853 protein-coding genes, 1 tRNA gene and 4 pseudogenes (2 of these 858 only partly in view) are annotated in these 906,879 nt (G+C 66.5%); 414 read left to right on the forward strand and 444 right to left on the reverse strand.

Annotation, left to right across the window (positions count from 1 at the left end):
• The 4 genes in view from glgX to treY are tightly spaced (at most 2 nt apart) and all read left to right on the forward strand, a layout consistent with a single transcriptional unit that may run on beyond the window.
• Window positions 1-985: the end of a glycogen debranching protein GlgX gene (glgX, locus tag IB259_RS05240; protein WP_192327931.1), read on the forward strand. It extends 1,124 nt beyond the left edge of the window; 985 of the gene's 2,109 nt are visible here — the last part of the coding sequence; its start codon lies beyond the left edge, outside the window; the stop codon is at window positions 983-985.
• Window positions 982-2,760 carry a malto-oligosyltrehalose trehalohydrolase gene (gene treZ / locus IB259_RS05245; protein WP_054454269.1) on the forward strand — a complete coding sequence of 593 codons (1,779 nt, stop codon included), beginning with the start codon at window positions 982-984 and terminating at the stop codon, window positions 2,758-2,760. Before glgX ends, treZ begins: the two co-directional genes overlap by 4 nt.
• Window positions 2,757-4,844 carry a 4-alpha-glucanotransferase gene (gene malQ / locus IB259_RS05250; protein WP_192327933.1) on the forward strand — a complete coding sequence of 696 codons (2,088 nt, stop codon included), beginning with the start codon at window positions 2,757-2,759 and terminating at the stop codon, window positions 4,842-4,844. Before treZ ends, malQ begins: the two co-directional genes overlap by 4 nt.
• A gap of 2 nt (window positions 4,845-4,846) precedes the next feature.
• Entirely contained in the window at window positions 4,847-7,519 is a 2,673-nt protein-coding gene (treY, locus tag IB259_RS05255) for a malto-oligosyltrehalose synthase (RefSeq protein WP_192328880.1), read from the forward strand.
• Window positions 7,520-7,636: 117 nt separating this feature from the next.
• Here treY and IB259_RS05260 read toward each other — a convergent pair whose 3' ends face one another.
• Together IB259_RS05260 and IB259_RS05265 are read right to left on the reverse strand one after the other, a co-directional pair.
• Window positions 7,637-7,813 carry a hypothetical protein gene (locus IB259_RS05260; RefSeq protein ID WP_181953330.1) on the reverse strand — a complete coding sequence of 59 codons (177 nt, stop codon included), beginning with the start codon at window positions 7,811-7,813 and terminating at the stop codon, window positions 7,637-7,639.
• A 163-nt stretch (window positions 7,814-7,976) separates the two neighbouring features.
• Window positions 7,977-8,891: an EAL domain-containing protein gene (locus IB259_RS05265; protein WP_054454265.1), complete on the reverse strand. Its 915-nt coding sequence runs from the start codon at window positions 8,889-8,891 to the stop codon at window positions 7,977-7,979.
• Window positions 8,892-9,198: 307 nt separating this feature from the next.
• Here IB259_RS05265 and IB259_RS05270 point away from each other — a divergent pair, with 307 nt between their 5' ends.
• Together IB259_RS05270 and IB259_RS05275 are read left to right on the forward strand one after the other, a co-directional pair.
• A complete protein-coding gene (locus IB259_RS05270; RefSeq protein ID WP_175160530.1) occupies window positions 9,199-11,325 on the forward strand; it encodes an FUSC family protein in 2,127 nt (708 codons plus the stop codon).
• A 113-nt stretch (window positions 11,326-11,438) separates the two neighbouring features.
• A complete protein-coding gene (locus tag IB259_RS05275) occupies window positions 11,439-12,272 on the forward strand; it encodes a universal stress protein (RefSeq protein ID WP_054454849.1) in 834 nt (277 codons plus the stop codon).
• 10 nt (window positions 12,273-12,282) lie between these two features.
• Here the strand turns inward: IB259_RS05275 and IB259_RS05280 are convergent, their stop codons facing one another.
• The 3 genes from IB259_RS05280 to IB259_RS05290 form a co-directional block, all read right to left on the reverse strand.
• Window positions 12,283-13,224, reverse strand: coding sequence for a 2-hydroxyacid dehydrogenase (locus IB259_RS05280; RefSeq protein ID WP_175160528.1), 942 nt, complete (start codon window positions 13,222-13,224; stop codon window positions 12,283-12,285).
• 163 nt (window positions 13,225-13,387) lie between these two features.
• Window positions 13,388-13,540 carry a DUF3309 family protein gene (locus IB259_RS05285; protein ID WP_082400986.1) on the reverse strand — a complete coding sequence of 51 codons (153 nt, stop codon included), beginning with the start codon at window positions 13,538-13,540 and terminating at the stop codon, window positions 13,388-13,390.
• 49 nt (window positions 13,541-13,589) lie between these two features.
• The gene (locus IB259_RS05290; RefSeq protein ID WP_013393888.1) at window positions 13,590-13,757 is read right to left on the reverse strand and encodes a hypothetical protein; all 168 of its coding nucleotides are present in this window, start codon (window positions 13,755-13,757) and stop codon (window positions 13,590-13,592) included.
• Window positions 13,758-13,878: 121 nt separating this feature from the next.
• On the opposite strand from IB259_RS05290, the gene IB259_RS05295 reads away from it, so the two are divergent.
• The gene (locus IB259_RS05295) at window positions 13,879-14,949 is read left to right on the forward strand and encodes a DNA topoisomerase IB (RefSeq protein WP_192327935.1); all 1,071 of its coding nucleotides are present in this window, start codon (window positions 13,879-13,881) and stop codon (window positions 14,947-14,949) included.
• Here the strand turns inward: IB259_RS05295 and IB259_RS05300 are convergent.
• Entirely contained in the window at window positions 14,935-15,186 is a 252-nt protein-coding gene (locus tag IB259_RS05300; protein WP_082401045.1) for a hypothetical protein, read from the reverse strand. The genes IB259_RS05295 and IB259_RS05300 overlap by 15 nt on opposite strands.
• Window positions 15,187-15,347: 161 nt before the next feature.
• Between IB259_RS05300 and IB259_RS05305 the strand changes: the two genes are divergently transcribed.
• From IB259_RS05305 to IB259_RS05315, 3 genes are all read left to right on the forward strand, one after another.
• A complete protein-coding gene (locus IB259_RS05305) occupies window positions 15,348-15,677 on the forward strand; it encodes a four-helix bundle copper-binding protein (RefSeq protein ID WP_125472091.1) in 330 nt (109 codons plus the stop codon).
• Window positions 15,678-15,754: 77 nt separating this feature from the next.
• A complete protein-coding gene (locus IB259_RS05310; RefSeq protein ID WP_054454257.1) occupies window positions 15,755-16,096 on the forward strand; it encodes a YqjD family protein in 342 nt (113 codons plus the stop codon).
• An 84-nt stretch (window positions 16,097-16,180) separates the two neighbouring features.
• The gene (locus tag IB259_RS05315) at window positions 16,181-17,068 is read left to right on the forward strand and encodes an SDR family oxidoreductase (RefSeq protein WP_054454255.1); all 888 of its coding nucleotides are present in this window, start codon (window positions 16,181-16,183) and stop codon (window positions 17,066-17,068) included.
• A 15-nt stretch (window positions 17,069-17,083) separates the two neighbouring features.
• Here the strand turns inward: IB259_RS05315 and IB259_RS05320 are convergent, their stop codons facing one another.
• Together IB259_RS05320 and IB259_RS05325 are read right to left on the reverse strand one after the other, a co-directional pair.
• The gene (locus IB259_RS05320; protein WP_192327937.1) at window positions 17,084-17,704 is read right to left on the reverse strand and encodes a DUF4142 domain-containing protein; all 621 of its coding nucleotides are present in this window, start codon (window positions 17,702-17,704) and stop codon (window positions 17,084-17,086) included.
• A gap of 18 nt (window positions 17,705-17,722) precedes the next feature.
• Window positions 17,723-18,313: a hypothetical protein gene (locus IB259_RS05325; protein WP_125472095.1), complete on the reverse strand. Its 591-nt coding sequence runs from the start codon at window positions 18,311-18,313 to the stop codon at window positions 17,723-17,725.
• Window positions 18,314-18,563: 250 nt separating this feature from the next.
• Between IB259_RS05325 and IB259_RS05330 the strand changes: the two genes are divergently transcribed.
• Window positions 18,564-18,797 carry a DUF378 domain-containing protein gene (locus IB259_RS05330; protein ID WP_225588734.1) on the forward strand — a complete coding sequence of 78 codons (234 nt, stop codon included), beginning with the start codon at window positions 18,564-18,566 and terminating at the stop codon, window positions 18,795-18,797.
• Between the two features lie 15 nt (window positions 18,798-18,812).
• Here the strand turns inward: IB259_RS05330 and IB259_RS05335 are convergent, their stop codons facing one another.
• The gene (locus IB259_RS05335) at window positions 18,813-19,046 is read right to left on the reverse strand and encodes a hypothetical protein (RefSeq protein ID WP_054454248.1); all 234 of its coding nucleotides are present in this window, start codon (window positions 19,044-19,046) and stop codon (window positions 18,813-18,815) included.
• Between the two features lie 166 nt (window positions 19,047-19,212).
• On the opposite strand from IB259_RS05335, the gene IB259_RS05340 reads away from it, so the two are divergent.
• Window positions 19,213-19,596, forward strand: a complete 384-nt coding sequence (locus tag IB259_RS05340; RefSeq protein WP_054454246.1) for a hypothetical protein — start codon at window positions 19,213-19,215, stop codon at window positions 19,594-19,596.
• A gap of 2 nt (window positions 19,597-19,598) precedes the next feature.
• Here the strand turns inward: IB259_RS05340 and IB259_RS05345 are convergent, their stop codons facing one another.
• Window positions 19,599-20,975 (reverse strand): sigma-54 dependent transcriptional regulator, encoded by a 1,377-nt coding sequence (locus tag IB259_RS05345; protein WP_054454244.1) that lies wholly within the window; start codon window positions 20,973-20,975, stop codon window positions 19,599-19,601.
• Window positions 20,976-21,251: 276 nt separating this feature from the next.
• On the opposite strand from IB259_RS05345, the gene IB259_RS05350 reads away from it, so the two are divergent.
• The gene (locus tag IB259_RS05350) at window positions 21,252-22,175 is read left to right on the forward strand and encodes a sigma-54-dependent Fis family transcriptional regulator (protein WP_054454242.1); all 924 of its coding nucleotides are present in this window, start codon (window positions 21,252-21,254) and stop codon (window positions 22,173-22,175) included.
• Between the two features lie 187 nt (window positions 22,176-22,362).
• Window positions 22,363-23,799, forward strand: a complete 1,437-nt coding sequence (locus IB259_RS05355) for an RNA polymerase factor sigma-54 (protein ID WP_192327939.1) — start codon at window positions 22,363-22,365, stop codon at window positions 23,797-23,799.
• A 27-nt stretch (window positions 23,800-23,826) separates the two neighbouring features.
• Here the strand turns inward: IB259_RS05355 and IB259_RS05360 are convergent, their stop codons facing one another.
• The 3 genes from IB259_RS05360 to IB259_RS05370 form a co-directional block, all read right to left on the reverse strand.
• The gene (locus tag IB259_RS05360) at window positions 23,827-26,835 is read right to left on the reverse strand and encodes a GAF domain-containing protein (RefSeq protein ID WP_192327941.1); all 3,009 of its coding nucleotides are present in this window, start codon (window positions 26,833-26,835) and stop codon (window positions 23,827-23,829) included.
• A gap of 98 nt (window positions 26,836-26,933) precedes the next feature.
• Complete coding sequence (locus IB259_RS05365) at window positions 26,934-27,644, reverse strand: DUF2325 domain-containing protein (protein WP_192327943.1); 711 nt, start codon at window positions 27,642-27,644, stop codon at window positions 26,934-26,936.
• A gap of 82 nt (window positions 27,645-27,726) precedes the next feature.
• Complete coding sequence (locus IB259_RS05370) at window positions 27,727-29,034, reverse strand: MFS transporter (protein WP_054454235.1); 1,308 nt, start codon at window positions 29,032-29,034, stop codon at window positions 27,727-27,729.
• Between the two features lie 104 nt (window positions 29,035-29,138).
• Here IB259_RS05370 and IB259_RS05375 point away from each other — a divergent pair, with 104 nt between their 5' ends.
• Both IB259_RS05375 and IB259_RS05380 read left to right on the forward strand, forming a co-directional pair.
• The gene (locus IB259_RS05375; RefSeq protein WP_054454233.1) at window positions 29,139-30,029 is read left to right on the forward strand and encodes a LysR family transcriptional regulator; all 891 of its coding nucleotides are present in this window, start codon (window positions 29,139-29,141) and stop codon (window positions 30,027-30,029) included.
• A gap of 145 nt (window positions 30,030-30,174) precedes the next feature.
• Window positions 30,175-31,830: a mucoidy inhibitor MuiA family protein gene (locus IB259_RS05380; RefSeq protein ID WP_254596494.1), complete on the forward strand. Its 1,656-nt coding sequence runs from the start codon at window positions 30,175-30,177 to the stop codon at window positions 31,828-31,830.
• 5 nt (window positions 31,831-31,835) lie between these two features.
• Here IB259_RS05380 and IB259_RS05385 read toward each other — a convergent pair whose 3' ends face one another.
• Both IB259_RS05385 and IB259_RS05390 read right to left on the reverse strand, forming a co-directional pair.
• Complete coding sequence (locus IB259_RS05385) at window positions 31,836-33,146, reverse strand: ferric reductase-like transmembrane domain-containing protein (RefSeq protein ID WP_175160516.1); 1,311 nt, start codon at window positions 33,144-33,146, stop codon at window positions 31,836-31,838.
• A 189-nt stretch (window positions 33,147-33,335) separates the two neighbouring features.
• The gene (locus tag IB259_RS05390; protein WP_125472102.1) at window positions 33,336-34,562 is read right to left on the reverse strand and encodes an EAL domain-containing protein; all 1,227 of its coding nucleotides are present in this window, start codon (window positions 34,560-34,562) and stop codon (window positions 33,336-33,338) included.
• 241 nt (window positions 34,563-34,803) lie between these two features.
• Here IB259_RS05390 and IB259_RS05395 point away from each other — a divergent pair, with 241 nt between their 5' ends.
• Window positions 34,804-35,937 (forward strand): 3-deoxy-7-phosphoheptulonate synthase, encoded by a 1,134-nt coding sequence (locus tag IB259_RS05395; protein WP_054454226.1) that lies wholly within the window; start codon window positions 34,804-34,806, stop codon window positions 35,935-35,937.
• A 36-nt stretch (window positions 35,938-35,973) separates the two neighbouring features.
• Here the strand turns inward: IB259_RS05395 and IB259_RS05400 are convergent, their stop codons facing one another.
• Window positions 35,974-37,206 carry an FAD-binding oxidoreductase gene (locus IB259_RS05400; RefSeq protein WP_175160507.1) on the reverse strand — a complete coding sequence of 411 codons (1,233 nt, stop codon included), beginning with the start codon at window positions 37,204-37,206 and terminating at the stop codon, window positions 35,974-35,976.
• A 108-nt stretch (window positions 37,207-37,314) separates the two neighbouring features.
• Here IB259_RS05400 and IB259_RS05405 point away from each other — a divergent pair, with 108 nt between their 5' ends.
• The 6 genes from IB259_RS05405 to IB259_RS05430 all read left to right on the forward strand — a co-directional run bounded on the left by IB259_RS05405 (window position 37,315) and on the right by IB259_RS05430 (window position 43,257).
• Window positions 37,315-37,914: a GNAT family N-acetyltransferase gene (locus IB259_RS05405; RefSeq protein WP_054454224.1), complete on the forward strand. Its 600-nt coding sequence runs from the start codon at window positions 37,315-37,317 to the stop codon at window positions 37,912-37,914.
• 69 nt (window positions 37,915-37,983) lie between these two features.
• Window positions 37,984-38,454: a hypothetical protein gene (locus IB259_RS05410; RefSeq protein WP_054454221.1), complete on the forward strand. Its 471-nt coding sequence runs from the start codon at window positions 37,984-37,986 to the stop codon at window positions 38,452-38,454.
• A gap of 320 nt (window positions 38,455-38,774) precedes the next feature.
• Window positions 38,775-39,494 (forward strand): response regulator transcription factor, encoded by a 720-nt coding sequence (locus IB259_RS05415; RefSeq protein WP_054454219.1) that lies wholly within the window; start codon window positions 38,775-38,777, stop codon window positions 39,492-39,494.
• A 9-nt stretch (window positions 39,495-39,503) separates the two neighbouring features.
• A complete protein-coding gene (locus IB259_RS05420) occupies window positions 39,504-40,376 on the forward strand; it encodes a CoA ester lyase (protein WP_175160505.1) in 873 nt (290 codons plus the stop codon).
• 91 nt (window positions 40,377-40,467) lie between these two features.
• Window positions 40,468-41,463 (forward strand): serine hydrolase, encoded by a 996-nt coding sequence (locus IB259_RS05425; protein ID WP_082400980.1) that lies wholly within the window; start codon window positions 40,468-40,470, stop codon window positions 41,461-41,463.
• A 162-nt stretch (window positions 41,464-41,625) separates the two neighbouring features.
• Window positions 41,626-43,257, forward strand: a complete 1,632-nt coding sequence (locus IB259_RS05430) for an ATP-binding cassette domain-containing protein (RefSeq protein WP_175160504.1) — start codon at window positions 41,626-41,628, stop codon at window positions 43,255-43,257.
• A 31-nt stretch (window positions 43,258-43,288) separates the two neighbouring features.
• Here IB259_RS05430 and IB259_RS05435 read toward each other — a convergent pair whose 3' ends face one another.
• The gene (locus IB259_RS05435) at window positions 43,289-44,881 is read right to left on the reverse strand and encodes a sulfatase (protein ID WP_175160496.1); all 1,593 of its coding nucleotides are present in this window, start codon (window positions 44,879-44,881) and stop codon (window positions 43,289-43,291) included.
• On the reverse strand, window positions 44,878-45,840 hold the full coding sequence (locus tag IB259_RS05440; protein ID WP_119451556.1) for a tripartite tricarboxylate transporter substrate binding protein: 963 nt from the start codon (window positions 45,838-45,840) through the stop codon (window positions 44,878-44,880). Before IB259_RS05440 ends, IB259_RS05435 begins: the two co-directional genes overlap by 4 nt.
• A gap of 143 nt (window positions 45,841-45,983) precedes the next feature.
• Here IB259_RS05440 and IB259_RS05445 point away from each other — a divergent pair, with 143 nt between their 5' ends.
• Complete coding sequence (locus IB259_RS05445) at window positions 45,984-46,934, forward strand: LysR substrate-binding domain-containing protein (RefSeq protein ID WP_175160494.1); 951 nt, start codon at window positions 45,984-45,986, stop codon at window positions 46,932-46,934.
• Here IB259_RS05445 and IB259_RS05450 read toward each other — a convergent pair.
• A complete protein-coding gene (locus tag IB259_RS05450; protein ID WP_175160492.1) occupies window positions 46,907-47,758 on the reverse strand; it encodes an IclR family transcriptional regulator in 852 nt (283 codons plus the stop codon). The two genes, IB259_RS05445 and IB259_RS05450, sit on opposite strands and share 28 nt — an antisense overlap.
• A 112-nt stretch (window positions 47,759-47,870) precedes the next feature.
• Here IB259_RS05450 and IB259_RS05455 point away from each other — a divergent pair, with 112 nt between their 5' ends.
• From IB259_RS05455 to IB259_RS05470, 4 genes are all read left to right on the forward strand, one after another.
• Window positions 47,871-50,225: a cytochrome P450/oxidoreductase gene (locus tag IB259_RS05455; RefSeq protein ID WP_175160490.1), complete on the forward strand. Its 2,355-nt coding sequence runs from the start codon at window positions 47,871-47,873 to the stop codon at window positions 50,223-50,225.
• A gap of 233 nt (window positions 50,226-50,458) precedes the next feature.
• Window positions 50,459-51,322: an archaetidylserine decarboxylase gene (asd, locus tag IB259_RS05460; RefSeq protein WP_192327945.1), complete on the forward strand. Its 864-nt coding sequence runs from the start codon at window positions 50,459-50,461 to the stop codon at window positions 51,320-51,322.
• A 103-nt stretch (window positions 51,323-51,425) separates the two neighbouring features.
• A complete protein-coding gene (locus IB259_RS05465; protein WP_192327947.1) occupies window positions 51,426-52,652 on the forward strand; it encodes an alpha-hydroxy acid oxidase in 1,227 nt (408 codons plus the stop codon).
• A gap of 60 nt (window positions 52,653-52,712) precedes the next feature.
• A complete protein-coding gene (locus tag IB259_RS05470; protein WP_119451561.1) occupies window positions 52,713-53,873 on the forward strand; it encodes a metallophosphoesterase in 1,161 nt (386 codons plus the stop codon).
• Window positions 53,874-53,883: 10 nt separating this feature from the next.
• Here the strand turns inward: IB259_RS05470 and IB259_RS05475 are convergent, their stop codons facing one another.
• Entirely contained in the window at window positions 53,884-54,339 is a 456-nt protein-coding gene (locus IB259_RS05475; protein ID WP_054454198.1) for an Lrp/AsnC family transcriptional regulator, read from the reverse strand.
• Window positions 54,340-54,430: 91 nt separating this feature from the next.
• Here IB259_RS05475 and IB259_RS05480 point away from each other — a divergent pair, with 91 nt between their 5' ends.
• Window positions 54,431-55,627 (forward strand): MFS transporter, encoded by a 1,197-nt coding sequence (locus IB259_RS05480; protein WP_192327949.1) that lies wholly within the window; start codon window positions 54,431-54,433, stop codon window positions 55,625-55,627.
• A gap of 29 nt (window positions 55,628-55,656) precedes the next feature.
• Here IB259_RS05480 and IB259_RS30945 read toward each other — a convergent pair whose 3' ends face one another.
• Together IB259_RS30945 and IB259_RS05490 are read right to left on the reverse strand one after the other, a co-directional pair.
• Window positions 55,657-57,060 carry a sensor domain-containing diguanylate cyclase gene (locus IB259_RS30945; protein WP_225596778.1) on the reverse strand — a complete coding sequence of 468 codons (1,404 nt, stop codon included), beginning with the start codon at window positions 57,058-57,060 and terminating at the stop codon, window positions 55,657-55,659.
• A gap of 148 nt (window positions 57,061-57,208) precedes the next feature.
• Window positions 57,209-58,030: a MetQ/NlpA family ABC transporter substrate-binding protein gene (locus tag IB259_RS05490; RefSeq protein ID WP_192327951.1), complete on the reverse strand. Its 822-nt coding sequence runs from the start codon at window positions 58,028-58,030 to the stop codon at window positions 57,209-57,211.
• Window positions 58,031-58,189: 159 nt separating this feature from the next.
• Here IB259_RS05490 and rocD point away from each other — a divergent pair, with 159 nt between their 5' ends.
• The gene (gene rocD / locus IB259_RS05495) at window positions 58,190-59,425 is read left to right on the forward strand and encodes an ornithine--oxo-acid transaminase (RefSeq protein WP_192327953.1); all 1,236 of its coding nucleotides are present in this window, start codon (window positions 58,190-58,192) and stop codon (window positions 59,423-59,425) included.
• Window positions 59,425-60,387 (forward strand): arginase, encoded by a 963-nt coding sequence (gene rocF, locus IB259_RS05500; protein WP_054454192.1) that lies wholly within the window; start codon window positions 59,425-59,427, stop codon window positions 60,385-60,387. The genes rocD and rocF overlap by 1 nt, the downstream gene beginning before the upstream one ends.
• A gap of 16 nt (window positions 60,388-60,403) precedes the next feature.
• Here the strand turns inward: rocF and IB259_RS05505 are convergent, their stop codons facing one another.
• Window positions 60,404-61,144, reverse strand: coding sequence for an IclR family transcriptional regulator (locus IB259_RS05505; protein ID WP_192327955.1), 741 nt, complete (start codon window positions 61,142-61,144; stop codon window positions 60,404-60,406).
• A gap of 231 nt (window positions 61,145-61,375) precedes the next feature.
• Between IB259_RS05505 and IB259_RS05510 the strand changes: the two genes are divergently transcribed.
• Window positions 61,376-62,584 (forward strand): ABC transporter substrate-binding protein, encoded by a 1,209-nt coding sequence (locus IB259_RS05510; RefSeq protein WP_175160468.1) that lies wholly within the window; start codon window positions 61,376-61,378, stop codon window positions 62,582-62,584.
• Window positions 62,585-62,645: 61 nt separating this feature from the next.
• Entirely contained in the window at window positions 62,646-63,704 is a 1,059-nt protein-coding gene (locus tag IB259_RS05515) for an alcohol dehydrogenase (protein ID WP_054454185.1), read from the forward strand.
• Window position 63,705: 1 nt separating this feature from the next.
• Here the strand turns inward: IB259_RS05515 and IB259_RS05520 are convergent, their stop codons facing one another.
• Window positions 63,706-64,221 (reverse strand): RES family NAD+ phosphorylase, encoded by a 516-nt coding sequence (locus IB259_RS05520; RefSeq protein ID WP_054454184.1) that lies wholly within the window; start codon window positions 64,219-64,221, stop codon window positions 63,706-63,708.
• Entirely contained in the window at window positions 64,218-64,685 is a 468-nt protein-coding gene (locus tag IB259_RS05525) for an antitoxin Xre/MbcA/ParS toxin-binding domain-containing protein (protein WP_054454182.1), read from the reverse strand. The genes IB259_RS05520 and IB259_RS05525 overlap by 4 nt, the downstream gene beginning before the upstream one ends.
• A 194-nt stretch (window positions 64,686-64,879) precedes the next feature.
• Between IB259_RS05525 and IB259_RS05530 the strand changes: the two genes are divergently transcribed.
• Together IB259_RS05530 and IB259_RS05535 are read left to right on the forward strand one after the other, a co-directional pair.
• Entirely contained in the window at window positions 64,880-65,257 is a 378-nt protein-coding gene (locus IB259_RS05530; RefSeq protein ID WP_054454180.1) for a DUF423 domain-containing protein, read from the forward strand.
• A gap of 58 nt (window positions 65,258-65,315) precedes the next feature.
• A complete protein-coding gene (locus tag IB259_RS05535; RefSeq protein ID WP_192327957.1) occupies window positions 65,316-66,227 on the forward strand; it encodes a DMT family transporter in 912 nt (303 codons plus the stop codon).
• Window positions 66,228-66,234: 7 nt separating this feature from the next.
• Here the strand turns inward: IB259_RS05535 and IB259_RS05540 are convergent, their stop codons facing one another.
• Window positions 66,235-66,873 carry a glutathione S-transferase family protein gene (locus IB259_RS05540; protein WP_054454840.1) on the reverse strand — a complete coding sequence of 213 codons (639 nt, stop codon included), beginning with the start codon at window positions 66,871-66,873 and terminating at the stop codon, window positions 66,235-66,237.
• Between the two features lie 5 nt (window positions 66,874-66,878).
• On the reverse strand, window positions 66,879-68,033 hold the full coding sequence (locus tag IB259_RS05545) for a PQQ-dependent sugar dehydrogenase (protein WP_192327960.1): 1,155 nt from the start codon (window positions 68,031-68,033) through the stop codon (window positions 66,879-66,881).
• A gap of 80 nt (window positions 68,034-68,113) precedes the next feature.
• Between IB259_RS05545 and IB259_RS05550 the strand changes: the two genes are divergently transcribed.
• Window positions 68,114-68,725, forward strand: coding sequence for a glutathione S-transferase family protein (locus tag IB259_RS05550; protein ID WP_054454174.1), 612 nt, complete (start codon window positions 68,114-68,116; stop codon window positions 68,723-68,725).
• A gap of 34 nt (window positions 68,726-68,759) precedes the next feature.
• On the opposite strand, the gene IB259_RS05555 is transcribed toward IB259_RS05550, so the two are convergent.
• On the reverse strand, window positions 68,760-69,725 hold the full coding sequence (locus IB259_RS05555; RefSeq protein ID WP_192327963.1) for a LysR family transcriptional regulator: 966 nt from the start codon (window positions 69,723-69,725) through the stop codon (window positions 68,760-68,762).
• A 133-nt stretch (window positions 69,726-69,858) separates the two neighbouring features.
• On the opposite strand from IB259_RS05555, the gene IB259_RS05560 reads away from it, so the two are divergent.
• Genes IB259_RS05560 through IB259_RS05570 form a run of 3 tightly spaced genes read left to right on the forward strand, consistent with a single transcriptional unit; the run spans window position 69,859 to window position 73,038 of the window.
• Complete coding sequence (locus tag IB259_RS05560) at window positions 69,859-70,836, forward strand: tripartite tricarboxylate transporter substrate binding protein (protein ID WP_192327966.1); 978 nt, start codon at window positions 69,859-69,861, stop codon at window positions 70,834-70,836.
• Entirely contained in the window at window positions 70,836-72,302 is a 1,467-nt protein-coding gene (locus IB259_RS05565) for an amidohydrolase family protein (protein ID WP_192327969.1), read from the forward strand. The genes IB259_RS05560 and IB259_RS05565 overlap by 1 nt, the downstream gene beginning before the upstream one ends.
• Window position 72,303: 1 nt before the next feature.
• Window positions 72,304-73,038, forward strand: coding sequence for an aspartate/glutamate racemase family protein (locus IB259_RS05570; RefSeq protein WP_119451571.1), 735 nt, complete (start codon window positions 72,304-72,306; stop codon window positions 73,036-73,038).
• Window positions 73,039-73,125: 87 nt separating this feature from the next.
• On the opposite strand, the gene IB259_RS05575 is transcribed toward IB259_RS05570, so the two are convergent.
• From IB259_RS05575 to proC, 7 genes are all read right to left on the reverse strand, one after another.
• Window positions 73,126-73,827 carry an ABC transporter ATP-binding protein gene (locus IB259_RS05575; protein WP_054454165.1) on the reverse strand — a complete coding sequence of 234 codons (702 nt, stop codon included), beginning with the start codon at window positions 73,825-73,827 and terminating at the stop codon, window positions 73,126-73,128.
• Window positions 73,827-74,594 carry a high-affinity branched-chain amino acid ABC transporter ATP-binding protein LivG gene (gene livG / locus IB259_RS05580; protein WP_119451572.1) on the reverse strand — a complete coding sequence of 256 codons (768 nt, stop codon included), beginning with the start codon at window positions 74,592-74,594 and terminating at the stop codon, window positions 73,827-73,829. Before livG ends, IB259_RS05575 begins: the two co-directional genes overlap by 1 nt.
• Complete coding sequence (locus IB259_RS05585; RefSeq protein WP_054454162.1) at window positions 74,591-75,826, reverse strand: high-affinity branched-chain amino acid ABC transporter permease LivM; 1,236 nt, start codon at window positions 75,824-75,826, stop codon at window positions 74,591-74,593. The genes livG and IB259_RS05585 overlap by 4 nt, the downstream gene beginning before the upstream one ends.
• Window positions 75,826-76,752, reverse strand: a complete 927-nt coding sequence (gene livH, locus IB259_RS05590) for a high-affinity branched-chain amino acid ABC transporter permease LivH (RefSeq protein ID WP_054454161.1) — start codon at window positions 76,750-76,752, stop codon at window positions 75,826-75,828. Before livH ends, IB259_RS05585 begins: the two co-directional genes overlap by 1 nt.
• A 189-nt stretch (window positions 76,753-76,941) precedes the next feature.
• Complete coding sequence (locus IB259_RS05595; protein WP_054454159.1) at window positions 76,942-78,057, reverse strand: high-affinity branched-chain amino acid ABC transporter substrate-binding protein; 1,116 nt, start codon at window positions 78,055-78,057, stop codon at window positions 76,942-76,944.
• A 431-nt stretch (window positions 78,058-78,488) separates the two neighbouring features.
• Window positions 78,489-79,058, reverse strand: a complete 570-nt coding sequence (locus IB259_RS05600; RefSeq protein ID WP_370127624.1) for a VUT family protein — start codon at window positions 79,056-79,058, stop codon at window positions 78,489-78,491.
• The gene (gene proC, locus IB259_RS05605; RefSeq protein WP_054454155.1) at window positions 79,055-79,888 is read right to left on the reverse strand and encodes a pyrroline-5-carboxylate reductase; all 834 of its coding nucleotides are present in this window, start codon (window positions 79,886-79,888) and stop codon (window positions 79,055-79,057) included. Before proC ends, IB259_RS05600 begins: the two co-directional genes overlap by 4 nt.
• A 193-nt stretch (window positions 79,889-80,081) precedes the next feature.
• Between proC and ugpB the strand changes: the two genes are divergently transcribed.
• The 4 genes from ugpB (at window position 80,082) to IB259_RS05625 (ending at window position 84,487) form a co-directional block, all read left to right on the forward strand.
• Window positions 80,082-81,395: a sn-glycerol-3-phosphate ABC transporter substrate-binding protein UgpB gene (gene ugpB / locus IB259_RS05610; RefSeq protein ID WP_054454152.1), complete on the forward strand. Its 1,314-nt coding sequence runs from the start codon at window positions 80,082-80,084 to the stop codon at window positions 81,393-81,395.
• A gap of 198 nt (window positions 81,396-81,593) precedes the next feature.
• Window positions 81,594-82,475 carry a sn-glycerol-3-phosphate ABC transporter permease UgpA gene (gene ugpA, locus IB259_RS05615; protein ID WP_054454150.1) on the forward strand — a complete coding sequence of 294 codons (882 nt, stop codon included), beginning with the start codon at window positions 81,594-81,596 and terminating at the stop codon, window positions 82,473-82,475.
• A gap of 21 nt (window positions 82,476-82,496) precedes the next feature.
• On the forward strand, window positions 82,497-83,348 hold the full coding sequence (gene ugpE, locus IB259_RS05620; RefSeq protein WP_013393954.1) for a sn-glycerol-3-phosphate ABC transporter permease UgpE: 852 nt from the start codon (window positions 82,497-82,499) through the stop codon (window positions 83,346-83,348).
• Between the two features lie 50 nt (window positions 83,349-83,398).
• Window positions 83,399-84,487: a sn-glycerol-3-phosphate import ATP-binding protein UgpC gene (locus IB259_RS05625; protein WP_054454148.1), complete on the forward strand. Its 1,089-nt coding sequence runs from the start codon at window positions 83,399-83,401 to the stop codon at window positions 84,485-84,487.
• An 82-nt stretch (window positions 84,488-84,569) separates the two neighbouring features.
• Here IB259_RS05625 and IB259_RS05630 read toward each other — a convergent pair whose 3' ends face one another.
• The 5 genes from IB259_RS05630 to IB259_RS05650 all read right to left on the reverse strand — a co-directional run bounded on the left by IB259_RS05630 (window position 84,570) and on the right by IB259_RS05650 (window position 90,083).
• On the reverse strand, window positions 84,570-85,457 hold the full coding sequence (locus IB259_RS05630) for a MipA/OmpV family protein (protein ID WP_192327972.1): 888 nt from the start codon (window positions 85,455-85,457) through the stop codon (window positions 84,570-84,572).
• Between the two features lie 60 nt (window positions 85,458-85,517).
• Window positions 85,518-86,612, reverse strand: coding sequence for a serine hydrolase (locus tag IB259_RS05635; protein WP_175180998.1), 1,095 nt, complete (start codon window positions 86,610-86,612; stop codon window positions 85,518-85,520).
• Window positions 86,613-86,761: 149 nt separating this feature from the next.
• Entirely contained in the window at window positions 86,762-88,054 is a 1,293-nt protein-coding gene (locus IB259_RS05640; protein ID WP_175213442.1) for an ATP-binding protein, read from the reverse strand.
• Complete coding sequence (locus IB259_RS05645; RefSeq protein ID WP_082400978.1) at window positions 88,047-88,748, reverse strand: response regulator; 702 nt, start codon at window positions 88,746-88,748, stop codon at window positions 88,047-88,049. Before IB259_RS05645 ends, IB259_RS05640 begins: the two co-directional genes overlap by 8 nt.
• Window positions 88,749-88,955: 207 nt before the next feature.
• Window positions 88,956-90,083, reverse strand: a complete 1,128-nt coding sequence (locus IB259_RS05650; protein WP_054454141.1) for a branched-chain amino acid ABC transporter substrate-binding protein — start codon at window positions 90,081-90,083, stop codon at window positions 88,956-88,958.
• Between the two features lie 315 nt (window positions 90,084-90,398).
• On the opposite strand from IB259_RS05650, the gene IB259_RS05655 reads away from it, so the two are divergent.
• Window positions 90,399-91,004: an alpha/beta hydrolase gene (locus IB259_RS05655; RefSeq protein WP_054454834.1), complete on the forward strand. Its 606-nt coding sequence runs from the start codon at window positions 90,399-90,401 to the stop codon at window positions 91,002-91,004.
• A gap of 65 nt (window positions 91,005-91,069) precedes the next feature.
• On the opposite strand, the gene IB259_RS05660 is transcribed toward IB259_RS05655, so the two are convergent.
• From IB259_RS05660 to IB259_RS05675, 4 genes are all read right to left on the reverse strand, one after another.
• Entirely contained in the window at window positions 91,070-91,570 is a 501-nt protein-coding gene (locus IB259_RS05660; protein WP_054454138.1) for a Dps family protein, read from the reverse strand.
• Between the two features lie 151 nt (window positions 91,571-91,721).
• Window positions 91,722-92,672 carry a LysR substrate-binding domain-containing protein gene (locus IB259_RS05665; RefSeq protein ID WP_054454135.1) on the reverse strand — a complete coding sequence of 317 codons (951 nt, stop codon included), beginning with the start codon at window positions 92,670-92,672 and terminating at the stop codon, window positions 91,722-91,724.
• Between the two features lie 80 nt (window positions 92,673-92,752).
• A complete protein-coding gene (gene recG, locus IB259_RS05670; protein ID WP_175160458.1) occupies window positions 92,753-94,843 on the reverse strand; it encodes an ATP-dependent DNA helicase RecG in 2,091 nt (696 codons plus the stop codon).
• Window positions 94,844-94,882: 39 nt separating this feature from the next.
• Entirely contained in the window at window positions 94,883-95,269 is a 387-nt protein-coding gene (locus IB259_RS05675) for a Rid family detoxifying hydrolase (RefSeq protein WP_013393965.1), read from the reverse strand.
• A 204-nt stretch (window positions 95,270-95,473) separates the two neighbouring features.
• Here IB259_RS05675 and IB259_RS05680 point away from each other — a divergent pair, with 204 nt between their 5' ends.
• Entirely contained in the window at window positions 95,474-95,641 is a 168-nt protein-coding gene (locus IB259_RS05680) for a YhfG family protein (protein WP_119451577.1), read from the forward strand.
• Window positions 95,642-95,643: 2 nt separating this feature from the next.
• The gene (locus IB259_RS05685; RefSeq protein ID WP_119451578.1) at window positions 95,644-96,240 is read left to right on the forward strand and encodes a putative adenosine monophosphate-protein transferase Fic; all 597 of its coding nucleotides are present in this window, start codon (window positions 95,644-95,646) and stop codon (window positions 96,238-96,240) included.
• Here the strand turns inward: IB259_RS05685 and IB259_RS05690 are convergent.
• Window positions 96,237-97,151, reverse strand: coding sequence for a LysR family transcriptional regulator (locus IB259_RS05690; RefSeq protein WP_054454131.1), 915 nt, complete (start codon window positions 97,149-97,151; stop codon window positions 96,237-96,239). The genes IB259_RS05685 and IB259_RS05690 overlap by 4 nt on opposite strands.
• A gap of 99 nt (window positions 97,152-97,250) precedes the next feature.
• Between IB259_RS05690 and IB259_RS05695 the strand changes: the two genes are divergently transcribed.
• Genes IB259_RS05695 through IB259_RS05705 form a run of 3 tightly spaced genes read left to right on the forward strand, consistent with a single transcriptional unit; the run spans window position 97,251 to window position 99,986 of the window.
• On the forward strand, window positions 97,251-98,609 hold the full coding sequence (locus IB259_RS05695; RefSeq protein ID WP_175160455.1) for an acyclic terpene utilization AtuA family protein: 1,359 nt from the start codon (window positions 97,251-97,253) through the stop codon (window positions 98,607-98,609).
• The gene (locus IB259_RS05700) at window positions 98,606-98,989 is read left to right on the forward strand and encodes a hypothetical protein (RefSeq protein ID WP_054454127.1); all 384 of its coding nucleotides are present in this window, start codon (window positions 98,606-98,608) and stop codon (window positions 98,987-98,989) included. Before IB259_RS05695 ends, IB259_RS05700 begins: the two co-directional genes overlap by 4 nt.
• A gap of 34 nt (window positions 98,990-99,023) precedes the next feature.
• Window positions 99,024-99,986, forward strand: a complete 963-nt coding sequence (locus IB259_RS05705) for a tripartite tricarboxylate transporter substrate binding protein (protein WP_054454126.1) — start codon at window positions 99,024-99,026, stop codon at window positions 99,984-99,986.
• Between the two features lie 29 nt (window positions 99,987-100,015).
• Here the strand turns inward: IB259_RS05705 and IB259_RS05710 are convergent, their stop codons facing one another.
• The 6 genes from IB259_RS05710 to IB259_RS05735 form a co-directional block, all read right to left on the reverse strand.
• On the reverse strand, window positions 100,016-100,846 hold the full coding sequence (locus IB259_RS05710) for an IclR family transcriptional regulator (RefSeq protein ID WP_054454832.1): 831 nt from the start codon (window positions 100,844-100,846) through the stop codon (window positions 100,016-100,018).
• Between the two features lie 101 nt (window positions 100,847-100,947).
• On the reverse strand, window positions 100,948-101,667 hold the full coding sequence (locus IB259_RS05715; protein WP_054454123.1) for an SDR family NAD(P)-dependent oxidoreductase: 720 nt from the start codon (window positions 101,665-101,667) through the stop codon (window positions 100,948-100,950).
• A 10-nt stretch (window positions 101,668-101,677) separates the two neighbouring features.
• The gene (locus IB259_RS05720) at window positions 101,678-102,469 is read right to left on the reverse strand and encodes an SDR family oxidoreductase (RefSeq protein WP_119451582.1); all 792 of its coding nucleotides are present in this window, start codon (window positions 102,467-102,469) and stop codon (window positions 101,678-101,680) included.
• A 27-nt stretch (window positions 102,470-102,496) separates the two neighbouring features.
• Window positions 102,497-103,468 (reverse strand): tripartite tricarboxylate transporter substrate binding protein, encoded by a 972-nt coding sequence (locus IB259_RS05725; RefSeq protein ID WP_054454119.1) that lies wholly within the window; start codon window positions 103,466-103,468, stop codon window positions 102,497-102,499.
• A gap of 49 nt (window positions 103,469-103,517) precedes the next feature.
• Window positions 103,518-104,045: a 2,4'-dihydroxyacetophenone dioxygenase family protein gene (locus IB259_RS05730; RefSeq protein WP_054454118.1), complete on the reverse strand. Its 528-nt coding sequence runs from the start codon at window positions 104,043-104,045 to the stop codon at window positions 103,518-103,520.
• A gap of 186 nt (window positions 104,046-104,231) precedes the next feature.
• A complete protein-coding gene (locus IB259_RS05735; RefSeq protein WP_054454116.1) occupies window positions 104,232-105,008 on the reverse strand; it encodes a ferredoxin--NADP reductase in 777 nt (258 codons plus the stop codon).
• A gap of 337 nt (window positions 105,009-105,345) precedes the next feature.
• Between IB259_RS05735 and IB259_RS05740 the strand changes: the two genes are divergently transcribed.
• From IB259_RS05740 to IB259_RS05750, 3 genes are all read left to right on the forward strand, one after another.
• Window positions 105,346-106,389 carry a Fe(3+) ABC transporter substrate-binding protein gene (locus IB259_RS05740; protein WP_054454115.1) on the forward strand — a complete coding sequence of 348 codons (1,044 nt, stop codon included), beginning with the start codon at window positions 105,346-105,348 and terminating at the stop codon, window positions 106,387-106,389.
• A 146-nt stretch (window positions 106,390-106,535) separates the two neighbouring features.
• A complete protein-coding gene (locus IB259_RS05745; RefSeq protein ID WP_054454113.1) occupies window positions 106,536-108,206 on the forward strand; it encodes an iron ABC transporter permease in 1,671 nt (556 codons plus the stop codon).
• 5 nt (window positions 108,207-108,211) lie between these two features.
• A complete protein-coding gene (locus IB259_RS05750) occupies window positions 108,212-108,988 on the forward strand; it encodes an ABC transporter ATP-binding protein (protein ID WP_054454830.1) in 777 nt (258 codons plus the stop codon).
• A gap of 15 nt (window positions 108,989-109,003) precedes the next feature.
• On the opposite strand, the gene IB259_RS05755 is transcribed toward IB259_RS05750, so the two are convergent.
• From IB259_RS05755 to IB259_RS05765, 3 genes are all read right to left on the reverse strand, one after another.
• The gene (locus tag IB259_RS05755) at window positions 109,004-109,981 is read right to left on the reverse strand and encodes a tripartite tricarboxylate transporter substrate binding protein (protein WP_119451583.1); all 978 of its coding nucleotides are present in this window, start codon (window positions 109,979-109,981) and stop codon (window positions 109,004-109,006) included.
• A 90-nt stretch (window positions 109,982-110,071) separates the two neighbouring features.
• Window positions 110,072-110,977 carry a pirin family protein gene (locus IB259_RS05760; RefSeq protein WP_054454108.1) on the reverse strand — a complete coding sequence of 302 codons (906 nt, stop codon included), beginning with the start codon at window positions 110,975-110,977 and terminating at the stop codon, window positions 110,072-110,074.
• Window positions 110,978-111,081: 104 nt separating this feature from the next.
• Window positions 111,082-111,780: a pirin family protein gene (locus tag IB259_RS05765; protein WP_192327975.1), complete on the reverse strand. Its 699-nt coding sequence runs from the start codon at window positions 111,778-111,780 to the stop codon at window positions 111,082-111,084.
• Window positions 111,781-111,952: 172 nt separating this feature from the next.
• Between IB259_RS05765 and IB259_RS05770 the strand changes: the two genes are divergently transcribed.
• Window positions 111,953-112,867: a LysR family transcriptional regulator gene (locus IB259_RS05770; RefSeq protein ID WP_119451584.1), complete on the forward strand. Its 915-nt coding sequence runs from the start codon at window positions 111,953-111,955 to the stop codon at window positions 112,865-112,867.
• A gap of 18 nt (window positions 112,868-112,885) precedes the next feature.
• On the opposite strand, the gene ntrC is transcribed toward IB259_RS05770, so the two are convergent.
• From ntrC to rdgB, 5 genes are all read right to left on the reverse strand, one after another.
• Window positions 112,886-114,379, reverse strand: a complete 1,494-nt coding sequence (ntrC, locus tag IB259_RS05775; RefSeq protein WP_192327978.1) for a nitrogen regulation protein NR(I) — start codon at window positions 114,377-114,379, stop codon at window positions 112,886-112,888.
• Window positions 114,379-115,443 carry a nitrogen regulation protein NR(II) gene (glnL, locus tag IB259_RS05780; RefSeq protein ID WP_054454100.1) on the reverse strand — a complete coding sequence of 355 codons (1,065 nt, stop codon included), beginning with the start codon at window positions 115,441-115,443 and terminating at the stop codon, window positions 114,379-114,381. Before glnL ends, ntrC begins: the two co-directional genes overlap by 1 nt.
• 183 nt (window positions 115,444-115,626) lie before the next feature.
• On the reverse strand, window positions 115,627-117,039 hold the full coding sequence (gene glnA, locus IB259_RS05785) for a type I glutamate--ammonia ligase (protein WP_054454097.1): 1,413 nt from the start codon (window positions 117,037-117,039) through the stop codon (window positions 115,627-115,629).
• Between the two features lie 184 nt (window positions 117,040-117,223).
• The gene (hemW, locus tag IB259_RS05790) at window positions 117,224-118,444 is read right to left on the reverse strand and encodes a radical SAM family heme chaperone HemW (protein WP_192327981.1); all 1,221 of its coding nucleotides are present in this window, start codon (window positions 118,442-118,444) and stop codon (window positions 117,224-117,226) included.
• Between the two features lie 37 nt (window positions 118,445-118,481).
• Window positions 118,482-119,105, reverse strand: coding sequence for an RdgB/HAM1 family non-canonical purine NTP pyrophosphatase (gene rdgB, locus IB259_RS05795; RefSeq protein WP_054454093.1), 624 nt, complete (start codon window positions 119,103-119,105; stop codon window positions 118,482-118,484).
• 206 nt (window positions 119,106-119,311) lie between these two features.
• On the opposite strand from rdgB, the gene IB259_RS05800 reads away from it, so the two are divergent.
• Window positions 119,312-121,165, forward strand: a complete 1,854-nt coding sequence (locus IB259_RS05800) for an EAL domain-containing protein (RefSeq protein ID WP_225588736.1) — start codon at window positions 119,312-119,314, stop codon at window positions 121,163-121,165.
• Window positions 121,166-121,315: 150 nt separating this feature from the next.
• Here the strand turns inward: IB259_RS05800 and IB259_RS05805 are convergent.
• A pseudogene (locus IB259_RS05805) lies at window positions 121,316-122,791 on the reverse strand (methyl-accepting chemotaxis protein); the annotation flags it as partial.
• Window positions 122,792-122,961: 170 nt separating this feature from the next.
• Here IB259_RS05805 and IB259_RS05810 point away from each other — a divergent pair.
• Together IB259_RS05810 and IB259_RS05815 are read left to right on the forward strand one after the other, a co-directional pair.
• Window positions 122,962-124,122 carry an acyl-CoA dehydrogenase family protein gene (locus IB259_RS05810; RefSeq protein WP_054454089.1) on the forward strand — a complete coding sequence of 387 codons (1,161 nt, stop codon included), beginning with the start codon at window positions 122,962-122,964 and terminating at the stop codon, window positions 124,120-124,122.
• A gap of 16 nt (window positions 124,123-124,138) precedes the next feature.
• The gene (locus IB259_RS05815) at window positions 124,139-125,515 is read left to right on the forward strand and encodes an MmgE/PrpD family protein (RefSeq protein ID WP_192327984.1); all 1,377 of its coding nucleotides are present in this window, start codon (window positions 124,139-124,141) and stop codon (window positions 125,513-125,515) included.
• Between the two features lie 65 nt (window positions 125,516-125,580).
• Here IB259_RS05815 and rph read toward each other — a convergent pair whose 3' ends face one another.
• The gene (gene rph, locus IB259_RS05820) at window positions 125,581-126,315 is read right to left on the reverse strand and encodes a ribonuclease PH (RefSeq protein ID WP_054454085.1); all 735 of its coding nucleotides are present in this window, start codon (window positions 126,313-126,315) and stop codon (window positions 125,581-125,583) included.
• 181 nt (window positions 126,316-126,496) lie between these two features.
• On the opposite strand from rph, the gene IB259_RS05825 reads away from it, so the two are divergent.
• The 3 genes from IB259_RS05825 (at window position 126,497) to IB259_RS05835 (ending at window position 128,292) form a co-directional block, all read left to right on the forward strand.
• Entirely contained in the window at window positions 126,497-127,429 is a 933-nt protein-coding gene (locus IB259_RS05825; protein WP_192327987.1) for a YicC/YloC family endoribonuclease, read from the forward strand.
• A gap of 237 nt (window positions 127,430-127,666) precedes the next feature.
• The gene (locus IB259_RS05830) at window positions 127,667-128,011 is read left to right on the forward strand and encodes a type II toxin-antitoxin system RelE/ParE family toxin (RefSeq protein WP_175160446.1); all 345 of its coding nucleotides are present in this window, start codon (window positions 127,667-127,669) and stop codon (window positions 128,009-128,011) included.
• Window positions 128,008-128,292 (forward strand): DNA-binding transcriptional regulator, encoded by a 285-nt coding sequence (locus IB259_RS05835; protein WP_082400972.1) that lies wholly within the window; start codon window positions 128,008-128,010, stop codon window positions 128,290-128,292. The genes IB259_RS05830 and IB259_RS05835 overlap by 4 nt, the downstream gene beginning before the upstream one ends.
• A 7-nt stretch (window positions 128,293-128,299) precedes the next feature.
• On the opposite strand, the gene IB259_RS05840 is transcribed toward IB259_RS05835, so the two are convergent.
• Window positions 128,300-129,859 carry an amino acid permease gene (locus IB259_RS05840; RefSeq protein WP_054454080.1) on the reverse strand — a complete coding sequence of 520 codons (1,560 nt, stop codon included), beginning with the start codon at window positions 129,857-129,859 and terminating at the stop codon, window positions 128,300-128,302.
• A gap of 134 nt (window positions 129,860-129,993) precedes the next feature.
• Window positions 129,994-131,493, reverse strand: a complete 1,500-nt coding sequence (locus IB259_RS05845; protein WP_370127645.1) for an AMP nucleosidase — start codon at window positions 131,491-131,493, stop codon at window positions 129,994-129,996.
• Window positions 131,494-131,804: 311 nt separating this feature from the next.
• On the opposite strand from IB259_RS05845, the gene IB259_RS05850 reads away from it, so the two are divergent.
• On the forward strand, window positions 131,805-132,404 hold the full coding sequence (locus IB259_RS05850) for a C40 family peptidase (protein ID WP_054454079.1): 600 nt from the start codon (window positions 131,805-131,807) through the stop codon (window positions 132,402-132,404).
• Between the two features lie 101 nt (window positions 132,405-132,505).
• Here the strand turns inward: IB259_RS05850 and IB259_RS05855 are convergent, their stop codons facing one another.
• Window positions 132,506-133,276 carry an SDR family oxidoreductase gene (locus IB259_RS05855; protein WP_054454077.1) on the reverse strand — a complete coding sequence of 257 codons (771 nt, stop codon included), beginning with the start codon at window positions 133,274-133,276 and terminating at the stop codon, window positions 132,506-132,508.
• 333 nt (window positions 133,277-133,609) lie between these two features.
• Between IB259_RS05855 and IB259_RS05860 the strand changes: the two genes are divergently transcribed.
• The 5 genes from IB259_RS05860 to IB259_RS05880 all read left to right on the forward strand — a co-directional run bounded on the left by IB259_RS05860 (window position 133,610) and on the right by IB259_RS05880 (window position 138,530).
• The gene (locus tag IB259_RS05860) at window positions 133,610-134,314 is read left to right on the forward strand and encodes a c-type cytochrome (protein WP_054454075.1); all 705 of its coding nucleotides are present in this window, start codon (window positions 133,610-133,612) and stop codon (window positions 134,312-134,314) included.
• Window positions 134,311-135,228, forward strand: a complete 918-nt coding sequence (locus tag IB259_RS05865) for a c-type cytochrome (RefSeq protein WP_192327990.1) — start codon at window positions 134,311-134,313, stop codon at window positions 135,226-135,228. Before IB259_RS05860 ends, IB259_RS05865 begins: the two co-directional genes overlap by 4 nt.
• A 102-nt stretch (window positions 135,229-135,330) precedes the next feature.
• A complete protein-coding gene (gene gmk, locus IB259_RS05870; protein ID WP_082400970.1) occupies window positions 135,331-135,963 on the forward strand; it encodes a guanylate kinase in 633 nt (210 codons plus the stop codon).
• A 44-nt stretch (window positions 135,964-136,007) separates the two neighbouring features.
• On the forward strand, window positions 136,008-136,211 hold the full coding sequence (gene rpoZ / locus IB259_RS05875) for a DNA-directed RNA polymerase subunit omega (protein ID WP_006219679.1): 204 nt from the start codon (window positions 136,008-136,010) through the stop codon (window positions 136,209-136,211).
• 21 nt (window positions 136,212-136,232) lie between these two features.
• Window positions 136,233-138,530 (forward strand): bifunctional (p)ppGpp synthetase/guanosine-3',5'-bis(diphosphate) 3'-pyrophosphohydrolase, encoded by a 2,298-nt coding sequence (locus IB259_RS05880; protein ID WP_054454071.1) that lies wholly within the window; start codon window positions 136,233-136,235, stop codon window positions 138,528-138,530.
• A 47-nt stretch (window positions 138,531-138,577) separates the two neighbouring features.
• Here the strand turns inward: IB259_RS05880 and glnQ are convergent, their stop codons facing one another.
• The 3 genes from glnQ to glnH all read right to left on the reverse strand — a co-directional run bounded on the left by glnQ (window position 138,578) and on the right by glnH (window position 140,855).
• Window positions 138,578-139,306 (reverse strand): glutamine ABC transporter ATP-binding protein GlnQ, encoded by a 729-nt coding sequence (glnQ, locus tag IB259_RS05885; RefSeq protein ID WP_054454067.1) that lies wholly within the window; start codon window positions 139,304-139,306, stop codon window positions 138,578-138,580.
• The gene (gene glnP / locus IB259_RS05890; protein ID WP_054454065.1) at window positions 139,303-139,959 is read right to left on the reverse strand and encodes a glutamine ABC transporter permease GlnP; all 657 of its coding nucleotides are present in this window, start codon (window positions 139,957-139,959) and stop codon (window positions 139,303-139,305) included. The genes glnQ and glnP overlap by 4 nt, the downstream gene beginning before the upstream one ends.
• A 143-nt stretch (window positions 139,960-140,102) precedes the next feature.
• The gene (gene glnH, locus IB259_RS05895) at window positions 140,103-140,855 is read right to left on the reverse strand and encodes a glutamine ABC transporter substrate-binding protein GlnH (RefSeq protein WP_054454063.1); all 753 of its coding nucleotides are present in this window, start codon (window positions 140,853-140,855) and stop codon (window positions 140,103-140,105) included.
• Between the two features lie 167 nt (window positions 140,856-141,022).
• Here glnH and IB259_RS05900 point away from each other — a divergent pair, with 167 nt between their 5' ends.
• Window positions 141,023-142,057: a C45 family peptidase gene (locus IB259_RS05900; RefSeq protein ID WP_192327993.1), complete on the forward strand. Its 1,035-nt coding sequence runs from the start codon at window positions 141,023-141,025 to the stop codon at window positions 142,055-142,057.
• 73 nt (window positions 142,058-142,130) lie between these two features.
• On the opposite strand, the gene IB259_RS05905 is transcribed toward IB259_RS05900, so the two are convergent.
• From IB259_RS05905 to nudC, 3 genes are all read right to left on the reverse strand, one after another.
• Window positions 142,131-145,754, reverse strand: coding sequence for a hydantoinase B/oxoprolinase family protein (locus tag IB259_RS05905; RefSeq protein WP_192327995.1), 3,624 nt, complete (start codon window positions 145,752-145,754; stop codon window positions 142,131-142,133).
• Between the two features lie 60 nt (window positions 145,755-145,814).
• The gene (locus tag IB259_RS05910) at window positions 145,815-146,324 is read right to left on the reverse strand and encodes a winged helix DNA-binding protein (RefSeq protein ID WP_119451594.1); all 510 of its coding nucleotides are present in this window, start codon (window positions 146,322-146,324) and stop codon (window positions 145,815-145,817) included.
• Between the two features lie 139 nt (window positions 146,325-146,463).
• Window positions 146,464-147,234 (reverse strand): NAD(+) diphosphatase, encoded by a 771-nt coding sequence (gene nudC / locus IB259_RS05915; protein ID WP_119451595.1) that lies wholly within the window; start codon window positions 147,232-147,234, stop codon window positions 146,464-146,466.
• A gap of 271 nt (window positions 147,235-147,505) precedes the next feature.
• On the opposite strand from nudC, the gene IB259_RS05920 reads away from it, so the two are divergent.
• From IB259_RS05920 to IB259_RS05935, 4 genes are all read left to right on the forward strand, one after another.
• A complete protein-coding gene (locus IB259_RS05920) occupies window positions 147,506-148,480 on the forward strand; it encodes a TRAP transporter substrate-binding protein (protein ID WP_054454053.1) in 975 nt (324 codons plus the stop codon).
• Between the two features lie 7 nt (window positions 148,481-148,487).
• Entirely contained in the window at window positions 148,488-148,988 is a 501-nt protein-coding gene (locus IB259_RS05925; protein WP_042793698.1) for a TRAP transporter small permease, read from the forward strand.
• Window positions 148,981-150,282, forward strand: coding sequence for a TRAP transporter large permease (locus tag IB259_RS05930; protein WP_119451596.1), 1,302 nt, complete (start codon window positions 148,981-148,983; stop codon window positions 150,280-150,282). Before IB259_RS05925 ends, IB259_RS05930 begins: the two co-directional genes overlap by 8 nt.
• A 334-nt stretch (window positions 150,283-150,616) precedes the next feature.
• Window positions 150,617-151,687, forward strand: coding sequence for a porin (locus IB259_RS05935; protein ID WP_054454050.1), 1,071 nt, complete (start codon window positions 150,617-150,619; stop codon window positions 151,685-151,687).
• A gap of 57 nt (window positions 151,688-151,744) precedes the next feature.
• Here the strand turns inward: IB259_RS05935 and IB259_RS05940 are convergent, their stop codons facing one another.
• From IB259_RS05940 to IB259_RS06000, 13 genes are all read right to left on the reverse strand, one after another.
• The gene (locus IB259_RS05940) at window positions 151,745-152,452 is read right to left on the reverse strand and encodes an ABC transporter ATP-binding protein (RefSeq protein WP_119451598.1); all 708 of its coding nucleotides are present in this window, start codon (window positions 152,450-152,452) and stop codon (window positions 151,745-151,747) included.
• 4 nt (window positions 152,453-152,456) lie between these two features.
• The gene (locus tag IB259_RS05945) at window positions 152,457-153,179 is read right to left on the reverse strand and encodes an ABC transporter ATP-binding protein (RefSeq protein WP_054454046.1); all 723 of its coding nucleotides are present in this window, start codon (window positions 153,177-153,179) and stop codon (window positions 152,457-152,459) included.
• On the reverse strand, window positions 153,160-154,149 hold the full coding sequence (locus tag IB259_RS05950; RefSeq protein WP_054454044.1) for a branched-chain amino acid ABC transporter permease: 990 nt from the start codon (window positions 154,147-154,149) through the stop codon (window positions 153,160-153,162). Before IB259_RS05950 ends, IB259_RS05945 begins: the two co-directional genes overlap by 20 nt.
• 1 nt (window position 154,150) lies before the next feature.
• Window positions 154,151-155,002, reverse strand: coding sequence for a branched-chain amino acid ABC transporter permease (locus tag IB259_RS05955; protein ID WP_054454041.1), 852 nt, complete (start codon window positions 155,000-155,002; stop codon window positions 154,151-154,153).
• A 48-nt stretch (window positions 155,003-155,050) separates the two neighbouring features.
• Entirely contained in the window at window positions 155,051-156,298 is a 1,248-nt protein-coding gene (locus IB259_RS05960) for an ABC transporter substrate-binding protein (RefSeq protein ID WP_054454039.1), read from the reverse strand.
• A gap of 228 nt (window positions 156,299-156,526) precedes the next feature.
• Entirely contained in the window at window positions 156,527-157,333 is an 807-nt protein-coding gene (locus IB259_RS05965; RefSeq protein ID WP_054454824.1) for a putative hydro-lyase, read from the reverse strand.
• A gap of 107 nt (window positions 157,334-157,440) precedes the next feature.
• Window positions 157,441-158,346 carry a LysR family transcriptional regulator gene (locus IB259_RS05970; RefSeq protein ID WP_088140712.1) on the reverse strand — a complete coding sequence of 302 codons (906 nt, stop codon included), beginning with the start codon at window positions 158,344-158,346 and terminating at the stop codon, window positions 157,441-157,443.
• Window positions 158,347-158,425: 79 nt separating this feature from the next.
• Entirely contained in the window at window positions 158,426-159,775 is a 1,350-nt protein-coding gene (locus tag IB259_RS05975) for an amidase (RefSeq protein ID WP_192327998.1), read from the reverse strand.
• Between the two features lie 83 nt (window positions 159,776-159,858).
• Window positions 159,859-160,542 carry a DUF2848 domain-containing protein gene (locus IB259_RS05980; RefSeq protein WP_054454032.1) on the reverse strand — a complete coding sequence of 228 codons (684 nt, stop codon included), beginning with the start codon at window positions 160,540-160,542 and terminating at the stop codon, window positions 159,859-159,861.
• Between the two features lie 74 nt (window positions 160,543-160,616).
• A complete protein-coding gene (locus tag IB259_RS05985) occupies window positions 160,617-161,900 on the reverse strand; it encodes a TRAP transporter large permease (RefSeq protein ID WP_119449675.1) in 1,284 nt (427 codons plus the stop codon).
• The gene (locus IB259_RS05990) at window positions 161,897-162,517 is read right to left on the reverse strand and encodes a TRAP transporter small permease subunit (protein ID WP_054454028.1); all 621 of its coding nucleotides are present in this window, start codon (window positions 162,515-162,517) and stop codon (window positions 161,897-161,899) included. Before IB259_RS05990 ends, IB259_RS05985 begins: the two co-directional genes overlap by 4 nt.
• A 196-nt stretch (window positions 162,518-162,713) precedes the next feature.
• A complete protein-coding gene (locus tag IB259_RS05995; RefSeq protein ID WP_054454026.1) occupies window positions 162,714-163,760 on the reverse strand; it encodes a TRAP transporter substrate-binding protein in 1,047 nt (348 codons plus the stop codon).
• Window positions 163,761-164,181: 421 nt separating this feature from the next.
• Window positions 164,182-165,087: a LysR family transcriptional regulator gene (locus tag IB259_RS06000; RefSeq protein ID WP_054454022.1), complete on the reverse strand. Its 906-nt coding sequence runs from the start codon at window positions 165,085-165,087 to the stop codon at window positions 164,182-164,184.
• Window positions 165,088-165,174: 87 nt separating this feature from the next.
• Between IB259_RS06000 and IB259_RS06005 the strand changes: the two genes are divergently transcribed.
• Complete coding sequence (locus IB259_RS06005) at window positions 165,175-166,134, forward strand: DMT family transporter (RefSeq protein ID WP_192328001.1); 960 nt, start codon at window positions 165,175-165,177, stop codon at window positions 166,132-166,134.
• A gap of 97 nt (window positions 166,135-166,231) precedes the next feature.
• A complete protein-coding gene (fabV, locus tag IB259_RS06010; protein WP_119449673.1) occupies window positions 166,232-167,422 on the forward strand; it encodes an enoyl-ACP reductase FabV in 1,191 nt (396 codons plus the stop codon).
• A gap of 9 nt (window positions 167,423-167,431) precedes the next feature.
• On the opposite strand, the gene serB is transcribed toward fabV, so the two are convergent.
• Both serB and IB259_RS06020 read right to left on the reverse strand, forming a co-directional pair.
• Window positions 167,432-168,145, reverse strand: a complete 714-nt coding sequence (gene serB, locus IB259_RS06015) for a phosphoserine phosphatase SerB (protein WP_192328004.1) — start codon at window positions 168,143-168,145, stop codon at window positions 167,432-167,434.
• A gap of 14 nt (window positions 168,146-168,159) precedes the next feature.
• On the reverse strand, window positions 168,160-169,068 hold the full coding sequence (locus IB259_RS06020; protein WP_192328007.1) for a LysR substrate-binding domain-containing protein: 909 nt from the start codon (window positions 169,066-169,068) through the stop codon (window positions 168,160-168,162).
• A gap of 244 nt (window positions 169,069-169,312) precedes the next feature.
• On the opposite strand from IB259_RS06020, the gene IB259_RS06025 reads away from it, so the two are divergent.
• The 3 genes from IB259_RS06025 to IB259_RS06035 are packed head-to-tail and all read left to right on the forward strand — an operon-like array spanning window position 169,313 to window position 173,055.
• Complete coding sequence (locus IB259_RS06025) at window positions 169,313-170,389, forward strand: ABC transporter ATP-binding protein (protein ID WP_054454012.1); 1,077 nt, start codon at window positions 169,313-169,315, stop codon at window positions 170,387-170,389.
• 13 nt (window positions 170,390-170,402) lie between these two features.
• Window positions 170,403-172,049, forward strand: a complete 1,647-nt coding sequence (locus tag IB259_RS06030; protein WP_054454010.1) for an iron ABC transporter permease — start codon at window positions 170,403-170,405, stop codon at window positions 172,047-172,049.
• Between the two features lie 22 nt (window positions 172,050-172,071).
• The gene (locus tag IB259_RS06035) at window positions 172,072-173,055 is read left to right on the forward strand and encodes an ABC transporter substrate-binding protein (protein WP_192328010.1); all 984 of its coding nucleotides are present in this window, start codon (window positions 172,072-172,074) and stop codon (window positions 173,053-173,055) included.
• A gap of 100 nt (window positions 173,056-173,155) precedes the next feature.
• Here IB259_RS06035 and IB259_RS06040 read toward each other — a convergent pair whose 3' ends face one another.
• Window positions 173,156-173,833, reverse strand: a complete 678-nt coding sequence (locus IB259_RS06040; protein WP_054454006.1) for an ABC transporter ATP-binding protein — start codon at window positions 173,831-173,833, stop codon at window positions 173,156-173,158.
• Between IB259_RS06040 and IB259_RS06045 the strand changes: the two genes are divergently transcribed.
• On the forward strand, window positions 173,832-174,479 hold the full coding sequence (locus IB259_RS06045) for an arylesterase (protein ID WP_054454005.1): 648 nt from the start codon (window positions 173,832-173,834) through the stop codon (window positions 174,477-174,479). The two genes, IB259_RS06040 and IB259_RS06045, sit on opposite strands and share 2 nt — an antisense overlap.
• A gap of 11 nt (window positions 174,480-174,490) precedes the next feature.
• Here the strand turns inward: IB259_RS06045 and IB259_RS06050 are convergent, their stop codons facing one another.
• Window positions 174,491-176,452 (reverse strand): SurA N-terminal domain-containing protein, encoded by a 1,962-nt coding sequence (locus tag IB259_RS06050; protein WP_192328013.1) that lies wholly within the window; start codon window positions 176,450-176,452, stop codon window positions 174,491-174,493.
• A gap of 343 nt (window positions 176,453-176,795) precedes the next feature.
• On the opposite strand from IB259_RS06050, the gene IB259_RS06055 reads away from it, so the two are divergent.
• The 3 genes from IB259_RS06055 (at window position 176,796) to IB259_RS06065 (ending at window position 179,850) form a co-directional block, all read left to right on the forward strand.
• Window positions 176,796-178,088, forward strand: a complete 1,293-nt coding sequence (locus IB259_RS06055) for a M20/M25/M40 family metallo-hydrolase (protein ID WP_192328016.1) — start codon at window positions 176,796-176,798, stop codon at window positions 178,086-178,088.
• Window positions 178,089-178,197: 109 nt separating this feature from the next.
• Window positions 178,198-178,947, forward strand: coding sequence for a glycerophosphodiester phosphodiesterase (gene ugpQ, locus IB259_RS06060; RefSeq protein WP_192328019.1), 750 nt, complete (start codon window positions 178,198-178,200; stop codon window positions 178,945-178,947).
• Between the two features lie 12 nt (window positions 178,948-178,959).
• Window positions 178,960-179,850, forward strand: coding sequence for a 23S rRNA (adenine(2030)-N(6))-methyltransferase RlmJ (locus tag IB259_RS06065; RefSeq protein WP_054453997.1), 891 nt, complete (start codon window positions 178,960-178,962; stop codon window positions 179,848-179,850).
• A gap of 71 nt (window positions 179,851-179,921) precedes the next feature.
• Here the strand turns inward: IB259_RS06065 and IB259_RS06070 are convergent, their stop codons facing one another.
• From IB259_RS06070 to IB259_RS06080, 3 genes are all read right to left on the reverse strand, one after another.
• Complete coding sequence (locus tag IB259_RS06070; protein ID WP_192328022.1) at window positions 179,922-181,358, reverse strand: dihydrolipoyl dehydrogenase; 1,437 nt, start codon at window positions 181,356-181,358, stop codon at window positions 179,922-179,924.
• Window positions 181,359-181,571: 213 nt separating this feature from the next.
• Window positions 181,572-182,300 (reverse strand): glutathione peroxidase, encoded by a 729-nt coding sequence (locus IB259_RS06075; RefSeq protein ID WP_054453993.1) that lies wholly within the window; start codon window positions 182,298-182,300, stop codon window positions 181,572-181,574.
• Window positions 182,301-182,476: 176 nt separating this feature from the next.
• Window positions 182,477-182,677: a heavy-metal-associated domain-containing protein gene (locus IB259_RS06080; RefSeq protein ID WP_054453991.1), complete on the reverse strand. Its 201-nt coding sequence runs from the start codon at window positions 182,675-182,677 to the stop codon at window positions 182,477-182,479.
• Between the two features lie 124 nt (window positions 182,678-182,801).
• Between IB259_RS06080 and cueR the strand changes: the two genes are divergently transcribed.
• A complete protein-coding gene (gene cueR / locus IB259_RS06085) occupies window positions 182,802-183,194 on the forward strand; it encodes a Cu(I)-responsive transcriptional regulator (RefSeq protein WP_054453989.1) in 393 nt (130 codons plus the stop codon).
• A 25-nt stretch (window positions 183,195-183,219) separates the two neighbouring features.
• Here cueR and rlmD read toward each other — a convergent pair whose 3' ends face one another.
• The 7 genes from rlmD to surE all read right to left on the reverse strand — a co-directional run bounded on the left by rlmD (window position 183,220) and on the right by surE (window position 190,004).
• Complete coding sequence (rlmD, locus tag IB259_RS06090) at window positions 183,220-184,707, reverse strand: 23S rRNA (uracil(1939)-C(5))-methyltransferase RlmD (protein ID WP_054453987.1); 1,488 nt, start codon at window positions 184,705-184,707, stop codon at window positions 183,220-183,222.
• 185 nt (window positions 184,708-184,892) lie between these two features.
• The gene (locus IB259_RS06095) at window positions 184,893-185,645 is read right to left on the reverse strand and encodes a TorF family putative porin (RefSeq protein ID WP_054453985.1); all 753 of its coding nucleotides are present in this window, start codon (window positions 185,643-185,645) and stop codon (window positions 184,893-184,895) included.
• Between the two features lie 357 nt (window positions 185,646-186,002).
• Window positions 186,003-186,608, reverse strand: a complete 606-nt coding sequence (locus tag IB259_RS06100; RefSeq protein WP_119449666.1) for a hypothetical protein — start codon at window positions 186,606-186,608, stop codon at window positions 186,003-186,005.
• A 180-nt stretch (window positions 186,609-186,788) separates the two neighbouring features.
• Entirely contained in the window at window positions 186,789-187,568 is a 780-nt protein-coding gene (locus IB259_RS06105) for a 3'-5' exonuclease (protein ID WP_054453981.1), read from the reverse strand.
• Window positions 187,565-188,419 (reverse strand): peptidoglycan DD-metalloendopeptidase family protein, encoded by an 855-nt coding sequence (locus IB259_RS06110; RefSeq protein WP_054453979.1) that lies wholly within the window; start codon window positions 188,417-188,419, stop codon window positions 187,565-187,567. Before IB259_RS06110 ends, IB259_RS06105 begins: the two co-directional genes overlap by 4 nt.
• Before the next feature lie 17 nt (window positions 188,420-188,436).
• The gene (locus tag IB259_RS06115) at window positions 188,437-189,261 is read right to left on the reverse strand and encodes a protein-L-isoaspartate(D-aspartate) O-methyltransferase (RefSeq protein ID WP_054453977.1); all 825 of its coding nucleotides are present in this window, start codon (window positions 189,259-189,261) and stop codon (window positions 188,437-188,439) included.
• Entirely contained in the window at window positions 189,246-190,004 is a 759-nt protein-coding gene (surE, locus tag IB259_RS06120; RefSeq protein WP_054453975.1) for a 5'/3'-nucleotidase SurE, read from the reverse strand. The genes IB259_RS06115 and surE overlap by 16 nt, the downstream gene beginning before the upstream one ends.
• A gap of 188 nt (window positions 190,005-190,192) precedes the next feature.
• Between surE and plsY the strand changes: the two genes are divergently transcribed.
• On the forward strand, window positions 190,193-190,834 hold the full coding sequence (plsY, locus tag IB259_RS06125; protein WP_119449665.1) for a glycerol-3-phosphate 1-O-acyltransferase PlsY: 642 nt from the start codon (window positions 190,193-190,195) through the stop codon (window positions 190,832-190,834).
• 51 nt (window positions 190,835-190,885) lie between these two features.
• On the opposite strand, the gene tsaD is transcribed toward plsY, so the two are convergent.
• Window positions 190,886-191,917, reverse strand: coding sequence for a tRNA (adenosine(37)-N6)-threonylcarbamoyltransferase complex transferase subunit TsaD (tsaD, locus tag IB259_RS06130; protein ID WP_192328024.1), 1,032 nt, complete (start codon window positions 191,915-191,917; stop codon window positions 190,886-190,888).
• 110 nt (window positions 191,918-192,027) lie between these two features.
• Here tsaD and IB259_RS06135 point away from each other — a divergent pair, with 110 nt between their 5' ends.
• The 3 genes from IB259_RS06135 to IB259_RS06145 all read left to right on the forward strand — a co-directional run bounded on the left by IB259_RS06135 (window position 192,028) and on the right by IB259_RS06145 (window position 195,088).
• Window positions 192,028-193,320, forward strand: a complete 1,293-nt coding sequence (locus tag IB259_RS06135) for an NCS2 family permease (RefSeq protein WP_059380087.1) — start codon at window positions 192,028-192,030, stop codon at window positions 193,318-193,320.
• Window positions 193,321-193,528: 208 nt separating this feature from the next.
• Window positions 193,529-194,545, forward strand: a complete 1,017-nt coding sequence (locus tag IB259_RS06140; protein ID WP_054453967.1) for an LLM class flavin-dependent oxidoreductase — start codon at window positions 193,529-193,531, stop codon at window positions 194,543-194,545.
• Window positions 194,546-194,713: 168 nt separating this feature from the next.
• The gene (locus tag IB259_RS06145) at window positions 194,714-195,088 is read left to right on the forward strand and encodes a co-chaperone YbbN (protein WP_013394055.1); all 375 of its coding nucleotides are present in this window, start codon (window positions 194,714-194,716) and stop codon (window positions 195,086-195,088) included.
• Window positions 195,089-195,116: 28 nt separating this feature from the next.
• Here IB259_RS06145 and IB259_RS06150 read toward each other — a convergent pair whose 3' ends face one another.
• From IB259_RS06150 to IB259_RS06170, 5 genes are all read right to left on the reverse strand, one after another.
• Entirely contained in the window at window positions 195,117-195,704 is a 588-nt protein-coding gene (locus IB259_RS06150; protein ID WP_054454822.1) for a YigZ family protein, read from the reverse strand.
• A 27-nt stretch (window positions 195,705-195,731) separates the two neighbouring features.
• Complete coding sequence (locus tag IB259_RS06155; RefSeq protein ID WP_054453965.1) at window positions 195,732-196,538, reverse strand: transporter substrate-binding domain-containing protein; 807 nt, start codon at window positions 196,536-196,538, stop codon at window positions 195,732-195,734.
• A gap of 18 nt (window positions 196,539-196,556) precedes the next feature.
• Window positions 196,557-197,330 (reverse strand): ABC transporter permease, encoded by a 774-nt coding sequence (locus tag IB259_RS06160; protein WP_054453964.1) that lies wholly within the window; start codon window positions 197,328-197,330, stop codon window positions 196,557-196,559.
• Entirely contained in the window at window positions 197,327-198,325 is a 999-nt protein-coding gene (locus IB259_RS06165; RefSeq protein WP_054453961.1) for an ABC transporter substrate-binding protein, read from the reverse strand. The genes IB259_RS06160 and IB259_RS06165 overlap by 4 nt, the downstream gene beginning before the upstream one ends.
• Before the next feature lie 70 nt (window positions 198,326-198,395).
• Entirely contained in the window at window positions 198,396-199,166 is a 771-nt protein-coding gene (locus tag IB259_RS06170) for an ABC transporter ATP-binding protein (RefSeq protein ID WP_054453958.1), read from the reverse strand.
• Between the two features lie 274 nt (window positions 199,167-199,440).
• Between IB259_RS06170 and IB259_RS06175 the strand changes: the two genes are divergently transcribed.
• The 7 genes from IB259_RS06175 to IB259_RS06205 are packed head-to-tail and all read left to right on the forward strand — an operon-like array spanning window position 199,441 to window position 205,317.
• Window positions 199,441-200,682: a CaiB/BaiF CoA-transferase family protein gene (locus IB259_RS06175; protein WP_192328027.1), complete on the forward strand. Its 1,242-nt coding sequence runs from the start codon at window positions 199,441-199,443 to the stop codon at window positions 200,680-200,682.
• Between the two features lie 49 nt (window positions 200,683-200,731).
• Window positions 200,732-201,697, forward strand: a complete 966-nt coding sequence (locus IB259_RS06180; protein ID WP_054453953.1) for a tripartite tricarboxylate transporter substrate binding protein — start codon at window positions 200,732-200,734, stop codon at window positions 201,695-201,697.
• Between the two features lie 12 nt (window positions 201,698-201,709).
• On the forward strand, window positions 201,710-202,189 hold the full coding sequence (locus tag IB259_RS06185; RefSeq protein WP_192328030.1) for a MaoC family dehydratase: 480 nt from the start codon (window positions 201,710-201,712) through the stop codon (window positions 202,187-202,189).
• The gene (locus tag IB259_RS06190) at window positions 202,186-202,968 is read left to right on the forward strand and encodes an enoyl-CoA hydratase/isomerase family protein (RefSeq protein WP_192328032.1); all 783 of its coding nucleotides are present in this window, start codon (window positions 202,186-202,188) and stop codon (window positions 202,966-202,968) included. The genes IB259_RS06185 and IB259_RS06190 overlap by 4 nt, the downstream gene beginning before the upstream one ends.
• A gap of 5 nt (window positions 202,969-202,973) precedes the next feature.
• On the forward strand, window positions 202,974-203,369 hold the full coding sequence (locus tag IB259_RS06195; RefSeq protein WP_054454816.1) for a Zn-ribbon domain-containing OB-fold protein: 396 nt from the start codon (window positions 202,974-202,976) through the stop codon (window positions 203,367-203,369).
• Window positions 203,366-204,523 (forward strand): thiolase, encoded by a 1,158-nt coding sequence (locus IB259_RS06200; RefSeq protein WP_192328035.1) that lies wholly within the window; start codon window positions 203,366-203,368, stop codon window positions 204,521-204,523. Before IB259_RS06195 ends, IB259_RS06200 begins: the two co-directional genes overlap by 4 nt.
• Window positions 204,524-204,540: 17 nt before the next feature.
• Window positions 204,541-205,317 (forward strand): SDR family NAD(P)-dependent oxidoreductase, encoded by a 777-nt coding sequence (locus IB259_RS06205; RefSeq protein ID WP_119449657.1) that lies wholly within the window; start codon window positions 204,541-204,543, stop codon window positions 205,315-205,317.
• 51 nt (window positions 205,318-205,368) lie between these two features.
• On the opposite strand, the gene IB259_RS06210 is transcribed toward IB259_RS06205, so the two are convergent.
• Window positions 205,369-206,973 carry an ABC-F family ATPase gene (locus IB259_RS06210; RefSeq protein ID WP_119449656.1) on the reverse strand — a complete coding sequence of 535 codons (1,605 nt, stop codon included), beginning with the start codon at window positions 206,971-206,973 and terminating at the stop codon, window positions 205,369-205,371.
• Between the two features lie 235 nt (window positions 206,974-207,208).
• Here IB259_RS06210 and IB259_RS06215 point away from each other — a divergent pair, with 235 nt between their 5' ends.
• From IB259_RS06215 to IB259_RS06225, 3 genes are read left to right on the forward strand one after another with little or no spacing between them, the layout of a single operon-like run.
• Complete coding sequence (locus IB259_RS06215; protein WP_054453945.1) at window positions 207,209-208,786, forward strand: CHASE2 domain-containing protein; 1,578 nt, start codon at window positions 207,209-207,211, stop codon at window positions 208,784-208,786.
• Between the two features lie 6 nt (window positions 208,787-208,792).
• Entirely contained in the window at window positions 208,793-209,149 is a 357-nt protein-coding gene (locus IB259_RS06220) for a hypothetical protein (protein ID WP_192328038.1), read from the forward strand.
• Between the two features lie 7 nt (window positions 209,150-209,156).
• Complete coding sequence (locus IB259_RS06225) at window positions 209,157-210,725, forward strand: M48 family metalloprotease (protein WP_175181025.1); 1,569 nt, start codon at window positions 209,157-209,159, stop codon at window positions 210,723-210,725.
• A 36-nt stretch (window positions 210,726-210,761) separates the two neighbouring features.
• Here the strand turns inward: IB259_RS06225 and IB259_RS06230 are convergent, their stop codons facing one another.
• The 10 genes from IB259_RS06230 to IB259_RS06275 all read right to left on the reverse strand — a co-directional run bounded on the left by IB259_RS06230 (window position 210,762) and on the right by IB259_RS06275 (window position 219,855).
• A complete protein-coding gene (locus IB259_RS06230; RefSeq protein WP_192328041.1) occupies window positions 210,762-211,799 on the reverse strand; it encodes an LD-carboxypeptidase in 1,038 nt (345 codons plus the stop codon).
• Entirely contained in the window at window positions 211,796-212,287 is a 492-nt protein-coding gene (gene tadA, locus IB259_RS06235) for a tRNA adenosine(34) deaminase TadA (RefSeq protein WP_054453937.1), read from the reverse strand. Before tadA ends, IB259_RS06230 begins: the two co-directional genes overlap by 4 nt.
• 10 nt (window positions 212,288-212,297) lie before the next feature.
• Window positions 212,298-213,146 (reverse strand): HAD family hydrolase, encoded by an 849-nt coding sequence (locus IB259_RS06240; protein WP_059380070.1) that lies wholly within the window; start codon window positions 213,144-213,146, stop codon window positions 212,298-212,300.
• 110 nt (window positions 213,147-213,256) lie between these two features.
• Window positions 213,257-213,739, reverse strand: coding sequence for a hypothetical protein (locus IB259_RS06245; protein ID WP_225590252.1), 483 nt, complete (start codon window positions 213,737-213,739; stop codon window positions 213,257-213,259).
• A 130-nt stretch (window positions 213,740-213,869) separates the two neighbouring features.
• On the reverse strand, window positions 213,870-214,211 hold the full coding sequence (gene mnhG, locus IB259_RS06250) for a monovalent cation/H(+) antiporter subunit G (protein WP_054453932.1): 342 nt from the start codon (window positions 214,209-214,211) through the stop codon (window positions 213,870-213,872).
• Window positions 214,208-214,489: a K+/H+ antiporter subunit F gene (locus tag IB259_RS06255; protein WP_013394078.1), complete on the reverse strand. Its 282-nt coding sequence runs from the start codon at window positions 214,487-214,489 to the stop codon at window positions 214,208-214,210. The genes mnhG and IB259_RS06255 overlap by 4 nt, the downstream gene beginning before the upstream one ends.
• Window positions 214,486-214,968 carry a Na+/H+ antiporter subunit E gene (locus tag IB259_RS06260; RefSeq protein WP_054453929.1) on the reverse strand — a complete coding sequence of 161 codons (483 nt, stop codon included), beginning with the start codon at window positions 214,966-214,968 and terminating at the stop codon, window positions 214,486-214,488. Before IB259_RS06260 ends, IB259_RS06255 begins: the two co-directional genes overlap by 4 nt.
• Window positions 214,968-216,599 (reverse strand): monovalent cation/H+ antiporter subunit D, encoded by a 1,632-nt coding sequence (locus IB259_RS06265; RefSeq protein ID WP_175181027.1) that lies wholly within the window; start codon window positions 216,597-216,599, stop codon window positions 214,968-214,970. The genes IB259_RS06260 and IB259_RS06265 overlap by 1 nt, the downstream gene beginning before the upstream one ends.
• Window positions 216,596-216,940, reverse strand: a complete 345-nt coding sequence (locus IB259_RS06270) for a Na+/H+ antiporter subunit C (protein WP_054453926.1) — start codon at window positions 216,938-216,940, stop codon at window positions 216,596-216,598. The genes IB259_RS06265 and IB259_RS06270 overlap by 4 nt, the downstream gene beginning before the upstream one ends.
• Window positions 216,940-219,855, reverse strand: a complete 2,916-nt coding sequence (locus IB259_RS06275) for a monovalent cation/H+ antiporter subunit A (protein ID WP_192328044.1) — start codon at window positions 219,853-219,855, stop codon at window positions 216,940-216,942. The genes IB259_RS06270 and IB259_RS06275 overlap by 1 nt, the downstream gene beginning before the upstream one ends.
• Before the next feature lie 560 nt (window positions 219,856-220,415).
• On the opposite strand from IB259_RS06275, the gene IB259_RS06280 reads away from it, so the two are divergent.
• Both IB259_RS06280 and IB259_RS06285 read left to right on the forward strand, forming a co-directional pair.
• Entirely contained in the window at window positions 220,416-221,396 is a 981-nt protein-coding gene (locus IB259_RS06280; RefSeq protein ID WP_175163865.1) for a tripartite tricarboxylate transporter substrate binding protein, read from the forward strand.
• 463 nt (window positions 221,397-221,859) lie between these two features.
• The gene (locus IB259_RS06285; protein ID WP_119449651.1) at window positions 221,860-222,741 is read left to right on the forward strand and encodes a hypothetical protein; all 882 of its coding nucleotides are present in this window, start codon (window positions 221,860-221,862) and stop codon (window positions 222,739-222,741) included.
• 34 nt (window positions 222,742-222,775) lie between these two features.
• Here IB259_RS06285 and IB259_RS06290 read toward each other — a convergent pair whose 3' ends face one another.
• The 9 genes from IB259_RS06290 to IB259_RS06330 all read right to left on the reverse strand — a co-directional run bounded on the left by IB259_RS06290 (window position 222,776) and on the right by IB259_RS06330 (window position 234,405).
• Entirely contained in the window at window positions 222,776-223,741 is a 966-nt protein-coding gene (locus tag IB259_RS06290; protein ID WP_054453920.1) for a tripartite tricarboxylate transporter substrate binding protein, read from the reverse strand.
• Between the two features lie 40 nt (window positions 223,742-223,781).
• Window positions 223,782-224,924: a CaiB/BaiF CoA-transferase family protein gene (locus IB259_RS06295; RefSeq protein WP_192328047.1), complete on the reverse strand. Its 1,143-nt coding sequence runs from the start codon at window positions 224,922-224,924 to the stop codon at window positions 223,782-223,784.
• A gap of 24 nt (window positions 224,925-224,948) precedes the next feature.
• Entirely contained in the window at window positions 224,949-226,004 is a 1,056-nt protein-coding gene (locus IB259_RS06300; RefSeq protein WP_370528689.1) for a hypothetical protein, read from the reverse strand.
• Complete coding sequence (locus IB259_RS06305) at window positions 225,997-226,680, reverse strand: TetR/AcrR family transcriptional regulator (protein WP_192328053.1); 684 nt, start codon at window positions 226,678-226,680, stop codon at window positions 225,997-225,999. The genes IB259_RS06300 and IB259_RS06305 overlap by 8 nt, the downstream gene beginning before the upstream one ends.
• A complete protein-coding gene (locus IB259_RS06310) occupies window positions 226,677-227,858 on the reverse strand; it encodes an acyl-CoA dehydrogenase family protein (protein ID WP_119449647.1) in 1,182 nt (393 codons plus the stop codon). The genes IB259_RS06305 and IB259_RS06310 overlap by 4 nt, the downstream gene beginning before the upstream one ends.
• A 159-nt stretch (window positions 227,859-228,017) precedes the next feature.
• On the reverse strand, window positions 228,018-228,899 hold the full coding sequence (locus IB259_RS06315; protein ID WP_119449646.1) for a DMT family transporter: 882 nt from the start codon (window positions 228,897-228,899) through the stop codon (window positions 228,018-228,020).
• A gap of 373 nt (window positions 228,900-229,272) precedes the next feature.
• Window positions 229,273-231,900, reverse strand: a complete 2,628-nt coding sequence (locus IB259_RS06320; protein WP_192328056.1) for an AAA family ATPase — start codon at window positions 231,898-231,900, stop codon at window positions 229,273-229,275.
• Window positions 231,897-233,024 (reverse strand): DNA repair exonuclease, encoded by a 1,128-nt coding sequence (locus IB259_RS06325; RefSeq protein WP_119449677.1) that lies wholly within the window; start codon window positions 233,022-233,024, stop codon window positions 231,897-231,899. The genes IB259_RS06320 and IB259_RS06325 overlap by 4 nt, the downstream gene beginning before the upstream one ends.
• A 79-nt stretch (window positions 233,025-233,103) precedes the next feature.
• Entirely contained in the window at window positions 233,104-234,405 is a 1,302-nt protein-coding gene (locus tag IB259_RS06330; protein ID WP_054453905.1) for a D-amino acid dehydrogenase, read from the reverse strand.
• A 135-nt stretch (window positions 234,406-234,540) separates the two neighbouring features.
• Here IB259_RS06330 and IB259_RS06335 point away from each other — a divergent pair, with 135 nt between their 5' ends.
• The 5 genes from IB259_RS06335 to IB259_RS06355 all read left to right on the forward strand — a co-directional run bounded on the left by IB259_RS06335 (window position 234,541) and on the right by IB259_RS06355 (window position 237,068).
• Window positions 234,541-235,008 carry a winged helix-turn-helix transcriptional regulator gene (locus tag IB259_RS06335; RefSeq protein WP_013394098.1) on the forward strand — a complete coding sequence of 156 codons (468 nt, stop codon included), beginning with the start codon at window positions 234,541-234,543 and terminating at the stop codon, window positions 235,006-235,008.
• A 127-nt stretch (window positions 235,009-235,135) separates the two neighbouring features.
• Window positions 235,136-235,795, forward strand: a complete 660-nt coding sequence (locus IB259_RS06340; protein WP_119449644.1) for a DUF502 domain-containing protein — start codon at window positions 235,136-235,138, stop codon at window positions 235,793-235,795.
• A gap of 33 nt (window positions 235,796-235,828) precedes the next feature.
• Window positions 235,829-236,074: an RNA-binding S4 domain-containing protein gene (locus tag IB259_RS06345; protein ID WP_192328059.1), complete on the forward strand. Its 246-nt coding sequence runs from the start codon at window positions 235,829-235,831 to the stop codon at window positions 236,072-236,074.
• 33 nt (window positions 236,075-236,107) lie between these two features.
• Window positions 236,108-236,683: a restriction endonuclease gene (locus tag IB259_RS06350; protein WP_054453899.1), complete on the forward strand. Its 576-nt coding sequence runs from the start codon at window positions 236,108-236,110 to the stop codon at window positions 236,681-236,683.
• 13 nt (window positions 236,684-236,696) lie between these two features.
• Complete coding sequence (locus IB259_RS06355) at window positions 236,697-237,068, forward strand: DUF2784 domain-containing protein (RefSeq protein WP_054453896.1); 372 nt, start codon at window positions 236,697-236,699, stop codon at window positions 237,066-237,068.
• 8 nt (window positions 237,069-237,076) lie between these two features.
• On the opposite strand, the gene IB259_RS06360 is transcribed toward IB259_RS06355, so the two are convergent.
• The 3 genes from IB259_RS06360 to IB259_RS06370 form a co-directional block, all read right to left on the reverse strand.
• The gene (locus tag IB259_RS06360; protein WP_175213466.1) at window positions 237,077-238,204 is read right to left on the reverse strand and encodes an acyl-CoA dehydrogenase family protein; all 1,128 of its coding nucleotides are present in this window, start codon (window positions 238,202-238,204) and stop codon (window positions 237,077-237,079) included.
• A 132-nt stretch (window positions 238,205-238,336) separates the two neighbouring features.
• Window positions 238,337-240,154 carry a glycoside hydrolase family 15 protein gene (locus IB259_RS06365; RefSeq protein WP_192328061.1) on the reverse strand — a complete coding sequence of 606 codons (1,818 nt, stop codon included), beginning with the start codon at window positions 240,152-240,154 and terminating at the stop codon, window positions 238,337-238,339.
• Between the two features lie 3 nt (window positions 240,155-240,157).
• Window positions 240,158-240,979 (reverse strand): glucose 1-dehydrogenase, encoded by an 822-nt coding sequence (locus IB259_RS06370; protein ID WP_125473590.1) that lies wholly within the window; start codon window positions 240,977-240,979, stop codon window positions 240,158-240,160.
• Window positions 240,980-241,140: 161 nt separating this feature from the next.
• Between IB259_RS06370 and IB259_RS06375 the strand changes: the two genes are divergently transcribed.
• Window positions 241,141-242,235 (forward strand): sensor domain-containing diguanylate cyclase, encoded by a 1,095-nt coding sequence (locus IB259_RS06375; protein WP_192328063.1) that lies wholly within the window; start codon window positions 241,141-241,143, stop codon window positions 242,233-242,235.
• Between the two features lie 60 nt (window positions 242,236-242,295).
• Here IB259_RS06375 and IB259_RS06380 read toward each other — a convergent pair whose 3' ends face one another.
• The 6 genes from IB259_RS06380 to IB259_RS06405 form a co-directional block, all read right to left on the reverse strand.
• Window positions 242,296-244,026 carry an ABC transporter substrate-binding protein gene (locus IB259_RS06380; protein WP_054453885.1) on the reverse strand — a complete coding sequence of 577 codons (1,731 nt, stop codon included), beginning with the start codon at window positions 244,024-244,026 and terminating at the stop codon, window positions 242,296-242,298.
• A gap of 116 nt (window positions 244,027-244,142) precedes the next feature.
• The gene (locus IB259_RS06385; protein WP_054453883.1) at window positions 244,143-244,451 is read right to left on the reverse strand and encodes a DUF2160 domain-containing protein; all 309 of its coding nucleotides are present in this window, start codon (window positions 244,449-244,451) and stop codon (window positions 244,143-244,145) included.
• Window positions 244,452-244,470: 19 nt separating this feature from the next.
• Window positions 244,471-245,283, reverse strand: coding sequence for a carbohydrate ABC transporter permease (locus IB259_RS06390; RefSeq protein WP_054453881.1), 813 nt, complete (start codon window positions 245,281-245,283; stop codon window positions 244,471-244,473).
• Window positions 245,276-246,166, reverse strand: coding sequence for a carbohydrate ABC transporter permease (locus IB259_RS06395; RefSeq protein WP_054453879.1), 891 nt, complete (start codon window positions 246,164-246,166; stop codon window positions 245,276-245,278). The genes IB259_RS06390 and IB259_RS06395 overlap by 8 nt, the downstream gene beginning before the upstream one ends.
• Window positions 246,163-247,251, reverse strand: a complete 1,089-nt coding sequence (locus IB259_RS06400) for an ABC transporter ATP-binding protein (protein ID WP_054453877.1) — start codon at window positions 247,249-247,251, stop codon at window positions 246,163-246,165. The genes IB259_RS06395 and IB259_RS06400 overlap by 4 nt, the downstream gene beginning before the upstream one ends.
• Complete coding sequence (locus IB259_RS06405) at window positions 247,251-248,336, reverse strand: ABC transporter ATP-binding protein (protein WP_175213469.1); 1,086 nt, start codon at window positions 248,334-248,336, stop codon at window positions 247,251-247,253. Before IB259_RS06405 ends, IB259_RS06400 begins: the two co-directional genes overlap by 1 nt.
• A 210-nt stretch (window positions 248,337-248,546) precedes the next feature.
• Between IB259_RS06405 and IB259_RS06410 the strand changes: the two genes are divergently transcribed.
• Both IB259_RS06410 and IB259_RS06415 read left to right on the forward strand, forming a co-directional pair.
• A complete protein-coding gene (locus IB259_RS06410) occupies window positions 248,547-249,338 on the forward strand; it encodes a DeoR/GlpR family DNA-binding transcription regulator (protein ID WP_013394120.1) in 792 nt (263 codons plus the stop codon).
• Between the two features lie 5 nt (window positions 249,339-249,343).
• Window positions 249,344-250,942 carry a glycerol-3-phosphate dehydrogenase/oxidase gene (locus tag IB259_RS06415; protein WP_054454808.1) on the forward strand — a complete coding sequence of 533 codons (1,599 nt, stop codon included), beginning with the start codon at window positions 249,344-249,346 and terminating at the stop codon, window positions 250,940-250,942.
• Window positions 250,943-250,991: 49 nt separating this feature from the next.
• Here IB259_RS06415 and IB259_RS06420 read toward each other — a convergent pair whose 3' ends face one another.
• The 3 genes from IB259_RS06420 to IB259_RS06430 all read right to left on the reverse strand — a co-directional run bounded on the left by IB259_RS06420 (window position 250,992) and on the right by IB259_RS06430 (window position 253,483).
• On the reverse strand, window positions 250,992-251,591 hold the full coding sequence (locus IB259_RS06420; RefSeq protein WP_054453873.1) for an HD-GYP domain-containing protein: 600 nt from the start codon (window positions 251,589-251,591) through the stop codon (window positions 250,992-250,994).
• 165 nt (window positions 251,592-251,756) lie between these two features.
• Window positions 251,757-252,437, reverse strand: a complete 681-nt coding sequence (locus tag IB259_RS06425) for a type 1 glutamine amidotransferase domain-containing protein (RefSeq protein WP_192328065.1) — start codon at window positions 252,435-252,437, stop codon at window positions 251,757-251,759.
• Window positions 252,434-253,483 carry an NADP-dependent oxidoreductase gene (locus IB259_RS06430; protein WP_054453869.1) on the reverse strand — a complete coding sequence of 350 codons (1,050 nt, stop codon included), beginning with the start codon at window positions 253,481-253,483 and terminating at the stop codon, window positions 252,434-252,436. The genes IB259_RS06425 and IB259_RS06430 overlap by 4 nt, the downstream gene beginning before the upstream one ends.
• Before the next feature lie 165 nt (window positions 253,484-253,648).
• Between IB259_RS06430 and IB259_RS06435 the strand changes: the two genes are divergently transcribed.
• The 10 genes from IB259_RS06435 (at window position 253,649) to IB259_RS06480 (ending at window position 263,736) form a co-directional block, all read left to right on the forward strand.
• Window positions 253,649-254,365 (forward strand): TetR/AcrR family transcriptional regulator, encoded by a 717-nt coding sequence (locus IB259_RS06435; protein WP_054453865.1) that lies wholly within the window; start codon window positions 253,649-253,651, stop codon window positions 254,363-254,365.
• A gap of 2 nt (window positions 254,366-254,367) precedes the next feature.
• Window positions 254,368-255,336, forward strand: a complete 969-nt coding sequence (locus tag IB259_RS06440) for an HlyD family secretion protein (RefSeq protein ID WP_192328067.1) — start codon at window positions 254,368-254,370, stop codon at window positions 255,334-255,336.
• Window positions 255,333-256,298, forward strand: a complete 966-nt coding sequence (locus IB259_RS06445; protein ID WP_192328069.1) for an ABC transporter ATP-binding protein — start codon at window positions 255,333-255,335, stop codon at window positions 256,296-256,298. The genes IB259_RS06440 and IB259_RS06445 overlap by 4 nt, the downstream gene beginning before the upstream one ends.
• Window positions 256,295-257,440 carry an ABC transporter permease gene (locus IB259_RS06450; RefSeq protein ID WP_054453857.1) on the forward strand — a complete coding sequence of 382 codons (1,146 nt, stop codon included), beginning with the start codon at window positions 256,295-256,297 and terminating at the stop codon, window positions 257,438-257,440. The genes IB259_RS06445 and IB259_RS06450 overlap by 4 nt, the downstream gene beginning before the upstream one ends.
• Before the next feature lie 6 nt (window positions 257,441-257,446).
• Window positions 257,447-258,931 carry an efflux transporter outer membrane subunit gene (locus IB259_RS06455; protein WP_192328071.1) on the forward strand — a complete coding sequence of 495 codons (1,485 nt, stop codon included), beginning with the start codon at window positions 257,447-257,449 and terminating at the stop codon, window positions 258,929-258,931.
• Window positions 258,932-259,062: 131 nt separating this feature from the next.
• Window positions 259,063-259,782, forward strand: a complete 720-nt coding sequence (locus tag IB259_RS06460; protein WP_054454806.1) for a response regulator transcription factor — start codon at window positions 259,063-259,065, stop codon at window positions 259,780-259,782.
• Window positions 259,783-259,901: 119 nt separating this feature from the next.
• Window positions 259,902-260,384, forward strand: a complete 483-nt coding sequence (locus IB259_RS06465) for a YbaK/prolyl-tRNA synthetase associated domain-containing protein (protein ID WP_054453853.1) — start codon at window positions 259,902-259,904, stop codon at window positions 260,382-260,384.
• Window positions 260,385-260,410: 26 nt separating this feature from the next.
• Complete coding sequence (locus tag IB259_RS06470; RefSeq protein WP_119448987.1) at window positions 260,411-262,390, forward strand: FUSC family protein; 1,980 nt, start codon at window positions 260,411-260,413, stop codon at window positions 262,388-262,390.
• A 3-nt stretch (window positions 262,391-262,393) separates the two neighbouring features.
• On the forward strand, window positions 262,394-263,182 hold the full coding sequence (locus IB259_RS06475; protein WP_119448986.1) for an NRDE family protein: 789 nt from the start codon (window positions 262,394-262,396) through the stop codon (window positions 263,180-263,182).
• A gap of 119 nt (window positions 263,183-263,301) precedes the next feature.
• The gene (locus IB259_RS06480; RefSeq protein WP_054453848.1) at window positions 263,302-263,736 is read left to right on the forward strand and encodes a carboxypeptidase-like regulatory domain-containing protein; all 435 of its coding nucleotides are present in this window, start codon (window positions 263,302-263,304) and stop codon (window positions 263,734-263,736) included.
• Window positions 263,737-263,742: 6 nt separating this feature from the next.
• Here the strand turns inward: IB259_RS06480 and IB259_RS06485 are convergent, their stop codons facing one another.
• Window positions 263,743-264,720: a glycerophosphodiester phosphodiesterase family protein gene (locus tag IB259_RS06485; protein WP_192328073.1), complete on the reverse strand. Its 978-nt coding sequence runs from the start codon at window positions 264,718-264,720 to the stop codon at window positions 263,743-263,745.
• 11 nt (window positions 264,721-264,731) lie between these two features.
• Window positions 264,732-265,106, reverse strand: coding sequence for an MAPEG family protein (locus IB259_RS06490; protein WP_054453844.1), 375 nt, complete (start codon window positions 265,104-265,106; stop codon window positions 264,732-264,734).
• Window positions 265,107-265,301: 195 nt separating this feature from the next.
• On the opposite strand from IB259_RS06490, the gene IB259_RS06495 reads away from it, so the two are divergent.
• Window positions 265,302-266,105: a CPBP family intramembrane glutamic endopeptidase gene (locus IB259_RS06495; RefSeq protein ID WP_192328075.1), complete on the forward strand. Its 804-nt coding sequence runs from the start codon at window positions 265,302-265,304 to the stop codon at window positions 266,103-266,105.
• Between the two features lie 16 nt (window positions 266,106-266,121).
• On the opposite strand, the gene IB259_RS06500 is transcribed toward IB259_RS06495, so the two are convergent.
• The 4 genes from IB259_RS06500 to IB259_RS06515 all read right to left on the reverse strand — a co-directional run bounded on the left by IB259_RS06500 (window position 266,122) and on the right by IB259_RS06515 (window position 270,148).
• A complete protein-coding gene (locus IB259_RS06500) occupies window positions 266,122-267,174 on the reverse strand; it encodes an alkene reductase (RefSeq protein WP_054453840.1) in 1,053 nt (350 codons plus the stop codon).
• 48 nt (window positions 267,175-267,222) lie between these two features.
• The gene (locus tag IB259_RS06505) at window positions 267,223-267,570 is read right to left on the reverse strand and encodes a helix-turn-helix transcriptional regulator (protein ID WP_054453838.1); all 348 of its coding nucleotides are present in this window, start codon (window positions 267,568-267,570) and stop codon (window positions 267,223-267,225) included.
• Between the two features lie 154 nt (window positions 267,571-267,724).
• Window positions 267,725-269,134 (reverse strand): amidase family protein, encoded by a 1,410-nt coding sequence (locus IB259_RS06510; RefSeq protein WP_192328078.1) that lies wholly within the window; start codon window positions 269,132-269,134, stop codon window positions 267,725-267,727.
• A 27-nt stretch (window positions 269,135-269,161) separates the two neighbouring features.
• Window positions 269,162-270,148: a tripartite tricarboxylate transporter substrate binding protein gene (locus IB259_RS06515; RefSeq protein WP_054453834.1), complete on the reverse strand. Its 987-nt coding sequence runs from the start codon at window positions 270,146-270,148 to the stop codon at window positions 269,162-269,164.
• Window positions 270,149-270,273: 125 nt separating this feature from the next.
• Here IB259_RS06515 and IB259_RS06520 point away from each other — a divergent pair, with 125 nt between their 5' ends.
• Entirely contained in the window at window positions 270,274-271,215 is a 942-nt protein-coding gene (locus IB259_RS06520) for a LysR substrate-binding domain-containing protein (protein WP_054453832.1), read from the forward strand.
• On the opposite strand, the gene IB259_RS06525 is transcribed toward IB259_RS06520, so the two are convergent.
• The gene (locus IB259_RS06525; RefSeq protein WP_119448980.1) at window positions 271,187-271,870 is read right to left on the reverse strand and encodes a DUF2238 domain-containing protein; all 684 of its coding nucleotides are present in this window, start codon (window positions 271,868-271,870) and stop codon (window positions 271,187-271,189) included. The two genes, IB259_RS06520 and IB259_RS06525, sit on opposite strands and share 29 nt — an antisense overlap.
• Window positions 271,871-271,872: 2 nt before the next feature.
• The gene (gene arfB, locus IB259_RS06530; RefSeq protein ID WP_054453829.1) at window positions 271,873-272,289 is read right to left on the reverse strand and encodes an alternative ribosome rescue aminoacyl-tRNA hydrolase ArfB; all 417 of its coding nucleotides are present in this window, start codon (window positions 272,287-272,289) and stop codon (window positions 271,873-271,875) included.
• A 93-nt stretch (window positions 272,290-272,382) separates the two neighbouring features.
• Here arfB and queE point away from each other — a divergent pair, with 93 nt between their 5' ends.
• The 7 genes from queE (at window position 272,383) to IB259_RS06565 (ending at window position 278,785) form a co-directional block, all read left to right on the forward strand.
• The gene (gene queE, locus IB259_RS06535) at window positions 272,383-273,015 is read left to right on the forward strand and encodes a 7-carboxy-7-deazaguanine synthase (RefSeq protein ID WP_054453827.1); all 633 of its coding nucleotides are present in this window, start codon (window positions 272,383-272,385) and stop codon (window positions 273,013-273,015) included.
• A gap of 28 nt (window positions 273,016-273,043) precedes the next feature.
• A complete protein-coding gene (gene queD, locus IB259_RS06540; RefSeq protein WP_013394146.1) occupies window positions 273,044-273,487 on the forward strand; it encodes a 6-carboxytetrahydropterin synthase QueD in 444 nt (147 codons plus the stop codon).
• Window positions 273,488-273,661: 174 nt separating this feature from the next.
• Complete coding sequence (locus IB259_RS06545) at window positions 273,662-274,138, forward strand: MarR family winged helix-turn-helix transcriptional regulator (RefSeq protein ID WP_054453825.1); 477 nt, start codon at window positions 273,662-273,664, stop codon at window positions 274,136-274,138.
• Window positions 274,135-276,186 carry an FUSC family protein gene (locus IB259_RS06550; RefSeq protein ID WP_192328080.1) on the forward strand — a complete coding sequence of 684 codons (2,052 nt, stop codon included), beginning with the start codon at window positions 274,135-274,137 and terminating at the stop codon, window positions 276,184-276,186. Before IB259_RS06545 ends, IB259_RS06550 begins: the two co-directional genes overlap by 4 nt.
• Complete coding sequence (locus tag IB259_RS06555) at window positions 276,183-276,395, forward strand: DUF1656 domain-containing protein (RefSeq protein ID WP_013394149.1); 213 nt, start codon at window positions 276,183-276,185, stop codon at window positions 276,393-276,395. Before IB259_RS06550 ends, IB259_RS06555 begins: the two co-directional genes overlap by 4 nt.
• 2 nt (window positions 276,396-276,397) lie before the next feature.
• On the forward strand, window positions 276,398-277,312 hold the full coding sequence (locus tag IB259_RS06560; RefSeq protein WP_054453821.1) for an HlyD family secretion protein: 915 nt from the start codon (window positions 276,398-276,400) through the stop codon (window positions 277,310-277,312).
• 51 nt (window positions 277,313-277,363) lie between these two features.
• Window positions 277,364-278,785 (forward strand): efflux transporter outer membrane subunit, encoded by a 1,422-nt coding sequence (locus tag IB259_RS06565; RefSeq protein ID WP_192328083.1) that lies wholly within the window; start codon window positions 277,364-277,366, stop codon window positions 278,783-278,785.
• Here IB259_RS06565 and ypfH read toward each other — a convergent pair whose 3' ends face one another.
• Window positions 278,786-279,490, reverse strand: coding sequence for an esterase (gene ypfH / locus IB259_RS06570; RefSeq protein WP_054453817.1), 705 nt, complete (start codon window positions 279,488-279,490; stop codon window positions 278,786-278,788).
• Between the two features lie 185 nt (window positions 279,491-279,675).
• Here ypfH and IB259_RS06575 point away from each other — a divergent pair, with 185 nt between their 5' ends.
• From IB259_RS06575 to IB259_RS06590, 4 genes are all read left to right on the forward strand, one after another.
• A complete protein-coding gene (locus tag IB259_RS06575; protein ID WP_119448973.1) occupies window positions 279,676-281,211 on the forward strand; it encodes an amino acid permease in 1,536 nt (511 codons plus the stop codon).
• Between the two features lie 192 nt (window positions 281,212-281,403).
• The gene (imuA, locus tag IB259_RS06580; RefSeq protein WP_054453813.1) at window positions 281,404-282,108 is read left to right on the forward strand and encodes a translesion DNA synthesis-associated protein ImuA; all 705 of its coding nucleotides are present in this window, start codon (window positions 281,404-281,406) and stop codon (window positions 282,106-282,108) included.
• On the forward strand, window positions 282,038-283,507 hold the full coding sequence (locus tag IB259_RS06585) for a DNA polymerase Y family protein (RefSeq protein ID WP_192328086.1): 1,470 nt from the start codon (window positions 282,038-282,040) through the stop codon (window positions 283,505-283,507). The genes imuA and IB259_RS06585 overlap by 71 nt, the downstream gene beginning before the upstream one ends.
• A gap of 6 nt (window positions 283,508-283,513) precedes the next feature.
• Window positions 283,514-286,738 (forward strand): error-prone DNA polymerase, encoded by a 3,225-nt coding sequence (locus tag IB259_RS06590; RefSeq protein WP_192328089.1) that lies wholly within the window; start codon window positions 283,514-283,516, stop codon window positions 286,736-286,738.
• A gap of 16 nt (window positions 286,739-286,754) precedes the next feature.
• On the opposite strand, the gene IB259_RS06595 is transcribed toward IB259_RS06590, so the two are convergent.
• Window positions 286,755-288,041, reverse strand: coding sequence for an SGNH/GDSL hydrolase family protein (locus IB259_RS06595; RefSeq protein WP_119452074.1), 1,287 nt, complete (start codon window positions 288,039-288,041; stop codon window positions 286,755-286,757).
• Window positions 288,042-288,142: 101 nt separating this feature from the next.
• Between IB259_RS06595 and IB259_RS06600 the strand changes: the two genes are divergently transcribed.
• Window positions 288,143-289,048, forward strand: coding sequence for a LysR family transcriptional regulator (locus IB259_RS06600; protein ID WP_119452075.1), 906 nt, complete (start codon window positions 288,143-288,145; stop codon window positions 289,046-289,048).
• On the opposite strand, the gene IB259_RS06605 is transcribed toward IB259_RS06600, so the two are convergent.
• The 6 genes from IB259_RS06605 to IB259_RS06630 all read right to left on the reverse strand — a co-directional run bounded on the left by IB259_RS06605 (window position 289,045) and on the right by IB259_RS06630 (window position 296,064).
• Window positions 289,045-290,187, reverse strand: coding sequence for a YgeY family selenium metabolism-linked hydrolase (locus tag IB259_RS06605; RefSeq protein ID WP_175213484.1), 1,143 nt, complete (start codon window positions 290,185-290,187; stop codon window positions 289,045-289,047). The two genes, IB259_RS06600 and IB259_RS06605, sit on opposite strands and share 4 nt — an antisense overlap.
• A gap of 57 nt (window positions 290,188-290,244) precedes the next feature.
• Window positions 290,245-291,576, reverse strand: coding sequence for an MFS transporter (locus IB259_RS06610; RefSeq protein ID WP_175164120.1), 1,332 nt, complete (start codon window positions 291,574-291,576; stop codon window positions 290,245-290,247).
• Window positions 291,577-291,723: 147 nt separating this feature from the next.
• Complete coding sequence (locus IB259_RS06615; RefSeq protein WP_192328092.1) at window positions 291,724-292,677, reverse strand: N-carbamoyl-D-amino-acid hydrolase; 954 nt, start codon at window positions 292,675-292,677, stop codon at window positions 291,724-291,726.
• An 18-nt stretch (window positions 292,678-292,695) separates the two neighbouring features.
• Window positions 292,696-293,952 (reverse strand): M20 family metallo-hydrolase, encoded by a 1,257-nt coding sequence (locus tag IB259_RS06620; RefSeq protein WP_192328095.1) that lies wholly within the window; start codon window positions 293,950-293,952, stop codon window positions 292,696-292,698.
• On the reverse strand, window positions 293,949-295,196 hold the full coding sequence (locus IB259_RS06625; protein ID WP_175164124.1) for a diaminopropionate ammonia-lyase: 1,248 nt from the start codon (window positions 295,194-295,196) through the stop codon (window positions 293,949-293,951). Before IB259_RS06625 ends, IB259_RS06620 begins: the two co-directional genes overlap by 4 nt.
• Window positions 295,197-295,215: 19 nt before the next feature.
• Window positions 295,216-296,064, reverse strand: a complete 849-nt coding sequence (locus IB259_RS06630) for a MurR/RpiR family transcriptional regulator (protein WP_082400960.1) — start codon at window positions 296,062-296,064, stop codon at window positions 295,216-295,218.
• A gap of 188 nt (window positions 296,065-296,252) precedes the next feature.
• Between IB259_RS06630 and IB259_RS06635 the strand changes: the two genes are divergently transcribed.
• A complete protein-coding gene (locus IB259_RS06635) occupies window positions 296,253-296,636 on the forward strand; it encodes an I78 family peptidase inhibitor (protein ID WP_054453798.1) in 384 nt (127 codons plus the stop codon).
• Between the two features lie 63 nt (window positions 296,637-296,699).
• Here the strand turns inward: IB259_RS06635 and IB259_RS06640 are convergent, their stop codons facing one another.
• On the reverse strand, window positions 296,700-297,488 hold the full coding sequence (locus tag IB259_RS06640) for a phytanoyl-CoA dioxygenase family protein (protein ID WP_225596779.1): 789 nt from the start codon (window positions 297,486-297,488) through the stop codon (window positions 296,700-296,702).
• 61 nt (window positions 297,489-297,549) lie between these two features.
• Between IB259_RS06640 and IB259_RS06645 the strand changes: the two genes are divergently transcribed.
• A complete protein-coding gene (locus tag IB259_RS06645) occupies window positions 297,550-297,840 on the forward strand; it encodes a hypothetical protein (RefSeq protein WP_054453796.1) in 291 nt (96 codons plus the stop codon).
• A gap of 650 nt (window positions 297,841-298,490) precedes the next feature.
• Here the strand turns inward: IB259_RS06645 and IB259_RS06650 are convergent.
• On the reverse strand, window positions 298,491-299,237 hold the full coding sequence (locus IB259_RS06650) for a lysozyme inhibitor LprI family protein (protein ID WP_225596780.1): 747 nt from the start codon (window positions 299,235-299,237) through the stop codon (window positions 298,491-298,493).
• Between the two features lie 505 nt (window positions 299,238-299,742).
• Window positions 299,743-300,015 (reverse strand): annotated as a pseudogene (locus tag IB259_RS31205) (glutathione transferase); the annotation flags it as partial.
• Between the two features lie 28 nt (window positions 300,016-300,043).
• Between IB259_RS31205 and IB259_RS06655 the strand changes: the two are divergent.
• The 5 genes from IB259_RS06655 (at window position 300,044) to IB259_RS06675 (ending at window position 306,806) form a co-directional block, all read left to right on the forward strand.
• Entirely contained in the window at window positions 300,044-301,099 is a 1,056-nt protein-coding gene (locus IB259_RS06655) for an RNA methyltransferase (RefSeq protein WP_192328097.1), read from the forward strand.
• A 317-nt stretch (window positions 301,100-301,416) separates the two neighbouring features.
• A complete protein-coding gene (locus IB259_RS06660) occupies window positions 301,417-301,929 on the forward strand; it encodes a sigma-70 family RNA polymerase sigma factor (protein WP_054453792.1) in 513 nt (170 codons plus the stop codon).
• Window positions 301,930-301,933: 4 nt separating this feature from the next.
• Window positions 301,934-302,944, forward strand: a complete 1,011-nt coding sequence (locus IB259_RS06665) for a FecR domain-containing protein (RefSeq protein WP_175213488.1) — start codon at window positions 301,934-301,936, stop codon at window positions 302,942-302,944.
• 101 nt (window positions 302,945-303,045) lie between these two features.
• On the forward strand, window positions 303,046-305,577 hold the full coding sequence (locus IB259_RS06670; protein ID WP_192328100.1) for a TonB-dependent siderophore receptor: 2,532 nt from the start codon (window positions 303,046-303,048) through the stop codon (window positions 305,575-305,577).
• The gene (locus IB259_RS06675; RefSeq protein WP_225596781.1) at window positions 305,577-306,806 is read left to right on the forward strand and encodes a PepSY domain-containing protein; all 1,230 of its coding nucleotides are present in this window, start codon (window positions 305,577-305,579) and stop codon (window positions 306,804-306,806) included. The genes IB259_RS06670 and IB259_RS06675 overlap by 1 nt, the downstream gene beginning before the upstream one ends.
• Window positions 306,807-306,839: 33 nt before the next feature.
• On the opposite strand, the gene IB259_RS06680 is transcribed toward IB259_RS06675, so the two are convergent.
• The 5 genes from IB259_RS06680 to IB259_RS06700 form a co-directional block, all read right to left on the reverse strand.
• On the reverse strand, window positions 306,840-307,481 hold the full coding sequence (locus IB259_RS06680) for a phospholipid-binding protein MlaC (RefSeq protein WP_054453786.1): 642 nt from the start codon (window positions 307,479-307,481) through the stop codon (window positions 306,840-306,842).
• Window positions 307,482-307,901: 420 nt separating this feature from the next.
• Entirely contained in the window at window positions 307,902-308,741 is an 840-nt protein-coding gene (locus tag IB259_RS06685; RefSeq protein WP_054453784.1) for a hypothetical protein, read from the reverse strand.
• 57 nt (window positions 308,742-308,798) lie between these two features.
• Window positions 308,799-309,410: an LON peptidase substrate-binding domain-containing protein gene (locus tag IB259_RS06690; RefSeq protein WP_192328103.1), complete on the reverse strand. Its 612-nt coding sequence runs from the start codon at window positions 309,408-309,410 to the stop codon at window positions 308,799-308,801.
• Between the two features lie 9 nt (window positions 309,411-309,419).
• On the reverse strand, window positions 309,420-309,827 hold the full coding sequence (locus tag IB259_RS06695; protein ID WP_192328106.1) for a carboxymuconolactone decarboxylase family protein: 408 nt from the start codon (window positions 309,825-309,827) through the stop codon (window positions 309,420-309,422).
• 106 nt (window positions 309,828-309,933) lie between these two features.
• A complete protein-coding gene (locus tag IB259_RS06700; RefSeq protein ID WP_119451940.1) occupies window positions 309,934-310,278 on the reverse strand; it encodes a GFA family protein in 345 nt (114 codons plus the stop codon).
• 89 nt (window positions 310,279-310,367) lie between these two features.
• Between IB259_RS06700 and IB259_RS06705 the strand changes: the two genes are divergently transcribed.
• Together IB259_RS06705 and IB259_RS06710 are read left to right on the forward strand one after the other, a co-directional pair.
• Window positions 310,368-310,796, forward strand: a complete 429-nt coding sequence (locus IB259_RS06705; protein ID WP_054453774.1) for a VOC family protein — start codon at window positions 310,368-310,370, stop codon at window positions 310,794-310,796.
• Between the two features lie 46 nt (window positions 310,797-310,842).
• Window positions 310,843-312,282 carry an MFS transporter gene (locus IB259_RS06710; protein WP_175164149.1) on the forward strand — a complete coding sequence of 480 codons (1,440 nt, stop codon included), beginning with the start codon at window positions 310,843-310,845 and terminating at the stop codon, window positions 312,280-312,282.
• Between the two features lie 63 nt (window positions 312,283-312,345).
• On the opposite strand, the gene IB259_RS06715 is transcribed toward IB259_RS06710, so the two are convergent.
• Both IB259_RS06715 and IB259_RS06720 read right to left on the reverse strand, forming a co-directional pair.
• Entirely contained in the window at window positions 312,346-313,536 is a 1,191-nt protein-coding gene (locus IB259_RS06715; protein ID WP_192328109.1) for a M20 aminoacylase family protein, read from the reverse strand.
• 57 nt (window positions 313,537-313,593) lie between these two features.
• Window positions 313,594-314,652: a Bug family tripartite tricarboxylate transporter substrate binding protein gene (locus IB259_RS06720; protein ID WP_370528690.1), complete on the reverse strand. Its 1,059-nt coding sequence runs from the start codon at window positions 314,650-314,652 to the stop codon at window positions 313,594-313,596.
• Between the two features lie 140 nt (window positions 314,653-314,792).
• Here IB259_RS06720 and IB259_RS06725 point away from each other — a divergent pair, with 140 nt between their 5' ends.
• A complete protein-coding gene (locus IB259_RS06725; protein WP_192328112.1) occupies window positions 314,793-315,506 on the forward strand; it encodes a GntR family transcriptional regulator in 714 nt (237 codons plus the stop codon).
• Window positions 315,507-315,525: 19 nt separating this feature from the next.
• Here IB259_RS06725 and IB259_RS06730 read toward each other — a convergent pair whose 3' ends face one another.
• The gene (locus tag IB259_RS06730) at window positions 315,526-316,371 is read right to left on the reverse strand and encodes an IclR family transcriptional regulator (RefSeq protein WP_119450108.1); all 846 of its coding nucleotides are present in this window, start codon (window positions 316,369-316,371) and stop codon (window positions 315,526-315,528) included.
• Between the two features lie 180 nt (window positions 316,372-316,551).
• Here IB259_RS06730 and IB259_RS06735 point away from each other — a divergent pair, with 180 nt between their 5' ends.
• Together IB259_RS06735 and IB259_RS06740 are read left to right on the forward strand one after the other, a co-directional pair.
• The gene (locus tag IB259_RS06735) at window positions 316,552-318,189 is read left to right on the forward strand and encodes a GMC family oxidoreductase (RefSeq protein ID WP_175181257.1); all 1,638 of its coding nucleotides are present in this window, start codon (window positions 316,552-316,554) and stop codon (window positions 318,187-318,189) included.
• Window positions 318,190-318,275: 86 nt separating this feature from the next.
• Window positions 318,276-319,613 (forward strand): MFS transporter, encoded by a 1,338-nt coding sequence (locus tag IB259_RS06740; RefSeq protein ID WP_054456466.1) that lies wholly within the window; start codon window positions 318,276-318,278, stop codon window positions 319,611-319,613.
• Between the two features lie 51 nt (window positions 319,614-319,664).
• Here IB259_RS06740 and IB259_RS06745 read toward each other — a convergent pair whose 3' ends face one another.
• The 3 genes from IB259_RS06745 to IB259_RS06755 form a co-directional block, all read right to left on the reverse strand.
• On the reverse strand, window positions 319,665-320,675 hold the full coding sequence (locus IB259_RS06745; RefSeq protein ID WP_175213496.1) for an aldo/keto reductase: 1,011 nt from the start codon (window positions 320,673-320,675) through the stop codon (window positions 319,665-319,667).
• 692 nt (window positions 320,676-321,367) lie between these two features.
• Complete coding sequence (locus IB259_RS06750; RefSeq protein ID WP_175162875.1) at window positions 321,368-322,420, reverse strand: serine hydrolase; 1,053 nt, start codon at window positions 322,418-322,420, stop codon at window positions 321,368-321,370.
• A gap of 24 nt (window positions 322,421-322,444) precedes the next feature.
• Window positions 322,445-323,641: an alanine--glyoxylate aminotransferase family protein gene (locus IB259_RS06755; RefSeq protein WP_175162877.1), complete on the reverse strand. Its 1,197-nt coding sequence runs from the start codon at window positions 323,639-323,641 to the stop codon at window positions 322,445-322,447.
• A gap of 285 nt (window positions 323,642-323,926) precedes the next feature.
• Here IB259_RS06755 and IB259_RS06760 point away from each other — a divergent pair, with 285 nt between their 5' ends.
• The 7 genes from IB259_RS06760 (at window position 323,927) to IB259_RS06790 (ending at window position 331,505) form a co-directional block, all read left to right on the forward strand.
• Window positions 323,927-324,598, forward strand: a complete 672-nt coding sequence (locus IB259_RS06760) for a GntR family transcriptional regulator (RefSeq protein ID WP_225588818.1) — start codon at window positions 323,927-323,929, stop codon at window positions 324,596-324,598.
• Window positions 324,599-324,686: 88 nt separating this feature from the next.
• Entirely contained in the window at window positions 324,687-326,258 is a 1,572-nt protein-coding gene (locus IB259_RS06765; RefSeq protein WP_119449429.1) for an ABC transporter substrate-binding protein, read from the forward strand.
• Window positions 326,259-326,323: 65 nt separating this feature from the next.
• Complete coding sequence (locus IB259_RS06770) at window positions 326,324-327,241, forward strand: ABC transporter permease (protein WP_192328115.1); 918 nt, start codon at window positions 326,324-326,326, stop codon at window positions 327,239-327,241.
• Window position 327,242: 1 nt separating this feature from the next.
• Window positions 327,243-328,154: an ABC transporter permease gene (locus IB259_RS06775; RefSeq protein WP_082401168.1), complete on the forward strand. Its 912-nt coding sequence runs from the start codon at window positions 327,243-327,245 to the stop codon at window positions 328,152-328,154.
• Window positions 328,155-328,156: 2 nt separating this feature from the next.
• The gene (locus IB259_RS06780) at window positions 328,157-329,146 is read left to right on the forward strand and encodes an ABC transporter ATP-binding protein (RefSeq protein ID WP_054456460.1); all 990 of its coding nucleotides are present in this window, start codon (window positions 328,157-328,159) and stop codon (window positions 329,144-329,146) included.
• Window positions 329,143-330,114 (forward strand): ABC transporter ATP-binding protein, encoded by a 972-nt coding sequence (locus IB259_RS06785; RefSeq protein WP_119449426.1) that lies wholly within the window; start codon window positions 329,143-329,145, stop codon window positions 330,112-330,114. Before IB259_RS06780 ends, IB259_RS06785 begins: the two co-directional genes overlap by 4 nt.
• Entirely contained in the window at window positions 330,111-331,505 is a 1,395-nt protein-coding gene (locus IB259_RS06790) for a M20 family metallopeptidase (RefSeq protein WP_119449425.1), read from the forward strand. Before IB259_RS06785 ends, IB259_RS06790 begins: the two co-directional genes overlap by 4 nt.
• 47 nt (window positions 331,506-331,552) lie before the next feature.
• Here IB259_RS06790 and IB259_RS06795 read toward each other — a convergent pair whose 3' ends face one another.
• Window positions 331,553-332,449, reverse strand: a complete 897-nt coding sequence (locus tag IB259_RS06795) for a LysR family transcriptional regulator (RefSeq protein ID WP_192328118.1) — start codon at window positions 332,447-332,449, stop codon at window positions 331,553-331,555.
• A 112-nt stretch (window positions 332,450-332,561) separates the two neighbouring features.
• Here IB259_RS06795 and IB259_RS06800 point away from each other — a divergent pair, with 112 nt between their 5' ends.
• On the forward strand, window positions 332,562-332,957 hold the full coding sequence (locus tag IB259_RS06800; protein WP_054456456.1) for a hypothetical protein: 396 nt from the start codon (window positions 332,562-332,564) through the stop codon (window positions 332,955-332,957).
• A 70-nt stretch (window positions 332,958-333,027) separates the two neighbouring features.
• On the opposite strand, the gene IB259_RS06805 is transcribed toward IB259_RS06800, so the two are convergent.
• Complete coding sequence (locus IB259_RS06805) at window positions 333,028-333,573, reverse strand: TetR/AcrR family transcriptional regulator (protein WP_225596824.1); 546 nt, start codon at window positions 333,571-333,573, stop codon at window positions 333,028-333,030.
• Window positions 333,574-333,725: 152 nt separating this feature from the next.
• On the opposite strand from IB259_RS06805, the gene IB259_RS06810 reads away from it, so the two are divergent.
• The 3 genes from IB259_RS06810 (at window position 333,726) to IB259_RS06820 (ending at window position 335,984) form a co-directional block, all read left to right on the forward strand.
• The gene (locus IB259_RS06810) at window positions 333,726-334,184 is read left to right on the forward strand and encodes a hypothetical protein (RefSeq protein ID WP_054456454.1); all 459 of its coding nucleotides are present in this window, start codon (window positions 333,726-333,728) and stop codon (window positions 334,182-334,184) included.
• Between the two features lie 120 nt (window positions 334,185-334,304).
• Window positions 334,305-334,883, forward strand: coding sequence for a hypothetical protein (locus IB259_RS06815; protein ID WP_088157190.1), 579 nt, complete (start codon window positions 334,305-334,307; stop codon window positions 334,881-334,883).
• Between the two features lie 129 nt (window positions 334,884-335,012).
• Entirely contained in the window at window positions 335,013-335,984 is a 972-nt protein-coding gene (locus IB259_RS06820; protein WP_192328121.1) for a tripartite tricarboxylate transporter substrate binding protein, read from the forward strand.
• A gap of 28 nt (window positions 335,985-336,012) precedes the next feature.
• Here the strand turns inward: IB259_RS06820 and IB259_RS06825 are convergent, their stop codons facing one another.
• The 3 genes from IB259_RS06825 to IB259_RS06835 all read right to left on the reverse strand — a co-directional run bounded on the left by IB259_RS06825 (window position 336,013) and on the right by IB259_RS06835 (window position 337,196).
• Window positions 336,013-336,330 (reverse strand): hypothetical protein, encoded by a 318-nt coding sequence (locus tag IB259_RS06825; RefSeq protein ID WP_119449420.1) that lies wholly within the window; start codon window positions 336,328-336,330, stop codon window positions 336,013-336,015.
• Complete coding sequence (locus tag IB259_RS06830) at window positions 336,320-336,826, reverse strand: DUF523 domain-containing protein (protein ID WP_054456450.1); 507 nt, start codon at window positions 336,824-336,826, stop codon at window positions 336,320-336,322. Before IB259_RS06830 ends, IB259_RS06825 begins: the two co-directional genes overlap by 11 nt.
• Before the next feature lie 103 nt (window positions 336,827-336,929).
• Complete coding sequence (locus tag IB259_RS06835) at window positions 336,930-337,196, reverse strand: hypothetical protein (RefSeq protein WP_192328125.1); 267 nt, start codon at window positions 337,194-337,196, stop codon at window positions 336,930-336,932.
• A gap of 97 nt (window positions 337,197-337,293) precedes the next feature.
• On the opposite strand from IB259_RS06835, the gene IB259_RS06840 reads away from it, so the two are divergent.
• Complete coding sequence (locus IB259_RS06840; RefSeq protein ID WP_054456448.1) at window positions 337,294-338,088, forward strand: helix-turn-helix domain-containing protein; 795 nt, start codon at window positions 337,294-337,296, stop codon at window positions 338,086-338,088.
• Window positions 338,089-338,114: 26 nt separating this feature from the next.
• Here IB259_RS06840 and IB259_RS06845 read toward each other — a convergent pair whose 3' ends face one another.
• Window positions 338,115-339,836 carry an NYN domain-containing protein gene (locus tag IB259_RS06845; RefSeq protein WP_192328128.1) on the reverse strand — a complete coding sequence of 574 codons (1,722 nt, stop codon included), beginning with the start codon at window positions 339,834-339,836 and terminating at the stop codon, window positions 338,115-338,117.
• 102 nt (window positions 339,837-339,938) lie between these two features.
• Between IB259_RS06845 and IB259_RS06850 the strand changes: the two genes are divergently transcribed.
• The 3 genes from IB259_RS06850 (at window position 339,939) to IB259_RS06860 (ending at window position 342,615) form a co-directional block, all read left to right on the forward strand.
• Window positions 339,939-340,511, forward strand: coding sequence for a GNAT family N-acetyltransferase (locus tag IB259_RS06850; RefSeq protein WP_192328131.1), 573 nt, complete (start codon window positions 339,939-339,941; stop codon window positions 340,509-340,511).
• Between the two features lie 251 nt (window positions 340,512-340,762).
• A complete protein-coding gene (locus tag IB259_RS06855) occupies window positions 340,763-341,653 on the forward strand; it encodes a motility protein A (RefSeq protein WP_119449415.1) in 891 nt (296 codons plus the stop codon).
• Window positions 341,650-342,615: an OmpA family protein gene (locus IB259_RS06860; protein ID WP_192328134.1), complete on the forward strand. Its 966-nt coding sequence runs from the start codon at window positions 341,650-341,652 to the stop codon at window positions 342,613-342,615. Before IB259_RS06855 ends, IB259_RS06860 begins: the two co-directional genes overlap by 4 nt.
• 48 nt (window positions 342,616-342,663) lie before the next feature.
• Here IB259_RS06860 and IB259_RS06865 read toward each other — a convergent pair whose 3' ends face one another.
• Window positions 342,664-343,116 (reverse strand): Lrp/AsnC family transcriptional regulator, encoded by a 453-nt coding sequence (locus tag IB259_RS06865; RefSeq protein ID WP_054456444.1) that lies wholly within the window; start codon window positions 343,114-343,116, stop codon window positions 342,664-342,666.
• A 100-nt stretch (window positions 343,117-343,216) separates the two neighbouring features.
• On the opposite strand from IB259_RS06865, the gene IB259_RS06870 reads away from it, so the two are divergent.
• Window positions 343,217-343,849 carry a LysE family translocator gene (locus IB259_RS06870; protein WP_082401164.1) on the forward strand — a complete coding sequence of 211 codons (633 nt, stop codon included), beginning with the start codon at window positions 343,217-343,219 and terminating at the stop codon, window positions 343,847-343,849.
• 17 nt (window positions 343,850-343,866) lie between these two features.
• Here IB259_RS06870 and IB259_RS06875 read toward each other — a convergent pair whose 3' ends face one another.
• Window positions 343,867-345,603, reverse strand: coding sequence for a SulP family inorganic anion transporter (locus IB259_RS06875; protein ID WP_192328137.1), 1,737 nt, complete (start codon window positions 345,601-345,603; stop codon window positions 343,867-343,869).
• A 159-nt stretch (window positions 345,604-345,762) separates the two neighbouring features.
• Here IB259_RS06875 and IB259_RS06880 point away from each other — a divergent pair, with 159 nt between their 5' ends.
• The 8 genes from IB259_RS06880 (at window position 345,763) to IB259_RS06915 (ending at window position 351,282) form a co-directional block, all read left to right on the forward strand.
• Window positions 345,763-346,191 carry an SgcJ/EcaC family oxidoreductase gene (locus IB259_RS06880; protein WP_054456442.1) on the forward strand — a complete coding sequence of 143 codons (429 nt, stop codon included), beginning with the start codon at window positions 345,763-345,765 and terminating at the stop codon, window positions 346,189-346,191.
• Window positions 346,192-346,308: 117 nt separating this feature from the next.
• Window positions 346,309-346,662 carry a YciI family protein gene (locus tag IB259_RS06885; RefSeq protein WP_119449411.1) on the forward strand — a complete coding sequence of 118 codons (354 nt, stop codon included), beginning with the start codon at window positions 346,309-346,311 and terminating at the stop codon, window positions 346,660-346,662.
• A gap of 419 nt (window positions 346,663-347,081) precedes the next feature.
• On the forward strand, window positions 347,082-347,492 hold the full coding sequence (locus IB259_RS06890; protein WP_054456440.1) for a YciI family protein: 411 nt from the start codon (window positions 347,082-347,084) through the stop codon (window positions 347,490-347,492).
• A complete protein-coding gene (locus tag IB259_RS06895; RefSeq protein WP_192328933.1) occupies window positions 347,482-347,619 on the forward strand; it encodes a hypothetical protein in 138 nt (45 codons plus the stop codon). The genes IB259_RS06890 and IB259_RS06895 overlap by 11 nt, the downstream gene beginning before the upstream one ends.
• 18 nt (window positions 347,620-347,637) lie before the next feature.
• The gene (locus IB259_RS06900; protein WP_125471701.1) at window positions 347,638-348,045 is read left to right on the forward strand and encodes a VOC family protein; all 408 of its coding nucleotides are present in this window, start codon (window positions 347,638-347,640) and stop codon (window positions 348,043-348,045) included.
• Window positions 348,042-349,319, forward strand: a complete 1,278-nt coding sequence (locus IB259_RS06905; RefSeq protein ID WP_192328140.1) for an RNA polymerase sigma factor — start codon at window positions 348,042-348,044, stop codon at window positions 349,317-349,319. The genes IB259_RS06900 and IB259_RS06905 overlap by 4 nt, the downstream gene beginning before the upstream one ends.
• Window positions 349,320-349,415: 96 nt before the next feature.
• The gene (locus IB259_RS06910; RefSeq protein WP_054456500.1) at window positions 349,416-350,240 is read left to right on the forward strand and encodes an AraC family transcriptional regulator; all 825 of its coding nucleotides are present in this window, start codon (window positions 349,416-349,418) and stop codon (window positions 350,238-350,240) included.
• Between the two features lie 82 nt (window positions 350,241-350,322).
• Window positions 350,323-351,282 carry a DMT family transporter gene (locus tag IB259_RS06915; RefSeq protein WP_054456437.1) on the forward strand — a complete coding sequence of 320 codons (960 nt, stop codon included), beginning with the start codon at window positions 350,323-350,325 and terminating at the stop codon, window positions 351,280-351,282.
• A 13-nt stretch (window positions 351,283-351,295) separates the two neighbouring features.
• On the opposite strand, the gene IB259_RS06920 is transcribed toward IB259_RS06915, so the two are convergent.
• Together IB259_RS06920 and IB259_RS06925 are read right to left on the reverse strand one after the other, a co-directional pair.
• A complete protein-coding gene (locus IB259_RS06920) occupies window positions 351,296-351,970 on the reverse strand; it encodes an HAD family phosphatase (protein ID WP_119449408.1) in 675 nt (224 codons plus the stop codon).
• A 70-nt stretch (window positions 351,971-352,040) separates the two neighbouring features.
• Complete coding sequence (locus IB259_RS06925; protein ID WP_175213515.1) at window positions 352,041-353,219, reverse strand: CynX/NimT family MFS transporter; 1,179 nt, start codon at window positions 353,217-353,219, stop codon at window positions 352,041-352,043.
• A gap of 107 nt (window positions 353,220-353,326) precedes the next feature.
• Here IB259_RS06925 and IB259_RS06930 point away from each other — a divergent pair, with 107 nt between their 5' ends.
• Window positions 353,327-354,265 carry a LysR family transcriptional regulator gene (locus IB259_RS06930; protein ID WP_119449407.1) on the forward strand — a complete coding sequence of 313 codons (939 nt, stop codon included), beginning with the start codon at window positions 353,327-353,329 and terminating at the stop codon, window positions 354,263-354,265.
• On the opposite strand, the gene IB259_RS06935 is transcribed toward IB259_RS06930, so the two are convergent.
• On the reverse strand, window positions 354,232-355,023 hold the full coding sequence (locus tag IB259_RS06935) for a DUF169 domain-containing protein (RefSeq protein ID WP_054456433.1): 792 nt from the start codon (window positions 355,021-355,023) through the stop codon (window positions 354,232-354,234). The genes IB259_RS06930 and IB259_RS06935 overlap by 34 nt on opposite strands.
• A gap of 175 nt (window positions 355,024-355,198) precedes the next feature.
• Here IB259_RS06935 and IB259_RS06940 point away from each other — a divergent pair, with 175 nt between their 5' ends.
• Window positions 355,199-355,948 (forward strand): SDR family oxidoreductase, encoded by a 750-nt coding sequence (locus IB259_RS06940; RefSeq protein ID WP_013394252.1) that lies wholly within the window; start codon window positions 355,199-355,201, stop codon window positions 355,946-355,948.
• 47 nt (window positions 355,949-355,995) lie between these two features.
• On the opposite strand, the gene IB259_RS06945 is transcribed toward IB259_RS06940, so the two are convergent.
• Both IB259_RS06945 and IB259_RS06950 read right to left on the reverse strand, forming a co-directional pair.
• Complete coding sequence (locus IB259_RS06945; RefSeq protein ID WP_192328143.1) at window positions 355,996-356,775, reverse strand: HEAT repeat domain-containing protein; 780 nt, start codon at window positions 356,773-356,775, stop codon at window positions 355,996-355,998.
• Window positions 356,772-357,302, reverse strand: coding sequence for a MarR family winged helix-turn-helix transcriptional regulator (locus IB259_RS06950; protein ID WP_225588743.1), 531 nt, complete (start codon window positions 357,300-357,302; stop codon window positions 356,772-356,774). Before IB259_RS06950 ends, IB259_RS06945 begins: the two co-directional genes overlap by 4 nt.
• A 125-nt stretch (window positions 357,303-357,427) precedes the next feature.
• On the opposite strand from IB259_RS06950, the gene IB259_RS06955 reads away from it, so the two are divergent.
• Both IB259_RS06955 and IB259_RS06960 read left to right on the forward strand, forming a co-directional pair.
• Window positions 357,428-357,943 (forward strand): GNAT family N-acetyltransferase, encoded by a 516-nt coding sequence (locus IB259_RS06955; RefSeq protein WP_192328146.1) that lies wholly within the window; start codon window positions 357,428-357,430, stop codon window positions 357,941-357,943.
• 35 nt (window positions 357,944-357,978) lie between these two features.
• Entirely contained in the window at window positions 357,979-358,437 is a 459-nt protein-coding gene (locus tag IB259_RS06960; RefSeq protein WP_192328149.1) for a VOC family protein, read from the forward strand.
• 43 nt (window positions 358,438-358,480) lie between these two features.
• On the opposite strand, the gene IB259_RS06965 is transcribed toward IB259_RS06960, so the two are convergent.
• The 4 genes from IB259_RS06965 to tetR form a co-directional block, all read right to left on the reverse strand.
• A complete protein-coding gene (locus IB259_RS06965) occupies window positions 358,481-360,445 on the reverse strand; it encodes a TRAP transporter large permease subunit (RefSeq protein ID WP_175162905.1) in 1,965 nt (654 codons plus the stop codon).
• Entirely contained in the window at window positions 360,442-361,065 is a 624-nt protein-coding gene (locus IB259_RS06970) for a TRAP transporter small permease subunit (protein WP_054456427.1), read from the reverse strand. Before IB259_RS06970 ends, IB259_RS06965 begins: the two co-directional genes overlap by 4 nt.
• Window positions 361,066-361,145: 80 nt before the next feature.
• Window positions 361,146-362,270, reverse strand: coding sequence for a TRAP transporter substrate-binding protein (locus tag IB259_RS06975; RefSeq protein ID WP_054456426.1), 1,125 nt, complete (start codon window positions 362,268-362,270; stop codon window positions 361,146-361,148).
• A 198-nt stretch (window positions 362,271-362,468) separates the two neighbouring features.
• Window positions 362,469-363,122, reverse strand: coding sequence for a tetracycline resistance transcriptional repressor TetR (gene tetR / locus IB259_RS06980; RefSeq protein WP_192328152.1), 654 nt, complete (start codon window positions 363,120-363,122; stop codon window positions 362,469-362,471).
• A 119-nt stretch (window positions 363,123-363,241) separates the two neighbouring features.
• Between tetR and IB259_RS06985 the strand changes: the two are divergent.
• Both IB259_RS06985 and IB259_RS06990 read left to right on the forward strand, forming a co-directional pair.
• Window positions 363,242-364,181: pseudogene (locus IB259_RS06985) on the forward strand (TCR/Tet family MFS transporter).
• A gap of 53 nt (window positions 364,182-364,234) precedes the next feature.
• Window positions 364,235-364,972, forward strand: coding sequence for a hypothetical protein (locus IB259_RS06990; RefSeq protein ID WP_054456423.1), 738 nt, complete (start codon window positions 364,235-364,237; stop codon window positions 364,970-364,972).
• On the opposite strand, the gene IB259_RS06995 is transcribed toward IB259_RS06990, so the two are convergent.
• From IB259_RS06995 to IB259_RS07010, 4 genes are all read right to left on the reverse strand, one after another.
• Window positions 364,959-365,624 (reverse strand): PQQ-binding-like beta-propeller repeat protein, encoded by a 666-nt coding sequence (locus IB259_RS06995; protein WP_192328156.1) that lies wholly within the window; start codon window positions 365,622-365,624, stop codon window positions 364,959-364,961. The genes IB259_RS06990 and IB259_RS06995 overlap by 14 nt on opposite strands.
• A gap of 34 nt (window positions 365,625-365,658) precedes the next feature.
• Window positions 365,659-366,888, reverse strand: a complete 1,230-nt coding sequence (locus tag IB259_RS07000; RefSeq protein ID WP_054456421.1) for a DNA-binding protein — start codon at window positions 366,886-366,888, stop codon at window positions 365,659-365,661.
• 124 nt (window positions 366,889-367,012) lie between these two features.
• Window positions 367,013-368,401 (reverse strand): ATP-binding protein, encoded by a 1,389-nt coding sequence (locus tag IB259_RS07005; RefSeq protein WP_119449401.1) that lies wholly within the window; start codon window positions 368,399-368,401, stop codon window positions 367,013-367,015.
• Window positions 368,398-369,060, reverse strand: coding sequence for a response regulator transcription factor (locus IB259_RS07010; protein ID WP_054456419.1), 663 nt, complete (start codon window positions 369,058-369,060; stop codon window positions 368,398-368,400). Before IB259_RS07010 ends, IB259_RS07005 begins: the two co-directional genes overlap by 4 nt.
• Before the next feature lie 477 nt (window positions 369,061-369,537).
• Between IB259_RS07010 and hutH the strand changes: the two genes are divergently transcribed.
• The 13 genes from hutH to IB259_RS07075 all read left to right on the forward strand — a co-directional run bounded on the left by hutH (window position 369,538) and on the right by IB259_RS07075 (window position 384,346).
• A complete protein-coding gene (gene hutH / locus IB259_RS07015; RefSeq protein WP_370528691.1) occupies window positions 369,538-371,235 on the forward strand; it encodes a histidine ammonia-lyase in 1,698 nt (565 codons plus the stop codon).
• Between the two features lie 42 nt (window positions 371,236-371,277).
• Window positions 371,278-372,261: a tripartite tricarboxylate transporter substrate binding protein gene (locus IB259_RS07020; RefSeq protein WP_192328162.1), complete on the forward strand. Its 984-nt coding sequence runs from the start codon at window positions 371,278-371,280 to the stop codon at window positions 372,259-372,261.
• A 14-nt stretch (window positions 372,262-372,275) separates the two neighbouring features.
• Window positions 372,276-373,280 carry an ornithine cyclodeaminase family protein gene (locus IB259_RS07025; protein WP_054456417.1) on the forward strand — a complete coding sequence of 335 codons (1,005 nt, stop codon included), beginning with the start codon at window positions 372,276-372,278 and terminating at the stop codon, window positions 373,278-373,280.
• A 10-nt stretch (window positions 373,281-373,290) separates the two neighbouring features.
• Complete coding sequence (locus IB259_RS07030; protein ID WP_192328165.1) at window positions 373,291-374,109, forward strand: phosphate/phosphite/phosphonate ABC transporter substrate-binding protein; 819 nt, start codon at window positions 373,291-373,293, stop codon at window positions 374,107-374,109.
• A gap of 198 nt (window positions 374,110-374,307) precedes the next feature.
• On the forward strand, window positions 374,308-375,237 hold the full coding sequence (locus IB259_RS07035) for a LysR family transcriptional regulator (protein WP_192328168.1): 930 nt from the start codon (window positions 374,308-374,310) through the stop codon (window positions 375,235-375,237).
• A 129-nt stretch (window positions 375,238-375,366) separates the two neighbouring features.
• On the forward strand, window positions 375,367-376,194 hold the full coding sequence (locus IB259_RS07040; RefSeq protein WP_119449397.1) for a DUF3348 domain-containing protein: 828 nt from the start codon (window positions 375,367-375,369) through the stop codon (window positions 376,192-376,194).
• Window positions 376,195-376,204: 10 nt separating this feature from the next.
• The gene (locus IB259_RS07045) at window positions 376,205-379,894 is read left to right on the forward strand and encodes a DUF802 domain-containing protein (protein WP_192328171.1); all 3,690 of its coding nucleotides are present in this window, start codon (window positions 376,205-376,207) and stop codon (window positions 379,892-379,894) included.
• Window positions 379,891-380,541: an OmpA family protein gene (locus tag IB259_RS07050; RefSeq protein WP_054456414.1), complete on the forward strand. Its 651-nt coding sequence runs from the start codon at window positions 379,891-379,893 to the stop codon at window positions 380,539-380,541. Before IB259_RS07045 ends, IB259_RS07050 begins: the two co-directional genes overlap by 4 nt.
• Window positions 380,531-381,181, forward strand: coding sequence for a DUF2894 domain-containing protein (locus IB259_RS07055; protein WP_175162920.1), 651 nt, complete (start codon window positions 380,531-380,533; stop codon window positions 381,179-381,181). The genes IB259_RS07050 and IB259_RS07055 overlap by 11 nt, the downstream gene beginning before the upstream one ends.
• An 80-nt stretch (window positions 381,182-381,261) precedes the next feature.
• A complete protein-coding gene (locus IB259_RS07060) occupies window positions 381,262-381,507 on the forward strand; it encodes a ParD-like family protein (RefSeq protein WP_054456412.1) in 246 nt (81 codons plus the stop codon).
• On the forward strand, window positions 381,508-382,299 hold the full coding sequence (gene map, locus IB259_RS07065) for a type I methionyl aminopeptidase (protein WP_054456411.1): 792 nt from the start codon (window positions 381,508-381,510) through the stop codon (window positions 382,297-382,299). It abuts the gene before it with no gap.
• Between the two features lie 108 nt (window positions 382,300-382,407).
• Window positions 382,408-383,628 carry an MFS transporter gene (locus tag IB259_RS07070; RefSeq protein WP_175181289.1) on the forward strand — a complete coding sequence of 407 codons (1,221 nt, stop codon included), beginning with the start codon at window positions 382,408-382,410 and terminating at the stop codon, window positions 383,626-383,628.
• A 94-nt stretch (window positions 383,629-383,722) separates the two neighbouring features.
• Window positions 383,723-384,346 carry a glutathione S-transferase family protein gene (locus tag IB259_RS07075; RefSeq protein ID WP_192328174.1) on the forward strand — a complete coding sequence of 208 codons (624 nt, stop codon included), beginning with the start codon at window positions 383,723-383,725 and terminating at the stop codon, window positions 384,344-384,346.
• A gap of 12 nt (window positions 384,347-384,358) precedes the next feature.
• Here the strand turns inward: IB259_RS07075 and sodC are convergent, their stop codons facing one another.
• From sodC to IB259_RS07095, 4 genes are all read right to left on the reverse strand, one after another.
• Window positions 384,359-384,883: a superoxide dismutase family protein gene (gene sodC, locus IB259_RS07080; protein WP_054456408.1), complete on the reverse strand. Its 525-nt coding sequence runs from the start codon at window positions 384,881-384,883 to the stop codon at window positions 384,359-384,361.
• A gap of 532 nt (window positions 384,884-385,415) precedes the next feature.
• On the reverse strand, window positions 385,416-386,735 hold the full coding sequence (locus IB259_RS07085; protein ID WP_082401160.1) for a DUF445 domain-containing protein: 1,320 nt from the start codon (window positions 386,733-386,735) through the stop codon (window positions 385,416-385,418).
• Between the two features lie 52 nt (window positions 386,736-386,787).
• Window positions 386,788-388,176 (reverse strand): GntP family permease, encoded by a 1,389-nt coding sequence (locus IB259_RS07090; protein ID WP_054456407.1) that lies wholly within the window; start codon window positions 388,174-388,176, stop codon window positions 386,788-386,790.
• A gap of 138 nt (window positions 388,177-388,314) precedes the next feature.
• Window positions 388,315-389,244, reverse strand: a complete 930-nt coding sequence (locus IB259_RS07095) for a LysR family transcriptional regulator (RefSeq protein WP_054456406.1) — start codon at window positions 389,242-389,244, stop codon at window positions 388,315-388,317.
• Between the two features lie 199 nt (window positions 389,245-389,443).
• Here IB259_RS07095 and IB259_RS07100 point away from each other — a divergent pair, with 199 nt between their 5' ends.
• Genes IB259_RS07100 through IB259_RS07125 form a run of 6 tightly spaced genes read left to right on the forward strand, consistent with a single transcriptional unit; the run spans window position 389,444 to window position 398,098 of the window.
• Window positions 389,444-391,564: a 3-hydroxyacyl-CoA dehydrogenase NAD-binding domain-containing protein gene (locus IB259_RS07100; RefSeq protein WP_192328176.1), complete on the forward strand. Its 2,121-nt coding sequence runs from the start codon at window positions 389,444-389,446 to the stop codon at window positions 391,562-391,564.
• 25 nt (window positions 391,565-391,589) lie between these two features.
• Complete coding sequence (locus IB259_RS07105) at window positions 391,590-392,771, forward strand: acetyl-CoA C-acyltransferase (protein ID WP_192328178.1); 1,182 nt, start codon at window positions 391,590-391,592, stop codon at window positions 392,769-392,771.
• Window positions 392,772-392,780: 9 nt separating this feature from the next.
• Window positions 392,781-393,977 (forward strand): acyl-CoA dehydrogenase family protein, encoded by a 1,197-nt coding sequence (locus tag IB259_RS07110; RefSeq protein ID WP_054456403.1) that lies wholly within the window; start codon window positions 392,781-392,783, stop codon window positions 393,975-393,977.
• Window positions 393,978-393,986: 9 nt separating this feature from the next.
• Window positions 393,987-395,120, forward strand: coding sequence for an acyl-CoA dehydrogenase family protein (locus IB259_RS07115; RefSeq protein ID WP_192328181.1), 1,134 nt, complete (start codon window positions 393,987-393,989; stop codon window positions 395,118-395,120).
• A gap of 18 nt (window positions 395,121-395,138) precedes the next feature.
• Window positions 395,139-397,070 carry an acyl-CoA synthetase gene (locus IB259_RS07120; RefSeq protein WP_175161523.1) on the forward strand — a complete coding sequence of 644 codons (1,932 nt, stop codon included), beginning with the start codon at window positions 395,139-395,141 and terminating at the stop codon, window positions 397,068-397,070.
• Between the two features lie 44 nt (window positions 397,071-397,114).
• Window positions 397,115-398,098 (forward strand): tripartite tricarboxylate transporter substrate binding protein, encoded by a 984-nt coding sequence (locus IB259_RS07125; protein ID WP_192328185.1) that lies wholly within the window; start codon window positions 397,115-397,117, stop codon window positions 398,096-398,098.
• Between the two features lie 17 nt (window positions 398,099-398,115).
• On the opposite strand, the gene IB259_RS07130 is transcribed toward IB259_RS07125, so the two are convergent.
• Window positions 398,116-398,730, reverse strand: a complete 615-nt coding sequence (locus IB259_RS07130; protein WP_175161403.1) for an ATP-binding cassette domain-containing protein — start codon at window positions 398,728-398,730, stop codon at window positions 398,116-398,118.
• 311 nt (window positions 398,731-399,041) lie between these two features.
• Here IB259_RS07130 and IB259_RS07135 point away from each other — a divergent pair, with 311 nt between their 5' ends.
• Entirely contained in the window at window positions 399,042-406,601 is a 7,560-nt protein-coding gene (locus IB259_RS07135) for an autotransporter-associated beta strand repeat-containing protein (RefSeq protein WP_192328188.1), read from the forward strand.
• Between the two features lie 132 nt (window positions 406,602-406,733).
• Here IB259_RS07135 and IB259_RS07140 read toward each other — a convergent pair whose 3' ends face one another.
• Window positions 406,734-407,330 (reverse strand): short chain dehydrogenase, encoded by a 597-nt coding sequence (locus IB259_RS07140; RefSeq protein WP_125472171.1) that lies wholly within the window; start codon window positions 407,328-407,330, stop codon window positions 406,734-406,736.
• Window positions 407,331-407,460: 130 nt separating this feature from the next.
• Here IB259_RS07140 and IB259_RS07145 point away from each other — a divergent pair, with 130 nt between their 5' ends.
• Complete coding sequence (locus IB259_RS07145) at window positions 407,461-408,351, forward strand: LysR family transcriptional regulator (RefSeq protein ID WP_192328191.1); 891 nt, start codon at window positions 407,461-407,463, stop codon at window positions 408,349-408,351.
• Between the two features lie 43 nt (window positions 408,352-408,394).
• Here the strand turns inward: IB259_RS07145 and gcvA are convergent, their stop codons facing one another.
• Window positions 408,395-409,312, reverse strand: coding sequence for a transcriptional regulator GcvA (gene gcvA, locus IB259_RS07150; RefSeq protein ID WP_119451398.1), 918 nt, complete (start codon window positions 409,310-409,312; stop codon window positions 408,395-408,397).
• A 150-nt stretch (window positions 409,313-409,462) separates the two neighbouring features.
• Between gcvA and IB259_RS07155 the strand changes: the two genes are divergently transcribed.
• From IB259_RS07155 to IB259_RS07170, 4 genes are read left to right on the forward strand one after another with little or no spacing between them, the layout of a single operon-like run.
• Window positions 409,463-410,137 (forward strand): cupin domain-containing protein, encoded by a 675-nt coding sequence (locus IB259_RS07155; protein ID WP_192328898.1) that lies wholly within the window; start codon window positions 409,463-409,465, stop codon window positions 410,135-410,137.
• Window positions 410,134-411,246, forward strand: coding sequence for an FAD-dependent oxidoreductase (locus IB259_RS07160; RefSeq protein WP_192328194.1), 1,113 nt, complete (start codon window positions 410,134-410,136; stop codon window positions 411,244-411,246). Before IB259_RS07155 ends, IB259_RS07160 begins: the two co-directional genes overlap by 4 nt.
• On the forward strand, window positions 411,243-412,313 hold the full coding sequence (locus tag IB259_RS07165) for an alcohol dehydrogenase catalytic domain-containing protein (RefSeq protein ID WP_192328197.1): 1,071 nt from the start codon (window positions 411,243-411,245) through the stop codon (window positions 412,311-412,313). Before IB259_RS07160 ends, IB259_RS07165 begins: the two co-directional genes overlap by 4 nt.
• Before the next feature lie 25 nt (window positions 412,314-412,338).
• The gene (locus tag IB259_RS07170; protein ID WP_192328200.1) at window positions 412,339-413,562 is read left to right on the forward strand and encodes an MFS transporter; all 1,224 of its coding nucleotides are present in this window, start codon (window positions 412,339-412,341) and stop codon (window positions 413,560-413,562) included.
• Between the two features lie 15 nt (window positions 413,563-413,577).
• Here the strand turns inward: IB259_RS07170 and IB259_RS07175 are convergent, their stop codons facing one another.
• Window positions 413,578-414,039, reverse strand: a complete 462-nt coding sequence (locus tag IB259_RS07175; protein WP_125472167.1) for a GNAT family N-acetyltransferase — start codon at window positions 414,037-414,039, stop codon at window positions 413,578-413,580.
• Window positions 414,040-414,215: 176 nt separating this feature from the next.
• Here IB259_RS07175 and IB259_RS07180 point away from each other — a divergent pair, with 176 nt between their 5' ends.
• Window positions 414,216-415,244 (forward strand): MerR family transcriptional regulator, encoded by a 1,029-nt coding sequence (locus IB259_RS07180; protein WP_192328204.1) that lies wholly within the window; start codon window positions 414,216-414,218, stop codon window positions 415,242-415,244.
• Between the two features lie 90 nt (window positions 415,245-415,334).
• Entirely contained in the window at window positions 415,335-416,021 is a 687-nt protein-coding gene (locus tag IB259_RS07185) for a GntR family transcriptional regulator (RefSeq protein ID WP_054456386.1), read from the forward strand.
• Window positions 416,022-416,035: 14 nt separating this feature from the next.
• On the opposite strand, the gene IB259_RS07190 is transcribed toward IB259_RS07185, so the two are convergent.
• Window positions 416,036-416,920, reverse strand: a complete 885-nt coding sequence (locus IB259_RS07190; protein ID WP_192328207.1) for a LysR family transcriptional regulator — start codon at window positions 416,918-416,920, stop codon at window positions 416,036-416,038.
• Between the two features lie 154 nt (window positions 416,921-417,074).
• On the opposite strand from IB259_RS07190, the gene IB259_RS07195 reads away from it, so the two are divergent.
• The gene (locus IB259_RS07195; protein ID WP_192328210.1) at window positions 417,075-418,586 is read left to right on the forward strand and encodes an MFS transporter; all 1,512 of its coding nucleotides are present in this window, start codon (window positions 417,075-417,077) and stop codon (window positions 418,584-418,586) included.
• 26 nt (window positions 418,587-418,612) lie between these two features.
• Here the strand turns inward: IB259_RS07195 and IB259_RS07200 are convergent, their stop codons facing one another.
• The 9 genes from IB259_RS07200 to IB259_RS07240 all read right to left on the reverse strand — a co-directional run bounded on the left by IB259_RS07200 (window position 418,613) and on the right by IB259_RS07240 (window position 430,306).
• On the reverse strand, window positions 418,613-419,896 hold the full coding sequence (locus tag IB259_RS07200; protein ID WP_192328213.1) for a cystathionine gamma-synthase family protein: 1,284 nt from the start codon (window positions 419,894-419,896) through the stop codon (window positions 418,613-418,615).
• Between the two features lie 288 nt (window positions 419,897-420,184).
• Complete coding sequence (locus IB259_RS07205) at window positions 420,185-421,198, reverse strand: PleD family two-component system response regulator (RefSeq protein ID WP_054456382.1); 1,014 nt, start codon at window positions 421,196-421,198, stop codon at window positions 420,185-420,187.
• Window positions 421,199-421,232: 34 nt separating this feature from the next.
• The gene (locus IB259_RS07210) at window positions 421,233-422,243 is read right to left on the reverse strand and encodes a chemotaxis response regulator protein-glutamate methylesterase (protein WP_054456381.1); all 1,011 of its coding nucleotides are present in this window, start codon (window positions 422,241-422,243) and stop codon (window positions 421,233-421,235) included.
• Window positions 422,240-424,495, reverse strand: coding sequence for a hybrid sensor histidine kinase/response regulator (locus IB259_RS07215; RefSeq protein ID WP_192328216.1), 2,256 nt, complete (start codon window positions 424,493-424,495; stop codon window positions 422,240-422,242). Before IB259_RS07215 ends, IB259_RS07210 begins: the two co-directional genes overlap by 4 nt.
• Window positions 424,492-425,142: a chemotaxis protein CheW gene (locus IB259_RS07220; RefSeq protein WP_192328901.1), complete on the reverse strand. Its 651-nt coding sequence runs from the start codon at window positions 425,140-425,142 to the stop codon at window positions 424,492-424,494. The genes IB259_RS07215 and IB259_RS07220 overlap by 4 nt, the downstream gene beginning before the upstream one ends.
• Before the next feature lie 4 nt (window positions 425,143-425,146).
• Window positions 425,147-426,430 carry a protein-glutamate O-methyltransferase CheR gene (locus IB259_RS07225; RefSeq protein WP_082401157.1) on the reverse strand — a complete coding sequence of 428 codons (1,284 nt, stop codon included), beginning with the start codon at window positions 426,428-426,430 and terminating at the stop codon, window positions 425,147-425,149.
• Window positions 426,427-426,957, reverse strand: coding sequence for a chemotaxis protein CheW (locus IB259_RS07230; RefSeq protein WP_370528692.1), 531 nt, complete (start codon window positions 426,955-426,957; stop codon window positions 426,427-426,429). Before IB259_RS07230 ends, IB259_RS07225 begins: the two co-directional genes overlap by 4 nt.
• A complete protein-coding gene (locus IB259_RS07235) occupies window positions 426,957-428,576 on the reverse strand; it encodes a methyl-accepting chemotaxis protein (RefSeq protein WP_054456378.1) in 1,620 nt (539 codons plus the stop codon). The genes IB259_RS07230 and IB259_RS07235 overlap by 1 nt, the downstream gene beginning before the upstream one ends.
• Window positions 428,577-428,824: 248 nt before the next feature.
• Window positions 428,825-430,306: an amidase gene (locus tag IB259_RS07240; protein WP_192328222.1), complete on the reverse strand. Its 1,482-nt coding sequence runs from the start codon at window positions 430,304-430,306 to the stop codon at window positions 428,825-428,827.
• Window positions 430,307-430,523: 217 nt separating this feature from the next.
• On the opposite strand from IB259_RS07240, the gene IB259_RS07245 reads away from it, so the two are divergent.
• A complete protein-coding gene (locus IB259_RS07245) occupies window positions 430,524-430,931 on the forward strand; it encodes a group III truncated hemoglobin (RefSeq protein ID WP_119451386.1) in 408 nt (135 codons plus the stop codon).
• Here the strand turns inward: IB259_RS07245 and IB259_RS07250 are convergent, their stop codons facing one another.
• The 9 genes from IB259_RS07250 to IB259_RS07290 form a co-directional block, all read right to left on the reverse strand.
• Entirely contained in the window at window positions 430,932-433,202 is a 2,271-nt protein-coding gene (locus IB259_RS07250; protein WP_192328225.1) for an ATP-dependent DNA helicase, read from the reverse strand.
• On the reverse strand, window positions 433,199-434,842 hold the full coding sequence (locus tag IB259_RS07255) for a VRR-NUC domain-containing protein (protein WP_192328228.1): 1,644 nt from the start codon (window positions 434,840-434,842) through the stop codon (window positions 433,199-433,201). Before IB259_RS07255 ends, IB259_RS07250 begins: the two co-directional genes overlap by 4 nt.
• 69 nt (window positions 434,843-434,911) lie before the next feature.
• Window positions 434,912-435,424: an ATP-binding protein gene (locus IB259_RS07260; protein WP_192328230.1), complete on the reverse strand. Its 513-nt coding sequence runs from the start codon at window positions 435,422-435,424 to the stop codon at window positions 434,912-434,914.
• Between the two features lie 271 nt (window positions 435,425-435,695).
• On the reverse strand, window positions 435,696-437,009 hold the full coding sequence (locus tag IB259_RS07265; RefSeq protein WP_054456373.1) for a cytochrome c: 1,314 nt from the start codon (window positions 437,007-437,009) through the stop codon (window positions 435,696-435,698).
• Window positions 437,010-437,021: 12 nt separating this feature from the next.
• Window positions 437,022-438,797, reverse strand: a complete 1,776-nt coding sequence (locus tag IB259_RS07270) for a GMC family oxidoreductase (RefSeq protein WP_054456372.1) — start codon at window positions 438,795-438,797, stop codon at window positions 437,022-437,024.
• 3 nt (window positions 438,798-438,800) lie between these two features.
• Window positions 438,801-439,514 (reverse strand): gluconate 2-dehydrogenase subunit 3 family protein, encoded by a 714-nt coding sequence (locus tag IB259_RS07275; protein WP_054456371.1) that lies wholly within the window; start codon window positions 439,512-439,514, stop codon window positions 438,801-438,803.
• Window positions 439,515-439,837: 323 nt separating this feature from the next.
• Window positions 439,838-440,560: an aspartate/glutamate racemase family protein gene (locus IB259_RS07280; RefSeq protein WP_192328233.1), complete on the reverse strand. Its 723-nt coding sequence runs from the start codon at window positions 440,558-440,560 to the stop codon at window positions 439,838-439,840.
• 32 nt (window positions 440,561-440,592) lie between these two features.
• Window positions 440,593-441,552, reverse strand: a complete 960-nt coding sequence (locus tag IB259_RS07285) for a tripartite tricarboxylate transporter substrate-binding protein (protein WP_192328236.1) — start codon at window positions 441,550-441,552, stop codon at window positions 440,593-440,595.
• Window positions 441,553-441,645: 93 nt separating this feature from the next.
• Complete coding sequence (locus tag IB259_RS07290) at window positions 441,646-442,422, reverse strand: GntR family transcriptional regulator (protein WP_175161432.1); 777 nt, start codon at window positions 442,420-442,422, stop codon at window positions 441,646-441,648.
• Between the two features lie 177 nt (window positions 442,423-442,599).
• Here IB259_RS07290 and IB259_RS07295 point away from each other — a divergent pair, with 177 nt between their 5' ends.
• The 4 genes from IB259_RS07295 (at window position 442,600) to IB259_RS07310 (ending at window position 445,073) form a co-directional block, all read left to right on the forward strand.
• On the forward strand, window positions 442,600-443,166 hold the full coding sequence (locus tag IB259_RS07295) for a hypothetical protein (protein ID WP_192328239.1): 567 nt from the start codon (window positions 442,600-442,602) through the stop codon (window positions 443,164-443,166).
• 169 nt (window positions 443,167-443,335) lie between these two features.
• Window positions 443,336-443,932, forward strand: coding sequence for a hypothetical protein (locus IB259_RS07300; protein WP_192328242.1), 597 nt, complete (start codon window positions 443,336-443,338; stop codon window positions 443,930-443,932).
• Entirely contained in the window at window positions 443,929-444,510 is a 582-nt protein-coding gene (locus tag IB259_RS07305) for a hypothetical protein (protein WP_175181309.1), read from the forward strand. The genes IB259_RS07300 and IB259_RS07305 overlap by 4 nt, the downstream gene beginning before the upstream one ends.
• Window positions 444,507-445,073, forward strand: coding sequence for a hypothetical protein (locus IB259_RS07310; RefSeq protein WP_192328245.1), 567 nt, complete (start codon window positions 444,507-444,509; stop codon window positions 445,071-445,073). The genes IB259_RS07305 and IB259_RS07310 overlap by 4 nt, the downstream gene beginning before the upstream one ends.
• A gap of 1 nt (window position 445,074) precedes the next feature.
• Here the strand turns inward: IB259_RS07310 and IB259_RS07315 are convergent, their stop codons facing one another.
• Window positions 445,075-446,349 carry a hypothetical protein gene (locus IB259_RS07315; protein WP_192328248.1) on the reverse strand — a complete coding sequence of 425 codons (1,275 nt, stop codon included), beginning with the start codon at window positions 446,347-446,349 and terminating at the stop codon, window positions 445,075-445,077.
• 107 nt (window positions 446,350-446,456) lie between these two features.
• On the opposite strand from IB259_RS07315, the gene IB259_RS07320 reads away from it, so the two are divergent.
• The gene (locus tag IB259_RS07320; RefSeq protein ID WP_175161441.1) at window positions 446,457-446,912 is read left to right on the forward strand and encodes a GNAT family N-acetyltransferase; all 456 of its coding nucleotides are present in this window, start codon (window positions 446,457-446,459) and stop codon (window positions 446,910-446,912) included.
• On the opposite strand, the gene IB259_RS07325 is transcribed toward IB259_RS07320, so the two are convergent.
• Together IB259_RS07325 and IB259_RS07330 are read right to left on the reverse strand one after the other, a co-directional pair.
• Window positions 446,905-448,518: an ATP-binding cassette domain-containing protein gene (locus IB259_RS07325; protein ID WP_192328251.1), complete on the reverse strand. Its 1,614-nt coding sequence runs from the start codon at window positions 448,516-448,518 to the stop codon at window positions 446,905-446,907. The genes IB259_RS07320 and IB259_RS07325 overlap by 8 nt on opposite strands.
• A 137-nt stretch (window positions 448,519-448,655) precedes the next feature.
• Window positions 448,656-449,546, reverse strand: a complete 891-nt coding sequence (locus IB259_RS07330; protein ID WP_192328254.1) for a LysR substrate-binding domain-containing protein — start codon at window positions 449,544-449,546, stop codon at window positions 448,656-448,658.
• Between the two features lie 184 nt (window positions 449,547-449,730).
• Here IB259_RS07330 and IB259_RS07335 point away from each other — a divergent pair, with 184 nt between their 5' ends.
• Genes IB259_RS07335 through IB259_RS07365 form a run of 7 tightly spaced genes read left to right on the forward strand, consistent with a single transcriptional unit; the run spans window position 449,731 to window position 458,156 of the window.
• Window positions 449,731-450,675, forward strand: a complete 945-nt coding sequence (locus IB259_RS07335) for an ABC transporter permease (RefSeq protein ID WP_054456359.1) — start codon at window positions 449,731-449,733, stop codon at window positions 450,673-450,675.
• A 6-nt stretch (window positions 450,676-450,681) separates the two neighbouring features.
• Window positions 450,682-451,539: an ABC transporter permease gene (locus IB259_RS07340; RefSeq protein WP_054456358.1), complete on the forward strand. Its 858-nt coding sequence runs from the start codon at window positions 450,682-450,684 to the stop codon at window positions 451,537-451,539.
• A 1-nt stretch (window position 451,540) separates the two neighbouring features.
• Complete coding sequence (locus IB259_RS07345) at window positions 451,541-453,196, forward strand: ABC transporter ATP-binding protein (RefSeq protein WP_119451375.1); 1,656 nt, start codon at window positions 451,541-451,543, stop codon at window positions 453,194-453,196.
• 31 nt (window positions 453,197-453,227) lie between these two features.
• A complete protein-coding gene (locus IB259_RS07350) occupies window positions 453,228-454,358 on the forward strand; it encodes a C45 family peptidase (protein WP_119451374.1) in 1,131 nt (376 codons plus the stop codon).
• Window positions 454,359-454,398: 40 nt separating this feature from the next.
• Window positions 454,399-455,952 carry an ABC transporter substrate-binding protein gene (locus IB259_RS07355; protein WP_054456355.1) on the forward strand — a complete coding sequence of 518 codons (1,554 nt, stop codon included), beginning with the start codon at window positions 454,399-454,401 and terminating at the stop codon, window positions 455,950-455,952.
• 10 nt (window positions 455,953-455,962) lie between these two features.
• Entirely contained in the window at window positions 455,963-457,003 is a 1,041-nt protein-coding gene (locus tag IB259_RS07360; protein ID WP_125472963.1) for a CapA family protein, read from the forward strand.
• A gap of 28 nt (window positions 457,004-457,031) precedes the next feature.
• Window positions 457,032-458,156 carry a C45 family peptidase gene (locus IB259_RS07365; protein WP_119451371.1) on the forward strand — a complete coding sequence of 375 codons (1,125 nt, stop codon included), beginning with the start codon at window positions 457,032-457,034 and terminating at the stop codon, window positions 458,154-458,156.
• A 134-nt stretch (window positions 458,157-458,290) separates the two neighbouring features.
• On the opposite strand, the gene IB259_RS07370 is transcribed toward IB259_RS07365, so the two are convergent.
• From IB259_RS07370 to IB259_RS07385, 5 genes are all read right to left on the reverse strand, one after another.
• Window positions 458,291-458,815, reverse strand: a complete 525-nt coding sequence (locus IB259_RS07370) for an AlpA family transcriptional regulator (protein ID WP_192328258.1) — start codon at window positions 458,813-458,815, stop codon at window positions 458,291-458,293.
• A 4-nt stretch (window positions 458,816-458,819) separates the two neighbouring features.
• Entirely contained in the window at window positions 458,820-459,095 is a 276-nt protein-coding gene (locus IB259_RS30950; protein WP_082401177.1) for a hypothetical protein, read from the reverse strand.
• Between the two features lie 255 nt (window positions 459,096-459,350).
• Window positions 459,351-459,764 (reverse strand): PaaI family thioesterase, encoded by a 414-nt coding sequence (locus tag IB259_RS07375; RefSeq protein ID WP_054456351.1) that lies wholly within the window; start codon window positions 459,762-459,764, stop codon window positions 459,351-459,353.
• Between the two features lie 42 nt (window positions 459,765-459,806).
• On the reverse strand, window positions 459,807-461,021 hold the full coding sequence (locus IB259_RS07380; protein ID WP_192328261.1) for a multidrug effflux MFS transporter: 1,215 nt from the start codon (window positions 461,019-461,021) through the stop codon (window positions 459,807-459,809).
• Window positions 461,022-461,024: 3 nt separating this feature from the next.
• Window positions 461,025-461,825, reverse strand: a complete 801-nt coding sequence (locus IB259_RS07385) for an SDR family oxidoreductase (protein ID WP_175161453.1) — start codon at window positions 461,823-461,825, stop codon at window positions 461,025-461,027.
• Window positions 461,826-461,961: 136 nt separating this feature from the next.
• Here IB259_RS07385 and IB259_RS07390 point away from each other — a divergent pair, with 136 nt between their 5' ends.
• A complete protein-coding gene (locus IB259_RS07390; RefSeq protein ID WP_175161455.1) occupies window positions 461,962-462,915 on the forward strand; it encodes a GlxA family transcriptional regulator in 954 nt (317 codons plus the stop codon).
• A gap of 90 nt (window positions 462,916-463,005) precedes the next feature.
• Window positions 463,006-464,619 carry an NAD(P)/FAD-dependent oxidoreductase gene (locus IB259_RS07395; protein WP_175161458.1) on the forward strand — a complete coding sequence of 538 codons (1,614 nt, stop codon included), beginning with the start codon at window positions 463,006-463,008 and terminating at the stop codon, window positions 464,617-464,619.
• Window positions 464,620-464,682: 63 nt separating this feature from the next.
• On the opposite strand, the gene IB259_RS07400 is transcribed toward IB259_RS07395, so the two are convergent.
• From IB259_RS07400 to IB259_RS07420, 5 genes and pseudogenes are all read right to left on the reverse strand, one after another.
• Window positions 464,683-465,030 carry a hypothetical protein gene (locus tag IB259_RS07400; protein ID WP_192328264.1) on the reverse strand — a complete coding sequence of 116 codons (348 nt, stop codon included), beginning with the start codon at window positions 465,028-465,030 and terminating at the stop codon, window positions 464,683-464,685.
• 84 nt (window positions 465,031-465,114) lie between these two features.
• Window positions 465,115-465,219 (reverse strand): annotated as a pseudogene (locus IB259_RS07405) (VOC family protein); the annotation flags it as partial.
• Between the two features lie 17 nt (window positions 465,220-465,236).
• The gene (locus tag IB259_RS07410; protein WP_192328267.1) at window positions 465,237-466,445 is read right to left on the reverse strand and encodes a hypothetical protein; all 1,209 of its coding nucleotides are present in this window, start codon (window positions 466,443-466,445) and stop codon (window positions 465,237-465,239) included.
• 59 nt (window positions 466,446-466,504) lie between these two features.
• Complete coding sequence (locus IB259_RS07415; protein ID WP_119451361.1) at window positions 466,505-467,512, reverse strand: hypothetical protein; 1,008 nt, start codon at window positions 467,510-467,512, stop codon at window positions 466,505-466,507.
• Window positions 467,513-467,535: 23 nt separating this feature from the next.
• On the reverse strand, window positions 467,536-468,141 hold the full coding sequence (locus tag IB259_RS07420) for a hypothetical protein (protein ID WP_192328270.1): 606 nt from the start codon (window positions 468,139-468,141) through the stop codon (window positions 467,536-467,538).
• 136 nt (window positions 468,142-468,277) lie between these two features.
• On the opposite strand from IB259_RS07420, the gene IB259_RS07425 reads away from it, so the two are divergent.
• Window positions 468,278-469,075: an aminoglycoside adenylyltransferase family protein gene (locus tag IB259_RS07425; protein WP_192328273.1), complete on the forward strand. Its 798-nt coding sequence runs from the start codon at window positions 468,278-468,280 to the stop codon at window positions 469,073-469,075.
• Between the two features lie 60 nt (window positions 469,076-469,135).
• Here the strand turns inward: IB259_RS07425 and IB259_RS07430 are convergent, their stop codons facing one another.
• From IB259_RS07430 to IB259_RS07450, 5 genes are read right to left on the reverse strand one after another with little or no spacing between them, the layout of a single operon-like run.
• A complete protein-coding gene (locus tag IB259_RS07430) occupies window positions 469,136-469,855 on the reverse strand; it encodes a GntR family transcriptional regulator (RefSeq protein WP_054456341.1) in 720 nt (239 codons plus the stop codon).
• On the reverse strand, window positions 469,852-471,519 hold the full coding sequence (locus IB259_RS07435) for a GMC family oxidoreductase (RefSeq protein WP_192328276.1): 1,668 nt from the start codon (window positions 471,517-471,519) through the stop codon (window positions 469,852-469,854). Before IB259_RS07435 ends, IB259_RS07430 begins: the two co-directional genes overlap by 4 nt.
• A complete protein-coding gene (locus IB259_RS07440) occupies window positions 471,516-472,514 on the reverse strand; it encodes an ABC transporter substrate-binding protein (protein WP_054456339.1) in 999 nt (332 codons plus the stop codon). Before IB259_RS07440 ends, IB259_RS07435 begins: the two co-directional genes overlap by 4 nt.
• Before the next feature lie 34 nt (window positions 472,515-472,548).
• Window positions 472,549-473,406, reverse strand: coding sequence for an ABC transporter ATP-binding protein (locus IB259_RS07445; RefSeq protein ID WP_192328279.1), 858 nt, complete (start codon window positions 473,404-473,406; stop codon window positions 472,549-472,551).
• Window positions 473,407-473,435: 29 nt separating this feature from the next.
• Window positions 473,436-474,203 carry an ABC transporter permease gene (locus tag IB259_RS07450; protein WP_054456338.1) on the reverse strand — a complete coding sequence of 256 codons (768 nt, stop codon included), beginning with the start codon at window positions 474,201-474,203 and terminating at the stop codon, window positions 473,436-473,438.
• A gap of 81 nt (window positions 474,204-474,284) precedes the next feature.
• Here IB259_RS07450 and IB259_RS07455 point away from each other — a divergent pair, with 81 nt between their 5' ends.
• Window positions 474,285-475,451 (forward strand): mandelate racemase/muconate lactonizing enzyme family protein, encoded by a 1,167-nt coding sequence (locus IB259_RS07455; RefSeq protein WP_192328282.1) that lies wholly within the window; start codon window positions 474,285-474,287, stop codon window positions 475,449-475,451.
• 57 nt (window positions 475,452-475,508) lie between these two features.
• Here IB259_RS07455 and IB259_RS07460 read toward each other — a convergent pair whose 3' ends face one another.
• Window positions 475,509-476,423, reverse strand: a complete 915-nt coding sequence (locus IB259_RS07460) for a LysR family transcriptional regulator (RefSeq protein ID WP_192328285.1) — start codon at window positions 476,421-476,423, stop codon at window positions 475,509-475,511.
• A 226-nt stretch (window positions 476,424-476,649) separates the two neighbouring features.
• On the opposite strand from IB259_RS07460, the gene IB259_RS07465 reads away from it, so the two are divergent.
• Window positions 476,650-477,861, forward strand: coding sequence for an MFS transporter (locus IB259_RS07465; protein WP_175213562.1), 1,212 nt, complete (start codon window positions 476,650-476,652; stop codon window positions 477,859-477,861).
• A gap of 80 nt (window positions 477,862-477,941) precedes the next feature.
• Here IB259_RS07465 and guaA read toward each other — a convergent pair whose 3' ends face one another.
• Together guaA and guaB are read right to left on the reverse strand one after the other, a co-directional pair.
• The gene (guaA, locus tag IB259_RS07470) at window positions 477,942-479,534 is read right to left on the reverse strand and encodes a glutamine-hydrolyzing GMP synthase (protein WP_192328288.1); all 1,593 of its coding nucleotides are present in this window, start codon (window positions 479,532-479,534) and stop codon (window positions 477,942-477,944) included.
• Window positions 479,535-479,652: 118 nt separating this feature from the next.
• Window positions 479,653-481,113, reverse strand: coding sequence for an IMP dehydrogenase (gene guaB, locus IB259_RS07475; RefSeq protein WP_054456333.1), 1,461 nt, complete (start codon window positions 481,111-481,113; stop codon window positions 479,653-479,655).
• A gap of 189 nt (window positions 481,114-481,302) precedes the next feature.
• Between guaB and IB259_RS07480 the strand changes: the two genes are divergently transcribed.
• The gene (locus IB259_RS07480) at window positions 481,303-481,944 is read left to right on the forward strand and encodes a DUF2239 family protein (RefSeq protein ID WP_192328291.1); all 642 of its coding nucleotides are present in this window, start codon (window positions 481,303-481,305) and stop codon (window positions 481,942-481,944) included.
• Between the two features lie 97 nt (window positions 481,945-482,041).
• On the opposite strand, the gene IB259_RS07485 is transcribed toward IB259_RS07480, so the two are convergent.
• Window positions 482,042-482,635 carry a LysE family translocator gene (locus IB259_RS07485; protein ID WP_192328294.1) on the reverse strand — a complete coding sequence of 198 codons (594 nt, stop codon included), beginning with the start codon at window positions 482,633-482,635 and terminating at the stop codon, window positions 482,042-482,044.
• Between the two features lie 118 nt (window positions 482,636-482,753).
• Here IB259_RS07485 and IB259_RS07490 point away from each other — a divergent pair, with 118 nt between their 5' ends.
• Together IB259_RS07490 and IB259_RS07495 are read left to right on the forward strand one after the other, a co-directional pair.
• Window positions 482,754-483,704 carry a GlxA family transcriptional regulator gene (locus tag IB259_RS07490; protein WP_192328297.1) on the forward strand — a complete coding sequence of 317 codons (951 nt, stop codon included), beginning with the start codon at window positions 482,754-482,756 and terminating at the stop codon, window positions 483,702-483,704.
• 107 nt (window positions 483,705-483,811) lie between these two features.
• Window positions 483,812-484,192, forward strand: coding sequence for a DCC1-like thiol-disulfide oxidoreductase family protein (locus IB259_RS07495; RefSeq protein ID WP_119451342.1), 381 nt, complete (start codon window positions 483,812-483,814; stop codon window positions 484,190-484,192).
• Between the two features lie 58 nt (window positions 484,193-484,250).
• On the opposite strand, the gene IB259_RS07500 is transcribed toward IB259_RS07495, so the two are convergent.
• Window positions 484,251-484,520, reverse strand: coding sequence for a hypothetical protein (locus IB259_RS07500; protein ID WP_119451341.1), 270 nt, complete (start codon window positions 484,518-484,520; stop codon window positions 484,251-484,253).
• Window positions 484,521-484,642: 122 nt separating this feature from the next.
• On the reverse strand, window positions 484,643-485,362 hold the full coding sequence (locus tag IB259_RS07505; protein ID WP_192328299.1) for a carbonic anhydrase: 720 nt from the start codon (window positions 485,360-485,362) through the stop codon (window positions 484,643-484,645).
• Window positions 485,363-485,554: 192 nt separating this feature from the next.
• Between IB259_RS07505 and IB259_RS07510 the strand changes: the two genes are divergently transcribed.
• From IB259_RS07510 to IB259_RS07520, 3 genes are all read left to right on the forward strand, one after another.
• A complete protein-coding gene (locus IB259_RS07510) occupies window positions 485,555-485,740 on the forward strand; it encodes a hypothetical protein (protein WP_054456325.1) in 186 nt (61 codons plus the stop codon).
• Window positions 485,741-485,895: 155 nt separating this feature from the next.
• On the forward strand, window positions 485,896-486,396 hold the full coding sequence (locus tag IB259_RS07515) for a hypothetical protein (RefSeq protein ID WP_225596783.1): 501 nt from the start codon (window positions 485,896-485,898) through the stop codon (window positions 486,394-486,396).
• Between the two features lie 2 nt (window positions 486,397-486,398).
• The gene (locus IB259_RS07520; RefSeq protein ID WP_119451338.1) at window positions 486,399-486,998 is read left to right on the forward strand and encodes an OmpA family protein; all 600 of its coding nucleotides are present in this window, start codon (window positions 486,399-486,401) and stop codon (window positions 486,996-486,998) included.
• Window positions 486,999-487,027: 29 nt separating this feature from the next.
• Here the strand turns inward: IB259_RS07520 and IB259_RS07525 are convergent, their stop codons facing one another.
• Genes IB259_RS07525 through IB259_RS07535 form a run of 3 tightly spaced genes read right to left on the reverse strand, consistent with a single transcriptional unit; the run spans window position 487,028 to window position 489,541 of the window.
• The gene (locus IB259_RS07525) at window positions 487,028-487,537 is read right to left on the reverse strand and encodes a RidA family protein (RefSeq protein ID WP_192328302.1); all 510 of its coding nucleotides are present in this window, start codon (window positions 487,535-487,537) and stop codon (window positions 487,028-487,030) included.
• The gene (locus IB259_RS07530) at window positions 487,537-488,508 is read right to left on the reverse strand and encodes a tripartite tricarboxylate transporter substrate binding protein (RefSeq protein ID WP_054456322.1); all 972 of its coding nucleotides are present in this window, start codon (window positions 488,506-488,508) and stop codon (window positions 487,537-487,539) included. Before IB259_RS07530 ends, IB259_RS07525 begins: the two co-directional genes overlap by 1 nt.
• A gap of 25 nt (window positions 488,509-488,533) precedes the next feature.
• On the reverse strand, window positions 488,534-489,541 hold the full coding sequence (locus tag IB259_RS07535; protein WP_192328305.1) for a membrane dipeptidase: 1,008 nt from the start codon (window positions 489,539-489,541) through the stop codon (window positions 488,534-488,536).
• 98 nt (window positions 489,542-489,639) lie between these two features.
• On the opposite strand from IB259_RS07535, the gene IB259_RS07540 reads away from it, so the two are divergent.
• From IB259_RS07540 to IB259_RS07595, 12 genes are all read left to right on the forward strand, one after another.
• On the forward strand, window positions 489,640-490,521 hold the full coding sequence (locus tag IB259_RS07540) for a LysR family transcriptional regulator (protein WP_175213612.1): 882 nt from the start codon (window positions 489,640-489,642) through the stop codon (window positions 490,519-490,521).
• A gap of 16 nt (window positions 490,522-490,537) precedes the next feature.
• Window positions 490,538-490,747, forward strand: coding sequence for a hypothetical protein (locus tag IB259_RS07545; RefSeq protein ID WP_192328308.1), 210 nt, complete (start codon window positions 490,538-490,540; stop codon window positions 490,745-490,747).
• 283 nt (window positions 490,748-491,030) lie between these two features.
• Window positions 491,031-491,261, forward strand: a complete 231-nt coding sequence (locus IB259_RS07550; protein WP_054456318.1) for a hypothetical protein — start codon at window positions 491,031-491,033, stop codon at window positions 491,259-491,261.
• A gap of 237 nt (window positions 491,262-491,498) precedes the next feature.
• The gene (locus IB259_RS07555; protein WP_192328311.1) at window positions 491,499-492,476 is read left to right on the forward strand and encodes a LysR family transcriptional regulator; all 978 of its coding nucleotides are present in this window, start codon (window positions 491,499-491,501) and stop codon (window positions 492,474-492,476) included.
• Window positions 492,473-493,936: an NAD(P)/FAD-dependent oxidoreductase gene (locus IB259_RS07560; protein ID WP_192328314.1), complete on the forward strand. Its 1,464-nt coding sequence runs from the start codon at window positions 492,473-492,475 to the stop codon at window positions 493,934-493,936. The genes IB259_RS07555 and IB259_RS07560 overlap by 4 nt, the downstream gene beginning before the upstream one ends.
• Window positions 493,933-494,907 carry an ABC transporter permease gene (locus IB259_RS07565; RefSeq protein WP_054456315.1) on the forward strand — a complete coding sequence of 325 codons (975 nt, stop codon included), beginning with the start codon at window positions 493,933-493,935 and terminating at the stop codon, window positions 494,905-494,907. The genes IB259_RS07560 and IB259_RS07565 overlap by 4 nt, the downstream gene beginning before the upstream one ends.
• Window positions 494,904-495,818, forward strand: a complete 915-nt coding sequence (locus IB259_RS07570; RefSeq protein ID WP_119451331.1) for an ABC transporter permease — start codon at window positions 494,904-494,906, stop codon at window positions 495,816-495,818. Before IB259_RS07565 ends, IB259_RS07570 begins: the two co-directional genes overlap by 4 nt.
• Window positions 495,815-496,822 carry an ABC transporter ATP-binding protein gene (locus IB259_RS07575; protein ID WP_059373245.1) on the forward strand — a complete coding sequence of 336 codons (1,008 nt, stop codon included), beginning with the start codon at window positions 495,815-495,817 and terminating at the stop codon, window positions 496,820-496,822. Before IB259_RS07570 ends, IB259_RS07575 begins: the two co-directional genes overlap by 4 nt.
• On the forward strand, window positions 496,819-497,832 hold the full coding sequence (locus IB259_RS07580; protein WP_192328318.1) for an ABC transporter ATP-binding protein: 1,014 nt from the start codon (window positions 496,819-496,821) through the stop codon (window positions 497,830-497,832). The genes IB259_RS07575 and IB259_RS07580 overlap by 4 nt, the downstream gene beginning before the upstream one ends.
• Window positions 497,833-497,897: 65 nt before the next feature.
• Entirely contained in the window at window positions 497,898-499,469 is a 1,572-nt protein-coding gene (locus IB259_RS07585) for an ABC transporter substrate-binding protein (RefSeq protein WP_192328321.1), read from the forward strand.
• Between the two features lie 3 nt (window positions 499,470-499,472).
• Window positions 499,473-500,768: an acyl-CoA thioesterase/bile acid-CoA:amino acid N-acyltransferase family protein gene (locus IB259_RS07590; RefSeq protein WP_175181337.1), complete on the forward strand. Its 1,296-nt coding sequence runs from the start codon at window positions 499,473-499,475 to the stop codon at window positions 500,766-500,768.
• 18 nt (window positions 500,769-500,786) lie between these two features.
• Complete coding sequence (locus IB259_RS07595) at window positions 500,787-501,956, forward strand: CMD domain protein (protein ID WP_192328325.1); 1,170 nt, start codon at window positions 500,787-500,789, stop codon at window positions 501,954-501,956.
• 87 nt (window positions 501,957-502,043) lie between these two features.
• On the opposite strand, the gene IB259_RS07600 is transcribed toward IB259_RS07595, so the two are convergent.
• On the reverse strand, window positions 502,044-502,673 hold the full coding sequence (locus tag IB259_RS07600; protein ID WP_192328330.1) for a LysE family translocator: 630 nt from the start codon (window positions 502,671-502,673) through the stop codon (window positions 502,044-502,046).
• A 36-nt stretch (window positions 502,674-502,709) separates the two neighbouring features.
• On the reverse strand, window positions 502,710-503,114 hold the full coding sequence (locus tag IB259_RS07605) for a VOC family protein (RefSeq protein ID WP_192328332.1): 405 nt from the start codon (window positions 503,112-503,114) through the stop codon (window positions 502,710-502,712).
• Window positions 503,115-503,335: 221 nt separating this feature from the next.
• Between IB259_RS07605 and IB259_RS07610 the strand changes: the two genes are divergently transcribed.
• From IB259_RS07610 to IB259_RS07625, 4 genes are all read left to right on the forward strand, one after another.
• On the forward strand, window positions 503,336-504,196 hold the full coding sequence (locus tag IB259_RS07610; RefSeq protein ID WP_192328335.1) for an SAM-dependent methyltransferase: 861 nt from the start codon (window positions 503,336-503,338) through the stop codon (window positions 504,194-504,196).
• 106 nt (window positions 504,197-504,302) lie between these two features.
• Window positions 504,303-504,878, forward strand: a complete 576-nt coding sequence (locus tag IB259_RS07615) for a hypothetical protein (RefSeq protein WP_192328337.1) — start codon at window positions 504,303-504,305, stop codon at window positions 504,876-504,878.
• 1,082 nt (window positions 504,879-505,960) lie between these two features.
• The gene (locus IB259_RS07620; RefSeq protein ID WP_192328340.1) at window positions 505,961-506,395 is read left to right on the forward strand and encodes a hypothetical protein; all 435 of its coding nucleotides are present in this window, start codon (window positions 505,961-505,963) and stop codon (window positions 506,393-506,395) included.
• A 210-nt stretch (window positions 506,396-506,605) separates the two neighbouring features.
• Window positions 506,606-507,172 (forward strand): hypothetical protein, encoded by a 567-nt coding sequence (locus IB259_RS07625; RefSeq protein WP_192328343.1) that lies wholly within the window; start codon window positions 506,606-506,608, stop codon window positions 507,170-507,172.
• Between the two features lie 853 nt (window positions 507,173-508,025).
• Here the strand turns inward: IB259_RS07625 and IB259_RS07630 are convergent.
• From IB259_RS07630 to IB259_RS07640, 3 genes are all read right to left on the reverse strand, one after another.
• Window positions 508,026-508,757, reverse strand: coding sequence for a hypothetical protein (locus tag IB259_RS07630; protein WP_192328346.1), 732 nt, complete (start codon window positions 508,755-508,757; stop codon window positions 508,026-508,028).
• A 627-nt stretch (window positions 508,758-509,384) separates the two neighbouring features.
• Window positions 509,385-510,263, reverse strand: coding sequence for a macro domain-containing protein (locus tag IB259_RS07635; protein ID WP_192328348.1), 879 nt, complete (start codon window positions 510,261-510,263; stop codon window positions 509,385-509,387).
• Complete coding sequence (locus IB259_RS07640; protein WP_192328351.1) at window positions 510,260-510,760, reverse strand: TIR domain-containing protein; 501 nt, start codon at window positions 510,758-510,760, stop codon at window positions 510,260-510,262. Before IB259_RS07640 ends, IB259_RS07635 begins: the two co-directional genes overlap by 4 nt.
• On the opposite strand from IB259_RS07640, the gene IB259_RS31210 reads away from it, so the two are divergent.
• A complete protein-coding gene (locus IB259_RS31210; protein ID WP_192328354.1) occupies window positions 510,685-511,155 on the forward strand; it encodes an IS3 family transposase in 471 nt (156 codons plus the stop codon). The genes IB259_RS07640 and IB259_RS31210 overlap by 76 nt on opposite strands.
• A 264-nt stretch (window positions 511,156-511,419) precedes the next feature.
• On the opposite strand, the gene IB259_RS07650 is transcribed toward IB259_RS31210, so the two are convergent.
• Both IB259_RS07650 and IB259_RS07655 read right to left on the reverse strand, forming a co-directional pair.
• On the reverse strand, window positions 511,420-514,245 hold the full coding sequence (locus IB259_RS07650; RefSeq protein WP_192328356.1) for an NACHT domain-containing NTPase: 2,826 nt from the start codon (window positions 514,243-514,245) through the stop codon (window positions 511,420-511,422).
• Window positions 514,246-514,459: 214 nt separating this feature from the next.
• Window positions 514,460-515,545, reverse strand: coding sequence for a type I restriction endonuclease (locus IB259_RS07655; protein ID WP_192328359.1), 1,086 nt, complete (start codon window positions 515,543-515,545; stop codon window positions 514,460-514,462).
• Window positions 515,546-515,932: 387 nt separating this feature from the next.
• On the opposite strand from IB259_RS07655, the gene IB259_RS07660 reads away from it, so the two are divergent.
• Complete coding sequence (locus IB259_RS07660; protein ID WP_192328362.1) at window positions 515,933-516,262, forward strand: YciI family protein; 330 nt, start codon at window positions 515,933-515,935, stop codon at window positions 516,260-516,262.
• Between the two features lie 82 nt (window positions 516,263-516,344).
• Here IB259_RS07660 and IB259_RS07665 read toward each other — a convergent pair whose 3' ends face one another.
• The 3 genes from IB259_RS07665 to IB259_RS07675 form a co-directional block, all read right to left on the reverse strand.
• Window positions 516,345-517,145, reverse strand: a complete 801-nt coding sequence (locus IB259_RS07665) for a hypothetical protein (protein ID WP_192328365.1) — start codon at window positions 517,143-517,145, stop codon at window positions 516,345-516,347.
• Between the two features lie 98 nt (window positions 517,146-517,243).
• Window positions 517,244-518,224: a tripartite tricarboxylate transporter substrate binding protein gene (locus IB259_RS07670; protein WP_192328367.1), complete on the reverse strand. Its 981-nt coding sequence runs from the start codon at window positions 518,222-518,224 to the stop codon at window positions 517,244-517,246.
• A gap of 113 nt (window positions 518,225-518,337) precedes the next feature.
• Window positions 518,338-519,264, reverse strand: coding sequence for a LysR family transcriptional regulator (locus IB259_RS07675; protein WP_192328370.1), 927 nt, complete (start codon window positions 519,262-519,264; stop codon window positions 518,338-518,340).
• 92 nt (window positions 519,265-519,356) lie between these two features.
• On the opposite strand from IB259_RS07675, the gene IB259_RS07680 reads away from it, so the two are divergent.
• Window positions 519,357-521,624 (forward strand): DUF3604 domain-containing protein, encoded by a 2,268-nt coding sequence (locus IB259_RS07680; protein WP_192328373.1) that lies wholly within the window; start codon window positions 519,357-519,359, stop codon window positions 521,622-521,624.
• A 12-nt stretch (window positions 521,625-521,636) separates the two neighbouring features.
• On the opposite strand, the gene IB259_RS07685 is transcribed toward IB259_RS07680, so the two are convergent.
• Window positions 521,637-522,608, reverse strand: coding sequence for a LysR family transcriptional regulator (locus IB259_RS07685; RefSeq protein WP_192328376.1), 972 nt, complete (start codon window positions 522,606-522,608; stop codon window positions 521,637-521,639).
• Between the two features lie 286 nt (window positions 522,609-522,894).
• Between IB259_RS07685 and IB259_RS07690 the strand changes: the two genes are divergently transcribed.
• The 4 genes from IB259_RS07690 to IB259_RS07705 are packed head-to-tail and all read left to right on the forward strand — an operon-like array spanning window position 522,895 to window position 527,666.
• Entirely contained in the window at window positions 522,895-524,223 is a 1,329-nt protein-coding gene (locus tag IB259_RS07690; RefSeq protein ID WP_192328379.1) for an MFS transporter, read from the forward strand.
• Window positions 524,220-524,999, forward strand: a complete 780-nt coding sequence (locus IB259_RS07695; protein WP_192328384.1) for an SDR family NAD(P)-dependent oxidoreductase — start codon at window positions 524,220-524,222, stop codon at window positions 524,997-524,999. The genes IB259_RS07690 and IB259_RS07695 overlap by 4 nt, the downstream gene beginning before the upstream one ends.
• 34 nt (window positions 525,000-525,033) lie before the next feature.
• Window positions 525,034-526,776 carry a dihydroxy-acid dehydratase gene (ilvD, locus tag IB259_RS07700; protein ID WP_192328387.1) on the forward strand — a complete coding sequence of 581 codons (1,743 nt, stop codon included), beginning with the start codon at window positions 525,034-525,036 and terminating at the stop codon, window positions 526,774-526,776.
• Window positions 526,773-527,666, forward strand: a complete 894-nt coding sequence (locus IB259_RS07705) for an NAD(P)-dependent oxidoreductase (protein ID WP_192328390.1) — start codon at window positions 526,773-526,775, stop codon at window positions 527,664-527,666. The genes ilvD and IB259_RS07705 overlap by 4 nt, the downstream gene beginning before the upstream one ends.
• A gap of 42 nt (window positions 527,667-527,708) precedes the next feature.
• On the opposite strand, the gene IB259_RS07710 is transcribed toward IB259_RS07705, so the two are convergent.
• Window positions 527,709-528,326 (reverse strand): cysteine hydrolase family protein, encoded by a 618-nt coding sequence (locus IB259_RS07710; protein WP_054456292.1) that lies wholly within the window; start codon window positions 528,324-528,326, stop codon window positions 527,709-527,711.
• Between the two features lie 151 nt (window positions 528,327-528,477).
• On the opposite strand from IB259_RS07710, the gene IB259_RS07715 reads away from it, so the two are divergent.
• From IB259_RS07715 to IB259_RS07755, 9 genes are all read left to right on the forward strand, one after another.
• Window positions 528,478-529,428, forward strand: a complete 951-nt coding sequence (locus IB259_RS07715) for a GlxA family transcriptional regulator (RefSeq protein WP_192328392.1) — start codon at window positions 528,478-528,480, stop codon at window positions 529,426-529,428.
• Window positions 529,429-529,707: 279 nt separating this feature from the next.
• Window positions 529,708-530,535: an ABC transporter permease gene (locus tag IB259_RS07720; protein WP_054456290.1), complete on the forward strand. Its 828-nt coding sequence runs from the start codon at window positions 529,708-529,710 to the stop codon at window positions 530,533-530,535.
• A complete protein-coding gene (locus IB259_RS07725; RefSeq protein WP_225596784.1) occupies window positions 530,532-531,386 on the forward strand; it encodes an ABC transporter ATP-binding protein in 855 nt (284 codons plus the stop codon). Before IB259_RS07720 ends, IB259_RS07725 begins: the two co-directional genes overlap by 4 nt.
• Window positions 531,379-532,416, forward strand: a complete 1,038-nt coding sequence (locus IB259_RS07730; protein WP_192328395.1) for an aliphatic sulfonate ABC transporter substrate-binding protein — start codon at window positions 531,379-531,381, stop codon at window positions 532,414-532,416. Before IB259_RS07725 ends, IB259_RS07730 begins: the two co-directional genes overlap by 8 nt.
• The gene (locus IB259_RS07735; protein WP_192328398.1) at window positions 532,409-533,167 is read left to right on the forward strand and encodes an LLM class flavin-dependent oxidoreductase; all 759 of its coding nucleotides are present in this window, start codon (window positions 532,409-532,411) and stop codon (window positions 533,165-533,167) included. Before IB259_RS07730 ends, IB259_RS07735 begins: the two co-directional genes overlap by 8 nt.
• Window positions 533,164-534,387: an LLM class flavin-dependent oxidoreductase gene (locus IB259_RS07740; RefSeq protein WP_192328401.1), complete on the forward strand. Its 1,224-nt coding sequence runs from the start codon at window positions 533,164-533,166 to the stop codon at window positions 534,385-534,387. The genes IB259_RS07735 and IB259_RS07740 overlap by 4 nt, the downstream gene beginning before the upstream one ends.
• A gap of 231 nt (window positions 534,388-534,618) precedes the next feature.
• Window positions 534,619-535,479, forward strand: a complete 861-nt coding sequence (locus IB259_RS07745; RefSeq protein WP_192328403.1) for a hypothetical protein — start codon at window positions 534,619-534,621, stop codon at window positions 535,477-535,479.
• Window positions 535,480-535,606: 127 nt separating this feature from the next.
• The gene (locus IB259_RS07750) at window positions 535,607-536,530 is read left to right on the forward strand and encodes a bifunctional helix-turn-helix transcriptional regulator/GNAT family N-acetyltransferase (protein ID WP_175181363.1); all 924 of its coding nucleotides are present in this window, start codon (window positions 535,607-535,609) and stop codon (window positions 536,528-536,530) included.
• A 60-nt stretch (window positions 536,531-536,590) separates the two neighbouring features.
• Window positions 536,591-537,475, forward strand: coding sequence for a DMT family transporter (locus IB259_RS07755; RefSeq protein WP_192328406.1), 885 nt, complete (start codon window positions 536,591-536,593; stop codon window positions 537,473-537,475).
• A gap of 25 nt (window positions 537,476-537,500) precedes the next feature.
• Here IB259_RS07755 and IB259_RS07760 read toward each other — a convergent pair whose 3' ends face one another.
• The 4 genes from IB259_RS07760 to IB259_RS07775 form a co-directional block, all read right to left on the reverse strand.
• On the reverse strand, window positions 537,501-538,073 hold the full coding sequence (locus IB259_RS07760) for an HD family hydrolase (protein ID WP_125472351.1): 573 nt from the start codon (window positions 538,071-538,073) through the stop codon (window positions 537,501-537,503).
• A 45-nt stretch (window positions 538,074-538,118) separates the two neighbouring features.
• A complete protein-coding gene (locus IB259_RS07765; protein WP_192328409.1) occupies window positions 538,119-538,499 on the reverse strand; it encodes a hypothetical protein in 381 nt (126 codons plus the stop codon).
• A 67-nt stretch (window positions 538,500-538,566) separates the two neighbouring features.
• On the reverse strand, window positions 538,567-539,211 hold the full coding sequence (locus tag IB259_RS07770) for a hypothetical protein (RefSeq protein WP_125472352.1): 645 nt from the start codon (window positions 539,209-539,211) through the stop codon (window positions 538,567-538,569).
• A gap of 247 nt (window positions 539,212-539,458) precedes the next feature.
• The gene (locus IB259_RS07775) at window positions 539,459-539,842 is read right to left on the reverse strand and encodes a hypothetical protein (protein ID WP_054456281.1); all 384 of its coding nucleotides are present in this window, start codon (window positions 539,840-539,842) and stop codon (window positions 539,459-539,461) included.
• Between the two features lie 166 nt (window positions 539,843-540,008).
• Here IB259_RS07775 and IB259_RS07780 point away from each other — a divergent pair, with 166 nt between their 5' ends.
• Complete coding sequence (locus IB259_RS07780) at window positions 540,009-540,524, forward strand: hypothetical protein (protein ID WP_054456280.1); 516 nt, start codon at window positions 540,009-540,011, stop codon at window positions 540,522-540,524.
• Between the two features lie 253 nt (window positions 540,525-540,777).
• On the opposite strand, the gene IB259_RS07785 is transcribed toward IB259_RS07780, so the two are convergent.
• Entirely contained in the window at window positions 540,778-541,923 is a 1,146-nt protein-coding gene (locus IB259_RS07785) for an alpha-hydroxy acid oxidase (protein ID WP_175162298.1), read from the reverse strand.
• A 162-nt stretch (window positions 541,924-542,085) separates the two neighbouring features.
• Here IB259_RS07785 and IB259_RS07790 point away from each other — a divergent pair, with 162 nt between their 5' ends.
• Entirely contained in the window at window positions 542,086-542,424 is a 339-nt protein-coding gene (locus tag IB259_RS07790) for a hypothetical protein (protein WP_119451289.1), read from the forward strand.
• A gap of 113 nt (window positions 542,425-542,537) precedes the next feature.
• Window positions 542,538-542,969 (forward strand): VOC family protein, encoded by a 432-nt coding sequence (locus IB259_RS07795; RefSeq protein WP_054456277.1) that lies wholly within the window; start codon window positions 542,538-542,540, stop codon window positions 542,967-542,969.
• A 28-nt stretch (window positions 542,970-542,997) separates the two neighbouring features.
• Here IB259_RS07795 and IB259_RS07800 read toward each other — a convergent pair whose 3' ends face one another.
• Together IB259_RS07800 and IB259_RS07805 are read right to left on the reverse strand one after the other, a co-directional pair.
• On the reverse strand, window positions 542,998-543,414 hold the full coding sequence (locus IB259_RS07800; RefSeq protein ID WP_054456276.1) for a VOC family protein: 417 nt from the start codon (window positions 543,412-543,414) through the stop codon (window positions 542,998-543,000).
• Window positions 543,411-545,438: an aminotransferase class I/II-fold pyridoxal phosphate-dependent enzyme gene (locus tag IB259_RS07805; RefSeq protein WP_175162296.1), complete on the reverse strand. Its 2,028-nt coding sequence runs from the start codon at window positions 545,436-545,438 to the stop codon at window positions 543,411-543,413. The genes IB259_RS07800 and IB259_RS07805 overlap by 4 nt, the downstream gene beginning before the upstream one ends.
• Before the next feature lie 90 nt (window positions 545,439-545,528).
• Between IB259_RS07805 and IB259_RS07810 the strand changes: the two genes are divergently transcribed.
• Window positions 545,529-547,232: an NAD(P)H dependent flavin oxidoreductase family protein gene (locus IB259_RS07810; protein ID WP_175162294.1), complete on the forward strand. Its 1,704-nt coding sequence runs from the start codon at window positions 545,529-545,531 to the stop codon at window positions 547,230-547,232.
• Between the two features lie 24 nt (window positions 547,233-547,256).
• On the opposite strand, the gene IB259_RS07815 is transcribed toward IB259_RS07810, so the two are convergent.
• Window positions 547,257-549,170: a radical SAM protein gene (locus tag IB259_RS07815; RefSeq protein ID WP_175162292.1), complete on the reverse strand. Its 1,914-nt coding sequence runs from the start codon at window positions 549,168-549,170 to the stop codon at window positions 547,257-547,259.
• 111 nt (window positions 549,171-549,281) lie between these two features.
• Window positions 549,282-549,824: a hypothetical protein gene (locus IB259_RS07820; protein WP_175162290.1), complete on the reverse strand. Its 543-nt coding sequence runs from the start codon at window positions 549,822-549,824 to the stop codon at window positions 549,282-549,284.
• A gap of 169 nt (window positions 549,825-549,993) precedes the next feature.
• Here IB259_RS07820 and IB259_RS07825 point away from each other — a divergent pair, with 169 nt between their 5' ends.
• Complete coding sequence (locus IB259_RS07825; RefSeq protein WP_192328412.1) at window positions 549,994-550,398, forward strand: hypothetical protein; 405 nt, start codon at window positions 549,994-549,996, stop codon at window positions 550,396-550,398.
• Between the two features lie 16 nt (window positions 550,399-550,414).
• On the opposite strand, the gene IB259_RS07830 is transcribed toward IB259_RS07825, so the two are convergent.
• On the reverse strand, window positions 550,415-551,590 hold the full coding sequence (locus tag IB259_RS07830) for a diguanylate cyclase (RefSeq protein WP_175162286.1): 1,176 nt from the start codon (window positions 551,588-551,590) through the stop codon (window positions 550,415-550,417).
• Between the two features lie 243 nt (window positions 551,591-551,833).
• Between IB259_RS07830 and IB259_RS07835 the strand changes: the two genes are divergently transcribed.
• Window positions 551,834-552,769, forward strand: a complete 936-nt coding sequence (locus tag IB259_RS07835; RefSeq protein ID WP_192328415.1) for a DNA/RNA non-specific endonuclease — start codon at window positions 551,834-551,836, stop codon at window positions 552,767-552,769.
• Between the two features lie 21 nt (window positions 552,770-552,790).
• On the opposite strand, the gene IB259_RS07840 is transcribed toward IB259_RS07835, so the two are convergent.
• The 4 genes from IB259_RS07840 to IB259_RS07855 form a co-directional block, all read right to left on the reverse strand.
• Window positions 552,791-553,597, reverse strand: a complete 807-nt coding sequence (locus IB259_RS07840; protein WP_192328417.1) for a hypothetical protein — start codon at window positions 553,595-553,597, stop codon at window positions 552,791-552,793.
• 1 nt (window position 553,598) lies between these two features.
• Complete coding sequence (locus IB259_RS07845) at window positions 553,599-554,264, reverse strand: hypothetical protein (RefSeq protein WP_192328420.1); 666 nt, start codon at window positions 554,262-554,264, stop codon at window positions 553,599-553,601.
• A gap of 138 nt (window positions 554,265-554,402) precedes the next feature.
• On the reverse strand, window positions 554,403-554,882 hold the full coding sequence (locus tag IB259_RS07850) for a VOC family protein (protein ID WP_192328423.1): 480 nt from the start codon (window positions 554,880-554,882) through the stop codon (window positions 554,403-554,405).
• A gap of 56 nt (window positions 554,883-554,938) precedes the next feature.
• On the reverse strand, window positions 554,939-555,877 hold the full coding sequence (locus IB259_RS07855) for a helix-turn-helix domain-containing protein (RefSeq protein ID WP_192328426.1): 939 nt from the start codon (window positions 555,875-555,877) through the stop codon (window positions 554,939-554,941).
• Between the two features lie 248 nt (window positions 555,878-556,125).
• Between IB259_RS07855 and IB259_RS07860 the strand changes: the two genes are divergently transcribed.
• The 10 genes from IB259_RS07860 (at window position 556,126) to IB259_RS07905 (ending at window position 567,724) form a co-directional block, all read left to right on the forward strand.
• Window positions 556,126-557,463: a DUF1254 domain-containing protein gene (locus tag IB259_RS07860; protein ID WP_225596785.1), complete on the forward strand. Its 1,338-nt coding sequence runs from the start codon at window positions 556,126-556,128 to the stop codon at window positions 557,461-557,463.
• A 94-nt stretch (window positions 557,464-557,557) separates the two neighbouring features.
• On the forward strand, window positions 557,558-559,045 hold the full coding sequence (locus IB259_RS07865) for a DUF1254 domain-containing protein (protein WP_192328433.1): 1,488 nt from the start codon (window positions 557,558-557,560) through the stop codon (window positions 559,043-559,045).
• A 242-nt stretch (window positions 559,046-559,287) separates the two neighbouring features.
• Window positions 559,288-560,862, forward strand: a complete 1,575-nt coding sequence (locus IB259_RS07870) for a diguanylate cyclase (RefSeq protein ID WP_192328436.1) — start codon at window positions 559,288-559,290, stop codon at window positions 560,860-560,862.
• Between the two features lie 39 nt (window positions 560,863-560,901).
• Window positions 560,902-561,873 carry a hypothetical protein gene (locus IB259_RS07875; RefSeq protein ID WP_192328439.1) on the forward strand — a complete coding sequence of 324 codons (972 nt, stop codon included), beginning with the start codon at window positions 560,902-560,904 and terminating at the stop codon, window positions 561,871-561,873.
• A gap of 172 nt (window positions 561,874-562,045) precedes the next feature.
• Complete coding sequence (locus IB259_RS07880; RefSeq protein WP_217472161.1) at window positions 562,046-562,795, forward strand: DUF899 domain-containing protein; 750 nt, start codon at window positions 562,046-562,048, stop codon at window positions 562,793-562,795.
• Between the two features lie 218 nt (window positions 562,796-563,013).
• Window positions 563,014-563,565 (forward strand): hypothetical protein, encoded by a 552-nt coding sequence (locus IB259_RS07885; RefSeq protein WP_054456264.1) that lies wholly within the window; start codon window positions 563,014-563,016, stop codon window positions 563,563-563,565.
• Window positions 563,566-563,667: 102 nt separating this feature from the next.
• Window positions 563,668-564,153 (forward strand): nucleoside deaminase, encoded by a 486-nt coding sequence (locus IB259_RS07890; RefSeq protein WP_054456486.1) that lies wholly within the window; start codon window positions 563,668-563,670, stop codon window positions 564,151-564,153.
• 96 nt (window positions 564,154-564,249) lie between these two features.
• Complete coding sequence (locus IB259_RS07895; protein WP_119451277.1) at window positions 564,250-564,738, forward strand: hypothetical protein; 489 nt, start codon at window positions 564,250-564,252, stop codon at window positions 564,736-564,738.
• An 87-nt stretch (window positions 564,739-564,825) separates the two neighbouring features.
• Window positions 564,826-566,127 carry a UDP-N-acetylglucosamine 1-carboxyvinyltransferase gene (locus IB259_RS07900; protein WP_054456262.1) on the forward strand — a complete coding sequence of 434 codons (1,302 nt, stop codon included), beginning with the start codon at window positions 564,826-564,828 and terminating at the stop codon, window positions 566,125-566,127.
• 205 nt (window positions 566,128-566,332) lie between these two features.
• Window positions 566,333-567,724, forward strand: coding sequence for an FAD-binding oxidoreductase (locus tag IB259_RS07905; RefSeq protein WP_054456261.1), 1,392 nt, complete (start codon window positions 566,333-566,335; stop codon window positions 567,722-567,724).
• Between the two features lie 27 nt (window positions 567,725-567,751).
• Here the strand turns inward: IB259_RS07905 and IB259_RS07910 are convergent, their stop codons facing one another.
• Complete coding sequence (locus IB259_RS07910) at window positions 567,752-568,168, reverse strand: DUF1801 domain-containing protein (RefSeq protein WP_225596786.1); 417 nt, start codon at window positions 568,166-568,168, stop codon at window positions 567,752-567,754.
• Window positions 568,169-568,305: 137 nt separating this feature from the next.
• On the opposite strand from IB259_RS07910, the gene IB259_RS07915 reads away from it, so the two are divergent.
• Window positions 568,306-569,703: an HdeD family acid-resistance protein gene (locus IB259_RS07915; RefSeq protein ID WP_054456259.1), complete on the forward strand. Its 1,398-nt coding sequence runs from the start codon at window positions 568,306-568,308 to the stop codon at window positions 569,701-569,703.
• A gap of 27 nt (window positions 569,704-569,730) precedes the next feature.
• On the forward strand, window positions 569,731-570,780 hold the full coding sequence (locus tag IB259_RS07920; RefSeq protein ID WP_175162263.1) for a DUF4105 domain-containing protein: 1,050 nt from the start codon (window positions 569,731-569,733) through the stop codon (window positions 570,778-570,780).
• Here IB259_RS07920 and IB259_RS07925 read toward each other — a convergent pair.
• Both IB259_RS07925 and IB259_RS07930 read right to left on the reverse strand, forming a co-directional pair.
• Window positions 570,729-572,324 carry an FAD-dependent monooxygenase gene (locus IB259_RS07925; protein WP_192328442.1) on the reverse strand — a complete coding sequence of 532 codons (1,596 nt, stop codon included), beginning with the start codon at window positions 572,322-572,324 and terminating at the stop codon, window positions 570,729-570,731. The two genes, IB259_RS07920 and IB259_RS07925, sit on opposite strands and share 52 nt — an antisense overlap.
• Window positions 572,325-572,483: 159 nt before the next feature.
• Window positions 572,484-573,389 (reverse strand): LysR substrate-binding domain-containing protein, encoded by a 906-nt coding sequence (locus tag IB259_RS07930; protein WP_125470632.1) that lies wholly within the window; start codon window positions 573,387-573,389, stop codon window positions 572,484-572,486.
• A gap of 113 nt (window positions 573,390-573,502) precedes the next feature.
• Here IB259_RS07930 and IB259_RS07935 point away from each other — a divergent pair, with 113 nt between their 5' ends.
• The 3 genes from IB259_RS07935 to IB259_RS07945 are packed head-to-tail and all read left to right on the forward strand — an operon-like array spanning window position 573,503 to window position 576,620.
• Window positions 573,503-575,185, forward strand: a complete 1,683-nt coding sequence (locus IB259_RS07935; protein WP_192328445.1) for an alkaline phosphatase family protein — start codon at window positions 573,503-573,505, stop codon at window positions 575,183-575,185.
• Between the two features lie 10 nt (window positions 575,186-575,195).
• Window positions 575,196-575,645 carry a cupin domain-containing protein gene (locus tag IB259_RS07940; protein WP_192328448.1) on the forward strand — a complete coding sequence of 150 codons (450 nt, stop codon included), beginning with the start codon at window positions 575,196-575,198 and terminating at the stop codon, window positions 575,643-575,645.
• Window positions 575,646-575,648: 3 nt separating this feature from the next.
• Window positions 575,649-576,620 (forward strand): tripartite tricarboxylate transporter substrate binding protein, encoded by a 972-nt coding sequence (locus IB259_RS07945; protein WP_054456253.1) that lies wholly within the window; start codon window positions 575,649-575,651, stop codon window positions 576,618-576,620.
• A gap of 25 nt (window positions 576,621-576,645) precedes the next feature.
• Here the strand turns inward: IB259_RS07945 and IB259_RS07950 are convergent, their stop codons facing one another.
• The 6 genes from IB259_RS07950 to IB259_RS07975 form a co-directional block, all read right to left on the reverse strand.
• Complete coding sequence (locus IB259_RS07950) at window positions 576,646-577,944, reverse strand: acyl-CoA thioester hydrolase/BAAT C-terminal domain-containing protein (protein WP_192328453.1); 1,299 nt, start codon at window positions 577,942-577,944, stop codon at window positions 576,646-576,648.
• 9 nt (window positions 577,945-577,953) lie between these two features.
• A complete protein-coding gene (locus IB259_RS07955) occupies window positions 577,954-578,940 on the reverse strand; it encodes a tripartite tricarboxylate transporter substrate binding protein (RefSeq protein ID WP_054456251.1) in 987 nt (328 codons plus the stop codon).
• Between the two features lie 203 nt (window positions 578,941-579,143).
• Window positions 579,144-580,859, reverse strand: a complete 1,716-nt coding sequence (locus IB259_RS07960) for a hypothetical protein (protein WP_192328456.1) — start codon at window positions 580,857-580,859, stop codon at window positions 579,144-579,146.
• A gap of 152 nt (window positions 580,860-581,011) precedes the next feature.
• Window positions 581,012-581,569, reverse strand: a complete 558-nt coding sequence (locus tag IB259_RS07965; RefSeq protein ID WP_192328459.1) for a DUF1415 domain-containing protein — start codon at window positions 581,567-581,569, stop codon at window positions 581,012-581,014.
• Between the two features lie 68 nt (window positions 581,570-581,637).
• Entirely contained in the window at window positions 581,638-583,110 is a 1,473-nt protein-coding gene (locus IB259_RS07970) for a M20 family metallopeptidase (protein WP_054456249.1), read from the reverse strand.
• A 249-nt stretch (window positions 583,111-583,359) separates the two neighbouring features.
• A complete protein-coding gene (locus IB259_RS07975) occupies window positions 583,360-584,985 on the reverse strand; it encodes a methyl-accepting chemotaxis protein (protein ID WP_054456248.1) in 1,626 nt (541 codons plus the stop codon).
• A gap of 169 nt (window positions 584,986-585,154) precedes the next feature.
• Between IB259_RS07975 and IB259_RS07980 the strand changes: the two genes are divergently transcribed.
• From IB259_RS07980 to IB259_RS07990, 3 genes are all read left to right on the forward strand, one after another.
• Window positions 585,155-585,661, forward strand: coding sequence for a sigma-70 family RNA polymerase sigma factor (locus tag IB259_RS07980; RefSeq protein WP_054456247.1), 507 nt, complete (start codon window positions 585,155-585,157; stop codon window positions 585,659-585,661).
• Complete coding sequence (locus IB259_RS07985; RefSeq protein ID WP_192328462.1) at window positions 585,658-586,620, forward strand: FecR domain-containing protein; 963 nt, start codon at window positions 585,658-585,660, stop codon at window positions 586,618-586,620. Before IB259_RS07980 ends, IB259_RS07985 begins: the two co-directional genes overlap by 4 nt.
• A gap of 102 nt (window positions 586,621-586,722) precedes the next feature.
• Window positions 586,723-589,119 carry a TonB-dependent siderophore receptor gene (locus IB259_RS07990; protein ID WP_192328466.1) on the forward strand — a complete coding sequence of 799 codons (2,397 nt, stop codon included), beginning with the start codon at window positions 586,723-586,725 and terminating at the stop codon, window positions 589,117-589,119.
• 82 nt (window positions 589,120-589,201) lie between these two features.
• Here IB259_RS07990 and purL read toward each other — a convergent pair whose 3' ends face one another.
• Both purL and IB259_RS08000 read right to left on the reverse strand, forming a co-directional pair.
• On the reverse strand, window positions 589,202-593,251 hold the full coding sequence (gene purL, locus IB259_RS07995; protein ID WP_192328469.1) for a phosphoribosylformylglycinamidine synthase: 4,050 nt from the start codon (window positions 593,249-593,251) through the stop codon (window positions 589,202-589,204).
• 75 nt (window positions 593,252-593,326) lie between these two features.
• Window positions 593,327-593,491 (reverse strand): hypothetical protein, encoded by a 165-nt coding sequence (locus IB259_RS08000; RefSeq protein WP_192328472.1) that lies wholly within the window; start codon window positions 593,489-593,491, stop codon window positions 593,327-593,329.
• A 117-nt stretch (window positions 593,492-593,608) separates the two neighbouring features.
• On the opposite strand from IB259_RS08000, the gene IB259_RS08005 reads away from it, so the two are divergent.
• From IB259_RS08005 to IB259_RS08015, 3 genes are all read left to right on the forward strand, one after another.
• Window positions 593,609-594,157: a TRAP transporter small permease gene (locus tag IB259_RS08005; protein WP_054456244.1), complete on the forward strand. Its 549-nt coding sequence runs from the start codon at window positions 593,609-593,611 to the stop codon at window positions 594,155-594,157.
• Window positions 594,154-595,452, forward strand: a complete 1,299-nt coding sequence (locus IB259_RS08010) for a TRAP transporter large permease (RefSeq protein WP_054456243.1) — start codon at window positions 594,154-594,156, stop codon at window positions 595,450-595,452. The genes IB259_RS08005 and IB259_RS08010 overlap by 4 nt, the downstream gene beginning before the upstream one ends.
• A gap of 94 nt (window positions 595,453-595,546) precedes the next feature.
• Entirely contained in the window at window positions 595,547-596,575 is a 1,029-nt protein-coding gene (locus IB259_RS08015) for a DctP family TRAP transporter solute-binding subunit (protein ID WP_119451268.1), read from the forward strand.
• Window positions 596,576-596,693: 118 nt separating this feature from the next.
• Here the strand turns inward: IB259_RS08015 and greB are convergent, their stop codons facing one another.
• The 3 genes from greB to IB259_RS08030 form a co-directional block, all read right to left on the reverse strand.
• Complete coding sequence (greB, locus tag IB259_RS08020) at window positions 596,694-597,245, reverse strand: transcription elongation factor GreB (RefSeq protein ID WP_119451267.1); 552 nt, start codon at window positions 597,243-597,245, stop codon at window positions 596,694-596,696.
• 71 nt (window positions 597,246-597,316) lie between these two features.
• Window positions 597,317-598,162: a 3',5'-nucleoside bisphosphate phosphatase gene (locus IB259_RS08025; protein WP_054456240.1), complete on the reverse strand. Its 846-nt coding sequence runs from the start codon at window positions 598,160-598,162 to the stop codon at window positions 597,317-597,319.
• Between the two features lie 65 nt (window positions 598,163-598,227).
• Complete coding sequence (locus IB259_RS08030; RefSeq protein WP_192328910.1) at window positions 598,228-599,163, reverse strand: alpha/beta fold hydrolase; 936 nt, start codon at window positions 599,161-599,163, stop codon at window positions 598,228-598,230.
• Window positions 599,164-599,455: 292 nt separating this feature from the next.
• On the opposite strand from IB259_RS08030, the gene cfa reads away from it, so the two are divergent.
• Complete coding sequence (gene cfa, locus IB259_RS08035) at window positions 599,456-600,637, forward strand: cyclopropane fatty acyl phospholipid synthase (protein ID WP_119451265.1); 1,182 nt, start codon at window positions 599,456-599,458, stop codon at window positions 600,635-600,637.
• Between the two features lie 71 nt (window positions 600,638-600,708).
• Here cfa and IB259_RS08040 read toward each other — a convergent pair whose 3' ends face one another.
• Window positions 600,709-602,313, reverse strand: a complete 1,605-nt coding sequence (locus tag IB259_RS08040; protein ID WP_175213664.1) for a GMC family oxidoreductase — start codon at window positions 602,311-602,313, stop codon at window positions 600,709-600,711.
• 204 nt (window positions 602,314-602,517) lie between these two features.
• On the opposite strand from IB259_RS08040, the gene IB259_RS08045 reads away from it, so the two are divergent.
• From IB259_RS08045 to nirD, 3 genes are all read left to right on the forward strand, one after another.
• Entirely contained in the window at window positions 602,518-603,405 is an 888-nt protein-coding gene (locus IB259_RS08045) for a LysR family transcriptional regulator (RefSeq protein WP_192328475.1), read from the forward strand.
• A gap of 318 nt (window positions 603,406-603,723) precedes the next feature.
• Window positions 603,724-606,273: a nitrite reductase large subunit NirB gene (gene nirB / locus IB259_RS08050; RefSeq protein ID WP_192328478.1), complete on the forward strand. Its 2,550-nt coding sequence runs from the start codon at window positions 603,724-603,726 to the stop codon at window positions 606,271-606,273.
• Entirely contained in the window at window positions 606,273-606,623 is a 351-nt protein-coding gene (gene nirD / locus IB259_RS08055) for a nitrite reductase small subunit NirD (protein WP_192328481.1), read from the forward strand. Before nirB ends, nirD begins: the two co-directional genes overlap by 1 nt.
• A 17-nt stretch (window positions 606,624-606,640) precedes the next feature.
• On the opposite strand, the gene IB259_RS08060 is transcribed toward nirD, so the two are convergent.
• Window positions 606,641-608,692, reverse strand: a complete 2,052-nt coding sequence (locus IB259_RS08060; RefSeq protein ID WP_192328484.1) for a transcriptional regulator — start codon at window positions 608,690-608,692, stop codon at window positions 606,641-606,643.
• A 125-nt stretch (window positions 608,693-608,817) separates the two neighbouring features.
• Between IB259_RS08060 and IB259_RS08065 the strand changes: the two genes are divergently transcribed.
• Window positions 608,818-609,666 carry a class I SAM-dependent methyltransferase gene (locus tag IB259_RS08065; RefSeq protein WP_054456233.1) on the forward strand — a complete coding sequence of 283 codons (849 nt, stop codon included), beginning with the start codon at window positions 608,818-608,820 and terminating at the stop codon, window positions 609,664-609,666.
• A 219-nt stretch (window positions 609,667-609,885) separates the two neighbouring features.
• On the opposite strand, the gene IB259_RS08070 is transcribed toward IB259_RS08065, so the two are convergent.
• The 7 genes from IB259_RS08070 to IB259_RS08100 all read right to left on the reverse strand — a co-directional run bounded on the left by IB259_RS08070 (window position 609,886) and on the right by IB259_RS08100 (window position 616,130).
• Window positions 609,886-610,746 carry a D-amino acid aminotransferase gene (locus IB259_RS08070; RefSeq protein WP_192328487.1) on the reverse strand — a complete coding sequence of 287 codons (861 nt, stop codon included), beginning with the start codon at window positions 610,744-610,746 and terminating at the stop codon, window positions 609,886-609,888.
• Between the two features lie 24 nt (window positions 610,747-610,770).
• Window positions 610,771-611,499 carry an amino acid ABC transporter ATP-binding protein gene (locus tag IB259_RS08075; protein ID WP_192328490.1) on the reverse strand — a complete coding sequence of 243 codons (729 nt, stop codon included), beginning with the start codon at window positions 611,497-611,499 and terminating at the stop codon, window positions 610,771-610,773.
• 27 nt (window positions 611,500-611,526) lie between these two features.
• The gene (locus IB259_RS08080) at window positions 611,527-612,210 is read right to left on the reverse strand and encodes an amino acid ABC transporter permease (RefSeq protein WP_192328492.1); all 684 of its coding nucleotides are present in this window, start codon (window positions 612,208-612,210) and stop codon (window positions 611,527-611,529) included.
• On the reverse strand, window positions 612,207-612,962 hold the full coding sequence (locus IB259_RS08085) for an amino acid ABC transporter permease (RefSeq protein WP_054456483.1): 756 nt from the start codon (window positions 612,960-612,962) through the stop codon (window positions 612,207-612,209). The genes IB259_RS08080 and IB259_RS08085 overlap by 4 nt, the downstream gene beginning before the upstream one ends.
• An 82-nt stretch (window positions 612,963-613,044) precedes the next feature.
• Window positions 613,045-613,953, reverse strand: coding sequence for a transporter substrate-binding domain-containing protein (locus IB259_RS08090; RefSeq protein ID WP_175162228.1), 909 nt, complete (start codon window positions 613,951-613,953; stop codon window positions 613,045-613,047).
• 101 nt (window positions 613,954-614,054) lie between these two features.
• Complete coding sequence (locus IB259_RS08095; RefSeq protein WP_192328495.1) at window positions 614,055-614,954, reverse strand: LysR family transcriptional regulator; 900 nt, start codon at window positions 614,952-614,954, stop codon at window positions 614,055-614,057.
• Between the two features lie 114 nt (window positions 614,955-615,068).
• Complete coding sequence (locus tag IB259_RS08100) at window positions 615,069-616,130, reverse strand: LacI family DNA-binding transcriptional regulator (protein WP_054456227.1); 1,062 nt, start codon at window positions 616,128-616,130, stop codon at window positions 615,069-615,071.
• Window positions 616,131-616,242: 112 nt separating this feature from the next.
• On the opposite strand from IB259_RS08100, the gene IB259_RS08105 reads away from it, so the two are divergent.
• The 5 genes from IB259_RS08105 to IB259_RS08125 all read left to right on the forward strand — a co-directional run bounded on the left by IB259_RS08105 (window position 616,243) and on the right by IB259_RS08125 (window position 622,405).
• A complete protein-coding gene (locus IB259_RS08105; RefSeq protein ID WP_054456226.1) occupies window positions 616,243-617,262 on the forward strand; it encodes a TRAP transporter substrate-binding protein in 1,020 nt (339 codons plus the stop codon).
• A gap of 9 nt (window positions 617,263-617,271) precedes the next feature.
• Window positions 617,272-619,152 (forward strand): TRAP transporter large permease subunit, encoded by a 1,881-nt coding sequence (locus IB259_RS08110; RefSeq protein WP_192328498.1) that lies wholly within the window; start codon window positions 617,272-617,274, stop codon window positions 619,150-619,152.
• Window positions 619,153-619,218: 66 nt separating this feature from the next.
• Entirely contained in the window at window positions 619,219-619,758 is a 540-nt protein-coding gene (locus tag IB259_RS08115; RefSeq protein WP_125470655.1) for a VOC family protein, read from the forward strand.
• Window positions 619,759-619,781: 23 nt separating this feature from the next.
• Window positions 619,782-621,059 (forward strand): ribulose-bisphosphate carboxylase large subunit family protein, encoded by a 1,278-nt coding sequence (locus tag IB259_RS08120; RefSeq protein ID WP_054456223.1) that lies wholly within the window; start codon window positions 619,782-619,784, stop codon window positions 621,057-621,059.
• A complete protein-coding gene (locus IB259_RS08125; RefSeq protein WP_192328501.1) occupies window positions 621,056-622,405 on the forward strand; it encodes a four-carbon acid sugar kinase family protein in 1,350 nt (449 codons plus the stop codon). Before IB259_RS08120 ends, IB259_RS08125 begins: the two co-directional genes overlap by 4 nt.
• A 32-nt stretch (window positions 622,406-622,437) precedes the next feature.
• On the opposite strand, the gene IB259_RS08130 is transcribed toward IB259_RS08125, so the two are convergent.
• Window positions 622,438-623,556 carry a porin gene (locus IB259_RS08130; RefSeq protein WP_125470658.1) on the reverse strand — a complete coding sequence of 373 codons (1,119 nt, stop codon included), beginning with the start codon at window positions 623,554-623,556 and terminating at the stop codon, window positions 622,438-622,440.
• A 119-nt stretch (window positions 623,557-623,675) separates the two neighbouring features.
• On the reverse strand, window positions 623,676-624,017 hold the full coding sequence (locus IB259_RS08135) for a hypothetical protein (protein WP_166738284.1): 342 nt from the start codon (window positions 624,015-624,017) through the stop codon (window positions 623,676-623,678).
• Between IB259_RS08135 and IB259_RS08140 the strand changes: the two genes are divergently transcribed.
• Entirely contained in the window at window positions 623,988-624,875 is an 888-nt protein-coding gene (locus tag IB259_RS08140; protein WP_225588830.1) for a LysR family transcriptional regulator, read from the forward strand. The genes IB259_RS08135 and IB259_RS08140 overlap by 30 nt on opposite strands.
• A gap of 90 nt (window positions 624,876-624,965) precedes the next feature.
• On the forward strand, window positions 624,966-625,850 hold the full coding sequence (locus IB259_RS08145; protein WP_255509528.1) for a TonB family protein: 885 nt from the start codon (window positions 624,966-624,968) through the stop codon (window positions 625,848-625,850).
• On the opposite strand, the gene IB259_RS08150 is transcribed toward IB259_RS08145, so the two are convergent.
• Window positions 625,847-626,569, reverse strand: a complete 723-nt coding sequence (locus IB259_RS08150) for a GntR family transcriptional regulator (RefSeq protein ID WP_119451254.1) — start codon at window positions 626,567-626,569, stop codon at window positions 625,847-625,849. The genes IB259_RS08145 and IB259_RS08150 overlap by 4 nt on opposite strands.
• A 110-nt stretch (window positions 626,570-626,679) precedes the next feature.
• Here IB259_RS08150 and IB259_RS08155 point away from each other — a divergent pair, with 110 nt between their 5' ends.
• The 5 genes from IB259_RS08155 to IB259_RS08175 all read left to right on the forward strand — a co-directional run bounded on the left by IB259_RS08155 (window position 626,680) and on the right by IB259_RS08175 (window position 632,619).
• A complete protein-coding gene (locus tag IB259_RS08155; protein WP_225590309.1) occupies window positions 626,680-627,693 on the forward strand; it encodes an Ldh family oxidoreductase in 1,014 nt (337 codons plus the stop codon).
• Window positions 627,694-627,724: 31 nt separating this feature from the next.
• Entirely contained in the window at window positions 627,725-628,948 is a 1,224-nt protein-coding gene (locus IB259_RS08160) for an iron-containing alcohol dehydrogenase (RefSeq protein WP_119451252.1), read from the forward strand.
• Between the two features lie 34 nt (window positions 628,949-628,982).
• On the forward strand, window positions 628,983-630,431 hold the full coding sequence (locus IB259_RS08165) for an NAD-dependent succinate-semialdehyde dehydrogenase (protein WP_192328507.1): 1,449 nt from the start codon (window positions 628,983-628,985) through the stop codon (window positions 630,429-630,431).
• Window positions 630,432-630,501: 70 nt separating this feature from the next.
• On the forward strand, window positions 630,502-631,590 hold the full coding sequence (locus IB259_RS08170; RefSeq protein ID WP_054456210.1) for an isocitrate/isopropylmalate dehydrogenase family protein: 1,089 nt from the start codon (window positions 630,502-630,504) through the stop codon (window positions 631,588-631,590).
• Between the two features lie 45 nt (window positions 631,591-631,635).
• Window positions 631,636-632,619 (forward strand): tripartite tricarboxylate transporter substrate binding protein, encoded by a 984-nt coding sequence (locus IB259_RS08175; protein ID WP_192328509.1) that lies wholly within the window; start codon window positions 631,636-631,638, stop codon window positions 632,617-632,619.
• A gap of 19 nt (window positions 632,620-632,638) precedes the next feature.
• Here IB259_RS08175 and IB259_RS08180 read toward each other — a convergent pair whose 3' ends face one another.
• A complete protein-coding gene (locus tag IB259_RS08180) occupies window positions 632,639-635,014 on the reverse strand; it encodes a DNA internalization-related competence protein ComEC/Rec2 (protein ID WP_370528693.1) in 2,376 nt (791 codons plus the stop codon).
• A gap of 229 nt (window positions 635,015-635,243) precedes the next feature.
• On the opposite strand from IB259_RS08180, the gene IB259_RS08185 reads away from it, so the two are divergent.
• On the forward strand, window positions 635,244-636,458 hold the full coding sequence (locus IB259_RS08185) for a benzoate/H(+) symporter BenE family transporter (RefSeq protein ID WP_175213675.1): 1,215 nt from the start codon (window positions 635,244-635,246) through the stop codon (window positions 636,456-636,458).
• Between the two features lie 23 nt (window positions 636,459-636,481).
• Here IB259_RS08185 and IB259_RS08190 read toward each other — a convergent pair whose 3' ends face one another.
• Window positions 636,482-637,342 carry a DUF2272 domain-containing protein gene (locus tag IB259_RS08190; protein ID WP_192328512.1) on the reverse strand — a complete coding sequence of 287 codons (861 nt, stop codon included), beginning with the start codon at window positions 637,340-637,342 and terminating at the stop codon, window positions 636,482-636,484.
• Window positions 637,343-637,633: 291 nt separating this feature from the next.
• Here IB259_RS08190 and IB259_RS08195 point away from each other — a divergent pair, with 291 nt between their 5' ends.
• From IB259_RS08195 to IB259_RS08215, 5 genes are all read left to right on the forward strand, one after another.
• Complete coding sequence (locus IB259_RS08195; protein ID WP_192328515.1) at window positions 637,634-639,157, forward strand: amidohydrolase family protein; 1,524 nt, start codon at window positions 637,634-637,636, stop codon at window positions 639,155-639,157.
• Between the two features lie 117 nt (window positions 639,158-639,274).
• A complete protein-coding gene (locus tag IB259_RS08200; RefSeq protein ID WP_119451247.1) occupies window positions 639,275-640,384 on the forward strand; it encodes an ABC transporter substrate-binding protein in 1,110 nt (369 codons plus the stop codon).
• A gap of 9 nt (window positions 640,385-640,393) precedes the next feature.
• Complete coding sequence (locus IB259_RS08205) at window positions 640,394-641,257, forward strand: ABC transporter permease (protein WP_175162204.1); 864 nt, start codon at window positions 640,394-640,396, stop codon at window positions 641,255-641,257.
• Entirely contained in the window at window positions 641,254-642,063 is an 810-nt protein-coding gene (locus IB259_RS08210) for an ABC transporter permease (RefSeq protein WP_175181400.1), read from the forward strand. Before IB259_RS08205 ends, IB259_RS08210 begins: the two co-directional genes overlap by 4 nt.
• Window positions 642,064-642,078: 15 nt before the next feature.
• On the forward strand, window positions 642,079-642,948 hold the full coding sequence (locus IB259_RS08215; RefSeq protein ID WP_125470670.1) for an ABC transporter ATP-binding protein: 870 nt from the start codon (window positions 642,079-642,081) through the stop codon (window positions 642,946-642,948).
• Window positions 642,949-643,014: 66 nt separating this feature from the next.
• Here the strand turns inward: IB259_RS08215 and IB259_RS08220 are convergent, their stop codons facing one another.
• The 9 genes from IB259_RS08220 to IB259_RS08260 all read right to left on the reverse strand — a co-directional run bounded on the left by IB259_RS08220 (window position 643,015) and on the right by IB259_RS08260 (window position 650,890).
• On the reverse strand, window positions 643,015-643,968 hold the full coding sequence (locus IB259_RS08220; protein ID WP_119451245.1) for a tripartite tricarboxylate transporter substrate binding protein: 954 nt from the start codon (window positions 643,966-643,968) through the stop codon (window positions 643,015-643,017).
• Between the two features lie 112 nt (window positions 643,969-644,080).
• A complete protein-coding gene (locus IB259_RS08225) occupies window positions 644,081-644,500 on the reverse strand; it encodes a nuclear transport factor 2 family protein (RefSeq protein ID WP_054456194.1) in 420 nt (139 codons plus the stop codon).
• An 8-nt stretch (window positions 644,501-644,508) separates the two neighbouring features.
• Complete coding sequence (locus IB259_RS08230) at window positions 644,509-645,732, reverse strand: NAD(P)/FAD-dependent oxidoreductase (RefSeq protein WP_192328519.1); 1,224 nt, start codon at window positions 645,730-645,732, stop codon at window positions 644,509-644,511.
• Window positions 645,729-646,049, reverse strand: coding sequence for a non-heme iron oxygenase ferredoxin subunit (locus IB259_RS08235; protein WP_054456189.1), 321 nt, complete (start codon window positions 646,047-646,049; stop codon window positions 645,729-645,731). The genes IB259_RS08230 and IB259_RS08235 overlap by 4 nt, the downstream gene beginning before the upstream one ends.
• A gap of 2 nt (window positions 646,050-646,051) precedes the next feature.
• Window positions 646,052-647,320: an aromatic ring-hydroxylating dioxygenase subunit alpha gene (locus IB259_RS08240; protein ID WP_054456187.1), complete on the reverse strand. Its 1,269-nt coding sequence runs from the start codon at window positions 647,318-647,320 to the stop codon at window positions 646,052-646,054.
• 22 nt (window positions 647,321-647,342) lie between these two features.
• Window positions 647,343-647,834, reverse strand: coding sequence for an aromatic-ring-hydroxylating dioxygenase subunit beta (locus IB259_RS08245; protein ID WP_054456184.1), 492 nt, complete (start codon window positions 647,832-647,834; stop codon window positions 647,343-647,345).
• Between the two features lie 35 nt (window positions 647,835-647,869).
• Complete coding sequence (locus IB259_RS08250; RefSeq protein ID WP_054456182.1) at window positions 647,870-648,970, reverse strand: cupin domain-containing protein; 1,101 nt, start codon at window positions 648,968-648,970, stop codon at window positions 647,870-647,872.
• 59 nt (window positions 648,971-649,029) lie between these two features.
• Window positions 649,030-650,028, reverse strand: coding sequence for an ornithine cyclodeaminase family protein (locus tag IB259_RS08255; RefSeq protein ID WP_054456180.1), 999 nt, complete (start codon window positions 650,026-650,028; stop codon window positions 649,030-649,032).
• The gene (locus IB259_RS08260; protein WP_175162197.1) at window positions 650,021-650,890 is read right to left on the reverse strand and encodes a fumarylacetoacetate hydrolase family protein; all 870 of its coding nucleotides are present in this window, start codon (window positions 650,888-650,890) and stop codon (window positions 650,021-650,023) included. The genes IB259_RS08255 and IB259_RS08260 overlap by 8 nt, the downstream gene beginning before the upstream one ends.
• Window positions 650,891-651,107: 217 nt before the next feature.
• On the opposite strand from IB259_RS08260, the gene IB259_RS08265 reads away from it, so the two are divergent.
• The 3 genes from IB259_RS08265 to IB259_RS08275 all read left to right on the forward strand — a co-directional run bounded on the left by IB259_RS08265 (window position 651,108) and on the right by IB259_RS08275 (window position 654,874).
• Window positions 651,108-651,839, forward strand: a complete 732-nt coding sequence (locus IB259_RS08265; protein ID WP_088141226.1) for a GntR family transcriptional regulator — start codon at window positions 651,108-651,110, stop codon at window positions 651,837-651,839.
• 15 nt (window positions 651,840-651,854) lie between these two features.
• Window positions 651,855-652,673: a hydroxyethylthiazole kinase gene (gene thiM / locus IB259_RS08270; RefSeq protein ID WP_192328522.1), complete on the forward strand. Its 819-nt coding sequence runs from the start codon at window positions 651,855-651,857 to the stop codon at window positions 652,671-652,673.
• A gap of 116 nt (window positions 652,674-652,789) precedes the next feature.
• Window positions 652,790-654,874: a 5'-nucleotidase C-terminal domain-containing protein gene (locus IB259_RS08275; RefSeq protein WP_175162184.1), complete on the forward strand. Its 2,085-nt coding sequence runs from the start codon at window positions 652,790-652,792 to the stop codon at window positions 654,872-654,874.
• Here the strand turns inward: IB259_RS08275 and IB259_RS08280 are convergent.
• The 5 genes from IB259_RS08280 to IB259_RS08300 are packed head-to-tail and all read right to left on the reverse strand — an operon-like array spanning window position 654,871 to window position 660,648.
• Window positions 654,871-655,635 (reverse strand): ABC transporter ATP-binding protein, encoded by a 765-nt coding sequence (locus IB259_RS08280; protein WP_119451240.1) that lies wholly within the window; start codon window positions 655,633-655,635, stop codon window positions 654,871-654,873. The two genes, IB259_RS08275 and IB259_RS08280, sit on opposite strands and share 4 nt — an antisense overlap.
• Entirely contained in the window at window positions 655,632-656,618 is a 987-nt protein-coding gene (locus IB259_RS08285) for an iron chelate uptake ABC transporter family permease subunit (RefSeq protein ID WP_175181406.1), read from the reverse strand. Before IB259_RS08285 ends, IB259_RS08280 begins: the two co-directional genes overlap by 4 nt.
• Entirely contained in the window at window positions 656,611-657,603 is a 993-nt protein-coding gene (locus IB259_RS08290; protein WP_054456168.1) for an ABC transporter permease, read from the reverse strand. The genes IB259_RS08285 and IB259_RS08290 overlap by 8 nt, the downstream gene beginning before the upstream one ends.
• Window positions 657,604-657,636: 33 nt before the next feature.
• The gene (locus IB259_RS08295; RefSeq protein ID WP_082401124.1) at window positions 657,637-658,587 is read right to left on the reverse strand and encodes a siderophore ABC transporter substrate-binding protein; all 951 of its coding nucleotides are present in this window, start codon (window positions 658,585-658,587) and stop codon (window positions 657,637-657,639) included.
• 42 nt (window positions 658,588-658,629) lie between these two features.
• On the reverse strand, window positions 658,630-660,648 hold the full coding sequence (locus IB259_RS08300; protein ID WP_119451239.1) for a ligand-gated channel protein: 2,019 nt from the start codon (window positions 660,646-660,648) through the stop codon (window positions 658,630-658,632).
• Window positions 660,649-660,860: 212 nt separating this feature from the next.
• Here IB259_RS08300 and IB259_RS08305 point away from each other — a divergent pair, with 212 nt between their 5' ends.
• A complete protein-coding gene (locus IB259_RS08305; protein WP_054456165.1) occupies window positions 660,861-661,574 on the forward strand; it encodes a response regulator transcription factor in 714 nt (237 codons plus the stop codon).
• On the forward strand, window positions 661,574-662,965 hold the full coding sequence (locus tag IB259_RS08310) for an ATP-binding protein (RefSeq protein ID WP_054456162.1): 1,392 nt from the start codon (window positions 661,574-661,576) through the stop codon (window positions 662,963-662,965). The genes IB259_RS08305 and IB259_RS08310 overlap by 1 nt, the downstream gene beginning before the upstream one ends.
• 12 nt (window positions 662,966-662,977) lie before the next feature.
• Here the strand turns inward: IB259_RS08310 and IB259_RS08315 are convergent, their stop codons facing one another.
• The 3 genes from IB259_RS08315 to IB259_RS08325 are packed head-to-tail and all read right to left on the reverse strand — an operon-like array spanning window position 662,978 to window position 665,751.
• Entirely contained in the window at window positions 662,978-663,796 is an 819-nt protein-coding gene (locus IB259_RS08315) for a TatD family hydrolase (RefSeq protein ID WP_054456160.1), read from the reverse strand.
• Window positions 663,797-663,836: 40 nt separating this feature from the next.
• A complete protein-coding gene (locus tag IB259_RS08320; RefSeq protein ID WP_119451237.1) occupies window positions 663,837-664,526 on the reverse strand; it encodes an ABC transporter ATP-binding protein in 690 nt (229 codons plus the stop codon).
• On the reverse strand, window positions 664,519-665,751 hold the full coding sequence (locus tag IB259_RS08325) for a lipoprotein-releasing ABC transporter permease subunit (protein WP_233564600.1): 1,233 nt from the start codon (window positions 665,749-665,751) through the stop codon (window positions 664,519-664,521). The genes IB259_RS08320 and IB259_RS08325 overlap by 8 nt, the downstream gene beginning before the upstream one ends.
• 178 nt (window positions 665,752-665,929) lie before the next feature.
• Between IB259_RS08325 and IB259_RS08330 the strand changes: the two genes are divergently transcribed.
• Together IB259_RS08330 and recJ are read left to right on the forward strand one after the other, a co-directional pair.
• The gene (locus IB259_RS08330) at window positions 665,930-666,874 is read left to right on the forward strand and encodes a hypothetical protein (protein WP_119451236.1); all 945 of its coding nucleotides are present in this window, start codon (window positions 665,930-665,932) and stop codon (window positions 666,872-666,874) included.
• The gene (gene recJ / locus IB259_RS08335) at window positions 666,856-668,556 is read left to right on the forward strand and encodes a single-stranded-DNA-specific exonuclease RecJ (RefSeq protein ID WP_119451235.1); all 1,701 of its coding nucleotides are present in this window, start codon (window positions 666,856-666,858) and stop codon (window positions 668,554-668,556) included. Before IB259_RS08330 ends, recJ begins: the two co-directional genes overlap by 19 nt.
• Before the next feature lie 92 nt (window positions 668,557-668,648).
• On the opposite strand, the gene IB259_RS08340 is transcribed toward recJ, so the two are convergent.
• Entirely contained in the window at window positions 668,649-669,959 is a 1,311-nt protein-coding gene (locus IB259_RS08340; RefSeq protein WP_125470689.1) for an MFS transporter, read from the reverse strand.
• Between the two features lie 257 nt (window positions 669,960-670,216).
• Here IB259_RS08340 and prfB point away from each other — a divergent pair.
• From prfB to IB259_RS08360, 4 genes are all read left to right on the forward strand, one after another.
• A protein-coding gene (gene prfB, locus IB259_RS08345; RefSeq protein WP_119451233.1) for a peptide chain release factor 2 occupies window positions 670,217-671,321 on the forward strand; the annotation gives its coding sequence in 2 pieces (ribosomal slippage) (window positions 670,217-670,297 and window positions 670,299-671,321; 1,104 coding nt in all).
• A 41-nt stretch (window positions 671,322-671,362) separates the two neighbouring features.
• Window positions 671,363-672,118 carry an SDR family oxidoreductase gene (locus tag IB259_RS08350; RefSeq protein ID WP_119451232.1) on the forward strand — a complete coding sequence of 252 codons (756 nt, stop codon included), beginning with the start codon at window positions 671,363-671,365 and terminating at the stop codon, window positions 672,116-672,118.
• 10 nt (window positions 672,119-672,128) lie between these two features.
• Window positions 672,129-673,652 carry a lysine--tRNA ligase gene (gene lysS, locus IB259_RS08355; protein ID WP_192328525.1) on the forward strand — a complete coding sequence of 508 codons (1,524 nt, stop codon included), beginning with the start codon at window positions 672,129-672,131 and terminating at the stop codon, window positions 673,650-673,652.
• A 15-nt stretch (window positions 673,653-673,667) separates the two neighbouring features.
• Window positions 673,668-673,988 (forward strand): preprotein translocase subunit TatB, encoded by a 321-nt coding sequence (locus tag IB259_RS08360; protein ID WP_054456143.1) that lies wholly within the window; start codon window positions 673,668-673,670, stop codon window positions 673,986-673,988.
• Between the two features lie 21 nt (window positions 673,989-674,009).
• On the opposite strand, the gene IB259_RS08365 is transcribed toward IB259_RS08360, so the two are convergent.
• The 8 genes from IB259_RS08365 to IB259_RS08400 are packed head-to-tail and all read right to left on the reverse strand — an operon-like array spanning window position 674,010 to window position 682,472.
• Window positions 674,010-674,645 (reverse strand): TetR/AcrR family transcriptional regulator, encoded by a 636-nt coding sequence (locus IB259_RS08365; RefSeq protein ID WP_054456141.1) that lies wholly within the window; start codon window positions 674,643-674,645, stop codon window positions 674,010-674,012.
• 6 nt (window positions 674,646-674,651) lie between these two features.
• Complete coding sequence (locus tag IB259_RS08370; protein ID WP_192328528.1) at window positions 674,652-675,806, reverse strand: thiolase family protein; 1,155 nt, start codon at window positions 675,804-675,806, stop codon at window positions 674,652-674,654.
• Complete coding sequence (locus IB259_RS08375; protein ID WP_192328531.1) at window positions 675,803-677,662, reverse strand: long-chain fatty acid--CoA ligase; 1,860 nt, start codon at window positions 677,660-677,662, stop codon at window positions 675,803-675,805. The genes IB259_RS08370 and IB259_RS08375 overlap by 4 nt, the downstream gene beginning before the upstream one ends.
• Window positions 677,659-678,453 (reverse strand): ABC transporter ATP-binding protein, encoded by a 795-nt coding sequence (locus tag IB259_RS08380; RefSeq protein ID WP_054456135.1) that lies wholly within the window; start codon window positions 678,451-678,453, stop codon window positions 677,659-677,661. Before IB259_RS08380 ends, IB259_RS08375 begins: the two co-directional genes overlap by 4 nt.
• 52 nt (window positions 678,454-678,505) lie before the next feature.
• Entirely contained in the window at window positions 678,506-679,687 is a 1,182-nt protein-coding gene (locus IB259_RS08385) for an ABC transporter substrate-binding protein (RefSeq protein ID WP_192328532.1), read from the reverse strand.
• Between the two features lie 41 nt (window positions 679,688-679,728).
• Window positions 679,729-680,766 (reverse strand): branched-chain amino acid ABC transporter permease, encoded by a 1,038-nt coding sequence (locus tag IB259_RS08390; RefSeq protein WP_175181409.1) that lies wholly within the window; start codon window positions 680,764-680,766, stop codon window positions 679,729-679,731.
• A 3-nt stretch (window positions 680,767-680,769) separates the two neighbouring features.
• On the reverse strand, window positions 680,770-681,648 hold the full coding sequence (locus IB259_RS08395) for a branched-chain amino acid ABC transporter permease (protein WP_054456130.1): 879 nt from the start codon (window positions 681,646-681,648) through the stop codon (window positions 680,770-680,772).
• Window positions 681,648-682,472, reverse strand: coding sequence for an ABC transporter ATP-binding protein (locus IB259_RS08400; protein ID WP_175162167.1), 825 nt, complete (start codon window positions 682,470-682,472; stop codon window positions 681,648-681,650). The genes IB259_RS08395 and IB259_RS08400 overlap by 1 nt, the downstream gene beginning before the upstream one ends.
• A gap of 230 nt (window positions 682,473-682,702) precedes the next feature.
• On the opposite strand from IB259_RS08400, the gene IB259_RS08405 reads away from it, so the two are divergent.
• Window positions 682,703-683,506 carry an enoyl-CoA hydratase/isomerase family protein gene (locus IB259_RS08405; RefSeq protein ID WP_192328533.1) on the forward strand — a complete coding sequence of 268 codons (804 nt, stop codon included), beginning with the start codon at window positions 682,703-682,705 and terminating at the stop codon, window positions 683,504-683,506.
• Between the two features lie 36 nt (window positions 683,507-683,542).
• Here IB259_RS08405 and IB259_RS08410 read toward each other — a convergent pair whose 3' ends face one another.
• Genes IB259_RS08410 through IB259_RS08420 form a run of 3 tightly spaced genes read right to left on the reverse strand, consistent with a single transcriptional unit; the run spans window position 683,543 to window position 686,522 of the window.
• A complete protein-coding gene (locus tag IB259_RS08410; RefSeq protein ID WP_054456124.1) occupies window positions 683,543-684,319 on the reverse strand; it encodes an enoyl-CoA hydratase/isomerase family protein in 777 nt (258 codons plus the stop codon).
• A gap of 14 nt (window positions 684,320-684,333) precedes the next feature.
• The gene (locus tag IB259_RS08415) at window positions 684,334-685,545 is read right to left on the reverse strand and encodes a CaiB/BaiF CoA-transferase family protein (RefSeq protein WP_225596787.1); all 1,212 of its coding nucleotides are present in this window, start codon (window positions 685,543-685,545) and stop codon (window positions 684,334-684,336) included.
• A gap of 2 nt (window positions 685,546-685,547) precedes the next feature.
• A complete protein-coding gene (locus IB259_RS08420) occupies window positions 685,548-686,522 on the reverse strand; it encodes a tripartite tricarboxylate transporter substrate binding protein (protein WP_054456123.1) in 975 nt (324 codons plus the stop codon).
• Window positions 686,523-686,648: 126 nt separating this feature from the next.
• On the opposite strand from IB259_RS08420, the gene IB259_RS08425 reads away from it, so the two are divergent.
• Window positions 686,649-687,608: a LysR family transcriptional regulator gene (locus IB259_RS08425; RefSeq protein ID WP_054456121.1), complete on the forward strand. Its 960-nt coding sequence runs from the start codon at window positions 686,649-686,651 to the stop codon at window positions 687,606-687,608.
• Here IB259_RS08425 and IB259_RS08430 read toward each other — a convergent pair.
• The 11 genes from IB259_RS08430 to uvrB form a co-directional block, all read right to left on the reverse strand.
• Complete coding sequence (locus IB259_RS08430; RefSeq protein WP_175162163.1) at window positions 687,601-688,485, reverse strand: methylglyoxal synthase; 885 nt, start codon at window positions 688,483-688,485, stop codon at window positions 687,601-687,603. The two genes, IB259_RS08425 and IB259_RS08430, sit on opposite strands and share 8 nt — an antisense overlap.
• Before the next feature lie 138 nt (window positions 688,486-688,623).
• Window positions 688,624-688,818, reverse strand: coding sequence for a Fe-S cluster assembly protein IscX (iscX, locus tag IB259_RS08435; RefSeq protein ID WP_013394591.1), 195 nt, complete (start codon window positions 688,816-688,818; stop codon window positions 688,624-688,626).
• On the reverse strand, window positions 688,818-689,159 hold the full coding sequence (gene fdx, locus IB259_RS08440) for an ISC system 2Fe-2S type ferredoxin (protein WP_013394592.1): 342 nt from the start codon (window positions 689,157-689,159) through the stop codon (window positions 688,818-688,820). The genes iscX and fdx overlap by 1 nt, the downstream gene beginning before the upstream one ends.
• 9 nt (window positions 689,160-689,168) lie before the next feature.
• On the reverse strand, window positions 689,169-691,031 hold the full coding sequence (hscA, locus tag IB259_RS08445; protein WP_054456114.1) for a Fe-S protein assembly chaperone HscA: 1,863 nt from the start codon (window positions 691,029-691,031) through the stop codon (window positions 689,169-689,171).
• 72 nt (window positions 691,032-691,103) lie between these two features.
• Window positions 691,104-691,616 carry a Fe-S protein assembly co-chaperone HscB gene (hscB, locus tag IB259_RS08450; RefSeq protein ID WP_054456112.1) on the reverse strand — a complete coding sequence of 171 codons (513 nt, stop codon included), beginning with the start codon at window positions 691,614-691,616 and terminating at the stop codon, window positions 691,104-691,106.
• 3 nt (window positions 691,617-691,619) lie between these two features.
• A complete protein-coding gene (iscA, locus tag IB259_RS08455; RefSeq protein ID WP_042794073.1) occupies window positions 691,620-691,943 on the reverse strand; it encodes an iron-sulfur cluster assembly protein IscA in 324 nt (107 codons plus the stop codon).
• A gap of 2 nt (window positions 691,944-691,945) precedes the next feature.
• Window positions 691,946-692,353, reverse strand: a complete 408-nt coding sequence (gene iscU, locus IB259_RS08460) for a Fe-S cluster assembly scaffold IscU (RefSeq protein ID WP_054456111.1) — start codon at window positions 692,351-692,353, stop codon at window positions 691,946-691,948.
• 33 nt (window positions 692,354-692,386) lie between these two features.
• Window positions 692,387-693,598 (reverse strand): IscS subfamily cysteine desulfurase, encoded by a 1,212-nt coding sequence (locus IB259_RS08465; protein WP_054456109.1) that lies wholly within the window; start codon window positions 693,596-693,598, stop codon window positions 692,387-692,389.
• A 21-nt stretch (window positions 693,599-693,619) separates the two neighbouring features.
• Entirely contained in the window at window positions 693,620-694,162 is a 543-nt protein-coding gene (gene iscR, locus IB259_RS08470; RefSeq protein ID WP_054456107.1) for a Fe-S cluster assembly transcriptional regulator IscR, read from the reverse strand.
• A 194-nt stretch (window positions 694,163-694,356) separates the two neighbouring features.
• Window positions 694,357-694,848, reverse strand: a complete 492-nt coding sequence (locus IB259_RS08475; protein WP_006386176.1) for a low molecular weight protein-tyrosine-phosphatase — start codon at window positions 694,846-694,848, stop codon at window positions 694,357-694,359.
• Between the two features lie 249 nt (window positions 694,849-695,097).
• Window positions 695,098-697,218, reverse strand: coding sequence for an excinuclease ABC subunit UvrB (gene uvrB, locus IB259_RS08480; protein WP_225588755.1), 2,121 nt, complete (start codon window positions 697,216-697,218; stop codon window positions 695,098-695,100).
• Window positions 697,219-697,293: 75 nt separating this feature from the next.
• Between uvrB and IB259_RS08485 the strand changes: the two genes are divergently transcribed.
• Together IB259_RS08485 and lexA are read left to right on the forward strand one after the other, a co-directional pair.
• The gene (locus tag IB259_RS08485) at window positions 697,294-698,493 is read left to right on the forward strand and encodes an amino acid aminotransferase (RefSeq protein ID WP_054456103.1); all 1,200 of its coding nucleotides are present in this window, start codon (window positions 697,294-697,296) and stop codon (window positions 698,491-698,493) included.
• Window positions 698,494-698,695: 202 nt separating this feature from the next.
• A complete protein-coding gene (lexA, locus tag IB259_RS08490; protein ID WP_054456101.1) occupies window positions 698,696-699,346 on the forward strand; it encodes a transcriptional repressor LexA in 651 nt (216 codons plus the stop codon).
• Window positions 699,347-699,468: 122 nt separating this feature from the next.
• Here lexA and lon read toward each other — a convergent pair whose 3' ends face one another.
• The 5 genes from lon to IB259_RS08515 form a co-directional block, all read right to left on the reverse strand.
• Window positions 699,469-701,919, reverse strand: coding sequence for an endopeptidase La (gene lon, locus IB259_RS08495; RefSeq protein WP_054456099.1), 2,451 nt, complete (start codon window positions 701,917-701,919; stop codon window positions 699,469-699,471).
• A gap of 259 nt (window positions 701,920-702,178) precedes the next feature.
• Window positions 702,179-703,477: an ATP-dependent Clp protease ATP-binding subunit ClpX gene (clpX, locus tag IB259_RS08500; RefSeq protein WP_054456097.1), complete on the reverse strand. Its 1,299-nt coding sequence runs from the start codon at window positions 703,475-703,477 to the stop codon at window positions 702,179-702,181.
• 100 nt (window positions 703,478-703,577) lie between these two features.
• A complete protein-coding gene (gene clpP / locus IB259_RS08505; protein ID WP_054456095.1) occupies window positions 703,578-704,231 on the reverse strand; it encodes an ATP-dependent Clp endopeptidase proteolytic subunit ClpP in 654 nt (217 codons plus the stop codon).
• A gap of 4 nt (window positions 704,232-704,235) precedes the next feature.
• Window positions 704,236-705,546: a trigger factor gene (gene tig, locus IB259_RS08510; RefSeq protein WP_054456093.1), complete on the reverse strand. Its 1,311-nt coding sequence runs from the start codon at window positions 705,544-705,546 to the stop codon at window positions 704,236-704,238.
• A 169-nt stretch (window positions 705,547-705,715) separates the two neighbouring features.
• A complete protein-coding gene (locus IB259_RS08515; protein WP_054456090.1) occupies window positions 705,716-706,471 on the reverse strand; it encodes a M48 family metalloprotease in 756 nt (251 codons plus the stop codon).
• A 259-nt stretch (window positions 706,472-706,730) separates the two neighbouring features.
• Here IB259_RS08515 and IB259_RS08520 point away from each other — a divergent pair, with 259 nt between their 5' ends.
• Entirely contained in the window at window positions 706,731-707,282 is a 552-nt protein-coding gene (locus IB259_RS08520; protein WP_054456088.1) for a TIGR00645 family protein, read from the forward strand.
• Window positions 707,283-707,402: 120 nt separating this feature from the next.
• Here the strand turns inward: IB259_RS08520 and IB259_RS08525 are convergent, their stop codons facing one another.
• From IB259_RS08525 to IB259_RS08545, 5 genes are all read right to left on the reverse strand, one after another.
• The gene (locus tag IB259_RS08525; RefSeq protein WP_006225311.1) at window positions 707,403-707,609 is read right to left on the reverse strand and encodes a cold-shock protein; all 207 of its coding nucleotides are present in this window, start codon (window positions 707,607-707,609) and stop codon (window positions 707,403-707,405) included.
• Between the two features lie 330 nt (window positions 707,610-707,939).
• The gene (locus IB259_RS08530; RefSeq protein WP_054456086.1) at window positions 707,940-708,503 is read right to left on the reverse strand and encodes a DUF924 family protein; all 564 of its coding nucleotides are present in this window, start codon (window positions 708,501-708,503) and stop codon (window positions 707,940-707,942) included.
• 228 nt (window positions 708,504-708,731) lie between these two features.
• The gene (locus tag IB259_RS08535; protein ID WP_006220190.1) at window positions 708,732-708,935 is read right to left on the reverse strand and encodes a cold-shock protein; all 204 of its coding nucleotides are present in this window, start codon (window positions 708,933-708,935) and stop codon (window positions 708,732-708,734) included.
• 375 nt (window positions 708,936-709,310) lie between these two features.
• Window positions 709,311-709,631 (reverse strand): hypothetical protein, encoded by a 321-nt coding sequence (locus tag IB259_RS08540; protein ID WP_054456085.1) that lies wholly within the window; start codon window positions 709,629-709,631, stop codon window positions 709,311-709,313.
• Between the two features lie 93 nt (window positions 709,632-709,724).
• Window positions 709,725-710,123: a hypothetical protein gene (locus IB259_RS08545; RefSeq protein WP_192328534.1), complete on the reverse strand. Its 399-nt coding sequence runs from the start codon at window positions 710,121-710,123 to the stop codon at window positions 709,725-709,727.
• 125 nt (window positions 710,124-710,248) lie between these two features.
• Here IB259_RS08545 and IB259_RS08550 point away from each other — a divergent pair, with 125 nt between their 5' ends.
• Complete coding sequence (locus IB259_RS08550) at window positions 710,249-710,548, forward strand: DUF2513 domain-containing protein (RefSeq protein WP_054456477.1); 300 nt, start codon at window positions 710,249-710,251, stop codon at window positions 710,546-710,548.
• A 12-nt stretch (window positions 710,549-710,560) separates the two neighbouring features.
• Here the strand turns inward: IB259_RS08550 and IB259_RS08555 are convergent, their stop codons facing one another.
• The 3 genes from IB259_RS08555 to IB259_RS08565 form a co-directional block, all read right to left on the reverse strand.
• Window positions 710,561-710,833, reverse strand: a complete 273-nt coding sequence (locus IB259_RS08555; RefSeq protein WP_054456080.1) for a hypothetical protein — start codon at window positions 710,831-710,833, stop codon at window positions 710,561-710,563.
• Window positions 710,834-710,902: 69 nt separating this feature from the next.
• Window positions 710,903-711,289 carry a RidA family protein gene (locus IB259_RS08560; protein WP_054456078.1) on the reverse strand — a complete coding sequence of 129 codons (387 nt, stop codon included), beginning with the start codon at window positions 711,287-711,289 and terminating at the stop codon, window positions 710,903-710,905.
• Between the two features lie 24 nt (window positions 711,290-711,313).
• A complete protein-coding gene (locus IB259_RS08565; RefSeq protein WP_054456077.1) occupies window positions 711,314-712,471 on the reverse strand; it encodes a DSD1 family PLP-dependent enzyme in 1,158 nt (385 codons plus the stop codon).
• A 100-nt stretch (window positions 712,472-712,571) separates the two neighbouring features.
• Between IB259_RS08565 and IB259_RS08570 the strand changes: the two genes are divergently transcribed.
• The gene (locus tag IB259_RS08570) at window positions 712,572-713,477 is read left to right on the forward strand and encodes a LysR family transcriptional regulator (RefSeq protein WP_054456075.1); all 906 of its coding nucleotides are present in this window, start codon (window positions 712,572-712,574) and stop codon (window positions 713,475-713,477) included.
• Here IB259_RS08570 and IB259_RS08575 read toward each other — a convergent pair.
• Complete coding sequence (locus tag IB259_RS08575; protein ID WP_054456073.1) at window positions 713,474-713,872, reverse strand: RidA family protein; 399 nt, start codon at window positions 713,870-713,872, stop codon at window positions 713,474-713,476. The two genes, IB259_RS08570 and IB259_RS08575, sit on opposite strands and share 4 nt — an antisense overlap.
• A 63-nt stretch (window positions 713,873-713,935) precedes the next feature.
• On the reverse strand, window positions 713,936-715,126 hold the full coding sequence (locus tag IB259_RS08580; RefSeq protein ID WP_175181415.1) for an MFS transporter: 1,191 nt from the start codon (window positions 715,124-715,126) through the stop codon (window positions 713,936-713,938).
• Between the two features lie 92 nt (window positions 715,127-715,218).
• Between IB259_RS08580 and IB259_RS08585 the strand changes: the two genes are divergently transcribed.
• The 4 genes from IB259_RS08585 (at window position 715,219) to IB259_RS30965 (ending at window position 718,312) form a co-directional block, all read left to right on the forward strand.
• Window positions 715,219-715,803 (forward strand): TetR/AcrR family transcriptional regulator, encoded by a 585-nt coding sequence (locus IB259_RS08585; protein WP_175181416.1) that lies wholly within the window; start codon window positions 715,219-715,221, stop codon window positions 715,801-715,803.
• A 117-nt stretch (window positions 715,804-715,920) separates the two neighbouring features.
• On the forward strand, window positions 715,921-717,363 hold the full coding sequence (locus IB259_RS08590) for an MFS transporter (protein ID WP_119449346.1): 1,443 nt from the start codon (window positions 715,921-715,923) through the stop codon (window positions 717,361-717,363).
• 94 nt (window positions 717,364-717,457) lie between these two features.
• A complete protein-coding gene (locus tag IB259_RS08595) occupies window positions 717,458-717,766 on the forward strand; it encodes a hypothetical protein (RefSeq protein ID WP_059373681.1) in 309 nt (102 codons plus the stop codon).
• A gap of 339 nt (window positions 717,767-718,105) precedes the next feature.
• Window positions 718,106-718,312: a hypothetical protein gene (locus tag IB259_RS30965; RefSeq protein ID WP_225590306.1), complete on the forward strand. Its 207-nt coding sequence runs from the start codon at window positions 718,106-718,108 to the stop codon at window positions 718,310-718,312.
• A gap of 1 nt (window position 718,313) precedes the next feature.
• Here IB259_RS30965 and IB259_RS08605 read toward each other — a convergent pair whose 3' ends face one another.
• Window positions 718,314-719,963, reverse strand: a complete 1,650-nt coding sequence (locus IB259_RS08605; protein ID WP_192328535.1) for an intermembrane transport protein PqiB — start codon at window positions 719,961-719,963, stop codon at window positions 718,314-718,316.
• Between the two features lie 176 nt (window positions 719,964-720,139).
• On the opposite strand from IB259_RS08605, the gene IB259_RS08610 reads away from it, so the two are divergent.
• On the forward strand, window positions 720,140-720,625 hold the full coding sequence (locus IB259_RS08610) for a GNAT family N-acetyltransferase (RefSeq protein WP_054456062.1): 486 nt from the start codon (window positions 720,140-720,142) through the stop codon (window positions 720,623-720,625).
• Window positions 720,626-720,646: 21 nt separating this feature from the next.
• Here the strand turns inward: IB259_RS08610 and IB259_RS08615 are convergent, their stop codons facing one another.
• From IB259_RS08615 to IB259_RS08655, 9 genes are all read right to left on the reverse strand, one after another.
• A complete protein-coding gene (locus tag IB259_RS08615) occupies window positions 720,647-720,955 on the reverse strand; it encodes a hypothetical protein (RefSeq protein ID WP_054456059.1) in 309 nt (102 codons plus the stop codon).
• A gap of 66 nt (window positions 720,956-721,021) precedes the next feature.
• A complete protein-coding gene (gene kdsA, locus IB259_RS08620; protein ID WP_054456057.1) occupies window positions 721,022-721,879 on the reverse strand; it encodes a 3-deoxy-8-phosphooctulonate synthase in 858 nt (285 codons plus the stop codon).
• A 93-nt stretch (window positions 721,880-721,972) separates the two neighbouring features.
• Entirely contained in the window at window positions 721,973-722,536 is a 564-nt protein-coding gene (locus IB259_RS08625) for a cytochrome b (RefSeq protein ID WP_175181419.1), read from the reverse strand.
• Window positions 722,537-722,613: 77 nt separating this feature from the next.
• Window positions 722,614-723,303 carry an MgtC/SapB family protein gene (locus IB259_RS08630; RefSeq protein ID WP_054456053.1) on the reverse strand — a complete coding sequence of 230 codons (690 nt, stop codon included), beginning with the start codon at window positions 723,301-723,303 and terminating at the stop codon, window positions 722,614-722,616.
• 51 nt (window positions 723,304-723,354) lie between these two features.
• Complete coding sequence (aqpZ, locus tag IB259_RS08635) at window positions 723,355-724,068, reverse strand: aquaporin Z (RefSeq protein ID WP_054456051.1); 714 nt, start codon at window positions 724,066-724,068, stop codon at window positions 723,355-723,357.
• Window positions 724,069-724,328: 260 nt separating this feature from the next.
• A complete protein-coding gene (locus IB259_RS08640) occupies window positions 724,329-724,721 on the reverse strand; it encodes a VOC family protein (protein ID WP_125470718.1) in 393 nt (130 codons plus the stop codon).
• Window positions 724,722-724,837: 116 nt separating this feature from the next.
• Window positions 724,838-725,167 (reverse strand): hypothetical protein, encoded by a 330-nt coding sequence (locus IB259_RS08645; RefSeq protein WP_054456047.1) that lies wholly within the window; start codon window positions 725,165-725,167, stop codon window positions 724,838-724,840.
• Window positions 725,168-725,210: 43 nt separating this feature from the next.
• On the reverse strand, window positions 725,211-725,543 hold the full coding sequence (locus IB259_RS08650) for a hypothetical protein (RefSeq protein ID WP_054456045.1): 333 nt from the start codon (window positions 725,541-725,543) through the stop codon (window positions 725,211-725,213).
• A gap of 234 nt (window positions 725,544-725,777) precedes the next feature.
• A tRNA-Leu gene (locus tag IB259_RS08655) sits at window positions 725,778-725,864 on the reverse strand.
• 47 nt (window positions 725,865-725,911) lie between these two features.
• Between IB259_RS08655 and dapC the strand changes: the two genes are divergently transcribed.
• From dapC to IB259_RS08700, 9 genes are all read left to right on the forward strand, one after another.
• The gene (gene dapC, locus IB259_RS08660) at window positions 725,912-727,108 is read left to right on the forward strand and encodes a succinyldiaminopimelate transaminase (protein ID WP_192328536.1); all 1,197 of its coding nucleotides are present in this window, start codon (window positions 725,912-725,914) and stop codon (window positions 727,106-727,108) included.
• Between the two features lie 24 nt (window positions 727,109-727,132).
• Window positions 727,133-727,954: a 2,3,4,5-tetrahydropyridine-2,6-dicarboxylate N-succinyltransferase gene (gene dapD, locus IB259_RS08665; protein WP_013394697.1), complete on the forward strand. Its 822-nt coding sequence runs from the start codon at window positions 727,133-727,135 to the stop codon at window positions 727,952-727,954.
• Complete coding sequence (dapE, locus tag IB259_RS08670; protein ID WP_175213693.1) at window positions 727,955-729,097, forward strand: succinyl-diaminopimelate desuccinylase; 1,143 nt, start codon at window positions 727,955-727,957, stop codon at window positions 729,095-729,097.
• Between the two features lie 9 nt (window positions 729,098-729,106).
• Complete coding sequence (gene prmB, locus IB259_RS08675; protein ID WP_054456040.1) at window positions 729,107-730,003, forward strand: 50S ribosomal protein L3 N(5)-glutamine methyltransferase; 897 nt, start codon at window positions 729,107-729,109, stop codon at window positions 730,001-730,003.
• Window positions 730,000-731,934 (forward strand): ABC-F family ATP-binding cassette domain-containing protein, encoded by a 1,935-nt coding sequence (locus IB259_RS08680; protein WP_119449339.1) that lies wholly within the window; start codon window positions 730,000-730,002, stop codon window positions 731,932-731,934. Before prmB ends, IB259_RS08680 begins: the two co-directional genes overlap by 4 nt.
• Before the next feature lie 124 nt (window positions 731,935-732,058).
• Complete coding sequence (locus tag IB259_RS08685) at window positions 732,059-732,547, forward strand: RNA polymerase sigma factor (RefSeq protein WP_054456036.1); 489 nt, start codon at window positions 732,059-732,061, stop codon at window positions 732,545-732,547.
• A gap of 2 nt (window positions 732,548-732,549) precedes the next feature.
• Window positions 732,550-733,470: a FecR domain-containing protein gene (locus IB259_RS08690; protein WP_192328537.1), complete on the forward strand. Its 921-nt coding sequence runs from the start codon at window positions 732,550-732,552 to the stop codon at window positions 733,468-733,470.
• A gap of 117 nt (window positions 733,471-733,587) precedes the next feature.
• Entirely contained in the window at window positions 733,588-736,221 is a 2,634-nt protein-coding gene (locus IB259_RS08695; RefSeq protein WP_192328538.1) for a TonB-dependent receptor, read from the forward strand.
• Window positions 736,194-737,375, forward strand: coding sequence for a cytochrome-c peroxidase (locus IB259_RS08700; protein WP_192328540.1), 1,182 nt, complete (start codon window positions 736,194-736,196; stop codon window positions 737,373-737,375). Before IB259_RS08695 ends, IB259_RS08700 begins: the two co-directional genes overlap by 28 nt.
• A gap of 66 nt (window positions 737,376-737,441) precedes the next feature.
• On the opposite strand, the gene IB259_RS08705 is transcribed toward IB259_RS08700, so the two are convergent.
• From IB259_RS08705 to IB259_RS08715, 3 genes are read right to left on the reverse strand one after another with little or no spacing between them, the layout of a single operon-like run.
• Window positions 737,442-737,747 (reverse strand): chorismate mutase, encoded by a 306-nt coding sequence (locus IB259_RS08705; protein WP_054456030.1) that lies wholly within the window; start codon window positions 737,745-737,747, stop codon window positions 737,442-737,444.
• A 5-nt stretch (window positions 737,748-737,752) separates the two neighbouring features.
• A complete protein-coding gene (locus IB259_RS08710) occupies window positions 737,753-740,047 on the reverse strand; it encodes a UvrD-helicase domain-containing protein (RefSeq protein ID WP_059373632.1) in 2,295 nt (764 codons plus the stop codon).
• Entirely contained in the window at window positions 740,044-741,252 is a 1,209-nt protein-coding gene (locus IB259_RS08715; RefSeq protein ID WP_054456025.1) for a fatty acid desaturase, read from the reverse strand. Before IB259_RS08715 ends, IB259_RS08710 begins: the two co-directional genes overlap by 4 nt.
• Before the next feature lie 355 nt (window positions 741,253-741,607).
• Between IB259_RS08715 and IB259_RS08720 the strand changes: the two genes are divergently transcribed.
• Window positions 741,608-742,003, forward strand: coding sequence for a hypothetical protein (locus IB259_RS08720; protein ID WP_192328542.1), 396 nt, complete (start codon window positions 741,608-741,610; stop codon window positions 742,001-742,003).
• Between the two features lie 14 nt (window positions 742,004-742,017).
• On the opposite strand, the gene IB259_RS31215 is transcribed toward IB259_RS08720, so the two are convergent.
• Window positions 742,018-743,358: an RsmB/NOP family class I SAM-dependent RNA methyltransferase gene (locus tag IB259_RS31215; protein ID WP_088159695.1), complete on the reverse strand. Its 1,341-nt coding sequence runs from the start codon at window positions 743,356-743,358 to the stop codon at window positions 742,018-742,020.
• Window positions 743,359-744,385: 1,027 nt separating this feature from the next.
• Window positions 744,386-745,042, reverse strand: coding sequence for a phosphoribosylglycinamide formyltransferase (purN, locus tag IB259_RS08730; RefSeq protein ID WP_088159649.1), 657 nt, complete (start codon window positions 745,040-745,042; stop codon window positions 744,386-744,388).
• Between the two features lie 134 nt (window positions 745,043-745,176).
• Here purN and IB259_RS08735 point away from each other — a divergent pair, with 134 nt between their 5' ends.
• The 4 genes from IB259_RS08735 to coaBC all read left to right on the forward strand — a co-directional run bounded on the left by IB259_RS08735 (window position 745,177) and on the right by coaBC (window position 750,897).
• Window positions 745,177-746,142: a bifunctional riboflavin kinase/FAD synthetase gene (locus tag IB259_RS08735; RefSeq protein WP_054456020.1), complete on the forward strand. Its 966-nt coding sequence runs from the start codon at window positions 745,177-745,179 to the stop codon at window positions 746,140-746,142.
• Window positions 746,132-748,993, forward strand: coding sequence for an isoleucine--tRNA ligase (gene ileS, locus IB259_RS08740; RefSeq protein WP_119449335.1), 2,862 nt, complete (start codon window positions 746,132-746,134; stop codon window positions 748,991-748,993). The genes IB259_RS08735 and ileS overlap by 11 nt, the downstream gene beginning before the upstream one ends.
• Before the next feature lie 2 nt (window positions 748,994-748,995).
• The gene (gene lspA, locus IB259_RS08745) at window positions 748,996-749,532 is read left to right on the forward strand and encodes a signal peptidase II (protein WP_054456015.1); all 537 of its coding nucleotides are present in this window, start codon (window positions 748,996-748,998) and stop codon (window positions 749,530-749,532) included.
• Window positions 749,533-749,697: 165 nt separating this feature from the next.
• On the forward strand, window positions 749,698-750,897 hold the full coding sequence (gene coaBC / locus IB259_RS08750) for a bifunctional phosphopantothenoylcysteine decarboxylase/phosphopantothenate--cysteine ligase CoaBC (protein WP_192328546.1): 1,200 nt from the start codon (window positions 749,698-749,700) through the stop codon (window positions 750,895-750,897).
• A 99-nt stretch (window positions 750,898-750,996) separates the two neighbouring features.
• Here the strand turns inward: coaBC and IB259_RS08755 are convergent, their stop codons facing one another.
• The 7 genes from IB259_RS08755 to IB259_RS08785 form a co-directional block, all read right to left on the reverse strand.
• Entirely contained in the window at window positions 750,997-751,890 is an 894-nt protein-coding gene (locus tag IB259_RS08755; protein ID WP_054456011.1) for a cation diffusion facilitator family transporter, read from the reverse strand.
• A 124-nt stretch (window positions 751,891-752,014) separates the two neighbouring features.
• Window positions 752,015-753,004, reverse strand: coding sequence for a tripartite tricarboxylate transporter substrate binding protein (locus IB259_RS08760; protein ID WP_175163009.1), 990 nt, complete (start codon window positions 753,002-753,004; stop codon window positions 752,015-752,017).
• 118 nt (window positions 753,005-753,122) lie between these two features.
• Complete coding sequence (locus IB259_RS08765) at window positions 753,123-753,809, reverse strand: AroM family protein (protein ID WP_054456010.1); 687 nt, start codon at window positions 753,807-753,809, stop codon at window positions 753,123-753,125.
• A complete protein-coding gene (locus IB259_RS08770) occupies window positions 753,806-754,735 on the reverse strand; it encodes a DUF1177 domain-containing protein (RefSeq protein ID WP_175181426.1) in 930 nt (309 codons plus the stop codon). The genes IB259_RS08765 and IB259_RS08770 overlap by 4 nt, the downstream gene beginning before the upstream one ends.
• Window positions 754,732-755,436 (reverse strand): dipeptidase PepE, encoded by a 705-nt coding sequence (pepE, locus tag IB259_RS08775; protein WP_054456008.1) that lies wholly within the window; start codon window positions 755,434-755,436, stop codon window positions 754,732-754,734. The genes IB259_RS08770 and pepE overlap by 4 nt, the downstream gene beginning before the upstream one ends.
• A gap of 70 nt (window positions 755,437-755,506) precedes the next feature.
• Window positions 755,507-756,274 carry an IclR family transcriptional regulator gene (locus IB259_RS08780; protein ID WP_175163001.1) on the reverse strand — a complete coding sequence of 256 codons (768 nt, stop codon included), beginning with the start codon at window positions 756,272-756,274 and terminating at the stop codon, window positions 755,507-755,509.
• A 158-nt stretch (window positions 756,275-756,432) separates the two neighbouring features.
• On the reverse strand, window positions 756,433-757,371 hold the full coding sequence (locus tag IB259_RS08785; RefSeq protein WP_175213701.1) for a LysR family transcriptional regulator: 939 nt from the start codon (window positions 757,369-757,371) through the stop codon (window positions 756,433-756,435).
• A gap of 138 nt (window positions 757,372-757,509) precedes the next feature.
• Between IB259_RS08785 and IB259_RS08790 the strand changes: the two genes are divergently transcribed.
• On the forward strand, window positions 757,510-758,502 hold the full coding sequence (locus tag IB259_RS08790) for a tripartite tricarboxylate transporter substrate binding protein (RefSeq protein ID WP_192328548.1): 993 nt from the start codon (window positions 757,510-757,512) through the stop codon (window positions 758,500-758,502).
• A 16-nt stretch (window positions 758,503-758,518) separates the two neighbouring features.
• Window positions 758,519-759,946: an amidase gene (locus IB259_RS08795; protein WP_054456002.1), complete on the forward strand. Its 1,428-nt coding sequence runs from the start codon at window positions 758,519-758,521 to the stop codon at window positions 759,944-759,946.
• Between the two features lie 9 nt (window positions 759,947-759,955).
• On the opposite strand, the gene IB259_RS08800 is transcribed toward IB259_RS08795, so the two are convergent.
• Window positions 759,956-760,996 (reverse strand): metal-dependent hydrolase, encoded by a 1,041-nt coding sequence (locus IB259_RS08800; RefSeq protein WP_192328550.1) that lies wholly within the window; start codon window positions 760,994-760,996, stop codon window positions 759,956-759,958.
• A 106-nt stretch (window positions 760,997-761,102) separates the two neighbouring features.
• Between IB259_RS08800 and IB259_RS08805 the strand changes: the two genes are divergently transcribed.
• The 6 genes from IB259_RS08805 to IB259_RS08830 all read left to right on the forward strand — a co-directional run bounded on the left by IB259_RS08805 (window position 761,103) and on the right by IB259_RS08830 (window position 765,401).
• Complete coding sequence (locus IB259_RS08805) at window positions 761,103-761,741, forward strand: DedA family protein (protein WP_054455998.1); 639 nt, start codon at window positions 761,103-761,105, stop codon at window positions 761,739-761,741.
• A 16-nt stretch (window positions 761,742-761,757) separates the two neighbouring features.
• Window positions 761,758-762,276: a hypothetical protein gene (locus IB259_RS08810; protein ID WP_175213704.1), complete on the forward strand. Its 519-nt coding sequence runs from the start codon at window positions 761,758-761,760 to the stop codon at window positions 762,274-762,276.
• 69 nt (window positions 762,277-762,345) lie between these two features.
• Complete coding sequence (locus IB259_RS08815; protein ID WP_175162993.1) at window positions 762,346-763,032, forward strand: dUTPase; 687 nt, start codon at window positions 762,346-762,348, stop codon at window positions 763,030-763,032.
• A 172-nt stretch (window positions 763,033-763,204) separates the two neighbouring features.
• On the forward strand, window positions 763,205-763,900 hold the full coding sequence (locus tag IB259_RS08820) for a 2OG-Fe(II) oxygenase (protein WP_119449327.1): 696 nt from the start codon (window positions 763,205-763,207) through the stop codon (window positions 763,898-763,900).
• A 50-nt stretch (window positions 763,901-763,950) separates the two neighbouring features.
• The gene (locus IB259_RS08825; RefSeq protein ID WP_192328552.1) at window positions 763,951-764,655 is read left to right on the forward strand and encodes a 2OG-Fe(II) oxygenase; all 705 of its coding nucleotides are present in this window, start codon (window positions 763,951-763,953) and stop codon (window positions 764,653-764,655) included.
• 14 nt (window positions 764,656-764,669) lie between these two features.
• Window positions 764,670-765,401 (forward strand): 2OG-Fe(II) oxygenase, encoded by a 732-nt coding sequence (locus tag IB259_RS08830; protein WP_370528694.1) that lies wholly within the window; start codon window positions 764,670-764,672, stop codon window positions 765,399-765,401.
• A gap of 43 nt (window positions 765,402-765,444) precedes the next feature.
• On the opposite strand, the gene IB259_RS08835 is transcribed toward IB259_RS08830, so the two are convergent.
• Entirely contained in the window at window positions 765,445-766,380 is a 936-nt protein-coding gene (locus tag IB259_RS08835) for a LysR family transcriptional regulator (protein WP_192328557.1), read from the reverse strand.
• A 146-nt stretch (window positions 766,381-766,526) separates the two neighbouring features.
• Here IB259_RS08835 and IB259_RS08840 point away from each other — a divergent pair, with 146 nt between their 5' ends.
• Together IB259_RS08840 and IB259_RS08845 are read left to right on the forward strand one after the other, a co-directional pair.
• The gene (locus IB259_RS08840) at window positions 766,527-767,516 is read left to right on the forward strand and encodes a tripartite tricarboxylate transporter substrate binding protein (RefSeq protein ID WP_119449326.1); all 990 of its coding nucleotides are present in this window, start codon (window positions 766,527-766,529) and stop codon (window positions 767,514-767,516) included.
• Window positions 767,517-767,539: 23 nt separating this feature from the next.
• Complete coding sequence (locus tag IB259_RS08845) at window positions 767,540-768,610, forward strand: maleylacetate reductase (RefSeq protein ID WP_192328559.1); 1,071 nt, start codon at window positions 767,540-767,542, stop codon at window positions 768,608-768,610.
• A 36-nt stretch (window positions 768,611-768,646) separates the two neighbouring features.
• Here IB259_RS08845 and IB259_RS08850 read toward each other — a convergent pair whose 3' ends face one another.
• The 6 genes from IB259_RS08850 to IB259_RS08875 form a co-directional block, all read right to left on the reverse strand.
• Complete coding sequence (locus IB259_RS08850) at window positions 768,647-769,759, reverse strand: NADH:flavin oxidoreductase/NADH oxidase (RefSeq protein ID WP_175181433.1); 1,113 nt, start codon at window positions 769,757-769,759, stop codon at window positions 768,647-768,649.
• A 107-nt stretch (window positions 769,760-769,866) separates the two neighbouring features.
• Entirely contained in the window at window positions 769,867-770,637 is a 771-nt protein-coding gene (ehuA, locus tag IB259_RS08855; RefSeq protein ID WP_054455983.1) for an ectoine/hydroxyectoine ABC transporter ATP-binding protein EhuA, read from the reverse strand.
• Window positions 770,634-771,305 (reverse strand): ectoine/hydroxyectoine ABC transporter permease subunit EhuD, encoded by a 672-nt coding sequence (gene ehuD / locus IB259_RS08860; protein WP_192328563.1) that lies wholly within the window; start codon window positions 771,303-771,305, stop codon window positions 770,634-770,636. Before ehuD ends, ehuA begins: the two co-directional genes overlap by 4 nt.
• Window positions 771,302-771,955, reverse strand: a complete 654-nt coding sequence (gene ehuC / locus IB259_RS08865; RefSeq protein WP_054455979.1) for an ectoine/hydroxyectoine ABC transporter permease subunit EhuC — start codon at window positions 771,953-771,955, stop codon at window positions 771,302-771,304. Before ehuC ends, ehuD begins: the two co-directional genes overlap by 4 nt.
• A 10-nt stretch (window positions 771,956-771,965) precedes the next feature.
• Window positions 771,966-772,874, reverse strand: coding sequence for an ectoine/hydroxyectoine ABC transporter substrate-binding protein EhuB (gene ehuB, locus IB259_RS08870; protein WP_156337399.1), 909 nt, complete (start codon window positions 772,872-772,874; stop codon window positions 771,966-771,968).
• A 175-nt stretch (window positions 772,875-773,049) separates the two neighbouring features.
• On the reverse strand, window positions 773,050-774,204 hold the full coding sequence (locus IB259_RS08875) for an ABC transporter substrate-binding protein (protein ID WP_192328566.1): 1,155 nt from the start codon (window positions 774,202-774,204) through the stop codon (window positions 773,050-773,052).
• A 264-nt stretch (window positions 774,205-774,468) separates the two neighbouring features.
• Here IB259_RS08875 and IB259_RS08880 point away from each other — a divergent pair, with 264 nt between their 5' ends.
• Window positions 774,469-774,894, forward strand: coding sequence for an OsmC family protein (locus IB259_RS08880; protein ID WP_054455974.1), 426 nt, complete (start codon window positions 774,469-774,471; stop codon window positions 774,892-774,894).
• 130 nt (window positions 774,895-775,024) lie between these two features.
• Entirely contained in the window at window positions 775,025-776,314 is a 1,290-nt protein-coding gene (locus IB259_RS08885; RefSeq protein ID WP_175162986.1) for an Nramp family divalent metal transporter, read from the forward strand.
• Window positions 776,315-776,383: 69 nt separating this feature from the next.
• On the opposite strand, the gene IB259_RS08890 is transcribed toward IB259_RS08885, so the two are convergent.
• Window positions 776,384-776,605: an XRE family transcriptional regulator gene (locus tag IB259_RS08890; RefSeq protein ID WP_192328569.1), complete on the reverse strand. Its 222-nt coding sequence runs from the start codon at window positions 776,603-776,605 to the stop codon at window positions 776,384-776,386.
• A gap of 184 nt (window positions 776,606-776,789) precedes the next feature.
• Complete coding sequence (locus IB259_RS08895) at window positions 776,790-777,398, reverse strand: TetR/AcrR family transcriptional regulator (protein WP_054455971.1); 609 nt, start codon at window positions 777,396-777,398, stop codon at window positions 776,790-776,792.
• Window positions 777,399-777,500: 102 nt separating this feature from the next.
• Here IB259_RS08895 and IB259_RS08900 point away from each other — a divergent pair, with 102 nt between their 5' ends.
• Window positions 777,501-778,784: an MFS transporter gene (locus tag IB259_RS08900; protein WP_192328571.1), complete on the forward strand. Its 1,284-nt coding sequence runs from the start codon at window positions 777,501-777,503 to the stop codon at window positions 778,782-778,784.
• Window positions 778,785-778,846: 62 nt separating this feature from the next.
• On the opposite strand, the gene IB259_RS08905 is transcribed toward IB259_RS08900, so the two are convergent.
• Window positions 778,847-779,545, reverse strand: a complete 699-nt coding sequence (locus tag IB259_RS08905; protein ID WP_225588757.1) for a GntR family transcriptional regulator — start codon at window positions 779,543-779,545, stop codon at window positions 778,847-778,849.
• 129 nt (window positions 779,546-779,674) lie between these two features.
• Here IB259_RS08905 and IB259_RS08910 point away from each other — a divergent pair, with 129 nt between their 5' ends.
• From IB259_RS08910 to IB259_RS08920, 3 genes are read left to right on the forward strand one after another with little or no spacing between them, the layout of a single operon-like run.
• Window positions 779,675-780,670 carry a tripartite tricarboxylate transporter substrate binding protein gene (locus IB259_RS08910; RefSeq protein ID WP_054455963.1) on the forward strand — a complete coding sequence of 332 codons (996 nt, stop codon included), beginning with the start codon at window positions 779,675-779,677 and terminating at the stop codon, window positions 780,668-780,670.
• A 50-nt stretch (window positions 780,671-780,720) separates the two neighbouring features.
• Entirely contained in the window at window positions 780,721-781,521 is an 801-nt protein-coding gene (locus IB259_RS08915; RefSeq protein WP_125470024.1) for an enoyl-CoA hydratase/isomerase family protein, read from the forward strand.
• A gap of 20 nt (window positions 781,522-781,541) precedes the next feature.
• A complete protein-coding gene (locus tag IB259_RS08920) occupies window positions 781,542-782,780 on the forward strand; it encodes a CaiB/BaiF CoA-transferase family protein (protein WP_192328574.1) in 1,239 nt (412 codons plus the stop codon).
• A gap of 625 nt (window positions 782,781-783,405) precedes the next feature.
• Here IB259_RS08920 and IB259_RS08925 read toward each other — a convergent pair.
• The 13 genes from IB259_RS08925 to clpS all read right to left on the reverse strand — a co-directional run bounded on the left by IB259_RS08925 (window position 783,406) and on the right by clpS (window position 806,482).
• On the reverse strand, window positions 783,406-784,137 hold the full coding sequence (locus IB259_RS08925) for an ABC transporter ATP-binding protein (RefSeq protein WP_054452351.1): 732 nt from the start codon (window positions 784,135-784,137) through the stop codon (window positions 783,406-783,408).
• Window positions 784,134-784,934 (reverse strand): ABC transporter ATP-binding protein, encoded by an 801-nt coding sequence (locus tag IB259_RS08930; protein ID WP_054452353.1) that lies wholly within the window; start codon window positions 784,932-784,934, stop codon window positions 784,134-784,136. The genes IB259_RS08925 and IB259_RS08930 overlap by 4 nt, the downstream gene beginning before the upstream one ends.
• The gene (locus IB259_RS08935; RefSeq protein ID WP_054452355.1) at window positions 784,931-786,019 is read right to left on the reverse strand and encodes an ABC transporter ATP-binding protein; all 1,089 of its coding nucleotides are present in this window, start codon (window positions 786,017-786,019) and stop codon (window positions 784,931-784,933) included. Before IB259_RS08935 ends, IB259_RS08930 begins: the two co-directional genes overlap by 4 nt.
• Window positions 786,016-786,945, reverse strand: coding sequence for a branched-chain amino acid ABC transporter permease (locus IB259_RS08940; RefSeq protein WP_013394754.1), 930 nt, complete (start codon window positions 786,943-786,945; stop codon window positions 786,016-786,018). Before IB259_RS08940 ends, IB259_RS08935 begins: the two co-directional genes overlap by 4 nt.
• 158 nt (window positions 786,946-787,103) lie before the next feature.
• Complete coding sequence (locus IB259_RS08945; protein ID WP_013394755.1) at window positions 787,104-788,249, reverse strand: branched-chain amino acid ABC transporter substrate-binding protein; 1,146 nt, start codon at window positions 788,247-788,249, stop codon at window positions 787,104-787,106.
• 238 nt (window positions 788,250-788,487) lie between these two features.
• Window positions 788,488-792,309, reverse strand: a complete 3,822-nt coding sequence (putA, locus tag IB259_RS08950; RefSeq protein WP_175181436.1) for a trifunctional transcriptional regulator/proline dehydrogenase/L-glutamate gamma-semialdehyde dehydrogenase — start codon at window positions 792,307-792,309, stop codon at window positions 788,488-788,490.
• 157 nt (window positions 792,310-792,466) lie between these two features.
• Window positions 792,467-793,183, reverse strand: coding sequence for a membrane integrity-associated transporter subunit PqiC (locus IB259_RS08955; RefSeq protein ID WP_225591480.1), 717 nt, complete (start codon window positions 793,181-793,183; stop codon window positions 792,467-792,469).
• An 8-nt stretch (window positions 793,184-793,191) separates the two neighbouring features.
• Entirely contained in the window at window positions 793,192-794,856 is a 1,665-nt protein-coding gene (locus tag IB259_RS08960; RefSeq protein WP_054452359.1) for an intermembrane transport protein PqiB, read from the reverse strand.
• A 39-nt stretch (window positions 794,857-794,895) separates the two neighbouring features.
• Window positions 794,896-796,212 carry a paraquat-inducible protein A gene (locus IB259_RS08965; RefSeq protein WP_054452361.1) on the reverse strand — a complete coding sequence of 439 codons (1,317 nt, stop codon included), beginning with the start codon at window positions 796,210-796,212 and terminating at the stop codon, window positions 794,896-794,898.
• 8 nt (window positions 796,213-796,220) lie between these two features.
• Window positions 796,221-798,533 (reverse strand): ATP-dependent Clp protease ATP-binding subunit ClpA, encoded by a 2,313-nt coding sequence (clpA, locus tag IB259_RS08970; protein ID WP_175162976.1) that lies wholly within the window; start codon window positions 798,531-798,533, stop codon window positions 796,221-796,223.
• A 55-nt stretch (window positions 798,534-798,588) separates the two neighbouring features.
• The gene (gene pbpC, locus IB259_RS08975) at window positions 798,589-800,811 is read right to left on the reverse strand and encodes a penicillin-binding protein 1C (protein ID WP_119449311.1); all 2,223 of its coding nucleotides are present in this window, start codon (window positions 800,809-800,811) and stop codon (window positions 798,589-798,591) included.
• Window positions 800,808-806,003 carry an alpha-2-macroglobulin gene (locus tag IB259_RS08980; RefSeq protein ID WP_119449310.1) on the reverse strand — a complete coding sequence of 1,732 codons (5,196 nt, stop codon included), beginning with the start codon at window positions 806,001-806,003 and terminating at the stop codon, window positions 800,808-800,810. Before IB259_RS08980 ends, pbpC begins: the two co-directional genes overlap by 4 nt.
• Window positions 806,004-806,167: 164 nt before the next feature.
• A complete protein-coding gene (gene clpS / locus IB259_RS08985) occupies window positions 806,168-806,482 on the reverse strand; it encodes an ATP-dependent Clp protease adapter ClpS (protein WP_006383989.1) in 315 nt (104 codons plus the stop codon).
• Window positions 806,483-806,707: 225 nt separating this feature from the next.
• Between clpS and IB259_RS08990 the strand changes: the two genes are divergently transcribed.
• Window positions 806,708-806,953: a cold-shock protein gene (locus IB259_RS08990; protein ID WP_006220277.1), complete on the forward strand. Its 246-nt coding sequence runs from the start codon at window positions 806,708-806,710 to the stop codon at window positions 806,951-806,953.
• 188 nt (window positions 806,954-807,141) lie between these two features.
• Window positions 807,142-807,549: a DUF192 domain-containing protein gene (locus tag IB259_RS08995; RefSeq protein ID WP_054453630.1), complete on the forward strand. Its 408-nt coding sequence runs from the start codon at window positions 807,142-807,144 to the stop codon at window positions 807,547-807,549.
• An 86-nt stretch (window positions 807,550-807,635) separates the two neighbouring features.
• Here the strand turns inward: IB259_RS08995 and pcaF are convergent, their stop codons facing one another.
• The 5 genes from pcaF to xseA form a co-directional block, all read right to left on the reverse strand.
• Window positions 807,636-808,841 carry a 3-oxoadipyl-CoA thiolase gene (pcaF, locus tag IB259_RS09000; protein WP_054452365.1) on the reverse strand — a complete coding sequence of 402 codons (1,206 nt, stop codon included), beginning with the start codon at window positions 808,839-808,841 and terminating at the stop codon, window positions 807,636-807,638.
• Window positions 808,842-809,015: 174 nt separating this feature from the next.
• Entirely contained in the window at window positions 809,016-810,407 is a 1,392-nt protein-coding gene (locus IB259_RS09005) for a chloride channel protein (protein WP_054452367.1), read from the reverse strand.
• Window positions 810,408-810,479: 72 nt separating this feature from the next.
• A complete protein-coding gene (locus tag IB259_RS09010) occupies window positions 810,480-812,171 on the reverse strand; it encodes a methyl-accepting chemotaxis protein (RefSeq protein WP_175162969.1) in 1,692 nt (563 codons plus the stop codon).
• Between the two features lie 282 nt (window positions 812,172-812,453).
• Window positions 812,454-813,032 (reverse strand): superoxide dismutase [Fe], encoded by a 579-nt coding sequence (gene sodB, locus IB259_RS09015; protein ID WP_013394768.1) that lies wholly within the window; start codon window positions 813,030-813,032, stop codon window positions 812,454-812,456.
• Window positions 813,033-813,198: 166 nt separating this feature from the next.
• Entirely contained in the window at window positions 813,199-814,566 is a 1,368-nt protein-coding gene (gene xseA / locus IB259_RS09020) for an exodeoxyribonuclease VII large subunit (protein WP_192328577.1), read from the reverse strand.
• Between the two features lie 349 nt (window positions 814,567-814,915).
• Between xseA and IB259_RS09025 the strand changes: the two genes are divergently transcribed.
• The 10 genes from IB259_RS09025 (at window position 814,916) to rpsT (ending at window position 823,073) form a co-directional block, all read left to right on the forward strand.
• On the forward strand, window positions 814,916-815,539 hold the full coding sequence (locus IB259_RS09025) for a MotA/TolQ/ExbB proton channel family protein (protein ID WP_054452372.1): 624 nt from the start codon (window positions 814,916-814,918) through the stop codon (window positions 815,537-815,539).
• Window positions 815,536-815,949, forward strand: a complete 414-nt coding sequence (locus IB259_RS09030; RefSeq protein ID WP_054452373.1) for a biopolymer transporter ExbD — start codon at window positions 815,536-815,538, stop codon at window positions 815,947-815,949. Before IB259_RS09025 ends, IB259_RS09030 begins: the two co-directional genes overlap by 4 nt.
• Window positions 815,946-816,986 carry a tetraacyldisaccharide 4'-kinase gene (gene lpxK, locus IB259_RS09035; RefSeq protein ID WP_192328580.1) on the forward strand — a complete coding sequence of 347 codons (1,041 nt, stop codon included), beginning with the start codon at window positions 815,946-815,948 and terminating at the stop codon, window positions 816,984-816,986. The genes IB259_RS09030 and lpxK overlap by 4 nt, the downstream gene beginning before the upstream one ends.
• Window positions 816,987-817,050: 64 nt before the next feature.
• Complete coding sequence (locus tag IB259_RS09040) at window positions 817,051-817,233, forward strand: Trm112 family protein (RefSeq protein WP_054452377.1); 183 nt, start codon at window positions 817,051-817,053, stop codon at window positions 817,231-817,233.
• Window positions 817,234-817,243: 10 nt separating this feature from the next.
• A complete protein-coding gene (kdsB, locus tag IB259_RS09045) occupies window positions 817,244-818,008 on the forward strand; it encodes a 3-deoxy-manno-octulosonate cytidylyltransferase (RefSeq protein WP_192328584.1) in 765 nt (254 codons plus the stop codon).
• A gap of 91 nt (window positions 818,009-818,099) precedes the next feature.
• On the forward strand, window positions 818,100-818,756 hold the full coding sequence (gene adk, locus IB259_RS09050; protein ID WP_054452380.1) for an adenylate kinase: 657 nt from the start codon (window positions 818,100-818,102) through the stop codon (window positions 818,754-818,756).
• Between the two features lie 132 nt (window positions 818,757-818,888).
• On the forward strand, window positions 818,889-819,647 hold the full coding sequence (locus IB259_RS09055) for a 3-hydroxyacyl-CoA dehydrogenase (RefSeq protein ID WP_054452382.1): 759 nt from the start codon (window positions 818,889-818,891) through the stop codon (window positions 819,645-819,647).
• Between the two features lie 182 nt (window positions 819,648-819,829).
• Window positions 819,830-821,389, forward strand: a complete 1,560-nt coding sequence (murJ, locus tag IB259_RS09060; protein WP_054452384.1) for a murein biosynthesis integral membrane protein MurJ — start codon at window positions 819,830-819,832, stop codon at window positions 821,387-821,389.
• A gap of 192 nt (window positions 821,390-821,581) precedes the next feature.
• The gene (locus IB259_RS09065) at window positions 821,582-822,550 is read left to right on the forward strand and encodes a FecR domain-containing protein (RefSeq protein ID WP_175163563.1); all 969 of its coding nucleotides are present in this window, start codon (window positions 821,582-821,584) and stop codon (window positions 822,548-822,550) included.
• Window positions 822,551-822,809: 259 nt separating this feature from the next.
• On the forward strand, window positions 822,810-823,073 hold the full coding sequence (rpsT, locus tag IB259_RS09070) for a 30S ribosomal protein S20 (RefSeq protein ID WP_006396042.1): 264 nt from the start codon (window positions 822,810-822,812) through the stop codon (window positions 823,071-823,073).
• A gap of 150 nt (window positions 823,074-823,223) precedes the next feature.
• Here rpsT and IB259_RS09075 read toward each other — a convergent pair whose 3' ends face one another.
• Entirely contained in the window at window positions 823,224-824,132 is a 909-nt protein-coding gene (locus tag IB259_RS09075; protein WP_119449304.1) for a LysR family transcriptional regulator, read from the reverse strand.
• Between the two features lie 171 nt (window positions 824,133-824,303).
• Here IB259_RS09075 and IB259_RS09080 point away from each other — a divergent pair, with 171 nt between their 5' ends.
• The 3 genes from IB259_RS09080 to IB259_RS09090 are packed head-to-tail and all read left to right on the forward strand — an operon-like array spanning window position 824,304 to window position 828,286.
• Window positions 824,304-825,875: a GMC family oxidoreductase gene (locus IB259_RS09080; RefSeq protein ID WP_175213714.1), complete on the forward strand. Its 1,572-nt coding sequence runs from the start codon at window positions 824,304-824,306 to the stop codon at window positions 825,873-825,875.
• Window positions 825,872-827,344, forward strand: coding sequence for an aldehyde dehydrogenase family protein (locus IB259_RS09085; protein ID WP_225596788.1), 1,473 nt, complete (start codon window positions 825,872-825,874; stop codon window positions 827,342-827,344). The genes IB259_RS09080 and IB259_RS09085 overlap by 4 nt, the downstream gene beginning before the upstream one ends.
• A gap of 42 nt (window positions 827,345-827,386) precedes the next feature.
• Window positions 827,387-828,286 carry a catalase gene (locus IB259_RS09090; protein ID WP_192328587.1) on the forward strand — a complete coding sequence of 300 codons (900 nt, stop codon included), beginning with the start codon at window positions 827,387-827,389 and terminating at the stop codon, window positions 828,284-828,286.
• Here IB259_RS09090 and IB259_RS09095 read toward each other — a convergent pair.
• Entirely contained in the window at window positions 828,244-829,197 is a 954-nt protein-coding gene (locus IB259_RS09095; protein WP_054452397.1) for a LysR family transcriptional regulator, read from the reverse strand. The genes IB259_RS09090 and IB259_RS09095 overlap by 43 nt on opposite strands.
• 115 nt (window positions 829,198-829,312) lie before the next feature.
• On the opposite strand from IB259_RS09095, the gene lysA reads away from it, so the two are divergent.
• A complete protein-coding gene (lysA, locus tag IB259_RS09100; protein WP_119449300.1) occupies window positions 829,313-830,548 on the forward strand; it encodes a diaminopimelate decarboxylase in 1,236 nt (411 codons plus the stop codon).
• 6 nt (window positions 830,549-830,554) lie between these two features.
• On the opposite strand, the gene garL is transcribed toward lysA, so the two are convergent.
• The 6 genes from garL to IB259_RS09130 all read right to left on the reverse strand — a co-directional run bounded on the left by garL (window position 830,555) and on the right by IB259_RS09130 (window position 837,172).
• On the reverse strand, window positions 830,555-831,322 hold the full coding sequence (gene garL / locus IB259_RS09105; protein WP_054452400.1) for a 2-dehydro-3-deoxyglucarate aldolase: 768 nt from the start codon (window positions 831,320-831,322) through the stop codon (window positions 830,555-830,557).
• 74 nt (window positions 831,323-831,396) lie between these two features.
• Complete coding sequence (locus IB259_RS09110; RefSeq protein WP_175181439.1) at window positions 831,397-832,392, reverse strand: tripartite tricarboxylate transporter substrate binding protein; 996 nt, start codon at window positions 832,390-832,392, stop codon at window positions 831,397-831,399.
• Window positions 832,393-832,439: 47 nt separating this feature from the next.
• Complete coding sequence (araD, locus tag IB259_RS09115; protein WP_054452402.1) at window positions 832,440-834,185, reverse strand: L-arabinonate dehydratase; 1,746 nt, start codon at window positions 834,183-834,185, stop codon at window positions 832,440-832,442.
• A 47-nt stretch (window positions 834,186-834,232) separates the two neighbouring features.
• Entirely contained in the window at window positions 834,233-835,339 is a 1,107-nt protein-coding gene (locus IB259_RS09120) for an Ldh family oxidoreductase (protein WP_054452404.1), read from the reverse strand.
• Window positions 835,340-835,388: 49 nt separating this feature from the next.
• The gene (locus IB259_RS09125) at window positions 835,389-836,162 is read right to left on the reverse strand and encodes a FadR/GntR family transcriptional regulator (protein WP_118932816.1); all 774 of its coding nucleotides are present in this window, start codon (window positions 836,160-836,162) and stop codon (window positions 835,389-835,391) included.
• A gap of 80 nt (window positions 836,163-836,242) precedes the next feature.
• On the reverse strand, window positions 836,243-837,172 hold the full coding sequence (locus IB259_RS09130; protein ID WP_175181440.1) for a dihydrodipicolinate synthase family protein: 930 nt from the start codon (window positions 837,170-837,172) through the stop codon (window positions 836,243-836,245).
• 224 nt (window positions 837,173-837,396) lie between these two features.
• On the opposite strand from IB259_RS09130, the gene IB259_RS09135 reads away from it, so the two are divergent.
• The 3 genes from IB259_RS09135 (at window position 837,397) to IB259_RS09145 (ending at window position 840,531) form a co-directional block, all read left to right on the forward strand.
• The gene (locus IB259_RS09135) at window positions 837,397-838,410 is read left to right on the forward strand and encodes a tripartite tricarboxylate transporter substrate binding protein (protein ID WP_054453632.1); all 1,014 of its coding nucleotides are present in this window, start codon (window positions 837,397-837,399) and stop codon (window positions 838,408-838,410) included.
• A gap of 74 nt (window positions 838,411-838,484) precedes the next feature.
• The gene (locus IB259_RS09140) at window positions 838,485-839,471 is read left to right on the forward strand and encodes a tripartite tricarboxylate transporter substrate binding protein (protein WP_192328590.1); all 987 of its coding nucleotides are present in this window, start codon (window positions 838,485-838,487) and stop codon (window positions 839,469-839,471) included.
• Between the two features lie 103 nt (window positions 839,472-839,574).
• Window positions 839,575-840,531, forward strand: coding sequence for a 2-hydroxyacid dehydrogenase (locus IB259_RS09145; protein ID WP_054452409.1), 957 nt, complete (start codon window positions 839,575-839,577; stop codon window positions 840,529-840,531).
• 143 nt (window positions 840,532-840,674) lie between these two features.
• On the opposite strand, the gene IB259_RS09150 is transcribed toward IB259_RS09145, so the two are convergent.
• The 3 genes from IB259_RS09150 to radA all read right to left on the reverse strand — a co-directional run bounded on the left by IB259_RS09150 (window position 840,675) and on the right by radA (window position 843,301).
• On the reverse strand, window positions 840,675-840,914 hold the full coding sequence (locus IB259_RS09150) for a hypothetical protein (RefSeq protein WP_054452411.1): 240 nt from the start codon (window positions 840,912-840,914) through the stop codon (window positions 840,675-840,677).
• Between the two features lie 162 nt (window positions 840,915-841,076).
• Window positions 841,077-841,856 carry a sulfite exporter TauE/SafE family protein gene (locus tag IB259_RS09155; RefSeq protein ID WP_119449365.1) on the reverse strand — a complete coding sequence of 260 codons (780 nt, stop codon included), beginning with the start codon at window positions 841,854-841,856 and terminating at the stop codon, window positions 841,077-841,079.
• An 83-nt stretch (window positions 841,857-841,939) separates the two neighbouring features.
• Window positions 841,940-843,301 carry a DNA repair protein RadA gene (gene radA, locus IB259_RS09160; protein ID WP_059379903.1) on the reverse strand — a complete coding sequence of 454 codons (1,362 nt, stop codon included), beginning with the start codon at window positions 843,299-843,301 and terminating at the stop codon, window positions 841,940-841,942.
• A 413-nt stretch (window positions 843,302-843,714) separates the two neighbouring features.
• Between radA and IB259_RS09165 the strand changes: the two genes are divergently transcribed.
• Both IB259_RS09165 and hpaR read left to right on the forward strand, forming a co-directional pair.
• Window positions 843,715-844,350 (forward strand): hypothetical protein, encoded by a 636-nt coding sequence (locus IB259_RS09165; protein ID WP_192328593.1) that lies wholly within the window; start codon window positions 843,715-843,717, stop codon window positions 844,348-844,350.
• Between the two features lie 98 nt (window positions 844,351-844,448).
• Window positions 844,449-844,913: a homoprotocatechuate degradation operon regulator HpaR gene (gene hpaR / locus IB259_RS09170; protein ID WP_054452418.1), complete on the forward strand. Its 465-nt coding sequence runs from the start codon at window positions 844,449-844,451 to the stop codon at window positions 844,911-844,913.
• Here the strand turns inward: hpaR and hpaD are convergent, their stop codons facing one another.
• Both hpaD and hpaE read right to left on the reverse strand, forming a co-directional pair.
• On the reverse strand, window positions 844,914-845,765 hold the full coding sequence (gene hpaD / locus IB259_RS09175) for a 3,4-dihydroxyphenylacetate 2,3-dioxygenase (protein ID WP_054452420.1): 852 nt from the start codon (window positions 845,763-845,765) through the stop codon (window positions 844,914-844,916).
• Window positions 845,766-845,802: 37 nt separating this feature from the next.
• On the reverse strand, window positions 845,803-847,269 hold the full coding sequence (gene hpaE / locus IB259_RS09180; RefSeq protein WP_175163550.1) for a 5-carboxymethyl-2-hydroxymuconate semialdehyde dehydrogenase: 1,467 nt from the start codon (window positions 847,267-847,269) through the stop codon (window positions 845,803-845,805).
• A 201-nt stretch (window positions 847,270-847,470) separates the two neighbouring features.
• Between hpaE and IB259_RS09185 the strand changes: the two genes are divergently transcribed.
• Genes IB259_RS09185 through hpaI form a run of 4 tightly spaced genes read left to right on the forward strand, consistent with a single transcriptional unit; the run spans window position 847,471 to window position 850,928 of the window.
• A complete protein-coding gene (locus tag IB259_RS09185; RefSeq protein ID WP_175181445.1) occupies window positions 847,471-848,511 on the forward strand; it encodes a fumarylacetoacetate hydrolase family protein in 1,041 nt (346 codons plus the stop codon).
• Window positions 848,512-848,526: 15 nt separating this feature from the next.
• A complete protein-coding gene (locus IB259_RS09190; protein WP_192328596.1) occupies window positions 848,527-849,276 on the forward strand; it encodes a fumarylacetoacetate hydrolase family protein in 750 nt (249 codons plus the stop codon).
• A 33-nt stretch (window positions 849,277-849,309) separates the two neighbouring features.
• A complete protein-coding gene (gene hpaH, locus IB259_RS09195; protein WP_175213720.1) occupies window positions 849,310-850,113 on the forward strand; it encodes a 2-oxo-hept-4-ene-1,7-dioate hydratase in 804 nt (267 codons plus the stop codon).
• 14 nt (window positions 850,114-850,127) lie between these two features.
• Complete coding sequence (hpaI, locus tag IB259_RS09200) at window positions 850,128-850,928, forward strand: 4-hydroxy-2-oxoheptanedioate aldolase (protein ID WP_054452428.1); 801 nt, start codon at window positions 850,128-850,130, stop codon at window positions 850,926-850,928.
• On the opposite strand, the gene IB259_RS09205 is transcribed toward hpaI, so the two are convergent.
• The 3 genes from IB259_RS09205 to IB259_RS09215 form a co-directional block, all read right to left on the reverse strand.
• Window positions 850,922-851,698: an alpha/beta fold hydrolase gene (locus IB259_RS09205; RefSeq protein ID WP_192328599.1), complete on the reverse strand. Its 777-nt coding sequence runs from the start codon at window positions 851,696-851,698 to the stop codon at window positions 850,922-850,924. The two genes, hpaI and IB259_RS09205, sit on opposite strands and share 7 nt — an antisense overlap.
• 10 nt (window positions 851,699-851,708) lie before the next feature.
• Window positions 851,709-852,686: a tripartite tricarboxylate transporter substrate binding protein gene (locus IB259_RS09210; RefSeq protein WP_119449292.1), complete on the reverse strand. Its 978-nt coding sequence runs from the start codon at window positions 852,684-852,686 to the stop codon at window positions 851,709-851,711.
• Window positions 852,687-852,758: 72 nt separating this feature from the next.
• Window positions 852,759-853,652 (reverse strand): MBL fold metallo-hydrolase, encoded by an 894-nt coding sequence (locus IB259_RS09215; RefSeq protein WP_013394808.1) that lies wholly within the window; start codon window positions 853,650-853,652, stop codon window positions 852,759-852,761.
• Between the two features lie 109 nt (window positions 853,653-853,761).
• Here IB259_RS09215 and IB259_RS09220 point away from each other — a divergent pair, with 109 nt between their 5' ends.
• On the forward strand, window positions 853,762-854,715 hold the full coding sequence (locus IB259_RS09220; RefSeq protein WP_054452434.1) for a LysR substrate-binding domain-containing protein: 954 nt from the start codon (window positions 853,762-853,764) through the stop codon (window positions 854,713-854,715).
• Between the two features lie 21 nt (window positions 854,716-854,736).
• On the opposite strand, the gene IB259_RS09225 is transcribed toward IB259_RS09220, so the two are convergent.
• Window positions 854,737-855,117 (reverse strand): tautomerase family protein, encoded by a 381-nt coding sequence (locus IB259_RS09225; RefSeq protein WP_054452436.1) that lies wholly within the window; start codon window positions 855,115-855,117, stop codon window positions 854,737-854,739.
• Window positions 855,118-855,198: 81 nt separating this feature from the next.
• On the opposite strand from IB259_RS09225, the gene IB259_RS09230 reads away from it, so the two are divergent.
• The gene (locus IB259_RS09230; RefSeq protein ID WP_054452438.1) at window positions 855,199-856,056 is read left to right on the forward strand and encodes a LysR substrate-binding domain-containing protein; all 858 of its coding nucleotides are present in this window, start codon (window positions 855,199-855,201) and stop codon (window positions 856,054-856,056) included.
• A 17-nt stretch (window positions 856,057-856,073) separates the two neighbouring features.
• Here the strand turns inward: IB259_RS09230 and IB259_RS09235 are convergent, their stop codons facing one another.
• Together IB259_RS09235 and alr are read right to left on the reverse strand one after the other, a co-directional pair.
• Window positions 856,074-856,793, reverse strand: coding sequence for an SDR family oxidoreductase (locus IB259_RS09235; RefSeq protein ID WP_042794220.1), 720 nt, complete (start codon window positions 856,791-856,793; stop codon window positions 856,074-856,076).
• 154 nt (window positions 856,794-856,947) lie between these two features.
• Complete coding sequence (alr, locus tag IB259_RS09240) at window positions 856,948-858,075, reverse strand: alanine racemase (protein ID WP_054452440.1); 1,128 nt, start codon at window positions 858,073-858,075, stop codon at window positions 856,948-856,950.
• Between the two features lie 129 nt (window positions 858,076-858,204).
• Here alr and hpnC point away from each other — a divergent pair, with 129 nt between their 5' ends.
• The 3 genes from hpnC to hpnE are packed head-to-tail and all read left to right on the forward strand — an operon-like array spanning window position 858,205 to window position 861,219.
• Complete coding sequence (gene hpnC / locus IB259_RS09245) at window positions 858,205-859,035, forward strand: squalene synthase HpnC (RefSeq protein ID WP_054452442.1); 831 nt, start codon at window positions 858,205-858,207, stop codon at window positions 859,033-859,035.
• A 1-nt stretch (window position 859,036) separates the two neighbouring features.
• Window positions 859,037-859,900 (forward strand): presqualene diphosphate synthase HpnD, encoded by an 864-nt coding sequence (gene hpnD, locus IB259_RS09250; protein WP_054452444.1) that lies wholly within the window; start codon window positions 859,037-859,039, stop codon window positions 859,898-859,900.
• Window positions 859,897-861,219 carry a hydroxysqualene dehydroxylase HpnE gene (hpnE, locus tag IB259_RS09255; RefSeq protein WP_192328601.1) on the forward strand — a complete coding sequence of 441 codons (1,323 nt, stop codon included), beginning with the start codon at window positions 859,897-859,899 and terminating at the stop codon, window positions 861,217-861,219. Before hpnD ends, hpnE begins: the two co-directional genes overlap by 4 nt.
• 16 nt (window positions 861,220-861,235) lie before the next feature.
• On the opposite strand, the gene crcB is transcribed toward hpnE, so the two are convergent.
• Window positions 861,236-861,628 carry a fluoride efflux transporter CrcB gene (crcB, locus tag IB259_RS09260; RefSeq protein ID WP_054452448.1) on the reverse strand — a complete coding sequence of 131 codons (393 nt, stop codon included), beginning with the start codon at window positions 861,626-861,628 and terminating at the stop codon, window positions 861,236-861,238.
• A 6-nt stretch (window positions 861,629-861,634) separates the two neighbouring features.
• Entirely contained in the window at window positions 861,635-862,189 is a 555-nt protein-coding gene (locus IB259_RS09265; RefSeq protein ID WP_054452451.1) for an HdeD family acid-resistance protein, read from the reverse strand.
• Window positions 862,190-862,376: 187 nt separating this feature from the next.
• Here IB259_RS09265 and IB259_RS09270 point away from each other — a divergent pair, with 187 nt between their 5' ends.
• Genes IB259_RS09270 through IB259_RS09290 form a run of 5 tightly spaced genes read left to right on the forward strand, consistent with a single transcriptional unit; the run spans window position 862,377 to window position 866,783 of the window.
• Window positions 862,377-863,003 carry a PepSY-associated TM helix domain-containing protein gene (locus tag IB259_RS09270; protein WP_054452454.1) on the forward strand — a complete coding sequence of 209 codons (627 nt, stop codon included), beginning with the start codon at window positions 862,377-862,379 and terminating at the stop codon, window positions 863,001-863,003.
• 28 nt (window positions 863,004-863,031) lie between these two features.
• Complete coding sequence (locus tag IB259_RS09275) at window positions 863,032-863,547, forward strand: DUF2271 domain-containing protein (RefSeq protein WP_192328603.1); 516 nt, start codon at window positions 863,032-863,034, stop codon at window positions 863,545-863,547.
• A 20-nt stretch (window positions 863,548-863,567) separates the two neighbouring features.
• Window positions 863,568-864,368, forward strand: a complete 801-nt coding sequence (locus IB259_RS09280; RefSeq protein WP_054452460.1) for a DUF4198 domain-containing protein — start codon at window positions 863,568-863,570, stop codon at window positions 864,366-864,368.
• 14 nt (window positions 864,369-864,382) lie between these two features.
• Window positions 864,383-865,408: an FAD:protein FMN transferase gene (locus tag IB259_RS09285; protein WP_082400854.1), complete on the forward strand. Its 1,026-nt coding sequence runs from the start codon at window positions 864,383-864,385 to the stop codon at window positions 865,406-865,408.
• 4 nt (window positions 865,409-865,412) lie between these two features.
• Complete coding sequence (locus IB259_RS09290) at window positions 865,413-866,783, forward strand: sulfite reductase subunit alpha (RefSeq protein WP_192328604.1); 1,371 nt, start codon at window positions 865,413-865,415, stop codon at window positions 866,781-866,783.
• A 7-nt stretch (window positions 866,784-866,790) separates the two neighbouring features.
• On the opposite strand, the gene IB259_RS09295 is transcribed toward IB259_RS09290, so the two are convergent.
• Complete coding sequence (locus IB259_RS09295; RefSeq protein WP_192328606.1) at window positions 866,791-867,750, reverse strand: tripartite tricarboxylate transporter substrate binding protein BugE; 960 nt, start codon at window positions 867,748-867,750, stop codon at window positions 866,791-866,793.
• Between the two features lie 32 nt (window positions 867,751-867,782).
• Complete coding sequence (locus IB259_RS09300; RefSeq protein ID WP_192328607.1) at window positions 867,783-869,267, reverse strand: amidohydrolase family protein; 1,485 nt, start codon at window positions 869,265-869,267, stop codon at window positions 867,783-867,785.
• Between the two features lie 126 nt (window positions 869,268-869,393).
• Here IB259_RS09300 and IB259_RS09305 point away from each other — a divergent pair, with 126 nt between their 5' ends.
• A complete protein-coding gene (locus IB259_RS09305; protein WP_054452471.1) occupies window positions 869,394-870,359 on the forward strand; it encodes a LysR family transcriptional regulator in 966 nt (321 codons plus the stop codon).
• An 18-nt stretch (window positions 870,360-870,377) separates the two neighbouring features.
• Here IB259_RS09305 and IB259_RS09310 read toward each other — a convergent pair whose 3' ends face one another.
• The 3 genes from IB259_RS09310 to IB259_RS09320 are packed head-to-tail and all read right to left on the reverse strand — an operon-like array spanning window position 870,378 to window position 872,931.
• Complete coding sequence (locus tag IB259_RS09310) at window positions 870,378-870,821, reverse strand: SRPBCC family protein (RefSeq protein ID WP_054452474.1); 444 nt, start codon at window positions 870,819-870,821, stop codon at window positions 870,378-870,380.
• Between the two features lie 56 nt (window positions 870,822-870,877).
• The gene (locus IB259_RS09315; protein ID WP_175164168.1) at window positions 870,878-871,708 is read right to left on the reverse strand and encodes a phosphoenolpyruvate hydrolase family protein; all 831 of its coding nucleotides are present in this window, start codon (window positions 871,706-871,708) and stop codon (window positions 870,878-870,880) included.
• Window positions 871,709-871,719: 11 nt separating this feature from the next.
• On the reverse strand, window positions 871,720-872,931 hold the full coding sequence (locus IB259_RS09320; RefSeq protein ID WP_119449286.1) for a Tm-1-like ATP-binding domain-containing protein: 1,212 nt from the start codon (window positions 872,929-872,931) through the stop codon (window positions 871,720-871,722).
• A 147-nt stretch (window positions 872,932-873,078) separates the two neighbouring features.
• Between IB259_RS09320 and IB259_RS09325 the strand changes: the two genes are divergently transcribed.
• Window positions 873,079-873,726 (forward strand): TetR/AcrR family transcriptional regulator, encoded by a 648-nt coding sequence (locus tag IB259_RS09325; RefSeq protein WP_054453648.1) that lies wholly within the window; start codon window positions 873,079-873,081, stop codon window positions 873,724-873,726.
• 6 nt (window positions 873,727-873,732) lie between these two features.
• Here the strand turns inward: IB259_RS09325 and IB259_RS09330 are convergent, their stop codons facing one another.
• Complete coding sequence (locus IB259_RS09330) at window positions 873,733-874,551, reverse strand: IclR family transcriptional regulator C-terminal domain-containing protein (protein WP_156337347.1); 819 nt, start codon at window positions 874,549-874,551, stop codon at window positions 873,733-873,735.
• Window positions 874,552-874,691: 140 nt separating this feature from the next.
• Between IB259_RS09330 and IB259_RS09335 the strand changes: the two genes are divergently transcribed.
• From IB259_RS09335 to IB259_RS09375, 9 genes are all read left to right on the forward strand, one after another.
• A complete protein-coding gene (locus IB259_RS09335; RefSeq protein WP_192328609.1) occupies window positions 874,692-876,269 on the forward strand; it encodes an alkaline phosphatase family protein in 1,578 nt (525 codons plus the stop codon).
• Between the two features lie 50 nt (window positions 876,270-876,319).
• Complete coding sequence (locus IB259_RS09340) at window positions 876,320-877,288, forward strand: tripartite tricarboxylate transporter substrate binding protein (protein WP_054452486.1); 969 nt, start codon at window positions 876,320-876,322, stop codon at window positions 877,286-877,288.
• Between the two features lie 71 nt (window positions 877,289-877,359).
• Entirely contained in the window at window positions 877,360-877,854 is a 495-nt protein-coding gene (locus tag IB259_RS09345) for a hydroxyquinol 1,2-dioxygenase (RefSeq protein WP_192328611.1), read from the forward strand.
• Window positions 877,855-877,888: 34 nt separating this feature from the next.
• Window positions 877,889-878,908 (forward strand): hydroxyquinol 1,2-dioxygenase, encoded by a 1,020-nt coding sequence (locus IB259_RS09350; RefSeq protein WP_192328613.1) that lies wholly within the window; start codon window positions 877,889-877,891, stop codon window positions 878,906-878,908.
• A 35-nt stretch (window positions 878,909-878,943) separates the two neighbouring features.
• Window positions 878,944-880,404, forward strand: a complete 1,461-nt coding sequence (locus tag IB259_RS09355) for an aldehyde dehydrogenase family protein (RefSeq protein WP_119449282.1) — start codon at window positions 878,944-878,946, stop codon at window positions 880,402-880,404.
• Window positions 880,405-880,413: 9 nt separating this feature from the next.
• Entirely contained in the window at window positions 880,414-881,286 is an 873-nt protein-coding gene (locus tag IB259_RS09360) for an intradiol ring-cleavage dioxygenase (protein ID WP_175164162.1), read from the forward strand.
• A complete protein-coding gene (locus tag IB259_RS09365) occupies window positions 881,261-881,632 on the forward strand; it encodes a Rieske 2Fe-2S domain-containing protein (protein ID WP_192328615.1) in 372 nt (123 codons plus the stop codon). Before IB259_RS09360 ends, IB259_RS09365 begins: the two co-directional genes overlap by 26 nt.
• A gap of 82 nt (window positions 881,633-881,714) precedes the next feature.
• Window positions 881,715-882,905 (forward strand): FAD/NAD(P)-binding oxidoreductase, encoded by a 1,191-nt coding sequence (locus IB259_RS09370; protein ID WP_119449280.1) that lies wholly within the window; start codon window positions 881,715-881,717, stop codon window positions 882,903-882,905.
• Window positions 882,902-883,330, forward strand: coding sequence for a DUF1641 domain-containing protein (locus IB259_RS09375; protein WP_175164159.1), 429 nt, complete (start codon window positions 882,902-882,904; stop codon window positions 883,328-883,330). The genes IB259_RS09370 and IB259_RS09375 overlap by 4 nt, the downstream gene beginning before the upstream one ends.
• Window positions 883,331-883,424: 94 nt before the next feature.
• On the opposite strand, the gene clpB is transcribed toward IB259_RS09375, so the two are convergent.
• On the reverse strand, window positions 883,425-886,031 hold the full coding sequence (gene clpB / locus IB259_RS09380) for an ATP-dependent chaperone ClpB (protein WP_054452508.1): 2,607 nt from the start codon (window positions 886,029-886,031) through the stop codon (window positions 883,425-883,427).
• Between the two features lie 137 nt (window positions 886,032-886,168).
• Here clpB and IB259_RS09385 point away from each other — a divergent pair, with 137 nt between their 5' ends.
• The 8 genes from IB259_RS09385 (at window position 886,169) to IB259_RS09420 (ending at window position 892,151) form a co-directional block, all read left to right on the forward strand.
• A complete protein-coding gene (locus IB259_RS09385) occupies window positions 886,169-886,603 on the forward strand; it encodes a gamma-glutamylcyclotransferase (RefSeq protein WP_192328618.1) in 435 nt (144 codons plus the stop codon).
• 97 nt (window positions 886,604-886,700) lie between these two features.
• The gene (locus tag IB259_RS09390) at window positions 886,701-887,429 is read left to right on the forward strand and encodes a helix-turn-helix domain-containing protein (RefSeq protein ID WP_013394848.1); all 729 of its coding nucleotides are present in this window, start codon (window positions 886,701-886,703) and stop codon (window positions 887,427-887,429) included.
• Between the two features lie 14 nt (window positions 887,430-887,443).
• Window positions 887,444-888,628 carry an alpha/beta fold hydrolase gene (locus tag IB259_RS09395; RefSeq protein ID WP_082400856.1) on the forward strand — a complete coding sequence of 395 codons (1,185 nt, stop codon included), beginning with the start codon at window positions 887,444-887,446 and terminating at the stop codon, window positions 888,626-888,628.
• Window positions 888,629-888,790: 162 nt separating this feature from the next.
• Window positions 888,791-890,095, forward strand: a complete 1,305-nt coding sequence (locus IB259_RS09400; RefSeq protein WP_054452516.1) for an MFS transporter — start codon at window positions 888,791-888,793, stop codon at window positions 890,093-890,095.
• 61 nt (window positions 890,096-890,156) lie between these two features.
• Window positions 890,157-890,609, forward strand: coding sequence for a helix-turn-helix transcriptional regulator (locus tag IB259_RS09405; protein ID WP_119449275.1), 453 nt, complete (start codon window positions 890,157-890,159; stop codon window positions 890,607-890,609).
• Window positions 890,495-890,959 carry an SRPBCC domain-containing protein gene (locus IB259_RS09410; protein WP_119449274.1) on the forward strand — a complete coding sequence of 155 codons (465 nt, stop codon included), beginning with the start codon at window positions 890,495-890,497 and terminating at the stop codon, window positions 890,957-890,959. The genes IB259_RS09405 and IB259_RS09410 overlap by 115 nt, the downstream gene beginning before the upstream one ends.
• A 54-nt stretch (window positions 890,960-891,013) precedes the next feature.
• The gene (locus IB259_RS09415) at window positions 891,014-891,715 is read left to right on the forward strand and encodes a DUF899 domain-containing protein (protein WP_119449273.1); all 702 of its coding nucleotides are present in this window, start codon (window positions 891,014-891,016) and stop codon (window positions 891,713-891,715) included.
• Window positions 891,666-892,151 carry a hypothetical protein gene (locus IB259_RS09420; RefSeq protein ID WP_225590300.1) on the forward strand — a complete coding sequence of 162 codons (486 nt, stop codon included), beginning with the start codon at window positions 891,666-891,668 and terminating at the stop codon, window positions 892,149-892,151. The genes IB259_RS09415 and IB259_RS09420 overlap by 50 nt, the downstream gene beginning before the upstream one ends.
• Here IB259_RS09420 and IB259_RS09425 read toward each other — a convergent pair.
• From IB259_RS09425 to IB259_RS09435, 3 genes are all read right to left on the reverse strand, one after another.
• Window positions 892,132-892,467 carry a 2Fe-2S iron-sulfur cluster-binding protein gene (locus tag IB259_RS09425; protein WP_192328621.1) on the reverse strand — a complete coding sequence of 112 codons (336 nt, stop codon included), beginning with the start codon at window positions 892,465-892,467 and terminating at the stop codon, window positions 892,132-892,134. The genes IB259_RS09420 and IB259_RS09425 overlap by 20 nt on opposite strands.
• Before the next feature lie 24 nt (window positions 892,468-892,491).
• The gene (locus IB259_RS09430) at window positions 892,492-893,079 is read right to left on the reverse strand and encodes an NUDIX domain-containing protein (RefSeq protein WP_054452535.1); all 588 of its coding nucleotides are present in this window, start codon (window positions 893,077-893,079) and stop codon (window positions 892,492-892,494) included.
• A 93-nt stretch (window positions 893,080-893,172) separates the two neighbouring features.
• Window positions 893,173-894,192, reverse strand: a complete 1,020-nt coding sequence (locus IB259_RS09435) for an NAD(P)-dependent alcohol dehydrogenase (protein WP_119449272.1) — start codon at window positions 894,190-894,192, stop codon at window positions 893,173-893,175.
• Window positions 894,193-894,428: 236 nt separating this feature from the next.
• Between IB259_RS09435 and IB259_RS09440 the strand changes: the two genes are divergently transcribed.
• A complete protein-coding gene (locus IB259_RS09440; protein ID WP_192328624.1) occupies window positions 894,429-895,349 on the forward strand; it encodes a LysR substrate-binding domain-containing protein in 921 nt (306 codons plus the stop codon).
• Between the two features lie 5 nt (window positions 895,350-895,354).
• Here IB259_RS09440 and IB259_RS09445 read toward each other — a convergent pair whose 3' ends face one another.
• The 13 genes from IB259_RS09445 to IB259_RS09505 form a co-directional block, all read right to left on the reverse strand.
• Window positions 895,355-896,608: an Hsp70 family protein gene (locus IB259_RS09445; protein ID WP_054452538.1), complete on the reverse strand. Its 1,254-nt coding sequence runs from the start codon at window positions 896,606-896,608 to the stop codon at window positions 895,355-895,357.
• 65 nt (window positions 896,609-896,673) lie between these two features.
• On the reverse strand, window positions 896,674-897,852 hold the full coding sequence (locus tag IB259_RS09450) for a RhtX/FptX family siderophore transporter (protein WP_054452541.1): 1,179 nt from the start codon (window positions 897,850-897,852) through the stop codon (window positions 896,674-896,676).
• A gap of 25 nt (window positions 897,853-897,877) precedes the next feature.
• On the reverse strand, window positions 897,878-898,306 hold the full coding sequence (locus IB259_RS09455) for a cupin domain-containing protein (RefSeq protein WP_192328627.1): 429 nt from the start codon (window positions 898,304-898,306) through the stop codon (window positions 897,878-897,880).
• 56 nt (window positions 898,307-898,362) lie between these two features.
• Complete coding sequence (locus tag IB259_RS09460; RefSeq protein ID WP_370528695.1) at window positions 898,363-900,480, reverse strand: TonB-dependent siderophore receptor; 2,118 nt, start codon at window positions 900,478-900,480, stop codon at window positions 898,363-898,365.
• 115 nt (window positions 900,481-900,595) lie between these two features.
• Complete coding sequence (locus tag IB259_RS09465; protein WP_175164269.1) at window positions 900,596-901,474, reverse strand: AraC family transcriptional regulator; 879 nt, start codon at window positions 901,472-901,474, stop codon at window positions 900,596-900,598.
• Between the two features lie 100 nt (window positions 901,475-901,574).
• Complete coding sequence (locus tag IB259_RS09470; RefSeq protein ID WP_054452546.1) at window positions 901,575-901,904, reverse strand: hypothetical protein; 330 nt, start codon at window positions 901,902-901,904, stop codon at window positions 901,575-901,577.
• A 168-nt stretch (window positions 901,905-902,072) separates the two neighbouring features.
• The gene (locus IB259_RS09475; RefSeq protein ID WP_041655832.1) at window positions 902,073-902,297 is read right to left on the reverse strand and encodes a DUF3820 family protein; all 225 of its coding nucleotides are present in this window, start codon (window positions 902,295-902,297) and stop codon (window positions 902,073-902,075) included.
• Window positions 902,298-902,302: 5 nt separating this feature from the next.
• Entirely contained in the window at window positions 902,303-902,854 is a 552-nt protein-coding gene (locus tag IB259_RS09480) for a cysteine hydrolase family protein (RefSeq protein WP_192328630.1), read from the reverse strand.
• A 23-nt stretch (window positions 902,855-902,877) separates the two neighbouring features.
• Entirely contained in the window at window positions 902,878-903,435 is a 558-nt protein-coding gene (locus IB259_RS09485; RefSeq protein WP_192328633.1) for a GNAT family N-acetyltransferase, read from the reverse strand.
• Window positions 903,416-904,345 carry a sigma-70 family RNA polymerase sigma factor gene (locus IB259_RS09490; RefSeq protein WP_192328636.1) on the reverse strand — a complete coding sequence of 310 codons (930 nt, stop codon included), beginning with the start codon at window positions 904,343-904,345 and terminating at the stop codon, window positions 903,416-903,418. The genes IB259_RS09485 and IB259_RS09490 overlap by 20 nt, the downstream gene beginning before the upstream one ends.
• An 11-nt stretch (window positions 904,346-904,356) precedes the next feature.
• Window positions 904,357-904,803 carry a carboxymuconolactone decarboxylase family protein gene (locus IB259_RS09495; RefSeq protein WP_054452557.1) on the reverse strand — a complete coding sequence of 149 codons (447 nt, stop codon included), beginning with the start codon at window positions 904,801-904,803 and terminating at the stop codon, window positions 904,357-904,359.
• 111 nt (window positions 904,804-904,914) lie between these two features.
• A complete protein-coding gene (locus tag IB259_RS09500) occupies window positions 904,915-905,562 on the reverse strand; it encodes a glutathione S-transferase family protein (protein ID WP_054452559.1) in 648 nt (215 codons plus the stop codon).
• Window positions 905,563-905,573: 11 nt separating this feature from the next.
• The gene (locus tag IB259_RS09505) at window positions 905,574-906,047 is read right to left on the reverse strand and encodes an OsmC family protein (RefSeq protein ID WP_054452562.1); all 474 of its coding nucleotides are present in this window, start codon (window positions 906,045-906,047) and stop codon (window positions 905,574-905,576) included.
• Window positions 906,048-906,210: 163 nt separating this feature from the next.
• Here IB259_RS09505 and IB259_RS09510 point away from each other — a divergent pair, with 163 nt between their 5' ends.
• Together IB259_RS09510 and IB259_RS09515 are read left to right on the forward strand one after the other, a co-directional pair.
• The gene (locus IB259_RS09510; protein WP_054452565.1) at window positions 906,211-906,636 is read left to right on the forward strand and encodes a copper resistance protein NlpE; all 426 of its coding nucleotides are present in this window, start codon (window positions 906,211-906,213) and stop codon (window positions 906,634-906,636) included.
• An 80-nt stretch (window positions 906,637-906,716) separates the two neighbouring features.
• Window positions 906,717-906,879 carry the beginning of an ABC transporter substrate-binding protein gene (locus IB259_RS09515; protein WP_119449266.1) on the forward strand. Its footprint extends 575 nt past the window's final position, so the window shows 163 of its 738 coding nt (coding positions 1-163); it begins with the start codon at window positions 906,717-906,719; the stop codon falls past the right edge of the window.

Raw genomic sequence — 906,879 nt, forward strand, 5'->3', positions numbered from 1 at the left:
CCCTGCCCTTGCCCGCCTGAAACTGATTTCCGAACCCTGGGACGTGGGGCCGGATGGCTACCAGCTGGGCAACCATCCACCGGGCTTCGCCGAGTGGAACGACAAATTCCGCGACGCGACGCGCCGCTATTGGCGCGGGGATCCCGCCATGCGCGGCGAGATGGCGGCGCGCTTGTGCGGATCGCGCGACCTGTTCGACCGCCGCCACCGTCGGCCCTGGAGCAGCGTCAACTACGTGGCCTCGCACGACGGTTTCACGCTGGCCGACATCGTCAGCTACGACGCCAGCCACAACGAGGCCAACGGCGAAGGCGGCAACGACGGCCACGGCGAGAACTACAGCCACAACTGGGGCGCCGAAGGCCCGACCGGGGACGCCGCCATCCTGGACACCCGGAAACGGGTGCAACGGGCCCAGCTCGCCTGCGTGTTCCTGGCGGATGGCACGCCGATGCTGCTGGCCGGAGACGAATTCGGCAATAGCCAGGAAGGCAATAACAACGCCTATTGCCAGGACAACGCCCTGTCGTGGCTGGACTGGACGCAGGCGCAGTCCGATGACGGCCGTGAGCTATCCCGCTACGCGGCGCGCCTGATCGCACTGCGCCGCGCCCACCCCAGCACGCGCGCCGCGCGCTACGGCGATGCGGGGCAGGAGCTCGCGCCTGGCGTACAAGCCATCTCCTGGTTCGATCCGGCGGGCGCTGAACTGGACGCGGCGGCCTGGGAATCGGAGGCCAATGCCATGGTCCTGCGCCGCGCCGCCTGCCGCGAAGACGGCAGCGTCGACGTGACGCTGCTGCTATTGAATCCCGGCGCGGAGGACACGGTTTTCCAGATGCCGTCGCCCGCGCTGGCGTGGATTCGCGAGCTGGATTCCGCCACGCAGGCGCCTGCCGCGCCACTGGCGGATGCCGCCGTCACGGTGGCGGCGCGCAGCGTGGCGCTGCTGGCGGCGACCTACGTGCCGGAAGATCCGCCATGACACATGACTATGCTTCAGGCGCAATCCCGCTGGAGAGCGGCGTCACGCGCTTTCGCCTGTGGGCGCCGACCGCGCCGGCGGGCTTCGCCCTCGAGGTCGAAGGCCATCCTCCCATCGCCCTGAGCCCCGGCCCGGACGGCTACGTGCAGGCAGACGTGGACTGCCCCATCGGCGCCCGCTATCACTACCGCCTGGACGCGGACACGGTCGCGCCCGATCCCGCCTCGCGCCTGCAGCACGGAGACGTGCACGACGACAGCGTCGTGGTCGCGCCGGACTCCTACCCCTGGCGCTACGGCACCTGGCGCGGACGGCCTTGGGAAGACGCCGTGCTGTACGAAACCCATGCCGGCCTGGAGGGCGGCTATGCGGGCCTGCTGGCGCGGCTGCCGGAGCTGGCGGCGCTGGGCGTGACCTTGCTGGAGCTGATGCCCATTGCCGACTTCCCCGGGCCACGCAACTGGGGCTATGACGGCGTGCTGCCCTACGCGCCCGACACGGCCTACGGCACGCCCGATGAGCTCAAGCGCCTGATCGACGAGGCCCATGGGCTGGAAATGGGCGTGATGCTGGACGTGGTCTACAACCATTTCGGCCCCGACGGCAATTACCTGCCGCGCTATGCCGCGCCGTTCTTCAGGAAAGACGTCGCCACGCCTTGGGGCGACGCCATCGACTTCCGCCAGCCGGCGGTCAGCCAGTTCTTCAAGGACAACGCGCTGTACTGGCTGACCGAGTACCGCTTCGACGGGCTGCGTCTGGACGCCGTGCACGCGATTGCGGGCCATGAATGGCTGCATGAATTGGCCCAGTACCTGCGGCAGCATATTCCTGCCGAACGCCATGTGCATCTGGTGCTGGAGAACGACGACAACCGCGCCAGCCTGCTGCAAGGTGACTTCGATGCGCAATGGAATGACGACGCGCATCATGCCTTGCATTGCCTTCTGACCGGCGAGAGCCACGGCTACTACGCCGATTACAGCGCTCAGCCGGCCCAGGCGCTGGCGCGCTGCCTGGCCGAAGGCTGGCTGTACCAGGGGCAGCGTTCGCCCTACCGCGGCGGGCAACCGCGGGGCGAACCCAGCGCGGAACTGCCGCCAAGCGCCTTCGTGCTGTTCCTGCAGAACCATGACCAGACCGGCAACCGTGCGGGCGGCGAACGCCTGGCCAGCCTGGTGGACAGTCCCGCCCGGCTGCGCGCCGCGGTCGCGTTGCAGCTGCTGGCGCCGCAGATCCCGCTGATCTTCATGGGCGAGGAACGCGGCGCGCGCACGCCGTTCCACTACTTCACCAGCCATGCCGACCCGGCTTTGGCGCAAGCGGTGCGCGACGGCCGGCGGCGCGAGTTCTCGCGCTTTCCCGAATTCCAGGGCGCGGGCGCGTTGTCCGACCCGAACGATCCCGCAACCTACGTGGCCAGCAAACCACGGGCCAGCGCCGCCGACGCGCATGCCTGGATGCGGGACTACGCGGTACTGCTGCATCTGCGCGCCCGCCTGATCGCGCCCCGGCTGGCCGGCGCGGTCAGCCTGGGTGCGGCCGCGATCGGCGAACGCGGCGTGTTCGCGCGCTGGGAACTGGCAGGCGGCGCGCGCCTGACGGTCTATGCGAACTTCGGCCCCGATCGCGTGGCGCTGCCCGAGGCCTTGCAGGCGGGCGCCGAGGCCTATGCCACGCTGCTCTTTGAATCCGTGGCCGGCGCCCGCGACGCCCTGGTCCACGGCGAGGTGTGCGGCGACAGCACCGTGTGGCTGCTGGAGGAACCGGCATGACCGCAACGTCCGCCGGCGATCCGGCCTTGTCCGCGCTGGCCGCCAAAGCCGGCATCGCCGAACACTGGACCGACGCGCGCCAGCGTCCGCAGCAAGTGTCGCCGGATACTTTACGGCTGCTGCTGGAGGGCATGGGCTTGCCGGCGGGCAACGCCCATGACATCCGCGACAGCGACCATCGCCTGGGCGTGGAGCTTGGGGCCCGGCTGCCGCCCCTGCTGGTCGCGCGCAGCGGCATGGCCGCGTTTCTGCCCGCTTGCGCGCGCGGCCGCTACCGCATCGTGTGCGAGTCAGGCCAGACCAGCGACGGCGAGGTCGCGGACGACGGCAGCCTGATCGCACCGCAGGAGCCCGGATACCACACGCTGCACCTGGCATGCGGCCAGACCGTGCTTGCGGTGGCGCCCCGCCAAGCGCCTGGCCTTGATGATCTGACCGACGGCGTGCGGCCGCGCGGCTGGGGACTATGCGCGCAGGTCTACAGTCTCAGGCGCGATGCCGACCAACCTGGCGACGGCGGCTACGGCGACTTTGGCGCCGTGCGCGAACTGGCTGTCGCCGCCGCGGCCCAGGGCGCGGACGCGCTCGCCATCAGCCCGGTGCACGCCATGTTCGCCGCGCAACCGCAGCGTTGCAGTCCTTACGCCCCATCCAGCCGCTTGTTCCTGAACACCCTGTACGCAGATCCCGCCGCCATCGTCGGCGACGATGTCTTGCGCCGGGCGCTGGCCGAATTGGCCGCCCAGCCGCGCCCAACGGCGTTGATAGATTGGCCATCGGCCGGGATATGGCGGCAGCGCCTGCTGCGCGCGCTGCACCGCCAGTTCCGCACAAGCGGACCGGCGGATGCCCGCCAGCGCTACGAGGCGTACTGCGCCCGGCGCGGCAAGGCGCTGCGCGACCACGCCGTATTTGAAGCCCTGCATGCCGCCCAGGCAGCGCATGGCGCAGACCACCAGCCCTGGACGCAATGGGCCGCCGGCCTGCGCGATCCGGACTCGCCGGAAGTCGAACGGTATGCGCGGCAGCATCCGGTCGAGGTCGACTTCCATCGCTACGCCCAATGGCTGGCCGCCGAAAGCCTGGACCACGCGCAGAAGGCGGCGCGACGCGCCGGCATGCGCGTGGGGCTGATCGCCGACCTGGCCGTGGGCGACAGTCCGGACGGCAGCCACGCCTGGAGCCGCCAGACCGACCTGATGCCCGGCCTGTCCATAGGCGCGCCGCCCGACATCCACAATCCGCAAGGACAGAACTGGAACCTGGCCGCGTTCTCGCCGCGCGCAATGCATGCCCAGGGCTACGCGGCCTACATCGACATGTTGCGCGCCGCGCTGGCTCACGCCGGCGGCCTGCGCATCGATCACATCCTGGGCATGGCGCGGCTGTGGCTGGTGCCCGATGGACTGACGGCCGATGCGGGCGCCTATCTGCGCTATCCACTGCGCGAACTGCTGGCACTCACGGCGCTGGAAGCCTGGCGCCATCGCGCGCTTGCCATCGGCGAAAACCTGGGCACGGTGCCTGAAGGTTTCAACCGCGAGCTGGCGGATCACGGCATCCTGGGCATGAATGTGCTGTGGTTCATGCGGCAGGAACCTGACGCGCCGCCATCTGCGCCGTCCACGCCGGCGCCCTTTCTTGCAGCCGGCGACTGGCCCGGCCAGGCCGTGGCCATGACCTCGACCCACGACCTGCCGACCTTGCGCGGCTGGTGGGCCGAGCGCGACATCGACCTGCGCGCCGAACTGGACTTGCTGGGCGGCGGCGACGATGAAGCCACGCTGCGGCGCAACCGCCGCATGGACCGCAGCTTGCTCGCGCAAGCCCTGGGCTGCGCCGCCGAGCCCGCGCGCGCGCCCCTGGAGGACATGCTGCGCTTCGTGTCTTCCAGCCCTTGTCCCCTGCTGTTGGTGCCCATGGAAGACCTGGCGGGCGAACTGGAACAGCCCAACCTGCCCGGCACCGTGGACCAGCATCCCAATTGGCGTCAACGCCTGGCCGCAAGCAGCGCGGCGTGCTTCGCCGACCCTGCCGTGCAGGCCCGGCTGCAAGCCCTGCGCACCGGACGGGGCCGGCCATGACCATGCCGCGCGCCACGGCCCGCCTGCAATTGCATGCCGGCTATACCTTTGAGGACGCTCGAGCCTGCGTGGACTACTACGCGGACCTGGGGGTCAGCCACCTCTACCTGTCGCCCATCACCTGCGCCCGCCCCGGGTCCACGCATGGCTATGACGTCATCGACCATGGCGCGGTCAATCCGGAGCTGGGCGGGGAATCCGCACTGAGGGATCTGGCCCGGGCGGCCCGTCGGCGCGGGCTGGGTCTCATCGCGGACATCGTGCCCAATCACATGGCGGCCCACCCCGCCAATGCCTGGTGGCGCGATGTGCTCGAACACGGCGCCGCAAGCGCGCATGCGCGCTGCTTCGACATCGACTGGGACGCGCCTGATCCCGCCCTGCGCGGCAAAGTCCTGCTGCCCATCCTGCCCGACTCCTACGGTGTGTCGCTGGCTCAAGGCGCAATGGCGCTGCGCTATGACGCCGATGCCGGACGCATCGAACTGGAGGTCTCCGGGCAGCGCTATCCCCTGGCGCCGGAGTCGCTTGCGCACGGGCAGGATCCGCAGGCCCTGCTGCGCCGCTGCGACCCGGCGCGCGCAGCCGGTCGCGAGCGCCTGCACCGGCTGCTGGAGAGCCAGCATTACCGGCTGGCCTGGTGGCGTTGCGCTGCCGATCAGATCAACTGGCGGCGCTTCTTCGAGATCAGCGAGCTCGTGGGCGTACGGGTCGAGGACGAAGCCGTTTTCAATGCCGTGCATGCGCTGCCGCTGCGCCTGTATGCGGAAGGCTTGCTCGACGGACTGCGCATCGACCACATCGACGGGCTGGCCGCGCCGGGCGCCTATCTGCGCAGGCTGAATCGACGCCTGGCCGAAGCCGGAGCCCGCCGTCCACCTTCTTGCGCCCAATCGCAAGCCTACCTGGTGGCGGAGAAGATCCTGGCGCCGGACGAAGCGCCCGATGCGCGCTGGCAGCTGCATGGCACCACCGGCTATGACTTCATGGATGAGGTCGGCGCATTGCTGCACGACCCGCAGGCCGAGGCGCCGCTGCGGGCGTTCTGGCAGATGCTCACGGGCGATCTGCGCACGCCGCCGCGGCAGCTGGAAGCGGCGCGCACCCGCATGCTGCAACGGCACTTTCCCGCGGAACGCCTGGCGCTGGTCCGCTGCCTGGAACGTTTGGCGCGGCAGGACCGCCGGACCCGCGACTGGTCCGCGCCGGCCATGGACCGCGTGTTGTCCGCGTGGCTGGCGGCCTTTCCGGTGTACCGGACCTACGCGGAGGACGGCGGTCGCAGCGACGCGGACCGCCATCACTGCGAAGCGGCAGCGCAACGCGCCGCCGCCCTGCTGCACGCGTTGCCCGGCACAGCGGACGCTGCCTTGTTGGCGCAGATGGACCGGTGGCTGGGCGGCAGCCCCGCCGATTCGGCAACCGCGCCGCTCCCGCAATCTGAGCCAAACGCCGCCCAGGCCCTGCGGCGGTTCCAGCAGCTGACGCCGCCTTTGGCAGCCAAGGCGCTGGAAGATACGCTGTTCTACCGTTACGGCCCGCTGCTGTCGCGCAATGAAGTCGGCGCATCGCCGCAGCGATTTGCGCTGTCGCCCGAGGCATTTCATGCCCTGGTCGAGGCGCGGGCGCGCGACTTCCCGCACGCCATGCTGGCGACGGCCACGCATGACCACAAGCGCGGCGAGGACGCGCGCGCGCGGCTGGCGGTGGTTTCGGAAATGCCGCAGGCCTGGCGCAAGACAGCGTATCGCTGGACCCACGCCCTGCCCGACGCCGGGCTGCTTACCTTGGCGGACCGCTACCTGCTCGTGCAGACGCTGATCGGGGCGTGGCCCGCCGACTGGGATGCCGACATCATCGAACAGCGGCCAGAAAGCGTGGCCGCATGGATCGAGCGCGTGGCGCAATGGCAGCTCAAGGCGTTGCGCGAAGCCAAGCTGCATACCAGTTGGACGGATCCTGACCCCGCTTACGAAGCCGCCGGGCTTGGCGCGCTGGAATTTCTGCGGGACGCGGCGCCCGGGCGCCGCCTGCTGGCCGAAATCGCCGCATACGCCCTGGAACTGGCCCCTGCCGGCATGATCAACAGCCTGGCCCAGACGCTGTTGCGCAACACGCTGCCCGGCGTGCCGGATCTCTACCAAGGCACGGAGCTCTGGGACTACAGCCTGGTCGACCCCGACAACCGGCGCGCGGTGGACTACCCGCCGCGGATCGCCATGCTGGCCCGCACGCGCGCCAGCGCCGCCGTGCGAGCCAGCGCAACGGATTGGCGCAGCGGCGCGGTGAAGCAGGCCCTGACCCAGCGCCTGCTGGCGGCGCGGCAGCGTCACCCGGCATTGTTCGGCCAGGGCGAGTGCGTCCCCCTGGCTGTAACCGGGACGCATGCACAGCACGTCGTAGCCTGGCTGCGGCGTCATGAAGACGAGCACGCCCTGATCGTCGCGCCGCGGCTGTGCGCGCTGCGTCTGTCTGGCTACGCTCGCGGCGAGCCGCGGGCGGCGCGGGAATTCTGGGCCGACACCGCGCTGTGCCTGCCCGATGCCATCAAGGGTCTCGCTTGGCGCGATGCAATGGGCGGCGAAAAGGCGAGATCCGGCTCCGGTGGCTCGCTGCCCTTGTCGGAACTGTTGCATGAACTGCCGGTTGCGCTGTGGCTGCCAGCGGCGGCTTGATGCCGAAATCCGAAGCCATGATGAAGCACAAACGGCCTTGTCCGCCCACAGCGGGACAAGGCCGTTCTTACCGCGATACCCGCCCGACTAGAGGGCCCGGAACACGCGGTCTACGAGTCAGCGCGGCATCTTGCTTTGCTGGCCCTGATTCTGGCCAGGTTGCTGCCGATCCTTATCGGCATGCTGGCCGGATTGGCCGGGCTGCTGCCCGGGCTGATTGCGGTCCCTGGGGTTTTCCTGGGCCTGTTGCTTCTGTTGCTGCTTTTGCTGGTCGGGCTGGTTCTGATTGGGCATTGCAAGTCTCCTGGAAGACGGAAAAAGCTCCGCCATCTTCCATACAGCAACCCGCGTGCCCAAGCGGCGCCGCAGTCAGCCCCCGCAGCCCGCGGACACGGGGACGCAAGGACTGCGGGTAAAGTCCGGCCTGATTGGTAAAAAATACGCTGCGCGACCAGCCTTATTGCGTGGTGGCGTGGCGCTTGCCGCGCGTTGACTGCGGCTCCTGGGCGGACGCGTCGTAGGCATCGAGCCAGGACGACGCGTAGGCGGCAGGCGCGGCCAGCGGTTCGCCCTGGTCGCGTTGCGTGCGCAGGCGCACCGTCAGTTCGTCCAGCGGCATGGGGCGGCCCAGCGCGAAGCCCTGGCCGTAGCGGCAGCCGGCCGCGCGCAGGGCAGGAATGTCCGCCACGTTTTCGACGCCCTCGGCCACCACCCGGCGGCCCAGCCGGTTCGCCAGTTCCGCGGCGGTGCGCAACACTTCGAAGGCGACTGCGCTGCGGCGCATGCGCGTCACGAAATATTGGTCGATCTTGACCTCGGACAGCGGCAACGCCGATAGCAGCTTTAACGAAGCATGGCCGGTGCCGAAATCGTCCAGGCTGACCTCGCAGCCGGCATTCTCGAGCTTGAGCAGCGTGGCGCGCAGCACGTCGAGTTCGCGGATGGGCTGGTCTTCCGTCAGTTCCACGCGCACCAGCGACGCGGGCAGCTCCGCCGCGTAGATACGGTCCAGCAGGAAATCGACCGCGGCCTCGTCCGACAAGGTGGAGGCAGGCGCATTGATGGCCACCGGAATGGCGATGCCGGCGCGCCGCATCGTCAACAGCATGTCTATGACACGCAGGCAGACGCGCTCGAACAGCACCTTGTCCAGGCCCAGGCGGTTGACGGCGGGGATGAAGTCGGAAGGCATAATGATGCCCAGGCGGCGATGCCGCCAGCGAGCCAGCGCTTCGGCCGACACGATCCGGCCTGTCAGCAAATCCACCTGCGGCTGCAACAGCATGCGCAGGCCATCCTTGCCGGTGATCATGGCGGCGATCTCGTCGTCGCTCGCCACCGAGTCTGTGGAAGCCTCGTGATTCGACATCATGTCGATACTCCTTGCGCGCCCCTGGGTCAAAACCTGCGCTGTCCGGGCGCAGAAAGAGGCACATTGGACTGAGTATTCCCAGCTACAGCGCTTTTTGTATGCGATTTCCAGACTTTCTTCCAGGCAATTTTGCGCCGCTGCGGCGGCAAAGTCACATATATGTATCCATACGTATTAAGCTGCTCGGATTCATGAATGAAACCGGCTTTCCGGCCCTGGCCTTCACCCCCGCCGAAATGCCTTGTCGACATGGTAGGGTTTGCGTCTTTCGCCCTGCCGGGCCCACCGCCGCTGCTGTATTCCTAGCGTGAAGAATCTTTATTCCCGTTGGCGCGCCTCCCTGCGCAACGTTCTGTGGCTGGACGCCCTCCAAGCCGCGGCCATCAGCGCCGCGCCTGTCATCCTGGCCGTGCTGGCGCACGAGCCGCGTTTGGGCTGGAGCGCCATCGCGGCTTTCTGGGCCTGCTTCGGCGATCCGGGGGGGCCCCTGCGCCAGCGCGCGGGGGCAATGCTCGCGCTGGGGCTGATAGGCGCGCTGTTCTGCTTTCTGGCCAGCGTCAGCGCGGCTCATCTGTGGCTGCTGCTGCCCCTGACCTTCGTGTGCTGCACATTCGGCGGCCTGTTGCGCGTGTTGGGGCCGGCCGCGGCAATCGTCGGCACCCTGCTGTCCGCAGGCTTCGTGGTGGCAGCGGAACTACCCGCCCCGACCTGGACGGAAAGCCTGTCCTACACCTTGTTTTTCCTGGCCGGCGCGGCCTGGGCCATCCTGATGACGGCGCTGGTATGGCGTCGACGTCCCTGGAAGGACGCCACTCACGCGGTGGCGCACTGCTACCGCGGCCTGGCGGATTTCGCCGACGCGCTGGCCCGCATGTATTCCGGATTGACGCCCGCGGCCAGCCCCCAGGCCTGGAGCGCCGTCACGCGGCCGCAGCGCAGCGCCCAGCGCGCCGCGCTCGAAGCCGCCCGCACGCGCATCCGCGAAGTGCAGGACGCGCGCCCATCGCGCCGCGCCCGCGCGCATCAACTGCTGTACCTGCTGGACAATGCCGAGGACAGCTTCATTGCGCTGGTGGCCGCAGCCGACCTGATGGAATCGAATGCGCCGCGCTGGCTCGGACGCGGCGCCGGCGCCCATCTGTCGCACGCGCTGCACCGCTACGCCAGCCTGTGCAATGCCATCGCCAGCACCTCCGACGTCAACGACGCCAAGCAGGCCCAGTGCCTGCGCGAACGCCTGGCCCATTACAGCGCCGGCCTGCATGAACTGCGCGGCAGCGCCCTGGCCCACGCGCCCGAACTGGCCACCATGGCGCCGGTGCTGGACCGCCTGCTGCACACGGCGCAGGCCGTCACCCAGTCCCTGTTCGACCAGGGACAGACCCCGGCGGCGCCCACGCGCGATCGCCGCGCAGCCAACCCTGCGCAAGACGCGTGGCGCGCGTTGCGGCAGAACCTGAGCTTCGAATCCGACGCGTTCCGCCACGCGCTGCGGGTGGGCGTGGGCGCCACCATCGCGGTGGCGCTGTCCAAGACCTTCGCCGTCAACCATGGCTACTGGATGTCGCTGACGCTGGTCTTCATCCTGCAACCTTACTTCGCGACCACCTGGCAGCGCACGCTGGAACGCGTGGCCGGCAGCGTGGCTGGCGCCATCGGCGCCTCGCTGCTGGGCCTGTTCCTCAGCACCCCCTTGTCCGTGGCCCTGGCGGTGCTGCCCATCGCGCTGGGCACGTTCGCCGCGCGCACGATTCATTACGCGCTGTTCACGTTCTTCCTGACTTCGCAATTCGTGCTGGTCACCCACATCCAGCAGCCTGAGATCCAGGAGCCGATGCTCGCAGCCCTGCGCGCGTTCAATAGCGTGCTGGGCGGCGTCCTGGCGCTGCTGGTCGGCTTTCTGGTCTGGCCCGAAAAGGAGCCGCGGCAATTGGCCGGGGCCCTCAGCCTGGCGCTGGAGCGCCACGCCGCCTATGCGCGCGCCCTGTTGCGGGCCAAGAGCGGCGACGCCGGCGACGGACAGGACCTGGTGGCGTTGCGCCGCATGGCCTGCCTTTCCGCCGACAATGCGCAGGCGTCCTTGCAACGGCTGCAGCAGAATCCGGTGCATCGCGACCGCAATGTCGGTACCGCCGAAAACCTGCTCAACGCCATGCGGCGCGTGACGGCGGCGGGCACGGTGCTGGAAATGCAGCCGGCCCTGCCAGCCGGAACGCCTGCCGCCCAGGCGCTCTCCGAGTACGGTCCGGCGCTGGCGCATGCGCTGCATCCGCAGCAACCCGCGCCAGGCGCCAACGACCGCCAGTTGGCCGTGCCGCCAGCGGTGGCCGCGGGCTATCCGGAACTGGCCGGTCCGCTGGACCGCATCGCGCAACAGGCGCGCCAATTGCGCCAATTGCGCGAACGCGTGGAACGGGCTCCCGCCGCGCCATAGCCTGCGGTTTGCGCGCACACCGGCGAACTGCCGCGGGCTTGACGCGCATCAAGGGCGAAAAGGCCGGAAAGCGTAACCATATGCACATGGCACGCTTAAACAAGGAGGCCTTCATGTACCGCCGCATTTCCGTCCACCTGGACCACGGATTCGACTGCAAACGCCGCATTGAAGCTGCCCTGGCCCTGGCCAAGCGCCACAAGGCCGAGCTGGTCGGCATCTACGCCAACGCCGCGCCGCCGCAGTATTACTACGGCGAGTCCGTGCTCATGTCGCGTTCGCTGGGCATCATCAAGGAATTGCAGGCGCAAAGCCGCGACGCGGTGGAAACCGCGTTTCTGGAAGCCGCGGCCGAAGCCGACGTGCCCGCCTTCATGCGCGCGGGCACATCCTCGCCCAGCGAGACCGTGGCGCTGCTGGGCCGCACCACCGACCTGATCGTGGTCAGCCAGGAAAACCGCGAGGACGTCGAAGCCGCCCACGAGATCGAGTTCGTCGAGCAGACCCTGCTGACGGCGGGCCGGCCGGTGCTGGCGATTCCGTCCAGCGGCGAGTTTCCGGTGATCGGCGACCGCGTGCTGTGCTGCTGGGACGGCAGCCGCGAGGCCGCCCGCGCGTTGGCCGATGCCGCGCCGATATTGCGCCTGGCTTCGCACATGACCGTGCTGAGCATGAACGAAGGCGCCGCCAGCCCCAAGCATGAAGCGCCGTTCGAGGACCTGGCCACCTACTGCGTGGCGCAGGGCATGCCGGCGCCGGAGCACGTTCGCCGCGACATCAAGGGCGTAGGCGTGGGCAGCACCATCCTGAATGCCGCCGCCGACCACAGCGCGGACCTGATCGTCATGGGCGCCTACGGCCACAGCAAGCTGCGCCAGTGGGCGCTGGGCGGGGCGACGGCATCCATCCTGAAGAGCATGACCGTGCCGGTCATGTTCTCGCACTAGCCTTGGCCTGCTAGCCTCGGCGCACCGGGGTCAGCACCGGCTTGCCGCCGAAGTGCGCCGTGGCGTTGTCCAGGAACAGCGCCACGGTGGCATGCACCGCTTCCGGCGAGCGCCCCGCGCTATGCGGGGTCAATACCACGTTGTCGAGCTCAATGAGGGTCTTGGGCACGTCGGGTTCGCCATCCACCACGTCCAGGCCCGCGCCCGCAATGCGGCGTTCGGCCAGCGCCGCGATCAGCGCCTGCGTGTCGACCACGCTGCCGCGCGCTATGTTCACCAGATAGCCTTCCGGCCCCAGCGCTTCCAGTACCTGCGCGTCCACCAGGTGGCGCGTGTCCGCTCCGCCCGGCGTCGCCACCACCAGGAAATCCGATGCCGCGGCCAGCGCGCGCGGGCTGTCGAAGTAGGCATAGCCCGATTCCGGGCGGACGCTGCGGCTGTAATAGCCCACGCTCATGCCGAAGCCGTTGGCGCCGCGCCGCGCGATTTCCAGTCCGATGGTGCCCAGGCCCAGGATGCCCAGCCGCTTGCCGGTGACCTGCGGTCCCATGAAGCCGCCCCAATGGCCCTGGCGCACCGACGCATCGGCTTGCGGCAGGCGCCGCGCCGCGCCCAGCAGCAGCGCCATGGCGTGGTCCGCCACCGACACCGCGTTCGCGCCCGGACCGTGGGTCACGACGATCCCGCGTTCCGCCGCGGCGGCCAGGTCGATGTTTTCGTACCCCACCCCCAGCGAGCAGGCAATTTCCAGCTTGGGCATTGCCGCCATTTCCTGCGCGTACAGGCCGGTGGCGCCGCGCGTGAGCACGATGCGGATCTCGGGCCCGTGGTCGCGGATCGCCTGCGCGCGCGCTTCGGCAGTGGGCGCAAAAATCGCGCGAAAGCCGCGCGCTTCGATTTCGGGCAGGTAGTCCTGCACGCTTTCTATCAAGACAAGCAAGGGGATGGTCATGTCGGGAATGCCGCGGATGGCGGAGGGCTGCACAAAAACCCGGCGATCTTACGCCTGGGCGCAAACCCGCGCCACCCGCCGGTCCGCCAGACGGCCGCCTGGCGGACCGGTGGCGCGCGAGCCGTCCGACACGGCCCGCGCGCCCATGACCGCATGGGACCTGCTAGAGCCGGCCGGTCAACAGCATCACGATCAGCACAATCAGCAATATGCCCAGTATGCCGCTGGGGTAATAGCCCCAGCCGCGGCTGTGGGGCCAGGCGGGCACGGCGCCGATCAGGAGCAGGATGAGAATAATCAGCAGGATGGTCGACATGGCGACTCCTCAGTTCTTGTTGGGATCAGGGAAAAACCACAAGCCCGCGTCAGGGGCTGGGCGGCGTGATTTCCTTGCCGGGCGGCGACAAGGGCGGCAGGTCCACGTCCGGTTCATCGGTATCCGGATCCACAGGCAGGTCGCCGGGCGGCGAACCTGGCGGTATCGGATCTGGCTTGGGCGGAACGTGCAGGTAGTACGAGTACGCGATGTGCATGGCTGTCTCCGGAGAAAGTCCATTCCTGCATCAGCAAGCCGCGTGCCTGGCTACGCACAAGGGGTGGCGGGCACGCCGCATGCTGAGGACAGCGCCCCTGCCCCTGTTAGCCGCAGACGACATGAACCCAAGTCCCCGAACGGCGCCCGCCCGCGGCGGCGCAGCGCTGGTCTACTACGACGACAGCCTGGCAGGCTATACCCGGATCCGCGTCAACGGCAGCGCCTTTCACTACCTGGACGCGCAAGGCAGGCGCATACGCAGCGCGCGCGAAATCAAACGGATCGACGCCCTGGCGATACCGCCGGCTTACGAAGATGTGTGGATCTGCCCTTCCCCGCTCGGGCATCTGCAAGCCACCGGGCGCGATGCCCGGAGACGCAAACAATACCGTTATCACCCGGACTGGACCGCGGTGCGCGACGCGAGCAAGTACCAGAGCCTTGCAGCCTTCGGCCAGACGCTGCCGCGCATACGGCGGCAGGTCGAGCGCGATCTGCGTACCGCCGGGTTGTCCCAGAACAAGGTGATAGCCGTACTGGTACGTTTGCTGGAGACGACGCTGGTGCGCATCGGCGCTCGCGAGTACGCCAGAACCAACAAGTCCTATGGCCTGACCACGCTCAAGCGGCGGCACGCCAGCGTGACGGGCGACAAGTTCCGTTTCCGCTTCCAGGGCAAGAGCGGCGTGACCCATGACGTCAGCGCTGCGGACCGGCGCGTGGCGCGCATCATCAAGCGCTGCCTGGACATACCCGGCCAGCAACTGTTCCAGTATCTCGACGAGGACGGCGGCAGCCATCCGGTCGATTCGGGCGCGGTCAACGCCTATCTGCGTGTAGCCGGCGCCGGCGATTTCACGGCGAAGCACTACCGGACCTGGGCAGGCTCCGTCATGGCCTATGCCGCGCTGCAGGCATGCCCCAGCGAGAGCGCCAGCCAGGCGCAGAAGACGGTGGTGGAAGTGATCAAGCAGGTCTCGCGGCGGCTGGCCAATACGCCAGCCGTGTGCCGCGCCTGCTATGTGCATCCGGCTATTCTGTCCGCCTATCTGGACGGCACGCTGCCCGCGCGCTCGGCAGCGCCACGGGGTCCCCGCGGACTGAATGCGGACGAACGGCGCCTGCTTGCCTTCCTGGGCGGAGAGGCCGCTGCGGCAGCGAACGCCAGGCAGGCGTCAAAGGATCGATGAGCGCGCGTTCTTGGCCCGAGGTTGCGGCGCGGAACCGTCCGCCCAGTTCGACTCGGTGCGCGTATCGGCCACGATGCGCTTGTCGCGCGCGGCCTCGTTCGGGGTAGAGGCGTCTGGTTTATCCGGTCTGCGCGGAACATCGACGGGAGAGCGCGGCGGCAGTATCTTAGCGTTGTCTTCCGCCCGCTTGCCGGCTTGCGCCGGTTTCGCGGATCCGGGTACGGATGCTGGCTTCATGCGTGGCTCCTGCAGTGACTCCCCGACGGGGATTCGAACTTCCATGCTACGGCTCCAGGCCGCCCGGGTCATCGCCGTGCGGCATCAAATTGCAAGCGGATGTGGCCCGGTCTCCGGGCACGCCGGTTGCCGCGCGTACCCGGCACACACAAGGAGATGCAATGCGAGACCAAAATTTCGAGCAATGTGTGCAAGCCTGCTATGAATGCGCCGTCGCCTGCGATATTTGCGCATCCGCGTGCCTGCGGGAAAATCCGTCCCACATGCAGCGATGCATTGCACTCTGCACCGATTGCGCCGCGGTTTGCCGGCTGTGCGCGGCGATGCTGGCGCGCGACGGCGAGTTCGCCAATGCGCTTTGCACGCTGTGCGCGCTGATCTGCGATGCCTGCGCGCGCGAATGTTCATCGCACGAGGCAGAGCATTGCCAGGTCTGCGCAGGCGCTTGCCTAAGCTGCACCCTGGCCTGCCGCGACATGCTGGAGGCCTGAAGCCTTCGGATCCGCAGCGCGGCCGCCCGGGCCGGTCCGCGCAGGCGTATTTCCCGCCCGACAGCCAGGAGCTACCGATGGCCTCTACCAACACCCCCCTGCCCTCCGACTTTCCGGAAAACGGCCCGGACAACCGCGGCGCGCACAGGCGTGCACGGCACCCGGAGGCCTGGATCGACGACCTGGAAGCCACGCTCAGCGACGCCTCGGCGACCGATCTGGAGGCGCTCAAGGCGCGCCTGTCCGAACAGCTGCACGCCACGCGGCGCAGCCTGCGCGACGCTTCAGACCATGCCGGCGACCTGATGCGGGAGACCATAGACTGCACCGAGGAGTACATCCACGCCCGGCCATGGCAGGCCATCGGCCTGGTGGCTGGCGCGGCTTTCCTTTTCGGCGTGGTGGTGGGACGGCAGTAGCTCCGGCGCGCGCGGCGGGCCGGGCATGGCATTTGCTCGGCAATGGGCGAGGCGCCTGTCGCGCCTGCCCACCAGGAGACCCTCATGAGCAAGCCCGATCAAGCCGACACCGGCGCCCGCCCGCATCCCACACCGCCCATGCCGGCCCAGCACCTGGAAAAGCCGGGGCAGGAAGCCGACATGGTTCTCAAGCCACAGTACCAGGCGCCCCAGTACAAGGGCAGCGGCAAGCTCGAGGGCATGGTTGCGCTGGTGACAGGCGGCGATTCCGGCATAGGCCGCGCGGTCTGCCTGCTGTATGCGCGCGAAGGCGCCGACGTGGCGGTCGTCTATCTCAACGAGCAAGAGGATGCCGAAGACACCCGGCGCGCCGTGGAAAGCGAAGGCCGCCGTTGCCTGCTGATCGCAGGCGACGTACAGGAACCCGCGTTCTGCGAACAGGCGGTGGAACAGACGATCCGGGAATACGGCAAGCTCGATGTGCTGGTCAACAACGCTGCCTATCAGCAGCACACCGACACGCTGCCCGAGATCAGCGACGAGAAATGGGACAAGACGCTGCGCACCAACATCACCGCCTATTTCCAGATGGCGCGCGCGGCGCTGCCGCATCTGCACGCTGGCGCTTCCATTATCAATACCGGGTCGGTCACGGGCCTGCGCGGCAGCGCCAAACTGTTGGACTACTCCACCACCAAGGGCGCGATCCATGCTTTCACACGTTCGCTGGCCGCCAATCTCGCGGGCAAGGGCGTGCGTGTGAACGCAGTGGCGCCGGGACCCGTATGGACGCCGCTGAATCCTGCGGACCAAAGTCCGGAGAAGATCAAGGAATTCGGCAAGCACACGGACTTGGGGCGTCCGGCGCAGCCCGAGGAAATCTCTCCGGCCTACGTCTTCCTGGCCTCGCCCGTGTGCGCCAGCTACATCACCGGCATCGTGCTGCCCATTACCGGCAGCGCTGGCGACTGAGGCCCGCGCGTCCCGCTACTTGGCCGGCGCGATCGAGGCCGGCGCCTCACGCGACGCTGGCGACACGGCCGGCGCTTCGCCCTTCGTCGCCGGCTGGATCTTGTCCGGGTCGGCGGGCGGCGTGCTTTGCAGCTTGCGGCCCACTGCCAGATGTTCGGCCACCATGGGCAGCGCACGCACCGCGAAATCGCGCACCTGCGGATCCTTGGACTCGCGTGCCGCCGTCTCGAACAGGCGGTTTGCGGTGACGTGCGCGTCCACGGCTGCCTTTTCGATGTAGAGCGCGTCGAAGTCCGGGCCGGTCCTGTTGCCCAGCTGTTGCAGGGTGCCCCGGTCGGGTTCGGATGGTTCGGCTGGCAGCTTCACCTGCTTGCGCCCGGCCAGGGTCTTCAATTCGGCGTTCATGGCGCCATGCTGCTCCTGCATCCGTGCGGCGTATGCCTTCACGTCGCGGTCCCCTGCTCGCTTCTTCGCCAGCTCCGCCGCCTCTACCTCGAACATGCCGGAGCCGGCCGCCGCCTGCAGGAAGCGCGCTTCCGGCTCCGCCAGTTCCTGCGCCTGCACGCCGCCCAGCACACCGGGCGCGGCCAGCAGGCATAGCGCGACGACACCGCAGAGCCATAAGGTCTTTTTCATCTCCGTGTCTCCCTCGGCCTAGTTCGCCATCGTCGACGCGTCCACATGCCGCGGCGGCGTCAAGGGGTCGAAGTCTTCCCATTTGCCATTCAACCAGCGGCCTTGCGCGCGCTCGACGTCCGTGCCGCCGGCCTGCGTCAGCACGGTTCTTGCCAGCGCATCGCGGTCCGGCGACACGTGCAGCGCCAGCATCACGCCCGCCTGGCGTACGGCAGGATGCGCGTCACGGGCGACGGTGGCCGCCGGATGCCTGCGGCGTCCGCGCCCGATCACCCATAGCGCCCCGGCCAGCGCGCCCAGATAGGCGCCTACGCCCGCAGCGGCAATGACGATCAAGACCGAAGCCCCCACCCGGGCGGCGATCAGCCCGCCCAGCAGCGCAAACACCAGGCCCAGCGCGGAGGCGCCCGCCACCGCGCCGAAATGGCCGCCCCGGGCATCGGGATCGGCCACGCGGTCGCCGCCTATCGGAAAGCGCGCGTGTTCGCCCGCCGTGTTGATGTAGAAGGTATGGATATCGTCTTCGGTGAATCCTTCGGCGCACAGCTTGCGCGCCGCCTCGGCGGCGTGGTCGAAAGTGTCGAATCGGGCGGCAACGATCAGGGACATTGTGCTCTCCATCGGGAATCATTCCCTTGTGGTCAGCAACTGCCGTGCCCGTTCCAGGCATGGGAATTGCTGTAGCGCTGGCGAGCGGCCTGGACCGGCAGGTTCAGAGGCAGTCCGCCCGCAGTCCCGCCTACCCGCATTCTGCGCAAAGGACTTCCACATGGACATGCCCGGCAACCAAGAAGATCTTTCAGAATTGGAAGAGGATTCTGCTCCTCCCCCGGTCCCTCCCGAGGCCCGCGGCCTTTCCTTGCTTGACTGGTCCGCCTTGATCGCGGTGGTTGCGGGCGGCCTGAACTGCGGCCTGATCGCGGCGGTAGGCCTGGATGTCTTCGCGAAGGTGCTGCCGTCGGCCGCCGCGACGCGCAGCGTCTACGGCCTGATCGGACTGGCCGCGCTATACAGCGTGGTGCTGCTGTTCCGGCTGGGCGAGCAAGAGGCGGACGCAATCCCCGCCGAAAAGACGGAACAAGCGGCGGATTGAACCCGCCGCCAGCGGCTATTTTGAGCCGGGCCGTTTGCCCGGATACTGGCCGCCTTCCTCGTACTCCGCGCCCTTGTCGTTGGGCTTCTTGTCCGACTCGCGTTTGGGCGCCGCGGCCGGCTTGCCGAAGCCCGGCTTGTCGGTTCCGAACTGGCCGCTGCGATGCGCCGCCTCAGTTTGCGTGCGCGGCGCATTGGCCTTGCCTTGCTCGGTGTCCGCCTTTTCATGGTCTGCGCGCTTGGTTTGCATGTTCGTATCCCCGGGCTCGTTCAATGGATGCTTGCAGTGTGCGCATGGGCACCGCCTGCGGCAAGGTGCCGGAGCAAGCGGCGTGCCCGGCCGGCCCGGGAACGCCGCTTGCTTGCACATGCGGCCAGGCCCGGGCGATGCCGGGTCCCCATCCTAGGAGTCAGCCATGAATCTGTCCCGAGTCGTTCTCCCCGCCGTCGCCCTGAGCCTTTCCGCCCTGGCTTTTCAGGCGCAAGCCCAAACCGCGCAGACCAGCGGCGGCGCCGTGCGCAGCAACGCGCAGATCGATGACCAGTACAAGCTGGACAAGAAACGTTGCGACGGCATGAAAGGCAACCAGAAGGACGTCTGCCAGCAGCAGGCCGAAGCCACGCGCGACAAGGCCCGGGCCGACGCCAAGGCAGGCAAGGAAAAGGCCGAGGCCTCGCATGACGCGGCCAAGGTGCGCAACGATGCCGACTACAAGGTCGGCAAGGAAAAATGCGACGCCATGTCCGGCAATGCCAAGGACGCCTGCATGGCGGACCTGAAAACGCGGTACGGCAAATGAGGTCAGGACCGGTCCTGTTTCCGGCCAGGCGCCGCTGCGGCGCCTTCCGCGTCCGCAGCGGCGTATTCCTCAAGCCGGTTGTACAACGTCTTGGGGCTGATGCCGAGCACTGCCGCGGCCTGCTTTTTCACGCCGTTGCAACGCTCCAGCGTCGCCAGGATCAGGCGCCGGTCCGCTTCCGCCAAGGTTTCTCCCACGGGTACGCTGACCTGGCCGCCCGCGCCCTCGCCCGCCGGCGACACTCGGGGCGTCAGCATATCCACTTCCAGCGTATCGCCATCCGCCATGATGAAGGCGCGGCGCACGTAGTTCTTGAGCTCCCGCACATTGCCCGGCCATGCGTATTGCTGCAGCGCGGCCAGCGCGCGCGGCGAGAATTCCTTGTTCTTGCCGGATTCCTGGTTCAAGCCTTGCAGGAAGCGATTCGCAAGGAACAGGATGTCGTCGCCGCGTTCACGCAGCGCCGGCAGCTTGATGGGGAAGACGCTCAGCCGGTAATAGAGGTCCTCGCGCAGCTTGCCATCCTTCACCGCCTGCTCGGGATCGCGGTTGGTCGCGGCGACGATCCGGATATCGCAGGCGATCTCCCGATTGGTGCCCACGCGCATGAACTGCCCGGTCTCCAGGACCCGCAAGAGCTTGACTTGCAGGTCCAGCGGCATTTCGGTGACTTCGTCCAGGAACAGGGTTCCGCCGTCAGCGCGCTCGAAATAGCCCTTGTGCTGGCGGTCCGCGCCGGTGAAGCTGCCGCGCTCGTGCCCGAACATTTCGCTTTCGATCAGGTTGGGCGAGATCGCGCCGCAATTCACCGCGATCAGGGGACGCTGGCGCCGCGCGCTGAGTTCATGGATGGCATGCGCGGCCAGTTCCTTGCCGGTGCCGCTTTCGCCGATCAGCAAGGTCGTCACATTGGTGGTGGCCACGCGGCCGATCTGACGGTAGAGTTCCTGCATGCAGGCCGACGCGCCGTACATCTTTCCGTAGCGCCCCGGTTCTTCGAACGGAGCCCCCCGCAGATCGCCGCTCGAATTCGCATTCACGCGCGCGAAGATTCCGTTCAGGCGTTCCATGCAGATCGGCTTGACCAGGTAATCTGTGGCCCCGAGGCGCAGGGCCTGCACGGCGTTGTCGACGGTGCCGTGGCCGGTCATCACCACCACCTCTGCGCTGGCGGCGGCGTCGCTCTTGAAAATTTCCATCCCGCTGCCTTCAGGCAAGCGGATGTCGGTCAGCACCAGATCGGGCGCGTGCCGCTCCAGCTGGATCAGCGCATCCTTGACGCTGGCGGCCAGGGCTACTGAAAAGCCGCTTTCGCGCCCGATTTCGGCCAGGGTTTCGCGTATCGCCGGGTCGTCATCAACGATCAACAGATGAGGCATGCTTGCTCCGTGTCGCGGATGTTGAGGGTCAGTGATTCAGCATAGCGATAACCGCCGGCCCGGTGGCAAATGTTCGACACTTTCCATCAACATTTTCGAATGCTTGCAAATCGTCGCATACCGTACTGCGTCGATTCTCTAGCATGGAAACAGACTCACGGCCCGCGCGGGCCCTCAGGAATCAGCATGCCCAATCGCAGCACTACTACTGCCCCGCGTGCAGCGGCGTCCGCGAAGTCCGACGCGCTGCTGGACCCATCAGCCCTGTCCCCCGTGATGCAGAAACTCGGCGCGCAACTCCAATTGGCCGCAGCCACCGATGCCAGCGTCTTCATCGTGGGAGAAAGCGGGACCGGCAAGGAAATCGTCGCGCGCGCCATCCATGACGCCAGCGAACGCCGCGAACAGCCTTTCGTGGCAGTCAATTGCGGCGCCATCAGCGGCAGCCTGGCGCATGCCGAATTGTTCGGGCATGAAAAAGGCAGCTTTACCGGCGCGGTCGCCCAGAACGCCGGCTACTTCGAATACGCCAGCGGCGGCACGCTGTTCCTGGATGAAGTCACCGAAATGCCGCCCGACCTTCAGGTGAATTTCCTGCGCGTGCTCGAGGCAGGCACGTATCAGCGCGTAGGCGGCTCGGACTTGTTGCGCGCCAATGTCCGCATCATCTGCGCCAGCAACCGCGATCCCTTCGCCTCGGTCGCTGAAGGCCGCCTGCGCCAGGACTTCCTGCACCGGCTCCTGGTGATTCCGTTACGCGTGCCGCCGCTGCGTGAGCGGGGCGAAGACGCCCTGGTGCTGGCGCACTGGTTCCTCGACACCTTGAATGCTGCAAACGGCACGCGGAAGTCGTTCTCCCCCCGCATGCTGGAAGCGATCTCCCTGCATGATTGGCCGGGCAATGTCCGTGAACTGCGCAACGCGGTGCAGCGGGCGTTCATTCTGGCAGACGGTGAACTCGAAACCGAGCTATTGCCCCGGTCGCGCGAGGCGCAGCGGCCGATGCTGCGTAACGGCGCGCTGACCCTGCCCATCGGCATGTCGTTGGGCGAGGCGCAGCGCGCATTCATTCTTGCGACGCTGGCGCACCATGCGGGCGACAAGCGCATCGCCGCGGAGACGCTGGGCCTGAGCCTGAAGACGCTCTACAACCGCCTCGAAGACTACGACCAGAACGGGCAGGACGACGCCGGGGCTTGAGCGCCAGGGCCGATCTTGCGGCCACCGCGCGCGAGAGGCGCGAGAGGCATTTCTTACCACTGGCTTGTAATACTGGGGCAGCGCCGCGCGCGCAATCAACCCGCCTCGCCCGCCGAGACGCCTGGCATGGTCTTTGCTTCAGTACAAGGATGGACTGCCGCCGGCAGCCAGTCCCCAGGAGGCTCGATTGGTCTACCCCACGCAAGAACTGCGCCTGCGCCAGCAGATGGCGCTGGCGCCTCGCCTGCAGCAATCCGTCAAGCTGCTGCAGATGACCGCGCTGGAATTCACCACGGCAGTGGAACAGGCCTTGGCCAGCAATCCATTCCTGGAGGATCCCGACGAGCTGGAAGACGACCTGCCGGCCGCCGCGGAGGGCTTTCCTCCTGCTGACCCGCCCCAGCCCGCGCCGCTGGAGCCTGCGCCCCAGGATGATCTGCCCCCGCCTGATGCTCCCGCCTATTCCGGCGACTACCCCACGCGCGCGCAGGGCGACGGCCCGGACCGGGACCAGGGATTGTGGGTCAGCGCACCCATATCGATGAGCCAGCGCTTGTCCCAGGAACTGGGCAACTATCAATTGCAGGCGCGCGACCGCCTGCTTGCCGAGTACATCATCGACGCGCTGGATGACGACGGCTATCTGCGCACGCGGCTGTCCAATCTGTGGGAAGACGCGCCGCGCGGCGCCGAGCCCGTCCCGGATGAATGCGAATGGATGACTGCGCTGCGCCTGGTCCAGCAATTGGATGCTCCGGGCCTGGCCGCGCGCGATCTGGCCGAGTGCCTGACGCTGCAGCTGGCGGCGGCAACCGGCATCAGCGACGAGTTGCGGACGCTCGCCCTGCGCATCGTGCACGAGCAACTCGAGCGGCTGGCCCGCAACGACTGCGTCGGCTTGCGCCAGCAGCTGGGCTGCTCCGAGGACGCCTTGCGCGAGGCCTGCGCGCTGATCCGCAGCCTGGACCCGAAGCCCGGCGGCCGCTATAGCGCCGAAGCGCCTGTCTACGTCGTACCCGACGTATTCGTCGACAAATGGCAATCGCGCTGGCGCGTGCTGCCCAACCGCAACGCCATGCCCCAGGCGCGGCTGCACCAGACCTATGCCGAATTGTTCCGGCGCGCTCGCCTGGACGACCGCAGCCCCATGGCCCAGGAGCTGCAGGAAGCCCGCTGGCTGGTGCGCAACGTCGAACAGCGCTACATCACGATCCAGCGCGTGGCCGAAGCCATCGTCAAGCGCCAGCAGACCTTCTTCGAATATGGCGACGTGGCCTTGCGGCCGCTGATGCTGCGCGAGGTCGCGGATGACCTGGACATGCACGAATCCACGGTGTCGCGCGCCACCGTCGGCAAGTACATGGTGACGCCGCGCGGGGTGTTCGAGTTCCGCCACTTCTTTTCGCGCGAACTGGCCACCGACACCGGCGGGTCCTGCTCCGCCACGGCGGTGCGGGCCTTGATCAAGGAGATGGTCGAGGCCGAGGATCCGGCCATGCCGCTCTCGGACGTGGCCTTGACCCAGCAACTGGCGGCCAGCGGCATACTGCTGGCGCGGCGCACGGTATCCAAGTACCGCGGGCAATTGCGCATGCCTCCCGCGGAACTGCGCCGCCGTCACTAGGCCGGCGCCGGCCAGGGCTTGCGCGGACTAGTGGCGGGACTCCTGCCCCGGCCTGCCGGGCGCGCTGTCCAGCATGCCCTGCACGCGCTCGGTCAGCTTGTCCAGCTGGAAGGGTTTGACGATCAGCTCCAGCCCCTGTTCAAGAAAGCCCTGGCCGCGCGCCGCGCTTTCGGCATATCCCGTCATCAGCAGCACGCGCAGGCCGGGACGCGCCACGCGGGCGGCGTCGGCCAGTTGCCGGCCATTGAGCCCCGGCAGCCCCACATCGGTTACCAGCAGGTCGATGCCGCGCGCGGATTGCAGCAGGTCCAGGCCGGCCTCGCCGTCCACCGCCGTCAGCACCTCCAGGCCGAGTTCGGCCAGGCATTCGCGCACCATTTCCCGCACGTTCGCATCGTCTTCCACCACCAGCACGACTTCCTTGCGCGCTGCGCCGGGCGTAGCGGCCGCCGGGCGTTCGCCATCCTGCACGCTTTCGGGCGCGCCGTCGTAGCGCGGCAGGAATAGCCTGACCGTGGTGCCCACGTCCACCGTGCTCTCCAGGCTGGCCGCGCCGCCAGCCTGCCTGGCGAAGCCGTAAATCATGGACAAGCCCAGCCCGGTGCCCTGGCCCAAGGGCTTGGTGGTGAAGAACGGGTCGAAGGCGTGCGCCAGCACGTCTGGCGGCATGCCGCAACCCACGTCCGTCACCGATACTTCCACGTAGCGTCCCGCATGCTCTCCGGCGCAGAGCGACAGGAGCGGATCGTGCGGCTCCACATTACGCGCGGCAACCGTCAGCGCGCCGCCGTTCGGCATGGCGTCGCAGGCGTTGATCACCAGGTTCAGCATGGCATTCTCGAACTGGTTCTTGTCGCAGCAGACCGCCCACAATTCCTGCGGCAGGTCCAGCCGCAGGGCCACGCGTTCGCCGGTGTAGCGGTGGAACAGCGCCACCATGGACTGCAGCGCGGAGGCCACGCAGAACGGCTTGGGGTCAATGGGCTGGCGGCGCGAAAAAGTCAGTAGCCGCTGGGTCAGGTGCGCCGCCCGGTTCGCCGAATCCATGGCGACGTCCACGAAACGCAGCGCCTGTTCCGGCGCGCCGGCCGTGATCTTGCGTTGCACCAGGTAGAGCGCGCCCGAGATCCCCTGCAGCATATTGTTGAAATCGTGGGCGATGCCGCCGGTCAGGCGTCCCACCGCTTCCATCTTCTGCGACTGCCGCAGCGCGTTCTCGGTGTCGCGCAAGGCCTCGGCCTGCTGCTTCAGGTCGGTGTCGTCCCGCCCCGTCATGTACAGGCTGTCCTGGGTCCAGGACATGCTCCATGTAATCCAGCAATAGCCGCCGTCGCGCTTGAGCAGGCGGTTTTCCAGATGCCTTGCGCCGGGACGCGGACCCGCGTCGCCCGAAGACCAGCCCCAGGCCGCCAGCGTCGCCGCCAGATCGTCCGGATGGATCAGGTCGGCCAGCGCCAACGACATGAACTGCTCGGGGGTCCAGCCTAGAATGGGCCGCACCGCAGGGTTGACGCTGACGAAGCGCCCTTGGCGGTCGACCACCGCAAGCAGTTCCGGCGAAAGGCGCCAGATCCGGTCGCGCTCCGCGATCGCGTCTTCCACGCGCTGTTCCAGCATGCGCGAATACTGTGAACGCTCGACCGCGCCGCACATGCGCTCGGCCACTTCCTCGAGGAAGGCGATATCGCTGTTCTTGAGCCTGCTGCCCGATGCGGGACACGCCAACATCGCGCCGGTATGCCGGCCCCAGCGCCGCAGCGGCACGACGATGGCCCACGGTCGGATCTCGCCGCCGGCTTCTCCCAGCAGCGGCGCCAGGTATGTGGTGCGCCCCAGCCGCAAGGCCGCGTGATAGTCGTCGCCCAAGGCATCGAGCGTGTGCGGCGGCTGGCCAAGCAGCGTGGACCCCGGGGGCCAGACCGAAGATATGGCGGGAGCCTGGTCTTCGCCCTGCGTATCCAGCACCGCCATCTGGCCAAGCGCCAGATGCAGGCACAGCCCTTCGCATGCGGCCTGCTCTATGTCCTCCTGGCGATGCAGCTCGCGCATGCGGTCGCCCAGGGCGCCGAGGTAATTCTTGCGGTGCTGCCCTTCCCACAGCTCGGCCTCGGCTCTCTTGCGCGCCGTCACGTCCAGGAACAACGCCATCATCCTGTCGGTTCCGTCCTTGCGCGCGCGGGCCTCGTACCAGGCCTCCGTGGGCGCGGGCACCATGAACTCGAACTGGGCCGGCTCGCCGGTCTCGATGACCTGCGCGAACGTATCCATGATCTGGCCGGGCACGCCGGGAATCATCTCGCGCAGTGTATGGCCCAGGGTATCGCCTTCCTTCATGCCTGTCTGGCGCTCGAAGGCGGGGTTCACCTCCAGGAAGCGGAAATCGACGATGCGGCCGGCGTCGTCGCGCAATGCCTCACTGAGAAAAAAAGCCTCCTGCATGCCGGCAAACATGGCGCGCCAGCGTTCGCCGCTCTGGCGCAGCGCCAACTCCGTCAGATGGCGTTCTATTGCCAGGGCGGCGCTACGCGTGACCAGCGCGATCGCGTCGATATCATGGGCGGAGGGCGAACGCACCACGCCGTAGTAATTGGAGAAGACGCCCAGCAGACGGCCGTCGGGCGCCTTGATCGGGGTGGACCAGCAGGCCCGCAGGCCGTGGGACAAGGCCAGGTCGCGCCAGCGCGCCCAACCGGGGTTCAAGGCGATATCTTCGACGTAGACCGGGCTGCCGGTGTATGCGGCCTCGCCCCAGGACGCGCTGTCCGGGCCGATAACGGCCTTGTGCACCGCGCTGTTGTAGGCGGCCGGCAGGCTGGGCGCGGCGCCATGCACCAGAAAGCCGCCGCTTTCATCCACCAGCGCGATGGAAGTGCGCAGTTCCACGCTGGACTGCGCCTCGATGGCATGCAGCACGTGCTCCAGCACCTCGGCCAGCGGCATGCCGGCGGCTATGCGCTGCAACATGATGCGCTCGTCTTCCAGGCGGGCAAGCGTGTCCGTCCAGGGTAGCGCCACTCGGTCCCGCTTGGTCAGCATGTCGGCCCCCTTGCCCCTAGACTGTATTGCGGCAATGGCCGCGCAGCCGAAACGCTAGGTAACGCGACGCTACGGTTAGCGCGCGGGAAACGGACGAATCAAGCGTCCGTCTTCAGCGGTGCACGCTCCAGCCGCAGCGCCTGCAAGGCTTCGGGCTTGTCGACCAGCACGCATTGTTTACCGGTGCGGGTGCAATGGTCCTTCACGCGCCAGTAGGCGCCGTGGCTGACGCAACCGGTCTGGCAGATCACCAGGTCCGCAGCCACCAGGCTGGCTTCCAGCGTGTCGCCATCGGCATCCGCGCCGCCATCATGGCCGAGATAGCGCCCGCCGGCCAGTTCGACCACCTTGCGCGTCAGCGCCAGGGCCACCGCGTCCTCGCCCACGCACAGCACCGCCTTCTCGCGCAGCACCACGGCTGACGGCGCGGGACGCCAGGCGGGCGGTTCCGAGAGCGTTTCGAGTTCACGTGCGGCAGCGCCGGTCCGCCCTTGCCAGGCCAGGCGTTCACGCATGAGCGTCTGCACGCGCTCCATCAGCTGGGCGACGCTGCGCGCCAGCGCCACGCGCTTGGGCAGGCCTGGAATGGAAGTCTCCAGCGTCTTGCGGTCTTCACGCGCCCAAGCCAGCGCCGTGTCGCGCACGATGACGGCTGCGCGCAGGCGCATGGCCTCGCTCTCCAGATACAGGATGCGCGCGGCCTGGGCTGCCAGGAGCCGGCTGCAATGCGCTTGCGCCTGCCCGTACGCGGCGAGCAGCGCGGCATGTTCGCGTTGCAGGTTCTGGCTGTCGGGAGAGGTAGGATTCATCGCGGCCCTCGGAACTGGATGGGATGGCGCTCACCGAGCGTGCCGCAAATTATAAATGAGAATTACTAGCTTTTAGACCATCCTAGGATATGCCCCGCCCCACCGCGGCGGATGCCGGCACGCGGCCCGTGCGCTTGTACAGGCCGGCGCTGATCGCCAGCGCCAACGCGAGCAGCCCGCCGGCCATCGCGGCCACGCCGGGCCACTGGCCCGTGGTCCAGAAGTGTCCGCCCAGCGATCCGAGCACGCTCGATCCCACGTAGTACACCAGCAGATAGAGCGACGCCGCCAGCGCCTTGTAGCCGCGCGCCATCTGTCCGACCCAGCCGCTGGCGACGGCGTGGGCCGCGAAAAAGCCGAAGGTGAACACCACGATCCCGGCGATCAGCAGAGGCAGCCAGTTGGACAGCGTCAGCAGCAACCCCGCCAGCGCCAAGCCGGTGGCGGCCGACAGCATCGCGCCGCGTCCATGGCGGTCGGCCAGGCGGCCGAACCAGGTCGAGGCGAAGATGCCGACCAGATAGACCACGAAGATGAAGCCAATGAAGGTCTGGCTCAGCGAAAACGGCGGCAGCAGCAGGCGAAAACCCACGTAGTTGTAGACCGTGACGAACGCGCCCATCAGCAGGCCGCCCAGCGCGAACAGCCCGCACAGGGGGCCATTTTTCAGGTGCGAGGCGGCGCCTGCGCGCACATCGCCCCACACGCCAGCCCAGCCCCGGCCCCGCTGGGGCGCGAACCTGCGCGACGCGGGCAGCAGCCACACGAACAGCACCGCCGCCACGATACCCAGGAGGCCCAGCGTGCCCAGCGCGGCGCGCCAGCCGAAATGATCCGACACCAGGCCGGTGATGACGCGGCCGGACAAGCCGCCGAACGCGCTGCCGCCGATGTACAGGCCCATGGCGAAACCCAGCGTTCCTGGCTCGACCTCTTCGGCCAGGTAGGCCATGGCCAGCGCCGGCACGCCGCCCATGGCCAGCCCTTGCAGCGCGCGCAGCGCCAGCAGGCTGTGCCAGTCGGGCGCGGCGGCGGCGATGGTGCCGAGCACGGCGGACGCGAACAGCGACAGCGCCATGGCGCGTTTGCGCGGCACGGCTTGTGAAAACAAGCCCACGAAGAAGATGGCGACGGCCAGGAAAGCGGTGCACAGGGACAGCACCAGGCTGCTCTGCGCGGGCGATACGCCGAACGCATGGGTGAACAGCGGCATCAGCGGCTGCACGCAATACAGCAGGGAAAAAGTGGAGAAACCGGCCGCGAACAAGGCCCACTGGGCGCGCCGCAAACCGGGCGTGCCGCGGGCGAGATGATCGGTGGAAGCAGAGACAGGCTCCGCCGGCGCGGACGCGGCGGTTGGGGATGAGGGACTGGCTAATGGGGCAGACATCGGGATTCTCGAGAACAGCGGGCATGCAGCCCACGCCACCAAGGTAGACTTTTCCCCTGCATATGTCCAATATATGAAAGTCATCCCGACCATATTTAATAACGATGGAATTGCGCCACCTGCGGTATTTCACCGCCGTCGCCGAAGAGCTGCACTTCACGCGCGCCGCCGCCAGGCTGGGCATAGGCCAGCCGCCGTTGAGCCAGCAGATCCAGCAGCTGGAACGCGAAATCGGCACCCCGCTGTTCCTGCGCCTGCCGCGAGGCATCGCGCTGACCGAGGCCGGCGCCCAGTTCCTGGAAGACGCCCGCGCCATCCTCGCCAGCGCCGACCGCGCCATCGACACGGCCCGCCGGCTGGGCCGCGGGGAACGCGGAGCAATCACCGTGGGATTCACGGCGTCCGCGGTGTTCCACCCCTACCTGCCCCGCGCCATCCGGGCGTACCGGGACCGGTATCCCGACGTGCGCGTCACGCTCACCGAGAGCAATACGGTCACGCTGCTGCGCGGCCTGCGCGCGGGCGACGTCGACGTGGCCTTCGTGCGGCCTCCCTATGTGCTGGACCCGGAGTTCGAGTCCGAGCGCGTGCTGGACGAACCCATGCTGGTGGCCCTGCCGCCAGACCATGCGCTGAGCCGCAAGCGCAGCGTGCCCATCGCCGCGTTGGCGGACGAGGACTTCGTGCTGTATCCGCGCCCCATCGGCGCGGGCCTGTACGACGCCATCATGTCGGCGTGCCAGCGCGCCGGCTTCGTGCCGCGGGTCATCCAGGAAGCGCCGCAGATGGCCTCCATCGTGAGTCTGGTGGCTGCCGGCGTGGGCATTTCGGTCGTGCCTGCGGCGATGCGGCACATGGGCGCGCAAGGCATCGAGTACCGGCCCATCAAGGGCGACGCGCCGCACGCCCTGCTGGACATGGCCTACCGCCGCCACGACCGCTCGACCGCGGCGGGCAACGCCGTAGACATGCTGCGCGCGCTGGCCCACCCCTAGGCCGCGCCTCGGTATCGCCCTGTCGCGTTTGTCATTTTCTGTAAGATCAGCGTCCGGGCCGCAATGTAAATTTGGCGCGCGCGGCGGTCCGTCCCTGTCCAAGGACACGGCGTCGCGCGATTCCAACCTGTACAAAGGTGAAATAGTGCGACGTACCCTTCTGGCCTTGGCCATCGCGACGATCCCCGGCCTGGCCGCAGCCGCCGGACTGCCTTCCTCCATCGGTTCCGTGACCGTCTACCAGGACCGCGCCGTCGTGACGCGCGCCGCCAGCAGCGAGCTGGCCGCCGGCGAACACGAGCTGGTGCTGGAGAAGCTGCCGGCCAGCCTGCAGGAAAATTCGCTGCAAGTCTCGGCCAAGAGCACCGGCCAGGCGACATTGCTGGACGTGAAGGTGCGCGACGCCTATCAGGCAGACACCGTCAACGAACGCGTCAAGCTGCTGGAGGAACAGGTACGCAAGCTGCAAGGCCAGCAGGCGCTGCTGGACGACGAGGCCGCGGTGCTGGACAACCAGCGCGAGCTGGTGCTGATGATGCAGCGGGGCGCCACCGAACCGTCGAAGGACGGCGCGCGCCTGACGCTGGACGAACTGAAGGCGATCCAATCGCTGAGCGCGGACTCCCTGGCCAAGTCGCTGGCCGGACTGCGCCGGGTGGCCGAACAGAAAGAGGTGCTGGAGCGCGAGCTGACCGCCTTGCAGAACCAGCTGGATCAGCTGCAAAGCTCGCTCAACCGCCGCACCAAGACCGTCACCCTGCGCGTCAACCTGGCCCGCGCGGGCAAGCTGGACCTGAACGTTTCCTACGCCGTGGCCGGCGCCCGCTGGACGCCCGCATACGATGCGCGCCTGCGCCCGGCCGATCGCAGCGTGGACCTGGGCTATTTCGGCGTCATCCGCCAGGACACCGGTGAAGACTGGAATAACGTCAAGCTCACGCTGTCCACCGCAAGGCCCTCGCTGGGCGGCGGCGCGCCCGCGCTGCAGCCGTGGATCGTCGACGTGGCCGCCCCGCCGCCTCCGCCCCGCCCGCGCCCCAGCCCCGCGCCGGTCGCGGCAGCCAGGCAAGAAGCCGAAGCCAAGATGTCGCGCCAGCGCGTCCAGTCCTTCGAGGACGCCGGCGCGCCGGTCGCCGAGATGATTCCCGAGCCGCTGGAGCAGGCGACCGCCCAGGTGCAGGCCGAAGCGACCAGCGCATCGTTCCAGATCAAGAGTCCGGCCACCCTGCCGTCCGACAATTCCTCGCAGCGCGTGGCCATCGCCACGGCCAAGCTGCCCGCCACGCTGCAATACCAGTCCACGCCGGCGCTGCGCGAAGCCATGTTCCTGACCGCGCACGCCAGCAACAACACGGAGTTCCCCTTCCTGGCCGGTTCGCTGAACACCTTCCTGGACGACGCCTTCGTCGCGGCCAGCTCCATGAAGGCGGTGATGCCCGGCGAGAAGCTCGAATTGGCGCTGGGCGCCGACGAAGGCATCTCGATCAAGCGCCAGCTGGTCAACCGCTATACCGAAAGCACCGGCTTTTCGGGCAGCGGCAAGCGCGTGACCTATGAGTACAAGATCACGGTCAAGAACAACAAGGCCACCAAGGAGCAAGTGTCGTTCAAGGACCGCCTGCCCATCTCGCGCAACGAGAAGATCGTGGTCAAGCTGTTGTCGCCGGCAGACCGCGAGATCAAGCGCGAGGAAGACGGCAAGCTGGTATGGGACTGGGAAATGGAGCCCGGCAAGTCGCGCGAGACGGTGCTGAAGTTCTCGGTCGACTATCCGGGCGACATCGAGGTGTCCGGCATCTGACGCGCTCAGCGCATCTGGAACGCCTCTTGGTGAAACAGCTCGCTCACCGGCATGCCGCGCCGGTGCAGCCCGTCCTTCAAGGCATCGGCGAATCCCGCCGGGCCGCAGAACCACACGCTGGGCCATGCCGCGCCCGGCTTGTGGTCCGCGGCCAGCTCGGCGGCCGTCAGCGGCCGCTGGGTATCGCTGTAGCGCACATGCAGGGTCACGTTCGGCACGCGCGCGCATAGCGCTTTCAGGTGATCCGCGAACGGCGCATCGTCGGCGTTGCGGGCGCAGTAGTACAGGGTCGCGACCGGTGCGGTATCCGGGTCCGTCTGCAAGGATTCCATCCATGAAATGAACGGCGTGACGCCGATGCCCGCGGCCACCCAGATCTGCGGCCGCCCATCGTCGCGCTGGAAGTCGAAGCAGCCGTAAGGGCCTTCGATGATGACGTCCTGCCCCACTTGCAGGCTGCGCTGCAGACGCCGCGTGTAATCGCCCAGCGCCTTGATCGAGAACTGCACCCGGCCGGTGCCGTCGTCCGCGCCGGACACCGTAAAGGGATGCGCGCCCTCGCGCCGGTCCGCGGTCAGGAAAGCGAACTGCCCGGCGCGATGGTGCCAGTTGCCCTCCACCCTACAGGTCAGCGCCAGGATGTCGTCCGAAAGATGGTCGATGGCCAGCACCTGCCCCCTGTAGCGGCGCCCGCGTCCGATATTGCCGGTCAGCGCCATGACGGCGCAAACCGTCCCCACCGCCGTGCACAGCGCCACCAGCCAGCCGGCGGGCTGCCACCACCAGGCGGCCGGCGTCAGGACCACGCCATGGAAGGCGACCACCAGGAAGATCACCGCGGCGATGCGGTGGACCTGGCGCCAGATGTGATACGGAAAGCGCCGCCACAAGGTGAGCAACACCATCGCGGCCAGGATCCACACGGCCCATTCGCCGATGTCCTTGGCGGATCCGCGGAACACGTCCAGCAAAGCGGCCGCGCGCGGCGTCTTGGGCACGGGGTCGAACAACGCCAGCAGCAGCGGCTTGCCCAGCTTGATCAGGTAATGCGCCGCCGCCAGCGCGGCAGCCAGGATGCCGCTCCATTTGTGCAGCCGGTACATCTTGTCCAGCCCGCCCATCCGCGTTTCCAGCCACATGGGGCGCACCGCCAGCAGCATGATCAGGGCCATGACCGCGTAGGCGCCCAGGCCCGTCAGCAGGATGAGCTGATCGCGCGCGGTCCAGACGTTGAGTTCGGCCGGCGGTTGCGCCCAATAGGCGCCGGCCCAGGCCAGCAGGGAAATCAGCAGAACAGCGGCCAGTATGCGTCGCATCGGTTCATCGCTCCATCTTGGGGACCGCGCCACCGTGCGCAGCCCGCATGAAGCCATGGTAAATCCGCCCGTGGGGGCAATTTTCCATGCGCGGGCGCAGTCTTGATCGGGGTCAAGTCCGCCGACAATCGGGAGGGCCCGCAGGAGCCCGGCCTGCGCCAGGATACCCCATTGCGCCGCGCGGATGACTCAATGGCTGCGGCAGAATTCGAAGAAGGCGTCGGGTTCCAGCGGCACGGAAATGCCGTAGCCTTGCGCCACGTCGCAGCCCAGTTCGCGCAGCAGCTCCACGTCGCGCTCGTGCTCCACCCCTTCGGCGACCACGCGCCGGCCCAGCACGCGGCCCATCTCGATGGCGGCGGCGACCACCGCGCGCGACGCGGGCTCGCGATGCATATGGACGATGAAGTCGCGGTCTATCTTCAGTTCGGTGAAGGGCATGGCCGAGAACAGGCGCATGGACGCGATGCCCGCGCCGAAGTCATCCATCGCCAATTCAAAGCCGCGCACGCGCAGCAGGTTCAGCGCCGAAGACAAGGCCAGCCAATCGGTCACCGGCTCGTCCTCGGTCAGCTCGACCTTGATCAGCCGGGCCGGCAGGCCGGCCTGCGCCACGCGCTGCTCCAGCAGGCCCGGCAGGTCGCGCGAACACAATGTGGAGGCCGAGGCGTTGATCGCGATGGGCACGGCGATGTCCTCGGCATGCATGCGCTGCTGCAGCTCCAGCACCGTGTCGGTCACCCGGCAGAACAAGGTCCGGTCCAGTCCCAGCCGATGCGCCGCAGGCACGAAGTCCGCCGCCGGAATCGCGCCCAGTTCGGGGTGGTCCCAGCGCGACAGCGCCTCGGCGGCCAGCACGCGCCCTGTCGACAAGCTCATCTGCGGCTGCAGCACCACGCTCATGCCCTGCCCCGTGATCAGCGCATGGCCCAGCGCCGCCTCGATGACGTCGCGCCGAAGCGAGCGCGGCCGGGGCGAGGCGGCATCGTCCTCATCGATGCTGCGCAGCGCCGTCTTGATGGCCTGCTGCATGGCCGTGCGGGACACCGGCTTGGACAGCGCCTGCGCGGACGGACAGCCGGCCTGCAAGGCCAGCCGCACATGCGACTGCAACAGTTCATCGCTGAGGCTGCTGATCCAGATGATGGGCGGCATGCTCTTGAGCCGCCCGGCGTCCACCAGGCGCCGCAGTTCGTTCGGCAGCCGCGTGCCGTCGCCCTCGCCCGTGACGATATCGCTGATGACCACGTCGTAGAACTGGCGTGCCAGCGCGCTGACCGCTTCTATGCTGCTGCCCAGGCCGGCGACCCGGCGGAAACCCAGCGCCAGCAATACGTTCTGCAGATAGGCGCGTTCAACCGGATGGTCTTCGACGAGAAGTATCCGTCGGGTCCCGCCGGGTTCCGTTTTAGGCATGGTCTACCGTCCTACTCATATAGGGCGGGCCCCCGCAGGCGGCCGCTGGAAAACTGTGTACACCATGCTAAGGCATCTGCGCGCGCCCTGTCGTTATCGCTAACGGGTTAATGCAGCCCCATCGCCGATAGTCGTAGTATTCGCGGCATCAGCCAGACGGAGGCAGCCTTCCGTCGCCCCACGGCGCGGCCGGTGCCATAATAGATGTCTTTCTTTCCGCATCTACGGCACGGAGCTACCCTTGACCCGCATTGACGACCCCCTGCACGACCGCGAGGTCGGCGCGGCCGACTCCACCCAGGACAACACGCGCACCGACGACACCCGCATCAGCGCGGTGCGCCCCTTGATCTCGCCCGCCCTGCTGCAGGATGAACTGCCGGTGTCGGCCGAGATCCAGACGCTGGTCGAGCAAAGCCGCGTCCAGATCGCCGACGTGCTGCACGGCCGCGACGACCGCCTGGTGCTGGTGGTGGGCCCCTGTTCCATCCACGACCATGGCCAGGCCATGGAATACGCGCGCCTGCTGCGCACCGCCGCCGAACAGCACCAGAAAGACTTGCTCATCGTCATGCGCGTTTACTTCGAGAAGCCGCGCACCACCGTGGGCTGGAAGGGCTATATCAACGACCCGCGCCTGGACGGCAGCTTCCGCATCAATGAAGGCCTGCGCCGCGCGCGCGAACTGCTGCTGGACATCAGCGGCCTGGGCCTGCCGATCGCCACCGAATTCCTGGACCTGCTCAGCCCGCAATACATTGCCGACCTGATCGCCTGGGGCGCCATTGGCGCGCGCACCACCGAAAGCCCCAGCCACCGACAGCTGAGTTCCGGCCTGAGCTGTCCGCTGGGCTTCAAGAACGGCACCGACGGCGGCGTGCAGATCGCCGCCGACGCCATGGTCGCGGCCAGCGCCAAGCACGCTTTCATGGGCATGACCAAGATGGGCATGGCCGCCATCTTCGAGACCCGCGGCAACCAGGACACCCACGTCATCCTGCGCGGCGGCAAGCAAGGCCCGAACTACGACGCGGCCAGCGTCGACGCCTGCTGCGCCGCCCTGCGCGCCGCCGGCCAGCGCGAACAGGTCATGATCGACTGCTCGCACGCCAACTCCAACAAGTCGCATCTGCGCCAGGTCGACGTGGCCAACGATATCGCCGCCCAGATCGCCCAGGGCGACGGCCGCATCACCGGCGTGATGATCGAAAGCCATCTCGAAGAAGGCCGCCAGGACCTGAAGCCCGGCCTGCCGCTGCGCCGCGGCGTGTCCATCACGGACGCCTGCCTGGGCTGGTCGCAGACCGCGCCGGTGCTGGAAACGCTGGCCCTGGCCGTGCGCCAGCGCCGCGAAAAGGCCGCAAAACCGGCCTGAGAACCGCGGCTCTCGGGTCTCTTGCCGCGTACGGCCTCAGCGGCCGACGCGGTAAGGCGCCGGATTCATGTCCGGCGCCTGGCCGGTGATCATGCAGGCCAGCAGCTTGCCCGTCACCGGACCCAGCGTGAAGCCATGATGCGCATGGCCGAACGCCAGCCACAGGCCGGGATGGCGCGGCGCCGGTCCGATGACCGGCCGCATGTCCGGCATGCAAGGCCGGCAACCCATCCACGGTTCGCGCTCCACGGCCTCGCCCAGCGGCAGCAGCTGCCGCGCCAGCGTCCGCGTGCGCTCGATCTGGATCGGTGAAGGCGGCGCATCGCGCGCCGCGAATTCCGCGCCCGTGGTCAGGCGCACGCCCAGGGTCATGGGCGTCACGACGAAACCGCTTTCGATGTCCGCCACCGGGTGCGACAAGGTCGCCCCCTCTTCCAACGCGTAATGCTGGTGATAGCCGCGCTTGACCGCCATGGGGATGCGATAGCCCAGCGGGCGCAGGACGTCCGGCGACCACGGGCCCAGCGCCACCACCACGTCGCGGGCCTCGATCGGCCCTTGTTCTCCCTGTACCTGCCAACCCTTGCCTGACGGCTTGAGGCTGCGCGCGTCGCCGCGCACCAGCACGCCGCCGCGCCGCTCGAACAAGGCCGCGTAGCCGCGCGTCACCGCGCCCGGGTCCGACACATTGACCGGATCCAGCCAGTGCACCGCGCCCGCCATGCGCGACAGCGAAGGTTCCAGCGCCGCCAGCGCCTTGCGGTCCAGCACGCGGTGGTTCAGCCCGTAAGGCGCGAGCGCTTGGGCCTCGGCCACGGCCCGGGCCAGGCCGGCCTCGCTGCGCATTCCATCGATCCAGCCGCTGCGCCGGAACAGGTGGGAGATGCCGGCCTCGTCCTTGAGCGCGTCATGTTCGGCGACGCAGCGCTCGATCAACGGCAGCATGGCCTCGGCCGCGCGCGCCAGCCGCGACGGCGCCGAATGCCACCAGTAACGCAGCAGCCATGGCGCGATGCGCGGCAAAAAGCGCGGGTGATAGCTCACGTCAGGCGTGTTGTTCCTGGCATAGCGCCACAGGCTGCGCCAGTCGCGCGGGAAGGCATAGGGAATCACGCTGGCCCGTTCGATCAGGCCCGCGTTGCCATAGCTGGTTTCCTCGCCAGGGCCGCGCCGGTCCAGCAGCACCACTGAACGGCCGCGCGCCGCCAGATGCAGGGCGGTGCTCACCCCGACGATGCCCGCACCCAGGACCAAGGCGTCTGTTTTCATGCGGCGCATTCTGCGCTTGCGTGCGGTGTTCGGCAAGGGCGCGCGCGCGTAGAATCCCCGGCTGCACGCCCTGCCCTCCGCGCCCACGCTCCAATCGAGGAATACGTCATGACCAGCCCCCGCCTGCAACCCGTCACGCTCGCCGGCGAGGTCGTACGCCTGGAACCGCTGACCGCCAGCCATGCCGCGCCGCTTGCGCAGGTGGGCCTGCACCCCGAACTGTGGCGTCTGCAACCCGAGCCCGTGCAGACGCTGGACGATATGCAGCGCTATGTCGACCGTGCGCTGGCTGGCCAACGCGACGGCAACTGCCTGCCATTCGTCATCGTGCGGCAGGACAACGATCAGATCATCGGCGCGACCCGCTACATGGACATCGCGCTGGCGCACAAACGCCTGGAGATCGGCGGCACATGGCTCACGCCAGCAAGCCAGCGTTCCGGCGCCAATACCGAGGCCAAGTTCTTGTTGTTGCAGCACGCCTTTGAAACAATTGGTATCATGCGTGTTGTATTCAAGACTGAACTGAGCAATATGCAATCGCGCCAGGCCATCCTGCGGATCGGCGGCGTGGAGGAAGGCGTGTTCCGCAAGCACCTGATCGCGCAATCGGGGCGCGCGCGCGACATGGTCTACTTCGCGATCCTCGACGAGGACTGGCCGGCCGTCAAAGCGCGCTTGCTGATGCGCATGCGCCGCGCCGGTTAGCGCGCGCCTCCCGCTCATTTCGCAGCTTGTCCGGGCCGCGAGGCCTGCCCCGCACTATTGAAGCCAGTTATGCAACAGACCTACGCCGCGCCCGCGCGCCACACGATATACATCTACACCGAGGAACAGCGCGGCAACCAGCTGGTCGAGTCGCTGGTGCTCGGCATGCTCTCCGACATATCGGGGTCCGACAAACTCGTGGTGGTGCAGGATCCGCACAGCAGCCTGAAGTTCGTCTATCGCATCGATCACGACAGCAGCAATCTGGACGCCGCGGCAATCACCGAACAGGACGCGTCCCTTTTCAATGGCAAGACCTCGGTCCAGATCAACTCGATGACCTATCGCCTCGGCACGGCCGAGAACGCGATGAAATTGCTGCGTGGCAAAAACCAGTGGATACAGGACAAGGGCGCGGTGCTGTCCGTGCTGCTGCAGAACGCCGCTGCCCGCAAGACCCGCTTCGCCCCGCCCCGCATCGAGCGCGACCGCATGCGCAAGGTACCGCCGGGCGTTGCCGTCGAACACCTGCCTACATAAAAAGCACAGTATCCACAGGGCCGGCCTTATCCACAATTTCTGTGGATAAAAAAGCCTCGAACCCACGGCTGATGGCCGTTCGACCGATGCGCAACGGGCTGCTCATTTTTTGACCACTAAAAGAATGGGCGGCGCGCGGCTGCCATCCTTGATTCTTGACGCGGCGCCGCAGGGGCGATGATGATATTCTCCGCAAGCGCGCGATACGAAAAATATCGCGCTCGCGGACTCCCCCTATACAAGAAGACCCACATACAAGGAGCGGATAGCGTGTTTGCATTCGAAGGTCCCTGCGCGCAACCGCTGACGCCGGATTCGCCGTGACCATCATCATCGTCGACGACCACGGAGACTGGCGCGACACCATCGCTGAATACATCGAGGATCTGGGCCTGGGCCGCAGCATCCTCACCGCCGGTTCCCTCGCGGAGCTGGACCAACTGCTGCTCACCGTGACGCCCGGCATCCTGGTGCTGGACGCCATGCTGCCCGACGGCGATGCGCTGACACGCGTCTCGCACCTGCGGACCTCCTTCCCGTCGATGGGCATCATCATGCTCACCGGCCGCCTCTTGAGCGAAGACAAGGTCTCGGGCCTGAGCCTGGGCGCGGACCACTACCTGACCAAGCCCGTCAATCTGGCCGAGCTTGGCGCCACGCTGGTGTCGCTGTCGCGCCGACTGCGGGTGGTGCCGGCGGGCGAAGCCGACGCCGCGGAATCGGATGCCTGGCGTTTCGATCCGTCGCGGCGCATGCTGGTATCGCCCAAGCAGGTCTGCGTGGACATCACCGATACCGAAAGCCGGCTGATCGGCGCGCTGATCCAGGCCGCGCCGCTACCCCTGTCGCGCGCACGCCTGATCGAGGCGCTGGGCGCCAGCGTGGAGGCCTACGACACGCACCGGCTGGACGCCCACATGCACCGCCTGCGCCGCAAGCTGCGCGCGCAGGCCGGCGGCGACATGGGCATACGCACGGTGTACGGCGTGGGCTATGTGTGCACCACGCCTGTGCAGATCGTCGGCAATACCAAGAACTGAAACCGCCTCATGACGCTACCTATCCGCCCTCGCCGTTCCGTACTCTATATGCCTGGCGCCAACCCGCGCGCACTGGACAAGGCGCGCAGCCTGGACGCCGACGTCCTGATCCTCGACCTGGAGGATGCCGTCGCGCCGGACGCCAAGGCACAAGCCCGCGAGCAAGTCGCCGCGGCCTTGCGCGCCGGCGGCTATGGGCGCCGCGAATGCGTGGTACGTATCAATGCGCTGGACACGGCCTGGGGCCTGGACGACGTCAGGGCCATCGCCCAGGCGGGCGCGGACGCCGTGCTGCTGCCCAAGGTGCAGTCCGCCGCCGAGCTCGACGCGCTCGCGCGGGCGCTGGACGCGGCGGGCGCGCCAGCCAGCCTGCCCTTGTGGGCCATGGCCGAAACGCCTTTGGGATTTCTGCGTCTGGACGCCATCGCTTCCGGCCACGCGCGGCTGGCGGCCATCGTCGTGGGCACCTCGGACCTGGTAAAGGATCTGCATGCGCGCCACACGCCGTCACGCGAAGAAACCTTGCTGGCGCGCTCGATGGCGGTGATGGCGGCGCGGGCCCACGGCCTGGCGGCGCTGGACGGCGTGCACCTGGACCTGCACGACGACACGGGCCTGGAGGCCGCCTGCAAACAGGGACGCGACCAGGGCTTCGATGGCAAGACGCTCATCCATCCCAGGCAGATAGCGGCAGCCAACGCCGCCTTCGCGCCCTCGGCGGAAGAACTTGCCGCCGCGCGCAAGCGCCTGGACGCCTGGCGCGCCGCGCAGGCCGCCGGCCTGGGCGTGGCCGTGGTCGACGGCGCGCTGGTGGAAAACCTGCATGCGCGCGAAGCGGAACGCGTGCTGGCGCTGGCCGAGGCCATCGCACAAGCCTGGTGACAACAGCGGCGACAGCAGTAATATCGGCTTTCAAATGCATATTGTCGGTAACGCCGGGCCAGGCGCGTGATCGGCGTATCGGGGAGCGGTCGTGACGTTGATCTTGCGGCAAATGTCGATCTCATTCTGCGTGGCGGCGTTGTGGGCCGCCACGGCGGCGGGCTTGCCGGCGCCGGCGCGGGCCCAGGCCGCCAATTTCCATCCCTGCAATTCCCAGCCTTCCCTGCCGATGTGCCTGCATGGCTATGGCAAGCGCATAGCAGTGCAGCGCTGGGGCGCGCAGCCCGACCCGCTGGACCCGGACGCGGCCGTCAACGCCTCGCTGGTCACGCGCGACCCGGCCAAGGAAATCGGCAAGCTCAAATCCAGCACGATCCTGGTGCAGGACATGGACACCTCCGAAGTCCTGTTCGCGCGCAACGAGGACGCCGTGCGGCCCATCGCCTCCATCACCAAGCTCATGGCGGCGCTGACGCTGGTCAAGGCCGGCCTGCCCATGGACGAACTCATCACCATCGACGCCAGCGACACCCGCTCCACCAGCGAGCTGCCTTCGCGCCTGACCGCCGGCACCAAGCTGAGCCGCGCCGATCTGCTGCGCCTGGCGCTGGTCCCGTCCGAGAACAGCGCCGCGCAGGCCCTGGGCCGCACCTATACCGGCGGCACCGCCGCCTTCGTCGCGGCAATGAACGCCGAAGCCCGCGCGCTGGGCATGACCGACTCCAGCTTCGCCGAACCCAGCGGCCTGTCCAACGAAAACCAGTCTTCGGCCAAGGATCTGGTCAAGTTGCTGCAGGCGATTTCCGCGCAGCCGCTCTTGCGGCAATACACCGGCGAGACCAGCTACCAGGCCGCCGGCCAGACCTTCCGCAACACCAACATCCTGGTGGGCCGCCCGCAATGGGACATCCTCGTGTCCAAGACCGGCACCACCCGCGAAGCCGGCGATTGCCTGGTGATGGCGGTCAAGGTCGGCAAGCGCAACCTGGCCATGGTGCTGCTCAACGCGCAGGGCATCAACGGCTCGCGCTTCGGCGACGCGGTTCGCCTGCGCCGGGTGCTCGACAGCCGGTACGCCTCACGCTGACTGACGGCATCGCGCGCCAAGCCCGGTACAATACCGGCCTTTGACGCGGAACGAACGCCCGTTCCGTCCGCCCGCCGCGCCGCCTGAGCGCCCTACTTCCCCGATTATTTTTCATTGCGCCTGGCCGGCGGGAATCCTGCCGCGTCCCCTGTTGCTCCATCCATGATCCGCTTCCAACAAGTTTCACTCATGCGCGGCGTCAAGCCCTTGCTCGACAAGGTCGACCTGCTGCTCAACCCCGGCGACAAGATCGGCCTGATCGGCGCCAACGGCGCCGGCAAGTCCAGCCTGTTCGGTCTCTTGCGCGGCACGCTGCACGCGGACCAGGGCGACCTGGACTATCCGGCCAGCTGGCGCATGGCCTATGTGGCGCAGGAAACGCCCGCGCTCGACCGCCCGGCCATCGAATACGCCATCGACGGCGACGTGACGCTGCGCAAGCTGGAGGCGGAACTGGCGCAGCTGGAATCCGAACCGGAAAGCACGGAGAACGGCCTGCGCATGGCCGACATCTACGCCGCGCTGGCCGACGCCGACGCGTACACCGTGCATTCGCGCGCCGAACAGCTGCTGACTGGCCTGGGCTTCACGCAGGCGCAGATGCACCTGCCGTTGACGAGCTTTTCCGGCGGCTGGCGCATGCGCCTGAACCTGGCGCAGGCGCTGATGTGCCCGTCCGACCTGCTGCTGCTGGACGAGCCCACCAACCACCTGGATCTGGACGCCATCATCTGGCTGGAAGACTGGCTCAAGCGCTATCCGGGCACGCTCATCGTCATCTCGCATGACCGCGACTTCCTGGACGGCGTGGTCAACGTCATCGTCCATATCGACGAGCGCAAGCTCAAGCGCTATTCGGGCAACTATTCGTCCTTCGAGCGCCAGCGCGCCGCGCAGCTGGAGCTGGCGCAAGGCATGCTGGAAAAGCAGATGCGCCAACGCTCGCACCTGCAATCCTTCATCGACCGCTTCAAGGCCCAGGCCAGCAAGGCGCGCCAGGCGCAGAGCCGTATCAAGGCGCTGGCCCGCATGGAGGAAGTGGCGCCGCTGCGCGCGGCCGCCGAGTTCTCGTTCGAATTCCGCGAGCCCTTGCGCGCGCCCAACCCGCTCCTGACCATGGACGCGGTCAGCGCCGGGTATCGCGTCGCGGACGAGGAAACGGAAGTCGAGTCCGACAAGATCATTGTGTCGGGCATCAATTTTTCGCTGCAGGCGGGACAGCGCATCGGCCTGTTGGGCATCAACGGCGCGGGCAAGTCCACCTTCATCAAGACCATCGCGGGCGAACTTGCAACGCTGGCCGGCGAAGCGCAGTTCAACAAGGGGCTGTCCATCGGCTACTTCGCCCAGCACCAGGTGGAGATGCTGCGCCATGACGAATCGCCGCTATGGCACATGACGAAGATCGCGCCGACCGTGCGCGAGCAGGAGCTGCGCAACTTCCTGGGCAGCTTCAACTTCAACGGCAACATGGCCACCAGCTCCATCGCGCCGTTCTCCGGCGGCGAAAAGGCGCGGCTGGCGCTGGCCCTGATCGTGTGGCAGCGTCCCAATCTGCTGCTGCTGGACGAGCCCACCAACCACCTGGACCTGGAAACCCGCGAAGCGCTGACCACCGCGCTGGCGCAGTTCGAAGGCACGCTGATGCTGGTGTCGCACGACCGCCATCTGCTGCGCGCCACCACCGATGAATTCATCATCGTGGCCGACGGCGAAGTCAGCCCGTTTGACGGCGACCTGGACGACTACAAGGACTGGCTCTACAAGACCAAGCTGGCTGCCAAGGCCGCTTGAAGCCGGGCGCGGGCGGCCTGCCCGCGCCACCTCACGCCAGCGCGCTGGGATAGGGGCTGGTGTCGATGTGTTCCAGCATGCCGTAGGCCAGCCGTTCCAGCAGCCGCGCGCGGTCGGCGGCATGCGCGGGGTCTTCCCACAGGTTGCGCAGCTCGTGCGGGTCCTGATTCAGGTCATAGAGCTCGCCCCAGCGCGCGCCGTCGTAGACCGTGACGCGAAATCCGTCGGCCAGCAGCGTCCGGCAGCGAATGCGGCTGTTGAAGCCCAGTATCACGCGCTGCCCTTCTTCCTCGATCATCAGCGCGTCGCGCACGGCAGCCTCGCTTCCTCCGATGAGGCCTGCCATGTCGCGCCCCTGGATGCCGTTATAGGGCTGCACGCCAGCGCGCGCCAGCACCGTGGGCGCGACGTCGATGGTGCTGAGCAAGGCGTCGCTGGCCGCGCCCGCCGTTCGCGCCGCGGCAGGGTCGCGCCAGATGAACGGCACGCGGGTCAGGCCGCGGTAATGGATGGGCCCCTTCAGCATCAACTGATGGTCGCCCAGGTAATCCCCATGGTCGCTGGTGAAGATCACCACCGTATTGTCGGCCAGCCCCAGCGCGTCGAGTTCGGCCAGCACGCGGCCGATCTGGTTGTCGATGTTGGCGATCGACCCATAGTTCAGCGCCAGCGCTTCACGCGCCTCGCGCTCGTTGCAGGAAAAGATCGCGGGCGTGTGCTTGACCGCCGTGCCCGCGTCGCGCTGCGCGCGCAGCCAGGCCACGTGCGGCGGCGGCGTACCCTGGCCGTGGAACGACGCGGGCAGCTCCATGTCCTCGGGCTTGTGCAGGTCCCAGAACCGCCCCGGCGGCGTGAAAGGATGGTGCGGATCCGGAAACGAGCATTGCAGGAAGAATGGCTGCCCGGAAGCCGCATAGCCGCGCAACGCCTCGATGCCGCGGTCGGCGATGTAGGCAGTGGGATAGAGTTCTTCCGGCACGCGCGTGCGCCAGGCCTGGCGGATGCGCGTCAGCTCGTATTCCGGCGCGGGGATGGCGTGAGCCGGGCCGATCAGCGCCTCGACCTCGGGATGCTCGCGCCGCAGCCAATGCCGGTAATGGCCGTGCACGTCGTCGCTATGGTCGTCGACCAGGTCTACCTGCTCGAAGCCGTAATACGGATAGCTCAGATCGTGGTCGGGGCGTGCCAGCCACAGCTTGCGCTGCTCCTGGTCGTAGCGGCCGGGGTCGGGCTCGACCGCCTCGCGCGGCAATCTGTCTTCGGCGCGCACCGGCCACGATGGAGGTATGTCCGTCATGTTCTGCAGGTGCACCTTGCCGACCAGCGACGTGCCGTAGCCGGCTTCGCGCATGGCCTCGACGAAGGTGCGGCTGCGCAGCGACAGCGCGATGCCGTTGTGGCGCGCGCCGTGCGCGGACGGATAGCGGCCGGTCATCAAACTGGCGCGGTTCGGCATGCAGATGGGCGTGGCCACGTGCATGTTGTCGGCGCGCCAACCCGACTCGGCCAGACGGTCCAGGTTGGGTGTGTGGACCACGCGGTTGCCATAGGACCCCAAATGGTCGGCGCGGTGCTGGTCGGTAATGAACAGCAGGAAGTTGACGGGCTTCGCAGCGGACGTCATTGCTTCGCTCCCGACATCTCCACGGCGGAACGCCAGGCCGGCATGTCGCGCTTGACCATGTCGCCGAAGGCATCGGGCGTCATGTAGATCGGCACCATGCCCAGCGGCTGCAAGGCCTGCGCGAATGCGCTGTCGGTCAGTACCGCCTCCAGGTCCGCGTTCAGTTTCTTCACCACTGCGGGCGGCGTGCCGGCGGGCGCGAACAGGCCGATCCACGACCGCACGGCGACTCCGGCGGCCACGTCCGAGAACAGCGGCACATCGGGCAGCGCTGCATACTTTTCAGTATTGGCCACGCCCAGCACCTTGACCTTGCCGGATGCGAGGAACGGAATGGCCGGCGCGATGCCGCCTATCATCAGCGGCACGTGGCCCGCGACCAGATCGGCCATCGCTGGCGCGGCGCCTTTATAAGGCGCGTGCACCACGTCCAGGCCGGCGGCGTGCTTCAACTGCTCCATTGCCAGCTGGTGCACCGTGCCCAGGCCGGGCGAGCCATAGGTGTACTTGCCGGGATTGGCCTTGATCAGTTTGACGGCATCCGCCAGCGTCGACGCTGGAAACTCGGCATTGGCCAGCAGCACCACCACGTTGTCCGCCACCAGGCCGACCGGCGCGAAATCGCGCACCGGGTCGTACGGCAGGCTGGAATACAGCGCGCTGTTGATGCCGTGCGTGTTGGTGGTGCCCATCAGCAGCGTATAGCCGTCGGGCGCGGCGCGCGCCACCATGGACGCGGCGATGTTGCCGCCCGCGCCCGGCTTGTTCTCCACTACCAGCGTGTAGCCGCGCGGCTCCAGGCGCTGCGCCAGTTGGCGCGCCAGCACGTCCACCGCACCGCCGGGCGAGAACGGCACCACGATCTGCACCGGCCGCGCCGGGTAGGTATCCGCAGCCGCCGCCGCACCCGCAATGCCACAGGCCCAGCTCGCGGCCAGGGCCATCCAGAACTTCTTCATGAATCGTCTCCATCCCGGCGTCCTTCCCGGCCCAGCCTGGGCAACGCCTGTCTTTCGTAGAGCGGCAAGTATGCCTAGCGCCCGGTGTCGGCGTGAAATGAAATAAACTGAACGATTCATAACCATTTGAATATGTATCGCCCATGCCTGACCGCGCCGGCACCCACCTCAAGCGGCGTCATGCCGAACTGCTGGTCGCACTGGACGACGAACGCCACTTGGGCCGCGCGGCCGAACGCCTGCATATGTCCCAGCCCGCCGCCTCCAAGGCGCTGGCGCAGCTGGAGGAACAGGTGGGCTACGCGCTATTCGAGCGCGGGACCCGGGGCACCCTGCCGACAAATGCCGGAATGGTTATGATCCGCCACGCCCGCCACAGCCTGGGCGCAGCCCAGCGCGTGGCGGCCGAACTGCGGGCCGCCGAAGAACGCGGCGCCAGCCTGCTGCGCCTGGGCACCCTGCCCTCGGCCGCGCCCCATCTGGCGCCGCAACTGATCGCCCATCTGCTGGGCCTGGCGCCGCGGCTGGAAGTGAAACTGGTGGAAGGCGCGCTCGGGGAACTTATGGACAAGCTGGCGCGCGACGAGCTGGACATCGTGCTGGGCCGCCTGGGCAGCCGCCTGCTGCCCGCGGACTGCGAGGTGATCCGCCTGCACGAAGAACCTATCCTGGTGGTGGCGCGCCCCGGCCATCCGCTGGCGGCAAGCGAGGCGCTCGCGGCTGCCGAACTGGCGCGCTGGCCCTGGGTGCTGCCGCTGGAAGCCACCATGATGCGCGAGCGTCTGGACGAGGCTTTCGTGCATGCCGGCGCGCACGCACCGGTTTCCAGTATCCAGTCCAATTCGCTGCTGGCCACCCTGGCCCTGCTGGCCCAGGACGATCGCCTGGCTGCCTTGCCCCAGGCGATTGCGCGCTACTGCGAGCGGCAAGGCAGCGTGACCGTACTGCCGCTGCGGCTGGACGCCAACTTCGGCGCCATCGGCGCCGTGGTCAACCGCAACACGGCCGGCATGCCCGTGGTGCAGGCGGCGGTTGCGTGGCTGCGCGGCTTGCCGGCAGGCGCGATTCAGACCGCGCCGACCCCAGGCGCCTGATATCCCAGCAGCACGCTGGCGGCTTCGGCCTCGCGCCGTACCGCCTGCGCGATCGGGCCGTCCGCCGAGGCGTCGAATCCGCCCGTCGCGCCCAGCGCAGTCAGCGCGGCGCAGGGGCGGCCGTTGTGGTCCAGGAGCGGCGCCGACACCGCGCTGATGCCCTTCAGATTGGTGTCGCGCACCGTGGCGCAGCCCTCGGCCAGCACCTGGCGGCGCAGGCGGCCGATGGGGTCGGAGGCGTCCAGCAACGCCCGCATGTCGGCGGGCGCACGAGCCAGTTCGGCCTCGGCCAGTGCCCGCACCCGCGCATCGTCCTGCAAGGCCAGGAACACCCGCCCGGTGGCGGACCACAGCATGGACAGCACCGAGCCCATGCGCACGTTGACCGTCACCGGCAGGCCCGGTTCTTCAAAGCGCACGATGGTCGGCCCCTTGTTGCCCATGACCGCGATGAAGCAGGTCACTTCCAGGCCTTCGCGCAGGCGCACCAGGCTGGGCTCGGCCAGGCGGATGGGATCGGCCTGGCGCAGCGCGGCCAGGCCCAGCAGCATCGCTTCCAGTCCCAGGTAGTACTGTTGAGTGGCGGCATCCTGCGCCACCAGGCCCTCTTCCATCAGGCTGACCAGGTAGCGGTGCACTTTGGCGGGGCTTTCGTCCACCTGCGCGGCCAGCAGCGTGAGGCTGGCACGGCCGCCCAGCCGGCCCAAGCCCTTCAGCACCGCCATGCCGGTTTCAGCGGCCTGCACGCGCTGGCGCCGTTCGCGCGGCCGGGGCGCGTCGGTAGTCTGGGCGGGGACGGACGAAGGTGCGGGAGTCTGGGTCATGGACGCGGGTTGGGAGCTGCCAGGCGGCTGCGGATGCAGCCCGGAGATTACCCCAATTGAATAATTACGCAATGCGTATATGATTTACGCAATTGTAATCCGGAGCGACGACATGGGCCACCCAACCACCCCTGCAACCCCCGCGCCCGCCAGTACCGGCGGCTGTCCCATCGACCATGCCGCGCTGGCGCGTGCCCAAGGCTGTCCGGTCAGCCCGCGCGCCGCGGAATTCGATCCGTTCGGCGACGGCTACCAGCAGGACCCGCCCGAGTACGTGCGCTGGGCGCGCGAACAGGAACCCGTGTTCTACAGCCCCAAGCTGGGCTATTGGGTGGTCACGCGCTATGACGACATCAAGGCCGTGTTCCGCGACAACCACACCTACAGCCCCTCCATCGCGCTGGAAAAGATCACGCCGACCGGCCCCGAGGCCAACGCAGTGCTGGCCAGCTACGGCTACGCGATGAACCGCACCCTGGTCAACGAGGACGAACCGGCCCACATGCCGCGCCGCCGCGTGCTGATGGATCCGTTCACGCCGGACGAACTCAAGCACCACGAACCCATGGTGCGGCGCCTGACGCGCGAATACGTGGACCGTTTCATCAACGACGGCCGCGCCGACCTGGTCGACCAGATGCTGTGGGAAGTGCCCTTGACGGTCGCCCTGCACTTTCTGGGCGTGCCCGAGGAGGACATGGATCTGCTGCGCCAGTACTCCATCGCCCACACCGTCAACACCTGGGGCCGGCCCAAGCCGGAAGAACAGGTGGCGGTGGCGCATGCGGTAGGTAATTTCTGGCAACTGGCGGGCAAGATCCTGGACAAGATGCGCCAGGATCCCGATGCCCCGGGCTGGATGCAGTACGGCATCCGCAAGCAGAAGGACCATCCCGAAGTCGTCACCGACTCGTACCTGCATTCGATGATGATGGCCGGCATCGTCGCGGCGCATGAGACCACCGCCAACGCCTCGGCCAACGCCATCAAGCTGCTGCTGCAGCATCCCGACGCCTGGCGCGAACTGTGCGAGGACCCCGGCCTGCTGCCCAACGCGGTCGAGGAATGCCTGCGCCACAACGGCTCGGTCGCGGCCTGGCGCCGCCTGGCCACGCGCGACACCGAGATCGCCGGCGTGGCGATTCCCGCGGGCGCCAAGCTGCTGATCGTGTCCTCGTCGGCCAACCACGACGAACGCCATTTCGCCGACGCCGACTTCTTCGACATCCGCCGCGACAACGCCAGCGACCAGCTGACCTTCGGCTATGGCGCGCACCAGTGCATGGGCAAGAACCTGGCGCGCATGGAGATGCAGATCTTCCTGGAAGAGCTGACCCGCCGCCTGCCGCATATGCGCCTGGCCGAACAGCAGTTCACCTACGTGCCGAACACCTCGTTCCGCGGCCCCGAGCATCTGTGGGTGGAATGGAACCCGGCCGACAACCCCGAGCGCCGCGACGCCGCCCTGCTGGATCAGGTGCAGCCGGTGCGCATCGGCGAGCCCTCGACCCACGCGATCAGCCGCAAGCTGGTGGTGACGCAGGTCACGGCCGCGGCCGACGGCATTGCGCGCATCAGGCTCGAATCGCCTGACGGCAAGCCGCTGCCGCGCTGGACGCCCGGCTCGCACATCGACGTCGAATGCGGCGACACGGGCCTGTCGCGCCAATACTCGCTCTGCGGCGATCCGGCCGCCGCGAATGCATTGGAGATCGCCGTGCTCAAGGAAACGGCAGGCCGCGGCGGTTCCGCCTGGATCCACCAGCACCTGCGCGCGGGCAGCATCGTGCGCGCACGCGGCCCGCGCAACCATTTCCGCATGGACGAAAGCGCCAAACGTCTGATCCTCATCGCCGGCGGCATCGGCATCACGCCCATCAGCGCCATGGCGCGCCGCGCGCGCGAGCTGGGCCTGGATTACGAACTGCACTACAGCGGACGCTCGCGCGCCTGCATGGCCATGCTGGACGAACTGCTGCAGCTGCATGGCGCGCGCCTGCATCTGCATGTCAGCGAGGAAGGCAGCCGCAACGACTTCGCCGCCCTGCTGTCCCGTCCCGAGGCCGGCGTCCAGATCTACGCCTGCGGCCCCGAGCGCATGCTGGATGCCCTGCAAGCCGCCTGCGCCGCCTGGCCCGAGGACAGCCTGCGCGTGGAGCACTTCCATTCCACGCTCGCCACGCTGGACCCGTCCAAGGAACACGCCTTCGAGGCCGAGCTGAAGGACTCCGGCATCGTCGTGCAAGTGCCTGCCGACCAGACGCTGCTGAGCGCGCTGCGCAGCGCCAACATCGACGTGCAGAGCGATTGCGAGGAAGGTCTCTGCGGCTCCTGCGAGGTGCGCGTGCTGGGCGGCGCGGTCGATCACCGCGACGTGGTGCTGACCCGCGCCGAACGCGAGGCCGGCACCCGCATGATGGCTTGCTGCTCCCGCGCCCAGGGCAAGCGCATCGTGCTGGAGCTGTAGCGGCTGGCGTGCCTGCAATGTCGCGCCCTTGCGCCCGGCGCCGCATGCGCGCATTCATATGCCTGAAGTGCGCCTGAAAGCGGTAGAATTCACCCCTCTGCTCATCACCACATCGTCCCGCTGCAACGCGGGACGACGTTTTTTGACGCGGCCAGTCCCGGGCCTGAAGGCGGGCCCCTTGCGGGCCGGCCCGTGCCGCGGCCGGCCGCGGGGTAATTTCTCAGCGCTCCTAGATGCCGATCAAAGACCAACTATTCCTCGCCAGCCAGTATCTTTCCCCTCACCACCTGGTGTCGCGGCTCTTCGGGTACGCATCCGACTGCCGGGAACCCGCGGTCAAGAACTGGATGATTTCGCGCTTCGTCTGCCGCTATGGCGTGGACATGCGCGAGGCGCTGCAGGAAGACCCGCTGGCCTATGACTGCTTCAACGACTTCTTCACGAGGGCATTGAAAGAAGACGCGCGGCCCCTGGACGACGAGCCGGGCTCGGTGGTGTGTCCGGCCGACGGAGCCATCAGCCAGATGGGCGCTATCGAACATGGCCGCATCTTCCAGGCCAAGGGCCATAGCTACGGCCTGGCCGACCTGCTGGGCGGCGACGCCGAACGCGCGGCCCCGTTCCAGGGCGGCGAATTCGCCACCGTCTATCTGTCGCCCAAGGATTACCACCGCGTGCACATGCCGGTCGCCGGCACCCTGCGCGAAATGATCCACGTACCCGGCCGCCTGTTCTCGGTCAACCCGCTGACCGCCCGCAACGTGCCGCGCCTGTTCGCGCGCAACGAACGCGTGGTCTGCATCTTCGACACCGAGCACGGACCGATGGCCCTGGTGCTGGTGGGCGCCATGATCGTCGCGTCCATCGAGACGGTGTGGGCAGGCCTGGTCACGCCGCACAAGCGCCGCGTGAAAGCCACCCGCTACGACGACGCGGCGCGCGCCCCGATCCATCTGGCCAAGGGCGCGGAAATGGGCCGCTTCAAGCTGGGCTCCACCGCCATCGTGCTGTTCGGTCCCAACCAGATCCGCTGGGCCGACACGCCTGCCGTGCTGGGTCCGGTGCGCATGGGCGAACTGATGGCGCTGCCTGCGTAGTTTTCTCCGCAAATATTCGATTTATTCGAAATTGGATGTCTGGTTTTATTCGCTTTATGCGATGAATCGGCGTTGCTAGATTACGGGCTTTTGCCGGCCCGCCATGACATCCCTGCTCTCGTCCTCCGCCAGTCCCCGCGCCGCCTCGGCCGACCGCCCCTTGCCGCGCGCGCTGGCGCGCATGCTGTCGCTGGACGACTTCGAGGCGGCGGCGAAACGCCGCCTGCCGCGGCCGATCTTCGGCTATGTCGCGGGCGCGGCCGAAGACAACCAGTCCCTGCGCGGCAACCGCAGCGCCTTTGCGCAGTACGCGTTTTCGCCGCGCGTGCTGGTGGACGTGTCGCGCCGCACGCAGCAAACCGAACTCTTCGGCCGCCGCTATGCCTCGCCCTTCGGCATTGCCCCGATGGGCATCAGCGCGCTGTCGGCCTACCGCGGCGACATCGTGCTGGCGCGTGCCGCGCGTGAGCAAGGCATACCCGCCATCCTCAGCGGCACCTCGCTGATTCCGCTGGAAGACGTCATCCGCGCAGCGCCCGGCACCTGGTTCCAGGCCTATCTGCCTGGCGATCCGCAGCGCATCGACGCGCTGGTTGAACGCGCCCGCCGCGCCGGCTACGAAACCCTGGTGCTGACGGTGGACATTCCCGTGTCGGCCAACCGCGAGAACAACGTGCGCACCGGCTTCTCCACCCCGCTCAAGCCCAGCCTGCGCCTGGCCTGGGATGGCTTGACGCGGCCGCGCTGGCTGGCCGGCACGTTCATGCGCACGCTGTTGGCCCATGGCATGCCGCATTTCGAGAACTCCTTTGCCACGCGCGGCGCGCCGATCGTGTCGTCGTCGGTGCTGCGCGACTTCAGCGCGCGCGATCACCTAAGCTGGGAACATGTGGCGCGCATCCGCCGCCAATGGCCAGGCACGCTGATCATCAAGGGCATCCTGCATCCGCAGGACGCGGCGCTGGCGCGCCAGCACGGCGCGGACGGCATCATCGTGTCCAACCATGGGGGCCGGCAATTGGACGGCGCGGTCTCGCCGCTGCGCGCCCTGCCCGCCGTCGCCGAGGCCGCCGGCAACATGACCGTGATGATGGACAGCGGCGTGCGCCGCGGCAGCGACGTGCTCAAAGCCCTGGCGCTGGGCGCGAGCTTCGTCTTCGTCGGCCGGCCCTTCAACTATGCGGCCGCAGTCGGCGGCGAGGCCGGCGTATCGCACGCCATCGGCCTGCTGCGCGCCGAGGTCGACCGCAACATGGCGATGCTGGGCATCAACCATGTACAGGAGATGGGACCGGATTTGCTCGTGCGGGAGTATCCGCACCCGGCATAGAATGGCGGTTCCCTTGCCCCGCGCGCCGCTGCTCCCGGCCTGGCGCGCCCCAGAGCCGCCGTGTCCCTACGCCAATCCTCATTCTTCCTGCGCTTCCTGACCCTGGGCGCCCTGGCTCACGTCTACGTGGGCGCCCGCCTGATCCCCGACGCCCAATTGGGCGGAGCGGGTTCCGCCGCCGCCATTCTTGCCTTGCTGCTGTCCTGCATCCTGATCCCGCTGGGGATGCTGGGGCGTTCGTCCGTGCACCCGCCCTGGGGCGACCGCATTGCCTGGGTCGGGCTGTTCGCGATGGGCCTGTTCTCGTCGCTGTTCGTGCTGACGGTGCTGCGCGACGCTTTGCTGCTGGTGACGTGGCTGGCGAATCTACTGATCGGCGCCGATCTGCCTTGGACCACGCTGCGCCGGGTCAGCGCCTGGGCCGTGCCCATATTGGCCCTCGCCGGAACATTGGTCGGCCTGTACAACGCCCGCAAGCGGGCGCGCGTGGTCGATGTGGACGTGCCCATCGCCGGCCTCGCGCCCGACCTGGACGGCTTCACCATCGTGCAGATCAGCGACATCCACGTTGGCCCGACCATCAAGAAACGCTACGTGCAGGCCATCGTCGACGCCGTCAATGAACAGCTGCCGGACATGATTGCGATCACCGGCGACGTGGTCGACGGCAGCGTCGAGCAGCTTTCCGTACAGGCCAGCCCGCTGGGCCAGCTGCGCGCGCCCCATGGGGTCTATCTGGTGACCGGCAACCATGAATACTATTCGGGCGCCACGCCCTGGATCGCCGAGTTCCGCCGCATGGGGCTGCGCGTGCTGATGAACGAGCACGTGGTCATCCACCCCGCCGGCCTGCCCGTGGTGGTGGCGGGCATCACCGACTACAGCGCCGGCTCGTTCGATCCGCAGCATCGCAGCAATCCCAAGGCGGCGCTGGCGGGCGCGCCCGCCGACGCCATGCCCCGGATACTGCTGGCGCACCAGCCGCGCAGCGCGGCGGCGGCCGAGCCACTCGGCTATACCCTGCAACTGTCCGGCCATACGCATGGCGGACAGTTCTTCCCATGGGGTTTCTTCGTGCGCTTCCAGCAGCCCTATACGGCCGGCCTGCATCGCCTGGGCAAGATGTGGATCTACATCAGCCGCGGCACGGGCTACTGGGGACCGCCCAAGCGCCTGGGCGCACCCTCCGAGATCACGCGCCTGCGGCTGCGCGCGGCCTGAACGGCGCGGCTCAGCCGTTGTCCGGCAAGGGCCCGCGTTCCAGATAGCTGGTCAGGGCGATGTCGCTGGTGGTGTTGGTGATGCCGTCGATCTGATGGATGCGGGCCAGCAGCGCCTCCAGCGCCTGCGTATCACGCACGCGCACTTTCAGCAGCATGGCGCTCTTGCCGGTGATGGTGTGGATCTCTTCCACCTCGGTCAGCTCGGCCAGCCCCAGCACCTGCTGCGTAATGGTCCAGTTGTTGGTGTCCACGTGCACGAAGGCCAGCAGCGGCCGGCCGATGCGCGCGCCGTCCAGCTTGGCGGCAATGCCCTTGATCAGACCATCGCGCTTGAGGCGCTTGACCCGTTCATGCACGGCCGGGGCGGAGAGGTTCAGCATTTTGCCCAATTCGGCGTAGCTGGGGGAGGCATCGTCGGCCAGCAGCGTTAACAGCTTTCGGTCGCGGTCATCAAGATCAGGCATTGGAATCAGGTTCTGCCGAACGGCATTCGAACTTTTACGGAATAAGGAAATATAAGCGTTAACCCTTATTTTATTCCAATAAAATTTCGCGATGCAGAACCGTAGCACCCGCAGCGCCCGCCCCGCCTCTTCCGTCCCCGCCCTGATGTTCGCCGTCAGCGTCGTAGGCTCCAACGGCCTGGCGCTCAGTCCCATCCTGAGCGACGTGGCGCGCTCCTTTTCCACCTCGCCGCTGACCATCAGCACCGCCATTTCCGCCTATGGCGCGGCCACGGCCGCCAGCGCTTTCTTCCTGGCCGCACGCATCGACCGCATCGGCGTACGCCGCTCGCTGCTGGGCGCGATGGCGGTCCTGATCGCCGCGTTGATCCTGTCCGCCTGCGCGCCGCACTGGCTTGTGCTGACGCTGGCGCAAGCCTTGGCGGGCGCCGCTGCGGGGGTCATCCTGCCCGCCGCCTATGGATCTGCCGCGCTGATCGCGCCGCCTGGCCAGGAGGCGCGCACCCTGGGACGCGTCATCGCGGGCTGGTCGGTGTCGCTGGTGGCGGGCGTACCGCTGTCCGCGCTCATCTCCGACGCGGTGGGCTGGCGCGCCACCTACGCCACGCTGGCGCTCTGCGCCGCCATTGCCGTGCTCGGGCTGCGCAAGCTGCCGGAACGCCGCGCCGGGAATCCCGCGCCGCTGCGCCTGTCGCGCCTGCTGGCGCCGCTGTCCTACCGCGACGTGCCCGCCCTGCTGTTGGGCTGCCTGGCGTTCTCGTCGGCCTTCTATGGCGTCTACGCCTTCCTGGCGGACCACGTGCGCGGCCTGCTCGCGCTGTCTGCAGGACAGGTGGGCTTCATCGCTTTCGCCTACGGAGCGGGGTTCCTGCTGGCGGGGGTGGCTGGCGCGCCGCTGATCGAGCGGCTGGGGCCGCGCCGCGCCCTGCCGTTGGCGCTGGGCGTGATCGCGCTGGTGTATCTGGGGCTGCTGCCGGCCGCGCATGCGTTGAGCGCGGTGCTGGCCATCGCCACGCTATGGGGCGCGGCCTCGCAACTGAGCCTGAACCTGCTGGTGCTGCTGCTGTCGCGCGCCCGGCCCGAAGAGCGCGGCGCGGTGCTGGGGCTGAACACCTGCACCACCTACCTGGGCGCAAGCGTCGGTACCGCGATCGCCGGCACCATCTACACCCACGCGGGATTCGAAGCGCTGGGCCTGGCCGCGGCCTGCGCCCTGGCTGCCGCGGCGGTGGGCCTGCATTGGCGGCTCAATGGCCGGCGCTCGGCGCGCGGCCAGGCGACTGCCTGAATGCCATAGGCTGGCGGCAGCAACATCGATCAGTTGCGATACTCCACCGCGCAATCCCTGCCCGACCGCTTGGCTTGATAAAGCGCGAAATCCGCACGGCGCAGCACGTCCGAGGCGCTGGCATCGCCGGGCAGAAAGCCCGCAATGCCGCCGCTCACCGACAGCGTCACCACCGCCCCATCGATATCCGCCGGATGCTGCCGCAGGCTGGTGCGCAGGCGCTCGCAGATCGCGCGCGCCACCGCCGCATCGGCGTCCGCCAGCAGCACCAGGAACTCCTCGCCGCCCAGCCGACCCACGGAATCGCCCTCGCGCAGACAGGCGCGCAGTTGATCGCAGAAATGCCGCAAAGCGATGTCGCCCCCCAGATGTCCATAGCGGTCGTTGACCTGCTTGAAGTAGTCCAGGTCCAGCATCAGCGCGGTGGTCGGACCGCCCGCGCCACGGCGGACGTCGGCCAGGCGCTCTTCCATCCGCTTGAGGATTTCGGCGCGATTCCAGCAGTCGGTCAGGCTATCCACCCGGGCCATGCGCTCCAGGGCGGCTTCCGCACGCCGGCTTTCGGTGACGTCCATGCCCAGGTTCACAACCTTGCCGTCGGGCAGCTTGACGTTGGACCAAAGCACCGACAATTGCTCGCCGTCGCGCGTGCGCGGCTGCCATTCGCGGAACGAGCGGTCGGGCCGCGCGACGACGCTATCCATCGCACGATCCCGTACGGCCGGATCGGGGTAGAACAGCGCAAAAGGGTTCAGGCTCAGCTTGATCTCGGCTTCGGACCAGCCGAAGCGCCGCGCACAGGCGTCGTTCCACAAGGTGCAGCGGCCGTCCTGGTCGAAGGCGTTGATCAGCACCGGCGCCGACCGGAACAGCGCCCCAAACTGCGCGATGACTTCGTTCAGCCGCGCCAGCTCGCGCTCGCGGGCGGCGGCGTCCAGCACAGCGTGCTGCGCGAAACTGGCGAGTATGGCTTGCGCGCTGACGTAGGCTGACGCATCGGCCAGTTCGCGCCTGAAGAGGAAAGCGATGTGACCACAGGCGACCCCGTTCGCGTCGAAAAGCGTACGCGCCACCCAGGCCCGCACGCGGGCTTCGGCCAGCCAGGGATTGTCTTGCGGCGTGTGATGCAGGCAGACATGCGAGGTCTGATCCGCCAGCCGTGCGTGCAAGGCGTCACCCGCGCCCGCGGGACCAGCCGCCAGGCCAGCGCCGCAACTGGCGCTGGCGATCAGTTCCGTCCCGCCGCTGGCGTCCTGCAGCCGCACCCAGGCGTAGTCCACGCCCATGTCCGCGGCCGCGCGGCTGACCAGCGTTTCGAAAAAGCCGGCCTGCGGCCCCGCCGCCAGAATCGCGCTCGCCGCGGCCAGGATGCGGCCGTCATCGACGGGCAGGACCTGGGCATGGGCGGCATCGTCGGACGATGGAATACGCATGGCGTGGGGCTCGAGAGTAGAGGGCGCGCCCTGCGGCGCAGCCAAGACGGCGCCTCATCTCCGGGCGGGAGGAAAATTGGGGCCAGTATACGAGCTATCCCTGAGCCGAACTGCCAAGAATCGTCAATGCCCACGCCCCCGCGCCCCGTTACCAAGGAAAGTCGATCAGATCGCCATAAAGGCTGCGCAGCTTGGCCTTCACTTCGGCCGAGTTCTGGTAGATCGAGATGAACTTCAACAGGCGCGGGTCCTGCGCGCCGGCCGGCGTGGCCACCCAGCGGATGGCATAGCGCCGCACATTGGCCGGATCGGTGTTGTCAAAGGCCAGGCCGTCCTTCTCGTTCAAGCCGGCCTGCTTGGCGAAGGTGGTGTACGTGACGGACGCGGTCACGTCGTCGAACGTGCGCGCCGACTGCGAGCCTTCGATCTGCACGAACTTCAGTTTCCTGGGATTGGACACCACGTCTTCCAGCGCGGCCTGGTGCGCCACGCCGGGCTTGAGTTTGATCAGGCCGATGGATTCCAGCAGCAACAGCGCCCGGCCCGTGTTGACCGGGTCGTTCGGCACCGCGATGGTCGCGCCGTCAGGCACGGCGTCGCCCTTCTTCAGCTTTTTGGAAAACAGGCCGATGGTGGTGGAATAGCCGTAGGCAATGGGCTTCAAGTCCGCGCCGCGGCGCTGGTTGAAGAGTTCCAGGAAGGGTTCATGCTGGAAGAAGTTCGCGTCCACCGAGCCATCGGCGACCGCGATGTTGGGCAGCACCCAATCGTTGAACTCCACCAGCTTGACCTCCAGACCCTCTTTCCTGGCCTGGGCGACGGCGATCTCGGTGGCGGCATTGGCCACGCTGGGGATCACGCCGATGCGCAGCGGCTTGTCCTGCGCCATGGCGGCGGAGGCGCAGGCCAGCGCCAACCCGGCCGCGGCCGCGCAGCGGGTGAATTTCAGTAGCAGTTTGTGCAACAACATGAGAACCATCCAGGTAGGAAAACAGGGCATCGCCCTGCGCAGCCGCTATTGTGCAGCAGCCCGCGGCGTCGCCCGGCAATGGCCTTTGTCACGCAATGGCAATGCCGCGGACCGGATTGCGGCGCTAAGATGGCTGCAATACCTCCTCGGGAGACGCTCATGAGCGCGGTATTGAACAATCAGCCCGGCGCACCGTCCGCCGCCAGCCACCGCGACCGCGTCGAAGACCAGCTCGGCGCGCATAACTACTACCCCCTGGATGTGGTCATCGCGCGCGGCAGCGGCGTCTGGCTTTACGACGTGGACGGCCGCAAGTACCTGGATTGCCTGTCGGCCTATTCCGCCGTCAACCAGGGGCACTGCCATCCTGCCATCCTGGCCGCGATGGCCGAGCAGGCGCAAAAGCTCACGCTGACCTCGCGCGCCTTCCGCCACGACCAGATGGCGCCGTTCTATGAAGACCTGGCGCGCCTGACCGGAGCGCACAAGATCCTGCCTATGAACAGCGGCGCGGAAGCCGTGGAAACCGCCATCAAGGCCGTGCGCAAATGGGGCTACGAAGTGCGCGGCGTGCCGGAAAACCAGGCCGAGATCATCGTCTGCGCCAACAACTTCCATGGCCGCACGCTGGGCATCGTGGGCTTCTCTACCGATCCCGACGCCTACGGCCACTATGGGCCGTTCGCGCCGGGGTTCAAGATCGTTCCCTTCGGCGATTACGACGCCTTCGACGCCGCCATCACGCCCAACACCATGGCATTCCTGGTGGAACCGATACAGGGCGAAGCCGGCGTGGTCCTGCCGCCTGCGGGCTATTTCGCTCGGGTCCGCCAGCGCTGCACCGAACGCGGCATCACGCTGATCCTGGACGAGATCCAGACCGGCCTGGGCCGCACCGGCAAGCTGCTGGCCGAAGAGCACGAAGGCATCGAAGCCGACGTCACCCTGATCGGCAAGGCGCTGTCGGGCGGCTTCTACCCCGTGTCGGCGGTGCTGTCCAACGCCGACGTGCTGGGCGTGTTCCAGCCCGGCCAGCACGGCAGCACCTTCGGCGGCAACCCGTTGGCCTGCGCCATCGCGCGCGCCGCGCTGCGCGTGCTGACCGAGGAAGGCATGATCGAAAACGCGGCCGCCATGGGCGCCTACTTCCTGGACCGCCTGCGCACCCTGCCCGGCCCCGTGCGCGAAGTGCGCGGTCGCGGCCTGATGCTGGCCGTGGAGCTGGAGGCCGATGCCGGCGGCGCGCGCCTGTGGTGCGAACGCCTGCAGGCACGCGGGATGCTGGTCAAGGACACGCACGGCCACACGCTGCGCCTGTCGCCGCCCCTGATCGTGACGCGCGAGCAGATCGACTGGGCCTGCGATCAATTGAGCGCGGTACTATCCGCCACTTGATGCACCCTACCGGAGTCCGCGACTTGCAGAACACCGCCAACCTGCCCCACCACATCACCCTGATCGGCGCGCCCACCGACATCGGCGCCGGCGCGCGCGGCGCGTCCATGGGGCCAGAAGCCCTGCGCGTGGCGGACCTGGGCCCGGTCATCGAGGCCCAGGGCTTCCAGGTGACCGACCGCGGCAACCTCTACGGCCCCGCCAATCCCTGGCTGCCGCCTACGGACGGCTACCGCCACCTGGACGAAGTCGCGGCATGGAACCGTGCGGTGCACGATGCCGTCTACGAGGAATTGAGCCAGGGCCGCTTGCCCATCCTGCTGGGCGGCGACCACTGCCTGGGCATAGGCTCGATCAGCGCGGTCGCGCGCCACTGCCGCGCAGCCGGCAAGAAGCTGCGCGTGCTGTGGCTTGACGCCCATGCCGACTTCAATACCAACGCGCTCACCCCCACGGGCAACATCCACGGCATGCCGGTGGCCTGCCTGTGCGGTTACGGCCCGGCGCAGATCACGGGCCTGTCCGGCCAGACTCCCGACATCGAGCCGGGCTGGGTGCGGCAGATCGGCATCCGTAGCGTGGACCAGGGCGAAAAACGCCTGGTGCATGAGGCCGGCCTGGAAGTCTTCGACATGCGCTACCTCGACGAAATGGGCATGCGCGCCACCATGGAAGCGGCCTTGGCCGGGCTGGACGCCGACACGCATCTGCACGTGAGCTTCGACGTGGACTTCCTGGACCCGGAGATCGCCCCCGGCGTGGGCACCACCGTCCCCGGCGGCCCCACCTACCGCGAGGCCCAGCTATGCATGGAAATGATCGCCGATACCGGCCTCATGCGCTCGCTGGACGTGGTGGAACTGAACCCGGCCTTCGACGTGCGCAACAAGACCGCGGAACTGGCGGTGGACCTCATTGAAAGCCTGTTCGGCAAGTCGACCCTGATGCGCCGCGGTTCCTGAGCCGCTTGCGCGGCCCCTAAGCTTCCCGGCCGAGACGGAGCGCTTCCGCCGTCTCGCTCAACAAGCGCAGGTTCTCTGCGCGCCTCTCGGCAACGCGCGACGTGGGTCCCGCCATGCACAGCGCGTACCATTCGCCGCCCAGATCCAGCGCCACCGCCAGCCCGGTCAGGTCAGCCACGCTTTCGCCGGCGTTCTCGGCCCAGCCCCTGGCCGCCGTCCGCTCGATTTCATCCAGCAGCGCCTGGCGCGTGAGCAGCGTGCGATCCGTATAGCGTTCGTACCCGACATCCTCCAGGATGCTCTCGCGCTCGGCCGACCCCAGCCGCGCAAGAATCGCCTTGGCCACGGCGCTGGTATGCAAAGGCCGCCGCACCCCGGGTCGGGTCGCGTAGTGCACCGGGTGTGTGGATTCCGCCATGTCCAGGAACAGCACCGCGCCGTCCTGGATCTTGCCCAGCATCACCGTTTCATTGGCCGCATCGCGCAGCGCGGCAAGCTGCGGACGCACCCGTTCCATCCAGGGGTCGCCCGATTGGATCAGCCCGCACAAGGCGTGCAGCTTGGGCGTGGGGTAGTAACCGGCGCGCCGCCGGACCTCGTACAGATAGCCCCGCGCCACCAGCGTACGCACCAGCGCCAGGCAGCTGGACATGGGCGCGCCCAGGCCTTGCGCCAGTTCGGTCAGCGGCATCGGCCGCCGCTCCTGGGCGAACAGTTCGATCAGTTCCAGCGTTCTTGCGACGAGCTTCACTTCCATGCGTCTACCCCTCGCGCGGCATTCCTCCAGCCGGCGCAAGCGCGCTTCGACTTGGGAAATCCACCATGTTGACTTTTCATATGTGCGAACCTAAATTCTTGCACAAGAATTTTCTTTCACCAATGTGAAATAATTTTCGGCCAGATGGAGAACTGGCGCCCCGCAAGCAGATACACAGCATCCCAACGAGACACCAATAATTCGGCCCTCATCGGGCCGGGAGGCAAGCAGATGCGTATCAAACCCCTGTTGGCGGCGCTGGCCGCCTCGCTGGCCGCCTGCGCGGCCCAAGCCCAAACCGACGTGGTTCGCCTGGGCGTATCCAACGACCGCTCCGGCATCTATTCCGACCTGGGCGGGCTGGGCTCCGAGATGGCCGTGCGCATGGCGGTCGAGGACTTCGGCGGCAAGGTCGCCGGCAAGACCGTCGAAGTCATAGGCGCGGACAACCAGAACAAGGCGGACGTGGCCTCGGCCCTGGTCCGCCGTTGGTTCGACACGCAAGGCCTGGTGGCCGTGGTGGACGGCGGCGCCAGCTCCGCGGGCCTGGCCGCCCAGGGCGTGGCGCGCGAAAAAGGCGGAACCGCCCTCATCAGCGGCGGCTTCGCCGGCGACTTCAGCGGCAAGCAGTGCAGCAATCTCAGCACGCAATGGGCGCCCGACACCTATGCCCTGGCCAATGCCGTGGTCAAGAGCGTGGTCGAAAGCGGCGGCAAGTCCTGGTACTTCATCACCACCGATTATGTCTTCGGCAAATCGCTGGAAGCCAACGCCTCGCGCTTCGTGGACAAGGCCGGCGGCAAGGTGCTGGGCAGCACGCGCCATCCCCTGGGCGCGCTGGATTTCGCTTCGTTCCTGGTGCAGGCGCAATCGTCCAAGGCCGACGTGGTGGGCCTGGCCAGCGCCGGCGGCGACCTGGTCAACCTGATCAAGCAGGCCCAGGAGTTCGGGCTGACCGGGGGCAAGCAGCGCATGCTGACCTTCCTGACCTTCATCAACGACGTGCAGGCGATGGGCCTGCCCGTGGCCCAAGGGCTGACCTTCCCCACCGGTTTTTATTGGGACGCGGACGAAGACACCCGGGCCTGGACCCAGCGCTGGCAGAAAAAGATGGGCGTGACGCGCGCGCCTTCCATCGTGCAGGCCCTGAGCTACGTCGCCACCACCCATTACCTGCAAGCCGCCCAGGCCGCCGGCACCTTCGACGGCGCGACAGTCAACCAGAAGATGCGCGAGTTGCCCATCACCACCAAACTGATCAAGAATGCCCGGGTGCGCCCCGAAGACGGCCGCGTCATCATGGATCTGTATCTGGTCGAAGTGAAGAAGCCCGCCGAATCCAAGTACCCCGGCGACTTCTACCGCATCCTGTCCACGGTGCCGGGCGAAAAGGTCTTCGTGTCCCTGGCGGACAGTGAATGCCCGACCGTGAAGAAATAGCCTTGCCACGCCGCGCCCGCCTCGCGGGCCGGCCGTAAAACCACCCAGGAGGAGACATCCCATGAAGTGCTATTGCGTCGTGAACTTCCGCGAGCCCTTGCAGGAAATGAACCAGCCCACGCCCACGCCGCAAGGGTCGCAGGTGCTGCTGAAGGTGCGCGCGGCTGGCGTTTGCCACAGCGATATCCACTTGTGGGAAGGCGGCTACGACCTGGGCCAGGGCCGCACGCTGTCGTTGAAAGACCGCGGCGTCTCGCTACCGCTCACCATGGGCCATGAAACCGTGGGCGCCGTCGTCTCCGCCGGTCCCGATGCCCAGGGACTGTCGGCCGACCGCAACTACCTGGTGTACCCCTGGATCGGCTGCGGCAACTGCCCGCCTTGCCTGGCCGGCATGGAAAACCACTGCTCCGCGCCCGCCTGCCTGGGCGTGCACCGCGCCGGCGGTTACGCCGACCACATCCTGGTGCCGCACCCGCGCTACCTGATCGACATCGGCGACCTCGATCCCGCGCAGATCGCGCCCTATGCCTGCTCGGGGCTCACCACCTACTCCGCGCTGAAGAAAATTGGCCCGGACATCTACCGTTCGCACCCCGTTGTCATCTTCGGCGCGGGCGGCCTGGGCCTCATGAGCCTGACGCTGATCAAGGCCCTGGGCGGCGCCGGCGCCATCGTCGTCGACATCGACCCCGCCAAGCGCCAGGCCGCGCTGGAAGCCGGCGCGCTCGCCGCCATCGACGGCGCCGCGCCGGACGCCGCGCAGCAGATCATCAAGGCGGCCGGCGGCAAACCCGCGCAGGCCGCCATCGACCTGGTCGGCGCGCCCGCGACTACCTCGCTTGCCTTTGACTTCCTGACCAAGGGCGGCAAGCTGATCATCGTGGGCCTGTTCGGCGGCGCATCGTCGTGGCCCATCGCGCTGATTCCCATGAAAGCCCTGTCCATCATCGGCAGCTACGTCGGCAACCTGACCGAACTGCAGGAACTGATGGAGCTGGTGCGGGCCGGCAAGGTGCCGCCCATGCCCGTGCACCGCCATGCGTTGGCCGAGGCCGACAGCGTGCTGGCATCGCTGCGGGCCGGCAAGGTCGTGGGCCGCGCGGTACTGACGGACTGAACTAGACGGGGCGCAGGCGCGGATCGTAGATGAAGCGTTCGCGCCGCACCACTACGATGTGCTCGGCGTCGGGGTGCGCCGGATTGATCAGGAAATTGCAGTCCGGCACGCCCCGGTAAGGCACGATGGCGCTGGGCAGTTCAAGCAGCGCCGACACGCCGGACTGCACCCAGTTGTCGCCCACCGCCTGCGACGCTTCCGCGAAGGGCACGGCATCCCAGAACGGGTAGTCCTCGTGCAACTGCGTCAGGCTCAGCGCCTGGCGGGCTTCGTGTACGGCGCGCGGCACCGCCAGTTCGATCAGATAGCGGTTGGCCTGTTCGGACGCGCGGGCCGCAAAATGCACCACCGTTTCCAGCGCCGCCAGCGCCACGCTGGCCGAGGCATAGACCACCGCCGTGCCCGGGCTGTTGTAGCGCCCGCCCACGGCCGCGGCGCCCGCCCCGCTCAGGTCGTCGGCGCGGTATTTGCCTGCGGTAGTCCCGATGCGCCAGATCGAAACGCTGTCGTCCGTCATGCGTAGACGCCCGCCGCGGCGCGCGCCAGCGTGTCTTCGACAATGCGGCTGCTGGCGTCGGAGGTCAGCAGCGACAGCGGCTTGACGTTGCCCAGGGCGGGCACTGGCGTGTTCAGCCAGGCGACGGCTTCTTCGTCGCTGCCCAGAACCTGGCGCGCCACCCGCGCCACCCGCGCGACGCGGGCCAGGCGGTCGGATTCGCCCAGCGGCAGCATCAGCCCTTCGCGGCTCCAGCGCGACAGCGAGGCCGCCTTGACCTCGGTGATGGCCATGATTTCCGACTTGGGCACTTGCAGGTAGTCGGCCGCGTCGTCGACCATCTGCGCAGGCAGGCCGCGGCGCACGTCGCGCGCCATGTCGACCAGGGGGCTGTCGACCAGGCTGCGGAACAACTGCTTGGCGCGCGCCGCCGCATGGCGGGACGGACGCTTGGCGGGGCTTTTTTCGAGGGCGGCTACGCTCATGGCCTGACTCCTGCAAGTCTGGGCGCCACGACTGCGGACGCACCAGAAATTCCAAATTGAATTCATGATATCCCATTTGGAAAGACTGTCACAAGATCCGTCCCCAACAATGCCATGCCTCCGGATAGGCGCGGGATTTGGGCATATCATAGGCGGCTGTAACACGATTGATCAGACACTTATAAGGACTGGCGATGACGGACCGGCAGCTGACGATACTTGCGGCGTTGAATCTCATGGTGGCGGTGGGCGCGGGGGCCTTTGGCGCCCACGGCCTCAAGCGCATGCTGACGCCGGAACTGCTGTCCGTCTGGCAGACCGGCGTGCTGTACCACCTGATCCATGCGCTGGGCCTGTTCGTCGTCGCGCTGCTGGGCGCCCGCTACGGTTCGTCCCTGCTTTCCGCGGCCGGCGTGGTGATGTTCGTCGGCATCGTGCTGTTCAGCGGCAGCTTGTATGTGCTGTCCCTGACGGGCACGCATTGGCTGGGCGCCGTTACCCCCTTCGGCGGCGTCGCCTTCCTGGCGTCTTGGGGCATGGTCGCCCTGGCGGCCTATCGCGCCCAAGGCTGAATCCTCCCCCCTTCCTTTCCTTTCGGGCGGCCCGAACCGCCGCCCTCCCAGGCTGTAGATGTCCACCTCTTCCGTACTTCCCGCCCAGGCCCAATCCGCCGCAGCAGGCATCGCCTGCGTGGTGGGCGGCATTTTCTTCCTGACCTTGAGCGACGCCAACGCCAAATGGCTCGGCGCCAACTACAACCCGCTGCAGATCCTGTTCCTGCGGGCGCTCATCGCCCTGCCTTTCGTCGCCACGCTGGCGCTGTGGCTGGGCGGACGGCGAGTATTGCGCACCGCGCACCCTGGCCTGCACCTGACGCGCGGCGCCATCAACGTCGTGTCGGCCTATTGCTTTTATCTGGGCCTGCGCACGCTGCCGCTGGCCGAAGCCACCGCCATCGCCTTCGCCGCACCGCTGTTCGTGACGGCGCTATCGGTACTGGTCCTGAAAGAACGCGTGGACGGCAAGCGCTGGCTGGCCGTGCTGGCCGGGTTCGCCGGCGTGCTGATCGTGGTGCGGCCCGGGGCCGCAACGTTCCAGGCGGCCACCCTGCTTCCGCTGGTCACCGCCTTGCTGTATGGGGTGATGATGATCACGGCGCGCGGCATCAACCGCAACGAAGGCATGCTGACGACCACGCTCTACATCGTGCTGGGCCAGCTGGTCTGTAGCGCGGTCGCCCTGCCTTTGGTCTGGGAGCAGCCCGCGATGGAGGATCTGCCGTACTTCGGCGCCGTCGCCCTGTTCAGCACCCTGGGCCTGGCGTTGATCACCCAGGGATTCCGCATCGGTCCCGCCTCGGTGGTTGCGCCCTTCGACTATACCGGGCTGATCTGGGCCACCATCCTGGGCTGGGTCTTCTGGCATGAGACCCCGGACGCCTATGCCTATCTGGGCGCGCTCTTCATCGCCGGCAGCGGCGTCTACATCGCCCTGCGTGAAGCACGGGCCAAGTCCAGGACCCGCAAACCAACCAAGGCTTGACGCCCGGCTACTCCGTAGGCGGCGGAAAATGCCGTTGCAGCACGCGCGCCACATTGGGCTCCTGCGCCGCCTCGCGCGCCACAGCGGTCAGCGCCGGGCACTCGGACGCGAACCACGCCGGCCCGGGACGCCAATGCGTCATCACCGTGACGTACAGATCCAGCGCAGAAAAGCGCCGGCCCAGCATGTGCGGGGCGCCAGCCTGGCGTTCCAGCTCCTGCCAGATATCCGTCCGCCGCGTATGCACGCGCTGCCTCAGCAGCTCGGCCGCAGGGCCTGCGGTGGTCCATTGCGGCGGGTCGTCGCCATAGGTGAACGTGGGATAGATCGCCGCCACCAGCCGGATCAGCAGATTCAGAAACCGGGCCCGCTCAGGCTTGTCGGGCGCGGGCGCCAGGCCGGCCTGGGGCGCCACATCGTTCAGATGCAGGATCATGGCCGCGCTCTCGGTCATGATCTCGCCGTCCGGCAGGACCAGGGTAGGCACCTGCCCCAACGGATTCAGTTGCAGCAGCCTGTCGCGCTCGGCGCCGGGCTTGAGGTACGGCAGGTCCGTCAAGGTGTGCGGCACGTTGGCCAGTACCAGCGCCATCTCGACGATGGCGGACCCGCAGCCGGCGGACCCGATCAGCTCATACGGTTTCATGGCATTCACTCTCCCTGTTCGGCCGGCGCCAGGCGCAGCAACTCGCCTGGCGAGGCGTCCGTCAACACGTACACATAACCGTCCGGCCCTTGCCGCACGTCGCGTATCCGCTGCTTGCGGTCCGTCAGCAGCCACTCCTGCGCCACCACACGGTCGCCGTCCAAGGTCAGGCGGATGAGATTCTGGTTGGCCAGTGCGCCGATGAACACGGAATTACGCCAGGCGGGGAACCGGTCCGCGTTGTAGAAAGCCATGCCGCTGATGGCCGGCGACTTCGGCCACCAATAGAGCGGCGGCTCCATGCCGGGCAGCTCCGTTGCCTTGGCTTCGGGGATGGGCTGGCCCGAGTAGTTGATGCCGTGGGTGGCCAGCGGCCAGCCGTAGTTCTTGCCGCGCTGGACCAGGTTGATTTCGTCGCCGCCGCGCGGTCCGTGCTCGTTTTCCCAGAGCTGGCCGCTCCAGGGGTTGAGCGCCATGCCCTGGGGATTGCGATGCCCGTAGGACCAGATCTCGGGCCGCGCGCCGGCCTGGCCCACGAAGGGATTGTCGGTCGGCACCGACCCGTCGGCCTTCAGCCGCACCACCTTGCCCTGCAGCTTGTCCAGATCCTGCGCGGTGGGCCGCTGGTTGTTCTCGCCCAGCGAGATGTACAGATAGCCCTTGTCGTCGAACACCAGGCGCGATCCGTAGTGCAGGCCCGACGACAGCTTCGGTTGCTGCCGGAACAGCACGCGGAAATCCTCCAGCGCCGAACCATCGGCGGACAGCTTGCCGCGGCCCACGGCGGTGCCGCTCTTCGAACCATCGGCCTCGGCATAGGACAGATAGACATACCGGTCCTGCGCGAAGTCGGGCGACAGCGCAACGTCCAGCAGGCCGCCCTGGCCCTGCGCCGCGACCTTGGGCACGCCGGCCAACGGCTTGGACAAGCCGCCCGGGATGCGCAGCAGCCTGAGGTTGCCGGGACGCTCGGTAATGAGCACGCCGCCCTCGGGCAGAAAGGCCATTGCCCAGGGATGATTGAGTCCGCCCACCACGGCCGTGATGCGGGCCGGGACCGATGCGGGTTCGGGCCCCGGCTGCGCGGACGCGGGCAGCGCCAGGCAGAAAGAGAACGACAGGAACAGCGCGCGCGTGATTGCGGCGGGACGTGACGGCATGGGCATCTCCGGCAACGGGTGGCGTACCATATCGGCCAGGAACGGAGATCCCCGTCCTTGCTCTCAGGAGACCCCATCTGATGAAACTGTACTACATGCCCGGCGCGTGCTCGCTCGCTTCCCATATCGTTCTGGAATGGATCGGCAAACCCTACGAAACGCACAAGCTGAGCCGCGACGAACTCAAGGGCCCGGAGTTCCTGAAGGTCAACCCGCTGGGCGCCGTGCCCGCCCTGGCGCACGACGGCTGGACCGTCACGCAGAACGCGGCGATCCTCGAGTACCTGGCTGAACACGCGCCTGAACTGCAGTTGCTGGGCGACGGTTCGCCGCGCTCGCGCGCCGAAGTGCGCCGCTGGCTCGGCTTCATCAACTCGGACATCCACAAGACTTTCTCGATGATCTTCGGTGCGTCGCGTTTCGTCGGCGACGAAGGCGCACAGAAGGAGCTGGCCGGCTCGGCTTCCGCGCTGCTGACCAAGCTCTTCGCGCAGCTGAACGCACAGCTCGCCGGCAAGTCCTACCTGACGGGCGACAAGCCCTCCATCGCCGACGCCTACCTGTACGTGGTGCTGCGCTGGGCGCACGCCAAGGAAGTGAACCTGTCGGGCCTGGACAATCTGGCCGCATTCTTCAAGCGCATGGAAGCCGACAAGGGCGTGCAGGCCGCGCTCAAGGCCGAAGGCCTGTAAGGTCCGGCCGGGCTTGCCCCTCCGGCGCAAGCCCTCAGCTGGAAGCGCCGGGCGCCAGTTCGCGCGGCTCCCCCTCTTCCAGCGTTTTCTTCACCGCCGCCAGAAAGCGCCGCGCCAGCAAGGGCGGCGCGCTCAGATTCGAATGCGTGGCCCAGATATCCACGCTGGCCGGCGGCGATATCGGGCGCAAGACCATGTGCGCGGCCTGGTCCGGCGTCACGCACCAGGCATCGACCAGCGCCGGCCCCAATCCCTGCTGCACGAAAGAACAGGCGGTCACGGGCGAATGCACTTCCACCGCCGCCGCGCAAGCCGGCCCTTCGCCGAAGAAGGGCTTGAGCGCGCGCGCCAGCGGCGTATCGCGCGGATAGCCGATCCAGGCCGCGGTGGAGAAATCCTCCGGCCGCATCACCTCGCGCGCCGCCAGCGGATGCCCGGCAGGCAGCGCGCAGACGATGGGCACCCGCGCCAGGCGCACGGACCGCAGATTGGGATGATCGGGCGGCTGCATGGAGACGCCTATGTCCGCCTGGCCCGATAGAAAATACGCAGCCAGCTCATCGAAGGTCACGCTGCGGTAATCGACGCGCGCGTCCGCATTGCGGCCGCGGAAGCGATCCAGCGCCATCGGAATGAGGCGCTGGCCGAAACTGGCGCTGGCGACGATCTTCAGCATGCCCGCGCCCGACTGGCCGAGGCTGGCAGCCAGGTCGTTCACGCGCTGGATGCCGCCATAGACCTGCTCCACTTCCGCGTACAGCCGCCGCGCCTCGGCCGTCGGCGAGAGCCGGCTCTTCACGCGCTCGAACAGCTTGTAGCCCAACCGGCTCTCGGTCAGCGCCAGCACGCGGCTGACCGCGGGTTGCGATACGTGCAGCATGCGGCCCGCGCCGCTGATCGATCCGGCCATCATGATGGCGCGGAACACCTCGATCTGGCGCAGGTTCAAAGGCCGTCCGGCAGTGGGTCCGACCTCGTCCGCATAGGCATGCTCATCCATTTTTTCCCCTGGCAAATCATCACCAAACCGATAACGCCCGATTATAGGTTTTCGACATTTTTCGATGAGGGCGCGCAGAGACGCGGGGTGTAACCTGCCCGCCTCAACACCACAAAACCAAGGGGAATCCACCATGCGTAGCAAACTCTTCCGCGGCCTTTCCGCGTTGGCGCTCGGCGCCGCCATGTCGGCCGCCGCCACCGCCGGCGCGTATCCCGACAAGCCCATCACCTTCGTGGTGCCCTCGGCCGCCGGCGGTTCGCCCGACGTGCTGTCGCGCCTGATCACGACCCAGCTGGCGCGCGACACCGGCGCCACGGTGGTGGTCGAGAACCGCCCCGGCGCCGCCGGCAACATCGGCATCGCCCTGGTCAAGCGCGCCGCGCCCGACGGCTACACGGTGGGCTACGGCAACATCAACACGCTGGCCGTGAACCGTTCGCTGTTCAAGCGCCTGCCCTACGACGTGGACGCGGACCTGACGCCCGTAGCCCATCTGTTCGACCTGTACAACGCGCTTATCGTGCCGGCCGACTCCCCCGTCAAGAGCGTGCAGGACCTGATCGACCGCGCCCGCAAGGAACCCGGCCGCCTGTCCTATGGCGCCTCGGGCGTGGGCACGACCGGCCACATGGGCGGCGAACTCTTCAAGGGCATGGCCAAGATCAACGTCATATTCATCCCCTACAACGGCGGTCCCGCCGCCATCCAGGACCTGCTGGGCGGCCGCCTGGACTACCTGTTCGTCAACACCTCGGAAGCGACCCCGCTGGTCAAGAGCGGCAAGGTCCGCGCCATCGGCGTAAGCAGCCTGAAACGCCTGGCGCTGATGCCCGACGTGCCCACGCTGGACGAAGCCGGCCTGAAGGGCTACGAAACCGTGGCCTGGGGCGGCGTGGTCGCACCCAAGGGCACCCCGCCGGAAGTGGTCGCCACGTTGAACGCCGCCATCCAGAAGGCGCTGCAGGCGCCTGAAGTCCGCACCGGCCTGGCCACGCTGGGCGCCGAACCGGCCAGCGGCTCGCCCGCCGACTTCAAGCAGCTGATCGACCGCGAAACCGCCAAATGGCAACAGATCATCGACGGCGCCGGCATCGAGAAACTCGACTGATGAGCGCGCGCATGCTGCAAGCAGACTTCATCGTGGCAGGCGCCACGCTCGTCGACGGCACCGGCGGCCCTGCCCGCCAGGGCGACCTGGCCGTGCATGACGGCCGCATCGCCGCGGTGGGCGAATTCGCCCGCCCGGCCGGCGTGCCCGTCATCGACGCCAGCGGCCTGACACTGGCGCCCGGCTTCATCGACTCCCATACCCACGACGACGGCTACCTGCTGGCGCACCCGGACATGCTGCCCAAGGTCTCGCAGGGCATCACCACCGTGGTCACCGGCAATTGCGGCATCAGCCTGGCCCCGTTGGATGGCACTGCCATCCCGCAGCCGCTGGACCTGCTGGGTCCGGCCGAACTGTTCCGTTTCAGCACCTTCCGCGCCTGGATGGACGCACTGCGCGCCACGCCCGCCGCCGTCAACGTGGCGCCGCTGGTCGGCCACACCACGCTGCGCGTGGCGGTCATGGACGACACCTCGCGTGCCGCCGACGCGGACGAACGCGCCGCCATGCGCGCGCTGCTGCAAGAGGCACTGGACGCGGGCGCCTTCGGCGTTTCCACCGGCACCTTCTATCCGCCGGCCAGCGCGGCACCCACCGACGAGATCATCGAGGTCTGCGCGCCGTTGCGCGGCCGTCCCGGCGTCTACGCCACGCATCTGCGCGACGAGGCCGACCAGATCGTTGCGGCCATGGAAGAAGCGCTGCTGATCGGCCGCGAACTCGACTGCCGCGTGGTGTTCTCGCACCACAAGCTGGCCGGCGAGCGCAACCACGGCCGCAGCCGCGAAACCCTGGACCTGATCAACCGCGCCGCCGCCACCCAGGCGGTGTGCCTGGATTGCCATCCCTACCCCGCCACCTCCACCATGTTGCGGCTGGACCGCGCGCGCCTGGCCAGCCGCACCATGATCACCTGGTCCAAGGGCTACCCCGAAGCCACCAGCCGCGACTTCAGCGAGGTCATGGCCGAACTGGGCCTGGACGACGAAGCCGCCATCGCACGGCTCGCGCCCGCCGGCGCCATCTATTTCCTGATGGATCCGGCCGATGTCGGCCGCATCTTCTCGCATCCACTGACCATGGTGGGCTCGGACGGCCTGCCCTTCGATCCGCATCCGCACCCCCGCCAATGGGGCACCTTCACCAACGTGCTGCGCGCCATGGTGCGTGAACAGCGCCTGCTGACGCTGGAAACCGCCATCCACAAAATGACCGGCCTCGCCGCGGACCAATACGGCATCGCCGAGCGCGGCCTGTTGCGGGAGGGGTATCATGCTGATCTGGTGCTGTTCGATCCCGCCACCGTGACAGATGTGGCCACTTTTTCAGCTCCCATTCAGGCAAGCCAGGGCATCCAAGCGGTTTGGGTCAACGGCAGGCAGGTCTGGGACGGGGAACGGACCAGCGCCGAACGCCCGGGCCAGGTCTTGACGCCCGGGACGGCATTAGCTCGGAGTAAATAACGTGAACAGCTATTCCCAGGGTTGTTACCTGGGTGTATTGGGCGGCATGGGCCCCATGGCGGGCGCCGCCTTTGCCCTGCGCCTGGCGGCATTGACGCCCGCCGCGATCGACCAGCAGCACATCCCTACGCTGCTGCGCAACGACCCCCGCATTCCCGACCGGTCCAGCGCCTACATGGCGGGCGGCGAAAATCCTCTGCCCTACATGCAGGAAGGCGTGCGCTTTCTGCAGAACGCCGGCGCGCAGCTCATCGCCATCCCGTGCAACACGGCCCACCTCTGGTACGACCAGATCGCTGCGTCCACCGACCTGCCCGTGCTGCACATCATCCAGGCCGTCATCGACGACCTGCGGCGTCTGGGCTTGCCCACCGGCCGCATCGGCCTGATGGGCACCGCCGCCACGCTCAAGCTGGGCCTCTATCAGCAGCATCTGGAAGCGCAAGGCTATGAGTGCATCGTGCCCGACGACGACGAAGTCGAACGCTATTGCATGGGCTCGATCCGCGCGGTCAAGGCCAATCGCCTGGAAGACGCCTACGCGCCAGCCGCCGAATGCATCGCCCGCCTCAAGGCGCGCGGCGCGGACGCCGTGGTGCTGGGCTGCACCGAACTGCCCCTCGCAGTGCCGCACGCGCTGCGCCCCAGCCTGGGCGTGACGCTGACCGACTCCATCGACGCGCTGGCGCGAGCCGCAATCGCGCATTACCAGGCCGAACAGCTGCTGGCGGCCTGAGCCCGCGGCCCCTTCCCCGCGCCAAACAGGCGAAAAAAAAAGCGCATTTTCCAATGCGCCCCAATTTCCCTTCGCGGGGAACAGCAATCAACCGCCCAGATACGCCTTGCGCACCTGGTCGTTGACCAGCAGGTTGGCGCCGGTGTCCTGCAACACCACGCGCCCGTTTTCCAGCACATAGCCGCGGTCGGCCACGCCCAGCGCCTTGTTGGCGTTCTGTTCGACCAGGAACACCGTCACGCCCTGTTCGCGGATCTCGCGGATGATGTCGAAAATTTGGGCGATCACCAGCGGGGCCAGGCCCAGCGTCGGTTCGTCCAGCAGCAACAGGCGCGGACGCGTCATCAGCGCGCGGCCGATGGCCAGCATCTGCTGCTCGCCGCCCGACATCAGGCCAGCGCGTTGGCTGGCGCGTTCTTTCAAGCGCGGAAACAGCCCGTACACGTGGTCGATGCCCGCCTGGATCTCATCGCGCTTGGCGAAGAAGCCGCCCATCATCAGGTTCTCGGCAACGGTCAGGTCCTTGAAGACCCGCCGCCCTTCCGGCGAAATGGCGATGCCATTGCGCATGATGTGGTGCGTGTCCTTGTGGGTGATGTCCTCGCCCTCGAACGTGATCGTGCCTTCGCGTGCCCGCGGGTTGCCGCAGACGGTCATCAGCAGCGTCGTCTTGCCCGCGCCGTTGGCGCCGATCAGCGTGACGATCTCGCCCTTGTTGACCTCCACCGACACCCCGTTCAACGCCTGGATGGCGCCGTAGTAGGTATGAATGTTATCCAGCTTAAGCATTACTCTTCCCCCAGGTACGCCTTGATGACGCGCTCGTCGTTGCGCACCTGCTCGGGGGTGCCGGTAGTGATGGGCTTGCCGTGCTCCATGACCAGGATGCGGTCGGAAATGCCCATGATCAGGCTCATGTCGTGCTCGATCAGCAGCACCGCGACGCCGAATTCGCGCCGCAACTGGTCGATCAGCGACTGCAGATCGCGCTTTTCCTGAGGGTTCAGGCCCGCCGCCGGTTCGTCCAGCATCAGCAGACGCGGCTTGGTGATCATGCAGCGCGCGATCTCCAGGCGGCGCTGGTGGCCGTAGGCCAGGTTGCCCGCCTCACGGTTGGCGAACTCGCGCAAGCCCATGAAATCCAGCCATTGCGCGGCGCGCGTCAGCGCGTCGGTCTCGGACTGGCGATAGGACTTGAGCTTGAGCAGGCCCGGCAAAAGCCGCGACTCCACCTGGGTGTGCTGCGCCACCAGCAGGTTCTCCAGCACGGTCAGCTGCTTGAACAGGCGCACGTTCTGGAACGTGCGCACCAGCCCATGGCGCGCCACCTTGTGGCTGGGCAGACCGGTGATGGCCTTGCCGTCCATGGTGATGTCGCCCGCCGTCGGCGCATAGAAACCGCCCACGCAGTTGAACACCGTGGTCTTGCCTGCCCCGTTGGGGCCGATGATGGCGAACACCTCGTCGGATTTGACTTCGAACGCCACGCTGTCCACGGCCAACAGGCCGCCGAACCGCATGGTGAGCCCGGATACTTTCAGCAATGCCTCGCTCATTTAGCCAACTCCACATGGGGACGCTTCATGGGCAACAACCCCTGCGGACGCCACATCATCATCAATACCATCACCAGGCCGAACATCAGCATCCGGTATTCGGCGAATTCGCGCGCCACTTCCGGCAGCACCGTCAGCAGCACGGCCGCCAGGATCACGCCCACCTGCGAGCCCATGCCGCCCAGCACCACGATGGCCAGGATCAGCGCCGATTCGATGAAGGTGAAGGACTCCGGATTCACCATGCCCTGGCGCGCCGCGAAGAACGCGCCGCCAAAGCCGGCGAACATGGCGCCCAGCGTGAACGCCGACAGCTTGATCCGCGTGGGATTCAGCCCCAGCGAACGGCAGGCGATCTCGTCCTCGCGCAGCGCTTCCCATGCGCGTCCAACCGGCATGCGGATCAGTCGGGTGGAGACGAACAGCGTCACCAGCGCCAGCAGCAGCGCCATGAGGTACAGGTACACCACCATGTCCTGGTTCTGGAAATTCCAGCCCATGAATTCATGGAAAGTGGTGCCGCCTTCGGTGCTGGCGCGACGCGTCATTTCCAGGCCGAACACCGTCGGCTTGGGAATGCCCGAGATGCCGTCCGGACCGCCGGTCAGCGTGTTCAGGTTGATCAGCAAGAGGCGGATCATTTCACCAAAGCCCAGCGTCACGATGGCGAGGTAGTCGCCGCGCAACCGCAATACCGGAAAGCCCAGGATGAAACCGAACAGCGCGGCCATGGCGCCCGAGAACGGCAGCGCTTCCCAGAAGCTCCAGCCGCCCCAGTGGTACAGCAAGGCGTAGGTATAGGCGCCGACGGCGTAAAAGCCCACGAAGCCCAGGTCCAGCAGGCCGGCAAAACCCACCACGATGTTCAGGCCCAGGCCCAGCATCACGTAGATCAGCACCAGCGTGGCGATGTCCACCGAGCTGCGCCCGGCGAAGAACGGCCAGATGACCGCGATGGCCAACAGCAGAATGGCGAGCGGCTTGTGGCTCTTGGCCGGCGCGGCCGGCAAGGTCGGCAGGCCCGTCTTCAGCTTCTGGAACGGCTTGGCGATCCAGGGGCGCAGCAACTGGAACACGAACACGATCGCGGCGGCAATCGCCACCAGCGACCAGTTCGATTCCATCGTGGTGCGGGCGCCCTGCCGGATCAGCTGCAGGCCGAAGACGGGGGTGACGATGACAGCCGTCAGCACGGCCGCCATCGTGGCGTTTTTCAGATTGTTGTTCGACATCAGACTTTTTCCACCTCAGGTTTGCCCAACAGCCCGGTGGGACGGAACAGCAGGATCAGGATCAGCAGCGAGAACGCCACGATGTCCTTGTACTGTGAGGAGATGTAGGCAGCCGCGAAGGTCTCGGCCAGCCCGAGCAGCACACCGCCCAGCATGGCGCCGGGGATGCTGCCGATGCCGCCCAGCACCGCGGCGGTAAAGGCCTTGATGCCGGCAAGAAAGCCGATGAAGGGGTTGAGCTTGCCGATGGTGATGGCAATCAGCACGCCGCCCACCGCTGCCAGGATCGCGCCCATCACGAAGGTGAACGAGATCACGCGGTTGGTGTCGATGCCCAGCAGGTTCGCCATGTGCATGTCCTGCGAGCAGGCGCGCGAGGCGCGGCCCATGCGGGAATACTTGATGAACAGCGTCAGCCCGATCATCAGCACCACAGTGACCACGATGATCATGATGCGCGAATACGGCACGGTGACGTCGAAGTCGGAGCCCATGTGGAACTGCACGGCGCCAGACACCAGCGATGGCACGGCCATGTCGCGCGCGCCCTGGCCCAGGGCCACCCAGTTCTGCAGGAAGATCGACATGCCGATGGCCGAGATCAGCGCCACCAGACGGGGGCTGCCGCGCACGGGCCGGTAGGCGACGCGCTCGACGCTGAAACCGTAGATGCCCGTGACCACGATGGCCACGACCAGCATGGCCGCGATGATGAACGGTATCGGCAAGCCGCTATTGGTGCCGATGGCCGTCAGGGTGACCAGGCCGACATAGGCGCCGATCATGTAGATTTCGCCGTGAGCGAAGTTGATCATACCGATGATGCCGTAGACCATTGTGTAGCCGATGGCAATCAACGCATAGATCGCGCCCAGAGACAATCCGTTGAAGAATTGCTGGGTAAGTTGGGGTATGAGGTCAGACATTATTTCTCTTGCTCCAAATGGTTCCGGCCCCGGTGGAGAGACCCGGAGCCGGAAACCTGGGCGTATTTTATAAGGGCCTGGCATCTGCGCCCGCCGGCCGCACAGCGCTTTTGGCGCTTCGCTACGCGGATTACGGCAGAACGAGGACGACAGGCCCTACACGCCGGCGACGCCGGCGGGATCGCGAGTTTACAGCTGGGTCTTCTTGCCGTCCTTATCCCATTTGTAGACGGCGAACTCGAAGTTCTTCAGGTCGCCCTTGGCGTCGTACTCGACCGGGCCGATGCCGGTGGAGAACTTGGTCTTGTGCATGTAGTCAGCCACCTTGGCGGGGTCTTCGCCCACCGCGTTGATGCTGTCGGCCAGGATCTGCACGGCGGCGTACGCCGGCATCTGGAAGGCGCCGTCCGGATCGCGCTTGGCGTCCTTGAAGGCCTTCACGATGCTCTCGTTGCCGGGCAGCTTGGTGAAGTCGGCCGGCAGCGTGACCAGCAGGCCGTCGATGGCCGGGCCGGCGATCGCCACCAGATCCTGGTTGGCGGTGCCTTCCGGACCCATGAACTGGACCTTCAGGCCCTGTTCACGCGACTGGCGCAGCAACAGACCCAGTTCGGGGTGGTAGCCGCCGAAATAGACCAGATCCACGCCAGCCGACTTGAGCTTGGTGATGATGGCCGAGTAGTCGCTGTCGCCGACGTTGATGCCTTCGAACATGGCGACGTTCACGCCTTCCTTGCCCAGCGAATCGCGGACCTGGGTGGCCACGCCCGAACCGTAGGTCTGCTTGTCATGCAGCACGGCGACCTTCTTGGGCTTCAGGGTCTTGGCGATGTAGTTGGCGGCGTACGGGCCTTGCTGGTCGTCGCGGCCGATGGTGCGGAAGAAGAAATGCGGCTTGATCGTGTCGGTGACTAGCGGCGAGGTCGCGCCCGGGGTGATGCCGACGATGCCCTCTTCCTCGTAGACCTTCACGGCGGCCACGGTCACGCCCGAGCACGCATGGGCCACGGCGAACTTGGCGCCGGAATTGACCACGCGGTTGGCGGCCGGCACGGCCTGCTTGGGTTCGCAGCCGTCATCGATGAGGATGGGTTCGAGCTTCTTGCCCTTGACGCCGCCCTTGGCGTTGATGGTCTCGATCGCGGTCAATGCGCCGGCCTGGATCTGGTCGCCGTATTGCGTATTGGGGCCGGTCATGGGCTGGGGAATGCCGATCTTGATCGTGTCGGCGGCGTGCGCGGCGCCAGCCAAGGCAAGTGCCCCAAGCGCCATGGCTACCGGGGTAAGGCGATTCAGAAACTTCATGCGGAGTTCTCCAGCGAGGTTTTGAGCGGCTCTGTCCGACGCGGTTTATCGGTTGGGTAATCCGTTAATCCTCGTCGCCCGTCGCCGGCTTCTTGGGCAAAAACACGGTGTGGCCGGTATTCTGAAAGCAAGCCGTCATACTGTCACTGCGTGTAATCCCCAATATTTAGGCGCGCGCCTTTAATCGTGACGGATAGCCGGGGCAAACCTCTGAAATCGTTGGAGAATCCGCAAGAAAATCGTATTTATCATCTGGCGCGCCACGCGAAATTGTGCATCGAGATATATATCGCGGGCGATTAATACGCCGTTTAAAGACGCATTTAAATACAGTGCTTACGCAGGACTTACGAATAATAATTAACGTGCGTAGTTATTCACTGAATTCAAGCGCGGGGCGGCCCGAAAACCGCAGGCGCCCCGCCGCCTGGTCAGGCATTGGCCGGCTTGGCCAGATTCCACATCAGCGCGCGGAACGGCGCCAGCATGCTGATATTGACCGCGAGCTTGATCGCCAGGTCGCCCATCATCCATGTCATCCAGGGCGCGCCGGTGGCCGCGAATGCAACGCTGAAGAACACGGCCGTATCCAGGATGGCGCCGAGCACGCCCGACACCAGGGGCGCGCGCCACCAGCGCTGGTCGCGCAATCGGTCGAACACCTGGATGTCCACCAGTTGCGCGCAGATATAGGCCAGACCCGAAGCCAGCGCGATGCGCGGCGAGGCCACCCATACCGACACCACCAGGGCGGCGGCAAAGCCGAACCAGACCACCCGGCGCGCGGCCGCCGGGCCGAACCGGCGGTTCAGCACGTCCGTGACCAGGAAGGCGACCGGATAGGACAACCCGCCCCAGGTCAGCCAGTCGTTCAGCGGCACCTGCACCAGGATGTTCGAGCCGACCACCACCACCAGCATGCACAACACGGCAATGGCGAACTGCGGCCGGCTCATGAGCGCAAAGCGCCGGGAGCCTGTGCCCCCGTCCGTGGCCGTCATTTGCCGAACTCCTCCGCCAGCTCGCGCGAGCGTCGGGCGGCGGCCGCCATGGCGTCTTCGACGATGGCGGCAAACCCGGCCGCGCCGAACGCATTGAGCGCCGCCGCCGTGGTGCCGCCCTTGGAGGTGACACGTTCACGCAGGGTGGCCAGCGGTTCAGAGGACTCGGCGGCAAGGCGCGTCGCCCCGGCCAGCGTGCCCAATGCCAGTTGCTTGGCCTGTTCTGCCGTCAGGCCGACCTTCTGGCCGCCCGCCACCAGCGCTTCCAGGAACAGGAATACATAAGCCGGGCCGCTGCCCGACAAGGCCGTCACGCCATCAAGCGCGGCGTCATCGGCGACCCACACCACTTCACCCACGCTGGACAGCAATCGCGCCGCCAGGTCGCGGTCGGCAGCGTCCACCCCGTCCAGCGCCGCCAGGCCGGTAATGCCGGCGCCCACCAGGGCCGGCGTATTCGGCATGCAGCGCACCAGGCGCTTGAACGGCGCCTCGGGCGTACCGAGCCAGGCCGCCAGCGTATCGGCGCGGATACCGGCCGCCACGCTTACCACCAAAGTGTCTTCGCGCAACCATTGACGCGTGGAAGCCACAACGTCCTTCATGTTCTGTGGCTTGACAGCGAACACCCAGACGCGGCACCGCGCCAGGGCCTCGCCCGGAGCCGTCGCGGTGGTCATGCCGCGGGCCTGCCAGGCAGCATGCGAATCCTGGTTTATGTCAATGACATGTATGTTGCCGGCGGCGCATACTTTGCCGGCCAGGCCCGAGGCCAGGGCAGCGGCCATATTGCCGCCGCCGATGAACGCAATCGAAAGTTCGTTTTTCATAGGAGCCGATTGTAAACGGGAGTTCTCGTTGGGAAAAAAAAGAAAAATGTTCGTTCGCGCCTAAAACGCGCAATTTGACAGGCGTTTGGAGTGATGTGAAAGTCACGGTTTTGTCACAAACAATTCATAAGGTGTCGTGTTTTCTGCGCCCGGACAACCCGGTCGCGTCACGCCCAACTGGAGGAACCTCTCTATGCGATCCCACCGTATTGCCTTAACCTTTGCCGCCATCATGACGGCTTTTGCAGGCGCCTCCGCGCATGCCGCCACCGAGATCCAATTCTGGCACTCGATGGAAGGCGCGCTGGGCGATCGCGTGAACGGCCTGGTCGACGAATTCAACAAAAAGAACCCCGACTACCAAGTCAAGGCAGTCTACAAGGGCAACTACGGTGAATCCATGAACGCCGGCATCGCCGCGTTCCGCGCCGGTAACGCCCCGGACATCCTCCAGGTGTTCGAAGTCGGCACCGCCACCATGATGTACGCCAAGGGCGCCATCAAGCCGGTGCAGCAGATGTCGGAAGAAGTCGGCAACCCGATCGATCCGAAGGAATTCATCGGCGCCGTGGCCGGCTACTACTCGTCGGCCGACGGCAAGCTGGTGTCGATGCCCTTCAACAGCTCGACCGTGGTGTTCTACTACAACAAGGACGCCTTCAAGAAGGCCGGCCTGGACGCCGACAAGCCGCCCAAGACCTGGGAAGAGCTGGCCGCCGCCGGCCAGAAGCTGAAGGCCGCAGGTCAGGAATGCGGCTACACCACCTCCTGGCCGTCGTGGGTCCAGCTGGAAACGTTCTCGGCCTGGCATAACGTGCCGTACGCCACCAAGGACAACGGTTTCGGCGGCCTGGACGCCCGCATCGCCATCAACACCCCGCTGCACGTGCGCCACCTGGAAAACCTGGCCAAGCTGGGCAAGGAAGGCATCTTCATGTACGGCGGCCGCGGCGACGAGCCGAACTCGCTGTTCATCAGCGGCAAGTGCGCCATGATCACCGGTTCGTCCGGCCTGCGCGCCAACATCGCCAAGAACGCCAAGTTCGAATTCGGCACCTCGACCCTGCCCTACTACGCCGACGTGCAAGGCGCGCCGCAGAACACCATCATCGGCGGCGCTTCGCTGTGGGTCTTCGCCAACAAGAAGCCGGAAACCTACAAGGGCGTGACCGCGTTCTTCAAGTTCCTGGCCAGCCCGGAAATCGCCGCCCGCTGGCACCAGCAGACCGGCTACGTGCCCGTCACCAAGGCTGCCTACGAGCTGACCAAGAAGGACGGCTTCTACGACAAGAACCCGGGCACCGAAGTCGGCGTCAAGCAGCTGAACGTCGAAACCACCGCGCAATCGCGCGGCCTGCGCCTGGGCTTCCTGCCGCAGATCCGTGAAATCGAGGACGCCGAAATCGAACGCGTCGTTTCGGGCAAGGTCAGCGCCAAGGACGGCGCCGACAACATCGTCAAGCGCGGCAACGAGCTGCTGGAAAAGTTCGAGAAGAGTGTAAAGTAACGCCCTTCCGCGATACCGGCCCGGTCCTGTCAATCGGTATTTTCCATGCCGTGACAAGGACTTGGGCTGTTTTGCGCCAGGCAGTACAAGGCTTAAGGCCCTGCGGTTTTTAGGGCTTTAAGCCTCTCGTATTTTACGAAGGCGGTTTCAGGCGGCGGTTACTCCAACCGCCGCTTTTCTGTACCTTGGGTTCCCCCTATGGAAAAACGCGTTGTATTCGGGCACAAGACCTTGCCCTATCTGCTGCTCCTGCCGCAGATCATCATTACCGTGGTCTTCTTCTTCCTGCCGGCCGGCCAGGCCATGTGGCAATCGCTGAGGCTGGAAGATGCATTCGGACTGTCCTCCGAGTTCGTCGGACTGGACAACTTCATGGACCTGTTTTCGCAACAGGCCTACCTGGATTCCTTCCGCGTCACCGCCGTATTCTCGATCCTCGTGGCAGTGGTCGGTTTGGGCGTGTCCTTGCTGCTGGCCGTCATGGCAGATCGCGTCATCCGCGGCGCCGGCCTCTACAAGACGCTGCTGATCTGGCCCTACGCCGTGGCGCCCGCCGTGGTCGGCGTGCTGTGGCTGTTCCTGTTTTCGCCTTCCGTCGGCATCCTGGCCGTGGCCCTGCGCCATGCCGGCGTCGACTGGAACCCGCGCCTGGACGGCAACCAGGCCATGACCCTAGTGCTGATCGCCGCCGTGTGGAAGCAGGTGTCGTACAACTTCCTGTTCTTCCTGGCCGGCCTGCAATCGATTCCGCGCTCGCTCATCGAAGCCGCCGCGATCGACGGCGCAAGCCCGTCGCGCCGCTTCTGGAGCATCGTGTTCCCGTTGCTCTCGCCCACCACGTTCTTCCTGCTGGTGGTCAACATCATCTACGCCTTCTTCGACACCTTTGCCGTGGTGGACACGACCACGCAGGGCGGTCCGGGCACGTCGACCTCCATCCTGGTCTACAAGGTGTACAGCGACGGCTTCCGCGGCCTGGACCTCGGTTCGTCCGCGGCGCAGTCGGTGGTGCTGATGTTCATTGTGATTGCCTTGACGGTCGTGCAGTTCCGCTACGTCGACCGCAAAGTGCAGTATTGATTTTGTCCGAGGCTATAAACAATGGTTGAACGCCGTCCCTGGCTGGATATTCTGGCCCACGTCATTCTGCTCTGCGGCGTGGCGATGGTGGCATTTCCGCTCTACGTCACTTTCGTCGCGTCCACCCAGACCGCGCAGGAAGTGGCGTCCGCGCCGATGTCCCTCATCCCCGGCAAGCATTTCGTCGACAACTACATGCAGGCGCTGTTCGGCGGCTCTTCCGGCGGTTCGTCGGGCGCGCCCGTGGGCCGCATGATGTACGTCAGCCTGATCATGGCGCTGGCGATTTCCATCGGCAAGATCGCCATCTCGCTGCTGTCGGCTTTCGCGGTGGTGTATTTCCGCTTCCCCGGCCGCATGTTCTTCTTCTGGATGATCTTCGTCACCCTGATGTTGCCGGTCGAAGTCCGTATCGCGCCCACCTACAAGGTGGTGGCCGACCTCGGCCTGCTCAACAGCTACGCCGGGTTGACCTTGCCGCTGATCGCCTCGGCAACCGCCACCTTCCTTTTCCGCCAGTTCTTCCTGACGGTGCCGGACGAGCTGATCGAGGCCGCGCGCATCGACGGCGCGGGTCCGGTGCGCTTCTTCCGCGACGTGCTGCTGCCCTTGTCCAAGACCAGCATCGCCGCGCTGTTCGTGATCCAGTTCATCTACGGCTGGAACCAATACCTGTGGCCGCTGCTCGTGACCACGCAGGAAGACATGTACCCCGTCGTCATCGGCATCAAGCGGATGATCAGCGGCGGCGACAGCGTGACCGAATGGAACATCACCATGGCCACCGCCATGCTTGCGATGATCCCGCCGGCGCTGGTCGTCATCCTGATGCAGAAATGGTTCGTCAAGGGTCTGGTCGACACTGAAAAGTGACGGTCACCCGCCCTCGCCCACCCGAACACGACTCCGAACACGAATAACTCATGGCTACTCTCAGCTTTCGCAACGTCAAGAAAACCTATGCCGGCAATGTGCCGGTCATCCATGGCATCGACATGGACGTCAAGGACGGTGAATTCATCGTCATCGTCGGCCCCTCGGGCTGCGGCAAATCCACGCTGATGCGTATGGTCGCCGGCCTGGAAACCGTCACCGGCGGCGAAATCGTCATCGACGACAAGGTCGTAAACAACCTGGAACCCGCCGAGCGCGACATCGCGATGGTGTTCCAGAACTACGCGCTCTACCCGCACATGACCGTGTTCGAGAACATGGCCTACGGCTTGAAGATCCGCAAGTTCTCCAAGGACGAGATCAAGAAGCGCGTGGACGCGGCCGCGCAGATCCTGGAACTCGGTCACCTGCTGGACCGCCGCCCGCGCGCCCTGTCCGGCGGCCAGCGCCAGCGCGTGGCCATGGGCCGCGCCATCGTGCGCGAACCCAAGGTGTTCCTGTTCGACGAACCGCTGTCGAACCTGGACGCCAAGCTGCGCGTGGCGATGCGCCTGGAAATCATGAAGCTGCATCGCCGCCTGGGCACCACCAGCCTGTACGTGACCCACGACCAGGTCGAGGCCATGACGCTGGCCCACCGCATGATCGTCATGTACCAGGGCGTGCCCGAGCAGATCGGCACGCCGATGGAAGTGTTCGAAAAGCCCGCCTCGACCTTCGTCGCCGGCTTCATCGGTTCGCCGCCGATGAACCTGATGGAAGTCAACGTCGCGGGCGACGGCACGGTGCAGACGCTGGACGGCATCGCGCTGGACATCTCGCCGCTGCAGGTGCCCTCGCAAGTGCGCGGCCGCAAGATCATCATGGGCATGCGTCCCGAGCACATGCTGCTGAACACCCAGGGCGTGCCGGCCGAAGTCGAAATGGTCGAAACGCTGGGTTCCGAACAGCTGGTCCACAGCCGCTGCGGCAAGAACATGCTGGTCGTGCGTTGCACCACGCGCCAGCTGTCCGAGTCGTCGGCCAAGGTCGGCGACCGCGTCAGCCTGGGCCCGGACGGCCGCCATCCGCTGCACTGGTTCGAGGCCGACAGCGGCCGCCGCGTGCAAGGCCTGTAAAGCCATCGCTGGACGGAAGCGGCGGCTGCGCCCGCCCGCTTCCGTCTCACCCGCTCCCGGCCGGGAACGGGCTTCCCCCCGATCAATACGTGTACGTCATCATGGTGCCGATGGTGTACTGCGCGCGATCCCGCACGATGGGACTGTCCGCCGCGTCGCCGTACAGGCGCCGCGCTTCCGCCGACGTGGTCCACGACCAGGACTTGGAGAGCGGCACGGCCCAGGTCGCGCCCAGACCCACGCTTTCCAGACCGCCCTTGGGCGTGTACTTGCGATAGCCGGACTTTGCCGACTGGTTGCCGCTGACGCCATACCAGGTGCGCATGTAATTGCCGTCGCCGAAAGTGCCGGACAGCGCCAGCGAAATCGCCCCGGCGCTACCCTCGTACACGGTGGTGCTGGCTCCCAGGTTGAACATGGTGTAAGCGCTGCCTACGTCGCGGTTGTCGCCCTTCTTGAATGCATGCGCCACCGTTGCCGACAGGGTCACTGGGCCTATCGTCGTTTCAGCGTCCATGCCGATCTGCGCGCGGCTTTCGATGTCGCCCATGCCGCGCAGCTTGTCCGATCCCTGGAACCCCTTCTTGTGGTCCTTGCGCGAAGCGCTGGGCGCAAGATAAAAGCGGAACGTGCTGTCCAGGGCCTGGGTTTCCCAGCCCAGGCCGTGGTCGGTGCTGAGGAAGAAGCCACCGGGGCTGCGCACGCCCAGGCCGATGATCGGCACGGCGGAATACTCGTCGCTGCCGCTGTAGCGCGGCGCGTAGCCCGCGCCCAGCGTGCCGTAGAACAGCCATTCGTCGGCCGGCCCCTCCCCCGTCGCCACCGTCAACCCGCGCGAGCTGGCCCCGCGCTGGCCGTAGACGGAACTGTTCGCAGCGTCATCGGCCAGGGACAGTCCCGGGACTAAAGCCAGCAGGCAAGCAGCGCCGGCGCCGAGCGTAAACAGGGTGGAACGGATTTTTCGCTTCATAACAGCTTCCAAGAAACGAGGTTGAGGGGGGTAAAACCGTGGAGCCGGGAACGGCCCCATCTATTGGGTGATTGCGCCCTGCTTGGCCTGGCGCATCAGCGCCATCGCCATCGTCGACACCGAGGCCACCAAGGACTCGCTGGTGTCGGAATTGCTCATGACCAGCACCGCCAGCTTGTCGCGCGGCGCCAGCACCAGACGCGAATGGAAGGCTTCAGTGGCGCCGCTATGCAGGCGCAATGGCGTGCCGGCGATATCGTCGCCACAGGGCGCAGCCAGCCAGGACAAGGCCAGGCGGCATTCCAGCGCCAACCCGCCTTCCACCGTTTCCATGTCGAGCACGGCGCGGGCCGAGTCGGCATTCAGCACGCGTCGGCCTTGGTAAAGACCGTCGGCAAAAAGCATGCTGGAGAAGCGCGCCATCTCCGAAGTGCTGAGCCAAAGGCCGTCGGCCGCTTCGTTGGGCTGAGGCGCTTCGGTCCAGGGCGCGCCGCGACGGTAGCCCGAGGCGCGCAGTTCGAGCATGCGCGGATCGGGATGGAACCCGGCGCGCGGCATGTTCAGCGGCTGCAGGATGGTGCGGCGCACGTAGGTGTCGAACGGTTCGCTCGCCACATGCGCAACCATGTCCCCCAACAGGGCGTAGGCCATGTCAGCGCGCGCGCGTCCCATGGTGTCTTCCAACGATCCTGGGTGCACGGCCAGCAGATTGCGGGCGGTGAAGGGATGCGTGCCCAGCCATTGCATGGCGCCGCGGCGCGGCTGGATGTCCCAATCGGGCAGCGCCTGCGAGGCCGGCTGGTCCAGCGCCAGACGCCCGTCGTCGGCGGCGCGCAGCACGCCCGCGGCCGTGACGATCTTGGTGATGGTCCCTACGCGGTACAGCGTGTCGCTGGTGGCGCTGCGGTGGCGCAGCGGGTCCGCGTAACCGAAGCCCGTGCTCCACACCAGGCGCTGGTCGTCGACGATTGCGATCGACAGGCCCGGCACGTCGGAAGCGTCCATGTCATAGGGGATGCGCTGGGCCAGGTAGCCCACCACCGCCTTGTAGTCGCCCTGGGCGATCGGCGGCGGCGCGTCGGGAGGAACGCCCTGGCAACCGCCCGCGGCGACCAGCAACATACCTACGGCAACCAGGCGGCTGAGGGAAAACATGGCTAGCGGCAAGACCTCTGAAGAGAACTGCCGTCATGCTATCCAGGCGCCTGCCCGCGATCTTTCCCGCTTTGTATGGAGTTTGTGAAGATTGCGGCGGCGGATTGTGAAGTTTGTTTACGTTGTGCCGCGCCGCACCCCGCCAGGCTTCAGGCGGTCTTCCAGGCAACCACGAAACGCGCGCCGCCCAAGGGGCTGTCGCTTGCCTGCACGGTCCCGTTGTGCCAGCGAGCCACCCGGCTCACGATGGCCAGGCCCAACCCCACCCCACCCGTCCCGCGGTCGCGGCTTTCGTCCAGGCGGATGAAAGGTTCGAAGATCCGTTCGCGGTCGGCAGGCGGGATGCCGGGGCCGTCGTCGTCCACGATCAGCACGTACTCGCGCGCGCCCGGGCTGATTAAGCTGACCTGGACCTGCCGGCCGGCATGCCGGATGGCGTTCTGCAGCAGGTTGAGCAAGGCGCGCGTCATGTAGCGCTGGTGCAAGTGCACCTCGGGCACCTGGCACAGTGCCACTTCGCAGCGCACGCCCGACACGCCGGCCTCGAAGCCGGCATGCTGCACCACCGAATCCAGCCAGCCGCGCGCGTCCTGCGGCTGCAGCGCCACGCCGTCGCCCTTGTGTTCCAGGCGCGCGTACATCAGCAATTCCGAGGCCATGGCGTCCAGTTCGGCCACGTCGCTCTTCATTTCCTCGACCAGGCGCTTGCGTGCGGCCGGGTCGTCCTCGCGGTCCATCATGTCCAGTTCGAACGACAGGCGCGCGATCGGCGTGCGCAGCTCGTGCGACACGGCATTGGTCAGGTCGCGCTGGTTGCCCACCAGCGCGCTGATGCGGTCTGACATCTGGTTGAAGGTGTCGCCCAGGTTGCGGATGCTGGAATGGCGCGACAGGCGCGCCCGGGCTTGCAGGTCGCCCTGGCCCATGCGCAGGGCGGCGGTCTTCAGGGCCTCCAGGTCGCGCCAGATGGGCAGCGCCCACACCAGCATGAAGGCGCACAGCAACAGGCCCAGGGCGGAATACACCGCGGCCATCAGCCAGGGGCCGATGTCCGGCTCGGGCGGCAGCTTGACCTCCAGCCATTGCCTGCCCGGACCGGGAATCGCCGCCACAAAGGTCTGCTGCTTGTCGCGCACGAAGAAGCTGCCGGACTCCACCATGGCGCGCTCGTCCTTGGTGGCGCCGTAGCTTTCGGCGTCGACCACCTTGAGCGCCAGGCCGTAGTACGGCGCCAGCGCGTCGCGCACGTGCGCCTCGCGCTCGGATGGCGGCACGCGGCTCAGTTCCTGCACCAGGCTGTGGATCTGGCCCCGCACCGCTTCGCGCGCGTAGGCGTCGCTGACGGGTTCGAAGAAGTAGTTGGCGGATCGGTCCACGACTTCGTTGGAAATGACGAAGCCCACCGCCAGCACCACGAACAGCCGCAGGACAAACTTAAGCATCACCGCCCTCGTGCGCCTTGGGCGAGAACAGATAGCCCTTGCCCCACACGGTCTTGATGCGCGCCGGATCGCGCGGGTCGTCATCCAGCTTGCGCCGCAGCTTGCTGACGCAGACGTCGACGCTGCGGTCCAGTCCGTTGAATTCGATGCCGCGCACCGCATTGAGCAAGTCGTCGCGGGTCAGCACCTGGCCGGCCTGGCTGGCCAGCGCCCAGAGCATCTCGAACTCCATTGTGGTCAGGTCCACTTCGGAACCGGCATGCACCACGGCGCGCGTACGCCGGTCTATGACCAGCGGACCGAACTCCAGGCGCTCCGGCGGCTCGTCCAGCTGGCTGTGCCGGCGCAGCAGCGCCCGTACCCGCGCCAGCAGCACGCGCGGCTCCACGGGCTTGATGACGTAGTCGTCCGCGCCCGACTCCAGGCCCAGGATCTGGTCCAGGTCGTCCTCGCGGGCCGTCAGCATAAGGATGGGGGCTGATGAAAACGCGCGCAGATCACGGCAAACCTGCAGACCGTCGCGGCCGGGCAGCATCAGGTCCAGGATGGTGATGGCCGGGTCATGCCTGCGGAATGCCTCCACCGCGTGATCGCCGCGGTAGGCCTGGGCAACATGGAAACCGTGCTGCTCCAGGAACTGCGCGATCAGGCGCGATAGCTTTGGATCGTCTTCGACTAACAAGGCTTTGGTCATGGTGTCCAGACAGAAAAAGTGAGGTCGATGGCGCCGCATTCTACGCAAATGCGGCGGGCGCGCGTTCGACCGGAACGCGCCGAGCCGGTTCCCGGGCCGTCGGAAGAACAAAAAAACCGGGCCGGAAGACTGTCGCTTCCGGCCCGGTTTCCTGCGGAACCGCCAGGGGGGCCGCCGGTCTCGCGGGCCGGCGGCCCGCGCCTGGACTTACTTGTAGACGGTCTTGGAACCGTCCTTGTGCCAGGTGAACACGTCGAACTGGAAGTTCGTCAGGTCACCCTGCTTGTTCCAGGACACCTTGCCGATCGGCGTATCGAAGGAATTGGCGTGCAGGTACTTGGCGACCTTGGTCGGGTCGTCGCTGCCAGCGCCCTTGATGCCGTCCGCGATGACCTGGGTGGCCGTGTAGGCGGTCATCTGGAAGGCGCCGCTGGCGTTGCGCTTCTTGGCTTCGAAGGCCTTGACGATGTCGGCGTTGGCGGCGTTCTGGGTGAAGTCGGCCGGCAGCGTCAACAGCATGCCTTCGACGGCGTCGCCGGCGATGGCGTTAATGTCGGGGTTGCCCGTGCCTTCCGGACCCATCCACTTGGCCTTCACGCCCTGTTCGGCCGCCTGGCGCAGCAGCAGGCCCATTTCAGGGTGGTAGCCGCCGTAATAGACAAAGTCCACGCCCTGGCTCTTCAGCTTGGTGATGACGGCCGAGTAGTCGCTGTCGCCGGCGTTGATGCCTTCGAACACGGCGACGGCCACGCCGCCCTTCTCCAGGTCGTTCTTGACCGCGGTGGCGATGCCCTGGCCGTAGGACTGCTTGTCATGCAGCACGGCGACCTTCTTGGGCTTGATCTTGTCCAGGATGAACTTGGCGGCGGCAGGACCTTGCTGGTCGTCGCGGCCGATGGTGCGGAAGATGAACTCGTAGTTCTTGCCGTCGGTCAGGGCCGGCGACGTGGCGGACGGCGTGACCATGACCACGCCTTCGTTGTTGTAGACGTCGGCGGCGGCGATGGTGGCGCCCGAGCAGACGTGGCCCACGACGAAACCGATCTTGCTGTTGACCACGCGGTTGGCGGCGACCGGGCCTTGCTTGGGTTCGCAGCCGTCGTCGATCACGACGGTTTCCAGCTTCTTGCCGTTGATGCCGCCGGCGGCGTTGATGCGCTCGACTGCGGTATCGACCCCTTCACGGACCATATCGCCATACTGCGTGACCGCGCCGGTGGTGGGGCCGACGACGCCGATCTTGATGGTTTGCGCTTGCGCTCCCGAGGCAAACGCCAGACCGGCTGCGACGCCCAGCGCTGCAATGACCGGGGTCAGACGAAATACTGGCTTCATGTGTGGACTCCTCTAATGATTTGTAATCGTTAGTTTTTGCACCGGGTCGGACGCCGGATCATCTCCAGGCCAAGCATGCCTGCTGGACTGCCCTTTGCAGGGGTTTCGGCCCTGGTCACGCCCGGTTGCATTGCGATTGCACGGCAAGCATACACTGAAAAATTGCCCTTCTCAGACCAGTTTTCGACCACTTTGATACCCGTCCGATTATTGCGCTGCGGCATTGTTCGGGGTGCGCCCTTATGCCCGCTGGCGTATATGCAAAAGACGATTTATTCGTTTGCGTTACTAAGGCCGCGCGGCATCATGGCCGCCATGAGACTCCAACCGATCATCGTCCCCGGATGGAAAAACTCCGGACCGCAACACTGGCAATCGCGCTGGATGGCCCTGCTGCCGCATGCGCGCCGCGTCGAGCAACGCGACTGGGAACATCCGGCTCCCGGCGAATGGATCGCGGCGCTGGCGACCGAGGTGAACGAGGCCCGCAGCCCCGTGCTCCTGATCGCGCACAGCCTGGGTTGCCTGATCAGCGCCGCCCTGCCGGTGCCGCTGCGCGCCAAGGTCGCGGGCGCGCTGCTGGTGGCGCCTGCCGACGTGGAACGCGAAAACGCTCCCGCCTGTTTGAGAAGCTTCGGACCTGTGCCACGGCATTCCCTGCCCTTCCAAAGCGTGGTGGTGGCGAGCGACGACGATCCCTATTGCCAGCTGGAACGCGCCCGCGCGTTTGCGCGCGATTGGGGCAGCCGGCTGGTGGTCGTGCCGGGCGCTGGCCACATCAACGCCGAGAGCGGCCTGGACGACTGGCCGCAGGGCCTGAAGCTCCTGGGCGCGCTGCGCCGGCGCGCGGTGTGGCGGGTGACGCCGCCGCCCGAGCGGATCGCGCCCATACCGGCACGGCCGCTGTCGCATCAGGCCTGACTCATTTCCGATGCTGAAAAAAACGGAGCCGCGAGGCTCCGTTTTTCATGTGGCGTCGGCCGCTATCACTGCAGCAGGCTGCGCAGCATCCAGGCATTCTTTTCGTGCACGTCCAGGCGCTGCGTCAGCAGGTCGGCCGTGGGCTGGTCGTTGGCGGCATCGGCCTTCTCGAAAGCGGCGCGCGCCGTCTTGGCGACGGATTCGTTGGCGGTCACCAGCAGGCGCACCATTTCCAGGGCTTCCGGCACCGAGTCCGGCTCGGCGATGGAGGACAGCTTGCTGAATTCGCGGTAGGTGCCCGGCGCGTAGTGGCCCAGCGCGCGGATGCGCTCGGCGATGCTGTCCAGCGCGTTCCACTCTTCCGTGTACTGGGTCATGAACATCAGGTGCAGCGTGTTGAACATCGGCCCCGTGACGTTCCAGTGGAAATTGTGCGTCATCAGGTACAGCGTGTACGAGTCGGCCAGCAGCTTGGACAGTTCGCCGGCGACTGCGGCGCGGTCCTTGTCCGAGATACCGATGTTGATGCGCGGAACGCTGGAGGTCTTCTTGGGGGACTTGGCCATTGCTAGCTCCTAGGGATGAATGTGCGAAACAAGGATAACACTGCAAATACGGCGAAATGCCGCAATATCCGCCGCTTTTATCAATCAGTCCTGCGACCTTTTGACGCGGCGCAAACCGCGCGCGCGAAGCCGCCTGAAAGCGGCCCGGGAATCAATCCTGCACTGCCGCGACCTCGTCGGTCAGCATCTTCACGCCGGGCAGCTCGCAGGCATAGACCGCTTGCGCCAGCGCCTCGATGGCGGCCAGCCGCGGGAAACTGCGGCGCCAGGCCAACACCACGCGGCGCTCCGGCACGTGGCCGTCAAATGGCAGATAGCGCAGCAGGCTGTTGGAAGGCGGCTGCTCCGGCACCGCGGTCACGGGCAGCACGGTCACGCCGATGCCGGCCGCGACCATGTGGCGGATGGTCTCGAGCGAGGAGCCTTCGAAGGTGCGCTGGATGCCGTCGCTGGCCGCCGAAAAGCGCGACAGCTCGGGACAGACTTCGAGCACCTGATCGCGGAAGCAGTGGCCGCTGCCCAGCAGCAGCATGGTCTGCTGCTTCAGGTCCTGCGCGTCGATCGCTTGGCGCCGGGCGAGCTCGTGGTCATTGGGCACGGCCACCACAAAGGGCTCGTCGTACAAGGGTTGCATGACCAGGCCGGCCTCCGGCAGCGGCAAAGCCATGATGGCGCAATCGATCTCGCCCTGGCGCAGCAGCTCGACCAGGCGCACCGTGAAATTCTCCTGCAGCAGCAGCGGCATCTGCGGGGTGCGGCGGATCTGCTCCGGCACCAGCCGCGGCAACAGGTACGGACCTATGGTGTGGATGACCCCGACGCGCAAGGGGCCGGCCAACGGGTCGTGCCCCTGGCGCGCGATCTCCTTGATGCTGGCGCTTTCTTCCAGCACCTTCTGCGCCTGCGCCACGATGCGCTGGCCGATGGGGGTGACGCCGACCTCGGCGCCGCCACGCTCGAACAGCGTCACGCCCAATTCGTCCTCGAGCTTGCGTATCGCTACCGAGAGCGTGGGCTGGCTGACGAAACAGGCCTCGGCCGCCCGGCCGAAATGCCGTTCGCGCGCAACGGCGACGATGTACTTGAGTTCGGTGAGAGTCATGGTGGACTACGCCCCCGGGGGTTATGCCCCAGCCTTGCGGCTGGCGCTTGCTAGATTAAGGTTGGCGACTGGCTGCATGGTCAGGTGCGCAGGAAATCCTCGCGCCCGCGCATCCAGCGCGCCAGGTGCGCCTCGACCGCGGCCGGATGTTCGGCGCGCAGCCAGACCGCGGCATCGCGCGCGTCTTCAGCAATGGCCGCGTCCGTTTCCAGGTCGGCGAAGCGCAGCAGCGCCATGCCGGACTGGCGCGTACCCAGGAACTCTCCCGGACCGCGCTGTTCCAGGTCACGGCGGGCGATTTCAAAACCGTCCGACGTCTCGAACATGGCCCGCAGGCGTTCGCGCGCCACTTGCGACAGCGGCGTCTGATAGAGCAGCACGCAGACCGATTCGGCGGTGCCGCGCCCTACCCGGCCGCGCAGCTGATGCAGTTGCGCCAGCCCGAAACGCTCGGCGTGTTCGATCACCATGAGCGAGGCGTTCGGCACGTCCACGCCCACTTCGATCACAGTGGTGGCGACCAGCAGGTCGACTTCGCCATCGCGGAAGGCCTGCATCACGGCGGCCTTTTCGGCTTGCGGCAGCCGGCCGTGCACCAGCCCGATGCGCAGGTCCGGCAGGTCGACCCGCATGCCTTCGTAGGTGTCCACGGCGGTCTGGAGTTCCAGGGCCTCGCTTTCCTCGACCAGCGGACAGACCCAGTAGGCCTGCTGCCCGCCGCGCGCGGCCTGGGCAATGTGGGCGATGACTTCCTCGCGCCTTGCGTCCGACACCAGCTTGGTCAGCACGGGACTGCGCCCCGGCGGCAGCTCGTCGATGACGGACACGTCCAGATCGGCGAAGAAGGTCATGGCCAGCGTGCGCGGGATCGGCGTCGCGCTCATGTTGAGCTGGTGCGGCACGTTGCGCCCGCGCACGGTTTCGCCCTTGCGCGTCAGCGCCAGGCGCTGTCCGACGCCGAAGCGGTGCTGCTCGTCCACGATGGACAAGCCCAGGCGGTGGAATTCGACGTGATCCTGGATCAGCGCCTGCGTGCCCACGACCAACTGCACGCTGCCGTCAGCGGCGGCGGCCGCCGCTTCACGGCGCGCCTTGGCGGACAGGCTGCCGCTCAGCCAGGCCACATTCACGCCCAATGGCTGCAGCCACGACACCAGTTTGCGGAAGTGTTGCTCGGCCAGAATTTCGGTGGGCGCCATCAGCGCCACCTGCGCGCCGCTGGCGATGGCCTGGGCGGCGGCGATGGCCGCCACGACCGTCTTGCCGCTGCCCACATCGCCCTGCAACAAGCGATGCATGGGATACGGCTTGGCCAGATCGGCGGAGATTTCCTGAACCACGCGCTCCTGCGCGCCAGTCAGTTTGAACGGCAAGGTTTCGTACAGCCTGGCGACCAGGCCGCCGGCCTCGTTGCGCACGGGCAGCGACTCGGCTTCCTTTATCCGGCGCGCGGCCCGCGCGGCCGCCAGCGACAATTGCTGCGCGAGCAGCTCATCGAACTTGATGCGCCGCCAGGCGGGATGCACGCGGTCCAGCAAGGCCTGCTCGGACTCGCCCTGCGCAGGCGTATGCAGCGCGCGGATGGCTGGCTCGAACGGCGGCAGGTCATAGCGCGCCCGCGCCTCGTCGGGCAAGGTGTCGGACAGGTCGGCGCGGTCCAGCGCCTGCGCGATGGCGCGGCGCAAGGTCAGTTGCGGCAGCCCTTCGGTGCTGGGATAGACCGGCGTGAGCGCCGTGGGCAGCGGCGCATCGGCATTGGTCATGCGCGGATGCACCATCTCGCGCCCGAACAGGCCGCCGCGGACCTCGCCGCGCGCACGCAGGCGCTTGCCCACGGTGACTTGCTTCTGCTGGCTGGGGTAGAAGTTCAGCCAGCGCAATTGCAGTTCGCCGCTGTCGTCCGCCAGCGTGGCGGTCAGCTGGCGCCGGGGCCGGTAGAGGACCTCGGATTTGGTGATCTCGCCCTCGACCTGCCCGGCAAAACCGGGCCGCAGGGCGCTGATCGGCATGATGCGGGTTTCGTCCTCGTAGCGCAGCGGCAGGTGCAGCACGAAGTCCTCGGGCAGCACCAGACCCAGGTTACGGAGCTTGCGCTCCGTATCCGTCATTGCACGGCCGGCGCCTTTGTTGTCGGCGCCGGATCGCTTGGAAGCCGCGGCTGCGGCCGGCATGAAGAAACGAACCCCTGGATCGAAAAGTCCGGACGGGCCTTACAGGACCAGGATGGCTTCGACTTCGAACTGCGCGCCCTTGGGCAGGCTGGCCACGCCGATGGTCGAGCGCGCCGGGAACGGCTGGGGAATGATCTCGGCCATGATGGCGTTGGCGGCCGTGAACTTGCCCAGGTCGGTCAGGAACAGTGTCAGCTTGACCACATTGTCCAACGTGCCGCCGGCAGCCTTGATGACTTCCTGCATGTTGGCGAAAGCCTGACGCACCTGCGCATCGAAGTTCTCGGAGACCAGGTCGCCAGTGCCCGGCTCCAGGCCGATCTGGCCCGAGAGGTAGACAGTCTTGGTGCCGCTTACGGCAACCGCTTGCGAGTAAGGGCCTACCGCGGCGGGCGCGGTGTCGGTATGGATGATTTGCTTGCTCATGGGCGGAATCCTTCGAAAGTCGGATAGAAACTACAACTATCGAAGTTTATCCAGCAATAGACATTTGCGAAAGTGGCTGGATGCCCTAGGGTGGCTGCACGACGGAACCAGAAGTACTTGCCGCAGGGCCGGACAAGCCAAGCCCAGTGCAGCTTCGTTATAATCATCAGGCTATCCCGCAGCATTTCAAACGAGGCGTTTCCCTTGAAGAACACCAGCCTGCAAGCCAAGTTGGACTACTGGGCAAAGGTGCGCCGCTCCAACTACGCGGCCAGCATGCGCCTGGAAGGCTACCCGGCCACGCCCGCCGACGCCAAGCGCGAACTGCCCTCGCGCGAAACGGTGTTGCGCGCCTATCGCAAGCCCGCCTGACATTGGACAAGTACGGCACCGGACAGGATCCGTACTGCTACCCCGGCAGCTTCACGCTGCGCAACCGGCTGGACATCCGGGACGATGCGCTGCTCGCGCAGGCTGAGCAAGATCTTTCCGAGATCGCTGCCAGCCAGATCGATTTTTCCCTGCCTCCCTACGACCTCGCGTACCTGAAGCGACTCCATCGCACGCTCTTTCAGGATCTCTACGACTGGGCGGGCGAGTTGCGCACCATCGATATCTCAAAAGGCGGCACGCGCTTCTGCAATACAAGCAGGATCGAACCCGAGGCCGACAAGATTTTCGCGGCCCTGGCGCGGGCCAACTGGTTCAAGGAGCTGCCGCGCTCCGCGCTGATCGCCGAGGCAGCCGTCGCCTACGGCGACTTGAACATGATCCACCCCTTCCGTGAAGGCAACGGGCGCGCTCAACGTCTCCTGTTCGAACACCTCATCATCAATGCCGGCTACGAGATCAGTTGGTGGTCAGTGGAGCAACGGGAATGGGTCGACGCCAACGTCGCCGCCGTGATCTGCGACTACGCGCCGCTGGAGGCGGTGTTCCAACGCTGCGTCGGCCAGCCGATAGCCGGCTAATCCAAACCAGGCAATCCCGGGCTATCGATATCCCCCCGATGCTCCCGCAACAGGTCATACAACGCCTGCGCTGCGACCGATAGCGTGCGACCCTTGCGCCGCACCAGGTAGAGCGGACGGGTCAGGGCCTTGCCGGCCAGCGGCACGATGCGCAGGTCGGCGCCGCCGAAATGGAACAGCGTCATCGCCGGCACCACCGAGATGCCCAGCCCCGCGCGCACCAACCCCGTTGCCGTGGCCAGGTGCTCGACCTCGAACACCGGCGCCGGTGCGTCGGCCCCCAAGGCCGCGTCCAGATGCTTGCGCACGCTGCTGCCGCGCGCAAGCTGGATCATGGGATAGCGCAGGATGTCGCGCAGCCGGGCGCGGCCCGCCCCTGCCAGCGGATGATCGGCGCGACAGACCAGAAAATAACGGTCCGCATGCAGGAACTCGCTGTCCAGGTCGTTCATGTCCGGCCGTCGCGAGGCCACCGCGAAATCCACCTGCCCTGCCTGCACCAGGTCCAGGCAGGGATCCAGCAGGGCATCGCGCAGGTCCACCGTGATGCCTGGATAGGACTCGCGAAAGCGCGCCAGCAGCCCCGGCAGCCAGCCCGCGGCAAGCGAGGGCAAAGCCGCCAGCGCCACCCGTCCGCGACGCCTGGCGGCGTGGTCGCGCAGATCCTCCATGACCAGGTCCATGTCGGCCAGCAGCCTGCGCGCCGTCGCGTCCAGCACTTGCCCCTCGACCGTCAGCTCCACATGGCGCGTGTTGCGGTCGAACAGGCGCATGCCCGCGCTGTCCTCCAGTTGGCGGATCAGGGCGCTGAAGGCCGGCTGCGTCAGGTGGCAGCGTTGGGCCGCCCGGGTGAAGTGTTTTTCGTCGGCCAGGGCCACGAACGCGCGCAATTGCCGGGCAGACAGATTCATGGCTTTTCTCTATGAATTGATCCGATCTTTCTATTTTACTGATGAGCCGAGCGTGCCTATAGTGGGCCTCAGACACCTAGACCCCTGCCCTGACTCCGTATGTCCCTAGCCCCCCTCCACATAGGCTGCGCCTCCGGGTTCTCCGGCGACCGCAGCGACGGCGCCGCCGCCGTGGTGCGCACGCTGATCGCCCGCGGCGGCGGCGTGCTGATTTACGAAACGCTGGCCGAGCGCACGCTGGCGCTGGCCCAGTTGGCCCGCAACGAAGACCCGGAGCGCGGCTACGAGCCCTTGCTGGACGAACTGGTTGGCCCGGTGCTGGCCGACTGTCTGCGCCACGGGATCCGCATCGTCGGCAACTTCGGCGCGGCCAACCCTGCCGCCGCGGCCCGGCGCATTGCCGCGCTGGCCCGGCAGCAAGGCCTGCCCGCGCCGCGCGTCGCAGTGGTACATGGCGACGCGCTCTCCAGCGATGCGCAACGCGAACTGCTGCGTCAGCGCCTTGGCGGCGCGCTGGATGGGCGGGACGTGGTCAGCGCCACCGCCTACCTCGGCGCCGCCGAGATCGCAGAGGCGCTGCGGGCCGGTGCGCAGATCGTGGTCGCGGGCCGCGTGTCGGACCCATCGCTCACGCTGGGCCCGGCGCTGGCCCATTTCGGCTGGGCCATGGACGATTGGCAGCGCCTGGGCCGTGCCACCATGGCCGGCCATATGCTGGAGTGCGGCCTGCAGGTCACCGGCGGCTACTTCTGCGTGCCCGGCTTGAAGGATGTGCCAGACGTGCACGCCGCCGGCTTTCCCATCGCCGAGATTGATGCGGATGGCGAATTCGTGATCGGCAAGGCCGACGGTACCGGCGGCATGGTCGATGCGCGCACAGTCAAGGAACAGCTGCTGTACGAAGTGCATGATCCCGCGCGCTACCTGACGCCGGACGTCGTCGCCGACCTGAGCCGTGCCGAGGTGGCCGAACTGGGCGGCGATCGGGTGGCGGTGCGCGGCATCACCGGCCACGCGCGTCCCGCCGAACTCAAGGTCAACGTCTGCTACCGCGGCGGCTGGCTGGCCGAAGCCGAGATCTCCTATGCCGGGGTGCAGGCCGAAGCACGCGCCCGTCTGGCCGCCGATATCGTGCGCAAGCGCCTGGACCCGGCTCTGCGCCTGCGCGCCGACCTCATCGGCGCCATCAGCATCCTGGGCGATGACGCCGGCAGCATGCTGTCCGCCCTGCCCGACGGCCATGCGCGCGACGTGCGCCTGCGCGTCGCGGCCGAACACATGGACCGCAAGCTTGCCGAAAGCGTGCTGCGCGAAGTGACTGCCCTGTATACCTGCGGCCCGGCCGGCGGCGGCGGCGTGCGCACCGCGTTGCGCCCGCGCCTGAACATGCTGTCCTGCACCCTGCCGCGCGACGCCGTGCCCAGCGGCTGGACCTTCCTGGAGGAAGCCCCGCAATGAATCCGCCGCTGATCTCGGTCCCCCTGTACCGCCTGGCGCACAGCCGTTCCGGCGACAAGGGCGACATCTCCAACCTGAGCCTGATCGCCTGGGATCCGGAATGCTACGACGTGCTGGATGCACAGGTCACCGAGGCCCGCGTCGCCGACTGGTTCGCGTACCGCCGCCCCAGCCGCGTCACCCGCTACGCGCTGCCCACGCTGCATGCGATGAACTTTGTGCTTGAAGGCGTACTGGACGGCGGCGTCAACGATGCCCTCAACCTGGACACACACGGCAAGAGCCTCTCTTTCAGATTGCTGGACATGACGGTCGAGGTCAGCCCCGCGCTGGCCAGCCGCCTGCCCGACATACCCGGCGACCGTCCCGCGGACGCCTGATTTCGATTCCTATAAAAATCCACAGGAGACACACATGCGCATTGCTTCCAAAGGCCGGCTGGCCTTGCTGCTGGCCGCCGCCCTGCCCTTGAGCGCCATGGCCCAGTTCCCCGCCAAGCCCATCACCTTCATCGTGCCGTTCGCGGCCGGCAGCGCCACCGACCAGATCGGCCGCGCCATCGGCCAGGGCGTCACCGAACAGACCGGCCAGGCCGTGGTGATCGAGAACAAGCCGGGCGCCAGCGCGATGATAGGCGCCGCGGCCGGCGCCCGCGCGGCCCCCGACGGCTACACCGTGCTGATCACCACAAACACCACGCATGCCGCCAACGAGCACCTCTACAAGACGCTGACCTACGATCCGGTCAAGGACTACGCGCCGCTGACCCTGCTGGGCAAAGGCGGCCAGATCATGGTGGTCAATCCCAATTCGCCGGCCAAGACGGTTGGCGACTTCCTGGCCCAGGCCAAGCAAGCGCCCGGCAAGCTGAGCTTCGGCAGCGGCAGCTCCAGCAGCCGCATCGCCGGCGAACTGCTGCAACAGATGGCGGGCGTGCAACTGCTGCACGTGCCATATAAGAGCAATCCGCTGGCGGTCACGGACCTGCTGGGCGGCCAGATCGACATGATGATCACCGACACCGCCACCGGCCTGCCGCAAGTCAAGTCGGGCAAGCTGCGCGCGTTGGGCGTGACCGGCCAGGCGCGCTCGCCGCTGGCGCCGGACGTACCCACCATCGCCGAGGCTGGCGTGCCAGGCTATGAAATGGGCTACTGGTTTGCCGCGTATGCGCCCGCCGGCACGCCGCCGGATGTGGTCAAGCGCTTGAACGAATTGCTGGTCAAGGCCACTTCAAGCGCGCCTGCCAAGCAGTTCTATGCGCAAACGGGCACGGACGCGGCAAGCTCCACGCCGGCAGAACTGGCGCAGTTCCAGCAAGCCGAGTCGAAGAAGTGGGGCGAGATCATCAAGAAGGCCGGCATCCAGCCCGAGTAGACCGCCCCGGGGCGGTGGCGCGCCGCCCGTCAGAGCAGATCGCTGCTCGCCAGCATCGGCGTGCCTGCAATGCGCTGGCTGATCGCACGGCAGGCCTCCAGCAGCGGCGCCACATAGGCCGCTTCCGGATCTGGTTTCTGGCGGAATCGCAGCGTGCTCACGCTGATGGCCGCCACAGGCACGCCGTTCTGCCCGAAAATCGGCGCGCCGAAGCAATAAATGCCGGCCTCGTTCTCTTCATCATCCACGGCCCAGCCGCGCTGGCGCACCTGTTCGAGCTGCCGCCGCAGCGCGGCCGTATCCTTGACGGTATTGGGCGTATGGCAGGCGAACGGCTGCGGCAGCATGTCCAGCGCGGCCTGCAGAGCCGCCTCGTCCAACATCGCCAGATACGCCTTGCCCACCGCCGTCGAGTACATGGAGACGTTGGTGCCGATGCGCGAATTCATCTGCACCACGCTGGGGCTTTCCAGCTTCTCGATGTAGACCATGTGCTGGCCGTTGGGCACGGCCAGGTGCACGGTCTCGCCGGTGACGTCACGCAACTGCTTCAGGTTCTCGACGGCGGCCAGCCGCATTTCCGAACGGCCCCAGCTGCGGCTGGCCAGCTGGATCAGGCGCGGCCCCAGGCTCAGCTTGCCGGTGACCGGATGTTCGGCCAGCAGGCGTTCGGCCACCAGCGCGGCCACCGTACGGTACACGGTCGGCCGCGGATAGCCGCTGCGCTTGCTGAGTTCGGCCACCGTCATGGATTCCGGCGTATCGGCCACGACTTGCAGCACATGCATGAACTTCGAGAAGGCGGCTGTGCCCGCCACCTGTGCGGCGGGAGGGTTGGCGACTTGCGGCAGTTCTGGCATGGCGGAAAACGTGGCGTTGGCGGTAACGAGGCCGCCCCTGCGGCGCGGCCCCGCCATTATCCCTGCAAACGCCTGCGCGCGTACACGGTGGCGGCCAACGCTCAAGCCACGAGGTAGCCGCCGTCCACGGGCAGGATCACGCCCGTCATGAACGAGGCCGCCGGCGTGCAAAGAAACGTCACGCCCTCGGCCACGTCTTCCGGCTTGCCCCAGCGCCCCAGCGGGGTACGCTGCAGAATCGGCCCCGAACGCTCGGGGTCGTCCTGCAAGGCGCGGGTCAGCGGCGTGGCGATCCAGCCCGGCGCGACGGCGTTGACGCGGATGCCGTCCGCCGCGTAGGCCAGCGCCAGCGACTTCGTCAGCTGCGCCACCCCGCCCTTGCTCGCCGCATACGCCGGCACCAGCGCCCCGCCGAAGAAACTGAGCATGGACGCGGTGTTCACGATGCAGCCGCCGCGCCGCGCAAGCTTCTCGCGCGCGGCGCCGCATACGCGCATGGTGCCGGTCAGGTTGATCGCCAGCACCTGCTCGAACACGGCGGGATCATGCTCCGCGCCGCGGCGGATGATGCCGGCGCAGTTGACCACGATGTCCAGCTCGTCCAACCCTTGCAGCAGGCGTTCGACGTCGCCCGCGTCGCTGACGTCGCCCAGGCGCACCTCGATACCCGGCGCCAGTTCGCCGGCGTCGGATTGCAACCCGGCAGCTATGGTCCGCGCGCCCAGCGACGCCAGCCGGTTGGCAACCGCCGCCCCGATGCCTTGCGTGGCGCCAGTCACCAGCGCCGTCTTGCCTGCAAACAGATCCGCTTGATACGTCATTGCCGTCCGCTCAGAAAGTGCCGGGATAGGCGCCGCCGTCAGCCAGCACGTTCTGGCCGGTGACGTAGCCCGCATGGACGCTGCACAGGAAAGCGCAGATGGCGCCGAACTCCTCGGCGTTGCCGAAGCGTCCTGCCGGTATCGCCGCCTGGCGTTGGGCGCGCACGGCTTGCGCGTCCTGGCCGGTCTTGGCCGCGGAAGCCGCCAGCGCCGAGCTCAGCCGGTCCGTGGCGAACGCGCCGGGCAGCAGGTTGTTGATCGTGACGCCGCGCGCCGCGATGTCGCTGCGCGCCACGCCCGCCACGAAGCCGGTCAGGCCGCTGCGCGCGCCGTTGGACAGGCCAAGGATGTCGATCGGCGCCTTGACCGCGCTGGACGTGATGTTGACGATGCGCCCGAAGCCGCGTTCAGCCATGCCGTCCACCGTGGCCTTGATCAACTCGATCGGCGTGAGCATGTTGGCGTCGACTGCATTCAACCACTGTTCCCTGCCCCAATCGCGGAAATCCCCGGGCGGCGGCCCGCCCGCGTTCGTGACCACGATGTCGTAGTCGCGATGCGCGGCGAACACGGCCTCGCGGCCCTGCGCGGTCGTAATGTCGGCCGCCACGGCCTTGACGAAAGACTTGTCGTCCGTCCGCGCCTGCAGCAGTTGCTGCCGCGCGGTCTCGAGAGCCTCTGCCCCGCGCGCCACGATCACCACGTTGACGCCTTCGCGCACCAGGGCCAGCGCGCAGCCGTAGCCCAGGCCTTTGCTTGCGCCGCCCACCAGCGCGGTCCTGCCGGTAATGCCCAGATCCATGTCCTGCTCCTTGTCGTTGCCTGCAGTCTATTGGCGCATGCCGAACTTTTCGATCAGCGCCTTGAACGTCGTATTGTCGCGCTCCATCAGCGCCGTGAACGTCTGTTGATCGGCGACCGCATAGCCCAGGTTCTGCTCTGCCATGAAGCGCTTCAGGCTGTTTTCGGCGGCTGCCTGCCGGAACGCAGCCCCCAGCACGTCCAGTACCGGCTGCGGCGTGCCCTTGGGCGCGGCGATGCCGCGCCAGGTGCCGATCGACAGATCGATGTTGCGCTCCTTCAGCGTGGGCACGTTCTCGAAACCGGGCACGCGCGCGTCGGCCATGACCGCCAGCGGCTTGAGCTTGCCGGCCTTGACGTACTGCATGACCTCTGCCGGGCTCACCGCCACCGCATCGATGTGTCCGCCAAGCAAGGCCAGCACTGCCGGATTGCCGCCATTGAAGGGGATGTGGTTGAACTTGGCGCCCGTCTTGTCCTCCAGCGCGGCGGCTGCCAGATGCCAGATCGAGCCGATGCCCGCGTTCCCCACCTGCATGCTCTCAGGCTTGGCGCGGGCCGCCTCCAGGAACGCTTCGATGGTGTTGTACGGCGAATCGGCGGCCACCGTGATGGCCGAAGGATCGGCATTGAGCTGGATGATGGGCGTGAACTTCTCGTAGGTGGTCTTGGTCAGGCCCAGGTGGGGAATAATCACCATGTCGGCCGTCACCAGCGCCAGCTTGTAGCCGTCGGGCTTGGCGTTGGCCACTTCCGTCAGGCCGATCCCGCCCGCCGCGCCCGGCTTGTTCAGCACCACGATGGGCTGCGTCAGATGGGTGCGCGAGGCGTCGCCCATGGCCCGCGCCATGGCGTCCGTGCCGCCTCCCGCGGCAAACGGCACCACGATCTCGATGGCCCGGTTGGGGAAATTCTGCGCCAGCGCCACTGGCCCCGCGGCCAGCGCGGCGCTGCCCAGCAGCGCGGAAAGAATGCAGCGATTGAACGCACGACGTTTCATGGTGTGTCTCCGGATTATGTTTATGTGCTGCGGGTGGGAATGCGGAATTTCAGCGTATGAACTGCTTTACGTAGTCTTCGCCCAGGCCGACGTCCGCGAAGTGCTTGCGGCACATGTCGATCTTGGTGAACACGTCTTCGTAACCCATGCCCTTGCCCCAGGGGTCGGTGTAGTACATGACGCCGTTGACCTGGAAGTACGTGATCATTTCCTCGACGTCGGGCGGCACGTAGAGCGTGTGCGTCTCCCCTGGCGGCTCGAACACGTAGCTGCCTTCAGTCGCCTCCCAGTCGTGTTCCAGATAGCGCCAGCGGCCCTTCAGGACGAAGCCATGCACGGCCTGCGGATGGCGATGGCGGCTGAGCACGCCTGACTTGCGCACGCGCAGCAGGTTCATCCAGTAGCCCTGGCTGGCGTTCAGGCAGAGCGGGCGGAACCAGACGTTCTCGGCCTGCGGTACCCACAGCCTCTCGTCGGTCGGGATCGCATGCGGAATCACGATCTCTGGCAGGGCCTCGGGCGGATTCGGGTACTGGTATGGGGTCAGGGGCTCGGTGTCACTCTGTTCCAATGGCATTTCTTTAATCCTTCCATATTATGGACAATATGTTTACTTTATGGACGAATTATAAGAACTGCCCTGCCCGCGGCTACAGCGGGCTAACCCTTAGGGGCGCCGCAGCATCAGGCCGCGGCGCGCCAAAAAACAAAAAACCCATCGCATCGCTGCGATGGGTTTTTGGCTTGGCGCCGGCGCCGGGACTTATTTGTCCACGAATGCACGCTCGACCACGTAGTCGCCCGGCTGGCCCACGCCCGGCGACACCGTGAAGCCGCGCTTGTCCAGCATGGCGCTGATGTCGGCCAGCATATGCGGGCTGCCGCAGATCATGGCGCGGTCGGTTTCCGGATTGATCTGCGGAATGCCGATGTCGGCGCACAGCTTGCCGTTTTCCATCAGCTCGGTGATGCGGCCTTGGTTGCGGAACGGTTCGCGCGTGACCGTCGGGTAGTACACGAGTTTGTCGCGCACGACGTCGCCGAAGAATTCGTTGTTCGGCAGTTCCTTTTCGATGAAGTCGGCGTAGGCCAGTTCGCTGACCCAACGCACGCCATGCACCAGGATGACCTTGTCGAAGCGTTCGTAGACGTCCGGATCCTTGATGATGCTCATGAACGGCGCCAGGCCCGTGCCCGTGCCGAACAGGAACAGGTGCTTGCCCGGCTTCAGGTCGTCCACGACCAGCGTGCCCACGGGCTTGCGGCTGACCAGGATGGTGTCGCCTTCTTTCAGATGCTGCAGGCGCGACGTGAGCGGGCCGTTCTGCACCTTGATGCTGAGGAACTCGAGGTTCTCTTCATAGTTGGCGCTGGCGATGCTGTAGGCCCGCAACAGAGGCTTGCCTTCAACTTCCAGTCCGATCATCACGAAGTGGCCATTGTGGAACCGCAAGGCCGAGTCACGCGTCGTGGTAAAGGAAAACAGGGTGTCGTTCCAGTGGTGCACGCTTAGTACGCGCTCAGTGTTGAAAGCAGCCATGTCGTATCAAATTAGGGGCGACCGCCCCGGGCCATGAGCCCGGCTTGTGCCGCTGGGTCATTCCGTGCCGCACAAAAGACGCGGCCGGCATTAGGGTTGACCCTATTCTACAGGGTCTTGATGATAACTGCTCTCATTATTCCGTAATACCCTTATGCCGTATTGATGGGGATCAAGCCTGAAGCCTGCCTGACTTACGACTAGTTGAACGCCGCTTTGCTTCCTGTTATCGTCGCGTTCTCATTTGATAATCATTTTCGTTAGCAGACTGTTTTGAGCAGCGGAAAGGCCTGAAGCCTCGGGAATTCCTCTGCAGCCCTAGCCGGAGCACCTCGTCATGACCAAGCGTCCCCAATTGAATTCGCTGCTGCGCGCCCTGGCGCTGGCCGGCGCCGCCGCCTTCACCGTGTCGGCCAACGCCGCCGAGGAAGTCAGCCTCTACACCACCCGGGAACCCAAGCTGATCCAGCCGCTGCTGGACGCCTTCACCAAGGAAAGCGGCATCAAGGTCAATACGGTCTTCGTCAAGGACGGCCTGCTGGAGCGCGTCAAGGCCGAAGGCGCCAAGTCGCCCGCCGACGTGCTGATGACCGTGGACATCGGCAACCTGCTGGATCTGGTCGACGGCGGCGTGACCCAGTCGATCAAGTCGCAAACCCTGGAATCCGTCATTCCCGCCAACCTGCGCGGCGCCGACGGCAAGTGGTACGCCCTGTCGCTGCGCGACCGCGTGCTGTACGTGGAAAAGGACCTGAAGCTGGAAGCCTTCCGCTACGAAGACCTGGCCGATCCGAAGTGGAAGGGCAAGGTCTGCATCCGTTCGGGCCAACACCCCTACAACACCGCGCTGGTCGCCTCCATGATCGCGCATGACGGCGCCGAAGCCACCGAAAAATGGCTGCGCGGCGTCAAGGCCAACCTGGCCCGCAAGGCTGCCGGCGGCGACCGCGACGTGGCCCGCGACATCCTGGGCGGCATCTGCGACATCGGCCTGGCCAATGCTTATTACGTCGGCCACATGAAGAACGCCGAACCCGGCACCGACGCCCGCAAGTGGGGCGACGCCATCAAGGTGATCCGCCCGACCTTCGCCAACGCCAAGAGCGGCGGCACGCACGTGAACGTCAGCGGCGCCGCCGTTGCCGCCCATGCGCCGAACAAGGCCAACGCGGTCAAGCTGCTGGACTTCCTGGTGTCCGAGCCCGCCCAGGCCCTGTACGCCCAGGCCAACTATGAATACCCCGTCCGCAAGGGCGTGAAGCTGGACCCCGTGATCGCCAGCTTTGGCGAACTGAAGGTGGACCCGCTGCCGCTGACCGAGATCGCCAAGCATCGCAAGCAAGCCAGCGAACTGGTGGACAAAGTCGGTTTCGACAACTGATAGGCCTGTGGACCGCCACGCCCGCCGGCTTGGCGAAACCATGCGGCAGTGACAAACGCGCGGGCTGCGCATAAGCTCACGCGTCGGGCCTGCTCCCTTCTTTTCGGGGGAGCAGGCCTTGCCATTGATGCAATCGACTTTGAAGCATGCACACAGATTCTTTGCCCCGGCCGCTGCGTCTGCGCTGGACTGAACGCGGGGCCGGCTGGCTGGCCGGCGCCGCCCTGATCGCGCTAGCCGTATTGGCGCCCGTCCTGACGCTGGGCTGGTGGGCGCTGGGCGGCGAACTCTCGCATTGGCAGCATCTGGCCAATTACGTATTGCCCCAGGCGCTGGCCAATACCGCCATGCTGCTGGCCGGCGTAGGCGTGCTGGTGACGCTGCTGGGTACCGGCGCGGCATGGCTGGTGACCGCTTACGACTTCCCTACGCGCCGCGTGCTGACCTGGGCGCTGCTGCTGCCGCTGGCGGTGCCGACCTACATCATCGCCTTCGCCTATCTGGACCTGCTGCATCCCATCGGTCCGATACAGTCGGCGATCCGCGCGCTGCTGGGCTATGACAGTCCGCGCCAGTTCCGCCTGCCGGATCTGCGCTCGATCTACGGCGCCATCTTCGTGCTGGGCTTTGTGCTCTATCCCTATGTGTACCTGAGCACCCGGGTCATGTTCATGACGCAGGCAGCCAGCCTGCTGGAAGCGGCCCGCACGCTGGGCGCCGGCCGCATCGCCGTGTTCTTCCGGGTCGCCCTGCCCCTGGCCCGGCCCGCCATCGTGGTGGGCGTGAGCCTGGCGTTGCTGGAAACGCTGAACGATATCGGCGCCTCCGAATTCCTGGGCGTGCAGACGCTGACCGTGTCGGTCTACACCACCTGGGTCACGCGTTCGGACCTGGCGGGCGCGGCGCAGATCGCGCTGACCATGCTGGCCATCGTGATCGGGCTGATCCTGCTGGAACGCCATGGCCGCAAGCGCCAGCGCTACGCCAACACGCAGCGCATGCGCCCGATGCAGCCGCGCCGCCTGCGCGGTCCGGCGGCGGCCGTTGCCGCGGCGCTGGGCTGGATACCGGTACTGATCGGGTTTGTCGCGCCGGCGCTCTATCTGGTCGTGGAGACCTACAAGCGCCTGCATCTGGTTGGCGGCGTTTCCCACCAGTTGTTGAACGGCTTGAGCAACACCCTGATCGTCGCCTTCAGCGCCACCATCGTCACCCTGCTTTGCGGGCTGATCGTGGCCTGGGCCGGACGCACGCTGCGCGAAAGCTCGGGCTTCAACCCGGGCCGCGCCTGCGCGCGCATCGCCAGCCTGGGCTATGCCGTGCCCGGCACGGTGCTGGCCATCGGCCTGCTGACGCCCTTCGTCTGGATAGATACCGCGGTCGCCAAGGTCTTCGGCGGCACGGGCCTGTTCCTGATGGGCTCGATGGGCGCGCTGGTCTGCGCCTATGCGATCCGTTTCCTGGCGATTTCCACTGGCGCACTGGAAGCCGGCCTGGCCCGCATTCCGCCGTCGCTGGAGCAAGCCTCGCGCCTGCTGGGCGAAAGCTCGGCCGGCACCCTGCGCCGCGTACACCTGCCGCTCTTGCGCCCGGCGCTGGCCGCCAGCGCCCTGCTGGTGTTCGTGGACGCCATGAAGGAACTGCCCGCGACACTGCTGCTGCGGCCCATGAATTTCGACACGCTGGCAACCTGGCTATACGCCGAAGCGGCCCGCGGCACCTATGAAGAAGGCGCCGTCGCCGCGCTGGCCATCGTGCTGGCCGGCCTGTTCCCCGTCATCCTGCTGGCGCGCACCAATCTGAAAATGGGACATTGATCATCGTGCCCGATCTGTTAGAACTCGATCACCTTTCCCTCGCCTACGAGACCCCGGCGGGACTCAAGCCCGTGGTGCAGGACCTGACGCTGGGCCTGCCCGTGGGCCATATCGGTTGCCTGCTGGGCGAATCCGGCTGCGGCAAGACCACGGTGCTCCGGGCCATCGCCGGTTTTGAGCCAGTGCGGGCCGGACGCATCCTGCTGGATGGCGCCGTCATTTCCTCGCCCACCGTGCAGGTGGCGCCCGAACATCGCCGGGTGGGCATGATGTTCCAGGACTACGCGCTGTTCCCGCACCTGACGGTGGCGCTGAACGTGGCCTTCGGCCTGCGCAAGATGGCGCGCCCGGAACGCGCGCGCCGCGTCGAAGAGATGCTGGAACTGGTGGGTCTGGCGCATGCCGCCAACAGCTATCCGCACGAGATCTCCGGCGGCCAGCAGCAGCGCGTGGCGCTGGCTCGCGCGCTGGCGCCCTCGCCCGACCTGCTGCTGCTGGACGAGCCGTTCTCGAACCTGGACGTGGACACGCGCGAACGCCTGGCCTTTGAAGTGCGCGACATCCTCAAGACCACCGGCCACACGGCCATCCTGGTCACGCACAACCAGGCCGAAGCCTTCGCCATCGCCGACCGCATCGGCGTCATGTCCAAGGGCAGCATCGCGCAGTGGGACACGCCCTACAACCTGCACCATCATCCCGCCAGCGACTTCGTGCGCGACTTCATCCGCCGCGAAGCGCTGGAAGAGCGGCGCGAGCAAGCCTACGCCCGCGGCCGCTGAAGTCGTCCCGGCCGCTCAGTCGGCCGACAGCTTCACTTTCTGCGACAAGGCCTTGAAGGCCTCGTGCTGGCTCTGGGTCAGGCGTTCCACTTCCTGCGGCGTGGAGCCGTAGGGCATGAAACCGGCCTGCTCCAGCTTGCCTTTCACTTCCGGCAAGGCCAGCGCCCATTGGAAGGCTTCGCTCAGCGCCTTGGTCGCTTCAGGCGACATCTTCGCAGGCCCATAGACCGCGAACCACGGATCGACCACGGCTGCTTCATAGCCCAGCTCGGCCAGCGTCGGCACGTCCGGCAAGGCGGGCGCCCGCTTGCTGCCCGTCACGGCCAGCGCATGCACTTTGCCCGCCTTGATGTGCGGCAGCGACGCCGGCAGATTGTCGAACATCACCGGCAAGTGCCCTCCCAGCAGGTCGTTCAGCCCCTGCGCGCTGCCCTTGTAAGGAATGTGCTGCATGCCGGCGCCGGTCAGCTGGTCGAACATCACGCCAGCCAGATGCATGGACGTGCCAGTGCCCGGCGTGCCGAACGAGGTGCCCGGATGCTGCTTGGCATAAGCGACCAGGTCCTTGACGCTGTCGACCTTCAGCGCAGGACCGACTTCCAGCACCACGGTGGAAGCGCCCAGCATGCTGACGCCCGTGAAATCCTTGGTGGGATCGAAAGGCATGGAGGGGTAGACGAAAGGATTCAGCGCGTTGGTGGAGATGGCGCCGAAGCCGATGGTGTAGCCGTCGGGCGCGGCCTTGGCCACGGCGTCCATGCCGATATTGCCACCCGCGCCGGGACGGTTTTCGACTATGACGGGCTGGCCCAATTTTTCCGCGACCTTCTGGCCCGCGGTGCGCGCCACCAGGTCGGTGGTGCCGCCTGCGGTGTAAGGCACGATGAAGGTGATGGGCTTGGCCGGATAGCCGGCAGCGAGCGCCGCCGAAGCGCCCTGGATCAGCGCCAGCGCGGCCAGGCCGCGCAGCGCGTTGAATGTGTAGCGATGCATGATGTCTCCATCCCGTTTTGTTGTGAGGGTCGGAGGCGCATCATACCGCCGGCCGCGTGGCGATTGCGTGCGGCCGGTTCGAGCGCTGACTCAGGCGCGCGGCTCGGGCAGCGGGATGTACTCGGTCTCGTCGCCCGGCACGATCTGGTCGAAGCGGCTGCGCTGCCAATCCTGCTTGGCCTGTTCGATGCGGTCCTTGCTGCTGGAGACGAAGTTCCACCACACGAAGCGCGGCCCGTCCAGGGGCTCTCCGCCGATCACCGCAAAGCGCGCCGCAGTCTTGGCGCGGATCTGCACGGGGCGGCCCGGCGCAAACACGACCAGGCGGCCGCTTTCGAACTCCTGCCCGTCGATCTCGACCGTGCCCTGCGCCAGATAGGCGGCGCGCTCTTCATGCTCGGCCGGCAGCACCGTGGTCGCGCCCGCCTGCAATTGCAGATCGCCATAGAACAGCGGCGACAGCGTCTTCACCGAGGACGTCTTGCCGAACAACGAACCCGCCACCACCTGGGCGCGCACGCCCTCGCCTTCGATGACCGGTTGCGCGTCCAGGCCGTAGTGGGTGAAGCCCGGATCGGTTTCCTCGTGTTCCTTGGGCAGCCCCACCCAGATCTGCAGGCCACAGAGACGCTGCGCGGCCTGGCGGCTTTCGGGCGAGGAGCGTTCCGAATGCACGATGCCGCGGCCCGCCGTCATCCAGTTGACCTCGCCCGGCAAAATGGTCTGGGTGTGGCCCGCGCCATCGCGATGCACCATGGAGCCTTCGTAAAGATAGGTCACCGTGGACAGGCCGATATGCGGATGCGGGCGCACGTCTATGCCCGTACCGGCGGCAAACTCGACCGGACCCATGTGGTCCAGGAACACGAACGGCCCGACAGTGCGGCGCTGTGCGGACGGGATGGCGCGGCGCACGGAAAAGCCGCCCAGGTCGCTGGTGCGCGGCACGACGACGGCTTCAATCTGGCTTTCGCCGGCTTCGGACAAGGTGGACATATCGGACTCTCCGGGTTGTGGGGACTAGGACCATCTTAAGGCCTGCCGCCTGCATGGAAAAAACAGCGGCGGGCGGACTGATCCAGCCCGCCCGCCTTGACGCATCACGCCAGGTCGAACACCAGGACTTCGGCCTGATTGCCGCCCGACAGCTCGACGCGCGGCTCGCCGGTGATGGCGAGCGCGTCGCCAGCCGACAGCTCAACGCCGTTGACTGTCAGGCTGCCGCGGGCCACGTGCACCCAGGCGCGGCGGCCGGCGGCCAGTTCCAGCGCGGCGGACTCGTCGCCGTCGAACAGCCCGCCATACAGGCGCGCATCCTGATGGATCTTCATCGAACCGTCAGCGCCATCCGGCGACACCAGCGCTTGCAGCCGGCCGCGCTTCTGCTCGTCGCTGAAGCTGCGCTCTTCGTACTCGGGCGCAATGCCAGTGACGTCGGGCTCGATCCAGATCTGCAGCATGTGCGTTTCGCGGTCCGCCAGCGGGTTGAACTCCGAGTGCATGACCCCGCGGCCGGCGCTCATGCGCTGCACGTTGCCGGGCTGGATGGTCGAGCCGCTGCCCATGCTGTCCTTGTGGGCGATCGCGCCATCCAGCACGTAGGTGATGATTTCCATGTCGCGATGGCCATGCGTGCCGAAGCCGCGGCCGGCCGCGATGCGGTCGTCATTGATCACGCGCAGGGCGCCAAAGCCCATGTGGGCCGGGTCGTAGTAGTTGGCGAAGGAAAACGTGTGGAACGAGTCCAGCCATCCGTGGTTGGCGTGACCCCGTTCAGCAGCGCGGCGAGTGGTAAGCATTGCGGACTCCTGTTTCAATAATGTGAATGGTTGTGCAGCCTGGCCCTCATTTCCCTAGAAGCCGCTGCACCACCGGCATGAGTGATATTGTGCGCGTGCAGCCCGGGCTGTTTGGCGCTATATTTTGACGAAACCATTCAAATTTTTTGAACATTGGTGCCAAGCCCCGGCCATGCAAGCCATCACCCCCGAACTTCTGATCCTGGTGGACGCCATCGCCCGCCACGGCAGCTTTGCCAAGGCCGCCCGCGAACTGGGCAAGGTGCCTTCGGCCGTCACCTACTCCATCCGCAAGCTGGAAGACGGCCTGGACGTGCTGTTGTTCGACCGATCCGGACACCGCGCGCTGCTGACGCCAGCGGGCGAAACGCTGCTGAAGGAGGGCCGCCACGTCTTGCAATCGCTGGACGACCTGGCCTGCCGCGTCAAGCGCATTGCCACGGGCTGGGAGGTGGAGTTGCGCATCGCGGTCAGCGCGGTGCTGCCGTGGCGGCCGCTGTACGACCTCATCGAGGAGTTCCAGGCGCTGGGTAGCGCGACCACGCTGCGCTTTTCCAGCGAGGTATTGAGCGGCAACTGGGACGCCCTGACCTCAGGACGGGCCGACCTGGTCATCGGCGCTGGCTCGGCGGGCGAGCCGACCGGCCCCTATCGCTCGCAAGCCATGGGCCAATCCCAATTCGGCTTCTGCGTGGCCTCGCACCATCCGCTTGCTTCGCTGCCGCAGCCCTTGAGCCGCGCCGACATCACGCGTTATTGCGCGGTGGTGGTGGCGGACACGTCGCGTAACCTGGCGCCGCAGACGCGCGGCATCCTGGCCGAACAGCCCACCCTGGTCATGCCTACCATGCAGGCCAAGATAGACGCCCAGGTGCGCGGCCTGGGCTGCGGCTACTTGCCGCTGACCCTGGCCGCGCCGTATCTGGCGCAAGGCTTGCTGGTGGTGTGCGAAACGGACGAAGGCATGTCCCTGACGGAACACCTGACGTACGCCTGGCGCTCGGAGCCGCCGGGCGAAGCCCTGAAATGGTGGCTGCAGAAGCTGAAATCGCCGCGCCTCTGCGAGAGCCTGTTGGGGATGGGATAAGGCGCGCGGCCGCGCGCCTTATTCGTCCTCGATGCCCAACTCGCGCAGCTTGCGCGTGATGGTGTTGCGGCCGATGCCCAGGCGGCTGGCGGCCTCGACCCGGCGGCCGCGGCTGGCATCCAGCGCGCTTTGCAGCAGGATCTTCTCGAACTGGCGCGTAAGCGTGGCCATGACCGCCGGTTCGCCACGTTCCAGCCGGTACTGCGCGTCGCGCAGCAGGGAGTCCTGCCAGTTGCGTGGAGAGCCCGTTTCCACGGGCGCCGAGGTCGGAACCACGGTGCCCACGCCGGCCATGGACACGGCCGGACGCAACGGCGCGGGACTCGGCTGCGGCTGGTGCTCCATGGCGCGGATTTCCGGCGGCAGGTCCGCCGGCTCGACCGTCTGGCCGGGCGCCATCACCGTCAGCCAATGGCAGAAGTTCTCCAGCTGGCGCACGTTGCCCGGAAAATCGAACTTGGACAGCACGGCAAGCGCTTCCGGCGTCAGGCGCTTGACCGGCACTCCCAGCGCACGGGCGCTGGCGGTCAGGAAGTGGCCGGCCAGCGCCGGAATGTCCTCCACCCGTTCGCGCAACGGCGGCAGGCGCAGACGGATCACGTTCAGGCGGTGGAACAAGTCCTCGCGGAACAGGCCCTGCTCCACGCGCTGTTCCAGCGGTTGATGGGTGGCGGCGACGATGCGGACGTCGACGCGCACCGGCTGCGCGCCGCCGACGCGGTAAAAGCTGCCTTCTGCCAGCACGCGCAACAGGCGCGTCTGCAACTCGATCGGCATGTCGCCGATTTCGTCCAGGAACAGCGTGCCGCCATGCGCTTCCTCGAAGCGGCCGCGACGCAGATTGTTGGCGCCCGTGAACGCGCCACGTTCGTGGCCGAACAGCTCGGCCTCCAGCAGATCGCGCGGAATGGCCGCCGCGTTCAGCGCCACGAAGGGCCCGCCGGCGCGCACGCCATGGCCGTGCAAAGCGCGCGCCACGAGCTCCTTGCCGGTGCCGGATTCGCCGGTGATCAGCACGGTGACCTTGGACTGCGCCAGCCGGCCGATTGCGCGGAACACTTCCTGCATGGCGGTGGACGAGGACTGCGTCATCATCCAGCGCTCGTTGTTCTGCGCCGATTCGCCCTGCCCTTCGGGGCTTTCAGGCTCGGCGGATTCCTGCATGGCGCGCTGGATCAGCGCCACCGCCTCGTTCACGTCGAACGGCTTGGCCAGGTAATCGAACGCCCCGCCCTGAAAGGCGGAAACGGTGCTGTCCAGGTCGGCGAACGCGGTCATGACGATGACCGGCAGGCCGGGGTTGCGTTCCTTCAGCTGGCGCAGCAGCTCCAGGCCGTTGCCGCCTGGCATGCGGATGTCGGACACCAGCGCGGCGGGCGCTTCGTGCGACAGCGCTTCCAGCACGTCGGCCGATTGCGAAAAACTGCGGGTGGGCACACCGGCGCGCGCCAGGGCTTTTTCCAGGACCCAGCGGATGGCCTGGTCATCATCGACGATCCATACGGGTTTCATCAGTGTGCAGGCTCCATCGGTAGGACCAGGCGGAATTCGGTGCGGCCGGGCCGGGATTCAAATTCGATGATGCCGCCGTGCTGCTGCACGAAGTCCTGCGCCAGGCTCAAGCCCAGGCCGGTGCCTCCCGCCCGCGCCGTGACCAGCGGATGGAAGATGCGGTCGCGGATCTGATCCGGCACGCCGGGACCGTTGTCAGTAATGGACAGCACCAGCGCCAGACGATGCTGGCGGTGGGCCAGCATCACCTGCCGCGCGACGCGCGTGCGCAGCGTGACCACGCCGGGTTCGGTCTGCGGTCCCTGGGGCCGCGCCACCAGTTCCTGGGCGGCGTTGCGCGCCACATTCAGGACGGCCTGCATCAGACGGGCGGCATCGCCCTTCAGGTCCGGCACCGAGGCGTCGTAGTCGCGCAGCAGCGTGACGTCATTGCGGAATTCGGCCTGGATCAGCGCGCAGACGCGTTCGCAGATTTCATGGATGTTCACCGGCCGCGCGTTCAGCGGCACACGTTGCGGGCCGCTCAGGCGGTCCACCAGCGCCTGCAGGCGGTCGGCTTCGGAAATGATGACCTGGGTGTACTCGGCCAGTGCCGCGCTGGGCAGTTCGGCTTCGAGCAATTGCGCGGCGCCGCGCAGGCCGCCCAGGGGATTCTTGACTTCATGCGCCAGATTGCGCAGCAGTTCGCGGTGGGCTTCGATCTCGTCAACCAGGCGGTGGTTGCGGTCGGCCAGCACGCGTTGCTCGATCTCGCGGGTTTCTATCAGCACGGGCCAGCGCTGGCCCGTCAGTCCGACCGTCGTCACGGAAACTTCCACGGATTCCGCGGCGCGGCGCAACGAGGCCAGTTGCCTGACGTCGGCATAGCGCCCTGCGGCTGCGCGGTCGATGGAGGATTGGATGTTTTCCGGACTGTCGAACAGCGTGGCGGCGGATTGCCCGCCCAGTTGCTTGCGCGAGCGGCCGAACAGATCTTCAGCGGCCGCATTGGCGTATTCGATATGACCGCGCTCGTTGACCAGGAAAACGGACGTGGCTAGCAAATCGAGAGCTTCTACATTCATTTTCTACATACCCGAATGTGAGGGGACGGCGGAACGCGACGGCCGCGCCGGAAGCCGGCGCCCTGTCCACCAGGCGTAAGGCCTGGCAGACAGCACGTCGAACCGCGATCTGGCGGTGCGCGTGCTGCGGGCCCTGGTTTCTGCCTGCATCATCGCGCCACCTCCAGCTACTGCCTCAGGACATTAGAGGCTGTAGTACATGTCGAACTCGACCGGGTGCGGCGTCATGCGCAGACGGTTCACATCGGCCATCTTCAGGTCGATGTAGGCCGTGAGCATGTCGTTGCTGAACACGCCGCCGCGGGTCAGGAACTCGCGGTCGTTGTCCAGCGCTTCCAGAGCCTGTTCCAGCGAGGCGCAGACCGTCGGGATCTTGGCGTCTTCTTCCGGCGGCAGGTCGTACAGGTTCTTGTCGGCGGGATCGCCGGGGTGAATCTTGTTCTGCACGCCGTCCAGGCCGGCCATCATCAGGGCCGAGAAAGCCAGGTACGGGTTGGCCAGGGGGTCCGGGAAGCGCGCTTCGACGCGGCGGCCCTTCGGGTTGCCGACGTACGGAATACGGATCGAGGCCGAACGGTTGCGGGCCGAGTAAGCCAGCTTCACGGGCGCTTCGTAGTGCGGAACCAGGCGCTTGTACGAGTTGGTACCGGGGTTGGTGATGGCGTTCAGCGCGCGGGCGTGCTTGATGATGCCGCCGATGTAGTACAGCGCGAATTCCGACAGGCCGGCGTAGCCGTTGCCCGCGAACAGGTTCTGGCCGTCCTTCCAGATGGACTGGTGGACGTGCATGCCGGAGCCGTTGTCGCCGACGATGGGCTTGGGCATGAACGTGGCGGTCTTGCCGTAGGCGTGGGCCACGTTGTGGATCACGTACTTGACGATCTGCGTCCAGTCGGCGCGCTGCACCAGCGTGCTGAACTTGGTGCCGATTTCGAGCTGGCCGGCGCCGGCCACTTCATGGTGGTGCACTTCGACCGGCACGCCCATCTGTTCCATCAGCAGGCACATTTCCGAACGCATGTCCTGGAACGAGTCGACCGGGGGCACGGGGAAGTAGCCGCCCTTGACGGTGGGACGGTGGCCGGTGTTGCCGCCTTCGAATTCCAGGCCCGAGGACCAGGGGGCTTCTTCGGACTTGATCTTGACGAACGTGCCGGACATGTCGCTGTTCCAGGTTACGCCGTCGAAGACGAAGAATTCGGGTTCCGGACCAAAGTAGGCGGTGTCGCCCAGGCCGGAGGACTTGAGGTAGGCTTCGGCGCGCTTGGCCAGCGAGCGCGGGTCGCGGTCGTAGCCCTTCAGGTCGGAAGGTTCGACCACGTCGCACGACAGGATCATGGTCGGCTCTTCGCGGAACGGATCCAGGTTGGCGGTGGACAGGTCGGGGATGAGCAGCATGTCGGAGGCTTCGATGCCCTTCCAGCCCGGGATCGACGAACCGTCGAAGGCCTGCCCGCTTTCCAGCTTGTCTTCGTCGATCTGGCTGATCGGCACCGAAATGTGGTGCTCACGGCCAATCGTATCGGTAAAGCGGAAATCCACGAATTTGACTTCGTTGTCGGCGATCTGTTTCAGGACATCTTTCGGGCTTGCCATGTCATCTCCATTAGATAAAAAGGTCGAGGGCTTTGCCCGTCGACTGGCATAAAAGAGGAAAGCAATAAGCGTGCCAGGTTTCCTCTCCGGGATTCCCCGGGGAAATCGGCTCGATCATGGGAAAATGTAGCACCATCATGGTGCAAATAGTGGAGCATGATTGCCCCACTATGGTGCATGAACGCTACAGGAACATTTCCTGCAGGTCGTTGAGGAATCTCCAGCCCAATGGAGTCGCCCGCAGCCGGGTCGGATCGGCGTCCAACAGCCCGCGCTTGGAGGCCGCCTCCAATTGGTGCGCAATGGCGGCCAGCGACAGGCCGGTACGCTCGTTGAACGCGGTGGCGGCTACGCCGTCCTTCAGGCGCAGGGCGTTCAGCATGAACTCGAACGGCAGTTCGTCCGGCCCGACCTGGCGGCTTTCGGCGATGTGGCTGCCGTCGCGGGCCATGGCGGCCTGCATCCACGAGTCGGGCCCGCGCAGCCGCGCTTCGCGCACGATGCGGTCATGGAAGGACAGCTTGCCGTGCGCCCCCGGGCCCAGGCCCAGGTAATCGCCAAATTCCCAGTAATTCAGATTGTGCCGGCAGCGCGCGCCGGGCTTCGCGTAGGCGGAAACCTCATAGCGGGCAAGGCCGGCCGCCGCCAGCTCGGCCTCCACCGCGTCCTGCATGGCGGCGCTGGTGTCGTCGTCGGGCAGGTCCTGGGGGGGGAACTTGGCGAAGACGGTATTGGGCTCCATCGTCAGGTGATAGAGCGACAGGTGCTCGGTGCCAAAAGCCACGGCCTGCCGCAGATCGGCCACACAGGCCTCCAGAGTCTGGCCGGGCAAGGCGAACATCATGTCCAGGTTGACGCGCGAGACCGCACGCTGCGCCATCTCGATCGCCGCCCTCGCCTGCGCGCTGTCATGGATGCGGCCCAGCTTCTTCAGCTGCGCATCGTCGAAACTCTGGATCCCCAGCGAAAACCGCGTCACGCCGCTGGCGGCGTAGTCGCGGAAACGCCCGGCTTCGGCCGTGCCGGGATTGGCTTCCATGGTGATTTCGGCGTCGGGCCACAGGTTCAGACAGGCGCGCAGCATCGCCAGCAGTTCGTCCAGTCCTTCGGACGACAGCAGGCTGGGCGTGCCTCCGCCGATGAAGACGGATACCACCTGCCGCCCCCAGATCGAAGGCAGCGCCTGCTCCAGATCGCTGCGCAGGGCATCCAGATAGGCGCGTTCCGGGATTTCGCCCGGCGCCGCGTGGGAATTGAAGTCGCAATAGGGACATTTGCGCACGCACCACGGCACGTGCACATAGACGGACAGCGGCGGCAGGCTGGTCAGCGTGGCGCCGGCCGGCAGCTTCAGGCGCGACGGTTGCGCGCCCATGTCGTTGCGGATGGGAATGATGATGGACATGCGTAATTCCTGAACCGGGCGCCACGCGGCGCCCTAGTCAAGCCTGGCTCAGCTTGCTCAACAGTTCGCGCAGGGCGCGGGCGCGATGGCTCAGCCGGTTCTTTTCCTCGGGCTCCAGGGCGGCGGCGGTCAGGGCCTGGTCGGGCAGGTAGAAATGCGGATCGTAGCCAAAGCCGTTGGCGCCTTCGGGCTGGTCGATGATCTCGCCATGCCACAGGCCTTCGCCTATCAGGGGCCGCGGATCGTTCTCGGAACGCACCAGCGCCAGCACCGCCACGTACCAGGCGCTGCGGTCGGCCACGCCGGCCAGATTGCGCACCAGCAGTTCGTTGTTGGCCTGATCGGATTTTTCGCCGCCCAGCATCTTGGCATAGCGCGCCGAATACACGCCAGGCGCGCCATCCAGCGCCGCGACGCACAGGCCGGAATCGTCGGCCAGGGCCGGCAGTCCCGTCAGGCGGCTGGCATGGCGGGCCTTGGCCAGCGCATTCTCGACGAACGTCACGTGCGGCTCTTCGGCCTCGGGCACGCCCAGTTCGCCCTGGGGCACAAGCTCGATGCCCAGGGGCGCGAACAGCGCGGAAAACTCGCGCAGCTTGCCGGCATTGTTGGAGGCGAGCACCACGCGGCGCAGGGAATCGGGAATCTTGGGAGCAGTCATGGGGCAAATTGTATAGGGCGCAGGCCCCATCCGCCGCCCGCGGGCGGCATGCCCCCGCGAGGCGAAAGGATATACCTCGCTCCAGGGTTGACAGTGATACTGACCCTAATTGAATATGGCGCGCCTGCCATCGACGAAACAACGCGGACATATTTTGTTGTCAACATGATCAAACTTGTCACTGATAGTATCTGAACGCACCGGCGATGGACCCCATTCACGCTTTGCCCCGGCCGGTAGCGGCCCGCGCGCCCTCATCCCCCCTGGACAGCGCGTCAGCGCACGTGAGCCTGGCCGGCATCCTGCGGGAACGGCTGCTGCGCCCACGCTTCCAGCCCGTGGTCGATCTTTCGCACAGCCGCATCTACGGCCATGAAAGCCTGATCCGCGGCCCCGTCGACACCGCCCTGCACTTTCCCGACGCCTTGTTCGCCGAGGCCCGCCGCCAGGGCCTGCATCCGCAGCTGGAGCTGGCGAGCTTCCGCGCCGGCGCGCAGGGCTTTCACCAGCACGACGCCTCCGGCATGCTGTTCCTGAACCTGTCCGGTTCGGCGCTGCTGCACTACTGGACCCTGTGGGGCGAGGAAATGCCCGAGCGCCTGCTCAAGAATTGCTCGCTCGCGCCTTCCAGCATCATCGTCGAACTCACCGAGCAGGATCCGCTGTCCGAGCACATGGCGGAGCTGTCCAGCGCATTTGCCTGCCTGCGGGCGCATGGCATGCGTGTCGCGCTGGACGACTACGGCGTGGGCAACTCCAATCTGCAGCTCTGGGCCGAGATGCAGCCGGACCTGGTCAAGATCGACCGCTATTTCTTCGACGGCATCGGCCAGGACGAGCGCAAGCAGAACATGGTGCGCGCCATCCTGAAAGTGGCGCAGCACCTGGGCACCACCATCGTTGCCGAAGGCATCGAGACCGCCGAGGACCTGGCCGTGGTGCGCGAGCTGGACATCCGCTACGCGCAAGGCTGGCTGCTGGGCCGGCCGGAGGAAATGCTGCTGACCGAGCTGGCGCCGCCGCTGCGCGATTCGCTGCGCCAACGCGCGCCGGCCGCAACGCCCGCCCGCGGCGTCGGCGGCACGGCGGCCAGCCTGCGCGTCGAAGCGCCGGCGGTACGGCTGACCGGACACACCAATGACGACGTGCACCGGCTGTTCATCGAACACAAGGAAATGCACGCGGTGGCGGTGATCGACGACGACAACCGGCCGGTCGGCATCATCAACCGGCGCGATTTCTCGGAACATTACGCCCAGCGCTACACGCGCGAGCTGTTCGGGCGGGACGCCTGCTCCACCTTCATGAATGCCGAACCGGTGCTGGTGGACCTGAACGTATCCATCGACCAGTTGAGCCACGTGCTGATCTCGGAAGACCAGCGCTATCTGATGGACGGCCTGATCATCACGCGCGAAGGCCGCTACGACGGCCTGGCCACCGGCGAAACCTTGGTGCGCTCGGTCACCGAGATGCGCATCGAGGCGGCGCGCTACGCCAATCCGCTGACCTCGCTGCCTGGCAACATCCCCATCAGCCGCCACATCGCCACGCTGCTCGAAGACGCCGACGACTTCACCATCTGCTATGGCGACCTGAACAACTTCAAGCCCTTCAACGACGTCTATGGCTATTGGCGCGGCGACGACATGATCATGTTGACCGCCGAAGTCATCAAGCGCCACTGCGATCCGCAGCGCGACTTCGTCGGCCATGTGGGCGGCGATGACTTCGTGGTGCTGTTGCGCAGCCCCGACTGGATGGCGCGCGCCCAGCGCATCATCGCGGAATTCAACGACCGCGCCATGGACCTGTACGACGACCAGGGCCGCCGCAACGGCGGGATCGAGGCCGAGGACCGCTACGGCGTGCCGCGCTTCTTTCCCTTCGTGACGCTGGGCGTGGGCGCCCTCACCGTCACGCCATCACTATGCGAGCGCATCCGCCCTGAGGACATCGCGTCGGCCGCCGCTCACGTCAAGCACAAGGTCAAGCACGGGAACCTGTCGCTGGTGGCCGAGCGCTACACCGGCGGCATCCTGCCGCAGCTGGATAGCTGAACCCTGCCCGGCCGCGCCATCGGCCGGCTGGGCGATCTGGAACACCGCCACGGCCCGGCGCAGACCCTGCGCCTGGGCTTCCAGCGCGGCGGCAGCGGCCGCGGTCTGCTCCACCATGGCGGCATTCTCCTGCGTCGAGCGTTCGATGTCCGCCACCGCATGGTTCACCGAGGCGATGCCCGCCGCCTGCTCGGCCGTCGCGCTGGAAATCTCGGCCACGATCTGCGTGACCCGGTCCACCGATTGCATCATGTCGCGCATGGTGTCGCCGGCCACGCTGACCTGACGCACGCCCGCCTCCACGCGCGCCGCGGAGTCCTCGATCAGGCCCTTGATTTCCTTGGCGGCCTGCGCGCTGCGCTGGGCGAGCGAGCGCACCTCGCCCGCCACCACGGCAAAGCCCTTTCCCTGCTCTCCCGCGCGCGCCGCTTCCACCGCGGCATTGAGCGCCAGGATGTTGGTCTGGAACGCGATGCTGTCGACCACGCCCACGATCTCGCCGATGCGGCGGGCGCTTTCGGCGATGCCCTGCATGCTCTGCACCACTTCCTCCACCGCCGCGCCGCCGCGCTGCGCCAGCTGGGTCGCGCCCAGCGCCTGGCGGCTGGCCAGGTCGGCGTTGCCGGCGGTCAGCTGCACCGTTTGCGCCAGCTGCATCATGTTGGCCGACGCTTCCTGCAGCGAGCCCGCCTGACGCGCGGTACGGTCCGACATGTCCGCCCCGCCCGCGGCGATCTCGCCGGAACCGGTATGGATTTCCTCGACGCCATGGCGCACCGAGGCCACTGCCGCCGACAGCCCTTTCTGCATGCGCCGCATGGCGCTGTACAGGACACCGATCTCGTTGTCGCCGCGCATGGCGATCGCACCCGTGAGGTCGCCGTCGGCGATGCGGTCGAAATGCGCCCCTGCTTCATTCAGCGGCCGCAGGATGCTGCGGCGGAACGCCAGGCGGATCAGCACAGCCAACAGCAGCACCAGCGCCAGCACCCCGGCCGCCACCGCGATCACCCGCTGCAGCGTGAGGCTGGCGCTGGCCACGGCCGCCTGCCCCTGATCGCGGGCGTAGGTCTGGTAGGCGTCGGCCTGCTTGACGTAGGCAGCGCCGCTGGCCGGCAGCGCCTTGTCCACCAGGCGGTTCACCTCGATCCCGTTCCAGCCCTTGATCGCCGCATGCATGGGCGCCAGCGTCTTGTCCGCGAAGGCGGCGTAGGCCGCCAATACGCCATCGAACAACGGCGCGCCCTCGGCGCTGATGTCGGGATTGGCGCGCAAGCGTCCCAGGCTTTCCCCGGCCTGCTTGAGCAGCGCCTCGGCGTGCGCCAGCGACTCGTTGCGCGCCTCTTCCAGCCCGCCTTCCATCGCCGTCTTGGCATCCGTCAGCGCCGCGCGCGCCTGGAACAGCCGGCTGGTCATGTCCGCCAGGTCGCCTGCCCGTTCGATGCTGCCCCGGCCCAGCGCTTCTATGTCCGTCCGGTTTTCCCGCAGCACCGTGATTGCCCCCGCCGCCGCCAGCGCGAACAGCACCACGAACAACGCAAGAATGGCCGACAACGCCGTCGTGACCCTGATGTTTTTCCGCATATCAGTCCATACAAAACCTGCCGCCAGCGGCGGCGTTCGCATGGATTATGGACACCCAGTTTGGCAATTTCTTGACACAACCCCGGCGCCGGGATGACAAACTCCCGTCATGAAACCGAACCCCGTATTAAGCAATTGTGAATTGGCAGGGGCGGCGGCATGCGGCACATTCCACGGTGTACCGATCCATTACCCATACAGAAAACAGCATCATGACCAACGCCTCCCACGCCTATCAGGACATCCGCGAAGCCGTGCGCGATCTCTGCGCCCAGTTCCCCTCCGAATACTTCCGCAAGGTCGATGAAGAACGCGGCTATCCCGAAGCCTTCGTCCGCGCGCTGACCGAAGCCGGCTGGCTGGCCGCGCTGATCCCGCAGGAATACGGCGGCTCCGGCCTGGGCCTGACCGAAGCGTCTGTCATCATGGAAGAAATCAACCGCAGCGGCGGCAATTCCGGCGCCTGCCACGGCCAGATGTACAACATGGGCACGCTGCTGCGCCACGGCTCCGAAGCCCAGAAGCGTGAGTACCTGCCGCGCATCGCCGCTGGCGAACTGCGCCTGCAGTCCATGGGCGTCACCGAACCCACCACCGGCACCGACACGACCAAGATCAAGACCACCGCGGTCAAGCGCGGCGACCGTTACGTCATCAACGGCCAGAAGGTCTGGATCTCGCGCGTGCAGCACTCCGACCTGATGATCCTGCTGGCGCGCACCACGCCGCTGGACCAGGTCACGCGCAAATCCGAAGGCATGTCCATCTTCCTGGTGGACCTGCATCATGCCGTCAAGCACGGCATGTCGATCCGCCCGATCCCCAACATGGTCAACCACGAGACCAACGAGCTGTTCTTCGACAACCTGGAAATCCCCGAGGAGAACCTGATCGGCGAGGAAGGAAAGGGCTTCAAGTACATCCTGGACGGCCTGAACGCCGAACGCACCCTGATCGCCGCCGAATGCATTGGCGACGGCTACTGGTTCGTGGACAAGGTCACCGCCTACGCCAAGGAGCGCATGGTGTTCGGTCGCCCCATCGGCCAGAACCAGGGCGTGCAATTCCCCATCGCCCGCGCCCACATCAACGTTGAAGCGGCCAGCCTGATGCGCTACGAGGCCTGCCGCCTGTTCGACGCCCACGAGCCCTGCGGCGCACAAGCCAACATGGCCAAGCTGCTGGCTGCCGACGCGTCCTGGGAAGCCGCCAATGCCTGCCTGCAATTCCACGGCGGCTTCGGCTTCGCCACGGAATACGATGTGGAGCGCAAGTTCCGCGAAACCCGCCTGTATCAGGTCGCGCCGATCTCGACCAACCTGATCCTGTCCTACGTGGCCGAACACATCCTGGGCCTGCCCCGCTCCTTCTGACCGGATCCCGACATCAATGACCGCTGCCAAAGATATCCCGCACCTGAGCGCCGAACTCGCGGCCTTCGCCGCCAACCTGCGCTATGAAGACATCCCGGCGCCGGTGCTGCGCCGCGCCGAGGACCTGTTGCTGGACTGCCTGGCGTCCATTCTGGCGGGCGCTTCGGCGCGCGCGGTGCAGGCCATCGACCGCTACGCCGCCGCCATGGGTCCGGCCGACGGTCCCAGCGAAGTCCTGATCACCCGCCGCCGCACCACGCCGCTGTTCGCCGCCATGGTCAACGCGGCGGCCGCCCACGTGGTCGAGCAGGACGACGTGCACAACGGTTCCGTGTTCCACCCCGCCGCCGTGGTGTTCCCGCCTGCGCTGGCCGTGGCGCAAGCGCTGGGCCGCTCGGGCCGCGACCTGCTGGTCGCCTCTGTTGCGGGCTACGAAGTGGGAATCCGCGTCGGCGAATTCCTGGGCCGTTCGCACTACAAGATCTTCCACACCACCGGCACCGCAGGCACGCTGGCCGCCGCCGTCACCACCGGCCGGCTGCTGAACCTGTCCCCCGAGGAAATGCTGCACGCGCTGGGCTCGGCCGGCACGCAGGCTGCGGGCCTCTGGGAGTTCCTGCGCGACGCTGCCGACTCCAAGCAACTGCACACCGCCAAGGCCGCGGCCGACGGCATCACCGCCGCCTATCTGGCGCGCGAAGGTTTCACTGGCGCGCGCCACATCCTGGAAGGCCCGCAGGGCATGGCGGCCGGCATGTCCACCGACGCCGACCCGAGCCGCCTGTGCGACCGCTTGGGCGAACGCTGGGCGCTGGCCGAGACCTCGTTCAAGTTCCACGCTTCCTGCCGCCACACCCACCCCGCTGCCGACGCGCTACAGCAAGCGCTGCGCGACAACAAGCTGACCGAAGCCGACATCGAGCGCGTCGTGGCCCACGTGCACCAGGGCGCCATCGACGTGCTGGGGCCGGTAGTCAATCCGCAGACCGTGCACCAGTCCAAGTTCTCGATGGGCACTGTCCTGGCCCTGATCGCCCGCCAGGGCCGCGCAGGCCTGGCGGAATTCGATGCCGGCCTGGACGATCCGGGCGTGGCCACGTTCCGCGGCAAGGTCGAAATGGAACTCGACCCGGAGGTCGACGGCGCCTACCCTCAGCGCTGGATCGGCAAGGTCACGGTCTACACCCGCGACGGCCGCAAGCTGCATGGCCGCGTGGATGAACCCAAGGGCGATCCGGGCAATACCCTGAGCCGGGTGGAAATCGAGGACAAGACGCTAAGCCTGGGCCGCTACGCGGACGCCGCTACCGAGCAAGAGCTGCGCGGGCTGATCGCCGCGATCTGGAATCTGGAAAAGGCGGAAAAAATGGGAATGCTGCTGGCGTCGAAGTAAAGCCTGCAGACGAATCTACGGGTTGGCCGCGGGGTGCGCGTCCAACCCGTTTCTTTTGGCGCCGATCAGGCCAGCGCCGCGCGCTGCGCCCGCACCAGGCCGGCGATGCCGCTTTCGGCCAACACCAGCATCGTGTCCAGTTCCGCGCGGGTGAAGGTGGCGCCCTCGCCCGTGCCCTGCACTTCCACGAATGCGCCGCTGCCGGTCATGATCACGTTTACGTCGGCGTCGCAGGCCGAGTCTTCCTCGTAATCCAGGTCCAGCACCGCGCGACCTTGTACCAAGCCGACCGACACCGCTGCCACCGCATCGCGGATCGGGTTCGCGGCGAGGTCGCCGCGCTGCATCAGCAACGCGACGGCGTCGGCCGCGGCCACCCAGGCGCCGGTAATGCTGGCGCAGCGCGTGCCACCGTCGGCCTGCAGCACGTCGCAGTCCAGGTGCAGCGTGCGTTCGCCCAGCGCCTTCATGTCGAACACGGCCCGCAGGCTGCGGCCGATCAGGCGCTGGATTTCCTGGGTGCGGCCGCTCTGCTTGCCGCGCGCGGCCTCGCGGTCGCCGCGCGTATGGGTGGCGCGCGGCAACATGCCGTATTCAGCCGTTACCCAGCCTTCCCCCTTGCCCTTCAGAAAAGGCGGTACCTTCTCAAGTACGCTGGCCGTGCACAGCACATGGGTGTTGCCGGCCTTCACCAGCACCGAACCTTCGGCGTAGCGCGTGAACCCGCGCTCCAGGCTGAACGGCCGCAGTTCGTCGACGGCGCGGCCCGAAGGACGGGCGATGGCGGGGGTAGTGGTCACAGGCAAACTCCAGACGTGGCTTAGATCCGCCGCATTGTACGGGGTGGCGCCGCAGGAAAACGCCGCTTGGAGTATCCTGCCGCGATATAACCGGTACAAATGAAAGGGTCCGCGCCGAAAAACCGGCTGGCGCGCACACCCGCCGGTTCCCAATAAAAAGCATTACCAGGACACGCACATCATGATTCGCAGCATGACCGCCTTCGGCAACGCCCGCGCAGATCTCGAGCAAGGCACGCTTGCGCTCGAATTCCGCAGCGTCAACAGCCGCTTCCTTGACCTCTACTTCCGCCTGCCCGACGAATTGCGCCACGTGGAAACGCCGCTGCGCGAATTGCTGACCGCCAATCTGGCGCGCGGCAAGGTCGAAATCCGCGTTTCCTACACGCGCAACGCCAGCACCGACCTGTCCAAGCTGGAACCGGCCTGGCTCGAAAGCCTGGCCGAACAGTTGCAGGCCGCGCGCCGCATCCTCCCCGACATCGCCGCCCCGCGCCTGGTGGAACTGTTCAATTGGCCCGGCCAGCGCGCCAACGACGCGCTCGACCCGCAAGTCTGGGGCGCCGCCTGCATGCAGGCCGCCCAGCAGGCTCTGACCCAGCTGCAGGAAGGCCGCGCGCGCGAAGGCGAACGCCTGGCCGGCATGATGCGCGAATGCGCCGACGGCGTCGCGCGCATCGTCGAGCTGGTGCAGGCGCACCTGCCCCAACTGCTGGCGGACCACCGCGACAAGCTGGCTTCCAAGCTGCGCGAAAGCGTGGAATCCGCCTTCCCCGGCGGCTTCACCCACATTTCCGGCGCGGAACTGTCCGAACGCCTGTCCCAGGAAGCCAACCTGTTCGCCCTGCGCATCGACGTGGCCGAAGAACTCTCCCGCCTGCGCTCGCACCTGGAAGAACTGCGCCACCTGCTGGGCGACGGCGGCGACAAACCCGCCTCCGGCAAAAAGAACGCCGGCAGCGCGGGCAAGCGCCTGGACTTCCTGTTCCAGGAAATGAACCGCGAAGCCAACACCCTGGGCTCCAAGGCCGGCAGCATGGAAGTCACCCGCGCCGCCATGGACCTGAAGCTGCTGATCGAGCAGATGCGGGAACAGGCGCAGAACATCGAATAGCGGGATACGCGATGGCGCCTCTGAATGGGCGCCGGATCCTGGCGTAAAAAAAGCAGCCCTTACCTGCTGGATGGATGATCCAGTACGTAAGGGCTGCTTTTCGTCTGGTTTTAAGGGCTCGCCCGCCCCGCATTGGCCTGTAGCTGTTGATATACGTGCTTGCGTCCTGGCCTCGATGCCGGAAGTCTGACCTTGCCGAACTAATCCAATGGATTAGAATTAACTTTGCGACAAACCATGCATGGCATTGCGGAACTGCCCTCTTACATTCGTCTTGCCGACAGACTATTGCTGCCAAACGAGCGTCAAGACCTGATTGACTACCTGGCCGGGCATCCGAAGGCGGGAGACATCATGGAGGGCACCGGTGGAGTCCGCAAATTGCGCTGGCGTCGTAGCGGGCAAGGCAAGAGCGGCGGCGCGCGCATCATCTATTACTACCACGATGATCTTATGCCGCTATATTTGCTGACGCTTTTTGCGAAAAACGATAAAGCCAATCTGACTAAGGCCCAACGCAACGAGCTAGCCGGCATGGTGACTTTGCTGGTGAATATCTGGAAAGGACAAACAAGATCATGAGCACTGCATTCGACGGCATCAAGCAAGGCTTGCAAGAAGCGATTGCCCACGCGCAGGGAGATACACGCGGCGTTCGCCTGCATCGCCCCCGCGAGGTTGACGTCAAAGCCGTACGCGCCAAAGTCGGAATGACCCAGGAACAATTCGCAGCCCGATTCGGCTTTTCGACTGCCACGCTGCGACATTGGGAACGCGGTGATCGCTCACCGCGCGGCCCTGCCCTGGTACTACTTAACGTCATCGAACGGAACCCTGAGGCCGTCATCGAAGCGTTGGCTTGACCAGCCCTCACCTCGCCTCGCCCGCCGCAGGCTCGCCCCGCAGCGCTGAATCCAGATAAGCACTACGCGCCCGCGCATCCGGGAAATGCATGTCCCGGTAGTTCACGAAGCGCGAGCCGCGCGCCAGCCGGTAGCCGGCCCAGATCAGCAGGAACAGCGGAATCCCGATGTAGGTCGCGACCACGCCGCCCCAATCGATCTTGTCCTGCAGGAACGCCTGGTAGTTCTGCCCCAGGGTGATGATCAGGCAGAGCACGAAAGCGAAGATCGGCCCGAACGGGAAGAACGGCGACACATACGGCAGATCGGCCAGGTTATGGCCCTGCTTCACGTAGCCGCGGCGGAACCGGTAGTGGCTGATGGCGATGCCCAGCCAGGCGATGAAGCCCGTCATCCCGGAGGTGTTCAGCAGCCAGATGTAGACGGCGTTGGGGCTGAAAATGAAGGTGAAAAAACACAGCGCCGCCACGACCGTCGTCGCCAGCAGCGCCCACAGCGGCACGCCGCTGCGCGAGATGCGGCCGAAGATGCGCGGCGCCTTGCCTTCGCGGGCCAGGCTGTAAAGCATGCGTGTAGCCGCGTACATGCCGGAATTGCCCGCCGACAATACCGACGTCAGCACCACCGCGTTCATGACCGAAGCCGCCCCCAGGAGGCCGGCGCGCTCGAAGATCAGCGCGAAGGGACTGACGCTGATGTCCTCGACCTCGTTGCGCAACAGGTGCGGGTCGGTATAGGGAATCAAGAGGCCGATGACCAGGATGGCCGCCACGTAGAACAGCAGGATGCGCCAGAAGACCTGGCGCACCGCGCGCGGCAGGTTTCGCGCCGGGTCCTTGGATTCGCCGGCGGCGATGCCGATGAGCTCGGTACCCTGGAACGAAAAGCCCACCACCATGGCCACGCCGATCAGCGCCGCGAAGCCGCCTGAGAACGGCGCATCGCCCACGGTCCAGTTGGCCAGGCCGCCCGTTTCTCCGCCCCGGATGATGCCCAGCAGCATCATCACGCCCATGGCCACGAACGCCAGCACCGCGATCACCTTGATCAGCGCGAACCAGAACTCTGCCTCGCCGAAGCCGCGCGCCGACATGGCGTTCAGGCCGAAGGTGATCGCCAGGAACAAGGCGCTCCAATAGAAACCCGGCACGTCGGGAAACCAGTAGGCCATGACCAGTTGCGCCGCCACCAGGTCCACCGCCACGGTCACCGCCCAGTTGTACCAATAGTTCCAGCCCAGGGCGAAGCCGAAGCCGTCCTCGACATAGCGCGCGCCGTAAGTGGAAAAGGAACCGGAAACCGGCATCGCGGCGGCCAGTTCGCCCAGGCTGGTCATCAGGAAATAGACCATGATGCCGATCAGCACGTAGCCCAGCAGCGCCCCGCCGGGGCCGGCCTTGGCGATGGTCGCGCCGGAGGCCACGAACAGGCCGGTGCCGATGGACCCGCCCACCGCAATCATGGTCAGGTGGCGTGCGGACAGCGTGCGGCGCAGTTCGGAAGGCGGGTTCGCCTTCGCCTCGCGCGTGCCGCCTGAGCGACGTTCATCGTGTTCCGATGGTGCCAAAATGCATTTCCTTCAGGTCATGAAGGCACCTGTGCGCAACGCCAGGTGCCTGGGAATTTCCAAGCAACCGGCGAGAATAGCGCAAGAGGCCCCATCCGGTGAAATCGGACGGCCTCGGGGACGGATCGATGAACCTACTGGAACGCCGTTTCCATGAAGGTGCGCAGCTTGCGCGAATGCAGGCGTTCCGGCGGCATGTCGCGCAGCCGCTCCAGGGCGCGGATGCCGATTTCCAGATGTTGATTCACCTGGCGGCGGTAGAAGGCGCTGGCCATGCCGGGCAGCTTCAGTTCGCCATGCAAAGGCTTGTCCGACACGCACAGCAAGGTGCCGTACGGCACACGGAAGCGGAAGCCGTTGGCCGCGATGGTGGCGGATTCCATGTCCAGCGCAATCGCGCGGGACTGCGCAAAACGCTCCACCAGTTCCAGATGATCGCGCAGTTCCCAATTGCGATTGTCGATGGTGGCGACCGTGCCCGTGCGCATGATGCGCTTCAGATCCCAGCCCGACAGCCCGGCCACTTCTTCGACCGCCTGCTCCAGCGCCACTTGCACCTCGGCCAGCGCCGGCACCGGCACCCAGGTTGGCAGGTCGGCGTCCAGCACGTGGTCCTCGCGCACATAGCCATGAGCCAAGACGTAGTCGCCCAGGCGCTGCGAATCGCGCAGGCCGGCACAGTGGCCCAGCATCAGCCAGGCGTGCGGGCGCAGTACGGCGATGTGGTCGGTAATGGTCTTGGCGTTGGACGGTCCCACGCCGATGTTCACCAGCGTGATGCCCGAATGGTCGCCGCGCACCAGGTGGTAGGCCGGCATCTGCGGCAGGCGGACCGCCTGGTCCTCGTCGCCCGGGCCGCTTTCGCCCCGGCGCGTGATGCGGTTGCCCGGCTCCACCAGCATTTCGTAGTCTTCGTTGCCGCTGGCCATGAGCGCGCGGGCGCGGGCGCAGAACTCGTCCACGTAGAACTGGTAGTTGGTGAACAGCACGAAATTCTGGAAATGCGCCGGCGCGGTCGAGGTGTAGTGCTGCAAGCGGTGCAGCGAATAGTCCACGCGCTGGGCCGTAAAAGGCGCCAGCGGCTTGGGCTCGCCCTCCTTGCCGCGCCAGGAACCGTTGACGATGGCATCGTCCGTCACCGCCAGGTCGGGCACGTCGAACAGGTCGCGCAGGGGCCGCTTGAGTGCCTCCAGGTGCTCGCCCTCGACGTAGGCGCCCTCGGGGAAGGCGAAATGCAGCGGAATGGGCGAATCGGACTCGCCGACTTCGACCGCCACGCGGTGGTTCTGCAGCAGTTGGCTGACCTGCTCTATCAGGTAGTCGCGAAACAGCGCGGGCTGGGTGATGGTGGTCTGGTAAATGCCCGGTTCGGCGACGTGGCCGTAGGACAGCCGGGTATCGATCGGATCGTAGGTTTCCACCACGATGCGGATGGCCGGGTAGTAGGCTCGGGCGCGCTCGCGGCCGTTGGTCGAGCCTTTCAGCACTTCACGGAAGGCGGCGCGCAGGAATGCGGTATTGCGCGCATAGATTTCGATCAGGCGCTCCACTGCCGCCACCGCATCCTGGAACGGCTCGAAGGGCAAGGCTTCTGGCCGGCTCATGGAAGACAAAGGGTGCACTGCGTTCATCATCGAGCTTTACTCCGCTTCTCATCTTATCTGTAACCGCGGCCGCTGCCGGCTTGCCGGGCCGCAGGGCCGATTGCGACGATTATGCCCGAGCCCGCGCAAGATGAAGTGTCATATTCGACGGCCCGGGAAGCTGCGCGCGCCGTAACTTCCATCGACAAGAATGCTGCATTGCACTACAAATGTAATGAAACATTATTCCATTACAATCACATGGCAGTCCGGGGTTTTACGTCCCGGTGTTGCCCCCCTTTCCGCCGGCTTGCCTGTCCAGGCAAAGCCATGCCGCCCACTCCGATTCTTGAAGTGACGTAATGACGCCGCCCACGCGAAAAGCCCGAATTGCCCAACTACGCATTCCCGTATTCCTGTCAGCGCCCATCATCGCCCTGACCCTTTCCTGGATTCCCGACGCCGCTCAGGCGTCCGTCCGCTCCGAGCAGGCCCGCCCCTCGCTTACCGGCCTGCGCCTGGCCCAGGAACCCACCGTCCCCACCCTGCGCGACCGTGTCGTGCAAGCCGGCCTGGATGCCATCGGCACCCCCTATAGCTGGGGCGGCGACGATGCCGACGGTTTCGATTGCAGCGGACTGGTCCTGCACGTCTTCCGTGAAATAGCCGGCCTGGAGCTGCCTCGCACGGCGCGCGCTCAACGCACCGCTGGCGAATCCGTCGCCAACAAGCAGGATCTGCGCCCCGGCGACCTGGTGTTCTTCGCCACGCGCGGCCGCGGCGTGACCTCGCACGTCGGCATCTACATCGGCCAGAACAAGTTTGTCCACGCTCCGCGCCGCGGCACCAAGGTGCGTGTGGACGAAATGAAGAATTCGTACTGGACCAAGCGCTACGTCGGCGCCCGGCGCTATCTGGATATGCAACCGGGCCAGATGCTGGCCCAGGCTTCCGCCCGCTGACGGAAAAAATCGGGGCGTCGCTGCCGACGCCCCTTGGGGGAGGCACCACAGCCTGCCGCGGCCAGTCCAGCAAGGACGCGCCGCCGCAGGCTTGCCGCGTTTCAGCCCCGGCCCACGAAGGGCATGTTGGTCGCCATGATGGTCATGAACTGCACGTTGGCCTCCAGCGGCAGGCGCGCCATGGCGGCCACCGCCTGCGCCACGTGCGCCACGTCCATGCGCGGCTCCACCTTGGTGCTGCCGTCCGCCTGCAGGATGCCTGCGGCCATGCGTTCGGTCATGTCGGTGGCGGCATTGCCGATGTCGATCTGGCCGCAAGCGATGTTGTAGGGCCGGCAATCCAGCGAAATGGACTTGGTCAGCCCGGTCACCGCGTGCTTGGTGGCGGTGTAGGCGATGGAGAACGGACGCGGCGCATGCGCCGAGATCGAACCGTTGTTGATGATGCGCCCGCCACGCGGATTCTGCGCCTTCATCACGCGAATGGCGGCTTGCGCGCACAGGAACATGCCGGTCAGGTTGGTGTCCACCACCTCGCGCCACAGCGATACGGGCAACTCCTCGATCGGCATCGCGGGCGCGCCGCGGCCGGCATTGTTGAACAGCACGTCCAGCCGGCCATATTCGCGCTGCGCCGCATCGAATAGTTCGCGCACGGCCTGCTCGTCGGATACATCCGTGGGCACCACCAGCGCCCTCACGCCGTCCTCGCCCGCCGCGGTGCGGGTGGCTTCCAGCGGTTCGCGGCGACGGCCGGCCAACACGACCCGATAGCCTTGCGCCAGGAATTCCAGCGCCACCGCGCGGCCTATGCCGGTACCGGCGCCGGTGACCAGCGCCACGCGCGGGTGTTCGATCTCGTTCGCTTGCATCGGATTCTCCTTGTTATCGATCGGCGGAATGCTACCCCAATCATTCTGGCCATGCTGCAAGCGAAGGTTCCAGCCGTGACACATTCGAACGCGTCACACGCAAGCAAAAATTACCCGGCATGGACAAGCTGCCAAATGCGCCGGAAGACCCGTTTTTCCTGCAGCGATCGCGACCGGCGGATCCGCGCCCGCTCAGCTATTCCGGGCAGAAAAAATCCGCGCAACGCATGCCACAGGGCCGACAATCCCGTGTTGATCCGTCACAAGTCTTTATATAATTCCTGGAAATTAGCTTATTACCAAAAATCCAATAACACCCACGGAGCAGGTTCTATGACCCCACGGTCCCTACCCGCCGCACTGGTCCTGAGCGCGTTGTACGCCGCCTCGGCCGGTGCGCAAAGCGCGCCCGACGGCAAGCAGATCAGCACCCAGGGCGCCAACGGCGCGCCCGCCTGTATCACCTGCCACGGCGCCCGTGGCGAGGGCAATCCCGCCGCGGGCTTTCCGCAACTGGCCGGCATGGGCAGTGCGTACCTGGACGAACAGCTCGAAGCCATGGCCAATGGCTCGCGCGTCAGCCCGGTCATGGCCGCCACCGCCAAGGCGCTGGACCCGGCGCAGCGCAAGGCTGTGGCGCAGTACTACGCCTCGCTGCCTTCCGCGCTGGACATCGACAAACTGGCCGCCACCGCCATGCATCCGGCCAAGCCGGCCGACACCGGCGCCTGGCTGGCCACCCGCGGCGCCTGGGACAAGAACGTGCCCGCCTGCAACCAGTGCCACGGGCCGGGCGGCATCGGCGTCGGCGCGAATTTCCCCGCCTTGGCGGGCCAGCCCGCTGCCTACATCGCGGGCCAACTGCGCGCCTGGCAGCAAGGCCAGCGCCCTCCGGGTCCGCTGGGCCTGATGCCGGCCGTGGCCACGCGCCTGTCCAGCGCCGAGATCGACGCCGTCTCCGCCTACTATGCAGGCCTGCCCAAGGCCGCCGACCAGCTTGCCGCGCAAGCCAACACCGCCGCGGGAGCCCAGCAATGACCGCCACCAGCCTGCGCCTGCTGTTCGCCGCCTGTCTGTTCGCGTCCGCCGCCACGTTTGCGGCCGAACCCCGCCCGTCCTTCACACCACCGTCGGCCGCGTCCATCCCCGACAACGATTTCGGCAAAGCCGTGCGCGAAGGCGAACAGATCTTCCTGCACACCCCGCAGAACGCCGCCAAGTTTGTCGGCAACAACCTGAACTGCGTCAGCTGCCACCTGGACGCCGGCCGCCGGCCGGACTCCGCGCCGATGTGGGCTGCCTACGTGCTCTACCCCGCCTATCGCGCCAAGAACGGCCACGTCAACACCCTGGCCGAACGCCTGCAAGGGTGTTTCCGCTTCAGCATGAATGGCAAGGCGCCCGCCGCGGACGATCCCACCCTGACCGCGCTGCAGACCTATATGTTCTGGCTGGCCAGCAAGGCGCCCACCGGCGTGGTGCTGGAGGGCCAGGGCTACCGCAAGCTGCCCGCGCCCGCCAAGAAGGCCGACTACGTGCGCGGCAGCGAGGTCTATGCGCAATACTGCGCGGTCTGCCACGGGGCCGAGGGCCAAGGCCAGAAGAACGGCAAGCACTGGGTGTTCCCCGCCCTGTGGGGCGCGGACTCCTTCAACTGGGGCGCGGGCATGCACCAGATCGGCAATGCCGCCGGCTTCATCAAGGCCAACATGCCGCTCGGACAGGCCGGCATGCTGAGCGACCAGGAAGCCTGGGACGTCGCCTACTTCATGAATGCGCACGAGCGTCCGCAGGATCCGCGCTATACAGAGTCTGTCGCCGCGACCCGGGCCAAGTACCACGACTCCGACGACTCGCTTTACGGTATCGAGGTCAACGGCCATTTGCTGGGCAGCGACTCGCCGCCAGCCGGCGGCAAGCTGACCCAGGCCGCCGCCAAGGCTGGCGGCTGAGTCCGGCAGGCGCAGATCACGCGGCCGGCTTGCGGGTTCCCCCCTGCCCGGCCGCGTGATTTGTTATTCTTCGTGTCTTAGCATCACACGCCTGCCACATTCATGTCCGCCAATCCCGGAAACGTCTTCATGGTCGTCGCGCCCAGCGGCGCCGGCAAGTCCAGCCTGGTCAAGGCCTTGCTCCAGCAAGACCCCTCCATCCTGCTCTCCATTTCCTGCACCACCCGCGCGCCCCGCCCCGGCGAGGAAGACGGCCGCGAATACCGCTTCGTGTCCACGGACGAATTCAAGCTTCTGCGCGAGGGCAACAACCTGCTGGAATGGGCGGAAGTGCATGGCAACTTTTACGGCACGCCGCGAGACCGCATCGACGAAGCCACGCGCGCCGGCCGCGACGTGCTGCTGGAGATCGACTGGCAAGGCGCGCGCCAGGTGAAGCAGCGCTTCCCCGGCGCGATCGGCGTGTTCGTGCTGCCGCCGTCCATCGATGAACTCGAAAGCCGGCTCAAGGCGCGCGGCCAGGACGCGCCCCAGGTGATCGCGCGCCGCCTGATGGCCGCGGGCGGCGAAATCGCCCACGCGCCTGAATGCGAATATGTTATTATTAATCAAGAATTTAGCGTGGCCTTGTCGGAATTGACTCAAATAGTCAGCGCCGCACGGCTGCGCTTTTCGTCTCAGGCCGCCCGCCACAGCCAGTTGTTCTCGCAGCTGGGCATCCCGGCCGAGCACTGAGCCGAACGCATTCTCCCTATCCTCCATCAGCACCAGGTGTCCTAATGGCTCGCATTACCGTCGAAGACTGTCTGAATCAAATCCCCAATCGTTTCAAGCTCACGCTGGCCGCGACCTACCGCGCCCGCGAGTTGGCGCAAGGCCATGCCCCGCGCCTGGACAGCAAAGACAAGCCCACGGTCACTGCCCTGCGCGAAATCGCGGGCGGCCTCACCGGCGTGGAAATGCTGCGTAAAGTACCCACCTGATAATCTCCGGGGGCGGCAAGCATGGCTTTTCCCGGGCTGAAGTACGCTTCATCAGGTCTGCTTGCCGCACTGCGTGCCGGCTCCCGTCTCGGGCGCCGCACCGGCAAGAAAGACAAGACTCCCCCCACGCCACCGTCCGTCGCCGCGCAAGAAGCGGCGGACGCGACCGCCTCGCCGGTCGCTTCGCTGGCGCCGCTGACCGAAATCATCGGCAGCTATCTCGACAAGAAAGACGTAGAGCGCGTGCGCGAAGCCTATCGCTTCGCGGACCAGGCGCATCTGGGCCAGTTCCGCGCCAGCGGTTCGCCCTACATCTCTCACCCCATCGCCGTCACCGAAATCTGCGCAGGCTGGAAGCTCGACGTCAACGCGTTGTCCGCCGCCCTGCTGCACGACGTGATGGAAGACCAGGGCATCGCCAAGCATGAGCTGGCCGAGAAATTCGGCCCTGAAGTCGCAGAACTGGTCGACGGCCTGTCCAAGCTGGATCGCCTGGACTTCGCCACCAAGGCCGAACAACAGGCCGAGAGCTTCCGCAAGATGCTGCTGGCGATGGCGCGCGACGTGCGCGTCATCCTCATCAAGCTGGCCGACCGCCTGCACAATATGCGCACGCTGGACGCGGTCAATCCGGAAAAGCGCCGCCGCATCGCGCGCGAAACACTGGACATCTACGCGCCTATCGCGCATCGCCTGGGCCTGAACCTGCTGTTCCGCGAACTGCAGGACCTGTGCTTTGCGGCCATGTACCCGAACCGCTATCAGGTGCTGTACAAGGCCGTGCTGGCCGCGCGCGGCAACCGCCGCGAGGTCATCACCAAGATCGCCGATTCGGTGCGGGCTTCGCTGCCCGCCGCCGGCATCGAAGCCGAGGTCACCGGCCGCGAGAAGACGCTCTACGGCATCTACCGCAAGATGGTCGACCAGAAGAAGTCGTTCTCCGACGTCCTGGACATCTACGGTTTCCGCGTCATCGTGCACACCCTGCCCGAGTGCTACCTGGCGCTGGGCACGCTGCATCAGCTCTACCGGCCCGTGCCCGGCAAGTTCAAGGACTACATCGCCATCCCCAAGGTGAACGGCTACCAGTCCCTGCACACGACCCTCGTCGGCCCCTACGGCACACCGGTAGAGTTCCAGTTCCGCACCCGCGACATGCATCACGTTGCGGAAGAAGGCGTGGCCTCGCACTGGCTCTACAAGGGCGCGGACCTGACCCTCAACGACCTGCAGAAGCGCACCCACCAGTGGCTGCAATCGCTGCTGGACATCCAGAGCCAGACCGGCGATTCCGGCGAATTCCTGGAGCACGTCAAGGTCGACCTGTTCCCCGACGCGGTCTACGTGTTCACGCCGCGCGGCAAGATCATTTCGCTGCCCCGCGGCGCGACGCCGGTGGACTTCGCCTACGCGATCCACACCGACATCGGCAACCAGGCGGTGGCCGCCAAGGTCAACGGCGAGTTCGTGCCGTTGCGCACCGAACTCAACAGCGGCGACACGGTGGAAATCGTCACCTCCCCCGCCTCCCGTCCGAACGCGCAATGGCTGAACTACGTGCGCACCGGCCGCGCGCGCTCTGAAATCCGCCACTACCTGCGCACCGTCAAGTACGAAGAATCGGTGGCCTTTGGCGAACGCCTGCTGGGCCAGGCGCTGCAAGAGCTGCACATGCCCCTGCCCGCCACCGACGACCCGGCGTGGCAGAAGCTGGCGCGCAGCACCGGCGCCAGCTCGCGCGAGGAAATCCTGGCCGACATCGGCCTGGGCAAGCGCCTGGCCGCCGTGGTGGCGCGCCGCTTCGCGCCCGAACACCAGTTGGTCGCAACCACGGCCGCTGCCGTGGACGAACTGACCTCGGCGCGCAGCGCCCCCATCCTGATCCAGGGCAATGAGGGCCAGGCGGTGCAATTAGCGCCTTGCTGCGGCCCGCTGCCGGGCGACCCCATCATCGCCGGCATGCGCATGGGACACGGACTGGTGGTGCACACCGCCGATTGCCCGGTGGCCATGCGCCAGCGCCTGCGCGAACCAGAACGCTGGATCAACGTCGCCTGGGACCCCAACAACACCGCCAAGCACCTGGCCACGCGCCTGGACATCGTCACGCGCAACGAACGCGGCGTGCTGGGCCGGCTGGCGGCGGAAGTCACGGCGGCCGACGCCAACATCGTGCACGTCACCATGCACGACGACGCGGTCGCCACGGTGTCGCTGCATCTGACGATCCAGGTCGACAGCCGCAAGCACCTGGCGCAGGTGATCCGCGCCATCCGGCACGTGCCGCAAGTGCAGAAGATCGTGCGCGTGAAGGGTTGAGCAGTTCTTCAGTGCAGGGCTGAATCGCCAGCCCTGCACTGCTCTGCTCAGGTCACGTGCTGCAGAAAATCCTTGAGCCGCTGACTGGGCGGATTGCTCAGCAATTCGCCAGGCGGCCCGTCATGCGCGATCTTGCCCGCGTCGATGAAGATCAGGCGGCTGCCCACCTTGCGCGCGAACTCCATCTCATGCGTGACCACGACCATGGTCATGCCCTCCTCGGCCAGGTCGCGCATGACTTTGAGCACCTCGTGGCGCAGCTCCGGATCCAGCGCCGACGTGGGCTCGTCGAACAGCATCAGCTTGGGCTTGATGGCCAGCGCCCGCGCAATCGCCACGCGCTGCTGCTGGCCGCCTGAAAGCTCGGACGGATAGTGGTCCATGCGCTCGGCCAGGCCGACCTTGGCCAGCAGGCTTTCGGCCAGCTCACGCGCCTCGGCGCGGCTTTGCCCACGGGTATGGATCGGGCCGAACATGACGTTTTCCAGCGCCGTCATCTGCGGGAACAGATTGAACTGCTGAAACACCATGCCCGCCTCGCGCCGGATTTCGCGCACTTGCGCGGCCCCGCCGTTCACGCTCAGGCCATCGACCAGCAGATCGCCATCGTTGATGGTTTCAAGCACGTTGATGCAACGCAGGAAGGTGGACTTGCCCGAACCCGAGGGCCCAACCACCACCACGACCTCGCCCGCGTCGATGTTCAGCGAGATCCCGTTGAGCACCACGGACTCGCCGAAAGTCTTGGTGACGTTGTGGAATTCAACCATGCTCATAGTATGCGCATCCTTCTTTCAATCAGATGCAGGCCCAACGCCATCAGGCCGGTCAGGATCAGGTAGACGATCGCCACCGCCGACCAGATCTCGACGGCGCGAAAGTTGCTGGCCATGATTTCCTGGCCCTGCCGGGTCAGTTCGGCCACGCCGATCACGATGAAGAGCGAAGAATCCTTCAGGCTGATGATGCACTGGTTGCCCAGCGGCGGAATCATGCGGCGGAACGCCACCGGCCCGATGATGTGGAAGAGGATCTTGTGGAACGGCAGCCCCATGGCCTGTCCGGCTTCCTTCAGGCCCTTGTGCACCGATAGCAGCGCGCCGCGCACGATCTCGGAAATGTAGGCCCCGGAATTGATGATGAGCGTGACGATGGCCGCCCACTCCGCGTCCACCCGGATGTTCGCCAGCAGGGGCAAGGCGAAATAGATGAACATCACCTGCACCACGATCGGCGTGCCGCGGATGACCGCGACGTAGACCTGTGCGATGGCCGACAGGATGGGATGCCCGTAAGCCCTTGTCACGCCGGACAGCGCGCCCAGCAAAAAACCGCCGAACAAGCCCCAGAACGTGATCTTGATGGTCATCAGCGTACCCTCGAGCAGATTGGGTAGCGCGTCCCTGATTACAGTCCAGTCAAACTCCACGATATTCCCCCTATGGCGCGGCGCCGCGCCGTAGCGCGGCGGGAGCGGCGCGGGACCATACGCCCGACTGCGGCGTAGCTGCCGGCATCAGCCGGCGCAGGCCGATGCCGGGCGGTCCCGGAATGCAATGCGGACCCGGATGCTCAGGGCTTCTTGCCGAACCACTTGGTATAGATGGCGTCGTACTGGCCGTTGGCCTTCAGCGTGGCCAGCGCCTTGTTCACCTGCGGCACCAGATCGCTGCCCTTGGGGAAGGCGATGCCGTAGAAGTCGCCGCTCTTGACCGAGCCGACCACCTTCACGCGGCCCTTGCCGGCGGTGTTGGCGTAGTACTGGACATTGGGCGTGTCGTGCACCGCGGCGTCGACGCGGCCGGTGGCCAGTTCCAGATAGGCGTTGTCGATGTTCGGGAACAGCTTGAGCTTCGCATCCGGCACCTGCGCCTTCAGGAAGTCCACGGTGGCGGTTCCGGTCTTGACCGCGACGGTCTTGCCGGCCAGGGACTTGGCGTCCTTGATGTCCGTGTTCTTTTCGCCGACCAGGATGGCCAGGCCGCTTTCGTAGTAGGGATCGGAGAAGTCGATGACCTTCTTGCGGTCGTCGCGGATCGTGATGCCGGCCAGCGCCGCGTCGATGTTCTTGGTTTGCAGGCCCGGGATGATGCCCGCGAAGTCCATGGGCTGCAGCTTGTACTTGAGGTTGAGTTCCTTGGCGATGGCCGCCCACAGATCCACGTCGAAGCCCACGTAGGTATTACCCTGCTTGAACTCGAACGGCACGAAAGCGGTATCGGTGGCCACCACCAATTCCTTGCCTTGGGCATGCGCGCCTGAGACGGCACCGAACATGGCCACGGACAGGCCGACCAGTGCGGCGGCGACTTTGCGTTTGATCATGAAACTCTCCTCTTGGGGACCAGTCGGCACCCCGGGGTTGTTGTAGGGGCATGATTCCTGGGCTGCGCCGGGGTCTCCGGCACGGCTTACCGCCGATCTTAACGCATACGTCCCCACCCGGCAGCGGCCGGAAAATTTACAATCCGCATGACACCCGGAGGATTCCCATGGCCTACAAACATGTACGCATTGCCGGAAACCGGCGTCAGACGGGCCTCGCGCTGGGCAAGCTGGCGCGGCCCCTGATGGCGACCTACCTGGACCAAAGCCGCACCTGGGACGCGCTGCGGCCATGGCGCGGCCACGCCTTCCTCGACGAGCTGGCGCAACAGGCGCAAGCTGCGCTGCCGGCAATCTGGGAAGAACTGGAAGGCATGGCCGAGGGCCTGCACATGCCGATCGAGGACGTGCTGCTGTGGAACTGCCGCGGCGACCTGCTGCACAGCACCACCGACGGCTGCACGTCCGTCGCGCTGAAAGCGGCCGACGGCACGCGCTGGATCGCACATAACGAGGACGGCGATCCCTATCTGCGCGGGCGCTGCCATCTGGTCGACGTGGCGCTGGAAGACGCGCCCGGCTACCTCAGCTTCTACTATCCGGGCTCGCTGCCCGGCCATACCTTCGGCGCCAACCGCGCCGGACTGGTGCAGACCATCAACAACTTGCGCATCCGGCAGCGGCATCCCGGCGTGCCGCGCATGCTGATGGCGCGCGCGGTGCTGGATTGCACGACGCTGGACGAGGCGCTCGGCCTGTTGCGGGACCTACCGCACTCCGGCGGCTTTCACCACACCCTCGGCGCGGCCGGCGACGCCCGCCTGCTCAGCGCGGAAGTGGCGCCGGGCGAGGTTTCCATCCTGGAGATCGGCACGCGCTACGGCCATGCCAATCACATGGTGCATGCCGACATGGGCGGCATTGCGCAGATCGTCACCGACTCGTCGCGGGCGCGGCAGAACCGCATCGAGGGCATCGTGGACGGCTGGTCCAGCGCGACCGCCAGCGCGGATCTGCTCGCCGCGCTGCACGACACCGAAGGCGAACTGCCTATCCTGCGGACCTCGCCGGATGATCCCGATGACGAGAACACGCTGGCGACGGCGGTCTTTGAAATTGGGGAAGGCGAAGTGACCTTGCGGGTGTATGACCGGAAGGCGAAAGCGGAGATCGTGCTGGATGTGATGTCAGATACGGAGTGAGATTGCCGCCTGACCCATCGACACAACGGCCGCGTCATCACTGACGCGGCCGCTGTCTTTCGGTGCAGACGGATTACACCGCCCCGTACCCGCCGCCTCCCGGGGTTTCGACGACGAAGATATCGCCCGGACGCAGCTGTGCGCTGTCTTGCGGACCCAGTTCCTGGACCGAACCGTCGGCGCGTTCGACCGAGTTGCGTCCCATGGCGCCGGGTTGCCCGCCCGCCAGGCCGAACGGCGCATACAGACGGTTGTTCGACAGGATGGCGGCCGTCATGTCCTCCAGGAAACGGATGCGGCGCACACCGCCGTCACCGCCCGGGTAGCGGCCGGCGCCGCCCGAGCCCTTGCGGATTTCGTAGGATTCCAGACGCACCGGGAAACGGAACTCCAGCACTTCGGGGTCCGTCAGCCGCGAGTTGGTCATGTGCGCCTGCACCAGCGAGGTCCCGGCGAAACCTTCATCGCGAGGACCCGCCGCGTCGATGCGCACAGGACCCGCGCCCGTGCCGCCCGAGATGGTCTCGTAGTACTGATGACGCGCGTTGCCGAACGTGAAGTTGTTCATCGTGCCCTGGCTTGCGGCCAGCACGCCCAGCGCGCCATACAACGCGTTGACGATGCACATGGACGTTTCCACGTTGCCCGCCACCACCGAGGCCGGCGGATTCGGGCGCAGCATCGAGCCTTCCGGCAGGATGATGGACAGCGGCACGAGGCAGCCATCGTTCAGCGGAATATCGTCATTGACCAAGGTGCGGAACACGTACAGCACCGCCGCAACGGCGATGGCGCCCGGAGCGTTGAAGTTGTTGTCCAGCTGGTTGGACGTGCCGGTGAAGTCCACCACGGCGCTGCGCGCCTCGGTGTCCACCTTAACGGCCACGCGGATCACCGCGCCGTTGTCCAGCGGGTACTCGTAGCTGCCGTCCTTCAGCACCGAGATCACGCGGCGCACCGCTTCCTCGGCGTTGTCCTGCACGTGCCCCATGTAGGCCCGGACCACGTCCAGGCCGAAGTGGTCGCACATGCGCAGCAGCTCCTGCACGCCCTTTTCATTGGCGGCGATCTGCGCGTGCATGTCGGCGATGTTCTGGTCCGGATTGCGGGCCGGCCAGCGGCCCGAGCCCAGGATGCCGCGCGCCGCGGCTTCGCGGAACTCGCCGTTCTTCACCAGCTGGAAGTTGGTGAAGAGCACGCCCTCGTCTTCCACCGTCTTGGAATCCGGCGGCATGGAACCCGGCGTGGTGCCGCCAATGTCGGCATGGTGGCCGCGCGAACCGACGTAGAACAGGATCTCCCGCCCATCGCGGTCGAACACCGGGGTGATGACCGTGACATCGGGCAAGTGCGTGCCGCCGTGGTACGGATCGTTCACCACGTAGGCGTCGCCAGGCTGCATGTTGCCGGCGTTGGCGTTCATGACCGTGCGCACGGACTCGCCCATGGACCCAAGGTGCACCGGCATGTGCGGGGCATTGGCGATCAGGCGGGCCTGCGCATCGAAGATCGCGCAAGAGAAGTCCAGGCGTTCCTTGATGTTGACCGAGTACGCCGTGTTCTGCAGGCGGTAACCCATCTGCTCTGCTATCGACATGAAGAGGTTGTTGAAGACCTCCAGCATGACCGGATCGGCCTGCGTGCCGATGGCGCGGCGCTCCGGACGCGCTTCCACGCGGCGGATCACGAAGTGGTCCTGCGCCGTGAGTTCCGCCTGCCAGCCGGCCTCGACCACCGTGGTCTGGTTGGGTTCGGAAATGATGGCGGGTCCCGCCACCACGTCGCCGCCCGCCATGTCCTCGCGCACGTACAAGGGCGTGTCGCGCCAGGCGCCGCCGCTGTACATGCTGACGACGCGGCTGGGAGCCAGCGCGCCGTCGCGCACGCGCGCCGCGGACGCGTCGCCGACGCGCTCGCCGCCGCCCGTGGCTTCGACCGAGATGGTTTCCACCACCAGTTCGCGGTTGGGCATCAGGAAGGAATAGCGCAGGCGGTAGGCCGCTTCGAATTCCTTGCGCGCCTGTTCCAGGTCCGTGTACGCCACTTCCAGCGAGGTGTCCGTGCCGCGGTACTTCAGATGCAGGCGGCGCTGCACGCTGATGTCGCTTTCCGCCACGTGCTGGCGGCGCAGTTCGCCGACCGCCTGGCCGGCCAGCTCGTCGAATTCGCCCTTCAATGCCAGCATCAGTTCGGCATCGAGAACCTTCTCGACCGTCTTCTGGCGCATGTCGGTCTGGTCGGCCAGGCCCATGCCGTAGGCCGACAGCACGCCGCCCAGCGGGTGCGCGAACACCGTGGTCATGCCCAGCGCGTCGGCGACCAGGCAGGCATGCTGGCCGCCCGCGCCGCCGAACACCGTCAGCGCGTACTCGGTCACGTCGTGGCCGCGCTGGACCGAGATGCGCTTGATGGCCTCGGCCATGTTGCCCACGGCGATTTCCAGGAAGCCTTCGGCCAGCTGTTCGGGACTCATTTCGCGGCCAGTGGCGGCGCGCACTTCGTCGGACATGGCCGTAAAGCGCGCCACGACCGCATCGCGGTCCAGAGGTTCATTGGCCTCGGGGCCGAAGACCTTGGGGAAAAAGTCGGGCTGGATCTTGCCCAGGAGGACGTTGCAGTCCGTCACCGCCAGCGGGCCGCCGCGGCGGTAGCAGGCGGGCCCCGGGTTGGCGCCGGCTGAATCCGGACCCACGCGCAGACGCGCGCCGTCGAAATGCAGGATCGAGCCGCCGCCCGCCGCCACGGTGTGGATGCTCATCATGGGTGCGCGCATGCGCACGCCGGCCACCTGGGTCTCGAATTCGCGTTCGAATTCGCCGGCGTAATGCGACACGTCGGTGGAAGTGCCGCCCATGTCGAAGCCGATGACCTTGGGAAAGCCCGCGATCTCGCTGGTGCGCACCATGCCGACGATGCCGCCGGCGGGACCCGACAGAATGGCGTCCTTGCCGCGGAAGCGATGCGCGTCCGTCAGGCCGCCGCTCGATTGCATGAACATGAGGCGGATGCCCGGCAGTTCGCCGGCCACCTGGTCCACATAGCGCTTCAGGATGGGCGACAGATACGCGTCCACCACCGTGGTGTCGCCGCGCGACACGAACTTGATCAGCGGGCTGACCTCGTGCGAGGCCGACACCTGCGGGAAGCCCACTTCACGCGCGATGCGGGCCGCGATGCGTTCGTGCTCGGGCGCATGCCAGGCGTGCATGAAGACGATGGCCACGGCGCGGATGCCGCTGTCGTAGGCGGCCTGCATGGCTATGCGCAGCGCTTCCTGATCCAGTTCGCGGATCACCTCGCCGTCGGCGGCCACGCGCTCATCCGCTTCCACCACGGACTCGTAGAGCATCTCGGGCAGGACGACATTTCGGTCGAACAGGCGCGGACGGTTCTGGTAGGCAATGCGCAGACCGTCGCGGAACCCCTTCGTCGTGACCAGCAAGGTGCGCTCGCCCTTGCGTTCCAGCAAGGCGTTGGTGGCCACCGTGGTGCCCATCTTCACGCACTCGACCTGGTCGGCGGGCACGGGCTGGCCGGGCGCGATACCCAGCAACTTGCGGATGCCGGCCACGGCTGCGTCGCGGTACTGCTCGGGGTTTTCCGAGAGCATCTTGGCCGTGGTGGTCGTGCCGTCGGGGCGACGCGCCACGATGTCGGTAAAGGTACCCCCACGGTCAATCCAGAATTGCCACTTCATAGCTGTCCTTGCAAACAAAGGGTCGCCGCGGCGCCTGCGGCCGCGCACGGGTAAACGGAATCAGAGAGAGGTCGCCGCGCGGGCCGCCTGGTCGTACAGGCCGGACAACGCGCGCAGCGTATGCGCCAGCTGGCGGCTGAAGTCCAGCCCGCCCCCGCCCGGCGCGTCCAGACCGGCGGTCAGGCATTGCTCGCGGACCTCGGCATAGCGCTTGAGTATGGCCGCGCCTTCCGGGGTCACGCTGTAGAACACTTCCTTGCTGCTGCGCTCGCCCTTGACCACGCCCAGGCGGTCGAGTTTCTTCAGCGCGTAGCTGACGATGTGCGTGTCCTCGACATTCAGCGTGAAGCAGATGTCGGCCAGCTTCTTGGGGCGCTCGCGGTGATAGACATGATGAAAAACCATCACGTCGGTGGGCGTCAGGTCGGGCAGCCCTGCCGCCGCCATGCAGCGCACGGTCCAGCGGTCGAAGGCGTGGCTGGCGATCATCAGACCGAATTCCACTTCGGAAAGGTCGGGCGCGCTGCCGCCGGCCAAATGGGCCGACGATGCAATCAAAGTGGGGGTCATGGAAGACGCAAGCCGAGTTTATCTGAATGAAATACTAATAATTTATCTATATTTCATCAATAAAAAATACGAACAAGACGCCGGAAATCCCCTCTTTCAAGGGAATACCCCTACAGGACTACAGCCGAAACAGGCCGTCTTAAGGCGCCGACCAGCCCATGGGCAGGTTCGCCCGGATCAACCACCCCGCGATGGAAATCCGCGGCGCGATATCGGGCATGGGGTCGCCGGGACCGAACCAGCGCGCATCGGCGATCTCGTCTTCCTGCACGCGTATGTCGCCGGACACGTAGTCCGCTGTGAACGCGACCATGAGCGAATGCGGGAACGGCCAGGACTGGCTGCCGAAATACTGCAGGTTGCCGACCTTCAGGCCGACTTCCTCGTGGACCTCGCGGTGGATGGTCTGCTCGATGCTTTCGCCGGGTTCGACGAAGCCGGCCAGCGCGGTATAGCGCGAGGTCGCGGTGGTGGTATGGCGTGCCAGCAGGATGCTGTCGCCCTTGCGGATCAGCACCATCATGGCGGGCGAAATGCGCGGATAGGCCGAAAAACCGCAGGACGGGCAACGCAGACAGAATTCGGTGGGCACCCGCTCCGCCGGCGTACCGCAGACGCCGCAGAACCGGTGCGTGCGCGCCCATTCGGCGATCTGGTAGGCGCGTCCGGCCAGCGCCATGCGCTCGTCATCCAGTACGCCAAAGAGCGAACGCAGCTTCCTGAACGCATAGCCTTGCGGCGGCTCCACGCCCGGATCCACGTGCACGGTGCGGTACGGCGAACCGGGCAGCGTCCAGATCGGCTGCAGGGCCGTGGCCGCCACGCCTATCCGTACACACAATGCAGTGTCCGGCAGGACGGCCGAAGTCTCTTCCACCAACAACTCATCACGACGAAAAACGAAGTTCACACATGCCTCGGCATCACGCTTTCGATAGCGCAATGTTAGAAGAAAAACGGCTGCCGCAATGCGTTTGCGCAAAGATTGAACCCTCAATGATCGGCAGTGCGCACGCCTGTTAGGAATAACCCGTAAAGACGCGATTTCGCGCGCCCCGCCGCCGCATAGCAACATAGAATGGCACGGCTTTTCAGCTGCGCGTCATCGCCGCGGCGCTCTCTTTTTCGCAATGCCTATCGGGCACAACCCGGCTTCACCATTCGCAAAGAAGGACCCACCCATGCACAAGAAAATCTCCCTGCTCGCCGGCAGCATCGTCCTGGCGTTCAGCGCAGGCGCACAGGCCCAAACCAAATGGGATCTGCCCACGGCCTACCCGGCCAGCAACTTCCACGTCGAGAACCTGACCACCTTCGTCAAGGACGTGGACACGCTGTCCGAGGGCAAGCTGAAGATCACGCTGCACAACAACGCCTCGCTGTACAAGGCGCCCGAGATCAAGCGCGCCGTGCAAGGCAACCAGGCGCAGATCGGCGAGATCCTGCTGACCAACTTTGCGAACGAAGACCCGATCTACGAACTGGACGGCCTGCCCTTCCTGGCCACCGGCTATGACGCGTCGTTCAAGCTCTACCAGGCGCAGAAGCCCTTCCTCGAAAAGAAGCTGAACGCGCACGGCATGACGCTGCTGTACGCGGTGGCCTGGCCGCCCCAGGGCATCTTCGCCAACAAGGACATCAAGCAGATCAGCGACATGAAGGGCCTGAAGTGGCGCGCCTACAGCCCGGTGACGGCCAAGATCGCCGAACTGGTCGGCGCGCAGCCCGTCACGGTGCAGCAGGCTGAATTGGCCCAGGCCATGGCCACCGGCGTGATCGATTCTTACATGTCCTCGGCGTCGACCGGCTACGACACCAAGACCTACGAGTACATCAAGAAGTTCTACGACACCCAGGCCTGGCTGCCGAAGAACGCCATCATCGTCAACAAGAAGGCGTTCGACGCGCTCGACCCCGCGGCCCAAGCCGCCTTGAAGAAGGCTGGCGCGCAAGCCGAGGAACGCGGCTGGAAGCTGTCGCAGGAAAAGAACAAGTGGTATCAGGCGGAACTGGCCAAGAACGGCATGGAAACCATCCAGCCCACGGTTGAGCTGAAGGAAGGCCTGTCCGTGATCGGCAAGCGCATGCTGGACGACTGGCTGAAGAAGGCTGGCGCCGACGGCCAGGCCATGATCGACGCCTACAAGAAGCAGTGATATTTCCATGCGCCGCTTTCTAGATGGTCTTTACGGCGCGGCCGGCCTGCTGGCCGGCCTGTGCACGATCGGCGTCCTGGTGTCGGTGCTGGCCGCGATCATCGCGCGCCAGCTCAGCATGAACATACCCGGCACGGACGCCTATGCCGGGTATTTCATGGCCGCCGCCGGGTTTCTCGCCCTTGCCAGTACGTTCAAGCACGGCGAACACATCCGCGTGACGCTGCTGCTCAATTCGCTCAAGCCCGCCGCGGGTCGCAAGCTGGATATCTTCGCCCTGGCGGTCGGCTGCCTGCTGGCGTCCGCCTTCGCGTTCTTCAGCATCAAGCTGACCTACGACTCCTGGCAGTTCAACGACATCTCCACGTCCAACGACGCCACGCCGCTCTGGATCCCCCAGCTCAGCATGGCCGTGGGCACGGTGCTGTTCCTGGTCGCCCTGATCGACGAGCTGATCCGACGCTCACGCGGCCTGGCCGCCGCCACTTCGCAGCAAACCCATGAATGAACTACTCGTCATAACCCTATTGGTCGTCTCGATCTTCGCGCTGCTGGGCTGCGGGGTCTGGGTCGGCCTGACCCTGGCGGGCACCGCCTGGATCGGCATGGAGATCTTCTCCAGCCGGCCCGCGGGCGATGCCATGGCCGTCACCATCTGGGGCGCGTCCTCCAGCTGGACGCTGACCGCCCTGCCGCTTTTCCTGTGGATGGGCGAAATCCTGTTCCGCACGCGGCTGTCCGAAGATCTGTTCAAAGGGCTCGCCCCCTGGCTCAACCGCCTGCCCGGGCGGCTGCTGCACACCAACGTGATCGGCTGCGCCATCTTCGCGGCGGTCTCGGGCTCGTCCGCGGCGACCTGCGCCACGGTCGGCAAGATGACCATCCCGGAACTGACGCGCCGCGGCTACCCCGAGGACAAGATCCTGGGCACGCTGTCGGGCGCCGGCACGCTGGGCCTGCTGATCCCGCCTTCCATCATCATGATCGTGTACGGCGTGGCGGCGGACGTGTCCATCGCCAAGCTGTTCATCGCGGGCATCGTGCCGGGTATCTTGCTGGCCTTGCTGTTCATGGGCTACATCGCCTGGTGGGCGATCCGCAATCCCGGCCAGGTTCCCGCGGCCGACCCCGGCCTGACGTTGCTGGAGAAGCTGTCGCGCTCGCGCCATCTGATCCCCGTGATGCTCCTGATCGGCGCAGTGCTGGGCTCCATCTATACCGGCATCGCCACCGCCACGGAAGCGGCGGCCGTCGGCGTGGTGGGCGCGCTGATCCTCTCGGCGCTGCAGGGATCGCTGAACCGCTCCACCTTCATGCAGTCGCTGCTGGGCGCCACCCGGCTGTACTGCATGATTGCGCTGATCCTGGCGGGCGCGCAGTTCCTGACGCTGGCCATGGGCTATATCGGCCTGCCGCGCGCGCTGGCCGAATGGATCGGAGGCCTGGGCCTGTCGCAGTTCGGGCTGATCATGGCCTTAATGGTGTTCTTCATCGTCCTGGGCTGCTTCCTGGACGGCATCTCCATCGTCGTGCTGACCATGGGCGTGCTGCTGCCCACGGTGCAGGCCGCCGGCATCGACCTGATCTGGTTCGGCATCTTCATCGTGTTCGTTGTAGAAATGGCACAGATCACGCCGCCGGTCGGGTTCAACCTGTTCGTGCTTTCCGGCATGAGCGGCAAGGAGCTGCCCTACATCGCGCGCGCCTCGCTGCCTATGTTCTTCCTGATGATCCTGGCCGTGCTGCTGCTCTATGCCGTGCCTGGCATAGCGACATGGCTGCCGCTGCACATGACGCTGTAGGACGACGTCACCCGGAAAACCCCGTTTCTGAAACGGGGTTTTTTTTCGCCAGGGCTGGCGCCCTACCCGCTCCCCCTGTTTTGCCGTCCTGTAAACCAGGGAAAACTCCAAAAAACAACAGGTGTTGTTCGTGCCCCAGTTTTTCTAGAATTCCCAGGCGCTGCTACGTTGCAACATTACAGCGTATATGTGCATATGCGGCCATCGCCCGGACCCGCGCTTACCGTAAGCGTCGGTGCGACGGCCCAGCGCCTGACGATCCGCCAGGCGCAAACAGCCGGGCCAAAAGCCCGGCGCCACTAAAAAATAGCGCTACCCAGGAGGAGCCCCCAGCATGAAACGCATTACCCTATCCCTCGCCCTTGCAAGCCTGGGCCTGGCCGCCGGCGCGGCCCAAGCCGAAACCAGCGTCACCCTGTACGGCATCGCCGACGTCAGCATCCGCTACCTGAGCACCAGCGCCGGCAGCGTCGGCCAAGACGGCAGCCGCGTGTCGATGGAGAACGGCGCCATCTCCAACAGCCGTTGGGGCCTGCGCGGCTCCGAAGACCTGGGCGACGGCAACCGCGCCTTCTTCCGCCTGGAAAACGGCTTCAACATGCAGAACGGCCGCGGCTCGGATCCGTCCAAGACGTTCAGCCGCCTGGCCTACATCGGCCTGGACGGCGGCAACATCGGCGCGCTGACCCTGGGTCTGCAGAACACCCCGATGTTCGACCTGCTGGCTGACTACTTCGACCCGCTGACCGTGGGCAACTACGACCAGAACGCCTGGCTGCCCGCCGCCATGTCGCGCGTGCGCACCAACAACATGACCAAGTACTCCAACACCATCGGAGACCTGGCTTTCGTGCTGTCCTGGGCCAACGGCGACGACTACAACGACCACAAGGCCGGCCAGCAGTACGGCGCCAGCCTGCGCTACACGGTCGGCAAGCTGGGCCTGGGCGCTGCCTATCAGCAGACCTACGACGGCACGGATTCCGATCTGCGCCAGCGCGTCTGGAACCTGAACGCCTCCTACCAGTTCGAAGCCGCCAAGGTCTTCGCCGGCTACTACAACGGCCGCGACGAAACCGGCTGGGTCAACGCCGTCATGGGCGGCGAACAGGCGCCCGGCCTGAATCGCAAGGACAACGGCTACTTCGCCGGCGTCACCTGGCAGGCCACGCCGCGCTGGGCCATCACCGGCGCCGCCTACTACGACCAGAGCAAGAACGTGGTCGAAGATGGCGACAAGGGCAAGCGCTACGCGCTGGTCGCCGTGGCCGAGTACTCGCTGTCGAAGCGCTCGCAGATCTACGGCACCGTCGACTGGAACAAGGTCAACGATGCCGCCAGCGGCGAAATCGCCGGCAAGACCAGCCAGCTCGGCGCCGCAGTGGGCTTCCGCCACATCTTCTGATGGCAGTCCGCGCCGGACGCCATGTGCGTCCGGCGCGGTTTCGTCACGCCCCCATCCTCACATCCCCAGATACGCCTTGCGCACCTCGTCCGAGGCTGCCAGTTCCGCCGCTTCGCCCGACAGCGCCACCCTGCCGCTCTGCATCACGTAGGCGCGCGCCGCGACTTCCAGCGCCTGGGCCATGTTCTGCTCCACCAGCAAGACCGACAGGCCGTCGTCGCGGTTCAAGGCGGCCAACGCGTCGAATACCTGTTCCACCAGCAGGGGCGACAGGCCCAGGCTGGGCTCGTCGATCAGGAGCAGGCGCGGCCCGCTCATCAGCGCGCGGCCGATAGCCAGCATCTGCCGCTCGCCGCCCGACATGGTTCCGGCCAGTTGCGTGCGACGCTCCTTCAGGCGCGGGAACAAGGCATAGACCCGCTCCAGGCGTTCCCCGTACACGCGCTCATCGCGCACCGTATAGGCGCCCAGGCGCAGGTTCTGTTCCACGGGTTGGCGCGCAAAGACGCGGGCGCCTTCGGGGATCATGGAAATGCCCTGGGTCACCAGCCTGTCCGGCGGGGTGCCAGTGATGTCCCGGCCTTCGAAAATTACCCGGCCGCTCTTGGGCTTGACCGACCCGACGATCGCCATCAGGGTGCTGGATTTGCCCGCGCCGTTGGCGCCCAGCAGCGCAGCGATTTCGCCCGGCCTGACCTCCAGCGACAAGCCGCGCACCGCCTGCACGCCGCCGTAGGCCACGCTCAGGTCTTCCACTTTCAGCATCGCATCAGGCACGGTGCTTTCTCCCCAGATAGGCTTCGATCACAGCCGGGTCGCGCACGATTTCCTGCGGCGCGCCCTCGGCGATCATCTGGCCGAAGTTCAGCACCAGCACCCTCTGCGCCAGCCGCATGACCACCTCCAGCACATGCTCCACGATGATGAGCGTGACGCCCGACGCGTGGATGCCGCGCAGGATCTCGGACAGGGCGATGGCCTCGGCCGGATTCAGGCCGCCCGCCACTTCGTCCAGCAGCAGCATGCGCGGCTCGGTGGCCAGCGCCCGGGCCAGTTCGACCCGCTTCTGTCCCGCCACATTGAGTTCGGACGCCCTCACGTCGGCGCGCTCGGCCAGGCCCACCAGTTCCAGCACACGGGCCGATTCGCGGCGTGCGTCCTGCAGGCGCGGATGGCGCAACAGCGCGCCGACCATGGCGTTTTCCAACACCGTCATCTGTCCGAAGCTGCGCGGGATCTGATAAGTGCGCACCAGGCCCATGGCAGCCACCTGTTCGGGCCGCCGGCCTATCATCGACTGGCCATCGAAGGTCACCGAGCCTGAGGTGGGCTCGTGGTGCCCCACCAGACCGTTGAACAAGGTGCTCTTGCCCGCCCCGTTCGGGCCGATGATGGCGACGATCTCGCCCGCCTCGACCGACAACGAGATGTCCTTGTTCGCGACCAGGCCGCCGAATTGCTTGGTCAGGTTCTTAACGTCCAGCAGAGCCACGGCGCCTCCTCAGTGTGACCAGCCCGCCCGGCAGGAACATGGTGACCAACAAAATAGCCAGGCCGAAAACCAGCAGGTCCAGGCCCATGCCCGAACTGCCCCACAGCACGCGCGTGCCCTCGGATAGCGGCAGCAGCACGGCCGCGCCCAGCCACGGGCCGATCAGCGTGCCGACCCCGCCCAGGATGGTCACCAGCACGACCTGCACCGACATCGTCAGGTTGAACATGGATTCCGGATCGATGAAGCCCACGTACATGGCGAAGAAGCCGCCCCATACGCCCGTCATGCCCGCCGACATCACGAAAGCCAGCATCTTGTAGCGGTCCGCAGGCACGCCCAGGCTGCGCGAGGCCGCCTCGTCGCCGTTGATGGCGCGCCAATAGAAGCCGGTCTTGGAATGCACCAGGAAGAACGTGGCGCAGAAGGTCAGGAAGGCCAGGCCCACCGCGATCCAGTAGTACGGCACCTTGCTGCGGAACAGCAGCATCCAGGCGGCGTCGCCGATGGGCGCCTCCAGGCCGACCGCGCCGCCCGCCCATTCCCAGTTGATCATCAGCAGCAGGCCGATCTGCAGCAGCGCGATGGTGGCCATGGCGAAATAGTGGCCGGACAGCCGCAGCGTAGGTCCGCCCACCAGCCAGGCCAGTCCGGCGCTGATCAGTCCGCCCAGCGGGATGCCCAAGAGCGGCGTGAGCTTCAGATGGTGCAGGAGCAGCAAGGTGGTGTAGCCCCCTACTCCCACGAACACGCTATGGCCAAACGAGATCCGCCCCAGGAAGCCGCCCACGAGGTTCCAGCACGCGCCCAGCGCGCCGAACATGATGGCCAGCAGCAGCACCTGCAGGGTGAAGGCGTCCTTTACCACCAGCGGCACCAGGGCCATCAGGATGGCGGCCACGGCCGCGGCCAGGACCGGCCATTTGGGCACGCCGGCGGACGGGGTATCGATGTTGTCTGTCTTGTTCATCTCACCACCGCCCGAACAGGCCGCGCGGCCGATACCAGAGAACCAGGATGAACAGGATGAAGACGCTCACCGTCTTCAAGGCCGGCGCGACGAAGTAACCCGTCATGGCTTCGATGATCCCGATCAGGATGCCCGCGATGAAGGCGCCCGGCAGCGAGCCGAAGCCGCCCATGCACACGGCCACGAAAGCCAGCAGGCCGAACACGGTGCCCACCGAAGGAAACACATAGAAGAAGGTGGTCAGCAAGGCGCCAGCCAGCCCCACCGCCGCGCTGCCCAGCATCCAGACCTGGGCGTTGACCCGGTCCGGCGAAATGCCCACCAGCGCCGCCACCTGGCGGTCTTCCGCCACGGCCTGCAAGGCATGGCCCCAGCGCGTGCGGTACACCAGGATGAACAGCGCGACCACCACCACCAGCGCGATCAGGCCCGTGACCACCTGGGGCCTGCCCAGCGAGATGCCGGCAACCGTGACGCTGCCCGACACCAGCGTGTCCGGCAGGCTGCGGTAGTCGGGGCTGAAGGCGATGAAGGCGATCTGACGCAGCACCAGCCCGAGACCGAAGGTGGCCAGGATGACCGCCATCGCCGGCCCCTTTTGCAGGCGGCGGATGATGAGCGCATAGGTCAGGAAGCCGACGAAGGCGAGCAGGACCGCCACCAGCGGCGCCGACAGCGTGGGATCGATGTGGCCCAGCGTGTAGAGCCAATAGGCGGCATACATGCCCAGCATCAGGAACTCGCCATGGGCGAAGTTGATGACGTCGGTGATGCCCCATATCAGCGCCAGCCCCACCGCCACCGCGGCATAGATCAGGCCGTTGAACAGGCCTGCCGAGAGAGCTTCGAACATGGAGTGCTCCTCGCGGCAGGCCCCGCGGCCCGCCGCGTCAGACTATGTTTACTTCCAGGTGAACGGCAGCGTGGGCAGGTTCTTGTCCGTACGGTATTTTTCCGGCCATACGGTCTGGTAGGCGGCGCCCTTGAGCTCCAGGATCAGGCCCGAACCCTTGGTGTTCTGGCCCTTGGCGTCGAACTGCACGCCGGCCCAGGGCATCGCGACCTGCGCCTCGCCCAGATCGGTGGCGGCCAGCGCCTTGCGGATCGCCTCGGGGTCCGTCGAGCCGGCCCGGTTGATCGCGTCGGCCAGCACCAGCACCCCTTGCATCGAACGCGCGTTGTTGCCGTTCAGGTCCTTGCCCGTCTTGGCCTTGTACATGTCGTTGATCTTCTTCAGCCCGGCCTTGGATGCGGCCACGTCATTGCCCCAGACGTCGCGCGTCAGCACGCCCTGGACCTGCGGCCCCACTTCCTGCACGAAGCGCGAATCGATGAAACCCGCGTCGTTGGCCAGCAGCACCGGCGGCGCGTACTTGCTTTCGCGCATGGTGCGCACGAACAGCATGGCGTCCGACGTATAGCTGGCGAAGATCGCCACGTCCGGCTTGGCGGCGGCGAGTTTCTGCACTTCCGCCGTCACCGAGGCCGAGCCCGCGCTATAGGCAATGTTGGCGACCAGTTGGCGCTTGTATTGTTTTGCGAACTTTTCGACCGCCTTGTAGGTGTTCACGCCGAAGTCGGTGTTCTCGTACACCACGGCGATCTTGGCGGTCGGCACGGCCTTCACGCCGTCCAGGAACTGCATCATGTTCTCGACGAAGGTATCGTCATTGGGCGAGGTGCGGAAGAACCACTTGTAGCCGCGCTCGGTCAGGTCAGGGCTGCTGGATTCGCCGTTTACATAGGGAATGCCGCGCTGCTCGGCGATGCGGCTGGCGGTCTTGGTCACGGCGGACTGGTAGGCGCCGGTCAGGGCCACGACCTTTTCCTGGTCGATCAGGCGTTGGGCATCGGCCAGGCCCACTTCGGGCTTGCCCTGGGAATCGCCGAACACCACTTCGATCTTGGCGCCTCCCAGCGCCGGCAGCCCGCTGCCCGCGGCCAGCGGTATGCCTTCCAGTTCGGGATGCGGATTGTTGATGATTTCGACCGCCAGTTCGACGGCCGCCTTGATTTCAGACCCCGTCGACGCCAAGGCGCCCGATAGCGGATAGATCGCGCCGATGCGCACGGCCTGTTGCGCCTGCGCGGGAACGGCGCACATCAGCGCCAGGCTCGCGGCGACACCCGCGATGAGCTTCATCTTCATAACTGGACTCCTGGATTGGACCGGCTGGGTATGAAAGCAATGCATGGCCGCGTTCGCGGCGGCACGAGACCGTCCGGCAAGCTGGAAGGCCCCAGATTCAAAGCGGTTGTCGCCATTTCCCCTTGTCCTTTAATGGATCGTTTTGGTGGCACAACTGGTATTGCAGCGCGAGTACGACTTCTAACCGCTACCCGCTTACGCGCTGCTGAGAAAGCGGATCGCAGGCGGTCAGAACACCGCCATCCGGCTATTGATGAGGTCCGTGACCAGCATGTGGCCCGGCGCGTGGGTAATGCAGAACTCCGGCCGCACGGCTGCGACCACCGACTGCGGCGTCACGCCGCAGGCCCAGAACACAGGCATCTCGCCTTCGCGTATCTCCACCGGATCACCATAGTCCGGGCGGTTGACGTCGGCAATCCCGATCAACGCGGGGTCGCCGATATGCACCGGCGCGCCGTGGACCGAGGGAAAACGCGAAGTGACCTGGATGGCGCGGATGGCGTCCGCGGCCTTCAGGGGACGCATGGATACGACCAAGGGGCCGCCGAACACGCCCGCGGCATGGGTCGGGATGCTGGTGCGGTACATCGGCACGTTGCAGCCCTGCTCGATGTGGCGCACGGGCAGGCCGTTGTCCAGCATCGCTTCCTCGAAGGAGAACGAGCAGCCGATCAGGAACGACACCAGATCGTCGCGCCACAGGTCGCGCACGTCGGTGGGCTCGGCCACCAGCTCGCCGTTCTGCCAGACGCGATAACGCGGGATGTCGCTGCGGATGTCGATGTCCTGGCCCAGTTCCGGCACAGCGGGATCGCCCGGTTCGGACATGGCGAGCAAGGGACAGGGCTTGGGATTGCGTTGACAGAAATGCAGGAAATCCGCCGCGAGCGCGCGCGGCAGGATCGCCAGGTTGGCCTGTACATGGCCGGGCGCCAGGTTGGCGGTGGGGCCGGTGAGCTTGCCGCTGCGCGCATCCAGGCGCGCCTGGCGGGCCAATTCCACGCTAGTGCGCGCGGCAGGGTTCGTATGCATGTCCATCCCTTCAATGACGATTCAGGTATGGGGACATTGCACAGGAACCGCGCAGCAGCGTCCAATCACAAGTTGCGATAGACCCCGATCAAAATTACTTATCAGGGTTATGCCGGATGGCGCAGCGCCTCTTCGCGCGCAATCTGCTGCGCTGCTTCGGCCACCGCGCGCGGAATCTGGCTGTCCGGCCCCTGCATCCAGCAGGCGGTGTAGTGCAGCGGCGGCAAGGCCGGCGCCTTCACGTCCAGGATGCGCAATTCGCCTTGCGCCAGCTCCTTGTGCAGGATGACGGGCGCGATGACCGCGGTGCCGATGCCGTCCTGCGCCATCCGCACGATGACGCTGAGCGCCGAACTGCCGTACATGCGCGGCGCCTCCACGCCGGCCTGCTGCAACAGCTGGCGCACGGCGCGGTGCGGGTCGGTGGTGGACGGATACGTGATGACGGGCCATTCGGCCAGCCGCTTCAAGGGGATGGGCTGGCGCCCCACCTTGAGCTTGGGACTGGCCACCCAGCTCAGCGGGTAGTTGCAGAGATACAGGTTTTCGATGCGCGGCTCTTCCATCGGCCCGAGCAGGAACGCCAGGTCGATCTGGCGCGAAGCGAGCTGCGTCTTCAGCACGGTGGTCGTATCCACCTGGATCTCGACCATCAGCGCCGGATAGACGTCGTGCAGATACTCCATCAGGGTCGGCAGCCAGGTATGGACGATGGTTTCCGACACCCCCAGCCGCAACATGCCGCTCATGACGCTCTTGGCGCGCGCGGCCTCCTGCATGTCGCGCCGCATCTGCAGCATGCGCTCGGCGTGCGACAGCAGTTCGCGTCCCTTGCCCGTCAGCTTGATACCGCGCGCATCGCGGTCGAACAGGCGCACGCCCAGATCGGATTCCAGCGACGCGATGCGCTGGGAAATGGCGGGCTGGGTAGCATTCAGCTTTTCGGCGGCCGCCCGGAAACCGCCCAGGGTAGCGACCCAGAAGAACGTTTCGATATTGCGCAGATCGATCATGGCGGCGGCATCCGGCTATGCAGCCGCCATCTTAGCGCCCGGGGCGGGCCCGGCGGCTGCCGCCCGCCCCCGCTGCGCGTCACTGGCCGGCGTAGAGCGCTTCCACCGCCAGGCCGATGCTCAGGATGCGGCGGTCGGCGCCGTTGCTGCCCGCGATCATCAGGCCCACCGGCGCCGTGCCTGCGGCATGGCAAGGCAGCGACAGCGCGCAGCCATCCAGGAAATTGATCAGCGTCGGATTGCGCAGGATCAGGCCATTGGCGGCGTAGTAGGCCTCGTCCGAGGCCTGCAGGTCGGCCACCGCCGGCGCCACGATGGGCGTGGTCGGCATGATCAGGGCGTCGTAGCCGGCGATGCGCCGGTCCACTGCCGCGACCCAGGCTTCCCGCGCATCCAGCAGGTCCAGGTAGTCGGCCGCGCTCATGTCCTTGCCACGCATGATGCGCGACACCACGCGCGGGTCATAGCGCTTGCCGGCGCGGGCGATCAAGTCGCGGTGCCAGGCCCAGGCCTCGGCGGCGGTGAAGCCGCCCTTGGCGTTGATGGCGGCCAGTTCGGCGAATTCCGGAATCGCAATCTCTTCGACCAGGGCGCCGGTGGCCTTCAGGCGGCTGACGGCGACTGCAAAGCTGTCGGCGACATGCTTGTCCATGGCGTCCAGCGCCAGCGTGGTCGGGATGGCCAGGCGCAGGCCGTGCAGCACGGCCGCTTCCGGCACCGGGCCGCCGTCCCCGGACAGGATGGCGTCCAGCTCGGCGCAGCAACGCACGCTGGCGGCGATCGGGCCGATGGAGTCCAGGTTGGCCGACAGCGGCAGCACGCCTTCCATGGACACGCGCCAGGCGCTGGGCTTGAAGCCCGTCAGGCCGCACAGCGCGGCCGGAATGCGCACGGAACCGCCGGTGTCCGAGCCGATAGCCGCGGCCGACATGCCGTCGGCAACCGACACCGCGGCGCCCGAGGACGAGCCGCCCGGGATGCGGCCGGTGGCGCGGTCGTAGGGGTTCAGGGGCGTGCCGTAATGGGGATTGATGCCCAGGCCCGAATAGGCAAATTCGGTCATGTTGGTGCGGCCGATGATGACCGCGCCTGCGGCGATCAGGCGGCGCACGACTTCGGCGTCGGCGTCGGCCGCCGGTTCGCCCTCGCGGGCCACCGAGCCCGCCATCGTGGTTTCGCCTTCGACGTCGAAGAGATCCTTGATGCTGATGGGCAGACCCTCGATCGCGGAGCGGACGATGCCGGCGGCGCGCAGCGTGTCGGAGGCTTGCGCCTGCGCCAATGCCGATTCGGCGTACAGGCGGGTGAACGCGCGGGCGCCCTCGCCCGCTTCGTCCTGCGCGCGGGCCAGCGCCGCCTGCGTCAGTTCCACGGAGGTGCTGCGGCCCTCTTGCAGGGCCTGGGTCAGATCATTCAAAGTCGGAACCATAGTCATCCTAGTGCCGTCTTGCGGCTTGAGTGCAAACGGGCGCGCCAGCGGGCGCGCCTCGCGATCAGCGCCTGGGGCCTGAATCAGGCCACCACGGGGAGCGTCTCGACATGATAGCGGTGGCGCAGGCTGCGCTGGCGCCGCGGATCGTGCAACTCCATGGTGAAGTCGGCCGCGGCGCGGATGCCGCCGATCGCGCCCACCGTGCCGCAGGTCATGCCCGCGCCGGCCGGCAGCACCGTGGCGCCGCCGGTATAGCCTGCGATCAGGTCCTGCGGCGTGCGCAGCGACGCCAGCGGGCCTTCCTGGTACAGCACTTCCACGCCGTTCTCGACGATGTAGGAACGGATGATGAGCTCGTCCCAGTAGTCCGCCACGTCGGCCAGACGCCAGGCGCTCGTGGCCACGGGCTTGACGCAGACCTGCTTGGACATCGCCACGCTGTAGGTTTCCAGCTTGCGGTCGGTATGGTCGGACGCGATGCTGACGTACATTTCGCCGTCCACGGAGAACACGAAGGTCTCGACTTCTCCCGACGAATCTTCGCCCAGCGCCTGCACGGTTTCCTTCTGGGTCAGCTGGTTGTCGGCGATGCGGTAGTACAGCGGCACGCTGCTGGGGCGCGGCACGCCGATGGCGGCGAGTTCTTCGATGTGGTGCTCGATCGCGGCCATGTCGCGTCCGGCCCAGCCGGCGACGATCAGGGTGTTGAACTCCACTTCCACCTGGCGGGGTTGCGAGTCTTCGATCTGGAATACGGCTTTCATATCTGTCCTGCTGAGAATAAGGGGGTGAAGGACGCGGCGGCTCGCCGCGCCCCGGAATGTCTAGGAAATGAAGGTCAGCCGAACACGCGCGGCAGCCACAGCGCCACGTCCGGCCAGAAGGCCAGCAACGCCAGCATCACGAACATGGCGGCCACGAACGGCAGGCTGCCCATGATGACCGCGCTCATGGAACCGCTCTTGCGCAGGCTCTGCACCACGAACAGGTTCAGGCCCACGGGCGGCGTGATCAAGGCGGCTTCGACCAGGATGATGATGACGATGCCCAGCCAGATGGGATCGAACCCCAGACCGATCATGATGGGCGCCACGATGGGGATGGTCGTGATCATCATGGACAGCGTTTCCATGAAGCAGCCCAGCACCAGGTAGAAAATCACCACGATCAGCAGCATCCAGCCGGGCGACAGGCCCAGGCCCGTGATCGACTTGGTCAGCGCATCGGTCAGCCCGGTCGCGGACATGACGAAGTTCAGGAAGCTGGCCGCCACCACGATCAGCATGATCATGGCCGTGGAGCGCATGGTGCCTTCCATGACCTCGCGCAGCATTGACCACGACAGGCGGCGGAACCAGGCCGCCAGGATGAACGCGCCCAGCACGCCCAGCGCAGCCGCCTCGGTCGGCGTGGCCAGGCCGGCGTAGATGGAACCCACCACCAGGAAGAAGATCCCCATGGGCGGCGCCAGATGCACCAGGCTGGCAAAGCGCTGGCCCCAGCTCGCCTGGATCTTCTTGCCGCCCCAGGACGGCTTGGCGACGCAGGCGATGACCACCGTCAGCATGAACAGCGCGGCCATCGCGAAACCCGGAATGATGCCGGCCAGGTAGAGCTTGGGCACCGAGGAGTTCGTCAGCACGCCATAGATGACCAGATTGATCGAAGGCGGGATCAGGATGCCCAGCGTGCCGCCGGCGGCCAGGCTGCCCAGGAACAGCGGCTCGTTGTAGCCGTACTTGCGGATCTGCGGAATGGCCACCGTGCCCACCGTCGCGGCGGTCGCCACGCTGGAGCCCGAGGTGGCCGAGAACAGCGTCGAGGCGCCGATATTGGCGTGCATCAGTCCGCCCGGCAGCCACGACAGCCAAAGGCTCATCGCGCCATACATGCGTTCGGCGAAGCCCGCGCGCAGCAGCACCTCGCCCAGCATGATGAACAGCGGGATAGCCACCAGCAGGAATTCGTTGTTGGTGCTCCAGGAAACTTCGCCGATGGCGCGCGTCAGCGGCAGCATGGAGAACAGCGGGTCCAGGATCAGGCCCAGCACGCCCAGCGCCGCGCCCACCGGAATGGACAGGCCGATCAGCACCAGAAGCAGTATCAATGCGGTGGAAATCATGCGGCCTCTCCCTTCACCATGCGCTCGCCGGCGGCGGCTTCCTCGTCGGCTTCTTCCTGCGCCGAACGCACGCCGCAAATGCTCCTGACCAGTTCAATGTCGCCCGTGACCAGCGCGGCGGAAGCGCGCGCCAGCATCAGCGCGACGGTGATGCACATCCAGCCCAGGCCGAGCAGCCACAGGCCCTGCGGAATCCACAACGGCGTGGCCAGCGGCGTATTGGCCGCGGATTTCTGCGCCCAGGAGGTCTGCACCACCTCCGACGCGTAGTAAGTCAGGTACACCATGAAGACCGCCAGGGCCACCATGGAAATCCAGTCCAGCACGGCCGCAACGCGCACCGGCATGTACTGGTAGACCACGTCCACGCGCACATTGGCGCGCTGCAACGTGGCGAACGCCAGCGCCCAGGACGTGCTGATGGCGAAGGCATAACTGGACAGCTCGTCCGCGCCGCCGGTCGTGAAGCCCAGGAATTTGCGGGCCAGCACATCGAACGAGATCAGCAGCACGCTGGCCACCGTCAGCGCGCCGCCGGCCCACACGGCCAAGCGCGAAAAGCTCTCGGCGCGCCGCAATAGCCCGCCCAGCAGGCGGAAGTGTTCAGATTGAGTCATGAGTAAAACCTTTGCAGGGCCAGGCACACATCGCCGCCCCAGCTATGTCGAGAACCGCCCTATCGGGACGCCCCACGGAGCCAGCTCTCCCGATCCATCGCCCCCCTCCCCAAATCGGGATGCCGCGGATCCGGCTCCACCGGTCCGCAGGCATGCCCCCCTGGGGGGGAAGCGCGGTAGCGCTTCGGGGGGGAGACTACTTCTTCGCCACCACGCCCAGCGTCTTGCCGATGGTGGCGTTGAAGTCCTTCACGCACTGGGCCGAGCAGCGCGCGGCCCACTTCGGCAGCACGGCTTCTTCGGTGACCTTCTTCAGCAGCGCGCGGTCAGCATCCGAGGGCTGGACCAGGACCATCTTGCCCTTGACCGGGAACGGGCAAGCGGCAGCGCCCGTGTTGCAGTCATAGCCTTCCTGCGTCTGGCGCGCGGCGGCGTCCCAGATGTTGTCGACCAGCGTCTTCACATTGGTCTGCAGGAAAGTGCGCACGTTGGGGTCCAGCTTGTCCCAGGCCTTCTGGTTCACGGCGTGGATCTGCTGGTTCCAGTTGATCGGCAGCGCGACCAGGTGGGTCGACACTTCGTACCACTTGGCCGAGTAGCCGGACAGCGAACCCGTGATGGCGCAATCCACCACCTTGTTCTGCAGCGCCGGCACCACTTCGCCGAAGGCCATGGTCACGCTGGAGCCGCCCAGCGCTTCGACGAACTCGGCGGTGGTGCGGCTGCTGGTGCGGACCTTCTTGCCCTTGATGTCGGCCAGGCCCTTGATTTCGGCGTTGCAGAACAGCACCTGCGCGGGATAGGTGGAAATGCCCAGCAGCTTGACGTTGCTGCCCTCGCCATACAGCTTGGCGTAGACCGGTTCGAACGCGTCGGTGACGGCGCGCGCGGTCTTGACGTCGGGCGCCAGTCCGGCCAGGTCGATCGCTTCGTTGATGGGATTGTCACTGGCGAAGTACGCCAGGGTGGCGGTGCCGAATTCGACCACGCCCTGCGACATCAGGCGCAGCAATTCGGGGCCCTTCAAGCCCATTTCGTTGAAGCCCTTGATGTCGGCCGTGACCTGGCCCTTGGACAGCTCGGGGATGGTCTTGGTCCAGAACGGCTTTTCGTAATCGTTGTAGGCGGTCAGGTTGCTCAGGCCGCCCACGACTTTCAACTGGGTCTTGGGGAGGTCCTGGGCCTGGACGGCGCCGGCCAACAGGCTGGCGGCGACGGCGGCGAAAACTAGCGACTTCTTCATGGACAAAACTCCTGGCTGGCGGGATGGTATGCCGCGCGCCGGATCCCGTTATCCTGGCGGCGCGCGGTGGCAATCGAAGAGTCTGGAGATCAGCCGCGCAGCGGCGCGCGTCGCGCCTGCGCGGCATGGCTTGCCGCCCGGTTCCGGGAATGGGACATACGCTGGTTCATGCTTTCCCCCGCTCTATGCATCCAGGCGATCGTTATTGATGTGGCGCCATTGCAGCGTCAGGGGCGCGGAGCGTCCAATCGTATGTTGCGATACGGGGGTATAAATTTTTCTTTGGTCTCGTGCGGCAAGCGCCCCGCGTTTCGCGCAAACGACGCGGTGGCGCGGCTTGGCGGGCAGTTGGGCGCGTCGCAACGTGGCCGCGTCGCACGGCCGCTACGGCCGGCGGCGCAGCCCCTGCTGGGGTAAACACCTAGAGCGGAATCCCGTCCGCAGCCTGCTCGGCCACCTTCTGCGCCATCTGCGCGATGACCCGTACCGCGTGACTATCCGGCCCCTGCACCCAGGTAGCCGTGAAGCTCAGTTCCGGCAAAGGATCCGCCTCCACGCGCAGGATGCGCAATTCGCCGCGCGCCAGCTCCTTGCCCAGGAACACCGGCGCGATGACGCTGGTGCCGATGGCGTCCTGCGTCATCCGCACCACCATCGACATCGACGCACTGCCGTACATGCGCGGCGACGTCACGCCGGCGCGAGTCAGCATGTCGCGCACCACGCGGTAAGGCGCGCTGTTGGAGGGATAGGTGATGATGGGCAGCTTGCCTATCCGCTCCAATGTCAGCGGCTCCGGCCCCAGATCCAACAGGGGGCTGGCGACCCAAGCCAGCGGATAGGTGCATAGGGGCAGGTTTTCCACACGCGCCTCGAGCACCGGCCCCATCAGGAAGGCCAGATCGATCTGGCGCGACATCAGGTGCGAGCGCAGCACATGCGTCGTGTCCACCTCTATTTCCAGCACCAGCGCCGGATAGTTCGAATGGATCAGCTCGATCAGCGTGGGCAGCCAGGTCTGCACGATGGTCTCGGCCACGCCGATGCGCACGGTGCCGCTCATGACGTTTTGCTCGCGCGCGGCTTCGAACATGTCGCGCCGCACCTGCAGCATGCGTTCGGCATGCGACAGCAGTTCATGCCCCTTGGCGGTCAGCTTCACGCCGCGCGCCTCGCGCTCGAACAGGAGCACGCCCAGGTCGGCCTCCAGCGAGGCGATGCGCTGCGATACCGCAGGCTGGGTGGTGTTGAGTTTCTCCGACGCGGCGCGAAAACTGCCCAGCGTGGCCACCCAAAAAAAAGTTTCGATGTTGCGTAGTTCTATCATGAGCCTGTTCCCCCGGCGCGATGAGCGTATCATGGCAGCCGCCCGGTACCTGCAAACCGGCGTTTCAGCCAACAAAGGAGTTTGTCGATGACCCCGGCCGATGACGGTCGCACGCGCCGCTCAGCGCCCGCTTCCAGCGGCCCGATGATGGGGGTGCTGTTGCTGGTGCTGTCGATGTGGACGCTGTCGTGCCTGGATGCCAGCGGCAAGTGGGTCATGAATGCGGGCGTGCCGCTGCTGGTGCTGTCGTGGTTCCGCTATGCCGTGCACCTGGCGCTGGTGCTGGCCCTGGTACTGCCCGCGCGCGGCCTGGGCGTTTTTCGCAGCAAGAAGCCGCGCGAACAGATCCTGCGTGGCGGCTCGATGTTCCTGGCCACGCTGATGTTCTTCACCACGCTGAGCTACATCCCGCAGGCCGAGGCCACCGCCATCAACTTCCTGGCGCCGCTGCTGGTGCTGTCCGCCGCGCCCTGGGTCCTCAAGGAACCCGCCCGCCTGTCGCGCTTCGTGGCCGCCGGCATCGCCTTCATCGGCGTGATCATCGTGATCCGCCCGGGCGGCGGCCTGGATCCGGTGGGCACGGTGTTCGGCCTGCTCACGGCCTGTTGCTTCGCCGTGCAGTTCATCGCCACGCGGCGCGTGGCGGGCGACGACCCGTTTACCTCGCTGATCTGGAGCGGCGCCGTCGGCACGCTTTGCCTGACCTTGTCCCTGCCCTTCATCCTGCCGCCTGCCCTGCCAGTGCTCAAGGCCCTGGCGCCGCTGGACTGGATTGTGCTGATCTCCACCGGCATCACCGGCGGCCTGGGACATCTGTTCCAGATCGCCGCCTACCGCCGCGCGCCCGCTTCCACCCTGGCGCCCTTCGTCTACCTGCAGATCATCAGCGCCACCTCGGTCGGCTGGCTGGTCTGGGGCCACTTCCCGGACCCGCTGACCTGGCTGGGCATCGCCATCATCTGCGCCAGCGGCATAGGCATCGGCCTGATCGAATGGCGCCGCAGCCGCGCCCAGGCCGCGCCGCTGGCCGGGGCCGACGCACGCTGAGCCGGCAGCGCGCAGGCGCCGCCTCCCGTACAATGCGGGTCGCTTTTTGCGCTTTCGCGCATGGGCGATCCAGGCATTTCCCCGAATCGAGGCTCCCATGATCATCAAGCCCCGCGTGCGCGGTTTCATCTGCGTCACCACCCATCCGGCCGGCTGCGCCGCCAACGTCCGCAACCAGATCGACTACGTCCGCGCCCAGGGGCCGATAGCTGGCGGACCGAAACGCGTACTGGTCCTGGGCGCATCGACCGGCTATGGCCTGGCGGCGCGGATCAGCGCGGCCTTTGGCTGTGGCGCGCAGACGCTGGGCGTGTTCTTCGAGCGGCCGGGCGACGCCGCCAAGGCCGGCACGCCGGGCTGGTACAACACGGCGGAGTTCCACGAGCAGGCCCACGCCGCCGGACTCTATGCCAAGAGCGTCAACGGCGACGCCTTCTCCGACGAAATCAAGCGCAAGACCATAGACCTCATCAAACAGGATCTGGGCCAGGTCGATCAGGTGATCTACAGCCTGGCCGCGCCGCGCCGCACGCACCCGAAAACCGGCGAAGTCTTCAATTCGACCCTCAAGCCCATCGGCCAGGCGGTCAACCTGCGCGGCCTGGACACCGACCGCGAAGTGGTCAAGGAATCCGTGCTGGAACCCGCCACCCAGGCCGAGATCGACGCGACTGTCGCCGTCATGGGCGGCGAAGACTGGCAGATGTGGATAGACGCGCTGCTGGAAGCCGGCGTGCTGGCCGAAGGCGCCACCACCACGGCCTTCACCTACCTGGGCGAGAAGATCACCCACGACATCTACTGGAATGGCTCGATCGGCGCCGCCAAGAAGGATCTGGACCAGAAGGTGCTGGAGATCCGCGCCAAGCTGGCCGCGCGCGGCGGCGACGCCCGCGTGTCGGTGCTCAAGGCGGTGGTGACGCAGGCCAGCTCGGCGATCCCCATGATGCCGCTCTACCTGTCGCTGCTGTTCAAGACCATGAAGGAGGCCGGCACGCACGAAGGCTGCATCGAACAGGTCTATGGCCTGTACCGCGACAGCCTGTGCGGCAAGACGCCGATCCTGGACCAGGACGGCCGCCTGCGCGCCGACTACAAGGAACTGGATCCCGAGGTGCAGGCCCGCGTGCAGGCGCTGTGGGGCCAGGTCACCAACGACAACATCTACCAGCTGACGGACTTCGCGGGCTACAAGCAGGACTTCCTGCGCCTGTTCGGCTTCGAAATCGAAGGCGTCGACTATGAAGCCGACACCGATCCGGCCGTGGAAATCCGCGGGCTGGCTTGAGTCCCGGCGCTAGCGCGCCATCAGCTCCAGCAGGCGGTCCAGGCCGCCTTCGTCGATTGCGACATTGACCTCCTCGCGCACGGCCGGTTTGGCGCGGTAGCCCACCGACAGGCCCGCCGCGCGCATCATCGGCAGGTCGTTGGCGCCGTCGCCCACGGCGATGGCGCGCTCCGGCCCTACGCCCAGCGCCGCGCACACTTCCAGCAGCTTGCGGCGCTTTTCCTCGCCATCGCAGATGTCGCCCCAGGCTTGCGGCAGCAGCCGGCCGGTCAGGCGTCCGTCCACGATTTCCAGCACATTGGCGCGCACGTCGTCCAGCCCCAGTCGCACCCGCAGCCGGTCGGTGAAGCAGGTAAAGCCGCCAGTCACCAGCAGGCAGGTCAGGCCCGCGGCCTTGCACGCCGCGATCAGCGTTTCCGCGCCCGGATTGATGCGCACACGCTGTTCATAGACCTCGTCCAGCGCCGCTTCCGGCATGCCTGCCAGCAGCGCCACGCGCTCGCGCAGGCTCTGCTTGTAGTCCTTGATCTCGCCGCGCATGGCGGCTTCCGTCAGCGCCGCCACCTCGGCCTTCTTGCCCATCAGGTCCGCCATTTCGTCCAGCGTCTCGATCGAGATCAGCGTGGAGTCCATGTCGAAGGCGATGAGCTTGTAGTCCGCGAGCGCCAGCGGAGGCGCAATGCCGCGCCAGGAAAGGCCGGGTGTCGTAGAGGCGGAATGCATGGGGGATCCTTGGTCTATGCGGTGTGTGTGGGGTCGCGCCCTTGCTCGCGCAACCACTCGATGAACAGTAGCGCCGACGCGGCGGCCGGGCCGTCCTGGCGGTACAGCGCGTGGATGCCGGCGTTCGGCAGCTGCGGGCCGTCGAACAGCGGGCGCAGGCGATCGGCGCGGATGTCGTCTTCCAGCAGGCACCAGGGCGCCAAGGCGATGCCCAGGTCGTTCATGGCGGCCTGCATGCACAGGAACTGGTGGTCGAACACCGGCCCCGGCAATTGCGCAGGCACGTCCACCTTGGCCAGCGCGAACCAGCGCGGCCAGTGGTCCATGCCGCCCGCGATCTTCAGCAGCGGATGCCCCAGGCAATCCGCGGGCGCGGCCAGGCGGTTGCGCTCGATGAAGCGCGGCGATGCCACCGGCACGTGGAAGTCGTCCAGGCAGTGCACGCAGGTCAGGTCCGAATGCGCCATGTAGCCGTGGCGGATCAGCACGTCGCTGCCCGTGTCGCCGCCGCGGTCCAGGAACGACCGCCCTTGCGTGGTGAGCTGCACGTCCACGCCCGGATGCCGCGCCTGGAACGTCGACAGGCGCGGGATCAGCCACTTCATGGTCAGCGACGGCGTGGCGCAGACGCGTAGCACGCCGCCGTAGGCGGGCGATTTCAGCTTGGCGGTCGCGGCCGCGATGCGTTCCAGGCTGGCCTGGATTTCCGGAAAGTAGGCCTGGGCGCAAGGCAGCAGCGCCACGCCGCGCGCCTCCCGCGCGAACAGAGGCTGCCCCACGTACTCTTCGAGTATGCGGATCTGCTGGCTGACCGCGCTATGCGTGATGCTCAGTTCGTCGGCGGCCGCGGTGAAGCTGCGCAGACGCGCCGCGGCTTCGAACACGCGCAAGGCCTTCAGCGGCGGCAGGCTCTGCCCCGCCATCTCAGTTGCGGCCCGCCCGCGCGCCGGCCCGGCGCCGCGCTGTGCTGCTCTTTCCCACGTTTTCCCTTGTCGTCTATTTTTTTGTCGGCGCTGCATGCGCGCGCCTGTCCTATCCAGCCGCATTCTAGGTGATAGCCCGCGCGCCGACCTCTTAGAAAAACTAACGACTACCCTTAAAAAACACCGCTGGTCGGGCGCCCACCGCGTTTCTATGATGCCCGCAACCTCAGGCAGGAAGCGAAACATGGCATCAATCACCGTAGACGGCATCGTCAAGACTTTCGGCGGGCAGCAAGTGCTGCGCAATCTGTCGCTGCACATCCCCGACGGCGCGTTCTACACGCTGCTGGGCCCCAGCGGCTGCGGCAAGACCACGCTGCTGCGCTGCATTGCGGGCTTCTATGCTCCCGACGGCGGACGCCTGCTGTTCGACCAGGACGACGTGACCCACGTGTCCGCGCACCGCCGCGATATCGGCATGGTGTTCCAGGACTATGCGCTGTTCCCCGACAAGACCGCGTTCGACAACGTGGCCTACGGCCTGCGCGCCCGCGGCGTGGCGCGCGCCGAGATCACGCGGCGCGTGAACGAGGCGCTGGACAAGGTCGGGCTGCTGACGCTGGCCGAACGCTATCCGGCGCAGATGAGCGGCGGGCAGCGCCAGCGCGTGGCGCTGGCGCGCGCGCTGGTGATCCGGCCGCGCGTGCTGTTGATGGATGAGCCCCTGTCCAACCTGGACGCCAAGATGCGCCTGCAGATGCGCGACGTGATCCTGGACCTGGTGCGCGAGGCCGGCATCACGACCGTGTTCGTCACGCACGACCAGGAAGAAGCGCTGGCGATGTCCGACCGCATCGCCATCATGGACCGCGGCGACATCGCCCAGCTGGGCACGCCGGAAGAACTCTACGGCACGCCGGTAAACGCCTACGTCGCGGACTTCATCGGTTCGGCCAACGTGATCCCGGTGCCCGCCCGCAACGGCCAGGCCGGCGCCCCCGCCGGCCATGTGCGCTACGAGATCTGCGGCCTGGGCTTTGACGGCGTGCAAGGCAGCGACCAGCTGGACGGCAAGGGTGTGCTGATCGCGCGCCCGGAAGAGCTGGCCCTGATGGCGCCCGCTCCCTACGTGCCCAATACCTTGCCGGGCAAGGTGCTGCGACGCCAATACCTGGGCTTCAAGACCGCATACCGCATTGCGCTGGACAACGGCTCCGAGATCCGCGTCGAGCTGCATGCCGGCAACATGGTGGCGCAGTTCCAGCCCGGCGAAGCCGTGCAGGTGCTGATTCCCGCCGACAGCCGCGTCGTCAACGCCTGAGGACGCGCCGACCATGAAAATCAAATGGTGGCCCTGGGGCGTCCTGACGGCAATCAGCCTGGCCCTGCTGCTGTTCTTCGTGCTCTACCCGCTGGCCGTGCTATTCAGCAACAGCGTCACCGGGCAGGATGGCGGTTTCACGCTGGAGGGCTTCAAGGCCCTGCTGGCCGACTCCCAATACGTCGAGGCCTTCGGCAATACCCTGATCCTGGGCCTGGCGGTCACGGCCTGCACGGTGCTGGTGGGCGTGCCCTTCGCCTACATGGTGGCGCGCTTCGACTTTCCGCTGAAGAACCTGGTGGCGATCCTGCCGGTGCTGACCATCGTGATCCCCGAGATCATCGTGGGCCAGTCCTGGCTGCTGATCCTGGGCAATAACGGCATCCTGACCAACCTGCTGGGCGACGCCGGCATTTCGCTGCCCTCGTTCTACGGCTGGACCGGCATGGTGTTCTCCATGACGCTGGTCTACTACACCTACATCTACCTGGGCGTGCTGGCGGCGCTGCGCGGCTTCGACGGCCAGCTGGAAGAAGCGGGCCTGAGCCTGGGCACGCCGCCGTTGCTGACCAAGCTGCGCGTCCTGGTGCCGGTGTTGCTGCCGGCGGTGCTGGTCAACGCGCTGGTGGTGTTCACGCTGGTGGTGGGCAACTTCGCGCTGGCCATGCTGCTGGGCAGCCGCGTGCCGCTGCTGTCGGTCATGACGTACAACACCTTTGTCAGCGAAATGGGCGGTAGCCCGACCCTGCAGAGCGCGATGTCGGTGGTGTCCATTGCCATCGTCGCCATCGTGCTGTTCTTCCAGAAACGCGTGGTCGAACGCAAGGTCTACACCATGACGCAGGGGCGCGCGCCGGCCGCTACCCGCGTGCGCTCCTGGACCGCCCTGCTCTACACCAGCGGTGTCGGCCTGATCATCTTCATTTCGCTGCTGCCGCTGATCGTGGTCTTCATCGCTGCCTTCACCAAGACCAGCGGCCCGGTCATGCAATGGGGACAATGGTCGCTGGCCAGCATGCAGCGCGCGCTGCATGGCGCGCCGGAGCCCATCCTGAACTCGCTCAAGTTCGCCTCGCTGGCCACGGTGCTGGGCGTGGCCTTCGCGGTGCTGGTCAGCTATCTGACGATCAAGAAGCGCAGCGCCTCGACCCAGGTGCTGGACTACATCGTGGTGCTGCCCCTGACCATTTCCGGCACGGTGCTGGGCATCGCACTGGTGCAGACCTTCAACACCGGCTGGCTGGTGCTGGCGGGCACGTCGGGAATCATGGTGCTGTGCTACACGGTGCGGCGCCTGCCGTTCGCGGTGCGCAACGCGTCGTCGGTGCTGTTCAACATCCCCGAGTCGATCGAGGAAGCGTCGATCAGCCTGGGCGTGTCGCCGCTCATGACCTTCTTCAAGGTGATCCTGCCCGCCATGAAGGCGTCCATCATCTCGGCAGCCATCCTGATGTGGCTCACCACCATTTCCGAGCTGTCGGCCTCCATCGTCGCCTACAGCGGCGGCCTGGAGACCATGCCCATCGCCATCTTCCGCCAGGTCGACGGCGGCAGGCTGGGCATGGCGTCGGCCTATGGCGCGGCGCTGGTCACGGTCATCGTGCTGCCCATCATCGTGTCGGTCAAGGCGTTCCGCATCAAGCTGTTCTCCGGTAAATAACCCACTTGCACAGAGGCTAACCATGCAATTCAAGCACCTACTTCAGTACAGCGTCCTGGTCGCCGCCCTGGCTACTGGCGCCGCCCAGGCCCAGAACGTCGTGCTCTATTCGTCCAACAACACGGAGACGATCGAAACCGCGCTGGACGCGGTGAAGCAGAAGTCGCCGAAATTGAACGTGCAGCCCGTCACCGGCGGCACCGGGACGATGATGAAGCGCATCGAGGCCGAGGCGCAGAATCCGCGCGGCGACCTGTTCTGGAGCGGCGGCTTCGGCACGCTGGGCGCCTACCGCCAGCATCTGCAGCCCTACCGCCCGGCCGACCTGGACAAGATCCCAGCCGAGTTCCGCGGTCCGGACGATCTGTGGGTGGGCACCAACGTGCACGTCATGGTGATGATGGTCAACGAGCGCCAGCTCAAGGGCCTGCCCGCGCCGGCCACCTGGTCCGACCTGATGCAGCCGCAGTGGAAGAACAAGTTCGCCATCACCGACCCGTCCAAGAGCGGCACGGCCTACATGCTGGTGTATGGCCTCTTCAAGCAATTCGGCCAGGAAGGCCTGGACAAGATCGCCGCCAACGCGGTGGTCACGGCATCGTCCGGCACCACCTACAAGGGCGTGGCCGCGGGAGAGTATGCCGTGGGCATGACCCTGGAGTACGCCGCGCAGGAATACGTGGCCGGCGGCCAGAAGGAAATCAAGCTGGTCTACCCGACCGAGGGCAGCTACCTGGCGCCGGAAGGCATGTTCATCATCAAGGGCGCGAAGAACATGGACGCGGCCAAGGCCTTGTATGACGGCCTGTTGAGCAAGGAGTCGCAGGAAGCGCAACTGGTGAAGAACTTCCGCCGCCCGACGCGCACGGACGTGGCCGTGGCCAGCCTGACCACCCTGCCCGACCTGAAGACCATCAAGATCTTCCCGGTCAGCCAGGATGCCGCGGCAAAGGAGTATGAAGCGGTGGTCGCCGCCTGGAACCAGGCGGTCGCGAAATCCAAGTAAGAGGAAGAGGGTAAGGCCCTCACGCCGCGCCCCTCCGGGGCTCGCAGCCCCCCCCGAGGGGCTGGTCCAACTTGGAAGCCCGGCGGTGGGGCCGGCGGCATCAGGCGCCGTTGACCATCCGCCCCGCCGCCAGCACCAGCTGACGCCCGCAACGGGCGGCCAGCTGCGGATCGTGGGTCACCAGCACCAGCGTGGTGCCGTGCTCGCGGTGCAGGTCGAACATCAGGTCGATGACCGTCACCCCTGTGGCGGCGTCCAGGCTGCCGGTGGGCTCGTCCGCGAACAGCAGGTCCGGCTGCACCACGAAGGCGCGCGCCAGCGACACGCGTTGCTGCTCGCCGCCCGACAGGGTGCGCGGGTAGTGATGCAGGCGCTTGCCCAGCCCCACCCGCTCCAACATGGCCTGGGCCGCGTCCCGCGCCGATTGCCCGGCCAGCTCCAACGGCAGCATCACGTTTTCCAGCGCCGTCAGGTTGGGCAGCAGCTGGAATGACTGGAATACGAAACCCACATGATTGGCCCGCAAACGCGCGCGGCCGTCCTCGTCCAGCGAGAACAGGTCCTGCCCGGCCAGGCGCACGCTGCCCGCGCTGGGAACATCCAGGCCTGCCAGCAGTCCCAACAAGGTGGACTTGCCCGACCCCGAACTGCCGGTGATGGCCACGGCGCTGCCCGCCTCGACCGTAAAATCTATACCTTCCAGGATGGAGAGCGTGCCGCCGGCATCTGCCACCTGCTTGCCCAGCCCTTTCACCTCGATCGAATTCTTGTTATCCATGCGCCTATTTTCCCGTCTGCTACTCATGACCGCCATGGCGACCGCCGTCGTGGCGCCCGCCCACGCTCAGACCGCCGCCGCGGCCCAGGGTTCCGCGCCCCGCACGGTGTTGGTCCTGGGCGACAGCCTGTCGGCCGAATACGGCATCAAGCGCGGCACCGGTTGGGTGCCGCTACTTTCGGCCCGCGTAGCGGAACAATACCCCAAGTACCAAGTCGTCAATGCCAGCATCAGCGGCGACACGACCAGCGGCGGCGTGGCCCGCCTGCCCGCGCTGCTGCGCCAGCATGCGCCGGCCGTGGTGGTGCTGGAGCTGGGCTCGAACGACGCGTTGCGCGGCCTGCCGCTGACCATGACCGAGCAGAACCTGCGCACCATGGCCCAGGCCGCCCGCAAGGCCGAGGCGCAGGTCCTGATCGTCGGCATGCAGATTCCGCCGAATTACGGCCGGGATTACACCCAGCGCTTCGCGCAGGTGTTCCCAACGGTCGCCAAAGACGAAAACGCCCGGCTCGTGCCCTTCCTGATGGAAGGTATCGCAACGAACCGGGCGATGTTCCAGGCTGACGGCATCCATCCGAACGAGGATGCCCAGCCTTTGCTGCTGGACAACGTGTGGCCGACGCTGCGGCCACTGTTGAACTGATCCTGGGCTGATCAGCCGGCTGCCGGCTGATCGCCGCGGATGACCGCGGCGGCGGCGGGCAGCACCTGCACCTTGTACTCTTCGCGCAGCATGCGCAGCATGGCTTCGTTTTCGGCCTGGCCCCAGGCGCCCGACAGCTGCTGCGCCAGGCGCTCCTTGTCGGCCGGATCGACCGTGCCGGCCTCGACCTTCTCCAGGCGCGCCAGCGTGTAGTCCGAACCCGATTGCACGCCGGCGTAGGCCGGCAGCGTGGCGGCGGGCAGGCGCATGACGGCGTCCAGCACCGGACGCGGCAGATCCTTGGGATCCTGGCGCGACACGATCACCGGCGCGCCAAAGCCTTCCGGCGTTGCGGCGGGGTTAGTCTTGTCGGCAGCCAGCGCGGCTTCGCCGGCCTTCTTGGCGGCTTCGGCCGAACGCTCGTCCAGCAGCTTGGCGCGGATGGTGTCCGAGACCTTGTCCAGCGGCGGCACGTGGGACGGCTCGACAGCGGCCACGCGCAGGGCCAGCATGGTGTCGGGCGAGAGTTCGATCACGCCGGAGTTCTGCTTTTCACGCAGCACGTCGGGCGAGAACAGCACCTGGCGCACGCGCGGGTTGTCCAGCAGCGCGGCATCGGGGCCGGCGGCGGCCGAGCCCGGACCCGCCTTGTCGGCGGGCAGCAAACCTTCGCGGGTCACGCCGGAAGCGGTACGCAGCTTCAGGCCGACGGCGTCGGCGGCGGGCTGCAGGCTGTCGCGCTGGTCATAGACCTGCTTGTTCAACTGGCTGGCCATTTCCGAGAAGCGCACGGCGGCGAGCTGCTTGCGGACTTCGGCGGTGATCTGGTCCTTGACCTCGGCCAGCGGCTTGATGGCGGCGGGCTGGATTTCGGTGACCTTGACCACGTGCAGGCCGGACGGGGTTTCGATCACGCCGGACACCTGGTCCTTGGCCTGGCCGAAAATCGCCTTTTCCAGCGGACCGGTCAACATGCCGGGCGCGAGCCAGCCCAGATCGCCGCCATTGGTCGCCGAACCCGCGTCCTGCGAGTTCTTGCGGGCCAGTTCGGCGAATTGCGCCGGATCGGCGGCGGCCTGCTTGGCGAGGTCCTCGGCCTTGGCACGGGCGGCCTTGCGGGCGTCTTCCGACGCGCCAGGCGCCAGGTTGATCATGATGTGGCTGGCGCGGCGGCGTTCGGGCTGGCCGAAGCGGTTCTTGTTCTGCTCGTAGTAGGACGCGAGGTCCTCGTCCTTGACCTGCACGCCTTGCGTGGCGGCGGCCTCGTCCAGCACCAGGTACTGGACCTGGACCTGTTCGGGAATCTGCAGTTGCTGCTTGTTGGCGTCGTACCAGGCCTGGATGTCGGCCGGGCTGACGCTGACTTGCGAGCGGTAGTCGGCAGCGGCGAAGCGGCGCAGTTGCACCGTGCGCTGCTGCGTCAACGCCGTTTCCAGCGCGGCCACGACCTCGCCGGGTGCGCGGGCCGACTGGCCCACGGGCTCCAGCACGCGCGCGACCGCCAGATCGCGGCGCAGGCCGGCTTCGAACGAGGTCGGCGACATGCCTTGCGCAGCCAGCACCTGGCGATAGCGCTCGGGCGAGAAGCGGCCATTGTCCTGGACTTCCGGAATCGCGGCGATGGTGTTGCGCAGCGTTTCGTCGGACACCGAGAAACGGTTGTCGACGGCAACGTTGGCCAGCAGGCGCTGGTTGATCAACTGATTGAGCAAGCCTTCGCGCAGCGCCGGCGTGTCGATGACGGCCGGATCGAACTGGGCGCCCAGGCGCTGGCGGAACTGCTCCAGCTGGTTGCGGTGCGCCTGATCGAACTCGGCCCGCGACACGGGTTGGCCATTGACCGTGGCCAATTCAGGCTCGGCGCGCATGAAGCTGTCATAGCCTTGAATACCGACCAGGAAGAAGGACGGCACAATCAGAAGCAGCAGGATGAACTGCATCCAGCGCCGATGGCTGCGAATAAATTCGAACATGGAATCCCTGTTGCCGCACCCCGGGCGCAAGCCCAAAGCCGCAAGAAAACGCATAAAAAAAGGCGAACCAGATTCGCCCTGTTCCCATACCGGTCAATACCGGATCAGCGGGCGGATTTTACCATTTCTCATTCGCCGCGCAGCCCAGGAATCTTTCGAATGTCATCCGGGCCTGCCCCCGGGCTCAAACGGCACGAAACCGGGGACCGAGTCAACCCGGGGAACCACCATTTCCAGCCCCTTGCGGCCCTCGTATCGTGGCCTGTCAGGGTAAGCCCGCATTACCCCGACGCCGCTCCCGAAGGATGCGGCCCCTTCCACGCACGCTCAGAGGTACACACTGATGCCGTACACATCTCCCCGCCTGCAACTCCTGCGCACCTGCATCGCCCTGGCCTTCGTCGGCGGCGCCCCCGCCGCGCTGGCCGCGCCCGTCGCCGCCGTCCACGAAGCCGCGCAAGCCCAGCAGCAAGGCATGCTGGACACCATGCGCGACCTGGTCGGCATCGAGTCGGGCAGCAAGGACGTCGAGGGCGTGGAGCGCATCGCCGTCCTGATCCGCGACCGGCTCAAGGCGCTGGGCGGAACGGTGGAGATCATCCAGCCCACCGACGTGTTCCGCCTGGACGACACGCCAGAGAAGGTCGGCCCCATGGTCCATGCCGAATTCAAGGGTAAAGGCCAGAAGAAGATCATGCTGATCGCCCACATGGACACCGTCTACCGCAACGGCATGCTCAAGGACCAGCCTTTCCGCATCGACGGCGACAAGGCCTACGGCCTGGGCATCGCCGACGACAAGCATGGCGTGGCCGCCATCATCCACACCCTGACCCTGCTGCAAAAACTGGGCTTCGAGGACTACGGCACCATTACCGTGCTGATCAACGGCGACGAGGAAATCAGCTCGCCCGGCGCGCGCAGCACCATTACCCGCCTGGGCGCCGACCAGGATGCGGTGTTCTCGTTCGAAGGCGGCGGCGCGCAAGCGCGCCTGACGCTGGCCACCAGCGGCATCGGCGCGGCCTACCTGACCGTGCAGGGCAAGACCTCGCATGCGGGCGCGCGGCCCGAAGGCGGCGTCAACGCGCTGTATGAGTTGGCCCACCAGGTGCTGCAGCTGGACAAGCTGTCCAAGCCCGAGGAAGGCTTGAAGCTGAACTGGACCGTGGCCCAGGCCGGCACCAACCGCAACGTCATTCCGGGCCAGGCCACCGCCCAGGCGGACGCGCGCGCCCTGCGCGTCTCCGATTTCGATGCGCTGTCGCGCACGCTGGAAGAACGCATACAGAAGAAGCTGCTGCCCGAATCCAAGGTCAGCGTGAAGTTCGAAGTGCGCCGCCCGCCCTTGGAAGCCACGCCGGCCTCGCGCGCCCTGGCCCAACACGGCGTGCAGATCTACAAAGAGCTGGACTTGCCGATGACGGTCGTGGACCGCGCCAGCGGCGGCGGCACCGACGCCGCTTTTGCCGCCTTGAAGGCGCGCGGCCCGGTAATCGAAGGCATGGGCCTGAGCGGCTTTGGCGCGCATTCCAACGACGCCGAGTACATCCAGATCAACAGCATCGTGCCGCGCCTGTACCTCGCCGCGCGGATGATCATGGACGTGTCGCGGGACAAGGCGCCCATGAAATAGCCCTGGAGACCTGCCGCGGCGTTCCCGCGCGCCGCGGCAGGCGCAGAACGGGCGTGCAGAAGGAGTATCCTTGCAACCCTGACCAAAAGAACCCGAAGCAACACCCCAAATGAGCGCAAAACTCCCCTCCTGGCCCTACTCCCGTTACATCGCGCATCGCGGCGGCGGCCGTCTGGCCCCGGAGAACACCCTGGCCGCCATGCGCGTAGGCGCCGAGCACGGCTTCGCGATGTTCGAATACGACGTCAAGCTGAGCAGCGACAACGTGCTGGTGCTGATGCACGACGACGACGTGGACCGCACCTCCAACGGCCGCGGACCCGCCGCTGCCAAGACCTACGCCGAGCTTGCCCAGCTGGATTTCGGCAGCTGGCATTCCGCCGCCTACGCTGGCGAGCCGCTGCCCACCTTCGCTGCCGTCGCCCGCTACACGGTGGCCAACGGCATCGCCAGCAACGTCGAGATCAAGCCCTGCCCGGGCCGCGAGGCCGAGACCGGCCGCGCCGTGGCGCTGGCCGCGCGCCAGCTGTGGCAAGGCGCGGCCGAAGCGCCGCTCCTGTCCTCGTTCGCGGAAGCAGCGCTGCAGGCCGCGCTGGAAACGGCCCCCGAATTGCCGCGCGCGCTGCTGGTGGAGAAGGTACCCGCCGACTGGCGCGAACGCCTGGCCAAGTACGAGTGCGTGGCCCTGAACATCAATCAGAAGGACGCCACCCGTGAGCTGATCGATGCCGTGCATGCCGCCGGCTACCGTATCGCCGCCTGGACCGTCAACGACCCGGAGCGCGCCCGCCTGCTGCTCGACTGGGGCATCGACGGCATTTTCACCGACGAGCTGGCCGCGATCCGGCCCGCCGCCTGAGGCAGAACGCCCGTGTTCAGCTACCGCCACGCCTTTCACGCCGGCAACCACGCCGACGTACTCAAGCACGCCATCCTGATCCACACCCTGGATTACTTCAACAAGAAAGACGCGCCCTACTGGGTCGTCGATACCCACGCCGGCGCCGGGCTCTACAGCCTGGATAGCGATTGGGCCGCCAAGACCTCCGAGTTCGCCGACGGCATCGGCCGCCTGTGGGAAGCCGAGGACCTGCCGCCCATCCTGGCCGACTACGTCGCCCGGATCCGCGGCTACAACACCAACGGCCGCCTCAGGCGCTATCCGGGCTCGCCATGGCTGGCGCTGGACGCGCTGCGTCCGTCCGACCGGCTGCGCCTATTCGAAATGCACCCTACCGAGATCGACACGCTGGTCGGCAACCTGGAACACCAGGGCCGCGCCGCGCAACGCCAGACCACGATCTACGGCGACGACGGTTTTGAAGGCGTCAAGGCGCTGCTGCCGCCGCCCACGCGCCGCGGCATGGTGCTGATCGACCCCTCGTACGAAGACAAGAACGACTATCGCCGCACGCTCAACGCGGTCAAGGAATGCGTCAAGCGCTTCGCCACCGGCACCTACGCCGTCTGGTACCCGCTGGTCCAGCGCCGCGAAGCCAATGAAATGGCGCGCCACCTGGAGAACCTGAAGGTCAAGAGCTGGCTGCACGCGACCTTGACGGTCAAGAAAGCAGCCATCGACGGCTACGGCCTGCACGGCAGCGGCATGTTCCTGATCAATCCGCCCTGGACGCTGCACGACGCCTTGAAGCAAGCCATGCCGTATCTGGCCCGCACACTGGGACAGGACGAGCGCGCCGGCTTCACGCTGCAGTTCCGCGAGAATCCGTTCCCGGTGCCAAAGAAGCAGTCGGACGATTGATCCGATACGAAAAGCAAAAAGGCCACGATGTTTCGTGGCCTTTTTGCTGGTGTCGCGGATCGCGCTGGCGTTCAAGCCAGTTCATTCTCCGGAGCTTCCCGCCGCAGCGCCTCCTGCGCCCGGGCCAGCTTGGCCGCCGCGTCGCGCAAGGCAGTGCGCAGGCCTTCCTCGATCACGGGGTGATAGAACGGCATTTCCAGCATGCGCGCCACGGTCAGCTCCTGCTGCACGGCCCAGGCCAGCAGGTGGCCGATGTGCTCGGCGCTGGGGCCGACCATCTCGGCGCCCAGGAAACGGCCCGTTTCGATGTCCGCATAGACATGCAGCATGCCGCGGTTCTTCAGCATGACCCGCGAACGGCCCTGGTCGCAGAAGTCCACCTCGCCCGTCACGAAGGTGCCCGGCACCAGCCGTGCGTGGCCCTGCCCGGCCATGGCGATCTGCGGGTCCGAGAACACCACGGCCAACGGCGCGCGGCGCAGGCCCTTGCGCACTTCGGGATAGCGCGCCGCGTTCTCGCCCGCGATGCGGCCTTCGTCGGCGGCTTCGTGCAGCAGCGGCGCGTCGGCGTTGGCATCGCCCGCGATGAAGATAGGAGCATCGCCCGCCTGCATGGTTTCGCGGTCGAACAACGGCACGCCATGTTTGTCCAATTGCAGCGAGGTGTTTTCCAGCGCCAGCCCGTCCACGTTGGCGCGGCGGCCCGTGGCCACCAGCGCGTAGTCGAAGCGTTCGCTGCGCTCGGTGTTGTCCAGCGTCACGTAGCGCACTTCCACTTCGTCGCCTACGCGGGTGGTTTCAAGCACGCGGGCGTCCGGGTCCAGATAGAACTCGCGCTGGAAGATCTTGCGGGCCGTATTGCGTACTTGCGGATCGCTGATGCCGCCCAGGCTGCCGCTGACGCCGAACACGCGCACTTCCACGCCCAGGCGCGCCAGCGCCTGGCCCAGTTCCAGCCCGATCACGCCAGGACCGAACACGGCCACACGGCCAGGCAGATCATCCCAGGCGAACACGTCATCGTTCAGCACCAGACGGTCGCCCAGCGCACGGAACGGCGGCGGCACAGACGGCCGCGAACCGGTGGCGATCACCACGCGGGACGCATGCACTTCGGTGTGCTCGTCCACCTGCAGCACCGTGTCCGACACGAAGCGCGCATAGCCGCGCACCTTGTCCTCTGCCGGGATGCTTTCCACGCCTTCCAGCACGAAACCGACGAAGCGGTCGCGCTCGCGTTTGACGCGGTCCATCACTTCGGCGCCATCGACCGTGATCTCGCCGCCCACATGCACGCCGAACGGCTCGGTGTGGGCCGCGCTGTGGGCCGCTTCGGCGGCGGCGATCAGCAGCTTTGACGGCATGCAGCCGACGCGGGCGCAGGTCGTGCCGTAGGGACCGCCTTCGATCAGCAGCGCGCGCTGGCCCGCGGCGCGGGCGGCGCGGTAGGCGGCCAGGCCGGCCGTGCCGGCGCCGATGACAGCGATATCGGTATGCAGAGTTTTCATGACTGGGTATCCCCCGATGTGGCGTGGAGCAGGAATTCAAAGGCGGATTCCGCCTTTTTCCGCACCCTATGGACGTGGACAGTCCCGCAGCGCCCGCCGGGGGCCGCGCACAAAGATGCGTAAAAAGGGAAACTCGTGAAGGGTGCAGCAGGCGGCGAACCGCCCTGCTGCCCGGCCCCGGGGCGAACCCGGGACCGGTAGCGTTGCAGACGCTTAGGCGAAGTGCGCCTTCAGGTCTTCCAGGCCGCCGATCAGCGCGCCATTGATGAACACCTGCGGGGCGGTGCCCTTGCCCGAGACAGCGCCGATCACGCGGCCACGGACCTTGTTTTCCAGCGGGATCTCGATCGGGGCGTAGCCCTTGGCATCCAGCAGCGCCTTGGCTTCCACGCAGAACGGGCAGCCCGGCTTGGAGAACACGACCACCTGGTCGGGCTTCTTGGCCGACGGGGCGAAGTGCGCCAGCATGGTGTCGGCGTCCGACACTTCAAACGGGTCGCCTTCCTTTTCCGGCTCGATGAACATCTTCTGGACCACGCCGTCCTTGACCAGCATGGAATAGCGCCAGCTGCGCTTGCCGAAGCCCAGGTCGCTCTTATCGACCAGCATGCCCATGCCTTCGGTGAACTCGCCGTTGCCGTCGGGCAGCAGCGTGATGTTGGCCGATTCCTGGTCCTTGGCCCATTCGTTCATGACGAAGGTGTCATTGACCGACACGCAGACGATGCTGTCCACGCCGGCGGCGAAGAAGGCGGGAGCCAGTTCGTTGTAGCGCGGCAGGTGGGTCGACGAGCAGGTCGGCGTGAAGGCGCCGGGCAGGGAAAAGACCACGACGGTCTTGTTCTTGAACAGGTCGTCGGACGTCACCTTCTTCCAGGTGTTGTCCTCACGGACCGGGAACGTTACGTTCGGAACACGTTGGCCTTCGCGGTTTTGCAGCATTCAAATCTCTCCTTGGGGTAGCGGGGTTGTTTGATTAACCACCATGGAAAGAATGATAAATCCTTACTATCAATTATTCAAATTTAATAAATTCAATGAATCGATAGATTTTAGCAATGAATAAACAGCCAGCGCGAGGCCGAATCTATCATAGCCCGGCCTCGCGCCAAGAGGAATTACACCGGCTGCGGCTGGTAGCCGGCATCGCGGATCGCGTCTTCGATCTTGTCCGCGTCATCGGCCCCGGTCACGGTCACGCGGTGCGTGGGCAGATCGATCGTGACAGTCGCGCCCGGAGCGGCCTGGGCCACCGCGGCCGTAATGGTCTTGGCGCAATGGCCGCAGGTCATGTCAGCCACTTGGAACTCGATGCTCATAGTTATCTCCATAGGATTCAAGGGCGATGGACTACGTTTCGTCCACCATGAAAAGCAGCTTAAACCTTCCCATGATGGAAAGGTCAAGCGTAGAATCGCACTCAGGCTACACAGGAGCACAGCAATGAATATCGGCGAGGCATCCAGGAGTTCCGGCATTTCCGCCAAGATGATCCGCTACTACGAAAGCATCGGCCTTATCAGCCCCGCCGGACGCACGGATTCCGGCTACCGCGTGTACAGCGAACACGATCTGCATACGCTGCACTTCGTACGCCGCGCGCGCGACCTGGGTTTTTCGGTGGAACAGATGAATGAGTTGCTGGCGCTGTGGAAGGACCGCAGCCGCGCCAGCGCCGACGTCAAGCGCATCGCGCTGGAACACGTGCAGGAACTGGAGCGCAAGGCCGAGGCGCTGCGCGACATGGCGGCCACCTTGAAGCATCTGGCCGAACACTGCCAGGGCAATGACAGGCCGGACTGCCCGATACTGGAAGGCCTGGGCTGCAAGCACTGAAACGGCCCAGGCCCTTCCCGCGGCGTCAGTCCTGGGCCTCGGCCGCGACCTTGGCGTGATAGGCGTCGGTGGCGGCCTGCTTGGCGGCCGCCTTCTCGGCGGCGGCCGCGGCCTTGGCTTCTTCCGCGGCTGCCGCTTCGGCCGCCGCCTGAATGGCGCGCTGGCGGGCGCGTTCCCGCACGACCTGGATACCTTCGGCGTCCAGCGATTCGAACACCGCAATGGACTCCACATGGCCCGTGTGCGGGAACATGTTGATCACGCCCGCGCTCTTCAACACATAGCCGCCTTCATGCACCATGATGGCCGCATCGCGCGCCAGCGTGGCCGGGTTACAGGACACGTAGACGATGCGCACGGGGCGCTCGTGCGCTTCCAACAGCGACAGGGCCTGCGCCACGGCATGCGCGCCTTCGCGCGGCGGATCGATCAGCATGCGGTCGAAGTAGCCCAGGCCGCGCAGCCATTCCACATCCACCTCGAACAGGTTCAGGGTGGCGAAGCTGGTGCGATCGCCCAGGCCGTGGCGCGATGCCGCGTCGAAAGCGCGGTCGGTCAGCGCCTTGCTGCCTTCCACGCCCACGGCTTCCCTGCCCTGCGTCGCCAGCGGCAGCGTGAAGTTGCCCAGCCCGCAGAACAGATCCGCCACGCGGTCGGTAGGCTGCACCTCCAGTAGTTTCAGCGCGCGCGACACCATCGCACGGTTGATGGCGTGATTGACCTGCGTGAAATCGGTGGGCCGATACGGCATGCGCAGGCCGAATTCCGGCATGGTGTAGGCCAGCGTGTCGCCGTGCTCGCGCTCCAGCGGGTGCACGGTTTCCGGACCCTTGGACTGCAGCCACCATTGCACGTTGTGCTTGGCGGCGAAGGCGCGCAGGATGGCGATGTCGCCATCGGTCAGCGGCAGCAGATGGCGCAGCACCAGGGCGGTCACGCCCTCGCCCAGCGACACTTCGATCTGCGGCATGCGGTCCGGCGCGGACATGGAACCGATCATTTCGCGCAAAGGGATAAGCAGGTCGCTGACGTGGCGCGGCAGCACATGGCATTCGCGCATGTCGGCCACATAGCTGCTCTTGCGCTCATGGAAACCGACCAGCACGCCGCCCTTCTTGGGCACCACGCGCACCGACAGGCGGGCGCGGTAGCGGTAGCCCCAGGTCGGGCCTTGCAGCGGCGCCAGGATGCGCGCGGGACGCAGCTTGCCGACGTGCCAGAAGGTGTCTTCCAGCGAGCGTTGCTTGATGGCCACCTGCGTGCTGGGCTCCAGGTGCTGCATGGCACAGCCGCCACAGACGCCGAAATGCGGACAGCGCGGCGCCACACGCTGCGACGACGGCCGCAGCACCTCGTCCACGCGCGCGATCTCGTAGGACGGCTTGCGGCGCAGCGTAACCGTGGTGACCCGTTCGCCCGGCAAGGCGCCTTCCACGAAGACGACCTTCCCGTCGCGGCGGGCGATACCCCTGGCTTCCAGGTCCAGGGATTCAATACTCAAAACGTCAGACATCTCACGCAGTCCAGAAGAATTACACGCAACCTTCTATTGTAGAAGGACTGCGGCCAATCCTGGAAATGGCGATGTGGGGCCGGAACGGTCTCCCGATGAAAAAAGGGCTTGCCCCGGACGGCGGTCACCGCCAATCGTCGGCAAGCCCGAAAGCCGGCGCTGCCAGGCGCCGCCACGGATATCGGTCAGAAGGAACGCGCCACCGAGAAGACGGCGCCCAGGCGGCCCGAAGGATGGCCGTACTTGGTCGGCAGCCAGTTGTCCTTGGTCGCCCCCACGGCGGCCAGGCCCAGGATCCAGCCCTTCAAGTCCTTGGTCACGCCGAGCTTGTAGTCGACGTAATGGCCGATCGAGTCGCCGTCCATATTGGTCTGGTTCTTGAGCTTCTGGTAGCCCAGGTGGCCGACCAGGCCCCAGCCGTCGCCCAGGTCGAAGTTGGCCGTGCCGTCCAGGTACCAGGTGCCCTTGCTGTCCGGCGTGCTGAAGAAGTCGCTGGGCGTGTAAGAGTACTTGAGGCTGTAGTTGCCGTAGGATGCGCCCAGATAGAGGTCGGTGTTGTTGTAGTTGCCGCCCTTCGGCGAGCTGGAGCCCGGGTAGTAATAATGCAGCACGCCCGCATCCAGCGTGAAGCCGCCGCCCACGTCGCCCTTCCAGCCGCCGTAGAAATCCATTTCCAGGTTGCCGTCGGTGAACACGAAATCGGAAACATTGGAGTTCCAGTTGCCCAGATAGAAGCCGGAACTGTGGGTCAGGTCGAAGCCCAGCTGCACGGCGGGCCGGAAGTCGGTCTGCGAGTAGCCGCGGAAACGGTAGTCGCTGACGATGGCGGCGTTGCCGCTGAGCGAAAATCCGCCGCCCAGGTCGGTGGGTTCGGCCTGCGCCGTCGCGGTGAAACAAGCGGCGAGCGCAAAGGGCACGGCTAGCAACGTCTTCTTCATGGTGCGGAGTCCTGATCGGATTTGTCGAGTAGGTAGATGGCCGAGGCGCATCACTAGGACCGGCGATGCAGCGTTTGAAACCGGTTCATACTCCACAAAGCAATGTCCGTGCCAGGTCTGCGGCAAGCCGATACGCAGGCGCATCGCCCGCTGACGGCGCCCGCGCCGCACCAGAACAGTGCGGACGCGTGTGCCGGCGCACGCGCTTATGCGTCAAAACGGGGAACCCGCTCCCTATCGGTACGCATGGCGAGCCGCCGCCAGCCGCCATCCCGGACGCCAAATGAAAAACCCCGGCACGCGGTCGCGTGTCCGGGGTTGCTGGCGTGCACCGGCCGGGACGGCCGGCCGCACTGCTTAGTTGGCGGCAGGCTTGGCCGGCGCGGCGGCAGCGGGCGCATCCGCCTTGCCCTTGCCGTGGCGCCCTTCCATGCGGGCGTGGCGCTCCTGCATGCGGTCCTGGCGTTCCTTGACGAACTTGGTCACCTGGCCGCGCTGGGTGTCGTTCAGGCTGTCCCAGACCGCGAGCCATTGGTCGCGCACCTGCTTGGCCTGGGGACCGAAGGCATCACGCGACTTTTCGGACTGTTCGACCAGCGCGCGGGGATCCAGCTTGCCGCTGTCCAGCTGCGCCTTGAGCAGGTCGTGGCGCTTGCCGCCCGAGGCACGCATGGCTTCGTGCAGGCTGCGCTGGCCGTCCTGCGCGGTCTTGAACAAGGCCTGCTGCTTGTCGTCCAGCTTCAGCTCGGCGACCTGCGCCTTGGTCACGGGACCCAGGCCGGGAATGAAGAGGCCGTCGCGCATGCCTTTGTGGAAGCCGCCGCGCTGGCCATCGTGCATGGCGGCGGGGCCGCCGTCAGCGGGAGGAGGAGGCGCAGCCATGACGGAGCCGGCCACCAGGCCGCCCGTCGCGGCGACAAATGCAAGAGCGGCCAAATTGGAGCGGATAGCGAATCGGGACATGTAGGTCTCCTGAAAGTGAAGAAAGCGAGGCCATTGTGCGATTGGCCCGGTTTCATCCAGGTTTCGCTGGCGCAAGCAATGTTTCAGTCGATTGCGCATGATCCAGACGCAAGAACGGGGCCTCGCGGGCCCCGTTCGATCCTGTCCGCCGGAAGACGGATCCTCCGGCCGAGACGCCGCTCAGTTGGCGTCCCAGGCCGCCATGTACTCCTTCCAGTGCGGCGCATCGCTGGCGCTGAGGGTGTCGCGCACCAGCGCGATTTCCGCTTCGTAGGAAGTACGGTCGAGTTCGCCGCGCAGGAAACGGAAACGGCAATACACCAGCCAGGTGTTGACCACGTCCGTTTCGCAATAGGCCCGCACCTCATCGGCGCGGCCCTGGCTCCAGGCTTCCCACACCTTGCTGCCGTCCATGCCCAGCTTGCCGGGAAAGCCGCAAAGCTTGGCCAGTTCGTCCAGCGGCGCGTTGGCGCGGCCGTTGTACTTGGCCAGCAGGTCCATCAGGTCCAGGTGACGCGAGTGGTAGCGCGAAATGTAGTTGTTGAACTTGAAGTCGCGGTCTTCCTCGCCCATGTCCCAGTAGCGCGGCGCGGGCACGCCCTGGATCAGGCTGCGGTAATGCAGCACCGGCAGGTCGAAGCCGGAACCGTTCCAGCTCACGAGCTTGGGCGTGTAGCGCTCGATGGTCTTGAAGAAGCCCGCCAGCAAGGCGGCTTCGGGATCGTCGGGCTGGCCCAGGGTCTTGACGCGAAAGCCCTGGTCGTCGCGGAACACGCAGCCCACCACCGCCACCTTGTGCAGGTGCAGCGGCAGGAAATCATGGCCCACGGCCTCGCGGCGCGCGGTCAGCGCGCGCTCGACCACCTCCTGGTCGGAAACATCAGCCCCCCAGCCGTTGAGCTTGCGCAGCCCCTCGGCGTCAGGGATGGTTTCCAGGTCGAAGACGAGAGTGGGCGTCATCGGGCAGGCAGATACTGCATCGGGTCCACCGGCTGGCCTTGGCGGCGGATCTCGAAGTGCAGGCGCGGCGACGTGGTATCGCTTTGGCCGAGTTCGGCGATCTTGGCGCCGCGCTTGACGTTCTGGCCCGTCTTCACCAGCACCGCGCGGTTATGCGCGTAAGCGGTAATGAAGCCGTTCTGGTGTTCGACGATGATCAGGTTGCCCAGGCCGCGCACACCGTTGCCGCTGTACTTGACCAAGCCGTCGGCGGCGGCGGTGACCGGATCGCCCAGCGCGCCGGCGATGTCGATGCCCTTGCTGCTGTTGTTGAAGCCTTGCACGATCTGGCCGTTGGCAGGCCAGGCCCAATTGATGACGGCCGCGTCGGCCGCGCGCGTGGCGGGCTTGGTCTCGACCGGCGCGGTGGGCGGCGGCGTGGTGGTTTCAGTGGTCGGCGGCGGCAGGGTTTCCGGCTGGTCCAGCGGACGCGGCTGCGTCTTGGAGCCCGCGACCGGCGCGGTCTGCGCCCCGCCGCTGGCGCTGCCGGACATCTTCAGGACCTGGCCGACCGAGATCTGGTTGGGGTCGCTGAGGTTGTTCCAACGCTTGACGTTTTCGACATCCACATTGTTGGCGCGGGCGATCTTGTAGAGCGTGTCGCCCGGTTTCACCACATAGGTGCCGCCGGTCTGGGTCGCCGGCGCGGGTTGCCCGCCGGTCATGTCGACCACCGGGGCGCGCGTGCCTTTGGAAGCGCAGCCAGCCAGGATGGACAGGCTGAGAGCCCCCGCGATGAAGAGCGGGCGGCGCAGGCGCGTCATGGACGCGCCCAGGGTGATATCGGTCAGTTGCAACTGCCCGTTGAGCATACGTTTCTCCTGTTTGCTCAAGATTGTATTCCGGCCCGTAGCGGCACAAAGCGCACGGCCTCTAATTCTGTGCGTTTCCAGCTGGCCGCGCCTGTGCGTTCGATGAGAACCAGGCGCTGGTTGGCGCCCCCTTCAGGAGCGATCAGGCGGCCACCCGGTGCGAGCTGCGAGAGCAGCGCCTGCGGGATGGCAAGGCCAGCGGCAGCCACAACGATAGCATCGAACGGCGCCACGCCGGGCAGGCCCAGCATGCCGTCGCCGTAGATCAAGCGGATCCTGGTGGTGAGCCGCAGGGCGCGCAGATGCTCGCGCGCAAGTTCATACAATCCGCGGATGCGTTCGATGGTGTGAACCTCGCGCACGAATTGCGCGAGCACCGCCGCCTGGTAGCCGCAACCCGCGCCGACTTCCAGCACGCGGGTGGGCGTGCGGTCGTCGCAGGCGGCGGCGATCATGCGCGCCACCACCCAGGGTTGGGAGATGGTTTGCGAATGACCGATGGGCAGCGCGGCGTCTTCGTAAGCGCGGCTGGCCAGCGCCTCGTCGACGAACAGATGGCGCGGCACCGCGCCCATGGCGTTGAGCACGCGCTCGTCGGTAATGCCCTGCGCCCGCAGGCGCTCGACCATGGCCTGGCGCAGGCGATCCGAATTCAGCCCCAGATTGCTGCCCGATGCGGGCGTCGGCGCCTGGGTCTGGCGTTGCAGCGTGGCTGCGGAAATGCGGGTGTTGCTGTTGGCGGGCGTGACGCCCGGACTGAGCCGACCCGAGTCGTAGCGCACCGGACCGGTACGCCCGGGCACCGGCTGGGTCACGTCCGGCTGGCTTACACGTTTACGCATAGCGGCTCCGCCCAGGTCCGGATCTCGTCGAGCTGGCTGTGCTGGGTCAGGTCCAGGCGCAGCGGCGTGACCGACACCGTACCCTGCTCGACGGCATGAAAGTCCGTGCCTGGCGTGGCGTCGGCCGCCAAACCCACGGGTCCGATCCAATAGACGGTATCGCCATACGGCGTGGTGGTGCGCACCACCGGCTGCGAGGGATGGCGCTTTCCCAGGCGCGTGACCGCGAAGCCGTGCATGTCTTCGAAGCGGCGGCTGGGGATATTGACGTTCAGGAGCACCGGCGCGGCCAGCGGCTGGGCCAGATGGCGTTCCACCACGAGGCGCGCGGCGCGCGCGGCGGAATCGATGTGCTCCCAGCCCTTCTCGGCCAGCGAGAACGCGATGGCCGGGATGCCGAACAGATAGCCTTCGCTGGCAGCGGCCACGGTGCCCGAATACAGGGTGTCGTCGCCCATGTTGGCGCCGTTGTTGATGCCGGACACGACCAGGTCGGGCCGGGTATCCATAAGGCCGGTGAGCGCCACGTGCACGCAGTCGGACGGGGTGCCGTTGACGGCAATGAAGCCGTTGGAGGCGGTGCGTACCGACAGCGGCCGGTTCAGCGTCAGGGAGTTGGACGCGCCGCTATGGTTGGTTTCAGGCGCGACGACAGTGAGATCGCCCAGGCCCTGCAGCGCGTCAACCAGCGCCTCGAGCCCAGGGGCCGAATAACCATCATCGTTCGAAACCAGAATTCGCATTGTGCATCCGAAAGAAAATAAAACGCGGGTGAACGCGTCGGATTGTACCGTCCGCGGCCGGTATCCGTGCGATCGACTGGCGGACGGGGGCCGCAGCCCCGCTCGATAACCCGTAGCCGGACCCGGCCCCGGGCGCGGTAGAATCCGCACCCATTACCGCAACAACACAACAACAACGGATCCTATCCATGGCGATAAACGACCCCTCCCTGGTCTTCAGCGCTGCGCTCATCCTGCTGGCCTACCTGATCGGCTCCGTGCCCTTCGCAGTGGTCGTCAGCAAGCTCATGGGCCTGCAAGACCCCCGCAGCTACGGCTCCAAGAATCCCGGCGCTACCAATGTGCTGCGCACCGGGAACAAGACGGCCGCCGCGCTGACGCTGCTGGGCGACGCCGCCAAGGGATGGTTCGCGATCTGGCTGGCCGAAAAACTGGCTCCCGGGATCTCCCCCGTCGCGCTGGCGCTGGTGGCGCTGGCCGCCTTCCTGGGCCATCTGTACCCGGTATTCCTGCGCTTCAAGGGCGGCAAGGGCGTGGCCACCGCCTTGGGCGTGCTGGTGGCAATCCAGCCCTGGCTGGCGGTCGCCACGGCGGCCACCTGGCTGATCGTCGCGGTGTTCTTCCGCTATTCGTCCCTGGCTTCACTGGTGGCGGCCTTCTTCGCCCCCGTCTACTACGTGTTCGGTTCCGGCCTGGCCTGGTATGCGCAGCCGTCCATGGGCGTGGCGCTTGCAGTCATCGGCGTGCTGTTGTTCTACCGCCACCGCGCCAACATCACGCGCCTGGTCCAGGGCACGGAAAGCCGCATCGGCGGCGGCAAGAAGAAATAAACGCGCAAGGAATGCGCTTCGGGGCGGCCTGCATGGCCGCCCTTTTCATTTTCAGGCGATGTCGGCCAGGTCCCAGCGCGGCTTCACAGTGAAGCTGTGCGCATCCGGATCCAGCGTCGCCAGGCCAGCCTTGACCCGCTCGGCGGCGGCAAAGGCAATCATGGCGCCGTTGTCGGTGCACAGTTCCAGGGGCGGGAAATAGGCGCGCGCCTTGAGCGGCTTGAGCGCCGCGTCCAGCTTGGCGCGCAGCAGCTGGTTGGCCCCCACTCCCCCGGCCACCACCAGGCGCTTCAGGCCGGTCTGCTTCAGGGCCTTGATGGCCTTGGCCGCCAGCACTTCCACGATGGCGGCCTGCGTGGCCGCGGCCAGGTCGGCGCGGGTCTGTTCGTCCAGTCCGCCCGCGGCTTCGGCAGCCTTGACCCGGGTCAGCACGGCCGTCTTCAGGCCGCTGAAACTGAAATCCAGGTCGCCGCTGTGCAGCATGGGGCGCGGCAGATCGAAACGCGCGGCATCGCCGCTGGCGGCCAGCCGGGACAGCGCCGGTCCGCCGGGATAGCCCAGGCCCATGAGCTTGGCCGACTTGTCAAAGGCCTCGCCCGCCGCGTCGTCCAGCGTTTCGCCCAGCAAATCGTAGCGTCCCACCCCGTCCACGCGCATCAGCTGCGTGTGTCCGCCGGACACCAGCAGCGCCACGAAGGGGAATTCAGGCCGCGGATCCGCCAGCATCGGCGACAGCAGATGGCCTTCCAGGTGATGGATGCCGATGGCGGGCAAATGACGCGACCAGGCGAACGACTGCGCGACGCTGGCGCCCACCAGCAAGGCGCCGGCCAGGCCGGGGCCGGCCGTATAGGCCACGGCGCCGACATCCGACATTTGCAGGCCCGCTTCTTCGAGGACCTGCCGGGTCAGCGGCACGACGCGGCGGATATGGTCGCGCGAGGCGAGTTCCGGCACCACGCCCCCATATTCCTGGTGCATGGCGATCTGGGTATGCAGCGCGTGCGCTAGCAGGCCCCGTTCCGTACAGACGGCAGCGACGCCGGTTTCGTCGCAGGAGCTTTCAAAGCCGAGAATAATCATGGCGGCAGAGTTTACAACTGATGCGAAAATACGCCCTTTCATGAAAAACCGGCGGGCAACCCAGCCCGCCCACAACAACCCGCAATCCTGCAAACACATTGGGGACTCGAATGCTCGAGAAGCTATTCAAGCTGCGTGAACACGGCACGACAGCGCGTACGGAACTGGTCGCCGGCCTGACGACATTCCTGACGATGTCGTACATCATCTTCGTCAATCCGGACATCCTGTCGTCGACGGGCATGGACCGCGATGCCGTGTTCGTCGCCACCTGCCTGGCCGCCGCGCTGGGCTCGCTGGTGATGGCGCTGATCGCCAACTGGCCGATCGGCATGGCGCCGGGCATGGGCCTGAACGCCTTCTTCGCATTCACCGTGGTCAAGACCATGGGCTACACCTGGGAGCAGGCGCTGGGCGCCGTGTTCATCTCGGGCGTGATCTTCCTGTTCCTGACGTTCTCGGGCATCCGGGTCTGGCTGGTCAAGGGCATTCCGCATTCGCTGCGCAGCGCCATCGCCGCAGGCATCGGGCTGTTCCTTGCCATTATCGCGCTATCCAGCGCCAACATCGTGGTTGCGCATCCCGCCACCAAGGTCACGCTGGGCGACCTGACCCAGCCCGGCCCGCTGTTCGCCATCCTGGGCTTTTTCATCATCGCCGCGCTGGATGCGCTGCGCGTGCGCGGCGCGATCCTGATCGGCATCCTGGTGGTCACGGTGCTGTCGATGGCGCTGGGCTACAACGAATTCAAGGGCATCTTCGCCGCCCCGCCCAGCCTGGCCCCCACGCTGATGAAGCTGGACATCCTGGGCGCGCTGCACAGCGGCTTCGTGCACGTGATCCTGGTGTTCGTGCTGGTTGAAGTGTTCGACGCCACCGGCACGCTGGTCGGCGTGGCCAAGCGCGCGGGCCTGATGCCCGAGAACCGCCCCAACCGCCTGGGCCGCGCACTCTTCGCCGACAGCAGCGCCATCGTGGCCGGCTCGATGCTGGGTACCAGCAGCACCACCGCCTATGTGGAAAGCGCCTCGGGCGTGCAGGCTGGCGGCCGTACCGGCATGACGGCCCTGGTCGTCGCGGTGCTGTTCCTGGCCGCGCTGTTCATTTCGCCGCTGGCCGGCGCCGTGCCGGCCTACGCCACCGCGCCCGCCCTGCTCTACGTGGCCGGCCTGATGATGCGCGAGCTGATCGACATCGACTGGAACGACGTCTGCGAGGCCACGCCGGCCGCGCTGACCGCCCTGGTCATGCCGTTCACGTACTCGATCGCCAATGGCATCGCCTTCGGCTTCATCAGCTACGTGGTGCTGAAGACGGCCACCGGCAAGATCCGCGACGTGCATCCCGCCACCTGGCTGGTCGCGGCGCTGTTCGTGATCCGCTACGCGTTCTTCCCCGGCTAGGCGCAAGCCCGAAGGCCGCTCGCAAGGCGGGCCAATCGCGGCAATAGCGGAAATCAATCAACCCGCCGCGCCATATGGTTGCTGGCGGGTCCGCTTGATTTCACCGATACACTCCCCATGTATAACGGCATATGGAGTCCGCCTTGCGCCTTACCCGCTTTGTTTCCGCCCCGCTGTCCTGTCCCACCGTGCATACGGAGGTTTCCGCATGAGCAGCCTGGCCCGCATCCCTTTCTCCGTACTGGACCTGGCCCCGATAGTGCAAGGTCGCGACGCGGCTGACGCCTTCCGCAACACGGTTGCGGTCGCGCAGCACGTGGAACGCCTGGGCTACAAGCGCTTCTGGCTGGCGGAACACCACAACATCAACGGCGTGGCCAGCAGCGCCACCGCCGTACTGATCGGCCACGTCGCCTCGCACACCAGCACCCTGCGCGTGGGCTCGGGCGGCGTCATGCTGCCCAACCACGCGCCGCTGATCATCGCCGAGCAGTTCGGCACGCTGGAAACGCTTTACCCTGGCCGTATCGACCTGGGCCTGGGCCGCGCGCCCGGTAGCGACGGCGCCACGCAACACGCATTGCGCCGCGGTCCGCGCAGCGGATTGGAGTTCCCGGCGCTGGTGGAAGAATTGCGCGGTTTCCTCGCGCCTTCGCGCCCTGGCCAGCCCGTGCGCGCCATTCCCGGCGAAGGCCTGGACATTCCGATCTGGCTGCTGGGGTCCAGCGATTTCAGCGCGCGGCTTGCCGCGGAGCTGGGCCTGCCCTTCTCCTTCGCGGGACATTTTTCGCCCGAAGGCATGGCGGCCATGCGCCTGTACCGCCATTTGTTCAAGCCGTCGGCAACGCTGGCGCGCCCCTACGCCATGATAGGCGTGCCGGTCGTGGCCGCCGAAACCGATGAAGCCGCCAGGCGCCAGGCCACCACCCAGCAGCTGAAATTCCTGTCGCTGGTGCGCGGCAACCGCCTGCAGCTGCAACCGCCCGTGGACAGCATGGACGGCCTGTGGAACGAATGGGAGCGCGAGGCGGTCCATCAAAGACTGGGCGCGGCCATCGTGGGCGGCCCGGATACCGTCCGGCGCGAACTGGAAGCGCTGGTGGCCGAAACCGAGGCCGACGAAGTCATGATCGTCTCGGATTTCTACGATATCGCCGACCGCCTGCGTTCCTTCGAGATCGTCGCGTCGTTGAAAAACGGCGCCCCGGCAAGCACCGCGGCCTGAGGGCCGCAGCCCGCGCCTCAGGCGCCAACCATTGCGACGCGGCCATTACCCGCTCTACTATCGTTCTTAAAGCACCGAACGCCGCCGCAACGCCCCATCGGGTCCGGGACGGGCATACCCCGGGCCTCTGACACCGCTTTTTACGCCGCTCGCCGGCAAGGATTCAAAATGAGTATTGTTGAACTCACCAAAGACAGCTTCCAGGAAGCCATTACCCCCGACGGTACGCTGATCGTTGATTTCTGGGCGCCCTGGTGCGGCCCCTGCCGCGGTTTCGCGCCGGTATTCGAACAGGCCGCCACCGAGCATCCCGACGTCACCTTCGCCAAGGTCAATACCGACGTGGAACAGGAACTGGCCGGCGCGCTGGGCATCCGTTCCATCCCGACCCTGATGGTCTTCCGCGAGAAGGTCCTGCTGTTCTCGCAACCGGGCGCCTTGTCGGGCGGCCAGCTCAATGAGCTGCTCGCCAAGATCAAGGAAGTGGACATGGAAAAGGTCCATCAGGAAATCGCAGCTGCCCAGAACGGGCAGGACGCCTGAACGCTGCGCGGGCCGTGCGCCCCTGGGATCAGGACTCGACTTCCCAGGCCGCACGCCCGCGCGTGATGTTGGCGGCGGTCACTTCCAGGTCCGCCACCGCTGCGCGCGGCACCGTGAACCGTAGCGCCACCCCTTCCTCGTTGAAGTCTTCCTGCAGGATGGCCGCGCCTGCCTGAGCCAGGCGCGACTTCAGCAACGCCAGTTCGCCAAAACCGCAAGCGCAGGCGACGGTTGCAAGATCCACGATCTCGGTCCGCTCCCCCAGCCGCAGGCAGTTGGCCGCGCAGCCCCCGTAGGCGCGCACCAGTCCGCCTGCGCCGAGCTTGATGCCCCCGTACCAGCGCACTACCAGCACCGCCACGCGATCCATGTCCTGGCCTTCGATGGCTTGCAGGATGGGACGGCCGGCCGTGCCTCCCGGCTCGCCGTCGTCATTGAAGCGGTATTCCTGGCCGATGCGGTAGGCCCAGCAGTTGTGGGTCGCTTCGGCGTCGCTATGTTCGGCAAAGAAGCGCATGGCTTCGTCCACGCCGGACACGGGCGCTGCATACGCGACAAAGCGGCTTTTCTTGATGTCTTCCTGGTAGGTGCAAGGGGCGGTCAGCGTGTGCGTCATGACCGGCATTGTATGTGCCGCCAGTCCCTAGCCGTGGCAGTCGGGCACTTCCTGGTCGAGATAGACATCGAAGGCCACGTCGCGGGCCCACTTCGCGGTCATGGCCTTCCAGGCGCCCGCTCGGTCCCAGGCGCGCATTTCCTGGCTCAGCCAGTTGCGGCTGGCGGAGTCGGAGGCCGGCAGCAGCCACACGCGTTCACGCCGCGCGCCATCGGCCGCCAGCGTCGAGGAGAACTTCTTCCATTCCGGGAAGCGCACCAGCGGCTCCCAGACCGCGTCGTCGACCAGGCCGACATCGCAGCTGCCCTCGCGCACGGCGACCAGCGCATCGGACGGCACGCGGTAGGTGCGCACCACGGCGCCCCAGCTTTCGGCCAGGGCGCGGGAAGCGCTTGCGGCCTCCGCCATGCAGACGCTACGGCCGCGCACGTCGGCGGGCCTGCGCAGGCTGGTGTCGCTGCGGATCACGGCCTTGGGTCGGGCGGCATAGCCCGTGGCTTGCGTCGCGACCGCGTCCGGCTGGGCCGACGCGCCGTCGGCCAGGACCAGGTCGACCCGCCCCGCCGCCAGCGCGGCAGCGGCCTGTTCCTGCGGCAATTGCACCAGGCGCACCGGCAGTCCCAGGCTTTGCGCCAATCTGTCGGTCATTGCGGCGTCCAGGCCGTCCGGCGTGCGGATCTTGGCGCCGGCCGCGGGCGGCGGCGCCAGGTAAGGCACGCCCACCACCAGCTCGCCGCGCGCCCGCGCCGCCGCGAAGGCGTCGGGCTGCGCCTGCGCGAAGCCCGATGCAACCAGGCAGGCGCCGAGGACAAACAGACGGATGCGGCCAATCATGCAGGACTCCTGTCGCCCTCAGACGTACTGGTAGCGCAGCAGGCGGTGCTTGAGGTTTTCAAGCACGAACTGGTCGATCAGCGCGGCCAGCACGGCAATGACCAGGATGTTGGTCATGACGCCGGTCATGTCGGCGATTTCGCCCGAATAGGCCAGCGAACGGCCCAGCCCCTTGCCGAAGCCGATCAGCATTTCCGCCGAGATCAGCGCGCGCCAGGCATTGCCGAAGGCGAGCTGCGCGCCGGTGATGAGCTCGGGCATCACGGCCGGCAGGTAGACCCGCTTGACCAGTCCCCAGCGCGTGGCGCCCATGACGCGCGCCGCCGATACATGCACGCGCTGCACGGACTCAGTCGCGTTCATGACGCTGAGCGCGGCCGGGAAGAAAGCCGACAATGCCACAACGACGATGATGGGCGTATTGCCGAAGCCCATCACGATGAGGAACAGCGGCACCCAGGCGATCGACGGAATCGACTGCAGGATGACGATGGCGCTGCGCAGCACTTCGCGGAAGAAGAACAGCACAGCCGCCACCAGGCCGAAGCCGATGCCGGCCGCCAGCGCCAGGCCGTAGCCCGCGCCCAGCCGCCCCAGCGTGCCCAGGAGGCTCTGGTGGAAGGACTGCTTGCCCAGGTCTTCGACCAGGCGCTCGACCACGGCCGGCACGCCCGGCATCAGGAAGTCCGGCAGCGCGAACGCCGCCAGTTGCCACAAGGCCAGGATGAACAACACGCCCAGAACGCCCGCGAAATGCTTGCGGGCGCCGGTGACTCGGGTAGATGCGCTCAAAGCTTGCGAGCCTCTTGCCAGGACAGGTCGACGATGCTGGAGACGTCATACGGCTTGCCGTCGCGCGTTTTCAGCGAACCCTGGGCTTGCAGGATGTCGGCGATTTCCTGCATGCGGCGGGTGTCCTTGTCGGTCAGCTTGGGCGTGAAGACCTGCGTGCCGATGGCTTCGGCGATGACGGTCTCGCGCGGCAGTTCGCCACGGGTCAGGGTCTTGAGCGTGGGTTCGGCGATGAAGTAGGACGCGATCAGCTTGGAAGCCTGCGCGGGTTCCTTCTGCAGCAGCTGGATGGCCTGGTTCTGCGCATCCAGCGCCTTCCAGACGTCGTCCTTGCGCTTGGCCAGCGTCTCGCCGGAGGTGATCACCACCATGCACGGGAACGGCCAGGCCTGGCCCACTTCATAGATCTGCTTGACCGGCGCCACCAGTTGCGCGATGCGATCGTAGGGTTCGAACAGGAAGGCCGCGTCCACGCGCTTGCCCACCAGCGACTGGACCGCCACGGCCGGGCTTACGCCCATGACGTTGACGTCGTCCGCAGCCAGGTTGCCCTGCTTGAGCACCACGCCCTTCAGCACCACGTCGGCAGTGCTGCCTTCGGCCTGGGAGGCCAGGGTCTTGCCCTTCAGCCCGGCGATGTCCTTGATGCCGGAGTCTTCGCGCACGATCAGCGAGTGGTAGCCCTGCTGCGCACCGCCCACCACCTTCAGGTCCGCGCCCTTGGAGGCCCAGGCCACCGCGTTGGTGAAGCCCAGCACGCCGATGTCCAGCTGGCCGCCGACGATGGCCTTGATCAGGTCGGTGCCCGACTTGAACTCGATCAGTTCGGAATCCAGGCCGGCCTTTTTGTAGTAGCCGCCCTCTTGCGCGACGATGGCCTGCGCATCGTCCATCACGCGCAGATAGCCCACACGGAATTTCTCGGCCGCCATCGCGGGGGCTGCCGCCAGCAGCGCCGCGGCCAGCGGCAGGGACAGCCATTGCTTCAGTTTCATGGGAAGTGCTCCAAGGTATGCAGGGCCGGCCGACGCGCACGCGCCGCCAGCAAGAATCCAGATCCGGGGGTCAGGCTGCCAGGGCCAGGTCCGCGTGCTCGCCCGAACCGTCCACCGCGATGCCGAGCAGGCGCAGGATCTCGCGCTTCTCGGCCGCCAGGCCGGACAGGTCATGGGTCTTTTCGCGGTGCGCGAGGTTGAACTCGCGCAGCACGCGCGCCGGGCGCGGGCTGAAGACGATGATGCGGTCGGCCAGGAACAAGGCCTCGTCCACGTCGTGCGTCACCAGCAGCACGGTGGGCTTTTCCTGGGCGATGAGCTGGCGCAGGACGTCCTGCAGGCTCAGCCGGGTCAGCGCGTCCAGTGCGCCGAAAGGCTCGTCCATCAGCATGGTCTGCGGCTGGGCGATGAAGGCGCGCGCCAGCGCGGCGCGTTGTCGCATGCCGCCGGACACCTGATGGGGGTAATAGTGTTCGAAGCCGGCCAGACTGACGCGCGCCAGCCACTGGCGCGCGGCTTCACGGGCGCGGGGCTTGGGCGTGTTCTGGAATTCCAGCGCCAGCGCCACGTTGTCCTCCAGCGTCAGCCAGGGGTACAGCGCGTGTTCCTGGAACACCAGGGTACGGCTGGGATGGGGGCCGGCAACCGCCTTGCCGTCGGCCAGCACGCTGCCTTCGGTGGGCTTTTCCAGGCCGGCCGCCAGATGCAGCAAGGTGGACTTGCCGCAACCCGAGGGGCCCACCAGGGCAACCAGTTCACCGGTCTTGATTTCGCTGGTAAAGCCGTCCACCACCGGCAGTTCGCCGAAGTGCTTGTGGACGTGATCGAAGGTGAGATTCATGGAACGTATCGTGGCGGGCCAAAAATGAGCCTCCAATCTAACAATTCGTTATATGAATCCAAACTATCAATATTGAATGTCTTAACTTCTTTTCGTAATAAAGAACGCATCAACAGCGTTCTGCCCGGACTGGTTACGGACATCGAACGGCGGCCCCATCCCGCCGGCAATACTCAATTCGAATCGATAACACGTAAAACGATATTGGACCCTCGCTACCTCCGTCATTAAGGTGGACCCCAGACATAACGGGGCCCACCCCGATCGGAGCGACATGGAGCGAGACAACACCGCCGCCGCGCAGCCGCGCGGCGCGCTATCCCACCTCAAGATCCTGGACCTGACGCGCGTGCTGGCCGGCCCATGGGCGACGCAGACGCTGGCCGACATGGGCGCTGACGTCATCAAGGTAGAGCGCCCTGGACACGGCGACGACACGCGCGGCTGGGGGCCGCCTTTCCTGACCGGCGCCGACGGCGCTGAGACCCGGGACTCGTCCTACTTCCTGAGCGCCAACCGCGGCAAGCGGTCAATTACCGTGGACATCGCCACGACGGAAGGCCAGGCTCTGATTGCGGAACTGGCGAAGGACTCCGACGTGCTGGTCGAGAACTACAAGGTCGGCACGCTGGCGCGTTATGGACTGGACTACGACAGCCTGCGCGCCATCAATCCGCGCCTGGTCTATTGCTCGATCACCGGCTTCGGCCAGGACGGACCCTACGCGCCGCTGCCGGGCTACGACTTCGTGTTCCAGGGCATGGGCGGACTGATGAGCATCACCGGCGACCCCGCCGGCGAGCCGATGAAATCCGGTATCGCGATCACGGACCTGCTGACCGGCGTCTACGCCAGCACGGCCATATTGGCCGCAGTCGAACACCGCCGCGTCAGCGGCGTGGGGCAGTACATCGACATGTCGCTGCTGGACTGCGTGATCACGATCTCGTCCTACCAAGCCATCAACTACTTCCTGTCCGGGCGGGTGCCGCAGCGCATGGGCAATGCCCATTCCAACATGGTTCCGTACCAGGTATTCGCCTGCAAGGAAGGCTCGGTCATCGTCGCCGTCGGCAATGACGGCCAATACCGCGCCTTCTGCGGCGCCATCGGCCGCGCCGACCTGGCCGCCGACGAACGCTACGCCACGGCCGGCGGGCGCAATCGGAACCGCGACACGCTGATACCGCCGATCGCCGAGGCGATGCTGGCGCGCACCATGCAGGAATGGGTGCAGATACTGCAGGCGGTCAACGTGCCCTGCGGGCCCATCTACAACATCGAACAGGTATTCCAGGACCCGCACGTGCGCCATCGCGGCATGCAGCTGTCGCTGCCCCATGCCTCCGGCGTGGACACGCCGGCCGTGGCCAACCCCATCCGCATGCGCGACACCCCCATGCGCTACGACCGCGCCGCGCCGGCGCTGGGCCAGCACACCGACGCCGTGCTGCGCGAGCGGCTGGGCCTGGACGAAGCCCGCATCGCGCAGCTGAAAGGCCGCGGAATCATCTGACCCCAACCGCCGGGCAGGCGGCCATGACAACAACCCAGGAGACACCACCATGCGCATCATCACCGCCGCAGTCTGCAGCGCCCTGACCCTGGCGGCCCTAGCGGCCGCCCCCGCGTCGGCTCAGGACGCGCCCGTCCGCTTCATCGTGCCCTACCCGCCCGGCGGCGCCGCCGACCAGATCGCGCGCCTGGTGGCGCAGGAAATGAGCAAGGGCGGCGGCGCGACCATCATCGTCGAGAACAAGCCCGGCGCCGCCGGCATGATCGCCGCCGACTACGTCGCCCGCGCCAAGCCCGACGGCAAGACTTTCTTCGTCGGCTCCAATGCCCCGCTGGTGGTGAACCAGGCGCTCTACGCAAAGATGACCTACGACCCGTCCAAGGACTTCGTCCCGGTCTCGGGCATGGCCAAGTCGCCGCTCTTGCTTGTGGTGCGCCATGACCTGCCGGCGCGCGACGTCAAGGCCTTGATCGCCCTGGGCAAGCAATCTCCCGGCAAGCTGACCATGGGCTCGGCCGGCACCGGGAACATCACCTATCTTGCCGGCGAATACGCCGTCAGCAAGCTGGGCTTCCAGGTCACGCACGTACCCTACCAGGGCAGCGCCCCCGCCATCGTCGGCCTGATGGGCAGCAGCACCGACATGATGTTCGACGCCCTGCCCTCCAGCATGACGCAGGCGCAGTCCGGCAAGATCCGCCCCTTCGCCGTGCTCGACGACAAGCGCTTCGCCGGCCTGCCCGACGTACCCACCGCCGCCGAGCTCGGCTATCCCGGCATCGACGCCAGCGCCTGGTTCGGCCTGGTGGCGCCCGCCGGCACGCAGACCGCCGTCGTCGACCAGATGAACCGCGGCGTCAACCAGGCGCTCGCGCAGCCGGAACTGCAGCGCAAGCTCACCAGTATCGGCGCGGTGGCCATGCCAGGCGACGCCCAGGTGTTCGCCGCCTTCGTGCAGGCGGAGCGCGACCGCTGGCTGCCGGTCGCCCGCGACCTGGGCCTGAAGGCCCAGTGAAAAGAGCCCCCCATGATCACCTTGGACTCCATCGAGGCGCTGCGCGCCTTTTCCGGACAGCCTCCCGCGCTGACGCCCTGGCAGACGGTCGACCAGGACACCATCAACCGCTTCGGCCTGGCCACCGGCGACACGCAGTGGATCCACATGGACCCGCAGCGCGCGCAAGCCGAATCGCCCTACGGCGCGGCCATCGCCCACGGCTTGCTGACGCTCTCGCTGCTGCCCAGCCTCTATGCGTCGGCGATGCGCTTTCCGAACCGAAGGCTGGCGGTGAACTACGGCTTTGACCGCGTGCGCTTCACCCAGGCGGTCAAGGCCGGCGCGCGCATCCGCGGCGCGTTTGCGCTGACTGGCGTGGACGAGCTGCCGGATGGCCAGGCGCGCCTGGCGTGGGACGTTCGCATCGATATCGACGGCGAGGACAGACCAGCGCTGGTTGCGCGCTGGCTCACGCAGATCGCCTATCACGCAGGCAAGGAGCAGGCATGACACTGAAGATCACCCGCCACGGCGCCACCGCCGTGCTGGCCATGGACCGCCCCGACCAGCGCAATGCGCTCAGCCTGGAGATGCGCGATGCGTTCGCGCGCGCCCTCCCGGAACTGCGCGAGGATGACGGCATCAAGGCCGTCGTCCTGACGGGTTCGGGCGGGCATTTCTGCGCCGGCGGCGACATCAAGTCCATCGCACAGGCGCATGCCCAGGGCCTGGACGCCTTCGAGGGGCGCGCGCGCATCCGCAAGATCCACCAGTGGTACGACGCGCTGGTGGATCTGGAGAAACCCGTCATCAGCGCGGTGGAAGGCGTGGCTTTCGGCGCCGGCCTGTCGCTGGCGCTGTGCGCGGACTACGCCATCGCGCGGCGCGGCGCCACCTTCTGCGCGGTGTTCGCCCGCATCGGCTACGTGCCCGATATGCTGGGCATGTATCTGCTGCCGCGCGCCGTCGGGCTGGCGCGCGCCAAGGAACTGGTGTTCACGGCCCGGGTCTGCGACGCCGAAGAAGCGCTCGATCTTGGGCTGGTGCAGGCGCTCTGCGACGGCGATCCGCTGGAACAGGCGCTGGCCATGGCCGAACGTTTTCACAACGCCCCGACGCAGGCGCTGGGCCTGGCCAAGACCATCATGAACCGGACCTTCGAATCCAGCCGCGAAGACATCTACGCGCAGGAAGCCATGGCCCAGGCCATCTGCCGCGACAGCGCCTTCCACCGCGAAGCCGCCCGGCGCTTCGTGGAAAAGCTGCCCCCCGCCTACAAATGGGATTGAACGACATGCCTACGCAAACCCAAACCGCCGAACCGGGTCCGCAGGCCCGCTACGAGGCCTATCTGAACGAAGGCCGTTTCATGCTGCAGCGCGACCGCGCCAGCGGCGAATTCTTCTTCTATCCGCGCGTAGCCGCGCCGCGCAGCGGTTCGCGCGACGTGGAATGGGCCGCACCCAGCGGACTGGGGCGGATCTACGCCGCCACCGTCATCCACCCCCGGCCGCCCGAAACGCCCTACGGCGTGGTGCTGGTCGATCTGGACGAAGGGCCGCGGCTGATGTCACGGGTGGACGGCATCCCCGCGCAGGACGTGCGCATCGGCGCCCGGGTGCGCGCCCGCGTCGTCCAGGAGGCCGGATGCGGCGTGCTGGTGTTTGAACCTGTGGCGGAGCAAGCATGACCCAAGACCGTTTCCCGCGCGGCAAGGCCGCCATCGTCGCCGCAGCCACCTACGGTATCGGCCAGACCCCGGGGCTGAGCTCGATGGACCTCGCCGTTCAGGCCAGTCTTGCGGCCCTGGACCAGGCAGGGCTGCGCCCGGATCAGGTCGACGGCCTTTTCATCGGTCTGCCCGATGACTTCATGTCCGGCCTGGGCTTTGCCGAATACCTGGGCATCTCGCCTCGCCTGACGGAGAACAACCGCACCGGCGGGTCCTCCTTTCTGACGCACGCCATGTGGGCCGCGCTGGCCTTGGAAGCGGGGCAATGCGACGTGGCGCTGATCGCCTACGGCAGCAATCAGCGCAGCGGCGCGGGCAAACTGGTGAGCTCCATGCGCCCCGCCCCCAACGAAGCGCCCTACCGCCTGGCGCGTCCGGTGGGCGCCTATGCGCTGGCGGCTTCGCGCTACGCCCACCAGTACGGCCTGAAGCGCGAACAGCTGGGCGCGGTGGCCATCGCCGCCCGCCAATGGGCCATGCTCAATCCTGAAGCCTACATGCGCGAACCTCTGGACATGGCGCAGTACCTGTCGGCCCGCATGGTGGCCGAGCCCCTGAGCGTGCGCGACTGCTGCCTGGTCACCGACGGCGCCGCCGCCGTGGTGATGACCCGCGCCGACCGGGCCCGCGACCACTGCGCCCGGCCCGCCTATCTGTTGGGCGCGGCCGCCGCCACGGACCACCGCGAAATCACCAATATGCCGGACCTGACGGTGACGGCGGCCGCGCGCAGCGGCGCGCGCGCCTTTGCCCAGGCCAGCGTGCGGCCGCGGGACATCGACGTGCTGGAGCTGTACGACGCCTTCACCATCAACCCGATCCTGTTCCTGGAGGACCTGGGCTTCTGCGCCAAGGGCGAAGGCGCGGCGTTCGTGGAAAACGGCCGCATCGCGCCCGGCGGCGAGCTGCCCGTCAACACCAACGGCGGCGGCCTGTCCTGCGTGCATCCCGGCATGTACGGCCTGTTCACCATGGTTGAAGCCTACGCGCAGCTGGCCGGCCTGGGCGGCGCGCGCCAGGTGCCCGGCGCCAGCCTGGCGCTGGCTCACGGCAACGGCGGCGAGCTGTCCAGCCAGGCCACCCTGATCCTCGGCACGGCCGAAACCCTCTGAACCCGACAAGGAAAACCATGAACCGCACAGCTTTTCTGCTAGACCAGCGCAGCATCATCGTGACGGGCGCCGCCCAGGGCATAGGCCGCGCCATCAGCGAACTGGCCATGCAATTAGGCGCGCGCGTGACCGCCGTCGACATGAACGCCGACGCCCTCGCCGCGTTCGAGCGCGAGGCGCCCAAGGATCAGTTGCTGACCCTGGCCGGCGACGTGTCGGACCCGGCATTCGCGGCCGCGGCGGTCGAGCGCGCGGCGCAGCGCTACGGCGCGGTGGACGGCCTGGTGAACAACGCGGGCATCACCCGCACCGCCATGATAGAAAAAATGACCCAGGAAGCCTGGCAAAAGGTGATCGACGTGCACCTGACCGGATCCTTCCAGTTCCTGCAGGCCGTCGGCCGCCACATGCTGGCTGGGGCGCGCGAGACTGGCAAGCCCGGCGGCTCCATCGTCAACATCACCTCGGACGCGGGTCGCCGCGGCACCATAGGCCAGATCAACTACGCCGCGGCAAAGTCCGGCGTGCTGGGCCTGACGATGAGCGCCGCGCGCGAATGGGGCAAGTACGGGATACGCGTCAATACCATCGGCTTCGGCGTGGTGGAAACGCCCATGACGGAGACCATACGGGGGGACAAGTTCCGCGACACCTATCTGTCGCAGATCCCGCTCGGCCGCTTCGGCCAGCCTGGAGAGGTGGCGTGGCCGGTGTGCTTCCTGCTGTCGGATGCCGCCTCGTACATGACGGGGCAGCACCTCTATGCCAATGGCGGCATGACCATAGGCATGTAAGGCAGATCCAGGGCCGCGGCCAGATGCTTCTGGCGGCGGCCCGCGGCGGCCTCAGCCGTCGATGCCGCGCGAGGTCAGGTAGTCGTCGTAGCCGCCGCGGTAGTCGACGATCTCGCCCGTGGGCAGGATCTCGATCACGCGCGTGGCCAGGCCGGACACGAACTCGCGGTCGTGGGACACGAACACCAGCGTGCCTTCGTACTTTTCCAGCGCGAACTGCAGCGATTCGATCGATTCCATGTCCAGGTGGTTGGTGGGCTCGTCGAGCAGCATGACGTTGTGCCGGCCCAGCATCAGGCGGCCGAAGGTCATGCGGTTCTTTTCGCCGCCGGACAGCACCTTGGGCGCCTTGGGCAGGTCGTCCGCCGAGAACAGCAGGCGGCCCAGCACCGAACGGATCGACTGGTCGTCGTCGCCCGGTTGGCGATGGTCGCCCATCCAGTCCAGCAAGTTGATGTCGGTCTGCAGGAACTGGTCGGACACGTCCTGGGCCATGTAGCCCAAGTCGGCGTTTTCGGACCACTTCACTTCGCCCGAATCGGGCTGCAGGTCGGTGGCCAGCAGGCGCAGCAGGGTCGTCTTGCCGACGCCGTTGGCGCCGATGATGGCGATCTTTTCGCCGGCGTCGACCATGGCCGAGAACTTGCGGATGACGGGCGCGTCGTAGGCCTTGGACAGGTTTTCGACGGTGACCGCCAGGCGGTGCATGACCTTGTTCTGCTCGAAGCGGATGTACGGGTTCTGGCGCGACGAGGGCTTGACCACGACCTGGTCGGCCTTGATGCGGTCGATCTGCTTCAGGCGCGAGGTGGCCTGGCGCGACTTGGACTTGTTGGCGGCAAAGCGGCGCACGAAGTCCTGCAGTTCGGCCACGCGTTCCTTGGCCTTGGCGTTGTTGGCCACCAGGCGCTCGCGGGCCTGGGTCGAGGCCAGCATGTAATCGTCGTAGTTGCCCGGATAAATGCGGATCTCGCCGTAATCCACGTCGGCCATGTGCGTGCACACCTGGTTCAGGAAGTGGCGGTCGTGGCTGATGATGATCATCGTGCTCTGGTAGCTGTTGAGCACGTTTTCCAGCCAACGGATGGTGTTGATGTCCAGGTTGTTGGTCGGTTCGTCCAGCAGCAGCACGTCCGGATTCGAGAACAGGGCCTGCGCCAGCAGCACGCGCAGCTTCCAGCCCGGCGCCACTTCGCGCATCGGCAGGTTGTGCTGGTCGACGGCGATTTCCAGGCCCAGCAGCAGTTCGCCGGCGCGGGCTTCGGCGGTGTAGCCGTCGTACTCGGCGAACTTGGCTTCCAGGTCGGCCGCGCGCATGTAGTCGTCTTCGGTCGCTTCCGGATTGGCGTAGATGGCGTCGCGCTCGGACATGGCGGCCCACATCTCGGTGTGGCCCATCATGACGACGTCCAGCACGCGCAGGTCTTCAAACGCGAACTGATCCTGGCGCAGCTTGCCCAGGCGCACGCCCGGCTCCAGCGACACGTTGCCCGCCGAGGGTTCCAGGTCGCCGCCGATGATCTTCATGAAGGTCGACTTGCCGGAACCATTGGCCCCGATCAGCCCGTAGCGGTTGCCTTCCCCGAACTTGACGCTGACGTTCTCGAAAAGGGGTTTGGGACCGAACTGGATGGTGAGATTGGCGGTGGAGATCACGGTATGTTTGAGTCTTTGGGCGTCCGGGGACGCATGCGGAGAAACCCGATAGTGTACCAAGCATCCGTGAATCGCATCCAGGCCGGGCAAGCTACCTGCTGAAGCATCTGGAAATGCTGCATGGCATTTGATGTCACAACGTAAACATTTGTATTAATTGGGGTACTATTGCGGGCAACTCAGCGCCTATGGCCGCCAGGCCGGTCAGGCGGTTGCAACCCACCTCCCCCGCTACGTGGCAGACGCCAACCACTCCTCCGAGAAAGTCGAGCTTTCCTATGGCCGGTCGCTGATCGTGGCGGCCATCGTCGCGATCGTGATGTTGTGGGCGACGCCCCGGCTCACCCCCAGTTCCGACCTGCTCACCTATGCGGCGGCGCGGCTCCAGGCCCGGCTGGTCGGCGGCCACTACGACATCGCGCACCGCAACGACACCACGGTCGTCCTGATCGACGACGACTCCCTGGACCAGCAGAAAGGCGCCTGGCCGGTGCCTTACAGGACGCATGCGCGCTGGCTGCGCAACATCGGCCTGATCCACAAGCCCAAGGCCATCTTCCTGGACATCACCTTCGGGCGTGAGCGCGACGATCCGACCCTGCCCGAGCTGGCCGCCGCCCTGTGCGAGCTGCGCGACGCCAACATCCCGGTGTTCCTGGCCGCGCTGCCCGATGCGCAGGGCAACCTGAGCCTGCGTTCGGGCCTGGAAGCGCCCGCGGGCGAGAAGCCATGCTTCACCATGGTCGACGTGCGCTACACCCCCAGCAAGGTGGACCGGCTGGTATGGAGCTATCCCCTCTGGTCGGGCGAGCACGCGCGCAGCGCGGCGCTGGCCATCGCCCAGGACGCGGCGGGGGTGGCCATCACGCGCACGCACGAAGCCATGGCCTTGACCTGGGGCGTCGACAACCTGGACCAGCGCCGCTTCAGCATGGAATGCCGGCAGGCCCGCGGCGGCTACATGGAAATGCTGCCGTCCTACGTCCGCAGCCTGCTGGGCGACCCGGACGCCGCCCAGCCCATCTGCCCGTACACGCGCGCGCTGACCCTGTCCGAACTGCGCGCGCCAGAAGCCGACGGCGCCCGCCTGGCCGACATGCTCACGGGGCGCTACGTCATGATCGGCGCCGCGCTCAGCGGCTTCAACGACACCGTGCTGTCGCCCGTGCATGACGCCATCCCCGGCGTGTTCATGCACGCCATGGCCCTGGACAATCTGCTGACCTACCAGGACGACTATAAGCGCGCCCTCGAATGGGAAATCTGGCCGCCCAATGTTCTGTGGCTGCTGGGCATCCCGGTCGTCATGCTGGCCCATTTCCTGCATTGGCTGGCGCAATGGCTGCGCGGTAATACGCGCTTGGGCGGCCGGCTGCTGGCCCCGCCCGCCGAATGGCGGCTTTTTGCCGATGCACCCGCCCTGCCGCTGCCGCCTGCCGCGCAAGCCGGCGACGGCTGGAAGGCCAAGGCCGGGCGCCTGTCAGCCCTGCTGCGCGACCGCGCCGCGCGCCTGTGGCTGGCGCGCTGGTTGACGTCCAAGCTCTGCGTCGCGGCGTTGCTGCTGCTGCGCAAGGCGGCCGCCATCGTCCTGTCCTCGCTCATCGTGCTGTACATCGTGCTGCTTGCGCAGCGCTGGCTGAACGTGGGCACCCTGCCCATCGTCGACCTGGCAATCATGGCCCTGGCCGCCCACTGGCTCGGCTGGACCAATCGCGCCACCGCCTTTCTTTTTGGCAAACCGGACCGCGCTTCCGCGCCGGCGTCCACGACACCCTCGCGGGAGCCATCCGCTACCCGCCCACAACAGGAGTAGAAACGCATGCCCAAGCCCTCCTCCCTGATTACCGCGCTGGCCGCGGCCGCTCTTGCGCTGGCTGGCGCGAGCGCCTCGGCGGCGGACGCCATCGTCGGCCTGAACATCAAGCCCGTGCCGCTGTATGCCACGTCGGACGGCGGCGCGCCCGCGGCCAAGTCCGATGGCCAGGGCATGCCCTGGCCCGTGCTCGAAGAGGCCAATGAGTTCTACCACGTCAAGGTCGACGGCAAGGACTATTGGGTGGACAGCATGCACGTGCGCATCGCGCGAGGCTCCGCCGCGCAATGCGGGCCTGTGATCAAGGGCGTGCCGCCGCCCACCGGCTCGACCGCAGGCGCGGGCGAGAACGTCTGCCGCTGAGCCGCCCATGCGATCCGCCCACATCCTGCGCATGGCCGCCGTATCCGGCGCGCTGCTGCTGAGCGCCTGCTCCACGCTTCCCGGAGGCAAGGGTTTTTCGGTCACGGCCGGCCAATTGCCTCCGCCTCCCGCCGACCGGCAATGGCCCGACGCCAACCTGGACGCGCGCAACCAGCGCGCCCAGGGCATGGGCCTGGTCGCCATGCCGGAGATGGAAACCTATCTGAACGGCCTGCTTGCCCGGATCAAGAACGCCGCGGGCGTGCCGGGCTGGCCTGGCGCGGTTCACGTGACCTCTTCATCGGCGCTGGAAGCCTACAGCACCGGCGCGGGCAACATCTACCTGTCCATGGGCTGGCTGGCCTCGGCGGAATCCGAGGACGAGATCGTCGCCATCCTGTCCCATGAGTTCGGCCACGTCTACCTCGACTACCACCAGATGGAATCGGTCAATGCCGCGGGCGACCAGGTCGCATCGTTGGCGGCCGTGGGCGTGGCGCTGGCCCGCAAGGCCGGCAGCGCCACCGGTTGGAGCCCCGTGGACAGCGTGATCGCCTCGTATACGCTGGGCAAGAACATGCTGGTGCCGGCCTGGGGCCGGCAGCAGGAAGAAAACGCCGACCGTTTCGGCGCCACTGTCAGCCTGGAACTGGGCTACTCGTATACGCAAGGCTTCAAGGCGTTCCTGGAACGCCAGGCCACCTGGGAAGCCGAGAACGCCCAGGTACAGGCCGAAGCGCGCCAGCGCATGCTCGAGCAGATCAAACAGGCGGCGGCCGACAACACCCGCAAGCGGGAGGCGGCCAAGGGCAACAGCATCGCTCCCCTCACCGAGATGCAGGCCTCGTTGAATTCCGGCGTGGCCGGCGCCAGCGAAGGTTTGCGCACCGGCCTGGAAGACATCTGGAACAAGCTGACCGTCAGCCATCCCGACACCGGCGCGCGCCTGGCCGCGCTGACCGAACAGGTCATGCCCCTGATGGCGGGCAAGCCGCGACCTGCGGCGGCGACCGCGCCCTGGAACAAGGCCCGCGCGCAACGCCGCACGGCCGCGCTGCTGAAGAACTACAAGACCGCAGCCGAGGCGCAGCAGGCGCTGCAAGCTCAGGACTATCCGCGCGCCCGCAAGCTCGCGGCCCAGGCCGCTTCGGGGCCCAGCGCCGCGCACGCCCTGCCCTTGCTGACCTTGAGCATGGCGCAGGCGGAGTCCGGCGCGCGCGGGTCCGCCTTGCTGGACCGCAACCTCGCGTCCGAGCCCGACCGCGCGTGGCAGGTGTACGTGCTGCGCGCCAATAATCTGCTGGGCGCGGGCCAGTCCGGGCCCGCCTCCAAGATCATGGGCCAGGGCTTCGAGTACTTCCGTGGTTCGGCGCTGGCATGGCCCGAAGCCATCCGCTTCTATGGTCAGACCCAGGGCTGGGATCAGGCGCGCAAGCTGGCGCAGGAATGCGCGTCGCGCTTCGCGAGCTATGCCGGGGAGTGCAGCAAGGCGGCACAGTCGCCCGCCGAGCAGGCCGAGGCCAAGCGACGCAGCGAGCAGAAGGCGCAATCGCTGGTCGACAGGCTATTCAAGTAGCAATGAGAAAGGGGCGCTCGGCGCCCCTTTCCTTTTTTAGTGCGTGTGTTCGTCCAGCACTAGGTGCGCCATGCCTTTCTCGGTGGCCAGGCCTACCTTCTGCCCGATCGGCAGCGTCGCCTTGGTGGCGACATGGCCGTACGGCAGCCCCGTCACCACCGGCACCTTGACCGTCTTGCGCAGCCAGGCCACGACTTCGTGCAGGTCGTAGCCGTTGTCGTGCGGCGCCAGCTTGTAGTCCGAGAAGCGGCCCAGCACGATGGCCTTCTGCTTGCCCAGGATGCCGGCCTGCGCCAGCTGGATCAGCATGCGTTCGATGCGGTAGGGATGCTCGGCCACGTCTTCCAGGAACAGGATGCCGCCCCGCACCTTGGGCATGTAGGGCGTGCCCAGCAAGGACGTCAGCATGGCCAGGTTGCCGCCCCACAGGATGCCGCGGCAGTCCACCGCATCGGCGTCCTGGGTTTCGAAGCTGAGGATTTCCAGTTCGCCGCGCATGATCTCGCCGAACAGCGCTTCGGTCAGGTCATCGACCTTCTTGCCGCCGAAGTCATAGACGGCCGAGGCGCCGGTATAGCTGACCGCGCCGGTCTGTGCCAGCAGGCCCAGGTTGAAGGCAGTGAAGTCGCTCATGCCCACGAATCGCTTGCCGCTGTCGGCCATGGCCTTCCAGTCGATGGCAGGCAGCAGCCGGCCCATGCCGTAACCGCCGCGCGTCACCATGACGATGGGCAGCTTCTGCTTGGCGGCGCGCGTCAGGCTGGCCAGGCGCTGCGCGTCGGTGCCGGCAAAGCGCTGGTGCTGCGCGTACGCAGTGCGGTCCACGGCGGTCTTGAAGCCCTGTTGCTGCAGCCGTTCGCGCGCCAGTTCGACGGCGGCCGGATCGCGCACGGCAGACGACGGCGAGATCAGGTAGATGCCGCGGGCGTCGGGCAGCACGTGGGCGTGGGTGTGGTCATGCCCGCAGTCTTCATCACATTCGTGGCCTGCGTGGCCATGATCGTGGTTGTGGTCATGGTCGTGGGCGGCGGCGGCTTTCGCGCCGCGCGCCTTGGCGCCTTGGGATTTGCTCATGCTGCGGATTCCTTGCTGCGGCGCTCGCGGAAGAACCGGCGCAGCAGCTCGCCGCAAGGTTCCGCCAGCACGCCGCCGGTGACTGAGGTGTGATGATTGAGTTTGGGGACCGAGCCCACGTCCAGCACGCTGCCGCAGGCGCCGGTCTTGGGATCGTAGGCGCCGAACACGACGCGCGCGAGCCGCGCATGCAGCATGGCGCCGATGCACATGACGCAGGGCTCCAGCGTGACGTATACGGTGATGCCCGGCAGCCGGTAATTTTCCAGCGCGCGCGCGGCGCCGCGCAAGGCGACGATCTCGGCGTGGGCGGTGGGGTCGTGGTCGATGATGGTGCGGTTGTAGCCGCGCCCCAGGATGTCGCCCTGGGCCGACACCACCAGCGCGCCTACCGGCACCTCGCCGATGTCGTAGGCTGCTTGCGCCTGTTCCAGCGCCAGTTCCATGAAGCTGGCATCCTGCGCGGTCCAGGCCGGGACCGCCGCCATCGGGACTGCTTCAACCACGGTACACCCGGGACTTCAGCGCGATGCGGCCGGCCAGGCTGGTCACGGCCTCTTCCAGCCATTGGTAGAGCTCGGCGTGCTCGTCGTAGCGGGCCTGGTTCAGGTTCGATACCCGGCCCTCTTCGATGAAGCCCCAGGCCCGGCTGCGCTTGTCGCGATGCTTGGGGTCCCAGACACCGAAGGCGAAGCCGCCGGCGCGGCGGATCAGCGAAAAGCACGGGATGTCGGTGTAGCCGTCGCCGACGAACACCATCTGGTCGAACGGCACGCGCAAGCGGTCCTCGGGCACCTTGCGGTTGACCTCGAAAGGCTTGTTGCGGAAGTCGCGGCCGATGATGCCCTTCTGGATGTGGAACAGGTAGCGGGTCTTGTCGGTAAAGCTGACGATGCGTCGCGGAAACGCGATGCCGCCGTCCGCGCCGTAGATGAATTCGGACGCCCAGATCTCGGTGAACTCATGCGCGATGGGCGTAGACCTGACCACGTCGCCGATGCCGCTGGAAATCAGGTAGAACTCCAACTGCACCTGCGGCTGTTCGGCCCGCACGGCGGCGCGCAGCCGCTGGAACAGCGTGGGCACGCCGTCGTGCAATTCCAGCCGGGCGCCCCAGTCCTTCAGGCGCTGCTGCGTGATGAGGCCGTGCTTGCCCGATTGCGACAGCTGGATCATCTGGTACAGATAGGCGGGCACGGGATCCCAATCCTGCTGCGAGAGCAAGGGATCGACCTCATCCTTCCAGAAGGATGCCGTGTCCACGCCCATGCTTTCCAGGAAGCCGGACGTGCTGTCCGAGGCCAGCGTGTCGTCGAAGTCGAATATCAGGGCGATGACGTCGGACATGTATATGCGTGAAAAAGGGGCGACAGCCGCCATTTTGCCTGAATGTGGCGGCGGCTGCGCCCCTGGAGGCCCAAGGCGGGCGGCCCTGCCGCCCCGGCCCCGACTGTCGCTTACTGGCGCACCGGCGCGGTCATGGGCGCTGCCGCCGGCGCGGGCGCCATGCCCGGCGCGCCGGCCGCGGGCGGCACGGTGTCGGCCGGCACCTGGATCACGGTTTCACGCAGCACGCCCCCGCCCTGCACGCTGCCGCGCACATTGGTCGGCGAGGTCATCTGCGTGACGCAGTCCTGGCGCGAGGCGGCCGGCAGGCGGTTGCAGCGGTCCAGCATGTTCTGCTGCAGTTGGTCGTTATTGCCGTCCTTGAGGTTGTTGCGGCCGCTTTCCTGGCGCGCCGCGCCGGCTTCGCGCATGCAGGCGGCCTGGTCCTGGCCGGTGGCGCCGCTCTTGCATGCCGCGACGTCCTGCTGGTACTGGGACTGAGCTGAGCCGCGGCCGGTCGCATCAGCCGCGTGGACCGCTCCCGCGGCCAACATCAGGCCAGCGGCACAAAGCGTCGCCGCGAGGCGTTTGGTATGCATGGGTCGTGTAGTCATGGTCAGCTCCTTGAAGTTGATTGAACCGTTACCCACTATCCCACGATGACGCTTCGGCTACATGTCCAGCGACGTGAAATCGTAAGACTACGTTTCAATTGACGCGACGCAACAAACCCTGCCTTTCCCCTTAACTTGCATCGCGCTCGGCGTCGGTCTTGCTCAGGCGATTACGGTAGGTTGCCGCACGCATGAGCAGCATGGCGGTCACGGGCGAAGACACGATCAGCAGCAGCGTGATGATGACTTCATGAAACACAGGCCGCGAGGACAGTGCCGAAAACACCAGGATGGACGCCGCGAGCACGCAGCCGCAACCCATGGTGTTGCCCAAGGTGGGCGCATGGATGCGGGCATAAAAGGTACGGAAGCGCAGCAGGCCGGCCGAACCGGTCAGCGCAAGCAGGCCGCCGAGCACCAGCAGGATGCTCGCGGGTATGGCGGCCCACAGCGGGATCTGGGCGTCGATCATGGCTCGATCACCTCGCCGCGCAGCAGGAAGCGCGCCATGGCGGTGGAACCGACAAAGCCGAACAAGGCGATCAGCAGCGCAATGTCGAAATACACGGAAGTGCCGGAGCGGATGCCGAACACCAGCATGGTCAGCATGCCGTTGATGTAGAGCGTGTCCAGGGCCAGCACGCGGTCCTGCGCGGTGGGACCGCGCAGCAGCCGGATGGCGGCGAAGACCATGCCCAGCGCGAAGCAGAGCAAGGCGAAGGACGCCGCCCAATAAAGTATGTTGTTCATTCGAAAATCTCCATCAGCGGGCGCTCGTAGCGTTCCTGCACCAGCTTGATCCAGTCGCCTTCGTTCTGCAGGTCCAGCACGTGCAGCTTCAGGCTGTGGTCGTCGGTCAGGTCCACCCAGACGGTGCCCGGCGTGTATGTGACGATGCAAGCCAGCATCGCCAGGCCGTGCGGGTCGCGCATGGTCAGCGGGATCATGATGAACCCGGGCGAAAAGTCATTGCGGCGCGGATTCAGGATCAGCCGCGCCACGGCGATATTGGATTTGATGATGTCCGCGGTCACGTGCAGGAACAGCGGCACCGCCTTCCACAGGCGGCGCGGCTTGGCCCTCAGCGGTCGCAGGCGCGACGCCGCCCAGGTGAACCAGAGCGCCAGCGCGATGCCCAGCGCGATCTGGCCCGCGGACGCGCTCTGGTTGAGCACCAGCCACAGGACGAACAGGTAGACGGGCAGGAACAGGAAGTAGAGGCGGCGCATCAGCTTCCTCCCTTGAGGCCGCGCACGGTCTGCGCAGACATGACGGCGTCGATATAGGACTTGGGCTGGTCCAGCGACCGTGCCGCGTCGTCCAGATAGGCCGACACGGGGCCGGCGCCGGCCGCCAGGCCCACGCACAGCAGCAACAGCACGGCCACCGGCCCGGCTTCGATCAAGCGCAGGCGCGGCGTGCTGCGGTCATCGCTGGCCCAGAACACGCGGATGCCGGTGCGGCCCAGGCCGATAAGGCCCGCCAGCCCCGACAGCAACACCGCGGCCACCAGTATCCAGGCGTCCATGGGCACGGCCGATTCGTTGGCGGCCGACACCGCCGCCGACAGCAGCGACAGCTTGGCGACGAAGCCCGACAGCGGCGGCAGGCCGGTTACCAGCAAGGCGCAGGAAATGAAGGCCAGGCCCAGGAAGGCCATGGCGGCGGGAATGGCCACGCCCACCACGTCGTCGGAACGGTTGACCGAGGCCGGGTCGTCCAGGTCGAATGCGTCCAGGGTGACCGCCAGCACGTTGGCGCCGAAGCTGCGGGTGCGCTCGATCAACTCAGCCAGCAGGAAGAACGCGCCCGTGGTCAGCACGGAGCTGAGCAGGTAGAACAGCGCCGGTCCCGTCAGCGTCACGCCGGGCATGCCCAGTGCGGTCAACAGCGTGCCGGCCGACACGATCACGCAGTAACCCACCATCTTTTCCAGTTGCTGGGTCGCCAGGAGGCCCAGGCCGCCGAACAGCAGCGTGGCCAACCCCGCCGCGAACATCCAATCCAGGCTGAAGGCCGCCGGCGCGCCGGTGGGCAGCAGCAAGGAACCGATGCGCAGCAGCGCGTAGATGCCGACCTTGGTCATGATGGAAAACATGGCCGCGACCGGGGCGCCAGCCGAGCCGTAGCCCTTGACCAGCCAGAAGTTCAGCGGCCAGGCGCCCGCCTTGACCAGGAAGGCCACGCCCAGGATGGCCGCGCCCGCCTCGAACAGCATGCGGTCCGCGCCCGCCAGGTTGCCGGCGCGCACCGCCAGGTCCGCCATGTTCAGCGTGCCGGTGACGCCGTAGATCAGCGCGATGCTGATCAGCAGCAGGAACGAGGCCACCAGGTTGACCGCAATGTACTGCAGGCCGGCGCTCACGCGCGCCACGCCCGAGCCGTGCAGCAACAGGCCATAGGACGCCGCCAGCAGCACCTCGAAGAACACGAAGAGATTGAACAGGTCGCCCGTGAGGAAGGCGCCGTTCAGGCCCATCAGCAGGAACTGGAACAGCGAATGGAAATGCACTCCGGCGCGGTCCCAGCGCGCCAGCGCATAGACCAGCGTCGCCAGCCCCAGCACCGCGGTCAGGGCCAGCATCACCGCAGCCAGGCGGTCGACCACCAGCACGATGCCGAAGGGCGCGGGCCAGTCGCCCACCAGATAGACCCCCACCCCGTCCGGCCAGACGCCAGGCACGCCGCCGCCCGCCACCACCAGCAGCGCGATGGCGGCGGCCAGTTGGCCCAGCGTCGAAACCAGCGCAATGGCGCCACGGGTGTAGCGGCGGGTGTCCGCCAGCAGGAGCATCGCCGCGCCAGCCGCCAGCGGCGTGACGATGGGCAATACGGGCAGGTGTTGCAGCCAAAAATTCAAGATTGGGACTCCCGTCCATCAACGTGGTCGGTACCCGTGAGGCCACGCGAGGCCAGCAGCACAACCAGGAACAGCGCGGTGGTGGCAAAGCCGATCACGATGGCCGTGAGCACCAGCGCCTGCGGCAGCGGATCCGCATACCAGGAAGGATCATGGGCCATTGCCGGATCGACCACGGGCGGACGGCCCGAGGTCAGCCGGCCCATGCCGAAGATGAACAGGTTCACCGCGTAGGAAACCAGCGACAGGCCCATGATGAACTGGAAGGTCCGCGGCCGCAGCAGCAGCCAGACGCCCGAGCCCGCCAAGACACCAATAGCGATGGCGTATATCAATTCCATCAGGCTTCCCCTGTTTGTGCGGCCGCCGCCTGGATTTCGACGGCAGCCTTGCGTTGCGCGCGCAGCGATTGGTGGGCCAGCGCCACCAGCACCAGCACGGTGGATCCCACGACCAGCATGTAGACGCCCAGGTCGAACAGCAGCACGCTGGACAGATGCACGTGGCCGATCAGCGGCAGCGCGACATCCCAGGCCAGCGCCGCCAGGAAAGGCTTGTAGGCGAGCCACGCGCTCACCGCCGCGGTGCCGGCGAACAACAGGCCGATGCCGATCCAGTTCTGCGGGTTGAGGCGGCTGCGAGACTCCACCCAGTACACGCCGCCGACCATGTATTGCAGGATGACGGCGGTGGCGAAGATCAATCCGCCCACGAAACCGCCGCCCGGCTCGTTGTGGCCGCGCAGCAGGAAGTACACGGAAATCAGCGCGGCGGTGGGCAGCAAGAGGCGCACCAGCACGGTCGGCACCATCATCGAACCCGTGGGCACCAGCGACTTGATGTCCGGCGCGGCCGGCACGCCGCCGTCCTGGTCGATCTGCTGGCGCGGCAGGTCCGCGCTTTCGGCGGCCGGACGGAAGCGGCGCAGCAGCGCGTAGACGGTCAGCGCCACGATGCCCAGCACCGTGATTTCGCCGAAGGTATCGAAACCGCGGAAGTCCACGAGGATCACGTTCACCACATTGGTGCCGCCGCCATCGGGCAGCGCGCGGTCGACGAAATACGAGGAGATGGTGTCGCCTTGCGGCCGCACCAGCACCGCATAGGCCAATGCGGCCATGCCGGTGCCCGCGGCGCCTGCCAGCAACAGGTCGCGCAGACGCCGCCCGCGAGCCCGCAGCGTGGCCTTCAGGCTCTCGTCTTCATCCTGCGCAATGCGCCGCGGCAGCCAGCGCAGGCCCAGCAGCAACAGCACCAGGGTCACGACCTCGACCGACAGCTGGGTCAGCGCCAGGTCGGGCGCCGAGAACCAGACGAAGGTCAGGCAGGTGATCAGGCCGGCGCCGCCCGCCAGCGCCAGCGACGCCAGGCGGTGGTACTTGGCCTGGAAGGCGGCGGCCAGCGCGCAGCCCGCGCCCACCAGCCACAGCAGCGCGAAGGCCGGATCGATCGGCGTCATGCGGCCCGAGCCATCCAGCCAGCCGCCCGCGCGCAGCGGCAGCCAGGCCACGAACAGCGTACCCAGCACGATCAGCAGCATCTGCACCTGCAGGCGCGAGGACGCCAGCCAGCGTAGCAGCCAGGCCGCGGCCACGCTGGAGCCGTCCAGCAGCGCCTCGAAGCTGCGGCGGCCGTCCAGGCGGTAGATGAACGGCACCCGGCCCGGATTGGCGCGCTGATGGGCACGCAGGGCGAGATAAAGCAGAATGCCGGCCGTGGTCGCAACCAGGCTCATGACCAAAGGCAGGTTCAAACCGTGCCAGACGGCCAGGCTGTACTCCGGCATGTCCTGACCCAGGATGCTCTGGGCCGCGGTCGCCAGGAACGGGCCGACCGTCAGGCCCGGCACCACGCCCACCAGCAGGCAGATCGCCACCAGCAGCGCGCTGGGGAACAGCATCCAGCGCGGCGGCTCGTGCGGGGCGCGCGGCAGGTCGGTGGCCGGGGGGCCGAAGAACACCTGCAGGATGAAGCGCAGCGAATAGGCCACGCTGAACGCGCCCGCAATGGTGGCCACCAGGGGCAGGCCGATCTCGGTGATGCGGTCGCCGCTGACGAAGGTGGTCTCGGCGAAGAACATTTCCTTGGACAGGAAGCCGTTGAGCAGCGGCACCCCCGCCATCGACGCAGCCGCCACCATGGCCAGCGTGGCGGTGATCGGCATGGCCTTGTACAGGCCGGACAAACGGCTCAGGTCGCGCGTGCCGGTCTCGTGGTCCACGATGCCCGCCGCCATGAACAGCGAGGCCTTGAAAGTGGCGTGGTTGATCATGTGGAAGATGGCGGCCACCAGCGCCAGCGTGCTGTTCAGGCCCAGCAGCAGCGTGATCAGCCCCAGGTGGCTGATGGTGGAGTACGCCAGCACCCCTTTCATGTCCTGCTGGAAGATGGCGGCGTACGCGCCCAGCACCAGCGTGATCAGCCCCGCCCCGCCGATGATCCAGAACCATTCGTCGGTGCCCGACAGCACCGGCCAGAAGCGCGCCAGCAGGAACACCCCGGCCTTCACCATGGTGGCCGAATGCAGGTAGGCGGATACCGGCGTGGGCGCCGCCATGGCGTTGGGCAGCCAGAAATGGAACGGGAACTGCGCGCTCTTGGTCAGCGCGCCCAGCGCCACCAGGATCAGGACGGCCGGATACCAGGGGTCGGCCCGCACCAGATCGCCCGCGGCCAGCACGCGGTCCAGGTCATAGCTGCCGACGATATGGCCCAGGATGAGGACGCCGGCCAAGAGGCACAGCCCGCCGCCGCCTGTGACCGTCAGCGCCATGCGCGCGCCGCGGCGGGCGTCCAGGCGGTGATGCCAGTAGGCGATCAGCATGAAGGACGCCAGGCTGGTCATTTCCCAGAACATGACCAGCTGGATCAGGTTGCCCGACAGCACCACGCCCAGCATGGCGGCCATGAAGGCCTGGAAGAAGGAGAAAAAGCGCGGCACCGGATCTTCCGGCGACATGTAGTAGCGCGCATACAGCACCACCAGCGCCCCCATGCCGGAGACGATCAGCGCGAACAGCCAGGCGTAGCCGTCCATGCGCAGGGTGAACTGCAGGCCCAGGGCGGGCGCCCAGGGCATGTCGAAGCGCACCACGCCGCCGTTGGCGACCTCGGGATAGAGACTGATGACCAGCACCACACAGACCAGTGCGATGAGGCCCGCCAGCCAGGCCTCGGCATTGCGGGCGTTGGATGGCAGAAGCACGGCGCACAGGCTGCCGGCAAACGGCAGAGCGAGGATCAGGATCAGCGACATGGCGTTCCGAGAGTGTCCGGGCCCCCTCCCGCCAGCGCAAGGCAGCGAAAGACGAACAGACCGGGGATTGAAAAACGGACGGAACCCTGGCCCGGTGCGTCGCTGCACTACACGTTGCCCCGCGGGGGGCATCAACCAACGCCATTGAACGGCGCAGACAGAAACAAACGCAATAGCTTTCTTGCAAGACCGGCCAAGAATCTCATACGAAAAATATCAGATTCTTGTAAGTTATGCAGAGATTTATGTGTTTACGATGCGGATGACAGCAAGATAGATGCGCAATCCTTGCGCAATTGAAATATTCCGGAAGCTGTTCATGTCTTTGTCAGCATTGGATTTTTTCGCCTATTGCCGTCTTCTCCGGGCAACGGCGCCGTAAAAAAATAACCCTGGACAAGCCAGGGTCTATCCGGGTTGACCGACGGATATTTACTGTGTGGAATGGCGCCCACGAAGCATCCACCGCGCCAGCATCCGGGCGCGGCAGGCTTCACCGACGCCGGCCCAAGAAGCCGGCCGGGTCGGAAATTCAAATAATCTGGAGAAGACTCTTGACCATGCTGTCCCAAGCCAAGGCCGTCCTGGCCGCCGCCATCGCCGGCCTCTGCCTCACCACCGCCGCGCAGGCAGCCGACCCCTACCCCAACAAACCCATCCGCCTGATCGTCCCGTTCGCCGCGGGCGGCACCACCGACATCGTCGCGCGCATCGTCGCCGAAGGCCTGACCCGCGAGCTCGGCCAGGCCGTGGTGGTCGAGAACCGCGGCGGCGGCGGCGGCTCGATCGGCGCCGATGCCGTGGCGCGCTCCACGCCCGACGGCTACACCCTGGGCGTGGCCACCGTCAGCACCATGGCCACCAACCCGGCCACCAACCCCAAGAACCCGTACAACCCGTTGAAGGACTTCGTCCCCATCACCAATATGGTGAACGTTCCCAACGTGCTGACGGTGAACCCTGCCGTGCCGGCCAAGACCCTGGCCGAGTTCATTGCCCTGCTGAAGGCCAACCCCGGCAAGTACGCCTACGCGTCCTCGGGCGCGGGCGGCATCGGCCACCTGGACGGCGAGCTCTTCAAGTCGCTGACCAAGACCGACATGGTGCACGTGCCGTACCGCGGTTCGGGTCCGGCCCTCAATGACGTGATCGCCGGCCAGGTCAACGCCCAGTTCGACAACCTGCCCTCGTCCATGCCCCACATCCAGGCCGGCAAGCTGCGCGCCCTGGCCGTGGCCGCGCCCAAGCGCCTGCCCGCGCTGCCGGACGTGCCGACCTTCTCCGAAGGCGGCCTGCCGGAAATGGATAACATGGCCTGGTACGGCCTGGTAGCGCCCGCCGGCACCCCGCAGGCGGTGGTCGACCGCATCCATGACGCCACCGTCAAGGCGCTCAAGGATCCGAAGATCGTGCAGCGCCTGGCCGACGGCGGCTCGCTGGTGGACGGCAACACGCCCGCCGAATACGCCGCCCAGATCAAGCGCGAGCTGGAACTGCGCCAACGCATCGCCAAGGAACGCAACATCCAGTCGACCAACTGATCGTCAGCGGACAGCGCGCCGGCCCGGTCCGGCGCCGCCCCAAGGCCGGCCTGTTTCCCAGGCCGGTTTTTTTTCGCGCCCGCCTTGCGCCCCCAACGTTCCAAGGGCTGCGCTTGACTGCAATCGCCCCGGTGGTAGCATGTGCGACCGTGCGATCCCATCTTTCTCCCCCTCCCTGCGCCGCCTGCGCGCTTTGCGCCCTGCGCTCGACCCTGTTGAGCTCGCAGGAAGTCGCCGCGCGCTCCGCCTACGCGCGCTCCAAGCCCGGCTAATCGCCCGCTTTTCCCCTTTCTGATTCCTGCACCGGCCCGCCGCCGGCTGCCTGCGCACATTCGCGCATCCGGCAGCCTTGCTGCCGGCCGGCGGACGCCCTGCCGCGTGGCCGGGATCCGCGTCTCGTCCCTCGATCCGCAACGCCAACGCAGGCTTGCGGCCAGGCCACGCACCGACCTATTCAAGCGCCATGCAACTCACCAAGAACTTCGTCAAAGCCAAGAACCCCTGCGCGGGCGGCTACAAATGGTTCATCCGCGACCACAACGGCCAGGGAGACTACCAGGCCGTGCTTGACGCCTTGGTCGCTGACGGCCGCGTCAGCGACGCCTGCTGGCTGCTGGACCAGTTCGGCCCCACCGACGCGGTGCTGCGGCTGGATTCGGTCGACGCCAATGCCATCGTGTTCGCCGGCACGCTGGAAGTGCGCATGGGCATCAATGTGGACAGCGTGGTGCGCGCCGGGCGCAGCATCGTCACGGGCGGCGGCATCCGCGCCGGCGAAACCATCCAGGCGGGCGAGAACATCACCGCCAACGCCAACATCGCCAGCGGCGGCAACCTGCGCGCAGGCGGAGACATCAGCGCCGATTGGGGCATAGAAACCGCCACGCGCCTGGACTGCGGCGGCAATGTGCGCGCCAAGTGGGACATCTGCGCCGGCCAGGACCTGGCCGTGACCGGCCACCTGCATGCCGGGCAGGACATCCAGACGCAAGGCGCCATCAAATGCGGCCAGGGCATCAAGGCCGGCGGCGACGTGCGCGCCGAAAAGGAAATCGACGCCGCCTGCGGCATCCAGGCCGGGGGCTCCATCCAGTGCGGCGAGCACCTCGCTTCCGGCTGGGGCCTGATCGCCGGCGAGGACATCCGCGCCGAAGGCGCGATCCGGGCAGGCGAAGGCGTGCAGGCCGAAGGCGTGATCGAGGCCGGCGCGGGCCACGGCATCTACGCCGGCCTGAGCGTCCGCCTGGACGCCTGGGCCGCCTGCGCGCGGGTGGTGGCGCAGAGCCGGCCCGAGCAATTGGTCAGCGGGCACTGGGACGGCCAGGACAGCGCCGCCTACGCATAACCGCAGCCCCGGCGCAGCCGGGGCGCAAAGCCGCCTACTCCGGCTTGATGTTCGCTTCCTGCATGCGGCGGCCCCAGGTGCCCAGTTGCGCCTCCACGAAAGCCTGCTGTTGCGCCTGCGTGTTCGGCGCGGCCGTCATGCCCAGGGCGGCGAACTTCTGCTGCACCTCGGGACGCGCCAGCGCGTCGTTCACCGCCTTGTTCAAGCGCTCCAGGATAGGCTGGGGGATGCCGGCGGGACCGGCCAGGCCTACCCATACCACCAGGTCGAAGTCCTTATATTCCGTTTCGGCAAAGGTTGGCACATCCGGCAGGTCCGGCAAGCGGCGCTCGGTGCTGATGGCAAGCGCCCGCAGCTTGCCGCCGCGCAGCAGCGGCGTGGCGACCGACAGGTCCGCCATCACGTAATCGACCTGCCCGCCTGCCAGGTCCGTCAGCGCCGGAGGCTGGCTCTTGTACGGCACGCCTTCCGCGCGCACGCCGGCAATGCGGTTGAACGCCGCCGCGCCGACCTGCCCGCCCGGCGAGCCGTAGCCGTAGTTCAAGGAACCCGAGGCCGCCTTCTTCACGAACGTGGCCAAGTCCTTGTACGGACCGTCCGCGCGCACCAGCAGCAGCATGGGCATGGTGGTCAGGCGCGACACGTGGCTGAAGTCCTTCTGCGCATCGTAGGGAAGCTTCTTGAACAGCCCCGGATTGATGGAGTTCAGCGAACTGCTGGAGATCGTCAGCGTGTAGCCGTCGCCCGGCGAACGCACCGCATACTCGGTGCCTATCAGGCCTTGGGCGCCGGGCTTGTTCTCGACGATCACGTTGGCGTTCAGGTCCTTACGCAGTTCTTCCGCGATGATGCGGGCGCTGGTGTCGGTCGCGCTTCCTGGCGAAAAAGCCGCGACGATCTTGATGGGCTTGTCGCCCGGATAGGTCTCGGCCTGCGCCGCGCCTTGCGCGGACAGGTTCAGCAGCGCGCATGCCAACAGCGCGAATCGAATCGTTTTCATGGTCTAGTCTCCTGGTTTTATGGGTACTGCCTGGTTCGCCTTACCGCTCTGACGGCGGTGTTGCGGCGTTCATTTCGCCCAAGCGCGGCGGGCCCCGGCGTATGGCCGCCGGCGTGCCGGACAGTTTTATCGGTATGCCCGGGCCGTGGTAGTCGTCGCGCCGGACCACCATCTGGCGATGCTCGGTATGGGCGGCTGCGGCCACCGATGCCATGTCCAGGATCGGCGCGGCCGGCACGTTCTGCGCCAGCAACTGCTTGCCGAACCCCTCGCCATCGACCTGCGCGAACGCCTGGGCCAGCGCCGCATCCACGGCTTCGCGGTTGACCACTCTTTGCCCGTTGGACTTGTAGCGTTCGTCCTGCGCCATGTCGGCAATGCCCAGCTGCGTGCACAGCTTGGTGAAGAGGCGATCGTTGGCGACCGCGATGAACAAGGGGCAGGTCCGGGTCTGGTAAACGTTGTAGGGCACGATGTTGGGATGCCCGTTGCCGCTGGGGCGCGGCGTATTGCCCGACGCCAGGTAATTGGCCAGGAACGGATGCGCCACCGATACGGCGGAATCGTAGAGGCACACGTCCGCCATCTGGCCGCGCCCCGTGCGGTGCCGGGCCTGCAGGGCCAGCAGCACGGCGATCGCGGCGTTCATGCCGGTGGTGAGGTCAACCACCGGCACGCCCAGCCTCAAGGGTTCGCCACCCGCCTCGCCGTTGATGCTGAGCAGGCCGGCCATGGATTGCACCGCGGCGTCGTAGCCGGGCAATTCGCCCAGCGGGCCATCGTCGCCGAAGCCCGTGATGCGGCAATGGACCAGTCGCGGAAAGCGCTCGGTGATGGCGGACGGTTCGGCCACGCCCCAAGCGCGCAGCGTGCTGGCCTTGAAGTTCTCGATCAGCACGTCGGCCGTTTCCAGCAATTGCCAGAACGTCTCGCGGCCGGCTTCGCTGTTCAGGTCCAGCACCATGCTGCGCTTGTTGCGGTTCACGGCGCGGAAATAGGCCGAACTGCCGTCCACGAACGGGGGACCGAAACCGCGGCATTCATCGCCTTCCGGCGATTCGATCTTGATTACGTCGGCGCCATGGTCGCCCAGCATCTGGCCGCAGAATGGCCCTGCCAGGACGCGCGACGCGTCGATGACGCGCAGGCCGGCGAGCGCGCCGCCGGTATCGCTGCTATGCATAGTCTGTCTCCTTCGATTTCAGGCTCAGGCCGAAGCGCGGGCGATCAGCCAGCTGAATTCCCTGCCCTGCGCGCCCGCCTGCGTGTTCATGCGCAGCGCAAGCCGGTGATTGTGCGCATCCAGCGCGCCTTCCAGCAGGCCGTTCCAGGCTTGCGCCACGCAGGGGTGCGCATCGGCCACAGCGTCCATCAGGTTCCAGCCGTGTTGCGTCACGCGCACGCCTTCCGCCGTTTCGCTCAACTCGCACGTGTCGCCCTGTGCTTGCGCCAGCGCCACCATGAAGCGCCCGAACTGCAGCGCGGAACTATCCTGCCCCACGCCCAGCGCCCGCGCCGTCTCGTGATAGAACTGCATGCCTATCATTCTTCCCGTCAGGTGCAGCAGCGCGGCCGCGTCCTCCGGCCCCCACAGGTTCACCGCTACGGGCAAGGCGCTGCGCACGTACTCCATGGCGTAGTTGCGGCTGGCCTTGGCCAGGCGCGTCGCGGGCCAATCCACGGTGGGCAGCGTCGGTGCGGCAGCGGCGTCGAAATCGGGCGCGTCCTCATTGCGGCTGAAGCGCAGGCGTTCATGCGGCTGCAGGTCGCGGTCGTACTCGTAGTAGTAGCCCTCCAGCCCCGACTGGCCGTCGACAGCCTGCTTGGTGCATACGAAACCCAGCCGCGGATTGTTAAGCGACACGCCGTTCTGCGCATGCCAGCCCGCCAGCATGGCGCGCGACACCTCCGACGGTATCGCGCACAGCGCGGTGCCCGACCAGATCCAGCGCGGTGCGGAATAGCGTATCCAGGCCTTGCGGTCGGACTCGTACATGTACTGCACCGCCACGCCGCCGATATGGTTGGACAGGTAGTGGTACTGCGCCGCCGCCACCGCGGGCGGCAGATGCGCGATGCCCAGCTTCTTCAGGCCTGGCAGGAAGCGCTCGTTGCGCTGGCGGCAGAAGATCTCGTAGACCAGTTCGGCCGCGCGCGCCGTGCCGCGGCGCGTCACGGCCGACAGGACGATGCCGGTGAAGAATGCGTGATACCACTCGGAAACCGCGCGCCAGCCGCGTTCCTCGGATTGCATGTCATGCATGGCCATTCACTCCAGTGGGGACCGCCACGGAACCGGGCAGCAGGGATTGCATGGACGCGACAGCGAAATCCGCGATGTCGCGCGCGATGGCTTCGCGATCCGCTTCGGATTCGCCGGCCCTGGGGCGATACCACATGGTGGTCCAGTTCAAGGCGCCCAATAGCGGCTTGACCTGCAAGGCCGGCGGACCGCGCCGGAAGTCTCCGGTCGCCATGCCCGCCTCGACCACGCTGCGGAACAGCGACTCGTAGCGGTCGCGCTGCCGCACCAATTCTTCCAGCTCGGCACGCTGGTTCGCCGTGGTGCGTCCGGCCAGGTGCAGTTCGACGCCCTGCACGGTGACGCGCTGGTACGGCAGGTGCGCCATCATCAGATGCGTGTGGGCGTGGGCCATGTTCCAGAGCCGCTGAGGCGGCGACGCGGCCTCGTCCTCCACCAGCGGCGTCACCGTGTCCAGGTTCAACTGCATGGCGCGCCGGTGCACGGCGAAGAACAGGTCGGTCTTGCTGCGGTAGTAGTAATAGACGCTGCCTTTCGTGACGCCGATCAGGTCGGCGACCGAATCGATCGTGGTCGCCGCGAATCCCATTTCGGTGAAGGCATGCGCGGCCGCGTCCAGCAGCTCCACTTGCCGCAGGGGCATCTCGTCATAAGGAATGGCAGTCTTGGCTTTCATGCGAACTCCCCGCGCTGCGCCGCAGCGCCTGCGCTTTTCTTGATGGCGCGGGCCAGGACCACGCGCTGGATTTCGGAGGTGCCTTCGTAGATTTCGGTGATGCGCTGGTCCCGGTAGCAGCGTTCCACCGCGCTGGGCTTCACATAGCCGCGTCCGGCGAGAATCTGCATCGCGTCGTCCACCACGCTGTGCGACGTTTCGCTGGCCAGCAGCTTGGCCATCGCGCCCAGCGTGCCGATGTCCTGCCCGGCGTCGTAGGCGCGCGCGGCTTCGTAGGTCATCATCCGCGAGGACGACAGCGCGGTGGCGGCGTCGGCCAGCTTGAAGCCCACGCCCTGGTGGTCGATGATGCTGCGCCCGAAGGTCTGGCGCTGCACCGCGAAGTCTCGCGCCTCGGCATAGCTGCACAAGGCGATACCGTTGGCCTGGGCCGCCACCACCACGCGGCCGATGCTCAAGGTCGCCAAGGCGAGCTTCAGCCCTTCTCCCAGCGTCCCGACCACGCTTTCAGCGCCGACCCAGGTGTCCAGTTTCAGGTTCGTGGTGGTGGTGCCGCGTATGCCCATCTTGTCTTCGTAGTGGTCTACCACCACGCCGCTTGCGTCGCGGTCGACCACGAATGCGCTGATGTTGTTGCGCGCGCCCGGCTCGCCCGTGCGGGCGAACACGATGAAATGGCGCGAATGCCCGCCGTTGCCCAGCCAGCATTTTTCGCCCCGGATGCGCCACCCGTCGCCCTCGGGCACGGCCGTGGTCAACAGGGCCGCCGCATCCGAACCGGCGCCGCGCTCGCTCAGGGCGAAGTTGACCGCGTGGCCGTCGCGCGCCAGGCCGCCCAGCAGCACCATCTTCTGTTCGGCGGTACCTCCCAGGATGACCGGAAACGCGCCCAGCGACAGCGCCGCCAGGATGGCGGCCGTGGAGGCGCAGCCCTGGGCCACGGTTTCCACCACAGCCACCAGCGAGGTCAGCGATGCGCCCGCGCCACCGTACTCGGCTGGAATGAAGAGTCCCGAGATCCCGCTTTCCCGCAACGGCGCCAGGTGCTCCACGGGATAGCGTTGTTCCCGGTCTATGGCGGCGGCCGCCGGCGCGAACGCCCGCGCGGTCAGGTCGGCGGCCTTGTCGCGCCAGGCGCTTGCCTGCGGGTCGAGCGGGGGATTCCAGATCACGGACATCGTTGTCTCCAGCAACATACTAATGAGTATTTAATAAGCTGGATGAGAACATACTACTTGGTATTTTTCTTCGATACCTGGGGAAAACCCGCGACCCAATGAGTTGCCCCGCGGGCGCACTCAAATCCGCTCGCGGGGTCATGCCTCAACTGGCAACGGTCAGGTCTGCACCGCTTTCGCCGCTGGCGCCGGACTGCGCAACACCAGCATCAGGCCCAGCAGGATCGCCGCCATCCCGCCCAGACTCAACGCCGACAACCGGTTGCCCAGGATGAGGTAATCCAGGGCTGCCGTGCCGGCCGGCACCAGATAGAACAGGCTGGTGACATTGACCAGGTTGCCAGCCTGGATCATGCGGTAGAACAGCAGGGTCGCGCCCACCGAGATCACCAGGCCCATCCAGATCAGCGGCAGGATGAAACCGATCACCCACTCCACGCGGATCGGTTGGAATGGCACGAACAGCAGGCACAACGCCAGACTGACGAAGTACTGCAACGGCATGACGTCCATGGGCGCCTGGCGCACGCGTTTCTGCAGCATCGCGCCGCTGGTCATGCAAAGCAGCGCGGCCAGCGCGTAGGCCATGCCGGCCGCGGAAAAGCGCGCCATGCCTATGCTCTGGTAGACCACCATCACCAGCCCGCACAAGGCAAGGCCGAGGCCCGCCACGCGCGGCAATGAGTAACGCCTTTCCATCACCGCCAACGTCAGAATGGGCTGCGCACCCAGCAGCGTGGCCAGCACGCCCGGCGTGATGCCGTGGTCCAGCGCCAGCAGATAGCAGATGGAGTAGCCGCCGATGAGCAGCAGGCCAGTGGCCGCGACAGTCAGACGCGTGCCAGGCTCTGGCAGCCAGCGCCGCCGCCACGCGCACAACAGCATCAGTGCGGCCAGCGCCAGGATGAAGCGCAACAGCAGGAAGCCGAAGGCGGAGGCGTGGGACAGCCCCCACTTGGCGAAAATCGCGCCGCCGCTCCACAGCAGCACGAACAAGGAAGTGGAGCCATAGGAGGTCCACGCAGATCTATCGAAAGACATGAGGTTTCTACCTGTCGGGGTATGAACAGGCTCCAGCCCCGCCCGCGCAAGCGGGCATAAGCATGCGCTAGACGGATGCAATATGCATCAGGACGTCTGACGAAGCTTCTTGAAAAAAGGCTGGAGTCGCGTTGCGGACGGCGTCAGCCGACGACGACCGCGCTAGGCGGGTAAGCACCCGAGACCACGCCGCAAGGCGGCGCGACCGGCGGCGATACCACCGTGGACACGACAGGAGAAAAACCGGGGGAAACTGCGGAGCGCCGGGACAGCACACGCGCACGCGTATCCGCTGCGCGGGCAGCGGATGCGGAATCGGCGAGGAGCGTGTGGTCAGGCATGGGGCGTAGCCTACCGGCTGCGCGCGGCGCGGTCAAGCGATGCGCCGCTGCTCCACGCCCATGTCGCGCCACGCTTCGCCATGGCAGGTGAACATGAGGATCTGATGCCGCGTGGCCGCGTCGAACAACGCGCGCTTCATGAAGTCGCGCCGCGCGTCGTCCGTGTGGACCAGCGCGTCATCGAGCAGCAGCAGCGTCGGCCGCCCTGCTTCGCGCAGCAGATCGGCGTAGGCGAAGCGGGCCAGGATGCCCAGTTGTTCGCGCGTGCCGAAGCTGAGCGCGGACAGCTGGTCCTCGCCGCCCGCGCGGCGCAGCGCGGCGGGCAGCAAGGCATCGTCCAGTCGCAGGTCGGCTTCCGGAAACAGCAGCGCCAGGTAGTGGTTCAGCCGGCGCGCCAGCGGCGCTTGCAGGCGTTGCGTCGCCGCCGCGCGCTTGTCTGCCAGCAGCTTTTGCAGGAGTTCCAGCGCAGCGGCGCGGCGGGCGAAGTCGTCGCGCCGCCGCTCCAGGCGTTCGCAGGCGGCCTCTGCTTCAGACAGGCGTTCGCCCAGCCCTTGGGCGCCCGCCTGGTCCAGCTTGCCTTGCAACTGCAGGATTTCGCCGTGGCGCTTGTGCTGCGCCTCGCGCTCGATCGCGGCGGACTTCTCGTAGCGCTGCACATCCTGTTCGACCAGCTCGGGACGGTGGCCAGCCAATGCCGCCTGCGCCTCGCGCACGCGGCGTTCCAGTTCGTCGTGGCTGCTGCGGACCTCGGCGAGCCTGCCTGCGCGGGCCTGCCGCTGCGTCGCGCGCTCGGGCGATTGGAGCTCGGCGCTGCGCGCCGCCGTCTGGTTTTCCAGCAATTGGGCGCGCGCGCCGTCGGTGTCCATGGTGCGCTGTGCGGCGGCCAGCGCGGTCTCGGCCTGCGCCGAAACCGCCTCGGCCTCGCGCAGGGCCTGGAGCGCCCCGGGCAGATCGCCGCCGTCGTCCGCCTGCGGCGCAGCTGGCAGCTTGTCCAAACGTTCCTGCAACTGCACGCGACGCGCCAACGCGTCGTCGCGCTGGCCACGCAGAACGTCCACGCCCTTGGGCGCATGGATGCCCAGCGTCTTGCGCATGCCGTCCAGCTCGCGCAGCAAGGCGCCATGGCGGGCGTAGCGTTGCTCGGCCTGCGCCAGGCTCTCGACGTCCAGGCGCTGCAGCAAGGCCGCGCTGGCCGCCCGAGCCGCGTCGATTTCGCGCTTGAGCGCGGGCAAGTCCTTGCCGCCCGGCTCGATGCGCAAGCGCCCCACGCCCGGCAGCTCCAGTTCGGCGGCCGCCGTCAGCAGGACCTCGTCCGCGCCGCTCAGCATCCGGCCGTCCAGCAGCGCCCGGCCGCCCGCTTCCAGCTGATAGGACAGGCGCGTGGCGCTGGCCTGCTGCTGCAATTGCAGGTTGGCCAGTTCGCGTTCGCTCTTGCGCAGGGCTTCGATGTCGGCGTCGGCGATTTCGATCCGCATGGTCTCGGCCTTGAGCGCGGAGCCCTGCTCGATCAATGCGGTGACTTCCTTCAATGCGCCGTCCAGGCGTTCGATCTCCACGCCCAGCTGGAGCAGTTGATGCTCCAGGTCGCGCCGGTCGGCCACGGCCTGCACCGAAGTAACGCGCTGGCGCGCCGCGTCCACCGCGGCCGCATGCGCCTGGCGCTGCTGTTGGGCGCGCGCCAGCGGTTCGCGCGCGGCCTCGACCCGGGCGCGCGCGCCGCGGGCCTCGCTGGCCAGCGACTGGAGTTCGGCCTCGTCCTGCTGGTCGCGCCGGACCTGGTCCTGCAACAGCGCCAGCGTTTGCGCGGCTTGCGCCTGTTCGCGGCGCAGCCCTTCGAAGGCTTCGCGCTCCTTGGCCAGGGCCGCCAGGCGCGCACGCGCCTCGGCCGCCTTGGCTTCGAAGTCCTTCCAGGGCTCGCCGGCCTGGGCGCGCTCGTGGTCGCGGCGCAATTCGGCCAGGCGGTCCACGTCGGCGTTCAGCTGCGCCATGGCCTGCGCGCACTCGTCGCGTTCGGCCGCGGCGCGCGTCAGCGCATCTTCGGCTTCCTTGTAGACGCCCTTGGGGCGGCCATTGCGTGCGTCCAGCAGCGCGCCGCGTTCGGCGGCCACGCGCTCGTACAGGCGGTCGCCATCGCCCGAAGCCAGCTCGCCGGACAGCTGCGTCAAGGCCTCACGCAGATGCGCGCCCGCATGGCCGGCCGCTTCCTGCAGATTCTGGCCGTCGCCCTGCTGAATCCACAACAGGCCCGGTATGCCCGCCAGGTCCGGCTTGCTCTGGCCGCGTCCCGGCAGTTCAAAGCCCAGCAATGCGGCCAGCGCGTTCTCGGCCTCTTCGCCGTCCAGCCGTTGCGCGCCGCCATCGATCAACAGTTCGCAGCGGGCGCGCGACAGGAATTGCTTCTTCAGCACATAGCTGTGTCCGGCATGCGTGAATTCCAGTTCCACGCTGGGTCGCGCGCCGGACTCGCCGTGCGGCGCCAGGTCAGCGACCTTGCTGGTGCTGTAGCGTTCAAGAAAGGCGGAACGGATGGCCGCGGCCACGGTGCTCTTGCCGGCTTCGTTCGGGCCCACGAACAGGTTCAGGCCGTCCTGCAGCCCTTCCAGCGCCATGGGCTGGCGGAACTTGCGGAATTCTTCCAGGGCGATGCGCGAGAGCTTCATTTGGCGGCTCCCGGCGCGGCGCTTTCGCGCTGGAACCGCAGCAGCAGCCGCAATGCCTCGCCCGCAACCGCAGATTGTTCCGGGTCGGCTTGCAATGCCTGCAATTGCGCCGCAACTTCGCCCACGTAGCCGCTGGCGCGCAGTTCGGCCAGGTCGGCTTCGTCCGGTTCCAGCATGAGGCCGGACAGGTCCGGCAGCAGCGCACGCACCTGCGCCGCGGCCTGGTCCACGGCGCGTTGCAGCGCTTCCCAGGTTTCCATGTTGACGTGCCCTTGCAGGTCCAGCCGCAGCACATCCTCGGCGCGCAGCTCGGCCATGCGCGCGGCCAGCGCCTGCGCGTCCGAGGGCAGGCTCAGCGTTTCCGACCAGGCCGACCAGCGGTACTTGCCCGTAGCCAGCCGCTCGACGGCGGGCGTGGCGCCCGGCGCCTCGATGCGCACATGCAGCGCGTACCCCGGTTCGTTGCCGCGGAAGCGGTCCTGCTCCGGCGTGCCGGCGTACCAGGTGCGCTCGTCGATGGACAGACAGCCGTGCCAGTCGCCCAGCGCCAGATAGTCCAGCCGCGCGCGAACCGCGCGGTCCGGGGCGATGGGATTGGTGGCATCGATGGTGTCCGGCAGGCGGCCCGCCACGCTGCCGTGCGCCAGGCCCACGCGGATGCGGCCGGCTTCGGTTTCCAGCGCGTCGAAGGCCTGGGTCACGTCGTCGTAGGTATGGCGTTGCGTCAGGGGCGCGGCCAGCACGGCGAGATTGATCGCCGCCAGATCGACCACGCCGGTGCGCAGCGGAACATGCACGTTGGAAGGGATGCAGCCCAACTGCATCGCCCGGCTCCAGACGCTGTCGGCCAGCGCGGCGTCGTGGTTGCCGGCGATCATGACCCAGGGGCCGGTGTAAGCGGCCATGGCCGCGAACAGGCGGCGTATCGTGCGGTCCGACACGCCCTGCGTGTCGAACACATCGCCCGCCACCAGCACGGCGTCCACGCCGCGCTCTGCGGCCAGCGCAGCGATGCGGGCGACGACGTCGAAGCGGGCCTCGGCCAGCATGGCGGCATCGTCGGTTTCAAACTGGCCGTATTGTCGGCCGATCTGCCAGTCGGCGGTGTGCAGGAAATGGATCATGCGGGCGATTGTAGATGGCCCATGCGCTGTCCCGGCGGCGATATCCGGAAGAATCGCCGCCGGCTTGCCGCAAGCGGAATCAGGCGCTCTTGCCGTCCAGCACCAGCGACTGGCTGGACGCCGCCTTGCGGTCATAGCGCGACAGGCCCAGGCCGTCGGTGCGGATGGCGGGACGCTGGCCCATGACCAGATCGGCCACCAGCTTGCCCGAGCCGCAGGCCATGGTCCAGCCCAGCGTGCCGTGGCCGGTGTTCAGGTACAGGTTGCCGTAGCGGGTCGCACCGACCACCGGCGTGCCGTCCGGCGTCATGGGACGCAGGCCGGTCCAGAACTCGGCCTGGGCCACGTGGCCGCTGCCCGGGAACAGGTCGTTGACGACCAGTTCCAGCGTCTTGCGGCGGGCCTCCTTCAGGCGCAGGTCGAAGCCCGCGATCTCGGCCATGCCGCCCACGCGGATGCGCTGGTCGAAACGCGTGACGGCGATCTTGTAGGTTTCGTCCAGGATGGTAGAAACCGGCGCGGCCGATTCGTCCGCCATGGGGATGGTCAGCGAGTAGCCCTTGAGCGGATACACCGGCAGGTCCAGATCCAGCGGCTTGAGGAAGTCGCGCGTGTAGCTGCCGAAGGCGGCGACATAGCGATCGGCGGTCAGGACTTCATTGCCCACGCGCACGCCGGTGATCTGGCCGCCGGCCGTGTTCAGGCCCGACACCGTCTGGCCGTAACGGAACTCCACGCCCAGGCCCTTGGCCATTTCGGCCAGGCGCGTCGTGAACAGTTGGCAGTCGCCGGTTTCGTCGTTGGGCAGGCGCAGGCCGCCGCTCAGCTTGTGCAGCGAGCGCGCCAGGGCGGGCTCGGCCGTCACCAGGCGGTTGCGGTCCAGCAGTTCGTAGGGCACGCCCACCTCTTCCAGCACCGCGATGTCGCGGCGTGCGGCTTCCAGCTGGGCCTCGGTGCGGAACAGCTGCAAGGTGCCGCGGGTGCGTTCTTCGTAGTGGATGCCGGTGGACTGGCGCAGTTCGCGCAGGCAATCGCGGCTGTACTCGGACAGGCGCAGCATGCGCTCCTTGTTCACCGAGTATCGTTCGGCAGAACAGTTGGCCAGCATGGACGCCATCCATTTCAGCTGGAACAGGCTGCCGTCCAGGCGGATGGCCAGCGGAGCGTGTTTCTGGAACAGCCACTTGATGGCCTTCAGCGGAATGCCGGGCGCCGCCCAGGGGGTGGAATAGCCCGGCGAAACCTGTCCGGCGTTGGCGTAGCTGGTCTCTTGCGCCGCCGAAGGCTGGCGGTCCAGCACCGTGACTTTGGCGCCCTGGCGGGCCAGATAGTAAGCGGTGGTGGTGCCGATGACGCCGCTGCCGAGGACGATGACGTGCATGATTCTTTCCGATGATTGGTTTTGTTCAGGAATTTCGGTAGTCTATGGGCCTCTCAGCAGTGAAAAGCACTGAAGATTTTGCTTTGCCAGTGCTTTTTCCCGGCCGCCTCCTGTTTTTCGATCGCCAAAAGTGAAATGCGCGAGCTAGACCGTATCGACCTGAAAATCCTGGATATCCTGCAGCGGGAAGGCCGCATTTCCGTGACCGAACTGGCCGACCGGATCAGCCTGTCCGCCACCCCCTGCTCCGACCGCGTCAAGCGCATGGAGCGCGAAGGCGTCATCACGGGTTACCATGCGCGCGTCAATCCGGCGGCGCTGGGCAAGAACCTGCTCGTCTTCCTGGAGATCAAGCTGTCGGCCAAATCCGGCGACGTGTTCGACAAGGTCAAGAAAGAGCTGCTGTACGTGCCCGAAGTCATGGAATGCCATCTGGTGTCCGGCGACTTCGACTACCTGGTCAAGGCCCGCCTGACCGAAATGAACGAATACCGCCGTCTCCTCGGCGAAATCCTCAAGCGCCTGCCCGCGTCCGCTGAATCGCGCAGCTACGTGGTCATGGAGGAGATCAAGGAGACCCTGTACCTGCCCGTGGACCGCTAGGCGCGCGCCGCTGCCGCTGATCGCACGCCGATTGTTACCTGTCGGGCCCGCGCCGGCTGCTATGCTGGCGGCCCTTCGGCGCGTGCCTTTGCCGCGTAATCCGACCCTGATTTATTTGCCTATGTCTATGACTCGCCTCTATAAATACTTCTTCCGCGGCCTGATCACCGTCCTGCCGCTGGCCCTGACGATCTACCTGCTCTATATCTTCCTGGCGTGGACCGAAGCCGTGGCGCTGACCTTCCTGCGCCCCTTCATCGGCGGGTTCTATGTGCCGGGCATGGGCCTGGCGCTGGGCATCCTCGGCATCCTGGCCATCGGCTACCTGGTGTCCAAGGAACGCGTGCAGCGCGTGCTGGTGCTGCTGGAAATGCCGTTCACCAACCTGCCGGTGGTCAAGAGCATCTACTCGTCCCTGAAGAGCTTCGCGGACTATTTTTCGCCCAGTTCCAAGAACACCGCCCAGCAGGTAGTGATCCTGCGAGTGCCGGGCCAGCAGCTGGAACTGGTCGGCCTGGTCACACGCCGCAACATGGAAGGCTTGCCCGAAGGCTTCACCCAGGGCGAGCGCGTGGCCGTATACCTGCCGATGGGCTACATGATCGGCGGCTATACCGTGTTCGTGCCGCAGGAATGGGTCCAGCCCATCCAGATGTCGGTCGAGGAAGCCATGCGTTCGTCCCTGATCGCCTGGATGGCTCGCGCCGAAACCAGCAACAACCGTCCCGCCGCGCAGGAGCCCCCCGCCCCTGCCCAGGACGGCGCCAACGGCGGCGGCCAAGCCTGAGCGCCCCGCCCCCACCTCTACCAGACTCTCGCTATGCCCATCATCGAATTCACGCTGGCCGAAGGCAGCCCCTATATTGAAGTGAACCAGCTGCTCAAGGCCACCGGCGTGTGCGACAGCGGCGGCGCGGGCAAGATGCTGGTGGCCGAAGGCCACGTCAGCGTGGGCGGCGTGGTCGAAAGCCGCAAGACGGCCAAGATCCGCGCCGGCCAGATCGTGACCTGCGGCGACGTGCGCATCGTCGTGCGCGGCCCCGACTCCGGCGACGCAGACGCCTGAAGCCCTCCACACCACGCATCACCGCGAGCCGCCATGAAACTCAAGATGTCCCAGAACTCCATTTTTGCGGTGCTGCTGCGCTCGCCCTGGTGGATGAGCGCCGGCGTGGCCGTGCTGCTGTCGGCCGCCGGCTTTGCCGCGCTGCCGCTGGAGTACGCCGCGATGGGCGTGTTCGCCGCGGTGCCGTTCGCGGTCATCGCCATCATGGCGGCCTACAAGCAATTGCGCGCGCCCTCGGGCGCGCGGGTGCAGGCCGTGGCCGAAGCCGCCGCCGGCATGTCCTGGGCGGAATTTTCCAAAACCGTCGAAGCGGGCTTTCGCCGCGACGGCTGTGAAGTGCAGCGCCTGCAATTGCCCGGCGCCGATTTCGCGCTGAGCAAGGACGGCCATGTCGCCATGGTCAGCGCCAAGCGCTGGAAGGCCGCCCGCGTCGGCGTCGAACCCTTGCGCGAACTGCAGGCAGCGCGCGAGAAGCGCGGCGCGCGCGAAGCCATCTACATTGCGCTGGGCGAGGTCTCGGACAACGCCCTGCAATACGCCAAGTCGCAAGGCGTGTCGCTGATGACCGCGCCTGAACTGGCCAAGCTGCTGCGGGACCTCAAGCCCTGAGGCGGACACGGCCATGAGCTATCGACTGCTCGCCGACCTGGTGCTCATCGTGCACGGCCTCTTCGTTGCCTTCGTCGTATTCGGCGGCCTGCTGGCGTTGTGGAAGCGCTGGATCGCCTACCTGCACCTGCCCGCGCTGGCCTGGGGCGCGCTGGTGATAGGCATGGGCTGGATCTGCCCGCTGACGCCGCTGGAGATTTCGCTGCGCCAGCAGGCCGGCCAGCAAGGCTATGGCGGCGGCTTCATCGAACACTACATACTGGCGCTTATCTACCCCGAAGGCATCACCCGCGGCACGCAGATCGTACTGGCGGCCTTGCTGATCGTGGGCAACATCGTCGTCTACACGCTGTGGGCGCGGCGCGGCCGGCGCCTGCCGGCCTAGCCTTTCGTTCACAGGGCCCGGGCGATCACCAGGCGCTGGATGTCGCTGGTGCCTTCATAGATCTGGCAGACGCGCACGTCGCGATAGATGCGTTCCACCGGAAAGTCCTTCAGATAGCCGTAGCCGCCCAGGGTCTGGATGGCGGCGGAGCAGACCTTCTCGGCCATCTCGGAGGCGAACAGCTTGGCCATGGACGCTTCCGTCAGCGCCGGCCTGCCGGCCTCGCGCAAGGCTGCCGCATGCAGCACCATCTGGCGCGCCGCATGGATCTGCGTGGCCATGTCGGCCAGCCGGAACGCGACCGCCTGATGCTCCATGATGGGTTTGCCGAAGGCCTGCCGGTCGCGCGCATAGTCGCGCGCGCACTCGTAGGCCGCGCGCGCCATGCCCACCGACTGGGACGCGATGCCGATGCGCCCGCCCTCCAGGTTGGACAGGGCGATCTTGTAGCCTTCGCCCTCCGCGCCCAGCCGGTAAGCCGCCGGAATGCGCATGTCCTCGAACGCGATCTGGCAGGTGTCGGACGCATGCTGGCCGAGCTTTTCTTCCACCCGCAACACCTTGTAGCCCGGGGTGTCGGTAGGCACGATGAAGGCCGAGATGCCGCGCTTGCCGGCATCCGGGTCGGTCACGGCGAATACGATCACCACCTGGCCGCTGCGCCCCGACGTGATGAACTGCTTGGCGCCATTCAGGATGTAGTCGTCGCCATCGCGGCGCGCCCGGGTGTGCAGGCTGCTGGCGTCCGACCCCGCCTGCGGCTCGGTCAGCGCGAAGGCGCCGATATGCTCGCCCGTTGCCAGCGGACGCAGGAACTGTTCTTTCTGCGCGTCGGTACCGAACTTCAGGATGGGCATGCAGGCCACCGAATTGTGCACGCTCATGATGGTGGAGCAGGCGCCATTGCCGGCCGCGATTTCCTCCAGCGCGACCGCATACGAGATATAGCCGCTGTCATTGCCGTCCCAGGCTTCGGGCACCAGCATGCCGAAAAAGCCCAGTTGCGCCATTTCGGCGATGGCGTCGGCGGGATAGTGATGGTCGCGGTCCCAGCGTTCCGAGTTGGGCGCCAGGCGCTCCTGCGCGAAGCGGCGCGCCATTTCCTGGACGCTGAGCTGTTCGTCGGTCAAAAGCATGCTTGTCTCTCCTGGATGCGGTGGCGGCCGATGCGCGGCCTGCTCTGTTCTGCGGTTCGGCGCCCGACTTGGGGCGTCCGTCAGATCGCCAGAATACACCGCGCCGGCAGGCGCTGGACGCCGCCGCGCGGCCTATTCCCGCGGCGCGTCCTGCTCGCTGCGCTGACGCGCCGGGCCGCTCGCCCGGCTCAGGTTGTAGGCAGTATTGACCAGCCCGATGTGCGAGAACCCCTGCGGGAAATTGCCCACCAGGCGGCGCCGGCCTACGTCGTATTCCTCGGCCAGCAGGCCCAGGTCGTTGCGCAGCGCCAGCAGCCGCTCGAACAGGCGTTCGGCGTCATCGATGCGCCCCTGCATGACGTAGGCGTCGGCCAGCCAGAAGCTGCAGGCCAGGAACACGCCTTCGTCGCCCGGCAGGCCGTCGCTGGCATGCTGATTGGAGTAGCGCAGCAGCAAGCCATCGCGCAGCAGTTCGCGCTCGATGGCGCGCACCGTCCCCGCCACCCGCGAATCGTCCGCGGGCAGGAAACCCACCTGGGGGATGAGCAGCAGGCTGGCATCCAGCTCATCAGATCCATAGCTCTGCACGAAGCTGCCGCGCGCCTGGTTGTAGCCGTGCTTGCAGATGTCCGCCCGGATGCGGTCGGCAAGCCGCTGCCATTCATCGCGCGGCCCGCGCAGGCCGAAGCGATCACAGGATTGCACCGCGCGGTCGAAGGCCACCCAGCACATCAGGCGCGAATGGGTGAAGGCGCGGCGCTCGCCGCGAACTTCCCAGATGCCGTGGTCCAGGTCCTGCCAACGGCGCTTCAATGGCTCCAGCAGCACGTTCTGCAGGCGCCAGGCCTCGGCCAGCGGCGCCAGGTCCGCGGCGCGCGCCGCATACAGGGTTTCGATGAGTTCGCCATAGACGTCCAGCTGGCTCTGGCCGGCGGCGCCGTTGCCCCGGCGCACCGGCAGGCTGCCCTCATAGCCCGGCAGCCAGGGGATTTCCAGTTCGGGCAGCCAGCGTTCGCCCGCGATGCCGTACATGATCTGCAACTGGTCGGGATGCCCGGCCACCGCGCGCAACAGCCATTGGCGCCAGGCCTCGGCCTCCTCGCGGTAGCCGGCATTGAGCAAGGCGTAGAGGGTCAGCGCCGAATCGCGCAGCCAGCAATGCCGGTAGTCCCAGTTGCGGCTGCCGCCCAGGGCCTCCGGCAGCGAGGTGGTAGGCGCGGCAATGATGCCGCCGGTGGGCTGGAAGGTCAGCAGCTTCAAGGTAATCAGCGAGCGCACCACGGCCTCGCGCCCTTCTTCGCTGCCCTCCCAGCGGCAGCGCTTGGCCCATTCCTGCCACCAGGAAATGGTGCGGTCCATGCTTTCCACCCGATCCGGCACGAAGTGCGGCGTGCGGTGCGAACGGTGGTAGGACAGCGTAAACGGCACCACCCGGCCCGGATGCACGGTGAAGCGCGCCGTGGTGGTGAGTTCGTGCCCCGCCAGGTCCACCGGCGTGTGCAGTTCGACCGCGTCGGGGCCCGCGATGGCGCTCAGGCCATAGTCGCGCCGGCGCACCCAGGGAACGGCCTGCCCATAGTTGAAGCGCAGCGCCATCTCCATGTCCATCTGCACGTGTCCGGATTCGCCGCGCACGATGCGCACCACGTCGGCGCGCTCGTCGTCGTCGCTCAAGGGCATGAAGTCGTACAGCAGCGCCGTCCCCGAGCTGGTTTCGTAGCGCGTTTCCAGCACCGCGGTATCCGGCACATAACGGCGCGACACCGTGCAGCGCTGCGCATGCGGCGCAATGCGCCAGCGCCCGTGCCGTTCATCGCCCAGCAACGCCGCGAAGCAGGCGGGGGAATCGAAGTGCGGCAGGCACAGCCAGTCGATGGAGCCGTCGCGCGCCACCAGCGCAGCCGACAGCATGTTGCCGATCAAGCCATAGTCTTCCAGGGGCTTGGACATGGCCTAGCCCGCGCCCCGGAATTCGGGATACAGCGTCATGCCGCCGTCGACGAACAAGGTCGTGCCGGTGACGTAATCCGAGGCGTCGCTGGCGAGCCAGACGGCGGCTCGCGCCACGTCTTCGGGTTCGCCGATGCGGCCGTAGGGAATCAGCTGCAACAGCCTGGCCAGGCTTTCCGGCGTATCCCAGGCCGGCTGGTTGATAGCCGTGCGTATGGCGCCCGGCGCAATCGAATTGACGCGTATCCGGGCCGGCGCCAGCTCCTGCGCCAGGGATTTCATCAGCATCGATACGCCGCCCTTGGACGCCGCGTAATTCACCTGGAAGGCCCAGGGTATGACCTCGTGCACGGAACTGATGAAGAGGATGTTGCCCGCCGCCAATCCCTGCCGCGCCGGGTCGACCGGCTGTGACTGGAACTGCTGCGCAGCGGCGCGCGCGCACAGGAACTGCCCCGTCAGGTTCACGTCGATGACGCGCTGCCAGTCGGCCAGCGTCATGTCCGCAATCGGCGCGGGATGCTCTATGCCCGCGTTGTTGACCAGGATGTCCAGGCGCCCGTAATGCTGCAGCGCCTGCGCAAACAGGTGCTCCACCTCGGGCTCCTTGCTGATGTCGGCGGCCGCAGTGACGGCCGAACCGCCCTGCCGCTGGATCGCTTCGGCGACGGCGGCGGCCCGCCCCTGAGAATCGCCGCCCGCGCGATGATTCACCACCACCTGCGCGCCAGCGGCCGCCAGCCCGATCGCGATGGCCCGGCCTATGCCGGAAGATGCGCCTGTCACCACGGCCACCCGGCCGCGCAGTTCGCTCGCGTGATGCATGCCTGCCTCCCTGGCGGCCGCTACGCATCGAGCCCGGCCGCCGCGTGTAGAACGTCCAGCGTAGTCCCGCGAGCGGGTTACATGCAACCCGCGGCACAGCGTGCATAATGGCGGACATGCGCGGCCCGCGCTCCTCACGGAGCGTCGGGCCGCAGGTTCATATGCCCACCCGTATGCCCATGCTTCCTGGAGACGCCGTGCTGGATCCAATACTTGCAGAACTGTCGACCACCCTGCCCGAGGCCAAGTCGGTCGAACAGCTGACGCGACCGCTGCTGGACATGCTGGGCGCGGTGACCGGGCTGGAATCCACCTATCTCACGTCCATCGACCTGAAGGCGGATCTCCAGAGCATCCGCTACGCGCGCAACGCCGGCACACTGCAAATCCCCGAAGGCCTGTCCGTGCCCTGGGACGACACCCTGTGCAAACGCGCGCTGGACGAAGGCCGCATGTGCACCAGCGATGTCTCCACCTGCTGGCCGGATTCCGACGCGGCCCGGCAACTGGGCATACAAACCTATCTGAGCGCCCCGGTGCGCACCGATGACGGCGTGCTGTTCGGCACCCTGTGCGCCGCGAGCGCCACGCGACACCAGATCGAACCGCAGGCCGAATCGGTGCTGAAACTGTTCTCCAGCGTGATCGCCCGCTTCCTGGAACGCGAAATGCTGATGGAGCAGCTGCACGCGGCCAACGTCCAGCTCATGTCATATGCGCTGACCGACACCCTGACCGGCCTGCCCAACCGCCGCGCGCTTTACGAGGCGCTGGACCGCTTGCAGGCGCGCGCCATCCGCGAAGGCGGCAGCGTGCTGGTCGGCGTGATCGACCTGGACGGTTTCAAGGGCATCAACGACGTCTACGGCCACCAGCAAGGCGACGTGTTCCTGCAGGAGGTATCGCGCCGGATCTCCGCGGCCCTGCGCGGCTCTGACATGCTGGGCCGCATAGGCGGCGACGAATTCGTGCTGATCGGCCCCGGCCCTGCCTTGGTAGCGGGGGACGGCCCCCATGGCGTGCACGCGCCGCGCGGCGATGCCGAAGAAGCCGCCCGCTCCCTGGAAGAGCGCGCCACCGCCGCCACCGTGGGCCGCTACCAGCTCGGCGAGGCGACCGTCCCGTATGAAGGCGCCAGCGTCGGCGTGGTGGCGCTGGATCCGCGCGGCCTGGACGCTGAAGCGGCGGTACGCCTGGCCGATGCCCGCATGTATGAAGTCAAGCGCGCGCGCAAGGCGGCGCGCGTCATACACTGACGGGCAAAAAAAGGACCCGGCGCGATGCCGGGTCCAGGCCGTGCGCAGCGTTCGGCCGGCTTACCTCACCTTGCCCTGCTTCCACGCATCCAGCAGCTTCTCATAGGCGATCGTCTCGCCCTTGGGCTTTTCGTTGGCCAGCTTCTTCCACGGCGCATGCTGGTCCGACAGCCACTTGCTGGGGTCGCTCTTGGGGTTGAGCTTGGGCGCGCACTGCGCCATGCCGGCGCGCTCCAGACGCGCCATGACCTGATCCATTTCATTGGCCAGGTTGTCCATGGCGGCCTGCGGAGTCTTTTCGCCCGTGACCGCGGTGGCGACGTTCTTCCACCACAGCTGCGCCAGCTTGGGATAGTCAGGCACGTTGTTGCCGGTGGGCGTCCACGCCACGCGCGCCGGGCTGCGGTAGAACTCGATCAGGCCGCCGTAGTTCGCCGCGTTCTTGGTGAAGAACTCGCTGTTGATGTCGCTGTCGCGGATGAAGGTCAGGCCGGTGATGGACTTCTTCAGCGACACCGACTTGGACGTGACGAACTGCGCATACAGCCAGGCCGCGGCCATCTTGTCGGGGTTGGTGGACTTGAAGAAGGTCCACGAGCCCACGTCCTGGTAGCCGTTCTGCATGCCGTCCTTCCAGTACGGGCCGTAGGGCGACGGGGCCATGCGCCACTTCGGCGTGCCGTCGTCGTTGACCACCGGCAGGCCCTTCTTGGTCATGTCGGCGGTGAACGCCGTGTACCAGAAGATCTGCTGGGCGATCTGGCCCTGGGCCGGCACCGGGCCGGATTCCGAGAAGGTCATGCCCATGGCCTGCTGGGGCGCGTACTTCTTCATCCAGTCCACGTACTTGGTCAGGGCATAGACCGCAGCCGGACTGTTGGTGGCGCCGCCGCGCGCGACCGACGCGCCGACCGGGGTGCACTTGTCGTCCGCCACGCGGATGCCCCACTCGTCCACCGGCATGCCGTTGGGCAGGCCCTTGTCCGCGGCGCCGGCCATGGAGAGCCAAGCGTCGGTGAAGCGCCAGCCCAGAGACGGGTCCTTCTTGCCGTAGTCCATGTGGCCATAGACCTTCTTGCCGTCCAGTTCCTTGACGTCGTTGGAGAAGAAGTCGGCGATGTCCTCATAGGCGGACCAGTTGGTGGGCACCCCCAGCTCGTAGCCATACTTGGCCTTGAACTTGTCCTTCAGGTCCTGGCGCGCGAACCAGTCGGCCCGGAACCAGTAGACGTTGGCGAACTGCTGGTCGGGCAGCTGATAGAGCTTGCCGTCCGGAGCGGTGGTGAACTTGGTGCCGATGAAGTCCTTCAGGTCCAGGTTGGGGTTGGTCCATTCCTTGCCCGCGCCCGCCATGTAGTCGGACAGCGGCAGGATGGCGCCGTAGCGGTAGTGCGTGCCGATCAGGTCGGAATCGGAGATCCAGCCGTCGTAGATGGACTTGCCCGACTGCATCGAGGTCTGCAGCTTCTCGACCACGTCGCCTTCCTGGATCAGGTCGTGGTTGACCTTGATGCCGGTGATCTCGGAAAAAGCCTTGGCCAGCGTCTTGGACTCGTATTCGTGCGTGGTGATGGTTTCGGACACCACGCTGATTTCATTCACTCCCTTAGCCTTGAGCTTGGCGGCGGCCTCGATGAACCACTTCATCTCGGCCATTTGCTGGTCCTTGGACAGCGATGAAGGCTGGAACTCCGAATCGACCCACTTCTTCGCTTCCGGTTCGCCAGCCCAGGCCGCCGACGTCCCGATCAGGGCGATGGCGGCTGCCATGGCGTGCATGCGCAATTTCATGACCTGTCTCCTCGATAAGTCTTCCCCATCGTTTGCTGCGGACCGCTGGCCGGGGAAGACGCTGGCCGATAGTCCTTACCAACCGCTTGAATACGCGAGGGGTCTGGCGCCCCTCTTCAACCTTTCCTCATGACGAAAGCCAGCAGCAGCATGGACGCGATGAAGCTGATCCACACCGATGGCGGCTCGTCCAGCGAAAACCATTCCGCTGCCTTCTGGCCGAACCCCAGGAACGCCAGGTTGAGCCAGGCCGCAGCCATCAGGCCGATGAAGAGGCGGTCGCCGCGGGTGGTGCGCAGGGGCAGGAAACCCTTGCGCTCGGCCGTGGGCGATTTCAGTTCCCATACCGTCATGCCTACCAGCATCAGCACGATGCAGGAAAAGAACACGGCGACGGGAGTGGTCCATACCATCCAGCTGAACATGAGCGCGCCCTCCTTGCCTCTACACCCGGCCCATCGCGAAGCCCTTCGCGATGTAATGCCGCACGAACCAGATGACGATGCCGCCCGGCACGATGGTCAGCACCCCCGCCGCAGCAAGCACGCCCCAGTCCATGCCGGAGGCCGACACGGTGCGGGTCATGGTGGCGACGATGGGCTTGGCGTTGACCGAGGTCAGCGTGCGCGCCAGCAGCAGCTCCACCCAGCTGAACATGAAGCAGAAGAACGCCGCCACGCCCACGCCCGATTTGATCAGCGGCAGGAAGATCGTCAGGAAAAAGCGCGGGAAGGAATAACCGTCGACATAGGCGGTCTCGTCGATCTCGCGCGGCACGCCGGACATGAACCCCTCCAGGATCCAGACCGCCAGCGGCACGTTGAACACCAGGTGCGCAAGCGCCACGGCCAGGTGCGTGTCCATCAGGCCGAAGGAGCTATAGAGCTGGAAGAACGGCAGCAGGAACACCGCGGGCGGCGTCATGCGATTGGTCAGCAGCCAGAAGAACACATGCTTGTCGCCAATGAAGCGGTAGCGCGAAAAGGCGTAGGCGGCCGGCAGCGCCACGGCCAGCGAGATCACCGTGTTGATGACCACGTAGATCAGCGAGTTGATGTAGCCCGAGTACCAGGCCGGGTCGGTGAAGATGGTGCGGTAGTGCTCGAAGGTGAAGTCGCGCGGCCACAGCGTCAGGGTGCTGACGATTTCGGTATTGGTCTTGAACGACATGTTCAGCATCCAATACAGCGGCAGGATGGCGAAGACCAGGTACAGGGTCAGGAAGACGCCGCGCCAGCGGGAATTTTTCTCACGCATTTGAGCGCTCCTCGTCAAAGCCGCCGGTGGTGCCGGCGCGTTGCATCCAGTTGTAGAGGATGAAGCACAAGAGCAGGATGATGAGGAAATAGATGATGGAGAACGCGGCCGCCGGCCCCAGGTCGAACTGGCCCACCGCCTTCTGCGTCAGGTACTGCGACAGGAAGGTCGTGGCGTTGCCCGGCCCGCCGCCCGTCAGCACGAACGGCTCGGTGTAGATCATGAAGCTGTCCATGAAGCGCAGCAGCACTGCGATCATGAGCACGCCCCGCATCTTGGGCAGCTGGATGTAGCGGAACACCGCCAGGCGCGACGCGCCGTCGATGCGGGCGGCCTGGTAGTAGGCGTCGGGTATCGCGCGCAAGCCCGCGTAGCACAGCAGCGCCACCAGCGGCGTCCAGTGCCACACGTCCATGACCAGCACCGTGACCCAGGCGTCGACGTCGTTGCCGGTGTAGTTGTAGTCCACGCCCAGCCAGGACAGCGTGGCACCCAGCAGGCCGATGTCGGTGCGCCCGAACACCTGCCAGATGGTGCCCACCACGTTCCAGGGAATCAGCAGCGACAGCGCGATGATGACCAGCACCGCGGAAGCGCGCCAGCCGCTGGCCGGCATGGACAGTGCCAGCAGGATGCCCAGCGGGATCTCGATGGCCAGCACGGCCAGCGAAAAGCCGATCTGGCGGAACAGCGCGCCATGCAGTTCTTCATCCTGCAGCACGGCGGCGTACCACTCGGTGCCGACGAAGACGCGGCGCTCGGGCGAGATGATGTCCTGCACCGAATAGTTGACGATGGTCATCAGCGGCAGGATGGCCGAGAACGCCACGCACAGCACCACGGGCAGGACCAGGAACCAGGCCCTGTGATCTATGGGTTTCATCGGATCAGCTCCTCGTCGCGGTAAAAGCAGGTGTGCGGATTCAGCGCCGACAACCAGACCGTGCCGCCAGCCGCGGCCGGGACGATGTTGCTGGCCAGCCGGGCGCGCACCGGCGTGCCTTCGAAGTCCGCCACCAGCAGCGTGTAGGTGCCCACGTCCTGCACCCGCTCCACGCGCATGGCCAGGGCGCCGGGCGCGCCCGGCTCGGTAATGCGCAAGTACTCCGGACGCACGCCCAGCTTCACGGGGCCCGCGCCGTCCAGCTTTGCCGCCATCTCCGCCGGCACCCCGGCGACGCGGCTCTTGCCCACCTCCAGGCCGCCGTCGCGCCATTGCGCCGGCAGGAAGTTCATGCCCGGCGAGCCGATGAAATGGCCCACGAAGGTATGTGCCGGCCGCTGGAACAGGTCATCCGCGGTCCCGACCTGCACCGCCCTGCCGCGCGCCATCACCATGACCTCGTCGGCAAAGGTCAGCGCCTCGGTCTGGTCGTGCGTCACGTAGATCAGCGTCAGCTTGAACTCGTGGTGGATTTCCTTGAGCTTGCGGCGCAGCTCCCATTTGAGCTGCGGATCAATCACGGTCAGCGGCTCGTCGAACAGGATGGCCGACACGTCGCTGCGCACCAGTCCGCGCCCCAGCGAGATCTTCTGCTTGGCGTCGGCGGTCAGGCCGCTGGCGCGCCGGTCCAGCACATGCGACATCTCCAGCATCTCGGCGATGCGCCCGACCCGCTCGCCGATGAGCTTGGGCGCCATGCCGCGGTTGCGCAGCGGAAACGCCAGGTTCTCGGCCACGGTCATGGTGTCGTACACCACCGGGAACTGGAACACCTGGGCGATGTTGCGCGCCTGCGGCGTCTTGTCCGTGACGTCCTGGCCATCGAACAGGATGCGCCCGTGCGACGGCCGCAGCAGGCCCGACACGCAATTGAGCAGCGTGGTCTTGCCGCAGCCGGACGGACCCAGCAAGGCGTAGGCCCCGCCGTCCTTGAAGGTGAACGAAAGCGGCAGCAGTGCGTAGTCCTCGTCGGTCTTGGGGTCCGCCACGTAGGAATGGGACAGGTCCAGCTCGATCTGCGCCATCAGGCCGTCTCCCCAGCGCCCGCCGGCTGCCGCGGCGCCGCCAGCAGCGCGCCGCCCGCGCCGAAGGCGTAGGTCTGCGCCGGGTCGAAATAGAACTGTACGCGGTGGTCCAGCGTGTAGCGGTGGACCCCGGGCAGTTGCGCCACCACGTCGCCCGCCGCCGTCTGCGCATGCACGAAGGTGTCGGATCCGGAGATCTCGGCCAGCTTCACCACCCCGGGCAGCGCGATGTGGCCGGGTCGCGGCTCGACATCGAGAGCGCCGGCGCGCAGGCCGGCGGTGATCTCCGCATCGGCGCCTTGCGGCAGCGCCCGCTCCACCGCCAGGTCTCCCTGCAGCACGAAGCCCGACCCCGTACGGCGCGCGGAGAACAGATTCATGGGCGGGTCGCTGAAGGCGCGGGCCACGCGGATGGAATTGGGGCGATGGAAGACCTCGGCCGTGGGGCCGTATTGCAGCAATTCGCCCGCATCCAGCACCGCGGTGTGGCCACCCAGCAACAGGGCCTCGCCCGGCTCGGTCGTGGCATAGACCACCGTGGAGCGCCCTTCGGCGAACAATTCGGAAAGTTCGTCGCGCAGTTCCTCGCGCAGCTTGTAGTCCAGGTTGACCAGGGGCTCGTCCAGCAGGATCAGCGGCGCGTCCTTGGCCAGCGCCCGGGCCAGCGCCACTCGCTGCTGCTGCCCGCCGGACAGCTCCGAGGGGTAGCGCTCCAGCAGGTGGTCGATGTGCAGCCGCGCCGCCATGGCGCGGACTTTTTCGCTGATGTCCGCCGCCCCGCGCAGCTTGAGCGGCGAAGCGATGTTGTCGTAGACCGACATGGACGGGTAATTGATGAACTGCTGGTAGACCATGGCGACGTTGCGCTGGCGCACCGGCACGCCGGTCACGTCGGCGCCGTCGACCAGTACGCGGCCCTCGGTGGGCCGGTCCAGCCCGGCCATGATGCGCATCAGCGAGGTCTTGCCCGCCAGGGTGGCCCCCAGCAATACCGTCATGGCGCCCTCGACGGGGGCCAGGCTCATGGGATACAGGTGCGTCTGCGAGCCGGCCCGCAAACCTACCCTGTCCAAGTTCAGCTGCATCTGGTCTCCTCTACCTACTTATACGTCCCTGTTTTTACGGCGGACTTCGGTATTCGGTACAGCGGTCTCGGCCTGCATTCAAGCGAACAACAGGATGAGCATACTCTTTCAGATAGCTTTCGTTTATTGTGCGTTTTACTCAAGAAGCGAACAAAAAACAATCTTGCGGCACGTCATTATTTTTCGCTTTTGTTGTTTTACTATACGAACATGACACTGAATCCCAGACAGAGCGCCCTGATCGAAATGGTGCGGGCCCAAGGCTCGGCCTCGATCGAGGAACTCGCCAAACGCTTTGACGTCACGCTGCAGACCGTGCGGCGCGACGTCAATATTCTTTCCGAAGCGGGCCTGCTGTCGCGCTTCCATGGCGGCGTGCGCATCGAAGCGTCCACCATCGAGAACATCGCCTACCGCAAGCGCCAGGGCCTGCACGCCGCCGGCAAGCAGCGCATCGCCGAGGCCGTGGCCCGCGCCGTGCCCGACGGCTGTTCGCTGATCCTGAACATCGGCACCACCACCGAAGCCATTGCGCGCGCCCTGCTGCGCCATCGCGGCCTGCGCGTCATCACCAACAACCTGCACGTGGCCGACATTCTCTCGGACAACCCGGACTGCGAAGTCATCGTGGCCGGCGGCGTGGTGCGTTCGCGCGACCGCGGCATCGTCGGCGAAGCCACCATGGACTTCATCCGCCAGTTCAAGGTCGACATCGGCCTGATCGGCATCTCCGGCATCGAGGCCGACGGCACGCTGCGCGATTACGACTTCCGCGAAGTGCGCGTGGCGCGGACCATCATCGAACAGTCGCGCGAAGTCTGGCTCGCCGCCGACAGCAGCAAATTCAAGCGCCAGGCCATGGTGGAACTGGCGCACATCTCGCAAATCGACCGCTTCTTCACCGACGCGCATCCGCAAGAGCCGCTGGCGCAAGTCCTGCTGGACGCCGGCGTGCGCTGCGACGTGGCGGCCGCCCCGAATACCTTGAAGCAAACACCTTGAATCCCATGAACCAACCCCTAGCCCCCGTCGCCCCGCCCGACCGCAACCGCCTCCTGAACACGCTGGACAACACGCACTCCTGGGACGTGATCGTCATCGGCGGCGGCGCCACCGGCCTGGGCACGGCGGTCGATGCCGCTTCGCGCGGCTATCGCACCCTGCTGATCGAAGGCGCGGACTTCGCCAAGGGCACGTCCAGCAAGGCCACCAAGCTGGTGCACGGCGGCGTGCGCTATCTGGCGCAGGGCAACGTCAGCCTGGTGCGCGAAGCGCTGCATGAACGCGGCCTGCTCAACCGCAACGCGCCGCACCTGGTGTGGCCGCTGGGCTTCGTGGTGCCAGCCTACAACCTGTTCGACCAGCCCTTCTACGGCATCGGCCTGAAGATGTACGACATGCTGGCCGGCAAGCTGAACCTGTCGCCCAGCCGCTGGCTGTCGCGCCGCGACACGCTGGCCAATGCGCCGACGCTGGCCGAGAACGTGCAGGGCAAGAATCTCAAGGGCGGCGTGCTGTACTACGACGGCCAGTTCGACGACGCCCGCCTGGCCGTAAGCCTGATGCGCACGCTGTTCGACCTGGGCGGCACCGCGGTGAACTACATGCGCGCCACCGGCCTGACCATGACGGGCGGCAAGGTCGACGGCGTAACGGTGCAGGACGCGATCGGCGGCGCCAGCTTCACGTTGCGCGCGCGCTGCGTGGTCAATGCCACCGGCGTGTGGGTGGACGCGGTACGGCGCATGGAAGACAAGAACGCGCAGACCATGGTGGCGCCCAGCCAGGGTGTGCACCTGACCTTGCCGCAGGATTTCCTGCCGGGCAAGCGCGCCATCCTGATCCCCAAGACCGACGACGGCCGCGTGCTGTTCGTGGTGCCATGGAACGGCCACACCATCGTCGGCACCACCGATACGCCGCGCGACGATCTGCCGCTGGATCCGCAGGCGGGCGCGCAGGATGTGGATTTCATCCTCAGCACCGCGGCGCGCTATCTCAGCCGCAAGCCCACGCGCGACGACGTCACCAGCGTCTGGGCCGGGCTGCGTCCGCTGGTCAAGGCCACGGGCGAAGCCTCCACCAAGTCCTTGTCGCGCGAGCACACCATCCTGGTGTCCAAGGCCGGGCTGGTGACCGTCACCGGCGGCAAGTGGACCACCTACCGCCGCATGGCGCAGGACGTGGTCGACACGGCCATCCAGCACCAGCTGCTGACGCAGGCCACCTGCCGCACGGAATCGCTGCCGCTGCATGGCGCGGCGGGCCTGGCGCCGTCGCAGGAGCATGCCGGCACGCCGGACAGCTACTACGGCAGCGACCTGCCGGCCCTGAAGGCGCTGCCCGGCGCGGACCGCATGCTGGTCAGGAGCAGCGGCTTGTCGGAGGCGCACGTGCGTTTCGCCGCACGGTACGAACTCGCGCGCAGCGCCGAGGACGTGCTGGCGCGGCGCAACCGCGCCTTGTTCCTGGACAGCGAGGCCGCGATGCTGGCGGCGCCCGAAGTGGCTCGCATCCTGGCCGAAGAGCTGGGGCATGATGCCGCGTGGCAGCAGCGCACGCTGCAGGAATTGGCGGTGGTGGCAGCGAATTACCGCTTGAAGTGACCGCCCATCCGGAGTGCCCGACCCGTCGGCGATGCTGACGGGATCTGCGCTACGGAACCCTTAGGGGGCTCTTCGCGATCATCGCTTCGAACGTGCGCAACAGGGCCGGGTCGCATTTGGCGCCGGCTTCCTGGTTCAGGATGCGCATGATCTCCGCATGCGTGCGCGCAGGATGGTAGGGACGCGCATCGCCCAGGGCGTCGTAGGAATCTGCCAGCGAAATGATGCGCGAATGCAGCGGAATGTCCTCGCCCGCCAGTCCTGCGGGATAGCCCGAACCGTCGAAGTGTTCGTGATGATGGCGCACCGCCCGCGCGATCAGCTCGCGTTGCGGAATGTCGCTGTGCATGATGATGTCGGCGCCCACTGCGGCGTGCGCCTTCATGATTTCCCAATCGTCCTTGTCCAGCCGCTTCGGCGAATACAGCACACGATCCGGCGTGCCGATCTTGCCGATGTCATGCAGGCGGGCAGCGACCGCGACCGCCTCCTGTTCGGATTCCGGCAGGCCGCAGGCCCGGGCCAGCGCCACGCTCAGCGCAACAACTCTTTCGGAATGGCGGCCGGTGGCCGGGTCGCGCGCCCGCATGGCGGCAAACAAGGCCGCCACGCAGGAGCCAGCGGGATATTCGGGTACGTCTGGAGGCATCGGTCATCGCGCGCAATGGGCTCTTGCCGCTTTGCGCTGTAGCAAAAGGTCGCGATTCTGACACATTGCGCAGCAATCCTTGCCGATCAGATGCCGCGCACCAGGGCAAAGCAGAGCCGGACCCGCCCCCGCATCCCGCGGAAACCGGGTCCGGCCCGCCAGCGCTCAATCCATCAACCTGTCCAGCAGCGCCTGCGCCACGCCGACGGAAGATGCAGGATTCTGGCCCGTGACCAGCAAGCCATCGCCGACCACGTGCGGCTGCCAGTCCGGGCCGCTGCTGTACTGCCCGCCCAACTGCTTCAGCTCGTCCTCGACCAGGAAAGGCACCACGTCGCTCAACTGCACGGCCGCCTCTTCGGCATTGGAAAAGCCGGTGACCTGCCTGCCCTGCACCAGCGGCTTGCCGTCGGCCGTCTTGGCGTGGCGCAGCACGCCGGGCGCATGGCATACGGCCGCAACGGGCTTGCCTGCCGCCAGCATGGTCTCGATCAGCGAGACCGAATTGGGATCTTCCGCCAGATCCCACAAGGGGCCGTGGCCGCCCGGGTAGAACACGGCGTCGTAGTCGGCCGCCTGCACCTGAGCCAGCCGCAAGGTGGCGGCCAGTTGCCGCTGCGCGTCCTTGTCCTGGCGAAAGCGCCGCGTGTCGTCGGTCTGGGCGTCGGGGTCGTCGCTTTTGGGGTCCAGCGGCGGCTGGCCGCCTGCGGGCGAAGCCAGCGTAACCTTGGCGCCCGCGTCGACGAAGGCGTAGTACGGCGCAGCGAATTCTTCCAGCCAGAATCCGGTCTTGCGGCCGGTGTTGCCCAGCGTGTCGTGGGAAGTCAGCACGATCAGGATGTTCATGTGGCGCTCCTTTCGTCCGGGCCGACGCGCACAATGCGCTTGCCGGCGTTTTCACCCCTGAGCAGCCCGATCAGGCCGCGCGGCGCGTTCTCCAGTCCATCGACCACGTCCTCGCGATACTTGATGCGGCCTTGCTTGATCAAGCCTTCCATCGCCTCGCGGAATTCGCCGTAGCGGTGCGCGTATTCGTTGAAGATGATGAAGCCCTGCATCTTGAGGCGCTTGGTGAGGATGGTGCGCATCAGCAGGCCCAGGCGGTCCGGCCCTTGCGGCTGGCTGGTGGCGTTGTAGGCCGAAATCAGGCCGCAGACCGGTATCCGCGCGCGCGGGTTCAAGAGCGGCAGCACCGCGTCGAAGACCGCGCCGCCGACGTTCTCGAAATACACGTCGATGCCCTGCGGCACGGCGCGCGCCAGGCGGCCCGGCAGGTCGGGCGCCTTGTGGTCCAGGCAGTCGTCAAAGCCCAGCTCCTGGACTGCGTAGCGGCACTTGTCCGCGCCGCCCGCGATGCCAACCACCTTGCAGCCATGGATCTTGGCGATCTGGCCGACCACCGCCCCCACCGCGCCGCTGGCCGCGGCCACCACCACGGTCTCGCCCGCCTTGGGCTGGCCGATGTCCAGCAAGCCCATGTAGCCGGTGAAGCCGGGCATGCCCAGCACGCCCAGCGAATAGGACGGGTGTTCGGGATTGGGACCCAGCCGCAGCAGGCCGGCGCCATCGGACAGGGCGTAATCTTGCCAGCCGGATTGCGCCAGCACCCACTCACCTGGGCGGTAGTCGGGATGGTTGGAGGCTTCGACCCGCGTCACCGTGCCGCCTACCATGACGCCGCCGACCTGCACCGGTTCGGCATAGGACGGCGCGTCGCTCATGCGGCCGCGCATATAGGGATCGAGCGACAGGTACACGGTGCGCAACAGCACCTGGCCGGGGCCGGGCTGCGGCACCTCGCCGGTTTCCAGGCGGAAATCGCGGTCCGCCGGCTCGCCTTGCGGGCGCGCGGCAAGCACGATGCGGCGGTTGATGGAAGACGATTGGGGCATGACGGTCCAGCCTCCTGCAAGAAAGCCGCCCGGGCCTGGCGCACACAACCCGGATGGCGGGATGGGGTACCGGCCCATTACACCATCTAAGCCCGCGCATCCGGTGTGTAACCCTGAAGCGCGCCCCTCTTTTAATTAATTAATAATTTAATTAACATACGCGGCATGCGTTCCGCTCCCTCTACCCCCTCCCGCCGGCCGGGCCGCCCGCCGCGACCCGACAATGCCGCCGCCCGCGCCAACCTGCTGGACACCGCCACCGGCCTGTTCGCGGCCCAGGGCGTGGCGGCCACCACGCTCACGCACATTGCGCAACGCGCCGGCGTCACCACGGCGATGGTGCATTACTACTTCAAGAGCCGCGACCAGTTGATCGACGCGGTCGTGCAGGAGCGGATCGTGCCGGTCATCGGCTACGTCTGGTCGCCGTTGCCACAACCTCAGATTCCCGCAGCGGACCCCGCCGCTGCCGCGCGCGCCTTCATCGCCGAGGTCGTGGGCCGGCTGGTGCAAAGCGCGGTCGAACGGCCCTGGCTGCCGGCCCTGTGGCTGCACGAGGTCGTGAATGAAGGCGGCCAGCTGCGCGAACGCGTGCTGCGCCATCTGCCCGTCGAGCGCCTGCAGGCCTTCATCGGCCTCATCGCCGAATGCCAGCGCGCGGGCGCCATCACCCCGGACGTGGAACCGCGGCTGGTCTTTCTGTCCGTCCTGGGCCTGACCCTGCTGCCGCTGGCCACCTCCGGCCTGTGGCGGCGCGTCCTGCTGGACGCTGCGCAACCGCAGGCCATAGACACCCGCGCGATCGCGGCCCACGCCATCGCCATGCTCACCGGCGGCCTGTTCTCGCCGTCCGCCCCGACTCCCGCCACTCCAGGACGCTGACCATGCGCATCCCTCCCGCCTTGCGCCGCCCCCTGCCCGCCTCTGCGCTGGCCTTGCTTGCCCTGGGCGGTTGCGGCAAGGACAACGGCGCCTTTTTCCAGGGCTACGCCGAAGGCGAATATGTCTACGTGGCGTCGTCCGAGGCCGGCCGGCTGGCCGAGCTGCCGGTGCGGCGCGGCCAGCAGGTGCAAGCCGACGCGCCGCTCTTCGCGCTGGAAGCCACGCGCGAAACCGCGGCGCGCGACCAGGCCAGCGCGCAATTGGCCGCCGCCGTGGCCCAGGAAGAAGACATCGCCACCGGCAAGCGTCCGCCCGAAGTGGACGTCAGCCGCGCCCAGCTGGCGCAGGCCGAGGCGGCCAGCCGCCGCTCGGCGGCGCAACTGCGGCGCGATACCGACCAGTTCCGCATCGGCGGCATCGCGCGCGCGCAGCTGGACGACAGCCGCGAACAGGCGCAATCGGACGCGGCGCGCGTGCGCGAGTTGCAGGCCCAGCTGGAAGTGGCCCGCCTGCCCGGCCGCGACGACCAGCGCCGCGCCCAGGCCGCCCAAGTCGATGCGGCCCGCGCCGCGCTGGCCCAGGCGGAGTGGACGCTGGCGCAAAAGCGCCTGGCGGCGCCGGCCGCGGGGCTGGTATTCGACACGCTCTACCGCGTGGGCGAATGGGTGCCTGCCGGGAGTCCGGTCGTCAGCCTGCTGCCGCCGGGCAACATCAAGGTGCGCTTCTTCGTTCCGGAAACGGCGTTGGGCGCGCTGAAGGTGGGGCAACAGGCGACGGTGCGCTGCGATGGCTGCGGCGATCCCATCCCCGTGCGCATCGACTACATATCGACCCAGGCCGAGTACACGCCGCCCGTGATCTACAGCCGCGAAAGCCGCAGCAAGCTGGTCTACATGGTGCAGGCGCGGCCAGCGCCCGAAGCCGCCATGCGGCTGCATCCGGGCCAGCCGGTGGAAGCGGTGCTGCAATGAGCGCGCCCCCCGCCACGCAGGAAGCGTCCGCCGGGCAATACGTCATCGACGTGCACGGCCTGAACAAGCGCTTCGGCAGCAAGCACGTCGTCAACGACGTGTCGCTCCAAGTGCGGGAAGGCGAGATCTTCGGCTTCCTGGGCCCCAACGGCAGCGGCAAGACGACCAGCATCCGGCTGATGTGCGGTTTGTTGACGCCGGATTCGGGCAGCGGGACCTGCCTGGGCTACGACATTCTGCGCGACAGCGCGCAGATCAAGCGGCACGTCGGCTACATGACGCAGAAGTTCTCCTACTGGGACGACCTGACCATCCGCGAGAACCTGGATTTCGTGGCGCGCATGTACGGCATGCCCGAACGGCGCGCGGCGGTGGACCGCGCGCTGGAAGACCTGGGCCTGCAAAGCCGCGCCGGCCAGTTGACGGGTTCCTTGTCCGGCGGCTGGAAGCAGCGCCTGGCGCTGGCAGCCTGCCTGCTGCATCAGCCGAAGCTGCTGCTGCTGGACGAACCCACCGCGGGCGTGGACCCGACCGCGCGGCGCGACTTCTGGGAGCAGCTGCATGAACTGGCGGCGCGCGGCATCTCGGTGCTGGTCAGCACGCACTACATGGACGAGGCCGAACGCTGTCACAAGCTGGCCTATATCTCCTATGGCCGGCTGCTGACGCAAGGCACGGCCGAGGACGTCATCGCCGAGCAAGGCCTGACCACCTGGGCCATCCACGGCCACAACCTGGTGCCTCTGGCGCAGCGCCTGCGCAACGCGCCGGGCGTGGACCAGACCGTGGCCTTCGGTTCGGCGCTGCACATCAGCGGCCGCGACGCCGCCCTGCTGGAACGCACGCTCAGGGACGCCATCGCCGGCCAGGACCTGACCCTGGAACCCATAGCCACCAGCCTGGAGGATGTCTTCATCTACCTGATGAAACGCTCCACCGACAACTTCGCGAGCCCGCCATGATGCGCCATCTGCAAGGCTTTTCCTGGTCGCGCTGGTGGAGCATGGTGCTCAAGGAGTTCCTGCAGCTGCGCCGCGACCGTATCACCTTCGGCATGATCGTGGGCCTGCCCATCATGCAGCTGGCGCTGTTCGGCTACGCCATCAACACGGATCCCAAGCAGATGCCGACGGCGGTCATCGCCGCCGACCACAGCCCGTTCACGCGCAGCTTCGTCGCGGCGATGAAATCGTCCGACTACTTCCACATCATCGAAGAGCTGGACAATGAAGAAGCGGGCCGCGCGGCCTTGGCGCAAGGGCGCGTCCTGTTCGTCCTGACCATTCCGCCGGACTTCAGCCGCAAGCTGCTGCGCGGCGAGCGCCCCGCGCTGCTGATCGAGGCCGACGCCACCGACCCCATGGCGACCGGACTGGCCATCGGCGCGGCCACGCAGTTGTCGCAGGCCGTGGCGACCAAGGACCTGACCGGACCGCTGGCCAGCCTGGCCGGCGGCCAGCCGCCATTCGACGTGCTGGTGCACCAGCTCTACAACGAAGAGCAGATCTCGCAATACAACACCGTGCCGGGCCTGATGGGCGTGATCCTGACCATGACGCTGGTGATGATGACCGGCCTGGCCATGACGCGCGAGCGCGAACGCGGCACGATGGAAAACCTGCTGGCGATGCCGGTGCTGCCCATCGAAGTGATGACGGGCAAGATCGTGCCGTACATCGCGATAGGCCTGATCCAGTCCAGCATCATCCTGCTGGCCGCGCACTTCGTCTTCCACGTGCCGTTCCAGGGTTCGCTGTTGGCCGTGTACCTGTCTGCGCTGGTGTTCGTGGCCGCCAACCTGACCGTGGGCATCACCCTGTCGTCGCTGGCGCAGAACCAGTTGCAGGCCATGCAGCTGACCATGTTCTATTTCCTGCCCAACATGCTGCTGTCCGGTTTCATGTTCCCGTTCCAGGGCATGCCGATGTGGGCGCAATACCTGGGCAACCTGCTGCCGCTGACCCACTTCAACCGCCTGATCCGCGGCATCCTGCTCAAAGGCAACGGTTGGTGGGACTTGTGGCCCAGCATCTGGCCGCTGCTGGTGTTTACCGTGGTCGTCATGACCGCCGCCGTGAAGTTCTACCGCCGCACCCTGGATTGAACCGCCATGTCCCGCTCCACGCCCTTGCCCTTCCCGTCCGCCGCCGCGCCTTTGCGCCTGGCTGCGCCGGTCCTGTGCGCGCTGCTCGCGGGCTGCGCCGTGGGGCCGGACTTCGAGCGCCCGGCGCCGCCGCGGGTCGACGCCTACGCCGCGCCTCGCGATGCCTCAGCCGCCAGCGGCGCGCAACGCCTGCAGGACGGCGTCGACATCCCCGCGCAATGGTGGCAGCTGTTCCGCTCCGAAGCGCTCGACCAGCTGGTCCGGCAGGCCTTGCAGGCCAGCCCCACGCTGGAGCAGGCGCGCGCCCGCTTGCGCCAGGCCAATGAAGACCTGAACGCCGAAACCGGCGGCCGCATGCTGCCCCAGGTCGACGGCAACCTGTCGGTGACACGGCAGAAGGTGGACCCTGCAGCCTTCGGCGTGCCGGTGGCCGAGCAGCCCCCGCCCTTCACGCTCTACAACGCGTCCATCGACGTGTCCTACACGCTGGACGTGTTCGGCGGCAATCGCCGCGCGCTGGAAGGCCTGGGCGCGCAGGTGAACTACCAGGCGCATGAGCTGCAGGCTGCGCGCATGTCGCTGGCCGCCAACGTGGTCACTGCCGCCATCCGCCAGGCCGACCTGAACGAACGCCTGGCCGACACGCGGGCATTGCTTGCGGCGCAGGAGCGGCAGCAGGACATCATGCGCCAGCGCCAGCAGGCGGGCGGCGTGTCCGAGGCCGATCTGCGCAACCAGGAGCTGCTGGTCGCGCAGACCCGGGCCACGCTGCCGCCGCTGGAATACCAGCTGGCGCAGGCCACGCACCAGCTGGCCGCCTACCTGGGGCTGGCGCCAGCCGAGCTGCGGTCCGCGCCCTTGCGGCTGGCCGACCTGACGCTGCCCGCCGACGTGCCCACCGGCGTGCCCTCGGCCCTGACGCGCCAGCGGCCCGACATCCTGGCCGCCGAAGCGCTCTGGCATCAGGCCTCGGCCAATGTCGGCGTGGCCGTCGCCAATCAGTATCCACAATTCACCCTGACAGCCAGCTTCGGCTCGCAACGCACCCGCGCGGGCGACCTGTCCGATGGCCTGAACGTCTGGAGCCTGGGCCTGGGCCTGGTCCAGCCGCTGTTCCATGGTGGCGAGCTGCGCGCGCGCACGCGCTCGGCCGAGGCCGCCTACGACGCGGCCGCGGCCGGTTACCGTCAAACAGTGTTAGAGGGCTTCCGGCAGGTCGCCGACGCCTTGCGCGCGGTGCAGACCGACGGCGACGCCTACCTGGCCAGCGACGAGGCCTGGCGCCGCGCCGACCAGGCCGAGCGCATCGCGCAAGGGCGCTACCAGGCCGGCGGCATCAGCCACCTGAGCCTGCTGGACAGCCAGCGCCAACTGCTTCAGACACGCATTGCGCGCACCGCCGCGGACGCGGCGCGCTACGCCGACACCGCCGCCCTGCTGCAGGCGTTGGGCGGCGGTTGGTGGAATGAAGCGTCCGCCGACGCACCATAACGGTGCCGCGACGCGCCTTGCGTAACCTTGCCCGAGAATTCGGGTAATAAAGTGGCGTTGTGCGGGGTTTAGGAAATCGCTGTATCCGATGCATCATGCATGCGCTCATGCTGCACAGATCACAACGATTCATGAATGACCTACTAGACCTGATCGTCTTCTCTCCCGATCCCGGAGTGCGCGCGCACCGCGGCGCGGCGCTGGCGGAAATGGGCTTCTCGCCCCGGTTGTGCGAAGACTCCAATAACTTGTTCCGCCTGTTTCAGGCCCGCCGCACCCCATTGCTGGTGATGGAAGCCGAGCTGTCCGATCTCTGCATGGCCGTGGCTGGCCTGCGCGCCCTGGACACCACCGCGGGCATCGTCGCCATCTCCACCTTCGACTCGCCCGAAAATCGCATACTCGGCCTGCACTGCGGCGCAGACGTCTGCCTGCCCTCTGACGCGGGCGCAACGGAAATCGCGGCCGCGTTGCAGGCGCTGGTGCGGCGCATCCCCGCGCCTGGCCGGCGCGCCGTCGACGCCGAGCCGCGTCCGGCGCAGCCGGCGCCAGGCGACGCGGCAGGCAAATGGCAATTCCATGATGCGGCCTGGACGCTGGTCAGCCCGCAAGGCAAGCGCCTGGCCCTGACGCTGGCCGAGCGCGAGTTCCTGCTCAAGCTGACGGCTTCCGCCGACAAGCGCCTGCCGCGCGCCGACGCAGCCATCACCGATTCGCATGGCGGCCACGAATCGATGCGCCGCACCGACGTGCTGGTCAGCCGCCTGCGCCGCAAGGCCCAGGACCTGAACCTGGAATTGCCGATCCGCACCGTCTGGGGCTGGGGTTACGCCTTTACCGGAGAAATCTGAGGAGGCTGGCCCGGATCAGCGTACGCGCCGCCGCGGCGCCGCGCGGCGGGCGTATCATGCGGCGTACGAGGCCGACTCCCGGCCTGCGCCCCGCCACATCCCGATCTACGCGCCCCGACATGGAAGTCTACGAACGCCTGCAAGCCTTGCTTGCCCAGAACCAGGCCCGCTACCGCCTGATTGAACACGCCGCGGCCGGCCGCTCCGTCGAAGTCGCCGCGATCCGCGGCACCGAGGTCAGCCAGGGCGCCAAGGCGCTGGTCTGCCGCGTCAAGATATCCTCCAACCAGCGCCGCAACGTGCTGGCGGTGTTCCCGGCCGACAAGCAGGCCGACCTGGACGCCATCGCCCGCGCGGCCGGCGGCAAGAAGGCCTCGCTGGCGTCGCAGGACCTGGCGCGAGAACTCACCGGCTGCGAGATCGGGGCCATTCCGCCCTTCACTTTCAATCCGGACCTGCACCTGCTGGTGGACCCAAGCCTGCGCGAGCGCCACGGTGAAATCGTATTCAACGCCGGCCGCCTGGACGCCTCCATCCTCCTGAATACGGAAGACTACTTCCGGCTGGCCGCGCCCGACGAGGCGCCGCTGATCAAGGCCTGATCCCCAGGCCGCGCCACGAGGCCGCCGTGTTCCGTTCCTCGCTGAAACATGCCGCGCGCAACGCCAACATGCGTTGGCTGATGAGCCTGGCGCACATGGAGCCTTCGCCCGTCAGCCGCTGGGTGGCGCTGCGCGCCGCGCTGGCCATCGGCCTGCCTTCGGCGGTCGGACTCGCGCTGGACCAAAGCGCGGCGGCGGCCCTGGTTGCGCTAGGCGCGCTGCCCGCCATCACCGGCGACAACGGCGGCCCATACCGCAACCGCGCCCTGTCCATCGGCGCCACCGTGTTCGGCGGCGCGCTGGGATATTTCCTCGGCACCCTGATTGCAGGGCACGGACTGTGGACGTCCGCCGCCATGACGCTGCTGGTGCTGGCGGCCAGCCTGGTCGGCACCTTCAACAACATCGCCGCCGTCTCCACGCTGCAATTCGCCGCCTATGTCATCGTCGGCGCCAGCCTGACGTCCACCCTGCCGCCCTGGCTGCCTTCGGTGCTGGTGGGAGCCGGCGGCCTGTTCGGCCTGGCGCTGACCCTGACGGGCTGGGTGGTCCACCCGACGGCGCCCGAGCGCGCCGCCGTCGCCATGGCCTACCGCAAGCTGGCGGCCATGTTCGCCGCCATCGGCACCTCGCACACCATGAGCGCGCGGCGCGACATGGAAGCGGCCATGACGACCGCCTACGACACCGTGCTGGCCGCGCGCCGCAGCGCGGCCGGCCCCTCCCCGCGACTGGCCCGGCTGGCGGCCCAGCTGCAAGCCTGTACGCCTCTCACCAACACCGCCCTGGAGCTGGCCCGCGCCGGACGCGTGCTGCCGCGCGACTGCGCGCGGGTCATGAACCGGCTCGCAGACCGCGTGGAAAACGACGCAACGCCGGACCCGCGCGAGGACATCGCGGCCTTGCGCCACGTGGACATGGCCCCCTTGGCCGACGCGCTGGCCCAAGTGCAGCCCCTGCTGGACGGCGGCGCGCTGTCCGAAGCCGACGCCTTTGCCGGCCTGCCGCCGGCGCGGCCGCGCACGCCCTGGCGCGTGCTGGCGCGCACTTACCGGCCGGGGCCGACCACCTTGCGCTACCTGGTGCGGCTGGGCCTGTGCCTGATCGCCGCCGAGGCCGTGGCGCTGGCGGCCTCGCTGCCGCGTTCCTACTGGGTGCCGCTGATCGTGGTGGTGGTGTTCAAGCCCAACTTCGGCTCGGTGTTCGCGCGGGCGCTGCAAAGCTGCGCGGGCAGCGTGGTGGGCGTGGCGATCAGCGCGACCGTGCTGGCGCTGGACCGCAACGGCATCGTCAGCCTGCTCACGGTGGCGGGGCTGGCGTCCCTGCTGCCTTGGTCGGTGCGGCGCAACTACGGCTTGTTTTCCGCCATCCTGCTGCCCATCCTGATGCTGCTGATCGGCGCGCTGCAACCAGGCAGCTGGCCCATCGCGCTGGCGCGCCTGATCGATGTGGCCGTGGCCGCCGGCATCGTGCTGCTGGTGGGCTACCTGCCATGGATACGGATAGAACGCGGCAACCTGGACAACGCGGTCGCCGCCGCCATGGACACGCTGGCCGCCTACCTGAACACGGTGTTCCAGGCCGATCCCACCAGCCGCCACGACCTGCGCGCCAGCGCCTACGCACGCCTGTCCGATCTGCGCATCGCCTTGCAGCGCGGGCTGTCCGAGCCGCGCCTGGTCAGCCGCCGCGCACTGGCCTGGTGGCCGGTGGAGGTCGCGCTGGAACGCGTGGCCAACGCCATTTCCGACACGGCCTGGTCGCTGCCCGCCGACCAGGCCGCGCCTAGCGCCGCGGAGCTGGCGCAACTGGCGGCCAGCCTGCACCAAATGAGCGCCGCCGTTGCGCAAGGCGCGGCCATGCCGGCCGCCGCCATCGCCTCGACCGCCCCCGCGCTGCGCGACGTGGCCGCCCAGATCGAAGCCTTACGCGCCGCGCTGGCCGGCCCGGATTTCGCGGCCGCGCCAGGCAAAGCCATCCCCGACAAACCCGCCAACCAGGTCTGAACCATGTGTCTTGCCGTACTGGCCCTGCATGCCCTGCCGGGCATCCCCGTCCTGATCGCCGCCAACCGCGACGAATTCCATCAACGCCCCACCTTGCCCGCCGCGCAATGGCCTGACGCCCCCGAGGTCTACGCCGGCCGCGACGGCCTGGCCGGCGGCAGCTGGATGGGCGCGACGACCGGCGGACGCCATGCGCTAGTGACCAACTTTCGCGAGCCGGGCAGGATGATCGAGAACGCGCCTTCGCGCGGCGCGCTGGTCGAAGACTATCTGCGCGGCACGGTCTCCCCGGCCGACTACCTGGCGCAAGTGCATGCCGCCGGCCAGGCCTACAACGGCTTCAACCTGATCGTGGGCGATGCGCGCGAAGCCTGGTATCTCAGCAACCGCGACGGCGGCCCGCGGCGCCTGGCTCCGGGCGTCTATGCCCTGTCCAACCATCTGCTGGACACGCCCTGGCCCAAGCTGGCGCGCACCAAGGCGGCTTTCGAGGCCGTGCTGCGCAGCGGGCCGCAGCCCGACCTGCCCGCGCTGATGGCCGCCCTGGCCGACCGCCAGCCCGCCGACGACGCCGACCTGCCCGCCACCGGCCTGCCGCTGGATCGCGAAAGGCTATTGAGCAGCCCGTTCATCGTCAGTCCGAACTATGGCACGCGCAGTTCCAGCGTACTGGCGCTGCGCGACGATGGCGCCGGACAGCTGGATGAAAGGCGCTTCGCCCCGGACGGCTCGGTCAGCGGCGAAAGCCGGCTGACATTTTCCTGGAGCGCGGCACGCGGTACGCTTACCTAGGCTGCGGAAACAATCGGTTGATATCGGAGACCCGCGGGTGCGAACTCCGCGCCGGCATGCGGGTCGAAATGTTCATGCGCGCACGACACCGCGCAGATCGTCCTATCCAGGAGAGTCTCATGAACAAGCGTTTAGAACGCTGCACCATGGCCGCCGCGATGGCGCTGGGCAGCATGGCCTTTGCCGGCGTCCTGTCCACCGCCCAGGCAGGCATGCCGGCAGTGCAGCAGCAGGGTTCGGTGCAATACGTCAGCGGCGGCATCGGCCTGGACGAATCCGAGGCCATGAAGGCCGCAGCCAAGGACTATCCGCTGGCGCTGACGTTCGCGGCGCAACGCGGCGGCCAGGCAGACTACGTCGCCAATGTCGCCGTCACCATCAGCGATGCGCAGGGCAAGTCCGTGCTGCAAACCACTGCCGAAGGCCCGTACATGCTGGTCAAGCTGCCGGCCGGCAACTACAGGATTTCAGCGACCTACAACGGCCAGGCCCAACAGCGCGAAGTCTCGGTGCAGAACTCTGGCACCGCGCGCGCCGTGTTCGAATGGAAGTAGCGGGTTTCATGGCCCGCCCTTGAACGCGCGCGCCACGGCTTCGATTTCGTTGGTCCAGATCCCGCCCGCGTATCCCGCCGGCACGCGGCGTATGTCCTCGGGGGTGTCGATACCCGTGGAATGGCCCTCGCCGGCGTAAGGACCGAGCAGGAACACGCTGCTGCCCGCCGTCTCCATGCGGTCCAGGAAGCGGCCGGGCCAGCCCCACAACCAGGGCGCGACGTTCACCGGCACCGTCAGCGCCATGCCGCGGCAGACCTGCGGAACGTGGCCGGTCCAGCCCGCGGCCGCATAGCGCAACAGGCAGGACTTCAGGTCCGAGCGCGTCAGCGTGCGCACGCCCGGCGCCAACTGGCGCAACCGGCCTACCGGCTCCTCGCCCCCATACACCATGAAGTCTGCCCGCCTGGCCGGCGGCATGCCGTTGAGCACCGCCGCCAACGCCGCGCCCTCCTCCGCATCGCGGCTCTTGACGTTGATGAGAAAGCGCTGGCGCGGAAACGCCTCCAGCACTTCGGACAGCGTCGGCATCAGGCCCACGCCGCGCCCGCGGAACGGAAAGGTCTTGCCGCCATCGGCGGTATAGCCGTAGCCGATGTCCAGCGCCTTGAGTTCGGCCATTGTGTGCTCGCGCGTCGCGCCGCGGCCCTCGGTGCGGCAATCGACCGTCCAGTCGTGGAACACGGCGAACTGGCCATCGGTGGTGGGATGGACGTCGATCTCGACGATGTCCGCGCCGGCCTCGAAGCTCGCGCGCATGGACGCGATGGTGTTTTCCAGATAGCCGTGGGTGGGTTCGACGATGCGGGTCGCGGTGCAGGTGTCCCGCTCCAGGCCCGCCGCGTCGTAGCGTTGCGCGATGCCGCGATGCGCGAGCAGCGTCACCCGCGCACCGGGATCGGGCGCCGCCCAGTCAGCGTTGTTGATGTAGATGAAGCCTAGCAGCGCGATGGCCGCCAGTGCCGCGACACGCCGCTTGCGCATGGCGCCGTCCGTCAGACACCCGCGAACAGGATCGCGATGATGAAGCCCACGCTGATGGCCCACACCAGCGAACGCAGCGCGCCCCAGCCCGCCAGATACATGGCCAGATAGCCCAGCCGCACGCCCAGCCAGCAGGCCATCAGCGTGGCCACGTGCGCGGGCGGCGCCTGGGTATACAGCGCGAACAGCACCGCCGCGTAGAAGAACGGCAGCGATTCAAAGGTATTGGTCTGCGCCGCATTGGCACGCGCGCGCCAACCTTCCTGGCGTGCCAGCCAGGCGCGCGGATCATTGTTGTCGAACTTCTTTCCGCCCGCCTTGGCGACGATGGCCGACACGAAAGGCAGCACTGCCGCCGCCAACATCAACCACGCGATCATCTTCATAGTCTGGCTCCCAGGTATCCGGCAGGCGCCAGGATACCTGGGTTCGCGGCGCGGCGTCAGCACACGCGCTCAGCGGTCCGGCGCGCATGCCGTGCGGCCCGCAAAGAGCCGCGCGTTTACACTCAGCCCTTTTAACGCCCGTCCACGCCCGTGTCCGCGCTAAGCCCCTGGTCCGCACTGTTCATCGCCGCCGCCATGTTGTGGCCACCCGCCACCCGCCGCTGGGCGCTGGCGCCGCTCGCCGCCGCCTACGCCTGGGCCTGGAGCGATGGCACGATAGACGCCGTGGCGCTGGCCTCGCCTGCGTTGCTGATCCTGGCCGCCGTGCTGGTCCGGCCCGCATCGGGCGCGCTGGCGCGCACCGCCGGCCATGCGCTCTTCATCGCGCTGGCCGCGCTGCTGTTCCTGCACCTGCTGCCGGGCTTTCACAACCCGCAGGTCATCGCGCCAGCGCCACTGAGTCCGGACGCCGTGCCTTTCGGCATGTACCTGAACCTGGACAAGCCGCTGGTGGCGTTCTGGGTCGTGCTGGCGCTGACGCCGCCGATGGCGGGACTGACTCCGCGCGCCACGCTGTCGTCCGCGTTCCTGGCTTGCGCGGGCGCCGTCGCCATCTGCCTGGGCTGCGCGCTGGCGCTGGGCGTGGTCGGCTGGGCGCCCAAGTGGCCGCAATCGGGCTGGATCTGGCTGATCAACAACGCCTTGCTGGTGACCTTGGCCGAGGAGGCGCTGTTCCGCGGTTATCTGCAACAGCGGCTGACGGACTTGTGGCGCGGCCGCGCCTGGGGGGCGTGGGCGGCGTTGATCATCGCGGCCGTGCTGTTCGGCCTGGCGCATTACGCAGGCGGCTGGCAATGGATGCTGCTGGCCAGCCTGGCGGGCGCGGCCTACGGCCTGGCCTACAAATACGGCGGCCTGGCCGCTGCGGTGCTGGCGCACCTGGGCCTGAACGCGGCGCACTTCGGCTTGTTCACCTATCCGATGCGCACCGTGTTCTGAATGCCGGACCCGCCGGTCAGGCCAGGGCCGGATAGTCGGTGTAGCCGCCCGGGCCCGGCGCATAGAACGTGGCCGGGTTGGGCCGGTTCAGCGGCGCCTTGAGTTCGAAGCGGCGCGCCAGGTCCGGATTGGCGATGTACTGCACGCCAAAAGCCACGGCATCGGCGCGGCCCGCGGCAATGGCGGCCTCGGCGGACTCGCGGCCGAATCCTTCGTTGGCGATGTACGTGCCGCCGAATTCGGCCTTGAGCATCGGGCCCAGGCTGTCGGCGGCTTCGTATTCGCGCACGCACAGGAAGGCGATGCCGCGCTTGCCCAGTTCACGCGCCACATAGCCGAAGGTGGCGGCCGGGTTGGAATCGCCCATGGTGTGGATTTCCCCGCGCGGCGACAGATGCACGCCCACGCGGCCCGCGCCCCACACCGATATACAAGCGTCCACCGCTTCCAGCAGCAGCCGCGCGCGGTTTTCCAGCGAGCCGCCATAGGCGTCAGTGCGATGGTTGGTGCTGTCCTGCAGGAACTGGTCCAGCAGATAGCCGTTGGCGGCATGCACTTCCACGCCGTCGAAACCGGCCTCCATGGCCATCTTCGCGCCGTGGCGGTAGGCCTCGACCACGCCCGGAATCTCGGCCGTTTCCAGCGCGCGCGGCGTGACGTAGGCGCGCTCCGGACGCACGTGGCTGACGTGGCCGCGGGCGGCAATGGCGCTGGGCGCCACCGGCAGTTCGCCATCCAGGAACATGGGGTCGGAGATCCGGCCCACGTGCCAGAGCTGCGCCACGATCAGGCCGCCGGCCCGGTGCACCGCGGACGTGACCTTGCGCCAGCCCTGTACCTGTTCGGGGGTCCACAGGCCCGGCGTATCGGCATAGCCCACGCCTTGCGGGGTGACGGCCGTGGCTTCTGTCAGGATCATGCCGGCGCCGGCGCGCTGGGTGTAGTACTCGACCATCAGGTCGTTGGGCACGCGGCCCGGACTGGCGTGCATGCGCGTCAAAGGCGCCATGACGATACGGTTGCGCAGCGTCAGATCGCCTGCGCGCAGGGGTTCGAAAAGTTGGCTCATGCGTAAATCCTTGGCCCCGGATCAGGGGCCGCTGGCGGCGTAGCGGGGCTACATATCCTGGTTCAATTGCCGCAGGAACGCGGCAATGGCGGCTTCGTTGCGACGGTAGAAAATCCACTGCCCCACCTTGGTCGCCGAGATCAGGCCCGCGCGCTGCAGAACGGCCAGGTGCGAGGACACGGTGGACTGGGACAGTCCGCAGCGTTCGTCGATGTGGCCCGCGCATACGCCATGCTCGAAAGTATGGCCCGGGCGTTCCTCGAAGTACGCGTGCGGCGTCTTCAGCCAGGCAAGGATGTCGCGCCGCACCGGATTGGCCAACGCCTTGAGGATGGCGTCGGCGTCAATGGCCGGTAACGAGGCGGCTGGGTCGGAGCTGGAAGTGGAGACCGTCATATTGAAGTATCGCAATTTATCGAATCTTATATCGGAAGTATTCGATATATAGTCATGCCCCTGCGGCGGACAGGGCTTTATGGCCCCGGCATCCGCGCCCGGCCATCCACCACGGATGCCTCCATAGCCGCTCTTCCCCTTCCTTCCGCGCCGCTCAGGCCACGAGCCTATCCAGCACCGACCACCCCGCCCGCGCCTCGATGGCTTCGCCCGCGGCCAGGCACAGGTCTTCGCGGAACCGCCCCGCCACCAGATGGACACCCATCGGCACACCGTCCGCCAGGCCGACAGGGACCGACAGGCCAGGCAAGCCCAGTATCGCGGTCGAGACCAGCGGGCTCTGCGCGCGCAGTATGTCGCCCATGGCCGCGTCGCCTTGCTGGTCCTGGTCGATCGGGAATGGACGCTCGAACGACACCGGCATGAGCAGGACGGGATAGCGGTCGAAGAATGCGCCCCACTCCCGCAGTATCGTGGTGCGCAGCGCCAGCGCCTGGATAAAGCCGTCCTTGTCCAGCGGCGAGGTGTGCGCAAGCATGCTGCGGTAGGCGCGCTGTATCGCCGCGTCGCCTGCACGCTCGATTTCGCGGCCCATGGAGCCGGACGCTTCGTTCATCAGCACGCTGCGCCATAGCTCGGCCGCTTCCTCGAACCTGGGCGGCGTTGCTGTTTCGACGATGTAGCCCGCGTCTTCCAGGTACTTTGCGGCGCGCAGCAAGGCATCCAGCACAGCGGGATCGGATTTCAGGGCCGAGGTGCCGCAGAACAGCGCCACCCGCCGGCTATCTCCAGGCCGGCGCAGGTCCAGCGGCGCGGGCACCCACCACGGATCGCGGGAATCGCCCGCCGACATGGCCTCCAGCCCCAGTCTCAGGTCGGCAATGTTCCGCGCCAAGGGGCCCTGAGTCGCGGCCAGTTGGGAAGCCACCGGACGCTCCGATTTCTGGCTGGCGTTGTAGGCCGGCACCCGGCCTTGCGAGGGCCGCAGCCCCGCCACGCCGCAGGCATAGGCCGGATACCGGATCGATCCACCCTGGTCGCTGCCGTGCGCCAGCGGCCCCATGCCCAGGGCGGCGGCGACGGACGCGCCGCCGCTGGAGCCGCCCGGCGTGCGCGCGGCGTCGAACGGGTTGACGGTGCGGCCATGCAGGTCGTTGTCCGAAAACCAGCGCCAGGAGAATGCCGGAACGTTGCTGCGGCCGATCACGACCGCGCCGGCCTTGAGCCAGTTGTCGACGGCGGGATTGTTCTCGCTGGCAATGAGGTCCCGGTACGCGACGACGCCATTGGTCGTGGCCGACCCTGCCAGATCGGCGTTGGCCTTGATGGTGACCGGCACGCCGTGCAGGAGGCCCAGCGGCGCGCCCCCGCGCACCGCGGCGTCGGCGGCATCGGCCGCCTTCAGTGCCTGGTCGGCGCAGATCTCGGTAAGCGGATTGAAGACCGGATTTAGCTGTGCCGCCCGCTGCAGGCAGCTCTGCACGGCCTCCCGGCTGGAAACTTCCCGCTGGCGGATGGCCTGGGCCAGATCGACGGCGCTCCAGCGCCAGAGTTCGTTCGTCATGATGGCTCCCTGTGGGGTTGAACGCAGTCAGTCGGCGGACGCGCCGGAGCGCTTGACCATCTCGCCCCACCGCGGGATCTCGCTGGCGATGAGGCTGGCGAACTGTTCGGGCGTGGACGGCGTCGCATCGACGGACAGCGTTTCGTTGAGCTTGAGCACCGCGGGGTCCTGCAGCGCCTTGGCGATGGCGCGATTGAGCTTGTCGATGATGGGCTTGGGCGTACCGGCGGGCGCGACGATGCCGCCCCAGGAGACCACCTCAAATCCCTTCAAGCCGGATTCGTCGAGGGTGGGCACGTCCGAGAGGACAGGCACGCGCGTGAGGCTGGTCGCCCCCAGCACCTTTACCTGTCCGGAGCGGATGAAGGGCAGCACGCCCGCGACGTTGTCGATCATCACGTCGAGCTGCCCGCCCACGATGTCGCCCACCGCCTGCTGGCCGCTCTTGTACGGGACGTGCAGCATGGTCGTGCCCGTCTCGCTCTTGAGCATTTCCCCGGCCAGATGGGCGCTCGATCCCACCCCCAACGAGCCGACGCTGACCTTGCCCGGATGCTGCCTGGCATAGCTGACCAGGCCCTGCACATCGCTTGCCGGGAAGTCGTTGCGGGCGATCAGCACCAGGGCATTGCTGATGGCCAGGCTGATGGGCGCAAGGCTGCGTTGCGGGTCGTAAGGCAGCTTCGAGTACATGCTCTTGTTGATTGCCAGCGTGACCAGGTTGCCGAAGCCTATCGTGTAGCCGTCCGGCGCCGCCGCGGCCAGCGCCTGCGTGCCGACAATACCGCCCGCCCCTCCCCGGTTGTCGACGATCACCGGTTGGCCGAGTTCGCGCCCCAGGGCGTCCGCGATCGGGCGTAGCACCACGTCGGGACCGGACCCCGCCACATACGGCACGATGAGCTTGACTGGCCGTTGGGGCCAATCAGCCTGCGCCGCGCCGGCGCCTGCCGCTCCCAGCAAGGCAAAACACAATGAAATGGCCTGACCTACACGACGGGGAAAGATCTGCATGGCTTGCTCCTGAAGTACGGGACTGCATGGTCTTGTCGTCGTGAAGCTTAGAGATCGCCCGCGCTGCGCATAAGGCTATTTCTTTGTTAAGGTGACAACTACAGGTTGTCGCTATCGAGAGGCACATGAAAGACCACCATCTCCGGGCCTGGCTGAAGGTCGCCGAGTTACGCAGCATCCGCGCCGCGGCGCGCAGCCTGCACTTGAGCCAGGCGGCGGTGACCAAGGCCATCAAGGAACTGGAAACGGAGCTCGAAGCGCCGCTGCTCACGCGCAGCCCCCAGGGCATCGAGGTCACCGAATGCGGCGAACACCTGACGGTGCGGGCGCAGCTTGCCCAGGCCCAGTTGTCCCTGGCGCGCCAGGACATCCGCCAACTGCTCAGCGGTGCGCAGGCGCGGGTGGCAGTGGGCGTGACGCCCATGGTGATGCTGAGCGTGCTGCCTGACGTGCTGAACGATTTCAGGCAGAGCATGCCCGCGGCCAAGCTCAAGGTTTCGGAAGGCCTGCTGGCCGCCGTCCTGCCGGCATTGCGCAACGGCTCGCTGGATTTCGCGTTGGCATCCGGCATGGCGGACAACCATGGCGGGCAGGAGTTCGATTTCGAGGAACTGCGGCCGCTGGAATTCATGGTCGCCTGCCGCCGCGGACATCCGCTGGCGGGCGCCACGCGGTGGCAAGACATCGCGGGCTGCGAATGGCTGCTCAACACCTCGGGCGGCAGCCACACCGACGCCTTTCTGCAAGGCCTGCGCGCAAACGGCCTGCAGCCGCCCGAACGCGTCATCGACTGCGATACGTTCGGCGTGATGTGGAACCTGATGGTCCGCAGCGACGCGTTGATCGTCTGCCCGGCGGGCATGCTAGAGATCCCGCCTTACGGCGCCGAAGCCAGCCAGATCCGCACCGAAGCGCCCATGCCGGTCGCCAGCATAGGCATCATGACGCTGCGGGGAACGCCGCTGTCGCTGGCGGCGTCCACCATGGCGGACCTGTTCCGCCGACGCATCCAGCGGCTAGCCCAGGCGGGTGCCGTGGCTACACGCCAGGCTGGCGGCGCGGCTTGAGGCTGTCGGCCCAGTCGCGCGCCAGGTCGCGGCGGGCGCGGCGGTTGACCAGGGCGGTGATGGCCATCGCGATGACGGCGCCCCCGGCCGCCAGCGCCATGTCCTTCTGTGCGTCCCAGATATCGCCCTGCGTGCCCAGATAGGCCGCGCCCAGGTCGCCGCCCACGGTGGCGGCGGCGCCCCACTCCAGCAGTTCGTAGAGCGCCGAGGTCGACAGCGTGACGTCCATGGGCAGGAAATACGCCCAGAAGCCGCGCACCTCGACCACGCGCAGGAAGATCTCGCGGATGGGATACGCCAGCAGCAGGCCGTAGGAAAAATGCACCACGCGGTCGAAATTGTTGCGTTCCCAGCCGACCATGCTGTTGAAACTGTGTCCCGTCAGCGCCCGCCACCAGTCGTCGTAAGGCACCAGCGAATAGGTGTAGTGCGCGCCGACGGCATGCAGGCACAGGTAAAGAAAGATCAGCGTGTACGAGGTGCGCGAAAACACGAACCAGCGCCGCGTAAAGAGCAGCGCCGCGCCGAAGGCCAGCACCAGCGCGTTCTCCAGCGCCCAGTCGGCGCGGTCATGCGGCGCAATCGCCAGCGCCGTCCATATCACGGCGAACAGTGCGCCCAGCGTGTACAGGTAGCGCCGGCGCGCATCGGCCATGGTCAGTCTCCCTGGACCCGGCCGCGCAGGCGCTTGACTTCGCCGTGCAGCACCTTGCGCTGCACACGGCGGCGCTGCGAGGCGCGGGTGGGCTTGGTCGGACGGCGCGGTTTGTCGGTGCGCGCCGCTGCGCGCACCATGGCGATCAGGCGTTCGATGGCTTCGGCGCGGTTCTTTTCCTGGCTGCGGAACGCCTGCGACTTGATGACGATGACCCCGTCCTTGGAGACGCGGTGGTCGCTCAGCGCGCACAGCGCTTCCTTGATTTCTTCGGGCAGGCTGGAGGCGCGCACGTCGAAACGCAGGTGCACGGCGCTGGACACCTTGTTGACGTTCTGGCCGCCCGCGCCCTGGGCGCGGATCATGGTGAACGCCAGGTCGCGTTCATCCAGATAGATGGAATCTTGGACGTGAAACATAGCCCGCAAGTATAGATGCGCCGCGCAAAGTAAAATAATGCGCTTTTGCCTGATTTATCCGGGGTCCGGCCTTATCCGGCCGCCGGCACCACCATGACTTACTCCGCCAAAGAAATCTTCAAGACGCTGCAGGGCGAAGGCGCCCACGCAGGCCGCGCGGCGGTCTTCTGCCGCTTTGCCGGCTGCAACCTCTGGACCGGCCGCGAAAGCGACCGCGCCAGCGCCGCCTGCACCTTCTGCGACACCGACTTCATCGGCACCGACGGCGACGGCGGCGGCAAGTTCGCCACGCCCGAACTGCTGGCCGACGCCATCGCCGCGGCCTGGGGCCCGGGCGCCAATGACCGCTACGTGGTCTTCACTGGCGGCGAACCGCTGCTGCAGCTGGACGCGCCGCTCTTGACCGCGGTGCACGCGCGCGGCTTCACGGTGGCCATCGAAACCAACGGCACCATCAAGCCGCCCGCCGGCATCGACTGGATCTGCGTCAGCCCCAAGGGCACGGCGCCCGTGGTGCTGGAACGCGGCGACGAGCTCAAGCTGGTCTATCCGCAGGCCAATGCGCAGCCCGAAGCCTTCGCGCACCTGGACTTCGAGCACTTCTTCCTGCAACCCATGGACGGCCCCGCGCGCGCGGCCAATACCGAACAGGCCGTCCAGTACTGTATGCAGCATCCGCAATGGCGGCTCAGCCTGCAGACCCACAAATACATAGGCATTCCATGATTCACCCTAGCCCCCTGCGGAGCGCGCCATGATTTCCGTGACCCGCAGGCTGGAATTCGACGCCGGCCACCGCATTCCCGACCACCGCAGCCAGTGCCGCAACCTGCATGGCCACCGCTATGTGCTGGAAATCACCCTGACCGGCGACGTGGTGCAGGCGCCCGGCGAGTCCGACAACGGCATGCTGATGGATTTCTCCGAGATCAAGCACATCGCCAAGACCCACATCGTGGACGTCTGGGACCATGCTTTCCTGGTGTATGAAGGCGACGCCGCCGTGCGCGGCTTTTTGGACAGCCTGCCCGGCCACAAGACCGTGGTGCTGGACCGCATCCCCACGGCCGAAAACCTGGCCGCCATCGTCTTCCAGACCCTGGCGCCGCACTATCACGGCCACTATGGCGCCGAACTGCGCCTGACCCGCGTGCGCCTGTACGAAACGCCCAACTGCTGGGCGGACTGCAACGGCTGAACGCCGGGGCGCGGCGGCCGCAGCCGCGCCCGTCCTTGCCGCGACACGCCCCCCTGGCTGCCGGTTTTCCATAGACGGAAAACCCGCCCCCTATTTTCCCGATTGAGAAAATCCATGGAGATAATCGCCATTTTCAATTATTAGTAAGCTAATAGATAGGATACAATCTATTCCATGAACACGCCCACCGACTCCCAGCTCATGGCCACCACCTCCGCCCTGATGGTCCTGTCGCGCGCCTATCGCGGCGCCGCCGACAAGGCCCTGGCCGATTACGGCCTCTCCCAGGCCACCGCCTGGCCCGTGATCCTGGCCGGCCGCCTGGGAGACGGCGTACGCCAGGGCGCGCTGGCCGAGGCGCTGGGCGTGGAAGGCCCCTCGCTGGTGCGCGTGCTGGATCACCTGGTCGCCGCCGGCCTGATGGAACGCCGCGAAGACCCGCACGACCGCCGCGCCAGGACCCTGCACCTGACCGACGCCGGGCAGGCGCTGCGCGCCAAGGTCGAGGACGTCCTGGTCGACCTGCGCCGCCACCTGTTCCGGGACGTAAGCGAAGCCGACCTGCAAGCCTGCCTGCGGGTCTTCGACAGCCTGAAAGTCACCCTGGGCCGCGGCGGCGCCGGCACCCAGCCACAGGACGAACAAGCGTGAAACTCCCCAACGTCCGCGAAGCCATCTTCTCGCTCAAGAGCTACCTGAGCGCCATCATGGCGCTCTACCTGGCCTACAGCATGGGATTGCCGCGTCCGTTCTGGGCCATGACCACGGCCTATGTCGTGGCCCAACCCTGGTCGGGCGCGGTGCGCTCCAAGGCGCTGTACCGCCTGGCCGGCACCTTCTTCGGTTCGGCGGCCACCGTCTACCTGGTGCCGCGGCTGTCGAATTCCCCGGTGGTCATGACCGCCGCCATGGTGCTGTGGGTGGGCGCCTGCCTGTACCTGTCGGTGCTGGACCGCACCCCGCGTTCGTACCTCTTCATGCTGGCGGGCTATACCGCCGCGATGATCGGCTTTCCCAGCGTGACGGCCCCCGCCCAGGTGTTCGACACCGCGCTCGCCCGCGTCGAGGAAATCAGCCTGGGCATCGTCTGCGCCACGCTGATCCACAGCATCGTGCTGCCGCGCGGCCTGGCCCCTGCCCTGACGCTGATGCTGGACAAGGCCGTGCGCGACGCCCGCAACTGGATGCACGACACGCTCAGCGGCCAGGCCACCGAGCAGAAGGACCGCGACCGCCGCGTACTGGCCAACGACATCACGCAGCTGCGCCTGATGTCCACCCACGTGCCGTTCGACACCAGCAACCTGCGCTGGACCTCGGGCGCGGTGCGCGCCATGCAGGACCAGATCGCAGCGCTGACGCCCACCGTGTCCGCCGTGGAAGACCGCATGCGCGCCCTGCAGGCCGGCGGCCAGCCGCTGCCGGAACCCGTCACGGCCCTGCTCGCCGACATCTCCGAATGGATCAACGCCGGCGCGCAGGCCACCCACGAGACCGCGGTGCAGCTGCGCGCCGCCGCCACCCGCCTTACGCCCGACATCGACAGCCGCTCCAGCTGGCGCGACGTGCTGCTGGCCAGCCTGATGACGCGGCTGCGCGAGCTGGTCGACACCTATGACGAATGCCTGGCGCTGCGCCGCGAGATCCGCGCGGGCCTGGCCGGCGCGCCGCTGCGCGCCCCGCGCTCCAAGCCCGCGCCCAACGCCGCGCTGCATCGCGACCGCGGCATGGCGCTGCTGTCGGCCCTGGCCGCGGGCGTGGCCATTTCGGTCTGCTGCGCCTTCTGGATCGGCACCGCCTGGAGCAACGGCGCCACCGCCGCGCTCATGGCCGCCATCTTCAGCTGCTTCTTCGCGTCGCAGGACAACCCAGTGCCCGGCATCATGCAGTTCCTGACCTACACGGTGTATTCGATCCCGCTGTCGGCGCTGTACCTGCTGGGCATCATGCCCGCCATTCATTCGTTCGAGATGCTGGCCCTGGCCATGCTGCCCACGGCCTTCGTGCTGGGCATCTTCATTGCCCGGCCCGCCACCGCGGGCAAGGCCATGGCGATGCTGTTCGGGTTCCTGGGCACGATGGCGCTGCAGGATACCAACACCGCCGACATCGTGTCCTTCATCGACACGCAGGTCGCGCAGTGCATGGGCGTGGCCACCGCGGCCATCATCGCCGCCATCTTCCGCACCGTCAGCGCCGACTGGAGCGCGCGCCGCATCCAGGCCGCCAACTGGAAGGAACTGGAAACCCTGGCAAGCTCGCCGCGCGCGCCTTCGCGCCACACCTACGCCGCCCGCATGCTGGACCGCATCGGCCTCCTGCAGCCGCGCCTGGCGCTGGCCCAGCGTCCGGACGACCTGGTCGCCGCCGATGCGCTGAAGGATCTGCGCGTGGGCCGCGACATCACCGAACTGCAGCGCGCCCGGCGTCACCTGCCCATGGCCGAACCGGCCATCCAGCCGGTGCTGGACGGGCTGGCGAAGTTCTTCCACGCGCGCTCGGCCTGGCAGGTCGGCGAGAAAACGCCCGAATTCCTGGCGCAGATCGATCGCGCGTTGGCCAGCGTGACGGCCACGCCCCCGGGCGCCGCGGCCCGCGACCGGGCAGTCGTCGCGCTGGTGGGCCTGCGCCGCGCCTTCTTCCCCGACGCGCCCGACTACCAACCCGCCCATCCCACCCTGGAGGGCCAAGCATCATGATCGGCGAATTCAATCTTTATGGCGTCTATTTTCCCTGGCTGCTGGTGCTGGGCGTGGTGACCCTGGGCGTTGCCTGGGCGGTGCGCCGCGTGCTGGCCCGCGCCGGGCTGTACCGCCTGGTGTGGCACCCCGCGCTGTTCGACCTGGCGCTGTTCGTGGTGCTGCTGTACGGCGTATCCCTCATTTCCCCCTATTTACTCCAGAGATAAGCATGAAACTCCCCAATGCCCTGCGCCCCGCAGCCATCGGCAAGTTCGCGGTGACCGCCGTCGTCGTCGCCGCGGCCGCCTACGCCGGCTGGCAGCTCTGGGTGCACTATGAAGTCGAACCCTGGACCCGCGACGGCCGCGTCAAGGCCTACGTGGTGCAGGTCGCGCCGGATGTCTCCGGCCTGGTGACCAGCGTGCCGGTGCACGACAACCAGGACGTGAAGGCCGGCGACGTGCTGTTCGAGATCGACCGCGCGCGCTTCCAGCTGGCCTACGACCAGGCCCAGGCCTCGGTGCGTTCCGCGCAAGTGGCGCGCGACCAGGCGGTGCGAGACGCCAAGCGCAACCGCTCGCTGGGCCAACTGGTGGCCGCCGAGGCGCTGGAACAAAGCCAGACCAAGCTGCAGCAGACCGAAGCCGCGCTGGCCCAGGCCGAAGTGCAGCTCAACACCGCGCGCCTGAACCTGGAACGCAGCCGGGTGCTGGCGGTGAACGATGGCCGCATCACCAACCTGGACCTGCGCGCCGGCTCCTACGCCACCGCGGGCCGCGGCGTGATGGCGCTGGTGGATTCCGGCTCGTTCTACGTCGAAGGCTACTTCGAGGAAACCAAGCTGCCCGGCATCCATGAAGGTGATCCCGTCACCGTGACGCTGATGGGCGACTCGCACCATATCCGCGGCCACGTCGAAAGCATTGCCATGGGCATTGCCGACCGCGACCGCAGCACCGGCGCCAACCTGCTGCCCAACGTCAATCCCACGTTCAACTGGGTCCGCCTGGCGCAGCGCATCCCGGTGCGCGTGAAGATCGACGACGTGCCTGAAGGCGTGCGCCTGGTGGCCGGCCAGACCGCCACCGTATCAGTGGATTCCGGCCCTGCCCACTCGCAGACCGAGGCGCACCAGCCGTCCTGATCACCACTTTTTCAACCCCTTACCCCTAATCGACGCACAGCCGTAACCGCCATGAACACCAGATACCTCCTGCCTCTTACGCTGGCCCTTGCGCTGGCCGGATGCGCCGCCGTGGGCCCGGACTACCAGGTGCCCCCCGGATCGGTGGCCGAGCGGCAGAGCGCGCAGGCGCCCTTCACGCAGGCGCGCGAGGCGGCGTTCCGGCAGGATGCGGTGCCTGGCCACTGGTGGCGCCTGTACGACGACCCCGTGCTGGATGGCCTGGTGGAGAAAGCCCTGGCCGCCAACACCGACCTGCGCGTGGCCAGCGCCAACCTGGAACGGGCCCAGGCCGCCGTGCGTGAAGCGCAGGCGCAGCAGCAGCCGTCCATCGGTGTCAATGCCTCGCCCACTTTCGGCCACGTGTCCGGCCTGCAGGAACTGCAGCCCGGCATCGATCCGCCCAACCGCTGGTCCTATTCCATGGGCGCCAGCGTGTCGTACCAGCTGGACCTGTTCGGCCAGATCCGCCGCGCCGTGGAAGCGGCCAGCGGCGACGAGCAGGCCGCGCAGGCCGCCTATGACGCCACCCGCGTCACCGTCGCCGCCGAGACCGCCCGGGCCTACGCCAATATGTGCGCGGCCGGCATGCAGCTGGCCTCCGCCCAGCATTCGGTGCAGGTGCAGAAGCAATCGCTGGACGCGGTGGACCGGCTGCAACGCGCCGGCCGCGGCACCACGCTGGACGTGACCCGCGCCCGCAGCCAGCTTGAACAGCTGCAGGCCAACCTGCCGCCATTCCAGGCCCAGCAGCGCACCGCGCTGTACCGCCTGGCGGCGCTGACCGGCCAGACGCCGGGCCAGATCCCGCCCGCGCTGCTGCAATGCGCCCAGGCCCCGCGCCTGACCAAGACCATCCCCGTGGGCGACGGCGCCGAACTGCTGCGCCGCCGTCCGGACATCCGCCAGGCCGAACGCACGCTGGCCGCGGCCACCGCGCGCATCGGCGTGGCTACAGCGGACCTGTATCCGAAGATCTCTCTGGGCTTGTCGGCGGCCTCGGGCGGTCCGGCCGCCATGTTCGGCGACCGCGGCACCTTCAGCTGGAGCGTCGGTCCGCTGATCTCCTGGACCATCCCCAACACTGGCGCCGCGCAGGCCCGCATCGCCGAGGCCCAGGCCAGCACCAAGGCCGCGGCGGCACGCTTTGACGCCACCGTGCTGAACGCCCTGCGGGAAACGGAAAGCGCGCTGGTGGTCTACGCGCGTCAGCTGGACCGCGACGCCGCCCTGCGCGCCGCGCGCGACCAGAGCGCCGAGGCCGCCTCGCAGGCCAGCCGCCTGTTCCAGTACGGCAAGACCGACTACCTGACCGTGCTGGACGCCGAGCGCACGCTGGCCAGCAATGAAAGCGCGCTGGCCGCCTCGCAGGCCGACCTCAGCAGCGACCAGATCGCGCTGTTCCTGGCGCTGGGCGGCGGCTGGGAAAAATGATCAATGCACCGGGGTGCCGTCGGGCGGCGTCTGGTTAAGACCCAGCGCGGCCTCCCAGCTGCGCAACGGCACGCAGGTCTTCAAGCGCACGATGGCGCGCTCGATCAGCGCCGGATGCAACGCGTGCCCCACCTGGGTGGCGATGTCGATGGTCGAGTCGCCGTGCAGCTCGGTCAGGCGCGCCTGGGCGGCCTGGATGAGCTCCACGTTCATGATCGGATCGGCGGCGCCGTGCAGCAGGTGCAACGTGGTGAACTGCGGCGCGATCTTGGGCATCTGGGCATAGCGGCCCGAGAACGCAATGACGCGACCGGCGATGCCGTCGTGCGCCTGCACCAGTTCCAGCGCCATGATCGCGCCCTGCGAAAAGCCCGCCAGCGCCGTGTCCGACTGCAGCAGGCCGAAACGGGCCTGCGCCTCGCGCACATAGGTCTCCAGGGGCGGCAAGGCCTGCGCCACGCGTTCCGGGCGGTTTTCCTCGGTCACGCCGCGTACCGAGAACCACTGCCGGCCATCGCCGCCGCCGTCGTAGGGCTCGAACCCCTGGGGCGCCAGCACCGCCGCGCTCGGGAACGCCGCGCGCACGGCTTTTGCCAGCGGTTCCATGTCGTCGGGGCTGCCGCCCACGCCGTGCAGCAGGATGAACAGCTGGCGCACGTCGACGCCGGCGTTGGGAAGAAATTCGATAGAAGTGGAAGACGCCATGAAACTGCTCCGTGCTGGCTGGGGCCGCCGAACGGCCCCGGAATAGCCGCATTGTAAAATGCGCGCCTTGAAGCAACCTTTGCCGCACCGCCACGGACCGGCTGGCTTGCGCGGCATTGCCTGGCGGGCAGGCCCGCGCGCCCGTGCCTGATGGTCCGCCGCCGCGGCAACTTCCTACCCCAGTAATGCAAACTCCGACGACAGAATCCGGCGCCACGCCTGCCGGCCAGAACCAGCTGCATCGCGTGCTCAAGGCGCGCCACCTCACGATGATAGCGTTGGGCGGAGCCATCGGCACCGGCCTGTTCGTGGCTTCCGGCGCCGCCATCGCCCAGGCCGGCCCGGGCGGCGCGCTGCTGGTCTACCTGGCCATCGGCCTGATGGTCTACTTCATCATGACCAGCCTGGGCGAACTGGCCACCTTCATGCCGGTATCGGGTTCCTTCTGCACCTATGCCTCGCGCTACGTGGACGGCGGCTTCGGTTTCGCGCTGGGCTGGAACTTCTGGATCAGCTGGGCCACGGTGGTGGCGGTGGACGTGGTGGCCGCGCAGCTGGTCATGGCCTACTGGTTCCCCGATACGCCCGGCTGGATATGGAGCGTGGCCTTCCTGGCCCTGACCTTCGGCCTGAACGCCTTTTCGGCGCGCAGCTTCGGCGAAGCCGAATACTGGTTCGCCATCATCAAGGTCGTGGCCGTGCTGTGCTTCATCGGCGTCGGGCTGGCGATGCTGGTGGGCATCATCCACAGCGGCACGCCCGTGGGACTGGCCAACTGGTCGGTCGGCGACGCGCCCTTCGTGGGCAATGTGGCCACCTGGGTCGGCGTGGCGATGGTGGTGGCCTATTCGTTCCAGGGCACCGAACTGGTGGCCGTGGCCGCCGGCGAATCCGAAAATCCCCGCCGCAACGTGCCGCGCGCGATCAACCATGTGTTCTGGCGCATCCTGCTGTTCTACGTGCTGGCCATCCTGATCATCGGCCTGCTGCTGCCCTATACCGACCCGCAACTGCTGCGCAACGAAGTGGAAGACATCGCGGTCAGCCCCTTCACGCTGGTGTTCCAGCACGCCGGGCTGCTGTCGGCGGCCACCGTGATGAACGCCGTGATCCTGACCTCGGTGCTGTCGGCCGGCAATTCCGGCATGTACGCGGCGACGCGGATGCTGTTCAACATGGCGGTGGAAGGCCAGGCGCCCGCCCTGTTCCGGCGCGTGACGCGCAGCGGCGTGCCGCTGTATGCGCTGATGGCCACCGCGCTGCTGGCCTGCCTGTGCCTGTTCAGCCTGGTGTACAGCCCCAAGGCCGTCTACATCTGGCTGCTGAACTTCGCCGGCATGACCGAATTCATCGTCTGGCTGAGCATCGCCGTCAGCCATTACCGCTTCCGCCAGGGCTATGTGAAGCATGGCTACGACACCGCTGACCTGCCCTACAAGGCCGGCCTGTTCCCCTTCGGTCCGCTACTGGCCTTCGTCCTGTGCCTGGTGGTCACGCTGGGCCAGAACTACCAGGCCTTCCTGCAAGACCGCATCGACTGGATCGGCGTGATCTCCACCTACCTGGCGATCCCGCTGTTCCTGGCCTTGTGGATCGGCCACCGGCTGGTGCGCAAATCGCACTGGATCCGGTACGAGGATATGCGGTTTTATGGGTTGGACCTGGATCGCGCGGCGGGTGTGGCGGCCTCGGCAGCTACTAGTGAGAACGCCCGCGCTTAGTTGCGATCCGCCTGCCTGAAGCAACAAAATCGTATCCAACACGGCCCACCCCTCTGCATCGAAAGGTGTACGGGTGGGTTTTCTTTTAGTTCGCGGCATGCTCCGCCCCCTTTAAATACTGTACATATATACAGTTATAATGGCTCATCGGCCACTTCCACCGGGTTCCTATCTCCCGGCAACCGATTTGCCATGCAGTCCCCAGAACGTATCCATCCCGCGTTGTGGCGCGCCACCCAGTTGGCTCAAGGCGCCGCCCGCACCCTGCCCACCGGGCATGCCGCGCTTTCGGCCGAGCTGCCAGACGGCGGCTGGCCGCTGGGTTCCCTGAACGAATTGCTGGTCCCGCACCCCGGCATCGGCGAAATCCGCCTGCTGCGTCCGGCGCTGGCCCAACTGGAAACGCGCCGCGCCATTGCGCTGGTGCAGCCGCCGCACGCGCCCCACATCGCCAGCTGGATGAGCTGGCGGCTGGATCCCCGTCAATTGCTCTGGGTGGCGCCGGAAAAACCCGTGGACGCGCTCTGGGCCGCCGAACAGATCCTGAAGAACGGCAGTTGCGGCGCCCTGATCTGCTGGCTGCCTCATGTGCGCCCCGAATCCCTGCGCCGCCTGCACCTGGCCGCCCAGGCCAGCGACCTGCTGTTCATCGCGGTGCGCCCCAGCAGCGCGGCGCAGAACGCCACGCCCGCGCCCTTGCGGCTGGCGCTGGCGCCGGCCGCGGGCGGCCTGTCCGTCCATATCCTGAAGCGCCGCGGACCCGCCTGCGACACGCCGCTGTACGTGGGCCTGGACACCGGCGCCACCATTCCTGTTTCTCCCCGCCATGCGCCTCTGGATCGCCGCCTTCCTGCGCTGCCTGCCGCTGGACGCACTGCGCCCGCACTGGCCGCTTGAGGGGCAGGCGTTCGCGGTCCTGGAACAGGAACGCGTCGCCGCCCTGACGCCCGCCGCCCGCCGCGCCGGCGTCAAGCCGGGCATGCGCCGCGCGGGCGCGGCCGCCATCGCTCCCGAGGTCGAGCTGCTGCCCCGCGATGCCCAGGCCGAGTCCGAAGCCTTGCAGGGCGCGGCGCTGGCGCTGCTGCAATACACGCCCGAAATCGCCCTGGCCGACGGCGACACGCTGCTCCTGAACGTGAGCGCCAGCCTGATGCTCTTCCGCGGCCCCAAGGCGCTGCACCGGCGGGTCGCCGCCACCTTGCGCGCCCTGGACCTGCACGTGTCGCTAGGCATGGCGCCGACCGCCGCCGGCGCCTGGCTGCTGGCGCGCAGCCCCGGCCGGCGCGCGCCCCGCCGTACCCTCACGCTGCCCACGCTGACCCGGCGGCTGGACGCCCTGCCGCTAGCCCTGCTGCCGCAGGCGCAGGCCCGCCGCGACTGGCTCGACGACATCGGCTGCCATACCCTGGCGGACCTGCGCGCCCTGCCGCGCGCGGGGCTGCAGCGGCGCAGCGCCCCCGAAATGCTGCAGGCCCTGGACGCCGCCTACGGCCTGGCGCCCGAGCTCCACCGCTGGGTCGAACCGCCACACCAGTTCTCGCGCCGCATCGAACTCACCGACTACGTCGAGCACACCGACGCGGTGCTCGCGGTGGCGCGCCGCCTGGCCGAACAGCTGGGCGGCTGGCTCAGCGCCCGGCAACTGGCGGTACGCCGCGTGGTGCTCAGCATGGAACACGAACGCGGCCGCCACGCCCGGCCGCCCACCGAACTGGAACTGGCCCTGGCCCAGCCGGTCTGGCAGGCGCCGCAGATCCTCCACCTGCTGCGGGAAAAGCTGGCGCGCTTCACGCTGGAAGCGCCCGTGATCGCCGTGGCGCTGCTGGCGCCCGACACGGTCGAGCAGCCCGCCGCCAGCACCACCCTGTTCCCCGAGCCCGGCGGCACGCCTGCCGACCATGCCCGGCTGCTGGACCTGCTGGTGGCGCGGCTGGGCCGCGACCAGGTGCGCCACGCCCACCCGGTACCCGACCACCGCCCCGAGGCCGCCAACGCCTGGGGCGACGCGCTGTCGCCGCCCCAACGCCCCGCGCCCCTGCCCGCCCTGCTGGACCGCCCCTTCTGGCTGCTGGACCCGCCGCTGCCCTTGAAGCTGTCCGGCCACCGGCCGCAATACGGCGGCCAGGCGCTGCGCCTGATGCGCGGCCCCGAACGCATCGAAAGCGGCTGGTGGGATCCGGCCTTGACCGTGCGCGACTACTTCGTCGCCGAGGACGCCGCCGCCGCGCGCTACTGGATCTACCGCGAGCGCGACGACGAGCACGCCCGCTGGTTCCTGCATGGGCTCTACGCCTGAAACGCCATGCGCATGGACGACGACGACACCCCCGGCATCCTGGCGCAGTTGCCCGGCTACGCCGAGCTGCAATGCCAGTCCAACTTCTCTTTCCTGCAGGGCGCTTCGCACCCCGAGGAACTGGTCGAACGCGCCGCCGAACTGGGCTACGCCGCGCTCGCCATCACCGATGAATGCTCGCTGGCGGGCGTGGTCCGCGCCCACGTGGAGGCCAAGGCCCGCAAGCTGCCGCTCATCATCGGCGCCACCTTCCAGCTGCGCGCCGCGCCCGACGCCGCGCCACTGGGCCTGACCCTGCTGGCGCAGACGCGCGAGGGCTACGGCAACCTGTCCGAACTGATCACCCTGGCCCGCACCCGCGCGCCCAAGGGCGAATACCAGCTGGCGCCCGAAGACCTTACCCATCCTCCCAGCGGCCACGCCCACCTGCGCCACCTGCCCGAATGCCTGGCCATCCTGAGCCCCGCCTACGGCACCGACGCCGACCGCATGGCCGAGCAGGCGCGCTGGCTGGCACGCGTCTTCCCCCACCGCGCCTGGGTGGGGCTGACCTTGCTGCACCGCTCGCGCGACGACCTGCACCGCGCCGCGGTCGAGCACGCCGCGCAGGCCGCGGACCTGCCCATCGTGGCGCTGGGCCAGGTGCAGATGCATCTGCGTTCGCGCAAGCCGCTGCACGACACGCTGACCGGCATCCGCACTCGCCAACCGGTATCGCAATGCGGCTATGAACTGTCCGGCAACGCCGAACAGCACCTGCGTACGCGCATGCGCCTGGCCAACCTGTACCCGCCGCAAGCGCTGGCCCAGACGCTGGCCGTGGCCCGCCGCTGCGCCTTCTCATTGGACGAGCTGCGCTACGAATACCCGGACGAAATCATTCCGCGCGGCCACACGCCGGCCACCTATCTGCGCCAGGAAACCTTGGCCGGGGCCGCCCGCCGCTTTCCTTCAGGCACGCCGGACAGCGTCACCGCGCAGATCGAAAAAGAGCTGGCCCTGATCACGGACCTGCACTACGAAGCCTATTTCCTCACCGTCTACGACATCGTCCAGTACGCCCGCGGCGAGGGCATCCTGTGCCAGGGCCGCGGGTCCGCCGCCAACTCCGCGGTCTGCTACTGCCTGGGCATCACCGAAGTGGATCCGGTGCGCGGCAACAACCTGTTCGAACGCTTCATCAGCAAGGAGCGCAACGAGCCGCCCGACATCGACGTGGACTTCGAGCACCAGCGCCGCGAAGAAGTCATCCAGTACATCTACCGCAAGTACGGCCGCGAACGCGCCGCGCTCACCGCCGTGGTCATTTCCTACCGGCCGCGCAGCGTGCTGCGCGATACCGGTTGCGCGCTGGGCGTGGACGCAGGCGTCATCGACGCCGTGGCGCGCGCCCACCAATGGTGGGACGGCAAGAAGGAAATGCTGCGCACCCTGGGCGCCTGCGGCCTGGACCCGGAATCGCAGGTGGCGCGCCAGTGGGCGGCGCTGGCGCAGACCCTGATGGGCTTTCCGCGTCACCTGTCGCAGCACCCCGGCGGCTTCGTGATTTCACGCGGCAAGCTGTCGCGTCTGGTGCCCATCGAAAACGCCGCCATGGCAGACCGCAGCGTCGTGCAATGGGACAAGGACGACCTGGATGCGCTGGGCCTGCTGAAAGTGGACGTGCTGGCGCTGGGCATGCTGTCGGCCCTGCGCCGCACGCTGGAGCTGGCCGGCCAGCGCCGCGGCCAACCCTTGCGGCTGCAGGACATACCCGCCAGCGACACGCCCACCTACGACATGATCTGCGACGCCGACACCATAGGCGTGTTCCAGATCGAATCCCGCGCCCAGATGACCATGTTGCCGCGGCTGCGTCCGCGCGAATACTACGACCTGGTGGTGCAGGTGGCCATCGTGCGCCCAGGCCCGATCCAGGGCGGCATGGTCCATCCCTACCTGCGCCGCCGCCAGGGCAAGGAACCCGAAACCTATCCCAGCGAAAAAGTGCGCGGCGTGCTCAGCCGCACCATGGGCGTGCCCATCTTCCAGGAACAGGTCATGCAGATCGCCGTGGTGGCCGCTGGCTTCACGCCGGGCGAATCCGACCAGTTGCGCCGCTCCATGGCGGCCTGGAAGCGCAAGGGCGGCGTGGACAAGTACCGCAGCAAACTGGTCGGCGGCCTGCTGGCCCATGGCTACAAACTGGATTTCGCCGAGGCGCTGTTCCGGCAGATCGAAGGCTTCGGCGAATACGGCTTCCCCGAAAGCCACGCCGCCAGCTTCGCCCTGCTGGCCTATGCCAGTTCTTGGCTCAAGCGGCACGAGCCCGAAGCCTTCCTGGCCGCCCTGCTCAACTCCCAGCCCATGGGCTTCTACGCCCCCGCGCAACTGGTGCAGGACGCCCGCCGCCACGGCGTCTGCGTGCTGCCGGCGGACGTCACGGTCAGCGGCTGGGACTCGGCCCTGGAGACCCTGCCCGACGGTCATCCTGGCGCCCGCCGGCCCCCCCATCCGCACGCGCCCGCCGCCGACGGCACCCGTCCCGCCGTCAGGCTGGGACTGAGCCTGATCCAGGGCATGCGCGAAGACGCCGCCCGGCGCATCGAAGACGCGCGCGCTGCCGCCCCTTTTACCGACACCGGCGACCTGGCCCGCCGCGCCGCGCTCGGCCGCCATGACCTGAACTCGCTGGCCGCCGGCGACGCCCTGCGCACGCTGGCCGGCCATCGCCGCCAGGCCAGCTGGGAAGCCGCCGCCAGCGTGCAGAGCCGCGACCTGCTGCGCGACGCCGCCATCCAGGAAACCCAGGCGCCACAGCTGGCCGCCCCGTCCGAGGGCCAGGCCGTGGCGGCCGACTACCGCAGCGTGGGCCTGACGCTGCGCAGCCACCCGGTGGCCTTGCTGCGCCCCCAGCTCGCGGCGCGCAACTTCCAGCCCGCCTCGGTGCTGAACAGCTACCCCGACAAGCGCGTGGCCCGCGCCTGCGGCATCGTCACCGTGCGCCAACGTCCCCAAACCTCCAAGGGCGTGATCTTCGTCACGCTGGAAGACGAGACCGGCCCCGTCAACGTGGTCGTGCGCCCGGAACTCATAGAACGCCAACGCCGCGAATTGCTGGGGTCCTCGTTGCTGGGCGTCTACGGATCCTGGCAAAGCGTGGACGGCGTGCGCCACCTGATCGCGCAGCGGCTGGTGGATCTGTCCGACCTGCTGGGCGGGTTGAACACCCAGAGCCGGAATTTCCACTGACCGCTGCGGCCGCCGTTCAATCGCCGAACAGCGTGGCCATGTCCAATGCCTGCGCCATGGCCTGGTAGCCGGCATCGTTGGGATGCAGGTTATCGCCCGAGTCATACGCGGGCAGCAGCCGCGCGGGATGCGCCGGATCGCGCAGCACCGCGTCAAAATCCACCACCGCGTCGAACACGCCGCTTTCGCGGATCCAGCGGTTCACCTCCCGCCGCACCGCGTCCTTGGCCGGGTTGTAGTGGCCCGACAGCGGCGTGCCGTGCAAAGAGCCTTCATACGGCGCAATGGTGCCGCCGACGATGCGCACGCCGCGCAGGCGCGCCGCCTCTGCCAATTGCCGGTAGCCCTCGGTCAATCTGGCCGCCGTCATGGGCGCGTCGTCCGGCGCGAAGCCGCTGTCCGGCCAGCCGATGTCATTGATGCCCAGCATCATCACCACCGTGCGCACGCCCGGCTGCGACAGCACGTCGGCGTCAAACCGGGCCATCGCGTTCACCCCCATCTTGTCGCCCCAGACCCGCGCGCCCGAAATGCCCGCGTTCGCCACGCCCATGCCTTGCGGCGCCAGGCGGCGCGCCAGGAAGTCCGGCCAGCGGCGGTTGGCGCCCGGCGTCGAGCCATTGCCATCGGTCAGGGAATCCCCAAAGGCCACCACCACCGGCACGCGCTTCGGGCTTTCCACCCAGATCCCCGCCAGGAACGCCCGGCCTTGCAGCGCCTGCGCCTCAGGCAGCTCCGCCGCCGCCGTGGCATTGCCCCGGACCAGGGCGCCGGTCTGCTGCGCGCCCCAATGGAAGGTCGTCACCGGCGTTGCCTGCGGGAAGTAAAGGCTGACGGCCAGTTCGGCCAGCGCGGATACCGGCAGGTCCACCGGATCGCTGACCACCTGCGCCCCCGGCGCCACCGTCACGCTTGGCCGACCGCCAAAGGCCAGCCCGCGACTGGACGCCGGACGGATCCTGGACTGGCCCGAGGCCAGCGCCACGCTGGCCGCCCCAATCTCCAGGGGCTGAGTCCCATAGCGGTTGGACAACACCACCCGCAAGCGCGGTCCGCCCACGCTGAGCATCAGGGTCTGGCGCAGAGTCTGGCCGCGCAATTCGGCCGGCATTTCCGTGAGCAGCACGAAGGAATCCTCCCACAGCGGTTGCGGACTGGCGAACCAGGAGCTGACCCAGCTGGAACGCGCGACATCCGACTGAACAGGCGGCTGCGCGGCGGCGGCCACGGACGGCCCCAGGACCGCAAGGCCCGCGGACAGGGTAGCGGCCGAAACCAGGGAAAAAGCATTGAAGCGATTCATGACGACTCCAGAAAAAGAGAAAGTGACGTCACGATAGGTTCTTCCCAATTCCACCGGTAGAACCCTAAACTGCATACCTCTTCTTCCAAAAAGGAATGACCTTGGACACCCTGCGCGCAATGCGGGCCTTTGTCCGCGCCGTGGAGCTGGGCACCTTGTCCGCCGTCGCCCGCGAACAGGCCCTAAGCCAGCCCGCCCTGAGCAAGATCGTCGCCGCGCTGGAAAAGGACCTGAACGTGCGGCTGCTGGAACGCAGCACCACCCGCGTCGTGCCCACCGAACAAGGCAAGCGCTTCTACGAACGCGCCACGCGGGTGCTGGAGGAATACTCCGAAGCCGTCGCCGACGCCCGCGGCCAGACCGAAAAGCCCGCCGGCTTCCTGCGCATCAACGCGCCCGTGGCGCTGGGCCAGTTCCGCCTGAACGCGCTGGTCCGCGAATTCCTGGACGAATACCCCGACATCCAGGTCGAACTGATCCTGAACGACCGGTTCGTGGACCTGGTGGAAGAAGGCGTGGACGTGGCGCTGCGGCTGGGCGGCAATCTGCCGCCCAACGCCATCGCCCGCAAGGCAGCCCTATCGCCGCGCTACCTGGTGGCCGCCCCCTCCTACCTGGCGCAGCGCGGCAAGCCCCGCGCGCCCCGCGATCTGGCCGCGCACGAATACGTGCGCTTTGCCTGGCTGGCTGCCGGCGACACCCTGGAACTGCACCAGGGCGCCACCCTAGCCACCGTCCAGACCCAGGGGCGCTTCCGCGTCAACAACGCCCTGGCCATCCGCGAAAGCCTGGCCATGGGCGCCGGCATCGGCCTATGCCCCGCGTGGCTGGTGCAGGATCTGGTCGCCAGCGGCGAACTGTTGCGCGTGCTGCCCAAATGGAGCGCCACGCCGCAAGAGGCCTTCCTCATCTACCCGTCGCGCCGCTATCAGTCGCTGCGGGCGCGGCTGCTGATCGAGTTCCTGAATGACCGGCTGGCCCGCCTGCCCGGCATGCAAACGCCTTAACCGCAGACCGCGCGCACCAGATTCCGGTAGATGTCGCGCGCGCCTTCCAGCTGCTCCAGCGCGATGGATTCGTCGATCGTGTGGGCGTCCTCTTCGTTGCCCGGCCCCAGCCCTATCGTCGGAATGCCGCGACGTCCGGCCGATTCCGAGCCGTTGGTGCAGAACGCCCAACTGCCCACTACCGGATCCCGGCCGCTGGCGCTGACCGCCGCGCGCGCAGCCTGCAACAAGCCGGCTTGCGCATCGCAGCGCCAACCTGGCAACCACCGCGGCGGCGTGGCGTGCTGGCCGGTATAGGTCGCTACTTGATCCTCGCTGACCTGCAGGGTGAAGTCGGACAGGCCGTGGGCCGCCAGATGCCCGCGGATCTGCGCCAGCACGTCCTCCAGGCGTTCGCCCGAGACGGTGCGCCGGTCAAAGCGTATCGTCGTCGAGATCGGAATCATGGAGATCGACGGATAGGGATGCGACACGATGTCCGTCGGCACCAGCAGCGCCTGGCCCAGCACCTCGTCGTGCGGCAGCGGCAGGCTCTCCAGCGCGGCCAGCGCCCGGGCCGCCGCATGCAGGGGATTGACGCCGATGTGCGGCGTCGCCGCGTGCGCCGGCTTGCCGTGGAAGGTCAGCAGCAGTTCCACGCGCCCTTTCTGGCCTGCCTTGATCTGCAACTTTGACGGCTCGCAGATGACCACCGCCTGCGGCGTGCAGAGGTCCAGCACCGAAGCCAGCGCATGCCCTTCAATGACTTCCTCCAGCACGCTGGCCGACACCGCCACGCGGTGCTTCAAGCCATCCCGCGCCGCCTCCGCCACGCCGCAAATCGCCGCGGCAATGCCGCCCTTCATGTCGGTGCTGCCGCGCCCATACAGCCGCCCATCCCGGATTTCGGCGCCGAACGGATCGAAGCGCCAGTCGCCCGCCACCGGCACCACGTCCATGTGCCCGTCGAACAACAAGGCCACGTCCGCATCCTCGGGGCCGATCAGCCCCAGCACCGAGCCATTGCCATCGGTCGTCACCGAACTGAACCCCGCCTCGCGCATCGTCGCGGCCATCAGCGCCGCCATCTCGCCTTCCTTGCCGGAAAGGCTGGGAATGCGCACCATCGCCTGGGTCAACGCAACTACGTCCAGAGTCATCATCATTCCTGTCTGAAAGTGGCGGGCGCGGCGCGCCCGCCGATGTAGAGAAGCCGCCTAGCGGTTGACCAGGCTCTTCGGCACGCGGTACACCAGCACCGCCCCGATCAACGTGAAGCTGGCCAGGAAGTACATGCCCCAATCCGTCGAACCGGTCAGATCCTTGATCCAGCCGATCGCATAGGGGCTGACAAAGGCCGCCAAGCCGGCGAAGGAATTGATCCCGGCTATGCCCGCCGCGGCGCTCTTGCCTTCCAGGAACGCCGTCGGCAGGCTCCAAAACAAGGGCGAGCACACCATGCAGCCGGCGGCCGCCACCGACAGCATGGCCACGGCCAGCATCGGGTTATGGCTGAACAGCGTGCTCAGCGCCAAGCCCGTCCCGCCCACCAGAAACGGCACGATCATGTGCCAGCGGCGCTCGCGCACTGCATCCGAATGGCGGCACACCAGCACCATCGAGATCACCGCGCAGACGTTCGGCACCGCCGTCAGCAGGCCGATGTCCAGCAGCGACACCACGCCGGTCGAACGGATCACCGACGGAATCCAGAACGCCAGGCCCGACAGGCTGGATACCGTGCAATAGCAGATCAGCGCCATATGCACGACGCGCCGGTCCTTGAGCAAGGTCAGCATCGATACGTGTTCGGTCTTGGCGGTCTTCTCGCTCTGCAGGTTCTGGCCCAGCCGCGACTTCTCCGAAGGCGACAGCCAGCGCGCGTCGTCGATGCGGTCATCCAGGTACCAGAACACCGCCAGGCCCAGCAGCACCGAAGGGATGGCCTCGATGATGAACATCCACTGCCAGCCAGCCATGCCGTGCGTGTCATGGAAAGCCTCCATCACCCAGCCCGACAGCGGCCCGCCCAGGATGCCGGCGAACGGCACCGCCGTCATGAACACCGCCACGATCTGGCCGCGCCGGTTCGACGGAAACCAATAGGTCAGGTACAGGATGATCCCGGGATAGAACCCGGCCTCGGCCGCCCCCAGCAGGAAGCGCAGGATGTAGAACTGCGTCGGCGTCTGCGTCAGGGCCATGGCGGCCGAGATGATGCCCCACAGGATCATGATGCGCGCCAGCGTCTTCTTCGCGCCGATGCGGTGCATCAGCACATTGCTCGGCACCTCGAACAGGAAATAGCCGATGAAGAAAATGCCCGCGCCCAGGCCGTACACCGTTTCGCTGAACTTCAGGTCATCCAGCATCTGCAACTTGGCAAAGCCGACGTTCACCCGGTCCAGGAACGCCGCGATGTAGCACACCATCAAGAACGGCAGCAGCCGCCACGCCACCTTCCGATACAGCGCATCATCCCGCGCCGCCAGGGGATCCTTGTCTGCGGCAACCGGAGGCGCCGCAATGCTCTCGACTGACTGGTCCATATTTTCACCTTGGGGTCTGTATTTTTTTAGGCCGAACGCTCCCCTGCAGGCGCTCGGGGCGCCCGCATGCTGTTTTTTATGGGAAGGGAACGTCCGGGCCGGTTATGCGGACGGTCTATCGACAGTCCGCGCTGGCCGCGCCGCAGGTCAGGCGGTTACCGCCACCTCCGGCGCAGGTTCCACCGCGCCTCTGCGTTCCGTGATCAGGCCGTAAGCCTCGGGACGCCGGTGGCGGTCGAAATTGAAAGTCGTGCTCTTGTAGGACAGGCACAGGTCCAGGTCGCAGCGCGCGATCGCCAGCTCATCGCCCTTGGTCGAGCAGGCGGCAACGATCTCGCCCGACGGCGCGATGATGCAGCTGCCGCCGATCATCTCGCAGCCCTCTTCCTTGCCGGCCTTGGCCACGCCCACCACCCAGGTGCCGTTCTGATAGGCGCCCGCCTGCATCACCAGATGGTTGTGGAACATGGACAGGTCGTCATGCTCGGGCGCCGGCGGGTTGTGCACCGGCGTGTTGTAGCCGAGCAGGATCATTTCCGCGCCTTGCAAGCCCATGACCCGATAGGTCTCGGACCAGCGGCGGTCGTTGCACAAGGCCATGCCCATCACGCCGCCAAAGCCGCGCCAGACGTCGAACGATGCGCCCGGCTCGAAATAGTGCTTCTCCAGGTGCTGGAAAGCGCGCCACGGCTCGTGTTCGGCATGTCCGGGCAAATGCACCTTGCGGTACTTGCCGATGATGTCGCCGTTCTGGTTCACCAGGATAGACGTGTTGAAGCGGCGCTTGACGCCCTGCTCCACCGCCAGCTCCGCATAGCCCAGGTAAAAGCCTATGCCCAGCTTGCGCGCGGTCTCGAACAGTACCCGGGTCTGCGGACCCGGCATCTCGCTTTCATAGAACGCGTCGATCTCGGCCGGATCTTCCATGTACCAGCGCGGGAAGAAAGTCGTCAGCGCCAGCTCCGGAAAAACCACCAGTTGGCAACCCATGGCATGGGCCTGGCGCAGATGCGCGAGCAGGCGCTCGACGACGTCGCGACGCGAGTCGCTGCGCTGGATCGGCCCCAGCTGCGCGGCCGCGACATTGATGATGCGTGACATGTTCAGTCTCCTACGGTTTCATTGTTCTGCGAGTTCGAGCATCAGTTCCAGCAACACGCCGGCGCCCGCCTCGATATCCTGGTCCTGCGTGAATTCAGCGACGTTGTGCGACAGCCCGCCCACGCTGGGCACGAACACCATGCCCGTGGGGCACATGCGCGCCAGCATCTGGGCATCGTGTCCGGCGCCGCTGGGCAGCCGCCGCACGCGGTGCCCGCCGCTGCGCGCGATGTCCTCGACCCGGCCGACGATGGCCTCGTCGAACGCCACCGGCGCGAAATCGGCCAGCACCCGATGGCTCAGTTCCACCCCCTCAGCCGCCGCAGCCTGCGCCGCGTACGTCATGCAGCGCGCAATCGCCTCCTGCAAGGCCGCACCGTCGGTGTTGCGCAGGTCCAGCGTGAAGGTCGCGCGGTTGGGAATGACGTTGATCAGGTTGGGAAACAGATTCACCTGCCCCACGGTCGCCAACTGGCCCGCCCCCAACTCGACGGTCAGATCCCGCGCAAAGCACGCAATGCGCGCCGCCACGATGCCGGCGTCATGGCGCAACTCCATCGGCGTGGTGCCGGCATGGTTGGACACGCCGCGCACGGTGAACTCGATCCAGTGGATGCCCTGCACGCCCGTCACCGCGCCGATGGTGTAGCCCTCGTGCTCCAGCACCGGTCCCTGTTCCACGTGCAGTTCGACAAAGGCGTGCACCTGGTTATTGCCTACCGGGGCCGTCCCGGCATAGCCGATGCGGGCCAGGTTCTCGCCCACCGTGGTGCCGTCTATGCCGACCGTGGCCAGCGCGTCCTCCAGCGCCAGGTCACCCTGGAACACCAGGCTGCCCATCATGTCGGGCGCAAAGCGCGCGCCTTCCTCGTTGGTGAAGAACGCCACCGCTATCGGTCTTTCAGTGACCACGCCTGCGTCGTTCAAGGCCGCGACCACTTCCAGCCCGGCCAGCACCCCCAGGTTGCCGTCATAGCGGCCGCCGGTGCGCACCGTGTCGATGTGCGACCCCGTCATCACGGGCGGACCGGCCTTGCGCCCGGCCCGCAGGCCCACCACATTGCCGATGCCGTCCACCGTCACGGCCAGGCCCAGTTCGCGCATCCACCGCACCACCAGATCGCGTCCCTGCCGGTCGGCGTCCGTCAGCGCCAGGCGGCAAACGCCGCCGCCCTCGATGGCGCCGACCTGCGCCAGGTCCGCAATGCGGCGCAACAACCGGGCGCCGTCGACCCGCACGGCCTGCCGGCCTGCCTCAAGCGCGGCGCCAGTCATGCCATGGCCTCGGCTTCGACCTCGGCAGCGCTCTTGCCGACGATGCGTTGATACAGTTCCGGGTCGGTCGCCCCTTCGCTGCCGAACACCAGCACACGGCTGCCAGCGTCCAGGCCCAGCGCATCGCGTACCGCCGGATCGGCCAGCGCCGCCAGGCAGCCGGTCAGTCCCGCCACGGCCGACTCGCCGGCAACGATGGGCGCATCGCCATACTTGCCGCTCGCCAACAGACGCACCGTCTCCAGCGCCGCCTCGTCGTCAACCGTCAGGAAAGCCTGCGCGCCGGGATGCAGCACCTCCCACGCCAGCAGCGATACTTCACCGCAGGCCAGCCCGGCCATCACGGTATCCAGATCGCCGTGCACCGCCACCGGCTTGCCGGCGCGGGCGCTCTCGTACAGGCAGGCCGCCTTGTCCGGCTCCACCACGATGAAACGCGGACGGCGCTCGCCCAGCTGCTCCCAGAAATGCGCGCACACCGCGGCCGCCAGCCCGCCCACGCCGCCTTGCAGGAACACGTGCGTCGGCAACTCGCCATCGCCCGCCTCGCGCAGCTGGCGCAGTGCCTCGTCGGCCATCACGGCGTATCCCTGCATCACGTCCTTGGGCACCTCCATATAGCCGGGATAAGAAGTATCCGAGACCACATAGCGCCCAAGCCGCGCCGCGTCTTGCGCCGCCTGGCGCACCGAGTCGTCGTAGTTCCCCGGCGTGCGCACGACCTGCGCGCCGTATTGCTCGATCGCCCGCTTGCGCCCTTCGCTGACCGTCGCGTGGATGTAGATCACGCACTGGCAACCGAAGCGTTGCGCGCCCCAGGCCACCGACCGGCCGTGGTTACCGTCCGTCGCGCAGGTCACCGTCATGGCCTGCGTCAGCTCCCGGTAGCGGCCGGACAGCAAGTCGTCCACCGACAGATCGTCGCGCCCCAGCTTGACCGCCAATTCCCGCAGCAATTGGCGGCTGACGGCATAGGCGCCGCCCAGGGCCTTGAAGCTGCCCAGCCCAAAGCGGCCGCCCTCGTCCTTGTACCGGATGCCCGCCACGCCTACGGCATGGGCCAGACCCGACAGATCGCGCAACGGCGTAGGCTGATAGCCGGGCCAGCGCCGGATCTGCGCCTCGGCCTGCGCATAGGCCTGGCCGCCCAGCACGTCCAGCTGCCGTTGGCCGTAAGGCGCGGCGGGCTCGAAGGCCGGATTGGGCGCGTACTGCAGCCGAACGTTCGGAATGGGATGGTTCAAGTCAGTCTCCTCTTGGAAATCAGCGATGCAAGTCGCCGTAGTGTTCGTGCAGGCGTTCTATGTTCTGCAGACGTTCGCGCGCGGCCGCCCCAAGCTTGCGGGCCAGGGCCGAGCACAAATGATTGATGACGCTGGTGGCCGCGACGTAGGAATCGAACACGGCTGCGCCGCTGTTCACGCATCGCAACACCAGGTCCGAGCGCGCGGGCAATTCGGTGGCGGTGGGATCGGTCAGCACCACGACCTTCGCGCCCACCCTGTTCGCATGTTCGACAATCGGCTTGAGCAGCGTGACGCGACGCCGGAAATCCATCACCAGCAACACGTCGTCAGGCCCCAGGTCAGCCAGATCCTCGGCCAGGTTCAAACCCGCGCCCGGCACCAGCGCAACGCCGTCGCGCAGCTGCGTCAGCAAGGCCCAGGCGTACTGCGCCAGCACCCGTCCATTGCGAAAGCCCGCAATGCAGATACGGCGAGCGCCGGCAAACAGTTCGATGGCTCGCTCCACGTCGCGGCTGTCCAGGCGCTCGAAGGTCTGCGCCAGGTTCTGCAAATCGGTGGCCAGATGCTCCGCCAGCGCATCCCCCGTCGCGTCCGGCGGACGCACGCCCGCCATCTCGTACAGCGGCGACCCACGGTCGGCCTCATCGCGCGCCTGCGCCCGCACTTCGTTGAAGTTCTCGTACCCCAGACGCCGGAAAAACCGCCCCGCGGTCGCCTTGGACACGCCCGCCTTCTGCGCCAGCTCGGCGCCCGAATAGGCCGCGATATTGCCCAGGCACTCCAGGGTCACGCTAGCCAACCGCTGCTCGCTGTCCGTGAAGCTGTCCTGCAGCGCGAGGATGCGCTCCTGCAACACCGAAGTCATGATGATCCCGCCTATGAAACTATGGTTTCAGAAATATATTCTCATGAAACTTTAGTGTCAATGCAAAATTTGCATCATCGAAGCCGCGCTCACGAATGCCGCTAGCGGCCCTGCCCGGCCCAGGTCACAGCGCGCCCGCGCTGGTCTATCATGGCTTTTTTCAGACGTGTTGTTGTAAGGAGCGTTACATGATCCGAAAGCTGATCCCTTTCCTGCTGGTCGCCAGCCTGACCGCGTGCGCCAACACCGGCGCCCCGCGCTCATCCAGCTCGCCGGCGGCCTCCAGCTCCTCCGGCACCTCGTCTTCCGCTGATGCGGGGACCAGCTATGGCGGGTCTTCATACGGCGGGTCGTCCATGGGCGGCGGCAAGACCTGCGACGCCGCAGCCTTGCAATCCCAGATCGGCCAGAAAGCGACTGCTTCCGTCATGGAAGACCTGCGTACCCGCAGCGGAAGCGCCACCGCACGCATGCTGCGCCCGGGCCAACTGGTCACGATGGAGTACAACGCCACGCGCTTGAATTTGATCGTGGATGACAAGGACGTCATGACTGCGATTCGCTGCGGTTGATCGCAGGTCTGGCTGGCGCGAAAGACTAGCGGTGGAGTCCGCAAGCCCCGGCAGACCCCGCTCCTATCCGCTTGCGCGCAGACTGAAACGAGTCGTGGCCATCATCCTGATACGGCTGGACGAATTGACGGATGGGGTGTGCAGCACGCGCATGTCCATCAAAAACACATCGCCAGCCCGTCCCGACATCTCGATGATCTTGGTGTCGGATGCGCTGAGAACAGCTTCGAGATCACCCGGCGTTTTCAACGATCCACGAAGCCTCCCAGCCGCTACACCCGCCACGCGATGAGAACGGGCCAGCGCCAAAGTCGCGCCCCCGTGCTCAATAACGTCGTCGATCAGATAGAACACCTGGATGCCGGGGACCTCGGCGCCGGATTTCGCAGCCAGGTCAACGTGCCAGTTCAGGCTGCGCAGAGACCATGGCCCCTGATGAGGCAAAGACAGCAAGGGCTGCGTGCCTTGGCCGGGTTGCGGGGCTCTGCCGGTCAGGCCAGCGATTGCGTTGCGAATTTCCGCCGTGTTCAGCGTTTCATCCAGATCCGCAATCTTCACCATCGAGGATAGCTTTGCGATCTGCTGAAACGGCGCCAAATTGTTCAGCGAACTGCCCAGACTTTTTCCGCCGGCCCAGACCTTGAGCCGCGATAGCTCTCGCAGAATGCGCTCCCGAAGCGGCGTAAGACAGCGCTTGGAATGTGCGCCGCTCAATCGCAAGTACCCTTCGCTATGGAAGAAGTCGAGCTCTGATTGATTGAGAGTTCTGCCTGTCATGTTCGAGACTTTCGTGGAACGGCTTCTGTCCAGACGGTCGTAAACGTCATTTCCAAACTCGATTTCGGGAGCCATCGTGGCGACTGACACTGAGCAACGTAAAATGTCAGGTCTCCAGCCTCCACTTGCTTTCCTTATGAACCTTGAACGACTACGCCGCGAATTTCCCGACTTCGACATAGCCACCCTGCCGCCCCTGCCCGAAGGGTATTTCGATACGTCGAGCTACATCGATGCCGCTCCCTCATTCGAGAACGAAGAGCGCAGCCTGAAAGTGTATGTCGACTACGCCAACTACGCCGACCGCGAATCCGGCAGAAGCCAGCGCTTCTGCGTTTCTCGCTACGACGAGGAAGCTGGCGACTACGAGGACGTCGCCCTGTCGACCAACGATTGGGCAGAAGTCTTGCGCTTTCTGAGCGCCTGAACACTTGCGACGGGGGTGATCGGATTCCACTCCGATTATCGGATGGTCGCCCCCGCGACCTCTTGCGTTCCCGTGGTCTTTCTTGATCAGCTCTTAGGTAGCGAACTGTAGGCTGACACCTTTTCTCGAAGCCCTAACGCTTCAGTTTTGTGAGGCAGGGTTCTTGAGTCGCCGGCGCCCGGCCTGCGGGATTCCGATGCTCGCCCCGGCGGGGCTGCGCTTCGGATCCCTCCGCCCGGACACCGGCTCACGGCATCTGCCCATGAACGGTATCCAAAGCCAATGCATCAGGCGACTGCCAGCCGAGGACCCCGGAGTCATCCGAAGCGCAGCCCCGCCGGGGCGAGCATCGGAATGACGCAGGGCAGCCTCGGCGGCTAAAGAACCCTGGCTGTAGGAGTTCATTGAAGATGCAAGTTTGCTCAATGGACTTGAAAGGTAACAAATGTGTATAGGCTTGCCCGGCGCTCATCTCGCGTTGCGGCACTGTACTGCTCGGGGCCCCAGGTAGACCCTGATGACTGTCGGCTTCTGGCCGAGAGCCGCCGGATCCGCTGCTGTGCGCCTCTTCTTCATCGGCATATCCATGATCTTTAGTCCTCATGATATGCCTCGCACACTACATCACGGATAGGCCCGGGCGCTTACCATCAACCGCCATAGCATTGCGCGTAAGTAAAGTCGACCAGGCGCTTGTCTGACGCATCCTGTGGCGTGGACGGCTCTACTTGGAAATGCCCGAACATATCGTCGTTGCAGATCCTCACGTTCTTGCGCTGCGTACCTTCCTGCAATACGCAGGAGCCGCCAAAACTGTGATTACTCCCGGCGACGCCAACCGGTAGGTCAATCAGCCGGCTACAACCGATGATTCGGCCGTTTTGCTTCTGATACGACAACGATTGGTTGAACGATTCAACACGGGAGTTGGGATCACGAATCGACACTACATTAACGCACTCGCCACTAACGGTTTGGTTGCCCGGCAGCTTGCAGTCCGAGTACACCTCGCCATTGGCAATATGTTCCTCATTACGAGCCAGCATGGCGATGCGAGTTATGTATGTTTGCTGCAGGCAGGCGCTGTCTTGACAAATATCACGAGCGTATTTAATCCAGTTGCGCTGTTCTTTCGCCAACTCTTTCTTGCCATAGGCATCGGTTGCGGCTAGTGCTGTTTCATAGGCCCCATGCAATTTTCCATCCAGCGCGGATGTCTCGGCATCGCTACAGATCAACCTTTCCGTAGCGCTCACGGCCTTGTTGCAATCAAAACTTGCAGCTTGGGAGCCAGTCCATAGAGTTGCAAGGCCCAACGTAAAGAGAAGCTTTATCGCAGATGCATACAGCATCTTCAGTGCGTAAGCGGGTGGGCGTGTTGAATGCGGCTGGGTCATGATCCTTTCTTCTCAAGTTGTATGTCGATGATGTCTTGCGTACAGCACAACACATCTCCCTCGTGACACGCCAAATCAGCTTAACCGAGCTAATGCACATCTCTGGTCTTGCAATCTTGTCGCTGAAAAAAAGGTGTCAGACTACAATTTTGCAGCATCTGGCTAGCGTATTTGTAGTCTGACACCTTTATTCAAGGTAGGGTTCTTGAGCCGCCGGCGCCCGGACTGCGGGATTCCGATGCTCGCCCCGGTGGGGCTGCGCTTCGGATCCCTCCGCCCGGACACCGGCTCACGGCATCTGCCCATGAACGGCATCCAAAGCCAATGCATTAGGCGACTGCCAGCCGAGGACCCCGGAGTCATCCGAAGCGCAGCCCCGCCGGGGCGAGCATCGGAATGACGCAGGGCAGCCTCGGCGTCTAAAGAACCCTGGCTGTATGAGTTCATTGAAGATGCAAGTTTGCTCAATGGACTTGAAAGGTAACAAATGTGTATAGGCTTGCCCGGCGCTCAAGCGAGTAATCAAACTGCCCACGTGAACCTCAAGCTTGTGGCCCTCAGGGTCAAGAAAGTAAAAGGAATTTCCTTCGCTGGTGTTGCTCTGCCATTCAATGACGCCTGCTTGAATTAACTTAGCTACAAAGGCGGAGAAATCTTCTTGCGAGACACAGAAAGCGTAATGCGTGTACTCAGGCCATGGATGTTCAGCTCTTTTATCACCTAGGGTGAGACACAGCCATAACTGTCCAAGCTCAAGGTAAGCGCCCTTTCTCCATTTTCCGGGCGCAAGGTAAAATCCGCCCCCCATGCGCTACTCCGACTTCGACAACCGCCTCGCCGCTCTCGGCGCCCTGCCCGTCCACCGTGGCCGGCTCCTGCGCGTCTGGCTGCAAGGGCAAGCGCTCGACACCGGCACGCGACGTCGGAGCGCCGAACACTTCCTGCCTCTTGCGCTACGCGACGCCGTGCCCGCCTTGACGGCGGAACTGGACGCCCTTGCCCGCGTCCGCTCCGAACACGCCGGTAACGACGGCTCGCGCTTGCTGGTCGAACTCGCCGACGGGCAAATGGTGGAAAGCGTACTGCTGCCGCGCGACGGGCTCTGCGTCTCCACCCAGGTCGGCTGCGCGGTCGGCTGCCGCTTCTGTATGACCGGCAAGAGCGGCCTGATCCGCCAGGTCACGAGCATGGAAATCCTCGCCCAGGTCGTGCTGGCGCGGCGTCAGCGCGCGGTGAAGAAAGTCGTCTTCATGGGCATGGGTGAACCGGCGCATAACCTCGAGAACGTGCTCGAAGCCATCGACCTGCTCGGCACCGAAGGCAATATCGGCCACAAGAATCTGGTGTTCTCCACCGTGGGCGACTTGCGCGTATTCGAGGCCCTGCCGCAGCAACGCGTCAAGCCCGCGCTGGCGTTGTCGCTGCACACAACCAAGGCCGATCTGCGTGTGCACCTTCTGCCACGCGCACCGAAAATTGCGCCTGAGGAACTGATAGAACTGGGCGAGAAATACGCTCGCGACACCGATTATCCGATCCAGTATCAGTGGACGCTGCTCAAGGGCATCAACGACGGCGACGACGAGCTCGATGCGGTCGTGCGTCTGCTGAAGGGCAAGTATGGGGTGCTCAACGTCATTCCCTTCAATAGTCTCGAAGGGGATGATTACCAGCGCCCCGATACCGAGCGCATCCGCGAGATCGTCCGTAATCTGCAAAGCCGTGGCGTGCTGACCAAGGTCAGGAATAGCGCCGGGCAGGATGTGGATGGGGGCTGTGGGCAGTTGCGCGCTCGGGCCGTTGGCGCGGAGCAGGTGGTCGAATTGCGCAGAAAGCGCAGTGCAAAGGCAGAAATAGCCTAGCTCAGGACTATCCGCCGCTGGCGTGGGCAACCTTTTCGAGAAAGTTGATCTCGGCCCGCCGCGGACTTCTACGTTGTCGCGTTTGCCGCGAAAGCGGCAATGTGCAGCCAGGCCCCCCATAGCGACAAAAAAATAGAGAACGTTGTCCTTGCGACGCTCCATTTGCGTGCGTTCGGGCGCGAGCCCCGGGTGGCGAAGCCGCCGGCTTGGAACGAGCCCCCGCACCCGTCCGATGGCCGGGTTGCCGAATTGATTAGCTGTCTATGTATAATGCGATCAATTCTCATTTGATTCGTTTGCTTCCACATTCCGTCCTCATGCCAGCCCAGGATCTACCTATAACCGATGATTTGGCGGGACTGTATGTCGAACACGGCAAGTGGCTTCAGGGATGGCTGCGCAAGCGCGTCGGCGACACTTTCGCGGCAGCCGACCTGGCGCAGGACACTTTTCTAAGCCTGCTGGACCGCAAGACCGCGGCTATCGAGATCCGGGAGCCGCGTCCGTTTCTGGCGACGGTTGCCCGGCGGCTCCTCGCACACCGCCACCGCCGGCAGTTGCTTGAAACCGCTTATCTCGAGGCTCTCGCCTGCCTGCCGGAAGAAGTCGCTCCCTCGCCGGAAGCACAGTTGATGGCCGTCGAGAGCCTGCAGCAGATCGACCGCGTGCTCGATGGCCTGCCTCCCAAGGTTCGAGAAGCCTTTCTGTTGGCGCACCTGGTCGAACTGAGCTACGCCGAAATCGCCGAACGGTTGGGGACTTCGACCAGTTCAGTCAAGCAGTATCTGACCAGGGCCAACCGCGAATGCATGTTCGCGCTGGCGACCTGAATTCATGGCCTCTCATAGAGACACGCTAACCCTGCCTGGCGGCCGCGTCATCAGCCGGGCCACTGCGAACGCTGCGGCGGACTGGCTCACGCTGCTGATGTCCGGGGAGGCTGGCGATGAACAGCAACGCCAATGGCGCCAATGGCGCCAGGCACATGTCGATCATGAGGCCGCTTGGCAACATGTCGAATCTGTCACGGGCCGGATGAAATCACTGGAGCGTGCTCCGGCTTACGCGGCCCTGTCGTCGTACGCCACCACCGATCAGCCCTCCTCCGCCGCCCGCCGGCGGGTCACCCGAATGCTCCTGTGGGGGGGAATGGCCACCAGCGCCGGGTTGCTCGCTTCGCGCACTGACACCTGGCAGGCCCGCACGGCCGACTACCGCAGCAACACGGGTGAGCAACGCGAAGTCACGCTGGACGACGGCACCCGGCTGACGCTGAACACGGATAGCGCGGCAAATGTGCGCTTTGATGCGGACCAGCGCCGAATCTTGCTGATGGCGGGCGAGATCATGGTTGCGACTCGCCATGGGCCGGGGATGGCCGATCCGCGGCCACTTTCGGTAGTGACCGCCGAGGGCAGCATCCGTTCGCTGGGTACACGATTCACTGTACGGCAGCGCGCTGGACAGACCAGTGTGGCGGTTCTGGAAAGCGCTGTGGAAGTCTCTCCCCGCGCCGGCTCCGGCGCGAGTGTGCTGCACGCCGGCCAGCAGACCCAGTTCAGCCGCGATGCTGTTGGGGCGCCGCGCGCGATCAATGAGCAGACGGATGCATGGGCGCGGGGTCAGTTGGTGGCTGACGAGCAGCGGCTGGGCGACTTCGCTGCCGAACTGGATCGCTATCGGCGGGGCGTACTGCGCGTCGATCCGCAAATCGCGAATCTACGGCTTTCGGGTGTCTTTCCATTGGCGGACACGGACAGGATCCTGGCTACGCTGCCCAGCGTGCTGCCGGTACGCGTGCAATGGCGCACCCGTTACTGGGCGACGATCGTACCGGCCGATTGAGGCCCGAAAAAAATTTTTCGAATTGACTGCCCGATTGGCATGTTCGCGGCACCTACCTAGGAAGGACCGGGATTTTCGGAGGTCCAATCCAGAGGAAGAACATGCCGAACCTGCACCGCGCCCACGATTCGGAGCGCCCTTACCCATCGTCTACTGCGCTTGCCGCCCTGACGCTGACCGCCGCCCTCGCGGCCGGCGTTCCGGCCGCCGTGCTGGCGCAAGGCGCCGCGCCTCCCGCAGCAGGGACCGCCGCGGTCGAATTCAGGATTGCCGCCGGGCCGCTGGCGCCCGCTTTGCGTCAGTTGGCCAGCACGGCCAACATCATGTTGACCTTTACCGCCGAGCAAACCCAGGGCAAGCGCACGGCCGGCGTGAGCGGCCGCCATCCCGCCGCGGGCGCGCTGAGCCTTCTGCTTGCCGGCAGCGGCCTGCGGGCCGTGCAACTGGACAATGGCGCGTACGTGCTGCAAGTCGACGAGACGCTCTCGTCCGCTGCGTCCGACGCCGCCACGCTGCCCATGGTTACAGTAACCGGAACATCGGTAGCGGACGGCACTACCGAGGGCACGGACTCGTACACCACCAGCAGCATGGCCACGGCCACCCGGCTCAACCTGTCCATGCGCGAGACACCGCAGTCGGTCACCGTCATTACCAACGAACGCATCAAGGATCAGAACCTGCAGACGATCAACGATGTGGTGCAGGCTGCCCCCGGTCTGACGTACCGGCGCTTCGGCCCGGAGCGCGCCTCCTTTTATGCGCGCGGCATGTATGTGGACAACATCATGTTCGACGGTCTGCCCGTGAGCCTGGACAGCTCCAACCTGTCGCAGGACCTGCTGTCCACCGACATGGCTATTTATGACCGCGTGGAGATCGTGCGTGGCGCCACCGGGCTGGTGCAGGGTGCAGGGAATCCGTCGGCTGCGATCAATCTGGTGCGCAAGCGGCCGACCGATGTGCCGCAGGTATCCGCCGACGTGAGCGCCGGCAGTTGGGACCACTATAGAGCCCAGCTGGACGCCTCTGGTCCGCTATCGGAGGACGGCAGTCTACGCGGCCGCGCCGTGATCGCCACTCAGGACTACGGAAGCTACAAGCGTGGCGAAAACAGCAGCGGCCAGACGTTTTACGGGATCCTGGAAAAGGACTTGACTGCGTCCACCACGCTCACGCTCAGCGCGTTGCACCAAGAGAACAGGTTGCATGGCAATGGCTTTACCGGCTTGCCCGTGGCCCGCGACGGTAGCGATCTGGATCTGCCTCGATCCACCTCATATGCCAATGACTGGGAACATTGGAACAAGAACACCACTTCGGCATTCGTGGGGCTCGACCACCGATTCGAAAATGGCTGGCGTACGCATCTCTCGGCCTACTACGCGCAGGCCGAGGTCGACATGCTGGGCCATTACCTCAATTACAACTTCACCACCGCAAAATACCGCCAACTAGGCGCGCGCAACGCCCATACGGAAAAGCAGAGCAGCGTGGACCTGTATGCCAACGGTCCCTTTCAATTGCTTGGCCGCACGCATGAACTGGTACTGGGCGCCAGCTACCGCAACATCGATTTCGACGGCAACAGCCGTCAAGGCGTGGTTCTCTACGACAACCTCGATCTCTACGACTTCGATCCGAGTGCCGTCGCCAATCCCAACATCCCGCTGCGCGACTGGATGGACGCCGACATCACCCAGCAAAGCTTATACGCCACGACCCGCCTGAACCTGGCCGATCGGCTGAAACTGATACTGGGCGGACGGTTGGACTGGTTCGACTACAACGACACCGTCAACACGTATCCCAGCTTTACCGCCAACACGCCATCCGTCAGCGCGCATAACCGATACCGCATCAATAACCAACTGACAAAGTACGCCGGCATCGTCTACGACTTGAACGACCAGCACTCCGTCTACGCCAGCTACACGGACATCTTCAAGCCTCAGAATTACATGGACGCCAGCAACAATCTGCTGGATCCGGTGATCGGGCAAAACTATGAAATCGGTATCAAAGGCGAATACTTCAATGGCGCGCTGAATGCCTCGGCAGCATTGTTCCGCATGGACCAGAAAAACCGCGCCTTCCGCAGCACCGATCAGACCCAATGCGCCGGTTACCCGACTGTCGCCTGCTTTTCAGCCGCTGGCGAAGTACGCAGCCAGGGCGTGGAATTCGAATTGCAGGGCGCCATCACCCCCAACTGGCAAGTGAGTCTGGGCTACACGGTGGCCATCGCGCGTTATCGCAAGGATGCGAACCCCGACAATGTGGGCGAGCTGTTCGACACCGACACGCCGCGACACCTGTTCAAGCTGTCGACGATGTACCGGCTGTCTGGCGCTTTGCAAGGCTGGCGCATCGGCGGCTCGGTCTACCGCCAGGGCTCCATCTACAACCAGGGCACCACGAGCGGCGTTCCCTTCCGTATCAGCCAGGACGCCTACACCCTGGCCGACCTGGTAGTGGGCTGGCAGGCGACGCCGAAGCTGGATGTACAGCTCAACATCAATAATGTCTTTGACAAGAAGTACTACAACGCGCTGTCCGGCAATGTGGGCTTTCCGAGCAATGTCTATGGCGAGCCGCGCAGTGTGACGCTGTCGGCACGCTACCAATTCTGATGCGCGGCGGCATGCGTGGCGCGATGGTGTTGCTGCATCGCTGGTGCGGCCTGTTCATCGCGGGTTTCCTGTTCGTCGCCGGCTTGACCGGCGCGCTGATCGCATGGAATCACGAACTCGACGAGTGGGCTAACCCCAAACTGTACGTGGCCGCCTCCGGTGCGACAGCTAACGCACTAGCTCCCTTGGAGTTGGCGCGCCGGGTCGAGGCGGCTGACCCGCGCCTGCGCGTCAGCTTTGTCCCGCTGACGCTGGAGCCTGGCCACACTGCGATGCTGGGTGTCGCCGCGCGCATCGATCCCGCTACCGCAGCGCCCTACGTCCTCGGCTTCAATCAACTGGCCGTGGATCCTGCCACCGGCCAGGTCCAGGGGCAGCGGCAGTGGGGCCAGATATCGCTGTCGCGCGAGAACTTGCTGCCCTTTCTCTACAAGCTGCACTACACCCTGCACATCCCCAAAGGCTGGGGAATCGAATTCGGGGTGTGGCTGATGGGGGTGGTGTCGGCGGTCTGGATCATCGACAGTTTCCTGGCTCTCTGTATCTCATTTCCCAATGTGCGCAGTTGGCGCAAGTCGCTGAGCTTCCGGCTGCGCCAGGGCGGCGTCAAACTCAATTTCGACGTGCATCGCTCGGGTGGCGTATGGGTATGGGGTCTGCTGCTGATGCTGGCCGTGACCTCGGTGTCGCTGAACCTGGGAACGCAAGTGATGCAGCCGCTCGTGTCGGTTTTCTCGCCCATCACGCCCTCGCCATTTCAGTCACGCCAGGGCAGTCGCGAGCGGGAACTGACCGACCCGCTGCTGCGTCGAGAGCAGGCTATCGCCGTAGCCGAGGCCGAAGGCAGCCGTCGAGGCTGGACTGCCCCCGCCGGGTCTCTTTTCTATGCGCAGCGCTTCGGCATTTATGGCGTGACGTTCTACGCGCCGGAAGACGACCGGGATGAGAACGGCATGGGGAACAACGTGCTTTATCTGGACGGCGACACCGGTACGATCGTCGGCGAAAGAGTGCCGGGCCAAGGCACCTGGGGCGATGTGTTCATGCAGGCGCAATTGCCGCTGCACTCCGGCCGGCTGCTGGGCATGCCGGGGCGCGTGTTGATTTCGTTCATGGGGATTTTTGTTGCAACGCTGAGCGTGACTGGATTGGTGATCTGGGTGCGCAAACGGCGGGGAAAAGGTGCCAGACTGCAATTCCGCAAAGGAAATTCCCTCCCCTCACCATGAGCGCCCATGGTCAGCGGCGAAATACCAGCCAGATCAGCTATCGACTCGCGCGCGAAGCTCTTCCAGCAACTTTTCGATCGAATCAGACTTGATAATGGAACTGAAATTCGAATGATAGACCTGCTGAACGGACATCCCGCTCACATGCATGTCGACCACCTGCCACCTACCATCAATATAAAGAAGTTGAAACGCCATGGTGAACTCGTTGGCCTTCGATTTCGCCGAATAGTAAATGCAGTCTGCTGTTTTCAGCGTGAGGCAGGTGATCTGATACACAGTAGCCGAGCCGGGCTTACTTCGGAACCTCTCCCCATCCTCCAACTCAAACTGCGAGGGCAACGGGTTTTCGAAGGCGCCTTGGAGGGTCCTCATCAGGAACCGGCTATAAAGATCGACGGCTTCTGCCTGCCTTGACGCTGACATTGATCCCCACGCTGGTCCCAATACAACTCGCGTCATGGTCTCGGTTGCTACCAGGCGCTTGAAGGTAGGGCCAACACGCTGAGCGAACGCTTGCCTGGTCTCCTTCTGCGGGCTCGCTGTAGCTAGAAGTGCCGCTGCAACCTTCTTGGCATCGGCATCCGTTTTCTGAGAGGGCTGCGCGGTTGCACTTCCAGAGGATCCCATCAAGAGAAAGCTCAGCAGCAGAAGTTTCGGAAGCATGTTTTGCATCTTTTTTCATCCATCAGCCGTGGAGAATGCAAGCGTCCTACGCGAGACGCCCGTACTCGATGAAAAAACTGCGGGTCGTGGGACGCGACTGTTTGGCGTTTGCGGCATCCCGGCAGGGTTTTGCAGCGTCGCTGTCAGCCTTCAACTTCGCGCGCTCCGCGATGTAGTCAAGTGCCAGCGTCACTTTCTCGTGATCGCCCTTCATTCATTTTTTAACGAATAGGTTATTCGTGATCGCTGTGCAAGTAACTAGCCCGGAAGGAGCAATCCAATCCTTCCGGGCGATACAGCGGCGCAACCGTAAGCCGAACCGACTTAGCGGCTGGCGCGACTAATCACAGCGACGACGGAAGCTGGCTTTAGGCTGAGCAACGCAAAGCCCACGCTTGGCAAGCCGTTCAGCCTTTCCCAACCAGGCCTTTAGTCATCCCCTCCCCCCGACGCATTCCTCGCCTCCGCCAACGCCACCGTCAAATGCATCACCTTCTTCTTCAACTGATCCCTTTCATCCGTCAGCCGAGTCAGCAACTCCCGTAACCGCGCCACCTCCGCCGGCAAATCCGCAATGTTCTCAATAGGAATATCCGGCACAGCCTCACGCGGTGGCGGCGCTTTAGCCTGGCGGACCTCACGAGCCGCCTGCTGCAATTCCTTCCTGCCGCCAGCCACGGCCGCAGCCTGCCGCTCAGGCGGCAACGTCGCCACCGCCGCCGCAGCGTTGATGGAAATAGCCCCATCCTTGACCGCACGCACCAGTTCCGGCGCCGCAGCCTTCTGTATCTTCTCGATCTGCCCCAGGGTATTGCTGCTGATCCGCGCAGCCCGAGCCAAAGCCTGCCGGCTCAGCGCCTGCGACACGACTGCGGCAGGCAACGGCGGCGGTTCGCCGGAGTCTTCGTCCCAGGGCGGATCGTCGGGCGCGGGCGCAGCCGCGGTGCGCGCCTGCAGGATTTCCTTCTTGCGCAGCGCCAGCACCCCACGCTGGAAATCCGACACGCTACGCCGGCCCAGGTGATTTTCGATCATCCAGAGGTGCACGTCCTCGATGGATTTGAAGGAGGTGTTCTGGCGGGTTTCGAAGGGGATGCCGTGCTTCATGCACAGGGCATGGCGGTTGTGGCCGTCGACCAGCAGGTCGCCCCATAGCACCAGGGCGTCGCGGCAGCCTTCGGCGAGCAGGCTGCGTTCCAGCGCCTCGCGCTCGTCGTCGGTCAAGGGGTCTATGTAGGCGCGCAGGCCCTCGTCTATCCTGATTTCCATGGTGTCCAAATACGGTTACGCCCAGCCCGGTACCTATACGAGGCCCCGGCATCTGTCCTAAGCCAGCCCCTGCCCCCGCAGCACGTCCTGGATTGCCGCCAGGCGCGCCACCGGATCGGTCATGGCGAGCAAGGCGGCTTTGTCGTCGGGCGGCAGCGGCAGCAGTTCGCACCAGCGGTCGGCGACCCAGCCGCTGTCATCCAGCCGGAACGGCGGGCCCAGGGGCATTCTTTCGGGGGACACGCCATCTTGCTGCCATTGGGCCACCAGGCGTCCCAGCGCGTCGGCGCTGGGCTGCATGGCGGCCGGCACGGACGCGGGCGGGTCGTCGGGGATGGGCTCGGCCTGGCCCATCCAAAGGCCGTATTTTGCCACCTCGCTGGAAAGCAGCCGGAAGCGGCTGGTGCCGACGCAGCGCAGTTCCAGCAGGGCCGGCATGGGCGCGTCCCAGGCGTCGATGCGCGCCATGGTGCCGACGGGGGCCAGGGTCTCCGTGCCTTCGGGGGTGCGGACCTCCTGGCCCGACAACAGGCCGACCACGCCGAATTCGCTGCCGTCCGCGATGCAGCGGCGGATCATGTCCAGGTAGCGCACCTCGAAGATGCGCAGGTGCAGCACGCCTGCGGGGAACAGCGCGTTGGATAGCGGAAACAGCGGGATCAGAGACATGGCGGCCTCCTATTTCACGATGAATGCCTCGTCGACGGGCACCTGCATGGCGGTGACCATGGCATTGGTCTGCGCGGCCATGCCTATTACGCCCAGCAGTTCGGCATGCTGGCCGTCGGTCATGCCCTTGGCGCGGGCGGCGGCGGTGTGGGAATGGATGCAGTAGGTGCAACCGTTGGCGGTGGACACGGCGATGTAGATCATTTCGCGCATCAGGGGAGAGAGTTCGCCGTCCGCCATCATGACCTGCTTGAGCTGGCCCCAGACCCGCTCAAGCTGCGGCGGATCGTTGGCCAGGGCGCGCCAGAAGTTATTGACGAAATCCGACTTGCGCGTGGCGCGGATGTCTTCGAACACGGCCCAGGCTTGGGGGCTTTGGCGGACGTCGTCGTCGGACAGCAGTTTTACGGTGCTCATGCGGCGCTTCCCTGAAAACTCGTTCAATTCGATGAAAAGACATGTCACGCGCTAGCCATATCGCGCGGCGCGCGCTTGCCCTATGATGTAGCGCGGTTCGCGGCGCTCAGACGCTGCGGCCGTCGTACGGGATGCGGGGCCAGGCGTTCAGATCCACGTTTTCCAGGCAGCGCACGTTTATCGCTGCTGTCTCTTCGCCCTTGGCACCCACGCCGAAGCCGAATGGCGCGCAGCCGCAATTGGCGCAGAAGTGGTGTGAAATCACGTGCTTGTTGAACCGGTAGGTCGACATGGCGCTGGCGGGCGTGGCAAGGCGCACGCTGGCGCGGGGCACGAACCACAGCAGATAGCCTTTGCGGCTGCAGTGCGAGCAATTGCATTCCAGTACCTGGGACGGTTCGCCATCGACTTCGAACGCGATCTGTCCGCAATGGCAGCTTCCTTTCAGCATGGCCGGGCTCCTTTGTACGTGGGGTCAGGCTTCCATCATAGAGCGGCGCCGCCCTCCTGGCACCGTCCGTTCGTCACCCTGGAGACATCATGCCCCAACTATCCGCCTACCTCAGCTTTGACGGCAATTGCGCCGAGGCCATGCACTTCTACGAGCGCGTGCTGGGCGGGCGGATGGAGGCCATGATCCGCTATGCGGACGCCCCGCCCGACGCCGCCATGCCGGTCTTGTCGGACGAAGACGCCGGCCGTATCATGCACGCCCGCCTGGGCCTGGACGAGCAGACCCTGATGGGCAGCGACGCGACCGCCGGGCATCCCTATCCCGGCAAGCAGGGCGTGGCGCTGGCGCTGGCCTATCCCACGGTTTCGGACGCGCAACGCGTCTTCGACCTGCTGGCCGACGGCGGCAGCATCACCATGCCCTTGCAGAAGACCTTCTGGGCCGAGGCCCATGGCTCGCTGATAGACCGCTACGGCACGCGCTGGATGGTCAGTGGCGGGCGCGTTTCCCACTAGAAAAGCAACGCGGCGGATCGAACCGCCATCCACGGAGCAACAACTGATGACGCATGGAATACATGGCAAGCAACGCTGGTGGGCGCTGATGGTGCTTTGCCTGGGCGTGTTGATGATCGTGCTGGACACCACCATCGTGAACGTCGCCCTGCCCTCCATCCGCGAAGACCTGCATTTCACCGAGACCTCGCTGGTGTGGGTGGTGAACGCCTACATGCTGACCTTCGGCGGCTTCCTGCTGCTGGGCGGACGGTTGGGCGACCTGCTGGGGCACCGCCGCATGTTCCTGGCGGGCCTGGTGGTCTTCACGATTGCCTCGCTGGCCTGTGGCCTGGCGCAGAACCAGGCCCTGCTGATCGGCGCGCGCGCGGCGCAGGGGCTGGGTGGCGCGGTGGTGTCGGCGGTGTCTCTGTCGCTCATCATGAACCTGTTCACCGAAACCGGGGAACGGGCGCGCGCCATGGGGGTGTATGGCTTTGTCTGCGCGGGCGGAGGCAGCATCGGCGTGCTGCTGGGCGGGCTGCTGACCAGCGCGCTGTCCTGGCACTGGATCTTCCTGGTGAACCTGCCCATCGGCGTGGTGGTCTATGCGCTGTGCCTGCGGCTGATTCCGGCTGCGCCGCCTGCCGCCGCCGGCGCCCGGCTGGACGTGGCCGGCGCGCTGAGCGTCACCGCCTCGCTGATGCTGGCGGTGTATGCGGTGGTCAACGGCAACGAGGCCGGCTGGACCTCGACGCAATCGTTGACCCTGTTGGGCGCGGCAGCCGCGCTGATGGCGCTGTTCCTGACGATCGAAGCGCGGGTGGAATCCCCGCTGATGCCGCTGGGGCTGTTCCGCCTGCGCAACGTGGCCACGGCCAACGTCGTCGGCGTGCTGTGGGCCGCGGCCATGTTCGCGTGGTTCTTCGTGTCGGCGCTGTACATGCAGCTGGTGCTGGGCTACAGCCCCATGGAGGTCGGCCTGGCCTTTCTGCCGGCCAATCTCATCATGGCGGCGTTCTCGCTGGGGCTGTCGGCCAAGCTGGTGATGCGCTTTGGTATCCGCGGGCCGTTGGCCACGGGTTTGTTCATTGCCGCGCTGGGGCTGGCCTTGTTCGCGCGCGCGCCGGCGGACGGCAGCTTCGCCGTCGATGTCCTGCCAGCCATGCTGCTGCTGGGCCTGGGCGCGGGCGTGGCCTTCAACCCGATGCTGCTGGCCGCGATGAGCGATGTGGAGCCCAGCCAGTCCGGCCTGGCGTCCGGCGTAGTCAACACAGCTTTCATGATGGGCGGCGCGCTAGGTCTGGCGGTGCTGGCCAGCCTGGCCGCAGCGCGTACCGCGGGGTTGGCAGCGGCTGGCGCGGCGCCGACCCTGGCGCTGAATGGCGGCTATCAGCTGACCTTCCTGGCGGGCGCCCTGATTGCAGGGCTGGCCGCTGCGCTCAGCGCGCTGCTGGTGCGCACACGTAACCACGAACTGTCGGTCCAGGCCGGTTCGTCGCACTGACACGGGATAGTCGCGGCGCGCGGGCGGCAGGCGCTGTCCTGTCCGCCCGCGCCGCCATTGCCGCTACTTGCGCGGCATCCAGTTCTCAGCCAGCTTCACGAAGGCGCTCGCGCCGATCGGCAGCAATGCGTCGTTGAAGTCATAGCTGGTGTTGTGGACCAGGCATGGGCCTTCGCCGTGGCCGGGTTCACGGTGGTCGCCTTCGCCGTTGCCGATGAAGCAATAGCTGCCGGGCACCTCTTCCAGCATGAAGGAAAAGTCCTCGGCCGCCATGATGGGCGCCTGCACCAGCACGCGCTCCTGCCCTACCACCTGGGTCAGCGCGTTGCGCATGAAGGCGGTCTCGGCCTCGTGGTTGATGGTCGACGGATAGTGCCGCGTGAAGACGAATTCGCATTGCGCGCCGAACATGCCGGCCACGTGCTGCGCGATCTCGCCCATGCGGCGCTCGATCAGGTCCAGGGTTTCGCGGGTATAGGCGCGCACCGTGCCGCGCAGTTCGCAGGTGTCGGGGATGACGTTGACTACGCCGCCCGCCTGCACCGTCGTCACCGAGATGACCGCTGTCTCCAGCGGCTTCTTGTTGCGACTGATGATGGTCTGGAAGGCCTCGATCATCTGCGCTGCCGCGGGTATGGGATCGATGGACAGGTGCGGCATGGCCGCGTGGCCGCCCTTGCCGCGCACGGTCACGTGGAATTCGCTGTTGGACGCCAGCACCGGCCCCGCGGACGAGGCGAAGCAGCCCACCGGAATGCCGGGCATGTTGTGCATGCCGAAGACCGCTTCCATGGGGAATTTCTCGAACAGGCCGTCGCGCATCATCTCGCGCGCGCCGCCGCCGCGCTCTTCGGCGGGCTGGAAGATCAGGTACACGGTGCCATCGAAGTTGCGATGGTGCGCCAGATGCTGGGCCGCGCCCAGCAGCATGGCCGTGTGGCCGTCGTGGCCGCAGGCGTGCATCACGCCGGGATGCTTGCTGGCGTGGCTGAACTGGTTGACCTCGTGCATGGGCAACGCGTCCATGTCGGCGCGCAAGCCCAGCGTGCGCCCGGAGTCGCCATTGCGGATCACGCCCACCAGGCCGGTCTTGCCGAAGCCGCGATGCACCGGGATGCCCCAGCTTTCCAGCAGCTGGGCCACCAGGTCGGAAGTGCGGTTCTCTTCGAACGCCAGTTCCGGATGCGCATGGATGTCCCTGCGGATGTCGCGGATGGACGGGGAGTTTTCAACAATCTCTTCGATCAGGTTCATAAGCTGCTGCGGGCCCCGCAAGCGGAGCCCCGAATACCAGGGTTGGAAGTAGGAATTTCAATCGGGCTTGATGCCCAGCTTGCGCAGCACGGGACCGGAAGTGTCCCGCTCGGTTGCAACGCGCTGGGCGAAGGCCGCCGCCGTCAGATGGTACGGCAAGGAGCCGTGGCTGGCGTACATCTGCTTGAGCGCGCCGTCCTGCTGCGCGCGGCCGATTTCTTCGTTGAGCCGCTGCACGATGGCGTCCGGCGTGCCGGCGCGCGCGGCCACGCCCAGCCACACCGCGCCCTCGAAGCCGCGGAAGTTGCTGGCGGCCAGCGTGGGCGTCTTGCCGAAGGCAGCGTCGGGCACGGTCTCGCTCATTGCCAGCGCGCGCAGGCGGCCGTCCTTGACCATGGGCTCGACCAGCGCGGTGCCGGCGAAATAGATTTCGGTATCGCCCGCCAGCACCGAATTCAGCGCGGCGGTGCCGGTCTTGAACGGGACGTGCAGGATGTCCACGCCGGCCTGTTCACGCAGCATTTCGAACAGCACGTGGGGCGGGCTGCCGTTGCCCGAGGACGCGTAGTTCAGGCGGCCAGGCTTCTGGCGCGCCAGCGCCAGCAGTTGATCCAGGGATTTGGCCTCCAATTTGTCGTTGACGGTCAATGCCATGGGGATGACCGCCAGCGGGCTGACCGGCTGCAGGTCGCGCGGCGGATCGTAGGTCAGGGCCGGAAAAATGTAGGGGTTCCACACCAGGTGCGCGTTGGTGACCAGGGCCAGCGTGTGGCCGTCGGCCGGCGCGGACTTGAGCTGCTGCATGGCCAGCATGCCGCCGGCGCCGGGTTTGTTTTCGACCACGACAGGCTGGCCCAGGGCGCGGTGCAGGCGTTCGGCCAAGGGCCGCGCGAACAGGTCCGGCAGGCTGCCGGGACCGCCATTGACCAGCAGGGTCACCGGCCGCGACGGCCAGGTTTCCGCGCTGGCTGCAGGGCCGGCAACCAGTGCGGCTACCGCCGCCACGCAGGCCGCAACATGACGCAGAACCGGGCGCAACAAGGGCCGCCGGGCGGATGTTTCGGGCAGGTTGCGGGTGCGCGGGCCGGTGCGCCGGACGTCGTGTAGCCGTATCACTGTGCTTGTCTCCTGGGCGCGCCAGCCGCCGGCTGCATGCCGGTCGTGGTCTCGACGCTTTTTTCTACGATAAGCAGCATAAATCTCGGCGTCAATAATTTTTATCGAGATTTTTTAAAGCCAGTGATAAAGTAGCTCCCATGTCAGACGGCGCCACCCTCCCCCCGCTTGCCCATTCCGCCTCGGCCAACACCCTGGTCGGCGCGGCCTATGTCAACCTGCGCCGCGACATCATCCAGGGCGTGCATCCGCCGGGCTCGCGCCTGCGGGTCGAACACCTGAAGGACGATTACGGCGTGGGCGCGGGCACGTTGCGCGAAGCGCTGGCGCTGCTGGTGTCCGACGCGCTGGTCATCGCGCAAGGACAGCGCGGCTTTCACGTCACGCCGATTTCGCTGGAAGACTTCCGCGACATCACCGAGAACCGCGTGCTGCTGGAGTCCCAGGCCCTGCGCCAGTCCATCGCCCTGGGCGATGACGACTGGGAAAGCGCCGTGCTGGCCGCCTTCCATCGGCTGAGCAAGGCCGAACAGCGCCTGGCAGCCGACCCCGACACCCGTTTTGAAGAGTGGGAACAGCGCAATCGCGAGTTCCACCGCGAACTGATCCGCGCCTGTCCGTCGCGCTGGCTGCATCATTTCCTGGGGATCCTGTACCAGCAGGCCGAGCGCTACCGCCGCCTGACCGTCACGCGCAAGCCCATCGCGCGCGACCTGGACGACGAACACAAAGGCATCCTGGACGCCACGCTGGCGCGCGATGCGGACCGCGCCTGTGAACTGCTGGCCGCCCACATCCGCCTGACCTACGAGGCCGTGGCGCGCCTGCCGCCAGACCTGTTCACGCCCGATTGAAAACCCGCAGGCCGGGCCGCTACGTCGCGCCATTTCGGTGCTGCGCCAGCACGTCGTGCATGGCCCGCGCGGCGCGCTCCAGCACCGGCACCGCGCGCAGCAGCTCGTCCAGCATGACGCGCGCCGTCGGCGCATGGCAGGCCACGGCCGCCACCACGCGATCGTCCGCGTCGCGCACCGGCACTGCCACGGCGCTCATGCCGCGCACGAATTCCTCGTTGTCGATGCCAATGCCGCGCGCAGCCAGCCGTTCGAGTTCTTCTTCCAGCCTGGCCGGGTCTGTCAGCGTGCGCGGCGTGTTGCGCGTGAGCGGCAGGCGCGCCAGCACCCGCCCGCGCTCCAGCCGATTCATGGACGCCAGGAACAACTTGCCGCTGGCGGTGCAGTGCATGGGTACGTGGCTGCCCACCGCGAAGAACAGGCGCAGCGGTTCCTCCGTTTCCACGCGTTCCATGTAGATCACGCGGTCGCCGTCGGGCGCGGTCAGGTTGCAGGTTTCGCCCAGGGTGCCGACCAGCTGGGCCAGCACGGCGCGGCAGGCGCGCGTGAAGGCCGAGGCGCGCAGAGTTGCCAGGGCCAGGGTTGCTGCCTGCGGTCCCGGCACGAAGCCGTTCTCGGTGGGCGTGGCGGCCACGAAGCCGGCGCGCTGCATGGCCGCCAGCAGGCGCATCAAGGTGGTCTTGGGCATGTCCAGCCGCTGCGCCAGTTGCGCCAGCGTGGGCGGATGCTGGGCGCGCGCCAGGTGGTCCAGCACCACCAGCGCCCGCAGCGAACGCGCGGCCTCTTGATGGGTGGCGGCGTCGTCGGCCTGCTGCGCCGATGCTGCACCGCGATTTTGAAACTGAATCTGCATATTCTGTTCCACTTTTCCGCCCCTGCGCCTGTTGTGCTTTGCTCTGCGCGCGCGCTTCCTAGAATCGCCTCAAATGCCGCAGCGCTCAGGCGCCGGCATCGATCCAGTATATAAGTGCGCCCCACAACGACAAGCAGGGTTAACGCGCCGTAGGCTTGGCGCCGCGCCCTGCTGCAGGGAGAGCTTGCGGACATGTCCGATACCGTGGATTACATCGTGGTTGGCGCCGGCTCGGCCGGATGCGTGATGGCCAACCGGCTGAGCGCCAGCGGCGCGCACAGCGTCTGCCTGCTGGAAGCCGGCCCCAAGGACAGCAACCCGTGGATACACATCCCCATCGGCTACGGCAAGACGATGTTCCACAAGGTCTTGAACTGGGGCTACTACACCGACCCCGATCCCGGCATGCTGGACCGGCGCATCTATTGGCCGCGCGGGCGCACGCTGGGCGGCTCCAGCTCCATCAACGGCCTGATCTACATCCGCGGCCAGCGGCAGGACTACGACGCCTGGGCCGCCGCCGGCAATCCCGGCTGGAGCTGGGACGAATGCCTGCCCTACTTCCGCAAGCTCGAGAACAATGACCTCGGCCCCGGCCCCACGCGCGGCACCGAGGGCATGCTCAACGCCACCTCGATCAAGACGGCGCATCCGCTGGTGGAAGCGTTGATAGGCGCCGCGCAAAAGCTGGGCCTGCCGCATGTGCAGGACTTCAATACCGGCGACCAGGAAGGCGTGGGCTACTACCAGCTCACCACACGCAACGGCCGCCGTTGCTCAACCGCCGTGGCCTACCTGCGTCCCGCGCAGGACCGCAGCAATCTGCGCGTGGAAACCGACGCACACGCCATGGCCGTACTGTTCGAAGGCACGCGCGCCTGCGGCGTGCGCTACCGGCGCGACGGCCAGGTGCATACCGTTCGCGCCCGCCGCGAAGTGGTGCTGTGCGCCGGCGCCCTGCAATCGCCGCAGCTGCTGCAGCTGTCCGGCGTCGGACCCGCAGCCCTGCTGCGCCGGTTCGGCATCGGCGTGGTGCGCGACCTGCCGGGCGTGGGCGAAAACCTGCAGGACCATCTGCAGATCCGCCTGATCTACGAGACCACCCGCCCCATCACCACCAACGACCAGTTGCGCAGCCTGACGGGCCGCGCCCGCATGGGCCTGGAATGGCTGCTGTTCCGCGGCGGGCCGCTGGCGGTGGGCATCAACCAGGGCGGCGTGTTCTGCCGGGTAGACCCGGCCAGCCGCACGCCCGACACGCAGTTCCATTTCGCCACGCTGTCGGCCGACATGGCGGGCGGCAAGGTGCATCCGTTCTCGGGCTGCACCTATTCGGTGTGCCAGCTGCGGCCCACGTCGCGCGGCCGGGTCCAGCTGCGCAGCGCGGATCCCTTCGAGGCGCCGTCCATGCAGCCGAACTACCTGTCCACCGAACTGGACCGCCACATGGCCGTGGCGGCGGTGAAGTATGCGCGCAGGCTCGCCGCCACCGAACCGCTGGCAGGCCTGATGAAGCGCGAGTTCCGCCCCGGGCCGGACGTGCGCACGGACGACGAGATCCTGCACTTCTGCCGTGAATACGGCGCCACGATCTTCCACCCGTCCGGCACCGCCAGGATGGGGCCGTCCAGCGACCCGATGGCCGTGGTGGACGAACGCCTGCGCGTACACGGCGTGGCGGGGCTGCGCGTGGTGGACTGCTCGATCATGCCGACGCTGGTGTCGGGCAACACCAACGTCCCCGTGGTGATGCTGGCCGAACGCGCGGCCGAATTCATGTTGCAGGACCTCAGGCAAGCGCAGCCGCAGGCGCTGCGCGTCGCCGCCTGAATCGGAGATGACGGACCCCGGATAGCAGAACCCCAAGGCGCAGGACAACGCAGATTGCCCCACCGCCCCACCAAAGGAGACTAGACATGGCCAAGCAAAACGAAGCCGCGGTGCGCAAAGTCGTCGCCGCGTCGCTGATCGGCGCCACCATCGAGTGGTACGACTTTTTCCTGTACGGCGTCGTCGCGGGCATCGTGTTCAACAAGCTGTACTTCCCTACCGGCGACCCGCTGGTCTCGACCATGCTGGCCTACACCACCTTTGCCGTCGGCTTCGTCACGCGACCGCTGGGCGGGCTGATCTTCGGCCACTTCGGCGACCGCATCGGCAGAAAGAGCATGCTGGTGATGACGCTGATGATCATGGGGATCGCCACCTTCCTGATCGGCCTGGTGCCCACCTACGACAGCATCGGCATCTGGGCGCCGATCCTGTTGCTTTTGCTGCGGGTGTTCCAGGGCATAGGCCTGGGCGGCGAATGGGGCGGCGCGGTGCTTATGGCCTACGAATACGCGCCGCCGGGCAAAAAAGGCTTTTATGCCTCGCTGCCGCAGATCGGCCTGGCCATCGGCCTGTGCCTGGCCTCGGGCACGGTGGCGCTGCTGTCCACCCTGCTGACGGACGCGCAATTCATGGCCTGGGGCTGGCGTATCGCCTTCCTGGCGTCCGCCGCCATGGTGCTGGTGGGCATGTACATCCGCCTGAACATCAAGGAGACGCCCGAGTTCGCGGCGGTCAAGGCCAACAACGCCGAGAGCCGCATTCCGTTCTTCGACATGCTCAAGCGCTATCCGGGCAATGTCTTCAAGGGCATGGGCGCGCGCTACATCGACGGCGTGTTCTTCAACGTATTCGGCGTGTTCTCGATCTCGTACCTGACGCAGACGGTGCAGATCAGCCGGACCGAAGCGCTGATCGGCGTGATGGCCGCAGCCCTGGTGATGTGCTTTTTCATCCCCTTCTTCGGCCGGCTGTCCGACAAAATCGGCCGCACGCGAGTCTACTTCTGGGGATCGCTGATCACCGCCGCGGCGTCCTTCCCCGGCTTCTGGCTGATGCTCAATAGTCAGGGGAGCGTAATGCTGATCTGGTTGGCCATCATCATTCCGTTCGGCATCCTGTACGCCGCCGTGTACGGACCGGAAGCAGCGCTGTTCTGCGAGCTGTTCGATGCCAAGGTGCGCTACACGGGGATTTCCTTCGTCTACCAGTTCTCGGGCATCTTCGCCTCGGGCATCACGCCCATCATTGCGACGGCGCTATTGAAGACGGGCGGCGGCCAGCCCTGGCTGATCTGCCTGTACGTGCTGTTCGCTGGGGTCGTGTCGGCGGTGTGCGCGATGCTGATCGGGCGCGGCGCGCAGCCGGCGGAACTGGAGGCGGCGGCAAATGCCATGCCGCGCGGGGGATTGGGCAAGGCCTGAATGTGAAAGCGCCGGCCATATGGGCCGGCGCGTTCCTACCTGAGTTGTGCCTCAGGCCGCTGCTACCGGGCGGCCGTAGAACGGATAGTTGGGATCGTTGTAGCCGTGGCTCGACGCGTGCCCAGGCGTGACCCAGTCGTTGACGACGGCCTCGTCCTCGGCCGTGATCTTCACGTCCAGCGCCGCGTAGTAGTCCTCCATCTGCGCCAGGGTGCGCGGGCCGGCGATGACGGCGGTGATGACGGGATTGGCCAGCACCCAGGCAGTGGCGAAATGCCCCGCCTGCGTGCCGCGGACTGCGGCGTGCGCCACCAGCTTTTGCGCGATTTCCAGGGACTCTTCGCGGAATTCGGTCGCCAGGATACGGCGGTCGCCGCGTCCGGCCCGGGTGTCGGCCGCGGGCGCCTGGCCCGGCAGGTACTTGCCGGTGAGCACGCCGCGCGCGATCGGGCTGTAGGGCACGACGCCCAGTCCATAGTGCTTGCAGGCGGGCAGGATCTCGACTTCGGGACCGCGGTTGAGCATGTTGTAGTAAGGCTGGCACACGACGGGTTGCGGCACGCCCATTTTTTCGCACAGGCGCATGACCTCGGCGATGCGCCAGCCACGGAAGTTGGACAGGCCGAAGCTGCGCAGCTTGCCGGCGCGGATCAGGTCGCCCAGCGCCCACAGGGCTTCTTCGAGGTTTTCCTCATGGTAGTCGCGGTGCAGGTAGAGGATGTCCATGAAGTCGGTGCCCAGGCGCGCGAGGCTTTCCTCCACGCCGCGCATGAGCCACTGGCGCGAATAGTGGGCCTGGTTTGGGCCGGTTCCGACGGCGTTGCCGATCTTGCTGGCAAGCACCCAATCGTGGCGCTGGCCTTTCAGTAGCTTGCCGACCACCTCTTCGGAGCGGCCGCCGTTATAGACGTCGGCGGTGTCGATGAAGTTCAACCCATGGTCACGCGCGGACGCGACGATGCGGGCGGCTTCGTCGTCTGGGGTCTGCTCGCCGAACATCATGGTGCCCAGGCAGAGCGGAGAGACGCGGAGATTGCTGCGGCCGAGGCGGCGGTAGTTCATGGTTGGCTTCCTCTCGTTCACGGAAATGGATTAGGCGGGAGCATGCAACGGCAGGCCCGCGCGAGTCAAATTCGCATCTTGGGCATTCTTGGATGGATTGTTGACGTTTGATGTTGTGAGGCTGGGGTTCTTGAGTCGCCGGCGGCCGGACTGCGGAATTCCGATGCTCGCCCCGGTGGGGCTGCGCTTCGGATCCCTCCGCCCGGCCACCGGCTCAAAGCATCTGCCCATGAATGGGCCTGAAACCAATGCATAAGGCTGCTGTCAGCCGAGGCGGCCCGGAGCCATCCGAAGCGCAGCCCCACCGGGGCGAGCATCGGAATGGCGCAGGGCCGCCTCGGCGGCTAAAGAACCCTGACACCCGCAAGCTCGAAGCCCTGTCGCTTCGGTTTTGTGAGGCAGGGTTCTTGAGTCGCCGGCGTCCGGACTGCGGGATTCCGATGCTCGCCCCGGTGGGGCTGCGCTTCGGATCCCTCCGCCCGGACACCGGCTCACGGCATCTACCCATGAACGGACCTAAGACCAGTGCATTCGGCTGCTGTCAGCCGAGGCGGCCCGGAGCCATCCGAAGCGCAGCCCCACCGGGGCGAGCATCGGAATGGCGCAGGGCAGCCTCGGCGGTTCAGAACCCCGACATCCGCATACTCGAAGCCGCCTACAGCCGCCACATCAAATACCTAGCCAAAAACGATCTAGACCCCAGCGTCCACCGCCTCCAGGATCTTGCCGAACAGCGCGTCGGCGTGGGCCGAGTTCAGCCAGCGCACAATCACCACCATCTGCCGCTCCGGTTCCACCCACGTAAACGAGCTACCCGCCCCCACGCCAAAGAAGCTGGAAGCCGGCACGCTGGGAAACACGCGGCCTTCATGATTCAGCCAGATCAGATAGCCGTAATACGGCGCGATCGCGCATGGCGTGCGCATGTCCCGGATCCACTCGCTGGACAGAATGCGACGGCCGTTGGCCATGCCGTCGTTCAGCAGCATCTGACCGATCAGCGCCTGGTCGCGAGCGCTGATGGACATGCCGCCGCCCCAGTGCGAACCGCCAGGCACCGACGGCATGCGCTGGCCGTCGATCTCGACCCAGGCGTTGTCGTAGCCCACCCACTGCCAGTTTTCGCTGGCGCCGATGGGCCGCGTGACGGCCTCACGGAAGACTTCGGGCAAGGGCTTGCGGAACAGATGCAGCAGCGCATACGACAGCTGATTGATGCGCACGTCGTTGTATTCCCAGTACGTGCCGGGACGTTGCAACGGCCGCGCTTCGCCCTTCTTGCCGTCCGGCGGCACGCCAAAGGTGACGGCGCGATAGCGATCGGCCTGGTCGGATACGCCAAAGCGTTCGCCTTCCCATTCGCTGGTCTGCTGCAGCAGATGACGCCAGGTGATGTCGGCGTTCTGCCCTTCGTCGAAGCCGATGCCGGGCACGCGCTTGCCCACAGGCTCGTCCACGTCCGGCAGCAGGCCGCGGTCATGGGCCACGCCGGCCAGGATTGCCAGGTACAGCTTGGCCACGCTGAAGGTCAGGTCAGCGCGCTCGGGCTCGCCCCAGGACGCGACGGTCTCGCCGCGCACGGTGACCACGCCCGACACCGGGCCGCGGTCGTGGATGGGGCCCAGCAGGCGGTTCCAGGGCGGCGGATCGTTCAGGTGCACGCCAAAGTTGCCCTTGACGCTGCGGTCCCAGGCGGATTCGTGGTCGTTGGCGAACTGGATCGCCTGCTGCATGAGTGTGTTCATCGTTTCCCTCGTTATGTGTGTGTCTCAGGCCGCTACGCTTGCGCGCGAGCCGGCCAGGAATTCCATTGCCGCCTGCACGCCGCCCGCCCTATGCGGCACGGCTGCCGCGGCCAGGCCCATTTCCACGCCGGCCAGCGTGCCGCACAGCGTCAGGTCGTTGAAGTGGCCCAAGTGGCCGATGCGGAACACGCGGTCGGTAAGCTTGCCCAGGCCCTGCCCCAGCGACATGTCGAAACGTTCCAGCACCAGCTTGCGGAAGGCGTCGGCGCCATGGCCTTGGGGCATGACCACCGCAGTGAGCGCCGGGCTGTGCGCGGCCGGATCCAGGCTCAGCAGCTCCAGCCCCCACCCGGCCAGAGCCAGGCGCGTGGCCTGGGCATGGCGCTGGTGGCGCGCGAAGACTTGCGGCAAGCCTTCTTCGCGCAGCATGGCCAGGGCTTCGTGCAGGCCGTAAAGCAGGTTGGTCGAAGGCGTGTACGGAAAGTAGCCGCGGGCGTTGGCGGCGAGCATCTCGCGCCAGTCCCAGTACGAGCGCGGCAGCCGCGCCTCATCGGCCGCGGCCAGGGCGCGTGCGCTGACGGCGTTGAAGGCCAGGCCGGGCGGCAGCATCAGGCCCTTCTGCGAACCGGCCACGGTCACGTCCACGCCCCATTCGTCGTGGCGGTAGTCGATGGAGCCCAGCGACGAGATCGTGTCCACCATCAGCAGCGCCGGGTGCGCGGCGCCGTCGATCGCGGCGCGCACGGCCGGGATGTCGCTGGTCACGCCGGTGGAGGTTTCGTTGTGCACCACGCACACGGCCTTGATCTTGCGCCCCTGGTCTTCGGCGAGGCGGGCGGCGATGGCTGCCGCGTCCACCGGGTGGCGCCAATCGCCTTCCAGGAAGTCCACCTCCAGGCCCAGCCGCCCCGCCAGCTTGCGCCACAGGCTGGCGAAATGGCCGGTCTCGACCATCAGCACGCGGTCGCCGGGCGACAAGGTGTTGACCAGCGCGGCCTCCCAGGCGCCGGTGCCGGACGACGGGAAGATCACCACCGGCGACTGCGTCTGGAACACCTGCTTGACGCCTTCCAGCACCGCCAGGCCCAACGCGCCGAACTCGGGTCCGCGATGGTCGATGGTGGGCTGGTCGATCGCGCGCAGCACGCGGTCGGGCACGTTGGTGGGCCCCGGAATCTGCAGGAAATGCCGGCCGGACGGATGACTGTTCAGGGTAAGCATGCGTAGTCCCAAAGTGGAATATTTTTGTATACCAACGAAAGGCGCAGGGCAGACAAGCAGGACTTTCCCCGCGCGCGGACTTGCGGCATGCGTCACTCTATCCCATTGTTTTTGCGTTAATAACCTAGGGTATACACCCATCTGGCAATACGGAAAGACAGGTTTATAGTTTCGCAAAACACGGGGAATTTTTGTATACCAATGAGCAGCGTTTCCAGCCTGATGCCTGATTCCGGCGCCGCCAGCGTGGCCGCCGAAACCGCGCCGCCGCCTGCGGCGCGCGGCATGGGCAACGGCCGCACGCTGCCGGCCACGGTGGCCGGGCAACTGCGCGAACGCATCATCCAGGGCGAATTCCCGCCCGGCTCGCGGCTGAACGAGCGCACCCTGTGCGACCTGCTCGGCGTGTCCCGCACCCCCTTGCGCGAAGCCTTCCGCGTGCTGGCCGCCGAAGGCCTGGTGCAGATCGAACCGAATCGCGGGGCGCAGGTAGTGGCGCTGTCGGAAGCGAACATCCGCGAAGCCTTCGAGGTCATCGGCGGGCTGGAGGCCATGTCCTGCCGGCTGGCCTGCGAACGGGCCACGGACCAGGAAATCGCCGAGATCCGCGCGCTGACCTACGAAATGATGGCCAGCCACGCGCGCCACGACCTCCCCACCTATTTCCGCACCAATCGCGAAATCCACGAACGCATCAGCCTGGCCGCGCACAACAGCCTGCTCAAGCAGCTGTACGACGCCCAGAACGCGCGCATCCAGAACCTGCGCTTCGTCTCGAACGAGAACCGCCAGAAATGGGATCTGGCGATGCGCGAGCACATCGAGATGGCCGAGGCCCTGGACGCGCGCGACGCGGACCGGCTGGCCGGCATCATGCGCCAGCACTTGCAGCGCAAGTGCGAGGCCGCGTTGAAGACCCTTACCCAGCCGCCCGCGGCTGCGGCCGATTCCGGCTGACCCGCCGCAGGCAGCACATCGGGCCGCGCCGCCCGCGACAAGATGGCAGATAAGCAGTACGTGCAGTGACTTCCACAGGAGCCTCACCATGACTGATTTCCGCATCACCCCCGCAGCATCCGCGCCGACCTGGCGCAGCCCCCTCCCCCTCAAGGCCCTGGCTGCCGCCCTGCTGGCCTGCGCCACGCTGGCGGCCCAGCCAGCGCTGGCCGGCAAGAAGGACGACACCGTGCGCATGGCCTACGACCAGGCGCCGGAAAGCGTGGATCCCTACTACAACAACGTGCGGATCGGCGTCATCATCGCCGCCAACGTCTGGGACACCCTGCTCTACCGCGACCCGGTCACCAACGAGTACAAGGGGCAGCTCGCCAAGAGCTGGAAGCAGGTCGACGACAAGACCATGGAATTCGAGCTGCGCGAAGGCGTCAAATTCCATAACGGCGAAGAGTTCGACGCGGATTCGGTGGTGTACACGCTGAACTACGTGGCGGACCCGAAGAACAAGGCCGTCACGCAGCAGAACGTGGCCTGGATCGACAAGGTCGAGAAGATCGACAAGTACAAGGTGCGCCTGACCACCAAGGAGCCCTTCCCCGGCGCCAAGGAATACCTGTCCACCACCGCCGCCATACATCCGGCCAAGTACTACCAGGAAGTCGGGCCCAAGGGCATGAACGCCAAGCCGGTGGGCTCCGGTCCCTACAAGGTGGTGGACTACCAGCCCGGCAAGTCCATCACGCTGGAGCGCAATGCCGATTACTTCAAGGATTCGCCCAAGGCCCAGCCGAAGATCGGCAAGGTGGTGATCCGCTTCATCCCCGACCGCCAGACGCAGATGGCCGAGGTCATCTCGGGCGGCGAGGACCTGATCATGAGTGTGCCCAAGGACCAGGCCGAGCAGCTGGGCGGCATGCCCTCGCTGCAGATGGTCACGGGCGACACCATGCGCATCGTCTTCATGCAGATGAACATCCAGGAAGGCACGCCCGCGCCGCAGCTCAAGGACGAACGCGTGCGGCGCGCCATCATCCACGCCATCGACCGCGAAGCCATGTTGAAGAACATCGTGGGCGAAGGCGGCGGTCTCATCAACACCATCTGCACGCCTTCGCAGACGGGCTGCACCCAGGAAGGCGCGCCGGTCTACAAGTACGATCCCGCCCAGGCCAAGAAACTGCTGGCGGAAGCGGGCTACCCCAACGGCTTCGACATCGACCTGGTGGCGTATCGCGAGCGCAACCAGACCGAAGCCATCATCAACTACCTGCAGGCCGTGGGCATCCGCGCCAAGCTGAATTTCCTGCAATACGCCGCCATGCGCGACATGATCCGCGCCAACAAGGCCTCGCTCACGCACCAGACCTGGGCGTCCAACCTGGTCAACGACGTGTCCGCGTCCACGCCCGTGTACTTCGCCTTCGGCAACGACGACATCACCCGCGACCCGCAGGTGCGCGACCTGCTCAACAAGGGCGACCACACCATCGAGAGCGGCGCGCGCAAGGCCGCCTACAAGCAGGCGCTGGACCTGATCGCGCAAAAGGCCTACGCGGTGCCGCTGTGGACCCTGCCCGCCTACTACGTGACCACCAAGGACCTGAACTTCAAGCCCTATTCGGATGAACTGGTGCGCTTCTGGGACATGAGCTGGAAGTAAGGTGCGGACTTGCGCCGGCCCGGCATCGCGCCGGGGCGGCGTGAGTCCAACGAAGAGGAAGCCCTATGCTGTATTTCACGATCAGGCGCCTGGGCCTGGCGGTGCTGGTGGCGCTGACGGTCTCGATCCTGGCGTTCCTGCTGCTGCACCTGTCCGGCGACCCGGCGCTGGCGCTGGCCGGCGAAGGCGCGCGCCAGGCCGACATCGACATGATCCGCAAGACCTACGGCCTGGACCGGCCGCTGGCCGTGCAGTACGCGGACTGGCTCTGGCACATCCTGCAGGGCGATTTCGGCACCTCGGTGTATTTCAAAACCGAGGCGGGGCCGCTGATCCTCTCCAAGCTCAAGACCACCCTGCTGCTGGGCCTGGGCGCGCTGGCCTTCGCGCTCCTGATCTCTATACCGCTGGGCGTGCTGGCCGCGCTGTACAAGGGCAGCCTGATCGACCGCCTCTGCCTGGCCATCGCGGTGCTGGGGCAGGCGCTGCCCAACTTCTTCTTCGCGTTGATCCTGATCATGCTGTTCTCGATCTCGCTGCGCATCCTGCCGGTGTCGGGCAGCGGCAGCTGGCAGCATTTCGTGATGCCGGCGATCGCGCTGGGGTACTACGTTGCCCCCGCCTTCATGCGCCTGATTCGCGCCGGCATGATCGAAGTTCTGGCAGCCGACTACATCCGCACCGCCCGCGCCAAGGGCCTGCCCGCGCGCAAGATCGTCTTCAAGCACGCGCTGCGCAACGCCATCGTGCCGGTGGTGGCGCTGGCGGCGGTGCAGCTGGGCTACCTGCTGGGCGGCTCGGTCGTCATCGAAACCATCTTCGCGCTGGACGGCCTGGGCTACCTGGCCTACCAGAGCATCACCTACAAGGACTATCCCGTGATGCAGCTGATCGTGCTGCTGCTGTCGGTGCTCTACGTGCTGCTGACCCTGGCCGCCGACATCGCCAACGCGTGGCTGGACCCGCGCATCCGGGTGTCCTGACATGAACACGCCCACCCTGACCCCGTCCGCTTCCGGCGCCCCGGCGCCGCTGGAACTGTCCGCGTCCGCTCTGCGCTGGCGGCGGCTGCGCCGCAACAAGGCGCTGCTGGCCGGCGGCGGCATCCTGCTCCTCATCGTGCTGATCGCGCTGTTCGCGCCCTGGATCTCGCCGCACGATCCCTACTATCAGGACCTGGCCTACCGCACGGCGCCGCCGGTCTGGTACGCCAAGGGCACCTGGCTGCACCCGCTGGGCACCGACCAGCTGGGCCGCGACTACATGTCACGCCTGTTCTACGGCGCACGTATCTCGCTCTTGATCGGCATCAGCGTGGCGCTGATCTCGGGCCTGATCGGCACGGCCATGGGCATGGCGGCCGGCTACTTCGGCGGCAAGGTCGACATGGCGGTGTCGTTTCTCATCACCACCCGCTTGTCCATGCCCGTGATCCTGGTGGCGCTGGCCACCGTCGCCATCGTCGGCGGCTCGCTGTGGGTCGTGATCCTGGTGCTGGGGCTGCTCAAGTGGGATCGCTATGCGGTGGTGATGCGCAGCGCCACCCAGCAGGTGCGCTCGCTGGAATACGTGGCCGCGGCGCAGGCCGCGGGCGCGTCCACCTGGCGCATCGTCTGGGGCGAAGTGCTGCCCAATGTGGTGCCGCAACTGATCGTGATCGCCACGCTGGAAGCCGCCAGCGCGATCCTGCTGGAAGCTTCGCTGTCCTTCCTGGGCCTGGGCGTGCAGCCGCCGCTGCCGTCGTGGGGCCTGATGATCTCGGAGGCCAAGGCCTACATGTTCTTCTCGTTCTGGCTGATCGCCATACCGGGGTCGGCGCTGGCGCTGCTGATCTTCGCGATCAACCTGGCCGGCGACGGGCTGCATCAACTCCTGACGCCTGAAGAGAGGGCCTGAGCATGAGCGACACCGACATCGTGCTGGACGTGCAGGGTCTCACCGTCGACATCGCCACGCCGCGCGGCCCGCTGCACGCGGTGCGCGACGTGTCCTTCCAGGTCCGGCGCGGCGAAACGCTGTGCCTGGTGGGGGAATCAGGCTGCGGCAAGTCCATGACCTCCCTGGCCATCATGGGTCTCTTGCCCAAGGCCGCCCGGCGCAGCACGCGGCGGCTGGCGGTGCTGGGCGAAGACCTGTCCGCCGCGCGCGGCGGGCGCATCAACGCGCTGCGCGGCAGCAAGATGGCCATGATCTTCCAGGAGCCGATGACGGCGCTGAACCCCGCCTACGCCATCGGCGAACAGCTGACCGAGCACTACATCCACCATTGCAAGGCCGGCGCGCGGCAGGCCCGCGACCGCGCGGTGGAGCTGCTGGAGAAAGTCGGCATCGCGTCGGCCGGGCAGCGGTTATCCCAATATCCGCACCAGCTTTCCGGCGGCCTGCGTCAGCGCGTGATGATCGCCATGGCGCTGATGTGCGGCCCGGAGCTGCTGATCGCCGACGAGCCCAGCACCGCGCTGGACGTGACCATCCAGGCGCAGATCCTGCGTCTGCTGGCCGACCTGCAGGCCGAGCTGGGCATCGCCATGGTGCTGATCACCCACGACCTGGGCGTGGTCGCGCGCATCGCGCGCCAGGTCGCGGTGATGTACGCGGGCCAGATCGTGGAAGAAGGACCCGTGGCGGAACTGTTCGCTTCGCCGCGCCATCCCTACACTCAGGGGCTCCTGGGCTGTATCCCCGTGCCTGGGCGCACGCCGCCCGGCGAGGCGCTGGGCACCATCCCGGGCGTCGTGCCCGCGCTGGTGGGCGAGCTGCAGGGCTGCGCCTTCCGCGACCGCTGCCCGCACGCCCAGCCGCAATGCCGCCATGAGGTACCCGTACACGGCGCCGCATCCGGCCAGCAATGGCGCTGCATCCTCGAATCCGAAGGAGTCCCGGCATGAGCCCCTTGCTGCAAGCCGAGGCCGTCAGCAGGCAGTTCTCGATCCGATCCGGCATGTTCCGGCCGCGCAGCACGCTGCACGCCGTCAACGGCGTGGACCTGGCCGTGGAACGCGGTGCGGTGCTGGGCATCGTGGGCGAATCCGGCTGCGGCAAATCCACGCTTGCCCGCATGCTGCTGGGACTGACGCCGCCCACCGAGGGGGCGATCCGGCTCGACGGCCAGGACATCCGCAACCTGGGCCGGCGTGCGCTCGCCCGCCGCGTCCAGCCCATCTTCCAGGATCCGTATTCGTCGCTGAATCCGCGGCGCTCCATCGCCTCCATCGTCTCGCTGCCGCTGGAAGTGCACGGCATTCCCAATCCGAAGCAGCACAAGGCCATCGAGATGCTGGAGCGCGTGGGCCTGCCGCCCCGGCTGGCCCACAACACGCCAGGCCAGCTGTCCGGCGGCCAGCGCCAGCGCGTGGCGATTGCGCGAGCGCTGGTGATGCATCCCGAGATCGTCATCTGCGATGAGCCGACCTCGGCGCTGGACGTGTCGGTGCAGGCGCAGATCATGAACCTGCTGATGGACCTGCGGCGCGAATTCAACCTGACCTATGTCTTTATCAGTCACAACCTGGCGGTGGTGGAGCACATCGCCACCCACGTGGCGGTGATGTACCTGGGCCGGGTGGTGGAATCCGCGGCCACGGCGCAACTGTTCCATGATCCGCGCCATCCCTACACACAGGCGCTGCTGGCCTCGGTGCTGACGCCCGAACCCGGACTGGGCATACCCGACATGGGCCTGGGCCTGTCATTCCCGGATCCGCTGCGTCCGCCCTCGGGTTGCCCCTTCCACCCGCGCTGTCAGCAGGCCATGGCGCAATGCAAGACCGAACGCCCGGCATTGGTCCGGCGCGAGCAATCCGTGGTGGCCTGCCACCTCTATCCCCCTACCTCCAACGGAGTCCAGCCATCATGACCCGCGCACAAGCCATCGCCCAGGCGGAACAGTGTTTTGATTCCGGCGCCTTCCGCGCGCTCTTGGCTCGCCGCCTGGCCCAGCCCACCGAAAGCCAGAACCCGGCGCGCGCGCCCGAACTCGCGGCCTACCTGGAAGCCGAGATCCGGCCCGCCTTCGAAGCGCTGGGCTTCACCTGCCGCACGCTGACGCACCCGAAGGCGCTCGCGCCGTTCCTGTATGCCGAGCGCATCGAGGATCCGGCCCTGCCCACCGTGCTGGGCTACGGCCATGGCGACGTCATCCGCGGCCTGGAAAAGGAATGGAAGGAAGGCCTGTCGCCCTGGGCGCTGACCGAATCCGAGGGCCGCTGGTATGGCCGCGGCATCGCCGACAACAAAGGCCAGCACAGCATCAACATGGAAGCGCTGCGACTGGTGCTGGAGACGCGCGGCAAGCTGGGCTTCAACGCCAAGTACCTGATCGAGATGGGCGAGGAAACCGGCTCCATGGGCCTGCGCGACCTGTGCGAGGAACACCGGGCGCTGCTGGCGGCGGACCTGCTCATCGCCTCCGACGGCCCGCGCCTGAGCGCGGAACGCCCCACCATCTTCCTGGGCGCGCGCGGCAGCCTGAACTTCGACTTGAGCATCGAGGCCCGCGCGGGCGGCCACCACTCGGGCAACTGGGGCGGCCTTATCTCCAATCCCGGCATCCAGCTGGCCCACGCCATCTCCACATTGGTTTCGCCCACCGGCCAGATCCGCATCCCCGAATGGGTGCCGCGCGAACTGCCCGCCGCGGTGCGGCGCGCCCTTGCCGATTGCCAGGTGGACGGTGGCGCCGATGGTCCCGAGATCGAACCCTGGTGGGGCGAGCCGGGGCTGTCGCCGGCAGAGCGCGTGTTCGGCTGGTGCTCGTTCGAGGTGCTGGCCTACAAGACCGGCAATCCCGACACGCCCGTCAACGCCATTCCGCCGCGCGCCTGGGCCCGCTGCCAGCTGCGCTTCGTGGTGGGCGTAGATCCGGACGACCTGGTCCCCGCCCTGCGCCGCCATCTGGACCGCCAGGGCTTCCCCATGGTCCAGATCACGCTGACGCGCGAGAACATGTTCCGCGCCACCCGCATCGACCCTGACGACGCCTGGGTGCGCTGGGCGGTGGATTCGCTGGAACGCACCTCCGGCGCCAAGACCGCCGTGCTGCCCAACCTGGGCGGCTCGCTGCCCAACGACATCTTCACCGACGTGCTGGGCCTGCGCACGATCTGGGTGCCGCACTCCTATCCAGGCTGTTCCCAGCACGCGCCGAACGAACACTTGCCGCCGGCCTTGCTGCGGCAGGCGTTGAGCCTGATGACAGGACTGTATTGGGATCTGGGCGCGGGCGGCACGCCGGCATTGGAGCGCTGAGACGCGAGGCCCGAGCATGTTCGCATGCAAAGGACCATGCGCCGCCCCTAAGGCTTGCCGGACGGCACCAGCCGCTCCCGCAGGAAATCGATGAAGCGCCGGACCTTGGCGCTGACGTGGCGGGTGTCGGGATACACGGCGTAGACCTCCAGGCGCGGCAGCGCATACGAAGGCAGCAGGCGTTGCAATGTGCCGCGCGCCAAAGGCTCTTCCAGCAGCCACTCCGGCAGCGCGGCCACGCCGCATCCGGCCTCGGCAAATGCCATCAGCGCCGAGGCCGTATCGGCCTGCGCCACCGGCGCCACGCGCAGCTCGTGCTCGCGCCCCTTGCTGTCCGTCAGCCGCCAACGGTCGCTGCGGCCGGGCCGGTTGGCCAGCCAGGGCAGCGCCGCCAGCGCCTGCGGCGTGCGCGGCGCGCCGTGCTGCGCCAACAGGTCCGGACTGCCCACGATCCATAGCCTGAACTGGCCGATGCGCGTGGCCCGGTAGCTGGAATCCTCCAGCGCCCCCACCCGTATGGCCAGGTCCAGCCGTTCGGCGATCAGGTCCGCATGCGCGGACCCGGCGCGGTAGCCCACCCGCAAGGCGGGATGCGCGCGTGCGAATGCCGCCAGCGCCGGCGCCACCACCCGGTTGCCGTAGTCCACCGACGCCGTCACCCGCAGGCTGCCCGACAGCGCCGTCTGGCCGGAACGCGCCTCGTCCACCGCGGCCTCGGCTTCGCGCAGCAGCCGCGCGCAGTGGCCGTAAAAGCCTTCCCCCGCCTCGGTCAGCGCCAGCCGCCGAGTGCTGCGCGTGAGCAGCGCCACGCCCAGCTCCTGTTCCAACTGCTTGATGTTGAAGCTGACCACCGCCTTGGTCGTGCCCAGCGCATCGGCCGCCGCGGTAAAAGAGCCGGCCTCGGCCACCGCCGCATACATCGCCAGACGATTCAGATTGATCATGGAAGGCCTGGATTAATTGTCAAAAAAACACGAACAGTATATCCATCGATAGGTCGTTTTTCGGGAACAACCTGGCTCCTAGAATGGCGCTCCCTTTCCAGGAATCCCACCCATGTCCGACCTTTCATCCCATTGCCTGCGCCTGGCTGTCGACGTCCATTCCCGTATCGAAGGCTGGATAGGCTCGCCCGATGCCCCGGATACACAGCTGACCGCCCTGCTAAAGGATTTTGCGCCCGGCTTCAGCATGATCGCCGCCGACGGTCAGCGTCTGCCCGCGGAGGCTTTGCCGGCCTTGTTCGGCAGATTGCGCGGCGCCCGCCCCGGCTTGAAGATCGACATCGACGAGCTGGCCGTGCTGCACGCCGGCGCGGATTCGGTCTTGCTGAGCTACCGTGAACGCCACGCCTGGACCGCGGGCGCGACCCAGCGCCGGGCGACAGCGCTGTTTGCCCTCCAGCCCGGCGGCCAGCCGCAATGGATGTATCTGCAAGAAACCTGGGCTTGAGCGCCGGACCGCGCGAATGCAATTCAGGCCCGGATTCGGATCCGGATTCCGGCCAAAAAAAAGCCTCCGGCTAGGAGGCTTGTCGGAGCGGTTTTCGTATCCCGTCCAGCAACAGGCTGGTGACGACTTCCGCCAGGGCTTGCTGCCTGGCCGCATCCGGCTCCTGCCGCGTGAACCGTTCGATGATGCCCATCATGGATTGGGCGTACCAGTCGGCCGGAATGTCCTCGCGGAGCAGTCCCACCTTTTGCTCGGCCCTCACGTTGTCGGCGATCATCGCCGCCAGCTCGTTCTTGAGCGCCTCGGCCTCGGCGGCCTGGAAGAAGCCGATGCGCGTCAGGTTCGGATCCTCTTGCAGAATGGCGAGCAGGCCGCTCACGCCCAGGCGGACGCGACTGTCCAATCCGGCGTCTTGCAGGCCGTCCGGCATGCGCGCCTGGCCGATGGCCTGGCGCAAGCGCTGCGCGAACAGGCCCACCAGTTCATCGTAGGCTGCCTGTTTGCCGGCGAAGTATTGATAGAAGACAGGTTGGGTCACGCCGGCGCGGGCGACGATGTCGCTGATCCGGGTATGCTGGAATCCGCGTTCCGCGAATTCCGCTGCCGCGACCTCCAGAAGTTGAGCCCGTGTGCGTTCACCCTTGGTGAGACGCTTGTCTTGCGGTAAAGAAGAAGGTCGTGCCGTAATCATCGCGAGAAAATACTACCCTTCCGCGCTTTTAGCCACTGGTTTTACCCACGGTTCCCACAACGGATACAACCATTGCAATGTCCTTCCCAAAGTGCTTGCCGACCATTGCCCCCCTGGCGCTCGCCAGCCTGCTATCGGGCTGCGTGCCCTACCCCGTGTACAAGACCATGCAGCCTGACGCCCGCGCCACTGTGCTGGACGAAAATTCCCAGCCCCTGGCCGATGCGCGGGTGGTGTTGATCAGCAGCACGTTTCCCTATGGGCGGGAACAATTCCGCAATGAAACCCGCAGCGCGTCCGACGGCAGCGCCGCGTTCGGGGCCCTGAAAGAATGGCGCGCCGAATCGATGATGATCCACGGGGCGCAGGTGTACTTCTGGAACTGGTGCGTGGAGAAAACGGGCTACGAAACCTACATGACGCTGGACCGCGACGCCGCGTATTTCAACGATAAGCCGCAGATCACGTTGCGCCCCGGCGAGTCGCGTTCCTGCAACAACTGGCCCGACCGCCGGGACCCGTCCGCCTCCCGCTGAAATCAGTTGAAATCTCCGTAGCGCTTGAGACACTTTATGGGAGCGGCCAGGCGGTAAAGTGGCAATATCGGTCCGGGTCCCGCGTCACGCTGGGCCCCGGGGCGGATCAGGAGCAAGATCATGAAGCGGTTTTCTGGCCGTATGGCCATCGTCGCGGCGCTGGCGTTGGCCGTGGCAAGCGCGCCTGCCATGGCTGGCGGGCGTGGCGGCGGTTATTGGGGCGGCGGCCACGGCGGCGGATACCACGGTGGCGGATACCACGGCGGGTACCACAATTACCATGGCGGCAGCAGCAGTTCCGACGGTTGGTGGATAGGCGGCGCCTTCGCGCTGGCCACCATAGGCCTGCTGTTGGCGGCTGATTCCGGGCCCTCCTACACCCAGGCGGGCGTCTATTCGTCGGGGGTGGGCTACACCAGCCCGCCGGTCTACGCGGCCCCCGTCTACAACGCGCCAGTGTACGAGGCGCAGCCCGTGTACAGCGCGCCCCAGCCTCAGTACGAGCCGGTGCAATACGAGTCCACCGCGCCCGTCAACAGCGCCCAGGCCAGCGCCACCATGGACTGCCAGCGTTGGGCCATGAACCAGAGCGGATACGACCCGGCCACCATCACGCAATGGACCACCCAGGTCATGGTGGACTCCTACAACCGGGCTCTGGATTCCTGCATGACCAGCCGCGGCTACCGCGCGCACTGAAGCGCCATTCCGGGTATTCCCGCTTGCCCTGCCGCGCCGGCCTGCACACACTGCATGCCGGCGCGCCTCTTTGCAGGGCCGTTGCCGCGTCCCGACGGACAGGCCGTCGGGCATAGACAAGGGGAAAGCATGTTGAATTTCAAGCGGATCGCCGGGCTGTGCGCAATCAGCGCAACCTGCGCGTTCTCTGCCGCCGCGCAAGCGCAAGCCGACGCCAAGGCCATGACCATCGTCGTGCCCTATGGTGCGGGCGGCATCGTCGACAACACGGCGCGCGCGTTCGCGCAGAAACTGGCGGCGGAACTGGGCCGGCCCGTTGTGGTCGAGAACCGCGGCGGCGCGGGCGGCATGATTGGCATGAACACGGTGGCGCGGGCTCACGACGAGAACACCCTGGCCTTTACCGCCGTCAGCCCCGTCACGCTATCGCCGCATGTGATGAAGACGCTGTACGACCCCTTGAAGGATCTTGCGCCGGTGGCCTCCGTGATGTATTCGCCGGTGTATCTGGTGGGCGGCCCGAAGTTCACGGGCAAAACCTTCCAGGACATGCTGGCCCAGGCCAAGGCCGATCCCGGCGGCCTGTCGCTGGCGACGGCCGGCGTGGGGTCGCTGGGGCATTTGATGCTGGAGCAGATCAATGGCCAGGCGGACGTGCGCATCACCCACGTGCCGTACAAGGGCATGGCGCAGATGGTGCCCGATGCCCTCGGTGGACAATTTACGCTGATGCTGGTGAACGCCTCCGGTCCGGTCAATGCGCTGATCGACGAAGGCAAGCTCACGCTGCTGGCGGTGGGTTCCCCCGCCCGGCTGCCCGGACGGCCCGGCACGCCCACGCTGGCCGAACTGGGCTATCCCATGGCAAACATGACATCCACTTTCGGGTTTTTCGCTCCCGCCAGCACCAGTCCCGATTTCCGCCAGCGCATGAACGGCCTCATCAACCGCATCGCCGCCATGCCGGACATCAGCAAACCGCTGACGGACGCGCTGAACATCATGTCGCCCGGGACGGTGGAGCAGTTCACGGCCCAGGTGCAGAAGGAATACGCCGATAACGGCCGAATCGTGAAGCAGGCCAACATCCGCAGCGAATGACCGCGTGAGGCAGTAAGCGGCTGGCGGCTCAGCGGCGCCAGCCGCGCCAGCCGCAGAGCAGGCCGACGGCCAGCATGACGCTGGCGGGCAGGATCCAGACAAATCCCGAATCCGTGTAGACCACCTGGTCGACCGGATCGTAGTAACGGCCCAGCTCGTTGAAGTCCCACTTCAGGTATTGCGCGTACCAGGCGTAGAAAAAGAAGCCGGACAGGGCCAGGCAGAGGCCGGCGGCCAGGCGCAGGAGGCCCTTGCTGCGGCCGGTGCGCACTGCGGCCTTCCAGGCCAGGACCGCGCAACCGGCCACTCCCAGCAGCACCAGCAGGTCGCCCACATCAACGCCCATCGGCCGCCTCCAGGCCGGCCAGACAGGCCTGGGCCTCATCCCACTGTTTCTCGCTGAAGACGCGCAGGCCGGCCCGGGCCAGCAGTTCGGCCGTCACGCCCACGCCGGGCTGCTTGCGGCCGGCGAAATGGCCGTCGTACACGTAGCCGCTACCACAGGAAGGGCTACCCTCCTTCAGCACTGCGATGCCGATGCCGTGCTTGCGCGCGGCTTCCAGCGCTGCTTGCGCGCCATGCACGAAGGGCGCGGTAACATCCTCGCCCGACACCGCCATGACGCGAGCGCGGCCGGCCAGCACGGCGGCGGCGTCCGAGTCCGGCTCGATCTCGGCGGGCGGACGCGGAACCGGCATGCCGCCCGCCATTTCCGGACAGACCGCCACCACCCGGCCTTCGTCCCGCCAGCGCGTCAGCACGGCGTGGTCATGGGAGGCGCCGCGTCCGTCGTAGCGTACGGGGTTGCCCAGCAGACAGGAACTGACCAGAACGTATTGCATGCGTAATCCGAGGCGATGAACCGCAACACGGCGCGCGGCCCTTATTCAAAGCATGCATGATAGAGCACCGGGCTTGGCGCGCGGACGCCTGTGTGGCCAGGGCTCAGCTTGCGGCCGCGCCCATTTCGCGCATCCAGGCGCGCAGCGCGGGATCCCGTACCTGCAGCACGTCGAACAGCCCCAGCGCATTGAGCGCCGGCAAGGCATCCTGGATGTCCGTACGCGCATCGGCCACGGCCTGGGCTGACGCCTGTGGGTCGAGGCAGACGCGGGCGTTGGCGAGAAACGCCCCCACCGTACCCTTGCGCACCGCCACGCCGTTGAACTCCCCCAGATCCCTGCCGTCGGGCAGGATATCGCTTGCTTTCATGTTGTGCTCCTGTAGCTGCTCAAGACAGGAGTTACGATAGACGGGCCCGCGTGGCAAGTCTGCGCGGTTCTGGCCATTCAATACGGTATTTCTGCCAATGGCACTGCCTGCTCTCACCCCTCCCTTGCTCGATCCTGGACGCGCCCGCGACCGCGGCGGTCCCAGGCTGATCGCCGTACGCAGCCAGGATGGCGCGCTACGCCATACCGCCATGCATCAGCATGCGCGGGGGCAGCTATTGGGCGCCTATCAAGGCTTGCTGACGGTCTATGCGGGAGACCATCAATGGGTGGTGGCATCCCGCCAGACGGTGTGGATACCCCCCGACGTACCGCACGGACTGTACTCGCATGGTCCGTATGCCGGCTATAGCGCGTACTTGAGCCCGGCGGCTTGCGCGGGGCTGCCTGCCGGTCCTTGCGTGCTGCACGCCTCCGATCTGCTGCTGGCCGCCGTGGGCCGCGCCGCGTCCTGGAGCGACGACGCAATCGACCCGGCGCGCAGCCGCCTGATCGAGGTGATCCGGGATGAAATCAGAACCCTGCCGCATGCCGGCCAGCCCCTGCTCCTGCCGCGAGACGCGCGTCTGCAGCGGCTGGCGCTGGCGCTGTCGAACCAGCCCTCGGACACCCGGACGCAAGAAGAATGGGCCGCCGCCATCGGCATGTCGCCGCGCACGCTGGCGCGCCGCTACCTGGCGGAAACCGGCCTGACCCTGGGCGCCTGGCGGCAGCGCGCCCGCCTGATGCGGGCGCAGGAAATGCTGGCCGAAGGCGCGGCCGTGACCACAGTGGCCTTGGAGCTGGGCTATGACAACGTCAGCGCCTTCATTGCCATGTTCAAGCGCGAGCTGGGCGCCACGCCGGGTCGCTACGGCGGCCCGGGCGGTTAAGCGCTGTCAGCCCTGAAGCCGGGGCTTCAGGATTCCCCGGCCGTCTTGCTGGCCCGGCGCGCGCGGGGAGCCGCCTTGCTGGCGGTCTTGGCGGCGCTCTTGCGGGCAGGCTTGGCGGGCGCTTCGGATGCCGCCGCAGCCGCTGGCTCGGCCGGCGCCACGGGTGCGGTCTTGGCGGCGGTCTTCTTGGCAGCGGGACGGCTGCGGGTCGCGGCCCGTTTCGATGCGGGCTTGTCGGCTGCGGGCTCTGCAGCCGCATGCGTGTCCGCCACGGGCTGGACGGCCTTGGCCTCGTCCCTTGCGGCAATCCTGGCCATGCCGCCCTCGAACGGGTCGGACATCTTGGCAGGCGTTTTGCTCGCGGGCTGGCTGCGGCTTTCCGCGGCAGGTTGGGCAAAGGTCCATTCAGCGATGTTCACCGCCGGCAACGGCTGGCGCGCTTGCGGCAGGGGCTTGGGCATGGGCGGCAGACGCGAGGGTTGGACCGGTTTCGATTCCTGCGCTCGAGCCAGGGCGTCGGCCCGCATGGCGTCCAGCTTGGCGGCATCCGCTTGTTCGTCGGCCTGCCTGGCGGCATCGACCTGCGCGGTCGCCGGCGCTATGGCGGCGGATTGCGCGGCTGCCTCAGTCGGGGCCGGCGCCTTGGTTGCGGGTTGGACGGAAGACGCCGCGGACGAAGCTTCGGACGGCGCGGCAGCGCTCTCGCCAGCGGTTTCCTGCTCGGCAGTCTGGTTGGCTCCCCTGCCCTCGCCGCCCGACTTGCGCCCGCCACGCGATTTGCGGCCGGAGCGGGAACGGGATTCTTCCTGAGCCGCGCCGGCGGACGCGTCGCCGGTCTCGGCCGCTGCCGGTTGACGGGCCGAGGCTGAACGGGATCCGCCATCGGCTGCGGCGCGATTCGCGGCCGCAGCCCCGTCCGCGCTGTCGCGGTATACGTAGGTGCCGGCGTTTTCCTCGCGCCCGACTTCCAGCAGGCCGCGCGACTGCGCCTCGTCCAGCAGGTTGCCGAAGGCGCGGAAGCCGTAGTAGGACTCGTTGAAATCCGGCCGGCGGCGCTTGAGCGCATCCTTCAGGGCGGACGCCCAGATCTTGCCGCTGTCGCCGCGTTCGGCCATGAGGGCTTCGAAGGTCTCGGCAACCATTTCCACGGCCTGGGTCTTGCGGGCCTCGAGTTCTTCCTTGCGGCGGCGTTCCTCGTCGGGCGTGCGGCGCTGCTGGCCCGCGGCGGCGCCGCCACGGTTGTCGCGGCGCGCGTCGGCTGCGCGCTGGCCTTCGCGGGCCAGGTCGTCATAGAAGATGAATTCATCGCAGTTGGCGATGAGCAGGTCCGAGGTGGACTGCTTCACGCCCACGCCGATCACTTTCTTGTTGTTCTCGCGCAGCTTGGACACCAGGGGCGAAAAATCGGAATCGCCGCTGATGATCACGAAGGTATTGACGTGGGACTTGGTGTAGCAAAAGTCCAGCGCGTCCACGACCAGCCGGATGTCGGCGGAATTCTTGCCGGACTGGCGCACGTGCGGGATCTCGATCAGTTCGAAATTGGCCTCGTGCATGGGGGCCTTGAATTCCTTGTACCGCTCCCAGTCGCAATAGGCCTTCTTGACCACGATGCTGCCCTTGAGCAGCAGCCGTTCCAGCACCGGCCGGATGTCGAACTTCTGGTACTTGGTGTCGCGTACGCCCAGCGCCACGTTCTCGAAATCACAGAAAAGCGCCATGCTGACGTTTTCGTTGGGGGTATTCATGTTTTTGCTCCAATGCTGCCGCGGCGCCGGGCGAGACGCCGCCAGATGACGCTCATGATATACATATCTGCCGCCGGTACGCGGCGCCCGCCCCCAGCAGCCATGCCTGAAGCTCCTTTGTTCCCGCCTCTTGCCACCGACCGCCTGATCCTGCAGCCCTTGGAAATCGGCGACGCCGAAGCGATCCAGCGCCTGTTCCCGCAGTGGGAAGTGGTGCGCTACCTGGTCGACCAGGTGCCATGGCCCTACCCGCCCGACGGGGCGCGCAGCTATCTGGAACAAGTGGCGATCCCTGCGATGCGGCGCGGCAAGGAGTGGCACTGGTCCATCCGTACCCGTCAGGCGCCCGCCAGCCTGATAGGCATCGTCAGCCTGATGGACGACGATTCCTGGAACAACCGCGGTTTCTGGCTGGACCCCGCCCATCACGGCCGGGGCTACATGACCGAGGCCAGCGAAGTCGCCACCGCCTACTGGTTCGAGGTCCTGGGCAAGCCTTTGCTGCGGGCGCCCAAGGCCGCCACCAACACCGCCTCGCGCCGGATTTCGGAGCGAGGCGGCATGCGCCTGGTCGCCACCGAGGAGCGCGGCTACGTCAGCGGACGGCTGCCCACGGAAATCTGGGAGATCACGCGCGAGGAATGGTTCGCCCGGCAGGATCGCCAGGGTCGTTAGGACAGGCGAGGGATCGACGAGGAGCCGATGCGGGACTCGCGGGTTGGCCGCGTATTGCGCCGGCGGATCCCGCGTCTTATCCGACCCTTTTATTTCCGGACCAACCTGCGCCCCGCCGACCGCTTCAAGCCGCCGCTTACCGCCCTTTTCGCCCCGTTTTCCGGTCGATTGACTCAGACCTGCCCTGGCTAGAATTCCCCGAAATCCGGCATTCCGCGTACGGGGATGCCTATGTTTATCGGGCAAGATCCATGAATCCGTCTACCGTCATCGGCGCCGCCGTCGGCCTGCTTACCCTGGTTATCGTCGTGGCCCTGGCCGCCACCGACCCCGGCATGTACATCAACCTGCCGGGACTGGCCATCGTGCTGGGCGGCACCGCGGCCGCCGTGTTCATCGCCTACCCGCTGTCGGAAGTGCTGCGCGTCTTCAAGCTGGTGCGCACCGTCTTTCGCAACGACCAGCACGACCAGCAGCGGGACATCGAGGAACTGGTGTCCATGGCCCAGCTGTGGATGAACACCGACGTCCGCAAGGTCGAGCAGGAACTCAAGAAGGTCAGCAACCCCTTCCTGCGCACCGGCGTGCAGCTGATCATCGACAACACGCCCGAAGACCAGATCATCGAACTGCTGCAATGGCGCGTAGCGCGGCTGCGCGCCCGCGAACAGGCCGAGGCCCAGATGTTCCGCGTCATGGCCACCTTTGCCCCGGCCTTCGGCATGCTGGGCACGCTGGTGGGCCTGATCAACCTGATGTCGGTACTGGGCGACGGCAGCATGCAGATGATCGGCCAGCAGCTGGCCATCGGCCTGATGACCACCTTCTACGGCATCCTGCTGGCCAATCTGGTCTGCAAGCCCATCGCGCTCAAGCTGGAACGCCGTACCGCAAGGCGCGTCGAATCCATGAACATGGTGCTGCAGGGCATCGCCATGATGTGCGAGAAGCGCGGCCCCGCGGTGGTGCGCGAAACGCTGAATTCCTTCGTCATGCACGTCGAAGACGAAATCTACGACGGCGGCGCGGACGCGAAGCCCCAGGCCGCGCAAGCCAAGGCGGAAGGTCAGATCAAACCCGCGGCCAAACCTGGCGCGGCCCAGCCCGTCTCCATCGCCCGTCCTGCCGCCGCGCGCCAATGAGCCTGATTTCTCCCACCCTGGCGCAGCGGATCGAGCAGGCCCGCCAGGCCCAGCTACGCGCCGAGAAAGCGGCGGCCAATAGCGGCTGGCGTCCCAGCAAGGGCGACCGCAAGGACCGCTATGCCCGCTGGCACGTCGAGGAAACCGTCGAACAGGACTCCGAGAACTGGCTGCTCAGCTACCTGGACCTGATCACCCTGCTGCTGGCCATGCTGGTCGTGCTGCTGGCGCTCACGCGGCTGCACGGCGGCGCATTCGGCCAATCGGAACAACCCGTGGAGCTGGTCGGCACGCTGGCCGCCGGCGGCCTGCCGGCCTACGACGGCGAATACTCCGAATTCGACGCGGTCCAGATTCCGGCAAGCTGGGCGCAGGCCGAAGCCCCGGCGGTCGCCGTGGCCGCAGCCACGGCCCAGCCCGCCCAGGAAGGCGAGGTCGTCGCCGACGCCGCCCCGCCGCTGCGCGCGCCCTCCAAGGAATCGCTGGGCCTGGCCGACCTGGGCAAATCGGTGGACGTGATCATCAACGAGCAGTCGGTGAGCTTTCGCATCAGCAATGAACTGCTGTTCCCGTCCGGCCAGGCCACCCTCAGCCCCACCGGCCTGGACGTGATCAAGCGCCTGGCCGCCATCCTCAACAAGAACGAATACCAGGTCTCGGTCGAGGGCCACAGCGACCCCGTGCCCATCCAGACCCGGCAATTCGCGTCCAACTGGGAACTGTCCAGCAGCCGCGCCACCAGCGTGCTGCGCGAGCTGGTCCGCGACGGCGTATCGGCCCAGCGCCTGCGCGCCGTCGGCTACGCCGAGACCCGCCCCATCGAGTCCAATGACACCCCGGCAGGCCGCGCGGCCAACCGGCGCGTGGAACTGATCATGGACATCGCGCCCTCGCAGAAGACGGCGCAGGGCGCGACGCCTGGGGCCGCCGCGGCCGCCCCCGCCCCCGCCGCGAAATCCTGATCCGGGCCCAGGTCGCGCGCAGCCGCGCGGCCTGGCTCTCCGCCCGCCTCAGAGCGGCACAGGCCGGTTCCTAAGCACGTTCTTCATCACTAGCGTCGACCGCAACCGCAGCACGCTCGGCAGCGCCGACAACACCCGGTCATAGAGCGCCTGGAACGCGGGCAGGTCCTGGGTGACGACGTGCAGCATGTAGTCCGGGTCGCCGAACAGCCGCTGCGCCTGCACCACCTCGGGAATATCGGCCAGGGCGGCCTCGAACGCCGACACCCGGTCGCTGCTGCCTTCGCGCATGGTGACGAAGACGATGGCCGAAAAATTCAGCCCGACCGCGGCCAGGTTGATGTTTGCGCCGTAGCCGCTGATGACGCCCGCCTCTTCCAGCGCCCGCAGCCGCCGGTGGCACGGAGACAGGCTCAGGCCAACCCGTTCCGCCAGGTCCGTGATGGAAATGCGGCCGTCTTCCTGTAGCTGCGCAAGAATTTTTCTATCCAAGTCATCCATGGGGAAGATTCTACCCAAAACTGCGCTTCTTCCGGTAGATGGCAGGAGCACTTCCCCTCGCTTCGCCGATAACATTCCCCGGCTGAGATTCATTTGGGGTATGCAGTTGGAAACCGGCAATCTGGTGGCGTTTTGGCTTGTTTCGCTTTCTTTGGTTGTCGTCCCGGGCGCGGATTGGGCGTATGCCATATCCGCCGGCTTACGGGACAAGGCCGTCCTTCCCGCCGTCGCGGGCATGTTGACCGGCTATCTGATGATCACCATGGTGGTCGCGGCGGGCATAGGGGCGCTGGTTGCGAGCGAACCCGCCATCCTCACCGTGCTGACGCTGGTCGGCGCGGCGTATCTGCTCTGGCTGGGGGCCAACGTGCTGGCGCATCCGTCGGAGCCCATAGCGGGTGACGCGCGGGCCGCGGGCCATTGGCTGGGCTGGGCCGCAAGAGGTTTCGCCGTCAGCGGCGTGAACCCCAAGGCCATCCTGCTGTTCCTGGCCTTGCTGCCGCAATTCACCAGCCGCGACGGCGCCTGGCCGATTTCCACGCAGATCACGGCGTTGGGAATCCTGCAGATCCTCAATTGCGCCGTCATCTACACCCTGGTGGGCCTGGGGTCGAAGGCGGTGCTGCAATCGCGCCCGGTGGCCGCGCGCAGGGTCAGCCAGTTCTCGGGCCTGGCCATGATCGTCATTGCGCTGATCCTGTTCGGCGAACAGGTCGCCGTGTTGATGGCCTGACCCAGGCGAGGCGGGCCTCAATCTCCAGGATGCCCGCCGCCCCCGCTCTCCAGGTAACTGTCCACCGCGCTGCCCACCGTGGGATGGAAGCGGTCGTCGCCAAAAACCTCGGTCAGTTCGAAGCGCTTGAGTTTGTCGCGCACGGGGTCCTTCATTTCCGCGAAATGCAGCGCCGCGCCCCGCTGGGCCAGGCTGCGGCTGAGTTCGCGCAACATGTCCGCCGACGTGACGTCCACACTGGTGACCGGCTCGGCAGCCACCACCACCCGGCGCACCGGCGTGGGCGAGGCCTCCACGGCTTCCATCAGGCGTTGCTGGAAGAGTTCGGCATTGGCGAAGAACAGCGGCGCGTCCCAGCGGAACAGCACCAGGCCGTCGATCAGTGCAGCATTCGGATAGCGTTTCAGGTCGTGGTAGCCGCGCAGGTTGGGCACGCGGCCCAGCACGGCGAAGTGCGGACGCCAGCCGTCCCACAGGAATTCGATCACGGCGATCAGCACGGCCAGGCAGATGCCGGGAATGGCGCCGAACACGGCCACGCCGGCAAAGCACGCCATCGACAGCCAGAACTCCCATTGCTGGATACGGTAGATGCGGCGCAGGTCCTTGAATTCAAAGAGGCCGATGGCCGCCGCGATCACCACCGCGGCCAGCGCGCTGTTCGGCAGATAGCGCAGGAGATTGGGCGCCGCCACCAGCAGCACCGCCACCGCTATCGCCCCCACCACGCCAGTCAATTGCGTGCGCGAGCCAGCGGCCTCGGCCACCGGCGTGCGCGAAGCGCTGCTGCTGATCGGAAAGCCCTGGAAGAAGCCGGCCGCCAGGTTGGCCACGCCCAGGCCCACCATTTCCTGGTTCGGATCGACCCGCGTGTTGGTACGCGCGGCATAGGTGCGCGACAGCACGCTGGTGTCGGCGAAGGCGATCAGCGCCACCGCGCAGCCGCCCAGCGCGATCTTGACCAGGTCCGCGTTGCTGAGCCAGGGCAAGACGAACTTGGGCAGCCCCTGCGGGATTTCGCCCAGCACTTTCACGCCCTGCGAGTCCAGGTGGAACAGGCTGACGGCCAGCGTCGCCAGGATCACCGCGATCAGGATGCCCGGCACGCGCTCGTAGCGTTTGAGCAGCAGGATCACCGCCAAAGTCGCCGCCCCTACCCCGAAGCTGTACCAGTTGGTCTGCCCCTGGTAAACGGCCTGGCCCAGCTGCACCAGTTCGCGCAGCGGACCGGCGTCTTCGATGGAGATGGCAAACAGCTTGGGCAACTGGCTGACCAGCACCGTCAGCGCAATGCCGTTCATGTAGCCATAGCGGATCGGCTTGGACAGCAGCTCGGTGATGAAACCCAGCCGCAGCAATCCCATCACGATGCAGAACAGCCCGGCGACCAGCGCCATCAGGCTGGCCGCGGCCACCGCGCGCATCGGATCGCCTTCGGAAACGCTGAGCACCACCGCCAGGATGGGCGCTGCCAAAGCGGAGTCCGGTCCCAGCACCAGGATCCGGCTGGGGCCGAACAGCGCATAGGCCAATAGTGGAATGATGGTGGCATAAAGGCCATAAACGCCCGGGACGCCGGACGCTTCGGCATAGGCAATGCCGACCGGCACCAGCATGGTCGTCAGCACCAGGCCGGCGGCCACGTCCTTGGGCAGCCAGGCGGCCTGGTATGACCGGAGCACCGCCAGTCCGGGCAGCCAGCGCAGCCAGCCGGCGGCGGTCACATCCTTGGAGGCGGAAGTATGGGATGCCATGGGACCTTCGCAGTGTGGACGGGCGTGCCGGCAGAGCATGTCAGGCTGCAAATCCGGTAGCGCCGATTCCGTAGTCTGACGCATTATTCATGCTTGCGGGTAGCCATGACGGCGCATGGCGCGACGCCTTTCCTTATACAGACACGGGCAAGAATCCACATGACGCAGATGCACAATCCCGAAGACATCCCAGGCGCGTTCCAGGCCGCCTGGAACGACCACGACATGCAGGCGCTGGGCGCGCTGTTCCATGAGGACGCGACGTTCGTGAACCGGTTCGGCCACTATGTGCGCGGCGTCGAGGAAATCGTCAAGATGCATGCTCCCATCCACGCCAGCATCTACAGCGATTCCACGCTGGCGAACGAACTCGTTGACGTGACGCCGGTCGGCGCCGACGCAGCGATCGTGCACTTCTGGAGTCGTCTGGCGGCCGGCGCGGCGCATCCAGCGGGCGCCCATGCCGTCGACACCATGATTCTTGCCGTGCTGACGCGGCAGGCCGGCGCCTGGCGTATCCAGGCGCTGGAGAACGTCACGCTGGTGAATCCCCGGACGGGAGTGGCAGTGTTGCGGGACGGTAGCTGAGTCCGCCGCCTACCTCTGCTTACAAAGAACGCCGGGCGACGTATTGCAGGATGGCACCGGCGCAACAAATAGCGGTAATCTGGCGAACCTTATCGGCAGTCCGAACTGGAAGATCCCATGTCCTATCTGCTTTTCATCGTCGAACCGGTGGGCCAGCGCGCCCAGCGCACGCCCGAAGAGGGCCGCGAAGCCTACGCGCAGATGCTGCGCTATGCGGAAGACCTGAGTTCGCGCGGCCTGTTGGCGCGCGCGGAATCCCTGAAGTCCGAATCGGAAGCCGTGCGCCTGCGGATCCGCGACGGCGAACGTTCCCTGGTGGACGGCCCCTATGCCGAGGCCAAGGAAATGATAGGCGGCTTCTTCCTGCTGAACTGCGATACCCGGGAAGAGGCGCTGGCGCTGGCGGCCGAGTGTCCGGCCGCCCAGTGGGCCACGGTTGAGGTCCGCGAACTGGGTCCCTGCTTCATGTAGGCACGCGGCCCATGCTGGACCTGCGGCTGGCGCGCGCGCCAGCCGCAAGATTCAACAGTTTCCTTTCTTGGCCTGGCCCGGCGGACAGAAACCGCCACGGCCGCCGCCGTCATGAGGATCGACGATGACCGCGCCACTGGGGGTATAGACGGCACAGCCCGTCAGCAAGGAAGCCAGCAAGGCAAGACTGCACAGGATTTTCATATTGGTGTTCAAAGTTGTGGACGCTGCGAGTGTATGGAGGCGCGCTGCAACCAGGGCTGTGCCTTTGTAACGGTGTGCAGGATCAGGCCGGTCCGCCCGCTTTCCTGGTAGTTACCCTAGGTTCATCATTTTTCTGTCGATTCCGCGTCTTGCCGTTCGTCGTGCCAGTACAAGCCCCCCTCGGGCCTTGTAGTCAGAATCGAGGAGTCCCAGGAATGCGATACATGATCATCGTCCGCGCCACGCCGGACAGCGAAGCCGGCGTGATGCCCCAGGAAAGCCTGCTGGCCGCCATGGCGACCTATCACGAGGCGCTGGCCAAGGCCGGCGTGCTGCTGGACGCCAATGGCTTGCACCCCTCTTCCAAGGGCTGGCGGGTGCAGTACGACAAGGACCAGCGCACGGTGGTCGACGGCCCGTTCGCCGAGACCAAGGAGTTGATCGCCGGCTACACCATGATCCAGGTCCGCTCGCGCGAGGAGGCCATGCAATGGGCGCTGCGCTTTCCCCAGCCCTTCCCCGGCCAGTCCTGCGCCGTCGAAGTGCGGCAGGTCTTCGAACTGGACGAATTCGGCCCCAGCGAGGGAGTCGAACGCTACCGGCGGATATCCGGCAATGGCCAATGAGCGGCTGAACCACGCCGCCAAACCGGTGCATCTCTTTTGCAACATGGACAGCATGGTCGGGAAGGATTTCGAAGACGGGCTGGCCAACCTCAAGACCCTGGCAGAAAAGCGCCAGGACACACACTAAAAAGGAAGCGGGAACATCATGCACAACCAGATCTTCGTCAATCTCCCCATCGCTGACATGCAGAAATCGCAGGCTTTCTTCAAGAGCCTGGGCTTCAGCTTCAATCCGCAGTTCACCAACGACCAGGGCGCCTGCATGGTCGTGAGCGACAGCATCTACGTCATGCTGCTGGTGAAGGACTTTTTCCAGACCTTCACCGGCAAGCCGGTAGCCGATGCCACCAAGACCACCGAGGTGCTGATCGCGCTGTCCTGCGACAGCCGCGCCGAAGTGGACGAGCAGGTGAAGCGCGCCCTCGCCGCCGGCGGCACCGCTCCGCGCCAGCCCCAGGACCACGGTTTCATGTACGCGCATGGCTTCGAGGATCTGGACGGCCACGTCTGGGAGCTGGTGTACATGGCCCCCGGCGAAGTGCCCAGCGCATGACGCGGGAGACCGTGCATCGCGCCATCGAGGCGGTCTGGCGGATCGAAGCCGCCAGCGTCATCGCCGGCGTCGCGCGCCTGGTGCGCGACGTCGGACTGGCTGAAGAGCTGGCGCAGGATGCCTTGGTCGCCGCCCTGGAACGCTGGCCCGAAACTGGCGTGCCGGACAACCCGGGAGCGTGGCTGATGACTACCGCCAAGAATCGCGCGCGCGACCGCCTGCGGCTGGACGCGCTGCATACGCGCAAGCACGAGCAGATCGGACACGAGCTGGAAGCCCTGCAGGCCGACGTCGAGCCCGATTTCGTCGACGCGCTGGACGCCGCGCGCCAGGACGACATCGGCGACGACCTGCTGCGGCTGGTGTTCACCGCCTGCCATCCGCTGTTGTCCACCGAGGCGCGCGTGGCGCTCACCCTGCGCCTTTTGGGCGGGCTGACCACCGCCGAGATCGCGCGCGCTTTCCTGGCCTCGGAATCCACCATCGCGCAGCGCATCGTGCGCGCCAAGCGCAGCCTGTCCGCGGCCAACGTGCCGTTTGAAGTCCCCCGGGCCGAGGAGCGCGCGCCGCGCCTGGCGTCGGTACTGGAAGTGATCTACCTGATTTTCAATGAGGGCTATTCCGCGACGTCCGGTGATGACTGGATGCGTCCCGCGCTGTGCGACGAGGCGCTGCGTCTGGGCCGCATCCTGGCCCAGCTGGCGCCGGGCGAAAGCGAGGTCCACGGACTGGCGGCGCTGATGGAATTGCAGGCGTCGCGCCTGCATGCCCGCACCGACGCGCAGGGCCGTCCCGTCCTGCTGATGGAGCAGGACCGCAACCGCTGGGACCCCCTGCTGATCCGCCGCGGGTTGGCGGCGCTGGCGCTGTCGGACAGTCTGGGAGCCCCGCGCGGCCCTTACGCCTTGCAGGCCGAACTGGCCGCCTGCCACGCCCGGGCGCGCACGCCCGAGGAAACCGATTGGCCGCGCATCGTGGCGCTGTACGACGCGTTGGCCCAGGCCGCGCCCTCGCCAGTCGTGGAGCTGAACCGCGCCGTCGCCGTCGGCATGGCATTCGGCCCCCAGGCCGGGCTGGACCTGGCCGACCATTTGGCACAGGAACCGGCGCTGGCCAACTACCACTGGCTACCCAGCGTGCGCGCGGACCTGCTGGCCAAGCTGGGGCGCAAGTCTGAGGCCCGCGCCGAGTTCGAACGCGCGGCCGGCATGACGCGCAATGCGCGCGAACGCGAACTACTGCTGGCGCGGGCGCGCGACATGTCCGGTTCCTGAGCGCGCGGCCCAGGGGCGCTGCGGCGCGTGCCGGCATGCTTAAATCCAATCATGCGCCCCGCCGACCATGCCCTCTCCGACCTTGCCGCGCCCGTCATGCCGGGCGTGCCGCAGGCGTTCGAGCATCCCGGCGACCGCGCCGAGTTCCGGCAGGCGGCGCACCTGCCCGGCGTGGAGCTGTACCGCGCGCACATCGTCCGCTACGCCTTCGAGCCACATACCCACGAAGCCTACGGGCTGGGCGCGATCGAGTCCGGCGTCGAGCGCTTCCGCTACCGGGGGGCGGAGCATCTGGCGCCCTCGGGCTCGGTGGTGCTGATGAACCCCGACGAATTACATACCGGCCGCGCCGAAACCGAGGGCGGCTGGCGCTACCGCATGGTCTACCTGGACCCGGACGTGGTGGCCCGCGTCACCGGCGAAAGCGGCTGGTGGTTCGATACGGCGGTCGGCCATGACGCGGCCGGCGCGCAGCGCGTCACCGCGCTGCTGGACACCTTATGGCAGGCGCGCGAACCGCTGGCGTTCGACAGCGCCTTGTACGCGCTGCTGGGCGAGTTTCGCCGCCACGCGCGTGTGCCGCGCACGACCACGGACACCGGCGCCCCGCGCTTTGCGCCCGTCATCGATTACCTGCGCGCCAACCTGGCGCGCCGCCTGACGCTGGACGAACTCGCGGCCGTGGCCGGCCTCAGCCCTTTTCATTTCCTGCGCAGCTTCCAGGCGCAATACCACGCCACGCCGCAGCAGATGCTGATGGCGCTGCGGCTGTTCGAAGCCAAGCGCCGGCTGGCCGCGGGCGAATCGCCTGCCCAGGTGGCGCTGGCCTCGGGACTGACCGACCAGGCGCATCTGACCCGCGCCTTCTCGCGCCGCTACGGCGTCACGCCCGCGCGCTACCAAAAGCAAGTCCGCGCCTGAGCCCCGCACCGCAATCTGGTACAAGACGCGCCTCCCGCCCGCTGGCTAGACTGCCGCCATTCGTGACCTGGAGCGACGTCGTATGTGGGCTGGAACCCTTTATGCCCTGGCCGCCGGCCTGATGTGGGGGCTGGTGTTCGTGGGGCCCCTGCTGCTGCCGGAATACCCTGCCGCGCTGCAATCCGTGGCGCGCTACCTGGCGTTCGGCCTGATCGCCCTGCCGCTGGCCTGGCTGGATCGCCGCGGTCTGCGCCAGTTGCAGCGCGCCGACTGGATCGAGGCGCTGAAGCTCGCCGCCATCGGCAACCTGCTCTACTACCTGTGCCTGGCCAGCGCCATCCAGCGCGCGGGCGGGCCGCTGCCCACCATGATTATCGGTACGCTCCCCGTGGTCATCGCCATCAGCGCCAACCTGCGCAACGCTCGGCGCGACGGCCGGCTGCCCTGGAAGCGGCTGGCGCCCGCGCTGGCGCTGATCGCGTTGGGCATCGCCTGCGTCAATCAGGTGGAATTGCAAGCCTTGCGCCAGGATGCCGACGCCGACATGTCGCGCTACGCCATCGGCGCGCTGCTGGCGCTGGGCGCAGTGGCGTGCTGGACCTGGTATCCGCTGCGTAACGCGGACTGGCTCCGCGCCCATCCCGACCGCAGCCCGCGCACCTGGGCCACGGCCCAGGGCGTGGCGACATTGCCGCTGGCGCTGGCGGGCTATCTTGTGCTGTGGGCCGGCATGGCCGCGGCCGGCAGCGACTTTCCCATGCCGGCTGGTCCCAGGCCCGAGGTCTTCCTGGCCTTGATGGCCATCATCGGCCTGTTCGCGTCCTGGCTGGGCACCTTGTGCTGGAACGAAGCCAGCCAACGCCTGCCCACCGCGCTGGCGGGGCAATTGATCGTGTTCGAAACGCTGGCGGCCCTGGCCTATGCCTACATCCTGCGCGGGCAGATGCCCCAGCCGCTGACGCTGATCGGCATCGCCTGCCTGATGGTGGGCGTGCTGCGCGCGGTGCGGGTCAAGCCGGAGCCCTTGCCTGCCGCGGCATAGGCGCGCGCGCGTCCTAGTCCAGCAGCAACTCCGGCAAGCGCCGCAAATCGTCGATGACGTCCGATGCGCCTTCGTCCAGCAAGCGCTGGCGCTGGTCCGGCCCGTTATGCGAAGCGCCCACGTAGCCGATGGCGCGCATGCGCGCGGCGCGAGCGGCACGCACGCCGGGCACGCTGTCTTCCACCACCACGCAATCCAGGATTGCGGCTCGCATCTGCCGGGCGGCAAAGAGAAACACGTCCGGCGCCGGCTTGCCGTGCGCCACCTGCGCGGTGCTGAACACATTGGGCGCGAACTGATCCCACAGGCCAACCAGCTTCAAGGCCGCCTCCAGCTTGGGCGGCGTGCTGCTGGAGGCCACGCAGACCTGCAGGCCGCGCTCGCGCAGCATGCGAACCGTCTCCAGCGCGCCCGGCAACGCGCGCAACTCCTGGCGGAAGATGGCTTCCAGCCCGTCCGCGTATTCGCGCGCAAATCCTTCGGGCAGACTGCGGGCGTTTTCCTGTTGCAAGGTCTGCCACATGTCCGCATCGGGGATGCCTGCGAAGCGGCGCGCGGCGTCCTCGGGCGTGATGGCAATGCCATGCGCGGCCAGCGCCCGCGATTGGGCGCGCGCCGCGATGATTTCGCTATCGATCAGGACGCCGTCGCAGTCGAAGATGACCAGGCTGGGGGGAGGCGTGTGCATGGTGGCTCCATTTCAGGACAAGTTCCCATGATATGCCTGGCTCGTGACACCACCGCGCGATCCGGGCGCTCTATAACCCCGGACCTTTGAGGCGCCGCAAGCGCCACGCCAGAAACACCCCGCCCAGCCCGGCGGCCGCGACGATCAGCGATGCCACCGACCAGCCGTAGCGGTCGATCGCGCCGCCCACCGCCACCGGGCCGATCACCTGGCCCAGGCCGCTCCCCTGCATCACCAGCCCCACCGAAGCCGGTGTCAACGCCGGCCGCGGCGCCAGCAGCGGCGCCGTGCCCAGCAGCGTGGCCGGTATCAGTCCGCCCACCGCCGAGAACAGCACACACAGCAGGAAGGTGGGCATGGCCGGCAGCACCGAGCGGAAGATCAACAGCGCCACCGCGCCCATGATCAGGCTGGCGCAGGCGATCAGGGTGGAACGCCGCCAGCCGCGCGCCAGCAGCACGCCCGCGCCCAGGTTGCCGACCACGTTGGCGGCGCTGGCGATGGCGCTGTACAGGCCGGCGGTCGCCAGCGGCAGGCCCAGTTGCTCGGTCAGCAGCACGGGCAGGAAGGTGAACAACGCGAAGAACATCAGACTGTAGAGCGTGAACGACAGCGCCAGCAGGCGCGGACCGGGCGCGCCCATGGTATCGACCGTGTCCTGCCGCAAGCCTCGCCACGACAGGCTGGCCCCGCCCGGGTTGGCCGGCGCCAGCGCCGCCACGCATACCATGGCCACCAGCACCGCTGCGCCGGCGCACCACCAATAGGCCTGCCAGCCGCTGAAGGCCTGCGAGGCCAGCATCGCAATCGCCATGCCCGCCGGCATGTAGCAACTCCACAGCGCGAAGGCGTAGTCGCGGGTGGACGCGGACACCATGCGTTGCAGGGCCGCGGGTCCAGCCACGGTAATCATCAGAAAGCCCAGCCCCTCCACCACCCGCGAGACCAGCAGGACGCTGTAGGCGGACGCCATCGCGCCCATCACGGAGCCCACCGCCGTCGCCGCCAGGCCCGCCAGCAGCATGCGCCGCGCGCCATAGCGGTTGATGACGCCGCCCGCGGCAATGCCGCCGACCAGGCCCAGGATCGAAAACACCGCGGCCAGCGCGCCGATGGAGGCCAGATCCAGCCCCATGTCCTTGCGCAGCAAGGGCGCTGCAATGATGACCTTGCCCACTTGCAGCGCCGCAACCACCCCTGCCCCCACGATGGCCAACACCGCCGACCAGCGCGTTCCTTCCTTGCCCATCCTTGTCTCCCTTGTTTTACGACCCAGCCAGGATGCCAGCGCAAACCGATCCCGGTAAGTGATAATCTTTTGATGGAATTGATCGATTGGATAGATCAGCCGGCAGAATGATAGACGCCCTGACCCTGGACCAGTTGCGCGTATTCGCCGCCGTGGCCGACGCCGGCAGTTTCCGCGCGGCCGCGCGCCGCCTGTCGCGCGTGCAATCGGCCGTCAGCCACGCCATCGCCAATATGGAAGCGCAGCTGGGCGTGACCCTGTTCGACCGCAGCGGCCACCGGCCCGTGATGACGCCGCAAGGCGCGGCCCTGCTGGCCAACGCCCGCGACATCCTGCTCCGCGTGGACGCCATGCGCGCCCGCGCCCAGGGCCTGGGCGAAGGCGTCGAGCTGGAACTGTCGCTGGCGGTGGACACGCTGTTTCCGATCGCCGACGTAGGCGCCGCCCTGAACGCGCTGCGCGCCGTCTATCCGTCCGTCGCCGTGCGCGTATCCGTGCTGCCCCTGGGCGGCCCGGTGGAAGCCCTGCTGACGCGCAGCCATACGCTGGCCATCGTCGCCGGCGACCATTTTCGCAATCCGCGGATCGTGATGCAGGCGCTGTCGTCCGTGCAGATGGTGGCGGTGGTGGGCGCGGGCCACGCCTTGGCGCAGCGCGTCGCGGCCGACATGCCACTGGGTCCGGCCGAACTCGCCGACCACGTGCAGATCGTGCAGACGGATCCCTCCACGCTGACCCAGGGCCGGGACTTCGCAGTGCTGTCGCCGCAGACCTGCCGCGTCAGCGGCCAGGACACCAAGCACGCCCTGATCCTGGCGGGCGTGGGCTGGGGCCGGCTGCCCTACTGGCAGGTGGAGCGCGACCTGGCCGAAGGCCGCCTGCTGCGCCTGCCGACCGACAGCCTGGGGCGCGGCAGCCAGGTGGTCAGCGAAACCTATCTGGCGCACCGCATCGACCAGCCGCTGGGACCGGCCGCCCGCGTGCTGGCGGGCGCCTTGCGCGCAGCCGTCCATCAGGGCTTGGACGACGCTGGCGCACGCGCATAGCTCACGCCCATGCCGGCGCGCACGTCGTTCTGGATGCCGTAGGGCGGAATCGGGTAGCGCAGGCCATTGGCCGACAGCGCCTTCATGCCCTCGATTGCGATGGGCAGGTAGCGCGGCGGCAAGGCCATCAGCATTTCCTCGTCGGGCACGCCGCCGTAGCGGCGCTCGGCGTAACAGGGCAAGGACAGGCTGGGCTCGCCGGTGGCGAGCGCGCGGCCCCAGGAGTCGGCACAGGCCGTTTCGCCCACCACGCTCCAGTCAAAGCGCCGGTAGTTCTTCCATTGCAAGCCATTGATGAGGATGATCATCTGGCCCGGCGTGGCGTAGATCAAGCAGACGTCGGGCGGGTCCAGCCGGCCCGAGGCCAGCGGCGACACCACCAGCCCGCGGTACTTGCCCGCCGGCACACAGGACAGCGCCTCCTGGCGCGCCTGGGCATCTTCCTGGGTGGCGTGCCAGACGCCCACGTAATCCTCGCCGCGCTTCCAGGCCTCATCCTGCGGCCCCAGGCCGACCACGGCGCGGCATTGCGCGCCGACCAGGTCGTCGCCCGTGATTCCTACCGTCCAACCGAGCCGGGCGGCCATGCCCACGATCTGGTCGGTGGTGTGCGTGGCCTGCGGACGCCGCAGGCCCTTGACCGCGGCCATGTCGTCTTCGCGCTCGTAGAGCTTCATGCCGATGACCGTGGTCTTCAGGCGCAGCAATTTGTTCAGATCATCGACCAGCGATGCCCAGTTCAGTGTCGTCTCTTCCATGCCCGTCCCTTGGACTGTTTTGTGCGCGGACTTCGCCGCATTGCCGCAGATTGATCGCGGTCAGCAATGACTATAACGAATCGCCCGCCGGGCCCCTGATTGATCTATCGTGGATAGCGGCAAACCCGCCCGCCGCAAACGCGCAGGACACCCCCCGGCTTCCAAGGAGCCCACCATGAACCGTTTCGAACAGAAGACCGTCCTGATCACCGGCGGCACCAGCGGCATCGGCCTGGCCGCCGCCCAGGCTTTCGCCGCCGAGGGCGCCCGCGTCGTCGTCACCGGGCGCGACGCCGCGGTGCTCAAGCAGGTGCGCGCCAGCCTGGGTTCGCATGCGCTGGCGCTGCGCAACGACGCCGGCGCCCCCGGCGCCCCCGCTGCGCTGGCGACCGAACTGCGCCAGGCCGGCATCCGTCTGGACGCCGTCTTCATCAACGCCGGCGTGGCCCGCTTTGCGCCGCTGGCCGAAGCCACCGAGGCCCTCTGGGACCAGACCTTCTCGACCAACGTCAAAGGCGCCTTTTTCCAGTTGCAGGCGCTGGACCCGCTGCTCAACCCGGGCGCGTCCATCGTGCTAAATGGTTCGATCAACGCCCGCATCGGCATGCCTGCCTCATCGATCTACGCGGCCAGCAAGGCCGCGCTGATTTCGCTGGCCAAGACCTTGTCGGCCGAGCTGCTGCCGCGCGGCATACGCGTCAACGTCATCAGTCCCGGGCCGGTCGCCACGCCGATCTATGACAAGCTGGGCCTGGATGCCGCGGCGCTGGAAAAGACCGCCGCCAGCATCCGCGCCCAGGTGCCGCTGGGGCGTTTCGGCACGCCGCAGGAAATCGCCTCCACGGTGCTGCACCTGGCCTCGCCCGAATCCGCCTTCATCGTGGGCACGGAAATCATCGCGGATGGGGGCATGAGCCAGTTGTAATCGCTGGCCGGCCGGATGGGCGCAAGCGTATCTGCCCAAACCCGCGGCTAGGCGCCGATGGAACGCAGCGCGCGCTGGCAGATGCGTTGTGTCGCCGCGGCCGGCTTGCCCCGCGACCAGCGCGCGCAGACTTCGCGCACCCAGTCCGGCTGGTCCTTGCTGGCGTCGTTCAGCCAGTTCGCCACCGAGTCCTGCACGTAGATGGCCGGATCGGCCCGCAGCGGTTCCAGCAGCGGCAACGCGCGGCCGGGATTAGCCTTCAAGGCCGCAATGTGCGCGCACCATACCCCGCGTGGGCGCAGCGACTCGCTGGCAAAACGACGTACGCGTTCGGACGCGTCCGCGGTCCAGGGCCGCAGCAGTTCCACTGCGGCGTCCAGTTCCGCCGCCAATTGTGGACGCACCGCCAGCCAGGCCCATTCCCGCACGCCGAAATGCCCGTCATCGGCCAGCGGCCGGATCAGCGCCACCCGCTGTTGCAAGCTCAGGTCCGGCATTGCGCCGACCATGAAGCAGGCCCAGCCCCGGACGGTATCCGAACGGTGATCACGCAGTTGCTTGAAGGCGTCCGCGCCCAGGCCGTCCAGCAGCGTCCGCGCCGCCACGGCCATGCGCTTGGAGATGCCCGTCGCAGCCTGCGCGCGCAGAACTGCGATGGCTTCGGCGCCGACCTGGGGCGCGGCTGCCTGCATCAATTCGGCAAAGTCCACGGCCAGGCATTCGGTCAGATTGCGTGCCGGCTCGCCCGCGTTCAGCTGCGCCAGGCGTTCCGCGCCGATGTCCTTCACGCCCCTGCCCGTCGGCGCGGCGGCAGCTTTCTTGTTCATTGCGTGCTCTCCTGTCCCGCGGTCCGGCCCGCGTCGGTTCCCTGCCAGATCTTGCCCAGCAGCGTGCGCAGGCGCGCCCGGTCCGCCGGGCCCAAGCCCGCAAACAGGGAATCTATCCAGTCCGTATGCGTCTTGAACAGCTGCGCGGCCTCGGCCCGCCCCTTGGCGCTCAGCTTCACGATGATCTTGCGCCGGTCTTCCTTGCCCGCGCGGCGCGAGACGAAACCATCGCGCTCCAGGCCGTCCAGCAGGCCCGTGACCGTGGCCCGCGTGACGCCCGCGCCATCGGCCAGCTCGTGCGGCGACATGCCGTCGGCCTGCTCATGCAGCAGGAACAGCAGCACGAACTTTCCCTCCGACAACTTGCGCGGCGCCAGCCGGGCAGCGCAATCGCGGTCGATGGCGCTGGCCAGCGACAGCAGCTGAAAGCAAAGGGCTATGCCGTCGGCCGACGGCAGGCCGCGCTTGGCGGCGACATCGAGCAGCGCGCGGTGTTTGGGTTCAAGCATGTGTTGTGGGTCTTGCATGAGTAATCCAGCCCAGTGATTCTCGATGCCGAAATAATAAGGCGCCTAACCATATTTCCGCAAGACGGGCTGGTGGCTATGAACGGCTATCATCCTGGCTACCCAAGCAGCCAGTGAATGAATCCATGCCCTTGCCTCCCCGCGTGACCCTGCGCCGCATGCAGGAAGATGACATCCCCATGCTGCTGGCCATGGAATCCGATCCCGAGGTCATGCGCTACAGCACCGGCATCAAACCGGCAGACGAGGCACGGCGGCAGGAGCTGCTGGCATGGCTGCGGGAACCGCCGACCCAACTGGGCCACTGGGCGATCACAGTAGACGGCGTCGCAATGGGCTGGGTAAGCCTGGTCCCATTGGCTGGCACGGATAGCATCCAGCTTGCCTATCGGCTGCAGCGCGCGGCTTGGGGAAAGGGATATGCAAGCCAGGCCGCGCAGCAATTGTGCGAGTATGCCTGGCGCGAAACGGAAGTTTCCGAACTCGTCGCGGTTGTCTGGCCCGACAACCAAGCCTCCGTACGCGTCCTGGAAAAACTCGGGTTTACGTTCCGGGCGCGCGAACGCCACTACGACCGCGAGACCATCGTCTATACACTGCCGCGTCCTGCCGCTGGATCCTACCGGTTCCCGCGGCATTGATTCCCGCCCTCCTGCGCATCCTGCAAATCTCCGCCATGAACTACCCCGTCCTTCCCGCCGCCGAATTCTCCGCCGCCCGCGTCGTGCCCGAACTGCTGGTGTCCGACATCCGCAAGAGCCTGCATTTCTGGTGCAGGCTTTGCGGGTTCTCGATAGCCTACGACCGCCCGGAAGACCGTTTCGCCTATCTGGACAAGCACGGATCCCAGGTCATGCTGGAGGAATACGGCCACGGCAGGAACTGGATCACCGGCCCGCTGGAAGCGCCCTTGGGGCGCGGGATCAATCTGCAGATCGAGGTGCCCGCGATCACGCCTATCGTCGATGCCCTGCGCGGCGCCGGCTGGCCGCTGTACATGGAGCCCGAGGAGAAGTGGTATCGCGCCGGGACCACGGAGGTGGGCGTGCAGCAGTTCCTGGTGCAGGATCCGGACGGCTATCTCATTCGCTATTCGGCGGGCCTGGGCCGGCGCGACATTCAGGCAGAGGCCTGAGGCAAGGCGGAACGGGAGGCGGCGCGACCGCCGCCCCCGCCTCTTACCGGTACAGTACCGTCGGCAGCCACATGCCAATGCCCGGGAACACGTACAGCAGGAAGATCGCCACCACCTGGATGCCCATGAACGGCATCATGCCCAGGAAGATCTGGTTCAGCGTCACGTGCGGCGGCGACACGCCCTTCAGGTAGAACGCCGACATGGCGACTGGCGGCGACAGGAAAGCCGTCTGCAGGTTCAGCGCGACCAGCAGGCCGAAGAACAGCGGGTCGATGCCGAAGGTGTTGAGCAGCGGCACGAAGATGGGCATGAAGATCACGATGATCTCGGTCCATTCCAGCGGCCAGCCGAGCAGGAAGATGATGACCTGCGCCAGCAGCAGGAACTGCAACTGCGACAGCCCCAGCGACAGCACCCATTCCTCGATGATGCGCTGTCCTCCCAGCAGCGCGAACGCCGCCGAGAAGATCGATGAACCGACGAACAACCAGCACACCATGGCGCTGGTCTTGGCGGTCAGGAACACGGATTCGCGCAGCACCGGCAGGTTCAGCCGCCGGTATGCCAGGGCCAGCAGCGCGCCGCCCATGGCGCCCATGGCGGCGGCCTCGCTGGGCGTGGCCAGGCCGAAGGCGATGGAGCCCAGCACCGCCGCGATCATCACGGCCAGCGGGAAGAACGAGGCCATGAGCATCTTGAAGATTTCCATGCGCGCCCAGGTCAGCATCGCATAGAACGCCACCAGGATGGCCGCGCATATGGCCGCGAAGATCCAGAAACCCTGGGGCGCGGCGATACTCTCGCCGGCGGATGCCGGCGCCTGCGCGGCGGCGGTGGTCTCGGGCGCGGCCGCTGGCGTGGCGGCGGGCGTGCCAGGCGGCTCGGCCAGGCCTCCGGCCGCGGGCGGATCATTCGTAGGCGGTTCCGCCAACTCGTTCGAAGGCGGCTCCGCCAGCCCATCGTCTGCCGGCGGCTCGCTCAGGCCCGAATCGAATCCCCCCGACCCCAGCTGCAACTCGGCGGGGATCTCGTACACGACCGCCGGCCGCGTCGTCGCCTGGTAGACCACGCCCACCAGCAGCACCGTGACCGCCAGCGGCGCAATCGCCAGCGCCATGTTGCGCATCAGGAAGCCGAACGGCACGTCCTTGTTGCGGCGACCCTTGAACAGGGCCGCCAGCATGCCGGACACGGCGCGCGTGTAGCCGCCGGACGCCAGCGCGGCGGATTCCGGGGACAGCGGCACGCCGCGCTCTTCCTTGGGCAGGGGCGGCGCCATGTCGGGGCGCAGCTTGGCCACGATGATCACATAGACCATGTACAGCACGGCCAGCATGATGCCCGGGAACAGCGCGCCGGCATACAGCTGCACCACCGATACGCCGGTGGTCGCGCCATAGACGATCAGCATCACGGAAGGCGGCAGCAGGATGCCCAGGCAGCCGCCAGCGGTAATCGAACCCGCGGTCAGGCGCACGCTGTAGCCGGCCTTCAGCATGGCGGGCATGGCCAGCAGGCCCATCAACGTGACCACGGCGCCCACGATGCCGGTGGCGGTGGCGAAGATCGCGCAGGTCGCCAGCGTGGCCACCGCCAGCGCGCCCGGCAGGCGCGCCAGCGCCAGGTGCATGGAGCGGAACAGTTTTTCGATCAGGTTGGCGCGTTCGACCAGATAGCCCATGAACACGAACAGCGGGATCGAAATCAACGAGTCGTTGGTCATCGTGGCGTAGGTCCGCTGCACCATCAGGTCCAGCGTCTGCCCGACCGAGCGGCCCGCGTCGGAACTCTGCATGTAGTACGCCAGGAAGGTGAACAACACTCCCATGCCCATCAGTGTGAACGCCGTCGGAAAGCCCAGCATGATGGCCACCACGATGAGCGCCAGCATCAAGAGGCCGATATGCCCCGTGGTCAGATGGTCCCAGGGCGTCAGGAACGCGATCATCAGCAGCACCAGGCCGATGCACGACAGGCCGAACCACAGCGCCTTGTGGATCTTCATGAGCGCGGCTCCCCGGTGGTGACGTAGCGGTCCAGCTTGGCGATGTCCTCGTCCTTTACATGCACCATCTTCTTGAGCTTGTCGACGTCCACTTCCTCAACGTCCTCCTCGCGCGAGGGCCAGGCGCCGCGCTTCAGGCACAGCACGCAGCGCAGCACTTCCGCCACGCCCTGCACCAGCAGCACCGCGCCGGCTATCGGGATGAAGGCCTTGAAGGGATAGATGGGCGGCCCGTTGGCCATGAGCGACGAATGCTCGCGGATGGCGATGGAGTAGCCGGCGTAATACCAGCCCGCCCACACCAGCGCGATCACGCCGGGGAAGAAGAACACGATGTACAGGATCAGGTCCAGCGCCGCCTGCACGCGCGGCGGCAGGAAGCCGTACAGGATGTCTCCGCGCACGTGTCCGTTCTTGGCCAGGGTATAGGCCCCCGCCATCATGAACAGGATGCCGTAATACATCATCTGCATGTCGAACGCCCAGGCGCTGGGCTGGTTCCACAGGTAGCGCGCGGCCACCTCCCAGCAGACGTGCAAGGTCAGGACTACGATCAACCAGGCAAAGGTTTGCCCGACAAAAGTGGAGATGCGGTCTATGAAACGTATGATTCGGATCATCTCGCTTCCAGGTCAAGACGCATGGCGTCCCGCCGCGCACCGGTGAATGGCGCGCGGCGCGGGATACAGGTACCGGCCCTTCAAGCCTGTTTGGTGGAGCGCGAGAAGTAGTGGTTGTAGGCCATGCGGAAGTTGACCGAGGTGTCCCCGTGCCAGCGCCCCACCCGCTCGGCGAAGGTCCGTTGCGATTCCAGCACCTTCTTGAACAAGGGGTTTTCGGCCGAGCGCTTGGCGATCATCTCGTCCCAGATCTTCAGCTGCTGCTGCAGGATGGCGTCTGGCGTCTTGTAGAACTTGACGTTGTGGTCCTTCTGCAGCTTGACGTAGTCCTGCGAATAGCGGTTCGCCGCCTTCCAGGACATGTCCGCGCTGGAGGCCTGCGCGGCATAGCTGAGGATGTGCTTCAGGTGTTCCGGCAGCGCGTCGTACTTGGCCTTGTTGAAGAGGATTTCGAACTGCTCCGCGCTTTGGTGGAAGCTCTGCAGCATGCAGATCTTGGAGACGTCCTGGAAGCCCAGGGCCAGGTCCGAGGAAGCGTTGTTGAATTCCGCCCCGTCCAGCAGCCCGCGGTCCAGCGCCGGCACGATTTCCCCGCCGGGCAACGCGTTCACGGCCGCGCCCATGGCGGTATACATGTCGATGGCCAGGCCGACGGTGCGGAACTTGAGGCCCTTGACCTCTTCCATCTTGGTGATCGGGCGTTTGAACCATCCGAACGGCTGGGTCGGCATCGGCCCGTACATCAGCGACACCACGTTCACGCCCATGGCCTTCTGGATTTCGACCAGCAGCTCCTTGCCGCCGCCGTATTCGTGCCAGGCCAGCAACATGTTGGCGTCCATGCCGAAGGACGGCCCAGACCCCCACAGCGCCACCGCCGTGTTCTTGCCGTACCAGTAGGCGACCACCCCATGCCCGCCGTCCAGCGTGCCCGCGGACACCGCGTCCAGCAGGTCGAAGGCCTTGACCACGGCGCCAGCCGGCAGGATCTCGATCTTCAACTGGCCGCCGGCCATGTCATTGACCTTCTGCGCATAGTCGCGCGCGAACTCGTGGAAGATGTCGTTGGCGGGCCAGGTGCTCTGAAAGCGCAGGGAAACCGGGGCATTCTGTGCCCGGGCAACTGCCGGAAATCCGAGCGCGGCGGCCCCGGCGACAGCGGCGCCGGAGATGAACTTGCGGCGGGGCTTGGTAACGTGTTGCATGGCGTGTTGTCTCCTGAATTAGGACTACATGGACCAGCTTGTAGTTACTACTCCTGCGTGGGCGCGGGATGGTGAAGCCTGCTGCGGAATCCCGCCGGCGCGATTGCGGACGATGCGCAAAGCGTGAGCCTGATTAAACCTTTCTGACTAATCGCTGACAATCAGCTTCTCGTCAGGAATTACCCTAGAAACCAAGTACTAGTGCTTACGCACGATCTTCCCGGGCAACACGGAGTGCCCACGCCGCTGCTCCAGTCCATCGAGTATGGCCGCGAGTCCAAACTCGAATGCCGCATCGGGTCCGGCGGCGTCGAGGGCCTGCAAAGCCGCGGTTAGCAATGGCGTCGCCGAGGACGGGGTCTGCTTCGCGCCGGCCTGCCGCTCCTGCTCATCGGCCGCGGCGGCCTGCTGTTCCAGCACGGCGCCGACCGTGAAATAGCTGACAGTCGTCAACGCGTAGGCGGCATCGGCGGGCGCGAAGCCGTCCTTGCACAGGAACGCCAACTGCGCCTCCACGGCTTCGAATTGCGGCTCGCTCGGCCGGGTGCCGGCGTGTATGCGTGCGCCGTCACGATAGGCCAGCAATGCGCGCCGGAAACTGCGCGCATTGCCGTTGAGGAATGAACGCCAGGTGTCGCCGGACCTGGGCATCGAATACGTGTGGCTCTCCGACAGCATCGCCTCGCCCAGGCGGTCCAGCAGTGCGCGCTTGTTCTTGAAATGCCAGTACAGCGCGGGTTGCTGAACCCCCAGGCGTTCGGCCAGCTTGCGCGTCGTCAGCCCATCGGCGCCGACCTCGTTCAGCAGGTCCAGGCCGGCCCGGATCACGACATCCGCTTGCAATTTGGTCATGGCGATTCCTCGTTCATCTTGAAATTTTATCGATGATAAATTATCGTAGCGAAAAATTTATCAATGATAAATAACAGATCAGACAACATGCAGTCCATCCACCCGCCACGAGGCCGCGCATGAGAGCCGGCCACGCCCTGGTCATCCTCAGTACCGTCGCCCTGGACGCCGCAGGCATAGGCCTGGTCATGCCCGTCCTGCCCGGCCTGTTGCGCGGCCTGGTGCAATCGGAGGACATAGCGGGCCATTACGGCGCCCTGCTGGCAGCCTATGCCCTGATGCAGTTCTTGTGCGCTCCGGCGCTGGGCGCGCTGTCCGACCGCTACGGCCGGCGGCCCATCCTGCTGCTCTCGCTGGCGGGCGCCGCCATCGACTACCTGATCATGGCGACAGCGCCAACGCTGCCGGTCCTGTACGCGGGACGGCTCGTCGCCGGCATCACCGGCGCCACGGGCGCCGTGGCGGGCGCCTGCATCGCCGATCTTGCGCAGGGCCACGAGCGCGCGCGCTACTTCGGCCTGATGAGCGCCTGCTTCGGCGTCGGCATGATTGCGGGGCCCGTCATCGGCGGCCTGCTGGGCGGCGTCTCGCCGCACACGCCGTTCCTGGCAGCCGCAATCCTGAATCGCCGCATTCGGCGCGCTGCACGCGCTGATACAGGGACTGGCCACCGGGCCCGTCACAGCGCGGCTGGGCGAAAAACGTACGCTGTTGCTGGGCATGGGCGCCGATGCCCTGGGCTATGTCCTGTTGGCGTTTGCGTCGCGGGGATGGATGGCGTTCCCCATCATGCTCCTGCTGGCTTCGGGCGGCATCGGCATGCCCGCATTGCAAGCCATGTTGTCCGCGCAGGTGGAGCAGGAACGCCAGGGCCAGTTGCAGGGCGCGCTGGCCGCGCTGTCCAGCCTGAGCGTGATAGTCGGGCCGTTGGCCATCACGGCGCTCTATGCCGCGACGCTGAACGCGTGGAAAGGATGGGCATGGATTGCGGGCGCCGGGCTGTATTTTGCCTGCCTGCCGGTCTTGCGCCGCGGAACCTCGCAAGGCAAGGTCTGGTAGGACTGCACTGGTCCCGCGCTACTATCGGGGAACCACAATCGGCAAGGAAAGGAATGAACCAGAAGCAGCGCGCCGTCAACCGCCGCCGGATTCCACGCAAGGCCTGGGCCTTGGGCCTGATCATCGCGGGCGCCGCGGGTTTTTATGCATGGTGGCAATCACCCCTGGGTCCGGGCCTGACCGAAGGCAAGATGCGCAAGATCCTGGTCGAGGCCACGGCGCAACCGGAATATGCGCCGGTCGGCGCCTGCGTCAACGTCGTGGGCGTGCGGCCCTTGCCCACTGATGTCTACACCGCTTTCCTGGAAAGCCAGGACAGGATCGTGCAGGGGTTGATCAAGCATCAGCTGGTCACGGTCAAGCGCGTCAGCGCCAACGGCGACGGCGGGCCACCGCAAGCGGACGAGGATCCCGAGGACGCGAGCAGCCGCATGGAGCTGACGGATAAAGGCCGGCCCTACTACACGGATGGCGAGGCCCGCCTCAACTCCAAGCTGGTCTATACCGCGAAGTTCTGCGCCCCCGGCCTGCAGATCGGCAAGATCCTCACCCATACCAAGCCGCTCAAGAATCCATTCGACGACAACCCCAACCTGGTCTCGGCGGTGAAGTTCGAATGGCGGCTGGACCGCAGCACGGCGGACTGGGCGGCGGATCCCGCCTTCCGTCCGTACCTGTCCGGCTTTGCGCCGGAAGACCAGCCGGACGAATGGCAAACCGAGTACATCATGCTGGAACGGAAAGACGGCGTGTGGGAACTGGGAGACAGGCCCTACATCATCCGTTGGTGACCGCCGTATCGTCGGCCTTGGCTGGCGGACGGCGCACCGCCCTCAGCTTGCCGCTGTCGCCGCCGCCGCAGAAAAAGCAGCCGGCGCCATCCGATTCCAGCCCCGACACGCCGATGCCGGCCGGCATCTCCACGCTTTGCAGCACTTCGCCGGTCTTTTCGTCCAGCTGCCGCAGATCGCTGGCGCCGTCCTCCCAGGTGCCGTGCCACAGTTGGCCGTCCACCCAGGTCACGCCGGTGACGTAGCGGTTGGATTCGATGGTGCGCAGCACGCGGCCGGTCTCCGGGTCCACCTGGTAGATCTTGCGCTGGCGGTACTCGGCCACCCACAGGCTGCCCTCGGCCCAGGCCATGCCCGAAGCGCCGCCGCCGCCGGGCGCGGGGATGCGGCTCAGCACCCGCCCGCTCTGCGGTTCCAGCTTGACGATGGTGCCGTCGGAGATCTGGTAGAGATACTTGCCGTCAAAGGCCGTGCCCGCGTCGGCAACAATGTCGATCGAGGCTTGCGTGCTGCCGCTATCCGGGTCCATGGCAATCAGCTTTTCGCCGGCGGCAAACCAGACCTGCCGGCCGTCATAAGTCACGCCATGCACGGCCTGCACGCCGGGAAATGGGCCGTACTCGCGAATGATCTGGGCTTGCGTTCGTTTCATGTCGGTTCCTTGAACTGGAGTTCGAGCCTTCATGCTAGTCGGCGGCCAGCGCGGCCGGGAGTAACAAGGTTGTCGTGAATCCCGGCACCTGCGGCGTCATCCAGCGGCGGGCCCGGCCCTGTCCGCAAGCCTGCACCTTGTCTGCCGCCGCCAGCGCGTCCAGCGTGCGCTGCACGGTGCGCTGGCTTGCGCCCAAGGCCAGGGCCAGGGCCGAGCTGGACCAGGCTTCGCCGTCGGCCAGACAGGCCAGCACCGCTCCCTGATCCCTGTCGCCCTCGCCGCTTGGCCGGGCCAGCAACGCCACCGGCCTGTCGGCTTCGGGCCTCAGAACGAAACCGCCGCGCGCGGCGCTGATGCCGGCCACGCCGTCCAAGGCTGCGCGCAGGCGTCCTATCTCCACCCGCAAGCGCGCGCGGTGCGTTTCATCGAAATAGGCCGTGCGAAAGGCCTGCTCAATAAGCGTTTCCCTGGGCGCGGGCTGCGGCCAGGCTTCGGCCAGGACGCGGGCCAGCGCGAACAGCACCGGCCGGCTCGCCAGCGGAATCTCGCGGCCTGCGCTGCGCACCGCGTGACGGCAACCATCCACCACCAGCGTGTCGGATGCCAGCAGCGCTTCCACTTCATCCAGCAGAATGGGCCGCTGGACGCCCTGCCCGATCAGGCGCGCGGCTGGCGTATTCAGGACCAGGGTGGCGTGTTCCACCTCGGCCATCAGCGCGGGGATGCCGGCGACGCGGGCCGCAAGCTCGGCCTGGGTCAGCGCGGCGCGCGCGCGCTCGGTGCGCAGGCGCCGCAAGGCGATACCGGCTGCGATCAGTTCGTGGATGGCGCGGGAAGCCGGGGCCAGCGAGGCCGGGTCCAGCATGGCCAGGGCGTCCTCGGCCCGATCGAGCTGGCCAAGCAGCAGTTCACGCCGCGCCTGCAGATGCCTCGCATGCGCGGCGTTGGCCGGATCGCCATGGGCTTCCAGCGCGGCGCGCGCGGCCTCCAGGGCCTTTTCCGGCCAGGCCAGATCGCGCGATACCAGGGCGATCTCGGCCTCGGCTACGACGCATCTGGAGCGGGCCAGCACATTCTTGTGATCGAAGTTCCGGGCTGCGCTGCGCAGCAGGGCGCGGGCGCGGCGGAAATCGCCCAGTTGGGCCATGGCGATGCCGCGCAAGGCCAGCGCGGGCGCGTCATCGCGCAAGGCCACGAGGTTCAGGGCGCCCAGCGGATTGCCGGCGGCCAGTGCGCGCGCTGCCGAGGTGATCAGCAAATCCATGGAAATCCCGCCACTGACGCCGCTCCCTCAGTCCGATTGCCGGAAACTAATCTACCACCTGGCGAGGATTTGCTGCGCAGTCAGGCCGGCCGGCATTTCAATCCCCGCCCCCGGTCCGGCGGGTTCAAGCGCCCTGCGCGCCTGCTGCGGGAGTTCCCCCGGCTGCAGGCGGGAAAGTCACCGTCAGCGCCACGCCCGCGCCGCGCAGGCCCTCGCCCAACGTGATCTCGGCGCCATGCTGTTGCGCGATCTGCGCCACCAGCGACAGGCCGATGCCGCTGCCCCCCGCGGCGCTGCCTGGGGCGCGATAGAAGCGGTCGAACACGCGCGAGCGTTCCTGCGGCGCGATGCCCGGTCCGTCGTCGGCCACGCGCAGGCAGGCTCCGCCGTCGGGCGACGGTCCGCAGGAAACCACGATCTGGCCGCCGCTCTGCGTATAGCGCACGGCATTGTCCAGCAGGTTGCGCACCAACACGCCCAGCGCGTCCAGCCGCCCCCTGACGACGCAGGCCTGCACATCCAGCTGGATGCGCAGCTGCTTGCGGGTGGCGTCGGATTCCCAATCGCGCACCAGCATGGCCACCAGCGCGTCCAGTTCGACCAGCTCCGGCTCGTCGGCGCTGGCGCTGAGCGCATCCATGCGGGCCTGGTCCAGCAATTGTTCGGACAGGCGCGAGGTGCGCTGGGCGACCAGCCGCAGTTTCTCGATGGCGGCCGGGGCGTCGCCGGAACCCGCGCTGCGGGCCACCAGTTCGGCATGCGCGCTCAGCGCGGCCAGCGGGGTGCGCAGCTCGTGCGCGGCATCTTCCAGAAAGCGGCGCTCGCGGTCCATGCCACCCTTGACCCGCAGCAACAGCTGGTTGATCGAGCGGATGAAGGGACGCAGTTCGCCCGGCATGCCGGCCATGGGCAGCGGCGCCAGGTCGAACGGGCCGCGCCGCGCGATGGCCACGCCGGCGCGGTCCACCTTGCGGAAGGCGCGGCCGACCACCATCCAGCTCACCACGGCCAGCAGCACGAACAGGACAGACACGATAAGCAGTCCGCGCTTCAGGCTGTACAGCGACTGCGCGCGCAATTCGCTCTGCGGCCGCGCCACCTGCACCTGCACCCGCCCCTGCGCGTCGGAGATCGCGTACACGCGCCAGTCCACGCCGTCGGCGCGCACGTCGAAATAACCGTCCTGGAAGCCGCCGCTCAAGGGTTGCGCGGGCGACTCGGGCGAGCGCAGCAGCAGCCGGCGATCGGCCAGCGACCACAGGTGGAAACGTACCTTGTCGCCGTCGACACGGCTGGATGCGGGCGGAGTGAAACGCTCGGACGGGGCCTCGTTGCCCAGCAGGCTGACCGGCAGCGACGCCAGCATCTGGCTGGCCGCGTCGTGCAGCCATTGATCGCGCGCGCCGGTCTGCGAGCGCGTGGCTTCGTACTGCTGGAAGGCGAACACCGCGATCCATGACAGGGTCATCGTCACCAGCAGCGTCAGCGTGAGCTGCTTGCGCAGCGTTTTCATTCGCCCGCCTCGATGCGGTAGCCCAGGCCGTGGACCGTGGCGATGAGCTTGTCGCCCAGCTTGCGGCGCAACTGATGGATGTAGACGGCCACCGTGTTGCTTTCGATGGCGCCGCTGTCGCCGTAGACGGCGGCCTCCAGTTGTTCGCGGCTGACGGTGTGGCCGATGCGCTCCATGAGGGCGAGCAGCGTTCGGTATTCATGCGCGCTGAGACTGACTTCCACGCCTGCGCGGGTCACCGCCCGCCTGGCCGGCTCCAGCACCACGTCGCGGCAGCGCAGCGCCGAAACCACGGCGTTGCTGCTGCGCCGGACCACGGCGCGCAGCCGCGCCAGCAGTTCGTCCAGTTGGAATGGCTTGACGATGTAGTCATCGGCGCCGGCATCCAGGCCTTGTATCCGCTCGCTCAGCCGGTCGCGGGCGGTCAGGATCAGCACCGGCGTGGCATCGTAGCGCGCACGCAGATGCTTCAGGACCGTCAGCCCGCTGCCATCCGGCAGCCCCAGGTCCAGCAGCACGGCTTGAAAACCATGATCCACCAGGGCCAGCCGCGCCTGCGCAACGTCACGCACCCATTGCACGTCGGCGCCGGACTGCGCCAGGCTGGTGTGCACGGCGTCGCCCAACATGGCGTCGTCTTCAACTAGCAGGACACGCAAGAAAACTCCAGAACCATCAACCATGCCGCAGCATGCCGGCCGCGGTTTAAGAACTTATTAAGAAGCCATGCCCGCGGCTTGCGGCCAGCCCCTTGCGGAAAGCGCGGAGCGGGCGATGGACCAGAGCGGCGGATTTTAGCAAGCGCCCCCCGTCGACGCTGGCGCAGTCTGGCTACGTCCCTCTTACTGGCTATACCGTCATTAGCATATGCTTGACTGTACTTGTATATACGAGTTAAATAAATCCCGCTGACACCGCATCCTCGGAACGCGCCAAGAGCGCCACCCGCCGCACCGCACCTGGGCGCCACCCTCTCGCCTTCAAGTACGCGCCATCCGTCGGCCCCGGATCCGCCCCTAACTCACGCTGCAGTCCCTCTACTTCCCTCCCTCCCAGGAGCAGTGATGCGTCATCTTCCGGCAGTTGAAGTTCGCGTTTTCAGAGGCTTTACACACAAATGCGCAGGTCCGCTGCTATTGGCACTGGCCACGGCCCTTGCTGCCGCGCCCGCGTGGTCAGCCACAACGGCCGCAGCCGCCGCGCCGGCCACTACCGCCGAAGCGCGCGCCGCGGCCCGCAAGGCGCCCCTGGCGCTGGACGGGCGCTCGCTTACCACCGCGGACGTGGTCGCCGTGGCGCGCGACGGCCAGCCCGTGGCGCCCACCGAAACTGCGTGGCAGCGCGTGGCCCGCTCGCACGACTTGCTGCTGGAATACGGCCGCCTGGGGCAGCCCGTGTACGGCCTGAATCGTGGCGTGGGTCAGAACAAGGACCAGACCATCTTCTCCGGCGACACGCTGTCGGACGAGGCCCGCGCCTTGTCGGCGGCCTTCAACCATCGCATGCTGCTGTCGCACACCGTGGCCTATGGCGAGCCGGCGGCGACGGACACGGTACGCGCCGCCATGCTGATACGGTTGAATACCGCGCTGGCGGGCGGCACCGGCATGAGTCCGCCGCTGGTGCGCCAGTACGCCGACTTTCTCAACAAGGGCTTGACGCCGGTGGTCTTGGGCCAAGGCTCGGTCGGCCAGGCCGACATCACGATCCTGCCGCAGATCGGCCTGGCCATGATGGGTGAAGGCATGGTGGAAACCGGCGGCAAGCGCCTGCCGGCAGCCGAGGCCATGCGCCAGGCAGGCCTGGCGCCGATCCAGCCCTACGCCAAGGATTCGCTGTCCTTGTTGAGTTCCAACGCCTATGGCGCGGCCCTTGCCATCCTGGCCGCGCACGACGCCAGCCGGGTGCTGGACCGCGCCGATGAGGTGGCGGCCCTGTCGCTCGAAGGCCTGAACGGCAATATTGCACCCTTGCTGCCCGCCACCCAGGGTCAGCGTCCATATCCGGCGCAGCAGCAGGTGGCCCGGCGCATCCTGTCGCTGCTCGAAGGCAGCGCGCTGTGGCAGACGGATGAACAGCGGCCGTTGCAGGATCCCCTGAGCTTCCGCACCGTGAGCCAGGTCCATGGCGCAGCCCGCGAAACGCTGCGCCAGCTGGACGCGCAACTGCTGGTGCAGATCAACAGTTCTGATGACAACCCGACCGTGGCGCTGGATGTCTCGCCGCCACCGGGCGCCACGCCGCAGGAAACCCGCTACTACGTGACGCAGGGCAAGCTGCGCGGCGCGGTGCTGCCCAGCGCCGGCTTCGATCCCACCGCCTGGGTGGTGCCGCTGCAGTCGGTGGGCGTGGCGCTGGCCCAGGTGGCCCAGTCTTCGGCGCAACGCGTGCTGCGCATGGGCGACCCGGCCTTCACCAAGCTGCCGCGCTTTCTGTCGCCCAATGACACGACGCTGGCCTACACCACGATACAGAAGCCCGTGTCGCTCCTGGCGACCGAAATCCGGACGCTGTCGCAGCCCGTCTCGTCCGATGCGCTGGCGGTCGCCGGCAACATCGAAGACGTGGCCACCAACGGCCCGCTGGCGGCGCAGCGCGTGGGCCAGCAGGCCGCGCGCCTGCGCACGCTGCTGGGCATAGAACTGATCCATGCGGCGCAGGCCGTGGATCTGCGCACGCGCGCGGAACCGCGGCGTCCGGTGGGCAAAGGGACCGGCGAGGTGCTGGCGGCCTTCCGGCAGGAAGTGCCGTTTCTTTCGCAGGACAGAAGGCTGGCCGACGACATCGCGCGCGCCGACCGGTTTCTGAACCAGGAGCGCGGCGCGGCGCAGTAAGCGCCACGCCGCGGCCTGAACCACACAACAAGGGGAATGACCATGAAAAAGTACCTTGCGCTGTGCCTGAGCAGCGCCCTGCTGGCCGCCGCGCTGCCACTGCCTGCGGCAGCCGCCGAAGGCAAGTATCCCGCCAGGCCCGTCACCATCGTCGTGCCGTTTGGCGCGGGCGGCATCGCCGATGCGCTGCCCCGCATCGTCGGCCAGGAACTCAACAGCAAATGGGGCGTGCCGGTCATCATCGAAAACAAGGTCGGCGCCTCCGGCAACATCGGCATGGACTTTGTCGCCCGCGCCAATCCGGACGGCTATACGCTGGCCCTGGCGCCGGCGGGCAACCTGACCGTGAACCCGCTGCTCTATACCAAGTTGCCGTTCAACACCGCAAAGGACTTCGCGCCGGTGACCATGCTGGCCACCTCGCCCAATGTGCTGGTGGTCAACGACAAGGTACCGGTCAAGAGCTTCACCGAACTGGTGGCCTATGCGCGCCAGCATCCGGACAAGCTCAACTATTCCTCGCCCGGCCCCGGTAGCGGGGCCCACCTGGCGGGCGAACTGCTGAACCAGTCGGCCGACATCGTCACGCGCCACATCCCCTACAACGCCATGGCTGCCGCAGTCAACGACGTGGTGGCGGGCAACGTGGACATGATGTTCGCCGGCGTATCCACCGTACTGCCGCATATCCAATCCGGCAAGCTGCGCGCGCTGGCGGTGGCCGGTCCGCAACGCCTGCCGCAACTGAAGGACGTGCCCACGGTAGCCGAGAGCGGCTATCCGGGCTTTGACGTGACGTCCTGGTACGGCATCGTCGCGCCGGCCAAGGTGCCGCCCGCTATCCTCGACCAGTTGCAGGCCGACATTGCCGCCGTGCTGCAAAAGGAGTCCGTGCGCCAGAAGTTCGCCGGCCTGGGCGTGGAGCCCGCCGGCTCGAACCGCGCGGATTTCACCCAGGCGATCCAGCAGGAAACCGCAAAGTGGGCGGCCATCGTCAAGCAGGCCGGCATCCAGCCCATCCAATAAACAGAGGAGACATCATGCAATCCATAGACATCACCTATTTGAACGGCCCTGACGTGCGCGCGCTGGCGCTGACCGATGCGGAAATCCTGGCCGCGGTGCAAAGCGCGCTGGACGCCCAGGGACGCGGCAAGACCGTCATCGAACCCCGCATGCACCTGGTGCCGGAGTCTTCCGCCAAAGGGCACTTCAATGTGCTGCGCGGCTACATCGAGCCGCTGCACGTCGCGGGCGTGAAGGTGGTCAGCGACTTCGTCGACAACTACAAAGTCGGCCTGCCTTCGGAGATGGCCCTGCTCAATCTGTTCGATCCGGTCAACGGCAAGCCGTTGGCCGTGGTCGACGCGACCGCCATCACCGACATGCGCACCGGCGCCGTCACCGCGCTGGGCGCCAAGTACCTGGCGCGCAAGAACAGCAAGGTGCTGGGGCATATCGGGTCGCGCGGCACTTCCTATTGGAACGTGCGGCTGCTCGACAGCCTTTACGACTTTGACGAAATCCGCGTGCACTCGCGCCGGCCGGAAAGCCAGCAGGCCTTTGGCGAGCGCCTGTCGCGCGACCTGGGCAAACCGGTGAAGGTCGTCAATGACTGGGAATCCTGCGTGCGCGGCGCCGACATCGTGGTCGAAGCCTCGCGCCTGCCTGAACCCACGCCGCTGCTCAAGACCGAATGGATCAAGCCCGGCGCCCTGGTCATGCCCTACGGCACCATGAGCGCGGTGGAACTGAGCCTGACCGACATCATGAGCAAGGTGGTGGTCGATGACTGGGGCCAATGCCGCAAGGGGCTGCCCTATGGCGCGCTGCGCGCCCACGTCGACAGCGACCGCATCACGGAAGAAAACCTGCACGCCGAACTGGGCCAGATCGTGGCGGGCCTGAAGCCGGGTCGCGAGCGCGATGACGAAACCATCCTGTTCTGGCACCGCGGCCTGTCCACCACCGATATTGCGCTGGGCCACGCCATGCTGGAAAAGGCCCGCAATATGGGCCTGGGCCAGACCTTGAAATTTGCATAGGCGCAGCGCCATGGATCTCATTACTTCGACGCGCATGTACGACGTGGCGCCCGCGGCGCGGGCTGCCTGGCATGCGCTGCTGCAGGCCGCGCACGCCAGCGCCGGACTGGAGGTGCGCTTCGTCGAGCACGGCTGGCCCACGCCCATCGGCGAACTCTGGGAACGGCCCGGCCTGTGCGGCGTCTTCATTTGCGGCTGGCCCTACGTCAACGCGCTGCAGGCGGGCCGGGCCTTTGCGGCGGTCGCTGCGGTGGTGCCGGACTGGCCGGCCTACGAAGGCCTGCCGCGCTATCGCAGCGAGTTCCTGGTGCGCGCCGACTGCGGCTGGTCCTCGCTGGCTGATGCGGCCGGCAGCCACTATGGCTGGATGGTGCGTGACTCCCAATCGGGCTGGAATGCGCCGCGCGCGGCGCTGGCCGGGCTGGCCGCGGCTGGCGGCTCACTGTTCGCAGCGTCCAAGGGGCCTTATGGCAACCCGCGGGGCCTGCTGCGCGCGCTGGCTGACGGCGAGATCGACCTGACCGCGGCCGACAGTTGGTACCTGGATCTGCTGCGCGCGCACGATCCGGCCGCGCTGGCCGGACTGCGCACGCTGGCGTATACGCCATGGACGCCGAATCCCCTCCTGGTGTCCGGACCCGACGTGGCCCCGGCCGCCACGCAGGCCCTGTCGGATGCCCTGCTTGCCATGCACGAGAATCCGGCGCACCAGCCGCTATTGCGCGCGGCGCATGTCGCGCGCTTCGCCCGCCCGGATCCGGCCGCCTACTCTGTCCTGGGCGACATGGCGCAAGCCGCCGTGAAGGCAGGCTATCCCGAGATACGCTGAAACCGGCGCAGGCCCCGCCATTCCAGGCGGGGCGGACTGCCTCTTTCCCCTGGCACGGCGGCGCTTTAAAGAATTATTAAAACCCCGTGCCGACAATGCCCTCCTGCGACGGCTGGCCTTCCCTGGGCTGCCGGCAACACGCACATCAAGCAATGGAACATGGCGCTGATCCGTCCGGACCGCGCGGGAGATGCACTCATGAAACGCCTGCAAGGCATGGAATTGTTCGCCGAAGTGGCGAAGGCGCATAGCTTCAGCCGGGCCGCCGCGACGCTCGGCATGCCCACCTCCACGGTGTCGCGCCACGTGGCCGAACTGGAACGCTCGGTGGGCCTGCGGCTGCTCAGCCGCAACACGCGCCGCGTGGAGCTGACCGATGCCGGGCGGCTGTACTTCGAACGCTGCCGCCGCATCGTGGCAGAAGCCGAGATCGCCCACGAGGAACTGCGCGAGCAACTGGAACTTCCCAGCGGGCCGCTGCGCGTCCAGCTGCCCGCGGCGTATGCGCTGGACGCCTTGATGCCCGCCCTGGTGGCATTCGGCAGCCGCTACCCGGATATCCGGCTCCAGATGAGCGTGGCCGGACCCGAGTTCGCCGAGCACCCGCCCGAGATCGGCGACGTCTCGATCCGCCTGGGCGAACTGCCCGACTCGTCGCTGGTGGCGCGCCGCCTGGGCGTGGTCCATGCCGGCCTGTACGCCTCGCCCGCCTACCTGGCCGCCCGCGGCATGCCTGCCAGCCCCGCGGACCTGGCGCGCCATGACTGCATCGGCCTGCGCGCCGGCGGCGGGCAGCCCGCGCCCTGGCCGCTACAGCGCGGCCGCGAGCAGTTGCTGGTTCCGGTGGAGCACCGCTACGGCGCCAACGACGCCTGCATGGCCAGGCAGCTTGCCGTGTTGGGCGCCGGCATCGCGGCGCTGGGCGGCGACGAAAGCGGCCGGCTGCGCTCGGGCGAGCTGGCGCGCGTGCTGCCGGCCTGGAGCCTGGGGCCGATCGAGGTCCACGCCGTGACCGAAACCCGCTTGCTGCCCGCCCGGACCCGGTACCTCATCGATTTTCTGGCGGACTACCTGGACAATCCGGCGCATGGCCTGGCGCCAGAACTCCGGATTCGCCGGGTGGCATAACCCCGTCACAATATTGCATCGGCAGATGATGCGACCCTCTTTTTTCGGGCGGCACGCCCTTGCCGCCCGTCCCCCGCCCCTGGCGCCGCCCTCCACCGTGTAAACTCCCCCCTTTTTGACTCTGGTGGTATGTTGCAGGCCCCACAGCGCACAGGTTTAAGCGGCCCGACGCTCATTCGCTTGCTGACTCGCCTGACGGATGTCGATGTTCCGCAATCCAGGCAATCGCTCTCGGACCATCTGAGCCAATGGCTCGGCTGGACGGACGCGATCGCGCTCTCCGCGGCGCTGAATACCAGCCCGCCGGTGATCGCCCCCGGCGCCCGCATGTTCAGCAGCGCCGAAGAGCGCGAGTGCGAACGCGTGCGGACCACGCTGGCCGACGCCATCGCCAGCGACACCGCGGCCACGGCCGCCAAGCGGCGCACGCCGGGACAAGCGCCCGCGCCCGCCAAGCAACTGGCGGCGCTGGCCGAGGCCGACGCCGATTACGCGAATTTTCGCCAGCGCTATCTGTCGTTGCAGCACACGATGGAAACCGCCGTGGGCAATTTGCGCAGCCGGCTGCGCGGCATGGTCGCAGCCAAGAACGGCGAAATGACGCGACTGGCGGTGGTCGACGCCATCATGGACCGCGCCCTGCTGCCCAAGGAACGCGCGCTGTTCGGCGCGATTCCGAAATTGCTGCAAGGCCATTTCGAGCGCCTGCGCGACGCGGAGGCCGCGGCCCTGGCCGAGGCTGCCGCATTGGCGCAAGCGCAAGGCGAAACCGAAGCCGAGGCGCAAGGCGATGCCGCGGTCGAGACGGGCGCGGCGCCCGCTCCGGCGACGGCATCAATAACGCCGGGCGCCTGGCTGGACACGTTCCGCAAAGACATGCGCAGCGTGCTGCTTGCCGAATTGGATGTTCGTTTACAACCGGTCGAAGGGCTGCTTGCCACCCTTCGCGCCAGCTAACCGGGACACTATGTCCAAATATCTGACTAATCTCGTAGTTTTCTTGGCGGGTCTGGCCGTCGTGGGCTGGATCGGCGTGGGCTATGCGGGCACCAACCCGCTGGCGCTGGCCGTGACCTTGCTGATAGCCGTCTGTTACCTGGCCGGCGCGCTGGAACTGCTGCGCTACCAGCAGGCGACATCCTCGTTGACGCGCGCGCTCTCGGGCCTGTCCGAAGCGCCCGGCAATCTGGGATCCTGGCTGGACCAGTTGCCGCCGGGCCTGCGCAACGCCGCGCGGCTGCGCATCGAAGGCGAGCGCGCGGGCCTGCCCGGACCGGCGCTGACGCCGTACCTGGTCGGCCTGCTGGTGCTGCTGGGCATGCTGGGCACTTTCCTGGGCATGGTCGTGACCCTGCGCGGCACTGGCCTGGCGCTGGAAAGCGCCACCGATCTGGCCGCCATCCGCGCCTCGCTCGCCGCGCCGGTCAAGGGCCTGGGCTTTGCCTTCGGCACCTCGATCGCCGGCGTGGCCAGCTCCGCCATGCTGGGCCTGCTGGCAGCCCTGTGCCGCCGCGAACGCGTGCGCGCCGCGCAACTGCTGGACAGCAAGGCCGCGACCACGCTGCGCGTGTACTCGCAGGGCTATCAGCGCGAGGAATCCTTCAAGCTGCTGCAACGCCAGGCTGAAGTCATGCAGCGCCAGGCGGAAGCCATGCCTACCCTGGTGGACAAGCTGCAAGCCATGATGAGCGACATGGCCCGCCAGAACCAGGCCCTGAGCGACCGCCACATGGCCAGCCAGGACGCGTTCCAGGGCAAGGCCGAGGCGGCCTATTCGCGCCTGGCCGCCGTCATGGAACAGTCCATGAAGGAAAGCGTGTCGCAAAGCGCGCGCTCGGCCGGCGCCGCCCTGCAACCCGTGGTGGAAGCGACGATGGCCAGCCTGTCGCGCGAAACCGCTTCCCTGCAGGACACCGTGACGCAAGCCGTGCAGCGCCAACTGGAAGGACTGACCTCGGGCTTCCAGGCCACCACCAGCAATGTCGCCGGCATCTGGAACCAGGCCCTGGCCGGCCAGCAGCGCGCCAGCGAGGCCCTGTCCCAGGACCTGCGCGCCTCGCTCGACCACTTCGCCCAGACCTTCGAACAGCGCTCGGCCGCCCTGCTGGACAGCGTGTCCTCGCGCCTGGAGGAATCGTCGGGCAGCATGTCGCAAGCCTGGACCCAGGCGCTGTCGCGTCAGGAGCAGGCCAGCGAAAAACTGGCGGGCGACAATCTGCAGGCCCTGACCGCGGCCGCGGCCAGCTTCGAACAGCATTCGGCCTCGCTCTTGCGCACGCTGAACCAATCGCACACCTTGCTGCAGTCCGAGCTGGCCTCGCGCGACCAGCAGCGCCTGGCCGCCTGGACCGACACCCTGGGCGCCATGGGCGCCACGCTGCGCCAGGAATGGGAACAGTCCGGCGCGCAGGCCGCCGAACGCCAGGAAGCCATCAGCGCCACGCTGGCGCAGACCGTGCGCGACATCACCGCGCAGGCCGAAGTCCAGGCCCGGCTGCTGGAAGGCGTGTCCACCCGCATGGAAGCGGCCGCCAACGGCGTCTCGGAACAATGGGCCACCGCGCTGGCACGCCAGGAACGGGCTGGCGAAAAGCTGGCAGGCGACAACCGCGAGGCCCTGGCCGCCGCGGCCGCCACGTTCGAACAGCATTCCGCGGCCCTGCTGCAGACGCTGGACCAGTCGCATACGCAATTGCAGGCCGCGCTGGCCTCGCGCGACCAGGAACGCCTGGCCGCCTGGACCGGCACGCTCACCGCCATGGCCGCCACGCTGAGCCAGGAATGGCAGCAGGCTGGCGCCGACGCCGTGGCCCGCCAACAGGCCGCCAGCGATACGCTGGCCCAGACCGCGCGCGACATCGCCGCCCAGACGCAGGCCCAGGCCGGCATGCTGGAAAGCGTATCGGCCCGCCTGGAAACGGCGGCAGGCAGCGTCACCCAGGCCTGGACCGAGGCGCAAGCCCGCCAGGAACAGGCCAACGCCAAGCTGGCCGGCGACAACCAGCAAGCGCTGGAAACCGCCGCCGCCACCTTCGAACAGCATTCCGCGGCCCTGCTGCAAACGCTGAACCAGTCGCACGCCGAATTGCAGGCCGCGCTGGCCTCACGCGACCAGGAACGCCTGGCTGCCTGGACCGGCACCCTCACCGCCATGGCCGCCAAGCTCGGCCAGGAATGGGAACAGGCCGGCACCCAGGCCGCCCTGCGCCAGCTGGAAGTCAACGACACCCTGGCCCAGACCGCGCGCGACGTTTCGGCGCAAACCCAGGCCCAGGCGGGCTTGCTGGAAAGCGTATCGACTCGCCTGGAAACGGCGGCTACCGGCGTCACCCAGGCCTGGACCGAGGCGCAGGCGCGCCAGGAGCAGGCCAACGCCAAACTGGCCGGCGACACCCAGCAAGCGCTGGAAACCGCCGCCGCCGCCTTCGAACAGCATTCCGCCGCCCTGCTGCAAACGCTGGATCAGTCGCATGCCGAATTGCAGGCCGCGCTGGCCTCTCGCGACCAGGAACGCCTGACCGCCTGGACCGGCACGCTCACCGCCATGGCCGCCAAGCTCGGCCAGGAATGGGAACAGGCCGGCACCCAGGCCGCCCTGCGCCAGTTGGAAGTCAACGACACGCTGGCCCAGACCGCGCGCGACATCACGGCTCAGACCCAGGCTCAGGCCGACCTGCTGGAAAACGTGTCGACCCGTCTGGAAACGGCGGCCGGCAGCGTCACCCAGGCCTGGACCGAGGCGCAGGCACGCCAGGAGCAAGCCAACGCCAAGCTGGCCGGCGACAACCAGCAGGCGCTGGAAGCCGCCGCCGCGGCATTCGAACAACACGCCGCCGCCCTGCTGCAAACGCTGGAGCAATCGCAGACGGACCTGCAGAATGCGCTCGCCGCCGAGGACGAAGCGCGCCTGGAAGTCTGGACCGGCAAGCTCGGCACGATCGCCGACTCGCTGCGCACCGAATGGGAACAGACCAGTTCCTACACCGCCAACCAGCAGCAGCAGATCTGCGACACGCTGGCCATCACGGCGCAGGACATCAGCGCGCAGACCCAGGCGTCCGCCAACGACACCATCGCCGAGATCGGCCGCCTGGTGCAGGCCGCCTCCGAGGCGCCGCGCGCCGCCGCCGAAGTCATCGGCGAACTGCGCCAGAAGCTCTCCGACAGCATGGAGCGCGACAACGACATGCTGGAAGAACGCAACCGCCTGCTGGAAACCCTGGGCACCCTGCTGGACGCCGTCAACCACACCGCCGCCGAGCAACGCACGGCCGTGGACGCGCTGGTATCTTCGTCGGCGGAGCTGCTGGACCGCGTCGGCACGCAGTTCACCGAACAGGCGCAGGCCGAAACCGGCAAGCTGGCCGAGGTGGCCGCGCAGGTCGCCAGCGGGGCCGCCGAAGTGGCCAGCCTGGGCGAATCCTTCGGTACTGCGGTGCAGCTCTTCGGCGAATCCAACGACAAGCTGGTCACGCACCTGCAACGCATCGAAGCGGCGCTGGACAAATCCATCGCGCGCGGCGACGAACAGCTCGCCTACTACGTCGCGCAGGCCCGTGAAGTGGTGGACCTGAGCATGGTGTCGCAGAAGCAGATCATCGAGAACCTGCAGCAGTTGGCCATCCAGCGCGCGACGGCCGGAGCGGAAGCGGCATGAGCGAGGACATCGACGGCGGCGTGGAGCCCACAGTCCCGGCCTGGGCCGTCTTCGGCGACCTGATGTCGGTGCTGCTGGGCGCATTCGTCCTGATCCTGGTGAGCGTCGTCGCCGTGCAGCTGCAACTGTCCACCCAGCTGGAGGAAGAGGTCAAGCAGCGCCAGGTCGAAACCCAGCGCCGCGAAACGCTGGAGCAGGCGCTGGCGGGTCCGCTGGCCGCCGGCCGCGTGACCCTGATCGACGGCCGCATCGGCATCAGCGGCAGCGTCCTGTTCGCCCTGAACTCGGACCAACTGCAGCCCGAGGGCCGTGAAGTCCTGAAAAGCCTGATCGAACCCCTGTCTGCCTATCTGAAGTCGCACAACGAGATCCTGATGGTCAGCGGCTACACCGACGACCAGCAGGTGCGCGAAGGCAACCGGCGCTTCGCCGACAACTGGGACCTGTCGGCGCAGCGCGCCCTGACGGTGACGCGCGCGCTGATCGACGAGGGCGTGCCTTCGTCGGCCGTATTCGCCGCGGCCTTCGGTTCCGAACAGCCGGTGGCCTCCAACGCGGATGAGGACGGCCGGTCCAAGAACCGCCGGGTCGAAATCGCGCCCATCCCCAAGCCCTCCAGCGACGCCGGGACCTCGCATGGCCAGTGACGGCACCCGCGGCGAAATCATCGACGCCCGGGCCATGCTGGACGCCTGGCGCGAGGCTGGCGCCGACCGTGTGGATCCTGTCCGCTTCCAGTTCATGGACGCGCTGCAACGGCGCGCAGCCGCCCAGGGCGGCGAAGCCCGCAGGCTGCTGGACGGCAAGCTGGCAACGCTGATCCAGGCCTACGAGGCCGAACTGGACGGCGCGCCCGCGGATGCGGCCGAAAACCTCCCCGCGCCCGCTGCCGCCCTCCCCGAACCCGGACCGTTGGCGGCGCTGACCGCGTACATCGCCGATCCCGGCACCGACGCGCGCGGCGCCACAGACCTTCGCGCCACCTATCCCGAACTGCAAACGCTGGAGTACTTCCGCGGCGTCTGGTCGCGGGTCAGCGCCGACCGCCAGGTGCGGCAGTCGCAGGAGCAGGTGCACAAGAACGCCGGCCCGCTCAACTCCAATCAGCTGGTGCACCGCGCGCTGTCGCTGATGCGCGAAGTGTCGCCCGGCTATCTGCAGCAGTTCCTGTCGTACACCGACGCGCTGATGTGGATGGAGCAGGTGCACGCCGCCATCGCGCCCCCGCCCAAGGAGGCCGCGCCCCGCGCCGGCGCCAAGAAGACGGCGCGCGGCAAGGGCCGCTAGCCCCCTCCCAATTTGCGCCCTGCCGCCCATCGGCGGTAAGATACGATCCATATACAAACCATATATGGATCATTAACTCCATGGGCATCGTCAAGATCTCCGAGCAGATGCATGAGAACCTCCGCGTCGCCAGCGGCGCGCTCAGCCGCTCCATCAATTCCCAGGCCGAACACTGGATGCGCATCGGCATGCTGTCCGAGCTCTACCCCGAACTGCGCCACGCCGACATCTGCCAATTGCTGATCCGCATCGAACAGGCCGAGGGCTTCGCCATCGCATCCTTGTCCCAAGGCTTGCCACAGCCAGCCCAGCAGGAGGCCGCGTAAATGGCGAAGAAGGTTTCCATCAAGTCCGCCGCCGACATCGAAATGGCCCGCAAGGCCGGCGCCATGGCGGCGGAAGTGCTGCACATGATTGCCGAGCACGTCCGCCCCGGCGTCACCACCGATGAGCTGGACCGCATCTGCCACGACTACATCGTCAACGTCCAGAAGGCGATACCCGCCAACGTCGGCTACCACGGCTTTCCCAAGACCATCTGCGCCTCGGCCAACCACGTGATCTGCCATGGCATCCCGTCGGCCAAGGTGTTGAAGAACGGCGACATCCTCAACATCGACGTGGCCGTGATCAAGGACGGCTGGTTCGGGGACACCAGCCGCATGTACTACGTGGGCCAGCCCAGCCCGCTGGCGCGGCGCCTGGTCAACACCACCTACGAAGCCATGCGCGCCGGCATCATGGCCGTCAAGCCCGGCGCGACGCTGGGCGATATCGGCCACGCCATTCAGACCGTGGCGCACCGCGAGCACTTCAGCATCGTGCGGGAGTACTGCGGCCACGGCATCGGCCAGATCTATCACGACGATCCGCAAGTGCTGCACTACGGCCGCCCCGGCGAAGGCATGGTGCTGCAGCCCGGCATGATGTTCACCATCGAACCCATGATCAACGCCGGCAAGCCCCAGACCAAGCAACTGCCCGACGGCTGGACCGTGGTCACCAAGGACCGCTCGCTGTCGGCGCAATGGGAGCACATGGTGGTCGTGACCGAGACCGGCTATGAAGTGCTGACGCCTTGGCCGGACGGCTTCGGCGACTATCCGCCCATCCCCTGAGAAACAGGCGAAGCGGCGCGCGCGCCTTGCCCATGGCAAGGAACGGAGTGCCGGAGGACAAGGGCACGATCATGATCGTGCCCTTGTCGTTTCCGCCGTCCGCGCCCCATGCCCGCCCTGCCCTCAGCGTTCCGCCGCCTGGCCGCCTCCAACCTGGCCGCCCAATTCTCCGAACAGATGGCGCTTGCGGCCGCCCCGTTGGTCGCGGTGCTGGCGCTGGGCGCCAGCGCTGCCGAGACGGGCTATCTGCAGACGGCCCAGACCCTGCCCTTCCTGCTGCTGTCCCTGCCTGCCGGCGTGCTGGCCGACCGGATGTCACGGCGCGCCCTGATGACCGCCGCCGAATGCGTGCGCGCCGCCAGCCTGCTGGGCCTGCTGGCGCTGCTGGCCACGGGCGGACTGAACCTGGGCTGGCTGGCCGCGCTGGGATTCCTGGGCGCGGTCGGCACGGTCGCCTACAACGTGGCCGCGCCGGCGCTGGTGCCGCGGCTGGTCCCGCCCGCCGGACTGGCCAGCGCCAACCGCTGGCTGGAACTGGCCCGCAGCACCGCCTTTTCCGCAGGGCCAGCCGCCGGCGGCGCGCTGGTTGGCTGGATGGGCGCGCCCTCGGCCTATGTGCTGGCCACCGTGCTGTCGCTGCTGGCGGCCCTGCTGCTGGCCGGCCTGCCCCACGACACTCCCGGCCCAGCGCCGCGCCGCCGCGTGCTGGAGGAACTGCGCGAGGGCGCGGCGTTCGTCCTCACGCATCCGCTGCTGCGCCCGGTGCTGGTGACCGCCGTATTCTTCAATACCGCCTGGTTCGTGCTGCAGGCCATCTACGTGGCCTACGCCATCGAACGGCTGGGCCTGTCGGCCACGGCCGTCGGCCTGACGCTGGGCGTGTATGGCGGCGGCATGGTGGCCGGCGCCTTGCTCGCGCCCTGGCTCGCACAGCGGCTGAGCTTCGGCGGCATGATCGCCGCCGGCCCTCTGGCCGCGCTGATCGCAAGCGCCATCCTGCTCTCCACGCTGGCGTTTCCGTCCGGCGCGTGGGCGGCAGCGGGCTTCTTCCTGTTCGGTGCGGGTCCCATCCTCTGGACCATCACCACCACCACGCTGCGCCAGGCAATCACCCCCAACGCCCTGCTGGGCCGCGTGTCCGCCGTCATCCTGACCGCCACCTTCGGCGCCCGCCCGGTTGGCGCGCTGATCGGCGCCGCGCTTGCCGCCCGCGCCGGCGTCGAAGCCTGCCTGTGGGTATCGACCGCCGGCTTTGCCGTGCAATTCGTGGTGCTGTATACCTCGCCGGTGCTGCGCCTGCGCACCCAGCCCGAAGCCGGCGCCTATTGAACGCTGTTGCGCACGCAAAACCGGCAATCTGTATCTGTGCGCGCCCGCCGCCGCCCGCTAGACTGCCCCGGTCAGTCAACACGGCGGCGGCAAGATGCTGAAGATCCTGGGTAAAGCCTCATCCATCAACGTGCGCAAGGTACTCTGGGCCTGCGCCGAACTGGACCTGCCTTTCGAGCGCGAAGATTGGGGCTCCGGGTTCCAACCCACCAACGAGCCCGCCTTCCTGGCGCTGAATCCGAACGCGATGGTGCCGGTCATCCAGGACGGCGATTTCGTGCTGTGGGAGTCCAACAGCATCATCCGCTACCTGGCCGCGCAATACGGCGGGCTGGACCTGTACCCCGCCGAACCCAGGCTGCGCGCCCGCGTCGACCAATGGATGGACTGGCAGGCCACCGACCTGAATCGTTCCTGGAGCTACGCCTTCATGGCCCTGGTGCGCGAATCTCCCGCCCACCGCGACCGCGCCGCGATCGAAGCGTCCTGCCGCGAATGGGCGAGCTTCATGGCGATACTGGACCGGCGCCTGGAACAGGCCGGCGGCTACGTCGCCGGCCCCGCGTTCTCGCTGGCCGACATACCGGTCGGCCTGTCGGTGAACCGCTGGTTCAGCACGCCCTTCGACAAGCCGCGATTGCCGGCCGTCGCCGCGTACTACGACCGCCTCGCCGAACGCGCAGGCTACCGTCTGTACGGCCGCAACGGCACGGCCTGACCGCCCAAGCGGCTACTTCACCACGCCGCAAACCAGCCGGCCGCCCCCGCCGCCCAGCGGCGCCGGCGTATCGCTGTAGTTGTCGCCGCCCACGTGCACCATCACCGCGCGGCCCTTCACATCGGCCAGCTTCAGATGCGGCGCCACCACCGCCTTCGTCGCCGTGCCGTCGGCAGCGACCACGATGAACGGCAGATCGCCCTGATGCCCGTCAGTCGCCATCGGCCCCTTGTGCGCCTTGGTGCCCTTGGGATCGAAATGCCCGCCCGCCGCGCCGCCAGCCGCCATCTGGTTGTTCACCATGCCAGGCTCGCACGAACCCTTCTCATGCACATGGAAGCCGTGCTCGCCGGGCGGCAGGCCCTTCAGATGCGGCGTAAGCTGCAGCCCGCCTTTGGTGTCCTTGAGCGTGATCGTGCCAGCGCTCTTGCCCACGCCGTCCACGCTCAGGAACGACATCGACACGTCTTCCGCCAGCGCCGCGCCAGACGCGCCTGCGAACGCAAGCGCCGCGACCAGCATCGAGATTTTCTTCATGGGGTGCCTCCAAGATACGCGCCCGCAGCCCGCGGACGCCCGGTGGTGCATGGACGGACCGTGCCGGCCATGCCGGAAAAAACAATAGCATTTGGGTCAGGGCGTCTGCCAGCAATCTTCGTTCCTGATACAAACGCAGATCTTGCAAAAAAGAGCCATCCCGCCACATTCGCGCGAGCGCGCAAAACCCCGACGACACGCCCGACGTACGTCAATTGCGGCCGTCCGGACGGCCGCAATTGACGGGCATCGCAAGACTCGGAACCGAACCCGGCTCTAGCGGCGCATCAAATCTGTACGCACGTAGCCCGTCGGCGCGGGCGCCTGGGTGGCGAGCAACCTCGATGCGCCCGAGGGAATCTGAAGGGAAGGCCGCAGGCCTGGACGAAGATGACGACGGGGCAGTCCGGAGCGAAGGCTCCGGACCGCAATCGTGGGCGCTCGCCACCCAGGCGCCCGCGCCGACGGGCGGCCTACGAAGCGCAGAAAACAGCAGCCGAATCCTCAACAGCCATCCCATACGGCAATCGCATCACCCTCGAACCAGCAACACGACCGCGTGCAGTGCCACCCCTATCAACCCGCCCACCAAGGTGCCATTGAACCGTATGTACTGCAGATCCTTCCCCACGCTAAGTTCCAGCTCATCCACCAGATGCCGTTCATCCCAATTCTTCACCGTGCGGGAAATGTGCTCCGTGACCCCGCTACGCAAGCGCCCCGTCAACCTCCGCGCCCCGCCCAGCACGTGATTGTTGATCGCCTCCCGCAACCCCGGATCCTCCCCCAGCTTGCGCCCCAAGGCCAGCAATGCGCTCTCCAGATGCCGCGCCAGCGCCGAATCCTCCGATGACAGATCGCGCCTCAGCGCCGCATGGATATCGTCCCACAGCCCCTGCACGTACTCCTGCACCTTCGGATGATCGATCGCCCGCTGCTTCAGCGCCTCCACCTGCGCCGACAAGGCCGGATCATCCTTCAGCCGCCGGATGTAATCCTGCACCCAGGCTTCATAATCCCGCCGCACCGGATGCCCAGGCTCGGACAGCACGTCCCGCAGTTCCTCCACCAGCGCCCGCGCCAGCCGGTCCGCCAGATTGTCGGCAATTCCGTCCACCGACTTCACCACGTCCACCGCCGCAATGATGCGCGGCCATTCCTTCTTCGCGAACTTCACCAGCAAGCTCGAGGCCCGCGCCTTCACGTCCTCGTCGCCCAGATAGCCGCCCAGCCGCTCCAGCGCCGCGTCCAGCAGCTCCTGATGCCGCCCGTCACGCGTCAACAAGCCCAGCACCTCGCCCGCCGTATCCGCCGCGTCCCAGCGCCGCAGGTTCTTCACCACGAACTCCTGGATCACCCCGCGCACCGCCCGGTCGTCCAGCAGGTCCAGCGTCTGCAAGGCCACATTGCGCGCCCCCTCGCTCAAGGCCCGCGCCTGCCGCGGGCGCCCCAGCCAGCGCGCCAGGCGCGCCGCGGGATCGAACACCCGCAGCTTCTCCATCAGCGTGTCCGGATCCAGGAAATGGTCGCGCACGAACACCGCCAGGTTGTCCCCGATGCGGTCCTTGTTGCTGGGAATGATGGCCGTATGCGGAATCGGCAGCCCCATCGGCCGGCGGAACAGCGCCACCACCGCGAACCAGTCGGCCAGAGCGCCCACCGTGGCGGCCTCACAGAACGCCCGCACCCAGGCCCAGGCGCCCTGCCCGCCCATGACGTGACTGGTGATGAAACCGCAGACCATCGCCACCAACAGCGCCAGCGCGGCGATCTTCATGCGCCGCAACTGCGTGCGGCGCGCTTCGGAAGCCAGCGCGGAATGCGTGGCGGCGGAACGGGGCATCTCTGTCATGGGGTCTCCGGAAACGACAGACCCAGCATAACAATTACGGCCCGCAGCGGCGTCAGCCCAGCGGCGGCAGCATGTTGAACAGCAGCACCATGATGAGCCCGACCACCGACACGATGGACTGCACCACCGAAATCGTCTTGGTCGCTTCGCCCATGGTCATGCCGAAGGACTCCTTCACCATCCAGAAGCCTGCGTGATTGGCGTAGTTGAAGAACAGCGAGCCGCAGCCGATGGCCAGCGCCAGGAGCGGCAGGTTCAGGCTGGGATCGGCGCCCGCCAGCGGCGCCAGCAGGCCCGCCGCGCCCACGATACCGACCGTGGCCGATCCGGTGGACACCGACAGCAGCATGGCGATCAGCCAGCCCAGCACCAGCGGCGGCAAGGAAAACTGATGCGTCAGCTGCACGATGGCATCGCCCACCTTGGCGCTGGTCAGCACCTGCTGGAACGCGCCGCCGCCCGCGATGATAAGCATGATGCCGGCGATGGGCTTGAGGCTCTTGCCCATGGCGTCGCGCAGCTTTTCCGCGTCGCCGCCGCGCATCAGCACCAGGGTGAAGGCGGCGAACAGCACGCCCAGCAGCATCGCGACCATCGGGTCGCCCAGGAACGCCGCCACGTGCATGGCGCGCGAGTCCTTGGGCAGCAGCATCTCCGCGCCCGCGTGCACCAGCATCAGCAAGGCGGGCAGCAAGGCCGCCAGCACCCCCAGGCCTACGCTGGGCGCATTGCGGCCGGCAGCCTCCTGGCGGGTGGTGGTGAACTGTTCCAACAGCGCCTCGTCCGGACGCGTCGTCATGCGCGGCGAAATGAAAGCGCCATACAAGGGGCCGCCGAAGACCATGGCCGGCAGCGCCGCGATGAAGCCGTAGATCATGGTCGGCCCCACCGTGGTCTTGAGCGTGGCGATGGCGGTCAGCGGCCCCGGATGCGGCGGCACCATGCCGTGCATTGCCGCCAACGCCGAGATCACCGGCACGCCCACGTACACGTAGGCCGAGCCCTTGAATCGCTGCTGGCTTTCCAGCTTGCGCGCCACGCTGAAGATCAGCGGCAGCATCACCACCAGGCCGACCTCGAAGAACATCGGTATGCCGATGACGAAGGCCACCAGGGTCATGGCCCACGGAATCATGCGCGGCGAAGTATGGCTGAGGATGGCATTGGCCAGGCGTTCGGTCGTGCCCGAGTCGGCCAGGATCTTGCCCAGCATCGCCCCCAGCGCGATCACCACGCCCACCGCGCCCAGCGTCTTGCCGGCGCCATTGCTCAGGTTCTTGACGATGGCCACGGGCTCCATGCCGGTGGCGAACCCCACGCCGATGGAGACGATCAATAGCGCCAGCAGCGGATGCATGCGGATGCGCGAAACGATCAGCGCAACCAGCACCAGCACGCTAGCCAGCGCGGTAAGAAGCAATTGGACGTCGGAAGAGGACATGGACGGGCCTGGAAAAAATGGGCGCGGCCCTGCGGCCGCTTGCCGATAGGAACACGGATTTTATGCCCGCCAAGCTGAACGGCCAGTCAGGAAAGGCGCGCGTCCAGGGCCTGCACGCGCCTCAGCGGGCTGGCCCCGCTAGCCTGCCGCCTCCAGCAATCCCGGCCTGCCTTCGTGCGCGGCCTGGGCGCGCTCCAGGATGAATTCGATGATCATCGAGATCGCCCGCGGGTGGTGGCGATTGGGCATGTACAGCATGTACATGCCGCGCCCGAAGATGCTGAGCCGCCATTGCGGCAACGCGGCCACCAGTTCGCCGCGCGCAATGTCGTCGTGCACCACGTAGTCCGGCACCACGCCCACGCCCAGCCCCGCCAGCGTCGCGTCGCGCAGGAACGCGTAGTTGCGCGAAATCACCGTCGGCTCCAGCACCACATGCTGCCGCGGCTGGCCGCCGTAGTAGGCCGAAAGCCGCAAGGGCCGGCCGATGACCGCCGCGCTGATGATGGGCGTGCGCGACAGCTCTTCCGGATGCTGCGGCAGGCCCCGGGCGGCGGCATAGTCCCGCGAGGCGCAGGCCACGTAGCGGACCTGGCCCAGCTCGCGCGCCACCAGGTTCTGCGGCGGCTCGGACATGATGCGCACCGCGATATCGACCTCGTCGCGCAGCAGGTCATCCACGCTGTTCTCGAACAACACGTCCAGCACGATATCCGGATAGGTCCGCTTGAATTCCAGCAGCCAGGGCGTCATCACGAACTGCCCGTAGCCGCTGGGTACGCTCAGCCTGACCTTGCCCTGCGGCGTCTTGCCCAGGGTCTCGACGGATTCACGCGCCGCGGCGAGTTCGTCCTGGATGCTGCGCCCGTGGTGATACAGCTTCAGTCCGATTTCTGTCGGCTCCACATGCCTCGTTGTGCGCCGCACCAGCTGCATGCCTACCGAGCGTTCCAGCTGATTCAAGTGGTAGCTGACGTTAGCGCGCGTCATCTTCAGGCGGCGCGCGGCCTCGCTGAGGTTGCCCGCGTCCAGGATTTCCACCAGCAACGTCAGGGATTTGGTGTCCATTCCGGGCCTCCACGCCGCAGCAAGTCACCTCCACATTGTCAAATTTTTTTGACTTCAATGTCAATTATCGATGCCATTGTCAAGACTTCTTTACTGCGAAAGAATGAGGCCATAAAAGACGGGCCGTTCCTGGTCCGCCCGGCCCTAGCCCTCGCCCCCAGCGGCGCTCCGGCGGCAGGCCTCATCGGAGACACTGTCCATGACAGACAGCGCAAGCACCGGCGCGGCCAACGCGCGCCGCTATGACGACATTCTCGTCGTCACCATCGACCATCCCCCCGTCAATGCCCTGAGCGCCGCCGTGCGCGGCGATCTGGCCGCGGCCGTGCGCGACGCCCAGGCCGATCCGCAGGTCCGCGCCATCCTGCTGATGGGCGCGGGCAAGAACTTCATCGCGGGCGCCGACATCCGCGAATTCGGCAAGCCGCCGCAGCCGCCCATCCTGCCCGACGTCTGCAACCAGATCGAAGCCAGCGCCAAGCTGGTGGTTGCCGCGCTGCACGGCGCGGCGCTGGGCGGCGGACTGGAAGTGGCGCTGGCGGCGCACTACCGCGTCGCGCTCGCGGGCGCCAAGCTGGGCCTGCCCGAAGTGAACCTGGGCCTGCTGCCCGGCGCCGGCGGCACCCAGCGCGCGCCGCGCCTCATGGGCGCGCAGGCCGCGCTGGATTTGATGCTGACCGGCAAGCACCTCTCTGCCGGCGCCGCCCTGGAAGCCGGATTGGTGGACGGGCTCTCCAGCGAGACCGATCCCCTGGACGCGGGCCTGGCCTACACCCGGCAATTGCTGGCGATCGGCGCGGGTCCGCGCCGCACCCGCGACGCCGGCGCGCTCGCCGACCGGACCGCCGCGCTGGCCCAGGTCGAGGCAGCGGCCGAACGCGTTGCCCGCACCACCCGTGGGCTGTACTCGCCCGGCAAGATCGTCGAAGCCGTGCGCGCCGCCATCGAGCAGCCCTTCGAGGATGGCCTGCGCACCGAACGCGCGCTGTTCCTGCAATGCCTGGACAGCCCGCAGCGGGCGGGCCTGGTGCATGCCTTCTTCGCTGAACGCGACACGGCCAAGATGCCGGGCCAGCAAGCGGCCCGGCCGCGGCGCCTGGAGCGTATCGGCATCGTCGGCGGCGGCACCATGGGCGCGGGCATCGCTGTCTCGGCGCTGGACGCCGGCTTTCCCGTGACCATGGTCGAGCAGGACGATGCCGCGCTGGAACGCGGGCGTGGCCGCGTCGCGCAGGTCTACGAGCTGCTGGTCAAGAAAGGCCGGATCAGCGCCGACGAGCGCGACGCCCGCATGGCGCGCTACACCGGCTCGACCCGCTACGATGCGCTGGACGACGCCGATCTCATCATCGAAGCCGTGTTCGAAGACATGGCGGTCAAGCAAGCCGTGTTCGCGCAGTTGGACCGCGTCGCCAAGCCCGGCGCGGTGCTGGCCACCAATACCTCGTACCTGGACGTCAACCTCATCGCCGCCGCCACGCGCGGGCCCGCCGACGTACTGGGCCTGCACTTCTTTTCGCCCGCCAACATCATGAAGCTGCTGGAAGTCGTGGTGGGCGAGCACACCGCGCCCGACACCGTGGCCACCGGCTTCGAACTGGCGCGGCGCCTGCGCAAGATCCCGGTGCGCGCGGGCGTGTGCGATGGCTTCATCGGCAACCGCATCCTGGCCGTGCACCGCCAGGCGGCGGACATGATGATGGAAGACGGCGCGTCGCCCTACGAGATCGACGCCGCCGTGCGCGACTTCGGTTATCCCATGGGTCCCTACCAGATGGCGGACCTGGCCGGCGGCGACATCGGCTGGGCCACACGCAAGCGCCGCGCGCCCACCCGCGACCCAGCACTGCGCTACGTGCAGATTCCCGACCGGCTGTGCGAACGGGGCTGGTTCGGCCAGAAGACGGGCCGCGGCTTCTACCTGTACTCCGACGGCGCGCGCCAAGGCGAACCAGACCCCGAAGTCCTCGCCATCATCGATGCCGAACGCGCGCGCGCGGGCGTCACGCCGCGCGCCTACACGCAAGAAGACATCCAGCGCCGCTACCTGGCCGCCATGATCAACGAAGCGGCCAACGTGCTGCACCAAGGCATCGCGCAGCGCCCGTCCGACATCGACGTGGTGTTCCTGTCGGGCTACGGCTTTCCGCGTTATCGCGGCGGCCCCATGCACTACGCCGACAGCGTGGGACTGGACCGCGTGCTGGCCGATATCCGCGGCTATGCGCAGGAAGACCCCGCCTTCTGGAAACCTTCGCCGTTGCTCGTGCAGCTGGTCGAATCCGGCCGCAATTTCGCCAGCCTGAACCAGGCCGGCTGACCCGGACACTTTACAGGAACACGCCATGCGCGAAGCCGTCATCGTCTCCACCGCCCGCACCCCCATCACCAAGGCGGGGCGCGGCGAATTCAACCTCATCGCCGGCCCCACGCTGGCCGCGCACGCCGTGCGCGCCGCCGTCGACCGCGCCGGCATAGACCCGGCCCTGATCGAAGACGCGTTCATCGGTTGCGGCTATCCAGAAGGCGCCACGGGTCGCAACATAGGCCGCCAGGCCGTGATCCGCGCCGGCCTGCCGGTCGGCGTGGGCGGCGCCACCGTCAACCGCTATTGCGCCTCCGGCCTGCAGGCCATCGCCTCGGCCGCCAGCCGCATCGTCATGGACGGCGCCCCCGCGATGATCGCGGGCGGCGTGGAACTCGTGTCGCAGATCCGCACCCGCGACGACGGCGTGAGCGGCATGGATCCGTGGATCGTGGCAAACAAGCCCGAGCTCTACCTGCCCATGATCGAAACCGCCGACATCGTCGCGGCCCGCTACGGCATCAGCCGTGAAGCCCAGGACCATTTCGCCGCGCAAAGCCAGGCGCGCACCGAGGCCGCGCAGGCCGCTGGACGGTATCTGGAAGAGATCGTTCCGGTCACCACGACCATGTCCGTCACCGACCGCGCCACCGGCGCCGTCAGCGAGCGCGAAGTGACCGTGGACCGCGACACCTGCAACCGCCCCGGCACCACCTACGACGCCCTGGCCTCGCTGGCCCCTGTGCGCGGCGCCGGCCAGTTCGTCACGGCAGGCAATGCCTCGCAGTTGTCGGACGGCGCCGCCGCCTGCGTGCTGATGGAAGCCGCTGAAGCCCAGCGCGCCGGCATCACGCCGCTGGGCGCGTTCCGCGGCCTGGCGATCGCCGGCTGCGAACCCGACGAGATGGGCATAGGCCCCGTCTACGCCGTGCCCAAGCTGCTTGCGCGCCACGGCCTCAAGGTGCAGGACATCGACCTCTGGGAACTGAACGAGGCCTTCGCCTCGCAAGCCCTGTATTGCCAGCAAAAGCTGGGCATTCCGATGGACCGCCTGAACGTGGACGGCGGCGCCATCGCCCTGGGCCACCCCTTCGGCGTCACCGGCGCCCGTCTGGCCGGCCACGTGCTGATCGAAGGCCGCCGCCGCGGCGCCCGCTATGCCGTCGTCACCATGTGCGTGGGCGGCGGCATGGGTGCGGCCGGCCTGTTTGAAATCTACTGAGGATCCCCCATGGACCTGGAATTCACCCCCGAAGAAAACGCCTTCCGCGACGAAGTGCGGGCCTTTCTCGCCAGCCACCTGCCCGAGCGCCTGTCCGCCAAGGTCGCGCAGGGCAAGCTGCTGACGCGCGCCGACATGGTCGAGTGGCACGCCATCCTCAACCAGCAAGGCTGGCTCGCCAGCCATTGGCCGATGGAATACGGCGGCACCGGCTGGAGCGCCGTGCAGAAGTACATCTTCGAAAACGAATGCGCGCTGGCCGGCGCGCCGCGCATCGTGCCCTTTGGCCTGAGCATGCTGGGCCCGGTGCTGATCAAGTACGGCAGCGAGGCGCAGCGGCGCCACTGGCTGCCGCGCATCCTGGACGGTTCCGACTGGTGGTGCCAGGGCTATTCCGAACCCGGCGCGGGCTCGGACCTGGCCTCGGTCAAGACCACCGCCGTGCGCGACGGCGACAGTTACGTCGTCAACGGCCAGAAGACCTGGACCACGCTGGGCCAGTACGCCAACATGATCTTCTGCCTGGTGCGCACGTCACAGGAAGGCCGGCGCCAGGAAGGCATCAGCTTCCTGCTGATCGACATGGCGAGCCCCGGCGTGGAAGTGCGCCCCATCATCACCCTGGACGGCGAGCACGAAGTCAATGAAGTGTTCTTCTCCGACGTGCGGGTGCCTGCGGCCAACCTGGTGGGCGAGGAGAACCGCGGCTGGACCTGCGCCAAGTACCTGCTGACCTACGAACGCACCAACATCGCCGGCGTTGGACAATCCACGGCAGCGCTGGAACGCCTGAAAACGGTAGCCGCAAGACTACGCAAGCACGGACGTCCGCTATCGGAAGACCCGGACTTCGCCGCGCGGCTGGCGCGCGTCGAGATCGAGCTGGCCAACATGCGCACCACCAACCTGCGCGTGGTCGCGGCGGTGGCCGGCGGCGGCGCGCCCGGCGCCGAAAGCTCCATGCTGAAGATCCGCGGCACCCAGATCCGCCAGGAGATCAGCGCGCTGAACCGCCGCGCCATGGGCCCCTATGCCCGCCCCTTCGTACCCGAAGCGCTGCACGACGGCTATGACGCACCGCCCATCGGCCCCCACGGCGCCGAGAGCGCCGCCGCGCAGTACTTCAACAACCGCAAGCTGTCGATCTTCGGCGGCTCCAATGAAATCCAGAAGAACATCATCTCCAAGATGATCCTCGGACTGTAAGGGCCGGCCATGAATTTTGAACACACCGAAGACCGGCGCATGCTCTCCGACATGCTGCGCCGCTTTGTCGCCGAACAGAGCGACTTCGCCACGCGCGACCGCAATGCCCGCTCGGAGCGGGGCTACAGCCTGGAGCTGTGGCAGCGCTATGCCGAACTCGGCGCCATCGGCGCCCTGTTTGCCGAAGCAGACGGCGGACTGGGCGGAACCGGCTTCGACATTTCCGTCGTGTTCGAAGCGCTGGGCCGCGGCCTGGCCGTCGAACCGCTGCTGGACGCGCTCATGGTCGGCAGCGCCATCGCCGAAGCCGGCACGCCGGCCCAGCGCGAGGCCCTTGAAGGCCTGATCGCGGGCAGCATCACGGCCTCGCTGGCCCACGCCGAACCCGGCTCCGGCTATGAACTGGCGCACATCGAGACCCGCGCCGAACGCACTGCAGACGGCTGGGTGCTCAACGGCGCCAAGGCCGTGGTCGCGGCGGGCGAGCACGCCGACCTGTTCCTGATCCCGGCCCGCAGCGCGGGCGGGCCGGACGACGAGGCCGGCATCAGCCTGTTCCTGGTCAGCGCCGGCACGCCCGGCCTGACGCTGCGCGGCTATGGCCTGATCGATGGCGGCCGCGCGGCCGAATTGGTGCTCGACGGCGTGCAGCTTGCGCCAGAAGCCTTGCTGGGCGAGGCCGGCGCAGGCTACCCGCTGCTGGAACGCGCCGCCGGGCGCGGCATCCTGGCGCTGTGCGCCGAAGCCGTCGGCGCCATGGACTGCGCTCGCGACGCCACTCTGGAATACCTGCGCACGCGCCGCCAGTTCGGCGCTCCCATCGGCAGCTTCCAGGCGCTGCAACACCGCATGGCCGACGTGCTGCTGGAGATCGAACAGGCGCGTTCGTCCGTGATCAACGCCGCGGCCACGCTCAACCATCCCGACCGCGCCACCCGCGAACGCGCGCTGTCCGCCGCCAAGTACACCATCGGCCGCATCGGCACCCTGGTGGCCGAGGAGAGCATCCAGCTGCACGGCGGCATCGGCATGACCTGGGAGCTGCCGCTGGCGCACTACGCCAAGCGCCTGGTCATGATCGACCATCAGTTGGGCGACGAAGACCATCACCTGCGGCGCTACATCGCGCTGGGGCAAGCCTGAGCGGAGGATCACGCCATGATGACCCAGGTCCATGCCGCCCCGCCCCTCTCGCCGCCTTTCGCCGCTCCGTTCCCCGTGCGCAGCGCGGCGGACGTGCAGCGGCTGCAAGCCCGGCCGCTGGCTGAAACGCTCACGGTGCAAAGCACCTACGAGATCTTCCGCAACTCGGCCGCGGCCTTCGGCGACAAGACGGCGCTGACCTTTCTGCGCAGCGCCGACCCCGGCGACGCGCCGCTGCGCTGGAGCTACCGCGAACTGCTGGCCGGCATCCACCAGACCGCCAACCTGCTGCATGAACTGGGCGTGGGCCCGGACGACGCCGTCGGCATCCTGCTGCCGGGCTGCCTGGAGTACCACCTGGCGCTCTGGGGCGGCGAGGCCGCCGGCATCGTCCAGCCCTTGAACCCCTTGCTGGCCGAAGACAAGCTCGCCTCGCTCATGAACACGGCGCGCGCCAAGGTGCTGATCGCCTATGGGTCCGACGTGGAGTGCGGCTCCTGGTCCAAGGCGCTGCGGCTGCGCGAACGCGTGCCCACGCTGCACACGCTGCTGCGCGTCGCGCCGCTGGACGAGCCGCCTTCGAGCCGCCCGGCGTTGCCGGATCATGCGCTGGATTTCAACGCCGCGCGCGCCGCGCAGCCGGCCGACCGCCTGCTCAGCGGCCGCGAGATCCATGCCAACGACGTGGCCGCCTATTTCCATACCGGCGGCACCACGGGCGCGCCCAAGCTCGCCATCCATACGCACGCCAACCAGGTCTTCAGCGCCTGGGCCGCGGTGCAACTGCAGAACGCCGGACCGGACGACGTGGTCATCAACGGCTATCCGCTGTTCCATGTAGCGGGCGTGCTGCCGGCTTCGCTGGCCGCCCTGTCGGCGGGCGTGGAAACCGTCATCCCCACCACCCTGCTGCTGCGCAACCGCGACGTGCTGCGCAACTACTGGCGCCTGGTCGAACACCACCGCGCCACCTCGCTGCAAGGCGTGCCGACCATCCTCGCCGCGTTGGCCGAAGTGCCGCTGGCCGGCGCCGACATCTCGTCGTTGCGCTATTGCCGCACCGGCGCCGCGCCCCTGCCCGCCGAGCTGGCCGCTCGCTTCAAACGGCTGTTCGGACTGCACGTCAACGAAAGCCTGGGCATGACGGAGATGGCGGGCATCTCCACCATCTCGCCGCCAGGCTGCGAGTTTCCGGTCGGCTGCGTCGGCTTTCCGCTGCCCTACGTGCAGGTGCGCATCGTCGGCCTGGACGTGCCGGCCGGCGCTCCCGCGCGCGACCTCCCCGCAGGCAAGCCCGGCATGGTGCTGTTCAAGGCGCCCAACGTCATCCCCGGCTTTCTTGATTCCGAAGACACGGCGCGCGCTTTCACCGAGGACGGCTGGCTCATCAGCGGCGACGTCGGCTACCTGGACCCGGACGGCCGGCTGCATCTGCAGGGCCGCGCCAAGGACCTGATCATCCGCAGCGGCCACAACATCGATCCCAAGACCATCGAGGACGCGCTCGCCTCGCACCCGTCGGTGCAGCTCTGCGCCGCCGTCGGCGCCCCCGACGCCTATGCCGGCGAACTGCCCATCGCCTTTGTCACGCTGGCCGAAGGCGCCCAGGTCCCGGAAGCCGAACTGCTGGCCTATGCCGCCGAGCACGTGGACGAAAGCCCGGCGCGGCCCAAGCGCGTCATCGTGCTGGACAGCATGCCCATGACCAACGTGGGCAAGATCTACAAGCCCGACCTGCGCCGCCTGGCCACCGCGGTATCGGCCCAGTCCGTGGTGGCGCGCACCTTGCAGGAAGCCGGCCTGATCGACGACGGCGCGCTGTTCCGCGTACAGGCCGACGCTCAACCCGAGGTCGCAGTCCAGGCCGACGCCCGCGCGTCCGCAGCGCTAAAGGCCAGCCTGCGCGACGCGCTGGCCCGCTTACCGGTCAAGGTCGCCCTGCGCGACTGAGCAGTCCCCTTCCCACACACAACAACACCCCAGGAGACAAACCCATGACCCATAAGCCCCTGCGGCGCGCCTGCCTCGGCGCCGCGCTGCTCTCGATAGCCGGCATTGCATTGCCCTTCGCCGCCGGCGCGCAAGGCGCCTATCCGTCCAAGCCCATCACGCTGATCGTGCCCTTCCCGGCCGGCGGCTCCACCGACCGCCACCTGCGCACCGTGGCGCAGGATGCCTCCAAGTACCTGGGCCAGCCCGTTATCGTCGAAAACCGGCCCGGCGCCGGCGGCACCCTGGGCCCGGCGACCATGGCCAAGACCGCCAAGCCCGATGGCTACACCATCACGCTGTACACCCTGGCCATGCTGCGCATGCCGTACATGCAGAAAAGCAGCTGGGACCCCATCAACGATTTCACCTTCATCCTGGGCCTGTCCGGCTACACCTTCGGCTTCACCGTCCGCTCCGACTCGCCGTACAAGACCTTCAACGAATACATCGAGGCGGCGCGCAAGGCGCCCGGCACCATCGACTATGGCTCCACCGGCATCGGTTCGTCGCCGCACCTGCTGATCGAGGAAGTCGCCATCAACGCCAAGGTGAAACTGAACCACGTGCCGTTCAAGGGCAACGCCGACATGCAACAGGCCCTGCTGGGCGGTCACGTCATGGCGCAAAGCGACGCCACCGGCTGGGACCAGTTCGTGGATTCCGGCAAGATGCGCCTGCTGGTCACCTTCGGCGAAAAGCGCACCACGCGCTGGCCCGACGTGCCCACCGCCCAGGAGCTGGGCTACAAGGTCGTGTCCACCTCGCCCTATGGCCTGGCCGGCCCCAAGGGCATGGATCCCGCGGTGGTGAAGACGCTGCACGACGCCTTCAAGAAGGCGCTGTTCGACCCCGCCAGCATGGACGTCATGAAGCAGCTGAACCAGGAGCCCGCCTACCGCAACAGCCAGGACTACAAGGAATGGGCGCAGGCCACCTACGTCAAGGAAAAAGGCTTGATCGAGTACCTGGGCTTGATGGCGAAGTAATAATGGCGGCGCCGCCTTCAGCGCAGCGCCGCAACCTCGATTGATCTGGCGCCGCAGGCTTCTACCAGTTCAGGATCGTGGCTGGCGAACAGCACCACCCGATCCTGCGCCCAGATCTTGAACTGTTCTGCCAGCACGCCGCGCGCCTGCGCATCCAGGCCGTTGCTGGCCCCATCCGCAATAATGACGGCCGGGTCGCCCAGGGCGGCGGCCGTCAGGTAGACCTTGCGCCGCGTGCCCGTGGACATCTGCTCGAAGCGCTTGTCCAGATGCGGCTGCAGTCCCAGCCGGAACGCCAGGTCCAGCACGCTGTCGGCCAGCGGCACGTTCTTCTCGGCCGCAACCTGCTCCAACAAACCACGCCCCGTCTGCGCGGGCAATGCCATGCAATTGTCGGGCACATAGGCCAGGCGGGACCGCGCTTGCGCCGGCGCCTGGGTCAGCGCATGTCCGTCGATCCAGACCTCTCCCGCATCCGGCGCGATCACGCCCGCAATGATGCCCAGCAGCGTGGACTTGCCGGTGCTGTCTTCTTCGCACAACGCCACGCATCCGGGCGTGAACGTATGGGTCAGCCCCTGGAAGACGAGATGGTCGCCGTAGCGTTTGCCGAGATTGTCGATTCGTAGCATGGCCGGGAGTGTACGCAGGAATGCGGCGCTCGGCCATCACCGCCTCGGCGTGGCGTCAACGCAGCAAATGTGAACGGAATTCAAATTTTTCCACGTTGACAGTGCGGAAATCCGCATTTTTGCCGTACATTACGCGGCGTAAATAAATGTTAATTTTCCGCAAAACATTTCGACTTTTGTAACGGTTGCCTCGCCCGTTCATGCTATCGGCTCGCTGAGCGACCTACCACCAAGACGCATTTAGTTTCATTTAAATCAATACAACATCCAATTTTGCCGGCCCGGCATCGGCGCCGGCATAGAAGAGATCAATGAATCACGTCTATCGAGTAGTCTTCAACGCCGCCGCTGGCGTATGGCAAGCCGTCAGTGAAATCGCCCGCGGGCAGGCAAAAAGCAGCAGCCCTGCCCGGCGCCTGCGCCGCGGCGGCGCACAGTTGGCGGGCGCGCTGGGCATTGCCTTGATCGCCGCGAACGCGCATGCGGCGCCCGCAAATCCGCAACTCTACTGGGACGGCAGCCAATCCGTGGCGAACGGTTCGGTGGATGGCGCCTCTGGCATCTGGGATTACGCCAATACCAACTGGACTTCCGCTGACGGAACAGTGAACCAGTCCTGGAACGGCGGCGAAGCGGCATTCTCCGGCGTCGCCGGCACCGTGGCAGTCGGCGGCCAGCACAGCATCACGGGCCTGGAGTTCAAGAGCGACGGCTACAAGCTGGTGGGCGGAGCCAATGGTCAGCTGAATGCCAGCGGCGTTGCCGTGATTCGGGTCAATCCCAACGTGACCGCCACCCTGGGCGTCGCCATAGGCGGCAGCGGCACCCTGCACAAGCAAGACAGCGGCACGCTGGTACTCAACGGCAACAACACGTATACCGGCGGCACGATAATCGAGGCCGGCCGTCTGGAGGTCGGCAGCAATACCGCGCTGGGCAGCGGCGCCCTGACGGCGCTCAACAACACGGTGCTCGACGCCAATAACAAGGTGGCCCTCGACAACAACGTGAATCTGTTTGGCAGCGTGGAGATAGGCGGAAGCGCCGACCTGACGCTGAACGGCGTCGTTTACGGCCCAGGCTCGCTGATCAAGAACGGCGCCGCCAACCTGACCTTGAACGGGGCCAACACCTATCTGTCGGGTACCACGCTGAACGCCGGCACGCTGACGGTGGGCAACAATCAGGCTTTGGGTCTCGGCAACTTGACCGTGGGCGGCGCTTCCACCCTGACGGCAAGCAACACGGTAACGCTAGGCAACGCCATCGCCCTCAATGCGAATCTGACGGTTGCCGGCGACAATGACCTGACCTTGAATTCGCTGATCTCGGGCCCCGGCCAATTGGTCAAGACTGGCAACGGTACGCTCAGCCTCAACGCCATCAATACCGCCCACACTGGCGGCATCGCCCTCAGTGGCGGTACCTTGGAGTTCAGCAACAATTTTGCCATGGGATCAGGCGCGCTGGTCACCAGCGGCACGGCCACGCTGAGGAACGTCCAGAACGCGAGCCTGCAAAACGCCATCACCGTCAATGGCGACCTGGCGGTGGACACCCAGGCGGACTTGGTGACGCACGGCCTGTTGAGCGGCAACGGCAAGCTGACCAAGACCGGCGCGAACGAATTGCTCCTAATGGGCAACAACACCTACGACGGCAAGCTCGACGTCCGCCAAGGCGCGATCACCGTAGCGAACCCTGGCGCCCTGGGTACCCCCCAGAGCGTCAACCTGGGTGCTGGCACCGTACTGAACATCAACGGCAACAACACGATCGGCTCCTTGAGCGGCGATAGCGGCGGCACACTCAATTTGGGCTTGGCCAGCGCGCTGCAAGTGGGCAGCAGCAACCTCGATAGCGTGTACGCCGGAACGATCATGGGCGATGGCCGGCTCAGCAAAACCGGCAGCGGCACGCTGGAGCTGGCGGGCACCTCCAGCTTCAGTATCTTCCCAACCGAAGTCAACGGCGGCACCCTGAAGGTCAGCGGCACAATGAACCGCAGCTTGATTGTTGGCGCGGGCGGGACCGTGAACGGCAGCGGCACGATCAACGGCACACTGACCGTTGCCAACGGTGGCACCCTGGCCGGCATCAGCGGTCAGAAACTGACCGCGGGCTCGATAGTCCTCTCACAGAACTCCAACGTCAATGTCGCGCTGGGTTCTCCTGCCGTGGGCGGTACGGCGCTCTTCCAGGGCACCAACGTGACCTTGGATGGCGTGTTGAACATCACCGATGCCGGCGGGTTCGGCCATGGCGTGTACCGCCTGTTCGACTACTCCAACAGCTTTACGAACAACATCCTCGACTACGGCACCTTGCCTGGCACGATGTCCACGTCGGAACTGACCTTGCAGACCGCGAACATCGGCCAGGTCAACCTGGTCGTCGACTCGCCGGGCCGGGCCATCCAATTCTGGGATGGCGCCGCCACGGTACCCGACGGCCTTATCGCCGGCGGCAGCGGCTCGTGGGATTCCACAAACACCAATTGGACCGACTCCTACGGCGTTCTCAATCAGTCGTGGAGCAGCCAGTTCGCCGTATTCCAAGGCTCTGCCGGCACCGTGACGGTGAAGGGCGAGCAGACCGTCAATGGCATGCAGTTCATGACCGATGGCTACGAACTGGTGGCAGGCGTCGACGGCAAGCTCAAGGCAGTCAACCGCGATGGCGGCAATTTCGCCGTGCGGGTCGATCCGGGCGTCACCGCAACGATCAACGTGGACATCGATGGCACCGGCACCCTGCAGAAGCTGGACCAGGGCACGCTGGTGCTCAATGGCAACAATAGCTATCAGGGCGGCACCTTGCTGGCGGGCGGCACGCTCGTGGCCGGCAGCAACAACGCGCTGGGCACGGCGACCCTGACCGCCACAGGCGGCACCACGCTGGACAACAACCAGGCGCTCACGCTGACCAACCAGATCTTCGCCCAAGGCCAGTTGAACCTGGGTGGCAGCAATGACTTGACCCTGAACGGCGACATCGCCGGCAACAGCGGCGGCCTGAACAAGAACGGCAGCGGCACCCTGACCCTGGGCGGCAACAACTCCTTCGGCGGCACGATGGCGCTGAACGGCGGCAAGCTGGTGCTGGCCTCCAGCAATCCGCTGGGCAACAGCACCCTGACCGCCGCCTCCGGCATGCAGCTGGACAACAGCGTGGCCTTGAGCCTGAGCAACACCATCAACCTGGCTGGCGACCTGAACCTCGTCGGCAACCAGGACCTCACGTTGGGCGGCCTGGTCAACGGCCTCGGCGGCCTGACCAAGCGCGGCACGGGCAAGCTGACCTTGAACGGCGCCAACTCTTTCCAGGGCGGCGTCAACCTGACGGGCGGCAACCTGGCCGTGGGCCACGACGCAGCGCTCGGCGAGGGCACGCTGACCGTGCGCAACGCGGGAACCCTGGAAGCCAGCCGCGCGGTGACCCTGGCCAACAACGTGCAACTGAGCGCCTCCCTGGCGCTGGACGGCAGCAATGATTTCACCCTGAACGGGGTGATCAATGGTTCCACCGAGCTGGTCAAGAACGGCGCCGGCCGACTCACCCTCAATGGCGAAAACCGCCACAACGGGGGCACCACGGTCAATGCCGGCGACTTGAGCCTGGGCAATGCCGCGGCGCTGGGCACCGGCATGCTGACCATCACGGGCAACACGCAACTGGATACGGCGGGCCCGATGCGCCTGGGCAATACCGTCAATGTCGACGGCGCGCTCACGGTGGCGGGCAACAACAGCCTGATCCTGGATGGACAGCTCAACGGCAACGGCACGCTGCGCAAGACCGGTGCGAACGACCTCTCGCTTACCGGCAGCGCCAACACCTTCAGCGGCATGATCGATCTGCAGGGCGGCAGCTTGACCACCGCGGGCAACAACGCGCTGGGCCAGAATGCCACCGCGAACGTGGCAGCCGGCGCCAATCTGTTCATCACCAATCTGGCTCGTCTGGCCAGCCTGAACGGCAATGGCACCGTGACGGTCTCGAACGGGAACATCCTGACCGTCGGCGCCAACGGAGCCAACAGCAACTTCAACGGCCAGCTCGATGGCAAGGGTTGGTTGACCAAGAGCGGCACGGGATCGCTGGTTCTTTCTGGCAACAACACGCTTACCGGCCCGACCTTCGTCAGCGCCGGCAGCCTGTGGGTAGACGGTTCGCTCGCCAGCAGCGATGTGCAGGTGTTCAGCGGCGCCACCCTGGCTGGAACTGGCAGCATCGCTGGCAACGTGACGGTCATGGGCGACGCCGCCCTGAAATTGACGGACGGCTACACCCTGTCGGTTGGCGGCCTGCAACTGGGCACCAACTCGATCGTCAACGCGAGCCTCGGCGCCCCCGCCCTCGGCGGCGGCACCGCCTTGGTGGACGTGACCGGCAACCTGACCCTGGGCGGCACGCTCAATATCAGCGACGCCGGCGGCTTCGGCACCGGCGTGTACCGTCTCATGAATTATGGCGGCAGCCTGACCAACAACGGCATGAACTTCGGTTACCTGCCCGGCAATGTGCAAGCGGCCGACCTGACCTTGCAGACCGCCGTCGACAAGCAGATCAACCTGCTGGTGGCCGCACCCAACGTCACCGTGCAGTTCTGGGACGGCTCGCAAACCGTCGGCAACGGCGCGATCGAAGGCGGCAACGGCACCTGGGACGGCGCCAACGCCAACTGGACCGGCGTCGACGGCAACGTGAACCGGTCCTGGGCCGGCAAGTTCGCCGTTTTCCAGGGCGCTGCGGGGACGATCACCGTTGCCGGCGCGCAAAGCACGACGGGCATGCAGTTCATGACCGACGGCTATGTCCTGGAGCCCGGCTCGCTGGGTTCGCTCAACCTGGTCAACGGCGACCAGGGCTACGCCACGGTGCGCGTCGATCCCGGCGTGACCGCGACCATCAACGCCCCGCTCGTTGGCAGCGGCACGCTGGCCAAGCTCGACGCCGGCACCCTGGTGCTCAACGCGTCCAACGGCTACACCGGCGGCACGGCGCTCAACGGCGGCACGCTGGTGCTGGGCAACGACAAGGCTTTGGGCAATGGCCTGCTGACCGCTGCCAACGGCACCACGCTGGACAGCAACACGGCAGTCACCGTGCGCAACAAGGTCGCGCTGAACGGCGCGCTGACGATCGCCGGTTCCAACGCCATGGACCTGAACGGCACCGTCGGCGGCGCTGGCGGCCTGATCAAGAACGGCGCGGCCAACCTGACCCTCAGCGGCGTCAACAGCTACGTCGGCGGCACCCTCCTGAACGCGGGCGGCCTGATCGTCGGCAACGGCGCCGCGCTCGGTTCCGGCACGCTGACGGTAGGCGGCGCGGCCACGCTGGACAACACTCAGGCGCTGGCGCTGGCGAACAACATCGCCCTGAACGCCGGCCTGACCGTGCAAGGCAGCCAGGACCTGACGCTCAACGGCAACATCTCGGGCGCGGGCAGCCTGACCAAGAACGGCGCCAGCACGCTGACGCTCAACGGCACCAACAGCTACACCGGCGGCACCTACGTCAACAGCGGCACGGTAGCCTTGGGCGCGGGCAGCAGCCTCGCCGCCACCGGCATCGTGACCGTCGCCAGCGGCGCGACCTTCGACCTGTCGGCAGGCCAAGGCGCCCAGGTGTTCGGCACCCTGGCGGGCGCCGGCAACATCAAGATGGGAACCAACACCCTGCTGGCGGGCGGTTCGGCCGACGGCATCTTCAGCGGCTCGGTCATCGGCACGGGTACCCTGGTCAAGCAGGGCTCGGGCACGCAGACCCTGACCGGCGCCAACAGCTATACCGGCGGCACGCTGGTCGCGGACGGCACGCTGCGCGCGGGTTCCACCACGGCGCTGGTCCAAGGCACCGGCTATCAGGTGCTGTCGGGCGCCACGCTGGACCTCAATGGCAACGTGCTCCAAGCCAGCAGCCTGACCGGCGCCGGCACCGTGGCGCTGGGCGCGGGAACCCTGACCGTCAATTCCGCGGCTGGCAGTGCGTCCTACTACTCGGGCATCGTCGTGGGCAGCGGCGGCCTGGTCAAGACCGGCGCCGGCGCGCTGACGCTGACCGGCGGCAGCGCCTTCTCGGGCGGTGTGCAGCTCAAGCAGGGCAGCATCGGCCTGGGCCATTCCCTGGGCCTGGGCACTGGCATGCTGTCCATGGACGACGGCACTGTCATCAACCTGATTGCCAACGGCCTGACCATCGTCAACAACCTGCACATGACGGGCACCAACGACCCGGTCATCGACACCGGCGCCAACACGGCGACCTGGGCCGGTGCCATCACGGGCGGCGGCTTCCTTACCAAGCAAGGTAGCGGCGTCCTGACCCTGACCAGCGCAGGCAACAGCTACACCGGCGCGACCGATGTCGCTCAGGGCACGCTCAAGGCCGGCGCCACCAATACATTCAGCAGCGCCTCGGCCCACACCGTGGCCAGCGGCGCCGTGCTGGACCTGGCGGGCTACAGCCAGACCGTGGCCAGCCTGAACAACAGCGGCGCGGTCAATCTCGGCGGCAGCACGCCGGGCACCGTGCTCAAGGTCACCGGCCCCTACGTCGGCAACAACGGCAAGCTGGGCGTTTCCACCGTGCTGGGCGCGGATGGCAGCGCCACCGACAAGCTGTTGTTGAGCGGCCCCAGCGCCATCGCCAGCGGCAGCACCACGGTGCAGATAGCAAATGCCGGCGGCCTGGGCGCACAGACGGGCAGCCAGGGCATCCAGGTCATCTCCACCGAGAACGGCGCCAGCCTGCAACCCGGCAGCTTCACGCTGGCGGGCGGCCATGTCGATGCCGGCGCCTACGAGTACCGTCTGACCCAGACGGCACAGGGCGCCGCGCTGCACTCGACCAACACGCAGGTCAACCCGGGCCCAGGCACCGATCCTGTCACCCCCGCTCCCGCCTACCGTGAAGAAGTGCCGCTGCTGTCCTCCCTGCCCGCGCAACTGCGCCAGGCGGACATGGCAATGCTCGGCGACATGCGCAAGCGCATGGGCGACGACGTCGCTCAAGGCGCCATCGACCAGGATCCGAACCACCGCGCCTGGGCCCGTGTGCTGCGCACGGCTCCGACCATCACGCAGCAAGGCACGGTCAACCCCGAGAGCAGCGGCCACCTGACCGGCTTCCAGGCCGGCGTGGACGTGTACGCCGACCGCAACCTCAAGGCCGGCCTGTACGTGGGCCAGCTGGACGGTGACATGGGCGTGCGCGGCTTCTCCAGCGGCATGGAGCGCAAGTACGCGGGCTACAACAACCTGCGTGGTCGCTACGTGGGCCTGTACGGCACCTGGCAGCACGACTCCGGCCTGTACGCCGACGCCGTGATCCAGGGCGCCGACTACCGCAGCAGCCTGCGCACGGCCGACACCGGCGCCGGCGCCACCACCAAGGGCCACGGCTGGCTGGCCTCGCTGGAAGTGGGCAAGCCCTTCGACCTGGGCAGCAGCTGGCAGTTGGAGCCGCAGGCGCAAATCATCTACCGCAAGCTCAATCTGGACGACACCACGCTGAGCCTGGCCAAGGTGAAGAACGATGCGGACGATGACTGGACCCTGCGTCTGGGCGCCCGCGTCAAGGGCAGCTACAGCATCGGCGGCACCGTGCTTCAGCCCTTTGCCCGCGTCAATCTGTACAAGGCCAGCAATACCACCGACGTGGCAAGCTTCAGCGCCCCGGCCGGCACCACCGACATCCGCGCCAAGGGCGGCTACACGTCGACCGAGTTCGCGGTGGGCGCCATGCTGCAGCTGACCAAGAACACCAGCCTCTACGGCGACATTGGCAAACTGTGGGCCAACAGCGGCGACAGCCGCGTCAAGACCGGCGCACAGGGCTCTGTCGGGTTGAAGGTGCTCTGGTAAGCCTTATGAGCTGGGCCGGGTAGCCGGCCCCTGGCATGACCAAGCCCGCAGCGGTCCGTCCGCTGCGGGCTTTCCTTTGGCAGAGTCCCATGTCTGCGGCGCTCAGCTGCCGCACCCGGAACTCCCAGGAAATCACCACACCCGGAACACGCGTCCGGTCTGCGCGCCTTCCACGCTTCGGCTATAGGCCAACGCAACCCGGCTGGCCGGTGCGGATTCAAAACCCTGGAAGTACGGGCCGTAGGCATCCAGCGATTCCGTCAGGACCGTGGGGCTGACCGAGTTGATGCGCACGCCCCGCAGCTCCACGGCGGCGCCGCGCACGAAACCGTCGATGGCAGCATTCACCGCGGAGGCATTGGCGCCGTAGCGGATCGGTTCATCGGTCAGGATGCCGCTGGTGAGCGTGATGGAACCGCCTTCGTTGACGTAATGCTGGCCGATCAGCGCCAGATCCACCTGCCCCAGCAGCTTGTCGTGCAGACCGATCTTGAACTGCTCCGCCGTCATTTCGGCCAGAGGGCCGAAATGCAAGCTGCCCGTGGTGGAGACGATGGCATCCACCTTGCCCACGCGCTCGAACAAGGCGCGGATGCTGCCGCTCTGGGTCACGTCGACCTGATGCTCGCCGCGCGTCTTGCCCACTGCAATGACGTCGTGGCGCTGGCCCAGTTCTTGGGCGACCGCGCGGCCGATGGTGCCGGTGGCGCCGATCAGGATGATTTTCATGGAAACTCCGATTCGTATGTTGTGGGATGCGCCCGCGATATCGCCAGCGCTTGTGCCCATTCTGGCCAAGGGCGCGTCCCGGAAAAATCCTAAAATGGTGGGTTCACTTCACACTCAGGGTGCGTAATCCATGGACCGCCTGCTCAGCATGGAAGTCTTTGTGGCGGTCGTCGAACTGGGCAGCCTGACCGCGGCGGCGGCTCGCCACGAGATGTCGCCCGCCATGGCGGCCAAGCACATCAAGGGCCTGGAGGCGCGGCTGGGCCTGAGGCTCATGAACCGCACCACGCGCCGCCAAAGCCTGACGGAAGCCGGCCAGGCCTATTTCGCGCGCTGCAAGGTGATCCTGTCGGACATCCGCGATGCCGAGCAAGGCGCCGAAGCCATGCGCGCCGCGCCGCGAGGCCATCTGCGCATCACCTCGACCGTGACCTTCGGCTCGTTCGCGCTGGCCCCCGCCATCGCCGACTACCTGTCCGAGTACCCGGACGTCAGCGTGGACCTGACCTTGAGCGACGCCGTCGAGGACGTGGTGGCCTCGCGCTACGACCTGGCGGTGCGCATCGGCGAACCCGCCGATTCCAGCCTGGTCGCGCGCAAGATCGGGCGCTATCAGATGATCATCTGCGCGGCGCCGGCCTATCTGCAACGCCACGGCACGCCTGAAACGGCAAGCGACCTGGCGCGCCATCAATGCCTGGATTTTTCCTACTGGAACCGCCGCACCGGTTGGCGCCTGAACGCGGAGAATGGCGGCGCGGCCTACCCTGCCGGCCGCTTCGTGTCGAACAACGGCCAGGCGCTCAGGCAGGCGGCACTGGCCGGATTCGGCATCGTGCTGCAGCCCGAGCTGTTGCTGGCCGAAGACGTACGCGCGGGCCGACTGGTCCCGATCCTTGAGTCCGCCTGGCCCGTGGCCCGGCCGATCACGCTGCTGTATCCCAAAGACCGCAAGGCGCTGCCCAAGCTCACGACCTTCGTGGAATTCATGGTGAAGAGATTCGCCCGCGCCGCAAGGTAAGCGCGGCGGGCGTCGCGCAAGGTCCGCCGGGCTCCGAACCCGGCTACCGACAGGCAGCGGCCTCGTCGAACAGCCAGTCGCGGAAGGCGGCCAATCGGGGCAACTCGCGCGCCTGGGGCCGATAAACAACGTAGTAGGCCAACGCGGAGGGAACCGCCAACTGCGGAAACAGGCGCACCAGGCGGCCGGCAACCAGATCATCATGCGCCATCACGCTGCGGGCCAGCGCCACGCCATGGCCATCGATAGCCGCCTGCAGCACCGCGGCGGAATTGTTGATCTTCATGCCGCGGGCGGTGGATACGCCTTGTACGCCGACTTTCTCCAGCCACATGGCCCAGGTCGGAAATCCCGTCTGCGCGTCCATCGAAAGATCATGGATCAAGGTCTCGCCCGCCAGCTCGGCCGGACGCTTCGCCGCCTTGCGCCGTCGCAGCAGTTCCGGGGAACAGACCGGGTAGACCTCTTCGTCCATCAGCTTTTCCGCCGCCAGGCCGGGCCAGACGCCAGCGCCATAGCGCACGCCGATATCGATCTGCTGGGCCGCGAAATCCACGGGCTTGAGGTTGGTGTCCAGACGCACGTCGGTATCGGGCCAGGCATGCTGGAAGCGCTCGATCCGAGGCAACAGCCACTTGGCGGCGAAAGCCGGACTCACGGCCACGGTGAGCATGCCGCTCAAGGAACCTTCCTTCAAGCGCTCCAGGCCCAGCGCCAGCTTGCCGAGCCCCGCCTGTATCTCCGGCAACGCGCGTTCAGCTGCTGCCGTGGGGACCAGCCGCGCCTTGCCGCTGGCGCCGCGATGGAACAGCGGCGCGCCCAGCCATTGCTCCAGCGCGCGCACGAGCTGGCCCACCGCAGCAGGAGTCACGTGCAGCTCGGCCGCAGCTGCCGAAAAGCTTTGATGGCGCGCACTGGCCTCGAAGGCGCGCAGCGCGTTGAGATGCGCAAGAGACTTCATGGCGATAAAGTTTTTCTTTCAATCAAAGGTAGTTTATCTGGTTTGTCCGCGGCTGCCGATTGGCGAAGAATACGCCCTTTCAGTAGCCAATTTCAGCATATGGCAGCCAAGGGCCGGACATCACCTTGGAATAGCTTTTCTACCAATATCATGCTTATCAACGCCGATTTCTCACGCAACGCCATCGTGACGCCGGAGCAATACCAATGGGTGCCGTCGCCGCAGCACGGCGTGGAACGCATGATGCTGGACCGCGTGGGCGGCGAACAGGCACGCGCCACCAGCATCGTGCGCTATGCGCCGGACAGCCGCTTTCCGCCGCACGCGCATCCCGGCGGCGAAGAAATACTGGTGTTGTCCGGCACCTTCTCCGACGCCAGCGGCGACTATCCGGCAGGCTGGTATCTGCGCAATCCGCCGGGCTCCGCCCATGCCCCTTCCAGCAGGAGCGGCGCCACCATCCTCGTCAAATTGCGGCAGATGCCTGCGGATGAACAATCCGTCGTACGCATCGACACGCGCGATCCCGCCGCCTGGACGCGCGAGCGCGGCGGCGAAATCTGCCCGCTTTACTCCGCGTCCTATGAGCAGACCTGTCTGCGGCGCCTGCCCGCCCATGCACCGCTGCCGCGGACCGCAGCCGTGCATGCGGAAATACTGGTTCTGGCCGGATCGATTGCCGACGGACAAGCTTCTTATCCGCAAGGCAGCTGGCTGCGGCTTGCCCGTGGCGCGCAAGCCGCCCTCGACGCCGGCGCCGAGGGCGCCACCGTCTATCTGAAGACCAACCATCTGCCGGACCCGAACGGCGGGAGCCAGCCATGACGACGTCAGTGGACACCGTCATCATCGGAGGAGGACTCGCGGGCCTGTACGCCTCCCTGCTGCTGCAGCGGCATGGCGCCGGCAGCCATATGCTGCTGGAAGCACGCGACAGGCTGGGCGGCCGCATCCTGGGCGCCGGCTCCTACGATCTGGGCCCCACGTGGTTCTGGCCAGCGATCCAGCCCAGGCTTGGCGCCATCGTCCGCGAGTTCGGCTTGTCTATCATCCCGCAACACGAAGCGGGTTTCATGATGGTCGAGCGTTCAGGAACGCCGGTACGTATGCACAGCTACCCCAGCCATCCGGAGTCCTTCCGGCTAACCACTGGCATGAGCGGCCTGATCGATACCCTGCTCGCACGCCTGGATCCGGCATGCATCAAGCTGGGCCGGACCGTGACCCGGCTGCATGCCACAGGCCGCGCCATCGAGGTGCATGCGCGGGACGGCGAGGGACGAGCCAGCGTCTTTCAGGCCTCGCAGGTGCTGCTGGCCGTCCCTCCGCGCCTGGCGCAATCCCGTATCGCTTTCGACCCTCCGCTGCCGAGCGCGCTGGCAACGCAATGGCGCGGCACGCCGACCTGGATGGCTCCCCATGCCAAGTACCTCGCCGTCTACGGTTCGGCATTCTGGCGCGAGCAGGACATGTCTGGCGCAGCCCGCAGCAGCCGGGGACCTCTGGCCGAGGTCCACGACGCCAGCACCCCGCAAGGTCCTGCCCTGTTCGGATTCGTAGGCATGCCCGCGGCGGCGCGCCGGTCGGCAGGCCAGGACGTGTTGATGGCCCTCAGCCGCGCGCAGCTCGCCCGGTTGTTCGGCCCCCTGGCGCTCAAGCCCGAGCGGGAGTTCTACAAGGACTGGGCGCAAGACCCCGACACCTCGACGGCTGCGGACTGCAGGGATGGCGGCGCACACCCGGCAGCACCCGCCGTTGCCGCCGAGACTGGCGTATGGGCGGGTCGCTTGGCCGGGATAGCCAGCGAATGGTCCGCCGCATTCCCCGGCTATCTGGCTGGCGCCATCGATGCCGCGGACGCGGGCGTGAAGTGGCTGCTGAACTCCGCTGCACCCTCCCCCAATGCGGTCCCGCCTGGAGCCCCCGCCCAATGACACGCCTCCCTTCCACCTATCGCGCCATTCGGACCACCGCGCCCGGCCGGCTCGAATTCGTTGAATTGTCCACGCCCGAACCCGGCCCCGGAGAAGTACTGCTGCGCGTCGAAGCTTGCGGCGTCTGTGGCGCCGACGCGGCCGATATCGACAATCCGGCGCTGCAACGGCCGCGCGTCCCCGGGCATGAAGCCGTCGGCCGCATTTCGGCGCTCGGCGCGGGCGTCGACGCCCGCTGGAAGATCGGCCAACGGGTCGGCGTGGGGCGCCTGGGCGGTCATTGCGGCGCCTGCACGCAATGCCGCCAGGGCCTCTTCAATCTGTGCGCGAATCAACCGGTAGTCGGCGTTACCCGGGATGGCGGTTATGCCGAGATGATGCTGGCCCGGGCGACCGGACTGGTTGCCATACCCGACGAGCTCGACGCCATGCAAGCCGCCCCGATACTTTGCGCCGGCATCGCCACCTTCAACGCGCTCCGGAAATCCGGAGCGCAGGCCGGCGATCTCGTTGCCGTGCTGGGCATAGGCGGCCTGGGCCACATGGCGTTGCAATACGCCCGCCGCATGGGCTTGAAAGTGGCGGCAATCGGCCGGGGCCTGGACATCGCCGCTGACGCCTTGCGCCTGGGCGCCCATGTCTACATCGACAGCAACGAGGAAGACGCCGCGCAACGGCTCCTCGACATGGGCGGCGCACAAGCGCTGATCGCCACCATCACCGACACGCAGGCCGTGTCCGGGGCCATGCGCGGACTGGCTCCGCAAGGCCGCACGATGTTGCTGGGCGTGGGCCGCGACCCGCTGGCGGTGCCGCCCGGCTTTCTGGTGGGCGGCGAGCGCACCGTTGCCGGGGCCATGACCGGCACGCCTTGGGAAACTGAAAAAACGCTGAATTTCAGCGTACTTGCAGAGGCGCTGCCCATGGTCGAGACTCTACCCCTGGAGCGCGCAGCTGATGCCTTGCTGCGGCTGAAGTCCGGCGATGCGAAGTTCCGCGTGGTCCTGACCATGGACGCCGCACGAGAACCGCAACGCTCTCGGCAAATCAACACCCATATCAACTAAAAGCACGACTCTCGAGGAGACCCACTTGTCCGCTTCAACCCCGGCGCCATCGGCCGCACCCGGCGCTGAACTCACGCCGCAGGCGCAGCGCGGCAACATCGCCCGGCTGACAATCGCCCAGGCGCTGGCAGGCGCCAACGCCGTCGTGGTCTACGCCACCGGCGCCATCGTCGGCGACATGCTGGCGCCGGACAAGGCGCTGGCGACCCTGCCCATTTCCATCTTTGTGGTCGGCATGGCCGCCTGCATCCTTCCTGCTGGCGCCATCGCCAGGCGCCATGGCCGCCGCGCGGCATTTCTTGCCGGCACCGCCTGCGGCGTGCTGGTGGGCCTGCTGGCCGCCGCCGCCATCGTGCTGAGTTCTTTCTGGCTGTTCTGCCTGGGCACGTTCTTCGGCGGCGCGTACGCCGCCGTCGTGCTGTCGTTCCGCTTCGCGGCGGCCGACGGCGTGTCTCCCGCCAGGCGCGCCCGCGCCCTGTCCTTCGTGATGGGCGGCGGCGTGCTGGCCGGCGTGGTCGGCCCGCAGTTGGTCACGTACACGATGTACCTGTGGCCCGTACACATGTTCGCGGCGACCTATCTCATGCAGGCGGCGGTGGCAGCGGTCTCGGCCCTGGTCCTGCTGGGCGTGCACCTGCCCATGCCCAGCGCGGCCGAAGTTGCGGGCGGACGGCCGCTGGGCGTGATCGCGCGCCAGCCGCGCTTCGTCACGGCGGTGGTCTGCGGCGCCGTCTCCTACATGCTGATGAATTTCCTGATGACCGCCGCGCCGCTGGCCATGCATCTTTGCGGCCATTCCCAGGAAAGCGCCAACCTCGGCCTGCAATGGCACGTCATCGCCATGTACGGCCCCAGCTTCTTCACGGGACGCCTCATCACGCGTTTCGGCGCCGGACGCATCGTCACGGCGGGCCTGGCGCTCACCGGCCTGTCCGCGGCCATCGGCCTGACCGGGATCGACGTGGCCCACTTCTGGGTGACCTTGGTCCTGCTGGGCCTGGGCTGGAACTTCGGATTCGTGGGCGCGTCGGCCCTGGTTCTGGAATGCCACCGGCCGGAGGAAAAGACCCGGGTGCAGTCGCTCAATGACTTCATCATCTTCGGCACCATGGCGGTCGGCTCCTTCGCATCGGGCGGCCTGCTGGCGGCCTATGACTGGGCGACGGTGCTGTGGGTTTCGTTCATTCCCCTGGCGATCGCAGCGGTCGCGCTGCTGGCCGGGTCTGCCAAGTCGCGGCAACAGGCCTGAACCCGGCCGTTCGGCTCAACCGAGGTCGCCGGATACCGGCGGCCTCGCGATGAAAGCCTGCTTGCCATGCCTGTCAAAACCTGCGGACTCGTAGAATCGAAGGGTCGCTTCGTCCTTTCTACCGGTCATCAACATGACCTTGTAGCAATTCCCGCCCCAGGCGAACGCCAGCGCCTCGTCGAGCACCGCCTTGGCAAGGCCCTGACGCCGGTAAGCGGCATCCGTCACCACGTTCTCGATCACGCCATAGGGCCGACAACCACGCGTCAAATTGGGAATGACGGTAAGCGTGCAGCTTGAAGCGAGCTTGCCGTCGGCATACGCGCCAAAAACCCTGTGCCGAGTGCTTTCCATCAGTTCCTGCCAGACCGCTGCGACCGTTTGCGCGCCCGGCAGGGGATCATCCGCTGGATGCAGATGCCGATACAAATCCAGCAGACTCGACAACTCGGAAGCATCCAGCTCACGGATATTCATTGTTCGTTTCCTCTTCGGGGGACGCCCATTATTCCAGGAACGGCCAAGGCCGCCGCTCAAAATCGCTGGATCCCATCGCCCGACGTGTCAGACTAGCTGCCGCCCGCGGTAACGCTTGACCCTCACGCAACGTCAGGTCCCAGAGTTCGTTCCGCGCCATCAACAGGAGGAATGCCGTGCAACTGAAAGTAGGAGAACTGGCCAGGCGAAGCGGGCTGACTGTCCGCACGCTGCACCACTATCACGCGATCGGGCTGCTCACGCCTTCGGCGCGCGCCGACAACGGCTATCGGCTGTATGGCCGCGACGACATCGCGCGGCTGCATCAGATCCAGGCGCTGCGCCGCTTCGGATTGCCGTTGGCCGAGATCGGCGCTTATCTGGACCAGCCCGACACTCCCATGGACGAAATCATCGCCAAGCAGATCGCGATGCTCGACCGCCAGATCCAGCAAGCCTCCCGGCTGCGCGAGCGTCTCGCCCAGCTGCAGGGCCAGTTGGCGCAAGGCAAGGAGCCAGAGCTGGCCGATTGGCTCACCACTCTGGAACTCATGACCATGTACGACAAATACTTTTCCCCCGATGAACTGGCCCGCCTGCCCATGTACCGCAGCAGCCAGAATGGCGACGCCGACTGGCTCGCGCTGGTCAAGGAGGTGCAGGCGCAGATGGATGCCGGCGTCGCGCCCGAAGCGGCGCAGCCGCGCGAACTGGCCTTGCGCTGGATGACCCTGCTGCTGCGCGACACCAATCGCGATCCGCGCCTGCTGGTCAAGCTGAACCGGATGCACGAACGCGAGCCCTCGATGCAGGCGCTCATGGGCATCTCGCCGGCCTTGCGCGATTACGTGCTGCAAGCCTTCTCGGAAAGCAAGCTGCGGATCTACGAGAAGTACCTCACGCCGGACGAGGCGCGCTACATGCGCGAGCATTACGGCGATCGCATTGGCGAATGGCCCGAACTGATGGCCGAGGTGCGCGACGCGCTCGACGCGGGCGTGGCGCCGGACTCGCCCACGGCCCTGGCGTTGGCCCGGCGCTGGCTGGACCTGTTCCGCAGCTATGCCGGCAACGACCCCGCCACCCAGGCGAAATTCCGCCACGCGCTGATGACCGAGCCCGAGCTCACCGCCGGCACCTGGACTGATGACGCCACCCTGTCGTTCATGCGGCAGGCGATGGGCGCGCTGGCGGCGGCGCGCTAGCGCGGGTCCGCCCGGCCATGGGCAGGCCCGCTCCCCGCCGGGCCTGCCCATTTGCTAGACTGACCAGCCCTGTCCCTCGCCTGCCCCAACATGTCCCAGGAAGTCCGCCCCGACCCCAGCGCCGACGATATCGCCAAGGAAATCTCGGCGGCCATCGTCGCGCACAAGCTGCCGCCCGGCACGCGGCTGCGCGAAGAGGCGCTGGCGGGGGTGTATCAGGTCAGCCGGACCAAGATCCGCGCCGCGCTGCTGATGCTGTCCAAGGACAAGCTGATCAACATCGTGCCGGACAAGGGCGCGTTCGTGAGCAAGCCGGACGCGAACGAGGCGCGCGAGGTCTATGCGGTACGGCGCATCCTGGAAGCAGCGCTCGCACGCGAATTCGTGGCGCGGGCAACGGCGGCTGACTACCGCCGCATCGACGCCCATCTGGCCGCGGAGCGCCGGGCGCTGGAAGGCGGCGACGTGCAGGAACGCAACCGGCTGCTCGGACACTTCCACATTCTGCTGGCCGAGACCGTAGGAAATTCCGTGCTGACGGGGATGTTGCGCGAACTCTCGGCCCGCAGCGCCGTCATCACCGTGCTGTATCAAAGCTCGCACGATGCCAGCTGCTCGTCGCAGGAGCATCACGCCTTCATCGAGGCCGCCCGCGCGGGCGATGCCGACCGTGCCTGCGCGCTGATGGACGCGCATCTGGAGCATGTGCAGACGGCGCTGGATTTCAAGAACGGCGGCCGCAGCGGCGGCGACCTGGTCAGCGCCCTGCTCAGCTGAAGCCGGCCCCCGCGCTACGGCTGCGCCTGCGTCCCCGCCAGCAGCTGGCCCATGCGCTGCTGCAGCCAGAGTTCCGTCTCGCTCAGGCTGCCGCCCCTCAGCCACAGCGTACGCACGGACAACATGGGCAGGAACAGGTCCGCGCAGCGCACTCTAACGAGCTCGTTGCTGAAACCCTGGTATTCGCCGATGTTCAGCGGCAGGATGGCCCAGCCCACGCCATTGGCGGCCATGGCAGCGATGTTGTAGCTGCTGTCGGCCCGCCAGACCGACGGGCTCAGCATCACCTGGTCGACGCCGTCCATCTGCATGAGCAACTGCCGGTGACGCGCCAGGTCATTGCGCCCGACCTCGGGCAGCGCGGCCAGCGGATGGCCCTGCGCCACGAAGATGCCCTGCGCCACATTGCCCAGATGGCGATGGGCGAAGGCGCTGCCCGGATCGCCGCGATCAAACTGGAAGGCCAGGCTGGCGCGGCCCTGTTCCACGTAATCGGCGACCTCCGTCGCGGTGCCGTTGAGCTGGGTCAGCTCCAGCGCCGGATAGCGTTCGGCCAGTTCCTTCAGCAACTGGTCGGCCACCAGATAAGGCAGCCCTTCGTCCAGCGCGACGCCCAGGCGCGCTTCGCGCCCGGCGGCAAACGACAAGGCGCGCTGTTCCAGCGCGCCTGCCTGGCGCAGCAGTTCCTGCGCCTCCTGCAACATGACCTCGCCGGCGGCCGTCAGGGTTGCGTTGCGCCGCGACCGGTCGAACAACTCCACGCCCAGGTCCGCTTCCAGCAAGCCTACCGAGCTACTGATCGCCGACTGCGCCCGGCCCAGGCGTCGCGCCGCCGCCGAGAACGATCCCGATTCCGCAGCAGCAACGAAATGACGTAGCTGATCCAGTGTCCATTGCATGTCTCGACTCCTCGTTATCCATCTATTTTATAGATGGTTTCAAACTTTTTTATGCGAATTGGAAGATGGATAATGGCGCCCTCTGAGACCCGGCCAATCCCGGCCCCGCCCGCGTTCGCGGCGCGGCAGGCGTTTCAGTTTCAGGAGTAGAACCATGCAGCGGACTGAACCGAACGCTGTCGCCACGGCCGCGCCCGGCCGCTGGCTGGTGCTGGCCATCGTGTCCAGCGCCTTGCTGTTGATCGTGGTCGACATGACCGTCCTCTATACCGCCCTGCCCCGGCTCACGCATGAATTGAACGTCAACGCGTCGGAAAAGCTGTGGATCGTGAACATCTACGCGCTGGTCGTGTCCGGCCTGCTGCTGGGCATGGGCACGCTGGGCGACCGCCTCGGCCACAAGCGCCTGTTCATGGCGGGGCTGGTCGTGTTCGGCACGGCGTCCCTGTGCGCCGCCTACTCGCCGGGCGCGGCCACGCTGATCGCGGCGCGCGCGCTGCTGGCCGTGGGCGCCGCCATGATGATGCCTGCCACGCTGTCCATCCTGCGCCTGACCTTCGCCGACGAGCGCGAACGCGCCATCGCCATCGGCGTATGGGCCTCGGTTGCCTCGGGCGGCGCCGCTGTCGGCCCGGTGGTGGGCGGCGTGCTGCTGGAGCATTTCTGGTGGGGTTCCGTGTTCCTCATCAACGTGCCCATCGTGCTGCTGGCGCTGCCGCTGGCCTGGCGCCTGATTCCTGCCAGCCGTCCGGACGCCTCCCGCCCCTGGGACCTGCCGGGCTCGTTGCAGGTGATGGCCGGCCTGATCCTGTGCGCCTACGCGCTGAAGGAACTGGGCAAGACCGACCCGTCCTGGCGCGACGCCGGCCTGGCCTGCGCTGCGGGCGCGGCCATGCTCGCCGTGTTTGTGCGGCGCCAGCGCGCGCGGCCTTATCCGCTGATCGACTTCGCCATCTTCCGCAACCTCAGCTTCAGTTCGGCCGTGGCGGCTGCGCTGTTCGCCGCCGCTGCGCTGCTGGGCATGGAGCTGGTGTTCAGCCAGCGGCTGCAGCTGGTCATGGGCATGTCGCCGCTTGAAGCCGCGCTCTTCATCCTGCCGCTGTCGCTGGCCGCTTTCATCGCGGGTCCGCTGGCGGGCTGGCTGCTGGGCCGCGTCAACAGCGCCACCATGCTGTTCCTGTCGTTGCTGGTGTCGGGGCTGGGCATGACCGGCTACCTCCTGAGCTATGACGCGGCGCTGCTGCCGCAGATGGTCAGCCTGTGCGTACTGGGCGCCGGCATAGGCGCCACCATGACCGCGGCGTCCAGCACCATCATGCAGAGCGCCACCCCGGAGCGTGCCGGCATGGCGGCCTCGATCGAAGAGGTGTCGTACGAGCTGGGCGGCGCGCTGGGCGTCACCCTGATGGGATCGATCCTGTCCGGCGTCTATGCGCACACGCTTGCCGTGCCGGTTGGCCTGCCCCAGTCCGACCTGGCGCGCGACAGCCTGGACCAGGCCCTGATCGTGGCGGACGGACTGTCGTCGGACCTGGGCATGGCCTTGACCCGCCTGGCCAAGACCGCCTTCGACACGGGCTATGCCGCAGTCATCGCCACCGCGGCTCTGATGCTGCTGGTCACGGCGGGGTTCGTGCTGGTCAACCGGCGGCGCATGGCGGCCTGAAACAGGCCTGCCATGCCGGCCCCGGCTCAGCAGTTGCGGAAGGCGTGGTCCATGTCGGCGATCAGGTCTTCCTCGTGCTCCAGTCCGATCGACACGCGCACCAGCCCCTCGGACACGCCTGCCGCGTCGCGCTCGGCCGCCGGAACGCCGGAATGCGTGGTGGACGCCGGATGGCAGATCAGCGATTCGGTGCCTCCCAGGCTGACGGCCGACTTGAACAGATGCAGCGCGTTGATGAAGCGGAACGCCTTGGCGCGCCCGCCCTCAAGCACGAAGGCGAAGGTCGAACCCGGCCCGGTGCACTGGCGTTTGTAGACTTCCTGGTAGGCCCGGTCCGCAATCGTCTCCGGATGGAAAATCTGCACTTTTTCATGCGGATTGCCGGACAGCCACTGGGCCACCTTGGTCGCCGTGCGCGCGGCCTGCTTCATGCGCAGCACCACGGTCTCCATCGAACGCGTGATCATCCAGCAGGAATGCGGGTCCAGCTGAGAGCCGAACGCGCTGCGGATGGCTCGCACCTTCTTGACCAGCGTCTTGCTGCCGGTGACCGCGCCCGCAACCAGGTCGCTATGGCCGCCCACATACTTGGTCAGCGAATACACGCACAGGTCCACGCCATGCTCGGCCGGTTTCTGGAAGATCGGGCCCAGCAGGGTGTTGTCGCACACCGACACGGGACGATAGCCGTGCCGCGCTTCGAAGGCGTCCAGCTCATTCTTCATGGCCTCGAAATCGATCAAGGCATTGGTCGGATTGGCGGGCGTTTCAACAAAAAACAGACGCACCGGCCCCTGCGCCGCCGCGGCCTCCAGCGCTGTGCGCATGCTCTTGGCCGACAGGCCGTCCTCGACGGCATGCGAACCTATCCCCCACTCCGGGAAAATCTTGGAGATCAGGGTTTCGGTGCCGCCATACAGCGGCACGGATTGCACCAATTGATCGCCGGGCCGCAAGAATGCCAGGAACACGGCGCTGATCGCCGACATGCCGCTGGAGGTCACCGCGGCGTCTTCCGAACCATCCAGCAGCGCCAGGCGGTCCTCGACGATTTCCAGGTTGGGATGGTTGAAGCGGCTGTACACCAGCCCCGCGGACTCGCCCTGGGGCAAGGGTTTGCGGCCCGAAACCAGATCGAAGAACGCCGCGCCATCCTCGGCCGAGCGGAACGCGAAGGTAGACGTCAGGAACACCGGCGGCTTGACCGCGCCCTCCGACAGGAAGGGGTCGAAGCCGTACGACATCATCTGGGTTTCGGCATGCAGCGGGCGGCCGAAAATGTCCTTCTTGTGGTAGCTGGAGTAACTCATGCTATGCCTCTCTGTCTGGTTTCCGGGTGCCCGGCCGGGCCGTCGGGCTGGCGCTTCACGCATGCGAAAACAATAGCGCCGCCCGCCTCGGGCTGCATGGAAGAATGACAGTAGCCGGCCGCAAGAGTCCTTCCGCTTGCATCGTCCGGCGAGGACAGTGAGAAACAATATTTCCCCTTATGGGGATTTCCTGAAAGGCGCTGCCTGATTACCTCAACTTGGCGCAATCGACAGGAAAATCATGAAACCCGCGGAGGATGGCTGGCGCAGCCTGCCTGCGGCCGCGCCCTACATCACCCCGGGAACAACGCGATTGCGGCCCTGCCGCTTGGCTTGATAGAGGCCTCGGTCGGCCACCTGGATCAGGTCGGTGCAGGGCTGGTCGCCTTGCGGCACCGCCGTGGCCGTGCCGATGCTGACCGTCAGCCACGGGCCGTCGCCAGTGTCCTTCTGCGGAATCTGCAAGGCTTCCACCGCGCGGCGCAGCTTCTCGGCGGCCAGGCGCGCGCTGCCGGCCGGGGTGCCAGGCAATACCAGCGCAAACTCCTCGCCGCCAAAGCGCGCCGCCAGGTCGGTGGACCGGTCGCAACTGGCGAAGATGGTGTTGGCCACCCGCTTGAGCGCCTCGTCGCCAGCGATGTGGCCGTAGGTGTCGTTGTAGGCCTTGAAGTGGTCCACGTCGATCATGAGCATGCTGATTTCGCGGCCGTCGCGGCGCGCACGCTGCCACTCGGCATTGAGGTATTCGTCGAAATAACGGCGATTGCCCAGGCCCGTCAGGCCGTCGGAATTGGTCAGCCGGCGCAGCTCCATATTGCTTTCCAGCAATTGCTGCTGGCTCTGGCGCAAGGCCTGGTAGGCCTCGTCGCGCTGCACCAGGGCCAGGTAGGAGCGCGAGTGGTAGCGGATGCGCGCCACCAGCTCGATGGAGTCGGGCAGCTTCACCAGATAGTCGTTGGCGCCGGCGGCAAAGGCCGCGCTCTTGATCGCCGGATCTTCCTTGGTGGACAGCACGATGATGGGGATATCGCGCGTCACCGGATGGCCACGGTACTCCTGCACCAGGCTCAGTCCGTCCACGCCCGGCAGCACCAGGTCCTGCAGGATGACGGTGGGCCGGGTCTGGATCGCCACGGCCAGCGCCTTTTCCGGATCCGAGCAATAGTGGAAGTCGATGTTGCCCTCCGTGGCCAGGGCCCGCCTGATGGCCTCGCCGACCATCACCTGGTCGTCGACGAGCAACACCATGGCCGCATGCGAATGCAGGTTCGCCGAAGCCGAGCTGTCAATGGGAGGTTGCATAGTGAGTCCTTGAATGCTGTCGAGGTCCGCGCGCTCAGGCAAAGGCCTGGATCACGCGGGGAGCGATTTGGTCCAATGGGCGGATTTCCACGGCCGCCTGCATGGCGGCCGCGGCCTTGGGCATGCCGTAGACGGCGCTGCTGGCCTGGTCCTGCGCAATCGTCAGGTAGCCGCGTTCGCGCAGCGCCTTCAGCCCGCGCGCGCCGTCCTGGCCCATGCCCGTCAGCAGCACGCCGACGGCCAGGCCGCGCCAGTGCTGCGCCACGCTATGGAAAAAAACGTCGATGGAAGGCCGGTACAGGCTTTCCTTGGGAGTTTCGGTGTAGCGCAGCGTGCCGTCGGCCAGCATGTGCAGATGGTCGCCGGTGCCGGCCAGCAATATCTGGCCAGGTTCGGGCCATTCGCCCTCGCGCACCAGCCTGACGGGCAGCGGCGCCTGTTCATTGAGCCAGTCCGCCATGCCCGCGGCAAACGAGGCGTCCACGTGCTGTACCAACACGATGCCCGCGGGGAACTCCGGCGGTATTCCCTTCAGCAGATGCGCCAGCGCCGGCGGACCACCAGCCGATGCGCCGATGACCAGGAGCCGCTTGGCATCGCCCTGTTGCATGGGCCGGGCCACCGGCGTCAGGGCAGGCCGCTTGCCATAGCGGCCGATCAGCCAGCCCACGTTGCGGATCTTGCGCAGCAGCGGCGCAGACGCCGTGCGCATGTCGCCGCTGCCGATTACCGGGGTATCTGCCGCGTCCAGCGCCCCATGGCCCATGGCGTCGAACACGCGCGAGGTATGGCGCGCCACGTCGGCGGTCACCACCACGATCGCGCAGGGTGTTTCGGCCATGATGCGGCGCGTGGCTTCGACGCCGTCCATGATGGGCATGATGAGGTCCATCAGCACCACGTCCGGCCGGTCGCGGGCGCACAGGTCCACGGCCTCCTGGCCGTTGGTCGCGACCCAGGCGAGGTCCAGCCCCGGCTCCAGCGCGATCGCGCGCCGCAGCACTTCCACTGCCATCGGCATGTCGTTGACGATTCCGACTCTCACGTGCGCGCCTTTCCGATCAGGTCTTCCACCGCGTCGAGCAGCGCGTCGTCATGGAAGCTGCCCTTCGCCAGATAATAGTCGGCGCCGGCGTCCAGCCCGCGCCTCCTGTCCTCTTCCCTGTCCTTGTACGACACCACCATCACCGGCAGGCCCTGCAGCTTGGGATCGGCCTTGATGCGCGACACCAGTTCAATGCCGTCCATGCGCGGCATGTCCACGTCGGTCACGACCAGGTCGAACGACTCGCTGCGCAACATGTTCCAGCCGTCCATGCCGTCCACGGCCACGGCCACGTCGAAGCCGCGGTTCAACAGCAGCTTGCGCTCCAGCTCCCGCACCGTAAGCGAGTCGTCCACCACCAGCACGCGCTTGCGCCGCCGCGCCTGTTCGGCCGCGCCCGCGCCGTCCACCCGGCTCAGCTGTCCGCCTTCCACCAGCTTCTGCACCGACACCAGCATGTCTTCCACGTCGAGGATCAGCAGCGGCGTGCCATCGTCCATCAATGCGCCCGCCATCACGTCCTGCACCTTGCCCAGACGCGGGTCCAGCGGCTGCACCACCAGCGTGCGCTCGCCCACGTAACGGTCCACGGCAACGCCATAAAGCCGGTCGTGGTCGCCCACCAGCACCACGCATACCGTTTCGGAGGCTGGCGCGGCGCCGCCCGTGCGCAGGATCTGGCGCGCGGACACCAGCCCGATCTGCCGGTCCATGAAGCGGAAATGCTGATGCCCTTCGAGCTGTTCGATGTCTTCGGCGCGCACTTGCAGCGCGTGGTTGACGTAGGCCAGCGGGAATGCGTAGATCTCTTCCTGCACCTCGACCAGCAGGCTGCGCACCACCGAGAGCGACAAGGGCATCTCCAGCATGAAACGGGTGCCCTGCCCCGTCTGCTGCTGGATGCGCACCGCGCCGCGCAACTGGCGCACCATGGTCTGCACCACGTCCAACCCCACCCCGCGCCCCGAGATCTCCGTGACTTCGCCGCGCGTGCTGAAGCCCGACAGGAACAGGAACTCCAGCAGCTCGGCCTCGGTCAGCCGGGCCGCGGTTTCCGCGCTGGCCAGCTTGCGCTGCACCACTTCCACGCGCAGCCGGTCCAGCGAAATGCCGGCGCCGTCGTCGCTGAGTTCAATCAGCAGCATGCCGGCCGCATGGCGCGCCGACAGCCGGATACGGCCTTCAGCCGGCTTGCCCGCCGCCAGCCGGTCCTGCGGCATCTCGATGCCGTGGTCCACCGCGTTGCGCAACAGGTGCATCAGCGGCGCGTCGAGCTTTTCCAGGATGTCGCGATCCACCTGGGTGGACTCGCCTTCGATTTCCAGCCGCACCTGCTTGCCCAGCGCGCGGCCTACGTCGCGGACCATGCGCGCCATGCCTCCCACCCCGTCGCCGAACGGCCGCATGCGGCAGGCCAGCGCGGTGTCGTACAGGCGCTGGGCCAGGTGGCCCATGCGCCAGCCGAATTCGTCGACCTCGCCGGTGCGCTGCGACAGCTCCTGCTGGCATTGCTGGACGATGCGCAGGGCATCGTCCAGCGCGGCTTGCGCCTGCGCGTCCAGCGCCTGGCCCGCCAGGGCCGCGCGCACGCCGTCCAATGCCTGGACCGCGCCCGCCTGCATGCGCTTCAGACGCAGCATGGACGCGCCAAAGGGCGCGATCCAGTGCGACTCCACCAGGGTCTCGCTGGACAGGCCCAGCAATTTGTTGAGGGTGTCAGCCGTCACGCGCAGCACGCGTTCGCCCTCGCCCAATCCCGCGTCCGAACTGCGCCTTTGCACCGCTGCGGCGGGCGGTTCATCCAGGACCGGAATCGGCGGCAGGAAATCCGAGGGCTTGGGGACCGGCGCGGCAGCCTGCGCTGCCGGCAACGCAGGCGCATTGCTCAGGCGCTTCACCAGCTCGTCGATCTCGCTACCCAGCTCCACACCCGGCGTGGCCACGCGCTGCAACAGGTCCGCGCCCATCAGCAGGGCATCGATGTCCGCGGCCTGCAGCCGCAGCCGGCCTTCGCGCGCCTCAACCAGGCAATCCTCCATGGCGTGCGCGATGCGCACCGCCGGATGCAGATCGACGATGCGGGCCGCGCCCTTGAGCGAATGGGCCGCGCGCATGCAGGCTTCCAGCTGCGGCGCGGACGTGGGGTCGTGCTCCAGGGCCAGCAGGCCCTTGTTCAGCACCTCCACCTGGGTGCGGGTCTCCAGCTGGAACAATTCCAGAAGCGAGGCATCGCGCATCTGATCCGGATTCACGCCAGGCTCCGTTCCAAAGCTTGCATCAGCAAGGTCTCGTCCAACACGCCCACGGCGCGGCCGCCGCAGCGGGCCATGCCGCGCGAGTACTTGAGGCTTGCGCCCTCCACGGTCGCGGGCAGGGGCTCCAGCCCGTCCAGGTCCACGGCGTGCATGCCTTCGACCTCATCCACCGGCACGACCACCGCGCGGCCTGCGCCGCCCAGTATCAGCATGCGCGCCGTGGCGGGCCGCTCGCGCGCGTCCTCCGCTGCCGCCTCCAGGCCCAGCAGGCGCGCCAGCGACACGCACACAGTGAGGGAGCCGCGCACATTGGTCACGCCCAGCATCGCCGGATCGCGCCGGTGCGGCAGGCTCAGGATGCTGCGGGTGCCGGCCACTTCGTCCAGCGCCCGGGTCGGCAGCCCCAGCCATTCGCGGTGCACGCGGAACACCAGCAGCGAAGACAGCCTCGCGCGCTCCTGCTGGGCCTCTTCGGCGCCCTGCTCTTCCATTTGCGGCGGCAGACGGTCAAGTATGCGCTTGGCCGCCGCCGCATAGACCGGACAATTGCGGCAATGCACGTGGTCGGCCAATTGCGCGCAACTCTTGTCGCCGCGGATGCCGATGCGGTTCCAGCAGTCGTCCACGTCGGACAGCGCGCCCATGATTTCAACCACGTCGCGCCTCCCCGCGAGCCGCGCGCGCCTGCAGGCGGCTGGCCGCTTCGTGATCGCCGTCCGACGCCACCAGCGCGGCCAGATGCAGCAGGGCTTCGCGATGGGTCGGATCGAGATAGAGCGCCTTGCGGTAGGCCGCTTGCGCCTGCCGCGCGTCGCCTGCCGCGTCCTGCAGCAAGCCTTGCAGATACAGGGCTTCGGCGCTGGCGCCGTGGGTGCCTATGTGCGCCTGGCACTGCGCCATGGCGTCCTGCACCCGGCCCTGGTCGGCCAGGGCCGCGATATGGCGCAAGGAGGCCTGCGCGTCGCGCAATCCGGCCGAGGCGACCACGGGCGCCGCGGGTATCGCCGGTATGGGCGCATGCGCCAGGGGCAGGCCGGGCTCCGGCGCCTGGGCCAGCGGCCGCCTGGGCGGCGTCCAGCTGTGCACGATGGGCCGCGCTGCCGCCGGCGCGACAGGCTCGGCCGGCGGGGGCAGCGGCTTGGCCAGGAAGGCGAACGAACGCGCCATGGGCACTGCCGGCAGCCTGCGGCCGGTCAGCAAGGTGGTTTCGGCCGGGCCGACGAAAAGCACGCCATCCTCGCGCGTAAAGCTGCGCAGCACCTGCACGGCGCGGGCCTGCGTTGCCGCGTCGAAATAGATGAGCAGATTGCGGCAGAACACAAAGTCATAGGGCGCCACCCCTGCCAGCAGATCGGGATCGAACAGATTTCCGGCCTGGAACCGCACCTGCGCCGCCACGTGGGCGGCCAGCTGGTGGCCGTCGGCGGTCTCCGAAAAATAGCGGTCGCGGTACCCCAGGTCATCGCCGCGGAATGAATTGCGGCCGTACAGGCCGCGCCGCGCGAATTCGACCATGCGCACGCTGATGTCGAAGGCGTCGATCTGGAAACGTTCGGCGGGCACGCCGGCGTCCAGCAGCGCCATGGCGATGGAGTAAGGCTCCTCGCCGCTGGAACAGGGCACGCTCAGCACGCGCAACACACGGCCTTCGGCGCCCGTGGCGTACAGGCGCGCCCGCGCCAGCGCGGCCATGGCCGCCTGCGATTCGGGATAACGGAAAAACCAGGTCTCCGGCACGATGACCGCTTCGATGAGCTGCTGCATCTCGGCAGGCGCCGCCTGCACCTGCCACAGGTAATCCTGCTCGTCGGCAATGCCGGCCATGCCCATTCTGCGCCGCACCGCGCGCTCGACGGCGGCCTTGCCGATGGAGCCGCTATCCAGGCCCATGCGCCGCTTGAGCAAGGCGCTGAACTCGTCGATCAGCATCATGGCCGCGCCTCGCGCGCCGCGCCTGCGGCGTCGGCGGGAAACAACAGCGCCTGCACGGGCGCAGGCAGCAGGTCGCGCACGTTGACAGCCTGCACCATGCCGTCGGCATCGCCGAGCACCGCGCCCAGATAGCGCGCCTGCGGATTGTCCAGGCCGCCGGACTGAAACGCTGCGGGATCGTAGTGCACGGTTTCGGTCGCCTGCTCCAGGATCAGCCCCAGCAGATGTTCCGGCCCGTCCGACTGCGCCTGATAGCGCACCAGGGCCAGCCGGGTGCTGGTGACGGCGGCGGCCGCGCCGCCCCCCGCCAGCGCGCTCATGTCGATGACGGGGACAGCCACGCCGCGGCGGTCCATCACGCCGGCCACCCACGCCGGCGCGCCCGGCACCTGCTTGAACGGGCGCAGGCCCAGCACCTCGGCGATGTCTCTTGCGTCCAGCGCATAGCGGTCGCCGCCGATGCGGAACAGCAGGTACAGCCGGCGTCCGGCCGCAGCAGAGGGAGCGCGCTGCGCCATGGCAACCATCACACCTTGAAGCGCGAAACGCCGCTGCGCAGGTCGTTGGCGACCAGCGTCAGTTCTTCGATCGCCAGCGTGGACTGGCGCAGCGATTCCACGGTCTGCTGGGCGGCGTCGCTCAGCTGCTGCAGGGCCTGGTTGATCTGTTCGGCGCCGGTGGCCTGCGCCTGCATGCCTTCGTTGACCATTTGCACGCGCGGCGCCAGCGTCTGCACCTGCTGGATGATCTGCGACAGCTGGTCGCCCACCTGCTGCATGTCGGCCATGCCGCGTCGCACTTCCTCGGAGAACTTGTCCATGCCCATGACGCCGGCAGACACCGACGACTGGATCTCGCGCACCATCTGCTCGATGTCGTAGGTGGCGACGGCGGTCTGGTCCGCCAGCCGGCGGATCTCGGTCGCCACCACCACGAAGCCGCGGCCGTATTCGCCGGCCTTCTCGGCTTCGATCGCCGCGTTCAGCGACAGCAGGTTGGTCTGGTCCGCCACTTTCGTGATCGTAGTAACCACTTGCGTGATGTTGCCGGCCTTCTCGTTCAGGATCGCCAGCTTGGCGTTGACCGAACCGGCCGCCCCGACCACGTTGCGCATGGTGTCTTCCATGCGCGCCAGGCCCACCTGCCCGCTGCCCGCCAGCGCCGCGGTCTGCTCGGCCGCGCCGGAGACTTCGGCCATGGTGCGCACCAGCTCGCGCGAGGTGGCGGAGATTTCGCGCGAGGTCACGCCGATCTCGGTCGTGGTGGCGGCGACTTCGGAGGCCGTCGCCTGCTGCTGCTTGGAAGTGGCCGCGATCTCGGTGACGGAGGTGGCCACCTGCACCGCGGAGCGCTGCGTCTTGCCAACCAGACCGGTCAGCTCGTCCACCATGCCATTGAAGCCGGTCTCGATGGCGTTGAATTCGTCCTTGCGCGCCAGCGTCAGTCGCCGTGTCAGATCGCCGCCGCCGGTGGCCTCCAAGGTCTTGACGATGGCGCGCATGGGGTTGGCGATGGCGCGCATCAGCAGGATGCCGCAGATGATGGCCGCCACGATCGCCAGGCCCAGCGACAGCAGCATGCGCGTTTCGGCGCTGTTCACCGATTGCTTGATGGCGACGGCCGCTTCGTCGGCCTGTTTCTTGTTTTCCTGCACCATCCTGGCGAGGATGTCGCGGCCCTTGTAGAACGCCGGCCGCAGTTCCGCCTTGATCAGCGCCTGCGCCCGCGCCGGGTCCGCCAGCGCGGCAGGCGCAAGAATGTTGGCGCGGATGCGTCTGTACTCCTGCAGTTCCTTCTCGAACTCCTCGAACATCTGCCGGTCGTCGGCGCGCGCGATGGTGCGACGGTATTGCTCGATATCGTCCGCCAGCAACTTATCGGTCTCGGGCAGACCCGCCAGGATGCGGCTGCGTTCCTGGTCCGTCTCCATGTTGAACGCGTCCTGCACCAGCACGAAGCCGGCGAACCAGGAGGCCCGGATCGAAGTGCTGTAGTAGATGCCGGGCACGGCATCATTGTTGATCAGCTCGACTTCCGACTCGATGACCAGCAGGCGCCGGTAATCCATCACCACCATCAACGCCATGATGGCCAGAATCGCCAGGAAGCTGGCCAGGATGCGCTGGCGTAGTGTCAGATTCTTCATGCCGGGAGACCTCTATGCAAAATCAACTCGTCGATTGGACCGAAATATTCTGGAACAGAACCGGGGACACAAGGCTGTCCATTTATTACGGGATGTTGTGAGTTGGTTGACAATTATTGCAAAGGCAAACGCTGACAGCCACGGAAAACGCCGAAATTGCGGGAAATATGGCGCTTTGCGTCGGAAAAAAGCAAAGCCCTCTTACAAGGGCTTGTCTTTTCCCGCAACAATGCGTACCGGACCCGTTTTCAGGCGGCGCCGCTCCAAAGCGCCGCGGGCGGACGGGATTGCACCCAGTCTTGCGCCTGCCCATAGGCGTGCGCAAGCTGCAGCACAGCCAGGTCCGCCTGCGGCGGCCCGATAAGCTGCATGCCCATGGGCAGCCCTGCGGCGTTGAATCCCACCGGCACGCTGATCACCGGGCAGCCCGCCAGCGTCCAGGGCGTGACGGTCTCCATCCAGCGGTGATAAGTGTCCATGGGACGCCCGGCGATCTCCTTGGGCCAGTCCAGCGCCGCGTCGAAGGGGAACACCTGGGCCGACGGCACCGCCAGATAATCCACGTCGTCGAACATGCGCTGCACGGTCTGGTACCAGGCGCTGCGCTCTTCGGTGGCCTGGTAAACCTGCCGCGCCGTCATGCCTTCCAGCCCTTCGACTTCCCAGACCACGGCCGGCTTCACCAGCTTGCGGGTTTCGGGATTGTGGACGAGGGGGTGCAGTTGTCCGCCCACCATCAAGTGGCGGTGAGCCAGCCAGATGCGCCAAAGGCGTTCGCCGGCGAATGGCACCTGGTAGTCGACCGCCTCGCAGCCGGTCTGCGCCAGGCCGGCCAGCGCCTGCTCGCACAGGTCCAGAATGCCCGCCTCCATCGGCAGGTAGCCATTCCAGTCGCCCAGCCAGCCCACGCGCTTGCCCCGCAGGTCGGCGTCCAGGGACTGCGCGAACTGCGCCGGGTCGCCGGTCAGGGACAGCGGCACGCGGCGGTCGGGCCCCGCCATCACGGACAGCAGCATGGCCACGTCGCGCGGTGTACGGCCCATCGGCCCCTCAACCGCCAGCTGCTTGAGGAAAACCTCGGTCGACGGTCCGTAAGGCACGCGGCCAGCGGACGGGCGCATGCCGTAGACGTTGCAGAACGCCGCGGGATTGCGCAGCGAGCCGCCGAAATCGCTGCCGTCCGCCACCGGCAGCATGCGGGCCGCCAGCGCGGCCGCAGCGCCGCCGCTGCTGCCGCCCGCGGTCCGGGACGGATCGTAGGGGTTGCCCGTGACGCCATATACCTGGTTATAGGTGTGCGAGCCCAGGCCGAACTCCGGCACGTTGCTGCGGCCGATGAAGATGGCGCCGGACGCGCGCATGCGCTCGATGATGATGGAGTCGTGCGCCGTGACCTGGTCCTTGTAGACCAGCGAGCCCATGGACGTGACCATGCCGCGCACGGCGGTCAGGTCCTTGGGCGCCTGCGGCATGCCATGCAGCCAGCCCAGCCACTGTCCCGCGGCCAATTGGGCGTCGCGCTCATCGGCCTCGCGCAGCAGTTCGTCGCTGTCGCGCCGGGCGACGATGGCGTTGAGCTTGGGATTGACCCGGTCGATGTGCGCCAGGTAGGCCGCCATGACCTCGCGGCAGGACACCTGACGCTTGCGGATCGCCTCGGACAGCGCGTGCGCGGGCATCGCCACGATGTCGTTCAATGGGACGGCTGCGGCCGGGGCGGCAATGGTCATGCGGGTCTCCTTGCGGCGCGCCTTCGACTCGGGGCGCCTGATCATATGGGGTCACGCTTGCCGGACGCCGGCCGCGCAGGCAGACGATACTACGCAAACCACAGGCGCCGCGCTTGGCGCGCCGGATCCCGCGGCAGGCCGGAAAACTTGCGCCAGATCAAACCGCAGGCTGGCGCACCCGCCCTAAGATCGCCTTCCGCCCCACAAGGAGACGACCTTGACCTCAGACGCAGACATCTGCACCGAAGCCGAAATCCGCGACCTGGTGCACGCCTTCTACGGCAAGGCGCGCGCGGACGCGCAGCTGGGCCCGGTCTTCAACAGTCAGGTGCACGACTGGGACGAGCATCTGGCGACCCTGTCGGATTTCTGGTCCGCCGTGCTGCTGGGCACGCGCCGCTTCACCGGCATGCCCATGCCCAAGCATGCCGCCATGCCGAACCTCAGCGCAGAACTGTTCGAGCGCTGGCTGGCGCTATGGCAGGAGACCACCGACGCCCTGCCCAACCGGGCGCTGGCCGACGCAGCCCAGGAAATGGCCCGGCGCATGGCGCGTAGCCTCTGGTATGGGTACCAGCTCAGCCGCGACCCCAGCCAGCCGCTGACCGAACTGCACCCGGCCTGATCACTCGATCCGCCACCAGCCCGGCAGCAGCCCGCGCACCTTGGCGCGGCGGTAGCGGTCGTCGATCAGGTGCACCGTGCCCACGTCGTGTTCCGTGCGGATGACGCGGCCCGCCGCCTGCACCACCTTCTGCATGCCGGGGTACAGGTAGGTGTAGTCGTAGCCGTTCTCCACGCCATAGCGCAAGTCCATGGCGCGCTTCATGTTCTCGTTCACGGGATTCACCTGCGGCAGCCCCAGCGTGGCGATGAACGCGCCGATCAGCCGCTTGCCGGGCAGGTCCACGCCTTCCGAAAATGCGCCGCCCAGCACCGCGAAGCCCACGCCCTGCCCCGTTTCGGTAAAGCGCGCCAGGAACGCCGCGCGGCCCGCCTCGTCCATGCCCGGCGTCTGCAGCCAGATCGGCACCGCGGGATGGCGCTCACGCATCAGGTCCGACACCTGGCGCAGATAGTCGAAACTGCTGAGAAAACCCAGGTAGTTCCCCGGCCGCTCGGCGTATTGCCGCGCAATCAGTTCGACGATGGGCGCCAGCGAACGCTCGCGGTCGCGATAGCGCGTGGATACGTTGCCCACCACCCGCACCGCCAGCTGCTCGGCCTGGAATGGCGCGGCCACGTCCAGCCAGGGCGTGGCCGCGGGCAGGCCCAGCGTGTCGCGGTAGAACTGCTGCGGGCTCAGCGTGCCCGAGAACAGCACCGTGGCATGCGCCGCCGCGTAACGCGCCGCGAGGTACGGCGCCGGGATCACGTTGCGCACGCACAGCACGGAGGGCGGCGTCTTGGCGCCGGCCGCGCTGGCGTCCGACAGGGTCACATCGAACAGCGCGTGCGAGCCGAACTGCTCGGCCAGCCGCATGAATTGCAAGGCCTCGAAGTAGAACCCCAGCACGGGATCGTCCTGCGGCAGCGGGTTCTCGGCCATGTGCTCCATGATCGCGCCCACCGCCTTCTGCACCGCGGCCAGCACGCCGGCCGCGACCTCGTCATAGGCCTGGTAGCGCTCCGCCTGCTTCTTGTTGAGCGCGTTCCATGAGCGCTGCAAACCATCCAGGGACTTCTTCAGCCCCTTGGGCGCGGCGTAGCGCGCCGCCGCGAGCGAGGCCTGGTCGAGCTCGCCCGTGTACATGCGGCGCGCCCGGTCGACCAGATTGTGGGCCTCGTCCACCAGCACCGCCACCTTCCATTGGTACACCTGCGTCATGGCGTACAACATCGCAGTGGCGTCGTAGTAGTAGTTGTAGTCGCCCACCACCACGTCGCTCCAGCGGATCAGCTCCTGCGACAGGTAGTACGGGCAGACCTGATGTTCGCGCGCGGTGGCCGCCACCGTGGCGGCATCCAGCCGCGCATGCGACAGCGCGGCTTCGCGCGCCTGCGGCAAGCGGTCGTAGAATCCCTGCGCCAGCGGGCAGGACTCGCCGTGGCAGGCCAGGTCCGGGTGGACGCAAGTCTTGTCGCGCGCCTGCAAGTCCAGCACCCGCAAGCCGGGCGCAGCCGGCTGCGCGTTGACCGTGTCCAGCGCCTCAAGCGCCAGGCCGCGGCCCGGACTCTTGGCGGCCAGGAAGAAAATCTTGTCCAGGCTCGCGCCCGGGCTGGCCTTGAGCAGCGGGAAGATCGTCCCCAGCGTCTTGCCTATGCCGGTGGGCGCCTGGGCCATCAGGCAGCCGCCGTCGCGCGCCGTGCGGTACGTGGCCACGGCGAGCTCGCGCTGCCCCGCGCGGAACTCGCCGTACGGAAACTTCAGCGCTTCCAACGCCGCATCGCGCGCCTGGCGGTGCGCAAGCTCGGTCGCTGCCCAGGCCAGGAATCTTCCGCATTGCTCGCGGAAGAACGCCTGCAGCGCGGCGGCCTCGTGCGTTTCCACCAGCACCGTCTCTTCCTCGGTGACCACGTTGTAGTACACCAGCGCCACGCGCAGGCTTGCAAGTCCGCGCGCCTGGCACAGCAGATGCCCGTACACCTTGGCCTGCGCCCAATGCACTGCGCGGTGGTTATCGCGCACACTTTCAAGCTGGCCGCGGTAGGTCTTGATCTCTTCGAGCTGATTGGCAACGGGGTCGTAGCCATCGGCGCGGCCGCGCACCAGCAGGTTTTCATGCAGGCCGGACAGCGCCACCTCGGTCTCGTAATCCGGCCCCCGGCGCCCCGTCACCGTAGCGTGGCCCGCCATGCCCTCCAGGCCGGTGGGCGCGGGCGTGAAGCGCAGGTCCAGATCCCCCGCCCGCGCCGTGAATTCGCACAGGGCGCGCACCGCCACGGCGTAGCTCATGCCGCGTCCTCGCGCCAGCTGACGTGGCACACCCGCACCGGCATGCCGTGCGACACGCAGTACCGCAACCAGCGGATCTGGTTGTCCTGCAACTTGTCGCCCGGCCCCTTGACCTCGATCAGCTCATAGCGGCGCTCGGCCGGCCAGAAGCGGATCAGGTCCGGCAAGCCGGAGCGGTTGGTCTTGACGTCGCGCAGCAGGCGTTCGAAGTACAGCTTCAAGTGGGCGGCAGGCAGGCAGTCCAGCGCCTGCGTCAGCAGGTCCTCGGACAGGGAGCCCCAGAAAACAAAGGGCGATTGCAGTCCGGATTTTTCGGCGTAGCGTTGCAGGATCAGGTCGCGGTAGCCTGGCGTTTCCAGCTGCGCCAGGCATTGCGCAAACAGCGCCGCGCGGCGCTCATGGAAATCCGGCGCGTCCAGGTCCGCCGGACCGCGCTGGAACGGATGGAAGAAAGCGCCCGGCAAGGGCGCGAACACCGCGGGCCAGCACAGCAGTCCGAACAGCGAATTGATCAGCGCGTTTTCCACGTAGTGCACGGGTGCTTCGTCCCGATGCAGGTGATCGCGGGTGACGAATTCGACCGAAGTTCGCTCTGCCGGGCGAGCCAGCGTCAGATCGGTGCGCAGCAAGGCGGGAGCCGACTCGCGCGCCGGAGCGCCCTGCCCCGCGCCGCGATACAGCCGCGGCAGCATGCGCGCCAGGCGCTGGCTTTCCTCTTCGCTTTCAGGTTGGGCCTGCGCCTGCAGAGCCAGGGCCAACGCGTCGCCGTGCCGCGCCATGCGTTCATACACGCGGATGCGGCGATGGCGCGCGCCAGGATATGCGCAGGCCTCGTACACGCGCTGCGCGGTGTCCCAGTCCTGCGACCGCTCGCAGGACTGCCCGATGCGCAACAGCACTTTGGCGCGACGCTTTTCGAGCCAGGGGTTGGCGCTGGCGCAGGCCTGCACGGCCTGCATCAGCGCATCGGCATCCGCCCCCTCATCCAGCGCGACGCGGCAGGCGTGCAGCGCCAGATAGCAGTCCACATCGTCGCGCGTCTGGAAGGCGCGCGACGAGGCATCGAACGGCACGGTCTCGTACTGGAATACGCCCAGGTCGGCCAGCACGAACTCCGACCAGTCCTGGTGCAGATTGCCGAAGAACATCAGGCGGAATCGCTCACAGACATCCGATACGGTCACGCGCCAGACTGACTCGTCCGCTGCAGGATTCCAGTCCGCATAGGGCCGCGCATCCGCGCACGCGACGCGCACGGCCTCCAGCAGATCGCCCTTGCGCGGGGCGGACTTGGCCGGCACCTGCGCAAACATGCGATTCAGCTCCGGCTTGGTATGCAGGCCGAAGAGTTCATCCAGCGTCATCGGCGCCTGCGCGTCCAGCCAGCCCAATTGCAGCAGCGGCCCGGCGGCGGCCTCGGCCGCGCCGATCTCCTCGTAGGTCAGCCGGCTGGCGCGGAACCATGGCCCGCGCCGCATCAGCATGCGCACCATCAGGGCCTGGGATGCCTGCGGCAAGGCCGGAAATTCCGCCATGAAGCGGCGCTCGGCGTCGTCCAACAGGTCGGCGTAGCGGTCGCCCACCCACGTCAGCGCGCGCTGGAAGTTGTGCAGATAGTAGTAACGGTAGGCGGGGAACATCGGCCGGGCCGGAAGACTGGATATTTATCCAGCAATCATAGCAGGCGCGACCGGCCCGCGTCCCTCTCTTCAGGCTTGCCCGTGGCGCACCAGATTGAACCCTTCGTCTTCGTCCGGCTCGACGAAGTACGCCGTGATCATGTCGAACTGTTCGTCCGTGGTGGTGTAAGGGTGCGTGCCCGAGGCATTGCGCGCGCGCAGCCTGGCCTTGCAGACCTCATCGGGCAGATCCAGAAAATGCAGCTGATGGGCGCAGCCGGCCTCTTGCGCCACTTGGCGCAGCCATTCACGGCTGCGCCGCGTGTTGGCCGGGAAGTCCAGCACCACCGACAAGCCCGCCCCGACCAGCGCCGCCACGTGGCTGCCCATGGCATTGCGCAGGCGGCTGGCGCAGCGGGCGTAGTCGGTCAGGTCCACGATTTCTCCGGGATACAGCGCCGCCAGCCAGCTGTCCTCGCTGAGCAGGATGGTGCCGGGCCGCGCGGCCAAGGCTTGCGCCAGCGTGGATTTGCCGGCGCCGATCTTGCCGCACAGAAAGTGCAGCATGGGCGTGGCGGCGGCGGAAGGTTCTGTGGACATCATGAAGTGCTCTCCTGGAAAAAACTGCGGCAGGAGGCGGGCCAACAAAAAACCCGCCTCTGGCGGGTTTATGTAGCGATGTACCGACGCGCGCTAACCCACCATGACCTTGATGGTGGTAATAATCAAAGCGAACGGGGTCAGGGATCGGCGCATGTGGTGAAGCTTGCGCCCGGCATCGGCTCTTGTCAAATTCCGCGGAAAAAACAGCGCCGGCAAGCCCTGCAGCTTGCCGGCGCCGTGTTGCATCACGCTGCGCGATGCCGCGGGGACCTCAACGCGCGGGCTGCGGCGCCGCCCCCACGTCCTTGCGCACCTTGGCCACGTCGGCGGCGGTGACGGCCGCCCCCTGGTTGCCCCAGCTGGACCGCACGAACGTCACCACATCGGCGACTTCCTTGTCGGTCATGCGCCAGTCGAAGCCCGGCATCGCGTAGGCAGTGGGCGCCGCCGCGGTGGCCGGCATCTGCGCGCCCTTGAGCACGATGTGGATCAGGGACGAGGGGTCCGCCGAATTCACCGTCGAGCTCAACGCCAGCTGCGGGAAGGTTTCCGCATAGCCCTTGCCGGTACTGCGGTGGCAGGCCGCGCAATTGTTGAGGAAGGCCATGGCGCCGTCGCCCTTGTCCTTGCCCGTGCGCAGCGCCTGCGCCACGGACTCGTTGTAGGCCAGCGGCTTGGTGGCGTCCTTGTTCACCGGCGGCAGGCTCTTCAGATAGGCCGCGATGGCGTTCAGGTCAGCATCGGACAGGTGCTGCGTGCTGTCGCCCACCACCTGCGCCATGCCGCCAAAAGCCGCGGAATGGCCGTTGCGACCGGACTTCAGGAAGGCCACGATGTCCGCCTGGCTCCAACTGCCCAGGCCGTCGGTCGTGTCGCCGCGCAGGTTCTTGGCCAGCCAGCCTTCGACCACGCCGCCGGACAGGAAGGCCGAGCCGTCCGCCTCGGTCAAGGCCTTTTCCTGCAAGGCGACGCCGCGCGGCGTGTGGCAGGTGCTGCAATGGCCCAGGCCTTCGACCAGGTACTGGCCGCGCAGGAGCGCGGCGCGGTCGGCGCCCTGGGTGTCCGCGGTCACGGGGGCCGTGGCCACGTCGGGCGCAAACATCCAGCGCCACACGCCCAGCGGCCAGCGCATCGACAAGGGCCAGATGATGTCCGTATCCTTGTTCTCCTGCTTGACCGGCTCCACGCCGTGCATGAAGTAGGCGTACAGGGCCTTCACGTCCTCGGGCGTGACCTTGGCATAGGCGGTGTACGGCATCGCCGGATACAGCGAGTGCCCGTCCTTGGCCACGCCATGGCGCACGGCCCGGTCGAAGTCCTCGTAGGAATAGCCGCCGATGCCGGTGTCCTTGTCGGGCGTGATGTTGGTGGAATAGATCATGCCCAGCGGCGAATCGATGCCCAGGCCGCCCGCAAACGGCTTGCCGTCCTTGGCCGTGTGGCAGGCGATGCAGTCGCCGGCGCGCGACAGGTACTCGCCCTGCTTGATCATCTGGGCGTCGGCGGCGGCCGGCGTGCCGTCCGCGGCGAACGCGGCGCTGGCCACCAGGGCGGAGATGGCCGCAACAATGGTCTGCTTAATCATTGTGCCGTCTCCTTAAGCCTGGACCAGCGGGCCGGGGTTCTTCAGATACAGGTCGCGGATCGCTTGCGCCGACCAATAGGCCAGCGCCCCGACCAGGCCGGTGGGGTTGTAGCCCATGTTCTGCGGGAACACGCAGGCGCCCATCACGAACAGGTTGGGCACGTCCCAGCTCTGCAGGTACTTGTTGACCACGCTTTCCTTGGGGTTGGTGCCCATGATGGCGCCGCCCGTGTTGTGCGTGCTCTGGTAGACCCGCGTGTCGTAGCGCGCGCCCTTCTTGCGCACTCCCACGGCGTACTTTTCGGGCTTCATGGCCTTGGCCACTTCTTCCATGCGCTTGCCCATGTAGCCCAGCATGTCGAACTCGTTGTCGTGCCAATCGAAGGTCATGCGCAGCAGCGGCTGGCCAAAGCTGTCCTTGTAGGTCGGGTCCAGCGACAGATAGGCGTCGCGGTACGACATCACCGAACCGGAAATGCCTATGGACATGTGGCGCTGGTAGGCGTCCTGTACGCCGGCCTTCCAGCCCGTGCCCCAGCTGGGCGTGCCCGGCATGGTGGGCGTCTGCTTGATGGGACGGCCGCCGTAGCGCACGTGGCGGATGCTGGCGCCGCCCAGGAAGCCCAGCGGGCCGTGGTCGAACTGGTCGCCGTTCAGGTCGTCCATGCCCACGCCGCCCGCGCCCGTGCCCACGAAGGGATTGAGCTGGGTACCCTTGGGCAGCAGCACGCTGACCGCGCCGTTCATCTGGTACGCATAGTTCTTGCCGACCACGCCTTCATTGGTCTTGGGATCGTAGGGCTTGCCGATGCCGGACAGCAGCAGCAGGCGCACGTTGTGCATCTGGTAGGCCGACAGGATCACCAGGTCCGCCGGCTGCTCCACTTCGCGGCCTTGCGCATCGATGTAGGTCACGCCCACGGCCTTCTTGCCGCTCGAGTCCAGGTTGACCTTGATCACGTGCGAGTGCGTGCGCAGCTCGAAGTTGGGCTTCTTCAGCAGCACCGGCAGGATGGTGGTCTGCGGCGAGGCCTTCGAGTACATGTAGCAGCCGTAGTTCTCGCAGAAACCGCAGAAATTACAGGGGCCGAGACGCACGCCATAAGGGTTGGTGTACGGACCCGAAGCATTGGCCGCAGGCGCCGGATACGGATGGAAACCGACCTCGCGCGCCGCCTTGTCGAACAACTGGGCGCCGTAGGTGGTGGTCAGGGGCGGCAGCGGAAATTCCTTGCTGCGCTTGCCTTCCAGCGGATTGCCGCCTTCGACGATCTGGCCGTTCAGGTTGCCGGCCTTGCCGGAGGTGCCGCATACGTACTCGAACTTCGTGAAGTACGGCTCCAGCTCATCGTAGGTCACGCCGAAATCCTGGATGGTCATGCCTTCAGGAATGAAGTTCTTGCCGTAGCGCGTTTCATACCGGGTGCGCAGCTCCAGTTCTTCGGGCAGCACACGGTAGTGCATGCCATTCCAGTGGAAGCCCGCGCCGCCCACGCCCGTGCCCAGCAGGAATGAGCCGTTCTGGCGGTACGGCACGGCCACGTCGTCCACGCCATGGCGGATGGTCACGGTTTCCTTGGACAGGTCCTGGAACAGCTTGCCGCGCACGGAGTACGCCAGCTCATCCGCAACCTTGGGATACTCGGCGTCCTTGGGCGTGTCCTGCATCGCGCCGCGCTCCAGCGCCAGTACATGCAACCCGGCCTCGGTCAGCTCCTGGCCGAGGATCGCCCCGGTCCAGCCGAACCCGACCAGCACCGCATCGACTTTGTCTTTCTTGATCGCCATGGCTTAACCCTTCTCCCCAGAGATCGACACGGGGCCGTAGGGATACTTCGCGTTGGGCTGGTCGGCCCAGTCCATGAAGTCCGCGCGCGCGCCCGGGAAACCCACCATCTTCCAACCCACCATGTTCTTGTTGCCGCCATACATCGGATCGGCGAAGAAGCCTTCCTTGGTGTTGGAAAGCAGGAAGCTGAAGAACGTCGTGGCAGGCACGGTTTCGAACTTGATCTTGCCGCCCTGCAGGTCCTTCAGGATCTGCTCCTGCAGCGGCTTGTCCAGTTCGGCGTAGGCCTTGCCGTGCGTCTTCACGCACCAGGCGTCACAGGCCTCGATGCCGTGGCGATAGACCTCGCGGGGATTCTGGTTCAGCTGGTAGCCCAGTTCCGGCACCTGGTCGGTGTGGAACGGACCTTGCATGTACCAGAGCTTGCCGTGGCCGAACGGGGTTTCCATCTGGCGGTCGATGAACTCCGGCACGCCGGCCTCGATGGCGCCGGGACCGTACTGGTCTGCGGGAATCAGATGATCCACCGCGGCCACGATGAAGGCCCATTCGGCCTTGGTGAAATAGGTGGGTTCGTAGGGCTTGGCCGCGCGCGCTGCGGCGCTATCCGGCTCGTTGGTACAGCCGGTGGTCATTGCGCCCACCGCCAGCGTCGACGCCGGCACAATGGCCAACGCCTGCAGGAACCGCCTGCGCGGCTTTGCGTCTTCTGTCATAGACATCTCCGTGAATACTCCAAGTTGTCCTAGCTACCGAACATGAACCTGGGAACACGAACCGCCGAGCTAGTGACAACACGCTCTTCGCTTGCAGAAAATCGACCCGATCCCCACGACATGGAGCTTGGGAAAGGGTGCGCACATTATGCGCTTTTTAGGCCATCTGATACGCTCAGATGACCATATCAGATCGATTTTCTTGACATGAAAATAAGTTTTGCATTAAGGACAAAGTAAGAAACCCGCTTGCGCGGGTTTCATGGCACTGCGGTGCGCGGCTGGCGCGCGCTTGCGGCTTTGCCGCGGACGAGGCGCTATGGTCAGGACTCGTCGAACAGGCGGCCGTATCCGGGTCTGGCCTTGCCCCCTCCCCCCGCAAGCCGCACTGCGTCCCAGAACCCTGCAGGCGAACTCGACACCGCCGGCACGCCCAGACGGCGCTCGACTTCGGGTATGGCGTCCAGCGTCAACAGGCCGCCGCAAGACAGCAGGATGCCGTCGCTATCGGGCGCCGCCTCGAATGCGCGCACGCACAGGTCGACCAGCGTGTCCGTATCCACGCGCCCCATGGCTTCGACGCCCGTGATGCCGAGGCTGCGGCAACCGGCGGGAACCAGTCCTTCCTCGGCCAGAAATGCCGCCAGGCGCTCGTTCACATCGTCGATATAGGCCGTCGCCAGCGCGACGCGCTGCACGCCCAGGGCGCGCAATCCGTTCAGGACCGCCGTGCTCATGGTCGTGCACGGCAGTCCGGTGGCTTCGCGCATCGCCTCGGTCAACGCGGCATTGAAGGCCGCGCCCCGGTAGAAGCTGAGCGAGGTGCCCATCAGCGACACCACCGCGGCGCCCTGTTCCCGCAGGCGGCGCGCATGGTCCACCACCGATTCGATCACGGCGTCATAGCCTTGCGGCGTGACAGAGCCCAACCCCAGTCCGCTGGCGATAAAGGGCAGATCGGGATAGAGCCGCGCCCCGTCCGCCGGCACTAGGCCCGCGGCGGGCGGCACGATCATGCCGATGGTGGGGGTGCTTGATTGCTGCATGAAAAGTTCTCCTGCTGTGGATACCGAAAATCTCAAGGGGCGAAGGTCAGCTTGGCGCGCGAGATCAGGTCGACCCAGCGTTGCTCCTGCACCGGCAGCCATGCGGCAAGTGCGGCGGCAGGCTGGTAGCGCACCAGCGAGCCCTGCGCGATGAACGCCTCGCGCAGCTTGGGCTGGGCCAATACCTGCGGCAACGCCTGCGTGATCTTTTCCAGCGCGGCAGCCGGCGTCTTGGCCGGCGCCAGCAGGAAGATCGCGGGGGTCGCGTCAAAGCCCGGCAGCGTCTCCGCCACCGTCGGCACATCCGGCAAGCCGGGGAACCGCTCGGCGCCCAGCACCGCCAGGATGCGTATACGCCCTGCGCTCGCCTGCGGAATCACTGCCGGCAGGCTGGAAATGGCGGACGACACCTGATCCGATGCGACCGCCTGCGTGGCCGGGCTGCCGCCCTTGTATGGAACATGCACCAGGTCCACGTCGGCCATGGACTTGATCAATTCGCCACCCAGATGGTGCATGGACCCCACGCCCACCGAGGCGTAGGTGTAGTGGCCCGCTTCCTTGCGCGCCATGGCCAGCAGATCCGGCAGCGTCCGCGCCGGGCTGGCCGCAGGCACGGCCAAGGCCAGCCCGGCGTCGCCCACCATTGCAACCGGCGTGAAGCTCGTGCCCATCCGGTAATTGACCTTCGGATAGATGTGCGGCGCGAGCAGCAGCGACGTATCCGCCAGCAGCAGGGTCGCGCCGTCGAATTCGGCCCGCGCCACCACGTCGGCGGCGATGGTGCCTCCCGCCCCCGCCCTGTTCTCAACCACCACCGGCCGCTCGATCGCCTGCGCCAGCCCCTGGGCCAGCAGCCGCGCCAGCGTATCGACGCCGCCGCCGGGCGAAAACCCGACCACGATCTTGACCGGCGTGGTCTGCGCCTGGACAGCCGGACTGGCGGCGGCGATGAACACGGCGGCCGCAAGGCCTGCAAATCGATGCAACACGGCGAACCTCCTGCTTCTGTTTTTGATCGATGGCGCAATAGCGCCGGACAGCATCACGCCCCGGCCGGCGCCGGTAAACGCGGTGGACAAGGTTCAGTTGACCGGCTTGGTATGCCTGGCCGCGGTGCGCGGACCATACAGCCAGGCAAGCGTGGCCGCGGCGGGCGCAGCCTGCTGCTCCGCGCGCATGCTGCCTACCGCCGCGTAAAGGCCCTGCGGAAAGCGTTCGGCGAATTCGCGGAACTGCTGCCCGCCCTCGACGATGTGGCGGGTGGCGGCCTGCGAGGCGGCACGCTCGTCGCCGTCCAGCACCGCCTCCAGCACGCTGGCGTGTTCCCGCCATGAACAAGCCAGGCGACCCGGCTGATCGAAATGCCGCAAGCGGTACGGGTGCGTGCGCTTGCGTATCGCCATGATCTGCTGGATCAGGTAGCTGTTGCCGCTGGCGCGATAGAGGACGTCGTGGAACTGGAGGTTCGCCGCCGCGTAGCCGCCAGGACGGCTTGCGGCCCGAGCCGGCTCGGCGTCGCGGTGGGCTGCCAGCAGTTCACCGCGCCCGGCCCGGGTGATGCGCTGGCTGGCCAGCCCCGCGCACAGTCCTTCCAGGTAGGCCAGGGTTTCGAACATATTGGCCAATTCGTCGGGTTCGAGCGCGGCCACGAATATGCCGACACGGGGCTTGATGTGCACAAAGCCCTGGGCCGAGAGTTGCAGCAAGGCGTCACGCACCGGCGTGCGCGAAACGCCGCAACGCTGCGCCAGCAACGCCTCGTCCAGCGCCAGGCCCGGCGGCAGCTCGGCATTGACGATCTGATCCTCCAGCGTCTGCCGTATCCGATCAGCCGCCGTGGCGGGGTAAGGCTTCTGCATCACGATTCCTTGCTGGCAACAGTGGAAGAATTATCGTCAGGGATATCTGATATATCAACGCACGGCGGCAGCCCGGCAAGCTGCGGGCCCTGCTGATTTCCTTGACATGAAAACACCTTCTGCATTAATGACTAGGCCGGCGGCCCTGGACGCGATCCGCACACCTATGGACGAGCAATGAACAAAGAAACCAAGACCTGGCGCAGCACCACGACGACGCGCAGCTGGAGCGCCGCGAAGGACCTCACGCCTGAACAGCGCGCCAACATCGAAGATCTGCTGGACGGCGGAATGGACGGCGCCACGGTCAACGAGACCTGGAGCTATGCCGGCATCGAAAACGGCGAGTCCTTCAAGGTCGAGATCAAGAATGGCGCGGTCACGGTCAATGGCCGCAAATACGACAGCCTGGACGAAGTGCCGCGCGCCGAACGCGAACGCATCGAGGCATTGCGCGCCGGCCAGGGCGATGGCGGCCTGTGGGACATGCTGCGCAATGCCGGCGTGGACGTGGAAAATCTCGCGCCGGGATTGAAGCCGCAGGGCGCGAAGCCGGAGTTCGTGATCGAGACCGATGAGCCGACGCCGACCCGCGCCCCGACGGCAGCCGTCCAATCGGACCCGAACGCGGGCCTCCCTCCGGGCGCCGTGCCGGCCAAGGGCGGCGGCCTGCGCAGGACGCTGCTGATCGGCGTCGCGATCGGCCTGGGCTGGTGGGTGGCGCGGGCGCTGAACCTGTTCTGAAGCGCCCGGGACTGCGCAACGCGCCCGGCGAATTGTTTCAAAACTTGGCCGGCGCACGCAGCATTGCCGCCCCCGACATGCATGGAAACATAAGGACAAAACCCGCCAGGAGCGACACGCCTACGATCTGGGATTCCCGATGCGCGCGGCCTGCGCGCCTGGAGTCCGGATGCGCGTACTGCACTCGCTCAGAGCCCGTGTCGCAGCCAGCCTGGCAGGCATAGGCTCTCTGGTCGCCGCGGCCAGCGTGGCGATTTACGGCGCCTACGGCAAGCTCAACCGTGCGTCCGAACCCGTGTATGGCGCCGATATCTCGATCCAGACCGGCCAGTGGCAGGTGGTGCCGCGCCGGGCCTGGACCGCCTCCACGCCCAAGGTCTATGGCGTGCCGCTCAAGCCCGGCGCCACGGCGCTGGTGGTCGAGGCCGACCTCACCAACCGCACCGCCGAATCGAGCGCCGACTATCTCGGACTGCTGCGCTGGAATGCGCCGTTGGGTTCGGCTGCCGGCAAGCCCATGGTGGTCGGCCTGCGCGACTCCCAGCAAATGCCTTATCTGCAGCCCGGCCTGCCCGAGCGCATGGCCTTCGTCTGGATGCTGCCCCCCGCGGCCGCGGTTCCCATGCGCACCGCGCTCGCGGTGCAGAGCAAGATCTACAAGCCCGTCGACAACCTGTATGGCGCGCCGGGCTGGTTCAATCCCGCGAACGTGGGCCGGATCGAGTTGCCGATAGCCCCGGACGGCGCGCCGGAGTCGGCCCCATGAGCGCGCGGCTGGGCACGCTGCTGCTGGTGCTGGCCGCCGCGCTGGCCCTGTACGCCATGCAGCGCACCACGCCCCGCTACATGGCGCTGACCGGCCCCATCACGGCAAGCGGCGCCATGGGACAGACGGTGAGCGCCAGGCTGTTCGACGTCACTGTGGAGCGCGTGCAGTTCGCGCAGCAGCTGAACTACAAGAGCCTGAGCGCCACGCAGACGCGCACGACGGGCGGCGTCTGGGCCATCGTCTGGCTGCGCTTGGCGGCACGGGACACGTCGGCCACGGTCGGCGAAGCCGCCTGGCTCGGACCCGGCGGCCTGGCCTACCGCCACACGGACCGCCTTGCCCTCGCGCGCAACCAGCCGCCCCACGCCTTGGAACCCGGCCTGCCGCGCACCGTGCGGCTGGTGTTCGAGATCCGGCCGGATCAGGCGCGCGGCGCCACGCTGCTGCTGTCCGCGCGCTATGACCCGCGCCTGGATTCGCAGGTGCGCATTACGCTGGACGACGTCCCGCTGGACGCCTCCGGCCGGCCCATCGCCGCCGCCAACCATGATCTGGAACAGGAGGCCGCCCCATGAACGATGCGGCCGCGAGCGAACGCCGCTGGCGCCGCCGCAGCCTGTGGCTGCTTCCTGTGCTGCTCGCGCTGACGCTGTACTGGAGCGGTCGCGACAGCGTGGCCCGCTGGCTCGCAGGCCGTGAATTGCAGCCGCGCGAAATCGCGGCGGGCGCGCAGGCGCCGCTGGGCGGCGCGCAATGGCAGCTGCGGCAATTCGCGGTACTGGAACCACCTGCCGGCAGGGGTTGGCAGCCCGGCTCGCGCGCCGCGCTGGCTGCTTTCTCCGTGCAGGTGCAATCCGCCGATCTGCCCACGCGCTGGCGCGGCTGCCGTATTGCGCTGCACGACGCGCAGGGACGCACCTGGCTGCCCGCCATCGCCCCGGCGCTGCGCCTGCCGCGCGGCACCGCACGCGGTTGCGTGGCCGCGGCCCACAGCGGCGCCGCACCCGGCGCCAGCGTCGAAATCATGGAAGCCTTCATGGTGCCCGCCGACGCAGCCGCGCCCTGGTCTATCACCGTGTCCATGGACGCCGAACGGCCTGCCTACCTGCGCTTCGCGCCGCCGGAGCCTGCCGGCTGACTCACGCTACTGGCGCGGGCGCCGCGCTGCGCATCTTCCAGGGTGCGTAAGCGCATTCCAGCACGGCCGCAAGAAAGCAGATGCGCACGGGTTCGATCAGCAGACCCGTGGAAGAATCGCGGAAGGGGCTGCCGAACAGCAGCGAAACGCCATGCGCCAGCACCTGCCAGGTATCCAGGTCGTGCGGACCGATCAGGCGCGCCGCGCCGTACCACAGCCACGCGGCGCCCCAGTCGATCAGGCGGTAGCCCACGATGAGCGTAACCAGCAGCAGCGCGCTGCTGTGAAAGGCCAGCCGCACGCCGCTGGCCAGCGGCAGATACCGCTTGCGGTAGCCGGCCACGAAATGCTCGACGAAATCGCGCAGAAAACGCGGCACGGCGCGGTAGCGATCGCCCAGCCGTTGCAGCCGTTCATAGCGCCTGAGATCGGCATCGTCGCGCACGTCATAGCCATAGACCAGTGCGGCCATCACCAGCCATATCACCGGCAACAAGGCATAGAAGAACAGGCTGAGCAGCGCGGCGCCCAGGCCGCGCCCCTGCGCCTCCACGGGCGTCATGCCCGCCGCCCAGGCATTCGTGACGGGCGTCAGCATGTTCATCAGGGACTGCAACAACGCCTCCAGGCCGCGCCGGTCGGCCAGCCACTGCCACGCCTGGTCCTTCCAGCGGCTGATGACGTACAAGCCGATCAGCACCCAGTTGGTTTCGCACAGCACCACCAGCCATTGCCAGCGACCCTTGCCCGTGCGGTCGCGCGCCGTCACCGCCGCCTTGCGCACCAGCCAGGAAATCGCCACCGACACCAGCAGCCAGCGGGAATCCAGCGCGTCCAGCACATTGCCGTGCTCGCCCAGCGGATCCAGCCCATAAGCAAGACGCGAGTATTGCCGCACGATGTCGCCCAGGAAACCCCAGGCGGCGTAGTAGGCGAAGAACGGCAACAAGGCCACGGTCAGCGCCCGCCCCAGACGTCCGTTGCTGCCGCCGGCCTCCGCCTGTCCGGCGCGCGCCGCTTCCTGTGCGCTTTGCAAGGCTGGCAGACCCGGTAGCAGCACCAGGAACATGGCGACAGTGGTGACCAGCTGAGCCAGGGCCACCAGCGTAAGCACGGCCAGGCCGGCCAGATGGTTGGCGAAGCCGGTCTGCGCCGCCACCCACAGCAGCACATCGCGGGCCAGCGTGCCTGCCAGCACCAGCGCCATCAATTGCGGCCAGAACCGCAGCCACAGCCGGCCGGTGAGCGCCCATGGCGCGAGTACGGACTCGAGCATGCCTACACCCTGCAGTGCGCGGATTGAAGCGAACGATGTTAATGCCGCCCGGACGCGCGGAGTGTTACCGCTCGCCACGATTGCGCACAGGGTGTCAATATACGGATATGAGCACATTGACATTCCGCCCCGCTACCGCCGACGACGTCCCCGCCTGCCTGACGATCCGCGGCCAGACGAGAGAGAACGCATTTTCCGTGGAGGAACTGCACGCATTGGGCATCACCGAGGACAGCTGGGCCGCTGGCGTGCGCTCAGGCGACCTGCCCGGCTTCGTCGCCTGCGCGCACGGCCGGGTGACAGGCTACTGCTTCGGCGACCGCGAGACCGGCGAAATCGTGGTGCTGGCGCTGCTGCCCGAAAGCGAGAACCAAGGCGCGGGCAAGACGCTGCTGCAACTGGTGGTCCGCCATCTGGCCAGCCTGGGACACGAACGCCTGTTCCTGGCATGCGCCAGCGATCCCGCCGTGCGCTCCCATGGCTTCTACCGCCACTTGGGGTGGACGCCCACCGGGGAGCGCGACGAGGCCGGCGACGACATCCTGGAACTGTCGATCAGATAGTTTCCAGGCGCCAGCCTTCCCTGCCCGCAACCAGCCGGTGCGTCAGGTCCAGACGCTCCATGAACGCGTCGTCATGGGACACCACGACCAAGGCGCCCCGGTAGGCGCGCAGCATCGCCTCCAATGCCTGCATCGAAGGCAGATCCAGGTGATTGCTGGGTTCATCCAGCAACAGCAATTGCGCGGGCGGGTCGGCGTACAGCGCGCAGGCCAGCGCGGCCTTCAGGCGCTCTCCCCCGCTGAGCTCGCCGCTGGGCGCCGCGATCTTGCGCGCGTCCAGCCCCAGTTGGGCCAGGCGCGTGCGCAAGTCGGCTTGCGTCGCGCTGCGATTGGCCGCCTGCAACTGCTCCAGCACCGGCCGCTGCGGCGCCAGCATGGCCAATCCCTGGTCCAGATACACGGCCTTTGCCGCGACCCGGCAGGTTCCGCCCGGTGCCTGCAGCTGTCCCGCCAGCACCTTGAGCAAGGTCGACTTGCCGCAACCATTCGGACCGACCACGCCCACCCGTTGCTGCCCGCCCAGCGTAAGGTCGATGCGGCGCGTGGCGGCCGGAACAAACGGCAGCTCCACTGCATCCAGTTCGGCGACGCGCCGCTGCGCCGGCATCGCGGCGGGCGGCGCATGCAGCACGATGGCGTCCTGGTCGTCGACCTGCGCGGCCGCCTCGCGCACGCGCAAGGCAAGCCGCTCGCTGGCCGCCGCATGCTGGTGGCGCAGCTTGCCCGCGGAAGTTTCACTGCGCGCCTTCTGCCGGCCCAGCAGGATCTTGGCCTGATTTGCGTCGCGTGCCTGACGGTTGCCGCGCGCCTGGCGGCGTTCCTGGCGTTCGTGCTGTTCGCGCAGGGCCTGTTCCTCGCGTTGGCGCTCATGCTTGCGCTGCTCCAGCAGCGACAGCGCATTGCTCCGTTCCTCTTCCTTGCGCTGCGCGTAAAAGCTGTAGCCGCCCCCATACCCGCGCAGTCCTAGCGTCGACAATTCCACGATGCGCTGCATCGCCTCCAGCAATTGCCGGTCGTGGCTGATCACCAGCAAACCGCGCGGCCAGCGTTGCAGCTGCTCGGCCAGGGCCTGCCGGTTCGGCCTGTCCAGATGGTTGGTGGGTTCGTCCAGGATCAGGAAGTCGGCGTCCGACAGCAACGCGCCGATCAAGGCGACACGCATGGCCTCGCCGCCGCTGAGCGCGGCGGCCGGCGTCGCCGCATCCAGATGGCCCAGGCCGCAGCGTTCCAGCTCCTGCTGCAACGCGAGGCGCGCCCCCCAGCGCTCGCCCACGATGTCGAAGTCCTCGGCGGCGGCGCTGCCCGCTTCGATGCGCTCCAGCGCAGCCAGCGTGGCCTGCATGCCCGCCAGGCCGCCCACGGTTTCCGCCACGCCGGGCGCCGCCTGCTGGGCCAGGTAATGCACGCTGCCCGAGCGCAGGCAGCGGCCGTGGACCGGCGGCAGCTGCCCGGCAAGAATGCGTGCCAGCACGCTCTTACCCACGCCATTGCAGCCCACCAGCCCGGTAGGCCGCAGGTCGAACTGTTCGTCGAGACCGGAGAATAGCGTTCTGCCGTCCGGCAGAACATAAGACACGCCTTCCAGCGCGATATAGGGATTCGTCATGTGCAATTCCAAGGATGCCAAGAACTCCCCCTGCTCTTTGGGGGTGGGTGGAGACTGGCCGTCGCGTAGACGGCGGCATCAGTGGCGCATGGCGAATGACTCCTGGTGAGGTGATGAATACCGCATTGTAATGGGGATCACCGCCTGACCTGGGCATCCTGCTCGATCGTGGCGAGCAGAACGCGCCTGAGGGCGCTGGTCAGATGGCTGCGCGCCTCGTTCTCGAACAGCCCGACGGTGCGCTGCGCGGAGGGATCATCGAAGTAAGCCACGCGCAGCCGCGGATCTTCCTCCCAATGCGCCGCGCGCGTCAGCGGAACAATGGTCACGCCGACATCCTGGTGTACCAGTTCAACCATGGTCCGCAGCGAATTGATTTCCAGGTACTCGCCGAACTTCAGATGATTCCTGCGTATGAAGGCGTCGATCAGCGCCCCCGTATGCGTGTCGCGCGAAGGCCGCAGGAAAAGCCGTCGTGCCATCAGGCTGGCCACGTCCGCCTTGCCCGCCGCCTGGCGGTTGGCGATGAACACGAACGGCTCGGTGTAAAGCGGCGTCCATTGCGTGCCGGAAGGCAGTTTGTGGGCGTTCTTGACAGCCAGCGCGGCGTCCAGCTCCCCTGCCCGCACGCGCAGCGACAGGTCGCCGGAAAAACTGATCACGGGCTGCACGTTGAGCTTGGGATGCGAGTCCCGCAAGGTCAGCACGGCGCGCGCCAGAAACGCCATGGATGTGCCCACCGACCCCACGTCGATGGAACCCACCAGCTCGTCGCCGGCCGGGCCGTCACGCAGGTCGTCGTACAGCGCCAGCAGCTGTTCGGCGCGGGGCAGCAGCCGGTGTCCGCCTTCGCTCAAGGATACGATCTTGCCGCTGCGGTCGAACAGGGTGACGCCCAGGTCGTCTTCCAGGGTCCGCATCTGCAAGCTGACCGCGGCCGGCGTCAGCGACACCCGCTCCGACGCGGCGGCGAACGAGCCGCTGCGCGCCACGGCGACAAAGGTGCGGAAGAAACGGATCGAGCTCATCGGATGGGCGCCATATCGGTAAGAAGAACTTTATATATCACAAAGTAATTTTAGTTTTACTTCTTTATGACAGGCCGTCAAAGTTACGTCGTCCCGCAGCCGAGCCGGCATAGCGGCCCCGTCAACCGTATCGTCACCATCGCGCTGCCGCGGCAGGCGCCGGGACGTGAGCTACGAGCCCCCTATGCTTCGCTTCGCACTCTCGCGCATCGGAATGGCCATACCGACACTGCTGATCGTGTCCGTCGCCGTTTTCGTGCTGATCCGCATGATCCCGGGCGATCCGGCCCAACTGCTGCTGGGCGACCTTGCCGACCCCGCCAGCCTGGAAGAACTGCGCCAGCGCATGGGCCTGGACCTGTCCTGGCCCGCGCAATTCGCCTTGTGGTTCGGCGACCTGCTGCAGGGCGACCTGGGGAAATCCATTACCACCGGCCAGGCCGTGCTGTCCCTGGTCTGGGACCGCTTCCTGGTCAGCGCCCCCATCGTGCTGGCCGCCGTGGCGGCCGCCGCCCTGGTCGCGGTGCCGGCCGGCATCATCGCCGCCTGGCGCCAGAATCGTGCCACCGATATCGCGCTGGTCGGCATGGCCACGCTGCTGGTTTCCATCCCCACCTTCTGGCTGGGCCTGCTGCTGTTGCTGCTGCTGGGACTGAAGCTGGAATGGCTGCCGGTCGTGGGCTACGTGTCGGTGTCGGAGGACGCGGTCGCCGGCCTGCTGTACCTGGCCATGCCCATCCTGACGCTGTTCCTGCACGAGATCGGCGTGCTGATGCGCATGGCGCGCGCCAGCGCCCTGGAGGTCCTGCGCCTGGATTACGTAACCCATGCCCGCGCCAAGGGCCTGAGCGAGCGCGCGGTACTGACCCATCACGTATTCAAGAATTCCTTCGGCCCCACCTGGACCCTGATCGGCCTGGTGCTCGGCAATCTGCTGGGCGGCATCGCGGTGGTCGAGACCGTGTTCACCATACCCGGCCTGGGCCGCCTGCTGGTCGATTCCATCTTCGCCCGCGACTACCCGGTGATCCAGGGTTGCCTGCTGTTCGTCGCGGTCATCTACGTGCTGGTCAACCTGTTCGTCGACCTGCTCTATCCCGCCTTCGATCCCCGCGTTGGAGCGGAGTAAACCGCCATGCAACTGACTACAGCCATCAATCCCGTGAAACCGCGGCGCCGCCGCCTGCCCGCCAATGCGGCCATCGGCGGGGTCATCATCGCCATCGTCGTGGGCGCCGCCCTCATCGGCGCCGTCTGGACCCCGCGCGACCCGCTGGGCATCAGCTTCGCGTCCCGGCTCAAGCCGCCAGGCGCCCAGTTCTGGCTGGGCACCGATGAATTCGGCCGCGACGTGCTCAGCCGCCTGATGGTGGGCGCCTCGACCAGCGTCTGGATCAGCCTCTTGACCGTTTCGTTCTCCATCGTGCTGGGCACCGCCATCGGCGTGCTGACCGGCTTCGTGCGCGGCTGGACCGACCGCATCATCATGGCCTTCAACAACGCCCTGCTGGCCTTTCCCGGCCTGCTGCTGGCGCTGGGCCTGCTGGCGGTGGTAGGCGCCAACAAGTACGGCATCATCCTGGCGCTGGGGCTGGCCTATACGCCTTCGGTGACGCGGATCGTGCGCGGCACGGTGCTGTCGCTGCGCGAGAAGGAGTTCATCGAATCCTCGCGCGTGCTGGGCAATTCCGAGCTCTACACAATGTTCCGCCACGTGCTGCCCAACTGCGTCGCGCCGCTGACGGTTCTGGCGACTTCCATGTTCGGCTGGGTCATCCTGGCCGAAAGCGCCCTGTCCTTCCTGGGGCTGGGCGTGCCGCCTCCCGCGCCGACCTGGGGCAACATGCTGGCCTCGGCCCGTCCGTTCATGGCGCAGGCGACGTATCTCAGCATCTTCCCCGGCATCTGCATTTCGCTCACGCTGCTGGGCATCAACCTGCTGGGCGACGCCGTGCGCGACCGCCTGGATCCGCGCATGCGTACGGGTGAATGACATGACGACCAAGCATATGGACGCCGGCGCGACGCTGGCAGAGGTGAACGGCCTGACGCTGACCGTGGGCGCGGGCGGCCGGGAAATCGTCAAGCGGGTCAGCTTCTCCATCAAGCCCGGGGAACTGGTCGGCATCGTCGGCGAATCGGGCAGCGGCAAGACCCAGGCAGCGCGCGCCTTGCTGGGCCTGACGCCGCCGCCGCTGGTGCGCGCGGCGGGCTCGATCACGTTCGAAGGCAAGTCGCTGACCGACGCCCGCCCCGCCACCCTGCGCAAGCTGCGCGGAGCGCGCATCGGCATGGTCTTCCAGGAGCCGATGACCTCGCTCAATCCTTCCATGAAGATCGGCCGCCAGCTCGACGAAGGGCTGGCGCTGCACCGCAAGGACCTGTCCGCCGCCGCCCGCAAGCAGCGGATACTGGAGATGCTGGCGCGCGTCGGCCTGCGCGACCCCGCGGCTGCGCTGGACGCCTGGCCCCATGAATTCTCCGGCGGCATGCGCCAGCGCATGATGCTGGCCGCCGTCATGCTGCTGGAACCCGCCCTGCTGGTGGCCGACGAACCCACCACGGCATTGGACGCCGTGGTGCAGCGCGACGTGCTGGAACTGATGCTGGAGCTGACCCGCGCCCGCAATACGGCCGTGCTGATGATCAGCCACGACCTGCCCATGGTCGCCAAGTACACCGAGCGCATGATCGTGATGCGCCACGGCGAGATCGTGGAAACAGGCACCACCCAGCAGATCCTGGACCGTCCCGCGCATCCGTACACGCGGCAATTGCTGGCGGCCATGCCCATGCGCGGCCCCGCCCGTCCCGTTCCGACCGAGGCGCCCATCGTCGACGTGCGCCAGCTGCTGGTGGACTACGCCGGCCGCCAGCGGCTGTTCGGCCGCACCCAGGCCAAGCGCGCCCTGCACGGCATCGACCTGCAGATCCGGCCGCGCGAGGTGGTGGCGGTGGTGGGCGGATCGGGTTCCGGCAAGACCACGCTGGGCCGGGCCATCGCGGGGCTGCTGGCCCCCACGGACGGCGGCATCTACTTCCGCGGCAAGCCCATTGCGCAGACGGGCGCCGCCTGGAACGACTACCGCCTGAACTGCCAGATGGTGTTCCAGGATCCCTATTCCTCCTTGAATCCGCGCATGACGGTCGGCGAGCTCACGGCCGAAGGCTTGCGCCAGGTCGACGGCATGACGGCGGCGCAGAAGGCCGAACGCGTCCAGACCGTGCTGACCGAGGTCGGGCTGGGCCCGGAGTACGCCAGGCGCTACCCGCATGAATTGTCCGGCGGCCAGCGCCAGCGCGTGGCGATAGCCCGCGCCATCGTACGGCGCCCCGCCTTCGTGATCGCGGACGAGCCGGTTTCGGCACTGGACGTGACCGTGCGTGCGCAGGTGCTCAAGCTGTTTGCCGAGTTGCAGCAACGCCACGGCTTTTCCTGTCTGTTCATCAGCCACGACCTGGGCGTGGTCGAGCAGGTGGCAGACCGCGTGGTCGTGATGCAGGACGGCCAGATCGTCGAACAGGGCCTGCGCGACCAGATCTTCGACGCGCCCCAGCATCCCTACACGCGCAAGCTGCTGTCGGCCATTCCGGCCCTGGAGGCCAACGACAGCGGCGGCGTACGCCTGAAATGGCGGTTCGACCAATGACGCCCGCAGCCCCGCAGGCATAGGAACAGACATGGAAGCGCAAGCCTACTTTCCGCTGGTCGAGGTGGCCGGCACGCCTTACCAGCGCGGACTGCAGCACGGACGCCTGGCCGCCGCGCGCGTGCGGCGCAGCGCCGGGATCTACGCCCGTGCGCTGCAAGAGCTGCGGTACTCGCCCGCGGACCTGCGCCGGCTCATCGCGAACTTCTCGCGCGCCGTCGAGGATTTCGAGCCTGCCTACCTGGACGAGATGCGCGGCATCGCCGAGGGCGCCGGCGTTTCCTTCGAAGACGTGCTGATGATCAACGCCCGCACCGAGATCGTGGCCCAGGCCCGGCGCGCGCAGCTTGCCGGTTCTGCCGCGGTGGCAAGCGACGAATGCACCGGCGCTGCCATCCTGCCTGCCCGCAGCGCCAACGGCAGCTTCCTGCAAGGCCAGAACTGGGACAACCGCCAGGACTGCGCCGACACCATCATCATCCTGCGCGTGCTGCGCGACGACGGCCCCGACGTGCTTACCTTCGTTGAAGCCGGCGGCCTGGCGCGCTATGGCATGAACTCGGCCGGGTTGACCCTGAACGGCAACGGCATGTCCTCCAGCCGCGACTACCAGCAGGACGGCGTACCCCTGCCGCTGGTGCGCCGCAAGGCCCTGGAACAAGAGCACTACGCGCTGGCCCTGCAGATCGTCACCGGCACGCCTAAAGCGTGTTCGTGCAACCTGATCCTGGGCACGCAACTGGGCCTGGCACTGAGCCTGGAATGCGCGCCCGACGAGACCTTCCTGGTCTATCCCGAGGACGGCCTGCTGGTCCACGCCAACCATTGGACCAGCCCAGTGGCGCTGGGCAAGCTGAAAGAGACGGGCATCGCCAGCTCGCCGGAAAGCCTCTACCGCGACCAGCGCGTGCGCCAGCGCCTGTCCGCCGCGGGCAACAAGCTCGGCGTGCAGGACCTGAAGGCCGCCTTCGCCGATACCCACGCCACTCCCTTTTCCGTCTGCCGGCCGGGGCGCGTCAGCGCCCAGGGCTATGCATCCTGCACCACCGCGACGCTGATCATGGAACCCGCGGCTGGCGTGCTGGAGGTCGCGCGCATGCCCTGGCAGGGCGCCACCTACGCCCGCTATACGGTGGAACGCGGATCCTCCCCTTCCTTCTGAACGTCTTCCGGCTGCAAACCGCTCACAACAAGGACCCATCATGAAACGACCTCTGTATGCGTACACCGCCCTGGCCGCCCTCCTGACGGCCGCCGCGCCGGCCCTGAGCGCCACCGTGCTGCGCGCCCATCAGGACGCGGACATCCGCAGCAGCGATCCGGGCGTCAACCGCGACGCCAATACCGATGGGGTGATCCTGCACGTGGTTGAAGGACTGGTCGGCTACAACGCGAAGGGCCAACCCGCCCCCTTGCTGGCCGAGAAGATCGACGTATCCGAAGACGGCAAGACCTACACCTTCCACCTGCGCCAGGGCGTGACCTTCCACAACGGCGCGCCCCTGACCGCGGACGACGTGGTCTGGAGCTGGAACCGCTACATGGATCCCAAGACGGGCTGGCGCTGCCTGACCGACTTCGATGGTCGCATCGGCCTGAAAGTGGAAAGCGCCGCCGCCACCGATCCCGCCACCGTCGTGTTCAAGCTGGACCGGGCCGCGCCGCTGTTTCTCGATTCGCTGGCGCGCAGCGATTGCGGCATGACGGCCATCACCCATCGCGACTCCGTCAAGCCCGACGGCACCTGGGACAAGCCCATCGGCACCGGCCCGTTCCGCTTCGCGGAGTGGCGCCGTCGCGAATACGTGAGCCTGACGCGCTTCGAGAACTACGCCAACCGGCCGGGCAAGCCCGACGGCTATGTGGGTTCCAAGCGCCCGCTGGTCGACGAAGTGCGCTTTGTCGTGATCTCCGACCCGGCGACGGCCAAGACCGCCCTGGCCAGCGGGGCTATCGACGTGATGTCCAAGGTGCCGTATTCCGAGGTCGCTGAATTGGCGCAGAACAAGGCCATCAGCACCAATGTCTCGCCCCAGTTGGCGCCTTCCACGCTGACGATCCAGACGCGCGACAAGCTGCTGTCCAATCCCTATCTGCGCCAGGCCATCGCCGCGGCGCTGAACTACAAGGAACTGGTGGCCGGCGTGACCTACGGCCTGACCGAGCCCAACAACTCGCTCGTCCCCGTGGCTTCGCCCTACTATGGCGAAGCCGAAAAGCAGGGCTACGTCTACGACCTGGCGCGCGCCAAGGCGCTGCTCGCCAAGGCCGGCTACAAGGGCGAGAAAATCGTCATTTCGACCAACAAGCGCAATCTGCCGAACTACGACGCGGCCGTGATCACACAGGCAATGCTGCAGCAGGCCGGAATCAACGCCGACATCGAGGTGCTCGAATGGGGCGCCCAGCAGGACAAGTGGCAGAAAGGCAATTACCAGATGATGTCGTTCTCGTACTCCAGCCGCATGGACCCCGCCCTGAACTTCGAGGCCGTCACCGGCGACAAGAGTTCCCAGCCGCGCAAGCTGTGGGACGACCCCGCTGCCCGCGCGCTGCTGGAAAAGGCCACCAACGCCACGGCGCCCGCCGAACGGCAGGCCTTGCTGGATCAACTGCACCGGCTGATGCTGGAGCAGGTCCCCATCATCCCCTTGTTCAATACCTTGAGCACGGGCGCATACCGCAAGAACGTCCAGGGCTTCGAATCGTCGATCTTCGGCGCGCCGCTGCTCTGGGAAGTCTCAAAGGCCGACTAGGAACGCCACCATGAATCAAACCCTGTATCTGCTGGGCGACATCAACCTCAAGGGTGTGGATGACGCCAGCGGCCTGTTCGACCGCGTCAGCCAGCCGCTGCGGCAAGCGGACCTGGTGTTCGCCAACCTGGAATGCTGCCTGTACGACCTGCCCGAGCACGCCCAGGAGCGGCGCGGCTTCTATACCTCCCCCCGCCACGCGCAGGTCCTGCGCGACGCCGGCCTGCAGGCGGTGGGCAACGCCAACAATGTCAACATCGGCCATGAAGCGGTGCTGTCCTCGCTGGCGGCCTTGCGGAACGCTTCCCTGTCCAGCGTGGGCGCCGGTGCGAACGCCAGTGCCGCCCGCGCTCCGCTGATCGAGGTACGCGACGGCGTGCGCTACGGCTTCCTGCAGCGCACCGCCGTGTACTGGCCGGACAACCACGAAGCCACCGCGCATCATGCCGGCGTCGCCATCATCCGCGGCCATACCGCCTACCGGCCGCGGCTGGAAATGCAGGCGGCGCGCACGCGCCCCGGCGTGCCGCCCGAAGTGCTGACCTGGGCCGATCCGGAGTCGCTCGCGCAATTCCGGGCCGACGTGGCGGCGCTGCGGGAACAGGCGGACGTCGTGATCGCCTCGCTGCACTGGGGCTACCGGCGCGAAGTGCTGCAGTACCAGCGCGAGTACGCGCATGCGGCCGTCGAGGCCGGCGCCGACATCGTGCTGGGACATGGCCCCCACATGATCCTGCCGATCGAACTGCATCGCGGCAGGCCCATTCTTTACGGCAGCGGCAATTTCTCCTTCCAGGTCGCCCACCAGGCGGACGCGCATACGGAGTGGACCGGCATGACGGTCCGCGTCGACATCCGCGACAAGCGCCCCGCCGCCATGCAGTTCCGTTTCGTGCAGCGCAACGACGCCAACCAGACCGTATTCCTCCCCGCGTCCGACGTGGCCCAAGAACGCGACCTGCTGATCCGCGCGTCCGCCGCGCTGGGCGCGGACCTGCACGCCGACGGCGATGCCCTGCTGCTGGACCTGACCGGCCACGCCGCCTCCTGAACATCCGTCCCCCCCATTTGATGCTCCCATGAAATACGCCCCGTTTCCCCTAGTCTCGATCTCCGGCGCCCCCTTTGAACGCGGCGTGCAGTACGGCCGCGCCGTGCCCGAACGCATTGCCCGCAGCGCGCGGCACTATCGCGGCGAACTCGACAAGATCGGCACTTCCATGGCCGCCCAGGCTGCCCTGATCAAGGAGTTCGCAGACCAGATCCAGAAGTTCGACCCCGCGCATACCGAAGAAATGCGCGGCATCGCGCAAGGCGCGGGCTGCGCCTTCGACGACGTAGCCCTGATCAACGCCCGCACCGAAGTCATCGCCAAAGCGCGGCTGCTGGCCAAGATGGGCAACCTGGACCCTGCCGAGGGCGAATGCACCGCCGCCCTGGTCATGCCCGGGCGCAGCGCGACAGGCACGCTGATCCATGCCCACAACTGGGACTGGGAACCCGACGCCTGCGACAGCACCATCGTGCTGCGCGCCACCCTGGAAAGCGGCATCACCTTCCTGACGCTGGTGGAGGCCGGCGGCCTGGCGCGGCACGGCTTCAACTCGGCCGGCATCGGCCTGACCGGCAACTATCTCAGCAGCGACCGCGACTACACGCAGTCCGGCGTGCCGCTGAGCAGCGTGCGGCGCGCGGTGCTCTGCCAGCAGCACGTCGCCATCGCCATGCAGCTGATCGCCGCCACGCCCAAGGCCTGCTCCAGCAACATGATCGTCAGCCAGAACGGCTGGGTGATCGACTTCGAATGCGCGCCCGACGAGAGCTTCACCTTGCTGCCGCAGGACGGCCTCTTGACCCATTCCAACCATTTCATGAGCGAAGTCGCGCTGGGCAAGCTGCGCGAAGCGGGCCTGAAGAATGCCGTGGACACCTATTACCGGGCCTGGCGCGTGCGCCAGTTGCTGGACGCCTGCGGCCCCCGGATCACGGTGACAGACGTACGGCGCGCCCTGGCGGACGACTGGGCCACGCCCTATTCCGTCTGCCGCCCGCCGCGCGGCACGCTGACTGGAGGCCGCTCGGCCACCGTCGCCACCCTGGTGCTGGACACCGCAGGACTCACAATGGATATCGCCGCCATGCCGTCGTTCGGGCAGTTCTTCACCCGCTATGGCCTGGAGGGCGAGGCCTATCCGATCGACTGAACGGGTTGGGCCATGAGCGCATGTTTTTCATGCGCATCGCCGGCGCGAAGGAATATTGCCGGGGCCCGCCTTGCAAATCCTGGACGAGATCGGGACGCTGGCGCGGGCAAGCGCTCTCAAAATGCGCAGGACCGTCATCCCACCAGCGCTTCCAGTTCCTTGGAGGCAGAACGCGAAACGCGCTGCCCTTCCTTTGCCGCATTGACCTGCAAGGCCACGCGCGCCACGTCCATGACTTGTTCGACCTGCGGATAGCCGCCCTTGGCCTGCAACCAGGCCAGCACGTCCGCCAGGTGCCAGATCGAGGTACTGCCCTCATGGACCGGCAGCGGAAAGCTGTCTGGATACGCCAGCATCAGTTTGCGCATGTTCTGGCGCGAGACGCCGACGATCTCGGCCACATCGGTCAGGCCCACCAGATCGGGTGCGGCCTCGATCAGCTTGGCGGTTGGAACCGCGCGCCTGACGTCTGCCAGCGCCGAGCGCACGGCGGATTCCGCGCTTTCAGCCTCGCGGGTGAACTCCAGCGCGATGCGTCCCGGCAGCCCGGTGCCGACCAGGGCATCGTCGCAACCGGCCGCCCCCAGGCGTTCGACCAACGCATCCATGTCATGGTCGCCGTCGGCAAGCTGGTACTTCAAGGTGAAGGTGTATTCCATCGCACTACTCCCATGCGCCGCCGTCAGCCCTAGGCAAGTGGCGGTGCGCAGTACAGTTATTTACGACGCGCAGCAAGGCGCGCGCATGATTGCCGGGGTTCTTCGGGGTGCTCCAGATGCTGGTGATGCAGAATTCGCCGCAGCGGCAGTCCGCCAGATTGCTGGGGCAATAGATCCGCCCCCATGCGTGGCTACCGCCAACTTCCACACGCCAGCCGCATTCTTCGGCATGGTGCAGTGCTGCCTCGACCTCTTTTTTGGGATGGGACGGACGAGCCATCATTGGTATCCAGTATGAAGACATAAGAATAGGTTGTCAATAGACAACCAAGCCACAGCTTCAGGGGATGCCAACAGCGTCGGGCGTCGTGAACGAACGGCGTTCTTTGCGCCATGGCCGCCGGTCCTGAAAGCCGACATTGCAGCTTATCGAGGGCGCTCGCGGGAACCAAGGCGGAATCCGTCTGAGAAACGGACGAAAAGGCTGGAATGGCTTGCGGGTTCTACCATCGCGGCCCATCACCGGGCCGCGCGCTCACCAAAGGATGATCTGCGAACAACGGAACAGCGACAGCTTGCGGCCGCTTGCGTCGACCACGGTCGCCGACCAGACCTGGGTCGTGCGCCCCATGTGCTCCGCCACCGCCTCTACGGTCAGCACGCCTTCCCGAGCGGTGCCCAGGAAGTTCGATTTCAGCTCCAGCGTAGTGAAGCCCTTGGCCCCTTCGGGCAGATGCGCCAGGGTGGCGTAACCGGCGCAGGTATCGGCCAGCATCACCTGCGAGGCTGCGTGCAGATAACCGTTGGGCGCCATCATCCACGGCGCCACCGTCATTTCCATGGACATGCGCCCTTCCTCGATTGACAGCGGCCGCACGCCGAAGGTGTCAGGCAACGTGCCGCGTTGCCGTTCGAAGAGACTTTCTATGGTTTCGGGAGAGCGCAGCATTGCGTTTGTCCTTTGTACAGGTTGTCGAGAATCAGGAAAGTACTACCGCTGGCGCTTGCCCGCCATCAACGCAGCGCACGCAAGCACAGAAGCGCCAGCCAACACCCCGCCCAATATCAGCGTTGGGCTGCCGCCCGCCAGGCTGGCCAGCGCCGTCATGCCGCCCGCGCAAGCCATCTGCAGGCCGCCCAGCAGCGCGGACGCCAGCCCGGCCTGCCGGCTGAAGGGTCCCAGCGCCAGCGCAGTGCCCAGCGGATTGACCAGTCCCATGCCGAACAGATACAGCGCCACGGCGGCCGTGAACTGCGACAGGCCGCTATCTTCGCCGCCCGCCAGCAAGGTCAGCGCGCCCGCCAGCGCCACCGCACAGCCGGATCGTGCCACCCTGGCCGCGCCAAAGCGGTGAGCCAGGCGCGGCGCCAGCATGCCGGCGGCGAACACCACAAACACCGTGCAGGCGAAGAACAATCCCAACTGCAGCGCGCTCAGACCGAGGCGCCCCATGAGCATGGCTGGCGTGGCTACAAAAATGGCATACAGGCCGCCGATGACCACGCTCACGGCAGACGCCGGACCGATGAACCGGACATCCCGCGCCAAGTCCGCATAGCCGCGCAGCACGGCAGCGGGCGTCGCCGCAGCGCGCCGGTCGGCCGGATGCGTCTCCCCCACCGTCGCCACATAGGCCAGCGCCAGAACAAGCCCCAGCACCGCGACCAGCGCAAAGCTCGCGCGCCAGCCCGGCCCGTACTCCATCGCGCTGCCCAGCAGAGGCGAAAAGCCCGGCGCGGCAGCCATGGCCACCATGGTCAAGGCCAGGGTGCGCGCCAGCGCTTCGCCTTCGAACAGGTCGCGCGCGATGGCCCGCGACAGCACCGAGGCCGCGCATACGCCCAGCGCCTGCACCACCCTGCCCGCCACCAACAGCGGCAAGGTCGACGCCCACACGCAGACCAGGCTGCCAGCGATGAACAAGACCAGTCCACCCACCACCAGGGCGCGCCGTCCCCAGCGGTCCGACAGCGGCCCGACAAACAATTGCCCGATGGCGAAGGCCAGGAAAAAGCTCGACAGCACCAGTCCCATATCGCGGGCGTCCACGCCCAGTTCGGATGCCATGCTGGGAAACGCCGGCAGGATAATGTTGGTGGACAGCGCGCCCAAGGCCGCCATGCCGGCAAGCACGGCCAGCAGGCGCCCGGTCAGGCGCGCAGGCGCCGCACTGCCCGGCGCCGCAGCGGAGATGGCGGTGTCCATGGTTCAGACCGCGGCCGTGTAGCGTTGCGCAACGGCGCTGCTGGACAGATGGGGCGCCATGGCCAGGCGCGCGGCCTCGTAGGCGTCCCATTCCTCGCCAGCATGCAGCGAGGGAATGGTGACCTTCTCGCCGCGCGCGAAGCCCAGCAAGGCGGCGTCGACCAGGTCTTCGGCGCGCATCACGATGCGCTGGTCCAATGTTTCCACCGGCCGCCCGCCGATGGCCCAAAAGTCCGTGGCCGTGGCGCCGGGCAGCACAGCCTGGACCTGCACGCCAGTCCCGGCCAGCTCGTGCTGCAGCGACTGGCTGAACGCCAGCACGAATGCCTTGCTGCCTCCATAGACGCCGTTCAGGACTTCGGGCGCTAGCGCCACGACGGAAGCGATATTGATGATGGCGCCCCGGCCTCGCGCGACAAAGCCCGGAACCGCCGCATAGGTCAGCCGCATCGGCGCGGTGACGTTCAGGTCGACCATGCGCGTCATCTGCTCCACGTCGCTTTGCAGCAGCGGCGTATGCGTGCCGATGCCGGCGTTGTTCACCAGCAAGGTAATGCTGGCGTCCTGGCGCAGTTGGTCTTCGACGCGGGCCAGCGACGCGCGGTCGCCCAGGTCCGCCGCCAATACCTCCACCGCGCGGCCGCTACGGGTGCTGATGGCGCTGGCCAGCGCGTTCAGGCGTTCGCGGTTGCGCGCGACCAGGATCAGGTCGTAGCCCTGCTGCGCGAGCTTTTCCGCGTACAGCGCGCCGATGCCGCTGGATGCGCCCGTAACGAGGGCAGTGCCGGGTTGGGTTTGTGCCATGGTGAGACTCCGTAGGGGTGATTGCGATGGAAGCCATATTGCGGCTTGCAGCCCATGGCGTAAATGACGTATATAGTCATAAATAAGGACATTGACGCAGGACATACGCGGGGCCATAGCCCGCAAGGACGCTCCCATGCACCGCATCGGTTACATACTTCCCGAAGGCTTCCAGATCATCGGCCTGGGCACGCAGGCCGTGTTCGAACTCGCCAATGTGGTGGCGCGCGAGCCCTTCTACGCTATGGAGAGCTACGCCCTGGATGGCGCGGTGCGCGCCTCGGCTGGCCTGACGGTACAGGCCCGTCCGCTCACCGCCCGCAGCCAGGCCGACACCTGGCTGGTGGCCGGCGTGCTTTCGCCCCTGTCCAGGCCCGTCGCGTCCGAACTCCCCCGGCTGCTGGAAAAACTCGCGCCCCGCTCGCGCCGCGTCGCCGGCCTGTGCACCGGCGCGTTCCTGCTGGCCGACGCCGGCCTGCTGGACGACCGGCGCGCCACCACGCACTGGTACTGGGCCGACGCCTTGCAGCAGCGCCATCCGCGCGCGCGGGTCGAGGCCGACCGCATCTACATCGCCGACGGGACGGTCTGGACCTCCGCCGGCATGACCGCGGAAATGGACCTGGCCTTGGCGCTGGTGGAAAAAGACCTGGGCGCGGATATCGCGCGCGCGGTGGCGCACCGGCTGGTCATGCATCAGCGCCGCTCGGGCGGCCAGTCGCAGCACTCGGAAATGCTCAGGCTCGCGCCCAAGTCCGACCGCATCCAGCAGGCGCTGGAACATGCCCGCCGCAACCTCGCCCGCCCCTTGAGCGTGGAGGATCTGGCCCAGGCCGCCAGCCTGAGCCCGCGCCAGTTCAGCCGCGTATTCACGGCCGAGACCGGCCAGTCGCCCGCCAAGGCCATCGAGGGGCTGCGGCTGGAAGCTGCCCGGCTGATGATAGAAAGCAGCCGGCATCCGCTGGAAGTCGTGGCCAGGGAAACCGGTTTTCGCGACCGCCGCCACCTGCGCGAGGCTTTTCTGCGCGGGTTCGGCATGCCGCCCCAGGCAGTGCGGCGCGACGCGCGGACCAGCCCTCCCGGCCCCTGACCGGCGCCAGATACCCCGCGGCCCCCTGCCTGCGGTCCAGTACAATTCGCGTTTGGCGACGTTGTGCTCGCCCATTTATCTGGACCAAAGATGTTGCGACTGTCTGAAATCAAGCTGCCGTTGAATCACGCGCCCGAAGAATTGCCCGCCGCGATTCTCAAGAAACTGGGTGTAGCGGCCAGCGATCTGCGCGGCCATACCGTTGCCTCCCGCAGCTATGACGCGCGCAAGAAGCACAACATCCTGCTGATCTACACGCTGGACGTCGACGTCGAAAACGAAGCGGCGCTGCTCAAGCGCTTTCACGACGACCGCAACGTCAAGCCCACTCCCGACACCGAATACAAGTTCGTCGCCCAGGCGCCCGCCAACCTGGCCAAGCGCCCCATTGTCATCGGCACCGGCCCCTGTGGCCTGTTCGCCGGGCTGGTCCTGGCGCAGATGGGCTTCAAACCCATCATCCTGGAGCGCGGCAAGGCCGTGCGCGAACGCACCAAGGACACCTGGGGCCTGTGGCGCAAGCGCATCCTGAACCCCGATTCGAACGTCCAGTTCGGCGAAGGCGGCGCCGGCACCTTCTCCGACGGCAAGCTGTACAGCCAGATCAAGGACCCCAAGCACTACGGCGAAAAAGTGCTCAAGGAATTCGTGCTGGCTGGCGCGCCCGAAGAAATCCTGTACGTCAGCAAGCCGCACATCGGCACGTTCCGCCTGGTCGGCATGGTGGAAGTCATGCGCGACACCATCACAAAGCTGGGCGGCGAAGTCCGCTTCTCCAGCAGGGTGGAGACGCTGCATCGGGAAAACGGCCGCGTCACCGGCGTGACCCTGGCCGGCGGCGAGCACATCGAGGCCGACCACGTCGTGCTGGCCATCGGCCACAGCGCGCGCGACACCTTCCAGATGCTGCGCGACCAGGGCGTGTTCATGGAAGCCAAGCCCTTCTCTATCGGCTTCCGCATCGAACATCCGCAGTCGCTGATCGACCGCGCGCGCTTCGGTCCCAACGCCGGCCACCCCATCCTGGGCGCGGCGGACTACAAGCTGGTGCACCATGCCAGCAACGGACGCTCGGTCTACAGCTTTTGCATGTGCCCGGGCGGCACGGTGGTGGCAGCCACCTCCGAACCCGACCGTGTCGTCACCAACGGCATGAGCCAGTACTCACGCAACGAGCGCAATGCCAACGCGGGCATCGTGGTCGGGATCTCGCCCGAGGTCGATTACCCCGAACATGTGCTGGCGGGCGTGGACTTCCAGCGCAAATGGGAATCCCAGGCCTTTGAGCTGGGCGGCCGCAACTACAGCGCGCCAGGCCAGTTGGTCGGCGACTTCATCGCCGGCAAGGCATCGACTGAATTCGGCTCCGTGCTGCCGTCATACACGCCGGGCGTGCACCTGACCGACCTGGCCACCGCGCTCCCCGAATTCGCCATCACCGCCATCCGCGAGGCGCTGCCCGTCTTCGACAAGACCATCAAGGGTTTCGGCATGCACGACGCGGTGCTGACCGGCGTCGAAACCCGCACCTCATCGCCCATCCGCATCAAGCGCGACAACGAAACCTTGCAGAGCCTCAACACCCAGGGACTGTTCCCGGCGGGTGAAGGCGCGGGCTACGCCGGCGGCATCCTGTCGGCGGGCGTGGACGGTATCAAGATCGCCGAGGCGGTGGCCTTGAGCATCATGAGCCGGCAGGCGTAAACAGTCGCACTTGCGGCGCCCGGGTTGAAGTGCCTGTGGCCGTCGCCAGGCCGGAGGTCGTTCTCAATCCAGCTTGGGATCAGGAAACGGCAGCTTATCCCGGGAAACGCTGGGCTGCGCTTTCCACTTGCCGTCCTGCTTGTAGAAATCCATCTGATTCTCGCTGACCGCGGCCCCCAGGGTTACCGCGACCGTGCAGGCGACCTGGCCCGGATACGTGGCCTCCACCGCCGGGATGCAGGTTCCGAGCTTGACCTTGGACGGCCGGGGCATGCCCGTGTCCGCCAGCATGTCGACGATCGCATCCGTCGCTTCGGGAATGGAAGGCAGGACCAGATCCTGGGCCCGGGCCATGCCGCCCATTCCCAACAATGCAACCATCGACGCCACGGAAATCAAGGGCTTGAACATGCGCCAGCTCCATCAGAATTGAGACTCGCGGAGCTTAAAGGAAGCGCCCCTTTGTCACCGTAACAGAGCGCTACGCGACTATTCCTAAGGCAGCATCCGTGGGTTGTAGACCACTTCCCACAAATGCCCGTCCGGATCCATGAAGTAGCCCGCGTAGCCGCCATAGAAGGTATCGCCTGCGGCCTTGACCACGGGTAAGCAAAGCCTCAGTAATCCCTGGCCTCGTCGAACCAGCGCTGCGTCTGCGCTTCGCTTACTCCCAGCCGTTCGACCTGGGCAAGCTGGCTGAACTGCCACACCGCCTCGCCTATGTCTTCGCGCTCGCTGGTCTCGATCCCCTTCATGCTGTTGAAGTGGCGGGTAAAGACAGAGATTGCGGCTTGGACCTCAACGGTATTGCTTGCGCTTTCCAGCGCCGACCGGGCCGTGTCGTAGGCCGTATTCGCCGACTTCGCCATGCGGCTGTTCCAGCCCGAGAAAGGCCGGCCGTATTCGCTTTGCCACCACTCCCGCTTGCGCAGTTGGGAGACGGAGTTGTAACCGCCCCATGCGCGGACCTTCTCCCTTGCCTTCATCTGCGCCTTCAAGCGCTTGCCCGCGGCTTCGTCGACGTTGTAGGCGATGAACCTGTCCAGCGCGGGCCAACTGGCCAGTTCCGGCAAGCCATCCAGATCGGGCGTGAACCGGATCTCCAGACTAGTCAGGCGCGGCAGGCGGGCAAGCGCCTCCCAGCCGCTGAAGCCGCCCCAGAGCGACAGGCTCTCCAACTCCGGAAAGCGATCGATTCCCTGCAGCGAAATGGGCTGCCCCAGCGGCGCGCCATGCAGCGCCAGGGCGCGCACGTCCTGCAGCGGGCCGAGGTCGGGCAAGGCGTAAGGCGCCACGCCAGTCCGGCGCCCCAGCGCCGGCCGCAGCGACAACATATCGGGCAGTTCGCCCGCCACGGCAATGTGCGTCAGGTCGCCAAACAACTCCAGGTCACAGACCTGAGGCAACCTGGCTTCAAGATGCCCCGACACCTGGTCCAGCCGGATGCGCAGCGTCTGGATTCTTGCCGCGCCCGCGTCGATGGCGCGCCTGCCTGAGTATGCCGGCGCCCAGCTGAACTGCTCGATTTCGCGGCCCTGCGACCAGCCGAAAAAACCGCTGTCGTTGCCGTAATAATCGATATGCCGCGGCCACGGCGAGCCGGCAGGCGTGGAGAACGGTTCAAATGCAGCCCAGTTGATGGCCTCGTCGCCAGCCACGTGCAGATCAGCCTTCTTGCCCATGCTGGCCGGGCCGATGATCAGATTGCCGCGCCCTGCTTCGCGTGCGAAGACGTGGCTGCCCGCCGCGGTCAGGCTCATCTGATAATGCCCTGCCTCGCTCACCGAGCCCGCGGGCTCGCCGGACACGTCTATGGGTACGGACATGCAACTCTCCTTTTGCTTGGCGGGATCCACTGATGGCGGTTCCGCCGACTCATTGACGCCTACGCAGGCTCGCCGTCCACGCGGAAGAACAGCGCAGTCTGCCCCTTCAGGCCGCCATCCAGGAACTCGAACTCGACGCGCCTGCCCGGTTCAACCACGTCGCCCAGGTATTCGACCCGATACATCACGCCGCCGATGCGGTAGTTGTGCACCAGCGAGACGATCGAGGAGTTGGGGCTGCGCAATCGATAGACCACGGCCTCTTCGACCACGCCCCGCACGCCATGTTTGTACAGCCCCCGCTGCAGTTTGCGGCTGCGCATGCCAAACAGCATTCCCAGGATCGCAAAGATCGCCGCGACGAACAGCAGCGGCGGCAGAAACAGCCCCCCCACCAGCGGCACAAGGGCAAAGATCAGCATGAACTTGCGCGCGTCCAACTCTTCCCTGCGCACGGCCGCACGGTCGGCATCGCTGATTTCCTCGACAGCGACCAGGGATTCCGCGCTCATGGGGTACTCCACCCGCAACAGCACGGGAGGCGAGTCTGGCTGCAAGGTCAGCAGGTGCAGGCGCACGGGCAGATTTGTCAGACCCACGGCCGTCGCGGGCCCGTGTCCGCTACGAGTGTCGCTGGCGATCTCGTTCCAGAACGGCAGGGCGGCGTCCACGCGCTGCTCGCCGAATCCGTAGCACACGCCCGGCGTCGAGGAAGCCGGACCAAATGACGTCAGCCGGCCTGAAACGATCTGCTTGGCCAGCCGCCCCTTCAGCGCCCGGTCGAGGCTGCGCCAGCCTGGCGGCATGCGCAGCAGCTTGCGTCCGAAAAACACCGCCAGCGCTCCCATCACCGCAATGCCCGCCAGCAGCACCGCGCCCACGCCGACGTCCAGCGCGCGCCACTCGGACAGACCAAGCACGACAAAGGTCAACACGGAAAGCGCCAGCAGCAGCACCACGAAGACGCCGAACACGGCCATCAACAGTCTGCCGCGGGAGCATCTGCGCAGCAGCAGGATGTCATCCTCGGTGAGCGGGGCATCCTCGATTTGCAGGGTCTGGCTCATGCGGTGGTCGTCGCCTCCCGGGCTCAATAGGTTCCGATGGGAACCTCGATCTTCAGCGGCGCGCCGCCCTTGGCCGGACGCAGGCTGTACGTGTACAGGCCGCCATCGTCATCAGCCAGCGTCGAATCCTTGCGCTCCACCGCGTAGCGCTGTCCATCGATTTCCAGCGAGCGGGCGGCGACGGCGTCGGCATGGTCGGGGACCAGCAGACCGCCCACGCCGTCGCCAGCATCGGCGAACTCGTAGTCGCGCAACTCGCCATCCACGCGCAGCAATTGCACCCGCGGCCGGTAAGGCGCCGCGTCCAGGTTCCAGCCATTGGTCAGATCGGTGATCCAGGGGCCCGGAATGTCGTACACGCTGCCCAGTTGCTCTTCCGACACTTCCGGCCCTTCCACCACCAGGCAGCACACCACCTTCCCCGCGCGGGAGTCGTACACCGCCCAGTTGCTGCCGATGGCCGCCACGCCGGGCAGCATCGAGAAATGGAATTGCCGGTTGAACTGGCTATCCGACACCTGGCGCCAGCCTCCAATATTGGGCGCGGCCGCAGGCGGTTGCGCCTGGTTGGCCGTTGCCATCAGGACGCCTGCGGCCAGGGCGCCTGCTCGGAGCAATAAACGGTTCATCTCGGTGCCTGTCGTGGGCTTGTTGGGATCAGCGGACTTGGGCCTTGCGCCGGCATAGTACCAGTGCCGGCGCGGCGATCATGGCCTGCGCGCCGCCGCCCTGCCGGCTGCGAGCAAACTTCGCTACTATCGACGCATGGCTCATCTCGTTCCCCCCTCAATCGCCCCCCAGGTCGCAGCGGCCAGCAGCCTCATCGAACGGCATCTGGGCGCTGGCCTCGTCGCCATCCATCTGTTCGGCTCCGCCGTGGACGGCGGGCTGCAGCCCCATAGCGATATCGACCTGCTCGTTACCGTGACCCAGCCGCCGGACGAAGCCGTGCTGCGCGCGCTGGCCGCGGCGCTATTGCCGATCTCCGCGCCGCCCGGCTCATCGCCCGATTTGCGCGCGCTCGAAGTCACCGTGCTGGCGCTGGAACACGTCGTGCCTTGGCGCCACCCGGCCAGACGCGAACTCCAGTTCGGCGAATGGCTGCGGACCGATCTGATGGCGGGAGTCGTGGAACCGCCCATGATGGACCACGATCTGGCCATACTGCTCACCAAGGTCCGTGGACACAGCATTCCCATCTTGGGGCCGCAGGCCGATCAGTTGCTCCAGGCCGTCCCCCGCGAAGACCGGAGGCGGGCGCTACTGGACACTGTCGCGCAGTGGAACACGCCCGAGGACTGGGCCGGCGATGAAAAGCACATCATCCTCGCGCTGGCGCGCATCTGGTACACGGCCGTCTCCGGGGGCATCGCATCCAAGGACCAGGCGGCGGCATGGCTGCTCGAGAGGTTGGAAGCGCCCTACCGCCCCGTCCTCGCCAAGGCGCGCGCGATCTATCTGGGACAGGAAGAAGACGACCTGGCGCAACGGCACGATGCCGAAACCGCAGCGTTCATTGCCCACGCCCGCGCCGCTATTGAAGGACTGGCCGGCAGCCGATAACCCGGGGACACGTGAACGGCCTGCTTGCCTGCGCGGATGCAGCGGGCAGCCTTTCAGCCATCACGGCTTCAGGTCGATTTCCATGCGCACGAAATCGCCGCGATACGTCACTTCGCCCAGGTAGATGACGCGGCGGTCCGGCCCGGTGAATACGCGCCGAACTTCCGCCACGGGCGCGTTCACGTTGATGCCCAAATGCCGCGCCACCTCGACGTCAGCGGTCGAAATGGTCAGCACCTGACGGGCAGAGACAATATCCACCGAGGACATCCCCATCAGAATGGGAATGACGGTCTCCTTGCGAAAGCGCGCAGGGTGCTTGGCAAAGATGGCGGCGTCCAGGTAGATGTTGATGACGCAATACGGCTGCCCGTTGCGGGCATGGATGCGCCGCATGAACACGTACTTTTCCGCGGCGACGCCGTCCGACTCGTTCAGCAACGGCGTGCGCGTGGACTCGTCGATATTGAGTATGGTCGGGTGCGTATCCCGATAGACGCTGGACAGGTTCTCGAGCGTGGTCTCGACACGGAACCAACGGTTGTCCTGGGGCGCTCCCGTCACGAAGGTGCCGCGCCCCCGCTGCGGCGAAAGCAGTCCGTCGCGGGTAAGCCTTTCGATTGCCTGGCGCACCGTGACCTTGGCCACGTGGAACTCCTCGGCCAGCGCGTCGAGCGAGGGCAATTTTTCGCCGTTCTTCCACACACCCTTCAGGATCCGCTGCCGGAACAGATCCGAAAGTTGAACGTAGAGAGGGGCTTGGGCGGTGTCGAGAATCATGGCGTCAAAGTGTCCGCGACTATATCACGCGCTTGCGGCCGGGCAGCGCCGCGCGCGTCTTCCAGGATCAGCGCGGCGCCCTTCTCGCCGATCATGATCGCGGCGGCGTTGGTGTTCGTCGACACCATGCGGGGCATGACCGAAGCGTCGACGACGCGCAAGCGCTCCACCCCGCGCACGCGCAAGCGCGCGTCGACCACCGACCCGGCGTCGCCGCCCATGCGGCAGGTGCCGGCAGGATGGAACACCGTGCCGCCCTTGTCGCGCGCGAATTGCTCCAGCGCGGCGGCTGTCGTCACATCGTTTCCCGGCAGGTACTCAACTCCGGTTACCAGGTCGCGGAACGACGGCTGGGCATAGATGTCGCGCAACATGCGCAAGCCCGCGACCAAGACCTTCGCATCGCGCGGTTCGGTCAGGTAGTTCGAGACGATGCGCGGCGATGCGAACGGATCCGTGCCCACGATCTCGACGGTGCCGCGCGAATCGGGCCTGCATTGCGTCGCCGACGCGGAAAAGCCGGAAAACCGGTGCAGCGCGTCGCCTGGCTTGTCCACGGATAGCGGCATGACATTGAAAAGTATGTCCGCACGGCCGCCCACCGCGTGCTCGGTCGCCGCCAGCCCGCCTACCTGGCCCGCGCCCACCGTGAGCGGTCCCCTGCCCTGGAACAGCCACTGCGCCCCCATGCCTGCGAGGCTGAACGGATTGCGCACCGCGTCGTTGAGCGACATGCGCCGCTTAAGCTTGACGATCACGCGCGCCTGGTAATGATCTTGCAGGTTGCGGCCGACTTCCGGCGAATGTGCGGCGACGGCGATGCCGTGCCTGGCAAGCAGCGCTGCGTCGCCCACGCCGGAGAGCTGCAGTACCTGGGGCGATTGCAGCGCACCCGCAGCAAGCGCCACCTCGACATCCGCCATCGCGCGCTTCAAATGGCCCTCTTGCACCCACTCCACGCCCAGCGCCCGGCCGCCTTCGATCAGGATGCGCGTGACATGGGCGCCGGTCTCGATCACCAGGTTCGGACGCGAACTGACCGGATACAGAAACGCGGTCGCGGCGTCGCAACGCCAACGGCTGCCCAGCGTCAGCTGGTAGGGACCCACACCCTCCGATTCGGCGCCGTTGAAGTCGTCATTGCGCCGGCAGCCGGCCTCGACTGCCGCTTCCACCCAAGCAGCCGTGTAAGGATGTTCATTGCGCAGGTTGGAGACACGGAGTTCGCCGGAAGCGCCGTGATACTCGGACTCGCCCCCGTCGTAGCGCTCGGATTTCTTGAAGTACGGCAGTACGTCCCGATAGGCCCATCCCGTTGCGCCCAGATCGGCCCAGTCGTCGTAGTCCTCATGCTGTCCACGGATGTACAACAAGCCGTTGATCACGCTTGAACCGCCCAACGCCTTGCCGCGCGGCCACAGGATGGTGCGATTGCCGGTTTCGGCCTGGGCTTCGACCGGGAACAGCCGAGCAAACCGCGGATCGTAAATGGTCTTGAAGTAGCCCACCGGCAGCTTGAGCCAGAAATTGTGCGCAGCCGCGCCCGCCTCCAGCAGCAGCACGCGCACCGCAGGATCGCGGCTGAGCCGGTTGGCCAGCACGCATCCGGCGGAGCCGCCGCCGACGACGATGTAATCAAAGCCCGCGCCAGCCGGAATGCTCATGCCTTGATCGCCTCCAGATAGGCCGAGGGATCGAAGTAGCGCGAAGCGGGAACCGGATTCGGAATGTTCCCGGCCTGCGCGAAGAAATCGGTCACCTGCTGCAGCCAGCGTGTCACTGAGCCGTCCTCGTACTTGGTGCGCCATTCCGCCGTGGAGAAATACTTGGCCTGCTTGAACTGCGCCTTGAACTCGGCCAGCGGCACGTCCTTGTATTGCGTCTTCTGCAGCGTCTCCACCGCGGCGTCCGGGGTTTTTACGATTGCATCGTTGGCCTCGCCCCAGGCAGCGATGAGGCTGCGGATGGCCGGCTTCTGGGCCTCGTAGAAATCGTTCCTGGCCGCCCATCCGCCCATGATCGCCGCCTCCGGATAGAACGCGGAAGCGTCGATCAGCATGCGCGCATTGGACACCTTGGACCGGACGATCGTGTCAAACGGAACCCAGAGCGCAACCGCGCTGACCGCGCCGGACACGAACGAGGTAACGGCATCGGCCATGCGCTGGTTGACGATCTGCACGTCCTTGCCCGGATCGAGCTTGGCGGCGCGCAAGGCCCGGTCCAGGAACACATGGGCGGTCGTACCCGTGGTCGTGGAGATCTGCTTGCCCTTCAGATCGGCCACGGTCTTGATCGACTCGTCGCGGACCCAAAGCTGGGCAGTACCGTACTCGATGTCGTTCACAAGAAAAACCTTGCCCTGCCCGCGCGCTGGAAAGTTCGACACAACCGCGCCGGTGGCCAGCACATCCAGGCTGCCGCCTATCATGGCCTGGAAGATCTCCAGCCCCGTGGTGAAGACAATGGGCTCCAGTTCCAAACCATGCTTGGCGTAGCTGCCCATCTGCAAGCCCAGCCACAGGTGGCCGTCGACGGCGGGCGTATGCAAGTAGCCTACGCGCAGTTTCTTGCGCGCCTGGCCGATGGCAGGCGCCGCGATTGCTGCGATGGAAGCGGCCATGCCGGCCTTGAGCAGGGTTCTGCGGTCGAGTTTCATGGAGTCTCCTTGTGGTGGGGCTGCTGACGCTGGCTCAATCCGTCGGGCGCACGGATTGGCGGGCCTGGGCTTCGTACTCGAACATGACCAGCTCCCGGATCTCGCGGCTCAACTCGACGAAGCGAGGGTCCTCGTGGACCCGCTCCGAACGGGGGTAGCCGAAAGGCACCTCTATCACCTTCCGGACCTTTGAGGGCCGGGCGGTGACCACGACGATCTTTGACGACAGGTAGACGGCTTCTTCAACCGAGTGGGTAATCAGCATCACCGTCTTGCCTTCGGTCTGCAGCACTTCGAGCAGCAGGTCCTGCATCGCGGTCCGGGTCTGCGCATCCAGCGCGCCGAAGGGCTCGTCCATCAACAGGAACTGGGGCTTGACGGCGTAGGCACGCGCGATCGCCAGCCGCTGCCGCATGCCGCCGGACAAATGCTTCGGAAAGTGATCGGCGAAGTCGCTCAGGCCCATCAGCTTCATGTAGCGCTGACAGATCTCGGCGCGCTCCCGCGGGCTCGTCTTGTTGGCCGCGAGCTTCATGCCGAACTCGATGTTGCCGCGCACCGTCAGCCACGGAAACACGCCGTATTCCTGGAAGATCACGCCGCGGTCGGGCCCGGGCGCCGTGATGGGCCGGCCGTCCAGCGTCACGGAGCCGGCGGTGGGTTGCACAAACCCGCCGACGATATTCATCAAGGTCGTCTTGCCGCAGCCTGAAGGGCCGATGATGGAGACGAACTCCCCATCCCGGATGTCCAGGGTCACGCCATCCACCACCCTCATCGGGCCTGTGGCCGTGGGAAAGTCCACGGTGACGTTATCGAACCTGATCCTGACTTCCGGTTCCTGGGAAGGCTTGGGCGTAGCGGTGTCCACGCTGCGCAGTTGAGTGCTCATGGTCATGGTCTTGTATGTCCGGAACGGTCTCAGGCGATGCGGTCTTGCCACGCGACCAGGCGCCGGCTCACGGCCCTCAGCGCCAGGTCCATCAGCATGGCGATGAGGCCGATGCAGATGATCCCCACGTAGATCACGTCCAGCTGGAAGAACGACGATGCATTCTGGATAAGCGCCCCGAGCCCCTGCTGGGCCGCAATGAGTTCGGACGCCACCAGCGTGGCCCAGGCCACGCCCAGCGCCACCCGGATGGCCGTCAGGATGTGCGGTACGGTAAGCGGCACGATGACCTTGGCGAAGATCTCCACGTCGTTGGCGCCCAACGTGCGGGCGACGCGCACGAAGATCGGGCTGATCTGGGCGATGCCTTCGTACATCACGATGACGCCGGCAAAAAACGAGGCATAGAACAGGATGACGGTCTTGGCCGATTCGCCGATGCCGAAATAGACGATCACCAGCGGAATCAACGCGATCGGCGGGAGCGCGCGAAAGAAGTTGATGACGGGATCGATGAAGACCCGCAGCCCGCGGTACCAGCCCAGGCAAAAACCCACAGGCACTGCCACCAGGATGCCCAGCGCGACGCCCGTGAAGACGCGCCGGGCCGACATCCAGATGTCCAGCCACAGGCGGTCCTTGGAGAGCTCGATGAACTTTTCGACGACCGCGGCCGGCGAAGGCACAAGTGCGGGGCTGACGAGTCCGCTGGCGCGCACCGCCAGCCACAGCAAGAGGATGCATAGCCATGGCGCCGCGATGAGCAGCGGGCGCGAGATGAAGGACGGAAGGCGCATGGTGTATATAGAGGGTTAGACCTGAGTTGCAATCCGTAAGTGCTAAACATACTATAGACCAGCACTTAATATCTTCATGCCATGACAAACCCTAATACGACTCAAGCCTGGTCCATCAAACCATTCACGCTGACGCGTATCGAGGCCTACGTCCTGCGATGGCCGGTCAAGCGTCCGGTACAGACCTCGTTCGGCACCATGCATGACCGCCCCGCCCTGCTCGTGCGGGTAGAGGACACGGATGGCGCGGTGGGCTGGGGCGAGGTCTGGTGCAACTTTCCCGGCTGCGGCGCGGAACACCGCGCCCGTCTGCTTGAAACCGTTGTCGCGCCGCTGGTCGTCGGTCAGCCTTACGCCTCGGCCCAAGCCGCGTTTGCCCACATGAGCGCGCGCACCGCGGTGCTCGCCATCCAGTCGGGCGAACCCGGGCCCATCGCGCAGGTGATCGCCGGCATCGACCTGGCCTTGTGGGACATGCTGTCGCGCCGGGCGGGCGTGCCGCTATGGCAATTCCTGGGCGGCGTCTCGGACGTGATCCGCGTCTATGCAAGCGGCATCAACCCTGACCGCCCCGAAGATACGGTGCTCGCAAAACACGCGGAGGGCTATCGCGCTTTCAAGCTCAAGGTGGGCTTTGGCGAAGAGCGGGACCTCGCCAATGTCAGAACGGTGCACGCCCGGCTGCCTTCGGGCAACGAGCTCATGCTGGACGCCAATCAGGCCTGGGATCTGGCGGGTGCGCAGCGCATGGCCAGCCACTTCAGCGAGTTCGCGCCGCGCTGGCTGGAGGAGCCGCTGCGCGCGGATCGCCCACTGTCGGAATGGGCGCAGTTGGCTGCTCAAACGGACATCCCCCTGGCAGCCGGGGAGAACCTCATCGGTTCAGATGCCTTCGAGACCATGATCAACAGCAGGACGCTTAAAGTCGTACAGCCGGATCTGGCCAAATGGGGCGGCATATCCGGCTGCCTGCCCATCATCGACAGGATTCACGAGGCTGGACTGCGCTACTGTCCGCATTTCCTTGGCGCGGGTGTCGGCCAGCTTGCGTCGGCGCACATTCTGGCGGCGCGAGGACGAGCCGGCGGCATGCTTGAAATCGATGCCAACGAGAACCCGCTGCGCGCGGCCCTCAGCCCGGCGTTGGGCGTCATCATCGAAGGAGAGGCCAAGCTCGGAAACGCGGCGGGCCTGGGCGTGGAGCCGGATCTCGCGCAATTGCACGAGATCTGTGGTTTGCGTTCATAACATCCCAGAAAGAAGGCCCTCAATTGCCCAGGCTGCAGGGGTCAACAGGGCTTGACGTCAGCCGGCCGCGCTTGTCGCAAGACGCATCTGGAGAAAATCGAGGAATACCTGGACCTTTTTGGAGTGCCTGCGATTCGGTAGATACGCCGCATGGACGCACACACTCTGCTCTTGAGGATTGACCTCGTAGTCCTCGAAGAACCGGCGCAGCCGCCCGGCCCGCACGTCCTCCCGGATCAGCCATTCCGCCAGCAGCGCGATGCCCTGTCCATCCAGCACGGCTTCGCGCAGCATGTCCGAGTTGTTGGCGGCCAGACGCCCCTGCACCTCCACATGCTGCACCTTGTCATCGCCCCGAAGAAACGACCAGCGCTGCGGCCCGGCCTGGTGGGCGAATCGCAGACAGTCGTGCTGTGTCAATTCCTCCGGCGCAGTGGGCGTGCCGTGCCGCTCCAGGTATTCGTGGCTGGCCACCACATAGCGCCGATGCTCGGCCAATTTGCGCACGATCAATTGCGGCTGCAAGTCCGGTGTGCCAATGCGGACGGCGACATCGATCCGCTCCGCCGCCAGGTCCACATACGCATCGGATAGCACCAGATCCAGTGACACGCGCGGATTCTCGCGCAGGAAACCCGAGATATAGGGTCCCAGGCACAAGCGCGCGAAGGTCACAGGCAAGGAAACTCGCAAGGGTCCGACCGCGACCGCGCCAACGTCCGACACGCTGCCGTCGGCCTCCTCCAGATCCGACACAACCCTGGACACCTGCTCCAGGTAAGTCACTCCTGCGTCGGTCAACGTTACCCGGCGCGTCGACCGGGTCAGCAGCGCGGTACCGAGAGACGCCTCCAAGGTATCGATCAGCCGCGTGACGGAAGACGTGGCGACCCCCAGGCGCCGCGCGGTTCTGGAGAATCCTCCTGACTCGGCCACGTCCAGGAAGACGCGCAAGGCTTGCAGTTTATCCATGGTTATCTTTGCAAATAACGCAACCCTACGTTGCGATAAAGACCAATTCATTGAATTCCATGCAAAGACTAATCTGGCCTTCCCCTCAACGCAAGGAGCTACGCCGTGAAATCCCTGTGCATCGGCGCTTCACTCGTCAGCGCTGCGCAACCCCTCGCGCCGTTCCTGCAAGCCCTTCAACAGGCCGCTGCGGCGGCCGCCCACCAAGCCCCCGGAACATAGCAACATGTCTTCCACGCAAATTACCGCCACCAAGGATCAGGATCCGACCGTCTCCTCGGGGCTGCCACTACGCTTGACCTTCATGCTGGCCGGCAGCGCCGGCCTGTCGGTCGCATCCCTGTACTACAGCCAGCCCATGCTGGGCGTGCTGGCTCCGGACATCGGCGCCTCTTCCCAGTCGGTCGGACTGCTGCCGACACTGACCCAGTTGGGGTATGCCCTGGGCATCCTCTTTCTGGCGCCGCTGGGCGACCGGCACGACCGGCGCAGGATCATCCTGCTCAAGGCCGCCATCCTGTCTGCCGCGCTGCTGCTGGCGGCGCTGTCACCTACGCTGGCGACGCTGCTGGCCGCCAGCCTGGCCGTCGGCCTGTCCGCGACAATGGCGCAGGACATCGTGCCGGCAGCCGCAACGCTGGCGCCAGCCGCGCACCGCGGCAAGATCGTGGGCACGGTGATGACAGGCCTGCTATTGGGCATCCTGCTGTCCCGGGTAGTCAGCGGCTTCGTTGCCGAGAACTGGGGTTGGCGCGCCATGTTCGCGGCCGCCGCCGCCAGCATCGCACTCGTGGGCCTGGCCGCAAGCCGCCAACTCCCGCGCTTCGAGGCCAGCACGCGACTGCCCTACTTTGCGCTGCTGCGATCGCTGGCCGCGCTATGGCAGCAACATGCCGCACTACGTCGCGCCACTTGGGCCCAAGGCCTGCTGTCGATCGGCTTCAGCGCCTTCTGGTCCACCCTGGCCGTCATGCTGCATGGCGAACCCTTCAACCTGGGCGCAGCCGCCGCCGGCGCCTTCGGACTGGCCGGCGCGGCAGGAGCCATGGCCGCTCCCATCGCCGGACGCATCGCCGACCGCCACGGCGCCGCGCTAGTCACCCGCCTGGGCGCAGCTCTGGTCGTCGTGTCCTTCGCCGTGATGGGTTTGACCCCGTTCCTGGCGCCCGGCGCGCAGCTGGGATTGCTGGTCGCCAGCGCCATCGGCTTCGACCTGGGCATACAGGCAGCGCTGATCGCGCACCAAACCATCATCTACGGTATCGATGCGAACGCCCGCAGCCGGCTCAACGCGGTGCTGTTCACCGGCATGTTCATCGGAATGGCCGTCGGGTCGGCATTGGCAGCCTTGCTGTATGCACAGTTCGGATGGATGGCGGTGACGGTGCTGTCCACTGCCACGGCGCTCGGAGCATTCTTGGTGCGATTGAGGGGATGACAGCAGCGCTTTCATCTCCCGACTCAAAATGAAAGAGGCGCCGAAGCGCCTCTTTCATTCACCGCACGACAACAGCGGGATCACTCCCACTCAATCGTCGCAGGCGGCTTGCTCGACACGTCGTAAACAACGCGATTAATGCCACGCACCTCATTGATGATCCGCGACGACACCCGCGCCAGCAGCGGATGCGGCAGCGGCGCCCAATCGGCGGTCATGAAGTCGAAGGTCTGCACCGCACGCAACGCCACCACGTATTCGTAGGTGCGCCCATCGCCCATCACCCCCACCGACTTCACCGGCAGGAACACGGCAAACGCTTGCGAGGTCAGCTCGTACCAGGTCAGGCCGCTGGCCTCGTCCTTGGTGTTGCGCAGCTCTTCGATGAAGATCGCGTCGGCGCGGCGCAGCAGTTCGGCGTATTCATGCTTGACTTCGCCCAGGATGCGCACGCCCAGGCCGGGGCCGGGGAACGGGTGGCGGTAGACCATCTGCGGCGGCAGGCCCAGGGCTACGCCGAGTTCGCGGACTTCGTCCTTGAACAGTTCGCGCAGCGGCTCCAGCAGTTGCAGGTTCAGCGTGTCCGGCAGGCCGCCCACGTTGTGGTGCGACTTGATGGAGGTGGCCTTGCCCGTCTTGGCGCCAGCGGATTCGATGACGTCGGGGTAGATCGTGCCCTGGGCCAGCCACTTGGCGCTCTTCTGCTTGCCCGCCTGTTCCTGGAACACTTCGACGAATTCGCGGCCGATGATCTTGCGCTTGGCTTCGGGATCCGCCACGCCGGCCAGCTTGCCCATGAATTGGGCGGTGGCGTCGACGTGGATGATCTTCACGCCCATGTTTTCAGCGAAGGTCTGCATGACCTGCTTGCCTTCGTCCAGGCGCAAGAGGCCGTGGTCGACGAACACGCAGGTGAGCTGGTCGCCGATGGCCTTGTGGATCAGCGCCGCGGCGACCGAGGAGTCCACGCCGCCGGACAGGCCCAGGATGACTTCGTCCGTGCCGACCTGCTCGCGGATGCGGGCGACGGCTTCGGCCACGTAGTCGGGCATGTTCCAGTCGCCTTCGCAGCCGCAGATCTCGTTGACGAAGCGGGCCAGCATGGCCTTGCCCTGGACGGTGTGCGTGACTTCGGGGTGGAACTGGACGGCGTAGAACTTGCGGTCTTCGTCGGCCATGCCGGCGATGGGGCAGGACGGCGTGGAAGCCATCAGCTTGAAGCCCGGGGGCAGCTGGGTGACCTTGTCGCCGTGGCTCATCCAGACCTTGAGCATGCCGTGGCCTTCGGCCGTGGAAAAGTCTTCCAGGCCTTCCAGCAGCTTGGTGTGGCCGTGGGCGCGGACTTCGGCGTAGCCGAATTCGCGGTGGTCGGAATAGCTGACCACGCCGCCCAACTGCTGCGCCATGGACTGCATGCCGTAGCAGATGCCCAGAACGGGCACGCCCAGTTCGAACACCGCATGCGGCACGCGCATGGAGCCTTCTTCGTAGGCGGAAGCGTGGCTGCCGGACAGGATGATGCCCTTCAGGCCTTGCGCCATCTGGTCGCGCACGAAGGCGTCGTCGACGTCGCCGGGGTGCACTTCGGAGTAGACGCCGGCTTCGCGGACGCGGCGGGCGATCAGCTGGGTGACTTGCGAACCGTAGTCGAGAATGAGGATGCGCTGGTGCATGGAGACTCTACCGGTAAAGAATAAAACCGCAGTAAATAAAACCGCACCGGCAGAACCGCTGATTCATGTTGCGGTTCTGCCGGTGCGCGATGCATGACATTGTAGTTGACTGTACGGATCAGTCGGCGCGGTAGTTGGGCGCTTCCTTGGTGATCTGTACGTCGTGCACGTGGGACTCGCGCACGCCCGCGGAGGTAATCTCCACGAATTCGGTCTTGGTGCGCATGTCGTCGATGGTGGCGCAGCCGCAGTAGCCCATCGAGGCGCGGATGCCGCCGACCAGTTGGTAAATGATGGCCAGCACGCTGCCCTTGTAGGGGACGCGGCCTTCGATGCCTTCGGGAACCAGCTTGTCGGCGTTGTTGGACGGATCCTGGAAGTAACGGTCGGCGGAGCCGTCCGTCATGGCGCCCAGGCTGCCCATGCCGCGGTAGGACTTGTACGAACGGCCCTGGAACAGCACGACTTCGCCCGGCGCTTCTTCGGTGCCGGCGAACATGCCGCCCATCATGCAGGCGAAAGCGCCGGCCGCCAGGGCCTTGGCAACGTCGCCCGAATAACGGATACCGCCGTCGGCGATCAGGGGCACGCCCGTGCCTTCCAGCGCCTTGGCGACTTCGGAGATGGCATGGATTTGCGGCACGCCGACGCCCGCGACGATGCGGGTGGTGCAGATGGAGCCCGGGCCGATACCGACCTTGACGCCGTCGGCGCCGTACTCGACCAGCGCGCGCGCGGCGGCGGCGGTGGCGATGTTGCCGCCGATGACTTCAACCTTGGGGTAGTTCTGCTTGACCCAGCGCACGCCTTCCAGCACGCCCTTGGAATGGCCGTGGGCGGTGTCGACGATCAGGACGTCGACGCCAGCCGCAACCAGCTTTTCCACGCGTTCTTCGGTGCCGGCGCCCACGCCCACAGCCGCGCCCACGCGCAGCTGGCCCTGGGCGTCCTTGCTGGCCATCGGGTGTTCGGTGTTCTTGACGATATCCTTGACGGTGGCCAGGCCACGCAGTTCAAAGCCGTCGTTGACGATCAGCACGCGCTCCAGGCGGTGCTTGTGCATCAGGGACTGCGCCTCTTCAAGCGTGGCGCCTTCCTTCATGGTGACCAGGCGTTCCTGCGGCGTCATGATGTTGCGCAGGGGCTGGTCCAGGTTTTCTTCGAAGCGCAGGTCGCGGTTGGTGACGATGCCGACCAGCTTGCGTCCTTCGACCACCGGCAGGCCCGAGATGCCATGCTGGCGCTGCAACGCGATAGCGTCGCGCACCTTCATTTGCGGGGTGACCGTGACCGGATCGATCACGATGCCGAATTCATGGCGCTTGACGCGGGCGACCTCGCGGGCCTGGGCTTCAGCCGACAGATTCTTGTGGATGATCCCGATGCCGCCCTCTTGCGCCATGGCGATGGCCAGGCGCGATTCGGTCACGGTGTCCATGGCGGCGGACACGAGCGGGATGTTCAGGGTGATGTTGCGAGTGAGGCGCGTAGCCAGGGAAGTGTCGCGAGGCAGGACCTCGGAATACGCAGGCACCAGCAACACATCGTCGAAGGTGAGCGCTTTTTGTACGAGACGCATGGGTAACTCCGGGCGCAAAGCAAGATTATACGCCGCTTGCGTGTTTTGCCTAGGTGTTGACCCTAGGTCCACAAGGATATTTCTGCACCTCACGGTGGTGCATTTTTCGTTTCTATATTTTTACCCGGGTGTATTGACTTCCATTTTTACCCGGATCATAATTTATACACAAATTTCACCCGGATAAAAATGAACAACCCAATCTCCCCCCTCCCCGCCGATCCGCACACCGCCTTCGCGGGTCATCGCATTCTTGCGGCCGGTGCCCTCTCCGACGTGGCGCTCGCGGTCAGGCAGGCGATGGACGAAGGCCACGACGCCACCATCCTCGTATTCGATGACCTGTCCGGCAAACAGGTCGATCTGGACCTGAGCGGAAACCATGCCGCCATCGCGGAGCGCCACCGCGTCCGCATTGACCCGGCCGCCCCTGCGCCTGAAGCGCCCGCCAGCCTCGTCGATGACGCGCAACCGCGCGGCCGGGGCCGTCCGAAGCTTGGCGTAGTGGCGCGCGAAGTAACCCTGTTGCCGCGCCATTGGGACTGGCTGGGCGCGCAGCCCGGCGGCGCATCGGTCGTCTTGCGCAAGCTGGTGGAACAGGCGCGCCGCGACAACGAGGCGCAGGACCGCCGGCGCGAGCGCCAGGAGGCTGCATACCGGTTCATGTCCAGCATGGCCGGCAACCTGCCCGGTTTCGAGGAAGCCACGCGGGCGCTGTACGCCAACGACCACGAGCGCTTTACGCAGCAGATCGCCGGATGGCCGGAAGATGTGCGCGGCTACGCCATGGGTCTGGCATGGGGCGCGCCGGACGAAGCCGCCGCGGGCTGATCGGTGTCCGGGTGCGGCCTGCGCGGGCCGCACCCTCCCCCCAAGAAGGCCACGGCCTTCCTCGCCGCACTTTCCTCAATGCTGCCACCGGCCTTGCTCACCGCAGCATCGGCCACAACGTCAGCGCCAGCAGCGTTCCCATGCCGATGTTGAACCACTTCAGCCTTCCAGGCTGCGCCAGGAATCCGCGCAGCGCCACGCCGAAGCCCGCCCACAGCGAAACGCTGGGCACGTTCACCACCGCGAACACCAGGCACATCCACGCCAGCGACGCCCAGGGCGCCGCGGCATCCACATAGACCGCAACCGCGGCCAGCGCCACGATCCACGCCTTGGGGTTTATCCATTGGAACAAGGCCGACTCCATGAACGTGAGCGGCCTGGCGGACGCCTGCCCCACACCGATGGAACGCGACAAGGCGATGCGCCATGCCAGGTACAACAGATAGGCCGCGCCCCCTATCTTCAGCCCGGCCGACAGGGCCGGCCAGGCGTGGAACAGCGCACCGAGGCCCAGGCCTACCCCAAGCAGCAGCGAAGTGAAGCCGGCGGTGATGCCCAGCACTTGGGGCAGCGTCCGACCGAAGCCGAAGTTCGCGCCAGAGGTCATCAGCATGACGTTGCTAGGCCCTGGCGATACCGAGGTCACGAAGGCGAATACCGTCAGGGCAAGCAGATTTTCAAAAGACAAGATAAGGCTCCCGCAAGACGCGGCGCACGCTTGCGCCAGCGATCAGACAGCGCCATTGTGAGTCCGGGCGGGCCTTATTAATATTGGCGGTTTTGACATCTTTGATAGCGTTCTTGCCATGAAGATCCAGATCCTGGCCCTGGAGGGCGTGTTCGATACCGGCCTGTCGGCCATCCTGGACGTGTTCACCACGGCCAACGAGCTGGCGCCGCTGCTGCCCGAACCGGTCCGGCCGTTCGACGCGCGGATCGTCGGCATGCGCCGCAAGGTGCGTACCGGACAGGGATTTGGCGTGCCCGTCTCGGGCAGCCCGGACCCGTCGGCCCCGGACTGGCTCGTGATCCCGGCCATTGCCTGCAAGATGCCCGAAACCCTGCTGCCCGCGCTGGACCGCGCCGACGTGCGCGACGCCGGCCGCATGCTGCGGCAGCGCGCGCCCGGCGCGAACACCGCCGCAGCCTGCATCGGCACCTTTGTGCTGGCGGAATCCGGCCTGCTGGACGGCCACAAGGCCACCACCACCTGGTGGCTGGCCCCGCTGTTCAGGCAGCGCTATCCGGCGGTGGACCTGGAGGACGAACGCATGCTGGTGCGTTCGTCGTCGCTGCTGACCGCGGGCGCGGCGCTCAGCCACATGGACATGGCGCTGTGGCTGGTGCGCCAGGCCAGCCCGGAGCTGGCCGCGCTGGTGGCGCGCTATCTGATCGTGGACCAGCGGCCCTCGCAGTCGGCCTATGTCATTACCGATCACCTGACGCATGCCGAGCCGCTGGTACAGGCCTTCGAGCGCTGGGCCCGCGCGCATCTTGCGCAGGGATTCTCGCTGGACGCCGCGGCGCAGGCGCTGGGCGCCAGCAAGCGCACGCTGGCGCGCCGCATGCAGGAGGTCCTGGGCAAGAGCCCGCTGTCGTTCTTCCAGGACCTGCGCGTAGAGCGCGCGGCCCATTTGCTGAAGACCAGCAACCAATCGCTGGAGCAGATCGCGGCGCAAGTCGGCTATGCCGACGGCGTCACGCTGCGCAACCTGCTGCGCCGGCGCCTGGGCCACGGCGTGCGCCAGATGCGCTGAAACCCGCGCCGCGATGCGGGCGGTGGGCGCTTGCCGCGATATGCGTTTTAATCGGATGTAAGAGGCAGGCGCGCCTTTCGCGCCCGCGCATTTCCACACGGTGCATCATGGCCATCGCAAAGAACTTCCTGCTCTACGACGGAGACTGCCCTTTCTGCTCGAACTACGTGCGGATGCTGCAACTGCAGAAGGCCGTCGGCCCCATCGACCTGCTGAACATGCGCGACCACCCAGACCTGGCGGTGGCCTACAACGCGCAAGGCTACGATCTGAACCAGGGCATGCTGCTGCACCTGGACGGGCAGGACTACTGGGGCGCGGACTGCATCAACCGCCTGGCGCTGATCAGTACCGGCAACGACCTGTTCAACAGCGTCAACGCGGCCGTGTTCCGCAACCCATGCCTGTCGACGGCGCTTTACCCCTTCATGCGCACCGGCCGCAGCCTGGCGCTGACGCTATTGGGCAAGAAGAAGATGCAGATGTAGCCGCGCCAGCCGCTGAGCCAACGCAGGAACGGTATCTGATTAAATACGGCGCGCCACGCTACGCGGCGCCGACGGCTCTCGCCAAAGGCGCTTCGGCCTTTTCCGTGTGCACGCCCGCATCGGAGCGGCGCCACCCCGAAGCCGGGTCGCGCTTGTCGTAGAGATAATCCCAATCCGTGCCGCACACCGCACAGGTGTACGCCTCGTGCTGCACGCCGCGTTGCTGCTGCCCCGTCGATCGCACCACGCCCAGGCTGATCAGGCTGTCATGACCAGGCGCGTCGCGCCGGTCCCTGACGATAGCCTCGCATTTTTCGCACGCCCCCATGCCTCTTCCCCTTTCAATATCCTTTCATCGGATATTACGAAGGGAAAAACGATTAAAGCTCAGCAATTCTCACCAGTTCGAGGCCGGCCGGCGCTGGAATTCAGCCGACCCCGGCGCTGGCGTCAGACCAACGTCACCTTGCCCGTTGCCAGGCTGTACACGCCGCCCACCACTCCCAACTTTTTCTGCTGCACCATCTCTTGCAACAGCGGCTGCGCAGTCTTCAGGCGTTCAACCGCAAGGCGCACATTGGCCTGCACGGCAGCCGACATCAGATCCCTTGCGCCCGACTTGCTCGCGATCTCGACAGCGGGCTTGATCGCGTTCACCAGCGCGGGCAGATGGCCAGGGAATTCCGTCTTGTCCTGCCACGCCTTCACCGTCGCGTCCACCGCGCCGCAGTTGTCGTGGCCCAGTACCACGATGAGCGGCGCCCGCAGAACCAGCGTGCCGTACTCCAGGCTGGCCAGACCGTCTTCGTTCACGAAGTTGCCGGCCACGCGCACAATGAAGAGGTCGCCCGGCCCTTGGTCGAAAGCCAGTTCCGGCGCCACCCGCGAGTCCGAACAGCCCAGGATGGCGGCGATGGGCTTCTGCTTCACGGCGCGAGCCGCGCGTCCCGCGGAATAGTCCCGCATGTTCGGCTTGTTGGCGGCGTAGCGGGCATTGCCGGCCATCAGGCGTTTCAGGGCCTCGTCGGGGCCGATATCGTTTGACGGCACGGCGGCTTGGGCATCGCCCAGCCAGCCTGAAGCGCCGGCCGCGGCGATCGCTGCGGCGCCGAACAGCAGGCGGCGGCGGTTGAATTGCGGGGAATGGGCGAAAGAGGAACAGTCGCACATGAGGCTCTCCTGAAAGAAGAACATCTGGGAAACCAGCGCAGGACCATTGTGCTGCCGCGGCCACTACAAATGCTCAAACATTGCGCTGCCACAATCAAAAAAGCGCCGTAGCCGCAGCTTGAGAAACACGGATGAGGGGCGTAATGTGGAAAAGCGGCATATGCCGCGTCACCTGCTTGATAGGTACGCACCATGACGCCCAACACTCCCCACCCCAATCCCTCCCACACCGCGCCAGACACGCATGCCGACAAGGAACGCGCCCGCGCGGATCAACAGCATGAGGAAGCCCGGCGCAAGGCCCTGGTCGGCTCGCAGCACAAGGAAAACGTCCGCAGCGTCGCCGCACCGCGCTACCACGGGCACCGCGGCGGATGAGGCTTGTGCCGGCTAGATTCCGTAACGTCTTGGAAAAACATCAAACTGAAATAAGCGCCTGAAAGTTGGACCATCTTGCGTTGGACTTTGGACGGGACCAAAAGGATGAGTCCTGGTCCGGATGCCCTGCCCTGAATGGTTTTCAACGACAAAGGATGCTTATCGTGATTCCGATCAGAAAGACAGCCGCCGCCTGTGCCCTGGGTTTGGGCATGATGGTGGCGGCAGCCGGCCAAACCGCCATGGCGCAAGGCCAGGCCGACGCTCCCGCGCCCCTGGCCACCGGCCTGACCGATTCCGGCAGCGCGGAAGGCCAGGTCATCGAAGCGGTGCGCAGCGGTGACATCCTGTCCATCAAGATCCGGTTCAAGCCCATCGTCGACGGCAAGACGGAAATGATCTACTCGCAGATCAGCAAGGACGATTACGCCAACAGCTTCTACGTCATCGCCGGCAACAAGAAGCACCTGCTGCTGAAAGACAGCAACGACAAGCCGCTGACCAATCCCAAGCTGCTCATCCGCACGTCCAAGGACACCCCCATGGCCGGTTCCTGGCAGGGCAAGTTCCCTGCCCCGCCCAAGGAAATCAAGGAGGTTTCGCTGACCATCCCGGGCGTGGAGACCTTCGACGCCATCAAGATCACCGACCGCTGACCATGGCCGCCGCCACGCGCGCGCCGACTCTCCTGGCCGCGGCGCTGCTCGCCGCCGCCAGCGGCTCCTGGGCGCAGGAGCCTCCCTATAAGGCCGAGATCCTGGATCTGCAGGCCACCATCCTGGACCTGAAGGGATTGCCTGCCGATGCCAGCGGCGGCATATCGGACCTGAACGCGCAGATAGACGGACTGGCCGCGCGCCACGACGGCCTGTCGGTGCGGCAAGACAAGAACGCCGTGACCGTCGCCATGCTGGGCGATGTGCTGTTCGATTTCGACAAGACCGCCATACGCCCCGCCGCCGAACCTACGCTGCGTGACATCGCCAGCCTGATCAAATCCAGTTCGGCCGGCACCGTCGGCATCGAAGGCCACACCGACTCCAAGGGTTCGGCCTCGTACAACAAGGATCTGTCATTGCGCCGCGCGCAGGCGGTGGCGCAATGGTTGGCAAGCCATGGCGTGGACAAGTCGCGGCTGACGGTCAAAGGACTGGGCGATACCCAGCCGATCCAGTCGAACCGGCTGGCCAACGGTTCGGACAATCCGCAAGGACGGGCGCAGAACCGGCGGGTGGAGTTCGTGCTGCCCAAGCGCTAAGCAAGCCCTGCGTGGGGCCGGCAGCGGCCTCAGCCGGCCGGTATTCGCGAGGAGTCCGCAGCCCTCAGTGCCACGTCCATGCTGACCAGCACCGGCGCATTGCGCGGCAACTCGCGCACGCCAATGACCGAACGCGGATGCTCGCCCTGGCGGCCGAAGATCGCGACCAGCAGTTCCGATCCGGTATCGGCAATGGCGGATAGCCGCGTGCTGGCGCGCTCGCCCACCTGGAAGAAGTAGTTGACGCGCAATACCTGTTCCACCGCATCCAGGCTGCCCTGCGCGTGGTGGGCCACCCACGACAGCGCATGCAGCACGCACAGGCGCACGGCCTCGCGAGCCGCTGCTTCGCCGACCTGCTCACCCACCGCGCCTTGAACCAGCAACTGGTCCGCGCTGAGCTTCGGAATCTGCCCTGCGACGTACACCGTGCTGCCGTGCCGCAGCGCCGGCAGATAGGCATAGTGCGTCGGCGTAGGCTGGGGCAAGGCCAGGCCCAGGGCCTGCAAGCGCGCATCGGCTCCGGTCAGGATGCTCATCACAAACTGCCGGGCAGGAAGTTGACTTGTTTGGCCAGCGTCGCCCAGCGCTTGTTTTCGGCCGCGACGAAATCGGTAAAGGCCTGGGCCGAGCCGCCCTTGGTGCTTACCCCTTGCTCCTTCAGGCGCGAGGCCACTTCGGGCGACTGCAAGGCCCGGTTGAAGTCCTCGTTGAGTTTCTTGACGACTGCCTCGGGTGTACCAGCCGGAGCGACGATGCCCTGCCACGAAGTGATGTCCATATCCACCAGGCCGACTTCCTTGTAGCTGGGAATGTCCGGCGCCGTATCTATCCGTTCAGACGAAGTGACCGCCAGGGCCCGCAGCTTGCCGGCCTGGACGTGCGGCAGCAAGGTGATCACCGGATCCAGGATCAGACTGATGTGTCCGCCAAGCAGATCGTTGATGGCGGGTGCGCTGCCCTTGTAGGGGATGTGCGCCATGCGGATGCCCGCCCGCTGCTTGAACAGTTCGCCGGCCAGAAAGGTCGAGCTGGACGCGGAACCGAAAGTCAGCGTGTCCGGCTTGTCCTTGGCATAGGCGATGAACTCCTTCATCGTCTTGGCGGGCACGGCGTTGCCGGTGGCGATGATGTAGGGTTGATCGGCCAACAGGATCACGGGCGCGAAGTCCCGCGTGGCGGAGTACGGCAGGCTGCTGTACTGCAGTTCATTGATCGACATGATCGGCAGGTTGGCCAACAGCAGCGTATAGCCGTCCGCCGGTGCGCGGGCCACGAACTCGGCCCCGATGATGCCGCTGGCGCCGGGCTTGTTCACCACCAGCACGGGCTGCTTGACGTCCTGGCCCAGCTTTTGCGCGACAGTGCGCACGACCAGATCGGCCACGCCGCCCGGCGGGAACGGCACGACGATCTGTATGCTTTTGTTGGGAAAGTCCTGCGCGCTGGCGTTGCAGACGGCGCCCAGCGCCAGCGTGGCGCACGCAAGGATGCGAATGGCGTTCTTCATGTATGTGCTCCGAGGTTGCGACCGTTCAGGGATTGCGGGTAGTAGTGGCTTGCGGGCCGAAGCTTGCATCGAAAAAGCGCATCCAGTTGCCGCCCATCAATAGCGCCACCTCGTCCGCTGAAAACCCCGTGGCGCGCAAGCCCTGTTCGATGTTCTTGAAATCCCGGCTGTCCTGGAACCAGCCGGGCTGCGGCGGAAACCCCGGCTGCGCGGCCGAGCCTTCGCCGTAATCGATGTTCTTGGTATAGCGGCCCGTGCGCATCCACTGGACCACCGAGTCCGGCTGGTCCTGGCACAGGTCCGAACCCAGGCCCAGGTGCTCCACCCCCACCAGATCCGCGGTGCGCGCCACCATGGCGCAGAAGTCGTCCAAGGTACAGGCCGATTTGTTCTTGAGGTGATGCGGATACAGCGAAAAGCCGAACATGCCGCCCGCGCCAGCCAGCGCCTTGAGCACCGTGTCCGACTTGTTGCGCAGCGCCTGCGCCCATGAATGCGGATTGGCGTGACTGATGGTGATGGGCCGCTCGGACAGTTCTATCGCCTCCAGCGTGGAACGTTCGCCCGAATGGCTCATGTCGATGACCAGCCCGACCCGGTTCATTTCCTTGATCACTTCGCGCCCCATGCGGGTGACGCCGCTGTCGACCGCTTCATAGCAGCCCGCAGCCAGCAAGGACTGGTTGTTATAGGTCAGCTGCATGAAGCGCACGCCCAGCGTGTGCACCACCTCGACCAGGCCGATGTCGTCTTCGATGGGCGACGGGTTCTGCAGCCCGAAAATGATCGCGGTGCGGCCGGTCTCCCGGGCGCGCCTGACGTCGTCGCCACTGCGCGCCTGCACGATCAGGTCGGGATAGCGCTCGAACCACCGGTTCCAGCGTTCGATGTTGTGGATCATCTCCCGCAGGTTCTCGTGATACGCGATGGTGACGTGGACCGCGTCCACGCCGCCTTCGCGCAGTTGGCGGAATATCTTTTCGGACCAGTTGCTGTACTGCAGCCCGTCGACGCGTAAGGCGCTTGCGCTCATTGCTTGCTTCCTTGAATGGCAGTGAGCGGTACTGTAGATTTCCGGCCAGAATTCAGTCAAACTAAAATAACTTCGTTCTATTTAATATTTTCTTAAATATGAAACTCGAGCATCTACGCATGTTCATGGCCGTGGTCGATGCCGGCGAACTGGCGCAGGCCGGTGACCGGGTCGGCCGTACGCCGGCGGCGCTTTCCATGACCTTGAAGCAGCTGGAGTCAGAGCTGGGCGGCCCGCTGTTCGAAGGCGAGCGCAAGATCCGCTTGTCTCCGCTGGGGCTTTATGTCCGCGGGCAGGCGCAGCGGGCCATTGCAGAATTCGACTCGGCCGTGGCCCACATGGTCCGCTATGCCAGCGGCGCCCTGGGAACAGCCAAGGTGGCCGCCGTGCCCTCGGCGGCCATCCGGCTGTTGCCGCAGGTCATCGGTTCGATGCGCAAGCAGTATCCGCAGGTACGGGTGGACTTGCGCGACATAGACTCGGCCGCGGTGGGCAAGGCGGTGGCCGATGGCGAGGTCGATTTCGGCATTGCCACGCTGCCGGCTCCCCTGCCCGGCATCGTGACCGAGCCCTTGTTCGAAGACCGTTTCGTGCTGGTGTGTCCGGCCGGGCACCGCCTGACGAAGCTGCGGCGCGAGGCGCGCTGGCGCGATATCGACGCCGCGGAATTCATTGCAAACGGCTTGTGCGCCCGGTTTGACTCCCCGGAAGTGGCCGCGTTGGTGGAAGCCTCGCTGCTGACGGTGCGCAACACCACATCCTTGCTGACCTTTGTCGAACAGGGCTTTGGCGTCACCATCCTGCCCGCCTTGGCGGTGACGGCAAGCGCAAAATTGGCGATCGTGCCCCTGGCCGACCAAAGCGCCGTCCGCAGCCTGGAAGTACTGACCCGCGGCGGCGAGACGCTCAGCCCGGCCGCTCAGGCTCTTCTGGGACTCACGCGCAGCATGGCTGCCGAGTTGGCACTGGCCTGGTCATGATTTTTTCGGGACATCGATGAAATTCGACATCTACGGCAGGTTTCAGCTCGACATCCGGCGCGAGGGCGCGGTGTGGACGGTGTACCGTTCGGAAGCCGGCAAGCGCGTGCGGGCCGCGGACCTTGCCATTCCTGCCGATGTGCCGGCGGACGGGCTGGCCGAGTACCTGGATGACATCTATCACGAGCTGTCCGGTCCGGGCGACCGGATTGAGCGTATCGGCTAGGGCAGCCGGACTACTCCTCTTCACCGTAGCCGAAAGGCCAACGGCGCTTGTTCGGCTCGGGCGCGGGTTGCTGACTGTGCATGACGGGCTCCTGAGGTTCGATGGACGAATACTACCGGCATCCGCCAAATCGAACTGCAAAGGTTCGCAAAGATTGCGGCAATCATGCCGCAAGAGCCCCATCCGTGTTTCTAACACAAGGTGGACGCAACCCGCATCGGGGCTAGAACGTATGCCATTTCCCGGACCGGCGCGTAGGATTGAAGCCGTACGGGAGAGCGCCATGCCAGATTCCAGCTGGATTTGCGGCAGCGAGCCGCCGGGTCGCCAGGGATTCTTCGAGACGGAATTCAATACTGGCCAGACCGAAGTCACGATGTACTCCGTATTGGGTTGGATGCCGCCAGCGCATCGCGGCTACGTGGTCCGGTGGCGCTCGCTGGAACCGGCGGTGGAACAGGCGGAAATCGAACGCTATCTGTATTACCGGCGCGAGGGGCGCGGGCATTCTTGACGCCCCAGGCTGGCCGCTTCTCTCCCGTGAATGCTCGCAAAGCCCGCGAATGCCGACGCGGGCTTTTTCTTTGTCCGGCGCGGCGTACAGGCGCCACCGCCGCAAGCCCTTGAAATAACTACCAGTTATGAAATTCCCTGATGAAAACCCCATCAGGGAATTTACTTATGCTCTTTAATTATTTGCAAAGCGCATACTTGCCGGGCAAGAATTCGTCCTTGGCATAAATCAAACCAGATGGAACTTCGTCAACTCGAGGCCTTCGCGGCCGTCATGTCCACGGGCAGCGTCACTGCTGCCGGCCGGCTGTTGGGACGCTCCCAGCCGGCGATCAGCCGGTTGTTGCAGGAACTGGAAGCCGAGATCGGCTATCCCTTGTTTGCGCGCAGCGGCCCGCGCGTGACGCCCACCGAGCAGGGCTTCCTGCTGTATGACGACGTCGAGCGCGCGTTGGCGGGCATGCAGCAGATCCGCAGCCGCGCCGACGAAATCGCGCGCGGCCAGGCCCAGCCGCTGCTGATGGCCGCCACTTCCGCCTTGGCGGCGGGCCTGGTGCCCGACGCGCTCAAGCGCATCGAGGACCGGGTCGGCGCCGCGCGCATCCAGTTGCGCAGCGCCTCGCCCGAGCGCGTGGTGCACGCCGTGCTATCCGGCGCCGCGCAACTGGGCGCGACCAGCCTGCCGCTGGAGCATCGCGGCCTGACGGTGCACTGGATCGGGCAAGCGCCCTGTGTGGTCGCGCTGCCGGAAAACGATCCGCTGGCGCAACAAGCCGTGGTGCCAGTCGCCGCACTGGCCGGGCGCCGCATGATCACGATGGCCAATCCCTATCGCCTGCGCCGCCGCCTGGATGCCGCGCTGGCGCAGAACGCCCAGACGCTGGGCGCCATGGAAACCAACTCGTCCGTCAACGCCCTGGCCGCCGTGCGCGCCGGGCTGGGCGTGTCGGTGCTGGAACCGATCACCGCCTACGGCGCCCCCATGCCGGGCGTGGCGATCCGTCCCATCGACCTGGACATACCCTTTTTCTTCGGGGTCATCACCCCGCAGTCGCAAACGCTGACGCCGGCCTGCCAGGCCATGGCGGACGCGCTCGCCCAAGCCGCCGCGGCCCTGCTGCCCGGCTTCGCCCTGCACGACGCCGCCGAGCATTCGGCCCTGCTGCAGTCGATCTATGGCGACGACGCCCCTCTTACGGAATCCCCTGCTATATGAATCAGCCTGTAGCCACCCCGCCGCAAGGCCTAGCCGCGCTGGAAGCGCGCCTGCGGCAAGACCTGTCCTGGCTGGAACTGCCCGCCAAGAACTGGGTCACGCCCCGAATCGTCGACGGCCAGCCGGTGCTGGACGTGGCCATCATCGGCGGCGGCATGGCCGGCCTGGCCGCAGCCGCCTCGCTCAAGCACCTGGGCATCAACGCCCCGATTTTCGACCAGGCGCCCGAAGGCTACGAAGGTCCCTGGGCCACCACCGCCCGCATGGAAACCCTGCGTTCGCCCAAGCAATTGACCGGCCCCGCGCTGGGCCTGCCGGCGCTGACCTTCCGCGCCTGGTTCGAGGCGCAGTTCGGCGTTGACGCCTGGGAAGCGCTGGACAAGATTCCGCGCCTGCAATGGATGGACTACCTGCGCTGGTACCGCCGCGCACTGGACCTGGACCTGAAGAACGAGCACCGCATCCTGGCCGTGCTGCCGCGCGCCGACCAGTTGGTGCAGCTGGACATCGAATCCCCCGCCGGACGCAGCACGATGTTGGCGCGCCGAGTGGTGCTGGCCACCGGCCGCGACGGCCTGGGCGGCGCCTATGTGCCTGATTTTGCGAAGAAGCTGCCGCGCAATCGCTGGGCGCATTCGTCCGACGTGATGGACTACGGGACGCTAGCCGGCAAGCGCGTGGGCGTGGTGGGCGCGGGCGCATCGGCCATGGACAGCGCGGGCACCGCGCTGGAAGCCGGCGCCGCCAGCGTGGACCTGCTGATCCGCCGCAACGACATTCCGCGCATCAACAAGGGCAAGGGCGCGGGCAATCCGGGGCTGACCCATGGGCACCTGACCCTGCCCGACGAATGGAAGTGGAAGATCCGCCACTACATCAACGCCGCCCAGGTGCCGCCGCCGCGCGGCAGCACGCTGCGCGTCTCGCGCCACCCCAACGCCCGCTTCAACCTGGGCTGCGGCGTGCAGGACCTGGCGCTGGTCGGCGACGAGATCCACGTCACCACGCCCAAGGGCGTGTTCGTGCTGGACTTCCTGATCTTCTCCACGGGTTTCCGCATCGACTGGACCGTGCGTCCGGAGTTCGCCGCGCTGGCGCCGCACGTGCGCGCCTGGGGCGACCGCTACGTGCCGCCGGCTGGCGAAGAAGACCAGGAACTGCACGACTCGCCCGACCTGGGCGCCGTGTTCGAACTTCAGGAAAAGACCCCGGGCGCCTGTCCCGGCCTGGACCGCGTGCATTGCTTCTCCTACCCCGCCGCGCTGACGCAAGGCACGATCTCGGGCGACATCCCGGCCATCAGCGAAGGCGCCAAGCGCCTGGCGCAAGGCATCGCCGGCCTGTTCTACCGCGAGGACGTGGAGACGCACTACGCCAACATGGAAGCGTTCTCCGAACCCGAGGTGTTCGGCGATGAATGGACGCCGGCCCCGGCCCCGCAAGCGGAGACCGCGCAATGACGGGCTGGTTGCTGCGCCGCATCGCGCAAGCCGCGGTGGTGGTCTTCCTGATGACGCTGATCGTCTTCGTGGGCCTGCACGCCATCGGCAATCCGGTGGACATCCTGATCGGCCAGGACGTGGACCAAGTGGACCGCGCCCGCATCATCGCCGAACTCGGCCTGGACAAGCCGCTGTGGGAACAGTACCTGGCGTTCCTGAACGGCGCCCTGCACGGCAATCTGGGCAATAGCTTCGTCTACAACATCCCCGCCGTGGAGCTGGTGATCCAGCGCCTGCCGGCGACTTTCGAACTGGCCATCGCCGCGATGATGCTGGCCGTGGTGGTGGGCCTGCCGCTGGGCCTGTACGCCGGCCTGTATCCCGATAGCCGCTTCGCCAAGATGATCATGGCGGGCAGCATCGTTGGCTTCTCGCTGCCGACGTTCTGGATCGCGCTGATGCTGATCATGACCTTCAGCGTGTCGCTGGGCTGGCTGCCGGCCAGCGGCCGCGGCGAAACCGTGGAGTTCCTGGGCTTCCAATGGTCCTGGCTGACGGCCGACGGCTGGCGCCACCTGATCCTGCCGGCGTTCAACCTGTCGCTGTTCAAGATTTCGCTCGTGATCCGCCTGACCCGCGCCGGCGTGCGCGACGTGCTGCCTCTGGACTTCGTGAAGTTCGCCCGCGCCAAGGGCCTGTCGCCCATGCGGGTGGTCTGTGTGCACGTGTTGCGCAACACCATGATTCCGCTGGTGACGGTGCTGGGCCTGGAGCTGGGCTCCACCATCGCCTTCGCCGTGGTCACGGAAAGCATCTTCGCCTGGCCCGGCGCCGGCAAGCTGATCCTGGACAGCCTGAACGCACTGGACCGCCCCGTCATCGTGGCCTACCTGATCGTGGTGGTGTGCCTGTTCGTGACCCTGAACCTGATCGTGGACATTCTTTATAAAGTGCTGGACCCGCGGGTGCGGCTGGAGGCCTCGGCATGAGCGCCGTATCGACAAACCCCACTCCCGCGCTGCGCCGCGAATCGCCGTGGCGACGCAACCTGGCCGAGTTCATGTCGTCCAAGACGGCAGTGCTGGGCCTGACCGTTGCCACGCTGCTGATCCTGGCCGCCATCCTGGCGCCCTGGATCGCGCCGCAAAACCCCTATGATCTGCTGCAGATCGACGTGCTGGACGCGCGCCTGCCGCCGGGCAGCATGAACGGCCTGGACACCTTCCACTACTGGCTGGGCACCGACGGCCAGGGCCGCGACCTGCTCTCGGGCATTCTGTACGGCCTGCGCATCAGCCTGATGGTGGGCGTGGGCTCGGCCGTCATCGCCGGCATCGTCGGCACGCTGCTGGGTCTGCTTGCGGCCTACGCCGGCGGCAAGGTCGACGCGCTGATCATGCGCCTGGTCGACCTGATCCTGTCGTTCCCGTCCATCCTCGTGGCCATGATGATCCTGGCCTACCTGGGCAAGGGCGTGGGCAACGTGGTGCTGACGCTGGTGATCCTGGAATGGGCCTACTACGCCCGCACCGCGCGCGGCCAGGCCCTGGTCGAGCGCCGCCGCGAATACGTGGAAGCCGCCCGCTGCCTGGACATCCCCAACTGGCGCATCATGTTGAAGCACATCCTGCCCAACTGTTTGCCGCCGCTGATCGTCATCGGCACCTTGCAAATCGCGCGCGCCATCACGCTGGAAGCCACCTTGAGCTTCCTGGGCCTGGGCGTGCCCGTGACCGAACCGTCGCTGGGACTGCTGATCTCCAACGGCTTCCAGACCATGCTGTCCGGCGAATACTGGATCAGCTTCTATCCCGGCATCGCGCTCCTGATCACCATCGTGGCGATCAACCTGGTGGGCGACCGCCTGCGCGACGTGCTGAACCCAAGGACCCACAAATGAGCGCCGACCGCCATATTGCCGGCGCGCCGACGCTGGAGGTGCGCAACCTGCGCACCCACTTCCATACCCGCGCGGGCGTGCTGCCCGCCGTGGACGACGTTTCCTTCACGCTGGAACGCGGCAAGATCCTGGGCCTGGTCGGCGAGTCCGGCTCGGGCAAGTCCGTCACGGGCTTCTCCATCATGGGCCTGGTCGACGCGCCGGGCCGCATCGTCGGCGGCGAAGTGCTGTTCCAGGGCCGCGACCTGACCAAGCTGGCGCCGCGCGAACTGCGCAAGCTGCAGGGCAACCGCATCGCCATGATCTTCCAGGATCCGATGATGACGCTGAACCCCGTGCTGCGGGTGGACGCGCAAATGATCGAGACCGTGCGCGCGCACAACAAGATGAGCGCAGCGCAAGCCCGCGCCCTGTCGCGCGACACCCTGGGCATGATGGGCATTCCCAGCCCCGAAGAGCGGCTGCTGGCCTACCCGCATCAACTATCCGGCGGCATGCGCCAGCGCGTGGCCATTGCGATTGCCATGCTGCACCGGCCCGACCTGATCATCGCCGACGAGCCCACCACCGCGCTGGACGTCACCATCCAGGCGCAGATCCTGTCCGAAGTGCAGAAGCTCGCGCAGCAGCACGGCACCAGCCTGATCTGGATCACCCATGACCTGTCCGTGGTGGCCGGCCTGGCCGACGATGTGGCGGTCATGTACGCCGGCCGCATCGTCGAACACGGCACCGTCGACGACGTGCTGGACCGTCCGCAGCACCCCTACACCGTGGGCCTGATAGACAGCCTGCCCAGCAACAACCGGCGCGGCCAACGCCTGCGCCAGATCCCCGGCATGACGCCCAACCTGCTCAACCTGCCCGCGGGCTGTGCCTTCGCGGCGCGCTGCTCGCGCGCCACCGCCGCCTGCGGCCAGCAGCCCGGCATCACCCAGGCCTTGCCCGAACACAAAGTGCGCTGCTTCCATCCCACGATCCAGACCAGCGAGGTAATGGCATGAGCACGACCGCCCCTACCCCGCTGATCGCCCTGAACCAAGTCAGCAAGCGTTTCGGCGAACGCCCCATCGGCCCCGCGACGCGCGCCATGCAGCGCCTGGGCCTGTCCAAGCCGCCCGCCGTGACCCGCGCAGTCGACAACGTCGACCTGATCGTCAACCCCGGCGAAGTGGTCGGCCTGGTCGGCGAATCCGGCTGCGGCAAGTCCACGCTGGGCCGCATCGCGGCCGGCCTCTTGACGCCCTCCGGCGGCGAGATCCGCATCAACGGCGTGCGTCCGGCCGACATGAATTCGGCCCAGGCCCATGCCGCGCGCCTGCAAGTGCAGATGATCTTCCAGGACCCCTACGCCAGCCTCAACCCGCGCCTGCGCGTGGACGAGATCGTGGGCGAAGCGGCCCGCATCCACGGCCTGGTCGGCAACGGCGACTTCGACGACTACGTCAGTGCCCAGCTGGAACGCGCCGGCCTGGACCCGGCGCTGCGCCAGCGCTATCCGCACCAGTTCAGCGGCGGCCAGCGCCAGCGCATCGGCATCGCCCGCGCCCTGGCCGTGCAGCCCACCATGCTGGTGTGCGACGAAGCCGTGGCCGCGCTGGACGTGTCGATCCAGGCGCAGATCCTGAACCTTTTCATGGACCTGCGCGAAGACCTGGGGCTGACCTATCTCTTCATCAGCCATGACCTGGGCGTGGTCGAGCACCTGTCCGACCGCGTCGTGATCATGTACCTGGGCCGCGTCGTGGAAACGGCCACGGTGGAAGAAGTCTTCCGCCATCCCAACCACCCGTACACGCAGGCCCTGCTGGCCGAGATCCCCAGCCTGAAGTCGCGCCACAAGACCTTTACCGCGATCAAGGGCGAGATCCCCAGCCCGCTGAATCCGCCGGGAGGCTGCCATTTCCATCCGCGCTGCCCGCATGCGATGCCGCGCTGCAAGACCGAGGTTCCCACCTTGAAGGGAATCGCTATCAACCACCTGAGCGCCTGTCACCTGAACGACATGGCGTGACCACCGCCGCCGCGCCGCGGCGCCCGAACCAACCGCCAGTTCCCCCTATACCAAGGACTCCGAACATGAAACGCCTGATTCTCACCACCCTGACCGCCGCCATCCTCGGCGCTTCCGCCGCCGCCAGCGCCGACGACCTGTCCATCGGCTTCGCCGACCCGCTGTCGTCCCTGGACCCGCAGCTGAACAACCACGCCGGCGACCGCTCGGTGGCCCTGCACTTCTGGGACCTGCTGATCGAAAACAAGTGGAACAAGCTGCAGCCCGGCCTGGCCGTCAGCTGGAAGCCGCTGGACGACAAGACCTGGGAATTCAAGCTGCGCGAAGGCGTCAAGTGGCAGGACGGCACGCCCTTCACCGCCGATGACCTGATCTACTCCTACACCCGCGCGCGCGCCGTGCCGGGCAGCGTGGCCACCTATGCCGGCTATCTGCGCACCATCGACACGATGACCGCCAAGGACTCGCTGACCCTCATCGTCAAGACCAAGGCCCCCAACCCCGACCTGCCGCTGAACCTGGCCTCGGTGCACGTGGTCAGCAAGCACGTCGGTGAAAAGTCCACCACCGAAGACTACAACTCGGGCAAGGCCATGGTCGGCACCGGCCCCTACAAGTTCGTGTCCTATACCCCCGGTGACCGCGTCATCATGGAACGCAACGACGCCTACTGGGGCGACAAGCAGATCTGGGACAAGGTCAACTACCGCTACATCAACAACGCCGCCGCCCGCACCGCCGCGCTCTTGGCGGGCGACGTGGACGTGATCGACAAGGTCTCGGTGTCCGACCTGGCCAAGCTGCAAAAGGCCGCCAACGTGTCCGTCTACCCCTACGACGGCCTGCGCGTCATGCTGCTGCAGCCCAGCTTCAACCCCGCGCCCAACCAGTACATTACCGACAACAACGGCAAGCCGCTGGACAAGAACCCGCTGCTGGACGTGCGCGTGCGCCAGGCCCTGAACCTGGCCATCAACCGCAAGGCCATCGCCGACCGCATCCTGCAAGGCGCCGCCACCGAAGCCAACCAGTGGATGCCCAAGGGCACCATCGGCTACAACCCCGACGTCAAGGACATCCCCAACGACGTCGCTCAGGCCAAGAAGCTGCTGGCCGAAGCCGGCTACCCGGACGGCTTCAAGCTGACCATGCACGTGCCCAACGACCGCTACCCGCAAGGCCCGGAAACCGCCCAGGCCGTGGCGCAGTTCTGGACCCGCGCCGGCGTCAAGACCCAGGTGGAAGTCGTGCCATGGGCCGTGTACTCGGGCCGCGCCAACAAGAACGAATTCGCGGTCAGCATGCTGGCCTGGGGCAATGGCACCGGCGAAGGCAGCTACGCGCTGGTCAACATCCTGGCCACCGCCGACGCCAAGAAGGGCCTGGGCGCGTCCAACTGGGGCCGCTACAGCAACCCCAAGGTCGACGCCGCGCTGGAGCAATCCACCTCGGAATTCGACGTGGCCAAGCGTGAAGCCATCCTGCGCGACTCCGTCAAGATCGTGTACGACGACGTCGGCATCATCCCGCTGTTCCACTACAAGAACATCTGGGCCACCAAGAAGGGCCTGAAGGTCACCCCCATGACCAGCGACCGCACGGCCGCCATGATGGTGACGAAAGAGTCGGGCAAGTAAGCCATGACGCCCACCCTTACCATCACCCCGGCCGTCGACCTGATCGACGTGCCACGCCAGATCCGGGTCGAACACGTCGCGCCCGGCCAGACGGTGGAAATCACCGCCCTGACCCGCCGCAACGGCGTGCTCTGGCAAAGCCAGGCCGCCTTCGTGGCGGGCGCCGACGGCACGGTCGACCTGGGCCGCGACGCGCCCGTGTCCGGCGACTACGAAGGCGTGGCGCCCATGGGCCTGGTCTGGTCGCAGTCCCCCGTGGACTCGTCCAGCCGCGAACACTTCAACCACCCGGTGACCGAGGCCCTGGTCACCGACGTAGTGGCGCGCGTCGCGGGCTCGCAGGCCCAGGCCAGCTTCACCCAGCGCCTGGCGGCTGACGGCGTCACCCGGCAGGACGTGCGCGAGGAAGGCCTGGTCGGCACGCTGTACCTGCCGCCCGGCCCCGGCCCGTTCCCTGCCGTCATGATCCTGAACGGCTCCGGCGGCGGCATCAACGAACCGCGCGCGGCGCTCTACGCATCGCGCGGTTACGCCGCCTTCGCGCTGGCCTACTTCAAAGCGCCGGGCCTGTCGGACTACATCTCCAACACTCCGTTGGAATACTTCCAGACCGGCCTGCGCTGGCTGCGCAAGAAGGTCCAGCCTAAGCAAGACTTCGTCGCCATCAGCGGCCAGTCGCGCGGCGGCGAACTGGTGCTGCTGCTGGGCGCCACCTTCCCCGAGGAAGTCTCGGCCGTGGTCGCCTACGTGCCCGGCGCCGTGGTCCACAGCGGCCAGAACGCCTGCGATCCCAAGATCGGCCGTGAAGGCCCCACGTGGCTGCTGGGCGGCAAGCCCATTCCCCACGTCTGGGAAAACAACCGCACCGCCACCTGGGCGCCCTTCGACGAAGGCCCCTCGCCGCACCGCCACGAAAAAGCCATCCTCACCGCCCTGCAAGACCCCGACGCCGTGGCCCGCGCCCGCATCAAGGTCGAGGACATCCAGGGCCCCGTCATGCTGCTGTCCGGCACCGACGATGGCTCCTGGCCGTCCAGCATCTATTCCAAGATGGTGCAGGACAAGCTGGCCGAGGTGAACCACCCCTATCCGGTCGAGTGGCTGGACTACGAGAACGGCGGGCACTCCATCCTGTTCCCCTACGTGCCCACCACCCAGCTCGTCTACGCCCACCCCGTGTCCGGCAAGATCAGCACCAGCGGCGGCAACCCCAAGGACAACGCCCGCGCCGACCAGGAATCCTGGGAAGGCGTGAAGCAGTTCCTGGACGCCGCTGTCGCAGCACGCGCCGCCAAGTAAAGCATCAAGGAGATCCGCATGGCTGAACCCATCGTCTACAACGTCACGGACGACCTCGTCGACCGCCTGATCGGCCTGGCCCCGGGCGCCAAGACCTACGAAGTGCGCCACTTCCGCGAGAAGGTCGCCGCCGCCACCCAAGGCAGCTACGACGCCCTGTTCGACCCCGCGCTGCCCGGCCTGTCCCTGGCCGAGCGCCTGCTGGTCGCGCTGTACGCCACCCGCATCACCCCGTCGCCGCTGCTGGCCGCGCACTACCGCGCTCGCCTGAACGACGCCGGCGCCACCCCGGCCGACATCGCCGTCGCCGAATCCGGCAAGCCGTCAGACGCCGCCACCCCGCGCCTGGCCGCCATCCTGGAATTCACGCGCAAGCTGATCGAGAAACCCGTCGAAGGCGACGAAGCCGCGCTGAAGACCCTGCCCGCCGCGGGCGTCTCCACGCCCGCCGTGGTCACGCTGTCCCAGCTCGTCGCCTTCCTGTCCTACCAGGTCCGCCTAGTCGCCGGCCTGGAAGCCATGAAGGCGCTGGAAGGCCAGCCCGAACGCGCCGCAGGCACCCCGCCCGCTCCCTTCCCCGCCAACACCGCCGCCACCGCGCCCGGTGCGGTGATCAAGGCCCACGGCTTCACCAACGAATTGCTGGAGTGGAAGGCCTGGCTCGACGTCGTCAACGTCGAAACCGCCACGCCCGAACAAGTCGCCGTCCTGGAAGAAAGCCACCCCAAGGCCAAGGTCTCGGACTACTACCTGTTCCTGGTGCATCAGCCCGAAATCCTGCGCCAGCGCTCCACGGCCTTCAACGCCATCATGTACGCGCCGGGTGGACTGTCGCGTGCAGAGCGTGAACTGGGCTCGACCTACGTGTCGCGCATCAACGGCTGCGTGTACTGCGCGTCCGTCCATGCCCAGCGCTTTGAGCAACTGGCCAAGCGCAATGAGGTCATCGCGCAGGTGTTCGAGGATCCCGCCACCGCCGGCACCACGGCGCGCGAACTCGCCATCGGCAAGTTCTCGATCCAGATCACCGAAGCGCCTGCCTCGGTGAACGCCGACAGCATCCAGGCCCTGAAGGATGCGGGCTTGAATGAAGGCGAGATCCTGGATCTGCTGCATTCGGATGCGATCTTCGCCTGGGCGAATCGCCTGATGCTGAACTTGGGCGAGCCGGTTTTCCCGAAGGCTTGACCCCACGGCGTCCGGCCGCTTGCGTGCCGGACGCTTTGCCTGCGGCTTGTCATCGCCGACCAGTATCGACAATGACAAGCCGCGATATCAACGCTGCCAGGTCAGCAGCTTGACGCCCGCAACGGCAAACACCACGGCCACCGTTCCTTCGATCCAGCGCCGCAGCCTGGCGTACAGCGCGATCATCGGCGCGGTCGAAAAAGCGATCGCATAGCCGCCAAACACCATCACGCCGAGCAACGCGCAACCTCCAATAATCGCGGGCAAAGTGCCGTTCGACGCGCTTTCCCCCAGCCCCAGCGACATGATCGCCATCCAGGCCAGCACCGCCTTGGGGTTGCCGATATGCATCAGCACGCCCTGGCGGTAGAGCACCCGATAGCGCGGCGTCGCACGGCCCGTTTCCACCTTCGCAAAGGCCGCGCCCGGTCTCAGCGCTGACCTGCCGGTGCGGAACGCCAGGTAGAGCAGATAGACTCCCCCCACCACCTTGATGATGAATAACGCCTGGGCGGAAGCCGCCAGCACAGCGGAAATCCCAGTCGCAGCCAGCGTCGCCCAAAACAACGAACCCGTAATGACGCCCGCCGCCAGCGCAAGCGCCGGCACACGGCCGTGACGCATCGCCGTTGCCATGATCGCCATATTGCTGGGTCCGGGACTGGCCGTGGCAATCAGATAGGTGCCGTACACAAGAGCAAGCTGACTCACGAGCATTTGCGTTTCTCCAGGAATGCCGGGACCTATCCGGCGTTACTGCGGGAGGTCCCCGCGATGAACGATATGGACCTTGTTGCCGTCGGGATCGCGCAGATATGCGCCGAAGTAGCCGTCACCGTAATGAGGACGCGCTCCCGGCGCGCCTTCGTCCGTCCCGCCTTGCGCCAGACCGCCCGCATGGGCCGCGCTCACGGCTTCCTGCGTAGGCGCCAGAAAAGCGACCATGCTGCCATTGCCCGCCGACGCCGGCTCGCCATCGTAGGGCATGTAGACGTAAAAGCGCGGCAGCAGCGCCTGACCGGTCACCCAGCAAAGCGCCAAGGGCCCGCCATCCGGCGTGACAACGCGACGCTTCAATCCAAGCGGAAGCAACACTGCGTCATAAAAACGGCCCGCGCGTTCAAGATCACGCGTTCCGACAGTGATATGGCTGAACATTTGATGACTCTCCCTGCGCCCGCCCTGGCGGCGGGACACTTTCAGAAATGCATGACCTGCTCCAATCGCATCGGGCATGTTACTCGCATGCCAAATCATTCGGATCACAGGAAGAGGCACAGTCCGCGCCCGCTCCGCCAGGGTCGACCGTGTTTTCGTTAAACTGACGCTTTCCGCCTTCTTATGCGCCCCGCCCATCGCGGGGCGCATTGCCTTACCCCATGTCCGACAAAACCCACGACATCCGCCCCGGCCAGTCGATCGAACTGCTCAAGGCCCTGCACATCCTGACCCGCGACGGCAAGATGAACCAGGACAGCCGCCGCAAACTCAAACAGGTCTACCACCTGTTCCAGTTCATCGAACCGCTGCTCAAAGACGTCCAACAACAACGCGGCGCCGTCACCCTCGCCGACCACGGCGCGGGCAAGTCGTACCTGGGCTTCATCCTCTACGACCTGTTCTTCAAGGAACAGCCCGAGGCGCTGAAGAACGGCTCCCACATCTACGGCATCGAAACCCGCGAAGAACTGGTGAAGTCATCGGAAGAACTGGCCAAGCGGCTGGGGTTTGGCGGCATGTCGTTCCTGAACCTGTCCGTGGCCGATTCCATCACGTCGGACAAACTGCCCGCCACGATCGACGTCGTCACCGCCCTGCACGCCTGCAATACCGCCACCGACGACGCGATTCACTTCGCGCTGGAGAAGAAGGCCAAGTACATCGTCGTCGTGCCCTGCTGTCAGGCGGAAGTGGCTTCGGTGCTGCGCAAGAACAAGGCGAAGGCGCTGGCTGATCCGCTGGCTGAGATCTGGCGGCATCCGCTGCATACGCGGGAGTTTGGGAGCCAGATCACTAATGTGCTGCGGTGCTTGCAGCTGGAAGCCCATGGGTATCAGGTCAGCGTGACTGAGCTGGTGGGGTGGGAGCATTCGATGAAGAATGAGCTGATCATCGCGCAGTACAAGGATTTGCCGCGCAGGAAGGCGGCTGAGCGGCTGACGGAGATGCTGGAGAGGATTGGGCTGCAGGAATTGAAGGATCGGTTCTTTGTGCCGCAACCTGCAGAGGCGGCGGCGTAAGCGCCTGTCCTGCTTCATGCCGCAGCGTCAGCATCCGTGCGTGCGGCAGTCTTCTGCCAGATGCACCGTATGACACGGTGAGCGCCATTCAAACAGCAGTCCCCACATGTCCTCTCGCCCGCGCAAGGCCGCGCCAGAGCAGACCGCGCTGCTAACAGCAGCCTTCCCCGCGCGACGGCGAGCCGAAGCAGCACATATCGCCGAAGAGATCTGCCCCTCGGTCATACGCGGCCGCGGATTGTCCGTCATCGTGCAGGACGAGTCGTTGACGCTGCCCTATCGCGTTCAGCATGGGGGCAGCGACTCCTTGTCTTCCAAGCTGGACGAACCCCAGGCACTGATCTACGCGTGCATACAGTCACGCCATCATGACGGCCACGTGCGCCAGCGCCAAATTGAGCGGCTGGTTGGGGCGTCCGAGCATTGGGTTGTGCCGTTCGTGGTGCAGCTCTGCAGCGAATACGTCGTTGAAATCCTGCAGGACATCGAGGCGTGCTTACCCTTGCTGGACAAGCACGTCTATGGAACGGCTCTTCGAGGCAGTCCGGCCTTTCTGGATCTGGCGCAGCAACGCATGACCAGCTACTGGGATTGCTACTACCGGCGGCGCTGGGTCAGGAGCGAAACCTATGTGGGGTTTCGCATGTTCAAGCAGTTTCGCGACTGGCAAGTCTCTGGCTAGGACCTCACGGGCTTGAAACGCCCGATCCGCGTATCAATTGCCAGAGCTGCGGCGCAACCGATCGGATGAGTTCTTGTTCAAGCGCTTCGCTTCGTCTTCCGCGTAGTCTTCCTCGCCCTCTTCGTACTTGCCTTCATACATGCAGCTGCTGCGGTTCCATCCGCACTCACCGCCTAAGGAGCAACCTGAGCTCAAGGCGGCAAGGAACAAGAGGATGCTGCAACGGCCTAATCTTTGAATCGACATATCGCTCCCTGGTGATCCGGGTAAGTGTAAGGGATGGAGATGACGACTGAGCCGGGGTGACCTGAGCCTGAATTGGAAATGGCCGCAACGCATGGCGCAGATTTCGGCTCAAGTGTGCTTGATTTGACACGGGTCACGCTTGATTGCGATGCCCGCCGGACTCGATACTGGCATCGCAATCCCACAAAGATCGCCCAGATTGACAGCTGGAAAAGACGGACGACATGGTCGCTGCAATAGCGACTGCCTTCTCTTTATTGCGTCAATACTGGAGCGGCTGATGGACGATCACCCTTTGACTCATGACCGATGGGCTACGCCGGATGATCCGGAGTTCTGCACTGTGCGGTTTGCGGACTTTCGGAAAATGGAGCGGGCGTGCGCTGCGATTTGGGCTATTGCTCGAATTGTGGGGAACGGCGCGAATGAGCCTGAGACTAGTGGCGGGCAACCGTTGGATGCTTGGATTATGTCCAATTTGATCGGAGGAATTGAAAGCCTATGCGATCACATGGCGGACCTTGTGGGGTCGAATCTTGACGAATCCAATCTTGGGGAAAGTGTGCCGGGCGACGATTAACTGTATGCGGTAGACGAAATTTTAGTCTGACACCCTATCTTGTGCGCTTACGGACATGATCCCGCAACGGTGGCGCGCAACAGGGAAAGGGTCGGCGGGTTTGACGGCTAAAGTTAAACTGGTTTCTTGTGCGACATGCATGCCACAAAGTTAGGCTACAAGTCCTTCGCGGCATTTTTTCGCGTCAGTTTAGACCACAAGCGCCAGATATGGCCTAAGGTTTCGCGCGGTCTACATCAATCAAGTTAGGTGCCATATGTCATTACCTGATCTACGCCAAGCCTCGCTGCTTGGAGAGTACTCCGACCGTCTTGAATATCAGATCGGGGGGACTCTCGTATGGGTGGTGTTTGGCGGCCCAGAACAACAAGACGCCGCTCTGGAGTCGGCTTGTCAGCAATTTCCTTCGATCTGGACTGCGATCCCCGCAGTCATAACGGAGGCGGAGCGCGCCTCTCGCGTCGAACTGCCTGAATTCTGGCAGATGCATGAAGCCGCGGGTACTTCAAGCGAAGTTCTTTCAGTGTGGGGAATCTGGATTGAACCTGTCTCAGGAACCGCAACATACGAGGTCAGTACAAATCACGCCTTTGATCCACCTCTGCAGGTGGAACTTTCCTCGTTTCCGGCAGAGAGCTCTGTCATGATTGAGCGTAACAAGGATGGTGTCATCAGTACCGAAGCACGGTGAGGCAATGCTCAGTCGGCTCCTAACACCCTCAACCAGCCGAGCATCCAACGGACTTTGCGGCGGTCATTCGCCCAGCACTACTTGACCCGGTTATTGACACCCTTATATTTTGTGAGTATTCAGTGGGGCCTCATCTATATAAACGGGGACGCAAATATCTACTACGCGGGCATCAAATATGAAGCTCACATCAACACCAGGACGATATCGATGCTGTTCTTCGAAGAATTAAAAATTGATTGGACTGCTTTTGCCGCCTTGACCGCTTTGTCGATATGGCTCGTCGATGGACATCGCAGACGTCGCGAACGGCGAGCGTCCAGGCGCCTTCTTTCTCAAATGATGATAGCTCCGGTAGGTGGTGCCCAGTTAGAGATCGCCAAACTCAGGAGCCTGATTGTTCCGCCGGGCGGCGAAGATACCACTTACCTATTCAAAGTACTGGACAGCCATACGGGAAGAAAGGAATTTGCATCCAGAACCTCACTGATAACTTTTGAATTACCATCGCAGTTTCTGGACAAGGCAGATCTTTTCAGTGAATTGGTTAGCAACCGACTCGCCTTGGCGTTTTCCCAAGTTAACCGCTTAAGAAGCATGTCCCAACTTCTAGGAGAACTTCCCGATTCAGCGCACAAGGATGAGATAACGCAGAAGTTGAAGCTGGTTCTCACTCAAATTCAGGAAACCGAGCGAGTCATTGGTGAGGCATATCAAGCACTACTTAAAGAAGGAAGAGCCTCAGCCAGATTTCGCCAACAACCTGGCTCCATCTAACGCTCCACACTTCTACCTAGCACGGAAAAAATCGTCAGACTACAATTTGGCCAGTTAAATTGTACTCCGACACATTGTTCTTCGCACGCATCATTATTGTCGCTGAATGGTCTCAGCGCCATTCCCTTTCGCGCATTAAAAGTTAAGGCAATGCCATACAGACCAAGCCCACAAGATCGGAGAAATATCCGCGGCGTGATCTACCCATTCACTGTGGCGCTGCTACGTGTTTACGGCAGCCGGGCTCAAGATGGAGGAAGACCGATTGGTGCCTTTTATACAAGAAATATAGATCGCGCCCTGTGGATGCCGGTGGGGGGAATATGGTATAGACCAGTGGATGAAGAGAGGATCTTGCTACGCGCACCGGATTCGACAGTTGTCGACACGTTTGCGAGAAGCATCATTTCCGGCGAGCCAATTGCTATCTCAAGTGGGCAGATAGTTCAGTGGGAGGCCCTATTGCCGAGCGAAGCCTCCCTGTTGCCCCCGCCGCTATTTCTCATCTAGAGAGTCTTCCTCGACCCTTTGGCTGCGGGCTTCGCTACTTTCTTGGCATCCAGTCCTGCCTTTGCCTCGCCGGGAAAATTGCAATAAATTGTTTCATACCACAATTTCTTAGCTGTGATCTATGCCGAACGGGCTTTGGCTCTGGCCAAAACGTCAGTACTTGGGCTTTTGCAAGTACCCCACGACACCGCCGAATCCGTGGGAGGATGCCGATGAATTCGTGGGGAAACCTTAGAGCCTGACACCTTTTTCTCTAAGAGAGGCGTCGAGCTTGATTTCGAACCCGATTAACACAGGCCACTATCCTGCTATGGTCAATGCCGACACTGTTGGCCGGGGCGGCCTATATGAATGAATCCGGGATTCTGTCGGTAAATAGCACATCAGCCTCGGGCGCGAGTGGGATCTCTTCGGTTATGCATAGTCGTGCGGTCGGATCGAAGTCACCCAAGAACCTCATTTCCTTAATTGCAATGGGACCAAAGGGAGCAATGATGCCTGCGACGCGAAGCGCCTTGTTCCACTCGAGAAACCAAAACCATTGCATGGACGCGCACCTTCTCATCTCGGCGCGAACGTAGCCATCGGCAGTATTAATATTGGCGTGCAAGGGCCACCCCCTGGTTTTCGCCGTCCATGCCTGAAGCTGCGCCGATCCCCAGTTGTTGGGGCCATACCAACTCCAAACGTGGACAAATGCAGCGGGCAAGAAGCGTTGCTGGCCAGCTTCAGCATAGGCATCTGGCGGTGTTGTAACAAGGGTGAAAAGCCCTTGTACATGCCGAATGGCTAGCCCTCTGATAGCACGATCGGGGGCCGTTGCGGGCGCGACGAACCCAATGCGACAGCTGACCCCGGCGCTGGGGCCAAACGAGATTTCGCACTTTTCCAGTGCGTCGCGCATCAAGACCTTTTTTCCCGTTGCTGGTTCTCGCTGAACTGAGTGATAGTCATTGCTCCCCTTCCTGTGGGCATCGCTCAATGCACGTTCGTCGGTTTGCAGCGCCGGCGACATAAGTAAGGTAGATGTTGCGACCTGACGCTCGAATACGGCCTTTTCGGAATTGCAGTCCATGCAGGCCCGGAACAAGAAGTTAAAAGAGCCGGCGGTCCATGCCTCAGCAGGAGGGAAGTTACGTGCAAAAAGGTGTTCTCTGTTCGACAAAATCGGCGAATTCTGTCCGACACCTCGGCCGCAGTATGGGCAAAGCTGGTTTGAATGTGTCGGATTCGTCCGATACCAGCTAATGAGTTTCCCCTGAGGATTCTGTTTTAGCCTCTGGATGGTGTGCGGCCGATTTTTCATGAGCGTATGTCACTTGAAACGAATGGCGAAACCATTTTACGCCACGGCATTCTGGATTTCGTTTTCCTCGCGCACGAGGAAAGGGGGGCAGACTACAATTTTTCCAATTTCGCAGCTTTTAGGAAGCGAAATTGTGTCTGACACCTTTTTTCAAGGCCGGCCTATGAATCCAACAATCGCAAAGACCGGCCGACCATCTCGTTGCTTACGCTAGGTGCCATGATCTATACCAAGAGGGCCCTGGCTTTGACTCAAACGTCAATGCCTGGGCTTTTGCAAGCACCTCTCGACACCGCCGAATCCATGGGATGGGAGGATGCCGATGAATTCGTGAAAAAAAACTCAGAGTCCGACACCTTTACTTGGTCTTGTCACTAGAAACAAGGCCGAGGGCCGCTACGCGTGCAAGCTCTGGCCCAGGTAATCCCGGACCTGGAACAGATTCAGCGAGAATTTCGACGCGTCCTCGGGGCGCACAACGATGATGAGCTTGTTCGAGAACGCCCGCTCGCTCGCAGCATCTGCGAAGGACTGAGCAATGCGTTCGATCATCTTCTTTCGAGGGTAGGACACCCGACCGCGACCCGTACCCATCAACGGCATCACAATGTCGCCCACCTCGGCCTTGGCTGCCAAGCTCACCCACAGCTTCTCTAGCGCCTCGTCGATCATCTTCAAACTTGACTGAGCGTTCTTGTCTTCTTCCATGTGCGACATGGCAACAAGGTAGAAGTTCTTGCTGTGCGCACTCACCCGAGCGACTGTGCCAATTGGATACTCCTTCTTCTTGCCTGGCCGCTTCTCGTTGATATTGAATTGCTCTCTTGCGAGTGACCCTTCGATTTGGCGATCAATCTCCTTGGTCTGGCCGTTGAAGTATTGTGTCGCCAACTGACCTTGCAAACTCGATGAGGCGATCAGCCCCGACGACATGTCCGTGTCGAATGTCGAACTAGTGCTGATGATTACCTCACCAGGAATTTTGAAGAGGTCGCCGATCAAAACTTCGACTGCGAAATCCTTGTGCGGGATCTTGTAGCTGACGCGCGAGAGCGGCCGTCGCGTCGACAGCACGTACAGGAGCGCAAGCACGACCAAGATGATCAGTCCATAGTAGCTGTACTGGTCTTTCTTGTAGATGTTGAAGGCGTCTGCCAAATCAATGCACAGGTATAGGATACCCATGACCGCAAAGAACTTGCCAATGGCCTCCCCCGAGAAAAGCGCGTAGCGCCAGTAGGTCCGCGTGCTAATCGACTCGAAGAAGTACTTCACAGGCCGAGCCTCTTGTACACATCATCGTTGTAGTAACGACTCCCGCTGGCACCAACGCTGCGCAGCGAATAAAACTGGGCGGGCCAGTGATCCATCGCGTGTTCGATGATGTTGTGATTGAACGAAGTGTAGACCACGAGTTGATCCCGGATCGTGGGCGGACAACGGTCGTCCTTCTGTCGGCGTCCGTTCAAGTTCACGCCTATGATGGGCAGCCCAAGGCGCAAAGCCACCTCCATCTCCCACTTGACAAACTTCGTCAGGTACTTGGTGTTGGTCCCGATGAGCACCACGAGCAGCTTGGAATTAGCGAAGCGGTCGCGGAGCTGGCGCTTGATGCTCTCTTCCATGCTGGAATCCCGCGCCGTGTTCAGATCGTGGGCGTTGTTAAAGTTGAGCGAAAACCCATCGTTTGCCTTCCATGCCGTCATCAAACGATACCAGTGCATATCGTTGTCACCGTCGAACGCGATATAGGTCTTGTTGCGATACGCCATTAGTTCTCCTTACCTCCTGCTATCAAATTGCAGAGCAGCGCGACCAGCGAGCCGGGATTTTCTACTTCAGAGTCATACTGAATCGCGTAGAAATAGTCAGTACGGCTTTTGCCCAAGGCCACCACAAGAAAGGTGTCAGGCTACTATTCCGCTTCCAAAATTTTAGTCTGACAATTTTATTCAGGCACAACGCTGTAGCCGAGTCGTTCTTCGGTAGCCTGAAGAAGGAGCACATCAAGAAGCATACTTGCACGGACCGCGATGCTGCTACTTTAAGCTTGGCCGAGTACATTGATGATTTCTACAATTCAGTGCGACGAGACAGCTATCTCGGCGGTGTTAGTTCGAATGAGTTTGAAGCTGTTCATAGCAAGCGGAAATTAGGTGCCCACTGAACCCTGGCAACTCCAGTCTGACACCTTATCTCGATTTTGAACTCTCGGCTGTGATGCTAACGCTTGGCTTCAATCGGCTTACCTTCGGGTTTGGATTTATCCATGAGACACATCCTTAAAGTGTTATCTACTTCGTCAGGTGTCCGGGAAGCTCGGGCTAGCTCAGGCTACAATTTCGCCGTACACGGCAAAATTTAGCCTGATATTTTTCTTCTCTTTAAACTGCCATTAACAGCCTAAAAATCCATTTTAAATTAACATCACCTATTGAATCTCATTAGGGAGATCCATAATTACGCGATCCATATTACTCGTAATATTTCTTCCTTCAACAAGCTTTCGCGCATCAAGGTACCAATCATTCGCGACGACATAACCAGGCTCAGAGCCTGCTCGACTCAACTCAAGATTTAGAACACCTTGTGAAGTAAGAAACCTCAAGTATGCATCAAGGGAATGTCTTCCAACCACAGTAGCTTTCTTATAAACATCTTTACTTTTTCGTGAAAAACGATTTGCGCGAAATCCAATTTTTAGAATTTTATATAAATTATCTACAATCACCTCGTAGCTGTTCTCGTCCGAAAGAGTTTTTGCGTGAAAAGATGCCACAAGGTTCTGACTGAACGAGCAATCATCGGAGAACAGCGTTCGGTCTATCTTATCGGGCAAAAATCTATCATCAAAGCTGATGTGCGATTTATGGAAAACAACTTCTCCGGCGGATGTCTCGCAATTCGGAAGAGATACATAGTCTTCCAACAAGCCATCATGAATCTGTAGGGCACGCAAATCGAGTGGAAAAAACCTATCGTATATCGACAATCCATGGAGATCCCTCCCCCCAAAATACCGCTCCAAGTATTTCGATCGCTCAAACTTGTCAGTCGTGCTTCCGAGCGCCCAGTAGAGAAAGGCGCTTATCGCTTTCCTCCAAGGCAAGCGCGCAGCGTTATCCTGCTTTCGAAACTCCACAAGCCCCTTAAACCAAATTAAAGTCTCTTCTCTCAAATCAAATTTTTCAGAAGGAAATATTGATTTGAACTCATCAAACAACGGCCCTTCACCACGATAAAACTCAGACAAGAACTCTATTGCCGGTAACGGTGAAAACACGCCTTCTTTGATTTTTTTAGCCAGAAATCGAGATTTAAAAAAGTACGTTAATGAATCATACTTAAATGAAATCTCATCGCGATTCCAACGCAAAAATGGATTTCGTAAGAAATTTACTGGATTAACATTTTCTGAACAACCATCACAAGCACTCACCAACTCAAGTAGCGCAGATTTTTTCATCGTATGCTGCGGCGCTCTAATTACCTCGATAAGAATATCGAAAAATTCATCTGGGTTTATTTTTCCAAGGGACTGTTTCGTAATTTCTAGATCAACTATCTTCCGCACCAAGGAATCTAGAGGCTTTCCGCTCGAAAAAAAATTGGCGCTCCCCAACGTACTAGGACTATGGCGTTTTCCTGCATCTTGTTCAACCAGGTAATCGCATATGAGGGACGCATACAGAGGAATTGTCGTAGCCCGTTTAGTCTCACCAGGATTGTCAAATGCGCCGAGAAGATCTTTCGCCTCCGCAATCCTTCTTGCGGGAAGCCGCCCAGCCAAATAGCGATCGGTGTCGGCCTCGGTGAACCCCTGGAGACGGCAAATTGATGTGTTTCCGAAGTTCTTAAATCGATCAACGTCATAATCACGTACCGTTAATATAACAAGAACCTTCCGGAAGCACTCTTCAATATCTGCCAGAGAACGCATAAAGTTCTCAAAATGCAATGCCGCCCCCAAATGAGATTCAATCTCATCAAAACCATCAATAATCAGAACAAAATTGCCACAAGCGAGATTAATTTCAAAATTATGACTTTCTATGCGACTATCGTCTTCGAGCAGGCCATTCTCCACAGCCAGCCTATATAAATCCCCAACCGAATCTATAGAAAAATCAACTGAAATCTCTCGAAAATCAGTCGCCGAAAACAAAACAACTCTCTTTCTATCTTGATCATTAATAACAGCAGAAATATCGTCGGCAAAAGTAGTTTTGCCCATGCCTGCCGGTCCAATTATTATATTTACAGGATGATATTCATGTGAGTTGCTTAGAATTTTTTTGACATGCTGTGAGGAACTCGATTTTTGGCCAAAAGGCGATCCAGTATCATCAATCGGCTGAAGCGTCTGTTCTATGAAATTCTCGGCCTTTTTTATCGGTGGCCGGCGCGACGTAACCTCCGAAGGAAGACAATAGTTCCACACAAAGTCATCGAAGTAGATGACGGTCAATCTTCGAAATTTTGAATCGAAGCCAATATCCTTAATTATTTCAGAGATGGATTTTTTACGATCAACCTCTTTTCCATCATGACGTTGAACACGAGGCGTAATTATCTCCAAAGCATCCGGAACATTACGGTCAATTCTCGTCTTAAAATCTGCTAGGCTATTTTTTATAGCTGTCCTCGTGCGAAGGAAAAGGAACCCCTTTTTTAGCCCCCCAAGATCCGCGACGACATAGTCATAAACCATACGATTTGCGTGGTCCGAACAACTAGCCAACGTTTCAATTTTTTGTTTCGGATGACATAGGCGAATCACCTCTTCTGCGCGAGGGTTCTCGAATTTAGTACGTCCTCGCGCCCTCGCTGGAATACGTTCCTCTATCGATTTCGGCAATATGGGGGCATCTAAGTCCCCTTCGCCAAAGAAGGCAATACGAATTGCTTTTACTAACGAGTCAAATGCTGAAATTTGCGATTCATTTTGCGAAATAATTCCATCCGCATTATCATGCGAATAGGTATTCCCTATTGTCTGGAGATACCTTATTTCAGCTTTAAATATACCAGCGTCGCGACTAGTTTCATCCTGCTCGACAAATCTTACCGAGTCGGCTATTAATTTTTCAAGCGCCCCCTCTGCGCTCACCCCGTGACCAACGATGATTGCCTTGCAAATTGCTTCAGTTGCTTGGCGGTATGCGTTTGCCGACTTGGACAATGGGATTTTTATATTCTCGTCAATTTCAGCGAGGCAACTTGAAAGTCGGGCGATGATCCCTTGAAAATTTTCCAACGTGCATTCCTTGAAGAACTAAGTCATCAGACTGCAATTTCACAGGAAACCTATGGCCTAAGGTCATTATTTTTGTATGCTTTCAAAGCGTCGATTTTTGCGCACATTTTTTCTCGGCCAAAGGGATATTTTTCAATAAAGGTATCAGACTACAATTTGGCCGGATAAGTTGTAGTCTGAGTGCCTATTTTTCATGGCAGAATCGACAGCCATACTAAGCTGTCAAATCCGTTTCATAGAACCCCACTGTTTTCCTAAGCGCATCAGAGAAAGTGTAAATTTCATCAACTGATGAGATAGGATGCCGAGTTTCGCTCTTACTCTCGTCAAATATCCCCACGTACTTCTGCGCACGATTAAAGTGAAGACGACAAATTGGCTTCCTATTGTTGTCATCCAGAAGTATGCCCATATAGCTTTGCGTATCTCGTTGAACGACCCGTTTCACATTGACCACAGCTCGGACAATTGCTTTGACCACGTGGTAGCCTTCGATTTCCTCCAGCGTCGTGGTAATCAAGTCGTCTGACTTATCCCCGATATCTTCAGCTTCAGGCGTATCAGCCACCACCGATGCGACCGCATCACTATTCATGGCGGATTTAAGTCGTTCGTTGATCTGGTCATTCAAGAATTGACCTAGAGCACGTTTCGTCAACGAAGAGAATTGGTCCCGAACTCGTTGTGTGACAACTCCCTCATAGACTCGCGAAGCGAACAGCTTGACGAAATCTTCTTCAGGTGCGACGAATTGATTGGCGACAATCCTCTTGATCTGACTCAGATACTTAAGCTCGCCGGCGGCACTGATGACCGATTCCAGGTCAAATGCGCCTTTCGTCAGCTTCTTCAGTTCGGGGACGATATAGTCATCGATATCGAGTAGATCAAGCTCCAGAAATGGCTTCTGGTCCATCTTGTTGGGCGCATCGAGATCAGTGTAGAACTGATAAACCTGCCCATTGGTCAGAATGGAGACTCTTGCGGTCGTAACGTGAAAGTAGCGGAACAGCTGAGAGGCGCGATTTATGTTCAGCGGATCACCGAACTTCTTGCACTCGATCAAGATCTGGATTTGCGAATTCTGAAGGATCGCGTAGTCGACCTTCTCACCCTTCTTGGTGCCAACGTCAGCAATGAACTCGGGCGTCACCTCGTTGGGATCGAAGACGTCGTATCCCAATATGTTGTGAATGAACGGCATCACAAACGCATTCTTCGTCGCCTCTTCGGTCTTGATGCCGGGGCCTTGTTGACGAATTTTTTCGGAAAGGCCTCTGAGTTTTTCCATCAACTCCATGCTCTGCTCCAATTTGCGTACGAGCTATCGCGAGCGTTGGTTCACAATCTCGAGAAAGTATCTAAGCGCCTAGGTAAAAGTGATCGCGAACAAACCAGTTCGTGACAAATATCTACAGATATTACCCGAACTTTACTTTTTGGGCAGAGCGAGGAAAGGGCGCTGGAGCAACGAAAAAAATAGGTCAACCAGAACAAGCGGCGTCTTGTGCCACCAACACCGCTCAAGCTGTAGTGCGGCTAGTAAGTCTCCGAGGCCTAAGAATCCGTCACCAGGTGAGAGATCATGCTCGGGCTGGTGCCTAAAGGCCCATCCCATGCTTTACCATTTTCCGTATATTGGTATTGCAGGCAGCCCCGAATCTCATCCACGTTAAGGAGACGATCCATGCCAAAGTTTGTGACGATCGGATATGGCGACCAAGAGGGTTACGATCGCACCCCACAGGCCATCCGAAACGCAGCGCATGCGCACGACGCAAAATTGCAGAAAGACGGCGTATTGATGGGCATTGCAGGCAAGCCAGTGCAAGTGCGCAACCACGAGGCCGCTCGGGTCGAAACAACAAACGGCCCATTCATGAAGTCGCCCTTGCCAGTGGCCGGCTTTGCCATCATCGAAGCCGCCGACATGGCCGAGGCTATAGCAATGGTGTCGCAAACGCCCTGCGCCGTCGCGCACGGGGTCGTCGAGATATGGCCGCTAGAACAGCCGTAGCGACACATCTCATCCGCACCGCAGGTTTATGTCTCGCAAGAACCAGGGAATAACAGCCCAGCGCCTATCCCCTACCCCGCATTCACAAATGCCGATGGCTGCAAACCATAACCTGCCCGGTCAGCCCCTCGATCAGCCTGGCCAGCCCCCCAGCACTACCCTCATCCAGCCATTCCGTCCGAACCATCCGAAACCCCATCGCCAAGCTGTACTGCCAATCCAGCTCCAGTATCCGGTAATCGCGCCCATTCTCCGCGCAATGCCACTGCGCAGCAGGATCCTCGTAAGCCGCTCCAATGAAATCAACATGCGAGTCAAACGGCGGCAAAGATTCCAGCAATTCATCTGACCCCGGCAAGCTAGGCTCGGAGAGATTCTCCCCCACCGCCACATGCGGCTCAGGCCCGTCGTAGGCCAGGAGCATCAACGGAAAATTCTTGGGATCTGCATCATAGGAAGCCCGCGTGTCGTCAGTCAGATAGGCACGAGCCGCCGGCCCCAGGCAGTATTGCGGGCTGTTCCAGTCGCTGCTCTCGTTATCCGCATACCGGTCCCCCGGCGTAATACCGTGCTCAGCGAGCAACGCCATGGCCTCTTCCATCGTGTCGTTATGGCGTATCGGTATATCCACCGGCAGATACCCCGCCCCCACGTACATGGCGATCACGTCTCCCGTGGTGCGCAGGCCTTCTTGATATTGGTACGACCCTTCGTGCAGGCTGGCCAGATCGAAGCTCAGATTCAACAGCGCGCGATACGGAACACCGTCGCCGCGCGGTTCCATCACGTATCCACCTTCCAGCAGTTTGGTTTCCAGCGCCCGCCAATCAGGCGGCGGCAAATGCATGTCGCGGGGGCACAGAAACTGGTGGTGTTCAGACATGGGCGGGACTCACTCTGCTGAGGTGGTTGGGGCCGGCGAATTGTAAGCTGGCGCCCCGCGCATTTCCCCAAGACAGAGGAATCAGGCAACGCAAACACTTAATCCACTTTCGCCCCCGACCGCTGCACCAGCGGCACCCATTTAGCGATATCGGCCTGGATAAATGCCGCCAAACCGCTGGGTGGCCCGTCGTGGAAGATCTCATACCCCAAGCCCTGCAGCCGCTGGCGCTGTTCGGCGCTGTCCATGACTTTGCGCGCCGCAGCGTTGAGTTTTGCCACGACGTCCGGCGGCGTGCCGGCGGGGGCCATCAGGCCTAGGTCGACGGTAATCACGTAGCCCGGCACGCCCGCTTCCATCATGGTCGGCACGTCTGGCAGCAAGGGGGATCGGGCCTCGCCCGTGACCGCCAGGGCGCGCAGCTTGCCTTCCTTGACCAGGCCGGACACGCTGGGCGTGTTGTAGAAGGCGAAGGCGACCTCATGCGCCATGACGGCGGCCACACCTTGCGGGGCGCCACGGTAGGGAATGTGCGCGGCCTGGGTGCCGGTGATCGACAGCAGCAGTTCGGCCGAGAGGTGGTGCGTGGTGCCGTTGCCGCCGGACGAGTACATCAGTTTGCCGGGTTGGGCTTTCAAGGCCGAGACCAGTTCGGGCACGGAGCGGTACGGGCTGTCGGACGGCACGATCAGTACATTGGAGCTGCCCGCCAGATAGGCGACCGGCACGAAGTCCTTGGTCGGATCGTAGGACAGCCTCGAGAACAGTCCCAGGTTGATGGCCCAGGTATTGTTGGAGCCCAGCACCAGCGTATAGCCATCGGGCGAGGCCTTGGCCACGTAGCTCATGGCGATCTGGCCGCCGCCGCCGGGCTTGTTCTCGACGACGACCGTTTGTCCCAGTTGCTGGCTCAGGCCGGGCTGGATCGAGCGCGCCAGGATATCGGCCGTGCTGCCCGCCGCCAGCGGCACGACCAGCGTGATGGGACGATCCGGAAACGGCGCCGCCTCGGCTGGCGTCGCGACCAGCGACGCACAGGCCAGTACAGCCCCCAGTAGAACCCCTTGTAGTGTTTTCATGATGCCTCCGCGCTGGCGCGAGCTATGGAAACCATGCGGGCTTGCATGATGCCAAGCAGCGTATCGGAGCAGGCAACCCCGAAAAATAGGCGGGGTGCTATAGCGTCATGCCATCACGGCATGGCGGCGTCGCGGCGCAGGCGTTGGGAGACCGAACGGACCACGGCGACGAAGGCCTGGGCTGCCGGAGACAAGGGGTAGTTGGCCAGGCGCGCGATGGAGATCGGCCACTCCAGCGCCGGATTGCGCAAGGCGATGCCCTTGATGCCGGCGGGCATCTGCCCGCGCGCGATCTGCGGCAGCATGGCTACGCCCATGCCGGCCTGTATCAGGCCAATGGCCGTGGACAGGAGGACGACGCGCTGTTCGACGCGCGGATAGATGTTCGCGGCGATCAAGCGGCGGCTGATGTTGAGCCAGGCGGGCGCTTCGGGGTTCAGCTGGATGCAGGGCAATTCGGCCAGCACCTTGGCATCGACCTGGTCCAGCCTGGCCAGGGGATGATCCATGCGCGCGAAGAGCGCGACGCCGCTGTCCGAAAGCTGTTCCACCATGATGCGGGAGTCGTCGTCCTGCATGACCGCGCCCAGGCCGACATCGGCCTCGTGCGAGAGCAGGCGCGTGCGGATCTGCTGCACCATGCAGTCGACCACGATCAGGTCCAGTTGGGGGTGGCGCTGGCGGAACTCCATCAGGATGTGCGGCAACAAGGTGGCCGCGCTCACGTGGCCCACGGCGACCATGACTTTGCCGCGCTTCAGGTCGGAGTGTTCGCGGCATTCCTGGATGGAACTGTCGATGGCCAGGATGGCGCGCCGCGCGGCGTCGACCATGGCCTGGCCGTCGCGGGTCAAGGAGACCTCGCGGCCGCGCACCACCAGCGGCTGACCGACTTCGGTCTCCAGTCGGCGGATCAAGTGGCTGACGGAAGGTTGCGACAGGCCCAGGCGTTCGCCGGCGGCCGTGAAGCTGGCCGTTTCACCGATAGCGACCAGCGCGCGCAGCTGGCGCAGGGAGACGGATTCGATCGGCTCGGTCATGTAGCGACGTCATGATGGAATAGTTTGCATACTATAGCCATATGGATGTGCGGTCCCTAAGATGGGATTTCCCTAACCCGCCAGGAACCGCAATGCCCCACTCTTCCTACGCCGCCGACCGCATGGGATCGGCCATCGTCGAACCTACCGGCCGCTTCGAAGCGGGCAGCTTCGCGTCGTTCACGCTGACGTACACCGCGGGCTATTTCGGCATCGACGACACCGGATCGATCAAGATCGTGCACCGCTTCGCCAGCGACATGGGCAAGCCGCAGTTCGATCAGCCGGACGGCTGGAACTACACCACGGTCGAGGCTTCCAACGGCGCGGTATTGCAGATCGAGTACGACGGCAAGCGCAACATCCGGCCCTGGGACAAGACGCTATTCATCCGGGTGGTGCGCGGCTACCTGGAGGAAGGCGATCGCATCGTGGTGCGCTTCGGCGATACGCGGCAGGGCTCGCCCGGCATGCGGGTGCAGACGTTCAGCGAGCCTACGTTCGAATTCAAGGTGCTGGTGGACGCCTTCGCCACCTACAACTACACCGAACTCCAGCACTCGCCCACCATCGCCGTGGTGGCCGGGCCGCCGGTGGCCTACAAGGCCATCCTGCCCAGCCAGGCGGTGGCGGGCGAGCCCTTCAGCCTGGGTTTCAAGGGTGAAGACAAATGGGGCAACCCCAGCGACCAGGTAGCAGGCGAGTTCACCCTGCGCAGCAGCCTGCCGCTGCGCGGCCTGCCCGCCACGTTCACTATGCGCGAGGGCGAGTTTGCGGCGCGGCTTGAGGGATTGGTGGCCGAAGCGTCTGGCGAGCTGCGCATCGAGGTGCTGCGCGACGGCCTGCCCGTGGCGCAAAGCACGCCCTGCCGCATCGTCGCGGCCGGCGGCGGCACACGCGGGCACTACTGGGCCGACCTGCACGGGCAGTCCGAGGAAACCATAGGCACCAATTCCGCCGAGGACCTGATCCTGTTCGCGCGCGACCGCGCCTTTCTGGACGTCATGAGCCACCAGGGCAATGACTTCCAGATCACCACGCCGTTCTGGGAACAGCTGAACCAGCTGACCGCGCAATACAACCAGGATGGATCGTTCATCATCTTTCCCGGCTATGAATGGTCGGGCAACACCGGCCTGGGCGGCGACCGCAACGTGCTGTACCTGAAGGAAGGCCGCCCCATCCATCGTTCCTCGCACGCGCTGATCGACGACCTGTCGGACCTGGCGCTGGACGCCAACGATGCCGATGCGCTGTTCGACGCGCTGAAGGACGAGGACGTGGTGGTGTTCGCGCACATCGGCGGACGCTACGCCGACATTACGCGGTCGCATGACGCGCGGCTGGAGCGCTCCATCGAGATCCACTCCGACTGGGGCACTTTCGAATGGCTGCTGGAGGATGCGTTCCGGCTGGGCTACCGCGTGGGCATCCTGGCCAATAGCGACGGGCACAAGGGCCGGCATGGGGCCAGCCATCCTGGCGCATCGTTGTTTGGCGCGTATGGCGGCCTGAGCTGTCTGATTGCCGACCAGTTGACCCGCCAGTCGATCGCCGAATGCCTGCGCCAGCGCCGCCATTACGCCACCACCGGATGCCGCGCCTACCTGGACGTGCAGGCGCATTTCGATAGTCCGGCGCAGCGCTATTCCGATGATCCCAAGTTGGGCGCGCCGGTCACGCGCGAGTCCGTCACGCAGGCCGATATGGGCGCCATCCTGTCGTACGACGGCGACTCGCTGGAGCTGTCCTTCGAGGTCCTGACCCATGGCGCCATTGAGCGCGTGGAAGTCCGCAACCGCATGGACGTGGTGCAGACGCTGTACCCCTACGACGAGGCCGCGCTGGGCAGCCGGATCCGCATCGTCTGGGAAGGATCCGAGTACCGCGGCCGCGGCCGCCAGACGGTCTGGGACGGTAGCGCGACCCTGGAAGGCAATACCTTCGTCGATCCGCTGCCTATCAATTTCTGGAACCTGGACAAGACCCTGGCGCAACCCCGCCCCGACATGCTGAGCTGGCGTTCGCTGACCACCGGCGGCTACAGCGGCATCGACGTGCGGCTAAGCGATCCGCGCGCCGGCGTGCTGAAAATCGACACGCCGGTGGTGCGCACCGAGATCCCCGTCGACCAGATCGGACTGGAGCCGGTCGTCGTGGAAAACGGCGGCATTCGGCGCCGGCTTCAGGTCTATCGCCTGCCAGACGAGAACCCGGTGCAACGGATGCAGGCGCGGGTGCGCGTGCCGCTGCACACTGACTCCGACAATGCGGTGTACCTGCGCATCACGACCGAGGACGGCTTCTTCATCTACTCCAGCCCGATCTATGTGGAACGGACCGGGTCCGGGCCGAAATAAGATGGCCGTCCTCTAGGCGCCGGCGGCATCGATCAATTCCGCCGAGGACTCCCGCAAGCACTCGGCGAACAGCTCCGTGGTGGATGTCGTGGTGTCTTCGCGCCAGTATAGGATGGCCTCGCCCAAAGGGCCCAGCGGCGGCAGCGGCAGCATCCGCATCGTTCCGCGCTGCACGTAGCGGCGCGCGAGCGACAGCGGCAGGATCGAAACGTATCCCCCGTCGCGCAGCAAGGACAGGTTCAGCGCCAATGAACTGGACTCGATGGTCGGACGCAACAGGGTCACACCATGTTCGGCCAGGATCTCGACCATGGTCGCAAAGGCGGGCGAACCTTGCATGGGCGTGATCCAGCGCACATCCTGCAGGTCGGCCCAGGTCACGGGGGTGTCGGGGCCACCCAATGGGTGGCGCGTGCCCACCACGAACACGAACGGCTCGTGATGCAAGGACTCGTGGCGCATCACCGGCAGATACCCGGTCACGCGGTTGCGGCCCAGGGCCAGGTCGAGGTTGCCTTCGTCCATCATCTTGAGCAGGCGGTCGAGCGTGGCTTCCACGAACGAGAACGAGGCATTCGGCGCGCGCCGCGTGAACAGCTCGACGGCATGCGCGATCAGGGGTTGGGGAATCGTCACCACGGCGCCGAATCTGACGTGGCCCGCCGTGCCAGAGGCCAGCGCCTTGACGTCGCGCCGCGCCAGTTCGATCTGGCGCAGGATCTCGCGCCCGCGTTCGACCAGCACACGCCCTATGCGCGTCAATTCGATGGCGTTGCCCACGCGGCGCACGACCGGCGTGGCCAGCGCCTCCTCGATCTCCGCAATCTGCTTGGAGATGGCGGGCTGCGTGACGTGGAAGGCCGCGGCCACCCGCGTCACCTGACGCAGCTCGCCCAGCGCCACCAGGATGCGCAGATGCCCAAGCTTCAGGCCGCTGCGGAAGAAGCGTTCTATCGAATTGTCGGACGGCGTGCTGGCGGACATGTCGTGAATGGAAAGACGGGGATATCGATCGCCATCGGGTAATGGCGCAAGCCGCCAATCATAACCAAACGGTAATGCCAAATGCGCAAAGTGTGATTTGCCGCCGAATGCGAGCAGCCCGTACCCTTCGAACGGACAGCACTGTAGCGCAGGCCTTTCGTGAAGCATCGACGATCAACCGGGAACAAAGATTGATCCCACGCCGATGCCGCATCGCATAACCGAACTCGCAGGCTGCCGAATAACTCGATGTGCCCCATGGCACACACCCACGGAGACAACACTCATGAGCTCGTCCCTTTCCGGCGGCGCGCCGGCCTATGCCGGCGCGCAGGCCGCGCAGAATCCTGCGCAGCTAGACGCGCTGTACCGCAAGCTGGCCTGGCGCATCATGCCGTTCCTGTTCCTGTCGTTCATCGTCGCCTACATCGACCGTGTGAATGTGAGCTTCGCCAAGCTGCAAATGCTGGCCGACCTGTCGATGTCGGAAACGGTCTACGGCTTGGGGGCCGGCATTTTCTTTCTGGGCTACTTCATCTTCGAGGTGCCCAGCAATCTGATCCTGCATCGCGTGGGCGCGCGCATCTGGATCGCGCGCATCATGGTCACGTGGTCCATCATTTCCTGTCTGACGATGTACGCGCAGGGACCGCTGTCGTTCTATCTGCTGCGTTTCCTGCTGGGGGTGGCGGAAGCCGGCTTCTTCCCGGGCATCGTGCTTTATCTGTCGACCTGGTTCCCGTCGAGCCGCCGCTCGCAGATCATCGCGCTGTTCATGGTGGCCATTCCGGTGTCGGGCGCCATCGGCGGTCCGCTGTCCGGCTGGATCATGGAGCGGTTTGGCGGCATGCATGGCCTGGCCGGCTGGCAGTGGCTGTTCCTGGTCGAAGGCCTGGGGTCGCTGCTGGTCGGGATTGCCGCCTTCTTCATGCTGCAGGACCGGATCGAGACGGTGAAGTGGCTGAACGCGGACGAGAAGCGCCTGCTGGCGCAGGATCTGGCGGCCGACGACAGCACCCGCGCCCGCCATAGCGTGCGGCAGGTGTTCGGCGACCGTAAAGTGTGGCTGCTCGGCCTGCTCTATTTCTGCATCGCCATGGGCAACTACGGCCTGGTGTTCTGGCTACCGACGATGATACGGGCCGCGGGCGTGGCCAATCTGGGCAATATCGGCCTGCTGTCGGCGGTGCCGTCGCTGGTCAGCGCGGTGGCGATGATACTCATCGCGCGCCATGCGGACCGCACGAACGAACGCCGCATCCACGTTGCCGTGTGCTGTGTGCTGGGCGCCGTCGGCATGCTGGTATCGGTGCTGCTTGCCGAGCACCTGTGGTGGTCGATGGCCGCCCTCATCGTCGCCGCCATCGGCATCAATTCGATCGCGCCGGTCTTCTGGGGCATCCCCACGGCGATGATGAGCGGCGCGGGCGCTGCAGCGGCCATCGCGCTGATCAATTCGGTGGGCAACCTGGCCGGCTTCGTCAGCCCCTATGTCATCGGCTTTCTCAAGGACACCACGGGGCAGCTGCTGCCCGGCATGATCCTGCTGGCCTGCGCGCTGGTCGGCGGGGCGTTCATCGCGCTGTCGCTGCGTACGAAGCGGGAGCAGGCATGAGCGCGCCCGTCTGTCTGGTGACCGGCGCGGCCAGCGGCATCGGGGCCGCCACGGCGCTGCGCTTTGCGCGTGAAGGCTGGGCGGTGGCCATCAACAATTTCGACGACGGCACCCGGGCGGCGGCCGAGGCGGTGGCCGCGCAGTGCAGCGAGGCCGGCGCCCAGGCCATCGTCGTGGATGCCGACGTGGGCGACGACGCTGCCTGCCGCGGCATGGTCGATGCCGTCGCGGCGCGGTGGGGACGGCTGGACGCGGTCGTGAACAGCGCGGGCACGACCCGCGTGATTCCACATGGCGACCTCGACGCGATCGACGCCAGCGAATTCGAACGCGTCTATCGCGTGAACCTCATCGGCATGTTCCAGATGACGCGCGCCGCGGCTCCCCTGTTGCGCGAGCGTCCGGCAGGCGCGGCGTCGGGCTGCGTCATCAATATTTCTTCGCTGGCGTCCCTGAACGGCACGGGATCGTCCATCGCCTATGCGGCCTCGAAGGGCGCGGTCAATTCGCTGACGCTGTCGCTTGCGCGCAGCCTCGCCCCGCATCTCCGCGTGAATGCCATCGCCCCGGGCATGGTCGACGACGGCCTGCTGCGGCGCGTGCTCGGCGACGAGGCCTACGCGCGAGTGGTCAACGGCATGCGCGAGAACGCGCCGCTCAAGCGGGTGTCGCAGCCGTCGGAAGTCGCGGACCTGGCTTGGTTCATCGCCGCCCGCGCGCCGGCGATGACCGGCCAGGTGCTGGCTCTGGAAAACGGCTTGATGCTCAACACCTGAGCCTCCTCCGATACTGATACTAGGAACACCATCCATGAAAGATCTGCACAAACACCGCTCCCGCACGGTCACCGAGGGCGTGACGCGCGCCCCGCACCGCGCCTTCCTGCGAGCCACGGGCCTGGACGACGAGGCCATCGACAAGCCGTTCGTCGCCATCGTCGACACGTACGGTGAGAACACACCCTGTTCCATGTCGCTGAACCAGATTTCGGACAACGTGCGTCTCGGCATCGCGGCCGGCGGCGGCGTGCCGATACGTGGCTCGGCGATCTCGGTCTCCGACGGCACGTCGATGAATCACTCGGGCATGCGGTTCTCGCTGGTGTCGCGCGAAACCATCGCCGACAGCGTCGAGCTGTTCGTGCGCGCCCATTGCTACGACGCGCTGGTCGGCGTGGCCGGCTGCGACAAGACCTTGCCCGGCATCCTGATGGGCATGGTGCGCGTGAACGTCCCCGGCGTGTTCCTGTTTGGCGGGGCGATGTTGCCGGGCGTGGCCCCGGACGGCTCGCAGGCCACGATCCTGACGGCCATCGAGGCCGTGGGCGCGGCGCAACGCGGCGACATGTCGCCCGAAACGCTGCGCGGCATAGAAAAGCGTTGCACGCCGACCGCCGGCTCCTGCCCGGGGCAATTCACGGCCAACACCATGGCGATGGTCGCTGAAGTGCTGGGGCTGGCTCCGCTAGGCTCGGCGATGGTGCCAGCCGTCTACAGCGAACGCATCGCGATTGCCCGCCGCGCCGGCGAAAACGTCATGCGCGCGCTGCGCAACGGCGGGCCGCTGCCGCGCGACCTGGTGACGCGCAAGAGCCTGGAGAACGCCTGCGCGGCCGTCGCCGCCACCGGCGGGTCGACCAATGCCATGCTGCACATCCCGGCCATCGCCCACGAGGCAGGCATCACATTCACGCTCGATGACGTGTCGGAAGTCCTGGCGCGCACGCCGCTCATCGGCGACATGCAGCCGGGCGGACGCTATCTTGCGGTGGACCTGCATCATGTCGGCGGCGTGCCGGCGGTGCTCAACGCCCTGCTCGCGGGCGGACATATACACGGCGACACGCTCACGCAAAGCGGCGAAACGCTGGAAACGGCGCTGCGCGCCTTTCCCGGCCCCGACGGCCGCGTGGTCAAGCCGCATGACGAACCGCTCTCGCCCAACGCGGGGCTGGTGGTCCTGCGCGGCAATCTGGCCCCGGACGGCGCCGCGCTGAAGACCGCCGGCCTCAAGCAGCTGGTGTTCTCGGGCACGGCGCGGGTCTTCGAGACGGAAGAGGACTGCATGGCCGTGGTTGCCGCCGGTACCTATCGGGAAGGCGACGTCCTCGTAATACGCAACGAAGGCCCCAAGGGCGGCCCGGGCATGCGTGAAATGCTGAGCGTCACTGCCGCGATCTATGGGCAAGGCATGGGAGAAAAGGTCGCGCTGCTGACCGATGGCCGCTTCTCGGGCGCCACACGCGGCATGTGCATCGGCTATGTGGGCCCCGAAGCGGCCGCGGGCGGTCCGATACGCCTGCTGCGCGACGGCGACCGCATACACATCGATGCAATCAAGGGGAGCCTGGACGTCGAACTCTCCGACGATGAACTAGCGGAGCGGGCAAAGGCCAGCCAGCCGTTCGTGCGCGGCAGGCTGGGCGGCGTGCTTGAAAAGTATGAAGCGCTGGTGCGTCCGGCCAAGCTGGGCGCCGTGACCCATTCCGGAGCCGTGAACTGGCCTTACGAAGCGTCGCTCGGGGAAGCTCCTGCCCAGGGAGGCCAGGAATGACGAAGACGCCGCGCATTGGCTTTTGCGGCATCGGCCGCATGGGTGAACCCATGACCCGGCGGCTGTTGGCCGCTGGTCACGAGGTCGCCGTCTGGAACCGCTCCAGCGCGAAGCTCGACTCGCTTGCCGCTGCCGGGGCCGTGGCAAAGGCCACGCCGCAGGCGCTGGGCGAGAACGTGGACATCGCCCTGCTTTGCCTGGGCGACGGCAAAGCCGTGGAGGACGTGGTGTTCGGCGCGCACGGGCTGGCGCAAGCCGCCACGCCGCCCGCTTGTCTCATCGACCATTCGACCTTGTCGCCCGCGCTCACGCGTGCCTTGGCCCAGCGCTGGACGGCGGCGACTGGCGGCGTGTGGATCGATGCGCCGGTCTCGGGCGGCACGGACGGCGCGGAGAACGGCAAGCTGGCCATCATGGCGGGCGGACCGGCCGACACGATCGAAGCCGTGACGCCCGTGATGCGCGCCTACGCCGCGCGCGTCACGCGCATGGGCGAGGTCGGCGCGGGCCAGACCACCAAGCTCGCCAATCAGGCCATCGTCGCGACCACCCTCGCCGGCCTGGCCGAAGCCTTTGTGCTGGCCAAGCGCAGCGGCATCGATACCGCAGCCCTGCCGTCGGCCCTGCAAGGCGGTTGGGCCGACTCCGTGCTGCTGCAAACCTTGTGGCCGCGCATGGTGACCCCGCCCGAGCAAGCCACCGGCACGGTGCGCGTACTGCTCAAGGATCTGGACGCGATTGCCGAACTGGCCGAAGCGAGCGCCACGGTCCAACGCGTGCTGCCGGAAGTGCGGCGCCTGCTGCAGGATGCCGCGCAGCGCGGCATGGGAGATTGGGATCTATCTCAAGTTTTCCGGATCGGTGAAGCGGAGAGCCAGGCCGGCGCGTAACGGACTGCACGATGGGGAGCGCCTGGCGCCCCCCCTCCTCCGTCAACCCAACGGCAACTCCAGCACCTGCTTCGTCGTCATGATGTCGCCGAAGGTGTCATCGATGCTCGCCAGCGCGGCGCGATGCAGCATCGCATGCGGCAAGGCCGACTGTTCCCCCGCGCCCGTATCCAGGTCGCGCGTGGCGCAGGCATCGGCCGCCACGATCACCTGATAACCCAGCGGCACCGCGTCGCGGGCCGCGCCTGCCACGCAGGCGTGCGTCATCAGGCCGGTGATCAGCAGCGTGCGTACGCCAGCCGCCTTCAGGCGCTGGTCGATGTCGGTGCTGGGAAACACGCTGACCGTGGACTTGCGCAGCACCGTATGGCCCGGCGCGGGGCTCAGGTCGGGGTGGAATTCGATGCCCGTGCTGCCGTCGGCGAAGACCGGGCTGCCGGCGGGCGTGGCGTGCTGGATGTGGAAGACCGGGATGCCATGCTGATCGGCGTGGGCAACGAGCTGCGCGGCGTTGCGCAGGGCCGCGGGGCCTTCAGGGATGGGCAGCCTGCCGCTGAAGTATTCATTCTGGAAGTCGATCACCAGCAAGGCGGTGCTGGCCGGGTCGATGGACTGCGGGGCGGTGGCGCCGGCGATGGCGCGAATGGTCGGGTGGTTCATCGTAGGTCCTTGATCTGTAGGCGTTTAGTGTGCCGTTCACGCACGAGGGCGAACGGCATCAAGGATGCGCCATCGGGCATTAACTCGAAAGTGGCCCGAATACCAATTAGTGATAGGATCGGGCCAAATCCGCATTCCTGCCTCTTGTGCCATGCATACCATCGCCGTCGTCGCCTTCGCGGGCATCAGTTCCTTCCACCTGTCCGTGCCCTGCATGGTGTTCGGCGACGATCTGGCCCGGCTGGGCGTGCCGCGCTATCGCCTGCTGGTTTGCGGCGAAGCGGTCGGACCCGTCGCGACCATGTCGGGTTTCGATATCCATGTGCCGCACGACTATTCGGCCCTGGCCGAGGCCGACACGGTGATCGTGCCCGCCTGGCGCGATCCGGACGAGCGCCCGCCGGAAACCATGCTGCAGGCGCTGCGCGAAGCGCATGCGCGCGGCGCGCGGGTCATCGGCTTATGCCTGGGCGCCTTTGTGCTGGCGGAGGCCGGCCTGCTCGACGGCCGCCCGGCTTCGACGCACTGGGTCTGGAGCGACGACTTCGCCCGCAAGTACCCGCAAATCCGGCTCGACCGCAAGTCCCTGTACGTGGACGACGGCGACATCCTGACATCGGCCGGCACGGCGGCCGCCATCGATTGCTGCCTGCACCTGCTGCGCTGCGACCATGGCGCGGAGCTGGCGAACCGGGTCGCGCGCCGCATGGTGATGGCGCCGCACCGCGATGGCGGGCAGGCGCAGTACATCGAACGGCCGCTGACGCGGGAGGACGGCGGCGACCCGATAAGCGTCGCGATGGAATGGGCCATCGAGCATTTGCAGGAGCCGCTGGGGCTGGACCGCCTGGCCGACCACGCCGGACTGAGCCGCCGCAATTTCACCCGGCGCTTCAAGCTGAAGACGGGCACGACGGTGACGCAATGGGTGCTGAACCACAGGCTGGCTGCGGCGCAGCGCCTGCTGGAGACGGGCGGGCTGTCGGTGGACCGGGTGGCCGAGGCTACGGGGTTCGGGTCGACGGTGTCGCTGCGGCAGCATTTCACGGCGGCGTTTTCGGTGTCGCCTGCCGCTTATCGGAAGCAGTTCCGGCAGCGGTGATGGAGTTTTGTATCGACGAACCAAGGCTCGGATGCTGGCCAGGTTTGATCGATGCGCGCGGGGCAACAAATAATTCAAACAGAGTTCGTCTTTTCAAGCTGGCGCTCGCCAACTAAGCATAGTCAAAAACAAGATTTAGCCTCCCTTCTCCCCACGCTATATTTTTTTCATCAGCCGCGCCTCGCACAGAGAGCCGGATCAAACCGCCCATGGCCATCAATCGTCGCGGCGCTTATTAATCATCCAGCGGCATCACACCGGAAAGCGATGAAGAGAAGAATGTCCAATGAGACACAGGGAGTCTTTTTCTTGCGGGCGATGCGTGCGCTGCGCGGCGGCGCACACGCCCTTGCAGGACGCCTCAGCCTGCCGCTCATCATTATCGCGGCTTGGCAATCGGCTTCCGTCACAGGCCTGATTTCGCCCACCCTCTTGCCCTCCCCGCTCCATGTCGCCGAGACGGTGGCGTACCTGATCGACAGCGGAGAACTCTGGCGCCACGTCAGCGCCAGCGGCTTGCGAGTGATACAGGGCTTCGTCGCGGCTGCCGCGCTGGCGCTGACATTGGGAATCTCCATGGGAATCTTCAACCGCCTGGAGCGATTCGTGGATTTCCTGATTCAAATACTCAAGCCGGTTCCCCCTATCGCCTGGATTCCGCTGTCGGTCCTCTGGTTTGGCATTGACGAAGGCGCCAAGATTTTCATCATCGTGCTCGGCAGCTTTTTCCCGATTCTGACGACTACCGTGGACGCCATCCGCCAGACGGACCGACGCTACGTGGAGCTGGCCCGGACGCTGGAGCTGCCCCGCCATCTGTTCATCCGCAAGATCATGCTTCCGGGCGCTACGCCGCAGATCATGAGCGGTCTGCGCGTAGGCCTGGCCATGGCCTGGATGTGCGTTGTAGCCGCCGAGCTGATAGCAGCGCCCAGCGGAGTGGGCTTTCTGATCATGGACGGCCGGGCGATGTCCCAGGCAGATTTGGTGCTGGCAGGCATGCTGACCCTGGGTGTGCTTGGGAAGATCACTGACGACGTTCTACGGGCTGTGGAACAACCGCTGGTCCTCTGGCGTCCTCAGTTCAAGGGGATGACACGCACATGAATGCCCTATCGCAAGCGCCGCAACGGGCAGGCAACGCCATGCAGGCCCTGAATGTGAGCAAGCAATACCTGGGACCCCATGGCCAGTATGTGGCTGCGCTGGTGAACATAGATCTCGTTTTTCCCGAAGGCAGCATTACCTGTGTAGTGGGGACCAGCGGTTGCGGCAAGAGCACCTTGCTCAGGATCCTGGCGGGGCTGGATGGCGATCATGGCGGCAGCGTCACGCTAGGCACACAGACTTTCTCCGGGCCATCGCTCCAACGCGGCGTGGTGTTCCAGGACCATCGCCTGCTGCCCTGGATGACGATTGCGGAAAATGTGGCACTGGGCCTGCACCGCGAGACCGCCCAGAGACGCCAGGAGATCGTGGACCAGAAGCTGGAGTTGGTTGGGCTATTGGCGTTTCGCGACACCTATCCTGTACAGCTTTCGGGCGGCATGGCCCAGCGCGTAGCCATTGCGCGTGCGTTGGCGCACGAGCCGAGCGTGCTGCTGCTGGACGAGCCGTTTGGCGCGCTGGACACCATCACCCGGCTGCAGATGCAGGATGAGTTGCTCCGAATCCGCGAGAAGGAACGAGTGACGACCGTGCTGATCACCCATGACATCGAGGAAGCCGTCTATCTGGGCGATCGGATTGCCGTCCTGTCGAGCGGGCCGGGCACGGTACGGGCCGTGGTCGATGTCGAGTTGCCTCACCCGCGCAAGAGGACAAGCGCCAGCTTCGCGGCCTTGCGCCAGTCGCTTTACGAGCAATTTCTACAACATGCCTCCGGAGCGCCGCCAAGCAACGTGCCAGAGCGTGGCGATACGGCTTACACCCCGATAGCAGGTGGCACCCATGCGTGATCGATTCCGGAACCTCATGACAGCGGCGGTCTTCGGCGCAGCCTTCCTCTGCTCCATGGCGGCCCATGGCGCCGATACGCTGCGCCTGGGCGTCATGCCCTTCGTGCCGTATTCGGCAAGCCTGCTGGCCCGGCAATACGGCTGGGTGGAAGAGGAACTGAAAAAGGCCGGCCACAACGACGTCAGAGTCATCTGGACGCAATTTTCCGGCGGCCCGCCGATCAATGAAGCGTTTGCCTCCGGCAACCTGGACATCGCCGCGCTCGGTGACACTGCCGCATTGATCGGCCGCGCTTCCGGAATCGACCATCGCATTATCGGTCTGTCGTACAAGGGAGAGGAAACGCTGGCGCTGATGGTGCGCAAGGATGCGCCATTCCAGAGCGTGGCAGAGCTCAAGGGTAAGAAGGTGGCGACGTTGCGCGGGGGAAACGTGCATGAACTGCTGGCGCTTATCCTTGCCGAATCCGGCCTGAAACTGTCGGACGTACAGTTTCTCAACCTGTCTCTGCAGGACATGAACACGGCGCTGCTCAATAGCGATATTGACGCCGCGCTGGTGTGGGACCCCGTCTTCACTCAGTTGGAAACCGAAGGCCAGGCACGCACGCTGCGCGATGGCAAGGGCCTCAAGAGCAATCTGATTCCCATCATCGCCTCCGCATCGCTCATCCAGCAGAAGCCCGAGTATGTCCAGGCCTACCTGCGCGGTATCGCCCGCGGCGCCGACGCGCTGAAACGCCGGCCGCAGGAAACGGCCGCCGAGCTGGCTCCTGTTTTCGGATTGAGCCCGGCGCAGACGTTGACGGCATTCAGCCGTTCCACCTGGGTCCCGCGTCTGGACGCGCAAGCGTTGGCCGAACTGAGGCGTTCAGTCGAGTTCCTGTTGGGCAATCGAATGATCCGCAAACCATTGGATCTGGACACGTTTGTCGATCCTGCAGACGCCGCAACCACGGACCTGACAGGATACGTGGGACCTGCCGACCATCCCTCCAACCCAATCCCGGCGGGAGCACCCCATGCCTGAATCAAACGAAGGCATAGTGCGCCAAAACGCGGATGATCAGCCCCGGGCCTTGCCGGCACGGCTGGTGCTTCGACCCGTTGAGCGCCCTGATTTCCAAACTGTTCGCGACATCGTGCTCGAAGCGGAAGCGTTGGGCGCAAGCGCGGCGCTGATCACGGGCGGACGCGGCGCGCTGGAACCTCTGACCGCGGTGGCCGCATTGGCGCCGCTGACCGCCCACATAGGCCTGCTCGCCGAAGTCGACGCCGCCGAAACCCATCCCTATACCGCTGCCCGCAGGCTCGCGGCGCTCGATCATGTCAGTGGCGGCAGGGTTGGCTGGTCGCTGACAGGCGCTATCGAACCAGGCCGCATTCAGGACTACGTCAATGCGGTGCATGCGCTCTGGGATAGTTGGGATGACGATGCCCATCGATTCGACAAGCGCAGCGGCGTCTACATCGATACGGATCGGATCGCGGCAGCGGACCACGCAGGGCCGTTCTATCGGGTGGCAGGCCCGCTCGATATTCCTCGACCGCCGCAGGGCCGCCTGCCCAGGGTGGGCGATGACAGCACTGCAGATGTCTCTTTCAGTGAATGGATTGACGTCGTGGCAGATCCGACCGCATGGCGCAAGCTGCGCGCCCGGTTCGAACCGGGCGTCGCGGATACCGCCGGACGGCCGCCTCGGACGCTGCGGCGCGAGTTAGGCCTATCGGACATTCCCCCGCAGTACTCCAACCGTCTTGCCGCCGCCCCAAATCCATGACCGCTCAAGATCGATCGTTGATTCTGCTCGTGAACGCCTTTGTCGCGGGCCACCACGAGGGGGCTTGGCGGCTGCCCCAAGCTCAACCAGAACGCCTGCGTGACATCCGCTATCACCAGGAGATCGCCCGCCTCGCCGAGACTGGGGGCTTCCATGCCATGTTCGTCGCGGATTTCTTCGTGTTCAATCCGGGCGCGCGCCATAGCCCGCGCTGGGAACTGGATCCGCTGACGCTCCTGTCGGGTGTCGCGCAGGCGACCGAACGGCTGGGCTTGATCGCAACAGGATCGGCCACGCTGAGCACGCCGGAAGAAATTGCGCGCACCTTTTCCACGTTGGATCATGTCAGCGCCGGACGCGCCCTCTGGAACATCGTGACCAATGGCGATCCCGCGGCAGCCGCCAATTTTGGACAGGACAAGCCCGTACCGCATCAGCAGCGCTACCAGATCGGCGCGCAGGCTGTTCAAGAAGTGCTGCAGCTTTGGCGCAAAGGACAGGACGTGCCAGCGCCAGTCCAGTCGCATCCGGTTCTGGTGCAGGCCGGGTCCTCATCGGATGGCCGCGACTTCGCCTCGCGCTATGCCGAACTGGTATTCACCGCGCAAAACACCATCGGGGAGGCACATGCGTTTCGTCACGACTTGCTGACACGCGCCGCGGCGCATGGACGCAAGCCTGGTGCTGTGAAGCTCATACCCGGCATCAGCCCCGCCATCGGCAGCACGGTTGAAGAGGCGCGCCGCAAAAAGCGCGACCTTGACGAGTTGATCGTGCCGGAAGCTTCGCTGGCGTGGCTGGCTGGCTTTGGAATCGATCTGGGAGCCCACGAGCTGGACGGTCCCCTGCCGCCGATACTGGGTGACATCGATAGATTCGAAGGGATAAAAAGCCGCTTTGGGGTGATCGCTTCGGTAATCGAACGCCACCGCCCGACGACCATCCGTGCGTTGCTCCAGTTACTTGCGGGCAGTCGCGGCCATGCCAGCCTGAGCGGCACGCCGGAGAGCATCGCGGACCTGATTGCCGAGTGGTTCCAACAGGGCGCGGCCGATGGCTTCATGCTGATGCCGCATGCTTTCCCGAGCGAGTTCCAGTTGTTCGTGGACGAAGTCGTGCCCTTGCTACGCCGACGCGGCTTGCTGCGGAATGGAGAGCGGCAAGCGGGCTTGCGTGAGCGCCTGGGGTTGCCGATGGAAGGGCTGGGCGAGCGAATCTAGGAAAATATCTGCGCAATGCCCCCCAGATGAGGGTCTGAAAAGGCATTCGTCTGCCGCAGTAGGCCAAGGGCCTATGAAATGGGACAAAAGCGGCGCGATCGCCCGCAATCGACGAGCATCTGCCCCCCCCGACTCCAGAGGCACAAAGAAAATCCCGCCATATCAGTACATTTACATCCGCTCCTGCCGTAAATCTAGATAAGTCTGGTTTATTGAAAACAGGAGTTTGATGTGGCAGAAAAAGGCTTGATCCGTGGACTTGTGATCGGCGTACCCTCATTGGTGGTTTTGGGAGCCGCTTCCCTCTCCATGCTGGGGTACGGTGCAGCCAGTGCCATTGAAAGCCGCTTTGGCGTGCCTACGGAATTGACGTATGACACGCCACTAGATCTTCTGCATCTCTCCAGTCACGCGTTTTCCGGCTGGATAGAAATTGCGGACGAGATACACACCCTCGAAAACTTCAAACTGTTGGCCATCGTCATGGCGGCCATAGGCCTCGCAATCACCTTGGTTTTCATTGGCTCGCACACGTCGAAAGTGCGCGAACCCGTGATAAAGGCCGGAAGCAGCATCGCGCTCATGCTCTCCAAAATTCCTGGCTGGCAGTTCATTCAAAGAGGCCGGAGATGGCTGCGCAAGGAAATAATCAGCTTCATTCCACTAGCCGCACTCAGCATTGCACCTTGGCTACTTATTTTCGCCATGAAGACCGTGCTGATTCTATTTGCCCTCCTTCCCTATTTGGGATACGTGGGGGCAATGAAACAGCTCCAAACCTGGATAGTTTCCGCTGAGCATTGCACCCCAATCGGCAGCAGAAATGAGAGATTGATTCTCTCCGACCTTCCAAAGACATCTGCCCAGCAAGAGAACAAAAGCAAGGCCACTCCATGCCTCGCTCTCTGGAGAAACGGTTCCATGATTGCAGAAGGCCGACATGTCGCGTCAACCGGAAGCACCATCATCCTTTTTGATCCGGTAAGCGGCAATGTGACGATAGAGCCGACCGAGGGAAGCTCCTTGCGTTTACACGGCCTTTCCGCAGTGACGCTGAAAGAGTTGATTGAAACTCCCAACACCGACAACTAAGGCGGAAAATGGCCCGATCATTTGATAGAAAACATCTATAGCCTTGAAATAATCATAGCAAAATATATAAAATTACTTGCCTAAAGCAAATAATAATATGCCTTAAGCAAGTAATTGGAACTCCCCCATGACAGAGCAATCGCTCTACGACCGCGCCGAAGCGGTCCGGCATTTCAACCGTTTCTACACCCGCCAGATCGGCGTCCTGCATGAGCACCTGCTGGCCAGCGAGTTCTCGCTGACCGAAGTCCGCATTCTTTATGAACTGGCCCACAGGCCGGCGCTCAGCACCTCGGACCTGTGCCGGGAACTGAACCTGGACGCCGGGTATGTCAGCCGCGTGATCTCGGGCTTCGAAAAGAAAGGCTTGATCGCCAAGACGCGCTCGGCCGCGGATGCCCGCGTCGGCCTGCTGGAATTGACAGAGGCCGGCCGGGCGGCGTTTGCTCCGCTCAATGAAGCGTCCCGCAACGAGATCATCGCCATCCTCAAACAGCTATCGGAGCCGGCGCAAGCGCAGCTGGTCAATGCCATGAACGAAATCCAGAACCTGCTCGGCGACAAAGCCGCCCTGCCCTATGTGCTGCGCGATCCGCGCCCGGGCGACATGGGGCTGGTGGTGGCAAACCAGGCCACGGTCTATGCGCAAGAATTCGGTTGGAACTCGGAGTACGAGGCGCTCGTGGCCGAGATCGTGGCGAAGTTCATCCGGGAGTTCGACCGCGAGCGAGAGCGCTGCTGGATCGCGGAGAAGGACGGAAAGATGGTGGGCTCGGTCTTCGTGGTGCGGCAGGACGAAACCACGGCGAAGCTACGCCTGCTGTACGTGGACGGCTCCGCGCGCGGGCTGGGCATAGGCCATCGGCTGGTCGACGAGTGCCTGCGTTTTGCGCGGCAGGCGGGCTACAAGCGCATGGTGTTGTGGACCAATAGCGTGCTGACGGACGCGCGCCGGATCTATGAAAAGGCCGGCTTCGAACTGGTCGAGGAAGAACAGCACCACAGTTTCGGCAAGGATCTGGTGGGACAGTATTGGGCACGGGATCTGTAGGCCACGCGATGCATCCCTGCGGCCAGATCAAATCCGTTTCCACGGACAGGCTCGACTCCGATGAGTGAACGCGCCCAGGCCATATGCGCCGCCGCCGTCACAGGCGCGCTTGTGGGGGCCGCGATGGTGTCCACCCGCGCGGTGTCGAGCGACGTGTCGCCCGAGACGCTGGCTTTCCTGCGTTATGCCATCGGGGCGCTCGTGCTTGCCGCGCCCATGCTGCGGCGATGGTCTGTACGGTTCACGGCCAAGGATTTCTGCGCGGTGGCGGGCCTGGGCATACTGCAATTCGCGCTGCTGATATTGCTGTTGAACTACGCGCTGGCCCGGCTGCCGGCCGCCACTTGCGCGCTGGTGTTTTCCACGCTGCCGCTGGTAACGCTGTGCCTGGCGATTGCCACGGGACGCGAGCAGTTCAGCTGGCCGCGGCTGATCGGCGCGGGCGTGGCGGTCTCTGGGATTGCGCTATTGCTGCAACCCTCTGCCGCCGCGGTGGGCAGCGCCGCAGATGGCTGGGCATGGGCCGCCTTGTTGGGCGCGACCTTCATCGGCGCGGCTTGCAGTCTTTTATATCGTCCGTACCTGCGTCGCTATCCATCCATGTATGTCAGCGTGGTGGCGATGCTGGTGTCGGTCTTGTTCCTGGCGGGCGTCTGCCTGGCGCGAAGCGCGCCATTGCTGCCCAGCCTGTCCGGCTTTCAATGGGCGAACGTGGTGTTCATCGGGCTTTCCAGCGCAGTGGGCTATTTTTGCCTGCTGTGGGCGCTGAGCCGCCTGGAGGCAAGCCGGGTAATGTCGTTTCAGGCGCTGGCGCCGATCACGGCAGTATTGATCGAGCTGCTGAGCGGCTCGTATCCGCTGACCTGGCGCCTGACGGGGGCTTTTGTTCTGGTGTTATCGGGCGTCTGGTTCGGCACGCATGAACGGCGCGCGAGCGCCGCTTGACTCTGCCTCTGGAGCATCAAACCGTTCAGGTTTCTGGATTGATCCGGGCGCGCGTCTTCTCGTCCAGGATGCTGCGCACCAGCGCAAACAAAGGATCCGCGTCGGTGTGCTTCTGGCCGTAGGTCAGATTGAACCCATAGTCGAAATCCGGCGGATTCAAACCCTGCGTGTGCTGCAGGATGGTTTCCAGCTTGTCCAGGGCCTTGACGGCTTTGGCTTCCGGCGTGGCGGCATCCTCATATTCCTGCCAAAGCGCCAGGATTCCTGCGCGCTGTTGCTCATCCAGGGAACGGGTCAGGTGCAGCAGGTCGGCTTTCTCCTGTTTGGCCTTGTCCGGATGATGGTGTTTCTCGATCGCGGGTACGTCGCCATGGATGGCCTCGCCCAGATCGTGCAGCACACACAGCTTCAGAACCTTGAGCATGTCCAGGCCGGCCAACTCGTCTTCGAAGGCCATGGCCATCAGGCACAGGCGCCAGCTGTGTTCAGCCGTGCTTTCGGGGCGGCCGGTGGACGTGAATCCGCTACGCAGCACGCTCTTGAGTTTTTCGGCTTCCTGCAGAAAGGCCAGCCGGCCTTTGATGTTCTCGATATTCATTTCAATTCCAACCCAATGCGGCGCGGCCATGGGCCGCGCCGGCCATCACAAGGTCGGCTGCGGAATGGGGATATCCTTCGATATCAGGTCGCCGTCTTGAATCCTTGTGTCGCACCCGGAGCTAAGGCCCCACTTGGTGACCGTGCCGTCATCAATCCTGAACTTCTCCGTGCATCGGTAGATGGTGTTGTTGATGATGCCACGGACGTATTCGTACGAAATGATCTTGCCGCCGCTGGACAAGGTATAGCTGTTGGTGGGCGGCCCCCATTTGGAAACCAGCTTTTCTTCGCTTTCGCCAACCCACGATTGCATCATGTCAGCCCTGGTTTCCTGGCGTTCATTGTTGATCATATTGCCTAGCGGGGAACCCGCGCACCCGGCAAGCAGTTGAGCCACAAGAACCGTCAAGATTAGCTTCTTCATTTATTTTTTCCCCTGGGATCGGCCTGACATGGCCGTGGATTGCAAAGACAGCAGCTCGCAGTGCGGCCTAGCGGCAAGATTCCTTCGGCAGATCGAACCCGACCTTGACGCTGGTCGCGATCACGTTCTTGAAAGCTGCATCGGCGACGCTGTTGTAGCGGGCGTCGCAATTGAATTTGTTATTGAGCAGGTAATCCTTGCCTTCCGCCTTTTCCATCTGCGTGGCCCATTTCTCGGCTGCATCCAGCGCTTGGTCTCCGGCCTGTACAAAGCCCAGCATGATTTCCATGCCGCCGGCTGCGCGAGGCGCGGTCCAGCTTGCGTACACCCAGGGATCGGCGGCGTTGCCGCAGTCGGTCAGGCAATCTGCCGTATACGTCAGGTCGGAGCCAAAGGCGACGGGGGTGATTTTCTGCCCAGGCTTGGGCGCATATTCGCCGATGAAGCTGGCGAGGTCGGGCTTGCAGGTTTCGGAAGGTTCCAGGCTCAGCGCCGATACCTTGCCCGACTTGATCGTCGCGGTGACCAGGCAACCCTGCACATCGAACACGCGATCGTCGCCGTAGGATTCCTGCGGCGCGCCGGCTATCGTTTCGAAATGCGCCTGGCTCTTGCCCAGCATTTTTCCATTGAAGACTTCCTGCACGGTGGCGGCCTGCGCAATATTGCCGCCGGCCATCAGCAGCCCCATGGCCAAAACTCTGAAATACATACTGGATCAGGCTCCGTCGAATATGGGTTTTGCCGCGGGCCAAACCTCGCGCGCAAACGGAGCGTATTCAAACATAGATGGCACTGCACGGATGGGCAAAAAATCGGTAATTCACCGGCATACGCCTGCGGATACTTCGCATTCACTGGAAGCCGCGGATTCAAGCAGTAACAACTGCGCCAGCGGGGCAACAAATTATCACGTTTACGATACGGCCCTGGCAGATCGCCGTATGACCGGCCTCCGATTAACGCTTAGGCGCGAATATCACCTTGACCGGCGCGCCCTGCTTGACCGTGCTGGCCCAGGGGCCATTCTTCGGTTCGAACGCGGGATGCCAGGCCCTGAGTTCCGTATCGGAAATCCATTCAAGCTGCAGTTGCTCATCAGGCGTATACGACCGGAACTGCGTCAGCGCCACGATGAACGCATTGCACTTTTCCGACACGCCGGTCTCGACCACGGATACCTGGGTCTGCTCGTCCCAGGTCAGCGACCCGCGCTGCGGGCATTTGCGGACCTCGACGTGATACTTTCCGCCAGGCGAAGGGAGATCGGCGATGATTTTGTCGGGACCGCAAGCCGTCAGCAGCATGGACGACAGCAATACCAGCGGAATGCTTTTTTTCATTGAAAAGCCTTCTGACCGTGAAGGAGGTCAATCCGTGAAAACCTGCGCATGATACCTTGCGACCTTGCGCACCGTTGAAGCCTGAAGCGTTCACACATGGACGATCGATGAACACACCTACGCAATACTGCAGCCAGAAGTTTGCCCGCAAGCCCTGGAGGCTCGCATGCCGATAGCCCTGGCCGATCTGGAGCAAGGCGTCATGGAGCTGTTGCGCGCACAGCCCGCGTTCGCTGGCTGGAAGAAAAAGGGCAAGCGTTGCCTGTGGCGAGCCTGCGGCGAATTGCAGCAAGGCGTGGAACTGATCCGCTACAAGGGCTCGTTCGACGACGCGCAGCACGTGTCCTTGGGCGTTTACGTGTCCTTTCCGTATGAAAAGGAATGGCCGGTTTACGTGCCGGCAGAAGTCTGGAACAAGGGACGCCTGTACCGCCGCGCCTATTTGAAACCGCGAGAAGGGCTGATCCAGGACCCGACCCTGGGCAGCGGCGCGGTGTTCAAGATCAGCAGTGCGCAGGACCTGAAGGACTGGCTGTCGACCTTGGCGGCGGATGTCGAAAACCATCTGGCTCCATGGTTTCAGCGCTATCAGACTCTGGAGGAAGCGTGGTACGAGTACCGCATTCCGTCCTGGCGTCTGCAGGCGGCCGGCCTTAAACCGGAAGAAAGACCGGAGCGCTAAATCAAGGGAGAGTAAAGCCCGCCGCGCCATTCCCGAAGTTCTCCACGCTGCGCGGGGACGCAACGATAGGCTCGTTCTCGGGTCATATCGTTTTCGTCAATCTGCACATTCTGGCGACGCCACGGCCCCTTGCAGACGATATCTCCAAAAGAATATCGCACCCACGCCCGCACGGTGACATGTTTGTCAGCGACCTCACCGATCGGAAACTCAAGTGGTCTTAACGCATCCAATAACACCGGCGAAGAGACGATCAGCGGAACCGCAGGTGCCGCCGCTGCAATTCAGCAACGGTCCTGCACCCCATCAGCTTCATGGCCCGCTCGATCTCGACCCGCATCAGTTCCAGCGCCCGCTCCACGCCCGGCCGGCCGGCGGCCGCCAGCGGAAACAGGTAGTAGCGGCCCAGCCCCACGGCCTTGGCGCCTAGCGCCAGCGCCTTGAGTACATGAGTGCCACGCTGCACGCCGCCGTCCATCATCACGTCGATGCGGTCGCCAACCGCGTCGACGATTTCCGCGAGCTGGTCGAAAGCGCTGCGCGAACCGTCCAACTGGCGCCCGCCGTGGTTGGACAGCACGATGCCGGTGCAGCCGATGTCGGCCGCGCGCCTGGCGTCTTCCACCGACATCACGCCCTTCAGGCAGAACTGCCCGCCCCATTCCTGCACCATCGCGGCGACGTCGTCCCAGGTCATGGCCGGATCCAGCATGTCCGTGAAGTAGCGGCTGATGGACATGGCGCCCCCGCCCATGTCGACGTGGGTGTCCAGCTGCGGCAGCCGGAAGCGTTCGTGGGTGAGGTAGTTGAGCGCCCAGGCCGGCTTGGCGGCGAACTGCGCGATGCCGGCCAGATTGAGCCTGAACGGAATGGCGAAGCCGGTGCGCTTGTCGCGTTCGCGGTTGCCGCCAGTGATGCTGTCCACGGTCAGCATCATGACCTGCACACCGGCCTCCTTGGCGCGGGCCATCATCTCGCGGTTCAGGCCGCGGTCCTTGTGGAAGTAGAACTGGTAGACCTGGGGGCCGCCGCTGATCTTGCGGGCTTCTTCCAGGCTGACGGTGCCCAGCGAGGACACGCCGAACATGGTGCCGAACTTGCCCGCGGCGGCGGCCACGGCGCGTTCGCCGTCATGATGGAACAGCCGCTGCAAGGCGGTGGGCGAGCAATAGACCGGCAGCGCCAGCTTCTGGCCCATGACGGTCACCGACATGTCCACTTCCGCCACGCCGCGCAGCACATCAGGCAGCAGGTCGCAGGACTCAAAGGCCGCGGTGTTGCGCCGATAGGTGGTTTCATCGTCGGCCGCGCCGTCGATGTAATTGAAGATGGGGCCCGGCAGCCGCTGGCGGGCCATGCGGCGAAAGTCGTGGAAGTTCTGGCACTGATGCAGACGCATGGGTGGACCTTTATCGACACTACACGTACAGACAGCCTGAGCCCCCGGATGGAGCGGGAGGAATTGTAGACCGATAGCCACATTTCCAAGGCCATCAAAATGGACCCCAGCGCAGATCGTGTTAAATGCGGGCTTTCGCCCTACGAACGGAAGTACTCCGCAATGCCTCACCTCCTGCTCAAACCGGCCACGCTGATCGCGGCCGCCGTCCTGTCGCTGCCCGCCGCAACCGTCTCGGCGCAACAGAACCTGGAGCGCGCCACCTCCTTGGCCCAGATCCACGCCATCATGGAGTATTGCGAGGTGCTGACTCCCGAACTGCTGGAGGTCCTGAAGAAGCGGCAGCAGTCCGCCACGCGCGAGTCCGGCGTGTCGTCGCTGGTGTTCGATGCGGAGTATCTGCGCGCCTACGCCAAGGCGCGCAAAGACATGGCGGACTTCGGGGAGGAAGAAAAGGAGCTGACCTGCCAGCCCATGCGGGCCATGGCCGGCAAGGACTGAGCCCTCATTGCCACGCACCCGAAGTGGCTGCGCGGCGCCTTGAAACATGGCGCCGGCAAGCGTAGTCTGACACCGCTGATTCTTCCCCCCACTGCCATAGCCGGGAGCGATTCATGGCGCAGAAAGAACGACATAAGGGCCGCTTGATAGATCACATCGGGCTGGTGGTGCGCGACCTGCCCGCCAGCAAGGCGTTCTACACGGCGGTCTTCAATGCGTTGAAGATTCCCATCGGCGGTTCCGACGGCCCGGACTTCTGGACGGACGAGCTGTTCATTTCCTCGCGTGGCAGCGCCGAGGTGCAGGGCGAACTGACCGGCCGCATCCATCTGGCGTTCCAGGCGGAAGACCGGGCCATGGTAGATGCCTTCTACCAGGCGGCGTTGGCGCATGGCGGCCGGGATAACGGTCCGCCGGGCGAGCGCGCAAACTACCATGCCGGCTACTACGCCGCGTTCGTGCTGGACCCGGACGGCAACAATATCGAAGCCGTCACGCGCGCGGGCGCCCAACGCAGCGCGGCCTCGGTGCGGATCACCTACTGAACGCGCCGCCAGCGCCCGGGGCTGGACGTCAGGCCGCGCCCCGCGGCGCCTGGATCATCTTCCAGCCATTGCCCGCCGGATCGCGAAAGCCCGCGTCCACGCTGCCGTAGCGTTCGATGGGTTCCTGCGTGAACTCGACGCCCAACGCCTGCAGCCGGGCATAGTCTGCGCGGCAGTCGGCCACATGCAGGACCAGAGGCGGCATCGCGCCTTTGGCGACCATGGCACGCAGCGTCTGCGCCGTGGCCTCGTCGTGGATGGGCGGGCCGGGCGCAAACAGGCCGAGCTGAAACGAGGGCTGGTCCGGATGCTGGACCGTCAGCCACCGGTACGGCCCGTTGCGCACGTCCGTATGGACGCGGAATCCGAGCTTGTCCACGTAGAACGCCAGCGCCGCGTCCTGATCGTCCACGTATATACCCGCCACGTTGATGCCTGAGTTCATGAGACCTCCTTGGTTGATGGCGGAAATTTACCGTCGGTCTCGCGGCGGCGCTTCTCCAAAACAGCGATGTTGAGGTCGGGGCGCTGCGCGGCCTTCGCTAAGCAGCCGGGCATGCTGTCCAGTGGCGGCGTCCCCGCCCGCGCCTGCACCCGCATGGCGCTGGGGCTGAGCCCCGTGACGTCGCGGAAAATGCGGCTATAGGTGCCGAGGCTTTCCCACCCGGTCGCATAGGCGATTTCCGTGACGCTCTGCTCCGTGTCCCGCAGCATGGCCACGCTTTGTTCGATACGCCGCGTCAACAGGTAGCGGTGCGGCGGCAGGCCGAAGGCGCGCTTGAAGGAGTGCGCGAAATGGGCCTTGGAGATGCCGCTGACCTCGGCCAGGCGCTCCACCGGCCAGGCTTCGTGCGAGGCCGCGTCCATGCGGTCCTTGACGCGCAGCAGGCGGCGCAGCAAGCCCGGATCCTGCTGCGGGCCTGCGCCTGGCGCGGCTTGCGCCAGCAGCGTTCCCAGCTTCAGCAAGGCGTCTTCCTGCACCGTGCTATAGCCCACCACCACACCCGCCGCCAGCTCCACCTTGCGGCAGAAGTCCGCCACCGGCTGCATGCCCACGCCCGCGGCCCGCGCCGCCGCCACGGCCTGCGCCACATCCCAGCCCGGGGGCAGCCACCACAGCAGATGAAAGCCGGCGTGTTCGCCACCGACGCGCAATGCATCGCTGCCGACGGCCTGGCGCAAGGCGCGCAGCACGGCGTCGCGCCGGCGCGCGTACACGCCGCGCGCCTTGCGCACGTGGCGCGCGAAACTGCCGTCCTGCAGGAACGCGGCCAGCGTCATTTGCTCGATGATGCTGGGCGAGCGCCCCGCGCGGCGACGCGCCTGCACGAAAGCGGGCGCCAATTCCTTGGGCACCACCGCATAGCCGATGCGCAGCGCGTTGAACAAGGTCTTGTTGAAGCTGCCGCAATGGATGACGCGATCGGCCGTATCCAGGCTTTTCAGGGCGGCCAGCGGCGCGCCGTCGTAGCTGAATTCGCTGTCGTAGTCGTCCTCGACGATCCAGCAGCCGGCCTGCGCGGCCCAGTCCAGCAGCTCCAGGCGGCGGGACACGGGCATGGTGGCGCCGGTAGGCGCCTGGTGGGCGGGCGTGACGTGCACGAGCTTTACGCCGCGCTGGCGCCGGGCCTGCGCAACCGGAAAGCCCCCGGCATCGATGGCCAAGGGAACGATGTGCCGCGTGTACTGGCCGAAGATCGGTTCGGCATTCAGGTAGCCCGGATCCTCGATCAGCACCTTGTCCTGCGGCTGCAGCAGGAGATGGCCGCAGAGGTCCAGGCCGTCGCGGATGCCGCCCAGGACGATGACCTGCTCCGGATCGCAGCTGATGCCGCGCGCCGCGCCCAGATAGCGGGCGATCTGCTCGCGCAAGGGGCGCCAGCCTTGCGGTTCATCGTTGGCAAGCTGGGCCGGCGTGACGCGCCGCGCGCTGGCCATCAGCCCCTTGCGCCAGCGTTCCATGGGGAAGAGCGCGGCGTCGGCGCTGCGGGAGTAGAACTGGGAGTTGGGCTGCAACGGCGCGTAGATCGCGGCCATATGCGGCGCGGCCCCAGGCGGGCTGACAGCGGGCGCGGGCTGCGGCTCGCCTGCTTGCGTTGCCGGCCGCGGCTCCGGGGCCTGGGACGTTGCGGCGCTCTCGCCCGGCAACCCCGCCCGGAAAAAGTTGTCCGGAATCACCGCCGCCACGTATGTGCCCGAACCCACCGTGCCCGCGGTATAGCCTTCGCTGCGCAATTGATCGTAGGCAGCCTCGACCGTGGAGCGCGCAATGTGCCAGCGCGCGGCCAGGCTGCGCGTGGACGGCAGGCGCGCGCCGGACGGCAGCGCGCCCTTCAATATGCGTTCGCGGATCTCGCGGTAGACCCAGGCCTGCTTGGACTCCCCTGGCCGCGCGGCGTCCATCGGCAGGTCCAGGCTGGCTTCCTGGCGTTTCGCTCCTGGCTGCCCTGCGGAAAGTGGCTTGTTCATATTGAGAGAAATGGCTCTATTTCATGTAGCCATTCTATCGGTAGATTGGCTGCCTGAGCCCCATGCGGGGCAAATTTCCTGGAACCTGCCATGACCGCCACTGCGCCCTGCCACACCATCACCCTGGAGACCGGCCCCTTCTTCACGGACGGCACGACCTCGATCCTGGAGGCGGCACTGGCCCAGGGCATACCCGTACCCTTCTCCTGTCAGCGCGGGGCCTGCGGCTCATGCCGCGCCGTGGTCATGGATGGCAGCTATGAACGCATGGCGCCGCCCGCGGACGGCGGCTACCAGACGGCCAGCGACGAACTGCTGATGTGCCAGTGCCGCGCCGCCAGCGACCTGACGCTGCGCTTCCCGCATTGGCGCGCCCCCGAAGAACCCAGTCCGCCGCGCCGCGCCCGCGTCGCGTCGCGCCTGCCGCTGGCCCCGGACGTCACCCAGCTCATCGTCGAAATGCAGGGCGAGGACGACTACGGCTACCTGCCCGGCCAACATGCCCGACTGATCCTGGACGGCGGCGCCCGCCGCAACTTCTCGATTGCGAATGCGCCCGGCGCGGCGGGGCCTGCCCGGCTGGAGTTCCACATCCGCCGCATGCCCGGCGGCGCCTTCACCGATGGCATCCTGCCCGGCCTCCAGCCCGGCGACATGCTGACCCTGGACGGCGCGCAAGGCAGTTGCACCTGGCCTGCGGAGATGCCTGCCGGCATCGACCACCTGGTGCTGCTGGCCACCGGCACGGGCTATGCGGGCGTGGCTCCCATCCTTATGGCAGCGCTGCAAAGCCGCGCGCTGAAGACGGTGACCTTGTACTGGGGCGGACGCACGCCGGACGATTGCTACGCTGGGCAGATGCTGGACGCCTTGCAGGGCAAGGGCGACGGGTTCCAATGGCATGCAGTGCTGTCCCAGGCCGATAGCGCAGATGGCCAGCCCCGACGCCACGTGCAGGACGCCGCCATCGCGGCGGACCACGAGTGGTCACGCAGCCTGGTCTACGCCTGCGGCAATCCGGCAATGGTGCAGGCAGCCCACGACCGGCTGCTGGCGGTCGGCCTGCCCGCCGACCGCTACCGGTCCGAGGCCTTCCACCCCGCAGCGGGAGACACGGCCGGCGCCGCGCCGCAGCGCGAGGCGCATCCTTGGGAACGCCTCAGTCCGCGCTACACGCTGGCAGGCATCCTGGACGCGCGCCGGAGATCCATGCAGGCGGTGGCGGAAATCGCCGCGCTGATGCGCCCCGGCATGACCACGCGCGAGGCCATCGCCGTGGCGGATGAGCACCTGCGCCAAATGGGCGCGTCCAACAACTGGCACCCGACCTATGTGCGCTTCGGCCCGGACACGCAATCGCCGCCCGTTCAGCGCACCGACTACGACCGCAAGCTGCAGGAACACGACATCTTCGTGCTGGACATCGGCCCGGTGTGGGACGGCCACGAGGGCGACTATGGCGACACCTTCGTGCTGGGCGCGGATGCGGACCGCCAGCGCTGCGCCGAGGCCGCGCGCGAGGTCTTCCGGCGCGCCCGCCTGGCGTGGCTGGAAGGCCTGACGGGCGCCGCCCTGTACGACCGCGCCTCGGAATATGCGCGCGAGCTAGGCTGCGAACTGGTGCGCGAGATTCCCGGGCACCGGGTATCGGATTTTCCGCATGCGCTGTACGGCAAACATCTGCTGGCGCAGGCGGACTTCGTACCCGCCGACGGCATCTGGGTACTGGAGATCCAGGTGCGGGATGCAGAGCGGCCGATGGGCGCGTTCTACGAGGACGTGTTGCTGCGCTAGCGCGGCGGGCGCGAAGCCCGCGCCTTACCCCCGCTGGCTCAGTGCCCGGCTGATCCGGTGCTTCGACACGGTGGTCTTCGGCACATGGAACGGGAACCAGCTGCGCACGTCCTCGTCCAGCCCGATGCCGTGCATGTAGTTGTAGATGGCTTTCTTCAACGCCTTGCCCAGCGCGTCGTGGTCCACGCCGGTAGGGTCATGGAAGCCGACGTCGTTCTTGGCGAAGGTGATCGGCGGCAGGGGCTTGAGGGTAACGCCGTATTCCTCGGGGTTCTGTCCCACCGGTGAATGCACCGTACAGGCGAACCGGTGGAAAAAGCCGCTCTGGATGCAGCCGTTGTCGAACAGTTGCCGCACGTACTCCAGCGCGTCCACGGTGTCCTGCACGGTCTGCGTGGGAAAGCCGTACATCAGGTAGGCATGCACCAGGATGCCGGCGTCCGTGAAGGCGCGCGTGACCCGTGCCACCTGGTCGACCGAGACGCCCTTCTTCATCAGGTTCAGCAGGCGGTCCGAGGCGACCTCCAGGCCGCCCGATACGGCGATGCAGCCGCTGTCTGCCAGCAGCTCGCAGAGTTCGGGGCTGAAGGTCTTTTCGAAGCGAATGTTGCCCCACCACGAAATATCGGTGTTGCGCGCGATCAGCTCGGTCGCCAGCGCCTTGAGCGACTTGGGCGGCGCGGCCTCGTCGACGAAATGGAAGCCGGTCTGCCCGGTTTCGCGCACGATGGCCTCGATGCGATCGGCCAGCACCGCGGCGGACGCGCCTTCGTAGCGGCCGATGTAGTCCAGGCTGACGTCGCAGAAGCTGCATTTCTTCCAATAACAGCCATGCGCCACGGTCAGCTTGTTCCAGCGCCCGTCGCTCCACAGCCGGTTCATGGGATTCAGCATGTCCAGCAACGACAGGTAGCGGTCCAGCGGCAGCCCATCCCAGGTGGGCGTGCCCACCTCGGCAAAGGCGATGTCGGGTTCGACCATGTTGACGTAGCGCACCGCGCCCGTGTCCGCGTCGCGCAGGAAAGTGCGCACCAAGCGCTGGCGCGAACGCTTGCCCTGCAGGTGTTCCAGGAGCGACAGCAAGGGACGCTCGCCCGCGTCCAGGGTCACGTAGTCGAAATAATCGAAGACCCGCGGGTCTTTCAGTTCGCGCAGTTCGGTATTGACGAAGCCGCCGCCCAGCACGGTGACGATGCCGGGATCGTGCGCCTTGATGGTCTGGGCGATGCGGAAGGCGGCGTAGACCGCGCCGGGGAACGGCACGGACAGGAGCACCACGGTGGGTGTGTGGCGGGCCAGCGCTTCTGAAGTCAGGCTGCGCAGCATGTCATCCACCAGCGTGGGCGGCGCCGCCAGCGCCTGGGCCAGCGGGTCGAACGTGGGCTGGCTGCCCGCCAGCGATTCGGCGTAGCGCACGAACTCGAAACGCGGATCCACCGCGTCGCGCAGCACGTCGGCCAGGTCGTTCAGGTACAGGGTCGCCAGGTGCTTGGCACGGTCATGCAGGCCCAGGGCGCCGAAGGCCCAGCCCAGCGGATCGCCGCCGTCTTCGTCCAGATACACGTCCAGCGAACTGAAGCGCGGCCCCTCGGGCAGGAAATGGCGGCCGACGATGCGGTGCGCCAACGTCGAATCGCGGCCCTGCAGGAAGGCGATCACGGGCCCGATGGTCGCCAGGTAGCGCGCCTGCTGCGCCACGAAGGACTGGACCGCGGGGCTGTGCTTGTCCGCCGGCAAGGCGGCGACGCGTTCCGCCACGGCGCGCAGGCCGTCGGCCGACAGCAGGCGCAGCACCAGGGCCAACGCCAGGTCTTCCTGGAACGAGGTCACGTCGCGCGACCGCAGAAAGCCGGTGAGGTAGGCGGTGGACGGATACGGAGTATTGAGCTGCGTCATCGGCGGAATGACCGACAGCACGCGTAGAGGCAAAGAGGACATGAAACACGGCAAGATTGCCGTCGAAGCGGGGATCGGGGCCATTATAGGCAGCGCGGCGGAACCGGACCCGGCTGTCAGGGAACGACCGCCGGGTTGCGCCGGACGCAGGCGTCAAAGATCGCCGAGCACGCGGGGATCGAATTGCCAGCGGTGGCTGCCATTCACGCTGCACACCGCCGTCGTCTTCTTGTCGCGCTTCGGACCGATCTCCCGGAGCTTCAATTCGCCATTGCATACCGGGCACTGGCCGCCAATCTCGGTGTAGAAAACCTCGCCGGCGCGATTGGCCTCCAGGTTGCACATCATTAAAACCCGCGAATAACGCTTGCGTTTCAGGTCACGCCCCGTCTCCAGGCTGACGAGGCTCAGGAAAATCAGGATGAACCACCACGCCGACATCCCCCAGGCATAGACGCCCAGGGCGGTGAGCGCCAAGCCTGCCGCGCCGGCTGCCAACAGCCAAACCACCCTGACGGGCTTGCCGCGCAGCCGCAGGGGCACAATGTGGTAGCGCTGGAATGCTTCGGCCCAGCCGCCGCGAGAGGCCACGGCAGTTGGCGCACTGGCGGCGGGCTGCGGGCTCGTCGCAGCGGGCGGCGTCTCATCCGCCCCAAAACTGCCGGTGTCCGATGCGAAGATGCTCTTGCTGGGCATGTTGCCCAGCACTCTTGCGCATTCGTCGCATACGCTGTTCTTGCCCTTGTGGGCGGCTCCGCATCTAGAGCAATGCACGCTATCCCCTCGACTGGAAACTTTAATCCGGCACCATTATTACCATTATTCTTGGGTTCCCGCCGCAACCCGTCCCGCCTGACGTCATTTCATGCGCAACCGATCAGACCCATTTGCCCCGCCCCCCAAGCAACGGAACGTCCGCCTCAATTCGTTGCTCTGGATCCTGGAACCGCTGGAGCGCGATGCCGGCTACCTGCGCCGCAAGATGTTCGGCTGCGACGCGGCCTACCTGGACGGCCTGTTGTACCTGGTCGCCGCCGATCGCGAGGATCCCTGGAGCGGCCTGCTCGTCTGCACCTCGCAGGAACGCCATGAGGCGCTGTCGGCGGAGTTCCCAGCCCTGCGCCAGCACCCGGTGCTGGGAAAATGGCTGTACCTGCCTCAAACCGACGAGGACTTCGAAACGGTCGCGGCGCGCATGGCGCAGCTTGCGCTGGCGCGGGATCCGCGGATGGGGGTGGCGCCCAGGCCCAGGTCGCGGCGCCGGACCTGATCCGCGCCGGTTGCCGTCAGCAGTTCAGCGCGTTTGCGGCGGCGCCCGCCAGCTCCACCCGGTTCCCGCCCAGCGCCTTGGCCTGATACAACGCCCGATCGGCCGCGGCCAGCGCGTCGACCAAGGGCGGAACCTTGTCCTCGAACTGCGCCAGCCCGACGCTGACCGTGGCCGGTATGCCCAGACTGTCGTCCCGGCCGGACACCGTCACGGCAAAGCGTTGCGCCACGGCCGCGCCCAACACCGTGGCGCGGCGCGCGTCGGGGCCGGACAAGAGCGCGGCGAATTCCTCGCCGCCCAGGCGGGCGAGCAGCACGTCTTCACCCAGCACGCAACGCGCGCTATCGGCGAAGAATTTCAGCACCTGGTCGCCTGCCTGATGGCCATACCTGTCGTTGATGGACTTGAACTGGTCCAGATCGAAGGCCAGCACGGCAACCGGCCCGCGCCCTGCTCCACCCTCGATGATGCGTGCGCCCTGCTCGAAGAACCAGCGGCGATTGCCCAGGCGGGTCAGATAGTCGGTCTGAGATTCCCGCAGCAGTTGGCCGTGGGTCTCTTCGCGGATCAGCTTGAGCAGCGTCATCGGCAGCACGATCGAATACAGCACGCCTTCATACATGGTGAGGGTGCTGGCGGTCAGGTGTATGGCCGGCCCGTGCTCCGCCACCCACCAGGGCAGGATGAAGGCGCGCGCGGCGTAGACCAGTGCGTGGATGGTTACCGCCGCCGTTGCGATGCGCAGCGGCGTCAACGACCTGAGCGACTGGCAGCGCAGCAGTTCCCAAGCGGTCACGCCGCTGACCAACGCGATCGGGAATGCGCTGATGTATTTCCAGACAAGGTCCTCCCACCGGGCCCCGGCCCCCAGCCAGATCAGCGCCATGACGACCAGCAGGCCAATGGAAGCTCCCCGGTAGCGCCTGCCGCTCAGCGAGGCCGCGCCGTTCATGATGAGGAGATAGCCGCTGAGGACAATGAGATTGGCGACCGCCGAGCCCAGCGGGCTGGGAAGCCTCGCGCGAAACAGCGCGACAGTGCAGCCCACGGCCAGCGTGGCGAAACCCGCCGCCAGGATACGCAATGATCCGCTGCGGCTAGGGTGGGTCCGATGCTCCCAGAACGTCAGGCCTGCACTGGCGAGCAGCGTTCCAATGATGATGAAGTAAAGGGTGAGGAGATCGACGTACATCTTCAACGCGTGAATATCGCGCCGCGGCAATCGCCGCGGCCAGCAAGAATTCTACGTGGGAAATGCGTCATGGAAACATAGCGTAACCCCTGTCACAACTTGGTTGCGCGTCATGCAACACCGGACGCCGCAGCCGTCTCTTGAAACGAAAGAATCCCGTGCAAGTGGCAAATTTGCCACTCATCTACAATCCGTGGCGGTGCCGATTGCCAACTGCAATCGGGCAGTAGCTCACAGGTAGTAATGACGCGCGCGAAGACACCCGCTTCCAAGAAGAGAAGTCCCCCCAGCAGATCCAAGGCCCGGGCCGGTTCCCGATCCAGCGGCCGCTTCCCCCGATTCCTGAAGGCCTTGCTGTTCTCGTCGCTGGCGAGTTTCGGCGCGGCCACCTACATGCTGAATCCGCAGTGGCGGATTCCCGCGCCGGTGCAGGAAGTCATCACGCGCCTGGGCTGGCCGCAGCAGCGCGAACACACGACGCCGGCGGCGGTACCGACCGCAGCGCGGACAGGGGCGCCCGTTCAAACAATGTTTGCCGAATGCCGGCAGTTCTTTCCGCATTCGCGCCCGCCGGAAGTCCCGGGCGGCCAGAAGCTGCGCGAGGTGTGCTTCTCGGCCTTCGCCATCCTGCACGACGGGCAGACCAAGACGCCGGTGTTCGTGGCGGAACGCCTGAATCGCCAGATGCTGACCCAAGCCCAGGGCATGCGCCGCACCGACAAGTTCTACGCCGAAGCGCGGCTGCCACGCGCCGAACGGGCCGAGCTGGACGACTACCGCGGCTCCGGCTATTCGCGCGGCCACATGGCGCCGGCAGGCGACATGTCCACGCCCGAGGCCATGGCGCAGAGCTTCTCGCTGGCCAACATGGTGCCGCAGGACCAGATTCACAACGGCGGCGCCTGGAGCAGCATCGAGCAGGACACGCGCAAGTACGTGATGCGCGCCGCGGGTGACGTGTACGTCTTCACCGGCCCCGTCTATGCCGACAACCCCAAGACCATAGGCGCGGGCGTGGCCGTGCCCACGTACATCTACAAGGTCGTGTATGACGCGACCAGCGGCCGCTCGTGGGTGCATTGGCAGGCCAACGCCGCCAGCACCAAGGCCGGGCCGCCGATCAGTTACGAGGAATTCGTCAAGCGCACGGGCATCCGGGTGCTGCCGGCCGGCGGCTGAAGCGCGGACTGACGGGCCCGCTCATAGTTTGGACTCGTAGAACTCGACTTCGATGCGGTCCGCGCTCAGATAGCCGCAAAGATTGGCCGGAAAGCGGGCTCGGCTGCATGCGGTGTAGGCATTTCCGTACAGCACCGCGGTCTGCAGGAAATTGCGGCTGAGCGCCGTGCTGTCGGAGTGGATGGAGCGCGTGAGTTCGGCTTGCAGCTGCTCGCTCGCCGCGCGCATCGGCCGCAGGATTTCTGATTCGAACTTGCGGGCTACGTTTGCTTCAGCTTCGCTCGCCGGCACGCTGGAATGCTGGGGATCATAAGCGTCCAGCAGCTCGTTCGGAGCGCGGCGCGCGCAATAGAACGCCTGATAGTACGAGCTCGTCGCAGGCCGTTTGAGGCGAGCTTGGGCCAGGTAGACCAAGGACGGCACGGGGGAGCTCCAGGAGATCAAGGTGCTGGTCGTGCCCGGTTTCACCGTGCTCACATACGCGGGCAGGCAGGCGCCCAGGGGCTCACGCCTGGACCGCAGATCCGCCAGCCTTGCGGCGGCGTAGCGGTCGCCATAGCGCAGCACGTCCTCGTAATTGCCGCTGAGATGGCTGCCTATGATTACCCCTTGCACCACCCAGACGCAGTAGCCCTCGACGGTCAGCCCGTCCTGGCAATACGTCGCCAGCGCGCGCTTCATGCTGGGCCCCATCGCCTGGAACCCCAAGTCCAGGGCAGCCGAATATGCCTTGAACAAGGCTTCGCTTCTCCCGTCTCCCAAGCCCAGCGGGGCGCCGAGGGTCGAAGAGGCCAGCACGGCCGCCGCCACCGAAGCAAACAATGCCATATCACTTCTCCAGTTGGGTGGCCGACAGCCGGCTGCGGTCGCGCGCGCTCAGCACCGTATCGGGATAGCGGTACGCCCAACGTCCGTCCTTGCATTGATAGACCCGCCCGCCATAGACGACGGTCGAACCTTCGCTGTAGTAGTTCAGATGCGCGGCATCCGAGGGGCGGGTGAAATACTCGCAGGCCTGGCCGGCGTAATCGAGCCCAGGATCCTTGGCGGCGGTCTTGGATGAGGCGGATGGATCCGGCGCGCCGGCGGGGGCATTGCGCGGCTTGTCGCGGCTGGCAGCGTTGTTGCCCCAGGGGTTCAGGGCGGGATCGGTGCTGTAGCGCTCCTTGATCCGGTCGCGGTTGCGCAGGTAGTCGGCTTCCTGTTGTTTCGCCCGGGCCCTGGCCGCCGCGTTCTGCGCATCTTCATATTGCTGCCGCAGCCGGTCCTGAGTCTCCTGGTTCAGCAGCGCATCATCCTGCTGGCTGGAGTCTCGCAGGTAATCGCTCAGGGCGCGTTGCGCCGCATCGATGGCGGCGTCGGCATTGCCGCGCGAGGAAGTCGAGGAACGCGACTTCCCGGTGGCCTCAATGGCCTGCCCCGGTCCCGCGAACGCCGCGTGGCCGATGCCGGCCGACACGATGGCCGCCATAAGGCGGACCGCAAGCGTGGCCATAGGAAAGCTCCCCGAGGATGATCGCGCAAACGCCGCCGCCTCCAGGGACTGGCCGTGCAGATGGCCGGCCCGCGTGCGGTGTATCCATGATAGATCGCGCCATTGCCGCGGGAATCAGCCAAAAGGAGGAATCCTCCCCTACCCCCGCCGCGCCGCCTCAATGGCCGCGATATCGATCTTGCCCATCGTCATCATCGCGTCGAACGCGCGCTTGGCTGTGGCGGGATCGGGGTCCGAGATCGCTTCGATCAGCACGCGCGGCGTGATCTGCCACGACAGGCCCCACTTGTCCCGGCACCAGCCGCATTCGCTGGCCTGGCCGCCGTTGCCGATGATGGCGTCCCAGAGGCGGTCGGTCTCGGCCTGGTCTTCGGTCGAAATCTGGAAGGAAAAGGCCTCGCTGTGCTTGAAGGCCGGGCCGCCGTTCAGGCCCACGCAGGGGATGCCTGCCACGGTGAACTCCACCGTCAGCACGTCGCCCTGCTTGCCGGAGGGATAGTCCCCCGGCGCGCGCAACACCTTGCTGACGGCGCTGTCGGGAAAGGTCCGGGCATAGAACTGCGCAGCTTCCAGGGCGTCGCGGTCGTACCAGAGGCAAATCGTGTTTTTGCTGGGCATGTTCGTACTCCTCTTCAGTGACAGACGCGCCGACGTGCCGGCACGAGACGCTGGCGCTATGAGACGCCAAGCTGGCTAGCCGCATTGAAGAAACGTCGGCGCGTCGCCGACGGCGTCTCTCCGAAAAGCGCGCGATAGCGAGTCAGCGCGTAGTTGCAATAGGGATAGCCTTGACGTTCGAAAATTTCCGCAATGGACCATTCGCCCGCCACAGCGCTGGCCAAGGCGGCATGAACCGCATGCAGCTGCCGCAAATGCAGATACTGCGTCGGACTCAAGCCAAAGCAATGACGAAAGAACGTCCTCAATGATCGATCGCCCACGTTCAGCCCATCGTAGCCGGCGCTCTTGCGTCCATCGCCGTCCATCGCCCGAAAAAGCGTCAAGGTCGCGTTGCACAACTCGTGCAAGGAAACCCCTGGTCTGCCGCCAGGCGCCGGCCGCGGACGGCGGGAAAACACCATGGTTGCGATCGCATTTTCGATCAGCACGCGTCCGGCTGCGCCAGGCATTCTAGAATCCGCCGCACAAAGAGCCGCCTGCTGCAGGGCCGCGATGTGCGCAGGACTGGCGGTCAATACGTTGGTGGCGCGGGACCAGTAGCGCAAGATCCCGCCGACTTCGTCATCGGCCTGCAACATGGGCGACGACAGAGGAACCGCAATGGTCACCCAGCTATTCGGGCCGTCAGCGCGAAAGACGAAGCCTCGGCCCGGCGCAAGAACGGCAAGCTTGTCCGGCCCCAGCGCGACGCCGTTCAGCCAGGCCAAAGCCGATCCGGGATCGGATATCAGAAACATGAAATGCGTGGCCGCCACCGCGGCCTCGCACAGATTCGGCACGGCTTCAATTCCGCGTTGGACAGTGATCCCGCCAACGTCCGCGTGCCCCAATCGCCAGCCTCCGTCTTGTGGTCCGAGTAGACGCACTTTCAGGTCTACGTCAACCACCGCGGCTTCGTACTCTCCGAACGATCCGAACTGGAACAACTCCATCGAGACCCTCGCAACTTTCTGACGAGTTATTGCCGAAATTAGCATGGACTTGTAATCGAGTCACTAGTGAAAATGGCGTCTCCCGCAAGCGGTCTGGCAGTCCCCGACAGGAGCGCAGAATGAAGCATGGTGTCGCAATTCTCTCGTTTCTTTGCCTGAATCTTGCGACGGGCGCCCCGCCCGCCGTCGGTGCGCCACAGGCGCCAGCCGGCAAATCCGCGCTGGCCCTACCGGCGCCTGATATCGTCATGCACCCGGAGTATGCGAAGGCCATAGGCCGCTACGCCTACATCTGGGGCTGGCCCATGGTGAACATGCAAAACCGCAATGACCGGATCACCAAGGCGCCCCGCCCCGGCCTGCTGGGCGGCATTCTTCCTGTGGCGCCGCGCGGCCAGGCCGGCATGCTGCACGATTACATCGCCCCGCAAGAGACCTTCGTCACCTGCCCCAACCAGGACGTGGTGTACGGCCTGGGCTTCTTCTCGCTGGACGAGGAACCCGTGATCGCCCAGGTTCCCGACTTCGGCGATCGCTTCTGGGTCTATGCGCTGTATGACCAGCGCACCAACCAGTTCGGCGAACTGGGCAAGCCGTACAAGAGCAAGCCGGGCTTCTATCTGCTGGTCGGCCCCAACTGGAAGGGCAAACGGCCCGCAGGCGTACAGGGTGTCATCCGCAGCCCGACCGCGTTGGCCAATGCCATCCCGCGCATTTTCATGGATGACACGGAACAGGATCGCAAAGCCATACAGGACAAGATAAACCAGGTCGTGTTCTATCCGCTGAAGGATTTCGACGGAAAGATGAAGACCATAAACTGGAAGAACACACCCGATATCCCGAACCCTCAGGCCGAGAGCGCCAGCTCAGGAGAAACGCGCTGGGTAATCCCCGAGACATTCTTCGACCAATTGGGCAAGGTGCTGGACACGGTCCCGCCGCTACCAGGCGAGGAGGCCATGTATGCCCAGTTCCGTTCCGTGCTGGCCGCGGCGGCGCGCGATCCGGCGATCAAGGAGGCTCTGCTCCAGACCGCCAAGGAAACCGAAGAACAAGTCATAGCGCCCTTCTTCCAGTGGAAGCACAACGGGCGCCCTGCCGGCAATAACTGGAATCGGTCCGTCAACAATGCCCAGACGGGCCTGGACTATTTCAACCGGACCGGCACCTCCAAGTCGAACATGTTCGACAACCGGCCGACCGAGACCCAGTACTTCTACACGGACTTCGACGCGGCCGGCGCGCAGCTCGATGGCAGCCAACGCTACGAGATCACTTTCCCCAAGGGCCAGCTGCCGCCCGTCAAGGGCTTCTGGTCCCTGACGCTCTACAACAAGCTGCATCTCTTCAGTCCGAACGAACTCAAGCGCTACTCGCTCGGCACCAAGAACAAGGACCTGGCCCGCAACGCGGACGGCTCCTTGACGCTCTATGTGGGACCGACCTCTCCCGGCAAGGACAAGGAGGCCAACTGGCTGCCCTCGCCCAAAGAGCCCATCTCGCTCTACATCCGCGCGTACTGGGGCCAGCAGGCGATCCTCGACGGCAGCTGGAAGCCGCCGCAAATCAAGAAGATGGATTGACGACCCGGACCGGCGCAACGCCGGTCCGCCCCCCCTTCCACCTCGTCATGGTGCGCGCGGGAGCGTTCCCGCGCCCCTTACCAGGAGTTCATTCATGCGCGCCGAACCCCGATTCAAGCTGTTGGCGGCCGCGTTGCTTGCCGCCTGTTGCGCTGGAGCCAGCGCAGCGCAGGAACAAGCCGCCATCTCCCCGCTCGTCAGGCAAATCAACAATGGCAACTGGCTCGATCAAAAGGAGGCCGAAGGCCTGCGCGACGAGCTCTACTACCAACGGGCCATCCACGCCTACATGACGATGCTGCCGGCGCTCAACGTCATCGGCATGCGCGATGGTTCCGAGCAGGCGTTCGGCGCCGGCTACAACGTGCTGCCGATATGGAAGGAGCGCATGGATGCCAAGACCATGGTGCCCACGCCCAACGCCGACGTCATCTATTCCATGAGCTACCTGGATTTGAAGAAGACCGGTCCGCTGGTCGTCAAAGCGCCGCCCAACGTCATCGGCATGTTCACGGACTTCTTCCAGCGCACCATCACCGACGTCGGAGCCATCGGCCCCGACCGCGCGCGCGGCGGCCTGTACCTGCTGCTGCCGCCCGACTACGACGGCCACATTCCCAGCAGCTACTTCGCCTTCAAGTCGCCGACCTACAACGTGTTCCTGTTCTTCCGCACGGTCATGGCGAAGGGCGACGGCAAACCCGACCCCGCCCCTGCCGTCAAGGCGGCGGAAACCACCCGCGTCTATCCGCTCTGGGCAGAGGAAAAGAACATCAAGCCCATGGAGTTTCCGGATGCCAGCGGCAAGCGCGTGGACATGATGTATCCGGTGGACCACCAGTTCTGGCAGAAGCTCAAGGACTTCGTCGACTACGAGCCCGTGTCCGCCATCGATCCCGAACTGCGGGGCGTGCTGGCGTCCATCGGCATCGTCAAGGGCAAACCCTTCGAGCCCACGCAGCGCCAGCAAGACATGCTGCAGAAAGCCGTGGATGCCGCGCCCAGGATGATATTGGCGCTGCGCCAGTTGGGGCGCGAGGACGGACGTAACCTCTACTACAAGGACCGACAGTGGGAACGGGCCTGGGCGGGCGGCACGGCCGAATGGATGCAGGAAAGCTATCTGGACGTGAACCAGCGCGCGGGCTTCTTTCAGTACGCCTATTCATCGGCACCGGCCATGGTCATGCGCACGACAGGCGCCGGTTCGAAGTATCCCTACACGGCCAGGGATGCGGCGGGCAATTTCCTCAATGGCACCAGCACCTACAAGCTGAGGTTGCCGCCAGGCACGCCCGCGGCCCTGTTCTGGGCGGTCACGGCATACAACGTAACCGACGGCACCATGCCGGAGACGAAGCAGCTCATGCCGTCCACCAACGGTTACTACGACATCCCCAAGCAAGCGGACGGTTCCCAGGAAATCTGGTTCGGACCGCAGAAGCCTGAAGGTGTCGTCGATGCCGCCTTCATCCAGACCATACCCGGGCGCGACTTCCTGGTCGCGCTGCGGCTGTATGGCGCGGAAGATGCGTTCTACGACCAGACCTGGAAGCCGGACGACATCGTCAAGGTGAAATAGGCATAAGGGCGCGCCGGCATGGAGGTAACAGGAATTCCCAGGCCTGATGGCATCAGGCCGTTCGTGTTGGCCGCAACTCACATTTTTCCCCGATAAATCAACGGCGGATCGCCATTCCCGGCGCCAGCTCTTGCGGCCTGCCCCTGGCCCATTTATCTTTGCAGACTAAACGCGGTCGATACCCCCCCACGCATGGAAGATTGCATGGAGTCTCGATGAGCCCTCGGCCTAGCCACGCAGGCATGCGCAAGCGCAAAATCGGCCTGCTTGCAGTGCTGGTCGCCCTGGCCGTGCTGAGTGTTGCGGTCGGCTTTTCCAACGCCATGTACTCCAGCTACCAGGTACAGAAGGCGCAGATCATCAAGAATGCGCTGGCCGCCAACCACGCGCGCGCCGAGAAACTGGCCGAGGTCATCGACGTCTACCTTGACGCCTTACATCGCCAGGCCCGCAATACCGCCAGCCAGCTCTCAGCGTCCATGGGCAAGCCGCAAGCGCTGCAGAGCGAACTGCAGCGTCTGGCCGACCAGATCGACTCGCTGCACGCGGTCATGCTGGCCGACGCCGAAGGCCGTATCGTGGCCCGTTCGCCTACGGGCCAGCTTGCGGACGCAAAGATCCTCCGTCTTGCCGATCTGGGCGTGAGCGCCCCAGGCCCGGGCGCCTGGGTGACGAAGACACCCGGGGCGCAGGCCGCGACGCTGGTCGTGACCGAACCCGTGGAAGACGCCAGCGGCTCACCCCTTGCCTATCTGGCCATCGCCATCACGCTGGACGCCGGCAGCGGCATGGACCGGATCATCGGCGACCGCGACGAGATCGCCGGCATGTCGGTGTTCCTGGTGGGCAGCAACGGCGACGTGCTGTACCGCAGGCATGCCCCCGCCGGGGCGCTCGATCTGGCCAGCATCGCGCCCGCCCGGCAGGGCGGCGCGGCCCTCTATCCGCAAGCGAACGGCGGCGCCGTATTGACCGGCTACGCGCCCTTGGCCAAGGGCGATTGGGCAGTCGTGGCGCAGCGTTCGCAGGACCAGGTGCTGTCGCCCTTGCGTGAATTGCTCGGCGATGCGTTGCGCTCGGCCCTCCCGGCCATCGCGCTCACGCTGCTGCTGGTGTGCGGCCTGGCCTATGCCATCGCTGCGCCGCTGTCGCGCTTGACGCGCGCCATGATCGCAGGCAAGTCGGGCGGCGTGGACGTCGAGCGGCTCAACGCGTGGTACGCCGAGGCCGACACCTTGCGCGACGCCGTCCAGCTCACGCTCAACCAGCATCAGGACGAGGTTGGCCGCCTGAACACACAGGCGTTGACGGATCCCATGACCGGGCTGCTGAACCGCAGGGCCATGACCAACGTGCTGGACGCCTATGCGGCCGATGGCACATCCATGGCGGTCATCGCCATGGATCTGGACCACTTCAAGCGCATCAACGACAGCTTCGGCCACATGACAGGCGACAAGGTGCTGATCGCGCTGGCCGACGTGATCCGCGCCGGCCTGCGCGATCAGGATCGCGCCTTCAGAGTGGGCGGAGAAGAGTTCATCGCCCTGTTGCCCATGCGCTCGGCCGCGCAGGCCTGTGAGGTCGCCGAGCGCCTGCGCACGGCCGTGGCCCGGCGTCTCATGCCGGACAGTGTGGGCCGCGTCACAGTATCCATCGGCGTCGCGCTCTGGCCGCAAGACGGCGAATCCGCCGCCGAAGTCATACAGCGGGCGGACGAAGCGCTGTACGAATCCAAGCAGACGGGACGCAACCGCGTCACGCTGTGGCGCGACCAGGCCTCGTCCGAGCCGCCATCGCCGGCTCGCAGCCGCTAAGCACACCGTGCTCGCCGCGCAACTTACTCCGGAGATGACATGCCCCCGCCCCTGAGCACGGCGAAACTGCGTACGGGCTGGCTGCTTGCCCTGCTGGCCTGCGGGGCCGGCCCGCAAGCGTGGGCGCAACAAGGCTTGCGCCTGAGCCAGGACGACCTGCAAAAGCGCGCCAACGGGGTGCTCGCGATCATGTCGTTCTCCATCGTGCCCGACATCACGACCAGTTCCCTGAACATAGGCGGAGGCAGCGGATCGGTCTCGGGATCCAGCGAATTCGCCATGACGCAGCTGGGCGGCGGCGACACCATCTCCAAATCGGTCCCCATCTACCTGGAAGGCGTGCTGGCCGCCAGCCGCTACGATCCGACCTTCGTCGCCACGCAGGGCGCCGAATCCCGCAGCATCCCCACCAAGTGGAACAGCTTTTCGGCCACCGGCGGCATAGGCTGGGACTTCAAGCTGACCGACGAACTGAAGCTGCGGCCCATCTTCAATTTTGCGCTGGGCAACGTCACCAGCGATTTGCGCGCCGCCAGCTGGTATGTGGGACAGCAGACCGGAAAGGACATCAGCTTCCTGGACAAGGGTTCACTCAACGCCTATGGCCTGGGCGGCTCGCTGATGCTGGACTATGAGCATTACCGCCCCGGTTACGAGGTCGACGTGGAGCTGCGCTATTCCGACATGCGCCTGCAGAGCTTCAACAGTTCTGCCGCCGTCGAGGGCCACGCCGCGGCGCAATCGGCCAATCTGTGGGCGCGCTACCGTGCGCCGACGGGATTCGTCGTGCTGCAACGGCCGCTGCGCTACGTGCTGGAGCTGACGCACTCTGAGTTCCTGGGCGACCAGCGCGGCATCCTGGGATTCGACCGGCTGACCTCCGTGGGCGCCGGCCTGGAGCTGGATTCCAGCGCCTATGACGTGATCATCACCCGCACCCGGCTGGTGGGCCGCTATGTGTTCGGCACCAATGTGTCGGGCTTCTCCGTCGGGCTGGCAGTGAGCTTCTGAGCCGGCCGCCGGCGGAATTGCGCCGGATTTGTTACTCCCCCCTCTCCGCCCGGCGATGCCAGACTGTTTCCAGGCCGCCGAGCAGCCAGTCTGCGCGCAGACCCTTGCGCCAGGGCCTCGGCCCGCGATAAGGAGGTAGGAAATCATGACTGCATCAAGCAATGGCGCCCCCATGCGCACGCCCCCGGTCGTCTCGCCCCAGGACTGGGAAACCGCCCGCCAGCAGCTGCTGGTCAAGGAAAAAGCCCACACCCGCGCCCGCGATGCGCTGGCTGCCGAACGCCGGCGCATGCCCTGGACGCCAGTGACCAAGGCCTATGCGTTCGAAGGCCCGTCGGGCATGCTCGCCCTGCCCGACCTGTTCGACGGCCGCCGCCAACTGATCGTCTACCGCGCCTTCTTCGAGCCGGGCGTGTATGGCTGGCCGGAGCACGCCTGCCGCGGCTGCTCCATGGTGGCCGACCAGGTCGCGCATCTGGCGCACCTGAACGCCCGCGACACCACGCTGGTCTTCCTGTCCCGGGCGCCGCAGGCGGACATTGCGCGGCTGAAAGCGCAGATGGATTGGAAGATGCCCTGGTACACGCTGACCGATGGCTTCGATACCGACTTCGGCGTGGACGAGTGGCATGGCACCAATGTGTTCTACCGCGACGGAGACCGCATCTTCCGCACCTATTTCCTCAACAACCGCGGCGACGAGCAGATGGGCGGCACCTGGAACTACCTGGACATCACGCCGCTGGGCCGCCAGGAAGTCTGGGAGGATTCTCCTGAAGGCTATCCGCAGACCCCGACCTACAAGTGGTGGAACTGGCACGACAGCTACGTGCCGGACGCGCCGCCGGACAGAAAATGGGTCGAGATTTCCGATGCGGGCGAGGCCGCATTCCGGGCGCAGAGCGCAGCCGCCAAACGGTGAGCGGGCGGGCGGCTGGCCGGGCGCGGCCGCTTGCCGTATTCATTGGTAATTAAAATAACCAATAGATACACAAGCTCAAACAACAGCAATTATCGGGGTCCGATGACCGTGCTAATTTATGCGCCCGCCGACCTTCGGCCCAGGCGCATCCCCAGCGTCCCCGTCAGGCGGCCGTTGCCGGGCCGCTGCGCCCTCCTACCCCTATTTGACGAGAACCCATGCACAAGAACCTCGAGAGCGACACGATTATCGCCCAGGGAAAAAAGCGGATGTCCGGCTTGTTGCTTGCGGCAGGCCTGGCGCTTGCGGCAACCGCGCCAGCCATGGCCGTACCGCCGATCAAGGCGCACGGCGCGCCCGCCGCTACGCCTGCCGCGGCCTCGCCCTCGGGTTCGGTGCAGAAGACCGACATCCAGAACCAGGCCGCCTATGAGCGCCTGATGAACAACAGCGGCATCACCCTGCAATGGCTGTGGTCGGCGCAACGCGGCCACCTGACCGCCACGGATGAGAACGACGTGGTGCGCATCGAGGGCACGCAGGCCAACCACGAAGGCACGCTGAAGATCAAGGGCGATATCGTCTCCATCGCCAGCGACCGCTTTATCTTCCGCGGCACGATCCTGATCCTGGACGCGCCGGACAAGGGCCGCCGCTGCGAACGCAACGGCGAGTTCGAGTTCCGCGCGACCGGCAAGCGCAAGTACTGGCGCCTGCAGCAGATGGAAGCCTGCGGCGGGCTGACGGACTACGTGGACGTGTACTACTGAGCCCAGCCTGCAAGAAGGCTATGCTTGCGCATCGATGCCGGCGGCCTCCTCATGCCGCAGTCCGCCGGCGCCACGGCGCGCGGCATATCTGAGGAGGTTTACATGATCACCGAAGTGGACAAGAAGCACCTGGCGCGCTGCGTCGAGCTGGCGAAACAGGCGCTGGAAGCAGGCGACGAACCCTTCGGCTCGGTGCTGGTTTCACCCGACGGCGTGGTCCTGTTCGAAGACCACAACCATGTCTCCAGCGGCGACCGCACGCGGCATCCGGAATTCGAGATCGCGCGCTGGGCCGCCAGCAATCTGCCGCCGGCCGAGCGCTCGGCCTGCACCGTCTATACCTCGGGCGAGCACTGCTCCATGTGCGCCTCCGCGCATGGCTGGGTGGGCCTGGGCCGGATCGTCTATGCCAGTTCTTCTGCCCAGTACCGGGAATGGCTGCGGGAATGGGGCGTCGCCCCCACGACCAAGGTGCGGCCGCTGGCCATCGCCGAAGTCGTGGACGGCATACCGGTGGAAGGTCCCGTGCCGGAGTTCGCCGAACAGATCAAACTGCTGCACCAGGAAAGAATGCGCCGCCGCGGCTAGGCGGCGCCCTGCACGGTTCGCCGTTACCGCCCGTCTCAATCGTCAGCAGCAATCCGCAGTATTCTCGCTGCACCGCACTATGAACAGGACTCCCGCATGCCCTCTGCCCTGACCAAATGGCTCACCAGCATCGCGTTCGGCCTGCTAGTCGCCTGGGCCAGCGGCGGCGTCGTCAATCCGGTCATGCAGCAGGCGCTCGGGCTGGCGGACTTGACTGGGCTTGCCTATATGGCGGCGCTGGACAGAATGCTGATCACGACGGGCGTCGTGTCGCTGCTGATAGGCGTGGCGCTAGTCGCAGCGCTGGTCCGCATTCCAAATTTTCGCCGCCTGATCGGCTGGGGCTGCGCCATGCTCGGCCTGGCCGTCCTGCTGAACCTGCTCGGCGCCGTGCTTGCAATGGAACCCGGCATCTTCAATCCGGCCAGCGGCGGCAAGCAGGCGGCCAACGACGCCTATACGGCGCTGTTTTTCTGGGCGCTGATTTTCGGCCTGCCTTATCTGGGGGCCGGCCTGGCGCTGACCATAGGCGGCTGGGTCCTGATCCGCAAGAATCCCGGCCCGGGCGCGGCCAGGCCGGCATGACACGGCCGCCGTGCGCCCTTAAAGTGTGAAATTAACCGGAGCTCCGCAAGCTCCCATCTCCCTGTTTTTTCTGGCCCTACTCGCTCCATGTCCAACCTCATCGTCCACGGCGGCACCCCTTTGCGCGGCCGCGTCATCCCTTCGGCCAACAAGAACGCGGTCCTGCCTGTGCTGTGCGCCACCCTGCTGACGGACCAGCCGCTGCGGCTACACGGCGTGCCCGACATCACGGACGTGCGCAAGATTCTGGACATCTTCCGCACGCTGGGCAGCGAGGTGCGGCTGGACGAGTCCACCCGCACCCTGGACCTGCATCACCGCGACACCGCCTTCGACGCCGCCCGCCACCGGCTGCCCGAGGAAATGCGCTCTTCCATCATGCTGGTGCCGCCGCTGCTGGCGCGCTTCGGGGTCGCGCGCCTGGAAGACAACGTCAAGGGCTGCACCCTGGGCGTGCGCGAGATCGATCCGCACGTGGACATCTTCCGCTCCTTCGGCGGCGAGGTGGAACGCGCCAGCGGCTCGCTGCTGGTCCGCAGCAGCGGCCCGTTGAAGCCGACCCACCACTGGCTGGACTACGCCTCGGTGACGACCACCGAGAACTTCGTGCTGTGCGCCGCCGCCGCGCAAGGCGAGTCGACGCTGACCAACGCCGCCTCCGAGCCGCACGTGCAGGAGTTCTGCCGCTTCATGGCGATGATGGGCGCGGACATCGACGGCATCGGCACCTCGCGGCTGACGGTGCGCGGCGGCGTCAGCCTGGGCGGCGGCGAATTCACTTTCGAGGAAGACTTCCACGAGATCACCACCTTTCTCGCGCTGGGCGCGATCACGGGCGGCGACGTGGTGGTGCGCAACAGCACGCCCGCAAACTTCCCGCTGATCGACCGCACCTTCGCCAAGTTCGGCGTGCAGATCGTGCACGAGAACGGCTGGTCGCGCGCGCTGCGCTCGGGCCCCTTGAAGGTACAGACGCCCTTCACCAGCAATGTGCTGACCAAGGTCGAAGCGGCACCATGGCCCTATTTCCCGGTGGACCTGCTGCCCATCTTCATCGCGCTGGGCGTGTGCGCCGAGGGCAACGCCATGTTCTGGAACAAGGTCTACGACGGCGCGCTGGGCTGGACCGGTGAGCTGTCCAAGTTCGGCGCGCACGTGTTTTCGTCCGATCCGCACCGGCTGATCACGTTTGGCGGCCGGCCGCTGACGCCCGCGGTGGTCGAAAGCCCCTACATCATCCGCGTCGCCATCGCGCTCTTCATGATCGCCAGCAGCATCGACGGCCGCTCGGAAATCCGCAACGCCACGCCGATCCGCCGCGCGCATCCCCGCTTCGTCGAAAACCTGCGCAGCCTCGGCGTGCAGGTGGAATGGACCAGCGAGGAGTAAGCTTTCCAGATACGCACGCCACGGCGCGCATAACGGGAGCGGGCCGACCGGCTCCCGGCGCGGCGCGCCGCCCTCCTTAGGTCATGGCCTCTCACGCAGGAGGCGTACTCCATGCCGCGTCCGAACCCATAGGCGGCCAGGGCCTGCTTCGCAGGCCCCAGTTTCAAAGGTTGTTCACGAAGCAGCACCTTCAAGGAGGTGTGTGATGAGCCAACTTTCCGATAGCGCCCTGGATGATCTGAGAGCCTCAGCCCGAGGCCAGGTCCTCTGCCCGGGCGACCCCGGCTACGACGACGCCCGCAAGATCTGGAATGCGATGATAGACCGCCGGCCGGCGGTGATCTTCCGATGCGCCGGCGCCGCCGACGTGCGCCGCGCCGTGGATTTCGCGCGCGACAACGGCCTGGTCCTGTCCGTGCGCGGCGCAGGCCACAACATCGCAGGCACCGCGGTCTGCGAAGGCGGCATGATGATCGACCTGTCGCCGATGAAGTCGGTGCGCGTCGATCCCGTGCGCGCCCGAGCCTATGTGGAGCCCGGCGCGACGCTGGCCGATTTCGACCACGAGGCCCAGGCTTACGGCCTGGCGACGCCGCTGGGCGTGAATTCCACCACCGGCGTGGCCGGGTTGACGCTGGGCGGCGGTTTCGGCTGGCTGACCCGCAGGTTCGGCATGACCATCGACAACCTACTCTCAGCCGATGTCGTCACCGCGGATGGCAAGCTGCTGCACGCCAGCGAACAGGACAACCCGGATCTGTTCTGGGCAATCCGGGGCGGCGGCGGCAATTTCGGCGTGGTCACCATGTTCGAATTCCAGCTGCATCCGGTCGGACCCGAGGTTTATGGCGGCCTGGTCGTGCTGCCGCTGGAACAGGGTAAAGAAGCGCTGTCGAAGTACCGCGATGCGCTGGCGACCCTGCCCCAGGAACTGACGGTCTGGGCCGTGCTGCGCCTGGCTCCGCCGCTGCCGTTCCTGCCGCAAGCGGTGCACGGCAAGCCCATGGTTGCCTTCGCCATGTGTTATTCGGGCGATCTGGCCAATGGCCCAGCCGCGGTGGAAGTGGTGCGCGGCTTCGGCACGCCTTATGGCGAGCACCTGGGCCCCATGCCCTACGCCGCCTGGCAAAAGGCCTTCGACCCGCTGCTTACACCCGGCGCCCGCAATTACTGGAAGTCGCACAATCTGGGCGGGCTGGAAGACGGGCTGATCGACGCCATAGTGGCGGCGGTGGAAAACCTGCCTTCGCCGCAATGCGAGATCTTCCTGGGCTACATCGGCGGCGTAGCGGCGCAGGTGCCGGTGTCCGCCATGGCCTATCCGCACCGCTCGGCGCAATTCGCCATGAACGTGCACGGCCGCTGGGACTTTCCGGAAGAAGACGAGCGCTGCATCGCGTGGGCCCGGACGCTGTTCCGGACCACGGAGCCCTATGCGCAAGGAGGGGTGTACGTGAACTTCCTGACGCAGGACGAACCGGAGCGGCTGGGCGCGGCCTACGGCCCTAACTTCGACCGGCTGGTCCAGGCCAAGACCCGCTACGACCCGCAGAACCTGTTCCGGCATAACCAGAACATCAAGCCGGCGTCGCCTTGAACCGGACCTGCGCGGCGGGGAATCCGACTAGCGGGCGCCGGACCTCCCCGCCGCGTTCAGGGCCGCGGCCGCTCGGATCAGCGCCGCCAGGGCCGTTTCGTCCAGCGTTTCCCCCTCGCGGATATCGATGGCGCGCCGCGTGTTGCCGTCCAGGCTGGCGTTGAAGAGCCCGGAGGGATCCTCCAGCGCCGCACCCTTGGCGAAGGTCAGTTTCACGGCGCTCTTGTAGGTTTCGCCGGTACAGATGATGCCGTCGTGCGACCACACCGGCACCCGCCATTTCCATTCCTCGACTACGCCGGGATAGGCCTGCCTGATGATGGCCCTGACCCGCGCGAGCGTCTGGCCGCGCCAGTCGTCCAATTCTCGTATCCTGGCGTCTATCAAGGCGGAGGCCGTCTCTTGCATTGCCTCTTTGGTTGCGTTGCTCGTCTTGGTGTTCATGCCATGTCCCGGGAAAGATCGCAGACGGATGCGTCAGGAAGAATACCTGCATCGATCCCGGAAAATTTGTTAACTTGGTTAGCAAACCAAAATAGCTAGCACCGTAACGGGGTCACGGAAGAGGAGAATCAAGCGCAATGGCCAATCTGGTTTTGCTGCTGCTGGGCGTGGACTATCTGCGCAAGCGCGCCCGCGGGCTGTATGTCATCGGCGGCCTGCTTTTCATTACAGGCGTCACGCTGTTCATCGACGCGCTCGATAATGCCGTCTATTTCCCGCTGAATTTCTTCGCGGCGCTGCTGGTCCTCGAAGGCCTGGCCACGCTGGTGATCGCCAAGTCCGGCGTGGGGGGGCAGCGGGTGCTGCGCTATGCCAAGGGCGCCATCGTGCTGACGGCGGGCATCCTGGTCCTGATCGGCCACCATCACGGGCATTTCGCGCTGTCCATGCTGTTCGGCCTCATGTTCCTGGTGGACGGCCTGATCCAGTGCACCGCCGCCTACGTGGTGCGCTATGACCGCTGGCGCTATGTCTTTGCCTCGGGCGTGGCCGAAATACTGTTGGCCATCTTCTTTTTCCAGCCCTACCCGACCCATTACGTCGGCACGGTGCCGTACTGCCTGGGCCTGTTCCTGGCGTTTACAGGGCTGCGGCTGCTGTCGCTGGCGCGCCGCGTCCGCCACCTGGACTCCAACCCGGCGCTGGACGTCAATCCGCATCCGGACTTCATGCCCACGCGCGCCGACGCCCATGCGCAAAAGGTGTTCGACGGCCCGCCGCTGGAATCGGAGCGCGCGCTGACCGTGCACGTCTGGACGCCGTCGGGTTCGGCCAAGACCGAGACGCGCAACTATCCCGTGGTGAACCGCTACATCGCCGCCGTCGACATCAACGGCGTGGTGTCGACCGGCCACGCCGCGCTGGAATCACCGGAAGGCGTGTACATCAGCCTGTATCCGGCCCAGGAGATCGACCACTCTCCGGAACAGTTCGGCACCCTGCTGCGCGCCACGGCCGAAAACAACGTGCCCGGCGTGTACCAGCCCGACTACGCGACCGAATCCAAGGCCTGGACCCCGTCCACGATGCGGGTGCGCATCCGCAACTACGACGCAGCCAAGCTGCAGGCCTTCTGGGACGAATACCGCAAGACCGAGATCTACAACCTGACGCACCGCAACTGTTCCAGCTCCGTTTCCAGCGCGCTGGAGGCGGCGCTGGACGGCGTGGTGGGACGCCTGCACGGCCCGGATGCCGGTTGGCGCGTGCTGCTGCGCCTTTTGCTGACGCCGGAACTGTGGGTGGCGGCGCAGATCCGCAAGCGCGCGCTGACCATGGCCTGGACCCCGGGCCTGACGCTGGACTATGCCCGTGCGCTCAGCATGCTGGCCGACCCGCGCCCGTTCGGCTGGTGGAAGATGTCGCAGGACGCGCTGCGCCAGATCGCGCGCATGCGCGCCGGCTGGCGCAAGCAGGACCGCAAGGCTCAGGCCCGCAATGCGGAGCAGGCCGAGTCCTCGCAAGGGGCGCAATGACGGCCCCGCAACGCGCGTGAAGACGCCATGATTGCGCAGATCGTGAGCGGCGTGGCCATCGTGGCCGGCGCGGCCTGGGGCGCGGCGGCGCTCTGGTTCCAATCGCCGTTCCCCGGCCGCGCGCGCGCCGTCCTGCCGGCGGCCTGGCTCGCGCTCGCGGCCGGCGCGCTGATCGGCCTGTCTATCGGACAGCCCTTGATTGCCTGGCTGTTCGGCGCCCTGCTGCTGGCGCTCTTGGCCTGGTGGTGGCTGGGTGTGCGGCCGTCCAACGAGCGCCAGTGGATGCCCGAGGTGGCGCGCCAGACGCAAGGAACGGTCGAGGGCGACATCGTCACCCTGCGCAACGTGCGCAACTTCGACTGGCGGTCGCGCACCGATTACGACATACGCTGGGAGACCCACAGCTACGACCTGTCACGCCTGGAATCGGTAGACCTGGCGTTGTCCTACTGGGGCCGGCCCGCCATCGCGCACGCCTTGGTGTCGTTCGGCTTTGCTGATGGCAAGTACGTGGTGTTCTCGGTGGAGATACGCCGCAAGCTGCACGACGTGTTCTCGGAAATTGGCGGTTTCTTCCGCCAGTACGAGTTGTCGGTGCTGGCCTCGACCGAGGAAGACAGCCTGCGCGTGCGCACCAATGTGCGCGGCGAAGAAGGCTATCTGTACCGCGTGCACATGCCGGACGGCGCGGCCCGCAAGCTGTTCCTGGCCTATGTGGAGACCGCTACCCGGCTGGCGGACAAGCCGCGTTTCTACAACACGCTGACGGGCAACTGCACCACCATCGTGTACCGGCTGGCCGACCAGATCGTGCCGGGGTTGCCGCTGGATTACCGCGTGCTGTTCTCGGGTTATCTACCCGAGTACCTGTACCGCCTGGATGCTCTGGAAGGAGCGGATAGTCCGTTGGCGTATCGGCAGGCCGGCCATTACACGCAGCGTGCCCGCGCCACCGCGGACGCGGCCGAATTCTCGCGCAACATCCGGCGCGGCGTGCCAGGCGTGCCGCAGGCGCCCGCCCCCGCTCAGGATGGCGCGGCCGTGCCCGGCGCCGGCGCGCGCAGCCGCGCCAAGTAAGCGCCCAGTGTCTCCAGGTGGCTTTCTTCCGAGCGCAGCCCGACATGGCCGTCCGCCCTGACGGCCAGCACGAGGATATGCCGCACGCCGAGCCTTCCGGCCACCGAGGGATCAACATAGCCGTCCACGCCATCGACATCCGCATTCGCCGTCAGCGCGACCACGGACTCGATGATGGCGCCGTCCGATAGCGGCTCGATCGCGGCGCGAATCTGGGCAAGCGCGTCCGCAGACGTCCGCGGGCCGCCCAGGATGAAGACTGTATGGCCCTTGCGATGGGCGCTCTCATGCAACATCCCCGCGCCGCCCGCCGCAAGGCGTATCGGGATCTGGTCGGGCAGCCGCTGGCCCGGCGAAACCGGGTCGTGCCGGTCTCCCATGACGATGGGCGAATCGCGGTAATCGATGTCCAGCTCCGCCTCGGCAACGGCCTCGTGATGCTGCGAGGCGCCATCCTCGAAGGCTTTGCGGATGGCGGCATTGCGCTCGCGCAGCACGTCCGGGTCAGTGGCCAGCTGGGCGCTCTCGGCCTCGTCGCCCGACGCCAGCACACGCTGCGCGGCCGGCCGACGCTCCGCCTGGTAGCTGTCCAGCAGACTGTCCGAGCACTGGCCGTCGCAGACCAGCGCAAGCTTCCAGGCCAGGTTGACGGCGTCGTGCAGGCCGCTATTCATGCCATGGCCTTGGGCCGGACTGCAGGTGTGCGCGGCGTCTCCGGCCAGCAGGATGCGACCGGCCCGGAATTGCCGCGCGACTTTGGTGTAGCAACGGAAGCGCGCCGGATGGGCCACGTCCTCGAAATTCGCCTCGGGCAGATAGCGCCGCAGCGTGGACAAGGCATCGGCCACCAGATCGGAGTCTTCGGCAGTAGGCCGCAGATACACGCGCCAGCGCTGGCCCGGCAGCGCCGTCAGGATCACCGGGATCCTGTCCAGGTAGGCGTAATTGGCCTCGAAGATCTCGGGCCAGCCGCTGATCGCGGCGTCGAACACCGCCCAAGGCTGGCTGATGTCGTGGCCGTCCTGCTCGATGCCTGTCAGCTCGCGCACCGTGCTGTGGTGGCCGTCGCAGCCTATCACCCACTCGGCCAGCACTTCGATTGCGCCGCCCGGCTGCTCGATCCTGGCCAGCATGCCGTCCGGCCGTTCCTGCAGATCCACCAGCTTGCTGGCCCGCTGGACGGCGCCGCCGTGGCTGGCCAGATAGTCGGCAAGGATGGACTCCGTGACCTCTTCCGAAATCCCGATGTTGTAGGGGTAGCGGCTGCCGCAAAGGTCCAGATCGATCTCGCCCAGCACCTTGCCGTCGGCATGGATGCGCGCGCCGCGCTGCTTCACGCCCGCGGCCAGCAGCGGCTCGACGATGCCCAGCGAATCGAAGATCTCCAGCGAGCGGGGGTGGACCACCGTTGCGCGGTCCCATTCCAGCGGCCGCTCGTGCGCATCGATCAACAGGCACTGCACGCCGCGCCGTTGCAGCTCGGCGGCGGTGAGCAGGCCCGCCGGACCGGCGCCCACCACCAGGACTGTCGTTGCAATCACCATGATGTCGCCTCGAGAAATTTCGAGGCGACCTGGATTGCGCCTCGGCACGAACCAAAAAAAGTAAGGCCGCGCATCGCTGGCCGTCAAAGATATTGAGGCTTACGCCGCTGGCATGACGCCGCGGACGGACCTCAACCTTTTGGACCGATCCCTGGCGACTCAGGGGTGGCCGGCCAGCTGCGCGGCCTCGCCCAGCAGCGCGTCCAGCAGGCGGCGCGCCGGCACCGTCAGCGGCGCATCGGCGCGGTGCGTCACGTAGATGACGGTCTTGGGCAAGGGATCGATGATGTCCAGCCGCACCAGCCCCAACGCCGGCCCGTAACGGTCCAGGAACCCTTGCGGCATGATGCCGATCAGGTCCAGCTGCGGCATCAGCGCCAGCAACGTGGAAAAGGACTCGCATTCCAGCTGCAGGTGCAGCGCGCGTGCCTGCGTTTCGTCGCTGTACAGCGCCCTGGGATCGCCGGGCCCCTGCGCCGGCCCGGTCAGCACCCAGGCGGCTTCGGCCAGTTCGCTCAGGCGCCGGGCGCCGGCCAGCGGATGCGACGCCCGCGCAACGATGACCGACTGGCTTTCGAACAGCGGCTGCACGGCCAGGTCGCCTCCCCCGCCCGCTTCGGGCAGCGGCCCCAGCGCCATGTCAAGTTCGCCCGAACGGATGCGCTCCAGCGCCTGCGGATACAGCGTGTCGCGCACCCGCAGCCGCACCTGCGGCCAGCGCGCGCCGTAGCGCGCCACCGCGCCCGGCGCCAGCAGGATGGCGGCGGCGGGCGATACGCCCAGGGTCACCTGGGCTTCGGCGCCGCGCAGGTGCCAAGCCAGGTCTTCATGAGCCTTCTCGATTTCTCGCATGACGACCGCGGCGCGCGCCGCGAGGATCTCGCCGGCCTGCGCCAGCCGCACGCCCTTGGGCGTGCGCACCACGAGTTCGGCGCCGACCTCTTCTTCCAGCTGGCGCAGCGACTTGGTCAGCGCCGGCTGCGACACGTTCAGGACCTGCGCGGCGGCGCGCATGCTGCCAGTCCGGGCCAGGGTGAGCAACAGGTTCAGATGCTGGAGTCGCAAGCCGCCTCTCCGGCCGATTACCTGGGGTAATCGACATCAAAACAATTCAAGGGATGCGCGCGCAGGCCATCGATAGAATTCCTGCATGCCCCAATCGGAGACAGGAGCCTAGCATGACCCGAGGCGTGAAGAACATTCTCTTCATCATGTGCGACCAGCTGCGCTACGACCATCTTTCCTGTTTCGGCCACCCCAGGCTGAAGACCCCGAATCTGGACGCGCTGGCCGCGCGCGGCGTGATCTTTGACCGCGCCTTCGTGCAGTCGCCCGTTTGCGGCCCGTCGCGCATGAGCTACTACACCGGACGCTACGTGCATGCGCACGGGGCCAGCTGGAACTTCGTGCCGCTGAAGGCCGGCGAGATGACCATAGGCGACCATCTGCGGCCGCTGGGCGTGCGTTCCGTGCTGGTGGGCAAGACCCACATGCGCGCCGACATGGCCGGCATGTCGCGGCTGGGCATAGACCCGGCCTCCGTCATCGGCCGCCGCATTGCCGAATGCGGCTTCGACGCCTACGAGCGCGACGATGGCATCCATCCGTATTCTGGCCACGACCCGGACCCGCGCTACAACGACTATCTGCGCGCGCAGGGCTACGGCGGCGACAATCCCTGGGAAAGCTGGGCCAATTCCGCCGTGGACGCGGACGGCACGGTGCGCTCGGGCTGGTTCCTGAAGTACTCCAACCTGCCCGCGCGCGTGCCCGACGAGCATTCGGAGACGCCGTACATCACGCGCCGCGCGATGGACTTCATCAGCGAGGCGGGCGAGCAGCCCTGGTGCCTGCACCTGTCCTACATCAAGCCGCACTGGCCCTATCTGGCGCCTGCGCCCTACGCCGGCATGTACAACGCGCAGGACGCGCTGCCTGTGGTGCGATCGGAGGCCGAACGCGCCGACCCGCATCCGGTGTACGCCGCGATGATGCGGCATCGCGTGTCGGCGACCTTTTCCGAGCCCGGCGTGCGCGAAGCCGTCATGCCCGGCTACATGGGATTGATCAAGCAGATCGACGACCAGCTCGGCGCGCTGTTCCGCTTCATGGAGGCGCGCGGACTGTTCGACAACACCATGATCGTGTTCACGTCCGATCACGGCGACTATCTGGGCGACCACTGGATGGGGGAAAAGGACCTGTTCCATGAACCCGTCATCCGCGCGCCGCTGATCGTCTACGACCCGGATCCGCGGGCTGACGCCGCCCGCGGCACGCGCTGCGCGGCCCTGGTCGAAGCAATAGACCTGGCGCCGACCTTCCTGGAGGCCTGTGGCGGCGTGCCGGTGCCGCACATCATGGACGGGCGTTCGCTGCGGCCCCTGCTGTTCGGCCAGACGCCGCCGGATTGGCGTGACCACGTCATCTGCGAGTACGACTACGCCTTCCAGGATTCGCGCATCGCGCTGGGTACGCCCGCGCGCCAGGCCTGGCTGCGCATGGTGCGCGATGAACGCTGGAAGTACGTGCTGGCCGAAGGCTACCGGCCGATGCTGTACGACCTGCAGGAAGACCCGAACGAATTCGTCGACCTGGGCGCCTCGCCCGCGCATGAGGCGGTGCGCAAGCGCATGGAGGAATTGCTGTTCCGCTGGGCGCGCCAGCCGCGCCAACGCGCCACGGTGGCCGACGGCACCATCGAATCGATCGAAGTCCAGCCGCGCATTTCCGAGGGCGGCATCCTGATCGGCTATTGGGACGAAGCCGACCTGGCCCGCGCCAGGCAGACGTTCAAGCCCCGTTTCGCATCATCCAACCCGCTCGTGAAGCCGACGCTGGATCGGCTGTCGCAATCCTGAGGAGTGCAGCATGATTCTCGAAACCCCCGACATCACCCGCGCCCAGGCCCTGGACGGCGTCTCCTGGAACATCCTGGGCCAGGTGTACGTGCCCAAGCAGGTCAGCCTGGACAGCATTTCCTGGCACGCCACGTTTCCGGAAGAGAGCTTCGTGCCGCCGCACGTGCACCCCAACCAGGACGAGTACATCTTCGTGCTGGACGGCCGCATCGACCTGCTGCTGGACGGCAAGAAGACCTCGGCCGGCCCCGGCGACCTCGTGCGCATGCCTCGTGGCGTGCCGCATGCCTTCTTCAACAATTCCGGCGTCGCCGCCACCGCGCTGTTCTGGGCCGCGCCCGCGGGCAAGCTGCTGGAGCTTTACCGGCGCATCCACAACATGTCGAGTCCGGCGGAGGTCGTTGCGGTGGCGCCGGAGTACGACGTGATCTTCATGCCGCCTGTCTCGTCAGCGGCCTGAACCATGCGCCGCCGCACGCTACTGAAGGGCCTGTCCGGCGCCCTGGCCTGTACCCTGCCCTGGGCCGCCCGCGCCGCGTACCCGGACAAGCCCGTACGCATCATCGTGCCGCTGCCGGCGGCCAGCCCGCCCGACGTGCTGGCGCGCGTGATCGGCGAAAGGCTGCAGCGCCTTTGGGGGCAGCCGGTGGTGGTGGAGAACCGGCCCGGCGCGACCGGCATGATAGGGCTGGACGCCGTCGCCCGCAGCGCCCCCGACGGCTACACCGTGGGCATCATGTTCCTGACGCATACCGTGCTGCCGGCGCTGTTCGGCAAGGTGTCGTACCGCACGGATGGCGACTTCGCGCCGATCGCGAACCTGGTCTGGCTGTATAACGCCCTGCTGGTGGCGCCAGGCAGCGAGTACGCCGACGTCCGCGGCCTGGTCGAACAGGCGAAGCGCCAGCCCGGCAAGCTCAGCTACGGTTCCGGCGGCAACGGCTCGCCCGCCCATCTGCTGGGCGCGGCCTTCTGCCAGGCGGCCGGCATAGACATGCTGCACGTGCCGTTCAAGGGTCCTGCGGAAGCTGCGCAGGCGCTGATGGGCGGCTACGTGCAGACCATGTTCGCCACCGCTTCCGTCGCCGTGCCGCTGGCGCAGTCCGGCAAGCTGCGCGCGCTCGCCGTCACGCGCGATGGCGGCATGGCCGCCTTGCCCGGCGTGCCCACGCTGGCCGAGGCCGGCGTGCCTGCGTTCAACCTGAAAGAATGGGAGGGAATCGTCGCGCCCGCAGGTACGCCGCCGGACCTGATCGCCAAATGGAACGGCGCCATGCAGACCATCCTGGCCGACGCCGAGGTGCGTGACAAACTAGCCGGCCTGGGCATGGAAGCCGCCCAGGCCAACACGCCGGCCGAGTTCGCTGGGCTGATACGCGGCGAGCTGCAACGCTGGTCGGCGTTCGTGTCGGAACAGAAGCTGCGCAACGGATGACGGGCGGGCGGCCAAGCCCGGCCGCCTACTTCGCCACGCCCCCCACCCTGCCCAGGAACTCCAGCACCGCCAGATAGGAGCCTTCGTTGCCCGCCGCGTTGGCGCTGGGCGTGCCGCCCGCGTCCAGCAGCAGGCCGGACATGGCGTGCGGCTTGCTGATCAGGGTCGCGGGCAGGCAGGGATAGTGCACGTGATGGCCGGCGCCCATGCAGACATGGTGGAAGGTGGGCAAGCCATGTTCCTGGCGCCGCCGCATGACGATTTCAGAGTACGCGGTGCTGGGCCAGAAGCCGTCGTCCGACGCGCTGACCAGCAGCACCGGACCAGGATAGTTCTCGACCGGAATGCGGGCGCGCTCGAACGCCGCGCTGTCGCGCGTGGCGCTGAGAAAGGCGTGCGTCTGGCGGTACGGCGGCTGGGACGCGTAGGCGGCGCCCCAGTTGGCGCTGGCGTTGTCCTGCCACAGGTGCGGCAGCGGCTCGCCGCCCTTGGTCCAGACCTGCGCGTCGCGGCCGGTGCCGGGCGCGCCAGCGCTGACCACGCCATGCATCACGGGCGAAGGCACATAGGCGACCACTGCGCTTACCAGGTCCGGGTAATGCGAGGCCACCAGCAGCGAGGTCTCGCCGCCGCGGCTGATGCCGGACAGGGCCACGAAGCCGTCGCGCGGCTTGAGCTCCGCGCGTGCCCAGCGCAGCGCATGCTCGAAATACTCCAGCGGCATGTCGTTCAGATACTTGGGGCGGCCTTCGTAGTTGAAGATGGCCAGCGCCAGGCATTGGTAGCCGCGGGACGCGAACAGCGCCGCGCGCGGCGCGTTGACGCCGCCGGACGAGCCGTTCATGTAGATCACCAGCGGATGCGGGCCCGGTCCGGCGGGGGTGTAAAGCTCGCCCGACAGCGTCATGCCGCCGACTTGCTCGCGCACGCTGCGGTGCGTGACGCCTTCGGCCTGGAATTCCTGCACCAGGGTCGCCGCGGCGGACTGGCGTCCGTCGCTGGCTTCGATGCGGATGAGGAGCGGCTCAGTCCGGTCCGGCGGGAACACCACGCTGGCCACGTCCTCGCAGGCCATGGACCAGACGATGCCCATGGCCGCGGGTTCGGCGTAGCTGCCGGACACGGGGCAATCGCGGGACAGGTCCAGGCTGCCGTCATGGCCCGCCACGAATACCGCTTGCGAGCGCCATGGCGCGCCGCACATCGTCATGCTGGCCGTGACCGTGATGAAGGCGTAGGCCGGAAAGCCGCTCACGCGGATCTCGCGCGTCACGTCGATCAGGGCGCGTTCCGGGGTGACGGTGATGCTGGGTTGTTCTGCCACGGTGGCTCCTTAGCTCTTCAGGTCGGTCTTGGGCACGCCGTTGGCCTTGATGACCTGGGCCCACATGGCGGATTCATCGGCGATGACCTTGTCCAGGTCGGCCGACGAGGTGAACTCCACGGTCACGCCCTGGTCCGCGAACTGCTGCACCAGGCTGGGATCGCGCGTGCCTTCGCGCACGGCGTTCTCCAGCGCCGCGACCACGGGCGCCGGCATGGCGGCCGGACCCGAGATCATCATGCGGGTATAGAGCTCGAAGCCGTCCACGCCCGCTTCCTTCATGGTGGGAACGTCGGGCAAGCTGGACAGGCGCTTGTCGGAGGTGACCGCCAGCACCTGGAGCTTGCCAGACTTGATGTTGGGCAGCGCCGAGGTCGGGAAGTCGAAGGTGCTCTGCACCGTGCCTGCCATCAGGTCCAGCAGCGCGGGGCCGCTGCCCTTGTAGGGCACGTCCTGGAACTGCGTGCCGGTCTTGGACTGGAAATGCAGCAGCGCCAGGTGGTTGATCACGCCGCGGCCCGCATGCGCGCAAGTGATGTCGCCGGGCTTCTTCTTGGCCAGCGCAATGAATTCCTGCACGTTCTTCACGCCCAGGTCGGGATGCACGATCAGCAGCATCGGCGACTTGCCCATGGAGCCCAGCTGCTTGAAATCCGATTGCTGGTAAGGCAGGTTGTTGTAGAGCAAGGGATTCAGGATCATGCCGTTGGTGCCGGCGAAACCCAGCGTGTAGCCATCGGGCTCGGCGCGCGCCACCGCCACCGTGGCGATGATGGCCTGGCCGCCGGGACGGTTTTCCACCACTACGCTCTGCTTCAAGGTCTTGCCCATGCGCTCGGCCAGGGCGCGCGCCGCGATATCGGTCAGCCCGCCAGGGGCAAAGCCCACCAGCAGGCGCACGGGACGGGTCGGAAAGGTATTCTGGGCCCAGGCGGGGCGCGAGATCAGGGGCAACGCGGCGAGCGCGCCCAGGGCATGGCGGCGGGTAAATCGCATACAACTCTCCAGGCAAGGACAACGCCCCCGCGCCCGGGAGAGGCCGCGGGGCAAAGCAATCGAAGGGAAAGGACGCGCGGGCCGCTCACCTTACGGCGAGCTGTCACGGCGTCAGTATGTTGTATGCAATATAGCGCCCACGCTATTTAGGGATATCCCGATGTGCTTTAAAGTCGAAAAGGGGCGGCTATCACTCGCAGAAGCTACATGGAAGCATTGGCTTGGTCTATCTCGCCCGTTCCTCGGACACGGCTTGTGGCATTTCCCAGCAGGAATTTCAGCTTTTGTTTGTTCTGATCAAAAGCGTATATGGCCGTCAAGGGAACGGCCGCAACAATCATGCCGGACAACACACTTGAAATCTGTTCATTGAACTTTGAAAGTAAGGGAACAGCGGTAACACCCTGGCTGACAACGCGTTGCACATAGACCCCAGCGATAGCCGTAGCGGTACCCAACAACACGACTTTTAGGCTCTCGAACTTGTGCGGATCGTCGCCAGCCAATATCCGTACGCAACGAACGGTGCTTAGCGTGCTCTCGCGAATAATCGCCAGGACGAATGCGGGCATCTTCACAATCAAGGAAATCAGAATCTGGGGAAGCACGCTCAATGCGCCTGAAACACCAGATTCGATACCCAAACTCCGTGCGCGCGCCCATATCTGACGTTCTTCGAAACGCTGATCCAGGCGTTCGCGGACTCGGGCGGTCGCGTCCTTGACGTTCTGGATCCAACCGTCCTCATTGACCAGCTTGGCCTTGGACGCAAAGGTCTTTATTTCGTCCATGAAGATGTCCAATGTCTCCACTACGATCAGTCCAACAACCTGCTGGACACCCATAGCGATCCCTGTACTTATCACCGTGCCAGCCACCTCCTTGGCTGCGACAAGGCGAGCCTCATTGATGGCTTCCTTGCTGCGCCCGTACGCTAGCTCCATGTCCCGGATATCAAGCTCATGCTGATCGCCGGTACTCTGGATCTTGACGATGATCTTGTTCGGATCGGTGGGATGGGGCGTGCCGAAGCGCTGCGTGTAATCCCACAGATCCATTTCCTGCTTCTGGCCATTGACTCGGTCATTTGCGTAGATCAAGTTACGAGGGTCATTCATCGTGTCCCCCATCTGTCGATTAGTCTGTCCGATCTTCAACAGGAAATCCCCGAAGATCTCATTGCGCGATGTCACATGCTCCACATCGAAATCCGCCTTGAGTAAGGGCAAGTCGCGGTTGTAGCCATTCTCCGCAGCCTGAAGATAATGCATCTGGTCGCGCGCTTCGCGCATCGCAACATAGTTCTCATGCCTACGGTCAGCCACGGACAGATGCTTGAAGGTGGAGTACTCGTCGCTAAGTTTGTCGTACTTGGTCGCACTATGGTGATCGATATCGTGCATAATGTCGCCAAGCATAAAGACAGCGATAGCTCGCCGCACCGCCTCATCTCGACATTGGCCGAAAATGTCGTCCACCGTATCCGCTGGCACAGGAAGACGTTTGCGCACGTCTTCCACCATTTCCATCGTGCTTTTGTCGACCTCGAACGTGGATCGGAAGTACGAGACGATGTTGTCTCGGCTCATCTCAACGTAGCCGCTCACCTTTTCTTTTGCGGCAACCGCATCGAACTCCCGCACCGTCTCTGCGGCCCTATGCCCAACATTGGCAGCCGCATCGCAAACGCTCTTGAAAACGTCGGGAATCTTTGAGTTTGCCGCGCTGCCATACTCAACTGCCTTGGCACTCGTTGCATGTCCAATTTCCAAGCTTTTCTCGAACGCAGCCCCCCCCAGATCACGCGCCCGACCTGCTGTTTGCGCCCCCAACTCCGCCCCCTTGGCAGCAAGATTCGCCGCCGCTTCCTGAAGGTCCTTAATCTTATCCAAGCCCAATTTCTGGTCGAACCAACCCATCTTCTTTATGCCTCCACGATGAATATCGTTTTGTAACATAAAGAAATTTTTGGAATAATTGGATTAGAGGGAAGCATTGCTCTCGTATTACGAGCAACCGCCGCCGATCGGCCAATCAACCTCCATTGCAGAAAACACACAAACGCGAGCGTTCAGAGTTTGGTCATAAGCTTCTTCCAGCCCTCCAGCCCCAGCCGCTTCATCGTATCGATGTTCTTCTCGTAGATTTCGGCGGCGTCCGGGAAGGACTCCACCGCGCGGTCGATGCTGTCTTCGCGCAACAGGTGCAGGATCGGGTACGGCGACCGGTTGGTGTAGTTCTCGATGTCGTCCGGCTGCGTGTCGGCGAACTGGAACTGCGGATGGAAGGTGGCCACCTGCAGCTCGCCCACCAGACGCATGCGCTTGAGCAGACGGTCGGACAGGTCTTCGAAGTCATTGAAATCAATGAAATCGTCCAGCGCGTCGGGAATGATCAGCAGCGTGGTGTCGATCTTTTCCGGATCGGCTTCGGCCAGCAGCGCCAGTTCGTCCTGCAGGTCGGTCAGAACGCCTTCGGCGTCGGTGGCATCGCTGACGGCAAAGCGGATCTGGTCCTTGACCTGCACCGCCTTGGCGAAGGGACAGAGGTTCAGGCCGATCACGGCCTGGTTCAGCCAGTGCTTGGTCTCAGCGACCACGTTGGCGTAGGCGTCGGAAGTGGAAATCATGGGTGTCCGTCCTGGAAAAAGAAAAGCGCGGGCGTTGCGGCCCGCGCTTTGAAGAGCGTCGCCGCCGCTTACGCGGTGGGCATGGCGGCCATGGTCTGGGCCACGGCTGCGGTCAGTTTCTTGCCGTAGGGCACGTGCAGGAATTCATTGGGACCGTGGGCGTTGGACTTGGGGCCCAACACGCCGCAGACCATGAACTGGGCCTTGGGAAAGCCCTTCTGCAGGATGCTCATCAGCGGAATGGTGCCGCCCTGGCCAATGTAGCCGCAGGAAGCGCCGTAGTATTGCTGCGAGGCCGCATCCAGCGCCTGGGTCAGCCAGGGCGCCGAGGCCGGGGCGTTCCAGCCGGTGGCGGCGCCTTCGTTGGCCTTGAAGATCACCTTGGCGTTATAGGGCGCGTCGGCTTCCAGCAGGGCCTTGATCTCTTGCGAGGCGGCCACGGCGTCGATCAGCGGCGGCAGGCGCAGCGACAGCTTGAAGGCGGTGCGCGGGCGCAGCACGTTGCCGGCGCTGGACAGCGGCGGCAGGCCTTCGGCGCCGGTCACCGACAGCGTCGGACGCCAGGTGCGGTTCAGCAGCGCCTGCTCGGGTTCGGTCGTCATGGGCAGCACAAAGCCGCCGTCGGCGCCGCAGCTCCAGGGGAAACGGCGCCAGACTTCGTCGCCCAGGATGCGCGCGGTGGCGTGCACTTGTTCCACGCGTTCGGCGGGGATCTCGCAATGCAGGCTCTGCGGCAGCAGGCGGCCGGTGCTGCTGTCTTCCAGGCGGTCCAGCAGATGGCGCAGGATGCGGAACGAGGACGGCACCACGCCGCTGGAGTCGCCCGAGTGCACGCCTTCGTCCAGCACCTGGACTTCCAGCGTGCCCGACACCATGCCGCGCAGCGAGGTCGTCATCCAGAGCTGGTCGTAGTTGCCGGCGCCGGAGTCCAGGCACACCACCAGGGCCACGTTGCCCAGACGGTCGCGCAGCGCGTCCACATAGGGCAGCAGGTCGTAGCTGCCGGATTCTTCACAGGTTTCGACGATGCCCACGCAGCGCGGACGCGGAATGCCCTGCTTGTCCAGCGCCATGATGGCGGTCAGCGAGGCGTACACGGCATAGCCGTCATCGGCGCCCCCGCGGCCGTAGAGCTTGCCGTCTTCGAGCTTGGGGGTCCAGGGGCCGAGGCCTGCGCGCCAGCCGGAGAATTCGGGCTGCTTGTCCAGGTGGCCGTACAGCAGCACGGTGTCGCCGTTGTCGCTGCGGGTGGCGGGCGCGTCAAAGAAGATGACGGGCGTGCGGCCCGGCAGGCGCACCACTTCCAGCTTCAGGCCGGAGACTTTTTGCGCCTCGACCCACTGCGCGGCGTCGCGCACCACGCGCTCGATGAAAGCGTTCTTTTCCCAGTCCGCGTCGAACGCCGGGCTCTTGGCCGGGATGGCGATGTAGTCGGTCAGCGCCGGGATGATCTCGTTGTCCCATTTCTCGTCGACGAAAGCCTGCAGGGCCTTCGGGTCCAGGGTGGGAGGAAGAGCGTCTTCGGGGATGCGTGCGTTCATGGCGCGGGATCCTGTGTGCGGGAGGGGGTAGGCAATCCGCTATTTTATGCCTGTGTGGCGCGGCTGGCACCTTTTGTCCCTGGTTGTCGTCGGCGCCGGGAAATGGTGCCGCCATGTGGTGCCGCCCTGTGGGCCGCAGATCTGGCCCATGAACAAAGCCCCCAAGGCGCAAACACGCAGGGGGCTTTGGTTCAGTTCACGGCCAGCCCTCCGGGCCGGCCGCCTTATGGGCCAAGGTCAGCGACGCAATCAGGCGCCGAGCAAAGCCGGTTCGCCGTTGCGGCCCACGGCCGGCGCGTCGGCGTCGATCACGCGGCCGGTCTGCAGCTTGAACACGGCCACGGCTTCGCGCAGGCGCTGCGCCTGGGTTTCCAGCGAGGCTGCGGACGCCGCGGCCTCTTCGACCAGCGCGGCGTTCTGCTGCGTCACGCTGTCCATCTGCGACACGGCCTGGTTGACCTGCTGGATGCCCTGCGACTGTTCTTCAGATGCGCTGGAAATTTCGTTGATGATGTCCGTCACGCGACGCACCGAGACCACGATTTCCTGCATCGTGGCGCCGGCGGCTTCCACCTGGTCCGAACCGACAGATACCTTCTGCACGGAGTCGTCGATCAGGCCCTTGATTTCCTTGGCGGCGGCGGCGCTGCGCTGCGCCAGGGCGCGCACTTCGCTGGCCACGACGGCGAAGCCCTTGCCCTGCTCGCCGGCGCGCGCCGCTTCCACTGCGGCGTTCAGCGCCAGGATGTTGGTCTGGAAGGCGATGCCGTCGATCACGCCGACAATGTCGGCGATGCGGTTGGAGCTGTCGGCAATGCCGCGCATGGTGCCGACCACGTCGCCCACGGCCTGGCCGCCGCGCGTGGCCACTTCGGACGCCGCCACGGCCAGTTCCGAGGCGCTGCGGGAGCTTTCCGCGTTGTTGCGCACGGTGGAAGACAGTTCATCCATGCTGGCGGCGGTTTCTTCCAGCGAGGCGGCCTGCTGCTCGGTGCGCGAAGACAGGTCGATGTTGCCCGCGGCGATCTCGCGCGCGCCGGTGTGGATCTCTTCCACGCCCAGCCTCACGGCCGACACGGTACGCGCCAGGCTATCCTGCATGCGCTTGACGGCGGCGTAGAGCACGCCGATTTCGTTGTTGCCGCGTTGCTCGATGCGGTTGGTCAGGTCGCCGCCGGCGATGCGGTCGAACAGGCGTCCGGCTTCATGCAGCGGACGGAACACCGCGCGGCCGAACACCGCGTACAGGCCCACCACCAGCGCGGCCACCACGACCAGCAGGCCGATCAGGACGGCGATCGCGCCGTTGATGCGAGTGGAGGCGTCGCGCGCCACGCGCTGGCCGACTTCGTCGGCGTAATCCACGTACTTCTGGATGGCGGCGGTAAAGGTCAGGCCCAGCGGCGTGACTTTTTCCAGGTTGAGGCGGTTGGAATCCTGTGCGTTGCCGGCACGGATGGCCGCGATCATGGGCACGATGGCGTCGCGGTGATAGACGTCGTAGGCCGCCAGCGCCGCGTCCAGCAGCGGCTTGCCCTGGGGCGAGGTTTCGGGTGTCTTGCGCGCTAGGTCGATCAGCTCGCCGGCCTTCTTGGTGTAGCCGTCCAGGCGCTGCATGCTGGCCAGGTTGTCCAGGCTTTTGCCTTCCATCAGCGCGGTCTGCGCGGCCAGCAGCACCAGGCGGGCGCGCAACAGTTCGGCGCCAGCGCCGTTCACCGCATTGGCGCGGACCAGGTTGGTGTCCAGCAGCACTTCGATGGAATTGCGGTTGGAGGTCAGCTGCTGGTGGACGGCGATGCCGGTTAGCAGGAAAAGCGCGAAGAAAACGGCTAAAGCGGTCGTCAAGACCGCGCGAATACTGAGATTCTTGAACATTGGGGTCACTCCGGGTTGCGTGTAGCGGCTACCTATGCTTTACGACAGGTTGCAATGAAAAGTTAAACATCTCATTTGATTGCATGAGGCATTTCGTTCCGCGCCGCGCTTGTCCAACACAATTAACAACGATTATCATTTGCAGTTTTGGACCTGACGGGAACCCATCGTGACGGCGGCCACCCAGCCCACGGCGCACCATGCCTTGAACCTGCTCTACCGCGACCATCACGGATGGCTGGCGGGCTGGCTGCGGCGGCGGCTGGGTTGCGCCCACGACGCCGCGGACCTGTCGCACGACACCTACGAACGGCTGCTGAACTCGGGCCGGCTGCCCGAAGCCGGCCAGGCGCGCGCCTTTCTCACCCAGATCGCCCGGGGCCTGGTGGTGGACCTGTACCGCCGCCGCGCCCTGGAAAGCGCCTACCTGGACGCCCTGGCCAGCTTGCCCGAAGCGCACATGCCTTCGGCCGAGGCGCGCGCGCTGGCGCTGGAAACGCTGATGGCGGTGGACGCCGCGCTGGACGCCCTGCCCGCCCGCGCCCGCCAGGTCTTCATCCTGTCCCGGTTCGAGGGCCGGACCTATTCCGACATCGCGCAAAGCCTGGGCGTGTCGGTGGCGCTGGTGCGCAAGCACATGCTGCGCGCCGCCCAAGCCTGCCTGGCCGCGCTGTGAGCGCCCGGCACGGGGACATCCCCGAACCGATACTGGCTCAAGGGCTGGAATGGCTGGTCATCCTGTGGTCCGGCGAAGCCAGCGCCGACGAACGCGCCGCCTGGCAGCGCTGGCGCGCCGCCCATCCGGACCATGAGCGCGCCTGGCAGCAAGTGCAGCGGATCGATACGCGGCTGATGGACGTGTCGCCCGAGGCATCGGCCCAGGCTCTGGCCCGCTCGGGCCGGCAGGCGGGACGCCGCAAGGCCCTGCGCTTGATGGGCTGGGCGGTGCTGGGCGCCGGCGCCGCGGGCCTGGCGGCCCAACGCCTGCCTTGGCAGGCCTACGCCGCCGACTACCGCAGCGCCGTAGGCGAACGGCGCGAAATCACGCTGGCCGACGGCACCCGGCTCGTACTCAACGGCGACAGCGCCGTGGACATGGAATACACCGCCGACACACGCCGGCTGGTCCTGCGCCGCGGCGAGATCTACGTGCAAACCGGCCACGGCCCGGCCGCCGCGGGCCGCCCCTTTTTCGTCGCCACCGCCTTTGGCGACGTGCAGGCGCTGGGCACCCGGTTCACGGTGGAGCAGCAGCGCGACCGGATACGGGTCGGCGTCTATGAAGGCGCGGTGGAGATCCAGCCGTTCCGGGGCCGCCCCCTGCGCCTGGACGCGGGCCAATCCGCCGCGTTCACGCCGCTGGCGGCCGAGCCGATGCCGGACGCCTTGCAGCAGGCGCCAGCCTGGCTGCGCGGCCAACTGGTGGCCGAACGCCTGCGCCTGGCCGATTTCCTGGAGCAGGTCGGACGCTACCGGCGCGGCGTGATCCGCTGCGACCCGCGCGTGGCCGACCTGATCGTGTCGGGCGTGTACGCCCTGGACGACACGGACCGGATCCTGGCCTCGCTTGCAAGAGCCCTGCCGCTGCGCGTGTCGCGCTACACGAGCTACTGGGTGGTGGTGGAACCCAGATAGCCCTCCACAAAAAAATTTCGCGAAAACCGTAGCACTTTTTATTTCTCGTTCGGGATACCTGCATATCCGCAGCATTCACGTCCGCAACGAGGAACCCACTACATGCAAGCCCGCTCCACTCCCAAGCCCGCCCGCAGCACGCTGGCGCTGGCCCTGACCGCTTTGGCGCTGGCCGCGCCCCCCGCCGCCATGGCCGCGGAACCGGGCGTCCCCTCGCCCCAGGAGCGGGCCGCCAGAAGCTACGACATTCCCGCCGGCCCGTTGGACCAGGTGCTTAACGCCTATTCCCAGCAAGCGGGCGTGACCATCACCATCGACGGCGCCCTGACCGCGGGCCGGCGCAGTCCCGGCCTGCGCGGCGCCTATGGCCTGAACGCGGGCTATGCCGCGATCCTGGCCGGCAGCGGCCTGGCGGCGCGCCTGGAAGGCGGCGGCTACGTGCTGCGTCCGCTGCCGCCCGGCGCGGCCGGCGTCTCCACGCTGGAGCCGGTCACCGTGCGGGCCTCGAGCGTAGCGCCCGACAGCTACGTGGCCGAGGAAACCCGGGCCGGCACCAAGACCGACACGCCCATCCTGGAAGTGCCGCAGTCGATCTCGGTGGTAACGCGCGCGCAGATGGAAGCGCAGAACGCGCAAAGCGTGACCGAAGTGCTGCGCTACGTGCCTGGCGTAACGGTGGAAACCTACGGCGTGGACCCCAAGGGTTTCGACTGGGTCATGCTGCGCGGCTTCAACGCCCAGGCCACCAGCGACTATAAGGACGGCCTGCGCCAGGCGACCTCCGGCTACACCCTGTTCCGCAGCGAACCCTATGCGCTGGATCGCATCGAGGTGCTGCGCGGCCCCTCTTCCGTGCTGTACGGCCAGGGCGACGCGGGCGGGGTCATCAACCGCGTGAGCAAACTGCCCTCGGCCACGCCGCACTACGAGGCCGAGCTGGAGTACGGCAGCTTCCAGCGCAAGCAGGCGGCGGTCGACCTGACCGGCCCGGCGACCGAAGACGGCACGCTGATGTACCGCGTCATCGGCGTGGCGCGCGACGCCAACACGCAATTCACCTATCCGAACGGCGACCGGATCTCCGACGACCGCCTGTTCCTGGCGCCTTCGCTGACCTGGGCTCCTTCCGCCGCGACCCGCTTCACGCTGCTGACGGAGTACCTGCGCGACCGCTCCGGCGGCACCATCGGCACGGTCACGGTCAACGGCAAGCCCACCAATCTGCGCAACGGCGATCCCAATTTCAACCGCTACGACCAGGACCAGAAGAGCATCGGCTACCTGTTCGAGCACCGCTTCAACGACACGCTGCAGGTACGGCAGAACCTGCGCTACGGGCGGGTCGATTCGATCCTGGACAACATGTTCCTGGCCGGCCTGACGCCCACCGGCATCGCCCGCACAGCCCGCCGCTACGACGAAAGCATGACCGCGCTGGCCTTGGACAACCAGGCTCAGTTCGACCTGCGCACCGGCCCGCTGGCCCATACGCTGCTGCTGGGCCTGGACTTCAACCGCAGCAGCGCCGACGTGTCGCGCACCATGGGGCCGGCGCCCAGCCTGAACCCGTTCGACCCGGTCTATGGCGTGGACGTGCCCACGCCAACCATACCGCTGGCCGACTACCTGGAACGCACGCACCAGACCGGCCTGTATCTGCAGGACCAGGTCCGCTTCGATGAACGCTGGGTGCTGACCCTGGGCGGCCGCTACGACTGGTACAGCCAGAAGACCGAAAACCGGATCCTGAACAACGACACCGACCAGAGCGGCAGCCGCTTCAGCGGCCGCGCCGGCCTGAACTACGTCATGCCCAACGGCATCGCGCCCTACGTCAGCTTCGCCCAGTCCTTCCTGCCCAATACCGGAACCTCTGCCCCGGCCAATGGCAGTTCTCCGTTCGCGCCGTCGCGCGGACGCCAGTGGGAAGGCGGCATCAAGTTCCAGCCGCCCGGGTCGAATGCGCTCTACACGCTGGCGGTCTTCGACATCAAGAAGAGCAACGTGCTGACCAATGACCTGCAGAACCCCGGCTTCCAGGTCGCCTCGGGCGAGGTGCAATCGCGCGGCGTGGAACTGGAAGGCAAGTTCAGCCTGGGCGATGGCTGGGACTTCACCGGTTCCTATACCTATGTGCGTGCCCGGATCACCCGCGCCAACAACGGTACCGAAGGCAACCGTCCGGCCCTGGTGCCCGAGCACAGCGCCTCCGGCTGGCTCAACTACACGGTGCGCAACAGCGCGCTGGCCGGCTTGAGCCTGGGCGCGGGCCTGCGCTACGTGGGCTCGACCTACGGCGACAACGCCAACACGCTGAAGATCGCCGGGCGCACGCTGGTGGACGCGGGCGTGTCCTATGCGGTGGACAAGCACCTGACGCTGTCGGTCAACGCCACCAACCTGTTCGACAAGGAATACCTGGCGACCTGCTCCGACCTGAGCGATTGCTATCCGGGCAGCCGGCGCAGCGTCATCGGCCGGGTGAAGTACCAGTTCTGAACTCCGCAATGAAAACGCCCCGCCAAATAGCGGGGCGTTTCGCGCAGGCGCCGGGAAGCTCATCCCGGCGCGAGCGGTTGGCTTACTTCAGCCAGACGCGCGCGTTGCGGAAGATGCGCATCCAGGGGCTGAACGCGCCGCCCTTGTCCGCCTTGCCCCATTTCTCGGGCGCCCACGACATCATGACGTTGCGCGTCACGCGTTCCGGGTGCGGCATCATGACCGTGAAGCGGCCGTCGGCGGTGGTGACCGAGGTCAGGCCGCCCGGGCTGCCGTTCGGGTTGAACGGGTAGGCTTCGGTGGCCTGGCCGCGGTTGTCGATGTAGCGTGCGGCGGCCAGCAGGCGGCTGGCGTCGCCCTGCTGCGAGAAGTCCGCATAGCCTTCGCCGTGCGCCACGGCCACCGGAATGCGCGCGCCTTCCATGCCGGCGAAGAAGATCGACGGCGACTTGGCCACTTCGACCATCGCCAGGCGGGCTTCGTACTTTTCCGACAGGTTGCGCGTGAAACGCGGCCAGAACTCTGCGCCCGGGATCATCGGCGCCAGCGCAGCCATCATCTGGCAGCCGTTGCAAACGCCCAGCGCGAAGGTGTCGGGACGCGCGAAGTAGGCGGCGAACTGGTCCGACAGCTTGCTGTTGAAGCGGATGGTGCGTGCCCAGCCTTCGCCGGCACCCAGCACGTCGCCGTAGCTGAAGCCGCCCACGGCCACCAGGCCTTGCACCTGAGCAAGATCCACGCGGCCGGACAACAGGTCGGTCATGTGCACGTCGACGGCTTCAAAGCCGGCGGTGTCGAAGGCCCAGCCCATTTCCACCTGGCTGTTGCAGCCCTGCTCGCGCAGGATCGCCACGCGCGGACGCTTGCCGGTGTTGATGAAGGGCGCGGCCACGTCTTCCTGGGGATCGAAGTCCACGTTGGGGCTCATGCCCGGGTCCGTGGCGTCGTTCCAGACGTCGAGTTCGGCCTGGGCGCAGGCCGGGTTGTCGCGGCGCGACATGATGCGGTAGGACACTTCGCTCCAGGCGCGGCCGAGTTCGGCGCGCGGCTGGCCCCAGACCTTCTTGCCGTCGCGGTAGAACTCGACTTCGTCGGCGCCGTTCAGGCCGCCGATGACATGCGAGTGCGCCGACAGGCCCGCGCCGCGCAGCACCTGCATGACGGCGTCGCGCTGGGCGGCCGGCACCTGGATGACGGCGCCGGCTTCTTCGGAGAACAGCGCCTTGAGCGTCAGTTCCTCGCGCTGCACCGCCACCTGCTCGGGGCGGATCTTGTAGTCGCCCCAATCCGCCGATTGCGGATCGAAGGTCAGCATGTCCAGGTTGACCGAGATGCCGGTGCGGCCGGCGAAGGCCATTTCGGTCAGGGTCGCGAACAGGCCGCCGTCGGAACGGTCGTGGTAGGCCAGGATGGTGCCGGCCTCGGCCAGGGTGCGGATGGTGACGAAGAAGGCGCGCAGGTCTTGCGGCGCGTCGATGTCCGGCACGGTTTCGCCGACCTGGTTATAGGCCTGCGCCAGGATCGAGCCGCCCATGCGATGGCGGCCGCGGCCCAGGTCGATCAGGATCAGCACGCTGTCGCCAGCGTCGGTGCGCAGCTGCGGGGTCAGGCTGGCGCGCACGTCGGCCACGGGCGCGAATGCCGTAACGATCAGCGACACTGGCGCCACCACCTGGCGCTGTTCGCCGTCCTGTTCCCAGGACGTCTTCATGGACAGGGAATCCTTGCCCACCGGGATCGACAGGCCGGTGGCCTGGCAAAGTTCGCTGACGGCCGACACGGTGTCGTACAACGCGGCGTCCTGGCCGGCAACGCCGCAGGCGGCCATCCAGTTGGCCGACAGCTTGATGTCTTCCAGGCGCGCCACGTCGGCGGCGGCCAGGTTGGTCAGGGCCTCGGCCACGGCCATGCGGCCGGAGGCCGGCGCGTCCAGCATGGCGATCGGGGTGCGTTCGCCCATGGACATGGCTTCGCCGCGGAAGCCTTCATAGTCCGCCAGGGTCACGGCGCAATCGGCCACCGGCACCTGCCAGGGACCGACCATCTGATCGCGGCTGGACAGCCCGCCCACGGTGCGGTCGCCGATGGTGATGAGGAAGGATTTGTTGGCCACCGTGGGGTGGCGCAGCACGCGGTAGGCGGCTTCGGTCAGGTCGATGCCGGCCAGGTCCAGCGGCGCGGACACGCCGGGCAGGCGCGTGACGTCGCGGGTCATGCGCGGCGGCTTGCCCAGGATGACGTCGATCGGCACGTCCACCGGACGCACTTCGGCTTCGCCCTGCGGACGGATCGAGTCCAGGCCAGGCAGTCCCTCGCCGTCCACCACGCGCAGTTGGCGCTCCTCGGTGGCCACGCCCACCACCGCGTAGGGGCAGCGTTCGCGGCGGGCGATGGCGTCAAAGCGTTCCAGGTCCTTGGGCAGGATCGACAGGACGTAGCGTTCCTGCGATTCGTTGCTCCAGATTTCGGCGGGCGACAGGCCCGATTCTTCCAGCGGCACGCGCTTCAGGTCGAAGATGGCGCCGCGGCCGGCGTCGTTGACGAGTTCCGGGAAGGCGTTGGACAGGCCGCCCGCGCCCACGTCGTGGATCGCAATGATGGGGTTGTTCTCGGCCTGCTGCCAGCAGCGGTCGATGACCTCCTGGGCGCGGCGCTCGAGTTCAGGGTTGCCGCGCTGGACGGAATCGAAGTCCAGCTCGGCCGAGTTGCTGCCCATGCTGATGCTGGAGGCGGCGCCGCCGCCCATGCCGATGCGGAAGCCCGGACCGCCCAGCTGGATCAGCAGCGCGCCCGGAGGAATCACGTCCTTGTGCGTCAGGCCGGCGTCGATGCTGCCCAGGCCGCCCGCGATCATGATGGGCTTGTGGTAGCCCCAGCGCGTGCCGCCGGCGGTCTGCTCGAACGAACGGAAATAGCCCAGCAGGTTGGGACGGCCGAATTCGTTGTTGAACGCCGCGCCGCCGATAGGGCCGTCGATCATGATGGACAGCGGCGAGGCGATGCGCTCGGGCAGGCCATGATGGTCGGCTTCCCAGGGTTGCAGCGCGTCGTCAAAGCGCAGGTGCGACACGGTGAAGCCGGTCAGGCCGGCCTTGGGCTTGGAGCCGCGGCCGGTCGCGCCTTCGTCGCGGATCTCGCCGCCCGCGCCCGTCGAGGCGCCGGGGAACGGCGCGATCGCGGTCGGGTGGTTGTGGGTTTCCACCTTCATCAGCGTGTGCACGGTGGTGTCGCGGCGGATGTACCTGGCGCCTTCGACGCCCTCGCCGGTCACGCCCGGCACGCCTGCCTGGAAGCGCTGGGCGGGGCCGCCTTCCATGATGGCGGCGTTGTCCGAATAGGCGACCACGGTGCCTTCGGGCTGCGCCTTGTGGGTGGCGCGGATCATGCCGAACAGCGTGTTGGGCTGTTCCTGGCCGTCGATCACCCACTGGGCGTTGAAGATCTTGTGGCGGCAGTGTTCGCTGTTGGCCTGCGCGAACATCATCAGTTCCACGTCGGTCGGATCGCGGCCCAGGTCGGTGAAGGACTTGGCCAGGTATTCGATTTCGTCGTCCGACAGCGCCAGGCCCAGCGAGATGTTCGCCTCGGCCAGGGCTTCGGCGCCGCGCGCCTGCACGTCGACCGTGCGCATGGGCTTGCCGGCCAGCGGCTGGAACAGCGCCTGGCCGTCGAAGCTGGCGTCCACCACGGTTTCCGTCATGCGGTCGTGCAGGCAGTCGGCCGCGCGCGCCAGCATGGCGTCGTCGAAGGACTTGGTACCCAGCAGGCCGCGCTCGGGAGTGATCACGTAGCGCACGCCGCGTTCGATGCGGTGCACCGACGCCAGGCCACAGTTGTGGGCGATGTCGGTGGCCTTGCTGGCCCAGGGCGAAATCGTGCCCAGGCGCGGAATCACCAGCAGGGACAGGCTCTTGGCCGGCGCGTCGCCGGTGGCGGGAGTGCCGTAGTCCAGCAATTGGGTCAGATGTTGCTGCTGTTCGGCCGTCAGGGCCGCGTCGGTGCTGACGAAGTGCTCGTAGCGGGCGGATATGTCGGCCACCGGCAAGCCGGCTTCCTTCAATTGCGCCAGGAGGCGATCGCGACGGAAGGAGGACAGGACGGAGGAACCAGGCAGATGCTGAACTAGGGACACGATGCGGGCGCCGTATAAAGAGAGGAGAGCAAAAAGAGATTTTACCTGTTTAGGGGGTTTTCCCGGAGCCGTTGTTCAATCGATCCCGAACGCCCCTGTTTCGGCCATTGTTACAAAAGAATTCCGAAGCCCGTGCACCGGAATGGTGCAAAGCAGCATCCGCGCCAACTCCGCGCCGCTGCGAATCTTTCCCAATACCGCCCGGCGCCCTGCCTGCGGTTTTATATTGCGTTGCAACATGTTGCGCTCATCCCGCACCGCGGGAAAACACGAACTTCCGGCCCCACGGCGCGACGGTAGGATGCAGCGACCCCCATTAACGCATGGCGCCTACCCGCGCGCCGGCCGCTGCCTCACATGTCCCGCCCCGAAGCCCCCGCCGAGCCTGTCGAACCGATCATTCCCGCAGAAGCAGATCCCGCAGTCAAAGTACCGCTGGCCATCGAGGACTGGCTGGCCGTGATCCTGCTGGCGACCCTGGCCATCATCACCTTCCTGAACGTGCTGGTGCGCTATTTCACCGACCAGTCCTTCGCCTGGACGGAAGAAATCTCGGTGTTCCTGCTGATCGTGCTGACCATGGCGGGCGGCAGCGTCGCCTTCGTGCGCAACCACCACATACGTATCGAGATCCTGGCGGACTCCGGCTCCCCGCGCCGCCAGCGCATCATGGCGCTGATCTCCAACGGCTGCGTGCTGGCCTTCTTCCTGCTGCTGACCGTGCTGTCGGTGAAGCTGGTTGCCGACGAATATATCTACGAAGAAACCTCGCCCGCCATCGGCGTGCCTACCTGGTGGTATTCGATCTGGCTGCCCGTGATGGCCGCGGCGATCTCGCTGCGCACCATCGGCACGCTGCGCCGCATCGCCAAGAGCGGACGCGCCGCCGGGCAGGATCAGCAATGATCGCCGCCATCCTCTTCATCGTCTTCATCGTCCTGATGCTGATCGGCGTGCCGGTCGGCGTGGCCCTGGGCCTGGGCGGGACCGTGGCCATCGTGCTGTCCAACCTCGACACGCCCTGGTATGGCCTGCTGACCGTGCCGCAGAACTTCTACGCCGGCCTGGCCAAGTATCCGCTGCTGGCCATCCCCATGTTCGTGCTGGTGGGCTCGATCTTCGACCGCTCCGGCGTGGCCAAGCGGCTGGTGGATTTCGCCATTGCGATCGTCGGCCGCGGCCCGGGCATGCTGCCGCTGGTGTCGATCGCGGTGGCCATGTTCCTGGGCGGCATCTCCGGCTCCGGCCCGGCCTGTGCCGCAGCGGTGGGCGCGGTGATGATCACCGCCATGTCGCGCGCCGGCTATCCGGGCTCGTTCTCGGCCGCCGTGGTCGCGGCCGGCGCCGCCACGGACATCCTGATCCCGCCCTCGGTGGCCTTCATCATCTACTCGGTGCTGGTGCCCGGCGCCTCGGTGCCGGCGCTGTTCGCCGCCGGCATGATCCCCGGCATCCTGGCCGGCATCGCCCTTATCGTTCCGGCGGTGTGGCTGGCGCGCAAGCACAAGATGGGCGCGCTCGAAGCCCACTTGCCCCGCCCGCCCTTCTGGGCCAGCCTGCGCGAAGCCTCATGGGGCCTGGCCGCACCCGTCCTGATCCTGGGCGGCATGCGCATGGGCTGGTTCACGCCCACCGAAGCGGCCGTGGTCGCAGTGTTCTACGGCCTGTTCGTGGGCATGTTCATCCACCGCACCATCAAGCTGCGCGACCTGTACACCATCCTGCGCGAAGCCGCCGAGCTTTCCGCCGTCATCATGCTGGTGGTGACGCTGGCCGGCATCTTCGCCTGGGCCCTGTCCACGCTGAGCGTGATCGATCCCATCACCCACGCCATCGTCAACTCCGGCCTGGGCGAATGGGGCGTGCTGGCGCTGCTGATCCTGCTGCTGATGACGGTGGGCATGTTCCTGGACGGCATTTCCATCTTCCTGATCTTCGTGCCGCTGCTCATGCCCATCGCCAACGCCTATGGCTGGGATCCGGTGTGGTTCGGCGTGATCCTGACCTTGAAGGTCGCCCTGGGCCAGTTCACCCCGCCGCTGGCCGTGAACCTGATGGTGTCGTGCCGCATCGCGCGCGTGCCGATGGAGTCCACGGTGCGCTGGGTGGTGTGGCTGCTGGGCGCGATGTTCCTGGTGCTGGTCGCGGTGCTGGTGTTCCCGCAGCTGGCGCTGTGGCTGCCCAAGAAGCTGGGTTATTGAAAGGGCCGAACGGGGCGACCTCAAGGGGCGCCCCCAAGGCCGGCGGTACCGGTATTCATTACAACAACAGACACGCAAAGAGAGGAGACGCAACATGAAATTCCGCAACCTGATCGGAGCAGCCCTGTGCGCGGCTGCCGTCGTCGGCATGGCGCCCGCGCACGCGCAGAACTACAAGTCCGAGTACAAGCTCTCCATCGTGGTCGGCACCACCTTCCCCTGGGGCCAGGGCGCCGAGATCTGGTCCAACCTGGTGCGCGAGCGCACCCAGGGCCGCATCAACATCAAGGTCTATCCCGGCACGTCGCTGGTCCAGGGCGACCAGACGCGCGAGTTCACCGCCATCCGCCAGGGCGTGATCGACATGGCCGTGGGCTCCACCATCAACTGGTCGCCGCAGGTCAAGCAGTTGAACCTGTTCTCCCTGCCCTTCCTGATGCCCGACTATGCCGCCATCGATGCGCTGGTGCAGGGCGACGTGGGCAAGGAGATGTTCAAGCTCATCGAGAAAGCCGGCGTGGTGCCGCTGGCCTGGGGTGAAAACGGCTATCGCCAGCTCAGCAATTCCAAGCACGAGATCAAGAAGCCCGAAGACATGAAGGGCCTGAAGCTGCGCGTGGTGGGCTCGCCGCTGTACATCGACACCTTCACCGCGCTGGGCGCCAACCCCACGCAGATGAGCTGGGCCGATGCCCAGCCGGCGCTGGCCAGCGGCGCAGTGGACGGCCAGGAAAATCCCCTGTCGATCTACACCGGTTCCAAGCTCTACACCGTCGGCCAGAAGTACCTGACGCTGTGGAACTACGTGGCCGACCCGCTGATCTTCGTGGTCAACCGCGAGGTGTGGAATTCCTGGTCCGAGAAGGACCGCGACATCGTGCGCCAGGCCGCGCTGGACGCCGGCAAGCAGCAGATCGTGATCGCGCGCAAGGGCGTGACGCCTGAAGACCCGTCGCTGCTGAAGGAAATCGCCGGCCACGGCGTGACCGTGACCTCGCTGTCGCAGGCGGACCACGAGGCCTTCGTCAAGGTGACCAAGCCGGTCTATGACAAGTGGAAGAAGCAGATCGGCGAAGACCTGGTGAACCTGGCTGAAAAGTCGATCGCCAGCCGCAAGAAGTAAGCCCGCCAGAACAAGCAGCAAGCCCCAGGGGAACGGCGGCGCAAGCCGCCAACCGAGGCAGGGACGTCAGATCCCGCCCACCAACGGGCGCCAGCCACAAGCTGGCGCCCGTTTTCTTTCATGCGGGATAGCTGACTTCCAGGATGTCCAGCTCTTCGATACCGCCGGGCGTGCGCAGCACCACGGTGTCGCCCTCCTTGGCCTTGATCAGCGCGCGCGCCACCGGCGAGATCCAGCTGATCTTGCCCGCCAGCGGCTCGGCCTCGTCGACGCCCACGATGGTCACGTTGTGTTCCTCGCCGGCCTTGTCCGAATACAGCACCGTGGCGCCGAAGAACACCTGGTCGCGGTTGGGTTGCGCAGCCGGATCGACCACTTCGGCGATATCCAGCCGTTTGGTCAAGAAGCGCATGCGGCGGTCGATCTCGCGCAGGCGCTTCTTGCCGTACAGATAGTCGCCGTTCTCGGAACGGTCGCCATTGGACGCGGCCCACGACACCACCTGCACGACAGAGGGGCGCTCCACGTTCATCAGATGCGTGAGCTCGCTGCGCAGGCGCTCGTAGCCGCCGGGCGTCATGTAGTTCTTGGTGCCGGCAGGCAGCGCCTGGGCTTGCGGCAGATCGTCGTCGTCCTCGTTGTCCGACTCTTTGACAAAGGCTTTGTTCATGGCGGTTGCGCCGGTCGGGCGCGATTACAGTCGATTGTGTGCAAGGGCTGGCGACATGGCCGCCGCCTGCGTCAGAACCAGTCGTGCCAGACCGGTTTGAGGTCGGGCGGCAGCGCCGGCAAGCGGCCCAGGTCCACCCGGCTTTCCTTCGGACTATGGAAGTCCGAACCGCGCGACGCCAGGAATCCATAGCGGCGCGCCACATCCGCATAATAGCGGGCCTCTTCCGGGGTATGGCTGCCGGTGTTGACCTCGATGCCGAGGCCGCCCAGCTGCAGGAATTCGTCGAACAGCGCGGCGAACTGTAGCGGCGTGTACTTGTAGCGGCCGGGATGCGCGATGACGGCGATGCCGCCCGCGCCGCGGATCCAGCCCACGGCTTCCGCCAGCGTGGCCCACTGCATGGGTACGTGGCCCGGGCGGTCGTCGCCCAGGTGCCTGGTGAACACGGTCTGCACGTCGGGGCAATAGCCGGCTTCGACCAGATAGCGCGCGAAGTGCGTGCGGCTGATGAGTTCGGGGTTGCCTGCGAACGGCAGCGCGCCTTCGTAGGCGCCGGGCATGCCCATTTCCGCCAGGCGTTCGCCGATGCGCTTGGCGCGTTCGGCGCGGCCGGAGCGGGTCTTGCGCAGGCCTTCGGCCAGCGCGGCGTTCTCGGGGTCGAAGCGCAGGCCCACGATGTGCACGGTGACGCCCGCCCAGGTCACGGAGATCTCGACGCCGGTGGCGAAGTCCATGTCCAGCTCGCGCGCCGCGCGGGCCGCTTCGGCCAGGCCGCCGATTTCGTCGTGGTCGGTCAGGGCCCAGACGTCCACGCCGTTGGCATGCGCGCGCTGCGCCACGTCGCGCGGCGCGAGGGCGCCGTCCGAGACGGTGGAATGGCAGTGCAGGTCGATATTCAATGTGCGCGCGTTCATCCAGCTATTGTAGAGAAGGCCCGGCAGCGTGGATAGCGCCGAGCCGTCCCTTGTTTACGGCGCGGTCAGGACAGCAGAAAGGACGCGACCGGATCCACCTGCTCGTCCGAGATCAAGGTGGGCGCATGGCCCACGCCGGCCACTTCATGGGCCTGCGCCCGCGGATTGCGCTTGAGCATTTCCTCGACCGTGGCGCGCGTCAGCAAGTCGGATTCCGCGCCGCGCACGATCAGCACGGGACACGGCAGGGAATCATACGAACGCCACAGGATCTGTTCGCCGGCCGCCAGTTCCTCGGGAGTCTGCGCGGCCAGGGCCTGCGACAGCGCCAGGTCGTAATGCTTGACCCATTTGTCGCCCTGCTGGGGATACAGATAGCGCGCCAGGTCCGCCCACTGCGCGTCGGTATGCGGGCCGAACGTGACGGAGTTGGCGCGCATGGTGGCCACGGCATCTTCGAAGCTCGCGAACTCGCCCGGCTCGCCCACATACTGGCCGATGCGCGCCAGGGCGCCCGTCTCAAGACGAGGCCCGACGTCGTTGAGCACCAGTTTGTCCAGGTGGAAGCCTTGCTCGGGCGGCAGCATGCCCGCGTGCGAGCGCATGGCCAGCATGGCGCGCGCGAACACCGCCGCGCCCGACAACGCCAGGCCGATGAGCCCCCCCATGGACGTACCCACCCAGGCCAGCCGCGCCGGCTTCAGGCGCGCCAGCAGGGTCACCATGTCCGAGACGTACTGCGGCACCGTGTAAAACGCGGGATTGGCCAGCCAGTCGGAACGGCCGCGTCCCACCACGTCCGGGCAGACCACGCGATAGCGCCCCGCCAGCCGCCGCGCCAGCGTATCGAAGTCCCGCCCGCTGCGGGTCAGGCCATGTACGCAGACCAGCACCTGGTCGTTGCCCGGGTCGCCCCATTCCCAGTAGGCCATGCGGTGCAGGCCCGCCGGGCTGGCGCATGTGACGAAATCCAAACGGGGTTCCAGGCTGGCGTCCACCATCGATACACTCCACGAGTCGTTGCGCGCCATGGCGAAGGCGCGCCAGGCCGGTATCTTATAGGACGGCAGGCTGCGCCGCCGCAACACCCGGCGGTGGGGTTCTGGACTATCGGCCCGGTCGTCGCTACGATCCTTGCATCCGGATCGCCGCCCCCACCTCCACGCACCGCGGGGTGCCTTTGCCTATCGAGGCGATCCAATCATTAAATTGGAGTTGCGGACCTGTTAGGATCAGACTCGGAAGTTTCAAGCATTGCCAGATCAGTCATCCCAAAATTGATATGGAGTCCGTATGCAGCAGAGCAGTCCTTCCTCGCCGTTGGCCGCCGGCCATCAATCCGCCAGTTCCCCTCCCCCCGAACCTCCCAAAGTGCTCCAGGACGTCCTGGCCCGCGCCGATGTCCGCATCAACGGCAACCGCCCCTGGGACATACAGGTTCATGACAAGCATATGTACGAGCGCGTCTTCGCCAGCTGGTCGCTGGGCCTGGGCGAATCCTACATGGACGGCGAATGGGACTGCGACCAGCTCGACGAACTGTTCACCCGCCTGCTGCGCGCCGACATGGGGTCGGCGGCGCTGGGCCTGGCGCGCGTCAAGCTGATCGCCGAGCACCTGCGCCACAAGCTGTTCAACCTGCAGTCCAAGAACCGCGCGTTCGAGGTCGGCGAACAGCATTACGACGCGGGCAATGACGTGTTCGAGGCCATGCTGGACAGCCGCATGATCTACTCCTGCGCCTACTGGGAAAACGCCCAGACGCTGGAAGAAGCGCAACTGGCCAAGCTGGAGATGATCTGCCGCAAGCTGCAGCTGCGCGAAGGCGAGACGCTGCTGGACATCGGCTGCGGCTGGGGCGGACTGGCGCGCTTTGCCGCCGAACGCTATGGCGTCAAGGTCACCGGCGTGACCGTGTCCAAGGAGCAACTGGCCCTGGCGCAGGAAAGGGTCCAGGGCCTGCCCGTGCAACTGCTGCTGCAGGATTACCGCGACCTGCAGGGTAGTTTCGACAAGGTGGTGTCGGTGGGCATGTTCGAGCATGTCGGCCCCAAGAACTACGACACCTACTTCAGCAACGTGCAGCGCCTGATGGCGCCGGACGGCGTGTTCCTGCTGCACACCATCGGCATCGCCTCCACCAGCCAGAGCACCGATCCCTGGATCGACCGCTACGTGTTCCCCAACGGCAAGCTGCCGTCCGCGCGCGAGATCGCCGCCGCCGTGGAAGGCCGCTTCATCATTGAAGACTGGCACAACTTCGGCGCCGATTACGACCGTACCCTGATGGCGTGGTGGGACAACTTCGAACGCGCCTGGCCCGGACTGGAATCGCGCTACGGCAACCGCTTCTACCGCATGTGGAAGTACTACCTGATGTGCTGCGCGGGCTTTTTCCGCTCGCGCGAGGGCCAGCTCTGGCAAGTGATGCTGACCCACCCGCAACGCCAGGAAATGTACCGTTCGCTGCGCTGAACGCGGTGACGCCATCGCCAGAAAGCCGCCCTTTAAGGGCGGCTTTCTTTTCTGCCGCGCCCACGGTAGATTCAGCGCCCTGCAGCGTCCTCGCGGATCATGTCGGCGGCCCGCTCCGCGATCATGATGGTCGGCGAATTGGTGTTGCCCGACGTGATCAAAGGCATCACCGAGGCGTCGGCCACACGCAGGCCCTCCAGGCCATGGACGCGCAGCCTCGCGTCCACCACCGCCCCGCCGTCCGCATCGCGTCCCATCGCGCAGGTCCCTACCGGATGGAAGATGGTGGTGCCGATCTTGCCGGCCGCTTCCCGCAACTCGGTGTCCGTCTGAAACGCAGGTCCCGGCAGCCACTCCTGCGGCTGGTAACGCTGCAAGGCCGGCGCCGCCGCGATCCGCCGCACCAGGCGGATCGAGTCCGCCGCCACGCGCAGGTCTTCCTCGGTGCTCAGATACCTGGGCGTGATGGCCGGCGCGCCCTGCGGCCCCTGCGCATGCACGCTGCCGCGCGAGGTCGGCCGCAGATTGCACACGCTGGCGGTGAAGGCGTCAAAGCCATGCAGCGGTTCGCCAAACGCGCCCAGCGACAGCGGCTGCACGTGGAATTCCACGTTGGCGCGCGCTTGGTTCGGATCCGACTTGGCAAACGCGCCCAACTGCGACGGCGCCATGCTCATCGGGCCGCTGCGCTTGAGCAGGTACTCCAGGCCGATGCCGGCCTTGCCCAACCAGGTGGAGGCGATGCGGTTCAGCGTCTTCACGCCCTGCACCTGGATGATGACGCGCAGTTGCAGATGATCCTGCAGGTTCTCGCCCACGCCCGGCAAGGCGTGCTGCAAGGCGATGCCGCTTTCGCGCAGGCGTGCGGGCTCGCCCACGCCGGAGAGTTCCAGCAGGTGCGGCGTGTTGACCGCGCCAGCCGCCAGCACCACCTCGCGGCGCGCGCGTACGGTAGCGCTCTGGCCGTTGCGGCGCAGCTGCACGCCGACGCAGCGCTTGCCCTCGAACACCAGTTGCTCGGCATGGGCGCCCGTCATCACGCGCAGGTTCGGACGCTTTTGCACCGGCCGCAGGAATGCCTTGGCGGTATTCCAGCGCCAGCCGCCGCGCTGGTTCACTTCGAAATAGCCGCAGCCGAAATTGTCGCCGCGGTTGAAATCCTGCACGCGCGGAATGCCCTCCTGCTCGGCCGCGCCGGCAAAGGCTTCCAGGATGTCCCAGCGCAGGCGCTGCGATTCCACGCGCCATTCGCCGCCTGCGCCATGGAATTCGTCCGCGCCGCGGTGATAGTCCTCGCTGCGCTTGAACACCGGCAGCACCTGGTCCCAGCCCCAGGCGGGGTCGCCGGACAGTTCGGCCCAGTCCTCGTAGTCCTGGCGCTGGCCGCGCATGTAGATCATGCCGTTGATCGATGAACTGCCGCCCAGCACGCGGCCGCGCGGGTAGATCAGGGAACGGCCGCCCAGACCGGCTTCCGCCGCGGTGCGGTACATCCAGTCCGTCCTGGGATTGCCGATGCAATGCAGGTAGCCCACGGGGATATGGATCCAGTGGTAGTTGTCGCGGCCACCGGCTTCCAGCAGCAGCACCTGCACGGCAGGGTCGCGGCTCAGGCGGTTGGCCAGCACGCAGCCGGCCGAGCCCGCGCCAACGATGATGTAGTCGTATGTCTCCATAAGCTCTTCTTATCTTCTTGCCGGGGCGGTACGCCTGCGGACTGGGTGAGCCGACCCGGCTCTGGCGACCTTGCGCGCCGGGCATCTACCGTGACTCTCGCGCAGCCGAGTGGAACTGTCCAATGAATTGTTGAAAAACGGTTTATAAGCAACTTAAATAATGCTCAGCCCCTTTTGCTCGCCGCCTACTCCGGGAATCGCCCCATGGACCTGAAGCACATCCGCACTTTTGCCGCCGTGGCCCGTGAGGGCAACCTGACGCGCGCGGCCGAGCATCTGCACCTGACCCAGCCCGCGCTCAGCCTGCAGTTGAAGAACTTCCAGGAATCGCTGGACCTGACCTTGTTCTCGCGCACCGCCCAAGGCTTGGCGCCCAACGCCGACGGCCGCGCGCTGCTGCCTTCGGCGCAGCGCATCCTGGACGCGCTGGACGACTTCCAGCGCGCCCTGGGCGCCCTGCGCGACACCGTCCAGGGCGATCTGCGCATTGGCACCATCCTCGATGCGGAATTCCTGCGCCTGGGCGCCACGCTGCAATACCTGGTGGAGCACTATCCCAAGATCCGCCCCACCCTGCGCCACGGCATGTCCGGATCGGTGGCGAAACAGGTACGCGCGGGCGAACTGGACGTGGGTTTTTCCCTCGGCCCGCAAGGATGTGACGCGGCGCCCGCCGGGCTTGAAGCAATGCCGCTCGCCTCCTTCGCCTATTTCGTCGTGGCTCCCAAGGGCTGGGGCGCGCAGGTGGCCGGCCGCGACTGGGCCGCGATCGCCGCCCTGCCCTGGATCTGGACGCCGCCGGATTCGGTGCACCACCGGCTGCTGTCGGACAAGTTCGACGCGCTGGGCGTCGCGCCCAACGCCGTGGCCGAAGTGGACCAGGAAGCGTCGATGCTGGACCTGGTGCGCTCGGGCGTGGGCCTGTCGCTGGCGCGCGACTCCGTCGCGCTGCGCGAATCCCAGGCCAGCGGGCTGGTGCTGGTCAAGGGCCTGGCGATCCAGGCCGAACTCGCCTTCATCACCCAGGCCTCCCGCCGCAGCGATCCCCTGGTCGCCGCTGCCTTCGCCGCCGTCCAGGCGGCGTTTGCCTAGACCGCTGCGCTGCGCCAAACGGGTGCGGCGCCGCACAGGAATATGCACCGCCTTGATGCACGCCGACCGGGGCGGTGCGACGCGCGACGCGGCCGCAAAAGCGATCCTGGGGCCGCTTTCCCTATGAAGCGCCCGGCGCGCCCACTCGCGCCGCTGACCGCCGGCATCCCTGGCATGGACTTTGCTTGATGATTCATACGCGGGCCGCAAGGCCGGCGAGACAACTAGAGCAGTAACGGCAATGGCGCCCCGACCGCAAGGTCCAGGGCGCCTTTGCGTTTTCTGAAACCCGAATACCCAAGCCCACGGGGACATCCCATGAAAGTAGCGGCCTCATCCGATTCTCTGCAGACCCTCGTCGTCATCGGCAACGGCATGGTGGGCCACCATTGCGTCGAACAACTCATCGCCGGCGGCGCGCTTGCGCGCTACCGCATCCACGTCTACGGCGAAGAAAGCCGCCGCGCCTACGACCGCGTGCACCTGTCCGAATACCTGAACGGACGCGACGCCGAATCGATGGCGCTGGGCGACGCGGCGCTGTATCAACAGGAAGGCGTGACCCTGCACCTGGGCACGCCGGTGCTGGAGATCGACCGCCGCCGGCGCGAGATCGTGACCGCGCGCGGCCGCGGCGCCTACGACAAACTGATACTTGCGACGGGCTCCTACCCCTTCGTGCCGCCGATCACGGGCGCGGAAGGCGCATCGCGCCTGGTGTACCGCACGCTCGACGACCTGGACCTGATCCGCGCGGCTGCGCACGGCGCGCGCCGCGGCGTGGTGGTGGGCGGCGGCCTGCTGGGGCTGGAAGCCGCCCATGCGCTGAAGTCGCTGAAGCTGGAGGCGCACGTGGTCGAATTCGCGCCGCGCCTGATGCCGGTGCAACTGGACGAGCAAGGCGGCGCGGCGCTCAAGGCGCGCATCGAGGCGCTGGGCGTGGGCGTGCACCTGTCGCGCGCCACCCAGGACATCAAGCCCGGCACGCAGTACCGCTACCGCATGCGCTTTGCCGAAGGCGCGCCGCTGGAAACCGACCTGATCGTGTTTTCGGCCGGCATCCGGCCGCAGGTGACGCTGGCGCGCAAGGCCGGGCTGACGCTGGCCGAGCGCGGCGGCGTGGCCATCGACGATCAGTGCCGCAGCAGCGATGAGCACATCTACGCCATCGGCGAATGCGCGGCCTGGAACGGCAGCGTGTTCGGGCTGGTGGCGCCCGGCTACCAGATGGCGCGCACGGTGGCGGCGGCGCTGTGCGGCAACGGCCTGCAGGCATTCAGCGGCGCCGACATGTCCACCAAGCTCAAGCTGCTGGGCGTGGACGTGGGCTCGATCGGCGACGCCCACGGCGCCACACCCGGCGCGCGCAGCTACCGCTACATCGACGAAGCCGGCGCCGGCTACCGCCGCCTGGTGGTGTCCGCCGACGGCAAGCGCGTGCTGGGCGCGGTGCTGGTGGGCGACAACAGCTACTACGACACGCTGCTGCAATACGTGCAGAACGGCATCGCGCCGCCCGCGGACCCGGCCAGCCTGATCCTGCCGCAGGGCCAGGGTGCGCCGCTCCTGGGCGTGGATGCGCTGCCCGCCGCCGCCACCATCTGTTCCTGCCATAACGTGAGCAAGGGCGCGGTCTGCGCCGCGATCGACGGCGGCTGTGCCGACCTGGCCGCGGTCAAGGGCTGCACCAAGGCGGCTTCCGGCTGCGGCGGCTGCGCCAGCCTGCTCAAGCAGGTGGTCGAACACGAACTGGCCAGCCGCGGCGTGGCCGTGGACAAGAGCCTGTGCGAACACTTTCCCCACACGCGCCAGGAGCTGTACGCCATCGTGCGCGTCAACGGCATCGAATCCTTCGACGAGCTCCTGGCCAGCCACGGGCGCGGCCAGCAGGGTTGCGACATCTGCAAACCCGCGGTGGGCTCCATCCTGGCCTCGTGCTGGAACCGCCCGATCCAGGATCCCCATCTGGTGCCGCTGCAGGACACCAACGACACCTTCATGGCCAACATGCAGAAGAACGGCACCTATTCGGTGGTGCCGCGCATACCCGCGGGCGAGATCACGCCCGACGGCCTGATCGCCATCGGCGCGGTCGCCAAGAAGTACCAGCTGTACACCAAGATCACCGGCGGCCAGCGCATCGACCTGTTCGGCGCGCAACTGCACGAGCTGCCGGAAATCTGGGCGGAACTGATCGCCGCCGGGTTCGAGACCGGCCATGCCTACGGCAAGTCCACCCGCACGGTGAAGTCCTGCGTGGGCAGCACCTGGTGCCGCTATGGCGTGCAGGACAGCGTCAAGATGGCGCTGGACATCGAACACCGCTACAAGGGCCTGCGCTCGCCGCACAAGCTGAAGTTCGCAGTATCCGGCTGCACCCGCGAATGCGCCGAGGCGCAAAGCAAGGACATCGGCGTCATCGCCACCGAAAACGGCTGGAACCTTTACGTCTGCGGCAACGGCGGCATGCGCCCGCGGCACGCGGAGCTGTTCGCCACCGACCTGGACGACGCCGCCCTCATCCGCACCATAGACCGCCTCTTGATGTTCTACATCCGCACCGCCGACAAGCTGCAGCGCACCTCGGTCTGGCGCGAATCGCTGGAGGGCGGCCTGGACTACCTGAAGCAGGTGGTGCTGGAGGACAGCCTGGGCCTGTGCGCGGAGCTGGAAGCGCAGATGCAGCTGGTGGTCGACCGCTACGAATGCGAATGGGCCAACGCGCTGAACGATCCGGAAAAGCTCAAGCGCTTCCGCACCTTCGTCAATGACGCCAGCGCCGACCCCGGCATCCGGTTCGTGCAGGAACGCGGCCAGCCCCGACCCGCTCCCGCGCGCGTCATCGCCATTACCGAGGAGATTGCCTGATGGACGCCCTGATCCACGAACCCCAAGACTGGCGACCGGTATGCCGGCGCCAGGATCTGGTGTCAAATTCCGGCGTGGTGGCGCTGGTGGATGGCGCGCAGATCGCCTTGTTCTACGTGCCGCAAGCCGCGGGCGACGGCGTTTATGCGATCGATAACCGCGACCCCAAGTCCGGCGCCAACGTCATCGGCCGCGGCATCGTCGGCCACGTAGGCGGCGAACTCGTCGTGGCCTCGCCGCTCTACAAGCAACACTTCCGGCTCGCCGACGGCGCGTGCGTGCAGTACCCGGAGCAACGGCTGCGGACCTGGCGGGCGCGCTTGAACGGCGATGCGGTGGAGATCGCCTGAAACGCAACGCCGCCGGCTCAGCCCAGCCCGATGCGCCGGGCGCCCGTCCTGAACAGCGCCTCGGCATCTCCGGCCAGGCGGAAGGCCGCCAGGAAGTCGTCCACGCAGTATGAGGGATGCGTCTTGCGGATCGCGGCCAGCAGGCCGGCGGTCTCATCGTCCTTGCCGGCTATCGCCAGGCAGCAGGCCGCGATCGCCAGGATGTGCACATGGGCGTTGGGGCGGGCCGCCGCCTTCAGCGCCCAGCCGGCGGCTTCCTCGAACCGGCCCAGGCGTACCAACGCCAATGCGCGCACGGCCAGCATGCCGAACAGCAGCGGGTCGTACGGGCTCAGGTCGCGAGAATGGTCGGACGAGCCTATCGCGGCCTCGGCGTCGCCCGACTGGCAATGGACGAAGCCCAGGGTGTAGTGCGCCAGGGCGAAATTCGGGCTCAAATCCACGGCGCGCGTCAACTCGGCCAGCGATTGATCCTGGCTGCCGCGCAGCCATAGCGCCCGGCCCATGGCCCAATGCGCCGCCGGGTCGCGGTCATCGGCGATCAGGCCCTGGCCGGCGGCTTCGAACGCCATGTCGATGGCCGGCGCCTGCTCGCCCCAACGCTGGAACGCGTCCTGCCAATGGGTGAATGACAAGCCCGCGTAGGCCCGCGAGAACGTCGGATCGAGCCTCAAGGCCATCTCGAAAAAGTGCCGCGCCTGCTCGTTGTCGGCGCGGTTGAAGCGGTACATATGCCACAGGCCGCGGTGATGGGCCTGCCAGGCGTCCAGGGAGTTCGGCGGCTTCAGAATGGCCCGGTTGCGCTCGGCGGCCTCGATTTCGATGTCGATGGCGGCCACGATCCGGTTGCCGATTTCGTCCAGGGCCAACAGGGCATCGTCCAGCTGCCGGTCGTAGACGTCCGCCCACACGATGCGCGCGGTCCGGGCTTCTATGAGTTCAACGGCTACGGCGATGCGGTCTTGCCGACGCTGCAGCCACCCGCTCACGACATAGTCCACATTGAGCGTGCGGCCGGCCTCGTCGGGTCCCACGTTGCGCTGGTCCAGCGCGAACACCGTGCCTTGCGCTATGACGAACAGGCTGCGCAGCTTGGCCAGCCGGGTGATGATGTCATAGGCCAGGCCATCGGCCAGCCCGCCGCGCACGCCGGCCTGCGCCGAGCGGTCCACGAAGGGCATCACCGCGATCGACGCGCGGCCCGCGCGCTCCGCGGACGCCGCCTCTGACGCCGCTCCTGGCGCCGCCTCGAGCCGCAGCGTCTCGCTTGCCCGCCCCCTCAGATTCCGCCACGTATCGCGCAAGGGCCGCCAGTCCAGCCCGTCCGCCTCGAAGGCGCGGACCGCCGCGGCCAGATGCTCCTCGCCTTCGCGCCATTGACCGCGCCGCGCCAGCAAGCCCAGCAGCAGCTCATGCGCACGCCGGTCGAAGGGCGCGAGCTGCAGCCACTTGTCCAGGCAGGCGAAGGTATCGCCCGACCCTGCCGGAAGGCTGGCCGCCAGATGTTCCAGGACCGCGGCATGGCAGGCCCTCAAACGCCGGCGCTGCGCGGTCAGCCAGTTGTTGAAAAAGGGGTTGCGGTCGATCTCCAGCCCCTCGATGAAATCGCCCGAAAACAGCGCGGCCAGCGCTTGCAGCCGCCCGCAGTCCAGCTGGGCGATGCCCTGCTGCATCGCGCTGCCGATTTCGATGGCGTCGACGTGGCAGTCGACGAGGTCCAGCCTCACCGTGTCCTGCACGGTCTCCACCCTGCGCCGGCCGGGCTCGTCCAGCAGAGTCCTGGCCTTGCTGAGACACCAGCGCAGCTCGCCGCGCGGATCGTTCGGAACGTCCCACAGCAGTTCGCACAGATGCGCGCGTTGCACGGGATGCGGGGCCAACGCCAGATAGGCAATGAGCGCGCGCAGCTTGCGCGACGGCGGCAGCGCCAGGGCCGTGCCCGCCCGGCTGATCGCCATGGGTCCGAGCAGGCGCAACCGGACCTCGCCGCCGGGGACGGAACCGGACGGCTGCGCGGGGCCGGCCGAACCCTCGGCCGATTCCACGCCGGCTACCACGCCCGCCTCCATGGCCCGCTCTTAACTTGGATTCCGGGAAGCACGGCACACGCAAACCCGCGCGGCGCCGGTTGCGGTTCCCCGGCAGGCCCGCATCGCGCACTGCCGCATACACAGAGCCTTAACGGAGACAGACCATGTCCATTTCCTCTCTCGCCACCAGCCCCGTGCGCGATTCCGCGCAGCCCGACCTGGCCGCCTTGAAGACACGCCAGCAGGGCACCTGGGCTTCCGGGGACTATGCCGTAGTCGGCACCACGCTGCAGATCGTAGGAGAACAGCTGTGCGAATCGCTGGACGTCCGCGCCGGACAGAAGGTGCTTGATGTCGCCGCCGGCAACGGCAATGCCTCGCTGGCCGCCGCCCGCCGCTGGTGCGATGTCGTTTCGACCGACTATGTGCCCGCGCTGCTGGGACGCGGCCGCGAACGCGCCGCCGCCGAGCACTTGAAGATCGAATTCCAGGAAGCCGACGCCGAGGCCCTGCCGTTCCCGGATGGCGGATTCGACGCGGTCGTCTCGACCTTCGGGGTGATGTTCACCCCCGACCAGGACCAGGCGGCCGCCGAAATGGTCCGCGTCTGCCGCGCTGGCGGCAAGATCGGCCTGGCCAACTGGACGCCTGACGGTTTCATCGGCCAGGTCTTCAAGACCATCGGCAAGCATCTGCCGCCGCCCGCCGGGGTCAAGTCGCCGGCGCTGTGGGGCACCCGGGCGCGCATCGACGAAATGTTCGGTCCGCATGCCTCGTCGATCCAGGCCGAGCCCCGCCACTTCGTGTTCCGCTACCGCTCCCCGGAACACTGGCTGCAGGTCTTCAAGACCTACTACGGCCCCCTGCTCAAGGCGTTCGGCGCATTGGACCCGGCGGCGCAAGCCACGCTGACCAGCGACCTCATGGTGCAAATAGACCGGTATAACCGCTCTGGCGATGGCACGATGGTCGTACCCAGCGAATACCTGGAGATCGTGGTGACGCGCCGGTGACCGGACCTTGATGCCTGGCTTGGGCCGGTCCGGGCCATCCACGCGGACAGCGGACGGGAAGCGATCCATGGCGCAACGCCTTCACGGCCGCCCGCGGAATGGCCCGGGCGGCCGATGTAGAGCAACCATACGATGAGGTAGGCAATGGCGTGCCGGCCATTGCCGGACGGGGTGCGAGCCCTTATGCGGAATCATACGCCCGCCATGGCTCGCGCGCCGCTATAGCGCCGAGGCCAGCGCGTACTCCATGTACAGCTGCCGCAGCTCGCGGCACACGGGTCCGGGCCGGCCCGTGCCGATGGGCTGGCCGTCCAGCTCGATGACCGGCAGCACGAAGTGCAATGCCGACGTCAACACCAGCTCCGTCGCCCGCCGGCATTCGTCCAGCGTGAACTTGCGTTCTTCCACCGCCACCCCGCGCTTGGCGGCCAACGCCAGCACCGCGGCGCGCGTGCAGCCCGGCAGTATCTCGCGCGACAAGGGCCGCACCACGATCCGTCCTTGCGCATCCACCAGCAGCGCGCTCGACGACGAGCCTTCCGTCACCACGCCGTCGGCATCGACCATCAACGCCTCGAACGCGCCCGCGCCCTGCGCGGCCTGCTTGGCCAGCACCTGGGCGATCAGCGACACGCTCTTGATGTCGCGCCGCTGCCAGCGCATGTCCGGCACGCTTGCCACCCGCACGCCAGATTCCGCCAGCGGATTCACGCGCAAGGACTTCTGGCTGACGTACATCATCACGGTGGGCTCGACGTCGGCGGGAAAAGCGAAGTCGCGCTTGCTGTCCGCGCCGCGCGTCACCTGCACATAGACGGACCCTTCGCGCAAGCCGTTGCGCAGCACCAGTTCGCGGCAACGCGCCAGCAGCGTGTCGCGTGGCAGCGGATTGCGGATGCCGACTTCGGCCAGGCTGCGCGCCAGGCGGGCGGCGTGCCGCTCGAACTCCAGCAGCAGGCCGTCGATCACCGCGATCACCTCATAGACGCCGTCGCCAAAAAGAAAGCCCCGGTCCAGCGCCGGGATGACGGCCTGCTCGGCCGGAACAAGACTGCCGTTGATATGGAAAATGGAGGACATGGAAGTTCTTGTGGGTAAGGGAAATCAGTGGCTGATGATGCGGGACAGGAAGGCGCGCGAGCGCGCCGACGCGGCGTTGCCGAAGAACGCCTCGGCGCTGGCGTCGTCGACGATCTCTCCGGACTCCATGAACACGACGCGGTCGGCGACGCGGCGCGCGAATCCCATTTCGTGCGTGACGACCATCATGGTCATGCCGTCGCGCGCCAGCCCCGTCATCACGTCCAGCACTTCGCCGATCATTTCCGGATCCAGCGCCGAAGTCGGCTCGTCGAACAGCATCACCACCGGGTCCATGGCCAGCGCCCGCGCAATCGCGACCCGCTGCTGCTGGCCGCCCGAAAGCTGTCCCGGATGCTTGCCGCCATGCGCCGCCACGCCGACGCGCTCCAATAGCGCGGCCGCCTTCTCCAAAGCCTGCGCGCGGCTGCGGCCCAGCACGCTGACCAGCCCCAGGCAGACGTTCTCCAGCACCGTCAGATGCGGGAACAGCTCGAAATGCTGGAACACCATGCCGACGCGGGCGCGCAGCTTGGGCAGGTCCGTGCCGGGCGCGCCGACGTCGGTGCCGTCGACCACGATGCGGCCCGCATCGAAGGGTTCCAGCCGGTTCACGCATTTGATCAGCGTGGACTTGCCCGACCCGGACGGCCCGCAGACCACCACGACCTCGCCGCGCCGCACGCGCAGCGAACATTGCTTGAGCACCGGCAGATCGCCGTAGCGCTTGCCGACCTGTTCGATCTCGATCATGTATGTAGACTCCTCATGGAAACAGCTTCAGGCCCCGATCCGGGCGCGCAGCGCCCGCACGCCGCGCGAAGCGGTGAACGAGATCACGAAAAACACCAGCGCCACCAGCATGTACATCTCCACCAGGCGGTTGTCGCGCTGCGCGATCTTGGTCGCGGCCCCAAGGAAATCCGTGAGCGACAGGACATAGACCAGCGCCGTTTCCTGGAAGATGACGATCACCTGCGTCAGCAGCACCGGCAGCATGTTGCGGAACGCCTGCGGCAGGATCACCTTGCGCAGCACCTGTCCGTGGGTAAGGCCCAGGGCGCTGCCCGCCGCATACTGGCCGTGCCCCACGCTGCCCACGCCTGCCCGGATGATCTCGGAGAAATACGCGGCCTCGAACAGGATGAAGGTAATGAAGGCCGACCCCATGGCGCCCAGCGCGATGGGCCGCTCAGCCCCCGTAGCCGCCTGCAATGCGTAAGGCAGGATGAAATAGATCAGGAAGATCACCAGCACCAGCGGCAGCGAGCGGAACAGGTTCACATACACCGTGGCGGGCCAGGCCAGCAGACGGCCGCCGTACAGCCGCGCAATCGCCAGCAAGGTGCCCAGCAGCAGGCCGCCCACGGTCGACGTGAAGGTCAGCAGCAGGGTAAAGCGCAGGCCCGACAGGATCAGGTACGGCAGCGCATCGACGATGGCTTGCAGGTCGAAATCCGTCATGCCCTGCCCCCTTTCGCCGCACGCCCGCCGACTGCGCGCCCCGGAATGCGCAACTTGTATTCGAGCGCCCGCATCACCACGATCACAATCAGGTTGAGCGCCAGATACGCCATGGTCGCGGTCAGGAACGCCTCGAACACCTGGAACGAAAACTCCTGCATCGCATGGGCCTGGGCGGTCAGTTCCGCCAGCCCGATGGTCAGCGCCACCGAAGTGTTCTTGATGGTGTTCAGGCAATCCGAAGTCATGGTGGGCAGGACCGTGCGCAGCGCATTCGGCAACAGCACGTGCCAGTACAGCTGGGGCAAGGTCAGTCCCAGCGCCAGGCCCGCGTTGCGCTGCCCTTTGGGCAGGGCCTCGATCCCGGCGCGCAGCTGTTCGCCGATGCGCGCCGACATGTACATGCCGATGGCCAGCGCCGCCGTGTAGAAGGACGCGTCGGGCAACTGCTTGATCCAGTCTCCGGCCGCGGCAGGCAGCAGCTCCGGCAAGACGAAGTACCACAGGAACATCTGCACGATCAGCGGGATGTTCCGGAACACTTCCACATAGACGGCCCCCGCCGCGCGCACCCCGCGGTAAGGCAGCGTGCGCGCCACGCCAACCGCCAGGCCCAGCGCCAGCGCGATCAGCCACGCCAGCGCCGCGGTCTTGACCGTCACGCTCAACCCGTCCAGCAGGGTTTGCAGATAGGTTTGCCCGCCATCGGGCGACGGGGCCAGCAGCACGCCCCAATTCCATTGATATGCCATGCTTTTCTCGATGATCAGGCCGAGCGCGGTCCCGGCCCCCGGGGCGGGGCCGCGCATCGGCGTATTGCGGCAGGTTCCGGGCCTAGCGGTAGGCGGCGGGATCGCCCGAATCGGTGGGCGTGGCGACCACGCGCTTGAGCGCCTCGCTCATCGCCACGTTCAGGTTGATGCCCTTGGGCGGCAGCGGGCTGCGGTACCAGCGGTCATACAGCGCCTGGAACTCGCCGCTGGCATAAAGGGCCTTGATGGTGTCGTCCACCAGCGCCTTGAACTGCGGATCGTCGCGGCGCAGCATGATGGCGTAGGGTTCGATCGACAGAGACTCGTCGGACACCTCGTAGCGGTCCGGCTGCTTGGCGTTGGCGATCAAGCCGTAGAGCAGGATGTCGTCCATGACGAAAGCGGCGGCGCGGCCGGTCTCGACCATCAGAAAGCCTTCCGCGTGTTCCTTCACGGGCACGATCCTCATGCCCAGCCCGCGCTTTTCGTTCAGCTCGTTGATCTGGCGGATGTTCGCGGTCCCGGAGGTAGAGGCCACGACCTTGCCCTTCAGATCGTCGACGCTGCGCAACTTGGAGGACTTCTGGCTGAGGAACCGGTTGCCGGTGACGAAGGTCGTGACCGAGAACGCCACCTGCTGCTGGCGGTCCAGGGTGTTGGAAGTCGAGGCGCATTCCAGGTCTATGGTGCCGTTGCCCATCAGCGGAATGCGCGTGGCGGAGGTGACGGGCAGATACTTCACCTGGATGTCGCTGCGCTTCAGACGGGCCTGCACCGCGCTGACGATGCGATTGCAGATGTCGATCGAGTAGCCGACAGGCTTCTGGTTGCCGTCGTAGTAGGAAAACGGAATCGAGGTCTCGCGATGGCCGATGGTGATCGCGCCGGTGTCCGCGACCTTCTTCAGCGTGCCGTCCAGCTGCTGGGCCGCGACGGGGCCTGCCATTGCAACCGTCAATGCCGCGATCAATGCCTTGATGGAAAGTGCCATGCTTTTCTCCTTGGGATTCATGTACTTGTGGGGTGCTGCGCAGGACTCGCCGCCGAGCGCGCCCGTCTCCCTGCCGTGGCGGGAGCTTCGGGCGCGGCCAGTCAACGTTGGGTATAGAGGTTGAACACGCGCTCCACCGGCTCTTGGGCTGGTCCCTGGCGGCGCGCATACATGCAGATCTGCATCGGGACGGCGCAGCGCCGGTCCTTGATCGCCACGATCTCTCCCGCGTCCACCGACACCCGGGCGCTGGACTCGGGCAGCCACGCCAAACCCACGCCGGCGCTGACCAGCGTGCGGGCGCCGTCCACGAAATCGGTTTCGCAGACGCGCTGCAGGACGGGGCGTTGCAAGAGGTCGCCGCAAGACAGGTCGACCAGCCGCCGGAAATAGGCGCCCTGGGCGTGCGACACATAGGGGTAACGCGCGGCAGAATCGGCGTCGTACAGTGCGGCCTCGTCCACCGGCATCGAGGCGGGGCGGAACAGTCGCAGGAAGTCGGGCTCCATGCCGGTCCGCATATAGGCTTGCGGATCCAGCTGTATGTCTTCCGCGGCGTGGCGAAAGCACACCAGCAGGTCCACCACGCCGGCCGCCAGCCACTCGACCGAATCATGCACATTGCCCACATGCAGGCGCAGCGACTCGACCCCGCTCTCTTCCTTCCAGCGCACGCACCAGCCCGGGAAGTGCGAGGTTGCCAGGCAATGGGGCATGGCCACCCTGAGGACCGCGCCGTCATGGCCGGTGACGCCGGCCTCGCCGCGCGCATCCACCACCTTGCGCACGATTTCGGCGGCGTTGGAACGGAACTGTTCGCCCGCCGCCGTCAGACGCAAGGGAAAGCAGCCGCGGTCGATCAGCGCGGCGCCTGCCCAGGTTTCCAGGGACTGGATGCGGCGGCTGAACGCCGACTGCGATACATGCCGCAGCTCAGCCGCCGTGGTGAACTGTCCGCATTCCGCCAAGGTCAGGAAATCCTGGAACCAACGTAGATCCATTGCAACCGCCGCGCCGTCAGAGTGAATGCGAGGCAGTATAGGGACCGCGCCCGGCGGGCTTATGCATAGTTTGCATAACGCCCCCGCAGTCAGGGTTACTCCCGACTTTTCCGCCTAGGGCAGGTTTTCCCGGAAGATCACCTGGCTGCGCGCCAGCTCCACCCCGTTCATCGGACTGCGCTTGTCGCGCAGGTTGCAGAAGATGCGCACGCAGCTCATCAGCGCCTCCATCGGGCTTTGCGTGATGACGGCGTCCATGGTGCCGTCGATCAGCAGCGCGCGGGTGTCGGGCGTGAGGCCGTGGCCGATGAAGACCACCCGGTGTTGCTGCCCGGCTTCCTTCAGCGCGCGCGCCACGCCGTCGGACGCGCCGCCGATGTTGTAGATGCCGGCCAGCTGCGGATACTGCTCCAGCAGCTGGCGGGTCTGTTCGTAATTGCGCTGCGCGTCGTCGTAGCCTTCGCGCAGGTCCACCACCTGCATGGCCTGGAACTGTTCGGCGTACAGCTGCAGGAAGCCGCCTTCCCGCTCTTCGTGGGCGCGGTAGTGGCGCGACCCGGCGATCAGCGCCACGTGCGCCGCGCGCGACCCGATAAAGCGTGCGATCAGGTAGCCCGCGGTGCGCCCGGCCGCGCGGTTGTCCAGGCCCACATAGGCCACGCGGGCGCTGTTGGCCAGATCGGAGATCAGCGTCACCGCAGGCACGCCCTGCTGCGCCAGCAGGTTGACGGCCTCACGCACCGCCGGGTGTTCCAGCGCCATGAAGGCGATGCCGTCGGCGCGCTTGCCGTGCTTGGCCAGGGCCTGCGCCAGCGCGTCCGGATTGAAGCTCTCCACGTACTCGACCTGGCACCTGGCGTTGAGCGGCCCGAAGTGCTCCTGCGCATAGCTGACGGTATCGCCCAGCATGCGCAGGTAGCGGTTGCTGCCGCGCGGCAGCAGGAACACCAGCCGCAGGGGCTCGGGCGCGGCCGCCGCGCGGACCTCCTGTTCGGGCAGGTAGTCGAGTTCGATGGCCGCCTTGAAGACTTTCTGGGCGGTGCTGGCGCGCACGCCGGGCCTGCGGTTCAGGACCCGGTCGGCCGTGGCGGTGGACACTCCTGCGCGCTCCGCCACATCGGCCAGACGCGCGAGCTTGCGTTCGGGAGGCATGCGATTCACATCAAAATCCATCATTAATCAGGTTTGACGATATTGGCAACGATTCACTATTGTCCACTCTGCCGCATGGTACTGGCGCTGTTGTGGCACATCAAAAAACATCATAACCAAGATTATGGAGACAACCATGAAGCTGCTGACACGCCGTAGCGCCCTGCGCCGCCTTTGCGCGGTTCCCGCCGTCGCCCTGACCTCGGGCTTCCCGCTGATCGCCCGCGCCGCCGACTACACGCTCAAGTACGGCAACAACCTGCCGGTCACGCACCCGCTGAACATCCGCGCCCAGGAAGCCGCCGAACGCATTCTCAAGGAAAGCAACGGCCGCGTGGACATCAAGATCTTCCCGAACAACCAGTTGGGCGGGGACACCGACATGCTGGCCCAGGTGCGCTCGGGCGGCATCGACTTCTTCACCCCTTCCGCACTGGTCATCGCGACCCTGGTGCCGGTGGCGGCGATCAATGCCGTGGGCTTCGCCTTCAAGGACTACAACCAGGTCTGGAGCGCCATGGACGGCGCGCTGGGCGCCCACGTGCGCGCCGCCATCGCACAGCGCCGCCTCTACGCCTTCGAAAAGATGTGGGACAACGGCTTTCGCCAGACCACCAGCAGCAAGGCGCCGGTCAAGTCCGCGGCGGACATGGAAGGCTTGAAGATCCGTGTGCCGGTCAGCTCGCTGCCGATCTCGATGTTCAAGGGCCTGGGCGCCGCCCCTGCCAGCCTGCAGTTCAGCGAGGTCTATTCGTCGCTGCAGACCAAGGTGGTGGACGCGCAGGAAAACCCGCTGCCCATCATCCAGGTGGCCAAGCTGTACGAAGTGCAGAAATACTGCTCGCTCACCAACCACATCTGGGACGGCTACTGGTTCATCGCCAACGGCCGCATGTGGGAAGGCTTGCCGCAAGACCTGAAGACGGTGGTGGCGCGCGGCATCAACGAGGCGGGCCTGGCCCAGCGCGAAGACATCAAGAAGCTGAACGCCTCGGTGCAGTCGGACCTGGAGGGCAAGGGGCTGCTGTTCAACCAGCCGTCGGCCGACAGCTTCCGCGAGCAATTGCGCGCCGCCGGCTTCTACAAGGAATGGCAGGGCCGCTTCGGCAACGAGGCCTGGACCCTGCTGGAGCAGGCCGTCGGCAAGCTGGCCTGAGGACGCACCATGTCCTCCCTGTCCGCTCCCCACGCGGCGCCGCAGGCGCTGCCGGCACACCCTTTGCGCCGCGCCGCCGGCGCGCTCGACGCGCTGCTGGGCAGCGTGGTCGAACACGTGGCCGCGGCCATCGTGCTGATCGAGATCGCCGTGTTGTTCGCGGGCGTCGTCGCGCGCTACGCCTTCCACAGTCCGCTGGTCTGGTCCGACGAGCTGGCGTCCATCCTGTTCCTGTGGCTGTCGATGCTGGGCGCGGTGGTCGCCCTGCGGCGCGGCGAACACATGCGGATGACGGCGCTGGTCAACAACGTCAGCCCGGCGCGCCGCGCGCAGCTGGAAACGCTGGCGCTGGCCGCGTCGCTGGCATTCCTGGCGCTGATCCTGGCGCCTGCCGTGGAATACGCGCATGAAGAACACTTCATCGTCACGCCTGCGCTGGAACTCAGCAACGCCTGGCGCGCCGCCGCGATTCCGGTGGGCATGGGACTGATGGCGGTGGTGGCGCTGCTGCGCCTGCTGCGCACCCAGACCGCGCCGCAAATGCTGGCGGCGCTGGCGGGAGCCGCGGCGGTGGTCGCGCTGTTCTGGGTGGCGCAGCCCCTCTTCGCCACGCTGGGCAAGCTGAACCTGCTGATCTTCTTCGTGGGCATCGTCGCCGCCACGGTGTTCTCGGGCGTGCCCATTGCCTTTTCGTTCGCGCTGGCCACGTTCTCCTACCTGGCCCTGACCACCAACACGCCCATGGTGGTGATGGTGGGCCGGCTGGACGAGGGCATGTCGCATTTGATGCTGCTGGCGGTGCCGCTCTTCATCTTCCTGGGTTCGCTGATCGAGATGACCGGCATGGCGCGCGCCATGATCCAGTTCCTCGCCAGCCTGCTGGGCCACGTGCGCGGCGGACTGTCCTATGTGCTGATCGGCGCCATGTACCTGGTGTCCGGCATCTCGGGATCCAAGATCGCCGACATGGCAGCCATCGCGCCCGTGCTGTTCCCGGAAATGCAGAAGCGCGGCGCCAAACCCGGCGACCTGGTGGCGCTGCTGTCGGCCACCGGCGCGCAGACCGAGACCATTCCGCCGTCCATCGTGCTCATCACCATAGGCTCGGTGACCGGCGTGTCCATCGCCGCGCTCTTCACGGGCGGGCTGCTGCCGGCCGTGGTGCTGGGCCTGGCCTTGTGCTCGGTGGTGTGGTGGCGCTACCGCAAGGAAGACCTGAGCCTGGCGCAGCGCTTCAGCGCCCGCGAGATCGGACGCTTCTTCGTCATCGCTCTGCCCGCCGTGGCCCTGCCCTTCGTAATCCGCGCCGCGGTCGTCGAAGGCGTGGCCACCGCCACCGAGGTCTCGACCATCGGCATCGTGTATTCGGCAGTGGTCGGCCTGCTGATTTACCGGCGCTTCGACTGGGCCCGCTTGAAGCCCATGCTGATCGAGACCGCCTCGTTGTCGGGCGCCATCATGCTGATCGTGGGCTGCGCCACCGCCATGGCCTGGGCGCTGACGCAGTCCGGCTTCTCCGGCGACCTGGCCAAGCTGATGGCCGGCATGCCCGGCGGCAGCTACGGCTTCCTGGCCGTCTCCATCGTAGCCTTCATCATCCTGGGCAGCGTGCTGGAAGGCATACCCGCTATCGTGCTGTTCGGCCCGCTGCTGTTCCCGATCGCGGCGCAGGCCGGCGTGCACGAAGTGCACTACGCCATGGTCGTGATCTTCGCCATGGGCATAGGCCTGTTCGCGCCGCCCTTCGGCGTGGGCTACTACGGCGCCTGCGCCATCAGCCGCGTCGATCCCAACGAAGGCATAGGCCCGATCTGGGGCTACGTCGCCGCGCTGCTGGTGGGCCTGGTGATCGTCGCGGCCTTCCCCTGGTTCTCCATCGGTTTCCTGTGAGGTCCGCGGCCCGCAGCGGGCCGCATCCTCCCGACATCCTCAAACCTCTCCCGCAAAGAATCCATCATGAGTCGTTTCCTGGGCGAAATCCGCCAACTCGGTTATGTGGTCCACGACATCGAAGCCGCCATGGACTACTGGAGCAGCACGCTGGGCGTGGGGCCCTGGTACTACAACCCGCGCGTGCCCATCGTGAACTACCAGTACGACGGCGAGCGCCACGAACCGCACAACTCGGTGGCGCTGGCGAATTCCGGCTTCGTGCAGGTCGAGCTGATCCAGACCCGCAACGACGTGCCCTCCATGTACCGCGACTTCCTGCAGGCCGGCCGCACCGGGCTGCAGCACGTGGCCTATTGGACCGAAAGCTACGACGCCGACCTGGAGCGCCTGCTGGCGCAAGGCTTCAAGCCCAAGATGAGCGGCGAAGTGGGCGAGAAAGGCCGCTTCATCTACTTCGACACCGAGTACCACCCCGGCACCGTGATCGAGCTGTCCGAAGTGGCCGGTCCCAAGGGCCGCCTGTTCGACCTGATCCGCGACAGCGCCCGGGATTGGGACGGCAGGGACCCCGTGCGCCCCTTCCCCGATCTGAACCGGATCTGATCCCCTTACCTGCCACCTCCGCCATGAATTCCCAATCGTTTACCGCCACCTACCTGATCGAAACCCCGCTGGACCCCGGCAAGGTCGCGGAGATCATGGCTGGCGAGCAATCCTGCGGCACCTTCACGCGGGTGCAGGGCGAAACCGACGAACTGCGCGCCCGCGCCCGGGCGCGGATCGAGTCCATCGAACCCCTGGAGTCCGCATCCGCGCCCAGCCTGCCCAACGCCTGGCTGGCGCGGCAGCCGGGCGGCATGCCTGGCCGCTACCAGCGCGCCCGCGTGCGCATCGCCTTTCCCGTCGCCAACGTCGGCGCCAACCTGCCGACGCTGGCAGCCACGGTAGGCGGCAACCTGTACGACCTGGGCGAAGTCACGGGGCTGCGCCTGGAAAGCATGGAACTGCCGGCCAACTACCGCGCCCAGTTCGACATGCCGCGCGCGGGCATTGCCGGCACGCGGCAACTGACCGGCGTGGCGCACGGTCCGCTGGTAGGCACCATCATCAAGCCCAACGTCGGCCTGTCGCCCGAGCAGACCGCGCATCTGGCGGCGCAGCTGTGCAATGCAGGCGTGGACTTCATCAAGGACGACGAGGTCTGCGCCAACCCCGCCCACGCGCCGCTGGCGCAACGCGTCGCCGCCGTCATGGCGGTGGTGCGCGCACACCGCGAGCGCACCGGACGGCAGGTCATGGTGGCGTTCAACATCAGCGACGAGACCGACGCCATGCGCCGCCACGCCGACCTGATCGAACGCGAAGGCGGCTCCTGCGTCATGGCCAGCCTGAACCATTGCGGCTACTCGGCCATCCAGACCTTGCGCCGCAGCACCCCGCTGGCGTTGCACGGCCACCGCAATGGTTACGGCGCGCTGTCGCGCCACCCCATGCTGGGCGTGGGCTTCCAGGCTTACCAGACGCTATGGCGGCTGGCCGGTGTGGACCATATGCACGTGCACGGCCTGCAAGGTAAGTTCGCCCAGGAAGACGCCGAAGTCGTCGAGTCCGCGCGCGACTGCCTGGCCTCGCTGACTCCCGGGATCGATGACCCCGTCATGCCGGCGTTTTCGTCCGGCCAATGGGCTGGCACCGTGCCCGCCACCTGGGCCGCCGTGCGCAGCGACGATCTGCTGTTCATGTCCGGCGGCGGCATCCTCGCCCACCCGGACGGACCCGCCGCAGGCGTGCTCAGCATCCGCCAGGCCTGGCAGGCCATGCGCGACGGCGAGCGCCTGGAAGACTACGCGCGCAACGCCCCGGAACTGCGGCGCGCCATCGAGTTCTTCGGCAGCCGCGCATGAGTTCAGCCGCGCAAGACGCAACGCGGCCGCGGCTGGGCTGGTACGGCGACGACTTCACCGGCGCCACGGATACGCTGGCCGAAACCGCGCGCGCCGGCCTGCGCAGCCTGCTGTTCCTGGGCGTGCCGACGCCGGACCAGCTGCGCCGCGCCGGACCGCTGGACGCCATTGGCATCGCCGGCGCGGCGCGCGGCATGGCGCCAGCCGAAATGCAGGCCGAACTGCAGGCCGTGGGCCGCTACATGGCGGGTGCGGGCGTGCGCGTGCTGCATTACAAATGCTGCTCCACCTTCGACAGCGCGCCGCACGTGGGCAGCATCGGCGCCGCCGTGCGCGAACTGCACCGCCACATGCCCAACCCGCTGGTGCCTATCGTGGGCGGGCAGCCCAGCATCGGCCGCTATTGCAGCTTCGCCCAGCTGTTCGCGCGCGCGGGCTCCGCGCCCGAGATCCACCGCATCGACCGCCATCCGGTCATGAGCGCGCATCCCGTCACCCCCATGCACGAAGCCGACCTGCGCCTGCACCTGGCGGCGCAAGGCTTGGCGGACATCCGCTCCTTGCCGCACACGGCCTACCCGCGGCTGCGGCGGGCGGCGGATGCGCCGCTGCTGGACGACTGGATCGACCAGGTCATCGAAAGCACCGACGGACCGCTGCTGCTGGACCTGGTCGACGAAGAACAGCTGGCCATCATCGGCCGGCTCATCTGGCGCGCGGCGTCCTGCCTGCCGTTACTGGCGGTCGGCCCCAGCAGCGTGCAGCAGGCGCTGGCCCGTGCCACGCCAGCCGGCGGCGGCAGCGCCGCAGCCGCGCCGCTGCAACCGGCCTCGGGCCCCGTGCTGGCGGTCGCCGGCAGCCTGTCTCCAGTCACGGCCAGGCAGATCGCCGCGTGCCGGCAATACCAGCTCCAGCCGCTGCAGGCGCAACGGCTCTTGCAAGACCCAGCCTACGCCGCTCAACAAGCCCAGTTGGCCGCCGCCACGCTGGCCCAGGGGCGTAACGTGCTGGCGCACACCGACCGGCCCGCCCAGCCCCTTGCACCCCATCAGACCGCCGCGACCGCCCGCGCCACCGGTCAACTGGTGGCGGATATCGTGCGCGCCAGCGCGCAAGCCGGCGCGCGCCTGTCACGCATCGGCATCGCCGGCGGCGACACCTCCAGCCAGGCGACGTTGGCCCTGGGCGTCTGGGGCCTGGCGTTCCGCTGCGTGCTGGCGCCCGGCGTGACGGTCAGCCTGACGCGCAGCGATGACCCTGTGACCGACGGCATTGAACTGATGCTCAAGGGCGGACAGATGGGCGGCGATCTGCTGTTCGATGAGTTGGCGTCGGGAGCGGCCTGAGCCGGCATGAAGCGCCACGGCGCGCCATGCCCTCAGAACTTGTGCCGGATGCCCAGCGCCAGGGCGGCCTGGCTATCCTTGCCCGGGGGCAGCGTGGCAAGCGGCGCAAAGTTCAGCGCGGAGTTACGCGCATAGGCGCCGACCGCATACAGGTCTGTGCGCTTGGACAGCCCGCTGTAAAGCAGCTGCAAGACATGCTGTTTGGGATTCGGCGGATTTCCTCCCCCTGCATCGGCCTTCACGTCGTCGTAGTAAAACGCGGCAGTGACCTGCAGGACCCGCGAAAGGCGGTACCCGACTCCGATCCACCACATGTCGTCGCGCTGGTTCAAGCTGCCTCGGGCCGTCTTGTCCTGCGCCCAGCGGTAGCCCGCCGTCAGGTGCCAAGGATCCGGCGCGTAGGAAGCGCTCAAGGCCAGCTTGCGCAGCCGGTTCGACGCGGTTGTCGGCTTTGCGCCGCCGGCCTCGTCGTAGACTGCCGCCAGGCCAAACAGGCCGGACAGGTAGCTCGCTCCCCCGCCCCAGGCCGACCGCTGATAACGCGTGCCCGCCGCATCATCGAGCTGGTAATGCGCCTGCGCCGACAGCGCCCCCGTCCCGACACGATATTTGACCAAGTTGTCGTGACGCACGCCACCCAAGAGAGCCCCCGAAGGCTCGTAGGCCGGCGCGTAGGCCTGAGGCACCATCGGGAACAACAGGCTGAACATGCTGGTGTATTGCCTTCCCAAAGTCACCATGCCGTAGGGGCTGTTCAGACCCAGGAAGGCCTGGCGGTTGAACGGCCGTCCCTCCTCGGCCATGGTTCCCGTATGCGTATTCAAGCCGCCTTCAAGCGTGAAAACAGCCTGCATCCCGCCACCCAGGTCCTCCACTCCCTGCATACCCCAACGGGAACCCGACAACCCGCCGGAGCCCATCCGCATCGAGGATCCGCCGGACGAAGACGATCGCCCCGCCGACGCGCCGCGCTTCTTGTTATCGATGTTGTTGCTCTTGTACTCGATATACGTATCCGCTATTCCGTAAAACTTGAGACTGGACTGCGCGAACACCGCAGGCGAGTGCGCGGCATAGACAGCCAATGCCGCGCACATCGCCGGGACCTTGAATTGCTTGCCACACTTCCCGTATTGCTTTCCATACTTCATGAACCACCCCCTTTGAAAATCGTTATGTTTGCCGTGGCCGGCAATAGGCCAGCCCCAGGACACTGCAACTCTCGGCGCCACGCGAACCGGTGTTCGAACGGCCTCGGACTACAGGTTGGTCAGCTTTGCCAGATAGTTTTCTTCGGTGCCATGCAGATCCTGATCCTGCGTCGCCAATGCCAGGATTCCCCGCTTATGCCTACTACTCCCGCGTCGATATCGGACTGATTCCCGCGTATTGGAGGAAGGCATTCCTGCTCATCCTTCCCGCCCCTCGCGACTGCACCAAAGCGTCTGTTCTTTTCTGTTCCACGCCTGTCTCCGTCGCTATAATCAGCCGCGATATTGACATCGCCAAACCCCGCAATTAAAGGGTCGCGCCGGAAATAAACGGTTTCGTTGCGGGAAAGAATATGAATCGCCTGGTCGCAATGAATGTCTTCTGCAAGGTCGTCGAACATGGAAGCTTTACGATCGCTGCAACGCGCTTGAACATGTCCACCGCCTCGGTGAGCAAGAACGTTTCTGCGCTGGAAGACCACATAGGCACGCCGCTGCTTGCGCGCACCACTCGCCGCATCGTGCTCACCGATGCGGGCAAGACCTACTACGAAAAATGCACCCGCATCCTCGAAGATGTGGAAGAAGCCGAACGCACCGCGGGGCAGGTACAGACCACGCCACGGGGCATCCTGAAGGTGCGCGCGCCGATCGCCTTCGGCGCAGCGGATCTGGGCCGCCTGATCACGGAATTCACCGCGATCTTTCCCGAGGTCACCGTTGAAATGACACTCAACGACAAGTATCTCGACCCGGCGGACGAAGACATCGACGTCGCGCTGTATATCGGCGCAACCCCCAAGCATTTCGCGGCGGGCGCCCAGACCATCGCCACCCTGCCCAGGGCGCTGGTCGCCGCGCCGACCTATCTAAAACGCCAGGGCACCCCAAAGGACATCCTGGATCTCGCCAGCCATCAGTGCCTGATCTATAAGCGCGGCGCCAACCACAACGAATGGCGCTTTACGCGAGACGACCTGAAGCAAACCGTGCATGTCAGCGGCCCCCTGCGCAGCAACAACAGCCTGACCCTGCGCGACGCAACGCTGAACGGCGCCGGTATCGGACTGCTGCCCGCTTATCTGGTCGCGCAGGACCTGGCCGACGGCCGTCTCATGTCCCTGCTGCCGGATTGGCAGCCCGCGGAGCGAAACCTGTATGCCGTGTACCCGCAGCCGCGGCGCTCATCGCCCAAGGTGCGCGAGTTCATCAATCTGTTGGCCAGCAGCCTGGACCTGGGTGCTGCTTGCTCACGCTAGCAGCGGGTTATGCTGCCGACGCGCCCGCCTTTGCGGGTTCCTACGATCAGGAGACTTGCCCACATGAACTGGCCGATACGCGCTTGCACCATGGCAGCGATCGCCCTCTGCGCGTCCGCGGCTGTTTCCGCCGCCGCCCCTGCGAATCAGGCCGAATGGACCACTGGCGCAATGCGCAAACTGCAAAGCCATCTGGAAATGCCCAGGGAAGCGTACGAACTTGACGGTCCCCTAAGCCTGCGCCTGCGCCTCACTGTCCTGCGGGACGGCAAGATCGACGCGGTGGACCTCGCCAGTTCCTCGGGGTATGTCGCCATCGACAAGGCCGCGGTCCGCATGGTCCGGCGCGCCAGCCCGCTGCCCGCCTTCACCAGCGACATGCAGGCCGACAGGGAAATCCTGATGCTGCCGGTGCGGTTCCAGATGATCGAGGAGCCCGCCAGCGACGCCGAGCGCCGCTACGCCGACCGGACGCGCGGATTCGGCGTCACCGTGCCCGCTGCCTATCGGATCGTGAAGAGCGGCAAATCCGACGAATTCGACGTGCTGGTCGAAATCGTCCGCGCCAACGGCGCGCCGCAAGCCGCGGGCGCGGCCGGCTACCTGTGCGGCGTCGGCTTCAGCACGCCGCGCAAATCGCTGAAGACGCATCCCGGCGCCGAAGCGCCGCTCTCTGCCGCCGAGCGCATGGCTGCGGCCGAAGCGATCCTGGCCGCGCAGGGCGAATCGCCCGAGCAGCGCAGCGGCTTCGAGTTGCAGGGCGCCAAGGGCATCGACTATGTCGCGCCCGCGGGCGCAGGACCGGATGGCACGCGCCTGCTGGAATACAACGCCTTGCTGGATACCGCGACGCTGCGCGTCGCGATGCGCTGCACCGCGACTGCCGAGGACATGCCGGCAGCCTTGCCCGCGTTCCGCAAGATACGGGACGGCATCAGCCTGGGCGGGCATACGGCTGCACCGGCCGCGCGCTAATCCAACATTTCGAAGTACGGCGCCATGCGCTCGCGCGACCTGAGAATGTGGTCGCGCATGGCATCCTGAGCGCCATCGGCATCACGCTCGCTCAGCGCCCGCACGATGCGTGCATGCTCGGTCACGGCTTCTTCCGTGACCCTCGAGTGGAAGCGCAGTCGGAACAGATGGGTATGCGCGTACAGCCGGGCCAGCGCTTCGGCAAGCAGTTCATTGCCGCTCTGCTCCGCGATCCAGGAGTGGAACTGCGCGTCCAGCACGGCGAATTTGCCATAGGCCACGCGCGCATCATCGGCGCTCGGGGCACTCATTGCCGCAGACAGCGCCGCCAGTTCCTGCAGTGACGCGTCCGTCATGCGTTGCGCCGCCAGCCCGGCACCGAATGGCTCCAGCTGCAAGCGCAGTTCGTACATCTGCTCGAAACGCCTGCGCGTAGGCATGGGCGCCGCGCTGTATCCCACGTGATGCGTCTTGACGACCAGCCCTTCGGTTTCAAGCCGGATCAGCGCGGCGCGTATCGGCGTTTGCGATACGCCTAGCTCACGCACCAGCGCATCGACCGCGATGCGCATGCCGGGCGCGATCTTCAGGGAAATGAGCTGCGACAGCAGCGTTTCATAGACCTCGTCGCCCAACGACCGCACGCGCTCGCCCAGGCGCTGGCCGGCCGCGGGCATGGTCGAGGGTACGGCTGCGGAACCGCGAGAGAGTGTCGTCATGGTTGTTTCACCCGATTTGCCAACTATGTGTTGACGTCCAATTTGTTACGAGGTTAGCATAAATCAGATCGTATTTCAGATCCGATCGGATTTAACAACTTAACGACACTATGACGACAACGATAAAAATGGGGGAGGCAAGGCAGGTTTGCATCCGCGCGCTGGAACTGGCCGGGGCCCCGACCGACCACGCCGCGACGCAGACCGACCTGCTGCTTGAAGCCGAATTGCGCGGGCGCGCGTCCCACGGCCTGCTACGCCTGCCGCGCATCATCGAACGCATCCACAACGGCGTGGCCGACCCGAAAACCCGCGGCACGGCCGTCTGGCGCTCCCCAGCTTTCCTGGACATGGATGGCGAACGCGGCCTGGGGCCGGTGATCGCGCTGGCGGCCCTGGAGCAGATCCGCGAACGCGCCCGCGAGACCGGAATCGCCATCGCCGCGGTCAGCAACAACAACCATATCGGCATGCTGGCGCTCTACGCGGAAAGCGCGGCGCGCGAAGGCCAGATCCTTTTGGCCCTGTCGACCAGCGAAGCCCTGGTCCATCCCTGGGGCGGCCGTCAAGCCCTGATCGGCACCAACCCGATCGCTATCGGCGTACCCACCGCGGACGAACCGTTCGTGCTGGACATGGCCACCAGCCAGGTCGCCATGGGCAAGATCCACGACTACGCCAACCATGGCCGGCCACTCGAGCCGGGCTGGGCGCTCGACGGCGCCGGCAACCCCACCACGGATGCCGAAGCTGCCAAAGCGGGCGCACTGGCCCCCTTCGGTGAAGCCAAGGGTTACGCGCTGGGCCTGGCGTTCGAAGTGCTGGTCGCCAGCCTGACGGCATCCGCGCTGGGCAACGCCGTCAAGGGCACGCTGGATTCCCGCGAGATATGCAACAAGGGCGACGTCTTCATCGCGATCGAGGCCGGGTCGGGCGGGATTGCCAGCCGCGTCACGAGCTACCTGGATGACATCCGCGCCTGCCCTGCCCTGCTGCCCGGGCGGCCCGTCGCGGTGCCAGGCGATCGGGCGCGCACCGAACGCCGCCTGCGGCTGGATGCAGGCATCGAACTGGCCGACGAGGTCTGGCGCCGCATCCTCGACCTGGCGCAATGCGCCGCCTGAATTTCCCCAGACACCCTTTCAAGGATCCACAATGAATGAATTGTTTGGAATCATGCGCGCACCGCGCGCCGTGCTGTTCGGCAACGGCCAGCGCCTTGCGCTGGGCCGCGTCGCAGCCGCCCTGGGCCAGCGCGCGCTGATCTGCACCGACGAGCGCTTCGCCGCCACGGCGGAAATGTCCGAACTGCTGGCCACGCTGGAAAGCGCCGGCGTGCGCGTCCAGGTGTACGACCGCACCCAGCCGGACCTGCCCGTCGAGGGCGTCTACGAATGCGTGGCAGCGCACGGCGCGTTCCAGCCAGAGGTAATCGTCGGACTGGGTGGCGGCAGTTGCCTGGACATGGCCAAGCTCGTCAGCCTGCTGCTGACGCATGGCGGGAAGGCCTCCGATTACTACGGTGAATACAAGGTGCCCGGCCCGGTGCTACCCGTGATCGCGCTGCCCACCACATCGGGCACGGGCTCCGAGGTCACGCCAGTCGCCGTGCTGGCCGATAGCGCCCGCGATCTGAAAGTAGGCGTCTCCAGTCCGCACCTGATTCCCCACACCGCCATCTGCGATCCTGAACTGACGCTGACCTGCCCCAAGGGACTGACCGCCATCGCCGGCGCCGACGCCTTGACCCATGCCATCGAGGCCCTGACCGCGGTCCGTCGCAGTCCGGATGCCGACATCGCGCAGACCCGCGTATTCGTTGGCAAGAACGCCTTCAGCGACCAGCAGGCGCTGATTGCCATCCGCGCGCTCGCGTCCTATCTGCCCCGCGCCGTCGACGACGGCTCCGACCTTCATGCCAGGGGCCAGGTCATGGCCGCGGCGCTTGCCGCTGGCCTGGCCTTCGGCGTGGCGGGCACCGCGGCGGCCCACGCCATCCAGTACCCGATCGGCGCGCTGACGCACACGGCGCACGGCGCAGGCGTGGCGACCCTGATGCCCTATGTCATGGATTTCAACGCAACGGCCTGCAGCGCGGACTATGCGGCCATCTCTATGGCGATGGGGGACACGGAAACCGATCCCGCGCGCCTCGCCGCCCGCGCGCCGCGCCATGTCTACGACCTGTTCTCGCGCATCGGCATCCCTGCAACGCTGGCTGGACTGGGCGTGCGCGCCGACCAGCTCGAATGGATCGCCGCGCAGTCCATGCTGGCCGCGCGCCTGGTCACGAACAATCCGCGACCGCTGGACCAGGACGGCATCGCCGCCATCGTGGCCGCCGCCTACGCGGGACGCGGCTCGTTTCGCGCATCTTGATAACCCGCCTTCCACCCACATCCGGAGCTGACGCATGACCATCGAGGCCAACAAGCTGTCTACAGACCTTTACATCGACGGCGCCTGGCGCGCCTCCACCTCGGGCCGTCGCATCGACGTGTACGACCCGTCGACCGAACAGGTAATCGCCAGCGTGGCGGACGCCACGCTCGAAGACGCCGCCGCGGCCGTGGACGCAGCGGCGCGCGCTGCCGCAGGCTGGGCAGCTACACCCGCGCGCCAGCGCGGCGAAATCCTGCGCAAGTGCTATGAACTGATGGTCCGCGACGCCGACCATCTGGCACATCTGATTTCCCAGGAGAACGGCAAGGCGCTGACGGACGCGCGCGGCGAGGTCGCCTACGCCGCCGAGTTCTTCCGATGGTTTTCCGAGGAGGCGGTGCGCATCAATGGCGACATCAGCGTATCGCCCGGCGGCGCCAGCCGCATCATCGTGCAGTACCAGCCCATAGGCATCGCCCTGCTGGTCACCCCGTGGAACTTCCCCGCGGCCATGGCAACCCGCAAGATCGCGCCCGCGCTGGCCGCCGGCTGCACCTGCATCCTCAAACCCGCGACCGAGACCCCCTTGACCGCTTACGCCGTCATGCGCCTGCTGGAAGAAGCCGGCGTGCCTGCGGGCGTGGTCAACGTACTGACGACCTCCTCGGCTGGCGAGTTCGCCAACGCGGTGCTGGATGATCCGCGCGTGCGCAAGCTCTCCTTCACCGGTTCAACGGAAGTGGGCCGCGTGCTGCTGCGCAAGGCGGCGGATTCCGTCATCAGCTGCTCGATGGAGCTGGGCGGCAATGCGCCGTTCCTGGTCTTCGACGACGCGGACATCGATGCCGCCGTCGAAGGCGCCATGATCGCCAAGATGCGCAACGGCGGCGAAGCCTGCACGGCGGCCAATCGCTTCTACGTGCAGCGCGGCGCAGTCGAGGAATTCAGCGCCCGCTTCGCCGCGCGCATGGCCGCGCTGAAGACCGGCGACGGCGTCGATCCCGGCACCCAATGCGGCCCCTTGGTCAATGCGGGCGCGGTGGACAAGGTGGCATCGCTGGTGGCCGACGCCGTCGCCAAGGGTGCGCGGATCAAGGCCGGCGGCAAGCGGCTGGACCGCGCTGGGCACTTCTACGAGCCCACCGTGCTGGTGGATGTGCCCGCCGACGCCGACCTGCTTGCCGAGGAAATCTTCGGTCCCGTGGCGCCCATCGTGGCGTTCGATACCGAGGACGAAGCCGTGGCCTTGGCCAACGCCACGGAGTATGGGCTGGTCGCATACGTCTATACCCGCGATCTGGCGCGCGGACTGCGCGTATCCGAACGCATCGAAAGCGGCATGATCGCCCTGAACCGCGGCCTGGTATCCGATCCCGCGGCGCCTTTCGGCGGCGTCAAGCAAAGCGGCCTGGGCCGCGAAGGCGCGCACCATGGGCTGCTTGAGTTCATGGAAGCCAAGTACATATCCACCAATTGGTAAGCCCTGACGGCCGCGTCCCTGGCGCGGCCGTCCCTCTGATTGCAAAACCCTCACGAGGAGACAGCCACACATGGCTAAGTATGAAATTGCGACCATCGACGGCGATGGCATCGGTCCGGAGGTCTGCCAATCGGCGATCACCGTACTGAAGGAAGCCTGCGGCGCCGACCTGCTCTCATTCAGCAGCTACGACGGCGGCGCCGACCACTACGTCAGGTCGGGCCAGGTTTTGCCCGACGACACCTACGCAGCCTGCAAGGCGGCTGACGCCATCCTGCACGGCGCGGCCGGCATGCCGGGCGTTACCTACCCCGACGGCACCGAAGTCGGAAACGACCTGCACCTGCGCCTGCGTTTCCGGCTGGACCTGTACGCCAACGTGCGCCCGATCCGCTTGTACCAGGGCGTCGATTCGCCGCTCAAGAATTTCAAGCCGGGACAGATCGACTACGTCATCGTGCGCGAAAACACCGAAGGCCTGTACGCCAGCCGCGGCGGCGGAATCGTGCTGCGCGATGAAGTGGCGACCGACACCATCGTCGTCACCCGCAAGGGCATCGAACGCGTCGCCCGCTTTTCCTTTGAGCTGGCGCGCCAGCGCAACGGCGCGCCGCGTGACGGCAAGCGCCGCGTCACGGTGTGCGACAAGGCCAACATCCTGCGCACCTACGCCTTCTTCCGCGCGGTCTGCGATGACGTGGCCGCCAGCTATCCCGACGTCGAAATCGATTACGCCTATGCCGACGCCATCACAGTGCACATGCTCAAGCGGCCGGATTTCTATGACGTGATCGTGGCGGAAAACATGTTTGGCGACATCATTTCCGACCTGGGCGCTGCCACGATAGGCGGCATGGGCCTGTCGGCGTCTGCAGAACTGGGCGACACCCACGGGCTCTTCCAGGGCGCGCACGGATCCGCGCCCGACATAGCCGGCCAGAACGCCGCCAGTCCGCTGGCCACCATTCTGTCGGGCGCGCTCATGCTGCGCTGGCTGGGCGACAAGCATGCCGATGCCGCGCTCTCCGATTCCGCGCAACGCATCGAGCGCGCGGTCGAACAGGTGCTCGCCAAAGGCGACCACGTGCCACGCGACCTGGGCGGCACGGCAAGCTGCACCGACATGACCCAGGCCGTCTGCCGCGCGTTGTCGCGCTGACGGCAAGGCCCCCCACCTAGAAAAGACAATACGAGGAGACACCCCATGCTACGCATCACCCCCTTCCTGTGCGCCGCCCTGACCGCGGCAGCCTTTTCCGCTCCCGCCGCCGCCCAGGACTATCCCAGCCGCGCCATCACGGTCATCGTGCCCTTCGCGCCCGGCGGCACCAGCGACACGCTGGGCCGCCTGGTGGCCACTTCGCTGTCCAAGCAATTGGGCCAGACGGTGGTCGTCGAAAACTCCGGCGGGGCCGGCGGCCTCATCGGCATGCAGAAGCTGCAGAAGAGCGCACCGGACGGCTACACCCTGGCCTTCAACAACATGTCGCTGGCGATCCTGCCGCATCTGCATCCCAAGGCCAACTACGATCCGCAAAAAGAATTGGCTCCCATCGGCATCGTCGCGACCGTCCCCATGGTGCTGTCGGTCAGCAACAAGAGCGGCATCCAGGATCTGCCCGCCATGCTCAAGCGCATCCGCGACGTGAACGCCGTCAAGCTCAACCTGGGCTCAAGCGGGCCGGGCAGCACGGCGCACCTGGCCGAGGCCATGTTTCTGCACTTCGCCGACGCACGCGGCGAACTCATTCCCTATCGCGGCACAGGTCCCGCGCTGACCGACCTGATGAGCGGCATGATCGACGGGGTCATCGACCAGACCGTGACCATGCTGCCCCTGCATCAGGACAAGCGCGTCAAAGCCATCGCCGTGACCGGAACCGCGCGCCTGGCGCAAAGTCCGGACATCCCCACCTTTGCCGAGGGCGGACTGCCTGAGTTCGATCTGGCCATCTGGAATGGCCTGGTGGCGCCGGCTGGCACGCCGCAGCCTGTGGTCGAAAAACTGGCCGCCGCCCTGTCGCAGACGATAGACACCCCAGAGTTCAAGACTCGTCTGGAACAATTGGCGGCGCAAGCGCCTGCCGCGCAGGAACGCGGCCCCATCGCATTCTCCGATCTGCTCAACCGCGACTCGCAACGCGTATCGTCGCTGGTCAAGAGCGCGAACCTGCTCGGCGCCAATTGAACGCCGCGGGCGGCCTCAGTCAGCGCCCATGCCAATACCGCCGCCCGCGTTCACGCTCAGCCCACATATGCAGACCCCCAGCGCCTGAAGTCGCCATCACCGCGCCATCGCGGTCGCTGCGCCAAAACGCCGCGCCCGCGCGCGTCCACCGCAGTTCCACCGCGCGGGCCGGATGGCGAAAGCGGTTCAAATGCCCCACCTGTGCGATCGCATGGCCGGCTGCGGACGCGTCCACCAAGTCCCTGCCCGAGGACGATGCCGAACCGTGATGCGGCGCCATCACCACGTCGACTCGGGGCAATACCCGGGCCAGCGCATTTTCCTGAGCCACGCCCACATCGCCCGTCAGCAGCAGCGCATGCGATGTCCCCTGCACCAGCAGCACGCAGCTATCGGCATTGCGGCCCTGCCCGTTCCTGCCGCCGGCATCCGCGGGGTTCAGGAAGGTGAATGTCACGCCGTCCACCTCCCAGCTCATGCCGCGCCGGCAACGCCCCACATCGGCGGGCAACGGCGGCGTGGCGCTGCCGGCCTGCGGCCACATCCGGATATCGCGGCGCAGGAACGCAGCGAGATCGAACGATGCGTAGCTGCGCCCTGCCGGAACCGCCGCCAGCACCGCGCGCAATCCGCCCACGTGGTCCAGGTCGGCATGCGACAGGACCAACACGTCCAACCGCCGGATACCCCGCGCCAGCAGGAACGGCGCGACGACGCGTTCGCCCGCGTCGCTGCCGCCGTAATGGCGCGGCCCCGCGTCAAACAGCAAGGCCTGGCTGGCCGTCTCTACCAGGATGGCGCTACCCTGCCCCACATCCATCGCGCTCATGCGCCAATATCCTTGCTCGGGCCGGTCGGGCCGCCAAAACAGCAACGGCAGCATGCAGAGCCATCCCAGATGCCTGCCCGGCCATCCGCGCACCTGCAGCGCCCAGACCATGCCCGCCAAGGCCAGCAGCAGCCAGGGCCACGACGCCGCCGCAACCGGAACGCTGGCCCAGGACGCGTTGCCCACCCAGGACACCGGCGCCATGATCAGGTCGAACGCCTGCAGGCCCCATAGCCCGGCCAACTCGGCCAGCCCCTGCGCCTCCGGCAAAACCGACAAGGCGGCACACGCCAAAGCCAGCGGCGTCACGACGAAGGTCACGACGGGAATCGCCACCGCATTGGCCAACGGCGATCCCAACGACACCTGATGCACCAGGTAGGCCAGCAAGGGCGTCAGGCCCACGGTCACCATCAGCTGCAGGCGTACCGCTTGCGCCAGCCTGGCCGAGCAGCGCCGGCGCCAGCCGGCTTCGCGGTCGACCGGCGCATCTGCGATGCGCAACAGCACCGCCACCGCGCCGAACGACAGCCAGAATCCCGGCGACACCGGCGCCCATGGATCCAACGCCACGACCGCCGCAGCCGCGCATGCCAGCACCCGGCCGCCCGAAAGCGGCAGACGCGACACCGCGGCCGCCAGCACCACCGACAGCATGAAGAACGTGCGGCGCGCCGGCACGCCCCAGCCCGCCAGCAGGCAATACAGCAGTGCGACCAGCGCGGCCGCCGCCCCGCCCGCCACGCGCGCGGGCACGTGCTCGGCCAGCCCCGCGCCGCGCCAGCGCCCTCGCCGCCACAACGCCGCCACCAACAGCCCGGCGATGCCCGCTATCGAGGTCACATGCATGCCGCTGATCGACACCAGATGCGTGATGCCGCTGCGGTTGAACAGCAGCCAGTCCTCGCGCGCGACGCCGGCCTGATCGCCGATGGCCAGGGCGACCATCACTGGCGCATAGCGATGTTCCCCCAAGGCCGCGCGCAAACCCTCCCGCACGCTGTGGCGCGCCCGCTCTATCGCGATGCCCGGCGTCGCCCAGGGCTTGTCCGCCAGCAGCCTGGGCTGTCCGCGCACCGTAGCCACGGCCCGTATCCCTTGCGCGAACAGGCGCCCTTCCACATCCGGCCCCGCTGGATTCAACAAGCCGTGCGGACGCCGCAACACCAGCGCCATGCGCCAGACCTGGCCGGGCTTGATTTCGGGAATCAGCGCCTGCGGGCCGGGCGGCGCCTGCCACGAGACCTGAATGCGCGAGGGAATGCCGGGTGGCGCAGGCTCATCCAGTTCGGCCAGAAAGCGTTGGCCGCGCTCGTCGCCATCCGGCAGGCTGGCCACGCGCAGCGCCAGGCGCGACACGGCGTCCTGATGCTCATCCGACAGCGCATCGTCCAACCTGGCTTGGGCTTGCAGACTGGCGTTCAGCGAACCCGCACACACGCCCAGCATCAAGGCGGCAAGCTGGCGCGCGGGACCAGGCCGCGAGCGCAGGCAGGCAACCAGCCCAAGCAGGCAAGCCCCTGCCAGCCACCATGCGGCGCCTGCGCCGGGCAGCCGCGGGGACACCTGGACCAGTCCCGCGCCAGCCACGAACGCGACGCAGAAAATTCGGCCAGTGATAGCGATCTCCCAAAACCGGGGAGCGTAGGCGCATGCATTGCCGCATGGGCATGGGAGTGACCGGATTTGCCCACCTCGGCTGGGCGCAAGCGCAGCCAGGGTGCCGCCGCACGCGATATTTCCTGTATTGTTTCGGTGCTCGGCAAAATGCTTCACTCATTAATGAGATAAGTCCATGGCCCCTTCAGAAACGATCCCAGCCGCCTCGTCCTCGTTCCCGGCGACTGAGCTGACCAACGCTTTCGTCGCTTTCCTGTTTTCCGCGTCCGCGCCGGTAGCGATCATCCTGAGCGCGGGCGTGAAAGGGGGACTCAGCCAGGCCACCCTCGCCTCCTGGATCTTTGCGGCCTTCGTGCTCAACGGCATCCTTACCATCGTGATGTCCGCCATTTACCGGCAGCCGCTCGCCTTCCTGTGGACCATCCCGGGCGCGGTGCTGGTCGCCAGCGCCCTGCAACACCTGCCCTTTGCCGAGGTCGTCGGTGCCTATTTGCTGACCGCCGCGCTGATGCTGGTACTGGGGCTGACCGGCTGGGTCGGCGCCATCATGGACCGCATCCCCATGCCCATCGTCATGGGGATGGTCGCGGGCGTTTTTCTGAGCTTCGCGCTGGACTGGATCCGATCATTCGCCTCCGATCCGTGGCTGGCTGGCGCCATGACCGCGACCTTCTTCGCGGTCTCGTTGTTCCCCGCGGTGCAAAAGCGGCTCTCGCCCATCATCGGCGCGCTCATCGCCGGCGTATGCACGCTGGCGTTCACGGGCAGGACGCCCGCGCTGGAACATGTGACGTTCGCGACCTCGCTGGCAAGCCCGCAGTTCTACGCCCCGGTATTCTCTTGGGGCGCCGCGTTCGAACTGGTGTTGCCGCTGGCCGTGACCGTGATCGCGGTGCAGAACGCGCAAGGCATTGCCGTGCTGCGCAACTCGCTGCACCGCCCGCCGGTCAACGCCATCACCAATGCCTGTGGCGTGTTCTCGGCGCTGACCGCCTGCCTGGGCTGCGTCTCCACCTGTCTGGCCGGGCCGTCGAATGCCATCATCGCCTCCGGCGCCAACGCGTCGCGGCACTGGCTGGCCGCGGTCTTCCTCGGGGTGATGGTGATCGTGTTCGGGCTGTTCTCCCCGCTGGTCACGCAGGCGCTGCTGGCCACGCCCGCGGCCTTTGTCGCCACGCTGGCGGGACTGGCGCTCTTGCGCATCCTGCAAGGCGCATTCCACACCGCGTTCCGCCAGCACTTCACGCTGGGCGCCCTGGTTGCCTTCCTGGTGACGCTGGGCGGCCTGCCGCTGCTGGGCATCGGCGCGCCCTTCTGGGGCGTGGTGTTCGGCGTGGCGACCAGCTTCATCCTGGAGCGCGGGGACTTTGCGAAGCAGTCGGCGGCTTGAGATCGCCTGCGCAACAGCGCCCCTCAATCAATTCGGTTCTTCATCAGGACGATAGCTTCTCCGACCAGTTTTCCCTTGAAGAAACGTTGGTTCTTCGCGATGTTGCCATCGGCCGTCAGCTGATACCCGGTGACGAAGACCGACTGGCTGACGTTGCCCCCTATGGCCAACGCAACCTCGGTGCCTACCGCCACGATGATGTCGGAATGGCTGGGAGCTTCCGGATTCTTTGAGGCTGCGAGATATTGATCGAACGTGTAGGGCTTGTCCCGCCAACTGCCGATGATGTCGCCGACCTGCGGCTTTTCTTCCGTTATGCGTACGCCCCAAAACGGCGCGGACCGGTCCTCGCTCGCCCGCTTCTTGATGGCATCCCACATATAGGCCGCGTGACCGACGGACCGCTTGAATGCCTGGAATTCAGGGATGGTCTTCGCCGCATTGCTCACCATGAGGGAAATGGCGACGGCCGACCAGGGATAGCCGGTGTCCTTTCCGGTCAGATTCCTTTTCAGCGCCTTCCACATCTCGTGGATGTAAGTGCTATAGGGTTCGACGGTCTCCTTTCCCCGCCCTTTGTCGAATCGTAGCCACTGTTCCACTGCCGCTGCCACGAGCGCCTCGCGAGCCGGAGTATCGAGTGGCCGCAGCGTTGGCTGCTTGGCAGTGGGGGCCCACTTGAATTTCGAATCCGCCAGGCCATCGACCGAATAGCCTTCGACGGTCAGGCCGCCCATTTTCGTCCGAACATGGTGCCACCCCGCGGGTGCGCCTCCCAGATCGTCCACCTCCTGGCCCAGGGTCAGGCTACCGATAGGCGTGTTGTTCTCGGTACTGGGAATGGACCGCAGGTTGACGGCTTCGACACTGACGAAACGCTTCATGAGACGCTCCCCGATCTGCTCGGACATTGGCTGCGTGACCCGACAGTACGCGATAACGTTCCGACAAGCCCTCCTCCGGTCGCACGAGAGGCGCAGCCGCAGATACCATCCGCACAAAATATGGGGATGCCGGAATTCCGAGAGTCTCCCCAAATGCCATAAGCACATCACTTAGTTGGAAATTGCGAATCGGTCGTTTGGCCGGGCGGTCATCTCCCGTACTGTGACCTGTCCGCGCCGGCCTTGCCGAATCCGCAAGGCGCCGCGTCCGTTTCACTCTCGGAGACCCGCATGAACGACCGGCTGCACCGTACCCAGGCTTCCCGCTCCGCCGCAATCAAGGCGAAGCTGGACTATCCCGTGATCGATACCGACGTACACGTCAACGACTACGCGCCCGTGCTGGAGGACTACATCCAGCACTATGGCGGCTCCAAGCTGGTGGACGTGCTGCGCAAGACGCAGGGCTCGCGCTTTGCCACCAGGTCCCAGGGCAAGGACTGGTACCAGCAGACCCCGGAAGAACGGCAGCGCAACCGCACGCTGCGCTCGCCCTGGTGGGCGCGCGTCACGCGCAATACCCTGGACCTGGCGACCGTCACGCTGCCCGAGCTGCTGTACGAGCGCCTGGAGGAACAGGGTTCGGACTACTCCATCCTGTTTCCCAACGACGTGCTGGCGCCGCTGGGCGCTGGCGACGATTACCGTCAGCCGCTGCATCGCGCCATCAACCACTTCCATGCTGACCAGTACCGCAAGTACAGCGACCGCCTGACGCCCGTGGCGGGCATTCCGCTGAATACGCCGCAGGAAGCCATCGAGGAACTCGAATTCGCGGTCAAGACGCTGGGATTGAAGGTGGCCAATATCCCCGGCGGCGTGCGGCGGCCGATCAAGGCCATCGCCGACAAGTATCCGCCCGCTGAATTCCCGGAGATCGCGCGCCATGCGTCCTACGTGGATTTCTTCGGCCTGGACAGCGAGTACGACTACGATCCGTTCTGGGCCAAGGCGGTGGAGCTGGGCGTGCCGCTGGCCACCCACTACGGCAGCCAGGGCTGGACCGGGCGCCACTCCATCAGCAACTACATGTTCAACCATATCGGCCACTTCGCCGACGGTTCCCAGGCCTTCGCCAAGGCGCTCTTCTTCGGCGGCGTGACGCGGCGCTTTCCGAACCTGCGCGTGGCCTTGCTGGAAGGCGGCGCGGACTGGGGCGCGCACGTGTACGCGCACCTGGTGGACCGCTGGGAAAAGCGCAATCGCAACGCCGTGCAGCAGTACAACCCGGCCAACGCGGACGTGGAGCTGCTGGCCGACCTGTTCGAACGCTATGGCGCCAGCCTGCTCAACGGACGCGAGCTCAACAAGGACACCTTGCTGCGCGACAGCCTGGGCATCTCGGCGCTGCACCACAGCCGCGAACCGCAAGGCGATGAACTCGACGACTTCGCCGCGGCCGGCATCGAGAGCGTCGAGGATATCCGCAAACGCTGGGTCGACAGCTTCTACTTCGGATCGGAGGCCGACGACCGGACCATAGGCGCGGCCTTCAACGACCGCGCCAATCCCCTGAACACCAAGCTCAACGCGATCTGGTCGTCCGACGTCGGCCATTGGGATGTGCCGGACCTGACCGAGCCGCTGGCCGAAAGCTGGGACCTGGTGGAAGACGGCGTGATCTCCGCGGCCGATTTCAAGGCCCTGGTGTTCGACAACCCCTACCGCTTCTACACCCAGGCGAACCCCGAGTTCTTCAAGGGCACGCGCATCGAGCAGAAGCTGCAGGCGCACGCAGAAAAGCGCGCGGCCTGACCTTATCGCATACCTGCAATCCCGCCCGCCGGCACATGCCGGCGGGCGCCTGGCCCTGTCCGCGGCCGGCGCTTGCCCGCCCGGACCTGTCTTTCATCATCGATATACGGAACAACCATGCGCACCCTGCCATCCCCCCTCAGCCTGATCTCACGCCTGATGCTGGGCGCTGCCTTGTGCGCTGTCAGCCTCGCCTCCCTGGCCGCGCCCGACGTGGTCCGCATCGGCGTGGCGACCGCCGGCGGCGGCGACCCCATCACCTGGGGCGGCTCGCCCGGCGGCGTGGCGCGCGCCAACAACTGGCTGGAAGAGGCCTTCAAAGGCACCGGCACCGAAGTGCAATGGTTGTTCTTCAAGGGCGCGGGCCCCGCGGTCAACGAAGCGCTCTCGAACAAGCAGATCGATTTCGCCTACCAGGGCGACCTGCCGTCGGTGGTAGGCCGCTCCAACGGGCTGAAGACCCGCATCCTGCTGGGCAGCGGCGTGCGCAACAACCTGTACGTCTCCACGCCCAAGGACTCCGCGCTGCAATCGCTGGAAGACCTGAAGGACCGCAAGGTCTCGATCTTCCGCGGCACCAACGGCCATCTGGTCGCCATCAACGTGCTGGCCTCGCGCCAGCTGACCGAACGCGACATCAAGGGTGTGAACCTCGACACTGGCAGCGCGCAGGCGGCGCTGGTCTCCAACGGCGTGGATGCGGCGTTCGGCGGCTATGAGTACTTCAAGCTGCGCGACCAAGGGCTGGCGCGCATCATCTACTCAACCAAGGGTCAGGACCCCTCGTTCACGCGCCAGGCATCCCTGCTGGTGCGCGAGGATTTCGAAAAGGAGAACCCCGAAGCCGTGCAACGCGTGGTCGACGTGTTCGTGCGTGCGGCGCAATGGTCTTCGGACGAGCAGAACCGGGACGCGCTCTTCAAGATCTGGGCGCGCAGCGGCACGCCTTACGCGTCCTGGCAGGCGGAGTTCGACGGCGAAGTGCTGGCCGTGCGCAATTCGCCGCTGCTGGACGAGTTTCTCGCCGCGCGCTACCAGGCCGTGGCGGACGACGCGCTGAAACTGAAGCTGATCCGCCGTCCCGTGAGCGTAGATGGCTGGTTCGAACCCCGCTACCTCAATGCCGCGCTGCAAAAGGCAAATCTTGCCGCCCGCTGGACCGCGTTCAATGCGCAAGGCCAGCCTGCCGCCAGCGAGCGCCAGGCCAGCGCCGCCGCCGCGCGATAAGGAGCCGCCATGTCCGGGAACACACTGAGCGCCCCGCTTGCGTCCGCGCACCGCGGCGCTCGCCTGGCGCCTGCCGCGCTGCTGCGCAACGCCGGCAGCCGCTTGCTGCCCTGGCTGCTGCCGCTGGCGCTGCTCGCGCTTTGGCAGCTGGGCGCGTCGCAGGGTTGGATCTCGCCGCAGGTGCTGCCCTCGCCCCACTTCGTTTGGCTTACCTTGCAGGACCTCTACAGCAGCGGCGACCTCTGGCTAAATGTGCAGGCCAGCATGCAGCGCGTGCTGGTGGGTTTCGCAGCCGGCAGCTTGCTGGGCCTGGCGCTGGGCGCCGCGATGGGATTGTGGCGTCCGCTGGAAGCCTACATCCTGCCCACCTTCAACGCGCTGGTGCAGATCCCGGTCCTGGCGTGGCTGCCCTTCGTGCTGCTGCTGGTGGGCATAGGCGAGCCATTGAAGTACATCCTGATCGCCAAGGCCGCGCTGGTGCCGGTAACGCTGAACACCTTGCAGGGATTCCGGCAAACGCCCGCCAGCCTGCTGGAAGTGGCCCGCGTCTACGGCTACACGCGCCGCCAGCAGGTGCTGGAAGTCGTGCTGCCCCACGCCCTGCCCACGCTCTTCACCGGCCTGCGGCTGGGCTTCACCAAGGCCTGGCTTTCGCTGGTGGTGGTGGAGCTGGTCGCGTCCAGCGAAGGTCTGGGCTACCTGATTGTCTACGGCCGGCAGCTGTTCCAGCTGGACCTGGTGATGGCGGCGGTGATCGTGGTGGGCGCCATCGGCTACGCCATCGACAAGCTGCTGGACCTGGCCGAAGCCCGCGCGGGCGGCGGCCAGGCTGCCACCCGCCTGGGCGCGGCATCCACGGGAGCGCGGGCATGAGCGCGGCGTCCATCTCCTCGCTTCCCGTGGTCCGACGCGGAGGCGCCTGGTTGCGCGCGCGCTGGCGCGGCCTGGTGCTGCCCGCCGCCGCCATCCTGGCCTGGTGGGCGCTGGCGCGGCTGGACTGGGTATCCACGCCGCTGCTGGTGTCGCCGGGCAAGGTGCTGGAGACGGCGGCCAGCCAGATCTCCTCAGGCCGTCTATGGCGCGCGCTGAGCGCCAGCCTGGCGCGGGAATTCACCGGATTCGCGATAGGCACCGCGCTCGGCCTGATACTGGGTGCGCTGCTGGGCCTGCTGCCCTTGTTCAACCGCATCGTGGGTCCCAGCTTCAACACTTTCAAGCAGATCTCGCTGTTTGCCTGGATCCCGCTGATCTCGGTCTGGTTCGGCCTGGGCGACGTGGCCAAAGTGACGTTCCTGTCGCTTGCCGCCCTGGTGCCCGTGGTCGTCAATACCTGCGACGGCATACGCAGCACCCCCACGGCGCTGCTGGAAGTGGCCCGCGTGTTCGGCTATTCGCGCTGGCAGACGCTGCTGCATGTGGTCCTGCCAGCGGCCGCGCCTTCGATCTTCACCGGGGTATACCTGGCGCTGATCTACTCCTGGCTGGCGACGATAGGCGCGGAGTATCTGCTGGTGGCCGGCCACGGCATCGGCAACACCTTGATCGAAGGCAGCGAACACTTCCAGATGGACCTGGTGATCTTCGGCATGTTCGTGATCGGCCTGGTGGGCTGGTCCATGAACGCCTTGGCTCGCGCGCTGGAGCGCAGGCTGGCGCGGCACCGCTACGGCGCCGCCTGATGGAGTAGGAAAGGAATGACGAGCATCTTCGGCAAGGAATTGAACATTCGCGGCGTGGGCAAGCGCTATGCCGGCCCGGGCGACGGCGCAGAAGCGCTGCAGGTCCTGCAGGACATCAACCTCGACGTGCCCGCCGGGCATTTCGTCAGCATCGTGGGCGCCAGCGGCTGCGGCAAGTCCACGCTGCTGCGCCTGATCCTGGGGCTGGACGGCGAGTACTCCGGCCAGATCCTGCTGGACGGCGCCCCGGTGCGCGGCGCAGGCCTGGACCGCGGCATCGTATTCCAGGACCATCGCCTGTTTCCGTGGCTGAACGTGGAACGCAACATCGCGGCGGCGCTGCGCAACGCGCCGCTTTCGAAGGCAGAAAAGCGCGAGCTGGTGGCCGAGCACATCGCGCTGGTCGGCTTGCAGGGTTTCGAGAAGTCCTACCCGCATCAGATCTCGGGCGGCATGGCGCAGCGCGTGGCGATCGCGCGCGGCCTGGTCAACCGTCCGCGCGTGCTGCTGCTGGATGAGCCGCTGGGCGCCCTGGACGCGTTGACGCGGTCCCGCCTGCAGAACGAGTTGCAGCGCATCTGGCAGCAGGAGCAGATCACCATGGTGCTGGTCACCCACGATGTGGAGGAAGCCGTGTTCCTGGGCGACCGCGTGGTGGTGATGCAGCCGCGCCCGGGGCGCATCCGCCGCATCGTCGACGTCGATCTGCCGCATCCGCGCAACCGCAGCGATCCGCGCTTCATCCGCCTGCGCGACGACGTGCTGAGCGATTTTCTCGATCCGGACGGGCGCGTGACCCGCCATGAAGAACAGCCGCCGCCTGGCGGCCTGGCGGCGACAGTGGGAGCGTTGCCCGCGTTGGGACGCTTGCGCATGGCCTGGTAGCTCCTTGCGCACAAAAGCAAGCCGGCGGCACGCGCCGCCGGCTTGGTTGGTTCAGGCGTCAGCCGCTCAATCGATCGACGCGCCCGCCACCTTCACGACCTTCCCCAGCCGCGCATACTCTTCCGCGCCGAACTCCGCCAGCGCCTGGCGCGACGTGGGCGCAGGAATCGCGCCCCGAGACTCCAGCATCTTGCGGACTTCCGGCTGTTGCAGCGCGCGGTTGACCGCCGCGTTGAGCTTGTCCAGCACGGCGGCCGGCGTGCCCTTGGGCGCGTACAGGCCGTCCCAGGCAAAGAACTCATAGCCCTTCAGGCCCGCTTCGCTGATCGTGGGAATGTCCGGATTGGAGGCCACGCGGTCCGGCGTCGTCACGCCCAGCGCCCGCAGCTTGCCCGCCGCGATCTGGCCCGACACGTTGGGCATCACGTCGATCATGAACGAGATACGCCCGCCCAGCAGATCGGTCATGGCCGCGCCGCCGCCCTTGTAGGGAATGTGCATGACCTTGGTGCCGGCCATCTGGTTCAACAATTCACAGGCCAGGTGCGAGGACGTGCCATTGCCGGCGGAACCGCAGGTCAGTTCGCCCGGATTAGCCTTGGCGTAGGCCAGCAGCTGCGGCAGGGTCTTGAAGCGCTCGTCCGTGGCATTGACCACCAGCGCCGCCGCAATGACGGTAAAGCGCGAAATCGGCTCGAAGTCCGACGGCGCATAGCCCGGCGACTTGTACAGCCAGTGATTGGTGGCCTGGGTGCCGTTGGTGCCGTATGACAGCGTATAGCCGTCGGGCTTGGCGCGCGCCGCGATCGAGGTGCCGATATTGCCGCCCGCGCCGGGGCGGTTCTCGACGATGATGGACTGCCCGAGTTCGCGCGACAGCGGCTCCGCGACCAGGCGCGCCAGCGTGTCGCCGCCGCCGCCGGCCGCGAACGGCACCACCAGCGTGATCGGATGGTTCGGCCAGTCGGCCTGCTGCGCCTGGGCGCCGGACACGACGGCGGCACAGGCGGCCGCCAGCATGCAATGCAAGATTCTTGAGGGTTTCACGGTTTGTCTCCTGAGGTATTTACGGTACGCGTCCACTGGTTTTTGAATGGTCCGGACGCGCGGGTTGGTATCGATTCGAGGCCCGTCATTCGGGCGGAAGATGGCGGCGGCTGCTCTTGTCGGCCAGCCGCCAGCCGGCGTCCGTCTCCACCAGCACGTCCTGGCATTCGCGGATGGCCACCAGGCGCGGCGCGCCACCCTGTTCATGGGGCACGCTTTCGTAGGCGGTCAGGAAGTAGCCGACGGTGGCGCGCGCGCCGGCCAGCTCGACCAGCCGCAGATTGGTGATGACATGGCAGGTGCTGCGCTCGGGCGCGCGGGCATTCAGGGCTTGCAGGACTTCCTGGCGGCCGGCAAGCCGGCGTCCCTGCCGTTGCCAGACGCCGTCCTCGGCCATCAGCGCGGCCGCGGCCTCGTGACGCCGCGTGTCCAGGGCGTGGAAGAACTCCAGCACCACGGATTCGCAGGCCGTCTTGGCCAGCATGGGCAAAATCGGGTTTTCCATTGCAATCCTCATCCGATCTGGGCGCTGGCCAGCGGCACGTCGGGCCGCTCGAGCAACGCCGGGTCCAGGGCCGCGCGCTGCGCGATCCATTTGCGCAGCTGGCGGAAATCGCGCGCCGCATCCACCGATACGCCAGCCACGGCGCGGCCGCTGGCGTCCAGCGCCACCGACAGCAAGGCGCGCTCCCCTGCCTGCGGCCGCAGCACTTCGCTGCGGGCCAGGCCCGGGAATCCGACGATCTGCACCATGGCGTCGTATTGCTCCGACCAGACGGCGCCGGTCGGCGCATAAGGTTCGCCCAGGCCCAAGGCCGACAGCGCGGCTGCCGTGCCCTGGTCCTGCGCGTTCTGCCACGATTCCATGCGCGCATGGCCGTCCTCGGCCGTCAGCACCGCGACGTCCCCTGCCGCATAGACGTCCGGGGCAGAGGTCCTGCAATACTCGTCGACCAGCACGCCGCGTTCGCAGGCCAGGCCGGCATCACGCGCCAGTTCGTCATTGGCCCGCAGGCCCACGCCCAGCACGATGGCGTCCGCATCCAGACGCGTGCCGTCGGCAAGTTCCGCCACGGGGCGGCCGTCCGCCTGCGCCAGCACCGCGCGCAGGCCGGTGTTCAAGCGCAAGTCCACGCCATGGGCGGCATGCAGCGCGGCCAGGTGCGCCGACACCGCAGGCTGCACGCTGCGGGCGCACAACCGCGCCCCCTGCTCCAGCACGGTGACGGCGCTGCCGGACTGGCGCGCCGTCGCCGCCACTTCCAGCCCGATCCAGCCGCCCCCGACCACGACCAGGCGGCGGCCCGGGCCGAGGCTGGCGCGCAGGCGCAGCGCGTCGTCGCGGGTGCGCAGCACGTGCACGCCGGGACCGTTTACGCCGGGCAGCGCGGGGACTACCGGCCTGCCGCCCATGCACAGGATCAGCTTGTCGTAGGCGATGCTGCCGCCGTCCGAGGTATCCACCTGCCTGTCGGCCACGCGCAGCCGCGTCGCCGCCACGCCCGGCTGGAACTCGATGCGCAGCGCCGCCAGCCGCTCGGCCGAAAACAGCTCGGTGCTTTCGGGCACGGCCTGGCCGCCCAGCACCGCCTTGCTCAAAGGCGGGCGTTCGTAAGGCGCGTGGGGCTCATCGCCCAGCAGCACGATGCGGCCTTCGTAGCCGCGTTCGCGCAAGGTCGTCGCGGCCCAGCCGCCGGCCTGACCCGCGCCGACCACCACGATGGCGCCGGAGTTCATGCGGCTTCCGCCTTCAGGTAGACCGTGCCCGACTCCACCCGCACCTCGTAGCGGCGCAGGTCCGTCGTGACCGGCGGGCATTGCGGCTTGCCGGTGCGGATGTCGAAGACGCCCTGGTGCAGCGGACACTCGATGGTGCCGTCTTCCAGGTAGCCGTCGGCCAGGCTGGCGTTGCCGTGCGGACAGCGGTCCTGCGTGGCGCAGATATCGCCCTGCAGGTTGTAGAGGCAGACGCCCTCGCCTTCATGCACCACGCGCAGGGTGCCGGTGTCGGGGGAAATGTCCGACACCATCGCCACGGGTTTCCAGGTATCCATGCTCACAGCCCCATCGCCTTGCGGTAGTAATCGTAGAAGGAGCGGATCAGCACCTCGGTCACCATGTAGTCGGCGGGCTCGGTATCGCGGCCGCCCATCTCGATGATGCCGCGCTCTTCCGGATAGCCGGTGACGCCGATCTGCACCTGGTTCAGCATTTCGCTGTCGTCCATCGACACGAAGCCGGCCGGACCCAGCAGGTTGGCGTGCTTCAGGCGCAGGCGGGTCATCTCCTCGTCGTCGTCTTCGTAGCCGTAATAGGTGAACACCAGTTCGTGCTCGGTCGGGCTGCGCGGAATGACGTGGCGGGTCTTGAGCGAGTTGGCCTGGATGCCGAACTGCGCGGCCGGGAACACCCACGCGCCGCCGACGCGGCCGCGGTTGAACTCGGCGCGCGGCGTCACGGTTTCGAGGTCTAGCAGTTCGAGGTCGTCGCGGAAACGGCTCATTTCCGTGGTGGCCTCGGTCTTCTTCTTGCCCTCGTTGTGCGACACCATCACGCTGTGCGCGCCGCCGCCGGTGGGGATGCATTCGGACTTGGAGTCCGCGCGCCACAGGCCGAAGGTGATGTAGAAGGTGTGCAGCAGCGTGGCGTGGTACGGATCCTTCAGGTTCTCCAGGTACATCTTCCAATTGCTGGGGATCAGCTGGCGGCTGTAGCCCAGCAGCTTGAGCGGCTTGCCCGGCAGCATGTGGTCGATTTCCGCCAGCACTTCCGGACCGCAATAGTCCTCGAAGCTGGGCGCGTCCTCGGCGAAGGTGGCCCAGATCGAGCCGCCGCGATTCACGCTGCGCAGCTTGCGGATGCCGTTCTGCTTGGGATCGAAGTCGCGCGGCATGCCGCCCTTGCCCATGGCGCCCCGGCGAAACGGCACGCCCTGCAGATTGCCGTTCAGGTCATAGTTCCACTGGTGGTACGGGCAGGTGAAGTCCTCGACCTTGCCGGTGTTCTGCCAGCAGATCTGCGCGCCGCGGTGCGCGCAGCGGTTTTCCAACACGTTGATCTCGCCTTCCGCATTGCGGACCATGACCACGGGGCGGTCGCCGATCCAGTTGCGCTTGTAGCAGCCAACCTCGGGCACTTCGCACTCCAGGCCCACGTAGTTCCAGGTCTTGCCTCCGAAGAAAACGTCCATCTCCTTCTTGAAGATGGCGGGATCGGTGTAGACCCAGTTGGGGATGCGCGTATAGCCTTCCTTGGGCCAGCGGCGCTCGATATGGATGGGAGCCGCCGCCGGAGCCTCTGGCGCGGTGCTGTGGGTACAGGTCATGATGGGTATCCTCGGGGCGGATTCAGATGGGAACGATGAGCGAAGTGCGCACACGGTAGTTGTCGTACACGCAATCGCGGCGGCTGAAGGCCAGGCCCTCGGGCGTTACGCGCACCACGTCCAGATAGCGGCCCACCATGTTCAAGGTGGGCTCGCGGTCGGACAGCGACTCCATCACGGCGAAGTTGGCCTGCGCCACGATGTGGTCGCCCTGCACTTCCAGCACGCGCACGCCGCTGATGAAGTGACGCAGCGAACGCGGCTCGAACATGGTGGTTTCGCGCAAGGCCGTAACGCGGTCACGCACCATGTTCTTGTTCATGCAATAGATCAGGCCCAGGGGCAGGCCGGCGTCATGGTTCTCCCGCGACAGCACCCGGTAATGGCAGTCTTCGGTGAAAAATGCAGGCCAGTCCTCCAGCCGGTCTTCGTCCAGGCAGTAGGCGTAATCGTCATAGAAGTCCCGCAGGCGCGCGCGCAGCGACGGGGTATCGGAAAGCTCGGTCATGGTCATTGCGGATCCAGGTATCGGTTCTAGGAAATCGCGTCCTATCGGGCCGCGGCCAGCTGCGCGCGGTTGCTCTCGAAGCCGCTCTGGCTGCCCAGCGCCAGGATGGGTTCCTGCATGCGCTCCTGCCAGATAAGCGACTCCATGGCGATCTGCAGCGGATGGTCCTGCACCGTCAGCGCGGAGGTGGTTTCCGTGCCCGAGTGATGCGAGTGCATGGCCCAGCCCGGCGCCGACAGGATCAGGTCGCCCGCCTTCCAGTCCAGCCGCGTGCCGTTGACCTTGCTGTAGCCGTTGCCGCGCAGGTAGTAGTTGATGGCCGACGAGCTGTGACGGTGCGGCACATGGTGGTTGTCCGGCGGCGACGAGGAAATCGTCGCGAAGAAGCTGTGCGTGGTGCCGATGCGGCGTTCGGTCGCTGGGTTGTACAGCACGAACAGGCGACGGCCGTTGTAGCCGCGCGCCATGTCCTCGACGCTGGGCAATTGGCGCGACACCGCGGCCCAGGGCCAATGCAGCGCCTTGGATTCCAGCACGTCGATGTCGATCAGCCATTCATAGCCCAGCAGCCAGGCGCCCTCGGGCGTGATCTGCTCGCGCAGCGCCAGGTCGCGCGAACGGGCCGCGTCGGGCGCGCGCGGCGGCACCGGCTTGGTGTTGGCGTCGGCCGGCGGCACGCTGCCCTCGAACTCCTCGACGTAGTGGATCTCCAGCTTTTCCAAGAGCGGCGCGTTGGAATACGACAGGCGCACCCAGGGCGTCTTGCCCTCGTTGCGATAGGAATGCACCTGCATGGCGGGGGTGTTCCAGACGTCCCAATGCCCGACGCGGATGTCACGCCCGGCCACCGTGGCCACGCCCTCGCCGCTGATACAGATCTCCAGCATGTTGGAGTTCTTGCGCAGGTTGAAGGTGCTTTCGCCCGGATTGACCACGTTGATGGTGACGTCCGTTCCCGGGGCCAGGCCCAGGCCCGGCGCCGTGGCTTCCGGGTGCACGATGAGGGAGGCGCGGCGGCCGTTGTCCGGCCGGGGCGCGTCGGTCAGGCGCGCAATCTCGAGATCGATATCCTCCTTGGGGATGACGATGGACGGCCATTTGTTTTGTTCCCGCGGACTGGCGCCGCTGACGTCTACGAACATGTATGTCTCCTCTTGCCGCCGGCGCCCTGCGCCGGCTGTACGGTTATGCGAATTCGGTATCAGGGCTGCGCCAGCAGCAGGTTCTCGCGGGTCTGGGGCGGCAGCGCCACGCCCAGGCCGTGGTCGCGGGCGTGCTCGTACACGACGCGCGCCATCGCCAGGTCGGACAGGCCCATGCCCATGCCCTTGAAGATCGTCAGCCGCGCGCCTTGCGGGCGGCCCTCGCCGGCGGCGAGCAAGTCGCTCAGCACCGCCACGCCCTGCCACGGCGCGCCGTCGGCGCCAAAGCGTTCGCGCAGTTCACGCGAACCGCGGCGGGCGTTCTCCAGGTCGTCCACCACCACGCGGTCCGCGCGTTCGAACACGTCCTGCGCGAATTCGGCCTTGGCCGGCAGGATCGCGCCGACGGCGTTCAGGTGCCTGCAGTCGGCCAGCATGGCCGCATCCACGAAAGGCTCGACGGCGCGCGTGATCAAGGTGACGATCTCCGCGCCGGCCAGCGCCTGTTCCAGGCTGGCCGCTTCCTCGACCTCGAATCGATACTTGCCTTGCACGCTGGCGACAAAGGCGCGGCGCTTCTCCGGCGTGGGGCTGTAGACGCGCACGCGGCGCAGGTCGCGCACGGCGGCCAGCGCGGCCAATTGGGTGACGGCCTGCGGACCAGTGCCGATCAGCGCGGCACAGGCGGCGTCGGCCGGCGCCAGCGCGCGCGTGGCGACTCCGCTGATCGCCGCGGTGCGCAGCATGCCCAGCGCGCGCGCCTCGATTACGGCGCGCAGGAATCCCGACTCGGCGTCGAACAGGCTGAACAGCGAGCCTCCGCCGCTCTTGGTATGGACCCAGGTCTTGAAACCCGCGTAGCCGCCGGCGCCGGTCTGCACCGAACCCAATGCATGCATCGAGCTGCCGTCGCCCCAGGTCGCCAGCGCCTTGGGCAGGTTGCGCGCCTGTTCGCGCCCTTGCGCGACCAGCATGGCATGCAGGGCTTCGATCGCCTTGGGAATATCCAGGACCGAGACCACGTCCCGTTCCGTCAGGTACCGCAGCGCATCAGACATGCGCGTCTCCTTGTTCGTCGGCGGCGGGCTCGTCCGCCACTGTGTTGACCAGCGTCCCGATGCCGGGAATCTCGACTTCCAGCGTGTCGCCGGCGCTCATGAAGCGTGGCGGCTTGCGGCTGGAGCCCACGCCTTCAGGCGTGCCGGTAGCGATCACGTCGCCCGGCGACAGGCGGGTGAAGCTGCTGATGTAGGCGATCAGCTCGGGGATGGGGAAGATCAGGTCGGACACCTGGCCGTGCTGCATGACCTCGCCATTGAGGCGGGAAATGACTTCCAGGCCGGCCGGGTCGCCGATCTCGTCGGCGGTGACCAGGCAGGGACCCAGCGCGCCGCTGCGCTCGAAATTCTTGCCCGGCGTCACCTGCGCGTTGTGCTTCTGGAAATCGCGCACGGAGTTCTCGGCCATGCAGGTGTAGCCAGCCACGTGCGCCAGGGCGTCCTTGGCGGCGATATGGCGACCGCCTTTGCCGATCACCACGGCCAGTTCGGCCTCGTAATCGAAGCGATCGGAGGCTTGCGGCTTCCACACCGCCTCGCCGTGGCCGACGAAGCTGTCTGCAAAGCGCGCGAACAGCGAGGGGTACGCCGGTAGTTCGCGTCCGGCCTCGGCCACATGGCGGCCGTAGTTCAGGCCCACGCAGAGAATCTTGCGCGGCGCCACGACCGGGGGCAGCAGGCGCAGCCCGGCCAAGGGCATACAGGGCTGGCCGGCCGTCTCCGCGGCGCGCGCAATCTGTTCCACCCCTGCCTCCAGCGCCGCGACCATGTCGGGCCAGACCTGGGTCAACGCCACGACTTCGGCGCCGCGCACCACGCCCCAGGCGCTACGGCCTGCCTGAACGAAGCTGACGAGCTTCATGTTGTCTCCTGTGCTTGCGGCGGCTTATGGCATGCATTGACGGATTTCTTTGCATGCATTTGTCGCCTTAACCGCACTTGAATCGCTGTTTTTCCGAATTATTGCATGCAATTTTGATAAATCGCAAGGTCATAAAGGTTTTTTTCTTGACTATTGCATGCAATTTTGACGGTACACTGAAAGCCCTCACAGACCGGAACCAGCCCCCCTCCTCTCTATGGCCGCACAAATCGATAAAGTCATTTCCGAACTCCGGGACATGGTGCTTTCGGGCGTCCTGCAACCCGGAGAACGCGTGGTCGAGTTGCAGTTTTCAGCGCGCCTGGGCGTGTCGCGCACCCCGTTGCGCATTGCCCTGACCGAGCTGGAAAAAGAGGGCCTGCTGGAACGGCTGCCTTCGCGCGGTTTCCGGGTACGGGCGTTTACGGTGGATGAAATCGGCGACGCGGTGGACGTGCGCGGCGTGCTCGAGGGCATGGCCGCCCGCCTGCTGGCCGAGCGCGGCGCCTCGCAGGACGTGCTGGACCGCCTGTCGCAAGCGGTGGAAGAAGGACGCGCGCTGCTGGCGCCCGCCCGCCGCGATCCCAATACCACGGTGGATGCGCGCGCCTGGGGGCAGATCAATCGGCGCTTTCACGAGATCCTGTGCGAAGCCGCGGGCAACCGCGCGCTGTTGTCAGCGCTGGAACACAACAACAAGACGCCGCTGGCCGGCCCGGCCGCGCTGACCCTGCCGTCCACGCCGTCGTTGCTGGAAACGCCGTTCGTGCTGCGCGCGCAGGCGGACCACGAAGACCTGCTGCGCGCCATCACGCGCCGCGAAGCCGTGCGCGCCGAAAACCTGATGCGCGAACACGCCTACCGCAGCCGCGAAAACAAGCGCGTGCTGCTGGAATCGCTGCGCGGCGCCCTGCCCGCGCAGCCCGGACTGTCGGACGTCAGCGCATAAACAGGACCCTACGGCATGCAATCCATTCCTGACCTTTCCACCCAGGCGCTGATCTCGCGCGACCTGGTCGCCGCCCTGCGCCGCGACGCGCCGCTGGTGCAGTGCCTGACCAATTTCGTTTCCATGAACACCGCGGCCAACGTGCTGCTGGCCATGGGCGCCTCGCCCGCCATGGTGCACGCGCAAGAAGAAGCGCCCGAGTTCGCGCGCGTCTGCGGCGCGGTCGTGATCAACATCGGCACCCTGTCCTCGCCCTGGCTGGACAGCATGCTGCTGACCGCCGCCTCGGCCAACGAAGCCGGCATACCTTGGGTGCTGGATCCGGTGGCGCACCATGCCACCGCATTCCGCCGCGACGCTGTGCAGCGCCTGCTGGACTTGCGGCCCGCCATCATTCGCGGCAATGCCTCGGAGATCATCGCGCTGGCCGGCGGCCAAAGCGCCAGCAAGGGCGTGGACTCGCGCGACGCGGTCTCGCAGGCGGAGCAGTCCGCGCATGCCATCGCCGCCCACCGCGGAACCGTTGTGGCAGTGACGGGCGAGACCGACTACGTCACGGACGGCACGCGCGCCGTCCGCATCGTGGGCGGCTCGCCCTTGATGCCGCGCGTCACAGCCACCGGCTGCGCGCTGACGGCGGCCGTAGGCGCCTGCGCCGCAGTATCCAGGACTGACCCGTTTTCCGCGGCAGTCGCCGCCCTGTCGTGCTTCGCCATCGCGGGGCGGCGCGCCGGCGCACAGGCGGAAGGACCCGGATCTTTCGCGTGGCGCTTCCTGGATGCGCTGGCGGCTTTGGATGCGGACGACCTCAGCGGCGAATCGCCGCTGCGCTAGGCGGGACACCGCGGCATCCGCTCATGTCACGGGCGGGTCACACACTGTCCCCAGAATTTCTTTCCTTCAAACCCGGAGGAAAGACGGTGAAGCCGAATCTAGGAAAGATCCTTGCGATGTCCGCCAGCGCCGCGCTGCTGGCGGGCCTGGCCGCCTGTGGCGGCGATGATGACGACGATGACGCGCCGCAGACGCCGCCGCAGGCGAGCGTGCCCCAGGGTTCCACGCTGGACGTGGCCATCCTCGGCACCACCGACCTGCATGCCAACGTGCTGGGCTACGACTACTACAAGCTGGCCGAGGACAAAAGCTACGGCGTGGACCGCACGGCCACGCTGATCGCCAATGCCCGCAAAGAGAACGCCAACACCCTGCTGTTCGACAACGGCGACACCATCCAGGGCACGGCCCTGTCCGATTACCAGGCGCTGGTGGCGCCGGTGCAATGCAGCGACATGCTGGCGATTTACAAGCAGATGAAGCTGCTGGCCTATGACGCGGCCACGCTGGGCAACCACGAGTTCAACTACGGCCTGCCCTTCCTGTCGCAAGTCACGAATACGGACTTCGGGCTGGCCGGCATCGGCAAGGGCACGGCGCAGACCAATTCCGCCGGCGCCAAGGACTGCGCAGCGCCGGGCTTTCCCTTCGTCTCCGCCAACGTGGTGTCTGCCGCCAGCAAACAGCCCATCTTCAAGCCCTGGGTCCTGCTGAACAAGACCTTCAAGGCCACCGACCCCAACGGCAAGCAGATCGAGGTCGCGCTGAAAGTCGGCGTGATCGGCTTTGCGCCCCCGCCCATCCTGCAATGGGACAAGGCCAATCTGGAAGGCCACGTGGAAGTCGCCGGCTGGAAGGAATCGGCGCAGCGCTACGTGCCGGAAATGCGCGCGGCCGGCGCGGACCTGGTGGTGGCATTGGCGCATGGCGGCATCGACATGCTCACCGAGTACAGCCCGGCCATGGAGAACGGCGCCGGCTACCTGAGCCAGGTGGCCGGTATCGACGCGCTAATCACCGGCCACCAGCACCTGCTGTTCCCCGACACCAATGCCAAGTCGCAATTCGCGGGCCAGCCCGGCATAAATCTGGAGAAAGGCCTGATCAACGGCGTGCCGGCGGTGCAGGCCGGCCAATGGGGCAACAACCTCGGCCAGATCACGCTCAAGCTTGCCTATGACAAAGGCTGGCAGGTGCAGAAGGACGCCACGCGCGTGCAGCGCATCTCCACGCGCCTGACCGCGCAGAACGGCGCCACGCCCGCGACCTACGTCGAACCCGATGCCGCCGTGCAACAGCTGGTGCAGGCTGAACACGCCGCCACCATTTCCTATGTCAAAACGCCCATCGGCCAGAGCCGGTTCGACATGGCGACCTATTACGCGCTGGCGGGCGACGTGTCGGCGCTGCAGATCGTCAACATGGCGCAGATCGATTATCTGACGGACTACATCGCCAAGAACAAGCCGTCATACGCCGCCCTGCCCATCCTGTCGGCGGCTGCGCCCTTCAAGGGCGGACGCAACGGTCCGGGCGACTTCACCTACGTAAAGCAGGGCAACATCGCCATCAACAACGCCGCCGATCTCTACCTGTACCCGAACACCTTGCAAGTGGTGCGGGTCAGCGGCGACATCGTGCGCCAGTGGCTGGAGAAGACTGCCGAGCAGTTCAGGCAGATCGACCCGGGCCAGGTCGCGCCGCAGGACCTGATCGACACGGGCTTCCCGACCTTCAACTTCGACGTGCTGTATGCCGCGGGCAATGCCCTGCGGTATGAAATCGACGTCACCCGCCCCAAGGGCTCGCGCATCACGAAGCTGACGTACCAGGGCGCGCCGCTAGACCCCGCCGCGCAGTTCCTGGTGGTCACGAACAACTACCGCGCCAGCGGCGGCGGCGACTTCCCCGGCCTGGCCGGCGGCAAGGGAGACATCGTGCTGCAAGCCCCGGACGCCAGCCGCGACGTGCTGATCAGCTACATCAGGAAGCACCCGGACCTGGATCTGGCGACCTACGGCCTGGACCGCAGCTGGCGCTTTGCGCGGGTGGGCGCCCTGGCCGGTCCGGTGGTGTTTTCGTCGGTGCCGGGCACCCTGGCCATGGCCGCGGCGCATGGCGTGGACAACGTCACGGTGCACGACGCCACGCCCGACTCCGTGACCCAGTTGTCGCGCTACGCGGTGGACCTCAGCCGCTAAGGCTGGCGGTAGTACACGCAGATGCGCCGGCCGCCGATCTCGTGCACCTCGATCGGCAGCTCGTAAAGTTCGCTCAGGACCTCCGGCCGGACCAGTTCGGCCGGAGTCCCCTGATGCGCGATGCGCCCCGCCCGCATCGCCACGATGCGGTCCGCGTATGTGGACGCGAAGTTGATGTCGTGCAGCACCAGCACCACCGTCTTGCCCAGCTCGTCCGCCGCGCGCCGCAAGGTGCCCATCATGGCGACCGCGTGCTTCATGTCCAGGCTGTTCAGGGGTTCGTCCAGCAGGACGTAGCGCGTGTCCTGGCACAGCACCATCGCCACGAAGGCGCGCTGGCGCTGCCCGCCCGACATCTCGTCCAGGTAGCGGTCGGCCAGCGGCTCCAGGTTCAGGTAGGCGATGGCGCGGTCGATGTGGGCCTTGTCGTCCAGCGTCAGGCGGCCGCCCGTGTGCGGATAGCGGCCGAACGCGACCAGGTCCCTCGCCGTCAGCCGCAACGGCAAGTGATTATCCTGCCGCAGGATGGCCAGGCGGCGGGCCAGTTCGCGGCTGTCGGCCCGGGTCACGTCCAGCCCCTCGACCAGCACGCGGCCCGCCGACATCGGCAGCAGCCGGCTGACCATGGACAGCAGCGTGGACTTGCCCGCGCCATTGGGACCGATGATGGCCGTCACGCCCCCCGCGGGCAGCGACAGGCTGACGTCGTCGACCACCACGCTGTCGCCGTACTGCTTGCTGACTTGCTGGATCTCTATCATCGGCGCCCCCTGCGCAGGATCAGGACGAGGAACATCAGCCCGCCCAGGAATTCGATCACCACGCTGACGGTGGTATTCAGGCCCAGCACGCGTTCAAGCAGTGTCTGGCCGCCCACCAGGAAGATCACGCTCAGCAGCACGGCCGCTGGAACCGTGTGGCGGTGCCGGTCGGACCCCATGGCCTGATAGGCCAGGTTGCTGACCAGCAGGCCGAAGAATGTCACCGGCCCCACCAGCGCGGTGGACACCGACACCAGCACCGCGATGGCGGCCAGCGTCAGCATCAGCGTGCGGCGATAGTCCACGCCCAGGTTCACCGCAATGTCGCGGCCCAGCGCCAGCACGTCGTAGCGACGCCGCATGCGCCACACCAGCAGCGACGCCGCGCACACCGCGGCCAGCGCGATCGGCAACAGGCCCACACGCACGGTATTGAAGCTGGCGAACATGCGGTCCTGCAACACCAGGAATTCATTGGGGTCGATCAGCCGCACCACGAAGTTGGACAGGCTGCGAAACAACAGGCCGAAGATGATGCCCACCAGCATCATCAGGTGCAGGCTGCGCACCGCGTCCGAAAACAGCCAGCGGAACAGCAGGCAGGCGAACGCCGTCATGGCGCCGACCTCCAGCAGGAAGGCGGCCACCGGATGGCTGGCGGCCGTGGCCGCCTGGCCGAAGCCGAACACCACCACGGCCTGTATCAGCAGGTACAGGGCGTCAAAGCCCATGATGGCCGGCGTCAGGATGCGGTTGTGGGTGATCGTCTGGAACAGCACCGACGACACCGCCACGGCATAGGCCACCAGCAGCATCGCCGCCAGCTTGGCGCCGCGGAACGGAATCACGAAGGACCACTGGCCGTTAGCGCCCAGCGTCATGAAGGCGATGGCGCAGATCAGCGCAAGAGCGCCCAGCAGCCACAGACGCCAGGTTTGCGGCGCACGGACCGGCGCCGGCGCGGAGATGGCGAGTTCAGCCAAGCCGGTTCCTCCGCGTGCGCAACAGCCACAGGAACAGGATGCTGCCCAGCACGCCGACCACAGTGCCGATGGGAATCTCGTAGGGATGGATCACCAGCCTGCCGATGACGTCGCAGGCCAGCACGAACACGCCGCCCAGCACCGCCACCCAGGGAATGGAGCGACGCATGTTGTCGCCCAGCACCAGGCTGACGGCGTTGGGCACGATCAGGCCCAGAAAGGGTATGCCGCCCGCCGTCACCACCACCACGGCCGAAATCGCCGACACGATCAGCAGTCCGGCCAGCGTCAGCCGCGCATGGTTCAAGCCCAGGTTGGCGGCGAACTCGCGGCCCATGCCGGCCACGGTGTAGCGATCGGCCGCCGCGTAAGCCGCGCAGGCCAGGCCGAAGCCTATCCATAGCAGTTCATAACGTCCCCGCAGCACGCCGGAAAAATCGCCCGTGGTCCAGGCGTGCAGCGACTGCAGCAGGTCGTAGCGGTAGGCGACGAAGGTGGTGGCGGCGTGGATCACCCCGCCCAGGATCAGGCCGATCAGCGGCACGATGAAGGGCGTGCGCAGCGGCACGCGCTTGAGCAGCGCCAGGAACAGCAGGGTGCCCGCCAGCGCAAAGCCCGTGGCCGTCAGCATCTTGCCGATCACGGGCGTATCCGGCGCCAGCAGCGTGACCACGAGTATGCCCAGTGTGGCGGACTCCACGGTGCCGGCCGTGGTGGGTTCGACGTAGCGGTTGCGCACCAGCATCTGCATGATGAGCCCCGCCACCGCCAGCGACATGCCGGCCAGCAGCAAGGCCAGCGTGCGGGGAATGCGGCTGACCATCAGCAGGCGCCAGGCGCGCTCGGCCTCGTCGCCATTGCCCCACAGCGCGGACAGGCTGAGCTGCCCCGCGCCCAGGCTGACGCTGGCCGCGCACAGGGCCAGCAGCAAGCCCACTGCCGCCGCCAGCCCGCCCCAACCGCCTATCGACTGCCGCCAACTCACCCGCGATTACTCCCGCCGCTCACGCATCAGGCTTTACTTGCCCGCGGCCAGCGCGGCCGCGATCTCGTCCACGTTCTGCTGCATGGCGGTCAAGCCCGCGCTGCCCAGCAGGTACCAGTTGTAGCCGTTCAGGTACACCACGCGCTTGTTCTTCCAGGCCTTGGTCGGACGCACCAGCTCGTTGTCCAGCATGCGCTGGGCCGACACGCCTTCACGGCCGATGGCGGCGTCGCGGTCGATCACGAACAGCCAGTCGGGGTCGGTCTGGGCGATGAACTCGAACGAGATCGCCTGGCCGTGGTTCGACACGCTCAGCCCCGTCGTCGCCGGCTTGATGCCGAAGGCGTCGTGGATCACGCCGAAGCGCGAACCCGGACCGTAGGCGCTCATCTTGCCGCCAGTGGTCAGCACGATCAGCGCGGTGCCGGCGTTGGCCGCCTTGCCGTTCAGGTCCGCGATCGAAGCGCGCAGGGCGTCGAGCTTGGTCTTGGCGACATCCTGCTTGCCGTAGATGGCGGCCAGCGTTTCGGTGTTGCGCGTCACGCTGCCGACCAGGTCCTTCGCATTGACCGTCAGGTCCACGGTGGGCGCCAGTTTGGCGAGCTCGTCGTACTTGGGCGCGGAGCGGCCCGCGACGAAGATGAGTTGCGGCGCGGCGGCGTGGATCACCTCGTAGTTGGGCTCGAACATCGACCCCACCTTCAGGTAGCGCTGATCGGCATACTGGCTGAGCTGCGGCGGCCACTTGGCCACCGTCGGCACGCCCGCCACGTTTACGTCCAGCGCATGCAGGGTGTCCAGCACGGCCAGGTCCATCACCACTGTCTTCGCCGGGTTGGCCGGCACGGCGGTTTCGCCGCGCGCGTGCTTCACCGGCACCGTCGCCTGCGCGGCGCATACCGCCGTGGCGGCGCCCAGGACCAGCGCGGCCCCGGCCTGCATCGCCCAACGCCGGACGCGGCCTGCCTGCATTTGCTTCTTCATGCGTACCTCTTCATGTTGCGGGCGCCAGGCGCCCTTTCAAACTCAGAACTTGACGCCCACGCCCAGCCAGTAGCGGCGGCCGTCCTCGACGTAACCGTAGTCGTCGTACGTGACCTGCTTGTCGAACAAGTTGTAGATGCCGGCGTACACCGCCACCGTCTTGTTCACCTGGTACGAACCGCCCAGGTCCACGAACGTGTAGGAAGGCGCGACCACCGACGAGGACGAGGGGCCGGTGATGGGCTGGCTTTCCTTGCCGCGGTAGTTCAGGCGCGCCCATGCCTGCAGCGCATCCGAGGCCTGCCAGTTCACCGTGGTGGTGAACAGGTGCTTGGGCAGTTGGTTCAGCGGCTGGCCCTTGTACTGGCCCGACTTCTGCTCCGACTTGGTGAAGGTGTAGCTGCTGGTCAGGGACCAGTCGCGCGACAGCGGCAGCTTCAGGTTGGCTTCCACGCCGCGCGAATTGGCCTTGTCCACGTTCATGTAGGTGGTCGGGTCCGAACCGAACTGGTTCGGGCCGTCCGTGCACTGGGTCGCCGGGCAAGCCACGCGGGTGATCTTGTCCTTGAAGTCGTTGTTGAAGATCGTCAGGCCGGCGTTGAAGCCTTCGCCGTCGTCATACAGGATGCCGATTTCCTCGGTCACCGACTTCTCGGGCGTCAGGTCCGGGTTGCCGTACATATTGCCGCCGCGGCTGACCTGGCCCCAGCCCGCCACCGTCTGGCGCAGGTCGGGCGCGCGGAAACCGGTGGACACGCCGCCCTTCAGGGTCCAGCGGTCGGCCATGTGCCAGACGCCGTACAGGCGCGGGCTGAAGTGCGTGCCGAAGTTCTCGTCTTCGTCCATGCGCAGGCCGGTGGTGACGGCGAAGGTCTCGGTCAGGCGCCATTCGTCTTCGGCGAACAAGGCCCACTGGTAGCGGTCCACCTTGCTGGGGCCGTTGGCCAGCTGGTTGCCGGTCTGGTCATTCAGGCGCTGGCTCAGGTAGCTGCCGCCCAGGGTCAGCATGTGCGAACCCAGGGGCAAGGTCCAGCTCGTCTGGATGTCCAGGTTCTTGATCTTCATCTGGCGCGAGCGGTTGTCGAACTCTTCCTGCTGCACATAGCTGTCCGACACGCCCCAGCCCCAGCGTCCGGTATGCGACAGCGCCCACTTGTTGCTGCGGTAGTCGGTATCGGACGAGGCCGGGCAACCATTGCGCCCGCAAGCCTGGCCGGGCGGCAGCGGCTCGACCGTCTTGCCCAGCGTTTCGTGCAGCTTCTGGCGCATGGTGGTCGCTTCCAGCACGATGTCGTGGTCGCGGTTGGGCGTCAGCGCCAGCTTGGCCGTGACGCTTTCCGAGTTGCGCTTGCGGAAGCCGTCGACGATGTCGTCTTCGTCGCGCTGCGTGGCCTGGCCGTAGATCTGCAGGCCCAGCAGGTCCGTCTTGATCGGGCCGGACAGGTAGAAGTTGCCCTGGTAGATATCGCCCGACTTGTTGCTTTCCTGGATGGTGGTGTCCAGGCGGATCTCGCCGCCCCACTCAGAAGGCACCTTGCGCGTGATGATGTTGATCACCCCGCCCATGGCGTCCGAGCCGTACAGCGAGGACATGGGGCCGCGCACCACCTCGATGCGCTCGATGGCGGAAAGCGGCGGGGTCCAGCCGCCTTCGACGCCCGTGGAGTCCGAGTTGGTGCGGGTCTCGCGCGAGTTCTGGCGCTTGCCGTCGATCAGGATCAGCGTGTACTTGGGGCCCATGCCACGCAGGCTGATGTCCTGGCGATCGCCGCCGCCGGTGACGATCACGCCTGGCACGTCCACCAGCGCGTCGTTGATGTCGCGGTAGAACTTCTTGTCCAGGTCCTCGCGGGTGATCACGCTGATCGATGCCGGCGCATCCTGGATCTGCTGTTCATAACCCGAGGCCGTCACCACCACGGTATCCAGCGTCTTTGCGGTGTCGGCGCTCTGCGCCCACGCGGGCTGCGCCACGCCGAAACCCGCTGCGCACAGGGCTGCCGCCAACTGCGTGCGCGAACCCGGACCGCGCCGGCCGGCGACCAATTCTTTGCTGCTCATGATTCCAGTTTCTCCCGTCCCAGGCCCGCGCCCCACCCCGCGTGCGGCGTCCGTCCTGCCCCGTATTTATTAATGAAAACCATTCTCATATTAGAATTGGACCTGCCGGGAGCCAGCAACACGCTTTCCGCAACTTTTATCTTCTTTGAACTTCTTGACACTCCGGCCCGCGGCCATAAGCCAAACTGCCGGATGCAGAACCGACGACACGCATGCCTTTTTCCCACGCACCGGCGACTCGCCGCATCCTGCTGATTGACGACGATGTCGAGCTTGCGCAGATGCTGCGCGAGTACCTGGAACCCGGTCACTGCCAGCTCACCCTGGCGCATAGCGGCACGCAGGGCCTGGCCCTGTTGGCTCAGGACGACTACGACCTGGTGCTGCTGGACCTGATGCTGCCCGACGGCAACGGGCTGGATCTGCTGAAGCAATACCGCCAACGCTCGCGCCGGCCGGTCATCATGTTCACCGCCCACGGCGGCGAGACGGACCGCGTGCTGGGCCTGGAGTTCGGCGCCGACGATTACCTGGCCAAGCCCTTCAGTCCGCGCGAACTCAAGGCCCGCATCACGGCCGTGCTGCGCCGTTTCGAGGAAGTGCCGGACACGGCCCGCCCCGCCCTGGCGCTGGGCGCAGTGTCGCTGGACGCCGCCACCGGCGTGCTGCGGATGGGCGACAGTGAAATCCCGCTGACTGGCGCCGAACAGCGCATCCTGGAAATCCTCATGCGCACGCCCGGCCAGGTGGTCGCGCGCGACCAGATCGGCCTGTACGCGCTGGGCCGCAAGCCGGACCGCTACGACCGCAGCATCGACACCCACATCAGCTCGCTGCGCAAGAAGCTGCGCAGCGACGGCGGCGCCGAGACCTTGGCGATCCGCAACCTGCGCGGCCTGGGTTACGTGCTGGCGGGCGCTGACTGATGGCCTGGCTGCCCACCCGCTCGCTATTCGGACGCGCCTTCCTGACCTTCTGGGGTGCGATGGCCGTCATCCTGGTCTGCGGCATGGTGCTGACGGCCGCGGTCGCCTGGTACCGCTTCAATTCCCTGGATGGCCTGAATCCCGGCAATCTCACGCGCGATGCTGCGCAGATCGCCCGCAGCGAGGGCGTGGATGGCCTGGAACGCTGGGTCGAAGCCATGGACCGGCGCTACTCGGCGCTGAAGATCTACGTCATGGACGCCCAGGACAAGGACATCCTGGGCCGGCGGCTGCCCGCCCGCATGGAAGACTGGCTGAGCGATTTCCGCGCCGGGCCGGACCGTTCGCCGAAAGCCGACTACCTTCCCGCCGACCCCACCGGCGAGCGCGTTTCCTGGTGGGAACCGCAAAAGCTGGTCTTGCCCGATGGTTCGCAACTGCTGCTGCTGTTCCTGCCGTTCGATTCATCGCATTGGGAAGTGCTGGCCCTGTCGCCCGTGGCGCTGGCCCTGGTGCTGTTCGCGCTGGCGGTGACCGCACCGTTCTGCTGGGCCCTGAGCCGCCACGTGACGGCGCCCTTGGCGCAGTTGCGCCAGACCACGCATGCCCTGTCCGCGGGGCGGCTGGATGCGCACACGCCCGCCAAGCTGGCCCGCCGCAAGGACGAACTGGGCCAGCTTGCGCGCGACTTCGACGCCATGGCCGACCGGCTGAAGGCGCTGGTCGACACGCGCGAACAGCTGCTGCACAACATCGCACACGAACTGCGTTCGCCGCTTGCACGGCTGCGGCTGGCGGCGGAGCTCGCGCGGCGCAAGGACGAGCGCCAGGATCTGCAGCTGGACCGCATCGAACTCGAATGCGAACGCCTGGACGCGCTGGTCGGCAACACCTTGCGGCTTGCGCGCCTGGGCGCCCTGCCCGTGCCTACTGACACCCTGGACCTGGCCGAACTCGTGTCCGACGTCGTCGAGGACGCACGCTTTGAGGCTGGCGGCCGGCAGATCCGCATAGAGTGGAGCCAGCATGCGCCCGTGCCCCTGGTCGGCGACCGTTGCAGCCTGGCCAGCGCCATCGAGAACGTACTGCGCAACGCCCTGCGCTTTGCGCCCGCGCACAGCGCGATCCGCGTGCGCCTGCTGTCGAACGCGCACGAAGCCTGCCTGGAGATCGAGGATCATGGGCCCGGCGTGGCCGCCGAAGAGCTGCAATCGCTGTTCGAGCCCTTCTATCGCACCGCCTCGGGCGCGCGCAAGCCGGGCAGCGGCGCCGGACTGGGCCTGTCGATTGCCCAGGCCGCCGTGGCCGCGCACAAGGGCAGGATGTCGGCCCGCAATATTTCGCCACAGGGGCTGAGCGTGCGGCTGGAACTGCCGCGCCTGAACGGCTGAAGCCAGGGTCGATCAGTCGGCGTCGGCCAGGATCGCGGCCGGCAGCCGCGGCAATACCCGCATGGCGTTGGCGGTGGTGGCATGGGCCACCTGCGCCGGCGTGATGCCACGCAATTCCGCCAACGTGGCCGCGATGCGGACCAGTTCGGCAGGCGCATTGCGCCGATGCGGCGGATGCAGCCAGGCCGGAGGGATGTCCGGCGCATCGGTTTCCAGCACCAGGTGCGCCAGGTCCACGTCTACCGCATGGCGGCGTATCTGCAAGGCGCGCTCATAGGTCATGGCGCCGCCCAGGCCCAGCGCGAATCCCTGGTCTATGAATGCCTGCGCCTGCTGCGCGCTGCCGTTGAAGGCGTGCGCAATGCCGCCGATGCGCGGATGGCGGCGCAGGTACTTCAAGAGGATGTCCTGCGACTTGCGCACGTGCAGCAGCACCGGCAGGCCGAACTCGGCAGCCAGCGCCAGTTGCGCGGCGTAGAAGCGCTCCTGGCGCTCGCGCGGTTCGCCGGAGGCTATTTCGGGAACGAAGAAATCCAGGCCGATCTCGCCGATGGCGACGAAGCGAGGATCGCCCAGCGCATCCTTGACGGCAGCGCGCAGCGCTTCCAGATCGGCGTCGCTGGCGCGCTGGACGTATAGCGGATGGATGCCCAGCGCATAGGCGCCGCCGGCCGTCTTGCCGGCCAGCTCGCGCACCGCGGAAAAATTGGCGCGTTCGACCGCTGGAATCACAATGGACTGCACGCCTGCCTGGCAGGCGCCGTCGGCGACTTGCTCGCGGTCGGCGTCGAACTCGGCGGCATCCAGGTGGCAATGGGTATCGATCAGCATGGGCGCGACCTCCTTGCCCGGATTATCCCCCCGGCGCGCCTTAACCCGAAACCAGGCGGCCGTTTTCCATGAGCAGCTGGCGGTCGGCGCGGGCGGCCAGTTCCGGGTCGTGCGTGACGATGGCGAACGCCGTGCCGGACTCCTGGTTCACCCGCGTCAGCAGTTCGAACATATTGTGCGCCGTGTGGCGGTCCAGGTTGCCGGTGGGCTCGTCGGCCAGCACGCAGACGGGCCGCGTAACCAGGGCGCGCGCCAGCGCCACGCGCTGCCGTTCGCCGCCGGACAGCTGGCCCGGGAAGTGACCTTCGCGCGCGGCCAGGCCCACCATGCCCAGGACCTCGTGCGCGGCTTGCCGCGCCTTGTCGCGGCTTTCACGGCGCACGATCAGCGGCATCGCCACGTTGTCCAGCGCCGAGAACTCCGGCAGCAGGTGGTGGAACTGGTAGACGAAACCCAGGCTGCGGTTGCGCACGGCGCTCTTGCGGGCCTCGGACAGCCCGACGGCAAGCTGGCCGTCCACCGAAACCGAGCCGCTGGTGGGCACGTCCAGCAGGCCCAGGATATGCAGCAGCGTGCTCTTGCCGGAGCCGGAGGCGCCGACGATGGCGACCATTTCGCCGCGCGCCACGGTCAGGCTGACGTTGCTCAGCACTTCGATGCGCGCAGGGCCTTCGTCGTAGACCTTGACGATGTTGTCGGCCTGCAGTGCGGGAGTCAGCATGTCAGTCATGGCGCAGCACCTGTGCGGGTTGCAGGCGCGAGGCGCGCCAGCTGGGGTACAGGGTCGCCAGCAGCGACAGCACCAGGGAGGTCACGCCGATGGTGACGATGTCGCCCATCTGCGGATCCGACGGCAAGGCGCTGATGAAATAGATTTCGCGCGGCAGGAAATGCACGCCCAGCAGACCTTCGATGAACGGCACGATCACGTCCACGTTATAGGCAATGAGGATGCCGCCCGCGACCCCCAGCAGCGTGCCGATCACGCCGATCAGCGCCCCTTGCACCAGGAAGATGCGGGCGATTTCTCGCGGTCCCGCGCCCAGCGTGCGCAGGATGGCGATGTCGGACTGCTTGTCCTTCACGGCCATGACCAGGGACGACAGCAGGTTGAACGCGGCCACGGCCACGATCAGCGCCAGGATCAGGAACATCATGCGCTTTTCGGTCTTCACCGCCGCGAACCAGGTGCGGTTGTTGCGCGACCAGTCGCTGGCCATCATGTAGGGCGGCAGCACCTTCTGCAATTCGGCCGCCACTTCCGGCGCGCGCTGCATGTCGGCGATGCGCAGGCGCACGCCGGCGGTGCCGCTGTCGCGGAACACGCGGGCGGCGTCCTCGTCGTCGACGAAGGCCAGCGAAGAATCGTATTCGTAGTGGCCGGACGAGAACACGCCCACCACGGTGAACTGGCGCATGCGCGGCGTGAAGCCCGCCGGGCTGATCGAGCCTTGCGGCGCCATCATCAGGAGCGTGTCGCCCAGCTTGACGCCCATGCCGTCGGCCAGTTCATTGCCCAGCACCACGCCGAAGCTGCCAGGCTTGAGGTCGGCGAGCTTGCCCGACACCATCTGGCGCGGCAGGTCCGACACATTGCCTTCGGTCTGCGGATCGATGCCGCGCACCTGCACGCCGCGCAAGGCCTGCCCGCGCACCAGCATGCCCTGCGCCGCCACGAACGGAGCGCCGGCCTTGACGGCGGGATTCTTCTCGGCGGCGGAAGCGAACTCCTGCCATCTCTCCAGCACCCGCTCCGGCGCCGCGCCGGGGATGTAGAGTTCGATGTGCGGCAGCACCGACAGCATGCGGTCGCGCACTTCCTTCTGGAAGCCGTTCATCACGGACAGCACCACGATCAGGGCGGCAACGCCCAGCGCGATGCCCGCCATGGAACTGGCGGCGATGAAGGAGATGAAGCGATCGCGGCGGCCGCGTCGCTGGCGGATTCGGGCCAACCCGGCATAGCGGGCGCCTATCCATAGTTCGTAGGGTATTTTCAGCACGAGCGCATTATGGCATTAACCGCCTGGATTCCGCCCCGCGGATGTGCGGTTCCGAGACCAGGCGTTTCAAGCTATGGCAGTGGCGGACGCCGCTTAGTTCCCGCGGCCCGCGCGGACTACAATCGCGCCCATGCTGATCGTCATTCCGGGCGCCCTGCCCGCCCTTCCCGTCGCCGCCGAACTGGCCAAGCTCTTGCCCGAACGCGCGCCCACGCTGCACGGCTGGCTCCAGGCCGGCGCCGCCCGGCCCCAGGCCCATGACGTGCGCGCCCAAGGCTGTACGCCCTACGAAGCCTGGCAGTTGGCCCGCGCCGGCTACGTCCCCGAAGCGGGCCTGCCGCCCGGCGCCGGACTGGGTCCGCTGCTGGCCGGCGCCCAAACCGGCGGCGATGGCCCCGTCTGGCTGGCCGAACTGGTCCACCTGGCGCTGGGCACGGACCAGGCCGCCTTGCTGGACCCCGGCCTGATGGAACTGCGCGCCGAGGAAACGGCTGCTCTGCTGGAGACCGCCCGCCCCCTGTTCGAAGACACGGGCTTCGAGGTCCAAGCGCTCTCGCCCGAACGCTGGCGCCTGCGCCTGCCGGAGGGCCTGCGGCCGCAGACCGCCAGCCCGCTGGCCGTGGCCGGACAGCGCCTGAACGACTGGTGGCGCCAGGACGCGGAAGCGCGCCCGTGGCGCCGGCTGCTCAATGAAATACAGATGGCCTGGCACGAACACCCGGTCAACGACGCCCGCGCGGCGCGCGGCCTGCCTCCGGTCAATGCGCTGTGGCTGTATGGCGGCGGCAAACCCTGGACGCAGTCCCAGCCGGCCCCGGCGCAGGTTTACAGCAACCTGGACGCCCCCCAGCGGGCCGGCGACTGGGCCGCCTGGCTGGACGCCCTGGCCGCGCTGGACGCACAGCATCTGCGCCCGCTGGCCGGCAAGCAAGGCCTGCCGGCCGCGCCCGCCGAACTGCTGCTGCTGGGCGACGACCGCAAGGTCGCCCTCACCCTGAAACCGCGCGGGGGCCTGCTCGGCTTGCTGCCCGCGCCCAAGAAAAACTGGAGCGCCTGGTGGTCTCACCCCGCTTAACCGTCCGCACGCCCGACCTGCAAGCCTGCCGCATCCTGGAAGCCTCGGGCATCCACCCGCTGCTGGCCCGTCTGTGGGCCGCCCGCGGCGTCACCCATCCCGATCAGACCCAGCTCGCCTGGAAGTCGCTGCTGCCGCCCAACGGCCTGACGCATTCGGACCACGCCGCCGGCGTGCTGGCCGACGCCATCCAGACAGGCAAGAAGCTGCTGATCGTGGCCGACTACGATTGCGACGGCGCCACCGCCTGCGCGGTCGGACTGCGCGCGCTGTCCGCCATGGGCGCCGACGTGGACTTCCTGGTGCCCAACCGCTTCGAAACCGGGTACGGCCTGTCGCCGGCCGTGGTCGAGCTGGCGGTCCGGCACCGCGCCGGCAAGCCCGACATCATCATCACCGTGGACAACGGCATCGCCAGCGTGGACGGCGTGGCCGCGGCCAATGAGGCCGGCATCGGCGTGGTGATCACCGACCACCACTTGCCGGGCGACACGCTGCCGGCGGCCCTGGCCATCGTCAACCCGAACCAGCCGGGCTGCGGCTTTCCGTCCAAGAACCTGGCGGGCGTGGGCGTCATTTTCTACATGATGCTGGCGCTGCGCGCCGAGCTGCGCCGCCGCGGCGTCTACGCGGCCGATGGCGGCCCGCGCCTGGACGCGCTGTCCGACCTGGTGGCCCTGGGCACCGTGGCCGACGTGGTCAAGCTGGACGCGAACAACCGCCTGCTGGTCACCCAAGGGCTGCAACGCATGCGCGCAGGCCGCCTGCAGCCCGGGCTGCGCGCGCTGTTCGCCGTGGCCGGACGCGAGCCGCGCGCAGCCAACGGCTTCGACCTGGGCTTTGCGCTCGGCCCGCGCATCAATGCGGCCGGCCGCCTGGCCGACATGAGCCTGGGCATCGCCTGCCTGACCACCGACGACGAGGCGCAGGCGCTGGAAATGGCCCGCGAGCTCGACAACATCAACCGCGAGCGCCGCACCATCGAAGCCGAAATGCGCGAACAGGCGCTGGCCGCCATGGAAGAGCCGAACGCCGCCGCCGGCGCTACGGTCTGCGTGTTCGACCCGGGCTGGCACCAAGGCGTGGTAGGCCTGGTGGCCTCGCGCCTGAAGGAAAAATTCTGGCGCCCCACGCTGGCCTTCGCGCCCGCCGGCGACGATGAAATCCGCGGCTCCGGCCGCTCCATTCCCGACGTGCACCTGCGCGACGCGCTGGACCTGGTGTCCAAGCGCCATCCCAACCTGATCCGCAAGTTCGGCGGCCACGCCATGGCGGCCGGCCTGACGCTGGGCCGCAACGACTTCGCGGCCTTCGCCCCCGCGTTCGACGCCGCCGTGCGCGAGCTGACGGGCCGCGACACCTTCGAGCCGGTGATCGAGACCGACGGCTCGCTGGACACCGGCTACGCCAACGCCGACGTGGCCGGCATGCTGCAGCAGCAGGTCTGGGGCGCTGGCTTCGCCGCGCCGCTGTTCCTGGACGAGTTCGTGGTGCGCAACCAGCGCCTGGTTGGGGAAAAGCACCTCAAACTATCGCTGGAGCGCGGCCACCAGCGCTTCGACGCGATCTGGTTCGGCCACGACCAGTCGCTGCCCGAACACATCCAGGCGGCATACCGGCTGGAGCAGAACGTGTGGAACGGGATGGTGTCGGTGCAGTTGGTGATCGAGCACGCGGGCTAACAAGGCCCGCCATGTAGGCGGGCCCGCCGCGACCGGCGTAGGGTTGCGCGCGGCGGGCGCCTGAACTCTCGTCTCAGGCCGCGCGCTCCCTCCTACTTGTTCACCAGCTTCGCCGGCTGCGCCAGGGCCACCAGCGCCCCCACCACCAGGCAGCCCGACAGCATGTAGAGGCCGGTATTGGTGGTGCCGGTCATGTCCTTCAGCCAACCCACCAGGTACGGGCTGACGAAACCCGCCAGATTACCCACCGAATTGATGAGCGCGATGCCGGCCGCGGCCGCCGTGCCGCCGAGCAAGGCGGTGGGCAGGCTCCAGAACAGCGGCAGCACCGTGCAGATGCCGATGTTCGCCACCGTCAGCGCAGCGATCGCCAGCACGGTATTGCCGCTCCAGACCGCCGACAACAGCAGGCCCAGCGCGCCAAACAGCGCGGGCAGCGCGACGTGCCAGCGGCGTTCGCGGTGGCGGTCCGAGTTGCGCGAAATCAGGATCATGCCGATCACGGCGAACAGGTTGGGAACCGCCGTCAGCAGACCGATGGCCAGCGGGCTCTGCACCCCTGTGCCCTTGATCAGGGTCGGCATCCAGAAGCCCACGCCGTAAAGCCCCATCACGAACGAGAAGTAGATCAGCGACATCGCCCAGACGCGCGGCTTGGCCAGCGCGGCGCGGATCGGCGGGTCTTCCTTCTGCTGTTCCTCGGCCGCGATATTGCGGATCAGCACCGCCTTTTCCGTGGCGGTCAGCCATTTGGCCTTATTGATGCGGTCATCCAGATAAATCAGCACCAGCACGCCGATCAGCACCGACGGTATGCCCTCCAGCAGGAACAGCCATTGCCAGCCCGACAGGCCATGGTCGCCATGGAACGTGCTCATGATCCAGCCGGAGATCGGCCCGCCGATCAGCCCGGACATGGGCACCGCGGTCATGAAGAAGGTCGTGATGCGGCCGCGCCGCGCCGCGGGGTACCAGTAGGTCAGGTACAGGATGATGCCCGGAAAGAATCCGGCCTCGGCCGCGCCCAGCAGGAAGCGCAGGATGTAGAACATGTGCACGCTGGTCACGAACATCATGCAGGCGGAGATGATCCCCCAGGTGATCATGATGCGTGCGATCCAGATCCGCGCCCCCACCTTGTGCAGGATGATGTTGCTGGGAATTTCGAAAATGAAGTAGCCGATGAAGAAGATGCCCGCGCCCAGCCCGTACACGGTCTCGCTGAACTGAAGCTCCTGCAGCATCTGCAGCTTGGCAAAACCCACGTTCACGCGGTCCAGGTAGGCCACGACGTAGCAAACCACCAGCAGCGGCACCAGCCGCCAGCCTACCTTGCGGTAGATCCGGTCTTCCTCAGACGCCGGGATCGCCGGCGAAACCCCGGGGGCCATCGCATTTTCCATCTATGTCTCCATTCCTCTATCGGGATAGGCCGGCTGCGCCGGCGCCTTTACGGCCCGGTCATCCCGATCAGGAACGGCTGGACCGCTTATACGCAGCCTAGAACCGCTGACTTGACAAAAAACTGAACAACTTGGGGTCCACGCCGGGAAACCGCCTGCTCGCGATCCGTCCCCCTTCCCGCCAACGCGGCCGCGCACTTGGCCCAAGCACGGTAAAATGTTTGGTTTCGCACAAAAGTCATCAGGACAGGATCATCATGGAAGCCGAACGTCAGAACCAGCTCGCAGCCCGCCTCGCCGATTACGCGGAGCGCGAACAGGCTCTACGGAGGTATCTTTGACTACGATGCCAAAGCTGAACGCCTGCAAGTCGTAAACGCCGAGCTCGAAGATCCGGCGGTCTGGAACGACCCCAAGCACGCCCAGGACCTGGGCCGTGAAAAGAAAGCCCTCGAAGACGTGGTGGAAACGCTCACGGCGCTGGGTACGGGCCTGTCCGACTCGAACGAACTGTTCGAAATGGCCGCCTCCGACGACGACGACGCCACCCTCGAATCCATCGAGCAGGACGCCGACGCCTTCCAGGAAAAGCTGGAAGCGCTGGAATTCCGCCGCATGTTCTCCAATCCGGCCGATCCGCTGAATTGCTTCCTGGACATCCAGGCCGGCGCCGGCGGCACGGAAGCGCAGGACTGGGCCTCCATGCTGCTGCGCCAGTACCTGAAGTACGCCGAGCGCAAGGGCTTCAAGGCCGAAGTGCTGGAAGAATCCGAAGGCGACGTGGCGGGCCTGAAGTCCGCCACCATCAAGATCGAAGGCGAGTACGCCTTCGGCTACCTGCGCACCGAAACCGGCGTGCACCGCCTGGTGCGCAAGAGCCCGTTCGACTCCTCGGGCGGCCGCCACACCTCGTTCGCCAGCGTCTTCGTCTATCCGGAAGTCGACGAATCCTTCGAAGTCGAAGTGAACCCCGCCGACCTGCGCGTGGACACCTACCGCGCGTCCGGCGCGGGCGGCCAGCACATCAACAAGACCGACTCGGCAGTGCGTCTGACCCACATGCCCACCGGCATCGTGGTGCAGTGCCAGAACGACCGTTCGCAGCACCGCAACCGCGCCGAAGCCATGCAGATGCTGAAGTCCAAGCTCTACGAACTCGAGATGCGCAACCGCATGGCCGAGCAGCAGAAGCTGGAAGACTCCAAGACCGACGTGGGCTGGGGCCATCAGATCCGTTCCTATGTGCTGGACCAGAGCCGCATCAAGGACCTGCGCACCAACGTTGAAATTTCCAACACGCAGAAAGTGCTGGACGGCGACCTGGATCCCTTCATCCAGGCCAGCCTGAAGCAAGGCATCTAAGTTTCGCGATACTCCCCCTCAACGCATCCAGAGGTTCACGAATGTCCGACACCATTGCAATTCTCACCGGCGCATCGCGCGGCATCGGCGCCGCCATGGCGCGCGGCCTGGCCAAACCGGGCACCCGCCTGATCACCCTGGCGCGCCGGGAAGATCCCGAGCTGGCCGCCTATGCGCGTTCGCAGGATGCGCAGCTGGAACAGCTGTCCGTGGACCTCTCGGACCTGAACGCCGTTGAAGCGGCGGCGCAGCGCATCTGCGCGTCGCTGCCGCGCGATGCCAGCCGCTATCTGCTGATCAACAACGCCGGCACGGTGCACCCCATCGCCGGCACCGACGCGCTGGTCGACGGCGCGGCCATCACCGCCGCCTTCAACCTGAACGTCAGCGCCGTCATGCTGCTCACCGCACGCTTCCTGGCCGCGGTCGAAGACCTCAAGGCCGACCGCCGCGTGCTCAACATCTCCTCCGGCGCGGGCCGCAACCCGAACGCCGGCTGGGGCGTCTACTGCGCCACCAAGGCCGCGCTCGACATGTACTCGCGCGTGGTCAAGGCCGAGCAAGGCGCCGACGGCGCGCGCATCGTCGCGCTGGCCCCCGGCATCGTCGACACCGACATGCAGGTCGCCATCCGTTCCAGCGATCCGGAAAGCTTCCCGGCGCTGGCCAAGTTCCAGGAATTCCACGCGACCGGCAAGCTGTCCTCGCCCGCCAACGTGGCCTCCCGCATCCTCGCCTACCTGGATCGCGAAGATTTCGGCACGACCGAGATCGACGACATCCGCAATTACGACTGATTCCCCGACCATGACCGACCACTCGACCACTCCGGCGCCCGCCCAGGATGAAAACCGCTTGATCGCCGAACGGCGCGCCAAGCTGGCCAAACTGCGTGAAGCCGGGGTCGCGTACCCCAACGATTTCGTTCCCGACGCCCGCGCCGCCGCCTTGCACGACAAGTACGACGGCCAGGAGCAGGAAGCCCTGGCCGCCAACCCCGTCACCGTCAAGGTCGCGGGCCGCATGATGCTCAAGCGCGTCATGGGCAAGGCCAGCTTCGCCACGCTGCAGGACAGCACCGGCCGCATCCAGATCTACCTGGACCGCGGCACCCTGGGCGAAGACAGCTACGCCGCGTTCAAGCAATGGGACATCGGCGACATCATCGCGATCGAAGGGTCGGTCTTCAAGACCAACAAGGGCGAACTGTCGGTGCACGCCGCCAGCGCGCGCCTGCTCTCCAAGTCGCTGCGCCCGCTGCCGGACAAGTTCCACGGCGTGGCCGACCAGGAACTGCGCTACCGCCAGCGCTACGTCGACCTCATCATGACGGACGCCACGCGCCGCACGTTCGAGGCGCGCAGCAAGGCCGTGGGCAGCATCCGCCAGTTCATGCTGCACGCGGGCTTTCTTGAAGTGGAAACCCCGATGCTGCACCCGATCCCGGGCGGCGCGGCGGCCAAGCCCTTCGTCACGCACCACAATGCGCTGGACATGGAAATGTACCTGCGCATCGCGCCCGAGCTCTACCTCAAGCGCCTGATCGTGGGCGGCTTCGAACGCGTGTTCGAAGTCAACCGCAACTTCCGCAACGAGGGCGTGAGCCCGCGCCACAACCCTGAATTCACCATGATGGAGTTCTATGCGGCCTTCGCGGAATACCGCTGGCTCATGGACTTCACCGAAGAGCTGATCCGCCAGGCTGCCATCTCGGCCACCGGCAGCGCCGTGCTGACCTACCAGGAACGCGAACTGGACCTGTCCAAGCCGTTCGACCGCCTGACCATCTGCGAAGCCATCCTCAAGTACGCGCCGGGCTACACCCAGGCGCAGCTGGACGATCCGGCCTTCGTGCGCGCGGAACTCAAGAAGCTGGGCGCCGACGCCGACGGCCCGGTGCTGTCGCGCGCCGGCCTGGGCGCGCTGCAGCTGGCGCTGTTCGAAGAGACCGCCGAAGCCAAGCTCTGGAACCCCACCTACATCATCGACTACCCGGTGGAAGTCTCGCCGCTGGCGCGCGCCTCCGATACCCGCGAGGGCATCACCGAGCGCTTCGAGCTCTTCATGACGGGCCGCGAAATCGCCAACGGCTTCTCGGAGCTGAACGATCCCGAAGACCAGGCCGAGCGTTTCCGCTCGCAGGTCGAAGCCAAGGACGCGGGCGACGAGGAAGCCATGTTCTACGACGCGGACTACATCCGCGCCCTGGAATACGGCATGCCTCCGACGGGCGGCTGCGGCATCGGCATCGACCGCCTGGTCATGCTGCTGACCGACAGCCCCAGCATCCGCGACGTCATCCTCTTCCCGCACCTGCGCCGTGAAGACTAAACGGGCGCTGGCATCATGATCTTCAAGATCCTGATGCTGCTGCTGGTCGTGGCGGGGCTGGTCTACTGGATCAAACAGCCCCGCAGCGGCTCGCCCTATTCCCCCTATCCGGCGGCGCGGCCGCGTCGGCCGGCGTTCATCGCGCTGTGTATCGCCGCGGCGCTGTCGGTGGCGGCTTCGCTCATGACCTTCCTGTTGTGGGCGGGCGGCGTGGCCGGCGGCGTAACCGGCGGCGGCTATCACGGGCAGGTGGATTTCCTGCTGCCCGTGGCGGGCACGCTGCTGGCGCTGGCCGTCGTCTGCGCCGTAGGCGCGTTCCTCAAGCGCCGGGGCTGAACGCCCGCCCCTGCCGCGCGCCTATTCGGGCCACTTGCCGGCGCCCGCCGGCAACGACGGCAGCGAGGCCTGCAACATCGCATCGATGAATTCGGCGGGCGGCAAGCGGCCGTCCGGCTTGTACCACTGCACCGTCAGGTTCATGGCGCCCAGCACGCAGCGCTTGATGACGCGCGCATCGCCTTGCAGCAGCCCCGCCGCGACCGCTGCCGCCACCGCGTCCTGCCACATCTCCTCATAGTGGTCGCTCAGCGATTTCACGGCCGCGCGGCTGGGTGCGGACAGGCTGCGCCATTCATAGACCAGCGCGTTCATCGCGTCGCCGCCCGCGCCGTGCAGCATGCTCCACATATGCACGCGGAACAGCGCCGCCAGCCGGTCAGCCGGCGCCCGGTAGCGCGCCAGCGCCCGTTCGCCGTCGTCTATCACTTCCTGGATGCCGTTGTTCATCACCGCCACCAGGATCTCCTCCTTGCTGCGGAAATGATGGAACAGGCTGCCGGACTGCAGACCCACCGCCCGCGCCAGCTCGCGCACGGTGGTGCGTTCGTAGCCGTGCTTGCAGAACAGCTGCCCGGCCGTCAGGATCACCTCGCGCCGGCGTTCGGACTCCGAACCCTCGTCCCGCCCTTGCGCGGCCTCCCGCAGTTTCTCCATGTCCGGTCACAGCCTCTGGATGATGGTCGCCGTGGCCATGCCGTGGCCGATGCACATCAGCTGCATGCCCAACTCGCCTTCGGTGGCTTCCAAGCCCGTCAGCATCTTGGCCATCAGGCCGGCTCCCGTCGCCCCCAGCGGATGCCCATGCGCGATCGCCCCGCCCCAGGGATTGACGCGCGACAGATTGGCGCCCAGTTCACGCTGCCAGGCCAGCACCACACTGGCGAAGGCTTCGTTGATCTCGATCCAGTCGATGTCTTCCAGGCTCAGGCCGGCGCGCGCCAGCGCCTGCCGCGCCGCCGGGATCACGCCCGTCAATTGCAGCACCGGATCCGATCCCACCACCACCCGCGCCAGGAAGCGCGCGCGAGGTCGCAAGCCATCGGCCAGCGCCGCATCTCGGTCGGCCAGCAGCACCGCGGACGCCCCGTCCGCCAACTGGCTGGCGTTGGCGGCCGTGACGCCACCCTGGCCCGGCGGCCGCAAGGCAGGCGCCATGGCGGCCATGCGGGCGGGGTCGGTTTTCTCGCGTATGCCTTCGTCACGCCCGGCATCGACCCGCGGCCCCGGCAGCAGCTCGGCGTGGCGGCCGGCCTGCGCGGCGCTCCAGGCGCGCGCGTGGCTTTCCCTTGCCCATTCGTCCATCTCTGCCTGGGACAGCTGCCAACGTTCTGCGATCCGCTCCGCGCTCTCGATCTGGTGGATCAATGGATAGCGCTCCAGCAGGGCCGGGTCCAAGCCTTCGAAGCCGCGGAACTCGCCCTGGCCCAGCGTCACGTCCAGGAACATCGGCACCCGGCTCATGCTCTCCACGCCGCCCGCGACCACGTAGCGCATGTCGCCCGCGGCGATGGCTTGCGCGCCGAAATGCACCGCCTGCTGGCTGGATCCGCACATGCGGTTCAGGGCCACGCCCGGCACGCTCTCAGGCAGGCCAGCAAGCATGGCGGCCAGCCTGCCGATGTTGGCGCCCTGCTCGCCCGCCTGGCTGACGCAGCCCGCGATCAGGTCCTCGACCTGGGCCCCCGGCAGTCCGGCCCGCGCCAGCAGGCCGGACACCGTCTCGGCCAGCAGCGTATCCGGCCTGGTATCCGCCCACCATCCGCCGCGCCGCCCGAAAGGGGTGCGCACGGCCTCCACGATCACGGATTCGTTCATGCCGTCGTCTCCTCAACGTAGAGCGCTTCGATCTCATCCGCATAGCTGCGGTAGATGCTGGCGCGCCTGACCTTCATGGTCGCGGTCACTTCGCCATCGTCGTGATCCAGCTCCTTGGTCAGCAGATGGAAGCGCTTGATCTGCGCCACCGGCGCCAGGCCGGCGTTGGCGCGCGCGACTTCCTGCTGCACCAGTTCGCGCACCTGCGCGCATTCGGCCAGCGAGCGGAAATGCGTGAAGGCGATGCGGCGCGACTCGGCCCATTTGCCCACCGTGTCGAACTCCAGCTGGATCAGCGCGGACACGTACTTCCTGCCGTCCGCGATCACGATGCATTCCTTGACGTAAGGGCTGCCCTTGACCGCGTTCTCGATCTCGGAGGGCGTCAGGTTCTTGCCGCCCGCCGTGATCATGATGTCCTTCAGGCGGTCCACGATGCGCACGCGCCCCGCGTCTTCGGCCACCACATCGCCCGTATACAGCCAGCCGTCGCGCACGGTGCTGGCGGTGGCTTCCGGATTCTTGTAATAGCCCTGGAACACCATATCGCCGCGCACCAGCAGCTCGCCGGCCTCGCCCATGCGCCATTCCACGCCCAGGATGGGTTCGCCCACGGTGCCCACCTTTACGCGGTCCGGATGCTGGCCGAAGATCATGCCGGCGGACTCCGTCAGCCCGTAGACCTCGATCAGCGGCACGCCCAGCGTGCGGAAGTAGCGCACAACGTCCGGCGAGATCGGCGCCGCCCCCGTCATGGCCACGCGCACCCGCCGCAGCCCGATGAAGTTCTGCAGGGCGCGCAGCACCAGCCAGTACCAGAGCCAGCGCGTCCAGCGCTCGCGCAACGTGTACTGCGCGGGGGACTTTTCCAGGAACGGCGTGCAGGCGGCCAACGCGCGTCCGTAAAGCCATTGCTGCAAACGCCCGGCCTCCTGCATCTTGATCGAAATGGCGGCGTGCAGTTTTTCCCAGATGCGCGGCACGCCCAGGAAGATCGTGGGCGCGACTTCGCGCAAATCTTCTTGCACCGTGCGTATCGATTCGCCAAAGTTCACCTGCGCGCCCAGATAGATGGGCACGAAGGTGGACAGCATCTGTTCGGCCACGTGACATAGCGGCAGGTAGGACAGGTGCACGCTGCCGCCGTCCATCGCCAGGCGGTCGGCAATGCCCGGCGCCACGCCGCGCATATTGCCGTAGCTCAGCATCGCGCCCTTGGGCTTGCCGGTGGAACCGGACGTGTAGATCATGAGGCCGGTATCGTCCAGCCGCTGGCCGTCCAGCGCCGCGTTCAACGCGGCGAGTTCCGCCTCCTCGCGCCGCGCGCCCTCGGCCTCGATCTCGGCGTAGGTCACGATGCGCTCGCGCTCGGCCGGCGCATAGGAGCGCAGGCCCTTGGTCTCCATCATGACGATGCGGCGCAAAAGGGGCAGCCGGTCCGCCACCTGCAGCACCTTGTCGGTCTGCTCCTGGTCCTCGCACACCACCAGTTCCACGTCCGCGTGTTCCAGCACGTAGCCCATCTCCTCGGCCGGGCTAGTGGAGTACACGCCCACCGCCACAGCGCCGACCGCGCCCGCGCCCATCTGCGTCAGCAGCCATTCGACGCGGTTCTCGGACACGATGGCGACCCGCCCGCCCGCGCTCAGCCCGAGGGCGCGCAGGCCCAGTCCCACGCGGCAGGCCCGGCTCCAGTATTCCGCCCAGGTCATGGGCTTCCAGATGCCGAAATCCTTTTGCCGGATGGCGATGGCCGCGGGTTGGCGCCGGGCCTGTTCGCGCAGCATCTGCGGCAGCGTCAAGGCCGGCCACGCCTGCGCCGATGCGCCGGAGGTATCCATATGCTTGTCCATCATGACAGCCAGCGCTTGCGGCGCTTGTAGTGCTTGATGTCGCGAAAGCCACGGGCCTCGCCCGTGCCGCCCACGCCCAGATAGAACTCCCGCACGTCGGGATCCGCCGCCAGCTTTTCGGCGCTGCCGTCGATCACCACCTTGCCGGTCTCCATGATGTAGCCATAATGCGCCACCGCCAAGGCCACCGAGGCGTTCTGCTCCACCAGCAGCATCGACACCCCTTGTTCGTGGTTGATGCGCGCGATGATGGAGAAGATGTTCTCGACCAGCATCGGCGACAGGCCCAGCGAAGGTTCGTCCAGCAGCATCAGCCTGGGCTGCGCGATCAGCGCGCGGCCGATGGCCAGCATCTGCTGCTCGCCGCCCGACAGGTAGCCTGCCAGGCCGCGGCGCCGCTCGAACAGGCGCGGAAAGTAGCCGTAGACCAAGTCGAAGTCGACCTTCGCCCCTGGCCTGCCCGTCAAGGCATAGGTCGCGGCCACCAGGTTTTCCTCGACCGTCAGGTCCTCGAACACCCGGCGTCCCTCCATCACATGCGCCAACCCCGCGCGCACCAGGTTCTGCGGCCTGGCGCCCGCGGTGTCGCCGCCGTTGAAGACGATCTGCCCGCGCACCAGCGCACCGTCCTCCAGATCCAGCAGGCCGGACACGGCCTTCAGGGTGGTGGACTTGCCGGCGCCATTGCTGCCCAGGAGAGCCACGATGCTGCCGGCGGGCACCGACAGGGACAAGCCGCGCAGCACCTGCACCGCCTTGTTGTAGACGACTTCGATATTGTTGATATCGAGCACCGCCGCTGCGGGCGCTGCGGCATGCGCGTCATGTCCAGGGTTCACAGCCGCCTCACTTCAGCACGATCCAGTCGGATGCCGGCACCATCTGCTTCTGCTTCACATCGGCGCGATAGATCCGGCCCACCGGGATGGAGTTGCCCTTGATCGAGATCGGCACGCCGATCAGGCCGCCCGTGTCGAAGTCCTTGATGCCGTCCAGCGCCGCCTTCATGTTGGCGCTGGTCAGTTCCTTGCCGGCGTCCAGCGTGCGCTTGGCGACCTCGGTGAACAGCATGGCGGCCAGGAAGCCCTGCATGTAGCCGGTGCTCTGGTACTGCGGGCGCATTTCGCGGATCTTCTTCAGCATCGGCGCGTCGGCCGCCGTGTCGTAGTAGTAGCGGTACGGCATCACGCCCATGAAGCCTTCGGCATCCTCTCCCATCTGCATCACGGTGGAGTTGTCCATGGTCCAGAACGTGCCCATGTAGCGCGTCTTCAGGCCCATGCGCTTGCCCTGCCCCACGAACTCGGGAATCGGCGCCAGCACGTAGCCGTGGAAGATGGTGTAGTCCGGATCGGCGCGACGCAGCTTGATGACCTCGGTCGACACGTCCACGCTGCCCGGCGGCGTCATGATCTCGGTCGCGACCTTCAGGCCCAGTTTTTCCGCCACCGCGCGCGAGCTGGCGATGGGATCGCGGCCGAACTCGGTGTCCGAATACACGAAAGCCACCTTGGCGCCCGGCTGTTCCTTGGCGATGTAGCGCAGCAGGATGCCGAACATTTCCGTGTAGTCAGGCCCCAGCATGAACTGCGCCGGATACTTGGCCGGATCGTTGAGTTCCGTGGCAAAGGACGCGCCGGTCATCAGGATGTCGCCCGTGCGGTTCAGCTCGGCGTTGATGGTCTTGGAGAAGCCTGTTGAGTCGCCGTAGTAGAAGTTCACCTTGTTCTGGCTGGTGATCTTCTTGAAGGCCGCCACCGACGCGTCCACCTTGTAGGCGGTGTCTTCCGGCACGTAGCGCAGCTTGCGGCCCTTTACCCCGCCCTGGTCGTTGACGATCTTCACGTAGTCGGTGATGCCGGCGTGGATGCCCTGCCCGGCGAAGGCGAACACCCCGCTCAGCGGGATGGAGCCGCCCAGCACCAAGTCCTCGGCCGCCTGCGCGGCGGGCGCCGTCGACAGGGCCGCCGCCAGGCCCAGCGGGGCCAACAACCTCGATAAACCGCTGCCGATCCGGATGCGCTTCATGGTTAGTCTCCTGAGGGTCTTATGGATGGCCGCCGCCATGGCTAGGTACGGAAAGGCCAGAGGTGGAAGTAGCGGCGCACGCGCCGCCAGATTTCCGCGAGCCCGTGCGGCTCGAAGATCAGAAAGCCCACGATCAGCAGGCCGAAAACAATGGTGCGCACCGGCGAAATCAGGCGCAGCGCGTCGCCGCCCACCGGCAGCCAGCCCACGATCAGCTTGAGCAGTTCCGGCACCATGGTCATGAAGATGGCGCCCAGGATGGACCCCAGGATCGTGCCCATGCCGCCCACGATGATGGCCGCCAGGAAGAAGATCGACATGATCAGCGGGAAGCTCTCGGGCGTGACCACCCGGAAGAAATAGGCCCACATGCCGCCCGCCACGCCGGCATAGAACGAAGACAGGCCGAACGACAGCAGCTTGTAGCGCAGCAGGCGTATGCCCAGCACCTCGGCCGAAATGTCGCGGTCGCGTATGGCGATGAAGGCGCGCCCGATGCGCGTGCGGAACAGGTTGGCCGCCCCCAGCACCATCAGCGCCGTCACCGGCACGATCAGCCAGTAGATCTTGAACGAGGTATCCAGGTCCACGCCCAGCACCCGCGCCGGCGGCACCTGCAGGCCGGTCGTGCCACCCGTGAACTGCCAGTTGGCGAAGATGAAATGCGCGATGAACGACGCGGCGATCGTGGCGATGGCCAGGTACAGGCCCTTCACTCGCAAGGACGGAATGCCGACCAGCAGGCCGCCCGCCATCGCCACCAGCCCTCCGGCGACCAGATTGAGCAGCACCGGCGTGCCCAGCCGCTGCTCCAGCACCGCGACCGTGTACGCCCCCAGTCCCATGAAGGCGGCCTGCCCCAGGCTGACCAGGCCGGTATAGCCCGTGAGGATATTCAGTCCCGTGGCGCTGGCGACGTTGATCGCCACCAGGCAGGCCAGGTACAGCCAGTAGGCATCCGCCACGAAGGGAAACATGACCAGGGACGCAGCCAGCAATACCAGCCACGCCTTCTGCGTACGGGTGTCGAACAGCGCTTCGTCCGCAAGATAAGTCTGCTTGGCAGTCGCGATGCGCATCGGTCAGAGCCTCTCGATTTCACGGGTGCCGAACAGGCCATAGGGCCTGACCATCAGCACCACCACCAGCACGATGAAAGTGGCCAGCAATTTGTATTCGCCGCCCATGTAGGCGCCGGCCCAGGCTTCCAGCAGGCCGATGAACACGCCGCCCACCAGGGCGCCCGCCACGCTGTCCAGCCCGCCCACGATGACCACCACCAGCACCGACAGGCCGAACACGCCCATCGACGAGGAGATGCCGCCGATCGCGCCCACGATCACGCCCGACACCGCGGCCAGCGCGCCCGCCGCCACCCAGGCCAGCGAAAACACGCGCGGCACGTTGATGCCCATGGCGTAAGCCGCGCCCTGGTCCGAAGCCGTTGCGCGCAGCGCCACCCCGCCGCGCCAATAGCGGAACACCACCAGCACCAGCAGCGCCAGCACTACCGCCACCCAGAAGCCGTAGAACACCTTGGGCGCGACGAAGGCCTCGCCTATCATCACCGGCGAGCGCGGCATGAATTCCGGCAAGCGGCGCTGGTCCGCCGTCCAGATCAGTTCGACCACGCCCACCAGGATCGACGCCAGCCCCACCGTGATCATGAATACCGAGATCGGCGCTTCGCCCAGCATGGGACGGATGGTCAGCCGCTCGACCAGCGCCCCCAGCGCGCCCGACACCACCACCGCTCCCACGATGGCCAGCCAGATCGGCCATTCCATGCCGGTGGCAAAGGCATAGAACACGTAGGCGCCCAGCATCAGGAATTCGCCGATGGCGATGTTCACCACCCGGGTCGCCTTGTAGACGATGACGAAGGCCAGCGCCGCCAGCGCATAAAGCCCACCGCTGCCCAGCCCGGCCAGCGTGACTTCCAGGAAGAACAGCATGTCCATCAAGCCGCCTCCCGCAGGCGCCGCCGCAGATCGCCGACGTCGCCCGCGCCCAGATAAGCCTGGATGACCTGCGGGTCTGCCTGCACCTGCGCCGGCGTGCCATCGGCAATGACTTGGCCGAAGTTCAGCACCACCACGTGGTCCGACAGGTCCATCACCATGCCCATGTCATGCTCGACCATCAGCACCGTCACGCCCCATTCTGAGCGCGCGTCCAGAATGAAGCGCGCCATGTCGTCCGTCTCTTCGCGGTTCATGCCCGCCACCGGTTCGTCCAGCATCAGCACCCTGGGATTCATGGCCAGCGCCCGCGCCAGCTCCACCCGCTTTTGCAGGCCGTAGGACAGCGCGGCCACCGGCGCGTGGCGGATGTGGTCGATCTCCAGAAAGTCGATGATGCGTTCTTCGATGTCGGCGCGCAGCGCCATCTCTTCGCGGCGCGCCCGCCCGAAATACAGCAAGGCATCCAACACATTGGTCCGCAGGTGGGCGTGGCGGCCCAGCTTGATGTTGTCCAGCACCGTCATGCCGCGGAACAGCGCAATGTTCTGGAAGCTGCGCGCCAGGCCCAGCCGGGCGCGTTCGGGCGCCGCCACGCGCGTGATGTCGCGACCCTGGAAGCGGATCTGCCCGGATGCGGGGCGGTAGAAGCCGGAAATGGTGTTGAACAGCGAGGTCTTGCCCGCGCCATTGGGGCCGATGACCGTGGTGATGGACCCGGACTCCACGCGAAAGCCCACACCGGTAAGCGCCTTGACCCCGCCGAACGCCAGCGTGACCCCATCCACCTCCAGCAAGGGAGGGCTGTCGGACTGATCCACCATTTGTCTCCTCGCCTTTACATGCGAAGTTTTTATCGACGTTGGTCTGGCGAACCCGCGAGGCAGGAGATGCAACGAACCTGTCTTTACCTACGCCAGTACAGCGCCGGAAAATCGTTCTATGCGTTACGCTAAGCGTGCTTAAAAGAAAACCAAGCAAGCGCTCGGTTCAGACCATAGCATCGCGGTTTTTGGATCGACAGTTGGTACTTACCCGATAACGGAGACTCGCCATGACCCAAGAACACCCCGCCTTCCAGACGCTGTTTCTGGAAACCGACGGCGCGATCGCGACCGTGACGCTGAACCGCCCCGACGCGCTGAACGCCATCGACGTGGCGATGGCGCAGGACTTGCAACGGGCCGCGCAATGGCTGGAAGCGCGCAATGAAATCCGCGCCGTGCTGCTGCGCGCGACGGGCAAGACTTTCTGCGCGGGCGGCGACATCAGCATGTTCACGGGCGAACCCGCGTTGGTGCGCGCCACGCTGCTGGACCTGTTCACGCCATTGAACGACTTCATTGCGCGCATCGCCCGCATGGACAAGATCTGGATTGCCCAGGTCCACGGCATTGCCGCGGGTGCGGGCCTGTCGCTGGTCTTGGCCTGCGACCTGGCCATCGCCGACGCCGACGCCCGCTTCATGACGGCCTACCTCAAGCTTGGAGCGACTCCCGACGCCGGCATGACCCACGGTCTCACGCGGGTGCTGGGCGCCCGTCGCGCGCTGGACTTGCTATTGCGCCATGACCCGTTCCCCGCCAGCGACGCGCTGGCCTGGGGCATCGTCACGCGCACCGCCCCAACCGGAGGACTCGCGCAAGCCGCGCGAACCTACGCGCAAGAGATTGCCCGCCACGCGCCGCACGGCATCGCGGGGGCCAAGGGCCTGCTGCGCTCGGCCGAACACGCCACGCTGGAAACCCAACTGGCCGAGGAAACCGCGCGCTTTCTGGACAGCGCCTCGCGCACGGACTTCGCGGAAGGCGTACGGGCATTCCGCGAGAAGCGGACGCCGCAGTTCAAGGGCGAATAGGCCCGGAGGTACGTCTGGCGGCGGCTCCACCCCGCCTCACCGCAGCCCGCTCCAGTCGGGCGCGCGCTTTTGCACGAAGGCGCTCAGGCCCTCGCGCGCCTCGGACGTGGCGGCTGAGTTGCAGAACACCTCTACCGCCGTTGCAACCCTGCGCCGGTACTCGTTGTCATTGCTGTAGACGAAAGCGCGCCGCCCCAAGGCCAGGACTTGCGGCGGCTTGTCCGCCAGCGAGCGCGCCAGCAGGCGGGCCTGCTCCAGCAATTCCGCCGTGGGCGCAACGCGCGCCACCAGCCCCAGCCCGTGCGCCTCCTGCGCATCGAAGATGCGCCCGGTGAACAGCAGGTCGAACGCCCGGTGCTTGCCCACGACGCCCGGCAAATGCACGTAATGTATCGCCGGCAAGACGCCGACATCGATTTCCGGATAGCCGAAAGTGGCGGTGTCCGCGGCCACCACCAGGTCGCTGGAAATGGCCACCGTCATGCCGCCGCCGCGCACTGCGCCCGACACCACCGAGATTGAAGGCTTCGTCAGGTTGAACTGCGTGTCGTAGAGCTTGATATACAGCTTGGACAACAGCGCGTGGATCCGCGCCGGCGTGCTGTCCAGCAACTTCTTCATGTCCAGCCCGGCGCAGAAGCGCCCAGGCAAATCGCTGGCCAACAGCACGGCGCGCACCGCGGGATCGGCATTGGCCCGTTCCAGCGCGGCGATCAGCGCGTCCAGCATGTCTTCGTCCAGAGCATTGACGGGCGCATGGCACATATGGATTTCCGCAATACGATCGCGGACTTCGTAGCGCAGGAATGTCATCTATCTTCTCGCATTCAGGAATGGGTTTGCACGCTGCCCGACGCCAGCAGCGCTTCGATTTCAGCTTGCGCGTAGCCCAGCTCGGCCAGGACTTCGCGAGTGTGCTCACCCAGCACCGGCGCGGGCAGCGCAGCCTGGCGAGGCTGGCGGCCAAACCGTATCGGCAGGCCGACGTTGCGGACCTCGCCCAGCACCTTGTGCTCACTCTTGACGATCAGTTCGCGCGCAGCGACCTGCGGATGCGCCAGCGCCTCGTCCAGCGTGTGGATGGCGGAACAAGCGATGCCCGCGGGCTTGAGCGCATCCAGCCATTGCGCCACGCTGCGCGTCTGCATGCGCGCCTGGACCAGCGCGACGGTCTCGGCGAAATGGCGGACCCGGTCGGCGTTGGTCGCGAATTGGGGCGCATCGACATGGTCCTGCAGTCCCGCGACCGCGCAGAAACGCTGCCATTGCGCATCGTTCCCCACGCCCAGCATGATGTCGCCATCGGCCGCGCGAAATGCCTGATAAGGACACATGGCCGGATGGCCCGTGCCCATGCGGCGCGGAATTTGGCCGGTGCGCCAGTAGTTCTGCGCCATGTACGACATCAGGCCGAGCGAGGTGTCCAATAGGGAAACGTCCAGATACTGGCCCTTGTCGGTCTGGCTGCGCTCCAGCAGCGCGGCCAGGATCCCGCTCAGCGCGAACGAGCCCGTGCCCAGGTCCACAGGCGAGAAGCTGGCGCGCGCGAAATTTCCGTCCGGCTCGCCCATGGTGCTGATCATGCCGCTGAAGGCCTGCAGCATGACGTCGTAGCCCGGCTCCTCGCCCATCGGGCCCTCGCGACCATAGCCCGATATCTCGCAGTACACCAGACGGGGATTGAGACCGCTGAGCGTCTCGTAATCCACCCCCAGGCGCGCGGCGGTCTTGCCGCCAAAACCCTGCAACACCACATCCGACTGTTGCGCGAGGCGGTGCACCACGGCGCGCCCTGCCGGCGTCTTGAGATCCACGGCCAGGCTGCGTTTGTTGTGGTTCACCGCCAGGAAAGTCGCGGATTGGCCGGCATCCTGCGGCAGCCAGGCGCGCGTATCGTCGCCCTTGCCCACGGGTTCGACCTTGATCACCCGCGCGCCCAATTCGCCCAGATACTGGCCGCATAGCGGCCCGGCCAGCACCTTGCTCAGGTCCAGGACGGTGATGTTCTTCAACGGCGTCATGCGTGCTTCAGTCGACATGATTACTGCTCGCCCTTCAGGCCGATGGTTTGCGCGGCCTGGGTCCATTGCGCGGTTTCACGCTTGAAGAACGCATCCAGTTCGGCGGGGGCGACCTGGAAAGCCTCTGCGCCGCGCTCCTGCATCGCCTTGCGGTAGGCATCGCTCGCGACCACGCGGGCCACGGCCTCGCGCAGCTTCCGCACCACGTCCGGCGGAGTGCCCGCGGGAGTCTGCAGGGAGAACCAGAACTTGAGATCCAGGCTGGGATAGCCCGCTTCCTTCAGCGTGGGCACGTCCGGCAGCAAGGGCGAACGCTCGGCGGCGGTAATCGCCAGGGCCCTCAGCCTGCCGCCTTGCACCTGGCCGAGGCTGGTCGACATGCTGTCGAACAGGAAATCGACCTGTCCGCCGATAACGTCGGTCACTGCGTTCGCGCTGCCCTTGTAAGCCACGCCCACGGCCTGAAAGCCCGCAAGCTGCTGCAACGACGCGCCATAGACATGCGGCGAACTGCCCGGACCGAAGGTGGCATAGCTGAGCCCGTTCTTCATGTCGCGGCCGCGCTGGACCAGCTCGGCCAGGGTCTTGACCGGCGTGCGCTCGGGATTGACCACCAGCAGATTGGGCATGGCGCCCGTCGTGCCGACCGGCACATAGTCCTGCAGCGGAGCCATCTTCGCGCTCGGGTACATCAGCGGATTGATGGCCTGCATGGCCACCGTGTTGTGCATCAGCGTGTAGCCATCCGCGGGACCGTTCAGCACGCTTTGGTAGCCGACATTGCCGCTGGCGCCCGGTTTGTTCTGCACGATGACCTGCTGTCCCAATTCGCGCGCCAGAGGCTCGGCCACCAGACGCGCGATGAAATCAGTCGGACCGCCGGCCGAAAACGGCACGACCAACGTAATGGGCTTGGCAGGCCAGGTATCGGCCCACGCCGGGCCGGACAGCGCCGCCGCAGTCGCACAAGCGGCAAGAATTCTCTGGAACGCCATGATGTCTCCGTTGTGTTCTTAGAGGGATGGCGTCCATTATGCGAAGCGTCTTGATATATTAGAAATACCGTTTAAATATGCAGGCCATAATAAATTTGTGATGGCCTGCCTGCACGAGGTTTACGCATGTCGATGTCAATCCGCGCGATGCAATGCTTTGTCGCCGTGGTCTCCACCGGATCGATCAGCCGCGCCGCGGCCGCGCTGCACGTCGCGCAGCCCGCGCTAAGCCTGCTGATACGCAATCTGGAAGAGGATCTGGGCGTGGTGCTGTTGCATCGCAGCGCTCGCGGGGTCACGCCAACGGCCGCGGGATCGCGCATGCTGGCGCACGCACGCGAGATTCTCGGCCGCATCGACGCGGCGCGCGCCGACGTGCGCGAAGACATCAGCGCACCGCGCGGGACCGTCTCGCTGGCCATGTCCATGTCCATGGCCAAGCTGCTCACTGTGCCGCTCCTGCGCTTTTCCCTGGAACACTGGCCCGGCGTCTACCTGAAGATCATCGAATCCAGCACCGGGTACATCCCGGGCTTCGTCAGTTCCGGCCATGCCGACCTGGGACTGACGTTCAGCGACGACGCCTCGGTCGACCTGCGCTTCCAGCACCTGATAGATGAAGAACTGGTCGTGGTTTCGCCGCCGCCGGCCAAGTCGCGCAAAAAGCCGGCCCCAGCCGCGCTACATGCGCTGCCGGCCATGGATCTGCACGCGCTCGCCGAATTGCCGCTGGTATTGCCCGGCAGCCAGCACAGCCTGCGCCGCCTGCTGGACCACTATCAGCAACAGGAGCGCGCCGAATTCCGCGTCATTGCCGAGGCCAACGCCATTCCGCAACTGATCGAACTGGCGCAGGCTGGCATCGCGCACACCATCCTGTCTTACGCGGCGGTGCACCAGGAAGCCGCGCGCGGCGAGGTCCTCCTGCATCGCATCGTCAAGCCGCGCCTGGCGCGGCCTGTGTTCCTGTGCAGGTCCGATGTCCTGCCATTGTCCATGGCCGCGTCCGCCGTTGCCGACCGGGTCAGCCGCATCATTACGGACTCCCGGCCTGGCGACCCGCCCACCCGGGCCAGGCTTAGATGACGCGCTTTTCCACCGCCTGCGCCCAGCGCCGCGCCACTACCGGCGAAGTCGCGCAGGTCGCGGACTCGGTCACCACCCGCACCGCGCGTTCCAGCAGCTGGATGTCGGCCTCGTGCTGGCGCGCCACATGCGGATCCTCGAAGAAGATCACACGCTGGCATTGGTGTTCCAGCACCAGCTCCGCGATCTGGGCGTCGCCGCCCAGCGGCCCGCTCAGGTAGCGGTGCACCCAGGGCGTATCCTTGGGCCAGCCGCGCGACCAGGCCAGCTCGTTCAACCGGCCGCCGGTGGTGCCCGTGGCGACGCGCCGCGCAAACCGCGACAGCACGTCGAAATGCTCGCTGGCGAATGCCACCATCTCGTCCTTGAGCGCATCGTGGGCAATCAGCGCCACCGTCTGGCCAGTGAAGTTGAAATGGCGCGAAGCCGAGACGTCCGGCGCCAAGCCGGCGTGGACCCGTTCGACTTCCATCCATTCGATGGCGCCGGCAAGCGTCGAGATGAACGGGCGGCCGTGCGTGATGCACTGGCGCTTGAGCGCCAGCGCCTCCGGGAAAATCGACGACGGGTCGACGGGATCGATCAGATAGATCGCGCCGTCGAACGGCGCCTGCCCGTCACGCCCTTCCGTCACCCGGGCCACCAGCTTCATCAGGCCGCCCTCGCGGCCGTACGGATAGCGGATCAACCCGCCGTAGCCCTGCAGCATGCCCTCGCGCACGATCGCGTCGTGCGTGCGGCCGACGGTGTGCAACTGCACGCCCAGCTCGCGTATCGTGCCCGAACAGGCGCGCAGCCAGGTAAACAGCGCGGCATCGGGAGTTTCGTGGTGCAGCCGGTTGGCGGCCAGGCCAAAGCGCAATTGGGCAGCGGGCATCGGTGGACTCAGGCAAGTAGGGACAACAAGAAGATCCTTGATGATACCGTGGCGGGCATGGCCGCGGCAGCTTTGGCCCCGATCCGCCGCGCTCAAAAACAAAAACGCTCCCCGCAGGGAGCGCTTTTGGTCTGGCGATCAGTCCGCCTCGTCGATCCAGGCCATCTGAATGGCCTCCAGGATCTTCTCGCCGCAATGCGCGGGGTCGTCGTTGAAGCCTGGCAAGGCCAGGACCCACTCGCGCAGCTGCACGAAGCGCAGCGTCTTGGGATCCTCGTCAGGATGCGCGTCGAGCAGAGCCTCGGCGATCTGGTAGGTGTCGGTCCACTTCATCAATGGCCCTCTTTGGCGTGGTTGATGGTGTATTTGGGGATCTCGACCGTCAGGTCGGCGTCCGTCACCAGCGCCTGGCAGGACAGGCGCGAGGTCGGGGTCAAGCCCCAGGCCTTATCCAGCAGATCCTCTTCGTCATCGGTCGCGTCTTCCAGCGAAGAATAGCCCTGCTTGACCACCACGTGACAGGTCGTGCAGGCGCACGACAGTTCGCATGCGTGTTCGATGTCGATGTGGTTATCCAGCAGCACGCGGCAGATCGACACGCCCTTGGGCGCGTCTTCGATCACGGCGCCTTCCGGGCAGTAGTCGGGATGAGGCAATACAGTCAGTTTCGGCATAGCGTGTTATCAGGCAATCTCATCAAGTTTGCGGCCCGCCAGCGCGGCGCGGATGCTGCGGTCCATGCGGCGCGCAGCGAAATCATCGGTCGCGGCCGACAGGGCCTGGACCGCGTCCTTCACTGTGTCCACGTCCTGCGCATCCTGGGCGGCGATGGCAGCCTGCAGGCATTCGTCCACGCGCTTGCGTTCTTCGGCGTCCAGCAGATCGCCATCGACGGCCAGCGCGGCCTGCACCGACTCGACCAACTGGCGCGCGTCCACCTGTTGCTCGCGCAACATGCGGGCGCGTGCATCGGTGTCGGCTTGCGCCACGCTGTCTGCCAGCATCTGCGCGATCTCGTCGTCGGTCAGGCCATAGGACGGCTTGACCGACACCATGGCCTCGACGCCCTTGCTCTGCTCGCGCGCGGTCACGCTCAGCAGGCCGTCGGCGTCCACCTGGAAGGTCACGCGGATGCGTGCTGCGCCGGCCACCATGGGCGGAATGCCGCGCAGCTCAAAGCGCGCCAGCGAGCGCGAATCGGAGACCAGGTCGCGTTCGCCTTGCACCACGTGGATGCTCATGGCCGTCTGGCCATCCTTGAAGGTCGTGAATTCCTGGGCGCGCGCCACGGGAATCGTGCTGTTGCGCGGGATGATGCGCTCCACCAGGCCGCCCATGGTTTCCAGCCCCAGCGACAGCGGGATCACGTCCAGCAACAGCCAGTCTTCGCCGGGAGCGCGGTTGCCCGCCAGCAGATTGGCCTGCAAGGCGGCGCCCAGCGCCACCACCTGGTCCGGATCGAGGTCGGTCAGCGGTTGCGTGCCGAACAGCTTGCCCACGGCAGCGCGCACGACCGGCATGCGCGTGGCGCCGCCGACCATCACCACGCCGCGCACATCGGCTGGCGTCAGCGAGGCGTCGCGCAAGGCGCGGCGCGCGCAGTCCAGCGTGCGCACGATCAGGGGCTGCGCCAGTTCTTCAAATGCCGCCCGCGTCAGGTTCGTGTCCACGGTCCGGCCATCGGACAATTCCAGCTTCAGGCTGGCCGCATCGGCGTCCGACAAGGCTTCGCGCGCAGCGCGCGCCGCCATCAGCAGGCGGCGGCGGTCCGCCGGCGAAAACTCGCCAGCAGCGAGTCCGGCCACCACGTGATCGACGATCAAGGCATCGAAGTCGTCGCCGCCCAAGGCGGTATCGCCGCCCGTGGCGATGACTTCGAACACGCCCTGGGTCAGGCGCAAGATGGAAACGTCGAACGTTCCGCCGCCCAGGTCGTACACCGCATACACGCCTTCGGCGGCATTATCCAGGCCGTAGGCAATGGCCGCCGCCGTGGGTTCGTTCAGCAGGCGCAGCACGTTCAGGCCGGCCAGACGCGCGGCGTCTCGCGTCGCCTGGCGCTGGGCGTCATCGAAGTAAGCGGGCACCGTGATGACCGCGCCGACCAGGTCATCGCCCAGCACGTCCTCGGCGCGCTGGCGCAGGACGGCCAGGATCTGCGCCGACACTTCAACCGGGCTCAGGTCGCCCTGGACGGTGCGGATGCGCACCATGCCAGGCGCGTCCACGAATTCGTACGGCGCGCGGCTGGCGCGCGCCTCTTCCAGCGAACGGCCCATGAAACGCTTGACCGACACAACGGTATTCAGAGGATCTTCGGCCTGCTGCGCGAGCGGATCGCGCCCCGTGGTGACCTTGCCGCCGGCGAAATAGCGCACGGCGGAAGGCAGCAAGGCGTGGCCTTGCTCGTCCCTCAGCACTTCGGCGACGCTGCTGCGCACGGCCGCGACCAGGGAATTGGTGGTGCCCAGGTCGATCCCGACCGCCAGCTTGCGCTGGTGAGGCGCGGGCGATTCGCCAGGCTCTGATATCTGCAATAAGGCCATGATTCTGTTTTTTTGGTCAGTAGGCGGCGCTGTGCCGGCGCCCGTCTCGCGGACGCCCCGGCGCGGCCTGGGCTATGCGGCGGGCTGGGCGTGCGCCAGTTCTTCCGCCAACTTCTCCACGAACATCCACTCCCGCACCTTGAGCCCCGCCGCGGCGTAGTCGCGGTCCTGGTCCAGCAGACGGGCCAGCGTGGCGCGCATGGCAGCGCGCGCCTGCTGCAATTCCGCCTGCAAGGCCGCCAGGGCGTCGGCGTCGTCGCGCGCGTCGTCCAGCATCTCGCGCCACGTCATCTGCTGCATCAGGAACTCGGGGTCCATGGCCGTGTTGCTCTCGGTCTGCAGATCCACGCCGGCCTGCTCGCAAAGGTAGCGCGCCCGCAGCAAGGGATCGCGCAACAGGCGGTAGGCCTCGTTGGCGCGAGCCGCCCACTGCATGGCCACGCGGCGTTCCGCGGGGCTGGCAGTGGCGTAGCGGTCGGGATGCACCTGCGCGGCGACGGTGCGCCACGCGGACTCAAGCGCCTGGGCGTCCAGATCGAAACGCGCCGGCAAGCCGAACAGGCCGAAGTGATCGTCTCCAGCCAAGACTTACACCGTGAACGACTCGCCGCAGCCGCAGGTCGCCTTTTCGTTGGGGTTGCGGAACTTGAAGCCTTCGTTCAGGCCTTCGCGGGCGTAGTCGAGTTCGGTGCCGTCCAGGTAGGCCAGGCTTTTCGGGTCAATGAAGACCTTCACGCCGAAGCTTTCGAACACCACGTCTTCCGCTGCCGCGTCGTCCACGTATTCGAGCTTGTAGGCCATGCCGGAGCAGCCCGTCGTCCTAACGCCGAGCCGCAAGCCGATACCCTTTCCGCGCTTCTGCAAGTAGCGGCCGATATGGGTGGCAGCCTGTTGGGTCAGGGTAACGGACATGTTCAGCCCGCCACAGCAGCTTCAGCCGGGGCCGAATGCTTTTCTTTGTAGTTCTGCACCGCGGCCTTGATCGCGTCTTCGGCCAGGATGGAACAGTGCACCTTCACGGGCGGCAGGGCCAGTTCTTCGGCGATCTGCGTGTTGCGGATGTTCATCGCCTCGTCCAGCGTCTTGCCCTTGACCCATTCGGTCACGAGCGAGCTGGAAGCGATGGCCGAACCGCAGCCGTAGGTCTTGAAGCGCGCGTCTTCGATCACGCCGGCTTCGTTCACCTTGATCTGCAGCTTCATCACGTCGCCACAGGCGGGTGCGCCGACCATGCCGGTGCCGACCGACTCGTCCGACTTGTCGAACGAACCGACGTTGCGCGGGTTTTCGTAGTGATCCAGGACTTTGGTGCTGTAAGACATGTTAATTCTCCACGAATTTCAAGGCGCGGGCGCTTAGTGCGCAGCCCACTGCACGGTGTTCAGGTCGATGCCTTCCTTGGCCATTTCCCACAGCGGCGACATATCGCGCAGCTTGCCGACGCGGCTCTTGAGCAACTCGATGGCGTAGTCCACTTCCTTCTCGGTCGTGAAACGGCCCAGCGTGAAGCGGATCGAGCTGTGCGCCAGTTCGTCGTTGCGGCCCAGGGCGCGCAACACGTAGGACGGTTCCAGGCTGGCCGAGGTGCAGGCCGAGCCGCTGGAGACGGCAAGTTCCTTGATCGCCATGATCAGGGACTCGCCTTCGACATAATTGAAGCTGACATTCAGGTTGTGCGGAACGCGTTGGTCCATGTCGCCGTTGAGGTAGACCTCTTCGATCTGCGACAGGCCAGCCCACAGGCGGTCGCGCAGCATGCGGATGCGCTCGTTCTCGGTGCCCATTTCTTCGCGGGCCAGGCGGAAAGCTTCGCCCATGCCGACGATCTGGTGCGTGGCCAGCGTGCCCGAGCGGAAACCGCGCTCATGGCCGCCGCCGTGCATCTGCGCTTCGATGCGGATGCGCGGCTTGCGGCGCACATACAGCGCGCCGATGCCCTTGGGGCCGTAAGTCTTGTGAGCCGAGAACGACATCAGGTCGACCTTGAGCTTTTGCAGGTCGATTTCCACCTTGCCGGTTGCCTGGGCGGCGTCCACGTGGAAGATGATGCCCTTTTCGCGGCAGATCTCGCCCAGCGTTGCCACGTCCTGGATCACGCCGATTTCGTTGTTCACCATCATCACGGATACCAGCACGGTATCGGGGCGCAGCGCGGCCTTGAAGGTGTCCAGGTCGATCAGGCCGTTGTCCTTGACGTCCAGGTAGGTCACTTCGAAGCCCTGGCGCTCGAGTTCGCGACAGGTGTCCAGCACGGCTTTGTGCTCGGTCTTGACGGTGACGATGTGCTTGCCGCGTTCCTGGTAGAAGTTGGCAGCGCCCTTGATCGCCAGGTTGTTGGATTCGGTGGCGCCGGAGGTCCAGACGATTTCGCGCGGATCGGCGTTCACCAGCTTGGCGACTTCTTCGCGGGCGCGTTCAACGGCTTCCTCGGATTCCCAGCCAAACGCATGGCTGCGGGATGCCGGGTTGCCGAAGTTGTCGTACAGCCAGGGCACCATCTTGTCCACGACGCGGGGGTCGACGGGCGTCGTGGCGGAATAATCCAGATAGATCGGGCGGGTGGTCATTTCTACAACTCCTGATACTGCTTATACGGTGGCGTTGGCGGCGACGGTCGCGGCCGGGGCGTTGGCGGCGTTGTTGGCGCCCCCCACCCGGTTCACGCGCACCGCGCAAGCCTGCGCTTGATTGTTGGCTTCCTGCAATTGGCGCACGCGCTGCTGATCGACGAGATCCTGCAGGGACACCGAATCCAGGTAATCCACCATCTTGCGATTCAACGTAGCCCAGAGTTCGTGCGTCATGCACTTGCCCGGCTTGCCGTCGTTGCCGCTCGTACAGTCCCGCTTGCCGCCGCAGCTAGTGGCGTCCAGGGGTTCATCGACGGCGAAGATGATGTCGGCAACGGTAACGTTGCGGGCGAGGCGCGCGAGCGAGTAGCCGCCCCCGGGGCCGCGCACGCTGTCCACGAGTTCGTGGCGACGCAGTTTCCCGAACAGCTGTTCCAGATAGGACAGCGAAATGTTCTGACGCTGGCTGATGGCCGCAAGAGTGACCGGACCGCTATGCTGCCGCATAGCCAGATCGATCATGGCAGTCACGGCGAAACGCCCCTTGGTAGTTAGCCGCATGGTAGGTTCCCAGTGATTCGGCAATGGCCGCAGGCGAATCCAGCGGTCAATACCCGAGTAATTGCCTCAAGTATAGCCTATTCCCGACTAATTTGGTATGGCTCCCGGCTAGAAAAAACCGCGCATTCGCGCGGTCTTTTACTGCCAAGCACCTCCGAGAACCGCCCGGCGGGCAGCCCTGCGGCAAAAGCGGATCAAGCCGCCTGGTACTGGGTAGCGCGCTTGCGCACCAGCTCGAGGACGCCCTGACAGGCGTCTTCCAGGTAGTCCAGGACCTTGCCGAAGCCATCGGCGCCGCCATAGTACGGATCGGGCACGGTGGCCTCTTCGAACTCATTGGCAAAGCGCATCAGCAGCATCAGCTTGTGCTGGTAGGCCTTGGGGCACTGCTGCTGCATGGCGGACAGATTGTCCCAGTCCATGGCGAGGATCAGGTCGAAATCGCGGAAATCTTCCGCGGTGACCTGACGCGCTTCGCAGTGCGTGATCTCGTAGCCGCGCTTGCGCGCTGCGGCCTGCGCCCGGGCATCAGGCGCCTCGCCGATGTGAAACGCGTGCGTGCCCGCGGAGTCGATGCGAACCACATCGCCCAAACCCGCGTCGTTCACCAAATGGCGAAACACGCCCTCTGCGCTCGGCGAGCGACAGATATTGCCCATGCAAACGAAAAGTACCTTGGTCATCATGGAAGTAAGTGTGCGGGAAAACCCGAGATAAGGCAAGCTTTTTTTGCGTCTGCGGGATTCTGATCGGGCAAATACGACCCCGATATTTAGTAAAAAAAATCAAATGCTTAGGAAGAAATCCGGATCCAGCCTGTGAACACTGAATCCGGATATTCGGACGAATCGTGGCAGCCTGATTGCAACGCAGCAGATTTCCGACATATTCAGTCGCCTGTCAGCAAATAGAAACATTCAGACATGATTTCGCCGCTACACCGCCCCATCCAGCAGCACGCGCTGCTTCAGCGCGGTCAGCGCATCGCGCGCCGCGGCAGCCTGTTCGAACTCCAGGTTTCGGGCATGATCCATCATCAGCTTTTCCAGGCGCTTGATCTCGCGAGCCAGGGCCTTTTCGTCCTTCAGGAACTCGGCCGGAACCGCGGCCTCGAGCGCGTCGTGCTGGGTTGGAGCGACAACGCCATCGATCAGTTCCCGCACGGCCTTTTGCACGCCCCGGGCGGTAATGCCATGGTCGGCGTTGAATTTCAGCTGCTTGGCACGCCGCCTCTCGGTTTCCTCCATGGCGCGTTGCATTGAATCGGTGATGCGGTCCGCATAGAGGATGGCGTGGCCATTGAGGTTGCGCGCCGCGCGCCCGATGGTCTGGATCAGGCTGCGCTCCGAACGCAGGAAGCCTTCCTTGTCGGCGTCCAGGATCGCCACCAGCGACACTTCGGGAATATCCAGCCCTTCGCGCAGCAGGTTGATCCCCACCAGCACGTCAAAGGTGCCCAGACGCAGGTCGCGGATGATTTCGACACGTTCGACAGTGTCGATATCCGAATGCAGGTAGCGCACGCGCACGCCATGCTCGCTGAGGAAGTCGGTGAGATCCTCCGCCATGCGCTTGGTCAGGGTGGTGACCAGCACGCGCTCCGCTTGCGCCACGCGCGCCTTGATCTGCCCGAGCAGATCGTCGACCTGGGTGCGGGCGGGCAAGACCTGGACCAGCGGGTCCACCAGGCCCGTAGGCCGGACCACCTGCTCCACCACATTGTCGGTGTGCTCTTTCTCGTAGGCGGCCGGCGTAGCCGACACGAACACGCACTGGCGCATCCGGGCCTCGAATTCCTCGAGCTTCAGCGGCCGGTTGTCCAGCGCCGACGGCAGGCGGAAACCGTACTGCACCAGCGTTTCCTTGCGCGCCCGGTCGCCCCGGTACATGCCTCCCAACTGGCCGATGGTGACGTGGCTTTCGTCGATGAACATGAGCGCATCGGACGGCAGGTAGTCGATGAGGGTGGGCGGCGGTTCGCCCGGCGCCGCGCCCGACAGGTGGCGGGAATAGTTTTCGATGCCTTTGCAGAAGCCCAGCTCCTGCAGCATTTCCAGGTCGAAGCGGGTGCGCTGCTCCAGCCGCTGGGCTTCGACCAGATGACCGTCGTCGACGAAGCGCTTGACCCGTTCGCGCAGCTCTTCCTTGATGGTCTCGATGGCGCGCAGCACGGTGTCGCGCGGCGTGACGTAGTGCGAACCGGGGTAGACAGTGAAACGCGGCAGCTTCTGGCGGATGCGGCCGGTCAGCGGATCGAACAGCTCCAGGCTTTCGATCTCGTCGTCGAACAGCGTCAGGCGCAGCGCCAGTTCCGGGCTTTCCGCCGGAAAGATGTCGATGGTCTCGCCACGCACCCGGAAGACGCCGCGGGTGAACTCGGCGTCATTGCGGGTGTACTGCATGGCGACCAGGCGGGCCAGGATCTCGCGGCGCGAGATCTGGTCGCCGGCGCGCAGGATCAGCACCATGGCGTGGTAGTCGCCGGGGTTGCCGATACCGTAGATGCAGGACACGGTGCCCACGATGATGGTGTCGCGGCGCTCCAGCAGGCTCTTGGTCGCCGACAAGCGCATCTGTTCGATGTGCTCATTGATGGACGAATCCTTTTCAATGAACAGGTCGCGTGTGGGAACGTAGGCCTCGGGCTGGTAGTAGTCGTAGTACGAAACGAAGTACTCGACGGCGTTCTTCGGGAAGAACTCCCGCATTTCGGCGTACAGCTGGGCGGCCAGGGTCTTATTGGGGGCCAGTACCAGCGCCGGGCGCCCCATGCGGGCGATGACGTTGGCCATGGTGTAGGTCTTGCCAGAGCCCGTCACGCCCAACAGCGTCTGGAACATCAGGCCGTCTTCGACCCCTTGGGTCAACCCCTCGATGGCGGTGGGCTGATCGCCCGCCGGCGGATAGGGTTGGTACAGATGGAACGGGCTGCCCGGGAAATCGATGAATCCAGGGCCTGGCGCGGACGGATCCGCCACGGCCGATGCCGCCGCGGGATCGGCCGCCAGGTTCGCTGCGGCCCCCGCCGTAATCGGGTCTATTGCGCTCTTAGGCATGCTAGACTCTTCCAGGGTAAACCCCTCATTATCCACAGCAGCCTGTACTGCGTCCACCCACCTCATCAGACTCCCATGAGCACCCTTTTCGATTCCGTCGAACTCGCCCCGCGCGACCCCATTCTTGGCCTGAACGAACAATACAACGCTGATACGCGTCCCGGTAAAGTCAATCTGGGCGTGGGCGTGTACTACGACGATCAGGGTCGCATCCCCCTGCTGGGCGCGGTCCGCAAGGCCGAAGCCGCCCGCATCGAAGCCGCCGCCGCCCGCGGCTACCTGCCGATCGAAGGCATCGCCGGTTACAACAACGGCGCGCAAGCCCTGCTGCTGGGCAAGGATTCCGCGCTGGCCGCGGCCGGCCGCGTGCTGACCACTCAGGCCCTGGGCGGCACCGGCGCGCTGAAGATCGGCGCTGACTTCCTGCGCCAGCTGCTGCCGACCTCCAAGGTCCTGATCAGCGACCCCAGCTGGGAAAACCACCGCGCCCTGTTCGAGCGCGCCGGCTTCGAAGTCGGTACCTATTCGTACTACGACGCCGCCACCCGCGGCCTGAACTTCGATGCCATGCTGGCCGACCTGAAGGCCGCGCCGGCCAAGACCGTCGTCGTGCTGCATGCCTGCTGCCACAACCCGACCGGCGTGGACCCCACCGCCGACCAGTGGAAGCAGATCGCGGCCGTCGTGAAGGAAAACAATCTGGTCCCGTTCCTGGACATCGCCTACCAGGGCTTCGGCGACGGCCTGACCGAAGACGCTTCGGTCGTGCGCATGTTTGCCGATCTGGACCTGACCATGTTCATCAGCTCCTCGTTCTCGAAGTCGTTCTCGCTGTACGGCGAGCGCGTCGGCGCGCTGACGGTCGTCGCCGGCAGCAAGGACGAAGCCACCCGCGTGCTGAGCCAGCTCAAGCGCGTGATCCGCACCAACTACTCCAACCCGCCCACCCATGGCGGCACGGTGGTGTCGACGGTCCTGAACACGCCTGAACTCTTCGCGATGTGGGAAGAGGAACTCGCCGGCATGCGCGACCGCATCCGCCTGATGCGCAAGCAACTGGTCGACAAGATCAAGGAACACGGCGGCAAGCAGGACTTCAGTTTCGTGCTGCAGCAGCGCGGCATGTTCTCGTACTCGGGCCTGACCGCGGCGCAAGTGGATCGCCTGCGCGAAGAGCATGGCGTGTATGCCGTCTCCAGCGGCCGCATCTGCGTGGCCGCGCTGAACAGCGGCAACATCGACAAGGTCGCCAAGGGCATCGCGGCCGTGCTGTAAGCCATTTGCAGCGCACAGGCCCACGCGGGCCTGCCGTCAGGAACGGGACCTTCGGGTCCCGTTTTTCTTTTGGCCCGGACCGGCTTCTTCTTTTGGTCCGGACCGGCTTTTTCTTTTGGTCCAGACCGGCTTGCTTTTTTGCGCTGCGTCCCCCAGAATGGCGCTGTATATATGTACAGTCCGCTAGCACCGGATCATCGCCATGGCCAGCAAACTCACTGATCGCCAACAACAAATCCTGGATCTCATCAGGCAGACCGTCACTCGCACCGGCTTCCCGCCGACGCGTGCCGAAATTGCCCTGGCCCTGGGTTTCCGCTCCCCCAACGCGGCAGAAGATCACCTCAAGGCGCTTGCCCGCAAGGGCGCCATCGAACTGACGGCCGGCGCGTCCCGCGGCATCCGGCTGAAAGATACCTCTCCTGCTCCCACGCAAAGCTCGCTGCCCATGCCGGGCCTGGCGCAGTTGCTGCTGCCGCTGGTCGGCCGCGTGGCCGCGGGCAGCCCCATCCTGGCTGCCGAGCACGTCGAACGCGAGGTCGGCGTCGATCCCAACCTGTTCGCCCAGACGCCCGACTACCTGCTCAAGGTGCGCGGCATGAGCATGCGTGACGCCGGCATCCTGGAAGGCGACCTGCTCGCCGTAAAGAAAGCCTCGGAAGCCCGCAACGGCCAGATCGTGGTGGCCCGCCTGGGCGACGACGTCACGGTCAAGCGCTTGCAGCGCCAGAACGGCCACATCGAACTACTGCCCGAAAATCCCGACTTCGAACCCATCGTGGTCGAAGCCGGCCAGGATTTCGCGTTGGAAGGCATCGCGGTGGGCCTGATCCGCACGCACGCGCTGCACTAGCCCCCACTACTCCCGCGTTTGCGCGCGGCATGAAAAAACCCCGCCAAGAAATTGACGGGGTTTTTTGTTGGAAGCTATCCAGAAGGGGCGCCGCTTACCGGCGGCGTCCCTCCCGGTGTCCATCAGTGCTTGAGCACCGGGTCGGTCGAACCAGGTTCGGCAGGCTTGGCCACCAGGGGTTCCTTGACCGCTTCTTCCTCGGCCAGGGGCTCCGGCAGACGCTCCAGCGCCAGTTCCAGCACCTTGTCGATCCAGCGCACCGGCACGATCTCAAGGTGGTTCTTGACGTTGTCCGGGATCTCCGCCAAATCCTTGACGTTTTCTTCCGGGATCAAGACCGTCTTGATACCGCCACGGTGAGCCGCCAGCAGCTTTTCCTTCAGGCCGCCGATGGGCAGGACTTCGCCGCGCAGCGTGATCTCTCCGGTCATGGCGACATCGGCGCGCACCGGGATGCGCGACAAGGCCGACACCATGGCCGTGGTGATCGCGATACCCGCGGACGGACCGTCCTTGGGCGTGGCGCCTTCCGGCACGTGCACGTGCATGTCGTGCTTTTCGAAGACGCTGTCGGCAAAGCCCAGACGGCGGGCGCGGGAACGCACCACGGTGCGGGCCGCCTCGACCGACTCCTTCATCACGTCGCCCAGCGAACCGGTGCGTTGGATGACGCCCTTGCCCGGCATGTCCGCGACTTCGATCGTCAGCAGGTCGCCGCCAACTTCCGTCCAGGCCAGACCCGTCACCTGACCGATCTGGTTTTCCTTTTCGGCCATGCCGAAGGCGTAACGGCGCACGCCCAGGAAATCGCTCAGGTTGTCGCCCGTGACGTTGACCGGCTTGACCTCGGCGGTCTTGCCTTCGGCCTTGGCGCGGTCGCTCTGGGTCAGCAACTGCTTGATGACCTTGCGGCAGATCTTGCCCACTTCGCGTTCGAGCGCACGCACACCGGCTTCGCGGGTGTAGTAGCGCACGATGTCGCGCAGCGCGCTGTCGTCGACCGTGAGTTCGCTATCCTTCACGCCGTTGTTCTTCATCAGCTTGGGCAGCAGATGGTCGCGGGCGATGTGGATCTTCTCTTCCTCGGTGTAACCCGACAGGCGGATCACTTCCATGCGGTCCAGCAGCGCCGGCGGAATGTTCAGCGTGTTGCTGGTAGCCACGAACATGACGTCGGACAGGTCGAAGTCGACTTCGATGTAGTGGTCCTGGAACGTGTGGTTCTGTTCCGGGTCCAGCACCTCGAGCAGCGCCGACGAGGGATCGCCGCGGAAATCCATGCCCAGCTTGTCGATTTCATCGAGCAGGAACAAGGGATTGCGCACGCCGACCTTCGACATGTTCTGGACGATCTTGCCCGGCATGGAGCCGATGTACGTACGACGGTGGCCGCGGATCTCGGCTTCGTCGCGCACGCCGCCCAGCGCCATGCGCACGAACTTGCGGTTCGTCGCCTTGGCGATGGATTGGCCGAGCGAGGTCTTGCCCACGCCCGGAGGGCCGACCAGGCACAGGATCGGCGCCTTCACCTTGTCCACGCGCTGTTGCACGGCAAGGTATTCCAGGATCCGTTCCTTGACCTTTTCCAGACCGTAGTGGTCGTTGTCCAGCACCGTTTCGGCGTTGCTGATGGAATTGTTGATCTTGCTCTTCTTCCTCCAGGGGAGGTTGATGAGCGTATCGATGTAGTTGCGCACCACGGTGGCTTCGGCCGACATGGGCGACATGAGCTTGAGCTTCTTGAGCTCGGCATCGGCCTTCTTGCGCGCCTCTTTGGGCATATGGGCAGCGATGATCTTCTTTTCGAGCTCTTCGATGTCCGCGCCCTCTTCGCCTTCGCCCAACTCCTTCTGAATGGCCTTGACCTGCTCATTCAGGTAGTAGTCGCGCTGGCTCTTTTCCATCTGCTTCTTCACGCGGCCGCGAATCCGCTTTTCGACCTGGAGGATGTCGATTTCGGTTTCGAGTTGCGTGAGCAGACCTTCGAGGCGCTCGGAGGTGCCGACGATCTCGAGCATCTTCTGCTTCTGCTCGAGCTTCAAGGGAAGATGCGCGGCGATCGTGTCGGCCAGGCGTCCGGCATCATCGATGCCAGCCAGCGAGGTCAGGATCTCCGGGGGGATCTTCTTGTTCAGTTTTACGTACTGCTCGAACTGCGCGACGATGGCGCGGCGCAAAGCTTCGGTCTCGGAGCCTTGCATGGCGTCCGGTTCGATCGGCGACACCTGGCAGGTGAAATGCGAATCGGCATCTTCGATGCTGTTGATGCGGGCGCGCTGGGTGCCTTCGACCAGCACCTTGACGGTGCCGTCGGGCAGCTTGAGCATCTGCAGGATGCCGGCTACGCAGCCGATCTCGTAGACGTCTTCGGGGGTGGGATCATCCTTGCCGGCGGATTTCTGGGCCACCAGCATGATGCTCTTGCCCGCTTCCATCGCAACCTCGAGCGCGCGGATAGAGCGCGGACGGCCGACGAACAGCGGGATGACCATGTGCGGAAACACCACGACATCGCGCAGTGGAAGCAGGGGCAGGTCGATCGGGTCGGAAGGCAGGGTCTGGCTGGCAGACATAGGAGGTTCCTCGGTATGACTCGGCGTATCGGGGACGGGAGGCCTGGGTATACCCGGACAATCCACGTCGGTTACGTCTGTTATGGGAACAATAGCCGAAAATTCAAGATCTCGGCGCCTGGATCCCCCAAAGGCTGAAAAAAACCGCGGGGCGGCACCCTCAGTATGCAAGCGTCGCGCCTGCAGGAAAAGCGTGTTTGCACCCGGGAATGCGCCTTAGGCAAAAAAACCCGTTACAGGAACGGGCTTTTTTGAAATATCAGGCTGCGGCGTCGCGGACTTCTCCGCGCTCTGGCTTGTCTGAAGCCGCGTCCTCGTCGGCGTAGATGAGCAATGGCTTGCCCTCGCCTTCGATCGCGTTCTCGTCCAGCACCACGCGCTTGACGTTGCCCTGGGAAGGCAGGTCATACATGGTGTCGAGCAGGGCCTGTTCGATGATGGAACGCAGACCGCGCGCGCCCGTCTTGCGGCGCAGCGCCTTGCGGGCGATCGCCTTCAGGGCGGCGGGACGCACGTCGAGCTCGGCGCCTTCCATGGCGAACAGCTTCTGGAACTGCTTGAGCAAGGCGTTCTTGGGCTCGGTCAGGATTTGCACCAGGGCCGCTTCGTCCAGCTCGTCCAAGGTGGCGACCACCGGCAGACGGCCAACCAGTTCGGGGATCAGGCCGAACTTGATCAGGTCTTCGGGTTCGACTTCGGAGAACAGTTCGCCCACGCCGCGCTCCGACTTGGCGCGCACCGAGGCCGAAAAGCCGATGCCCGATTTCTCGGTGCGGTCGCGGATGACCTTTTCCAGTCCGTCGAAGGCGCCGCCCACGATGAACAGGATGTTGGTCGTGTCGACCTGGACGAAGTCCTGGTTCGGGTGCTTGCGGCCGCCCTGCGGGGGCACCGAGGCGACCGTGCCTTCGATCAGTTTCAGCAAGGCCTGCTGCACGCCCTCGCCCGATACGTCGCGGGTGATGGACGGGTTGTCGGACTTGCGGGAAATCTTGTCGATTTCGTCGATGTAGATGATGGCGCGCTGCGCCTTTTCCACTTCGTAGTTGCAGTTCTGCAGCAACTTCTGAATGATGTTCTCGACGTCTTCGCCCACGTAACCGGCCTCGGTCAGCGTGGTGGCGTCGGCCATGACGAAGGGCACGTTCAGCATGCGCGCCAGCGTCTGGGCCAGGAGCGTCTTGCCCGACCCGGTGGGGCCGATCAGCATGATGTTGCTCTTGGAGAGCTCGACTTCGTCGCCCTTGATCTCGCCGTGGCGGATGCGCTTGTAATGGTTGTAGACGGCCACGGCCAGCATGCGCTTGGGCGAGTTCTGCCCAATGACGTACTGGTCGAGGAAGGTCTTGATTTCAGCCGGAGTGGGCAGTTCGGAACGAATCGCCGCGCGCGCGGTGGCTTGCGCCTCCTCGCGGATGATGTCGTTGCAAAGATCTATGCATTCATCGCAGATGAATACCGACGGACCCGCGATCAGCTTGCGGACTTCATGCTGGCTTTTATTGCAAAACGAGCAATGCAGCACTTTTGCGTCTGCCGATCCCTTTTTTTCAGGCATATATGTTCGTATCTCAGGTAAAGATGCGCCAGGCCGGCTAAAGGCCTAGCGCATGCGCTTACTCAAACGTGGTGGCAGCGGGTTCGGGTCAACCGGGAAGTCAGCCTTCCGAGCGGGAGGTCATAACCTTGTCCACCAGTCCATACGATACCGCATCTTCGGCCGACATGAAGTTGTCACGCTCCGTGTCTATGCCGATGCGTTCCATGGTCTGGCCGGTATTGTCGGCCAGGATGCGGTTCAGGCGTTCACGCAGGTCCAGGATCTCGCGAGCCTGGATCTGGATGTCCGAAGCCTGCCCCTGGGCGCCGCCCGAGGGCTGGTGGATCATGATGCGCGAGTTGGGCAGCGTGAAGCGCTTGCCCTTCTTGCCTGCCGCCAGCAGGAACGCGCCCATGCTGGCCGCCAGGCCGGTGCAAAGGGTGGACACGTCCGGCTTGACGAATTGCATGGTGTCAAAGATGGCCATTCCCGCATACACCGACCCGCCGGGCGAGTTGATGTACAGGGAAATGTCCTTGTCAGGATTCTCCGATTCCAGGAACAGCAACTGCGCCACGACCAGGTTGGCCGTTGCGTCATTGACCGGACCCACCAGGAAAATGAGCCGCTCGCGGAGCAGACGCGAATAGATGTCGTAGGCGCGTTCGCCGCGCCCCGACTGCTCGATCACCATGGGAATGTAGCCCAGACCGGTGGGGGTCACCGAAGACCCGCCATTCATTGCCGCATAGAAATCGGTGAATCTCTGCATAGTGTTACGCCATCCCCATCAACTGATCGAAAGGCACCTTCTCTTCGGTGACCTTGGCCTTTTCAAGCACGTGCGCGACGACATTGTCTTCCAGCACGATAGCCTCGATTTCAGCACGACGCTGGCGGTCGGCCAGGTAATAGCTGACAACCTGTGCGGGTTGTTCGTAGTTCTCGGCGAACTCTTCGATACGCGCACGGACTTGTTCGGGCTTGGCTTGCAGCTGGGCTTGCTTGACCAGTTCCGACACCAGCAGGCCCAGGCGCACGCGGCGCTCGGACTCGGTGGCGAAGGCTTCGGCCGGGATCGGCACGGATTCGGCGTTGGGGATGCCGCGCTGCTTCAGCTCTTCGCGGGCGGCGGCGACACGGCCTTGCACGTCGTTGTCGACCAGGGCCTTCGGCACGTCGAACTTGCCGGCTTCGACCAGGGCGTCCATGACGCTGGACTTGGTGCGGCCAGCCGAACGGACCTTGACTTCGCGCTCGATGTTGCTGCGGATGTCGGCCTTCAGCTTTTCGATGTCGCCTTCGGCCTGGCCGAGGGACTTGGCGAATTCGCCGTTCAGTTCGGGCAGCACGCCTTCAGCCACTTCCTTGACGGTGATGGTGAATTCGGCGGTCTTGCCGGCAACTTCCTTGCCCTGGTAGTCATCGGGGAACTTGAGCGGGAAGACCTTGCTTTCGCCAGCCTTCAGGCCGCGGGCGGCTTCTTCGAATTCCGGCAGCATGCGGCCTTGGCCCAGCACGAACGGGAAGGCTTCGGCCTTGCCGCCTTCGAACGGCACGCCGTCGATGGTGCCGGCGAAGTCCAGCGTGACGCGGTCGCCGTCTTGCGAGGCGCGGCCTTCACGGGCTTCGAACGTGGCGCGCTGCTTGCGCAGGACGTCCAGGGTCTGCTGCACTTCGGCGTCGGTGACGGCCGTTTCGTAGCGGGTGACGGCCAGGGCCGACAGATCCGGCACGGCGACTTCGGGGTAGACCTCGAACGTGGCGGTGAACGCCAGCGTGTCGTCGGCAACGCCTTCAGTCTTGGGCTCGAGGTTCGGGGCGCCGGCGACGCGCAGCTTGGCGCCATCGACAGCTTGTTCAAAGGCACGGCCAACTTGGCTATTGATCACGTCGTAGCGGATGCCGGGGCCATGGCTGCGCTCGAGCATGGCGAGCGGAGCTTTGCCCGGACGGAAGCCGGGGACCTTGGCGGTCCGGGCCACGCGCTTCAATTGCGCCTGGACTTCCTTTTCGACGTCGGCCACCGAGACGGCCAGATCAACACGGCGCTCCAGGCCGGAGAGGGTTTCAACCACAGGCTGCATTAAAAGACCTATTTTCCGAGAGATAAAGAGATGACGGGCGGATAAACGGGGCATTTTACCGGAAACTTCCGGTCCCCTGACGCAAAGGGGCGCGAGCACCCGGATAAGTCCGGATACTCGCGCCCCGTTTTCCACCCGGGACGGGAGAATATACGTCAGCCAGAAAGCCTTATTTGGCCTTGGCGATGCGCTCTTCGATGTGCTGCGCGCGCTTGGCCGAGGACGGATGCGAGCTCATCATGTCGCTCTTGCCGCCGTCCAGCTCAGCCAGCTTCTGGAACGCGGTCACCAGGCCGCGGGTGTTCAAGCCCTTGGCCTGCAGCTGGTCGAACGAGTAATCGTCGGCGGCGCTTTCCTGCGACTGCGAGAACTGCGCGTTGATGAACTTCTCGGTCAGGTCGCCCAGTTGCGACGAGCTGAGCGCGGCCACGGTGGCGCCGCCTGCCGCATTGGCGGCATCGCGCGCGGCGGAAACGGTGTAGGCGGTCTGCATCGCCTTCTTGCTGTGGCCCAGCGCGACGTGGCCGATTTCGTGGCCCACCACGCCCATCACCTCATCGTCGGTCATCATGTCCATCAGGCCGCTGTAGACGCGGATGCAGCCGTTGGCCATGGCCCAGGCGTTGACATCCTTGGTGATGTAGACCTTGTAGCTGGCCTTCTGGCCGTTGACCGTGCCGCCCAGTTGCTTGGCGATCTTCTGCAGACGGGCGTCGTACTTGCTGCCGGGAGCGGCGATCTTTTCCTGGGAATCGCTCTGCGCGCAAGCCTTGTCCGACAGGGTCTTGATCTCGGCATCGCTCAGCGTGGCAGCTTGAACGACCTTGCTGCCGGCGCCGACCAGGCCGCCGATGTCCAAAGCCTGGGAGGCGGAGAAAGGGGCGAGCGCAACGCCCAGGGCGGCGACGGTGTAGCGGATCTTCATGGGAACAAACTCCTCTTTACTGGCTCTATGCGAACGAGGCCGCAATTCTATATACGACCAATGCGCACCAAGCGTTTCGCCACACAGTTTCGCAAATGCCAGTTTTCCTTACATAAAACCCGAACAGGATTTGCGCAATCGTGCTAGCGGGTATTCCCTTGGATCAGGGCCTCTCAAAGAAACTGATATCTGCGGCAACGCGGCGTTGATAGAATTGCGCCCGCCATTTTTTCGCATACACCATAGGGCTCGCACCCAAATGATCTCCAACACCCCTCCCCGCCTGGGCCTGCTGCCCAGCCTGATCTTCAGCTCGCGCTGGCTGCAACTGCCCCTGTACCTGGGATTGATCGTCGCGCAAGGCGTCTACGTCATGCTGTTCCTGAAAGAGCTCTGGCACCTGGTGACGCACGCCAGCAGCTTCGGCGAAATGGAGATCATGCTGATCGTGCTGGGCCTAATCGACGTGGTGATGATCTCGAACCTGCTGGTCATGGTGATCGTGGGCGGCTACGAAACCTTCGTGTCCCGCCTGCGCCTGCAAGGCCACCCGGACCAGCCGGAATGGCTCAGCCACGTGAACGCCAGCGTGCTCAAGGTCAAGCTGGCCATGGCCATCATCGGCATCTCCTCGATCCACCTGCTGCGCACCTTCATCGAGGCCGGCACGCTGGGCACGCCCAACGCGCGCTTCTCCGAGGCCGGCGTGATGTGGCAGACCATCATCCACGCCCTCTTCATCCTGTCGGCGCTGGGAATTGCGCTGGTGGACAAGCTGGCCACGCCACCGGCGAACCACGCGAAGCACTGACGCCGGCAAGCGCCCCAGAGGCGCGCCCGCCCGGCAACAAAAAAAGCCCCCGCACATTGCGTGCGGGGGCTTTTTTCTGGGCGGAGCGCCGGGCCGGCCCGGGGCGCTGCCCTGCGAAGGTCAGGCCGCTACCTTGATGTTCTTTGCGCTGGGACCCTTGGGGCCGGTACCGACCTCAAAGGTGACGCGCTGGTTTTCCTGCAGCGACTTGTAGCCTTCGCTGCGGATTTCCGAGTAGTGAGCGAAAAGATCCTTGCTGCCATCATCGGGCATGATGAAACCATAACCCTTTTCGGCGTTGAACCACTTAACGATGCCGGTTGCCATGGAGTGTCCTTGAACCTAGAAAAAGCGATTGCTCGCGGGGCGCCAGATCATCAAGGATGGGAGAGGAAGCAACCGCAGTACCACTGACGGCGACAAGTGAAACGCAGACCGCGTCGCTTGAAAATCTCGCTGAACCCAGTGTATTGGCGAACCCCGAAAAACGTCAAACATCCGCAAATTCAGGAGCACCGCCAAAGCAGCGGAGAGGCAAGGCCGGCGCGGGTTTGACACCGCCAGGCAGGCCAGGAATTTTCAACTTGGCACGCGTAGACACATGCGGATACCTGCTGCCGGAAAGGCGCCTGGACCCACGTGCCGCGCGCGGTGCGCCTACCCCGCAAACCCGCCGGAATCGAGAAACTCCTGCTCCGCCTGCGTAGTTTGCCGGCCCAACGCGGCATTGCGATGGGGAAAGCGCCCGAAGCGCTTGATGATGTCGCGATGCAGGACCGCCCAGCGCAGCGAGTCGGCGTCCAATGGTTCCATCAAGGCCACGGCGCGGTTTTGCGCGGCGAGGTTCTCCGCGTGCTCGAAGGGCAGGTAGAAAAACTGACGCAGTTGCGGGTCCACCCCCAGATCATGGCCGGCCGCGATGGCCCGGTCGGCGAAGTACTGGGCCAAAGGGTCCGTGGCGAACATGTGCGCCGTCCCCCGGTAGGCGTTGCGCGGAAACTGGTCCAACAGGACCATCAGGGCCAAGGCGCCGGTGGCGTCGTCCAGCCACGCATCCAACTGGCGCGCGGCCGCAGCCATGTGGGCAGCCTCGAAACGGGCGCGGAAGGCTGCGTCGAAGTCCGCGCTCTTGTTGAACCACTGTTGCGGGCCGGCATCGCGCCAGAACGCCACCACCTCGTGGGGCTGCGGAACGATTTGCGTGGCGGGGGTAGAAGTCATGAGCGCGCATATCCTGAAGTCGAAAGCAAGGCCGACAATAACAGAGACGCGCACCATATTAGGATCCATACACCGAATGAATGAATCGGGTGTGACTTGGAAACCTGAATAACGCACTCTAGGGATTACCCTGAGATTACAAGCGCAGCGATACTTTCCATGTTTAGGAACGCTGCGGCAGAAAACAAAAAAGCCCCACGAGGGGGCTTCTATCGAAAACTCAGACCCTTACAGGACCTGGATCTTCGTAGCTTGCGGGCCCTTGGGGCCGTTGGCCGTCACAAAGCTGACGCGCTGGTTCTCTTCCAGAGACTTGAAGCCCGAGCCCTGAATTTCGGAGAAGTGAGCGAACAGATCCTTACCACCCGCTTCCGGAGTGATGAAGCCATAGCCCTTTTCCGAGTTGAACCACTTAACGACGCCGGTTTCCATACTGTATTTCCTAGAGATAATGGGCAAATGCCCGGAGGTCACGAATCAATCAAGGAGGGGACAGTAGAACAATAACGCTGAGCCGGAAAAGGCACGGCACTGAACGAAAATCGCAACGCTTGTGATCGTGTGCCGACACTATCGTTAGGTTCCCCTCACAAGTCAACATAATCCTAAAAAATGCGTGCCAATAATGCAACAAAGAGAAACTGCACGCGGATTCCACACATTTTCATAGGCAATAAGAAGTCCTGCATAGGTGTTTACACCCACGCATCATAAAAAAACAATCTAGGCTTATATAAATGCCGCCTGCCCGCGTACGAGGATTTCTTCATACGCCGTTCGGGCTAGCACTTTGGTTTGCCGCCAGGCTTACTCGTCGATAGGTAAACCCAACAGATCGAGCGCCGCGCCGAAAGCATCGGGACCCGAGCAAAGGAAAACCGCCACGTCGCCGGGATTCATATTCTCCAGGACTTGGTCGATCTGTTCTTGCGCATTATCAACATTGTCGACACTAGAGGCGTGTATGTCAGCCCCTGCTTCGACTTTTTCACGCGGCACGATGTCTGCGATCGCATTGAGATCCGCCACGCCTTCCAGGACGTAGACGCTGATGCTCTCGCCATCCAGCGTGGTGTGCAGCTCGACGCCGCCCGCTACGTCGGCAACCTGCCGACTTACTATTTCCATGATCACTCTTCCTTGACTTGCGGGCGCTGCCCGCCTGGGCACGCACCTTGCAGGTGCACTCGCACGCCCAGGCGCGACTATAACAGCCTTGGGCTAATGCTTCTTGACAGTAGGACCAAGCGACTGCCGCGCGGCGCCGGAGGTGGCGGCAACGGGACGGGTCCGCACCCCGGCATCGGCCAGAACCCGGACCAGCGGCTTCTGCGCCGCCAGGAAGCGGTCCTTCTCCTCGCCGGCAAGCTTGCAGACGAACATCTGGGCCAGGAGCTGCGTACGGCGGGCCTTGCGGTTACCGGCCTCCTGGGCCAGCCAGTCGCCGACCCACGCCGCCGCCGCATCCGCATCGCCCTGCAGCTTGATATGGCCAAGCAGATCGAACACGGTCACGCCTTCGATGCGGCCGTCCTCGCTGCGCGTGAGAAAGAGCTTGGCGGCCTGGCCCGTGTAGCCGGGGATCAGCGCGAGGCAATCGCGCTCTGCGGGTTTCTTCATGGAATCTGCATGTATCGGTTATCGAGAACCCTGGACTGTAACCCGGCTGCGGCCCCTGTCGCGTCGCGGCAATGGATCTCTGCTATCGTCGGCCTGTCTTTTACCCCCAATGAATGGTGGACAACATGCAACGCGATTTCGACCTGGTCGTCACTATCCTGGGCGCCCTGCGCGACGCCCCCGGCCCCAACCTGAGCACGCACGACATCAAGAACGTGGCCCTGGCGCCGCATCCCGAAGAGCAAGGCCTGCAACTGATTGCGCATCACCTCGACCTGCTGGAAGACGCGGGTCTGGTCAAGCAGATCAGCGAGACGGCGGCCACTGCGGGCGCGACGCGCTGGCGCATCACCTGGAAGGGCTACGACGCCCTGGAACAGGATGAAGAAGACGAAGACGACGAAGATTTCGACGCCGAAGAATAAGGCGCGAAGCGCTCAGCGGCGCAAGAGTATGCGCCGCGTGAGCAGCGATGCGGCGGCGCCGATCACCAGGCTGAACATGAAGGCGGCGATCGACAGCATCGCCGACAGTTCGCTGAAGCCGCCGTGGCGGGACAGCAGGAACACCGCCACGCCCACCGCCGCGGCCAGCGCGACAACCCCCAGCAGCACCCGCTTGACGGAGCCCAGGCGCCCGCATAGCGAGCCGCCTGCCAGCGCCGCCGCCACCATAGCGGCCATGGACCAGAACAGGTATTCGTACTGCATGCGGACGGTCTCCCCGAAGGTATTGAGGCGCAGGCATTATAGGCGTCCGCCTGCGCGGTCCGCCGCGGGCTAGGCGACGGCGACCACGCTGATCTCCACCTGGGCGCCGTAGTGCAGCTCGCGGGTGGGCACAATGGCCCGCGCGGGCCGGTGAGCGCCGAAGCACTCCTCGTAGACTTGGTTGACCTCGTCCCAAAGCGCCACGTCCGGGATGTACACGGTCACGCTGGCGACCGCGGCAAGCGACGCGCCGGCCGCTTCGAGTATGGCGCGAACACTGCGCAGCGCTTCCCGGGTCTGGGCCGCGGCGCCATCGGCCAGCGCTGGTCGCGCGCCCGGCGCAGCGGGCGGCAGGAAGCCCAATTGCCCCGAAACGAATATGAAACCGTTGGCGCGGACCGCCTGCGAATAATGGCCCGCGGGCGGCGTGGCCCGATTCGTATGGATGAGATCCATGCATGCCTCCTCGTGAAAGGCGGCTTACCAGCCGCGAAAGCGTTCCCAATGCGCCACCACCCCGGACGAATCCGGACGCACGACCTCGTAGGCATCATGCTGCGCGCAGGTGGCGCAGGCGTGATTGGGCACGATGCGCAGCTTCGCCCCCAGCGGCAGCTCGGGCAAGGCCGCGCCGCTGCCAGGACGCACCTTGATGATGCCCTGCTCCTGGTTGGTCTCGGCCAGCAGCAAGTCGGGGTAGACCGTACCGCTGGCGTCGCACACCAGGCCGTACAGTTGGTCCACCCGCTGCTTGGCCGTGCCCCGGTCGCGCGACATGGCCATCCATCCGGCATCCACCAGGATCCAGCCCTTGTCCGGCTGATGGCCGATCACGGTCGTCAACACCGTGGCGGCGATGTCGTCGACCGTACACACGCCCAGCCCGGCCATCACCAGATCGAAGAATACATATACGCCCGCGCGCACTTCGGTCACGCCATCGAGCTTGCGGGCGAAATGCGCGGTGGGGGTGGATCCCACGCTGACCACGGGACATGGCAGGCCAGCCTGGCGGATCGCCTCGGCGCAACTCACGGCCGCCACGCGCTCCTGCTCGGCCATGTCGGCAATGGCGTCGACGCTATCGCAGCCGTACGACTCGCCGGCGTGCGTCATGACGCCGCGCAGGCACGCGCCGTCCTCATGCAGGACGCGCGCAATCGCCAGCAACTGTGCCGTATTACCCGGCTGCACCCCGGCGCGATGGCCGTCGCAGTCGATCTCGATCAGTGCCGGGATGGCGTCGCCAGCATCCCTCCCCCGCTGGGCGACGGCGCGCGCCGCTTCGAGGCTGTCCACCACCACGGTGAGATCCACGCCGCGGCGGCGCAGCGCCAGCACGCGGTCCAGCTTTGCTGGCGACACGCCCACGGCGTACAGCAGGTCGGTGACGCCGGCAGCCGCGAACTGTTCGGCCTCCTGCAGCGTGGACACGGCGGCCGGCCCCTGGGGTGTAGACATGAGCCGGCGCGCGACATCTATCGATTTGGGCGTCTTCAGGTGCGGACGCAGTTGCACCCCGTGCCCGGCCATCAGCGCATTCAGACGATCGATGTTGCGCATCATGCGCGTCTCGTCGAGCAGCAGGCACGGGGTATCCAGGGTCTCGAGGGAGGAAGGCGTGGCGTTCTGGTTCATGGCGTTCTCGGCATGGCGTATCGGGGAATGGCTGAAGTATGGCGCGGCGGCGGTTCCGCGTGTTTAATCTAGACTTAATCATCCATTAATCCATGCCTGCATGATTACGACCGAAGACCTGCGTTTCTTCCTTAGCCTGGCCGCCACCCGCTCGCTGGCCGAAGCGGCGCGCGCGCTGGATGTCACGCCGCCCGCAGTCACCCAAAGACTGCATACGCTGGAAAAACGGCTGGGGGTCAGGCTGGTCAACCGTTCGGGACGCGGCACCGCGCTGACCGACGAAGGCAGGCTGCTGGCGCTGCGGGCGGAACAGATCTGCGGCGAACTGGGCGACCTGGCCGACGAACTGGCAGGCCGCAGGGGCGTGGTGGCAGGCCATCTGCGCGTGGTCGCGCCGCTAGGATTCGGGCAGCGCTACATCGCTGGGTTGGTCGCCGAGTTCCGCAGCCAAAGCGCGGACGTGACCGCCAGCCTGACGCTATCCGACGGGCCGCCGCGGCTGGCTTCCGATGACTGGGATGTGATGGTTCACATCGGCGAGCTGCGCGATTCGACATTGGTCGCGTACCCGCTGGCGCCCAATCGCCGGATCCTGTGCGCGGCGCCCTCCTACCTGGCGCGCCACGGCGCTCCTGCCAAGCCCGAGGACCTGCGCGGGCACGACTGCATCGCGCTGCGCGAGAACGATGAAGACGTGACCTTGTGGCGCTTCAAGCATGGACGCGGCCCGGCCGTGGGGGTGCGCGTGGCGCCGGTGCTGTCCAGCAATGCCGGGGAAACCGCCGTGGAGTGGGCCCTGGCCGGGCACGGCATCATCGTGCGCTCGGAATGGGATGTGGCCACGCATCTGCAGGCGCGCGCGCTGGTGCCGCTGCTGCCCGGCTGGACCTTGCCGTCGGCCGACGTGGTGGCCCTGGTGAAATCGCGCCAGGAACTGCCCGCGCGCACGGCCGGCTTTCTGGCGCATCTGCGCGCCGCCTTTGCAACGGCGCCCTGGCGCGCCTAGTCGAGCATGGCCTCGGCCTCGATCTCGATCAGCCATTCCGGCAGCGACAGGCCGCTGACGATGATCCACGATGAGGGCGGAGGATCTTTCTTGAAGCGGTCGCGCAGCGCCTGCGCAATGACTTCCTGATCCTCCCTGGCCGTTTCGCAGATGTAGATGCGCAGCATGATCACCTGCGCCAAAGTGCCGCCGGCCGCAGCCAGCACGCGCTCGACATTGTCCAGCGCGGCTTCGGTCTGCTCCTGCAGGCCCGGCCCCGCCGTACGCTCGTTGATGTCGACGCCAACCTGGCCGGACAGCAGCATGCGGCGCTGCCCCGTGACGATGACGGCCTGGCTGAATCCATACTGGACGGTGTTGAACACGGTGTCGGGATTGACGACTGTTCTGGACATGCGGTTCTCCTTGCGGCGCGCCTGGTGAGGGCGCCGGACTCCCCATTCTATCGGCCGGCCTGGTCAGGCGCCGGCGCGACCGGCCACGGGACTGCGTCCCACCGGCATGGCGGCCAGCAGCACGATGGCGCCCGCCCCTACCGCCGTCCAGAATCCCGCGCCCACGCCGTAGTGGTCGACCACCCAGCCCGCCAGCGCCGCGCCCGCCGCGACGCCCGCACCCAGGCCAGTCACCAGCCACGTCAGGCCTTCCGTCAGGCGATGGCCAGGCACGCTGCTTTCCACCAGCGCCATCGCGATGATCATGGTCGGCGCGAACGACAGGCCGGCCAGCAGCACGCCCAGCACCAGGGTCAGCAGATCGTTCACCAGCAGCAGCGGAACCGTGGTGAACGCCGTGACCGCCGCCGCGACCACCAGCAGGCGGGCCAGCGGCATCTGGAACTTCAGTACGCCGAACACCAGGCCGGCCACGCAGGAACCCAGGGCATAGGCCGACAGCACCAGGCTGGCGCCGGCCGGCATGCCCTGCTGCCGGGCAAAGGCGACGCTCAGGACGTCGATGGTGCCGACGATGACGCCCATGGCGGCCATCATCGCCAGCAGGGACCGCATCGGCGGCATGCGCAACACCGACGCCTGACGCCCTTCCTGCGTAAACCGCACGGCAGGCGCCGTGGCCCGCTGCAGCACGAAGGCCGTGACGCCCACCGCGAGCAGTAGCGCCGCGAACAAGGGGCCAGCCTGAGGAAAGAACAGCGCGCTCAGCCCGACGGCCAGCGGCGGACCGACGATGAAGCTCAGCTCGTCGGCCACGGACTCCAGCGCGTAGGCGGTGCGCAACTGCGGCTGGTCCCTGAATATCTCGGTCCAGCGCGCGCGTATCATCGCCGGCATGCTGGGCAAGGCGCCAGCCAGCGCGGCGAAGACAAACAGGGTCCACTCGGGCGCATTCCATTGCACGCAGGCCGCCAGGCCAACCAGCCCCGCGACGCACAGGCCCGCGGCTACCGGCAGCACCCTGCCCTGGCCATGGCGGTCCACCAGGCGGGAAATCCGCGGCGCCAGCAAGGCCGTGGCCAGCGCAAACGTGGCGGCGACGGCGCCCGCCAACGCGTAGGACCCGCGCACCTCGGACAGCATGGTGATGATGCCGATGCCAATCATGGGCAAAGGCAGGCGGGCGATGGCGCCGGCCAGGACAAAACCCAGTGCGCCGGGCGCCTGGAACAACTCGCGATACGGATTCGACACCGGAAACCTTTGATTGCCATGGACAGCGGCATCGTATTCACATACGATGCGTATGTCAATTTACATACGTATCGTATGTGCATGGAGAGAGCATGACGCGTTCCCGCGCCGAGATGATCGAAGCCACCCGCGCGAAACTGTTGGCCACGGCCCGGCAAGCCTTCCGCGATGTCGGCTATGCGGCCACGTCCATGGACGACTTCACGGCGGCGGCGGGGTTGACCCGGGGCGCCCTGTACCACCACTTCGGCGACAAGAAGGGCCTGCTCGCCGCCGTGGTCGAACAGATCGACGGCGAAATGGACCAGCGCCTGGCGGCCATCGCAGCGCAGGCGCCCGATGCCTGGTCCGCCTTGCAGGGACGCTGCCGCGCGTATCTGCAGATGGCGGCCGAAACCGAGATCCGGCGCATCGTGCTGCAAGATGCACGGGCGGTGCTGGGCGGGGCGGCGGACGGCTCGCAGCAACACTGCATTGCTTCCCTCGCCGCGCTGTTGCAGACGATGATGGATCAGGACCTGATCGAAGCCGCCGCGCCGCAGGCGCTGGCGCGGCTGATCAACGGCAGCCTGGTCGAAAGTGCCTTCTGGATCGCGCAGGACGCCGAGGACGGCCCGCGTCTGGCGCAGGCCTTGCAGGCGCTGGACCTGCTGTTGCGCGGCTTGCTCAAGCGCTGACCGCCGCCGCGGCGAGGACTGCAGCGCTCGTACACAGCGTTTGCTGTTGCACGCCGGCATGCGTATTATCCAATAAACATCTTGTTTAAATAATTTTTCTCGAAGGCGGAAGACCGCGTGAGCACCGGCACAACCCATGTTTCAAGCGCGTCCTGGGCAGATCTGCTGCACGGGACAAATGCCCTGCGCTCGATCGCGCTGGCGGGCGGGGTGGCGCTGCACGCCATCAACGTCTACATCGTCACCACCATCCTGCCCAGCGTCATCAAGGACATCGGCGGCTTGGAGTATTACGCCTGGAACACCACACTGTTCGTCGTGACCTCCATCGTCGGGTCGGCGCTGTCGGCCAGACTGATCGAAACGCTGGGGCCGCGCGCGGCCTACCTGCTCGCCGTCGCGGTGTTCACCGCAGGTTCCGTGGTGTGCGCGCTGGCGCCGAGCATGCCGGCGCTGCTGGCCGGACGCAGCATCCAGGGCTTGGGTGGCGGCATCCTGTTTGCGCTCAGCTATGCCCTGATCCGCCTGGTATTCGAGGCGCCGCTCTGGTCGCGCGCAATGGCCCTGGTGTCCGGCATGTGGGGCGTCGCTACCCTGTGCGGCCCCGCCATCGGCGGCGTCTTCGCCCAGACCGGGCACTGGCGGCTGGCGTTCTGGGCCTTGTTGCCCGTGGCCGCCGCCCTGGCGGCGATCGTGGCCCTCAAGGTAGGCGGCAAGGAATCGGTTCCGGCCTCGCGGCCAAGCCCGCTGCCCGTGACCACGCTGGGCCTGCTGGTGGCCAGTGTGCTGGCGATCACGCTGGCCAGCCTGTCGACGGACCTGCGCTGGAATCTGGCGGGCATCGCCGCCGGACTGGCGATCGCCGCGCTGATCGCGGCGGTGGACCAGCGCGCCGCAAAGCGGCTGCTGCCGACCGGCGCCTACTCGATAGCCACGCCGCTGGGCGCGCTGTACGCGGTGATGTGCCTGGTGGTAGCGGCTATCACCACCGAAATCTTCGTGCCGTATTTCCTGCAGGTCATCCATGGCATGACACCGCTGGCGGCCGGCTACATGACGGCGGCCATGGCGGCGGGCTGGACCTTGGCCGCCATGCCCAGCGCCACCCGCAGCGGCCCGGCGGCGAATTTCCTGGTGCGCCTGAGTCCCATGGTGATCCTGGCCGCGCTGGCCGCCCTGGCCTATATGACGCCGCGCACGGCGCAACTGCAGTCCTACCCGGGGCTGGCGCTCTATGTGCTGGCGCTGGCCGGCGTGGGCTTCGGCATCGGCCTGAGCTGGCCGCACCTGCTGACGCGCATATTCACCGCGGCGCCTGCCGGCGAAGAAACCTTGACATCTTCGTCCATCACGACGGTGCAGCTTTACGCGACGGCATTGACGGCGGCGCTGGCCGGCGTCATCACCAATAGCGCAGGCCTGGCGGATCCCGGGGGCGTCGCGGGCGCACAGCATGCGGCGCAATGGCTGTTTGCTGCATTCGCGCTGGCGCCGGCCGGCGCCCTGCTGCTGCTCGGGCGCATCACGCGCAGCCATGCGCAGGACGCCATCCAGCAATAGCAGCCAGCCGGGCCCGCCAATTTCCGCCAAAGGCGGTATGGATGGCCCGGGCCGCTTTTGCTACGCTGGACGCTATCTGCAAGGGGTCCTGGCCATGATCAACAGAATCCGCGTGCTGACCGTCCAGCCGTCGTCGTTCTCGGCGCGTTTCGCGTTCCTGGGTATCGCCCTGCGCTGGACTCTGGGCGCAACGCCCCGCCCCAGCCGGCTGCTGATCGGGCCGCACGACCTCGAACCGGTAGGCTCCGAGGCAGCCTTCTGGCAATTCGCCTTGCGGCATGCCGCGACCGGCCGGTCCTTCCTGGTGACGCGCGGCGACCGCTGGGACCTGGCGGCGTCCGTGGACGGCGACGAAGTGCGGGCTTTCGGCCGCAAGTTCGCTTTGCGACAATGCCTGTTCTGATTCGGCCGGCGCGGACGCCTCGCGCGCCCGCCTGCACTGAAAGGAACAGCCATCTCAACGCCCGACACCACCGTCATCCATCTCAACGGCCCGATCAACAGCGGTAAATCCACGGTCGGCGCAGCGCTGGCCGGCCTGCTGCCCGCTGCACGCTTCATCGACGGCGACGATCACGACGCCCCCAGCCATCTGCCATACACCGAGCAATGGGCGCTGGCGCTGGCCCGCCTCACCAGGCTGATCGCCGAGGCGCAGGAGCGTTATCTGGTCATCGCCTACCCTTTGGAGCAGGATAGCTACGAGCAAATCCTGGCTGCGTGCCGGCAACGCGGCGCGTGCTTGCGCGTAGTGACCCTGGCCCCCACGCTTGCGGCCGCGCAATCGGACAGAGGCGGACGGGTATTGACCGATTGGGAGCGGGAGCGCGTCGCGCAGATGTACCGCGAAGGCTATGCCACGCGTCCGTTCAGCGACCTGGTGCTGGACACTTCAGGCACGGATGCGCAAACCAGCGCCCGCCAGATCGCGCAGTGGCTCGCGGCCTAGCCTAGCGCGCCGGCTGGCGCTGATACTGGGCATCGGGAGCGCGGCCGCGCAGCAACGACTCCGGATGCGCTTGCAGATAGTCCGACAGTTCCCGCAGCGACCGGGCCGCCCGCGACAGTTCCTGCAAGACTGCATTGGCATTGACCGGCAGGCCGGCGTCCGGATTCAACACCCCGCCCACGGCAGCCAAGGACTTGCTGGCCTGGCGCAGCATGGCTTGCGCCTCGGGCGCCAGGCGGGTATCGAGCCGCTTCATCAGGCTGGAAGTGGCGCGCAGCAATTGGCCCAGATCGGCGCCCAGGCCTTCGAACGGCACCCTGTCCAGCTTGGTGAGGAGACTGTTGATCTGCTGCTGCAACTGATCCAGGTTGTTCGGCACGGTAGGAATGAAGGGATCCTCTTCCATCTTGAACGTCACCGGCTTGGCGTCGGGGAACACCGCCAAGGCGACATATAGCTGCCCGGTCAGCAGATTGCCGATACGCAGTTGCGCGCGCAGGCCCTGCTGGATCAAAGCGGCCAGCAGCTTGCCGCTGGGATGCTGCAGCGTCGAACCCGAGTATTCCTTGATTTCCTCGACCGTCTGCGCGCCCAGGCGTTCGGGGTAGACGGTGGCTCCGACCAGCGCATAGAACTGCTTGATCGCCGGATCGAACTCCAGACGGATCGAGTCCACCTGGCCGATGGACGCGCCATACGCGTCGATGGGCGCGCCGACCACCAGCCCCCGGACCGACTGGTCAAAGCGCATGCGGATGTGCAGCGGCGTGCCATCGGGTTGTGCGCGGGCCGCGCCTTCAGACGAGAAGATGGTGAACTCGGCATCGGCCTTGGCCGCCACATGCGCATGCTGCTCGACGGTGTCGAACGCAACGCCCCCCACGATCACGGACAGCAGCGACTGCGAGCGCACCTGCAGGCCGCGCGCATCAACGCTGAAATCCACGCCGCTGGCATTCCAGAAGCGCGTGGCGCTGTTGACGAAGTCGTCATTGGGCGCGTCGATGAAAACCTGCACGTTGACGCCTTCCCCGCTGCTGTCCAGATGGTAGGCGACCACCTCGCCCACCGCGATGCGGCGGAAGTAGACGGGTGAACCTATGTCCAGCGAACCCAGGTCGTGGGCTTTGAGGGTGAAGCGCTTGCCGGCGCGGTCCTGCTGCACCTCGGGCGGCGTCTCCAGGCCGACGAAGCTGTACTTGGTGGCGCGAGTTTCGGTTTCCTGGCGGAACTGGTCGGACGGGTCCACGCCTATGTAGGCGCCGGAGAACAGGGTGCTCAGGCCCGATACGCCGCTCAGGGTCAGCCTGGGCCGGACCACCCAGAACATCGTCCCTTCCTGCAGCAGGCTGCCGGCGTCCTTGTTGATGCGCACGGTCGCGACGATACCGGAACGGTCCGAGTTCAAGGCCACGCGTTCGACCACGCCGACAACGACTTCCTTGTAACGGACCTGGGTCTTGCCGGCCTCCAGCCCTTCGGCGGTCTGGAAGCTGATGGTGGCGGTGGGGCCGGCTTCCATCCAGACGCGTACGACCAGCGCCAGTCCGCCCACGGCTGCGATGAGAGGCACCAGCCAGATCCAGGACAGGCGACGCCTTTTACGGCTTGCGGCAGGCGTGCTGGCAACGGCGGACCCAGATTCAGGCATGGGAGATGTCCCCTGTTGTACGCATTGGACTCGAGGGCAGAACGCTTTCAAGAATCGCGCCCGCAGGGTCAGCGCGCAAGTAAGGGTATTCCCGGAATGGACGCGCTGGCCAAAAATGCGCGCCGCCCGATTCACGGGTAGGATAAGGCCCCCAAAAGCAGCAGCAGGAAGTACCCGTGACTATCGAAATTCGCCCCGCCGTCGCCTCGGACGCGGCCCAGATCCATGCCTTCATCACCGAGCTGGCCGTGTACGAACGCGCCGCCCATGAAGTGATCGCCAGCCCCGCGGACGTCGAGCGCACCCTGTTCGCCGAGAACGCGCCGGCCAAGGCCCTGATGTGCCTACTGGACGGCAAACCCATCGGCTACGCCGTCTACTTCTACAGCTACTCGACCTGGCTGGGCAAGAACGGCATCTATCTGGAAGACCTGTACGTCACGCCGGAGCAGCGCGGCATCGGCGCGGGCCGCGATCTGTTGCGCCATCTGGCGCAAGAGGCGGTGGCCAATGGCTGCGGCCGCCTGGAATGGAGCGTGCTGGACTGGAACACGCCCGCCATCGATTTCTACAAGTCGATCGGCGCGCTGCCGCAGGATGAATGGGTGCGCTACCGGATGGCCGGAGACGCCCTGCTCAATTTCGCGCAGGGCCGGCGCTAGGCGCCTGCCGGGCTGTCCGCATCAAAATTCGGGCAGGTCGAAGAGCGTGTACAAGGTCGAGCTGGGAACCGGCGCGGACGCGAGGTGTTCGCGTCCGTCGTCATCCACCAGCACGCGCACCGGCCGCAACGCCACGCTCATGCCGTCCTGGCTGATGGCGGTTTCGACTTCCACGCCGTCCTTGATGGCCTCGATGACCTCGGATGCCGCCGCCGTCACCGGCTCGGTGACCCAGCCGGGGACGCCGCGTTCTGCCTGGCCCCAGCGCACATAGGCCACGTGCCCGCTGACGGGCTCTTTTCGAACGGCGACGATCACATACAAAGACATCCAGGCCTCCCCAATGTTTGGCCCGGATCGTATAACAACTTTGCGCAGCCGTTATGACCGCGGGATTCAGGGTTCGATGTCGATAGGGGCAAAGGACTTCACCAGGTCGTCCAGCATCTTCAACTGGGTCAGGAAGGGCTCCAGCTTGTCCAGCGGCAAGGCGCTGGGACCGTCGCACTTCGCGTTCTTGGGATCGGGGTGAGCTTCCAGGAACAGGCCGGCCAACCCCACGGCCATGCCCGCGCGCGCCAGTTCGGCCACCTGCTCGCGGCGGCCGCCCGATGCCGCATCCAGCGCCGAGCGCTGCTGCAAGGCATGCGTGACGTCGAAAATGAGCGGCCGGTTGCCGGACACTTTCTTCATCACGCCAAACCCTAGCATGTCTACAACCAGATTGTCATAGCCGAAGCAGGTACCGCGGTCGCATAGGATGAGCTTGTCGTTGCCGGCCTCGGTGAACTTCTCGACGATGTTCAGCATCTGGGTCGGGCTGAGGAACTGCGGCTTCTTGATGTTGATGATGCGCTGCGTCTTGGCCAACGCCACCACCAGGTCCGTTTGCCGCGCCAGGAAGGCCGGCAGTTGCAGGATGTCGACGACCTCGGCCACGGTCGCGGCCTGCCAGGGTTCGTGCACGTCGGTAATGACGGGCACGCCGAATTCCTTCTTGACCGCCTCGAAGATCTTCATGCCCTCTTCCAGGCCCGGGCCGCGATAGGAATGGATGGACGAGCGGTTGGCCTTGTCGAAGGAAGCCTTGAACACATACGGGATGCCCAGCTTGCGGGTGACGCGCTGGTATTCCTCGCAGGCGCGCAGCGCCAGTTCCTTGGATTCCAGCACGTTGATGCCGCCGAACAGCACGAAGGGGCGATCGTTCGCGCAGCTGATCGAGGAGGAGATAAACACTTCAGGGGCGGTCATGATGGGTACATCCTGTGGAAGTAAGGCAGTGATAGTGCGTAATGTACAACCTGCCCGGCCCGGCTTTCACGTCCCGCCCTTGCCGCGCGCTTCTCAGCGGCTGGAGAGCATGCGGCGCAGCACGCCATCACGCAGGACATAGTGGTGGAACAAGCCGGCCAGGGCATGGAGCAGCGCCAGCACGATGATGCACCAGGCCACGGTGTTGTGCAGTCCGCCGATGAAGCGGCGCTGCTCGTGGTCGATGGCGATCAGCGTGGGCACGTCGAACAGGCCGAAGAAGGCGAACGGCTCACCCTGCGCCCAGCGGAACAGAAAGCCCAGCACGATCTGCGCCGCCATCAACAGGTACAGCAATCCGTGTACGCCCGTACTAGCCGTGCGCAGCCAGCCCGTGGCGGCCGGCGGCAGGCGCCTGCCCGCGCTCACGCGCCAGATGGCGCGCAACACGAACACGGCGGCAAACAGCAGGCCGAACGAAATATGCAGGTGCTGCAGCAGGCGCCGCGTGGGCGTGCCGCGCGGCAGGAATTCCCAGATTTCGGCCAGCGCGAACAGGCCCACCACCAGCGCCGCCGTCAGCCAGTGAAACGCGATGCTGACGCGGTCATAGTGCACCACGCCGGCGGGCCCGGCAGGAGGAATCGTTGTCGTCACGGAATACGCTCATCTTCTTGGAATGGGTGTGCAAGCGTATTGAGATCGGACTTACGGCGTCCTGATTCGGGCCGGCTTCAGGCGTTGCCGGTGTCGGAGGTCCACCTGGCCGAGTAGGTCTGCGGCAGCAGGCTGAGGCTGCCCACCAGTTGCTCCACCCGCTCGTCTTCCTGGCGCATGGAATAGACCACCGCAGTCACTTCGGAGCGGCCGCCGTCGCGCTGCTGGCTTTCCACGCCGCGCAGGCGCAGGCTGTGCTTGCCCAGGGCGTTCAGCAATTCCGCCCGCACCATGGCTTCGTCCGTGGAGGCGCAGGTCAAGGCGATGTTGTAGTAACGCTCTTCGGTTTCCGCATCGGGCACGTAGCGGTCCATCAGCCTGGCGCCGCGCCGCAGCAGCACATTGGTGACCAGGATCAGCGCCGTGACCGCGCTGGCTTCGGCCTGGAAGCCATAGCCGGCAAGTACCCCTACGGCGCCGGTAGCCCAGATGGTGGCCGCGGCGCTCAGGCCGCGTATGGTCAGGCCGTCGCGCATGATCAGGCCCGCACCCAGAAAGCCTATGCCGGTCACGACCTGGCTGCCCAGGCGCATGTCGTTGCCGGCGTCCAGCAGCGCCGGCAAGGCGGTATAGGCGGCCGCGCCCAGCGAGACCAGCGCATGCGTGACCACGCCGGCATAGTTCTGCCGCCATTGGCGCTCGGCGCCGATGGCGGCGCCAAGCAGCATGGCCAGCACAAGATTGATGGCGATTGAAAATTCGTTCATGGGACCAGGATCAGAGACTTGGCCCCATTATCGCCCGGTGCAGCGCCTGGCTCAGCTACGCTCCTGCGCGGGATCGCTGACCAGCCGGTAGGCGATGGCGCCGACGATCGCCCCGACGATGGGCGCGACCCAGAACAGCCACAGCTGCTCCAACGCCCAGCCGCCCACGAACAGCGCCGGGCCGGTGGAACGGGCCGGATTGACCGAGGTGTTCGTCACCGGAATGCTGATCAGGTGGATGAGCGTCAGCGCCAGTCCGATAGGAATCGCCGCGAAGCCGGCCGGCGCGCGCTTGCTGGTCGCCCCCAGGATCACGAAGATGAAGCCAGCGGTCAGCACGACTTCCGTCACCAGGGCGGACACCATCGAGTACTTGCCCGGCGAATAGGCCCCGTAGCCGTTGGCCGCGAAATGGCTGCCCTTCAGATCGAAACCCAGCTTGCCGCTGGCGATGCAGGCCAGCACCGCAGCGGCCACAATCGCGCCCAGGACCTGGGCAATGACGTAAGGCAGGATTTCCTTGGCGGGAAAACGGCCGCCCGCCACCAGGCCCACCGTGACGGCCGGGTTGAAATGCCCGCCGGAAATATGGCCGACCGCGAACGCCATGGTCAGCACGGTCAGGCCGAAGGCCAGCGCCACGCCTGCGAAACCGATGCCCAGTTCCGGGAAACCGGCGGCCAGCACAGCGGCGCCGCAGCCCCCCAATACCAGCCAGAACGTGCCAAAGAACTCCGCGCCGCAACGCTTGGAAAGCGGATACATGTCGACTCCCGAAAAACGAAAATGCCACGGTATCGCGGGGCGGCGACGGCAACTTCAAAGCAATGTAAATTCTTGACAATTCTTGAGCGCAGCCGGACGCGGACACCCCTGCCGCAACCAAGGTAACGGCGTAGGGCGGACTCGGGGATCGGCCGGACCGGCTAGACGGAAAGATGCACGCCGCACGGACACCGATGATGCGGGCCGCAGCGGCAGCGTCTCCGAGCGCTTGGTCTCGGCCGCGGCGACGAGCGGCGTGCCTAGCCCTGCATGGGAGTGCAAAGCTCCACCAGCGTGCCGTCCGGACAACGCACATAGGACACGACCTGCCCCCACGGCTTGGAGACAGGCGCGCTCATTTCCGTGGCGCCCGCCGCAAGCGCGCGGGCGTGCGCCGCGGCCAGGTCGTCCGTCACGAAAGCCACTTCCATGCCCAACGGCTCGGCCGACGCCGAAGCCGCAACATGGCCGCCGCCGAAATTGGCGTCGGCCAGTTCATGCGCCGCGAACGACAGCGTGGTTTCGCCGGTGTCCAGTTCGCCGTAAGTCTGGGACTCGTGCAGAAAACGCCTGGCGAAACCGAATGCCTGTTCAAAAAAGGACAGCGATGCGGCGACGTCCGGTACGTAGATGATGGTGTATCCGAATTTCATGGTTCGTCCTGATCGTGGGAAATGGCGCTTTTGCAGGTGCATGCGCCGGAGGCATGATGGGATTGAACCAAATTACTGTTTATTTATCCAGTAAATTATGAAGTACCAAACCTCTCCTACGCCGCCTCTTGGTGCAGCCCGCCGCTGGACCACCGGTCCACGTCGCGGATCAGATACAGCAGGAACTTGGTGTACGCCACGTCCAGCGCCTGCACCCAGGCGGAGTTGTCGTGGCGGGCGCAGGACGCGCGGATGGCGCAATCCAGCGTTTCCGCCAGATGGCTGACCGTGGTCCCGGACATCCGGAAGCAGATCGGCGCCTGGCAGGAATGCCGGTGGGCATGGCGCAGCGCGCTGTCGCGCGCCTGCGCCGTGGCGTGCGCATCGGCCACGTCCCGCAGCAAGCGGTTCAGGATTTCGCACCAGTCGGCCAACAGCTCATGCACGGCTCACCTCTCAGGGAACACGTCTGCGTCAGGAATCGGAGTACTAGGCGGGGGCGTGCAGCACCGTCACCAGCACGGTCGCGTCGCGCACGGCCTGCAGCGCGTGCGGTTCGTGCGCGGCCAACGCGACGAGCTGGTTTTCGCGCAACTGGCGCACGCCATCGCGCAATGCCAAGCTCACCTCTCCGGCGATGCAATGAATGGTGATTTCGCCCGCCACGGCATGTTGCGGCAGGCCCTTGCCGGCGGGCAGCGCCAATTGCAGCAGTTGCATATGCGCCGTCTTCATCAGGCTGACGCTGACGGCCTCCCCGTGTTCGCGATGCGGGGTGCGTATATCGATGACATCCAGAAATGCAGCGTGCTTGAGCGCCATGGAAGGCTCTCCTTATCGTGCTGTGTACGGGGCTGTTTGAGAGGCTGTTGCGATGCCGGCCAGCGGCAAGCCTCCACCGAAGAGCGCGAAGATATATCAAAAATGCGCTTTCGGCACGGGAGGTTATCCCTAAGCGCAAGGGCGCGCCGGCAAAGGAAAAGCCCCAAGGCATTCAATGCCTTGGGGCTTGCGGGACACTGGTGGCATGAAGCCGGATCAGTGCCTGAATAAGGTTGGTGCGAAGGAGGGGACTCGAACCCCTACACCTGTTACGGCGTCAGGACCTAAACCTGGTGCGTCTACCAATTTCGCCACCTTCGCTATAGGCCAAGCCCGCTATTGTAGCTTGCTTGTTAAAATCTTGCGTCATGAATCCGCGCCTCGATGCCCTACACCCCTATCCGTTCGAAAAACTGCGCGCTTTGCTGGCTTCGGCCAGCCAGCAGCCGGACGGTCTGACGCCCATCAATCTGTCGATCGGCGAGCCCAAACACGCCGCGCCCGCGCGCGTCGAACAGGCCATCCGCGACAGCCTCGCGGGCCTGTCCGTGTACCCGTCCACCAAGGGCGACCCGGCGCTGCGCCGGGCGATCTCGGAGTGGCTGGCGCGGCGCTACAGCATCCCTGCCCCGGATCCGGAAACGCAGGTGCTGCCGGCGCTGGGCTCGCGCGAGGCGCTGTTCGCGTTCACGCAGACCGTCATCGACCCGGCCGCAGGCTCGGTGGTGATCTGCCCCAATCCGTTCTACCAGATCTACGAAGGCGCGGCGCTTCTGGCCGGCGCCACGCCCTACTTCGTCAACGCCGATCCGGTGCGCAGTTTCGCCAGCGACTGGAACCAGGTGCCGGACGAAATCTGGAAGAAGACGCGCATGGTGTTCGTCTGCTCGCCGGGCAACCCGGCCGGCAACGTCATGTCGCTGGACGAATGGAAAACGCTGTTCGAACTGTCCGACCGCCACGGCTTCGTGATCGTCTCCGACGAGTGCTATTCGGAAATCTACCTGGACGAAGGCAACCCGCCGCTGGGCGGCCTTCAGGCCGCGCGCCGCCTGGGCCGCGACACCTACCGCAACCTGGTGGCGTTCTCCAGCCTGTCCAAGCGTTCCAACGTGCCCGGCCTGCGTTCGGGCTTCGTGGCGGGCGACGCCGCGCTGATCGGCCGCTTCCTGCTGTATCGCACGTATCATGGCAGCGCCATGAGCCCCATCGTGTCGGCGGCCAGCAGCGCCGCCTGGACGGACGAGGCGCACGTGAAGGACAACCGGCGCCTGTACCGCGAAAAATTCGACGCCGTCGTGCCCATCCTCCAGAAGGTGCTGGACGTGTCCCGGCCGCAGGCTTCGTTCTACCTGTGGGCTGCCACGCCCGGTTCGGATACGGCGTTCGCGCGCGACCTTTTTGGCCGTACTGGTGTTACCGTGCTGCCGGGCAGTTTCCTGGCACGCGAGGCGCATGGCGTGAATCCCGGCCAGGGCCGCATCCGCATTGCTCTGGTGGCGCCCTTGGCTGACTGCGTACAGGCAGCCGAGCGCATCGCCCATTTTGTGCATACTTCCGTTTGATCAACCTTTAAAAGCTGAGCCGCTATGACTCTCGACCTGCAGACCACCATCGAAAAAGCCTGGGACGACCGGGCCAACCTGTCGCCCACCGACGCCAGCGCCGAAGTGCGCGAAGCGGTCGAGCGCACCATCGACGGCCTGGACCTGGGCCGCCTGCGCGTGGCCGAGAAAATCAACGACGACTGGGTCGTGCATCAGTGGATCAAGAAGGCCGTGCTGCTGTCGTTCCGCCTGAACGACAACGCCATCATGGGCCAGGCTCCGCTGCAGTTCTACGACAAGGTGCCGCTCAAGTTCTCGGAATACGGCGACAACGCCTTCAAGCAGGGCGGCTACCGCGTGGTGCCGCCGGCCGTTGCCCGCCGCGGCGCCTACCTGGCCCGCAACGTGGTGCTGATGCCCTCCTACGTGAACATCGGCGCCTACGTCGACGAAGGCACCATGGTCGACACCTGGGCCACCGTCGGCTCCTGCGCCCAGATCGGCAAGAACGTTCACCTGTCCGGCGGCGTGGGCATCGGCGGCGTGCTGGAACCGCTGCAAGCCAACCCGACCATCATCGAAGACAACTGCTTCATCGGCGCCCGCTCCGAAGTCGTGGAAGGCGTGATCGTCGAAGAGAACTCGGTGCTGGCCATGGGCGTGTTCCTGTCGCAAAGCACCAAGATCTATGACCGCGCCACCGGCAAGATCACGTACGGCCGCGTGCCCTCGGGTTCGGTCGTGGTCCCGGGTTCGCTGCCTTCGGCCGACGGTTCGCACAGCCTGGCCTGCGCGGTCATCGTCAAGCGCGTCGACGCGCAGACCCGCGCCAAGACCAGCATCAACGATCTGCTGAGGGCTTAAATGAGCACGACGGCTGTACTGGATCTGGTCAAGGACCTGATCGCCCGCCCTTCGGTCACGCCGGCCGATGAAGACTGCCAGGCGACGCTGGCCGCGCGCCTGGAGCGCATCGGCTTCGCCTGCGAGACCATCGCACAGGGCGGTGTCACCAATCTGTGGGCGCGCCGCGGCAACGCGGCGCCGCTGACCGTGTTCGCCGGTCACACGGACGTGGTGCCTCCGGGTCCGCGCGAGAAGTGGGAAAGCGATCCCTTCGTTCCCACCGAGCGCGATGGCTACCTGTACGGCCGCGGGGCAGCCGACATGAAAAGCTCGATCGCCGCCTTCGTGGTGGCGGCCGAGGAATTCGTGGCGGCCCACCCGCAGCATGGCGGCTCGATCGCCCTGCTGATCACCTCTGACGAAGAAGGCCCGTCCATCGACGGCACCGCCATCGTCTGCGACGCGCTGAAGGCGCGCGGCGAACAGATGGACTACTGCATCGTCGGCGAGCCCACTTCGGGCGACGTGCTGGGCGACACCTGCAAGAACGGCCGCCGCGGCTCGCTGTCGGGCAAGCTCACGGTCAAGGGCATCCAGGGCCATGTGGCCTACCCGCACCTGGCGCGCAACCCCGTGCACCAGCTGGCGCCGGCCCTGGCCGACATCGTCAGCATCGAATGGGACCAGGGCAACGAGTACTTTCCGCCCACCACGTTCCAGGTGTCGAACCTGAACTCGGGCACCGGCGCCACCAACGTGGTGCCGGGCGAGGCGGTGGCGCTGTTCAACTTCCGTTTCTCCACCGCCAGCACGCCGGAAAGCCTGCAGGCGCGAGTACATGAAGTGCTGGACCGCCATGGCCTGGAGTACACGCTGGACTGGGAGCTGGGCGGCGAGCCCTTCCTGACGCCGCGCGGCTCGCTGACGGACGCGCTGGTCTCGGCCATCCGCGACGAAACCGGCGTGACGGCAGAACTCTCCACCACTGGCGGCACGTCCGATGGCCGCTTCATCGCCAAGATCTGCCCGCAAGTCATCGAATTCGGTCCCTGCAACGCCACGATCCACAAGGTCAACGAACGCATCGAATTGGCCTCGCTGGATCCGTTGAAGAACATTTATCGGCGCACGCTGGAAAACCTCCTGCTGCCGCCCAAGTAAAAGCCTCACATGTATCAATCCGCCCGCCAAGAACTGCTGACCCTGCGCGACCTGATCCGCTACGGCGTATCGCGCCTGAACGCCGCCCAGGTGGCGCTGGGACACGGCAGCGACAACGCCTGGGACGAGGCGGTCTACCTGACGCTGCACGCCTTGCATCTGCCGCTGGACACGCTGGAGCCCTTTCTGGACGCCCGCGTGCTCAGCGAAGAGCGCAACCGCGTGCTCGAATTGATCGACCGCCGCGTGACCGAGCGCCTGCCCGCCGCCTACCTCACCAACGAGGCCTGGCTGCGCGGCCATCGCTTCTACGTGGACCAGCGCGTCATCGTGCCGCGCTCGCCCATCGCTGAGTTGCTGGACCAGGGCCTTGCGCCCTGGGTGCAGGATGCGCTGGCGGTTGAGAACGTGCTGGACATGTGCACGGGGTCCGGCTGCCTGGCTATCCTGTCGGCGCTGGCCTTCCCCTATGCCCATGTGGACGCGGTCGACGTGTCCCCGGACGCGCTGGAAGTGGCGCGCCGCAACGTCGACGACTACGGCCTGGCGGACCGGCTGGACCTGCACGAAAGCAATCTGTTCGACAGCCTGCCGCCGCGCCTGTACGACGTCATCATCTGCAATCCGCCCTACGTGAACAGCGGCTCCATGGACGTCCTGCCCCAGGAGTACCGCCATGAACCGCAGTTGGCCCTGGCTGGCGGCGACGACGGCATGGACCTGGTGCGCCGCATCCTGGAAGCCGCGCCGCGCTTTCTCACGCCGGAAGGCGTGCTGGTGCTGGAGATCGGCCACGAACGCGACTTCTTCGAGGCCGCCTTCCCGCAGCTCTCGCCCGTGTGGCTGGACACCGAAGAAGCCTCCGACCAGCTTCTGCTGCTTACCCGCGAGCAACTCAGCCTGTGATACGCGCTACTGGATTGACCCTGCGCCGCGGCACCAAGGTGCTGCTGGACGGCGCTGAATTCGTCGTGCATCCGGGCGAGCGCGTGGGCATCGTCGGCAAGAACGGCGCGGGCAAGTCCTCGCTGTTCGCGCTCTTGACCGGCACGCTGGACCTGGACGCGGGCAACCTCGCCATGCCCGCCGGCTGGCGCATCGCCAGCGTCAAGCAGGAAATCGAAGCTGACGAGCGTCCGGCGCGAGAGTTCGTCATCGACGGCGACACGCATCTGCGCGAACTGCAGGCGCGCCGCGCCGAACTGACGGACGAGCAAGGCACGCAGATCGCCGAAGTGGAAGCGGCGCTGGTGGAAGCCGGCGCCTGGAGCGCGGCCTCGCGCGCCGAGCAACTGCTGGCCGGCCTGGGCTTCAAGCCCGCCGAATGGATGCAGCCGGTGGCGAGCTTTTCCGGCGGCTGGCGCATGCGCCTGGCCCTGGCCCGCGCGCTGATGGCGCCGTCCGAATTGCTGCTGCTGGACGAGCCCACCAACCACCTGGATCTCGACGCCATGCTGTGGCTGGAGAAATGGCTGGCCGCCTACCCCGGCACCGTCATGCTGATTTCCCACGACACCGAGTTCCTGGATGCGGTCGCCAAGTCCATCCTGCATTTCGACCACGCCAAGCTGGTGCGCTACCGCGGCGGCTATGGCGACTTCCTGACGCAGCGCGCCGAGCGCCTGCGCCAGACCAATATCGCCTACGAACGCCAGACCCGCGAAGCGGCCCGGCTGCAAGGCTTCATCGACCGCTTCAAGGCCAAGGCCTCCAAGGCCAAGCAGGCGCAGAGCCGCGTCAAGGCGCTGGCGCGCATGCAGGTGCTGGCGCCCTTGCACGCCGAGGCCGGCATCGACATCCGCATCCCCTCGCCCGACCAGGTGCCGGATCCCCTGCTGACCCTGGAGCACCTGTCGGCCGGCTACACGGACGCCGACGGCAACGCCGTGCCCATCCTGCGCGACGTGACGCTGATGGTGCGCGCGGGCAGCCGCGTCGGCGTGCTGGGCGCCAACGGCGCCGGCAAGAGCACGCTGATCAAGACCCTGGCCGAAGAACTGCCGGTGCAGGCGGGTACGCGCCGCGCCTCGCGCGGCTTGGCCATCGGCTATTTCCACCAGCACCAGCTGGACATGCTGGACGTGGACAGCACGCCCATCGCCCATCTGGCGCGCCTGGCCCCCGAGACCCGCGAACAGGAACTGCGCAACTATCTGGGCGGCTTCGGCTTTTCCGGCGACACGGTGACCAGCAAGGTCGGCCCCATGTCCGGCGGCGAAAAGGCGCGACTGGCGCTGTCCCTGATCGTCTGGCAAAAGCCCAACCTGCTGCTGCTGGACGAACCCAGCAACCACCTGGACGTGGAAACGCGCGAGGCCCTGGCCGCCGCGCTGGCGGACTTCGGCGGCAGCATGCTGCTGGTATCCCACGACCGCCACCTGCTGCGCACCACGGTGGACAGCTTCTGGATCGTGGCCGACGGCGCGGTACGCGAGTTCGACGGCGACCTGGAGGACTACCGCGACTGGCTCGCCGCCCGCAACGCCGGCGAACGCGCGGAAGCCGCGCGCGAGAACGCCGAAGGCAACGAACCGGTGGTGGACCGCAAGGCCCAGCGCCGCGCCGAAGCCGAACAGCGCCAGCGCCTGTCCGCGCTGCGCAAGCCGCTCGAATCCAGGCTCGCCAAGGTCGAGGCCGAGATGGAGAAGCTGCGCGCCAAGCTGCATGCGCTGGACGCCGTCATCGCCGATCCGGACCTGTACTCGGATGCGCGCCGCGCCGAACGCCAAAAGGTCATGGCCGAGCATGGCGAACACGGCAAGCGCATGGACGAGCTGGAAGAACAGTGGCTCGAAATCCAGGGCTCGCTGGAAGAGATCGAACAGTCCGAGGCCTGACGGCCTGCGGCGGGCGCCCTGCCCGCCGCCGCTTCCTGCGCTCTCTCCTTATCTAGAAATAGAAATCGTTATCATTTATACTCTGGCGCGAATTTGACTCTATCTGGCGCCCGGCGCCGGCGACATGTCTACGCTCACGGATGTATTTCTCCGCCATTACCGAGAGGTGCTGGGTTTTCTCTCTTTGCGCACCGGCTCGCGCGACGTCGCGCAAGACTGCGCCCAGGACACCTGGATCAAGCTGGCGGAATTCAAGGACAGGACGCGTCCCGACAACGACCGCGCCTACGTCTTCCGCGTGGCCGCCAACATCGCTACCGACTGGCACCGGCGCCGCAGCCGCGAACAGGCCGCCACCGCCGACTACGCCGCTTCGCGCCCTACCCTGCATGAACCCGACACCCTGGACGTGGCTGCCGCGCGGCAGATGCTGCGCAGGCTGGAAACCGCGCTGCTGGCCCAGCCGCGCCGCAGCCTGGACGTGTTCGTGCTGCACCGGCACGAGGGTCTGAGCTACCGCGCCATCGCCGAGCGTTTCGCGATTTCGGTCAGCGCGGTGGAGAAACACATGATGCGCATCCTGCTGGCCTGCGACCAGGCGCTGGCATCCTGAGCATGGCCGCCCCCAAGACCGGCAGCGCCCAGGAAGAAGCGTCGCGCTGGGTCGTGCGCCACAGCGGTCAGGGCATGGATGCGCAAGCCCAGGCGGAGTTCGAAGCCTGGTACCGCGCTGACGCCAGCCACGCCGCCGCCTATGAACGGCTGGCGCGCCTGTGGCGGCGAATGGGCGAGATCGAACGCGGCAAGCTGCTGGCGCCACGGCGCGCGCATAAGCGCGGCGCGGCGGCCGCGCTTGTATTGCTGGCCGCCTGGCCAGCCTGGCAATTGCTGCGTACGGTCCATCCTGACGCCGACTACACGACCGGCGCCGAAGTGCGCCGCGTGGCCCTGCCCGACGGCTCCAGCGCCACCCTGGATGCGGACTCCGCCATCGCCATCGATTTCGCACCGGGCAAGCGCGAAGTACGGCTCCTGGCCGGGCGAGCGTTGTTCACGGCCGCACCACGCGCGCCTGGTGGTCCGGATTTCACGGTGGTGACGCCGGACGCGTCCGCAGCCGCACTAGGCACCCGCTATGTCGTGGCGCGCGAGGCCGACGGCACGCGCGTGGCGGTGTACGAACATCGCGTGGCAGTCCATTGCCTGGTCTGCCAGGATGACGCCGCCTTGGCGCTGGACGCGGGCCAGGAGGCTGCCGTGTCGGCGACGGGCATCACGCGCTTCGCCGCCCCGCAGGAACCGGCGCCGGACTGGAGCCAGGGCCTGCTGGCCTTCAACGATGTCGCATTGCCCGAGGCCGCTGCGCGGCTATCCCGCTATGGCGGCAAGCACATCCTGGTGCTGGGCGAAACCGCCAGGCGTTTGCGCGTCTCGGGCATCGCCAGCATCGGCGATCCCAAGCGAGCGCTGGAATTGCTGCTGGCGCAGGCCAAGGTCGGCATTACCGAGCTGCCAGGCCTGCTGATCTTGCGTTGAAGCCGATTGCCAATCAGTAAATGAGAATCGATATAAATTATTCATCGGCAATCCGCTGAGGTAATCCGTGCCTGCACACGTCCTACGGCTGACATCAACACCCGCTTGGACGCATTCATGCTGTTTCCCCACTTCAACCGGCGCGCCCGCCGGTCTGGCGCTTCGGCGGCGCTGCTCATCGCCGCGTTGATAACGGCTTCGCCGGCCCCCGCTCAGTCGACCGCGCCCGTCGCCTATGACCTGCCGGCCCAACCCCTGGGCGACGCACTGCTCGCGCTGGGCCGACAGGCGGGCCTGGAGATCTCGTTTCCGCCGGCGGCGGTGGCGGGCAAGACTTCGCCCCCGCTGCAAGGAGAGTATTCGCCGCTGCTCGCGCTGAACCACCTGCTGGCGGGGTCCGGACTGGCGCTGCGCGCGGACGGACCTGGCCGCTACATCGTCTACGTGGACAAGACCAACCAGTTTTCCGCCCTGCGCCTGGATGCCGTGCGGGTCTACGGCGAGCAGGTGGGCGAGCGCATCTATACCCGCGAGGACATCGCCGAAACGCCCAGCTCCAACCGCGACCTCAGCACGCTGGTGGCGACGCATCCGGCGGTGCGCACCAATCCGGGCGCCGCCGGCTCGCAGAACCGCGGCTCGCTCAATGTGGAGGACATTTCCTTCCACGGCTCCAGCCCCTACCAGAACTTGTTCCAGCTCGACGGCATGGACGCGACCAACCGCGTGAACCCGGCCAGCAAGAACCTGAACCTGCAGGTCGGCAACGTGCCCAGCAACCCGCAGTCGTACTTCGTGGACACGAGCCTGCTGGAGGAAGTGCGCGTGCACGACAGCTTCGTGCCGGTGGAGTACGGCCGCTTCACGGGCGGCGTCGTCGACGCCAGGCTGCGCCGCTTTTCCGGCGAAAACCGCTTGAATCTGGACTACCGCTGGAACACTTCCAAAATGACTCGGCAGGAGGTCGCCGAGGGCGAACAAAACAGTTGGGCGCAGGGCAAGCCGGGCTATTCGCCGGAATGGAAAAAGCGCTTCTACTCCGCCGTGGGCGACCTCGCCTTCAATGAAAAGTCAGGCGCCGTGCTGGCCATGTCGCGCCGCGAATCGGACATCACGCGCTGGAACATGGGCGTGGACGACAAGGGACAGCCGGCGCCGGGCCAGGCCGCCTACAGCGACCGGATCGACAACTTCCTGGGCAAGTTCAGCGTGCGCGCCAGCGCCGATACCACGGCCGACCTGACGCTGAAATACAGCGACCGCAGCGAAACCCTGGCCAGCGACCTGTTCCGGCACACCCGCTGGGACAACAACCATGAGGCGCGCGGCATAGGCGTCAACGTAGACCACTACTTCCAGGGCGGCCGGCTTGCGCTGCAGGCGGGCTGGGACCGGTCGCTCAGCAACCGCGAATCCGTCGGCGACGAGCTGGCGACATTCAGCCCCTACCTGCTGCCGCGGTACACGGCGGGCGGCTTCGGCAAGGAGCAGACGCGACAGGACACCTGGACGCTGAAGGGCCGGGTCGACCTGGATCCGGTGCGCACGGGCGTGTTCACGCATATCCCCTATGCAGGCGCGGAACTGAACCAGGTGCAGGCGAACTTCGAGCGTTTCCAGGAAAGCCACTCCTACCAGCGCGCTTACAACCGCGACGGCAGCTATCGGGATTTCAGCAAGGTCCGCTACCTGCCCGGCACCGTGGACGTGAACTACAACATGGCCAGCCTTTATCTGTCGGACCGCATCGAATGGCAACGGCTGGCGCTGGACGCCGGCCTGCGCTACGACCGCGAGACGTTCCTCGGCAACAACAACCTGTCGCCGCGCACGCGGTTGGATTGGGACATGTTCGGTTCGGGCGATACCCTGCTCAGCGCCGGCTGGTCGCGGTACTACGGGGCCGGCGTGCTGGAGACGGCGCTCAAGGAAGAACGCAGCCGCCTGCGGCGCCAGGTGCTGGACAAGAACGGCAAGCCCGTGGCGGACGGCAGCAAGGAGTACTACGTGGAGTACAAGGGCCTGCGCATGCCCTATGACGATGAATGGGCGGTCTCGCTGCGCCAGCGCATGGCGGGCATGGAAGGCGTGCTGAGCTACGTGCGCCGCAACGGCCGCGACCAGTGGGCCACGACCGGCAACGACAAGGACGGCTACCGCTACACCAACGACGGCCTGTCCACCACCGACGGCGTCAGCCTGTCGCTGCGCACGCTGGAGCCCTGGCGCCTGGGCGAGACGCGCTGGAACATGCAGGCCAGCTGGAGCTGGCAGAAGCGCAAGACCAATGCGGACCTGGTCGAAGGCTACAACGGCGACGCGCGCGACCCCGGCGAATACGTGATCTACAACGGCTCGCGCCTGCGCGCCATCGACCTGCCTCCAAGCTCCTTCTACCAGCCACAGATCGCCACCCTCAGCCTGACCGGCGCGTGGCCGCGCGCCGGCCTGACCTGGAGCAACATGGTGAACTGGCGCAGCAAGCGCGACGCCACCGTCTACGTCGGGCGCGGTCCGCGGCCCGACTACCTGGATCGATTCGAATCCGGCGATATCCCGTCCTACTGGACCTGGGACACCAAGCTTTCCTGGAATCCCACGTTTGCGCGCAGTCTGGAATTCACGGTCGAAGTCCTGAACGTGCTGGACCGCAGGCCCGCCGTGACGGCCAGCAATCCCAACGTCAAGACCAACCGCAGTACCTATCAGACGGGACGGGAGCTATGGCTGCAAGTCGGTTACCGCTTCTGATCCTGGGCGCGGCGCTGACGCTGGCGGCGTCCCTATCCCACGCCGATGCAGACGCCCAGGACGATCAGGCCGCCTGCCGTACGCCCACGGGCTGGAATGCCGCTTGCCTGCGGCCGCTGTACGCTGGGCCGCCCTCGGCCTGGCCAGCGCCCACTATCGATCCTGGCGTGGCCTGGCGCGAATGGGGGCCGGTGCCGCCGGCCTCCAATCCGCCCCTATCCTGGACCGCGGCCAACGCCGGCCAGGCGGAACTGGCTGCGGACGTCGCGCGCCCGGCGGTGGTGACGCTGGGGCAGATGCTGTTCTTCGATACCCGGCTGTCGCGCAAGGGGCAGGTGTCCTGCGTCTCCTGTCATCTGCCGCAGCGCGCCTTCACCGACGGCCTCGCGCTGGCCGTGGGCGAAGACAAGCTGATGGGCAGGCGGCGCTCCACGCCGCTGTATGCGGCGCCGTTCGCGCCCCGGTTGTTCTGGGACGGACGCGCCGCCAGCCTGAAGGACCAGGTGCTGGGCCCCATCCACGATCCCCGCGAAATGAACCATGACGCCGACGGCGCCGTGGCGCGCCTGTTGGCGGCCGATCCCTACCCTGCGCAGTTCCTGCAAGCATTCGGCGTCGCCCCGGCAGCGCAGCCGCCTGTGGACGCCGACCGCCTGGCGCGCGCGCTGGCCGCCTATGTCGCTACGCTTCGGCCCGAAACCACGCGCTTCGACAAGTTCCTGGATGGACAATCGAATGCGCTGGACGACAGCGAGTTAATCGGCATGCACCTGTTCCGCACCCAGGCGCGCTGCATGAACTGCCACAGCGGCGCGATGCTGACGGATCACCAGTTCCACAACATCGGCCTGTCCTTCTATGGCCGCCGCAACCAGGATCTGGGGCGCTACGAGGCGACGCGCAATCCCGCCGATCTTGGCAAGTTCCGCACGCCCAGCCTGCGCAATGTGTCGCGTGCCGGACCGTGGATGCACAACGGCCTGTTTCCCGACCTGAAGGGCCTGCTGCGGATGTACAACGCCGGCATGGGCCGCGATCCCGTGCCCAGCGATCCGCCCGACCCGTATGCGCCCAGCAAGTCCGAACACATCCGGCCGCTCGCGTTGAGCGCGGACGAGATCGACGCCTTGCTGGCGTTCATGCAGGTCTTGTAGGAAAGGGAGAGGCGGCGCCCGGCAGCTTGCAGATGATGCAGGCTTCCATGCGCCGCCGGCCTGGCATTACGAGTACGGGCGCTCGCGCAGGCGGGTGTGGTGGTCGACCACGGTGTCGATCACTTCGCGCAGGATGGTTTCGGCAAGCGCGGGCGGCACGCCCGCCTCTTGCGCCAGGCGGCGGATGCGCGCGACCTGCTGCTCCTCGCGCTTGGGATCCACCAGGTCCATGCCCAGATCGCGCTTGAGCTCGCCGATCATGTCCGTGCAGCGGAACCGCACGCCCAGCAGCAGCATTATCTGCTGGTCGATTTCATCGACCTCGGCGCGCAGCGACGCCAGCTCGGCTTTGGAAGTATCGTTGTCGGCCATGAGTATCAACCCTGAACAATGTCAAGTTTGGCGATGCCCAGCGCCAAGGTCTTGGCGCCCACGTCGCGGAACTGGATTTCAGCCTGGGCGTCCTGCCCTGCTCCGCTCAAGCCGATGATCGTGCCTTCGCCGAACCGCGCGTGGTGCACGCCCTGACCTACACGATACTGCTTGTCGCCCACCGTGACGCCGGTGGTAACGCTGCGGGCTTGACGCGGCGCAATGGTATTGGTGGGCTTGCGGCCAAAAGCGTCGCCGCGGTTGCCGCCGCCCCAGCCGGCGCCCGTGCCGCCAACCTGGGCCAGGCCGGCCTTGGGCGACAGCCACTTCAGGTGCTGTTCGGGGATTTCTTCCAGGAAGCGCGAACGCATCGCGTAGCGCGTCTGGCCGTGCAGCATCCGGCTTTGCGCCAGGCTGATGTACAGGCGCTGGCGCGCACGCGTGATGGCCACGTACATGAGGCGGCGTTCTTCTTCCAGTCCGGAAGCTTCCAGGACGCTGTTCTCGTGCGGGAACAGCCCCTCTTCCAGGCCGGTGATGAACACCGCGTCGAACTCCAGGCCCTTGGCCGCGTGCACGGTCATGAGCTGGACGGCGTCCTGGCCCTGCTGGGCCTGGTTGTCGCCCGCTTCCAGCGCCGCATGCGACAGGAACGCCGCCAGCGGAGTCAAACCGTCGGATGCCACGACCGGCGCGTCGACCACGCCCGCGTTCAGCGTGGAGGCCGTGTCCTGTTCGGGCACCACGCCGGCAGGCATGCCGTCGTAGTTTTCCTCGGACGCGAACACCGCCGCGGCGGTAACCAGTTCGCTCAGGTTTTCCAGGCGCTCCGCGCCTTCGCGTTCGGCCTTGTAATGCGCGTTCAGGCCGCTGGCCTCGAGCATGTGCTCGACCATTTCCGGCAGCGGCAGGTCGCGGGTCTCTTCGATCAGGCGATGGATCAGCTGCGCGAATTGCGCCAGGTTGGAGCCGCCCTTGCCGGGCACCAGGGCCACGGCCGCGTAAAGGCTGGTGTCGTGCGCGCGCGCGGCGTCGCCCAATTGCTCCAGCGTGCGCGCGCCGATGCCGCGCGTGGGGAAATTGACGACCCGCATCCACGAGGTGTCGTCGTGCGGATTGGCCATCAGGCGCAGGTAGGCCAGCGCGTGCTTGATTTCCTGGCGCTCGAAAAAACGCAGGCCGCCGTACACCTTGTAGGGAATGCCGGCGGAAAAGATGGCGTGTTCCAGCACGCGCGACTGCGCGTTGCTGCGGTAGAGCACGGCGATCTCGCGGCGCAGGCTGCCTTCGCGAATCAGGGAGCGGATCTCGTCCACGATCCACTGCGCTTCCATGCCGTCGGACGGCTGCTCGATGACGCGCACCGGCTCGCCGTCGCCCTGCTCGGTCCAGAGGTTCTTGCCCAGGCGGCCGGTGTTATGGCCGATCAGCGCGTTGGCGGAATCCAGGATGTGGCCAAAAGAGCGGTAGTTCTGCTCCAGGCGGATCACGGTGCCGCGCGCGTAGTCGCGTTCAAAGTCAGCCATGTTGCCGACGTTGGCGCCGCGGAAGGCATAGATCGACTGGTCGTCGTCGCCCACCGCGAAGATTGCGGCGCCGCCGCCGGCCAACAGGCGCAGCCACTTGTACTGCAGCGTGTTGGTGTCCTGGAACTCGTCGACCAGGATGTGGCGGAAACGGCGCTGGTAGTGCTCGCGCACCGGCGCATTGCGCGACAGCAGTTCGTAGGCGCGCAGCAGCAGCTCGGCAAAGTCCACCACGCCTTCGCGCAGGCACTGGGCCTCGTAGAGCTGGTAGATCTCGATCAGGCGACGGCGATGGGCGTCGTAGGCTTCCACGTCGGCGGGACGCAGGCCTTCTTCCTTGGCGCCGTTGATGAAGCGCTGCACGTCGCGCGGAGGATACTTTTCGTCGTCGACGCCATTGGCCTTCATCAGGCGCTTGATCGCCGCGAGCTGGTCGGTGACGTCCAGGATCTGGAAGCTTTGCGGCAGGCCGGCATCGCGGTGATGCGCGCGCAGCATGCGGTTGCACAGGCCATGGAAGGTGCCGATCCACAGGCCGCGCGTATCGATCGGCAGGATGGCCGACATGCGCGCGAGCATTTCGCGCGCCGCCTTGTTGGTGAACGTGACCGCCAGCAGCCCAAAAGGCGAGGCCTGGCCGGTTTGAATCAGCCAGGCCATGCGGGTGGTGAGCACCCGGGTCTTGCCGCTGCCCGCCCCGGCCAGGACCAGGGCGTGCTGCGGTTCTAACGTTACTGCGGCGCGTTGTTCAGGATTGAGCTTCTCTAGCATCATGCCGCGTAGCGGCGCAGACGTTGAGCGAATTGCTCGAGCCCGGCGATGCCGCTTTGCTGGGCGCGCTGGCACCAGGCCTGCAGGTCATGAAGAAGCTGTTCGCTGCTGGCGCTGGAACTTTCCCAGATGCGGCCGAGTTCACGGCGCATCTGTACCAGCGTGGCGAGCGACTTGTTGCGGGCGATGGCTTGATCCACGGCGGCAACCTGTTCGGGTTGGAGGATGTCCTCGTTGCGGTGGATGGCGCGGCGCACGCTGTGCAGCTTGGTCCAGTCGCACTCGGCGCTGTCCTTGTTGCGCGAATCCTTCAGCTTGGCCAGCTCTTCACGGGCGGCGCTCTTGATCACGTCCGCATAGCGGGCCATGACTTCGTAGCGGTGCGTGATCACGCCCTGCAGGGTGCGCAGGTCGATGCCGGTCTTGCTGTCGTCCAGCTTGAGCTTGGGCGCAACCTTCTTGATCTTGGCCAGGCCGAAGAACTTCAGGATGTTGATGTAGCACCAGCCGATGTCGAATTCGTACCACTTGGCCGAGAACTTGGCCGACGTGCCATGGGCGTGGTGGTTGTTGTGCAGCTCTTCGCCGCCGATCACGATGCCCCAGGGGAACACGTTGGTGCTGGTGTCCGGGCTGTTGTAGTTGCGGTAGCCCCAGTAGTGGCCGATGCCGTTGACGACGCCGGCGGCCCAGAAGGGGATCCAGGCCATCTGCACGGCCCATACCGTGACGCCGATGGCGCCGAACAGGGCGATGTCGATGGCGAGCATGGTCAGCACGCCCCACAGGCTGTGCTTGCTGTAGACGTTGCGCTCGAGCCAGTCGTCAGGCGTGCCGTGGCCGAACTTGGCCATGGTTTCCTTGTTGTTCGATTCTTCGCGGTACAGTTCCGCGCCGCGGAACAGCACCTTCCAGATGCCGAACAGGATGGGCGAATGGGGATCGCCTTCCTTTTCGCACTTGGCGTGGTGCTTGCGGTGAATGGCCACCCATTCCTTGGTGACCATGCCGGTCGTCATCCAGAGCCAGAAACGGAAGAAGTGCATGACGGCCGGATGCAGATCCAGACCACGGTGCGCTTGGCTGCGATGGAGAAAGACCGTGACCGACACAATCGTGATGTGCGTCACAACCAGAGTGAACACGACAACCTGCCACCAAGTGGCTTGGGTCAGACCGCCGGCAATGAAGGAAAGGATGTAATCCATAAAGCTGTTAGGAGCCTCGCTAGAGAAGTGCCTGGAGTTTAGCTTACCTTGGCTGACTTATGACAAGGTAGTTTCAAAATAGTTTTTGAGCGAAATCAAGGACTAAGCCCCGGTTTTTCAGGGCAAAAACCCACTCTCGCCACCAAAAATGCGGGTTGCGAGGCCGAGCCTTGCGGCACGCGGCGCTAGGGCCGTCCTCCCCAGGGTAGGTGGGGGGCATACGCGAAGGCGCAAGGTTTGGGCTCGATTTCGCCGTTAAAGTTCCTGTCAGCTTGGCGTCCGGTCTTGAAGCGGACTTGCGGCTGGCGCACACTGCGGGTGCTTTACCGACCAAACTGTCTCTTTTGTCCCACTGATGTTGCTGAAAAAAATCCGTCCCCAATTTTTTTACGCCCTGGCCGCGCTGGGCGCCGCCCTGCCCGCCACCGTTTCCGCGCAAACGCTGAAATCGGGCGACGTCGCCGTGCTGGCCTCGTACTACGAGATCCGCGGATCGGACTGCCTGGCGCTGCGCGCGCCGCGCGTATCGCTCACCATGACGCCGCGCCTGGGCAAGGCCAACATCATGCAGACGCGGGGCCAGTCCAGCGATTCCGGGCGTTGCGCCTACCAGACCGTGCCGGTATCCCAGGTGGTCTACCAGGCGGACCAGCCAGGCAATGACAGCCTGGCCTGGGAAGTGAAGTACCAGAACAAGACCCTGGGCACGCGCCGCTACAGCGCCACGGTGGTGGTGACGCCGGGTCCCTGACCCGGCGCTCCCGATCAGGCCGGCTGGTCCTGCGGACCGGCCGCGTCCCCGTCGGACGTTTCTTCAGTCGAAACCTCGTCCGCTTCCGAAGCTTCTTCGGCCACGGTCGCCGCGCCCTTCTTCTTGCGCTCGAATACCGCGGCGAAAAAGCCGTCGGTGCCGTGCACGTCGGGGCGCAGCTGCACGTAGGGGCCGTCCAGCTTCAGGTTTTCACAGCGCGCGGCCAGGATCTCGGCGGCGTCCAGGCGCTCGAAATCCGGATGGCTGGCGAGGAACCGCTCGGCCTGGACCTCGTTTTCCTCGGCCAGCAGGCTGCAGGTGGCGTACACCAGGCGGCCGCCCGGGGCGACGCAGCGCGCCGCGCTGTTGAGGATGCGTTCCTGCAGCTGGCCCAGTTCGGCCAGCGCCTCGGGGTGCTGGCGCCATTTCAGGTCCGGATTGCGGCGCAGGGTGCCAATGCCGCTGCACGGGGCATCGACCAGCACGCGCTGGGCCTTGCCGGCCAGGCGCTTGACGCGGGCGTCGTTTTCGCTGTCGATGACCACCGGCACCACGTTGGACAGGCCGCTGCGCGCAAAGCGCGGCTTGGCGCGCTGCAGGCGGGCCGCGGACACGTCGAACGCGTACAGGCGGCCGGTGGAGCGCATCAGCGCGCCCAGCAGCAGTGTTTTGCCGCCCGCGCCGGCGCAGAAATCGATGATCATTTCGCCGCGGCGCGGCGCCACCAGCAGCGCCAGCAACTGGCTGCCCTCGTCCTGGACTTCGATGCTGCCGTTCTCGAACTGCGGCCAACGGTTGATGGCCGGACGGCCTTCCATGCGGATGCCCCAGGGCGAATAAGGCATGGCGACAGGTTCGTAGCGGCCGGCGCCCTGCTGCAATTCGGCCAGCATGGCGTCGCGCTCGACCTTCAGCGGGTTGACGCGCAGGTCCAGGCTGGCCTGGCGGTTCAGCGCCTCGATCAGCGTTTCCGGGCTGTCCATGGCGCCCAGGCGTTCGTCCAGCCAGTCCGGGATGCTGCCGCGCACGGCGCGCGGCAGGGTCGCCAGGTCGATCTGCGACACGCGCTGCAGCCATTCGGCTTCGCCGGCGTCCATGCCTTCGGCCAGCGCCTCGGCGCCCAGCGTCGCGGCCAGGCCCAGGATTGCCAGGCGGCGCGAAGCAGGACCGACGCCGCTTTCGCCGAACTGGCGGTAGCGGCGCAGATGGCGCAGCACGTCGTAGACGGCTTCAGCGACCTCGGAGCGATCGCGCGCGCCCAGATTCGGATGATTGCGCAGCCAGTGCGACAGGGCCGCGTCGGCCGGATAGGTCCATTGCAGGATTTCGCCCAGGACGCGCTGGACCTGGTCGATGCGGATCGCCGCGTGCGATTGGCGCGGGCGATTGAATTGGGGTTTGGGCGGGCGGTCCTGGCCGCCGTCGCCGCCGCGCGGGCCGCCATACTGGCCGCGTTCGCCGCCGCGCTCGCCGCCGCGATCATCGCCTCGCGGCGAGCCATAGGACGGACGCGAGTCCGCGCGGCCTTCGCGACGATCCGGGCCATAGGAGGCGCGTTCGCCGCCACGGCCTTCGCCACGCGGGGCGTCAAAGGACGGACGCGAGTCCGGACGCCCTTCGCGGCGCTCCGAACCATAGGAAGCGCGCTCGCCGCCACGGCCTTCGCCGCGCGGAGCGTCGTAGGACGGACGTTGGCCCGGACGGCCTTCGCGGCGTTCCGAACCATAGGAAGCGCGCTCGCCGCCACGACCTTCGCCGCGCGGGGCGTCGTAGGACGGACGTTGGCCCGGACGGCCTTCGCGGCGTTCCGAACCATAGGAAGCGCGCTCGCCGCCACGACCTTCGCCGCGCGGGGCGTCGTAGGACGGACGCTGGCCCGGACGGCCTTCGCGGCGTTCCGAACCATAGGAAGCGCGCTCGCCGCCACGGCCTTCGCCGCGTGGAGCATCGTAGGATGGACGCTGGCCCGGGCGGCCATCACGGCGCTCGGAACCATAAGAACCGCGCTCGCCGCGGCCCTCGCCGCGCGCCGGATCGAAGGACGGACGCGGGCTCGGTCGACCCTCGCGACGGTCCGAACCGTAGGAACCGCGTTCACCGCCGCGGCCTTCGCCGCGCGGCGCGTCGTAGGACGGGCGCGGCGTCGGGCGGCCGGCCGAGCGTTCGTCGCGGCTGCCACCGGAGCGCTCGTCGCGGGCGTTGTCGCGTGCGATCGGGGCGCGCGCCTCGCCCTTGGGGCGCGAGAAGAAGGACCGACCGTCGCGGCCTTCGGACGCGGCCCTGGCGGCGCCAGCCGGACGGGAACGCGGAGATTGGGGTTTGGTCATGGTGTATTCCAGTGGGGCGGAGGGCTTCCGCCCGAAAAATTCGATTCGGGGCCGCTCAGGCGGCCGGCGACCAGGCGAAAAGGCGATCGGGATCGCCTTGCACGTTGACGCGGTGGTCGCTGGTCAGGGTAACCCGGCCTTCGGCCAGCCAGCGCACCGCCGCCGGGAAAGCCCGGTGTTCGACCGCCAGCACGCGCTCGGCCAGGGATTCGGGCGTATCGCCCGCCAGGACCGGCACGCAGCCCTGGGCGATGATGGGACCGTGGTCCAGCACCGGCGTGACGAAGTGCACGGTGCAGCCGTGCACGCGCACCCCGGTGGCCAGGGCCTGGGCGTGCGTGTGCAGCCCGGGAAACGCCGGCAGCAGCGACGGGTGGATGTTCACCAGCCGGCCGGCATAGTGATTGACGAAGCCCGGCGTCAACACGCGCATGAAGCCCGCCAAAATGACGTAATCGGGTTCGTAGCGGTCGATCTCGGCGGCCAGCGCGGCGTCGAAGGCTTCACGGCTGGCGTAATCCTTGTGATACAGCGCGCCGGTGGGGATGCCCTGCTGGGCCGCCCATTCCAGGCCGGCGGCATCGGGCTTGCTGGCGATGACGGCGGCGACTTCGGCCGGCCAGCCTTCATTGCGGCAGGCCTCGGCCAAGGCCTGCATATTGCTGCCGCGTCCCGAAATCAGGATGACGATGCGGCGCTTGGTGGTAGATATTTCCGGCAAGATAAGGAATTCCAAGGGAAATCGGGCCCGTCCGCCCTACGCAATCCCGCGCGCGGCGACAGCCTGGACGCGCGGCAGGTAAGGACAGGAACAAACCCGGAATCCAAAATTGTAAACTCTCGCTCGTGAAACCATCGCTGCGCATCTACCGATCCCTGCCCCCGCCCGACCGGCGCGCCCCTTGCGCGCTGACGATCGGCAATTTCGACGGCGTCCATCGCGGACACCAGGCCATGCTGGCGCGCGTCTGCCAAGTCGCTCGCGACCGCAACCTGACGCCCGCCGTGATGACCTTCGAGCCGCATCCGCGGGAGTATTTCGCCACCCTGAATCAACGCCCGGAGCTGGCGCCCACCCGTATTTCGGGTTTGCGCGACAAGCTGGCGGCGCTGGCGCGTTACGGCATCAGCCAGGTCGTGGTGGAGCGCTTCAACGCCCGCCTGGCCGAAATGTCGGCCAACGCCTTCATCGAACAATTGCTGGTCCAGGGCCTGCATGCCAAATGGCTGCTGGTGGGCGAGGACTTCCGCTTCGGCCACAAGCGCAGCGGCGACATCGACCTGCTGCGCGAGGCCGGCCTGCGCCATGGCTTCGAGGTGCAGACCCTGGCGGACGTGACCGACCAGCAAGGGCACCGGATCTCCAGTTCCGAGGTGCGCACCGCGCTGGCGGTGGGCGACCTGGAGCGCGCCCGCCACCTGCTGGGCCACCCGTACCACATCAGCGGCCACGTGATCCACGGCCAAAAGCTGGGCCGCACGCTGGGCTTTCCCACCATGAATCTGCGGGTGGCCGAGCGCTGCGCCGCGCGCTCGGGCATTTATGTGGTGCAGGTCTACGGCCTGGCCGACCGGCCGCTGCCCGCGGTGGCCAGCCTGGGCGTGCGCCCCACGGTCGAGGACCGCGGCCGCGTGCTGCTGGAGTCGCACCTGCTCGACGAGACTGTCGACGCTTACGGTAAACTCGTACGCGTCGAATTCCTGCAAAAGCTGCGGGACGAAGAAAAATTTCCTGACCTCCCTTCCCTGACTGCCGCCATCGCCGAAGACGCGCGAAACGCGCGCGCCTATTTTGCCGTTCATGGACTATAAAAAGACCCTCAACCTGCCCGATACCCCCTTCCCCATGCGGGGCGACCTCGCCAAGCGCGAGCCCGCCTGGATTTCGCAGTGGGAAGAAAACCACGTCTACCAGGCGATCCGCGCCGCCAGCCGCGGCCGGCCGCGCTTCGTGCTGCACGACGGCCCGCCCTACGCCAACGGCGACATCCACATCGGCCACGCGGTCAACAAGATCCTGAAGGACATCATCGTCAAGAGCCGCAACATGGCCGGCTATGACGCGCATTACGTGCCGGGCTGGGACTGTCACGGCATGCCGATCGAAATCCAGATCGAAAAGAAATACGGCAAGCACCTGCCCGTGGCGGAAGTGCAGTCCAAGGCCCGCGCCTACGCCCTCGAACAGATCGACCGCCAGCGCAAGGACTTCAAGCGCCTGGGCGTGCTGGGCGAGTGGGATCGTCCCTACATGACGATGAACTTCAGCAATGAAGCCGACGAAATCCGCGCGCTGGGCCGCATCCTGGACAAGGGCTACGTGTTCCGCGGCCTGAAGCCCGTGAACTGGTGTTTCGACTGCGGCTCGGCCCTGGCCGAAGCCGAGGTCGAGTACGCCGACCGCGTCGATCCGGCGGTGGACGTGGCCTTCCCGTTCGCCGAACACGCCAAGCTGGCCAGCGCCTTCGGCCTGGACTCGGTGGAAGACGGCGCCATCGTCATCTGGACCACCACGCCCTGGACCATCCCGTCCAACCAGGCGCTGAACCTGCATCCCGAAATCGAATACGCGCTGGTGCGCGTGACGCCGGTTCCCAAGTTCGGTCCGCTCCTGCTGATCGCCAAGGAACGCGTCGAAGCCTGCCTGAAAGCCTGGAACCTGGAAGGCGAAGTGATCGCCACCGCCCCGGGCGCGGCGCTGTCGGGCATCGAATTCCGCCACCCGCTGGCGCAGTTCAACGCCGCCTACGACCGCAAGTCGCCCGCCTACCTGGGCGACTACGTGACGGCCGACTCCGGCACCGGCGTGGTGCACTCGGCGCCGGCGTACGGCATCGAGGACTTCATCTCGTGCAAGGAGCACGGCATGAAGGACACCGACTTCATCAGCCCGGTCATGGGCGACGGCAAGTACGTGGACAGCCTGGCGCTGTTCGGCGGCCTGTCCATCTGGGACGCCAACCCCAAGATCGTCGAGGCGCTGACGGAAGCCGGCGCGCTGATGCACGTGGAAAAGCACAAGCACAGCTACATGCACTGCTGGCGCCACAAGACCCCCATCATTTACCGCGCCACCAGCCAGTGGTTCGCCGGCATGGACGTGGCCCCCAAGGACGGCGGCCCGACCCTGCGCGAATCGGCGCTGGCCGGCATCGACGCCACGGCCTTCTATCCGGCCTGGGGCCGCGCCCGCCTGCACGCCATGATCGCCAACCGCCCCGACTGGACGCTGTCGCGCCAGCGGCAATGGGGCACGCCGATGGCCTTCTTCGTGCACAAGGAAACCGGCGAACTGCACCCGCGCACCTCCGAATTGCTGGAACAGGTGGCGCAGCGCGTCGAACAAGGCGGCATCGAAGCCTGGCAGACCCTGGATCCGCGCGAATTGCTGGGCGACGAAGCCGACCAGTACGAAAAGAACCGCGACACGCTGGACGTGTGGTTCGACTCGGGCAGCACGCACGCCACGGTGCTGGGCGGCAAGGACGGCGACTTCGCCGGCTCGCATGGCGCTGAACTCGCCTGGCCCGCCGACCTGTACCTGGAAGGCTCGGACCAGCACCGCGGCTGGTTCCATTCGTCGCTGCTGACTGGCTGCATGCTCTACGGCCAACCGCCCTACAAGGCCCTGCTCACGCACGGCTTCGTGGTGGACGGCCAGGGCCGCAAGATGAGCAAGTCGGTGGGCAACGTGATCGCCCCGCAAAAGGTGTCCGACTCGCTGGGCGCGGAAATCCTGCGCCTGTGGGTGGCGTCCACCGATTACTCGGGTGAACTGTCCATCTCGGACGAGATCCTGAAGCGCGTGGTCGAAGGCTACCGCCGCATCCGCAACACGCTGCGCTTCCTGCTGGCCAACCTGGCCGACTTCGACGCGGTGACGCAGTCCGTTCCTTATGGCGAACTGTTCGAGATCGACCGCTATGCGCTGGCCATGACGGCGCAGATGCAGGCCGAGGTCCAGGCCAACTACGAACGCTACGACTTCCACCCCGCCGTCTCGCGCCTGCAGACGTTCTGCTCGGAAGACCTGGGCGCGTTCTATCTGGACATCCTGAAGGACCGCCTGTACACCTCGGCCGAGGACAGCCGCGCGCGCCGCTCGGCCCAGACGGCCCTGCTGGACATCACGCAGACGCTGCTCAAGCTGATGGCGCCGATCCTGTCCTTCACCGCTGAAGAAGCCTGGAAGGAACTGGTCAACTCGGCCTTGAAGAACCAGGCCGACGCCGCCCGCACCACGATCTTCACCGAGGTCTACCACGCGCTGCCCCCGTTCGCCGATGCCGACGCCTTGTCGGCCAAGTGGGCGCGTCTGCGCGCCATCCGCGCCGAAGTCCAGCGCAAGCTGGAAGAAGTGCGCACGGCCGGCGACATCGGCTCCTCGCTGCAGGCCGAAGTGGACCTGTACGCCAACGGCGCCGACCAGGAACTGCTGGCCAGCCTTGGCGACGACCTGCGCTTCGTGCTGATCGTCTCGCGCGCCACGGTGCACGCGGGCGAAGGCGAGACCCGCATCGAGGTCACGCCGTCCACGCACAAGAAGTGCGAACGCTGCTGGCACTGGCGCCTGGACGTGGGCCAGGACGCGGATCATCCCGAGATCTGCGGCCGCTGCGTGTCCAACCTGTTCGGCACGGGCGAAGCCCGCGACAAGGCTTGAGCATGGCCCGCCCCTCCGACCCCGGAGTGACGGGCGCCGCCCCCGTCCGCGCCGCGCCGGCGCGCGTGGGCGGCTGGCTGGCCCTGGCATTGCTCATCATCGTGCTGGACCAGTTGACCAAGGTCTACTTCAACACCTCGTTCCAGTACGGCGAACGCGTCAACGTGCTGCCGGTCTTCGACTTCACGCTGATGTACAACCGCGGCGCCGCCTTCAGTTTCCTGGCGTCCGAAGAAGGCTGGCAGCGCTGGCTGTTCACCGGCCTGGGCTGCGTGGCGGCGGTGGTCATCACCATCATCCTGCGCCGCACCCATGGCCAGCCGCGTTTCAGCCTGGCGCTGACCCTGATCCTGGGCGGCGCCATCGGCAACGTCATCGACCGCGTGGTCTATGGCCACGTGGTGGACTTCCTGCTGTTCTACTGGAACACCTCCTACTTCCCCGCCTTCAACCTGGCGGACGTGGGCATCACCTGCGGCGCCATATTGCTGGTGCTGGATGAACTCCTGCGCGGCCGCAAGGCCAAGACCCAGGCCTGAAGATGGCCCGGCCGGGGCCCGATGCCCCGGCTTTCCCCCGCATTTCCCACGGTTTTTGTCCTGCTTGATGCCCCCTGAACGCATCGCGAAAGGCGCAATGCCGCAATGCAGAATAAAATCACTGTCCGTTCCTCGATTACACGGCGCTGAACCGCCGCCTCCCTCATGCTCGACCTCGCCCGCAAACGCATCGTCCTCGGCCTGACCGGCGGCATCGCCTGCTACAAAATCGCCGAGCTGGTGCGGCGCATGACCGAACAAGGCGCCACCGTCGATGTGGTCATGACCGAGGCGGCCACGCACTTCATCACGCCGGTCACCATGCAGGCCCTGTCGGGCCGTCCGGTGTTCGTGGATGCCTGGGATGCCCGCGTGCCCAACAACATGGCGCACATCGACCTGACGCGCGGCGCGGACGCGGTGCTGATTGCGCCGGCCAGCGCCGACTTCGTGGCCAAGCTGGCGCACGGCATGGCCGACGACCTGCTGTCCACGCTGTGCCTGGCGCGCGCCTGTCCGCTGCTGGTGGCGCCCGCCATGAACCGCGAGATGTGGGCCAACCCGGCCACGCAGCGCAACGTCGAACAACTGCGCGCCGACGGCATCAGTGTGCTGGGCCCCTCCGCCGGCGAACAGGCCTGCGGTGAAACCGGCGATGGCCGCATGCTGGAAGCGCATGAACTGCTGACCGACCTGATCGCCTTCTTCCAGCCCAAGCTGCTGGCCGGCCGCCACGTGCTGCTGACCGCCGGTCCCACGTCCGAACCCGTGGACCCGGTGCGCGTGCTGAGCAACCGTTCGTCGGGCAAGACCGGCTACGCGCTGGCGCGCGCCGCCCGCGAGGCCGGCGCCCGCGTCACGCTGATCACCGGCGCCACCTTCCTGCAGGTGCCGCGCGGCGTCACCGCGCTGTCGGTCACGACCGCGCGCCAGATGCACGACGCCGTGATGGCCAGCGCGGCCGACGCGGACATCTTCATCGCGGTGGCCGCGGTGGCCGACTGGCGCGTCAAGAACGTCAGCAACCAGAAGCTGAAGAAGACCAGCGAAGGCGGCGGCGCGCCCGTGATGGAATTCGAACCCAATCCGGACATCCTGGCCGAAGTGGCCAAGCTGCCCGACGGCCCCTGGTGCGTCGGCTTCGCCGCCGAAACCGAGAAGCTGGCCGAGCATGCCGAAGCCAAGCGCACGCGCAAGGGCATTCCGCTGCTGGTGGGCAACCTGGCGCACAAGGTCATGGATGCGGACACCACCGAACTGGTGCTGTTCGACGAGCAAGGCACCCATCCCCTGCCCGCCGCCGACAAGCTGGACGCGGCGCGGCGACTGATCGCCGAGATCGCGGCCAGAGTGCCAGGCAAATAAAAAGAGCAGGCCTCGCGGCCTGGCCTGGCTGCCGATGAACCCCTGTCTGCGGACAGGGGTTTTTATTTGCTTGCCGGCTTGCCGCTCATGCGACCGTCGTCAGTGGATATGCTCCTGCGAGGAACGATCCTCGCGCTCCATCTGCAGCGTCGTATGGTGCAGGTCGAAATCCGCCTGCAGCCTGTCCTCGATGGCCCGGCGTACCTGTTCGCCGTCGGCCCCGGCCGCCAGCACCACGTGCCCCGTGAGCATGGGATTGCTCTGCGTCACCGCCCACAGGTGTATGTCATGGATGGAAGCCACACCGGCCGTGCCGGCGATGGCGGCGCGCACGGCCTGCAGGTTCATGCCCGGCGGCACGCCTTCCAGCAGGATATTCACGCACTCGCGCAGCAGCACCCAGGTGCGCGGGAACACCATGAAGCCTATGCCCACCGCCAGCGCCGAATCCACCCAGCGCCAGCCCGTGAACCAAATGAGCACAGCGCCGACGATCACGCCGATCGAGCCCAGCATGTCGGCCCATACCTCCAGATAGGCGCCCTTCACGTTCAGGCTTTCGTCCTTGGCGCCTGCCAGCATGCGCATCGAGATCAGGTTGACGATGAGCCCCACCACGGCAACGGCCAGCATCCCCAGCGACTGGATCTCCTGCGGCGCCGACAGGCGCTGGTAGGCCTCGTACAGGATGTAGAACGCGACGCCCAACAACACCAGCGCATTGACCGCCGCCGCCAGTATCTCGAAGCGGGCGTAACCATAGGTGCGCATCAGGTCCGCCGCCTTGCGACCGGCGCGTATCGCCACCAGCGCCAGCAGCAAGGCCATGGCGTCGGTCATCATGTGCATGGCATCGGAAATCAATGCCAGGCTGCCTGTGATCAGGCCGCCCGCGATCTCGACCAGCATGAAGCTGCCGGTCAGGCCCAAGGCGATCCAGAGGCGGGATTCGGGCAAGGCGCGCACGTCGCCGTGCTGATGGCTGTCGCTCATGGCTGTCCTGGTCGGGGAAAGGCACCATGACAAAGCCTGTAGCGGCTTCAGAGTCAAGCGCGGCGGCTCGCGCCATGAAAAAAACCCTCCGTGCCACCGGAGGGTTTTTGTTGGACAACCCGGCTTACTGTTCCAGGCTGATGTTGGCCGCCTTGACGATATCGGCCCATTGCTGGCGGTCCTTCTCCAGGAACTGGCCGAACTGCTCGGGCGTCATGCCGGTGACCGGCTCGGAACCCAGGCCGGCCATCTTCTCGACCAGCGCCGGCTGCTTCAGCACGTCCTGCATGGCCGCGTAGTAGGCGGCCAGCACGTCGGCGGGCAGCCCGGCGGGCGCGAACACGCCTTGCCAGGTCGGCATGTCGAAGCCCTTCAGGCCCTGCTCGTCCAGCGTCGGCACGTTGGGCAGCTGCGGCGCGCGCTTGATCGAGGCCACGGCGATGGCCTTGACCTTGCCTTGCGAGGCCAGCGGCGCGGCGGTGGAGATGTTGTCCATCGTCATGGCGATGTGGCCGCCCAGCAGGTCGGTGATGACGGGCGCGGCGCCGCGGTAGGCGGCGTGCGGCACCTTCACGCCCAGCTTGTAGAGCATGGTCTCGGCGATCAGGTGGTTGGAAATGCCCACGCCGGCGGTGCCGTAGGTGGCGGTCGGCGTCTTCTGGAAGTATTCCTTCAGCTCGGCCAGATTGTTGGCCGGCACATCCTTGTTGACGATGACCACGTTGGGCTGCACCGCGGCCAGCGTGACAGGCGTGAAGTCCGCCGGCTTGTAGTTGGTGCCCTTGGGGTTCAGGACATGGGTGATGGCCATGGAACCGGCGGCGGCGATGCCGATGGTGTAGCCGTCGGCCGGCGACTGGGCCAGGCGGTACGCCATGATGTTGCCGCCTGCGCCGGCCAGGTTTTCGACCACGACGGGTTGGCCCAGGCGCTGCGACAGCGGCTCGGCCAGGAGGCGCGCCAGGGTATCGGCGGAACCGCCGGGCGCAAAGCCCACCAGGAGGCGCACCGGCTTGGCGGGCTTCCAGGCGTCGGCGGCGAAGGCCGGCGCGGCCGTCAGGGCTGTGACGGCGAACAGTGCGCCAGCGGCGCGATGCAGATTACGGCTGAACATGAAAAACACTCCCAACGATTGATTGACGAAGCCCGCTTCGTCTCCTCTCGCCGCTCGCCCGTCCCACGCCGCGCCGCGCATCCATGCGCGGCCCGGTAGCGGAGCGGTACCTGCGGCGTTATTCCAGTATTTGCGCCAGCGTCTGCGCCACCATGCGGTTGGACAGCAGCACCGGCCGGCCCGAGGCCTGTGCCACGGCCTGGCGCATGCGCTCGGCGTAGCCCATGCAATGCATGACGATCAGGTCGCAGGACGCGAGTTCGCGGCCGGCCCGCTCGAAGTTGAGTGCGGCCTGGGCCGCGTCGGCTTCGTAGGGGGAGGCATGCACGACCACGGTCTCGCAGGAAAGCGGCACGACCATGTGGAAGGCATCGACCTGCGCCTCCAGCGGCACCACCAGGCCCACCTTGCGGCAATGCTCGGCCAGGCCGGCGACCAGGTGGTCCACCACCTGCTGCGGCTCCACCACCAGCGTGCGCATCGGCGCGATCGCGGTGCCGGTGCACAGCGGCACCAGCACGTCGTAGCCCGCGGCATCGGCCTGGCGCATGACCTCGGCCAAGCGCGCCTCGGCGGCGGCCGCGTCCAGTTCGATCTGCGAGCCGTCGCGCATGCGGGTGGCGAAGCGGTATTCGCCCGGCTTGGGCGCCAGCGCGGCCAGGCCCGCGGCGTCCAGCCCGTCGAGCGCGCCGAATTCGTCGATGCGCACCTGCGCGCCCAAAAGCGGGGCCATCTCGGGCACCACGTCGCTGCGCGGCGACTGGCCGATGGTGAAGAACGCCACGCGGCGCGGCTGCGCGCTCATGCCTCGCCCGCGCTTTCGCGGCCCACGGTCTGCAGATGCGCCATCGAACCGTAGCGGCTCTGCAAGGCGGCCCATTCCGTTTCGTCGACGAAGCTCATCGCGCCCTGCCCGTAGAGCTTGGCGATCTCGATGCAGAAACGCATGGCGACGTCGGCGTCCACGGCGTTGGTCACGCCCGTGGCGCAGCCCGGCACAGTGGTCTGCGCGGTCAGCGCCACGCCCACCACCGGCGCGCCGGTGACGATCGTGGGCTGCATCAACGAGTTCACGTGCCACAGGCCGTTTTCGTAAGGCGTGATGTCCTGCGTGGTCAGCGGCAAGGTCACCGGCAGTTCGCCGCTGACCCAGCCCATGACGTCCAGCATGGTCTCGGGAATGCGCAGCAGATAGCCCTGGCGCGCGACCGGCGTCAGCGCCACGCCGCGCTTGTTGACCAGGCGGTTGCCGCGCGTGGTGTCGACGGACAGGATCGCGTCCATGCGCGGGTCGACTTCATGCGACATCATCTCGCGCATCGGGAATGGCGAACGCATCATCGGCACCGGATGGTGCGGCCGCGTGCCGGCGCGCGGGCAGATGTGGGTGCGGATGCGCACGGTGCCCGGCATGACGTCGCCTTGGCGCGCCATGGCCATCAGCTTGAACGCCGCGGCAATCGCGACCACCGCGCCGTCGCTGTCGGACACCAGGCCGGTGACCGCCGGACGCGCGCCGATGCCGCCAAGGCGGCCGACGATGCCGAGTTGCGGCGCGGTTTCGTCGAGGCCCGGAATGACGATGGACAGGAATTCGGTGGCCGCGCCGTCGCGCTCCAGCCGGGTCACTTCGACTTCGCAGTTGCCCGCCGCGCGCAGCTGCTCGGCCACGGCCTCGCCCGTGATGTGCGCAGAGGACAGCAGTTCGATGGCGTCGATGACGTGCTTCATGCCGGGATCTCCACGGGACCCGGACGGAACACGCGCGGCTCTTCGTTGCCGAGGAACAGCGGCGCGTCGTGCGGGCCGACCAGGTCGATCCGATTGCCGCGCACGCGCAGCGCGGAGCCTTCCGGCAAGCCCAGCACGGGCATCTGCGGATTCAGCGTGCAGAACTCGGCCAGGCGCTGGGCGCGGGTTTCGCCGCGGTGTCCGGGCGGATGGGCATTGGTGTAGTGCGGATTGATCTGGAACGACAGCAAGCCCAGGGCGTCGAAGCCTTGCGGGTCCGTGATGGGCATGTCGTTGGTGGTGCAGATGCTGGGGCAGCTCAGGTTGGAGCCTGCGCTCCAGCCCAGATAGGCCGCGCCCTCGCGCACGCGGCGCGCCACGACGTCCAGCAGGCCCTGGCGGCGCAACTGGCCCAGCAGGTTGAAGGTGTTGCCGCCGCCCACGATGATGATCGCGGCGCCTTCCAGCGCGGCCACGGGATCCTCGGCGCGATGCAGCCCCTGGATGTCCAGGCCGGTATCCGCCAGGGCCGACGCCACCAGCGCGGTGTAGTCGTCCCAGTCGCGCGTGACGCCAGCGTACGGCACGAAGACGGCCGGCGCGCCTTGCGGCAGCGACGCGATCAGTTCGCGGATGTCGGGCAGCGCGTGGACCAGATAGCCGGCGTCGCTGCTGGAATTGCTGAGGAGCAGTAGGTTCATGTGGAGGATTTCCGTAAGGGGATTTTCTGGGTGTCCGGCGGCGCGGACGCATCTGTGGGCCTGAAAGCGTTCAGGCCAGCCAATAGGGATCGTTCAGTTCGCGGCCCAGCGCCCCCACCTGCCGCAGCACCGACTCGCGCAAGCGCGCGACGCGGGCGGCATCGGCCTGGAAGGAAACGAAGGACAAGCACAGGCCGCGCAGTTCGCCGGTGGCGGGGTCGCGCACGGCGGCCGCCACCGCGCCTATGCCCGGCATGGCCTGGTCGATGGCCACGCCGCAATGGTCCGCGCGGGTCTGCGCGACCAGGCGGGCCAGATCGCCGACCGTGGCGGGACAGTCGCGGCCTTCGGTGGGCAGCGGCTGGTCGGCGTCGGCGCCGTACAGCGCCTGGAACTCGGCTTCGCTCAGGCGCGACAGCAGCGCCCGGCCCATGGCGGTGCCCGAGGCGGCGCGGCGCGAACCGGGCGGCGACAGCACCTGCACCGGGTGCGAGCCGTTCAGGCGCTGCAGCACCACGGTCTCGCGCTGGTTCAGGGTGGAGAGATAGGCGGTCAGGCCACTATCGTCGGAGAGCCGGGCCAGCACCGCGCGGCAGGCGTCGTCCAGCGGCGTGGCCGCCATGCCGGCGCGCACCGCCTGCGCCAGCATCGCCCCCGCGCGGTAGCGGCGCGTGGCGGCGTCCTGGTCGAGCAAGCCGTAATGCTGCATCTGGTTGAGCAGGCGCGACGCGCTGCTCTTGGGCATGGACAGGCGCGCCGCCACTTCCGTGAAGCTCAGCTCCGACGCGCCTTCCGCGTATAGCCCCAGCACGCGCTGGACGCCATCGAGAATACTCATGCTTGTTCCAAAAAACGGAACTTATGTTCCTATAAGTTGAACAAGAATAATGCGGGGCTCGACGGCGGTCAATATGGGAACAGCATGAAAAAGCCCCGGGGTCGCCCGGGGCCTGGTCGCGGGAGCCGCCGGCCCCCGATGTAGATCAACGGAATGCCTCAGCCAACCGGCGTCTCGCAGAACTGCAGGAATCGATGCAGCGGAGTCTGCCGTTCGGCGGCACGTTGCCATACGACGACCGTGGGCGGATTCTGTTCACGCAGCTCGACCGGCAGGATGACCGCCTCTGCCGCGACGGTCAGGCGCTCGGCCGCCGCCAGCGGCAGCATGACCAGGTAATCCGTGGTGCGCACGAATTCATCGGTCAGCAAAAGATCACTTACCTGAATGCCGCGCGGCGGCAGTCCCAGGTCGCATCCCAGGAACAGCGCGGTCAGCTTGTCGTGCATCATCGTGCCCGGACGCGGCTTGCACCAGGGTTCTGCGTGCAACTCCGGCAGCGTAAGGCGGCGGCGGGCGGCCAGCGGCGACAGCCGGGCGTTGGCGACGACCACCAGCGGCTGCGGCGGCACCAGCCGCAAGCGTCCCAGGCCAGGCGCTGTCAGCTCGGGCGCGTCGTAGCACACCAGCGCGTCCAGCTTGTCGTCCAGCAACAGGTCCGCCATGGCGCGGTATCCGCCAGCCTGCACATCCAGCGCGACGGCGGGCTGGGCCTGGTTGAAGGCATGGATCAAGGGCGCAAGCGTCAGTTTGCCCATGTCGGTCGCCACGCCGATGCGCAGTTCGCCCAGGCGGCCGCTGCGTACGTCCGTTACGGCTTGGGCCAGCCCGCGCGATTGCGCCACCACGGCCTCCATCATGGGCAGGATCTGGCGGCCCATTTTCGTCGGGCGCTTGGCATTGCCGATGCGCTCGAACAGCTTGAAACCCAGCTGCGATTCCAGCTCGGCCAAGGTTTTGGAGACCGCGGACTCGCTCACGTTCGCGGCCGCGGCCACCTCCTTGGCCGACGGCGCATCGCGCAACGCCAGCGCGATCTGCAGATGCCGCAGCTTCAGGCGCGAAGCCAGCGACTCGATGGGCTGCGACTTGACCATTTTCTCAATCCATTAGTCGAATAATTCACTATACGGTAAACCCGGGCGGACCGATGATAACGGCATAGCGCATTGGCCGTGAGCCGATCCGCGGCCGGCCAGGCCGCAGGAGCAACAGAGCGCAAACAGGAGACCGCCTTGCTAGCCCGCCCCCGACTTCTCGCCTTCATCCTTGCCGCCGCGACGACGGCAGGCCTGCAACCCAGCGCGATGGCCCAGGAGCCAGCCGGCGGCGACAAGCTCGTGCGCCTGGTGGTCGGCTACGCCGCGGGCGGCGCCGCCGACGCGGTGGCCCGCGCCTACGCCGAACAGTTGCAGACGGCGGGCTACGCCAATGTCATCGTCGAGAACCGTCCCGGCGCATCGGGACGCCTGGGTTTCGACGTGGTGAAGCGCGCCAAGGCGGACGGGCTCACCCTGTACCTGGGCTCGTCGCCGATGTTCGTGATCTTTCCGCTGACCTACAAGAAGCTGGGATACGACCCGGACCATGACCTGCGCCCGGTGGCCCTGGTCGCCGACGTGCCCACCGGCGCCGTCACGGGCGCCGCCCAACCCTACGGCAACATGGCCGAATACGTGCAATGGGCCAAACAGGCGCGCGCCAAGGCGACCCTGGGCCTGGCGACGCAAGGCAGCCCCGGCCAGTTGGGCACGATAGAAATGGGCGGCCAGAACGGCCTGGAGGTCGTGCCCGTGCTCTACCGCGGCGCGGCGCCGATGCTGGTGGACGTGGCGGGCGGCGAAGTGTCGATGGGCTGGGACGCCGTCGCCAGCATGCTGCCGCTCTACAACGCCGGCAAGGTGAAATTCCTGGGCGTGGCTGGCAGCCGCCGCCTGCCCACCCTGCCCGATGTGCCGACGCTGCTGGAACAGGGCTACCCGCAGTACCAGCATGCCGCCAGCTGGTATGGCGTGTACGCTCCCGCGGCCACGCCGGACGCCACGATCGCCCAACTGGAACAGGCTTTCGTCGCCGCCGGCAAACGGCCGGCGCTGGTGCAAAAACTGCAGACCGCGGGCTTCCTGGTCGACCCCCAGGACGCGCAGGCGGCCAAGCGCCGCATCGGCGTCGAGCGCGCGCACTGGGCCCCCATCGTCAAGGCCGCCGGCATTTCCTTCGACGAATAGGCGCAACGTGGCTTCGATGAGCGATTCCCTTTGCGACTTGAGCGCGGTAGAGGCCGCAAGCCTGATCCGGACCAAGGCAGTGTCCCCGGTCGAGCTGGTGCGCGCCTCGCTGGAACGGGCCGAAAGCCTGCAGCCCGTCCTGAACTGTTTCATCACGCTGTGCGCCGAAGAGGCCATGGCCGAGGCCCGGCTTGCCGAGGCCGCGCTGATGCGCGGCGATGCGCCGGGCCTTTTGCATGGCCTGCCCTACACGGTGAAGGATCTGGTCAATACCGCGGGCGTGCGGACCACCTTCGGCGCCGTGCCGTTCAGCGCCAACGTGCCGGCCGAGGACGCCGTGGCCGTGGCGCGGCTGCGCCAGCAAGGCGCCGTCCTGATCGGCAAGACCACGACGCCGGAATTCGGCTCCAAGTCCATGACGGATTCGCCGCTGTTCGGCCACACCCGCAACGCCTGGAACCTGGAACGCACCTGCGGCGGCTCCAGCGGCGGCGCCGCGGCGGCAACGGCCGCCGGCATCACGGCGCTTGCGGTGGCCAGCGATGGCGGCGGATCCACCCGCATCCCCGCCGCGTGCAACGGCGTGGTGGGATTCAAGCAAAGCCTGGGCGCGATACCGCACAGCCAGGCGCAGGACGCCATCGGCAACCAGACCTACGTGACGCCGACCACGCGCACCGTGGCCGATACCCGCCTGATGATGGCGGCCATGGCCGGCCCGCATGACTGCGATCCGTGGTCGCTGGGCGTACCCAGGACCGACTACGCCGGCGCGGCGGCCAATCCCGAGATGCTGCGCGGCAAGCGCGTCCGCTATTGCGCCGCCCCGCCCGGCCGCCCCGTGGCCGCCGACGTGCGCCGCGCATTCGAAGCGGCGCTGGCGCGCCTGGCCGACCTGGGCGCGGAAGTAGAACCGTTCGACGGCGAGGGCTTCGATGTCGAGCCCATCTGGCGCGTCATCAACCACACGGTCTGGCGCACCCGCTTCCTGCCACTGATAGAACGCGAACCCGACGCCTACAGCCCCACCTTCCGGCGGCAGATCGCCACCGCCGCGGCGTTCAGCGCCCAGCAATACCAGGAAGCCATGTTTGCCCGCACCGCGCTCTACCGCAAGGTGCAGGCGCTGTTCGGCCAGGCCGACCTGCTGGCCATGCCGACCATGTCACGCACCGCCTTGCCGCTGGGCACGGACATATTCGACACCATGGACATCGACGGCCGCTCGTACGGCGACATCCGCGCGCACTGGTATCCGTGGACCATGCTGTTCAACCTGACCGGGCACCCCGCCGTCAGCGTGCCTTGCGGTCTGGGCCAGGATGGCCTGCCGATAGGCTTGCAGCTGGTTGCCCCTTGCCACGCCGACCTGCAGCTGCTGCAGGCGGCCGAAGCCTATGAGCAAGCCGGCACTCCGCTGCCGCGGCCGCCGGCGGTAACCTGAATCACGTTCCTATCTGGTCGACAGTTCCGACCACTGCGCCAGCGGCAAGGGCGGCTGCGCATGCAGGATGCGCGCCAGTACCAGCTTCAGTTCGGCCCAACCGCCGCGCTCGGTGGGCCAGATGGAAGGCGTCACCGCCTGCCAGTTGCCGTCCGCCGCGCGTTCGGCCATCTTGAAGCGGAAGGTGTAATGCCCCGCCATGCCCATGCGCAGGTCCGTCACCACCAACGCATTGCCGATGACGTCGTAGCGCAGCCAGTCGTCCGTGAACCAGCGCAGGCGCTGGTGCAACGGCACGTCCGCCAGCGCCCGCGCCACATCCAGGTTCAGCGGCTGGCGCAGCCATTCCGGCGGATCGCTGTCGAACAGGCTGCTGACCGATTCGTAATAGTGGCCGTCGGGCGTCTTGGCGATGACGCGCCACACCAGCGTGTTGAAGGGCATGGGCACGGCGCGCAGTTCGCTCAGCGCAATGCCCTGCGCCTGCATCGCCTCGCGCACGCGGTCCTCGGCGGCGATGCGCGCGGCCAGCCCGAATCCCAGGTAGGCCGTGCTGAACACCAGCGCCGCGGCCAGCAGCCGGCGCGCCGTCAGCGTCATGCCGAAGCCGATGGCGAACAACACCGCCAGCAGCAACGGCACGGTATAGACCGGGTCGATGATGAACACGGCGGCCCAGCTTTCGGGGATGAGCGCCAGCGGCCAGAACAGCTGCGTCCCGTAGACCGTGAAGGAGTCCAGCACGGGATGGGTCACCAGCACCAGCCATAAGGTCAGGAACAGCCGGCGTCCGCTGTATGGCGCCTGCGGCCAGTACTTGCGGATCAGCCAGGTCAGGAAAACCGCAAGGCCGGTCAGCACGAAGACCGAGTGCGAGAAGCCGCGGTGGTAGGTCATGAGCGACACCGGGTCCGGATAGCGCATCAGGACATCCAGATCCGGCACCGTGGCCAGCGTCGCGCCGTAGATCAACGCCCGCCGCCCCTGCACCCGCCCCAGGAGGGCGCCCTGTATGCCCGCGCCCAGTACCGCCTGCGTAACCGAATCCATAACTCTCCAACAATTAGCTTCATCCAGACGGACTATACGGTGCACCGGCAGTTCCGCAGGCGTTAACATACCTGATTGCGTTCAGCTAATTTTCAACTTCGTAAATATGGACCAATACATCGACCAGATCGCGATGTTCATCGAGGCCAACCAGGCCTGGGCGGGACCGATCACCTTTCTGCTCACGCTGGGCGAATCCATGGTGCTGCTGGGCCTGTTCATCCCGGCCACGGCCCTGATGCTGCTGACCGGCGGCCTGATCGGCGCGGGCACCCTGAATCCCTGGGCCATCATCGCCTGGGGCATCGCCGGCGCCATCGTGGGCGACGCCCTGTCCTACTGGCTGGGCCGCTGGGCCGGCCCTGGCATCCTGCGCCGCTGGCCGCTGAAGCAGCAGCGCAGCGGCGTGGCGCGCGCACGCCTGTTCTTCTACCGCTACGGCTTTGCCTCCGTGCTGATCGGCCGCTTTCTCGGCCCCATCCGCTCCACCATTCCCACCGTCGCCGGCGTGATGGGCATGGGGCACAGCCGCTTCCAGATGGCCAACGTCGCCTCGGCCATCCTCTGGATGCCGCTGATGCTGGCCCCGGGCTATATCACCGCGCGCAGCCTGGGTACAGCGGACAATGCGCAACAGATTGCCATGATGATCGGCGCGGGCCTCTCGGTACTGCTAGGATGCGGGCTGTTGATAGCCATGCTGCGCAAACGCCGGGTCCCGGCACGCCAACGCCGCGGCAACTGAACCGGAGAGAGGGGCAATGGCCATAGATGGGGAACCCAGGAATGGCGATTTCGCGCGCTACGTCGAAAACCTGACGCGCGCCGGCGGCGCATCGCCGGGACAGGTTCCCGACAAGCGGGCGCAATCCCGTCCGGCAGCTCCGCCGCCCCCGCCCCCCGCTTCTCCGTCTGAAACGCTATCCGGCGCGCCCTGGGGCAAGGCGGCCCCGCCGCCCCTGCAATCGCGGCAAGCGCCGCCCGCGGCCCCGGGCCAGACCGATGCCGCCGAGGTATCGATGGCCCGCCAAGCCACCCAGCGCAAGATCGGCGTCATCCTGACGGTGGGCGGCATCCTGGCCGGCTGGGCCGGGGCGCGCATCATCTTCGAAGCCCTGCGCGGCCCCGGGTTCGACCTGGACGAGGCCATGCCCGCCGTCTTCCTGTTCTTCTTTGCCATGATGCTGTTCAAGGCGGCCCGCAATGCGCGCAATCCGCGCGGCAAGACGCCGCTGCCTCCGCTCAAGCGCTCTTCCTACCGCAAGGACGGCGACGCCTGATTCCGCCATCACGGCGGCGCGGCCCCCGCGGGTAATGGTGCTAACATTTCCGCCGCTGTCGAAAGACCCATGAACCACGGAGTGAAAGTGAATAACGTAGTCGGATTGAACCAGGCCCAGGCGGCCACGATGCTGAAGCTGCAGGGCCACTTGAACAGCATGATCAATCCGGACTGGGTCAACGGCGGAGCCCGCTTCCTGCGCGCCGCCTTCGTCGAATCCGCCGAAGCGCTGGAACACTACGGCTGGAAATGGTGGAAGAAGCAGACCATCGACCTGCCGCAAGTGCAGATGGAGCTGGTGGACATCCTGCACTTCTATCTGTCGCACACCATCGTCCAGTCCCGCGGCGACATCGGCGCCGCCGCCGACGCGCTGGTCGCGGACCTGTCCGGCCCGGCCTCGGTCGCGCTGGACGGCAAGACCCATGCGCTGGACCAGCTGAACGTGCCCGAACTGCTGGAGCTGATCGGCGGCCTGGCCGTGTGCGGACGCGCCAGCTTCAAGGTCCTGGAACAGACCATGACGTCCTGCGAGATGAGCTGGAACGACGCCTACACGCAATACGTGTCCAAGAACGTGCTGAACATCTTCCGCCAGCAGCATGGCTACAAGGAAGGCACCTACATCAAGATCTGGAATGGCGAGGAAGACAACGTCGTGCTGGCCCGCCTGCTGTCGCAGCTGGATCCCGCGCGCGAGGATTTCGCCGACCAGTTGCACCGCGAACTGGAGCAGGCTTATTCGCGCCTCTGAGCCGCGACGGTTCCTGCCCGCCTGAAGACGCCGCCATCCGCGGCGTTTTTTGTTTTGGAGGAAGCAAGCGCAACAAACGGAGTTTCAAAAAGGCGGTGGATTTCTACACTGGCCTCGCCTGTAATCACAGGGAGGACCGAGCATGCGCGCCGCGGCAAGCGGAGACAAGGACATGACAGCAGCAGCCGACTATGACTGGCAGAACGTGGAGCAAGCGCTCGATGCCCACGGCAACGCCGTGCTGCCCGGACTGCTGACGCCCGCGCAATGCCGCGCCCTCGCCGCCCTCTACCCGGATGAAGCGCGCTTTCGCTCGCGCATCGTCATGGCGCGGCATGGCTTCGGCCGCGGCGAGTACAAGTACTTCGCCTACCCCTTGCCGCCGCTGCTCGATCAATTGCGCCACGCGCTCTATGCCCGGCTGGCGCCGATCGCCAACCGCTGGAACCAGCGGCTGCGCGCGGATTCGCAGTACCCGCCCGAACTGGACGCCTACCTGCAACGCTGCCACCGGGCGGGCCAGACGCGTCCAACGCCATTGATGCTCCAGTACGGCGAGGGCGACTACAACTGCCTGCACCAGGATCTCTATGGCGAACATGTGTTTCCGCTGCAGGTCGCCATCCTGCTAGCCGTGCCGGGCAAGGATTTCACCGGCGGCGAATTCGTCATGACCGAGCTTGCGGCCAGAAGCCAGCGCGCCGACGTCGTGACGCTGGGCCAGGGCGACGCGGTGGTGTTCACCGTCAATCAACGGCCCGCGGCGGGCGCGCGCGGGCCGCGCAAGGTCGCCATGCGGCATGGCGTGAGCCGCGTGCGCAGCGGCCGGCGCCATACCTTGGGCATCATTTTTCATGACGCGGCATGATGCCGCGCACGCTTGCGACCATCGATGAGGACCCTATGCATCACAGCGGCATGACCGCCCTCGAAACCAGCCTGGACCGCCTGGATTGGCCGGACATCGGATCGCAGCTCGACGCCGAAGGCTATGCCGTGCTGCCAGGACTGCTGGGCGCGGAACCGGCGCGCAGTCTGGCGCGGCAAGCCGACGCGCCAGACGCCCGGCGGGTGAGCCTGGCATCCGACGGCCTGGGGCGCGGCGACCTGTATTACTTCGACGCCGGCATCCCGCCGCCGCTGGAGCAATGGCGCTCGGCGCTGTACCGTCGGCTCGTCGTACACGCCAATCGCTGGAACGAGCTTCTGGACGTGCGCGCGCGCTATCCCGATGAGCTGGAAGATTTTCTTCAGCGCAACCGCGACGCCGGCCAGACCCGGGCGCAATCGCACCTGAGCCGGCTCGGCGTCGAAGACTACATCGCGCTGCACCAGCGCAATACAGGCGGACAGGTCTTCCCCATGCAGGCGGTCGCGCTCCTGTCCGAGCCGGGAGACGGCTTCCAGGGCGGCGAGTTCGTGATGACGGAGCAGCGCCCGCGCATGCAATCGCGTCCGCTGGTGGCGCCGCTCGGTTTCGGCGACGTCGCCATCATCGCCACGGGGGAACGCCCCTTTCACGGTTCCAAGGGCTATTACCGCGTCAACCTCAAGCATGCCGTCAGCCGCGTGCGCAAAGGCACGCGCATCGGCCTTGAACTGTTTTTCCACGATGCGCCCTGATGCCAGCCCCAGCCATGCCTACATCAACCATGCTGCACGGCCTGCCTGAAACCCGGATTGCGGATACGGACTGGCAGGACGTCGAAGACGATCTGGGCCGCGATGGCTACGCCGTGCTGCCGGGACTGCTGACGCAGGCCCAGTGCGAGGAACTTGCGACCGGCTACGGCGACGAAACGCGCTTTCGCAGCCGCATCGTGATGGAACGCTATGCGTTCGGCCGCGGCGAGTACAAATACTTCAGCTATCCGCTGCCGGATATCGTCGCAAGCTTGCGGCAGTCGCTTTATCCACGCCTGGCGCCCATCGCCAACCGCTGGCATGCGGCCATGCGCCTCGAAGCGCGCTTTCCCGGAACGCATGAAGAATTCCGGAGTATCTGCCACGCCGCCGGACAGCGCCGGCCCACGCCGCTGCTGCTGCGCTACCAGGCGGGCGACTACTGCTGCCTGCATCAGGACCTGTACGGCGACCATGTCTTTCCGTTCCAGGCCATCTTCCTGCTCAATGAGCCGGGACGCGATTTCGAAGGTGGAGAGCTGCTGCTGGCCGAAAGCAATCCCAAGCAACCCGGACGGGCCGACGTGGTGCCCTTGCGGCAAGGCGATGCCGTGGTGCTTGCCGTCAATCACAGGCCGGTGCGGTCGGCGCGCGGCTATTACCGCGCGAATCTGCGGCATGGGGTCGGCCGGCTGCGCAACGGAGAGCGGCACACGCTGGGCATCATCTTCCACGATGCCAGGTAAGGCGCGGCGTTGCCGCAGCCACCTCGCCCCGCGAACGCGATTCTCAGGCCGCGCGCGCACCCTCGATAGCCGCATCCCACACGGAAGGCGAGCCGATCTGCCGCCGCAATTGTTCGGTGAAGGCGCGGATGCGCGCATTGGCGCGCGGCATGGCGCGCAGCAGGTAGATGCCGCTTTCGGGCGGCGGGCTGGCGTCCTGCAAGGTCAGCTGCACCAGCCGGCCGGCGCCCAGGTCCGCGCCCGCGGACCAGTTGGGCATGAGCGCGATGCCCAGCCCTTCCAGCGCCGCGAACCGGCGCGCGTCGCAGTCGTCGCACTCCAGGACGAACCTGGCGTCCTGGGCCCATTGGCCGTCGCCCAGTTCGCGCCAGCCGCGCACGCTGGTGCTGTGGCGCCGGTCGATGAGGCGATGGCGCGACAGGTCCGCCAGCGTGCGCGGTACGCCATGGCGTTCCAGGTATGAGGGCGCGGCGCAGATCAGGTAGCGATGGCTGCCGATGCGTTGCCCGATCAGGCTGCTGTCTGGCTGTTGCCCCACCCGCACCACCACGTCCATGCGTTCGACCACCGGATCCACCACGCGCTCGGTCAGTTCCAGCTCCACCTGCAATTGCGGATGGCGTTCACCCAGTTGTTGCAGCATGGGCACCACGTAGCGCCGCGCGAACGCCGGCAGGCAACTGACCCGCAACAGGCCCTGCACGGTCTGCTCCAGCGAAATGACCTCGGAACGCGCCTCGGTCATGTCGTGCAGGATCTTCACGGCGCGCTCGTACAGCACCTCGCCGGCCTCGGTGGGCATCAATGCACGGGTCGAGCGCACGAACAGCGGCACCTTGAGCTCGGACTCCAGCGCGCCGATCTGCCGCGCCACGGACGAGGCCACCATGCCCCGGCGGCGCGCCACCTCGGAAAAGCTCTGGGCGCGGGCGACGTCGACGAAGATGGAGAGGCTTTCCGCGAATTTGACGGTTTTCATTTGTGCGTGTGGCGCAAAAGGCTTTGGCGTGGCACGCCAGCTTTCCTGGGAGATTTGGCAATTACGATACTGCGCATGGACGCACTTTGGCAATTTAGACAAAGATAGACGGCCGGACACAACGACGATAAGCCCAGGAGACCCGCATGCCCCCGATCAACGCCCCCCGCCGCTCGCCCCGCGCCCTGCTGGCCAGCGCCGCCCTCGCCGCAGGCGCCTGGGCTGCCGCCCTGCCCGCGCTGGCGGATTCCTATCCCAGCAAGCCGGTAACGGTGGTGGTGCCCTTCGCTGCGGGCGGCACCGTGGACCGGGTGGCGCGCCAGGTGCAGCAGGCGCTGCAGGACAAGCTGGGCCAGACGGTGGTCATCGACAACCGCGGCGGCGCCGGCGGCACCATAGGCACGGCGCTGGTGGCCAAGTCCGCGCCCGACGGCTACACGGTGGAAATGGTGTTCGATTCCTACGCCACCGAGCAGCACATCTACCCCAAGCTGTCTTATGACACGGCGCGCGACCTGACGGGCGTGTCGTACATGGTGCGCTCGCCCATGGTGCTGGCCGTGACCGCCAGCGGTCCATACCAGACGCTGGCCGACTACGTCGCGGCCGGCAAGAAGGGCAGCGTGTCCTACGCCTCGGTCGGCGCGGGCAGTTCCAACCATCTGGCGGCTGAAATGTTCCATCAGGCTGCGGGCACCAGCGGCATCCACACGCCCTACCGCGGCGGCGGCCCGGCGGTATCGGACCTGATGGGCGGACACGTGGAGTCCATCATCGCCAGCCTGCCGCTGGTGCTGCCCCACATCCAGAGCGGCAAGCTGCGTGCGCTGGCGGTGACGGCGCCCAAGCGGGTCGCGGCCCTGCCGGACGTGCCCGCCATCGCCGAGAGCTATCCGGGCTTCGAGATCTATTCCTGGGTGGGCATGGTGGCGCCCGCAAGGACGCCGGCGGCGACGCTGGACAAGCTGGCCGACGCCACCATCGCCGCGCTGCGCGACCCGGCCGTGGCCGGACGCATCACCGAATCGGGATTCGAAGTGGTGGCCGGCGGCCGCGATGACATGAACCGGCTGGTGCAGGCCGAGTCCCAGCGCTGGGGCGAGCTCATCAAGAGCCGCGGAATCGTTGCACAATGACCGACATGCAGACTGGGAACGCCATGCAATCCTTCATCTACGCCAGCCGCGCCCAGCGCGTGGTCTTCGGGCCGGGCAGCCTGGGCGGCCTGGCGGCCGAACTCGATGCGCTGGGGCTGCAGCGCGCGCTGGTGCTCTGCACGCCGCCGCAGCGCGCGCAGGCCGAACGGGTCGCGGCGCTGCTGGGCGAAGCGCGGGTTGCCGGGATCTTCGACCAGGCCGTGATGCACGTGCCGATGGAAATCGCGCGCCAGGCGCGGGAAGCGGCGCGCGAGCTGGGCGCCGATTGCGCGGTGGCCGTGGGCGGCGGCTCCACCATCGGGCTGGGCAAGGCCATCGCGCTGGACTCGGGCCTGCCGGTCATTGCCGTTCCCACGACCTATGCGGGCTCGGAGATGACGCCGATCTACGGTCTCACCGAGAGCGGCCTGAAGAAGACCGGCAAGGATGACCGGGTGCTGCCGCGCAGCGTGGTGTACGACCCAGAACTGAGCCTGTCGCTGCCGGTGTCGATGAGCGTGACCAGCGGCATCAACGCCATCGCCCATGCGGCAGAGGGTCTGTACGCGCGCGACGGCAATCCCATCATGGAGCTGATGGCGCAGGAAGGCATACGCGCGCTGGCCCAGGCGCTGCCCGCCATACATGCCGGCGCCCGCGGCGCGGACCTGCTGCAGGCGCGCAGCGACGCGCTCTACGGCGCCTGGCTTTGCGGCACGGTGCTGGGCAGCGTGGGCATGGCGCTGCATCACAAGCTCTGCCATACGCTGGGCGGCAGCTTCAACCTGCCGCACGCGGAAGTCCACACCGTGGTGCTGCCGCATGCCCTGGCCTACAACGCCGCGGCCGCGCCGCGGGCCATGGAACGAATCGCCATGGCGCTGGGCGCGCCGGCTGCCGCGGCAGGCGTATTCGATCTGGCCAGCACGCTGGGCGCGCCCACGGCATTGCGCGACATCGGTATGCGGCAGGAAGACCTGGACCGCGCCTGCGACATCGCCATGCAGACGCCCTACCCCAATCCGCGTCCGCTGGAACGCGAGGCCTTGCGGGCGCTGCTGCAAAACGCCTACGAAGGCAGGCGGCCTCAATAAACAGGGTCCGGCAGGCTGCCAGCCTGCCGGTTGCGCCTAGCGTTGTCCGAAGCGCGTATCGCCAAACAGCGCCTTCTGGTCACGCGGCTGCGAACGCCAGTACTGGCGCGGCGCGCTGACCTGGCCGCCCAGTTGCGCCGCGGCGTGCCACGGCCAGCGCGGGTCGTACAACATGCCGCGCGCCAGCGCGACCATGTCGGCCTGGCCGTTCTGCAGGATGTCTTCGGCCTGCTGCGCCTCGGTGATCAGGCCCACCGTGATGGTCGGCATGCCCACCTTGCGCTTGATTTCGTCGGCGAACGGCACCTGGTAGTTCGGCCCCACGGGTATCTTCTGCTGGGACGAGACGCCGCCGCTGGACACGTCTATGAATTCACAGCCGCGTTCCTTCAAGGCTTGCGCCAGGACCAAGGTCTGTTCCAGGTCCCAGCCGCCTTCGACCCAGTCGGTGGCCGACACGCGCACACCTAGCGTCACCGACGGCGGAATGGCCTCGCGCAGCGCCTGGAAGACTTCCAGCGGAAAGCGCATGCGGTTCTCGAGCGAACCGCCGTAGGCGTCGTCGCGCCGGTTGGACAGCGGCGACAGGAACTGATGCAGCAGATAGCCGTGCGCGGCGTGCAGTTCGATCGCGTCGAAGCCCAGCCGCACGGCGCGCCTGGCGCTGGCCACGAAGGCGTCGCGCACGCGGGCCAGACCCGCCGTGTCCAGCGCGTGGGGCGGAGGTTCCGACGCATTGTGCGGCACGGCCGAAGGCGCCCAGCCCTGCCAGCCGCCGGCCTCGGGCGGCACCAGTTGGCCGCCGTTCCAGGGCGCTTCGCTGGACGCCTTGCGGCCCGCGTGGCCCAGCTGTATGCCCAGCTTGATGGGCGCATAGCGGCGGATGGCTGCAACGACGCGGCCGATGGCCGCCTCGGTTTCATCGGACCACAGGCCCAGGTCTCCCGGGGTGATGCGGCCGTCGGGCTCCACGGCGGTGGCTTCCACGAACAGCAGCGCCGCGCCGGACAAGGCCAGATGCCCCAGGTGGATCATGTGCCAGTCGGTCGCCAGGCCTTCCTCAGCCGAGTACTCGCACATGGGCGCGATGACGATGCGGTTGGCCAGCTCCAGCTGGCCGATGGACGTGGGACTGAAAAGCAGGGACATGCTGGAGCCTCCGGGGCGTGGGATGCGACAGCATAGCGCCCCGACCCGCCCGGGAACCTGAATACCGCAGCCCGGGGCGGGGTCAAGGCTGGCACGCAAGCGCCGCGCTACTGCCCTTCGATCACCGAATCCAGGAACTGGCGCGTGCGCGCTTCCTTGGGCTGGCTGAACAGCACCGCCGATTCGGCGTCCTCGACGATGTTGCCCTCGTCGAAGAACAGGGTCCGGTCCGAGCTGCGTTCTGCGAACTTCATCTGGTGGGTGACGATGATCATCGTCATGCTGCGCCGGGCCGACAGGTCGCGCAGGATCTGCAGGATGCCGCCCACCAGCTCCGGGTCCAGCGCGGAAGTCACCTCGTCGAACAGCATGATGTCGGGGCACATGGCCAGCGCGCGCGCTATGCCCACGCGCTGCTTCTGCCCGCCCGACAACTGCGCGGGATAGACATCGAGCTTGTCGCCCAGCCCGACCATCTCCAGGTATTCCACGGCGCGCTCGCGCGCCTGGTCGCGCGACATGCCCAGCACGTGCACCGGGGCCTCCATGGCATTGGCCAGCGCCGTCATGTGCGGGAACAGGTTGAAGTGCTGGAACACCATGCCGATCTTGCCGCGCACCTTGCGCAGATGCTCTGAATTGAGGCCGGCGGGGCGGCCCTGCGCGTCGGTCCACATGGGCACGCCGTCGATCTCGATGTCGCCGCTGGTGGGCTGGTCCAGCGTCATCAGCACGCGCAGCAAGGTCGATTTGCCCGAGCCGGAGGGGCCGATCACTGCCACGGTCTGGCCGGCCGGTATCTCCAGGTTGATGCCGCGCAGCACCTCCAGTTCTCCGTACTGCTTGCGCAGGTTCTTGATGCTTACGCTGGCGCTCATCGCTTTCCTCCATATCGTTGCAGGCGGGCCTCCAGGCCGCGCACGCCCCAGGCCGCCACCAGGCTCAACACCAGGAACAGCAGGCCCACCAGGGTCAGGGGCTCGGTGTAGCGGAAGGTGGCAGAGCCGATCATCTTGCTCTGCTGCAGCAGTTCCACCACGGTGATCGCCGACAGCAGCGGCGTGTCCTTGAACATGGCCACCAGGTAATTGCCCAGCGCCGGCACCACCGGCGGAATCGCCTGCGGCAGCACCACGCCCACGGCCGTGCGCCAGCGCGACATGTTCAGCGCGGTGGCGGCCTCCCATTGGCCGCGCGGCACGGCTTCGATGCCGGCGCGGTAGACCTCGGCGCAATAGGTCGCGTAGTGCAGGCCCAGCGCGGTGATGCCGGTGGCCAGCGGCGACATCCGCACGCCGGTCAGCGGCAGCACGTAGAACAGGAAGTACATCTGCACCAGCAGAGGCGTGCTGCGCACGAACTCGATCACGAAGGCGGTGGGCAGGGACACGATGCGCAGCCGCGAACGCCGCAGCAAGGCCAACACCAGGCCCAGCGTCACAGCCACCAGCATGCCCAGCAGCGTGGCCTCGATCGTGATGACCAGCGCCGAGCCCAGCGTGGGCAGGATCTCCAGGGCGAAGGACCAATCGAATACCGGCTTCATCGCACGCGCACCTTGCGTTCCAGCAGACGCACGCCGGCCGTGATCAGCAGCGCCACGGCGAAGTACATCAGCAGCATCAGGGTGAAGATCTCGGTAGTGCGCAGGGTCTCGCTGCGCAGCAGCTGGCCGCGGAAGGTCAGGTCCGTGATGGTGATGAGGGACACCAGCGCGGTGTTCTTCAACAGCTCGATCAACAGGTTGCCCGCAGGCGGCAGCATGGCCGGCACGGCCTGCGGCACCACGATGCGGCGCATGATCTGGCCGCGCGTCAGGTTCAGCGCGATGCCGGCTTCGCGCTGGCCCGGCGGCACCGCGCGGATCGCGCCGCGCACCACTTCCGCGCCATAGGCGCCGGCGTTCAGCGCCAGCACCACGATGCCCACCAGCATGGCCGGCAGTTGCACGCCGAACAGCGGCAGCACGAAGTAGAACCAGAAGAGCTGCACCAGGGCCGAAGTGCCGCGAAACACCTCGACGTAGACCGCCGCGATCCAGCGCAGCGGGCGCACGGACGACAGGCGCCCGATGCCCGCGGCCAGTGCCAGCGGAACGGCCAGCACCACGGCGCCTGCCATGATCTCCAGGGTCACCGCCAGCCCCTGCAGGAGCGGTGGCGCCAGCTCGGCGAAATGTTCGGATATCAGCCGCATGCGCGCCCCCTTACTGGCCGGCGCACAGCTTGGCGGCCGTGACCCCCTTGGGCAGTTCCTCTGCTGTGAAGCCAAAAGGCGCCACGAGTTTCTGGTGTTCTTCGGTGCCGATGAACTTTGCCAGCTCAGCGTTGAAGGCGTCGGCAAAGGCCTTGTCGTCGCTGCGGAAGGCATAGGCGCCGTAGCCGCGCACGTCCTTGCCGTCGATGACGGGATCCTTGAACGGATCGGCCTTCTCCAGGCCGCTGGCCGCGCTGGTCTTGCCCATCAGGTCGTTGACCGTGAGCGCCGTGGCCGCATAGGCGTCGGCGCGGCCCGCCTGCACGCCGGACAGCGCGCTGACCGCATCCGGGAACACCACCACCTGGGCGGGCGGCACCTTGATCTTGGAGGCGTACTCCGCTTCGATCGCGCCGACCACCACGCCGAGCTTGGCGTCGGGATTCTTCATCACGTCTTCATAGCTGTGCAGATTCTTGGGATTGCCTTGCTTGACCAGGAAGGACTGGCCCACCCCATAAGTGGGGTCCGAGAACGCCACCTGCTGGCAGCGTTCGGGCGTGACGTACATGCCCGCGGCGATGATGTCGAAGCGCTTGGCCTGCAGGCCCGGAATGAGCGAGCCGAACTCGGTCAGGACGCCCTCCACTTCGTTGATGCCCATGCGTTTGAGCACCACCCGGGCGATCTCCACGGATTCGCCCGTGACCTTGGCTTCCTTGCTGTCCATGAAGGCGAACGGCGCTTCGTTGGCGTAGCCGATGCGTATCTTGCCGGCGGCCTTGGCGGCTTCCAGGGTGGACGCCGCGGCGGGCGCATTCGCTGCCGGAGCAGCCTTGTCGGATCCCGAGTCGGAACATGCCGCCAGCACCCCCAGGCTCAAGGCGGCCAGCATACGTCTGGATCGGATCAGGCTCATGGCAGTTTCTCCTGTATTTATTTCGAGGTATATGGATTCACTAAAAATAATACGCTATTAAATGATTTCGACACGAATCATATGCCCGAAAAAAAGCAGGCCGCAGCCTGCTTTTTGCTTCGCCGCCCTATGGGCGTCAGGACAAGTTACGAATCGTAGACTTATATGTCCCCACTTATTCCGCGTAGGAAAAACGGCCGTTCCGGACGATGCCCATGACGCGGGCGCGCTCGTCGAAACCCTGGTGGTTGTCCTTGGTGATGTTGAGCACGCCATTGGGCACGACCAGGTCGCGCGTGTTTTCCAGAGCATCCCGCAGCGCCGCGCGGAATTCCGGCGTACCAGGCTTGGCCCCGGTCTTGAGCGCCCGCGCCACCGCCGAGTCCAGCAGCATCCAGGCGCCATAGGCGTCGCCCGCGAACTGGGTCAGCGTGTTGGCGCCGTAGCGCGCTTCGTACTTGTCGGCAAAGGCCACCGCCACCTTCTTGACCGGGTTGTCGTCGGGCAGCTCGCGCGCCACCACGCCAGGGCCGGTGGGGAACAGGGTTCCCTCCACGTCCGCGCCGCCGACCTGCAGGAATTCCAGCGTGCCTATGCCGTGCGTCTGGTAGATGGCGCCGGTGTAGCCGCGTTCCAGCAGCGTCTTCTGCGGCAAGGCAGACGGGGTGCCGGCGCCGGCGATCAGCACGGCGTCCGGCTTGGCGGCGATGACCTTCAGCACCTGTCCGACCACCGACGCGTCGGTGCGCTGGAAGCGCTCCTGCGCCACGATCTTCAGGTCGGTCCCGGCAGCGGCGGTGAACTCCTTCCACCAGCTGTCGCCGTAGGAATCCGCGAAGCCGATGAAAGCCACGTTCTTCAGACCCTTCTTCTTCATGTCCGTGACCAGCGCGGTGGCCATCAACGAATCGTTCTGCGGCATCTTGAAGGCCCAGGCGCGCTTCGGATCGGACAGCGGCTCGACGATGACGCTGGAGGCGGCCAGCGCAATCATGGGCGTGCCGGTTTCGGCCAGCACGTCCAGGCCGGCCAGCGCGGCGGCCGTGGTGTTGGGGCCGACGATGGCGTCGACCTTGTCTTCCGAGGTCAGCTTGCGCATGTTCTTCACCGCGCGGCTGACGTCGGTACCGTCGTCCAGCACCACGTAGCGGGCCGGTTCGCCGCCCAGCGTGGCCGGCCACAAGCGGATCGCGTTATTGGTCTGGATGCCGATGGCCGCGGCCGGACCGGTGGTGGACACGTCCACGCCGATGACGATTTCAGCCTGGGCGGACAAGGCGGGGACGGCCAGCGCAATGGCGCAGGCGTAGCGGACGAGCTTGTAAGACATGACAGCAGTTCTCGGCGAGGTGTGAGCAGATGCCTGTATTTTGCCTGATGGCCGCGTGCCGCCTTGCGACGCGCATCAAGAAAGCTGGTCTGCGGTTACATAGGCTTGCCGTTGCGCGCAGACGCTTTCCGCGCCTGGCGCCCGCAGCCGCCTTATCATCGTTCATGCCATTCCAGGCAGCGCGCCCCGCCCCCAGCGGGCGGCCCGCGCCCTCCCACACCGGCCGCGCGCGCGACGGGCGCGGTCCTTCTACAGGAGTCACGCATGAAGAAAACCGCAACCGCCCACTGGTCGGGCGACCTGAAGACCGGCAAGGGCACGATCTCCACGCAGAGCGGCGCGCTCAAGGAACAGGCCTACGGCTTCAACACCCGCTTCGGCGACACCCCGGGCACCAATCCCGAGGAATTGCTGGGCGCGGCTCACGCCGGCTGCTTCACCATGGCCCTGTCCAACATCCTGTCCGAAGCAGGCATGGTCGCGCAAAGCCTGGACACCAAGGCCGAAGTCACGCTGGACAAGGTGGATGACGGCTTTGCCATCACCGCTGTCCATCTGACGGTGGAAGCCGTCATTCCCGGCGCCAGCGCCCAGGCCTTCGAGGACGCGGCCCGCAAGGCGGAAAAAGGATGCCCCGTGTCCAAGGTGCTGAACGCCAAGATCTCCATGGACGCCAAGCTCAAGTCCTGATCCCCGGTGCAGCCCATGGCCCGTCCGAGAAGGATGGCGCCATTGGGCCGCCCTATCCCCTGCTTGCCCAAAATCAATTTGACGATGCCGCCCCCCAAGAGGATGATGAGAATCATTCTCAGGAGCGAGCATGGGCCAATTCATCTACGCGATATCCGGCGGCAGGACCGCGCTGGCGCAGGACGTCCAAGTATCGGCGGGCCTGCGCCGCATCGCCGGCCCCGGCATCCTGGTGGCCGTGGGCTATATCGATCCGGGCAACTGGGCCACCGACATCGCGGGCGGCAGCGGCTTCGGCTACGGGTTGCTGCTGGTCGTCATCACCTCGGCGCTGCTGGCGCTGGGCTTCCAGATCCTGGTGTCGCGCCTGGCGCTGGCAACGGGGCAGGACCTGGCCACGCTGACGGCCCGCCACCTGTCGCCGCGCCTGGCCAAGGCCGCCTGGCTGGCCGGCGAGGCGGCGATCCTGGCGACTGCCCTGGCCGAACTCATCGGCGGCGCAATCGCGCTGCGCCTGCTCTTCGGGCTGCCGCTGATCGCGGGCGTTGCGGTGACCGGCGTCGGCACGTTCGCCGTGCTGGCGCTGACGCGCGGCAACGCCGACAAGCACGAGCGCTTCATTGCCCTGCTGCTGTCGGTGGTCGCCATGTCCTTCGTGTTCCTGCTGTTCAAGGCCAACCCGGCCTGGACGGAAGTGGCGCACGGCGTCACGCAGACCGGCCGCGCGCTGCGCGACCCGCAGGGCTTCCTGATCGCGCTGGGGATACTTGGCGCGACCCTGATGCCGCACAACCTGTACCTGCATTCCGGATCGCTCGCGCAGCGTGCGCAGCAATTGCCGCCCAGCGCCCGCGACCTGGCCATGCGCGTGGCGCGCAACGACACCGTCGTGTCGCTGGGCCTGGCCATGCTGATCAACGCCGCCATCATGATCGTCGCCGCCGCCTCGCTGTCGGGCTCGGGCATCATCGTGTCCAGCCTGGACGACGCGCATGCCGTGATCGGCCAGACCCTGGGCATCGGCGCGGCCATCGTGTTCGCCGTGGCGCTGTATGCCGCGGGCCAAAGCTCCACCATCACCGGCGTGCTGGCCGGACGCATCCTGTCCCAGGGCTTCCAGGTGGGCAGCGGCTGGTCGGACCGCCGCCGCGCGCTGGCGACGCGGCTGGTGGCGGGCGCCGCGGCGGTCGGCCTGCTGGCCTTCACCGGCGGCCAGGATCCGGACGGCCTGCTGGTGCTGAGCCAGGTCATCCTGAGCCTGGCCCTGCCCTTCGCGCTGGGGCCGCTGGTGCTGCTGGCTTGCCGCAAGAGCCTGATGGGCAAGTACGTGTTGCGCGGCGCCTGGGCCTGGGCCGCGGTTGCGGCCACGGTCGGCATCCTGCTGCTGGATGGCTATCTGGTGGCGGACATGCTGGTCTGAGCCCCAGGGATAGCCTGGAATAAAAAAACGCCAGCGATGCTGGCGTTTTTCTCGTACCCGCTATCGGGCTCAGTGGTAGGCGGAGACCACGGGGTGCTGGCGGCGGCCGGCGTCCATGTCATGCAACACCTCGCCCACGGCGCCGCCGAAGGCGGCCAGGCGCACTTTCAGGCGCAGCCACCGCGAGCCGGACGAGTGGCCGGACAGGCTTTCCGCGATGATCGCGTCATGGATCAGGGTACGTTCCAGCTCATCCGACATGCGGGCATTCTTCAGCGCGGTATCGCTCATGGTTCTCTCCTTGAGAAAGCGATGTGGAACAACACGAGTCCATCTTAGACCTGTGCTTGCTGCGCCGCAATAAATTTCTTAACCATTTTTTTGTGCGTTGCGCAATGGGTACAAACACCGAAAATGGTGCACATGTGCACTGCTGCCTGCACCTTTCTTGTGCTGCCCCTTCCGAAGACGCCCGTCAGGGCTGTGCGAGATGCGCCTGGATCAGCATGTCCGCCATCTGCGCGACCCGGCCGGCTGGCCCGCCTTCGCCAAATAGCTGGCTGGAGACGAAGGCCCCTTCGAACAACAGCAACAGGCCATCGCCCAGCGCGTCGGGATCGGCCGCCCCCATTTCCGCCGCCATGGCGGCCAGGCGCCGCCGCAGCTCGGCCTTGTGTTCCACCGCCACGGCGCGGGCGGGATGACCGGCCTCGGGGTATTCCACCGCCGCGTTCGTCAGTCCGCAGCCCCGGTAGCCGCTCTGCACCGCGCGCACGCCCAGGCCGGTCAGGTAGGCCAGGATCTGGGCCCGGGGATCGCCCGGATGCGCCGCGCAGGCCGCGTCGAAACGCGCCCAGAACTCAGCGTCATAGTCGCGCAGATAGGCCGCCGCAAGCTCGTCCTTGGACGAAAAGCTGCGGTACAGGCTGGGTTTGGTCACGCCCGCTTCGCTGACGATGGCGTCCACGCCCACCGCCCGGATGCCGTCCCGGTAGAACATTTCGCGCGCGGTCTTGCGGATGCGCTCGGCCGCCAGCGGCGGCTTGGATGCGGGCCGATCGGCGCTCGAGGTTTTACTGGCCATGGATGGGCTCCTTTCCGGATGACGGATCGACTAAAAATCGCTTGACGATGTTACTGACCGGTACGTACTATTCGCAAACCCCAATACGTACCGGTCAGTAACATGAGTATAGCCCACCCTCCCGTCCCTTTCCGGCGCGCCGGCCAGAAGTACGCTTTTGTCGTCGTCGCGGTGATTTTCCTGTCCCTGCTGGTATCCGCCGGCCTGCGTTCCTCGCCCAGCGTGTTGCTGGTGCCTCTGGAAGAAACCTTTGGCTGGAGCCGCAGCACCATCTCGCTGGCCGCCGCGGTCGGCATCTTCCTGTATGGCATGGTGGGACCGTTCGCGGCCGCCGCGATGGAGCGCTTTGGCTTGCGGCGCGTGCTGATCGGCGCGCTGATGCTGATGGCTGCGTCCAGCGCGGCCAGCGCCTTCATGACCCAGTCCTGGCATCTGCTGCTGACCTGGGGGGTGTTCTCGGGCCTGGGGTCCGGCGCGGTCGCCGTGGTGCTGGGCGCCACCGTCGTCAACCGCTGGTTCACCAAGCACCGCGGCGTGATGATGGGCCTGCTGACCGCCAGTTCCGCCACCGGCACGCTGGTGTTCCTGCCGGTGCTGGCCGCGCTGGCCTCGTCGGGCGACTGGACGCGCGTGGTGTGGACGGTCGCGGCTGCTGCTGCGGCGCTGGTACCGCTGGCCTGGTGGCTGGTGCCGGACCGGCCTGCCAGCGTCGGGCTGGTCCCCTACGGCAGCGATCCGCATGCCCCGCCCCCGCCCGCCGCGCCGCGCACCGGCATGCTGGCGGCCACCTTCGGCGCGCTGGCCCGGGCCTCGCGCACCCGCACGTTCTGGTTCCTGTTCGCGACCTTCTTCGTGTGCGGATTCACCACCAACGGCCTGGTCGGCACGCACCTGATCGCGCTTTGCGGCGACCACGGCATGCCCGAGGTGCAGGCCGCGGGCCTCCTGGCGTTGATGGGCATCTTCGACCTGATCGGCACCACGGCGTCCGGCTGGCTCACCGACCGCTACGACCCACGCAAGCTGCTGTTCGTCTACTACGGCCTGCGCGGACTGTCGCTGATCTACCTGCCCTATTCCGACTTCTCGTTCTACAGCCTGTCGATCTTCGCCATCTTCTTCGGCCTGGACTGGATCGCCACGGTGCCGCCCACGCTGCGCCTGACGACCGAAGCCTTCGGCGAGCGCGACGCGTCCATCGTGTTCGGCTGGATCGTCGCCGGCCACCAACTGGGCGCCGCCAGCGCCGCCTGGATGGCGGGCGCCGTGCGCGAAGCCCAGGGCAGCTATCTGATGGCCTTCGTCATCTCCGGCATGACGGGCCTGATCGCCGCCGTCATTGCGCTGATGATAGGCAGGAAGCGCGTGGTGGCGCAGCCGGCCTGAGCGCGCCAGCGGGCGGGCGGGCGGCCGAGCCCTGGGCCCGCGCCGTCCGCGCCGATGACAGCTCACTTCAAGCCTTGGGCCCCGCGCCCGCGCAGGTTGTAGGTCTTCTTGCTGCCCACATGCCTGCGGATGAGCGACTCCGCAAGCTCGCCGTCGCGCTGCATCAGCGCCTGCACGAAGGCCTCGTGGTCGGCCACCGCCGCCGTCCATTCGTCGATATCGAAGTTCGACTTGTAGCGCAACGCCTGCACCTGCAGGTTCAAGCGGTCATACGAATGCGTCAGCGCCGGGTTGTGGGCCGCCCGGTTGATGGCGATATGCGTGCCCATGCTGGCCGCGAAATACGCGCGGATGTCGCGCTGTTCATACCCTTGCAGCATCTGCGCGTGCAATTGTGCGATATGCGCCAGTTCCGCGTCCGTGGCGCGTTCGGCGGCACTGCGCACCGCCAGCCCCTCCAGCACCGACAGCACATCGAAGATGTTCTCGACATCGTCGGCCGACAACTCGATCACCATCGCGCCGCGCTTGGGCTGCAGAGTCACCAGGCCGTCGGAAGCCAGCATGCGATAGGCCTCGCGCAGCGGCGTGCGTGAAATCTTCAACTGGTCGCACAGGTCCCGCTCGTTCAGCCAGGTGCCCGGCTTGAAGGTGCCGTCGATGATGAGCTGCCGCAATTTTTCCGCCACCACGGCCGGCAGCGTGGGGTGATGAATGGCCAAATCGGGGACGGACTGGTCCATAACTTCAGGGTTAGCCATGAGTTGTTGCCACTCGCTATTTCGACTATTTTTGTATCTGGTATACCAAACACCAAAGGCATACCAACCTGACCCCATCATAGATCAAGCAACACGCGGGCAGGCTGACAACCACCAAAGGAGACCCACATGCACAAGCACGCTCGCGCCTGGGCCGGCGCCCTGGCGTTGACCGCCGGCCTGGCCGCCGCCAGTCCCGCCCTGGCGCAGGACGCATCCAAATGGCCGGAACGGCCGGTACGCCTGATCGTCGGTTTCGTGCCCGGCGGCGGCACCGACGTATCGGCGCGCATCCTGTCCGCGCGCCTGTCGGCGCTGCTGGGCCAGCAGGTCGTGGTCGAGAACAAGCCCGGCGCTTCCGGCCTGATCGCGGCCGACTTCGTGGCCAAGGCCGATCCGGACGGCTACACGCTGCTGCTGGCCAATATGCAGTCCACCGTCGCCGCGCCCTATGTGGTGCAGTCCAGCGTCGACCCGATCAAGGACTTCACGCCGGTGCGCTACATCGGGTCGGTGCCCAACGTGCTGGTGGTCAATCCGGCCAAGCACAGCTACGCCAGCGTGCAGAACCTGGTGGACGACGCCCGCGCCAAACCCAAGCAGCTGACCTACGCCTCCTCCGGCATGGGCAGCCCTCAACACCTGAGCGCCGCGCGCTTCTCTCAGATCGCGGGCGTCAGCATGGAGCACGTGCCGTACAAGGGCAGCGGCCAGGCCATGACCGACCTGCTGGGCGGCAGCGTGGACATGAACTTCGACACCCTGCCCGGCGCCATCAACCAGATCCAGGCCGGCAAGTTGCGGCCGCTGGCTGTGACCAGCACCGAACGCAGCAAGCGCCTGCCCGACGTGCCGACGCTGGCCGAGTCCGGCATCAAGGGTCTGGACATCGTGCAGTGGTATGCGGTGCTGGCCCCGGCCAAGCTGCCCAAGCCGGTGCTGGACAAGCTCGACCAGGCGCTCAGCCAGACGCTGGCCGATCCCGAGATCAAGGCCAAGCTGGCCGACCAGGGCATGGAACTGGGTGGCGGTCCGGCCACCCCCGCGGCCTTCGCCAGCTACGTCCAGGACGAATGGAGCAAGTACGGCAAGCTCACCGCCAGCCTGGGCCTGACCAAGCAGTAAGCCCGCAGCAACCCGGCGGGGGTGCGCCCCCGCCCACGCAAAGGAACACCATGAGCGCTACCCCCACTTCCGACACCTCCCCCATCCTGTGCCAGCGCGACGGCGACATCGCGACCGTGGTGCTGAACCGCCCGGAAAAGCTCAACGCCTTCACCATAGACAGCTGGCGGCTGCTGGGCGACGCCTTCCTGGAGCTGGACGCCGACGACAGCGTGCGCTGCGTGCTGCTGCGCGGCGCGGGCGAAAAGGCCTTCTCCCCGGGCAATGACATCAGCGAATTCGAGACCGCGCGCAGCAACAAGCGCCAGGCCATCGAGTACGGCGCCGTGATGCGCCGGACCATAGAAGCCATCGGCAACTGCCGCCATCCGGTGGTAGCGCAGATACACGGCATCTGCGTGGGCGGCGGGCTGGAGATCGCCAGCCTGGCCGACATCCGCATCTGCGGCCAGAGTTCGCGCTTCGGCGTGCCCATCAAGAACCTGGGGCTGGTGATGTCGTACTCGGAACTGGCGCCGCTGGTGCGCCTGGTGGGCCCGACCGCCGCGCTGCAGGTGCTGCTGGAAGGCACCATCTTCGACGCGCAGGAAGCGCTGCGCCTGGGCGTGGTCACGCGCGTGGCGCCCGACGATCAGGTCGCCTCCGAAGCCCAGGCCGCCGCCCGCCGCATCGCCGACGGCGCGCCGCTGGTCGCGCGCTGGCACAAGAAGTTCATCCGCAATCTGGTGCAGGGCAAAGCCCTGACCGACGCCGACCGCGACGAAGCCTTCGACTGCTTCGACACCGAGGATTTCCGCACGGGCTACCAGGCCTTCCTGGCCAAGGCCAAGCCGCAATTCAACGCCCGCTGAACCCCATGCAAGGAGGACTCATGCATAACGATACCCAGCGCCCCGCCGGCGCCCTTTCCGGCATGCGCGTGATCGAGCTGTCGCAGATCATGGCCGGCCCGACCTGCGGCATGATGCTGGCCGACATGGGCGCCGACGTCATCAAGGTCGAGAAGATCGACGGCGGCGACGATTCGCGCCAGTACCGGGACCCGCAGATCAACGGCATCTCGGCGCCTTATCTCATGCTCAACCGCAACAAGCGCGCCATCGCGCTGGACTTGAAGCATCCGGAGGGCAAGAAGGTCCTGCTGCGCATGATCCGCGACGCCGACGTGGTGACCGAGAACTTCCGCAAGGGCACGATGGAAAAGCTGGGCCTGGGCTACGACCGGCTGCGCCAGGAAAACCCGGGCCTGATCTATTGCGCGGTGTCGGGCTACGGCACCACCGGCCCCTATGCCGACAAGGGCGGCTTCGACCTCGTGGCGCAGGGCTTCTCCGGCCTGATGGCGATCACCGGGGAACCGGGCGGGCCGCCGCTGCGCACCGGCAACTCCGTCGCGGACATCAACGCCGGCTTGCTGGCGGCTTTCGGCGTGCTGGCGGCCTACCAGCACAAGCAGCGCACGGGCGAAGGCCAGATCGTGGAAACTTCATTGCTGGAAGCCAGCCTGCAGCAGCTGTACTGGCACGCCGCCATCTACTTCGGCAGCGGCGTGTCCCCCGGCCCCACGGGTTCGGCGCACGTGCTGAGCGCGCCCTACCAGGCCTTCCCCACCGCGACCGACTGGATCATCATCGGCGGCGCCAACGAGAAGAACTGGCAGCGCATCACCCAGGCGCTGGGCAAGCCGGAATGGGCCGAGGATGCCCGCTACGCCCGCAATCGCGACCGCATGCAGAACCGCGATCAACTGGTAGAGGATATGTCCGCCATCCTCAAGACGCGCAGCGCGGAGGAGTGGCTGGACGTATTCGACACGGCCGGCGTGCCTGCGGGCCCTGTGCATTCCATCGCCCAGGCGCTATCGCATCCGCAGACGCTGGCGCGCGGCATGGTGGTGGAACAGGAGCACCCGGTCGCGGGCACGGTGCGCACGGTAGGCATGCCGGTGAAGCTGTCGGCCACGCCCGCGCAATACCACCGCGCGGCGCCGCGGCTGGGCGAGGACAGCATCGCGATTCTGGGAGAGTTCGGCTACAACGCCAAGGAAATCGAAGCGCTGATCGATGCGGGCGTGGTCGCGGCCGTGGACCGTGAACGCGCGCCGGCTTAGGACGTTTTTGGCTGAATTGCTGACGTTCGGTTTTGTACGGCTGGGGTTCTTGAGTCGCCGGCGTCCGGACTGCGGGATTCCGATGCTCGCCCCGGTGGGGCTGCGCTTCGGATCCCTCCGTCCGGTCACCGGCTCACGGCATCTGCCCATGAACGGGTCCGAAACCAACGCATTAGGCGACTGCCAGCCGAGGCGGCCCGGAGCCATCCGAAGCGCAGCCCCATTGGGGCGAGCATCGGAATGGCGCAGGGCAGCCTCGGCGGCTAAAGAACCCTGACATCCGCAAGCTCGGAGCCCTGCCGCTGCGGCTTTGTGAGGCTGGGTTCTTTTGTGCGGCAGGGTTCTTGAGCCGCCGGCGTCCGGACTGCGGGATTCCGATGCTCGCCCCGGCGGGGCTGCGCTTCGGATCCCTCCGCCCGGCCACCGTCTCACGATGTCTGCCCATGAACGGGGTCCAAAGCCAGCGCATTAAGCGACTGCCAGCCGAGGACCCCGGAGTCATCCGAAGCGCAGCCCCACCGGGGCGAGCATCGGAATGACGCAGGGCAGCCTCGGCGGCTCAAGAACCCTGGCGTCGGCAAGCTCGAAGCCCTGCCGCGCCCGCCCCAAAGATCCCGGCCGCGCCCTACTCGGACTCGCCCAGATAGGCCGCCCGCACCTTGGGATCGTGCAACATGTCGCCGGCCGGACCAGACAGGATGATCTCGCCCGATTCCATCACGTAGCCGCGATGGCTGTTTTCCAGCGCCAGGCGCGCATTCTGCTCGATCAGCAGGATGGTGACGCCTTCGCTGGCGATGGTGCGTACCACCTCGAAGACCTTCTCCACCATCAGCGGCGCCAAGCCCATCGAAGGCTCGTCCAGCAACAGCAGCTTGGGGCGCGCGATCATCGCGCGCCCCATCGCCACCATCTGCTGCTCGCCTCCGGACAGCGTGCCGGCCGCCTGCTTGCGGCGCTCCGCCAGGCGCGGGAACAGCGTGAAGACGCGGTCGGTGTCCTGGCGGATCTGGGCCGCATCGCGACGGATATAGGCCCCCATCGCCAGGTTTTCCTCGATCGTGAGCTGGCCGAAGATGCCGCGCCCTTCCGGCACCATCACCAGACCGCGGCGCACCAGCTCATGCGACTTCTGGCCGCCGACGGACTGGCCGCCGTAGACCACTTCACCGCCCGCCAGCGGCACCAGTCCGCAGATGGCGCGCAGCGTCGTGCTCTTGCCGGCGCCATTGGCGCCGATCAGGCAAACCAGTTCGCCCTGGTCCACGCGCAGGTCGATGCCGCGCACCGCGCGGATGCCGCCATAAGAAACCTGCAGGCCCCGCAATTCCAGTAGGGGTTGGGATGCTGCCGTCATGCCGGGCGCTCCTGATGAATCTGCGGATCCTGCGCGGCGCCTGCGCCCAGATACGCTTCAATGACCTTGGGATCGCGCTGCACCTGGGCGGGTTTGCCCATGGCCAGCACCTTGCCGTATTCGAGCACCAGCACGCGGTCGCACAGGCCCATGACGAGCTTCATGTCGTGCTCGATCAGCAGCACGGTGATGCCGTCGGCGCGGATCTTCTCGACCAATTTGCGCAGCACCACGGTTTCCGATGCGTTCATGCCGGCCGCCGGTTCGTCCAGCGCCAGCAGCTTGGGATCGGTGGCCAGCGCCCGCGCGATCTCCAGGCGCCGCTGGTCGCCGTAGGGCAACGAACGCGCCACGTCGTTGGCGCGATGGCCGATGCCTACGTAGTCCAGCAGTTCCTGCGCCCGCGCTTCGGTGGCGGCCTCTTCGGCCCGCGTGCCGCGCGTGCGCAACACGGCGCCCAATACGCCCGACTTGGTGCGCATGTGGCGGCCGATCATCACGTTCTCGATCGCGCTCAGGTTGGCGAACAGGCGGATGTTCTGGAAGGTGCGCGCCAGGCCCGCATAGGCGACTTCATGCGGCTTCTTGCCGGACATGGACTCGCCGTTGAACGTGCAGCTGCCCTCTTCCGGGATGTACAGGCCGGTGAGCACATTGAACAGCGTGGTCTTGCCCGCGCCGTTCGGGCCGATCAGGCCGTAGATCTCGCCTTGCTCGATGTCGAAGCTGACGTCCGACAGCGCCTGCAGGCCGCCGAAGCGCTTGCCCAGTCCCTGGGCTTGCAGCAGTTTGCTCATGCTCCGCCTCCCTGGGTCTTGGTTGCAAGTTCACGCTTGCGCACCGCCGACGGCCACAGGCCGGCCGGACGGAACAGCATCACGCACACCATGGCCAGGCCGAACAGCAGCATGCGTATGCCCTCGGGGTCCAGCACCACGGCGCCGAACAGCATGTGCTGCACCGGTTCGACCACCGCGCGCAGGAACTCGGGCAGCGCGGCCAGGATCAACGCGCCCAGGATCACGCCCGGGATGTGGCCCATGCCGCCCAGCACCACCATGCACAGGATCGAGATGGATTCCATCAGCGAAAAGCTCTCGGGGCTGACGAAGCCCTGCATCGAGGCGAACAAGGCGCCCGCCACGCCGCCGAAGGACGCGCCCATCGCGAACGCCAGCAGCTTGATGTTGCGGGTATTGATGCCCATGGCCTTGGCCGCGATCTCGTCTTCGCGGATCGCTTCCCAGGCGCGGCCGATGCGCGAATTCTGCAGGCGCACGCAGACCACGATGATGATCAGCGTCACCGCGAGCAGCAGGTAGTAATACTTTTCGGGTCCCGTCACGCGCAGGCCCAGCAGGCTTTCCGTGCGGCCGAAGGCGAACTCGCCGACCTTGAAGGTGTCGATGCGGTTGATGCCCTGCGGTCCGTTGGTGATGTTGACCGGCGCGTTCAGGTTGTTCAGGAAGATGCGGATGATCTCGCCGAAGCCCAGCGTCACGATGGCCAGATAGTCCCCTCGAAGCTTGAGCGTGGGCGCGCCCAGCAGCACGCCGAACAGGCAGGCCACCGCCAGCGCGATCGGCAGGATCGCCCAGAACGGCAGGTGCAGGCCGAAATGGGGCGATGCCAGCAACGCCCAGGTGTAGGCGCCCACCGCGTAGAACGCGATGTAGCCCAGGTCCAGCAGGCCCGCGAAGCCCACCACGATGTTCAGGCCCAGCGACAGCATCACGTACAACAGCGCGAAGTTCAGGATGCGGACCCAGCTCTGCCCGGCCATGCCGATCACGAAGGGCAGCACCGCCAGCACCACGCCGATCAGCGCGATGCCGATCAGGTTGCGGGTGGAGAACCCGCTGCTTTTCAGGGTTGCGTTCATGCCCGGTCTCCCACGCGCTCGCCCAGCAGGCCGGACGGACGGAAGATCAGCACCAGCACCAGCACGAAGAACGCGAACACGTCCTGATAGTGGCTGCCGAGGAAGCCCCCGGTCAGGTCGCCGATGTACCCGGCGCCCAGCGATTCGATGATGCCCAGCAACAGGCCGCCCGCCATGGCGCCTACCAGATTGCCGATGCCGCCCAGCACCGCGGCCGTGAAGGCCTTCAGGCCCAGCATGAAGCCCATGGTGTATTGCGACACGCCGTAGTAGGTGGCGACCATCATGCCGGCCACCGCGGCCAGCGCCGAGCCGATCAGGAACGCCGCCGAAATGACCGTGTTGATGTTCACGCCCATCAGCCCGGCCACTTCGCGGTTCTGCGCGGTGGCGCGCATCGCCGTGCCCAGGCGGGTCTTGTGCACCACGGCCAGCAGTCCGCCCATGATCAGCGCCGCGATCACCACGATGGCAATCTGCAGCGAGCTCATGCGCGCGCCAGCAATCTCGAATACCTGCGGCGACAGCACCTGCGGGAAGTTCAGGTAGTTGCGGCCCCAGCCCATCATCGCCACGTTCTGCAGGATGATGGACACGCCGATGGCTGTGATCAGGGCAGCCAGGCGCGGCGCGCGCCGCAACGGCCGGTAGGCCACGCGCTCGGCGGTCCAGCCCACGGCCATGCACAGCGGCACGGACACCAGCAGGCCGACGCCCAGCACCACGAAGGCGGACGTGGAAGGATCGCCGCCCACCAGCGAGATGGCGATGGTGGTCGCCGCCATCGCGCCGATCATGACGACGTCGCCATGGGCGAAGTTGATCAGCCCGATGATGCCGTACACCATGGTGTAGCCCAGGGCGACCAGGGCGTACACGCTGCCTAGCGTGACGCCGTTAATCAGTTGTTGAATGAAGATATCCATAGGGGCCGCTGAATAAGCCTGGAAAAATCGCGCGGACCTTGCGGTGACGGCCCTCGGGCCTGCCACGGCGCCGCGCGTGGCACGCGCCTGACGGCGCGCACGCTGCAATACGGGCGGGACGCGGCGCTCAGCCGCCTCCCCGCCCCGGTCCAGCCGCCTTAGTTGGCTTGGCTGACCATCGTCTCAACCATCTCCCACTTGCCGTTCTTGACTTCGTAGATGGTGACCGAGATTTCCTTCAGGTCGCCCTTGGCGTCGTAGGAAATGTGCTCGCTGGTGGCGCCCTTGCGGTTCAGCTTGGCCAGGGCCGGCAGGTACTTCTCGGGCTTGGCCGAGCCGGCCTGCTCGATGGCGGCGATCATGTTCCAGGCGCCGTCATAGGCGTAGGGAGCGTAGACGCCGGGGGCCTTCTTGAAGCGGGCCTGGTAGCGCTGCTCGAAGTCCTTGCCCGCGGCCATCTTGTCCAGCGGCACGCCGGCCAGCGAGGCGTAGGTGCCGTCGGCGGCGTCGCCGGCCAGCTTGATGAAGGTGTCGCTGCGCGTCATTTCGCCCGAAACCAGCGGCGCCTTCAGGCCCAGGGTAGCCAGTTGGCGCTTCATCGGACCGGATTGCGCGTCCAGGCCGCCGTAGAAGATGGCGTCGGGCGCCGAACCCTTGATGTTGGTCAGGATGGCGGTGAAGTCGTTGGCCTTGTCGGTGGTGTACTCGCGGCGCACGACCTGGCCGCCAGCGGCCTTGACCGCCTTCTCGACCTCGTCGGCCAGGCCCTGGCCGTAGGCGGTGCGGTCGTCGATGATGGCGACCTTCTTGGCCTTCAGGCTTTCCACCATGAACTTGCCGACCGCGGCGCCCTGCTGGGTGTCGCTGGTCATCATGCGGAAGGTGGTTTCGTAGCCTTGCTTGGTGTACTCCGGCGAGGTCGCCATGGCGATCTGGGGCAGACCGGCTTCATGGTAGACGCGCGAAGCGGGGATGGTCGTACCCGAGTTGAAGTGGCCCAGGATGCCGACCACGTCCTGGTCGACCAGCTGCTGGGCAACCTGCACGCCGACGCGCGGATCGGCCTGGTCATCGCGCGACACCAGCACGAACTTGGCGGTTTCGCCGTCGACCTTGATGCCCTTCTTGTTGGCTTCTTCCAGGGCCAGGTTCAGGCCGTTCTGCATGTCCTCGCCATAGTGCGATTGCGGACCGGTGAGCGGCGCGGCAAAACCGAACTTGACGTCGGCAGCCTGCGCGGAGGCGGCCATGCCGGCGGCGGCGATGCTGGCGGCGAGAAGCTTCAAAGTGGTGCGGAACTTCATGGGTATCCTCCGAGTGTCGGACTTAAGACCTTGTTATACCTGAGCTTTTAACCAGGCTTTTGGTTTTTCACTACTAGCAAGTCCGATATGGCGGAAGCTTGCGTGTGCATGTTCTGCAAAATCCGGAAGCCGGGTTGCGACTTCCGGATTTGAGGTGCGACCGAATTTTCGTGCCAGTGCAACCTCTGCCGATATTGGAGATAACCCTTGGATACCCAAGGGTTGTCCTATACCAGGCTCAACCTATGGTCATGAGGCTGGCGTTGCCGCCCGCCGCCGCCGTATTGACGCTGACGGAGCGCTCCGCCAACAGGCGCTCCGGCACGTAGCCGGCGCCCGCCGCGATCGCGTCGGGGGTCAGCCCATGCACCGACAGGATGGCGCCCGGACGCTGCGCGATGCGCTGGTTCAGCGCCTGCAGCGCGTCGCCATCACCCTCGAACAGCACGGCCTGGTAGTCCGCCTGGTCGACCTCGCCGTCGGCCAGGATGCCCGCCTGTTCCTGCTGGCCGGCGTCCAGCGAGGCCAGCAGCGCCTGCGCCGCGGGCGTGTCCGCGAACCAGGCGTGGTTGCCGGTCAGCTTGGCGACGGACCACTGCGCCCGCGCCCCGGCCTCGGTGGCGGCCACGCAATACACAGCGCCGCGCGGCTCGACCACATAGGTATTGGTCTCGCCGGTCGGCCCCGGCAGCGCAATGCGCTGCGGCAGCGCCGCCGCCGCGTCCAGCGCCGGCGGCAGGCCCGCCGGACGCGTGCCCAGCAGGCGATACATGTAGAGCGGACCGCCGGCCTTGGGGCCGGTACCGGACAAGCCTTCGCCGCCGAAGGGCTGCACGCCCACCACCGCGCCCACGATATTGCGGTTGACGTAGACGTTGCCCGCATGGACCTGGCCGGTCACGTGCGCGATGGTCTCGTCGATGCGGGTATGCACGCCGAAAGTCAGGCCGTAACCGGTGCCGTTGATGGCATCCAGCAAGGCGTCCAGTTCGTCGCGCTGGTAGCGCACCACGTGCAGCACGGGCCCGAACACTTCGCGCGTCAGCTCGCTGACGTTGTCGATTTCGATGATGGTCGGCGGCACGAAGGTGCCGTGGCGGCATTCACCGTTGAGTTCCACCTGGTCCACGCGATGGCCCGCCGTGCGCATCGTTTCGATGTGCCGCTGGATGCCGTTGCGCGCTTCCGTATCGATCACCGGGCCCACATCCACCGACAGGCGGTCGGGGTTGCCCACGCTCAGTTCGCGCATCGCGCCGCGCAGCATGGTCAGCACGTGGTCGGCATTGTCTTCCTGCACGCACAGCACGCGCAGCGCCGAACAGCGCTGGCCCGCCGAGTCGAAGGCGGAGGTCAGCACGTCGAACACGACCTGTTCCGACAGGGCCGAGGAATCCACCACCATGGCGTTCTGGCCGCCCGTCTCGGCGATCAGCGGAATGGTGTGGCCGGCGTCATCCAGGCGATCCGCCAGCGTGCGCGCGATGATGCGCGCCACGTCGGTGGAGCCGGTGAACATCACGCCGCGCACGCCGGGGCTTGCGACCAGTTGCGCGCCCACGGTTTCGCCGCGGCCCGGCAGCAGCTGTACGGCGCCGGCAGGCACGCCGGCCGCGCGCAGGATGGCCACGGCTTGCGCGGCGATCAGCGGCGTCTGTTCGGCGGGCTTGGCCACCACCGTGTTGCCGGCGGCCAGCGCGGCCGCGACCTGGCCGGTGAAGATGGCCAGCGGGAAGTTCCAGGGGCTGATGCACAGCACCGTGCCCAACGGACGATGCGTGTCGTTGCTGAATTCCGTTTCGGCCTGGTCCGCGTAATAGCGCAGGAAGTCCACGGCCTCGCGCACCTCGGCGATGGCGTTGGGCAGCGACTTGCCGGCTTCGCGCACGATCAGGCCCAGCAGGGTCTGCATCTGCTCTTCCAGCAGTTGCGCGGCGCGGCGCAGGCACTGCGCGCGTTCGGCCACCGGCGTGGATTGCCAGATGGGAGCGGCATTGGCGGCGGCGCGCAGCGCGGCCTCGGCCTCGTCTGCCTGCGCTTCGACCACGTGGCCCACCACGTCGCGCAGATTGGCGGGGTTGCGGACTTCCATGGCGCGCGAGGCGTCCCAGGCGCCGTCGCCCTCGCCCAGCATGGGGCCGGCGCGCCACGGCATGGCGGCGCTGGCCAGCAGGGCCGCGGACAGCGAACCCAGCCGATGTTCGTTGCTCAGGTCCAGGCCCGCCGAGTTGGCGCGGGCGCCCTCCTGCGGGTCGCCATAAAGTTCACGCGGCAGCGGAATCTTCTCGTGCGGCGCGCCCAGCGGCGTGATGCGCGCAGCGGCTTCCACCGGGTCGGCCACCAGTTGCTCGACCGGAATGCTGTCGTCGCCGATCAGGTTCACGAACGAGGTGTTGGCGCCGTTTTCCAGCAGGCGGCGCACCAGGTAGGCCAGCAGCGTCTCATGCGTGCCGACCGGCGCGTAGATGCGGCACGGACGGTTGAGCTTGCCCTGCGACAGCGCGCCCACGACTTCGTCGTACAGCGGCTCGCCCATGCCGTGCAGGCATTGGAATTCGTACTGGCCCGGGTAGTAGTTCTGGCCCGCCAGCTGGTAGATCGCGGACAGGGTGTAGGCATTGTGCGTGGCAAACTGCGGGAACACCGCTTCCGGCGCGCCCAGCAGCTTGCGGGCGCAGGCCAGGTAGGCCACGTCCGTGTAGACCTTGCGGGTATAGACCGGATAGCCTTCCAGGCCGTCGACCTGGGCGCGCTTGATCTCGCTGTCCCAGTACGCGCCCTTGACCAGGCGCACCATCACGCGATGGCGGCTGCGGCGGGCCAGGTCGATCACGTAGTCGATCACGAAGGGAGCCCGCTTCTGGTACGCCTGGATGACGAAGCCGATGCCGTTCCAGCCGTCCAGCTCGGGCTCGAAACAGAGCGCTTCCAGCAAATCCAGCGAAATTTCCAGGCGGTCGGCTTCCTCGGCGTCGATGTTCAGGCCGATGTCGTAGCTGCGCGCCAGCACGGTCAGCGCCTTCACGCGCGGCAGCAGCTCGGCCATGACGCGTTCGCGCTGGGCGCGCGAATAACGCGGATGCAGCGCCGACAGCTTGATCGAGATGCCCGGTCCCTCATAGATGCCGCGGCCGGCCGCGGCCTTGCCGATGGCGTGGATGGCCTGCTCGTACGAGGCGTAATAGCGGTCGGCGTCCTCGGCCGTGGTCGCGGCCTCGCCCAGCATGTCGTAGGAATAGCGGAAGCCCCGTGCTTCCATCTTGCGGTTGTTGGCCAGGGCTTCGGAAATGGTCTGGCCCGACACGAACTGTTCGCCCATCATGCGCATGGCCATGTTCACGCCCTTGCGCACCAAAGGTTCGCCGCCCTTGCCGATCAGGCGGGTCAGCGCCTTGGACAGCGACTGCTCGCTGCTCACGGCCACCAGCTTGCCGGTGATCATCAGCCCCCAGGTGGCGGCGTTGACGAACAGGGATTGCGAGCCGCCCATGTGCGACTTCCAGTCGCCGCGGGCCACCTTGTCGCGGATCAGCGCGTCGCGCGTGGCGCGGTCGGGAATGCGCAGCAGCGCTTCGGCCAGGCACATCAGCGCCACGCCTTCCTGGCTGGACAGCGAGAACTCCTGGATCAGCCCTTCCACCCCGCCGCCGCTGCGCTTGCCGCGCAGCTTCCGGACCAGGTCGGCGGCCATGGCGTGGATCTTTTCCAGATTGGGCATGCGGGCCTGGCCCAGCAGCAGCGGCACGCACTCGGGCTCGGGGCGGCGGTAGGCGGCGGTAATGGCCGCGCGCAACACCGACTGCGGCTGCACGTCCTGACCGAACTCGTAGAACGGCGGCGTCGGCGCGGAATGGCCTTCGCCCGCCTCGTCCTCGCCGCCCGCGTCCATGCCCAGGTGCGACATCTCGGCGGGCAGGTGGCCGCGCTCGATCTTGTCCAGGTAGGAAAGGATCGCTTGCTTGTGCAGCCAGTGCGGCGTGCAGTTGAGCTTTTGCGCGGCGGCCTTCAGCCGGTCGCGGAGCGCGTCGTCGACTTTAACGCCTAGGGTCGTGCTGGCCATAAGAGATTGCTTCCTGTCGCATGGCAAAGGTAGTACCGGGCCCCGACGGGACCCGGCATGGGTAGGACCGTATGCTAGACAGGTTGCAACTTGGTTTGCACTATGGTTAACCCTAGGTTAACCATTTGAGATCAGGCGGAATTTTGGCCCAGGGCTATCAATCCTTGAGCGCCGCGCAGCCCAGCATCTGCACCGAGGCCGATCCCGCCGGGGTCTGCCCCCGTATGGCCGAGGCCATGGCGCCGGCCAGACTGACCACTGCGCGCTGCTGGGCAGCGATCATGGCGGGCACGCCCTCTTCCGCCACCGGTTCCGTCACCACGCTGCGGCACAGCAGGCCGGAACCCTTCATGTTGACCGGCCGCACGCGCCAGGTCGCATCCAGCTGGGCCATGCGGCCCGGCTCCAGCTCGAAACGCTGTACGTCGGTCTGCACCCGCCAGACCGCAGCGCCGGGGCCTGGCTTGACCAGTTGCACATCCAGCGCGCCCAGTTCCCGCTTCAGCGCGTCCGACAGCGCGCCCCGCAACTCGTCGCCCAGCGGTGAGCTCCAACGCTCGGAATACAACGCGGACAGACTGCCTTCGCCGGTGCGCACCATCAGCTGGGGCTGATCCGCCTGCGTCGAGATATTGACCGGTTGCACCTCGATCAGGAAGCTGGCCGGCGCCACCGCACCGCCCGGAGCCTGGGCCGCCGGCGACTGCAAGGTGTGATAGTGCACGGGCGAGGACGCCCCGCAGCCGGCCAGCGCCGCCGACAAGGCCAGCAAGGACAGGACCGGGCGCAGACGGGGCGTCAGCCTGCCCGCGCATCGGGGCTGCTCGGAACTCGGGGCCGCCTGGCGGGCGTGGGGGGACGGGCGTCTATTCATCATGGGATTCAGTTCCTGACAGGACCGGCGCCGGGGATCGGGTCTGGGCCGCGGCCGCGCAACAAGGCCTCGGGATTGGCTTGCAGGAAATCGGCCAGGGCGCGCAGCGAACGGGCCGCGCGGCCCAGCTCTTGCATCGCCTTTTCCGTATTGACCGGCAAGGAAGCATCGGATGCCAGCAGCGCGTTGACCTGCGCCATGGACTCCTTGGCCTGCTTGAGCATGTTCTGCGCTTCAGGCGCGACCTGCTTGTCCAGGCGGTTCATCAGCTTGGAGGTGCTGGCCAAGGTGGTGCGCAGGTCCTCGCCGATCTTGTCGAACGGAATCTTCTCGATCTTGGCGACGATGTTGCTGATCTGCTGCTGCAACTGATCCAGGTTGCCTGGCACCGTCGGGATCAGCGCCGGATCCGAGGGTTTGAATTCAACCGGCTTGGCGTTCGGGAAGTCGTCCAGCGCCACGTACAGCTGGCCGGTCAGCAGGTTGGCGGTGCGCAGCTGCGCGCGCAGGCCGTGCTTGATCATGCCGCCCAACAAGCGGTTGCCGGCAACGTCGCCGTCCTTGGTGGCGCGATCGCGCACTTCGTCGAACACGCGGCCCAGGCGTTCCGGATACAGGGTTGCATCCACCATCGAGTAGAAACGCTTGGCGACCGGATCGAAGTCCATGTTGATCTGCGTGACGTTGCCCAGCGTGATGCCGCTGAAGTCGATCGGCGCGCCCACCGTCAGGCCGCGGATCGACTGGTCAAAGCGCATGCGGATCGGGAAGGCCTCGCCGTCCGGATTGGCCTTGGCTGCGGCCTCGGTCGCGTACAGGTCAAATTGCGCGTCGGCCTGCGCCTGCTTGCCTGCATCGCGCGCGCTGATGACCGGCTCGAAGGCCACGCCGCCCACCGCCATCGACACCAGCGATTGCGTGCGCACCTTGAGGCCGTCCGCATTGACGCTGAAGTCGACGCCGCTGGCATTCCAGAAGCGCGTGCCCTGGGTCACGAACTTGTCGTTGGGCGCGTCCACGAACACCTCGACGTTCACGGCCTTGCCGGTTTCATCCAGCGCGTAGCCGATCACGCGGCCCACGTTGATGCGGCGGAAGTACACGGGAGAACCGATATCCAGGGAACCCAGGTCGGACGCCTTGAGCTTGAAGCGCTTGCCGGCGCGGTCATGCGTGACCGCGGGCGGCACTTCCAGCCCTTCGAAATGCAGTTTGGTGGCCTTCTTGGAACTGTCCTTGCCTTCGGCCGCGTCCACGCCGATATAGGCGCCCGACAACAGCGTGCCCAGGCCGGACACGCCGCTCACGTCCAGACGCGGGCGCACCACCCAGAAGTTGGTGCCTTCGCGCGCCAGATCGGAAACATCCTTGGACAGTTCGGCCTGCACCACCACCTTGGTGCGGTCTTCGTTGAAGCCGATCGACTTCACGGTGCCGATGTTGACGTCCTTGTAGCGCAGCTGGGTCTTGCCGACTTCCAGCCCTTCTGCGGTATTGAACGAAATGGAGATGTCGGGCCCCGCCTGCATCCAGGTTCGCACGACCAGCGACAAGCCCATCAGGGCCGCCACGATGGGCACCAGCCAGATCCATGAAATCCGGCTCTTCTTCTTGCGCGAGATCGCGGGTGACGCAAACTTCTCTTCACCGGATCCGGGTGCTTGCTCGGACATCTACTCTTCCTTGTTCGTGGACGGAAGCCGCGGCGCTTCCTAGCCCATTTCCTTGCCGGCGAGAGACGCCGGCTGGCGCCCGCCTCCCACTGGCGGCGATTCTATTTCACTTTGTCCTTCCAGATCCCAACTGCGGCGCAGGTCGAAACTCATGGCCGACAACATGGTCAGGATCACTGTCAGCCCGAACGCCGCCGCACCCGCGCCGGCGCTGATTTCCATCAAGCCCTGGAAATCCGCCAACGCCGCCAGCAATATAACGACAAAAACATCCAGCATCGACCATTGGCCGATGAACTCGACCATTTGATACAGGCGCGTGCGCGGACGCAGGTTGGTGGTGCTGCGCCATTGTTCGGTCAACAGCAACAGCATGAGCGCCAGCAGCTTGGTCAACGGCACCGCCACGCTGGCAATGAAGACGATCAGCGCGATATCCCAGGAACCCATTTCCCAGAGTTCGACCACGCCGCCCAGAATGGTGTGGGCGCTGTCCCCCAGCACCGACCTGACCTGCATCACTGGTAGCACGTTGGCGGGGATGTAGAACACCACGGCCGCCAGCAACAGCGCCCAGGTGCGCGCCAGATGATCGGGCTTGCGGAAATGCACCAGGGCGTCGCAACGCACACAGTGGTGATGCTCTTCCGGATCGGCCGCGCGGGGCAACGCCTGCACCTGGCCACAGACATGGCATCCGGTCAGAACCGTGTCCGGCGCAGCCTGGGGGATATGCACCGGCACCACGCCCACGCTCTCGGCGTAGCGCCACAGCACATGCGGCGACAGCCGCCCCAGCATCGTCAACAGAATGGTCAGGATGCCGAACGCCGCCAACCCGATACCCGGAGTCACGGCGGCCATGCCCGCCAGCTTCACCACCGCCACCAGCACGCCCAGGAGGAACACCGGAACCATGCACCAGGGCCGCAGAATGCCCAACAAACGCATCGCAGTACGAAAGCCCAGGGGTTCCCGGCCGCGCGACAGCGGCCCCAACACCCACAGCAACACCGACAGCTGCAGCATCGGCAGCGCAAAGCCGGCCATGCCGGTCATGATGGCGACGACCCAATGGTCCTGGCGCCAGGTGATGGCAATAGCGTCCAGCAAGGATGCCTGCTGCACCATGCCCTGCACGGACATGGAAGCGACGGGATAGGCATTGGCCACCCCGAACACGATCAGGGCGGAAATGGCGAGCGCCAGCCAATTGGACAAAGTAAGCCCGCTGTAACGCCACAGAGTGGCGCCGCAGCGGGCGCAATTGGCGGTCTCTCCAGGTTCAAGCTGATGCCGGCGATAGATGCTCGCGCAGTGTTCGCACTCGATCAGCGGCTGGCGGTCCGCGGTCATTGAGAGCCTTAATCGACCAGTTCGACTTCCTGCTTGTCAGGCGCATCCGACGAGGGCGGCTTGCCGTTCTCGTCGAAGTCCAGCTTGACCTTGCCCTCCTCGTCCAGGTCGACCGTAACCGTGCCGCCATCGACCAGCTTGCCGAACAGCAGCTCGTCGGCCAGCGCGCGGCGGATGGTGTCCTGGATGAGACGCTGCATGGGGCGTGCGCCCATGAGCGGATCGAACCCTTCCTTGGCGAGATGCTCGCGCAGCCCCGTGGTGAAGATGGCTTCCACGCGACGCTCGTGCAGTTGGTCTTCCAGCTGCATGAGGAACTTGTCCACCACGCGCAGGATGATTTCGCGGTCCAGCGGCGCGAACGGGATGATCGCGTCCAGGCGGTTGCGGAACTCGGGCGTGAACATGCGGCGGATTTCCGCCATTTCGTCGCCCACCACGCGCGAATTCGCGAAGCCGATCGACGGACGGTTCAAGGTTTCAGCGCCCGCGTTGGTCGTCATGATGAGGATGACGTTGCGGAAGTCCGCCTTGCGGCCGTTGTTGTCGGTCAGCGTGCCGTGGTCCATGACCTGCAGCAGGATGTTGAACACATCCGGGTGCGCCTTTTCGATTTCATCGAGCAGCAGCACGCAGTGCGGCTGCTTGGTGATGGCCTCGGTCAACAGGCCGCCCTGGTCGAAACCGACGTAGCCCGGAGGCGCGCCGATCAGGCGCGACACCGCATGCCGCTCCATGTATTCGGACATGTCGAAACGCAGCAGCTCCACGCCCAGCGTGAACGCCAACTGGCGCGCGACCTCGGTCTTGCCCACGCCGGTGGGGCCGGAGAACAGGAAGGCGCCGATCGGCTTTTCCGGCTTGCCCAGGCCCGAGCGCGCCATCTTGATGGCGGCGGACAGGGCTTCGATGGCGTTGTCCTGGCCGAAGACCACGGTCTTCAGGTCGCGGTCCAGCGTCGCGAGCTTGCTGCGGTCGTCGTTGGAGACGGACTGCGGCGGGATGCGCGCGATCTTGGACACGATGTTCTCGATGTCCACCTTGCCGATCACCTTCTTTTGGCGCGAACGCGGCAACAGGCGCTGCGCGGCGCCGGCCTCGTCGATCACGTCGATGGCCTTGTCCGGCAGATGGCGGTCATTGATGAAACGCGCCGACAGTTCGGCCGCGGCCGACAGGGCGGCGGACGAGTAGCGCACGCTGTGATGCTCTTCGAAGCGGCTCTTCAGGCCGCGCAGGATCTGCACGGTCTGTTCGACGCTGGGCTCGGCCACGTCGATCTTCTGGAAGCGGCGCGACAGCGCGTGGTCTTTTTCAAAGACGCCGCGGTACTCGGTGTAAGTGGTCGCGCCGATGCACTTGAGCTGCCCGGAAGACAAGGCGGGCTTCAAGAGGTTGGACGCGTCCAGCGTACCGCCCGAAGCCGAACCGGCGCCGATCAGCGTATGGATTTCGTCGATGAACAGGATGGCGTCGGGGTTGCCGCGGATCTGCTTGAGCACGCCCTTCAGGCGCTGCTCGAAATCGCCCCGGTACTTGGTGCCCGCCAGCAAGGCGCCCATGTCCAGCGAAAAGACCTGGGCGGCCTGCAGGATTTCGGGCACTTCGCCGCGCGTGATGCGCCAGGCCAGGCCTTCGGCGATCGCGGTCTTGCCCACGCCGGCCTCGCCGACCAGCAGCGGGTTGTTCTTGCGGCGACGGCACAGCACCTGGATCACGCGTTCGACTTCGTGCTCGCGCCCGATGAGGGGATCGATGCGACCCGCCAGCGCGGCGGCGTTCAGGTCGGTGGCGTACTGGTCCAGCGGCGACTGACGCGATTCGCCCTGCTCTTCACCATTGGTCTGCTGCTCTTTCTGCACGGCGGCGGACTCCACCTGGGGCTGTTTGGTAATGCCATGCGACAGAAAATTGACGACGTCCAGCCGCGTCACGCCCTGCTGTTGCAGGTAGTACACAGCGTGCGAATCCTTTTCGCCGAAAATGGCCACGAGCACATTGGCGCCGGTAACCGGCTTCTTGCCGGTGCCTCCCGCGGATACGTGCATGATGGCGCGCTGGATCACGCGCTGGAATCCCAGCGTGGGCTGCGTGTCGACCTCGGCGCCGCTCGGGATCACCGGGGTGTTCTCCGAGACGAACTGGCGCAGATTGCGGCGCAGGTCGTCCAGGTTCGCGGCGCAGGCGCGCAGCACTTCAACGGCCGAAGCGTTGTCGAGCAACGCGAGCAGCAGATGCTCGACGGTAATAAATTCATGCCGGGCCGAACGGGCCTCGACGAAAGCCATATGCAGGCTGACTTCAAGCTCTTGAGAAATCACGCTTCCTCCGTAACGCATCGAAGCGGGCAAATACACGATTCATATTCTATGCCGATCATGGCGTAACGCCAGAGATTTCAAAAACCACTCTGTCGTGGCGGCCTTGCGCATCCATGACGGTAAGCGTATACCGGCCGTCCATGGCCAACACTAATTTAAACGGATGACCCGACGCGCCATGGCCAACCACGCGCCCGTCCAGCATCCACCATACTTCGCCTTCAGTTCCCTGCACATCCACATCCAGCGCCACTTCGCGCCCACCCGGCACGGGCCGCAGCACCGAGCCGCTGGCCACGCCGCCCAGACGCAACGGTCCGCGCGAGGCGTCGGCGTAGCCGGCAAAGGACGGCGGCGCCGTTTCATTCAGCACCCAGGCCGCGCGCTGCTCCGGACATTCGCCGGACGGCACGCTGCCGAGCTTGTAACCCAGGGGCCAGCATGTCACCGCGGCCTGCACCGTTTCGGGCCTGACGCGGACCTGCTGGGCGCCTTCGGGCAAGGCCGCCACGATATCCTGCAGTAGCGGCGCCGCCACGTTGGCCCCGAAAAATCCGGGGTTGGGCGTCCCGTCCGGACGGCCGACCCAAACGCCCATCGTCCACCTGTCGGTCACTCCAACGGCCCAGGCGTCCCGGAATCCGAAACTCGTCCCGGTTTTCCAGGCCAGCTGCCGCGCCGGACTGCCCGACTGGTAGAACGGCCGGTCGGGATGGCCGCCGCTCTCCAGAATGTCACGGACGATCCAGGCCGCCCCAGGGCTCATCATACGGGACTCGACCCGCGGCTGCTCCGGCCGCAGCCGGGGCCGCCCTGAGACGCCGCCGCGGGCCAAGGCCCGGTAAGCGCCCACCAGTTCTTCCAATGTGGTGCCGCCCCCGCCCAAAATCAAGCTCAAATTCGGTTCCGCGCCCGCGGGCAAACGTAACCGTACCCCGCCGGCCAGCATGACCGAGGCGAAACTGCTGGGCCCGACGCGGTCCAGCAGATCCACCGCCGGCACGTTGAGCGAACGCTGCAAAGCCTGGGCGACGCTGATCGGGCCGGCGAATGCGGCCTGGAAGTTGCCCGGCGCGTAGCCGCCGAACGACATCGGCGCGTCGATCAGCAGGCTTTCGGAATGGATCAGGCCTTCGTCGAGCGCCTGCGCATACAGAAAAGGCTTGAGCGTGGAGCCCGGCGAACGCACGCCGCGCACCATGTCCACGTGGGCCGCCCGGCTTTCGTCGGAGAAATCGGCGGAGCCGGCATAGGCCTTGACCTCCAGCGTATCGTTGTCCATCACCAACACGGCCATCGACACTTTAGGCGGCAGGCCGTCCACCCGATCCTGCAGCATGCGCTCCACCGCCGCCTGCATGTCCGCGTCCAGGGTGGACGTGACCACCGCGGGCCGCTCGCCAGGACGCCGGCCCGCCTTGCGCTGGCTGCCCGCCTCCTGCAGCAACCGCTGCGCGGCCAGGGGCGCCAGCCAGCGCGCCCGCAGCGGCGGCGCAACCACGTTCTCGATCTTGGCGTCGGCCACCTCGGCCGGGGTCCAGCGGCCCAGTTCGACCATGCGGTCCAGCACCTTGTCGCGCGCGGCCTGCGCGGCCTCGGGGTGACGATCCGGCCGCAGCCGCGATGGCGCCTGCGGCAAGGCGGTCAGCATCGCCGCTTCGGCCGGGCTCAGATCGCGGGCGGGCTTGCCCAGCCACAGGCGCGAGCCCATCTCCACGCCCTCGACGATGCCGCCCATGGGTGCGTGGGTCAGATACAGCGACAGGATCTCGTCCTTGCTGTAGTGCATTTCCAGCTGGATGGCGCGCCAGGCCTGCCGCAGCTTCGCCGACATCGAGCGCGAGGGTTTGCCGGCCAGTTCCGGATCGATCAGCCGCGCGACCTGCATGGTCAGGGTGGACCCGCCCGACACGATGCGGCGGTTGGTGGCCCACTGCCAGCCGGCGCGCGCCATCGCCACCGGGTTGACGCCCGGGTGCCAGTAGAACCAGCGGTCCTCGTAGGTCAGCAACGTTTCCAGATAGCGCTCGGACACCTGGTCGGGCTTGACCGGATAGCGCCAGATGCCGTCGCGGCTGGGATAGTTGCGCAGCGGCGTACCATCGGCGGCCACGACGACGGCGGCGCCGCCCGAATCCACGGGCGGCAAGGGATAGAGGCGGTCGAGCGTGAATAACAACGCGGCCAGCGCAAACAACGCGCTGGCCGCGAAGATTCCTCGCCGCCGCCAGCGGCGGGCGCGCGAGGCGCCCGCCACCGGGGTGGCGGCGGGGTTCAAGGACGCTTGGCGCCGCGGTCGCGGATCTCTACCGTGCTCCATTGCTCGCCTACGCCCCGGATTTCAGGCCGGTACATGTCTTCGGCCACCGTCGACGGCACCGCATAGCGGCCCGGCGTCACCACGCGCACCAGATAGAACACGTCCACCTTGCCGCGACCCAGCGACACCGCGGCCACATAGCGGTCGTCGCGGAACTCGCGGTGCTTGATGTTGGGATCGGACATGGCTTCGGCCACGCGGCGTCCGCCGATCGTCCATTCCTGCATCTCGGGGCTTTGCGACAGGTTCAGGTTTTCGACTTCAAAACCCGCCGGCACGCGGTCCACCAGCAAGCCATCCGGAATGTTCTGGTTGGCGCTGGCCTGCACCCACACCACCAGCATGTCGCCGGTCTGCAGGCTGCCGCCATCCCACGGTCGGCCGTCCGGACGGTACCAGCCGCGCTTGAGCTGGATCACGTCATTGCGCGGCGCAGGCGTGGTGGTCGGACTGCCCTGGATGTCGTATTCGACGAACAGGGACTGGTTGCCGGTGTTCAGCAACTGCACGCCGGCCAGGTCGGCCGCCGACAGCGACACGGTCTGGTCGCTGGTGCCGCCAGCGAGCGCCTTGGTGGAACCGTTGACGGTCAACGTGGCGGACCAGGGCGTGGCCTTGTCGCCGCCCATAGCGCGGGCGGCCAGCAACAGCGACATCTGTTCCTGCGTCGACAGGTACGAACGGTTGCCCAGACGGCTGGCCAGCTGCGTCAGCAGGTTGTCCAGGCGCTCGTGGCGCAGCTCGTACTTGTCCGCGATCGCAAAGGCCAGCGCATAGTCGCGCACGCCGCTGCCGTAGTCGCCCAGCCATTCGTCGTAATAGCCGGAGTTGCGACGATTGTTGAGACCGTACTCGCGCGCCACGGCCTGGTCGAGCGCGCTCTTCATGCGCCCTTCGTCGCCCATGAGCTTGAACGCGGCCGCCAGCTGGATCAGCGGCAACGGCGAGCGCGCGCGCTCCTGGTAGTTGTCGTACAGCTGACGCACCGTGGACAGCGGCGCCTTCTTGTCGCGCGCCAGCGCCAATGCGGCAGTGGCCAGGCCGGCGAAGCGACGATGGTCCTCACGCAGGATGTTGGCGTCGCTGGAGTCGTAGCGACCGGATTCGACGCCGCGCTTCAAGTTGGCCGACCAGGTGCCGAACGCGCCCGAACTCTGCTGCACCTGCTCCAGCAGCCACTGGCGCGAACGGTCCAGCGATGCCTCGGGCACTTCGAAACCGTTGTCGCGGGCGTCCTGCATGAAGCCGACGGCGTAGGCCGTCAGCCACACATCGCGCGAGGACGAGCTGCTCCACAGGTTGTACGAACCGACGGCGTTGCGCATGCCCGCCAGGCGGCCGATCGCGCCGGCCACCTTGGCGTCGCGCTCGGCCTTGGTGCGCGGCTTGAGGCCGAACTGCTTGGCCGCGGCCTCATCCAGCATGACCCACGGCAGGGTCGCGCTGATGGTCTGCTCGGTGCAGCCGTAGGGATAGTTGAGCAGCCCTTCGACCAGGCGATTGACGTTGATCGGCGGACGGTTCGATACCGTCATGCTGACCGTGGTCGAGTCCGGGTAGTAGGACGCCACCCACGACGCCTGCGGCGCGTTGGCTTCGCCCGGATTCAGGCGCAGGCGGCGCACCTGGCGCTCGGCCGCGTAGGCCGGTTGCACCTGCAGCACCGATTCGCGCACGATGCGCAAGGGCTTGCCGCCGCCCTGCCCGTCGACGGTCAGGCGCATCAGGCCCAGGCCGTACGAACCGGTGGTGGTGGCGGTGAAGCGCAGCGTGGTGCGCTGCTTGTCCTTCAGAGTCACGGTCTTGACGCCGTCGACGATGGCCAGCGGGTCCAGCGCTTCCAGCTTGACCGTCACCTTCTGCTCGGCGCCGCTCAGGTTGGTCACGTCCAGCGCAATCGCGGCCTGGTCGCCCGGGGTGATGAAGCGCGGCGTGTTCAGCTCGGCCACGATGGGCGCCGCCACCACCATTTCGGTGTCGGTGCTGCCGTAGTTGTCGGGCGTGAAGGCCACGGCCATCAGGCGCAGCGTGCCGTTGAAATCAGGCAGGTCCAGCGGGATGTCCGCCTCGCCCTGCTCGTTCAGTTTGACCGGACCGGAGAACAGGTCCACCAGCTTGACCTTCTTAGGCAGGCTCTTGCTGTCGCCGCGCATGGCGGCGTCGCCGCCCCACTTCAGCTTGCCCTTCGTGCCGTCCATTTTCTCGATCAGCTTGCCGTACATGTCCAGCAATTCGGGCGCGTAGCGGTGCTTGCCGAAGAAGTAGTCCAGCGGATCGGGGGTCTTGTACTGGTTGATGTTGAGGATGCCCACGTCCACCGCCGACAGGGTCACGGTGGCCTGCTTGCCCTGGGCGCCGTCCACCTTGACGCGCACGGTCGCCTTGGTCTCGGGCACCGCCTTGGGCGGCGCCGTCAGTTTCACGTCCAGCTTGCGGTCAGCGCTGGCGATGGGCAGGAAGGTCAGGCCCAGCGCGCGCGCCGGCGTCACGCGGTCGCCTTCGCTGCCGGGACGGAACACGGCGGCGGCGATGTACAGGTCGTGGCGCTTCCAGCTCTTGTCGACCGGGATCTCGACCTGCGTGCCCGTCGCTTTCACGGCCACCCAGGTAGACCACAGCATGCGGTCGCCTTCCACGGTGATGAGCGCCTGGCCGTCATGCGGCGGCGTCAGGGTCAGCTTGACCGTGTCGCCCGGCTTGGCCGGCACGCCTTCAAGCTTCATCTGCACGCGGTCGGGACGATTGCCCATGGCGTCGGAGTCCTGCGCGTTCCAGCCCGCGTAGAAGCGGTAGCGCAGGGTCTGGCCGGTTTCGGGATCGGCGATTTCCAGGCGGTAGCGGCCCCACTTCACGGGCACGGTCAGCTGGGAGCGGTCGTTCAGCGCGATCTCGCGCGAATCCAGCAATTCCTCGGTTTCGGTGTAGCCGCTGTTCCAGCCGCGCTGGTCGTCGAAACGCCAGTAGTACTGGCGGTCTTCGCGGTACAGGCGCATCTGCGCCTGCGCCAGCGGCGCAATCTTGCCCTGCGCATCCACGCGCAGCACTTCAAACCCGGCGGGCGCGCCTTCGCGGGCTACGTCGCCGTCGAATTGCGGACGCACGGCGATCAGGCGGTCGGCGGGCCAGACGCTGCGCTCGATCGAGCGCACCACCGGACGGCCGCCGGATTCCAGCAGGCTGGCCGACACCCGCACCTTCATCGGCGAACGCGTGCCGCCGGTGCGCGGATCGACCTCGAGCTGGCCGCGGCCCTTGTCGTCCAGGGCCGTTTCGGGCAGTTCTTCGAAATGGCGGCGGGCATCGTCGGCAACGTCGCCGAAGATGAAGCCGGGCCATTGCTGGGGCAGCGCAAAACGGTCGCGCTTGACCTGGAAGCTGGACAGCAGGCGGTTGCCAGCGGCGGGCGCGCCGTAGAGATAGTCGCCCTGCACGTCGACAGTCAGCGTTTCCTCCGGCGACAGCACCTCCTGGTCGGAGGTCAGCGCCATCTTCATGCGTTCAGGCAGGAATTCCTCGACCTGGAACTTCCAGGACGCGTCCGGCGCGCGCGACGCGGGGTCCACGCGCAGTTCCAGCAGCCACGTGCCGGTCTGCGCATCCAGCGGCAGGTCGATGCTGCGCTCGATATAGCCGGGCAGATCCTTCTGGGGCTGCCACAGGGTGCTCAGCACCGTGCGGCCGTCGGGGCGCTTGATGGTCGCGGTCAGGGGCGACGGCGCCAGCATGCGGCCGTCCAGATCGCGCGGCAGGACCGAGACGTTGAAGGTTTCGCCGGGGCGGTACAGATTGCGGCCAGCGTAGACGAACAGGTTGTTGGGGCGGGAAACATGGCCGCCCGTGTCGAATTCAGACAGGTCCAGGGCAGGTTCGCCCAGGGCCAGCACCGTCATTTCCTTGTCGCGCGAGGCGCGGATGACGCGCGCATTGGCGAAGCTGCCGTCAAAGCGGACATGGCCCTGGCCATCGGCCGCGGCCTTGGCCAGCGACTTGCCGGCGCCGTCCACCAGCTCGAACACGGCGCCCGAGATGGCGGTGCCGCTCTTCAGGGATACCGAATAGGCTTCGATGCGGTCGCTGTAGCGGCGCGCGTGCAGGCCGATGTCGCTGACGTAGAAATACGTCACCTGGTATTCGTAGCGGAAACGGCCGGGCTGGCTCATCACCGCGATGTAGATGCCGGGTTCCTGCAATTCCTTGATGCCTTCGACCGGCAGGAACGTGACATGGCGGCGGTTGGGCTTGTCGTCGGTGACGAAGCGGCCTTGATAGACGCTGGTCGTCAGCGAGTTCAGGCGGTCCAGGTCCCAGTTGCTGACCGAGCCCTTCAGGCTGCGGTTGTCGGAATAGCGCCAGTTGTCATCTTCGTCGCTGCTGTCTTCTTCTTCGCCAGAGCCGGTGCTGCGGCCGATGCCCAGCACGGTGTCGAACAGTTCAGGCACGCGCTCAGGCGATACGCGCAGGAACTGCACGTCCACTTCGGGCACGTTCACCGTGGCCACGGGCAGGCCGCCATTCTGGCCGGCCGGCAACACCACGCCGCGGCTGGCGAAATAGAACGACGGCGGCATGGCCTGCGTGTTCACCTCGCAATTCGACGCTTCCGCCAGCTTGATGCCGCCCGCGCCGGGCAGCCCGGCACGCACGGAGATTGCGTAGGAACGCTGCGGTTGCACGTAGGGGAAATAAACCATGCGGGGGTTGTCGCCCACCACCCAGTTGCCCTTCAGGATCTTGCCCTTGGGCGCCGAGTCGCCCGGCCGGACCGAGGCGGGCTGGTCACCGTTGCTGGCGGCCGATTCGCTGTCCTTGTCGGAGGCCGAACCCGTGTCCGTCACCTGCAGAAAGCTGTCCAGGTCGGACTTGGCATCCACCGGCTGCGTGAAGGTCACGGCCAGCGCCAGCGTATCGTTGTACTGGCGCGGCTGGCAGGAAAGCGCGGCAAACGGGTCGGCCGCGCCGACCACCGCGCTGGCGGGCAATGCCGGCTTGGCATCTCCGCCACCCGCCGGGGCAGCAGGCTGCGACACGACGGCTGGCGCCGGATTGGCGGGCTGACGTTCCTTGCCCATCCACCAGCCCACGCCGATGGCGCCGGCCAATACAACGACCCCGGCTGTCGCCAGCCAGGCCTTGCTTATCTTTCCACTCACGGTAAATCTCCCGCTTACTCAAATGCAGACGCACCGCTCCTAAGCGGCGGAGCTGCCGACCTGATCATTCCGCGCGCTTCTCGGGTACGCGGATACTGCTTGTCAAAACAAAATAACCGGACAACACAACGCCGCCATGACAGGCGGCGCATTGATTCTGGGGTTCAGACGGGTTCCATCACGCATTGCAGGGGGTGCTGGCGCGCCCGTGCGTATTGGGCCACTTGCGCGATGCGCGTGGCGGCGAGGTCCCGGGGATAAACCCCGCATACACCACGCCCTTCGTGATGCACCTGCAACATGATCCTCGTAGCCTCTTCGTGATTCTTATTGAAGAACTTTTGCAGTACTTTCACGACGAACTCCATCGGGGTGTAGTCGTCGTTCAGCAGCAGGACCTGGTACATCGGAGGCGGCGCGGCGCGCGCCGGAGCCTTCTCGACGGCCAAATCATGCTGGGTATCCAAGGTAGAACTCATAGGGCCGCTATTCTATTTAAACGGGGGACGGCTAGCGTGTAACTTACGGAAAATTACACGTAGAAATGCGTAGTTTCCATACTTGACGCCGCAAAGAAAAGCGGCGCATTATCCACGCATTCTGGGGTTTTCAAAGCACCGAAAATCTGCCAGGAAGCCGGAGGGGGGACAGGGGTCTAGGCCGCGATGCCCTTCGTCAACATACGATTCAATGAGGCAGTCCGCATGTCTGATACGACCGCAACCGCCGTCCAAGGGGACAATCCCAAATCGACGGGCACCGTCAAATGGTTCAACGATGCAAAGGGGTTCGGCTTCATTACGCCCGACGACGGCGGTGAAGATCTGTTCGCCCATTTTTCGTCCATCCAGATGAATGGTTTTAAAACCCTGAAGGAAGGCCAGAAAGTGGCCTTCGAGATTATCCAGGGGCCCAAAGGCAAACAGGCGCTTAATATCACAGCTGCCTGAGTTACCCTTAAAGCGCAACGGTAAGGTTGCGCCATTATTCAGGCGGGGCTTTCGAGCCCCGCCTTGTTATTTTTCATTCATTGCGCCAGGTCATGCCCAAGAACGCCGTTTTAAATCCTGTCAGCCTCACGTTGTTCAAGACAGCGTTCTTCAGAAACTTCCTGCCGAAAGCCCTGGCAGCCATCGCCATGGCCTTGCCTCTGGCGGCCAGCGCACAGCAAACCGGACCGCAAGCCCCGCTGCCCACCGCCCAGCTTTCGGCCGGCATCCATATTATCCGCGCAGAAGTCGCGAACACGGAAGCGACCCGCCGCGACGGCCTGATGTTCCGCAAGGAGCTGCCCGGCAACGACGGCATGCTGTTCGTCTTCGAACAGCCCGACGTGCAGTGCTTCTGGATGCGCAACACCATCCTTCCGCTCTCGATTGCCTTTATCGCCGACGATGGCACGATCGTCAACATTGAAGACATGGCGCCGCAGACCGAAGACCCGCACTGCGCCAAGAAGCCGGTGCGCTACGCGCTGGAAATGGCCCAGGGCTGGTTCGAACAGCACGGCATCAAGGCCGGCAAGAAGCTGGACGGCCTGCCCTGAGGCGAGCCCGCCGGCGGATATGAAAAGGGAGCCTGCAGGCTCCCTTTTCGTTCCTGCGCGCAGCAAGCCGCTGCGCGCCAGCCCGATTACACGCGTTCGATGATCAGCGCGATGCCCTGGCCCACGCCGATGCACATGGTGCACAGCGCGTAACGGCCGCCGGTGCGGTGCAACTGATTGATCGCGGTGGTGGCCAGGCGTGCGCCGCTGGCGCCCAGCGGATGGCCCAGGGCGATCGCGCCGCCGTTGGGGTTCACGCGCGGGTCGTTGTCGGCGATGCCCAACTGGCGCAGCACGGCCAGGCCCTGGGCGGCAAACGCCTCGTTCAGTTCGATGACGTCCATCTGCGCAAGCGTAAGGCCGGTCTGGGCCAGCACCTTCAGCGTGGCGGGCGCCGGGCCGATGCCCATGATGCGCGGCGCGACGCCGGCCGTGGCCATGCCGACCACGCGGGCGCGCGGGGTCAGGCCATGGCGGGCGGCGCCCTTTTCGTCGGCCAGCAGCAGCGCAGCCGCGCCGTCGTTGACGCCCGAGGCGTTGCCGGCGGTGACGGTGCCGCCTTCGCGGACCACGCCCTTCAGCTTGGCCAGCGCTTCCAGCGTGGTTTCACGCGGGTGCTCGTCCTTGCTGACGATGATCGGGTCGCCCTTTTTCTGGGCGATCGACACCGGCACGATCTCGGTGTCGAAGAAGCCTTCCTTCTGCGCGCGCGCGGTCTTCTGCTGGCTGGCCAGCGCGAACAGATCCTGGTCTTCGCGGTTGATCTTGAAATCGTCGGCGACGTTCTCGGCCGTTTCGGGCATCGAGTCCACGCCGTATTGCGCCTTCATCAGCTTGTTGATGAAGCGCCAGCCGATGGTGGTGTCGTAAATCGCGGCATTGCGCGAGAACGCGCTGTCGGCCTTGCCCATGACAAAGGGCGCGCGGCTCATGCTTTCCACGCCGCCGGCCAGCATCAGGCCGGCTTCGCCAGCGCGGATGGCGCGGGCAGCGCCGCCGATGGCGTCCAGGCCCGAACCGCACAGGCGGTTGACGGTGGCGCCGGGCACTTCGATCGGCAGGCCGGCCAGCAGCGTGGCCATGCGGGCCACGTTGCGATTGTCTTCGCCCGCCTGGTTGGCGCAGCCCATGATGGCGTCGTCCAGTTCTTCCCAGCGCACGCCAGGATTGCGCGCCACCAGCGCCTTGATGGCTACGGCAGCGAGATCGTCGGGGCGCACGGAAGCCAGCGCGCCGCCGTAGCGGCCGAAGGGAGTGCGGATCGCATCACAAATAAAAGCATGCACGGTCATGGGAGGCTCGAAGTCAGTGAGAAAAAATCCGGATCGGGCGATCTTAACGCAGCGCTTTCGCGCCAAGTTGGTGCGCCTGCGGGATGTCCGCTGCACGGACAGTGTCCAATGGCTGTTCACCCTGCCTGTGCGCGCCCCGTGCACCGCGCCGGGGCGCGGGCGCGGCTTATGGACTCAGGCCGGCGGCTTGGCGGCGCGTCCGGCATCGACGATGGCTTGCCGGCGGAAACGCCCCGCAGCCAGGTGGTAGAAGGGTTGCGGGCAGAATTGGCGCGACACGCCGGAAGCCAGCAGAGAGCCGACCAGCAGCCAGAACAGCATGGGCTGGCTGCCCGTCATTTCCATCACCACCACGCTGGCGGTCAGCGGCGCCTGGGTCGCGGCGGCCAGGAACGCGGCCATCGAGATCAGCACCAGCACGCGATGGTCGACGCCCTCTCCCGCCAGTTGCCAGATGTGATGGCCGATGCCGGCACCGGTGGTCAGGGCCGGCGTGAAGATGCCGCCCGGTATGCCCGCCCAATAGGAGGCGACCGTCGCGGCCAGCTTGGCCAGCCCGAAGCTCGCGGGTGCAGTGTCCTTGCCCGACAGCAGGTCCGCGGCCACGCCATATCCCGTGCCGTAGACGCTGCCGGCGGTAGCCAGCCCGATCATGGCCAGGATCAGGCCCATGATGAAGGCGGTCCAGATCGGATGGGCGCGGATCCAGGCGCGCCAGGACTGTGGCGCGCTGCCAGCAGCCCCCTTGCCGAGCAGGCGGGCGAATATGCCGCCCAATGCGCCATTGAGCGCCGCGCAGATGGCCACCCACATCACCATGCCATGCGTCAGCGGCGCGCCGCCGAACACGCCGAAATAGGGATTGTTGCCGACCACGGCCACGACCAGGAAGCCCGAGGCCAGCACGCCGATCAACACCAGCCGCTGCCAGCGCAGCACCGTGCCGCGCCCAAGCTCCTCGATGGCGAAGATGACGCCGGCCAACGGCGCGTTGAAGGCAGCCGCCAGGCCGCCCGCGGCGCCGGCGGCAATCAGTTCGTTGGCGTGAAAGCCGCGCAGCTGCACGCCGCGACGTTTCCAGAAGTCGCCCCAGGCCAGCATCAAGGCCGCGCCCACCTGCACGGACGGGCCTTCGCGGCCGATCGACGCGCCGGCCAGCATGCCGCCGAACGCAAGAGGAATTTTCCAGAGAGTCTGCCCCAGCGCCACCAGGCTGTTCTGGCTCGCGCCCGGCGGCAGCGACAAGGCGCCGATGACCTGGGGAATGCCGCTGCCGGACGCATTGGGCGCGAAGCGCAAAGTCAGCCAGCGCAAGGCCGCCAGGCTCAGCGGCAGGACCAGCAAGGCCAGCCAGCCGTTGTAGGCGACCCACTCGCGGTTCCATTCCAGCGCCTTGTCGGCCAGATAGGCAAAGCCCAGCGACATCAGCGCCACCAGGCCGGCGCCCCCCAGCAACAGCCCCATCTGCACGCTCTTGCGCGACAGGCGGTTGATCTGGCGCACCTTGCGATGCGCCCATCGGCGCGGGCCGGCCAGCAGCCGGCGTAGAGGGTCGGGCAGGTTCATGGGCAGAAGCCGGCGCGGTTGAAAGTGGCTAACCTTACCACTCCCACCTGACCGCCAGCCCACAGCGCAGGATCAGAACGTCGACCAGTCGTCGTCAGAGGCCTGCGCCAGCGCGGGACGCGCCACCGGCGCGGCCGGCTTGCGCGGCGCCGCAGGCACCGCCTGCACCAGACGGACCTGGGCTTCACGGGCCGATCCGCTGCCGGCTTCGACCTTGAAGCGGCGCACTTCCTGCGCCAGGCGCGTGGCCTGTTCCTGCATGCTGGCCGCCGCCGCAGCCGCCTCTTCCACCAGCGCGGCGTTCTGCTGCGTCACGGTGTCCATCTGCGCCACGGCCTGGTTGACCTGGCCGATGCCGGCGGACTGCTCTTCCGAAGCGCTGGCGATTTCGCGCACCAGCGTGGCGACCTGGCGCACGCTGTCCACCACTTCGCGCATGGTGCGGCCGGCTTCGTCGACCTGGCGCGTGCCGCCCTCGACGCGCGTGACCGACTCGTCGATCAAGGCCTTGATCTCCTTCGCGGCCACTGCGGAGCGCTGCGCCAGCGTGCGCACCTCGCCCGCCACCACGGCGAAGCCGCGGCCCTGCTCGCCGGCGCGCGCCGCTTCCACGGCTGCGTTGAGCGCCAGGATGTTGGTCTGGAAGGCGATGCCGTCGATTACGCCCGTGATGTCGGCAATGCGGCGCGAGCTGTCGGAGATCGCGCTCATGGTCTGGACCACGCCCTCCACCACTTCGCCGCCGCGCACGGCCACGCTGGAAGCCTGGTTGACCAGCCGGTCGGCTTCGCTGGCGTTGTTGGCGTTCTGCTGCACGGTGCTGGTCAGCTGCTCCATCGACGCCGCGGTTTCCTCGAGCGACGAGGCCTGCTCCTCGGTGCGCTGCGACAGGTCTGCGTTGCCCTGCGCGATCTGCGAGGACGCCGAGGCGATGCTCTCACAGCCGTCGCGCACGTCCTTGACGATGCGCGCCAGGCTTTCGTTCATGGTCTTGAGCGCGCCCATCAGGTCGCCGGTTTCGTCGCGCGTGGCGACCTGGATGTCGGTCGTCAGGTCGCCGGCCGCAACCTGGCGCGCCGCCGTCACGGCCTGTTCCAGCGGACGCACGATGCCGCGTGTCACCAGCCAGCCCAGCAACATGCCGACCGCCACGCCGATCACGGCCAGGGCGACCATGACGGCGCGCAACGTTTCATACAGATCCGTGCCGCTCTGCACGGTCTGGGCGGCGGCGTTTTCCTTGGTCTTCGCCAAGGTCGTCATGAGGTCATCCAGCTTCTGCGACGACGCGATCACACGCGCCTCGATTTCGGCAACGCGCGGATCGGCCTGGGTCAGCGGCCGCGCCTGGGCGGCGGCGAAGAAGGCCGCGGACTCGCGCTTCCAGACCTGCTCGGTCTCGGTGAACTGCGCCAGCGCGCGCTTGCCTTCTTCGGAATAGAAGTTGGCCGCAGCCTTTTCACGCAGCGCGTCCATGTTGGCGACGGCGTCGTCGAACTGCTTGCGCAGGGCCTGGCGTTCCTGGTCGGTGGACGCGGCCAGGTAGCCGTTGCGGGCGCGGCCCGCATAGATCAGATTGATGTTGGCTTCCTTGACGTCCGAGATGCCGCGCAGCTCGGTGTCGTAAAGCCGGTCGTTCATTTCATTGATGCGCGCCAGGCCCCAGACCCCGAAGCCGCCAATCGCACCGCCTATCACCGCCACCAGCAAAAACGCGCCCGACAGGCGCGCGCCGATGCGCAAACCCGAAAATAACCGCAACATGCTTCCCTTCCCTGTAAGTACCACGGTTTATGGCGGGCATGCCGCGGCCGTGGACCCCGTGGTTCAGTCGCCGACCGGGGCCAACGATAGTGGCTGGCAAACCTAGGGATTACCCGGAAGAAAAGCCGGTTTGTTCTTCATTTCCCCGCAATGAATTCGACAATCGACAGGGATTTCGCAGGCTGAATTTTTCCTGAACAAAAAAGAAAACCCCACGCTTGCGCGAGGGGTTGATCAGCAGGAGCCGCGACGCTGACGCCGCGGCGGGCCTGGCTTTGCCTATCAGGCGAAGTTCTTGGCCGCGAATTCCCAGTTCACCAGCGCCCAGAAGTTTTCCAGGTACTTGGGACGGGCGTTGCGGTAGTCGATGTAGTAGGCGTGTTCCCACACATCACAGGTGAGCAGCGGCTTGTCGGCCGTGGTCAGCGGGGTGGCGGCGTTGCTGGTGTTGACGATGTCGACCGAGCCGTCGGCCTTCTTGACCAGCCAGGTCCAGCCCGAACCGAAGTTGCCGGCGGCCGACTTGTTGAAGGCTTCCTTGAAAGCGTCGAAGCTGCCCCACTTGGCGTTGATGGCGTCAGCCAGCTTGCCGGTCGGCGCACCGCCGGCCTTGGGAGCCAGGCTGTTCCAGTAGAACGTGTGGTTCCAGATCTGGGCGGCGTTGTTGAAAATGCCACCCGAGGACTTCTTGACGATGTCTTCCAGCGACAGCGTTTCGAATTCCGTGCCCGGGATCAGGTTGTTCAGGTTCGTGACGTAGGTCTGGTGATGCTTGCCGTAGTGGAACTCCAGCGTTTCCTTGGAGATGTGCGGAGCCAGCGCGTCCAGTTCGTAAGGCAGGGGGGGAAGAGTATGTGCCATGTGAGGTTCCTTCTGTTGAGTGCACGATCAAGCCGTTCAATTGTATCGGCAACTACTGAGGATACCTCGTTAACCCCCCGCCCGCGCGGGGTTAAGGGACGCATCTGCTTATGACTGGAAGCATGTGTTCATGACAGCGGCCCCAAGCGCGCGCGACCGCCCTCTTTCAGGAAGCCTCGCGCGTCTCGCGGCTGCGCGTGACCGCGACTTCGGCTCCGCCCTGCGCGAAGCTCAGGTCCAGCGCCTGCCCCGCCGTCAGCGCGATCCCTTCCCGCACGATGCGGCCCTGTTCGTCGCGCGCGATGGCGTAGCCGCGGGCCAGTGTGTTGCCGGGATCCAGCGCGCGCAATTGCGCCGTGGCGGCGGCCAGCCGGTTGCGCCGCTGCACCAGCAGCCGCGCATGCGCCTGGCCGAGCTGCCGCGCCGCGCCGGCCAGCCGGTCGGCCGCGCGGCCCGTGTCGGGTACGCGATGCGCCAGACGCTGCGTCAGCAGATTGACGCGCGCGGCGCGGCGCTCCTGGGGACCGGACCAGGCGGTGGCCAGGCGGAAACGCAGGCTGTTCAGGCGCTCCCGCTGATGTTCGAGCCGTTGGGCCGGAGACACCAGTTGCGCGGCGGCGCGGTCCAGCCGCTGGGCAGCGCGTTCCAGGCGGCGCTGCTGACCGCGCGTCATGGCCTCTGCCGCCTGCATGACCCGGCCCAGCAATTCCGAACGCGGCACGCAGGCCAGTTCGGCGGCTGCGGTCGGCGTCGGCGCGCGCACGTCGGCCACGAAATCGACGATGGTGAAATCCGTCTCGTGCCCCACCCCGCTGATGACGGGGATTGCGCTGGCCGCAACCTCGCGGGCCAAGGCTTCGTCGTTGAAGCTCCAAAGATCCTCGATGCTGCCCCCGCCGCGCACCAGCAGCAGCGTATCGATCTCGGCGCGCTGGTTGGCCATGCGCACCTGGGCGGCCAGCCGCCCGGCGGCGTCCGCGCCCTGGACCGGCGCGGGGTAGATGAACACGGGCACCTGGGGCGCGCGGCGCGCCAGCGCCGACAGCACGTCCCGCAACGCCGCGGCATGCAGGGACGTCACCACGCCGATCGCCCGCGGCAGGCGCACGGGTTCGCGCTTGGCGGCGGGATCGAACAGGCCTTCGGAAGCCAGTTGCTCCTTCAGGCGCAGAAACGCCTCGTACAGATTGCCTAGTCCGGCCCGCCTCATGGCGTCAGCCTGCAGCTGATAGTCGCCACGGGGCTCGTAGAGCGACACGCGGGCCCGGATTTCGACCTGATCACCGGCCCGCGGCGTGAAACCCACCGCACTGGCGCGGCTTCTGAACATGACTGCCCGCACGGAGGCCCGGCTGTCCTTGAGCGTGAAGTACCAATGCCCGGAAGCCGCCGCCGTGAAGTTGGAAATCTCTCCACGCACCCATAGCGCCGGGATGCTGCGCTCCAACAACTGCCCCACAGCTTGATTCAGCTGGGCAACCGTCAGGATATCCCGCGCAAATACGTTGTTTGTGACTGTAGATTCAATTGTCATGGGGCTTTCCGATGCGTACCTGTCCACAGGAGCCGCGTAGCGGGCCGCAATCATACCGCGTCCCAGCAGATTTCCCCCAACCGGCCCGAAAGCCAGCAAATTCGAACTAAATCATTGATTTTTATATAACTTTATTGAAAACAAAGCTGCTCGAAATTGAAGCAAACAAGTGCAAGCCCTGTGCCCACAAGCACTTCCGGGAAGTTTTGCACAGAATTATCCACAAGATCTGTGGATAGATTGGGGGTCGTACCGACTTGCCACACCCCCGCCGCACCGTTACAGTTTCGGCTTGATCAGATGCCGGTGCGCGCCGCTTTGCGCACCGGTCCCCCGGGAGTTGAACGCTTTGCTTTCCATACTGCGCGAGGCCGGCTGGCCGATATGGCCCCTGCTGGCGACATCCGTCCTGGGCCTGGCGCTGATCTTCGAGCGCTTCCTCTCCCTGCGCCGCGGCCTGGTCATGCCGCGCGGCCTGAGCGACCAAGTCGCTGAAATGCTGCGCAACCGCCAGGACACTCCCGACGCGATCAACCGCCTGGAGCGCAACTCGCCGCTGGGCCGGATCCTGGCCGAGGTGATGCGTCACCGCCACCTGCCGCGCGAGGAACTGCGCAACGTGGTCGAGGATACCGGCCGCGCCGTCGCCCACGACCTCAGCCGCTACATCTCCGCCATCGGCACCATCGCCGTGGTCGCGCCCCTGATGGGCCTGTTCGGCACCGTGGTCGGCATGATCGAGATCTTCGGCTCCTACACCCCCGGCGGCGGCGATCCCGCGCAACTGGCGCGCGGCATCTCGATGGCGCTGTACAACACCGGCTTCGGCATTCTCATCGCCATTCCCGCCATGATCGCGCACCGCTATCTGCGCGGCCGTGTGGACGGCTACCTCAGCGCCATGGAACAGACCGCGTCGCGCCTGGTCCGCGCCGTCTCCCCCGGGTCCGCCATGCGCGAGGGCCGTTCATGAATTTCCGCGGCCCCCGCGGCGAGCGCGATGAGCTGGATATCAACCTGATTCCGCTCATCGACGTGCTGCTGGTCATCCTGATCTTCCTGGCGGCAACCACCTCCTTCGCGCGCTTCACCCAGCTGAAGGTGACGCTGCCCCAGGCCTCGATGGAACAGGACACGCCTCCGGCGCTGGAAGTCGCCGTCAGCCAGGACGGGCGCTACGCGCTCAACGGCACGCTCATCGACGTCTCCACGCCGCCCGAAATCGCCGAGGCCTTGCGCCAGGCCGCCGCCGGCAAGACCGAACCGCTGGTCGTCATCAACGCCGACGCCCAGGCCACCCACCAGTCCGTGATCAACATCATGGAAGCCGCCCGGCTGGCTGGCATCGGCCGCGTCAACTTCGCCGCGCAGACCACCCGGTGACCGCCAAGCGCGCCTCGACGCTGCTGGCGCGCCAATGGCAGCACGGCGGCTGGCTCTCCAATCTGCTGCTGCCGCTGTCCAGGCTGACCGCCTGGGAAGTGGCGCGCAAGCGCCAGCGCTACCTGGACGGCACCCGCCGCTCGTACCGCGCCCCCGTTCCCGTCGTGGTGATCGGCAATGTCTACGTCGGCGGCACGGGCAAGACCCCCATGGTCATCGCCACCGTCGAGGCGTTGCGGGCCCGCGGCTACACCCCCGGGGTCGTCAGCCGCGGCTACGGCGTCAAGGTCGGGCCGCACGCCCGCGTCGGGCTGGGCCAACTCGAAGCCGCCCGCTTTGGCGATGAACCCGCGCTGATCGCCCGCGCCACCGGGGCGCCGGTTTCCGTGCACCCGAAGCGCGCCCTGGCCGCCCAGGCCCTGCTGCAGGCGCACCCCAAGGTGGACGTGATCGTGTCGGACGACGGCCTGCAGCATCTGGCGCTGGCGCGCGACATCGAAATCGTGGTGCAGGACGAGCGCGGCGTGGGCAATGGCCGCCTGCTGCCGGCGGGCCCCCTGCGCGAGCCCGCCGAACGGCTGCGGGAGGTCGACGTGGTCGTGACGAACATCGGCACCCCCGGCGGCCAGCCCCAAGCCGCGGGCAGCGTCCGGCCGCGGCAAGTCCGCATGTGGCTGGAACCGGGCGATACGCGCCAGGTCTCGGGCCGCGGCGCGCGCCCCCTGGCCGCCTTTGCCGGCCAGCCGCGCATCGCGGCGGCGGCCGGCATCGGCAATCCGGAACGCTTTTTCACCACCCTGCGCGGCGCCGGCATCCAGCTGGAAACCGCGCTCGCCCTGCCCGATCATCACGATTACGCCGAGTCGCCCTTCCAGGCGCTGACAGCCGAGGCCATCCTGATCACCTCCAAGGACGCGATCAAATGCGCCGCCCTGGACGATCCGCGGCTGTGGGAAGTGCCCGTGCGCGCCGGCTTCTCCGATCCGCAACTGTTCGACTGGCTGGCGCAGGCGCTGCGCCAGCCAGTCCGGACCTAGCAAACCGTCCGCCTGGCAGCGCCGCGCGGCCCGGCCCCCGGCAAACTGCTTTAGAATTCCGGTCATGGAATCCCGCCTACTCGACATCCTCGTCTGCCCGCTGTGCAAGGGCCGCCTCGAACACGACCGGCAGCAAGCCGAACTGGTTTGCCGCGCCGACCGCCTGGCCTTCCCTGTGCGCGACGGCATCCCCGTCATGCTGGAATCGGAAGCCCGCGCGCTGGACGACGCCCCCGCTTCCCACTGAACCGCCGAGCATGAGCTTCATCGCCCTGATCCCGGCGCGCACCGCCTCGACCCGGTTGCCCGACAAGCCGCTGGCCGACATCGCCGGCAAGCCCATGGTCGTGCGCACCGCCGAACGCGCGGCGCTGTCCGGCGCTTCCCGCGTCTATGTGGCCACGGACGACGTCCGCGTGCAACAGGCGGCGCAGGCGCACGGGCTGCAGGCGCTGATTACCCGCGCCGACCACCCGACGGGCACCGACCGCCTGGCCGAAGCCGTGGAGCAACTGGGCCTGCCTGACGACGCCATCGTGGTCAATGTGCAGGGCGACGAGCCCCTGATCGAACCCGAACTCATCGACGCGGTCGCGGCCAAGCTGCAAGCCAGCCCCGAGGCCGACATCGCGACCTGCGCCTGTCCCCTGGCCAACGCCGAGGCCCTGTTCAACCCCAACGTGGTGAAGCTGGTCTGCGCCGCGAACGACCGCGCGCTGTATTTTTCACGCGCCCCGATCCCCTGGGCCCGCGATGCGCTGGCCTCGGGCGAACGCGTGCTGGCCGACGGCCTGCCGGCCTGGCACCACATCGGCCTGTACGCGTACCGGGTGTCGTTCCTGCGCCGCTATCCGTCCCTGCCGCAGGGCGCGCTGGAACGTTTCGAATCTCTGGAGCAGCTGCGCGCCATGGAACACGGCCACGTCATCGTCGTCCATCGGACGTCCAACCCTCCTGCCGCAGGCGTAGATACCCCGGCAGATCTGGAACGCGTCCGACTGGTCTACAGCAAGCAGATATAAGGGTTATTTCCTATGGCGCGGCTCCGCATCGGCTGCTGCATTGCGGCATAATTCCCCGGATCACAAAAAATACACCCCTTCAGGAGCACTCATGCGTCTCATCTTGCTCGGACCTCCCGGCGCCGGCAAAGGCACCCAGGCCGCGTTTCTCACCCAACACTTCGGCATTCCCCAGATTTCCACCGGCGACATGCTGCGCGCCGCGGTCAAAGCGGGCACGCCGTTGGGCATTGAAGCCAAAAAGGTCATGGATGCCGGCGGTCTGGTTTCCGACGAGATCATCATCGGCCTGGTACAGGACCGTCTGAAGCAGCCCGACTGCGCCAACGGCTACCTGTTCGACGGTTTCCCCCGCACCATCCCGCAGGCGGACGCGCTCAAGAGCGCCGGCGTCAAGCTGGACTACGTGGTGGAAATCGAAGTCCCCGAAGAAGACATCATCGAACGCATGAGCGGCCGCCGCGTGCACCAGCCCAGCGGCCGCAGCTACCACGTGCGCTTCAACCCGCCCAAGGTCGAAGGCCGTGACGACGTCACTGGCGAAGAGCTGATCCAGCGCGACGACGACCGCGAGGAAACCGTGCGCAACCGCCTGGCCGTGTACCGCGACCAGACCCGCCCCCTGGTCGACTACTACTCGTCCTGGGCGCAGCAGAATCCCGCCGACGCGCCGAAGTACCGCAAGATCTCCGGCGTCGGCGCGGTCGAAGAAATCAAGGCGCGCCTGTTCGAAGCCGTCCAAGGCTGATCGGCGCCTCGATGGCTCACAGGCCTTCGGCGCTGGCACCGGAACGCAACGCGTCCGGCCGGCCCCGAAGGCCTAGTCATATCCGGCGCCTGCCGCGCCGCTTTCATCCCTAGAACTACTGGTGGTAGACACATGGAAATCGCGAACAAGGTATTCATCGTCACGGGCGGCGCGTCCGGACTGGGCGCCGGCACGGTGCGCATGCTGGTCGAAAACGGCGCCAAGGTCGTCATCGCCGACGTGCAGGACGAGCCGGGCTCGGCCCTGGCCAAGGAACTGGGCCAGCGCTACGTCCACTGCGACGTGACCCAGGAAGCCGACGGCAAGAACGCCGTAGCCGCCGCGCTCGAGCTGGGCTCGCTCTTTGGCCTGGTGAACTGCGCCGGCGTCGCGCCCGCCGCCAAGATCGTGGGCAAGAACGGCGCGCATCCGCTGGAACTGTTCCAGAAGGTCGTGTCGATCAACCTGATCGGCAGCTTCAACATGATGCGCCTGGCCGCCGAGGCCATGAGCGCCAACGCGCCCGAACCCACCGGCGAACGCGGCGTGATGATCAACACCGCCTCCGTCGCGGCCTTCGACGGCCAGATCGGCCAGGCCGCCTACGCCGCCTCCAAGGCCGGCGTGGCCGGCATGACCCTGCCCATTGCGCGCGACCTGTCCAAGACCGGCATCCGCTGCATGACCATCGCCCCGGGCATCTTCGGCACGCCCATGATCTTCGGCATGCCGCAGGAAGTGCAGGACTCGCTGGCCGCCAGCATTCCCTTCCCCGCCCGCCTGGGCCGCCCGGAAGACTACGCCAAGCTGGTCCACAGCATCATCACCAACGACATGCTGAACGGCGAAACCATCCGCCTCGACGGCGCCATCCGCATGCCGCCGAAATAATGCCCCCACGCTTCGCCCGCTGCGCGGGCTCTCTGCCCCCCGAGGGGGCTCTTTTTCCCTTGGGGCGGCCCAAGGGAAAAAGGCGCTCCGGCGTAGAGAAAAAACGTAGGGCGAAGTGTTGCCCCATTCAAGGGGCAATGTTGGTTATGGGGCCTGCCGGCCCCCTTTTTACGTAGTCTTCCATGAGCCTGTTTCGTTCGGCGGCCACGGTCAGCAGCTTCACCCTGCTGTCCCGCATTTCCGGCCTGATCCGCGACATCCTGGTGGCCCGCGCTTTCGGCGCCGGCCCCATCACCGACGCCTTCTGGGTCGCTTTCCGCATTCCCAACCTGCTGCGCCGCCTGTTCGCCGAAGGAGCCTTCGCCCAGGCCTTCGTGCCCATCCTGGGCGCCGCGCGCAACAACCGTTCCGAAGCCGAAGTCCGCACCCTGCTGGACCGCGTGGCGCTGCTGCTGACCGCGGCGCTGATGCTCATCACCCTCATCGGCATTGTCGCCGCGCCCTGGGTGGTATCGGCCATGGCCAGCGGCCTGCGCGGAGCCGCCCGCGACACCGAATTCGGCGCCGCGGTATGGATGACGCGGGTGATGTTCCCCTATATCTTCTGCATGTCGCTGATCGCGTTCGCCTCGGGCGTGCTCAATACCTGGCGGCGCTTTGCCGTGCCGGCTTTCACGCCGGTGCTGCTCAACCTGGCGATGATCGCGGCCTGCATCTGGCTCGCGCCGCGCATGGACGTGCCGGTCTACGCGCTGGCCATCGGCGTCATGATCGGCGGCGTTGCGCAACTGGCTGTGCAATGGATCGCCCTGGCCCGGCTCGGCCTGACGCCACGCTTCACCCTGCGGTTCCGCGAGGCCTGGGGCGACCCCACGGTGCAGCGCATCCTCAAGCAGATGGCGCCCGCCACCCTGGGCGTCTCGGTCGCGCAGATCTCGCTCTTGATCAACACCAACATCGCCACCTGGCTCACGCCGGGCAGCGTTACCTGGCTGTCATTCGCCGATCGCCTGATGGAATTCCCCACGGCGCTGCTGGGCGTGGCGCTGGGCACGGTGCTGCTGCCCAGCCTGTCGGCCGCCCATGCCCGCGACGACCACGGCGGTTACAGCGGACTGCTGGACTGGGGCCTGCGCCTGGTGCTGCTGCTGGGCCTGCCGGCGGCGGTGGGCATGGCGCTGCTGTCCGACGGCCTGGTCGCCACCCTGTTCCACTACGGCGCCTTCGCCGCCCAGGACGTAAGCCAGACCCGGCTGGCGGTCATTTCCTATTCCGCCGGACTGATCGGTCTGCTGGCAGTGAAGATCCTGGCGCCCGGCTTCTACGCCAAGCAGGACATCCGCACGCCGGTGAAGATCGCCATCGGGGTGCTGATCATGACGCAGTTGATGAACCTGGTGCTGGTGCCTCTGATGGCGCATGCCGGGCTGGCCCTGGCAATCGGCCTGGGCGCCTGCCTGAATGCGCTGGCGCTGCTGATCGGCCTGCGCCGCCGCGGCGTCTACCAGCCCGGCCCCGGCTGGGCGGCGTTCGCGCTGCGCCTTTTGCCCGCCTTGGCGGCGCTGGCGGCCTTGCTCTGGTATGCGGACGGACGCATCGACTGGATCGCCCTGCAGGCCCACTCCGGTCAGCGGGTGGCCTGGCTGGCTGGGGTGCTGGCGGCCAGCGGCGCGGTCTACTTCGGAATGTTGTTACTGTTTGGCTTCCGCCCTAGGGACTTCGGCCGACGTCCGGCGCGCTAAGTTCGGACAATCTGCCTATATACACGTCAAAAGCCGGTCTAGTACCGGCTTTTTTTGCATTAGATTCGTCAAGAATTGACAATCAGCCGGTAATCTTTGGTAAAAAACCTTTATTATTTACAAATTGCCATCGAAAGGATCCCCCTTGAAGCACTGCGGGGACATGAAGTGAAGTACGCCCAAGGACAACCCATGGCGGACCAGGTAATCAATTGGCTGCTGTTATTGCGCTCCGGCAAGGCGACCGCCCAGGACTATAACGACTTCCTGGCGTGGCGCGCTGCCGACCCAGCCCACGAGAACGCCTGGCAGCAGCTGACCGGCTCGCTGGAAGGATCGACGTTCGGCCGGCTTGGCGACGCCTATCCCGCCGGCTACGCGACCACCGGCCCGGCCATCCCGCATCTCGCGGCCCCTCCCGGCCCCGCCATTGCGCCCCCTCGCCGCCGTTTTCTGGCCGGCGCGCTGGCGCTCGCCGGTACCGGCGCCTGCGCCGCCTACGTGGGCAATGCCTTCTATCCCCTGGGTAACGTCGCGGCGGATGCCGCCACGGCCACGGGCGAGCGTCGCCGCTACGTGCTGTCCGACGGCAGCCAACTGCTGCTGGACGCGCGCAGCCGCGTTAACCTGGACTTCACTCCCGCGTATCGCCAGGTCCGCCTGCTGGACGGCGCCGTGACGGTGTCGGTGGCTCCTGACGCGCGCCGCCCTTTCCTGGTCCAGACGGCAGAAGGCACGGTCCGCGCGCTGGGCACCCGTTACATGGTGCGCCAGCAAGCCCAGCGCACCCTGGTAGTGGTGCATGAGCATGAGGTCGAGGTCGAAACCATGTCCGGGGCCCACGGCACCGTCCGCGCCGGCACCGGCGCCCGGTTCGACGCGGCCCGCATGGACACCCCGCGCGCCGAACTCATGGCCGAAGCCGCCTGGGAAGCCGGCTGGGTCGAAGCCCGCGGCCGCCCGCTGGCCGAAGTGATCGCCGCCCTGCGCCCCTACCGCAGCGGCACGCTGCGAGTATCCATGGCCGCTGGCGGCCTGCCGGTATCCGGCCACTTCCCGCTGGACGACACCGACGCCGCGCTCGATACGCTGCGCGACATCATGCCCATCCACGTCCGCCGTTTCACGCCCTGGTTCGTCTCCATCAGCGTCGCCACCTGACAACGCCGGCATTCGCCCCGTGCCGCCGGAGCGGCTTCGTTGTATACTAAGCACGGTGTTTTTATCCAGTAGGCGCCACGGGTTTTCCTCAAACGCATGAGGACCATCCGCAAGGGCTCTCCAGCCCAGGGAATTCCTCCCGCAGCGCCCCCCGCCCGGTTGACGGGCGCTCCATCGGCTGATCAAACATTAAAAGCTTGCATTCCCGTAGGGACTTGCTACAATGTTCGACTTTGCCGAATTCAACTTATATAGCAACATGGCCAATACCGCCCAAGCCCGCAAGCGCGCTCGCCAATCCGTTGAGCGCAACAAGCACAATTCCAGCCTGCGCTCGATGCTGCGCACCGCCATCAAGCGCGTTCGCCAATCCATCGCCGCTGGCGACAAGGCTGCGGCTGGCGAAGTGTTCCAGAAGGCCTCCAGCGTGATCGATCGCGTGGCCGACAAGAACATCATCCACAAGAACAAGGCCGCTCGCCACAAGAGCCGCCTGGCTGCCGCCATCAAGGCGCTGGCCTAAGCCATTCTGCCGCCCTGTTTTCAGGGCGTCACGAATACGGCAAATGAAAAAGGATGCCCATGGGCATCCTTTTTTGCGTTTCGGGCTGCCGCAAAGCCTCTATTTTGCGGCGTCCATATACTTCCCTGTGCCCCCTTGCGCCCGCCGCGGCTATAACTGCGCCGCGATCCGCTCGGCGAAGAAATCGATGAACGCGCGCACTCGGGCAACCTCCGCCGATCGGGGCGGCCATAGCAGCGAAACGCTGCCCCGATTTTCCGTGTAATCCTCGAGCACCGGCCGCAGCCGCCCCGCCGCCACGTCTTCCTTTACCAGGTAGCTGGGCGCCTGCACGATCCCCAAGCCGCCGATCGCCGCGGACGCCAGGGCCTCGCCATCATTCAATATGCTGGAGGGTTTGAATACCCTGCCCGACGGCTCTCCCTTGAAAGCCCAGGTTTCCGTCCTGCCAGTCGTTGGGAACCGATAGTAGATACAGCAATGCTCACTGAGATCCGCAGGCGTGCGCGGCGTGCCGCGCTGGGCCAGGTAAGCGGGCGAGGCGCAAGTCGTGAACGCGTGCGGGCCGATGTTGCGGGCCTGCAGCCCTGAATCCTCCAGTTCGCCCAGGCGCAATACGAGGTCGTATCCGTCCTCGATCACGTCGACGATCAGGTCGTCCAGGTTGATGTCGACCATCACCTCGGGAAAGCGCGCGTGGAAGTCGCTGAGCGCCGGCAACACGATCCTGCGGCCCATCACCGTGGGAACACTGATCTTGAGCCGGCCGCGGGGCGCGTTCTGCACCAGCTGCAACTCGCGCTCCGCCTCCTGGAGATCCTTCAGGATCTTGCTGACATAGCGGTACAGGACCTCGCCTTCACCGGTCGGCCCCAGAGAGCGCGTACTGCGATGCAGCAGCCGTACGCCCAGCTTGAGCTCCAGCCTTTCAACCGCCTTGCCCGCCGCGGACGCGGACAGGCCCAGCTTGCGCCCGGCCGCAGCGAAACTGCCGGACTCCACCGTGGCCGCGAAGGCCACCATTCCACTGAACGATTCGATCGAAAAGGTTCCGGACATATGTTCGCGACTCTAAAGACCGCCACCCGTCTTCTGTCGGAGGCGGTACCGATGAATGATGCATCCCAATGGGATGCCGGGCTGAACGCTGGCTACAGCTGATCCGATCAGCCGTCGATGCGCTTGAACCTCCGATCCTGACACAAGGCTGGATTTTTAGAGGAGACCACAATGAATACAGGACTACGCCACCCTTCGGCGTCAGAAAATTCAGACTTTCAGCACGCTGCCTTCGACATCATCGTGGTGGGAGGCGGTTCGGCGGGCGCCGTGCTGGCCAGCCGCCTGAGCGAGGATCCCGCCCGCCGGGTACTGCTGCTCGAGGCCGGCCAGGCCTATCCGCCCCACGCCTACCCGGACGCCGTCCGCGCCCAGAACATCATCGGCGGCGACGCCAAACACGACTGGGGATACGTGTCCCAGCCAGGCTGGGGCGGAAAGTCCTTCCCGGTTCCGCGGGGCAAGGTGCTGGGCGGCTCCTCGGCCGTGAATGCCGGCGTCTGGATGCGCGCGCCCGCAGCCGACTTCGAGCGCTGGACCCGAGCAGGACTGCCGCATTGGTCCATCGCCGACGCGCTGCCATTCTTCCGCGGCAGTGAATGGACCGCCTCGGGCGCGGACCAATGCCATGGCCGCACCGGCCCGGAGCCGGTGCACCAGTTGCAGGACGACGAAATCTCCGACATGCAGCGCGCGTTCCTGGTTTCGGCCCAGATGGCGGGCCATGCCCGCGTGCAGGACTTCAACAGCGACGCGCCTTTCGGCGTCGGCCCCTACCCGATGAACAACCGCATGGGCCAACGGCTGAACACGGGTATGACCTACCTGTCGGACGTCGTGCGCGCCCGCCCCAACCTGACGATCTACAGCGAGACGCTGGCGGACCGCGTCGAGATTGAAAATGGCCGGGCGCAGGCCGTGATCCTGGCCGATGGCGAGCGGATCGCAGCCGGGGAAGTCGTACTCGCGGCTGGGACGTATGGATCGGCGGCCATCCTGCTTCGCTCCGGCATCGGGCCGGCGGCGGACCTCAAGGCCCTGGACATCCCCGTGGTCGCCGATCTTCCGGTCGGCCTGCGACTGCAGGAGCATCCCTTCTACTTCACGGTCTGGGCCGCGCATCCCGACCGGCTGGGGCTGCCCATCCCGCCGGTTGGCGCCATCCTGTGGACCCGGTCATCCCGGGCCGGGCCCGGCGACGGCGACCTGCATGTCAGCGCAGTGCATTATGGCGACCCCGCCGACTCGCCCACCGGCGCAATCTTCATGCTGGCCCTGGCGCTGACTCGCCCCAGCTCCATCGGCAGCCTCAAGCTGCAAGACCGCGATCCCCGCACTGCGCCGCTCATCGACCTCAACATCCTGGGGACTGCGCGCGATCGGAAACTGATGGTCGAAGGCATTCAATTGATCCGCCGGATCGCGAGCCAGGGCCCGCTGTCCGAGATCATCGCTCAGGAGCTCGTGCCGGGCCCCGCCGCAGCGGACGCTGCGGCGCTGGAAGCGGCCCTGCCGACAGCGTTGGACATCTATCACCACCCCACCTCGACCGCCCCCATGGGCGGCGACGGCGATCCTGGCGCGGTAACGGACTATCAGGGACGCGTGCGCGGCATCGCCAGACTGCGAGTCGCGGACGCATCCTGTTTCCCGGACGTCCCCTCCGTCGCCACCAATCCCACCGTAGTCATGCTGGCCGAACGCGTCAGCCACTGGATCAGGAACACGGAGGCCAGATCATGAAAGATGCCGCAAACACCGCCTGGACCCGCAAGGCCTACAACTGGATCGGCGGCGTCCAGCGCTCCGAAGGCGCCCTGAGGGAATCGATCGACCCTGCCACCTACAACATCATCGGCCACTACCCCGACAACGGCTTGGCGGCGGCAAAGTCGGCCGTCACGGCAGCCGTACGCGCCTTCCGCACGACGCCTTGGGCCCATGACCACGAACTGCGCGCCCGCGTGCTGGAGCAGTTGGCGCGGGCATTCGAGCGCAACCGCGACCGGCTGCTGGACATCCTCTCCCTCGAAAACGGCAAGATCAAGGGCGAAGCGGGCTTCGAGCTCGACATGATTCCAAGCAAGCTGCGCTACGCGGCCGCCGCCGCCCTGCTCGAAAGCGGCCGGGCGCTGACGCCCAGGCCCGGCAGCATTTCCATGGTCCTGCGCCAACCCATGGGCGTAGCGGCGGTGATCGCGCCCTGGAATTCACCGGCCGTGCTGACGATACGGTCGCTGGCGCCGGCGCTGGCGGCCGGCTGCACGGCGGTCGTCAAGCTGCCCGGCCAGGTGGCGCAAACAGCCAGCTTCATGGCCGAGATCATGGCCGAGGCGGAGGACCTTCCGGACGGCGTGATCAATCTGTTCTTCGAAAGCGGACCCGATGGCTCCGCCTATCTGGTGGACTCGCCCGAGGTGCCCGTCATCAGCTTCACCGGCTCCACCCGCACGGGCCGCGCGATCAGCGCCGCCGGCGCCAGGCACTTGAAGCGCTTCGGCATGGAACTCGGCGGCAAGACTCCCATGATCCTGTTCGATGACGCGGACGTGGACGCGGCGCTGCCCGTGCTTGAAAAGGCCTTGACTGTCTTCAGCGGCCAGTTCTGCATGACCGGCTCCCGCTTGCTGGTCCAGGACGGCATCTACGCCGAGGTTCGCGACGGACTCGCCTGCCGGCTGCGCAAGGTCAAGGTCGGCCCGGCTGCCGATCCGGACAGCGACATGGGGCCGCTGATCGACCGCGCCAGCGTCGAACGCGTCGACCATGCCGTCGTCCTAGCGATCGCCGCGGGCGCCACGGCAGTCGAGCGCGGCGGGCCGGTGGACACAGGCCCGCTGGTCGGCGGCGCCTTCTACCGCCCCACGCTCCTGGAGGTGACCGAAAACAGTCTGGCCATCGTCCAGCAAGAAACTTTCGGCCCGGTGTTGACGATCCAGCGCTTTGCCGACGAGGCCGAAGCCATACGCCTGGCCAACGACAGCGAATACGGCCTGGCCGCCAGCGTCTGGACCCGCGACGTCGAGCGGTCGCTGCGTGTCGCGCAAGCCATCGACGCAGGTTCGGTATGGATCAACGACTGGGCCAAGGTCTACGACAGCACCGAGGAAGGCGGCTTCAAGCAATCCGGGCTGGGACGCCTGAATGGCGTGGCCGCGCTGGAGGACTTCATCGAATACAAGCACATCGCGCTCAAATCCGGCCTCGGGTAATGCCGACCGGCCAGAACATCCATTAGAAAAAAGGAGGCTCCCATGCCGGATTCCATCGCCGCAAAGCTGATTGATGCGCTCCATGCGGGCGCGGACGTCCCGCCAGGCTGCCGCGTCAATCACGCGCGCGGACTGCTTGTGGAAGGCAGATTCCTTGGCGTGCCCCGGGCAGCGCAATTCTGCGCTTCGCCCATGTTCAACGACGCTGAGCAGCCGCTCCTCGCCCGATTCTCGGACTCCGGCCCCGACCCGCGGATTCGCCAGGACAGTCCGCAAGCCGAACCGCGCGGCCTGGCCGTGCGCATCGGACAGGGTTCGCAGTTGGTGCTCGTAGGCCACTCGATCGAAGGTTTTCCCGCGCAAGACCCGCAGACGTTTCTTGCATTCATACAGGCCCTGGACACGCAGCACACCGCCCCCGAGGCGTTGCAAGCCCATCTGGCGACCAATGCGCCGGCGCAACGCTTCGGCCAACTGCAGCAAGACGCCCTGCCCACGGGCTACGCCTCCCGCAGCTATCACATGCTTCATTCCTACCGCCTGACCGCCGCGGATGGCGGGACGCGAACTGGCAGGCTGACGATCCGGGGCAGGAATGCCGATGGCGCTCACAAGGCCCTGACCGGTCGGAACTGTATGGACGAGGCCTTGCGCCATGCAATGGCGGCGGGCCCGGTGGCGCTGGAACTGGCGTTTACCCCGGAGCCGGAACGAGGCATGACGGACGACCCGTCCACGGGCTGGCCAGGGCATGGCGGCTCGCTGCTCCTGGGATATCTGATGCTGGAACGCCTTGCGCCAGATCAGGACGCACAGCGCACCCTGGTATTCGACCCTTCCATCCTGCCTGCCGGCATCGCGTTCGCGGGCGACCCGTTGCTGAAGGCGCGCTTGCAGGCCTACCGGCTGGCGGCAGAGCGACGACTGCGCGGCACTTCCTGATCCAGGCCAGACGCCAGGCGGCTCCGGGCCGCCTGCGCCGCCTCGCGCAACGACGCCATCAATGCATCCACCAGCGGATTGCCCGGCCGGTGCTCCGGAAACACCACGCTGACCCGGAACGGAAACGAGCGCGCCAAGGGGCGGATATGCAGGCCCCGGCCGGCAAAATCCAGCGCAGTCAGCGGGTTCACGATGGCCAGGCCCAGGCCCTGGCGCACGAAGGTACACACAGACACGGCAGTCGTCGTCTCGACGATGGACCGCCGCAGCACGCCGGCTTCGGCAAAGGCTTCGTCGATCTGGATACGGTAGGGATCGCTGGAGGACAGGCTGACGAACGCATGGCCCTCGAAATCGGCCAGCTCGATGCGCTGCCTGCCCAGGAGTTCGTGGGCGTCGGGCAGCACGCAGACTTCGTCCACTTCCAGCAGCAGCTCCACGCGCGTGCCGGCCGGCGCCGCGTCGTGCTCGGTCAGGCCCAGGTCGTAGCGCTGGGCGCTAAGCCATTCCTCCAGGAAGGGCGATTCCTGGGTTTCCAGCGCCAGGCTCACCCCGGGATGGCGCTCATGGAAACGCCGGAACGCGTCCGGCAGGATCGAATGGGAAAAGACCGGCAGCGCGATCACCGACAGTTGCCCGCCCTTGTAGGCCCGCAGGCGGGCCGCGGCCGAAGCGACCCGTTCCAGGCCGGCGTAGGACTGGCGGACCTCGTCGAACAGCGCCAGGCCCGGCATGGTGGGCCGCAGCCGCCCTGCCACCCGGTCGAACAGCGTGAAGCCTATGCCCTGCTCCATGCGCGCCAGCTCGCGGCTGACGGTCGGCTGGGAAGAGCCCAGCAGCTCGGCCGCCTTGGTCACGCTGCCGGCGATCATGACCGCGCGGAAGACTTCGATTTGCCGGTGCGTCAGCATCGCCTGCCCATATCAAGAATGAATCGATCAAGGAATTTTAAGCATTTTACTGGATGACCGAAGCCGGGCATCATGCCGCCTTGTTTTCACTTCCACCAACAAGGTTTCGCCCGCCATGGCCTTCGATCCGCGCCAACTCACCCAACTCGCCGCCGAGCACGGCACGCCGCTCTGGGTGTACGACGCCGCCGTCATCCGTGAACGCATTGCGCAACTGCGCCGCTTCGACACCATCCGCTATGCGCAGAAGGCCTGCTCCAACCTGCACATCCTGCGCCTGATGCGCGCCGAAGGCGCCGTGGTGGACGCCGTCTCGCTGGGCGAGATCGAGCGCAGCCTGGCTGCGGGTTTCCAGCCCCAGGGCGAGCCGGAAGGCATCGTCTTCACCGCGGACCTGATCGACCACGCCACGCTGGCCGCGGTGCTCAAGCACGGCATCACCGTCAACGCCGGTTCCCTGGACATGCTGGCCCGCGTGGGCCAGGCCTCGCCCGGCCATCGCGTCTGGCTGCGCATCAACCCGGGTTTCGGCCACGGCCACAGCAACAAGACCAATACCGGCGGCCCGCAGAGCAAGCACGGCATCTGGATCGGCGATGTGGCCGAAGCCATGGCCATCGTGCGCCGCCACGGCCTGAAGCTGGTCGGCATCCACATGCATATCGGCTCGGGCGTGGACTACGCGCACCTGTCCAGCGTGTGCGACGCCATGGTCGACGTGGTCGCCTCGCTGGACCATGACATCGAAGCCATTTCGGCGGGCGGCGGCCTGTCCATCCCGTACCGCGAAGGCGATGCCCGTATCGACTGCGACCACTACTTCGAGCAATGGGACGCGGCGCGCCGCCGCATCGCCGAACGCCTGGGCCACGAGATCCGCCTGGAGATCGAGCCGGGCCGCTTCCTGGTCGCCGAGGCCGGCGCGCTGGTGTCGGAAGTGCATTCGATCAACCGCCGCCCGGAGCGCGACTTCGCGCTGGTCGATGCCGGCTTCAACGACCTGATGCGCCCGGCCATGTACGGCAGCTATCACCGCATTTCGGTGCATGCGCCCGATGGCGGCAGGCCGCAGGGCGCGGCGGAGACCCGCATCGCCGTGGCCGGCCCGCTGTGCGAATCGGGCGACGTGTTCACCCAGGACGCCGGCGGCGTCGTGTCGGATCAGTTGCTGCCGCAGCCGCGCATCGGCGACTTCCTGGTGTTCCACGACGCGGGCGCCTATGGCTCGTCCATGTCCTCGAACTACAACAGCCGCCCGCTGGCGCCCGAAGTGCTGCTGGACAACGGCGCGGCGCGGCTGATCCGCCGGCGCCAGACGATAGGCGAACTGCTGGCGCTGGAAGACGCCTGAGCGCCATCAGGTCGGGAACGCCTCGCGCAAGGCGAAGGTTGCCTGCTTGAACACGCCCAGGTCGGTGCCCACCGCCACGAAGTGCATGCCCATGTCCAGGTAGCGCCGCGCATCCGCATGCACCGGCGCAAGAATGCCCACGGCCTTGCCTTGGGCGGACACCCGCTGGTACAGATGGCGGATGGCCTCCTGGACTTCGGGATGGCCGGGATTGCCGATATGTCCTAGCGCCGCGGCCAGGTCGGACGGCCCGATGAATACGCCGTCCACGCCTTCCACCGAAGCGATCTCGTCCACCGCGGCGATGCCCGGGCGGCTTTCTATCTGCAGCAGCACGCAGATGTTGTCGTTGATGGTGTGCAGGTAGTCCGGCACCGTGCCATAGCGGTTGCTGCGCTGGGCGCCCGCCACGCCGCGCATGCCCTGCGGCGGGTAGCGCGTGGCGGCCACGGCCCGGCGCGCGTCCTCTTCGGATTCGATGAACGGAATCAGCAGGTTGTAGAAGCCGATATCCAGCAGCCGCTTGATCTCCACCGGATCGTTCCACGACGGCCGGCCGACAGCGGCGCTGGCGCTGCCCTGCAAGGCCTGCAGCTGCTGCAGGAACATCGGCACCTCGTTGGGCGAGTGCTCGCCGTCCAGCAGCAGCCAGTCGAAATCGGCCAGGCCCACGAGCTCGGCCGTGATGTGGCTGGACATGCACATCCAGAATCCGATGAGCCGTTCGCGCGCCAGGATGCGTTGGCGGAAACGGTTGGGTAGGGGTGAGTTCATTGCACTTTTCACTTCATCAAGAAAAACAGGTCAGGCCGGGCCAGCAAGCCCGGCCGCGCATTCAATCCACGCATTCAATCCATTTTCGCGCCCGAGGCCTTGGCGGCCTTGCCCCATTTCGTGATCTCGTTATCCACGAACGCCGAGAACGATTTCGGGTCGTCGGCCACCACCACGAACCCCACGCTCTCCAGCTTCTGCCGGATCTCGGGCGAGGATAGCGCCTTCACCGTCGCCTGGTTCAGGCGCTGGATCACGGCGGGCGGCGTCTTCGCTGGCGCCGACAAGCCAAACCAGGACTCGGCCGAAAAACCCGGATAGCCTGATTCCGCCACCGTCGGCGTATCGGGATAGGCGGGATTGCGCTTGGCGCTGGCCACGGCCAGTGCGCGCAGCTTGCCCGACGTGACCTGCGGCAGCAACGCGTCCTGGTTCAGGAACAATACCGAGACACGGCCTCCGATGGTGTCGGTGATGGCGGCGGCGCCGCCCTTGTAGGGCACGTGCACCAGGTCGATCTTGGCGTCCTGTTTCAGCATCTCCATGGCCAGGTGGCCGGAGGAGCCGCTGCCCGAACTCGCATGCGTGTACTTGCCCGGATTCTCCCGCGCCAGCTTGATGAAGTCCGCGAAAGTCTTGCCCGGGAAGTCGTTGTTGGCCACCAGCACATTGGGGCCGGTTGCCAGCAGCGAGATATGCGCGAAGTCGCTGTTGCGGTATGGCATGTTCTGGTAGATCGCGTAGCTGATGGCGTTGGACCCCACGCCGGACAGCAGCAGGGTATAGCCGTCGGGCTCGGCCTTGGCCACCATGTCGGAGCCGATATTGCCATTGGCGCCGCCCTTGTTCTCCACCACCACGGTCTGGCCCAGCTCCTTGGACAGTTCGGCCGCCAGCAGGCGCCCCACCGAATCGGTGCTGCCGCCCGCGGGGAACGGCACCACCAGCTTGAGTTGCTTGGCGGGCCAGGCCGCGCCCTGCGCCATCAGCATGCCGGGCAGCATGGCCAGTGTCCCCGCCGCCGCCAGGATGGCCAGGCGCGCGCGCGCCGCCGGTTTCTTCTGTTGCATGGTTGTCTCCTCTATGGTTTTTTTAGTATGTGCGCCCGGTGTCCGGGTCAGTGGATTTCAGGCTCGCCCGCGGCCGGAGCGCGCGTTTCGGTCTGAAGAAAATCAAAATCGCAGCCCGTGTCGGCCTGGCCGATATGCTTGAGGTACAGCACGCCATAGCCGCGCTCGAAACGCGGCGGCGGCGCCTGCCAGGCGGCGCGGCGCGCGGCAAGCTCCTCGTCGGACACCAGCAGTTCCAGGCGCCGCGCCGGCACGTCCAGCGTGATGCGGTCGCCGTCCTGCACCAGCGCCAACGGGCCGCCCACATAGGCCTCGGGCGCCACGTGCAGCACACAGGCGCCATAGCTGGTGCCGCTCATGCGCGCATCCGAAATGCGCACCATGTCGCGCACGCCCTGCTTCAGGAGCTTCTGCGGAATCGGCAACTGGCCCCATTCGGGCATGCCGGGCGCGCCCTGCGGTCCCGCGTTCTGCAGCACGATGACGCTGTCGGCATCCACGTCCAGGTCGGGGTCGTCGATGCGCGCCGCCATGTCGTTGTAGTCCTTGAAGACCACCGCGCGGCCCGTGTGCACCTGCAGATGCGCCTCCATCGCGGGCGGCTTGATCACCGCGCCGTCGGGCGCCAGGTTGCCGCGCAGCACCGCCAGCCCGTCGCGCTCGATCAGCGCCTGCGCGCGCGGCCGGATCACGTCTTCATTGAAGATCCGCGCGCCCGCGATGTTCTCGCCCAGCGTGCGGCCGTCCACGGTGCGCTGCGTCGTGTCCAGCAGGTCGCCCAGCTGCACCAGCATGGCGCGCAGGCCGCCGGCGTAATAGAAGTCTTCCATCAGGTACTTGCCGGCCGGCCGCAGATTGGCCAGCACCGGCGTGGTGCGCGCCAGATGGTCGAAGCGGTCCAGGTCCAGCCCGAAGCCGCTGCGCCGCGCCATGGCGATCAGGTGCACCACGGAATTGGTTGAGCCGGACAGCGCCAGCACCGTGCGCACGGCATTGTCGAACGACGCGGCGGTCAGCAGGTCCGACGGCTTCAGGTCTTCCCACACCATCTCCACGATGCGCTTGCCGGTCAGGCTGGCCATCTGCGCGTGGCGCGAATCCGGCGCGGGGATCGACGAAGCGCCCGACAGGCACAGGCCCAGCGCCTCGACCGCGCCCGTCATGGTGGACGCGGTGCCCATCGTCATGCAGTGGCCGGGCGAACGGGCGATGCCGTCCTCCACGCCCTGCCAGTCTTCCTCGGTAATGTTGCCGGCGCGCAGCTCGGCCCAGTATTTCCAGGTGTCCGAGCCCGAGCCCAGCGTGTTGCCGTTCCAGTTGCCGCGCAACATGGGGCCGGCCGGCATGAAGATGGTGGGCAAGTCCATGGACACCGCGCCCATCAGCAGCGCGGGCGTGGTCTTGTCGCAGCCGCCCATCAGCACACAGCCGTCCGCGGGATAGGAGCGCAGAAGCTCTTCGGTCTCCATCGCCAGCAGGTTGCGGTAGAGCATGGTGGTCGGCTTCTGGAAGGGTTCCGACAGGCTCATGGCGGGCATTTCCACCGGGAAGCCGCCCGCCTGCCAGATGCCGCGCTTGACCTCTTCCACGCGCTGCTTGAAGTGGCTGTGGCAGGGGTTGATGTCGCTCCAGGTGTTGATGATGGCGATCACCGGCTTGCCGGCGTAGTCCGAGCGGTGATAGCCCATCTGCGCGGTGCGCGAACGGTGGCCGAACGAGCGCAGGTCGCGCACGCCATACCAGCGGTGGCTGCGCAGTTCTTCGGGTTTCTTGCGCTTGTCTGAATTGCTCATGTCTCTGTTCCTGTGCTCTTGGGCAAGGGTTTATAGGGAAAACGGAATCACGCCGGGTCCAGCAGATAAGGCGTGCCGGCGCGCTCGCAGATGGCGCGCAGGCGTTCGGCCAGCGCGGCGGAAATGGGTATGCCGGCGCGCAGCCGGCGCGCGCGCTCGGCGGCTTCGGGCTCGCCCGCCACCAGCACCGGCTCGTCCGGGTTGGCGGGCGGCGTATCGTGCATGGCGTCGATCATGTCGTCCATGTCGGACTCGAACGAGCCCGCCGCGCGGAAGGCGTCGGGGTTCAAGGCCAGGAAGAAATGGCCCACATCGTCGGGTTCGCCCGGCCGGCGCGTCGGTGCGCGGCGCGCGGCGAAGGCGCTGCCGCTGAGCGTGCCGCCCAGGATCTGCGCCATCATCGCCAGGCCGTAGCCCTTGTGGCTGCTCATGGCGGCAGTGCCGCCCAGCGGGGTCAGGCCGCCCTCGGGATGCGTGAAGATAAATTGCATGGCGGCCGCCGCATCGGTAACCGCGCCGCCCTGCCCGTCCACCGCCCAGCCTGGCGGCAAGGGCTGATCCAGGAAGTCGTAGACCTTGACCTTGTTGGCGGCGACGGTGGTGGTCGCCATGTCCAGCACAAAGGGTTCGTTGTAGGCGGCCGGCGCGCCGAAGGCGATGGGATTGGTGCCCAGCATGGGCATGGCGCCGCGCGTGGGCACCATGATGACGCCGTTGGCGCTGCTGGTCACCAGCCCGACCACGCCGCGCTCGACCGCGATGCGCGCATAGACGCCGGCCGCGCCGAAGTGATGCGAATTACAGACCGACACGGCGCCCACGCCGTGCTCCAAAGCCTTGTCCACCGCCAGGTTCATGGCCTGCGCCGCCACCGGATAGCCCAGGCCGCCCATGCCGTCGATCAGCGCGCTGGCGCCGCCGTCGCGCAGGATCCGCGGCCTGGCGTCCAGCCGCAGGGCGCCAGCGCGCAGCTTGTCCTCGTATGCCGGCAGCATAGAGATGCCGTGCGAGTCGATGCCCAGCAGGTCGGTGCGCGCCATCAGGCCCGCGGTGATGTGCGCCAGGTCCTGCGCCATGCCCCAGGCCATCAGCACCTGCAGGATCTGCTCGCGGACCTGCTCCACCGGCACTTCCGCCGCGATATTCCCTTGCACTCTGGTCTCCTGTAGTTTTGGTTTGATCGCAGCGGGCGGACGGAAGGGATCAATCGCGCTCGCGGTCCACCAGCCGGTGACGGGCCTGGCCCAGATGGAACTGCATGGCCACGCGGGCGCGCTCGCTGTCCTGTTCGCGGATGGCGTCCAGGATCGCGGCATGCTCGTCCACCACGCGCTGCGCACGCTGGCGCGAACCGGTGCGGGTCAGGTTCAAGGTCAGCCGCATGAAGCCGCTGATGGATTCGTGGATGCTTTCCAGCACGCCCAGATAGAAGTCGTTGCCGCTGGCTTCGGCGATGCTGGCATGGAAGGCCAGGTCGGCCTCGGCCGACACCTGGCCGCGCGCCAGGCTGTCGGCGAAGGCCGCATGCGCATCGGCGATCTTCCTGAGCTGCTCGTCGGTGCGGCGCAGCGCCGCCAGGCGCGCGGCGTCGCCCTCCAGCGCCACCCGGACCTCCTGGGCCCGCAGGTAGGCGCTGACGTTCTGCACGTCGTTGAAGGTCTTCAGGCGCGGCGCGGGCGCATGGCTGACAAAGGTGCCCAGCCCCTGGTGCGCGGTGATCAGGCCGTCGGCGCGCAGCCGCAGCAGCGCTTCGCGCACCACCGGACGCGAGACGCCGAAGCGTTCGGATATTTCGTTCTCGGAAGGCAGCTTGTCGCCCACGTTCAACCCGCCAGAGACGATCTGCTCGAAGATCTGGCCGTACAGCTGATCCGCCAGCCGCACCCGGTGCCCGCGTTCGAGCACCAGCGCGCCCGCGGCATCGTGTTCGGCGGGCGCCTGCGGCGCTGGCGCGGGTGTTGCTTTGGGTCGGGCCACGAAACCTCCTCGATGCTATGGCGCTGTCCGCGATGGCGGGACAGCGCTCATCGTACCGTCAATGCGCGGCGCCAGTGCGCTCACGCAGCAGCCGCCTCCCGGTCCCAGGCCGCCAGGGCGCGCGCCACCGGCGCCACCCGCTCGCGCTCGGCGGCGGAGATGCCGGTCAGCAGGGGCAGCATCGGCCCCATGTCCGCCACGCCCGACAGCGTCACGGCATCGTGCAGCACGCGGATGGGACTGATGCTGTCGCGGCAGTCTTCCAGGCCCAGGTACTGCTGGCGCACAGCCTCGGCTTCGTCATAGCGGCCGTCGCGCAGCAGATGCAACAGGCGCATCGAACCGCGCGGCGCCACGCAGACCGAGCCGGAGGTGAAGCTCTTCAGGCCGAAATCGCGGTAGTGCACGATGGCCGGACGTTCGCCGATGCCACTGACGATCCAGCGCGCGTCCACCGCCTGCAGCAGCGATGACAGGTAGGCGTCCTGCGACGGATCATCGCGCACGACGGCGTACTTGAAGGCCACGATGCGGCCCTCTTCGATCAGGCGCGCGGCGCTTTCCGGCGCCAGGTAGCCGGACGACTTGATGTAGATCACCGCGGGCTTGCCCAGCGCGTCCGTGAAGCGGCGCACGCCTTCGGCCAGGCCCGCGTCCGTGTAGGGAAAGGACATGGGCAGCAACATGGCCGTGGGAAACGCACGCGTACGCAGGATCGCCGCCTGGTCCATCATCTTGCCGTAGTCGGGCCCCACGGAAGGCAGGATCCACGTGTCCGCGCCCGCCAGTCCGGCCAGCATGTCGACGATGCGCGCGTACTCGCCCACGCCCACGTTGTAGAAGTTGGCGTTGCCGCCATACATCACGTTGCGCACGCCGCCCGCTTCCAGATGGCCGAGCAAGGTCTTGTTGGCCGCCTCGTTCAGGGAAAGATCGTCGTGGCGCGCCAGCGGCGGCACGGCGATGACCGAACGCTGCAAATCCTGCGCGGTGACCGGGGAGGTTTTCATGGACGGGGCTCCTGGCTGATCCTGCTATCGGGTGTGGGGGTTCGAAAAAGTATACTTGGTTGACAAGCACAAGCTCAATACATATATTTGTTTTACAAGTAGTCCGGCAGCAAAACGCAGGGCGCCGCGGGGCGCCATGCGGCGTCAAAGCCTCGGGCCATGCCAGGGGCGGAATACCCCCAGAAACGATGCGCGGCCACGCGCACACCGAGGAGACGAATTCCATGCATGCAGCCCCTGCGCGAGGCCGGTCCGCCTTGGCCGTTCTTTGCAGCGCCGCCCTGGCGGCGGCCGCCTTCCTGTCGCCGGCCGCGCCGGCGCGGGCAGACTACCCGGAACGGGACGTCAAGATCATCGTGCCCTTCCCGGCCGGCGGCACCACCGACATCGCGGCCCGCATCGTCGCCGCCGAACTCGGCAAGACCTGGAACAAGGCCGTGGTGGTGGACAACAAGGCAGGCGCAGGCGGCAACGTCGGCACGGCCGAAGCCGCCCGGGCCGCGCCGGACGGCTACACGCTGCTGATGGGCACCGTCAGCACCCATGCGATCAACCAGTCGGTCTATGCCAAGCTGCCTTACGACCCGGTCAAGGACTTCGTGCCGGTGACGCTGGTCATCCCCGTACCCAACATCCTGGAACTCAACCCCGCGTTTGCCGACAAGCACGGCATCCGCACGGTGGCCGACCTGATCAAGTACCTGAAGGCCAATCCGGGCAGCGTCAACATGGCGTCCACCGGCAACGGCACCTCCACGCATCTGTCGGGAGAGCTGTTCCAGAACATGACGGGCACGCGCATGACCCACGTGCCGTACAAGGGCAGCAGCCCCGCGCTGACCGATGTGATGGCCGGTTCCGCCGATCTGATCTTCGACAACCTGCCATCCTCCATGGGGTTCCTCAAGAGCGGCAAGCTGCGCCCGCTGGCCGTCACCAGCGCCCAGCGTTCACCCGCCTTGCCCGACGTCCCCACCATGGCCGAGGCCGGCGTGCAGGGCTATGACGCGTCCAGCTGGTTCGGCCTGCTGGCGCCCGCCGGCACGCCGCAGGCGGTGGTTGACAAGATCCAGCGCGACGTGGCCGCGGCCCTCAAGCAGGAATCCGTGCGCACGCAGTTGCAGGCGCAAGGCGCCACGCCCTCCGGCAACACGCCGGCCCAGTTCAAACAGTTCATGGCGCAGGAATCCGCCAAATGGGCGGAGGTCGTGAAGAAATCCGGCGCCAAGGTCGACTGACCCCAAGCCGATCCGGGTCCGTCCGCAACGCGTGGGCGGCGGGCTCTTCATCAGCACGCGAACCAGGAGACACCATGAACAAACTGATGAGCGCCGCGGCCGTCGCAGCCGCCGTCGCCGCAGGCGCCGTGCTGCCCGGGATGCCCGCGGCGCAGGCCGCCGGCTATCCCGACAAACCCGTGACCATGATCGTGCCTTTCGTGCCGGGCGGTTCTTCCGACATTACCGCGCGCTCGGTCACGCCGGGGCTGACGAAAATCCTGGGGCAGACCTTCGTGGTCGAAAACAAGCCCGGCGCCAACAGCGCCATCGGCGCGCAGGCGCTGGCCCGCTCCACGCCTGACGGGTACACCATGATGGTCGGCTCCATCGGCACCTTCGCCATCAACGAGGCGCTCTACAAGAACCTGTCGTACAACCCCAGCAAGGACTTCGAATACCTGACGCAGGCGGTGCGCAATCCCAACGTGCTGGTGGCAGCGCCGACGTTTCCGGCCAGCACCGTCGCCGAGCTGGTCGAATACGCGAAGAAGAATCCGGGCAAGGTGTCCTATGCCTCGTCGGGCACGGGTTCGTCGGACCACCTGTCCGCCGTGCTGTTCCGCCAGCGCACCCAGAGCACGGGCGTGGACGTCCCCTACCGCGGCGGCGGCGCGGCCATCGCCGACCTGATCGGCGGGCAGGTCAACGTGTCATTCCAGAACCTGGGCGCGGTCCAGACCCACATCAAGGCCGGCAAGCTCAAGGCGCTGGCCATCACGGGCGACGCCCGCGCCGCCGACCTGCCGGACGTGCCCACGCTGGCCGAGGCCGGCATCAAGGACATGGTGGTGTACTCCTGGCAAGGCTTTACCGTGCCCAAGGGCACGCCCGCGCCCATCGTCCAGCAACTGTCCAAGGCCTTGCAGACCGCGCTGCGCGATCCCCAGACCGAGAAGACCCTGCAAGGCCTGGGCTTCGAGGTCGTGGCCAACACGCCGCAGCAGTTCACGGCATTCCAGCAGGCCGAGGTCAAGCGCTGGAAGGACGTCATCCAGAAAGCCAACATCCAGCTCGAGTAAGGTCGCGATCTGGACCCGGGATGCCCCTGGCGGGCATCCTGTCAGCCTGCATCAAGGCCGGATCAAGTAGCATCAACGTTTTGCCACCCACCTGTACGACAACATGACCACCAAGCATCGCATCATCCAGGTCGGCTCGCTGGCCGGTTCCCCCTACGCCAACAAGACGCTCGCGGACCGCTACGACGTCGTCGAACTATGGAAGTACCCGGACCGCAAGGCGGCGCTGGCCGAGCATGGCAAGGGCGTCACCGCCGTCGTCACGTCCGCCACCTACGGCGCCAACGCCGAACTCATTAACGCCCTGCCCGACCTGAAGGCCATCTGCAGCTGGGGCGTGGGCTACGAGACCATCGACGTCCAGGCCGCCAAGCAGCGCGGCGTGCAGGTCAGCAATACCCCCGACGTGCTGACCGACTGCGTCGCCGATCTGGCCTGGGGCCTCCTGATCGCGGGCGCGCGCCACATGGGCCAGGGCGAACGCTTCGTGCGCGCGGGCCAGTGGGGCCAGGTGCATGGCGGCATCCCGCTGGGCCAGCGCGTCAGCGGCAAGAAGCTGGGCATCGTCGGCCTGGGCCGCATCGGCGAGGCCATCGCCCGCCGCGGCATGGGCTTCGACATGGACGTGCGCTACCACAACCGCCGCAAGCGCGATGACGTGGAATACGGCTACGAAGCCTCGCTCACCGACCTGGCCAAGTGGGCCGACTTCCTCATCGTGGCCACCGTCGGCGGTCCCAGCACGCGCCATCTGGTCAACCGCGAAGTGCTGGAAGCGCTGGGCCCCACGGGCATCATCGTCAACATCGCGCGCGGCCCCGTCATCGACGAGACCGCGCTGGTCGCCGCGCTGGAAGCCGGCAAGCTGGGCTGCGCCGCGCTCGACGTGTTCGAGCACGAGCCCAAGGTGCCCGAAGCGTTGCTCAAGACCGATCGCGCAGTGCTGCTGCCGCACATCGGCAGCGCCACGCTGGAAACCCGCGTAGCCATGGAGAACCTGATGCTGGAAAACCTGCAGGCGTTCTTCGAGACCGGCCGCGTGATCACTCCTGCGGAGTAAGGCCCGCCCTGCGCCGCAGCCGCGGCGCGCCAAATGAAAAAGCCTCTCGGCGCCCATACCGAGAGGCTTTCGACTTTCCGGCCCCCGCGGGAATCGGAAGTCGTTTGCGCAAAGGAACTACCGGGCGCTCAGGCCCTCAGTGCTTACTTCGCTGGCGCCGCTGCGCCGGAATGATCCGTCTTCGCGGCCCCGCCCGATTTGGCCGCCGCCGGTTTGGCGGAGGTCTTGTCGGACTTGTGATGCTTGTGCTGCGCCTGGGTCTTGGTTTCACCCGTCTTGGACGTGGCATCGGCGCCCGCCGCAAACGCCGAAGGCGCGGCAGCCAGACCGAGGCACAGGGCCGAGGTGGATAGGAACGCAGCAATACGGGAGTGAGTCGTCATTTCATGAACTCCTGAATGTAAAAGGACCGAAGTCCTTTTTTCGACACGGGGCGGCAACATCGCCGCTTTACCCGTTCCCGTTTGAACCGGCCCCATCCAGAAGGTTCAGCGCGGAACCAGAAAATTTCGGTCGCTAACGCTTCGAAATATGGCGCGGACGGTTCAGCTCTCGAACGCCAGCAGCGCCACGGTGGCGAACAGCATCAGTGCGAAGCAGGCTCTCAGCTTGCGTTCAGGCAAACGGTACGCAAGCTTCACGCCCACCGGCACGAACAGCAGGCTGCCTATCGCCAGCGGCGCGCCGACCAGCCAATCGGCCTGCCCCGCCCAGGAGTAGGTGATCAACGCGATGAAAGATCCCGGAATCACCATGCTCAGCGCCAGCGCCTGCGCCGTGGTCTGCGGCAACCTGAACACGGACGTGATGATGGGCACGGCCAGCACCGCGCCGCCCACGCCGAAGAAGCCGCCCAGCGTGCCGCACAAAATGCCCAGCACGCTGGCGCGGCGCGGCGTGAAGATCGGGGCATCGCCCTTGGCCGCCGGCTTGCGCGCCGCAACGGGACGCGAGGCGCGCCAGGTCTGCCACACATAAAACAGCGCAATGAAGAACAGGAACACGGCGAAGCTGCGGCGCAGGATGCCGGAATCTATGCCCAGCGCCAGTTGCGCGCCGACCCAGGTGAACACCACGGCCCCGGCCGCTCCCGCCAACGCCACGCGCTTGTCGATGCGGGTCTGCTGGTTGTACTTGCGCACCGCCATCATGATGGTGGGCAGGACCATGATGAGCGCCGTGCCCTGCGCCAACTGCTGCGACATGCCCATCAACAGCACCAGCGCGGGAATCGCGATCAGGCCGCCCCCGATGCCCAGCACGCCGCCCATGAAACCGATCAGGCCGCCCGCAGCCAGGCACGCGGCGATAACTAACAGACTCACTTCTTGCTCCAGCAGGCCCGGCCAGTGCAGGCCGGGCAATCAGAATGTCGATATGAAACCGCCGCAGGCCGCCGCTCTCGGCGTCAGCGCAGCTTGTCCAGCGCGGCGTCCAGCCGGTCCACCGCCCAGATCTCCAGTCCTTCGATGGGCTGGCGCGGCGCGTTGGCCTTGGGGATCAGCGCGATCGAAAAGCCCAGCTTGGCCGCTTCGCGCAAGCGTTCCTGTCCGCGCGGCGCGGGCCGGATCTCGCCCGCCAGGCCGACCTCGCCGAAAGCAATCAGGCCGCGCGGCAGCGGCTTGTCGCGCAGCGAGGACATGATGGCCAGCAGCACCGGCAGGTCAGCCGCAGGTTCCGTGATGCGCACGCCGCCCACCGCGTTGACGAACACGTCCTGGTCAAAGGTGGACACGCCGGCGTGCCGGTGCAGCACCGCCAGCAGCATCGCCAGGCGGTTGCCCTCCAGGCCGACCGTGAGCCGGCGCGGGTTGGGCGCGTGCGAACTATCCACCAGCGCCTGGATCTCCACCAGCAGCGGGCGCGTGCCTTCCTGCGTGGCCATCACGCAGGATCCCGCGACCTGCTGTTCATGCTGCGACAGAAACAGCGCGGAAGGGTTGGCCACGCCGCGCAGCCCGCGGTCCGTCATGGCGAAGACACCCAGTTCATTGACCGCGCCGAAGCGGTTCTTGAAGGCGCGCACCAGGCGGAACGAGGAATGCGTGTCGCCCTCGAAATACAGCACGGTGTCCACGATGTGCTCCAGCACCCGCGGCCCGGCCAGCGCGCCGTCCTTGGTGACGTGGCCGATCATGACGATGGCGATGCCCGTCTGCTTGGCCAGGCGCGTGAGCTGCGCCGCGCATTCGCGCACCTGCGACACCGACCCCGGCGCCGCGGTCAGTTCGCCGCTGTACAGGGTCTGGATCGAGTCGATCACCGCCACAGTGGGCTTCTGCTCCGACACCGCCGCCTGGATCGACTCCAGCCGGATCTCGGCCAGCAGGTTGACGTTGCCCGTCTGCAGGCCCAGGCGGCGCGCACGCAGCGCCACCTGTTCGGCGGATTCCTCGCCCGTCACGTACAGCACGTTGGTGACTTCGGACAGCGAGGCCAGCGCCTGCAGCAGCAAGGTGGACTTGCCTATGCCCGGGTCGCCGCCGATCAGCACCACGGCGCCGGCCACCAGGCCGCCGCCCAGCACACGGTCGAATTCTTCCAGCCCGGTAGGCTGGCGCGGCGTTTCGCGGGCCTCGATTTCAGACAGGCTGCGCACGGGGCTGGCGGCCGCCAGCGGCGCATAACGGTGGGAGGCGGCGGCCGGCGCCGACGATTCCACGGTTTCTTCCAGCGTGTTCCAGGCGTTGCAATGTGGGCATTTGCCCTGCCACTTGGGGGTGGTGCCGCCGCAATCGGAGCACACATATACGGTTCGGGATTTGGCCATGCGCGAAAGTGTACCGGCAAGCCAGGGCGGCATGCGCGCGCACACGCGCGCTTTCGTCCTCGCACGCCCCATGATGGGGCGGTATCTGTCATTCTGCTTTCAAAAACAGGGACGTGCTGAAGTTACATGATGCAAACTCAAGAAATTCTCTGGCGGATTTCTCCAAATCGCGCATAATCATCAGGTGCAGCGCATTGACGAACCGCCCGGCCCAGGGCGGCATACCTGCAGCCAGACGCCCTCGGGGCGCGGCGGCGGGAATCGCGGCGCAATCACCCGCGGCTTTCCAGGAAGCCGCCTAAACCGGAACAGGACCCGAGCTACGACGAGACCGCCGGACCACCGGCGCGGCGTGCGCAGAGGTCAGACGCGGATGCGCCTTGCCACCAGGCGCATGTGCGAGGAGTACGCGCATGAGCATTACCTACCGCCCCCCTTTCGACGAAGACGATGAACGGGATCTGCGCGCCTTGTATCGCAGGCACGGTCCCGGCGCCAATCCCGAATTGGACGCGGCAGTGCGCCGCCGTTGGCATCCCGGCCATAGCTGGCACCCCGCCTGGGGCGCTGCCGCTTGCGCGGCCATGGTCTTCGGCCTGTTCGCCTGGACCGAGATGCGCGAAGCCCAGGATTTTCCCGAGCAGAACACGCCTGTCATCACCCCCCACGAAATAGGGACAAGCTCGGAACGCGCGCCCGCGCTGCTGTCCACGCCTGCGCAAGCGCCCGCCGAACAGTCCGCGCCCGTCACCGAACGCGTGGCCGCGCCGCCGCAAGAAACGGCGCCGCAAGCCGCTCCTGCCCAGGAAGCCGCCCCCGCCGCCCAGGGAACCTCGCCCGCGGAACAACCAGCCGCCGAGCCCGCCGCGCCGGAAACGCCCGCCCTCAGCGATCAAGACATCGAAGCCCGCGTGACCCACATCCGGGCGCTGGTGCGCGAGGAACAGCAGGAAGAGGCCGTACAGGCGCTGCGCGAATTGCAGCAGGCCGCCCCCGACCTGACCCTGCCCGACGACCTGCAGGAACTGGCCCAGCAGAACCCCGCCTGATCACCGCCACCCATCGGCGCCGCGCCCGGCGCGGAACGATGGGCGCGCGCGTCCGATTTCGCTGCGGCGCGGCCCGGCTTCTTGCTAACATAGCCGCCATGAGTCCGAGCTTCCACCACCGCAATCTCCCCCATCTGCTGCTCTACGCGCGTGAAACGCTGATGGCGCACTTCCGCCCCATCCTGCACGCCGCGGGCGTCACCGAACAACAATGGCGGGTGCTGCGCACGCTGAGCGAAGTGGGCTCCATGGAACCCAACCAGATCGCCCGCACCTGCCAGATTCTCAGCCCCAGCCTCACGCGCATGCTGGCGGGCATGCAGGAACAGGGCCTGATCAAGCGCACGCGCTCCAGCGCCGATCAGCGGCGCCAGGAAATTTCGCTGACGCCCAAGAGCAACAAGCTGATCGACCGCATGCGTCCGCAAGTGGACGCGAAGTACCAGGAAATCGAGGCCCGGATCGGCAAGGAATTGCTGGACCGCCTGTATCGCGACGTCGACACCATGGTCGAACTGATCAAGCGCGAGCCCGCCGACGCGCGCGCCTCCGAAGAAGAATGATCAGGCCGGCACCGGGAAGATCGCGTTGATCTGCCCCGTGCCGGAACTGGCGAAGTAATCCGTCACGATCTCCACCGGCTGGTCGTAGCCGTCCCAGCCCAACAGGCCCAGCAGCATCGCGGTATCGTGCATGCCGCCCTCGCCCACGCACAGGTCCGCGTATTCGGGCAGCATGGCGCAGAAGGCCTTCCAGTCGCCCTGGCGCCACAACTCCACCACCCGCAAGTCCACCTGCCGGAAGAACTCGCGGCTGATCTGGTGCATGGCGGCCTCGGGGCTGCCGTTGTCGTTGAAGCGATGCGACAGCGAACCGCTGGCCAGCACCGCCACGCGGCTGTCGCTGGCCTCGATGGCCTGGCGCAACGCCGCGCCGAAGCGGCGGCTTTCGTCCAGCGAGTGCCAGGCGCACCAGGCGGCTACCGACACCACGTTGAAGCGCCCGTCGCCATTCATGTAGCGCATCGGCACCAGTGTGCCGTACTCCAGTTCCAGGCTGTCGATTTCATGCGAACGCGTGCCCACGCCCGCGGCGTTGGCGCATTCAGCGATGCGGCGCCCCAGTTGCGGATTGCCGCGGTAGGCGTAATCCATGTCCTTGATGAAATGCGGCAGCTCGTTGCTGGTGTAGCGGCCCTTGAAGCCGCTGTTGCAGTTCACGTGATAGCCGCCGTTGACCAGCCAGTGCACGTCCAGCACCACGATGCTGTCCACATCCAGGTCGCGGCAACGCTGGCCGATGATGCGATGTCCCTGGATCGCCGCCTCCCTGCAACCCTGGTGCTTGCCAGGCAGTTCCGAAAGATACATGGACGGCACATGCGTTACCTTGGCCGCCAGCGCGAGCTTGCCCATGATGCTAGTCTCCTCGTTCTTGTGGTCGGGGCCGGATTCAGACGCCCCATCTGGGGATGTGGTGGCTGCCCATGGACACGCACACGTTCTTGATCTCGGCAAAGACCTCGTAACTGTATTCGCCGCCTTCGCGTCCCGTGCCCGATTCCTTGGTGCCGCCGAAGGGCTGGCGCAGGTCGCGCACATTCTGGCTGTTGATGAATACCATGCCCGCCTCGATGCCGCGGGCCAGTCGGTGCGCCCGCCCAATGTCGCGGGTCCAGATGTAGGACGCGAGACCGTACTTCACGTCATTGGCCAGCGCCAGGCCCTCTGCCTCGTCCTTGAACGGCAGCAGGCAGGCGACCGGTCCGAAGATCTCTTCCTGCGCGCAACGCATGCGGTTGTCGACATCCGCCAGCACCGTCGGGCTGACGAAATTGCCGCCCGCCAGATGGGCCGGCAAGCCTGCGGGCCGGTCCGCGCCGCCCGCGAGTATGCGCGCGCCTTCCTGCTCGGCCAGGCGGATGTAGCCCGTGACCTTTTCCCAGTGCTGGCGCGTGATCATCGCGCCCACGTGGGTATTGTCATCGGTGGGGTCGCCCACGGCCAGGCGCTGCGCGCGTTCGGCAAACCTGCGCACGAAATCGTCGTAAATGGATTGCTGGATGAAGATGCGCGAACCCGCGGTGCAGCGTTCGCCGTTGAGCGAAAAGATGGTGAAGAGCGCCGCGTCCAGCGCGCGCTCCACGTCCGCGTCGTCGAAGATCAGCACGGGCGACTTGCCGCCCAGTTCCATCGAATACTTCTTGACGCCGCCAGCGCTGGCCAGGATCTTCTTGCCGGTCACGGTGCCGCCGGTGAACGAGATTGCGCGCACGCCGGGATGCCGCACCAGCGCATCGCCAGCGGTGGCGCCGTAGCCCTGCACCACGTTCAGCACGCCAGCCGGAATGCCGGCCTCCAGCGCCAGCATCCCGAGCTGGTCCGCCGTCAGCGGCGAAAGCTCGGACATCTTCAGCACCGCCGTATTGCCCAGCGCCAGGCAAGGCGCCGTCTTCCAGGTGGCGGTCATGAACGGCACGTTCCAGGGCGACACCAGCGCGCACACGCCCACGGGCTGGTACAGCGTGTAGTTCAGCATCTGGTCGTCCACCGGATAGGTGTGGCCGTTCATGCGCGTGCAGACCTCGGCGAAGAAATTGAAATTCTCCGAGGCGCGCGGGATCAGCTGCTTGCGGGTCTGCGAGATCGGCAGCCCGGTGTCGCGGGTTTCCAGTTCGGCCAGCTGCGGCACGTTCTGGTCTATCAGTTCGCCCAGCCTGCGCATCAGGCGGGCGCGTTCCTTGGCAGGCGTGTTGGCCCATTTGGGGAAGGCCTCGGCGGCTGCCGCGACGGCCGCGTCGATCTCGGCCTGCCCGCCCGCGGCCACCTCGGCGATGGGTTCGCCCGTGGCCGGGTTGCTGGTGATGAAGCGGTCGCGGCTGTCGACCTGCTTGCCGTTGATCCAGTGCTTGATGCTCACGCGCGGCTCCTCGTCCTGTCCGCGCCGGACCGTCCGGCGCAAATTTAATTAACAAGTTAACGTTATGCTTGCCGGAACGCGCTGTCAACGTCGGGAAACCCCCAGGCGGAACAGGCCCCGGCAACCCTATGGCCGATTGTTGCCATCGCAGTTTTTCATTAAACTAGTTAACATGATAATTACATCATGCGGAGCAAGGCCATGCCCCATATCTGGATCGAATACTCAGGCAATCTGGCCCTGGATACGCAGGCGCTGATGCGGACCGTGCAGGACGCCGCCGTGGGCGACGGCAGCCTGTTCCCGCTGGCCGGCGCGCGCACCCGCGCGCTGCGCGTGGATGACTGCCTGATCGTCGACGGCCATCCCGACAACGCCTTCGTCCACGTGGTGCTGCGCATCGGCCACGGCCGCAATGCAGAACAGAAAGCCGCCCTGGGCGAGCGGGTGTTCCAGGCGCTGACCGCCGCGCTCGCGCCGCAGATGGCGGCGCGCCCGCTCGGCATCTCGATGCAGATCGAGGAAGCCGACCCGGTGCTGAACTACAAGCTCAACAACTACCGCGAACACCTGGCCGCGCGCGCAGCCGCGGCCGCGGCGCCGTGGCCGCGGACCGTGGTGGGCGCGGCGCTGAACACGCGCCAGGCGCTGGCCGCGCTGGGCGAGGCCGTGGACGCGCCCCCCTACAAGGCCGCGCCCAAGGCGCCCGTGCTCTACATCAAGCCGGCCAATACCTATGCCCGCAATGGCGACGTGATCGCCCTGCCCGCCGGCGTGGACGAGGTCGAAGTGGGCGCCTGCCTGGGCGTGGTGTTCGCCCGCCGTGCGACCCGCGTGAGCGAAGCCGAGGCGCTGGACTATGTGGCGGGGTACCGCGTGGTGGCGGACCTGTCCGTGCCGCACGCCAGCTACTTCCGCCCCGCGCTCAAGCAGAAATGCCGCGACGGCTTCTGCCCCATCGGCCAGGATCTCGCCCCCGTCGCAGCGGTCGGCGACGTGGATGCCCTGGACATCGAAGTGCGCATCGACGGCCAGGTGGCGCAGCGCGCCAGCACCGCCGACCTGATCCGTCCCGTAGCGCGGCTGATCGCCGACGTGACCCAGTTCATGACGCTGGAAGCGGGCGACATCCTGCTGGCCGGCACGCCCCACGGCGCGCCGCGCGCGCGCGCCGGACAGCGCTACGAGATCAGCATTTCCCGGGTTGGCACGCTGGGCAATGCGCTGGCCGCCGCCCGATAAGCCCAGGAGCCCGCCATGAAACATGCCCGTATTTCCCTGGACGGCGTCATCCATGCCGCCACCGAAGCCGGCCCCGGCCAGGTCCGCCTGGCCGACGGACGCGTGTATGCCGAAGACGCGGTGCAATGGCTGCCGCCCTTCGAGCCGCGCACCACCTTCACGCTGGCCATCAACTATGCCGACCACGCCAAGGAACTGGCGTTCAAGGCCCCGGACGAGCCGCTGGGCTTCCTCAAGGCCGCCAACGCCTTCGTCGGGCACCGCGCCCAGACCTTGCGCCCCGCCGACGTCGCCTTCATGCACTACGAATGCGAACTGGCGGTGGTAATAGGCAAGACCGCCAGCAAGGTCAGCCGCGCCCAGGCCTATGACTGCGTGGCCGGCTACACCGTGGCCAACGACTATGCGCTGCGCGACTACCTGGAAAACTGGTACCGCCCCAATCTGCGCGTGAAAAGCCGCGACACCTGCACACCGCTAGGCCCCTGGCTGGTGGACCGCGACGACGTGCCCGACCCCATGAACCTCAACCTGCGCACCACCGTCAACGGCGTGGAGACGCAGCGCGGCAATACCCGCGACATGGTGTTCGACGTGCCCGCGCTGATCGAGTACTTCAGCAGCTTCATGACGCTCTCGCCCGGCGACCTGATCCTGACCGGCACGCCCGACGGCATCGTCAACGTGCAGCCCGGCGACGAAGTCGTGACCGAGATCGAAGGCGTGGGACGGCTGGTCAACACGCTCGTCCCCTTCCCCAATTGATTCCACTCCAACTCCATGACACCTGGAACTCCGATGCTAGATAAAGATACCGTGCGCGCCATCGCCGCGCGCCTGCACGAAGCCGAACGCACCCGCCAGCAGATCCGCCAGATTTCGCTCGAGTACCCAGACATCACCATTGCCGACGCCTATGCCATCCAGCGCGCCTGGATGGACATCAAGCTGGCCGAAGGCCGCATCAAGCGCGGCCACAAGATCGGCCTGACCTCGCGCGCCATGCAACAGGCCTCGCAGATCGACGAACCCGACTTCGGCATGCTGCTGGACGACATGTTCTTCAATGACGGCGCGGACATACCCGCGGGCCGCTTCATCCTGCCGCGGCTGGAAGTCGAACTCGCCTTCGTGCTGGGCAAGCGCCTGCAAGGCCCCGACGTCACGCTGTTCCAGGTCTATGACGCGGTCGACTACGTGGTCCCGGCGCTGGAGATCATCGACGCGCGCTCGCACAGCATCGACCCCGACAGCAAGCGCCCGCGCAAGGTGTTCGACACCATCGCCGACAACGCCGCCAACGCCGGCGTGGTGATGGGCGGACGGCCGGTGAAGATCGGCGAGCTGGACCTGCGCTGGATCGGCGCCATCCTGTCGCGCAACGCCGTGATCGAGGAAACCGGCGTGGCCGCGGGCGTCTTGAACCATCCCGCCAATGGCGTAGTATGGCTGGCGAACAAGCTGGCCGCCCACGACGTGGCGCTGGAAGCGGGAGAGATCATCCTGTCGGGCTCCTTCACCCGGCCGGTGCTGGCCCGCCCTGGCGATACCTTCAACGTCGATTACGGCGTGCTGGGTTCCGTCAACTGCCATTTCATCTGACCACGCCACCATCCATGGACATATTGACCAACACCTTCAAGCAGGCCCTGCGCAGCGGCAAGCCCCAGATCGGCCTGTGGGCGGGCCTGGCCAGCGCCTACTCCACCGAAATCATCGCCGGCGCGGGCTTCGACTGGCTGCTGATCGACGGCGAGCACGCGCCCAACACCTTGCAGACCACGCTGCAACAGCTGCAATCCATGGCCGCCTATCCGGTCGCTCCGGTGGTGCGGCCGGCCTGGAACGACGCGGTGCAGATCAAGCAGATCCTGGACACCGGCGCGCAGACGCTGCTGGTGCCCATGGTGCAATCCGCGGAAGAAGCCGCGGCCGCCGTGGCCGCGGTGCGCTATCCGCCGCAAGGCGTGCGCGGCGTGGGCAGCGCGCTGGCCCGTTCGTCGCGCTGGAACCGCATCCCCGACTACCTGCGCCGCGCCAATGACGAAATGTGCGTTCTGGTGCAGATCGAAACGCCGCGCGGCGTGGACGCGCTGGAAGAGATCCTCGCGGTGGACGGCGTGGACGGTGCCTTCATCGGCCCGGCCGACCTCTCGGCCAGCATGGGCTACCTGGGCCAGCCGGAGCATCCGGAAGTGGTCAAGGCGATCGACGACGCCATCCTGCGCATCGTGCGCAGCGGCAAGGCCGCCGGCATCCTGCATAGCGGCGTGGACCGCGCCAAGCACTATCTGTCGCTGGGCGCGACCTTCGTCGCCGTGGGCGTGGACGCAACCCTGCTGGCGCGCGCGGCCGAACAGCTGGCGGGCCAATTCAAGAACGCGGCCGCCCCCGTGGCGGCCAAGGGTCCCTACTGACCCGCAGGCCGGGGCGCACCGTCCCGGCCCGCCAGGAACTCGCGCACGGCGGTATTGAACAATAGCGGGCGCTCCAGGTGCGCGGCATGCCCGCAGTCCGGCAGCACGCACAGGCTGCCGTGGGTCAAGGCGGCGCGCAAGGCCAGCGCCGAGGGCAGCGGATGGCTGCGTTCAAGTTCGCCCGATATGACCAGCACCGGCGCGCGCACCGCCGCCAGCGCCTGCGTGTAGTCCACGCCCGCAACCGCCGCGATCATCGAGGACGCGCCGGCCGCGCTCATGGTCATGCCGTCTTCCAGGCAGCCCGCGTAGGCCGGCGCCTGCTCCCCCTGCCGGAACCAGGCGCCCAGCACGCGCCTGGCGGTGGCCCGCGGGCCGTCCGCGCGCAGGCGCGCCAAGGTCTGGTCCATGGGCTCAAAGCGCGCGGCGCCATCTACCCTCAAGCCCGCGCCGTACAGCACGGCACGGCCGACGCGCCCCGGAACCGCGCACAGCAGCTGCTGCGCAACGAAGCCGCTGAACGAATGCCCCAATACGTCGAAGCTGGCGATGCCCAGTTCATCCGCCAGCGCGACGAGCGCGTCCGCGTAGGCCGGCAAACCCTGCAAGGGAGCCGCTTGCGCGCCGCGTCCGAAGCCCGGCCAATCCACGGCGATCACGTCATGCTCATCGGCCAGCGCGCCCAACAGGCCGCTCCAGATCGCGGACGATGAACAGAAACCATGCAGCAGGAACAGCGGGCGGCCTGAACCGCGGCGCGTGTACTTCATGTCCCGCTCCTCAGTTGTCCAGCACCACGCCGGATTCGCGCACCACCGCCTGCCATTGCGGCGCTTCGCGGCGCCAGGCCGAGGCGAACGACGCGGGCGTGTCCTGTCCCGGTACGAAGCCGCCCGCCAGGAACGCCTGGCGCACCTCCGGCAAGGCCAGCACCTCGTGCAGGACGTCGGCAAAGCGCGCCACGCGCTCGGGCGGCGTGCCCTTGGGCGCGGCAAAGCCCCACCAGTTGCCCTGCACCACGTCCGGCATGCCAGCCTCGGCCGCGGTAGGCACGTCGGGCAGGCCGGCAAAGCGCTCGGGAGCCGCCACCGCCAAGGCCCGCACCTTGCCCTGCGGCATGTAGGCCGCGGCGATGCTGTAGCCGCCGATGTACATCTGGATCTCGTTGGCCAGCAAGGCCTGCACCCCCGGCGAGGAACCGCGGTAGGCGATGTGCGTCATGCCCGCACCCATGGCATGCGACAGGCGGTAGCCGGAAAGATGCGGCGTAGTGCCCATGCCCGGCGATCCGTAGTTCAGCTTGCCGGCCTGCGCGCGCGCATACTGCGCGAACTGCGCGTAGTCCTGCGCCGGCACTTGCGCGCTGACGTAGACGAAGGCCGGCACGTCCGCCAGCTTGCCCACCGGCTCCAGGTCGGCCAGCGGATCGAAGCCCAGCTTGCGGTACAGGAACTGGTTGATGACGAAGTTGTTGGTCGCGCCCAGCACCAGCGTGTAGCCGTCGGGCTTGGCGCGCGCCACCTCCAGCGCGCCGATGTTGCCGCCGGCGCCCGTCTTGTAATCGACGACGAGAGGCTGGCCCAGACGCTTTTCCAGCAGGGGCTGGATCTGGCGCATGGCCACGTCGCCCGCCGCGCCCGGCGCGTACGGCAGGACGACGCGGATGGGATGATCGGGATACTGCGCCCGGGCGGCCAGCGGCGATGCCGCCAGGCCCCAGGCAAGCAAAACGGATACGGCGCAAGTCCGGTACGTCATGGTGTTCTCCCTGGCCGGCGGGCCGTGCCCGCGCGCGCCGGCCCGGCGGCCGGCAGGTTTTCCTCGCGGATGCTACAGGTCGATGCGCATCAGGTCATGGGCCAGCCGCAGCGGGCCCGAATAGTTCTTGCGGATGTCGGCCACGATCTCGTCCATCAAGTGCGGTCCCATCAGTTCCACCGGCAGATGCTTGGCCGCGGCGCGCTTGATCACCGGACTGGTCGAATCGAAATGGCCGAAGTGCGTCGCCACCAGGCTCTTGACGCCGGCGCGGCTGGCGATGATGCCAAGGTCCGTGGGGCTGGTGTGCGCATAGGTGCCCACGCCGGTCTTGGCGCGGTGCGCGATGAATGATTCTGGAAAGGTGCATTCATGGATCAACAGGTCTGCGTCCTGCGCCAGGCGCACCATGGCTTCACAGGGCGCGGTGTCGCCGCTGAACGCGATGACCTTGCCTTCGGCCTCCACCCGCACGCCGAAGCATTCGCAGACGTCGCGCGGAATGTGCTCCACCCAATCGACCGAAATGCGCACCCTGCCGTCGTCGAACACCGGCCCGGGGCTGACTTCCCGCACCTCGGGCCGCATGGCTTCCAGATTGGCCTGGCGTACCGGATAGGCGCTGCGCGCCTGGTAGTCGGTGTGGTAGGCGCCGTTCTCGAACAGGTGGTCGACGAAATGGCGGGTGCCCTTCGGCCCCAGCACCAGCGGCGCGCCGGTCTTGTTCAGCATCCAGCTGGAGATGACGAAGTAGGGATAGTCGCAGATGTGGTCGTGGTGCAGGTGCGTCAGGAACACGAAGCCGACCTTGGCCGGATCGACGTTGGCGCGCACCATCTGGCGCGTGGCGCCCTCGCCGCAGTCAAACAGGTAGTGGGTATCGTCATCCAGGGTCAGCAGGATGGCGGACTGGCCCCGGTCGGGATCGGGCAGCGCGGCTCCGGTTCCCAGCATCGTGATCTTCATGTTTTCCCCTTTTGCACAGGTCGGTTGAACTGCGATCCAGTATAGGGATGGGGTGCATACAATCTAATCAATTATTAGAATGCTGTGATAACCAACAGGAATTGCAAAAATGCCTGCCACGCCCCGCATTCCCGAACTGCACCACATTGGCGGACGCCTGCGCATGCGCCACCTGGACCTGCTGCGCGCCCTCTATGCCCTGGGCAGCGTGCACAAGGCCGCGGCCGAGCTCGGCATGACGCAGCCCGCGGCCAGCAAGCAGCTGCTGGAACTGGAAGACATGTTCGGCGTGCCGCTGTTCCAGCGCACGCGCCGCGGCATCGTGCCCACGGGCTTCGGCCATGCGCTGGCGCGCAAGGCGGATGTGCTCTGGTCCGACCTGTCCGGCGCGCGCAATGAAATCGCCGCGCTGGCCGCCGGCGCCAGCGGCCGCATCCGCGTCGGCGTGCAGCAGGTGGCCCTGCCCGTGCTGGTGCCGCGCGCCCTGCAGCGCCTGCGCGCCGACCATGCCGGCGTCACCGTCATGCTGCAGGAAGGCGCGCACGACGCGCTGCTGGCCGGCCTGGCGCGCGGCGAACTCGATTGCGTACTGGGCCGCCTGATGCTGGACGCGACACAGCCCGTGTTCCGTACCGAGGTTCTGTACGAAGAGCCCATCTGCGTGGTGGCGCGCGTCGGCCATCCGCTGGCCAAGTCCACCCGCATCACCGCCGCTGCGCTGGCGCGGCAGGACTGGATCCTGCCGCCGCCCCAGGCGCCACTGCGCCAGCGCATCGACTCCTACTTCGCCGAACAGGGACTGACGCTGCGCGCGCCCATGGCCGAATCGGTATCGCTGCTGGCCAACGAGGTGCTATTGCGCAGCAGCGACCTGCTTTCGGCCATGCCGCGCGCGGTGGCGCAGCACTATGCCGCGCTGGGCGTGCTGGCCATCCTGAGATTCCGCCCCGACTGGAACCTGCCGCCGGTAGGCGTGGTGCAGCGCGCGCAGGTTGAAGCGGCGCCGGCGCTGCAGCGCTTTCTGGACGCGCTGCGGGTGGAAGCTGGCGCGCTGGGCGCGTAGCGCCGCAGCCGCCTCCCGGTCTCAAGCGTATTGCGCGAGACCGTAACCGAAAGACCAGTTCTCTTTCGCCACCTCCACCAGGTTCACGAACACGTCCTCGGGCCTCAGGCCGGGATCTTCGCCCAGGCGCTGCGCGATCCGCTGGAACAGCGCCTTCTTCTGTTCCAGGCTGCGCGTGTTGTTCGCCGTGATCTGGATGTAGACGAGGTCGTCGCTGCGCGCCACGTCCATGTAGGTCGGGCTATAGCGGAAGTTCGACGCCTCATGCTCGGTCATGGTCATGAATTGGTCGTCTTCGGGAACATTGAACGTTTCGCGCATGGCCAGATAGATATTGTCGAAGATGGCCTGGCGATAGGCTTGCGGCTTGCCAGCGCGCAATGAGACATGGACTAGCGGCATGGTGGTTCTCCGTTGTTGTGCCATTTCATGTTAGCCATTCTGATAAGCTATGGCTCTATATTTCAATGATAAGCATTTGAAATGACTGAACGCCCACTGGATATCGCCGCGGTCAGGGCCTTTGTCCGCATTGCCGAACTGGGCAGCTTCACGCGCGCCGCCGAAGTCCTGCAGACGACGCAGGCCGCCATCAGCCTGAAACTCAAGCGGCTCGAGGACCGGCTCGGTTTCCGCCTGATCGAACGCACGCCGCGGTATGTGGAGCTTTCGGCCAGGGGCGCCGCCTTTCTTGGACAGGCGCGCGAACTGCTGGCGGCGCATGACCGTGCGCTGTCCGCGGCTGCCGAGGACAGGCAGCGCCTTGCCGTCGGCATCAGCGAACACGTGGCGGGACCGGAACTGCCGGCGCTGATCGCGCGCATGAACGCGGCGGATCCCCAGTTGCTGATCGAAATCCGGATTGCCTCATCCGGCGATTTGCTCCAGAGCTACGACCGGCGCGAACTCGATACGGTGATCGTGCGCCTGCATGCGGGACGCGATGACGGCCAGGTCCTGACCAAGGAAAAATTCGGTTGGTACGCGGCGCCCGACTGGCAGCACCGGGCAGGCGAACCGCTGCCCCTGGCCACCATGGCGCAACCTTGCGGCGTGCGCGCCATCGCCGAACAACTGCTCGACGAATCGGGCATACCGTGGACGGAAGTTTTTGTGGGCGGCGGCGTAATGGCGGTCGCGTCCGCCGTGATGGCGGGACTCGGCGTTGCGGCGCTGTCTCCGCGCATGCTGCCCTTCGGCGCGGTCGACGCTGGCCCGAGGATGGGACTGCCTGCCCTGCCGCAACTGCCGGTCTTACTGCACACCAGGGTCAGGGATGGCCGCGCGCGCGATGCGCTGACGGCCCTGGGCGCGGCGTTCCGCAGCGCAGTGAAAGGCTGAAAACAAGCCTGAAAACGTCAGGAACGGCCGCCCAGGCTGCCGCCGCCATCCACGCCCAGCACCTGCCCGGTGATGAAGCCGGCATCGTCCGACAGCAGGAAGGCAATCGCGGCCGCCACTTCGGCGGGCGTGCCCAAACGCTTCATGGGCACGGAGGCCAGCGCGCGCTTTTCGGCGTCGCTGCCGGCAGGCCGCGTGGCGCGGAACATCTCGGTTTCGATCGGGCCGGGGGCCACCGCGTTGGCGGTGACGCCGTATTCGGCCAGTTCCAGCGCCCAGGTGCGCGTGCAGCCGACCAGCGCGCTCTTGGCGGCCGAATAGGCGGTGCGCTCCAGGCCGCCGTGGATGGCGCGGCTGACCACGTTGACGATGCGCCCTGCGCGGCGCACCTTCATGGATTCGATGAAGGCCTGGGTGACTTGCACCGCCACCCGCACGTTCAGGTCGAGCACGTTGTACAGCGTGGCCAGATCGATCTCGCCCAGCGGCTGGGGCGAGACGATACCGACGTTGTTGACCACGGCGTCGACCGGGAATTTCTCGCGGATCTCGCGCAGCACCTCTTCGGTGCGGCCGGCGTCCGCCAGGTCACAGGCATAGAGGTAGCCCGGGAAGTCCACGTCGGTGGTGTTGCGCGCGATGCCCACCACATGACAGCCCATGTCGGACAGCCGCTGAGTAAGCGCCCAGCCTATGCCTTTGGTGGCGCCCGTGACGAGCACGCATTTGTCCTTCATGGGTTGAAACCTCGCTTCTGTTTTCTTGGTAAAAAACGGGCGCTTGGGCGCCCGGTCTTCCAAGTAGACACCATCCGGCGCCACCTGTCTTGTAAATTGCGTAGCAATTCTTGCCTGCCGGACAGCCTGCCCGGCCGCAAGGGACCGGCCCTTTTCAGACGTCCCGGGTGACCGGAACGCGCGGCGCCAGGGCGCACAGCAGCTCGTAGCCGATGGTCCCGGCGGCCAGGGCCACCTCGTCCACGGAGGGGCCTTCCTCGCCCCAGAGCGACACGGGGGAGCCGACGCCGGCGGCGGGGACGGGCCCCAGATCGACGATCAGCATGTCCATGGAAACACGGCCCACCAATTGGGTGCGGATGCCGGCCACCACCACCGGCGTGCCGGTGGTGGCGTGACGCGGATAGCCGTCGGCATAGCCGCAGGCCACGATGCCGATGCGCATGGAGCGGTCGGCGCGGAAGATGGCGCCATAGCCCACCGAATCGCCGGCTTTCAAATCCTGCACGGCAATGATTTCCGATCGCAGCGACATGGCCGGTTTCAGACCGAAGGAAGATGCTTCGGCGTCCGCGAACGGCGACGCGCCGTACAGGCAGATGCCCGGGCGCACCCAGTGCGCCTGGGTTTCCGAGGCAACCGCGATCTCCGCGAAGCGCAGCGTGGCAGCCGAATTGCAGACGCTGATGGCGCCCGGCATCTTATGCGTCACCGAATTGAATACCGCCAGTTGCTCGTTCACGCCCTGGGGGCCGTCGGCGCAGGCGAAATGGGTCATCTTGCCCACCGAGCCCAGCACGCCCTGCTGTTGCAGCAGCATGGCGCGCTCATGCGCCGCGGCGTAGGCGGCGGGGCTGAAGCCCAGGCGGTTCATGCCGCTGTTCAGTTTGAGCATGATGTCGACGCGGCGCGAGAAGCGCGCGCGGGCCAGCATGTCCAGTTGCTCGCGGTTGTGCACCGTGGTGCTCAGGTGGTAGCGGTCGACGATGTCCAGGTCGGAGGGTTCGAAAAAGCCTTCCAGCAGCAGGATGGGGCCGCCCCAGCCCGCCTCGCGGCAGCGCACCGCTTCGTCCAGGTCCAGCATCGCCAGGCCTTGGGCCTTGGAGAAGCCGGCCACGGCCTGCTCGATGCCGTGTCCATAGGCATTGGCCTTGATCACTGCCCAGATCGAGGGCGGCAGGCCGGAAGCCGCGGCGGCCGTCTGGTCCAGGTGGCGGCGCACGGCCGCAAGATTGTGCGCAAGCGCGGAAACGGAGACGGTGGCGGATATGGGACGCGGCATGGTGTGGGATCCTGTGGCGCTTAAGTCTAACTGATCCGCGTCCCGCACGGCATGGCGCCGCGCCGCCGGAATGCGACTACTCTAAAATGGATCGGTCCAGGCCCCCAGGCCAGATCCGCAATTCCAAATATGCCCATCGATCACTACGAGAACTTTCCCGTCGCCTCGCTGCTGCTGCCGCGCAGGCTGCGCGGCGCCGTGACCGATATCTACCGTTTCGCCCGCGCAGCGGACGATATCGCCGACGAAGGCAGCGCCACCGACGCGGAACGGCTGAGCCAGCTGGCCGCGTTCCGCGCCGAGCTGCACCGCATCGGCGCCGAACCAGGCGCCACGCCCGAACCCGGCTCGCCCGAACTGGCCGGCATCTTCGTGCCGCTCGCGGCCACCATCGCGCGCCACCAGTTGCCCATCACGCCGTTCTACGACCTTTTGTCCGCCTTCGAACAAGACATCAGCGTCAAGCGCTACGAAGACTACGCCACGCTGGCGGACTACTGCACCCGCTCCGCCAACCCTGTGGGCAGGCTGATGCTGCACCTGTTCGAAGCCACCAATCCGCATAACGTGACCGAGGCCGACGCCATCTGCACCGGCCTGCAGCTGGTGAATTTCTGGCAGGATGTACGGGTGGACTGGCACAAGCAGCGCGTCTACCTGCCGCAGGAAGACCTGCGCCGCCACGGCGTGACGGACGAGGACCTGGCCGCCTGCCGGTTGACGCCCGCCTGGCGCGACCTGATGGCCTTCGAAGTCGAACGCGCCCGCGCACTGCTACACTTCGGCGCTCCGCTGGCGCGCCGCCTGCCGGGCCGCATGGGCCTGGAGCTGCGTCTGGTGGTGCAAGGCGGGCTGCGCGTGCTGGAGCGTATCGAGGCGGGCGGCTACGATGTATTCATGAATCGCCCCGAATTGGGCGCCAAAGATTGGGCCATCATGTTGTGGCGCGCAATTACCTGATATGACCCCTGACGAATATTGCCAGGAGAAAGCCGCCAAGAGCGGTTCCAGCTTCTACTACTCGTTCCTCTTCCTGCCGCCCGAGCGGCGGCGTGCCATCACGGCGCTGTATGCGTATTGCCGCGAAGTGGACGACGTGGTCGACGAATGCACCGACCCGTCGCTGGCCCGCGTCAAGCTGGCCTGGTGGCGCACGCAGGTCGACCAGATGTACAACGGCAATCCGGACCACCCGGTGACGCGCGCGCTGCAGCCGCACCTGCAAAGCTGTTCGATCACGCGCGAACGCCTGCTGGCCGTCATCGACGGCATGGAAATGGACCTGGACCAGACCCGTTACCTGGACTGGCCGGGCCTGCGCAAATACTGCTGGCACGCCGCCGGCGTGGTGGGCGAACTGTCGGCCGGCGTCTTCGGCTACTCCGACCCCAAGACCCTGGTCTACGCGGAAAAGCTGGGCCTGGCGTTCCAGATGACCAACATCATCCGCGACGTGGGCGACGACGCCCGGCGCGGCCGCATCTACCTGCCGGTCAACGACATGCAGCAATTCGAGGTCAAGGCCTCGGACATCCTGAACGGCGAGTACTCCGACCGCTTCAGCGCGCTGATGAAGTTCCAGGCCGAGCGCGCCCGCGGACTGTACCGCGAGGCCATGAGCAACCTGCCCGAGGCGGACCGCCGCGCGCAGCGCCCGGGCCTGATGATGGCGGCCATCTACCACGCGCTACTCGACGAGATCGAGCGCGACAACTGGCAGGTGCTGCATCAGCGCATCTCGCTCACCCCTTTGCGCAAGCTGTGGCTCGCCTGGAAGACCTGGGTGGGCGGCGGACGCGGACTGGTCCGCCGGTTGGCGCGGTGAAGGCCGCGGTCATCGGCGCTGGCTGGGCTGGCCTGGCAGCCAGCGTCGCCCTGCGCGAAGCCGGCGCCAAAGTCACCGTCTTCGAAGCCGGCCATACGCCGGGCGGCCGCGCCCGGCGCGTCTTCCACACCGATTTCGACGCGCCGCTGGACAACGGCCAGCACCTGCTGTCGGGCGCCTACAAGCACACGCTGGCGCTGATGCGCCGCGTCGGCCGCAACCCGGACGCCTTGCTGATGCGCCGGCCGCTGCAGCTGGCCAGCCTGGACGGCCGCTTCCGCCTGGCCGCGCCGCGGCTGCCGGCCCCATTGCACATGGCGGCGGCGATCCTGCGCGCGCGCGGCCTGGCCTGGAAGGACCGCCTGGCGACGCTGCGCCTGATGCGCGGCCTGAAGACCATGGCCTGGACGCCGCCGCGCGAATGGACCGTCCTGCACCTGCTGCACTACCACGCGCAATCGGATGCACTGATCCGCCAGGTCTGGGAACCGCTATGCCTGGCCGCGCTGAACACGCCAACCGCCACGGCCAGCGCCGCGCTGTTCGCGCGCGTGCTGCGCGACAGCCTGACCGGCAGCCGCGAAAACAGCGACATGCTGCTGCCCTGCACCGACCTGTCCGCGCTCTGGCCCGACGCCGCCGCGCGCCAGGTGACCATGCGCTACGGCAGCACCGTGCGCCAGCTCCGCCCGTCCGCTGAAGGCATCGACATCAACCAGGAACGGTTCGACGCGGCCGTGCTGGCGGTGCCGCCCGCCTTTGCCGCGCGGCTGCTCGACGCCCCGCTGCGGGAAGCGGGCGCCACCGGGCTGCTGGATGCGCTCAAGGCATTCGAGTACATGCCCATCGCCACGCTGAACCTGCGGCTGCAGGATCCCTGGCGCCTGCCCGAACCCATGATGATGCTGCGCGAGGAATCCGCCCGCGACCACTACGGCCAATGGCTGTTCGACCGCGCGCAGCTGGCCGGCGACACCAAGGCCGGCGAACTGGCCGTGGTGACCAGCGCGGCCACCGGCATCGCGGAACGCAACCGCCGGCAGGTCATCGAAGCGCTGATCGACCAGGTGGCCGAACAGGCGGCGCGCCATCCCGCGCGCCTGCCGGCCATGCCGGAAGTGACGGCCGCGGAACTGTTCATCGAGAAACGCGCCACCTTCGCGGCGGTGCCGGGCCTGACCCGGCCATTGAATTCCACGCCCTGGCCCACGCTGGCGCTGGCCGGCGACTGGACCGACACGGGCTACCCTGGCGTGCTCGAAGGCGCGGTGCGCAGCGGCCTGCAGGCCGCCCGCGTGCTGAATCCGGCAGCAGCCTGAACGCCGCCCGCAGGCCTTAGCGCAGCAGGCTGGCAGTGGCCAGCCCGGCCGCCGTCAGCAGCAGCGACCCGATCAGGCTGAACCCGGCATAGCCCAGCGCGCTGGCGTAGGCGCCGCGCTCCAGCATCGCCACCGTCTCGGCCGAAAAGGTCGAGAACGTGGTCAAGCCTCCCATGAAACCCGTGATCGCGCCCAACCGCACCCAGGCCGGCCATTCGGGATGCCCGGCCACCAGCGCCAGGACCAATCCGACCAGGTACCCGCCGGCCAGGTTCACCGCGAAGGTGCCCCAGGGCCAGGACTCCACGTTGAGCCACATGCTGACCAGCCAGCGGGTCCAGGCGCCGAACATGGCGCCCAGGCCCACGGCCAGGAAATTCAGGGGAATCAGGGTTTGGTATGCGGACATCGGATTTCAGGACGCCTTGTGCTGTTTGAGGCGGAAGGAAAAGACCAGCAGCAGTATGCCGAAAAACACGGCGTAGGCGCCGATGACCCAGACCAGCGCCAGCGCGCCCGCCCCCGGCTGCATGATCAGCATGCCGCCGAACAGGATGGACACCAGGCCCGAGAGGCCGAGCAACCACTCGTTGCGGATGTCCTTGCGGAAACGGATGGCGGCGACAACCTGGAATATGCCGGACACCAGCGCCCAGATCGCAATGATGTAGAGCAGGACGAGCGCGGTCAGGCCTGGATAGAGGAAGGTGACGATGCCGGCCGCGATCCCCAGCAGGCCCACGATGATGAGCGCCCACAAGGGTTTGCCGTTGTCGCGGATGCGCACGCCGGCGACCAGGGCCAGCACGCCGTCCACCAGCGCGAAAGCGCCCCACACCAGCACCAGCGCGGACAAGGTGATGGCAGGCATGAGCAAGGCCATGAGCCCGAACAGGATGGCGACGACGCCGCGCAACGCCACCCAACCCCAATGACGACCGATCTGATCCACGACTTGCTGTTCAAGCATGACGACCTCCGGTGTTTGTAACGGGTGGCCTATCTTATCGCCGCTGGCAGGCAGGCGCCACGACGCGCCCTTTTCTGCCGACGCTTGCCCCGAAACCAATTGAAATTTCCTTGGGCGGACCACGGAGGCATTTATAAGAGTCATTCTCATTAAATGTTAGAATCCGCGGGCTTTCACCCTATACCCCATGGACAGTCAACCCACTCCCCGCCGCCGGGCCTATTGGCTCAAGACGCTGCACCAATGGCATTGGATCAGCTCGGCGCTGTGCCTGCTGGGCATGCTGTTGTTCGCGGTGACGGGCCTGACCCTGAACAATGCCTCGCATATCGAGTCCCGGGCGGTCGTGACCAGCCGCGAGGCCCGCATGCCGGACGCCGTGCTGCAGCAACTGTCCCCCCCGCCAGCCCAAAAAAAGGCGCCGCTGCCCGCGCCCGTCGCGCAATGGCTGGACCAGACGCTGGATGCCTCCGCCGCCGGCAAACCGGCCGAGTGGTCGGCCGACGAGGTCTACCTGTCGCTGCCGCGCGCCGGCGGCGACGCCTGGCTGTCCATCGACCTGGCCAGCGGCGACGTGGAATACGAACGCACCGACCGCGGCTGGATCTCGTACCTGAACGACCTGCACAAGGGGCGCAACACCGGCCTGGCCTGGAGCTGGTTCCTGGACATCTTCGCCGTCGCCTGTCTGGTCTTTTCGCTGACCGGACTGGTGCTGCTCAAGATGCACGCCGGCAACCGCAGCGCGACCTGGCCCATGGTCGGCCTGGGCGTGGTGATCCCGGTGGTGCTGGCCCTGCTTTTCATACATTGATTCCAACGATCCGCCCCTGGAGATTTCCATGCGCAAGCTGTTGCTGTCGGCCCTGCTGGCCGGCCTGATCGCCCGAACGACCCAAGCGGCCGACATCGGCCTGTCCATCGAGATCCCGCGCCTGGACGTGGCGGAGTACCACCGCCCCTACGTCGCGATCTGGATCGAAAACCCGGATCAGAGCGTCGCGAGCGACCTGGCCGTCTGGTACGACGTGGCCAAGAAGAACAACGAAGGCACGGAATGGCTCAAGGACATGCGCCAATGGTGGCGCCGCAGCGGCCGCAACCAGCAGTTCCCGGTGGACGGCGTCAGCGGCGCGACCAAGCCCGTGGGCAAGCATGCGCTGAGCTTTGACGCGGCCAGCAAGCCGCTGTCGGGCCTGAAGCCCGGCCAGTACGCCGTGGTGGTCGAAGCCGCACGCGAAGTCGGCGGCCGCGAGCTGCTGCGCATTCCCTTCCAATGGCCGCCGCAAAAAGCCGAGCAATTGACCGCGCGCGGCGAACACGAACTGGGCGCCATCGCGCTCGACCTGAAACCTTGAGATCCCCTAGGAGCGCAACGATGAAATCCGCCGCCAAACTGGCCGCCGCCCTGGCGCTGTGCCTGCCCTTCGCCTCCCAGGCGCATGACGTCTGGATGGTGCCGTCCTCGACGGTGCTGTCGGGCACCGACAGCTGGGTCACCGTCGACGCCGCCGTCGGCAACGACAAGTTCTATTTCAACCACGCCCCGCTGCGCCTGGACGGCCTGGCCGTGACGGCCCCGGACGGCAGCGCCGCCGAAGCCGAGAACATCAACAAGGGCAAGCTGCGCAGCACCTTCGACCTGCAACTGAAGCAGGCCGGCACCTACCGCGTGGCCGTGGTCAACGACGGCGTGTTCGCGCGCTGGAAGGAAGACGGCAAGAACAAGCGCTACTTCGGCAAGCCCGAAGGCCTGGCGCAGGCCGTGCCGGCCAAGGCCGATGAACTGGAAGTCTCGCAAAGCCTGGGCCGCGTCGAAACCTTCGTGACCGCCGGCAAGCCTTCGGCCGTCAAGCCAGTCGGCCGCGGCCTGGAACTGGCGCCCGTGACCCACCCGAACGACCTGTTCACCGACGAGCCCGCCACCTTCCAGATGCTGCTGGACGGCAAGCCCGCCGCCGAACTGGAAGTCAACGTGGTGCCCGGCGGCAGCCGCTATCGCGACAAGGTCGGCGAAATCCAGCTGAAGACGGACAAGGACGGCAAGTTCTCCGTGAAGTGGCCGCAGCCCGGCCTGTACTGGATCGAGGCCGGCATGGAAGACGCCAAGGTCAGCGTGCCGCAAGCCAAGAAGCGCCGCCTGTCCTACGCGGGCACGGTCGAAGTGCTGCAGCCCTAAGCCGCCGCAGGCGCATGGCCAACTCTCCTTCCTACGCCCAGCGCGGCGCGCCGGCCGCTGCCGTGCGCGTCGCCTATGGCGCCATGCCGGCAATGCCGGCGGCGCCCGCGGCGTTGGCCGGCGCCACCATGGGAACCACCTGGTCGGCGCGCATGGCGCTGCCGGCCGGACGCACGGAAGCCGCGGCGCGCCATGCCATCCAGGCGGCACTGGACGAAGTGGTCGCCCAGATGAGCACCTGGGAGGCGGATTCCGACATCACGCGCTACAACCAGGCCGCGGCCGGCTGGCAGGAATTGCCGGCGGAATTCTTCCATGTGCTGAGCCACGCGCTGGCGCTGGCCGGGGACACTGGCGGCGCGTATGACCCCACGGTAGGACCGCTGGTGAACGCCTGGGGATTCGGACCGCACCAGCGCGCCTTCGAGCCGCCCGCGCCTGCCGCCATCGAGGCGGCGCGCGCGCGCTGCGGCTGGCGCCGCGTGCGGCTCGACACCGAACGCCACGCCGCGCTGCAGCCGGGCGGCGCCTATCTAGATCTTTCCTCCATCGCCAAGGGTTACGGCGTGGACCGCGCCGCGATGGCGCTCGATGCCCTGGGCATCACCCAATACCTGGTCGAAGTGGGCGGCGAATTGCGCGCGCGCGGCAAACGGCCCGACGGCCAGCCCTGGCGCGTCGCGATCGAAGTGCCGGACGCGAGCGACGACCATGCGCTGGCCCTGCCGCTATCCGACCGCAGCATCGCCACCTCGGGCGATTACCGCCGCCACGCGGGCAACGGCGACGAGCGCTACGCCCACACCATCGATCCGCGCACCGGACTGCCGGTGCGCAACAATCTGGCCTCGGTCACCGTGCTGCATTCCGGATGCATGCAGGCCGACGCGCTCGCCACCGCCCTGACCGTGCTGGGCGAAGACGAGGGCCTGGCCTATGCGCGCCGCCACGATCTGGCGGCCTTGTTCATCCTGCGCGAGCGCGACGCCTGGCGCGTCGTCGCCACGCCCGCATTCCAGGCGCTTGCCGCTATAGCCTGACGACATGCCAGCAACCCGGTTGATCGCGGCAGCATGCGTGGTGGGCGCCTGGCTGCTTCTGTGCGTCTGGGCCCGCCGCCGCGCCAAGCGCCATCAGGCGCAGCAGGAGCAGGCCTTGCAAGCCCTGCAGGCGCCCGTCCCTGAAGACACGTTGCTGGTCGCCTATGCCACGCAGACCGGCTATGCCGAATCGCTGGCGGCGCAGACCGCCGAATCCCTGCGCGCGGGCGGCCTCGCCGTGCGCGTGGCCTCGCTGGAACAGCTGGATGCCAAGCGTCTTGCGGCGTATCGCCGCATGCTGTTCGTGGTCAGCACCTATGGCGAAGGCGATCCGCCCGATGCCGCCGCGGCCTTCGCCGAACAGATGCAGCAGACGGCCCCGGCGCTGGCCGGCGCGCATTACGCGGTGCTGGCGCTGGGCGACAGCGAATACGCCCAGTTCTGCGGCTTCGGCCATCGCCTGGACGACTGGCTGCACGCGCAGGGCGCGACGCCGCTGTTCGACCTGGTGGAAGTCGACAACGGCGACCCCGCCGCCCTGCGCCATTGGCAACACCACCTGGGCCTGCTGGCCGGACGCAGCGACCTGCCCGACTGGCAGGCGCCGGTGTACGAATCCTGGCGCCTGGCCGCGCGCGAGCAGCTCAATCCACATAGCCAGGGCGGCCCCTGCTACCTGCTGACGCTGACGCCGCCAGCCGATGGCGTGCGCGGCTGGCAGGCCGGCGACATCGCCGAGATCGGCCCGCGGCGCGAAGCCGGCGGCCCCTTGCTCGCGCATCGCGAATACTCGATCGCATCGCTGCCGGAAGACGGTTCGATCCAGTTGCTGGTGCGCCAGATGCGCGGCGCCGATGGCGCGCTGGGCCTGGGCAGCGGCTGGCTCACCCACATCGCCCAGCCCGGCGACGCGATCGACCTGCGCGTGCGCGTCAACCGCAATTTCCACGCCCCTGCCGACGACCGTCCGCTGCTGCTGGTGGGCAACGGCACCGGCCTGGCCGGCCTGCGCGCGCTGATCAAGGCGCGCCGCGCCGCGGGCCGCCGTCGCAACTGGCTGGTGTTCGGCGAACGCAATGCGGCGCATGACTGGTTCTGCCAGGAAGAGATCGACGCCTGGCGCGCCGACGGCACGCTGGAACGCGTGGACGCGGTGTTCTCACGCGACCAGGCCGACCGCCGCTACGTGCAGCACCATCTGCGCGATGAGGCCCAGGCCGTGCGCGCCTGGGCCGATGCCGGCGCCGCGATCTACGTCTGCGGCAGCCTGCAAGGCATGGCCGGCGGCGTGGACGCCGCCCTGCAGGACATACTGGGCGCCGCGCGCCTGCAGGCCATGCAGCGCGACGGCCGCTACCGCCGCGACGTGTACTGAGCTGTGTTTACTGCAGCTTGATATCGGCCTTCTCGATCACGGTCTTCCAGCGGTCGCGCTCGGCGCCGATCTGCTGGCCGAATTCGGCCGGAGTATTGCCCAGCGGGAACGCGCCCGTCTCTTCCATCTTGGCCGCGGTCGCCGGATCGCGCACGGCGCGGGCGAAGGCGTCGGCCAGCTTGTCGCGCACGTCGTCAGGCATGCCGGCAGGTCCCACCACGCCGTACCAGGCCGTCACGTCGTAATCCTTGTAACCCTGCTCCGCGAACGTCGGCACGTCCGGCAGACGCGGGTTGCGCTGGGCGCCGGTGATGGCCAGGGCGCGCAGGTGATTGCTCTTCAGATAGGGCAGCGACGACGGGAAATTGTCGAAGATCACCGGCACCACGCCGCCCACCGTATCGGTCAGCGCTGGCGCCGAACCGCGATAGGAAATGCTGTTCATCTTGCCGCCGATGATCTGCAGGAACCAGATCATGCCCAGGTCGTTCACGCCGCCCGCGCCGGCATTGGCATAGCCGTCCTTGTTGGGATTGGCGCGCACGTGCTCGACGAACTCGGCCAGCGTCTTGGCTGGAAACTGCGGATTCACGCTGAGGATGTTGGGGCTGGTGACCAGGTTGCTGACGGGCGTGAAATCCTTCACCGGATCGTAAGCCAGCTTGGGGAACAGGTGCGGCGCGGTGCCGTGCGTGCTGACGGTGGCCAAGCCCACGGTGTAGCCGTCCGGCTTGGCCCGTGCGGTGGCGGTCATGCCTATGGTGCCGGACGCGCCCGTGCGGTTCTCCACGACGATCTGCTGGCCCAGGATCTCGCCCGCCTTGGCGGCCGCAAGCCGGCCCACGATATCGGTCGGGCCGCCCGCCGGGAACGGCACGATCAGCGTGATGGGATGGTCGGGAAAAGCCGCGTGGGCGGCGGGCAGCATGGCGGCCAGCGCCAGGGCTACGCAAGTCTTGCGCATCATGGGTATGTCTCCTGTACGGATGGTTGGAATTCTTATGTGGCCGCGCCGGCGGCGGCTTGCGCCATTGCTTCACGGCGCAGGATCTTGCCGGGGCGGGCCATCCCGGGGCGGGCCATGCCGGCTTCGGCCGGGAAGACCTGCTGGCCGTTGACCAGCACGTGCTCCACGCCCGCGGAAGCCAGCGTCGGCGCCTCCCAGGTGGCGCGGTCCTCGACCGTGTCGGCGTCGAACACAACGATGTCGGCCCAGGCGCCCTCGCTCAGCTGGCCGCGCTCGGCCAGGCCGAACACGCGGGCCGGCAGGGAAGTCATCTTGGCGACCGCGGTCTCCAGCGTCATCAGCTCGGCCTCGCGCACGTAGCGGCCCAGCACGCGCGTAAAGCTGCCCCACAGCCGGGGATGCGGATGGGCGTCGTTGGGCAGGCCGTCCGAGCCCACCATGCAGCATTCGTGCTGGAAGATGCGCTGGACCTCGGCCTCGTCCATGGCGAAGTAGATCGCGCCCGCGGGACACAGCCGCTGCGCCGCGGTGGTCTTGTCGCAGCCCCAGCGCGCCGCAATGTCGCTGAGAAACTGGCCGCCGCATTCGGGATGGGGCGTGGACCAGGTGATGCGTATGTCCTCGATGGTCTCGGCGCGCTCTGGAATCAGGATGGTGGAGCTGCCGGGGTACGGGTAGATGTCCAGCGCCACCTCGACGCCCTCGCCACGCGCGCGGTCGATGTTGGCCAGCGTGGCGCGGCTCTTGCCCCAGTTCTGCGGCATCATGCATTTGTGGTGCGACAGCACGGTGGCGCAACCGGTGTTACGACCAACCGAGAGCACCTCGTCGACGGCCGCCTCGACCTCGTCGCCTTCGTTGCGGATATGGCTGGTATGCATGGCGCCGCGCGCCGCCGCCACCCGCGCAAGCCCCTCCAGTTCAGCGGGACGCGCCGCGCCGCCAGGCTGGTAGGCCAGGCCCGTGCTGAAGCCCACCGCGCCCGCGGCCAGGGCTTCGTCCAGCATGCGCTGCATGCTGTCCTGTTCTTCGGCCGTAGGCTGCGCCGCGGGGTCGCGCATGGCGGCCAGTCGCAGGTTGGCGTGCCCCACCAGGGCCGCCACATTGATCATGGGCTGCTGCGCGCGCAACTCGCCGAAATAGGCCTGCATGTCGGCGAACAGCGGCGTCTCCCCCAGCAGGGCCAGCGCCGCGGCCGTATTGCCCGGCAAGGGCGCCGGGGCGCCGCTCACGCCGCAATTGCCCACCACCACCGAGGTGATGCCCTGGGTGGTCTTCCATTCCAGGCCGGGCCGCTCCACGAACATCAGGTCGTCGTGGCCATGCACATCGATGAAGCCGGGGGCCACGATCTTGCCGCGCGCGTCCACCCGGCGCGTGGCAGTCCTGCCCGACAGGTCGCCGATGGCGGCGATGCGCTCGCCCGCCACGCCCACGTCGGCGCGCCGACGTGGGCCGCCCAGGCCGTCGATGACCCAGCCGCCTTCAATGATCAGATCCAGAGGTTCCTGCCGCATGGTGCTCCCGCCTTGAGGGTGTCGCCGGCGGATACGCCAGGCCAGCGGACGCCGAAAGGGTCTAGTATCGTCGGCCGGATCAATCTGGGAAAATTGTTTTTATTGATCCATCTATCGCTACTTGAAATGAATCGTCTGCCCAAGCACGTCACCCTGAAGCACCTGACCGCCTTCGTCGCGGTGGCCCAGGAATCCAGCTTCACGCACGCGGCCAAGCGCCTCTTCCAGACGCAGTCGTCGGTGACCAGCCTGGTGCGGCAGCTGGAAGACGCGCTCGCCACGCAACTGTTCGCGCGCACCAGCCGGCGCGTGCTGCTGACGGCGGCCGGCGAGGAATTCCTGCCGCGCGTCATGCGGCTGCTGGCGGATTTCGATGGGGTGATAGACGACGTGCAGCGCTATGGCGCGCTGGAGCGCGGTCGGGTCGGGGTGGCGGCAGCGCCGTCTGCCATCACGCAGATCATCGCGCCCGCCGCCGCGGCGTTTTCCGCCCGCTACCCGGCGGTGCGCCTGTATCTCAGCGATGACAACTCCGGCCGCATCCAGCGCAAGGTCGCCGCGCGCGAGGTCGACTTTGGCCTGACCAGCCGCTGGGCCGACGCGCCCGGCCTGCAGTTCGACGCCCTGCTGGAAGATCGTTTCGGCGTGTTGTACCGGGAAGACGACGCCAGCCTGCGCCCCGCGCGCGACGGCACGATGCGCTGGTCGGACCTGGCCGGCCGCAAACTGGTGGGGGTGGTGGACGAGACCGGCATCATGGCGCTCTTGCGCGCCCGCGCCGACCTGCCGATAGAAGCCGGCGCGCCATTCTACGAAGCGTCCAGCACCACCTCGCAGGCGGCGCTGGTCCAGGCCGGCCTGGGCGTGGCGCTACTGCCTGCGCTGGCCGCGCAGCGGGTAATGGAGCCGGGACTGGCCTACGCATTGCTGGCGCGGCCCACTGTCGTGCGCACAGTCTGCATCATCCGGCACAAGGAATACCCCTTGAGCCCCGCCGCGCAGGCGCTGATTCGCGCCATCCACGACTACCTGCGCAGCGCGCCGCTGCCGGCCGGCTGCAAGCGCATGCCGGCCAAGGGTTTGAAAGCCTGAAAGACAGGCTCGGCGCGATCAGGCTCCGCGCAGCTTCTCATCCAGCGCCGCCAGCCCCGCCGCGAACACGTTGCGGCCCACGGCGTTGGCCACGTCGCTCAGCTCCGCGCCCTCGACGCGGAAATCCGCCCACCACTCCACCAGCGTGTGGCCGCCCTCGGTGACGGCATGCAGGGACACGCCGGCGATGTAGTCGCGCATGGGCAGGTCGGTCTCGATGATGGAGTAGCGCAGCGCCGTGCCCGGATCGTCCAGCATCAGCAACTGCTCGCGGACGAAACCGGAAGGCTTGAGCGACAGGTGCCGCACGCTGCCTACGGCGTCATGGCGGCCGCCCTCTTCCAGGCGGCTTTCGGCGATGCCGGGATGCCAGGCGGCCAGGCCGTTGAAGTCGCGGAAACTGGCCCAGACTTTCTGAAGCGGCGCGTGGATGATGGCGCTGACGTGTACGGTATGCGGCATGCGGACTCCTGCGGGCGCGCGGCCCAGGGATGGAGAAAACGTCGGAAGCGACGGAATCAGAACGTCAGGCTCTTGAACTCGCGCGTTGCCGCGGTCAGTGCCTGTTCAGTGGGCAGCCGCTCCATCGAGCTGGCGCCATAGAAGCCATGGCAATGCTTGCACGCGCGCAGCACGTAGGCTGCGTCTTCGGGCGTGGCGATGGGACCGCCGTGGCACAGCACGATGATATCCGGGCGCACCGCCAACGCGGCCGCGGCGATGCGGTCGATGGCCGCCACGCAACCGTCCAGCGTCTGCGCGGTCTCGGCGCCGATCGAGCCGCCGGTCGTCAGGCCCATATGGGCCACGATGATGTCGGCGCCGGCCTTCGTCATGGCGACGGCGTCGTCCTCATTGAACACGTAGGGCGTGGTCAGCATGCCCTTCTTGTGGGCCAGGCGGATCATGTCCACTTCCAGCGCGTAGCCCATGCCGGTCTCTTCCAGGTTGGCGCGGAAGGTGCCGTCGATGAGGCCCACGGTGGGAAAGTTCTGCACGCCGGCAAAGCCCTGGCGCTTGAGGTCGTCCAGGAACACGTCGAAATCGCAGAACGGATCGGTGCCATTGACGCCGGCCAGCACCGGCGTCTTCTTTACCACCGGCAGGACTTCGCGCCCCATGTCCACCACGATCTCGTTGGCGTTGCCATAAGCCAGAAGCCCCGCCAGCGACCCGCGCCCCGCCATGCGGTAGCGGCCCGAGTTATAGATCACGATCAGGTCGATGCCGCCCGCTTCCTCGCACTTGGCCGACAAGCCGGTGCCCGCGCCGCCGCCGACGATGGGCGTGCGCGAGCGCACCATGGCGCGATACTTGTCCAGGAGTTCGTTGCGGTCAAAGCGCGGCATGGCGGCGGTCCTCAGTGTGTAGCGATTTCAAGAAATTGGTCGACCGCGGTCTGGGCGAAGAGCGGGTCGTTGATATGGCACGGCACGCGCACCAGGCGGCGGTCGGCGGTCTGCACCAGATTCGCCTCCAGCGCCGCGTACAGCGCGGCGTCGGCTTCCGGATCCCAGAACGCCTGTCCCGGCGCGTCCAGCGCAGAGACGCCGCCCTCCGGGATCAGGAAGCGCACCGGACCCTGGCATTGATTCAGCCTGGCGGCGATCCACTCGCCCTGGCGGGTGTTTTCTTCCACGGTGGTGCGCATCAGCGTCACCTGCGGATTGTGCGGATAGAACTTGCGGCCGCGGTAGCGTTCCGGAACGGTGTCCATGGCGCCGAAATTCACCATGTCCAGCGCGCCGCAGGAGCCCACGTAAGGCAGTCCGGTGCGGGCCACTGCGCCGAAGCGGTCCTCGGTGCAGGCCAGCACGCCGCCAAACAGGAAGTCGCAGACTTCGGTGGTGGTCAGGTCCAGCACGCCGCCCAGCAGATGGCTGTCCAGCAGCTTTTCCATCGACTGCCCGCCCGTGCCGGTGGCATGGAACACCAGGCAGTCGTAGCGGGACTCCAGCAGCGGCGTCACCTGCTGCACGCAGGCGGTGGTGACGCCGAACATGGTGATGCCCACGGCGGGCCGGCCGTCATCGGCCGTGGCGCTCGCCGCCTGTTTGAAGGCGCCGCCGATCGCGCCGGCGGCATTGGCCAGCACCCGGCGGGAAATGCGGTTCAGGCCCGCGACGTCGGTCACGGAATACATCATGGCGATGTCCGAGGGCCCGACATAGGGCGCGACATTGCCCGAGGCCATCGTCGACACCATCAGCTTGGGCGTGCCGATCGGCAGCGCGCGCATGGCGGGCGTGATCAGCGCGGTGCCGCCCGAGCCGCCCAGGCCCAGCAGCGCGCCTATCCCGGCGTTGCCGGCCGCGTAGCGTTCGAACGCCAGCGCCATGGCCGCGATGGCCGTGCCACGGTCGCCGGTGAAGACCGCGCCGGCGCCGCCCGGATGGCTGGCGGCCACCTCGCTGGCCTGCACCTGTGCCGCGCTGGCGGCGCCGGAAGTGGACACGTCCACCGATACCGGATCCAGTCCGTCCCGGCGCAGCAGGTCCATCACGTACTCAGCCTCTTGGCCCTTGGTGTCATAGGTGGCGGCCACGTAGATCCGCCGATTCGTATGCGTCATGACTCCTCCGCGGGCGGCTACACTCGGTGCGCGCCTCGATATGTGAGGCCGCGAGGCCTGTAGAATCTAGAAATGAGACGAAAGAATCATACTGAGACACCTGTCTCACGTCAAACTCCCGCCCCCTCCGCGGCCGGCACGGCGCGCCTGATCGCGCCGGCCAGTCCGCAAGCCGCCGCCAGCGGCGAACCGCCGCACGGGCCGCGCGCGCGCATGCGCAAGATCCTGCTGGATGCGGCGCAGCGGCTGATGGCCCAGGGCATCACGCCGTCGGTGGCCGAACTGGCCGAACACGCGCAGGTATCGCGCGCCACCGCCTATCGCTACTTTCCCAGCCAGAGCGCGCTGATCGCAGCCGTGGTGGACGAGAGCCTCGGGCCCATCCTGGCCTGGGACTCTGCCGCGCCCGACGCCGCCGACCGCATCGACGAACTGCTGCGCTTCGCCTACCCCCGGCTGGCAGCGCACGAAGCGCCGCTGCGCGCCGCCATCATGGTGTCGCTGCAGCAGCACGCCGAAGCCAGCGCCGGACGCGCCGCAACCGAACCCCGGCTGGTGCGCGGCCATCGCGTCGACATCCTCAGGCGCGCCATCGCGCCGCTGGCGCCCGAGCTGACCCCGGCCCAGCTGGACCGCGTGGCCCAGGCCTTGTCGCTGGTCTATGGGACGGAGGTGTTCCTGGTGTTGAAGGACATCTGGAAACTGGAGCTGGCCGAACTCACGGACGTAGCGCGCTGGACCGCCCGCGCCATCATCGCGCAGGCGCGCGCAGAGGCGAAGGCCGCCAAGGCCTGAACGGCTTCAATCGCGCCGGTTCATCCCGGCGGAGATGGCCCGCGCCGTGCGGCACAGCGGCTCCAGGCACTGCTCCACCATCTGCTCGGCCGTGCGTACGCCCTGGATCCACACGATGTTGACGCAGCCGTAGAGCCGCCCCGGCGCGGCCAGGATAGGCAGGGCGATGGCCTCCAGCCTGTCGTTCTGATCCTTGCGGGTCTTGTCGTAGTCGCCGCCAAAGCGCTGCTCGCGCAGGCCGTAGCCTTGGCGGCGTGTCTGCTCCAGCATTTTCTCCACGGCGGCGCAATCGTGGGCCAGCGCGTCGCCCTCGCGGCGGCTGCGGCGCAGCGCGGCCAGGATCGAATCGCGCTCTTTGTCGGCGCAGAACGCCAGATACGCGCGCCCCACCGCGGAGCGCAGCATGTTGATCTGGAAGCCGATGTTGTCGCGGCGGATGGTGAAGTACGACTGGCTGCGGTTGGTTTCGCGCACGATCATGGCGGTGCCGCGGCGCACCGTCAGGTCCGACGGCCACAGTACCTGCGCCTGCAGCCGGTCCAGCTCCGGCGCCGCGCACTGGCCCAGCAGATCCAGCACGCGCGCGCGCCGGCTGGGCTCGTTGAGCGAGCTGGCGGGGCAAAAATAGTCGTCCGCGATCCGCCGCCAGATCAGTCCGCGCAGTTGCAGCGTCGCCAGGATGCGCAGCAGCGTGGCCTTGGCGTAGCCGGTGCGCACATGCAGCTCCTGCAGGCTTGCGCCCTGCGTGGCGCGCACCTCGTCCAGCACGATCAGGCCGCGCTCCAGCGCGTCTATGGTCTTTACCTTCGGCGTCCAACGGCTCATTGCGCCCCCTCTTTCAGCACAACCGGAAATTTCACTCAGTGAAACTCTAGCAAAACCTGCTTGAGCCGCCCAGCCCCCGCGAAATATCGTGGCGTCTAACGCAAGCCGCGGTGGCTGGCGGAACGGGAAGAGAGGCGGGAATGAGCGGACAGGCTGTACGCAATGTGCTCTGGATCATGTGCGACCAACTGCGCTGGGACTACCTGTCCTGCTATGGGCACCCGTGCCTGCGCACCCCCAATATCGATCGTCTGGCCGCCGAAGGCATGCGTTTCGACAATGCCTTCGTGCAGGGCCCGGTCTGCGGGCCGTCGCGCATGTCCTATTACACCGGCCGCTATGTCACCAGCCACGGTGCGGTGTGGAACTTCGTCCCCATGCCTGTCAGCGAAATGACGCTGGGCGACTACCTGCGCCCCCTGGGCGTGCGCGTGGCGGTGGCGGGCAAGACCCACGTGGAGGCCGACAGGTCCGGCATGCGGCGCCTGGGCATAGATCCGGCAAGCGCCAGCGGCCTGCTGGCCGCGCAAGGCGGCTTCGAGCCCTACGACCGCGACGACGGCATCTGGCCGCCGGGCTTCAGCGACGAATCGCACCACTACACGCAATACCTGCGCAAGCAAGGCTACGACGGCGCCAATCCCTGGCACGACCACGCCAACTCGGCGCTGGGCGCCAACGGCGAGATCCTGTCCGGCTGGAACATGCGCTATGCCGGCCTGCCGGCGCGCGTCGCGCAAGCCGACTCCGAAACGCCCTACATGACGCGGCGCGCGATCGAATTCATGGAGCAAAGCGGCGAGCAGCCCTGGGTGCTGCATCTGTCCTACATCAAGCCGCACTGGCCCTATGTCGCACCCGCGCCGTACCACGCCATGTACTCGGCCGACGACATGCAACCCGCCAAACGCGCGGCGCGCGAACTCGAAAACGCGCATCCCGTGCTGCAGGGCTTTCGCCAGGCCGAGGTCAGCAGGAACTTTTCCTGCGACCAGGTGCGCGAGACCGTGATACCCACCTACATGGGCCTCATCAAGCAGGTCGACGACCAATTGGGCGTGCTGTTCGACTACCTGCGGCGCAGCGGCCGCGACCAGGACACCATGGTCATCTTCTGCAGCGACCATGGCGACTACCTGGGCGACCACTACCTGGGCGAGAAGGAATTGTTTCACGATTGCGTGGCCAAGGTGCCGCTGATCGTGCGCCTGCCCGGCGACGGCGCGCGCCGCGGCGTGGTGGAATCGCGGCTGGTGGAAGCGATCGACCTGGTGCCCACCATCCTGGACGCGCTGGGCGCCGAGATCCCCGACCACATCCTCGAAGGCCGTTCCCTGCTGCCGCTGCTGCGCGGCGAGGAACCCTCCGACTGGCGCCGCGCCGTGTTCTCGGAAAACAACTACGCGTTCCGCGACTTCGTGCGCGAACCGCTGGGCCGTCCCGCCGACGGCTGCCACACCATCATGGTGCGCGACCACGATTGGAAGTACGTCCATTTCGAAGGCCTGCGTCCGCAGCTGTTCGATTTGCGCGCCGACCCGGACGAGTACGACGACCTGGGCGCGGATCCCGCGCACGCGTCCGTGCGGGAACGCTACCAGGCCATGCTGTTCGACTGGCTGCGCAACCGCAGGATCCACCCCACCGTCAGCCACGCCGCCATGACGGGATGGACACGCAAGGAGGACTCGGTCGGCATCCATATCGGCAGGTGGTAGCGCAGCGCGCCCGGACCAGGGCGCCTGAAAAAATAAACTCAGGAGACAGCATGAAATCGCAATTACTTGCGCTGGCAGCCTGTATGGCCGCCAGCACGGCGTCGCACGTCCAGGCGCAGGAGGAGTGGCCCACGCGCGCCATCCGCATCGTGGTCGCCTTCCCCGCGGGATCGCCGGGCGACACCGCCGCGCGCATCGTGGCCGACGCCGTGGGGCAGTCGCTCAAGCAGCCGGTCATCGTCGAGAACCGCCCCGGCGCGGGCGGCAACATCGGCGCCGAAGCGGTGGTCCGTGCGCCCGCCGACGGCTACACCTTCCTCGAAGCGCCCGACACCGTCGTCACCATCAACCCCGCCATCTACCGCAAGCTGAATTTCAAGGCCGACGACCTGACGCCGGTGGTCGCGCTGGCGAACTTCAACCAGATGCTGGTGTGCTCGGCCGCCTCGGGCCTGCGCACGCTGGCGCAGCTGGACGCGCAAGCCAAGAAGACGCCCGGCGCCCTCAGCTATGCCTCCGGCGGCCAGGGCGTGCCTGGCCATCTGGCGATGGAGCTCTATCTGTCGGGCGCCGGCCTGGACATCCTGCACGTCCCCTACAAGGGGCCGTCGCCCGCCACGCAGGACGTGCTGGCCGGCCAGGTGCCCTGCGGTTATCTGGCCTCGCCGGTGGTCGCGCCCTACGTTGCGGCCGGCAAGCTCTACGGGCTGGCGGTGTCGGGCAGCGCGCGCTCGGTCCAGGCGCCGGACGTGCCGACCATGCAGCAGGCCGGCGTGGCCGGCTACGACGCCACCTTCCGCGAAATGCTGTTCGCGCCCAAAGGCACGCCGGCCGCCATCGTGCAACGCATGAATACGGAGGTGGCGCGCGCCCTGGCGCTTCCGGAGGTGAAGCAGAAGCTGCAAGGCAACGACCTCGATCCGCAGCCCGAATCGCCCGACGCCACTGCGCTGCGCTTGCGCGAGGACGCCGCCAAATGGACCGGCGTCATCCGCAAGATCAATCTCAAGGTGGACTGAGACGCCCGCCCCTTTCCCCCGTCCGCGCCCTTTCCGCCGCGCGGGCAGCAGTACCCGACACAGGAGGCACCATGAACACCGCAACACCGACCACCGTCTTCGGCTCGCTCAAGGATTACCGCAAGGGCTCGATCGAGATCACGCAAGGCTCGCCGCGCCATTACGTCTTTTCCAACATTTTCGAGGTGGCCGCGAACTCGGCGCCCTACGAAAAGGTCGTCGTCGGCAAGAACCTGGAATACGTCATCGAAACGCTGCGCGCCGAAGGCGTATCGCCTTGGTACGCCTGCAGCCACGACGAGTTCGCGATCCTGATGGACGGCCAGGCCCAGGTCGAGTTCCTGGCGCTGGACCAGCCGCCCCCCGCCGCTGACGGCACGGCGCTGGCGGGGACGGCCCCCGCCGGCAAGCCCATGGGCCGCGTGCTGCTGGGCCGCGGACACCAATGCCTATTGCCCGCCGGCTGCGCCTACCGCTTCACCGCACCGTATCCGGGCGTGCTGCTGATCCAGACCCGCGCCGGCGAATTGTCCGTCGAGAAGTGGGCGGACATCTGCCTGCAGTAAGCCGCCCCCCTTTTTCCTTTTCTGGAGTACCGATATGGCCATGCTGGACACCCCCGCTCCCGCCTCTTCCTTCGCCGCCGGCAAAGTCGTGGCTAGGCCCGCCGACGCCGTCACCGGCTACAAGCGCTTCGATCTCGGCGCGTTCACCTTCACCCGTGACGAATACTTCGTCAAGGTGCACTGGCCTTCCAAGGGCCAGACGCGCACCCACGCCATCGCGGCCGACGCTTTCCTGCGCGCGCTGATGCGCGACGTGGCCTGGGGCTTCTTCTACGGCTGGGTCAACTTCGACCACGTGTTCGGCACGCGCAACCACTACGGCAAGGTGGACGTCTACGCCGGCTCGTTCAACGGCGTCATGAAGGCCGCGGGCGTGGACTACACGGAAACCTTCGACACGCCGCTCATCATGGCCACCTTCAAGGCCATGCTGCACGACTGGACCAACGAAGGCTTCGATCCGTTCGCCGCGCCCGAGGAAACCGGCTCCGCCTTCGGCCGCAAGCACGGCGACAACATCGCCGCCATCGAGCGTTCGCGCATCGCCACGCGCCGCATGCCCGGCCTGCCGGAAGACTCGCCGCTGCGCGACGACCTGCCGGTCAACCGCGCCTTCGCCGACGTGACCCAGGATGAGCCGCAGATCCAGGCCGAACCGGGCTACGAGGGCGCGCTGCACGCGTTCAGCCTGTTCAAGTACCTGTCGCGCTCGGACGTGACCTGGAACCCTTCTGTCACCTCCGTCTGCGGCGCCAGCCTGTTCTGCCCCACCACCGAGGAGTTCATCCTGCCGGTGTTCCATGGCAATGACCGCGTCGAATGGTTCCTGCAACTGTCCGACGAAATCGTCTGGGACATCGGCGACAAGGACACCGGCGCGCCGCGCGCCCGCGTCACCATGCGCGCAGGAGACATCTGCGCCATGCCCGCCGACATCCGCCATCAGGGTTATTCGACCAAGCGCTCGATGCTGCTGGTCTGGGAGAACGCCACCCCCGATCTGCCCCAGCGCTACGAAAGCGGCGAACTCGCGCCCTACCCCGTCGAGTTCTGAACCCGCCTCCTTCCACCCATCACGTATCCAGAGCCATGCAGAACAAACTCTTTATCGACGGCCGTTTCGTGGACGCAGCCGCCGGCGGCACGATAGACGTGCTCAACCCGCACGACGGAACCCTCATCACTGCCATCGCCGCGGCCGAAGCCGAAGACGTGGACCGCGCGGTCGCGGCCGCGCAACGCGCCTTTCCCGCCTGGTCGCGCATGGCGGCGGCCGAACGCGGGCGCCTGCTGCTCAAGCTGGCCGACCTGATCGAAGCCAACGCGGAAGAACTGGCGCAGCTGGAAACGCTGGACACCGGCCATCCGATACGCGACACGCGCGGCCTGGACGTGCCGCGCACCGCCGGCTGCTTCCGTTACTTCGGCGGCATGGCCGACAAACTGCAAGGCAGCGTCATTCCGGTGGAAGCGGGCTTCCTCAACTACGTGCAGCGCGCGCCCATCGGCGTGGTCGGCCAGATCGTGCCGTGGAACTTCCCGCTGATGTTCACCAGCTGGAAGCTGGGGCCGGCGCTGGCGGCCGGCAACACGGTGGTGCTAAAGCCTTCCGAACTCACCCCCCTGTCGACCCTGCGTATCGCCGAACTGATGGCCCAGGCGGGCTTTCCCGAAGGCGTGGTCAACATGGTCCCCGGCTACGGCCACACCGCAGGCCAACGCCTGGCCGAGCATCCCGGCGTGGGCAAGATCGCCTTCACGGGGTCGACTGCCACCGGCCGCCGCATCGTGCAGGCGTCCCAGGGCAACCTCAAGCGGGTACAGCTGGAACTCGGCGGCAAGGGCGCCAATATCGTGTTCGACGACGCCAACCTCGACGCTGCCATCAACGGCGCGGCCTGGGCCATCTTCCACAACCAGGGCCAGGCCTGCATCGCAGGTTCGCGCCTGATGCTGCACGACAAGATCGCCGATGCCTTTCTGGAGCGCTTCACGGCGCTGGCGAATTCCATCCGCCTGGGCGACCCGCGTTCGCCCGATACCGAAATGGGTCCGCTGACCTCGGCGCAGCATCGCGACAAGGTCCTGTCCTACGTGGGCATTGCCGCCGAACAGGGCGCGCGCCTGCTGGCCGGCGGCCAGGCGCCCGGCGGCGAACTGGCCCGCGGCTACTACGTCGCGCCCACCATCGTCGAAGCCCGGCCCCAGGACCGCGTCGCGCAGGAAGAAGTCTTCGGCCCTTTCGTCACCGTGCTGCGCTTTGGCAGCGACGAGGAAGCGCTGGCCATCGCCAACGCCACCGATTACGGCCTGGGCAGCGGCCTGTGGACGCGCGACCTGGCCCGCGCCCACAAAATGGCAGGCGCCATCCACGCCGGCATGTGCTGGATCAACTGCTACAAGCGGGTCAATCCCGGCAGTCCGTTCGGCGGCGTGGGCCAGTCCGGCTACGGACGCGAAATGGGCTTCGAGGCCATGCATGACTACACTGAGGCAAGGTCCGTGTGGGTCAATGTGGACGCCGCCGTGCCGCCGCATTTCAAGCGCTGAGGAGCCGCCATGAACCCTGCCATGCCGAACGCCGAAACCGCCCTGACCGACACGGTCGCCGCCGCCTTTGCCCAGACGCCGGATCCCAGGCTGCGTCAGCTGATGCAGTCCCTGGTGCGGCATCTGCACGCCTTCGTTGCCGACGTCGAGCCCACCGAGGCCGAATGGATGGCCGCGATCCGGTTCCTGACCGAGACCGGCCAGATCTGTGACGGCGCGGTGCGGCAGGAATTCATCCTGCTGTCCGACACGCTGGGCGTATCGATGCTGGTGGACGCCATCAACCACCGCAAGCCGGGCCAGGCCACCGAGAGCACGGTGTTCGGCCCCTTCTACATGGCCGGCATGCCCGAGCGCGCGGCGGGCGAGGACATGGCGCAGACGCCAGGCGAGCCCGCGCTGGTGCATGGTCATGTGCGCGACACCGAAGGCCGGCCGCTGGCCGGCGCCGTGCTCGACGTGTGGCAGACGGCCGCCAACGGCATGTATTCGGGCCAGGACCTGGACCAGCCGCAGGGCAATCTGCGCGGCCGCTACCGCAGCGGCGAAGACGGCAGTTTCGCGATCCGCACCATCCTGCCGGTGTCCTATCCGATCCCGGGCGACGGTCCCGTCGGCCGCATGATGGCGGCGACCGGCCGGCACATCTTCCGGCCGGCGCATCTGCACTTCATGATCGATGCGCCTGGGCACCAGCGGCTGGTAACCCATCTGTTCAACGCCGGCGATCCGTATCTCGCGTCGGACGCGGTGTTCGGCGTGAAGCCCTCGCTGGTGCTGCAATACCGCCCGCAAGCTGCGGATTCCGCGCTGGGCAAGCGCTACGGCTTCGGGTCGGACTTCCACGAGGGACGTTATGACTTCGTGCTGCCCCGCGCTTGAGCACGCCGCCGGGGCGGCGCTGTGCCGGGTCGAAGACATTCCGGATGGCGGCTCGCTGACGGCGGAGATGGGCGCGCAGCCGGTGGTCCTGCTGCGGCGGGGCCAGACGGTCTGGGGCTACGTCAACCGCTGCCCCCACTTCTCGGTGACGCTCAACGCGGCCGACGGCGCGGTCCTGACCTACGAAGCCCAGGTATTGATGTGCGCGCATCATTCGGCCCTGTTCCGCTTCGAGGACGGGTTGTGCATCGAAGGCCCCTGCCAGGGCGCGGCGCTCGATCCGCAACCGCTGCGCGTGGACGCGGGACGCGTCTTCGCGGCGGATTCGAATCTGAAAATCGATTGAAAGGTTGACGCCGCCGACAACAGTTGTTACACACACAGACGCATTGCACTTGCCCTCAGAATCTCTCCATAAGAGGTGGTTTATGAACAAGCGTATTGTTGTCGTAGGCGGCGGCGTAGGCGGCACCATGCTCGCCAATCAGCTCGCCGGAAAGCTGTACCCCGAAATCAGCCGCGGTGAAGTCTCCATCACGCTGCTGTCGGACACGCCGGATCACTACTACAAACCGGCGTTCATGTACGTGGCCTTCAACCTCTTCTTCCAAGAGGAACTGAAACGGCCGGAACGTTCCCTGCTTCGCCCCGAGATCGAATTCCGCGTCGACAAGGTCACGCGGTTCCACTTCGACCGCCAAGAGGTCGCCACGCAGGGCGGCAAGCGCTACGGCTATGACTATCTGGTCATCGCCACCGGCTGCGTACCCTCGCCCGAACGCATCGAAGGCCTGAAGGAGGCCGGAGACCACTTCTACCAATACGCGCCCGCCAGGCAGTTGGCGGACCGCCTGTCGCGCATCGAGCGCGGGCGGGTATTCATCAGCGTCACCTTCCCCAAGACGCCCAACGTCCCGCACCAGTGCGGCATCGCGCCGATCGAAACCACGCTGATGCTGGACGACTACCTGCGGCGGCGCGGCGTGCGCGACAAGGTGGAGATCATCTACACCTACCCCACCACCTCGCAGCTGCTTCGCAATTGCCTGTTCCTGCAGCGGCCAACCTGCGAAGTGCTACCCGCCATCTTCGAGCAGAAGGGCATACAGTTTCAACGCGGCTTCACCTTGTCGCGGGTCGATCCCGACCGGCGCATCGCCTACTCGGAGGAAGGCGGCGAACAGCCCTTCGACATCCTCATGGCCACGCCGCCGATACGCGCGGTGGATGTCGTGCTGGAGTCCGGCGTGTCGCAAGCCGAAAACAACGAAGGCTGGCTGCCGACCGACCACGAGACGCTGCAGGTCTACGGGCTGCAGAATGTCTACGTCATCGGCGACACCGTCGATCTGCCGGTCAGCAAGGCGGGCGGCTCCTGCCATAACCAGGCGCCGGTCATCGCCAACAACATCGCCGGCGAGATCCGGCTGGGCCAACCGTGCAGCGCCTATGACGGCCGGGTGCAGGCGGTGGCCCAGATGGGGCTGAACGCCGGCATGCCGCTCTGGTACGACTACACCCATGACGTGCTGCCCACGCCGCCCACCAAACTCGGCGGCCTGCTGCGCCACGGGTTCAACCGCGGCCTGTACTGGGCCGTCGCAAGGGGAATGCTATGAACGCGCCGCACGAAGCAAGCGCCACGCAGGCCGCCGACGCGGCCGCTCCGTTCCTGGGCGGCGGGCCGGGCGCACGCGCGCTGGCCGACAGGCTGGGCCTGCTGGCCGAAGCGGGACGGCTGGACAACATCGCCGACCTGCTGTCGCTGGCGTCCGATCTGGTGGATCTGCTGGATCAGTCCATGGTGGAAAAGCTGGCGCTGCTGTCGGAACAGGCCAGCAGCGCCGCCTGGACCGCCGCCAATACGCTGCGCGATGCCCACACGCGCACATTGCAGGAAGCGCGCCCTCCGAGCCTGACCGGCCTCATCGGCCTGATGCGCGATGAGGACACCCGCCGCGGCATGGCCGTGGTGCTGCGGGCGCTGCAGACGCTGGGCAGGCAGATGGCGGCGCAACGCAAGGACTACGCCGACGCAAGCTGAAGACGCATGTAAAAAACCCCCGGAAACTGGACGTCAGTCCAGCTTCCGGGGGTTGTTTTCATGCGCGGCCGGGATCTCGCCGCGCCGGACCCGTTTACTGCAAGGTCCGCGTAAAGACGAACTGCCCGTCCTGCCAGTCCACCGGCACCACGTCGCGCGGGCCGAAGCGGCCTTCCAGGATCAGGCGCGCCACCGGGTTTTCGATCTGCTGCTGGATCGCGCGCTTCAAGGGGCGCGCGCCGAACACCGGATCGAAGCCGGAGCGGGCCAGTTCCGCCAACGCGGGTTCGCTCACTTCGAGGCGCATCTCCTGCTTTTCCAGGCGCTCGCCCAGGCGGCGCAGCTGGATGCGGGCGATCGACTCGATGTGCTGCGCTTCCAGGCCATGGAACACGACCACTTCGTCGATACGGTTCAGGAATTCGGGGCGCAGGGTCTGCTTGAGCTCGTCCCACACCACTTCCTTGACCACTTCGTAAGGCTTGCCGGCCAGGCTCTGGATATGGTGCGAACCCAGGTTGGACGTCATCACGATCACCGTGTTGCGGAAGTCCACCGTGCGGCCCTGGCCGTCGGTCAGGCGGCCGTCGTCCAGCACCTGCAGCAACACGTTGAAGACGTCCGGATGGGCCTTTTCGACTTCATCCAGCAGCACCACGCTGTACGGCTTGCGGCGCACGGCTTCGGTCAGGTAGCCGCCTTCTTCGTAGCCCACGTATCCCGGCGGCGCGCCGATCAGGCGGGCCACCGAGTGCTTCTCCATGAATTCGCTCATGTCGATGCGGATCATGTGCTCTTCGGAATCGAACAGGAACTCGGCCAGCGCACGTGTCAGCTCGGTCTTGCCCACGCCCGTGGGGCCCAGGAACAGGAAGGAGCCGTAGGGGCGCGACGGGTCCGCCAGGCCGGCGCGCGAACGCCGGATGGCGTCGGACACCAGGCGTACGGCCTCGTCCTGGCCCACCACGCGCTTATGCAGGTATTCCTCCATGTGCAGCAGCTTCTCACGTTCGCCCTGCATCATCTTGGACACCGGAATGCCGGTGGCGCGCGACACGACCTCGGCGATTTCCTCGGCGCCGACACGGGTGCGCAACAGGCGCGGACGCCCTTCGCCGCCCTCGGCTTCCTCGGCCGCTTCCGCGGCGCCCACTTCGGCCGCCTTCAGGCGCGCTTCCAGGTCCGGCAGCTTGCCGTACTGCAGCTCGGCCAGCTTGTCGAACTGGCCCTTGCGCTGCAGTTCCGCCATTTCGGCGCGCACGCTGTCGATTTCTTCCTTGATGGCCTGCGTGCCCTGCACCGCCGCTTTCTCGGCCTTCCAGATTTCCTCGAAGTCGTTGTACTCGCGTTGCAGCTTTTCGAGTTCGTCCTCGATCACGCCCAGGCGGCGCTTGGAAGCGTCGTCGGATTCCTTCTTGACGGCTTCGCGCTCGATCTTGAGCTGGATGATGCGGCGGTCCAGCTTGTCCATCACTTCCGGCTTGGAATCGATTTCCATGCGGATGCGCGCGCCGGCCTCGTCGATCAGGTCGATGGCCTTGTCAGGCAGGAAGCGGTCGGTGATGTAGCGGTGCGAGAGCTCGGCCGCGGCCACGATGGCCGGGTCGGTGATCTCGACGCCGTGGTGGATTTCATAGCGCTCCTGCAAACCGCGCAGGATGGCGATGGTGGATTCCACGTCGGGCTCGTCGACCAGCACCTTCTGGAAGCGACGCTCCAGCGCCGCGTCCTTCTCGATGTACTTGCGGTATTCGTCCAGCGTGGTCGCGCCGATGCAGTGCAGCTCGCCGCGCGCCAGCGCGGGCTTGAGCATGTTGCCCGCGTCCATCGCGCCTTCGGCCTTGCCCGCGCCCACCATGGTGTGGAGTTCGTCGATGAAGACGATGTTGCTGCCGTCGTCCAGCGACAGCTCTTTCAGCACGGCCTTCAGGCGTTCTTCGAATTCGCCGCGGAACTTCGCGCCGGCCAGCAGCGCGGCCAGATCCAGCGACAGCACACGCTTGCCGCGCAGCGTTTCGGGAACTTCGTCATTGACGATGCGCTGCGCCAGGCCTTCGACGATGGCGGTCTTGCCCACGCCGGGTTCGCCGATCAGCACGGGGTTGTTCTTGGTGCGGCGCTGCAGGATCTGGATGGTGCGGCGGATTTCGTCGTCGCGGCCGATCACCGGGTCGAGCTTGCCTTGGCGGGCGCGCTCGGTCAGGTCCATGGTGTACTTGGACAGGGCTTCGCGATTGGATTCGCCTTCCGCGCCGGAGACGTTCTCGCCGCCGCGCACGGCGTCGATCGCGGCCTCCAGGGCCTTTTTCTGCAGGCCCGCGTCGCGCAGGATGCGGCCGGCGTCGCCCTTGTCGTCCGCCAGCGCCAGCAGGAACAGTTCGCTGGCAATATAGGTGTCGCCACGGCGCGCGGCTTCCTTGTCGGTGCGGGTCAGCACCGCCTGCAGGTCGCGGCCGACCTGGACGTTGTCGTCGCCCTGCACCTGCGGCAGGGACTTCAGGGCGCTGTCGATGGCCGACTGCACCCGGTTGACGGCCACGCCGGCGCGCGCCAGCAGGCTGCCCGCGCCGCTGTCGGAATCCGACAGCAAGGCGGAGAGCACGTGGATGGGCTCGATGTAGGGATGGTCGTTGCGGGCGGCCAGACTCTGAGCGTCGGCCAGGGCTTGCTGGAACTTGGTAGTCAGTTTGTCGAATCGCATAATGGTCGTTTGGCTTGTTGGGGAGCCTGACCGATACGTGCCGGCTGGCTCGATATCCTGAATATGCGGCCAGATGCGAGAATTTCAACACCCTGCCCGCGCCATGGTTTTTTCGACGTGCAGCAACAACCTGACCTATGAGCATATACGTTTTTGTCTACGGCACCCTACGCGCGGGCGAAATCAATGACCTGGCTCAAGCCGCCGCCCGGCGCGGCCTGCCGGCGGCCCGCCATGTCGGTCCGGCCAGCGTGCCGGGCCGCCTGGTGGACTTCGGCGACTGGCCCGGCCTGATCCCGGTGGACGACGGCCGGCGCGTGCGCGGCGACATTTTCCAGGTGGAGCCCGCCCTGGTGGCGCTGATGGACGAGATCGAGGAGTACGAATCCGGCAAGCCCTGCTGCTTCGTGCGGCGCGAGGTCGTGGCGCGCCTGGAACCGCCCGCGCAAGCCCCGGAACTGCGCTGCCAGTACTACCCGATAGACCCAGCCCTGCGCGGCGCGGCGGTCGATATAGCCGCCGACGACTGGGTCGCTTACCGCCTTGCGCGCCCCCTATCGGACGCCCCGTAAGACGCCCGTAGTAACAACGGACTACAATACAGCTTGTCTTAAGCTTTATACCCATGCCGGCATCCGTCCGCGCAATGGGCACTATAGAGGTCATCGTATGCAAAAACGGGTCCCCGTTGCCCCTGATGCCGCCCATTGCTCCACATGCATGCTGGGGCATGTGTGCGTGCCCGTGGGCATGGCAGCCGCGGAAGTGGAAAAGCTGGACGAACTGGTCAGGGAACGCGTGCGCCTTGAAAAAGGCAAGCCGCTCTATTCGCTGAATCACCCGCTGGACGCGGTCTACAGCGTGCGCTTCGGCAGCCTCAAGACGCAGCTGGAAGACGCGACCGGCCAGATCCAGGTCACCGGCTTTCATCTGCCCGGCGAAATCGTCGGCATGGACGGCATGCTGGACGGCAAGCACGTCTCGACCGCCGTGGCGCTGGAAGATTCCGAGGTCTGCGTCATCCGCCTGGCCGACATCGACCGGGTCGCGGCCCACCTGCCCTCGCTGCAGCAGCAATTCCGCCGCCTGATGAGCCGCGAAATCAACCGCTCGCACCAGATGCTGGCATCGCTGGGCTCCATGCGCTCCGAGCAGCGCCTGGCCGCGTTCCTGCTGAACTTGTCGCAGCGCTACGCTTCGCTGGGCTATTCCTCCACCGAATTCGTGCTGCGCATGAGCCGCGAGGAAATCGGCAACTACCTCGGCCTGACCCTGGAAACGGTCAGCCGGCTGTTCTCGCGCTTTGCGCGCGACGGCCTCATCAAGATCAACCAGCGCGAGGTCCGCATCCTGGACCTGCCCGCGCTCAAGCAGTTGCTGGGCCAAGAGAGCTGCTGAATTTCCGCCGCGCCATGCGCCGCGCACCTATCCTCCCCTTGCTTGTAGCGCGGCCGGACCGCATGCGCGGCCTGGCCGCGCTGTTCGCCCTGGCGGCGCTCGCGCCGCTGGCCGCGCGCGCGCAGACGCCCCTGCCCGACCCTTACGACTACAGCGAAACCGCGCCCGCGCCCAAGCGCGCGGCGCCCTTGCGCTGGCAGTCCGTGGAACTGGGCAAGCCCGGCCACCGCTACAAGATGCCGGTCTACGCCAACCGCGACCTGGCCAAGGACGACCTGCGCAACATCAAGCAGGTCGTGGTCGTGATCCACGGCGTCAAGCGCGACGCCGACCGCTATTACGAATCTGTCGCCGCGCTGCTGGCGCACAACCCCGAGCGGGCCCGCGACACCCTGATCCTGGCGCCGCGCTTCTCGGGCTCCATCGATTCGGGTTTCGGCGGCATGGCGGCCTGGCGCAAGGCCAGCTGGGAAGACGGGGAAGACAGCGTGCAGGCCGCGGGACGCCCCGCGCCCGTCAGCTCGTTCCAGGTGCTGGACGACCTGCTGCGCAGCCTGGACGACCGCAAGCGCCTGGCCTCGCTGGCCGGCATCGTGCTGGCCGGCCACTCGGCCGGCGGGCAGTTGGTACAACGCTACGCGGTGCTGAACAACATCGACGGCCCGCTGCGGCGCGACGGGCTGGCGCTGCGCTACGTCGTCGCCAATCCTTCGTCCTACCTGTACCTGAGCAACGAGCGCCCCCGCGCCGACGGCAAGGGCTATGCGCCCTACGAGCGCGGCATCTGCCCCACCTACAACCAGTACAAGTACGGCCCGGACAAGCTGCCCGCGTACTCGCGCGAGACCGACGAATCCAAGCTCTTTGTGCGCTACGCCGCGCGCGACGTCACCTATCTGCTGGGCGGCGCCGACAACAATCCCGAAGACCGCCTGCTGGACAAGACCTGCGGCGCGGAAGCCCAGGGCGCGACCCGGCTGGCCCGCGGCACAGGCTACGCACAATACGAACACGTGCTGGCCGCCCGCGGCGCCAAACCCGTGACGCTGCACCGGCGCGCCTTCGAAGTGGCCGGTATCGGCCACAACAGCAAAGGCATGTTCGGCTCGGTCTGCGGCACGCAGGCGCTGCTGGGCGACGAGGCCCAGGCGGCGGACGGCGCCGCGCCTTGCGAAGTCATCAAGCCACGCGGCAAGTGAGCCGGCGCGGCCAGGCCTGACAAAAAGCTGAACAAGAAGCGGTATTGATACGCGTGCATTTCCGCGCGCGCAGGCGCAACATAACGCAATGCATGTTCCATTCGCGGCCCACCCGCGATCGCGTGTCCGGCGTCCCCCGACAAACGCACCCGAAGGATGGATATGACACAAGCGTATCTCGACATCCCCGACGCGAAGCGCCGCATCAAGGCGATCTTCATCGGCTCCATGGGCAATCTGGTGGAGTGGTATGACTTCTACGCCTATACCGCTTTCGCCCTGTACTTCGCCCCCGCGTTTTTCCCGTCCCACGACCCGGTCGTCCAGCAACTGAACGCGGCCACGCTGTTCGCGGCCGGCTTCATCGTGCGTCCGCTCGGCGGCTGGCTGTTCGGCCATCTGGCCGACCGCCATGGGCGGCGCCTGTCGCTGATGGTGTCGGTGGGGATGATGTGCGTGGGCTCGCTGATCATCGCGGTCACGCCCACCTATGCCACCATCGGCCTGGCCGCGCCCGCGCTGCTGGCCCTGGCGCGCGTGATCGAGGGGCTGAGCCTGGGCGGCGAGTATGGCGCCAGCGCCACCTACCTGACCGAGATCGCGGACCCCGAGCATCGCGGCTTCTATTCCAGCTTCCAGTACGTCACGCTGATCGGCGGCCAGCTCTGCGCCATCCTGGTGCTGCTGCTGTTGCAGAACGTGTTCCTGACCCACGAGCAGTTGGTGGAATGGGGCTGGCGCATCCCCTTCGTGATCGGCGCCATGCTGGCCATCATCACGGCCCTGATGCGGCGCGACATGCCCGAGACGGATTCCTACAAGGAGGCGCAGAAAGCACCCAAGCCGCAGACCAGTTCGCTGCGCGGCCTGCTGAAATATCCGCGCGAGGTCGCGATCGTGGTGGGCCTGACCGCGGGCGGCACCGCGGCGTTCTATACCTTCACCACCTACATGCAGACCTTCGTGCGGCAGACCTCGGGCTTCTCCGACATCGTCACGACCTACATCATCGCCGGGTCGCTGATCTTCGCGCTGATCCTGCAGCCGGTGTATGGCGCGCTGTCCGACAAGATCGGGCGCAAGCCGCTGCTGGTGTTCTTCGGCGTGGCAGGCGCGGCGCTCACGGTGCCCATCCTGATGACGCTGTCGCATACGCATTCGCCCTTCATGGCCTTCCTGCTGATCTGCGGCGCCTGGGTGTTCACGGCCGGCTACACCTCCATCAACGCGGTGGTGAAGGCGGAACTCTTCCCCACCAACATCCGCGCCACCGGCGTGGCCGTGCCCTACGCCGTGACGGTGTCGATCTTCGGCGGCACGGCGCCGGCCATTGCGCTGTTCTTCAAACAGCAGGGACACGAGGAGTGGTTCTACTACTACCTCGCCGGCATCATCTTCCTGTCGCTGCTGGTGTACGCCACCATGCGCGACACCAAGCACCGGTCGGCCATGCACCAGCACGCCTGATTCCTTTCGCGCCAACTTTGTTGCTTGACAGTCCCGCGGCTTCGGCTTAATACTTAACCCTATGGTTAAGTTTAAAGACGACACACTGGACAGCATCTTTTCGGCCCTGGCAGACGGCACGCGGCGCCGGGTGCTGGCCGACCTGGAACAAGGCGCGGCCTCGGTCAGCGAGCTGGCCCGGCCGCACGCCATGTCCCTGCCCGCTTTCATGAAGCATCTGCGCGTGCTGGAAGACGCCGGCCTGATCGCCCGCGCCAAGGACGGCCGCGTCGTGAACTGCACGCTATCGCCCGAACCCATGCGGGCGGCATCCGACTGGCTGGCCCGCTACGAGAAGTTCTGGAACGGGCAGCTGGATTCGCTGGCGCGCTACCTGTACCACGAGGAAGAGGTCCATCCATGGAAAAACGAAGCACCCGAGGCGAAACAGCCCCCATCGAACTCCGCCTCAAACGCCGCTTCGACGCCCCCGTCGAACGCGTCTGGCGCGCCTGGACGGACCCGCAAGCGCTGATGCGCTGGTTCGGTCCCGCCGAAACCCGCAAGGTGCTGCGGGCGGAAACCGACGTGCGCGTGGGCGGCGCCTATCAGGTGGGATTCGCCACCGAGGACGGGCTGGAGCACCACGCCAGCGGCCACTACCGCGAAGTCGAACCGCAGCGCCGCCTGGTGTTTACCTGGGCCTGGCGCGATACGCCCGCGGAAGTCTCGCTGATCACCCTGGAATTCACCCCTGCCGGCGGCGGCACCGAGCTTGCCTTCCTGCAAACCCCGTTCGTCGACCAGGCCACCCGCGACAGCCACCAGCATGGCTGGCTGGGCGCGCTGGAACGGCTGGCGGCCCATCTGGCGAAGCCGGCCTGAATCCCCGCCGTTCGCCCTACCCGGGCCTGCCGGCCCGTTCCAAGGAGACACACGATGCAGACCGATCACCCCGTCGTATCCCGAGCGCAATGGGACATCGCGCGCGAGGCGCTGCTGCGCCGCGAAAAAGAACTGACTCGTGCCCAGGACGCGCTGGCCCGCGAGCGCATGGCCCTGCCCTGGGTCAAAGTGGACAAGCCCTATCGCTTCCAGGGCGCGGCCGGCTCCGTGGACCTGGCCGCGCTGTTCCAGGGCAGGAGCCAGCTCATCGTCTACCACTTCATGTTCGGCCCGGACTGGGAGGAAGGCTGCGTGGGCTGCTCGTTCCTGGCCGACCACATGGACAGCGCGCTCATGCACCTGCGCCAGCATGACGTGACGGTGGTCGCCGTGTCGCGAGCCCCCTACGCCAAGCTGGAGGCCTTCAAGCGCCGCATGGGCTGGCAGTTCCCCTGGTACTCGTCCGAAGGCTGCGACTTCAATTTCGACCTGCTGGCCTCCGTGCCCAAGGCCGACGGCAGCATGGAGGAAAACTCCGGCGCCAGCGCGTTCTTCCGCGACCCGGACGGCGAGATCTTTCATACCTATTCAAGCTTCTCGCGCGGCGTGGAAAGGCTGGCCGGGGCCTACAACTACCTGGAATTGGCGCCCCTGGGCCGCAACGAGAACGGCCCGCACTTCAACCTGGGCGACTGGGTACGCCATCATGACCGCTACGACGACGCGCGGCCGCACGCCTGCCACGCCTGCGGCTAGGCGCAAGCCCGGCGATGCAGTCCGCGTGGCCTCCGACGCCGCCGTCCTGTGGCTGGCCTGCACCGCAGCCATGGCCGCGGGGCTGTGGGCAGACACACTGCGCACGCCGGCGGCGCTGCTGGCCAGCCTGTGCGGGGCGTCCGGCGGGCTGCTGGACCAAGCCTGGCGCCATGCGGCCCTGATGCCCGCCAGCAGCGCAGCCATGCTGATTGCCGCGCTATTGCCGCTGCCGGGCGCGCCGCGCATGGCAGCGCGGCTGGCCTGCGCGCTGGCGATGGGGCTGGGCATGCTGGCAGGGGCTCAATGGGGCATGGCGGCGGCGCTGGCCGCGAGCGTCGCGCCATTCGGCGGAATGGCGGCCGGCATGGCGCTGGGAATGGGCGTCGCCATGGCCGCCGCGGCGCTGATTGCAGGCGCTAGCGCCGCGCCCCGGTAAGCGGGCGCAGTGGCGCAACGGGCGCGGCCTCGATCGGCGCGGCCAGGGGCGCCTGGATTTCCAGGGCGGACTCGGCCTGCGCCACGCAGGGCAGGATCCAGCCTTCTTCCTTCTCGTCGCGCGACAGCCCCGGCCACTCGATGCGGTACGAGATCTCGCCTTCCAGCAGCAGGCACATACAGGCGCGGCATGTGCCGTTACGGCACGAACTGGGCAGCTTGATGCCGGCCGCCTGCGCCGCCAGCAGCACGGAGGTATCGGCCGACGCGTCAAAGCGCAGGCCGGCGGGCTGCACCAGAACGGGAAATGCGGACATGGCTGGACAGATTCCGGACGGGCTTCAGCCCGCGTTGTCCTGCCAGTCCAACTGCCAGGCGCCGGACAGCACGTTCTGCATCCACAGCACGCAGGTCAGCGTCTTGGCGTCGGTGACCTCGCCCTTGGCGCAAGCCTCGATCAGCTCGGCGGGATCCGCGCTGATCACATCCAGGAATTCGTCCTGGTCCAATTGGCGAGGCCCGGCGCGCAGGCCGCGGGCGAAGTAGATATGGATGATCTCGGTGGAATACGCGATGGCCAGGTGCAGCGCTCCCGCATGCGCCCACTGATCCGCGGTATAGCCGGTTTCCTCCAGCAGCTCGCGCTTGCCGCAGGCCAGCGGATCTTCGCCCGGATCCAGCTTGCCGGCCGGGAACTCGGTCATCACGCGTCCGATGGGATAGCGGAACTGACGCTCCAGCAGGACCCGGCCATCGTCCAGCAGCGGGATCACCACCACCGCGCCCGGATGCACCACGTACTCGCGCGTGGCCGTGTTGCCGTTGGGCAGGCTGACCGTGTCGCGGCGGATCTTCAGGAAGGCGCCGTTGTATGGCGCCTCGCTGGCGACGAGTTTTTCTTCGAGATGGGAATCGGGCTTGCGGGTCATGGCGGGTCGGATACCTCAAGGGACGCGCGGATGATGGCCAGTCCGCGCGGGCAGCACGAGCTTACCATCGCCGCCCGCCTTCCCCGATGACGCCTACTCCGCGACGCGGATGACGAGCTTGCCGAAGTGCCGGCCCGACGCCAGGTGCTCGAACGCCTCGCGCGCTTCGGCAAACGAGTAGACGCGGTCGATGACCGGCGCGATGCGCGCCACGTCGACGAAACGCGCCACATCCTCGAGCATCTTGCGGCTGCCGACGAAGATGCCTTCCAGCCGCTTGACGCCCGCGATCAACGCCAGGGGCGCGACCGGCACGGCCGCGAAGCCGCTGACGCCGCCGATGACCGCAATGGTGCCGCCCATGCGCGCGGCCGCGACGGAACGTTCGAGCGTGCCTTCGCCGCCGACTTCCACCACCACGTGGGCGCCCTCGCCGCCCGTCAGGCGCAGCACTTCGTCCTGCCATTGCGGCGTTTCACGGTAGTTGATCGTAAGGTCCGCGCCCAGCTCGCGCGCGCGGGCCAGCTTGTCCGCGCTGGACGAGGTGATGATGGTGCGCATGCCGGCTGCCTTGGCCAGTTGCAGGCCCCAGATGGAAACCCCGCCCGTGCCCAGGAACAAAGCCGTCTGGCCCGCCTTGGCGCGTCCGGCGACGAACAGCGCGTTCCATGCGGTGACGGCGGCGCAAGGCAGGGTCGAGGCCTGCTCGTCGCTCAAGGATGCCGGCGTTGCGACCAGGGCGTGCTCGGCAAACACACTCTCGGTGGACAGCAGGCCGTCGGTGGCGGCGCCCGGCGCCAGCGCCACCGTGGCAGGCGTGGGCTCGCCATCGATCCAGTCCGGCATGAATGCGCCCATGACGCGGTCGCCGACCTTGAACCGGCTCACGCCCGCACCCACCTCGATCACCTCGCCCGCGGCGTCGGAGGCGGGTATGACCGGATCGCCCGAACCCTTCAGATACTCGCCGCGCGCCACCATCAGGTCGCGGTAGTTCAGCGACACGGCCTTGATGCGCACGCGCAGCTCCAACGGCCCCAGGCTGCGAGGCTGGCGCGTGACGCGCTCCAGCGAAGCGATGTCCTTGCCGCTGGTGACGGTGTATGCCTGCATGTTGTTTCTCCTATCGATTCAAAAAAGGCCCCCACGCTGCGCCTTCGGCTTGCTGCCCCCAAGGGGGCTTTTTTGCCTTGGGGCGGCCCGGCGGCAAAAAAGACCGCCGCCCGCCATTGGCGGCTATCCGTGACGGTCAAGTACCGATAAGATATATGGGAACCAATTTCCCTAGTGGCGAATGTTTTTCATTTCATCGAATCCTATTAGGAACCAATAAATGCAGGGAGTCCATGATGGCTACAGCGATCACCTATGACCGGCTGAGCGGCATCGAAGTCTTCGTTCAGGCCGTGGAAGCAGGCAGCTTCGCGCTCGCGGCGCAACGCCTGAACCTCACGCGCTCCGCGGTGGGCAAGTCCATCGCGCGGCTGGAGGCGCGGCTGGGCGCCAGGCTGTTCCACCGCACCACCCGCCAGCAAAGCCTGACCGACGATGGCCAGGCCTATTACGACCGTTGCGTGCGCGCGCTGGCCGAACTGCAGACCGCCGAGGCCGAGCTGGACAGCGGCCGGCGCGAGCCCCAGGGTCGCTTGCGCGTCAGCGCGCCGTTGGTGTTCGGCCGCCATTGCGTCGCGCCCGTGCTGCGCGAACTGGCACAGCAGCATCCGCAACTGCAGGTGGAGGTTTCATTCAACGACCGGGTGGTCGATCTGATCGAGGAAGGCTACGACCTGGGCATCCGCGTGGGCGAGCTGCCCGACAGCGCCAGCCTGGCCGCGCGGCGGCTGGGCATGCAGACCATGGGCATCGGGGCTTCTCCCGCATACATCCAGGCACATGGCCGCCCGATCACCGTGGATGAGATGCAGCGGCATGCCGCCATCGTCTACACGCGCAACGGCGTGGACAAGGCCTGGGCGCTGCATGGGCCCGACGGCCAGGTACTGCAGCTGCGCCCGCGTCCGTGCCTGCGCCTGGACGACCTGCAAGCCATCGCGGACGCCGCCATCGCCGGCGCGGGGCTCGCCTGGCTGCCCTGCTGGATGCTGACGCACTATGTGCGCACCGGCGAGCTGGACGTACTGATGCACGGCGATCGCCTGGCCGCGCAAGAGGTGCACGCCGTCTGGCCGCAAGCGCGCTACCTGCCGTCCAAGACGCGGGCCGCCATCGACGCGCTGGCGGCCCGCGTACCCTCGATGCTGGCCGCCTGAGCGGCTCAGCCGAACTTGCGGCGGGCGTCCAGCGCCAGGCCGGCGCCGATGCTGCCGAACAGGTCGCCTTCGACGCTGCGCGCGCCCGGCACCAGGGCTGACACCGATTCGCGCAAACGCGGCACGCGGCTGGAACCGCCGGTGAAGAACACCGTATCCACGTCCGCGGTCGATACGCCGGCGTCGCGCAGCAACGCGCCCACCGTGGTCTCGACCTTTTCGATCAGGCGGCCCACGCAGGCGTCGAACGAGGGGCGCGTCACGTCCACGCCCAGCTCCGGCGCGATGCGCGACAGGTCGATGCGCGCGGCGGGCGTCTCCGACAGTGCGATCTTGGCCTCTTCGACCTGCACCGCCACCCAGTGGCCGGCGCGCTGCTTGACCAGGTTCAGCAGCAGGTCGATCTTCTCGCGGTCGCCGGCCTCGGCGCGGATGTAGGCGAAATGTTCGGCGGCCTTGCGCGTATAGGCCTGGTTGATGGTGTGCCAGCAGGCCAGGTTGCCATATTGCGTGGAGGGCACATCCTTGCCGCTGCGCAGCTGGCTGCCCAGGCCCAGCATGGGCATCACGTGCGCCAGGCTGAGCTGCTTGTCGAAGTCCACCCCGCCGATGTGCACGCCGCCGTAGGCCAGGATGTCTTCGCGGCGGTCGGCCTTGGTGGCGCGGCCGGGCCCCAGGCGGATCAGCGAGAAATCGGAAGTACCACCGCCGATGTCGATGACCAGCACCAGTTCTTCGCGGTCGATCTGCGATTCATAATCGAATGCGGCGGCCAGCGGCTCGAACTGGAACTCGATATCGGTGAAGCCGACGCTGCGCGCGATCTCGCCCAGCGTGTCCTGGGCGGTCTGGTCGGCGGCCGGATTGTCATCCACGAAGAACACCGGCCGGCCCAGCACGGCGCGCGTGAAGCCGCGCCCCGCTGCGGTTTCCGCGCGGCGCTTGAGTTCGGCGATGAAGCGCGTGAGCAGGACGCGGAACGGAATCGAACGGCCCTGCACTTCCGTCGAGCCGTCGATCAGCGAGCTGCCCAGCAGGCTCTTCATCGAGCGCATCAGGCGCCCGTCGTAGCCCGCCAGGTAGTCGGAGATGGCGGCCCGGCCATAGCTGACTTCGGCGTCTTCGTCATGGAAGAAAATGGCCGAGGGCAAGGTGGTCTTGCCGTCTTCCAGGGCGAGGAGCGCGCGCTGATCGGGGCGGCTCCAGCCCACGGTGGAATTGGACGTGCCGAAGTCGACGCCGCATGCGGTGGAAATCATGGGGAATTCTGGGGCTGAAAGCAAAACGGCGCATAAGTGTAGCCGCAACCGCCAGAATCGCCATATCAGCCGGTGCGCGCCAGCGCCCTGGCCGTGAACGCCAGCGTCGCGGCCGCCACCAGCAAGCCGCTGGCAAAGCCCCCCGCGTAGCCGACCTGGGCCGCCAGCCCGGTCATGAGGGACGAGGTCAGGATCTCGCCCAGGTCGCGCGCGCTCTGCACCGCCGTCATGTCGGTGCCGGCCTGCTCGCCGCGGCTGGCAAAGCGCATGGCCAGCGTCATCAGGGCCACGGACGCGGCGCCCGCGCCGAACGCGCCCAGCGCCTGCGCGCCCAGGGCGCTGCCCGCCTGCGACGGCATCCAGCCCTGGGCCTGCGCCATCCAGGCCAGCGCGGCCGCGCCCGAGGCAGCCAGGCCCAGCGCCAGCACCGCGCGCGCGCCCAGCCGGCCGATCAGCCATGCGCCACCGCCGCAACCCAGCAGCACCGTCACCACGCCTCCCGCCATGCCGACGCGCCCCACGGCCTCGACCGCCCAGCCCGCATCCACCAGGAACAGCTTGGACAGGCCATAGCCCGCCACCGCCGTCATGGCCGACAGGAAGGCGGCCGCGGCCAGGGCCCAGGCGCCGGGGCGGCGCACGAAGGCGCCCAGCGTGGCGCGGCGCCTGGCCGCGGGCATGGCCAGTTCGGTTTCACGCCAGGCGGCCGCCAGCAGCAGGCTGAACGCCACCACGGCCGCCAGGGTCAGCAACGCGCCGGTCTGTCCGATATGGCCGGCCAGTACCAGGCAACCCGGTCCGCCGAAGAAGAAGCCCACCATGGTGCCGCCCACCTGCACGGCATTGGCGCGCGCCAGATCCTGCCCCTGGAAGCGCTCCGCCGTCAGGCCGTCGGTGGCGATATCCTGCGTCGCACTGGCCAACGAAGCCAGCGCCATCAAGGCGACCACCCAGGCCGCCCCCGCGGCATCGATGCCGAGCAAGGACAGCGCCAGCAGGCAGGCCAGCACCACGGCCTGCATCGGCAGGATCCAGCTGCGCCGCCGGCCCATGGCGCGGGTCCAGCGGTTGTCGACCACGGGCGCCCACAGGAACTTCAGCACCCACGGCAGGCCGACCAGCGGCAGCCAGGCCAGCGCGTGCAGGTCCGCGCCGTCGCGGCGCAGCAGCGTGGGCAAAGCCTCCATGGCCACGCCCAGCGGTATGCCTTGGGAAAAATACAAGGCACCTATCATCACGAACATGCGTGCGTCTGCAATACGGTTCACTTCAGATTTCCTTCAACAAGGGGCTGCGGGATTGCGGCGCATCCGCGCGGCGGTGTTCGCTGCCCTGCCCCGGCGTCACGAACAGGATCTTGCCGGGACAGGCCACGTGCAGCCTGTGCCACACGCCGCGCGGCACGATGGCGCTGCGCCGGGTATCCAGCAGCAGGTCGGTCTGGACGCCGTCCTCCGCCATCAGCGTGACCACCACGCGCCCTTCCAGCACGCAGAGCATTTCATCGCCGGCCGGGTGGCGCTCCCACACATCGCCATGCACGTCGGCGTCGCTGGCCACGGCCTTGATGCCGACCAGCCATTCGTCCTGCGGCGCGAGGCGGCGCAGACGGCCCACGTCGCGCATGGCGCCGTCGCGCCCCAGCGCCACGAAGTGGTCCAGCCAGTCGAACACCGGCCCGGTATCGGGTGCACTCATCGATCTCTCCTTCTGGTTGCCGGCGGACGCGCGCGGTGGGCGTCCGCCGCGGGTCATCAGTATTCGGCGCGCAGGGTCAGCATGACGTTGCGGGGCTCGCCGTAGCGGTTGTTCCAGGCCGTGCCCGACAGGCTCTGGTAATAGCCGCGGTCGAACAGGTTGTTGACGTTGAGCGCCGCGGTCACGTGCTTGTCCACGCGATAGGCCATGCGCAGGTCCACCAGCGCATAGCCGCCCTGGCGCAGCGTGACGGGACCGGACACCGTGGAATAGCCCGACTGCACCTGCAGCCCGCCGCCCACGCTCAGCCGCCGCTCCATGCCGGGCAAGGCATAGTTGGTCCACAGGCGGAAGATGTGCTTGGGCGTGAAGCGCGCGAACGGCTGTCCGCCGGATTCCGAATCCGTCAGGTACTTGCTGGTGTTGAAGGTGTAGCCCGCGGCCACCGTCCAGTAGGGCGTGATGCTGCCGGAGGCTTCAGCCTCGATCCCACGGCTGCGCACTTCCCCACCCGAGATGTAGTAGCAGTTGCGGCCCACGCATGGCCATGCCGGGTCCTCCTGCGCGCGGTTTTTCTGCTGGATCTGGAACACGGCCAGCGACAGGTTCAAGGCGCCGTCCGCCAGTTCGCCTTTGACGCCGGCCTCGTAGTTGGTGCCGGTAATGGGATCCAGCGGCTGGCCGTCGCGCGTCAGCTCGCCCTGCGGCTGGAAGACCTGCGCATAGCTGCCATACAGCGACCATTGGCGGTCGAGGTCGACGATCAGCCCGCCATAGGGCGTGAACTCCGGATCGATGCGCTGGCGCGCGCGGGGCGCGCTCTGGTTCCACCAGCTCATGCGTCCGCCCAGCACCAGCGTCACCGGATCGGCCAGCGAAAAGCGGCCCATGCCGTAGACGCCCTGCTGCTTGAGCCGGGTCTCCCCGGGCGAGGTGTACGGCCCCACGCCAGGCTCGGGCACGCTGTGCGGATCCCAGTCGAAGACATTGACCGGCACGTTCGGATAGGGCGTCAGGTCCGCGCTGTACTGCTCGGACGTGGTGCGTTGGGCATTGCCGCCCAGCAGCAGTTCATGGCGCCGGCCGAACAGTTGCACCGGGCCGCCGACATAGGCGTCCACGCTGGCCTGGGTGTTGTCGAACTTGTAGGCCGCGCCCATCAAGGAGGAACCCAACCCGGTCTGGCGGTCTATCGCGCCATAGGCGCCGGCGTACTTCAGGTTGCTGTCCGCGGTCAGGTAATTGGCGCTGATCTTGGCGCTCCAGCCTTGGCCGAAGCGATGCTCCAGGTCCGCGAACACACGCGTCGTATCCCAGTTGAAGCGGTCCCAGGCCACGTCCAGGTAGGTCGAGCGCTTCAGGCCGATATCGCCGCCGTCCTTGTAGCGCGGCACGCCGGCCATGTTGGTGGTGGAGCGGATGCGTTGGGTCTGCAGGCCGGCGGACAGCACCGTGTCCGGCCCCAGGTCCACCTCGCCTATTGCGTAGAGCAGCGCCGACTGCTGATCCGCGACGTCATAGAAATAACCACGGTCTTCCACGGCGCCGACGATGCGGCCGCGCACGCTGCCGCTGTCGTTCAAGGGGCCGCCCAGGTCGGCCTCCGCACGGTAGCGATCCCAGCTGCCGGCGCTGAGGGAGCCGTTGAACGAGAACTCGCGTTGCGGCCGCTTGCGCACCAGGTTCACCGTGGCGGCGGGATTGCCCGCGCCATGCATCAGGCCGTTGGCGCCGCGCAGGATCTCCACGCGTTCGTACACCGCCATGTCCTGCGGCGATGCCGCCATGTTGCCCATCAGCACGGGCACGCCGTCCTGCTCGAACGAATCTACTTTGAAGCCGCGCGCGTAGTACGCGGTGGTCAGCAGCTGATAGGGCTGCACCGTGATGCCGGTGGCGTGCTGCATCACCTCATCCAGGCTTTGCAGGTTCTGCTCGCGCATCCGCTCCTGCCCGATCACCGTCACCGACTGCGGAATCTCGCGCAGCGTCAGCGGCAGTTTGCCGAGGGTCGCCGTGTCCTGCGCCACGCCCTCGCCGCTGACCGTCACCGCCGGCAGCGACGCGGTCTCCTGCGCCAGCGCCGGCCCCGTCGCCACCGCCAGCCACAGCGGCCAATGCCGCGCCCGCGCCGCGTTCCTGCGCGGCGCCCCCGTTTTCACCTGTTTTCGCACTGCCTGTCCTCTTAGAATTTTATTGAGAATAATTCTCAAGTAATTCTAGGAACGACAGCGGCCGCGCGTTGGCGATTGCGGAAGTCTTGCTGGCGATTGCGGAAGTTTCGACGCCTTAGCGGCCCGGCGCGACACTGCTGGGCAGCACGCCGTAGCGGCGCAGGAACGCCTTGGTGAAGTGCGAATCGGTATAGCCGCAGGCGTAGGCCGCCTCGGACACGGTATAGGCGCCTTCGGCCAGCAGCGCCTGGGCCTGCTCCATGCGCCGCTCGCGCACGTAGGCGTAGACGCTCTGGCCGAACAGCTTGCGAAAGCCGGTGGTGAGCTTGTTGACGTTCACGCCCACGCGTCGCGCCAGTTCGGGCAGCGAGGGCGGGTCCTGCAGGTTCGCCGCAACCAGGTCGCGCGCGTGATGCAGGCGTTCCACGTCGGCGCGCGTCAGGCCGCGCACGGGAGCGCCCTGCTCCGCCGGCTGCAGCGCGCCCAAGGCAAGCGCGGTCAGTTCCAGCGCCTTGGCGGAGAGGTACATGCGCCTGAGGGCGCCCTGCACCGGGCAGGCCAGCATCTGGTGGCCCAGAGCCTCCAGCTTGCGGTCCGCCCGCATATTGGCCTCGGCGTATGCGCCAACGGCCCGCGGCGCGCGCAGCAGGCCCGCCAATTGGGCCGGGTCCATGGCAAAGGCATCGCGCAGATGGTCCAGTCCCGTGCGCAGGGACACGAAGCGCAAGGACTGATGGGCGCCAAACTCGTGCTCCATGCCCATGGCGTCCTGGCACACGCTCAGGTGCAGCGCGGGCCCGCTCACGCGGGTGGACGCGGCGCCGCGCACGCTATAGCGCAGGTCCCCGTCCAGCACGAGCACCAGCTTCAGGCCCGGCTCCAGGCGCTCCTGCACGCGCTCGTCGCGGCCAAAGCGCAGCGTGCCGCCCGCCAGCGAAATAGCGGGCGTGGCGGCCGATACGGTCCAATCAGGTTCGGGATGGGCGGCGGTCAAGATGGCGGCTCCGTCGCGGCGGGCAGCGCTGTTGATGAGATTGAATATTATTACCGTTTGACCAGAACGGAAAGCCGCCCGTTGGGCGGCGGCGCGCGCCTTATTGCTGGCGACGCTGCTCCAGCTCTTTCAGGCACTGCGCCACGCCGGCCTGCATCTGCGCGTTCGACACGGCGGCGCGGTCCGACACTTCGCGGCAGCGCACGTACTGGGCCTGGCTTTCCGGCGTATCGCGGATGACCGCGGGCGCGGAGCCGGCTTCGGGCGTGACCGTCATGCGCAACGTGGAAGGCGGCGACAGGCTGCCGTCCTTGGAGCGCACGCTGGGGTACTGGTATTCCTGCGTGACGGGCGCCGCATTCTGCGCCTGTACGGCGCCGGCCGCGCACAAGGCGGCAAGCAGGAAGGCGGAAATGTGGAGTTTCTTCATGACGACCTCTCTTCAATGGACTGACGTCCAGGGCGCGCTCCGGGGCCCCTGGACATGCCGCACTATGGTATCCCCGGCCGCTGGCGCGCGGCGTGCCAAGACGCTACACAATCCGCCACAGTTGTTTCCCGGGGTTTCTCTGGCGGGCCGCCCTACGCGGGCCGCGCCCTACTTCTTCGGCGCGGACTGGCGCAGCGGCGCCAGCAAGGAAGACAAGCCGTTGTGGTCCAGCTCGTGCATCAGGGCCAGCAGACGCCCCAATTCACCCGGCGGAAAGCCCTTGCGCGCGAACCAGGCCAGGTAGGGCCCGGGCAAATCCGCGATCAGGCGTCCCTGGTACTTGCCGAAGGGCATGGTGCGCGTGACCAGCAAGGACAGCAGTTCAGGATCCATGGCGGTCACCGGGCAGCCGCGGCGGCGAAGACGATGTCCGCCGCAGGCACGGCGGCGATCTTCACGCCAAAACTGGAGATCGATGACAAGGTCGCGTTGTGATGCGCGCGGATCTGCGCGCCCGGCGCATGCGGCTTGTCCTGGGTGGTGTGGGCGTCGGCAGCCAGCGTGACGGGATATCCAAGCGCGGCCGCGCGGCGCACGGTCGTGTCCACACAGAACTCGCTGGCGTAGCCGCACACGACCAGTTGCGTGGCGCCGGCTTGCGCCAGCGCATCGGCCAGACCGGTGCGCAAAAAGGAATCGGGCGTGGTCTTGCGCACGCGGACGTCGCCGTCCTCCGGTTGCAGCCGCGAGTCCAACTGCCAGCCCGGCTGGCCGTGATCCATGGCGCTGCCGGGGCTCTCGTGCTGCACGTAGATGACGGGCGCGCCAGCCGCGCGCGCACGCCCGGCCAGCGCATTGATGCGGGCCAGCACGGCCTCGGCATCGGCTGGCGCGGGATTCGTCTCGAACAGCGCGCGCTGCACGTCTATCACGATCAAAGCGGAGGTCATGGTTTTCTCAAATTGGTTGGGCGTCAGTCCTGCGCGGCAGCGACCCGCGCGTACATCCAGAAGTCGCGAGGGTCGCCGCGCACCAGGCGGTAGCGGCGCATCAGTCCTTCGCGCTGAAAACCGCAGCGTTCCAGCACGCCGGCCGACGCCACGTTGGTATCCAGCACGGTAGCCTGGATGCGTGCGAAGCCCAGCTCGCGCAAGGCCCACTCGGTCACGGACACACAGGCGCGCGTGGCGATGCCACGCCGCCAGTACGGCGGCGCGACGTCATAGGCGATCTCCGCGCGCCGCGCGGACGCAGCGATCTCGTTCAAGCCTATGGTGCCCGCCAAGACGCCGTCCAGCGTGACGATGGCCAGGCGCAGGCTGTGCGATACCGCTGGCTGACCATAACCGCGGATCAGGCGCACCAGCGTATCCGGTCCGTCCAACTGCCAGCTGGTATGGCGCGTGACCGCCTCGTCGCGCAGATATGCGTGCCAATCGGCCGCGTCTGCTTCCCGCAATGGGCGCAGCCGCAAGCCTTCCAGCCCCAGTACGGGCAGGTCCTGCGGATAGTCAGTGAGGTGCGGAATCATCCTGGGGCGCGGTCGGCTGCGGCGGCAGCGCCGCGACATGGCGCAGCTTATCAGGGTTGCGCACGATGTAGATGGCGGCGATCCTGCCGTCGCGCACCTCCAGCGTGGTCGACCGGGGCAAACCGTCCAGTTCGGTCGCCAGCACCCCCGGCATGCCGTTCAATTGCGTCACCACGGCGTCCAGGAACTGGCCGCTGGGCTTTTTCGCCAGACCGGCAAAAAAACGCGCGATCTTGTCGCTGCCCAGAATGGGCCTGAACACGGCCAGCTTTTTGCCGCCGCCGTCCGCATGCAGCACGGCGTCATGCGCCAACAGGCTGCGCAGGGCATCCACATCGCCCGCGCGCGATGCCTGCCAGAAGGCATCGGCGATGCGCGCGCCTTCCTGCTCCGTCACTGCGAACCGCGGACGCGCGTCGCGCACGCGGCTGCGCGCCCGCGCGGCCAACTGGCGGCAGGCTGCCTCGTTCCGGCCCAGCGTCGCCGCGATCTCCGCGAACGGCATGTCGAACACGTCGTGCAGCAGGAAAGCGGCCCGTTCCAATGCGGACAGGCGCTCCAGCGCCAGCATCAGCGCCACCGACAGATCGTGCGCAATCTCCCCCGCACCCGCCGCCTCATAGCTGCCCGCATCGGGCAAGGGTTCGGGCAGCCATGGCCCCACGTACTCCTCGCGCCGCGCGCGCGCCGATTTCAACTGGTCCAGGCACAGCCGCGTGACCGTCCGCGACAGGAAGGCGCGCGGCGTCTCGACCCGGCCGCGGTCCGCGTCGCGCCAGCGCAGCCACGCGTCCTGCACGATGTCCTCGGCCTCCGCCCATGACCCCAGCATGCGGTAGGCCAGGCCCTGCAAATGCCTGCGATGGGGCTCGAAGTCGGCAACGGCATCGGGAATGGCGGACGCGCTCATACGGCCTGGCCTCAGTGCTTGGGATGCTGCGAGCGGAACCCGACTGCGATGCGGTTCCAGCTATTGATCATGTTGATGGCGACGGTCAGGTTGACCTGCTCTTCCTCGTTGAAATGCCTTGCCATTTCGGCGTAGTCCGCGTCCGGCGCGCGAGTATCGGCAAGTCTGGTCAACGACTCCGTCCACGCCAGCGCGGCGCGCTCACGCTCGCTGTACAGCGAAGATTCGCGCCAGGCATCCAGCAGGTACAGGCGCATTTCGGTTTCGCCCTGTTTACGGGCATCGGTGGAATGCATGTGCAGGCAGTAGGCGCAACCATTGATCTGCGAAGCGCGCATCTTCACCAGTTCGAGCAGGCTGTGTTCCAGGCCGCAGCTTTCGACGAAGTCGTTCAGGGCGATCATGGCTTTCATGGCCTTGGGCGAGGCGGTGTAGGCGTTCAGGCGGGCGGTGCTCATGGCGGGTCTCCGGCAAGGTAGGCATGCGCCGCAGGATGCGGCGCCATTACCCGTAGGACGAGACAGCCTGCCATGACGTGACATCGCCCGCCGGAAAATTTGTAAATCCGGCTAGAAAGCCAGCCGCCCGCGCAGCTCCCCGAACGGCACCATCACATGTTCGCGATAGGCGGGACGGGCCTGCAGGCGCTCGTACCAGGCCTGCAGATGGGGCATGGACGGATGCGGGATGTCCAGTTCGAAGTAGCGGTAGAGCGTGGTGCCCGCCGGAATGTCGGCCAGGCCCAGGGTTTCGCCGCCCAGATACGGACGGTCCGCCAGCGCGCGGTCCAGTTGCCGCAGGCAGGCATGCGTGGCGGCGATGGAGCGCTCGATGGCCGCCGTGTCGCGCTGCGCCTCGGGGGTGCGGTAACAGCCCCAGAACACGCCCGTCAGAAAGGCTGGCTGCAAGGCGGTCTGGGCCCAGTCCATCCAGCCGTCGGCGCCGGCCCGCTGCGCGGGGTCGTCCGCCCAGAAGCGGCCGGCGCCGTCGCGCGCGGCCAGATAGCGCAGGATGGCATGGGACTCCCAGACCGTCGTCGCGCCATCGCGCAGCAGCGGCACCTTGCCGTGCGGATTCATGGCGCGGAACTCGGCCGTGTCCAGCAGCCCGTGCTCGCCGCCAGCCAGCACATGTTCGTACTCCAGGCCCAGCTCTCCCGCCAGCCACAGCACCTTCTGCACATTGAATGAACTGCGGCGTCCCCAAATGGTCAGCATGGCGATGGTCCTCAGGCAGCTTGCACGATGCGCGGCTCGCAACGCACCGGGAAGTTGACCGAATTGGCGATGAAGCAGAAATGATGCGCGCGCTCGTGCAGTTCGGCCGCCAGCGCAGCGTCGTCGCCAGCGCGGATGGTCACTTCGGGGCGCAAGGTGACGGCGCTGAAGAAGCCGCCACGCTCGCGGTCCTCGACCATGACGCCTTCGGCCTCGTCGCGGTAGGCCTCCACCGTCACCCCTTCGACCGCGCAGAAGTGCAGATACCAGAGCTTGTGGCACGCGGACAGCGACGCCACCAGCATGTCCTCGGGATTCCAGCGCGCGGGATCGCCGCGGAAGGCCGGATCGGACGATCCCGGCACATCGGGCTTGCCCGCCGCACGGATCACGTGGTCGCGGGAATAGGCCGCGTAGCTGGACGTGCCGGAGCCGGTGTTGCCGGTCCAGTCGACGGTGACGTTGTAACGGTGTTCGCCTTTCATCGGAATCGTCCTGTTCAAGAGGGAAGGCCCGGGCCGGTGCGCCTGGAAAATAAGGTAGCGTAGCGCATGCACGGCCGCTGCCGGCCCCCGCGCTTTACATCCCGTTTCAGCACCGCCCCGTTACTGTCCGTATCGTGACCGGTTTGCCAAACAGGAGCTCGCCATGATGAAAACCACCCTGACCTGCGCCCTGACGCTAGCCCTGCTCGCCGGCTGCGCGCCCTCCCGGCCCGGCGCCGGCGGTTCCGCCCCCGTCGACAGCCACACCGCCCGCGATTCGCTGGACTGGGCCGGCAGCTACGAAGGCACCCTGCCCTGCGCCGACTGCCCGGGCATCCGAACCCGCCTGACCTTGGAACAGGATGGCCGCTACGAAAGACAGACCCAGTACCTGGACCGCCAGCCGCAGCCCGAGGTGGTAACCGGCACATTCAGCTGGGAGTCCGACGGCAGCACCATCCGCCTGGACGCGTCCGGCGACAGCCAGCGCTACTTCGTGGGCGAAAACCAGGTGACCATGCTGTACCGCGACGGCACCCGACCTACAGGTCCGCTGGCCCCGCACTACGTACTGCGCCGCGCACAATAAGGCATCGCGCAACGCGCGCGCTTGCGGCTATGCTTGCCGCATCGTGCGCGCCAGCGCGCGCCCCTACGCCCAAGGAAACCATGAAGACCGACCACGAGCTGCTTTCCGCCTTCGCCCCCACCGGCGCGTTGCGCGCGTCCATCAACCTGGGCAATCCCATCCTCGCCCACGCCGATCCCGTCACCGGCCAGGCCGGCGGCGTCTCGGTCGACCTGGCAACAGAACTAGCGCGGCGCCTGGACG

This window comes from Achromobacter sp. ACM04 (genome assembly GCF_014851465.1).
GTDB classification, from domain to species: domain Bacteria; phylum Pseudomonadota; class Gammaproteobacteria; order Burkholderiales; family Burkholderiaceae_B; genus Achromobacter; species Achromobacter aegrifaciens.

Coding starts and splice junctions, on each gene's coding strand:
- IB259_RS07095 (WP_054456406.1), bottom strand. CDS start 389,244: ATGGACACCAAATCCCTGACGTTGCTGGTGGAAATCCTGGACGCGGGC.
- IB259_RS05490 (WP_192327951.1), bottom strand. CDS start 58,030: ATGTTGTTGCACAAACTGCTACTGAAATTCACCCGCTGCGCGGCCGCG.
- IB259_RS07340 (WP_054456358.1), top strand. CDS start 450,682: ATGCAACTGACTACAGCCATCAATCCCGTGAAACCGCGGCGCCGCCGC.
- IB259_RS07110 (WP_054456403.1), top strand. CDS start 392,781: ATGGACCTGGAATTCACCCCCGAAGAAAACGCCTTCCGCGACGAAGTG.
- dapD (WP_013394697.1), top strand. CDS start 727,133: ATGACTCTCGACCTGCAGACCACCATCGAAAAAGCCTGGGACGACCGG.
- IB259_RS06050 (WP_192328013.1), bottom strand. CDS start 176,452: ATGTTCGAATTTATTCGCAGCCATCGGCGCTGGATGCAGTTCATCCTG.
- IB259_RS08425 (WP_054456121.1), top strand. CDS start 686,649: ATGTCGATGTCAATCCGCGCGATGCAATGCTTTGTCGCCGTGGTCTCC.
- IB259_RS08830 (WP_370528694.1), top strand. CDS start 764,670: ATGCCTACATCAACCATGCTGCACGGCCTGCCTGAAACCCGGATTGCG.
- IB259_RS07235 (WP_054456378.1), bottom strand. CDS start 428,576: ATGAAGAATCTGACACTACGCCAGCGCATCCTGGCCAGCTTCCTGGCG.
- IB259_RS09140 (WP_192328590.1), top strand. CDS start 838,485: ATGAACAAACTGATGAGCGCCGCGGCCGTCGCAGCCGCCGTCGCCGCA.
- IB259_RS06905 (WP_192328140.1), top strand. CDS start 348,042: ATGACGCGGGAGACCGTGCATCGCGCCATCGAGGCGGTCTGGCGGATC.
- IB259_RS05835 (WP_082400972.1), top strand. CDS start 128,008: ATGAGCACTGCATTCGACGGCATCAAGCAAGGCTTGCAAGAAGCGATT.
- putA (WP_175181436.1), bottom strand. CDS start 792,309: ATGGCCAGCACGACCCTAGGCGTTAAAGTCGACGACGCGCTCCGCGAC.
- IB259_RS06425 (WP_192328065.1), bottom strand. CDS start 252,437: ATGAACATCCTGATCGTGCTGACTTCCCACGACACGCTGGGCAACACC.
- IB259_RS05865 (WP_192327990.1), top strand. CDS start 134,311: ATGACCGCCACCAGCCTGCGCCTGCTGTTCGCCGCCTGTCTGTTCGCG.
- IB259_RS08615 (WP_054456059.1), bottom strand. CDS start 720,955: ATGTCTTTGTATGTGATCGTCGCCGTTCGAAAAGAGCCCGTCAGCGGG.
- garL (WP_054452400.1), bottom strand. CDS start 831,322: ATGAACTCACCCCTACCCAACCGTTTCCGCCAACGCATCCTGGCGCGC.
- IB259_RS06825 (WP_119449420.1), bottom strand. CDS start 336,330: ATGGGCGTTGATGTGGGCGACCTGCTGGTGCTGCTGGGAGTGGCCGGT.
- IB259_RS08755 (WP_054456011.1), bottom strand. CDS start 751,890: ATGAGCGACAGCCATCAGCACGGCGACGTGCGCGCCTTGCCCGAATCC.
- IB259_RS07345 (WP_119451375.1), top strand. CDS start 451,541: ATGACGACCAAGCATATGGACGCCGGCGCGACGCTGGCAGAGGTGAAC.
- IB259_RS05630 (WP_192327972.1), bottom strand. CDS start 85,457: ATGAAGCGAAAAATCCGTTCCACCCTGTTTACGCTCGGCGCCGGCGCT.
- IB259_RS06865 (WP_054456444.1), bottom strand. CDS start 343,116: ATGGATGACTTGGATAGAAAAATTCTTGCGCAGCTACAGGAAGACGGC.
- IB259_RS06930 (WP_119449407.1), top strand. CDS start 353,327: ATGATAGACGCCCTGACCCTGGACCAGTTGCGCGTATTCGCCGCCGTG.
- IB259_RS08575 (WP_054456073.1), bottom strand. CDS start 713,872: ATGTCCAGAACAGTCGTCAATCCCGACACCGTGTTCAACACCGTCCAG.
- hpaD (WP_054452420.1), bottom strand. CDS start 845,765: ATGGGCAAGCTCGCGCTGGCGGCCAAGGTAACGCATGTGCCGTCCATG.
- IB259_RS08095 (WP_192328495.1), bottom strand. CDS start 614,954: ATGGATCTACGTTGGTTCCAGGATTTCCTGACCTTGGCGGAATGCGGA.
- hpnC (WP_054452442.1), top strand. CDS start 858,205: ATGCCCATCGATCACTACGAGAACTTTCCCGTCGCCTCGCTGCTGCTG.
- IB259_RS05375 (WP_054454233.1), top strand. CDS start 29,139: ATGGAATTGCGCCACCTGCGGTATTTCACCGCCGTCGCCGAAGAGCTG.
- IB259_RS06185 (WP_192328030.1), top strand. CDS start 201,710: ATGATCACCTTGGACTCCATCGAGGCGCTGCGCGCCTTTTCCGGACAG.
- IB259_RS07480 (WP_192328291.1), top strand. CDS start 481,303: ATGAACAACCCAATCTCCCCCCTCCCCGCCGATCCGCACACCGCCTTC.
- IB259_RS05735 (WP_054454116.1), bottom strand. CDS start 105,008: ATGGCTGCTTTCAACACTGAGCGCGTACTAAGCGTGCACCACTGGAAC.
- IB259_RS06485 (WP_192328073.1), bottom strand. CDS start 264,720: ATGCGCAAGCGGCGTGTCGCGGCACTGGCGGCCATCGCGCTGCTAGGC.
- IB259_RS07805 (WP_175162296.1), bottom strand. CDS start 545,438: ATGAACAAGCCACTTTCCGCAGGGCAGCCAGGAGCGAAACGCCAGGAA.
- IB259_RS07510 (WP_054456325.1), top strand. CDS start 485,555: ATGACGCCCAACACTCCCCACCCCAATCCCTCCCACACCGCGCCAGAC.
- IB259_RS07460 (WP_192328285.1), bottom strand. CDS start 476,423: ATGGATAAACTGCAAGCCTTGCGCGTCTTCCTGGACGTGGCCGAGTCA.
- IB259_RS06790 (WP_119449425.1), top strand. CDS start 330,111: ATGACCCGCGCACAAGCCATCGCCCAGGCGGAACAGTGTTTTGATTCC.
- IB259_RS07670 (WP_192328367.1), bottom strand. CDS start 518,224: ATGAAAACACTACAAGGGGTTCTACTGGGGGCTGTACTGGCCTGTGCG.
- IB259_RS06345 (WP_192328059.1), top strand. CDS start 235,829: ATGCCCATCATCGAATTCACGCTGGCCGAAGGCAGCCCCTATATTGAA.
- IB259_RS07905 (WP_054456261.1), top strand. CDS start 566,333: ATGAGCCAACTTTCCGATAGCGCCCTGGATGATCTGAGAGCCTCAGCC.
- IB259_RS07120 (WP_175161523.1), top strand. CDS start 395,139: ATGACCCAGGTCCATGCCGCCCCGCCCCTCTCGCCGCCTTTCGCCGCT.
- IB259_RS09095 (WP_054452397.1), bottom strand. CDS start 829,197: ATGCTGACGCACCGGCAAATCGAAGTCTTCCGCGCGGTCATGATCGCC.
- IB259_RS09225 (WP_054452436.1), bottom strand. CDS start 855,117: ATGCCGCTAGTCCATGTCTCATTGCGCGCTGGCAAGCCGCAAGCCTAT.
- ehuB (WP_156337399.1), bottom strand. CDS start 772,874: ATGAGCCTGATCCGATCCAGACGTATGCTGGCCGCCTTGAGCCTGGGG.
- IB259_RS07710 (WP_054456292.1), bottom strand. CDS start 528,326: ATGAACCACCCGACCATTCGCGCCATCGCCGGCGCCACCGCCCCGCAG.
- ugpA (WP_054454150.1), top strand. CDS start 81,594: ATGGAAAAACGCGTTGTATTCGGGCACAAGACCTTGCCCTATCTGCTG.
- IB259_RS06845 (WP_192328128.1), bottom strand. CDS start 339,836: ATGAATACCCCCAACGAAAACGTCAGCATGGCGCTTTTCTGTGATTTC.
- IB259_RS09190 (WP_192328596.1), top strand. CDS start 848,527: ATGAAACATGCCCGTATTTCCCTGGACGGCGTCATCCATGCCGCCACC.
- nirB (WP_192328478.1), top strand. CDS start 603,724: ATGAAAGTAGCGGCCTCATCCGATTCTCTGCAGACCCTCGTCGTCATC.
- IB259_RS07900 (WP_054456262.1), top strand. CDS start 564,826: ATGTCCAACCTCATCGTCCACGGCGGCACCCCTTTGCGCGGCCGCGTC.
- clpP (WP_054456095.1), bottom strand. CDS start 704,231: ATGCAGAGATTCACCGATTTCTATGCGGCAATGAATGGCGGGTCTTCG.
- IB259_RS08475 (WP_006386176.1), bottom strand. CDS start 694,848: ATGATGACCAAGGTACTTTTCGTTTGCATGGGCAATATCTGTCGCTCG.
- IB259_RS06520 (WP_054453832.1), top strand. CDS start 270,274: ATGAAAGACCACCATCTCCGGGCCTGGCTGAAGGTCGCCGAGTTACGC.
- IB259_RS06150 (WP_054454822.1), bottom strand. CDS start 195,704: ATGACGCACACGCTGACCGCCCCTTGCACCTACCAGGAAGACATCAAG.
- IB259_RS07270 (WP_054456372.1), bottom strand. CDS start 438,797: ATGGCGATCAAGAAAGACAAAGTCGATGCGGTGCTGGTCGGGTTCGGC.
- IB259_RS05700 (WP_054454127.1), top strand. CDS start 98,606: ATGAATCCGCCGCTGATCTCGGTCCCCCTGTACCGCCTGGCGCACAGC.
- IB259_RS06290 (WP_054453920.1), bottom strand. CDS start 223,741: ATGAAAACGATTCGATTCGCGCTGTTGGCATGCGCGCTGCTGAACCTG.
- IB259_RS08690 (WP_192328537.1), top strand. CDS start 732,550: ATGGCCGCCCCCAAGACCGGCAGCGCCCAGGAAGAAGCGTCGCGCTGG.
- IB259_RS05985 (WP_119449675.1), bottom strand. CDS start 161,900: ATGATTTCCACCGCATTGATACTGCTTCTGGTGCTGATCGGCCTGTCC.
- IB259_RS06655 (WP_192328097.1), top strand. CDS start 300,044: ATGCGCTACTCCGACTTCGACAACCGCCTCGCCGCTCTCGGCGCCCTG.
- IB259_RS08845 (WP_192328559.1), top strand. CDS start 767,540: ATGCAATCCTTCATCTACGCCAGCCGCGCCCAGCGCGTGGTCTTCGGG.
- lon (WP_054456099.1), bottom strand. CDS start 701,919: ATGTCTGCCAGCCAGACCCTGCCTTCCGACCCGATCGACCTGCCCCTG.
- IB259_RS07305 (WP_175181309.1), top strand. CDS start 443,929: ATGAGCGCGCGGCTGGGCACGCTGCTGCTGGTGCTGGCCGCCGCGCTG.
- IB259_RS06765 (WP_119449429.1), top strand. CDS start 324,687: ATGACTGATTTCCGCATCACCCCCGCAGCATCCGCGCCGACCTGGCGC.
- IB259_RS30945 (WP_225596778.1), bottom strand. CDS start 57,060: ATGCGTATTCCATCGTCCGACGATGCCGCCCATGCCCAGGTCCTGCCC.
- IB259_RS06135 (WP_059380087.1), top strand. CDS start 192,028: ATGCTCGAGAAGCTATTCAAGCTGCGTGAACACGGCACGACAGCGCGT.
- IB259_RS05675 (WP_013393965.1), bottom strand. CDS start 95,269: ATGAGCAAGCAAATCATCCATACCGACACCGCGCCCGCCGCGGTAGGC.
- IB259_RS06795 (WP_192328118.1), bottom strand. CDS start 332,449: ATGATCAATCTGAATCGTCTGGCGATGTATGCGGCGGTGGCCGAGGCC.
- IB259_RS09085 (WP_225596788.1), top strand. CDS start 825,872: ATGAAAGATGCCGCAAACACCGCCTGGACCCGCAAGGCCTACAACTGG.
- IB259_RS07555 (WP_192328311.1), top strand. CDS start 491,499: ATGGAACTTCGTCAACTCGAGGCCTTCGCGGCCGTCATGTCCACGGGC.
- IB259_RS08875 (WP_192328566.1), bottom strand. CDS start 774,204: ATGTCTTACAAGCTCGTCCGCTACGCCTGCGCCATTGCGCTGGCCGTC.
- IB259_RS09315 (WP_175164168.1), bottom strand. CDS start 871,708: ATGCCGCGCTTTGACCGCAACGAACTCCTGGACAAGTATCGCGCCATG.
- IB259_RS06075 (WP_054453993.1), bottom strand. CDS start 182,300: ATGCTGCAAAACCGCGAAGGCCAACGTGTTCCGAACGTAACGTTCCCG.
- IB259_RS07760 (WP_125472351.1), bottom strand. CDS start 538,073: ATGAATATCGAGAACATCAAAGGCCGGCTGGCCTTTCTGCAGGAAGCC.
- xseA (WP_192328577.1), bottom strand. CDS start 814,566: ATGACAATTGAATCTACAGTCACAAACAACGTATTTGCGCGGGATATC.
- IB259_RS07430 (WP_054456341.1), bottom strand. CDS start 469,855: ATGATTCTCGACACCGCCCAAGCCCCTCTCTACGTTCAACTTTCGGAT.
- IB259_RS07875 (WP_192328439.1), top strand. CDS start 560,902: ATGCCCCCGCCCCTGAGCACGGCGAAACTGCGTACGGGCTGGCTGCTT.
- IB259_RS09475 (WP_041655832.1), bottom strand. CDS start 902,297: ATGGATCCTGAACTGCTGTCCTTGCTGGTCACGCGCACCATGCCCTTC.
- IB259_RS09370 (WP_119449280.1), top strand. CDS start 881,715: ATGAACAAGCGTATTGTTGTCGTAGGCGGCGGCGTAGGCGGCACCATG.
- IB259_RS07775 (WP_054456281.1), bottom strand. CDS start 539,842: ATGAAAAAAAGCATTCCGCTGGTATTGCTGTCGTCCATGCTGCTGACG.
- IB259_RS08560 (WP_054456078.1), bottom strand. CDS start 711,289: ATGGATCTCATCCATACGAATCGGGCCACGCCGCCCGCGGGCCATTAT.
- IB259_RS06800 (WP_054456456.1), top strand. CDS start 332,562: ATGTCCGACCTTTCATCCCATTGCCTGCGCCTGGCTGTCGACGTCCAT.
- IB259_RS08955 (WP_225591480.1), bottom strand. CDS start 793,183: ATGAATAGACGCCCGTCCCCCCACGCCCGCCAGGCGGCCCCGAGTTCC.
- hpaI (WP_054452428.1), top strand. CDS start 850,128: ATGGACATATTGACCAACACCTTCAAGCAGGCCCTGCGCAGCGGCAAG.
- IB259_RS06260 (WP_054453929.1), bottom strand. CDS start 214,968: ATGCGCCGCCTCTACTTCCTGTTCCTGCCCGTCTACCTGTTCGTCCTG.
- IB259_RS09350 (WP_192328613.1), top strand. CDS start 877,889: ATGGCCATGCTGGACACCCCCGCTCCCGCCTCTTCCTTCGCCGCCGGC.
- IB259_RS05455 (WP_175160490.1), top strand. CDS start 47,871: ATGGGCCACCCAACCACCCCTGCAACCCCCGCGCCCGCCAGTACCGGC.
- IB259_RS08640 (WP_125470718.1), bottom strand. CDS start 724,721: ATGAAATTCGGATACACCATCATCTACGTACCGGACGTCGCCGCATCG.
- IB259_RS07590 (WP_175181337.1), top strand. CDS start 499,473: ATGACGCCCACCCTTACCATCACCCCGGCCGTCGACCTGATCGACGTG.
- IB259_RS05705 (WP_054454126.1), top strand. CDS start 99,024: ATGCGCATTGCTTCCAAAGGCCGGCTGGCCTTGCTGCTGGCCGCCGCC.
- IB259_RS09010 (WP_175162969.1), bottom strand. CDS start 812,171: ATGTTGCGGTTATTTTCGGGTTTGCGCATCGGCGCGCGCCTGTCGGGC.
- IB259_RS07380 (WP_192328261.1), bottom strand. CDS start 461,021: ATGGACACCGCCATCTCCGCTGCGGCGCCGGGCAGTGCGGCGCCTGCG.
- IB259_RS07790 (WP_119451289.1), top strand. CDS start 542,086: ATGCCTCACCTCCTGCTCAAACCGGCCACGCTGATCGCGGCCGCCGTC.
- IB259_RS07160 (WP_192328194.1), top strand. CDS start 410,134: ATGACGACGTCAGTGGACACCGTCATCATCGGAGGAGGACTCGCGGGC.
- IB259_RS06340 (WP_119449644.1), top strand. CDS start 235,136: ATGACTCGCCTCTATAAATACTTCTTCCGCGGCCTGATCACCGTCCTG.
- IB259_RS07880 (WP_217472161.1), top strand. CDS start 562,046: ATGCGCACGCCCCCGGTCGTCTCGCCCCAGGACTGGGAAACCGCCCGC.
- IB259_RS07275 (WP_054456371.1), bottom strand. CDS start 439,514: ATGACAGAAGACGCAAAGCCGCGCAGGCGGTTCCTGCAGGCGTTGGCC.
- IB259_RS06970 (WP_054456427.1), bottom strand. CDS start 361,065: ATGATCCGAATCATACGTTTCATAGACCGCATCTCCACTTTTGTCGGG.
- IB259_RS07720 (WP_054456290.1), top strand. CDS start 529,708: ATGTCCAATGAGACACAGGGAGTCTTTTTCTTGCGGGCGATGCGTGCG.
- IB259_RS07145 (WP_192328191.1), top strand. CDS start 407,461: ATGGACCGCCTGCTCAGCATGGAAGTCTTTGTGGCGGTCGTCGAACTG.
- IB259_RS05540 (WP_054454840.1), bottom strand. CDS start 66,873: ATGAAACCGTATGAGCTGATCGGGTCCGCCGGCTGCGGGTCCGCCATC.
- IB259_RS06415 (WP_054454808.1), top strand. CDS start 249,344: ATGAACCAACCCCTAGCCCCCGTCGCCCCGCCCGACCGCAACCGCCTC.
- IB259_RS09345 (WP_192328611.1), top strand. CDS start 877,360: ATGAACACCGCAACACCGACCACCGTCTTCGGCTCGCTCAAGGATTAC.
- tsaD (WP_192328024.1), bottom strand. CDS start 191,917: ATGATTATTCTCGGCTTTGAAAGCTCCTGCGACGAAACCGGCGTCGCT.
- IB259_RS08605 (WP_192328535.1), bottom strand. CDS start 719,963: ATGCCTGAATCTGGGTCCGCCGTTGCCAGCACGCCTGCCGCAAGCCGT.
- livG (WP_119451572.1), bottom strand. CDS start 74,594: ATGAGCGAGGCATTGCTGAAAGTATCCGGGCTCACCATGCGGTTCGGC.
- IB259_RS06115 (WP_054453977.1), bottom strand. CDS start 189,261: ATGCGTAAACGTGTAAGCCAGCCGGACGTGACCCAGCCGGTGCCCGGG.
- IB259_RS07440 (WP_054456339.1), bottom strand. CDS start 472,514: ATGAAACTCGACCGCAGAACCCTGCTCAAGGCCGGCATGGCCGCTTCC.
- IB259_RS07865 (WP_192328433.1), top strand. CDS start 557,558: ATGCGCGCCGAACCCCGATTCAAGCTGTTGGCGGCCGCGTTGCTTGCC.
- IB259_RS06995 (WP_192328156.1), bottom strand. CDS start 365,624: ATGAAACGAACGCAAGCCCAGATCATTCGCGAGTACGGCCCATTTCCC.
- IB259_RS09420 (WP_225590300.1), top strand. CDS start 891,666: ATGACCGCTACGACGACGCGCGGCCGCACGCCTGCCACGCCTGCGGCT.
- IB259_RS07785 (WP_175162298.1), bottom strand. CDS start 541,923: ATGCGTCTGCATCAGTGCCAGAACTTCCACGACTTTCGCCGCATGGCC.
- IB259_RS09055 (WP_054452382.1), top strand. CDS start 818,889: ATGGAAATCGCGAACAAGGTATTCATCGTCACGGGCGGCGCGTCCGGA.
- IB259_RS05845 (WP_370127645.1), bottom strand. CDS start 131,493: ATGATGAACGCAGTGCACCCTTTGTCTTCCATGAGCCGGCCAGAAGCC.
- IB259_RS05545 (WP_192327960.1), bottom strand. CDS start 68,033: ATGCCGTCACGTCCCGCCGCAATCACGCGCGCGCTGTTCCTGTCGTTC.
- IB259_RS05905 (WP_192327995.1), bottom strand. CDS start 145,754: ATGAAGTGGCAATTCTGGATTGACCGTGGGGGTACCTTTACCGACATC.
- IB259_RS06170 (WP_054453958.1), bottom strand. CDS start 199,166: ATGAATCTCACCTTCGATCACGTCCACAAGCACTTCGGCGAACTGCCG.
- IB259_RS09185 (WP_175181445.1), top strand. CDS start 847,471: ATGCCCCATATCTGGATCGAATACTCAGGCAATCTGGCCCTGGATACG.
- IB259_RS07520 (WP_119451338.1), top strand. CDS start 486,399: ATGGCCGCCGCCACGCGCGCGCCGACTCTCCTGGCCGCGGCGCTGCTC.
- IB259_RS05760 (WP_054454108.1), bottom strand. CDS start 110,977: ATGTCCACCTTGTCCGAAGCCGGCGAAAGCCAGATTGAAGCCGTCGTC.
- IB259_RS05560 (WP_192327966.1), top strand. CDS start 69,859: ATGCGTAGCAAACTCTTCCGCGGCCTTTCCGCGTTGGCGCTCGGCGCC.
- IB259_RS08200 (WP_119451247.1), top strand. CDS start 639,275: ATGCGCACCCTGCCATCCCCCCTCAGCCTGATCTCACGCCTGATGCTG.
- IB259_RS09110 (WP_175181439.1), bottom strand. CDS start 832,392: ATGCAACAGAAGAAACCGGCGGCGCGCGCGCGCCTGGCCATCCTGGCG.
- iscA (WP_042794073.1), bottom strand. CDS start 691,943: ATGTCCGTTACCCTGACCCAACAGGCTGCCACCCATATCGGCCGCTAC.
- IB259_RS06915 (WP_054456437.1), top strand. CDS start 350,323: ATGTGGGCTGGAACCCTTTATGCCCTGGCCGCCGGCCTGATGTGGGGG.
- IB259_RS07595 (WP_192328325.1), top strand. CDS start 500,787: ATGGCTGAACCCATCGTCTACAACGTCACGGACGACCTCGTCGACCGC.
- IB259_RS05965 (WP_054454824.1), bottom strand. CDS start 157,333: ATGCATACGAACCCTGCCGCGCGCACTAGCGTGGAATTGGCCCGCCAG.
- IB259_RS08125 (WP_192328501.1), top strand. CDS start 621,056: ATGAGTTCAGCCGCGCAAGACGCAACGCGGCCGCGGCTGGGCTGGTAC.
- IB259_RS05715 (WP_054454123.1), bottom strand. CDS start 101,667: ATGACGTATCAAGCGGATCTGTTTGCAGGCAAGACGGCGCTGGTGACT.
- IB259_RS07085 (WP_082401160.1), bottom strand. CDS start 386,735: ATGACAGAGATGCCCCGTTCCGCCGCCACGCATTCCGCGCTGGCTTCC.
- gmk (WP_082400970.1), top strand. CDS start 135,331: ATGTCCGCCAATCCCGGAAACGTCTTCATGGTCGTCGCGCCCAGCGGC.
- IB259_RS06610 (WP_175164120.1), bottom strand. CDS start 291,576: ATGGACCAGTCAGTCGAGAGCATTGCGGCGCCTCCGGTTGCCGCAGAC.
- IB259_RS06780 (WP_054456460.1), top strand. CDS start 328,157: ATGAGCGACACCGACATCGTGCTGGACGTGCAGGGTCTCACCGTCGAC.
- IB259_RS08535 (WP_006220190.1), bottom strand. CDS start 708,935: ATGGAAACCGGCGTCGTTAAGTGGTTCAACTCGGAAAAGGGCTATGGC.
- IB259_RS06380 (WP_054453885.1), bottom strand. CDS start 244,026: ATGAAATTGCGCATGCACGCCATGGCAGCCGCCATCGCCCTGATCGGG.
- IB259_RS08120 (WP_054456223.1), top strand. CDS start 619,782: ATGAATTCCCAATCGTTTACCGCCACCTACCTGATCGAAACCCCGCTG.
- IB259_RS05970 (WP_088140712.1), bottom strand. CDS start 158,346: ATGATCGATCTGCGCAATATCGAAACGTTCTTCTGGGTCGCTACCCTG.
- IB259_RS08010 (WP_054456243.1), top strand. CDS start 594,154: ATGATCGCCGCCATCCTCTTCATCGTCTTCATCGTCCTGATGCTGATC.
- IB259_RS06710 (WP_175164149.1), top strand. CDS start 310,843: ATGACGCATGGAATACATGGCAAGCAACGCTGGTGGGCGCTGATGGTG.
- thiM (WP_192328522.1), top strand. CDS start 651,855: ATGCAATCCATTCCTGACCTTTCCACCCAGGCGCTGATCTCGCGCGAC.
- pcaF (WP_054452365.1), bottom strand. CDS start 808,841: ATGACCGTGCATGCTTTTATTTGTGATGCGATCCGCACTCCCTTCGGC.
- IB259_RS08145 (WP_255509528.1), top strand. CDS start 624,966: ATGGCAGCGATCGCCCTCTGCGCGTCCGCGGCTGTTTCCGCCGCCGCC.
- IB259_RS07365 (WP_119451371.1), top strand. CDS start 457,032: ATGAAATACGCCCCGTTTCCCCTAGTCTCGATCTCCGGCGCCCCCTTT.
- IB259_RS08300 (WP_119451239.1), bottom strand. CDS start 660,648: ATGAGCAGCAAAGAATTGGTCGCCGGCCGGCGCGGTCCGGGTTCGCGC.
- IB259_RS09320 (WP_119449286.1), bottom strand. CDS start 872,931: ATGACGCATACGAATCGGCGGATCTACGTGGCCGCCACCTATGACACC.
- IB259_RS07605 (WP_192328332.1), bottom strand. CDS start 503,114: ATGTTCAGCCATATCACTGTCGGAACGCGTGATCTTGAACGCGCGGGC.
- IB259_RS06140 (WP_054453967.1), top strand. CDS start 193,529: ATGAGCAGCCTGGCCCGCATCCCTTTCTCCGTACTGGACCTGGCCCCG.
- IB259_RS05595 (WP_054454159.1), bottom strand. CDS start 78,057: ATGAAGTTTCTGAATCGCCTTACCCCGGTAGCCATGGCGCTTGGGGCA.
- IB259_RS05635 (WP_175180998.1), bottom strand. CDS start 86,612: ATGTTTTCCCTCAGCCGCCTGGTTGCCGTAGGTATGTTGCTGGTCGCC.
- IB259_RS06375 (WP_192328063.1), top strand. CDS start 241,141: ATGCCCACCCGTATGCCCATGCTTCCTGGAGACGCCGTGCTGGATCCA.
- IB259_RS08315 (WP_054456160.1), bottom strand. CDS start 663,796: ATGCTGATCGATACCCATTGCCACCTGGATGCCGCCGAGTTCGACGCC.
- araD (WP_054452402.1), bottom strand. CDS start 834,185: ATGAGCAATTCAGACAAGCGCAAGAAACCCGAAGAACTGCGCAGCCAC.
- IB259_RS09310 (WP_054452474.1), bottom strand. CDS start 870,821: ATGCCGCATACCGTACACGTCAGCGCCATCATCCACGCGCCGCTTCAG.
- IB259_RS08840 (WP_119449326.1), top strand. CDS start 766,527: ATGCCCCCGATCAACGCCCCCCGCCGCTCGCCCCGCGCCCTGCTGGCC.
- IB259_RS06020 (WP_192328007.1), bottom strand. CDS start 169,068: ATGGCGGGGCAGAGCCTGCCGCCGCTGAAGGCCTTGCGCGTGTTCGAA.
- IB259_RS06045 (WP_054454005.1), top strand. CDS start 173,832: ATGCGCCTATTTTCCCGTCTGCTACTCATGACCGCCATGGCGACCGCC.
- IB259_RS05880 (WP_054454071.1), top strand. CDS start 136,233: ATGGCTTTTCCCGGGCTGAAGTACGCTTCATCAGGTCTGCTTGCCGCA.
- IB259_RS08330 (WP_119451236.1), top strand. CDS start 665,930: ATGCTGATCGTCATTCCGGGCGCCCTGCCCGCCCTTCCCGTCGCCGCC.
- cueR (WP_054453989.1), top strand. CDS start 182,802: ATGAATATCGGCGAGGCATCCAGGAGTTCCGGCATTTCCGCCAAGATG.
- ntrC (WP_192327978.1), bottom strand. CDS start 114,379: ATGAAACCCGTATGGATCGTCGATGATGACCAGGCCATCCGCTGGGTC.
- IB259_RS07325 (WP_192328251.1), bottom strand. CDS start 448,518: ATGACGAATCCCTATATCGCGCTGGAAGGCGTGTCTTATGTTCTGCCG.
- IB259_RS06840 (WP_054456448.1), top strand. CDS start 337,294: ATGGCACTGCCTGCTCTCACCCCTCCCTTGCTCGATCCTGGACGCGCC.
- IB259_RS08885 (WP_175162986.1), top strand. CDS start 775,025: ATGGGCCAATTCATCTACGCGATATCCGGCGGCAGGACCGCGCTGGCG.
- IB259_RS05530 (WP_054454180.1), top strand. CDS start 64,880: ATGACGGACCGGCAGCTGACGATACTTGCGGCGTTGAATCTCATGGTG.
- IB259_RS06925 (WP_175213515.1), bottom strand. CDS start 353,219: ATGGGCAAGGAAGGAACGCGCTGGTCGGCGGTGTTGGCCATCGTGGGG.
- IB259_RS07750 (WP_175181363.1), top strand. CDS start 535,607: ATGACAGAGCAATCGCTCTACGACCGCGCCGAAGCGGTCCGGCATTTC.
- IB259_RS07055 (WP_175162920.1), top strand. CDS start 380,531: ATGGCCAGTGACGGCACCCGCGGCGAAATCATCGACGCCCGGGCCATG.
- IB259_RS07850 (WP_192328423.1), bottom strand. CDS start 554,882: ATGCCCAGCAAAAACACGATTTGCCTCTGGTACGACCGCGACGCCCTG.
- IB259_RS06355 (WP_054453896.1), top strand. CDS start 236,697: ATGAGCTATCGACTGCTCGCCGACCTGGTGCTCATCGTGCACGGCCTC.
- IB259_RS08280 (WP_119451240.1), bottom strand. CDS start 655,635: ATGATAGAGATCCAGCAAGTCAGCAAGCAGTACGGCGACAGCGTGGTG.
- IB259_RS06565 (WP_192328083.1), top strand. CDS start 277,364: ATGAACACCAGATACCTCCTGCCTCTTACGCTGGCCCTTGCGCTGGCC.
- IB259_RS07310 (WP_192328245.1), top strand. CDS start 444,507: ATGAACGATGCGGCCGCGAGCGAACGCCGCTGGCGCCGCCGCAGCCTG.
- IB259_RS07755 (WP_192328406.1), top strand. CDS start 536,591: ATGAGTGAACGCGCCCAGGCCATATGCGCCGCCGCCGTCACAGGCGCG.
- IB259_RS07020 (WP_192328162.1), top strand. CDS start 371,278: ATGAAAAAGTACCTTGCGCTGTGCCTGAGCAGCGCCCTGCTGGCCGCC.
- IB259_RS07205 (WP_054456382.1), bottom strand. CDS start 421,198: ATGCAACCTCCCATTGACAGCTCGGCTTCGGCGAACCTGCATTCGCAT.
- IB259_RS08430 (WP_175162163.1), bottom strand. CDS start 688,485: ATGCCCGCTGCCCAATTGCGCTTTGGCCTGGCCGCCAACCGGCTGCAC.
- IB259_RS08375 (WP_192328531.1), bottom strand. CDS start 677,662: ATGATGGACAAGCATATGGATACCTCCGGCGCATCGGCGCAGGCGTGG.
- IB259_RS06670 (WP_192328100.1), top strand. CDS start 303,046: ATGCCGAACCTGCACCGCGCCCACGATTCGGAGCGCCCTTACCCATCG.
- IB259_RS05765 (WP_192327975.1), bottom strand. CDS start 111,780: ATGCTTACCACTCGCCGCGCTGCTGAACGGGGTCACGCCAACCACGGA.
- IB259_RS08910 (WP_054455963.1), top strand. CDS start 779,675: ATGCACAAGCACGCTCGCGCCTGGGCCGGCGCCCTGGCGTTGACCGCC.
- IB259_RS08140 (WP_225588830.1), top strand. CDS start 623,988: ATGAATGTCTTCTGCAAGGTCGTCGAACATGGAAGCTTTACGATCGCT.
- IB259_RS05770 (WP_119451584.1), top strand. CDS start 111,953: ATGCAAGCCATCACCCCCGAACTTCTGATCCTGGTGGACGCCATCGCC.
- IB259_RS09275 (WP_192328603.1), top strand. CDS start 863,032: ATGCGCAAGCTGTTGCTGTCGGCCCTGCTGGCCGGCCTGATCGCCCGA.
- IB259_RS07435 (WP_192328276.1), bottom strand. CDS start 471,519: ATGAGCATTCCGGCTGGCGCGGGCTTTGATTACATCGTCGTCGGCGGC.
- IB259_RS05600 (WP_370127624.1), bottom strand. CDS start 79,058: ATGACGGCCACGGACGGGGGCACAGGCTCCCGGCGCTTTGCGCTCATG.
- IB259_RS08175 (WP_192328509.1), top strand. CDS start 631,636: ATGCTACGCATCACCCCCTTCCTGTGCGCCGCCCTGACCGCGGCAGCC.
- IB259_RS06480 (WP_054453848.1), top strand. CDS start 263,302: ATGAACAAGCGTTTAGAACGCTGCACCATGGCCGCCGCGATGGCGCTG.
- IB259_RS06585 (WP_192328086.1), top strand. CDS start 282,038: ATGCGCCTCTGGATCGCCGCCTTCCTGCGCTGCCTGCCGCTGGACGCA.
- IB259_RS08935 (WP_054452355.1), bottom strand. CDS start 786,019: ATGAACGCAACCCTGAAAAGCAGCGGGTTCTCCACCCGCAACCTGATC.
- IB259_RS07045 (WP_192328171.1), top strand. CDS start 376,205: ATGTCCAAATATCTGACTAATCTCGTAGTTTTCTTGGCGGGTCTGGCC.
- IB259_RS08990 (WP_006220277.1), top strand. CDS start 806,708: ATGTCTGATACGACCGCAACCGCCGTCCAAGGGGACAATCCCAAATCG.
- IB259_RS07190 (WP_192328207.1), bottom strand. CDS start 416,920: ATGCAATGGACACTGGATCAGCTACGTCATTTCGTTGCTGCTGCGGAA.
- IB259_RS08150 (WP_119451254.1), bottom strand. CDS start 626,569: ATGACGACACTCTCTCGCGGTTCCGCAGCCGTACCCTCGACCATGCCC.
- IB259_RS06080 (WP_054453991.1), bottom strand. CDS start 182,677: ATGAGCATCGAGTTCCAAGTGGCTGACATGACCTGCGGCCATTGCGCC.
- IB259_RS07050 (WP_054456414.1), top strand. CDS start 379,891: ATGAGCGAGGACATCGACGGCGGCGTGGAGCCCACAGTCCCGGCCTGG.
- IB259_RS09030 (WP_054452373.1), top strand. CDS start 815,536: ATGAATTTCCGCGGCCCCCGCGGCGAGCGCGATGAGCTGGATATCAAC.
- IB259_RS06830 (WP_054456450.1), bottom strand. CDS start 336,826: ATGCAATACGTTCTGGTCAGTTCCTGTCTGCTGGGCAACCCCGTACGC.
- IB259_RS05385 (WP_175160516.1), bottom strand. CDS start 33,146: ATGCGACGCATACTGGCCGCTGTTCTGCTGATTTCCCTGCTGGCCTGG.
- IB259_RS05655 (WP_054454834.1), top strand. CDS start 90,399: ATGAGACTCCAACCGATCATCGTCCCCGGATGGAAAAACTCCGGACCG.
- IB259_RS05320 (WP_192327937.1), bottom strand. CDS start 17,704: ATGAAAAAGACCTTATGGCTCTGCGGTGTCGTCGCGCTATGCCTGCTG.
- IB259_RS06350 (WP_054453899.1), top strand. CDS start 236,108: ATGAAACTCAAGATGTCCCAGAACTCCATTTTTGCGGTGCTGCTGCGC.
- IB259_RS08060 (WP_192328484.1), bottom strand. CDS start 608,692: ATGGAGGCGGGCGTGGTAGCCGGCGTGGAATCGGCCGAGGGTTCGGCC.
- IB259_RS09230 (WP_054452438.1), top strand. CDS start 855,199: ATGACTGAACGCCCACTGGATATCGCCGCGGTCAGGGCCTTTGTCCGC.
- treZ (WP_054454269.1), top strand. CDS start 982: ATGACACATGACTATGCTTCAGGCGCAATCCCGCTGGAGAGCGGCGTC.
- IB259_RS08895 (WP_054455971.1), bottom strand. CDS start 777,398: ATGGCCAGTAAAACCTCGAGCGCCGATCGGCCCGCATCCAAGCCGCCG.
- IB259_RS06360 (WP_175213466.1), bottom strand. CDS start 238,204: ATGCTTTTGACCGACGAACAGCTCAGCGTCCAGGAAATGGCGCGCCGC.
- IB259_RS06390 (WP_054453881.1), bottom strand. CDS start 245,283: ATGCGTGAGAAAAATTCCCGCTGGCGCGGCGTCTTCCTGACCCTGTAC.
- IB259_RS06815 (WP_088157190.1), top strand. CDS start 334,305: ATGAAGCGGTTTTCTGGCCGTATGGCCATCGTCGCGGCGCTGGCGTTG.
- IB259_RS05475 (WP_054454198.1), bottom strand. CDS start 54,339: ATGCCTGATCTTGATGACCGCGACCGAAAGCTGTTAACGCTGCTGGCC.
- sodB (WP_013394768.1), bottom strand. CDS start 813,032: ATGGCACATACTCTTCCCCCCCTGCCTTACGAACTGGACGCGCTGGCT.
- clpB (WP_054452508.1), bottom strand. CDS start 886,031: ATGCGATTCGACAAACTGACTACCAAGTTCCAGCAAGCCCTGGCCGAC.
- IB259_RS07060 (WP_054456412.1), top strand. CDS start 381,262: ATGGGCATCGTCAAGATCTCCGAGCAGATGCATGAGAACCTCCGCGTC.
- IB259_RS05975 (WP_192327998.1), bottom strand. CDS start 159,775: ATGGTTCCGACTTTGAATGATCTGACCCAGGCCCTGCAAGAGGGCCGC.
- IB259_RS05525 (WP_054454182.1), bottom strand. CDS start 64,685: ATGAGCGTAGCCGCCCTCGAAAAAAGCCCCGCCAAGCGTCCGTCCCGC.
- IB259_RS06190 (WP_192328032.1), top strand. CDS start 202,186: ATGACACTGAAGATCACCCGCCACGGCGCCACCGCCGTGCTGGCCATG.
- IB259_RS05285 (WP_082400986.1), bottom strand. CDS start 13,540: ATGTCGACCATCCTGCTGATTATTCTCATCCTGCTCCTGATCGGCGCC.
- IB259_RS05370 (WP_054454235.1), bottom strand. CDS start 29,034: ATGTCTGCCCCATTAGCCAGTCCCTCATCCCCAACCGCCGCGTCCGCG.
- IB259_RS08405 (WP_192328533.1), top strand. CDS start 682,703: ATGACCCAAGAACACCCCGCCTTCCAGACGCTGTTTCTGGAAACCGAC.
- IB259_RS07280 (WP_192328233.1), bottom strand. CDS start 440,560: ATGCAGCAATCAAGCACCCCCACCATCGGCATGATCGTGCCGCCCGCC.
- IB259_RS07000 (WP_054456421.1), bottom strand. CDS start 366,888: ATGGATTTGCTGATCACCTCGGCAGCGCGCGCACTGGCCGCCGGCAAT.
- IB259_RS08465 (WP_054456109.1), bottom strand. CDS start 693,598: ATGACCACCCGCCCGATCTATCTGGATTATTCCGCCACGACGCCCGTC.
- IB259_RS08105 (WP_054456226.1), top strand. CDS start 616,243: ATGAAGCTGCTGACACGCCGTAGCGCCCTGCGCCGCCTTTGCGCGGTT.
- IB259_RS06040 (WP_054454006.1), bottom strand. CDS start 173,833: ATGGATAACAAGAATTCGATCGAGGTGAAAGGGCTGGGCAAGCAGGTG.
- IB259_RS08585 (WP_175181416.1), top strand. CDS start 715,219: ATGACGCGTTCCCGCGCCGAGATGATCGAAGCCACCCGCGCGAAACTG.
- IB259_RS07315 (WP_192328248.1), bottom strand. CDS start 446,349: ATGCTCGAGTCCGTACTCGCGCCATGGGCGCTCACCGGCCGGCTGTGG.
- IB259_RS08275 (WP_175162184.1), top strand. CDS start 652,790: ATGTCCGCCAGCGCCGCGCTGCTGGCGGGCCTGGCCGCCTGTGGCGGC.
- IB259_RS07845 (WP_192328420.1), bottom strand. CDS start 554,264: ATGGCCACGCTTGCGGTCCGCCTTATGGCGGCCATCGTGTCGGCCGGC.
- IB259_RS07360 (WP_125472963.1), top strand. CDS start 455,963: ATGAATCAAACCCTGTATCTGCTGGGCGACATCAACCTCAAGGGTGTG.
- IB259_RS05695 (WP_175160455.1), top strand. CDS start 97,251: ATGTCCCTAGCCCCCCTCCACATAGGCTGCGCCTCCGGGTTCTCCGGC.
- IB259_RS30950 (WP_082401177.1), bottom strand. CDS start 459,095: ATGGCTCGTCCGTCCCATCCCAAAAAAGAGGTCGAGGCAGCACTGCAC.
- IB259_RS06700 (WP_119451940.1), bottom strand. CDS start 310,278: ATGCTGAAAGGAAGCTGCCATTGCGGACAGATCGCGTTCGAAGTCGAT.
- IB259_RS09415 (WP_119449273.1), top strand. CDS start 891,014: ATGCAGACCGATCACCCCGTCGTATCCCGAGCGCAATGGGACATCGCG.
- IB259_RS06305 (WP_192328053.1), bottom strand. CDS start 226,680: ATGAAAGCCAAGACTGCCATTCCTTATGACGAGATGCCCCTGCGGCAA.
- IB259_RS08065 (WP_054456233.1), top strand. CDS start 608,818: ATGTCCATTTCCTCTCTCGCCACCAGCCCCGTGCGCGATTCCGCGCAG.
- IB259_RS08810 (WP_175213704.1), top strand. CDS start 761,758: ATGGCCATAGATGGGGAACCCAGGAATGGCGATTTCGCGCGCTACGTC.
- IB259_RS09470 (WP_054452546.1), bottom strand. CDS start 901,904: ATGAAGAAACTCCACATTTCCGCCTTCCTGCTTGCCGCCTTGTGCGCG.
- IB259_RS05585 (WP_054454162.1), bottom strand. CDS start 75,826: ATGTCGAACAACAATCTGAAAAACGCCACGATGGCGGCCGTGCTGACG.
- IB259_RS07570 (WP_119451331.1), top strand. CDS start 494,904: ATGAGCGCCGTATCGACAAACCCCACTCCCGCGCTGCGCCGCGAATCG.
- IB259_RS06180 (WP_054453953.1), top strand. CDS start 200,732: ATGCGCATCATCACCGCCGCAGTCTGCAGCGCCCTGACCCTGGCGGCC.
- IB259_RS06660 (WP_054453792.1), top strand. CDS start 301,417: ATGCCAGCCCAGGATCTACCTATAACCGATGATTTGGCGGGACTGTAT.
- IB259_RS09355 (WP_119449282.1), top strand. CDS start 878,944: ATGCAGAACAAACTCTTTATCGACGGCCGTTTCGTGGACGCAGCCGCC.
- IB259_RS09290 (WP_192328604.1), top strand. CDS start 865,413: ATGCCAGCAACCCGGTTGATCGCGGCAGCATGCGTGGTGGGCGCCTGG.
- IB259_RS09365 (WP_192328615.1), top strand. CDS start 881,261: ATGACTTCGTGCTGCCCCGCGCTTGAGCACGCCGCCGGGGCGGCGCTG.
- IB259_RS07400 (WP_192328264.1), bottom strand. CDS start 465,030: ATGTTCAAGCCCTTGATTTCCGTGGCGTCGATGGTTGCATTGTTGGGA.
- IB259_RS06635 (WP_054453798.1), top strand. CDS start 296,253: ATGATCCGAAAGCTGATCCCTTTCCTGCTGGTCGCCAGCCTGACCGCG.
- IB259_RS07615 (WP_192328337.1), top strand. CDS start 504,303: ATGTCCTCTCGCCCGCGCAAGGCCGCGCCAGAGCAGACCGCGCTGCTA.
- IB259_RS06370 (WP_125473590.1), bottom strand. CDS start 240,979: ATGCATCACGCGAGCGAACTGCGCGGCCGGGTGGCCGTGGTGACAGGC.
- IB259_RS06640 (WP_225596779.1), bottom strand. CDS start 297,488: ATGGCTCCCGAAATCGAGTTTGGAAATGACGTTTACGACCGTCTGGAC.
- IB259_RS06000 (WP_054454022.1), bottom strand. CDS start 165,087: ATGATAGAACTACGCAACATCGAAACTTTTTTTTGGGTGGCCACGCTG.
- IB259_RS09360 (WP_175164162.1), top strand. CDS start 880,414: ATGAACCCTGCCATGCCGAACGCCGAAACCGCCCTGACCGACACGGTC.
- IB259_RS06205 (WP_119449657.1), top strand. CDS start 204,541: ATGAACCGCACAGCTTTTCTGCTAGACCAGCGCAGCATCATCGTGACG.
- IB259_RS08825 (WP_192328552.1), top strand. CDS start 763,951: ATGACCGCCCTCGAAACCAGCCTGGACCGCCTGGATTGGCCGGACATC.
- IB259_RS06025 (WP_054454012.1), top strand. CDS start 169,313: ATGGCATCAATCACCGTAGACGGCATCGTCAAGACTTTCGGCGGGCAG.
- IB259_RS08705 (WP_054456030.1), bottom strand. CDS start 737,747: ATGGCCGACAACGATACTTCCAAAGCCGAGCTGGCGTCGCTGCGCGCC.
- IB259_RS05575 (WP_054454165.1), bottom strand. CDS start 73,827: ATGCTTAAGCTGGATAACATTCATACCTACTACGGCGCCATCCAGGCG.
- IB259_RS09065 (WP_175163563.1), top strand. CDS start 821,582: ATGGCGGACCAGGTAATCAATTGGCTGCTGTTATTGCGCTCCGGCAAG.
- IB259_RS09210 (WP_119449292.1), bottom strand. CDS start 852,686: ATGACGTACCGGACTTGCGCCGTATCCGTTTTGCTTGCCTGGGGCCTG.
- IB259_RS08565 (WP_054456077.1), bottom strand. CDS start 712,471: ATGAACCAGAACGCCACGCCTTCCTCCCTCGAGACCCTGGATACCCCG.
- IB259_RS07575 (WP_059373245.1), top strand. CDS start 495,815: ATGAGCGCCGACCGCCATATTGCCGGCGCGCCGACGCTGGAGGTGCGC.
- IB259_RS06460 (WP_054454806.1), top strand. CDS start 259,063: ATGAATGACCTACTAGACCTGATCGTCTTCTCTCCCGATCCCGGAGTG.
- IB259_RS09330 (WP_156337347.1), bottom strand. CDS start 874,551: ATGAGCCGTTGGACGCCGAAGGTAAAGACCATAGACGCGCTGGAGCGC.
- IB259_RS06605 (WP_175213484.1), bottom strand. CDS start 290,187: ATGACTCTGGACGTAGTTGCGTTGACCCAGGCGATGGTGCGCATTCCC.
- IB259_RS08190 (WP_192328512.1), bottom strand. CDS start 637,342: ATGAAGCGTTTCGTCAGTGTCGAAGCCGTCAACCTGCGGTCCATTCCC.
- tadA (WP_054453937.1), bottom strand. CDS start 212,287: ATGGCGGCGGTCCCGGCCTGGACCGCGCAGGATGCCAGCTTCATGGAA.
- IB259_RS05925 (WP_042793698.1), top strand. CDS start 148,488: ATGCGCCGCTTTCTAGATGGTCTTTACGGCGCGGCCGGCCTGCTGGCC.
- IB259_RS08515 (WP_054456090.1), bottom strand. CDS start 706,471: ATGAAGATCCGCTACACCGTCGCCGCCCTGGGCGTTGCGCTCGCCCCT.
- serB (WP_192328004.1), bottom strand. CDS start 168,145: ATGCATTCCGCCTCTACGACACCCGGCCTTTCCTGGCGCGGCATTGCG.
- IB259_RS06890 (WP_054456440.1), top strand. CDS start 347,082: ATGCGATACATGATCATCGTCCGCGCCACGCCGGACAGCGAAGCCGGC.
- IB259_RS07715 (WP_192328392.1), top strand. CDS start 528,478: ATGCATACCATCGCCGTCGTCGCCTTCGCGGGCATCAGTTCCTTCCAC.
- IB259_RS07505 (WP_192328299.1), bottom strand. CDS start 485,362: ATGTGCGACTGTTCCTCTTTCGCCCATTCCCCGCAATTCAACCGCCGC.
- IB259_RS07225 (WP_082401157.1), bottom strand. CDS start 426,430: ATGATGCTGATCGACGAGTTCAGCGCCTTGCTCAAGCGGCGCATGGGC.
- IB259_RS07585 (WP_192328321.1), top strand. CDS start 497,898: ATGAAACGCCTGATTCTCACCACCCTGACCGCCGCCATCCTCGGCGCT.
- IB259_RS06835 (WP_192328125.1), bottom strand. CDS start 337,196: ATGAAAGCAAGCGATATCCTGCCCGACGGCAGGGATCTGGGGGAGTTC.
- IB259_RS06445 (WP_192328069.1), top strand. CDS start 255,333: ATGAGCGCGCCCCCCGCCACGCAGGAAGCGTCCGCCGGGCAATACGTC.
- queD (WP_013394146.1), top strand. CDS start 273,044: ATGATTTCCGTGACCCGCAGGCTGGAATTCGACGCCGGCCACCGCATT.
- IB259_RS09490 (WP_192328636.1), bottom strand. CDS start 904,345: ATGAGCGCGTCCGCCATTCCCGATGCCGTTGCCGACTTCGAGCCCCAT.
- IB259_RS08785 (WP_175213701.1), bottom strand. CDS start 757,371: ATGGTCAAGTCGCAGCCCATCGAGTCGCTGGCTTCGCGCCTGAAGCTG.
- IB259_RS06975 (WP_054456426.1), bottom strand. CDS start 362,270: ATGCAACACGTTACCAAGCCCCGCCGCAAGTTCATCTCCGGCGCCGCT.
- IB259_RS09150 (WP_054452411.1), bottom strand. CDS start 840,914: ATGACGACTCACTCCCGTATTGCTGCGTTCCTATCCACCTCGGCCCTG.
- IB259_RS09090 (WP_192328587.1), top strand. CDS start 827,387: ATGCCGGATTCCATCGCCGCAAAGCTGATTGATGCGCTCCATGCGGGC.
- clpX (WP_054456097.1), bottom strand. CDS start 703,477: ATGCCTGAAAAAAAGGGATCGGCAGACGCAAAAGTGCTGCATTGCTCG.
- IB259_RS07545 (WP_192328308.1), top strand. CDS start 490,538: ATGAAATTCGACATCTACGGCAGGTTTCAGCTCGACATCCGGCGCGAG.
- IB259_RS05850 (WP_054454079.1), top strand. CDS start 131,805: ATGACGCCGCCCACGCGAAAAGCCCGAATTGCCCAACTACGCATTCCC.
- IB259_RS07350 (WP_119451374.1), top strand. CDS start 453,228: ATGGAAGCGCAAGCCTACTTTCCGCTGGTCGAGGTGGCCGGCACGCCT.
- IB259_RS07525 (WP_192328302.1), bottom strand. CDS start 487,537: ATGAGCATCCTGACCGGAGCCGATGCGCGCTTGCAGGCCCTGGGCCTG.
- IB259_RS08090 (WP_175162228.1), bottom strand. CDS start 613,953: ATGGCACTTTCCATCAAGGCATTGATCGCGGCATTGACGGTTGCAATG.
- IB259_RS08215 (WP_125470670.1), top strand. CDS start 642,079: ATGACGAGCATCTTCGGCAAGGAATTGAACATTCGCGGCGTGGGCAAG.
- IB259_RS06950 (WP_225588743.1), bottom strand. CDS start 357,302: ATGCAAGACCCACAACACATGCTTGAACCCAAACACCGCGCGCTGCTC.
- IB259_RS07240 (WP_192328222.1), bottom strand. CDS start 430,306: ATGACCATTGCCGCCCCGGCCGCAGCCGTCCCATTGAACGACATCGTG.
- IB259_RS07295 (WP_192328239.1), top strand. CDS start 442,600: ATGAACAAAGAAACCAAGACCTGGCGCAGCACCACGACGACGCGCAGC.
- fabV (WP_119449673.1), top strand. CDS start 166,232: ATGATCATCAAGCCCCGCGTGCGCGGTTTCATCTGCGTCACCACCCAT.
- IB259_RS07740 (WP_192328401.1), top strand. CDS start 533,164: ATGACCGCTCAAGATCGATCGTTGATTCTGCTCGTGAACGCCTTTGTC.
- IB259_RS06770 (WP_192328115.1), top strand. CDS start 326,324: ATGCTGTATTTCACGATCAGGCGCCTGGGCCTGGCGGTGCTGGTGGCG.
- IB259_RS07390 (WP_175161455.1), top strand. CDS start 461,962: ATGCACCGCATCGGTTACATACTTCCCGAAGGCTTCCAGATCATCGGC.
- IB259_RS06525 (WP_119448980.1), bottom strand. CDS start 271,870: ATGGCCGATGCGCGCCGGCGCTACCTGTACACGCTGGGCGCACTGTTC.
- IB259_RS05900 (WP_192327993.1), top strand. CDS start 141,023: ATGGCCTACAAACATGTACGCATTGCCGGAAACCGGCGTCAGACGGGC.
- IB259_RS07130 (WP_175161403.1), bottom strand. CDS start 398,730: ATGCTACGAATCGACAATCTCGGCAAACGCTACGGCGACCATCTCGTC.
- IB259_RS07810 (WP_175162294.1), top strand. CDS start 545,529: ATGACCGCCACTGCGCCCTGCCACACCATCACCCTGGAGACCGGCCCC.
- IB259_RS07335 (WP_054456359.1), top strand. CDS start 449,731: ATGCTTCGCTTCGCACTCTCGCGCATCGGAATGGCCATACCGACACTG.
- hpnD (WP_054452444.1), top strand. CDS start 859,037: ATGACCCCTGACGAATATTGCCAGGAGAAAGCCGCCAAGAGCGGTTCC.
- IB259_RS08205 (WP_175162204.1), top strand. CDS start 640,394: ATGTCCGGGAACACACTGAGCGCCCCGCTTGCGTCCGCGCACCGCGGC.
- IB259_RS05725 (WP_054454119.1), bottom strand. CDS start 103,468: ATGAAACGTCGTGCGTTCAATCGCTGCATTCTTTCCGCGCTGCTGGGC.
- IB259_RS06760 (WP_225588818.1), top strand. CDS start 323,927: ATGGGCAACGGCCGCACGCTGCCGGCCACGGTGGCCGGGCAACTGCGC.
- IB259_RS08945 (WP_013394755.1), bottom strand. CDS start 788,249: ATGAAGTTCCGCACCACTTTGAAGCTTCTCGCCGCCAGCATCGCCGCC.
- hpaR (WP_054452418.1), top strand. CDS start 844,449: ATGAGTCCGAGCTTCCACCACCGCAATCTCCCCCATCTGCTGCTCTAC.
- IB259_RS09510 (WP_054452565.1), top strand. CDS start 906,211: ATGATGAAAACCACCCTGACCTGCGCCCTGACGCTAGCCCTGCTCGCC.
- IB259_RS05420 (WP_175160505.1), top strand. CDS start 39,504: ATGACGCTACCTATCCGCCCTCGCCGTTCCGTACTCTATATGCCTGGC.
- IB259_RS07960 (WP_192328456.1), bottom strand. CDS start 580,859: ATGGGTTGGTTCGACCAGAAATTGGGCTTGGATAAGATTAAGGACCTT.
- IB259_RS08110 (WP_192328498.1), top strand. CDS start 617,272: ATGTCCTCCCTGTCCGCTCCCCACGCGGCGCCGCAGGCGCTGCCGGCA.
- lexA (WP_054456101.1), top strand. CDS start 698,696: ATGGCCAGCAAACTCACTGATCGCCAACAACAAATCCTGGATCTCATC.
- IB259_RS05810 (WP_054454089.1), top strand. CDS start 122,962: ATGACCAACGCCTCCCACGCCTATCAGGACATCCGCGAAGCCGTGCGC.
- IB259_RS08015 (WP_119451268.1), top strand. CDS start 595,547: ATGAAATTCCGCAACCTGATCGGAGCAGCCCTGTGCGCGGCTGCCGTC.
- IB259_RS07815 (WP_175162292.1), bottom strand. CDS start 549,170: ATGTCCTCTTTGCCTCTACGCGTGCTGTCGGTCATTCCGCCGATGACG.
- IB259_RS06410 (WP_013394120.1), top strand. CDS start 248,547: ATGACACTGAATCCCAGACAGAGCGCCCTGATCGAAATGGTGCGGGCC.
- IB259_RS07035 (WP_192328168.1), top strand. CDS start 374,308: ATGAAACGCCTGCAAGGCATGGAATTGTTCGCCGAAGTGGCGAAGGCG.
- IB259_RS07495 (WP_119451342.1), top strand. CDS start 483,812: ATGGCCATCGCAAAGAACTTCCTGCTCTACGACGGAGACTGCCCTTTC.
- IB259_RS08385 (WP_192328532.1), bottom strand. CDS start 679,687: ATGAAGCGCATCCGGATCGGCAGCGGTTTATCGAGGTTGTTGGCCCCG.
- IB259_RS06920 (WP_119449408.1), bottom strand. CDS start 351,970: ATGCACACGCCTCCCCCCAGCCTGGTCATCTTCGACTGCGACGGCGTC.
- IB259_RS08545 (WP_192328534.1), bottom strand. CDS start 710,123: ATGAAGAAACCCGCAGAGCGCGATTGCCTCGCGCTGATCCCCGGCTAC.
- proC (WP_054454155.1), bottom strand. CDS start 79,888: ATGAAAAACGAACTTTCGATTGCGTTCATCGGCGGCGGCAATATGGCC.
- IB259_RS08960 (WP_054452359.1), bottom strand. CDS start 794,856: ATGTCCGAGCAAGCACCCGGATCCGGTGAAGAGAAGTTTGCGTCACCC.
- prmB (WP_054456040.1), top strand. CDS start 729,107: ATGTATCAATCCGCCCGCCAAGAACTGCTGACCCTGCGCGACCTGATC.
- IB259_RS06005 (WP_192328001.1), top strand. CDS start 165,175: ATGACCCCGGCCGATGACGGTCGCACGCGCCGCTCAGCGCCCGCTTCC.
- IB259_RS08925 (WP_054452351.1), bottom strand. CDS start 784,137: ATGACGGCAGCATCCCAACCCCTACTGGAATTGCGGGGCCTGCAGGTT.
- IB259_RS07185 (WP_054456386.1), top strand. CDS start 415,335: ATGTCCCAGGAAGTCCGCCCCGACCCCAGCGCCGACGATATCGCCAAG.
- IB259_RS08555 (WP_054456080.1), bottom strand. CDS start 710,833: ATGCAGTACGAATACCTGTTCTGGTCCATGGCCGCTATGGTGGCGGCG.
- mnhG (WP_054453932.1), bottom strand. CDS start 214,211: ATGATCGACGCCCAGATCCCGCTGTGGGCCGCCATACCCGCGAGCATC.
- IB259_RS09165 (WP_192328593.1), top strand. CDS start 843,715: ATGAGCATTACCTACCGCCCCCCTTTCGACGAAGACGATGAACGGGAT.
- IB259_RS08400 (WP_175162167.1), bottom strand. CDS start 682,472: ATGGTGGATCAGTCCGACAGCCCTCCCTTGCTGGAGGTGGATGGGGTC.
- IB259_RS08240 (WP_054456187.1), bottom strand. CDS start 647,320: ATGACCTGTACCCACAGCACCGCGCCAGAGGCTCCGGCGGCGGCTCCC.
- arfB (WP_054453829.1), bottom strand. CDS start 272,289: ATGTTTCACGTCCAAGATTCCATCTATCTGGATGAACGCGACCTGGCG.
- IB259_RS08795 (WP_054456002.1), top strand. CDS start 758,519: ATGAGCGATTCCCTTTGCGACTTGAGCGCGGTAGAGGCCGCAAGCCTG.
- IB259_RS06420 (WP_054453873.1), bottom strand. CDS start 251,591: ATGCCTCCAGACGTACCCGAATATCCCGCTGGCTCCTGCGTGGCGGCC.
- IB259_RS08420 (WP_054456123.1), bottom strand. CDS start 686,522: ATGGCGTTCCAGAGAATTCTTGCCGCTTGTGCGACTGCGGCGGCGCTG.
- iscU (WP_054456111.1), bottom strand. CDS start 692,353: ATGTCTTACAGCACCAAAGTCCTGGATCACTACGAAAACCCGCGCAAC.
- asd (WP_192327945.1), top strand. CDS start 50,459: ATGCCGATCAAAGACCAACTATTCCTCGCCAGCCAGTATCTTTCCCCT.
- IB259_RS05360 (WP_192327941.1), bottom strand. CDS start 26,835: ATGCTGACCAAGCGGGACCGAGTGGCGCTACCCTGGACGGACACGCTT.
- IB259_RS06105 (WP_054453981.1), bottom strand. CDS start 187,568: ATGACGCCCACTCTCGTCTTCGACCTGGAAACCATCCCTGACGCCGAG.
- IB259_RS05910 (WP_119451594.1), bottom strand. CDS start 146,324: ATGACCCCCACTTTGATTGCATCGTCGGCCCATTTGGCCGGCGGCAGC.
- IB259_RS07975 (WP_054456248.1), bottom strand. CDS start 584,985: ATGTTCAAGAATCTCAGTATTCGCGCGGTCTTGACGACCGCTTTAGCC.
- IB259_RS05950 (WP_054454044.1), bottom strand. CDS start 154,149: ATGAACAAGACAGACAACATCGATACCCCGTCCGCCGGCGTGCCCAAA.
- IB259_RS07890 (WP_054456486.1), top strand. CDS start 563,668: ATGATCACCGAAGTGGACAAGAAGCACCTGGCGCGCTGCGTCGAGCTG.
- IB259_RS07530 (WP_054456322.1), bottom strand. CDS start 488,508: ATGAAGAACGCCATTCGCATCCTTGCGTGCGCCACGCTGGCGCTGGGC.
- radA (WP_059379903.1), bottom strand. CDS start 843,301: ATGGCCAAATCCCGAACCGTATATGTGTGCTCCGATTGCGGCGGCACC.
- IB259_RS08995 (WP_054453630.1), top strand. CDS start 807,142: ATGGCCTTGCCTCTGGCGGCCAGCGCACAGCAAACCGGACCGCAAGCC.
- IB259_RS05310 (WP_054454257.1), top strand. CDS start 15,755: ATGGCCTCTACCAACACCCCCCTGCCCTCCGACTTTCCGGAAAACGGC.
- IB259_RS05350 (WP_054454242.1), top strand. CDS start 21,252: ATGCAGAAACTCGGCGCGCAACTCCAATTGGCCGCAGCCACCGATGCC.
- IB259_RS06620 (WP_192328095.1), bottom strand. CDS start 293,952: ATGACTGGCGCCGCGCTTGAGGCAGGCCGGCAGGCCGTGCGGGTCGAC.
- IB259_RS06740 (WP_054456466.1), top strand. CDS start 318,276: ATGGCCAAGCAAAACGAAGCCGCGGTGCGCAAAGTCGTCGCCGCGTCG.
- IB259_RS07665 (WP_192328365.1), bottom strand. CDS start 517,145: ATGTCTGAACACCACCAGTTTCTGTGCCCCCGCGACATGCATTTGCCG.
- guaA (WP_192328288.1), bottom strand. CDS start 479,534: ATGCACCAGCGCATCCTCATTCTCGACTACGGTTCGCAAGTCACCCAG.
- IB259_RS07105 (WP_192328178.1), top strand. CDS start 391,590: ATGCGCGAAGCCGTCATCGTCTCCACCGCCCGCACCCCCATCACCAAG.
- IB259_RS07580 (WP_192328318.1), top strand. CDS start 496,819: ATGAGCACGACCGCCCCTACCCCGCTGATCGCCCTGAACCAAGTCAGC.
- IB259_RS05275 (WP_054454849.1), top strand. CDS start 11,439: ATGTACCGCCGCATTTCCGTCCACCTGGACCACGGATTCGACTGCAAA.
- IB259_RS06335 (WP_013394098.1), top strand. CDS start 234,541: ATGCGCGAGCTAGACCGTATCGACCTGAAAATCCTGGATATCCTGCAG.
- IB259_RS08365 (WP_054456141.1), bottom strand. CDS start 674,645: ATGGAGAAACTGCGGGAGGCCGCGCAAGGGCGGGACGAGGGTTCGGAG.
- IB259_RS05550 (WP_054454174.1), top strand. CDS start 68,114: ATGAAACTGTACTACATGCCCGGCGCGTGCTCGCTCGCTTCCCATATC.
- IB259_RS06475 (WP_119448986.1), top strand. CDS start 262,394: ATGTGTCTTGCCGTACTGGCCCTGCATGCCCTGCCGGGCATCCCCGTC.
- IB259_RS06690 (WP_192328103.1), bottom strand. CDS start 309,410: ATGTCTCTGATCCCGCTGTTTCCGCTATCCAACGCGCTGTTCCCCGCA.
- IB259_RS06775 (WP_082401168.1), top strand. CDS start 327,243: ATGAACACGCCCACCCTGACCCCGTCCGCTTCCGGCGCCCCGGCGCCG.
- IB259_RS07535 (WP_192328305.1), bottom strand. CDS start 489,541: ATGAGCGCAAGCGCCTTACGCGTCGACGGGCTGCAGTACAGCAACTGG.
- IB259_RS06245 (WP_225590252.1), bottom strand. CDS start 213,739: ATGACTACACGACCCATGCATACCAAACGCCTCGCGGCGACGCTTTGT.
- plsY (WP_119449665.1), top strand. CDS start 190,193: ATGGCGATAAACGACCCCTCCCTGGTCTTCAGCGCTGCGCTCATCCTG.
- IB259_RS08760 (WP_175163009.1), bottom strand. CDS start 753,004: ATGTTCAGCCGTAATCTGCATCGCGCCGCTGGCGCACTGTTCGCCGTC.
- IB259_RS05650 (WP_054454141.1), bottom strand. CDS start 90,083: ATGAAGCCAGTATTTCGTCTGACCCCGGTCATTGCAGCGCTGGGCGTC.
- IB259_RS06030 (WP_054454010.1), top strand. CDS start 170,403: ATGAAAATCAAATGGTGGCCCTGGGGCGTCCTGACGGCAATCAGCCTG.
- IB259_RS07490 (WP_192328297.1), top strand. CDS start 482,754: ATGAAGATCCAGATCCTGGCCCTGGAGGGCGTGTTCGATACCGGCCTG.
- kdsA (WP_054456057.1), bottom strand. CDS start 721,879: ATGACCGCCCCTGAAGTGTTTATCTCCTCCTCGATCAGCTGCGCGAAC.
- IB259_RS07355 (WP_054456355.1), top strand. CDS start 454,399: ATGAAACGACCTCTGTATGCGTACACCGCCCTGGCCGCCCTCCTGACG.
- IB259_RS07070 (WP_175181289.1), top strand. CDS start 382,408: ATGCCCGCCCTGCCCTCAGCGTTCCGCCGCCTGGCCGCCTCCAACCTG.
- lysA (WP_119449300.1), top strand. CDS start 829,313: ATGGCCTTCGATCCGCGCCAACTCACCCAACTCGCCGCCGAGCACGGC.
- IB259_RS08135 (WP_166738284.1), bottom strand. CDS start 624,017: ATGTTCGACGACCTTGCAGAAGACATTCATTGCGACCAGGCGATTCAT.
- greB (WP_119451267.1), bottom strand. CDS start 597,245: ATGAACAAAGCCTTTGTCAAAGAGTCGGACAACGAGGACGACGACGAT.
- IB259_RS06320 (WP_192328056.1), bottom strand. CDS start 231,900: ATGAAGCTCTCGCGCATCGCCCTGGAAGAATTCCGCAAGTTCCGCCAG.
- IB259_RS05440 (WP_119451556.1), bottom strand. CDS start 45,840: ATGAAGAAGTTCTGGATGGCCCTGGCCGCGAGCTGGGCCTGTGGCATT.
- IB259_RS05335 (WP_054454248.1), bottom strand. CDS start 19,046: ATGCAAACCAAGCGCGCAGACCATGAAAAGGCGGACACCGAGCAAGGC.
- IB259_RS07630 (WP_192328346.1), bottom strand. CDS start 508,757: ATGGACTGCAATTCCGAAAAGGCCGTATTCGAGCGTCAGGTCGCAACA.
- IB259_RS05565 (WP_192327969.1), top strand. CDS start 70,836: ATGAGCGCGCGCATGCTGCAAGCAGACTTCATCGTGGCAGGCGCCACG.
- IB259_RS05450 (WP_175160492.1), bottom strand. CDS start 47,758: ATGACCCAGACTCCCGCACCTTCGTCCGTCCCCGCCCAGACTACCGAC.
- IB259_RS05855 (WP_054454077.1), bottom strand. CDS start 133,276: ATGCAAGCGAACGAGATCGAACACCCGCGCGTGGCGCTGGTCACCGGC.
- iscX (WP_013394591.1), bottom strand. CDS start 688,818: ATGAAGTGGACCGACACCTACCAGATCGCCGAGGCTCTGCTCGACGCG.
- IB259_RS07075 (WP_192328174.1), top strand. CDS start 383,723: ATGCTGAAGATCCTGGGTAAAGCCTCATCCATCAACGTGCGCAAGGTA.
- IB259_RS07620 (WP_192328340.1), top strand. CDS start 505,961: ATGTCATTACCTGATCTACGCCAAGCCTCGCTGCTTGGAGAGTACTCC.
- IB259_RS08155 (WP_225590309.1), top strand. CDS start 626,680: ATGACGACAACGATAAAAATGGGGGAGGCAAGGCAGGTTTGCATCCGC.
- IB259_RS06315 (WP_119449646.1), bottom strand. CDS start 228,899: ATGTCTTTCGATAGATCTGCGTGGACCTCCTATGGCTCCACTTCCTTG.
- IB259_RS08340 (WP_125470689.1), bottom strand. CDS start 669,959: ATGGAAAATGCGATGGCCCCCGGGGTTTCGCCGGCGATCCCGGCGTCT.
- IB259_RS05995 (WP_054454026.1), bottom strand. CDS start 163,760: ATGAAGAAGTCGCTAGTTTTCGCCGCCGTCGCCGCCAGCCTGTTGGCC.
- IB259_RS09295 (WP_192328606.1), bottom strand. CDS start 867,750: ATGATGCGCAAGACTTGCGTAGCCCTGGCGCTGGCCGCCATGCTGCCC.
- IB259_RS05260 (WP_181953330.1), bottom strand. CDS start 7,813: ATGCCCAATCAGAACCAGCCCGACCAGCAAAAGCAGCAACAGAAGCAA.
- IB259_RS07770 (WP_125472352.1), bottom strand. CDS start 539,211: ATGTATTTCAGAGTTTTGGCCATGGGGCTGCTGATGGCCGGCGGCAAT.
- IB259_RS08880 (WP_054455974.1), top strand. CDS start 774,469: ATGAAGAAAACCGCAACCGCCCACTGGTCGGGCGACCTGAAGACCGGC.
- IB259_RS06495 (WP_192328075.1), top strand. CDS start 265,302: ATGTTGTGGCCACCCGCCACCCGCCGCTGGGCGCTGGCGCCGCTCGCC.
- IB259_RS06100 (WP_119449666.1), bottom strand. CDS start 186,608: ATGTCCCGATTCGCTATCCGCTCCAATTTGGCCGCTCTTGCATTTGTC.
- IB259_RS07655 (WP_192328359.1), bottom strand. CDS start 515,545: ATGGAGTTGATGGAAAAACTCAGAGGCCTTTCCGAAAAAATTCGTCAA.
- IB259_RS07895 (WP_119451277.1), top strand. CDS start 564,250: ATGCCCTCTGCCCTGACCAAATGGCTCACCAGCATCGCGTTCGGCCTG.
- IB259_RS06880 (WP_054456442.1), top strand. CDS start 345,763: ATGACGCAGATGCACAATCCCGAAGACATCCCAGGCGCGTTCCAGGCC.
- cfa (WP_119451265.1), top strand. CDS start 599,456: ATGCAGCAGAGCAGTCCTTCCTCGCCGTTGGCCGCCGGCCATCAATCC.
- IB259_RS09040 (WP_054452377.1), top strand. CDS start 817,051: ATGGAATCCCGCCTACTCGACATCCTCGTCTGCCCGCTGTGCAAGGGC.
- IB259_RS07965 (WP_192328459.1), bottom strand. CDS start 581,569: ATGATTTCCACTTCCGACGCCTACGCCAACGTGGTCGCTGAGACCAAG.
- IB259_RS08550 (WP_054456477.1), top strand. CDS start 710,249: ATGCAACGCGATTTCGACCTGGTCGTCACTATCCTGGGCGCCCTGCGC.
- IB259_RS05710 (WP_054454832.1), bottom strand. CDS start 100,846: ATGCCAGAACTGCCGCAAGTCGCCAACCCTCCCGCCGCACAGGTGGCG.
- IB259_RS09135 (WP_054453632.1), top strand. CDS start 837,397: ATGCATGCAGCCCCTGCGCGAGGCCGGTCCGCCTTGGCCGTTCTTTGC.
- IB259_RS08835 (WP_192328557.1), bottom strand. CDS start 766,380: ATGAAAACCGTCAAATTCGCGGAAAGCCTCTCCATCTTCGTCGACGTC.
- IB259_RS06810 (WP_054456454.1), top strand. CDS start 333,726: ATGTCCTTCCCAAAGTGCTTGCCGACCATTGCCCCCCTGGCGCTCGCC.
- IB259_RS06505 (WP_054453838.1), bottom strand. CDS start 267,570: ATGACGGTCTCCACTTCCAGCTCCGACCCAGCCGCCTCGTTACCGGCC.
- IB259_RS07320 (WP_175161441.1), top strand. CDS start 446,457: ATGAGCACATTGACATTCCGCCCCGCTACCGCCGACGACGTCCCCGCC.
- IB259_RS06965 (WP_175162905.1), bottom strand. CDS start 360,445: ATGAAGATCCACAAGGCGCTGTGGTTCGGCCTGTCGTGCATCGGCCTG.
- IB259_RS07800 (WP_054456276.1), bottom strand. CDS start 543,414: ATGAACTCAGGCATCAACGTGGCGGGTATATACGTGGACGATCAGGAC.
- murJ (WP_054452384.1), top strand. CDS start 819,830: ATGAGCCTGTTTCGTTCGGCGGCCACGGTCAGCAGCTTCACCCTGCTG.
- IB259_RS09495 (WP_054452557.1), bottom strand. CDS start 904,803: ATGAGCACCGCCCGCCTGAACGCCTACACCGCCTCGCCCAAGGCCATG.
- IB259_RS07940 (WP_192328448.1), top strand. CDS start 575,196: ATGATTCTCGAAACCCCCGACATCACCCGCGCCCAGGCCCTGGACGGC.
- IB259_RS05830 (WP_175160446.1), top strand. CDS start 127,667: ATGCATGGCATTGCGGAACTGCCCTCTTACATTCGTCTTGCCGACAGA.
- IB259_RS08805 (WP_054455998.1), top strand. CDS start 761,103: ATGGACCAATACATCGACCAGATCGCGATGTTCATCGAGGCCAACCAG.
- IB259_RS07600 (WP_192328330.1), bottom strand. CDS start 502,673: ATGCTCGTGAGTCAGCTTGCTCTTGTGTACGGCACCTATCTGATTGCC.
- clpS (WP_006383989.1), bottom strand. CDS start 806,482: ATGAGTTCTACCTTGGATACCCAGCATGATTTGGCCGTCGAGAAGGCT.
- IB259_RS06440 (WP_192328067.1), top strand. CDS start 254,368: ATGCGCATCCCTCCCGCCTTGCGCCGCCCCCTGCCCGCCTCTGCGCTG.
- IB259_RS07695 (WP_192328384.1), top strand. CDS start 524,220: ATGAGCGCGCCCGTCTGTCTGGTGACCGGCGCGGCCAGCGGCATCGGG.
- IB259_RS08710 (WP_059373632.1), bottom strand. CDS start 740,047: ATGATGCTAGAGAAGCTCAATCCTGAACAACGCGCCGCAGTAACGTTA.
- IB259_RS05825 (WP_192327987.1), top strand. CDS start 126,497: ATGATTCGCAGCATGACCGCCTTCGGCAACGCCCGCGCAGATCTCGAG.
- IB259_RS06455 (WP_192328071.1), top strand. CDS start 257,447: ATGTCCCGCTCCACGCCCTTGCCCTTCCCGTCCGCCGCCGCGCCTTTG.
- IB259_RS06850 (WP_192328131.1), top strand. CDS start 339,939: ATGCCTGAAGCTCCTTTGTTCCCGCCTCTTGCCACCGACCGCCTGATC.
- pepE (WP_054456008.1), bottom strand. CDS start 755,436: ATGAACCTACTGCTCCTCAGCAATTCCAGCAGCGACGCCGGCTATCTG.
- IB259_RS09265 (WP_054452451.1), bottom strand. CDS start 862,189: ATGCTTGAACAGCAAGTCGTGGATCAGATCGGTCGTCATTGGGGTTGG.
- IB259_RS07565 (WP_054456315.1), top strand. CDS start 493,933: ATGACGGGCTGGTTGCTGCGCCGCATCGCGCAAGCCGCGGTGGTGGTC.
- IB259_RS06145 (WP_013394055.1), top strand. CDS start 194,714: ATGAGTATTGTTGAACTCACCAAAGACAGCTTCCAGGAAGCCATTACC.
- IB259_RS06395 (WP_054453879.1), bottom strand. CDS start 246,166: ATGAAACCCATAGATCACAGGGCCTGGTTCCTGGTCCTGCCCGTGGTG.
- IB259_RS07425 (WP_192328273.1), top strand. CDS start 468,278: ATGGCTCATCTCGTTCCCCCCTCAATCGCCCCCCAGGTCGCAGCGGCC.
- sodC (WP_054456408.1), bottom strand. CDS start 384,883: ATGAAGAAAATCTCGATGCTGGTCGCGGCGCTTGCGTTCGCAGGCGCG.
- IB259_RS06035 (WP_192328010.1), top strand. CDS start 172,072: ATGCAATTCAAGCACCTACTTCAGTACAGCGTCCTGGTCGCCGCCCTG.
- IB259_RS05410 (WP_054454221.1), top strand. CDS start 37,984: ATGCAACAGACCTACGCCGCGCCCGCGCGCCACACGATATACATCTAC.
- IB259_RS08220 (WP_119451245.1), bottom strand. CDS start 643,968: ATGCTGGCGGCCGCCTGTGCCGCCGTCGTGTCCGGCGCCCAGGCGCAG.
- IB259_RS08305 (WP_054456165.1), top strand. CDS start 660,861: ATGCCTTTTTCCCACGCACCGGCGACTCGCCGCATCCTGCTGATTGAC.
- IB259_RS06755 (WP_175162877.1), bottom strand. CDS start 323,641: ATGCTTACCCTGAACAGTCATCCGTCCGGCCGGCATTTCCTGCAGATT.
- ilvD (WP_192328387.1), top strand. CDS start 525,034: ATGAAAGATCTGCACAAACACCGCTCCCGCACGGTCACCGAGGGCGTG.
- IB259_RS06990 (WP_054456423.1), top strand. CDS start 364,235: ATGAACCAGAAGCAGCGCGCCGTCAACCGCCGCCGGATTCCACGCAAG.
- IB259_RS08025 (WP_054456240.1), bottom strand. CDS start 598,162: ATGAACGCGCGCACATTGAATATCGACCTGCACTGCCATTCCACCGTC.
- IB259_RS06400 (WP_054453877.1), bottom strand. CDS start 247,251: ATGGCGCAGATCGAGCTGGACCTGTCCCATTCCTACGTGGCGGACCCC.
- IB259_RS08700 (WP_192328540.1), top strand. CDS start 736,194: ATGGCTGCAAGTCGGTTACCGCTTCTGATCCTGGGCGCGGCGCTGACG.
- IB259_RS07820 (WP_175162290.1), bottom strand. CDS start 549,824: ATGCCCAGCAAGAGCATCTTCGCATCGGACACCGGCAGTTTTGGGGCG.
- ileS (WP_119449335.1), top strand. CDS start 746,132: ATGGACTATAAAAAGACCCTCAACCTGCCCGATACCCCCTTCCCCATG.
- ugpE (WP_013393954.1), top strand. CDS start 82,497: ATGGTTGAACGCCGTCCCTGGCTGGATATTCTGGCCCACGTCATTCTG.
- IB259_RS06820 (WP_192328121.1), top strand. CDS start 335,013: ATGTTGAATTTCAAGCGGATCGCCGGGCTGTGCGCAATCAGCGCAACC.
- IB259_RS07610 (WP_192328335.1), top strand. CDS start 503,336: ATGTCCGACAAAACCCACGACATCCGCCCCGGCCAGTCGATCGAACTG.
- IB259_RS07040 (WP_119449397.1), top strand. CDS start 375,367: ATGTTGCAGGCCCCACAGCGCACAGGTTTAAGCGGCCCGACGCTCATT.
- IB259_RS06465 (WP_054453853.1), top strand. CDS start 259,902: ATGGAAGTCTACGAACGCCTGCAAGCCTTGCTTGCCCAGAACCAGGCC.
- IB259_RS08350 (WP_119451232.1), top strand. CDS start 671,363: ATGTCCGACACCATTGCAATTCTCACCGGCGCATCGCGCGGCATCGGC.
- IB259_RS06450 (WP_054453857.1), top strand. CDS start 256,295: ATGATGCGCCATCTGCAAGGCTTTTCCTGGTCGCGCTGGTGGAGCATG.
- IB259_RS08080 (WP_192328492.1), bottom strand. CDS start 612,210: ATGACGGATTTCGACCTGCAAGCCATCGTCGATGCGCTGCCGTACCTG.
- IB259_RS09130 (WP_175181440.1), bottom strand. CDS start 837,172: ATGAAAACCTCCCCGGTCACCGCGCAGGATTTGCAGCGTTCGGTCATC.
- glnL (WP_054454100.1), bottom strand. CDS start 115,443: ATGAATGTAGAAGCTCTCGATTTGCTAGCCACGTCCGTTTTCCTGGTC.
- IB259_RS05555 (WP_192327963.1), bottom strand. CDS start 69,725: ATGGATGAGCATGCCTATGCGGACGAGGTCGGACCCACTGCCGGACGG.
- rpoZ (WP_006219679.1), top strand. CDS start 136,008: ATGGCTCGCATTACCGTCGAAGACTGTCTGAATCAAATCCCCAATCGT.
- IB259_RS05755 (WP_119451583.1), bottom strand. CDS start 109,981: ATGCATCGCTACACATTCAACGCGCTGCGCGGCCTGGCCGCGCTGGCG.
- IB259_RS07915 (WP_054456259.1), top strand. CDS start 568,306: ATGGCCAATCTGGTTTTGCTGCTGCTGGGCGTGGACTATCTGCGCAAG.
- IB259_RS07375 (WP_054456351.1), bottom strand. CDS start 459,764: ATGCTGCGCTCTCCCGAAACCATAGAAAGTCTCTTCGAACGGCAACGC.
- alr (WP_054452440.1), bottom strand. CDS start 858,075: ATGCCGCGTCCCATATCCGCCACCGTCTCCGTTTCCGCGCTTGCGCAC.
- IB259_RS08650 (WP_054456045.1), bottom strand. CDS start 725,543: ATGGCGCTCAAGCACGCTGCATTTCTGGATGTCATCGATATACGCACC.
- IB259_RS06365 (WP_192328061.1), bottom strand. CDS start 240,154: ATGTCCAAGCCCCTGGAAGACTATGGCTTGATCGGCAACATGCTGTCG.
- IB259_RS08850 (WP_175181433.1), bottom strand. CDS start 769,759: ATGTCCCTGCTTTTCAGTCCCACGTCCATCGGCCAGCTGGAGCTGGCC.
- IB259_RS08695 (WP_192328538.1), top strand. CDS start 733,588: ATGCTGTTTCCCCACTTCAACCGGCGCGCCCGCCGGTCTGGCGCTTCG.
- IB259_RS06280 (WP_175163865.1), top strand. CDS start 220,416: ATGCTGTCCCAAGCCAAGGCCGTCCTGGCCGCCGCCATCGCCGGCCTC.
- IB259_RS09445 (WP_054452538.1), bottom strand. CDS start 896,608: ATGATTTCCACCGCATGCGGCGTCGACTTCGGCACGTCCAATTCCACC.
- IB259_RS05280 (WP_175160528.1), bottom strand. CDS start 13,224: ATGACCATCCCCTTGCTTGTCTTGATAGAAAGCGTGCAGGACTACCTG.
- IB259_RS08170 (WP_054456210.1), top strand. CDS start 630,502: ATGGCTAAGTATGAAATTGCGACCATCGACGGCGATGGCATCGGTCCG.
- IB259_RS05405 (WP_054454224.1), top strand. CDS start 37,315: ATGACCAGCCCCCGCCTGCAACCCGTCACGCTCGCCGGCGAGGTCGTA.
- IB259_RS07370 (WP_192328258.1), bottom strand. CDS start 458,815: ATGGAATACACCTTCACCTTGAAGTACCAGCTTGCCGACGGCGACCAT.
- IB259_RS08415 (WP_225596787.1), bottom strand. CDS start 685,545: ATGTCGACTGAAGCACGCATGACGCCGTTGAAGAACATCACCGTCCTG.
- dapC (WP_192328536.1), top strand. CDS start 725,912: ATGAATCCGCGCCTCGATGCCCTACACCCCTATCCGTTCGAAAAACTG.
- IB259_RS07005 (WP_119449401.1), bottom strand. CDS start 368,401: ATGAAAACGCTGCGCAAGCAGCTCACGCTGACGCTGCTGGTGACGATG.
- IB259_RS08820 (WP_119449327.1), top strand. CDS start 763,205: ATGACAGCAGCAGCCGACTATGACTGGCAGAACGTGGAGCAAGCGCTC.
- tetR (WP_192328152.1), bottom strand. CDS start 363,122: ATGACCAAATTGCAAGCGGATGTCGTGATCCGGGCCGGCCTGGACCTG.
- IB259_RS06745 (WP_175213496.1), bottom strand. CDS start 320,675: ATGAACTACCGCCGCCTCGGCCGCAGCAATCTCCGCGTCTCTCCGCTC.
- IB259_RS08160 (WP_119451252.1), top strand. CDS start 627,725: ATGAATGAATTGTTTGGAATCATGCGCGCACCGCGCGCCGTGCTGTTC.
- IB259_RS09220 (WP_054452434.1), top strand. CDS start 853,762: ATGCCTGCCACGCCCCGCATTCCCGAACTGCACCACATTGGCGGACGC.
- IB259_RS08390 (WP_175181409.1), bottom strand. CDS start 680,766: ATGCGCATCGCGACTGCCAAGCAGACTTATCTTGCGGACGAAGCGCTG.
- IB259_RS07410 (WP_192328267.1), bottom strand. CDS start 466,445: ATGTCCGTACCCATAGACGTGTCCGGCGAGCCCGCGGGCTCGGTGAGC.
- IB259_RS06545 (WP_054453825.1), top strand. CDS start 273,662: ATGAACACGCCCACCGACTCCCAGCTCATGGCCACCACCTCCGCCCTG.
- rocF (WP_054454192.1), top strand. CDS start 59,425: ATGCACCCTACCGGAGTCCGCGACTTGCAGAACACCGCCAACCTGCCC.
- IB259_RS08235 (WP_054456189.1), bottom strand. CDS start 646,049: ATGGATACCTGGAAACCCGTGGCGATGGTGTCGGACATTTCCCCCGAC.
- guaB (WP_054456333.1), bottom strand. CDS start 481,113: ATGCGTCTCGTACAAAAAGCGCTCACCTTCGACGATGTGTTGCTGGTG.
- IB259_RS06515 (WP_054453834.1), bottom strand. CDS start 270,148: ATGCAGATCTTTCCCCGTCGTGTAGGTCAGGCCATTTCATTGTGTTTT.
- IB259_RS07690 (WP_192328379.1), top strand. CDS start 522,895: ATGAGCTCGTCCCTTTCCGGCGGCGCGCCGGCCTATGCCGGCGCGCAG.
- aqpZ (WP_054456051.1), bottom strand. CDS start 724,068: ATGTATCCGCTTTCCAAGCGTTGCGGCGCGGAGTTCTTTGGCACGTTC.
- ehuC (WP_054455979.1), bottom strand. CDS start 771,955: ATGCGGCTGATATCCGAACATTTCGCCGAGCTGGCGCCACCGCTCCTG.
- nirD (WP_192328481.1), top strand. CDS start 606,273: ATGGACGCCCTGATCCACGAACCCCAAGACTGGCGACCGGTATGCCGG.
- IB259_RS06275 (WP_192328044.1), bottom strand. CDS start 219,855: ATGTCGCTGATCCTGATCCTCGCTCTGCCGTTTGCCGGCAGCCTGTGC.
- IB259_RS07200 (WP_192328213.1), bottom strand. CDS start 419,896: ATGAGTTACTCCAGCTACCACAAGAAGGACATTTTCGGCCGCCCGCTG.
- IB259_RS09300 (WP_192328607.1), bottom strand. CDS start 869,267: ATGCGGCAGGAACCTCTGGATCTGATCATTGAAGGCGGCTGGGTCATC.
- IB259_RS06885 (WP_119449411.1), top strand. CDS start 346,309: ATGTCCTATCTGCTTTTCATCGTCGAACCGGTGGGCCAGCGCGCCCAG.
- IB259_RS05480 (WP_192327949.1), top strand. CDS start 54,431: ATGCAGAACCGTAGCACCCGCAGCGCCCGCCCCGCCTCTTCCGTCCCC.
- IB259_RS07925 (WP_192328442.1), bottom strand. CDS start 572,324: ATGGTGATTGCAACGACAGTCCTGGTGGTGGGCGCCGGTCCGGCGGGC.
- IB259_RS07250 (WP_192328225.1), bottom strand. CDS start 433,202: ATGAGCTACGCCGTGGCGGTGCGCGCCCTGTGCGAATTCACGGCGCGG.
- IB259_RS08930 (WP_054452353.1), bottom strand. CDS start 784,934: ATGAGCAAACTGCTGCAAGCCCAGGGACTGGGCAAGCGCTTCGGCGGC.
- IB259_RS08360 (WP_054456143.1), top strand. CDS start 673,668: ATGATCTTCAAGATCCTGATGCTGCTGCTGGTCGTGGCGGGGCTGGTC.
- IB259_RS06665 (WP_175213488.1), top strand. CDS start 301,934: ATGGCCTCTCATAGAGACACGCTAACCCTGCCTGGCGGCCGCGTCATC.
- recG (WP_175160458.1), bottom strand. CDS start 94,843: ATGCCGGCCGCAGCCGCGGCTTCCAAGCGATCCGGCGCCGACAACAAA.
- IB259_RS08230 (WP_192328519.1), bottom strand. CDS start 645,732: ATGAACTCCGGCGCCATCGTGGTGGTCGGCGCGGGTCAGGCCGGCGGC.
- IB259_RS09485 (WP_192328633.1), bottom strand. CDS start 903,435: ATGATTCCGCACCTCACTGACTATCCGCAGGACCTGCCCGTACTGGGG.
- IB259_RS05815 (WP_192327984.1), top strand. CDS start 124,139: ATGACCGCTGCCAAAGATATCCCGCACCTGAGCGCCGAACTCGCGGCC.
- IB259_RS08185 (WP_175213675.1), top strand. CDS start 635,244: ATGGCCCCTTCAGAAACGATCCCAGCCGCCTCGTCCTCGTTCCCGGCG.
- glnQ (WP_054454067.1), bottom strand. CDS start 139,306: ATGAGCATGGTTGAATTCCACAACGTCACCAAGACTTTCGGCGAGTCC.
- IB259_RS07705 (WP_192328390.1), top strand. CDS start 526,773: ATGACGAAGACGCCGCGCATTGGCTTTTGCGGCATCGGCCGCATGGGT.
- IB259_RS06110 (WP_054453979.1), bottom strand. CDS start 188,419: ATGCTCAACGGGCAGTTGCAACTGACCGATATCACCCTGGGCGCGTCC.
- IB259_RS09430 (WP_054452535.1), bottom strand. CDS start 893,079: ATGACCCGCAAGCCCGATTCCCATCTCGAAGAAAAACTCGTCGCCAGC.
- IB259_RS06705 (WP_054453774.1), top strand. CDS start 310,368: ATGCCCCAACTATCCGCCTACCTCAGCTTTGACGGCAATTGCGCCGAG.
- IB259_RS08130 (WP_125470658.1), bottom strand. CDS start 623,556: ATGAAGTATGGAAAGCAATACGGGAAGTGTGGCAAGCAATTCAAGGTC.
- IB259_RS06725 (WP_192328112.1), top strand. CDS start 314,793: ATGTCAGACGGCGCCACCCTCCCCCCGCTTGCCCATTCCGCCTCGGCC.
- IB259_RS09215 (WP_013394808.1), bottom strand. CDS start 853,652: ATGAAGATCACGATGCTGGGAACCGGAGCCGCGCTGCCCGATCCCGAC.
- tig (WP_054456093.1), bottom strand. CDS start 705,546: ATGCAGCCTGTGGTTGAAACCCTCTCCGGCCTGGAGCGCCGTGTTGAT.
- fdx (WP_013394592.1), bottom strand. CDS start 689,159: ATGCCGAAACTGACTGTATTGCCTCATCCCGACTACTGCCCGGAAGGC.
- IB259_RS07140 (WP_125472171.1), bottom strand. CDS start 407,330: ATGAAAATCATCCTGATCGGCGCCACCGGCACCATCGGCCGCGCGGTC.
- IB259_RS08005 (WP_054456244.1), top strand. CDS start 593,609: ATGTCCCGCCCCGAAGCCCCCGCCGAGCCTGTCGAACCGATCATTCCC.
- IB259_RS07195 (WP_192328210.1), top strand. CDS start 417,075: ATGCAGCGGACTGAACCGAACGCTGTCGCCACGGCCGCGCCCGGCCGC.
- IB259_RS07450 (WP_054456338.1), bottom strand. CDS start 474,203: ATGCGCCTTCCGTCCTTCATCTCGCGCCCGCTGCTCATCGCGGCGCCA.
- uvrB (WP_225588755.1), bottom strand. CDS start 697,218: ATGCCTAAGAGCGCAATAGACCCGATTACGGCGGGGGCCGCAGCGAAC.
- kdsB (WP_192328584.1), top strand. CDS start 817,244: ATGAGCTTCATCGCCCTGATCCCGGCGCGCACCGCCTCGACCCGGTTG.
- IB259_RS06860 (WP_192328134.1), top strand. CDS start 341,650: ATGAGCCTGATTTCTCCCACCCTGGCGCAGCGGATCGAGCAGGCCCGC.
- ugpB (WP_054454152.1), top strand. CDS start 80,082: ATGCGATCCCACCGTATTGCCTTAACCTTTGCCGCCATCATGACGGCT.
- IB259_RS05740 (WP_054454115.1), top strand. CDS start 105,346: ATGACCAAGCGTCCCCAATTGAATTCGCTGCTGCGCGCCCTGGCGCTG.
- IB259_RS08685 (WP_054456036.1), top strand. CDS start 732,059: ATGTCTACGCTCACGGATGTATTTCTCCGCCATTACCGAGAGGTGCTG.
- IB259_RS08370 (WP_192328528.1), bottom strand. CDS start 675,806: ATGAACGAATCCGTGATCGTGGAGGCCGTGCGCACCCCTTTCGGGCGG.
- IB259_RS08815 (WP_175162993.1), top strand. CDS start 762,346: ATGAACCACGGAGTGAAAGTGAATAACGTAGTCGGATTGAACCAGGCC.
- IB259_RS06855 (WP_119449415.1), top strand. CDS start 340,763: ATGAATCCGTCTACCGTCATCGGCGCCGCCGTCGGCCTGCTTACCCTG.
- IB259_RS07945 (WP_054456253.1), top strand. CDS start 575,649: ATGCGCCGCCGCACGCTACTGAAGGGCCTGTCCGGCGCCCTGGCCTGT.
- IB259_RS05340 (WP_054454246.1), top strand. CDS start 19,213: ATGAATCTGTCCCGAGTCGTTCTCCCCGCCGTCGCCCTGAGCCTTTCC.
- IB259_RS05730 (WP_054454118.1), bottom strand. CDS start 104,045: ATGCCATTGGAACAGAGTGACACCGAGCCCCTGACCCCATACCAGTAC.
- IB259_RS06595 (WP_119452074.1), bottom strand. CDS start 288,041: ATGAATCGCTTCAATGCTTTTTCCCTGGTTTCGGCCGCTACCCTGTCC.
- IB259_RS05300 (WP_082401045.1), bottom strand. CDS start 15,186: ATGAAGCCAGCATCCGTACCCGGATCCGCGAAACCGGCGCAAGCCGGC.
- hpaH (WP_175213720.1), top strand. CDS start 849,310: ATGCTAGATAAAGATACCGTGCGCGCCATCGCCGCGCGCCTGCACGAA.
- IB259_RS07115 (WP_192328181.1), top strand. CDS start 393,987: ATGAATTTTGAACACACCGAAGACCGGCGCATGCTCTCCGACATGCTG.
- IB259_RS07550 (WP_054456318.1), top strand. CDS start 491,031: ATGCCAGATTCCAGCTGGATTTGCGGCAGCGAGCCGCCGGGTCGCCAG.
- IB259_RS07030 (WP_192328165.1), top strand. CDS start 373,291: ATGGATCTCATTACTTCGACGCGCATGTACGACGTGGCGCCCGCGGCG.
- IB259_RS07730 (WP_192328395.1), top strand. CDS start 531,379: ATGCGTGATCGATTCCGGAACCTCATGACAGCGGCGGTCTTCGGCGCA.
- IB259_RS07680 (WP_192328373.1), top strand. CDS start 519,357: ATGCCCCACTCTTCCTACGCCGCCGACCGCATGGGATCGGCCATCGTC.
- IB259_RS08295 (WP_082401124.1), bottom strand. CDS start 658,587: ATGAAGAAGCAAATGCAGGCAGGCCGCGTCCGGCGTTGGGCGATGCAG.
- IB259_RS07885 (WP_054456264.1), top strand. CDS start 563,014: ATGCACAAGAACCTCGAGAGCGACACGATTATCGCCCAGGGAAAAAAG.
- lspA (WP_054456015.1), top strand. CDS start 748,996: ATGGCCCGCCCCTCCGACCCCGGAGTGACGGGCGCCGCCCCCGTCCGC.
- IB259_RS05465 (WP_192327947.1), top strand. CDS start 51,426: ATGACATCCCTGCTCTCGTCCTCCGCCAGTCCCCGCGCCGCCTCGGCC.
- IB259_RS07300 (WP_192328242.1), top strand. CDS start 443,336: ATGCGCGTACTGCACTCGCTCAGAGCCCGTGTCGCAGCCAGCCTGGCA.
- IB259_RS06405 (WP_175213469.1), bottom strand. CDS start 248,336: ATGCAGCTGAACTTGGACAGGGTAGGTTTGCGGGCCGGCTCGCAGACG.
- treY (WP_192328880.1), top strand. CDS start 4,847: ATGCCGCGCGCCACGGCCCGCCTGCAATTGCATGCCGGCTATACCTTT.
- IB259_RS06055 (WP_192328016.1), top strand. CDS start 176,796: ATGCCGTACACATCTCCCCGCCTGCAACTCCTGCGCACCTGCATCGCC.
- coaBC (WP_192328546.1), top strand. CDS start 749,698: ATGCTCGACCTCGCCCGCAAACGCATCGTCCTCGGCCTGACCGGCGGC.
- IB259_RS07725 (WP_225596784.1), top strand. CDS start 530,532: ATGAATGCCCTATCGCAAGCGCCGCAACGGGCAGGCAACGCCATGCAG.
- IB259_RS05935 (WP_054454050.1), top strand. CDS start 150,617: ATGAAACGCATTACCCTATCCCTCGCCCTTGCAAGCCTGGGCCTGGCC.
- IB259_RS06330 (WP_054453905.1), bottom strand. CDS start 234,405: ATGCACGTCATCGTCCTCGGCAGCGGCGTCATCGGCACCACCACCGCT.
- IB259_RS08250 (WP_054456182.1), bottom strand. CDS start 648,970: ATGTTCGTAGACGTCAGCGGCGCCAGTCCGCGGGAACAAAACAAATGG.
- map (WP_054456411.1), top strand. CDS start 381,508: ATGGCGAAGAAGGTTTCCATCAAGTCCGCCGCCGACATCGAAATGGCC.
- IB259_RS07860 (WP_225596785.1), top strand. CDS start 556,126: ATGCACCCGGAGTATGCGAAGGCCATAGGCCGCTACGCCTACATCTGG.
- IB259_RS06230 (WP_192328041.1), bottom strand. CDS start 211,799: ATGAGCAAATCCCAAGGCGCCAAGGCGCGCGGCGCGAAAGCCGCCGCC.
- imuA (WP_054453813.1), top strand. CDS start 281,404: ATGCAGTCCCCAGAACGTATCCATCCCGCGTTGTGGCGCGCCACCCAG.
- IB259_RS09500 (WP_054452559.1), bottom strand. CDS start 905,562: ATGCTGACCATTTGGGGACGCCGCAGTTCATTCAATGTGCAGAAGGTG.
- IB259_RS07970 (WP_054456249.1), bottom strand. CDS start 583,110: ATGAACGCACGCATCCCCGAAGACGCTCTTCCTCCCACCCTGGACCCG.
- IB259_RS07465 (WP_175213562.1), top strand. CDS start 476,650: ATGTCTTCCACGCAAATTACCGCCACCAAGGATCAGGATCCGACCGTC.
- IB259_RS09205 (WP_192328599.1), bottom strand. CDS start 851,698: ATGAAGTACACGCGCCGCGGTTCAGGCCGCCCGCTGTTCCTGCTGCAT.
- IB259_RS07135 (WP_192328188.1), top strand. CDS start 399,042: ATGAATCACGTCTATCGAGTAGTCTTCAACGCCGCCGCTGGCGTATGG.
- IB259_RS07420 (WP_192328270.1), bottom strand. CDS start 468,141: ATGAACCGTTTATTGCTCCGAGCAGGCGCCCTGGCCGCAGGCGTCCTG.
- IB259_RS08165 (WP_192328507.1), top strand. CDS start 628,983: ATGACCATCGAGGCCAACAAGCTGTCTACAGACCTTTACATCGACGGC.
- IB259_RS07125 (WP_192328185.1), top strand. CDS start 397,115: ATGACCCATAAGCCCCTGCGGCGCGCCTGCCTCGGCGCCGCGCTGCTC.
- IB259_RS09505 (WP_054452562.1), bottom strand. CDS start 906,047: ATGAAAGGCGAACACCGTTACAACGTCACCGTCGACTGGACCGGCAAC.
- IB259_RS07220 (WP_192328901.1), bottom strand. CDS start 425,142: ATGGGCGCGCTGTCCGACGTGGACGACTGCTGGAACCGCATCGGCATC.
- IB259_RS07025 (WP_054456417.1), top strand. CDS start 372,276: ATGCAATCCATAGACATCACCTATTTGAACGGCCCTGACGTGCGCGCG.
- IB259_RS08040 (WP_175213664.1), bottom strand. CDS start 602,313: ATGGAGACATACGACTACATCATCGTTGGCGCGGGCTCGGCCGGCTGC.
- IB259_RS08070 (WP_192328487.1), bottom strand. CDS start 610,746: ATGTCCTCCATTTTCCATATCAACGGCAGTCTTGTTCCGGCCGAGCAG.
- IB259_RS06430 (WP_054453869.1), bottom strand. CDS start 253,483: ATGCCCCAATCGTCTTCCATCAACCGCCGCATCGTGCTTGCCGCGCGC.
- IB259_RS05510 (WP_175160468.1), top strand. CDS start 61,376: ATGCGTATCAAACCCCTGTTGGCGGCGCTGGCCGCCTCGCTGGCCGCC.
- IB259_RS06385 (WP_054453883.1), bottom strand. CDS start 244,451: ATGTTCAGCTGGATGGTATGGACCACTCCCGTCGCCGTGTTCTTTTCC.
- adk (WP_054452380.1), top strand. CDS start 818,100: ATGCGTCTCATCTTGCTCGGACCTCCCGGCGCCGGCAAAGGCACCCAG.
- IB259_RS05515 (WP_054454185.1), top strand. CDS start 62,646: ATGAAGTGCTATTGCGTCGTGAACTTCCGCGAGCCCTTGCAGGAAATG.
- IB259_RS06675 (WP_225596781.1), top strand. CDS start 305,577: ATGCGCGGCGGCATGCGTGGCGCGATGGTGTTGCTGCATCGCTGGTGC.
- IB259_RS08905 (WP_225588757.1), bottom strand. CDS start 779,545: ATGGCTAACCCTGAAGTTATGGACCAGTCCGTCCCCGATTTGGCCATT.
- IB259_RS06910 (WP_054456500.1), top strand. CDS start 349,416: ATGCCGGGCGTGCCGCAGGCGTTCGAGCATCCCGGCGACCGCGCCGAG.
- IB259_RS05920 (WP_054454053.1), top strand. CDS start 147,506: ATGCACAAGAAAATCTCCCTGCTCGCCGGCAGCATCGTCCTGGCGTTC.
- IB259_RS06220 (WP_192328038.1), top strand. CDS start 208,793: ATGCCCAAGCCCTCCTCCCTGATTACCGCGCTGGCCGCGGCCGCTCTT.
- IB259_RS07920 (WP_175162263.1), top strand. CDS start 569,731: ATGATTGCGCAGATCGTGAGCGGCGTGGCCATCGTGGCCGGCGCGGCC.
- glnH (WP_054454063.1), bottom strand. CDS start 140,855: ATGATCAAACGCAAAGTCGCCGCCGCACTGGTCGGCCTGTCCGTGGCC.
- ehuD (WP_192328563.1), bottom strand. CDS start 771,305: ATGAAGCCGGTATTCGATTGGTCCTTCGCCCTGGAGATCCTGCCCACG.
- IB259_RS05645 (WP_082400978.1), bottom strand. CDS start 88,748: ATGACCAAAGCCTTGTTAGTCGAAGACGATCCAAAGCTATCGCGCCTG.
- IB259_RS09075 (WP_119449304.1), bottom strand. CDS start 824,132: ATGTCCGGAACCTTTTCGATCGAATCGTTCAGTGGAATGGTGGCCTTC.
- IB259_RS06270 (WP_054453926.1), bottom strand. CDS start 216,940: ATGGAATTGATATACGCCATCGCTATTGGTGTCTTGGCGGGCTCGGGC.
- IB259_RS07825 (WP_192328412.1), top strand. CDS start 549,994: ATGCGCAACCGATCAGACCCATTTGCCCCGCCCCCCAAGCAACGGAAC.
- hemW (WP_192327981.1), bottom strand. CDS start 118,444: ATGTCCATCATCATTCCCATCCGCAACGACATGGGCGCGCAACCGTCG.
- IB259_RS09410 (WP_119449274.1), top strand. CDS start 890,495: ATGGAAAAACGAAGCACCCGAGGCGAAACAGCCCCCATCGAACTCCGC.
- IB259_RS08085 (WP_054456483.1), bottom strand. CDS start 612,962: ATGGCATATCAATGGAATTGGGGCGTGCTGCTGGCCCCGTCGCCCGAT.
- surE (WP_054453975.1), bottom strand. CDS start 190,004: ATGCGAATTCTGGTTTCGAACGATGATGGTTATTCGGCCCCTGGGCTC.
- IB259_RS06935 (WP_054456433.1), bottom strand. CDS start 355,023: ATGGAAGAGACGACACTGAACTGGGCATCGCTGGTCGATGATCTGAAC.
- malQ (WP_192327933.1), top strand. CDS start 2,757: ATGACCGCAACGTCCGCCGGCGATCCGGCCTTGTCCGCGCTGGCCGCC.
- IB259_RS07540 (WP_175213612.1), top strand. CDS start 489,640: ATGAAACTCGAGCATCTACGCATGTTCATGGCCGTGGTCGATGCCGGC.
- IB259_RS08115 (WP_125470655.1), top strand. CDS start 619,219: ATGAGTCGTTTCCTGGGCGAAATCCGCCAACTCGGTTATGTGGTCCAC.
- IB259_RS08210 (WP_175181400.1), top strand. CDS start 641,254: ATGAGCGCGGCGTCCATCTCCTCGCTTCCCGTGGTCCGACGCGGAGGC.
- IB259_RS05690 (WP_054454131.1), bottom strand. CDS start 97,151: ATGAATCTGTCTGCCCGGCAATTGCGCGCGTTCGTGGCCCTGGCCGAC.
- IB259_RS06200 (WP_192328035.1), top strand. CDS start 203,366: ATGACCCAAGACCGTTTCCCGCGCGGCAAGGCCGCCATCGTCGCCGCA.
- IB259_RS09450 (WP_054452541.1), bottom strand. CDS start 897,852: ATGTTCGTGATGATAGGTGCCTTGTATTTTTCCCAAGGCATACCGCTG.
- IB259_RS06435 (WP_054453865.1), top strand. CDS start 253,649: ATGCGTTCCGCTCCCTCTACCCCCTCCCGCCGGCCGGGCCGCCCGCCG.
- IB259_RS09390 (WP_013394848.1), top strand. CDS start 886,701: ATGCAAAAACGGGTCCCCGTTGCCCCTGATGCCGCCCATTGCTCCACA.
- IB259_RS06255 (WP_013394078.1), bottom strand. CDS start 214,489: ATGAACAACATACTTTATTGGGCGGCGTCCTTCGCCTTGCTCTGCTTC.
- IB259_RS07735 (WP_192328398.1), top strand. CDS start 532,409: ATGCCTGAATCAAACGAAGGCATAGTGCGCCAAAACGCGGATGATCAG.
- IB259_RS05660 (WP_054454138.1), bottom strand. CDS start 91,570: ATGGCCAAGTCCCCCAAGAAGACCTCCAGCGTTCCGCGCATCAACATC.
- IB259_RS05640 (WP_175213442.1), bottom strand. CDS start 88,054: ATGCTTAAGTTTGTCCTGCGGCTGTTCGTGGTGCTGGCGGTGGGCTTC.
- IB259_RS06490 (WP_054453844.1), bottom strand. CDS start 265,106: ATGAAGATGATCGCGTGGTTGATGTTGGCGGCGGCAGTGCTGCCTTTC.
- IB259_RS06070 (WP_192328022.1), bottom strand. CDS start 181,358: ATGAAAACTCTGCATACCGATATCGCTGTCATCGGCGCCGGCACGGCC.
- IB259_RS08765 (WP_054456010.1), bottom strand. CDS start 753,809: ATGAGCGCGCAGCCGCGCCGCGTGGCGTTCTTCACCATCGGCCAGTCG.
- IB259_RS05505 (WP_192327955.1), bottom strand. CDS start 61,144: ATGGAAGTGAAGCTCGTCGCAAGAACGCTGGAACTGATCGAACTGTTC.
- IB259_RS06155 (WP_054453965.1), bottom strand. CDS start 196,538: ATGATTGGCCGCATCCGTCTGTTTGTCCTCGGCGCCTGCCTGGTTGCA.
- IB259_RS06785 (WP_119449426.1), top strand. CDS start 329,143: ATGAGCCCCTTGCTGCAAGCCGAGGCCGTCAGCAGGCAGTTCTCGATC.
- IB259_RS05990 (WP_054454028.1), bottom strand. CDS start 162,517: ATGACTCAATCTGAACACTTCCGCCTGCTGGGCGGGCTATTGCGGCGC.
- IB259_RS09285 (WP_082400854.1), top strand. CDS start 864,383: ATGGCCAACTCTCCTTCCTACGCCCAGCGCGGCGCGCCGGCCGCTGCC.
- IB259_RS08520 (WP_054456088.1), top strand. CDS start 706,731: ATGATCTCCAACACCCCTCCCCGCCTGGGCCTGCTGCCCAGCCTGATC.
- IB259_RS09080 (WP_175213714.1), top strand. CDS start 824,304: ATGAATACAGGACTACGCCACCCTTCGGCGTCAGAAAATTCAGACTTT.
- IB259_RS06510 (WP_192328078.1), bottom strand. CDS start 269,134: ATGACGAACGAACTCTGGCGCTGGAGCGCCGTCGATCTGGCCCAGGCC.
- queE (WP_054453827.1), top strand. CDS start 272,383: ATGACTTACTCCGCCAAAGAAATCTTCAAGACGCTGCAGGGCGAAGGC.
- IB259_RS05445 (WP_175160494.1), top strand. CDS start 45,984: ATGCCTGACCGCGCCGGCACCCACCTCAAGCGGCGTCATGCCGAACTG.
- IB259_RS06715 (WP_192328109.1), bottom strand. CDS start 313,536: ATGAACCTGATCGAAGAGATTGTTGAAAACTCCCCGTCCATCCGCGAC.
- IB259_RS07765 (WP_192328409.1), bottom strand. CDS start 538,499: ATGAAGAAGCTAATCTTGACGGTTCTTGTGGCTCAACTGCTTGCCGGG.
- IB259_RS31210 (WP_192328354.1), top strand. CDS start 510,685: ATGCCGTCATCAAACGATACCAGTGCATATCGTTGTCACCGTCGAACG.
- IB259_RS06195 (WP_054454816.1), top strand. CDS start 202,974: ATGCCTACGCAAACCCAAACCGCCGAACCGGGTCCGCAGGCCCGCTAC.
- IB259_RS08485 (WP_054456103.1), top strand. CDS start 697,294: ATGAGCACCCTTTTCGATTCCGTCGAACTCGCCCCGCGCGACCCCATT.
- IB259_RS07685 (WP_192328376.1), bottom strand. CDS start 522,608: ATGTCCGCCAGCACGCCGTCCGACAATTCGATAGAACGCTTCTTCCGC.
- IB259_RS09005 (WP_054452367.1), bottom strand. CDS start 810,407: ATGAACCTGCCCGACCCTCTACGCCGGCTGCTGGCCGGCCCGCGCCGA.
- IB259_RS05960 (WP_054454039.1), bottom strand. CDS start 156,298: ATGAAGATGAAGCTCATCGCGGGTGTCGCCGCGAGCCTGGCGCTGATG.
- rlmD (WP_054453987.1), bottom strand. CDS start 184,707: ATGTCTGACGTTTTGAGTATTGAATCCCTGGACCTGGAAGCCAGGGGT.
- IB259_RS08800 (WP_192328550.1), bottom strand. CDS start 760,996: ATGGATTCGGTTACGCAGGCGGTACTGGGCGCGGGCATACAGGGCGCC.
- IB259_RS06735 (WP_175181257.1), top strand. CDS start 316,552: ATGTCCGATACCGTGGATTACATCGTGGTTGGCGCCGGCTCGGCCGGA.
- IB259_RS09375 (WP_175164159.1), top strand. CDS start 882,902: ATGAACGCGCCGCACGAAGCAAGCGCCACGCAGGCCGCCGACGCGGCC.
- IB259_RS08260 (WP_175162197.1), bottom strand. CDS start 650,890: ATGAAGCTCGTCAGCTTCGTTCAGGCAGGCCGTAGCGCCTGGGGCGTG.
- gcvA (WP_119451398.1), bottom strand. CDS start 409,312: ATGAAGTCTCTTGCGCATCTCAACGCGCTGCGCGCCTTCGAGGCCAGT.
- IB259_RS08245 (WP_054456184.1), bottom strand. CDS start 647,834: ATGACCATGACCGAGCTTTCCGATACCCCGTCGCTGCGCGCGCGCCTG.
- glnA (WP_054454097.1), bottom strand. CDS start 117,039: ATGGCAAGCCCGAAAGATGTCCTGAAACAGATCGCCGACAACGAAGTC.
- IB259_RS06630 (WP_082400960.1), bottom strand. CDS start 296,064: ATGACTTCGGTGTTGCAGGAGCGCATCCTCGCGCTGCAGGACAGCTTC.
- IB259_RS09280 (WP_054452460.1), top strand. CDS start 863,568: ATGAAATCCGCCGCCAAACTGGCCGCCGCCCTGGCGCTGTGCCTGCCC.
- IB259_RS06615 (WP_192328092.1), bottom strand. CDS start 292,677: ATGTCACGCATCATCAATGTCGCGGCCGCGCAGCTGGGGCCGATCCAG.
- IB259_RS06945 (WP_192328143.1), bottom strand. CDS start 356,775: ATGAACAAGAAAGCTGCCGCCGCGCCGACGGGCAGGGGCGTGAAGGAC.
- IB259_RS06695 (WP_192328106.1), bottom strand. CDS start 309,827: ATGAGCACCGTAAAACTGCTGTCCGACGACGACGTCCGCCAAAGCCCC.
- IB259_RS07640 (WP_192328351.1), bottom strand. CDS start 510,760: ATGGCGTATCGCAACAAGACCTATATCGCGTTCGACGGTGACAACGAT.
- IB259_RS07385 (WP_175161453.1), bottom strand. CDS start 461,825: ATGGCACAAACCCAACCCGGCACTGCCCTCGTTACGGGCGCATCCAGC.
- IB259_RS05365 (WP_192327943.1), bottom strand. CDS start 27,644: ATGAATCCTACCTCTCCCGACAGCCAGAACCTGCAACGCGAACATGCC.
- IB259_RS08195 (WP_192328515.1), top strand. CDS start 637,634: ATGAACGACCGGCTGCACCGTACCCAGGCTTCCCGCTCCGCCGCAATC.
- IB259_RS08100 (WP_054456227.1), bottom strand. CDS start 616,130: ATGATGGATTTTGATGTGAATCGCATGCCTCCCGAACGCAAGCTCGCG.
- IB259_RS08265 (WP_088141226.1), top strand. CDS start 651,108: ATGGCCGCACAAATCGATAAAGTCATTTCCGAACTCCGGGACATGGTG.
- IB259_RS06750 (WP_175162875.1), bottom strand. CDS start 322,420: ATGAACACACTCATGCAGCAGGCGATCCAGTTCGCCAACGACCACGAA.
- IB259_RS08595 (WP_059373681.1), top strand. CDS start 717,458: ATGATCAACAGAATCCGCGTGCTGACCGTCCAGCCGTCGTCGTTCTCG.
- iscR (WP_054456107.1), bottom strand. CDS start 694,162: ATGCGGCTAACTACCAAGGGGCGTTTCGCCGTGACTGCCATGATCGAT.
- IB259_RS06940 (WP_013394252.1), top strand. CDS start 355,199: ATGAACCGTTTCGAACAGAAGACCGTCCTGATCACCGGCGGCACCAGC.
- IB259_RS09435 (WP_119449272.1), bottom strand. CDS start 894,192: ATGCAGGCATACACCGTCACCAGCGGCAAGGACATCGCTTCGCTGGAG.
- IB259_RS06900 (WP_125471701.1), top strand. CDS start 347,638: ATGCACAACCAGATCTTCGTCAATCTCCCCATCGCTGACATGCAGAAA.
- IB259_RS07870 (WP_192328436.1), top strand. CDS start 559,288: ATGCGCAAGCGCAAAATCGGCCTGCTTGCAGTGCTGGTCGCCCTGGCC.
- IB259_RS08030 (WP_192328910.1), bottom strand. CDS start 599,163: ATGGTGGACGCCAGCCTGGAACCCCGTTTGGATTTCGTCACATGCGCC.
- IB259_RS09400 (WP_054452516.1), top strand. CDS start 888,791: ATGACACAAGCGTATCTCGACATCCCCGACGCGAAGCGCCGCATCAAG.
- IB259_RS06165 (WP_054453961.1), bottom strand. CDS start 198,325: ATGAAACTGAAGCAATGGCTGTCCCTGCCGCTGGCCGCGGCGCTGCTG.
- IB259_RS05400 (WP_175160507.1), bottom strand. CDS start 37,206: ATGAAAACAGACGCCTTGGTCCTGGGTGCGGGCATCGTCGGGGTGAGC.
- IB259_RS05390 (WP_125472102.1), bottom strand. CDS start 34,562: ATGCCTAAAACGGAACCCGGCGGGACCCGACGGATACTTCTCGTCGAA.
- IB259_RS05290 (WP_013393888.1), bottom strand. CDS start 13,757: ATGCACATCGCGTACTCGTACTACCTGCACGTTCCGCCCAAGCCAGAT.
- IB259_RS09455 (WP_192328627.1), bottom strand. CDS start 898,306: ATGAGTGCACCCGATACCGGGCCGGTGTTCGACTGGCTGGACCACTTC.
- IB259_RS08255 (WP_054456180.1), bottom strand. CDS start 650,028: ATGTCTGATGCGCTGCGGTACCTGACGGAACGGGACGTGGTCTCGGTC.
- IB259_RS06240 (WP_059380070.1), bottom strand. CDS start 213,146: ATGTCCGACGTCATCGCCCTGATATTCGACTTCGACGACACGCTGGCC.
- lysS (WP_192328525.1), top strand. CDS start 672,129: ATGACCGACCACTCGACCACTCCGGCGCCCGCCCAGGATGAAAACCGC.
- IB259_RS05430 (WP_175160504.1), top strand. CDS start 41,626: ATGATCCGCTTCCAACAAGTTTCACTCATGCGCGGCGTCAAGCCCTTG.
- rocD (WP_192327953.1), top strand. CDS start 58,190: ATGAGCGCGGTATTGAACAATCAGCCCGGCGCACCGTCCGCCGCCAGC.
- IB259_RS09270 (WP_054452454.1), top strand. CDS start 862,377: ATGGACAGTCAACCCACTCCCCGCCGCCGGGCCTATTGGCTCAAGACG.
- IB259_RS08965 (WP_054452361.1), bottom strand. CDS start 796,212: ATGACCGCGGACCGCCAGCCGCTGATCGAGTGCGAACACTGCGCGAGC.
- IB259_RS07255 (WP_192328228.1), bottom strand. CDS start 434,842: ATGTTCCCCGCCTACCGTTACTACTATCTGCACAACTTCCAGCGCGCG.
- IB259_RS07675 (WP_192328370.1), bottom strand. CDS start 519,264: ATGACCGAGCCGATCGAATCCGTCTCCCTGCGCCAGCTGCGCGCGCTG.
- IB259_RS06875 (WP_192328137.1), bottom strand. CDS start 345,603: ATGGCATCCCATACTTCCGCCTCCAAGGATGTGACCGCCGCCGGCTGG.
- IB259_RS06175 (WP_192328027.1), top strand. CDS start 199,441: ATGGAGCGAGACAACACCGCCGCCGCGCAGCCGCGCGGCGCGCTATCC.
- IB259_RS05315 (WP_054454255.1), top strand. CDS start 16,181: ATGAGCAAGCCCGATCAAGCCGACACCGGCGCCCGCCCGCATCCCACA.
- IB259_RS08780 (WP_175163001.1), bottom strand. CDS start 756,274: ATGAGTATTCTCGATGGCGTCCAGCGCGTGCTGGGGCTATACGCGGAA.
- IB259_RS06645 (WP_054453796.1), top strand. CDS start 297,550: ATGAACCTTGAACGACTACGCCGCGAATTTCCCGACTTCGACATAGCC.
- IB259_RS06685 (WP_054453784.1), bottom strand. CDS start 308,741: ATGGAAATCAGGATAGACGAGGGCCTGCGCGCCTACATAGACCCCTTG.
- IB259_RS06225 (WP_175181025.1), top strand. CDS start 209,157: ATGCGATCCGCCCACATCCTGCGCATGGCCGCCGTATCCGGCGCGCTG.
- IB259_RS07795 (WP_054456277.1), top strand. CDS start 542,538: ATGGCGCAGAAAGAACGACATAAGGGCCGCTTGATAGATCACATCGGG.
- IB259_RS09145 (WP_054452409.1), top strand. CDS start 839,575: ATGACCACCAAGCATCGCATCATCCAGGTCGGCTCGCTGGCCGGTTCC.
- IB259_RS08000 (WP_192328472.1), bottom strand. CDS start 593,491: ATGTTGCAACGCAATATAAAACCGCAGGCAGGGCGCCGGGCGGTATTG.
- IB259_RS06300 (WP_370528689.1), bottom strand. CDS start 226,004: ATGCATGACATGCAATCCGAGGAACGCGGCTGGCGCGCGGTTTCCGAG.
- IB259_RS06285 (WP_119449651.1), top strand. CDS start 221,860: ATGCAACTCACCAAGAACTTCGTCAAAGCCAAGAACCCCTGCGCGGGC.
- IB259_RS07445 (WP_192328279.1), bottom strand. CDS start 473,406: ATGAGCACTCAACTGCGCAGCGTGGACACCGCTACGCCCAAGCCTTCC.
- IB259_RS08630 (WP_054456053.1), bottom strand. CDS start 723,303: ATGAACGAATTTTCAATCGCCATCAATCTTGTGCTGGCCATGCTGCTT.
- IB259_RS07330 (WP_192328254.1), bottom strand. CDS start 449,546: ATGAGCTCGATCCGTTTCTTCCGCACCTTTGTCGCCGTGGCGCGCAGC.
- IB259_RS05955 (WP_054454041.1), bottom strand. CDS start 155,002: ATGTTCGAAGCTCTCTCGGCAGGCCTGTTCAACGGCCTGATCTATGCC.
- IB259_RS07830 (WP_175162286.1), bottom strand. CDS start 551,590: ATGTACGTCGATCTCCTCACCCTTTACTTCATCATCATTGGAACGCTG.
- IB259_RS05745 (WP_054454113.1), top strand. CDS start 106,536: ATGCACACAGATTCTTTGCCCCGGCCGCTGCGTCTGCGCTGGACTGAA.
- IB259_RS07230 (WP_370528692.1), bottom strand. CDS start 426,957: ATGGTTGCCATGGCGCAGCGCGCTCCCTCTGCTGCGGCCGGACGCCGG.
- IB259_RS05265 (WP_054454265.1), bottom strand. CDS start 8,891: ATGATGTCGAATCACGAGGCTTCCACAGACTCGGTGGCGAGCGACGAC.
- IB259_RS08530 (WP_054456086.1), bottom strand. CDS start 708,503: ATGACTTCTACCCCCGCCACGCAAATCGTTCCGCAGCCCCACGAGGTG.
- IB259_RS08525 (WP_006225311.1), bottom strand. CDS start 707,609: ATGGCAACCGGCATCGTTAAGTGGTTCAACGCCGAAAAGGGTTATGGT.
- hscA (WP_054456114.1), bottom strand. CDS start 691,031: ATGGCCTTATTGCAGATATCAGAGCCTGGCGAATCGCCCGCGCCTCAC.
- IB259_RS07780 (WP_054456280.1), top strand. CDS start 540,009: ATGCCGATAGCCCTGGCCGATCTGGAGCAAGGCGTCATGGAGCTGTTG.
- IB259_RS08770 (WP_175181426.1), bottom strand. CDS start 754,735: ATGAAGCACGTCATCGACGCCATCGAACTGCTGTCCTCTGCGCACATC.
- IB259_RS06680 (WP_054453786.1), bottom strand. CDS start 307,481: ATGCAAAACATGCTTCCGAAACTTCTGCTGCTGAGCTTTCTCTTGATG.
- ypfH (WP_054453817.1), bottom strand. CDS start 279,490: ATGGCGTCTTCCACTTCTATCGAATTTCTTCCCAACGCCGGCGTCGAC.
- IB259_RS07935 (WP_192328445.1), top strand. CDS start 573,503: ATGACCCGAGGCGTGAAGAACATTCTCTTCATCATGTGCGACCAGCTG.
- IB259_RS08395 (WP_054456130.1), bottom strand. CDS start 681,648: ATGGACATGCTGTTCTTCCTGGAAGTCACGCTGGCCGGGCTGGGCAGC.
- rpsT (WP_006396042.1), top strand. CDS start 822,810: ATGGCCAATACCGCCCAAGCCCGCAAGCGCGCTCGCCAATCCGTTGAG.
- IB259_RS09335 (WP_192328609.1), top strand. CDS start 874,692: ATGAGCGGACAGGCTGTACGCAATGTGCTCTGGATCATGTGCGACCAA.
- IB259_RS07955 (WP_054456251.1), bottom strand. CDS start 578,940: ATGCGATTTACCCGCCGCCATGCCCTGGGCGCGCTCGCCGCGTTGCCC.
- IB259_RS07840 (WP_192328417.1), bottom strand. CDS start 553,597: ATGGCATTGTTTGCTTCGGTGGCGGCGGCCGTGCTGGCCTCTTCGACC.
- IB259_RS08045 (WP_192328475.1), top strand. CDS start 602,518: ATGGACCTGAAGCACATCCGCACTTTTGCCGCCGTGGCCCGTGAGGGC.
- ugpQ (WP_192328019.1), top strand. CDS start 178,198: ATGAGCGCAAAACTCCCCTCCTGGCCCTACTCCCGTTACATCGCGCAT.
- IB259_RS06960 (WP_192328149.1), top strand. CDS start 357,979: ATGAACTACCCCGTCCTTCCCGCCGCCGAATTCTCCGCCGCCCGCGTC.
- IB259_RS07415 (WP_119451361.1), bottom strand. CDS start 467,512: ATGAGCCAGACCCTGCAAATCGAGGATGCCCCGCTCACCGAGGATGAC.
- IB259_RS07660 (WP_192328362.1), top strand. CDS start 515,933: ATGCCAAAGTTTGTGACGATCGGATATGGCGACCAAGAGGGTTACGAT.
- IB259_RS06590 (WP_192328089.1), top strand. CDS start 283,514: ATGCGCATGGACGACGACGACACCCCCGGCATCCTGGCGCAGTTGCCC.
- IB259_RS05305 (WP_125472091.1), top strand. CDS start 15,348: ATGCGAGACCAAAATTTCGAGCAATGTGTGCAAGCCTGCTATGAATGC.
- IB259_RS05535 (WP_192327957.1), top strand. CDS start 65,316: ATGTCCACCTCTTCCGTACTTCCCGCCCAGGCCCAATCCGCCGCAGCA.
- IB259_RS09340 (WP_054452486.1), top strand. CDS start 876,320: ATGAAATCGCAATTACTTGCGCTGGCAGCCTGTATGGCCGCCAGCACG.
- IB259_RS06325 (WP_119449677.1), bottom strand. CDS start 233,024: ATGATCCATTTCCTGCACACCGCCGACTGGCAGATCGGCCGACAATAC.
- IB259_RS06310 (WP_119449647.1), bottom strand. CDS start 227,858: ATGTCCGTGATCTGGAATCCCCCGCTCGACCCGCAGGCAAGCGCCTGG.
- IB259_RS07455 (WP_192328282.1), top strand. CDS start 474,285: ATGACAAACCCTAATACGACTCAAGCCTGGTCCATCAAACCATTCACG.
- IB259_RS08075 (WP_192328490.1), bottom strand. CDS start 611,499: ATGATCGAGATCGAACAGGTCGGCAAGCGCTACGGCGATCTGCCGGTG.
- IB259_RS09480 (WP_192328630.1), bottom strand. CDS start 902,854: ATGACCTCCGCTTTGATCGTGATAGACGTGCAGCGCGCGCTGTTCGAG.
- IB259_RS07515 (WP_225596783.1), top strand. CDS start 485,896: ATGCTTATCGTGATTCCGATCAGAAAGACAGCCGCCGCCTGTGCCCTG.
- IB259_RS07990 (WP_192328466.1), top strand. CDS start 586,723: ATGCAAGCCCGCTCCACTCCCAAGCCCGCCCGCAGCACGCTGGCGCTG.
- IB259_RS06650 (WP_225596780.1), bottom strand. CDS start 299,237: ATGACCCAGCCGCATTCAACACGCCCACCCGCTTACGCACTGAAGATG.
- IB259_RS09425 (WP_192328621.1), bottom strand. CDS start 892,467: ATGTCCGCATTTCCCGTTCTGGTGCAGCCCGCCGGCCTGCGCTTTGAC.
- IB259_RS07175 (WP_125472167.1), bottom strand. CDS start 414,039: ATGAATATCCGTGAGCTGGATGCTTCCGAGTTGTCGAGTCTGCTGGAT.
- IB259_RS09405 (WP_119449275.1), top strand. CDS start 890,157: ATGGTTAAGTTTAAAGACGACACACTGGACAGCATCTTTTCGGCCCTG.
- IB259_RS07500 (WP_119451341.1), bottom strand. CDS start 484,520: ATGGGGGCGTGCGAAAAATGCGAGGCTATCGTCAGGGACCGGCGCGAC.
- IB259_RS08570 (WP_054456075.1), top strand. CDS start 712,572: ATGATTACGACCGAAGACCTGCGTTTCTTCCTTAGCCTGGCCGCCACC.
- IB259_RS08890 (WP_192328569.1), bottom strand. CDS start 776,605: ATGAGCGATACCGCGCTGAAGAATGCCCGCATGTCGGATGAGCTGGAA.
- IB259_RS05295 (WP_192327935.1), top strand. CDS start 13,879: ATGAACCCAAGTCCCCGAACGGCGCCCGCCCGCGGCGGCGCAGCGCTG.
- dapE (WP_175213693.1), top strand. CDS start 727,955: ATGAGCACGACGGCTGTACTGGATCTGGTCAAGGACCTGATCGCCCGC.
- IB259_RS07165 (WP_192328197.1), top strand. CDS start 411,243: ATGACACGCCTCCCTTCCACCTATCGCGCCATTCGGACCACCGCGCCC.
- IB259_RS07395 (WP_175161458.1), top strand. CDS start 463,006: ATGTTGCGACTGTCTGAAATCAAGCTGCCGTTGAATCACGCGCCCGAA.
- IB259_RS09395 (WP_082400856.1), top strand. CDS start 887,444: ATGCGCCGCGCACCTATCCTCCCCTTGCTTGTAGCGCGGCCGGACCGC.
- IB259_RS07855 (WP_192328426.1), bottom strand. CDS start 555,877: ATGGAGTTGTTCCAGTTCGGATCGTTCGGAGAGTACGAAGCCGCGGTG.
- IB259_RS05520 (WP_054454184.1), bottom strand. CDS start 64,221: ATGACGGACGACAGCGTTTCGATCTGGCGCATCGGGACTACCGCAGGC.
- IB259_RS06895 (WP_192328933.1), top strand. CDS start 347,482: ATGGCCAATGAGCGGCTGAACCACGCCGCCAAACCGGTGCATCTCTTT.
- IB259_RS08540 (WP_054456085.1), bottom strand. CDS start 709,631: ATGGAAATAGTAAGTCGGCAGGTTGCCGACGTAGCGGGCGGCGTCGAG.
- IB259_RS06955 (WP_192328146.1), top strand. CDS start 357,428: ATGCCCTTGCCTCCCCGCGTGACCCTGCGCCGCATGCAGGAAGATGAC.
- IB259_RS08940 (WP_013394754.1), bottom strand. CDS start 786,945: ATGGATATCTTCATTCAACAACTGATTAACGGCGTCACGCTAGGCAGC.
- IB259_RS05940 (WP_119451598.1), bottom strand. CDS start 152,452: ATGCTGAAAGTGGAAGACCTGAGCGTGGCCTACGGCGGCGTGCAGGCG.
- ehuA (WP_054455983.1), bottom strand. CDS start 770,637: ATGAGCGCCAGCGTAAGCATCAAGAACCTGCGCAAGCAGTACGGAGAA.
- IB259_RS05345 (WP_054454244.1), bottom strand. CDS start 20,975: ATGCCTCATCTGTTGATCGTTGATGACGACCCGGCGATACGCGAAACC.
- IB259_RS06095 (WP_054453985.1), bottom strand. CDS start 185,645: ATGAAGAAGACGTTGCTAGCCGTGCCCTTTGCGCTCGCCGCTTGTTTC.
- IB259_RS05860 (WP_054454075.1), top strand. CDS start 133,610: ATGACCCCACGGTCCCTACCCGCCGCACTGGTCCTGAGCGCGTTGTAC.
- IB259_RS07090 (WP_054456407.1), bottom strand. CDS start 388,176: ATGTCCTCTTCCGACGTCCAATTGCTTCTTACCGCGCTGGCTAGCGTG.
- IB259_RS05800 (WP_225588736.1), top strand. CDS start 119,312: ATGGACCCCATTCACGCTTTGCCCCGGCCGGTAGCGGCCCGCGCGCCC.
- IB259_RS06555 (WP_013394149.1), top strand. CDS start 276,183: ATGATCGGCGAATTCAATCTTTATGGCGTCTATTTTCCCTGGCTGCTG.
- IB259_RS09235 (WP_042794220.1), bottom strand. CDS start 856,793: ATGAAGGACAAATGCGTGCTCGTCACGGGCGCCACCAAAGGCATAGGC.
- IB259_RS08310 (WP_054456162.1), top strand. CDS start 661,574: ATGGCCTGGCTGCCCACCCGCTCGCTATTCGGACGCGCCTTCCTGACC.
- IB259_RS05665 (WP_054454135.1), bottom strand. CDS start 92,672: ATGACTCTCACCGAACTCAAGTACATCGTCGCCGTTGCGCGCGAACGG.
- IB259_RS06295 (WP_192328047.1), bottom strand. CDS start 224,924: ATGCATAGCAGCGATACCGGCGGCGCGCTCGCCGGCCTGCGCGTCATC.
- IB259_RS06500 (WP_054453840.1), bottom strand. CDS start 267,174: ATGAGCCAACTTTTCGAACCCCTGCGCGCAGGCGATCTGACGCTGCGC.
- IB259_RS07260 (WP_192328230.1), bottom strand. CDS start 435,424: ATGATGTCCACAGAACCTTCCGCCGCCGCCACGCCCATGCTGCACTTT.
- IB259_RS05625 (WP_054454148.1), top strand. CDS start 83,399: ATGGCTACTCTCAGCTTTCGCAACGTCAAGAAAACCTATGCCGGCAAT.
- IB259_RS07290 (WP_175161432.1), bottom strand. CDS start 442,422: ATGCAGAAGCCTTACCCCGCCACGGCGGCTGATCGGATACGGCAGACG.
- IB259_RS06575 (WP_119448973.1), top strand. CDS start 279,676: ATGCAAACTCCGACGACAGAATCCGGCGCCACGCCTGCCGGCCAGAAC.
- livH (WP_054454161.1), bottom strand. CDS start 76,752: ATGTCTGACCTCATACCCCAACTTACCCAGCAATTCTTCAACGGATTG.
- IB259_RS09305 (WP_054452471.1), top strand. CDS start 869,394: ATGAATCGTCTGCCCAAGCACGTCACCCTGAAGCACCTGACCGCCTTC.
- IB259_RS07625 (WP_192328343.1), top strand. CDS start 506,606: ATGCTGTTCTTCGAAGAATTAAAAATTGATTGGACTGCTTTTGCCGCC.
- IB259_RS08915 (WP_125470024.1), top strand. CDS start 780,721: ATGAGCGCTACCCCCACTTCCGACACCTCCCCCATCCTGTGCCAGCGC.
- crcB (WP_054452448.1), bottom strand. CDS start 861,628: ATGTCCGCATACCAAACCCTGATTCCCCTGAATTTCCTGGCCGTGGGC.
- IB259_RS08900 (WP_192328571.1), top strand. CDS start 777,501: ATGAGTATAGCCCACCCTCCCGTCCCTTTCCGGCGCGCCGGCCAGAAG.
- IB259_RS07560 (WP_192328314.1), top strand. CDS start 492,473: ATGAATCAGCCTGTAGCCACCCCGCCGCAAGGCCTAGCCGCGCTGGAA.
- IB259_RS08225 (WP_054456194.1), bottom strand. CDS start 644,500: ATGGAAAACCCGATTTTGCCCATGCTGGCCAAGACGGCCTGCGAATCC.
- IB259_RS06560 (WP_054453821.1), top strand. CDS start 276,398: ATGAAACTCCCCAATGCCCTGCGCCCCGCAGCCATCGGCAAGTTCGCG.
- IB259_RS07100 (WP_192328176.1), top strand. CDS start 389,444: ATGACAGACAGCGCAAGCACCGGCGCGGCCAACGCGCGCCGCTATGAC.
- IB259_RS08920 (WP_192328574.1), top strand. CDS start 781,542: ATGCATAACGATACCCAGCGCCCCGCCGGCGCCCTTTCCGGCATGCGC.
- IB259_RS07265 (WP_054456373.1), bottom strand. CDS start 437,009: ATGATTAAGCAGACCATTGTTGCGGCCATCTCCGCCCTGGTGGCCAGC.
- IB259_RS08320 (WP_119451237.1), bottom strand. CDS start 664,526: ATGACTGACATGCTGACTCCCGCACTGCAGGCCGACAACATCGTCAAG.
- IB259_RS07835 (WP_192328415.1), top strand. CDS start 551,834: ATGACGCGCGCGAAGACACCCGCTTCCAAGAAGAGAAGTCCCCCCAGC.
- IB259_RS05980 (WP_054454032.1), bottom strand. CDS start 160,542: ATGAAAGCCGTATTCCAGATCGAAGACTCGCAACCCCGCCAGGTGGAA.
- IB259_RS05325 (WP_125472095.1), bottom strand. CDS start 18,313: ATGTCCCTGATCGTTGCCGCCCGATTCGACACTTTCGACCACGCCGCC.
- IB259_RS06870 (WP_082401164.1), top strand. CDS start 343,217: ATGCAGTTGGAAACCGGCAATCTGGTGGCGTTTTGGCTTGTTTCGCTT.
- IB259_RS09385 (WP_192328618.1), top strand. CDS start 886,169: ATGAGCATATACGTTTTTGTCTACGGCACCCTACGCGCGGGCGAAATC.
- IB259_RS09440 (WP_192328624.1), top strand. CDS start 894,429: ATGGCTACAGCGATCACCTATGACCGGCTGAGCGGCATCGAAGTCTTC.
- IB259_RS07910 (WP_225596786.1), bottom strand. CDS start 568,168: ATGAACACCAAGACGAGCAACGCAACCAAAGAGGCAATGCAAGAGACG.
- IB259_RS05930 (WP_119451596.1), top strand. CDS start 148,981: ATGAATGAACTACTCGTCATAACCCTATTGGTCGTCTCGATCTTCGCG.
- IB259_RS08410 (WP_054456124.1), bottom strand. CDS start 684,319: ATGACATTCCTGCGCTACGAAGTCCGCGATCGTATTGCGGAAATCCAT.
- IB259_RS05720 (WP_119451582.1), bottom strand. CDS start 102,469: ATGGATCTGGGCATTACCGGCAGGACCGCGCTGGTGGGCGGCGCAAGC.
- IB259_RS07155 (WP_192328898.1), top strand. CDS start 409,463: ATGCTTATCAACGCCGATTTCTCACGCAACGCCATCGTGACGCCGGAG.
- IB259_RS08720 (WP_192328542.1), top strand. CDS start 741,608: ATGTTGCTGAAAAAAATCCGTCCCCAATTTTTTTACGCCCTGGCCGCG.
- IB259_RS05435 (WP_175160496.1), bottom strand. CDS start 44,881: ATGACGTCCGCTGCGAAGCCCGTCAACTTCCTGCTGTTCATTACCGAC.
- rdgB (WP_054454093.1), bottom strand. CDS start 119,105: ATGACTGCTCCCAAGATTCCCGATTCCCTGCGCCGCGTGGTGCTCGCC.
- IB259_RS08715 (WP_054456025.1), bottom strand. CDS start 741,252: ATGGATTACATCCTTTCCTTCATTGCCGGCGGTCTGACCCAAGCCACT.